Here is a 922,746-nt window from a genome sequence, read left to right on the forward strand (position 1 = left end):
ACTCAGCAGGCGGCAATTGGCCAGCCTCGCAGCATCCCGCTGGCGCTGCAGGCATTGCCTAGTGCGTTGAGACGTACGCGATGCTCGTTCCCAGGACATCTGTCACCTGAAGAACACCGCTCGCACCCGCTGGGATCTGGATAGCGACGCTACCAGTGCCTTGCTGTCCCGGTTCAAGGTCCAGAAGGTAGTACGAGTCCTCCAGACCCACGAGGTTGTCATAGTCGTAGTACGTCTGGCCTGCCTCGTCGATGAAGGCGAATGCCAGGAAGGGCAGGGTCTTTTCAGTGCCCTTGTTGGTGAAAGTGACATTGAGCAGGGAGTAAACCGTGCCGTCATCCGGAGGAGTGTTGAACATATTGCCGTTCACAATTTGGTCGGTGGCGTCGGGATTGAATGAATTGATCGCCACGTCCCACTGGCCAACGGTAATGGTTTCTCCCAGTGCTGCGGGATTGTCTCTCGAGGTTTGGGGCGAACTTGCCGTTCCGGGGGTGGGCATCTGTCCAGGCTGCTGTCCTGCCTGACCTGGGTCTCCTGATTGCTGGGGCGTGGTCGGAAGAGGCACAGTAGGTGCTGGGGCAATGGGGCTACTTTGCGGATCTTGATCCTGAGTTTCTGTCGCCGAGGGTTGTTCCTGTTCGTCGACAGTCTCATCAACGTCAGACAGATTGGCCATGATAAAGGCGACGACCAGAGCAATGAGTGCCGAAAGAACCGTCACTGCCAGCGCGATCAGTGCGCTGACGCGCGGCTGGTTCTTCAAGAAGAGCGCGACGAGGGAGCAAATAAACGCGACGCCGAGGATGACCCACCCTACGATCTGCGTCACTGGAATGACAGAGAGGATCAGGCCGAGGACTGCAAGGCCAAGCGCAACAAACGCGACGATGTTGATCTTCTTTGTTCCACCGGATTGGTTCGGTAGCTGTGACCATGAGCCACCAGGGCCTTGAGGCCCCTGCGGCCCGTAGGGCCCTTGTGGACTGTTGGGACCCTGCGAGCCATATGGTCCCTGTGGTCCGTACGATCCTTGCGGATTCGTGGGGCCTTGCGAACCGTATGCTCCCTGTGGGGTATAGGGCCCCTGTGGGCCGTTTTGCCATGACGGGGTGGATGACCATTGAGAATTGGACGATGACCACTGCTGATTGTGTGACCACTGGTCGTTGTAGCCTGGCCCGTTTTGCCCCGGTTGGCCCGGCTGTCCCGGCTGTCCCGGTTGGCCCGGCTGTCTTGCCGAGTTGCCTGCCCATTGCTCATGTGCAGGTGGCATCTGCGCTGTTTGCTGGTCGCGGCTCCAACGGCCGTAATCTCCGTCGGAGTTCGAGCCTTGTGACGTGGGACCTTCGGGGCTGAACCGGCCATCGCCGTCCCGGCTCAAGCTATTCGCGCCTTGTCCATTCCACTGTGCCGTCTGATCTGGCTTGGACTCGAATTGGCGTGCGTTGTCGAAACCGTAGGGACTACTGCCGTATCGCTGGTGCGAGTTGGCGTCGTTACCTGTCGGTGGGCGTGAATTCGTCATGATTCATCCTTCGTTCTACGACATTCGTGCAAGTGCGGTAGATCAGATGCGTGGCTGTGGAACCCAAAGTGGCTCTTTGATTGAGGTCCCAATTCACTTTAAGCGTATCGCCAACAGAGGCATTATGACGGGCGAAGGTGAAAGTTCCCGATGGGTGCCCGTCGAGTACCTGTCGTTACCGTTCGAACCTGGGGTGGTGGGTGGATTCGTCATGGACTGTCCTCGATCAAGTGGGTGAGACTCTAGGTGCGGTTCAATAACGAAATGGGCGCCCATTAAGCTTCGGCGCCCTCTTTATGAGCCTATCCCTTTTGGTGACATGACACAGAAAAACGTTGCTCGCATATGTCGACGCATCAGCGTCCAACACGAACGTCCCTCGAACCTCGTCGCACTGTCAACGCTGATCTCTGAATCGATATCTCCCCGCGAGCATGGCTCTGCCGCAGTACGTGAGTATGCGCGGCGGTGAGCCACGATACGTCCCCTGCGAGCGTGGGCCCTGTATATGCACCGTCTGGTACACATACACCTAAATCTTCGTGCCTGCGTTGCACATTCCCCTAAATCTTCACGGTCTTGATGCACATTCCCCTAGATTTAACGCTCGAATTGCACATACCCCTAGCTAAAGTCGGCACCCCAAAAGGACAAAACCTATTTCCGCAGGTCAGCTGTCAGTAGCTTCCGGCGGCCTCGAGCCTCACGCGTTAAATCTAGGGGATTGTGCATTTTTACATGACTTTTTAGGGGTATGTGCACGTGGAGGGTTTAAATCTAGGGGTATGTGCACGAGGCGGGGTTAGAACTAGGGGTATGTGCACGCGGAGGGTTTAAATCTAGGGGTATGTGCACGTGTTGGTGCGCGCGGCAGGACAGCAGTGGCATCCCCGCCCGAAGGATCTGCGGTCAGGACACACCCAAAAAGGCGGTGAAATGCAGAAAGGCCAGCAAGATGTGGAAACGCCGGCAGTGTACTGAAACGCGGCGATATACAGAAAGATCGGGACACCGCCAACACAATGTCAACGATGTCCCGACACATCACATGGTGCGCGAGGGGGGAGTTGAACCCCCACTCCATCAACTGGAACACGGACCTGAACCGTGCGCGTCTGCCTATTCCGCCACTCGCGCGTTGCTATAGAAGATTACGAGGCCGAGGGTGTCTTCGTCAAACCGAATACACCACAAGAGGTGTTGAGACCAGTCACATTCACTGCCACGGGACACCGGAGCGGAAGATGACGGAGATGACGGTTGCGGCAAGAACCAGGACCAGCCCGATGATGTCTGGCCAGCGCAAACGAACCCGATCGCGCTCAACTGGCGGGATTCCACCGCGCATTGTCATTGCCCTGCCGGTGTCATCGGCACGTCTCGAGGACGCGGATAACGTTGCGGTTGTCATATCCACGATCAATTTGAGCTGACCGCGAAATGTCATCATCGGCCCATCATCTGTCCAGCGCAGGCGCACGGCGTCGAACACTGCCTGCATCTGGTCGCGCACGGTCGACAGGCCTCGAAGCGCAAAACTTGCCGCCATTACCCACTCGTCGACGGGAGCTCGAAACCACGTGAGAGGGTGGAGCAGTGTTCGAAGTGCCGGGGCGATTCGTTCAATGGGTGTGGTCCACACGAGCAGCAGTGATCCGAGGATCACTTCGACCATGACGAGGAAGGCGCGGACGAAAATCAATGCACCGCCGCCGATCGCGGCCCCGATCATGCCGCCAATGAAGCCGGCCCAGATCCAGGACGGCAGGCGCGGCCGTGCCGAAATGGGCACGCGTCCGACAACAGCCGCAACCAGGAGACACACGCCGACCGCCGCGACAGTTGGCCACTTGGGAAGCAGGACCAGCAGTGTCGTCAGAGTTGCCAGGCAGATGATCTTCGTGCCGACCCACATGCGCGTCAGGGGAGATTCCCACGGCAGCGGGCGGGGCAGTGCCAACGTAGGTGATGGGCGAGGGCGCCTGTGCGTAGCGGCAGATCCGCGAACACCTGTGTTGGGTGGCGTATTGCGTGCGAATGTACTCATGACAGTTTCCCTTCGACGAGGGAAAGGTGCCGGGAGCACACCTGATCCAAACCTTCAAAATCGTGCGAAATCACAATAATTCCTATGCCGCGATCCTGCCGGCGTTTCAGCGCGCTGATGACCAGTTCACGCGATGTGGCATCCAGGCCCGCCAGAGGCTCGTCAAGCACAATGAAATTCAGGTCCGCTGCGAATAATCCAGCCAACGCGACGCGTCGCATCTGCCCGCCGGAGAGTTCATCAATACCGCGCCTTTGCAACTCACAGTCCAGTCCCACTTCCGCCATCGCGCGGCTGACCACGTCGTCGACCCGCTCTGTGTCGTCAGGGTCGATGTTGGCGGCCGCGGCAATGTCCAGACGCACGGACGGGCGTTGGAGCTGAAGTCGGGCGAATTGCATCGACATGCCGATGGATCCGACTTGCTGGCTGGCGGGCTTGTCGCCCAGGAGGCAATCTCCCCAGGTGGGAGGCATCAGTCCTGTCATGATGCGTGCCAGTGTCGATTTGCCCGACCCGTTCTCACCTGCGATCAGGACACTCTCACCTGGCGCAACGTCCAGATTAATGTCAAAGAGGACCTGCTTGTGCCACGGGGTCCTCACGTCGTAGGCGTGCGACACGTCGTGCAGTGTCAGCGCCGGGGCGAAGTGATCCCCCCACCGTTTGAGGTGGGACACGATGTCGTCAGCGTCATCGTCGGTGGAGACCACAGGCATGACTGGTACGGTGCGAACCGCGGATGGGTCACCCTCGTCAATGGGGGAGTCGTGCACGCTGCTGGCTGGCTGGCGGGTGGGAGAGGCTGTGGAATCAGTAGCATCGTCGGTGGGGACGGCCACGACATCGGCAGCGCCGCTGGTGAGGTGGCAGGTCAGGGAGCCAGGTGCGCCGGTGGTCGTGCTGTCGGTGAGCGGACTGGTCGGGTCGGTGGGAGCACCATCGAAGGTGACGTGACCGTTGTCGAGTGTGATCAGCCGGTCGGCCCGTGCCGCTTCAGTGAGGTCGTGGGTGATGTGAACGACGGTCGTGCCGGTGCGGGGCAGGTCAGCGAGGATGGCGATCAGTTCGGTGCGCCCCTGCTGGTCGATCATAGCGGTTGACTCGTCCGAGATCAGCAGGGCAGGCTGACGTGCCAGGGCTCCGGCCAGTGCGAGTCGTTGCAGTTGGCCGCCCGACAGGTGACGTACCGGCATCGCGGACAGGCCAGGCAGACCGACCTGATCCAGAAGACTGTCGAGGGGGAGCGCGGCGCGCTCGTCGGAACTCATGCCCCACAGGATGTCTTCTTCGACCGTTTCGCCCAGCGATGACAATTCGGTGCGTTGAGCCAGCAGTGCGACCCCGCTATGTCGACCCAGTCCGATCCGGCCGGGCCGCTTCACGGAACCGGCGCTGTGGCGCGCACCGGCAAGAATGGATGCCAGGGTCGACTTTCCAGATCCGTTCGGCCCGGCGATGACGACGAACTGGCCGCGGTCGATGGTGAGGCTCACGCCGTCAAGCGCGTCGCGCGTGGCGCCCGGATAGTGCATGTGGACGTCGGTGAGCGTGGTGGGCAACGGCTGGATCGGGGCGGCATCCTCGTCGACGCGCAGTGGATCTAATGCATTGCCCTGCGGAATACGGGCGAGGACGTGACCCATCAGCCAGTGCGCAACGGTCAATGTGAGTGCGAATGCGAAAAGTACGGATACCGGCAGCCATGCCCACCAGTAGGCCACCATCCAGTCGGTGAAGGTCAGGAACAGGTCGGACATCGGGCGGGTGAGGCTCCATCCGGATAACAGCCGCGCGTAGCCTTTGACCGAGACTCGCACAGATTCAAGCGTGAGTTCCCGCAGGTCGGTGAGCAGCCATAGCGTCAGGTCAGTGAGTGCTCCGAGGATGACTCCGACAATAATGCCGATCAGGAATGCGAATCGGGTGCGGATGTGTTTGCGGTGGAGTGCTCCGACGATCCACCCTGCCAGTGTCGCCTGGATTGCGGTCAGTGCGGTGTTGACTCCGCCGAGGATGGCTCCGATCAGGCAGGTGGTCAGCACGGTGGTCAGTGATGCACGAGGGCGGAGCCTGACCGCAATCATGGCGATCGGGATTGTAGCGATGAGCTGCAGGAAGTTGTTGAAGAACGGCAGGATGGTAGCGCCGACACATGCCACGATTGCCAGTCCGGCAAGCACTCCGCATGAAGCAAGTTCAACCGGTGTGAGCGCGCCGGTCGGGCGTGCGGTGCCTGCCGTGGATCGCGTGTGAGAACGGTGTGATGACAATTGTGTATCCACTGACAGGAACGGCAGGATGACAGGAGGCAGTCTGAAATCAGAGGGTGACGGCTGTGCCGGTTGCTGTGCAGATCAGAGTGCCTTGCATGCAGGTGTAGTGCATCTCAACACTGATCACGGCGTCAGCTCCGAGGAGTTCGGCACGCTCGCACATTTGGTTGACAGCATTTTCAAAAGCGGTCTGCAGGTTTTCCTCGCCTCTTTTGCGTCCGCCGTTGAGCGCTTTCAGCATTCCGCTCGCGGGGAAAGATGAAACAGTTTCACCTGATACAAGGCCGATGTAACGCGTGATCGGCTGACCTTCGATGGACGGTGTCGTCACTGCGAGCATGTTGTCTCCCATCTATTGACGCAACGATTCGGCAGGCTGGCAATGCGACTGCCATGGGCGCCCGCTGCGCCCGAGCCGACCAGTCGGGCGGCTTGAATCCACTTGTATCATTCCACGTGCGCACCGCGCGCGCACTTACAGTGCGTGCGCCGTCTTGTTTACCGCTAGGCAGCGTCTGGGTCTGTCAGGGGTTGTCAGAAATCCCAGTCTTCGTCCTCGGTGTCGACGATCTCACCGATGACGTAGGAAGAGCCGGAACCGGAGAAGAAGTCGTGGTTTTCGTCGGCATTCGGTGACAGTGCTGCCAGGATCGCCGGGTTCACATCGGTTTCATCATGCGGGAACAGTGCCTCATACCCTAGGTTCATCAGAGCCTTGTTCGCGTTGTAACGCAGGAACTTCTTGACGTCCTCGGTCAACCCCAACGGGTCATACAGCGACTCGGTGTACTGCTCTTCGTTTTCATACAACTCGAACAGCAGTGAGAACGTGTAATCCTTCAGTTCCTGACGGCGCTTCTCATCGGCCTCGTTGACAGCCAGCTGATACTTGTAGCCGATGTAGTAGCCGTGCACGGCTTCGTCACGAATGATCAGGCGAATCAGGTCGGCGGTGTTGGTGAGCTTGGCGTGCGCCGACCAGTACATCGGGGCGTAAAAGCCGGAGTAGAACAGGAAGGATTCCAGCATCGTGGACGCCACTTTGCGTTTTTCTGGGTCGTCACCGTCGTAGTACGACTTCACGATGTGCGCCTTGCGCTGCAGCGGTTCGTTCTCACGCGACCAGCGGAACGACTCATTGATCTCCTGTGTGGACAGCAGTGTGGAGAAAATCGACGAGTATGACTTGGCGTGAACTGACTCCATGAACGCGATGTTTGTGTAGACCGCTTCTTCGTGGGGGGTGCGCGCATCAGGAATCAGGGAGACGGCACCGACGGTGCCCTGCAGCGTGTCCAGCAGGGTCAGGCCTGTGAACACGCGGTTCGTCATGGTCTGTTCATCCTCGTTGAGCGTCTTCCACGACTGAATGTCGTTGGACAACGGGATTTTCTCAGGCAGCCAGAAGTTACGAGTCAGACGATCCCATACCTCTTCGTCTTTTTCATCGATGATCTTGTTCCAGTTAATGGCTTCGATCGTCTCATTCTCTGATGCATGAATGGGATCCACAGTTGTTCCTCCTCAATTCTGGTGGTGTCGCACATGCACGCCACTAGCCCAGCCTACTGGTCTGAGCGTCGAAAAGACACGCCCGCCAGATGTGATGTGGCCGTGTCCTAGTGCACTTCGCACCCGCATTCGCATTGCCTGTCACTGTCGTCGTCGTGGTCAGCGCCCGCAGTCCTCGCAATCATGTGGGCAGTGGGCGTCCTGTCTCGAGCTCAGCAAACCGGACACGTGCGCCGTTTCCATTCCAGCAAAGAGGGCTGCCATCAGCGCGGCCAGATCCGTGTGCGCACATCTCTTGCCCGCAGCTCTGCGATTCTCGCCGCGCCGAAAGATAGTTTTCTCGATCCACACTGTTGCAGCCGTCGTCACAGCAGTAATGCCGACCGCGGCTCCAATAAGTGCAGGATTTTCCTGCAGAGTTTCTTGAAGGGTGTCCAATGCCTGGTGGTGGCCACTGCGGTGATCGCCGTGGCGATGATGTTCTGTGCTGCAGCCGCACTGGTCGTGATCGCAATGCTGTCCGTCGTGGTGTCGATTGCCCGTACAGCCGCACGATCCGTCGCTCTGGCAGTCGCACTCCTTGTGTGGTTCAGGCTCCAACGTCCGATTCGGGTCGAGTGGGCCAGCCTGATCCTTGTCGATCAGCGGAACGGTACGCTCACCAGCGGCTGCGGCACCTTCATCCGATCCGCAGCCACATTTGCCCTTTCCTTTGCCACACGCGCAGCCGTCCTGACCTTTACCGCAGCCACATCCATCGTTTTCACCGCAATTGCAGCTCTTGCCCTCGCATGAAGCATCTCCGTTGCAGCAGGCGCACGCGCCCTCCTCGTCACAATTGCCGACGAACGCGCGGTGATCCTCACAGCTGAACATTGACGCCAATGCGGCTGTAATTCCGCCCAGGAGCCCGGCCTTCAACACGCCGCGAACAGGTCGTGAGCGTACGAAGTCCGGCATGGCATACCACGCGAGCGTGCCGCCTGACATCAACGCGACATAACCGAGTTTGCGCGGATCACTCAGCGCCTGCTCAATGCGGCCAAACGCAGAGCTCCCGCCAACATCCGTGCTGGTTGAGCAGTCGTGATCGTGGCAATCGCAAGTCATCAGAAGCCTCCCATATATCCAGTGCTGTCAATCCTACGTGGCGGCATGTGCATTTGCAGCCAGGCCGGACGAACGCTCCTTCCACGCAGTGCTCCACTTACTCACCTCAGGAGGACCCGATATGAGACAGTGGAACCAGCAGGGGACAGCGTCGCCCTCGTCGATGCTGATGACCGGGACGCCCTGCCCCACGTATCTCTATGACCGGATGAGTCTGCCTGGAGCGTAAGGAGCGCGAGATGACCACTCACACGACCGTTGCCTGGAGCGAGGGCCGTTGGCTTCACGACCCTGCCGATCACCACATTGACGATGCGGGAAAACTGGTGGTAACCGCCACCGAGAAATCCGATGCGTGGGAGCGTACCTACTACGGCTTCAGTGTGAACACTGCGAATGCCCTGGTCAGGGAACTTCTCCACGGTACAGCAATGGAGGTGACGCTCAATGCGGCGTTCTCCGAGCAATTCGACCAGGCTGGCATTTTCGTGCGCGCCGGTGCAAAAAACTGGGTCAAAGCGGGCCTTGAGTTTTCCGACGGAGTGCTGCAGCTCGGCGCGGTCGTCACGCGCGGCGTGTCCGACTGGTCAGTGTCGCCGGTCCACGAATGGCTCAACAAAGATGTGGTGATCCGCGTGAGCCGCCACGACGATTCGATCATCCTGCGTGCCGGCGTGGTGGGCGAGGGCCTCAGGTTGGTGCGAGTACTGCCGTGTCTGCCTGACGATGGCTCGGTGGTGGAGGCAGGTCCGTTCGTGTGCTCGCCGTCCAGGGGCGGACTGTCCATCGCCTTCTCGTCATGGACGCTCGGCCCTGCAGACGCCAGTTTGCACTGACGAGGGTGGTGCGGTGGACCAATTGTGCGCATCCTCGGACTGACTCCTATTGTGAAAGAGCACGGGCCGCATGGGTCCGTGAAAACGCCGGCTGCACGCTGGATGTCACGATGAGGAAACGGTGCTAGGGACAGTACTGACAACGATCACACCCATGATCACGGTGGGAGTGCTGGGAACACTTTTCGCACGCAACTGTCACTTTGTCGGTGCCCTGAACCCGATCAACGACTTCGTCTTCTATGTCACCCTGCCGTGCTACATGTTCACCGTCGTGCTCAATGCGCCACTGGACACGTCAGCTACCCCGGTCGTGGAAGCACTCTCAGGCCCCGTCATCGCAGTGCTCCTCTACTTCCTGCTCGGCTTCACTCTCCGAGCAGTCTCTAAGCGGCGTCGGCTGTGTCAGGAACGTCGTGAAGGACAGGAAACGGACGCTGATCTCTCCGCCCGTGACCGTGCCCGCACAAGCGGAGCGTTCAACCCGTCCCCCATTGTTTTGGGCGCGACCTTCGGCAACGTCGGATACATGGGTGTGCCTATCGCACTGGCCCTGATCGGACCACAGGCCGGCCTTGCGGGCGGCGTCATTCAACTGCTCCACAACGTTGTTTTCCTGTCGGGCTATCCCATCATGCGTCAGCTCCTGCTGGGACAGTCCGCGCACGAGGAACACGTCGACCGTGATCACGCCACGCATACTGCCCGCCCCCGCCACTGGCCGCGAGCGCTCCAAGTCCTCATCCAGGCCGTCACCATGCCTCCCACAATTGCCTTTGCCCTGGCACTTGGCGTCAATGCCCTGCATATCCGCCTCCCGGAGGCAATCACGCACACGACGTCACTGATTGCCGGAGCCACGGTGCCCTGTGCCTTGTTCGCGATTGGTCTGGCTGTCCCTGAGGCCCTGCGGGCCCTGCGTCAGCGTTTTGTCCCATTGTCAGTGGTCCTCGCTGCGGCCCTGACGAAGACGGTGGTGCTGCCGCTGCTGGTGGTGGGCGTGATCGCAGCGTGTGGCATTGATACTCATTCGGTGTGGGCGCTGACGGCGATCGTCCTGGCGAGCATTCCCTCGGCGTCAGCGGTGCTCAACCTTGCGCTCGGCCTGGATGGTGACCCTCAGGGAGCAACCTCCACGATCGTTATGACGCTGACCGTCTTTCCCGTGACATTCCCGCTGGTGTTCTTGCTGGTGAGCGCCCTGTAGTAGGCGCTTCCTGCCCTTACCTCGGCACAGTGTCGAGGGCGTCCAGCACAGTCCGCGTCCACACCTTTGCGCCCTCTTCGTCGGGGTGAACGTTGTCGGAGGCCAGAAGGTCGGTGTGCTCTGCAATCGCGGCGGCCCAGTCGGCCACGCGAACCCGGTCCTTATGCGCTGCCGCCCATGAACGGATCGTGTCAGCGGCGGGACGAATCCACGTGTCATCGTCCGGGCCAAACCCGGTGACCAGCACGAGGCGACGATCCGGCCCGAGCTGCTTGAGCACCTCATCGAGCTGCTCGGGTGGAACATCACCGTTAGTGGCCAGAGCGACAACGACGTAGCGGCGGGCACCATATTCAGCATCAACCTGCGTGAGGACGGATGAAACCTGATAGATCGAACGCGACACTTCGGCATTGATCGCAATACCCGGACGCTCCTCAGTTAAAGCAGGCGCAGCCGCCAGCGTCACCGAATCCCCGATCACCGTGATCTGATTGCCGGGAATCGGTGTGGCGGGCTGATCTGAATGGTCGTGTCCCGCTCCGGATACGGCACCTGCGGCAGCGGACTGGGCAGCAGACGGGTCGCCCTCGGCCTTCTGGCCGGACGCGGGGGTGGTATCGCCGGCAGCGGACTGCGAGCCGGAAATGGCGGCCTGGCCGGAGCGAATGGCCTGCTCGGCGCTGGACATGGCAGGCTGGCGCGCCACTGCAGTCACGAGCACCCCGATGATCAGCATCGAGACTATGAACACGATGATGCGGCCACGCTCCTGCAGGCTCGTGATCCACAAGCGCACTGTGGCAACGATGCCGCCCTTGCGCAGCGGCGTTTCAACCCACCGGTACGAGGCCTCTGCGATCACGACGCTGAGCGCTGCCAGAGCGAGCGCCATCGGGCGCGGCATGTCGCCATCGACGAGGTAGTAGCCCAGAACCCACAGCGGCCAGTGCCACAGGTAGATGCCATAGGAGCGTTCACCAATCCAGCGCATGAAGGGTGCATCAAGGATGCGGCACAGGAAACGTCCCGATACGGAACCGCTCAGTACTGCCGGCATCATCGCCTGGATCACTCCGACCGCGCCGAGCGTTGCAAGGATCAGAACGATTTCCAGGGCGAGCGGAGCGTTGTTCATGGGCAACATGATGGCGACCACCACGATGATGACGGCGCCCACGTAGCCCAGCGAGGCGCGAGCCGTCGCAGTGCGCGCACTGATCGGGGCGGGTTCATCGATGCTGAGCGGATCGCCGCAGGCCAACGCCAGCGCGCTGCCTGCCATCAGGCCGAAGGCACGCGAATCGGTTCCCATGTAGATGCGCGAGGGGTCAGCACCTCCCGATGCCAATGCCAGTGCCCACAGAGCTGATGCCGCCATCAGACATGCAGCGACGATCCAGATCCAGCGCTCTGAATGGGCGAAAACGCGGCGCGCCAGCCACAGAAGGGCGATCACGATGAGCGGCCAGATCAGGTAGAACTGCTGCTCGATGGCCAGGGACCACATGTGGGTGAGCAGCAGCGGCTGATTGCGGTCGAAGTAGCTGGATCCGGCAGCAATCTCCACCCAGTTATAGGTATACGTCAACGCGCCGACAAATTGGCGTCGGATAGCCAGCAGCGCATCCCCGCCGACTATGGCCGCCGCAGTGGTGGCCACCACCACCATGACTGCGACGGCAGGAACCAGGCGGCGCACCCGCCGCACCCAAAAGCCCTTGAGATCAATGTGACCGGCCGTGCGGAACTCATGGATCAGCAGGGACGTGATGAGGAATCCCGAAATCACCAGGAACACATCCACGCCTACCATGCCGCCCGGCATCCACGAGCGCATCAGGTGGTAGATCAGCACCACTGCGACTGCCAGCGCGCGCAGCCCGTCAAGGCCGGGAACGCGCCGCCGGGTGGATGCTGTGTGCTGTGAATCTGCCACGTCAGTCGCGCTGTAGGGCAAAGAGATGGTCAAGCACGGCGCCTCCTGAGACACGCAAACCGTCATGCTGGTACTCGTTTGTCACCCACACGCGCGATCCGCGAATGGCGCTCGCAGTTTCCAGTGACAACTCACGCGGCACAAACATGTCATCGAAGTAGACGGCCGACGCGACAGGTACCGAGTTCTCAGCCAGCACCTCCGGGTCGTACACCGCTGGCCAGTCGGTGCGGTTGGCCAGGATGTCGGCAGCCTCGCCCAGTCCGGTCAGCTCCGGATCCTCATCGAAAATCGAGCGCATCATGTGCTCCCCGGTCAGGTAGTACGGCTCGGACGTATCCAACGGGTCAGCATCTGGATCAAACCCCGCGATCTCACGCGAAAGCCGATCCGCTGACCAGCGGGTTGCAGTGCCCGCCAGGGCAGGGGTGGTCGCAGCGTAAATCGTTTCCTGCAGCACCGCATACATAGGAGTGGTCTGAGCGACCTCGTCTGCCACTTGTTGTAGGAAGTGACGCGACAGGCGTGAGACCCCGTTAACCGTGACGAAGGGGGCTTCCAGCATGTAGTGCAGCGTGTCGAAACGCAGTTGCCCACCCAGACATATGCCGATCATGCGGAAACGCTCCGTGGAGAGGCGCTCACCGGTTGGCAGACATTCCTCGTGGTCACGCACATGCGCGGCGATGCGGCGAATCATCGGCTCATCGTCAGGGTAACGCTCATAGTACGCGCGGTTGCGTGCTGCGGTACGCTCGTAGGTCAGCCGGTAAATCGAATCAATGTCCGTCAGACCGGGCAGACCGCCGGTGTTGAAGACGGCGCGCAGCCCTTCGGGTGCAATCGACAGGTAGCACGTGTTGATGAAGCCGCCAAAACTCTGACCGAGCGTCGTCCACGGCTCATCGCCAGCCAGCTCACGGCGCACAACTTCCGCATCGCGCACAATCTGATCCTGTCGGAACAGCATCAGGTAGTCAGCAATTTCCTGAGCAGTGGGAGCGTGGTCACCCTCGTCAGTGACGGATTGATTGCCGAGGGAACTCAGCGTGAGCTTGTCGAGCCGGTGGGATCTGCCCGTCCCGCGCTGGTCCAGCAGAACGACGCGGTAGTCCTTGAGCATGCGGCCGATGAATCCGTCGCGAAAATCGCCTGGACGGGGGCCTTCGCCTCCGGGACCACCCTGCATGAACACCAGGTATGGCAGGCTGTCTCCACCGGGGGGGATAATCTCGCGAGCATAAATATCCACCGTCCCGTGGTCATGCGCATCGGGCGCATTGTGATCCAGTGGGACGGTGAATGTGTGGTCGTGAATGGTGCTTGAATGGTGAATGTAGCTTCCGATGCGCATGCACCACAGTGTAGCTACGGGTGGCGAGCCTCAGTCGTTGGCGCGCCCCAGGGCAGCCAGGACGTGACGCTCCAGCGGTGTGCAGATCAGCAACGCCACCAGACTCATTCCCAGTCCGATGCCGCCAATCATGAGCAGGCGGACCAGCGTGTCGTCAGTGGCGGCGCTGCGTCCTCCGGTTGACGCCAGCGACAGGCCACGACCCAAAGCGGCGAACAGGATGGATGTCACAACCAGGGGTGCGAAACTCTGGAACAGTCGAACAAGGGTGAACAGGTGACGAGGGAATCCCATGCGGTCCAGGGCCTGAGTTTGTGTGAGTCGATCGAAGACCCCTGACGCCTGGTTCATCAGGGTGGACAGGGCTGACACGGCGAAGCCGATTCCCAGCGTGATCGTCACGCCCAGCGGGACGTCGTGCGTGAAGAGGATTACCTCTGGCGATATTTCCTGCTTTGTGGTGGACACCGTAGCGAAGTCCATGACGGAGGTGAACCCGCCGATGAAGCACAGAATGGACAGCGCTCCGACTGCGCGCCACACAGCGCGCGGGTCATCCATGATGCGGCGGGCCGCCAGGACCACCGAGGGGAAGTGACTCAGCGTGAATGGTGCAGCCAGCAGCTGAATGATGAACGGAGCTGCGATTGCGATCGCGATGATGGTGACAGATAACAGCGCAATAACAACGAGCATTCCCTGATTATTGAAGTCGGCGGTCGGGAAGATAGCGAAGGTGCAGAACAGAACGATTGCTCCTGCCAGGACGAACAGGCGCCACATCCGCAGTGCCTTCGGTGTATGCCGCTTGGCGACTCCCAGCGGTGAGATCCGCACTTTCTGCAGGCCGACCAGTGTTGAGATGACTGCGATAGTGAGCAGGACGGCCAGCACAATCGCCAGCATCCATGCAGGCACGAGCATCTCGGCAGGGTCGATGGCGACAGTGAGGAAATGAGCGTACGACCACAACGGCAGTGTCACCACGTACAGTATGACGCCAATGGCTGCGCCGATTACCCACTGGATAACCGTTTCCACCAGTGCGATCAGGATGACCTGCCCACTTGTTGCTCCAACCAGACGCAGTGAGGCGAGGCGTTCGGATCTGCCCTGTGCTCCCAGGCGTGCCGCTGAGGACCCGAGAGAGAACACGGGGAAGGCAAGTAAGACGACTGCGAACAGGGCGAACACGAGATACGCTTCTGTTGCCGATGGATGCAAGTCGAGGCGTGCGAACGCTTTCAGGAGGCGCTCGGAAGGATCATTTGCCCATGTGTAGAACATCCACACGCCGCCTGCCACAGTCAGCGTCATCGCGGTGGACAGTGCAAATGATGCGACGGCTAGGACGTCCAGCCACGCGTCTCCGGCACGGGAGCGCAGCCTGCCGACGGTGAGCATCGGAGCCAAGTGCAGGGTCTTCATCGCAGACCACCACCGGGGGCCTGAGCAGGAACCTCGCGCACACCCGAATCTGCGTGCACAACGCCGTCACGGATTTCAACGAGTCGTTGACACCAGTCGGCAACGTGTGAATCGTGCGTGACGATGATGAGCGTTGCGCCACTCATCTGCGTTGTTGTGGTCAGAATCTGCATCACCTCGTGGCCGGTGGACTGGTCGAGCGCGCCGGTCGGCTCGTCGGCAAAAACCACGCTGGGAGAGCCTGCCAAGGCGCGTGCGATGGCGACGCGCTGCATCTGCCCGCCTGACATTTCACCGGGACGGCGCGACTTCTCGGTACCCAGGCCGAGCCGCTCCAGCCACATATCGGCCTGAGCGAGGGACGCTTTGCGGCTTTGCCCCGTCAGCATCAGCGGCACGGCCACGTTTTCACGTGCGGGAAGTTCGGGGATGAGCTGGCCATCCTGGAACACGAAGCCGAATCGGGCCAGGCGCAGTTTGGAGCGGCGCGCGTCGGACAGTGCTGAAATGTTGTCCTGCCCCAGGAACGCGGCTCCCGATGTGGGTGGCAGAATCCCAGCCAGGCAGTGCAGCAGTGTGGACTTGCCGGACCCTGACGGACCCATGATCGCCACTGACTGCCCGGGCGGGAATTCGATGTCAACGCCTCGTAGAGCCGGTACGGTACCGAAATTCTTCGTCAACGCGTGGCCGCTGAGCACCTGAGGTGTTGCGGACGCGGAATTCATTCTTTGTGCCATGTCACCAGTACATCCTTTTGCGTGCTGATTCAACAGTGAGCAGGGGCGATATTTCATGGTAGAGCCAGGTCTACTGTCTGAACCGACCAGTACTGGAGCGCGCCGTCACCCTCCGGGCTGCGTGTGGCGCTTATAGGATGTTCGTGTGCAGATGCGAGATGAATGGAAAGCGTTCCTATGCGGAGCAGGCGCATGTCTCAGCGCTCTGACTGCATGCCTGTTTGCCATGATGTTTCTCAGCAATCCCGGGATTGGTCTGGGTGTGGCGGTCGTGTGCGCACTCGCCGTATTTGCGGCCTGCCTGTTCAACGTGTGGACAATGGTCAGGGACCACGACGGTGGGGCGTGGTGGCGCCGCTCGACTGCTCCTGCAGCGCCCGACGCTTTTGACGAGGTGGTGCACGCGCACCGAGACATCGCCAATGCCTTCGAAATTGAGCGCCGCCGCATTGAACGCGACCTGCATGACGGAGCGCAGCAGTTCATCGTTGCAGCATCAATGGATATCGGGGAAGCGGCTTTGATGCTCGATGACCTGTCAGTGGGCGACAGCGTGGATCCCGCGAGTATGCGCAGCGTCAGCGAACGCCTCGAATCAGCAGCCCAGCGCACGGGAAAAGCTCTGTCCGCCTTGCGTCGCACAGTTGCCGGCATCCACCCTAAAGTGCTGTCAGATCTGGGGCTTGAGGCAGCGGTGCGAGACCTGGCGGACGCCAGTCCGCTGGACGCCGACGTCAAGGTACCCATCCCGCTTCCCGACATTCCTCAGGGCGTGATTGCTGCCGGATACTTCATGGTGGCTGAATGCCTGACGAACGCCGCGAAGTATGCGCCTCACGCGCATGTCACCGTGCTGGTCATCGCCGGTGAGAATCTGCAGATCACAGTGACAGATGACGGTCCTGGAGGAGCAAGCGTGCGCGCCGACGGCGGACTGGCTGGCATGCGTGAACGGCTGGCCTCTTTCGGCGGTTCCCTGGATGTGTCCAGTCCCGAGGGTGGCCCGACCATTATTTCGGGGCGAATTCCGCTCATGTTGATGCGCGGCGAATTCAGCGTCACATCACGAGCCGGCTCACCCCTCACCAATAAGGAGGCATGATGAAACTCATCGTGGCAGATGACTCCACGCTTTTCCGTGAAGGCATTATCGGCCTGCTGGAGCGACGCGGCCATGAGGTCATCGTTCACGTCGCCACAGCGCCGGAGCTGATTGACGCAGTTGGACAGGTCGACGCGGACCTGGTGATCACCGATGTGCGCATGCCGCCGGGAATGAGTGATGACGGCCTGCGTGCAGCAGTTGAGATCCGCAGACAGCACCCTGGTTTGGGAATAGTGGTGCTGTCACAGTATGTGGCACCGGCCTACGCGCGCGAACTGTTCAACCCGCAGTCCGCCCACCATCCGGCTTCGGATGTCAGGTTTGCGGGGTCACCTTCGGCCGGCAATGCGGATGAGGATGCCCCCGGAGGTCTTGGCTACCTGCTCAAAGACCGTGTCGCGAGGGTGGCTGACTTCATCCGATCGCTCGACATTGTCGCTGCTGGCGGCGTGGTGATCGACCCGGAGGTGGCGGCGGAGCTGATGCGGCACGAGCCGTCGAAGCTGTCCACGCTGACTGAGCGCGAAATGGAGATTCTCGCGCTCATGGCGCGCGGATTGTCGAATGCGGAACTGGCCGATGAACTGGTCGTATCGGCGGCAACCGTGTCGAAACACGTGGCGAACATCTTCCTCAAACTCGGCATGGAGCCGGGTGAGGAGAACCGTCGGGTGCGCGCGGTGCTGGCCTACCTGACTGAGCAGCACGCGCAGCGCTGATTGCCGGCGTACCGTCGCGCTCGTGCCGGCCTGGCTTAGCCGGCGTCGACCACGGGCGTGAACTGCTGCCAGATGACGCGCGCCGTGTCAGCACTGGATCCTGCCCACACGTGAGTGATGCGGATTGTGCCTGGCCACGTTGCATCGCTGCCTGAAATCGTAAAGGTAGCGATCCACATGTTCGCGCCGCCCTCACAGATCTCGATGCGACTGACCCGGCACGACTCGCCCGGACGAATCGGCACATCACGCAGCTCTAAGCGATCGTGTCCCTCATGGTCAATAATGCGGGCACCTTCCGCCTCATACGTGCCAAGCTCCTTGAAGTTGAGGCTGGCCCACGCGCGGATCAGACTCTTTTGCCGAGGCCGTATCGTCGCTGCGGAGTCAACGGTGGGCGGGTCACCCTCGTCAATCGGGGATGCGCAACCAGAACCTGGTGAGGACTCAAAACCTGAGCCGGATACGGATGCGAAACCTGGGCCCGGCTCGGGGGCTCGACCATCGCGGTACGCTTCTGCCGCGCCGCGCGCGTGAGTGTCAGCCAGCTCGTTGAGGTCATGTCCGGCGTGGCCGCGCACCCACGCGAAGTGTGCATCGCGTGAGGCGATGAGCCGGTCAATCTCCTGAATGACCTCGAGGTTCGCGATCGGCTTCTTGTCGGCTTTCTGCCACCCCTTCTTCTTCCACGACGGTGCCCACTTGGTGATGACGTTAATGGCGTACTGTGAATCAGCCAGGATTTCCAGGCGTCTGCCGCGCAGCTCATCCGTGTCGGTTGCGCGCAGGAGCTCCAACACGGCGGTCAGCTCGCCCAGGTTGTTCGTTCCTGACGGCCAGCCACCGGCATCCCAGTGGTCACGGTCCACGACCCACGCCCATCCGGCAGGTCCTGGATTTCCAAGCGATGAGCCGTCGACGGCAGCGCGGATCGGATCTGACGATTCACTCATTGATTCCCACCTGACTGAGGGCGAAAGCGAACTCTTCGGCGCGGGAGGCCCAATGCCCGTAACGTCCGGACGGGCCGCGGTGTCCGGCAACCATCTGGGTGCGCATGATGATCGGGCGCTCAGTCGGGTCGCTCTGACCGGCAAATGTGGTTGTGACGGCTGCACTGCCCAGCTCAGATGCACGGCCCGCCGCTGTCGTATTGCCCGCAGTGGCCTGGCGCAGGCGCTGCACCCACTTCAGCGGCTCACCGAAGAGCACGCGCGTGTCGTTAATGCTGGTGGAGGCCATAATCGCGGGATACTCCACGCCGTCGGCAACATTTTCATACGGCGAATACGACTTCATAACGGTGTAGATTTCGCGATCTTCAATCGGATTGCCCCACTCTTCCCATTCACCGACAGTCAGCGGCAACGAGGGATCAAGGATCGAGGTCAGTGCGTCAACGAACGGCACGCCGGCCAAGATCACCCGGAACAGGTCAGGTGCCATATTCGTCACCGCACCCATGAGCAGGCCGCCAGCCGAACGTCCCTCCGCGATCAGGCGGTGTGGCGCTACCCACCCGGCGTCGACAAGGAAGCGCCCCACGTCGATGAAATCGGTGAACGTATGGGTTTTCACCTCGCGCCGGCCATCCTCGTACCACCAGCGCCCCATCTCACCGCCGCCACGAATATGAGCGAGGGCGAACACGACGCCTCGCTGAATGGCCGGCAGGCGCAGCACGGAAAACTCCGGGTCGTTGGAAATCTCATACGAGCCGTAGCCGTACAGCCAGCCTGCTGCACGTCCATCGCACGCAGCGTCGCGGCGGTGCACCAGTGTGACCGGGATACGGGTGTGGCCATCACGGGCCGTGACCCACACGCGCTCTTCCACATAGCCGGCGCGCTGCTCGGCATCCCACCCGGGCACTGCTTTTTCACGCAGGACGTGTGCGGATCCGTCACGAGGATCCACGGCGACCGTGCGAGGCGGCTGCGTGATCGACTGGCATTCAACCAGGATCAGCCGGTCGTGCCAGTCCAGTTGACCCACAGTGTTCATCGTGAGGACCGCACCGTTATCGTGAGCGCCGGGCAGAACCGCGCGGGGCTCGGACCAGATTTGCGCGTAGTCGGGACGATGTTGACGCGCACTCGCAGCGGCGGCTTCGGGCGTGGTGGGAGCGGTGCGCGTCATGTAGTCCAGCCAGGTCTGGCCATCGCGACGCATCGAGATCACGCACATCGACTCATACGCCTCCACATCCAGCAGGCGCGGTCCCTGGCTGTCAGCCTCGATCAGCGTGTGCCACGTCGAATAATCCACCGATTCGGCAGCGCCTCCCTCGTCCCTGACCTGCGGAAGCGGTGCGATGGCGAGGCTGCCTTCGCGACTGTCGGCGGTGTGGATCAACAGGAGGTGATCGCCGGCCGGTTCTGCGCTGACCAGGACGCCCGGCCTGCGGCCTGTGACGCTGACCGGCATGTGGTGCGGCTGGAGGGTCGGCCACAGCCATACCTCGCTGGTGGACGTCGAAGCCGACGTAATCACCACCCAGTTCGGGTCACGTGCCTGCTCAAAGTAGACTTCGAAACGCTCATCCGGCTCGTCAAGGAGGCGGCGGTCGTGCGCTGGATCCTCACCTACGACGTGCAGCCACACCTGGCATGCGCGCCAGGCATCGTCGACCCGCGTGTACAGCACCGACGCTGAATCAGCTGACCATGCCACGCCGTACCCAACGTTCGTGACCTGCTCATCGACCGTGCGCCCGGAGGCAATATCCGTGACCACCAGCGTGTAGCGCTCATCTCCACTCGTGTCCTTGAGCCACGCCACGCGCGTACCGTCCGGGCTGGGCGCCCACTCGCCCACAGAAAAGAACTCTTCGCCCGCAGCCTGAGCGTTCTCATCAATGACGGTTTCCTCACCCGGAGCGGGACGGTCGGCGTGGATCGTGGGCGGAGAAAGTGGGGCGGCGTCGACGTGCGCTGGCGATTCGTCATTGACGAGGGTGACCGGCACGCGCTGATGAGACACATACTGTGAGCCTTCTTCGGTGCGATCGAAATACCAGTACTGGCCGATGCGGATCGGTACGGTGACATCGGTTTCAACGGTGTGCGCCTTGAACTCGCTGACCAGCGTGTCGCTCAGCGCGCGCAGCGGAGCCGTGACGTGATCGGCCCACGCGTTTTCCTTTTCCACCAGGTCGATGACTGCAGGGTCGTCCGCGCAACGCAACCACTGGAAGGGATCTGCGAAGGAATCACCGTGGAAGGAACGCGGCGGATCCAATGGCCGGGACTGTGCTCGCGGCGGAACGGGTGGCTGAGCCTGCGCTCGCGGCGGAACGGGTGGCTGAGCCTGCGCTCGCGGCGGAACGGGTGGCTGAGCCTGCGCTCGCGGCGGCTGGATGCCTGCGTCGTGGTGCTGTTTGTTGTCAGATGGCGCGGAAGAGTGGTGCATGGCTGTCAGTGTAGACGCTTGACAGCGCGCCGGTTCGATGCGGGCGCCAGGGCTGGAGGTGCTGCCTCGGGCCGAGCCTCGTGTCATCCGCGTGCACGATGCCCTAGATTTAAGCCCCCAAGGTACACAACCCCCTAGATTTAAGCCCCCAAGGTGCACAACCCCCTAAATCTGACCCTTCAGGATGCACAATCCCCTAGATCTAACGCGCCGCATTTCCGCCTCGTTTTCAAAGCTGCAGGTCGGGAGGTGTTCGGATTGTCGAGGGTGGTCCCGTCCGTTGTTTAGCTAGGGGATTGTGCAAAAAACTGCGACTTTTTAGGGGATTGTGCACGCGCGCACTGCCATAAGAACGGCCATGCACGCGCCGAAGATCACCACGCTGATTCGCAGCACTCGCGCCGGAATCCTCACACCGATCCACGCTCCCAGCGGAGAACCAATGAGCGATCCGACCGCCACGCAGGCAGCAGCGATCCACGTGCGAGTATCGAGAGTGCCGGACAGGGGTGAAGTGACCGATAGCGTCGGATCCTGCGCCCCCGCAGCCACTGCGATGGCGACGACAATGAAGAACAACGCTGCGACAACGTTGACGATCGCTTGCAGCAGATTCTTCAGAGCGTTGTGCGTATGGATGCTGCCGGGTAGGAAAACTCCCAGAATCGCCAGGAAAATGATCCCCTGAGCAGCGGAAAAGAACCCGCCATACACTGCGCCGCACACCACCAACAGAGCCAGTACACCCAGTCGCGCAGAGGACACGGGCAGCGCCCCCGAGCCGTCATCATGTGCGCTCACCATCCGGGCAAGGCGCGGCTGGCACGCAACCAGGACAGTCGCCAGGGCAATAAGGAACGGCACGATGAGGGTAAACGTGCTGGCAGATACGCGCAGCAACAGGCCGGCACCAATGAGCGCCCCGCCAGTGGCGCACAGCGACAGGCCACCGATGTGGCCGCGCGACAGAGTAAATGCTGACGGCGCAGAAACAGCAGCGGCGGAGTCTCCCTCGTGCATGAATGTGCGGTAGGAATAGGCGCCGGCCACTGCGCCGGGTGCCAAACCGACCGTGTTCGCCACATTGGCGCTGATCGGGGGGACGCCGAGCAGCACCATCACCGGGTAGGTGACCAGTGATCCTGACCCGATGATCGTGTTGATCGCACCGGCCACCACCCCTGCGACGGTGACGGCGAGAAGCGCTGCAATACCCACAAGACCTGACCTGCCCTGACTGCTGACCTGACCACCCGCCCAGCTCAGCGCATGGTCAGAGCGCGATACCGGTTGACGGCAGCACCGATGTCAATGGGACGCGGCCGCACCAGGAACGCCGGCCACGGCCTGCCTCGATCCTTCGTCAACACGTCCAGGCTTTGCTCACCGATCATCTCGTCGAGGCGCTCCAGCTCCTGATCGATGGAGTGCTCACCGTCTGCGAGGTCATCCAGCACGGTGCGCAACGCCCACGCGATCGCTTCAGTCTGGCCCGCATCCACAATCTGCTCCACGTCGGACACGTCCACGGTGTGTCGGTCCAGTGTGATCGTATCGAGGCCCGCCGACTTGGTCTTCGGCTTGCCGCGACCCGAATTGCCTCGATCCCGCATGAGCACACGCGGCCTGCCCACCGGAAAGTCCTCCTCATCTGTGCGTTCGCGCGGCATCTCCGCCACCACCGCACGAGCCTGGTCGGTGACATCCCGGCACTGATATGTGTCCATCATCAGCACGCAGTCCGCGATGTCGAGGTAGTCACCTGACCCACCCATGACCATCAGCGTGGAGACGTGGCGCTGATCAAAAAGGGCGCGCACGCGGTCCACCAGCGGCGTGATCGGTTCACGTTCGGCCGCAACAAGGCGACGCATGCGCGCATCACGGATCAGCAGGTTCGTCGCTGACGTGTCCTCATCCAGCATGAGCAGTGGACTGCCCAATTCGACCGCCTCCACGATGGCTGCGGCCTGGGAGGTTGAACCGGAGGCATTCTGCGTGGAAAAGTCACTGGTATCCGCACCGCCCGGCAGATGCGCGATGAAGGCGGAGACATCTACGCCCGTCACCGGGCGCCCATCAGCTGCACGCACTTTCATTGCCGAGGGCGTCGTCGCCACCAATTGCCTGCCATCTGCAGGAACATGGGCGTATACCGAGCGTTGAATCGCGGCGAGCAGGGTGGATTTACCGTGATAGCCACCGCCCACAATGACGGTCACGCCCGGCTCGAGCGCCATGCCGGACACCTCGCCGGCGTGAGGCAAGGTCACTGTGCGGCGCAGTGATTCCGGTGAGCTGAATGGAACGGCGTCCTCCATCGGCAGGTCGGAAACGCCGGACCTGCGCGCCAGAATCGCATCATCAGCCACGAATGTGACCCAGTTGTTGTCGACCAGGGCCTGCTGAAGAGCCTGGTAATCCTCGTAGGTGTGAACGTGTTGATGCAGTTCGTCGAGGTGCCGGTCGGCCTGGTCAGAGACAAAGTCGAAGGTTTCCACCACGATGTCTGGCACGTCCTGGTCAAAGATCCGGGCGGCTGTCAGACCCTGAATGGTGCGCCCACGTGCCGGCATGTGGACCTGGAATCGCAGCTCAACCCGGTCAGGCATCACGGTGCAGGCTGAGCGCTCCAGGATTTCCTGCCCGGTGCGTGCGACCTGGACAGGGGAGCCATGACCGGCCCCTCCGGATCCTTGGCCGGACATTTTTCGGATCGCGTGGCTAAAAGAGCGCAGCAGGAAGTCGGCGCTGGCGACGCGTTGGGTGTGAGTGGACAGGCAGTCGTCAGGGATCCCCATTGTCTGTGGTGAGGCAATCACGCGCACAGCCGATGGCGGTGCGTACGGGTCGGACTGGACGCGGTCAATGGCGATGGAAAAGTCGCCGTAATCCCAGTCTCCGGTTGCTGACTTGTAGGAGCCGTAGCTTTTTCCGTCCAGGCGGCGCAGCAGTTCAATCAGGTCTCGATCGGTGCCGGAACGACGTCGGATAGGAGTATGGGGTCGAGGAGTCATGATCCCAGCCTACGGCTTCACGCGTCCGGACACGAACGTCAGCTGCGCCGGGTTTGTCACCATCGGCTGCTTTGGCGGCAGTCTCAGGCCAGCCGCGCATGGGTGCCACCACCGGCCGATCTGGCGGCAATATCAGGCCAGCCGCGCATGGGACCCCTCGTCGATGCCTAAACCTGTGGATCCGTCATCGCGACGACTATGGCCAGCACCACGCAGACGATACCGAGCAGGATGTAGATGACGGTGACCGCAATTGAGATACCGCGCGCAATGCGGGCACGTGACATCGCCTGAAGCGGCAGACCTGCCCTGCGTCCCTTGTTGATCATCGACTGGCTCCAGATCCACATCGGCACCGACAGCAGTATGCCCAGCGTGAAGAACGAGACGATGGAAAGGATCAGCGCCACCAGCCCGTTCGACTCAATTTCCGTGTAGACCTGCTGGGAGGAATGCTCATTCCAGTAAGGTCCCTGCGGGCCGTCAGTTTGCTGCTGAGGCGTCCACGGTGAGTACTGGCCCTGGGGCGTGCCTCCCGATCGCGGATGCGTGTCCGGTGCGCCGTAGCGGGGAGCCGAACTTTGCCACGATGACGGTGAAGCCGTTGCGGATCCTGCTGAGTCTCCGGACCCGGAACTGCCGGCTGACTCGTATGGGCCGGCGTTGGTCTGACGGGTAGTTGATGTATCGGAGGCGTGGGACTGTGAAGCGGATGAGGCCTCATCGGTCTCAGCATCAGGTGCGAAACGTTTCGAGTCATTGTCATCGGTGGCGTATTGATACATCGGCACGGCAAACCTCCTTAGGCTCACGATCATTGTAAAACATGGGTCGCCCTCGTCGAAGGTGAAAAATCGACGAGGGCGACCGCAGGTGCCTCAAAGAGCCGAGGAACTGAAAGCCTGGCGCATGCCTACAACATGCAGGAAACGCAGCCTTCGACTTCGGTGCCTTCCAGAGCCTGTTGACGGATCCGCATGTAATACATGGTCTTGATGCCCTTGCGCCACGCACGAATGTAGGACTTGTTGACGTCACGTGAGGTCACGGTGTTCGGGTAGAACAGTGTCAGCGACAGTCCCTGGTCAACGTGCTGCGTGGCAACCGCGTAGGTGTCAATGATCTTTTCAGGGCCGATTTCGTAGGCATCCTCGTAGTACTCAACGTTGTCGTTGGTCATGTAGGGCGCCGGGTAGTACACGCGGCCGATCTTGCCTTCCTTGCGGATCTCGATCTTGGAGACGATCGGGTGGATCGACGAGGTCGCGTTGTTGATGTAGCTGATCGACCCGGTGGGAGGAACGGCCTGCAGGTTCTGGTTGTACATGCCGTACTTCGCCACGTCCGCTGCCAGTGCCTTCCAGTCTTCCTGGGTCGGAATGTGGATCGAGGATTTGGCGAGCAGTTCACGGCACTTATCCGTTGTCGGCTCCCACGTGCCGTTGATGTACTTGTCGAAGTACGTGCCACTGGCGTAGTCGGAATCTTCAAAGCCGACGAACTTTTCACCGCGTTCGCGCGCAATCATGCACGACGCCTTGATCGCCTCAAACGCCACGGCCAGAAAGTACATGTTCGTGAAGTCGAGTGCTTCTTCGGAGCCGTAGTGCACGCGTTCGCGCGCAAGGTATCCGTGCAGGTTCATCTGTCCCAGACCGATCGCGTGGCTCATGGCGTTGCCGCGCGCAATGGAGGGCACGGACTGGATATTGGACAGGTCGGACACTGCCGTCAGGCCACGAACCGCCGTCTCGATGGTTTGCGAGAAGTTGGGCGAATCCATCGTCTTGGCAATGTTCAGGGATCCGAGGTTACACGAAATATCCTTGCCCACGTGCGAATACGTCAGATCTTCGTTGAACTCGGAGGCTTCGGAGACCTGCAGGATTTCCGAGCACAGGTTCGACATCGTGATGCGGCCCTTGATCGGGTTGGCGCGGTTGACGGTGTCTTCGAAGACGATGTACGGGTAGCCGGATTCGAACTGGATTTCAGCCAGTGTCTGGAAGAAGCGGCGGGCGTTGATCTTCTTCTTGTGGATACGCCCGTCATCGACCATTTCGCGGTACTTCTCGGTCACGGAAATTTCGCTGAACGGCTTGCCGTAGACGCGTTCGACGTCGTAGGGGCTGAACAGGTACATATCCTCGTTGGCGCGCGCGAGTTCGAACGTAATATCCGGGATGACGACACCCAGGGAGAGCGTCTTGATACGGATCTTCTCGTCCGCGTTCTCACGCTTCGTGTCCAGGAAGGACATGATGTCCGGGTGATGGGCGTGCAGGTAGACGGCTCCCGCGCCCTGGCGCGCACCCAGCTGGTTCGCATAGGAGAACGAATCTTCCAGCAGTTTCATCACGGGAACAACACCGCTGGACTGATGCTCGATGCGTTTGATCGGTGCGCCCGCTTCGCGCAGGTTCGTCAGTGACAGTGCCACGCCGCCACCACGCTTGGACAGCTGCAAAGCGGAGTTCACGCCTCGGGCGATGGACTCCATGTTGTCTTCGACGCGGATCAGGAAGCAGGAGACCAGTTCGCCGCGCGCACGCTTACCCGCGTTGAGGAAGGTGGGTGTGGCCGGCTGGAAACGTCCTGACATGATCTCGTCGATGAGCTTGCGTGCCAGTTCGATGTCGCCGCGCGCCAGGTACATTGCCACGATGACAACGCGATCCTCGAAGCGTTCCAGGTACCGTTTGCCGTCGAATGTTTTCAGCGTGTACGACGTGTAGTACTTGAATGCGCCCAGGAACGTTTGAAAGCGGAACTTGTAGGCGTAGGCCTGCTTGTACAGGTCCTTGATGTCCTGAGGCTCGTACTGCTCGAGCACGTCGCCCTCGTAGTAGCCTTCGCGCACCAGGTACTCGAGTTTTTCTTCGAGGTCGTGGAAGAACACGGTGTTCTTGTTGACGTGCTGGAGAAAGTACTGGCGAGCCGCCTGACGGTCCGCTTCGAACTGAATCTTGCCGTTCTCGTCATACAGGTTGAGCTGGGCATTCAGCGCATGGTAGTCGAGGTCAGTGCTCAACTCTTCTGGGCCGGTGTCGGTGAGATTTTCGACCAAAATTCCTTCAATCCTTCGCGGACTCGGGAGACATCCTCGGACGTGCCGAGAAGCTCGAACTTATACATATGGGGAACGTGTAGCTTTGCAGAGATGATATCGCCCGCCAAGCAGTACGCCGGTCCGAAATTGGTGTTGCCTGAAGAGATCACTCCCCGGCAATATGAGCGGTTGGTGGCATCGTTGAGGAACTTGATGACCTGTTTGGGCACAGCTCCTTTGATATTTCCCCCGCCGTAGGTAGGGGTGATCAGAATGAAGTCGGTGTGAACGTGCAGGAATTCATCATGCGGGTGAAGAGGGATGCGGTGCGCCGGATAGCCCAGTTTTTCGACGAAACGGCGCGTGTTCCCCGTCGCCGACGAAAAGTAGACGATCTCCACCATGACTGAGGAATCTCCTTATATGGACGTGAGAGCCGGTTAAGTGTGTGAGCCTGCGGGCCGAGGGAGGCATGCGCCGTGGATGGTGTGAACCGTCGGTCGTGCCTTCCGCGTCTGACCTGTGCATGGGAAAAGCCCGACACCTGCGAGGTGGCCGGGCTTCACGCATTGATCAGGCTTGGGCGACCCGCAGCGGTGCAGCCTCGGCAGCCATTGCCGCAGCAGCTTTGATGCGGTCGGGGCGGTAGCCGCTCCAGTGGTCCTCGCCGGCGATCACAACGGGTGCCTGCTGGTAGCCCAGTCCCTTAATGTATTCGAGTGCTTCGGGATCCTGCGTCACGTCGATCGAGGTGTATTCCAGGCCCTGCTTGCCGAGCGCACGGTAGGTCGCATCACACTGCACGCACATCGGCTTCGAGTACACGGTGATGGTCATGGGATGCTCCTTTTTCTTCTATGCGCTCTGTGAGGTGGTGGGGATCGTCAGGTTCGGTGCGCGTCCTGCGCGCCTTCTTGATACCCCGAGCCGTAGTGGCTCCGTTGATGTATTAACACTACACCTTGTGGCGCCAAGTGCAAGTGACCACTACATGTTGTGTCTGACTGATGGTGTGCATCGCGCTGTGGACAGGCTGTGGACAGCGAACGGCGGGCCTGTATCTGACAGCTTAAACTCCGGGCGGGCCTGTGGATAGATGGAATCCCAGCGTGGTGCGCAATCCATATATCTAGTGGGCGTGTTGCGATTCTTCGGCGTGTCGCCCCTATATCTAGGGTGGCGGACTGGTTGTCGTACCTCTATATAGGCGCATTCGGGCGCTGCAGCGGTGTCCCAGGCCATCGTTCAAACGCCATCGGGCCCTGCTGTCAGACCCCTCATTGCGGGACAGTCCCTTTCGCTCAGCCTTGGAGCCGGTAGACTTCATGATCTCCCGCCTCCCCGGCACCGGGGACCAGGCGCAGTCCGAGCTTTTCAGCAAGTCGAGCCGAGGCTGTGTTCGCGGGGTCGATAATCGCCACGATCGGGAGCTGTGGGTGGCGGTCGCGTGCCCATTCGAGTGCGGCACTGGCAGCTTCGGTCGCGTACCCCTTGCCCTGCGCCTGTGACGCGAATCGGTAGTAGAGATTCAGGACCGTCTCGTCACCCTCGACCGCATGCCGCACGCCAGTGAAACCGATAGTTTCACCTCCGTAAGTCAACACGACAAAGTAACCGATGCCGTGCTGGTGCCAATCCTGTTGCCACGCGGACGTCAGTTCCACGGCTTCGTCACGGTCTTTCATCGTGAGCTCCGGTCGGTGTCTGTAGGTCAGCGGGTCCGAGTGAATCTTAAAGACAGCGTCAACGTCTGCGTCCTGTGGTGGCCGCAGGCAGAGGCGTTCGGTCATCAGGGGAGTCGAATCTGCCGTCATGTCAGTCATAGTTCTCCTTTGATTGAGGGCGGGCTTCATTGGGGGCGGACTCACCTCGACTACACACTCGGGGCACGAGCCGAATCCACAGCATCGCGCGCGGGGCGACCCGAGCCTGACGCATCAGGCTCCGTTACTGGTTCGCCAACTGCCCGGCGATCTGACTGACAAGCGCTTTCGCCTCATCGAGACGATCCGCCGGCTGCGGACCTACCGAAATGAGCACGTTGGCAACGCGTGCCCCGACGGTCACCTCACGCTCCGTCGCCTCAGCCTGCGTACTGGTTTCCAGCACCCATCCCTGTGAGATCGCCGCATCATCCCAGTTGGACAACGCCAGCGTCGTAGGCGCCCCGCCACCAATCATGACCGTGTACTGCGAGCACTGCGCCGCCAGATCCTCAACGGCAGTCACTGCTTCTGCTGCCTCGTCACCCGACGGTGCGACAGCAACGAAAACCCCCTTCATATCGGCTGCCTGCTCGTCGCCTTCCTGCGGAAGATACAGACTGCGGTGGGGCCATTGGGCGCTCAGAGCTCCGAAAGTATGAGGCCGCCACAGGATCGACGCGCACGCAGTCGGCTCTATCGCCTCGGGTGGCAGATCACTTTCAGCCGCGCCGGTCGGGTCCGCCTTGGTGTCAGCGCCGTCACCGCCCTCACCCTCGGGAACGTTCTTGAGGGTGCGACCGTCAGACAATGGTGCGGCAACTGCAGCGTCCACCTGCTCTTCCGTTAATTCAGCTTCATTGGCGAGGGAGTCCCCATCTGTCTCATCAGATTGCGCACCGGATTGCGCGCCGTCTGATCGTTCGGCGGCAGGGGCGGATGACTGGCTGGAGGCTCCAGAGTCTTCGCCGCTGCCGCCCGTGTCCGGTGAGCAGGCCACAAGCGTCAATGCCAGTGCTCCTGATGCGGCCCCTGCGAACCAGATGCGAACCTGGCGTCTGGAAAAAACGCGTGTCATGGTTGGCTTCCTTACCTCGGTTACTTCACCCTACCGCGCCGGCATGATGGCACGCGTGGCGTTAGGCTGACCGTGTGGAATCCGCGCACACCGCCTCTGATGACCAGTCCCATTCGCGGCGCACGCCTGCACTTTCGCGCGCACGCCTGGCTGACATTGCGTGCGTGTTCCTCGGTGGCATGATCGGTACCCTCGTCCGCGCAAGTCTTGACCATATTGCGGCGGCACATCCCGCCTTATCGGCGCTGGTGCTGGCGTGGTCGACCATTGCGTGCAATCTTGCGGGCGCGCTTATCCTCGGTTTTTGCGCAGGCTCGGGCCGGTGGCTGAGCGCTCGCGTCAACCTTCTGATCGGCACCGGTATGTGCGGGGCGCTGACTACATATTCGACCATGATGCTTGGCGCAGTCACATTCGTCCACAGCCCTCCGCTCGACACCACGACGGGCGCGATGGGCAGAATCCTTGCTGGCAGTGCCATTACCCTCGGCCTGCTTGTCCTGGGGGTAGGTGTCGCCGCTGCCGGCTGGTGGCTCGGAAAAAAGGCGCGGCCATGAGCGCGCTGATGTGGATACTCACCGCCCTTGCCGGCGGGTGTGGGGCCACCTGTCGGTGGCTGCTGTCGGGAGCAATCACGCGGCGACTGAACGCGCCGACGTCTGCCTCGTCAATAAGTCGACATGTGCCCGGCTCGCGCGCCCAGCTCCTGCGTCCACTATGTGGAATCGCGGCGGTCAACGTGATCGGATGCCTGCTGGCCGGCGCATTCACGTTTCTGACGACATGGCCGCACTGGTGGACGGTGATCGGCGTGGGGTTCCTCGGTGCGTTCACGACGTTTTCCACCGCCGTCGTTGACGTGTGTGAAGTGCTGCGAAGCCACCGCACGGCCCTTGGTGCGAGCCTGCTGGTCGGTGTGTGGGCGCTATGCGTGGTGGCTGTCATTGTGGGGGCGGCTGCTGCTTCGATCGCGATGTTTGCTCTGGCCACGGTGAGTGCAGGCGGGTGAATATGGTCACGACTGGGCCGCGACGTTTGCTCTAAACGCGCCGACACTTTAAAGTAGTGATCGACCATCCAGAGCAGCTAAGAGACCTGGCTCGATGACGCTGCAGCAACCCCCGGTCACGGAGAGGGTGCTTCCGCCAGGACCGATGGAGGAACCATGATTGACCTTCACGACGTACGCAAGGTGTATCACTTGCGCGGCGGGAATGACGTTGTCGCACTTGATGACGTGACGCTGCACGTCGATGCGGGCTCGATTCACGGAATCGTGGGTCAATCGGGGGCCGGAAAATCCACACTGATCCGCTGTCTGACCGCCCTCGAACGCCCAACCAGTGGTGAAATCGTGGTCAACGACGTTGACATGACTCAGCTGCGCGGAGCGAAACTGCGTCAGGCTCGCCGGAACTTCGGCATGGTGTTTCAGGCAGCCAACCTGCTCGATGCGCGCACGGCGGCAGAAAACATTGCATACCCGCTGCAGATTGCGCGTCGCCCGAAGAAAGAAATCGACGAGCGCGTTGAAGAACTCCTGACCATGGTGGGGCTGCAGGGACGCGGCGGCTCCTATCCGTCGCAACTGTCAGGGGGCCAGCGGCAACGCGTCGGCATTGCGCGCGGCCTGGCTGGAACTCCGGCAGTGCTGCTATGTGATGAGCCGACCTCCGCACTCGATCAGGACTCAACCGGCCAGATCCTCGATCTGCTGCGCGACCTGCGCGACTCACTGGGTGTGACGATTGTGATCATCACGCACGAGATGGCGGTTGTACGCGAAATCTGTGACTCGGTGACACTGCTCAACCACGGCGGCGTCCTCCAGAGTGGAACGATCGAAGAGATCATGAAGGATCCGTCCTCGCCGTTGGCTCAGGAACTGGTCCCCTTGCCGAACGTGGACGATGCCGTGATCCCGGAAGACCGCGCGCTGCTGGACCTGATTTTCACTTCAAGCCCCGGTGTGCCCACCGGTGCCAGCGTGCTCAACATGAGCGCGTCGATGGGTGCCGACGTGACCGCAGGGGTTTTCGAGTCCATCGGATCAACACAGGTGGGACGCCTGGCGCTGTCAGTGCCGCGCTACCACACTCAGCAGATCCTTCAACAGCTTCATGACCAAGGTATCTACGCGACTGAAAGGCTGGCATGATCATGAATCATGTACTGCTTGCTGCCCACATCGGTGTTGCACAATTTCAGTCCGCCATGATGTCGATTGCAGCAGACAAACCCACCTGGGGTGACAACCCGGCACTGACCAAGCAGTTCCTGCCGGCAGTGTGGGAAACTCTTGTGATGACCGGCGTCGCCACACTGGTGACCGTGATCTTCGGCTTGCCGCTTGGACTGCTGGTCGTCAACACGTCGCGCCACGGGCTCACGCCCAACCGCATCGTGCACCAGGTTCTCGGCGTGATCGTCAACGTCGGCCGCTCATTCCCATTCATCATCCTGCTGATCGCGATTGTGCCGCTGACCAGGTTCCTGGTGGGAACCACGCTCGGCTGGAAAGCCGCGATGCCGTCCCTGATTATTGGTGCCATCCCGTTCTTTGCACGACTGGTGGAAACAAACGTGCTGGCCGTTTCACGCGGCAAGATTGAAGCAGCCCAAATGATGGGCGCATCCAACCAGCGCATCTACTGGGGTGTCCAGGTTCGCGAAGCTCTGCCTGCCCTGATCCAGTCGGTGACTGTCCTGGCGATCACGTTGATCGGCTACTCGGCAATGGCCGGAGCGGTCGGTGCCGGTGGCCTTGGAAAGCTGGCCATCAACTACGGCTACAACCAATTCATGCCCGACGTCATGCTGTGCGCAGTCGTTGCGATCATCATCATCGTCCAGGTGATCCAGATGATGGGTGACATGATCAGCCGGCTGGTGGACCACCGCTGAGGCACTACCAGCCGGCACACACCGCGGGCACTGCCCGCATCAGATTTCATGCGCGGCACCCGTCGCATCTGACCCGCAATACGCCTGCAACATGAGTGGAGTGCATTGCATCAACGGGAACGTCACCCTCGTTCATCTCACATGCTTCAGCGCAATTGAAAAAACCTGAAAACTTGACCATTCTGAATTTAGAAACGGTCTGCATTGGCAGACCGGCAACATGATTGGAGAAACTCTCATGCGTCTATCTCATCTGAACACACGCTCTTTCAAGGCCCTCGCAGTGTGTGGCCTGGCAGCATCCTTCGCTCTGGCAGGCTGCGGCGGCGGCAACTCAACGGAATCAGCCACCAGCGGCTCGGCTGACGCAGCAGCATCAGGCGAAGCAGGCGGCGCAAGCGGTGACGTCATCAACCTGACCGTCGGCGCCAGCCCTTCACCTCACGCCAAAGTCCTGCACTTTATTCAGGACAACCTGGCTGCTGAAGCTGGCATTAACCTGGAGATCGTCGAGTACACCGACTACCATCAGCCGAACGTTGCGCTGAACAGCGGTGACCTGGATGCGAACTTCTACCAGACCCCGAACTTCCTGGATGACCAGGTCAAGGAATTCGGCTATGAGTTCGACCAGGGCGAGGGCGTCCACATCGAGCCGCTCGGTATCTTCTCCGAGAAGATCAAGGACCTGAAGGATTTCCCCGATGGCGGCAAGATCGGCATCATCTCTGATGTGACCAACCAGCGTCGTGCACTCGAACTGCTTGAAGCCAACGGATTCGTCAAGATTGCCGAGGGTGACGAGGCAGCCAACATCAACTCTGTTGAAAAGCTCAAGAACTTCGAGTTCTTTGAAGCCGAAGGCGCACAGCTGGTACGTTCACTGTCTGACGTTGACATCGCCGTGATCAACGGTAACTTCGCGCAGGAAGGTGGCCTGACCATCAATGGTGACGCACTGGTTGCCGAGCAGGGTAAGGGAAGCCCGTACACCAACTTGCTCGTGTGGAAGAAAGATCTGTCTGGTGACAAGCTCGAAGGTGTGAAGAAGCTTGACGAGCTGCTGCACTCCGACGAGGTCCGCACCTTCTTCGAAGAGAACTGGTCAGACGGCACCGTCCTTCCCGCGTTCTAAGCAGCTTGCTGGCACTGCTCCAGACAGTGTGCTGAGCAGTGCCAGATAGGGCTGTCCTCCTGATAGTAACGGCAGCCACTGCTTTACGCGGTAGCTGCCATTCAAGGGAGAAACTTCATAACAGATGGGGGCGGCGCACTTCGCGAACGGAAGTGTGCCGCCCCCATCAGTACATTTTCCTTAGTCGATGATGCCGTACAGGCGGTCGCCGGCATCGCCCAGGCCGGGTACGATGTAGGACTTCTCGTTCAAGCCCTCATCAACGGCGGCGAGTACAACGGTGACATCAGCGCGATCACCCACGGCTTTTTCCACCTCATGAATGCCTTCCGGCGCCCCCAGAATGCATACGCACGTCACATCACGGGCGCCGCGTTCCAGCAGGTAGTTCGTCGCGGCTACCATCGTGTGGCCGGTGGCGAGCATGGGATCCAGAATAAAGCACTGACGGCCCGACAGGTCGTCCGGCAGCCGATTCGCATAGGTTTCAACCTGAAGCGTATCCTCGTCACGCTTCATACCCAGGAACCCAACCTCGGCGGTGGGCAGCAGGCGAGTCATCCCGTCGAGCATTCCGAGGCCTGCACGTAGGACGGGAACGACAATCGGACGTGGATCGGACAGTCGTGCCCCAACGGTGGGACACACGGGAGTCTCAATTTCGATATCTTTCACGGCAACGTGACGTGTTGCCTCGTAGGCCAGCAGGGTGACGAGTTCGTCAACGAGCTGGCGGAATGTTGCCGACGGAGTGCGGCTGTCTCGAAGAACAGTGAGCTTGTGGTCAATCAGCGGATGATCAGCGACATGTAGGTGCATGGTTCAAGCGTACCGCGCCGGACATGCCTGAGGCGATCGAGTCGTTACTGTTGTCCTTCTCCGCTGGCGCGGTAGGCTTACCTCGTGACGGTCGACGAATCATGGTCCCAGGCGATGGGACGCGCACTGTTTCTGGCGAACCGTGCCCGCGAAGCGGGCGATGTCCCTGTCGGAGCGGTGGTCCTGGACCCGCACGGCACGGTCATAGGGTCAGGCTGGAACCAGCGGGAAACGACCCACGATCCCAGTGCTCACGCTGAAATTGTGGCGCTGCGTCAGGCCGGCCTCGCGATGGGCACATGGAACCTTGCGGGATGCACCCTGGTTGTGACCCTCGAGCCTTGCACGATGTGCGCCGGAGCGGTGGTCAACTCGCGCGTCGACCGCCTGGTATTCGGCGCGTGGGACGACAAGGCCGGAGCTGCCGGTTCGCTCCGCGACGTCGTGCGTGACGCTCGTCTGAACCACACAGTGGAAGTGATCGGCGGAGTTCTGCGCCAGGAAGTGGAAGTCCAGCTCAAAGGATTCTTCTTCGAGAAGCGCTCAGATGCGCTTCATGAAGGTCGCTCCCCACGAGTCACGTCACACTCGGCCGCCGCTGCCGCACTCCCGCCGGCCTCCCGCTCATCATCAACGAGGAAGACGCCGAACGGCCCTGATACGACAGTGCCGCCCGCATCGCCTGGTGAGAATCTGCTCCCGAAAGGAGTGCGCCTGCGAGGTCGCAAACGATCCTGACGACGGGCACCCGGCAACGTGTTTTTGGCCACGGTTAGCCGCCAGATCGCTGCTGAAGTAGCGTTGGTCGACGGATTTCGTGTAATCTGACTGGCCGAGGTAGCGTGTCCGAGCGGCCGAAGGTGCAGCACTCGAAATGCTGTGTGGTGATAAGCCACCCTGGGTTCGAATCCCAGCGCTACCGCGGCAGGCCCCAGTAATCCTTGTGATGCTGGGGTTTTTCGTTGGAATACCGCGGTTTCGCGCCGACCCGCGTTAAGCCGACACACGCCTACAAACGCCGGTATTCGCCTATGATGAGAACCTGAGCAGAACCTGAGCAGAACCCACATGAGAGGAAGCAGGGCAGGGATTATGGCGCGCGGCGGAGTAGGCACAGTCATCAAATACCCCATAAAAGGCGGAGTACGATACAAAGCCGTCGTGCAGCATCACGGCAAAAAATATATCGAGGGCGGTTTCCTCACCGCCGCGAAAGCCCGCACCCGCGCGTGGCGCATGAAGGAGGAACTCCTAGACGGCACCTACCTATCCCCGCGCGAGAAAGCGCAGCAAGAAGAATCCGCCGCGAGTGCGACTATTACCGTGCGAGACTACGCCGCGCAGTGGCTTGACAGGTGGCGCAGCATGCAGGCCGACGGCAGGGTCTCCGCAAATACCATCCGCACCTACAAATCATGCGTCCGCCATTACGTGCTGCCAGCGCTGGGAGATAGGACGGTCGCTAGCCTATCGGAGGAGGACATACGCGAGTGGTATGCGAGCGTGGCACCCGGAAAATCAGCGTCTACGCGGGCGAATGTTTACCGGGCGATGTCGTCGATGATGCGAAGCGCCGTGGAGGACAGGCTTATACCGGTGTCACCGTGTCGTGTGCGTGGAGCGGGGAGCACGCGCCCCGGTGATAATCAGCGCGAGCAGTACTATTTCACACACAGCGAGTTTTTGAATCTGATCGGGGCGCTGGAAGCCTCAGACATGCCATCATACGCGGGAATAGCCGCGCTCCTGTACTACACGGCGTGCAGGCCGTCTGAAGCGCGAGCGCTTAGGGGTCGGGATTTTGATTTCGAGCACGCACGCGTGTGGTACGGGTCGGGCATGCAGCGTAGTGAGAGCGGGGAGGTGGTGGAGGGCCCGACGAAAACCCGCCGCGGCCGATGGGCACCCATGTGCCACCAGCTCGTGGAGTATGTGAGGCCTATCGTGGAGCGGGCGGAACGCGACGAGTGGGTTTTTCACGCCCCGGGCGACGTGTCGCAGCCCGCGAGCGATAAGCATGTGAGCCGGCGCGCGCGCCGCGCGCTGGACAGTATCGGGCTTGAGCGCGCGGAATTATACGATTTGAAGCACACGTGCTTGACAAATTTGGGGCGGGCGGGCGCCTCGCTCAAGGAATTGATGGATTTGCCTGGGCACTCACAGATCGAGACGGTGCTGAAATATCAGCTGTCGGATTTTGAGCGGGTGGCTAGTGCGGTGGGTCGGATGGCAAACAACCTCAAATAGTGTGACCTATCCCGTATATGCGCCGGCCATAAAAAAAGATGGCCCCGCGCTGAAACACCCACAATAGGGCGCTCAGCGCGGGGCCAAACCGCACAAAAAACTTGCTCACTGCTCGGGGTGTAGTCGCCTGATCGTCTCATCCACCTCACCAAAACGGCGTTTCGTCTCCGTCGACAAGTCACGCACCTCACTGCGCGTGTCGTTCACCCGTTGGTGCAGCAGTTCACGATCCCTCACCGCGTTCTCCGACGCGCTACGCAGGTCCTTACGGATCTCTAAAATACGTTCCTCGCTTTGCCTATCACGCTCAGCCTGCTCATGCTGATCCTCACGCATATGCCGATCTTGCTCTTCTAGTTTTTCTCGGATTTCGCCCATCATCCCACTAATCCGATCCAAATCATCCCGAAGATTCAAATCGTGATTATTCGCGACTTGGTCGTGTGTCGCGTCAGCAGTTTTTGCGATTCTTGCGAGTTTTTCCTCAAATTTTTTCGTCAGGAGCTTCACGATCACAGTGATCCCACCTAGCAGGGTGCAGGCTAGGGCGGTGATCGCAGCCACGATTTCGGGGGCGTTGAGCACGGCCATCACTGTTTCTGGGACTTCAGTACTGCTCATACGCGTTCTCCATCAGCTAGGTGCTTGGGCTTGTACCTTGCTTGTTGCCCGTCGCGTGTTTCGCCGCCGGGTGTAATGATGCCGAGCCAGTCCAACACGCCGAGGCGCTTCAAAATGTGGAACGCTGCCGTCGCATACCCGAGGATGATACCGGCTTGCGTGCAGATGAGCTGCCACGACAGGGGGTAGGCTCCTGCCCACCACACGCCCACGGCGAGCAGCACAGCAGCGACGATCACGATCAACTGGCGACGTTTAGCCGTCCACCATGGTTTATCTATGATGGCTTGGACGGGGGGCCAGATGACGCCTACGATGATTGACCACACGAGCGGGTCGATATTCAAATTCAGCTGTAAAGCGCTCAAAAAATCCATAGCGGTCACCTTCTTGCGTTCTGCTGGTTAACCGCGCGCTGCAAGGCGCGCACAGTTTCCACACCCATGTACCCGTCTACGCTCACGTGGTAGTAGCGCTGCATAGCTCGCACCGTGTCCATGCCCGTGATACCGTCAGACTTCACACCAAACGCCCGCTGCATGCAGGCTATGAGCTGAGAGCCTTCCGCTGTGTCGCCTTCCCACTGCCAGCCGCTGCCGTCCCAGTCAGCCGCAGGCAGGAAAACGCGGTTCGGCGCATACTGTGAGCTGACAATTCCGTCCACGGGAGTCCCGTTAATCCGCTGCAACGCCCTAGTGGTCGCTTTGCCCCACTCACCATCAACCGCGAGCGTGCCCTCCGGTACGACGCTACGAGCGGGCGCACTATATGGCGGGCGAATCACCGCACACACAGTGTCAAACGACCTCACGCGGCGCGCGACCACACCACCGTTAGACTGCGACCCATACGACCCCGTGGACGTATTACCCTCAATCGTCTGATACGACCACACATACTTCACTTCCACAATGCCGATATGATCGGCTTCCCCATCATCATCCCAGTCGAAGCACACGAGATCACCGGGTTGCGCGTCCTCACGTAGGACAAGCCACCCATGAGCGCGCGCCGTGTTGACGCGCCCGGGCACGTACGCACTATCAAAACCCGTGATCCCGGCTCGCCTGAGGCACCATGTCACAAACATGTCACAATACGGCACGCCACTCGCCGCGAAATACGCGCCGTGCCGCGTCGCGTAGTCACGCCCGTATTTTGATCCCTCAGCTGGATCATCCCACCGCGAGTACCCCAGCTCACCAGCAGCGATTCTGAGGACATCATTCCCCGTCGCCATATTCCACCTCCACAATCTCAGCCGTATCCGCGGGCGACCCCGCGCCCGTATCCCCATGCCTTAAAAGCGCCTCAAACTCCACGCGCCCCTCGTTGTTTTCTGTTCCTGGCATCAAAGACCCCCTCCGTCTCCCTGGCGTTTCCGCGCACACAAAAAGCGGGACACGAATCACGCCCCGCCAAAAAAGTTTTTTTCTACTAATGCTCCGCGCCCTCAAAACGCGCGAGCCCCGTGCCCGCGCTGGGGCTTGGTGGGGCAACCCCGCTGAGCGCCTCCTTCTCCACGCGCTCACGCTCCGCACGCTCCACGGCCGCTTGCTCTAGGCCTTCGCACATTGCGTTGATCAGCGCGTCGAAAAGCCCACCCGCACGCACGTAGTCAGCAGCGAGCCTCGCCGCTTGACGCTCAGCCACGCTACGCACGTGCCGGCGCTCCTGCTCGCGCTCCACTGCTTCTTGCAGGCTGTCTAGTTTTTCGCTTGGCATACCATCAAAATCCACCCCGAGCCCCTCCCTCGTGTTCTAGTTGGTCCAGTATTGGATCATGTTCAGTGGCACGTAGTCCCACCTCGTCCACACGCTGTTCCCGCCGTGGATCTCCAGATTCCCGTTCGCCCGCACGTATACTTCCGACTTGTGCGCTGCTGATGGGAAAACCAAATCTGTCCTCGGGCGCACGGATTCGGGCAGAGTGCAGATCAGGCTGATGCTTTTACCGTCCCACTGCCCGGTGGTGAGCCGGAGTACGCCCTGAAACATCACGTGCGGGCCGATCGTGTAGATCCTGAATCCGCCGAACGACTGGTCGGCTTTCCACCCCGCGGTCAGGCTCGGGGTGATCATGCTATGCGCCGGCACAGCGTGAATAATCGGCTGGGGGGTAATGCTCATTCCTTGAGTTCTCCTTACTCGTTGGCGGTCCACACCATCGGGCCTGTCAAAAGACCCGAAAACGCGTCATTAATCAGCGTGACACGCCCGGCCACGCGAATCTTCACCTCACCCGTAGTATCAATAAAAAGATTCGCCGTAGCCGCGATCGAATTCCCAGCCATGATGGTCACAGGCGTATACACGGGCCCACTCGGCCTATACCCCGCGGGGATTAAATACCCGAGCCCAATCCACCCTACACCCGGGTCCAGCAGCCAGTTCCCGCGCGTAGGCCTGAAAATCAGCGACTCCGTGACAACAAGACTCCCAATTTTAATAAGCTTGTTGGCGGATTTGAGACCATTGTCAGATAGCGGCGCGCTGGTCTGAATGGGTGGCACAGCGTGGATGACCGGCATTTTACTCATCAGCGTCTCCTATTTTCCGGGCTCATACCAAATATCCTGAGGCTGCATATACTCAGGCCTCACGCTTCCGCACCACCACACCATGGGAGCGTCAGGACGCCGCACGAAAGCGTTCGACCCGTGCTTTACCCATGTTGACGTGGCCGCGCCACCCCACGCGCCCATGATGATCGCACGCCTGTTCCACACCATCACCAGCACGCGCTTACCCTCGGGCGGGGCCACCAGCGCGTCCACAGGCCCAGCCAAAGGCTCGCTCATGCCGTCCAAGCGTACGCGCACAGGCGACGCGCTCGTGACTGTACCCCACTGGAATGAGGGCACAAGATCCACGCGCTTCGACAATTTGGCGATCGTATCTACCAGATAGTCCAAGCCAATCACAGGTCCACCACCTCGCGAATCGTCGTCTTCGCCAAAGCCGACGCATCCAAACTCATCCCCCATTTTTGGACGACAGCGCGCGCCACCACTCCCTGCGACGAAAACTCAACCAAGTCGTTCGGCTGCAAGGGCACGGGCAGGTGTTGGAACTCAATACTCGCGGCGGGCGTGGACCGGTCGATCAAACGCCGGTTCGCTAAATCGTCTAAAACCTGCTGCCCCGTCGCCTCAACACCCGTCTCCACGTGGGTCACCCACCGGCCCCGTGCCTCATAAGAAAACCGACTCTTGGGGTCTTCATTCAACGCCGACGCGGTCAGCGCGGGCTTATCACCCTCAGCCTGCCCCACGAGCACGACCTTATTGGGTACGCCAGCGAGGTCTTGGTCACGCTGCCACGCAGGCAGGTGAATACTAGCGTCGCCTTCCGTGAACCGCCACGCCGCCGGCCTTTGCGCAGGCTTCACATATGGCTCCACGCGGAACTGCCCCAACCCATCAACCCACAGGCTCCAGTAATTAATGCTCTGTAGTAGGTCGTTGATGATGGTGAGTTTCGGCGTCCCAGCGTCCCACACGAGCACACCACGAGTCCGCTCCACACTATGCGTGATAGCGACCCTATCCTCACCAGCACCCCGGATCAGCTGCTCTACTACGCTGGTCACGAGTGTTTTTTCAGGCAGACTATACGCCCGCTCCACACAATCCTCATCCAAAACCGTCAATTTTGAGAGCAGGTCGACTTGTCTTGACGCGCCGCTTACGCTCATGCTCATGGTCGGAGCAGCGAGCAGCCACACGCCCAGCGGAAGCACCTCGCCGGACGCCAGCTCATAGGTGATACGCACACGATCAGATAGCCAGTCAACCTGTTGACCACGGTCAACCATGTTCAGTTGACCCGACCCGCGCAGTCTGGTTGTGGAAGTGAACTCGATGTTCCCGCCGGTCACGCCGCGCAGCCTACCGCGCAGCATGTCACGCCTTGTCAGCAAATCCACACGAAACGAGGCTTGCCTGTGTGTGGTCCACGCGCTCACGACCGTTCGACCTCCACCAGCTCAAATCTTGCGTCCCAGTATTTCCCACCCGTACCGCGCTTCATGCTCGGGCTTCCCATAGCCGCGTAAAACCTGATGCCGTCAGGATTCCTGTAGCACACCGGGCCAGCGGTAAGAGCCACCCTGTCCACGTCACTCACGTCAGCACACTCGCTATCAGGTATAAGCCTTGAGGACACCTGCCATTTACGATCAACACCAGTCCCGTCGACCATGACCCGCATCATGCGCCCCGCAAAACGGTAAGTCTCCCGCCCCGGCATCTCAGGCGAGAAACTGACCTCGGGGTCGTAGGGGAGTCGGATCGTGTCCGTGAACCCCACGCCAGCACCCACCCACATAGCAGGACTACTAGCAGTAGCTGTCACACGCACCACGCTAGACGACGGCAGACTACTCGTCGCAGTCACCCTATACAGGGTTTCACCATTTGATAGTGCTTCAGGGTCTGTCACAGTGGCCTGCACGGGTAGCCCATCAGCCACCAGCTCCCACGTCGCCCCACCATCAGCGGAGCGTTCCACACGGTTACTTACGACGCTCGGAGCCGTGCCCCCGGTGGGGTTCATGATCTGCACGCTCATCGCACCAGTGTGATCATCCCACAGCGTAGACACCACGGGCTTTTCAGGCTTCGCATACTCGACATTGACACGCTGCACGGCTGGGGTGGACTCGACACCATCACCGGACCGAGCCACGACACTGATCTCGTACTCGTGGCCGTCAAGCACGCTCTCACGCACCACATACCGCGTAGCGTCGCTGGACACCGTGCTGGTCTCCACCACGCGCCCAGCAGTCACATCCGTGATAGTGACGCGAGCACCGGACTGGCGTGACCCCTGCTCTTGCAGGTACGACCACTCGACCGCAAGACGCGACTTCTCGTACTTCCCGCCCGCAGGACTACTAATACTGACGACGGGCCGGTTCACCACGCTAAAAGACGCGACACTACTCCACGGCGACGCGCCCGTTTCCTGCTGCGGATAGTATGAGCCCCACGTGCGGACCTGCCACTCCACGCGACCCACACGCAGCGAGGACAGGGTATGAGACTGGCGCGCGACACGCCCACCCGACACAGTAGTCCACGACCCACCACCCGTACGGTAGCGCACCTGATACGACTGCTGAGTAGACGAATCCGCAGGATTGTGATCCCATGACAGCACGGTTTTACCGTCTTCCACGGGGACGGCAGCACCATTAGGCGACAGGTTCTGAGGCGCGTACGGGCGCGCCAGCAGTTGAACAGTGTTTGACGACGAGGACTTCTCAGACTCCAAAGTGAGCCCCGCCGACACGGTGTTACGCACGGCGTTCACAGTCTCAGCGCTCACCCGATACGAGTGAGCCACCGTTTTAGACGGAGCCGAGTGTGTCCACGACCGCGTCCCACCGTCAACCGTGGCCACGCGCGACCCATTATCGTAGACATGGAACCGCACATAGTACCCGTCGGAGCGCTCCACGGGTTCCCACGAGACCGTAATATCGTCACCGGTTTTCACCGCACGCACACTAGTGGGTGGCAGGGGCCGCGTGTTCACCGACCCAGCCCAGTCAAACGCCGACCCAGCCTCGTTCACCGCGTGCACCGAATACTCAGTGTGCTCACCGCGAGGGGGGTTCACGTCGTCCCACGAGGTAGCACTCCACGGTAGCGACGCCACGAGGTCCCACTGTTTCAGGCTCCCCGTGTAACGCTTGACCTGTACGGTGCTCCATGGATACAGGCCGTCCGCACCCGTGTAGTTCGGCTCCCACGTCACGCGCGTCAGCCCATCGCTCTGCCACGCGGCCAGCGGGTTACGCGGAGGGTGCGGAGGCTCATACCCACGCCTACCAATACTCACCGTACGAGACACCGACGGCGTCCCACCATTCCACACGGGACCAGTCGATGCGCTAAAAGTCACGCTCTGCGCGTACAGTTGAGTCGACACGGTGACAGACCGGCGAGCAATCTCTTTTTGATCCCACGAATTCCACGCAGAATAAAACGAATAATCCGCCGTTCCGCCGATACGCCCACCCATGCGCAGCGTACCGTTGAAATTATGCCCGTACCCAGTCGCCCGAATATAGTACGCGACCGTGATCGTCACGCTCTGAGTCCTAGGCCCAACGCTCCCCGGACTCATCCACGTGTCAATACCCAGCTGCAAATACCCGGACGACCCACCCCACGTGATACCCATCAGCTATTAGACTCCTATCGCGTCACGCACCGCAGGCCGAAGCCCACGATCAAAAAAGTCAGCCACATCCGCATACCTGCGCAGGTCATCAGCGTGGAAACTCACATTCACGTTAAACGTGTCACCACGCCTATTCTGCAGTGCCTTCTCCTGCTCAAAAGTGCGGATTGTCTCGGGCTTGCCGGTCCCGTTCATCGCCACGGTCAGCCCTGGCATGAGCAGACCCCCTGAATCATAGGTATGCAAGAGGTTTTCGGCCCACCCCATGGCCCTGCTCGTCAACGACCTCTGGCCACCGCCACCGCCATACGTGCCCACAGACGGGTTCCCCCAAATTGAGGTGAATCGTGCAGATAAGCCGGGTCTTGGCTCTTCGATCATCATCCCGTTACCAGCAGCAATAGCAACGTGCCAAGCTGGATTACCCCAAAACAGGAGTCTGCCCGGAGCTGGAGCCCCACCCATCCGTGATCCAGACTGGTAGCCCGCCGCTGTTAAACGCGGCCAGCCGAGCCCAAGCTGTTGAGCAGCCCAATACACAAGGCCCGAGCAATCCAAACCAGCCGTCGTGGAACCGCCCCACACGTACGGGATACCGGCTCGCACAGCCCGCATAGCAGCGCTGACAAGCCCAGCCCCACCCGGAGGCGTGATCTTTTCTGACTGCCCCTTGAAAAACGCTGGGATAGCGCCAAGAAGCTTCTCAACCGCACCCGCACCCGCTTTAGCGAAAAACGAGTCCCCTACTCCACTCAGCAGTTTCCTCACCGGCGCGGTAATCAAGTCAGCTACGGCTCCAAGCGGGTCAGATAAGAAATCCATGACACCCGCTGCCTTGTCCTTAAACCAGCCGACGATGCCGCCGCCAGCAAACCGCGCTCCGCCACCCGGGCGGCGACCAGAATATGCGTAGTTTGCTGCCAGAATGTTACGTGGCCCGATAGCCCGCACCAATTCAGGTACGAGCACCGCCTCACCTTTTGACAGCAAGGCGGGCACAGTATCACGCCCCGGCGCGTACCCCGGCAACACGCCACCGCCAGCAAAACCGAGGCGGATCTGCGGAAGACGCAAGGAAGCGGGCAGTGAGAGTTTGTCTGCCACACTGTTAACGAGGGACCGCAGCCCATCGTTGTAAACGGTGTTCACGACGAAACGTACTGGTTTTGCAGCAATCTCCTTAAGGGAGTCCCAGACTTTCCCGATCCCGTCTTTCATGAATTGGAAAGCCTTAATGGCACCATCTTTAAGAGAATTGAACGCTCCAGTGACCTTGTCTTTCACCCAGTTTGCAGCTGTGCTAGCAGCTGTTTTGAGGCCTTCCCACAGGTTCTTAAAGAACGTGAGGAACCCATTCCACAGGTTTTTACCAGTGTCAATGATCGCGTTCCACACGATAGACAAGCCGGTAGAAAAATAGTCCCACGCGGCTTTCGCAGCAGTCTTAATGCCCTCCCACAAGGCGGTGAAAAAGCCTGCTAGCCCGTTCCAAATCGCGGTTGCCGTTTCCACGATCCCGTTCCACACACCAGTCACAAGATCAACAATCCACTGCCACACTGTGGAGAAAACGAGTTTCACCCCATCCCATAGGGTGGTGAAGAAGGAGACGAGCCCATTCCAAATGGTTTGCGCTGTAGTGAAAATGAACGTCCAATAGCCTACGACGAGGGTTTTAATGAACTCCCACACCGTGAAAAACACGGTCTTAATGCCCTCCCACAGGCCGCTAAAGAAATTGGAGATCCCCGTCCAGAAACTATTCCACGCCTCGCCGAGCCACGCGGTGAAAGCGTTCCACGTGTCACTAATCCACGTGGTGAAAGCCGTCCACACCCCGCTGATCCCGTCCCACAAGGATTGCCACGCTGGGCCGATCCACGCAATAAAATCTTGGAAAGCTTTCGTGATAGCCGCCCACGCCTTCTTCCCAACCTCGGTCTGCGTGAAAAACCACACCAAAGCGCCAATCAAAGCCGTAATAGCTGTAATTACCAAGCCGATCGGGTTGGCCTTCATTGCGAGGTTCAGGGCGCGTTGAGCGATGGCCGCGCCCTTTGTCGCGACAGTAGACGCGACCATCGCGCCCTTCTGAGCAGCCAAAACCGCGATATCCTTGACTTTCGTCGCAGTCGCAACAGCCATTTTCCTAGCAAGATCAGCAAAAGCCAGGGCGTGCTGCTTGACCCAGCTGCCCGCGTACATGGAGTTCAGGATCACTGTCTGAGCCGTGTCTTTTATTTTTGCGAGGCGCGCCAGCATGACAGCTTTTTGCAGCTTGTAGAATTCTCCGATCGCACGACCCAGCTTCAGCCCGCCGATCGCACCAGCCAGGGTGCCAGCCACGCCAGCGAGAATACTCATCGCCGTTTTGTTTCGCATGACCGCGCCGGACAGGCTCATGATCTTCCCCAGTACACGGCCGACAACCGGGACGAGCGTTTGGAGTACGTTCCACGCTTCACTGATCACTGGCTTGAGGACGGCGAAACCGCCTTGCGCCAGATCCACCACGCCATCTTTCAGGGCGGTGACCCACGACCAGTCCACATTAGACGAACCGTCAATAATCCCAGTGATCAGGCTCGTAATCCTGCTAGCAGTATCACCGACGATCGTGCCGAACTGCTCAAACAAGGGCCCAGCCTGCGTGGCCACCGCGTCAACTGCTGGGATCAGCTTATTGAAAGAATCACGCAGCGCGTTTAAGACTGGGGTGGCCGCACCCTCGCCCAACCTGCCCAACGCGGCTTTGATGTTCGACCATGCGCCCTTGAAAGTGTCACCGGCCTTGAGGGCGGCACCGCCGATCCCCTCCTGCATTGCAGCATTAAATGTGCCGAAATCGATCTGGCCTTTGCTGACCATTGTGGAGATTTCTTCACTGGTCTTGCCCAGGTGTTTTCCGAGCATGGCGAGGACTGGCACGCCAGATGACGTGAGCTGGAGGAGGTCGTCGCCTTGGAGTTTTCCGCGCGCAGCGACTGACCCGAAAATCGCGCCCACGTCAGTGAGCGACCGGCCAGAGATCTGCGCCGTGTCGGCCACTGTCTTCAACGCGCCCTCGAGATCGGATCCGGCCTGCACGCCAGATGCAGACAGGGACGCGGCCACAGTCGCCGCATCACCCAAACCGTAGGCCGTGCCCTTCACACTATTCAGGGCGTTTTGCATGACCTTGTCGACGCCTTCAGCGTCCATGCCGATGCCTGAGAGCTTCGCTCGCGCGTCCTCAATCGCCAACGCGCGAGAAATACCACCAGTAGCAGCCAGACCAGTGACAGCAGCACCCAATCCTCCCAGCGCGCCCGCCCCGACCTTGGTCACGGTCTTAAAAGCGCCACCTAGTGCGCCGGTAATCACGCCGGACGCCTTGTTCGACGCTTTCCCCGCACCGAGGTCACCCATCTGTCGGGAGACCTCTTTATGGAATCCTTTCAGGGATGGGGCGATTTGAATCCACGCTGTGCCTAGCTGATACCCCGATGCGGCTGCCATTCTTCCTCCACTATTCGCTTATGTTGTGCTGCCTGCTCATCCACCTAGCAGCCTTACGCGCAGCATGTTCTTCCCGTTCCGCCTGTTTGTCCTGCCACCCGGCTTCAGGTGGCTCCAGCGGGCGCGGAACCTTGTTCTTATTGCCACCTAGTCCTGTCCAGAGGATTGAAACCAGGCGGTTTGCTGCGAGGAAAACAGCGTTTGTCTCATCGCTGACTGACGCGGGGCCGCCCATCGCACGCATGAGCGCGCAGCCGGGCGGCAGGTTCGCAGCCAGCACGGCAGCCCTACGCAGCGACAATCTGCCAGTGAAAATATCAGTCAGATTGATGCCGTATTCGGCTTGGAAGCTGGCTTCTAGTGGCTCCCAGTATTCGCCCGTCAGTCGGACGAACCCGAGGATTTTCCCCCATCAACCGCTTCAATCACGCCACCGAGCCACGTGACAACGGCTTCCATCGTGATTTTTCCATTCTTGCCACGCAACGGCTCCAACGCTGCCGCGCGCTCTGCGGGGTCAGGCCAGATAGCGTGTATCAGCGGGAATGGGTTATCTGAGTTCAACGCGTCCAGGACTTCAAAATCGTCAAAGAGATCCTGTGTCAAATCAACGGTGATACCACGGCAGGTAACCGTGATCTTCTTGTTTTCAGTGTCTTTCACGACGCTGGTTTCACGCTTGGCTGCTTCACGGGCTTTTGCCTGTGTGCGCTGGCGTGAGCGTTGCGCCTGACGAGCTGGTGATGCTTGCTTAGCCATAGAAAGATTTCCTATTCTTCCGCAAAGAAAATTGAGTTAAATGGTGCGGGTCGTGCCAGGGGGCGGAAGGACAAGGACGCCACCCCGGCACGACCTAGCGCACCACAGCCACTACCCGAATTAGTGGCTTTCCGCACCAGACGAAGCCGGGGCAGCAGACGCGCCCTCCAGCATTTCTGGAGCGTTAGAAATCAGGTAATAATTCCCCAGCACCTTCAGTGTGTAGTTATACGCGCTGATATCACCATTCTTGAACGCCAGCCCCTCGCGCTCACCCAGCGTCAAATGCGGGAACACATAACGGAAATGAATTTCCTCGTTAGACGTGTCATAAAGATCGACCATGCCGCACAGGTCCTTCACCTGCCTGGAGGACTTCGCCTTGATACGTACGGCACCACCGCTACCGGCCTTTTCGACCTCACCATCCAGATACGTGACGACCGTCTGGAGCTTGGACTCCAGTAGTGCGGCAGTGAAAGACGTCGTGGAATCAGACATGAACGTCTTGACCACGCCGTGGCCTTGGTACCCCTTCAGGTCATCAGTGGAGTCATCGAATCCGAGCTCCATGCCCTCATCACTGATCCACCCGCAGTCGACGAGGCCGTCTGGCGCCTTGTCGGTCAGCGTGGTGAGCTTGTCGAGCTTGTCGGCCAGTTCTTTCGTGTATTTTGCGAGATACAGCGCGTCATTGTCGGATCCGAACATGTGCGCGAAATCTGCGTTGAGTTCAGCCATCGTGAACACCCTTTCCTATGAATTATTGAAAATGAAAGCCCCGCGACCTGTCAGGTGGCGGGGGTTGTCTTGATTGTGATCTGATACGTTGCCGTGCACCGCGCTTGGGCGGTGTCAGGGTCAGGAAACTCAGCAGGCGTAGTACCATGCACGCTCACGACCGGGCTGGTCACAGTAGGCAGAGACTCCATCACGTCATTCACAGTGAGCGCCAATCGCATGGCGCGCGCCGTACTCTCCGCATAGGAGTCCACAGTGACCTGCGATTCCTGCAGGACACGACCATACCTACCACCACCGCCAGTTGAGATGACGCGCACGAACCGCGCGGGCTTACCGGCACCGTCAGGCCTGGTGGACACGACCTGCACACCGTCTAGGAGGCGCTTCAGCAGGCTCATCACAATGAGCTTCGCGTCCACGCTCACAAAACCGGACAATTTAGCCTCCTCTCGCCTGGCTGCCGATAGCCCGCTCGAGCAGGTGATGTTTGGCTTGACGTGCGCGCGCTTTCGGGTGTCCAGCCACCACGTACGCGCGCACACGCTCGCCAGTACGCACCCTCACGTCGAACTCGCTACCGGCAGCATCCCTGATCTGATTGGCTTTCGCCTCCACCAGGCGGCGCGTCTGACTCCCCGTGAGTAGTTGACTGATCGCGTCGTGACGCGAAAAGAATCGCACTCTACGAGCCATCATCCACGCCTTTCAGGGACACGACCATGCCGGACGGCCACCACTGGGGCGCGCCCTCCACCCGGTACTGACGGCCCATCACTTCAATGAGGTCGCGGGCTGTCACGCGCGGGTGCTCGCCCCGCCAGTACAGGGACGGCAAGCTGATCACCGGTTTTTCGCCCGGATTGACCGGCTCACTCGTCCTGCCTGGAGCGAACAGGGCGGGCGGAAGCTCCACACGCTCTGGCGAGCCTGGAAGCGGGTCACCGTACTCGTCCACGCCACCACTGGTGGTGCGGATGAGCGTGACGGGGACTTTCCAGTCATCCATCATTGCGATCACCTGCCAGCAGGTCCACCTCGAACGCCCGTCCGACACCGACTCCGAGACTCTTGCGCTCGGTTTTCGTCAGGTACAGGTCGCCCTGCGGATTCGCGTAAGAGAATTGCTGCGTGAACGGCCCGTCGGTCGTGCTCATGGAGGAGACCCCGCCGGGAATGCTGTCGCTGCCCATTGCTCGGCGCACAACCTGGCAGGAAACGCGTTTCAGCGTGGACTCAGGCAGCTCACGCCACCGTCTGGTGGTGGTGCGGATCAGGTCGGCGGCATCGAGGAGCAGGACCTTGGCTCGTGCTTGCTCCTGTTCGGACAGGCCACGCCACCGCGCCTCCAGATCAGCGACCGTTGCGAACGCTTCTTCGCCCTGCTCCTCCATGCTTATCCCTCTTTCTTCGCTCGGCGTGCCGCCGTTTTGCGGGCGGGAGCCGGTTTCTCCGGCACGAAATCACTGCCCAGAGTTTTTGCCGTCTCCTCGTCCACGTCCACCAGCACGCCGGTCACGCGATCACGCAGTCTCACCGGAACCGGCCTTTTCCGCGACAATCGCGAAACGCTCGGTGAACGCGTACCAGCCGTACACGATCTCCAGACGCAGAGCGATCTGGTTCCTGCGCTTCAGGTCACCCTGACCGTCCGGGTCACCGAAGCGGATCAGCTCGATCGGCAGCTCACGCTGCACACCCCAACGGATACCGTTCTGGAAGTCACCGAGAATCGCGCGAACCTTAGTGTCCTTAGCTTCAGGCACACCGGAAACCGTGTTGCCCTGGGCGACATTCACGCCCATGAAGCTTGTGACGTTGGTTCCGAATCCGAGCTGCGGGTAACGCAACTGAGAGGTCTCGCCCGTGCCGTCTTTCACCTTGAGGCTGGCGAGCTTCCACGCGAACTTGGGGTCCATTGCCACGCCATTCACGCCCCACGAGGGAGCAGCGTTGATGAGAAGACCTGCAGCAGCGCGGAAATCATCATCCGCATCAGCCTTGTCAGCCTCGACTTTCTTCGTGGTCGCCGTGATGTAGTTGTTCCACGAGGAGACAGCGTTACCGGTCAAGGGGTTGATGCGGTGGAAAATGCCAAGGTCGAGCGCCCTGGACAGTGCGACCTGACCAGCGTCAGCCAGCTCGCTGATCACACCCAGCTGATAGTCCTCATCAGCCCACTGGACCTCTTCGTTGAATCGCAGGGTGACCTGCGCCTTGTGCGGTGCCACGCTCACAGATGTGAACCCGCCACCAGTCGAATTCTTCTCCGCGCCCTCTTCCACGAACTCGGCTTTGGGGAAGTCGTTGAAAACGATGACGTCCTGCGAGCCGAAACGCATGGGGGAGCGGGTGGACAGTTGTGCGACGAGGCTGGTCGAGCGAGCCTCCTTCACCATGCCGTCAGCGATTTCGCGAGGCATCAAGACTTTAGCGTCGGTTGTAGAAAAAACAGCCATGACTGGCTCCTTCCTGATTTTTAGTCGCGGCCAAACAGTTCGCGCACGAGCCGCTGACCGTTAGAAATTGAAGAACTGGGTTGGTCGCCTTGGCCTCGCACGACTGGCGCGACAGGGCGACTAGAGATGACTTCTTTGAGAGACTGTGCGTGAGCCTTAATGTCGTCGAGCGTGGAACCACGCAGCACGCTTTCCGGGACCCCGGTTTCTTTCGCGACGTCATGTTTCCACTGTTCGATCTGGTCACGCTCCTTGAACTCACTGACCTTAGCTTCAGCCTCTTCAAGCTTGGCCTGCAGGCCGCTCAGCTTGCCTGCCTGCTCTTTGAGCTGGTCGTAGTCAGCGAATTTCTTGCGTTCTCTCACCAGGCGGTTTTCAATGATCCGGTCGAGGTCTTCCTGACTGGTGACCGGCTTGAATCCGCCTGTGTTTTCTGCCCCGTTGGCACCAGTGTTGATGCTTGCGGTTGAATCAGACATGGTCTGTTCCTTTCTTCCCGTTTATGGCTCGTCAGCCTTGTTGGTCCAGCCAATGTTCTCCGGGCTGTTTACGGAGCGCCACAAGGGGGCATAACAAAACCCCGCATGGCAAAGACCAATGCGGGGCAAAATGGGCGAAAGGTTCGCTTCTTACCTACTTGCGGAAGTAAATCTCTTGAAGCTCCAGAAACTCTTCTTCCAAGTAGTCTCGTGGGCCGCCAAACTTCTTAAATAGTTCATACAGCTCATCTGACAACTTCGTATCATGGTTGCACAGGACATCTGAAGCTGCCTGACATGCTGCTGAGCCATCAACCTCATACAATGCCTGAAGCTCTCTTGAATCAGGGTCATTTTGGCCTCTGACAGAGTCAACCAGAGCAAAAAGCCCTGACGCAAGTTTGGCAAAATCGTCCATAACGCTAATCTACCATTATTCCAACCCTCTGTAGGCGGTAGTTACGCGCGTGATGCCTTTCTTTACAGAAAATGCAACATATATAGTTTCCCCGTTCCAAGTGCCTACATACAGATTTCGTTTTCCCTCGCTTAATTGTCCTTTACGTAAAACGGCTCGGATTGCTTGAGCTATTTCGTTTTCAGTCCAATCCTCCGGAAATTCCGTTTTATCGTTGAGCCATCCATACCCGTACTCGTGTCCGCCCTGATTATTAAGGTCACCGTAGAGGATATGATTCCATTCTTTAGCCCGCAGCAATGGGAGATCTTCGGGCCAATCGTCAGGCGGCTCTGTAGGTACTGCGGGAGGGAGCCTGTGACGAGGGGTTTCAGGAATCGCCATGTCATCAAGTCGCGATCGAGCCCTGCGTCGAAGCTCGACCATCTGAGAAACTTGCATGGTGCCATCTTTCGATGCACCCTTAATTGCTTTAGCCGGACGCTCTTTGCCAGAGCGACGCGTTTCAATGCTGTCTTTAAAAGTATTCTGGAATTTATGCCTCATAACCATAACAACATGGTTTGCGTTATTGGGATCAAGTCCCTCATCCTCAGCAATTATCCGCGCCGCCTTGTACTGCGCATACAGCGTGTCCGGGTCGTAGCCGGTGATGTGAGCGCTTGTGGCTTCAAACGATGGGACGATCTCGCAGTCGCAGTCATTGTGGAAGGTGCCTTCGACGAAGCCGGCTGTCTCTTTCGTGCGGTACACGAAGCCTCTGGAGGCGAGCATTGCGCACCATGCGCACGTGTGCGCGCCGCGAGGAACCCTGGCGTAACGCGGCTTGGCCGGGTCAAACTCAACGTTCCTGGCCACAGTGTCGCGGCCGGAGTATTTGACCCAGGCTTGCACGCACCCCTCCAGTACGCGCCGCACCTGCCCGGGGTCATCGCCCCACAGGCCGCCGGCAGCCCACCGCACGGTCTCCACGATCGCCTCGCGCTTCACGCCACTACTGAGCACGGTCTCGTAGGGCGGGAGGCCTGCGACTTTGCTGCGCAGATTCTCATACCACTCGGCAGCAGCAACAGCCGCAATATCCCCATAGGTAGCGGCCAGCTGGGGAAGAAATTCCAGCAGCGCGTCACGCACCACCGCGGGCTGCGTCAGATCGAGCAGCGCGAAGAATCTCCTGAGGTCGCGTTGTGCCAGGCGAACGATTTTGCGTGTCTGCTTCGAGTAGCCGGACAGGTTTTCGCGTGTCGCCACTGCTCGTCACCCCTCGGATGCTTCAGGTTCTGCCTCGTCTGGAAGCTTGGCGAGACGGTCGAGCACGCCTCCGGCCGCGCTGCGTGTCAGCTCGGCTTTCATCTGCTTGATTTCCGTGCTCGTGAACCCTGCCCTGCGCATTCCCACGGTCGTGCCAGCCACGTCAGGAATAGCCTGCGCGATCTTCACAATGAAATCGGATGCGGCCTGCGGGGACACGTACCTGGCGGGGGTCCAGTTCACGTCCAGTTTCCACGAATCCGCAGGCGGAACGTCCAGGTTGTCACGCACCATCACGATGTCTTCAGCGACTCTGCGCAAGGCCGGGCGGAAAATGCCCCACTGGTACTCCGCCTCGTCTGACAGGGAGTATTCGGCGGCTTGCATGGCTTCAGCCGACGCTGGGTTATCTCCGAAAATACCTACGCTGCTCATCGGCAGGTTCACAGCCGCGCACATGTTCTGCGCGAGCTGCCTGTACATGCTCAGGTGCGGGTCCATGCTCATCTGCGGGAACTGGCCAACAGTCGGAGCGCTGCCTTCCTCGTTCAGTGTGAGGTTTAGGATGCGGCCCATTGTGGCTGTCCACCGGTCCACGCCCTCGAACGCGTCAGGGTCAGTGCCAACCGCCCACCTTTGCGGGCTGGAGAAGAATTCCGCGCTCGTTTCCGTGCGAACCAGCGTGCGGATCGCAGCGTCGGTCAGGTAGCGTACTTCGCGAGTAATACGAGACCGGCCAAACCTGCGGCCAAGCTGCGGGTCATACACCAGCGGCTCCACCAGCACGCGGCCCGTCCTGTTCGCCATCCGCGCCATGCGCCACACGCCACTGTCACGAGAGGCCTGCACAATCGAATCAGGGAAATACAGGACAAACCCGGTAGGAACCGAAGTGAAAACATACTTCACGTCTGTTGGCTCGCTGCGCGTACTTGTCACGGCGAGCGCGGCGCGCAACACGCGCGTCCTGGTGTCGAAAATGCCGGTCGTCCACCTGGCTGAGCGTGCCTGCACCATTACCTCAGGCTCGCCCGCCTGCGTGTCACCAGGCAGCACGGTGAGGAAAGAACATGCCTGCTTGTAGGCTGCGCTGATTCCCATTGCGAGCTCGGACGTGAACGCTGAGCGCTCCAGTGTTTCGCCCAGGTCGAACGGGTCCAGGGAGCCATCGAGTGTGTAGCCTTCGAATTTGTGTTTGCGTGCGAGCATGCTGACGGCTTTTTGTGGCCAGCCCAGGGCGACGCGGACCTGCTGCATTTGCGGAGGGATGCTGATCCCGAGGTCTTGGAATGCGCGGTGTCCGTCATAATAAGCGTCGAGGAGGTCATTCTTGAAGGCTTTTGCCTGGATCTGGTTCCACATGGCGGTGAGCATGGCTTGCTCGCTGCCTGTTAGTTCCTCAAACACCGGTGCGCTCATAGGATGATCACTCCTTTCCCGCCTGTCACTGCTTTCGGCCTGCGTCTGGTGGTTCTGGCTGCCCAATGCGCCAGCGTGACCGCGTCCATTCCTGCAGCCGTCGAGCCTTCTGGCGCGGCCCACCCGAAGCCGCCCGCGTTGCCGATCTTCCTGCGCACGATCACGTTCACCTCGCTGGTTAGTTCGTCGTCTTTCAGGTGCGTGATGGTGCCGTCTTTGATTGCCGCGTCCATCATCGAATGCGCGCTGATCACGTCGTTCACGGTTGGTGTCCAAATCACGCGGGATGGGATGCCGTTCGCCCTGAGGCGGTCGATGAGGTCTGCCGCGCCGCTCTTCCCGTCGACCACGATCTGTGCCCACCTGTCCTGGTACTCCAGCAGGTAGTCCACGATCCACTGCACGCCGTCGCCCATGGTGCGCACGCCCTGGCGGGTAGCCAGCTCGACGTGGACCTGCTGCGACCTGCCGCGCTCCCTGCCAGCCCTGGCGACGCCCACCGTTGCGCCGTCGATACTGAACCTGACGGCCGCGCACCACTTCAAACCAGGCGGGACAGCGTCCACTGGTATTTCCAGTTCACCCCACCGGCCTGCGTTGATCGCAGTCTGGACGTTTTTACCGTCCCACAGTCCGAGAGCTTCACGCCGGAAATTATCCACCGACCCGAGCAGTTTCTTCATGCGCAGGACAGCTGTTTTGCTCGTGCGGTGCGGGAAAGACGGGTTGGCTTTCGCTATCTGATCCCAATCCAGTTTGCTGCCCTGCCACAACGCGGGGTCAGTCCCATCGTCCGCGCCGAACTCCACATACAGCGTGTCCTTGTCACCGCCTAGCGCGTCGGCGCGCCTGGCCTCGAACACTTCACCCGGATCCTTCGGCCTGGGCGGGGTTCCCATCAGCAGTACGAGCCCGTTTGGTGCCGCGTTCGTCGCCGGAACCATGTCGCTCATGGCGTTCTCGGTCAGGATTTGCGCCTCGTCAAGCACTAGCATGTCGACCTTCGCGAAGCCTCGACCGAACCCAGATTCCCTAGCTCCGAACAGGATTCGTGATCCGTTCTTGAACAGGACGGCCTGTTCGCCGTTCGTCGCACGCACCGCGCTCACATATGCGGCCACTTTGGGTTTGCGGCTCATTGAGCGCATCGACTGGAACGTCTCATTCGCCGTCCTCGTCCTGTGCGCCGTCCAAATCACTGTCAAACCAGCCTGCAACATGCACAGCGCGAACGCTATCCACCCAACCGTGTACGTCTTGCCGGTCTGCCTTGGGATGCTCATGACGACGCCGCCCACGCCAGCCGCATACAAGCCGCCACGACGCTTCGCCAAAATCAAACTGCCCAAACCGTCCTGCCACGTATCAAACGTGACACCCAGCCTGTCGCACTGCGCCCTGACAGCAGAAAACCCAGTGGACTTAATCCCACTGGGTACGTGCAGTTCTTTAGCCGCTTCAGATAGTAGAGGGGTCGAACTCCTCGTCACGTGTGTCAATCCGACCCCCAGCCTCCGCAGTGTCTTGAGTGTCGATCGCCTTAATCTCCCGAGCAATATCCATCAGCCGCTTCGTCAATGCAGCCAAGTCCCTTGCTGGCGTATCGGGATTTTCAACCGCCCTAGCAACACGGTCACGCATCGCGACCAGCAGTTCACGCGTGGAACCATCCGACGCGGCCTGAGTCACAGTCATTTTCCGCTTGGATCGGTGTTTGCGCTTGGGCGGCTCAATGTCCATGCCGCCTACTACTTTCATGCCCGACACCAACACCACCCGCCTTAGAGATTTATGTGAATCGTCTGCCTGTCACGCGAATAAACCGCTGCCGCGAATAAAACTCAACACTGACACCATCAACCACACGCCGACTGCCAGCCTGCTCACCAGCCTCCACGAACACGTGAACACCAGTTCCCGACACGGAACGCTCAACAAACACAACCGGCAAACTCACCGACTCGATAAAGCTGCGCGCCTGCTCGTCCGTCACATGATCCACATCAAAACACGCCAACCCGCCGCCCAGCATGATGCCGAACCCGTCACCCGCGCCACACTGAACATCCGCATACGTGCTCCACGTGTCCGGACGGGTTGACGAAGCCGGACACCCACCAGGCGTGATCGGACGCTTCCCGTCGCACCGCACCCACGACTTACGGGACGTCATAAGCGCAGGAAAAGTGGCGCGTGCCGCGGCTTTGCGGCACCTGTCCCAACAGAACCGCTTCGGCCTGCCAGTCGCCTTCACTTTGAGCGGTTTCCCGCACCACTCACACCTGCGTTCCATGCCACTATTCTACCACGAAACACCCGTTCACCTGCAGTTTGTCCGGAAACTCCAGAAGGTGGACACGCCAAACACAACGACCATGCGGAAACCGAGAAAACAACCCAACCAGCCTGAAAGGCACTCACACAGCCCGCCAGACACGCTCACGGGGATATTCCGCGGGAAGTGGGAAAAACGTCGGGGAGATATTTCGCTATACGCCTTGGGGAGCGCCGGGCGCACCCCGGGGGGCGTCCCCCCGGTCTCAACCACAAACAACCCCTACGTTAACACTCACCACCGCGCCGCGAGCGGCCTTTCACCACTGCGAACTGCGAACAGAACTTTCAATGCGAATTCTCTTCGCTCGAACCCTGCGCGCCCGGCTCGACTTCGCAACCCGTCCAGCGCCTTTCGACTGATTACAACGACGACAAAGCACTTGAACGTTCTCGATCATGTCTTTGCCGCCGAGCGCGTGAGGAATGATGTGGTCAGCTTCCGCACTCACTGGCGTGCGACCGTGAGCGTAGTCGAGGATTGTGTGGCAGCGTGGGCAGTGTGTCAGGCCTGCGGCTTGGGCTTGGCGTTTGGCTTGCGCTGCGACGCGTTTCCATTTGCTGGTCCCGGTGCGTGATGTTGCCATGATAGGTTTTCAGCCCCGCTGCTGTTTTTGGGCGCACTGCGTCCCGATTTCATCTTTCATTTTAGCAAACAATCATGATCACGGGTAGTGTTCATGCGCGTGTTGACAACAGCTAGCGGATACACTTTCGGCCGCCCCGCCCTCGGTTCAACGATGCCCCGATGCACCCAAAGGTCGATCTGGTTGTCTGTGAGGGTGGGCCAGATAGTCTTGAGATCCTGCCGCGTCACATACACGTCCAGGCTGGTGACGTGCTGGAGCCGCGTTCTGACTGCTTCCCCTTGCGTCAAATACAGCCTGTCACACGTGCTACACCACGACTGATCCGTCAGGCCGCGCCTGGTGGGGTACCGGAAGATCCGGCCACCGCACATGCACGACCCCACCAGCACGGGCGCATGCCCAGTGAGCCGCGCCACGTGATTGTGGATCATGTGAATCTCAGTCAGCACCGCATCCACATCCGCATAATGCTCTACTGCCCATGGGAGATCACGCTGCAGGTCAGCAATCGGACTGTCGGTAGTGTGAGTGCCTCGCTCACCGGCGATAGCGCTGGCGTACGAGGCGAGGATGATGAGCACACCACGGTGCGTGCGAATCCCCGGCCACCCATCATCAGCAGAGTCGATCCGATGGTCCAGCCCGTATGGGAGCCCATCATGCGCACCACCGTGACACGAGGCAAGCCTCGGAGAGCGCACACCATACACGGTGAGAGACTGACACGTCAGCAACGGCAACATGCCGGAAATCCCGGATAGTTCATCTTGCGCACGCCGCAAACGCGCAGCCATGCACGGCTTAGTCTCGGTTGTGACAGTAGTCCCACAGGTCACGCTAGGATCCTCACGCGCTGGCTCATCAACGATTTTAGACTGAAAACACATGATCAACCTCTCACGTTTGAACAATCAAGGGAGGCGCGCACCGCGTCAACCAGCGCCGACTGAGACGTGTCCTTACGCTCCAACGCGTCGAGCACCTGCTCATCAATCGACCCCGAGCACACCACGTGCACCACACTCACAGGCCACGACTGGCCCTGCCGATACAATCGCGCGTTCGCCTGCTGGTACAGCTCCAGACTCCACGTGAGCGAAAACCACACCAAAATGTGCCCACCATGCTGTAGGTTCAGCCCGTGCCCCGCGCTCGCGGGGTGAATCAAAGCGAGCGGAATATTCCCCGCGTTCCACCGGTGAAAATCCTCGCTTGACTTCAGCTCAACCGCGCTAGGAAACCGTTCCAGAATTCTTTCCGCGTCGTGCTTAAACCAGTACGCGACCATCACCGGCTGACCGTTAGCGGCTTCCACAATGTCTTCGAGAGCGTCCAACTTCCGAGAATGCACGACGAGTGGTTCACCGTCGTCACTGTAGATGGCGCCGCTGGCGAGCTGGAGTAGCTTACCTGAGAGCACAGCAGCATTTGCCGCGTCAACCACACTCCCACCGAGGCTTACCACCATGTCGCGTTTGAGCCTGTCGTACACCTGCTGCTCGCCTGGGCTCATGGTGACCACGCGACGCGTATAGGTGACGGGCGGTAGCTGCAGGTGGTCGCTGGTTTTCATGCTCAGCGTGATGTCCCTGATCCTCTCGTAGATCGCGTTTTCACCGCCCGGCTTGGGCTTGTACGTGAAAATCTGGGTCTGACTACGCTTATCGGGGTCAAAATACCGGTCGCGGTATTTCGTGATACGCGTACCAAGCCGAACGCCCTCATCAAGCAGCCGGTACTGCGCCCACAAGTCCAATAAGCCGTTTGGCGCTGGCGTACCGGTAAGCCCCACAATACGACGCACATGGGGGCGAGCCTTGCGTAGGGCTTTGAACCGTTTTGACTGGTGGTTTTTGAAGCTTGACATTTCGTCGAGGATGATCATGTCGAATGGCCACCCGCGCACCGTGTTGACGAGCCACGGGATGTTTTCACGGTTGACGATGTACACGTCCGCGTCAGCCTTCAGGGCTTCTATGCGCTCTTCTCGGGTCCCGACGATCACCGAGTATGAGAGGCCTTTCAGGTGGTCCCATTTCCTGATTTCGTCGGGCCACGTGTCTCGGGCGACCCTGAGCGGGGCGACGATCAGCACACGGTCGACAGCAAAATCATCAAAAAGCTGCTTAACCGCGGTGAGCGTGATCACGGTCTTACCTAAGCCCATCTGGAGCAGGAGTGCGGCCTGCTTGTGCTCCACAATGAACCGCGTGGCCTGGAGCTGGTAGTCATGAGGCTTGTATTTCATCGAGAACACTCCTGATCTGGTTGGGGTGGCTGATTGTGTAGACGCGCTGGCCGAGGGCTTGCAGCTGGTGTATGCGACGCTGCTGGAGCGGGCGGGGGTGTTGCCCGGGGGCTTTGACTTCGATGAACGCTGAGTGCCCGTCGGGTAGGAGGATGAGCCGGTCGGGTACTCCTGCGTATGAGGGTGAGGTGAATTTGAGTGGGAGCCCGCCTCGCTGTTTGACCGCGAGGGCGAGTTTTTGTTCGACGGTTTTTTCACGCATGATGCGCGGCTCCCTCGCGTGGGACGGACAGCCCAAAAAACCCTATATAGCTTATATATAGGTGCTTATACGCGCGCGCGTGTGCACCAGCGCACATTTTCTTATCTTGTAATGTCCTTAAGAAAATCTTGTCCCTTGTCCCACTAGTGGCACGTTTTGTTGAAATTCTGCGCAAAAACCGGTGTGACAAGTTCAGGGACAAGCTCAAGTTTTTATAAACCTGTCCATAATCCGAACTAAAGTCTTTGGGACAAGATAATTCGCTAAAAACACTTGTCTCACGCTCAAAAACACGCCACGCGCTCACCGCTCAACCCTCCGATACACACGCTGCCGACCATAAAGCGGAATTCTCAGACGGTCTTTCGCGCTACCGCGCTCCCAGCCTTCAATGCGACTCATGATGCTCGCAATCCGGTACGATTCACCTGTCGTAAAATCAGCAGCCTTCCGCTCTAGGCACTCGCACCAAATTTCAATATTGGACACCACGGTCCTACGCTGACCGTGCTGCTCAGCGCTCTTGAGGCTCAGATAGGAGCGCCGCTCGAAAAGGTCTCTCTCATCCCAGTCGGCGGGTAGCGGGGTCTCCAAGTACGCGCGAACCATGCCCTCACGGTCATCGGTTTCCATGGACCCTGCTTGTGCTTTACCGGCGAGCCGAGCAGCCTCACCAGTCAGATACAGTTTTTCGCCTTGGGCACAGTAGTAGGCTGCTTCAGCCCACACCTGCCCTATTTCACTGCCTGTGAGGTCCCACGGCTTGCGCGTGGTTTCACCAGTGACCATGACGGGCCAGAAGCGCCTGTTCCCCGTCACGTCTCTCAGGAACCCGTCTTCGTTGTTTGTGGTGCCTACGATGATGCACTCACGCGCATGCGTCTCAACGTTCCTGCCGTACGCGGGCCGGTATTTATCGTGCGTACGCGTGATGAAGCTTTTGACGGTTTCGGCGTCCATTTTCCGCATGCCCGCAAGCTCACCGAGTTCTAATATCCACGCGTCGCGGGTTTTCTCTGCACCGGTTTTGTCTCTCATGTCGCTGATGGTGAGACTGTCTGAGAAGAATTTTCCGCCGAGCCGGTTGAAAATATAGGATTTTCCGATGCCTTGCGGCCCGTTGAGGATGAGGACGTTGTCGAATTTTGTTCCGGGGTGTAGGACGCGGGCGACTGCTGCGACGAGGGTTTTCCGCGTGGCCTCACGCACGTACACCGTGTCCTCGGCACCTAAGTATTTGATGAGGAGAGTGTCTAGCCGCGGCGTGTGGTCCCATTCGGGTAGGCCGGTGAGGTAGTCGCGTACTGGGTGGTAGGCGCGACTGGTGGCGACGGCTATGAGCGCGTCGTGTAGTTTGGATTGGGAGTAGATGCCGTAGCGTTTTTGCACCCATACGCGCAGGTGGGCTTCGTCTGTGTCGCTCCACGTGCCTGTCATGGGTTTCCATGGCAGGATTTTGGGGTTGCTGATGATGATGCTTTCGCTCATTTGGTTGTAGGCGAGGCCTTGTAGGCGCGGGTCGTTTTCGAGTATGAGCGTGTAGTTACTGACGGTGTCTTTGGGGGCCCCGTTTTTGGTGAGTTCGAGCTGCTTGACCCACCCACGATCACTATCGGTGGTGGTTGTGGTGTTCCCGCCGTGGGTGTCGGGTTCTAGGTCCGTGAATTCACGCTCAGCCACCACAGCCCGATCCTCATCCAGCTGTTCCTGGACTTTCTCGTCACTGGTGGCGAGGAGGCACATTTTTTCGTGTGAGGGCAGTTCACTGACCGGCGTGCTGGGGTCCGTCTCATTGTCTAGGTGACCGTAGAGGTGGATGCGGACGAGGTCGAACGCGTTCAATGCGCGCCCTGCGGCGGGGTCTGTCGCGTGGTGTGAGTACGCGCGCTTGTGCTCGTAGACGATGAGCCCGCCAGTGGTTTCACCTTGCGTGTACGTGTACCTGTCGCTCATGCCTGTGGGCTCGTACACGGTGGGGAGGAATTTTTCGATGGCTTGCTCCATGGTGTATGCGCGGCAAAAAGCGCCTACGACACCGGTTTTCAGCGTGGGGTCTTCCATTTCACTGAGCACTGCGCGGGGTTGTGGCTCACTATCAGCACGGGGCCACTGGCGCATGTCCTGCCAGTCCTCATACTGGCCGAGCACCGTGTCGGGGTTGAGGAGTGGCCCGTCTTGTGTCTCGTACACGTAGTCACCGTCAGAGGGGCAGGATGGCCAGTACATGAGCCGTGGGGCTTGATACGTGGTCGAGTCGAATTGGTGGATGCCGAGCGTGTTGGCGATCATGCGGCCTACGGCGGGGTACTCGTCCTCGCTCACGTCACGCGACAAGGGGACGATTAGCCGGAGGCGTGGGCGCTCAGCGGTGTGTGAGTGCGTGGAGTACAAGACGGCCCGATTGTTGTACAGGATCGTGAACATGCTCCAAAAATCGGGTTCGGGCTGGTCCACGTCGAGGGTGAGCATGCTCCGCGATAATACGGACCCGTTCCTGCGGACCCCGTCTTTGAGGTGCCCGGCGACGAACCCGCCGACGTCTTTCACACTGCTTTGCTGGTCACGGCTCATTTCCTGGTATTCACGTGTGGTCTCACTGGTGCGCTTCGGCACGGCTAGCCGGCTTGTGAACTCATCCCACGTGGTTTCAGTGTTGGTCCAGCGTGTGGCGCGTCTGGTTGTGGCGCTACTGATTTTCACCGGTCTCTCATCCTCCCCTTATTTATGTGTGGGCCTCGTTTAATAAAATTTTTTAGTCTTTTCTGTACGTGTGGCACGTGTAGCCTTCGGCTGCGAGTGGTAGCCCTCCCGCCCACTCGGGTGCGCGGCACATGATTTCCTGCACGTGCCTGATCTCAGAGGGAAACCCATTAGGAAACACGTCTCTGAGGGCGCTCATGCTCTCAACGACGACTTCGTCGTGCACGTGCATGACTACCGGGTATCCCGCATGGTTGAGGTTTCGTATGGCGTGGGCGAGAATGTCACGCGCGACCGCTTGAACAATGTTTTCGACGAGTTTAGGCCCGTAGGTGGTGACGCGCGCCCACCGGCGGTTCGGTGTGAGCCCCATGTGATTCACGCTCAGGTTGCCCCACCGGTTTTCGCTTACTTGCGCGTCCCTGTAGTACAGGGCGCGCCCGGATGGGAGCGTGATCGTGAGCGTACTGCCGTGCATGCTGACGTGTAGCCGGTACAGGTTGGATGGCTTCCGGGTGGTGACTGCTCGCATGGCTGCTTCGCCGATGTGCCACCACATGCGTACGATGCGGGGGTTGGCTGTCCGCCACGCGTCGACGATTGGTTTCAGCTCGCTTTCGGCAAGCCCCATGTGTAGGGCGCCCATGGCTTCTAGGGCGCCCACGGACCCGCCGTAGCCGCACGCGAGGGTAGCGATTTTCCCTTTCTGACGTAGTTCACCGTTGACGCCGTGTTTTTCCACTGGCACGCCGAACATCCTGCTGGCGGTCTCACAGTAGAGGTCTTTGCCTTCGCGGAACGCTTGGAGGGTGTCTTCTTGGCCGGCGAGCCACGCGATCACACGCGCTTCAATGGCTGAGTAGTCGCAGACAATGAATTCGCTGTCCGCGCTGGGTATGAGTGCGGTTCGGATTAGCTGCGAAAGGGTGTCTGGCACCGACTCGTAGAGCATGCTGGCGAGCTCAGCATCACCCGTACTAATAACCCGACGCGCGGCGTCTAGATCACTCATGTGGTTGCGGGGGAGATTCTGTACTTGTATGAGCCTGCCTGCCCACCGGCCTGTGCGCCCGGCCCCGTAGAATTGGAGGAGCCCGTGCGCCCGCCCGTCAACCGTGCAGCCGAGCATGGTGTCATATTTTTTGGTGGACGAGCGGGATATTTCCTGCCGGAGCAGGAGCGCCTCGCGCACCATGCTGGGTAGGGTGGGGTCCGCGAGCGCCTCGCTCACCGTTTGCTTGCTGAGGCTGTTCATCTTGTAGCCTTGCCGGTTGACCCAGTCGAGGAGCTGGGGCACACTTTTTGGGTTTTCCACGTGGGTGAGCTCGCGCGCCTTTTGGAGGCATGTTTTTTCGTGGTCTGCTCCGATTTTTTGGGCTGCCCTGGCGAATCCTGTGTCGATGCCGACGCCGCGCGTGTTGATGTACTGGTCGATGTAGTAGTTTTCCCACTCTGCTTTGGGTATGGGCGTGTTTTTGAGGTGTTCGCGTATGGCGGTTTCGGCGTCCACGTCGCGTTTGCAGTAGGTTTTGAATTTTGCCCACCCAGCGGGGTCGCTGGAGGGTAGTGTGCGCTGACCGTTGCGGCCGGGTGTGCAGAATTTTCTGATGAGTGCGCGCCCTTCGGTGAGTTTTTGCTCAGACAGGTGGAGGGCTTCGCCGGCTTGCTTGAGGGAGCCGGGGAGGCCTGCGTAGAGGGCGTGCACCATGGTGCAGTGCCATCCAACGGGGTCGAGAAAACCGCGGATCAGGCCCGTGTTTTGGAGGTGGTGGGAGAGGCAGACTCGTTCGAAACTCGCGTTAAACGCGTGCTTGGTAACGTTTGGGTTGATGAGTGCGTCGACGATGACGCTGGGTAGGGTCTCACCACTGACGAGGTCAATGATCCGCGTCGCCTCATCATCCGTCTTGTAGGCGAATAGGAGGATTTGGAAGCTTGGGTCGGCTGCGTACGCGTACACGCCGTTATCAATACTCGTGGCGGAAAATGTTTCGATGTCGATGGCGAGGTGTTTCAAGGCTGGTACCGTACCCAATCAAAAAAAAAGAAACAGAAACGGAAGAAGAGGATGAGGATGATGCGGGGCGGGGGCTTCCCACCAAGCAGGAATAAGCGCCACTTGGCGGGAAACCAACGCGGGGAGGTTTTTTAGCCGAGCAGGTCGTCTAAACCATCCGCTGCCTCGTCATCGTCAAGCGCGGTGAATTCATCCTCAGCCCTAGTGCGCCCATCAAAAGACTCATCATCACGCACTTTCTGAATATTCCCCAGCCCCACGGCAATACCTTGGTTGCCAGAGCGGTTGTACGCGTAGAACTGCACGCTCACATTCGCCCAGCACCCCGAATAGACTTCGGTGGGGTCCATGATGCGCCGAGCGTGACGATCCACGATCCCCGGAGCCGTTGAGGATTTGGCGTTGAGGAAAAGCATTCCCGCGTACTCCGCGCCCTTGTTTTCAGCGTCCCCGTCACGCAGGGGGAGTTGGCGCGCTTCCCATTTGGGTCCGAATTTTTCTTTACCGAGTTCTGCTGCCTGCTTGATGGCTGCTTTGATCTCGTTGAGCGTGGTTTTGTCGCCTTTGGGGATGAGGAGGCTCGCCGAGTATTTTTCTGGGCTGCCGTTAAAAGAGCGTGGCTCAAAAACGTTCGCATACGAGAGGCGGCAGTTTCGGACGATCAGATTATTCGACATTCTTTTAGTTTCCTTCCGGTGTTGTTGTGTTCTTGTCGAAAATTCGGGTGAACTCGCGCTCCGCACTCAGGGTGGCTTCGGGGCGCGGGTCCTCATCGGGCACTAGGTGTGGTTTCCCGCGAGAGCGTTCCACGAGCCCACCAAGTACCCTGCTGAACTCTTGCTTGCCCATGAGGCGTTCCATGCGCGTGATAGGGATGAGCTTCTTGTCGTACACGTCAGTAAAACCCGCGGCCTCGGCTACTTGAGCGACCTGTGTCTCGTCTGTGTACCGGCGCGTGGCACGCCCTTCGACGAGTTTCATCCTCTGCCACTTGTGGCCGGTGGTGGCCATGTTGAGCGCGTATTTTTCGACGCTGCTCGCCCACCGTGTCAGGTTGGGTAGTTGGCGTAGCACCTGCGTGACCTCACTATCAGTGAGTTCTGCGGGAGCCTTGAACTCAAGCTCAGCCAAGCGCATGTTTTCCTCAGCGCGTGCCCTGCATGTGGGTGCGAGCTTGCAGAATTGGCACCACTCGCCGGGGTGGAATTCGCCTTCGCCTTTAATAGCCTGTCGGGCGGCGGGTTTAACCGTGTTTTCCGCCCACGCGCCTAGCTGTGCGGGGGTGGTTTCCCACATGCTGATGTGCGAGCGGCGCGGCTGGTAAATACTCAAACGCACCGTGCTGATGTCGTACAGGGTGTCGAGTAGGTTGAGCGCGCCCAGCGCGTACAAGGACAATTGGGGGTTGTGCTCGGCGTTGACGAGGACGCCGACACCGTATTTCAGGTCCACGATGTGCAGCGTGCCGCCGGTGATGATGAGGCAGTCGCAGGTGCCGTATCCGCCGGGGACAGTGTGGTCGAATTTGACGCGCTGTTCCACGAAAACGAGCGGCGCCGCACCATCTTCTTCTTGGTATTCGCGGAGTAGGCACTGCACGTAGTCCACGTACGCGCTTGTGTACGCGTCCATGCTTTCACTGTCATACTCGGACACCGGCGCACGCCCCGCGCTTTGGCCTAGTGCTTGGTGGAGCTTGTATTCTGCGAGCGCGTGCGCAGCCGTGCCCTCGCGTGACACTTCCGTGTCGCGGTCGGGTTTATGGGCTTCGAGTAGAGCACTTGGCGTGCAGTGGAGCCACCTGTGCGCGCTACTGGCGCTGAGCGTGGCGTGTGTTTCAGGCGGCATCTCGAGCGGCTTTCAGCGCCGTGGCGTACTGGTCCTCGGTGAGGTCGGAGAGTTTTTCGGCTCCGAGGCTCGTGAGGATTTTTCGTAGCCTGTTTTTGCCGTCTGGTGTGCTGGTGGCGAGCGTGGCGAGTGCTTGCCTGACTTCCTCCAAGCTCACGCTAGGCTCCGCTGGCTCAGCTGGCTCAGTGGGCGGGGCGGGTTCGGTGACTGGCATGGTTTCCTCAGTGACCTGTTCGGGCCACTCGTCCCCACCCGTCAAACTCGTGATCTTCCGCGCTCTGGCGAGCGCTTCGTCGAGATTACTGTCGAGGTCATGCAACCCACCGAGCATGAGCTGCAAACCGGCTTTAATGTCCTCAAGATTCTGGCTGATCGTTGTCATTTCGTGTGTTCCTGTCCTTGCGTGTGTTGTGTGAGTCTTGCGAGGCACTGTTCGATGTCGTGTAAGCGGTCTTGTAGGTCTCTGATGTCGTCGCCGATGTTGAGAATTGAGGCTTCAGCCGTGGATAGGCGCGCCTTGATGTCATCACCGATCATTTGCCTGTCTCTTTTCCTGCTGTTTGGTGTTCCTGGTCTTTCTGCTTGTCACTGTTGCGGCGCATCATCCGTGGGTTTGGGGTTTCCCAGTCTTGTTCGCAGCTGACCCATGACGTGCGGTGCACGCACTCCGTGGCGATTCGTTGCTCTATGTACGGCATGACTATGCGACCTTTTCGACGATGCTCATGCGCCCTGTCCTGAGGCGGGCCGGTGTATGGTGCACATGAAGCGCGGGGTCTTTGGGGCGGGTGGCGACCACGAAAAACGTCATCCGCCGTGGCGTGGCTGAGACTGGGAGGCAGAGGGGTGTTTCCCACGTGGGCCCAAGCTCTTGTTCGGCCTGTTCTATTGCGGGGCGGACGGTCATATTGAGCCGGCGCACCCTGCGTATCTCCTCTGACAGGTGTGGGATGGTTTCCACGCGTGCGGGGACTTGCACCGTAAATTCGCGTATCTCCTGCGGAACGGTTCTCCGCTGGGCTTTTTTGACCGTGAATCGTGCTTTTTCTGTGACGCATGATTCGTGCGCGAGCAGCTCCACGCTTGGATTGGTGGGCTGGTCGACGAGAAAGTCGCATACGCAGCAGGCTGGGAGGTCAGCAAGCCACGGGTATTTCCTTGAAGTGATCATTTTTTAGATGTTTCTTTCAGCTTCGATTTCAGGGTGATCGTGGAGAATCCTCAGGAGCATGCCGAGGATGTATTCGGATGAGGCGCGCCAGTCGAACCGATAGCCCTCAGCGAGGACAGCTGCCTTGGCGAAAATGATTGCGGCGTGCGCTGCCTGCATGGTGGTGGGGTGGATACTGTCGAGCCCACCCGTGTCAGACAGGGGCGCGTCGGTGCGGGGGTAGATTTCTGTCTCCGTGCCGTACTCATCGTGATCGACTGTGAGGATGTAGTCCCCGTAGTCGCAGGCCTCATAATGCTCAGGCATGATGCTCAATGTCCTTTTCTTTTTCTTCTTGACTGTTTGCCATGTCCCATAGCCACGCTGCGACGGTGCGCATAGCACTGGGGGTGAGTGGGAAGTTCATTGTGGAGGGGAGTGTGCCGTGCGCTGTCATGGCGGGGCATTCCCGTATTCCGCGCTGCTCATTTCGCGCTCCTACGCGTAGCACTCTGGGAGGCGGGAGCGTAGTAGATCCACATGCGGTTCGCATTGTCGTTGTCGACGTTGAGTCTGCGTGAGCTCACTCTGAATCCGCGGACGTTTGCCGCGCGGGTGACCGCGCTCACGTCAGCTTTAGTCCAGGGCGCGCCACTGTCACTGATGACCTCGAACGTTTTCGGCGCGGCGCTCATGATCTGCTGGAGTTCTTCCTCACTGATGATCTGGTCGAAAAGGCCGGTGCGCGTACGCTTTGCGGGGACTTTACTTAGTCTGATACTCATTTTTCTCGGGTTCCTTTTTTAGTAGCGTGGTGCGTTGTTTTCCATGGCGCGTAGTGATGACTCTGGGACGAGGATTCGCCGGCTGGTGAGCCTGATCGCGCCTTGTAGCCTGTCGGTGTCGATCCATTTGCGCACGGCGTTTGGCGTGGTCGAGTAGCGCTCGGCGACCTGCCGCACCGTGTACAAGGGCTCCAACGGCTTACGTTTACTGGTGCTCATGCTGCCTCGTCGCGTTCAATCTCAGGCAGAATCCCATGCTGCTTAAGAAGGTCATAAAGGAACAGGCGGCCTTTTTGTGTCCAGTAGGTATGGATAACCGTGTGATTATCCTGATCGATCACATGAGTTTTCGTGTCCGTGTACCCGTGTCCTTGGTATTTAGCGGTGAGCACCCAATTGCGTTTCCCACCGACCCTGTATTGGACTCCCAGTTCGTGGAGTTTCGCGTTTAGTTTCCGCGCGCTCATTCCGTATTCTTTAGCGATGTTGGTGACCGGCACCGCGTCGTGACTGGTGATGACGAGGTCGTAGTAGGACACTTTGGGTTGGACTTCTGCTAGTGCTTGTTTTTGTGCGGCGTTCTCGGATTCGAGTTCGGCGCGTTTCGCGCGCTCGGCTTTGAGGGCTTCGAGGACAGTGATCATGATGTCGGGGTCGGCGAGCATTTTCTCGATGGTGTCGGGTGTGGCGTACATGCCGTGCCGACGGATAGTAGGAAGCACCTCATGCGTCACCCAACGACGAAACGGCTTAGCGCTCGGGGAGTTCGAGCGGAGGATGACAGCGTAAAGGCCGGCCTCTGAAATGATGTTCTTGTTCGGGTTTCCAATACCCTCAGAAATTCTTAGGGTATTGATTTCGTCTTCGTCTAGTCGCTTTGCAACTTCCGAGGGGTTAGTGAGTTTCAGAATGCTGCAGACATCCGAGAGGACGAACCATGGCTCGCCATCCTCTGTCGTAACCGTGCGGACACTGGTACCCTCATACGTGAAGGGAACTATCTGGTTCATTGTGTTTTCCTTTCTGATTCGCTTCCTGGACTGCTGCTGACAGTTCAGGAAGCGGTTTTTTCTTGTGCTGATGCGCGCGGCTTGTAGGTGGTAATGAGTGCGTCGTCGTCGAGACCAAATGCACGCGCGATGGCTTTTGACATGAGATCTGATACCCCTCTTGAGCCGTTTTCGATTGCGCAGAGTGTTCCTCGCGAGACTTTGAGTTCTGGGACTTCCTTTTCGATTCGTTGCGCTAGTTCGTCGAGGGTGAGACCAGCTACTGTTCGCAATGCTCGGATGGAGACGAGCGGAGGCATCTTCTTCGGCCGTTCCGGTGGGTATTGCCGGTAAGCAATGTTTGCTTTCATGTTTAAGACAGTACGGCAAACATTAAAGGTGATCAAGCTACGACACGGCAAACATTGCAAGTTGGCCGAAATGATGACACTCTCGCTTGAATTACATGGGTGTTGTTAGCCGAGTCGCGTAAATGTTTGCCGAAGTTTTAGGGCATGATAAGAACATGAGTACAGACGAGATGCACAGATTGGGAAAGGCCGTCCTGCAACGGCGTCAAGATCTTGGACTGTCTCAAGATGATGTCGGCAAGAAAGGTGGTCCATCGACTACAACATTGTCGAAGATCGAAAATGGCGAAGCCCCCTCAATCCGTACTCGCACAAAGGAAGACTTGGAACGCGTGCTCAAGTGGCCTAAAGGGACGATTGATGCGCTGCTAAACGGCGAAGAATTGCCACCAATCCCTCTTGTCGACCGAACAGACTGTGATGTCACGGCTGGGATGAGTGAAACGCAGGTATCCGGACAGCATCTCGCATCAGCTTTCGAGCAAGTCGCTCAATTCAACGTCATTGCGCTTGAAACGCTTTCGCCCCGTGACCGCATCTTTGGATTGTCGTGGTTGCTAGGCCGGGACATTCACGACATTGATCTGCTAACAGAGCGAGACGCCGAAGAACTTCTCGCAATCGTCAAAGCGGCTTTCATGCGAGAAGGCCGCCGACTGCAAACGAGTAAGGACGCTTATCGGACCGCTAGCACTCCAAGTGGCTTCACGCGAGCACAGATTGATAGCGAACTGGAAAACGGCGGCACTTTTGCTGATGCAATTCGACGTTTGTCGGATAGAGAAGATGATTTGCTTCATCAGGAGGTTTACGGTGGGACACCACCGCCTGACCCTGACGATTACGGCGTGTACGCGCAGCGAGGCGACGTAGAAGCCGAACAAGAAGCCTCCCAAGAAATGCCATGACGACCGGACCGTCCAACGAATCTACCGCCCTCATCCCAAAGCATGAAGGTGACTACTTCGTTTACGCCGACGAAACAGGCAACCTTGACTTCAAGAGCGCCGATTCGCCGTACTTTGGCTTCGGGACAGCAATGTTCCCAGCCAACCACGCCACGCAGATGTGGGATGCTCACTTCCTGCGCCTATCCCTCCAAGACCAAGGAGTAAGCCTGCCAAATGGGTTCCACGCCGCAAAAGACAGCTGGAACGTACGCCGACAAGTCTTCTTAATGTTGGCAGACCAAGAAATCACGGTTGACTCAACGTTCCTGTACAAAGCCAATGCCTATAAAAAGATTCTCTTACATGCTGATCCGCAAATGAGGCTCTACAAAATGGCGTGGTACCTGCACTTTAAAGACTTGTGTCAGCGGCGTATACCTAAGCAGGCTCACATATATGCCATAGTTGCATCGTTTGGAACCAAGATGCGTGCAGAAGCCGCCAGAGAAGCGTTGAAAGATGTGGCAGACCAGCAGCCACAAGACATTACCTTATGCGTATGGGATTCGGCCTCTTGTTTCGGTCTGCAAGCCGCCGATTATGCACTGTGGGCGATCAATCGCCACGTAAGCGGAAGGGCACTTGATCATTATGAAGATCTCATTAAGCCGTACGTGAGATCTGTTTTCCTACCTTGGGGAAATAAGTAGTGTCGGCTATCCCCGCTTGGGGGAAGTCCACCTCCGGAAGACTTATCGCCGACACTGAAAGTGTATCATTTAGCCTTCGTCTGTCTCAAGAAAACCAGCACGCTACCGTCTCCAACTGCACGTGCCTACAGTTACGATCATGCGCGCGAGTGCTCCATCGTGGGATCAAGTCGTGCGAGAAGCGGCGCGTGAACAGATCACGCTGCGCCGCTCACGCCTGCACGGTGCGCGCGGACTATGGGTACCAGCCCAGCGCACCATCTGGGTGGACAGCCGCCTGCCTGACCATCACGCTGCGCCCACGTTGGCGCACGAGCTGATCCACGCGCGCAGGGGTGACAGTGAGTGTGCGACTGATACTCTGGCGGAACAGATGATTGATCAGCGCGTGGCACGCATGTGGATTAGCCGGGCTGCGTATGCTCGCCTGGAACACGAGTACGGTGGAGATGTGTGGATGATTGCCGACAGTTTGGATGTGCCCGTGTGGGTGGTGCAGGCGTACCGTCGAGTACTGGAGCGGGAGCGGTGCGGCTTTTGACCCGCGCCGCCACGGCTACGACATTCACGGAGACGAAGACGAGCAAACACAAATGGAGCCATAATGTTCGGAAGAAAAAAGCAACAAATCCAACAACTTCAGGAACAAGTTGATAGTCTTCAACAAGTTCTGGCCGAGGCCGGAGGCGGCGACCTCGCCGGGTTAGCCGAAGAAGTTGTAACAAAACGAGCCGAACTTCAAAGCCTTATTCGAGAGCTAGACTCGGAAACTGAAAAAGCTCAAAGCAAGCTGGCAAAGACGCAAAGTGAACTTAACGAAACCGAGCAGAAACTCAGTCATACTCAGAACGAATTGGATGCGCTGCGAGGGCTTTACGCTGACGTTCATGCATTAGATGAGCTTGGGTTTACCAGCTATGCGAATCCTGCTAAAGATTCCGTTGCACTTGGAGAAGAACTAAAACGTGTGCAGACCGAGGCTAAACAGATTCTTCAGAGCAAGCGCGCCACTACAGCCGTAAGTGGTTTCACTTTCAATAACTCTGCTGCCAAAGGGCGCAAATTTGTTAACGACATGTCAAAAATGATGCTACGTGCATATAACGCAGAGTGTGAGAACTGTATGCTCACGGTCAAGGCCGGGAATGGGGATGCGGCTCGTAAACGTCTTGATAGGGCGCGCGATCAAGTAGCGAGACTCGGACGGATGATAAGCCTTGAAATTACTGGTCGATACCACGGTTTGCGTGTAAGGGAATTAGAGCTGACTCTCGAATATCAAAACGCGAAGAAGCGTGAGAAAGAAGAGGAGCGGGAACGTAAAGCGCGGTTACGCGAAGAAGCTCGCGCGCAAAAAGAGCTTGAAGCTGAGAAGAATCGTCTCGAGAAAGAAAAACAACACTACCTCAACGTGATCGCCACAATGGAAGCCACCGGCAACACCGAAGAAATCCAAACCCTTAAAGACAAACTCGTTGAGATTGATAAGAGCATTAATGACGTTGATTACCGGGCGGCGAATATCCGCGCCGGCTACGTGTACGTGATCTCTAACATCGGCAGTTTTGGTGAGGACATGGTTAAGATCGGCATGACCCGCAGGCTCAACCCGCTAGACCGTGTTCGTGAGCTTTCTGACGCTTCAGTGCCGTTTAACTTTGACGTGCACGCTCTGTTCTTCAGTGAAGATGCTGTGGGCGTGGAGACAGAGCTTCATCACCGTTTCGCAGATCAGCGTGTGAACTTGATTAATCAGCGGCGCGAGTTTTTCAAGGTGACGCCTGCTCAGGTAAAAGACGCGCTAGCTGACATTTCAGGCAACCTGCTTGAGTTTGTGGACGAGCCAGAAGCAGAGCAGTACCGTATGTCGGTGCAAATGAGGGAAAGCAGTAAATAGCGCTTGTGAAATGGTTTGCCGCCAGTCCTTTATTTGGGGCTGGCGGCTTTTCTTGTCCTACCCCTGGTGTAGAAATAGGGACTGTGAGTGATAGGCGTATTGAGTGGTTGGAGAGCGTCGCCCACGTGGCCGGCGTGGAAGTAGAATACTCGCCTACCAATAGTCTGGATGGCTTCTACGAACACTCCCAGCGCCGCGACAAGAAATGCTCCCTATTCCACGCTTGACACAAGTCTAGTCGCTACGCGTATACTGGGAAACAACGGAGGTCTTGACCTGAACAGTCAGCACCCTTCGTTCCCCCGCTACCAGGGTTAGTGGAGGGGTGTGCGTGAGGTTTTCGCACGTTCATACATACCTAGGTTCGCCACTCGGAAAAGGGTGGCGAACTTTTATTTTGGGTATTAACTCCTATTTGCCTATGGCGCTTCGTATGATGCGGGTGTGAATGGGCTGCATGAGGCTGAGGTAGTGAACTGGCTAGGTCGGCAGGGTGTTGAGGTGGTGGAGGCCCGCCTACCGGCTGGGGAGTGGGGTTTCTACTCGCTACGAGACAGGCTGGTCGTGATCGACAGTGGGCTCACCGGCTCGCAGCGACTGTTTGCTCTGCTGCATGAGAGCGTGCACGTGGAGGCGGAGCATGATGGGCATCAGTGTGTGCGCGTTGAAAAGCGGATTGACGAGCAGGTCGCGCAGATCATGATTGACCTCGCGGATTACGCGTGGGCTGAGTCGCAGTACGGTTGGAATACTCCCGCCATTGCCCTTGAGCTGGACGTGCCACGCCGCGCAGTCCAGGCATACCGCAGAGCGCTGGAGCGCGCCGCGGTGCAGAACCTAGCCAGAACCTGAGTTTTCGCCCGCCGTGTCGAACTGTTGTGTTTTCGGGGTTTTGTGTGGGTGTGGGTTAGGCTCCCAGCGCTACCGCCATTAAGAACCGCAAGATACCAACGAAAAGTCAGGGTTGGCGGTTCAGGGAAAACCGGACGGTGCACCAACGGTGCACATTCAGACCAAACTGCACACTTCGTGAGCGCTCAAAAGTAGTTAACGCTCAGACCTAGCGTGCTCAGTGAATAGCGCTAAACGCCCCGCCGCCTGACACCCTCACTGCTAGCCACACAGACACAGCGACAAGGCAATCGAGACAGCGGCCACGACAAAACGAACAGTGTCACGCCGCCAGCAGCGGTCTTACAGTTCTTCTTTATCGGCTGACTGCACACCGGGCACAGCCGAGTCTGACGGGATTTCCTCACCAATCATAATCAACACAAGAAATCAAGAATCATCACGACTTAACCCCGAAAAACATAAGTTCACCAGGAAACGCCGACCTGGCAAGCCGAAACACTCAACCGGAGCACCACGTTTTGGCAATTAACCCTTCTTTGGCTCCTGCCCTCTCCTGCGAGTCGGCAGGGGCCAGGTCTGTCAGTACACGCCCGCACCCCGCATGGCAATTGACGAGGGCGCCCCCATCCACTGTTGATCAGGGGGTTCGTGCACACGCCGCCCTAAGATTGAGGGGATTGTGCACCACAGAGCCTAAGAGTGAGGGCAACGTGCACACATCACCCGAAGAACCAGGCCGTGGCGCATCCCTCCCCGTACGATCTACGCAACGATGCCGCTACACTCATTAGTCGAACACGGCCATTCGAGCGGCCCTCGGTGCTCTGGCGAGAGGGCCATTTCTACCAAAGTGTTGGGTTTTGTGGACTGGGAATGTAAAATGCTCCTAACCATCAATCTGGTGTGAGAAGGGACTCGCTACTGTGAGAATGAAAACGAGGGCATCACTGAGCGCACTTGCAGCCTTCGCGCTGGTCGCAGGTGTGCAGGGCATGACAAGTGTGGCACAGGCAGCTGAAGAACCGCCTGAGAGCAGTTATACGCTGAACTTCAAATGGAAGACGTATGACAGCAATCCGGGATGGACGTACGACCAATCGCGTACGGGTATTTCCAAAAAGATGAGGATGTACTGCACTCTCTACGGCAAGACGAGTCCGGATGCGGCTGAGAAGCAAATTCCTGCTTATGAGTGGGCAGATGTTCAAGTGACGTATGGCGAGAAGTCGTCGTATGTCGTGAAGACGCCGTCAACTCGCACCGTTGACGGTACGGATTATGTAGATGTGCATATCGATGCGTGTTATCACGTCATGAATGACGAAGAAGGATTTGCGCGTGATCTTGCCACGTCCCACTCGACCGTGGCTGGCACCAACGTCGACGATATTTCGATCTTTCAGCAGGCGAACACCGACTTTGAATTCGTTCTGACTGAAGGCGTCATTCACCCCGAAGATGCGGATGGTGTATCGGTCAAGATCGGACTGAATCGTACCTATAAAGGTAAGACTGAAGAAAACTTCAAAGGAAAAAGCCGCCAGAAAACTGTCAATACCTACAACTTCAAGGGCAACGCAGTTCACCATCCGAGCGCGGAATACAATGCTGATCGTACTCAGACGCCCATTACCAGAGCAGCTTCCGGGAATGATCTCGACATTTTCAGCCCTTATACGGGTCGCATCAAGACCTACGCGTTGAATGCGAAGTTTGCTGACACGGGCGGCGTTGTGAACGCAAATGGTCGCTACGAGATTGAAAAGGTCGAAGGCGACGATCTGACTGGGTGGACTGTATACGTCAAGTCCAATGTGAAGGAAGTTGCGCCTGAGAAACCGACCACCACCCAACCGGACAAGTGCGGTGAAGAAGCGACCGTTAACCTGCCAAAGGCGGAGGATCCTGACAATCCGGTGTGGAATTACGAGGAGACCCGCGTTAATGCGAAGGGTGAGCCGGACGAAAAAGGCCAGTTTATGAAGGTGACGGCTAAATTGGCTGACCCTGTTCTCTACATCGTGAAGAAGGATGAAACCACGGGCGAACCGGTCCAGACCGAATGGACATTCGACATCGCCGCTGCTGCATGCCCGGCAGCACCAAACTGGGATGATGTGACAACTCCTGCTGACAAGCCTGTCGTTGTTCCCAACCACGGTGGCCCGGTCGCCGATGGTGCCATTGTCCAGGTCAAGGGACCGGGAACGGCTGTTATCAACGACAATGGCAACATCACCGTAACCCCGAATTCCGGTGCGCGCGTCGGTGATGTCATTACCGTGACTGTGCTGGACAGGGACGGCAAGGTGCTTGATACCTTCCAGGTCACGTTGACGAAGGTTGACCAGGTCATCACAGTCAAGCCCGCTGCCGACAGGAAGGGACTGGCACGTACCGGTGCTGATCTTGGGATGAGCGGTGCTGCAGCGGCTCTCGCGCTGCTTGCAGGTGCGTCGACCATGATCTTGGCGCGTCGTCGACGTTAGTAAACGATTCGGTTCACCGCCACAGGTGATCTGCAGAGTGTGGCTCCTCGTCTTTCAGGCGAGGAGCCACACTGCCTGTGAACCGCAAAAAGAAGGTGCTCCGAAGCATGAAACTTCGGAGCACCTTTGGTCAGTGGTGCGCCGCGCTGTCGCGGAGCATTCAGTTAGCGGAAAGTCAGGCTACAACCAGACCCTTGAAACCGCGAGCGCGCTCCAGGCGCTCGCTGACATCCTGCCAGTTCACCAGATTCCACCACGCCTTGACGTAGTCAGCCTTGACGTTCAGGTAATCCAGGTAGAAGGCATGTTCCCACATGTCCAGCATGAGCAGCGGGACCGTCGCAACGGGCACATTCTGATGCTGATCAAACAGCTGGAACGTCACCAGGCGCTCCGCAATTGTGTCCCATGCGAGCACTGCCCAGCCGGAACCCTGCAGACCGGTCGCAGCTGCGGTGAACTGTCCCTTGAATGCGTCGAAAGAAGTGAAGAATTCCTTGATGGCTTCAGCCAGCTCGCCTTCAGGCTCGCCGCCGCCGTCCGGAGACATGTTCTTCCAGAAAATCGAGTGGTTGGTGTGGCCACCGAGGTTGAATGCCAGATCCTTCTCCAGCTTGTTGATCGTGGGGAAGTCGCCCTTCTCCTGCGCTTCGGCAAGCTTTTCGAGGGCGGTGTTAGCGCCGGTCACATATGTGTTGTGATGCTTGTCGTGGTGCAGCTCCATAATCTTGCCGGAAATGTGCGGTTCCAGCGCGGAGTAGTCGTACGGAAGATCAGGCAGTGTATAAGTCGGCATGGCAGCTCCTTAGCTCTAGACGAGGCGATTTGCCACACATCCGGGCCTTAAGCCCTGGATGCTTCTTCTTTAGGGTATCGGCCTTCGAATCTTTTCGCATGACTTATATGAGATAATTACTGGTCACCCTCGTCCACTCTGTCAGTCCGACATCAGCTGCCTACCCAATAACGCTCTCACGTGCATCAATGAATGCCTTGACACACGCGCGTACATCGTCCTCGCTGTGCGCGGCCGACAGCTGCACGCGAATACGTGCCAGCCCCCGCGGAACCACAGGGAAACTGAACGCCGTGACATACACACCCAGCTCCAACATGCGGGCCGCAATTTTGACGGCCAACGCCGCTCCATCATCTCCACGGAACATCACGGCATGAATCGGATGCGAACCGGGCAGGACATCAAATCCGGCGTCCTCCATGAGAGAGCGGAACAGTGCCGACATCTCCTTCAGGTGAGCGCGCGCATCGTCAGCCTGGGCGGCCAGTTCCAAAGCCTTACGCGACCCGGCCACAACAACGGGAGCCAACGTGTTGGAGAACAGGTACGGTCGAGCCTGCTGACGCAGGGTGTCCACAATGGCCTGCGGGCCAGCGACATACCCACCCGAAGCGCCACCCAGCGCCTTGCCGAGTGTGCCGGTCAGAATATCCACCCGACCCTCCACACCGCAGTACTCAGGAGTTCCCCGACCGTGCTGACCGACGAACCCTGTCGCGTGCGAATCATCCACCATGACGAGGGCGTGAAACTCCTCTGCCAGATCGCAGATCTGTTCAAGGGGAGCGTACGAGCCGTCCATCGAGAAGACACCGTCAGTGACGATGAGGACCTGATCGCACTTCTTGTCTCGAGCTGCCTGGAGCTGGCGACGCAGATCCTCGATGTCGGCATTGCGGTAGCGGAAGCGGGTGGCCTTGCACAGGCGAATACCGTCAATCAGTGACGCATGGTTGAGCTCGTCAGACACGATGGCGTCATCGGGACCCAGAAGGGCGCCGAAAATTCCGCCGTTGGCATCAAAACACGACGAAAACAGGATGGAGTCATCCATGCGGAGGAACTGAGCGATCTCGCGCTCCAGCGCACTGTGCTGATCCTGAGTACCGGAGATGAAACGCACCGATGACATTCCGAAACCCCACCGGTCAAGCGCTTCCTTCGCTGCATCGACAAGTCTCTGATCCCCTGCCAGTCCCAGGTAATTGTTGGCACAGAAGTTGAGCGCCTGCCCGGAGTTGGTGTCAACGTGGGAGCCCTGGCGACCCAGGATTTCGCGCTCCTCCTTATACAGTCCCTGCTGGCGAATCTGATCGAGGTGAGCTGTCAGCCGTTCGCTGAGTGTGTCCATTGTGAAATGCCCCTTCGGATCTTTATTTCTCCCAATCGATAATGACTTTACCTGCCGTGCCGCTGGCTGCGGCTTCGAACGCATCCTCCCACTGCTCAGGGGCGAATCGGTGCGTGATGATGGAACGAACAGATTCGCGCAGCTTCTCGGACGATTCCATCATGAACGTCGCCAGGTACCACGTGTCGAACATCTGGCGCCCATACACCCCTTTAATGGTGAACATGCGGGTGATGACCTTGCCCCAGTCCACGGGGAAGGCGCCTTTCGGCAAGCCGAGCAGTGCCAGTGTTGCACCATGGGTGCAGCAGTCGATCAACGTGGTCAGCCCGCCGGGAGCTCCCGACATCTCGATTCCCACGTCGAAACCCTCACGAATGCCCAGTTCAGCCATCACATCTGGAACCGTGCGGCGCGTAATGTTGACCACGGCGTCCGCCCCTACCGAGCGCGCCATGTCCAGGCGTTCCTCCTGAACGTCGGTGATGACGACGTGGCGCGCACCCGCGTGTCGGGCGATCGCCACGCACATGATTCCGATAGGGCCTGCACCCGTAATCAGTACATCCTGACCAGTCATCTCCACCTGCTGACAGGTGTGGACAGCGTTCCCAAACGGATCAAAAAGTGCGCCGAGCTCCGGGTCGATGAGGTCGGGCTGAACCCACACGTTTGACGCCGGTACCACCACGTAGTCAGCGAAACCACCGTCGCGGTTCACGCCGATGCCGACGGTGCGCAGACACATCTGCTTGCGGCCCGCGCGGCAGTTACGGCACCTGCCGCACACGATGTGCCCCTCCACTGATACGTGCTGTCCGGGATGTAGCTCGTCGCAGCCGAATCCGGCAGCGACACCCTCGCCAATTTCGACGATCTCCCCGAAAAACTCGTGCCCCAGCGTCTGCGGTGGGGTGAGGGATCCGGGGGCTCCGCCATCCCAGTTGAACAGGTGAACATCCGTGCCGCACAGGCCTGCGCGCTGCACTTTAATTTTGACTTCACTCGGGCCGACTGCCGGTTCGGGGATGTCGCACAGCTCCAAACCTGGTGCCTGTGCCATTTTGCGAAGTGCGCGCACGATGAGCCTCCTTGCTGCCAAAGCTGCGATGCTGCAGGCTGTCTGGAGGGCGAGCGCACCGCCTGAAAAATGTCAGCTCCTAGTGTGGCACGTATAGCCGCTGAAGTGAGAATTTGCGAGGGGAGGTCGAAGCCTGTGCGGATGACCGTATCGTGGTACCGCTCAGCTCATGGGGTATAGGTGCGCTGAGGCGTTGGGGCCTTGGTACTGGATGATCGTGGCAGACGATAAAGACGTCACGTCTTGGCAACGGTGGGTATTCAGCTATGTAACGGGGGTTGTGGGCTGCTTCACTTCCTCATAATCTATGGATTATGGATAAAGGTTTTGTGGGGCGCCTCCGGTGGGGACGCATGGTGTGCGGTTGTATCGGGAGTGCGATCCTTGTGGCTGGATGCACGATGGGCGGCGGGACCCAGTCCGGCCGGACCGGCCAGTCCGGAGCAGATCCTGTCGACATAGGCGATGGGCAGCCTCCCATCGGCACCGTTGTGGATCAGGGCGAACTGATAGCAGTGGACATCGAGGTCGGCCCGCTGGCAGCCGGATCTTTTGACGCGCTTGATGATCAAGCCCGTGTGTCGATGTATGCGATGGGGCTGTCCACCCTCGCCAGTGCGATGAAGGCGGGCAGCACGGACGGCTCGGAAAGCGGTGCCGGTGCCAATAGCGCAGATGCGACGAATAGCTCGGCAGATACCACGTCAGATGGTGCGGCAGTTGGAGAAAACGCGCTGACATCTCCGGTCGGCACAGCCACCGCGATGGCCCAGATTGCGCTGGGCGCGCAGGGTGACACGCGCGCTGAGTACGAAAGACTGATGGGCATGAGTGTCGATGAGGCAGCCAACCGGTTTTCCGCATCGTGGGGGCTGTGGGATCGATGGAAAGGCGACGTGTCGAAGGTCACGGGAGGGAAAGTTGCTGATACCCCCTTGGTTGGCCGGTATATGCGCATGGTGTTTGATGATCAGTTCACGCCCAACCCCACGTGGAAAGATGCCGTCACGTCACAGTGGAAAACGGATGTCACCGACCTGGACTTGCAGTCACCATCAGCTCAGGAGGACCTGGACACGTGGGTCAATGAACACAGCGGCGGGATGATCGACAAGTCAGGAATACGACTGAACGAACTCAGTCGCATGGTGGGGCAAAACGCCATCGTATTCAGCGCGCCGTGGGCACAGCCCTTCGACGAAAAAGATACACGGCGCATGGAGTTCCACACCACAGCCGGTCCGGTCAAACTGGTCGACATGATGGTGGCGCAGAACAAGTTTCAGGGCATGGAGGATGAACAGTGGACCGCTGCGACGCTGCCGTATCAAGGCGAGGACCTGGCTTTGCATCTGCTGATGCCGCACGATGGGACGACGGTCAGCCCCACCAGTGTCCATGATGCGTTGCAGGCACTGAGTCAAACCGCCGCTGACGAAGTGGAAGTGTCAGTGCCGAAAGTGAACTTCACCTCCTCGGTCAGCTTGCTGGATGTCGTGACGGATATGGGCGCGCCAGAAGGCCTCGCAGAAGGGGATTACTCCGGGTTCGGTTCCTCCGCCGATAGTGGACCTGCGTTGAATCTCCAGCAGTTCGTCCAACAGGGCCATCTGATCATTAAGGAGGAAGGCACGGTTGCCGCGGTCGTCACCGAACACGCCACAGGGGACACGGCACTGCCTCCACCCCCGATGCTCACCTTCAATCGTCCATACCTAGCGATCATTTCGGACACGCAGACCGGCACACCGCTGTTCATGGTCTGGATCGGTGATCCCTCCCTGGCTAATTAGGGCAGCACTGTTGCCTGCCAGGCGCATGGTGAGACGGGCTGCCCGTCCCTCATTCCCCTTAGGTTCGCCCCAGTGCAGGTGCACGATGCCCCAAGAACTCGTGCCCGTGTGCACATACCCCTAAAAAAGGCGTCCATACGTGCACATACCCCTAGAAAGTCGGCCCTGTGTGCACATTCCCCTAGATCTAACGTCACGCCACATCACCCGAATTCTAAACATGCAGGTCAAGAGGTCGCGGGCTAGTCCCCGACGATGACATCCGAGGTTTATCTAGGGGAATGTGCACCGAGAGACCTTAAATCTAGGGGTATGTGCATTGAGCGGCCTTAAATCTAGGGGTATGTGCATCAAACGGCTTCAGATCTAGGGGTATGTGCAACTGCGACGTCCTCGCGGCCTCAGGTTGGCTCGTCCGCGTAGGCTGGGTGCATGCGAACAGATGACGTGTCGGATGCGAGCCAGCAGATTCCGCCGCAGACACCCTCGGGCGCGACGAAACCGCCGCACCCTCCCTCGGACATTGCGAAGTCGCCGCGACCGCCTGCGCTCGACGACAATCTGATCGAGGCATTGCGCCGGGACCTCGAAGCAGCTCACTTCACCGTCGATTATGTTGACTCGCTGCTCAGCCAGCAGGCGCAGAATGCGTTGATGCGTGATCAGCGCGTGCCGGCGATGGTGGAGCTTCAGCGGCTGATTGATGGTGAGTCCGCCGGGAACGCCGCAGCCGCCGCAACGTTGGCGCAGCTGTTTATCCTGGGGATGGATGTGGACTATGACCGCGTCGATGCGGCATTGCCGGCTCTGGGTAGCGCTGGGGCCTGCGCGCTCGGCCTCATCGCACCTGCCGGCGCGAGCGCGAATGTCGCCGAAACCAGCGGTGCCGACGCGAACGCGAACGCCGCTGAGACCGGCAACCCCGCCGGGAACGCCGGTGAAACCAGCAGCGATGTCGAGTCAGTCGCCGCTCCGATGCGCGCTCTGTTTGACCTGCGACCACATGCCGCCACGTTGCCAGACGGTGACCACCACTGGTGGGTGCTCTCCGATCTGGGAGAGGCCACAACGGGCAGGCCGCTTGCTCCTGACCACGTGCTTGGCATCGGCGGAGCAACGACAACGTTGCTGACACTGACCGACCGCACACCCGTTGACAGCGCACTGGATGTCGGCACAGGCTGCGGCATTCAGGCACTCTACCTGGCCACGCACTGCACCCGAGTCGTGGCGACAGACCTGTCTGAACGCGCCTGTGAAATCACCCGTTTCAACGCCGCACTGAATCAGGTAGCCATTGACGTGCGCTGCGGATCCCTGTTCGAGCCGGTCGCCGGCGAGCGCTTCAACCTGATCGTCTCCAACCCACCATTCGTCATCACTCCCGATTCGGTGCGCGCATCCGGATTGATGCAGTACCGCGACGGCGGCGCGCAGCGAGACCACCTGATTGCGCAGATCATTCACGAAGCACCCGACCACCTGACCGAGGGCGGCACCATTCAGATGCTGGCAAATTGGGAGGTCGACTCTGACTCCACCGCCACATGGTCCGATCACCCCAGAAGCTGGTTCGACGGCCTCCCCGTGGACGCGTGGGTGATTCAGCGAGACTCCCTCGAACCTGCCCAATACGTCGAAATGTGGCTGCGAGATTCCGGCGGTACGCTCACCGCCCGCGACACGTTCGAACGCGCATACGCCGACTGGCTGGCTGACTTCACCGCGGCCGGCGTCCAGTCGATTGGCATGGGACTCATTGCAGCTCGCCGCCGCCCGGATTTCGCTGAGAAGGGTCCTTCCGCCGACGGGGGTAGTTCGATTGACGAGGGCGACGTGGCCGCCTCACCATCCAGTGCCAATGGGAATGAGCCGGATCGGGCGACGCAGCGCCGGCCCGCATACGTGGAATGTGACGGGGTGGCGACCGGACATGTGCCAACCGGGCGAGACATACGTCGAGGCCTTGACATTATTCAGCTCGTCGCCACCCGCGCCGGCGGAGGCAAGATCTATGGCAGCAGTGACAGTGGCGGCAGCGTGGAGGGCGATAGCACCGATGGCGGAAGCGCCGACCTCCTATGGGACCTGCACGCCGTGTGCAGCCCGGATGTCACCCAAGTGCGTTATTTTGCGCCCGGTGAGGCCGACCCGCAAGTGATCGAGCTGCAGCAGGGCGGGGGTGTCGGACTGAAAACCTCGGTGAGTTCGGAACTGGCCGGCCTGGTGGGCGCTGCAGATGGCGAGCTGACCCTGGGACAGATCGTTGCCGCGATCGCAGCGCTCATGGAACTTGACCCCGGCGACCTGCGAAATCGTCTGTCGCCGGAGGTGATCCGCCTCCTCAAGTTCGGCATATTGCGCACCAGCTCACAGGACACGCCGTGAGCGAGATGCCGGTTAAACGTTGTATGGTCATCAGCGAACCACATTTCGCGGCTAAGTGAATTTCCCTCGGGACGGCGAAATGACGGACAGGCAGGAAGGAATGGAGGGACATGGGCGCGTCGAAGTTAGTCATCGTCGAGTCTCCGGCGAAGGCGGCCACTATTGGATCTTATTTAGGGCCGGACTTTCGTGTTGAAGCCTCGGTCGGTCATATCCGCGACCTGCCTCAACCGTCCGAACTGCCCGTGTCCATGAAGAAGGGCCCGTACGGTCGTTTCGCCGTCAACGTCGAAGACGGCTTTACTCCTTACTATCAGGTGACGCCTGAGAAGAAAAAGCGTGTCACTGAACTCAAGCGCGCCCTTAAGGATGCTGACGAGCTCTACCTGGCCACTGATGAGGACCGCGAGGGTGAAGCCATTGCGTGGCACCTGCTGGAAGTGCTCAAACCGAAGGTGCCTGTCAAGCGCATGGTGTTCCACGAAATCACCCGCGAGGCTATTGAGCGCGCACTGGACAACACGCGCGATATTGACACCGACCTGGTTGACGCGCAGGAGACTCGACGCATCCTTGACCGCCTCTACGGCTATGAAGTCTCACCGTTGTTGTGGCGCAAAATCCGCCCATCTTTGTCGGCCGGCCGCGTCCAGTCGGTAGCAACTCGCCTGATTGTGGATCGTGAACGCGACCGCATGGCGTTTATCCGCGCGGACTACTGGTCCATCGATGCCTTCATTCAGGCTGACGAGGGTGACTTTACGGCGCGTGTGAGCGCGCTCGATGGGCGTCCTGTAGCCACTGGCACTGATTTTTCCGAAGAGGGTGTGCTGTCGGACAAGGCTCGCAAAGCTCAGACAGTGGCGCTGGATGAGGCTGCAGCCGACCGCCTGGCGGACGGTCTGCGTGAGGCTCCCTCGTCGATTGAATCCGTCACGAAGAAGCCGTACCGCCGTCGCCCTGCTGCGCCTTTCACGACGTCAACCCTGCAGCAGGAAGCTTCCCGCAAGCTGCACTGGAATGCGTCCTCAACGATGCGCACGGCGCAGTCCCTGTACGAGTCCGGTTACATCACCTATATGCGTACCGATTCGACCGCGCTGTCGAGCCAGGCAATCCGTGCGGCGCGCGCCCAGGCAGCTGAACTGTACGGCAGCGATGTCGTGCCGGACAAGCCCCGTATCTACGGCACGAAATCCAAAGGCGCGCAGGAAGCACACGAAGCGATCCGCCCTGCTGGTGACCATTTCCGCACCCCCGATGAGGTGCGTTCGGTGTTGAGCCGCCAGCAGTGGGCGCTGTATGACCTGATCTGGAAGCGCACAATTTCCTCGCAGATGGCGGATGCGACGGGGCATACCTCCACGATCCGTGTCCTCAGCCAGCTCACCGATGTGCTCGAGCTGCCAGATGGCACGGGCGCGCGGGAAGTGACCTCGTCCGTGTCTGGTACAACGATCACGTTCCCCGGGTATCGACTGGCCTATCAGGAAGGCCGCGACAAGGATCGCGATGAACAGGCGCTGTCACAGCCCGCCGCTGACGCAGCATCCGCTTCACAGTCCGGTTCTCAGTCTGGCTCGCAGGATGGTGCGCGCGGAGCGGAAACCCTGCTGCCTGCCGTGGAGGAAGGCGAAACTGTCACGGTTCACCACGCTGAAGCCGAAGACCATCAGACCCAGCCACCGGGGCGCTACACCGAAGCGTCACTGGTGAAAATGATGGAGCAGCTGGGAATTGGCCGCCCCTCCACCTATGCGGCAACGATTCAGACGATCGGAGACCGCGGCTACGTCACGCACCGCGGTCAGTACCTGGTGCCTACGTGGCTGGCGTTTTCCGTCACGCGCCTTCTGGAGGAAAACCTCTCTGACCTGGTGGATTACGATTTCACGGCGTCGATGGAAACCGACCTGGACCGCATCGCGGGCGGGCAGGAGGACTCGACGCAGTTCCTCACGGAGTTTTATCTCGGCAGCAGCGTAGGCCAGACAGAGGCCGAGACTGCCAGTGGCGTCGATGGTCCGCGTGACGAAGTGGTCGACGCAGCGGCGGATGGGTCTTCCTCGTCGAAGCGTGAAGGACTGCGCACCCAGGTTGCCTCGCTGGGCGACAATATCGATGCGCGGGCGGTCAACTCGATTGACTACGGCAACGGCGTGACGCTGCGCGTGGGGCGCTACGGGCCGTATCTGGAGCGCGACAGTGACGATGTGCGCGTCAACGTACCGCCGGACGTTGCGCCTGACGAGCTCGATGAGGCAAAGATTGCCGAACTGTTCACTCAGGCAGCTGATGATGGCCGTGAGCTCGGCATCGACCCGGCCAGCGGACATATGCTCATCGCGAAGAATGGTCGCTTCGGCCCCTACGTCTCCGAAGTTCTGCCCGAGGACGCCGACGAGGGCGACGCTGCGAAATCGACGCGTAAGAAGAAGGTGAAGCCGCGCACGGCTTCCCTGTTCAAGTCGATGGATCTGGCGACGATCACGCTGGATGATGCACTGATGCTGTTGTCGTTGCCCCGTGAAGTGGGAGCTGATCCGGCAGATGGCGAAGTGATCACCGCTCAGAATGGTCGCTATGGGCCGTACCTGAAGAAGGGGAGTGACTCGCGCTCACTGGAAAGCGAAGAGCAGTTGCTGACGATCACGTTGGATGAGGCGCTGGCACTGTTCGCTCAGCCTAAGACACGCCGTGGCCGCACGGCCAGGCCGCCGTTGCGTGAATTCGGTATTGACCCGATCTCTGAGAAGAAAGTGGTGGTCAAGGACGGCAGGTTTGGACCGTACATCACGGACGGTCAGACCAATGTGACGGTGCCGCGATCCGAATCGATCGAGTCGCTGACTGAAGCCCGCGCCTTTGAACTGCTGGCTGACAAACGCGCCAAGGGGCCTGCTCCCAAACGCGGACGCAAGAGCACCACCAGGACGACCCGCAAGAAAGCCTCCACGAAGAGTGCGAAGACGACGCGTAGGAGCGCCGGGACTGGTGCGAAGAAGTCGTCGGGCACGTCCAAGGCTTCAGCGTCGAAGAAGAACTCCTCATCTGCGGATGGCGACCAGTAGTGCGTCGGCCTGAACAGCGTGCATGTACGCAAATGCCGGTGCCTCGTGCAAAGATAGGCTCATGAGCACTTCCAGCGGGGATTCGCGGCGCAGGCGCGGCCTGTTCATCACCTTCGAAGGCGGTGACGGTGCAGGCAAAACCACCCAGATCGAACACGTCAAAGAGTGGTTTGATCAGGCTGGATGCGTCTCGTTTGTGACCCGCGAACCGGGTGGAACTGACATGGGTAACCAGCTGCGTCAGCTCATTCAGCACGGACCTGAAGACGTGGATCCGCGTACTGAAGCCCTGCTGTATGCGGCTGACCGTGCCTACCATGTAGCAACCGTGATCAGACCCGCGCTTGCGGCCGGTCAGGTAGTGCTGGCTGACCGATTCATTGACTCCTCAGTGGCCTACCAGGGCGCTGCGCGCGAACTGGGCGTGGATGAGGTACTGGCCTTGTCAAAATGGGCGACGGAGGACCTGTCGCCGGATCTGACATTGCTGTTGGATTTGCCCCCCGAGGTGGGTGCCAGACGAGGGACGGCGTCGCACACCGCTGACCGTATCGAGCGTGAATCAATGGACTTCCATGAGCGAGTGCGCCACGAATACCTGCACCTGGCAGATCGCTACCCAGACCGCATTGTCGTTATCGACGCGGTCGGCACCCCTGAAGAAGTGTTCCGCGAAATCAGAGGCGTACTGGAGGAACGCGTCCGACCCGCACTGGGTCTCCTCGTCAATCATGAGGCGCACGATCAGGTCGAGCTGTCTGCGACCGAATCACCCCAGCCGAACTCGCCTGCGCCCGAGCATGCAGCATCGCAGACAAGCGATGAGGACCAGGCTGGCACGATGGTGGCGGCTTTGCTGAAAGAATCCCAGGGCACACTATGGGAAGGTGACAGTGAGGGACTGCTGTGATGAGCCCGACGTGTTGCAGCGGTGTGCCCACCAGCGGGTATCAGCGCCTGTACGAGGCCTGTGCGCCGGTATCGCTGTGAGGCAGGTGAGCGATGAGCGTATGGGATGACATTGTCGGTCAGGAAAAGGCCGTCGCCACGTTGCAGGAAGCTGCCCGCGCCGCCCGCCACATCGTCGAGGGCAACAGTGATCGCAGCACCCACTCCATGACCCACGCATGGCTCGTGACAGGGCCGCCGGGTTCCGGGCGATCCAACGCTGCGCTCGCATTTGCCGCGTGCCTGCAGTGCACAGGAAGTGAGATCGGGTGCGGCACGTGCCCAGGATGTGTGACGACAGTGGCTCGAACAAACGCTGACGTGCTGAGTGTTGCCACAGAAACCAGCATTATTACTGCAGAACAGGTGCGCGACATCATCATGCGCGCCCAGGTGGCGCCCTCGCAGGGCCGCTGGCGCGTCATCGTTATTGAAGACGCGGACCGCATTCAGGAACTCTCGTTGAATATTCTGCTCAAGGCTATCGAGGAGCCTCCCGAGCGCACCGTGTGGGTGCTGTGTGCACCAAGCTCCGAAGACATGATCACCACCGTCAGGTCACGCTGCCGACAATTGTCCTTGCGCATCCCATCGGTTGCCGCTGTGGCTGGTCTGCTGGTCCGGCAGCTCGGCGTGGACATGAACGTGGCGCGCGAGGCTGCGCGGGCAGCGCAGTGCCACATCGGGCGGGCGAAAGCCTTGGCGCGTGACCCCGAGGAGCGCGATAAGCGCCGTCAACGCATCCGCGCTGCCATTCACGTTGCCTCAGTCGGTGAAGCCGCTGTCGCCGCCCATGACCTAGTTGAGATGGCGAAGAGTGACACGCAGACGGTTGCCGAGCAGCGCAACACGGAAGAAGAAGCCAAGTTGCGCTACCAGCTCGGCATGGTCGAGGGTGACAAGATGACGCCGCATGCGCGCTCACAACTGCGTCAACTGCGTGAAAACCAGACCCGCCGCATGAAACGCTCACTGACCGACATGCTGGATCGGATTCTGCTGGACGTGATGAGTGTGTACCGCGATGTCCTCATGCTGCAGCTTGGTGCGAATCAGGATCTGATGAATGACGATGTTGCGGAGGTGATCGAGCGTATCGCCCGCACCTCCAGTCCGGAGCAGACTCTTGCGCGCATCGACCTGATTGACCAGGCGCGCACCAGACTGACTAACGGTGCGAATCCACTGCTCGCAATGGAAGCAATGGTGGTAGCGCTGCGCTAGATACGCGTGGCGTCCAGCCGGAGGGTGCGCGACCGCATCGACACTGCCCGTGAACCAGGAGGCCCCGGCCTCCTACTGGGGTAGGCGGCTGAATCATTGTTAGTCTTGACCCATGAAAACGCGTTCACGCAACATCGTGATAGTTCTGCTCGCCATACTGGTCGTCGTTGCACTGGCAACTGTCAGCGCCGTTGTGATCGTTGGACACGACCGCAAGAGCGGTGGATCTGCCACTCACCAGCAGTCAGCCGTCAGCGAAGATGGTCGCACGGTCATCACCTCGGGATCAACGTTCAGCGACACTTTGGGTGACCTGCCGGAACCAACCATTGAGGGCTTCTACCAGCAGAAAGTCAACTGGCGTGAATGCACTGATGACGACCTCAAACAGATGGAAGGATCGCAGCAGTCATCAGACGGATATGAATGCGGCGCACTGTACGCACCGTTGGATTGGGACCAGCTCGACGGCGATGTGATCGCACTGGCATTGGCCATTCACCGCGCACCGCAATCCGAAGGTGCATTGTTCTATAACCCCGGTGGGCCCGGTGGTCCGGCAACTTCGATCCTGCCCTACATTGCGAGCCAGGGACTGTCGATGGATCTGGCGGACCGCCTTGACATCGTGGCATTGGATCCGCGCGGAGTCGGCCAGTCCACGCCGGTCATCTGCCTGACAGACAAAGAACGCGATGAAACGGCCGCGATGTCCGATGATCCGGCCGATCAATCCGACAGTACTCAAGAGCCCACGCCGCAGGAAATTGTTGAGGATCTGAAGGCTGAATCCGCCAAGCTGGCAGCTGGATGCAAGGAACACAGCGGCTCCCTGGCCGAGCATGTCGACACCATCTCAGCTGCCAAGGATTTTGATATGGCGCGAGCCGCCCTCGGACAGGACAAACTGACCTATCTGGGGTACTCATACGGTACCTACCTGGGAGCGACGTATGCTGAGCTGTTCCCCGACAAGGTCGGACGTATGGTGCTTGACGGTGCACTTGACCCGTCGCTCAGTGTTGACGACGTTGAACGACTGCAGATGCAGGGGTTCGAGGACGCCCTCGAAAACTGGATCAAAGTGTGCTCCGCATCGTCGGACTGCCCGGTGGGGTCAAGTGTTGACGAAGGACTGGAGACTCTGAACGCGTTCTTCGATCAACTGGAAGAAAAACCGCTTGAGACGCAGGATCCTAACCGACCGCTGACGTCTTCCCTGGCCTTCAGCGCCGTGATCGGCCTGCTGTACGACACGCAGTTGCACGATGCGTTGACCCAGGGGCTGGATATGGCAATCAAGCAGGACGATGGGTCAACGATGCTGGCACTCGCAGATCTGCTGATGGAACGCAACGCTGATGGCACGTACCAGAATAATTCGATGGAAGCAATCAGCGTGATTAACTCCCTGGACTATTCTCCGGTCGGAGACATTGAGCAATGGGCTGCTGCAGCGGAGAAGATGAAAGCTGAGCTGCCGTTCATGGGTCGTTTCGCCGGGTATTCCTCTGCCGCTTTGGAAGGCTGGCCCATTGAATCTACGCGCGAACGCGGACCGATCCACGCTGAAGGCACCCCGGAGATTGTTGTGGTGGGAACGACGCACGACCCCGCCACGCCTTATGTGATGTCGCAGGCGCTTGCCGACCAGCTCAGTAAGGGCGTGCTGGTGAGCTGGGATGGATGGAATCACACGGCGTATTCGCGCGACGGGTCGCGGTGCGTGCGCGACGCGGTTGACGGTTTCTTCCTCAATGGCACCGTGCCGCAGGACGGCCTTCAGTGCACGGATTAGGCGCTAACCTTTGGGCGTGACGCGCTCCACCTGTCGAGCATTTGTCGCAGGCGTGGGTAGTCGGCTACAGTAAACGTCGTTGCCTATCAATTGATGCGCGTGGCGGAGCCGCGTAGCGCTGATAGGGAAGGCGGCCACCTTAGCTCAGTCGGCAGAGCGATTCACTCGTAATGAATAGGTCGTGGGTTCGATTCCCACAGGTGGCTCCGATGATGCCCCTGCGAGAGCGGGGGCTTTCGCATATCCGGGGGTGAACGGCGCGGGGATCCAGCCGCCTTTCCCATCTGTATCGGGCAATAGATCCTCTGGAGTGGTTTCCAGCGCAGCGGCAACCTTGAGTAAGTCGGTGACGCTCCAAGTGACCTTACCTCGTAGTTTTAATGAGATTGAGGGCTGTGAAAGTCCGACTAAGTTTGCAAGTTTGGTCCTCGATATACCCTGAAGGAACATTGCCTGATTAACAGCAATTCCGATAGCTTCGTCCGCGCTGAGTTGAGGTCGTTTCGCTGTCATGATTCAAGTATGTCACTAGTTGTTAGTGAGGTCAATAGTTAATAGTGTAGACAACATGGTGCGAGTGTATTAATCTGCAGCCATGGGTATTAAGTACGCTAATGGATGTGAAGCATTGTTAAGTGCTCGTGAGGTTGCAGAGATGCTTCCCAATACTTCCGCGCAGACCGTTCTGCGGTGGGCGCGTGTGGGGGCAATTGCATATGTGCAGCTCCCAGGCGGGCGAAAGTTTTTTCGTCGTTCGGATGTTGAGGAGATTCTGACGCCTCGCGTTAGCTCAGAGGATCCGTTGCCAGCGGATGCTGACGATCAGGTTTTGCCTGGGTTTGCTGGGGCTGGTGGAGTGGGATGAGTGCTGAGGCGGTTCAGTGGGCTTGGCGGGTTGAGTGTCGCAGGTTGAGTGACAAGCTTGTTCTTCTGCGTTTGGCGTGGAAGGCGGATGACGGTGGGGTTGTTCGTGTTGATCCGGCTTTGGTGTCGGGTGTGACGGGTTTGAGTGTGGCGCGTGTTGAGGCGTGCTTGTCGTCTTTGGAGCGTGCGGGTGTTATTGAGGCTCGGCGGTGGTCGGATTCGGGTTGCTGGTCGGCCCGCTTGCTGTTAGGGGGCGCGTTGTGAGTGTCGAAGCGATTGAGTGGGCGTTTGGTTTAACCGACGGTATCGATGTGCTCGAAAAGATGGTCTTGTTGTCTTTGGCTGATGATGCTGGCGATGACGGCTGGGTGTTGCTGCGCTCGCTAGAGCGTCCAGCTCGCCGGTCGCGTTCAAGTGTTCATGATGTGAAAGGTGCTTTGATCCATCTTCAACAGCTTGGGCTTATCAAGATGGATGACTCGGATACTGAAGCGGAGCGCTTTCCCATGTTGTGCCAGGTGATGGTGGGAGGTGACAAGCTGTGAGTTTCAGGGCTGTTGCGTGGGCGTTTGATCGGATTAAGGGTCTTGGTCAGGGCGAGAAACTTGTGTTGTTGGCGTTGGCGGAGTTCGCTAACGATGAGGACGAGACCTGGCGTTCGCGTGAGGAGATTGCTCAGCGGGCGGAGTGTTCTTTACGGAGTGTGGCTTCGCATTTAAAGACGCTGGATGAGTATGGGCTCATTTCACGTGTCCCGCGCTATTCGTGGTGCGGGGATCAGTCGGGTGCGTGTGCGGATAAGCCAGCGCATAAGCACCGGTCGGGCACGACGTATCGTCTGCATTTGGAGGTGGAGGGTAATTTCGCTGGGTCTGCTGAGTCCACAGATGCAAATCTTGCACATGTGGACTTTTCGGCGGAATGTAGCGGTTGTGGCCACACATGCAAATCTTGCACATGTGGAGACGATGAGGGTTCCACAGATGCAAATTCGGGTAGTCCACAGATGCAACAGGCTGCACCCATATGTACATATAACCCCCAACTAAACCACCAGACCAAACCTAACCAGACCGAACCCGTGCGCGAGCGCGAGGAAGCGCCGGTGGCGTGCGAGGGTGAGTTTTTTGGTTCGGTTGGGTCTGGTGTGGAAGTCGAGATTGATTCGCCGTTGGCGGGGACGGATGCGGCGTTGATCGCGGAGTGTTTGCCGTCGCCTTTGAGAGTGTTGGATGCTTCTGGTGCGGTTGCGGTCACGCAGGCTTTGCGTGAGTGTGTGGACGCTGGTTGGCAACCGGCTCAGATTCGCCAGGTGATGGATCAGGCTTTACCGCCCAATGTTGGTCGGTTGTCGCGCTTGGTGTGTTACAGGCTTCGGGCGAATGTGCTCAAGGGCGTGCCACCAGCCCGTAGTGCGGACGAGGATCCGAGGGTTCGGCGTGAGCGTGAGCGCAAGGCGGCGGTTTTGCGTCAAGAGCGTATCGATGCCCTAGCCCAGGTTGAAAGCACGCCTGTTGATTCGGTGTGGGATCAGGCGTGGGGTCAGGTTGTGGCTGAGAACCCGGGGGCGTCTCGTGTGGAGCAGTTGCGTTTGACTGAGGCGCTGTACGCGGTGTTGCGTGGGGGTGAGTCGGCGTGAGTGTGTCGTGGTTGGTGTGGGCGCGTGGTGTTGGGGGTCTTACTGCGTCGCAGTCGTTGGTGTTGTTTGAGCTGGCGCGGCTTGCGGATGCTCGTGGTGTGGTGATTTGCGCTGTGGAGTATCTGGTGGAGTGTACGGGTGTTTCTCGCCGGTCGGTGTTTCGCTCGTTGGCGGGTTTGGAGTCGCGCGGGGTTTTGTCGCGCCAGATGCGGTATGTGCGGGGTCGTAAGGCGGCTTCGCGGTTCGTGTTGCATTGGCTGGCGGGGGTGAGTGATTCGCCTGTCCAGGGCGAGTTGTGTCCTGGACAGGCTGGGTGTGAGTCGGAGGCGTGTGTGGGTGTTGTGCCGTTGTCGATGTCTGATAATGAGGGGTTGCGGCGTGTTGTGTTGGAGGCGGCTTCTGATGGGTGGGTAGGCACTGCGGCGCAGTGCTTGGCGGTGACGGTGCAGGAGGTGGGCGCGCGCCAGTTCTCAAATGCGATTTCTCGGGGTGTGCAGTTTTCTCGGATGTCGTGGTCTGAGTCGGTTGCTGATACGTGTGGGATCGCGTGGGAGGTGTTGATGACGTGTGCCTCGCAGGTGGCGTCCGCATCGCGGCCGTGGGCGGTGTGGACAACTATTGTGAATCGGCGGTGCTTTGCTCGTGATAAGTGTGCTGGTGTGGAGGAGGCGGTGGAGCCGTCAATGATGCCTGAGGCTGGGTTGCGTCCCGGCCAGGGCGATACGGGTGATGCGTGGGTGTGTGTCGATGATTTTGAGGGCCCGCTGGCTCGTATGGTGGCGGCGCTGATAGAGGCGGGAATGACCGAGACGTTGGCGTGGGCGGGAACTCGCCGTATAGCTGAGCTTGCGGTGGGTGATAGTAGTAGGCGGCATCGAATGGCGAGTGTGGATCCACGGCTGGGTGATTTGGGCGTGAGTGGTGAGGCTGCGCGCGCGTGGATGACTATGTTGGTTGGTTCGCGTCGTGGTGTCAAAGGCAGCCTGTTGCAGGCTGATGATGAGGCGCTGATGGTAGCTGCTCGCGAGGTGGTGGAGGCCTTGAATCTGGCGGCATAGCAGGAAGGTGAGGTGGATCACAAGTGGGGTTTGGGGGCATGGTGCCAGTTTGGCACCATGCTTTTTGTTAGAGGGGTTTGAACTCGTTATAGATTTGTTCGAGCACTTCTTCGTAGTTGGTGTCTTGTCCTACCTCGACGGTGTTGGTGTTGACGGTGATGGTGATGCGGTAGAAGATTCTGATTTTGCTTGGGTTCAGGTTGAGTTCTTGAGCGATGTTGATGCCTTCGGCTTTGGCTGTGGCGTAGTCGTGGGCAATGAAGTATCTGCTTCCTGCTTCGTCGGGGGTTTGTCCGTCGAAGGTGACGATGTATTCGTTGTGGCGTTCGAGTTGTTGCATGGCAGTGGTGGTGTCTCCTTAGTAGATGGTGATGGTGCCCGTGTTGACGAGGCCGTCACAGCTTGTGGTCCATGATTGTGTGCCGAGTGGGATGCCGGTGAGGATGGCGGTGGCTGTTCCTGGTATGGGTGTGCTGGCGTTGGCTGCGTGTCCTGCGATGCTGATGGTGCAGGTGGTGTATCCGCTTCCTGAAACTGTGATCGAAAAGGTGGCAGCGCCGCTGCCACCAGTGTTGACTGAGGTGTTCATTGAGGTGACGCCTGTGGGCGCTGGCTCCGGTGCCGGCTCTGGTGCTGGTGATGTTGGTGGTTCGAGCGTCTGCGGCGTTGGCTCTGGTGCGGGTGTGGGCTCGGGATCTGGTTCTGCCTTTGGTGTGTCGGGCGCGGGTTCTGGTAGTGGTTTGGTGGGGGTTGGTGTGGATTGTGGTGTGTGCTCCTGGTCTTGAGCTTTCTCGGCCGGTTTTTCGGGTGCGGTGGATTGCGCGCTTTGGGTGTTGGTGGGTGTGTCGGTGTGGGTGAGGGTTTTGCCTGTTTGGTGAGTGCTGGTGATGACGATTGTGGCGGTGGCTACGCTGAGGAGGAGGATGAGTGGTGCGGTGAGGATGAGGCGTGTCCGGTGTTTCCTGCTGTGCGGGTGTGAGCGTGTCGGTGTGGGCGCGTGCTCGGGGGTTTGGTTGTGCTGCCTGGCTGCGTCGTTATCGCTTGGGTTGCTGGGGTTTATGGTGTTGCTGGTATTGCTGGCGGTTCCGGTATTGCTGGCTGTCGGCTCTGGTGTGTCGTGGGTTTGGATGTGTCCGTCTGGGTGCACGCTCATGTAGTACGTGCCTTCTGGGCCTGTTGCGGTGACGGGTAGGGCGCGGTTGTAGTGTTTGGCTTGTGCCAGGGCAATGTTCATTGCGTCGTGGTGTAGGTGTTGGCTGGGTTGTAGGCGGGCAATTGTGATGCCTGCTGAGGTGACGGTGGCGGTGCCGTTGTCGTGGTGTGTGATGGTAATTGGTGGCCAGCTGGTCATTGCGTGTCTTTCATTGTCTTGGTGGTGTGTGCGCATTGTCTACGTATTACGTAGAAGGGAGCGCACATGAGGAATCCTTGGGCTGGCTCGGGTGGAGAATACTCCTCGGCTCACGGCGATCGCGCGGTGGTGTCTGGGTCTGTCCGGCCGCCTGTGTGGAAGCCGGGCGCGCAGGTGGTGGCGGCTGGCGGCTTGCCGATTGCGTTTGCTGGCGAGTATTGCCCGTTGTGGGTGGTCGGTGCGCACGGAGGCGCGGGGGCGACGTCGTGGGCCCGCTTGTTGGGCGCGGGTGATGCTGGTGTGTCGTGGCCTGATCCGAGTAGGTCAACGCGCGTAGTCGTGGTGGCTCGGACTCATTTTGCTGGGCTGAGGGCCGCGCAGGACGCGGGAATCCAGTGGGCGTCTGGCCAGGTTGGGCGTGTGGAGCTGGTTGGTTTGATTTTGGCGGCGGATGCGCCTGGTCGCAGTCCGAAAGAGCTGGCCCCGTTTCGTCAGCGTGTTGCTGGCGCGTTTCCGCGCGTGTGGCTGGTGGGCTTCCAGAGTGCGTGGCGTACCGGTTTCGCGTGGGACGTTCCGCTTTCGAGGGATGTCCGCAAGGTTTTGAAAGATATGTCGTTGATTGGAAAGGACGAGTAAATGAGTCTTGTTGCGAGTGGTGTTGGCGTTGTTGAGTCCGTGGTGGGGCGCGCGGGGCTGATTTGGATGGATTTGAATCCGACGCCGGTTGCGCCTCCAGGTGTGGAGGCGCGCGTGCAGACGGTGCTGAATTGGGTGATGTGGATTGCCGGCGCGTCTGTGATTGTCGGTTTTATTGTCGGCGGAATCATGCTTGCGGTGTCGAATGAGCGTGGGATGGGTAATGAGAACGTGCGCAGGATCGGCTATGTGATTATGGGTGCAATTGTTATTGCGGCTGCGGCGGCTCTGGCGAAAGCATTGCTGTAATGGCTGAGGAAAAGAGCACGAACATTCTTGCCCGCCCAGCCTTTATTGTTTCGGGGCTGCTGGTAGTTGCGTTGCTGGTGGGCTTGGGTTTTCTGGTGGTCACACGGGATGCTGTGCCTGTTAGTGGTGAGAATGCCGCCTCCCCTTCCTCGGGCGCTTCGGGCGCTGGTGCAGGTAAACAAAGCGGTGGTGAGTCGCCTGATGTGGCCACTGCTGACGGTGATGGGGCTGCATCTGATTCTGTATGTGGCTTGCCGGAGCGTGATCGGGTGGCTCCTGAGCAGGCGTTGCCGTCGGTACCTGTGCAAGTGGGAGAGCGGATCACAGTGCCGAGCATTAACGGGTATGGGCCTGGCATGACGGATGGGATTTCGCGGTGCTTCGCTCATAGTCCGGCGGGCGCGATTTTGGCGTCAGCCAATTTCCTGTCGTGGTTTTCGTCGAAGGAGCGTCTTGATGAGGTGGTTCCTGCCCTGATGGCTGCCGGGCCGGATCGTGATCGGCTTGAAGCACAGATTAAGGCCGAATGGCAAGGTGAGACGGGCTCCGCGTTGAGCATTCACGGGTTCCGGTATGAGGATCGTGGCCCAGACGCGGCGATGGTGGTGTTGGCTGTGTCGTCGGTGTCGGTTCCTGACACGCTTGTGGCGTGGCCTGTGGTGTTGGTGTGGCAGGACGGTGATTGGAAGGTTAAGGCTCCATCTACTGACTCGTGGGGTGAGCGCGTTATTGACTCACTTGCATTGGAGGGGTTCGTGGAGTGGAGCGCGTAAATGTGCCAGTTTTGGGAACTGTCATGCAAGATCGGTGAGGTCGCTTCTGAGGCGACGCACAACATTATCGCAGAATGGGCGTACAACATCATTCAGGATGTGTCTGCCACGTTGCTGAAGGTCGGCACGGTGTGGACGGGTGTGGGTACCCCCAGGCTTGGGGGTGCTGACTCGGCAGTGGGCTTCGTACACTCCACCACTCACATACTTGTGGTGGCGCTGGCAGTCGCATCGCTGTTCGTGGCTGGCATCCATTTGGCGCTGTCCAGACGCGGTGAAACAGCGATGAGCGTGCTACAGGGACTCTTGGCGCTGGCTGTGGTCTCCGGTGCATCTGTCGGTGTTGGACAGTTGCTGGTGGATGCGTCAGATGCGTTTTCCACGTGGGTGATCGGCCTGGCGATTGATGGCGATGCGGGCAAGTTTGGCTCGAAAATCTTGTCAGTGACGAGTGTGACGGGCAGCTTGGGGCTGACGGTGCTGATCGTGGGTGGCTTGGGCGCGCTGGTCGCGAACTTGGTCCAGATAGGCCTGATGTTTATTCGGTCAGCAATGCTGATCCTACTGGTGGGAATTATGCCGCTGGCAGCTGGCGCCTACTCGACGAAGTGGGGGCGGGGCTGGCTGTGGAAGATCGTGGCATGGTTTTTCGCGTTCCTGATGTTTAAGCCGGCCGCTTCCATCATTTACGCGGTGGCTATCAAGCTGGTGCAAGGCGATTCCTGGGTTTTGGCGAGTGGTGAGGACTTGACGAGTTTCGTCATGGGCGTTGTCATGCTGATCCTGGCAGTGTTGTCGCTGCCCGCCCTGGTGACCTTTATGGTGCCGGCCACTGAGGCGCTGAGTGCCGGTGGCGGTGGCGCTGCTGGTGCGGGAGCAGTGCTGGCGACGGGTGCAATGACTGTGGCCCGCGTGGGTGCTGCGACGGCCAGTGGAGGAGCCACAGCGGCAGCGGGTGCTGGTGCGGGCGCTAGCGGTGCTAGTGGTGCCGCGTCGAGTGCGGGCGCAGGTGGAGCTTCTGGTGTTGGCGCTAGTGGTGGTGCGCGCTCGATGGGTGCGGGTAGTGCTGGTAGCGCCGGTGGTGGCGCTGGCAGTGCGACGGGGGCCGCGTCGAGTGGAGCCTCTCAAGGGTCGAACAGTTCTCATCAAAGTGGCCCGTCAGGTGCTGATGGCGCGTCGGGCCGTGATGGGAGTTCCGGTCCGAGCGGTGCGCCTGGGCGTGACGGCGTGGGCAGTGATATGGGCGGCTTCAGTCCTACTGGTGGTGATGTTCAAAATGAGCGCTGAGGCGGTCAAGGTTCGAACGTATGGCAATTGGCGTATCCCGCGTCGCGCGGGCTTCGGCAAGATGGGGTTTGGCGAATCGATCTTTGGACTCGTCGGCCTGGCTGTCGTGAGCGTAGTGGCCATGTCGAAGGGCGTGGTGATCGGCCTGGCAGTCGCAGTCGTGTGGGCTGGTCTCGTGCTGCTGATGGTGACCCGCGATGTGCATGGGGTGTCTGTGGCAGAAAGGATGAATCAAAGGATGCGTTTTGGCAGGGCGGCGCGCAGGAAGTCGAATATTCACGCAACGGGCGGGATAGCACCGGATGCGACGCAGGGCATGTGCGAGTTGCCTGGCATGTTGCACGCGTCGCGATTGAGTGAGCATCGTGATTCCTATGAGAGGCCTTTTGGGCTGATCGAGCACGGGGATGGGACGCTGAGCGTGGTGATGAGCGTGGCGCCTGAAGGTGGTGCTTTGACCGACCAGGACACGATTGACCGTCAGGTGGCGCTGTGGGGAATGTGGCTGGGGGACCTGGGCGGGCAGATGGGGGTTGCTCAGGCAAGCGTGTGTGTTGAGACGATCCCTGATAGTGGGGATCGGCTGCGCCGTGAGGTAGGCTCTCGCATCAGCCAGGATGCTCCACTGGTTGCGCGACAGATGCTTCAGCGCATTGTCGATGAGTATGGGCAGGGCGCGGCACGTGTGCGCGTGTGGATTACGATCACGTTTGACCCTTCCAAGATGGGCTCGTCGAAGAAGCGGGCGCAGGTGGTGTCGCGTATTTCCTCTGATCTGCCTGGGCTGACTCAGACGCTGATGGGAACGGGCGCAGGTGGTGTGCATGTGCTGACCGCGCGTGAGGTATGTCAGCTCACGCGCGTGGCGTATGATCCGGCGGCGGAGGTCTTGTTTGAACAGGCCGCTAGCGCGGGCGAAGAAGTCGCGTTGGTGTGGGAAGATGCGGGCCCTATTCGTGCTGTGGCCGAGTGGGACTACTACCGCCATGATTCCGGTTTGTCACGCACGTGGGTGATGAGTCGCCCGGCGCGCGGCTATGTACAGTCGGGCGTTTTGCGACGAATTTTGGAGCCGTCACGTGATGTGGAGCGTAAGCGGGTGACGATCATTTATCGACCGGTGGAGGCGGCGAAGGCTCCGGCTGCGGCCGATGCGGACGTGAACAGGGCTGCGGCTCGTGTGGAGAATACTCCTCGGCCCACGGCGACCGCGCGACGTGAGCTGCGCGCGGCACAACAGGTGGCTGATGAGGAGGCAGCTGGTGCGGGATTGTTGGATTTTGCACTGATTATCACTGCTACGACGAGTACGGATGAGTTGGACGACACCTCAAGCGCGGTCACTGCGTTGGCGTCTTCGTCGCGCCTGCTGGTGCGGCCAGCATACGGCGCTCAGGACAGCGCGTTTGCCCTGGGCCTGCCGCTGGGGCTTCGGCCTGCTTCTCAAGGGCTGTCGGGCGGGTGGTAGTGATGGCTGGGTTTGTTAGTGACTTGCTGGCGGCCTTGTTTGGAGGTGTCAGCGCGACGGCGAGCAAGGGAGGCCGTGGGAGCGGATGGCCGGCTAATGGGCCGTTGATCCAGCCGTGGAGGGCGACCTCAAAACAGGTGTGCGGCCTGTGGCCGTTTATTGTCGGGTCAAATACGGCGTTGGTGGGAGCACCATTGGGGCGCGCGCTGCGCGGTGGCGGCGCGGTGTGTGCTGATGAGATTAGCTGGTTTGAGCGCGGGCTTATTTCCGCACCCTCAGCAATGGTGCTCGGCTTAAACGGCTTGGGCAAGTCGTCTTTGGTGCGCAGGATGATTACTGCATCTGCTGGGTTTGGCGTGCACACAATGGTGCTGGGCGACATCAAGCCCGATTACGTGGCGCTGATCGAGGCTTTGGGCGGCCAGGTGATCAGCATTGAGCATGGCGGTGCCGGGATCAATCCGCTGGATGCGGGCAACGTGTCGGAGGCCGTTGCACTGCTGGAGGCAGCCGGCAAGTGGGAGGATCGTGACAAGCTGGTTGCGGCGGCTCATGAACGCAAGAAAGACATGGTGTGCTCGCTGATTCATATCATTCGGCGCACCCCGCCATCTGATCGTGAAGAAACCATTGTGGATGAGGCAATCAGAATCCTGGAGACATATGAGCGGCCCGTGGTACTGGCTGACCTGCTCGAAGTGGTGCGCCAGGCGCCTGCAGCGCTTCGTGCAGCCGCGCTGGATCGTGGGGACCTTGATCATTATCGCGCGGTCACTGAAAGTCTGGAAGCATCCCTGATGGCGCTGGTGTCGGGCCGTTTCGGCGCTCTTTTCGCGGTGGAGACCACGACGCCGATGATGATGGACCGATGCGTGGTGTTCAACGTGAGCGCATTTAAGGAAGCCTCAGAGGACCTGCAGGCAGCCTTGTTGCTGGCGTGCTGGTCGTATGGGTTCGCCACGGTCGAGATAGCTCAGACGCTGGCGGATGCGGGCGTGGCCCCACGTCGGCGCTACAAGATCGTCATGGATGAACTGTGGCGTATTCTGCGTGCCTCATCGGGACTGGTGGAGCGGATTGACTCGCTGACTCGCCTGAACCGCACGATCGGTGTGGGGCAGGTCATGATCACGCACTCGATGGCCGATTTCAACGCTCTGGCATCGCCTGCCGACCGGCTGAAAGCGGCAGGTTTTGTCGAGCGGTCAAAAATGCTGTTCCTTGGCGGCATGCCTGCGCGTGAAATGAGCTTGCTGGAGGGCGTGTTCTCCCTGACAGAAAAGGAAAAGGACATGCTCACGTCGTGGAACGCGCCTGGCACCTACGACCCAACCACGGGGCGTGACGCCCCGCCGCTGGGAATGGGCAAGTTCCTGCTCAAGACGTCTAACGCGCCTGGCACTCCCTTCCAGGTGCGCTTCGTGGATGGTGAGGCCGCACTGTCAGATACGAATCAGCGGTGGGCCAGGAGAGCCCAATGAGTGTTCGAGACGATGCGGATACGTGGGAGCCGTCCACTCTCCTCATGGTGGTCGTGACCGTCATGGTGATCGCCGGCAGCGTGCCGCTCATTGCGGGTGTGCACGTGTGGGCGTGGGCGCGTGGCGTGGCGGATGTGTCGTGGAATCCGTTCACACTCGTGCTTGATTTGGCGGGCGGCCGAGTGGATCCCACGGGGGAGGTGTATTGGTGGATTACGGCTGCGGCAGGAATCCTTGTGGTGGTGAGTGGCCTGGTGTTCCTGGCAGGTGTGCGCAGACACCGCCAGTCGCGTCGAGGTGATGAGGCCGCGCAGTATGCGGGGCGCGGCCGTGACATTGAGCCGATCACATTGAAGGCTGTTGCAGCCAAAGCTCAGCGCCTGGGCGTGCAGGGTGCGGCTGGATTGCCTGTAGGTCGCACCGTGGCAGCGGATGCGGCCGTGTTGTCCTCGTTTGAAGATGTGTGTATCACGATTGCCGGTCCCCGCACGGGCAAGACAACAGCCTGGGTGGTGCCGCGTATCCTAGCTGCGCCTGGAGCAGTTGTGGCCACCTCGAACAAGCGTGACATTGTGGATGAAACACGCTCCAGGCGTGAAATGGCTACGGGCGAGCGGGCATGGGTGTTTGACCCGCAAGATCTTGCAGACACGCGCCAGTCGTGGTGGTGGAACCCTTTGTCGTATGTGACTGACTATGTGCAGGCAGGCGCGTTGGCGGGCATGTTTTTATCTGCTGAGGACGTGGCGAATAAAGACGGCACCGACATGTGGGATCGATGGGCGTGCCAGTTGATCTCTCCGATGCTGCTGGCTGCCGCTCTGGCGGGCAGGCCACTGACAGCGTTACAGCCGTGGCTTGCTGATCAGACGAACGATGAGGCAGTGCTGCTGCTGCGCAGCATGGCTGAGGAGTGCGCAGACCCAGATACCCGTGATGACGTGCGTAAGGCCGCAACGAGCCTGGAGGGGTTTATGGGCATGCCTGTTGAGACGCGGGGCAGCGTGTATGGCGGGGCATTGCGCATCATGCACTTTCTGAATAACACGAAGCTGATGCGGTGGGTGACCCCATCGGAGGGGCTACCCCAGTTCAATGCGGCCGAGTTCGTCAGGACGCGGCAGACACTGTATTGCCTGTCTCAGGAAGGGCGCGGCAGTGCCACACAGATAGTGACCCCGCTCACCGTGGCTGTAGTGGAAGCGGCCACAGCCCATGCAAGTACGCAGCCGCGCGGCAGGCTGGCCACTCCCATGCTGATCGAGCTGGATGAGGCGGCGAACGTGTGCCGGTGGGGTGAACTGCCCAATCAGTACTCGCACCTGGGATCGCGTGGAGTGTGCGTGGACACGGTATTGCAGTCGTGGAGTCAAGGCGAGCGAGTATGGGGCGAAAAGGGAATGAAGGCATTGTGGTCGGCGGCGAACGTCAAGATGTATGGCGGCGGTGTATCTGAGCCTGAGTTCTTGCGCAGCATATCGGAGCTGATTGGCGTGCACTATGTGGACTCCACTCAGGTGTCCAGGTCAAGCCAGGGCCACTCGTATTCAACGTCTAAGGCGTCCCAGCAGCGCCCTATCGCCACGGTGTCGGACCTGCAGGCCCTACCGCAGGGGCGGGCATGGGTGTTTGCGTCGGGGGCTGTGCCCACCCTTGTGCAATTGGTTCCCTTTTGGGAGCAGCCTGGTTTTCAAACAGTGAAATAGCAGTGTAAGCGTAGAAAGGCGCATGTGATGGCAGATCAGGTGGTTAATGAGACGAGTGCGGAGATGGCGCGTGCCTGGCGGGTAGCGATGGCGGTAGGCAGATTCATGGCAATGCGTCGCGAGCAGGCCCTGCGCGCGGCCCAGAAGTCTTCCACCTACCACGAGCAAGCTTTGCGCAGGGCGATTAGGCAAGAGCGCGCGCTGGCTGAAAAGGTGTATTCGGAGGCGCTCACGTCACACTGGTGGGACAGTGCATCACGCGATGAAGCTGTCTACGTGTACGGCGTGGCGAAAAGGTTTAGCGACATTGACCCGCAGGCGGGGCTGGCCGCGCGAAGGTGTGAGCGTGAGGCGAAAGAGCGGTGGGGAATTGAGGTCACCGCTCCAATGAGGGACGTGGAGGATATTCCACGGGTCGAACAGGCCCTGAAGGTGGCGCCTGTCCTCGATAGCGAAGATGTGGAGGACGTTAAGCCCGTTGTCCAGGACGTGCTGTACCGCACGTATGAGCAGCTGGCTGGCAGTGAACGTCGCGAGGAAATTCTCCACTACGTGCACGAGCAAAAAGACAGTACACCGCAGTGGCTGAACGATATGTGGAAACATGACCTAGCGGCATGGCTCGGTGACAGTGAGCAGGTGGATGCGCGTATTCGTGCGATCTATCCCGATATTAAGGCCGCTCAAGCCGAGCAGGCTCAGGCTGAAAGGGCACTGGGCCGTGCACGCGAGAATGCGAGCATCGAGACTCGTGAAGCATCTGAAGCCCTGGAAACAGACAAGCAAGGCAGTATGAGCCCTGGCGGTGAAAACACAGTGAAGGAAGTAAGCGAGGCAAGGCACGCCGGCCACAGCGAGCAAGCCGCGTGGGACACACTGCAGGCGCGCCAGGCGCACGCTCAGGCGCTGCTGGATAAGGGTGCGGATCCTCAGTCGGTGCGGGCAGCCATCACGGCCGACAAGGGCCTGCACACCCCTGTCAGGCAAGCGATAAGCACCGTCGCCAGAACATCCACACGTCGCGCCACCCCGCGAGCTCAGAAATCGGCGCGCGTGCAGACCCGGCACATGTGATCCAGGCGTCGGCTGCCCCCTATGGCTAGTTACGCGGGGCGAAAATCTCTGGGTCGGCTGGATCGCAGGGCAGCTGCCCATCAGGGTGATATCGCAGGTCGCGGTGACCACCCGTGACGCTGCATCCCTTGAATGGCCCGTCATTGTCAAACAGGACGTTCATGATTGGATCAGCATACGAGACCAGCCACTGTGCCGATGCCATCGGCCCATCGTGCACTCGCATGTATTCCCATGACAGCCATAGAGCCTGCAGACGGTAGACCGCTTCGGCGTGTTTCCACCACTGGGGGCACCACGTCAGCCGTCCCGTTGGCAGGAACCGGTCATAGATTCGCGCCAGGAGATCCTCCACGAAGGCGTCAAGCGTGGGATACAAGAGTTCTGAAGATGCGTTTTCATCGTTTTCGTCGTCCATGCTCACAACGTGGGCCGTGCGCACACTAGCGCAACTGGCCGCGCCCGCGTTCGGGCGTGCGCCCGCGTGGGGTCGGGTGGTGTGTGGGGTGGTTGAGTTTGGTCAGTTGTGGTGTTTGCCCGATGCCTGGCAACGGTCGCCTGGATGTTCTCTCATCATGGTCAGTCTCGTTGCCACTGGTGCTGGAGCCTTCAGCAGGTGTCCCGAACCCATCGGGCAACGCGAGGAACTTATGGCGCGCGCGCAAACGCTCAAAGTAGTCGCCGTTGGAGGGTGCTCCAACTGTCACCGGCTCCTCCTGGACTGAGGGCGCGGAGCGTGTTGCGGCCGGCTCAGGCAATACGTCTTGTTGCAAGGTTGCCGAGTCGACCTGGAGAGATTGGTGAGCCGTGTGCGGTGCTTCGGCGCGTAAGCGGTCGTACACAGTGCGCGTGTCACGCAAGATCATGTGTGCGGTGTTTGTTTGGCGCGCTTGTTCATATAGGTTTGCCAGTGTCTTCACCAATTCCAATGCCTCCACCAGCATGAGTACATAGTTCACCTTGCTGGTCTTGGGAGTGATGGCTGTGCTGAGCAGCCGCGCACCGAGAACGACCCACGGGCTCGTCCCACGGTGAGTGACGGGCCGCTGTTTCAACTGTGCGTTTCGGCCGACCTGCCGTGCGGAGTAGTCCAAAGCGCGGCGCATGTCCTCACTCAAATCCGATTGCTGCGCGGCGGCCGCCAGAAGTCCGGCCACATCATTGGTCGCATTAGCCAAGGCAAGCGGATCAGTCGGGTCAATGCCGCCTAGCTCGTCGCGGTAGATTTCCAGCGCACGCCTATACCCTTGCCATTCCTCCGGCGTGTAGGCGCTGCGGTGCGCGCCAAGCGGCATCCCCTTCCAGGCATCGAGCCATGCGCGCACAGCGTCAGTGGAGGCGTCGATGGTGTCTGGCCAGCGCTCGCGCAGCGCGCTCAGCGTGAGGTCACGCGCGATGGAACCACCGGCGTACCACTGTGTACGCTGTCCTGGCTTGGTATGCAGGGCAGCAGAGTACCCCACGACTACATCCGTATGCCCCTTGGCAAAGCGTGGGCGCAGCCGCACGCCCAGGCTACGCGCGCGGCCGATGAACTCAACCTCATTGCTCGCTGCCTTCGCGGCGGCACGCAGGCGCGTTTCCAGTGCGGCGCGGTCAGTGACCGGCTTGCCGGCCCGCCTGGCGGCATTCAGTGCCTGCGCACTGTCACACTTAGAACTGCGCGCGTGTTCGCGCGACTCAACAATGCGCAGCCCGTACTTGTGTTCAAGCGTGTTGCACGCGCGCTGGCTACGCGGTTGATCGTTCCAGGAGTTCCACCTAGTGCCGTCCTCGCGCACAATGTTCGCGGCAATGTGAATGTGGTCCCCACCGTTCTTGGACGTGCCGTGATGGATCGCCACCCACCGGCACTCAGACTTGCCCGACGCGGTGGTGAACTCCATCTCGTCCATGAAGTCGCGCGCGATTGCCGCCCACTTGTCCTCAGACAATGGACCCTCATCGGGGGACAGAGACAACGAACAGTGCCACACGTGGTTTGGACCGTAGTCAACGACGCGCGTCTTACCCATCTCAGGATCAAACTTGCGGATAGGTCCGCGCACGAAGCGTTCGGTCTCGTGCATGAACGAGTCGAGATAGTTCGCTATCTCGTTTGCTTGAGCAAGCGAGAGTTCCGACCAGTCGCCCCACCGGTTCATGATGGTGCTTGATCCAGCCACCAGGTGTGGCTCAGAGTGTTCGTTCGCGCGTCCAGGGCCAACCAGGTAGCGCATGAGGCCACCAGTGTCGCCGCCATCAACAATGTTGGGCATCATCGGCGCACACTCGCAAGCAAATAGTTGATCTCATCAACGCTACGCTCAACTTGGCCGAGCACGTAATCAATATGTTGAGGCAACTCCTGTTTGACGTGAGCGTAGCGAGTGAGCTGGTTGAGGTTGTTCGCCAAGCCGGTCAGCTTGCGACGGTAATCGCGCAAGTCGGTAATAACTTCTGCGAGATTGTCGGTATCAATTTCTTGTGCCGAAGATGGATGCAACGCAGCATGGACGAGAGTACGAGACAAGGACCAGCCTTGATTGTTCGCCTTAGCTTCAAGCAACGCCCGCTCTTTACCTGTGAGGTGAACACGCAACGACGAACGCTGAACACCGCCGATCGATTTAGGCGCGCGACGAACATTGCGCGGTGCAACGCGCCGCCCACCGGCCTTGTCCGACTCGCTCATCACTCACAGTCTCCTCAGCGTAGCGACCCGAAGGGATCACACTCCTAGTGTGCACCAGGTAGAACCCCGTGTCTACCTGCAAGCCTGATAATGGTACCATTATCATATAGCTTGCTCCCCGGGCGACCGCGCACACTGTTGTGTGCGCTAGGGCGCAGTGAACGCACCGTGTGCGATTACTTGGCTTGGGGTGCAAGCTACATGGATGTGGCGTGACCGGCGTCTGCGATACGTTCCGGCGCGAGTTGTGGAGCGCGCGAGTGCGACGGCGAGGCGCGTGGTTGCCCCCCTTGTGTTGCGATGGTGAAGCGCAAGCGCGCAGTGCTGCGCTGTGAGACGCGATCGCTTTTGATAGACGTCGTGTGCGTGTGTGTGGCCGCGTTGCCGGTAGTTGTCGTCTGCGCTTGTTCGAGCGCGTTGTGGGTTCGGTTTGGTTTGGTGGTTGTGCGCGTGTGTGCGCGCACAACCTACGTGACGGGCGAAACCATTAACCCTTGGCTTTCATGAAGTGAAAGGAACACATTTAATGTCGAACCAATTCAACCCAGTAGCCAAACTGTTGAACCACGACGAGAACAGGGAGCGCGCAGTGCGCGAACTCGGCCAAGCGATGATCCAACTTGAAGCGGGCGTATCTTCCTACAAGGACGCATACAAGGCAGCTACTGACGCGGGCTGGACCAAGCGTGAGTTAAACGCCGCAGGTTTCTTCGACGTAGTGAAGCTACCTAAGGTAAGAAAGATCGACGCGCCCGCGCCTAGCGCGTGCGATGAGGATGAGCAGTAAGAACAAAGGCGTGCTAACCCACTCGGGTTAGCACGCCTTAAACAAATCTTGCGCGCTCCTTGTTGCCACCACGGGTGGCTTAAAGCAAGTGAGGCCAAGCTTTGCGTGGTCAATAGGGGTTGTGCACATTTGTGGGCGGCATGTCCGTCCACACTTGGGTGCAAGCCAGTCGGCATGGCTTGTGGTAAACATACGACACCAAGGCGAGTGTCGGTTTTCCACACGCCAGGCCGCACACGCACCGCGTGAACCACGCCGCGCAACGCGCGGCCAAAATAAAACAAACCGATCGGCAACTTGCGACCTGCTTTCGCCAGAAGCAAGTGCATGAGACGCAAGATCGGGTCAAGCGTCGGTCTTGGTGCGTTTGATAGCTCTGTAGATTGTCGGTCGTGAAACATTGAACGTTCTTGCCACCGAGCTTATCGACTTGCCGCCCTCAACGAGTTCTTTAGCTACCTGCACCTGCTCTGCACTTAGTTTCGGCTTTGGCCCAGCGACCCGGCCCTGCGCACGTGCGTGAGCCACTCCCTCGCGGGTGCGCTTAATAAGCAGGTCACGTTCCCACTCCGCGAGTGAGGCCATGACATTGAGAACTACCTTGTCAGCAGGACGTGAAGTATCCAGAGCAGGATTTAACACCTTGACATTGATGTCACGCTCGGCCAGGTGCGCAATAGTGTTCACCGTCTCCGCAAGGTTACGGCCCAGTCTGTCCAACCGTGTCACAACGAGCGTGTCATCTGGCCTCATGTAGGCCAGCGCGTCGTCAAGCCCGGGTCGCTGCCACTTGGTACCGGAGATGGTATCGGTGTAGATATGATTCGGGTCGCAACCAGCGTCGATAAGCGCCTCACGCTGGGTGTCGAGACTTTGGCCCTGTCTCGACGTGGACACACGGGCGTATCCGATGAGCATTAGGACTCACCGACCTCGGGAATACGGTCTCCATATGGAAGTAGACGCATGTAGTCTTCCATGAACTGCCAGTCTGGTTTTCCGTCGGGTGTTACAGGTAGCTGGACGGAGGTGGCATTCATGTTGTCAAGGGTCCACTTACGCCCATAAGAGAAGCGATACTTCTCTTGCCGTAGAATGGTAGAAATGAACAATCCGACAGCAGGTGTCAGTTCCCCGTATTCAGGTCTAAGGTAGAGCGCATTGACATCGTCAGTAGACCAGTAAGGATCTGGCTGATAAAACGCCTCCCCTACGGAACCGTTATAACTCAAGGAGATGGTGTTTCCATCGTGGATGGCGGCCTGGCCGATACGATTAGACACACCGTTATTCGACTCGATAGCACCTATGTATGGTGTCGTTCCTTCCGTCTGATCGGCAGCAGTCAGACGTTTCCCCTTCTTAATATCGAACAATCCGTTAGGGCCGCCCAACGAAAACCATGCCCAATTATCTAGCCTCAAGTCTGAGGATCGACCGCTCGGGGCGGGGTTCTTTGTCGTCAACGGTTTGTGGTTAAGACTCTTAATGAAGTCTTCCATGAACTGCCAGTCAGGGACATATCCTTCAGGGCTGTACGAACTGTTTGGATCAATAATTGGGTGTCCAGCGGCATCCTTTTTAACCGGTAGCTTAAACCCGTACGTTCGCCGCAAGTACTTATTCAGTTCACGCCCAAATGGAAAGTACTTGAACTGCGACTCGAAGTGAATCATGTTCGCTAAGAAGAGGCGCGCGTAGATAGACACATGCTCCATATCAAATTGAAGCACTGCTACGTTTTGCGATGTATAGAAAGGCTCTACTTGAACATAAGTTGACCCCAAGCTGCCACCGAGAGCCACGGTAAGGGCACCCGCTGGGTAGGGGTTGAGGTCGGTTACAACATCAACCTTTCCCATAACTCCGTTGTCGACCGCTGATCGGCCCACGAAGTTTACGGTGGGGTCATCGAAAGACATTGCCGAAAAGTCTAGCTTGTTACCCATGTCTATGGCGCACAAGTCTTTGAGAAGGAAAAACTTCCACTCCGATGTATCTAGTTCAAATGGGTTCATTTCCTTAGTCTGCACGGTCAATCTCACCTGCTCCTGTACCCCCTTCAACAACAGCCCCCTCTTTCACGAGGTAGGCAAGGTAGTTGTTCAACGTCTGCTGGAAGTCATTAGCGGTAAGTACTGAGTAGTCCGTCTCCATATACGCCTCTACAAGCCACTCGTCTTCGTGCGTAACAGACTGCATTGCAGACATACCAGCCTTGACGGTCTTGTTGCGGTAAAGCTTGAGCCATTCTTCCTCAACGGATTTCCACTTACTTGCGTTCTTCTCGTCAAACTGTTCAATACGACCGAGGTTCTTCTTTTTTATGTGCGCGTCGTCCTTGTAGTAGCCAAAGAACGTATCTTTAGCCGGTACCTCACCGTCATAATGAGGTTTACCGAGCGTAAACACCATCATGCAGGCAGACACAGAGGCACCCGGGTAGAAAATCTCATTTGGCAGTGTGAACACCGCCTCAAGCGTGTTATTGACGAGAAGGCGCTGCTTAGTTTCTTGGAGAATCTTTGAAACACCAATCGCGGCTGCAACAGGCAGGATCACTGCCATGCGTACAGTTTTGGTGGATTCGTTATTCTTTTGCCTCTGTGTATTAGCCTCAACGATGCAGTCCGAAATAAATTGGACAAACACCATGCCCTTTGTGGGATCTTCTTTGCCGTCCCTTGCCTTACCCCAGTTGGTCTTGTACCGATCAGGGATCGTACGCGGCTTAGCATTGAATGGCGGGTTCATCAGGATTACATCAGGGTCGGCTTCTAGGAGAAAGTCTTTTGATTTAAAGAGATTCCCGAGTTTGATGTTCGAGTTACCGTCACCATGGATGAGCATGTTGGTTGTTGCCAATCCATAGGCCTTTTCTTCGATCTCTACACCGTAAATGTGCTCGCGGCGGATCTTTACCTGTTGAGCCTCTTTTTGTTGCTGTGTGCCGTTCATTGTAGTGCAGTCTGCAAGGGCTTTTACCATGCCCTGCACAAGGAAGGAGCCAGAACCACACGCGCCGTCGAAGATGCGCGTGTTGCGATTAACCTCGGTTACACGGCAAGCGAACTCAGTGATGTGGTCAGGCGTGAAGGCCTGGTTCTTGTCAGCCTTGCCGGTGTATTTGTTGAAGGCGATGAAGAACAGGTTGAGTAGGTCTTGCCCCTCAGAACTGTCCTCGTCAATGTAGGCGTAGATACCGGTAACTATGTCAATAAGAATGTCGAGCCAGTCATCAAGCTTGAGGGCCCGCACCTTCTGGTCCGAAACAACCTTGGACCGTAGAAGTTTGATCTTCTTGGCTTTGTTATCCGAGCCATCAAGAAGATTATTCAGTGTCGTCTCGATTCCCGTGCGAATCTGCGCCTCATCAAACGTAGACCAGTATTCACGCAGCTGCACGGCAGTTTCTTCGTTAATGTCGGAGATGCCGAGCTTCTTCACGACGTCTTTTACATAAAGCAGCGTGGTGCCAACAAACTGGCTACGCAGTTTCTCATCGATATCCTTTTTGTGCAGCAACTCGTTGAGAGCGTAGGTGTTGCGCAGTACTTGCTCGCGGTTATTCTGGCGGCTCGCTTCAAAGAGTGAGACGTAGTACGACATTGTGTCGATAGCTGTCTCACCAGGCATCTCAGACTCGTCATCAACATTGTCCTTCCAGACACGAAGCTCTTCGTTAGTCGTGTTGGCGAGAATGGCAATGATCTTGTTGCTAGGAAACAACGCCTTTTCCTCGTCAGCGTACTCACGGAGCTGAGCAACGTCGTTGTCCACCTGGCGCTGCTTGGTCTCAATTAGCACCGCCGTGTTTGATTCTGGGTCGAAGAATCGAATGTCGAGCTTGTGGTGAATTGGTGTGCGCCCAAGTACCTTCGCGAGTTTTTCCTTTGAGCCAGCCTGCTTAACGTAGCTGAACTCACCACCCTCGATGTTGGAAGTTGCATACTGTTTCCCAACGGTATTGATCATCGTGATGCGTGACATGGAGCTGTACCCTCAAGTTCTTATTCGGTCGATCCTGTACACCCCGTCAGGGAAGCGCTGTTATGCGCATGAAACCACGGGACAGGGTGTACGCAATCACTGTACATGACGCGGAGTGTAATATAACGCGCGAATTGACGATATCGTTCAGGTAACTTATTTGAGTAATGTCCAAAAAGATCACTACTTGGTATGGGTCGCCGCGCGCAGAGGAATCAGGCTCGTCCTTCTTCCATGACGGTAATGGATCGAACCTTATCGCCTTCCCTGGCAAGATTGGTTCCTATCGTCGAGACCAATATTTAGTTTTGATCGCGGTTTTGTGAAAGTGTCGTTAGCCTTTGTTGTAGCGGATCGCTCCTTCGCGCGTGCGGGGGTGACCCGATTTTTTCAATCTAAGAGGTCCGTCCGCTTATCTACTCCCTGCGTTAGCGGGGACAAGTGAAGGCCCTTCGCGCGAGGGCCTTCACTGTTTATTAGGGTTTAAGGCTCTCGATACGGTGGAGCGGCTAACGCCTAGCACTCTAGCGATTGCAGCATTGTTAGATCCGCTTTGTCGCATGGCTCTAGCGGTCTTTAACCGTTCAGGCGTCATGAGTGAGGGTCTCCCTCCAAGTCGCCCTTGGGAGCGCGCGGCAGCAAGGCCCGCTCGCGTTCGCTCTTTAATCAGGTCTCGCTCGAACTGAGCAAAGGCTGCAGCCATGTGGAACACTAATCGGCCACCCGGAGTGGTGGTGTCGATCGATTCGGTAAGGGAGCGAAACTCAATGCCGCGCTTGTCTAAGTCCTCAATAACTTCAACAAGGTGGGGCAGTGAGCGGCCTAAGCGGTCAAGTTTCCACACCACAAGCGTGTCACCTTCACGCAAATAGTCCATCGCCTTGTCTAGCTCTGGCCGCACGGTCTTAGCTCCCGAGGCATGGTCGGTGAAGATACGGTCACATCCTGCTTGTGTGAGAGCGTCTATCTGTCCGTCCAGATTCTGCTCAAGAGTAGATACACGCGCATACCCAACAAGACTCATTACATCCCCCGCCCATAACCGTGATTCCTGCCCTTGTTTCGACGCGGTTTAGGCGCGACGTGTTTCAGCGGATAATCCAGCTTCTTGATCAGCGGCATTTGCTCGATGCTGGGCAGTGGCGGCCGTAATGGAGTGACGGCCTTGCCTAGTACTTTTGCTAATCGCGTGTTGCTTCCTGTGGCTTGGCTGTAGAACCGTGCTGCCACGAAGTCCTCAATCAGCTCCTTGCCGGGGGCGAGTAAATCTGCGTTTAGTTTGTATCCGGCGTGAGTGCAAAGCTGGCTGTAGAAAACAAACTGGGTACGGGTGTTACCTTCACGGAAGGGGTGAATAGTATTGATTTCTCCCCACGATTCAGCCAACGCTTCTGTGAAATCTCGATGGTCTAAGCCGCGAAAGTAGTCGTTGTTTTTAATGTAAGAAAACTGGCTCTCTGCCGCTTCAGTGAGTGCGGGTCCTGCTGGGTAATAGTAGTAGGTGCGCCATGGTGCGCTGGTGTCTCCTGGAGGGTAGTCCACCACATCGGCGTGGCCTTTCGCCATGAACGTATCTGGCGCGGTTCGTTCTTGTCCTGCCCATTCATATACGTCTTGAAAAAGGTGGTAATGAATGGCTTTCATATGCGGGTAATCAAAACAGCCACGGATGGGTTGTAAGCGTAGTTCGCCTGCACGAAGCGCGGTTAGGGCTTCTTCTTTTGCTCTTAGCTTTTTAGCATCGGGCTCCCCATAAGGGTGGGTTGCCGTCACGAATTTATTTCTCAGGGTGGTTGTTCCTGGAATGTAGTAATCGTTCCAGGAGTAGCGGTATTGTCCGGTCACTGTGCACGGTCGACGTGCTGGGTGACTTGGGTGATGTATTCAGCGTCGCTGATCTGTCCGGATAGGCATTGCTCAAGCAAATCTCTAATGTGGGCGTCCGTAACAGTATGGCCAGCTAAAGCGAGCGCAGCATCTGCAAACGACATGGCCTCGCGCACTGCAACCGGAGTTACTAATCGCGGTTGTACTGACACGCTCATAATGTTTCCTCACTTTTGTGGCGCACACCTACCGATGCGTGTGCTCTAACCCTGTATTCGTTAGCGTCAATAATACCTGCAGCGTAGTCGGTAAGGTTTTCAACATCTCGCTCGGTTACCTCGAAGCCCTCATGCCGCAATGTGGTAAGCGTGTTGCGCACGCCGAGTCGTTGCTGCTCATCAAGATTGTGGAACAAATCAGGCCAGCGTTGCTCAATGTTGAAAGTGCTCATAACATCTCCCACGTGCTATCTAAATACTACCGCATGCGCGTGCATTACTCAATGGGTGGCGGTTCTGCACGGGTAGGGTTTTGGGCGCTAGTTTTGCACGTTTTGTTTGCTTGGTTTTAAGCGGTTTCTAGTTTCGCTAGTGGAGGTGTGCATTATCGGTCGATTCTGCACGCTTGGTGGCAAGAAAGTGGCCAGACTCCGCCCAAACCTGTGATGGATGGATTCCTGCTGAGACGGTAGAGTGGAGTGGACATGAAAAGGAGGCAGGCCATGAGCGAGACGACAGCGACCCGCATGCGCTTACGCGACATCAAGCCCTATGACGCGCCCGCCTCGCTCGACGAGCTGCACGGCCCCTATGACGGGCTCATCGACTTGCCTCACTACGTGCGCTGGCAGACTGATCGCCTCGGCGTGGATGTGTCGAACCTGGGCTGGCGTCGTATGGCCTACCAGGCACTGCTCGCCGAAGGCACCGCTGACGAGCAGCGCCGCTTGATGAACCGCAACCGGCTCATCGAGACGTGGCCAATCCTGAACATGGACCCGCGCGTGCGCGCCTTGTGGGAAGGACGCTTTCCCAAGCTTCGGGTGACTGTGTGAACAGCGACCCGGAAGAGCAGCGACGCATCGCGCGCCTGGCGCTGGAGGCCGCCGGGGACGACGCCGACTTCGCCTTGGCCGGCTCAGGTGCGATCCGTGAACATGGATTGATTGATCGGCCTACCCAAGACGTGGACCTGTTCACCGTTCAGCAGGCCCAGGCACACTTTGGCACCTCGCTTGACCGGATTATCGCCGCGCTGCGCGCGGCCGGCTATACCGTGGAGACCCGCCGCCGCCAAGACATGTTTGCCCAACTCACCATCATCAGTGAGCAGGGACGCAGTACCGACATGGATCTCGGCGTGGACTGGCGGGCTCACCCACCTGTACGGCTGGAGGTCGGGCCCGTGCTTGCCATTGAGGACGCGGTAGCTAACAAGGTCGGTGCCCTGTACTCGCGGGCCGAGACCCGTGACTATCTCGACGTAGACGCGATCCGGCGTTCGGGCAGATACAGTGACAAGGAGCTGGTGAACATAGCCCGTAACGCTGATGCCGCTTTTGACCTGAGATGGTTCACCCAAAACCTCGACAACGTCGAGCGCATCCAACCCGAAGAAGTGCAGGTCTACGGCATGACAGCCAGTCAGCTTGACGACGTGAAAGCGCGCACCAAGGCGTGGGCGGCAAACATTCGCGGCCAAGCCCAAGATGGCACTCTATCTGCCGGTTTCAGGCCTGACCGTATCCGCCAGATCATGGCCTTGGCAGACCCCTACACCACACCCCGCCAGGCCGGAAACGCCAGCGAGACTGACCAAGCCGGCACTGTCAGTCATTGTCAGCCGCCTGGTCAACACCGCCACGAACTAGGTCAAGGGCGTAGCTTGGGAAAGCTTTCTCCTTGAGGTAGTAGCTGTGCGGTTGGAGTCGGATGGTTTTCTAGGTCATGCTCAGCTAGTAGGTGGTGTCGAGTTGGACTTGTTTGACGACGCCTCCCACGTCTGGGACGATCGCTGATCGATTTGATCAGCATATTTGGCAGTGCGTGGAGTTGATTTACGTGTACTGGTCGAGGGAATTGATACGAGGACTCCAGGCGGCAGGTTGCTCTTTGAAATTGCGGGTGCGTTCGCTGAATATGAGCGTTCCTTGATTCGTTCGCGCACGCGCGAAGGATTGGAAGCTGTCCGCAGGAGGGGAGCTCGCATCGGACGGCCTTCAGCATTGAATGCCGAGCAACAATTGTCGGCTCAGCACGTGCATGAAGATAGTACTCCGGTCACGCAAGTCGCTCACGTGCTTGGATGTTCGGAAGGATGATCTACAGGTGCAACAGGTCGTGACAAGCTTCTAAGTCGTCACTGTGATTGCAGCCGCAACAGTGATACGTGTTCGCGAAAACTGCTCACGTTGAGGAGAAAGTCATGGATATGCTCGGCACTGTTTCTCAGGAATTTATGCGTAAGAACTCAATTCGAGACTTTTTGGTCTCGGTGTATGCGTGGTCGACACTGGCAGTTATACTCAAGCCAGACACTCGCGGTGTGACCAACGTGGCGTATCTTCTTCAACTTTTCGGCATGAGGAAAACGGCCGACTGGTTGCGAGAGCTATTCGAGCGATTGACAATAACAAGTCCTGAGGTAACTCGATGTGTTCGAGCATGGATTCTCTTTGCCTTGGCGGTGTGTGTATGGAGATTCTGCTGGGCGTACCGCGATGATTTCAGGACGGTTTTACCAACACCTGAGGCATCGGCGTTGTGCCTGACGTGCTGTCTTACGGCAGACTTTTGCTCTCCATCATGGGTTCCCGTGGCTCTTTCCCTAACGCTGGCTATCATTGCATTGCCTCTGCGGCGTCAAAGGCTTCCGATTGCTGTGATGGCTCTTGCTGATCTGCTGACGTGTTTCGTCATCGTATGGGTCCCTGTGCTTTGGCAGTCGCCACTGGCTGCGTCGCAAGAATCCTGAGAGGAAAATCAGGAGGTTCCGATAGTCGCTTCGGCTCGGGCGGCCGTAGAATCGCGGCCTCCCCCCTACAGCTTAGAGTGGAGACCACGATCCGCTATTTTTAAGGCAGTAGGCCAAGTATGTCGTCTGCGGTGGTGATCGTGTGGGCGCCTTCTTGGATGAGTTTGTTTGATCCTGCTGCCATCATTGAGGCGGTGGGCCATGGCACGGCTCCGAGCGAGGCGCCGTAGGCTCTGGCTTGTAATCCTGCAAATGCAGCGCTTCCGCGGTGGACGGCTTCAATGACAACAACGATGCTGGCAGTGCGGGCCATGAACGTCTTGAGATCGAGGAATGCGCTGCGCACTGGAGGCTCGTGGTCCTCTCGCAAGGACAGGTGTGCGCCTCCACAGTTGATGAGCTGAGTGCAGGTGTGAGCGTTTACCCGTGGGTAGATATTGTCTAGGCCTGAGGGGAGGCAGCAGATTATGGGAGTTTCGTGCTCTAGTGCGGTTTCCATGACGGCCTGTGAGATTCCGATCCCACTGTCGCACATGAGCGTGACCTCGTGACCTACGAGCCGGCGTGTCAATGTGCAAGCCACTTGTGCGGCGCTTCCAGTGCACGCACGGTTTCCCACCAGGGCGACGATCGGGCGTGAAATGAGGTCATCCCACTGTGCATCATTGTTCATACGCACGCGTGCGCTGATGCGGTCATGTTCACTGCTTGTCGTGCGGAGGGCCTTGAGTGAGACGCGAAATGTTCGATTCTGCGTGGTACTCATGTGTGTCATGGTTGTGAGCATCGGACTTGTCCTTTCTGTGTGGGACCTTTTGTTTTTGCCTCGCTGGCAAATGAGATCTTGAGGCGAGTGCAAGGCGGTTTGGCAACCTTGTGTGGGCGCAGTGGAACGTGGAATAAATAGCGATAGCGGTTTATGCCGCGAGAGTCCGGTGCGTCCAGCCCCTGTGGGGCTTGCCAGGGTGCCGGCGAGCGATAATCGAAAGCCAGCGAGGATAAAACACCTATAAGAACGCATCCCGAAGGGATGACGATTATGAAAGCGGCGAAGCCACACCGAAGGTGAACGGGCTGATTGATGCAATCAGCCCTGACAACAGGAACGCCACGCGCGTGTGCGCGGCCCGCGTTCTAGGAAGTTCACCAACTTCGTACATGGCGCTGCTACTGGTTACCTTGGCGCGTGAAGTTCGCGTGCGTTACGGCTCGTTTTGCTTGGAATCATGCGGAAAAGTCGAGTATAATAGAGGTGTTGTGAGGAGGCATGAAATGGAAAGCTTTGATGTTGAGCTACGCTGGCCCGATTTGTTCGAGCACCTAAGTGAACGTGAACATCACGCTGTGCGACAGTCACTTGCTGCAGCATGGCATGAAGGATTTGAGCCTACCCGCAATCATGTGAAGAACTTGACTGAGTATGCGCGCGGCGCGATTACGCGCGAGGAATACCGTCAGCGAAGTATTGAAATTGCGCGCCATATGGCTGGAGTTTCGTCAGCAGCACGTTAGTCAAATGGCACGTTTTGACAGCTGGGGATCGTATTTCTATCCCGAAACGGTTGATCCCGAGACCGGCAACGGTACGCTCCGTAATCTGTACGGTGAGCGTGACGCGGGCGTCTTGGCGCAATTGGAGTATACGGACACATCCTCGCGCGCGGTTGATCTTATTCGAGGCAACGTCACTATTGCGAAGACGTTTGATGCTGATCATGTGTGCGCCATTCACGCATATCTGTTCTGTTGCCGTGTCTAATTTGATACAACATAACGGCAGCCTTTTTCTACCCCTTAACGATGAACACCCCCGTGTGCATTTTTGCACACCCTCATAACGATGCCGTATGCACCGTTACGGAGTAAGGTCTTCGGTTTTTTCGCTGCCTGTGTGTACATATCGATCTCCCCGTGAAACTGGTAGTCACAGTTCGTGGCCGCCAGATCTTTTTCTCCTCGTTATTGATTAATTCCATCTTTATATTTAGCCGCCGGCAGTAAACAATGCATGATATATTTGTGGCTGTATAGTTATCATCACCAAAAGTGTACATAACCAAAAAATCACCAATTCATATATGCATTGTGAACCATCTACTTGAATCTTTTCTAAATACGATTCCGGGATAATCCTACATAGCATTTTATATATGCAGAAGCCCAAACAAGCACCCACTGTATTGGCTATCAAATCATTGATGTCTGTCGCTCCACATCCAAACATCTGAACAACTTCAACGGATGCCGAAATCAAAAAACCAGCTAGAGCTATTTTTCCCATTTTATCGAACTTTTTATAAAGCAATGGAAGAAATATCCCCAAGGGAATAAAAAGAACGACATTGAGTATAGTATCAACTGGGCCTCTGACCATATCCACAAAAGGAATATATACGATTCTCGGATCAAAAGCTGACATATACCAAATCCCCGTCATCGTCAATATTCCTGTCAAATAGAAGCAAAACACACAAGAAATGGCAATATGACCAAACCTCCGTCTTCTCTCTTTCAAATGTAAAAAAATAAAGTACACCGCCAATAATGCGATAATAGGAGCAAACCCGCATAACAGATGCCTGCCACTTAATTCCCAGTCCATAAACACATCTCCTTATAATTCGCACACCGTAATGTATTCTTCGGCATTTTCATCGACCGTCTTGAAGCCGACATTCTTATACATCTTCACGGCGTAGTTTTCTTTCTACACCGCCAGGGACGCTCGTTCATATCCCTGCCATTTCAGCAGTTCGAGCATCTTCATCATAAGCTGTGAGCCGATCCCCTGACCGCGATACTCTTTGTAAAGCGAAATGGCAAAGGAAGGCGTCTCGTCATCCACATGGCCATAGTCGTCCATTATCCTTGTCCAAACCGCTCCTACTAACTTGCCGCCGAAATCAGCCACCAGGCAGTTATCACCCTTACGTGTACCGAAATCATCCGTATACACTCCAAGATGTGTATGAGTGGGCCGGCGAGTACCGCTGCGTGAACATGACGAAGGGAAGGAGTAGTTTTGCTGATTGCTATTCAGGTCAAATCGACTGGTACCTTCGCCATGTGCATTCAGGCGTAGCTTCTACTCCGTGGAAGAGTATTGATCGTGAGAGCTTTTGTGAGCGTCTTGCCAGCGTATTCGCTGATTTGAATCAGGCCCACCCGTTTCGTGAAGGCAATGGGCGTACCGCGAAAGTATTCTTGGAACATGTCGCGCAGCAGTCAAACTACTCTTTAGATTTTGCCTTGGTCTCACCGCATGACTGGAATTACGCCAGCATGCTCAGCGGCCCCGATTTAGGCTCCCTGCAACCAGTTCCTGATTATCTCATACCAGTTTTTGATGCGATCACCGTCAAACGTACAGGTATTGTTCCTGTACAGGATCGTGGTCAAGAGGTGCAGTCTTTACTGAAAATGAATGGCGGTACGCTCGGGCGCACGAGCCGTTCACGAGTTGCTTCTAATCGGCGTGTGCATGCACGTCGGGCGTCGCGGCCGAAGCATGGTCGAGGCATGTAGACAAGCAATGTAGGTTAAGCGATATGTAGAGTAAAGCGCCGCCCTTGGGAGATTTGAGATCTCCTGTGGGCGGCGTCCTTTTGTGTTCCCTGCTGACGCAGGGTATAAAGCACGTCCGTTTTCGTGATTGTCTCCGTTACCTGCTGCGCGCATGGCTTGTCTCTTGTGACGAGATGCCGCGTGGGGTTGGGTGGTGTGTGGGGTGTTTGAGTTTGGTGAGTTGTGGTGTTTGTCCGATGCCTGGCAGCGGTCGCCTGGTTGGCTTGTCGCTGGCTTCCTGCTTGGCTTCCTGGTGTTCTTGTTGTTGCTTGACGTGTTCGAGGGTTTGTACAGCGTGGTCACTGGGCGTTTGTGGATCGAGGCGTTCGATGAGCCAGTTGGAGTTTTCGACGACGCGCTCGCCGGTAGCGAGAATGGTGTTTTCATCCGCTTTCGACCAGGCTGCTATGTAGCCGGTGGAGTATTCGGCCGTGTCGAGGCCAAAGTACCTACTGACGAGGTAGGCGCACGATTCAGCCTCCACTTCTTTGATTCCCCTGTGCATGTCTGTATTGACCTGATCCATGTGGAGGCGTGCGTGGCTGATTTCGTGAATGAGCGTCTTGAACTGGTGCCCTTTTGGCGCGTCTGTTGCCACTTGGATAGTTTTGTCTCCCATTGCGTCGAGGAGAGGGCGTGAGGTGACTCCGTAGGCGCCATGAAGGGCAGCTCTGGTTGTTTCTTCGTATTTGTAGCCGAGGTCTTTGACGATTTGTTGTGCGCGTTGCCAGAGTTCTTCTGAGCGTTCGCCAGTTACTTGCGGGAGGTCTTTGCCTTTAATTGGTTCACCGTCGGTTTGCTGGTAGCCGAACGTTGTGCGCACGGTAAATCCTGTGATCGCTTTCTTCCAGATGATGTCTTTCGTGTCGTATTTGTCTACTTCGGCTTTATTGAGTGGCTTGTCGCTGTTTTTGAGGAAGGGCAGTTTGTATATGACGGGTGCCAGTACCTTGTAACCCTTTTCGCCTTTTTGGACCTGCCTGCCAAGTTTCTTCCAGGCAGTGTAGGAGGCGAACGATGATTCCATAGTCCCACGCTGTACGGCTTGCGTGTGTAGCCAGATGAGGTTGCGGAATGAGTACCGTGGCATTCGTGCCATGTAGTCAAGCATGTCTTTCCAGGCTTGAGTGTCTGTGAACGTGCTGGCTGCTTCGGCTATTTCTGCGTGGGCCAGGGCGAGTTGAGCTTCGCGTTGGGCTCGTGCCGCGTCGGTCTTGCTAGGGCGCGCCATGATCTACATGCCCGCCTGCTGCTCGCCTGTTTCGAGAGCTTCCACTCTGCTGGTGAGCGCGTCGATTTGGTCTTGCTGTGCTTCGACTTGCTCAATGAGGCTTTCGACGAGCTCGAGGGTGGTGTATTGGGGTTTCATCATTTTCTCCTCATGAAAGAGTGTGGACTGGATTATTTGTCGTTTTGCGTGGTGGGTTGGGTGATGATGTGGAGCTCTTGCCTGGTGAGGTCTGCTCCGATGTGATCGACCCACACATCGTTTGCCGTTCGCTGGCTTCCTTCTTCGTCTGTGTAGGTACGCTGGCGATAGCTGCCGGCGAAGATGACGGCCGCGTTGCCGTTAAGGTCATGGAAGTCGTGTAGCTTGACGGCCGCGTTGCCGTTGAGGCGGAGGTAGTACGCAGTGGTGGCCACGTCTTCCCACTTGCCGGTTTCAGTGTTTTTGGCGCGGTCGTTGACAATGACTGTTACTCGCCCGCTGTAGGTACCGTCGTCGTTCATGATGAGTTTGACGGGGCCGGCGAGGTTTCCGGCTCGGATTATGTAGCTCATTTTTCTCCTTCGTGGTTTCTTTAGATTCGGATGGTTGTCCAGGTCATGCCCAGCCAGTACGCGGTGTCCAGAGACACCTGTTCGACATGCCCTCCCACGTCTGGTGCGTGGATCATGAGCCGTTGTCCTTGAGGATCTTTTCCGGCGTAGATCCCGATGTGGTGGTAGTGGGTGCTTCCGTGGTAGGCGAAGCCGATGAGGTCGCCTGGCTGCATGGCGTCTTGCGCAATGGTGGTGCCCGCTGTGGTGATGATGTCGTGTGCGGTTCGAACGTTCAGTGGCTTGCCGAGGTCGGCGTAGACGCGCACGATCAGTCCTGAGCAGTCCAGGCCGCTGGGGCTGGTGCCTCCCCACACGTAGGGCACGCCGAAGTACTTCTGGGCTGTGGCCACAACAGACGACGAAGAAGGGGACGCCTGAGTGTACTTGCCTGCGAGGCGCTTGATGCGTGCGACGTAATCCTGTGTTTCAGTGAAGGGCGGTACACCCCTGTGCTGCTGCACGGCTCCAGGCCCCGCGTTGTAGGCGGCCAGTGCCAGGTCAATCGTGTTGCCATCTGCTTGCCCGCTGCGCGTGTAGCCTGTGACGGTTTTGACCAGCGCGCACATGAAGGCGCCTTGACTGGCGATGGCATCATCGGGATTGAAGGGATCTGCGGTGCCGTCACCGTCGGCATCGATGCCACGTGTTTTCCACGTGCCAGGCATGAACTGCGCGATGCCCTGCGCGCCCATCGGACTGACCGCGTGAGGATCCCATCCTGATTCAGCTTCGATCTGTGCGGCAATCAAGCTGGGAGTGATTTCCTTACAGATGCTTCCCGCCTTCATCACGGCCGCCAGGTACTCAGCTGGCACGCCACTTAATGATGCGGCTCTTTCTTCTTCTCCTCCAGCCATCATCAATGGAATAACCGTGAGCGGGATGGCGGCTAGTATGCCGACAAGCTTTTTCACGCTCATCGCCCTTGATGCGGCTCAAGCCGGTGCGCATTGGGTTGGGCGGGACCGGTTGTACGGGCTTTCCTGGTAGGCCCGTTCTGGTCGGGTTGAGTGTATGGCTCTGCTAGAGCGATGATTTGGCGGATGCGGTCGGGCCTGAAGCCGGCAGAGCGCCCCTGGCTGGTTTCAATGATTGGGGCTGATAGGAGGCCTTCGGCTTTGAAGCGCTCTATGAGGTCTGGCCGCTGGCTTAAGTCAATGTGGTCGTAGGAGATTCCCGCTTTGTCGAGGGTGCGGCGAGTGAGTGCGCATCCTGGGCAGTGCGGCGTGGTGTAGATCGTGATGGCGTCCATACTGGTGACGTATGGTGTGTGCGCACAAGGCCACCCGCAGTCGAGGGGGACTAGGAACGTGGCCCGCAGGGTTTCCTGCGGGCCACGTCCGTCATCTTAGGAGGTGAGAGTTAGGCTGATTTGCGCCTCTTGGCAAGGGTGAGTGCGCCGCCTCCTGCTAGTAGTAGCGCTGCTGCGCCGCTCAGAGCGGTGGTGGCACCTGTTCGTGCCAGGTCGCGCCCCGCGCCGCCGCCGGAGTGATCAGAGGCTTTGAGCTTGATCGTCTGGTCGGCGTCGTTCGGGTCTTCGTGAGTGCCTACTAGCTGGCCGTCAGCGTCGTAGACGTATTCGAAGGCAACCAGCTCGGTGTTTGCCATGCCTGTAGTGTCGAGCGTGGCTATTACCTTGCCGCAATCTTGCGGGGTCTGGGGCGAGAACTTCGCAGTTACCTCATAGTCCTTGCCGCCGACCGTGACCATCTCGCCGGTGGTCTTGTTGTGGATCTTGAGCTTAAGCGTGTACTCAACTCCAGGAGTGAGCATTTCGTTCGCGTCGCATACCGTGTCGATCAGTTTGGTGTCCTTGGCGGGCGTGAGCGTCTTGTCACCGTTCTGGCCGGTGAAAGTGGTCTTCAGCTTGGGGCCCGGACCGAACGTGATGGTTTGGTTTTCATCGGTAATGTCGGCATGGATAGCGATGCTCTTGCCATCCTGGAATAGTTCCTCAAATGCGACCGTGGTCTTGCCGGCAAACAGTGCTGCGTCCACTTCGAAGGCGACCGTGACAGTGCCGTTAGCGCTTTCAGGCGTGAACGTTGTGGTGGCCGTGATTTCTTTGCCATCCGAGTCCAGCATCGGTTTGCCGGTTTCCTTATCCATGAGAGTGCCGGTCAGAGAGTATTCCTTACCAGGTGCAAGATTGGTGTAAGCAACCTCGTCGATCAGGACACGCTTGCCATACCCAGGCGCCTCGCCCTTTCCATCGTTGTACGTCAAGGTGGTGTGGATACCGGGCTCAGCGGTGACAGTGAACTGTTCGGTCTGGTCTTCAACGGAAGTTGCTAGAGGCTGAACGCGGTCGTCGCCAGCGAAGGTAGAGACGAACACGTAGGTTCCTGCTTTCAGCTTGCCGTCCGCGTCTTCCTTGGCGATCCAGGAAGTATCACCAATGCTGGGGTAGAAGCCGTTCTTGGCTGGAATGGTGACGGTTTCACCGATCTTTTCAGCCTTGTCACGGTTCGCTTGGGTTACTTCAAGGCCAGCCGGGAAGAACAGTACTTCGTGAGAGATTTCTTTCTCGTCTGCCTTGAAGCCTGCTGCGCCTTCAAAGTTGGGGTGATCGGAAGGCATGCCTGTGACCCACACGTCATCTACCAGGTAGGTGCCGGCCTTGGTGTCACGGATACTGAGTTGAGAATCGATCTGCCCCTCATATCGGACGGATGTCGTTTCATCTGCGATACCGTAGCCATCTTTCCAGTCGGCTTTGATGTACTTGGCCCAGGTGGCATTTTGGTCGGCCGCCTGCACTTGCCATACCCATGTGTAGAAGCCATCCTTAGGTGCTGCGCCTGCGTTGGCAGTCAGTACCGTATCCGGCCCGTCCGCCTCAATGGTGAGCGATTTGACTAATTCTGCGTTTTCTGGTGCCCCGTCAGCCGCTGTGGGTAGATCGGTTGGTGAAACGAAGTACACGCTCGCGCGGTAGGTCACGGGCACACTCGTGCCGTCAACCTTCAACCACTTGCCATCTCCATAGTCTGGGTCTGCGCTTGGTGTGAACGTGTCAGTCAAATCCGCACCACTATCCACGATCTTTGCTGATTCCACGTTGGACACGCCCTGCGGACGGAAATCAAAAATCACATCCCACGACGGAGAAGTCACAGTCTGAGCAGTTAGTTTCGCAACGTCATAGATGACGTTCTGATTCGCTCCACCAGGAGCCGCAAAGCCCAACACGGGAGCAGTAATGTTCTTGAATGTGACGCTTGCGCTAACGGTACCATTTCCTGTTGAGTGCCATTTGATACCGGTAATAGGTGTAGAGGCGGTTTTTCCCGAGTAGGTCTTGGTGCCGGTCGCGTCGAACACAGCCGGACCATTGAGCGTGGCAGTGAACGGATAACCCGCGACAGGATTGCCGCTACCGTTCACTAGTCTGATGCCGTCAAGCGTTCCGTACATGTGATCGGTGGTTTCCGGTTCGCCTGCTTCCCAGCCCACGATGCTCTTGGCTTTTGCTTCGGCTACCATTTGGCGGGCGCGTGCCTGCACGCTTTCGGGCGCGAGGCCCAGGAGGGAGTCAACGTTTTGCTGGGACTTTTCCGCTCCCTGCGCGCTGCTCTCAAAATTCACGTGAGCGAGGAATCCTGTCGCTGCCGCGTCCACGTCCGTGTTAGAGAACTCCAGGGATTTTGGAGTCCACTTCTTCATGATGTACGCCATTTCGGCGACATTCACGCTCAAGTCAGCTGGGCGCCGAAGATTAGGCTGGCTGGTCAGTTCTCCAGGGGTGACCGCGATCGAGGCCGACGGGTTCACCGCATCTGCTTGAATACACAGACCGGGGACAGGCTGGCCGCTATAGGGAATCCATGTCCCCAGCCAGCCTACGCTTCCTCCGATAGGAACGCCGCGCACCCACGAACCAGCAGCATGAGTAGGTAGTTGTGCGGATACCGTTGCGACGAGAGCGAGAACAACAGCGGCAATTGTTGCTCCCACTTTCAGTGCTCGATCTCGCCAGTGGCATCCGATGGTCGATGTAGACATGAACTCGCTCCATCTGTTGATTGTCAGTGATCACTGAGTCCCACTTATTGGGATCTCAGCTACTTCGTCGATAGTGCGCGCACAGTATTTGCCCGCCCAGCATGGTGCTGAGCGGGCAAATCGGAATGTTTTTACGAAAAAAGACTAGCTGCAGTCTCCGACGCAAATTTCGCCTTGAACATCTCCTATCACGTTGCCGTTTTCGTCTGGCGTTACTTGGTGGTGCCAGCTTCCGTCTGTATTATCTTGTATCCATTCGGGGAAGTTGGGGTTGTAGCAGTATTGGCCTCCGCCGCACACGTCTTCACTGCTTGATCCGCCGTCGCTGTAGCCGCCGTTGCCGACTGCGTTGCCTCCGTTCCAGTCGTTGGAGCCTTCGTTACTGGTGTATCCGGTGTTGTCGTCGTATGGGCTGGTGTTTCCTGCGTCTTGCCTAGTGTCGGCTTGCGCTTTTGCTTTGGCTTGAGTGTCGGCCCAATTCTTGTGTGCTTCATTGACGCTCGTTGTAGCTTCTTTTAGCACGGTGACTTGAGTGAGGGTCGCGTCGATAGCTTCGAACCGGTCGTGGAGAGCTCGCACCGAGTCGGATACTGCCAGCGTGCTATTGGACTGTGTGGATTCGGGTTGAGATGCGGACTGCGCGTCTGATTGACCTGTGTCCCCTGATTGTGGGGCGTCGGTTTGCGCGGTTTCAAGCGCGTCGTCGAGCGCCTTCAGCATGGTGGAGTCCACGCCTTCACGCGGAGCGGTCTTAGCTGCCTGGATCGCGTCGGCCAGCTGCTTGTCTGCTGCGGCCTGGTCAGCCTCCGCCCGCTCGCCCAACTGGTTTTCAATGGTCGTGTTGGCGTCTTTGAGCCTTTTGGTGAGGGCGGTGAGAGTATCGGTGTGAGCGGTGAGCTTCTTGGTTGCATTTTCCAGCTGGGCGCGGGTGAGCTCACTGGCGTTATCAACTGTGGGCGCGCTTGGGGCGGATTGTGCGGCCTGGCGGGCCGCGTTGCACTCGTCGGCCTGAAGGTCGCTCGCACGATCGGTGAGCATGGCTGTGAGCGCGTCAGCGTCCGCCTGCGCGTGGCGCAGGTCCGTTTGCGCCTGCGTGTTCTCGTCTTGTGCTTCTTCAAAGGCTGAGCGTGCCTGGGCGGTGGCCGCGTGAGCATGCCAGATGAGGCTCACGGCTGCAAGGACAGCAACCAGGGCGAGACTGAGGGCTATCAGGACAAGCTTTCGCTTGTACCATGCGGGTTTGATTTCCGACGTGTTCGGGGCAGCGTCACCGCGGTCTTCAACGGCTGGAGTGTTAGTAGTGTTCATTTGGATTCCACGGGTTGTTTCTTCTACAGAGGATAACGGGAAAGTTATATTTGGTCGAGTGTGTGAACGCTTCATCGTGGCCCTACTGGTAGGGTTCCCGGTGGCTGTGGGAGAGCCACATGATTCAGGCGATGATTCACGCTGGTGGTTTCTTTCTTGAGTGCTCGCTCGACCCATTGGCTCCATGTGCGTGGCCCGTCGTAGGGGAGTTCGCTCAGGTATGCACCGCGTGCTGCGTTAGCGATGTGCGCGTCTAACGTGATCGTGATTTTTTGCTTGCTGACTGGAGCCTGTTCGGTCTTGCGTGCATTGTCGCGCGGTGCAATTACCGTTTGTCCGGTCAGCGCGGATCTGCGGGGTTGTGGCTTACTCATGTGCATGTCATTTCTCCTTGGTTTCGTGATGATGGCAGATGGCGTGGAGGTAGTCGGTGTAGATGGTGGCGAGAGCGGCCGCATCACGGGTGGGCCACTGTTCTAGTGGCTGTGAGGCTTCTACGCTGTCTGCAATGGCTACCCTCTTGGGTATGGGCGGGTCGAAGATGGTGAGTCTGCGTTTTTCGGCTTCATCGCTGAGTTCGTTGAGCCAGTGACCACCGCTGGTGGTGCGTGCCTCGTGTTGGTTGATGATGATGCCGCCGATGGTGAGGTGTGGATTGTAGTAGCGGCGGATTTCTTCAATCGAGGTGAGCAGGCGTGCCAATCCATTGGCTGACCACAGTTTCGAGTGGGTAACGATCAGGGCGGTATCTGTTGCGGTGAGGCCGTTGATGGTGAGCTGATCGAGGGATGGAGGGCAGTCAATGAGGCATAGGTCGTAGTCGTGTTCGACGGCCTTGAGGGCGGTGTCTAGCCTGCTTTCGCGGCCTGCCCCTGCTACTACCAGTTCATCTCGTACTACTGGTAGTGCTTCGCCTGTGGTGGGTACGAGGTCTACTCCCTCCCACAGTCCGGGCACAATGACGTCTGCGATAGGCATTTGCGACCGATGTGAGAGCACGTCAGCTAGTCCTGCTTGATCTTCTCCTACGGGGTGGCGTGCTAGTGAAGATGTGATGTTGCCCTGGGGATCCAGGTCGATCACAAGGACGCGCATTCCGTCAAGCACTGCCGCGCGTGAAAGGTGGTAGGTCGTAGTTGACTTGCCGACACCACCTTTTTGGTTACAAAGAGCAATTGTTAACATGAGTTTCCTTACCAGTAGGGTTACCAGCGATTGCGGCAAGGCTGGCATTGCCAGTTATTCCAGCAATTCAGGAGTACGGGTTTAGAAAAGATAGTCGTTGAAAACGCTTGGTAGCAGGTCGAGAGCTTCGCGTTGGAGGCGCACGCTCACGTTCATGTAAAGAGCGGTTGTGGACAGGTTTTCGTGACGCATAAGGGTTTGGACGACGCGCGCGTCGGCACCGGCTTCGAGCAGTGCTGTTGCGAAATAGTGGCGCAATTGATGTGACGTCATCTTTACTCCCACGCGGGCGAAGGCATTCGAAATACTTGAGCCGACGGCCCGTCGTTCCACATGAGTCTTAGGGTTTTTTGGTGAGGGGAACCAGTAGCCGCGTAACGGATAGTTTTTCGCTTCCTGCATGATGATCGGATGTACCGGCACAACAGAGGTCTTATGGTTCTTGCCGACGACTTCCAGCAAGCCAGTGGCATGATCGAGGTCCTGCCCACGGATCTTTGCTATCTCGTGTACTCGCAGACCGGCGAAGGCTCCGAGCATGATGCGTGTACGCGTGCCGCCGCGAAGCGGCGAGGATAGTGCGGCTTGTAATTGAACGTCGGTGATCGGCCGTGGTTTGTATTTAGGGCGTTTTGGCGGAGCTACCCGGATCATTGGGTTGTCCGCACGCTGATCAGTGATGACTAGCCAGTGGTAGAACGCGCGTAGGTGGACGTAGTAGGTGTGTCGCGTGATGGCTGAGGGCAGGGTCACCAGCCAGAGCGTGATGTCCTGGTAGGTGGCCGTGAGCGCGTCCAGGTTTGCCTGTTTGGAGAATTGCGCCACGACGCGGATGCGTTCGTCGATGGTGCGTGTGGATAATGAGCGGGCGGCCATTTCGACCATCCAGGCTTCAAGTAGCTGATTAGAAAGTACTGGTCTCATAATCATGCCTAAAGTTTGCGCCAATTCCTGCGCCAATCGAGCGCGTACTAGCAATGTCTTTGACGTACGCCCGTGATTTCCGGAGTGGCCAGTAAGGTCATAATGACTGGTGATTGTGGAGTTGCCAGCGATTCTGATAAATGAAAACTCGAGTATCGTGAGCAGCGCGATATATGCTGATTTGAGGAAAAAGTCTCGTAATGAATAGGTCGTGGGTTCGATTCCCACAGGTGGCTCTGGTGATGCCCCCGCGAGAGCGGGGGCTTTCGCATATCCGGGGGTGAACGGCGCGGGTATCCATCCTCCAAGTCTGTCCATTGTTGGGAGCAGGTCTACTGAAGTGTCCCGGGTTTTCTTCCGTTTGGGTGGATGGGAATAATCTGGTTTATGCCGAAGAATTTTGGGGTGAGTGCCCGAAATGTGTGTATGGGGTGGGCGTGTCGCGGGGTGTTGAGTGTCCGGCCCAGCCTTTTTTGATGTGTAGTGATCCGTTTTGGTAGTTGGTGTTGTAGTCGATGGTGGTGTCGTAGCGGGCTGGTGTGCCGGGGTTGTCGGCACGCGTGGTGAGGGGTTTGTGGGATGGTGGCTGGTAGTGGCTGGTGAGGTAGCGTACCGGTTGGTGGGGTGGATTGATTTGTTGTTGAGGGATCATTGGACCGCGGTTCGCATGTGGTCTTGTGACAGGCTTTTATGAGCGGCGAGCAGTTTTCTGATGCCGGCGTTGATCCCGCCTTCGAGACTGCTTGTGGTTCTTGCTATCCCAAGGGTGGCAATGCTGGGGTCAAGATGAGTGAACAGGGACTTGTTGGCCAGTAGCTTCGCTAGGTGTAGGTAGGCGCGTCGAAGCCGGTAGTGGGTGTACCACCAGTGTTGTCGTCCTGGTTGCCAGCTGGTGTTGTAGGTTCGTTGCCTGGTGAGGTGAGCGTGAATGTTCCACCATTGGTTGAGTTGGGTGGCTCATGTGGCGGCTTCGTCGAGAGTGCTGATGGCGGCGAGGTTGCCTCCGAGGCGCAGTAATGCCTTGCCGGCAGGGGTTTTCGGTGCCCTGTCAGGTCGGTTTTCGTGTTGAGCCGCACGTGGAACAGGCAGCGCTGAACCCCGGTGGCGGGCCAGCATTGCCGGATCGCTTTGAGTGCTCCTGGCCCGCCATCGGTGATGACCACGGTAGGGGCTGGGAACCTGGAAAGAAGCGCCTGCCATGCGGCTACGGATTCACGGTCGCACCATTGCCAGCCAATGACGTGTGACCCGTTTGTTGCGATCAGTAAAAACCAGTGGTGGGATAGATAAATCCCGTCGATGATGATCTGATCATAAATCTCACCAGTGATCAACGGTTGCGGAGGATCGACCTGCTAGCACCAGGAGTCCTTTCTGGCAAACGAGGTTGTCGGCATTGCCAGCTGTTTGACGCACACTCCTGCCACAAGCCATGACACGAAAAGTGATGCCTGGGCTCGCCTGGTGGCATCTGGGCGGTTGATAACCCTCGACGCCCCGCACGCTCAGCACCGCCCGGCGCTTTGGACGCGCCCAGCGTCGCCCGCCACTCGACGCTCCGCACGCTCGGCACTGCCACCTGGTTCTTCCAGCACTGGTTTGACCGTTCTTGACAAGCTTGTGGCCGCATACACCACAACGCGGCTGATTTCTAGACCATGGACCATACATGCTTTCAAAGCATGTACACAGCGCTCAAATCCCTGACACACCGAACAAAAACCAACACCACGTACACACAATCCGGGCATTAACCCCATGACGTGCAGCCGTGCGCAATCCCCTAAAAAAGGCGTGCGGATGTGCACATACCCCTAAAAACTCTCGCCAAAATGCACATACCCCTAGATCTAACGGCGCTACATTCCACCCGAATTTCAAACATGCAGGTCACGGCGTAGTGCAGGTACCGGACGAGGCAGCACGCCCTCTTTATCTAGGGGTATGTGCACGAAAAGGCGAAGATTTAGGGGTATGTGCATCGGGAGGCCTTAAATCTAGGGGTATGTGCATCGGGAGGCGCAAATTCGGCACGCCACGCTCGCGGGGAAGTGCCGATTCACAGACCACCGTGTGCAGCGTGACGAGGTTCGAGAAGCTAGCGTTGAACGCCCATGCGTTGGCCGAGAACGTCAATGGCTCGTATGAGAACGAGTTGGTCCATACCCGCGCATGGCGTGATGTGCTCGAGGTTGAGGTCGCGACTTTCGAATGGGTGAACTGGTGGAGCCGCACCCGTCTCCACCAAGGCCTCGACTACCGCAACCCGGTCGAGATCGAGAACGACTACTGGAACATCGCGAGCACATCAAAGAAAATGGAAACCAGGGCAAACGCCTAGGAAGCAAACCCAGGACACGTCAGTTTCGCGCACCCCAAAGCCTTTTATTAAAATGAGGGTCTTTTCCTGATGGCTCTAACCGGCTTTTTAGCAATTAGGGGACATGGATGAGGCAGCAGTGACTCCGCTCATTATCCAGGCAGCACTGTGAATCAAGCCATTGGCGATGATCCAGGCTCCGTTAATGAGCGCTCTATCACGACCTTTCATCACTACACCGAAGCGACCGGAATCAATGCGGAGTGGGTCTTTTCCCTGCAGGTCTGTAGTTAACTCGCAGTCGAGGAAATCCAGGAAGCGACCGGTCGCTGGAGCATAGGCCTTGTAGGCGGCTTCTTTCGCACTGAAAATGATCCTGTCCCACGCTGAATTTTCCAGGGCTGGTGTTCTGCGAAAAATCTGGCACTCCCCGGGGGTGAGAATTCGGTCTCGTAGCCCTTCGGGTAGTGGCAACGCGCTCTCGGCATCAATTCCGATTCCTGTCACGTCCTGTGACGATGCCACGACTGCAGCACGATATTGTCCGGTGTGTGTGAGTGAACCAGTTGTCCCTTCCGGCCACTGCAATCCTCGAATAGCGTGCGCGATCAATGGCGGTCGGGACAGGCCCAGACATCTCAGGGCATCTCGTGCGCACGCTCGCACGCTGATGAATTCCTCGCGCCGTTGACGCGTCGCCCCTCGTAGATACGTGCGCTCTGACGCAAATAGCACTTCCTCGTGCATGCCCCACGCCACTCGCGCGTAGACCTGTACTGGAAAGAGGCCCTCATAGATCTGTCGGCACATTTTTTAAAAATCCTTGTTGCATAATTTTTAGGAATTAGGTTACCCTAACCTAACTATGTAAATAGTGCTTGGTTATACCGAGAGGGGTCGCTCTGTGAACGCGGAAGTAAAGAATGAAAAGAATCTATCGATAACGCAGGCACTCCTCGTCTCTGTCGCAGTTGGAGTCGCTGGGTCGATAGTTATTGTTCCGCTGACGTATCTGCAGATCTTCGCGACCCTTGCCCACACTTACCTTGTTGCCCTGACTCTGGGACTGTGGGTGATTCCTTGCCTTCTGCCCCTCGTACTTGTCAGGCGTCCCGGCTCAGCTCTGCTCGCCTGCGGCGCTATCGGCGTAATCTCAGCGGTTACAACCCCCTTTGGTCTGGCGGCAATTCCAGCTCTGCTTTTTGAAGGTTTAATTGTCGAGATTCCATTCCTGGTGACTCTGTACCGGTCCTGGCGAACCGTTCAGTACTACGTGGCCGGAGGTATCCTCGGTGCCTTCATGGGTTTCATGGTGCCCGCAAGTATCGGAATCAAAACGCCCGGCATCACGCTTCCGATCATCTGCATGCTGATCGCACTGGTTTCTGCGCTGGCAGGAACCTGGCTGTGCTTCCTCATCGGATCCAAGGTGCGTCTGACCGGCGTACTCGGCGAGCACTAGTGACGGTCCGCTGCCGATGCTTTCAGTGGAAAGTCTTGCCGTTATCTCTGATGGCGGGCAAACAATTGTTGGTCCCATCTCTTTCCAGGTCGCGCGCGGCCAGCTCTGCGTGCTCAGTGGGGAACACGGAAGTGGAAAAACTCTGTACGCCAGAGCCATGAGCGGGCTACTGCCGTCGTCATTACACGTAAGCGGTCACGTTCAGTGCGACGAAGTCGTCTACGTTGGAGAAGATGCCGACAGTCAGGTAGCGACACTGTCAGTACTGGACGAAACGGCCAGTTCGCTTGAATATCTCCTGTTACCACCGGTCGAGGTGAAAAAGCGATGCCAATGGGCACTCCGCGCGATGGAGCTGGAAGGACTTGAAGCGAGAAATCCGTGGACGCTTTCCGGCGGAGAGCGTCAGCGCTTGGCGTTAGCCTCGGCGATCGCCCGGAGACCCGACGTGCTGGTTCTTGATAACCCGTGCAGCAACATCGACAAAGCAGGTCGGGACACTGTCTACCACGTCCTGCGACAATTGGCAGATGATGGAATCGCAGTTGTCCTGTGTGAGAACCGGACCCTAAAGCCGCAGTGGGCAGACTCCCTCGTCGCTCTTCCTCGACCGCGACAGCCTCACCGCGCCCGAGAACCTGTTTCATTCGAACACGCACACGGTGCCCTGAAAGGCCCCGCCATCAGTTTGCGCAACATCACATGCGGTCACGATCCTGTCAGACTGGATGCTGTCAGCCTTGACCTTCAACCTGGACACATCTACATGCTGACTGGGCCAAATGGGTGCGGCAAGACAACGCTCATGGCCGTTATCGCCGGAGCTGTCAAACCTGACGGTGGGCAAATAACGGTCAATGGTCGACGTGTTCGCCGGCTTCCAGATGGAATGCTCGATTGGGCGCAGCAAAATCCTGAACGACAGTTTGTCCTGAACACTGTTGAAGAAGAACTGAATAGTGCCTTCGTTAGGAGCGACAGTAAGGGTCCTTTGAGTCCGCAGGATCTTGCTGTTTTGCCGCAACTTTTTGGGCTGACCGATCTTCTTGGCGAATCTCCATACTCGCTCAGTGGGAACCGTAAAAGAGCCTTGGGGATCGTACTGTGTTTGTTGTCAAACCGTCCTCTAGTTGTCCTGGATGAGCCAACGGCGAATTTCAACCAAAGCCAGGTGCTGGGAACAGTCCTGAAGGCCTATGCGCGCAACGGTGGAATAGTTGTTGTCAGCTCACACGACGAGGAACTGCTGCCGCGTGACGTCAGTGTCGATATGAGTCGTACGCACACGCGTGTGAATTCTGAAGTCAAATCCGATGAACACGGTCCTGTCCGTTCCCGTCGCCGCCCAGCAGATGCGACCGTTCCCCTGAACCCGGTCACCGCTATCGGAGTGCTCATCGGACTCATCGTTCTGGGGATTGTGCTTCCTCATGCGGAGGCTGTTGCGGCCCTCAGCGCAGGAGCTCTTCTGGCTGCTGTACCTTTCCACAGAAACTGGCGCACTTTCGTGTTCCACGCTGTCGCGGCAACGTGCGCAGGTCTGGCCTTTTCCCTCATGGCGCTGCGTGGCAGCTGGTATGTGGGAGCAACTCTTGATGTGGCGCGCATTGCTCGACACGGCGCACTGGGATCGCTGATCCTGGCTGCTTCGTTGTGGGCCGGATCGGCGACAACCGTCACCCAACTGGCGGATGCGGTATCGCAGCGGCTCAAAGTGCCGTACACATACTGCAGCATCATGTTGAGCGGCGTGTCGATTGCGCAGTATCTGCACAACACCCAGCCCTTCATAGCAGCCGCAGTACGACTGCGAAACGTCAAAGCGGGCAGCGCATTCAATGCAGCTCTGACGCGAATTCTGCTCCCTGTGCGCTATGCATTTCCACTATTCGTCGAGTCCATTAGGTACTCGAAACGTCTGAACGACACGTTGGAATCGCGTGGCTTTGGTCGATTCTCGAAAAAAACATATCGCCACACTTATTTATGGCGGCTGCGCGACCCAATAACGATTTTATTGATCTTTTTGGCCATTGTCATATCGATCTGGATTTAGAAAAGAGTATTGATTATGCGAAAATTCCTGTCTGTTTTAGAGGATCTGGAAAACGAAAAAAACAAAGGTATAACCTTTATTGTGCGCGGCGAGGAAAGTTTCCTCAGCTACTCTGATCTTTACCACCAGAGCCCGAGAGTCGCAGGGAAACTCGCTGCCCGGGGAGTGCGCCCAGGTCAGCACGTGGTCTTCCAGCTCACCGGTAATCGCGATCTTATTGATTTGTTCTGGGGCTGCATCTGGCTGGGCGCCATACCTGTAGCTGCACCGCCAGCCGTGTCCACCAACGATCAGGAACGTGTAAGCCGCATTGCCGACATGCTGCCGGACGCTGTGATTCTTACCGATGAACGTACTGCGCCGCATATCCACAGTGAACGGTGTCTGCCGGTTCAGACAGTTAACAGCACTGAAACATACGAAGAACTGCCTCTGTCTGAGACAAACGGCGAATCCATTCGGCTGGTGCAGATGTCGTCGGGATCAACAGGAGACCCCAAAGGCATCATCCTGACTGAGGAAACCCTGATGTCTGCAATGCAGGCGACCATTCCTCGACAGCCACAGCGTTTTGAGAACTGCATGCTCACCTGGTTGCCGCTCACGCACAACTTCTCACTGCTCGGCTTCCATGTCTATTCAATTTTCCGTGGTTATTCACAGGTTCTGATGCCGACGTCAGACTTCATCATGAACCCGCTGAACTGGTTCGAAGCCATTTCACGCCATCGAGCAACCGTAACAGTATGCCCGAACTTCGGGTTTGTTCATGTTTTGCGTTACCTCAAGGCGCGCGGGATTCCCGAGGGAGCCTCCTACGATCTGTCCAGCGTGCAGAAAATAATCAGCGCATCTGAACCTGTTGACAGCAGAGCAGCCCATGCCTTCTGCGAGGCTCTGGCGAAATTCGGGCTTCGGTCCAATGCCGTTGTCGTGGCCTACGGTATGTCAGAGGCCTGTCTGCAGATTTCCACCACTCAGATATATGAGCCGTTGACGGCAGTGTGTCTGGATCGAGCCCGTGTGGCGATCGGTGCGCGCTATGTCGATATTGCCCAACCCGACGGAGCGGAATTCGTATCGGTTGGTCAGGCAGTACCTGGGATGGAAGTGTCGATTCGTGATAACGCCGGTGAGCAGCTGTCCCTTGACACAGTGGGTGAAATCTATATTCGTGGAACCTCCTTGACACACGAGTCGATAGGCATGAACGGTGTTGTTGAACATGATCTCACCTCGGATGGATTCCTTGCTACCGGCGATATCGGGTTGATTCACGAGGGCAACCTTTACGTCGTTGCCCGCAAGAAAGACATCATTTTTGTTAACGGGAAAAACTACTATTCACCGGACCTGGAATCCCTGTTGATGACAAAACTGGAGATCGAGACAGTTGTCTTGGGACGAACAGACCCGAAAAGCGGTGAAGAACAGGTGGTTGTGTTTGTTCCCGTGACCGAAAAGAACGTCAGCGATAAGGACATTATCGGCGTGATGGCGACCGATGCCGGAATTCCGGTCAGCAGGATTATGCGTATTGACGCGATTCCGCATACTGCCAACGGCAAAAAGTTGCGTCGAGAGTTGGAGGTCCTCCTGTGACGGACGCACAGACTGTATGCGACATCCTTGAATCAATCGTGGATGTCACGTTTGAACCTCATGATCTGCTGCGGGCTCGTATACCCAATTCGATGATGCTGATGCAAGCTGTGCTCGGCCTTGAAGCGCGTTTGTCAGCCACCATAGATCTGTCCCGACTGGACTATGACGCAACTGTTGGTGACCTGGTTGGAATTATCGAAAAACGGGCGGAATCTGATCAGGCTGCCGATCCCGATCACGAAATCAGCCTGAGTCCGATCCAGATTGCGTATCTGCTGGGATCGGAAGAGGACATTGAACTGGGCGGGCAATCGACATTCATTTATGCTGAAGCCGCCTTTGAGACGAGTGCTCATGAAGTTGCTGCCGCTGTGCGTACAATCGCTCAGCGCCATGATGTCTTTAGCTACCGTCCCGACCTGGAGACAGGTACGCTGAAGCGCACCGACTCCAGCATTTCGATAGAAACTCAAGAGGATGATTCGCCATCAGCCCGGTCGCGCGTGCGAGAGGAGCTGATGGAGCAGGCACGGAAGTCGAATGAAGACGGGCCTTTGGTGGGAGTGCGCATTCTCGGCAACGAAAACGCTTCACTGTGTGCCTACTTCAACATGGTGATCATGGATGCCGGATCACTGTATGTCTTCTTCCGCGAGCTCCGAGACATTCTGACAGGAAAGGATCTTCCTGAAGCAATGCCCTTGAGGCAGGCTACCCGGCTCACTACTGAGCATCTTCAGGCATCTGTGCGGCAGCGTGACCTGGAATACTGGCGCACGAAAGTGCAGGACTTTCCAACGCCTACGTGTCCTGCCCACCGCGTGATGGGAGATCACCCCTGGCACACAGAGCGACTGAATAACCGTCTGGACGCGGACCTGTCACGCAAACTGGAACGCGTCGCTGAAAAGGCAGGTGCGAGCCTTTCAGCTCTGATCCTGGCTGCATGTTCTGCTGTTGTCTCACGATGGAACAATTCGCCGGGATTGATGTGCAACGTGACTGTTTCACGGCGAACTGCACTTGATCCGGGGAAGTCAGTGATGGGCGATTTTACGTCATCCATGCTGATGGGAATTGATGTCGACAATCCTGACACTATCGGTGAACTGGCATCAACGATTAGTCGAGACATGCATGACGGAATCGTGCACGGCAGCGTCAGTGGGGTGGAGGTGATGACTGAATTCCTGCGCACGGAAGAAAACCAGGAACAGGCCACAGCTTCGATTGTCTTTACAAGTTATCTGGGTGGCTCGTCCAATTCTGACCTGAAGATTGACTATCTGTACACTCAAACAGCGCAAGTCAGCCTCGACATGCAGGCAATGCCGGCGGGAAATGGGCAGATTAACCTGTCGTGGGACGTGGTGCCCGAATATTTCCCTTATGCCACAGACATGTTCGAGTGCCTTAAGTCGCTCCTGGCTCGCATCGCAGATGGTCACGATGCGTTGCCCGTGGTTGATCAGGCCACCGTCATTGAGTCCGAAAAATACAATTCGGTTCGGGCCGGCGACTCGGTGCGAACCATGCTCGACCTTGTCAGAGATTCAGTGCGGAAGTACCCGACGCACCAGGCAATCATTGCCGATCCCGGCTATACCTATCAGGAGCTGTGGGAAGCATCGGGTAACGTGGCAGCCTATCTGCGTGAAAAAGGTGCGCGCGAGAAAAGCACAGTCATTATTGAATTCGCTAAAGACTCTGCCGACGTTGTCGCCATGGTCGCGGCGTTGCGTCTCGGTGCCGCTTATGTTCCAGTTGCAGCACATCTGCCTGCATACCGTCGCGATGCGATCCGCCGCCTTATCCCAGGGTCCGTTACGATCACGACCGACGAGGCTCTGCGTGAAAGCCGCGTGAAGCGTGAATTCGTCTCAGATGCATCGCCATCGCGTGAAGATCTGGCATATATCATCTTCACGTCAGGATCAACCGGCGTTCCCAAAGGCGTGGAGATTTCCCACGGCGGTGCAGTAGGGACCATCAGTGACATCAACGATCGCTATGGAGTCGATTCACACTCGCGAATCATTGGTTTGTCGTCCCTGGGGTTTGACCTGTCCGTCTACGACATCTTCGGTTCACTTGCTGCCGGCGCCACACTTGTCATGGTTCACGATGAACGAGACGCCGACCGGATTATCGATGTTCTGCGCACTCAGGACATCACTGTGTGGAATTCCGCGCCGGCCCTCATGGAACTGGCACTGCTGCGCTGCGAGCAAACAGACAGATTCGACTCTGTCAGGACAATCATGCTCAGCGGTGACCGCATTCCGGCATCGATGCCGGCGCGTGCGCACGCCGTGTTTCCCAACGCTCAGATCTACAGTCTCGGGGGCGCAACGGAGGCCAGCATATGGTCGATTCAGTTCCCACTCGACGAGGACAGCCTCGATAACCGAATCCCGTATGGTTACCCATTGGCGGGCCAGGGAATTCACATCCTGGGATACGACCTGACGATGTGCCCACGAGGTGTGCCCGGTGACATCTGGATATCAGGGCAGGGAGTCGCTCTGGGATACGCCCGCCAACCTGAGCTCACGGCAGAGGCATTTCGTGACATACCCGGACTGGGACGGTGCTACAGGACCGGTGACATCGGGCTGTTCAATCACGAAGGATTCGTTGAGTTCCTTGGCCGTAAGGATCGACAGGTAAAGGTATCTGGACACCGGATTGAACTGGGAGAAATCGAATCAGTACTGAGCAGGTCCGGGCTGGTCATCACGTCGTGTGCGGCAATCATGGAAGGGGCGCACACCCCATCGTTGGTATGCGCCTACGTGCCGCGTGATGGTGTCCAGGGCACACAGATCCGCGACGAGCTTGCCCAGCAGCTGCCGGACTACATGATCCCGCGTGCGTTAATTCCCGTTGATTCCATACCGATGACAGTGAACGGGAAGCTCGACCAGAAAGCCTTGAAGGCTTTATTCGAAGGCACAATCAACGATAATTCCCCATCGTGTGATAGCGAGGAGAGTGTTGCCGGCACCCCCAGTGATTCAAGCCAGCTGAACATGCAAGAACTCTTCGAAGAAGTCTTGCACACCCGCGTCGAGGACCCGTCCGCCTCTTTCTTCGCTCTGGGTGGAGACTCTCTGAGATTCCAGATGCTGCTGAAATTGATTGGAGAACGAACCGGCAGACGTTTGAGGTTCCGCGATCTAATTCGCAATCCCTGTGTCCTCCAGGCGGCGCAACTGGTTGAATCGGCCCAGGCGTCTGAGCAGTCGCACAACGCTATGACTGCAATCGAACATGATCCATATGCGCCATTCCCCTTGACTGAGATGCAGATGGCCTATTACGTGGGGCGTCAGCAGGGATTCGATCTTGGCGGTGTAGGTGAGCACTTCTATATTGAATCTGTCACCCATGCTGACATGCAGCGCCTGGAAAACGCTCTCAATGCGGTGATTCAACGACATGAAATGCTGAGAGCCGTCTTTACCGATGATGGCCGTCAGCGTGTCTTGCCGGAAGTTCCCTGCTACACCGTTGACGTCAAGGATCTGCGCTGTGCCTCAGACAGCGAAATCTCTGAAGCCACAATGCGCGAACGCGAGGCGCTTAGCCACGAATGCTTTGATTTGGGTACATGGCCGCTGTTCCGACTGCAGGCACACGCGTTGCCGGATGGGACTCATCGGCTCTTCTTCAGCATCGACATGATTATTGGCGATGGGGCGAGCCAGCGTATCTTCATCAAGGATCTTGCCCGAGCGTATCGAGGCGAAGAGTTGCCTCCTGTGGCGGGATCGTATCGAGATCACGTGATCGCAATTAAGCGCATACAGGATCAAAACCGCGCCAATGCGTACAGCTCGGAAATCAAGCGCATGATGGAGGAATTCCCCCTCGGCAATGTCCTGCCGGCGAACACGAGCGTTGTCGCCAGGCCACATATGCGCAGAATGTCGTGGGACGTTTTCGAAGATCTGGTGGAAAAGATCAGGTCTTACGCCGCACAGCAGGGAGTATCCCTGTCCACAGTCCTGCTCTATGCATATGCCTCCAGCCTTGCTTTGTCTTCGAGGGAGGGCAAGATCGGCATCAATGTCACGACGTACAACAGGAATTACGACCTGCCTGGAATCGAAGAAATGTTCGGAGATTTCACGGGTATCGCCCTGATAGATTTCGATGAATCGGAGGGCCAGGACGCATTGCCACGGATCCAGCAACTCCTTCTTGAACAGATAGACGATTCCCGCTCAGGTGTACAGATGCTGGCAGAAATGGGGCGTCTCCAAGGGTTCGCAGGACAGGCCCTGGCGCCATTTGTGTTTACGTCCCTGCTTTTTGATGCGAAGAAAGCCGAAAACTCCGTGCTCGGGCACATTGAGTATGCGATTTCGCAAACTCCGCAGGTTCTGATCGACCACCAGGTTCTACCAACAGCACGCGGTTTGAACATCTCCTGGGACTTCGTTGAGCAGATCCTCGATCCAGCCCTGATGGAACAGATTTTTGCGTACTTTAAATCCTCCCTCCGTCAGTACGCTGAGTCAGGGAGCCTGAGTTCCACCGTGCCAGTCGAGGTATTGCGAACCATTCGGCATTCGTGGGCATCCACGCGAGGCGCAGATATCGACACACGCACTCCAACGGTTCAGGCAAGCAACGATTCCACCGAACTTTCTGGAAGCATTCAGCAGATTCGCCGATGGCTTCATGAGGACTACGCGTTGGACTCGCAGACTGATCTTGATGAATCACTCTTCAACGTCGGCATCGACTCTCTTGGTTTTGTTCAGCTGGTTCAGAAGGTGCAGCGCTATGCGGGCGGCAAGATTCCACTCGCCCAGGCGCTGGCCAGTCCCACGATCCGCACACTCGCTCAGCTTTCGACCCGCGTGGTTCAACAGGATGAACGGTCTTCCTCGCTCAGCCTGCTCAGGCAGGGCGACCAGGAACTGGTCATCGTGATGGTGCACGGCGGGTTCGGAACCGTCGACATATATCGAGACCTGGCGCTGGGAATGAAGGCGGGGCCTCAGATCTGGGGATTGAAGTTTGACTACTTTGCCCGGCAATGGCCCCAGCACATCAGTGTTGAAGAAATCGCGCAGCACTACCGTGCCGAGATTGGCCGACAGTTCGCCCCGTCGACGCGTTTTGTCGTCGTGGGGTGGAGTGCCGGCGGCACGTTGGGGCACGCTCTGGCGTCCCTCCTGGCGTCACGGTGCGAAGGGCTGGTGTTGTTGGACAGCCTGGCTCCGGGCGCCCATGCCCCCGTTGGAGAATTCACCCTGCAGGCCGATGAGACAGTGCTGAAACGAGCCGGTGTGGTGTATGAGAAGAAAGCAGCAGGCCTGCCGGAGCTGTGGAGCAGCGTCGAGAACGATCCGCAGGCGGTGTGTAAGATCGCCCAGACATTCTCCGACTCTCTGCTCGAAGACCTCGGTGTCTCCGCCGGCCAGGTACGTGTTCGCGACCTGTCCACCTTGCGCACCCTCATTGCTGCTCGAAACGAGTACGCGCCATCTTATTGCGCCATTCCAACCCTTATCGTCGTTCCCGACGACGGTGAAGCTTATAACTACGCGGACTGGGCGAAGTTTGCGGACTGTCGCCAGACAGAGAAAGTAGTGGGAAACCATTATTCCTTTGTCATCGGCCCAGCGAGCGCTCCGACAGTTCAGGCAGTTGAAGAATTCATTACTCACACCTGTACACGCCAATCAGTGAAGGAAGCAGGCCAGGCATGAAAATTCTGGTGATGGGAGGAACCGGTGTCACCGGAACTCGCGTGAGAAAGCTGCTCGCTGACAGCGACGCCGTCGTTGACTACAGCTCGCGGCACGAAAGTGATGACCCGCATCATGTGACGCTCAACCTGTCGGGGTCGACATCGAGAATCATCGATGTGCTCAGCACATATGACTGGGTGATCGCATGTGTCGGTCCCTTCGAAAAGATCCTCGACAAAGTAGCTCTGCTATGTATGAAAGCAGGCACCAACTACATTGATGTCAATGACTCCATCGATGCCAGGGAAGCGATCCTGGCGCTTCCTGCACGGGATGCCGGAGTGGTAATGGTAACGGGCGCGGGCCTGTGTCCTGGCCTGTCGACCGCTCTGATGATGAGCATTCCGACAGACGACATCACGCAGATTCGTGCAGAACTCACCATCGGGAAAGGGCAGCCATCCGGTGCGGCTGCCGTGCAGTCAATGATGTCGACAATGCATGGCGGCTATCGGATGATGCAGAACAGGCAAATAGTGACAATCCCGCATCAGGTACCTGCAGGACGATTTGTCGGGTACGAGTGTCCCGATATCGGTGCTGTGGGCAAAGTATTTCCCCAGGTGCAGGACTACAGCTACTTTGTTGCCTTTGAAGCACTGTCCGGGCAGATGGTGACAGCTTTGCAGCAGAAGAGGATTTTCTCTTTGCCGGTGATTTCCACCTGGCTTGCCAGGAAAGCATCACGCAGCGTGTCGAGGAAAGCCCTCGAGGCAAATCAGCCTCATCCTGCGTCCCTGTCGATCGCGATGCAGGGAAAGTCTGAACTTACCACTGTGTCGTTGTCAGGGTTGACTTCGTATGAATTCACTGCGGTGGCGGCGGCCAGCGCAGCGCGATTCCTCGTGTCGGACAAGATCAAACCAGGAGCCTACGAGGTTGCTGATCTGCCGAAACTTGCTGACTACCTGTTGGCGCAATCCCAGGAATATGGTGCGCGAATTTCCCGCACCCAGCGAGGCTTGTAAGACCAGTTCGCCAATCTTGAATGGAGAAACCGTGAAGTCGTTTTCGCAGTGGAGCATGGATCGCCCCAGAAAGCTCCGGCGGTATGAAGAGACAATCCACCCGCGTTTTCTGAAGAAGTATGCCGGTGAATCTCTGACATTTGACGAGATCTACCGTGAACTGTTGTCGCATACACCTCAGGGGTGGCAATTGCGTGCAGGTGATGTATTGCTTGATATCGGCTGTGGAACGGGCTGGTTTGCGCGAAAACTGTCGATGGAGCCGCATTGCGCTGGCACCACTATTCATGGTGTCGATATTTCGCACAACGCCCTGAACATTGCCCGCGCTAGGCAGCCAAAGCAGACCAGCGCTGCGCGAGTCACCTACACGCAGGCAGATCTGATGGATGGCTTACCTATGAAAGCCGCCCGTGGAATCTGGTTTTGCGGAGCATGGCATCAGATGGGAGATGTCAGGAAAGCTCTTCACCATGTCGCATCCGCGCTCGCAGACGACGGTCTTCTTCGTATTCAGACCTATTGCGAAGAAACGCCCAACAAACAGCCAATTGACACGGCACTTATGCGTCTTCTCGGCCACTACGTCTTCCGTCCGGGCGAGATTGCAAACATCGCGCATGCATGTGGCTGCGAAATTATCCGCGAAGTGCGCAAGGGAATGGTGACGCTATGCACCATGCGTCACGCGCACTAAAGGATCCGGGTCGTGTGGCCAGCCCCGTTCATCGAGATCCAGGCTCTTTGGTCACTGTGAGAGGAATGTGAAACATCGATGAATGTGCTGAGGGCTTGTGTGAAACCCCATCAGGGCAAGTATTTTCTTTCCGTACTCTTGGCAATAGTGGCGGTGCTGTGCGGATTCCTTCCGTACGTCGCTGCTTCTGCACTCATTGCCAGATTGCTCGCAGGACACTCGCAGGCAGGCTTTTACGTATTGTGGTGCGTGATCGCTGTTCTGGGCCACATCGCGAAAGCGCTTCTTTCAGGTGCATCCACACTTATTTCTCATCGCGCAGCATTCGCTGTGCTTTCCGAAATGCGCCGGTCGCTTGCGGTCAAGCTCGATCGTGTCCCCATGGGATATCTGATCAATACTCCTTCGGGCGAGCTAAAGACGGCATTCGTTGAGCGAACCGAACAGCTTGAGGTGCCTCTGTCCCATGTCATTCCGGAGCTGACGGCAAACGTGATGGTTCCACTTGGAATAGTGGTGTACCTGTTCGCCCTCGACTGGCGAATGGCACTCGCTTCCTTGGTCACAATTCCAATCGGCATCTTCGCGTACATGATCGGCATGCGGAGCTACGCGGAAAAATACGGCCGCGTTGTGCAGGCGAAGAAACATATGGGCGCCGCCATTGTTGAATATGTAGGTGGGATCGAAGTGATCAAGGCCTTCAGCCGGACCGACTCCTCCTACCGGAAGTTCACTGAAGCTGTTCAGGCTAATTCCGGTCTGATGCTGGATTGGATGCGCGCAACACTGCCATGGACTGCCATCATGATGAATGTGTGGCCGGCGGTTCTGGTCGGGGTGCTGCCGATAGGGTGCCTCCTCACAATCAACGGGACCTTGCCGGCTGCGACTTTCGTGACGGTCATCATCCTGTCGCTGGGAATCATCGAACCCCTTTTTACAGCCATTTTATTCACCAGTGATATTTCGAAGATCTCGACAGTTGCGAACGAGCTGAATTCGGTGCTTGAGCAGCCTGAGATGCAACGACCGTCCACCACGGTCAAACTCGACGGATCAGAAATTGTCATGAAAAACGTTGAGTTTTCCTATGAAGACGAGCTGGTTCTAAAGGGGGTAAATCTCACGGTGGCTCCAGGAAAGGTGACTGCGCTGGTGGGGCCGTCCGGTTCAGGAAAGTCAACAATTGCCCGGCTGATTGCCTCGCAATGGGATGCGACAGGCGGAACAATCACAATCGGCCGGCAGAACATCCGCGACATACCGCTCAGCCAGATTTCTCAGACCATTGCCTATGTTGCTCAGGACAATTATCTCTTCAACGACACGGTTATGAACAATATCCGAGTCGGCAGGCCAGATGCCTCTGATGATGAGGTGATTGCCACTGCGAAGGCAAGCGGTTGCCATGAGTTCATCATGGGACTCGACCACGGCTACGACACGCGCGTCGGATTCTCCGGTGGGCATCTATCAGGCGGGGAGCGCCAACGCATTGCAATAGCCCGAGCGATGATGAAAGATGCACCGATCATCATTCTTGATGAGGCAACTGCCTACACGGATCCGGAAAATGAGGCGGTTATTCAAGGTGCCGTCAGCCGTCTGGCTCGAGGCAAGACCATGATCGTCATTGCGCACAGACTCTCTACGGTCATCGACGCCGACGCCATAGCGGTTGTGGATGACGGTCGCATTATTTCCTGCGATACTCACGACAATCTTCTGGCTCACTGTCCGCTCTATCACCACATGTGGGACGCGCATGAATCGGCACGCGATATGGCAACGGAGGTTGCGACGAAATGATCTCGATATTCGCAAAGTTCTTCCGTTTTTCGGGCACGCACCGACGCTCCTGGTACTGGGCAATTGCGTTGGAATGTCTACGGTCGCTGGCCACTTCCATTCAGATCGTTCCACTGTTCATGGTGTTGTTTGCACTTGTCAATGGCACAATGACAGCGCGCATCATGTGGATCAGCCTGGGACTTCTGATAGTTTCGGTCGTTCTGGCATCGGCCCTTCACTACGCCGGATACAGCCTCGAGATGCAAGCGTGCTACCTGATGCTCGATGACAAACGCATCAACATTGGCCAGCGGATGCGTTTCATGCCGATGGGCTTTTTCAACAAGCGCAGCCTGGGTAACTTGACCGCAGTTTGCACCTCGACGATGGAAGATCTGGAATCTCTGGCTGGCAACATCGTCGTGCGCGTGCTGACCGGCGTGCTTCATGCCACGATCCTCAGCTGCGGATTCATCATCATCGACTGGAGGATCGGTCTGCTGTATCTGTGCGGCGTGGCCGCCATGCTGGTAGTCAATTCCCGAATGATCGTCCTGTCGCGCAAATATTCACCTGCCCGCCTCGATGCTCAGACGAGGCTGGCAGATGCAGTGATGGAGTACATCCAGGGCGTGGGAGTCGTGAAATCATTCGGGATGTCCGATCGCCATAACACATCGATGGACACAGCTATCGGTGAGGCCGAACGTCAGAACTATCGGCTGGAAAAGGTCAGTATTCCGCCGACCATGATTCAACAGATAGTGCTCAGAACCTTCTCCGTTGCCGCGATTGCTGCATCCATATATTTCTATGTCGCAGATTCGATGAAGCTGTTTGTCTGTCTGCTCGTCATCGTTGGCGCGTTTTTTGTGTACAGCAAAATCGAGGTTGCAGGCGCTTTGTCCTTCATGTTGCCGTCGATCGACCTGGCAATGGACCGAGTCAATGAAGTGGAAAACACACCGCTGATGACTGAGGCAGGCTCCATTACGCATGCTGACACCAGTGATTTGGTCCTGAAGGACGTGACATTTTCATATGGCGAAGGCGAAGAAAATGCAGTCATACACGGCGTGAACCTGACAATTCCACAGGGAACCAGTTGCGCCATCGTCGGCCCGTCAGGCTCTGGGAAAACAACGCTCATGAAGCTGATAGCCCGCTTCTGGGATGTGCAGGGCGGTAGCGTGACGCTGGGTGGGCACGACGTCCGGGAATGGTCCTATGACAGGTTAATGGATCACTTCGCGATGGTGTTCCAGAACGTCTATCTGTTCAGTGACACGGTCGAAAACAACATCACATTCGGCTGTCCGACAGCTACTCATGAGGACGTGGTGCGCGCTGCCCGACAGGCCTGCTGCCATGACTTCATCGAAGCCTTGCCTGATGGATACAGCACTGTGCTGGGAGAAGCGGGCGCGACACTGTCCGGCGGTGAGCGCCAGCGCCTGTCGATCGCTCGTGCCCTGCTGAAGGACGCGCCGATTATTCTGCTGGATGAGGCGACAGCCAACGTTGATCCAGAAAATGAAGCTGAGCTGCAAAGCGCGATCGAAACTCTCACTCGGAACAAGACAGTTGTGATGATTGCTCATCGCCTGAAGACTGTGAGAAATGCAGACCAGATTGTCGTTCTTGACCATGGGTGCGTTGTACAGCAGGGACAGCACGATGAACTGAGCAGACAAGACGGAATCTACCGTGACTTCGTGAATACCAGAGAACGAGCGATCAGCTGGAAGATTGCCACCGCATCCGACTAGGCCAGGGGACAGTTTCCATTCGGTATGAAGGCTGTTTTCAGAACGTGACAATTCGATTGTAGAAGGCGATTGATTGCCTCAGGTGCCTGCGGCGGGCAATGAGAGCGAAGCCGGCAGACCCGCCGCACCGAGGATGACAGAGTGAACCAGGTGTCAGGATCGGTGTGCCAGGCCCTGAGCCGGCGCGCGGCGCTTGGACGTGACTGTGGTCCCAGAAAGACTCTGTTGAAATCGCTATAGTTAGGATACCCAAAAGATAAAGTTGGGGTAGCCGAAATAAAGTTGGAGAGGGGTCCGATGAGGATGTGTGACGTTCAAGGAGCACTCCGCGCTGGCGGCGTGACAAATCCCTATGTGGTTGGTTTTGTGCGCGAATGGGCAGAAATCACGCAACCAGATGCCATTGAGGTGATCAGTGCCAGTGACGACGAGCGACTGATACAGGAGGCGCTGGAAGCCGGTGAGATCTTTCCGGCAGGAAAAGAAACGTACTATTCGCGCTCATACTACAAAGACACTGCGCGTTCTGAGGAACGAACGGTGGTTGCCACGCATAGGGAAAGCGACCAGGGTGTTTTCAATAACTGGCACAATGCTGATGAGGTGGATGAGCGTCAGCGGTCGCATATGCACGGTGCCCTGCATGGAAAAACCATGTACGTTGTGCCGTATCTGATGGCTCCTCCTGGCTCCGCGCTCGAAGTGTGGGCACGAGGCGTTGAGCTGAGCGACAACCGGATTGTTGTCCTGCAGATGATTCGCATGGCACGCGTCGGGGTCGAGTACGTCAACACTGACAATCAGCCTCGTGAGTTTGTGCGCGCCATCCATGTCACGGGAGATATAGAGAATCTGGGACAGGGAACTGCGGATGACCAGCGCTTGTTTGCCACCCTTGCGGATGAGCGCACCATTGAACACTTTGGTTCTGCCTATGGCGGTAACGCATTGCTGGGCAAGATCGCCCACGGCCTGCGTCAGGCTTCATACGACGGCTGGGTGTCGGGGAAGTTCCTTGCCGAGCAGTTCATGCTCATCGGAATTCACGATAAGGTGACTGATCGGACACGCTACGTGTGCGGCGGCTTCCCGTCAGCTTCAGGCAAGACAAATCTGGCAATGATGTTGGCGCCAGACGCCCTCGGCGATCGTTACGAAGTGTTCTTCTACGGGGATGACATTGTCTGGCTGCGGGTCGATCCCGACGACGGGCGCGTATACGGTATGAATCCAGAATACGGAGCATTCGGCGTTGCCAAAGACACGAACTGGAAGTCGAATCCGACCGCTATGGAGTCGATCCGTCCTGGGAGCCGTGCGCTGTTCACCAACGTTGCATACAACCCGGACAGGCAGGAAGTATGGTGGGAAGGTAAAACCCCTGACTACCCGGAGGACGTGACAGGATGGTACGACTGGACAGGTAAGCTGATCAGCGATCGTCCCAAGGAAGAGCAGCGCTCATCGCAAAAGGGCTGCGAATGGTCACACCCGAATGCTCGATTCACCACTTCGCTGCGCAACGTCCCGAACGTTGCTCCCGACTATGAAGATCCGAAGGGTGTGCCGATTGACGCAATCATTTTTGGCGGCAGGGTAGCCAACCGCGAGCCCCTCATTCGGGCAATTACAGATCTTGCTGAAGGCGTTTACGATGGTCTTACCCTGGGCGCTCAGGCAACGTTCGCGGCAGAAGGCAAAGAAGGTGTTCTTCGATACGACCCGATGTCGATGCGTCCGTTCATGTCCTATCCCGAGAGTGATTATGCAGCTCACTGGCTCAAGATCCTCGGTAAGGCGACCCACCAACCGGTTTTCGCTCACGTCAACTGGTTTGCCCGCGATGATGAGGATGGGCATTTCCTGTGGCCGGGGTATCGTGACAATCTCCGGGCATTGCTGTGGTTGCTTGACCTCAAGGATGGTCGAGTGACAGGGCGCTCAACACCCGTTGGAATCGTTCCAGAGGTCGACGAATTGAACCTCGATGGTTTTGAAGGATCGCGCGCAGACCTGGAGAAGATCCTGACTATCGACCGTGAACTATGGGTCAAAGAACTGGATAACCGCGAAGAGTATCTGAACCAGTTCCACGATCTTCCCGACGAAATATGGGAGGCGCACCGTCGAATCTGTCAGAATATCTGACAGGGCAAGGATACAAGAGCATCAGTGCCCGCTGGCGATCTGGGGTCCGGCGGGCACTGATCATAAGTTGGCCCGCATTTTCCTCCCTGGTGTTTGTCCGTGTGCTCATTGTCGTTCGTACCAGCTGTCACTGTCTGCAGATTGGCAGATGGTCTTCGCGTATGCCAGATGTCCTATAACCCGACTTCCGTTCGCCTCAACAGAAGAAACCTCGACCGCTGCGCTAGAGCAGCTCCATTTGCTGAGCGGATATAAGGTCAACGAGAGGAGACTCTGGGCGAACCCCATGTCATAGTGAGCGTGGCGAGAGCCAGACTGAGCGCGGTGAGGCCGCAGACCACCAGAACGCTGGCGACTGGCCATGAGTCCCCGGAAAAGGAAGCGTGGACAAGCCGTGCCATGTGGTACGAGGGAGATGCGGTCAACCACTTGCGGACACCGGGTGCCAATGAATCAACGGGGAAGAACGCGCCCGATGTCATCATGAGCAGAATCATCAGCATATTCCCCAGACCTGTGGCTGCGCCGGGGCTAGGGAGCAATGCCGCCAGTGCGTAACCGAAAGCAAGCATCGCGACCTGGCACATGATGACTGCTGCGAGCAGTGCGACCGTGTTGCTCGGTGTTTTCGCCTTGAAAATCAGCACGGCGGTGATGAATGCGGTGACTGGCCCGACCATGCCGAGCACGAAATTGACAGTCATGTCGGATGCCAGGTAGGTGACGGCAGATAGAGGGGTCATGCGAAGTCGCGTGAGTAAGCCGGAGGACCGCATGAATGTGTGATTGTGAGGGATGACAGTTGTCCCGATAATGAGCGTTGACATCACCATCACACCAGGCAGCATGTAGTCGATGGGCCCTTGTCCGCCGAACTCAGGGATGCTCTGGTTGCCGAAAATAAGGCCCAGCACCAGCAAGAGTCCGGGAGAGAAGATGAGAAGAAAGAACACTGCCGCGGGTTCGCGCAGCTGCGATGTGAAGAGGGCGCGAGTGAGCGCCCGGTATCCGCGCATCATCGCCCGTCCTCCTTTTCAGTGGCGTGTGTCAGCAGCAGGAAGACGTCTTCGAGCGTGGGCTGTTTGAACGTCATGTCGGTGACGCTGATTCCTTCATTGACTAGATCTCTTGCAACCTGTGCGACCACATCCTCCTCGCCCGTAACTTCCCACGTGGTCTGCGAGTCGGATTGGCCTGCGTGAGGGGTGGCTCCATATCTGTGGAGCGTCGCGAGTGTTCCTTCGTTTAAGGGGATGTGGGTGGACAGTGTCAAGGTCTGGTGCGGCGCGTATCGGTTGATAAGTTCATTCGGACTTCCTTCAGCAAGAATGTGTCCCTTATCCATGATGGCGATCCGATCGCAGATCTGTGCGGCTTCCTCCATGGAATGAGTAGTCAACACGATGGTTTTGCCTGCCTCGCGCAGGGTGCGAAGAATGTTCCATATGGAGTGCTTCGTATGAGGGTCGAGGGCGGACGTGAGTTCGTCGAACAGCAGCAGTTCCGGCTGGTGGATGAGGGCGAGCGCGATGAGCACGCGCTGACGCTGCCCGCCGGAAAGCTTCTCCACACGTGCATCGGCTTTGTCATCGAGCAGGAGGTCGCTGATGAGCTGCGCTGAGTTGAGGCGGTGAGAGTAGAAGGCGGCGAAGAGGTCGAGGGTTTCGCGCACCGTCAGGCGAGGCGGTAGTGCCGCCTCCTGATGCTGACTCCTTAGGTGCTGAACCAGCTGCGCATGACTATCGGCAGGGTCGTAGCCTAGGACTTCCACATGGCCCGAATCAGGAGTGTCGAGGCCTTGAATCTGATTGAGCAGGGTGGTTTTTCCTGATCCATTTGGTCCAAGTAAGCCAAAAATCTGGTGTTTCTCAACGGTCAGGCAGATGTTGTCAAGAGCGATGACGTCGGCAAAGGTGCGCCGGACGTCTGTGCACACAATGGCGGGCATGGATTCTCGCTTAGGAAACATGTGGTGGTGTCTGGGGAAGAAGCTTGTTGATCTGATCGGCCGGCAGAATCGCAATGCCGCGTTCGGGGTCAGCAAGGAGAAGGACATCATCGCCCGGCTTGTATCCGAACATGTCGCGAGCTGGAATGTCGAGGGCTGTCGTGCGCCTGTTTCGAAATGTGGCCAGGGTCCGTGGCGAGTGGATGGGCTGTGAAGTCGGTAGATACCCCAAGGGAGTCCTTTTGCTCTGACGTTAAGCCAGGCTGGGTCAGACGCAAGCAATTTACCGCTATGCAGGAATTCACACACGAGAAAGGTGGAAAAGTGAGATGATCGAATAGTTTGAGGAATTTTCGCTGGGATCGGAATGACGACATGCGTAGTGTTTTAAGGCTTGTGACCAGTCTCCTTACTGTTTCCCTCGCTGTTGTACTGACACCCAGTGGGATTGCGAGGGCAGAGGAGCCCCCCTCATGGGACACAATCGTTTCCCAGGCAGCCCAGGCGACGCCAGGTGCTGAGACCACAGTCGCGATTGACAGTGATGTCAGTGCGACAGCAGACAAACCGCTCGTTGTTCCGGAGGGTGCGAGACTGACTCTCACGGGCAGTGGAACTGTCACGGGAGTGGGCGCCGACACAGTGACTGTGGCCGAAGGCGGGAGCCTCACGCTTGCCGGCCCCTCCTTCACGAACTCACGAATCGTTGTGAACGGTGGAACGCTGGACTTCACTGACGGATCCGTCCACGACACATCGCTCACCGGACCTGTCATCTTCGTCAAAGACGGCGAATTCAACATGACTGGGAGCGCTGACTTTTCGAGGAACAATGTCACTGATACCTCCGGCACCCTGCCTGAAGGGGTGAATGAGGGCCTCTACGCACCGATTACGATCTACGGCGGTGACGGTGTCAGCATTGCCGGCGGAACTCTTCAGGAGAACCACGGCTACCAGCGTGGTGGTGCGATAGGCATTTGGGGAGCTGAAGGTGCTCCTGTACCCGTTTCCTTGACCGGTGGGGAAATATCCGGCAATGATGCGGTTCATCCCAAATATAAAGGATTCGGTGGAGGCGTGTATGCGAGTTTTGCCAACGTCACGCTTGATGGAACGACAATCGCAAAAAATACCACCGAAATTGGCGGAGGAATCGCGATTGATAATGGAGATAGCTTCAACTTCACGAGCGGAACTGTCCAGGAAAACACCAACGGTGATTACGCCGGTCAGGGCGGCGGCATGTACATCCATGATGTCAAAGATGTGGAAATCTCCGGCGGCACGGTCGAAGGCAATACTGCTAAAGGTCTCGGAGGAGGGATCGCGCTCGGTGGTGGCAAAGATGTGGAAATCTCCGGCGGCACGGTCGAAGGCAATACTGCTAGTGGTCACGGAGGAGGAATCGCTCTCGGTGGTGGCGAAGCCACGATCAGCGGAGGAGAATTTGCGCACAACGTGGCCCTGAAAGCTGGAGGCGGACTCGCGTTCTACGGTGAAGCTAAGGTAACGATGAAAGCCGGCTACGTACACGACAACGTTGCGAAGGGCTTTTGGGGCGGTGGCGGTATCTACAACGATTCCGATTCGATTCTTACCATTGAGAACTCTCTGATCCGCGGCAATGCAACCAAAGACGCATTCCTTATCGGGGCAGGAAATCACCTTCCCAGCACGCAGGGTGGCGGTGTGTGGAACTGCGCAACGGGCACAACCACCTTGAACATCACCAAGGGCGTCGCGATTTTCGATAATTCTGCCCCAGATGTTGGGCGTAATAAGGAATACAAAGGTGCAGGAGACGATTTTGCAAGCGTCGCTGAGCATACTTTTGGCGCGGCTGAGCCGGAGAAAGGCCACCCTGTCTTCATAGGCGAGCGCATGCTTGGTGGTGCAGAGAGAATGTGGTACCAGGATGGCTCGATTTTCGGTAAGCGCTTGAACTGGCCGCAAGAGCAGCAAGAACCGCGATACGTGCAAGGCGGCGACAACAAGCGGGTGGAGAATAACAAACTCTACACAGTGAATAAGGCCTTTAAGTCGGTTCCGAGTGATCAGGCAAAGCGACTGGCTGAACGTCTTGCCACTGTCAGAATCGAAAATAACCTCGCCACTGACATGGGATTTAGCGGTGGAGGCATTGCCAACAACGGACAATTGTTCTTTGGTGAAGATGCCTGGAAACTCAAGATCAAGAAATCTTGGAGCAACGATGACCCGGGTGTGCGCCCAGACAGAATTACGCTGGACGTCCTCGTTGATGATGTAGAGGTCGTCAAAGGTATCGAGCTGTCGGAGGCAAATAACTGGGAAACAACTATCGATAACTTCCCCAATCCTCAGACCTTAGTCGATGCCGCAACAGGTGAACGCATCCCGCTTAAGTTCAAGGAAAGCGGCGCGGACGGTTACACCATGAAGGTCTCAGAAACTTCGGATGACAAGCAGAAGACCTACAGTGTTGCGCTGACGAACCGGATCCTCACCTCTGTGGGTGTGTCGAAGTCGTGGCTTGATGGTGAGAATGCGTTGGGTAAACGTCCTGGCAGTGTTGTGGTTGAGTTGTTGACTGGTGGGGAGCCGACTGGCACGACGTTGACTTTGTCGGCGGATAATTCGTGGTCTGGCGTGTTTAAGGATTTGCCGAAGTTTGACCGTGGCGTCTTGGTTGAGTATTCGGTGCGTGAGGTTGAGGTTCCTGGGTATCGGTCGGTAGTGGCTGGTAACGCCGTGGACGGCTTCACGATCACTAACAGAGCCCTCACAGCTGTTCCCGTGACGAAGAAATGGGTGAACCACGACGGCGCAGCGCTCAGTGACGATATCCCACAGTCCATTGACGTTGAACTTGTGGCTGACGGTGAGCCGACTGGACAGAAACTCACTCTCTCAGCAGACAACTCCTGGTCAGGCACATTTGCCGACCTTGAAATGTTCAATGCAGACGGCTCCGCGCCCATCGTCTATACAGTCAAGGAAACACCAGTTGACGGCTTCAGTGCCCGCATCACAGGAACTGCGACTGATGGATTCACCATCACGAACTCGAAGAATCCGCCTCCGCCGGGTACACCACCGTCACCCCCGACCATCGTGAACACGGGTGCGGCGGCTGGAGGCGCTGCTGGAGCGGGCATTTTGATGATCACCCTGGGCGCTGGCCTGCTCTGGTACCGCCGCCGAGGAATCCACTGAACTCAGGAGGTGCATCAGTTCTGAGCTGATGATTCTCCGTGTCAGACGGGCGCGCGCTGGAAGACTCTGTGCTTCAGCGTGCGCCCGTTCCTCGTTGGCAAGACGGTTTTGGCCAGCCGCCCTCGTCGGCAAAGCTGACCGGACGCGGCCTCCCTCGTCGCAGTACGGGCTGATCGCACGCGAGATGCGCTCTATCATGTATGTGCAGGCAGTGAAGCCTGAGGCTGTCACTGATAGGAAAGAGACAACAGGAAGAGGCGCAATGGCTGAGAAGACTGCGGAAGAACACTACGTACTTGCCATCGATCAGGGCACGACGTCCTCACGAGCCATTATCTTCAACCACGATGGGCAGATCGTGGCCGTCAGTCAGAAGGAACACGAGCAGATCTTCCCGAAGCCCGGATGGGTTGAACACGATCCACTCGAAATATGGAGCAACATTCGCATCTGCGTCGCGGACGTCCTGCAAAAAGCCGAAATCAACAGGCACGCGATCGCAGCCGTCGGCATCACGAACCAGCGCGAAACCGTTGTCGTGTGGGATAAGAACACCGGCGAACCCGTCTACAACGCGATCGTGTGGCAAGACGCGCGCACATCGCAAATCATTCGTGAGCTTGCAGGTGACGAAGGGAAGTCAAAGTACCGCGACATCTGCGGTCTCGACCTGTCGACCTACTACGCAGGCCCTGAGATCAAATGGATCCTCGACAACGTCGAGGGAGTCCGCGAACGCGCCGAAGCCGGTGACCTCCTGTTCGGCACCACCGACACCTGGACACTGTGGAACCTGACCGGCGGCGTCAACGGAGGTGCTCACAAGACTGACGTCACCAACGCGTCGCGCACCATGCTGATGGATATTCGCACACTCCAGTGGCGAGAAGACGTGTGCGAGGACTTCGGCATCCCTATGTCGATGCTTCCTGAAATCTGCTCCTCTTCTGAAATCTACGGATACGGTCGCAAGAACGGGCTGCTGATTGACACTCCGATCGCTGGAATCCTTGGTGACCAGCAGGCCGCCACCTTTGGGCAAGCGTGCTTCGACACAGGCATGGCAAAGAACACGTACGGTACGGGCTGTTTCGTCATCATGAACACCGGTGAGGAGCCGGTCTTCTCAGAAAACGGTCTGCTCACCACCGTGTGCTACAAGATCGGTGACAACAAGCCGGTCTACGCCCTGGAAGGCTCGATTGCCGTAACAGGCTCACTGGTTCAATGGATGCGCGACAATCTGGGAATCATCAAGGACTCCAGAGACATTGAAGACCTGGCGAAAACAGTTGATGACAATGGTGGCGTGTACTTCGTACCCGCATTTTCCGGCCTGTTCGCACCGTACTGGAAGGACGATGCACGTGGCGCGATCGTGGGGCTGACGCGATACAACAACAAGGGACACCTGGCCCGTGCAGTCGAAGAAGCCACCGCTTTCCAGTCCCGCGAAGTCTTTGACGCGATGGAAGCGGACTCGGGTGTTGGGTTGAAGGAGCTGCGCGTCGACGGTGGCATGACGAATGACAATTTGCTTATGCAGTTCCAGGCCGATCAGCTGGGTGTGCCGATCGTTCGCCCGAAAGTCCTGGAGACAACAGCGCTAGGCGCCGCATACGCAGCAGGCATCGCCGTGGGCTACTGGGACGGCGAACAGGACGTCATCGACAACTGGTCGGAAGGAAAGCGCTGGGAACCAGGCGATGATCGCGACGAGTACGACCGCAACTACCGCCTGTGGAAGAAAGCCGTCACACGCACCTTCAATTGGGTAGATGAGGACGTCGAAAACGCCTGACCGCCATTCGCGCCTCACTTAATTGACGAGGGAGGCCGGCCGGAGCCCCATCTCAGGTGCAAACACGGGGAGAATTCGGTGAGAATCTGCTGACCCCTTCAGTGCTTGACTTCATACGGCGTGACCGTACTGCCCAGCGTCATGCAGGTGCGCCCGCACGCCACGCCATGCACCTGGCCTTTGATGCGATCCGGCAGGCGCGGCGCGCCTGCTACGTCGTGACGCAGGCGTTCACATGCGTCACGGCAATTAACCCGATTGTGTCCGCGGGGATGCTCCCGCGGTACGCCGATATTTCGCCCGACACGCTCTCGATCGACCCACAGACCGTGACGATCCCGCCCTCGACGGGGGCGATCGTCCTCCAGCACACCTTCGGTATCGTGGATGATGGCGCATCCAAGGTGATCGTGGATCAGGCGCACGCTGCGGACGCCTTTGTTGTTGAAGACAGCGCACATTGCGTCGGACGCATGGCCATCGATCCGCAGACGCGGCGCCCCCTCGCGGATATTTCGATTCACTCTTTCGGCGCGGAAAAGGTTTTGCCCACGAAATTCGGTGCCGCACTGTGGCTCAATCCCGACACGGTTGATGTGCCTGTGCGCCAGCTCCTCGTCGGCGCGCTGACGAACCTGCCTCAGCCTCGGGTCACTCTCGACACGGCAATTCGGACCTATCGCCTGCAAGATCGCGCCTACTCTCACCTGCCATCAGGGCTCTCAGGCAGGTTGCGGAGTGCGGCTCAGGCTGCACACCTTTTCTACCCGCCAGTTGCTGACACGCAATGGCAGGGCGGATCCAACGGAAGACCGTACGCGCCCTCACGCTGGGTGCTCGAGCACATGAGCAAAGCGCTCGCGGGTGTGGATGCCATTGAACGTGAACTGGCCGAGCGAACCGGCTTCTACCTGCGTGCATTGTCAGCGGTCCACACCGCTGCAACGATCCCGGCTTCTGTCACCGCATCGATGCCGCTGATCCGCTTCCCTGTGATCCTCCAGCGCGATGGGTCCGATCAGCCTATCGACCCAGAAGACATGTTCAGTGCGCTGCAGTCACAGGGCTTCTATCCGGGCAGGTGGTATCGGCCTCTCCTCTTCCCCGGTGTGCGCAGCCCGCGTACATACGAACGTGATTCTCACAGTGATGCCATTCCACGCACACGCCAGATCGAGCGTTCGATCATTAACTTGCGGACCCAGGAATCACGCGACCATGCTGAGCGACTGGCCGATGCGGCCGTACGCTGGCTCGCCGCTCATGAAGCGATTTGAGCGTCTTCCAGCTCAAGGAGCCACGCCTTGCGGTCAGTTCCCGCAGCGTATCCCGTCAACGAACCATCTGCCGCCACGACACGGTGACACGGGACGATGAGGGAGATGGGATTGCGCCCGACAGCCTGCCCGACAGCCTGAGGTGCCGGCCGGCCAGCCTGACAGGTCAGTTGACCAGCCTGACGTGCCAGCCCGCTGGCTCGCTGATCAGCAACAGCATCGGCCAGGTCACCGTACGTGGTCGTCTGCCCGTAGGGAATTGCGAGGAGCTCGCGCCACACACTGACCTGGAAATCAGTGCCGACCAGGCGCAGCGCAGGCACCTCGTCGGGAATGTGGCCGGCAAAGTAGGTGTCCAGCCAGCGCGTTGTGCAGGTCAGGTTGTTCTGCGTCTTGATTGACGAGGGTGGCTCCAGCTCACTGATGTCATCGGTGTGCGTCATGCCGGCGATGGTGGAGCCGAAATGCTTCGCCCCCTCACACCACAGTCCGACGAGGTCACCACCTATGAAAGCCAGTGTCCAGGTGCCGATGGGTGAACGGTAGCGTGAGAGAAAAGCCGGGGCTGTGGGGGTCATGGTCGTCAGCCTACTGTGGGGCGCGTGAGTTCGCATTGAACATAGTTTTTCCCGTACAGTACACATCGTGACGAAATCTTTAGCTGTGTCAGAAAACGCTCGAGCCGAACGACCCGCAGTGATCCTGGCCAACCTCGGAACGCCGCAGGCACCCACAGCCCGGGCTGTGCGCCCCTTCTTGCGTGAATTCCTCTCCGACCGGCGCATTATCGAAATGCCTCCAGCAATCTGGCGACCGATCCTCGAAGGCATCATCTTGCGGGTGCGCCCTGCACGGTCTGCAAAACTCTACGAGTCGATCTGGTACACCGAGTCGAACTCCTCACCACTGATGTACTGGTCGCTGCGTCAGCGCGACGAACTGGCTGCGCGCCTCGACCATGTTGCCGACGTGCACCTGGCCATGCGCTACGGCGAACCATCGATCCGCAGCGTGCTTGATCAGCTGCGTGATCAGGGAGTGCAGCGCGTCCTCATCATTCCCGCCTACCCGCAGTACGCCTCCTCATCTACCGCGCCTGTCATCGATGAAGTTGCGCGAGACATGCTGAAAGCTCGCAATCAACTGGAGATCCGCACCATTCGCTCCTTCCATGACGCCCCGGTGTATATCGAGGCGCTCGCGGCCGCCCTCGTCAATCACTGGGATGCGCGCGGCCGGCCCGATTTTGAAGGTGGCGACAAACTCGTCCTGTCCTTCCACTCAATACCCGAGGCGATGCACCGCGACGGAGACGTGTACCGCGACGAGTGTGAAACGACGGCTGAACTGCTGCGATCGCGCCTCAACCTGGATCCACAGTGGGTACTCACCCGCTACCAGTCCGTCTTTGGGCCGGCCAAGTGGATTGGGCCCGCCACCATCGACACGATGGGGGAACTTGGCGCAGTGGGCACCACCAGAGTGGACGTGATCTGCCCCGGGTTTGTCGCAGACTGCATCGAAACGCTTGATGAGATCGCACGCCTGAACCGTGATGCCTTCATCGAAGCTGGCGGTTCGCAGTTCCACTACGTGCCATGGGGCAACGATCTGCCCGGATGCATCGACACGTTCGAGGAGGTCGCCCGCACCGGCTTGGCCGGCTGGGTATAAGCCTCGTCGTCTGCCCGTTTGAGCGAGAGCCTCGTCAATTACCCGGCCGGGTGCGACGCCTCGCTCAGGCGCGTGAATGCGCAGGTGATGGCCCACGACAATCCGAGTGCAATGAGTGCCGGAACCAGGATAGTTGCCCCTTGATGCGTAAACTCCAGCACAAGGGCGAGTGCGGTGAGCGGCGCACGCATCGATGAGCCCAGGAATGACATCGCTCCGATCAGCGCGCAGGCAGTGATTGAAATGTCGGGGAACATCGTCGACCACGCCAGTCCACCGACGGCGCCGAATCCGGCTCCCAGTGCGATACCCGGTGTCAGCGTGCCACCCCATGCCCCTGATGCGATTGTGCCCAGCGTTGTGATGGCCTTGGCACACGTGATGATCAGGACAGGGACGAGGGCGGCCAGGGAATGCGCGTCGAATCCCGCCTGAGCAGTGGCCTGACCATTACCCATGACCTGCGGAATCCACACGGCGATGAGCCCGACGAGTGTGAAGATTACAGGCAAGGTGACTAGAAGCAGCGGGGTTGTCGGGCGCAGGTCTTCAGCGCGTTTCACCAGGCGACTGAAACCCCAGCCTGCTGTACCTAAGATCGGGCCGGCGATGAGTGCCCACAGCAGCAGTGATGGTGTTGAAGTGGGTGCGGTGACCGTGTAGAACGGTTCGGGCCGGATGGGGCCTTGGGCGACCAGGACAGACAGGCCCGAGATCAGGCATGCACACCACAATGCCCGCGGGGTCAGAGAAACGATCAGAACTTCCAGGGCGAAAATTGCTCCTGAAATGGGAATTGAATACGCAGCGGCCAGCCCTGCGCCTGCGCCGCATGCGACGATCAGGCGGCGATCCTGCGCGCTCAGTCCCAACCGGTCACAGCACCATCCTGACAGGGCTGCGGATACTTCACGCGGTGCCACTTCCCGGCCGATGGACGCACCGAGCGCCACAATGACAACCTGTGTGGTCGCGTGCGTGAATGTGGTCAAGAGCGGCATTTTCGCCCCGTTGACACCCTGGGTGACGGTGACGATCCCTCGTCTGGTGTGGTGCAGCAGTGCCCAGGAAATCCCGCCGATCGCACCTGCCAGAGCAAGAAATATGACGCGTCTGGACGAATCGGTTGACAGGACAGCCTCGATGAAGGTTGCGCTCTCACCGTAGGCGAGTCTTTCGATCAGGTGAAGCAGATGCGAAAAGAACCATCCGGTAATGCCGGCAATTGCGGCCGTGAAAATGACGGCCACGATGAGGCGAACGAGCGGAGTGCGGTGAGAGCTTTCACCGTCTGACGGTACGTGCACCTATCTACCGTACGTTGGCTGCGCTTCGGTGCGCCAGCAGGGACGCGGTGAGGCGGGCGGGGCACAGGCGCGTACTGTCAGGACTGATTAGTAACCTTCGCGTGGCGGGAATGGAGGTATTGAGCAATCCGGGTCAGAATTGCTGCGCACAAAGCTCCTAAGACAATTCCGCATGCCATCGATATCAGTGGTGAAGTCGAAATACGTGCACCGATTGTTCCGCTCAGGCCGTAGATGCAAGACCAGATAAGGCAGGCGGGTGCATCGAGTAACGCAATATGGCGGAAAGGTATGCGCATTTTCCCCGCGCTGAAAAAAATCGCAATTCGCACAATGGGGACGAATCGACCCGTCGACAGGAGAATTCTCCATTGGCGCTCTGTTACTGCACTTAACCTCATATTGAGTTTCGGTAGACGACGGGACTCTTCAGGAAAGAGTCGACCGATCGTCGCCATTGTAAGGTCGCCTACAAGTGCCGCGCAGGCACAGCACACAATGAGGAATGTCAGGAACACAGGTTCACGGTATGCCGGAGTTGCCGACAGGGCGCTGATAACCGAACCAGAGGGAAGGACGGGGAAGAACCCGTCACCCCAGCATGCCAGGACGCACAGAACGAGGGAAAGCGGCTGATCGGAAAATGAAACGATGGCGGCTTCGATGCCGCTGATAAAGGACCAAAAGGAGCTCATTGCGACAGGCCTGAAAAGCTCAGGGAATGCGACAACGTCGAACAGTCTGGCGCAGGCCGGTGCTTCAATGAATTCACATGGTGATCATCGCACGGAATGGAAGTTAAACGCCATAGGGGAATCCCCTGAACAGTCCCTGAACCTGGTAGCAGGTTCTGCCCGATTTTGGTGTTCACCATGAACTTGTCAGCGATCTGAGAAAGTGCCTAATGTGAGGAAGCGGCTGATACGAGAAAACGGCTGATACGAGAGAACGGTTGATGTGAGAAAACGGTTCACGCCACATTGCCAGATGAATTCAAATAAATGAAAACCGATTGAAGTGCTACTCTTTTTATTGTCGGAATTGGATTCTGCAGAAGGAATACTTTCAATGAAAAAGACAAAGGTTTTCTTGGTCGACGACATCGATGGCTCTGAAGCTGAACGGACGATTAGTTTTGCCTTCAACGGCATTTCCTACCAAATCGATCTGAATGCTGAACACGCGAACAAGATCGAAGACGATTTCGCGCAGTGGATTCGCCATGCGCGCCGGACCGGTGGCCGGGCTGTCACTCGCCGCAGCGGTGCAACCGCCGGTGCGTCCGATTCAGCGAAGATTCGCCAGTGGGCGCAGGATGAGGGTCTTGAGGTGTCACAGCGCGGACGTATCCCCGCCAGCATTGTCGAGCAGTACCGTCAGGCGCATCAGTAAGAGCTGCCGATGAGGTGAAGGACAACCGCTCAGGCGGCGACCGGCCGTTGTTGAGTGGCTCGTATTGCCGACGCTGTGAAGTGATGTCGAAGGGTCCCGTGACAGCGGGCACGATCTTTGTGAGAATAGGACTATGACATACAAACTGGTATTGCTCCGCCATGGCGAGAGCGAATGGAATGCAAAGAACCTTTTCACCGGCTGGGTTGACGTACCCCTGTCAGAAAAGGGTCGCTCAGAGGCAACGCACGGAGGAGAGCTTCTCAAGGAAGCCGGCATCCTGCCTGACCTGCTGTTCACCTCGATGCTGCGTCGCGCCATCCAGACCGCCAACCTGGCCCTGGATGCCGCGGACCGTCACTGGATTCCCGTGGAGCGTTCATGGCGCCTTAACGAGCGTCACTATGGCGCTCTGCAAGGCAAGAACAAGAAGGAAATCCGCGACGAGTTCGGCGAGGAACAGTTCATGCAGTGGCGCCGTTCCTACGATGTGCCGCCGCCGGAGATCGAAAAGGGCTCGGAATTCTCGCAGGACGCCGACCCGCGCTATGCAGGCGAGCCGATTCCGTTGACCGAATGCCTCAAGGACGTGCTGGCCCGTTTGCTGCCGTACTGGAATGACACCATCGTTCCCGCGATTCGCTCCGGCAAGACCGTGATGGTTGCAGCCCACGGCAACTCACTGCGCGCCATCGTCAAGCACCTCGATGATATCTCCGACGACGACATCGCCGGCCTGAATATCCCGACCGGCATTCCGCTGGTCTACGAGCTTGACGAGGAAACCCTCAAGCCCGTCAAGAAGGGCGGCACATACCTTGATCCCGATGCTGAGGCCAAGATCGCGGCCGTAGCAAACCAGGGCAAGTAAGTTTCATTCACGAGGGTTCCCACCCTTAAGCGTGGTGCCCCACCTCCCAAGGAGGTGGGGCACCAGCCTTTATGCGCATGTTGAAGGCGTCAGCGGGGTAATACGGTGTGTGAGCTCCGCGTTCGCCGGATATAGATTCGGCAGTTCCGCTTAGGCGGTTTGTGCGCCTTCCACGATGTACATCACCTGGTCTGCAACGGAAACAGCGTGATCACCGAAGCGCTCCAGGAAGCGGGCCGCGAGCGTCACGTCGATCACCTGAGCGCGAGTCAGATCATTGTCGTCATCGGTTGCCATGCGGCGAGCCTCGATCTGCAGGTCATCGAGAATGTCGTCATCGCGATGCATACGACGGGCCAGGTTCAGATCCTGGGTCTGGACAACCTTCTCCATCGAGTGTGCCATCTGCACGGCCGCGTCCGTCATCTTGGTGATGAGCGGTCGAGCCTGTGGGCAAATCCCCGGCTCCTGGTGGGGGTTGCGTGCGATCAAAGCCAGGTGGGCCGCAAGGTCGCCCTGACGCTCCATCGTCTGAGTCAGTCTCAGGCCCGCAACAATCAGGCGAAGATCGGATGCAACGGGGCCCTGCAGCAGCAGAAGGCTCACACAGGTTTCGTCGATGTGACGGGACAGCTGGTCGAGGCGGTCATCAGCGTCGCCTGTCTGCTCCGCCTTGATCATGTCACCTTCGCGCAGGGCCTGCGTTGCGCGTTCAATCGCGACGGTGACACCGGAGCTCATCCTCTCCAAATCGAGTCCAAGCTGCGTCAGTTCCTGTCGATATACAGTGCGCACAATGTCTCCTTCACGAAAAATCCACTGTAACTGTTTAAGTCCACCAAAGATAAGTGCCAAGTGTGTGCATATCGGGTTAATTTTTGGTTAACTCCTACTTGCTTTTCGGGTATTGTTGCAGGAAATCTGCAGATGGCCCGTCACGAGTGGTGACGAAGAGGCAAACAGATCGATACAGTTATGTCTGTGTTGGACGCTATCACTCTCATCGTTGTCGCGCTGCTGGGTGTCCTCGTCGGCGCTGTCGGCGTAGGAGCCTTCCGGCTGTCTCAGCGTCAACAGGACGTCGAAAATGGAGTGGATCCGCAGTACACCCAGCCGCCTGTCGATCTGCTCGCCATGACTTCCGCTCTGCCCGGCATCGTGATCGTCGTTGACGCGGACAACAAGATTGTCCGCGCTGATGCCAAAGCGTATGCCAAAGGCCTGGCGCGTCACCAGGAACTGACGCACCCTGCCCTCATTGAAGTTGCCGCACGCGTGCGGGCCGAGGGAGTCCCGCTGACCACTGAGATGACGCTGCCACGCTCCGACCTTCCTGAAGCAGCTGAACTGTTCTTCCGAGTACGGGTGGCCCCGCTGCCCGGTGACCTCCTTTTGATCGTGGCAGAGGATCTGACGATCCAACGACGCAACGAGGCTGCGCGTCGTGATTTTACTGCGAACGTGTCGCACGAGCTGAAAACACCTGTCGGAGCTGTGCGACTTCTGGCCGAAACGATCGCTGAAAACTCTGACGATTCTGAAGCAGTTGCCTACTTCGCGAGCCGACTGTCGAAAGAATCGGAACGACTGTCCACACTGGTGCAGGACATTATCGACCTGTCGCGCCTGCAATCACCTGATGCTCTGGATTCGCCCGACCTCGTCAGCGTCAAGCAAGTGATCAGCGAAGCGCTCCATCAGGAAGAATTCCCCGCCGAGCAGGCACGCATCGAGTTGCGCGGACCGGATCCTGCGCTCGAAGCCTACGTGTGGGGAGATAAGGACATGCTGGTGATGGCGGTCCGAAACCTCGTCGATAACGCTGTGCGGTACTCGCATCCGGATTCATGGGTGCGTGTCGACGCGGTACGCAACCAGGAACGAATCTGCATTCGCGTCATCGACACCGGTATCGGCATCTCATCTGAGCATCAGCAACGCATCTTTGAACGCTTCTTTAGAGTCGACACGGCACGCTCACGTGAAACAGGGGGGACAGGACTGGGATTGTCAATCGTCAAACATGTTGCCAGTGATCACGGCGGAACAGTGACCGTTGCGTCCCTCCCGGGTCGCGGATCAACGTTCACGCTAGTGTTACCTGAAGCAGAGATCGGTGAAAATGGAGACGAGCGTAAAGACAAGGACGCAAGATAATCATGACGGCAATTTTGATAATCGAAGATGAAGCCTCCTACCGTGAGCCACTCGCCTACAACCTGCGTCGGGACGGCTTTGACGTGGGCGAAGCATCCGACGGAAATGCTGGACTCGAAAAAGCGATCGATCCGAAATGGGATCTGATCTTGCTTGACCTGATGCTGCCGGGAATGTCGGGCACCGAAGTGTGCAGGAAACTCAGAAAAGTATCCAACGTTCCTGTCATCATGGTGACCGCGAAAGACGAAGTGGTCGAACGCATCGTCGGCCTGGAGATGGGTGCCGACGACTACATTACGAAGCCGTATTCCTACCGTGAGCTGCTGGCCCGTATCCGCGCGGTGCTGCGACGCCAGGCTGGAACACTGGAGGATGAAGAAGAAGTCCTCGAAGTGGGAACAATCCGCCTGTGGGTAGACCGGCACGAAGTCACAGTGGATGGCACATCCGTGTCGATGCCGCTGCGCGAATTCGAACTGCTGGAATTCCTCGCCCGCAACCCCGATCGAGTCCTGACGCGCTCGCAGCTGATGGATCGCGTGTGGGGAGTCGGAACGATCGGTGATTCAAAGACCCTGGACGTGCATGTCAAACGTCTGCGCGCCCGGATCGAGCCGGATCCATCCCACCCCGTCCGCCTAGTGACCGTTCGCGGACTGGGCTACAAACTGGTGTCGAATCCGCGCGACGAAAGCAAGTAAGAGCGGCGCGCAGGTGTGTGCCCGCATCCCCGCTCGAAGAGGCGTGGAGCGAGCGAAGCGCTAGCATAACACCCCACTGACTGTGCGTGCACGATTACTGGTAGAATGGCGGTATTGTTTAATACCAGCAGGAGTTCCTTTTATGACGTTCACCATCGGTCAAACGGTCGTCTACCCCCATCACGGAGCAGCCACGATCGAGGAGATCGCCACCCGAAAGATACGCGGTGAGGAAAAAACTTACTTAACACTGCGCGTCACGCAAGGTGACCTCAAGATTCAAGTGCCAGCTGACAACGTCGACCTCGTTGGCGTTCGAGATGTCGTCGATGAAGACGGGCTGGAAGAAGTCGTCTCCGTTCTGCGAGCACCTTATGTCGAAGAGCCGACGAACTGGTCACGACGCTTCAAGGCCAATCAGGAAAAAATCGCAACCGGCGACATCGTCAAAGTCTCCGAAGTTGTTCGTGATCTGACTCGCCGCGACGCCAGCAAGAAGCTGTCCACGGGCGAAAAGCGCATGCTGACGAAAGCCCGCCAGATCCTGACTTCTGAGCTTGCTCTGGCCCGCGACATCGACAAGTCAGCAGCATCGGATCGCCTCGACTCGATCCTGGCTGAATCGGCCGAAACGGATGACAGCGCCGATGATGCCGGCACCGACACTCACGAATCAGGCGACGACAAGTAGTGCCGTCAGCGTCGCGCCCTCCCGGCAGTGGCGCGGCACCTGAATTGCGACCATCCTGACATGAGCCAGCTGCGATCCCAGTCAACGACGCCATTGCAGGCGCCTGGATCCCACCACGCTGGCATCGTGTCAGCTGAACCTGCGCTGACTGAATCTGTGTCAACCGAATCTGCACGAGCTGAATTCGCACCTGTCAAGGAGCGCCTGTCTGTCCTGGCCGCAGCTGGCTCGGGCACCCGACTGGGACGGCACATGCCCAAAGCCCTCGTCGAAGTAGGCGGTGCACCGATGGTACTGCGCGCCCTTCGCGGCCTTGACGCTGCGGGAATCACGCACATTGCGGTCACCGCTCCGACAGACGCCCTCGTCGATTTTGAACAACTCATCGGGAGTGCGCTGCCCGACCTATCTGCCACCGTGCGAGTCGTCGCGGGAGGAGCGTCGCGTCAGGCGTCTGTGGCCGCAGGTTTGCGATCCCTTGAACAGTTCCGTCCTGACGCGCGCACACCTGTCCTGATCCACGACGCGGCGCGCTGCCTGACACCGCCGGCGCTCATCGGCCGCGTAGCCCGAGCCATTGAAAACGGTGCCAATGCCGTCATCCCAACCTTGCCAGTAACTGACACGATCAAACCGCTTGCCACCGGCACGCACATCGACGAGGGAGACGATGCGCTATCGCCCCTCGACCCGAGTATTGACCGCTCACGCCTGCGCGCTGTTCAAACTCCGCAAGGCTTCACGTGGGACGTCATATGCCGTGCTCACGAGTACGGAGCCAGCAGAGCAGCCGACGAATCGAGCGCCGCCACCGATGATGCAGGGCTGGTGGAAGCACTGGGACTGACGGTGATGTCGATTGCGGGCGACACGATGGCATTCAAAGTGACCACCGAGTTGGACATTGCCCTGGCGCAAGCCTGTCTAGATCACGGGTACGCGCCCGATGCGTGATACCTTGCAATCGCAGGTATCTGTCTGCGGCGCGCGCCGCACCCTTGCATAAGGAGATCCCATGTCACAACACGAGCAGTCCTTCGAGCATGCTCCCACTCCTTCTTCCACTTCGTCACACTCGACAGGTTCCACGCCTCCGTCAGGGTCACGCCACCACTGGGTTCTGTGGAACAAGAAAGTGGTCTCATGGGCTTTGTGGGACTGGGGCTCAGCCGCATTCAACGCCGTGGCAACAACGTTCGTCTTCTCTGTCTACCTGACAACTGACGGGGTGTTCGCCCCCAAAGTTGTTGCCAACGAGAACCTGTCACTGGGACTGACCCTTGCCGGCATCGTGATCGCTCTGCTAGCTCCCATCACGGGGCAGCGTGCTGATCGGCGCGGTAAAGGGGGAGTGTGGCTCGGCTGGTTCACCGCCATGGTGGTGCTGTGCATGCTCGCCATGTTCTTCGTGGCACCCAATTCCTCGCTCGGCCCAACCGGCGCGCTGTGGCTGGGAATCGGTCTGCTCGGCTTGGGTAACGTGTTCTTCGAGTTCGCCTCCGTCAACTACAACGCGATGCTCAACCACCTGGCTGATAAGTCAGCGATGGGACGAATCTCCGGATTCGGCTGGGGCCTCGGATACGTCGGCGGCATCGTGTTGCTGCTGATCCTCTTCGTCGGTTTCATCAACCCTGAAGTCGGCTGGTTCGGCGTGACAGGTGAAAACGGGCTGAATATTCGCGTCGCAATGGTGGTCTCAGCCATCTGGTTCGCCGTCTTCTCTCTGCCGGTCGTCCTTAACCCGCCCAAACCGAAGAATGTGTCCACTAGCGATACCCATGAGTCTCTGATCGATTCCTACAAGCTGCTGTGGTCAACAGTGAAGTCTCTGGCGCGCACATCACGCCACACCTTGATGTTCCTGATCGCGTCGGCTGTTTTCCGCGATGGCCTGGCTGGGGTGTTCACATTTGGCGCAATCCTGGCAGGGTCCGTGTTCGGCTTTTCCGCCTCCGAAGTCATCCTCTTTGCCATTGCCGCCAACGTTGTCGCCGGCCTGGCAACCATTGGCTTCGGTGCGCTTGACGACTGGATCGGCCCCAAGCGCGTCATCATCCTGTCCCTGGTGTGCATGGTGACCTCCGGGTTGCTGGTGTTCTTCTTCCACTCATTCGGCAAGCCGATCTTCTGGGTCCTGGGCCTGATCCTGTGCGTCTTTGTCGGCCCGGCACAGTCGGCCTCGCGCTCCTTCCTGGCGCGCATGATCCCGGCAGGTCGCGAAGGCGAAGTATTCGGCCTGTACGCCACGACCGGCCGAGCCGTCTCCTTCCTCTCACCTGCCCTGTACTACCTGGCCATCAAACTGGGGCGCGCCGTCACACCACCGGACGTGGACGCCACTCACTGGGGCATTCTCGGCATCGTCGTGGTACTGCTGGCTGGCCTTCTGCTGCTCATTCCGATTCGCCAGGAATCCGCGCATCTGAACATTTATCAGGACAGCACGCCGTCACAGGGGTGATACTGGAAGCACGTTCCTGGAAGCCGCGCGGTGAAGGCGCCCTCGTCAACGAAGGGAAAATACATGTCCGCTCCACGTCTGCGCATGTACAGCGCGCCGCCCTCGCAAGTCGTGCTCGCCTTGAACCACCTGCGCGACAAGACCGGGATCCCCACCGAGTTTTCCGACGAGGCGCAGCACGAAGCTGACCTTGCGGCCTCCCATTGGCATTCCAGCGGCGTTGAGCGCTTCATTGCCGAGGGTGCCCGCGACGCGCGTGACATCCCGTTCGTCACCATCGACCCGCATGGTTCCCGTGATCTGGATCAGGCTGTGGCGTGTGTGCGACTGGACGGTGACGATGACGGCGAGCGCAGCGCCTCGCGGGCAGGGCGAGCCACCTTTCGCGTTTACTATGCGATCGCCTCACTGGCAACATTCGTGTGGCCTGACGGGGCGTTGGACCATGCTGTGCGTGAGCGTGGATCAACCGTATACGCGCCCGATGAGGTCACGCCATTGCATCCGGATGTGTTGTGCCATGATGCTGCCTCACTTATTCCGGATGCGGATCGCCCCTCGTGCCTGTGGACCATTGACCTGGACGATGACGGCAACGTGGTGAAAGCGAACGTGGAGCGGGCTGTGATCCGTTCGCGGGCACAACTGGACTACGACGGTGTTCAGCGCGCAGTCGACGGCAAGGGCGACCTGCCTGATGTGGTTCCAGCTGACTTTATTGACAACTTGGCTCACGTCGGTCAGGCTCGTGAGCAGCGTGAAATCGAACGCGGCGGTATTTCGATGAACGCGCCTGAGCAGGAAATTGAGGAGCGCGACGACGGCCAGTTCGAGTTGACGTACCGCGCGACGCTGCCCGTTGAAGAATGGAATGCTCAGATCTCGCTTCTGACCGGCATGTGTGCGGCTGACATGATGCGCCGGGCAGGGATCGGTATTTTGCGTGTCATGCCGCCTGCAACCGACCGTGACATTACCCGCCTGCGGCGCGTGGCCGAGGCACTGGATCTGGAATGGCCCGCTGAGCAGACCTATCCCGACTTTGTGCGATCGCTCGATTCGGCCGAGCCGGCTCACGCGGCGTTTATGAGCCAGGCGCGCACACTGTTCCGCGGCGCGGGGTACACGGCGTTTGACCGGGGGGCACCCACCGGTGATGAAGCGATCCACGGAGCGATCGCTGCGCCGTATGCGCATGTGACTGCACCGCTTCGCCGGTTGGTGGATCGCTACGGTGAGGAAGTGTGCCTGTCGATCTGCGCCGGTGTTGACGTGCCGACGTGGGTACGTGACGGTTTGCCTGAGTTGCCCACCATCATGGCTCAGACGACTCAGAAAGTGCGCACCGTTGAAAACGGAGCGGTTGCCGCGCTGGAGGCGATGGTGCTGGCTGGTCATGAAGGTGAGCTGTTTGATGCGGTGGTCACCAGTGTGAACAAGGAGCGGGCAGAGATCATCGTGTCGGATCCGGCTGTGATTTCACGCGTCGATATTCAGGGAATCGAGGATGCTCCTTCCTTGGCCGGCAAGCGCGTGCAGGTCAGGCTCGAGAAGGTCGACCCTGCCGCTCCGTCGGTGGAGTTCGCCCTCGCCATCGATGGGTCTGAGGCCGATCGGCGCTGACGGTGCCGCTAGGGTGTGCCCTCGCTGACGGTGCGGCTGAGGTGTGCCGGATATGAGCATGCCACAGATCGGTTTGAGGCCGATCGTCGCTGACGGTGCCGCTAGGGTGTGCCCTCGCTGACGGTGCCCATAGAAATGCCCTCGTTGCCGAATGACAGTCAGCTGTGGTTGTGCCGGTGCGCGCGGCGCCCGCGGCCACCCTCGTCAATCACGAATCGAATCTGTGAGCCGCTGACATTGCGTAGATCAGTGCGATTGCCTGCGCTGCCAGCCCTTCGCCGCGTCCAGTGAACCCGAGCCCGTCGGTCGTGGTGGCCGATACGGATACAGGGGCGCCGACGATATCTGACAATGTACGTTCGGCTTCCTTCAGGCGCGATGCCATTCGGGGGCGGTTACCGACCACCTGCAGGCTCACATTCGCAACGGCGAAACCGGCCTGCGTGACCATCCGCAGGACCTCTGTGAGGAATGCGCGCCCTGATGCGCCCTTCCACTCGGGGCGGTCCGTGCCGAAGTTGGATCCCATGTCGCCCAGGTGTGCGGCCGACAAGAGTGCATCACAGATGGCATGCGCCGCCACGTCTCCATCAGAGTGCCCTGCCAGCACTGGCTCACCTGGCCATTCCATGCACGCCAGCATCAAGACGTCGGTATGCGGCTGCTCATTGCCACTTCCGTGAATGTGTTGGGTGTCGGTTCCGCGCGCTTGCTGAGCGTCACTGGTCTGTCTTCGCTGGCTATCATTTCTGCGCACCTGCGAGCTTTCTGCAGCCTGTCCCGGCTGGCTGCCGCCAGGGTGCGGATTCTCAGCGAACGCGTGAACGTCAATGGCGTGGCCGATGCGGAATGGGTACGCCTGCGGCGCCTGCGCGTTGCCTGCTGCGGCGTTACTTGCTGCCGCGTTGCCTGCTGCCGCTTTACTTGCTGCCGCGTTGCTTGCTGCGGCGTTGCGAGAATAATTGGTCCGGTGCGCGGTGCTCATAAGGTCAGCTTAGTATCCGCCCTCGCCCTCGGGATGAGTTGCAGCTGTCACGAGGTATGGGCGGTGCCCGTCGTTTGCCCTTCCGCCCTGGCGCCAGCGCATACTCTGGATTTAACTTCGCCGGGTGCACATACTCGTGAAATTGGGCCTTCCACGTGCACATACCCCTAGATTTAAGCCTTCCACGTGCACATACCCCTAGATTTAAACCCTCCTCGTGCACATACCCCTAGATTTAAACCCTCCACGTGCACATACCCCTAAAAAGTCATGTAAAAATGCACAATCCCCTAGATTTAACGCGTGAGGCTCGAGGCCGCCGGAAGCTACTGACAGCTGACCTGCGGAAATAGGTTTTGTCCTTTTGGGGTGCCGACTTTAGCTAGGGGTATGTGCAATTTTCGCGTCAAATCTAGGGGAATGTGCATCAAGACCGTGAAGATTTAGGGGAATGTGCAACGCAGGCACGAAGATCTAGGGTGTTGTGTTGCATCGGCGGCTGGTTTGTCGGATAAGCGCACGAGAAAAGGGGTCGCGGAGACGCAGGGAGAAGAGCAAAGCGCGACACGACGCGCGAAAAAGCGGAGGTATGCCCGCTGCTGAGGAGAGCTGCACTATCCGGGCGGTGCTGAGGAAAACTGGCGATCGGCGGAACTGCTGAAGAGAACCTTGCGTGCGTACGCCCGCTCCATGTGGAGGCGAATTTCAGCCACGATGCGTTCAGGCGAGCGCAGATCCTTCCACACAAAACGCAAAACGGTGAAACCTGCGGCCTCAAGCTTTTTCTGGCGGTATTGCTGAGCCTCCAAGCTTGCGAATATGTCGTCAGCATCAGTTCCGTGTTTCGAACGCCCATCAAATTCGATGGCGATACGAAGGTCTGGAATTCCAAAATCTGTGAAGAACGTGTAGCCGTCATGCAGCACTTTCATCTGCGTGCAGACCTCCGTGATGCCACCTTCGCGCATGATCCATAGCAAGTGTCGTTCTGCAACGGATTCACACGCGGCGTCTGCACCCTCGATGATGTGCGAAAGGTGTTTCTTGTTACGAGTCCGTTCAGGCAATTTGCGTGCGAGTAAAAGTAGATCTTTGCGGACTGCATCTTCTCGCTTTCGAGACATGTCGTATTCCCGCCGGTCGAAGCGAGAAAGGATGCGCAGAACTCCACACATGACGACGTAGCCATTCGCCGTATCGTCTAGAACTCCAGTTGAAATAGCGGCGTCTTTCAGTGAACAGCAACGAATCCCATGAGAAAATGTGACCGGTTCGCTTAACAGCTGCCGGTGATGTCTACGCACGGTTATCGCTGGGATAACGTCGTTTTCAGACAGCTGGACTGGGGGCAGAAAACTTGTCGATGTGGTCGAATTCAGGGGCGCTGGATGCAAGAGATCGATTGTTGTCAGCGAGGAGAGAGTGCTGATGCCGTGGACGACGCATGCGGCGTGGCCAATTACGATGCATTTGCTGTGTCGGTAGCGCGTGAGAATCCATGCTCGCGCCCGATTAATGAAATTGATAACTGCCCACTTGTCGGGTAGCTCCTCCAGTATGTATCGAGCAACGTAGAAACCTTTTCCTAAGGCAATGAGATTCATCGAGGTGGCTTTTTCTCGCGAGATGCGTCTGTCGCGAGATGATCGGATCAGGATCTTGTCAAAGTCGAATGCAACAGCAGGCATCAGTGCTCCTCTGGTTTGGACTGTGTACCCAAGTGAGATGTGGTTGCAATGGTCGGATTTACGGTGCTCAGGATAGAAGTAGCTCGCGCGCAAGAATAGGTCGAGGCGACAGTCTGTGGATGGCGGGCTGCGCCGGGCGGGGCGTGGATGAAGTCAGATAGGGCCAGAGACTGACGGGCGCGGGCAGCCCCATTCCGCGTGGGTTGCAGCAACCCCATGAGGGTACGTGCGCTTCACAATCTGGCAGCCCCATTGCGCGTGGGTTGCAGCGCGTCGGCGGAAGAGGGGCCGGTGGCGCATATGGCAACCCTCGGGCGGGCGCGGATCGCAGGGCGAAGATGAGGAATGCGCGCGCGGCGCATTACGATAAGAGGCATGACGCTGTATCTGCACGATTTGAAAAAGGCCGCACTGGCTCCGCTGGAGCCTGTCCACCCCGGACACGTCGGGATTTACCTGTGCGGTGCTACCGTGCAGGGGTCTCCGCACATCGGACACCTGCGCAGTGCGGTCGCCTTCGACACGCTGATCCGCTGGCTGCGCCGCAACGGCACGCAGGTAACCTACATTCGCAACATCACCGACATTGATGACAAGATCCTCGCCAAATCAGCTGAAGCAGGAGTGCAGTGGTGGGCGTGGGCGTCTCGATTCGAGCGCGAATTTGCCGATGCGTATGCGACCCTCGGCGTGGTGCCACCCACCTTTGAGCCACGTGCCACTGCCCACATCCCTGACCAGATCGCGCTGGTGGAGCGCCTGATTGAACGTGGACATGCGTACGCGGACGGCCAGGGCAATGTGTATTTCGACGTTCATTCGCAAGAAGATTACGGCTCGCTGACCCGTCAGAAACTGGACGATATGCGTTCCACGGAAGATGACGCGCAGATTGACGCGGATGTCGAGGCAGGCAAACGCGATTCCCGCGACTTCGCCTTGTGGAAGGCTGCCAAACCCAGCGAACCAGCCACCGCCTCGTGGGATTCTCCGTGGGGACGAGGGCGGCCGGGTTGGCACCTGGAATGCTCGGCTATGTCGAAGCGTTACCTGGGCGAAGAATTCGACATCCACGGGGGCGGCATTGACCTGCGATTCCCGCACCACGAAAACGAGCAGGCACAGTCACACGGAGCCGGATGGGGATTTGCCCGCATGTGGGTTCATAATGCCTGGGTCACCATTAAGGGTGAGAAGATGGCGAAATCCGTGGGCAACGTTCTGTCCGTGGATGCGCTGACGCAGCAGGCACCCGCTCTGGCTGTGCGCTGGGCATTGTCAACAGTGCATTACCGTTCAGCCTTGGAGTGGGGACCCGACACGTTGCCGGCGGCTCAAGCGGCATCTGAAAAGTTCATTACCTTTGCTCTCAAGAGTGCGGAAGCTGCAGGCGAAGCAACCGTCGAAGAACTGCAGCTGGGGGAGAAAGATCTGCCTGAAGGGTTCGTCAATGCTTTGAACGATGACCTGAACGTCGCCGGCGCCCTCGCCGTGATTTACGAACACCTCAAAGTCGGTAACCAGGCCCTGGCCAGCGGCGACACAGAGGCGATTCGCCGCGAACACGTCCTCGTGCGATCCATGCTGGATCTGCTGGGCGTGGATCCCCTGTCCGATCAGTGGAAGGCCACCACTCGCGGGGAAACTGGAGCAACGACAGGCACGAACGGCAGCGGATCAAACGGCGCAATGGACGCCCTCGACAATCTTGTGACCGGTATTTTGAACGAGCGTGCGCAAGCCCGAGCAGATAAAGACTGGACGCGAGCCGACCAGCTGCGAGACACGCTGACCGAAGCCGGCATCACGGTGGAGGACGGCAAAGACGGTGCGACCTGGCACCTGGCAGCCGACTAAACCTTCTCGCCGCGCACACCAGCTCTCGCCAGCACAGCTTGGTCGGCACAGCTAAGACGGCAAGACTAGATGGCACGCGGAGCGTCGTGCTGCGGGTTCACACAGCGACACCGGCGCCTAGCGGCACAAATGTGGCAAGGATCCACGAAAATGCACTCGAATGTGGGGCGGGCCGTACGATAAAGTGAAGGACTTGCACGGCGCGAATCGCCACATCACCAGGTGAGGCGGCTGGAAGCATCCATTGAGCACCTCACGTAGCATCCGTATGTGCAGCCGTGCTCAAGCCCGCGATCAGCATAAGAAGGCAGGAGTCAACAGATGGCAAGTAATTACGGTCGACGTGGAGCCATCCGCAAACCTAACTCCAAGAAGGGGCCACGCGTAGGAACCGGCGGCCATTCACGCCGGGGTCTGGAGGGTAAGGGCCCCACTCCGAAAGCTGAGGATCGCGTCTACCACGCCGCCCACAAGCGCAAAGTTGCCCGTGAAAAGCGTGAGCAACAGGAAGCAGCGCTGGCACGTGCCCGCTCCAGGACCTCTATCAAGATTCCCGAAGGCCACGAGCTGATCTGTGGGCGTAACCCCGTTGCCGAAGCAGCTCAGGCAGGCGTGCCGATTCTGCGCGTCTTCATTTCACCGACCACAACGGCCGATGAGCGACTCGAATCCGTGATCCGCACAGCATCCTCTCTGGGAGCGCCGGTGATTGAAGTGACCAGGCGCGACCTGGACGTTGCAACGGATGGTGCCGTGCATCAGGGAGTAGCTGCCGAGGTGGACGCCTACGAATATGCCGATGCAGACGAACTGCTTGGTGACCTGCTTCAGCAGAGTGAGCCGCCCATGGTGGTGGCACTTGACCAGGTGACGGACCCGCACAATCTGGGTGCGACGTTGCGTGCTGCTGGCGCATTTGGCGCGGGAGGCGTGGTGATTCCGCAGCGCCGCTCGGCAGGTGTGAACGCCACCGTGTGGAAGGTGTCCGCTGGTGCAGCCGCGCGCGTCCCGGTTGCGCAGGTGTCCAACCTTGTACAGTTTCTGCGTGTCGCCAAAAAGGCCGGGTACTTCGTGGTCGGATTGGACGGCGGGGGTGACCAGTCGATCCGCCGCCTGCCCTTGTCGACCGAGCCACTGGTTATTGTCACGGGTGCGGAAGGGGCTGGACTGTCACGCCTGGTGCGCGACACCTGCGACCAGATCGTGTCGATTCCGATCAGCTCCACCGTTGAGTCTTTGAACGCGTCGGTTGCCACGGGCATCGCGTTGTACGAGGTGGCGGCCACGCGCGCCGACGCTCGCTGACAGGTACGCCGGGGATTCCCGGCGCGCTGCCCGCACGAACTGGACACTAGTGATGAGAACGCGTCAATCGCGATAGACTGGACGACGGTGTTTCAGCCAGGTGACCGTGAGACACCCTCGTCCATCAAGAAGACAGGCGAGCCACCAAGTAGGGGAGCATAACCGAATGCCAGCCGTGATCGTTTTGGGCGCACAATGGGGCGACGAAGGGAAGGGCAAGGCCACTGACCAGCTGGGTCAGCGCACCGACGTCGTCGTCAAGTTCAACGGTGGGAACAACGCCGGCCATACCGTCGTCGTCGACGGAGAAAAGTACGCGCTGCACCTGCTGCCCGCAGGTATCCTGTCCAAAGGTGTCACACCGCTGATTGGCAACGGCGTGGTGGTCGACCTGAGCGTTCTTTTCGATGAGATGGAACAGATCAGCGCTCGCGGTGTGGACTGCTCGAAACTGAAGATTTCGGCGGCCGCGCACATCATCCCGCCTTACAACCGCTTGGTGGACAACGCCAGTGAGAAGTTGCTGGGCGACAAGCAGATCGGCACCACTGGCCGAGGCATCGGGCCGACATATGCGGACAAGATGAACCGCATCGGCATCCGCATTCAGGATCTGTTCGATCCGCCGACCCTTGAGCAGAAGGTGCGCAGCGCCCTGGCTCAGAAGAACCCGCTACTTGAATCTGTTGGTATGGAAACGCTCGATCCGGAGGAGGTCACGCGCGAACTGCTGTCGTACGCTGACCGCGTGCGCCCCATGGTGGTGGATGCGTCATTGCTGGTCAACGATGCTTTGGATGAAGGCAAGACCGTCTTGTTCGAGGGTGGCCAGGCCACAATGCTCGACATTGATCATGGAACCTACCCGTTTGTGACCTCATCAAATCCGACGGCCGGTGGCGCACTGACCGGAACAGGTGTCGGGCCTACCCGCATCGACCGTGTGGTGGGTGTTGCCAAGGCGTACACGACGCGCGTAGGTGAAGGGCCTTTCCCAACGGAGCTTACTGACGAAGTCGGTGATGAACTGCGTAAACGCGGCGGCGAATTCGGTGTGACGACGGGGCGGCCGCGTCGTACTGGATGGTTCGATGCTGTGGTCGTGCGATACGCATCGCGCGTCAACGGGTTGACTGACCTGTGCTTGACGAAACTGGACGTCCTGACCGGATATGACACGATTCCGGTGTGCGTGGCCTATGAGGTGAACGGGCAGCGTTTGGATGAGATGCCAATGAATCAGTCAGACTTCGAGGCTGCAACACCCATCTATGAAGAGATGCCCGGATGGAGTGACGACATCTCCGGCGTGCGCACCTTCGAGGACCTGCCTCAAAAGGCTCAGGAGTACGTGTTGCGCCTGGAGGAGCTGTCCAAGTGCCGCATCTCCTCGATCGGTGTGGGAGCAGGACGCGAAGCCATCATTGTGCGCCACGCGCTCTGATCTGCAGTCGGTGCGCGCAGCTTGAATGTCGACGAGGCTGCGCGCCCCTGCGCCGAGCTGCCGCTCAGCTTCGATGGAGTTGGAGCTCAGCTTTGCTCGGAGCTTCCGCTTAGCTGTGTTCCGAGCCGGCGCTCAGCACTCCGTTGTCAATGGTGTAGGTCGTATCGGTCGCGCTCAGAGCCTGTTGGTCGTGCGTGACCATGATGACCGCTGCGCCTGTCGCGGCACTGTCGCGCAATAGCTCAAGTACCAGCGCCGTGCTGTCCGCATCAAGATCGCCGGTCGGTTCGTCAGCAATGATGATCGCAGGGGAGTTAATGACTGCGCGCGCAACGCTGGCCCGCCGCAGTTCTCCACCTGACAGTTCCGAGGGGTAGGCGTCAGCAAGTGGCGCAATATCCATCCGCTCCAGCAGTTCGCGGCCGCGCTCTTCAAGGCCGGCCAGGTCTGCCTCGCCGGCGATCTCTCCAGGCAGCAGAACATTGTCGAGGATGTTCAGGCTGGGAAGCAGTGAATGGTGCTGCGTAATGAAACCGAGGGTGCGCGCCCGAAGATTGCATAGCTCATGGTCGCTGAGGTGCGAGACTGCTTTGTTGTCAATGAGAACAACACCCGATGTGGGAGCCAACAGGCCAGCGATCAGATTTAACAGCGTGGTCTTCCCATTGCCGCTCCGGCCGACAATCGCAATGAACTCACCGGCATCGACCGTCAGGTTCACATGATCAACCGCCGCGAACACTGTGCCGCGTCGCGTGAATTCCCGGGTGAGGTCCCGAGTGGTCACGAGTGTCATTACTGCCCCCTCTGGAAAGTCGTATACGTCTCGGCTCGCGACAACTTCCATGCTGACAGGCTTGAGGCTGCCATACCGACGAGGGTGGCTGCCAACACGCTCCCCACTGCCAGACCCAACACTTGCGCGATGCTGATCTGAAGATAGGGCAGTGCCAGGGCGTCTGTAATCAGCGTGCTGTATGGGAAAACGACGAGGGAAGCCAGGCCGATTCCGATCACACCGCCAGCCAGGCCGATCAGCGCTGATTCAGTGAGGTACACGTGAACGAGGTGGGACTTGCGCATTCCCATGATGCGCAGTGAGGCAAATTCTTTCTTCCGCTCATTGACCGAGGTTAAGAACACAGCGAACAGCACGATCGCGCCCAGCACCCATACCGCGCCCACGAATGCGTAGGCATATCCCGTGATCACGTTCAGGTGAGCTTTGGTGGTCGCCGTAATTCCTCCGGGGTAGACGAAGCCGAGGCTTCCCATCCCCGTCGCCTTGGTGATGTTGTCTGCCACCTCGTGCGGGTCGACTCCATCTTTGACTGTGAGCAGGACGGCGGAGATCGCATTGCCCGCATGTTCTTCCGGAATGGCCGGATGGCCCACTTCCGCCGAGTACTTCACGACTTGAGGAACGGTTGCCGGATTGACGAACACTGAGCTGTCCAATGAGGTGCCGGTGGGTGCGAGCTGCGCTGCGACAGGGAAGTGGTGGCCGAAAAGTTTGATGTCACCGTTTGCAGACACTTTGATCTTCGAGCCTGCAATGACGTCACCGTCAGCAAGCTGTTTGTCGTACTGCGAGGACACCCAAGGCTCAATAATGAAATCGGTCTGTGGATTGAAACCGATGATCTGAACCTGGTCGTCACAGCAACTTGCCGTCAACGACGCAATATAAGTCTGCGCGGTGAGCTTTTCGATCCCGTTGGCCTTGGCCACCAACTCGGCGATGTTGTTGATGAAGTAGAAGGTGGAGGAACCGGTATTGGTCAGCAGTGCTTCCGCCTGCGGACGGGAAACCTGAGGAACAACCATGAGGTCGGCACCCATGCGTTCCTGCATACTCGCCAGACCGGTCTTAAGGTTGAACGACAAGACGGTACCGCCGAAGAAGGTACCGGATAGAACGCTGACGATGAATATCAGCGCGAAGGTGCGCAGTGGTCTGCTCGATAAGTTCTTCAGCGGTAGCCGTCGCAGTAGGTTGTGACGTGTCACGGTCTGCCTTCAGAACTTACTTCTGTGAGGCGGGTGCGATTGTCTTGACGCGACTGTTGACGTACACCACAACCACCGCGTAGACAATGGTCAGGATGCCCAGAACCATCAGCGTGGGGATCATGATCATGTTGCAGTGCATGTCGGCCTTCATGCATCCGCCAATGAGAACCTTGACGATGGCGATAGTCAAAGCGCCGTTGAGGCCAGCTGCAATTGCCAGTCCTGTCTGGATGCGGGTGTCAACGAAGAACGCAATGACGCCGATGACTGCGATAACCAGACCGATGCCGAGGGCCGCCTGAGCTGACCAGTGGCACTTCATGAAGTGCCCATCTTCCATCGGAGGGCATGGCTGCGCGAAAGTCTTGGGCGCGAATGCGATGAGAAGTCCCAGAAGGATTGCTGGAATCGATGAGATCAGTTTGTTTGTCATGATAACCCTTTCACAGGTGCTCGACGACCCTTCTGCCGGATCAGTCCGTCTCTCAAGAAACGCTGTTATTATGACAGCGTAAAATAAGAAAGGCAAACCTTACCTAATCAGTGAGGAGTGGATGGAAACCGCAGAATAGCGCCAACGGCGAGAGCGCAGGAGGTGTGGACCTGTGGTGCGAACCGTTAAAAAGTGAGCAAGGCGACGTGAAAGGGCCTCGAACTAAGCCATCTTTCTATCTCGTACGGTGAGCTGCTGTGCCCGGCGCTCAACCGGCTGTCAGTGCCTGGTGGTCAGATCCTCATCGAACCGCATCGATAATCGACGTCACTGTTTCATGGATCGCTTCGGCGCTTACTGGTTCGCCTGCGCTGGTGAAGTAGATTCCGAACACGAGGTTGGAGCACGCGATACGAGTAAACGTATACGTCTCATGTGGATCAGGATCGGCAAGATCAGCCGTGAAGGTGACGTACTGCGCGCCGCTGACCCTGCCGTCCTCTCTGAAGTGCAGGCCGGTGACCGCCGCATCAATTGCCTCACCATCGCATCCTTTCCGATTTCTCTCCAAGTGGAGACTGTAGAATTCCTGCGCGTTGGCCTTACTGGGGAAGAGTGACAGCTCAATGAAGGCCACAGAGGTCACTCCCTCAATCAATGACGTGTGACTCATGTAATCCGGTGACGGCAGGCTGTCAAAAAGCTTCTGGCATTGAGTGCTCTTGAACTGCAGCGGCTCAACGTCGGTATAGCGGATGGGGCCCTCGACTTCATCAACGGGGCCAATGCCACTGACCGCGACATTTCGGAGTGCCTCTGTGGCTTCACTTGCAGAGAGTGGATCAGAGTGACGTGAGGTGATGAAAAGAACGCCGGCCGCAACCAGAGCGATCACGAGAACGCAGCTCACCAGCACGACTAGATCAGTTTCATGTACTTGAGTACTACCGTGCCATGTCGCACTGCCACACATCAATATCTCCGGCCCCAACAATCTGTCCTTGATCATCGCAAGGTGCTGGAAATGAGGCGGGGGTGAAAGTGGCACCGGACCGAAAGCGCCTGTCGGCGCGAAGGCCGCTCGTAGCGGCAATAGTTGGAGCCCGGGGCTTAGCGGCCCGATGCCGCGTTCAGCCTAGCATTGCCACCCACACTGACGCTCAGTGACCTTGCCAACTTCAGGTTCCGTCGGCGCCGTCCTTGCCGGCAGTGCGCAGTGTTGCCCGCTTCGGTGATGGCGAACAAGACCAGAGAATTGCTGGTCGCCCTCGTGAATCGTGGTGAAGGCCCGTACAGTAAGAAGCATGTTTGTACTTGATGAGAACACTCCTCGAGAAATTGCACCCCTGGCGTGGATGCTGGGACAGTGGCGCGGCTGGGGCGTGATTGCCGGATCGCACGCGGCGCCCGCCACCCCCGATTCGTCCGGAGAATCCGACCAGAACGCCCCCGCCACCTCGGCCGACAGTGACGATGTGCCCGATCAGATGGTCATTGAAGAGATCACGTGCGAAGCCGTGGGCACACAGATGCGCATGGTGACCCGCATCTACTCGGCAAGCTCGCGCGTTCAGTCGCTTGATCCGAGTGCCTCGACCGAGGAAGGCCTGGCCGCCCTCGTCGAACAGGACCTGATCAATGAGGAAACCGTGTACGTCAGCGTCATGCCGACGACGCAGGAGCTGCCCCCTCCCGGACAGTTCCAGACCCGAGAGCTCACTGCCAGTGGCGCGGATCAGAAAGGTCTGGCGACGCTGTGGGCGGGAGTGTCGATGGGGCCGCGCGTACGCATGATTTCCGACGCGATCGCACGCAGCCCACACGCTCAACCCGTTGAGGAAGCCTCTCGCATGTTCGGCCTGGTCGCAGGTGAACTCATGTGGGCTCAGGACGTCACAATGGTGGGTGCAGGCGAGTCGATTACCTCGATTTCCGGTCGTCTCATGCGAATTGACGAGGGGGACGCTGTCACATCGGATTCTGCAAGAACGCCGAGCAACGCTGCGGCGAACCATGGTGGCGTCGATGCGCAGGACAGCGATGACTGATCAGCTGCATTCGCCACTGTTGACCTGGTCGAAAGCTGTTGCAGGTGAGGGCGAGTGGGTCGGCCTGCCGATTCACTATGGCGACCCGATCGGGGAGCAGTGGGCACTGGCTGAATCGCGGGCCTTCACGGATCTGTCCACTCTGGCAGCCGTGTGCGTCAGCGGGCCTGATCGTCAGTCATGGCTCACGAACATGACTTCGCAGATCATCAACGGCATGACGCCTGCAGAATCAAAGGAACTGCTGGTGCTGGATGCCAACGGCCGCATCGAGCACGCCGCAGCAATCCACGATGACGGTGAAACGACGTGGCTGGTAACTGTGCGTAACCGCGTCGGCGCACTGGCCCAGTGGCTCGAGTCCATGAAATTCATGCTGCGCGTCGAAGTGGCGGCGCGCCACGACATTCGCGTGATCGGCACTGTCAGCTCTGACGCCCAGACCGATCCGCTTGCTGAAACAGCACGTCATCTGCCGGGATACCTGTTCACGTGGGATGACCCGTGGCCAGGAGTCGTGGAAGGCGGCACGCGTTACTTTGCAGGCAGCAAGCACCCGGGATCTGACACGCATTTCCACCTCCACATTGTCGAGGGCGACGGCGCCATCACCGACATGATGAGTGTGGCGGGCTACAGCGACGGCATGACGCCTGCCGGAATGCTTGCCTGGGACGCACTGCGCATTGCGGCATGGCGTCCTCTTATCGGACGGGACACGGACGCTCGATCCATCCCGGCTGAACTCGACTGGATGCGCACCGCCGTTCATCTGCATAAAGGCTGCTACCGTGGGCAGGAATCTGTGGCACGTGTGGTGAACCTCGGTAAACCGCCCAGGCGCTTGACCTTCCTGCAACTCGATGGCTCACGCGGAGATCTGCCGGAAAGTGGAGCCAGACTGATGCGTGGAAACCGGCAGGTGGGTGTGGTGACATCAGCTGCACGGCACTACGAACTTGGCCCCGTTGCGCTGGCGCTCATTTCGCGCAACGTCCCAGAAGACACGGTCTTTGACATTGACGGGGTCAGCGCTGCGCAGGAAATCATCGTGCCGCGTGACGGTCGCAGTGAAGATTCACCCGATGAGCGCCCCGGCAAGGACCTGACGAACAAGGACCTGCGCCGGCTGGATATTCCGCCGGCAGGATCACCGCATATGTCAGGTGGAAGGAAGGCATAACAGTGCGAGCAGTACTTCAGCGGGTGACTCGTGCGAGCGTGCGCGTCGATGGTGAAGTTGTCGGAGAAATCAGTGGCCCCGGCATCCTCGCCCTCGTCGCCGCCACTCACGAGGACGGCCCCGACCAGGTCGACACGGTGGTGCGCAAAATTGCGGAGCTGCGGATCATGGACGATGAACAATCGGTGAGCGACATTGGCGGCGCGGTCCTGGTCGTCTCGCAGTTCACACTCTATGGCAGTACCCGTAAAGGCCGGCGACCCTCGTGGTCGGCAGCTGCGCCGGGCCCTGTGGCTGAACCGCTGATTGATGCCGTGGCTCAGGGGCTGCGTGAGCGTGGGCTGGAAGTGGCGACCGGCCAGTTTGGCGCCCACATGGAGGTTGAACTGGTCAACGACGGGCCCTTTACTGTGCTGGTTGAGGCGTAGACGGAACCATGGCGGAGGTGCATATTCGCCCGTACCGGTTAACGGACGCAGCTGATCTGATCTCAATCTGCATTGATACGGCCGACAGTGGCAGGGGAGCGCGGGGCAGGCTCACCGATGATGAAATTCTGCCCTACATTTACGCACTGCCGTACGTCAGTTACGCTCCGAGCTGGTCGTTTGTGGTTGATACTGGCTCACGCATCAGTGGATACATCGTGGGTGTCCCCGATGTTGCTTCCTTTGTGAACTGGTGGCGCGACCACTGGGTGCCGGTGCTGCGCGAGCGTTTCGGCGGCACGGAGCTGTGGCCAGAGGGCGAGCGTGAACTGCTTGAACGCGGCCTCAATCCTGATTCCATGTGGTCGGATCTTCGCCGCACCTATGAGGCCGAATTTCACATCGACCTGCTGTCCGATGTGCAGGGACGCGGGCTCGGTACGCAGCTTCTTGGCAGATTCACCGAGGCGGTGACCACGCGCTCGCACGCACACGGCATCGCCATCGGGGTTGACGCGGACAATTCACGTGCCATCGGCTTTTATGCCAAAAATGGTCTTGAGGTGCTGCGTGAAGACCGAGGCAGTGATGGCGCCGTCAGCGGCTACACCATGGGGATTTCTCTGCGCGGGCCATCCAGATCCGCATGACACGCGAAGCGGTGGCACGCAGGTTCCTTTCGCCCGATGACACCGCCTCATCCGTTGAACACGGCCCGGGCACGATCGGGACAGCGGCAATGATTCCGCATCGCAACAGCTCATCAGTCAGTGCCTGCCCCTGTTCAATTCTGCCGGCGCACGCGATGACAGGAACGCTGCCGGCCTCGCGTGCCAGGCGCGCCACCCCGGAGATGGTTTTGCCCATGACACTTTGCCGGTCGATCGACCCCTCGCCGGTCAGCACAAGGTCAGCCCCGCGCAGCACTTCCGCCAGCCCGACGCCTTCCATCACCAGATCCACCCCTGATTCCAACGAAGCGCCCAGGAAAGCTGACAGCGCAAACCCCAGCCCACCTGCCGCTCCAGCTCCCGCCTTGTCGGCATGGGCGCTCGCGGCCGGGTCAGCGTGCGCGAAGGTTGCCAACGCACGATCCAGCACCTTGACGTCGCGAGGTGTCGCACCCTTTTGAGGCCCGTATACAGCGGATGCGCCCCGAGGCCCACACAGCGGATTGTCCACATCGCATGCGGCGCGCACGCGCACATCCCTCAGCCTCCCATCCAGGCCAGACACGTCAATACGTCGAACCTTTCCCAGGCACTCCGGCGAACCGTCGACGTCACGGCCACCCTCGTCAATGAAGCTCATACCCAAGGCGCGCAGCATTCCCGCTCCGCCATCGTTCGTGCCGGACCCGCCCAGCCCGATGAGGATCTCCTCAACACCAAGGTCCAGTGCTGCCGAGATCAGCTCACCCACTCCAGCGCTGGTCATGGAACAAATTCGCCGGTCGCAAGCCGCGACCAATCCCAGCCCGACAGCCTCGGCAACTTCGATGACCGCGCTGCCACCTGCCGTCCAGAACCCTGCCTCACGAGGGCGGCCGAGCGAGTCGTGAACCTCGACGATGTGGAACTGCGCCCCCAGGGCATCCGCGATGGCCTGCGCGAAGCCTTCTCCGCCGTCAGCCAGCGGAACCACCTCGCATTGCGCATCGGGTACGACTGCACGAACACCGTCAGCAAGTGCACGCGCCGCCTGCATCGCTGTCATCGACCCCTTGAAACTGTCAGGAGCGCAGACGATTTTCATGGCAGTCCTCTCTGTCGCGGCGCGGTTTGCTCTGATTGTAGGCAGCGTGTTGACGTGCTTGTGTGCGCACGCGAGGCAGACAACTGGCAGTGTTTCCGCTCGCCTGTAGTGAACATTCAAGCGACCGCGCCAATCAGCCCGTAGGGTGGAACCAGTTGAAAACGCCAGGCACCCGTGTCTGCGCCATCCCATTCGTGAACATCAGGAGGAGCCATGTTCGAACGGTTCACCGACCGAGCTCGGCGAGTCGTCGTCCTCGCACAGGACGAAGCCAGGAACCTCAACCACAACTACATCGGCACTGAGCACCTGCTGCTGGGCCTCATTACCGAGGGCGAGGGAGTCGCAGCAAAAGCCCTCGACATGATGAACATTGAGCGCGACCAGGTGCGTGAAGCGGTCATCGACATTATTGGCGAGGGCGAAAAGCCTGTCGAAGGTCACATTCCGTTCACGCCGCGTGCCAAGAGAATCTTTGAGCTGTCGCTGCGTGAAGCACTGCAGTTGGGTCACAACTACATTGGCACTGAGCACCTGCTGCTCGGTTTGCTCAAAGAGGGCGAGGGCGTTGCAGCTCAGGTGCTGACGAAGCTGGGAGCTGACTTGTCGCAGGTGCGTCAAGCCGTTATTCAGCTGCTGTCGGGTTACCAGAGCGATGGGGACAACCGCGAGGCGGTGGGCGTATCGGGCAACCCTGTGCGCGACCCCGGTCAGACGAACTCCGCTATTTTGGAGCAGTTCGGTCGCAACCTGACTCAGGCTGCACGTGAAGGCAAGCTTGATCCGGTGATCGGTCGTAAGACGGAGATGGAACGCGTCATGCAGGTGCTGTCGCGTCGCACGAAGAACAACCCGGTGCTGATCGGTGAACCCGGTGTCGGTAAGACCGCTGTTGTCGAAGGCCTGGCTCAGGCGATCGTGCATGGCGACGTGCCGGAGACGATTAAAGACCGCCAGATCTACTCACTGGATATGGGATCCCTGGTCGCCGGGTCGCGCTATCGCGGCGATTTCGAAGAACGCTTGAAGAAAGTCCTTAAAGAGATCCGCACGCGCGGTGACATTATCTTGTTTATCGATGAGATCCACACACTGGTCGGCGCCGGTGCTGCTGAAGGCTCCATTGATGCCGCTCAGATGCTCAAGCCAATGCTGGCTCGCGGCGAAATCCAGACCATCGGTGCCACCACGCTTGACGAGTACCGCAAGCACGTGGAAAAGGACGCTGCGTTGGAGCGTCGTTTCCAGCCGGTGCGTGTCGAGGAACCCTCTGTGGATGAGACAGTTGGGATCTTGAAGGGGCTGCGTGACCGCTACGAGGCGCATCACCGCGTCATCATCACCGATGAGGCGATCCGCGCCGCAGCCGAGCTGGCAGACCGCTACATTTCTGACCGTTTCCTGCCTGACAAGGCCATCGACCTGATGGATGAAGCCGGTGCCCGCCTTCGCATCGCCCGCATGACGGCACCACCCGAGCTGCGTGAAATCGACGAGAAGATCGCTGATGTGCGCAAGGCCAAAGAAGCCGCGATCGATGATCAGGACTTTGAGCGTGCCGCCTCCCTGCGTGATGAGGAAAAGAAACTGGGCGAGGAACGTCGCGAGAAGGAAGATGCGTGGAAGGGTGGCGAACGCGAGGAAATCGCGGAGGTCACTGAAGAGGAAATCGCTGAAGTGCTCGCCATGTCGACCGGCATCCCGGTGGTGAAGCTGACTCAGACCGAATCTGCCAAGCTGCTGAAGATGGAAGATGAGCTGCATAAGCGCGTCATCGGCCAGGAAGAGGCTGTCAAAGCACTATCGCAATCTATCCGACGCACACGTTCCGGCCTGAAAGATCCGAAACGCCCCGGTGGTTCGTTCATTTTTGCCGGCCCGACCGGTGTCGGTAAGACTGAGCTGGCCAAGGCTCTCGCGGAGTTCCTGTTCGGTGATGAAGATGCGCTGATCCAGATAGATATGAGCGAGTTCTCCGAGAAGCACACGGCATCACGCCTGTTCGGTGCACCTCCCGGGTACGTTGGATACGACGAGGGTGGCCAGCTCACTGAAAAGGTCCGTCGCCGTCCGTTCTCTGTCGTCCTGTTTGACGAGGTTGAAAAGGCTCACCCCGATATCTTCAACTCCTTGCTGCAGATCCTGGAAGAAGGTCATCTGACCGATTCACAGGGACGCAAGGTGGACTTCAAGAACACGGTGATCATCATGACCACCAACCTGGGCACGCGCGACATCAACAAGGGTGTGCTGACCGGCTTCCAGTCCGCCGACAACCTCACGCACGACTACTCGCGCATGAAGTCGAAGGTGAATGAGGAGCTCAAGCAGCATTTCCGCCCCGAGTTCCTCAACCGTGTTGACGACGTCATCGTCTTCCCGCCGCTCACGAAGGAGCAGATCACGCAGATCGTTGACCTGATGATCGGTCGCCTGGCGGAGCGCATGGAGGACCAGAACATGAAACTGCAGATCACCGATGCTGCGCGTGAACTTCTGGCCGACCGCGGGTACGACCCTGTTCTGGGTGCCAGGCCGCTGCGCCGCGCCATCCAGCGCGATATTGAGGACGCCTTGTCTGAGCGGATCCTGTTCGGTGAGATCATGCCGGGTCAGGTTGTCACCGTCGATGTTGCCGGCGAGGGCGACCAGCGTGAATTTACGTTCACGGGGATCTGATCGCCTGGTCGCATGGCCTGCGTGTAGCGGCTGACTACCGTGGTTAGGGGCCAACCGGCCACGGTAGTTCGGCTCCAGGCGACAACTGGTCACGGTCATCCAGGCGGCCACCCTCGACAAATATCTTCAGCTGCGCGGGGACGAAGCAGCCTGCAGCGTCCGAAGAACTCCTGCCACACGTGACCCCTCCTGCACGCAGTTGAGCCCTTGCACACGAGGGTGATAAATCTCCTTCTCGCACGCCCATCTCAGCCAACAGCGCCGACGAGATTTTGCCATAATTGCTGCGATGCCAAAACCTAAGGAGACCCTGATGCCTGCAGCACCTACGCCCGAGTCGCACGCACGCGTTGACGCCGACACGACGCTCAGCACAGACCCACTGTGGTGGCGCCAGGCGGTTGTGTACCAGATCTACCCGCGCAGCTTCGCTGACTCGAACGGCGACGGGCTCGGCGACATCAAGGGTGTGACCTCACGGGCAGACTACCTGGCTGGCCTCGGTGTGGATGCTGTGTGGCTCAGCCCCTTCTATCCTTCCGAGCTGGCTGACGGCGGATACGACGTGGCCGACTACCGCAACGTGGATCCACGCCTGGGGACGCTTGACGATTTTGACGAAATGATCGCGGCCCTGCATGGGCGAGGCATCCGCGTCATCGTTGACATCGTGCCCAACCACACCTCACGCATGCACCCCTGGTTCCAGGAAGCTCTGGCAGCGGGCCGCGGGTCAGCGGCGCGTGAACGTTACATCTTCCGCGAAGGCACAGGCCCTGACGGCTCGCAGCCCCCGACGGACTGGACCTCCACGTTCGGCGGTGCCGCATGGGAACAGGTTGAAGACGGACAGTGGTACTACCACTTCTTTGCCCGCGAGCAGCCGGATCTGAACTGGGATCACCCCGATGTGCGCGAGGACTTCCTGACAACACTGCGCTTCTGGTCTGACCGCGGTGTCGATGGTTTCCGCATTGATGTCGCCCACGGACTGGCGAAAGACCTCAGCGAACCGCTGCCCAGCCAGGCAGAACTCGACGCTATGCCGATGGATGGACACCACCGCATCTTTGACCGCGACGAGGTTCAGGACATTTACGCTACCTGGCGTGAGGTCTTCAACTCCTACGATCCGCCGCGCACAGCGGTTGCCGAGGCGTGGGTGAATCCTGACCGGGTGCCTCGGTACGCAAACCCGAACAGCCTGGGACAGTCCTTCAACTTCGACCTGCTTGAAGCCGACTTCAACGCCGACCAGTTCCGCACGATTATCACCGACAATTTGGAGCTGGCCAGTTCGTCAGGTTCCTCGAGCACATGGGTGTTGTCGAACCACGATGTTGTCCGCCATGCCACGCGCTACGGCCTGCCCGATGCAGTGCGCACTCATGGTCCGAGGCCCGACAAGCCGGTGGGGCAGGACTGGCTGCTGACAGGCGGCACCCAGCCGGAGCTTCACCGTGAACAGGGATTGCGTCGTGCGCGCGCCGCCACCATGCTCATGCTGGCACTGCCCGGATCGTCCTACATCTATCAAGGTGAAGAGCTCGGCCTGCATGAAGTGGCGGAAATCCCGGCCGACCAGCGCCAGGATCCGACGTTCTTCCGCACCAATCAGAAAGAAATCGGTCGCGACGGCTGCCGCGTCCCCTTGCCGTGGGTCCATGACGCCGCGAACTTCGGATTTGGAGGACCGGCCCACCTGCCGCAACCCTCATGGTTCGCAGACAGCGCAGTAGACGTGGAATCTGCCCGCGAAGACTCGACGCTGTCTCTGTACCGGCGTGCATTGCATCTGCGCCGCACACTGCAGGGCGCCGAAGAAATGGAATGGGTCGACGACAGCATCGAGGCACCGTACAGCGACCAGGTGCTGCACCTGCGCCGTCCCGGTGGCTGGGACGTGATCACGAACTTCAGCACCGAGCCGATCCCATTCGACACCAGCACAGCCATCCTGACCAGTGAGCCTCTGACCGACGGTGTCCTGCCTGGCGAGACAACCATCTGGTGCGCACCGCGCAGCTAAGCTACCGTGAACCCCCTCGGGTCCGCGCAGAAGCGTCGCATTGTCGGCGCCTCTGCCCGGGTCGTGGGGACTCCATCCCTCGCCCGCGTGGGAACCGACAACTGAGCGCGATACACGTGAGAAATAGGAACGAATTTTCGCCTGCCTCTGTCTTTATTCGGATTTTCGTGTCAGACTTACTGCGGTTGCAGTTGTTTCTGCGTATGCGACTCCACTTCTTTGAGAGGACGTGAGCCTGCCCGCCGCCAGGTGGATCATCTGATGCGCAGAGCCGTCACATGCTGATCATTGTTTCAATGAGACCGTGATGAAGGAGGCGAGAGTGAGGACGACGTCTGATTTTCCGCAGAGTCGACCTGAACCCGTTGGGCAATCCGAATCAGGCACCCAACCCGCTACCGGATCCAAGTCAGTGAACGGCAACAACGTTTCCCCTTTTCTTTCTGCACCCCCGATGCCTCCCGGCGACGAGTACTCGCCCGCCAATCAGGGCGGTAACACGCTGTCACGCCGGCTTCACCTGAGTCGACGAGGACGACAACTCAAGAAGCAACTCGCGAAAAATCGACGCAAAATCCCAGCCATTATCGTGTTGGTGTTCTGCCTGATTGTCACCACGCTGGCGCTGCTTCATCCGGGCGTGCCAACATCCCAGATCGACGTGAATGACGGTGGCATATGGGTGACAAACTCCTCGCGCCAACTGGTCGGTCACCTCAACTACCAGGCTCGGCGCCTCGATGCCGCATTGCGCACAGACGCCGCCCAATTCGACATCGGCCAGGCAGCAGATACCGTCACGTTTTCTGATGAGAGCACTAACTCGATCGCTCCGATTGACGTGGCCGGCGTGCGCATGGGTGCGACAACGTCGCTGACTGAACGCGCCCAGGCAGTGCAAGGCGGAGAACGGATCGGTGTGCTGGACGGCGCGGAAGGAAACCTGTGGGTCCTGCCGGCATCCGAGCCCTCGACCGTGCCGATGGGAGACGACAGCGCGATCGAAACAGGCCTTACCTCAGGTGTGGTGACAACCAGCGTCAATGGAACCGTCATGGCGGTGTCGGCAGCAACCGGCCAGTTCGTGACAGTCACGCGCCGCGGCTATGTCGATCAGAAACACAGTGTCGACATCCCTGATATGCGCGCCGACGCATTGCTGCAGATCACGGCGGTCGGTGAACAACCAGTCGCCCTCGACCAGTCAACCAACACGCTGTTCCTCCCCGATGGGTCCGCACGATCCCTGTCCGATGAAGGCGTCCCAACAGATGCCATCTTGCAAAATCCCGGCCCCGACCATGACGCGGTTGTACTGGCCAACCCGAATTCCCTGATCAGCGTTCCCCTCAACGGCGATCCCGTGACGATCACCCCCGCGAATGAGCAGAACCGTTCAGGAAAGCCGGCGGCTCCCACACGACACGAAGGATGCTCGTACGGCGCGTGGGCAGGCTCGGGCTCTTATGTGCGTCTGTGTGACGACTCTGCCAATGACACGTCGATGGATGTTGACACCCTCAAGTCTGCGCGCAACATCTCGTTTAGAACCAACCGTAAGCTCATCGTCCTCAACGAAATTAACGAGGGTGGCATCTGGCTACCCGACATGAACATGGCGTTCATGGATGATTGGGATGAGATCGACCAGGAGATCGACAAGGAAAAAGAAGAAGAGGAATCGCCTGAATACACCGACGAAATTATCGACCCTCAGCGCAAGGACAAGAACACTCCACCTGACGCCGTTGATGATGAGTTCGGTGTCAGGCCAGGCCGAGCCACCACGCTGCCTGTACTGCAAAATGACACGGATATCGATGGTGATGTTCTGACAGCCAGACCGATCAGCCAGCCTCAGATCGGAGCGGTGACACCGACGCGTGGCGGCCAGGCGTTGCAGATGACGGACGTGCCCGATGATGCGTCGGGCAGCACCACTTTTGTGTACGAGGCATACGACGGGCAGGCATCTGACAGTGCGACGGTGACGATCAGTGTGCACCCCTGGGGTCAGAACGCCGGCCCGGTGCAGATCCGCAAGAACCCGCAGAAACTGGGAGCGGGAGCTGCCATTGAGTACAACGTGCTGCCGGACTGGAACGACCCGGACGGCGACCCGATCTTCCTGCAGTCTGCCAGTGCTCCTGACGGTATCCAGGTGCAGTACCGTGAAGAAGGAACCCTGAATATCCGGGATCTGGGCGCAGCGCCCGGCCAGTACGAGGTGAACGTCGTAGTCTCTGACGGGCGTGCCGAAACGCAAGGTGTCGTACCCATCGTCGTACAGCCACCAGGCAACATTCCACCTGTTGCGCACGCCGATTTCTATGTGGCGAGAGCCGGAGAAGCCCTCGAAATTGAACCGCTGACCAACGATACGGATCCCAACGGTGACGGCCTGACGCTGGTTGGTGTGTCTGAAGCTCCAGCCGGAACACAGCTCACGCCCGACCTGGCCCTCGGATCCATCACGTTCAAAGCACAGGCACCGGGTACCTACCAGTTCACCTACACCATTTCAGATGGCCCTTCGACCGTGTTGGGCATCATTCGCATTGACGTGGTGGAAGCTGACTCCAATGCAGTCCCCGTTGCTGACGATGACCTGGTTGTCCTGCCTGCTGGCGGTGAAGCACTTGCCGCACCGTTGAATAATGACTCCGATCCAGCCGGCGGCGTCCTGGTCATTCAGCAGGTGGAGCCGACGGACAAACTGGGCCTGCGCGTCACACTGGTCGATCGCCACCTCCTGCGCATCACGGCACCTGGCGGCCTCGATGAAGCCGTCAGCTTCCAGTATTCCGTTTCCAACGGGTCCCATACTGCCCAAGCGCGGATCACAGTCGTCCCGTCACGAGCGCTCGACGACAAGAAACCACCCGTTTTGCAGCCCGACCATGCCAAAGTGCGTGTCGGAGACGTTGCTTCGGTCCCCGTGCTGGAAAACGATCGCTCGCCGGCCGGCCTGGCAATGAAAGTCGATCCGAAACTGCAGTTCGAGGAAAACTCGCAGGTCGGAACCCCCTTTGTAACAGGTAACCTGGTGCGCTTGGAAGCAGGCACAACGCCAGGTGTGATGCATGTGTCGTACACGGTGCACGACATGGTCGGCAACATGGCGACATCGACAGTCGTGTTCGAAGTGGTCGCCCTCGAAGGTGCCAACGCGGCACCGCAACCTCGCCCTCTGACAGCGTGGGCCGTGTCAGGGCAGACGACTCGAATCCCTGTCCCACTGTCCACGATCGACCCTGACGGCGATTCCGTGACACTGGTGGGTATCGAGCAGGCACCGTCCAAGGGAACGATTGAATTGGGCACTGACTGGATCGAATACACGCCTGCGCGCAAGACCACCGGCACGGACGTATTCACCTACATCGTTGAGGACCGTCAGGGCAAGCAGGCAACCGCACGTGTGCGCGTCGGTATTGCGCCACCGGCGGGTAGTAATCAGCCACCCACTGCTGTTAAAGACGTTCTGTTGGTCAAACCTGGGCGCACGATCATGGTGAACGTTCTAGCCAACGACATTGACCCTGACGGGGATTCAATCTCGCTGGTTCCCGATTCGCTCAGCGTGCTGGACGACGCCCTCGAAGCTGAAATTGTGGGAACCGGGATCCAGGTTGAGGTTCCAGAAGCTGCCGGAACATACGTCATGTCCTACCAGGTCACCGACTCGCGTGGCGGTGTGGACAACGGGACGTTGACGATCAATGCGAAGAACGATGCGCCCCTGATGCCTCCGATCGCTCGCGATGACGTTGTGGCGCTGGCTGATATGCCTGACAGTGAGATTGTGCCGATTAACGTGGTGGAAAACGATGAGGATCCCGACGGAACCGTCGCAGACCTGGTTGTGTCCACACGCGCTCCCGACGCTGAAGTCAAGGGCGGAATCATTGAAGCGAAGGCATACGAGACTCGACGGCTCTTGGTCTACACGATTACCGATCAGGACGGCCTCTCATCCTCCGCAGTGGTGTCGATTCCGGGAACCGATCAGACCAGGCCGCGCCTGGACCAGTCGCACCTGCCGATCAAGGCACGGGCCGGCAGTGACGTCGTCATCGACATTCGGGACCACGTCATTACGAGGGCGGGCCGTACCGCGATGATCACGGACGAATCCAGGCTCAAAGCATCATGGGGGCTGGATCCGAAGATCGTGCTGGAGGACCAGCATCGCCTCACCCTGCACACCGACCCGGAATTTTCCGGTAAGACATCCGTTTCCTTTGAAGTACGTGACGGTGTTGCATCGGATACATCAGCCTTATCAGCTGTGCTCTCCCTGCCGATTGTGGTGCAGGCAGTGAAGAACCAGCCACCGGCTTTCATCCCGACGAGTGCGCGTGTGGCTGCAGGTGAAGAACCCATCACGTTGGACCTGTCGGCGATGGTCGATGACCCGGACGACGCTGACCCTAAAGGATTCAAGTATGCGCTGGTGAAGAGTCCTCGTGTTGTCAGCGCGAAACTTGATGGGCATATGCTGTCCCTTCAGGCCGGCGTTGATCAGGCCACCGGCACCACGGACCAGGTCACGATCAGTGTTGATGACGGGTCAGGGCCGGTAGTCGGTGAGATCCCGGTGACGGTTGTCGCCTCCACGCGGCCACTCATTCAGGTGTCGGACGCGCTCATCGACGCTGCGAACGCTGGCGGTACGGAAACGATCGATCTGACGAAGTACACGATCAACCCGTTCCCGGAAACGCCGATACGGATCGTGTCAAGCCAGATTGAAATCGGTGAAGGCACCGTGGATCCGCAGGGCACAGTCCTCCACATCACGCCAGCTGTTGGTTTCCACGGGCAAATGACGGTCAACTATCGCCTGATTGATGCCACCAATGATCCGGGGCGCATTGTAGAAGGCAACGTGCGGTTAGTCGTGCGCGATCGGCCCGAACCACCATCCAACGTGTCGGTGATGGCCACGGGCCCTGGCAGTGCAACTGTGACGTTCCAGCCCGGAGCGGACAATGGCGCGGCTATTACCTCCTTCACCTTGACGGATGTCACGACCGGTCAGGAGTTCACTTGCGATGTTGCGTCCTGCCCGCTTAGCGGTCTGGCGAACGGCCTGAAGCATTCGTTCTCAGTCGTGGCACACAATGATGTTGGCGCATCCGATTCGTCTCCTGCATCCGAGCCTGTCCTGGTCGACGTTCAACCATCCCAGCCTGCCGCCCCGACGCTTGCTGCTGGCGACGGGTCGGTGACGGTGACGTGGAATCCACCGGCAAATGAAGGGTCACCGATCACCGCGTACGAAGTGACGCTCTCTGACGGCCAGACGCAGCGAGTAGACGGCGCAACGACATCAGTGACATTCACCAACCTGACGAACGGTCAGCCCTACTATGCCTCTGTTGTGGCATTGAATTCCTCGCCGTCACCCTCACAACCATCCGAGCCATCTGCCCAGGTCGCGCCCTTTGGGCCGCCTCTGAAGGTGTCGATCACGGACATTCGGTCAACACCTTCTGCCGATGATCCAAACCTTGCTGCGGTCAGTGTCAGCTGGGCAGTCGAGTCGGACAACGGCAGTCCGCTGACCGCTGCGCACGTCACATTGAGCGGTGGCGGAAAGGGTGACGTCGCGTTGAACGGTGAGCTGTCTGGGGAAATCACGTTGCAGGCGCAGCCGCAGGAAGGCGTGGTAGCCACCGTGTGGGTTGACAATGCGGCAGGATCGTCACGTGAGGTCAAATCCAAGCGTTTCACTGTGTTCTCGACGCCGGTTGTGATCGATCTTCCGACGGTTACAGCAACCGGAGAAGCAGGTACCGCGAAGGTGACGGCTGAAACGAAAAAAGGTAACGGTTACAATCGCGGAGAACTTGAGCTTCAGTATTCGGTGAATGCAGGTCAGTGGACACCGTTGCAGGGCAAGACCATCACGGGACTGCCTGACGGGCAGGAGGCGCGGATTACATTCAGGCAGGTTGCTCCCGGCCGCGCCGACGGGCCAGCGACTGAAGAAGTAGTGGTGATGACGTACGGACAGCCGACGATTGACAGCTTCACGGCAACCAGTACGCCGGACGGAGTCGACCTGTCGTGGGCCATCACTCACAACGCCGGAGCTCCCATCACATCGATCACCGTGAAGTACAACGGAAAGAGCGAGGACATTCCCGTTTCGGAAACGAGCCGGCACATCGATGTGGACACCAGAGAGGCAATAAACTTCAAGTTGGTTGTTCATGCCGAGAACATCGAAAAGAGCATTGAGGCTGCGGCCACCAGCAAGGCACGGGGCACCATTAGACCGATGCCTGCCAAGTGCGATGCTGAGATGTCAGACAAGTTCGATGACTGCCATACTTTCAAGGTGCAGGCAGATGTGTGGGATCTGAGTCTTCTGCCATTGCGTTGCGAATTTAAGTCAGATGCTGATGACCAGACGTATAGATTCGAAATCAGGACGTTAGGGTATCCGTATGCCTCGAATGCACCTACCCGTGTGACAGATCAGGAAACCATGAAGAACTGGTTACAGGATGGCACCCTCACATGCGAAACGTCACAATAACAGGTGAGCAGTGGAACTGGACGGGAATAGTACGCCCGGCAAAACCTGGGCCACCCTCGTCAATGAGCTGCCAACGACTGGCCAGCAACCAACGCACAGTAAGGAGCATGTATGTCACTCAATGAACGCGATGCCACAGAGTTCGCCGAAATGTTCGCCGCGTTGGTCGACGCGATTTCGCTGGCAGTGCTGGACAAGAAACAGGCCATTCGACTGACGTTGACGACACTGTTCGCTGGCGGGCACCTGCTGCTCGAGGACGCGCCCGGAACAGGAAAAACTGCTCTTGCGCGCGCACTGGCGGCAACCATTGACGGGTCACACTCGCGCATCCAGTTCACACCTGACATGCTCCCCTCCGACATCACGGGCGTGAACATGTACGACCAGCAAAAACACGAGTGGGTATTCCACCGCGGCCCAATCTTCGCCCAGATTGTGCTGGCCGACGAAATCAACCGTGCATCGCCCAAGACGCAGTCGGCTCTGCTGGAAGTGATGGAAGAAGCGCACGTGACGATCGACGGCGTTTCCTACCCGGCTGGCGAACCCTTCATGGTCATTGCTACCCAGAACCCGGTCGAACAGGCCGGCACCTACCCGCTGCCTGAAGCGCAACTGGACCGATTCCTCATGAAAACGTCACTGGGGTATCCCTCGCGTGCAGCCATGATCGAAGTCCTTGACGGCGCGGCCGCACCGGACCGGTCACGTAACCTGCACCCCGTCGTCTCAGCCCATGAAGTCGACACGTTCCAGGCGATGGCCGCCGACAACCACACCGACCGCGCGGTTTTGGACTACATTGCCGCACTGGCCGAAGCCACCCGCGAAGACGAGTCCTCCATGTTGGGCGTGTCCACGCGAGCCGCCATCGGCATGACTCGATGCGCACGTGTATGGGCCGCAGCACAGGGACGTCACTTCGTGCTGCCTGACGACGTGAAAGCGCTCGCAGGACCTGTGTGGGAGCACCGCATCATCGTGGATCCGGACGCCGCATTCGCCGGCGCAACACCGGCCGGTGTTGTCTCGCGTGCACTGACCTCCGTTCCCGCTCCGATCACGGGTGCCTAAATGCCGCAGGAGGCTCAGCGTCGAATATCCATCATAGGTGGGGTGCGTCGTGCATGGGACATCGCCATTTCCACGATCACCATCAGTGGTGTCGGACTGCTGTGTGGTGGCATCGTGGCGACTATCCTTGCCTTCACCGCGCATTGGCGCGAAGCAGGGATCGTTGCCGTTGCGTGCGGATTATCCCTGATCGTCGCGCTGATCTGGATCATTGGGCGCGCTCCCCAGATCGTCAGCGTGGAGCTTCCTCAGACACGAACCGTCGCCGGACGCACCATCATTGGAGAGCTGCGCGTGCGCAACGACCATGCCCGACCGGCCCGCTCCCACGTCATTGAGCTGCCGGTCGGATCAGGTGCCGCCCAGTTCGTCGTCCCTAATCTGGCGGGCAGGAGCTCGTGGTCGGAAGTATTCGCAGTTCCCACCCGCAGGCGCGGTATCGTCACGGTCGGTCCGCCCAGTTCAGTGCGCTCCGATCCGGTGGGTCTGTTCCGCAGAGTCAGAGCATGGACGAAACCGATTCGCGTCTACGTCCACCCGCGTACAGTGCGCGTTCCTTTCGACGCGACAGGCTTCCAGGCAGACATCGAAGGCGTGGTGACAGCTAAACTGTCCTCCTCCGACGTGTCGTTCCATGCGTTGCGGGATTACCAGCCCGGCGATGACCGGCGAAACGTTCACTGGCCGACCACTGCCCGCACGGGTCGCCTGGTTGTGCGTCAGTTTGAGGAAACCCGCCGCTCCCATCACGTGATTTTCATCGATACGTTGCGTGATCACTGGGAAGAAGAACCGTTTGAGACGGCGCTGTCCATCGCCGCTTCACTGGCTCTGACGGGCATCACCGCGTCGCACCAGGTTTCGATGGCAACCTCGTCACGCCCTGTTTCCACACTGTCCGCGACCCGCATGCTCGATGAACTCACTGAAGAAAGCTGGCGAGTGGAGGACCAGGACCTGAGTGAGCGTCTGCGTGAAGTCCTCACGTCATATCCCAACGCGTCCGTTCTCACGCTGATTGTTCCGGCAAGCGTGTCATACGACGAGATCGCGCGCCTGTGCCATCTGCCGAGCGTTGACGTCATCGTCGGCGTGATCCGCGTGGACCCGGACGCGCCCTCATCTCGATCCAGTTCGTCACGAGCAGTCGTCGCAACCTGCCCGACCCTGGAGTCGCTTCCCCGCATGCTGGCACGCGGAGGGCTGCGATGAGTGCGAACACGTTCGACCGCCCGCCTGCAGGTGCACAGCGTCCACGCCGTTTTCGTGTGCGTAATGGACGAGGGCGACTGACACGAAGCCCGTTGCCTGTCTGGTCATGGATCGTCTTGGCGGTACTGTTCATTCCGGTGATTGCAGCGCACGAACCACTGTTTGGCCACGGACTGGGATTGCGCGCCGCGGGCAGTGGTGTTGCGGCAGGTCTGATCCTTGCGGCACTGTGCACCTACTGGCGCTGGGACGTGATTACGAGCGTGGCGGCACTGTTCGCGACGCACCTGCTGCTCGGCGGTATCGGCTCACTACCTGAAACGCTGTACGCGCACGTCATTCCCACCGGGCGCACCCTTCAGTTCCTGGTCATGCAGCCCGTTGTCGCGTGGCGTGACCTGCTGACACTGGCACCACCTGCGTCATCATATGTCGGCCCGTCGGTTATGCCGTGGATCTGCGGATTGCTGTGCGCATTCGCGACCGGGGTGATGACCATGCGGCGCGGCTGGGTTGTTGTCGGTACCATTCCGTTGGCGCTGATGGGCATCATCGCCGTGGCGTGGGGCCCCAGCGGCATGCAGCCGCCAGTGTGGGCCGTCATGGTGTGGTTCCTGGCGATCATCATGTGGTGGATGTGGTCCGTTCAGCATCTGCGCCTCCATTCTGATTTCGACATCCTCATCGGCCGGCGGGCTCGTCGTGCGGCAGGCATGACGACAACCGGACATAACACCTCGACACGGTCGGTGCGGCCAGTTCGCGCCCACGTGCTGCAGCAGGCTGTGGTCGCCCTCGTCATCACGGCATGTACGACCGCGCTCGCATTTCCTGTCACTTCTTACGTCGGATCGTGGGACGAACGCACAGTCCTGCGTGATCTTGTGGAGCCGCCGCTGGACCTGCATGACTACCCCAGTCCGCTTGCGGCCTTCCGGCATCTGACAACCGAGGAACGTGACGAGACGCTGATATCGGTGTCGCAACTGCCTCATGGGGCGCGCGTGCGCCTGGCCGTCATGGACACGTATAACGGCATCACATTCGGCATGTCCGATCCTGAGGAAAGCCCTGTCGGTAGCTACATTTCAGTGGGCAGTCAACTGCCGGTGCGGCCCTCTCCGATCGGTTCAGTGCGCGCAGATACGAGGGTGACAACGTCTGGCCTGATGGGGCCATGGGTTCCAACGATGGGGCAGGCCGAAGTTATCGAGTTTTCAGGCGACCAGGCGCAGCGATACCAGGATGGCCTGCACTGGAACAGGTGGGCAGACGCTGCGCTGACCACCGGGTCGGACGGGGATGATCTGAGCTATCACCTGGTCGCCGATGTGCCACCGCGCTGGTCTGATTCGCAGCTGGCAGGTGCCGGCGCAGTGTCGGTGGAAGGACAGCCTGACACGAACGTTCCTGACGGTGTCAAAGAACTTGCCGTCTCAATGTCAGCGATTGAATCGACTCCGATCAAGAAAGCCCGGGCCATTGAACGTACCTTGGCGCAGAACGGGTATTTCTCCAACGGGATGGATAAGAGCTCGCGGTCAGGACACCGGGCAGACCGACTGGCACGCATGATCGATGACGATCAGATGGTGGGCGATGACGAACAGTACGCAACTCTGATGGCTCTGATGCTGCACTCTCTGGGTATGTCAGCGCGCGTCGTGATGGGTGCCTATCCCAGTGACCCCGTCACAGGGGCTGCACTGGATCAACTGCAGGGGAATGCGGCCAGTGAAGCGCCGGTGCGTTCAGTTGGTCTCAAAGGTGCGGATCTGCACGTGTGGGTGGAGGCTGAATTTGTCGATGTCGGATGGGCGATTTTTGATCCCACACCCCCACGCGACAACATCTTTTCCGATCCGACCCCGGATCCGACTCCTACTCCGCGCCCGCAGGTTCTGCAGCCACCGAATCCGCCGGAAGAGCCTCCGGAGCTTCCGCCGGCGATAACAGAGAAGAACACGCCATCCGATTCGGAAGCACCTGTCCCTGTCCCATGGGGCGTGATCCTCACCTCGGTCGGTATAGCGTTGCTCATCATCGTGCCAATTGCAGCAATTCTGCTGTGGAAGGCTCGACGCCTCTACAAGCGGCGTCACAGCTCCCCGCTGTCATCAGTGGAAGGCTCATGGAACCAGACGGTCGATCTTGCGGCTGATGCCGGAACCCGGCTTCCTCGCGACATGACACGTGCAGAAGCAGCGTGGAGCCTTGCGGACAGCGTGTGGCAGGACACTCACGAGGACACAGAGTCGCCCTCGCCCGTCGTTGATGAGTCGACGGAAGCGTCAGTTGACTGGCGCGTTGCCGGCCAGACAGCACCGGCGACGGTGCTCCTGGCATCTATTGCCGACCGCGCTCAGTTTGGACAGGACGTCGTGACGAAGGATGATGCCAACCGAGCCTGGGGTTACTATTCGCAGTTGAAGGCAGAACTGCGATCCAGGCAGTCCTGGTTCCAGCGGGCACTGACCGCGCTGTCCGTCAGGTCGCTGAGGCGGCACCGGCACCGCCGCGGAGGCTTCACCCATGCCGAAAAGCCCCGCACAGAATCCCGGTGGCGCTTCTGGAAACGGCACTCGCGCCGCGATCAGCGGCAAAAGGCGTTCTCCGATCAGCCTGTCCGCACGTCGTCACCTAAAGGAAGACCATGACAAGTCAGAACAACCAAGGCCCACAGCTTGAGGGATACACGTTCAGACGCGCATTGGGTCACGGTGGCTTTGCGGATGTCTACCTCTACCAGCAGCATGTTCCCTCGCGCGACGTTGCCGTCAAAGTGGCGCGCAACCATGAAGGCACTGACGCAGACGAGGCAGTGATCCGGGAAGCTGATGCAATGGCGGCGACATCGGCTCACCCGTCGATCCCATCACTGTATGACGTGGGCACCACTGCTCAGGGAGATTCCTACCTGATCATGGAGTACTGTCCTGTGACCAATGTGCTCCAACAGGTGCGTTCCCAACCGATGTCAGTGCGGCGCGCCCTGGACGTCATGATCCAGCTGTGCGGCGCAGCGGAAATGGTGCACCGGGCAGGATACGTCCACCGCGATATCAAACCATCCAACGTCATGATGAATGCATATGGTCACCCGATGCTCACTGATTTTGGGGTTGCCGCCAAGTTGGGTGCTCCCGCTTCCCATTCCGCTGACGGCTTTTCGGTGCTGTGGGCGCCACCTGAGCAGCAGGTGTCTGGCACGCCCGCCCACCCCTCGATGGATATCTGGGCGCTGGCCACGACCGCGTGGACGTTCCTGACTGGGCGCTCACCCTTTGAGGACCCGGTGGGCGACAATTCGGCCGTGGCTGTGGCTGGCCGCGTCCAGGAAGGGCGCATCGGCTCGCTGAACCGCTCTGACGTGCCACAGGTATTGGAAGCTGCGTTGCGTCAGGCGCTGTCAGTGGATCCACGCCAACGCCCTGCCTCAGCAGCAGAGCTGGGCCGGCAGTTCCAGCGCGCCCAGGAAGTCATGCATCAGCCGATGACGCGCATGGAGCTTCACAGCGCCGGGCCGCACGATGACCTGACAGCCGTGCAGGACACGTCTATTGATTCAGATCAGACCAGGGTGCGTGCCATTCGCACCATTGATCCGTCGATGTCAGGTGCAGATAACCGCCGAGCAACGACGTCGGTAGAGGGACGAACAACGGACGGCGGCTGGAGCACAGTGGTGCCTGGAGGGCACACTGCAGGCACCGCTCGCGGCGACGCCAGAGACGATGCGTCCGAGCAGGCAGCATCTGGATCCTTTGTCTTCGCTGATTCACAGTCGTATGCTGTCGAGCCCGACCAATGGGTCTCTGAAGAAGACAGACTGGCGCAGATTGAACGCGAGAACGCGGCTTTTTCCTCCGATACCGCGCGGCCGGCACGACGCCTGTCGCTTCCCGTCATTATCGTCATTGCATGCGTGTGTGTGCTGGCGTGTGCCGGGCTGGTGGTTGCCCTGCTCACCGGCGGGGGAGGCACAATATCGTGGAACGGTCCATCACCTGCGCCAGGCCCGATCAATAACCCGACACCCGCACCTCCCGCACCGGTGGACCCCATCGGTCAGACTCCCCCCTCGCCCACGTCAGTAAGCGGCGTTGTCGACGGCGATGTCATCCACTGGTCGTGGCGCCACCACATGTCCGCAGATTCGTCCGGCCAGTCGGGCGCTCAGGATGATGCAGGCCAGCAGGACAGCGCCATGCAGTCTGATTCTGGCGGCCAATCCGGCGACGAACAGGTCATCGAATTCTTCTATGTGATGAGCGGCCCTGAAAATCTCAACCAGTCGGGCAAGACTCAGGTGCAGTCACTGGATACGCACGCATTGTCGGGAGAGAACTGCCTGGAGGTGACAGCCGCCATCAGGGGAGGCCGTCAGTCCGATTCAGCCAAGGCCTGCGTCGATGTGCCGTAGGACGTTCTGCCGCCTCGTCCGCGCCGGATGCCACGCTGGCCGGATGCCCCGCTGAGACCTCCCTACTTTTGACCTGACTCAGTGCGCGGAACGCGAAGTGAAAACGGGTTCGACACGTGGCGTGTCGTCACGGAGCTCTTCCTGGCACGTTTCCTGGTTTGTCGGTGCTGATCGATCAGTGTGGCAGCCACGAGGCTTCCGAGAAGCACAGCCACCCCGATGCCTGCAGCGATTGTCAGGTATTGCGTGCGGCTTTTTGTCAGATCCTCTTCGGGCTTGACCAGGCGCACAGGTGGAGGAATCGGCCGGTCTGCCCGCTGGTAGCGAGGGTTAGGCGGACCATCCTGCGTACCGTCGTTCACGAAGTTGATCGCATCCTTGGGTGCAACAATTCCCCACCCGACAATCTCATTGCGTTCAGAGGGCGTGGAGCGTAATGCTGTTGCAAGAATCCTGTACTTCCAGTCAGCAGGAGTCTCCTCTGGATGAGCAGCAGCGACGAGGGCGGCAATGCCGGCGACGTACCCCGTTGAGTACGACGTGGAGGGCTGCTCGCCTGACAGGACACAATCACCCCACTGGAGGAACGTGGTCAGCACATCGGAACCGGGAGCTGCCACTTCCACGTGAACGCCGTGCACGACGCTGTCAGAAGGCTGTCCCTGAAGCGTTACCGCACTGACTGAGAGCACCTGCTCATAGTTGGCAGGAAAACGCACCCCTGAATTTTCCCCGTTCGGATCGGCGTTACCCGCCGAGGCGACAATGAGCGCACCGGCGTTCGTAGCATAAGCGACTGCCTGAGCCAACTCAGCATGGTCAGACGGTGACGATGCCGGAACAGCAATGATTTTGGCACCGTGATCGGCCGCCCACCGTATGCCTGCTGCTGTGCGCTTCACGTTCGGACCGCGCCCATTGTCGGTATCCTCGGGTCGCGTGGAAGCATATACGCGCACAGGCAGAATCTGTGCTGACTTGGCGATGCCGACCAGTCCGGATCCCTCAACTGGCCGCGACGCGATCTGACCGGCGACCGCCGTACCGTGTCCGTCGACATCGGTGCGCCCATCGCCACCCGAATCAACAAAATCGGTTCCTGGCTGAACAGCTTCCTTCAGGTGCTCATTAGCGCTGCTCACCCCTGAGTCCACAACAGCGACGAGCACTCCGCCGGTGGACAGTTCCCACGCCTGCTGGATTCCCAGTCGTTCAAAGACGGGCGGTTCAATCGGAACGTACTGCGTCTTGCCTACCTGGCATGCCTGCGGTTCGTCCCCATTGGCGAGGGGGATGCGCGCCCGGTGATCGACTCGCGCAGGCTGGCTGTGAGAAGTGCCAACCGGGGCTTGAGCGTGAGATGCATGAGGGAGGAGCGACAGTGGAAGCAGGGCGCATACGCATGTCAGGAGGGCGGTGTGTGCCCACCTGACAATGTGTGTCCGTTGTTCGCTCATGAGGCTGAACCTGTGGCAGGATCGATGGGTTTGAGGTCGATGCCTTCAGGGATCAGCGCGATCCACGGCCCGGGAATCGGCGTAATGGAATTTTCGTCATACCCCAATCGCTGCATGGCTTCGGAGTAGTTCAGGCCCAGACCGTGCGACAGACCTGTATCAGAGATCAGCATGACGGCACCCAGGGAGCCGCCGGAAGTGGAACGTGCCAGAACACCGCTTCCGCCCAGAACGGATGTTGACCCCACGGCCGGCGGGTGAGGAGAATTCGAGGCCGCGGGGGAGGCGGACGTGCCCATACCCGACTGTGCGGATGCCAGATCTGGTGAATCAGCGGGTATGGCTGACAGGACGCTTCCTTTCTCGATGTCACTGACGTCGAGGTGAGCACACGGCCGAGCCTGCTCATTGGTAATCGTGCCGAGGGTGTCAGGCCAGTCCGCAGGAACAGGACCGCCTTCAGTGACGACATGAATATTGGCTATTTCACCGACGGACACTGTCGGTGGGTCAATTGTGTACGGGTTGCCGGTGGAAGAGGCCTGGTACATTGCATACGACACGTCGGAGAGCTGGACCAGCTGACCATCGCCTATGACGAGGTAGTGGTGGTCTCCCTCGGGAAATTTGACGTTGATGATCGTGCCGACGACGGCATCGTGGACGGACGAGGGCATCCCGCTGACGGGCGTACCGCTGTTGTCGAGACTGATGGGGGTGAATGGTGTGCCGTTATTGAAGAGATTGAGCCAGTCAGCCGGCACGTCAAAGACAGGTGAATCGTTGATGTTGAGGGTGTTCTTAAGGACTTCGAGATGTTCGGGTTCGATGCGGTGACGCACATTCTCTGCAATGACGTAGAGGGTGTCGCCCTGTTTGACCAGCGTTGTCGTCACGGGTTCGAGGCCGTCGGGTCGGATTGACACCCATGTGTGGGTCGACGCGTTTTCCATGACGCATGCGTTCCACTCGGTTGCTTTCAGGTCGGCGGGAGCGGGGACATTATCGGGTGCTTCAGGTTCTCCGATCGCATCGCCGCGAGGAATACCCGCGATCACTTTTTCTCCCACGGAAACGGTTTGCAGAGAGCCAGCCGGGGTGCGCATACGCGCTGAGGTGACATTGTAGATCGGGTGCAGTACTCCTTGAACGGAGTAGTAGCGCGCACCTGTTCCCTTGACGATAATCAGCGTGTTGTTCTGCCAGTTATCCGGCAGGGTGGGGGAGAACTTTCCCATCGCGAAGGCAATGCCGAGCATCAGCAGTGAAATGACGATCCCGCCGATCAGGGGCGGCACGAACGATTTGGATTCCAGTTCCCGGCCTCCAGGCGTGCCGGAGATGAACGCCGTGACGAGTCGGCGGCGATTAAACCGTTGCGCATTGAGAATATCTTTATTGGAAGCCATTAAATGATCCCCCACACCAGGCACGTCAGCGGAATGATCGCGATCAGAGCGATGACGTTGGCTCCATCTGCCAGGCGAGTGAGCCACGGGCGCAGCCGCGAATTAACGACGTTGGCCGCCAGGATCAGGATCGCGACCAGGACCGTCAGGCCTACCGTCCAGGGAAGCAGCCACGATACCGCCAGAGTTGCCAGGATCCCGGTGGCGAGCGTGATCAACATGCCGGCGACAACCCCGATAAAGACGTCAATTCGGCCGTGAAGCGACCGCGTCCCCAGCATGAATGCCGCCCCCACGCATGCCATGAGCAGGACACCCTCGACGGTCGCAACCACCATCGGAACGCAGGTAATGATCACCATGAACGATGCGATCTTCACTGATAAAGCCAGCGCCTGTCCGGTCACTACCTGTTCATCGACTGCTGCACCTGAGAATGACTCTGTTGATTGGATGTTAAGAGCGGGAATCCGCGAGGGCATCTGTGCCAGCCCGATCCACGGAGTCGACAGCACGACCAGCGTCAGGAGGGCCACCACCACCGTCGCTGACCGTTGCAGCGAAACTGTGGCGTAGGCAGTCAGTGCGCCGACGACCATATAGGAAAACCCTGCGAGCAATGGGCCGCCGGCAATGATGCGTAACCCCGGGGGAAGCACCATCGTGGCAAGGGAGCCGAACATGATGCCGACGCCGATGGCCATGAAACAGTGCGCCAGGTTCCCATCAGTGATGAGGGCAAATCCTGCGACCCCAAGAAGAACGGGAACGGTCAAGCTGAGCGAAACGGCTCCTGCAGTGCTGCTTCCTCGTGCCACGATCGCTGCAGTGGCGCACACGAGGGCGGCTCCGACAGCTGCGATGATGGCGGTGGCCATCGAGTGTCCACCGCGAATTGCGAGCAGCACCGCTGCAGTCAGGATCAGGATGACTCCGCAGTGTGATGACAGCTGTGCACTGTCGCCTTTGGTCCATGCGTCCTGATGTTTGTTGACGGATGTGCCGATAGCTTCAACCAGATCGTCATAGCGCTGGTCTACTGTGCTGCCACCCTCGGACTCAAGGGTCAGAAGTGTGCCGGGAGTGACGTGTTGGGCGCGCAGGGTTTGAGAATGGTCGAGTACGCGCCCTGACGGAGTCAGGAGTCGGTATCCCTGAGTTGCCGTTTCTGGATCGAGGCGGCCAAGTGCTTCAACCATGCCCGGCAGCAGCTCCGCCACGATCAACGATGACGGTACGGACATATCGAGCTTTTGACCAGCGCACATGACGGAGATTGGCATGAGTGTTCCGGTGCGTGATTTGACGCTCTGTGGCATGAACGGTCCTCTCGGATGCGTCGCCCGTGGAATTCGGGCCCCATCTAAGACTAAACGGTATTTCATTTATTGGAACATCAACAAACAATAAGTATGAAAGAGGGAAACCGTGAAGGGCATGCTGACGGTTCGATGGGTGAACACCCCGCATACTGCGAATCCGCGGACGACCAGCGTTAACTACCGTTTCTTTCGAGCGTAAACGGGCAAAAATCTCGATTTTTTTGCCGATTCTTTCAAGTAACACGTCGGTGACGAAACGTTTACAGTTTACTTCAGACTATTGCCAAACGGGGGGCGGGTATGTTTCAGTAAGTGTGTCATCTTCCGAGTGTTCGAAGTGAGTGCTCGGCAGCCTACCGATTATGGAGGATAAAACATGGCTGGACAGGTTTCCGCCGCAGAGGGTGCAATCCTCAAAGGCGCTCAAACTGTTTCTTCTACACGTCAGGATCTTGAGGGCCGCCTGAGCACCTTGCGCTCCAACCTTTCAAGCATCGGCTCACAGTGGGTCGGCAACGCATCTACCGCTTTCCAGCAGCTGATGGTTCAGTGGGATGAGGATGCACGCAAGATCACCAGTGCGTTGAACGAATTCGAAGCCAACCTGCGTTCATCGCAGCAGGCTTACGACACGACCGATGCCGACCACCAGGCTGCGATGAACTCCGTCGCCGGCCGTCTTGGAATGTGAGAGGACTAAGCTGAAATGGATCTGAAAGTAAACTACGGGGCTCTGTCAACCGCCTCAGCAGATATCAACACTGGTGCTACCGGCATTCAAAACACCTTGGATCAGATGGATTCTGAGCTCCAGCAGCTGCAGACCAACTGGGAAGGCGATGCACAGCAGGCCTACCAGGTTGCCAAGGCAAAGTGGACCGAGGGCATGACCGGTATGCGTGACGTCCTGGCTCGCATCAGCGTTCTCGTCGAGCAGGCTAACCAGGATTACAACTCAACTGACCACCACAACGCAGGACTGTTCCAGTAGTCTGAGCCTTGTGCTTGTCGAAAGGGACGCTGCAGGCGGTTTCTCGCGGCAGCGTCCCTTTCGCCGGTTCACTATTTCGATCTGATTCACGACATGGACACAACGATCGTTCGACCACGACAGGTGTAGAGGAGAAACAGTGTCTGGAGGCTGGGAAGTAGATGTTGATGCTGCGCGGACGGAGCTGAATAAGCTGCGCCACGACGGGTTGACTCACGTTACAGCGGCGAAGACTTCCACTGGCAGCATTGCCAGGGGTGAGACCAGCGCGAAGTGGGGAGTTGAAAGCGGAGCGGTGATGTTCCGTGAGCGTCTCGTTGAAAATTTGAATGAACTGGAGGTCCTCATCGATCTGCTTCATTCAGACTTGACTGCCTTCTCCGGTGGTGTTGACGATGCGATCAATGCATTCATACGCTCCGATACGGACTCTGAAGCAGAGTTGAAGGTCAAGGAAGCAGAATCTGCCCGAAATGCCGAGCGCCCGCAGGAGCAGGAACGCCTTCGCGAGCAAAGCGGCGAAGAGGCAGATACGAGTGAGCAGGGCTCAGAAGGCGCGACCGAGCGTACGAACTCGGAATCCGAAGATGGAAACGAGCGCAGGAATTCGGAGTCCGAAGACCCCGAGTAAGCCCCTGAGAGATTCCACATGTTGAACTACTGGAGTGAATAGGTGAATCATGGCTGGAGAAATCGTCCAACGACTGGAAGCGGTGCAGCAGCTTCCGGTGCGAGGCGCGGAGACGCCGGACTCGATCGAGAAGATTTCAGAAAAACTCGATGAGTGCAACGAGATCATTAGCACGTATAAGGCCAGGACGAATATTTCTGGCGAAACCAATGACGCCATTGTGAGTTGGCTATCGCGGTGCCAGAGTAAAGTGGAGGATTACTCGGCCGCGGTCAGGACGTATTCGAAGGCTTATTCTCAGGCGCAGGTTGCTATCCGACAGGCGGCACGTGAGGGTGAGATGGTTGTCGCGGAGTATCACCGCGCAGGCCCCAAGCGTCCTGAAGATATCAGCCAGCTCGATTCGGAAGCCGCCCAGATCCTTTCGAAAATGAATGCGGGCCTGCGCGCGGCATCTCGAACAGGTATGAAAGTGATCTCCAGCGGCCAGCAAGTGAACAGGTCAGGAGGCTCCTCCACAGGGAATAATTCTTCACGGTCAGGATCGGGCGTCGGCTACGCGAATTACGACTACCCAAATGGAACTGGCTCTCGTGGACGCGGGCAAAGCGCAGGAATACCGTTGATCTCCGGATCTGAGACACGTCACGGACTGGGTTCGTGGATGTCGAACATGCGAGGCGAGTCGAGCGCGTCCATCGGAGACGTCAACTCAGGTGCCACGGCATTTGAAAGCGGAACTCGCAATGAGGCAACGCTGTCAGGCTCCTCCCCTGATGGTGCGATCAGACCTGACGGCCCCCTGAAGGGATATCTGCCGGAGGGAACGCGCCCTAAGGGTATCGGTGCATTCCTCGATCAGGGAATCGCTGCGGAGGGAAGTCGTCTGGGAGTAGGCGGCTCGACGGCTGTCATGGCAGGAGGTCTGCTGGGAGCAGGAGCTGCCACTTTGGCTGCCCGGGCCGGCGGATCAGGTCTGTCAGGACTGTCATTGGCCGGACCGAACGCAGCGGCCGCATTTTCGCGGGGAGTTCCCGCCAGCGGAATCGTGTCATCGTCCACCTCGGGTGGTGCTGGAGGAAGTGCAGCAGGAATGTCCGCGCAAGGCACAACAGGTGGTGCTGGAGGAAGTGCAGCAGGAATGTCCGCGCAAGGCACAACAGGTGGCGCTGGAGGAATGGCTGCCCGGGGCGCGACAGGCTTTGGAGCTCGGGGTGCAGGTGGTGCGGCCAACTCTTCAGCTGCGGCTGCCGCAGGTCGAGGCGGAATGGGACGAGGCTTTATGGCACCCATGGGCGGTACCGGTGCCGGCTCTGACAACAGCGAGAGAAAATCCGCGCTCGTGGGATACGATGTATTCCGTTTGGAAGACGACGCAGCTTCAGAACCATACGAATCAGAGCAGTCAGGAGCAGGTTCAGCGGAGGATCTACATGCCAGTGAAAGCGAAATCGAGGATCGTTGGTGAGTAGTTTCCCGATTCGATCAACTCGCCCCCTCAGAAGTCTCAGCCTCTGCCTGTCAGCAGTGCTCATCGCTCTGCTGTGCATGGTGGGCGTCCCCGCCCACGGCGATGACACAATTCGCGACCAGGCCTACGAGGACTATCTGGGGTTGGACGAGGCGCGCTCGCAGGGGCTGGATGGGTCCGGCATCACGATCGGAATCGTGGACGGACTGGCCGATACGGGAGTGCCGGAACTGGCCGGTGCCGACATCGCCGCTCACGAGGCAATGTGCTCTGACGCCGCATTCGAACCTATTGAAGTGTCACACGCAACCGCCGTCACGTCAGTAGTCGCCTCGCCGGATTACGGCGTGGCACCCGGTGCGACAATCGTGAACTTTGCGGTGACGTCGACGTTCAATAAGTCCAGTGACGGCCTGTCCACGCAGTGCGCTGCCCAGGACGACGTGGTCAGTGCAATCAATGCCGCCATCAATGCGGGCGCCGATATCGTGGTGATCACGATCGGTGGCAGCGCTTCGCTGCTCCAATATGTCTCGATGCGCGCCGAGCTGCACGAGGTGTTGCTGGTGGCAGCTGCCGGCAATAAAGAGGATTTCCCTATCAACATCGCCGCAGATAACGGTGTCCTGGCTGTGGGCTCATCTGACTTTGAAGGCAACCGCTCAACGTTTTCGTCCCACGGCGAGGGGTTGGACGTGGTCCTTCCCGGTGAACAGATCACGCTTCGCGACCCGGACCCTGACGGCAACCTCACGGTCATTACACCTGATGCATGGGGAACCTCGTTTTCAGCTCCAATGGCTGCCGGCATGCTGGCATTGGGTATGCAGAAGTGGCCCGAGGCGACGCCGTACGAAGTGCTCAACGCTTTTTCGTGGTCAACAGGTCGTGAAGACTGGGATGAGCAGATTGGTTTTGGAGTTCCGCAGCTGCATGAGTTCCTCAACGCCGATCCAACCCGTTTCAAGGACGAAAACCCCCTGCTGCACAAATCAGATCACGGCCCTGATGATCAGCTGCGAGCCGATTACCGCGACGGCCTCATTGACCCCTTCTTCACGATAGATGTCGGAGACAAGGACTACGTGTATCGCGGGCGCGCAGACGACGCTTTTGCACGTCCCGAATACGGCGATCAATGGCAGCCCGGCACCTCACCGCGCTTTACCCAATCGGGGCAGTCAGGTGCCAGCCAGTCTGACGCCAGCCAACTGCCTCAGTCCGCACCATCAGACGGGGTCGGCCAGTCCAATGGCATACCGCTTGGCATCTGGATTGCAGTAGGTGCAGTCGTCTTTGTCGTCATAATTGTGGTCGTCGTGCTTGTTGCCCGCGCGCGTTCGCCTCGGACCGGCACTCCACGTCAGCAGCCATTCTAAGAGCAGCCAGGGACGCAGCTGAGGCGCAGTCGATGCGGCAATCGATCTTCCTGGCACACAAACTCTATGAATTTGAGCCCGGACGTGAAAAACTCGGAGTGAACATCCGACAGGAAGAGGTATGCCATGGACCTATCTCGTCTCGGTAGCGTTGTACGCACGCGGTGGGGAGCAGCAACCGATCAGGGTCCGCGCCCCGACAATGAGGACCATTGGGCAGCACAGCCCCCTCTCTACGCAGTAGCAGACGGTATGGGTGGACATGCAGGTGGCGGACGTGCCTCCGAAGTGGCGATCCAGGCTTTCACTGGCGCACTGTCCGGCGATGCTCTCAATGGCCGCGAAGCCGATGTGAACGACCTTGATCATGCCATTTCCGTCGCCGCGCAGGCAGTGATGGCCCTGGCTTCCCCCTCGTCCATGTCCGACGAGGACAAAGACCTGGCGAATATTGTGCTGGCCGGTGCGCCGGGCACGACCCTGACGGGGGTTCTCATCGCCAGTCACGAGGAGCGGCCTCAATGGCTTGTCTTCAATGTAGGCGATTCGCGTACGTACCTTATAAACGATGGGCAGATCCGGGCCATGACGAAAGACCATTCGGCCCGGCAGGAAGCGCGTGACGCTCAATGGTCACCAGACGAACTCCCCGCAGCCAATATCATCACACGCGCCCTGGGTGGCGGAATGCCGGGCCTGCCCCAGGCGGACTTCACCGTGACGACGATCGCGCCTGGGGACAGGGTGGTGATCTGCTCAGATGGAGTGCACTCGGCGATTGACGACGCGGAGATGGTTCGCATCGTTACTCAGTCAGATGATGCTCAACGCGCGGCAAATGCGCTGGTGGATGCGGCGCTGGAGCGGCAGACACGCGACAACGCGACGGTTGTGACGATTTTCGTTGAATCCGTGAACCCGCCGTGGCCAGCTGACGATTCCGTCAATCCGTTTGAACGTACCGTCGGCATTGCGCGTCCTTCCTCTACGCAGACGATTCGCCGTCAGCCAGGCAGTGATGCGGCCGAACAAGCGGGCGACGAGGTTCCTTCGTCCGCGGAGGAAATCATCTGATGTGGCAGCTTGGACGCGTATCCACCCAAGGGCATGGGGTTGTCGCCGTCAACGGCCCGTTCGGTACGGCATTGGTGTCCTCTGAATGCCTGAACGCCGCACTGACGTGTGTCATGAACGAGGGGGACCCCGGCGAGCTGCTCGAATCGATTCGTGCACAAGGCGGACGCGTTTTCGTCGCTGATACTCGCGGGGACCAGGTGCAGCTCTATGCGCATCCCGAATGTTCGATTCGGATCTGGAGCGCGAGCCCGATGACGGATTCTGAATCAGCAGGTCAACCGCAGGTTCGCTCCTCGCGCATCACGTCCGAAGGTGTGCAGGCCGATTCTTCACACTGGGACGCTATCGAGATCGAGTTCGGCTCTGGCGAACTGGATCAGTCTGATGCTGACAGCAATGACACGGACCAGGCAGATGGCATCGCTGATGGGCAGCGCCGTGATCCGTGGCTGCCGCTTGTCACAGGCGCGGCTCAGGCTCGCCGAGTGCGCATCGGTTACTTCGATCCGGTGTCCTCGCCTCTCGATGCAGTAGATCGTGACGATGCCTCAGATCGCGACGCGTCACCTCATGACGTGTCGCCTGAGGCGAGCCAGAGCACCCTCGCCGATAGTGACAATACCGCGAGCAGCGTGGATGCTGAGCCGACGCCTCCAGCTGACCCAACACCGCCTGTCGGACCTGCCGGGGTTGCTGCACCAGTCACCCCTGCTGCGCCTGCTGCTAGTGACGTGCCTGACGGCCCTGGCAAGCTGGTAACGCCGTCTGCGCCCGCTTCTCGTGGCGTTCCCGAAGGATTCAACCCTGAATCGCTCGAAAAAACGATGACGCCTGAAATGCTCGAACAGATGCGCCGTCAACGCGAACAAAACCAGCCACATCGCGGCTCGCAGGACTCACTGGATTCGGGCCAGGGCCCCCAGGCACCTCACACCGTGCGTTATGCTGCGCAGCCAGCAGCGCCCACCGCTCAACCATCAGCCAGGTCGCAGAGCCCCGACAGTGCGAGCAGCGGCACCCAATTTGCTGACAGTCCCTTTCAGGGACGCCCCTATGATTCTGCGGCCCCGAACGGATACCCGGGTCCTCCGCCGCCTCCACTCCCATCTGAGACACCGCACACGCGACTCAGTGCTTACCTCGTCTATGCCGGTGGAGCGCCTGTTGAACTCACCCGAGATGTGGTCATTGGTCGAGATCCGAACTCGCGCGTCATTACAGGACGCCCACCTGCCACAACACTTCGCGTGCCCAGCCCGCAGGGGGAAATATCTCGGTCACACTGCATCGTCATGCCGCAAGGCCCTGAACGGTGGGCCGTGATGGATCTGGGATCTGCTAACGGCACGACAGTCGTACACGAAAACGGGCAAGTCAGCCGTGTCGCCACGTGGGATCCAGTAGTCCTATTCGACCGCGATCGCATCGACCTGGGGGAGGGTCTCAGCGTGGAGTTCCGCGTCGTTGAAACACCGGCGATGCGTTACGCCCCGCCACAGGGCTGACCAGCCGGGTAGCAGTCGACACCTCCGCGTTTTTGCGTCACGCTCAGATCATCTGGCTAGAACCCAGTCGCGCACCTGCAACCGGGCCGGCACTGCAATCGGGTCGGCGCAGCAGACCCAGGTCACGCGATCGGATCCGTCCACGCCAATTGACCCATCACGAGTCCCGCGTCGCGTGACACGATCTGGGCACGACCGGCTACCAGGCGCTTCGGCTTGATGCGGCCAATGACCGCGCCCTCATCAGGGCTGCCGGACAGCATCAAACCAGTGGTACCGAGTTCAGACAGTGCCTGAAGGACAGGTTCGAAGGCAGCGCGCGAAGCACCGCCCATTCGTCTGCTCACGATGACGTGAAGACCCACATCCACAGCCTGAGCAAGTAACGGCTGGAGGGCGATCAGCGGGTTACCTGACTGTGTGGCAACCAGATCGTAGTCATCGACCAGCAGCCACGCCTCGGCGCCCTGCCACCAGGAGCGGTTACGGAGCTGCTCAGTTGTCACAGAGTCACTGGGCAGTCGGGTGCGCAGATACTCAGCCAGATCATTGATCGTCGCTGTCGCATCATCACGCGTGGTCATGTAACCCGCAAGGTACTCCTCGGGAACCTCCCCGAGCAGGGTGCGGCGGTAGTCAACCAGGAAGATCTGGGCCTGCTTTGGCGTACTCGTGCGCATGATTTCACGAGCGACAGTGCGCAGGAATGCGGTCTTGCCGGACTTGGAATCGCCGTACAGGTACAGGTGCGATTCGTGGGCAGGATCGAAGACCCATGGGCCCAGTCGGGATTCTTCCACGCCGAGCAGCAATCCCTCGCGGTCCTGCGCTCCCTCCAGTTGCTGGACTTCCTCCACCGTGATGCGTTCGGGCAACAGGCGCAGTTTCGGACCCGGTGCGGGGGCGGCCTTTGCGATGCGCTCAAGCGTTGCGGTAATGCCGGCTGACATGGACGATACGTCGTGGTCACCGTCCGCCCTCGGCAACGCGACGAGGACGTGGTGGCCGCCCATTTCCAAGCCGCGCCCTGGACGACCCTCCGGCACCGTAGCCGCAACCTTGCGGTTGACTTCAGAATCGGTGACGTCGCCCAGCCGCAGCTCCAGCTTTGATCCCATGACGTCACGTACCTGCTGACGCATATCCATCCAGCGTGATGTCGCGACTATCAGGTGGACGCCGAACGACAGCGCCCGCGGCAACATGGCCTGGATTCGCATATCGAGATCCTCGAAGTCGCTGCGCAGGATCGCCCACCCGTCAACGACCAGGAACACATCGCCGTATCCGTCGTCGAAACGCCCCTCAGCGCGTCCCTGCCGGTACGTGGAGATGGAGTCGATTCGATTCGCGCGGAAATAGCGTTCACGGTCGACGATCATGGACTCGATCTCGGCAAGCATACGGTTGAGGATGTCGGGGGTATCACGCGTCGCCACGCCAGCGATGTGGGGTGCGTCCGCAAAGGCTGAGAAAGTGCCGCCGCCCAGGTCAATGATGTAGAACTGGACTTCCTGCGGTGTGTGCGTCAACGACAGTGCCATGACCAGTGTGCGCAGCGCGGTGGACTTACCTGACAGTGGACCACCCACAATGGCCATGTGACCACCCGCGCCGGACAGGTCATATTCCAGTGTCTCACGGCGCTGTTCCAGCGGAACGTCTGTGGTGCCCATCGGGACACGCAGACGGCCTTTCGCACGCCACGATTGTGAAACCAATCCCAGGCGCGGATCTGCATCCAGATCCGGCATGAGGGCGTCCAACGTATCCGGGATATCCAGGGGCGGCAGCCACACCTGGTGGGCTTCAGGTCCGTGACCCACCATCTTGGCAACCGCAATATCCATCTGTGTCATATCCGCCCACTGACGGTCCTCAGGGGCGACATATTCGTTGCGAGCTTCTCCCTGCTCGCGATCAGAATCCTGGTCAGAGTTATCCTCGTCAAGCGAAAGCTGAGGAGTGGAGGTGAACGGGAGAATCGTGAGCGCCGACTCGGGGGAGCCGGCCTGCTCGCCTGAGCGTGGAGCGTGGGAACGTGCCGGCGGGGGAGCGGCAACATACGAGGCGCGGAAACGCACCATCTGATCAGTACCGGTCTTCAGATATCCGACGCCTGGAATCGATGGCAGCTCATACGCATCCGTCACCCCCAGCACGGAACGTGACTCCTGACCGGAGAATGTACGCAAGCCCATGCGATAGGACAGGTGCGAATCCAGCCCGCGCAGACGGCCTTCTTCCAGGCGCTGAGAGGCCAGCAGCAAGTGGATCGACATGGATCGCCCCAGACGACCGATTTGTACGAACAGATCAATGAAGTCAGGTTTGGCCGACAACAGTTCGGAAAACTCGTCGAGGATGATGAACAGTGCCGGCATCGGCGGATACTCGTGTTTACCGGCGCGCCGATCTGCCTCGTAATCCGTGACGTTGGCGTAGTTGCCGGCCTTTCGCAGCAGCTCCTGGCGTCGCACCATTTCGCCGCGCAGGGCCTCCTGCATACGGTCAACCAGGAACAGTTCCGACTCAAGGTTGGAAATGACGGCCGATACGTGCGGCAGCTTGCCCATTCCCCAGAACGTCGCGCCACCCTTGAAGTCAACCAGCACGAAGTTGAGCTGCTCGGGGGAGTGGGTCAGCGCCATTGCCAGCACCAGAGTCCTGAGTACCTCAGACTTACCTGAACCAGTCGCACCGATCAGCAGGCCATGCGGGCCCATACCTTGCTGAGCTGATTCCTTGATGTCCAGCAGGACGGGGATCCCCTCGGGCGTCACACCGAACGGAACACGCAGCAAGTCGCGCCCGGTGCGGTACTTCCATTCCTTATCTGGATCGAAGTCGCGCACATCCGGCAGGTGCAGCAGCGTCATCAGGTCTTCCGAACGTGCGGGGTCTGAGCGGCCGGCAGGTTTGTCGGCGGAACGTTTCTCGCCTTCGCTCCAGAATGCGGTGCGTCGGCTCAGTGCTTCAGCCTGCTCGATGCTCATCTCATCGGGTTGGGCGACGATGGGGCGCTGATCCATCAGCACGACTTCCATGACTCGCCGATCGGCAGGATCCTTGTGTTCGTACGGGTGAATCAGCAGGCGCATCGTGCTGCGTGAGACGAGCGGTCCCCACTTTTCGAGAACCTTGATAACGGTGACGCCCAGACATCCTTCGAGTGACCCGAGGCGCGTTTGTGACGGCATGTTCGCATCGTCGACGATCAGCACGAGGTGCGGCCACTGCACGTTTTCGTCACGTGGTCGGAACGTGCCACGCGTGGTGAACTCCTCACCCAGCAGGTTTTCCAGTTCGGCGTAGTCGCTGGTGATCATTCGTGCAGGGCCGAGGGCGTCCCGCTCCTCTGATGAACGCGCATGCGGGGCCCACTTGACCCACTCCCACTGCGGGCGTGCCTCCTCGGAGCATAAGACGGCGACTTTCAGGGCGCCTGGACCGATGAATGTCAGCAGGTGGCACAGCATGGCACGTGCCTGCGCGCGGGCCACATCGTGCCGCCCTGCAACCTCAATATGGGAGAATTCTCCGATCATGACGCCGAAAGGCACATGATCAATGTTGGAAAACGTCTCCACGAACCGGTTGAGCGCACTATGGCAGACGATGTCGGGGTTGGCCATCGGAGGAAGCTCAGGTACGTCAAGATCCATTGAGAGTGCTTGTGTTGAAGAGCCAATTCGCATGTTGAGCGCGTCAGCATCCCCTGGGGCTCGTTCCCACAGACGGGCGCGGTCCTGCGCAATCAACGTTAAAGCCAGCGGGTCGGGTAAGTGCCAGCGGATATAGGCGCGCTGTTTGCGCTCAGCAGTGCGGACGGTCTGGCGCATTTCTGACAGGTAGGCGAGGTATTCCCGGCGGGTCGTCACCACTTTTTGACGGTGCCCGCCGATCTGGCGGTAGATATTGAAACCGACCATGGATAGCATCGCGAAAACCATGGCGCCGCCCATCATGAGCATGCGCGGGTTGTTGTTCGCACTCATGACCATAAAGATCATGACACCCATCGATCCGAACATCGGGACAACCGTCATCAGGACATTGCCCATACCAGGCGGTTCAACCTGATCCGGAGGCCCCTCGATCGGGATCGTACCCGCAGGCAGCTCCGGCGAGCTGACCCGGTCTGGGGATGCGTCCTCTTCTGCCATATTTTCACCTCAAATGGTGGTCTTGACATGAAATGCATGCGCATCTCATATTATCTTGATAGTGGGGATAGAACGAGAGGTTCACCAGCTCGAAGGACAGGACAGCCTATGACATCGGTTGCGCAGGCCACTATCGAGCAGGCTGGTACCCGGTCAGATGTCGCCGTCCCTGTCGGCACGACGGTGTCAGGCTTGCTTGCGATGATGAATGTGGATACGTCGATGGGCGACGTCCGCATCACGCTGCCGAGCGGCAGGTTGGTGTCCCCTTCTCAAGCGCTGGGACGAGATCTTCCGTCCGGCACCATTCTGTCGGTCGCCAGTGGACTAGCGTCCGACCGGGCGCAAGTCAGGGCCCGTGAATACGCCGAGGCCCCCTGGTTCAACAGACTGCTGGGCATCGTGGGCATCATGATTGCCGTCGTTGGGCTTGAAGCGGCCTGCATTATCGCCCCCCTGGTGGCACGGTCGGCCATGATTCCACAGGGCGTGCGCATCGGTGCCGGCATCGTGTCGATCCTCCTGACTCTTCCCCTGATTTTCCGAGGGCGTCTGCACGCGGGAACCGCAGCCTGCCTGGCGCTGAGTTTCTTCATCGGCGTGGCATCCCTGGCGTTGCTTCCTCCGCAGGCCCCCGTTTCCATCGTTCTTGCGCCCCCGATGCTGTGCTGGGTTGCGTTTGGAGTATCGCTTCTGTATTGGCTGACGACTCGCCTGCCTTCGGCGGCGGCCAGCGCTGTTGCTTTCGGTGTGTTAGCTGCTGTGCTGTCCATGACCACGGCGTTCCAGATTCCGTGGTCCACGATCATGCCGATCGGCTTGGCGTTGCTGGTGTTGGCCCTGGCGATTGTGCCTCAGACAGCGGTGCGGATTCCTGAAACGCAGCTCCTCGACCTCCCACTGGTCACCACGTCAGCGCCTGCGGTGCGTCAAGCGAAAGTGGCATCACCCTCGCGGATCACGCATGCGCGTGTGGAGCGCACCGTGCGGGAGGCATCCGGGATTCTGGATACGCTGGTCATCATCTGTTGTGTGGCGGTTTGTGTCACGATTCCGATGGTGGCGAGTCGAGTTGACTTGACCTCGTGGCACGGACGCGTCGGCACTGCGACGGTTGTGTGCGCAATTCTTGCCCTCTCACTTACGCCCCGCAATACGCGTTCGAAGGCATTTCGCATCGGCCCGCGCGTATGCGCAACGGCTCTGGCGGGCGCGCTCATCATGTCCCCGACGGGGCAGCAGGTGGCAGGACCTCTTGGCGTTGGCGGGATGCTGGCAATCAGCGGCATCGCAGTGGTATGTGCGGCCATGCTGGTCTCACGCCGTGACGAGGGCGCCGCTTTCCTCGGCCGGGTCGGAGACATTGCCCAGTCAATTTCACTGGTGTTCATCTTGCCGTGCGCCGTATTCTCTACCGGTTTATTTGACGTGATTCGACAGGTGGCATCGTAACTATGACGTCTATTCCTTCCACTGCACCAGCTCAAAGTCCGATGCGCGCGCAGATACCGCGCGGAACGCAATCACGTCCCTCCTCGCAAAGAAGCGCCCCCACCTCCAGTGGTAACCCGGCGTCGCGAAACCTGCGGGTCGGCTCGTACATGATCGACCTGCTGGCAATCTGGGCATGTGCAGCGCTTGCCTGGTTCATCCGACCGTCTCTTATCTTCGTCGGCACTATCGTGCTGGAACTGTTCCTGGTTCTGACGCTTGTGCGTGCCCGTACCGGACGCACCTTGGGAGCACTGGCCACACGTACCGTCGCGGTCGCAGCGGGTACGGATCACGCACCGGGACTTAAACGTCAGGGAATTCGCAGCGCCATCATCGGTTTACTGCACGTCACGGTTATCGGGCCTGTGATCGTGGTGTGGCTGGGCAAAGATGGCCGCGATTGGGTTGATTCGCTCGCGGGTACGGCGACACTTGATTTGCGCTCACCGCTCAGGCGCCCGACAACGGCCCCCGACGCCTATGGCCGGCAGACTACTCACACACTGACATCGGAGAACACCGGTTGGACTGGGCCAGCCTCGCCCTCGTCGCACCCGATGGACGAGGGTGACGCGCGAGTCCCCGGACCGTCGATGCCACCGGCACCTCAGCCGCAACCACAGGAGCAGGCTGGTTCACAGCAGAGCCAGCGCTCGTTTGGCATGTGGATGCCGAGCCTGTCATCTCCCGGGCTGAAACCGACAGGTGCGGGATCCTTTGCCGTTCCGTCACAGCCCGAACCGTCGTTGGCTCCGCGCCAGGCTCATCCCCAGGAAGCACCCGACCCACTGGCACAGCCTGAGGTGACACCGGCCCAGCCAGCCCAGCCCGATGGCTTCTCCGTTATCGTTCCACCAGCAGCGCCAGCGCAACCTGCTCCTGACGTGGCTCATCCGGAGCCGATTGCTTCAAATTCGGCTGCAGTTCCGCTGGCTAGCCAGTCTGCCGCCGGAGTCGAGAAGCCAGAGAATAGTGACGACACTTCTGCACCTGCACCTGCACCGGAGGAGCAGCCGGATCGAGCCGGCACGCCGAAGCCTAACACGCAGCATGATCAGAAGAACGCTGAAATATGGCTGGTATTCGATTCAGGTGAGAAAGAAGCAGTGATTGGTACGACAGTCATTGGACGCGCACCTGTCACGATGTCACCGAGTGAACGTGCTGTCACTGTCGAGGACTCAACACGCTCACTGTCTCGCACTCATCTGCGCTTGGGTCCTGCTCCCGGCGGAGTGTGGGTGGAGGATGCTTTTTCTGCGAACGGCACGTCGGTCACGTTACCTGACGGTTCAGTGTTTGAACTGGAGCGAGGAAATCGTCAGGCTGTCCCAATTGGCGCAACACTTCGTGCTGGAGAACGGTCGATCACCATCAACTCGCCCCACAGTCAACAGTGATGGCTCTAGTGGGGAGCATCGGCAGTGACAGGAATGTCACTCGGGTAAGCGACGCCCTCATCATCGGCAGGCATGACGAACCACAATATGAGGTAGAGCATGATGCCTGACCCCGGAAGCGGCAGCGTTGCGATAAACAGCAGGCGCACAAGGATCAGATCCCAACCAAGGTATCGGGCGATACCAGCGCATACACCTCCGAGAAAACGATGCTGAGTGTCTCGGCTGAAAACCCTGCGAGAGTAACCCGTTGTGACCTGTTCATTCATGGAACCATTCCACCTGATAACAGGCATTGAGCGCTATCGGGGAAAGCCCTGAGATCTCCCTGAGGCACCCGAGCATTCGTCCACTTTCGCCCTGGCAGCCCCTTCGCAGATGCGCGGTCGCCCTCGCCAATGAGGAGCCGGTGGGCGAGGCGGTGAGCGGACGGAATTATTCTTCTGGCGAATTGTGGAAGCTTTCAGCGCTTTCAAGGCCTGCGCGCGGTGACCAAGGTCCCAGTTTTGGTAGAGTTGGCACGAAGGCGCCCGAGGACGGGTGCGTCACGAGAGAAACGAGAGATGAGGACCTCGATGGTCAAGTATGTTTACGATTTCTCCGAGGGCAACAAGTCCATGAAGGATTTGCTCGGGGGTAAGGGCGCAAACCTCGCTGAGATGACGCGACTGGGTTTGCCTGTTCCGCCTGGATTCACGATTTCCACCGAAGCCTGCCGGGCTTACCTGAAAGATGGAAGCGTGCCAGACACCCTCGAGACCGAGGTGACCGCAGCACTGCGCAGCGTTGAAGACACCATGGGCCGCCAACTCGGAGCAGGCGATGACCCGCTGCTCGTCTCGGTCCGGTCAGGCGCGAAATTCTCCATGCCCGGCATGATGGAAACAGTACTGAACATTGGCTTGAACGATGAATCAGTCGAAGGCCTGACGAAAGTTTCCGGATCAGAGCGTTTCGCATGGGACTCCTACCGCCGCCTGATCCAGATGTTCGGCAAGACGGTGCTGGACATCGATGGTGATCTGTTCTCCGACGCGTTGGATTCACTGAAGAAGGAACGCGGCGTTGAGGCCGACGTTGACCTGACCGCAGAGGACATGCGCACGCTGGTTGACACATTCAAGAAGATCGTGCGTGACGAAACCGGCGAAGACTTCCCACAGGACCCTCGCACTCAGATGGACATGGCCACCGAGGCTGTTTTCCGTTCATGGAACACGGAGCGTGCACGCATCTACCGTCGTCGCGAGCGCATTCCGGATGATCTGGGCACCGCCGTCAACATCTGCACCATGGTGTTCGGCAACATGGGTGACACCTCCGGTACGGGCGTGTGCTTCACCCGCGACCCTTCCACGGGACACTCAGGCGTGTACGGCGACTACCTGCCGAACGCTCAGGGCGAAGACGTCGTGGCCGGCATTCGTAACACTCTGCAGCTGTCAGCCCTGGAAGAGCGCGATCCCAAGTCGTACCAGGAACTACGTGCCATCATGCGCAAGCTTGAAACTCACTACCGCGACCTGTGTGACATTGAGTTCACCATCGAGCGCGGCAAGCTGTGGATGCTGCAGACCCGCGTTGGCAAGCGCACTGCCGCCGCCGCCTTCCGTGTTGCCACCCAGCTGGTTGACGAGAAGATGATTACCCGCGACGAAGCCCTCGGCCGCGTTACCGGTGACCAGCTCACTCAGTTGATGTTCCCGCAGTTTGATGCGAGCGCACAGAAGGAACTGATCGCCCGCGGCATGCCTGCATCTCCCGGTGCGGCAGTCGGAAAGATTGTCTTTGACAACGCTCAGGCTGAAGCTGCGGCCCGCGATGGAGTGAAGTGTGTGCTGGTTCGTCGTGAGACGAACCCTGATGACCTTCCCGGTATGGTTGCTGCCGAGGGTGTCCTGACCGCCCGTGGTGGCAAGACCTCTCACGCAGCTGTTGTGGCACGTGGCATGGGCAAGACCGCTGTGGTGGGCGCTGACGCGCTGGATATTGATGCCGCCGCCGGAACCGTCAAGGTGGATGGTCATGTTCTCACCTCTGAAGACACGATCGGCATCGACGGATCCACCGGTGAAATTTTCCTTGGTGACGTTCCGGTTTCGGATTCACCTGTGACGACCTATCTGTCGCACGGACTGGAGGCGGGCCTGGAGGTTGCTGGCGATGATGCGGATATGCGTGAGCTGATTGCAGCTGTTGACCGAATTCTGGTGCACGCTGACGAGGTACGTCGCCTGCATGTGCGCGCCAATGCGGATACTCCTGAAGACTCACGTCGCGCGCTCGAGTTCGGAGCGGAAGGTATCGGCCTGTGCCGCACCGAGCATATGTTCCTGGGTGATCGTCGCCCGCTGGTTGAGCGCGCCATCCTGTCTGAAGCCGGATCGAAGGATCGTCAGGATGCGTTCGATGAGCTGGAGAAACTGCAGAAGCAGGACTTCCTCGAGATGCTCGAGGTTATGGATGACAAGTCGATGACGGTGCGTCTGATTGACCCGCCGCTGCATGAGTTCCTGCCGGATTTGACCAGCATGGAAATCAAGTTTGCCGTGGCCAAGGCCAAGGGCGAGACGGTTGATCCAGCTGATGAGAAGATGCTGGCCACCGTGCGCCGTATGCATGAGGACAACCCGATGCTGGGTCTGCGTGGCGTCCGCCTGGGAATTTACCTGCCAGGCCTGTTCGAATTGCAGATCCGCGCACTGTGCGAAGCTGCCGCCGAACTTGTTGCACGCGGACTGCACCCGCATCCGGAGGTCATGGTTCCGCTGGTCGCATCCGAGCGTGAACTTCAGCTGATCCGCGAATCGGCTGAAGAGATTATCGCAGCGGTGTCCAAGGACAAGAACGTTGACCTGTCGGGTGTGACAATTGGCGCCATGATTGAGCTGCCTCGCGCAGCCATGACCGCTGAGGATCTGGCACACGCAGCCGACTTCTTCTCATTCGGCACGAACGACCTGACCCAGACCGCCTGGGGCTTCTCGCGCGATGACGTGGAAGGCGTGTTCTTCCCCGAGTACATCGATGCCGGCATCTTCGGCGTCTCTCCGTTCGAGACAATCGACCAGCACGGTGTGGGTGCCCTGGTGCGTGAAGGCGTTGAGCGTGCCCGTTCCACCAAGCCGGAAATCAAGCTCGGCGTGTGTGGCGAGCATGGCGGCGACCCGGCCTCCATCCACTTCTTCTCGAAAGTGGGCTTGAACTACGTGTCGTGCTCCCCGTTCCGCGTCCCCGTTGCGCGTCTGGAAGCAGGCCGCGCCGCGGTGGCCTCCGAAGAGAACTGATCCGCGCCGCACCTGTTCAGGCAGCGCCGTCACGCCGGCCGCGTCGGCCGCGTCGATGAGCTGTCTGTCGGTGCATTAGCTGCAAGGGCTGTACCTGGTATCACTGCCGGGTACAGCCCTTCGCGTTTTCGCGTGGCGGTGTGGCGGGCCGGTGGTGTGGCGGGCCGCCGGGGTGCACGACTTACTAAAACTAAGCGCCCCAGATGCACGACTCACTAAATTTAACGCCCCGCCATTTCGGCCGATTTTCAAACACGCTGGTCACGGGGTATTTGGATTGTCGAGGGCGTCCCTATCCACTGTTGATCAAGGGGATTGTGCAAAAATTGGAGACTTTTTAGTGAGTTGTGCACGTGTGAAGGCTGAATCCAGGGCATGGTGCGCTCCTTGTCCTGGAGTGACATGACCGGGGGCGGGGCCAGCGGGCGCCCTCGTCGATGTGCCTCGACTGCTCAATGGTGAGCGAAGTCATGCCGGTGTGACGAAAAGACAAAAAATCCTGAAGTGTCGCAAAAATGGCTGTTCTGTTGCCAAAACGGAACCAATGAGACTGAGCACGATGCTAGTAAAGTTAGTGGCACCTAAGTTATACTGCGTTGAGCAGCAAAGAAGAAAAGTCAGGCACGTCGATTGGTCTTGTCGCCAGCGGTCGGAAGCTTAACTTACGAAATAAGGGAGGCTCACATCGTGAGCACAGCTCGACTCGAGCATCGCATTGAGCCACAGCGCCTAGTCGGTGTGGCATGCGTCGTAGCGTTAATGGCAATCCTTATGGCAATGCTGGCACTGCCCGCTCATGCGCAACCAGCCCCAGCATCCACACTCATCTCAGCAGAACAACCGGCACACGACTCATGGAGCTCCGTGGCCAAAGAGATGGGCTCGATTCTGGACGACGCAGTGGAGAAATACCAGGGAGGCGACGCAAAAGGCGGTAAAGACACCGTCAATGTGGCGTACTACCAGCGCTATGAGACGCTTGGCTTTGAAAAGCAGGTCATGGCGCGTATCTCCGGTGCACGCGTGTCGACAGTGGAGATGGAATTCTCGCTGCTGAAGAAAGCCATGAGTGACGGTGACGATGCGGGAGTGACTCAGCACGCCGACACCCTCAAGACCATGCTGGTTGAAGACGCGGCAACCCTTGACGGCGGCTCAGCCGACGGCGAGTCATACAGCCCCGGACCGTGGGGCCAGGTCGCCAAGGAAATGAACGGCATCCTCGATGAGGCCGTGGACCACTTCAAGAACGGTGACATTGAAGCTGGCAAGGACACCGTGAACGTGGCGTACTACCAGCGATACGAAACTCTCGGATTTGAAAAGCAGGTCATGGCGCGTATCTCCGGCACTCGCGTGTCGACAGTGGAGATGGAATTCTCGCTGCTGAAAAAGGCGATGAACGATGGCAATGCTGACGTTGTCGACCAGCACGCCACCACGCTGAAGAACTACATTCGTGAAGATGCCAACACCCTCGATGGGTACGAAGGAACAGGTGCGACCGAAAGCAGCCCGTGGCTGTCCGCATTCCTGCCCGCCTTCCTCATCATCTTGCGTGAAGGCTTCGAGGCAATCCTTGTTGTCGGCGCTGTCATCGCCTACCTGATCAAAGCGGGCCACGGTGACAAGACCAAAGTCGTGTGGGCCGGCACCGGAGTCGCCATCGTGTGCTCCATTGTGCTGGCTGTGCTGCTGAGCAACATCACGGCACTTGCCGGACATAACCAAGAACTCATCGAAGGCCTCACAGCACTGCTGGCTGTGGCCATGCTCATCTGGGTGTCCAACTGGATGATCGGCAAGTCAAGCCAGGCGGCCTGGGATCGGTTCATCAAGTCGAAGACGGAGCGCTCCTTGTCGCAGGGCTCCCTGTTCTCACTGGCCTTCATCGCATTCCTCGCGGTTTTCCGTGAAGGCGCAGAAACAATCCTGTTCTACCTTCCTGTCATCGCCCAAGCTGGCAACCAGGTGCATTACGTGTGGGTCGGTCTGGGCGTAGGCGCTGTGTGCCTGGTCATCGTCTACCTGATGATCCGACTGCTGGCTGTCAGAATCCCGCTGCGACCATTCTTCATCGTCACATCGATTCTGCTGGCGATCATGGCGATCACATTCACCGGCTCCGGTATCAAGGAGCTACAGGAAGCTGACGCGTTCCCGCTGACACCAATCAACGGGGCGCCCACCATAGATCTTCTGGGAATCTATCCCAGAGTCGAGAACCTGGCTGCTCAAGGTCTCGTTCTCCTGATCATTATCGGCCTGTTCGTTTGGGGCTCCCGACGTAATCGGGCGCAGGCTGCAGCCGATAATGCCACCCCATCTGAAGATAAAACGGAGACAGTTCAATGAAAATTCGTTTACGTCAAGTCGGTGCTGCTCTGACTGCACTCGTTGTTGCCGGTACGCTCGGTGCCTGCTCACAGCAGGGATCAACCAATGAGAGCGGCGCCTCTGACAACTCCACCACTCAGTCCGCTGCAGGCGACGCTGCTGAAAGCGCTGGTGGCGACGCAGCGGCTGCCCCAGGTGAAGACGCAGGCTTCCAGGAAAACCCGCTCGGCGATGACATTTACCTGGACAACGACCGCGTGAAGGTCGGCGGCGTCTACTTCCAGCCCGTTGACATGGAGCCTCAGATGGGTGTTCCCAAAGAGGAATCATCCATGCACCTCGAAGCTGACATTGCAGCTGGTGAAAACGACCTGGGCTACGGCGTCGGCGACTTCATCCCCGGCCTGACCGTGACCTACAAGCTGTACAAGGCAGGCACCAAGGATGTCGTGCAGGAAGGCGCCTTCATGCCGATGGTTGCCAACGACGGCCCGCACTACGGCCTGAACCTGCCCAAGCTGGATGCAGGCACCTACGACGTTGAAATCACCATCGAGTCTCCTGAAAAGGACGGCTGGATGCTGCACGTCGACAAGACCACTGGTGTGACCGGCCGCTACTGGACTGAGCCGCTGGTTGCAACGTTCAAGAACTTCCAGTGGGATCCAACCGCTGTCGAATGGTGAGCCTGACCTGCACCATTTGTTAAACGTATGAGCTGGGGCAGGGTGCTTGCGCACCCGGCCCCAGCTTGGTGCGTCAATGAAAGGTTGATTGATGATTCAGCAGATTGTTGAAATAGTCTCCACCACTCTCTTGCTGGCACTCGCCCTTGGTGCTCTCAGCGCGGCAGTACCCAGCATGGGGGGAGGCCAAAAAGGCCGCAAACCTGGATACCGCTCCATTATCTGGGGTGCGCTTGTGGGAGTCGCCCTCGGCGGTGTACTGACCATCGTGCACCTGCTGATTCCGCGTCAGATCAACCGCCAAGACATCACGTTCTGGGCGCTGATTCCCACAGTCATCCTGGCCGCTGTGACCCTCGTGATGGTGTGGCGGGTACGGGGTCGTGCTCGAAAAGGCGTTGAGGCAAGCTCAACGCAGCGTCGCGCAGCGCTGTGGGTTGCTGCAGCATATGCAGCCATGGCGACCTTCCGGGTGGCCCCCACCGCGCTCCTTCAGATCCGAACCTTCGTCTCTCCCAACACGTCCCTGGTGTCCACCGACACCGTCAAGAACATCGTCGGATACCTCATCGGCGTCGCCCTGGTCGCCCTGCTGGCCGTGGGTGTGCGCAAACTGTGCGAACGCGGTGCCCTGCTGGCACCGATCATGTCAACAGTGGGTGTCGGTATCCTGACACTGACACACGTGATCCTTATCGTCCGCATACTGCAGGCCAAGCGGATCATTCACCTGCCCGGCGCGATCTTCGAATCCATCGCGTGGACCATCAACCACGAAGATGCCATCACCCTGGTGGCCACCGCACTGGTCGCAGTGGCCTCAATCCTGGTGTGGATCCGGTCGCGATCGTTGCCCAAGGACGGTCCGAACCCTGCTGTGCGTCGCCTCCGCCTGGCTGAAGCAAAGTCGTGGCGCCGCCTGTCTGCCGGCTCCCTCTTGGCATGTGCGGCAGCAGGTGCCGTGCTGACTATTGGGGCTGCAATCAGTTCGGCAACCGTTGAACTGTCCCAACCTGAACCGTTCGAAGTGTCAGGTGACCAGGCAGTCGTGCAGCTCGATAAAGTCTCAGATGGGCATTTGCACCGATTCGCCTACACCACGTCAACAGGCATTGAAGTGCGTTTCATCGTCATCCAGAAAGCCGGATCCTCCTTCGGGGTGGGCCTGGATGCGTGCGAGATCTGCGGCCCGACCGGGTATTACGAAAAAGACGGCAAAGTCATCTGCAAGCTGTGCGAAGTGGCCATGAACATCGCCACGATCGGATTCAAGGGCGGATGCAACCCGATCCCGATTGACTATGAAGTGTCGAACGGCACGCTGTCGGTGCCCATCGCCCAACTTGAAGCTGCAGCGAGCGTCTTCGCATGATCTGCTGTTCAGCGCCCCATTGCGTGCACATAATTCGACATCACGGTGAACGAAGTCAGGATGTGACAACATGTTTCTGAGAATGCTCAAAGGAGCACTGTTCCGTCAGCGTGGCCGCCACCTCATGATTGCCTTGACTGTCGCGCTCGGCGCGTCGGTTGCGACATCCATGCTGTCAGTCATGTTCGACGTGGGCGACAAGATCAACCAGGAGCTGAAAAACTACGGCGCCAACATTGTGGTGCGCCCTAAGGGCGCGGCCGTGGTCCAGGATCTGTATCAGTTCGACACTCCGGTTGAACAGGAAGCATTCCTTCAGGAAGACGAGCTCGGCAACATCAAGACCATCTTCTGGACCTACAACATCGTTGACTTTTCGCCGCTGCTGTCCGTACCGGTGACAACAACCGGCCAGTCATCCACCGATGACAGCATTGAACTGACCGGCACATGGTTCAGTCACGATCTCAAACTCCCCACAGGCGACACGGTGACAACCGGCCTGACCAACCTGCGTGGATGGTGGACAATGGACGGCGCGTGGCCCCAGGACGGAGACGACAACTCCGTCATCGTCGGCTCGAAACTGGCGCAGACTCAAGGATGGAGCGTCGGGCAGACAATCCCGCTGTCAGCACGCGGACACAGCCAGGACGTCACCATTTCCGGTATCTTCACCTCAGATGGAGATGAAGACTCCCAGATTTACGCGCCCCTGCATCTGGCTCAGACATTCCTGGACAAGCCCGGCGCCGTCGGATCTGTTGAAGTGTCGGCTCTGACCACCCCTGACAACGACCTGGCACGAAAAGCCGCCAAGAACCCTGCATCCCTGTCGCTGACTGAGAGGGAAACCTGGTACTGCACCGCCTACGTGTCCTCCATTGCCTACCAGATCGAAGAAGCCATGACAGATGCCGTGGCGCGGCCGGTGCGTCAGGTCTCAGAATCTGAAGGCATCATCATGGAGAAGACCCAGATGCTGATGCTGCTGGTGACGGTTCTGTCACTGGCCGGATCGGCACTGGCGATCGCGAACCTGGTGACCGCCAACGTGATGGAACGGGCTCCCGAAATCGGCTTGCTCAAAGCAGTGGGAGCGAAAGACAACGCCGTTGTGCGCATGCTGCTGGCAGAAATCACGATCGTCGGCCTGGTGGGCGGCGTCGCCGGATACTTCGCCGGCATCGGATTCGCCCAGATCATCGGCCGAACCGTCTTTTCCTCCTCCATCGCAGTTGCGCCCGTAGTGGCCGGAATCGTTGCAGTGCTTGTGACGATCGTGGTGCTGGCAGGCTCGATTCCTGCCATACGCTTCCTGCTGGGGCTGCGGCCGGCAGAAGTGCTTCACGGAAGGTGATAGTCGGTGAATAAGAGAAAAATGTACTGGCGCATGGTCACATCCTCGATCCTGCGTCGTCGATCCCGCGTGCTGATCGCAGTTCTTGCTGTTGCCATCGGCGCCACGACCCTGTCGGGACTGGCTGCCATCGCCATTGACGTGCCCAGCCAGATGGCGCAGGAAATGCGCCTGTACGGCGCGAACCTCGTGGTCGTCCCCTCCGAGAAGAACGACAACCTGACTGACCAGACCATCAACCGCATCGACGAAGTGGTGAAATCGTCGGGTTCAACGCTCGTTGGCTCAGCTGCTTTCGACTACCAGCCGGTGTCCATCAACGACCAGCCGTACGTGGCGGCAGGAACCGACATTGATGCTGTCAAGGCAATCAACCCGTACTGGTACATCGAAGGTGAATGGCCCTCAGCCGACGGGCAGGTGCTCATCGGCCGTGAAATCGCCTCCACCATTGATGCCAAAGTGGGCGACTCGATCACCGTGTCGCAGCTCGCCGAAGGCGCCTCCTCGGCTGCCCCCCAGTCCGGCGGGCAGGACGCATCGACCGCTCCGGGCACCACAGCGATGAGCGGGGCCCCTGAGATCCCCGAAGGCTCCCACATGATGCCCGACGGCACGATCATGAAGAACAGCGAGATGCCCGGATACGACCCGTCGAAGAACGTGGACGGAATCTACGTTGGAGACCAGCCGCAAAGCGCTCAGTCCGGTGCGCCGACCACAAAGAAGGACGCGATCGAACAGCTGACGCAGAACAAGCCGACCGCTCCGGTCGCCCCAGGCAACGGCAAGGGGCAGGCGCCCGATCCGGTCGACACACGCGACATCTCACTGACAGTGTCCGGAATCCTTGAAACAGGTGGATCAGAAGACGGCTTCCTGTTCATGAGCACCGCCGACATGTCGCAGCTGACCGGCAAGGACACAAGCTACGGCGTATCTGAATATTCGGTTGCCGGGCAGGCGGAAGCCGTCTCCGCCCTCGCCAAGCAAATCAATGACGCAGTCGACGGCGTGAAGGCCTCGACAGTGACCCGACTGACCCATTCTGACGAGGGCGTCCTGACGATGCTGCGCTCGCTGATGGGGATGATCACGATCATCGTGCTGGCTTTGACGATGATCGGCGTGTCCACCACGATGATGGCTGTGGTTGCGGAACGACGCAATGAAATCGGCCTGCGCAAAGCTCTGGGAGCTCACTCGAAATCAATCGTGCGTGAATTTCTTGGTGAAGGCGTCATGCTCGGCATTCTGGGCGGTGCGATCGGCGCGGTGCTCGGCTACCTTCTGGCGATCGTGATCTGTCTGAACGTCTTCCACCGGACAATCGCATTCCACCCGCTGATGGGAGTGGTTACTGTGCTCGCATCAGTGATCATCGCGACGCTGGCATGTCTGATTCCAGTGCGTCGCGCCCTCGACGTTGACCCTGCACTGGTGCTGCGCGGAGAATAAGGAGAAACAATGACATCACAGGCGACGAACGACCTGCTCACCCTCGAGCACGTCTCGAAAATCTACGGCGACCTGCACGCACTGGATGACGTGTCGCTGAGCGTGCCGACAGGGCAGTGGCTGTCGATTGTGGGCCCGTCCGGGTCAGGCAAGACCACGATGATGAACATCGTGGGATGCATGGACCGCCCCACCAAAGGCACCGTGACGCTCGACGGGCGCGACATTTCCGAGCTGACCGCCTCCGAACTGACGACCGTGCGCTGCCAGACCATCGGCCTGATTTTCCAGCAGTTCCACCTGATTCCGCACCTGACCGCCCTCGAAAATGTCATGGTCGCCCAGTACTACCACTCGGTGCCCAACGAAAAGGAAGCGCTGGCGGCACTGGACCGGGTGGGACTGGCCGATCGCGCCACCCACCTGCCGCGACAGCTGTCCGGCGGCGAGCAGCAGCGCGTGTGCGTGGCCAGGGCCCTGATCAACTACCCGAAACTGGTGCTGGCTGATGAGCCGACCGGTAACCTCGATGAGCACAATGAACAGATCGTGCTGGATATTTTCCGTCAGCTTCATGCCGATGGAACCACGCTGATCGTGGTGACTCACGACGCCCTCGTCGCTTCGTGTGGCCAGCGGGAAATCCGCCTGGATCACGGTAAAGTCGCCAGGGAAACGTGGCACGACCACGACCGGGACAATGCGGAAGCTGCAGGCGCGGCGTCGAGGAACCTGGCAACGGGTCGCGACGTGAAAGAAAAGGTTCCAACCCCTGAACCCCGTGACGATGCGTCCTGAGGCGCCCGAACACTGTCAGCAATGAGATGAATCGCAGATGACTAACATGACGTCTTCACAGTTTTCACGACTTGTCACCATGGGGTCGCTCGGCGGGCTCGGCATGATGATTCTGAGCGCGTGTGGCCCGTCGATCCCACCGGTGGACATGTCACTTCCCATGAATGACGGAGAGTACACCGGGGAGTCCAATCCTGACGAACAGGGAGCCATCGGCACTGTTCATATTACGGTGGAAGGCGGCAAGATCACCTCCACCTCATATGAAACCCGCATGAAGGACGGCGAGCTCAAGGACCAGAACTACGGGACGACCAGCGCCGGCGAAGTGGGCAACAAGGATTACTACAAGCGCGCCCAGAAAGCGGTGGAGGCGTTCAACAAGTATTCCGACGAGCTGACGGCCACGAACGACCCCAACGAAGTTGATGTCATTTCAGGCGCCACTGTTGCGCACAGTCAGTTCATGCAGGCGGCGATCCGAGCCATCCAGACCGCTCAGGGAGTGGAAACCCAGTCCGGGGAGGATGCGGCCGACCAGATCGACGTGCCGGGCCTGGACTTCAGCGACGATGACCAGCTCGACGAGTTCTCCAACTGATTCACCCGGCCCCGAGCTGCTTGTTGATCTGCGCGACTCATCGTGGCGCATGTCCTTTCCCGCGATGGGCACGCGCGTCGATCTCATTGTCGAGGGCGGCTCCGCCAGGCAGATGACGGAAGCTGTCTGCGAACTTGTTGCACGCCATGAGCGGCTCTGGTCGCGTTTTTCGGCGCACTCCGATGTGACACGGTTGAACACTGCGTGCGGACAGTGGGTGGATGTGGATCCGGCGACGTGCGCATTACTGGCACGCGTCAAGGACCTGATCGACGTCACGTCAGGCTGTTTCAACCCGCTGATTGAGCCGGTGCGTCAGCTGTGGGACCCGGCAGGTGCGCTGGCAGCTCTTGTCGCCGGCGCAGGTGCTGCCACGAGCACGGAGAGCGCAACCACTCCGGGCAGCGACGCGCTGGCCGAGGTGTTGCCACTGTGCTCACCGGGGATGCTTGACGTTGACCCGGCGGCATCGCGGGCACGCCTGAAGGGCGGCGCACGCATTGACCTGGGCGCGATTGCGAAAGGTGCCAGTGCTGATCAGGCTCGGGATCTGTGTGCCCGACTTGGTGCCCGTGCCGCGCTCGTGTCGATCGGAACATCCTCCATTGCCGCCCTGGGAAGGCGCTCCGACGGCACACCGTGGCGCGTGGGGATACGCGACCCGCGCAGCAGTGAATCATCGTGGCTTGGATACGTGGAACTGCCTGACCGCATGTCACTGTCCACTTCGGGTGACAACCTAGGAGCACTCGTGGACGTGGCGCCCGACCATGCGCAGCGTTTCAACCATGTCATCGACCCGCGCAGCGGCATGCCCGCCCGGATCCTTGCCCGTTCGGCAACGGTGATCTGCGCAGACGGCATGACGGCTGAAGCGCTGTCCACCGGCATGCTCATCGGCGGACGGCAGGCGGTTGTCCTGCCACACACAGCAGATGGTGATGTGGCAGCGTCGCCCTCGTCAATCATTGTCGGCGGCGAGCAGGGAGTGATGGCAGGCGGGATTCGCGTCGATGCCAGGCCCGCGCAGATCTGGCATCCGCGTCAGGAATTGTCGGAATCTGATGGTGGGGCGGGTGTGTCGGGGCAGAATTCGAGCACGTCACCCACCTGACAGTCGAGCGCCTCGCACAGTGCGTTCAGAGTGGAAAAGCGGATGGCGCGGGCCTTGCCGGTTTTCAGGTTCGACAGGTTCGCCAATGTGATGCCGATGCGCTTCGACAGGTCAGTGAGCGTCATGCGGCGTTCCAGCAAGATGCGGTCCAGTGTGACGTGAATACTCATGGCTACACCGTCAGCTGATTCTCATCCCACGCAGCAATCGCAGCGCGGAAAATGTGTCCGGTGACCAGGAAGAAAACAGTGCCGCCTGCGCTGAGCGTCACCATGAAGATCGCCATCAGAAGGATCGAGATGTGCTGGAGCGGACTGACGCACATGAACCAGATGGTCGCGCTCACGTAGTAGATCGTGGCGGCGATGCACACCCACTGCGCGCGGCCAATCAGCGTTAATGCCCGGTGCGTGAAGACTGTGCGGCGCTCAACGAGCAATAGGAACTGGTAGGCGATGATCAGGATGGCGAGGAATGGAAGCGTGGCGATGATGGAGCCGACGAGGATCGGGTACTGCAGGTGTGCCATTTCCGGCCAGGCGGCGGCGCTGTAGTCGCTTTCTGACCAGAGCAGCAGCCAACTTAAGACAATGCCGAGGCCGAAGATCACCAGAACCACGCGGGCAATGATGGTATGCGGTTTCATGAGTGTGCCTCCTTCAAACATCACATGGTTATCGATAAACGATAATAATTTATCGATGTTCGGCATGTCAATGGGTGTGGTGGCAGGACGGCACATGTGCTGATTGGTTCAGTTAACGTGACGCTGAGTGGCGAGGCGCAAGGCGGTTTTAGATCTGCGATGCCAGCAAGCTTGCCAGATGCATGCCGCCTCGGTCAGCGAGCTGCTGAGCCTGAGTGCGGCACGAGAAACCATCCGCCAGATACACGGCATCTGGATACGCATTGAGGGCAGGGAGCAGTGAGGTGCGCGCCACCTCGACCGACATATCGTAGTGCCCCTTTTCCATGCCGAAATTACCGGCCAGACCGCAACAGCCATCCAGCTGGACAACGGTGGCACCCAGTGAATCCAGCAGCGCCCGATCTGCGCTCCACGTCATCACCGAATGATGGTGGCAGTGCGGCTGCGCCACAATTGTCGTGCCATGTAAATCAGGCAGAACACGCTCCTCCTTCGGAACAGTGGCCAGCACTTCAGCCAGAGTATGCACAGCGCGCGACACGGGAACTGAGCGCCGGTCATCTGGCAGCAGATCCAGCAGATCATCACGCAGGACTGCCGTACATGACGGCTCCACGCCTACGATTGGAATCCCAGCTACAGCGAACGGTGCCAGAACGTCCAGCAAAGCCGTCAGTTTCTTCTTCGCCCCAGTCAGCTGCCCCGTCGTAATCCACGTCAGGCCGCAGCACGCATGGGGAGGAATAATCACCTCGAAACCGTTCTGACGCAACACCGCAACCGTTGCACGCGCGCCCCGGTCGTCAAGCGTCTGTGAAAACGAATCGGCCCACACCACTGCGAAGCGTCGGGCTTCAGAAGCGGACGAGGAAGCAGGCGATGCTGTCTCAGCAAGCCGCTCGGCACTCGACGGCACTGCTGACGGAGGCGCATCTGCAACCAGGTGCCGCCGCCTGGCCCATCGCTGGAAGGTTCCGGACTGAAGAGCGGGCATCGGTCTACGCGCATCCATACCCAGCAGTGCGAATGCAGCCCGGCGAATCGCATCTACTCCCATCACTGCGTTGGTCAGGGCGGATGCACCCGGAATGCGGGCGCTCAGGCCCGTCCACAGGGGCAGGCGGCCCAGCGCATAGTGGGACAGCGGACGCAGGCGCCCACGGTACTTACGGAAGAACACCTCAGAGCGGTACCTGGCCATGTCCACACCTGCCGGGCAATCCGACGAACAGGCCTTACATGACAGACACAGGTCGAGCGCTTCGAGCACCTCCGGTGAGGTGATTGACTGGATCAGTTGCCCATTGGCAGCGTCCTGGAGTGTGCGCGCCCGCCCTCGGGTCACGTCCTTTTCCAGATGCGACGCCTTCCACGACGGGCACATAAACGTGCCGTCAATCGTCGCGCGACACTTGCCCACACCTGTGCAGCGATGGACCGCCTGAGTGAAATCACCGTGGTCTTCCCCGAAGGCGAAGCCTCCCGCCGCTGGCAACGAGCGTGCACGAGGGCGCCGCAGGAAATCATCGAGCTTGTCGATCTGGTTGGTCGGTGAGGCCAAAACACCGGGATTGAGCAGGTCATCGGGGTCGAACAGGGCCTTGACGTTGTTGAACAGGTCAATCAGTTCCGGGGAGTACATGAAGCGCAGCAGTTCCGTGCGTGCACGCCCATCCCCGTGTTCACCGGAAACTGAACCGCCATGCCTGGCGCACACCTGAGCCGCCTCCTCCAGGAAACGCCTCGAATGCGCCACCCCAGCCCCGGTCTCGAGTGGCATGTTCAGACGCACATGCACGCAGCCATCTCCGAAATGCCCGTACAGCAGCCCGTCAATGTCATACTCATCCATCAGCGCCGTGAAATCACGCAAGTAGGCTCCGAGGCGGTCCGGTGGCACCGCGGCATCTTCAAAACCGGGCCATGCCTGTTCACCGGTCGCTGACGTTTCAGATGGGGGAGTGCGCCCACCCAATCCCGCACCATCAGCGCGGATGCGCCACAGTCGCGTGGCATCATCCCCCGGAGGGTAGACCGCCGCATCGACCGCATGAGATGCGGCCGCAAGTCTGCGAGCCTGTGCCAGCGATTCCTCTTCGCTTCCGGCCGACACCTCGCACATCAGCCACCCGTCACCCTTGGGAAGCGCCGGCACGGCTCCGGGTCCGCGGTGAGCTCGTACCACGTCCACCAGGCGCGAATCCATCCCTTCGACAGCCAGCGGCTCACAGCGCAAAATTGTGGGTACATCGTCAGCTGCAGCAATCATGTCCGGATACCCTAACGCCACCAGCACGGGCGCTCGCGGAATCTCCACCAACTTGACGGTGATCGACACGATTGTGGTCAGCGTCCCCTCGGTGCCCACCAGCATCGCCGCCAGATTGCGATGCTTCTCAGGGGTCAGATGCTCAAGCGAATAACCCGACACCTGCCTGCCGAAACGCCCCAGTTCCGTGCGGATGAGCGCCAGATTGGAATCGATCAGCGTGTCCAGTCCAGGCACCTGCGAGAGGTCAGAGTGGCTGGTGGAAGCGGTGAAGCGTCTGCCTCGTCCATCGATGACGTCGAGGGAGACGATGTTGTCTGACGTGCGTCCCCAGGCGGTTGCGTGAGGCCCGCACGCATTGTTGCCCACCATGCCGCCGATCGTTGCCCGGTTCTGGCTGGACGGATCCGGACCGAAACGCAGTCCGTACTTGCGGGCAGCTTCCTGCAGGGTGGATTCCACGCAGCCCGGCTCCACCACGGCCGTGCGCGCCTGCGGATCGATCGACAGCACTCGGTTCAGGTGGCGCGAAAAGTCAATGACGATGCCCGGTCCACACGCATTGCCAGCACATGACGTGCCACCCCCACGGTTGGTCAACGGAATGGAGAAGCGTCGCGACGCCTCGCACACGGCCAGGACGTCCTCGGTTGAACGAGGGAAGACAACGAACTGCGGCGGAACGCGATAGTTGCCGGCGTCTGTGGAATAGCGCGCGCGGGTGCCTGTCGTACGATCAACCTCACCGTCGAGCACGTCAACCAGGTGCGCGTAGCAAGCTTCCACGTCGCGAGGCCGGATATCGGCGCGCTTGGGCAGGGGGGACGAGGCTGTCGCCGGCTCACTGCTGAGTGGGTGGAAGCTCATAGGCTGATTGTGCCACTTTTGATGCCTGCTCTGCGCCGCCATCAGGTATGCGAACTGACAGGTGTGGCTGTGTCGCGGGCGTCAGCGAGTCAGCATCACCATGCGTGTGGGTGTCACAATCGCGTCTACGGCGACATCGTGAGGATCGACAGGCAAGGTGCCTGTATCCCACACCTCTTCATCGAACAGTGCGATGACCAGTGGAGCACGGCGCCTCACAGGCAGTGCGCTTTCCTGCGGCGACCTCTCAGCGTGATCCGTGTTCCACCTACTTAAGGCCCGGTCATACCACCCGCCGCCCTGGCCCAGGCGCGTGCCCGAAAGGTCGGCGGCCAGGCCCGCAAGCAATACAATGTCGACGCTGTCAGGAAGTTCGGCATAGGGCGCATCGGAGAGATGAGGCTGGGCAGGCCAGCGTGCAGAAGGCTGGTCGAGGACTGCTGCCAGACGGTCAGTCGTCAATGATGACCAGGCAGATGTGCTGGCATCAGGAAAATCAATACAGCCCCACGCAGGTTCGTCCAGTGCACGCCCCTGCCGGTTAACGACAACAGGCAGGAAGCAGCGACCCGATTCAGCGACGATGGCTGAGACATCCGGCTCGGTGGTGGTTGGAACAAACAGTGCCGGGAGGTGAGGACACCCTACTCCGAGCGCGTTACAGGCCTGCAGCCACGAGCGGACCAGTCCGCGTTGCTCCCGCCGGCGCAACTCATCGGCTTCGCGGCCAGGGAGTGCATCCCACCGGGCGCGCCTGTCACGCCGCTGGGCGCGAATTCTGGCGCGAAGTGGAGCTTTTTCGTGCAACATGGCCCCTCCTGAGCACTGAACATCTCCTACTTAGGATACTGTGGCAGACATGAGCGAAACTGAGCCCACTCGTCACGCGCGCGTGCGTCACGCCGTGATCCCAGCAGCTGGACGCGGAACGAGATTCTTGCCGGCAACGAAGTCTGTGCCCAAAGAAATGCTGCCGGTCGTTGACCGACCATCCATTGAATATATTGCGCGCGAAGCCACTCGAGCCGGCATTGAAGACATGCTGATCATCACTCGCACCGGCAAAGATGCCATCGAGGAATACTTCGACGCAGATCCCGGCCTGGAGGCGGCACTGGAGGCCTCTCACAAGGAATCACTGCTCAAGATCGTGCGCGAATATGAGCACCTCGCGCGCATGCACTCTGTGCGCCAGGGACATCCGCTGGGGCTGGGACATGCCGTCCTTCAGTCACGCTTCCACGTTGGTAACAATCCTTTTGCCGTCATGCTGCCGGACGATTTGATGCACCCAAAGTCCCGCCTGCTGGAGAAAATGCTCGCGATCCGCACGGCGATCGGCGGATCGGTTGTCGCACTCATGCGTGTCACACCCGAACAGGCAACCGCTTATGCTTCTGTTGACGTCACCCCGATGCCGATTCCGGAAGGCCTGCCCATCGACATTGAGGAAGGCACATTGTTCCGCCTCAACAAGGTTGTCGAAAAGCCCCCGGTCGATGAGGTGCTCAGCGAATACGCCGTGGTGGGCCGCTACGTCTTCAATCCGCGTATCTTCACGGAACTGGAAAATATCGAACCCGGTCACGGTGGTGAATACCAGCTCACCGACGCATATGCCCGACTCATCGACGTGCCAGCCGAAGAAGGAGGTGGCGTAGTTGGCCTGGTTCTGGATGACCGCCGCTTCGACACCGGAGACAAACTCGGCTACCTCACCGCCTCCATTGAACTGGCGCTGGAGGACCCGGAACTGGGACCCGGAGTACGCTCGTTCCTGGAAGAGCTCATGGCAACACAGCCGGGGGACGCCCTCGACAAGTCTGACAGCACGTCACCCAAGCATCACTGAAAGGGACAACTTGAATGCGTTCGGTCGCAGAGTTTTACCAAGACTGCCTGTCAACTGTTGGCCAGCAGCCGCCGCTGGATGTCCAGCTCGCTGATGCCGTGTCGTGCGTGCTGGCTGAAGACGTGCAGGCCCGCTTCGACCTTCCCGTAGCGGATCTGGCCGGATGCGACGGGTACGCCGTGCGATCGTCTGACCTCGAAGGGGCGCGCCCGGACAGTATGGTGACCCTGCCGGTCACCGAGGAAGTCAAGGCTGGAGATGTTGACCCGGCCGCGCTGGTGCCGGGAACTGCCATCCGCATTGCATCGGGAGCGCCGGTGCCCACAGGTGCAGATGCGGTGATCGCACTGGATTTTACGGATCGCGGTATGGCTAAAGTGACCGTGCGCACCCAGCCGGCGCGCGGTGAGAACATCCGGCGTCGCGCCGAAGACGTGGTCGAGGGGGACGTGGTTCTGCGTCACGGCACGCGTGTAGGTGCACGCCAGGTAGCGCTTCTGGCCGGCGTGGGGCGCTCACGAGTGACAGTGCATCCACGCCCACGAGTGGTGATCCTGTCGATTGGTGACGAGCTTGTGGAGCCGGGTGAACAGGCACGACCCGGCACGGTGTTCGATGCCAACGGGCATGCCCTTTCCACCGCTGTGGCGGATGCGGGTGCTCAAACCTTCCGCGTGGCAGCCGTTCCTGATGGCCGTCAGGCACTGCGCGAAACGATCCAGGACCAGCTGGTTCGCGCTGACCTCATCATCACGACCGGCGGCATCTCGTATGGCTCAGGCGATACGGTGCGCGAAGTGCTCGGCGCGCTGGGCACGGTGCGCTTTGACAATGTGGCCGCATGGCCCGGGCATATCCTCGGAGTTGGAACCGTCGGTGACGAAGATGACGCGACTCCGATCTTCTGCCTGCCCGGTGACCCTGTATCCGCGCAGGTGTGTTTCGAAGTATATGTGCGTCCTGCCCTTCGACAGATGCAGGGATGGACGACACTGAGCAGGCCGAGCGTGCAGGCTCGCGTGGATCGCTCATGGTATTCACCACGAGGGCGACGCGAATTTGTCCGCGTGCGCCTGACGGGGTCGCCTCGAACCGGATACCAGGCCAAAATCATGGGATCACCTGCAGCGCTATTGCTGTCCGCACTGGCTGAATCGAACGCACTGGCGGTCGTGCCCGAAGAGGTCACGAATGTGCGTGCCGGTGACGCCCTGCAGTGCATGGTGCTTGATTAATGCTGTTCGGCAGGCCGCGGATCTGGGGACGCCACCCCGATGAGCTGACGATTCGCATCGACGATCCTGTGGGTCGCGCTCTGATCAGGCCGCATGGCAGTGCCTCGAGAATCGGGGCGACGGGGAGCGCTGCGCGAACGGGGCGTGATAGCGCCGTGAAGCTCGGGGACAGTGTTGTGATCCGTCCGGCCTACGGTAGCGATCATCTTCGCATCGAGAAAGCGCGTGCCGAGAATTCTGCGTGGCTCAAACCCTGGGAGGCGACGCTGCCGGTCGGATCGACAGAGGAACTCCCCGACATCTGGACCTATCAGCGCCAGGTCGACAGGCAGCAAAAGCGCGGAACGAGCCTTGTCATGATGGTCGAATGCGACCGTCAACCGCTGGGTTTGATCACCGTCTCCAATGTTCAGTGGGGGGCGATGTGTCAGGGCGTCCTCGGCTATTGGATGGTCAGGAAAGCCGCTGGGGTGGGGCTGGGTGCGCTGTGCGTGGCTGGCGTCATCGACCTGATGATCGGTGAGCTGGGCTTGCACCGGGTGGAGGTCAACGTCCGGCCGGAAAATGATCGATCTTTGGGATTGTGTCGAAAAATCGGGTTGCGTGAAGAGGGCTACAAGAAGCGTTACATGTGCATTGCGGGCAGGTGGGCTGATCACGTCAGCTTCGCTTTGGATACGGAATCCTGGCCCGAGGGCGGCATCGTCCAATCCGTGTGGAAAATGCCGCTGACGCTGACCTGATTCGCCTCTCATTTGGCGCCGGCGCGCGCGTCAGAACCTGTTTTTGGCAGCCCGTGCCGTAGCGTTAATACGTGGAGTACGGTGGAATCATTGTTGTGATGGCAATCGCGATCACGATCGTCGTGATTGTGCCGCACCTTGTTGACCGACGCACGGCGATCACTCAGTCCCGCGAGGCTGACCGATTCTCGCCCAGGATGCGTCTGATTGATGAGGAACCGGCACTGTGCCATCACAGTGGCGATACTTCATCCACCGCCAATTCGCACTGCGGCTCGACACCGTTGTTGGCGCATCAGGCGCTGCAATCCGATGATGCTGCTGGAGCGGATGACTACCACGCGCGCCCGGCGCTGCCGGCCACCCAACAACCTGCTCACCTTCGTGGTCATCGAGGAGACACCATGGCTGACGAATCGCGATCCGCACGTCGACCCGACGGGACGATCCACGCGCAACGAGACTATGTGCGCACCCGCGAACTGTCGCGCCTGCGTGCACGCCGCGCGGCACGTATTGCCAGTGAGAAGGCAGCAGGTCAGCGCCGAATGATCCTCAGTGGGGTGTGTGCAGCAATCACTGTGCTGATGATGCTGATTGCAGCGCTGACCACGATGTCATGGGCATGGGTTCTGATTCCCGCGGCGGCACTTGCTGCTGGCCTTGGCGTGTCACGCTGGAGCGCCATTCGTTCCCAGCGCGTTGGTGAAGCCGAAGAAAAGCGGATTATGGAGCTGACGCGTGGCACCTCGGCACGCCGCAATTCCGCGCCTTCGCCCGTCGCCCCTGAGACTGTGGAGCATGCTCCTGCGTCTGAAACGGCAACCGACGAGGGGCCGGATGAAGCCCTTGGAGCCGACGCGTCGACCGAAATCCAACGTGTCGACGACGAGGCGCAGGCGTCTCACAGTGTTGATGACGAGGACGCACGACTCGACCAGGCGACCCGCGATGTCGCCCAGACGCAGCGCGCATGGTCCGTCCAGCGCATCCCTGCACCTACCTACGCATCACGCCAGGAGATTACCGGCCGAGTGGTGCACGCCGATACTGATTTGCGAGGCATCCCTCAGGTTCCTTCCGATGTCCGAGGGCGTCCTATCCACGCGAGCTCATCTTCCGGTCAGCAGATGCGTTCGACTGAAGAGGTCGCCGCTCAGGCGGATGTCGCGTTCGATCTGGACGCGGTTCTGGAGTCTCGTCGCGCCCAATAACGGTGCTGCTTCGGCGCTGCATCGCTCATGTTGATGTCGGCCTGGTAGCGCGTCGCGTCCGATGGAGTTGCCGATTCGGCAGTGCAGTGTGCCCGGCAGAGTCGCCGACCCGGCAAAGCCTGGTGAGTTTGCGGGTCTGAAAATCACGCTCAGCGTGCACAACCCCCTGGATCTAAACTTTCCAGCTGCACAATCCCCTAGATCTACGCTTCTTTTTGCACGAAGCCCTAGATCTAAGCCTCCCGTCTGCGTACTGTTTTCTGTTTTCGCTGGTCAGGACGCATGATGGAAATTTCGAGAGGCGTGGTGGGCTTTAGAACTAGGGGTATGTGCACAATTGGCGGAAGATCTAGGGGTATGTGCACGAAGATCCCGAAGATCTAGGGGAATGTGCGCAGACGCCTGCTTGTCTTATACGGACGTATCCATCCTGGCGGTGCATCGCGCCATTCCTGTACAGCGTTACGCTATCCCGTCGCTGCATTGCAGCTAATCAGACCTCCCGCACTAGCGGTCGTACACCATGTGATAGAGGAAATCTATTGAAGTGGTAAGTTGCATTGGTTTGGTCTATACTGAGAGTGTTGTGAGAAACCGTTCGACATGCTCGTCATGTGCGTGAGCGGTTGGCGAAACTCGGATAGGAGAACCATGAACTTGATGAACACCCAGATCCGCCCCTTCAAGGCCACAGCGTTCAAAGAGGGCGAATTCGTTGAACTGACCGAACAGGATGTCCTCGGCAAATGGGCCATTTTCTTCTTCTACCCAGCTGACTTTTCCTTCGTGTGTCCGACCGAGCTGGGCGACCTGGCGGACTACTACGACGAGCTGCAGAAACTGGGCGTTGAGGTCTATTCCGTGTCCACCGACACGCACTTCACGCACAAGGCATGGCACGAAGCATCCGACACAATCGCCAAGATCAAGTACTACATGATCGGTGATCCGTCAGGTGAACTGACCAACAACTTCGAGAACATGCGCGAAGGCGTCGGCCTGGCTGACCGCGCCACCTTCCTCATCGATCCAGACGGCGTTATCCAGTTCTTCGAGGTCTCCTCGGAGGGAATCGGCCGCAACGCAGCCGAACTGATCCGCAAGGTCAAGGCAGCTCAGTATGTCGCCGCGCATCCGGGCGAAGTGTGCCCCGCGAAGTGGGAAGAAGGCGAAGAGACGCTGGCTCCGTCCCTGGACCTCGTCGGCAAGATCTGACCCGCATCACTGAACGTCACGCCATCCCGCACACGTAAGTTCTCGCCGCACGTGAGAACGCGTCGGTGCGGGATTGGCGCATCACGAGGGCGACACCTGCCCTCCCGCGTCCGCAATTTTGTGAAAGGCACGTAACGCCATGCCAGTTTTGAATGACCAGCTTTCCGCCCAACTGTCGCAGCTGCTGACCAAAGTAGTAGCGCCGATTGAACTCGCTGCAAGCCTGGATAACTCCGATCTGTCGGCGCAGGTACGGGAGCTGCTGGAGGAAATAGCTGCCAAGAGTGAGAACATTACCCTCACCGACGAGGCAAACCCTCGCACACCATCCTTCGCCGTTCGCCGCATCGGTACGGATGTCGAGGTGAGGTTCGCGGGACTGCCACTGGGTCACGAATTCTCCTCACTTGTCCTGGCGCTTCTGCAGGTCGGCGGTCACCCCGCCAAGATCTCCGACGAGCAACGCCAGGCCATTCAGCGCATCAAAGGCCCGCGCGAGTTCGTGACCTACATGTCGCTCACGTGCCAAAACTGCCCGGAAGTCGTGCAGGCACTGAACACGATCTCCATCATCAATCCCTCGATTCGCCACACCGCAGTTGAAGGCGGCGCTTTCCAAAGCGAGGTCGAAAACCACGGAATCATGAGTGTGCCCGTCACATTCGAGGGCGACGAGATGTTTTCCTCCGGTCGCACGACACTCGACGACTTCGTTTCCATGCTGGACGAGGGCGGCGCCCAGGCCGCGGTTGACCAGATGAATCAGGAAGAACCCTACGACGTGGTGATTGTCGGCGGAGGGCCGGCCGCCTCGTCAGCTGCCATCTACACCGCTCGCAAGGGTATCCGCACCGCAATGGTGATGGATCACCGCGGTGGCCAGGTGGTGGAAACCGAGAGTATTGAAAACGCCATCTCTCAGGTGCACACAACAGGTTCTCAGCTGGCTGCCGATCTGACTGAACACATCAACCAGTACGACATCGATGTGTACGTGCCGCAGTGGGCGGATCGCCTTGAAATCGCTGCGGTCAGTGCTGACGACAACTCGCGAGACTATCCGCTGCATACCGTGGTGACACGTTCAGGCGGGCACCTGCGCGCCAGGAGCGTCATCGTGGCCAGCGGTGCGACGTGGCGAACTCTGGGTGTACCCGGCGAAGAGGAATACCGCAATAAGGGCGTGTCCTTCTGCCCGCACTGCGATGGTCCACTGTTCAAGAACAAGGACGTCGTTGTGATCGGCGGCGGAAACTCCGGTATCGAAGCGGCTATCGACCTGGCCGGCGTCGCGCGCCACGTCACCGTAGTCGAATTCCTGGATCAGCTCAAAGCTGACCGAGTGCTACTGGATGCGATGGACGCCCTCGACAATGTTGATGTCATTGTCGGAGCACGCTCCACTGAAGTGATCGGTGACGGTCAGAAAGTGACTGCCCTGGCATATGAAGATCGTGCAAGCGGCGAGACGCGCTCGGTCGACACGGACGGCATTTTTATCCAGATCGGCCTGGTTCCGAACACGCAGTGGCTTCCCGAAGAGGTGGAACTGAGCGACCGGCGTGAGGTTGTGACAGATCGCGAAGGAAAGACCAACGTGCTCGGGATTTTTGCTGCCGGTGACTGCACAGATGAACCATACAAGCAGATCGTGACGGCATTCGGCTCCGGCGCCACCGCCGCACTGAGTGCGTTCAACTACCTGATTCGCGCCCCGCACCACGACTAGGTCGCGACCAGGCGGCAGCGAAAAATGTGATCACGCTGAGCAGGAACTGAGCCAGGCGATTCGGGCTCGCCATGTTGGTGATGGGGATCCACCGCCTGCTCAGCGGATCACACATCAGGAAGGAGTGCGTCAAGGTGAGGAACGTTCGGGCCCTGGAGTATCTTGTCGCGTTGGATGAGGAGCGGAACTTCACGCGTGCTGCTCAGCGTGCTCACGTTTCGCAGCCGACGCTGTCAGCGCAGGTCAAGAAGCTGGAGGAGGAATTGGGAGCCCAGCTGGTTGAACGCGGAACGCAGCAGGTGCTGATCACCCCGGTTGGCCGTGACGTTGTCTACTATGCGCGTCGCATCCTCACTGACCTGGACCACATTGAGCAGGTCGGTCGCAGCGGATCGAATTCTCTGGCCGCCACCGTCACCATCGGCGTATTCCCGACGATTGCACCCTACCTTTTGCCGCGCTTTGCGCCCGAACTTGGGAAAGCGTTGCCAGACCTGACCGCCCATTTCGTCGAGGAAAAATCCCTCGCACTCATGGACGCGCTTGCATCCGGCAGAATTGACGCGGCTGTTCTGGCGGATACGTCTGCGGAGTCGGGCCTGACCGTGGCGCACCTTTTTGACGAGGATTTCGTGCTGGCAACCTCGAGCACGTCAGCCCTAGGCGAGCAAACCACGCCCGTTGACTTGGGCGATTTGGCCGGTCACGAGGTGATTCTGCTTGAAGAAGGACACTGCATGCGTCGCAGCACGGTCAGCATCTGCGAAAAAGTCGGTGCCCGCCAGTCAGCCTTCCGCGCCACGTCGCTCGAGACGCTGCGCTACATGGTCGCAGCCGGAAGCGGAGTGACGCTGCTGCCTCGGCTGGCGACGATCCCTCCGATCGCGCAACCCGACGGTCTGGTTCTTCGCGAGTTCTGCCCGCCGCGCCCCTACCGCTCCATCAACCTGGTATGGCGTCGATCCAGCCCGCTGGACGAGCTCAACACCACCATTGCTGACCTGATCAGCTCACTGGTCGCACCTGTCTCTCATGCAACGGAGGAGCAGTGACATCGGCCGCTCCCTCGGCGCGAGCGCTTTTTGACGCGCTGTGCAGGCGCATTGACGCCGGTCAGTGGTGGCCGGCCGACACCCGCTTCGAGATCGTGGTGGGTGCTGTCCTGACGCAGAATGTGGCGTGGCGCAATGTGGAGTATTCTCTGGCAAATCTGCGCGAAGCCGGCCTGCTCGAGGCGCAGAAACTGGCGACCACTGCATCTGCCGACCTGCAGCGCCTGATCCGTCCCAGCGGCTTCATGCGCGCCAAGTCCGAAACCCTCATCCGTGCAGCACGCTGGTTCCTCGACGACGCGTCCCACACGCGGTTGCCGACCGACGAACTGCGCGCGAGCCTCATCGACGTGAAGGGGATCGGCCCTGAAACCGCCGACGACATCGTGCTGTACGGCTATGAGCGTCCCGTATTCATCTGGGACCTGTATGCGCGCCGGTTCCTGAGCGCCGCCGGGTGGGCCGTGCCTCGCAGCTATGAAGCCGCGCGTCGCACTCTTCAGCCCCTCATTGACGAGGGTGACTTCACGACACCTGAACTGGCCCACTTTCATGGGCTCATTGTTGAAGCAGGCAAGAAGGCTCGATCCTGCGGCGGATGGGAGGCGTTCTATCCCACGCTTGAGGTGTCGCAGGGCGGTTGAAGCAGCGCAGGGCATGCGTGCTGGTGCTCGGATCCACGGTTCCCGTCACATTCCAGTACAGGTACGACGCATCCCAGGCGCCGGGAATGCGGGAGAAGTCCTCCGACGCTGTCACCGGATCGCCATCACCCACAACGCCGTCCTCAAAGAACGCGTCGAACGGTGTTCGGACGCGATCATGCGTGTCGCGGTCGTTGACGGTCAGAGGGAACTGGTCGTAGTACTCAGATTCAGGGGCGCGCGGGTAGCGCATCCATGTGTGCGCGTGCCAGCACGGGTTGCCCGTCACCGTTGGCAACGACGCTCACCACGCCGGTCGGGCCCACTCGGGTGGCATCAAGGCCCAGGGCGGTTACCTCGTCAATGATCGTCTGACTGGTGCGTTCTTCTTCCATCGACACTTCGGGATGGCGGTGAAGGTCAGCACGCAGGTCTTCTTGCCATTTGTGAATATCGGCGTACCGGCCGGCGATGTGCTGAACGTGAGACATATGTCCTCCTCTTTGCAGCTGGTGGCAGCGGCTCACTTGCGCGGGACTCGTCGCCCGGATGCCTGCAAAGGCCTCTGAGTGCATTATCTGTCTGATCGCTGAGCGTTCAAACGTATCCGGGGCAGGTGCACGCTCGAGGCGTCGTGGGATTGACACGATGGGTCCCACGTTCTAATATTCACTTTTATTAGTGGCTTTCATAAGGGAGATGGGCGAACGTCCATCGCAATAATGCCCATGAAAGACGTGGCAATGAGGCAGTGAGGACGCAGTATGAGCACTCGGCGTAGTTCAGAGCGCGGAGACCGGCGTGCCCTGGACGTAATCAACGTGCTGCGTCAAGGCGGCGCCACCCATTCCCAGCTCGCTCAAGCCTGCAGCGTGACGCGACCGACCGTGACGCCGATCCTGGAAGGCCTGGCAGCACGCGGAATGATCGTTGAGCAAAGCAGCGTCGTTGACGGTGGCAGGCCGGCACGCGTATTCACTCTGGCGCCCCACGCAGGATTCGCTGTGGGCGTGGATCTGCTTCAACGGACAATGGCCATCAGCGCGATCTCCATGTCCGGCTCCATCATCCAATCGCGTGTAGCTCAGCTGAAGGCGCAAAGCGGGCAGGAACGCTACCGCGAGGTAGAGGCGCTCATCACCCGCTTCATTGAAAAGCTGCGGCCCCAATGGGGACCCGTTCACGCCTGCGTCGTCTCCACCACAGGTGTCATTGATGCCCAGGGCACGATTGTTCGTTCAGACCTGATCCCATCGTGGGCTGGTTTTCCATTCGGTGATGCCCTGCGCCGCGATCTGGGATGCCCGGTTCGAATCGAAAATGATATCAACGCTGCGGCAATGGGTGAATTTGTGACTCGCGTCAGCGACGGAAAACTTGCCGCCGATGATGACCTGCTGTTCGTGAACTGCCAGTTGGGCATCCACACGGGGCTGATCCTCAAAGGACAACTCCACCGAGGCTGTTCATTCAATGCCGGTGAAATCACAGACGTGGTGGACGCGCCCCTCGTGGAGGAATCCGTTGCCCGCAATCAGGTCGGCACCCAGGATTCACCGCAGGACAGAGCCTCCCTCGAACGTGCCTACGCCCAATGGGGCGAACGACTGGCCGGCATAATCGGACCGCTGGGGGTGGTGGTCGATCCGCGAACCATCGTCATTGCAGGCCTTCCCGCCAACTCCACGCAAGTCATGGCAGCAATCAAGGGGAAACTTGCCAGTCTGCGCCCTGAATCCGCACCGGATCTTCGAATCGAAGAATCTCCCTACGGCACGGCCTGCGCCTCAATTGGCGCCGTCGCATGGGCACTGCTGGACGCAGATCGCCACCTCTTCGGGGAAGGGTCCTCGCAGCTGCCCACGCTCCATCACCTTCACTCAATTCTGTCAGCTCAACTCAACAGGAGGCATACGACGTTGACGACTCAGCACACATCCAGTTCATCTGCGCCACTGAGAGTCGGCGTTGTGGGGATCGGGGCCCGCGCCCCTCTGGCTCTGGGAGCCGAAAATGCCAGTGTTCCGGCGCAGATCGTCGCAGCATGTGAACCGCATCCGCAGCGCCGCGAACGCGTCGAGAAACAGCTCAAGCGGGACCCGGACTCGATTGCCGTATGCGAAGCAGTCGACGAGCTCATTGAATGCGACGTTGACGTTGCATTTGTGACATCACCGGATGACACCCATGCCGACATCGCGTGTCAACTGCTCAAGGCGGGAATCGACGTGTACGTTGAAAAGCCGCTCGCCATCCACCTTGACGATGCCACACGCATCCTGGAGACGGCATATGAAACTGGATCGAAGCTGTACGTCGGTCACAATATGCGCCACATGAACGTCGTGCGCACCATGCGTGATCTGATCCGCGCGGGGCGAATCGGTGAAGTCAAGACGATCTGGTGCCGACACTTCGTGGGCGCAGGCGGCGACTTCTACTTCAAGGACTGGCATGCCACGCGTGAGCACGGCACGGGGCTGCTGCTGCAGAAAGCCGCACACGACATTGACGTGATGCACTGGCTGGCCGACTCTCACACGACAGACGTCGTCGCAATGGGCGACCTGATGGTATACGACAAGATCACCGACCGCGGCGATCATTCCAACGAGCTCATGCACGACTGGTATTCCCTCGACAATTGGCCGCCCATGACCCAAAAGGGCTTGAACGCCGTTATCGATGTCGAAGACGTGTCCATGATGCTGATGCGAATGGAATCTGGTGTCCTGGCCTCATACGAGCAATGCCACTTCTCGCCCGATTACTGGCGAAACTACACGGTGATCGGCACCGAAGGGCGTCTGGAAAACTTCGGTGACGGCGAGGGCGGGCACATCAGCTTGTGGAATAAGCGCACGATCTATAACCCTGATGGTGACGAGCAGTTCCCCATCATCGGTGATGAGAAGGGGCATGGAGATGCCGACAAGCTGATTGTTGACGAGTTCCTCCGATTCGTTGCCCACGACGCGGTGACCGACACATCGCCTTTGGGAGCATGGTACGCGGTGGCTGCCGGCATCCAGGCAACGAGCTCGTTGCGCGAGGGGAACGAGCCGCGCCACATCCCCGAACTTCCTGAACACCTTGTTGCTTATTTCAATCACAACCAGGTGAAATAACGGCTACTGAACTGAGCCGCGCTATTATCTCAAGATCTTATATAAGTAATATTCACAACTTGTAGCGTGAAGAATCGACTACGTATCCCAAGGGAGGGTGCCGATGTCTCTAGAAGGAGTCGCTTCCGTAGAAGAAGTTGCCGCTGCGGAAAAGACACGGCAACGACACAGTCCAACCGGGCTGGTCTATCTGCTCAAACGCCTGGGATTCTATGTCGTCACTGCTTTTGTGGCAGTTGTCTTGAACTTTGCCATTCCGCGCTTCATGCCCGGCGATCCGGTGGTCACTTTGACCCGCCAGATCGAACAACAAACGGGAACCAAGCTCAGTGCAGAACAGGTTCAGTCGATGTATTCCCTCTACGGTGATCCGCAGAAGAACATCGTGGAACAGTTCCTGACCTACATCTGGGACGTCCTGCACGGCGAATTCGGTATCTCCGTCATGCGATACCCGACCAGCGTGGGAGAACTCATCAGTGGTGCGTTGCCGTGGACCGTCCTGCTGGTAGGTGTGACAACTTTACTCGCCTGGCTCGTGGGAACTGCTCTGGGAGCCATCGTCGGCTGGAACCCGGGATCGCGCCTCGACAACATCCTCACTCCCGCTTCAACGTTGTTCTCATCATTCCCAGCATTCTGGGTATCGATGGTCGTGCTGTGGGTCTTTTCCTTCCAGCTGAACTGGTTCCCTGGTGCAGGTGGATATGACCCCGATGTTCCTTTCGACATCAATAACTTCTACTTCGTTATGAGCGTGCTGCGGTATGGCGCACTGCCCGCATTCACCCTCATCCTGATCGGTTTTGCCGGATGGCTTTTCTCGATGAGAAACATGATGGTGACCACGATTTCGGAAGACTACGTCACGCTGGCAAAAGCAAAGGGATTGCCCGAGCGAACCGTGCTGTTCCGCTACGCGGCGCGTAACGCGCTCCTGCCGAATATTACGAATCTGGCCATGGCAATGGGAGGCATCGTGGGTGGTGTCGTCCTCAGTGAAATCGTCTTCACCTACCCCGGGATCGGTTACCTGCTGCTGCAGTCGATCCTCGCGAAGGATTATCCAGTCATGCAGAACATCTTCCTCATGATTGTTTTTGCCGTCCTGATCGCTAACTTCGTTGCAGATTCCCTGTACGTGGTTCTCGATCCTCGAACGAGGGAGAACTGATGCTCAAGCAATTTCTCTCAAGCCGCAAAGTACAGGTCGGAATTTCTATCCTGATCTTCTTCCTGATCGTTGCGATCTTCGGTGAACTGTTCATTACCACAGTGATGAACCTGGACCCGGCAGCCGTTGACTACGAAAACATGGGGTCAGCGCCAAGCAGCGAGCACCTTCTGGGCACGAACCTTGCCGGACAGGACGTATTTGCGCAGACGGTGAAAGGCGCGCGCGGATCGGTATTCGTCGGTTTGATTTCCGGTCTTCTGGCAACGGTGATCGCTGTCCTGGTCGGAACATGGTCGGGATACTCAGTCGGCCTGATCGACAAGGTGACGATGGCTTTCGTGAACGTGCTGATGACCCTCCCAAGCCTTGCACTGATGTTCATCATCGCCGGCTACATCAACAATGCCGGGATCGTCATGATCGCCCTGATTATCGGCTTCCTGGAGTGGCCCGGTGGTGCGCGAGTCATCCGTTCGCAAACGCTTTCTCTTCGCAACAGAGACTTCACTGCGGCTCTGCGTTCAATCGGAGAAAAGAGGTGGCGAATCGTCATGGTCGAAATCGTGCCTCACCTGGGCGGCATCATTTCGGCAATGTTCCTGCGTGCTCTGGTGGCTGGCATTTTCGCTGAATCCTCCCTCGCATTCCTAGGTATTGGAAATACAAACGGAATGTCCTGGGGTATGCAGATCGGGCAGGCACAACAGCAGGGCGCATTGCTGCGCGGCATGTGGTGGTGGTTCCTGCCACCAGGTATCTGTATCGCCCTGATCGGCTTTGCGACGGCAATGGTGAACTTCGGTCTGGATGAAATCACGAACCCCTCACTGAACGCACGATTGACGAGCATCACCCGCAAGTTCAACAGGAAACGTGACCGAGAGATTCGATCCAGCGATCAGCCCGTGATGTGGAGCGCAGATACAGGGACGGTGACCTCATGACAGAGCCAGTGAAACTGCTGGAAGTTGACAGCCTGTGCGTCGACTATCTTGGTGTTGACGCCGATGCGCGGGCGTGCAACGACGTCAGCTTCACGCTGCATCGAGGCGAGATCCTGGGCGTGGCTGGTGAATCAGCTTCCGGAAAATCGACGCTTCTGACAGCGATCATGAGGTTGCAAAAACCGCCCGCCGTTATCGCATCTGGCGCAATTCGCTACTATTCCCCAGACGGAAAGGTCATCGATCTGGCGCGTGCCAGTGAGGACCAGATCCGCCCCCTGAGGTGGGTTGATCTGTCAATCGTGATGCAGTCGGCGATGGCCTGCCTGAACCCGGTGATGCGTCTGGGCAAACAGTTCGATGACGTGCTGGCAGTCCATAATCCCAGGATGGATAAGAAGGCTCGCCAGGAACGCGCAGTGTCGCTGCTGGAAGATGTTGGCATTGGCCCTGACGCCATGACACGTTACCCGCATGAATTGTCCGGAGGGATGCGGCAGCGCTCACTGATCGCGCTGGCGCTGGCATGCGATCCAGAACTGATCGTGATGGATGAGCCGACCACTGCCGTCGATGTCGTCATGCAGCGCCAGATCCTCGACGAGATTCTGGCACTTCAGGAAAAGCTGGGATTCTCGGTCATTTTCGTGACGCACGACCTGTCGTTGCTCCTCGAGATCGCTGATCGCATCGCAATCATGTATGCCGGCAAGCTCATTGAAATTGCTGATGGCGAGGACTTGGCAGATGACCCGATCCACCCGTATTCGCGTGGTCTGCGGGATGCTTTCCCCTCGTTGACCCAGCCCAAGCGGAAGTTCCACGAGATTCCTGGCACCCCTCCCGACCTGTTGAATCTGCCACCAGGCTGCCCCTTTGCGCCGCGCTGTGAATTCAGAGAAGCGCGGTGCGAGGAAAAGCCGCCAGTTCTGATTGATCTTGGAGGCGGACGCTCAGTGGCCTGCCCCGTCATGGTGGAGAGGAGGAACGACCATGCCCGAAACTGAAGTGGTTCTCGCCGCTGAAGATGTGACCGTCACCTTTGAAGGCAAGGCACAATCAGGTGGACGCAGCACTGTCACTGCCTGCGATCATGTCAGCCTCGAGCTGCACAAGGGCGAAGTGGTCGCCCTCGTCGGTGAATCGGGTTCTGGAAAAACGACGCTGGCGCGTGCCCTTGCCCTCCTCGGTGACATCGATTCCGGGCAGATTTTGCTGCACGGCAAGACGGTGAACCTCAGCGGGCCGAACCGCATCAGGCCTATTGAGTACTACGGGCAGGTGCAGATGATCTTCCAGGACCCGTTTGCCTCGCTCAACAACCTGAAGACGGTGCGTCACATCATCGGCAGAGCGTTGAAACTGCATGGCCGCGCCACTAGTCGGCAGGAAGTTGAGCAGCGAACGTTGGAACTGCTGGAGACCGTGCATCTGACTCCTGCCTCAGAGTTCATCGACCGGTATCCCAGTTCCATGTCCGGTGGGCAACGGCAACGCGTCTCGATCGCGCGGTCGTTGGCTGTGGAGCCGTCTGTGCTGCTGGCAGATGAACCCACGTCGATGCTGGACGTGTCGATACGAATCGGTGTGCTGAATCTGCTCGATGAGCTGCGTCATGAACGTGGCGTGTCCATCCTCTACATCACGCACGACATCGCCAGTGCGCGATACCTGTCTGACCGGATGGCCGTGATGTACCACGGGAAGCTGGTTGAAGTGGGCCAGACCGAACAGATTGTGCACGAACCTGAGCACGACTATACGCGGGTTCTGATTGGCGCTGCACCGGATCCGAGCAGGCGAGTCAAGAGAACGAAAAAGCGATAAAAGAAATCCAACTACGTACCAGAAAGGTCACACAATGATGAGGAGATGGAGACGAGCACTGGCAGTCGGCCTGTTGTCAGCGGTGACGCTGACCGGCGTCGGGTGCTCCTTCGACAAGGGAGACGGGGCATCGTCGAGTGCCTCCGGAGACGCATCGAGCTCCGAGGTTAAGATTGCCGGCTGGGGCGGAACCACCTGGAGTCAGAACTTCAACCTGTTCTCCCCGACAGCAACTGCGGTTACGCCGGGCACAGCGTTCTTCTACGAGCCGTTGGTTCGTCTTGATCGCACCAAGGCCGGCGAGGTTCTTCCCTTCCTTGCTGAATCATGGGAATTCAATGAGGATGGAACAGAACTGACATTCACCCTGCGTAACGATGCGACGTGGAGCGACGGTGAACCATTCACCGCGAAGGATGTGGCGTTCACCTGGCAGCTCGTGATCGACGGAAAGACCAAGGCGTACTACCCATTCAAGGAAGTCAGCGCTATCGACGACACTCATGTGAAGGTCGTGTACGACGAACCGGCGTTCGCTGACCTGGTTTCATTCGCAAAGCGCCAGATCATTCCGGAGCACGTGTGGAAAGACGAGGATCCGGCTACCTTCACCAACCCTGAGCCGATCGGGACGGGTCCCCTCGTCCTTGATTCCTTCTCGCCTCAGCAGCTGACACTGAAGATGCGCGACGACTACTGGGGTGACACATCCACTGACGTCAAGACCGTGAAGATCATGGCTATGAGTGCTGACGCCGCCAAGGACGCCCTGAAGAAGGGGACAATTGACTACGGCACGGCCGGGTGGGAAAACGCTGATGAAGAATACGTCAGCAAGGACCCCGAGCACTTCAGCTATACCTTCTACCCGGTGGGCACCAGCGACGGAATCGTCTTCAACACGATGAAAGCACCGTACGACGATCCCGCAGTCAGGCGTGCGCTGCGCGATTCGATTGACCTGGAAGCTGCCGCGAAGGCTGTCAACGTTGGATACTCAGTGCCGACGAAGGCTGGTCTTGACCCCAGCGTGTACGGAGATATCCTCGCGAGTGGTCAGGAAGCAAAGCTGGATGTCGAAGCCGCCAAGAAAGATCTGGCTGACGCCGGATGGGAGGTTGTCGACGGCAATCTGGTGAAGGACGGACAGTCCTACACTCTGCAATATGATGTCTACCAGCCCTACACCGAATGGGTGCTGACGGCGCAGATCCTAGCTGACCAGTGGAAGCAGAACCTCGGCCTGACAGTGGGAATCAACCAGCTGGCTGACCAGCCATTTTCTCAGCTGGTCGAATCGGGCGACTACGGCATGATGTCCTCGAGCCCGACGCAGGGTCTGCAGATCACGGACATCGTTACGCACTTTGACTCGGCGCGCGTCGGAACGCCTGGAGAAAAGAATGACGGCAACGAGATGTTCTTCAAGAACGAGCGTCTCGATGAGATCGGCGTCAAGCTTGGAGAATTCCCACCGGGAAGCACGGATGATGCATTCAAGAAGCTGGCTGTCGAAGCACAGGAGATCCTGGTTGAGGAGGCCCCGTTCATCGCCACAGCAACTGCCGGCTGGAAAGCCGAGCTCAACTCGATGAGGTGGACAGGCTGGCCTGTTCAGGGAGAAACTACCTGGGTACCGAATAACACCTTGCCGGCAGACGCTATTCTCACTATTTTGAATCTGAAATCATCATGACGCGACCAACACTGGAAGTACGGGGCGCGCAGTTCCTGCTTGGCAATGAACCGCATCTCATCATTTCCGGTGCACTGCATTATTTCCGAGTGCACCCGGATTTGTGGGAAGACCGTCTCAAGCGGCTGGCCCTGATGGGCTGCAATACCGTCGAGACATATGTGGCGTGGAACTTTCACGCCCCGGCTTCCGGGGTTGTGTCATTTGAAGGTGGCAGAGACCTCGGCCGCTTCCTCGACATTGCGGCGGAGCTTGGCCTGGACGCAATTGTGCGACCAGGGCCTTACATTTGTGCCGAATGGGAAAACGGCGGCCTGCCGTCGTGGTTGACGCACGACAAATCCCTGCGGCTGCGCTGCCGCGATGAGAAGTTCCTGTCGGAAGTGTCCCGCTGGTTCGATCAGCTCATCCCGATTGTGGCGCAGCGCCAATCCAACAGGGGTGGCAACGTCGTCGCCGTCCAGGTGGAAAACGAATATGGTTCATGGGGGGATGACGCGCAATACCTCGCGATTATGCGAGATATGGTCACCGACCGTGGGATCGATGAACTCTTGGTGACAAGCGACGGCGGTGCTTCCCTGTGGCTATCTGCCGGAACCGTGGAGGGCGCGTATCCGACCGGTAACTTCGGGTCGCGAGCTGAACAGGTCCTCCCCGTGCTGTCTCAGTGGACAGACGGCGGGCCGGGGATGTGCATGGAGTTCTGGAACGGGTGGTTTGACCATTGGGGAGAACCCCACCACGACAGAGACGCCCAGGACTGTGCGAACGAACTTGATTTCATGCTCTCGCACGGCATGAGTGTCAATTTCTACATGGCGCACGGAGGAACCAACTTTGGCCTGTGGGCCGGTGCGAACCAGGCGGAGGACTACCAGCCGACCACGACCAGCTACGACTACGACGCTCCCATTGCTGAAGACGGAAGGCTCACGGCAAAATTCCACGCCTACCGACAGACGATCGCACGCTACCGGGATCTTCCCGATTACGAGGCAGAACGCGAACGCCTGGGGATCACGGAAAATCCCACAATGCAGCCGCGCCTGGATCTGCAGCTCGAGCATTCCCACAACCTGCGCACACTGCCCTTGTGGCACAGTGAAGGTGAAGGCTGGCCGTGGGTTCCCACCTTTGAAGAAGCGGGAATCGACCTGGGATTCCAGCTGCTCAAACGCGAGATCACGGTCTTCCCCTGGTCTGACGGCGCCATTGTGCCGCTTCGGTTCATGGAGCTGCACGACAGGGCCTACGTGTGGGGTAATGGGGTCTTCCTGGGAGTTGCTGATCGCAACAATCCTGACCAGGAAATATCGCTGGAGCCTGCGCTGGGCGATGTTGCGGAGAGGCAATCGCTCGAGGGGACAACGGTTGAGCTGGAAATACTCGTCGAGAACCTGGGGCGTGTGAACTTTGGCCCCCACCTGGGCGATCCTAAGGGAGTCGTTCGAGGAATCTGGTACGGGGTGCGTTTCCTGAACAATTGGCAGGTTGTCTCGCTTTCGCCAGAATCGCTCCTTGCCGCATGCGAGGAAGCGAACGGGGCGAATTCTGAGCACAGCGCTTCGGCCGGGTTGCCAGTTCTTGCCTCGGCGGCATTTGACGTCGAGGACGAGGCGGACGCCTACCTGGACGTATCGCAATGCGGTCACGGCATCGCCTGGATTGATGACTTCTGCCTGGGGCGTTTCTGGAATATCGGGCCACAGCACGCACTGTACGTCCCGTCGCCGCTGCTCAAACCCGGCAGACATCGGATCACCGTGCTGGATCTGGAATGTGAGCACCCCTCGCTCTCACTTATCGACCATCCGCTGTTCACCACGGAGGACTAGAAGCACTGGAACCGCTGGTGCGGACACATCTCAGGCCCTGGCTCGGCGCAGCCAGGGCCTGAGTGCATGGAGAGGTGCCCGCGGTGGCTCTACGATGGCAACCATGGCACACCAGATTTCGGCACCTGTTCCTGCAGAGCCTGGCGACAAAGTGGCACTGCTGTCACCTGCGTGGGCGGCACCGGCTTATTTCCCGGAGGTTCACCGCCAGGCGGTCTCGCGCATGGAAGAGCTGCTGAATGTGGAAGTGGTTGAATACCCCACCACGGCGGCAATGAATGCGTCACCAGCTGATCGCGCTAGGGACTTCAATGCCGCACTTGCTGATCCGCAGATCCGCGCCATTTTCACCACCGTGGGCGGCGACGATCAGATCCGGATCACCCGGTTCCTTGACCCTGTTCTGGCCCGACGTGACCCAAAACCGGTGTTCGGATACAGTGACAACACAAATATCCTGAACTGGTTGTGGCGCAACGAAATCGCGTCATATCACGGTGGCGCCTCCATGGTGCATTTCGGAAGTGGCCCTGGTGTGGATAGCGAGCACCTGGCAACGGTGCGTGCAGCGCTTTTTGGTCAGGAAGACCTGCCCTTGCCCATGCCTGAAGACAGTGAGGACTACGGGTGGGACTGGTCGACGCCACAGGCACTGACTGAGCCTGTCCGACGAGAAAGCGCAATTCCCCTCGAGTTTATCGGCCCTGACGCACTTGTACGAGGGCGCACCTGGGGCGGCTGCATGGAAGTGATCGATCAGCTGGCGCTCGCGGACCGTCTGCCGGCGGCGCGTGAACTCGAAGGTGCGATTCTTCTGCTGGAGACATCCGAAATGCTGCCACCGCCGGATTACGTGGGACGCTGGGTGCGCGCGATGGGGGAGCGTGGGTATCTGGACGCCGCCGCAGGTCTGGTGTTCGCCCGTCCTGTGGTGCGTAATCGGGAGATGCCCGACGAGCCGGAAGCTGTGGTCACGGCTCGCCGCGAGGCCTACACCGAGTACCTTCTGTCCAACATCGTTGACTACACGCGCGACCTGCTGGTGTGTATCGGGTTGCCGTTTGGCCATACGCGACCGCAACTTGTCCTGCCCTATGGTGGTGAAATCACGCTTGACCCGTCAGCGGGCGCGGTGATTGCACATTTCGCATCCGTGTGAGTCGCCCTCGTCAACAAGGGCGAACGAGGGCGGGTGCGGAGACCTCCTTACGAATCGTGGGGTGTGAGTTGCAGGCGACTAGCTGCGAATGGGGCGGATGACGCGCGCAGGATTACCGGCCACGATGTGGCGAGCGGGCACATCTTTTGTGACGAGCGCTCCTGCAGCCACGATGCTGCCTTCGCCGATGGTGACGCCCTGCAGGATTACAGCATTGGAGCCGATCCACACATCGTTTTCGACGTGAATCGGCTTGGGATGCAAGGTGCCGCGTCGGTCTGGGTGCTCGTCGTGGTTAAGGGTGGCAAAGATGACGTTGTGGCCGATCAGTGCGCGGTCACCGATCCAGATGCCGCCCTGGTCCTGGAAGCAGCATCCGGCGTTGATGAATATGCCCTCGCCAAAATGCAGGTTGATGCCGCAGTCGATAGTCAGGGGAGTTACCACGTTGAGTGTTGGATTGGCGGGTTCGCCGGTGATCTGCTGAATGAGGTCGCGGATCTGTTCGGCGCTGTGCACCCCTGAGTTCAGCTGCTGACACAGAAGCCGGGTCTGGACTGCGCGGGCTTGCATGAACTCCGTGGCATCACTTCCGGGTGTGAGTGCCTGGCCATCAGCCATCATTTTCAGGAATTCTGCTCGATTCATGTGGTTCCTCCTTGCTGCCCATTGTCGCATTCCCGTCGAGTCGAGATTTCGTCGTCGAGAGAGTAGTTATCGGCAGTAAGCGCCAGCGTTAGGCATGCAGGCGATCCAAAGAGGAATCAGCTGTCCTTGTTGTGGCGCGGTATCAATGGTTGCAAGATCTAAATACCGCCAATGACGTGACACATCCACACACAAAAAGACCGGGACACCGCTAACTGATTGTCAACGATGTCCCGACACATCACACGGTTACTTAGACGTTCATTTTGATACCAGGCTTTGGGCGGGTTGAAAACCAGGCTGGGTGGGTGCAAATTCCGAGTGTTGGGTTCATTCCAATGGTTTGGCTAGTCACCGTCGTTTTCCGACTGACGATGTTTCGGCATTGCTTGGGATGTGAAGCGATATTTCGTTAAGTGATTCGGGTTAGTAGCTCTCTTACGCGCTTGGTAATTTCGTCGCGGATTTCGCGTACGACCTCTAAGGGCTCACCCGACGGGTCAGCGACCTCCCAGTCTTCATAGTGGGTTCCGGGAAAAATTGGGCATGATTCGCCGCATCCCATCGTAATCACCCAATCTGCCATCCTCACTTTCGCCGGATCAAGTTTTTCTGGCTGTGCAAATGGCTCTAACCCTATTTCGGCGAGGGCGTCGCGCACCTCGGGGTGTACTTCCTCGGCCGGTTCGGTGCCCGCACTCATGATGGTCACGTCAGAGCTGGCTAGTTCTTGCGCAATGGCAGCTGCCATTTGTGAGCGACCAGCGTTTTGTCTGCAGGCAAAAAGGATTCTGGTCACGGCGGCTCCCTTTCGGCTTGCGGGTTGTTGAGGCACGTGTTTAGCGACAACGTCAAGGAGTCGAGTATCAAAATCCGGGGAGATAGAATAGTAGGCCCACTTACCCTGCTGTTCACGGCCTAATATGCCAGCATTTACCAGCCTGGTGAGATGGTGCGAAATGGTTGACCGACTGATATTAAAAACCTCGGGAAATGAACATGCGCACACCGGGTTCGGTGCACAGCGGTATATGAACAGAGCCAGTTGCAGCCGCGTGACATCACTGAGTGCCGCAAAAACGCCTGCTGCGTCCTGACATTGACCTTCGCCGGCGATTTCAGGTGCGGGGCAGCAATTTGGAGCGTGTTGGCTGTTCATACAGGAACTCTATCACACGTTTCGACACCCATCGAAACGTGTGATAGAGTTTGTGTCGATTCGACAGTCATCGAAATGTGAGGAGTTAATTGTGCGTCAAATCGATATCTATGAACCGGCTTTGTGCTGTTCTTCCGGGGTATGCGGAACCGACGTAGATCAGGCTCTCGTTGATTTCAACGCGGCTCTGACCGCCCTGGATAACGAGGGTATTACCGTCACCAGGCACAATTTGGCGTCTGCCCCTACCGATTTTGCGACTTGCGAACCGGTTCGCGCCTATGTGGAGGTAGCTGGCACGGACGGCCTGCCAGTTACTGTGGTTGATGGCATTATCGTCGCGACTGGTTCCTATCCCGAAGCCGATCAGCTTCGTCAATTCGCAGGGGCAGCCCCGGACGGAAAAACAACTTTGCCCGTCGCTGAGTCTGGTTGTTGTGGCGGAAGTGGGTGTTGCTAATGTCCCTTCCTGAACTGAGCACCAAGTTTGCGTTTTTCACCGGTAAAGGTGGGGTCGGAAAGACTACGGTTGCTTGCTCTTTAGCTACCCGCGTGGCAGGTGAAGGTAAGCGAGTGCTGCTAGTATCCACTGATCCAGCCTCGAATATTGGGCAGGTATTCGGCCGTGAGATCGGATCGGGCGGCGCAGAGCTAACCGACCTTGTGCCCGGCGCTATCAGTTTTGATGCCGTAGAGATTGATCCGGAGGCAGAAGCGGAGCGGTATCGCGAGTCTATCCTGGGTCCGGTTCGTGGCCTGCTGCCGCCCGAGGTGCTAGCAACAACCGAAGAAACCTTGTCCGGTTCCTGCACGGTTGAAGTCGCTAGTTTTAATCGATTCGTCGACTATCTAACGAACGAAGACATTACTAGCCACTATGACCACATCGTTTTCGATACCGCCCCGACCGGACACACCCTGCGGTTACTGTCCTTACCCGGTGATTGGTCGAGTTTCATTGATAAAGGCGCGGGTGACGCCTCGTGTCTGGGGCCGATGTCGGGGCTAGAGAAGAACCGGCAAACCTATCACGAGGCGGTTGCAGCTCTGTCTGACCCGGCACAAACTTCACTGGTTCTGGTGGCCAGGGCTCAAATCTCGACCCTGCAAGAAGCTAACCGTTCCACCGGTGAACTACTTGAGATGGGAATCAAACCCGCACTGTTGGTGATCAACGGGATCTTGCCAGTGAGCGCCGCCACCGATCAGCTGTCGGAGTCAGTTTATGCCCGCGAACAGGCACTACTTGATGGCCTTGCCACGAATACGCAGCTTAGCGCGATCAAGAGTGTTCCAACGGTACGGATCGAGTTGAATGCCAACCCGGTGATGGGGGTAGACGGACTCTTACATCTGGGCGAGGCTGACGGCGACGCAACTTCGAGCGTGGATCCCACACTAGAGCCGGGCTCTGCGCAGTCCAATTTCGAGCTGCACGTCGGTTTATCCCATCTGGTGGATGAGCTAGCAGAGGGAAAACCGAAACTCGTCTTGTGTATGGGCAAAGGTGGGGTTGGGAAAACCACCGTTGCGCAAATGCTGGCATTGGAACTCGCTAAGCGTGGCAAGCCAGTGCATCTGTCCACCACGGATCCCGCGAATCACCTCGATGTTTCCCTCGAAGATCGCATCAAAGGTTTGACGGTGTCATCAATCGACCCGGACGCGGTGACGGCTAGCTACCGTGAAGAAGTGCTCGCCACCAAAGGTGCTTCTCTCGATGCCGACGGGTACGCACAGTTGGAGGAAGACCTGCGCTCCCCATGTACGGAAGAAGTGGCCGTTTTCAAAGCATTTTCTGAGGTCGTAGCAACGGCCCAAAACCAGTGGGTCGTCCTCGACACCGCCCCCACCGGGCACACCCTGCTATTACTGGACGCCACTGGATCCTACCACCGCGAACTCATGCGCCAATCCGGACGTGACGATTCCGCGACCACGCTCCAACACCTGCAAGATACGGAAGTGACCCGGCCAATCCTCGTGACACTGCCAGAAACCACGCCAATGCTCGAGGCACAATCCCTCGCAGCCGACCTGTCGCGAGCAGGTATTGAGCCGTGGGCATGGGTAATCAACCAGTCGCTTCCAGCAACCGAGACGTCATCGCCGTTCCTTACGCGCCGAGCCCGCGCACAGCAGACAATAATTGAGGACATTATCGCCCAAGCGAATACCGAAGTAGTTCAACTACCGGTACTGCTCAACAATGGGCTATAGCAAGTATTGATTCACTAAGGTTCAACAGTGTAGGCCGCCTCGTCTGCTACCAGTTAAAGCTCATGGGACAGACGGGGTGGCCAATACTATCCTGAGACTTGTATGGCTTGAATCCTTGCTATTGCAACCAGGCGATACGCACTGGCTCATCCAGATCCTCACGTCACTTAGCCCCCAGGTGCCATTCGTTACGCCCAGCCGTCAGTCAGCAACCTCCTCGAGTGAATTCCTTTGACAAGCTAAAACGCCACCGGTCTGAGCAAAATATAAGGACGCTCACTTTGTATCAAAATGAGCGTCCTAATGGTGGAGCTAGGGGGATTCGAACCCCCGACCTTCTCATTGCGAACGAGACGCGCTACCAACTGCGCCATAGCCCCAAGGCTCAAGTATCGTACCACCCTGGCAGCACGAAATGCACACTGGAGACTGTGAAGCGCACCGCCATCATTTACGAGTACTGATGCGCGCTTACATGCATGCACACTGCCAGCGCGGATCAACACTAAGGCGCACAAAAATTGATCTGAGTAATTCAGTGCTTGGTGCGCCACACTTTTAGGGGATCAGCGATGGTGGAGCGCACTCAACTAGGCTCCAAAAACCAGAATTAATGATGATAAAAACCGGATTAAAACAGTATTCCACCTGCTGCTTGGCGACATTGTGCCAAAAAATCGAACGGTGAGGGAGCTCACCGCAAATCAGTTTGACGATCGCCCCGATTGTTCGTAGAGTATTTTCTTGTCGCCCGGGCGGTGCTGATTGTTTGTGGTTGGTGTTGTTTGTGGTGGTTGTCCCGCGTTTGTGGCCTTTTGTTTGGGGTTGTGGGCGTGTGGGGGTGTTGTTTGTGAACTCGATAGTGTGTTTGTTTTGTTGATGCTTGTTTTTGTTTTTTGAGTTTTTTTGGTTGGGATTGGCTGCCCTGTTGTGGGGTGGTTGTTTTCTGAGCAGATTATGGTTTTTGTTTTTTGTTTGGAGAGTTTGATCCTGGCTCAGGACGAACGCTGGCGGCGTGCTTAACACATGCAAGTCGAACGGGATCTGCGTGGCCTTTGTGGTTGTGTGGTGAGAGTGGCGAACGGGTGAGTAACACGTGAGTAACCTGCCTTTTTCTTTGGGATAACGCTCAGAAATGGGTGCTAATACTGGATGTTCTGCGCTTTCCGCATGGGGGGTGTGGGAAAGGGGCCTTTGTGGTTTCTGGAGGGAGATGGGCTCGCGGCTTATCAGCTTGTTGGTGGGGTGATGGCTTACCAAGGCTTTGACGGGTAGCCGGCCTGAGAGGGTGGGCGGTCACATTGGGACTGAGATACGGCCCAGACTCCTACGGGAGGCAGCAGTGGGGAATTTTGCACAATGGGGGGAACCTTGATGCAGCGACGCCGCGTGAGGGATGGAGGCCTTCGGGTTGTGAACCTCTTTCGCTCGTGTGCAAGCCGCTATTTGGGTAGTGGTGAGTGTAGCGGGTAAAGAAGCGCCGGCTAACTACGTGCCAGCAGCCGCGGTAATACGTAGGGCGCGAGCGTTGTCCGGATTTATTGGGCGTAAAGGGCTTGTAGGCGGTTTGTCGCGCCTGTCGTGTAATCCTCTGGCTTAACTGGGGGTGTGCGGTGGGTACGGGCAGGCTTGAGTGCGGTAGGGGAGATTGGAATTCCTGGTGTAGCGGTGGAATGCGCAGATATCAGGAGGAACACCGGTGGCGAAGGCGGGTCTCTGGGCCGTTACTGACGCTGAGGAGCGAAAGCGTGGGGAGCGAACAGGATTAGATACCCTGGTAGTCCATGCTGTAAACGTTGGGCACTAGGTGTGGGGGCCGCCCTTGGTTTCTGCGCCGTAGCTAACGCTTTAAGTGCCCCGCCTGGGGAGTACGGCCGCAAGGCTAAAACTCAAAGGAATTGACGGGGGCCCGCACAAGCGGCGGAGCATGCGGATTAATTCGATGCAACGCGAAGAACCTTACCAAGGCTTGACATGCGCCCTGAGCGCCTAGAGATAGGTGTGCATTTGGTTGGGGGTGTGCAGGTGGTGCATGGTTGTCGTCAGCTCGTGTCGTGAGATGTTGGGTTAAGTCCCGCAACGAGCGCAACCCTTGCCCTATGTTGCCAGCGCGTTATGGTGGGGACTCGTGGGGGACTGCCGGGGTTAACTCGGAGGAAGGTGGGGATGACGTCAAATCATCATGCCCCTTATGTCTTGGGCTTCACGCATGCTACAATGGCAGGTACAGAGGGTTGCGATGCTGTGAGGTGGAGCGAATCCTTTAAAGCTTGTCTCAGTTCGGATCGGGGTCTGCAATTCGACCTCGTGAAGGTGGAGTCGCTAGTAATCGCAGATCAGCTACGCTGCGGTGAATACGTTCTCGGGCCTTGTACACACCGCCCGTCACGTCACGAAAGTTGGTAACACCCGAAGCTTGTGGCTTAACCTTTTTGGGGGGAGCAGGTGACGGTGGGATTGGCGATTGGGACGAAGTCGTAACAAGGTAGGCGTACCGGAAGGTGCGGCTGGATCACCTCCTTTCTAGGGAGCCCTGTTTGTGCGTTTGTTTCTGCTCTTTTTGGGGTGGGGCGCGTTGTGGGGTTGTGAGTGTTGGCGGGGCAGACACATTGTCGGGTTTTCTTTCAATTCCTGTGTGTTTTGGAAGTGTTTGTTGCCTGCGTCTGGCTGCTGCTGTTGTGGTGGTTGGGTGTGTGGTGGGTTGTTTGTGAACTGTATAGTGGTTGTGAGCATCTTTATTGTGTTTTCTGTGTTTTGTTGTTTTTGCATGTTTTCATGTTTGTGTTGTGTTTAGTTTTTGTGGGCATTCGGTGGATGCCTTGGTACCAAGAGCTGATGAAGGACGTGGCGGCCTGCGATAATCCTTGGGGAGTTGGCGAGCGAGCGTTGATCTGAGGGTGTCCGAATGGGGGAACCTGGCTGGGGTTGTGCCTGGTCACTATCATCTGAATTCATAGGGTGGTAGGGGGAACGCGGGGAAGTGAAACATCTTAGTACCCGTAGGAGAAGATATTTCGTGAGTAGTGGTGAGCGAAAGCGGATGATGGCTAAACCGTGTGCGTGTGTGACTCGGCGGGGGTTGCGTGTGCGGGGTTGTGGGGCTCTTTTTTCTCATCTTCTGCCGGGGGTGGGGTGTGTGCGTGTGCGTGTGGTGAACATCTTGGGATGGGTGACCGAAGTATCGTGATAGTCGTGTAGCTGTGTGTGTGCGTGTGTGCCAAGGGGGTGCCCGAGTAGTGCGGGGCTCGTGGAATCTCGTGTGAATCTGCCAGGACCACCTGGTAAGCCTGAATACTTTTTGGTGACCGATAGTGCATAGTACCGTGAGGGAATGGTGAAAAGTACCCCGGGAGGGGAGTGAAATAGTGCCTGAAACCGGGTGCCTGTAAGCCGTCAGAGCCTGCTTTTGTTGGGTGATGGCGTGCCTTTTGAAGAATGAGCCTGCGAGTCAGTGATGCGTGGCGTGCTTAACCCGTGTGGGGGATGCGTAGCGAAAGCGAGTCTTAATTTTGGGCGTGTGTCGCGTGTTGTGGACCCGAAGCGGGGTGATCTACCTATGGTCAGGGTGAAGCTATGGTAAGACGTGGTGGAGGCCCGTACCCACCAGGGTTGAAAACCTGGGGGATGAACTGTGGGTAGGGGTGAAAGGCCAATCAAACTCCGTGATAGCTGGTTCTCCCCGAAATGCATTTAGGTGCAGCGTCACACTGGGCTTGGTGGAGGTAGAGCTACTGGTTGGTTGATGGGCCGTGTTGGTTACTGACGTCAGCTAAACTCCGAATGCCATTTCAAGTGGGTGTGGCAGTGAGACTGCGGGGGATAAGCTTCGTGGTCGAGAGGGAAACAGCCCAGATCATCGGCTAAGGCCCCTAAGCGTGCGCTGAGTGGGAAAGGATGTGGAGTCGCGTTGACAGCCAGGAGGTTGGCTTAGAAGCAGCCATCCTTGAAAGAGTGCGTAATAGCTCACTGGTCGAGTGGTTGTGCGCCGATAATGTAGCGGGGCTTAAGCGTGCCGCCGAAGCCGTGGCAATAACTTTTTGTTTTTGGGTAGGGGAGCGTCCTGCTCTGGGTGAAGCTGCCTGGTGATGGGTGGTGGACGGGGTGGGAGTGAGAATGCAGGCATGAGTAGCGTTTCGTGGGTGAGAATCCTACGCGCTGATTGACTAAGGGTTCCAGGGGCAGGTTTGTCCGCCCTGGGTTAGTCGGGTCCTAAGGCGAGGCCGACAGGCGTAGTCGATGGGTGACCAGTTGATATTCTGGTACCGTTTGTTTTCCGTCTGACGCTGCATGCTTTCGCGTCGTGTGCTTGCCGTGCGTGGTGTTGTCTTTCGGGATGATGCTGTTGTGTGGCTGTGTGTGGTGTGGGGTGTGTGGTGAGCATTGGGGTGACGCAGGGAGGTAGTTGCTGCACACTGGTGGTTATGTGTGTCTAAGGTTGTGGCCTGTTTCTTGGGTGAAATCCGGGAAGCTGCGTTTGATCGCGTGGGTGAGGGCTGATGGGGCTGCCTGTTGGGGTGGCTAGTGGTGATCCTGTACTGCCGAGAAAAGCCTGGATGTGAGGAAGATGAGCGCCCGTACCCTAAACCGACTCTGGTGGTCAGGTAGAGTATACCGAGGCGTGCGAGTGAATCATGGTTAAGGAATTCGGCAAATTGCCCCCGTAACTTTGGGATAAGGGGGGCCCTGCTGGTGTGCCTGCTTTTGCGTGGGTGGTGCTGGTTGGGGTCGCAGAGAATTGGGAGAAGCGACTGTTTATTAAAAACATAGGTGTGTGCTAAGCCGTAAGGCGCTGTATACGCACTGACGCCTGCCCGGTGCTGGAAGGTTAAGAGGACGACTTAACTGCTTTTTTGTGGTGAAGGTTTGAATTTAAGCCCCAGTAAACGGCGGTGGTAACTATAACCATCCTAAGGTAGCGAAATTCCTTGTCGGGTAAGTTCCGACCTGCACGAATGGCGTAACGACTTCTCCGCTGTCTCGACCGTGATCTCGGTGAAATTGCAGTACGAGTAAAGATGCTCGTTTCGCGCAGCAGGACGGAAAGACCCCGGGACCTTTACTATAGCTTGGTATTGGTGTGTGTTTGTGCTTGTGTAGGATAGGTGGGAGACTGTGATGCCGTGCCGCTAGGTGTGGTGGAGTCGTTGGTGAAATACCATTCTGGTTCAAGTATGCATCTAACTTGGAGCCCTGATCGGGTTTGGGGACAGTGCCTGGTGGGTAGTTTAACTGGGGCGGTTGCCTCCTAAAGGGTAACGGAGGCGCTCAAAGGTTCTCTCAGCCTGGTTGGTGATCAGGTGGTGAGTGTAAGTGCACAAGAGGGCTTGACTGTGACACTGACGGGTGGAGCAGGTACGAAAGTAGGAACTAGTGATCCGGCCATGGCTTGTGGAAGCGTGGTCGCTCAACGGATAAAAGGTACCCCGGGGATAACAGGCTGATCTTGCCCAAGAGTCCATATCGACGGCATGGTTTGGCACCTCGATGTCGGCTCGTCGCATCCTGGGGCTGGAGTTGGTCCCAAGGGTTGGGCTGTTCGCCCATTAAAGCGGTACGCGAGCTGGGTTTAGAACGTCGTGAGACAGTTCGGTCCCTATCCGCTGCGCGCGTTGGAAACTTGATGAAGGCCCGTCCCTAGTACGAGAGGACCGGGATGGACGAACCTCTGGTGTGCCAGTTGTACTGCCAGGTGCATTGCTGGTTGGCTACGTTCGGTTGGGATAACCGCTGAAAGCATCTAAGCGGGAAGCTTTCTTCGAGATGAGGTTTCCGTGCCCCCCTTTTTTGGGGGGTGGGAGGTCCCCAGTAGATGACTGGGTTGATAGGCCAGAGGTGGAAGCATTGTGAGGTGTTGTGAGCCGACTGGTACTAATGGGCCGATTCTAAACCAACACTCACACACTAGTGTGTGTGGGGCGAAGCGAGAAAACACGTGCACCCTGTGTTTGGGGTGTGGTGCTTGCAATCACTGTGCGGTACACACTCAACCCACACGTTGTGGGTGGGTGACATTTTTGCGGTGGCTCATGGCAGGCGGGAAACGCCCGGCTCCTTTCCGAACCCGGAAGCTAAGCCGCCTTTGCGCTGATGGTACTGCGACCGGGGGGTCGTGGGAGAGTAAGACACTGCCGCAATCAACCGTGAGTTGGGGGTGGGGTACAGGCCTGGAGACAGGCACGTACCCCACCCCCCCTTTTTACGCGCACACACTACCCGGACGCACGCACCCAGCGGGGCCGACCGACCGGATACCCAGTCAACCAACGTTTCATGTTTCAAATCACATACGCCGCGGCGAATAGCTATTATGAGATCGGCATTAAGGCCACCGACAACGAATGGAGACAGACATGAACTTTGACGATCTGAAGAACAAGGCGACCGACGCGGTGCAGAACTCCGGCAAGGCCGACGATGTGCTGAACAACGTGTCGGAATCAGCCAAGAACGCCACCGACCACCAGTACGACGACAAGATCGACTCAGCGCGCGACGCGATCTCCAGCAAGATCGGCCACAAGGACGAAGCTGGCGCCGAGGATCCCCAGGCAGAAGCCAAGTAAGAACTTCACGTCGTAATTCGAGCTGGTAGGGCACAATGGTCTCGTGAATGAGAACCAGTCCCTACCAGCTTCGTCCATTATTGTGGCCGCAACACCGATCGGCGATGTCAACGACGCGTCGCCTCGGCTGTGCGCAGCCCTCCAGCAGGCAGATGTCGTTGCCGCCGAAGATACGCGCCGAGTCCGTGCATTGGCCTCGCGCCTCGGTGTCCACATTGCAGGATCCATCCTCGCCCTCCACGACCACAACGAGGGCGAGCGCGCGGGTGCACTCATCAGCCAGGCAAAATCAGGTGCACGCATCCTCGTCGTCTCCGATGCCGGCATGCCGACAGTCTCCGATCCGGGCTATCGCATCGTTCACGGAGCTATTGACGAGGGAGTACGCGTCACCGCCCTGCCAGGCCCTTCCGCTCCAGTAACAGCCCTGGCTGTGTCGGGTCTGCCATCAGACCGCTTCGCCTTTGAAGGATTCCTTCCACGCAAACAGGGTGAAGCTGAGCGCACCCTCAAGGAACTGGCACGCGACCCGCATACCCTGATTTTCTTCGAATCACCGCGCCGGGTTCATGTCACGCTGTCGTTGATGTCTGAGCACTTCGGTGACGACAGGCGCGCAGTCGTGTGCAGAGAGCTGACCAAAGTGCACGAAGAAATCATGCGCGGAACCCTGGCGGAACTGGTCGACGCTACGCAGGGCGACGTGCTCGGCGAGATCACCATTGTCGTTGAAGGCGCCACTCAGAGCGTGAACGCGCGTGACCATGTGCAGGCCGTCCTTGCCCTTGTTGACGAAGGTATGCGCCTGAAAGACGCTGCCGCTCAGGTCGCGGAAGCAACGGGTGCGCGCCGCAATGACCTGTACCGGGAAGCGCTGAAAGCTCGGTAGGAGGCTGTGCGGCGGCGCGGCTAGAACGTCGCAGCAGTGGATGCGAGCTGCTGCACGCCCTCGTCGTTCATGCGTTCACGAGCCTTGACGCCAAGCTCTTCGCTCACCGGCGCCGTCAGATCTGAAAACACGCGAACCGTGAACTGCTCACGAACCGCATCGATTGCCGTATCGCACACGCAATGAGACTCAGCCAGTCCCACCACATCCACGTCAGTGATCCCCGCGTGGTGAAGTGCGTCGGCCAGGGTGGTGCCATCGTCTGCGACACCCTCGAACCCTGAATAGGCAGCCTCGTACTGGCCCTTCTTGACGGCAATGTCGACGGGAACATCACTGAGTGCCTGGTGGACTTCCGCATTCGGTGTGCCGGCAACACCGTGAGGCGGCCACGAGTCGACGAAATCCGGCTCGTCGGAAAAATGCGCACCTGGGTCAATGTGCCAGTCCTGGGTGGTCGCAATGAGGTCGTACGTATCCGGGTGGCTGCTCACAAAAACGGCGATACGCTGCGCAACCGCGTTGCCGCCCTCGACTCCGAGTTCACCGCCTTCGCAGAATGTCGGTTGGACATCGACGATGATGAGCGCGCGGGACACGGTTCCTCCTCATGATTCGGTGCATATGCGCACCTTTGTGGGTTGGTCTTAACTGTAGATGTACGGCAGCGAAAGTGCGAACCGACAGGCATGAAGCGCGTGCGAATATGTCTCCTCTTGCTTAGGCTGAAGATATGAAACTTGGTGACAGGCGTTGGGATATTTCAGGTGTCGCGCTGGGCGGCAACACCTTCGGGTGGACCGCCGATGAAGCGATGACCTCCGACATTTTGGACGCGTACGCCGATCTGGGCGGAACGCTCGTCGACACCGCCGACGTCTACTCTGCATGGGTGGATGGTCACGAGGGAGGCGAATCCGAGCTGGCCATGAAGCCGTGGCTTGCACGCCCCGGCAACCGCGATCGCCTGCTGATTGCCACCAAAGTTGGATCCAAGGACTCCCGCAAGGGATTGCGACCGGAGAACATTCACGCTGCCGTGGAAGAATCGTGTGAACGCCTGGGCATTGACACGATCGACCTGTACTACGCACACTTCGACGAACCCGACGTTCCCATTGATGAGGTCGCCAGCGCGTTTCATGACCTGGTTGAACAAGGCACCATCCGTGAAATCGGAATGTCCAACCTGGAGCCGGATCGCTTGCGCGCATGGTGCAACGTCGCGCGCGAACATGGCTACCACATGCCGATCGCCCTGCAGCCGCACTTCAATGTCGTCCACCGAGCCGAATTTGAATCAGAGCGCCTTGACATTGCGCGCGAATGGAACCTGGGTGTCTTCCCTTATTTCTCGCTGGCTTCCGGTTTCCTGACCGGTAAGTATCACCGCGGCGACAAGCTGGAAGGCGACCGAGCCGGAATGGTGGCTCCGTACGTGTCCGCTCAGGCATTCGACGTGGTTGGCGCGGTGACGCGCATTGCCCGCGATAAGGATGTGGCACCGGCTGCTGTCGCCCTCGCCTGGCTGATCGCGCAGCCCACCATTGCTGCACCGCTCGCCTCGGCACGTAACCTCGGGCAGCTCGAAGGCATCATGCAGGCCAGCTCCGTGGAGTTGAGCCAGGAGGAGATTGACGAACTGACGCGCCTGTCGGATGGGCTTTAGGTCACGACCGGCCCCGGCCCGTTCCTCACAGGCGGAAAATCAGTCTAGGCTAAGGGTATGAGTCGTATTCTGTCTGCCGTCGCGTGGCCCTACGCTAACGGGCCGCGCCACATTGGCCATGTTGCTGGTTTCGGTGTTCCCTCTGACGTGTTCTCCCGCTATATGCGAATGGCGGGGCACGACGTCCTGATGGTGTCGGGAACGGACGAGCACGGCACACCGATCCTGGTGGCGGCTGACCAGGAACACGTCACCGCCCGCGAACTTGCCGACCGCAATAACCGCCTGATTGTCGAAGACCTGCAGGCACTGGGCCTGTCCTACGACCTGTTTACGCGCACCACCACCGGTAATCACTACAACGTTGTGCGCGCCATGTTTGAGGTTGTCCGAGACAACGGCTACATGCTGGTGGAAACCACGCGAGGCGCAATCTCTCCCTCGACGGGACGCACCTTGCCGGACCGTTACATCGAGGGCACGTGCCCACTGTGTGGGGCCGAGGGAGCGCGCGGCGACCAGTGCGACAACTGCGGCAACCAGCTTGACCCGACAGATCTGATCAACCCGCATTCACGCATTAACGGTGAGACACCCGAGTTCGTCTCCACGGACCACTACTTCCTCGACTTGCCCTCCCTGGCCGCTGCGTTGTCGAAGTGGCTGGATGAGCGTGAAGAGTCCGGCACGTGGCGTCCGAACGTCATCAAGTTCTCTCAGAACTTCCTCAAGGAAATCCGGCCGCGTGCCATGACTCGCGACATTGACTGGGGAATCCCGGTTCCAGGGTGGGAAGACCAGCCCTCCAAGCGCCTGTACGTCTGGTTTGACGCGGTCGTCGGCTACCTGTCCGCATCGATCGAGTGGGCGCGCCGAAGCGGCGATCCTGACGCGTGGCGCAAATGGTGGAACGACCCGGAGGCGCTGTCCTACTACTTCATGGGCAAGGACAACATTGTCTTCCACTCGCAGATCTGGCCGGCTGAACTGCTCGGATACAACGGTGAAGGTGCGAAGGGAGGCGAGCCGGGTGACCTCGGGCATTTGAACCTGCCCACAGAAGTGGTCTCGTCTGAGTTCCTCACCATGGAAGGCAAGAAGTTTGCCTCCTCACGCGGCATTGTCATTTACGTGCGTGACATGCTCAGCCGCTACCAGCCTGACGCGCTGCGTTATTTCATCAGCGCGGCCGGCCCGGAAACATCCGACGCGGACTTCACGTGGACGGAGTTCGTGCGCCGAACCAATTCGGAGCTGGTGGCAGGGTGGGGCAACCTGGTCAACCGCACCGCATCGATGATCCACAAGCGCTTCGGCGAAATCCCGCAGCCCGGTGAGCTCACCGACGATGATCGCGCATTGCTGGACGCAGTTGAAGCCGGCTTTGATGAGGTCGGCTCCCTGATCCGCACGCACCATCAAAAAGCCGCGCTGGGCCAGGCAATGCACCTGGTCGGCCTGGCGAACAAGTACGTGACTGATCAGGCGCCGTTCAAGTTGAAAGCTGAGGAAGAGCGCCCTCGTCTGGCAACAATCTTGTGGACACTGGCGCAGGTGGTGAGCGACCTGAACATTATGCTCAGCCCGTTCCTGCCGCACTCAGCCAACGACGTGGACACCGTGATGGGCGGCGAGGGCACCATCGCCCCCATGCCGCGCATCGATGAGGTTGAAGATCTGGACGTGACGAACGAGGATGGCTCACCGCGACGCTACCCGATTCTGACTGGCGACTACACGCATGTTCCTGAGTGGAAGCGCCATGATATTGAGGTTGGCCGTCCGATCGCCAAACCCGCGCCCGTCTTCCGTAAGCTTGACGACGCCATTGTCGACGAGGAGCTGGAGCGGGCTCAGGCCTGACAGTGCCGCGTAGCTAGCGGCCCTCTTTACGTGCCGTGACTACTGCCGCGACGATCAGTCCCAGGCCCAGCAGGATCAGTGATCCGATGAGCAGGATTGACATGTTGACCGTGGAATGAATTCCCACGATGAACACGAGGACTCCTGCCATGATGATAATTGCCGCCCAGATGAGCTGCCCAACGTTGACGGATGGAGGTGGCGGGGGCGGCAACGCGGGTGCCGCAGGATTTTCGCCTTGCTCGGCAGAGCGCCAGTCCGCGCTGTCGGGCAGCGCCTCAGTGTCGGTCTTCTCTGGTGTTGATTCGTCGCTCATTGCTGCATCCTTATCCATTGCTGCGTGAAGATGATTGAGCAGTGTCTCCTGACTGTGCGCCGCTTTGAGACAGGTCGCCGCTCTGGATCGTGTCACCGGAGATATCTGCAGGCGCAGACTCGATGATGGTGACGCTGCCGTACACATTGGTGATTTCCAAGTTGATCCCGTGCTGAGGAGACCAGAAGTCATTGCGGAATGCCAGTTCCTCTGACACGAACTGCACTTCCGGAATCCATGGGCTGGACACCCGGCCTCCTTGTGCATCCAGCCAGTAGTCCGAGCGGATCAGACCGACTGAGCTGTACAGATGAAACCCCACCGGCTGATTTTGACGCATCACGATCGTCACATCGCCACCAATATCGTCCAGACGGATCGTTTTGAGCACATCTGCCGGTGCCTGCGAAAGATCCAGAGTGAATGAACCGGTGTCCGATAACTGCGTCGCAGTCCAGTCGTATGTCACGGCCGTGTCTGCCTCTGCCATACCCGGTTCTTCGCTCTCCAGGGTCTGCAGGTATTGCTCCTGCTCGTATTCGGAGTAGCCCACAGCCAGCACAAGTGGAGAGCATACTGCCACAAGAACGGACAGGCAGATCAGCCATGGCGCGCGACGCCCTCGAAAAGCCGTGAACGCAAGAACTATGCCGAGCCCCACGAGAACGCTCGCTGTCAGAACCACGAACACGCGTACCGCATCCACGCCGCCCAGACCTTCCTGAACGACCAACGCGCACGCTGCTGCAAGAGCAAGGACAATGAGGCCGGTAATGGCCAGGTTCGCCGGCATCGGCACAGAGGGCGAGGCCGGTCGCTGCGCAGGTGGCACCGTCCACGGATTGTTCGGCGTGCCGGTGGCAGGAGATGGTGTTGGCGCACTCACAGGCCGAGGCGCGCTGGCGGGGACATAGCTGGATGGTGGCACATGTGGTAGCGCGCCTTTCTGATGGTTACGCGTGTACTGCACCGCACCGGCAATCGCCATAATGGTCAGGATGATCGCGCCAAGAATGACGAGTGGGTAGATCCACGGCACTGCAGCACTGGAAGCCAGTCCGACCAGAGTTGTCACCAGTGCGCCCGCAAACCCCACATCGAATGTGCCGAATCGGATCAGCTGTTCACAGTGAATACGGCCGTCGCGGTACTCAGGCAGGAAAGCCCACGCCAGTCCATAGGCAGGCAAGATGAAAACGGAACACAGCAATCCCAGAACAATCGCCATTGCTCGCACGAATGCCAGATTCCAGCCAGTGCGCGCAGACATGCCGGCGCATACGCCTCCGACCAGGCGATCCTCACCGCGAAACCAGCCTGACCGACGGATGGAATCGAAAAACGATGAGGACCCGGGATCGGTGAAGGGTGTGCCTGCTGAATAACTCATGAAAACTACTGTGGCAGACTGAGTCGTTCACATCCATCGGGGAGAGCCCTGATTCCCCCCTGAAAAGAAGCTGAGAATCACGGTCCGGAGCGGTTTTGATGCCAAGATAGAACAGTGACAGCAGCCAATCGTGAGCGCGACAACGGGTGGATTCCGCCTGCCCGCCATGACTCCTCACGTCCACCGCTGATCCGCGCCACACATTCCTCACAGGCCATGCCGCGTCCGATCCTGGCCGGCGTCTGCTCCGGCATCAGCGTCCATATCGGATTACATGTATGGATCGTCCGCGCGATCTGCCTGTTGTTGTGCACGGTGGGAATCGGCATTCTCCTGTACGTCTGGTTCGCCGTCACCATGCAGGTGGACCGCGGCAGGCGCACAAGCCGATCAGATGGCGCGCTCGCCACCCCTTTGACGCGATCGACCTTTTCAGCCCGATCCAAAGGCGTATCCGCCCAGCTGCTTGCCGCCGGACTGATCGCGATCGGCCTTGCCACTGTTCTGGCGATCCTCGTGGCACTCAACGTCGCCCAGGCCGTTGACATCCCTGCCATACTCGCCTCCATCGTCGGACTGGCACTGGTGTGGAGCCAGAGCGCCTCGCGTCGCAAGAAACTCAGCGCGCTGAACATCGTACTGATCGCCGCCGGCGTCGCATTCTTCCTGCTCGGCATTTTCGCCCTGTTCTTCGGCAGCACGTCACGTTTCCTGGTGACTCGCTCCCTGTTCGTCGGCGTGGTGCTGATCGGTGGACTGATCTTCGCGGTTGCTCCGCTGTGGCTGCGAGCCTCAACGAACCTGTCAGCGACACGTGAACAGCAGGTGCGCGACGCCGAACGCGCAGATATTGCCGCTCACCTGCACGATTCAGTCCTGCAGACGCTGACACTGATACGCGCTCACGCCCAGGATCCGACCCGCGTCTCAGCATTGGCGCTGCGTCAGGAACGCGAACTGCGATCCTGGCTGTACACGGGTCACCACGAAGTGTCCGACTCCTTTGCCGCAGCTCTTCGCGAGTCCGTTGAGAACGTCGAATCCCGCTACGGCGTCCCGATCGAGGTAGTAAGCGTGGGAGATTGCGTGCCCACCGTTCAGGCCCTCGCCCTGGTTGCCGCCACCACGGAGGCCGCCACGAACGCTGTGCGTCATGGTCGCCCACCGGTCACCATCTACGCGGAAGTCGGCTCAATCAGCCTTGATGTCTACGTGAAAGATCAGGGCGAGGGCTTCGACCTGGACACAATCCCTGATGATCGCCACGGCATCCGACACTCCATCATCGGCAGAATCGACCGGGTTGGCGGCACGGTGACGATCCGTCGCCTATCATCTGGTACCGAGATCCACATGAGTGTCCCCATCGACGAGGGCGACGCTGCGCCTTCGGAGACCACTGAAAACTGAGAGGGAAGAACTGGTGAGTATTCGCATCGTCGTCATCGATGACCATCCTCTGGTGAGAGCAGGTGTGCGCTCCGAACTGGAAGAATCGGGCGCTGACCTGACCGTGGTGGGCCAGGCCGCTGATGTGGACGGCGCTGTTGCGGCCTGCCGTGATCTGCAGCCTGACGTGGCACTGCTGGATGTCCACTTGCCGGGCGGGCAGGGTGGTGGTGGCGCGGAAGTCGTGGCGCGTTGCGCAGATATCCCGCGGGTGCGCTTCCTGGCACTGTCGGTGTCAGATTCGCCCGAGGATGTGGTGAGCGTGATCAGAGCAGGCGCTCGCGGATATGTCACAAAGTCGATTTCACCTGGCGACCTGCTGGAAGCCATTAAACGCGTTGCGAGCGGGGACGCGGCATTTTCGCCCCGCCTGGCAGGTTTCGTACTTGACGCGTTCGGCACGCGTGAGGTGGCGGTCCACGAGGACGAACTGGATCTGCTTTCAGCGCGCGAGCAGGAAGTCATGCGCTTGATTGCGCGTGGCTACACGTACAAGGAAGTTGCAGCCGAGCTGTTTATCTCGGTGAAAACAGTCGAGACACACGTGTCAGCGGTGTTGCGCAAACTGCAGTTGTCGAACCGCAATGAACTGACCCGGTGGGCGGCTCAGCGTCACTTGATCTGACTAGTGGCTACGCGAAAAGCCACTGCGTGATGGTTGCCCACACGGGTGGGGCAGTGGTGGGGTCCACGAAAAGTGCGGGTTCCGACAGGCCAAGCTCGGCCTGTGCCTCCTCAGGCACGACGACAATGGCATACAGGCACGAAGGGACACCCAGCGTGATGATCATGTCTGTCGTTTCCCATTGGCGCACTCCTGCGGTGCTGAGATCCTCCCCACCGTCGTTCATTGCGGCAAGTGTGTCAGTTGTCAGCAAGTTCAGAGTCCACTGGCCAGACTGGAGCTCGCGCGCCAGCGTGCTGTCATCCCCTCCAGCCTGAGCAGCACCTTTCAGCACCTGGTCGCACCGAGTGCTGTCTGCTGAGTACAGCCCTTCCAGCAGCTCCACACTCATCAGGATCGGCCCCTCGTGAACAGAGGGGCGAGGCATAAGGTCGAGGAACTGTCCGACAACGGATGGAAGCTCTTCCGGGGGCAGAGCATAGAGGTGAACGCCGTCGTTGCTGTGCTTGGCGATCGTTGTTGATCTGGAGCTGATCCACGCTTCAACGGCCTGGGCTGAATGGGGGCGAACGTCGAGAGCCTGGAATCGAGAGCGCACCGAGTACGCTGCGTTGAGTGCCTCCAGAGCTGTGGGGGTCGGGTCGCCCGATTCGTCAAGGATATGAGCGTCCACCAGTGAATGATGAACAGCATCTGACAGTGGCTCGCCATTGATGATGAAGGATGTCAGTTCGTTCCATTCGTCTTCCGATATGACGAGGACGGGTCCTCCAGCGGTAGCCTGCACAGTTGCCATGAAACTATCCTTCGCGTGAGTGGTCGGTTGGCGCGGCCGGCATCGCCTCAAGGCTTGCACCAACGTTTTCGAAAAGTTCGTAGTGTGCGCCGTAGTCGCGGGTCGCGCACGACAGCGTTGCCGTGTAACCGCGCGGCTGGTCTGGATCGAGCCACGTGAACTGACGTATCGTGATGGATTCGTCATCGAGGATGTAGCACCCCAGGCGCGCGAAACCCTTCCATTTTTGCGTGGCGACTTCAGACAGGTCCAGCAGGACGAACCCTGGGATTTCGTTGAGCAATGCGTGCGTGGTGGTGTCTCGCCACTCCAGGTCGCCTAGGTCGTTGGGAACCGACGCGACGGTGATGACCAGGTTCGGTGCGTATACGCCACCGCCGCTGTTCTGCGTCTGCGCAGCGATGCAGTCGATTGCCGAGTCATTTCCCTGAGACTGTGAACCCGCCGGGTTGTCGGGTTTCACTTGCGTCCACCCCTCTGGAAGGAGGGCGCTGACGACATGCCCGTGAACTGTTGGAGAGCTGTCAGATGTCATGCCACTCATTGTGCATCGCTCCTTTGAGCATCGGTACCGGACTCAGTGGTGTGATCCACGCGCGAGGCTTTCAGAGCGCGCTGCTGTTCGTGCCATTCGGGATACATCTGTTTGGGAAGATCAAAGTTAAAGAAACTGAGAATGACGCCAATCATGGGAATAAAAATCAATGCCAGCATGAGTGCGGATAGCGGTTTGGAAAGTTGACTGTCCTGCAGATTGCCTGTGAGTGCCAGAACTAAAGAACCAGCGAAGAAGAAAAGAGCGATCGAAGGCTCGCCAAGGGCTATTGAGTTCTTAGAACCAAGCCACTGCGCCTGCTTGCGGAAAAAACGCCCTGGCCATGTGTCAGTGAACATAGCTAAAGCCCACATCACAGCCATCAGGATCCCAAAAATACATCCCAAGGCAATCAAGCCAGGATCCTCCTTTCAAATAGCCCGTCGTCACTCATGAGCTCAGTGGAATAGTTTGGAGACCAGTGACAGTGCACTGTCTCCCACCGCATCCCCAAACTTCGATGCCGCAAGTCCTCCGATTGCACCGCCGATGAGGCTGCCCGCGAGAATTCCAACGGGTCCACCAAACGTTCCGATCATACCGCCGATCTTCGCGCCAGCCGTAGCTCCAGCCCAGCTGCTGACACCACTGACAGCGGCGCGCGTACCGGCACGCGCGATACGCTCGCCTTCACCCATCTGAGGATTATGGGCATCGGCTTGATATTGCTCGTACCCCTTCAGTCCGGCACTGAGGACATTCATGCCCCTGCCGACCCACTTGGTGGCAGGATGCGAAAGAATTTTCGAGGCGCCCTTCGAAATCTTCGCAGCGGTACTTCCTGCCTGACCCGATTTTGCCACCCAGTTCTTCGCTTTGGTCATGGATGAAAGCCGCTCGAACGTGCCCATGCTCTTGGGGGAGACGAACTTGCCACCTGCCCCGCGTGGCGCGAAACGGAATCTTGAGTCCATCGGCAGCCACTGTGCGGCTTTACCAAGGTTCTTGGCGCGCGAGAAAGCCCAAGGTGCCAGAGCCAACCCAAGACCTGGTGGGAATAGGCTCTTAATGAGCTCTTCGAGGAAATTGAGTTGGTCTTCGCACGCACTATCCATTGTCTCGTGCGCTTCCTGCTCACTTTGACGCAGTTGGTAAGCAGTTTCACCCGCGGCGTTGTACGCCGTGACCTTCCTGTTGTACTCAGCAATTTCAGCAGGACTGGGGTCGCCAACGGGCGGAGTTGGTTCGTTGATCACGTCGCCCGTGACGATCAGACCATTGCCGGATGCTGTGCTTCGTGCTTGAGCAAAATCGTTGCGAATTCCTCTGATAGTGCCAGAAAACGTTGTCAGTGCTGTTGTGAATCTGCCCAAAGAATTTGCGCACTCGAGCAGAGAATCTATCGCTGTGCTGATCTTGTTGACAGACGCGTCATGTGTTTCGCCCTCCAGAGCATCACTGGTGGAGCGACGAACGTCCGAAAGGTTATCGACGTAGTCATCCAGTGAGTCTTTTGCTGCGTTCAGCGATGCGACAGATGAATCTATCTGCGACGGATCAGCTTCGACGCTGGTGTCAATTGCCATCTCAGTCTCATTCCCTTAGGGCTGCTGCGTGTAGGTTGAGGAAAATCGGCCTTGGTGTGTGGTATCAACGTGGACAAACGTCTTGATCGCCGTGTCCATGCCCGACGCGAATGTCTCGACCTGCTTGCCTGCTGCGGCGATGCTTTCCTGCAACGCTGTTGTGAAGGATGAACAGGCAGCGTCCGAACGCCCCGTTCCCTGTGGTGCGTTGAGCGTGATGCTGCGGATACTTGCGGCGGTTGAATGTGCCTCGCTGGCAGCCTTATGCGCCTCAGCGGTATCTACTACCAGATTCATACTTAGAGGCTACAGCGGGGTATTCGATCTTTCAATGGTGTGACTTAAACTACGGACTTCAGAGAATGTCAACTTCAATTGCCCCCTTGGAGTGATGTAGGTCATCTTGTTACGATGTGCACGCACCTAGTGACCGCGTAAAGGAGCAATGGTGAATACCACGTATCGTCGTCGCGTGGCTGCAGGAATTGCAGCCGGCACGTTTGTAACTTTAGGCTTCGGAGTAGCCGCACAGGCCGACACGGCGCAGTCAGATGCTGAGCCCATGTCGGCTTCTTCTGACTCACCAGCACCAGCACCGGCGTCGCCTACATCGGAGCGAGCCGCCCGGCAGAACAATATTGTGACTCTTGATCTGTACAAGCTTACAGACGTTCACGGTCATATCTCCCAGGTATCGAAGGACGGGAATGTGACCGAAGCCGGTCTTGCCGCTGTTGGCTGTTACCTTGACCAGGCCCGTGCAGCCAACACAAACTCGACGTTTACGCTGCTGGGCGACAACATCGGAGCAAGCCCCTACGTCAGCGGCTCGTTGAACGATAATCCCACAATTGAAGCTCTCAACCTTTTGCGCCCGGATGCCTCGACGATCGGCAACCACGAACTCGACATGGGCCAGGAGGTCTTCAAGCAGCGGGTTGACGGTTCAGCTGCCGACCAGTTCGTCCAGGCTCAGTTCCCCTACCTGGCAGCCAATGTCAAAGGGATGGGCACCTACCGTAATGATCAGGGCGAAGAAGTACCCTACCTGGGTGACACGAAGATTGTGAGCACGCCCTCCGGTGTCAAGGTCGCTTTCATTGGTGCGATAGCGCAGGACGTTCCCTACAAGCTCTCACCCAAAACCACTGAGGGCCTGACATTTGAAGACCCCATTGCGGCTGTTAACGACCTTGCAGGTTCCCTCAAGTCGAGCGGACAGGCCGACGTTGTGATCGCCATGCTTGACGACGACGTGAAGAACAACTTCCCGAAGATGGGGAAGAATGTCGACGGCCTCATGGGTGGTGACACGCACGTGCCATACGACTTCGACATGGTGGACGGAGCCGAAGGTAACAAGCTCTCAGCGGTAGCTTCCGGCTCGTACACCGACAACCTCGGCGTGCTGCACATCCAGTACGACACCGCGAAGAACACAGTTGTTGAATCCAGCGCGGACCTGATCCCCGCCAGCGAAATCGCGCAATGCGGCGAGGATCCTGACATCAAGGACGTCGTCACCAACGCTGAGAAGATGGCGAAAGAAAAAGGCCAGAGCGTTGTTGCCACAATCGCTCCCAACGCGAAGTTCTCACGCGGAGTCTTCGACAAGGCCGAGGGGGAGTCGGCCGGCCCCGGATCCAACCGTGGCATCGAATCAACACTGGGAGGTCTGGCTGCAGACGCAATGCGTCACGCCGTGACCACCCCTGACGGCGAACCCGTGGACATCGGAATGATCAACGCCGGTGGCCTGCGAGCCGATCTTCAGGCCAATGACAAGGGCGAAATCACCTACGCCTCCACATTCGCGGTCATGCCATTTTCGAACCAGATTGGATACGTGACCCTCAAAGGCTCTGACATTAAGCAGGCACTTGAACAACAGTGGAAGACCAACCTCAATTCGCAAAACTCCCGCCCGATGCTCAAGCTTGGCCTTTCCTCCAATGTCTCCTACACCTATGATCCCGCCAAACCGTACGGTGAGCGCATCACATCCGTCCTCGTCAACGGAGCTCCGATCGACGAGTCCGCCTCCTACACGGTGGGGTCGGTGACGTTCCTGCTCAGTGGCGGTGACAGCTTCGACGCCCTGACCAACGGCGGTGAACCGGTCATTTCACAGGGACTCGACAGGGATTACTTCAATGAGTACCTCAAGGCTCACGAGGGGGAACTGGCCCCTCGAGCACTTAAAGGATCAGTCGGCCTGTCACTGTCAGGTGAGGCGGTGCCGAACAACTCGGTTATCTCGATCGACCTGCGTGGACTGTCCTTCAGTGAAGGCCCGGGAATCACCGACACGGTCACCGTGAGTGCAGGAAGCCAGAAGGCAACCGCCAAGGTGAATAACTCACTGGTCGAACCTCAGGCCAATACGGAGGCCAGCATCATCACCACTGATGGTGCAGGTCAGGCTCAGGTTGAGCTGACTGCTCAGGCTGACTGCTCGGCGACCCCCGGACAGGTAGTCGAGCTGCCACTGACCGTGTCGACCGATGCCGGTGATGTTGTCACAGCGGCCAATGGCCTGGTTGTGCGCGTCTCCTGCCCGGCCGCCCAGCGTCCCGTTGAGGAGGGAAAGGCGCCAGCAGGTGCCCCTCAGACCGGTAAGATCGCGCGGACAGGTGCCACCGATTCAGTTGCGATTGCTGCCCTGGTCCTTGCCGGCGTGGGAGCTGCGCTGACGATGCGTCGCCACCGCGCCTAAGATCGCTGTCACATCCGCCCTGGGCATCGCGCGGGTACGGAAATGCCCGTGCGATGCCCTACAGTGGAGTCGATGAATCAGCGTTATTTTTCAACCAGACGGCCACGTATCGCCCTTCCGGACCTGGGATTCACCCAGGCGACAACGGAGCCTGACGCCGCCCTCGTCAATGACACAGATGTCGATGCGCTGCTGGACGGGCTGAACGATCAGCAACGCGACGCCGTCACCCACGAGGGCAGTCCGCTTTTGATTCTGGCTGGTGCCGGGTCAGGTAAGACGCGTGTGCTGACCCATCGCATCGCCTGCCTGCTGGAAACGGGGCGCGCACGCGCCAGTGAAATCCTGGCGATCACCTTCACGAACAAAGCGGCAGCTGAGATGCGTGAACGCGTGGCGAACCTGATTGGGCCTGCGGCAAGATCCATGTGGGTGTCCACATTCCACTCGGCGTGTGTGCGGATCCTGCGCAAGGAACACGCTGCGGCAGATTTGACATCAACGTTCACGATTTACGATGCGCAAGATTCGCAGCGTCTGATACAGATGGTGCTCAAAGCCGCCAACGTCGATGTCAAACGCTTCACGCCGAAAATGGTGGCCGCACGAATCTCTGACCTGAAGAATGAGCTGGTCGCTCCCGCCCAGTTCGAGGCGAATGCGCCCAACGATCCGATCTCGCAGGTTGTGGCGGAAGCGTATGTCGAATACGACAAACGACTGCGCCAGGCTAATGCCCTCGATTTTGATGATCTGATTTCGCGCACAGTAGCCCTGCTGCGCGACAAACCCGCCGTCGCTGAGCACTACCACCGACGTTTCCGTCACATCCTGGTCGACGAATACCAGGACACGAACCACGCGCAATATGTGCTGGTTCGACTGCTCACCGGCAGTGGCGATGACGGTGTCGACAGCGCGGAGCTGACAGTTGTGGGTGATTCGGACCAGTCGATCTACGCGTTTCGCGGCGCCACGATCCGCAACATCGAAGAATTCGAACGCGATTTTCCCGGTGCCCGCACGATCTTGCTGGAACAGAACTACCGATCCACGCAGAACATTTTGTCCGCAGCCAACGCCGTCATTGCCCGCAATCAGGGCCGCCGCCCGAAGAATCTGTGGACCGCTCACGGTGACGGGGCGCCGATCGTGGTGGCCGCACTGGACAGCGAATATGACGAAGCGCGTTTCCTCATCAAAGAAATCCGTCGCCTGCACGATCAGGGAATTGACGAGGGTGACATCGCGGTGTTTTATCGCACGAACGCGCAATCACGTGCCTTGGAAGAACTCCTGGTCCAACAGGGAATCGCCTACCGCCTGGTGGGTGGCACGCGCTTCTACGAACGCAAGGAAATCAAGGATGCGATCGCCTATCTGCAGGCCGTGGTCAACCCCGACGACACGGTGTCGCTGCGGCGGATCCTCAACACTCCGCGCCGCGGCATCGGTGCGCGCGCCGAGGGTGCATTGCTGGCGCACGCAGACCTGTATAACGTGTCGCTGGGTGAAGCGATTCGACACGTCTGGGTCCACGCAGGCAGTCCCGCTGGTGAAGGGGAAGGGATCGAGATCCCTGAAACAGAAGAAAAGTCAGCAGCGGAATCTGCCGGCGCCCCTGTCCCGTCCGTTCAGGGGCTTACCCCGCGGGCATCTGCATCTGTCGCAGGTTTCTGGGGGCTGCTTGAAGCCGCACGCGCACTGGACAGGGCCGGCGCGCCGCCAGCCGATATTCTCGACGAGATCCTTGACCATTCCGGCTACCTTGCCGAACTCAAGCGCTCAGATGACCCTCAGGATGCATCGCGCGTGGAGAACCTGGCTGAACTGCACACTGCTGCCACGACGTTCCGTCAAAGTGAACCGGAAGGAACGCTGCTCGACTACCTCGAACGCGTCTCACTGGTGGCTGACTCCGACCAGGTGCCGTCCGATGAGGAGCGTGGCGGCTTTCTGACGCTGATGACCGTTCACACCGCCAAGGGCCTGGAATTTCCCGTTGTTTTCGTCACCGGTATGGAGGATGGCATCTTCCCGCACCAGCGCTCCCTGGGCGAAGAAGCTGAACTTGAAGAGGAACGCCGCCTCGCGTATGTAGCGATCACGCGAGCCCGCTCACGCCTGTACCTGACGAGGGCGGGGCAGCGTTCCGCCTGGGGCACACCGCAGGAATTGCCGCCCTCACGCTTCCTGGATGACATTCCGCCCGAGCTGATCGATGAGCGCTCCTCCATGACATCGACAGAACGCCTGCGTCAGGTGCACCGACAACGCACCGACCGGTACGGTGACGCTGATGCGGCACCGGCATTCGGGTCAGGGCATTCAAATCTGAGGAGCGCTGCTTTCCGCCTTGCGGGTCGGCGCGCCGTCCGAATGGGAGTTCCACCGGCTCAGCAGGCGGAGCCTCCCTCGGACACGACGTCGCTGGTACTGAAGACCGGTGACGTGGTCGAGCATGCGACGTTCGGACGTGGCACCGTGCTGAGCGTGGAAAACAGTGGGGCGCGGGCCGTGGCGCGTATTGACTTTGCCGGCCGGACGAAGAATCTGCTGATCCGAATGGCTCCGCTGACGAAGATTTCATAGGAATTTTGTCCAAAGGGTAGGACTGAAGGCCTCCTTCACGGTAGTCTGAAGGCGATGTCTCGATGTCAAGGTAATTTGTGGCGTCGAAGAAGATCGTGCGAATACTGAAAAGGAGACAGGCGTGGACCTATACGAGTACCAGGCGAAGGAACTGTTCAAATCGCATGACGTGCCAATCCTGCCGGGTATCGTCATCACCGAGGCTGACCAGGCAGTTGACGCTGCGAACACGTTGAACGCTGACCTTCTCGTCGTGAAAGCGCAGGTGAAAACGGGCGGCCGCGGGAAAGCCGGTGGCGTCAAACTGGCTCGCAGCGGCGACGAGGCCCGCGAACATGCCAGCAAGATTCTCGGCATGGACATTAAGGGGCATACCGTCAATACGGTGATGATCACCGCCGGATGCGATATTGCCGAGGAATATTACTTCTCAATCTTGCTCGATCGTGCGAACCGTCAGCACCTGGCGATGTGTTCACGTGAAGGCGGCATGGACATTGAAACCCTCGCCAAGGAGCGCCCCGAAGCACTGGCCCGCGTTCCCCTGGATGCGCAGCGCGGCATTGACGAGGACGTTGCGCGCGACATCCTGACTCAAGCAGGATTCGAGGGCGACACGCTCGAAAAGATCGTGCCCGTCCTGGTCAAGCTCTGGGACACCTATCACGGCGAAGATGCCACGCTGGTGGAAGTCAACCCGCTCGTCCTGACACCAGAAGGCGACGTCATCGCGCTGGACGGCAAAGTCACGCTCGATGACAACGCGCGCTTCCGTCATGCCGAGCATGAACAGTTCATCGATACTGCAGCTGAAGACCCTCGCGAAGCAATGGCGAAAGCTGCGGGCTTGAATTATGTGCGACTGCAGGGCGAAGTCGGCATCATCGGTAACGGTGCCGGCTTGGTGATGTCCACCCTCGACGTTGTTGCGCTCGCAGGTGAGGAATACGGTGTCAAGCCCGCGAACTTCCTGGACATCGGCGGCGGAGCGTCCGCTGACGTGATGGCCAAGGGCCTGGATGTCATCCTCGGAGACGAACAGGTGCGCGCCGTGTTCGTCAACGTGTTCGGTGGGATCACTGCATGCGACCAGGTGGCGCAAGGTATCGTTGAAGCACTGTCGATCCTCGGTGACAACGCCACGAAGCCGTTGGTGGTGCGCCTTGACGGAAACCGCGTTGATGAGGGACGCGAAATCCTCCAGCAAGCCAGTCACCCGTTGGTCCACATGGCACACACCATGGACGGAGCAGCCCGCATGGTGGCGCAGCTGGCTGCCGGCGTCGAGCCCGACCCTGAAGACACATCCGATCCGGCCGCCCCGCTGGCCTGAAACCTGGAAGCACAAGGAGACTTCTCATGTCGATTTTTCTTGACTCACACTCACGCGTCATCGTCCAGGGCATGACCGGATCAGAGGGACGCAAGCACACCCAGCGCATGCTCAACTCGGGCACCGCCATTGTCGGCGGCGTCAACCCGCGCAAAGCCGGACAGTCCGTGACATTCGATGTCCAGGGATACGGGCCGATGGCTGACCAGGTCACCGACGGCCCTGTCGACATCCCTGTGTTTGGAACGGTTGCAGAAGCGGTGAAGGAAACGGGTGCCACAGTATCCGCCATTTTCGTGCCGCCGGCATTTGCGAAAGACGCTGTACTCGAAGCTGTCGATGCCCGCGTGGAGACGGTCGTGGTCATCACTGAAGGCATCCCGGTCGCTGACTCCACGGAGTTCGTGGCTCGCGCACGTGAAGCGGGCGTGCGCGTGATCGGACCGAACTGCCCGGGCATTATCAGCCCCGGACAGTCGAACGTCGGCATCACCCCGGCAGATATTACCGGCCCAGGACGGCTGGGACTGGTATCGAAGTCAGGCACACTGACCTACCAGATGATGTTCGAACTGCGTGACATCGGCTTTACCACCTGCCTGGGAATCGGTGGTGATCCGGTTATTGGCACCACGCACATTGACGCGCTCGAAGCCTTTGAAAATGACCCCGACACCGAATTGGTCGTCATGATTGGTGAAATCGGTGGCGACGCGGAAGAGCGCGCAGCTCAGTGGATTTCCGAACACATGACCAAACCGGTGGTGGCCTACGTTGCCGGTTTCACGGCTCCGGAAGGCAAGACGATGGGGCATGCCGGCGCGATCGTGTCTGGATCTTCCGGCACGGCCGCGGCGAAGGCTGAAGCACTCGAGGCCGTCGGCGTGCGGGTGGGTCGTACACCTTCCCAAACTGCCATCATCGCTCGCGAGATTCTGCAGAAATAACATCCGGTCGTGCACCGCTGATCGTGAATGAACTTTCTCATGGTCGGCGGTGCACCTCCATGTGTGGGCGCGGATGCGAGACGATGAAGAACGATGACGCACTCACCTGACTCTTCCCCATCGCAGCGCCCTGACAGGCAGCGCGCAGAAGCGGACCTGTCCGCTGATGAGATCCCAACCGAGGTGGTTGGCGCGTGGCTTGAGGAGGAAGACCGTGAAGCCGGTGCGTCGCTGATTTTTGTGCCGGCTCACGATGAGGCAGACAGTGATGATGAACCCGAATTGGATAATTCGGAAAAAGAAACTGAACGCCTCGACCTTGACGGAACCGATGAATCGGCACCTCAGGTGCACGACGAGGAACCTCACACCACTCGCACCGCCGTGCGGCGACGCACGATCCGCATCGCACTGCCTGACGGGTGGGCACGCTCCGGCCTGGCCGGCATTGAGGCGGCCCTGATCGGATGGGCGTTCATGATGGTCGTGACGCTGGTGGGGTACTGGTTCGTCTCGCAGAACCCCTGGCTGGCGTCGACCAGCTGGGACGATGCTCGGGCAGTGGGTGGTGACCTCTGGGCTGCGACGCTGGGAGCGCCGATCACGGTGGGGCAGAGCGACATCCTCGCCATTCCGACACTGCTCGGAGCGCTGCTGATCATCATTTTGCGTGTTCTTCTGCTGCCGGGACGGGATTTTCCTGCCGCCGCGCAGTGGATGGCTGTCCCCACGTTTGCAGTCACGGCGCTCATTACAGCTGGAGCGTCCTCGGCTCACATCAACGTGTGGCGCGCACTGCCCGGTGCGCTCGTCATTCCGCTTCTGGCAGCGACCTGGGCGGTAGTTGCTGCTCGACACACGTGGACATGGCCCACGATTTCATCTGAACGGCGCGAATCGTTGACATGGCTGTGGTCAGGGCTGCGCCTTGGTCGCGTTGCCGTGGCACTGACAGTGCTGTTCAGCCTGATCATGAGCGCCGTGTCAATCCTTGTTTCTCTTCAGCGTATCTCCGGTATCCACGAACTGCTCTTTGCTTCGACCAAGGACACGGTCATCATCAACATTGTTCAGGCCTTGTTTGCTCCGTCGATCATGGCATGCGCACTGGCGTGGATCGCGGGGCCTGGTTTCTACGTGGGTGCCGACGCCCTCCATTCAGCGGCGAACGCGCCTGTTGCGCCGATTCCGGCGATCCCGATCCTTGCGGCCGTCCCACAGACAGCTCCGGGCCACTGGGTGGCCTGGGCGCTGGTGGGAGTGGGAATCCTGCTGGGCGCATGGGCGGCGTGGCGGCATCGTATGACGCACCTGTGGAAGCAGGCGGCTGCGATGGGAGTGGCCACCGTGATCACTGCGCTCGTCATCGCAGCATGGCTTGCCTCGTCGCGCATGTCGTTGGGGTCGACCCGTCTGAGTGTCGTTGGCCCGCGCGTGTGGTGGAGCGTGCTGTTCGTCGTACTGGAAGTGTGCATGGTCGCGCTCGCGGTGTCCCTGGCAGCACATCCGACCACGATCGCGTGGGTGCGCCGAGCGGCCGCAGCTTTGACGGCGTGGACGAAGGCGCGTATTGCCGCATGGAAGGAGAATCGCGCCCAGTCATCGACGAGGGAGACGCCCCTTCCAGCTCCTGACCTGAATGAAGCCGGCGAAGAGACGCCGGAGGAAGAGGAAACGGCGCTGGAAGAAGAGGCGACAGAAGAACTGCCCGCTCCTCCGCGTGCTCCGGATGCCCGCATGGAAGCACTCAAAGCCAGCGCTGCGCCCACGGAACCCATCGCCGTGTCAGACAATACTGACAACAGTGACGAAGATCTGAAAGATCACAGCTAGTCGCATATCCGGCGCCGCCCTCGTACACTAAAAGAGGCCGCAACTGGCGAGGGTGGAGGACCACCGGGAAGCGGCTGAAGCAGCCTCGCACGGCGCCGCCCGCCTGGGCGCTGAGGACCGACCTTGAACCCCCTTGGAGGAAGAATTGTCAGTCCGTTTGGATAACCTCGAACCCGTTGATGTCCGCCCGATCCGCAGAGCACTGATCTCCGTTTACGACAAGACCGGCCTGGTTGACCTGGCTCGCGCACTCGCTGATGCTGGCGTCGAAATCGTGTCCACCGGTTCAACTGCACAAAAAATCCGTGACGCGAAGATTCCTGTGACGCCCGTGGAAGACGTGACTGGTTTCCCCGAGGTGCTGGAAGGCCGCGTCAAGACGCTGCATCCGAAGATCCATGCCGGCATTCTCGCTGATCAGCGCAAAGCCGATCACCGCCAGCAGCTCGAAGACCTGGGGATCGCAGCATTCGACCTGGTGGTATGCAATCTGTACCCATTTGAGGACACGGTTGACTCGGGCGCAGGATTCGACGAATGTGTTGAGCAGATTGACATCGGCGGCCCGTCGATGGTGCGCGCTGCTGCGAAGAACCATCCCTCCGTTGCCATTGCTACCAACCCGGAGCAATACGACGCGGTGATCGACGCTGCACGCTCTGAGGGATTCACTCTGGAGGAGCGTCGCGAACTGGCAGCGGCCGCATTCCGTCACACAGCAGATTACGACGCCGCCATCGCTGACTGGTTCGAAGACGAACTGGATGCTGACCTTGATGTTGACGAGTCGGCTGAAGCCGATGACGTTGATGACGCACAGTGGCCACCGGTGCTGGTCTCTGCTTTCGAACGCCTCCACACCTTGCGTTATGGCGAAAACCCGCATCAGGATGCCGCCGTATACGGCGACATCGTCGAGCTGATGGGCGAGGGCGAAGTTGACGTTGAGTTTGACGAGCCAGGCGATGAACAGGACGGCGACGACACGACCCAGGACCTGCTGCCTGGCATCGCGAACGCGCGCCAACTGCATGGCAAAGCGATGAGCTACAACAACTACACCGATGGTGACGCAGCACTGCGCGCAGCATTTGACCATGACGAGCCGTGCGTGGCCATCATCAAGCACGCGAACCCGTGTGGGATCGCCATTGGCGCAGATGTGGCGGAAGCACACCGCAAGGCGCATGCATGCGATCCTGTGTCAGCATTCGGCGGAGTGATCGCAGTCAACCGTGAGGTCAGCGTCGAACTGGCCAGGCAGATCAAACCGATCTTTACCGAGGTCGTCCTGGCGCCCTCCTACGCCGAAGGCGCACTGGAAGTACTGGAAACGAAGAAGAACCTGCGAATCCTGCAGGTAGTGCCACCGGTACGCGGAGCCCTGGAGTTCAAGCAGATTTCCGGGGGACTGCTGGTGCAGGAACGCGACGACATTGACGCTGACGGTGACGATCCGGCGAACTGGACTTTGGCGGCAGGCGAGCCGGCCGATGAGGCAACACTGCGGGACCTGGAGTTCGCATGGCGCACCGTGCGAGCCGTGCGGTCGAACTCAATCCTGCTGGTTCACGACGGAGCAAGCGTCGGGGTTGGCATGGGGCAGGTCAACCGCGTGGACTCCTGCCGTCTGGCGGTCGAACGCGCGAACACGCTGGGTGGTCGCACAACAGGTGACGCCGCTGCTGACAAGGTGGATTCGGCGGGCGGTGCACGCACGGCTGATGTGGTCGCTGACGAGCCGGAGCGTCGCTCCGAAGGTGCCGTTGCCGCCTCGGACGCATTCTTCCCGTTTGCTGACGGCCTCCAGGTGCTGATCGATGCCGGCGTGAAAGCTGTCGTTCAGCCCGGTGGATCGATCCGCGACAACGAGTCGATCGAAGCGGCACAGGCCGCTGGCATCACGATGTACATGACGGGAACCCGTCACTTCGCGCACTGACAGGCGCTCAACGATCTGCATATGCGGGGTAGAGTCAGCTCTACCCCGCAATGTAGATGGGGCTGTCTTCGCACGCATGGGCCTGCCTCCTCATAATGGAACGCAGACCGACACGTCAACGTGAGGAGCTTAGTCCATGTCCACGGTTGCCAAACGAATCATCATCGCCCTGGTGGCACTGATTGTTGTCGCCGCTGCGATGCTTGGAGTCGCTGTCGTCAGGTGGGGACCCAACTTCGGTATTTGGCTGACTGAGCCCAGTCCACAGCGCTACGGTGAAGTCGCCCTCGGCCATCTTGACCAGGGAATCAACGCATCGTCCGAAGCCTGGCAGGATGAGCGCCCACGAGTCGAACAGGCAATCAGCGAAGCCACCAGCATTGACGAGGTCGACGCTGTCCTGTCCGATGCCGTCAAAATTGCGGGAACGAAGCACTCATTCCTCATGACGGCGGACGAAGCGCAAGAAGCCGTCGACGAGTACGAAGCGCCGAGCGTGGAAGAAAACGACGGTGTCGTGACTGTTCATATGCCCGCGTTTATGGGCACACCCGACCAGGGCAGCGAGTACGCGCAAACTATTGCGCAAGCTGTGTCCGGAGCGAATGTGTGCGCGGCGGTGATTGACCTCAGTGAAAACGGTGGTGGCGACATGGGGCCGATGATTGCCGGTATCTCGCCACTGATTCCTGACGGTCCCGTGTCCTACTTTGTTACGGGCGGAGGCGAAAGCGCCGTCATGTTGGAGAGCGGGAAGGTCAGCGGCGGCGGAAGGCCCACGACCGTTGACATCACGGAAAAGTCAGAGGTGCCGGTCGCGATTGTCACCGGTGAACACACTGGCAGCTCCGGTGAGCAGGCTTTGCTCGCTTTTAAAGGCGTACCGAATACGCGCGTGTTTGGCCAGCCGACCGCAGGATATGCCACGGTCAATACACCGTTCCCGCTGTATGGAGGAAAGCAGCTTGTGGTCACAGTCGGCGTGACGAAAGACCGCATGGGAACGACTCACGCGGAAGATCCGATCGCACCGGATGTGACGATGGAACCGGCTCAAGCGGTGAACGCGGCAACGCAATGGGCGCGCGACCAGGGTTGTCAGTAGATCGCTCAGCGTTGCCCTGCCGCGAACTCGCCTGTATTCACGTCGATGACCATGCGTTCAGGTCCGGCAATGGCGGGCGGTTCGCGGAATAAGAGGCGCATCAGGCACGGTTGGGGGGTCGTTCATACGACGTAGCATGACGCAGAAAGATGAACTGCGTTCGACAATGCGATAACAAGAAGAGAACGGCCTTGATGTTCTAATTTACCGACTGTAATATTAGGGTGTTAACTGCCGTGAAAGGACAATGATGACTGACGCTGCTTACCCATTCCAAGATGCTGCTTTGTCGACCACTGAACGCGTCGACGACCTGCTGGGACGCCTGACGGTTGAAGAAAAAGCCGGACAACTGACCCAGTACTTCTACCTCGCTATGGCGTTGAACCAGCAGGACGGCGCGCCCGCTGACGGAGATGATGCGAACACAGCCCAACGCGCGATGGTGGAAAAAGCGATTAAAGCGGGGCGAGTAGGATCACTCCTGTTCGTCAACGAAGCCTCTGAGACGAACCGGCTGCAGAAACTGGCGATTGAGCACCATCGTTTCGGAATCCCATTGATCTTCGGCTACGACGTCATCCACGGTTTGCGTACCATCTTCCCGGTGCCACTGGCAATGGCAGCAAGCTGGGATCCTGACAGTGCCTCGGCCGCCCAGCGCATCGCAGCACGCGAGGCGCGTTCAGTCGGTATTCACTGGGCATTTGCACCGATGGTCGACATTGCACGCGACCCGCGATGGGGTCGCATCATTGAAGGAGCAGGTGAAGATCCCTACCTGGGTGGTGCGATGGCTGCCGGACAGGTGGCAGGCTTCCAGGGCGGTGCGGGTGCGGACGACGCTGTGCCAGGTGACGCCATCCTTGCCGGTCCCAAGCACTTTGCCGGCTACGGTGCGGCTCGCGGCGGCCGCGACTACGAAGACGTCGACCTGTCCGATTCGGAACTTCACAACGTGTATCTGCCTCCCTTCCGTGACGCTGTTGCCGCTGGCGCACGCAATATCATGAGCGCGTACATGGATCTGAACGGCGTGCCTGCCTCGGGCAACAAGTGGTTGCTGACCGACACGCTTCGCGACGAATTCGGCTTCAAGGGGTTCGTTGTGTCTGACGCGAACGCTGTCCACTCGCTCACCGTCCAACACTTCGCCAAGGACCTGCCCGATGCGGGCGCGCGAGCCGTCAACGCCGGTCTTGATATGGAAATGGCGATGTTCGAGGCCGCATACGAGCACCTGCCCGAAGCGGTAGAGGACGGACGTGTCTCGATGGAGGTGCTGGATGAAGCTGTCCGTCGCGTACTGCGCGCCAAGTTCGACCTTGGCCTGTTTGAACATCCCTACGTTGACGAGGGAGACGCTGCCGCAACCCTGTCCACACCTGAGCATCGCGACGCAGCACAGCACGCTGCTGAACGCACATTCGTGCTGCTGAAGAACGAACACTCCACGCTGCCGCTCAAGGCAGACAAGACGTCTTCCATCGCAGTGATCGGTGAGCTGGCCAATGCACGGCGAGACCCACTGGGCCCATGGTGCTTCAAGTACGACACCGATGAAACAGTGACGATCCTGGACGGTATTCGCCAGCGCGCCGGTCAGGATGTGAACGTTGAGTTTGAACCTGGCGCGGGAGTAGGGGAGCGCCTGTATCCCTCGATGTTCGACGATAATGATACGGTCGTGGATCGCACCCCCGAGGACTGGGATGATGATGCGCACATTAACGCCGCCGTGGAACTTGCTGCACGCAGCGATGTTGCGGTCGTGGTGATCGGCCAGCATCAGAACCAGATCGGTGAGAAGGCCTCCGTGTCCACCTTGGAACTCCAGGGGCGCCAACTGGAGCAGCTTCAGCGTCTGGCAGAGACGGGAACCCCCCTCGTTGTCCTGTGTATGTCGGCCCGTCCGCTGGACCTGACTTGTGTTGATAGTCATGAGGGCGTCGGTGCGATCATGCAGATCTGGTATCCGGGGACGCGTGCAGGCGCAGCCGTGGCAGCCGCGCTGTTTGGTGATGTCTCGCCTGCCGGCCGTCTGCCGATCACATGGCCACGCAACGTGGGGCAGGTGCCGATGGTCTACAACCACTACCGCACGTTCCAGCCCGAAGGCGCAGGTGAGCGTTACTTCAACGAGCCGAGCACGCCGCTCTACCCGTTCGGATACGGCTTGAGCTACGCGTCATTTGAGTATTCGAATCCGCGTTTGGATCGTGATCAGATCCGCGTCGGTGAGACAGCCACGCTCAGCGTTGACGTCACGAATACCGGGGATATGGATGCCGACGAGGTTGCCCAGCTGTACATCCACCAGTGCTACGGCACGTCCTCGAGGCCTTTGCGTGAGCTTAAGGGATTCTCACGTGTGAGCATCCCGGCCGGTGAGACTGTGAGGGTGACGTTCCCCCTCGGCCCCAATCAACTGCGGTACTGGAGCGCGGTCACGAAGGACTGGATCCAGGACGCCACGCGCATCGAACTGTATGTGGGTGGTGATTCCAACGCGCCTTTGGCAGGTTCGCTGACGGTGACGCAGTGATTGTGGCGCATGGGTCGTCCGTACGGCTACGATGAGCCTGTGAGCACTGAAAATCGTCCTGTTCTTGTTGTTGACTTTGGCGCCCAGTACGCGCAGCTGATTGCGCGTCGTGTCCGTGAGACCTCTGCGTACTCGGAGATCGTGCCGCATACGATGCCGGCCGTCGAGATGCTTGCGAAGGATCCGGCTGCGGTGATCCTGTCCGGCGGCCCGTCATCTGTGTACGCGGACAACGCGCCAACGTTTGACACTGAGCTGTTCACGTCAGGCGTCCCGGTGCTCGGCATTTGCTATGGGTTCCAGGTCATGGCGAAGGCTTTGGGCGGCACCGTCGGCAAGACGGGAACGCGCGAATACGGCCATACGTCGCTCACGATTGACGAGGGCGCCTCCAGCGCGCTGCTTGCTGGTACTCCGGCAGAACAGTCCGTGTGGATGAGTCACGGTGATGCGGTGCAGCAGGCGCCGGATGGTTTCACTGTGACGGCCAGCACGCAGGAAACGCCTGTTGCCGCGTTCGAGGATCAGTCGCGCCGGCTCTATGGTGTGCAGTGGCACCCTGAGGTGCATCACAGCGAGTTTGGCCAGAAGCTCATTGAGAACTTCATTCACGAGTGCGCGGGTATTGGCACTGATTGGACTCCCGGGTCGATTATTGATGATCAGGTGGCTCGGATCCGTGAGCAGGTGGGCGATGCGCGCGTGATCTGCGGTCTGTCCGGGGGCGTGGATTCCTCGGTTGCTGCCGCGCTGGTGCACAAAGCGGTGGGCGATCAGCTGACGTGTATTTTTGTTGATCACGGGTTGCTGCGTGCGGGTGAGCGTGAGCAGGTCGAGCATGATTACGCGGGCACGATGGGGATCCGCGTGGTGACGGTGGATGAGTCGGAGCGTTTCCTGAATGCTCTGGCTGGCGTGAGCGACCCGGAGCAAAAACGCAAGATCATTGGCCGCGAGTTCATTCGTTCTTTCGAGGCTGCGCAATTGAAACTGGTGCGTGAGGCCGGTGAAGCGGGCGCGGAGATCAAGTTCCTCGTACAGGGCACGCTGTACCCCGACGTTGTTGAATCCGGTGGCGGCGAGGGTGCTGCGAACATCAAGTCGCACCACAATGTCGGTGGACTGCCGGAGGACTTGAACTTTGAGCTGGTGGAGCCGCTGCGCACGCTGTTCAAGGACGAGGTGCGCGCCATTGGCCTGGAACTGGGCGTGCCGGAGAACATTGTGTGGCGTCAACCGTTCCCCGGTCCTGGCCTGGGAATCCGCATCATTGGTGACGTGACGCGCGAACGCCTGGAGATTCTGCGCGCCGCGGATCTGATTGCCCGTGAAGAGCTGACCGCTGCCGGGCTGGATCGTGAGATCTGGCAGTGTCCGGTGGTGTTGCTGGCAAATGTGCATTCGGTTGGCGTGCAGGGCGATGGCCGCACCTATGGCCATCCGATTGTGCTGCGCCCCGTGTCGTCCGAGGATGCCATGACGGCCGACTGGTCGCGCGTACCGTTCGATGTCCTGGCCCGCATCTCCAACCGCATCACCAACGCGGTGCCCGAGGTCAACCGTGTTGTCCTGGACGTGACCAGCAAGCCGCCGGCAACGATTGAGTGGGAATAGCGGAAACTGGCTTCTGAACTCGCGTTTTGGTGCTGCCGAGTACCACCTGATGCTGTTTCGGCATCGCCTCAGAACAAAGCCACCAGCGAAATAGTGGGAATAAAAGCCCTCGAACCCTCTGGTTCGAGGGCTTTCTTTTTGCATTCTTACCTGGGAAAACGGTTCAATTATTCCCGCATGCCCCTACTGGGCGGTACGGCGGAGCACTCGGCGGTACGGGAATAATGGGGCCCTGCGGGAATAATTCACAATTCGGGTCCCCCGAGGGGCGATTTCGCGCGGCCGAAACTAAGTTGAAACTGCGAGGTGGATTCAAGCCCTCGTCAATTGCATTTGCCCAGGTCAACAAACGGGAATAATAAAACGCGAAAATCGGTTTCCGCAGTTTCAGTGACCCCGAATGCCGCCGAATAACGCCGCGTATCTTGCTGTGTTCGGGCACGTAATTATTCCCTTAACAGAGCTTCCGGGGTGCCGATTTCATGCGGAAATAACGGAACAGCCTCCGGAGAACCGGAGGCTGTTCGCAAGGAAACGTCAATTTAACTGGGGAGATATCAGAAAGAGGTCTTCCAGTCGGCGTAAGCGGCCTCGTCTATTTCGCCGCGTTCGAGCTCGAGATGCGCGAGGAGCCCGAGAGGGGGCTCTGGCTCACGGCGAACTGGCACCAGGTGCGCGACGACTGGCGCGCCGACGCGCCTGCGGACGACATCCCGGCTGCGCGCAGGTCCCGCGGGTGGCGCTTCATACTGGCCTCGGAGGCCGAACTCGGGCAAGCCCGTCGCGTCCTGCTCGACGGCGATGAGGCGTTCGCCCGGGTGCGGGGCTTCCTGTGTGACGCGGCTGCGATCGGCGCCTGCTACCGCGAGCACGTGGGCCCTCCCTCAAAACCGCTGAAGTCGCAGATTAGGGACCTGCAGCGCGCGCTGGGGAGGGCGGAGGTCCCGGGCGTGCCGGACGAGCTGGCGAGGCTGCTCGCGCAAGAGAAGGAAGAGGGCGCCGAGGATGGCGCCCGCAAGGTCAAGGAAGATTGGGGTGACGTCGATGAAGAGGCTTGGTAAGTTCCTCAAGGCGGCGCTTAAGGTCACGCTGGGCTTTTTTCGTCTGGCTGTTCCGCGCTGTGTTCAAGTGGGCGATGTAGACGATGACCGTTTGCCTGCCTAGGCAAGCATTCGCTGTTATGAGCATGATAGTAGTGCAAGGAGATTCATCCGTTCTAGACGGCAAACGGCCGAGCGATTGGGTTTCGCTCGGCCGTTGTTTCTTTAACCTGACTGATTCTAATTTAGAAAGAAATCATCGACTTCTTCGCGCGTGTGCAGGATTTCGTCTTCCGGAACATTGAGGCTTGCCGCTAACTCGGCAGAGCCTGAAAAAGCCATTGCTACATTCGGGGAGAAAGCCTTCTCGAGAAGTCTGATGTATGCGCTCATATTCTCACGAAGCCCGCTGATGCATGCGGCGTATTCGCCATCGAGCTCAGTATCGAGGGCCTTCAGTTCCTGAGCATAGTGCGCGAGCAGCTCCGCCTCTCGTTTGTTATAGAAATCCTTTCCCAATTCGTACACGGTCGCGCCTACGGCGTTGCCGACGAGGGCGCCCAGAATCGGGATCGGAATGATAACCTGGCCCACGAAGCTCGAGAATGCGCTCACGGACGCATCGAGGCACGCGATTTCGGAGCGTTCTATAAACTCGATCTCCGTCAGCTCGCCGCCGCGGAACCTGTAAGCGCATTCTGCGACGCCGAATGACGCAGTGACCAGCGCGCTTGCGACAGATGAGGGCGTGGCCGTGTAGTTGTTCAGCCAATAAACAGCTCCACCGCGAACCCCGCCCTTGACGAGTCCCATGCCGGAATCTTTGGCGATTTCCTCCCAGTCATCCTGGGTCAAGTCGTCGATACGCTTTCCGTTCCCGAGATGGCGCTTCATTGAAATGACGAATGCCGTTCCCGCTTCCAGAACGGCGCCAGCCGCTGCGGCTTTCGCGCCCTCTTGAGGCGTGGGCTTGTGCTCCTCGTAGATGTCTTTCTTTATCCGCTCGCTCTCGTCTGCGAGCCTGCTCTTCTCCTCGGCCATCTTGTCGGCGATAGCGTTCTTCTGGACCTCCGAGTACTCGAATTTGGAGGCTTCAAGGTCATCGATACTGAACCCGCTTGAGTCGAAGAACTCATGGATGCTCTTCCAGGTTGAGTAGGATGGGCCGCCGGTCGAGGACGCCAGTTTGGCTGCTTCCTCCTTTGGCATCTCATACAGGGAGCGCACCGCGTCGAGATGGTCCTTCGGGATCTGATAGATGCCGTCTTTGTCGAGGAAATCGGGGTACTTCTGCAAATGGGCGGCCACAGCGTCCAAGGAGAACTTGCCGCCGGCGTTCACGAACTTGACCTGTATCTCGACGCCGTTGCGCAAAAGGTCGGCGGGGCCGTTGTCGTTCACCCATTCCATTACCGGTTTATCGCCATGGACGAGGCTCTGCGCATTCTCCAACCCGCATTCGGCCACCTCGGCGATGAACCCATGGATGCCCTTGCTGCCGCCCCTGTTCGCAACGACGAGGTCCTCGATCTTCCCGAGCGCCCAGTTCATGGACTCCATTGTGGAATCGAGGTTCTGGTCTTGGCGGTTGAGATTCTCGATGAGGTCGTCGATTCTCATCTGGTTGATCAAGCCGATCCATGCGGCGACGGCCTGCTCCTGGGAGCTCTTGAGTACCTTCTCTGCGTTCATGGCTATTCACCGTCCCGGGCGGCCACCCTCTCGACGATGAGGCTGCCCAGGGACTTCGCATTGTTTACCAAGGCACCCAGGGCCAGTTTCTCGTCGTCGGAGATGGAAAGGTAGTCGGCGCCGTACATGCGGCATGAGGGCATAAAGGACCCGGACAGCTCTTCGCGAAGGGTATTGGTCTTTATCTTAAGTGCCCCGATTGCTGCGGACGTCTCCCTGAGAGCCTCGGTGTTCCGCTTCACCGACAGGAGCTCTTCGTGCTTTTCCCTGGCAATCTCGTGCTGCTTTTTCACAAAGAGAGCGATGGAGGTCAGCAACGTGGCGCCTGCGACGCCCCATCCGATGGGGCCCGCCATTGCCAGGAAAGCGGTGCCACCGGCCATTCCGCCGCCTCCGGCGGCCAATGCGCCTCCGCCGAGCCAGGTCATCGCTGCGTTCGTCGCGGCAGCGCCCGATAGCGTAGAGATCGCGGTGCCCGTGGAGGCGGTACCGAAAGTTGTGGCAACCCACATGGCGGCGGATGGGGCGATGCTGGCAACGGCCATACCTGCCGCGACGCCGGCGCCAGCGCTGGCTGCCGATTTCCGTGCCGAGTCCAGCTCTTCGCGGGCGAAGGACGCCGACTCTTTGAAGCTTCGCTTTTTGTGTGACACCTCATCGATATCTTCCACGAACGACTTCGGCGTGTTCGCGATCGAGTTCACCAGATCGGTAACGAGGGCCAGCAGGTCGATGCTCCTCAACCTAGACTGGTAGAGCTCGATTCCGCCCGATTCCAGATCGGTATAGGTTTGGTTGTATTCGATGACGGCGAGCTCGTACTCATCCGGTTCTTTCGTCCATGCATTCTCGATGCCTTGCTTGACCCCATCAGCGATCTCTCCCGCTTTACCTGCGGCGGCGACGACGGCGCCTTGAGCACCGGCCGCCGCCGCGCTTGCAGCGTTTGCGGCCCCTTCAGCCACATCGCCAAGCATTTTCGCCATATGCTCTGGAGCAAGCCTTTGAGATTGGGGCGATGCGTCAACGTTTTGCTCATCGACAAACTCAGTGTTGTACTTGAAGCTCTTCGGATTTGGGCCGTCCTTGATCGCATCTCCAATGCTCTGAATGGCGCCCTTTGCCTTGCCCGCAATGTCCCCGATGGCCTGTCCCGTCTGGTCGGCGGCGCTTTGAGCGGCATTCGATGCCTGTTCGGCAGCGCTTGCGATTCCTTTTCCTGCAGCGGCCGCAGCCTTCTGCGCCCCTTTTATTGGGTCGAAGCCTTTATCGAAGAATCCCATCGCCCCTGCCTTTCTCCATATGCAATCTAAGGCCATTATCCCACCAATGGATTTGGCCTCTATCAGCGATTTAACCACCGGTCATTATCTGCGCGTCAACGTGAGCGCAGGCTCGGGCGCGGGCATCGGCCTTGCTGCCCTGCCGCCCGTGCAGAAGTCGATGCGCGACCCGCTCGAATCGAAGTCCATCACGCTGTCCTGCGGCAAGCTCACCACCGGCGTCACGGTGAAGCCATGGACCGGCGTCTTCATGCTCTCCAACGTAAAGAGCGCCGAGACCTACTTCCAGACGGCGTTTCGCGTGCAGTCGCCCTGGACGGTCAAGGATGACGACGGGAACATGCAGATCGTCAAGAACGAGTGCTACGTGTTCGACTTCGCGCTCGACCGCGCCCTCACCATGGTGTCCGACTACTCCACGCAGCTCTCCACAGAGAAGAAGGGCCCCGAGCAGAAGGTCGGCGACTTCATCCGCTTCCTGCCCGTGCTCGCCTACGACGGCAGCCGTATGAAGGAGATCAACGCCTCCGAGATCCTCGACATCGCCATGGCGGGGACCTCCGCGACGCTTCTCGCCAAGCGCTGGGAGTCGGCGCTGCTCGTCGACGTCGATAACGACACGCTACGACGCTTGCTCGCCAACGACGAGGCAATCAACGCCCTCATGAGCATCGAGGGCTTCCGAAGCCTCAACGACGACATCAAGACCATTATCAACAAGTCGGAAGCGGTAAAGAAAGTCAAGAAGGAGAAGGGTGACAACCTCACCCAAAAGGAGAAGAAGCAGCTCAGCGAGGAGGAGAAGGAGTTCAAGTCCAAGTGCAAGGAGATACAGGAGAAGCTGATCAAGTTCGCCACGCGTATCCCGGTCTTCATGTACCTCACCGACTACCGCGAGGAGACGCTCTACGACGTCATCACCCAGTTGGAGCCGGGGCTGTTCAAGAAGGTCACCGGCCTCGACGTCTCGGACTTCAACCTGCTCGTCTCGCTTGGCGTGTTCAATTCCGCCCTCATGAACGACGCTGTCTACAAGTTCCGTCGCTACGAGGATGCGAGCCTTGTCTACACTGGCATCAACAAGCACGAGGGCGAGAAGGTCGGCCTCTACGACACGTCTCTGTCCAATTACGACTACCTCTACGCGAAGCAGCAGGAGTCGATGGTGGCCCCCGACGGTTCCACTCTGGGCAACGGCGCTGGGGCGGAGGCTCCGTCGCCTGCTGTTGCGGTAAGGCCCGCGATCAAACCGTCGGCATCGGGCGTTTCGAGGTCGACTGCGAAAGCAACGACGCTCGGAGAGGCGCCCGTCAAGAAGGACTGGGTCATCGACGTCCTCGAGTCCCACAACGTCCGCATCGCCGATCGCCGTCCCAAGGGCGGAAGCCTTTGGGCCATCGGCGGCGGTGAGCTCGACGTCGTCATGAACGAGCTTGCCGCGAACGGCGCGCAGTTCACCTACAAGTTGGAAGGCGGTAAGGCAACGAGCTTCAAGGCCGGCTGGTGGCTTTCCGGCTATCCGAAAAAGTCCGAGCCCAAGGCATTGGAGCCCGAAGAGCCGGTTATCACTGAAGCCGACCTTTCCAGGATTGAGGAAGGAACCCAGGTCTTCCACAAGAGCTTTGGCTATGGTGAGGTCGTTTCGATTGGCAGTGACAGAATCGCCGTGCGTTTCGACAACGACAAAAAGAAAAAAGAACGCGAATTCATGTTCCCGTCGACCTTCTACCAGGGGATGTTGCAGCTATGAGGTCCGCAGAAGCCATCAAGTCGATACTCGAGGAGCAAGGCCGCTCCCAACGCTCCCTTGCTATCGATCTCGGTCTCACCCCGCAGGCGCTAGACCAGCGCCTAAAGTCGAAGACTATGAAGGTGGAGACCTTGTGCCAAACGGCAGCGCAGCTCGATTACTCTGTGAAGCTGGTTCCGAAAGGTGGCGGCGAGAGCATAGAGATTGAGGGTTAACCGATGTGCTTGGAGCTTGACCTGTTGCTTCCTGTTTCCGAAAGCGAAGCGGGTGCGCCCCAGGGCGCCCCGCGGATTATTGAGCGCTCGCCGAGAAATCTCATCGGGGAGGCTCGCTTGGCGTTCGATGCCGGGCTGCTAATCTCATGCCTGACGGTTCTGGTCACCATTCCAGATGTCTGTTCGAATTTGATCGACTCTAGCAATAAAGATGGTCAGTGAGATTGGTGTACAAGGTATCTCGGGTTTCCTAGCACCCCTGTGGTTGACGACATCGACCGATCTCGCGAGCAAAGTCGAGACCATATCGAGCGAACGATGAATGCGCTCATGCGGGAAGACAACTTCACCGCATCCGATTTCTGCCAGCTGCGAAACGCTGTGCTCCATACCGGATCTTCGGTTGTTGACGGCGCGGGGGCAAACTACTCGCCGTTACATTCGATCGATATACAGGTCTTCAACGACGACAGCCAGCTGGTCATTGGATATGGAGCCACCAGCTCACCAGAGGCGAATGGAATTGAAGGCGATTGCCGCATAAAGATCAACATCAACTTAACTGCCCTGCTTGCGCGCATGGAAAGGGGCGTTGAAAGGTTTTTGAGCGAGTATCCTGAGCTCGATAAGGAAAAAGGGGAATGGGAGTACCTGACTTGGGGAATCGTTGATTTTCGAGCTCCGATCAACTGAGGGCTCCTTTGTTCACTAAGTGAAGCGATCAGCCTTATTGAGCAGTTCCGAAGCGTGATTAGGGGCATGCACGAAGCCACCTGCGACGATTCTTTCAGTCATCGCTCTTGTGTATCCCTTCTGACCTGCGGGAACGCATGACGATAAAGCCGCTGGCTACGATTCACTTCGTTAAACGGGCGTCGATGAGGATGATTGTTGCTTTTGGCATCCATTTCGGGTGTTTCTGAGCCTCAAAACCAGCCCATTCTTGTCCCCGGGACAAAAATGAAACTGCGGGCTCGCGGTTTCGAAATAGTTCGCGCTTTTGTCCCAGGATTTGTCCCAAACGCCTACGCGAGGTCACGCAGCGGGATTCGGTGGTATGACGGTCAAAATCGACGAGCCAACTGGAGTCAACTGGAATGACGCAACAGTAAACGAGCGTGAAAGAGTGGGAGTAGCGGGTTAGATTGAGGCTAGATTCCGCTTCATGAATTGATGCGCTACCTTCCGCAATGCGTGCATACCTGTGGCCAGCCATTCGTACACCTCATTGACTGAATCACCAGTCAAATCGGCTGGGCGTGCAACGTTCACAACGCGGGTCGTCTTGTCGAGGCCGCCCTCGTCCCACTCAAACGTACCCTCGAGGAATTCCAGTTCTTTCTCGATGTCGGATCGCCGTGTGAGGACGGGTCTGTAGCTTTCTTCGTCAGAAAAGTGGAGCTGGACGGCCACTTCTTGCCCGCTCAACCGTACTAATGCTGTTAAATCGCACTTTCGCAGACCAATGCCAAATGAGGCCCAGTTATCGCGATTAGGCTCACGTGTCGACGGGTCGCGGAAAGCTTCGGTAAAGCCAGGACGATTCGCACAGTATTCATAGAAACCGTTCCAAAATTCCACCATGGATGCGTCGCGGTGGCTCGTGGTCGCTGCCTCGTTATAGCGTCGGCGAATTTCGCTCAACTTGGGGCCACCGTCATTCAGACGCCAAAAGTCCCATCCGTTTCGTCCTCCAGAACCTCCTTCGAGGGCGATGACGCGGCTAGCCGCTGAGGACGGGTTTGAGAACTTCTCACCGTTACGCAAGATTAAGTCGCCCTTATCGGTGAGTGTCACTGTTTGCGTGAAACGATCAGAAGCGGGTTCCAGCACATCGCCGACATGAAGAAGTCCTGCAGACACGAGGTCATGAATCATAATGCGCTGTGCTCGTTTGCCTGGCTGTTTTCGCACCGCATATCGATCGGCTACATCGGGCGAAACATCAAGGCCTGGCCAGCGCTTGAGCGCAATTGCAGTCAGGTTTTCTGCTCTGTTTCGTATCTCCTCTTCACCCCATGACTCTGCATCTTTCAGTTCTGCTGAGATCGCCATGTATTCGTTGGCGTAACCGCCGATGCAGCGTTCCTTCTTCTCAGTAAAGGTACCGTCGGAAAGCTCGGAATTGTAGGCAGTGACAGTCAAGTTGCCGATGTTGTTGACGAGGGCTTCAAAGCCTTCCTCAGGGGCCTCGCCCAGCGCCTGGCGCCATTCAGAATGAGCAAGCGCATTTTGCGGCATGATGTGCTCAATTGTGTATGAGCCGGATGCGAAATCGTGAGGATCTTTAGGGTGGTGGAAATTCTCAAGATTTGTCAGCAGGAAGAAAGATTTTCTGAAGAGGTAAGAGTCACGCGTGAGTAGTGCATGCGAAAACTCGTCATCTGTTGGAAAACGCCGCGTGGTTCCCGCTGCCATGTATAGCAACGATTGGAAGGCTTCGACGTAATCACCGCCCTCTTCCTGCACCTTATTGAGATTTCCGATAATGCTGGGAAAGAACTTATTCAGCGAATTTGTGGGAGCATCGCAAATTGCTCGCCTCAAGACGTAACTTTCGGTCAGACGAAGCAGGCGGATAAAATCTTCTTTTTCGAAGGCTCCTGCCTCGTAATCTTGATAAAACGACAGGAGGAGCGGATTGAGGACGCTCATATCCAGTGTTGCTATTGTGTCGAAGTGCTCTTTGAGCTGGGGGTCCTCCTCGGTCCCAGAGGTGATTGCCGCGTAGTAGCGAGCAACGTCTTCCATTTCACTGAGAAGGTCGACCATCCGCCCTTTCTTGGCAAACCCGTTTTCGGTGACGTGGCGCTTGAAAATGGGGTACACATCTTTACGCGTGAGCGGTTCAGGCGCATACAGAATGGTCAGATAGTTTCTGATGAATTCATCGAAAACTCTGTCGTATGTGTCTTCGCCAAGGGTCTGCTCAATACGCCGCCAGTGGTTCTGATAGAGCTTTTCTTGTTCGCCTCGGGGTAATCCCATGAGGACAAAGTTTCGGATCAGGTCGGCTGACGAAAGATCTTTACCTGTCGAGTTCATCGATTCGAAAATGAGCTGAGGATTGTCGCGAGTTGCATCCAGAGAAATCGATACAACTTCAAGACGCTGCAGACCATCCCATATTGCATTCGGATTGTCGAGGGCGGCCAGCTTTCGCTCGAAAAACTCCAAGTTGGCAATTAAACGTGATGAGTTGTTGACGACTCGATAGTCCTCGTCCACTAAATGCTCGAGCAACGAGATAAGGGTAGCTCGATCGCCCTGAGACAAAAGCAGCTTATAACGCTCGTCACCATGCCTGTCGTCATCTATCAGGTACCCCTTGTTGACCAGCCGAGAGTAGGAAAAGTTGAGCTTTTCGTCAGGGTTGTTCTTAGCGTATCGAGCCAGCGCAATCATGAGGAGTACGACAGTTGTAACGCGCTGCTGACCGTCGATTAAGAGGAGCGGCGTCACCTCCGACATCACACCATCTTGGATCCACACAATAGAACCGGTGAAGTGCTTATCATCTGGGCGCTTTCCAACCGACAACACGTCTTCCCACAATTGTTCGCATTGCTCCTCGTCCCACGAGTAGGGGCGTTGATAGACAGGGATGACGAAACGTGAGTTCTGGCTTGTCACAAGCCCGATGAGCGAACGAGCCAATGCGTTCATAGTCATGAGAGCGGGCGCCTTTCGCCGAACAGTTCTTTGAGGCACTGTACCGCACGGCGGCGTCTTAGTGGCATTGAGCTGTGCGAAGAGGCAGTGACTTTTCTAGAATGTTTCGCAGACCAGCCGCCTTTGACACGACAAGTAAGACTGCGCGATGAGCGTCATGCAAGAACGAGATGCCTCGAACGACTCCACGAATTTAACCAGCTGCGCCCGTCCGAACAGGTCAAACGCCAGGCGATGATGAAGGAAATGTTCGCTGAAATAGGGGAGAACTGCTACATCGAGCCTCCGTTCTACGCGAACTTCGGCAGCAACATCTACGTCAACTTCAACTTCACCTGCGTAGATGACACGTATATTTACGTCGGTGACTACACGATGTTTGGCCCGAACGTCACCATCTCAACTGCGGGACACCCGATCATCCCGGAGCTTCGTCGCAAGGGGTACCAGTACAACATGCCGGTTCGCATCGGCTCAGGCTGCTGGATCGGTGCGGGTGTCAATATCCTGCCCGGAATCAATGACCGCGACAAGGAGTTCCACTTCAAAGATCGCCGCATTGACTACGCGCAGCTGAACGGAAAATAGGAAGCCGCCCTACTGGCTTAAATGTGACACACATCACTTAAATTGTGTCCCGTTAAGTGGTGTTCGTGGGACGCAGATGCACATGCCATCCCTCACAATAGAACACATGTTCGATACTTGTGTGTGTGCAGGTGCACCCGACGGCGGCGGTTCCGCCAGTGAGCTTGATGCTGCCATCGAGCAGGTGAACGCACTGCGCGAGGCGGATGCCCGCTGGCGGAAAGCTGAAGCTGAGCGCGCCCGCATGATCGTCGACACGATTCTGACGGTCACTGCCGTGCTCAAAGGAGAGCAGGCTCTTGTGCCGCGCTCAAGCAGCGGCACCCCGCTCATTGCCGAGTTCGCCCATCTCGAACTTGCTGCCGCTTTAGGATGCTCACCCTCTCAAACATTGCAGGAACTCTACTCGCTGCTTGGTGTCCGCTTCCGCCTCCCGAGACTGTGGGACCGCGTCATGGATGCTGAAATCCCCGTCTGGAAGGCCTGCCATGTTCACTCGCTGACGTCCACACTCGGCGAATCCCAATGCGCGACGCTCGATGAACTGCTCGGACAGATCGGCTCATGGAACCAGGGGCGCATCACCCGTCACGTGAACCTTCTGATCGCCCGCATTGCCCCGCAGATGATCGAAGTGCGTGCAGAACTTGCCGAGCGTGCCAGACGCGTCGTGTTCGACATGGACGAGGGAGTCGGCAGCGCCTATATGCATGCGCAACTCGCCATTACAGATGCCCTCCATCTTGACCGCACCGTCGCAAGTCTGGCATCTGCGCTGGCCGCCTCGCATCCAGATGAGTCGGTTGATGAGCGGCGCTCGCGTGCACTCGGCTTGCTGGCGAACCCCGAGCAGGCGGGGGCACTGTTAAATGGACGTGAAGCGAAAACTGAGCGCAGAGCTGAGATCGTTGCTCATATCTACCCGGATTCGCCGCACTGCGCGAGTATTGACGATGTCGGTTCTGTTCCCGTCGCGCAACTCGCATCCATGCTTGCGCATACTCGGGTCACGATTCGCCCCGTCCTTGACTACTCATCGCTGCCTGCCGGTGACCGGCACGATCCGACGCCGACGATGCGCAGGGCACTGCTTCAGCGTGAACCGTTCGAGGTATTCCCCTACTCGAACACGCCCTCAACCTCGTGCGACCTGGACCATACGGTCCCATATGAGGAAGGTGGCTCGGCTGGGCAAACAAATCTGGCGAATCTGGGTCCACTGTCGCGAAGTGTTCACCGAGCAAAAACGCACGCAGGCTGGGACCTCGACCAGCCAGAGCCTGGTGTGTACCAGTGGACAACTCCACTCGGCTTCCGGTACGACGTCGTCAACGGAATTACCCGCTATCGCGGACATATGCCGCCTCAAAGGGAATGAGCCGCAAACGCGGCGGGTTCGTTAGGATCGGTTCAGAGGAATAAGCACGTCACCACAGTGAAGGAAGTGACCGGTCCGGTGTCGAAGAAAAAGAAGCGCGAATGGCCACCAGCTGCGCAACCGCTCGAAGGTCATGTGATCGACAACCACACTCATCTGCCTCTGTATGAGGAACAGATTCCTCGCGCTGAGGGAATCAGGCTGGCGCTTGACGAACAGCTCGAGCGCGCTCAGCAGGTCGGTGTGCGCGGACTCATCACCTCTGCCTGCGAAATCCCTGACTTCGACGGATCGATGCAGCTTGCGCGTGAGGGCGCGCCCGGCCTCGCGATACGAGTGGCGCTTGCGATTCACCCCAACGAAGCAGCATTGCATGCCGGAATTACTGAACCGTCGCCAGATGGCCTCATCCCGCACGTTGAACAGCACCACGTTCCGCTGGACGAAGCACTCGCGGAGGTTGAACGGCGTCTGAATGACCCGGTCGTCGTCGCCGTCGGTGAAACCGGACTCGACTACTTCCGAACAGCCGATGCCGGCAAACAAGCGCAGGCGGAATCATTCCGCGCGCACATTCGACTCGCAGCCGCGGCAGGCCTGCCGTTGCAGATTCATGATCGTGATGCGCATGAAGACACACTCGCGATCCTGAACGAAACCGCCACGGCCGACCAGCTCATCGTCTTTCACTGTTACTCCGGCGACGCGGCAATGGCGCGCGAACTGGCGAAGAACGGGTGGCATGCGTCATTTGCCGGCAATATGACGTATCCGGCTAACGCCCACCTTCGTCAAGCGCTGGTCGAACTTCCGCCCGAACTCGTGCTGGTCGAAACTGATGCGCCCTATCTCACAGCAGTGCCGTGGCGTGGTCATCCGAACGCGACTTACTCAATTGTCCACACCGTGCGGGCAATTGCCGAGCTATGGAACGTCGACGAAGCTGCTGCGTGTGACCGGTTGTGGCACAACACGACGCGCGTATACGGCGCATGGGCATAAGGGCTGGACGCAACCACGTGCGACGGCGAAAAGCAAACGCGACGCATGTGAGATGTGCGACGTCGGATGTCACGTTTGGGTAAAACCTATTAGTGTGGCACCAGTCAGTCCGTCTGTCCGACGGAGCCGAACGACCTCAGGACACTTGTGAATTTAGAATTCTCACCGAGCCGACGAACCGTTATCGCAGCCGCATCCGCCGCATCGCTCGCAGTTGTGGGCGTGGCCGGAGTGGGCGCAGCAGCAGCACACAACACCGTGACCCTCGAGGTCGACGGAGTCTCGCAGCCCGTCAGCGGATTCTCCCGCACCGTCTCAGACGTCATCAATGCTGCAGGCGTTGAAGTCAGCCCTCACGATCTGGTCGCACCGGCGATGGGCGAGGGAGTATCCAACGGTGACACCGTCGTTGTACGGACTGCATCGCCGTACACGGTGGATCTGGACGGAAACCAGGTGGAACTGTGGTCCACAGCAGGATCAATGGCCGATTTACTGGACGAATTCTCCCAGCACGGCACAGCGATCATCGCCGCTGACCGATCCTTTGCCCGTGCCACATTGCCGCTGGCAGCGCCCGGCGAACGCATCAAGGTTGAGGTAGACGGCCAGACCCTTGACACAGCTGCCGAAACCGGTGACGACACGGCTTCAATCCTGGCTCGCTTGGGCGTCACAACAAGCCCGTTGGATCGCGTGAAGCTGGAAAACCGCGGCGGCACCATCACGATCATCGTGACACGAGTTGAGCGCGGCTACCGCACGCAGACCGACGCAGTGCCGTTCCAAACTGAAGAGCGAAAAGACGACACCCTGACTGAAGGAACGACGTCGGTTATTCAGGAAGGCAAAGACGGCTCGGTGACGACCAAGTACTTTGAGGAAAAAGTCGGCGGAGAAATCGCCGTGTCGGCAGCCGTATCGACCAGCAAGACCGACCCGCAAAACAAGATCGTCGCGGTGGGAACGAAGAAAGCGGCCGCCCAACAGAGGACGACAGCTTCCACGCCGACTGCAGCTCCCGCAACCACTGCTGGTTCGGACGTGTGGGCCGCGTTGGCTCAGTGTGAATCCGGCGGAAATCCGGCGACCAACACGGGCAACGGATTCTACGGCATGTACCAGTTCACTTTGCCCACGTGGCAATCGATGGGCGGCACCGGCCTGCCCTCGGACGCATCGGCAGCTGAGCAAACTGCCCGCGCTCAGGCACTGCAGGCGGCAGCTGGATGGGGCCAGTGGCCAGCATGCGCGGCAAGCCTCGGACTGTACTGAGCGCGCAACTCACCACAATTTTCCGGTCCGACTCCACAAATAGTCACAAAACGGTTACGGTAGGAACAGCCGATTGGAAGGAGCCTGCCGTGACCCCGCGACGCATCATTGCCACAGCAAGTGCAGCGTCACTTGCAGTAGCCGGCATCGCGGTTGGTGGTATTGCTCAGGCTCGTCACACAGTGATGCTCGAAGTCGACGGAGTCAGTCAGCCTGTCACCGTGTGGGGCGGCACAGTCTCCGACGCGCTCGCCAGCATCGACGTACAGGTCGGTGAACACGACCTGATCTCGCCCACACCCAGCGAAAACATCGCGTCAGTTGACCATGTCGTTGTGCGCACGGCCAAACCCTACGACCTGACGATCGACGGCGAAGAACGCACCGTATGGTCGACGTCCAGCTCAATTGACACGATCCTGGCAGATGCCGACACCTACGGATCCACCGTGGCGATAGGCGCGAGCCGCTCCTCGATGCGAGCCGAACTTCAACCGCTCGTGTCACGCGCACGCACACTGCCAGTCATTGAAACAAACGGCAACGTAATCCAGAATGTTACCGTCCGGGCAGGCCAGGACATACGACACGTCATTGAAAACAACGGAATCAAGCTGTCGCCGCTGGACCGGGTCACCCTCGAATCGGCAAACGGCGAACTGTCCGTGCGCGTCCAGCCCGTCACCCGCGGACGCGTCAGCACAGACACCCCGGTGAACTTCTCGAAAGAAGAACGCAAGTCCGACGCACTGTTCGAAGGCGAACGCATCGTTGAACAGGAAGGCACACACGGTGCCAACAGCTCTGTGGTGTGGCAGGAAACAGTCGACGGCGAAGTGACCTACTCAGCCGTGCTGTCGGCCGACAAGAAAGCGGAACCGCGACCGGAAATCGTCACCGTCGGCACCAGGAAAGTCACGCCCGAAGCTCTCCTGGCCGCCGGCATCGATCCGAAAGCCCAGTTGGAAGAAGGCACTGAATCAGATGGCCGCAAGTCCGTACGATTCCGAGCCAAACCCGGTGACATCTCAAGCCAGGCCGAACTCGCTGAGATTCGCGGCATCGCTGAAGCCGAAGGGCTGACGATCAGCTCGACACCGACCGGAACATACTCGGGCGAAGATCCGCGCGGCATCGCGCAGCAAATGGTGAGTCAGCGCGGCTGGTCAGACAGTGAATTCCAGTGCCTGCTGACATTGTGGGATCGCGAATCGCACTGGAACCCCTATGCCGCTAACGCCTGGTCAGGCGCCTACGGTATTCCGCAGGCTCTCCCCGGATCGAAAATGGCATCTGCCGGTGCTGACTGGCAGACGAATCCGGCCACGCAGATCACGTGGGGCCTGGGATACGTCGCCGGCCGCTACGGAACCCCATGCGGCGCGCTCGGGCATTCCAATTCTGTCGGTTGGTACTGATCCGCGCTCACGCGATACCCTCGTGACGTGAACGAAACAGACGAACGATCCGCGCTGCTGGGACCTGCCGAGATCCACGCAATCGCGGCTGCCCTCGACATTCGCCCGACCAAAGTGCTGGGGCAGAACTTCGTGCACGACGGCGGAACCGTTCGACGCATCGTGCGAGCAGGTGGCGTAGGGAGAGATGACCACGTGCTTGAGGTCGGGCCGGGACTGGGGTCGCTCACACTGGCGCTCCTGGAAACCGGCGCACATGTCGATGCGGTCGAAATTGATCCACGCCTGGCTCGTGCGCTGCCGGAAACCGTTCGGGCCCGCATGCCCGAGGCAACAGAGCGCCTCACCGTCACCTGTATGGATGCGATGAAAGTGACGCCGGACGAGTTGGGCGACGCTGCGCCCACCAAACTTGTCGCCAATCTGCCATACAACGTGGCTGTGCCGGTACTGTTGCGACTGCTCGAACGCTTCGAGACGCTGCGCGATGTCCTGGTTATGGTGCAGGCAGAGGTTGCCGACCGCCTCGTCGCCGGGCCCCGCTCACGAACCTATGGTGTTCCCTCCCTGAAAGCCGCGTGGTACGGCGACGCTGAACGAGCCGGAAGCATCGGGCGCGCCGTGTTCTGGCCGGTTCCGAACGTTGATTCCGCACTGGTGCGGCTCACCAGGCGCGATGAGCCGTTGGGTGACGCTGTCCTGCGCGACGCCACATTCGATGCGATCGACCGCGCATTCGGGCAACGACGCAAGACTCTGCGCGCGGCCCTGCGTGACTGGGCGGGATCCGGGGAAGCGGCCGCCGACCTTCTCACCCGTGCCGGCATCGACCCGCAGGCTCGTGGCGAAACGCTGTCCATCGACCAGTTCGTCGACCTCGGCAGGCTTATCGTCGCCGCCAGACGCGATCCCTCCACGCCCGAGGGAGCCTACGCCTCCACACGAAACGGAGAGGCACATGCGTGAAGCTCAGGCCAGCGCCCCGGGCAAAGTCAACATGCTGCTGCGCGTCGGCGCGCCGGAAAAAGACGGATATCACCCGCTGATCAGCGTGTTCGAGGCGCTCGACCTGCGTGAAACCGTCACAGTGACAACGGCTCGCACCCCCGGAATCGCGGTATCGACAACCGTGTACACGCCGGAGGGCGAGGTAGACGGTCAGGCAAGCGCCATGATGAACGAGCTCGACCCGCACCGGCACTTGGCGGCACGAGCCGCGCGTACCCTGCAGCGCCTGGCGCAAAGCGGCCCGTGGGCATCAACCGCGGCAGGCGTGAGGGTTCACGTTGATAAGCGCGTGCCGATTGCCGGCGGAATGGCCGGTGGGTCAGCGGATGCGGCAGCCACCCTCGTCGCCTGCAACGAACTGTGGGAATTAGGACTGGACGCAGATCAGCTCCAGGCGGTCGGCCGCACGCTGGGCGCGGATGTGCCGGCCTGCCTGGTCGGCGGAATCGCGCTGGGAACCGGGCACGGCGACCATATGCAGGTCCTGGACAGCGAACATGAACACCTGTGGGTATGCGCAACCGCCCACGAAGGTTTATCGACGCCGGAGGTTTTCAGGCGGCGCGATGAGATGGGTGAATGGGCCGAACTCACCCGGCCAGACGAACAGACGCTCGCCGCACTCACCGCCAGTGCGCGCGAGGCGGCACCTTACTTACATAACGACCTGGCAGCGGCCGCGTTCACGTTGCGACCCGAACTGGCCGACACGATTGAGATCGGACGCGAAAGCGGCGCGCTCGCGGTGATCCTGTCCGGATCGGGGCCAACAGTTGCAGCCCTCGTTGCCGACGAACGCGCCGCTGACAGCGTGGCCGCAACATGGCGTGAGGCTGATCAGGTTGATCGGGTCATCACCATGCGCGGCCCCGCCCACGGCTCAGTGGCGTCTGCGAACTGACAGTGCGCACGCTCCTACGCCCAGCGCTCCAAGTGCTGTGAGTGCGAGGATCGGTGCAGACGAGCCGGTCGCGCTGAGGCGAGGCGGCTTGTCGGCCTGAGGACGCTCGCCAGTCGTGGGCGATGTAGGCGGTGCGGGCGGTTCAGCCGGTTCCGGCGGTTCGACTGGCGTCGCCGCCTCTTCGCCGCCAATCGTGTACACCTCGTAGCGCGCAGCACTCCACGGTGCCGAACCATCGCGCGGAGTCAGCTCAACCGTGATGCTATCGACGTTCTCAGTGATGGCGCGGGGGATTTCGAACGTGTCCTCCAGCCACTGATGAGTCTGATTGGCCAGGGGCTGCAGCCACGTGCCGACATGCATGCCGTTCACGGCCACATCGACGCTTTGATAGCCACTCGACTGGTCCGACATGCGATGCAGGCGTACACCCTGATTCGACTTCTTGACTGCCGCGGTGAAAGTGATCGGATCAGCCGAGTCGCGCAGAGAATCGGTCACGCTGACCGTGTCATCGTTGCCTTCGAATGTGCTGGTCAGGGAGCGCGGTTCGCCGCCACCTGAGTACGCGTGAGCCGCCTCGCTGTCCACGTCGGTGATGTTGAGTGAATCAGTAAGGGTCAGTACAGGCGCAGCCGCGTGGCCGTACCAGAAAGCGGTCGAAGAGTATTCAGCTGGATGGCGATTATCCGGCCCGTGCTCCAATCCGGCGCTGATCGAGCTCTGGAAATCGATCGCATCACCGATCAGCAGTCGGTAGGCCGAGTCGCACTGATAGTCACAGCCGTACGTTCCAGCGATCTTCTCCAGTGGCGCACCGTTGGTAAATGCGGAGAACGGTCCGTAATCGAAATACCAGCCACCCTCGTAGAAATCTTCACTGCCGGTGCCGTGCCACTGTGGGGTGCGCAGCCCGTCAACGTAGATGCGCTCATCGCCTTCCAGGTAGCCGCGAACGTTGCCGTCGCCCTGTGACGAGGACATGGTGTGGCTGACTCCCATGAAGCGGCCCTGGCCTTCAGTTGAGAGGAACACCCAGTCGCGCCCGTCTTCGGTCGGACCCGCGTGGTGCGTGGCGTAGAAATATCCGAGGGAGGGGACCGGTCCGCTCAAACGCTCGGCCACACTCGCATCCGCGTTGAATGTGACATCGCACGTACCGTTGTTCAGCGTGTACTGAGAGTTGTTGACCAGTGAGATCGTCATCGTCTTGCCGAACGGCATCGGCCACCACGACGAATATGTCCCTGTTTCGGGATCGACACCGAACATCAGCGAGGTAACGGGCGCCTGACCCAGACCGGTACCGAAGAATTCTCCGATCGGCGCGTCGACGGTCAACTGGCCGTCGGCGTGGATCTGGATATGTGTATTCGTCAGGAAATCGTCGGACGCCGCGATTTGCTCGGCGTCAGCGGGGTTTGTATTTTCGCGCGCATAGGTCCGGTCTCCGTGCCAACGTTCGTTCACGATCGAATAGTCGTGAGCTTGTTCAGAGGCGCGCGATTCGTCGGTTCCCTCGCCAACGTCGACTTCGTCGGTTCGGATCATGTCGCCGCCCACCTTGGAGTCGACGAAGTAGCGGAATTCGTTGAAGTCGTTGCCCGCAGAGATGAATTCGTTGGTGATACGGATCGATGACTTGCCAGCGGTGGCGTCGGCGGGCAGTTCAACCGATTCTTCGCGCCACACCCCTGATTTGCCTTCGGTGCCATCCCACTGGCCGGCCTGCGTGCCGTCAACCAGGATGCGTGCCTTCTGATCAGGTGAAATCGGGTCATAGCGGCGCGTGAGCGTGACTCCCTCGTTCGCGGGATCAATCGCCACGGTGAAGCTGGTCGAATCCTTCGTTGCGCGACCGTCATCGTTCATGCGCTCAGGTGCCGGCGCGCCCTTGAGACCTGGCAGGCCAAGGGTGAAAGCCTGGAGCATTCCGGGCTCATCCAGTGTCGCGATTGTTGTGGATTCGCCCGGAGCAAGACTGAAGTCTGCGTGCAGGTTCGGCTCATTGACGAGGGAGGCCGGCGGCTGCGTACCCCAAGTCTTAGTCTGTTCGAGCAGGTCGGTGGGCACGTTGGAGGGATCGAAGGTCGAAATGCCGTCAGCGGTGGCGAACGAGCGGTACGACACATGGTAAAAGAACGGATTGTTCTGCACCGTGACGCGCATGGATTCGCGGTAGGGCATGGGGATCTTGATGTACACGCCACCGGAGGTTTGCATCTTGTCGGCAACGAACGGATAGATGAACGGTGCGCCGGCTTTACCTTCAACCACGTCCTGGAACTGTGCATTGAGAACGACTGTGCCGTCGAGTTCGATGATGATGTTGCCGGCCTTGGTGACGTCGCCACGATCCCACGTTGACCAGATGGATTGGATTTCGCCGGCGCCTGTGGCTTCTGCCAGCACGCATCCTTCATCGGTGGTGCGCAGGCAGGAGTACTTTCCGCTGAATCCGTCGTGGTCGTTGCCACCTTCGCGATCAAAACTTGAGAACTGGCGGCTCTGCGTGCCGGTGCTCAGTTCCGGAAGGCGAGTGATGTCAGTGTAGGTTTGCCAACCTGTTGCGGGATTTTCGTCGGGTGGCGCTGCCTGGGCGAGTCCGCCGATGCTGAGCAGCAGGGCTGTTGACGCGGCCAGTGCGATCTTTCCCGGTCGAGAGAGGTGATTCATCATTGATCCTTGGGTCGAGTGGCGGCATCGCCACTTCGTTTTCGGGCAAAATCAGCTTAAATGGAGCAAAAATGAGTGTCAAGCGATTGTGCATAGTAAATGCTATGTGATATATAGGTTATAGTAATACTAATGTCGCTAAACCGTTACCTGTGAAATCGTTGAGTCGTCTAAACAGCTGGTATACGGTGTGGAGATCAATCTAGGCGCTTGACATCAATGGCGAATCGGAGGCGCGTCGTGACTGTACCGTTGCTCGAAATGCACCATATCGGGAAATCGTTTTCAGGAGTGCGAGCACTCGATAATGTGTCGTTGCGCCTGGGCGCCGGTGAAGTTGTGGCACTGCTGGGAGAAAACGGAGCAGGCAAGTCCACGCTGATCAACGTGCTCTCTGGAGTCTTCAACGACTACGACGGTCACATCAAGGTCGACGGAGAGCCGGTCACGCTGCATAGCCCCAGCACCGCACAACAGCTGGGGATTTCCACCATCCACCAGGAACTGAACCTCGTCCCCGACATGTCAGTGGCAGACAATATCTGGCTCGGACGAGAACAGGCGACCGGAGGGTGGGTCAAGAAACAGCGCACGATTTCGACGGCCCGGGATCTGCTGGCGCGAGTCGGGCTGGATCTAGATCCTAGAAAGTTCGTGCGTCAATACCGACTGGCAGAACAGCAGCTCATTGAAGTGGCAAAGGCGATGAGCCTGAACACCCGAATCCTGATCATGGACGAACCGACGTCGGCGCTGGCAGATGCTGAAGTTGAACGCCTGTTCGAGGTTGTCAGGTCACTTGCATCCGAGGGAGTCGGCATCATCTACATCTCTCACCGTCTGGAAGAACTCGAAGAGATTGCTGACCGGGTCGAAGTCCTGCGAGATGGACAGTTCTTCGGTGAACGCGAGATGAAGGACGTCAGTCGATCAGAACTGATCCACATGATGGTGGGTCGTCCGATCTCGGAACTGCACCAGCGTCCCGAGGAAACCGGTGCCCGCGCCGAGGGCGGCGAAGCCAGACTGACGGTGGAGCACCTCTCCCTCATGCCCAATGCGCGCGAGTCGCGGGCAGCACTGCACGACATCTCGCTGTCGGTTGAGCCCGGCGAAGTGCTGGGAATCGCCGGCCTGATGGGAGCTGGTCGCTCAGAAGTACTCGAATCCATTTTTGGAACACCCCCATCCTCGGACATGATCGGTCAGGTCACCCTGAACGGCAAGGCGCTGACCAAGCGGACGCCCGCACGCAGTATCGACGCCGGGATTGCCCTGGTATGTGAAGATCGAAAACTGCAGAGCCTGATCCTGGAAAACTCCGTGCGCTTCAATATGACGCTCCCCGCCCTGTCGGATTTTGCCGGCATAGGCGGATGGGTGAAGAAAACTCGAGAAAAGAAGGCGAGCGAGGAGCAGGTTCAGACTCTTGGGGTGAAGACCCCGTCGATGGATGCGTTCATGAGCACCTTGTCGGGTGGAAACCAGCAGAAAGTCGTCCTCGGAAAATGGCTGCTGACCAACCCGGAAGTGATCTTGCTCGATGAGCCGACACGCGGTATCGATGTCGGTGCGAAAGCAGAAATCTACGAACTTGTTGCGCAGCTGGCATCGCAGGGAGTGTCGTTCATCGTTGTCTCGTCAGAGCTTCCCGAATTACTGGGAATGTGCGACCGAATCGTGGTGTTGTGCGAAGGAAAAATCACCGCTGAATTTGACGCCGGCACAGCCACTCAGGAAGACCTACTCACCGCGGCAATGCCGATTCAAGGGCAGGCAGTCAGAGAGGATGCGCCCGCCGTCGATGCCATCGAAACTGCTAAATAGTGAAGGAGAACAACCCCATGAGCACACAGTCGCAGCGCGGATCGGGTGCGGTCGTGCAGCGCAAGAAATGGCTCCTGATGTTGAGCCAGTCCCAAGGCTATATCGGCCTTCTCCTGATCGTCCTGATTGGACTGTGGAGCCAGGGAGGGCGCTTCGCGGACATAGGAAACCTGACGAACGCCATTGGGTACTTCGCTCCGCGAGGCATCCTGGCGGTGGGAATGACTCTGGTCATTATCACCGGCGGCATCGATCTGTCGGTGGGCGCAGTCATGGCAGTCGGTTCAACCACGTCAGCATGGCTGCTGACGGAAATGAACTGGCCGGTGATCGCGATTGTTCCCACGTCAATGGCTGTGGGCGCCCTCTTCGGCATCATCAGCGGTATCGGCACCGCGTACTTAAAGATCCAGTCGTTTGTCATGACGCTGGCCATCATGACGATCGCACGAGGCTTTACCCGCGAGTTCTCCCATAACGTGTCGATCGGAACGAATGTGATCGGACCGGACGGGGAGGTGGCTCCGGGATCTCAACAGTTCCGAATGCTGGGGACGCCAGGCGAAACGCTGTTCCCTATACCGTTAATAGGGTATTTCCCTGTGCTGGCGCTGATCGTGGTCATTATCCTCGTCCATCTGCTGCTGTCACGCACGACGTTCGGGCGGCACGTGTACGCGGTGGGCGGCAATCCCACCGCGGCGCGCCTGTCGGGTGTGAACGTCAAAGCAGTGCTCGTCATTGTCTTCATGATCTCTGGTTTGCTGTGCGGCCTGGCCGGTCCGATTAACGCGGCTTATAACGCATCAGCAGATCCTCAAGCCGGCATGACCTATGAGATGGACGCGATTGCAGCCGTCGTCATCGGTGGTGCGAGCCTGGCTGGCGGCCGAGGCACAGTGATCGGAACGTCGATCGGCGCATTGATCCTGACCCTGCTCGACAACGTGCTGGGCCTGAACAACTTCAGTGCCAACTGGCAGATGATCATTAAAGGCATCATCCTCGTGGTCGCCGTTGTGATCCAACATCCCGACCTCATTCCCAACGCTGCGGCTCGCCTGAAACGACGAACCGCGCATCCCGTTAAGGCATCCTCGACGCCACACGCGAAGGAGTAGGCCGAGGGGGAAGTCCACACCAAGGTAAACACAACACTAAGAAAGCGAAGGAGCTCTCATGACAATCACGCGACGCAAACTACCGGTACTCCTGGCGGGTGCCCTGGTTGCCGCAGCATCGCTCGGCGCGTGCGCAACCAACGATCAGTCGACATCCGGCTCACAGACAGATGAAGGCGCATCGAGTGCCACAACTGATCAGAGCAGCGCGGCTGGCGCAAGCGACGGACGTCTGCTGCCCGAAAAGGACAAGTACGTCATCGGGTACTCACAGGCCAACAACGCTGAGCCATACCGTGCGCAGATCAACGCACAGCTGGAGTATTACATCGGGCAGGAATCGAACCTTGAGTTGCTGCCGATTGCTGACGCTCAGCAGGATTCCTCACGTCAGGTGAGTCAGGTCCAGCAGTTCATTCAGCAGGGCGTTGACATTCTGATCGTCTCGCCTAACGAGTCTGACCCGTTGACCCCGCCAGTTGAGCAGGCATGTGAAGCAGGTATCCCGGTGATCGTGTTGGACCGCGCTGTGAACACGGACTGCATCACCTCCTTCATCGGCGGTGACAACGTGGCAATCGGTAAGGCCGCAGGTGAACTGGCACTCCAGCTTCTACCTGATGGCGGTAAAGTCGTCGAGCTGCGAGGCATTACCTCGAACCAGCCTCAGATCGACCGCGACCAGGGCTTCCGTGACGCAATCGCTGCGAACCCGAAGATCGAGATCGTCAAGGATCAGGACGCAAAGTGGATCAAGGAAGAGGGCACCAAGATCATGCAGCAGTGGCTGCAGTCCGGTGAAGACATTGACCTGGTCTACGCGCATAATGACCCGATGGCGCTGGGCGCATACCTGGCTGCGGCCGGTGCCGGCAAAGCCGACGACATCAAGTTCATCGGTATTGACGGCCTCGCAATTCCTGACGGTGGCATACGAGCCGTTCAGGAAGGCCAGCTGGCAGGTACCTTCATCTATCCGACAGGTGCTAAGGAAACAGTTGACACCATTTTGGCGATGATCAAGGGCGAGCCGGTCGAGGCCCAGCAGGTCCTTGAAACCACCCCGATCACACCTGAAAACGCTGCCGAACAGTACGAGCTGAACGACTTCTCCAACAAGAAGTAAGAGGGCTTGTACGAGGCCGGCGCCGAGGAACTCCCCGGCGCCGGCACAAGAGAGGCAGAGCGTGGAAGATCACGAGTAGTTACCTCTGATCTTCGAGCTCCTCGGACAGCTCCAGCCACTGTGCTTCGAGCTGGCCAACCTCGTCCTCAACTGCGCGAACCTGATCCGCAAGGTCCTGTAACCCCACGTAGTCAGTCGGATCATGGTCTGCCATCTGCGCTTTCAGATCCTCGTCCTGGCGTGTCAGGCGGTCCATCTTTCGCTCCAGCGCTGACAGCTCTTTTTGTGCAGCGTAGGCGCGAGCGCCGGAATTCTCGGTTTCCTCCTCAGGAGGTGATGGTTCCGCGGGCTCAGTCTGGCCCTGGATCTTCAGGTACTGCTCGACCCCACCGGGCAGATGGCGGAACGTGCCGTCAATGATGGCGTATTGCTGGTCGGTGACGCGCTCAATCAGGTACCGATCGTGCGACACAACCAGCAGCGTGCCCGGCCACGTGTCGAGGACGTCCTCCAGGGCGGTCAGCATATCGGCATCGACGTCGTTGGTCGGCTCGTCCAGAATCATGACATTGGGTTGGTCAAGCAGGACGAGCAGAATCTGCAGCCTGCGTTTCTGCCCGCCCGACAGTTCTCCGACGCGCGCTGACAGATGCTCGTGGCGAAATCCGAGGCGCTCCAGCATCTGCGCTGGAGTGGTGTCTTTACCGTCCACGACGAACGTTGTTCTGGTGCGGCCAAGCACTTCGCGCACGCGGTCACCCGAGATCTCATCCAGCTGCGAAAACTGCTGGTCGAGCACTCCGATACGAACAGTCTTACCCTGACGTACTCGCCCCGACGTCGGCTTCAGCGCACCGCTGATGACGTTGAGCAGGGTTGACTTGCCCGCACCGTTCGGGCCGAGGATAGCGCTGCGCTCTCCGGGTGCGATCCTCCACGTCACGTCGCGCAGAACCTCGTTCGTATCAAACGAAACCGACACGTCCAGCAGATCCACCACCTGTTTGCCCAGGCGTGCCACAGATAGCCGCTGCAGTTCAATCGGGTTGCGCACCTGCGGTACGTCAGCGATCAGCTCATTCGCCGCTTCGATACGGAACTTCGGCTTGGACGTGCGCGCCGGCGCTCCGCGACGCAACCAGGCAAGTTCCTTGCGCATCAGGTTATGGCGCTTCGCTTCGGTCGCAGCCGCGATCCGGTCACGTTCCACACGCTGCAGGACGTACGCTGCGTATCCGCCTTCGAACGGTTCAACCGTTGTGTCATGCACCTCCCACATGCGGGTGCACACCTCATCAAGGAACCACCGATCGTGCGTCACAACGATGAGCGCACCGTCGCGCGGACTCCACCGGTACTTGAGATGGTCAGCCAGCCACGCGACCGCCTCGATGTCCAGGTGGTTCGTTGGTTCATCCAGAATCAGCACATCCCACTCGCCCACAAGCAGGCGCGCAAGATCGACGCGTCGGCGCTGTCCACCTGAAAGATCACCGACGAGGGAATCCCATGCGATATCCGAAGCCAGTCCAGAAATAATGGATCGGATATTCGCGTCGGACGCCCACTCATACTCCGGGCGATCTCCCACTAGTGCTTCTTTGACGGTGTGAGACGGATTCAGACGATCAGACTGGCTGAGGTATCCCAGGCGCAGGTCGCGACGATGAGTGACGCGACCGCTGTCAGGTGTGATCTGGCGGGTCAGTAGCCGCAAGAGTGTGGATTTGCCGTCTCCGTTGCGACCCACCACGCCGATTCGGTCGCCCTCGTCAACTCCGACGGTGACCTGATCAAGGACGACGGTCGTGGGGTATTCCATATGCAGGTTGTCTGTGCCAAGAAGATGTGCCATATCGGCACATATGGTACGTCAAAATGCGCTGGTGAGGAGACCTCAGAATCCTCATATCAATCGAGATGATGTGAGTGCGGGGTTCGAAGAGCAGGCTAAATGGCCGCTTACCTGCGTAAATGGTGGGATCGTGCGCATGGATTCCGATCAGGCCGTCTTCGCGTGGCCTGGCCAGGCCTTGATCTGCTGCAGAAGCGTCACTGCGTGGCGATCCCACATGTGACCGCCCACGATGACGCCGACGACCAGACATACCAGCGACCAGACTGGGGCAACGATGTAGCCGATCCAATCTGGCAGGATGCCGAAGAAGCCGAGTAGCAGAACGACTGAGGCCGGCAAAGACGCCACAAGAGCCGCGAGCCACTGGGCGAACTGCACCAGCATCGTGGCAGTGAAGCTGCCGGTGGATTTTGTCGATATCGGGTTCGCGCCGGGCGGAGGAACAGGGTAGAGCCAGCGTGCATGCAGGATCTGGCCTGCGCCGGCAGTCGCGCAGAACAGGAGCACCGTGGTGACTGCGAGGTAGATGAGCGAACGCCCTTGAATCCCCGCGGCGAAAGCCAGCAGTGCCATGACAACGGCGAAGAGGCTGATCGCTGAGGGTAACGCGCCCACAAGACGACCCAGACGCTCGTCGCGTCCGCGTATTCCAGCAGTGATGCTCAGCCAGTTCGCCGTTGAATCCCATGCCATCAGGGTCGCGACGACACCGCCGAAGAGCATCGCACCAAAGAGCGTGAAGAAAATGGCGAACGTGTTGCCAAAGCTGAAGTCCGAATTCGACCCCATAAACGAAATTGCGATACCCAGCACGGGCAGGACGCCGACCGCGATCAGCTGTGAGAGCAGACGCGGATCGCGGATAAACTCGTGACTGGTGCGGGCCGCCAGCGCGGCCGCTGCCCGTGGCAAACCCAGACGCAACCACGGATCGACATGCTTGAAGGAGCGCTGGTCAGCGCGCGCCGAGGGAGCAGCCTGCGTGGGATCGATCAAGTGGTGTCCCTCTGCAATCGCCTGACGGGCCTCAGCACTGACTGGCCGTGCCTTGCCATTCATGGCGAAGGGGAGTACGTACTGCCACAGCTTCCATCCTGCCCACAAAGTGACCAGTGAAATGGCCAGCCGCGCGAGGGCGACAAGGTAGTTGCCTTCATAGACGGATTGACTGATCGCGAACGGGGCGCCCATCGGTGTCCAGCCGACGATCGTACCGAGTCGGGTGACGAAAGCGGCGTTGAAGTTGTCGATTCCGGCATTGATGTACAGACCCAGAGGCGTGACGAAGAGAAACAGCGCGACCGTTGCGATGACGCCCTGTAGATCGCGCCTACGGGTGGAAGCCGTCATCTGAACGCTCATCCACGTCGTCACGGCACGTGACCACACCAGCGATATAGCAAGTGCCAGGCAGGCGCTGATCACACTGACGAGCGCCACCACCACATGGCCGGAGACAATCCAGGCGACGAAGGGAACCAGAAGAAATAACGCAGTGCCAATGCCGGAGAATCCCACGAAAGCTGCGGCAATCATGCCGATCGCGAAACGCCGTGAAGGTGCGGCAAACGGTGCGAGGCGAACCGGATCCAACGTGTTGTCAGCCGATGCCATAAGCGCAGGAGCTATCACCCATGCCAGCACAGCTAAGGCACTGATCAAAGTGAACATGACGCTGGCCAGGTCGGCGTAGCCCTCGAAGATGGAAAACACGGCTCCGACGGCAATCATTCCGACGTAGCCGGCGATGCCCAGGGCCCCCAGGATTGACAGGACGAGGAAGGCTGTCTGACGCTTCATCGAGTTCCACGTCAGCTTCGCTTTCATCCGCATTAGGAGTGCAACCATGACAGCCCTTCGTGAGTGATGCGGCCTCCGACGATCTGAGTGAAGCGCTCTTCGAGGTCACCGCCTGCAGCTACCTCGTCAGTCGTGCCGGAAATTACGACCTGACCGTGATGGATGATCGCAACGTGGCTGCACAGTTTCTGCACGGTTGACATTACGTGACTAGACAGCACAACTGTGCCGCCCTGGCGCACGAACGATTTGAGAATCTCACGGATATTGGCGGCCGAAACCGGGTCGACCGATTCGAACGGCTCGTCCAGAACCAGGACGCTGGGGGAGTGGATCAAGGATGCGCCCAACGCGATCTTCTTGGTCATGCCGGCCGAATAGTCGCCGATCATTTTGTCAGACGTTTCAGTCAGATCCAGGGCTTCGAGCAGGTCCTGGGTACGTGAGCGCGCAGTGTCAGTGTCCATCCCGCGCAGCAAGGCCACGTAGGTCAGGAAATCCGGGCCGGAGAGGCGGTCCAGCAAATGCATACCGTCAGGCATTACTCCGAGCAGTTTCTTAGCCTCGGTTGGATTGGCCCACATGTCAACGCCGTGGACGTAGGCTGTTCCTTCATCTGGACGCAACAGGCCGGTCGCCATTGTCAGGGTTGTGGTTTTGCCTGCACCGTTGGGGCCGACGATTCCATAGAACGAGCCGGCGGGAATATTCAGGCTCAGGTCGCCTACTGCGACGAGATTGCCGTACACCTTGACCAGGTGATCGAATGCGAGTGCCGGTGGTTGGTCAGTCATAAGTCCCCTCGCGGTAGTGGTCGGACGCTACTTTTAGGCTAGTACTTCGTTTCGTAAGATGCGAGGATAATTCTGAGCAGGTCAGCAAGATCGTCCTGATCGCCTCGGGAAAGCGGCGCCAGAATCTGCTTTTCACATTCGAGCAGGGAGATCAGCGCCGCATCAACGTGCTTCTTGCCGGTGGGGGTCAGGGTGACGAGGACGGCGCGCCGGTCATCCGGAGCCGGTGAACGCGTTACAAGGTGGCGACGTTCGAGGCGGTCAATACGGTTCGTCATTGTCCCGGAGGTGACGAGCAGTTCGTCCATGAGGTGCCCGGGCGTCATCGAATACGGCTTTCCGGCGCGGCGCAGGGAGGAGAGCACGTCGAATTCCCACGGGTCAAGATCGTGTTGGGCGAATGCCTCGCGCCGCTTGAGATCCAGATGGCGCGCCAGTCTGGCTACGCGCGAGAGCACAAGCATGGGGGAGGGGTCAGTGTCCGGGCGTTGACGTGCCCACCCCTGAACGATCGCATCGACCTCGTCTCGCTGCGTTTTTCTCATGACACCAAGATACTTGTTTTCGAGATACTTTCGCGAGGGGGGCTCACGCAGAATGCATACGCAATGACGGATCAGTCTTGAGGTTGCGCAGCCCGTACCACACCAGGTTGACGGCGTGTGCAGCCACAACTTCCTTCGGCATGGAGCGATCTTCGAGCCACCACTGCCCGACCTGCGCGATCAAACCGACAAGCATCTGCGCATACAGCGGTGCCCACCCCGGTTCCATATTCGAGCGTTCGAACTGTTCGGCCACAAGGTATTCCACCCGCATCGCAACATCGCCGAGCACCGATGAGAAAGAACTGGATGTACGGTCGTTGGGTGTATCGCGCACGAGGACGCGGAAGCCATCCGTATTCGATTCAATGTAATCCAGCAGTGTCAGTGCGGCCGCCTCGAGGATCTCACGCGGATGCGTGGACGATTCCAGCGACGTCTGGATCGCGGAGACAAGGGACTGCACCTCACGGTCCACGATCACCGCATACAGACCTTCTTTTCCGCCAAAGTGCTCGTAGACGACCGGTTTGGAGACGCCTGCCTGCGCGGCTGCCTCCTCCATGGACGTACCGTCGAAACCTTTCTTTGCAAAGAGGGCGCGACCGACTTCAATGAGTTGCTCACGTCGCGCCACACCGCTCATCCGGACTCGTTTTTCTGCCATAGCAGTACTCTAGAACGTGTTGAGCTCCACACTTTAAGCTTCTGATTCTTCGCGCGACTGTGACATAATCGGGTGGTCTATCCGCCTTGGTGTAACGGCAGCACAGGGGTTTTTGGTGCCCTTAGTCTAGGTTCGAATCCTGGGGGCGGAGCTCAATGTACTGAGCAAAGTTGCACTATAGCAACGAAAAACGGTTTTGCGTCATCCTCTCTGGGGGGTCGCGTTCCCCGAAATAATCTCGTGCCTGCACGACACCGGAACAACAGTGCTAATCGATCCCGAAATAGCCTTGAGGGGCCTGTATCGAGTAAAGCACGCCACATCAACTCACGGATCAGGGGGATGAACCTATAGCATAAGAGACGCCGCATCCGTGTAGCGGCAGGTTGAAGGGGAGGACAACCGTATGAGTGGCTTGGTCGCCAGTGGTGAAAAACGACTCGTGCTTGTATCAGGACGGGCACACGTCGATCTTGCAAATCAGGTAGGTGAGCATCTGGGCTGCGGTGTCTCTGCGACCACTGCCTACGATTTTGCCAACGGAGAGATCTACGTTCGATTCAACGAATCTGTGCGTGGGGCTGACGTCTTCGTGCTGCAGTCGCACACCACCCCTATTAACAAGTGGCTGATGGAACAGCTCATCATGATTGATGCCGCCAAGCGCGCGTCAGCCAAGCGCATCACCGCTGTTTCACCGTTTTACCCCTATGCACGTCAGGATAAGAAACATCAGGGTCGTGAACCGATCTCCGCTCGCCTCGTGGCCGATCTGTACAAGACAGCCGGAGCTGACCGCGTGATGAGCGTGGATCTGCACGCCTCGCAGGAACAGGGCTTCTTCGACGGTCCTGTTGATCACCTGTGGGCCATGCCCGTGCTGGTCGACTACGTGCGCGGACGCGTGAACCTGTCGCACGCCACTGTCGTGTCGCCGGACGCCGGCCGCATTCGCGTGGCTGAGAAGTGGGCTGCGAAGATGGGGAACTGCCCGCTGGCATTCATTCACAAGACCCGTGACACCACTCGCCCCAACGTCGCGGTCGCCAACCGCGTGGTGGGTGAAGTCGACGGGCGTGACTGCGTGCTGGTTGATGACCTGATCGACACGGGCGGCACGATTGCTGAAGCGGTCAAGGTACTGTACAAGGCCGGTGCGAAGTCAGTGCTCGTGGCGGCAACGCACGGCGTCCTGTCCCACCCGGCAACCCAGCGCCTCTCTGAGTGTGGAGCAACTGAAGTGGTCGTCACTGACACGTTGCCCATCACTGGGGAGAAGCGTTTTGACAAGCTGACGATCCTGTCGATTGCGCCTCTGCTGGCTCGCGCCATTAAAGAGGTCTTCGAAGACGGATCGGTCACATCACTGTTCGACGGGGTCGCATAGAGCGCCCCTTTCGGGTTAGGCTATGTGTCGTTGCTCCGGCGAGGGCGTCGCATATCTGCGGTGCCGTGATCGACGAAGCTTTTACCTGCGGTGCGCCCGCGCGCAGAGAGAAGCCTTGTTGGTGTCGTCGGCGAAGAAACGACTGAAAAATGGAGGCTTCAATGAGTGAAAATCATCTTGATGCGCAGCTGCGCAATGACTTTGGTAAGGGTGCAGCACGCCGCGCACGTCGTGACGGCGTGATCCCCGCAGTCATGTACGGACACGGTTCCGACACGATGCATCTGGGACTGCCCTCGCACGAAACGTTTTTGATTGTGCGTTCTAACCCGAACGCAGTCGTTGAACTGTCGGTCGATGGTGAAACCTACCTGACATTAGTGAAGGACGTCCAGCGTCACCCCGTGTCACGCAACATCCTGCACGTCGACCTGCTGGCCGTGAAGGCCGGCGAAAAGGTTGATGTTGAGGTTCCGATCTCCGTCGTGGGCGAGCCGCAGGCCGGCCTGACGCACACCGTCGAAACCTTCCAGGTCATGGTGGCTGCGCCTGCTACCTCGATCCCCGAGTTCATCGAGGTCGACATCGAGGGCGCCGAGGACGGCCTGGTGATCCACGCAGGCGACCTGAAGTTGCCTGAGAACGTTGATCTGGTCACCGACGAAGAGGTTGACATTCTGTCGGTCGCCGAGATTCAGGAAAACGAAATTCCTGAACCTGAAGCAGCTGCAGAAGGCGAATCTGAAGGCGCAGAAGCCGCTGAAGCCGCTGAGGAAGCATCTGAAGAAGAGTAAGACCCGACTCTCTGGTCATAAGCCTCCGGTCGCCGTGGAGCGGCCGGAGGTTTATGCATATTCTGGAGCCATGACGACCCATATCGCCCCGACCATTCACGCGATTATTCCGGCTGGAGGCTCAGGTACACGCCTGTGGCCACTGTCGCGCCGAAACCGCCCGAAATTCCTGCTCGACCTGACGGGCAGCGGCTGCTCCATGCTGCAGGAGACAGTGACGAGGCTGACGCCTGTCTCCCGGTCCATCACGGTCGTCACCGGCGCCAGGCATCGTGACGCTGTCGCCGCCCAGCTGCACGACGAGTGCACAATCCTTGCGGAACCGGCTCCACGCAATTCGATGGCAGCGATCGGGTGGGCAGCCTACTCCATTCTCAGGCGTTTTGGGCAGGACGCGATTGTCGGCTCATTTGCAGCTGACCATGCCATCGCGCACCCCGATCAGCTGCACCAGGCGATCGGGCGGGCAGTTCAGGCAGCCCGCAGCGGCTACCTGACAACGATTGGCATTGCGCCCACCTCGCCATCGACCGCGTACGGATATATCCATCCCGGGCCTGCACTTGGGGGAGCCAGCGGCGCCTATACAGTCAGCGAATTCGTGGAAAAGCCCAACGAGTCAACCGCCCGGCGATACGTGACGGACGGCTACCTGTGGAACGCTGGAATATTCATCGTGCGGGCGGGCACGCTCAGGGACGCCCTCGCCCATGAGAATCCACAGATGGACCGCGCCTTGAACGCGATCGTGGACCCTGACACCGACCCGAACGAGCGCGAAGAACTATGGGAGTCCATTGAATCGATCGCCATTGACTACGCCCTGGCCGAGCCGCTCGCCGCGCGCGGACGCGTCGCGGTGGTGCCTTCGCAGGATCTGGGGTGGACTGACGTGGGGGACTATCCCTCGCTCAACACGTTCGGCCAATCGGAGCGATCGGTCGTACGCGTTGATGCGCCGGGCACCAGCGTGCACTCGTCGACCGATCAGATGATTGCGCTGGTCGGGGTGGACAACATGACCGTCGTCGTTCAGGACGATGCGATTCTGGTGGTCAGCAATGACCGCGCTCAGGACGTATCTCATGTTGTGGAGCTGGCGCGTGAAAACGGACGTCTGGACATGATCTAGATCAAGAATCCGTAATTTTGTCCAAACGCCCTTACGATTTGCGCTATCGTTATGAGGATTCTGCAGCGACGACATGTCCACCGAGGGCATGCCATATTCGTGAGAGGAAGACTATGACGAAGAGCTTCAAACTAGGCGCTGTTGCAGCGATCGCAGCGCTCGCGCTCGCAGGATGCGGCGCAGCACCCGAAGCATCAAGCGGATCAACCGAACCGGCATCAGGAGCCGGTGGCCAGTCCGGTCAGGCGGCGGGTTCCAGTGAAGTCAAGGCCTGTATGGTCTCTGACGAGGGCGGCTTCGACGACCGCTCCTTCAACGAATCCGGTAAGGAAGGCATGGATCGCGCTGGCCAGGAACTGGGCGTGGAAGTCAAGTTCGCGGAATCAACGTCAGACGGTGACTACCAGACCAACGTTGACGCCATGATTCAGGACGGATGCACGCTGATCGTCGGCGTTGGATACAAGCTGGCTATCACCATGGCTGAGGCAGCACAGGCCAACCCGGATATCCAGTTCGCACTCGTTGACTCGCAGTTCCAGGACGCACAGCAGAACCCGATCGAACTGGAAAACGGCCGCCCGCTCATCTTCAACACGGCTGAGGCAGCGTTCCTCGCCGGATATGTTGCAGCCGGCACCACCACGAGCGGCACAGTCGCAACCTACGGCGGCATGGAAATTCCGACCGTCCAGATCTTCATGGAAGGCTTCGCCAAGGGCGTTGAGAAGTACAACGAAGACAACGGCAGCGCCATCCAGGTTCTGGGGTGGGACACCGAGAAGAAGACCGGTTCATTCGTGGGCGACTTCTCCTCGATCGATAAGGGACAGACTCTGACTGAAGGATTCATCTCTCAGGGCGCCGACATCATCATGCCGGTTGCCGGCCCAATCGGCTCAGGCACCCTGTCAGCCATCAACGCAGCACCGAACAAGGGCGAACTGAAGGCAGTGTGGGTTGACGCTGACGGTCACGAATCAGTGGGCGATCCAGCCATCTTCACGTCCGTCGTCAAGGAAATCGGAAATGCCGTGTTCGACACTGTCAAGGACGCGAAGGACGGCAACTTCTCCTCCACGCCATACATCGGCAACCTGAAGAACAAGGGCGTGGCGATGGCTCCGTTCTACGACATGGACTCCCAGGTTTCTCAGGAGCTCAAGGACAAGGTCGAAGAGCTGAAGCAGCAGATTGTGGACGGATCACTGGATGTGTCCACGCAGTACGACCCGGCAAAGTGATGCGCTCTCTGTGAGCGTGTAACACCGACCGAATGATGAAGATGCCGTCGCAACCGAATATGAGGTGGCGACGGCATCTTCGTTCTTTCAGAAAAGAGTCAGCGAGTGAAACTCGAACTACGAGGCATCACTAAGGTTTTCGGGCCCCTCGTCGCCAATGACCATATTGATCTGACCGTTGAACCTGGTCAGATTCACGCCCTGCTGGGTGAAAACGGCGCAGGTAAATCAACGTTGATGAATGTGCTGTACGGCCTGTACCAACCAGATGCCGGTGAAATCCTCATCGACGGGGAACCCGTCCGCTTTAAAGGTCCCGGCGACGCTGTGGCAGCCGGAATCGGCATGGTGCACCAGCACTTTATGCTCGTCCCCGTATTCACCGTTGCCGAATCCGTGGCCCTGGGTTACGAACCCACCGGCACGTTTGGAGTGATCGACGAGGTCGCCGCCGCCCGTAAGGTGACTGAAATCTCAGCCCGATTCGGATTCGACGTGAATCCGAAAGCACGAATCGAAGACCTGCCTGTGGGAGCTCAGCAGCGCGTGGAGATCATCAAGGCACTCTCGCGTGAAGCTAAAGTGCTGATCCTCGATGAGCCGACTGCCGTGCTCACCCCGCAGGAAACCGATGAACTTATTGAGATTATGCGCGGACTGAAAGAGGACGGCACATCCATCGTTTTCATCACGCATAAGCTGCGCGAAGTGCGCGCAATCGCGGATCGCATCACGGTGATCCGGCGCGGAAAAGTGGTTGGTGAAGCTGCTCCGGATTCAAGCGAGAACGAGCTGGCCTCGATGATGGTGGGCCGCGACGTGAATCTGACGGTGGAAAAAGGCCCGGCCTCACCTGGCGAGGTTGTGCTGGATGTGGACGGACTGTCGCTGGTTGATGCGGCGGGCGCAGTTGCACTCGATGATGTGACGTTGAGTATTCGCAGCGGAGAGATTCTGGCGGTGGCCGGCGTGCAGGGCAATGGTCAGACCGAACTGGCTGAATGCCTGCTCGGACTGGAAACACCGACGTCCGGGACGATGACAATGTCAGGAGCGCAGCTCTCCCCGATGAGTGTGCGCCAGCGCATCCATCACGGCATGGGGTTCGTGCCCGAGGATCGCTCGACCGACGGCATGATCGCAGGCTTCTCGATTGCCGAAAATCTCATCCTGGATATTTCGAACAGTGCGCAGTTTGGCGCAGGTCCGTCGTTAAATCCGAAGAAAGTGCGCGCCAACGCGCTCGAAAAAGTTGACGAGTACGACATTCGTGTCACCGACGTTTCTGACCCGATCTCCACTCTGTCGGGCGGCAATCAGCAAAAGGTCGTGCTGGCACGTGAAATTTCGCGCGACCTGGACCTTCTGGTGGCCTCGCAGCCGACCCGCGGCCTGGACGTCGGATCGATCGAGTTCGTCCACCGCCGCATTGTTGCTGAGCGTGACGAAGGAACCGCGGTGCTGATCATCTCCAGTGAACTGGACGAGGTTGTCGCGCTGGCTGACCGGATCGCCGTGATGTATCGCGGACGAATCGTCGGCATCGTCCCCGCCGATACACCGCGCGACGTGCTGGGACTGATGATGGCGGGTGTGCCCGCCGACGAAGCTCGCAGCCAGGCCGCTCACCATGAAACAATTCTGGGCGCTGCCGACGAGCAGGCTGAAAAGGAGGAGCAGTGAAAGAGGCACAGGAAACACCAGACGTGTCCGACCGCTCCGGTGCGCAGGCTTCCCTCATCCGACGCGTCATGTCGGGCTCCTGGCTCGTATCGGTTCTGGCCGTTGTCGTGGCACTCGTCGTCGGATCAGTGCTGATCGCCATTTCAAACCCAAACGTTCAGACAGCGGCCGGGTATTTCTTCGCACGCCCCGTCGACACGTTCGCCGCATTGTGGTCCGCAGTGGGCGACGCCTACGAGGCGATGCTGCGCGGCGCAGTCTTTGACTGGAAAGCGTCCAGCACAGCACGCATGTGGCGGCCGATCACCGAAACCCTCACCAACTCGGTTCCCCTGATCTTTGCGGGCCTGGGTGTGGCAGTGGGATTCCGGGCAGGCCTGTTCAACATCGGTGCGCAGGGGCAGGTCGTGCTCGGTGCAATCTTCGGCAGCTACGTGGGATTCGCCTGGCACCTGCCACCCGTGATTCACTTGCTGGCAGCCATGTGCGGAGCCGCCCTCGGCGGTGCACTGTGGTCCGGAATTGCCGGCATCCTGAAAGCGAAGACCGGCGCGAACGAAGTCATCACGACGATCATGCTCAACTCGATCGCCGGTTTGCTGATCGGGTACGTCCTGACCCGGCCCTCGTTCATTGGCGAGGGGAACACGAACCCGAAATCCATGCCGGTCCTCGAAACAGCGATGTACCCCAGGCTGCTGGGAGATTCCTTCCGTGTGCACTTCGGATTCATTGCCGCTCTGGCGGCTGCACTGTTCGTGTGGTGGCTGCTGGAGCGTTCAACGATCGGGTTCGAATTCCGCGCGACGGGCCTGAATCCTGCGGCGGCACGCACAGCGGGTATCTCCGTTGAAAAAGTGACGACGCTGGTCATGATTGTTTCTGGTGCGCTGTGCGGTCTGGCTGGTTCGGCCCCGGCTCTGGGCACTGAACGCTATCTGACTACCGGCATTGCCGCATCAATCGGTTTTGATGCGATCACCGTGGCGCTGCTGGGCAAGTCACGCCCACTGGGTACGGTGCTGGCCGGATTGCTGTTCGGCGCGCTGAAAGCGGGCGGTGCGATTATGCAGACTGCGACGCAGACTCCGATCGACATTGTCCTGGTCATCCAGTCCACGATCGTGTTGTTCATTGCCGCGCCGCCACTGGTTCGCGCGATTTTCCGTTTGCCTGAACCGCTGCCGCATTCCCGTATCGCGAAGAAAGAGGTGGCAGCATGAGTACCACAGCGACTACACAGTCTGTGCAGCCCGCACTGCCGGTGAAAGTTGTTGTTTCCTACGCGCTGGCGGCGGTACTGAGCGCACTGTTGGCGTTCTATTGCCACAGTTCCACGCGCTTTGCGCTGGGACGGTCCTCGGACTTCGTGGCGATCCCGGACTTCTCTGTTCCTGCACGGCCTTTCGCCATCGTGGCCACGCTGATTCTGGCAGCCCTGACAGCCGTCGCATTCATGCAGCGGCAGCGCCGCGTGAGCACTCCGCTGTGGATGCATGCAATCGTCGGCGTGCTGTTCATTCTCGTGTTCCTGACCTGGGCTGGAGCGGGGCGCGACACCGTCATCCCGATCGTCACATTGCTGGCGGGCGCACTGACCCTGTCAGTTCCATTGATTTTCGGCGCAATGGCCGGCACGGTGGGGGAGCGCTCTGGAACCATCAACATCGCCATTGAAGGTCAGCTGCTTTTCGGAGCGTTCCTCGGCGCGGTCGTCGCCTCGCTGGCCAGGAACGCATGGGTGGGCCTGATTGCCGCGCCGATCGCCGGCATGCTGGTGTCACTGCTCCTGGTGCTGTTCGGACTGAAATACCGCGTCGACCAGATCATTGTCGGTGTTGTGCTGAACGTGCTGGTATTGGGATTGACCAGCTTCTTCTACTCCACGGTGCTGAATGTGTCAGCGGAGTCGCGCGAAGCCTTTAACTCCGGTGTATCACTGCCGGTCATTTCGATTCCGATCCTGTCCAGGATCCCTCTGATCGGCCCGGTGCTGTTCCAGCAGACCATCTTGGTGTACACGATGTACGTTGTGGTTGGAGTGCTGCAGTTCATGCTGTTCCACTCACGATGGGGCCTGCGTATGCGGGCGTGCGGCGAGCACCCGCAGGCGGCCGACACAGTGGGCATCAACGTGATGAGGACACGCATCAACAATGCGATCCTGGGTGGCGCTCTGGCCGGCCTGGGCGGTGCGTTCTTCACCATCGGGCACGGCCTGGCATTCGCCAAGGACATGGCATCGGGCAACGGCTACATCGCCCTGGCCGCCATGATTCTGGGCGGCTGGACCCCGATCGGCGGAGTGGCCGCAGCACTGCTGTTCGGTTTCGCCATGAACCTGGGCTACACGCTGTCCATTATCGGATCACCCATGCCGTCACAGATCATGCTGATGATCCCCTATGTGGTGACGATTCTGGCGATTGCAGGCTTCGTGGGTCGTGTGCGCGCGCCAGCCGCAGAAGGCGTTCCCTACCCGTAAAGTAGAAATGGAACGGCAAGGGAGAACTATGGAGATCACAGACCAGACGTGGGCTGACCTTCACCAGGCAGCCGTCAGTGCCATGCAGCGAGCCTATTGCCCGTATTCGCACTATCCGGTGGGCGCGGCCGCCCTCGTCGACGATGGTCGAATCGTGTCGGGATGCAACGTTGAGAACGCCGGGTACGGTGTGACACTGTGCGCTGAATGTGGCGTGATATCTGAACTGATCAACACAGGTGGAGGGCACCTGGTCGCGTTCGCGTGCGTCAATGCCCACCAGGAGGCGACCGCTCCGTGCGGACGGTGCCGACAGATCCTGTTCGAACATGGCGGCCCTGACCTGATGCTCGCCATGCCTGGCGGCCTGATGCGGATGGACGAGGTACTGCCGCGCGGCTTTGGCCCGTGGAATGTGCGTGAAGTGACAGGTGAAGACCCTGAGAACGGAGGAAGCAATGAGCGTTGAACAGTTTGACGTTGTCGACGTCATCTCAACCAAGCGTGACGGAGGTGAGCTGGACAACCATCAGATCGACTGGGTGATCGATGCCTACACGCGAGGCGTCGTTGCCGATGAGCAAATGTCGGCGCTGGCGATGGCGATTTTCATCAACGGGATGCAGCGCCGTGAAATTGAGCGCTGGACGCAGGCCATGATGAGCTCCGGGGAACGGATGGACTTTTCCAGCCTGACGCGCCCCACCAGTGACAAGCACTCCACCGGCGGTGTCGGTGACAAGATCACGCTGCCGCTGGCACCTCTCGTCGCGGTGTATGACGTGGCCGTGCCGCAGCTGTCCGGGCGCGGCCTGGGGCACACCGGCGGAACCCTGGACAAGATGGAATCGATCCCCGGGTGGCGCGCGAACCTGAGCAATGACGAAATCATGCACATGCTGGATACGGTTGGGGCAGTGATCTGCGCGGCAGGGTCTGGGTTGGCTCCCGCTGACCGCAAGCTGTACGCGCTGCGTGACACGACCGGAACCGTTGACTGTATTCCGCTGATCGCATCGTCGATTATGTCGAAGAAGATTGCTGAAGGCACCAGCTCACTGGTGCTGGACGTGAAGGTCGGCTCCGGTGCCTTCATGAAAGACATTGACCATGCGCGCGAACTGGCACGCACGATGGTGGACCTTGGTTCAGATGCAGGTCTGTCGATCTGTGCGCTGCTCACCGACATGTCCACGCCGCTGGGACGTACTGTCGGCAACGCGCTGGAAGTGCGTGAAGCTGTGGAGGTCCTGGCCGGTGGCGGACCCTCTGACGTGGTGGAACTGACCGTTGCTCTGGCACGCGAAATGCTGCGTCAGGCTGGACGAGGAGACGTTGACCCTGCTGAAGCGCTCGCTGATGGCCGCGCGATGGACAAGTGGCGTGAAATGGTCGCAGGCCAGGGCGGGGATCCTGACGCTGCGCTGCCGGCTGCCCAGCACACGGAAGTCATTGCTGCCGAAGCTTCCGGATATGTCACCGCGATGGATGCACTCTCGATCGGTGTGGCCTCGTGGCGCCTGGGGGCTGGCCGCGCACGCAAGGAAGATGCCGTGCAGGCGGAAGCAGGCATCGAAATCCACGCCAAACCGGGTGAGGCCGTCACGAAGGGACAGCCTCTGTTGACGCTGCACACGCAGACACCTGAGCGAATCGAGCGGGCGCGTGAAGCCCTGTCGGGAGCCATCGCGATTGGCCCTGAGCGCCGCGGCGGTGCTGACTCCGTCGTGCTGGATCGAGTGGATCCTCAGTGAACACCGCGCACCCTCGGCCACTTCCCGCAGTCATGCCGCATCAGGTTGACGGCACAACGTGCGGGATCGCTGCGCTTGCAGCGGTTGCCGCGCGGGCGGGCGGACCGCAGCACGCCTATCTGAATGCTCGGCGCGATGCTGTTGACCGGATCCAGGTTGCGCTGCACGCTCAGGCCGCGCGGGTGGGGATCCCGTGGCCGCAGGCCTTAGGCACCTCGCCGTGGGCACTGGCTTCACTGGCATCAAGCGCGGTAGGAGTGCGCTACGGCTGGACGCCATGGGAATGCGGGGGTGTTGACCGGGTTCAACGGGCAGTCAACAGCGGAATCGATGCGTTCGTCTACGTGGGGGCGCACCGCCTCATCCCTCGGCACGTCATCGCCGTGCTCGCAGCGGAATCCGCTGACTCGCAGTGGGTGGTTTTCGAGCCATCCAGCGGGAAAGTCATCACTACTTCTCCCAGCGTGTTCACACAGGCTCGCGCTGGGCACCCTCGGCAAGAATTTGGAAACTGGACGCTGCCCAGCCTTGTGGTAGCGCCCTGACCTACTGAAAAGGAGACACCCCATGACCACTCGATCCGACGTCGCACAGATGATCGACCACACATTGCTCAAACCGGAATCAACCGACCAGGACGTGCGCGCGCTGATTGCACAGGCTCAGGAACTGGGCACCTACTCCGTGTGCGTGTCACCGTCGATGCTGCCCATCGACGCCCCTGAAGGACTCCACGTGGCGTGCGTGTGCGGATTCCCTTCCGGCGCGCACAAGGCCGAGGTGAAAGCCGCTGAAGCTGCTCAAGCCGTTCGTGACGGTGCTGACGAGATTGACATGGTTGTGAACCTTGCGCTGGTTAAGCAGGCAGACTGGGATGGTGTGCGCGCCGACATTGCGGCCGTGCGTGCAGCATGCCCCGACTCGGTTTTGAAAGTCATCATCGAATCAGCCGTCCTGACCGATGAGGAAATCGTGGAGACCTGCAAGCAGGCAGAAGCTGCCGGAGCGGACTTCGTCAAGACATCCACCGGTTTCCACCCTTCGGGCGGCGCATCGGTCCACGCCGTTGAACTCATGCGTCAGACCGTGGGAGACCGCCTGGGAGTCAAGGCATCGGGCGGAATTCGCGATGCTCAGAGCGCGCTCGCCATGATCGAAGCAGGCGCCTCCCGGCTTGGCCTGTCCTCCTCGGCCGCCGTGCTGGACGGCCTGGACGACTAGGTTGCGCTACACGCCGAGCGCTGCGCGCAGGTCAGTTTTGACCCGCTCGAGGCGCTCGGCGGCTTGTGTTCGGGCCGCGTCCACATTCCCATCCGAAACAGGGATCACAACCTCGCAGTAGCACTTCAACTTCGGCTCAGTGCCCGAGGGGCGAGCCACCACGCGGTCATCGGATTCGGTGCGGAAAATAAGCGCATCCGTACCGGGCAGATCGAGCTGCTCAGAGCCGTTCGTCAGGTCTGTTGTCTCGATGACGGGGGAGCCGGCCAGCGAATCCACACCGCGCTCGCGCAGATTCGCCATACCGGTCGTAATTGTGGCCAGGTCATCGACACGGATAGTCAGGGGAGAGGTCGCATACAGGCCGAACTCGCAGGCCAGCTCATCGAGAACTGCCCGAAGAGAAGAGCCGTCAGCCTTGCGTTCTGCTGCAAAGCGCGCCAACTGCAGGCACGCTGAAATGCCGTCCTTGTCGCGCACATACCCCGGATCGACGCAGTATCCCAAAGCTTCTTCATAGCCGAAGACCAGGTTCGGTACGCGGGAAATCCACTTGAAACCGGTCAGTGTGACACGGTGTGTCACGCCGTGCGTCTGCGCGATGCGCGACAGCAGACGTGAGGACACAATCGAGTTGGCAACGGTCGGGTTGCCCTCGCCGCCACGTGCCTGCGTGACTGCCCGCAGTCCCAGCAGTGCGCCTACCTGATCTCCGGTCAACTGCCTCCAGCCACCCTCGATGGAGGGATCGGGAAGCGCGGCGCTGCAGCGGTCAGCATCTGGATCGTTCGCCAGGATGATGTCGGCATTAACGTCGCGCGCCAGCTGCATCGCCAGGTCCAGTGCCCCCGGCTCTTCAGGATTGGGGAAACGCACGGTCGGGAAATCCGGATCAGGATCCTGCTGCTGGGCAACGACGTGAACATCGGAAAAGCCGCGCCGGCGCAGTGCTTCACTCATCGTTGCTCCGCCCACACCGTGCATGGAGGTCACGACGATGCGTAGCTGCGCATTTTCTGGCCCGCCCGTCACCAGTGAGGTGACTCGATCCAGATAGGCTTCCACGACTGAGTCGTCGAGTTCATGCCAGCCTGACTGGGCGCGCGGAACGTCACGAACAGAAGTGACGGCCTGGATCGCCTCGAAAATTTCCGCATCGAAAGGCGGGACGATCTGAGAGCCCTGACCAGAATCTGTGACCACGCGCCCACCCAGGTAGACCTTGTAGCCGTTATCTTCGGCCGGGTTGTGCGAGGCCGTCACCATCACTGCCGCATCGGCTTCCAGGTGGCGCAATGCGAACGCTGTGAGGGGCGTGGGCATGGCGAGCGGCAGGACGTAGGCAGTGCCGCCGGCTGCGGTCGCAACCCCCGCCGTATCGAGGGCGAACTGGCGCGACCCATATCGGGCATCGCAGCCGATGACGATCGAAAAGTCCGGGCCCGCATGGCGTTTGAGAACCTCCATGAGGCCGGCTGCAGCGCGGATCACCACAGCGCGGTTCATTCTGTTCGGCCCGCCTCCGAGATGGCCGCGCAGCCCGGCTGTTCCGAATTCGAGGAGGCCCTTGAAACGGTCGGCCAGTTCAATGCGCGCATCCTCGCTAGTCGCGGACTGCTCAAGCAGATCCGTCAGCTCGCGTGCGGTCGCTTCGTCAGGATCGTCGTCAATCCACCGGCGAACAGCTTCAACGTCGATATCCATGTGTGTCACTGTCAGTCCTTCCGCTATCACTCAGCATCAGTTGCGATTGCCTGAACGATATCAGCCAAGAGGCGCGCAATTCTGGGAGCGGCCTCCTGACCGGCTGCGATCACCTCGGCATGCGAGAGGGGTTCAGGTGAGATTCCTGCTGCCAGATTCGTCATGAGTGAGATGCCGAGGATCTCCATGCCGGCTTCGCGCGCCGCTATCGCCTCGAGCGTGGTGGACATGCCCACCAGGTCGCCGCCCAGGATCCCTGCCATCTTCACTTCGGCGGGGGTTTCATAGTGTGGGCCGGGGAACTGGACATACACGCCTTCAGGCAAGGTCGGGTCAATCGTGTGAGCGACAGTGCGCAGACGCTGCGAATACAGGTCGGTCAGGTCGACAAATGTAGCGCCCTCCAGCGGGGAAGCGCCGGTGAGATTGATATGGTCGCGGATCAGAACCGCCTGGCCGGGGCTCCACTGTGGGTTCAGCCCTCCACACCCGTTGGTCAGGACGACGGTGCGAGCTCCTGCGGCCGCTGCCGTCCTCATCCCGTGGGCAACCGCTCGCACTCCTTTGCCTTCGTAGTAGTGCGTTCGTGAACCCAGGACGAGGGCGACTGTGTCAGATCCGTGCACCCGAATTGAGCGCATGACGGGAACGTGGCCAGCCACTGCGGGAGCAAAGAAGCCCGGCACTTCTGCTGCAGGGATTTCGCTGATTGTTTCACCGATCAGGTCGGCTGCTCCGCCCCATCCTGATCCCAGCACGAGCGCAATGTCGTGGTGGTCGATGCCGGAGCGGCGCGCAATGGTGTCCGCTGCGTGCCGCGCAAGTTCACCAGGTGTGGGGTCGGCAGAGTCGTCGCAGGTGCCGTGAGTGTGAACGTCAGATCGGGTCATGAGGATAACGCTACAACGAGGACCTATTATTTTTCTGTAAACAATCGGGCAACGTCGCTGACATGCCGATCACACCAAGGAGAGGTTGATGGAAAGTCAGGAAAACCATCCCCACAAACGCACCTATATGCGCGGCCCCGTTATGCTGCGAGGAAACCAGATACCGAAGGAAACCTCGGAAACGCGCTTGCTGCGGCCACAGAAAGACACTGACTGGGTGCATGAAGACCCGTGGCGCGTGCTGAGGATCCAGGCGGAGTTCGTTGAAGGGTTCGGAGCGCTGAGCGAGCTGGGGCCGGCTGTGTCGGTCTTTGGTTCGGCACGCACGCAGGAAGACGATCCGTATTGGGAATACGCGCAGATGATTGGCCGACTGCTGGTCGAATCGGGATATGCCGTCATCACCGGCGGTGGTCCGGGGGCGATGGCGGCGGCGAACAAAGGTGCTTTTGAAGCGGGCGGGGCTTCCGTCGGCCTGGGCATTGAGCTGCCGATGGAGCAGGCAATGAACCAGTGGGTGAACATGGGGATCAACTTCCGCTACTTCTTCGCCCGTAAGACCATGTTCGTGAAGTATTCGTGTGGATTCATCGTCATGCCCGGTGGTTTTGGCACGATGGATGAACTGTTCGAAGCGGTCACGCTGGTGCAGACCGGCAAGGTCCAGGCATTTCCGTTGGTCTTGATCGGGTCAGACTACTGGGGTGGGCTGGTCGAGTGGGTACGTTCCACAATGGTGACTCACGGTGCGATTTCGCCCGGTGACCCGGACCTGTTCACGCTCGTTGACGATCCGCGTGAAGCTGTCGCCATCATTCGTGAACGCACGAAAGAGTGATTTTTCAGCGTAATTTCGCCTGTGCGCATCCCATTTTGCGGCAGTCACGGTAGAATGGATGTGTCCACTGCCAAGCGCAGATTGCGTGTCGGCAGCAGTGAAAACCATACCAAGGAGCGTGAGACATGGCAGCCATGAAACCTCGGACTGGTGACGGTCCCCTCGAGGCCACCAAAGAAGGGCGCGGCATTGTGATGCGTATTCCCAGTGAAGGTGGCGGACGGCTGGTCATCGAGCTCACGCCTGAGGAGGCGAAAGACCTCTCCGAGGCACTGTCACAGGCTGTGTGACGTGTAGCTGGACCAAGGGGTCTCATCGTGCGGCAGATGCATGGTGAGACCCTTCGTTTATGCCCGGTCAGGCTTTGACAGCAACCAGGACGCCGTCACCGACCGGAAGCAGCGAGGTGACGAAATCCTCCGTTTCACCCATCACGCGAATCACTTCACGCATGACAACGGTTTCCTCGTCACGGCGGGCCGGATCTGCGACTCGGTCATGCCACAATGCGTGTACCACCACCGCTGTGCCGCCTGGGCGGAGGATGCGCAGCGCATGGTCGAGGTATTCGGGCGTTTCCTTCACGTCAGCGTCAATGACGATCATGTCGTAGGCACCGGCTGCCATGCGGGGCAGTACATCAAGCGCCCTGCCAGAGATCAGGCGTGTGTGGCCGGAACCCCGGCCGGCCGATTCAAATGCGCGGCGGGCATGACGATGGAATTCAGGTTCCACGTCAATTGTGGTGAGCACACCGTTGGTCGGAATCCCCTCAAGCATCCACAGGCCTGACACACCTGCACCCGTGCCGATTTCCAGGACAGCTTTCGCTCCGGTGCACGAGGCAAGCATCCGCAGCGTTGCGCCGACACCTGTTGAAATAGGCTCAGCTCCCAGCTCGATGGCAACGTCGCGCGCGCGCCGAATGGTCTCAGATTCGCTGACGTATTCTTCTGAAAAAACCCAGGTTTGCGCTTTATCTGATGTCACGACGTCCTCCCACACCCACATGAATCATTCACGTTGTCCTCAAGCCTACCTTGATTGAACGGCGGCTGGTGATTTCACGTGCCGCGCTATCCGAGGCGCCCTCCCTGTGCAGGTGTCACGTTCAGGTGCATTCCGGCCAGTCCGCGCTTGCGCTGTCCCAGCAGCGCGCCCACCGTTTTCAAGACGGTTGCTGCGTCACCTTCGCCACTCAGGACGATGGGGGAGCCGGAGTCGCCGCCCTCGCGCAAGTGAATGTCGAGCGGAATCTGGGCCAGGAGCGGCACGTCGTATCCGAGTTGTGCACTCAGGCGTGCCGATACGGATTCGCCGCCGCCGGTGCCGAACACTTCGAGGCGCGACCCGTCCGGCTGGACCAGGTAGGACATGTTCTCGATGACGCCGAGGACGTGCTGCTGGGTCTGCGCTGCGATGGAGCCGGCACGTTCCGCAACCTCTGCCGCCGCAACCTGCGGAGTGGTGACGACCAGGATTTCAGAGGTTGGCAGCAGTTGTGCGATGGAGATTGCCACATCACCGGTGCCGGGAGGCATATCGATGAGCAGAACGTCCAGGTCACCCCAGAATACGTCCGCGAGGAACTGCTGGAGTGCGCGGTGTAGCATCGGTCCGCGCCACACGACGGCCTGGCCGTCCGGAACAAACATGCCGATTGAGACGACCTTGACGCCGCCGGCACCGATCGGCGGAATGATCATGCCGTCCAGAACCTGCGGCTCATGAACCACGCCCATCATGCGCGGAATGGAGAAGCCATAAATGTCAGCGTCGAGGACGCCAACTTTCAGGCCGGCGGACGCCATTGCTCCGGCCAGGTTCGCCGTCATGGACGACTTGCCAACCCCGCCCTTGCCGGATGTGACCGCAATGATGCGGGTGAGTGAATCGGGCTTGTTGAAGAGGATCTCGCGTTCGGCCTTCCCGTCGTTGAGCTTTTCACGTAAAGCTTTCTTTTGCTCGTCATTCATGACGCCCATCGTGACCTCGACGGTTTCGATACCGTCAACGGCACCCACCGCAGCCTTGATGTCGCGCGTGATCGTCTCGTGGAGGGGACAGCCCGCAGTGGTCAGCAGGACACCGATATGAGCGGTGGTCCCGTCGATACGGACCTCGTCAATCATGTTGAGGTCGGTGACCGGGCGGTGCAGTTCCGGATCCATCACCGTTTCAAGAGCGGAGTGGACAGCGTGTTCAATGGACGTTTCAGACATGTAATCCATCGTACTTGGCCGACACAAACTCGCCAGGTGGGTCACGCCACACGGGGACGGATAATGCTAGGCGTCCTTCTGCCCAGCCAGTTCGGCGCGGACCTGTTGGGTCACTTCCTGGCGGACTTCGTCTTCCAGTTCGGCGCGGATCCGGGCGCGTAGGGACGCCTCGTCGGTTCCGTTGCCTTCCTGGAGTTCGTCGAGCATGTCACGAAGTTCGGAGCGTACGAAGTCGCGGGTGGCCATATCCTGCAGGCTCAAACGCAAACCGGCGATCTCGCGCGTGAGGTATTCCGTGTCCGTCAGGTTGCGTTCGGCGCGCTGCCGGTCCTGCTCGGCCTGTACGCGGTCACGATCGTCCTGACGGTTCTGCGCCAGCAGGATCAGAGGTGCCGAGTACGATGCCTGCAGTGACAGCATCAGCGTCAGTGCGGTGAAACCAAGTTCTGCCTTGTCGAATTGGAGCCTGTCGGGCGCCAGAGTGTTCCAGCCGATCCACAGGGCGACGAACACCGTCAGATAGACGATGAACTGCGGGGTGCCGGAAAAACGCGCGAGGCGTTCGGCTGCGCGCCCCATTCCTTCCGATTCGAGGTTGATGCGCGGGAGCCTGCGGCGGCGGTCAGCGGGTGTGTCCAAACGGTCAGCCATCGATGCTCCTTGCCATCAACTTGTCGGTCACGTCATCATCAAAGTCACGCCAGTCGGTCGGCAGCAACGCGTCCAGGACGTCGTCAACGGAGACAGCGCCCAGAAGAACGTCGTCCTCGTCGGTGACGGGCACCAGAGACAGGTTGTACGTTGCCATCAGACGAGTGACTGTCGCGATGTGAACGGTGGGGGAGACGGCCTCAATGTCATCATCGAGGATCGTTCCCAACAGTGTTTGGGGTGGTTCACGCAGCGCGCGCTGGATGTGCACAACCCCCAGGAACGGGCCGGTCGGTGTTTCCTGGGGTGGGCGCGTGACACACACGATGGATGCCAGCGATGCGGGCAGGTCAGTGCGCCGCACAGCGGCCAGCATCTGCGCCACGGTTGCGTCAGGGCCGAGGATGACGGGCTCGGTGGTCATCAGCGAGCCGGCCGTTGATTCGGCATAGGTCAGCAGCCTTCGCACGTCCTGTGCTTCTTCGGGACCCATCCGAGCCAGCAGGGATTGCGCAATCGGATCAGGCAGCTCAGAGATCAGGTCGGCCGCGTCGTCAGGCTGCATTTCGTCGAGGATGTCGGCGGCGCGTCCAGTCTCCAATGCGGACACGATTTGCACGCGGTCATCATCACCGAGTTCTTCGAGCACGTCGGCCAGTCGGTGTTCAGGCAGTTCCTGAGCGACCGCGAGCTGGCGGTCAGCGGGCAGGTCATGCAGGAAGTCCGCCAGGTCAGCTGCCTTCATGTCCTCGGTGTATTGGATGAGTGCGGTGGCGGTCTGGTCGGAGTCGGCAATGAAGAGTCCGGTGGTTTGTGGAATATCGACGGTCAGGGTTTCGCCTCCGCGGCGGAATCCCAACGTGTTGAGGCGCTGGCGCTGGACATGCAGTTTGGTGAGCACCCAGTCACGAGGGCGACGCTGCTCCATCGCCACGTCGAGGATTTTTGCTTCGCCGCTGCCATCGTTCATTGTGATGATGCGGTCGAAGAGCTGGGAAATGACGAGTGCTTCAGCTGGCCGCTGATTGAAGCGGCGCAGATTCAGCAGGCCTGTGATGATAACAGCTCCGGATTCGATGGAGGTGACGCGAGTGAAAGGCAGGAAGATCCTGCGACGCGGTCCGACCTCGATGACGAAGCCGATGACGTTCGCCGGGGTCTTGAGTCGCATGGCCACGACGACGTCATGGATGGTGCCAACTTTTTCACCCAACGGGTCAAAAACGCCTGTGCCGGCAAGCTTGGCGACGAAGATGCGGCGACGTCCGGGCGTCACGGTGGTTGGAGCAGCAGTATTCACACAATCAGTCTAGGCTGAATTCATACGCGTCAGGTGATGTGAGGTTTCACGAGGCGCAGGAAAACTTTATGGTGTGATGTGAAAGAGGATTAAAAATGGCACGCCGCCACGGTTCGGCGCTCCTTGCGCCAACAATGCCATCCGGTACAGAGGTTGGCTCATACAAGACCTATATGGAAGCGTCAGATGCGGTTGACTATCTGAGTGATCAGGGATTCGATGTTCAGTTCATCACGATTGTCGGCACGGACCTGCACATGGTGGAGCGTGTGACCGGCAAGCTGACGACCGGGAAGGTCGCTGCGTCGGGCGCTGCGTCGGGCGCATTGTGGGGCGCGTTCATTGGACTGCTGATGTCCTTTTCACTCCAAAGCAACATGTTGCCGTTCATGCTGCTGTCGCTGGGTGGTGGCGCACTGATCGGTGTCATCATGTCGGTGCTGTTCTACGCGCTGACAGGGTCGCGTCGAGATTTCACGTCGCATTCACAGACCGTAGCCTCACGCTACGCGGTGCTGGCAGCGGCGCAGATTGAAGAGGCCTACAAGTTGCTGCAAAATACGCGTGGCAACCTGATCCAGCCGATCCGTCAGCGCAGGCAGCGCCCGGAACCGACTGGTCCGACTGAGTACGGCTCACGTGCTGATGAACAGCCACGTTTCGGTGTGCGCCTGGAAGAAGGACAGCGCGAGCAAGACCAGGAACAGGCGGACGAGGCTCCACGGAATGAATCGGTCGACCCGTGGGCGGCGCCCAGCAAGGAAGGCGGGGACACCGCTCAGCAGTAGCCCCCGCCTTCGTGCGAACGGTCAGCGGTTACTTGCCGCTGGCCTGCACCTCGGCAATCCACGCTTCGACATCGTCGATGGTGCGGGGAATGTCCTCGGAGATGCGGGTCACTGAACCATCAGCGTTGACCTGCACGTCATCTTCAATACGCACGCCGATTCCGCGCAGCTCCTCGGGAACAGCGAGGTCGTCGGCACGGAAGTACAGTCCCGGCTCAATGGTGAAGGTCATACCTGGCTCCAGCAGCGCATCCTGATACAGCTCGCGACGAGCCTGCGCGCAGTCATGCACGTCGAGACCCAGGTGGTGAGACGTGCCGTGCGGCATCCACCGGCGGTGCTGCTGGCCTTCACTGGACAGCGACTCCTTCGCGCTGACCGGCAGAATGCCCCACTGCTCGAGGCGATCCGCCAGTACCTCCATCGCCGCGTCATGAATATCGCGGAAACGGGTGTTCGGTTGCCTTGCACGCTTCAAGGCTGCTTCACACGCATCGAGCACAGCCTGGTAGACCTTCTTCTGCGGTTCGGTGAAGATGCCGTTGACAGGCAGTGTTCGGGTGATGTCGGCGGTGTAGAGGGAGTCGACTTCGATGCCGGCGTCGACCAGAACCAGGTCGCCCTCGCGAACGGGACCGTCATTGTCAATCCAGTGCAGAGTGTTTGCGTGATTACCGGAAGCGGCGATTGTTTCATAGCCCAAGCCGTTGCCCTCCTCGCGGGCGACAGCACCGAATGCACCTTCAATGACGCGCTCCCCACGGCGGTGTCCGACTGCGCGAGGCAGGCTGCGGATAATGTCATCAAAACCCTGTTTGGTGACCTCAACCGCGTGGCGCAGTTCCGACAGCTCGTATTCATCCTTCTTGAGGCGGATCTCAGACAGATGCTCCTGGAGCTTCTCATCATCGGGCAGTGCGTCCCCGCCGACGGGTAGCCCCGCCTGCTGGCGCACTTCGTTAACCATTGCTTCCACGTTCCCATCAACACCGGGCACGATGCGCAGCTGAACCTGGCCGGCATCTTTAGCCAGCGCGTCGCGCAGCGTGTCGATATGTGCGCACTTGAGGCCGGTCATTGCTTCCATCTCAGCGATCGACGGGCGCGCTCCCACCCAGAATTCGCCGTAGCGTGAATCAGCGTAGAACTCCTCTGAGGATCGTGAGGCGCGCGGCTTGAAGTACAGGACAGCTTCATGGGTAGCGCCCGACGCGTCACCCTCGTCAATGGGGTCGAGGACGAGGACGGTGTCAGGCTCTTTTTCCCCACCCAGGCCGGACAGGTGCGCGAACGCTGAATGCGGGCGGAAACGGTAGTCGCAGTCATTGGAACGTACCTTGTAGGTGCCGGCTGGAATAACCAGGCGCTGTCCGGCAAAGGGTGCTCCGGCAAGTTGGTGCCGGGCTGCCAGGTAGTCCGCTGCTCCGCCTTGTTCGGGCAGGTCACTGGGACGAGGACCCCAGTTCGAGCCGATGAAAGCGCGGAACGCCTCTGAGGTGGGACGGCGCGAGCGCGTATTGCCGCGGTCAGCCATCGTTTGATCAGTTGATTGTTCAGTTTCGGTTTCGTTCTCACTCATGCTTCTATGTTCTCACTTTCAGCGATCAATGCTGCGCTGAGCCCTCCAGTTTTCCTTAGCGCGCGTGTGCCGATACGGTACATACATGATCCGCATTGACCCGCATACTCACTCGGCCTGCTCGGATGGGACGGACACTCCCGCTCAACTCATGATGGCTGCATCCCGCGTGGGCCTGGACGTGGTGGGGCTGACTGATCACGACACGACCGCCGGGTGGGAGGACGCGGCGGCGATGGTGGAGCGCACCGGGGTGGCGCTCATGCGTGGCATTGAAATGTCCACAGCGTCGAACGGGATCAGTGCTCACGTGCTGGCGTACATGCCTGACCCCTCGTTCCCTGAGCTGGTTGAGACGATGCGGCGCTCGCGGGAATCGCGCGAGGAACGGGCACGCAAGATTGTGCAGAACCTGTCGGCAGACTTTCCGATCACGTGGGACGCTGTCGTTGCGCAGACGCGGGGCGAGAACGTGCCGGTGGGGCGCCCTCACATTGCTGACGCATTGGTCGAGGCAGGTGTGTTCCCTGATCGGGGGGCTGCATTTGACGGAGCCCTGCATCCCTCGTTGAAGTACTACGTGCACTACTGGGCTCCTGACCCGGTTGATACCGTTCGTCTGATTCGTCGCGCGGGCGGTGTCCCGGTTCTGGCGCATCCGAGGGCGAGGGCGAGGCAGCGAATCCTGAGCGAAGACGTCATTGCTGACATGGCGGAAGCCGGTTTATTCGGTCTGGAACGTGACCACCGCGACCACGACGCTGCTGCTCGTGAGGAAGTGGAGCGCATCGCGGATCGGCTGGGACTGCATGTGACAGGATCGTCGGACTATCACGGCCAGGGAAAGCCGAACCAGCTTGGAGAAAATCTGACATCAGAGTATGTTTATCGGGCAGTGGAAGAACAAGCCAGCCTGGAGGTCGTACGCCCGTGAACGTCGCTGAGATCCTCAATATCGGTTTGCTCGCCACGACGTTTACGAAGCTGTTTGTCATCATGGACCCGATTGGGACGGTCCCGGTGTTTTTGTCGCTCACGGGGCGCTATTCGGTGGCCGACAAGAGGCGCGCCGCAGTGCAGGCCACGGTCACCTCGCTGGGTGTGATCTTGCTGTTCGCTGCGATCGGACAGTACATTTTGCAGTTCCTGGAGATTTCCACTGAATCGCTGCAACTGTCGGGCGGTTTCCTGTTGTTCCTGGTGGCGATGGAGTTGCTGACGGAAAAAGACCAGGACGAACCTGACACTGGGGATCACAATGTCAACGTCGCGCTGGTTCCGCTGGGCACGCCCCTCCTGGCCGGTCCGGGCGCAATCGTTGCCGTCATGGTGGCGGTGACGAATTCGGGTAAGACAATCTCGGGGTGGGTGGCAGTTGCCCTGGCGGTCGTGCTGATGCACGTGGTGATTTGGCTGACGATGCGTTTTTCCGTTGAGCTGGCCAAATTCCTGGGCCAGGGTGGCATCATGATCCTGACGAAGATCGCCGGTTTGCTGCTGGCGGCGATTGCCACACAGATGGTGATGACAGCGATCTTCACTTTTGTGCGTCATGCGGGGTTGTAGCGCTGAGCTAATTTTGTTGACATATCTATGGTTGAGTCATTATCATGATAATGACTGATTCTCAATAAGGTTTCGCCTTTGTTCGCGGAACTGATTGCTCCACCGGGCGCTTTTTAAGCGCCCGGTTTTCATTTTGGACCCAAATGCCATAGGGATGTGACACCCTATTCCCATGGAACAAGAAGCAATGACGCAACGGCATTATCGCGCAGGAATTGATGTTGGAACGAACTCAATAGGGTTTTCTCTCGTCGAGGTCGATGACGACGGTTATCCTACCGATCTAACAAATTCGGTGGTCGTTATACACGATTCGGGTGTCGATCCTGATGCGCAAGACGCAGGAGACTCACGCCGCGCTGTTTCAGGCGTAGCAAGGCGTGCACGACGTCTCTATAAACGGGCGAAGAAGCGCCTCGACAGGCTAGATGCGTATATTGAATCTTTAGGATGGCCGCTTATTGACCATGAGTCCTATCAAGATCCACGGCGGGCGTGGAGCATTCGGGCAGCCTTAGCAAATGAGCAAATTACTGATTCCACGGTCCTACATGAGTATTTGTCTGTTGCGATGGTGCATATTGCTCACCATCGGGGCTGGCGTAATCCATATCAACGAGTGGAATCTCTTTTACGAGAGCAAGAGCCAAGTAGCAAACTGGAAGGCCTGCGCAAACGCGTTGAGAATCTGATAGGCCGAAACCTTTCGGAAGATCTTACTGCTGGGCAGCTTATTAATGAGGCATTGCGGGTAAATCCCCAAACGAAGCTTCGAGGTTCTTCAGGATTACTGGGTGGGACACTGTTGCAATCAGACTATGTCATTGAAATCAGAAAAATTCAGGAAACGCAGGGTCTGTCCAGAGCACTTGTTGATGAATTGATTCGCCGTGTTTTTGATTCTGTTTCACCCGTAGGAAGTGCCCGGGAACGCGTTGGTAAGGATGCTCTGCCGGGGCAGCAACAGAAACCCCGTGCAGAAAAAGCCCAACCTGCTTTCCAGGTTTTTCGTATTGTCTCCGTTGTTGCCAACCTGCGAATCGGAAAAGGCAGGGAACAGCGCATACTGAGTAAGCAGGAAAAAGACACGGTTGTTGACTTTCTGTTGCATTCGAGTGCCCCAGAACAGATTACGTGGGATGCAGTTGCAGAGCTCTTGAAGATAGAGAGGCCCTCCCTCCGAGGGGTGGCACGAGCAGGCATAGATGGCGAGAGTGTCAGTGGACGGCCGCCAACTGATGCAACAACTCAGGTAATTCGTTCGTTGAAGATCCCGACGCTACAGGAGTGGTGGGAACAAGCGGATGAAATTGCTCAGGAAACTTTCATTGACCTCCGCTCAAATGTTGGCAGTGACGATCTTGACCCTGATTCTCTGCAGGAAATTACTCGCCTAATAAGTGCGTTTTCAGATGATGAAAGAGAAAAGCTTGAGGAAGCAACTTTCCCTATGGGAAGAGCAGTTTATAGCGTGGATTCTCTTCGCAGGCTGACCGAATGTATGCGGGAAGATGGAATTGATCTCTATGAGGCGCGAAGAAAAGAATTTGGTGTTTCTGAAGACTGGGAACCACCGGCGGAAGATATTGGCGCTCCTGTCGGCAACCCATCAGTCGATCGTGTTACGAAGCAGGTTGCCCGTTGGCTGAGTGCGGTTGAGAAGAGATGGGGCGTTCCTGATTCAATTAATATTGAGAATGTCCGGGATGGTTTTAGCAGTGAACACGTTACTCGTGAAATTATGCTCCAAAATAAGAAATCCCAAGAGCGTAATGAACGAATTGTCCACGAGATCCATGAGCGACGTGGAATTGATGGTCCTGTTAGGCGCTCTGACATCATAAGATATAAGGTTTTCTCGAGACAGGAAGGAATCTGTCTCTATTGCGGAGAGCCCCTATCGATCGAGAATTTCGAGGTTGACCACATCGTACCGAGGTCCGGTCCTTCATCGACGAACAAGATGCATAACCTAGCAGCGGTCTGCCGGACTTGCAATCATCAAAAATCAGGAATGCCGTTTGCTTTATGGGCAGAGAATTCTGATCGTGATGGCGTGAGCCTTGAGGGAGCAATCAACCGGGTTGGAATGTGGTTGCCTGATCCTGGTATGAGCCGAAAAGACTTTGGACGTCAGAAACAGGAAACGATACGCCGTCTTAAACGGAAACAGATAGATGAGCCTCTGGACGACAGATCAATGGAATCAGTCGCGTGGATGGCTAATGAACTGAGACGCCGGATTGACTACCACTTCAACCATGAGGAGAAAAAGACAGTTGTACGGGTTTTCCGAGGAAGTCTTACTGCTGAGGCGCGGCGTGCTTCCGGTCTTGAAGGCAAGGTGAAGTTGATTGGCGGGCACGGAAAAACACGTTTTGATCGGCGACATCATGCCATGGATGCTCTGACGATTGCTCTCTTAAGACCTTCAGTTGCTCACACTTTGGTACTGCGCCAGAATATTCGCTATGCAGAGCGTTTGACGCAGTCGCCACAGACGTGGAAGGAATTCACAGGCCTTACGATCGCTGATCGCCAAATATGGAATCACTGGCTGCAAGAAATGGATTTGGCTACCGAATATTTCAATTCTCGAATTAGCGCAGACACGATTCCGGTTATGCAAAATCTACGTCTTAAGCTTGGAAATGGAGCGGCGCACAAGGCGAAAATAGGCAAGCTTGAGCATGTCAAACTTTCCGATGCCATGCCAGTGCAATCGATTGATCGTGCTTCAACGCCTGCGCTTTGGTGGGTCTTGACGCACCAACCTGATTTTGATCGTGAAAGTGGTCTTCCAGCAGATCCGTCACGCCGTATTGTCGTGAATGGAGTTCACTACACTGGTGAAAGTGCAGTCGATCTTTTCCCGAAACTTGTTCCAGCAGTGAAAGTACGAAATGGATGGGCAAGCACAAGTTCTTCAATACACCATGTTCGCATTTTCAAAGTTGACGGGAAAAAACCCAAATACTATCAGCTGCGGGTTTTCAAGACAGATCTCATTCCGTATGCCCACGAAGATCTTTTCACAGTACAAATTCCAGCAAAATCGATTAGTGTGCGAACTGCGTTGCCAGCTTTACGAAAGGCAATAGCTTCTGGGCAGGCTAGACAGGTCGGATGGCTCGTTCGGGGCGATGAGCTTCGTTTGCGCGCAACAAACTTTACGAAGGGGAAGATCGCTGATTTCTTTCAAGATTTTCCGGATATGGTGTCTTGGAGGGTGACTGGTTTTGAGAGCACACGGCAGATTAATCTGCGACCATCATTGTTAGCGCTCGAAGGAGCGCCTGAGCAGATCTCCCCTGCAGTGCTTGAAATCTTAAATAGGAGCTGGCGACCAACCTTTAGTGACCTTTTCACCAATGGGAATCCAGTAATCATTCGACGTAATGCTCTGGGTGAGCCACGTGAAGCCAGCAATTCCGGACTACCTTTGAGCATGACATTATAGGTGGAAAAATGTCGGGGCAATGGCGCGTGCTGGATTTTCTTGGTTTCCGCGGGCAGGTTCGTTCAGTTCGCGGCGGTCTTGAAGTTTTTGACGAAAGTGGTCACGGCAGGCGAGTAGCGTGTGCGGATCTTGCAGTAGTGTTGTTTGGACCCGGAGTGGATTTTTCCTCGGGCGTTATGAACCGTCTAATGGATAACGCGACAGTACTTTTCTATTGTGATTGGCGCGGAATTCCACGCGGCGCTTCCTATCCTTGGTCAAATCATTCGAGAGTTGGTGCGCGTCAGATAGCTCAATGCGAGGTATCACTGCCTAAGAAGAAAAACGCGTGGGCTAAAATTGTCCGTGCAAAAATCATGGGGCAGGCGACGACGCTGAGATTGAAAGGAGCATCTGGCGCTGGAGAGTTGGTTGCTCTTTCTCGTCAAGTGCGTTCGGGCGATCCAGAGAACCTTGAAGCGCGTGCTGCCCGTATATATTGGAAGTCTTTTCTTCCTTCTGGGGTTCGACGAGAATATGGCGTGGGGAGGGACAATATTAATTCGTGTTTGGATTACGGGTACACGATTCTTCGAGGGCACGGAATCCGATCTGTCTTAGGCGCGGGATTGAATCCAGCCTTTGGACTGTTTCATCGGGGACGCGGTAATCTGTTTCATTTGGTCGACGACCTGATTGAGCCGTTCCGACCCGCCATTGATGCAGCTGTGTGGGATATCGGTTTGAGCGCGCGGCTTGCGGATCCGAGTGTGAGGAAGCAGCTGGTGGCGGCTACCACACAAAAGTTTCTTGATGATGGAACGTGTATTCCGACGGCATTTGACATGCTTGCCCAGAGTTATGGCCGCTATGTTGAGGGGGATGGCGCTCGATTTGATGTTCCTTACTGGCATGAGTTCGATTGAGCGGATTGTCTGATGGCGGATGGCCCAATGTGGTGCTTGGTGATGTTTGATCTTCCAGTCTTGACCAAGGTGCAGAGACGGGATGCCAGTAATTTTCGTCATTTTCTGCTAGATCGGGGTTTCTCAATGGTTCAGCTGAGCGTGTATGTGAAGTATTGGCCAACTTGCGGAATCGATATGGTCACAGTTAAGTCTATTAAAGGTGCTCTCCCGCCCGGTGGGCAGGTTCGTGTCATCCCGATTACAGATCGTCAGTGGTCGGGCGGTTTCAGATTCCAGTCTGCAACGGAGTGTCCTGTAGAGGACGAACCTGAGCAGCTAACAATTTTCTGACGGAATTATCTGCTTTTTCGGCAAAAATAGGCGGGAAACCTCTCCCTTGGAAGTCTATCAAAGGGAAAGGTGACTGATTCCCAACAATACAGGCCGCCGCAACCGACATTAGAGAAGTCTATCAAAGGGAAAGGTGACTGATTCCCAACAGTCGAACTAGCTAAAGACGGTGAAGCAGAAGTCTATCAAAGGGAAAGGTGACTGATTCCCAACCGTTGTTTCACGCACTCCGGTGCTCAACGAAGTCTATCAAAGGGAAAGGTGACTGATTCCCAACGAATCGAGCATAAGCACTTGTTTAAGTGGAAGTCTATCAAAGGGAAAGGTGACTGATTCCCAACGAAGTGAAACGACGTACGCTGAGGATTGGAAGTCTATCAAAGGGAAAGGTGACTGATTCCCAACCGCACAGCCTTGCAGGTGCTCGAGGATAGAAGTCTATCAAAGGGAAAGGTGACTGATTCCCAACCAATCACCGACCGCCTAGCCACGCTGGAGAAGTCTATCAAAGGGAAAGGTGACTGATTCCCAACCTGGCCTTCCCTACCGCGCGCGTGTCAAGAAGTCTATCAAAGGGAAAGGTGACTGATTCCCAACCCGAGGGGAATCTGCGCGGCGAGGGTGAGAAGTCTATCAAAGGGAAAGGTGACTGATTCCCAACTTGATGCGACGGTGTTGGAGATGATGGAGAAGTCTATCAAAGGGAAAGGTGACTGATTCCCAACCACGCAAGACCTCGACAAGATCCGATCAGAAGTCTATCAAAGGGAAAGGTGACTGATTCCCAACGGGGTCGCGTATGAGTGGAAGCGTCACGGAAGTCTATCAAAGGGAAAGGTGACTGATTCCCAACCTTGCGATTGCCTGGTCGTCGAGGCCTGGAAGTCTATCAAAGGGAAAGGTGACTGATTCCCAACAAGCCCCGCACGCGTCACAGCAGGCTGCGAAGTCTATCAAAGGGAAAGGTGACTGATTCCCAACGCGGTAAGGATGCGCGGCACCACAGGCCGAAGTCTATCAAAGGGAAAGGTGACTGATTCCCAACGGCACTAGGCAAGATTGTAGAGCTTATTGAAGTCTATCAAAGGGAAAGGTGACTGATTCCCAACTTGTGCAGGCGATTCCGATCATTATCCCGAAGTCTATCAAAGGGAAAGGTGACTGATTCCCAACCGCGAATGTCACTACCGCTTCGGGTGGCGAAGTCTATCAAAGGGAAAGGTGACTGATTCCCAACCGGCCGAGTCATGGCAGCTACTGAAAAAGAAGTCTATCAAAGGGAAAGGTGACTGATTCCCAACCGTTCAACGGGCTAAAGACCGGTGCGCAGAAGTCTATCAAAGGGAAAGGTGACTGATTCCCAACAGGATGCAGAGCGTTATATGAAATCCGAGAAGTCTATCAAAGGGAAAGGTGACTGATTCCCAACCTGCCAACCCTCACCAGCTGGCCCGTCGGAAGTCTATCAAAGGGAAAGGTGACTGATTCCCAACTGAGTTGCGCGCTTCCGGTGGGGTGGTGGAAGTCTATCAAAGGGAAAGGTGACTGATTCCCAACGCAGGTCTCGCCGCGCGCGCAGCAATCCGAAGTCTATCAAAGGGAAAGGTGACTGATTCCCAACGATACGAGCGCTTCCAGGTGGTCAGTGAGAAGTCTATCAAAGGGAAAGGTGACTGATTCCCAACTGAGTGTGGCTCGTGAGATCGGTGAGAGGAAGTCTATCAAAGGGAAAGGTGACTGATTCCCAACAACACGGGTTGCGTATCGTTGGCTACCGGAAGTCTATCAAAGGGAAAGGTGATTGATTCCCAACCGCCCCGGCGGTATCAGATATATCAAGCGAAGTCTATCAAAGGGAAAGGTGACTGATTCCCAACCAAGGACGCGGCTCCAGCACGTCACCAGGAAGTCTATCAAAGGGAAAGGTGACTGATTCCCAACTCGGCGAGGTGTGAGAGCTCATCGAGGCGAAGTCTATCAAAGGGAAAGGTGACTGATTCCCAACGTGTGTGGCTTGTTGTCGAACTGACCGCGAAGTCTATCAAAGGGAAAGGTGACTGATTCCCAACTGTAGTCCTCCGATGAGGAGGTCGAGTCGAAGTCTATCAAAGGGAAAGGTGACTGATTCCGAACTATCTTGCCCGATGCATGCTGCACAGTAGCGTAAGAAGCTGATGCTGTCTTGAAGAGTATTCGAATTGCGAATCCACGCGTGGTGATCGAATCTTAGCAAAAGCCGTCCTCATGGTATTTGTCCTCGCCGTCTTCAGCGTGGTCTGATCTCACCATCTCATCGGTGCCGTAGTAATACCGCAGTTGTTGGGAGAGCGTCTGCATGATTGGCTGATCGGGGTGGTCGTGCTGCCACTGGCGGGCGTACGTACACAGTAGTTTCAATACCGGTTGGGGCGAGTTTTCCTCCAAGCTCCACTTGTCCCGTTCAATGCGCTCAACTGCCAGACGGATTGCCTCGCAAGGACGCGGCTGGTCCTTGCTTAGAGCCAGCATCATCCACCGCTCGTTGACGCCCCAGCGATTCGCATAGTCCCACGCCCGTTCCCTGTCACCTTCAGCCAGCGCAAGGTCAATGGGTATGTCTGCGTCCGTCCAGGGCTGCTGCGCAATCCACTCGATGACTTGTTGGAGGACACGGGAGCGCTTATGCGCTTGTTCGCCGCATGTAAGCAAAAGATTCTGGAACCCGACACTTGGCGTCGAGGTGAAAGCGGTTCGTGCGATGGCAAGTGCGGTGCGTATGCGTTTGGCTGCCAGGCAGCACAGCACCGCCTCGCGAAGGGGAATGAGGAACGGCGAGTAACCTTGGGTCGCGTCGGTGCTGATGGCGTGTGCCTGATGGGCGCGCGCCACGACGTCAGCGGCCAGATCCGGCCGGTCGATGGCCTGTAGATCGTTAAAGAACATGCTGTAAGCGAAGCGATCGCCCTGCGTCGCGCACATGCGCAGCAGGGGAATGTCATCCTGGCACAGTGCCAAGTCGCGTAAGAGAGAGTTCTCGGCGCTTTCGACCTGGATTTTCTCATGTCTGCATTCGATCAGGTAGTCGCGATAGGCAGCCGTCGCTTCCTCGCCCAGGATAGGGATGATGTCTCTAGCTGAGGCTTCCCGCCATTCGTAATTCTCGACGAAATAGTGGGCTGTTTTACGGCCGGCTTCCTTTTCGGGCATCGTGGCCATCCATATCCAGACCAGCATCACTTCGAAAATCGTCTGCAGGTGATCGGCCCATTCACGAGCGTCGTCGTGTGGATCGTCGAAGACCAGTCGTTTGAAATCGGCAAGTGCGTTGTGGCAGATCTGTTCCAGCCCGTCGGTTAATCCAACGGTGATCAGCATCTTCATCTGCAGACCGAGTGACACTATCTCGTGTCTGTTTGCAGCGAGGTCGACCCAGGAGGGTTTCCCGTAGCAGAGAAAGATCCGGCTATACGCCTGCTGTACGAGCGCCGCAGACTGCTCGGGGGACCCAAAATTGAAACTCCACGCTGTGGCGAAGAGCTGGCCGACAGGAGGAAGTGCGGCCGCCATTTTGGAGTAATGCTGGAGGAGCTGGTGGTCGACTGATTGGATAAGCTTTTCGGCCAGCTCTGACGTGTCAAGGAGTTCTCGAGGCAGTGAAGGCGTTCCAGAATCTACTGATTGGCCGTGTTCGAGTAGAACCAGAGCGAGCGCGCATTGATGTTTGCAGAAGTGTCCGGCCTCGCCATGCGGGCAGCTGCACGCCCCATCCAGGGTTCCGTCATCTTCCCACAGCAGATCAACGTCGTACAGTGAGGTGCCTCGTACAGAGGCGTTGGCCCCGTGCTCTTCTATATGTGCATCCATCACGAAAGGCATATAGGGGCGTGCACGGTCGAAAACCTTATCGCCTGCGCGGGCTCGAATATCCTCAACGCTGAAGGGGAACTCATCCATAAACGAAGTATGACAGCACCCGTGTGCATCTGGAGCCTGTCGGATTTCAAAGACCGAGTATTGCCACCCCCATCCAAACTGTGTTACTGTATTAATACAGTGATACAGATGGAGGGAGGTAGACATGCAAATGAGCGGAGATTCTCGGCCAATCTGGATCCAACTGGTCGAAGAGTTTACGCAGCGTATTGTTTCCGGCCAGTGGAAGCCCGGAGAAAAAGTACCGAGCGTCAGAGAACTGGCCGCAGAATTCACAGTCAATCCGAACACCGTCCAACGAGCACTCACCCGTGCTGACGAGGACGGCCTGACACAATCGAATCGCACTGCCGGACGCTTTGTGACAGACGACCAGGACGTGATCAAGCAGCATCGCGACAACCTTGCACACCAGATAACAGCTGAATTCATCGCACAGATGAAAGCACTTGGATGTGACAAGAACGCGATCACTGAGCTGATCAATTCCCAGTGGAATACGTATGGACCTGACACAGTCGCCCTCGGCAATGAACAGAAACACGCAAAGGATCCTCATGACAACGCACGCAATTGAGGTTGCGCACCTGACCAAAAAATACGGACAATGGCCGGCGCTCAACGATATATCTTTCGCCATTGAGCCCGGGCAGATCGTTGGCCTGATGGGGGACAACGGGTCCGGGAAAACGACACTTCTGAAAATCCTGGCAGGAATACTGTCCGGTTACGAGGGGAACGTCGCCATCCACGGCCATGCGCCCGGCCCGCAGTCCAAAGCCATCACCTCCTACCTGCCGGACGAATCGGCGCTGCCAACCAGCCTGACAGCCGATGAGGCGATCCGCATGTATGCCGACTTCTTCGATGACTTCGACAGTGCTCAGGCTTCTGAGATGATCGATTTCTTCGAACTGCCACACAACAAACGCTTCCGAGAGATGTCAAAAGGTATGCGCGAAAAGGCGCAAGTGGCACTCACCATGTCCAGACGGGCAAAAGTCCACCTGCTGGATGAGCCGATATCAGGGGTTGACCCGGCGGCGCGCGACATTATCATGCGCGGCGTGCTAACAGGTTTTGACCCCGACGCCCTCATGATCCTGTCCACACACCTGATCCGCGACATCGAGCCGATCATTGACTACGCAATCTTCATGCGCCAGGGGAAGATCCTGCTGGCGGGACACGTTGATGATCTGCGAGAAGAACACGGCACGGACCTCGACACTCTGTTTAGAAAGGTGTATGCACGATGATCTGGACAATTATCCGCTATGACGCCAAAGCAACGTGGCGCCAGCTGTGCGTCATGCCTGTCGTGGCAGCATTGCTGCTGGGCACAGCAATCGGCGCAGATGCGCTGAAAATTCCAGTGTTGAAGGAAATTTCCCTGGTACTCGCAGTGGTGGCAATCGGCGGGCTGCTTGCAGTGCAGGCGCTGATATGCATCCTCAACTACTGGACATCAATGTATGGGCGACAGGGCTCATTCACGCAGACCATTCCGGTGCGCACATCAACACTTTTGAGTGGAAAACTCCTGTACGCACTTATCGTCGGCGTGCTGTCACTGATCGTGACCGCCGTGTTCACGCTGCTTGCCGTCCTGTATTACGTCGGCGCCGAACCTGCGCGCTACGTCATTGACCAGATTCTTCAGCAGGCGTGGACCAATGCGGTCATACTGGTAATCGCAAGCGTGCTCCTCCAGTTAGTCTGCTCACTGGTGATCGTATGGTCGGTGATCACAATCAGTTCTGACGAAAAACTCTGGTCGCTCAGATGGGGCGCACCGGTCCTCGGCCTGTTCTGCACATACGTTGTTTATGAAGTCGGAGCTGCGCTGTTCATGCTGTTCATTCCGATCGGAGTGCGTATGGAAGATCCCGGGGCAGGTGACATCGTCATGGAAGGAATGTGGCCCAGCTTCGTCAAACTGGTGCAGTATGACGCAGCATCGCCTGAGGTGCTGGGGCTTGGATACGTCCTGTGGGCGGTTGTTCTGGCAGTGGTGCTGCTTGTCCTCGCGCGGCGTCACGCGGATCGGCGCACATCCGTTCGGTAGCGGATTGCCAGGCAGCCCGCCTCCCTCGTCTGCTTGTCGAGGGAGGCGGGCCTGTGAGAAAGTATGAAGGTCAGTGTAGCGTGGATGTGGAGGTACCAATGTCGGACCCGGTGCGACCTGTTGGTGGCCAGATGGAGCCGAATCGTCGGCCAGGGACGGTGTGGGCGCTGCTCATCCTCACGTTGATCTATTGCATCTTCAGCACTGTCAGAGCTATCAAGGACGCCCTCACAGCGTGGCCGCAGATGACAGACAATGGTGAGGATCTCACGATGGTTGCAGTGGTTATCGACCTTGTCATTATCGGCCTGTGTGTCCTGCTGCTGCTCGGTGCACTCCTCGTCACCATGCGAATGACACGGATCCTGATGCTGGTTGCAGGGATCATGACGATCGGATGGGAGCTGCTGTCCGTTTTCAGCTACGCGGTCTTGCTGCAGGAATATCACCTTGGTCGCTGGGCGATCAAACTGGGCCAGCTTGGAATCGTGATCGTCATCGTAGTGCTGACGCTGGTTCCACCCACGGCGCGCTGGTTTGCAGCCAGGTTCACGCAGCGCAGGATATAGGCGTTCGAGGGTGGATGCGCGCCCTCGCCATGCCTGAGAAAGGGATGGTCCAGCCAGTCCCGCTAAGACGACTTTGACACCGATGCCCAAGGCCGATTCGTCAGCCTTGGGCATCTGTATGCGTGAAACTTCAGGTGGTGCCGACTTACTCAGCAGCCTCGGAACCACTGGAACGGCGGCGTACACGGCGGCGAGTGCCCTGAGTGCCCTCACCCTTGGCAGATCCAGAGTCACTCTTGCGGCGACGCACACGCGTACGTTGACGACGCGGTGTCTCCTCAGATCCACCGTCCTGCGACGCTGCGCCCTTACGGCGGCCAGAGGAGCGACGCCCACCACCTCGACGCCCGGATCCTCGACCCGAACCACGCCCTGATCCGCGTCTCGGACCGTGATGCCCGCGACCGGTTTCTCCCAGATCCTCCACCTTCTCGGCTTGCAGACCCGCGCGCGTGCGCTGTGAACGCGGCAAACGGTCGGTGACATCGGTCGGGATATCCAAATCCGTGTACAAGTGATCCGACGTGTGGTACGTCTCAAGGGGGTCTGGCACGCCCAGCCCCAACGCTTTCGAGATCAGTGACCAGCGCGGCACATCATCCCAGTCCACGAACGTGACAGCGGTGCCGGATGCGCCTGCACGGCCGGTGCGTCCAATGCGATGCAGGTAGATTTTCTCGTCTTCAGGGCACTGGTAGTTGACCACATGTGTCACGTCGTCAACGTCGATGCCGCGTGCCGCCACGTCGGTGGCCACCAGCACGTCGATCTTGCCGTTACGGAACGCCCGCATTGCCCGCTCGCGCGCACCCTGACCCAGGTCACCGTGCAGCGAACCAACAGCAAAACCGCGATGCGTCAGATCCTCGCCCAGGCGCGCTGCCGTCCTCTTGGTGCGGCAGAAAATAATGGTGCGGCCTCGCCCTCGTGCCTGCAGAATACGGCTGATGACTTCCACCTTGTTCATCGCGTGCACGCGGTAAATGACCTGCTTGACTGTGCGCACCGTGGCGCCCTGATCCTCCGGGTCCTGCGCGCGGATGTGGGTCGGCTGGGACATGAAGCGGCGAGCCAGCGCCACTACCGGGCCAGGCATCGTCGCTGAGAACAGCATCGTGTGGCGCGTAGCCGGAACGCGTGCCAGCAAAGTTTCCACATCGGGCAAAAAGCCCAGATCCAGCATCTCGTCGGCTTCGTCAAGGACCACTGTCTTCACGCCGTTGAGCTTGAGCACGCGCCGCTTGAGCAGGTCGATCAGACGACCAGGAGTTCCCACAACGACGTCAGTGCCGCGTTCCAGCGAATCGATCTGCGGCTCGAACGCTACGCCACCATAAATCTCCGTGATGCGCACACCCAGTTTCGATCCGGCGACGCGCAGATCAGCCGCCACCTGCTTGGACAGCTCGCGCGTGGGGAGCACAACCAGTGCCTGCGGGCAGTCGGGATTGAGCAGATCCGCATACGCTGGGCTCGAGGGCACCACCAGCTCCTGAAGCAGTGGGATCCCAAAACCCAGCGTCTTGCCGGTACCGGTTTTCGCCTGGCCGATGATGTCATGCCCGTCCAGCGCCACCGGCAAGGTGAGTGCCTGAATCGGGAACGGGTGGGTAATGGAACGCTCCTCCAACGCCTGCACGATCGGATCGCACACGCCGAAATCTGCGAATGAGCGTTCATCGAGGTGCGACGTGGAGCCGTCCTCGTCAGTGATGTCCGGGACTGCTTCGCCGGCGTGAGCGTCGAATGTTCCGTCGGCAATGTCACCCAGGCGCACCACCCCGGCTGAGTAGGTCACTGACGAGGGTGACTCGTCCTGAGGCTGCGCTTCGTTATCTGTCAAGGAATCAGTCACGATCCTGCTATCTCCATCTTCGGGACGTTGCCCGAGGTCAGGTGTGAATGCGATGCACTCACACACGAGGGGAAGCCGATCGCGCATTATCACTGGGCACATACACGCCTCATGTCGGGCGACGTTGAATGTGCACGGACGCGGCAAAGATTTCACCAAGGTGAAAGCTCCGCGGTTCAGTCGGTATCTGACGGTGTCGTGTTGAGTCAAAGCGACCGGTCAACCGTATGTTCGTCTCCATGATATCCGTGTCGGCCGTATGAATGTGCAGGCGGTGAGGGTTATCACGTCCCACGGCTGTGATCGCGCTAGGCTGGAGCCATGCAACGTGTCTACGAAACTCCTTCACACGCCACCAGTGAAGCGCTCGGTTTTTTCGCGTACGGCGCGCTGGCGGCCATGACCCGTCTGGCCAAGGACGGTGACCAGGCGCCCACCATCGACGCCCATATCGCTCACATGGAAATGGCGGATCGCGCGTTCCAGTTCTTCACACAGATGGGAGTCTGGGCGCGTCACCGCGGGCTGGATCTGGCCGAGCTTGCCGACGAGTATTCAGGCATGTTTGACGACATTGACATGCGCACCCGGCCCAGTCAGTGGTGGGAACGCTCCGTCAAAACGTACGTCACGCTGGGTATCCTGAGTGACCTGATGCGCGAAGTCGCCGTGTGCCACAAGCTGTTTGATGACGTGTCGGAGTCGTGGGATCTGGGTCAGGGCGCGTGGGTGGAAGAACACCTCGCGCCGCTGACTGCGCAGGACGGGCAGCTGGCCGCACGGTTGTCCTTGTGGGCCAGGCGCGTGGCGGGCGAGGTGCTCGGTCTGGCTCGCGCCACGCTGTTCACGCATCCGAATTTGGCGAAAGACGGCGACACGGCTGATGCCATTTCCGCCGAGGTCACCCGGCGTCACGGTGAGCGCATGGAGCGCATTAACCTCAAGCCCTGAGGTGGTTCATCTCTAGCTGACGGCGAAGCCCACTCGGCGAGGCTGTTCTGAGGCGATCGACACGTATGCCAGGGATGCTGCCGGTACGATGATGCGCTGTCCCCGCCGGTCAGACAGGTCGAGGGCGGTCGAGTCTGCGGCTGTCTGCTTGACGAGGGCGACCAGGTCTTCCTCGTCCATGTCCACGTCAAGTTGAAGTTCGCGGGCAGCGCCTTGCACTCCGATTGCTATTTTCATGTGAATCTCCCTTTCGAGCCGGCCATATCCTGATTCTCACCCTAGCAACGCTGCACCTCACGTACCGGATCGAACGCAAATGCACGTGCAGGATGTCACTATTGGGACATGGACATCACCACGACTCCGATTATCGCGCTTGAACAGCCAGTTCACGTTGCTGTTCCTCAGCTGGATCAGTATCAACGCGCAGTATGCGATGCGGTTGCCGCAGGGCAGCATGCTGTGGTGCGCTCCATGCCTGGATCGGGGCGGACGACGTGCGCACTGGCTGTTGTCCAACAGGCTGTGAACAGGTCAGACAACGTGATGATGCTCGTGCCGGATCGCAACCGGGCGGACTGGCTTCAACCCCGTGTGGAAGCGCTCGCACCGCACACTGTTCGCCCCGTGCGAACGCCGGCCGGCTGCGCCTATCAGGTTGTCTCCACGTGGCGCACCGTGCGCGCGGATCCACTCGGTCCCGTTCAACTGGTCACCGGAGCGGCAGAAGATCAACTCATAGCGGACCTGATGACGCGTCCCGGCATTAACTGGCCGGAATTCCTGCCTGAACAGATGCGTGACATGGCGGCCTTCCGCATGGAAGTACGCAACCTTTTCGCTCGCGCCGGTGAAGCAGGTATCAGCGGTGAGGAACTGGAACGAATTGGACGTGAGCGCGGTGCAGACGAGTGGGTGGCGTGCGGGCAGCTTCTGCAGGTGTACGAGGGGGGCCCCGACTTCGCTGTGGAAACGCGCGGCACAATGCTGGCTGACATGTCGCGCATACAGCGTGTGGCGGCTCAGGTGATCGATGGGTGGGATCGTGATGCCGCGCGCGTGGGGGTGAGTACAGATGCGCCCATACCTGATGTGATCGTGGTGGATGATCTGCAGGACTGCACCCCCTCGACTGTTGAACTGCTCAGCGCGTGTGCACGCAGTGGCACCAGGATCGTGGCATTTGCCGCTCCCGATGTTGCTGTGGCGTCTTACCGAGGGGGCGAACCCCACCTGGATGCGCGCCTGGCGCGCCGCCTGGGCGTTCCCCTGATGCAGCTGGGTGCCAACCGGCGCGGCACACCTGTACTGCGCCACATGGTCTACGACGCAGTTGAACGAATCGGCGTGCAGGCCTCGGCTGCGCACCGATTGACAGAAGCTCAGGCATTGGGTGTATCGGATGGGCAGGCAGACGATACGCCGGCGACAGATGATGTGCATCTGCACGTCGTTGCAACTGATGCTCAGATGGGAGCGCAGTGCGCGCGGGCCGTGCGCCATGCTTTTCTGCATGAGGGGGTGGACTGGGCGGACCAGGTCATCATTGCGCGCTCCAGCAGCATCGTTGAACAGGTCCGGCGCCAGCTGATGCAAGGCTCGGTCCCCGTTGCCGGTGGCCAGCGTGTCTTCACATTTTCCGCAGAGCCAGCAACCCGGATTCTGCTTGAGCTGATCTGTGCCGAGGCGGAGGATGCGGAGGCCTTGCTGACACACCTGTTTGACTCGCCCTACATCCAGGTCGATCCTCTTGACGTGTCGCTAGTTCTGCGAGCGCTGAACCGGCAGCGCCGGGACGAAGGTGCAGGCAGTGCAGATGATGGCGACGACACTGATGTCCGCGTCCAGGAGGTGAGCATCGCTGAGCTCATCACCTCGCCGCAGATCCTCGACACGCTTAAGAATGACGACGAAGCAGCGCAGGAGGCCGTGTCGCGCATCAGGGGTGAACTGCTCACAGCTCACCTGATGTGGAAAGCGGCCCAAGATGCCGCACAACTGACACCCGGCGTGGCACTGTGGCGCCTGTGGAACAGCAGCAGCGAACTGGGTGAGGAGCACTCAGTGGCGACCCGATGGCGCAATGGCGCCATTGCTGGAGGCACGGATGCTGCATGGTACGACGATCAGCTCGACGCGGTCCTGGCACTGTTCAAAGTTGCCGATGTCTACGAGCAGCGTGAGCCAGGCGCACGGGCAGGAGCTTTCGCGCAGCAGCTGCTCGGTGATGACGTACCAACCGATACGATCGCGCAGGCAGGGATTCGTCCTCGAGGAATCGAAGTACTGACACCGGCAGCCGCGATGGGGCGCGAATGGAAGCTCGTGCACATCGTGGGCGTGCAGGACGGTCAGTGGCCCAACATGACGGTGCGTGACCGAGTGCTGCGTTCCGACCTGATCGGGCAGGCTGACCCTGATCCCTCCACGCGGTTGGCGCGCCACCAGATCATGGAAGATGAACGCCGTCTGTTCGCCGCCGCTTTGTCCAGAGCTACGCGAGGCGTGCAGGTTTATGCCGTGCTGAATGAGGACGAAGCTCCCTCGTCGTTCGTGGACCTGATTGCGCGATACAGTCACGCACCGCGCACCGAAGATGGAGACTTGATTGTTGAACGCGTACCTGCGCCCCTGAACATGGCTGGTCACGTCGCGCACCTGCGCCATCTTGCAGCTCAGGGTGGAAAAGAGAGCGAACAGGCCATCGAACTGCTTGCGGTGCTGGCACGCAGCGGCATCAGCTATGCGAACCCGCGCTACTGGATGGGGACAGGCGGGGTGACGACCTCTGAGGTTACCGGCTCGAAAACGGTGCGCCTGTCACCCTCGAAAATCCAGGACATCCGCGATTGCCCGCTCAAATGGTTCTTCACGTCGATCGGCGCTGACCAGGCGCCGGGTGCCGCCCAGGAATTGGGCTCCCTCATCCATGCCATTGCTCAGCGTCACCCGCATGGACCACTCGATGTCATGATGAGCGAGTTGCGCGCCGCATATGACCTGCTGGACTTCGATGCGAACACACTGGCAGGACGCCAGCAGATCGCGCAGGCTGAGCACATCATCGAGAACCTTGCCGCGTATATGGAGGGAGTGCCCGGTCCGGTAGAGGTCGAACAATCCATTCACGCCACCATCGGTGATGTCATCGTGAGCGGGCGCATCGACCGGATTGAGCATGTGGACGGGAAGGTACGCGTGGCGGACCTGAAAACAGGCAAGAGCGCCGTATCAAAGACCGCGGCTCAGGAACATCCTCAGCTCGCGTCCTACCAGGTGGCATTGACAGCCGCAGGATATGAAATGACTGGAGCGCGCCTGGTGTACCTCGGAACGAAAAACGTCGCGACGCGCGAACAGTCAGCAATGGACTCCGAACAGTTCACTCAATGGTGCGACCAGATGAAGCAGTGGGGACAGATGGCGCGCGGCCCGCACTATCCGGCAACACCGTCAGAAGATGCATGCCGCTTTTGCCGTTTCGCTCAGAGTTGCCCTGCCAAAGATGAAGGACGGAGGACACTTCCATGACTACGCAGACGCTGACCCATCCTGAGATGACAGCCCGGCGCATCGCGGAACTGACAGGCCTGCCGGTTCCCACCGCCGAACAACAACGCGTCATTGAAGCTGACATGGAGCCGCTCCTCGTTGTTGCCGGCGCTGGGTCAGGCAAGACCGAGACCATGTCGATGCGAGTGCTGCACATGGTCGCCGCGCGAGGACTATCCCCCGACCAGATCCTCGGATTGACCTTCTCACGCAAAGCAGCCGCTGAACTCGGTCAGCGGCTTCGAGCGCGCCTGAGCACACTGAGCCAGCACTGCGACGGCATCATCACCACTGAGGATCCGGTATGTATGACATACCACTCCTTCGCACAGCAAATCGTCCACGACCACGGGATGCGTCTGGGTATCGACCCGAACCAGCGTCTGATCGGACAGGCAGGCGCAGTCCAGATGATGACCGACATCGTTGAGATGTGGCCACACGATCTGGGAAGCGACAAGAGCGTATCCAGCCTTGTGGACAGCGCACTGGGTCTTGCCGGCCAAATCGCTGAACACGCAATGAGCATTGATGAGATGCGCGTATTCCTCGACGAATTCGGAACGGCGCTGCGGGAAATTGGCAAGCCGACCGGCGTACTCAAGAGCATGGTGGACACCAACGACCTGCGGCTGCGCCTCCTTGACCTGATCGACGCCTTCTCTGAACGCAAACGCAGTGAACGAGTCGTCGACTTTTCCGACCTGCTGATCTTGGCCAACCGGCTCGCCCACAGCGCGCCCGCTGTGCGCGACCAATTGAGAGCCGACTATCACGCCGTGTTTCTGGACGAATTTCAGGACACCTCCGTCATCCAGATGAAGTTTCTGGCGGCACTGTTCCACGATCACCCAGTGACAGCGGTAGGGGATCCCAACCAGTCCATCTACTCGTGGCGTGGTGCCTCAGCCGGATCGCTGAAATCATTCCTGGACCGCTTCTGTTCGGATACGCCTCACGTCGAGCAAACACAGTACCTCTCGACAGCGTTCCGAAACGACCGCATGATTCTCGATGTCGCCAACCACGTGTCCAGGCCGCTGCGTGAGGATTCCGACATACCGCAGCTCAAAACGCTCGAACAAACACTGACTGCTGACTTGGAGCGCGCGCGACGCGAAGCGGCTCCCGTTGCTGAACAGCAGCGCCTCGAACAGGCGGTTCAGGCTGCGCGCGAGCGCGCCCATGACGGAGTTGTGGACGTCGCCTTCGAGACCAGCACCCAGGACCAGGCCGAAACAGCGGCCCGCTTCCTCGTGAAGCACCGCCAGCGCCGAGGCTCCAGATGGTCAAGCGCGGCGGTGCTGTGCAGGCGAACCTCCGATTTTATTGCAGTGGAAAAAACACTTCGAGCACATGACATTCCTACCCAGGTAATTGGTTTAGGAGGACTGCTTCAACAACCTGCGGTCGCAGATGTGCGGGCAGCATTGCGATTGAGTGTTGACGTGAGCGATTCGCCTGCAGCACTGCGGCTGGTGACGAACCTCGACCTGGGAGCCTCGGATCTGCAGGTGCTCGGCAAGTGGGCCAGGGCACGAAATACGCGTACGCCGGGAGACCATCCCCTGACCTACCTTCTCGACGCTCTCGATACGCCTCCGCCCGTGCACTGGCGCGGCGATGATGCTTCTCCTGCGATCTCTGCAGCAGCAGTGGCGCGCGTCGAGGTCCTGTCCAGCAAACTGCGTGCCATCCGTGAATGGTCCGGGCATCCGGTGACAGATCAGGTGGAACGTGCCATCTCGATACTGGGAGTGGCAACCGATGCTATTGCCGACCCCATGCCCAACGACGGACGCGAAGCGCTGGATACGTTCGTGGATGTGGCCCGAAACTTTGAGAAAGATGCCCCTGATCCGTCGATGCGCGCATTCCTTGCGTGGCTGGATGTGGCCGAACAGGAAGAACGTGGCCTTGCCGGGCCGCACACCGACCCGGATCCCGATGCGGTGCAGATTCTCACCATCCACGGGGCGAAAGGTCTGGAATGGGACAGTGTGGTTGTCTACGGACTGGGGGATGGGATTTTCCCTTCTCACCGCTCGAACTCAGTGACGTGGCGCGATGACCCGCCCGGAGCGAGCGGATGGTTGGAGCGAAGCAGCGAGATTCCCTACCCGTTGCGAGGCGATGCCGACTACCTACCGGCCTTGACGATCGGTGAAGGGGAGGGGCGAACACCTCAGTCAGCGTTCAACAACTGGATTTCGCAGACCTATCGGCCTGAAATGGGCTGCCAGACGGAGCGCGAAGAGCGCCGTCTCGCATACGTCGCATTGACCAGGGCACGCCATCACATGCTGCTGACCGGTGCATGGGTGGCATCGTCAGCGAAATTGCACTTTCCCTCGCGCTATCTGATGGAACCACTTGAAGCTGGGCTGACGGCTGCTGACCCTGAACGTGCGATCGCGCCTCAACCTGAACCTGAAGAAGTCGCACAGCTCCTGGCCGCGCAAGACTCACCGCTCTTTCCGGCACCTCCTGACGTATCGCGCCAACGCATGACGCAGGTGGCTCACGCAGTGCAGGATGCGATGACACGGCATAGCGGTGAGGCGACCGATGGTGACACGCATCTGGCGCGCACCCCGCACCCGCTGGCCGCCGATACGCGCGTCCTTCTCGACGAGCATCTGCTGCGCAAACACGACGATGCGCTTGTTGTGCCACTGAGCCGCATTCCGGCAACCTCGGTGACACGACTGCTGAGCAGTCCAGATGAGTATGCGCGCGACTTGCGTCGGCCCATACCGCGCGAACCCAGCGACGCCGCGACCCTGGGGACACTGTTCCACTCATGGGTCGAACGCCAGCTGCGCATGGTCTCAGGTGAACTGTGGGATGAGCACATTCCCGGCGAAGAAACGCTTAGCTCGGCGCAACACAGGCGCTTTGACGCAATGAAAGGCATTTTCAACACCCTCCCCATTGTCAATACAGGAAAGCCGATCGCGGTAGAAGAACCCTTTTCGGTGCGGATCGGCTCCTTGAGTATTCCCGGCCGCTTCGACGCTGTGTTCGAGGATGCCGACGGCCGGACAGTGATCATCGACTGGAAAACAGGTCGCGCCCCGACGCGCAATCCAAGCGGAGCGCTCACCGCGCAGGCGCATCTGACTCAGTTGCGCCTCTACACCGCCGCATGGGCGCAGCGAAGCGGAACAGACCCGGACGACATTCATGCCCGCATCGTCTACCTGGGTGGTAATCCTTCCGTTCCAGCAGATCAGCGCATGTATTCCAGGGAAGCTCTGGACGCAATCGTGCGCGAATATGACTCACCGATCAACGACCTGGAAACCGCGTTGCAGGCAGTGTTCACGCAGTCGCCAGCATAGAGCGCGCCTGCGCGTCGCTTCAGGAAAACTGTGGGGGAGTGCGAGTCGGATCACCATCGGCATGCCGGTCAATGACGGACTCCACCTCGTCCATCGACACCGGCTCCGTCACGTTCTCAGGCGAAGCAGTCCAGGTTGGCGCGGCGGGCTCTGCGGCAGGCTCAGGTTCATCCGCGGGGGCATTCTCATCCTTGGGTTCAGGCGCGAGCTCATGCTCCGTCAGCAGGTCATCGCCCACGTCGAGCGACACATCCGTCAACATCTGCGACGCGTCGCGAACGATCTCCTTGTCCTCGGCATGAAGCCCGTGAGACAGCCAGCGCACGATTGCCAATTCAGACAGCAACTGAGCGCGCGTCACCAGGTGCAAGTCCGTCGCCATCCTCGTCATCGAATACGACGACTGGAACGTTTCAAGGAAACCATCAGACGCCTGAGACAAAATCCACGCCACGTCGATCGCCGGATCACCCACGTGCGCAGAGGAAAAACCACTGATGGACAGCACGATCCCATCTGCGACCTTCACCGACTGCACATGCAGATCGCCGTGAACAGGGCACGGGCGGAAACGCCACAAAGCGTCATCATCTAAGGCAGCTCGCCAGCGGCGCACAAGATTCGCAGGAACCGTCACAGCTGCCAATACTTCCTGGAGGACAGCACGGTGGCGGTCACGGCACTCAGAGGCCGAATACTGCGGAACATTCACATCCGAATACGTTGAGACAGGCAGGTTATGCAAGCTGGCGATTGATCGGGCCAGCGAGGCCGGCAAAATACCCGACTGATCGAAGTCCTCATCACCCATGAAACGGCCCGCAAGATCCTGATGCACCATCACCGACACGCCCTCGCGGGTGCGGGCAATACCAGCAGGACGCGGCACATCAAAACCGACCTCACCCGCATCGTGAGCAGACGCCAGACGGGCAAGGACCGCCCACTGTGCCCTCAAATCCACACCGCCCACATCTTCATGCGGACACACCACGGTCCAGCGGTTCCCCTGATCATCGACAATGCCGGTCATGGAGACAACCTCGTCACTGAATTGAGGCTCACGTAAAGCCGCAACAGAAAGGCCGGGTACCGCCGCGGTCGCCAACGCAGCCAATTCAAGAGGTGTTCGTGGTGTACTCACCCTCTTACGGTACATGGCCTGTCCACACTTCGAGCCGCTTCATTAATGGTGTTTCACGCCCCGTTTGGGAAAAACTGCAGGTCACTGGCGCACCGAACGCTCACCGGTACCCAAACCCCCACCCGAAGTTATCCACAGTTCAGTAGAAAGGGTTCCCATCAGGATGCTACTTTGCTACGTTCGGTGACAGTAATCACAAGGACAGCCCACTGCAACGCGAAAGGAACGGCACGATGGCGAGCACGCCCGATACAGCCACACAGCTGCGCAGCGCACTCGCATCCCGCGGCATCGACCCTTTCGCGCACACCCAACGCGCCCGGCAGCTGGCCGAGGAAACCGTCACGCAGATGCTCGGGCCGCTCACCCCCGACGAAATCCACGAGCACACAGAAAACCTGCTGGCCGAGGTTATCGGCTTTGGCCCCCTCCAGCGGTATCTGGACGATCCAGAGGTTGAAGAAGTGTGGATCAACGACCCCTCGCGCATCTTCATCGCGCGAAACGGCCAACCCGAGCTGACCACATTGATCCTGTCCGACCAGCAGGTGCGAGACCTCGTGGAACGAATGCTGCACCATTCGGGCCGGCGCCTTGACCTGTCAGCACCCTTCGTGGATGCAATGCTGGCCGGCGGGGAACGCCTGCACGTCGTGATCCCTCCCGTGACCGGCCAGCACTGGTCAGTCAACATTCGCAAACACATTCAACGTGCTCGCTCGCTGCGCGACCTCGTCAATGTGGCCATGCTGCCCGACTATGTTGCTGAATTCCTTTCCGCCGCCGTGGACAGTGGCTTATCCATCGTCGTGTCGGGCGCCACCCAGGCAGGAAAGACAACACTCCTGCGCGCACTATGCGGAGAAATCCCGGGCGCGCGCCGCGTCATCAGTTGTGAAGAAGTTTTCGAACTCGCATTGCCGGCTCGCGACTGCATTGCGATGCAGACACGCCCCAGCTCGATGGAAGGCACAGGCGAAATCACGCTGCGTGACCTGGTGCGTGAATCACTGCGAATGCGCCCCGAAACGCTCATCGTCGGAGAGGTGCGCGGTCCAGAAGCGCTCGACCTGCTGCTCGCACTCAACGCGGGTGTTCCAGGAATGGCGACCGTGCATGCCAACTCGGCCCGCGAAGCACTGTCGAAACTGTCCATGCTCCCCTTGCTCGCCGGCGAAAACGTCACCCCTCAGTTCGTTGTCCCCACGCTTGCGCACAGCGTTGACATCGTGTGCCACGTTGAACGCAACCACGACGGCACACGCGTTGTGTCCGAGGTGCTCGCCGTGCCCGGCCGGGTCGAGGAGATGCGCATCGAATCAGCAGACCTGTGGCGCTATGACGGTGCCACGTGGGTGCGAGGCCGAGGCGCACTTGACGCGCATGAACGCTTCGCTCTGGCCCACCATGATCTGAGTGCCCTGCTGACGGGTGGGCCGTCATGAGCGCCACACTGATCGGAATCGTCCTGGGGATCGGTGTGAACTGCATCCTCCTGGCCTTCGTCGGCACACCCCGATTGCCGAGGTGGTCACCGAACTGGTGGCAGGCGTGGAACGACACACTGATCAGGTCCGGAATTTCCTCCCTGACCCGCAGTACGCACGTCCTGGTCACGCTGGCGATTATGAGTGGTGTCTTCCTGGGCGTGCTGGCCTACACACGCACATGGACCGTGGCCATCGTGGTCGCACTGATGATCGCACCCGTTCCCACCATGGTGATCGTGGGTCGCGCTGCGCGCGTGACCAGGCAGACTCGAGTGGCGTGGCCTGATGTGGTGGATCAACTGGTGGCAGGTATCCGATCGGGTGCTTCCCTGCCCGAACTGCTCATCGACTGCGGTGAGCGCGGACCGCGAGTCTTGCGTCCCTATTTCCTCACGTTCAGTACGGAGTACCGCGCTGACGGCAGATTCGACCATGCGCTGACGGGACTGAAAAACCGGCTCGCCGACCCGGTGGCAGACCGCATTATCGAAGCGTTACGCCTGGCACGCGATGTCGGCGGATCAGATCTGGCGGTCCTGCTGCGAGACCTGGGAGTCATGCTGCGTGAAGATGCACGCATCCGCGGAGAACTCGAAGCGCGGCAGTCATGGACAGTTAACGCAGCCAGGCTGGGAGTGGCAGCCCCGTGGATCGTGCTGGTGTTGATCTCCGCACAGGCCCAGGCCGCCAGCGCGTTTTCCACTCCACAAGGCGTGGTGATCCTCAGTGTGGGGGCACTGGTCTCGGTCGTCGCGTACTTCGTAATGAAGCAGATCGGCAAACTGGAAACGGAACGGCGGACCCTGCGATGAATGGGATGACGTGGGCGGCTGTCGCGATAGGGATGACTCTGGGTATTGGAATATGGCAGCTGGCGATTGCCATCCGTGCCCGCAACAATCTGCTCGCCGTGCGCGTGTGGAGCCAGCGCTCGGACACCACGTGGCCTTCCGATATGCCGGGCAGTCGGGTACGTTCACTGGCGGCGCAGTGGCTCGCACGCGTAATGGACGCAATTGGCTCCACATCCACCAGCGTTGTTCGCCGCCTGGAACTGCTCGGCTCGGGCAGGGAGCTCGCCACTTTTCGCCTGCACCAGTTCATTGCGGCAACCTGCCTGATGCTCCTGGCCGCAGTTGCGATCATCCCGCTGATTCACCGCACCCCTGCAGGAATCATGTCACTCATATGTGCTCTGGCGGTGGGTGCATTGACGGGGGCCGCACTGTGGGACCAGCTCCTGAGTGTGCAGGCCAGGCATCGACAGCGTCAACTGGACAGTAGTGTCCCTGACGCCTCTGAGCTGCTCGCACTGGCAATCGGTGCCGGTGAATCGGTGCCGGCAGCCTTGTCGCGTGTGGCGGGAATCTCCCAGTCACACTTGGCCCGCGAACTGAACCACACGGTCACTCAGATACGGATGGGCCGTGCCACCACGCGGGCACTGACCGACCTTGCCGCCCGCAATGATTCACCCAACTTGTCACGACTGTGTCAGACCCTTGTTACCGCCATCGAACGCGGAGCGCCACTGGCTCAGACCCTGCACGACCAGGCGCGCGACATCCGCGAAGTAACTCGGCAACGACTCATGGAACAAGGTGGCAGGAAAGAGATCGCCATGCTGTTCCCGATCGTCTTCCTGATCCTGCCCATCACTGTCCTGTTCGCACTGTACCCCGGGCTGCTTGCCCTCCAGATCGGACCGTGACATGCATATCCCAATACCACACCACCACCGCACCGACAGAAAAGAGAGAAACCCGATGCACACCTTCTTCCTATGGATCGCAACACTGACAGGCAGGTTCATCCACCTGCCGACACAGCCTGACGAGGGGGAACGCGGCGACGTCCCCGGATGGGTCCTCATCACGCTCATGACCGTCGCCCTCGTCATCGGAATATGGGCGATCGCCGGTCCGCAACTGCAAAACATGCTGGAACAGGCATTGTCTTCCGTCAACTTCGGGTAAGGCCACCATGACAACGCAGGAGCGGACGCATTGGAGCGAAGAAGGCTCAGAGGTGGTTGCATACGCCATGATGCAGACACTGGTCGTCATCGTCTTCCTGATCATCCTGCAAACCGCGTTCGCCCTGCACACTCGTAACCTGGCGATCTCTGCCGCCAGTGAGGGAGCACGCCGAGGAGCCCTGGTTGGCGCGGTCGACGCAGATGCCATCCAGCGAACCGGCGACCTGCTCGATGATTCTTTGGGGCAGGGACGTCCCCGTGACATTTCGACATCCCACCACCAGTGGCAGGGGCAGGACGCCCTCGTCGTGACAGTACGTACAACGATGCCTGTGTTCCTCACGTGGGGCCCACCCAACTGGCTCACCGTGCACGGACGCTCACTGGTGGAAGACGGTGAGCCGACCGCCCAGGCAGAAGGAACCGAACCGTGAGGGACACCAGGGCCGCGCGAGACATACGTGAAGACGGGAACGCCATCGTCGAATTCATCATGATGATGGTTGTGCTGGTCATCCCCGCGCTGTACATCGTTGTCACCCTTGCATCAGTGCAGGCGGCAGCGTTCGCAAGTGAATCAGCCTCCCGTGAAGCCGCACGGCTCCTGTCGGCGGATCCGCAGCGCACTGAATTTGCATCACAGCAGGCGCACGTCACCTTCGCAGATTTTGGGCTGCCCGCTCCAGAATCAGTCACGACGCGCTGCGACCCGTCATGTTCCACCAGCGGCGCCCTTCTGACGGTCACGGTCTCCACAACTGTTCCGCTGCCCTTGATCCCATCGTGGATCGGCGCTCGCGGAGTTTTCCCCGTCTCCTCGACGACGCAGGCAGTCATCGAGGGGGTGCGCATTGAATAGGAACCGATACCGGAGCGCTGCGCATCAGCCGCACAGCGAGGACGGCCGGATCACTGTTTTGCTCATCGGGCTGGTCACAGTGGCGTTGCTGGCCGTAGCAGTCGGCGTGGTTATCACGTCCGTTCACCTTCAACAACGTGCGCTCCTGAGCTGCGCTGATCGAATCTCTGCAGCAGGCGCAGCAGTACTGTCTGCGGAGAACTACTACGGCGAAGGTGGCGCCGAACTCGCAGCGCCATCTGAAAGCGGGGCGAGGCAGGAAGCCTTCAGAACCCTGGAGCGCCTGTTAACGACCACATGCGCAGTGGGGCAGGGCGTAGACATAACGGATCTGACGGTCGGAGAAAACGTCATTCAGGTCACTGTGCGCACTCAGGCCACATTGCCGTTGCTGCCGCCCGTTCTGCAAGGCGTTGCCGCGCCCACCATGACGCAGTCCTCATCGGCGCGCACGGTCTGAACATACAGGCGCCGCAGCAGTGGTATCCGCTGCGGCGCCTGTCAGATTACTCGTGATGAGTCAATCAGATGACACCCATCGCCAGCATGGCGTCAGCCACCTTCAGGTAGCCAGCCAAGTTCGCGCCAGTCTGGTAATCAGCTTCCGCGCCGTACTCATTGGCAGCGCTCAAGCAGTTGTCGTGAATGGTCGCCATGATCTCGTGGAGACGGTTGTCGGCATGCTCAAAGGTCCATGGATGACGAGCAGCGTTCTGCTCCATCTCCAGAGCCGAGGTCGCCACGCCACCGGCGTTCGACGCCTTACCAGGAGCAAACAGGACGTGGTTGTCGTGGAACAGGTCGGTTGCTTCCGGTGTGGTCGGCATGTTCGCACCCTCAGCAACAAGACACACACCGTTGTCAATGAGCTGGCGTGCGTTCGCCTCGTCCAATTCGTTTTGCGTCGCGCACGGAAGTGCCACATCACAGGCGACCTCCCACGGCTTTGCACCTTCAACGAACTTTGCGGAAGGACGCTGATCGGCATACTCCTTGATGCGACCGCGCTCGACCTCTTTGATCTGTTGGAGCAGTTCGAAGTCGATGCCGTCCTCGTCCAGCACGTAACCGGACGAATCGGAAGCGGTTACCACGTGAGCGCCAAGCTGTTGCGCCTTCTGGATGGCATACAGTGCGACGTTCCCGGAACCGGACACCGTCACGCGCTTGGAGTCGAGGGATTCGCCCTGCGCCTTGAACATCTCGTCAGTGAAGTACACCAGGCCGTAACCCGTTGCTTCGGTGCGCACCTCGGAGCCTCCCCAGGTGATGCCCTTGCCGGTCAGCACGCCCGCGTCGTAACGGTTCGTGATGCGCTTGTACTGTCCGAACAGGTAGCCGATTTCGCGCCCGCCCACGCCAATGTCGCCTGCGGGAACGTCGGTGTTTTCACCGATGTGGCGGTACAGCTCAGTCATGAAGGACTGGCAGAAACGCATGATTTCGCCGTCTGACTTGCCTTTGGGGTCGAAGTCGGAACCGCCCTTGCCGCCGCCGATTCCCAGGCCGGTCAGAGAGTTCTTGAAGATCTGCTCGAAGCCGAGGAACTTGATGATCGACAGGTTGACGGAGGGGTGGAAACGCAGGCCACCCTTGTAGGGGCCAAGCGCCGAGTTGAACTCAACGCGGTAGCCGCGATTGACGCGCACGTTGTTGTCATCATCTACCCACGGAACGCGGAACATGATCTGGCGTTCAGGTTCGCACAGGCGCGTGATGATGGAGTAACGATCATCGTCAGGACGGCTGCCTTCGAGGCGTCCCAGTGACAGGAACACTTCGTAAACGGCTTGCAGGAACTCCGGCTCTGACGGGTTGCGCTCCTGGAGCGCGTGGAACTGTGACTGCAGGGAATCACTCAAGCGAGAAAGATCTAAATCGGTCATGGAAAAATTGTGGCAGACGCGGAAGACTTTGCCGACTACCTTTCCATTATTTGGTTATTTTTACTTCAAGGTATTCCCATATCGGTGCCGAGGGTGCACAATATAGACTTCCTCTACCCCTGATGTGCCGTGCGTGTGGGTAGGGGTTTTCTTATGCGATGAACGAGGGAGTCGCGCCATCATGCGGTTTTCTGGTCGTCGTTGAAGAATCGGGCGACATCCTGCCACGCGCCGCAAAGTAAAGAAGTGGTCAAATAAACGTTGGTGTGACATGAAACGTTGAGGCATCGCACGGTCGGCCGCTTATCGGCGGTGGGTCAGATGTATAACAGCAGGGGAGTCCTGATCGCTGCCCTCGATCGTTTACAGTGGGAGGGTGACCATCGAGTTTTCTGAAGAAATACCAGCACTGCGCACCACTATGGAGAATATTCTGGCTGTCTCCCAGCCGGATAAGCTGCGATCCACGATTGCTGACTTGTCCAGGCAGGCGGCCGCACCTGACCTGTGGGATGACGTGGAACATGCGCAGGAAGTGACCACTGCACTGTCGCATGCGCAAAATGAACTCGAACGCCTCACCACCATGGAAGAGCGTATTGACGACCTCGAAGCGATGGTGGAGCTGGCAGGTGAAGATTCCGATGAGTCGGGCGATCTGCTGGATGAAGCGGAAAATGATCTGCAGGCAATCCGTGATGACCTGTCATCGTTGGAAATCCGCACATTGCTGGATGGTGAATACGACGAGCGCAACGCCGTGGTCACCATTCGTTCAGGTGCCGGCGGTGTGGATGCCGCCGACTTTGCCGAAATCCTCATGCGGATGTACCTGCGCTGGGCGGAGCGCCACGGCTATCCCACTAAAGTGATGGATACCTCGTACGCGGAAGAAGCCGGAATTAAGTCCGCTACCTTCGAGGTGCAGGCACCCTACGCGTATGGCACCTTGTCAGTGGAGGCCGGTACGCACCGTCTCGTGCGCATCAGCCCGTTCGACAATCAGGGCCGACGCCAGACATCTTTTGCCGCCGTCGAGGTGATCCCGCTGATTGAGTCAACGGACCACATTGATATTCCTGAGTCGGATCTGAAAGTTGACGTCTTCCGCTCGTCGGGGCCTGGTGGCCAGTCCGTGAACACGACGGATTCGGCTGTCCGTATGACCCACGTGCCGACCGGCATTGTTGTGTCGATGCAGGATGAGAAGTCTCAGATCCAGAACCGCGCGGCAGCCCTGCGTGTGTTGCAGTCACGTCTGCTGGTGTTGCGTCACGAGGAAGAGCAGGCCAAGAAGAAGGAACTGGCTGGCGACGTGAAAGCCTCGTGGGGTGACCAGATGCGCTCCTATGTCCTGCAGCCCTATCAGATGGTCAAGGATCTGCGCACCGAGTTCGAATCAGGGAACCCGCAGGACGTGTTCGACGGCGGTATTGACGATTTCATTAACGCAGGGATCCGCTGGCGCAAGAACCAGCAGAACGAAGCTGAATCGGCCTGATGTGAGGTGGTGACGCGCGCAGAATGCGCGCGTCCGCGTGTCGCACGCCGGCCATGAGGGCGAATGCCCATAGTCTGACAATGATCTGTTGTCTGATGAAAACGGCGTTCTGTTCATGATTCGATTTGACCACGTCACCATGGTGTACAAGCCGGGTGCGCGCCCCGCCCTCGACGATGTGTCCCTTGAGGTTGAGCGCGAAGAATTTGTCTTCCTGGTGGGCAAATCAGGTTCCGGCAAATCGACGTTCCTGCAGCTGGTGATGCGAGAAAATATCGCCACTTCGGGGCATGTGTGGGTTTTGGGGCACGATGTTGGTGAACTGACACGCTGGGCCGTGCCGAAACTGCGCCGCCAGATTGGAACGGTCTTCCAGGACTTCCGGCTGCTCGAATCAAAGACCGTGTATGAGAACGTCGCCCTGGCCATGCAGGTCATCGGAAAACCCAAGCACGCGATCCAGACGGCTGTACCGGACGTGCTGGAACTGGTGGGACTGTCCGGTAAGGAAAAACGCCTGCCTCACGAACTGTCCGGCGGTGAGGAACAGCGCGTGGCGATCGCGCGCGCAATGGTAAATCGGCCGTCCCTGTTGCTGGCTGACGAGCCGACCGGCAACCTTGACCCGGATACGTCGCTGGGCATCATGCGCCTGCTTGACCGCATTAACCGCAACGGCACCACTGTTGTGATGGCCACGCACGACGCCGACATCGTCAACCAGATGCGTAAACGCGTCATCGAGCTTCAGGACGGCACAGTGGTGCGCGATCAGTCCCGTGGTGTCTATGGAGCAGCAAGGTGATCGAGGGATGAAACTACGCTTTATCTTTTCCGAGGTCGGCAAAGGCCTGACCCGTAATCGCGCGATGTCGGTGGCCGTCATCATCGTCACCTTCGTGTCACTGCTGTTCGTCGGCGTGGCCGGCCTGGCGCAGATGCAGGTCAACCGCATGAAGTCCGACTGGTACGACAAGATCGAAGTGTCGATCTACATGTGCGCACAGGGCGATGAGATCCCCTCGTGTAACGCCGAGGAAGCCACCGGCGACCAGATTGACGCGGTGCGTACCAAGCTGACGTCCGGTGAGCTGGCCCCACTGATCAAGGACGTGTACGAAGAATCGAAGGAAGAAGCGTTCGAGAACTTCCAGAAAATCATGGGGGAGAACCCGATTACGCAGTGGACCACGGTGGACATGATGCCGATTTCGTTCCGCGTGCGCCTGGTTGACCCACAGCAGTATTCGATCATCAAGGAAGAATTCTCCGGCACTCCCGGCGTGGCGCAGGTCAAGGATCAGCGCGAAATTGTGGAGCCGCTCTTCTCCGTGATCGACAAAGCCAAGCTGATGTCACTGGGGCTGGCCGGCGTCATGATTGTGGCGGCCATCTTGCTGATCACAACGACGATCCGCCTGTCCGCGATGAGCAGGGAACGTGAGACGTCGATTATGCGACTTGTCGGTGCGTCCTCGCTGTTCATTCAGGCTCCCTTCATGATTGAGGGTGCTCTGGCCGCTCTGACTGGCGCGCTGCTCGCTGTCGGGTCGCTCTTCCTGGGTGTGAAGTTTGTGATCGGCGGGTGGATCGCTCCGGCGTTCAAGTGGACAAGCTTTGTCGGCATGCGCGAAGTGTGGATTATGACTCCGGTGCTGGTTGTGGCAGCGCTGCTGCTGGCGGTAGTCGCGTCGGCATTCTCGCTGGCAAAGTACACGAAGGTTTAAAGCGAGGGTGCGATGAGTCAGGTTCGTCAGGTTCGAGGGCGCCGCCGCCGTGCCGCCCTCGCTGTGGGAACAACGGTTGCGTTTATCAGTGCTCTGGGCATCGCCGGCCGCGCTGATGGCGACGCGTTGGCAGCCCCAGCGCAGGCCGCGCCATCACCTGCAGTGCTGATGCCCGCAGCTGACGGTGATGATGATCGCGACTCGGTGGCTCGCAAGCAGGCGGACTCGGCTCAGCATATTGATGAGCTGACCAGTCAGCTTGAGGGAATTGATTCGTCACTGGCGCAGGTGTATGTGGATCTGGAACGTCTCAACGGTCAGATCCCGGGGGCTGAAGCTCAGTTGAAGTCAGCGCAGCAGGCGTTCGAGGCGGCTGACCGCCAGCACCAGTTGGCGCTTGACCAGCTCGACAGTGCTGAAGCTGAGCAGAGCCGTATCGCTCGGGAAATTGATGAAGCTGAAAAGCAGCAAGACGAAGCCAACCAGGCGATCGGTGCCCTCGCCCGTGAAATGTATCGCGGCGACATGTCCAGCCCTGAACTGCTGGCTCTGACCTCGCAGGGGACGGGAGAAATCGGGGATCGTGCAGCTGCAGCTGACACATTGATGCGTTCGCACACCCGTGCGCTCAATGAGGCTCTGGCGTTGAAGGCTCGCCAGGAAAACCAGGCGCAGCGTCAGGAAGCTGTCACGGAGCGGATCGCAAACCTTGAACAGACAGCACGCCAGGCATCCGAGCAGGCGCGCACCTCCAAGGAAGAAGCCGATAAGCATCTGAGCGAATTGACGGCGATGAAGTCGGATCGCGATCAGAAGAAGAAAGAATGGGAGAGCCAGAAGAAGACGGCTCAGAGCCAGTTGACCAAGTGGCAGGAAGAATTTGACGCGATGAGTGCCAAACTTGCTGAGATCGATGCCGCTAACCGCGCCGCAGCAGCTCAGCAGGCAGCCACGTCAGGTAACTTCGCACCTGCTGGATCCATGTTCACCTCTCCGCTGCATATTCCGCTGCAGATCACTTCTCCCTTTGGGTGGCGTCACCACCCGATTCTGGGTGTGGACAGGTATCACAACGGAACTGACTTTGCTGCTCCGTGTGGTTCTCCCCAGTATCCGATTGCTCCGGGGACGGTGGTGGCTGCTCAGCAGGAGACGGCCGGCGGCAACGTGCTGTACATCAACCACGGCATGATTAACGGTCATTCGTGGGTTTCTGCGCACGTGCACCTGTCGAGTTTCGCTGTGCCGGTGGGTGCTCACGTGGACCGTTCGACCGTTGTGGGATATACCGGTGCGACGGGGTATGCGACCGGATGCCACCTGCACCTGTCGTTGATGCAGGACGGTGTGGACGTTGATCCGACCGATTTCCTGTAGAATGGGTGGCTGCTGAGTGAGCGGTGCTGGAGGGTACCCTCGTCAATCCTGGGAGGAGGGGACATGCCGAAGGACTGGAAGAAACCGAAACTGAGCGAGGCGCAGAAGCGCAAGGAAGATTCTGACGCGAAGAAGATGATTGCACGCAACAAGAAGGCGCTGCATGACTATTCGATAGATGAGTCGTTTGAGGCCGGTCTTGTCCTGTCCGGGACCGAGGTCAAGGCGCTGCGGATGGGACGCGCGTCGCTGGTTGATGCGTGGGTGGAAGCGCGCGATGGGGAAGCGTGGCTCTATCAGGCGAATATTCCCATGTATTCGCAGGGTTCCTGGAACAATCACACGCCGAACCGTAAGCGCAAGCTCCTGCTGCATCGTGATGAGATTGCACGTCTGGAACAGCGCAGCCAGGCCAAAGGTATGACGATTGTGCCGTTGGAACTGTATTTTGTGCGCGGGCGCGTCAAGGTTGAGATTGCGCTTGCCCAGGGCAAGCAGGAGTGGGACAAGCGTCAGGCGTTGCGCGAGGCTCAGGATAAGCGTGAGGCGGAGCGTGCGATGCGGCGCTACGTGAAGCAGGCTCGTCACTGACGAGGGTGGCCGGCCTTGCTGGTTTCAACTGGATATTGAAAGTGTACCGACTGCTCGCTATACTTTGATGTCCGGCGCTGGTGACGCTGCGAAAGTGGCACAGCGACGGGTTTGTGAATTACATAGGGGATGATCGGTTTCGACGGTGGTCGTCAATCGAGGGGAAGCGGGTCGAGGACGCATGCTCATCTCGTCAACGATGCGTGCAAACCAATAGGTGCCGAACAGAATCGCACCGACTACGTTCTCGCCGCCTGATATTGCGGCTTGAGAGCCTTTAGTCCGTCAGCCCGGGTGATGCTCCCAGCCCGGATCCTGGCGTCGTTTCGGGAGCCACTGGATGGGCGCCTTGTCAGTGGGCGGTCGTCAACACTTAGCTGACTAAGCTTGCCTCATCTGGTTTGTCAGTAGAGGCGGGTCGAAAATCTTTTGGCAAACTGCACCCGGAGAAGACCTCGGGGGCGGCTGTCGGACGGGGGTTCGATTCCCCCCATCTCCACTAACTGCCTGCTGGTGTTGATACAATTTCGCGCCAGCAGGTTTTGTTTTGCCTTTTTGCTCCAAAAATTGCTTGTTTGCTCCCCTTGAATCCGTCCCAGGTCGGAACCTCCATAGCGTCCAAGAAGACATTCCAGGCTCATTACCCGCCCCGTCAGACAATGAAAGCGGTTTACGAGTGGCACAACAGTCAGACAGGTCGATGCCAGGACTGCGGTACTCGATTGGATCTTCAGGCTGACCATATAATCCCAAGAGAAGAACTCGGGGATGAGGCTGATTACCTTGAAAACATGATGTTTAGACGTTCATTTTGATAAAAAGCTGGTTTTGGGTGCAGCAGGTGCTTCTTGGTTGCACAACGGCTGCGGCGGGTGCACTGGGGTGCGGTGTGGGTGCCGGGCCCGCACTGCCACCTAATATGACTGTGGTCATGTTTAGTGTTACTCTATTTTTATGGTTGATCGTCCACGGGTTCAGCGCAGGCGGGTCGCGACGCGGCAGCGGATTGTTGAGGTTGCTGTTGAGTTGTTTGAGTCGCAGGGTTTTGATGCCACTACTGTCGATCAGATCACCGAAGCGGCCGATATTGGCAAGGGAACGTTTTTCACGCATTTCCCGACGAAGGAAGGCGTGTTTTCGTTTCTGAGTGAGCATGTGCTCGAGATGATGCTGGGCGCAGATGACCCGTCGTTGCCTGCTGATGAGCAGGTGCGTGCCAGCTTTGCGGCAGCTGCCGAGTGGTTTGGTGATAACGAGGTTATTGCTCGCATGATGGTGTTGGCGCGGTTGCGTTCGGTGGGTAAGGTTGCTGCTAGTGCTGAGCGGGGGCGACTGTTTGAGTTTTTCGCTGAGTGCGCGCAGCGTGGTGTGGCTTCTGGGCAGTGGCGTGATGTGCCTGTGCAGCAGATTACACACGGGCTTGCGGCGTGTTATTTTTCTTCGGTTGCGCTGTGGGCGTTGGAGCCTGAATCGCCTGGCTTGGGCGAGGTTTTTGATGCGCAATTGGATCTATTGCTTACCGGGATTCGTCGGTGATGGTGCTGCGCGCGTGCCCTCATGCCGCGTTGATTCCTGCTGCGGTGGGGATGGCGTGTTCTGGGTTGATGCACGCGATGGTGGCGGTGATGACGCCACGGATTGTGAGTGATTTTGCTGCGCCTGGGTTCTATTCCTGGGTTAATGGCACGTATTTCGTTTTCTCTTTGGTCTTTTTAGTGGTGGGTGCTCCCTTGGCTGACCGGTGGGGTGCCCGTAGAAGTTATGCCTGTGGTCTCGCTATTTACGTCGTCGGGACTGTGTTTGCCGGCCTAGCTTCGTCGATGCTGGTTTTTCTGCTGGGTCGCCTCTTGCAAGGCATGGGTGCTGGTGTGGTGGTGCCGGCTGCGCTGTTGGTGGTAGGTGGGATGCCCGAGGGTGAGCGGGGCAGGGTCTTTGGTGTGCTCGGCTTGGTTCAGGTAGTTGCTCAAGTAGCTGGTCCACTTCTTGGAAGCTATTTTGCTGCTGGGCCAGGCTGGCGTTTCGGCCTGCTCGCTGTGGTCCCGGTGGCGGTGTGTGGTGTGGCATTAGCCCTGGTTCTTATTCCCCGCACACCTCGCAGTACTCCTGCCGCTCACGGTAGCCACCGTTGGCGGCTATCGGCGGTGGTGCCGAGAGTGTCAGCTGGTGTGTTAACCAGGTTTTTTGTGTTATCGGCTATTGCTGGTGGGCTGATCGCGGTGGCGGTGACGTATCTGCCGTGGGAGTTGGATCGTCTTCATGGCATCGACTCGGCCGGTATGGGATTGTGGTTGGTGCCGTGTTTTCTCGCGGCGGCGGTGGGTAGCCTGACTGGTGGGATGTTCTCACAGTCTCGGTGGGGTTTGATTGTGTCTTTCGCGGTGGCCGCAAGTGGGGTGGGGGTTCTTGGTGCTAACTCGGTGGTGGCGTTGAGTCTGGGGGTGGCGCTGATCTGTGGGGGTTGCGCGGGGAGTTTGCCGATGATCTTGTCTGCCACCCAGGCGGTGGCTCCACCAGATCAGGTGGCAACAACATCGTCATGGGTGCAGTTAGGTCGACACGCTGGGGCAGCTGTTCTCGTACCCGCCTTCGGGGTGTGCACCAGGTTTTCGTTGGGAACAGCATCACTATGCATGGTCATTCTTGCCCTCCTGCTCACTGCGGGTGGGCTGGTAGTAGCAAGGAGTTCATCATGATCATTTCGCTGCGTGAGGCCACTTTGGCCACCGGTGGTGGCAAGGCCGTGGGGCTGGGGCGTCTGGTTGAAGCGGGGTTCCCGGTGCCCGATGGGTTCGTTATCTCGGCTGAGGTCTACCGGCAGGCGGTAGCTAATCTCGATCTTGCCGATTTACTGGCACGTGGGGGCGCTGGCGCGGTGCGGGATGCGGTTGAAGCCCAGGCTCTTCCTGAACAGGTCGTGGCTCCGATCCGGGAATATCTTGCTGCGTGGGGTGGGGATGTGGCGGTGGCGGTGCGTTCATCGGCTACTGCTGAAGACCTGCCGGAGGCGTCGTTTGCTGGCCAGCAAGACACTTTCCTCGGCGTCGTGGGGGTAGATGCGGTCTGTGCGGCTGTGCGCTCGTGCTGGGCGTCACTGTGGACTAATCGGGCAGTCAACTACCGCCAACGCCACAACATCGACCACACCGAGGTAGCGATAGCGGTCATCGTCCAACGCCTCATTGACGCTACCACTGCCGGGGTGCTTTTCACTGTTGATCCCATCAGTGGTGCGGAGGAAACGGTGATCAACGCATCGTGGGGTTTAGGTGAAAGCGTGGTTGCTGGTGCGGTCACACCGGATGACTACCGCGTCAGCGGCAACCACATCAGCGTGCAGGTAGGGGCGAAACAATCCCGCCTCGACCGCAGCGGCAGCCAGACGATACGCACCGAAACCCCCAATGAGGTAGGCAAACGCTGCCTCACCGATGACCAAGTACGTGAACTCGCAGCCGTGGGTCGAGAGGTGCATGAGTATTTCGCTATGCCGATGGATGTCGAGTGGGCATACGACGACCAGCTGTGGCTGCTGCAAGCCAGACCAATCACCACCATCCCAGCCAAGACTGACACCAGTAGTACTGCGGAGAAACCGGGTCGTAAGCCCTCCCGGCTGGCGCGGATATTTCGCCAAGACCTAGTTGAGCATTATCCCGGCCCATACCCTCTCGACCTGCTTGCCATTACCAGGGTGCACCGCCAGCTGCAATTCGGCATGGCCCAGATTGGGGTGTACTCCACCCCGATCACTGAACTGATCGAGATGAGTGACGACGGCACCATCACCGTCGCCTACCCCCAGGTGCGCTTCAGCCCAAAACTGCTACGGCTATTGAATTACCCCTCACCCGACCCCGATGACTGGCCTACGGTGGAACAAGAGTTTCGCAAGCGGCTCACAGCTATCGGTATTCCGGCGGATGATGCACCCCACACCACGATTATCGATGCCCTCGACCGAACTTTGGCTCTGGTGGATGATATTGCGCGCACTAGATTCCTTGACTACCTCGGCCCAGCGATGCTGCTTTCCATCCGGCTCAAAGCCATGCTGAAACTTGCCCGACGCGCAGACCTGACCCCGTACGATCTTCTCGGTCAACTCGACTATACGACCACTGTAATCAACCGCGAACTACAACGACTAGCCGCCTTGTCACCTGAATCAGAGTCCACTTGTGCCGAGATCACGCAGTTCTTAGATTCCTACGGAGCGAACACCTCTAAGATGTACCTGCCATTCTCGCAACGTTCCTGGCGCGAAAACCTCGAGCAACTCAGCCACACGCTGGCCGCGATTCGACGCCAGAGCGTCCCTGAGCATAACCCGCCCAGTCATGACGATCTCATCGCATCGATTACCAAACGCCTACCACGGTTCACCCGCAGCAAGTTTAAACTCATGGTGCAACGTTGGCGAGCCGGGCACATCGCCCGCGAAGCTTCCCTTTACATGATCGAGGAAGCCTACGTTCAAGCCCGAGTGCTCATGGACATACTCGCCAATCGCATGTACAAGAACGGCTACCTTAACCAAGCTTCAGACATCAAGCTACTGACCTTCGCAGAGGTCACCGCCGCCCTAAATCAGGAGCTAACGATCGAACACGTGCAAAAACTCATAGCGCTGCGGCACCGACACCGACCCGAAGCTGCCGCAAGATGGTGGGGAAACGCAGCTCCTACCAGGCTCGAAGGTGAAGCCACGCTCACTGGCACTCCCGGATCGCCTGGGCGAGCATCGGGGCCAGCCCGAATCATTACCTCAACAGCGGATTTCTACCGGCTTCAGCCCGGCGACGTACTGATTTGCCAGTACACTGACCCCACCTGGACACCACTGTTTAGTCTGGCTTGTGCGGTGGTTGCAGATACTGGCGGACAGTTATCCCATGCCGCTATCGTCGCTCGCGAATACGCCATCCCCGCTGTGATGGGTACCCAAAACGCCACCAGCACACTCACCGATGGGCAAATCGTAACCGTCGACGGCACGAAAGGAACCATCACCCTCACATAGCCAACAACCGATCGAACTACCTTGCCACTCCAACAAGCAAAACACCCATCCCGATCCGCTACCCAGCCAAGCCAAGCGTTGTATCAAAATGGGCGTCTAAGTGGACACCTCATTTCTTAGCTTGCAGACATCACGAGCTGGTCCCTGGACCGTTTTGGTTTTGTTTGATTAGAGAGGCGAGGTGCACTCCGCCGCGCCCCGCCAACTGCCCTGCCTGGGTGCGGCAAGAAAATCCGTCGGCCAAATAAATCGCATCCGGGTGCTGGGCGAGAGTGGGGAGCAAAGACTGTTGCGCTACCTTCACCGAGGTCTCATAGTGGCCCGCCTCCATTCCAAAGTTTCCAGCCAGACCGCAACAACCAGAGAGCTTGATCAGCTTGGCACCCGCGCGGTTTAACAGGGTCTCGTCCGCGTCCCATCCCATCACCGAATAGTGGTGACAGTGAGGCTGGGCCACCACCTCTTTACCCGTCAAGTTAGGCATCCAATCCGTTGAATCGGGTCCGATAGGCGCCGGCGCCGTGAGGAGTTCTGCCAGCGTGTAAACAGCTGAGCTCACGGTCTCCACCTCTGCAGGAATGTTCAGATCCAAAGCATCATCGCGAAGTACCGCAGTGCAAGACGGCTCCACCCCAACGATCGGGATGCCGGCAAGCGCAAACGGGGTTAGCTACTCGACAAGCGTGGTGATTTTTTCGCGTGCAGTATCGAGCTGCCCAGTTGTAATCCAAGTTAAACCACAACAAAGATCCTGCGGTGGTGTGTTGCCTCAATGCAGCCCGGCTGCACAATCGCCGTCTTCTTTTGCGGATCAACCGAGATAACGCGATTCATATGACGCAAGAAATCGATCACGAGGCCTGGACCAATCGCATTACCCGCGCACGACGTACCCGATCCGCGAGGCGTAATCGGCATGCCCAGATCCCGCGCAGTGTTGATAGCCAGGATGGCCTCCGCCTTATCTACCGGGGCAAAAACTACGCTAGGAACCACACGGTAATTGCCGGCGTCCGTCGAATATAGGGCCCGCGCCGTCGTAGTGAAATCGAGTTCGCCGCGAACCTGCCCGGACAGGCGGGACGCTAACTGGCGCAAAACTTCGGTATCCGGCTGGTTAGGATCCGGATTATTCGGGTAAAGCGTTTGAAACGACGAAGCAGGAGCGGTAGGCAAACCTTCAGTGTGTCATGACTTTGCCTTCTTTTGAGGAAGTGTCCAGCCACAGAAAAGCAACGCACCTTACCTCTGGCAATCCGGTGCCTTTACAATCCAGGCCCTTTACACGGCTAAGCCCGCTGAGCCGCCACCGCCAACGCACTCAAACTAATCGAGTCGCGCAGCTCACCATTTCGGATCATCTCATCCAATTGCTCTTTTGAGAACCAGCGCTGCGCCTGAACCTCACCATCACAGGCATCTCTCGCCACGTCCTCGCCCGCCACTTCTACGAGCACAACAGCCACCTCGGACGCTAAGAAACCAGAATCTGGAAATACCATTCCCAAGAACTCGCCGGCCTTAGCGTTAATCCCCGTTTCTTCACGTAGCTCTCGCAAAGCCGTTGCAACCGGATCAGGGTCCGAAACTTCCGCCATGCCGCGAGGTAGCTCCCACAGCTCTCGCCCAACCCGGATGCGCTCTTGGTGTACTAAAAGCACGCGGCCCGTATCACGAGCGACCGGAACCGCTACAGCGCCGGCAAAAGAGGCCTCGCCCACGCTCACGCGGTAGTGCGTCTGAGGTTCCCCTGTGGGCGTGCTGCCGCTCCTACTGTCAACACGAACCGGGAAATCCGGCGCACTCCACTCCAGTTTCCAGTCCGACATTAATGCTCCCCCTCATTACTCATCGTCAAAGTAGCTGTCATCGCAGATCCGCGAAGCCGGAAAAGTTCTGCCAAATCATCCCACGGCAAACCGGCAACAACACCCAAAATACCGGACACCGCTACAGCAACAATCTGTGCGCCCGTAGACATATCCGTCAAGTCCGTCATCAAACTCAACGCGGAAATCACAACCGCCAACACGGACATCGACAAAACGCGCATGAGGGTCACGAACTTCCTATGCGAATGCGTATCTGGCGCACTCACGGCCTCGCGCGCCGCATAGGCCATGTCAAACATTGCCTGCCGCTGCCCGCGTTGAATCAGGTCTCGCGCAGACTCTCGAGTTAGCGGATAGAGCTGCGCGAAAACAGGAGGTGCAATCACGAGCATATGGTCAAGTATTTCTCCCTCAACACGAATCGTCTGCGCCCGACCCGAGGAAAAAGCGCGGTCACGCACCCGCTGCAACCGCGAGCGGCCCGGCAGTATGAGGCTGTAACGCGCGGCCAAGTTCTGGTTACTAGCATCGAACGAGTTGTCATAGAACGACAGGTACATTGCGCCGTCCTGGCTCGCAATGGCGCGGTAGTAGGAGCGCGACCACATGTCCATCGCCATACGCGCCTCGTGCCAAGTAGTGTCCGTTTCCAGTGCTCGCGTGGAGCGATCTCGCGCGCTTGGAGCCGGCTTAGCCTCGCCCTCATTCGCGGTCATCCACGCAAAAACACTGCCGGTCACTTCTTTGCGAAAGTTTGATGTTTGCTCCAGGACGAATTGCGCCAGAGGTCTTGGCTGTTCGTCCCCCAGCTGCTGCGCAAGCGTCTGGCGGAGTGTGCCCGGCACATCCAGAGTGGCGGTGCCCGTCCCTCGATCCCAACGATCAACCGCCACCAGGCCGTCAACGATGGCTTGTGCCCACTGATCTTGCGCGCGACAAATTAGTGCTTCAATCCGCTGATCTTCAAGCTCATTCGCATAATTTGTGAGGCCCGCCCCGCGCACCCAACTCTTGCCAATCGCGTGACACAGCCAGTCGTTTGGGGCTGTATCCGCCATGGTTGCCATGCGTGCGGATGAGGCTTGCAAGAACGCGGGATCGCGCACTTTTCGAAGCTGTAGATCAACGTTTACGAGGTCACCTTGGCCGGCGTTCGTCCCCCGCATTGCGGGAACCCTCCGGTCACTGTCTGCATCACAGCTATCGGCATCTTGGTCAGGTTCGGGCTGGCATTTGACTTTAAGAGGAAGAACAGCGTCCGACCCGAGCCCCAATTCCCGGGCAATGCCCTGCGGCCCGAGTGAGAGAAAGAAGATCCCGTCGAACAGCTGATTTCGATCGATGGTGAGGACGTCTCCGAGCAGGATCGCGGTCCGCAACACTGCGATTAGGCGCCGCGTGGCTTCCGCGCTACCATGCTGGCGCCACATGCTGGCTTGACGAACCGAGTCGAAGTCCGCAACCTGGATTTGGCGGGGTTTCTCACTGGCAATGCCGCCAGTGAGCCCACCTCGAATATCTTTTGAATCCTGCACACTAGTGTCGCTCACGTAGCAATAATGACAGGCCTAACAACCCAGCTCAAGGCAAGGCAGCACGTGGGACCAGGCGTGGAGCATCTTAAAGAACTCGAGACTGAGAATGAACATAACGGTTTGGTAACTACTCTCTGAAAATTGGTCTACGCGTGTAGATCGTGTTAGCTTTGTCGCTGCAGAAGCGTTTTAACGCAGTTCAAAGGAGACCCGCGTGAAAGATAAAACAATCGACGCCGTTTACATGTGCGCCGGAGATACCGGATTTATTCTGGACAATTCCTTCGGCGGAATCCCCCAGGTTTGCTATTGGGGCCCAGCCTTAGGTACTCTCACCCCAGCTGACGTGAAAGCGGCGGTAATAAGCAACCGAGAGTCTTTGGACGGGAATGCGCCCGATGATCACGTTTCCTCCACTCTCATCCCACTTGAATCCGACGGCTGGTTGGGACGTCCAGCTCTGGCCGGACACCGAGCCGACGGAACCAGCTGGGCTCCCCGCTTTAAATGCGCGGACATAGAACTCCCTGAGAATTGCCATATTGCAGACAGAGTCGCATTCGTTAACAACCAGCCCGTTGCGTTCTCTGCAACTTCAGAAGGTTCACAGCTCGCTCTGAAGATTTTCGTGGAGCCGTTCGAACAGGGCCCACTGCGTATCCGCGCGGAGCTAACCAACCTCTCCGAGTCCGATTACCACTTGGAAGAGCTGGGCATCTCACTTAGCCTGCCGCTCGAAGCTAATGAAATCTTCGATACCACCGGAAGGTGGGGCAAGGAACGCGTAGCCCAACGTCGCCCCGTAGTTCTAGGCTGCGACCTGCGCGAAGGGCGCCACGGACGCACCGGCTTTGACGCTCCCGGCTTCACTTTCGTTGGTCCAAAAGGCTTTTCGTTCCGCCAGGGCGAAGTTTGGGGCCTGCACACCGCGTGGTCTGGCAACCACCGCACCTGGGTGGAAAAATCCATCGGCGGACAGCAGATCATTGCCGGTTCGGAAGTACTCATGCCCGGTGAAGTTACGCTGGGCAAGGACGAAACGTACTCGACTCCTTGGTTCTACGCTGTGCACGGTTACGGCCTCGATGACGCTGCCCAGCAGGTACACCGCTGGTTCCGCAGCCGCAAGAATCATCCCAAGACTGAGCGTCCCGTAACCCTTAACGTATGGGAAGCGGTCTACTTCAACCATGATCTTCCGAAGCTCCAGAAGCTCGCTCAAAAGGCTGCCGAAATTGGCGTTGAGCGCTTCGTCCTCGACGACGGCTGGTTCCTTGGCCGCCGCGATGACTTTAAGGGGCTTGGCGACTGGTACGTAGATGAAGATGTTTGGCCAGACGGACTAACGCCACTGGCTGACATGGTGCACGACCTCGGTATGCAGTTCGGGCTCTGGTTTGAACCGGAAATGATCAACGAAGATTCCAACCTGGCCCGCAAGCATCCAGACTGGATCATGGCCGCGCAGGGAAGCACCGACGCAAAAGACCTACCGCTACAGTGGCGTCATCAGCAGGTTCTCAACATCGCAATCCCGGAAGCGTTTGAGTATGTTAAAGACCGCGTTGTGTCGCTAGTGCGCGAGTATTCGATCGACTACATCAAGTGGGATCACAACCGTGACCTGATCGAAGCGGGTAACACTCAGCTTGGTGGACGCGCTGGCGTATCTGCTCAAACACACGCTGTTTACCGGCTGTTTGACGAGATCAAGGCAGAATGTCCCGGCCTCGAAATTGAAAGTTGTTCTTCTGGAGGTGGCCGCGTAGATCTAGAGGTCTTGCAGCACACCGACCGATTCTGGGTGTCGGACTGCATTGATCCGGTTGAGCGCCAAGAGATGACCCGCTGGTACAACCAGGTGTCACCGCCGGAGCTCATGGGCACGCACGTGGCATCAACCGAATCGCACACCACTGGACGCCACTCCACTATGGCCATGCGCGGTGGCACCGCTCTTTGGGGCCATTTTGGAATCGAGTGGGACATTCTTGAAGCCACTGACAGCGAGATGTCCGACCTGAAGGATTGGATCGCGTTCTACAAGTTGAACCGTGACTTCCTCCACTCTTCGGACATTGTTCGTTGCGAAACACCCGATGAAACGATTTGGCTACACGGAGTAGTTACGAAAGATAAATCTCGCGCGCTATTCCAAATGGTTACGCGAGGACGCTCCGCTATCTCTCCGCGCGGAAGGCTACGCTTTAGCGGATTGGATGATTCGCGCACCTACACTATTCGTCCGGTAATCGTTGGCAGTGAGCCCTCAGGGTTGGTGCCGCCACTGTGGTTTGGCGAACTTAGCCAACCCGCTGAAGATGGCCGGCGCTACTTTGATGGAATCACCACCACCGGTTCCATTCTCCAAAATTCTGGTGTGCAGACACCCCGTCTACACACTGACCAGACGCTACTTTTCGAAATAGTCGAAAAGTAGGAAACCAATAAAGGCGAAGGAGTCTTTTCACGATGAGAAAAGGGAAAATTTTCGTTGCAACCGTAGCAGCGTCAGCACTGGCACTCGGCCTAGCTGGCTGTTCAGGAGGCTCTGGCTCTGACGCAGGCGGCAGCGCTGACGGCGGATCCATTGACGTGTTCATGAACATGCCTACCGGTTCGCCTCAGGAAGCCAAGATCAAGGAGCTGACCGCAAAGTTTGAGAGCGAAACGAATTCAAAGGTAAATCTCACCATCGCGTCCTCTTCGTTCGAAGATGACATGAAGGTCAAGATGGCTTCGGATTCAGTGCCAGACGTGTTTTCAACGCACGGCTGGTCTGTTAACCGCTACAGCCCCTACTTGCGCCCATTGAATGACCGGCCTTGGGCGGAGTACGTCAGCAAGGGCCTCGACAAGGTCATGTATGACGCTGACGGAAACATCTACGCCCTTCCTCTTGAGTACTCAACCACAGGACTCTTGGTCAACTACGAAATCCTCGACAAGGTAGGTGTTGACCCGGATTCGCTAAAGACCTGGGATGACGTCGACGCCGCCATGCAGAAGATCAAGGACGAGCTCAATATTTCCCCGATCACTGCATCCGGTAAAGAGTCAAACGCTGGCGACGTTGGTAACTACATTGCTTCTGGCGCATTTACGCCCGAGCAAAACGAAGCGTTCAAGAATGGCGATTTCAGCACTGAACTTTGGGCTAAGGGCGTAACTTCGCACGTTCAGAAGTGGCAGGAAAAGGGATTCTTCAACCCTGACTACGTGTCCGCGACGCTTGACGACATGTCGCGTCAGCTAGCTGACAACACCGCAGCTTTTGCGATCTCTTGGCCGTTCGTTCTTTCCACGGCTTACGAGTACAACCCGGATGCAAACCTTGGCTTCATGCCGATGCCCGGCGTTGACGGACCGTACATGGTTGGTGGCGAAGGCGTGAGCGCATTCGGCGTTTCTAAGACCAGCCAGAACGAAGAGCTTGCTTTGAAGTACGTTGACTTCCTTGCACAGCCAGAAAATGCTAAGCCGTTCCTTGAGGCCATGGGCGCTTACGCTGGCCTAACCAACGTTGAAGTAGACCTGGGCAACCTGCAGCCGAGCTTCGACAAGTACGTTGCCCCCGGCGAGATTCCGACCATGCCGTTCTTCGACCGTCTCTACCTGCCTAACGGCATGTGGAACACCATTATTACCACCACCGATGGCGTGATCAATGGTCAAATGACAGCGGAAGTTGCTGCTCAGCAGATGGCAGACCAGTACCAGACGCTGTACTCACAGCAGAAGTAATTATCTGCTTAGAGGTGGGGTAAAATCGACAGATTTTACCCCACCTCATTACCACGATTAGGTGAACCATGAGTGATACAAAAACAGCGGTGCGCAGATTCTTCAAAGGTTCTTCTGTGAACTTAATGTATGTTCCCGCTTTAACAATCTTCGCTATCTTCCTCGTATGGCCCGTAATCCAAGGCGCATACCTATCCACCACCAGTTGGGATGGATACTCTCCAACTCTTTCCAGCGCAGGATGGTCTAACTACACGAGGCTTGTAAGCGACCCCAACTTTTTTGTAGCGGTGCGCAACACCTTCATTTACGGAGTTGGAAGCACGATACTACAGCAGATAATTGGCCTCTTTCTAGCAGTGCTGCTAGAGCGTTCCGGCAAGATTTCCAACAGTGTGCGAGCCATTATCTACCTGCCGGTCCTCATCTCACCGGTCGTTATGGGCACCTTCTACTACCTCGTATTCCGGTTCCGCCAGGGCGCGTTGAACGGGATCTTGGAAGCGTTTGGTGGTCAGCCCGTCGCATACCTTGCAAACTCCAACTTTGCTATCGCCGTAATCGTATTCATCAACTCGTTCCAGTTCGTTGGCGTATCGATGATCATCTACCTGTCCGGACTGCAGTCGATTCCAACAGAAGTTCACGAAGCCGCCCAACTTGACGGTGTTAACGGCTGGCAACAGTTCAAAGACATCACCTGGCCAATGCTCCACCCGGCATTCGCTGCTTCCGTGGTCATTAACCTAATCGGAGGACTCAAGCTCTACGACATCATCAAGGTTCTAACCGATGGCGGTCCAGGCTTTGACACCAACTCGGTTTCAACGCTTATTGGACGCACCTACTTTGGCAGTCAGGCCGCCGGCTACGCAGCCGCGCAAGGCGTGGTGCTGTTCTTCATAATCGTTCTATTCACGGTTATTACAAACCGCTGGCTTGATAGGCGCGCTACGAGAGTGGGGCTGTGATGAGTGAAAATAAGAATTCTTTGAAAACTCCTAAGTTCATACTTTTCCTCCTGGTACTGGTCTGCCTTGTGCAGTTAGTACCTTTCTACCTAGGCGTGGTTGCATCCTTTAAAGGTTCGCGAGATCAAAGCTCGGCGTGGGCGATCCCCTTTGGAGAATCCACGTTTGAGAACTTTGTCATCGCATGGGAACGCGGACACGTAGGCCAAGCCATTTTAAACACGGCTATTGTTACCATCCTGGCCACAGCCATCGTGGTAGTTGTTGGCGCACTAGCCTCCTACCCACTTGCGCGACGCCGGACAAAGTGGAATCAAACGATCCTCATGCTGACGCTTACCGTCATGATGATTCCCCCACTGTCCATCCTTGTTCCCTTGATCCGTCTGCTAAAGAGCTTCGGCATGATGAACACCTACATGGGCCTAGTTTTGCCACTGGCAGCTTTCGCTCTTCCCCAGGCGATCTTCCTGTACACGCAGTCTTTGCGCGGTATCACCGGAAGTTTGGAGGAAGCCGCGAAGATCGATGGAGCGGGAACGCTACGAACCTTCTTTTCTATCGTTTTGCCGCTACTAAAGCCCGTGACAATCACGGTGGTTATCCTTACCGGCACTAACGTTTGGAACGAATTCGCGCTGAGTAGCTACATCATGACTACAAATGAAATGCGTACGCTGGCTCCCACTATCGCGTCCTTCTTCGGCGCGGCCGGATCCAACGTGAACGCAGCAATCGCCGGATCATTCCTGGGTGTAATCCCCGTGCTAGTTGCATACCTGTTCTTGCAAAAGTACTTCATGAAGGGCATGCTCGCGGGCGCGGTGAAGTAATGATTTCAAGGTGGTGGCAACGTGCGGACTGAACCAAAACGCCGGGTAACTCGAGATGAGGTGGCCGCTCGAGCTGGCGTCAGCTCCGCCGTTGTCAGCTACGTTGTAAACAACGGCCCCAGGCCCGTAGCTGAGAGCACCCGCCTTAGAGTTCTTGAAGCTATCCAAGAGCTTGGCTACCACCCCAGTGGCACGGCAAGAGCACTGCGGCTAGGAGCTAGGCAGACGTGCGGCGTGGTTATACCCAACGTGAAGCACCTGTTTAACTCCGCCGTAGTGCACAGACTGGACCGAGAACTGTCGCGCCACAACCTCTCCATGTTGCTTTCCAACACTCATAACGATCCAGAAACTGAAAAAACCGTTATCAGCGAAATGCTCTCATGGGGAGTGGACGGCCTCATAGTTATGGTCTCAGCACTCGACGACGAAGATTGGCGCCACCAAAAACTTCCCGTTCCAGCCATTCTTTTGGACCGCCAGATTGGCTTGGAACACTTCACCACACTTGGCCCCGATTTTGCCGAGGGAGGCAGAATCGCTACCCAGCATCTGATCGACCATGGGCACGAACGAATCCTCGCAGTATTAGGCGGTTTATTCCCTGGCGATAACACTAGGTTGGCTGGTTATCATCGGGCACTATCCGATGCGGGCTTGCAACCCCTCACCCCCATCATGACTTCGTGGTCACTAGAGGGCGGGTACGAAGCCGGAAAGCGGTTCCTACAACTAGACTCGCGCCCATCCGCCGTGTTCTGTTTTTCTGACGCACTAGCTATCGGCTTCCAAAAAGCCGTAACAGAAGCTGGAGTTCGCATCCCCGAAGACGTTGCCATCGTGGGATTCGATGGCACGGACACCGTTAAGTATGTTCAACCTCGAATCACCACTGTAAGACAGCCTATTAACGAAATGCTTACCACCGCAGTCGAGACCCTCGTTAAAGAGCCGTACGAGCCTTTACCAAAACACATGATCTTCCCTGTGTTACTGGTACCAGGAGAATCTTGCGGCTGCCCAAGAATAGAAGGAATAGACTAATGGCCGCTTATTTTTCAGAAGAAGAAGTTCGCAGGCGCATTGAAGAGCGCGAACTGTACTGCGATGCCTACGAGGGCTTGGAAGGACTCAAGGATGAGCGGGACCGGGCTAAACGACTGGTTGCGCGTTTCAATCAAACAACCGTAGACGACGAGGCCCTACGTAAGCAACTCATTGCAGAACTGTTTGGCGAAAGCGCTTCAAATGCTCTCCTCGAGCCGCCTATTTCTGTTGCTTACGGGCACCGCACAACTTTTTCTGGCAACGCTTATGCCAATACGGGTTTGACGCTTGTAGACGACTATGAGATCAACATTGGCAAGAACGTTATGTTTGGTCCCAACGTGACTCTAACGTCCACTAACCACCCGATTCACCCTAAGCTGCGTGAGGATGGCACGCAGTTTTCTGCTCCCATCAACATTGAGGATGACGTGTGGATTGGCGCGCACGCTGTTGTGCTTCCCGGAATCACCATTGGCAAGGGCTCTATTGTGGGCGCCGGAGCCGTGGTGACCAAGAATGTGCCGCCCATGTGCGTTGTGGCCGGAGTGCCCGCCAGATTCATCAGGCGAATCACCGATGAAGACCTGGAGTGGGAGTACAGGGAGCCGGGAACCTTGGAATACGAAATGTAGCTCAATTGACTTAGCGCACTGGCCTCGACGAAGCTTTTTCGCTCCTTTCATAAGGGCCCATTATCGTTAGTTTCCACAGAAATAATCGGGGGGCTCCAAGATCTTGGAGCCCCCCGATTCAGGGTTTTACGCTAGAGCGATCTCTATATCTCCTCCGAGCGGATCTACCGTATCAAGCACATCAGCTGGAATACGGAAGACTCTGCCTGGCGCTGCTGGCCACGGCACACGTTTACGTGCCACTTCCACGCCTCTTTGTCTCACTGATACCGCGGGCGTGGCGTCAAACACATCAACCCACGCGATAAGACGATTACGAGCGACATTGGGCCCTCCGGGCACGTAAGTTCCCGGGGATATCCACCTGATAGATCCAACGGGTTTAATTGCTATCGGATGTTCAGCTTTCTGTTGCCCGGACAGATAGGCCAGTACTTGATCAGCTACATATTCACCCTCAAGAGCGACTACATCTGCAGTTTCGACAGGGTGGTTCACGTTACCAACTGAAAAAATACCGGGGACAGATGTTTGCATGGTCTGATCAGTCTTGGGGCCAAGATGATTAGCATCAATATCTACCCCTCGCTTTACCAACAATTCATTGTCTGGAATCCAATCACCGGTGAACACAACCGTATCGCACTCCAATATGCGGCGTTGGCCATCTTTTTGCTCAATTTCGACGCTCTGTACTCGCCTCTTTCCGTTAATTCGAACTACCTTCGAGTTAGTAATTACCTTTGCTTGGAACAGGGCTCGCCCGCCCAAGCGGAACGCCGAGTAAGACTCCCCTTTAGGGTACTCAGTGACGAGTGCAGTCGTGTCACAACCGGCTTGCTTTAGGGTCATAACCGCGGACCAGCTAACTAATTCTGCACCGATCACCACAGCTCGTCTACCAACCTTTTGGTGGTACAGATGCACAAGGTTTTGCAACTGGCCCGTGGTGTATATTCCAGCAGGCCTATCACCTGGAATAATTCGAGCGGGACGAGGCCTCTCCCTCGCACCAGTAGCGAAAACGAATACATCTGGACGTACATCATAACGGCCGGCAGGGGTTGTTACCTGAAGTGTTCTATCGTCACTCCAGCCGGTTGCCATTGCTTGAGTCATAAGTTTCGCGCCTGCACGCAGGGCATCTTCGGTCAGAACCTTTGCGTAGGCGGGCCCAGACATGAAACGTTTTCTGTCTCGAATGCCATAACCGAGATGGTCGGCATGGCGCGGAATTCCGCCTGTATTCTGTTCCCGTTCAATAACCAAAACCTCGCCATCGAGCACGGGAGCGAGTCGTTTAGCTGCGCTTAATCCAGCTGGTCCGCCTCCAATAATTGCAACCGTAGGGGTTAGCATCTGTTTACTCATTGTTACCTCCGGCAAGTTCATCAAAAATTGCTTGCACTTTTGCGCCACAGAAGAATCCTTGACAACGACCATTCATCGCTCGTGTGCGGCGTCTCAATCCGAACAATGTGGTTGGAGGAATTGGAGACTGGAACGCATCCCGGAGCTCACCCCGAGTCACCCTTTCGCAGAAGCACACCACTTCGCCGTATTGGCTATCGCATGCAATTTTTTCGTCATCTTCAAATGGTCGAGTGAGACTTTCAGCTAGTGGAGGCATCTTGTAAGTGGGCGGCAAGTCCTCGCGCATCGTCAGGTCCAAGCCTGACTTTTCCATAAGCGAGAATACATACTCAGCAACTGCGAGAGCGGATGTAAGACCAGTTGATCTGATGGCAGCAGCAATTATGTAACGCTTAGAATCGTCGACTTCAATAAGGTAGTCTTTCTGGTTATTCGCAGCTCTTAATCCCGCGTATGCCGCCGTAACCTCCTCTTTCAAAAGCTTGGGCATTATGCGCGATCCCTTTTCATAAAGGAATTCAAAGCCTTCTTCCGTGGTCGAGGTGTCGGTCTTATCTGTCATGTCTTCCGAAGTAGGTCCGAGCATGAGGTTTCCAAACGCTGTCGGACTGATCAACACCCCCTTACCAGCTTTCGAAGGTGCTGCGAGAATGATCTTGTCTGTAAGAGGGCGTGACAGCTTGTCAAATACAAGTAGCTCTCCGCGCCTCGGATGAACCTTTAGACGATCGTAGCCGAACATGGCGTCGACACCATCGGATCCTAATCCCGCCGCATTGACAACCCAGCGGGCTCGCAGAGGGCCTTGTGTGGTTTCTAGCTTCGTATATTCAGAACCAACATCAATGGAAAGAACCTTGTGATTCAGAAGTAGCTTGGCCCCTCGACAAACCGCATCCGTTGCGTATCCGATAGGAACCGACCAAGCGTCTATCACAGACTCTCCCGGAACTACCAACCCACCAGTTGCTCCTGGGCCCAAATCCGGTATTTGTTCGTATACTTCTTCCGGTGAGATAATGTACGTTTCCGTGTACCCATTCTTCTCAGCCTTCTCTTTCAATGAAGGTAGCGACTCCGCTTGTTCATCATCCCAAGCAACGAGGATTGCGCCAGTAGTATCGACTCCGACGCCAGCTTCCGCACAGTACTCTCTAGTTAGGTGATAGCCCCGCGCTACAAGCTGCGCTTCAAGCGTGCCTGGAGAAGCATCATAGCCCGTATGCAACAATGCAGTGTTTGCTTTGGACGTCCCTTCAACTACATCTTCTCGGCTGTCAACCAGCGCAACGGAGTACTTGGTTCCTGCAAATGCTCGCGCAATTGCTGACCCAACAACTCCAGCGCCGATAACAGCGATATCGTAATCATTCGACATTTGTTTCCCCTCCAGTGCGTTTTAGATCGACAGGGCTACTTGTTTCTGGCGTTTCGCGGACAACGGCTTGCAAGTTCGGATCAAATGCCGGGTAACGTTTACGCGCTATTACATACGCCAATGCTGTTGCAGAGATAGCGGCCACCAACTTACCCACGATCATCGGAACAATCATCTCTGGTGCCACACCTGCGGTGAATCCCAGATGATCTCCGAGAAGAGCCATTGCGGAAACAGCCCACGCGGTATTAATAAAAATCCCGCGCTTATCCATCTTCGACATCAAGCCGAAGGTAGGAATTGCATTTGCGAGGCTCATAACGATTCCGCCTGAAGCAACCTCGTTCATCCCCATAACTCGCCCGAACGCAGCTAGTGGTTTACGCGCGACTTTTGTAATCACATACATGAGAGGGAAAGCTCCCATCAAGAATACGCAAATCTGTGCTACGATAGTTAGCCCCTCCTCGATGGGCACTAGCTCCCAACCCGCGGGCATTATTTTCCAACCGGTCAAAAATTCGAACGCTACAATGCCCAGCGCAATCGAGATGATAAAGACGAGTGCTTTGCCGAATCCCAAGAATCCTCGAGTCATTGCTTCGGGAGCTTTCCAAAGTCCAAATGTAATAAGCGCTGCGGCGATGATAATCGGAATGAGATTCTTCAGAATCATTATCACGCCATAACCGGCGACTAAGCCACCTGCTAGCACGCCAAGTGGAATAGTAACAACGCCGACCAGGACACCGTTGGCGAAATATGGACGATCCTCCTCTTCCACGATTCCTAGCCCCACTGGAATCGTAAAGACCACAGTACAACCCAACATCGAGGCAAGAATCGCCCCAGCCAGCATGGCAGCATCATCTGATTGCGCCATCTGAACTGCGAGGTGGAATCCACCCATATCGTTTGCGAGCAAGGTACCAGCAAACATTGATGGATCGGCGCCGAAAAACTTGTAAATAGGAACAATAACCGGATTCAGAACTTTAGCTAAAACGGGTGCCAGGGAAATCATTCCAACCATTGACAGCGCTAACGGACCAAACGTATTAAGCCCCTCTTCGAGCTGATCACCAAGCTCAAACTTGCTTCCAATAGCTCTGTCTAGCGCCGCAACTATCAGGGCAAACGCCATTATTATGACAATAATTTGATTCAATCCCATGATTACAGCTCCAAAGACGACTCAACTGCGGCACGCCACGCCGTCCTATATGACTCGACATCATCTGCACTTCGTTGCGGTTCATAAGTTGCAGCAGGTTCCCAATCAAAAGGTCCTTCTTCAATTGTCAGGTCCGGATTCAGGGCCAAACGCATGCAGGCAGCGGTACCCAAAGCAGTAGCATGAGCCGATGGATAGGTATCGATTGGCGTTTGCAACATATCGGCCTGCGATTGCATGAGAACTTTAGATCTCGTCAGACCGCCGTCAACACGAAGCCTGCTAAGTGATTCGCCTAGTTCTCCATGAGTTAGATCAGCCAGCTCCGCAATTTGTGCAGCGATACCGTCTAACATTGCCTTAACTACCTGTGGCTTGCCTGTAGATAGGCGCATGCCGGATAAAAAGGCTCCCGCATCCGGCTTCCACCATGGCGCTGCCAATCCTGCAAAGGACGGCGCAAATAGAACACCACCTGAATCCTCCGCTGCAATTTCATCCATCTGCGGAGCGCCGGTAATGATACCCATCTCTTCTAGCCAACGCACTGCGGAGGCCGCTGTGTATACCTGGCCGTCGGAGCAATAATTTGTTTTACCTCGGAGAGTCCACGCTACTGAAGTGGTCAGGCCGTTATCGAATCGAGGAGCGTCCTCACCCATATTCACAAGGATGAAAGCGCCCGTGCCATAAGTGCATTTTCCTTCGCCTCGATTGAAACACTTCTGCGCAAACAATGCGGCCTGCTGATCAACGATTAGACCACCTACCGGTACAGGCGAACCGGTGAACGCACTCGTTTCTCCTACAATTTCATCACAGGCTACAACCTTAGGCATACGCTCATTAGAGAGCCCGAAGATTTCAAGGAGTTTGTCATCCCACTGAGTTGAGTCAACGTTCAATAGCAAAGATCGCGAAGCGGTTGATACATCCGTTACGAACTCGCCCGTAAGCTGATAAACCATCCAGGTATCGGTAGTAGTTACCACACCTTTGGTGGTGAGGTTTTCACGAAGCCATGTCATCTTCGGAGCGGTGAAATAACAATCCAGCACTAGACCGGTGCGCTGATGCACCTCATCCGCGAACTCTTGCAACCGTTCCACAACCGTTTGCGCACGGCGGTCCTGCCACACAATACAGGTGGTAAGAGGCTCGCCCGTTTCTGGATCCCACGCGAGGATGGTCTCACCTTGATTCGCTAAGGAGACGCCTTCAATGGGCACGCCTGCTTTTGCCACAGCCTCTTTGCCCACCTCAATTATGGAGCTCAAAAGCTCTCGTGGATCCTGTTCCACACCCCCGTTTGCCAAATATTCCGGGAAAATTTCCTTCTCCACCACCGCGTGAACGCCCTGCTCATCGACCACAATCGCCTTCGACCCTGAAGTTCCCTGGTCTAATGCAAGAATAGCCACGTTGCCACCTTTCGTTATCACAGTATTGCTATCGTGCTTGCGACTCCTTCGTCGCTTAACAAAATCTCAACGGAATCAGCCGTTTCCGCAATTCTGTTCAGATTGTTGTTTTAAGCGTAAGTCCGTTTGGAATTCAACTCAACGAATGTGGAATAATGTGGATTGTGACCATAAAAATTGCTCAAGAGCGACATCGATACATCATTCAGGAGATTCGGTCTAGCGGTAGTGTTTCCACACTAGACCTAGCCCGCACATTACGGGTTTCCGGGGAAACCATCCGGCGCGATTTCGCTTATCTAGAACAGCAGGGTTTCCTTCATAGAGTTTATGGCGGTGCGATACTAACTGATTTAAAGGTAACCACTGAACCCGGTTTTCACGAACGACGCTCAATCAACCCTCGTGCTAAATCTGAAATCGGTCGAACCGCCGCAGAGCTTCTCAATGATGAGACTTCTATTTTTATTGACGTAGGCACAACTGCAGAAACCATAGCAGCCGCCCTCCCCCCGCAATGGAAGGGAACAGTATTCACAAACTCTCTTCTCGTGGCCGAAGCACTCCCCTCCCGCAACAAGGTAGAGACTATTCTCACGCCTGGAATTCTAAACCAGGAAGAGAGGTACGTTAGGGGATCTTCTACCGCATTGTTTCTAGACCGAATTCATTTCGACACCGCATTCATTTCTTGCGGAGGAATTGATATTGCGGGCGCAACCGACTTTGACGCGGATACAATTGAGCTCAAGCGCATTGCCGCCTCAAGATCTAATCAGACTTTCATTGTTGCCGACTCGACGAAGCATAATCGCATGGGCACATTCGAGGTTTCGCGCTGGTACGAGCTGTCAGGACTCATCACAAACGAATCCCCACCGGAGAGAATACGAACGACTATAGTGCAATCCGGCGGGCGAGTAATAACCCCTAATATGCGTACCTGAGCCGTTCTGAAAAAGTTTTTCTGGCGAACCTGCCCCGCATCACCCAACCGACAGTGGGCAACCTGCGCAGTGGACTTTCACCTCTTGGGAAGTTCCACCGCCGCAGGCTCCCAAGCCGGATGAACACAGTGATCCTGCGCTTTGCAAGCGCCCCGACCGGTTCAAGTGGTCGACCATCACTTGCGCAATCTCAACCCGCAACCCCGCCCGCTGGGCGGCAGACTCCAAGGTTGCGCCTTGTCTAAGCTCATCCATCAGCCGGTAAAGAGGCGGCTGGTTCCGGACAATCACCAGAACAGCCTACCAACCTGGAACACCAGCACTGCCAGCAACCAGGCTGCAGCCAACTGAACGACCACTGCCCCAATCGTCCAGCGCGCCCCAATCTGACGCTTTTGCTCCGCAACCGTAGCCAAACACGGTGTGTAAGTCAGAACGAACACGAGGAAGCCAAACGCTGCCAAAGACGCGTACTGCTCGCCCGCAGTCCTCTCAAATGATGCCGTCACCAGCTCGGGTAGCGAACCAAGATCGTCGCCCCCGTCCTCCGCGTCACCTGCCGCGGACTCATCCAGGTTGTAGGAAGTCACAATCGAAGAGATAAGCGTTTCCTTCGCCACAAAGCCCGTCATCAACGCGCCAGTCATGTGCCAATCACCAAAACCAGCGGGCTGGAATACAGGTTCAAGAACGCGCGCGGTGGAGCCGTACAAGGAGTTCTCCATTGGCAACTCCTCATCAGCGAAGGAGTAGCCCTTTGCCATCGGGATTGCGCTCATCAACCACACCACAAGAGTCATTACTACGATGATCTTGCCGGCGCCCTTCACAAACGCCCACGCCCGGTTCCAAGTATTTTGCAAAATCACGAGAATACGCGGCATCTGGTAAGCCGGCAGCACCAGCATCAGTGGAGCCCTCGACTCCCCCTTCGTGATGAACGGCTTCAGCACGAGCGCTCCGAGCACCACCATGAACAGCGACAAAACGTACATCAAGAACACGACATTGCCAGCGTTATCTGCAAAGAAGATTCGCGCGATCATCAAATAGATCGTGAGCCTAGCAGCGCAGGAGGTGTAGGGAATGATGAGCGTTAACCAACCGCTGCTTGGCGTTTGGTAGCGTGCGAGTTGCCGCAAGCGACGGCAAGTTGCATCCAAAGCCCATAATCAGAGGTAAGATTACTCGCCCATCCAGGCCGATCATGCGCATAACGCGATCCCCTAGGAACGCTGCGCGCGCCATGTAGCCAGAGTCTTCCAAGATCGCGATCGCCAAGAAGATCACGAACATGAGCGGAACGAACGAGGCAACTACGCCCAGGCCAACTGCGAGACCGTTAACAAACAGCGACTCAACCCAAGTGCCGGACAAGCCCACGCCTGCGAACGCAAACTTCAAAAGGTTAGCTAGTGAGAAAGCGCCTTCGTCGGTGCTGGAAAACAGCCCATCGAAGAAGTCTTGCACGGGGCCAACCCAGTTACCCGCGGCTTGGAATAGAAGCCACATGAGCAAGAAGAATACCGGGATGCCAACCAGCGGATGAAGAAGGAGGGAATCAATCTTGTCTGAACGAGACGGTTTACGCGCAGAGTCGCGTTTACGTCCCGCCTGTTCCTCAACCCGCTCAACCCAGGCAAACAGTTTTGCCGCGCGATCAAACTCGGACGTATCAGCCAAGCGCGCCGCTTCCACCGAAGAATCCGCCGGCCCCTTACTGGTATTTTCTGCCGCGGAACAACCGCAATCTACCGCGCTCATGACCGGAGCGCCCTCACCAATGCCCAAAATCTGCGGGGACTTCAACTTATCAATCTGTTCGAAAGCTGCCTGCGCTGCCACCTGGTTAAATCCGGGAGCAGTCGGATCGGGCAGAATCGACTTTACGCGGGGCCGAGAAATCAGAGCGGAACGGATCATGTCTTCAACCGCGCGCACTCCCTGCTTCGTGCGCACATCCGCCGCCAAAATCGGGATGCCGAGCGTGTTTGAAAGTGCGGCCGCATCAACTACCTCGCCCTCGTGCTCGACAACATCCGCCATCGTTATAACGCCAACCATCGGGCGCCCCGTTTGTGCTACCTGGCCAAGCAAGTACAAGCTGCGCGTCATTGCCGAGGCATCCAGCATCATGACCACAAGGTCAATAGACTGGCCCGACGCCATGTCCGTAGCAGACCCTGTTGCACCTGCCAAGGTATCGACGACGACTTGTTCGTCCTCAGAATTGGCCACCAGCGAGTAGGTGCCGGGAAGGTCAATTACACGTGCTCCCAGCGCCGTAGAACGACCCTGCATGAGCTCCACGGTTGTACCCGGAGCGTTCACAACCGCCTGATGAGCACCCGTAACCGCGTTAAAGAAGGTGGACTTACCAACATTTGGGTTACCAACCAGCACTACGGTGTCACGGGGATGGCGAACATCCTTGACGTCTAAGAGAACAGACCTGGCCTGCGGGTTATCGCAAGACTGCGGATTTCCTGGCGAACACTTTGGGCAACTCACTTAACTAACTCCACGTCAATCAATTTTGAAGAACGATGGTCTACCGCGACTCGCGTTCCTCCGATATTTAGGACCATGCCTCCAAAGGCGGCGCGGTTTACGACAGTGAAATGCGCTCCTGAACGCAGGCCCAGTTCTTGCACCCGTAGCTGATAACACGGTTGGATTTCAACATTTTGCAGCTGGCCAGTATCGCCGCGCTTACACTCAGAAAGTTTCACACCGAAAAGATTAGATACGGCATACCTAACCTGCAACGACCGTTGCGTAAATCAACCCACCTCAAGAACGCCAAAATCGCTTTTTCGCGTGATTGCAGGCGAATTTATCAATGCTCCAAGTGCCCATAACCGTAACAATACAGGAATTACCCAACAATATACGATCGTAAATGCCTGTATTCATGAAACGTTTATGTTTCATAAATAGTGTTGGGGCTGGAGAAAGGTTTTAAAACTCTCTCCAGCCCCAACTACAAAGAAGCTGTCAGTTAAGCTCGTTAGAAGCCCTGATTAGCCCTCCATTACCGCTGCGCGGCCGGCCTCTAGACGAGCTACCGGAACGCGCAGGCAGGACGGCGAGTGCGGGGTGAGCCGGCCGGTAGAAAAATACATTGACCAGCAGGTGGCACGCATGTGGATCAGTCGCGACACGTACGCAGCCCTGGAGGACATGTATGCAGGCGACTCGTGGATGATCGCAGGCGACCTGGACTTGCCAGTGTGGGTCATACACGCATACCAGGACATGCTAGAAACATCAGAAAATTACCTCGCCGCCTGGTAGGCGGGGTAGTGTGTAGTAGCCAGACCATATTTTTCATGTGAGTTCAAAGGAGAAAACACAATGACCAGCCAGCAGCAGCCGTTTCCCGCGCCCGGACAACCAGTCCCACAGCCTCAACCGGCTAAAAAACCGTTCTACCAAAAATGGTGGTTTATAGCTCTCATCATTATTATCCTCGTCCCCGCTATCGCTCAGGCGTGCGGCGGCGGCAGTAAAAATGCTTCGACCGAGCAGTCATCCATGCCGGCAGCGGCTCAGTCGGTCTCTCAGGAGTCAGGCCAGTCAGCGGCGGCCGAGGCGGAGCAGTCTGCTCCACCGGAGCCCGCCGAGGCGGAGCAGTCAGCTCCGGCAGAACCTGCCGAGGCAGTAGCGGCAGCTCCGGTTGAGAAGGTTCAGCCAGCCGAGGAGAAGGTACCAGCCGAATACAAGGCGGCACTGCGAACAGCCGAATCCTACTCAGAGACCATGCACATGTCGAAGCAGGGAATTTATGATCAGCTGGTGTCTGAGTTTGAACAGTATCCGCCTGAGGCCGCTCAGTATGCGATAGACAATATGGTCGCCGATTGGAATCAGAATGCCCTGGAAACGGCTAAGAGCTACAGGGAGACGATGGACATGTCGAATGGCGCGATTTACGATCAGCTGGTGTCTGAATTTGAGCAGTTTACGGAGGACGAGGCTCAGTACGCTATGGATCATATTGACGGGTAGGGCATGTGCGGGGCACGCTGCCATCGCAGTTTTAGCGTTTGTGCTGGTCACGGGTGGTGGCGGCGCTGTCTCCCCCCATCTCCACTATTAGGACGTTCATTTTGGTACAAAGTGAACGTCCTATTTTTTATGCCATAAGATGTGACGTTTCGCCTTGTCGGGGCAGCTTTATTGCTTTCGGAAGTCTTCTTGGTTAGGTATTTGACTTATCGTTGGCTTGGCACAGTTTGTCAGATTTCTAGAGGCCGGAAGGCTCCGAGAAGCAAGCTACAAAAAATATGTCTATCCGCCAAAAGTGTGCGAGTCGCTAAAAGCTTTGGGGTTTCACAGAATAGATCTATAATTTAGAGCAGCCGTAGAGTAACTGCCCGAAGCCAGACCTTCTAAATTAAGCAATAAAAGTTGTCATGTTTTTTGCAGACATTCATTCCAAATCACCGTTGATGGATGATTTGATTACCAAAAAATCACGTATGCATAAGAATTTCAATAGCTAAAATGTATTTAATGAACGTCTAGCTAATGTGTTTTATCTGTTTAGCTATATTCCTGTAGCTGTCACCACCTACCTGAGCTCAACGGGCTGGTTTTCTGGATGACGTAGTGGTACTTTGAGGGGAATAGATTTAACTAGCACACTGGACAGGAAGGTCTAATGCGCAACTTCAAGGACAAGCCCGGTTTTCTTGAAACGTTCGCCGGCGGAGCGCTGCTTAAACCAGCTCATCTTCTTACAGAACTACTGATCCTAACCTTGGTCTGCGCTTTGGGCTTCACGCTATCGAGCCCGTCTATGGCTCATGCCGAGGATCTACAGAGTAGCTCCCGGGATGACGAACAAAGCGCCAGTCCGACGCCGGTAAGCACTCCAGAAGTTGTAACTGATACCCAGTCTGGCGATGGTCTAGAGATCGGACCGGAGACTGTCGATCAACCCGTGCGTCAATCAACTTTACCGGCACCGACCATTCGCAAGGTCTTTTACCACGCCACAACTATTTCCGGCGCTAATGTACAACGAAAAAGAGTTGGTGGAAAGGTTAAAAGGTCGACTGTATATGTGACCCTAAAAGGTAAGGATGGCAACGAAAAAGCCACTGTTTCTGTTACCCCTAAAAGTGGAACAGCTTGGACGGTAAGTCTACCTAACGGCGTTAAAGTTGCACCAGGTGATACCGTCACTGCCTATCAAACTTTGGATGGCGCTACATCTGGTGTGGTGACCGCAAATGCTGAGCCATCCATGGCATTCTCGAATAAAGACAAGATCAAAATGCCGGTAGGAGAAATCTGGATTGAACACCCGGACGCTAACCTTGTAAATAATGATGAGCAAGCAGAAGCTATTGAAATGCTGAAGAAAGCTAATCCGGACATTGCGAACGACTTTAACCTTGACAAAATTAAATTCTCTATCGATTACACGGACCATGCCTACTATGAAGTGACCTATACAGATGGATCAACCTCCGGAAAAATTGAAGCTCCGGACGTAATAATCAAACAGGTAACGGAAACATCTGTGGCTCCGATAATAGGAAAAGTCCAGGTGACAGACGGGCAGATTATCGTTACATTTGCTAAAGAAGTTGCCCAAGGAACAAAATTTAGTTTTGTCAAACAATTTACCGATGGAGAGGACAGGAATTTTTCCCAAAATGGAAGCTGTATAGTGGACAAATCTAACTCACAAGAGATGTCTCAAGCAGTAACCGTTGACGGCAAAAAAGTTACTTTCCCAATCACGGATAAGGTTAACGATTTAAAACTCGGAACAGAGTTCGGTATCGTTGTCAAAGAGCCACATAAATTCCGTTCTTGCGCGAAGTCTGAGCCGGTAATAACAACCCCCGACAAAGTCGCCGTGAGAGATCCTCACAAATTAACGGATGCCGATAAACAAGCCATCGATAAAGCTATTCGAGATGCCAATACGGTAAATGGCGTATCTAAGCTTCCCGATGGAACTGGATTTTTAACCGATCCTGCGTTTATCGAGTTTGATAAAGACGGAAACGTTACAATAATCAGCCCTAATGATGTGGAAACTGATTGGGATAATGACGGCAATCCGATATATGTAAAAAATCCTGATGGAACCTATAAAGTAAATGATGTATCCAAAGTCACTAAAATCCCTGCCAAAGATCTGGTAAAAAATATCGCTCCGAAATCTCCTGCGATTGCGGTAGATACGGATAAGGGTGAGGTAACTATTACCCCGCCAGCCTATGAAAACCCGGGTGATGATACCGACTTGGCATCCTACACCGTCACCTATAAGGATGCTTCAGGAGCGGAAAAAACCGTCACTGCAACTCGAACCGTAGACGAAACTTCCGGTAAGACCACGTGGACATCAGATGGTGCAACGGTTGATGCGAACACTGGTGTGATTACTCTGAAAGTTGAAGACATCGAAGTTGGTGGAACTGTCACGGCAAAAGCAAAAGATAATGGCGGACTAATTCCCACTGAAGAACAGCCGCTTGAATCAGAACCGGCCAGCGAGACACTCGAAACTGCCACTGTTAGCTATGATCGTAACGGCGGAGTCGGCGATATGGATGGCAAGACTTTAAACAAGGGCAGTAAGTACACGGTGTTGCCTAATGGTTTTACTGCTCCGGATGACTCCCAGGAATTTAAGGCTTGGGAAGTTGATGGTCAGGAAGTGGCGCCGGGCACCGAGATTACTGTTAATGGTGACACGGTCGTGAAGGCTGTGTGGAAGAAGGTCCAGGTTGATAACCCGAATGGTGGGAGCAACAAGAACGGCGATGACGCCGTTAAAGCGTCTGAATCTCGCAAGTCTGGAAAGCTCTCGAAAACTGGATATGCTGGGATGCCGTATCAAGTCGCAGCGATGATTCTTGCAGCCGGCGGATTACTGATTGCTGCTGGTAGGAAGAAAGTCAGAAAGGACTAAAACTGAGAAGTTAAAGTAGCGTAAGCCGCCCATATGAGCAGTGAATATGGGCGGCTTCGCTATTTTCAAGGAACTTGTAAATATCGAAGTAAGGAACTGCTTCTGCTCTCTGCAAAGCAAAATTTCCCAAGGTTCTTGTAGTAAGAGATTGCTTCGTGAGCTTAATTAACCACCGTCACTCGTGGTTTGGGGATCATACCCGAATTATGAGTATTAATGCGTTGTTATTGGGGTTTGATGAGGGGTATGAAGCTTTGAATTATTGTTCGACGAGCACTTGTGATCGACCGGTTTGGGGTGCCTGGCAGTTAAATCACGTACTGACATTACCTCTAAAACGCAAGCTGACTTGTTTATAAAACTGCTGCTAGAAGGATATTTTATTACGGAACTCGTGATAATTAAAACCTCTCTTGTCACTAAAACGGCCTGATGCTGGGAAGTTCGAGTACCTAAAGCGCAAGTTGCAGGCGAGATATATGGGCCAGATCCTTATCGATGGGATCTGCATTCCCTATAACTGGTGTAAATCAGACTGGGTTTGTGAGAGGGCATGCTATACCTAGCAAGGTTTTTCTATAGCTATCAGTGCTTATGACCAGGAGACCAGGGAGCGGTCGGTGAAGATATGCTTTGATATCCTTGCTGGCGGTGCCTCGTCGAAGCCGGCAGCTATTCGTGTTGTGGAAGCAAAGATGGGAATCGAAGCATCCACGTTGCGCAACTGGATGAGAAAGGCTGAACAGGCCGAGGCGCTGGAAGTAGCAGCCAGTGAGGCGGATAAAGATGCCGAACTTAACAAGCTACGCGAGGAAAATGCCCGGCTTGAGGAAGCCGACGAGATCTTGAAGCTGACGTCAGCTTTTTTGCCTAGGCGGAGCGTTACCGCGCTCAAGTGATTGTGAATTTTCTGCATATTCACCGGCACTTGTATTCCATCGAGCGGATGTGCCACGTGTTCAACGAGCACGAATACGACATTTCGCCAGCAACCTACTACCGTTACATCAGCCGGGTTGCCCCCCACACAGGCCGAACTCGAGGAAGCGTATGCTGCCCACAAGCTGTACACGCTGTGGGTGAAGGCGAGGCGCGTTTATGTGGCAGGCGCAAACTCTGGAAAGTATTCCTGCGCGCTGGATGGTGGATTGGCCGTGACCAGGTACAACGACTGATGAACATCCTGGGAATCAAGCGTGCGCCGGAAGAAGTCGCAACGCACTCCGATCAGTGGCGGGCGGCGGATTTCACCTACGTTTCTACCTTGCAGGGTTGGGTGTGCGTCAGTTCTGTTGAGGACGTGTGCACCAGAGAAATCCTTGCAGTCGTCGACATCCAGACGGATAACAGTCTGGTCGCATGTGCCTTGAGGCAGGCGTTGGCCACACGGAAGTGTCAGGACTCGTTCTTTAAGTCTGCTGGGGTCATACATCACTCCGATGCGGGTAGTCAGTACACCTTGACTGATCTGCGCGACCTGCTGCAACGCCACGGGATGGATGGCTCAATCGGTGCCATTGGGGATGCCTACGACGATGGGCTGATGGAGTCAGTCATTGGGCGGTACAAGTCCGAGTTGATTCACGTTGAAGTTGCTGCCTGGGCCAACAGGCAAGAAGGGAGACCGCGATTATCGGCTGGGTCCACTGGTGCAATACCGACAGGTTGTATTCATCGATTGGGGACATCCCACCCGGTGAGAGATACACCAACCATTTTCAACACGCAGCCTTCAAGGCTGCCTAACACGCCGCTCTCAAAACTCAGGCCAATTCAGTATGCGCCTGGATTCCCTCCGTTTAGTGAGGCGTTTCGAGTGACCAGAGTGTTTTGCACCCTCGTATCTATACGTATAGAATGCGTCTCGCAGAAATCAATGGTGAACCTGTGAAACAGGGGAGGGCAGATGCCGCACATCAAGCATCGCAATCAAATAGCCGATCAACACTTCGAAAGTACCCACGGACGCAAATCTTTCTGGTCCGCAATCGTGTCAATCTGGCTGGGCACGACGATGGAATACGTCGACTTCGCACTGTATGGAATGGCAGCAGGCCTGGTCTTCAGCGATGTCTTCTTCCCTGAACAAACCAAGATCATCGCATTGCTCTCCGCGTTCATCACCTACGCGGTCGGCTTCCTGGCCCGCCCCGTGGGCGCATTCGTGCTGGGACGGCTCGGTGATCGCGTCGGCAGGAAGAAAATCCTTGTCTTCACCGTCGCCCTCATGGGTATCGCAACCTCGGGAATCGGCCTTCTGCCCACATACGCCTCCATCGGAATCTGGGCGCCGATCCTGCTCGCCCTGCTGCGCATCTGCCAGGGATTCGGTGCAGGTGCCGAACTTTCCGGCGGCGCAGTCATGCTGGCCGAATATGCACCCACCCGCCACCGCGGCCTGGTCGCCTCGCTGATCGGTGTCGGCTCCAACAGCGGCACGCTGCTCGCCTCGATCGTGTGGCTGCTGGTCCTGCTGCTGCCGCACGAACAGGTCATTTCCTGGGGATGGCGAATCCCGTTCCTGTGCTCTGTGCTGGTCGCAGCATTCGCACTGTTCCTTCGCCGCTCGATGGATGAAAGCCCCGTCTTCAAGACCTATCAGGAGAAGAAAGCACGCGAACTGGCCGACCTCGACAAGGCGGAAAACGAGCCCGCCAAGTCGACCTTCGGGTGGAAAGCCTTCCTGGTCATGCTGGGTCTGCGCATCGGTGAAAACGGCCCGTCCTACATGGCTCAGGGATTCCTGGTCGGCTACACCGTCAACGCGCTGGGCATGAACAAGTCCGTCCCTACGACCGCAGTGCTGATTGCGTCAATCCTCGGTTTTGCTGTCATCCCACTGTCTGGCTGGTTGTCCGACAGGTTCGGACGACGCATCACCTATCGCGTCTTCTGCGCCCTGCTCGTCATCTACGGCGTGCCCGCATTCTTCCTCATGGAATCGCGCGACGCCCTCGTTGTCGGAGCAGTCATCGTGGTCGGCATGTGTCTGGGTTCCCTCGGAATCTTCGGCGTGCAGGCTGCCTACGGCGTCGAACTGTTCGGCGTCGGCCACCGCTACTCAACAATGGCGATTGCCAAGGAACTGGGATCCATCCTGTCAGGCGGAACCGCTCCGATGGTCGCGTCAGCACTGCTGGCTGCGACCGGCTCGTGGATCCCGCTGGCCATCTACTTCATGGTCACCGCTGGAATCGGCTTCATCACCACGTTCTTCGCACCGGAGACTCGAGGCCGCGACCTCACACTGATCGAAGATGCCATCTAGGCCACGATGCTAAAGTGAAGGACAGAAAATCGCCTTCATGCACGAAGCCGGTCTTCTATCTTTGTTTTAGCGCGACGAGGACGCCCTGACCCAAGCAGACATCGATATGGCGAAAAGAGCTACTCAGAACGACGTTGCCAAGCTGGCGGGCACGTCAACAGCAGTCGTGAGCTACGTGATCAACAACGGTTCGCGCCCCGTCGCTCCCGAAACCCGCAAACGTGTGCTGGAAGCGATTAAGCAGACCGGCTACCGTCCGAACAACGCGGCCAGGGCACTGCTGACAGGCAAAGGCACCACTTTCGGAGTGGTTGTCCCTGACCTGGCGAATCCGTTCCTGGCACACATGCTCCAAAGCATCGAAGACGAGTTCTACGATCATGGGTATTCGCTGCTGGTCGCTGATTCACACGACTGCCTCAAGCGAGAAGAAGACATCATCGAGACTATGATGAGCCAGCAGGTCGCTGGCCTGGTGTGGTACTCGGTTGATCAGCCGCCGCCTGCTCACCTGCTGAAAGACTTCGCGCGGCCGGTGGTATTCGCCAATGCGTGCACTCCGACAGACACTGGCGAAGTTGCAGGGCAGCGCATCAGCGTCCTGGAAGACGAACGAGGAAGCGCCGCAGAGCTGACACGCGAACTCAAGAAACGCGGCTGCAGGACCATCGGGCACCTGGGCGGACCTCGCGGACGCATCAACTCTGCCGAACGCAGCCGAGGCTGGTTCGATGCCCTCGACGACGGTTCAGACGGCAATCCCGAAGATCACCCCCACCACCTGAGTGCCCCCTACACGTACGAGGGCGGCTGGCAGATGGCCGAACACTTTGTGAACCTGGGCTGTGACGGGGTGGTCGTGTCCAATGAGATGCAGGCAGTAGGGCTCATGGCGCGCCTGGCATCACTGGGCGTGCGTATCCCCGACGACATCAGTGTGGTGGCCATGCACATCACTGCGCATGCCGAATACTGTGTGCCGGCACTGTCGGGAATCCACGTGGATATGGCTGATCTGTCAGCTCAGATCGCCACCTCGCTGCTGGGGTCAGGCGCGGCCGCCACCATCGTTCCGACAACATACTTCGTAGAGCGGGCCAGCTGCTAGCCCGCTCCTCACTCTCACTTCACGAAAGTTTCAGGTTTTATTGATGTCACTCATCATTGACTGCGACCCCGGCAACGGCATTCCGGGTGCGAACGTCGACGACGCGCTGGCACTGTGCTTAGCGTGGTCCAGCCCCCAGCTGGATCTGGCGTCGGTGTGGACGGTGTTTGGAAACGTCAGCGCCGCGGAAGGCGCGCAGGCGGCGCATCGGTTGGCGCAGACATTCGGGGTGAGCACCCCGATCCTCACAGGATGCGACGCTCCCCTCGACACATATGTGTCACGCGGAGCCTGGCGGGACAAGATGGAAACGCCCCGTCGCGCGCCTGACGTTGAGCGCCTGTGGCAAGGGGAGGAGTACCCCGCGCAAGGGGAGTCGGCACAGCAGGATGCGTCTGATCCGTGCGAGTCCGCGCAGGAAGTGGCGGCACGGCTGGCTCACGATGTCATGTCGCACGTACACGGCGGCCCGGTCACAATCGCTGCCCTCGGGCCGCTGACCGACATTGGAGCACTGATCCGGTTCGAGCCGGAAGCTGCCCGCCATGTGGCAGAGATCCGCATGATGGGCGGATGCCAGGGGTACGGCGACCTTGTCGACACGAACGTTGCGATCGACCCGCTGGCGGCCTCCATCGTGTTCGCCTCTGGAATCGACCTGACAGTTGTGCCACTCGATGTCACGCGCACGACGCAGCTTTCGCGCGAGCGGTGGGAACAGGTCAGGCAACGTGCCGGCGACCTGCCCGAGCAGCGTGAGCGGGCCGAAGCCATTGATGCATGGCTGAGTCCGTGGATCGAATACAGCACGCGCACGCGGCCGGTGGACGGCATGTGGGTACACGACATGGTGGTCATCGCCCAGATGCTGTGCCCGGAGGTTGTCGAGGAGGAGGCAGGCCGCTTTATGCTGGCACGCGACCCCAGGGGCAAACTGCTGGAGGCCTGCGATGGGGGATCGGGCGAGGGCACCCGCGGCGACGAGGAATTCCTTACCAAGCCAAGACAGGTGAACATGGTGACCGCTGTTGATAACGACAGGCTGTTGACGCTGTGGACGAATGTCGTCCTCGGCGTGTAGAGCCATTGCGCGTGGCTTCTCACTGGCACAACTCGGGATGATATCAGGCGTAACAAAAGTGGGGCCCGACAAATCGGACCCCACTTTCGTGTTACCTCAGGTTAGTGCTTCCTGCGGCGTACGAGCGCCGCACCACCAGCCAGTGCGAACAGTGCCGCAACTCCGGCTCCTGTTGCGTTCGAACCGGTGGCTGCCAGTCCGCGCTTGCCAGTCGAGCTGATCGAGTACTTACCGTTGGCACCCTCAGCGCCGGGGAACTTCAGCACGTGGTTGAACACAGGCGTGGCTGTACCCAGGGCAGTGCCGAAGGAGATCACTGTTGCGGCGATGAAGATGGTGGGGGCAACAGTGCGCGCAGCAGGATGGCCAGAATCACCCACACAGCGACGAGGACGAGGGGGATGATGACGCGCAGGTCACGTTCTCCAGTCAGGTTGGTGTCGATGTCCGTGGCGGTAATGCCGCCGACGAGCACGGAGTTTGGGAGCGCATGCAGTTCGTCACGAATCTTTGCAACAGTCGACTCGGCTTCCCTCGAATCTGAAGCGTTGCTGAGGGTGGCCATGGCATCGTCGACGTTTTCCTGGGGAACAATAATGTGCGCAGGTGATCCAGCCCCTGCACCGAAGTGTTCGTCAAGAAGTCTTTGGCCTTGTTTGGCGCCTGTGTCACCGAGGACAGGATTGGTGGTTGCCACGTCCTCGATCCGCGCCGACTCCTCTGCGAGTGTCTGAACTCGCCAGTTGGTTGAGAAGCCGTTGGCTGTGCGAATTCAGCGACGACGAGTGCGGGGATCTGGCTTGATTCGACGAATTCCTCAACAATTTCTCCAGCTTTCGTCGATTCCGCCGTTGACGAGAGGAAGGGGGCTCGGTCGTCGGAGCTGGCCTCGGAGAGTTTGCCACAGGTTGGGCCTCCCATTCCGGAAATGCCGAACAACGTGTCATCCTCGTCGCCACCCAGGCGCTGCTTGACACCCTGGAGTAGGAAGGTAATGCTAGGACGATCTCACAAGCGGTCTACTGCGCGCTCACATGCGCCAGTTCGGCGGTGAGGTTGGCGATGGTGCTTTTCGTTGTAGGCGTGCCAGGGAACGGCACCGCATACCGGCATGGGAAAAGGTTCGTCGCCTCCATGGTCGATACAGTGGATACAGACAGTGAACCAGATACTCATCCAGTGCTCGGGTGGGCGCATTCGTGAAGGGCAGCGACGGTGGCCGCATTAAGCGAAAAAGAAAAGAAGCGCGCTGCGCATGCTTTCAGTGAAAAATGGGCAACGCGTGGCTACGAGAAGGGTGATACGCACTCGTTCTGGCTTGAGTTGCTGCGCACGGTCTACGGCATGGATGACGTCACCTCCAAGTGCCGCTTCGAACAGAAGACTTCTGCCGGCGGATTTATTGATGTCATCATTCCGGACGCGCAAACAATCGTGGAGCAAAAATCGCGCGGTGTGAATCTCGATAAGCCGGAGCTGCGTCAAGGCGTCCTCGTGACCCCATATGAGCAGGCAAAGCGGTACGCAGATTCACTGCCTAACCGTGAACGACCCGATCGGATCATTGTTTCGAATTTTGGGTCCATCCGCATTCATGATCTGAACAAGGAGCATCCGGCAACAGATTATGTCTCGTTCGAACTCGGTGAGCTTGCTGAACAGCGTTCACTTCTGAGTTTCCTCACTGACCCGGATTCGCTTCGCTCCAGCCGCGAGAAAGCTGCCTCGATTGATGCGGGCGCGCTGATCGGGAAGCTTCATGCTGCGTTGCTGGAGCAATATATCGATCCGGAAAGCACGCAGACTCAACACGCGCTCAACGTGCTGTGTGTTCGAATCGTGTTCTGCCTGTTTGCTGAGGATGCGGGACTTTTCGAGAAGGACGCGTTCTACCGGTATCTGTCCTCTTTCGATGCACAGCAGCTGCGTTCGGCTTTTCTCGAGTTGTTCAAGGTGCTCGATACGCCGGTTCCTGACCGCGATCCGTACCTGTCGGATCGTCTGCGGGCTTTCCCCTATGTCAACGGTGGCCTGTTCAAGGGGAGTGTGGAAATACCGAATTTCACTGAATCGATCCGCTCTTTGCTGTTGGACGAAGTAGCGCAGGATACAGATTGGTCGCAGATTTCACCGACCATTTTCGGTGGGGTTTTTGAATCGACCTTGAACCCTGAAACTCGTCGTTCCGGCGGTATGCACTACACCAGTCCGGAAAACATCCACAAGGTCATTGATCCTCTGTTCCTTGACGATCTTCGCAGCGAGCTCGACACGGTTCTGACTGCAGATGGGCTTACTGAGCGTCAACGAGACAACAGGCTGCGCAAGTTCCACGAGAAACTGGGTTCGTTGACTTTCTTTGATCCAGCGTGCGGCAGCGGCAACTTTCTGACGGAAACCTACATTGAGCTGCGGCGCCTGGAGAACGTCGTTATAGGCGAGCTGCTTCGTAACCAGACGATGCTCGACTTCGAGGAGGTTGGAGACAGTCCGGTCAAAGTGTCGCTGCACCAGTTTTACGGGATTGAGATCAACGACTTCGCGGTGTCTGTTGCGCGCACGGCCCTGTGGATTGCGCAGCTGCAGGCAAACATTGAGTCCGAGACAATCATTTTGCGTGAGATCGACGACCTCCCGTTGCGCGATTCGGCGTCCATTCACGAAGGCAATGCGCTGACTATGGACTGGCAGAGCGTTCTGCCTGCTCAGCGATGCAGCTTTGTGATGGGGAATCCGCCTTTCATCGGCTACTCGAACAAGTCTGCTCAGCAGCGAGCAGATATGGAGCTGGTCTTTGACGGCATGAAGCAGCACGGTTTGCTGGATTATGTCGCTGGTTGGTACCGCAAAGCGGCGGATTACATGGAGGGGACCTCGATCGAGGCTGCCTTTGTTTCCACGAATTCGATCTGTCAGGGTCAGCAGGTGGCGCCATTGTGGCGACCGCTCTTCGAACGCGGAATCACCATCAACTTTGCGCATCGATCATTTGTGTGGGGTAACGAGGCGAGTGATCAGGCGCACGTCCATGTCGTCATCGTCGGCTTCAGCTATGTTGCGCGGAAAAAGAAGGTGCTTTTTGACGTTCAGGAAATTGACGAGGGTGTCTCGCAATCGGTTGACAATATCAATGGGTATCTTGTTGATGCTGCGAATGTCTTTATCGAACGTCGCAGCAAGCCACTGTGCGACGTGCCTCCCATGAGTGCTGGAGGAAAACCCACTGAGAACGGAAACCTCCTGATGTGGGAGCATGAAAAAGACGAGTTGCTGAAAGTTGAACCGGCGGCTGAAAAATGGATACGCCGCTTCTCAATGGGCGAAGAATTCATCAAAGGTAAGAAACGATACTGTTTGTGGCTTGTTGACTGCACGCCACAGGAATTGCGTGCGATGCCGCATGTTCTTGAACGAGTACGCAAAGTGAAAGAATTTAGAGAAAATTCGACAAAGGCCGCCACTCGGAAGAAAGCGGAAACTCCGTGGCTTTTTGATGAAGTGAGACCGCCGAAGGGGGACCGATACATTGGCGTTCCTAAGGTTTCCTCTGAGCGCAGAGAGTACATTCCTATTGGTTTTGTGCGCGACGGCATGATTCCTGGGGACAAACTGTATTTTATCGCCGATGCGTCAATCTATGATTTTGGCATTTTTACCTCTCAATTCCACAATGCCTGGATGCGAACAGTGGCAGGTCGTCTTGAAATGCGCTACAGCTACGCCAATACCATCGTGTACAACAATTTTGTGTGGCCGAAGGCTAATGATGCGCAGCGTGCACTCGTCGAGCAAAAGGCGCAGGCGGTTCTTGATGCGCGGGATCAATACCAGGGTGCAGCATTGGCTGACCTGTACGATCCAGACAATGCGTGGCTGTACCCGGCGCTGACCCGCGCCCATCACGAACTTGATGCTGCGGTTGAAGCTGCGTATGGTGTCGACTTTGACGGTGACGAGCAGAAAATCGTCGCGCACTTGTTCGACCTGTACACACAGGCGACTGCGTAGGTGATCGCGGGCCCACGCTCTGGCCCAGCGCTCGCTCCGTTATCCGTAAGCCATCCGAACACATCATCAGCTGCAAGCAGATCCGAGATGGAAGGAGCAAGCTGTGGACATTATCCTTTCAGCCGCACTGGTATTCGTGTCGACATCAATCGACTACCTGTTCATTTTGACCATCCTGTTCGCCACCCAGGGAAAACAGCACCGCAAATCAGTTTATTTCGGGCAGTACCTAGGCACCGGAATCCTCGTGGCAGTCAGCCTTGTTGCGGCTAGCTTTCTCAACTTCATCCCACAAGAATGGATGATCGGCCTGCTGGGCCTCATTCCGATCGCACTTGGCATACGAGCGGTTCTGGTCGATGAGGACGTTGACGAGGACGAGATAGAAGAACAACTGAGCAAGAAAGGCTCGACAATCCTCGCTTTCGCCGGTCTCACACTCGCAATGGGCGGAGACAACGTCGGAATCTACGTCCCCTATTTCACGGGGAAAACCGTCGTCCAGATTCTGATTATCGTTGCAGTCTTCGCTCTGGGGATTCTGGGGCTATGCGTGCTGTCGCAGCGCCTGGCTTCCGTACCGGCTATCGGCGAGACCGTCGAAAAATACGAGAGAATCATTGTGCCGATCGTATTCATCGGACTCGGCATCTACATCCTCGTTGAAAACGGGACCTTCACGTATTTATGGACCCTTAACGCGTTATCCCCCATAATTCCTGGCACGATCTGACCTCAGCCGATAACTCTTCACCTGGCGAGCAAGACGAAAACACTATTGATTCGATAATGGCGTCTTCTCAGATGAGACCATGCAGTGAGGTGTGCGCGGATGGCGACGATAGAAACAGCCAGCGAACACGGCAGCAGTCCCTCTTGCCTTCTTACAGGAGCCGGTTGGGTGGCTCTTTGTTCACGGCGCGCAGAACACGTGCGGTAGCCGGTTTTTCTGTATCACTGAAGCGTCCTCGATTCTGTTCCGCTTCATTTACGGGGTCAGCCTGGCTGCCCAGGCTTGATTGTCGCTGGTCATGACCTCCATGGGCGTGCTGCAGTCGACGGATTCGTGGAGCCGTACGTGATTCCACCAGTTCACCCATTCGAACCTGGCGATCTCGACTTCGAGTGCCTCAGCCCTCAGGCGGGTATGAATGATCTCGGTCCTGTGTCGAGCCACAAGACTCCTTCTAGTCTTTGTCCTCATGCAGGTTCGGAACCCACACACAAGCCATCAGACACTCGCGTGAATGCTACTGCCCGGAAGAGCTGTGGCACTCCAGCAGGAATGCCGCCGTCAGTCAACCAGAAGGATCACACACCCCAGCGAAACAGCCGCGATCAACGCACTGAGGATCACGCCGAGCACAAGCGCACGCCCGCCTGACTGAATCACGTTCCGCAGGTTCACACCCGCACCCATCGCGCCCATCGCCACTGTCAGCAACAACGTGGCCATCGTGCCGCCCAGGGTGCTGAAAACGCTGCTCGCAGCGGGTACGCCTGTAAACAGGGAGGCCACGACGACGGCGATGAGGAATCCGACGACGAACCCTGGAACCAGAGGCGGGCGCGTGCTCGAGCTTGCCTTGTGCGCATGCTCATGGCGCACCTCCACCACGCGGCGCTCCACAATGCCCACCACTGCGACCACGACTGCCAGGCATACCACGCGGCCAAGCTTGGCGGCCGTTGCCAGGTCAGAAACGGAAGGGTCGTAAATATTCGCAGCCGCGACAACTTGGCCGACCTCGTGAATGGAAGCCCCCAGCCACACGGCGGCCTGCGTGGGCGTCAGGTTCAGCGCGTGGGCAGCCGTCGGCAAAGCGACGAGGGCGACTGTTCCGAAAACCGTTACACATGCAATGGCGGTGGCCACGGCATCATCGGCGTCCTCGTGACTGCGCGCAGAAACAACGGGGGAGATGCCGGCAACTGCGGAGGCTCCACAGATTGCGGTGCCCGATGTTGTCAGAATGCCGGTCGCATGGCTGACATGCATGAAGTAGGTCAGCAGATACCCCGCCACCATTGTCACCGCGACGGCACAGATGATCGTGGCAATTGTTCCGGCCCCCAGAGCCGCGATGGCGGGTAGTGAGAGGCGGAAGCCCAGCAGCACCACTCCGGCGCGCAGAACAGTCTTGGCTGAAAAGGCAATGCCCGGCTCGCAGATCGATGGAATCAGTTTCGTGTTGCGCACGGCAACACCGAGAAGGATCGCCACCAGCATCGAAGACAGCAACGGCACGAACAGGTTGATCAGCCAGGCAATACCTGCGACTGCACAGGCGTATAGCACGCCAGGCAGCAGGCGCGTGAAGTGAGTCCAAAAATTCACCATCCACGTATATCACACGCCCTGCAGAGAATGACGGAGCTTTTTTCGCTGAGCCCTTGCGACGTACCATTGGGGCATTGGAGTACACGCGAAGCGGAGAACGCAATGGAGAATACGGCCCAGATGCCATACGATGATGAGCCTGCTCAAGGTCGCCCGGAGACCAGGAAATCCTTGCGAGACTTTTTTACTCGCGCAAGACCCGCTTCGTCTTACGTGCGTTGGAAGTGATAGTTGTCGTAGCTGCAGTGTGCGTGCTGATCTCGACATTTTTTATTTCAGTTCTGCAAATACGTGGCACATCGATGGAGCCGACGTTTATCCAGCGGACGAAGCGGCCGAAGAACCCATTGCCACATATGGAAATGCTGCAGACGGCAACCTCGTCATCGAAGCCTCCAATACGACTGGAATATTCCGCGATCTCACGCAGATTCCGGACGGAGATGCCCTTTGCTTTACAGACGTCACTGGAGCGGTCTACAGCTACCACGTCCTGACAGTGGAAACGATTGAGAACGACGATGTCAGCGCTCTGCGTGAGCGCAGTGACGAATGGGACCTCACGCTGGCGGCGCCATCGTTTTCTGGTCAGCAGAAAACCCTTCTGCGTTGCGCAGCCGATTCTTAAAATGCCTCAGTAACTGACACAAATCGGATATTTGGCCCTGCTATCGTCGAGGCTTGTATTGCGAGGACGCCGAGCGGACAGATATTCTGCGGGCAGACATGCTGCAAGCACCCCGCACGTTCACCGAAGGAAGAGTGCCATGGAAATTTCGCCGTTTGTTCGCAACCTGCCCAAAGTCGAGCTGCACCTGCATATCGAGGGCACGCTCGAACCCGAACTCAAATTCGCACTGGCCGAGCGCAACGGAATCACCCTGAAAGAATCCACGCCAGACGAAGTGAGGCAGTCCTACGCCTTTACCGACCTGGCCTCATTCCTCGCCTCCTACTACGACGGCATGAACGTGCTGCGCACCAGTGAAGACTTCTACGACCTCGCCCTGGCATACCTGACAAAAGCCGCCGAACAGAACGTGCGTTACGTGGAAATGTTCTTCGACCCGCAGGCGCATACCTGCCGCGGCATCGACTTCCACACCGTCATCAGCGGGCTGCACCGCGCCCAGCTCGAAGCAGAGTCCACCCTGGGCATCCAATCCGCGCTCATCATGTGCTTCCTGCGCGACTTCCAGGCCGAATACGCGATGGCAACACTGCTCGAAGCCCTGCCATACAAGGACTGGATCATCGGCGTGGGGCTGGACTCAGATGAAACGGGAAATGCGCCAGACAAGTTCACCGAGGTGTTCGCCCGCGCGCGTCGCGAAGGCTTCCTGCTCACCATGCACGCCGACGTGGATATCGCCCACTCCATTGATCACATCCGCCAGCTTATCGACACCATCAAGGTTGACCGCATCGACCACGGAACGAACGTTATCGAAGACCCGGGACTCGTGCAGTATCTGGTGGACAGCAACATCGGCCTGACATGCTGCCCTGTGTCGAATACGTGGGTATCCGACGGCTCCAAAGTCCCGCTGATCAAGGAACTGGCCGACAGGGGTGTCAAGGTCACTGTCAACTCAGATGACCCCGCCTACTTCGGCGGCTACATTGCGGAAAACTTCCAGCTCCTGGCTAACGAGTCCGAGGTCGACCACGCGTTCCTTGCCCAGCTCAGCCTCAACGCAGTAGACATTTCGTGGGCTGCGCCCAGTCTTAAAGAAAAGCTGCGCGCACAGATCAACGCCGCACTGCAGTAATCATTGGTGCCTCGTGAGTGGTGGCGCCGCCCTCGTCAATGAGGAACGAGGGTGAGCGGGCCACAGCACACGGCACAAGCTGAACCGAGCGCGGGCAGATTTTGTCATTATGACTGGTGAGGGTGAATAATAATCGCTGAGCACGTGACATCACGTGCCCCGCAAGATTCGCAGCGAGGCTGGAGGCTACTGAGCATTCGCTGCGTAGTGGTCACCGGATCGCAGTGAACCTTCGCGCCTGGAAACAGCCTAAATGTGAGGGTACATGTTGACCACAAAACCAGAGCAGCGTAACTACAAGGTTGCGGCGCTCGTCGGACTGATTGCCGGCCTCTTCTCCGCCATCGTGAAATTCGGCTGGGAAGTTCCGTTCCCACCACGCACACCTGAACGCAATGCAACCAATCCTCCGCAATCCACACTCGAAATGCTCGGAATGTCACCCGACATGTCCCACACGTCGGTGATCTATAACGGCAACGAGCTTCCGATCTACTCCTTCATCATTCACTTCTCGTTCGCGATCTTCTTCGCACTGCTGTACTGCCTGCTCGCTGAGGTCTGCAAGCAGGTCACTCTGTGGCAGGGCGCAGCATTCGGCATCGTCGTGTACGTCGTTTTCCATGTCATTTTGATGCCCGCCATCGGCATTGTGCCCGCCCCGTGGGAGCAGCCCTTCGCTGAGCACTTCTCAGAGTTCTTCGGGCACATCGTGTGGATGTGGTCCATTGAAATCGTGCGCCGCGATCTGCGTAACCGCATCACGCACCAGCCGGATCCTGAACTGGAGACCGTTGCCGCAAAATAACGCTCGCGAGGGGCGAGGTGATGCTCGCGCGGCTTGCGCCGGCAGCGGCAGTGCTTCCGGACAGGCACGTGACCTGATAAACGTGGGGCCCGCAGTCTACTGACTGCAGGCCCCACGACACTTTCAGCAGGCACACGCCCAGTCGAACCTCAATGGGCCACCCGGCGCGACCTTATTGGGAAAGTGAGAAGTGAACTCACTCGCCCTTGTCGCCGCTAAGTGCGTCCTTTGCGCGATCGGCCAGAGCGCGAGCGCCAGCAGCGGCATCCTCGGCAGCTCCCTTGATCTTTTCGGAGGCGTTTTCCAGAACGTCCTTGGCCTTGCCTTCGGCGTTCTGAACCTTGCCTTCAGCCTCGAGATCCTTGTCGCCGCTGACATCTCCAGCAGTTTCCTTGACCTTACCGGCAGCCTTGTCGAAAGTGTTCTCCAGATCTGACATAGCGAACCTCCTTTGTTATGTGAATTGGTACACGTTTACTTTCTCATTACCAGGCCTCGTGCGCAAGAGAAAAGAGGCAGATTCTCCCATGCGCGTAATTTCGAGGTCGAATAGCGATATGAACGCTCACATCTGCGTCATTTCGTGAGATACTACTGATACGGGAACGCTCGACCTGCACCGTGCACCATCCGGTATTGTGTCTCGCGCGTTCCTGATTTCATGCACATTGCGTCGCGTCATCTGTTCACAGAAAGGACTGTGGTTGTGATAGCGCATCACTCTGCTCGACCTCCCTCGATGATGGATGTGGCGGCAGCGGCAGGGGTGTCGCATCAGACCGTCTCCCGAGTCCTCAATGCCAGTGGAAAAGTCGCACCAGATACACGTCAGCGGGTTCTCGATGCCATTGAACAGTTGGGATACCGCCGCAATTCTGTGGCTCGCGCACTCGTGACACGCCGCTCCGGAACCCTCGGCCTGATCACCACCACATCAACGCACTACGGCCCGACGTCCATGCTGGTGTCCATTGAGCTCGCCGCCAGCCGGGCCGGCTATTTCATCGCCGTGGCGCCGATTGATTCGTGTACACCTGACACGCTGGGCGACGCGATCGACCACATGCTCGGCCTGGCAGTTGAAGGCATCGTTATTTTGGCTCCCATCGAAGACATTGCGGAGGATCTGGGAACGATCCGCGTGTCTGTCCCCGTGGTGGCAGTGACGTCGGCCAGCACAGCAGAATCTCTGGGCGTCGTACCGGTCGCGGTTGACCAGTATGAGGGGGCACGCCTGGCGGTTGAGCATCTGGTCAGCCACGGGCACACGGCGATCACCCACCTGGCAGGCCCGTCCGACTGGTTCGAAGCTCAGGGGCGCGAAAAGGCTTATCGTGACGTGATGGCTCGCCACGGGCTAACGCCCTGTGTCTATTCCACGCGAGGGTGGGAAGCTTCCGTCGGATTCGAGGTTGGCACAGCGATCGCGAACGGCACCTTACCCACCGCTATTTTTGCGGCAAATGACCCGCTTGCGCTGGGCCTGATCAACGCGTTCACCAGTGCGGGCATAACGGTGCCGGGTGACGTGTCGGTGGTCGGGTTCGATGATGAGCCGGGCGCGCGCTACTTCATGCCGCCGCTGACCACAGTGCGCCAGGATTTTCGCGGGCTGGGAGAGGCGGTCGTCACCGTCATGATGCACGCGTTGGAAGGCCGGGCCCCAGATGCTCCCACGCTGCTCACTCCTGAGTTGGTCGTGCGCGCCTCCACCGCCGCCCCGCCTCTTTCTGCGCATTGACGAGGGGGACGAGGCGCACTTCGTCGCGTGGCATCTGGAAAATTGATTGCGTGAAAACGGTTCCATTCCTGGACACAGTGTGTTAACGTTAACCTCACTGGATCAAACAAAGCAGAAACGGCGTGGTGGCATGCTGGGGAGGACATCGAAGCCGATGTCTGATCAACGCATGATCAGGTGGGCGAGTCGCCCTCGGCGCTCACACTACGACCGAGACGAATGCTGATGTGGAGGACTCAATGGACGTGCGAAACCCGGACACGTGGAGCGCTGAACTGACCAGCCGTGTAGCCAGGACGCGTGCCCTCGTCGCTGAACTTCATGCGGAACTGCCCAAATGGGGGCTGATCGTGTGGACGGCAGGAAACGTGTCGCAGCGAATCAGAGGAGAAGCCGAAGACGGCTCCCAGGACCTGCTCGTCATCAAGCCGTCGGGAGTGTCCTATGACGAGCTGGACGCCGACGCGATGGTGGTGTGTGACCTGGAAGGAAACCTGATCCTGGGTGAAGGATCCCCCTCGTCCGATACGGCAGCTCACGCCTATGTCTACCGGCACATGCCTGAAGTAGGCGGCGTCGTGCATACCCATTCCACCTACGCGACCGCGTGGGCAGCGCGCGGCGAAGAAATACCGTGCGTGCTGACCATGATGGGCGACGAATTCGGCGGCCCCGTTCCTGTTGGTCCGTTCGCATTAATCGGAGATGACTCCATCGGGCGCGGAATTGTGGATACCTTGAAGGATTCTCGCAGCCCGGCAGTGCTGATGCAGAACCACGGGCCCTTCACGATCGGCAAAGATGGGCGCGCCGCAGTCAAAGCCGCAGCGATGGTTGAAGAAGTGGCGCGAACCGTCCACATTGCCAGACAGCTGGGCGAGCCGATTTCGATCCCTCAGGACAGAATCGACAGTCTCTACGCGCGCTATCAAAACGTGTATGGGCAGCACAGCAAGTAGCAAGGTCGGCCAGCCACACGCGCAGACACTGACCACAACACCACGAAACTAAGGAACAATACTCATGACGAGTTTCTATGACTCACGCGAAGTCTGGTTCTTCACCGGAAGCCAGGACCTTTATGGAGAAGACACCCTCAAGCAGGTAGCCGACCAGTCGCAACAGGTCGTGACGCTGCTGAACGAATCCGGGCTGATGCCTGCACCAATTGTGTGGAAGCCGGTGCTCAAGGATTCCGACTCGATTCGTCGCGCCATGCTGGACGCCTCCGGTGATGACTCGGTGCTCGGTGTCATCACGTGGATGCACACGTTCTCACCGGCAAAAATGTGGATCCGCGGCCTCGAAGTCCTCACGAAGCCAATGCTGCATCTGGCCACCCAGGCCGACGTGGAGATCCCCTGGGACAGCATCGACATGGACTTCATGAACCTCAACCAGGCAGCTCACGGAGACCGTGAATACGGCTACATCCTGGCGCGCCTGGGCGTCGCACACGCCACCGTCGTGGGCCACGCATCCAACCCGAACGTCGCCCGAAAAGTCTCACGCTGGATCCGTGCCGCAGCAGGGTGGGCTGCCGCTCACGAGCTGCGCGTTGTGCGCTTCGGTGACAACATGCGCAACGTCGCGGTGACCGAAGGGGATAAGACCGAGGCTGAGCGCCGACTGGGAGTATCTGTGAACACGTGGGGAGTCAACGATCTTGTCGAAGCAGTGGAAGCGGTCAGTGACGCTGACATCGACACCCTCCTTGACGAGTACGACGAACTGTATGACATCGCACCTGAACTGAAGAAAGACGGTGAACGCCACGACTCATTGCGGTATGCCGCCCGTCAGGAAATTGCGATGCGCTCATTCCTTGAAGCGCGCGGAGCCTGCGCATTTACCACGAACTTCGAAGACCTTGGAGCCCTTCGGCAGCTGCCCGGTCTGGCCGTGCAACGCCTGACAGCCGACGGGTATGGATTCGGTGCCGAGGGCGACTGGAAAACAGCTGTCCTTGTGCGCATCGCCAAAGTGATGGGTGAAGGTCTGCCGGGCGGTGCCTCCTTGATGGAGGACTACACCTATAACCTTGTCCAAGGCGAAGAAATGATCCTGGGTGCGCACATGCTGGAAGTGTGCCCGTCGTTGACTCAGTCGCGCCCGCGCCTCGAAATACACCCACTCAGCATCGGGGATCGTGAAGACCCTGTGCGCCTCGTGTTCAATGCTGATGCGCGGCCAGGAGTCGTGGTGTCACTGGCCGATATGCGTGACCGCTTCCGCCTCACTGCCAATGCTGTTGACGTCATCGAGCCGCCGCATGACATGCCGAAGTTGCCGGTTGCCCGGGCAATGTGGAAGCCGAAGCCTGACCTGTACACTTCGGTTGAAGCATGGCTCACTGCCGGCGGAGCGCACCACACGGCGATGTCCACGCAGATTGACGTCGAGACGTGGCAGATGTTCGCTGTTATGGCTCAGATGGAATTGCTTGTCATCGACGAGGACACGACGGCACGTTCCTTCGCCGATCACGTGCGCTGGAATCAGGTCTATTACCGACTGGCGGAAGGCCTCTAAAGCGCGCTGCCGGGGCACCCTCTGCAGGTTTACGCCGAGTGACGAGGGTGCCCGGACGAGTGCTTGAGGGTGCCAAAACGCCTCCGCTGCGCCGTTTAAAAGCCAAAAGCGGCGCAAAAAACTGAGATTCGCCACGAAAATCGCCAAAAAGTGGTGTTGAACCTGACAAAAGGCCGTTGGACTGTTTAGGGTTTTCTCAGTGGTCATGTCCAGTGACCCCCAATGAACTGCAAGAGGAGATATATACATGTCTGTCAACCGTACCGAACTGGTTGCCGCCATTGCTGAGCGCGCCAACCTCACCAAGGTCCAAGCCGATGCCGCACTGGCAGCATTCCAGGACGTTCTGATCGACTCACTGTCCAAGGGTGAGCCGGTCAAGGTCACCGGCCTCATGTCAGTGGAACGCGTTGAGCGCGCCGCCCGCACCGGCCGCAACCCCCGCACGGGTGAAGAAATCCAGATCCCCGCTGGCTACGGCGTGAAGATCTCGGCCGGTTCGACCCTGAAGAAGGCTGTTTCGAACAAGTGAAGATGATGCCACGTTGACGGTGGCATGATCGGCAACACTGTTGCCACTTCATACGAGTGTGGGGCAGGTATCGCACGCGATACCTGCCCCACACTCGTCTCAGCGTCTGTCGCTGTGCTGTTGGCGCCCTATTCGTCTGCGCGCCGCGCAGCATCTCCCGGCCGCACCGGCACGATTGAGGCGCGTGATCCGGCATCAGGATATGCGCGCCTGTAATCCTCCAGCCAGGCGTTCGCGAAATCGTCAACACCGCTGCGCTCCACGAGCGCCCACACTGACCCGCCAAAGCCGGCACCGAATGCCGACGCCGCCGGCGCACCCAGTTCGCGGGCACGGCGCTGCAGATCATTCGTCTGAGGAACCTGATTGCCCAGATTCTCATCCGCATTGCGATGCGACTCATCAGCGGCAGCGCCAAACGCATCGATATCGCCGGCATCCAGCGCATCGAGTGCCTGCGGCACCAGAACGGTCGATTCACGGATGAACGCATCCAGTCGCGTGAGCAGGTCCGGCTCGTCAGCAAGCATGCGGCGCATCTGCTCCACCGCATCTCCGGAGGACGCCAACGCATCAGCCAGGCTGGCATCTGCGCGCCCGGTCGCCTTGTTCCACTGCGTCACAATTGCCGCAATCCGAGCCGACAGCGCGTTGTACGAATCGCGCGCACTGCCCGTCTTTTCCGCCAGGACACCGCTGACCGCCACGACGAACGTCCACGTGTCGTCGAGTGCCACCGAGCGGTGCTCCTGGATCGGGCAAAACGAAAACTCAGTGAGCCGACCGTCGTGGCAACACATCATGGCGGTGTGATCCTGCGAGCCACCGAAAGTGCCCACGCCACGCACACCCTCCAACGACCCGAACGATAAACCGTTCTCGCAGCACGAGTAGTATCCGGCCTCATCGGCGCGCGAGTGAATGTTCGCCTTCCACTCCTCACGCTCACGCAGATCGTTGTGATCAATCAAAGCCAGCGCCGACGCCACGACCAGCGCAGACGACGAACTCATTCCGGAGGCCAACGGCAAATCGGAATCAAAGCTCAGGTGCGCAGGTTTGAGCTGGCCGAAATTGAGTGTCAGGCGATCCACCACCGCCTGAACGTAGTGACCCCAGTGGCCGGCAGGAAGAGTGCTCGCCGCACCTGCACCAACCTCAACGCGATCCGGCAGTGCGGTCGTCTGAGCTGAAATGCCACCGTCCGGCAAGTCCCCCTCGTCCAACGTGACGCGAATGCCGCGATCGACTGCCGCGACGATGGAATGGCCACCGGCGTAATCCGTGTGCTTGCCGAACACTTCCAGTCGGCCGGGAACAAACCAGGAAGTCACAGGCGGACCTCGTGATTCTCCAGCGCTGCCGCCACCGAAGCGATATCGCCGCGATTCGACATATCCAGTACGCCCTCATCACAGCGGATCACCGCGTAAGAATCACCATCGGCAATGGCTTGACGTACAGCATCGGTGATCTCATACTCACCGCGAGCAGACGGCTTGATCGTGCGGGCTGCCTCGAAGATGGCCGGCGAACACTTCCAGCAGTTCATCGAAATCAACGCACCCTCACCCAGGCGCTCAATCGTGGCGGCATCGGGCTTTTCCACCAGCTCATCGAGGTTGCCGTCCGCATCGGCCGTGGCCAGCGCGAAAGCCGCAATACGGTCAGCCGCAATGTTCGAACGCTCCACCATCGCCTCGCGCGTGAAACCGGCAAGACCCGACCCGTCGACCTGTGCGAGCTGGAGCAGAGCATCAACGGGATAGAAGTTATCCGAGTTGAGCACCAGGATCGGCTCACCGGCCGCGAAATCCTCAGCAGAAAGCACCGCGTTCGCCGTGCCGAGCGGTTTGTCCTGGATCGCGTAGCTGACGGTGATGCGCTGCTTGTCCACCGAATCGTAGTAGTCGCGAATCATGTCGTGCTCAGGGCCGATCACCAGGCAAATATCAGTGAAACCGGCGTCGGCCAGGGCGCTCATGACGTGGTCGAGGAAAGGACGCCCCACCGAAATCATGGCTTTGACACCGGAATCAGCTGCGCGCTTTTGCTCAGCAGACAGCTGCGTGTCCCCAGAATCCTTGCGCATGCGCGAACCGAGGCCGCGCGCCAAAATAACCGCTTTGTGATGTGCCTGTGCCATGTCATCCTCCTGTGGACGTTGAGGCGTGATCAAACCTTCCAGCAAAGTGCCGGTTCCAGTGTAGTGGGATCGCAGAAGGTAGCGCAGGACTGCCTCGGCAATGATGCGTGGAAAAACGAAGGTGGGCAAGATTCATTGAAGTGTCAAGACGAGGAGGGTAGACTGTGTCACTCACTGACAATGATGGAACGACCGCAGGGCGGCCATCGAATTGACGAGGGTGTCCCTGCAGCGTCTGTCCGTTCAATTCAAGAGGACATGATGTCACGAATTCATTTCGGTACAGGTGGCTGGCGCGCGATTATCGGCGACGAATTCACACGCCACAACGTTCGCCTCCTGTGTGCAGCGCTGGCAAGCCGCATTAAAGACGAAAACAACGCAGAAAAAGGCCTGGTCATCGGCTACGACAGGCGATTCCTGTCGGATCTGGCCGCCACGTGGGCAGCAGAAGTATTTGCCGGTGAAGGAATCACCTGCCAGGTCATCCGCATCACGCAGGCCCCCACACCCATGATCATGTGGACGGTCAAGAATCAGGGACTGCCCTACGGCATGGCGATCACCGCCTCCCACAACCCCGCCATCTACAACGGCATCAAGGTCTTTACCGAGGGTGGCAAGGATGCCAACGAAGATGTCACCGCTGACATCGAACGCCGCATGGAAGCCATTGAAGGCGCAGGGGAAGAACAGATCCCCTCGGTCACCTACCAGGCTGGGCTGGACAGTGGCGCCATCACTGAAATCAACCCCTTCAACGGATATATCGACTCGATTTGCGAACAGATCGATATGCAGGCGATCCGTGAAGCGAACCTGCATATCGCCCTCGACCCTATGTATGGCGTCTCGCGCACCTCGCTGCAGACGATTCTGATGACCGCGCGCTGCGAAGTGGACACGATCCATGACCGCCACGACACACTGTTCGGCGGACGCATGCCGGCGCCGACGAAAGCCACGCTGGACGCTCTGACACAGTACGTGCTGGACAACAACTGTGCGCTGGGACTGGCTACCGACGGCGACGCCGACCGTATCGGCGTAATCGATGACCAGGGTGAATTCCTGCACCCGAACCAGCTGCTCGTCCTGCTGTACTACTACCTGCTCAAATACAAGGGGTGGAAAGGCCCGGTGGTGCGTAACGTCGCCACAACCTCACTGCTGGACGAAGTGGCCGAAAAATTCGGTGAGACCTGCTACGAGGTGCCCGTCGGATTCAAATGGGTGTCCTCGAAGATGCTGGAAACAGATGCGATCCTGGGTGGTGAATCCTCCGGCGGCATCACCGTGCGTGGACACATCCACGGCAAGGACGGCATCTATGCGGCCGCACTGCTGGTCGAGATGATCGCCGTGATCGGCAAGCCCATGAGCCAGATCTACCACGAAATCACCGGACAGTTCCCGCCGCACTACATGGCGGAAACCGACTTTGCATTCGCACCCGAACGCAAGCTCGAAATCCTCAAGACACTGATGGAAGACAAGAAACTGCCTGAATTCACCAGGCCAGTTGAGTCAGTGTCCTACAAGGACGGCTGCAAGGTCTACTTCGACCAGGGGTGGATCATCGCTCGCTTCTCCGGCACCGAGCCGCTGCTGCGTATCTTCTGCGAGATGCCGACCAGGGAAGAAGCCGAAGCCACGTGCGAGCAGCTGCGTGAATTCCTCCACCTGTGACATTCGAACCACGTCACGGCCCCGGGCCCATTGGCACAGGCCGGGACGTGGGCGAACTTCTACAATGAGGGGTGACCCATTCGTCAGGGCGTTGCGTCGCCCTCGTCAATGACACACAACTACGAAGGAGTTGGAATGCTGATCCACGTCGCCTCGAGCGAGGAAGAAATCGGATCCCTGGGTGCAGACCTGATCGAAAAACTGTACGCAGACAAGCCCACCGCAGTGCTGGGCACTGCGACAGGATCATCACCCGTGCCGCTGTACCGCGAACTCGTCGCGCGTCACCAGACGGGCACACTCTCATTCGCCAAGGGACAGTTCTTCCAGCTTGATGAGTACGTCGGAGTTCCGCGCGAACACCCGCAGTCCTACTGGCGTTTCCTGTGCGAGAACATCGTCGACCACATCGACCTGCCCAAAGGCGGCCTCAATGTACCTGACGAACGCGACGGCAACACCCTGGATGAAGCCGCTGCAGCATACGATGCGCGGATCCGCGAAGCAGGAGGCGTTGACCTGCAGATCCTGGGAATCGGATCAGACGGACACATCGGATTCAACGAACCCGGCGGATCCCTCTCATCACGCACTCACTCGGGCGCACTGTCACGCCAGACCCGTCAGGACAACGCACGTTTCTTCGACGGCGACCTGGAGCAGGTGCCCACCCACTGCATCACGCAGGGACTGGGAACGATTATGGAGGCCCGTCAGCTGCTTATGATCGCCACAGGTGAAAACAAGGCCGAGGCTGTGAAGGAACTGATCGAAGGCGGCGTGTCAGCGCGCTGGCCTGCCACCATTATCCAGTTCCACCCCGCAGTGACTGTGCTGCTGGACGAAGCGGCAGCCTCTCAGTTGGAGATGGTGGAACTGTACGAAGCGGAGTGGGCATCGCGCCACTGACCTGCTTCACAGCTGCCGTACCATGATCGCGGCGGCGAGACTTTTCACACTCAGGCTCTCGGCCCGAATCAGGTCGAGGGCCTGAGCCGTCCCACTTACAATGAAGGTATGTGTGACGTCGAAGCAGTGGCCGAAACAGTGACAGACCCAGGCGAACCCGTAAGCCCGGCAGATCCTGGCAGTCCTGCCGGCGGTGGTGCAGGTCCGTCGACCAGCACCGGCCTGTTGGAACGCACCGAGGTCAAAGAGAAGGAAAAAGACCCCGGTGATGGCGATCGGTTCGCACACTTTGTGCGAAAGGACCGCGTATCCTCCTCGCTGATTACCGGACAGCCGGTGGTGGCACTGTGCGGGAAAGTGTGGATCCCCTCGCGTGAGGCCTCACAGTACCCGGTGTGCCCGACCTGCAGGAAGCTGCGCGATCAAATGGGCAAGAACGGCGGAAACTGGCCATTTTCAAACGGAGGGCGGGGCGGTTCCGGCAAGTGAAAGACCAGGGACATTCCTCCGCTTCACCATCGGTTTCCGCGGCGGCCCAACTTCCACCTGCTTTCCCGGCTCGCGCCGCGTGGGGCACCGCTGGAAGTCTGCGTGCCTGGCAGGCAGCCGCACTCGAGCAGTACCTGAACGCCCAACCTCGGGACTTCCTTGCTGTCGCCACACCCGGAGCCGGAAAAACGACATTCGCGCTGCGCGTAGCGGTCGAACTGATGGGCGCAGGTGTCGTCTCGAAAATCACCGTGGTCTGCCCGACCGAACACCTGAAAGCCCAGTGGGCCGACGCGGCGGCGCGCGTCGGTATCCACATTGATCCTGCTTTCTCAAACTCCCAGGGACGTGCAGGCTCGCACTTCGACGGCGTGGCGGTGACCTACGCTCAGGTCGCTGCAAACCCGCACGTCCACTCCTCACGTACCCGTGCATTTCGCACGCTGGTGATCTTGGATGAAATCCACCACGCCGGCGACGCGCTGTCATGGGGTGACGGCATCGGGGTCGCATTCGGGGAAGCAACCAGGCGCCTGTCCCTGACCGGCACCCCCTTCCGCTCGGACTCCTCTCCCATCCCGTTTGTGCGATACGTCGAGGGGAGTGACGGTATCCGCCGCTCACAGGCCGACTTCACCTACGGGTACGGAGATGCGCTGCATGACGGTGTCGTGCGACCGGTCCTGTTCATGTCCTATTCCGGTGACATGGCATGGCGCACCAGCGCCGGCGATGAGTACCACGCCCGACTGGGGGAGCATTCCACCAAGGACATCATGAAGCAGGCATGGCGCACCGCCTTGGATCCGAAAGGGGAGTGGATCTCCGCTGTCCTGCAGGCAGCCGATCAGCGCCTGTCACAGGTGCGGCGCGCAATTCCCGACGCTGGCGGACTGGTGATCGCCTCCGACCAGTCGGCGGCACGCGCCTACGCGCAGCGCCTGCGCGCCATCACAGGAAAGCCGGCCACTGTCGTGCTCTCCGATGATGCGGATGCCTCCGATCGTATCGATCACTTCCGCGAATCCACTGACCGATGGATGGTTGCTGTGCGCATGGTGTCTGAAGGGGTAGACGTGCCGCGACTGTCAGTCGGCGTGTACGCCACAAACACCTCGACCTCGCTGTTCTTCGCGCAGGCTGTCGGCCGTTTTGTTCGAGCCAGACGACGAGGCGAAACATCCACCGTCTTTATCCCTTCCGTAGTGCCGCTGCTGGATCTGGCAGGGCAGATGGAAGTGGAACGCGACCACGCCCTCGACAAACCGCATCACGGCCCTGATGACCCAACCGTGATGGACACCAGTGCGGAAGACCTGCTGATGGCACAGGCCAACAAGGTGGAAAATGCGAGTTCGGAACTGACCGGAACGTTCGAAGCACTCGGCGGGGATGCCGAGTTCGACGCAGTCTTGTTCGAAGGATCGTCGTGGGGATCAGGCGCTGAGGTCGGATCGATCGAGGAGCAGGAATACCTGGGGATTCCCGGTCTGCTCGATGCCGACCAGGTGACGACGCTGCTCAAAGCCAGGCAGGCGGAGCAGATCAAGACCCAGCGCCGTCAGAGCGATGCGAAGAACCTGCGCGACGCAAATGCAGGGATCTCGGATCACCGGGCACGCGCCGCGAAACGCAAGGAGCTGTCGCGTCTGGTCGGCCAGTGGTCGCGGCGCTCAGGCGATTCACATGCACTGATTCATTCGCAACTGCGTCAGCGTTGCGGCGGACCGGAGGTCGCGCGGGCAACCACCGCGCAGATTGACGCACGTATCGCTCTTTTGAGAGGCTGGTTCGTAGGGCGCGCATAAAGGTGCCCAGCGCTTTGGGACGACCCGGATGCGGTGATCACGTGGGGACGGCCCCAATTGAAAGGGGCTGCATCATGCATTGGCTCGTTCTTGTTCTCTCCGGCGTTTTTGAGGCAGTGTGGGCGACCGCGCTGTCCAAGTCTGAAGGGTTCACCAAGGTGGTGCCCATCATCGTGTTTATCCTCGGAGCAGCGATCTCGATGGGCGGCCTGGGGTGGGCGCTGAAAGAAATCCCCGTGGGCACCGGCTACGCGGTGTGGGTCGGGATTGGTGCAGGCACGACTGCGCTGTGGGCAATGCTCAGCGGTGCAGAACCCGTGCGCGTGGTCCGCATCCTGTTACTGTGCGGAATCATCGCGTGCGTCATCGGCCTCAAGCTCGTGTCCGGTGACGACGGTGTCGCTGCTGCTACGCCATCAGAGGGCGCAGGGGTGACGTCCACCACCGCCGGCGACAACTGAGATCAGTCCAGCTCCACGTAGCGCGTGGAGACTGCAGCTTCACCTTCAGACAGTCGCCACGCCTGGTAAGGCAGCTCGTTGCGTGATTTCAAGTGATGGTCGCGTGCCTGCTTGAGCGCATCGATGCTCCACAGTTCACTGCGAATCTCACCGTCGACAACCAGCGGGATCTGCAGAGGGCGCGCCTTCTGCTTCGTCAGCTCTTCTTCGGCAGCCTTCCGTGTCGAAGCCGTGACCAGGAGTTCCTCGTAGGCGTAGCCTTCCTCGTCGTAGAGGCGGCCGGCGTACTTGCGGCCACCGACCGTGCTCTTGGACTGCGATTTCTTGGCAACGGGCTGCATGACGCCGTCTGAATCTTCACGAGCCACCATCTTGTACACCAGCGCCGCGGTCGGAACCTTGGACCCGGTCACCAGGCGAGTGCCCACGCCGTAGGAGTCCACGGGTGCCGCGCCCAGGGCGGCTATCGCATACTCGTCGAGGTCGGACGTGACGGTGATCTTCGTGGATGTGGCGCCCAGTGAATCAAGCTGGCCGCGCACCGTGAACGCCTGCGCCACCAGGTCACCGGAATCGATGCGCACGCACCCGAGCTCCTGACCCACTGCGCGGGCAGCCTCAACAGCGTTGACGACCCCTTGCGGAATGTCATAGGTGTCAACCAGCAGCGTGGTCGAGGCGCCAAGCAGATCGATCTGCGCGTCGAAAGCTTCGCGCTCGCTGTCATGGAGCAGCGTGAACGCGTGAGCGGACGTGCCGATAGTCGGAATGCCGTAGCGGATACCTGCTTCCAGATCCGAGGTGCCGGCAAATCCGCCGATCACTGCGGAGCGGGCAGCTGAAACGGCGGCGCGTTCATGGGTGCGGCGCGCACCCATATCCAGGCAGGGACGGCCGTGAGCTGCGATCGTCATGCGGGATGCCGCAGATGCGATCGCACAGTCATGGTTGAGGACCGACAACAGCAGCGTTTCCAGCAGCACACATTCTGCGAAGGAGCCCTCCACGGTCAGCAGTGGCGATCCGGCGAAATAGCATTCGCCTTCCTGGTAGCCGTCGATCGTGCCGCCGAAACGGAAGTCTCTGAGATAATCCAGCGCGTCGTCGGACACGATTTTCTGATCGTGGAGCCAGTCGATTTGCTGGTCGGTGAATTCGAAACGCTCCAGCGCCTCGAGGATGCGGCCGGTGCCCGCAACGACACCGAAACGGCGGGTTGCTGGCAGGCGACGACCGAACAGTTCGAAGACCACTTTGCGGGACGCGGTTCCGCGCTTCATCGCAGCGTCCAGCATGGTCAGCTCATACATGTCTGTTAACAGAGCAGTTGAAGGTGAAGCAGGCATACCCTCAATCTACTCTCTTTTCACCGGAAAGACCGACTCGCCGGCAATCTGCTTGCCACTCAAAAGGCCAGTGGGAGCGCCATGAAATGAGTGTGAATGGCCAGAAGCGGCGCGCGCGAAAATGCACTGCGTCAAAACGGCACGGCTAAACCTGCGGGGCCATACGCTTAGGAGCATGAGCGGGAGGTCTATGACAACGTCGTTTCACGACCGTGCGGTTCCTGATCAGCCGCGCGAGGATGCCTCGTCATGCCCATTGGCACAGTGGCAAACCGTGGTGTGGGATGACGTGGTGAACCTGAACGACTACGTGGTAGAAGTGCTGATTCGACACTTCGGATACTCGCGTCACGCTGCCGACGAACTGACTGCGCAGATCCACACATTCGGCCGGGCCGTCGTGTCAACTGGAATCAGAGAACGCATGGAAGCTGATGTGCTGGCCATGCACGGATACGGCCTGCACGCCACGCTGGAGCAACTCACATGATCACTGCGTTCGCACTGCAGGAAGCCGGATACGTCTGCAACGTGTCGACGCAGTTCCTGCACCTGTTGCGCCAGCTCATTGAAGAAATACTGGTCGTCCTCGACGAGCCGGGCGAACTGTCCACCTTCGTGCTCGCCGCCACCGAAGTGGAAACCACGCGCGATGAGCCACACGACCCGGCACTGGGGAGCCTGCTCCCGCCCATGAGCGACGACCCACCGGAGGCGGCGAATCTGCGAGCCCTGACCGAAGATTTCCTGCGTGCGGAAAAAGCGGCGCGACTGCGGCGGATCCACACCGAACTCTCGTCTGCAATCGGCACAGACACGGTGGTGATAATGGTCACCCACCAGGAAGTGTGGGACTGGCTCGCTGCCCTCAATGACGTGCGACTGGCTCTGGCGGGTGAACTGGGTATTGACTCACGTGAAGCGGAGAATAAAGTCGCTGAGCTTGCGCACGCATGTGACCTGGAGCAGCCGCTCAGCGAGGCAACGATGAGTGCCGGAATGTACATGATGGTCACGTGGTGGCAGGATTCACTACTGACAGCGGTGCGCGAGGAGGCCTGGTCGCATTAGTCTCCAAACATGGACAGTGCTCCGATAGGGATCTTTGACTCAGGTTTAGGCGGCTTGACGGTCGCCCGCGCCGTCATGGACAAGCTCCCTCACGAACGCATCGTCTATCTGGGGGACACAGCCCACACGCCGTACGGTCCGCGCCCAATCGCACAGGTCCGCCAGCTCGCGTTGACCTGCCTGGATGAACTGGTCGAACGCGGCGTGAAAGCACTGGTCATCGCCTGCAATACGGCGACCGCAGCAGCGCTGTCAGATGCCCGTGAACGCTACACGGCGCAGCAGGGAATCCCGGTCATCGAAGTGATCACACCGGCCGCGCGCTCAGCGATCCGTGCCACCCACAACCGCCGAATCGGCATCATCGGCACCTCCGCAACCATCCAATCCCAGGCTTACAACCAGGCGCTCGCAGCAGTTCCGGACGTATCCGTCTTTTCAGCCGCATGCCCCCGCTTCGTGGAATTCGTCGAAGCAGGCATCACCACCGGGCCGGAGCTCGAGGCCGTCGCACGCGACTACCTGGCACCACTGATCGACGCCGACGTCGACACCGTCATCCTGGGGTGTACGCACTACCCGCTGTTGACTGGCATCATCAGCCAGACGATGGGTGAGGACGTCACCCTCGTCACTTCGTCGGAAGCAACGGCCAACGACACGTACAAACTGCTGGTGGAGCGCGACATGACCGCTCCCATCCCCGAACAGGCCAGCACAGAGCAGTCGGTGCTCACCGAGCCTGCCCACGAATTCCTGACAACGGGAGCTCCTGAGACGTTCGAACACCTCGCGCGCCGATTCCTGGGACCGGAAGTGCGCTCGGCTCATAACATTCACGGTCCTGCATCTACCGCCGATGCACGGCTTGCGCGAGACGGAACGCCTCCGGATGCCGCACCCGACACACCACGGAAAGAGTGATGACATGTCAATGACGCTGACCATCATCGGATGCACCGGTTCAATGTCCGGCCCGCACTCACCTGCGTCCTGCTACCTGCTGCAGACGCAGGAAACACGTGAGGACGGCACGACGCGAACGTGGAATATTGCATTGGAGATGGGGCCGGGTGCCTTCGGGCAGCTCTGGCGCGTCATTGACCCGGCAGACCTGGACGCAGTGATCTTTTCGCACTGCCACGCCGACCACATGGGCGACGTGATTTCCCTGCACGTGCACCGCAGGTGGGGGCCGGGACGAGGCTGCGGCACACTCCTGCTGGCAGGTTCAGAACAACTGCCTGAACGGGTGCGCCAGATTGACGGGTGTGACCCGGCGGAGACATACACCGATGAATTCGAGTTCTACCGGATGCGCCCGGGCGTTCCCTTCAACGTGGGTCCCCTGACCATCACGCCCAGCACTGCTCAACATACCGTCGAAGCCTTCGGCGTGCGCATTGAGGACGAGGGTGGCGCCACCATGTTCTTTACCGGCGACACCGACCAGTGCGACACGATTATTGAGGGTGCGCGCGGTGTCGACCTGCTGCTCAGCGAAGCCGGATTCACCGAGGCTGACACGACGCGCGGCATCCACATGTCGGGTGTACGTGCGGGCGAGGTCGCCACGCAGGCCGGTGTCAGGCGAGTGGTGCTCACTCACATTCAGCCGTGGACCCCGGTCGACACGGTGATGAGTGAACTGCGCCAGACCTGGCAGGGGGAGGCGCAGATCGCCCGCGCTGGTGACGTGTTCGAAATCTGAGGCGACCAGCCTGCGGCTGTGGGCAGTGAGCCTGCGGCTGAGGCCAGTCTCTTCAGAATCTAGGACGCCAGTACGCGTGCCACGTGCGGGGCGAGCGCACGAAACGCAATGCCGCGGTGACTGATCGCATTCTTGTCCTCGGGGCTCATCTGGGCGGTTGTGCAGTCGAAGCCGTCGGGAACAAAAATCGGGTCGTAGCCGAATCCGCCGCTGCCGTGGCGTTCGCGCAGCAGGTGGCCGTGCACCTCGCCGCGTTCCACAAAAGTCTGCCCATCAGGTGTGACGAGCACTGCCGCTGACACGAATGCGGCACCGCGATGCCGATCGGGCACATCCGCAATCTGAGCGAGCAGCAAGTCCAGATTCGCCGCGTCATCACCGTGATGTCCACTCCAGCGCGCTGAGAAAATCCCGGGCGCCCCGCCCAGCACGTCCACCGTGATTCCTGAATCGTCAGCGATAGTGGGCAGGCCGGTCAGTTCACACAGGTGACGCGCCTTGATCAGCGCATTGTCCTCAAAGGTGATGCCGTCTTCGACAGGTTCATCTGCGCCGGCCTGCGCCAGCGTCACGATGTATCCGTCGTGAACTCCCGGCACGAACGGATCCAGGATTGCGCGCAGCTCTGAGACCTTATGCGCGTTCGACGTGGCAAATGCCAGGACTGGTGTGGCCAGCGCGTCGCCCTCGTTCATCTCAATCCTCCAACGAGACGGTTGTGCCGACCTCGGCTTCCAGTGCGCGCTGCTGCAGGTTATGTAGCGTCGCATTGCCGGCGGTGGCCAGGTCGAGCAGCTGCCCGAGCTCCTCCCGGTCAAAGAGGGCGTGCTCAGCGGTGCCCTGAACTTCGACGAATTTACCGGAACCGGTTTGCACGACGTTCATGTCAGTCTGGGCGCGCACGTCTTCCTCGTACGGCAGGTCCAGCATGGGAACGCCGTCGATGATTCCCACTGAAATGGCGCTGACTGAGTCGGACAGCACGGGAGCGGACGCCTGTGGATGAATGAGGCCGTTTTCAGTTCCCCACCTGACAGCATCGGCCAGCGCAACCCATGCGCCGGTCACAGATGCGGTGCGGGTGCCACCGTCGGCGCGCAGCACGTCGCAATCCAGCACGATCGTGTTCTCACCGAGGGCTGCCATATCCACCACTGCGCGCAGTGAGCGACCGATGAGCCGGGAAATCTCCTGAGTGCGCCCCGAAATCTTGCCTTTGACAGATTCACGCTGACTGCGGTCCGACGTTGCGCGCGGCAGCATCGCGTATTCGCCGGTCACCCAGCCCAGGCCGGAGTCCTTCCGCCAGCGCGGGACGCCGGCAGTCAGGGATGCCACGCACAGGACGCGGGTGTTGCCTGATTCGATCAGTACGGAGCCTTCACCGGTCCCGGACCATCCGCGGGTCATGCGAACGGAACGAAGCTGGTCGAGTGCGCGCCCGTCGGCGCGAGTTTCTTCATTATTTTCAAGTGTCATAGTGACCACGGTAGTGCGAACCGTTACTGTGGTCATTATGGAACTCGATCTTCCACTGGCGCGCGGCGCACTCGACGCGATGACGACGATGCGCGAAAAATCCACCATCTCGCAGATTCTGAACGACGGTCCTGCCGCATTTCACGGCCTTGTCGACGGGGAAGTCAGCAATATTCGTCTCTTCTTCCTCGATTCGACAGGATCTGTCGGACTCATCCCATCAGGTGACGGACTTCACGTCTTCAGCGTGCCTGCCTCGTGCGCGTCCCTCTTCTCTTTCCCCATTGACGAGGACGACGCTGCCCTGATCGGACGCACTGGCAACGGGGTTGCCTACATCGCCATTGCACTGCCCACAGGACAGGAAGATGCTCTTGAAGAAACGCTCGGCGAGAGTGGGCAATCAGAGGGCATTTGCGATCTGAGTTGGCACAGCGTGCGCCGCGTCGGGCACCTGCTGAGTGACGATGACAGTGCCATGACAACCGCCGCAAGCGCCCTGCTGTTCTGGCGCGCCGCCACCAGCTTTTGTGCCCGATGCGGCGCAGCGGTGCGGCCCACAGGCTGCGGCTGGACCGTCACATGCAGTCAGTGCGATCACATCGAATACCCGCGTCAGGATCCGGCAGTGATCGTCGCCATCGTTGATGACGATGAGCGATTGCTCCTGGCACACAATTCAGGATGGAAGACGGGGTACTACTCGTTGATCGCCGGCTTCATGGAAGCGGGTGAGGCACCCGAACGTGCAGTGGCGCGTGAAGTGCGTGAAGAAGTCGGACTGGATGTGAGGCAGGTTCGATATCAGGGTGCGCAGCCGTGGCCATTTCCGCGCTCGCTGATGCTGGGATTCACCGCTCATGTCACGGGCGGGCACGACAGTGAGCCGGACGTGCGTCCCGATGGTTCCGAAATAACGAATGCCGCGTTCTATTCGCGCGACGAGTTCGCTCAGTGTCTGCGCGATGGTCGGATCATCGCATCAGGGCCGACGGCAATTGCACACGGGCTGATCGAACAGTGGTTTGGTGGCCCGTACCTGCATCTGCAGCAGGGCACACGGTCCGCAGATGCACGTGCCCACTGAGACAATGCCTCTATGACAGACAGCATGATGGAAGCGGAGCAGCTTCTGGACGCCCTCGATGAGGATCAGCGGCGCGTTGCCCAACAGGTACGCGGCCCGATGGCTGTCCTCGCGGGGGCAGGAACAGGGAAAACTCGCGCAATCACGTACCGCATCGCATACGGTGCGGCTACCGGCGCGTACGATCCGGTGAGCGTCCTGGCCGTAACCTTCACACAGCGCGCTGCAGCCGAGATGCGTCAGCGACTGCGGGATCTGGGCGTGGCTGCGGCTCAGGCGCGCACTTTCCATTCCGCTGCGCTGCGCCAACTGACGTATTTTTGGGAAACAGGGTTTGGCGGTAGGCGCCCGGACTTGATCGAACACAAGGCATCACTGGTTGCGTCAGCTGCCGCGCGCTGTGGGATCAGGGCGGACAAGACCACGGTTCGTGACCTGGCGGCAGAAATTGAATGGTCAAAAGTCTCCATCGTAGATGCCGAACGCTATGCGCCAGTGGCGCGCAGACAGGGACGTATCCCCCCGGCGGGCCTGGAGCACTCAGAGTTCGCTCGCCTGTTTGACGCTTACGAGGAAGCGAAAATGGATCGCGCCGTCATCGACTTTGAGGACGTGCTGATTTTGATGTGCGGCCTGATGGAAACACGTGAGGATATTGCCCGGCATATCCGCTCTCAGTACCGCAATTTTGTGGTCGATGAGTACCAGGACGTGTCCGCGCTGCAGCAGCGCCTCCTGGACCTGTGGCTGGGGGAGCGCCATGACGTGTGCGTGGTCGGTGATGTCGCTCAGACGATCTATTCCTTTGCCGGGGCAGACGCATCCTATTTGGCCAGGTTTGCGCAGCGTCATCCAGGGACGCGCGTAGTGGAACTGACCCGTGATTACCGCTCAACCCCTCAGATTGTGTCGATAGCGAACCGAGTGATGGAACGGGCTGGCAGGTCGCGACTCAGTGCAGGCACCGCAGCAAGTGGTGCTTCGGGTGACGGCTCAGGGGCCCGTCCCTCGACAGGTGCGATGGCAGGTGCCGTCCACCTGGTGTCGCAGCGGCCATCCGGCGCTGCAGTGGCGTTTCGGACCTATGGCGATGACATGGAGGAAGCTGCTGGTGTCGCGCAGCGCATCGCAGCACTGGTCAAGTCCGGTGATACCTCCTTGCATTCATGCGCGATCCTGTACCGCACGAACTCGCAGTCAGAAGTTTTTGAAACGGCCTTGTCGCAGGCCGGGCTGTCATGTGTTGTTCAGGGCGGCAAACGTTTCTTTGAACGTGAAGAAGTCAAACGCGCCATGCTGGTTCTGCGGCGCGAGGCAACCGCGCAGCGCCGTCACGACGGTGAAGACTTTACCGACGGAGCAGATGACGGCGCAGACGGGGCGCACGCCCCTGATTCTGTGGACGTGAGCGGCGACACCGAACTGGTTGCCACGGTTAAAGAGCAGCTCGCCCTGGTGGGGTGGAGCCCGGACGCTCCACAAAATGCCGGTGCTGAACGTGAACGATGGGACAACCTCAATGCGCTGGTCAGCCTTGCTGAAGAACGCGCCCACCTGACGCTGCCCAAATTCGTCGATGAGCTGGGGGAACGCTCTGTCGCTCAAGCTGCCCCCACAGTCGATGGCGTCACGCTGTCCACGCTGCATGCAGCGAAAGGACTGGAGTGGGACAACGTGTTCCTGGTCGGTGCCAGCGAAGGGCTGCTGCCGATCTCACTGGCCACTACTGCGCAGGCACGGGAAGAAGAACGACGCCTGCTCTATGTCGGCTTGACGCGTGCGCGTGATCGCCTCGAAGTGTCGTGGTCGCGTTCCCGTGGCACTGGCCGCAGCCATAAGAACAGGTCACGCACATCGTTGCTCGATGGTATCTGGCCCAGGGAAGATGAATCTGCGCGCAGCATCGCCCGTTCACGTGCGCGATCATCTCAGCCACGCCGCAAGGCTGACGATATGGAAGCCTTTGAACACGAGTTCGGGCCGCAGGCAGTGGCAGCATTTGAAGCGCTTAAACAGTGGCGTCTTGAACAGGCTCATGCCCAGTCGAAACCAGCATTTACCGTCTTTGTCGATTCCACGCTGCGCGACATTGCGTCGGCTCGTCCCAAGACGCTGCGTCAACTTGGAGTTATCCGAGGCGTGGGTCCTGTCAAACTTGATGCCTATGGTCCTCAGGTTCTGGCCATTCTGCGCGGTCTGGATGACGCGGATGCTGACGGAGCCTCACAATAGGTGAGAATCCGACAGTGGGTGCGGATCCTGGTCGACCACACGATCTGGCACTTCACCACGCATCTTGCCGGGCGCGGCTCCAGAGCAGACTCATGAGTAGGCGCGGATAGTGACCGGCTCGTGGGATGGAACGGCGTCTTCAAAGGGTGTGCCGTAAGCCCCGCACCCGCAGCGCTCATGTGGTGCGATCGCACTGAGCCTCACCTGCCCGTCGGAATCAACATGCGCGGTTAAGGCATCTGGCCCGCACATTTCGGACTCACCAAGTACCGAGTACCCCAGCGTTCGGGCGACGGCCGTGGCCGCACACAACGCTGCCTGACACTCACATGCCGGTGGCAAGGGGCCAACCGGCCACTGTTCCATCTGCGTGGCCAGCAGCGGCCACGACGCATCAGTATCAACTAAAGCCAGTGCCGCACACTGCGCGCACGGGGTGTGCCCAGGTATCACCAACGGTCCGATGACTACGGAGCGTTCATGGCGCGTCATCACCAGGTGCTGCTGGTCATCAGCCAGTAAGAACCCGCACGCGGCCAGGTCAAGTGTTCGTGGCCGAGACACCACCGTCAGATCACTGCGCGACAGGGAACCGACAAACACGTGTGGAAAACGCGCTCGGATCATCTCGCCTGCAGCGTACGCGCGGCACGTTGCGAACGTGTCGGCGGGCATCAGATCAGCGAACTTCCCGATCGATGGTCGCGGATCACGAAACTCAAAACGTGAAAAACCGCTGCGTATCAGCAGTTCAACGAGGCGCACGCTCAGGGCGTCAAGCCCGTCAATGCAGATCCCTTCACGCATGGCGGGTGCCTCACCCTCGTCAATGAGATGAGCCGCGCGCAAGCGGGAGACAAGAGGAAGCACGTGCGGCAGCATGCGGACAGGAGGGTCCTCAGGTGAGGAGGATGCGGCCTGCACGAGCCACTCGCGTTGCGCGGATGTGACCTGGGTGAACACGACACACTTGGATGGATCTGAACCAATCTGAACGGTCGTCGGGTCGCGCCAAAGGACCGCTGTTCCTGGGATGATGCGCATACTGTCTCCTCGCATGTCATGGTGTCCTCATGGTCGGGACGGTCACCGGTAGTGCCAGTCCAGATTGTGACGCCCATGCATGCCTGAAGTCAGCAGCAGTGCGAGATCTGTGGATAACCGCGGGGCGGCGGCTAGTCGCGTGAGTCGGAGCCGTCAGGATCCGTCGGGTCAGAAGTGTCAGTGTCTGACGGGTCAGCGTCGGGGCGGTCGGCCTCGTCGGATGCGCCGGTATCCGCCTGGCCGTCTGAATCAGGCTGATCGTCGGGGATCACACCGGCTTCGCGCAACGAATCCATCTCCGGATCGTCACTCGGGCTCAGGCCCTCCGCCCAACCGAGCGTGCCATCCAACATGGCGCTCAACGCTTCATCAATGTCAGCCGATTCCTCGCGCTCGCGGGCACGCCGATCCAGGAACTCGGTCGGCTCGTCAAGATCCTGAGCGGTCGGAATCATGTCAGGGTGGTGCCACAGTGCTTCGCGCGCCTCGGTGCCCTGAGCCTGCTCAACGATAGTGAACAGCTTCGCTGCACCGCGCGCGCGACGCGGACGCATGGTCAGGCCGATCAGCGACCCTAACATCTGCTCGGCGGGACCACCCGTTGCGCGCCGGCGACGCATCAATTCACGCAGGCGATCCGCATGAGGCAGATACGGAGCGACGGCGCGGGCAGTGGTCACCTCCACCCAGCCTTCGACCAATGCCAGCAGCGTTTCCAGGCGTTCGAGTGCTTCGGTCTGACGCTCAGTTGGCTCTGTGGCAAAAATCTGATCAGTCATCGACGTGCTAAAGGATGACGGGTCCGCCGGATCGATGTTGCGAGCCGCGTCAGCGATCGCGTCCGTGTCGATCGCAATCTCAGCAGAATACTTTTCCACCGCGCGTACAAGATCGGAACCAAGCCACGGAACGGATGCGAAAAGACGCTGGTGAGCGCATTCGCGCACGGCGAGGAACTGCTGGACTTCCTCACGCGGCATTTCCAGATCCTTGGTGAATTCGTGAATATTGCCAACGACGAGTGCGGTCTGATCCAGGCCCGCCAATGGAATACCCACATCGGTTGAACTCAGTGCTTCGCCGGCCAAGCCTCCCAGTGCCTGACCGATCTGCATGGCGAAGACCATCGCCGCCAGTTTCGGCATCATCTCACTGGTACGCCCGGCCAGCTCTCCAATTCCTTCGGGCATTCCGGGCATGTGGAGCTGTGCCATCATCTGCGAATCACCGAACTGTTCCTGCATGGCTTCGACCAGTGCGCGAGATACATTCGACGCGACCGGTTCGCACATGCGTTTCCACATGTCGAGCGTGTGATCAATCCAGTCGACGCGTGTCCATGCCTGCCTGTCGCCACCGCGGTGCGTAAAAGACGTCACCGGGTCAAGCCACAAGTCGGCAACCGTCATCGCTTCACGTGCCTGCGCAGCTTCAGCTGCCGTCACGTTGGGGGACTGGCCAAAAGTGCTCTGACGTGCCAGATCGGAGGCAACTGACCAATTGACTGGGCCTGACGTCGTGTTCATCAGCGCGTTGAACTGACTCATCATCGCCTGCAGCTGGCCAGGGTTACTCATGAAAGACGGCATCTTCGATGAGTCAAACCCCTGCTCACGCATAGCACGTGCGGCCTCCTCGCCGGCATCTTCACCAAGCAGGCGGCGCAAAATTTCTTCCAACGGGTCGGGGGCAGAGTCATCCGGGCGGTCAGTTTCATCGCTCATGCCCTGAGCCTACTCGTTCAGATGCCCCAGCGGAACACGGGCGTGATGCGTGCGCTGTCAGCGGAAAAGCAGGGGAGCTACGTATCGATTGATGCCGGGCGCCCGACAATATGTCACGATTGAATCGTGCACATTCAACGCAATGACTCATCTGCCGACTTTGAGACGACACCGGGCGACACAGGAAACCGGCCCGAAGAAGCACTGAAAGACAGCGCCGAGACGGCGAACACTGCGCGTGAAGTGACAGCTGCAGATGCTGAAAACGACGAGAACCGGCAGCCGGGTGCGACCGACAAGAAACCCCACGGTCTGCTGCGAAACCTGTGGTGGATAGTGCCGGGCATCGTCTTTCCGATCGTGTGCGCCCTCATCACCCTGATCCCGGTGCCCTATGTGGTCAATGCCCCTGGTCCCACAGTCAACATTCTCGGAACTCACGAGGGCGCCCCTACCATTCAAATCAGTGGGAATGATCCGAAAACGGGCAAACCTGTCGAACTGGATCCCGTGCACGAAACTGAACAAGACGACGGTGACCAGACCGGGCAGTTACGTATGGTCACGGTCCTTCAACGCGGCGGACCGGGAAACAGTCTGGCAACGCTCGATCTGATTCGGGCATGGTTCTCCGGTCACGACGAAATCATTCCGTACCGGGAGGTTTTCCCTCCGGACGTGACCAGCGAAGAGGCCAAGGAAGCCGCTCAGATGCAGATGAAATCATCGGAATCAGCAGCGTCCGTGGTTGCCCTCGAGCATCTGGGATGGGACGTGCCCGCTGACGTGCAAGTTGAGGGCGCCGTTCCCGGATCAGACGCTGTAGGCAAGGTGGAGCAAGGTGACCAGATCGTGTCCATCACCACGCCAGATGGCACAGTGCATCCAGTTGATTCGGGATCTGTCCCATTTGCGCTGATGCGGACAGTTCCGCCCGACTCGCAGATGACGCTCACGGTTGTGCGTAACGGGAAAACGATCGATATCCCGATCGTATCCAGCAAGAAAGCGCTGCCGGATCCTGACTCTGAAGAAGCCACCTCGTCATCGCTGCTGGGTGTGTACCTGTCTGTTCATCCGCAGCTCCCACTCGATATCGACATCACGCTTCAGGACGTGGGCGGTCCTTCGGCAGGAATGATGTTTGCACTGGGAATCTATGACCGGCTGACCCCGGGAGACCTGACCGGGGGAGTGATAATCGCCGGCACCGGAGCCTTGTCATTTGACGGCCAGGTGGAGCCGATCGGCGGCATCCAGCAGAAAATGGTGGGCGCGAACAACGACGGTGCTCAGTGGTTCCTGGCCCCCGGCACCAACTGTGACGAGGTAGTGGGGCATATTCCCGACGGACTGAACGTGACGCGCGTGGATACGTTCGACGATGCGCTCACCGCCGTCACTGCAATTGCGGCTGGAACAACGGATTCGTTGCCCACCTGCGAAGCCAGGTAACAGCGCACAGGTTCCCTCGTCACTTCGCTGTAGGCGTCGTGACACGCCACAACATGACGAGCTGCGCAGGTCCCCTCGTCAATCCTGACCGTCGTCACTCAGGGACGCGAGCAGTGCCTGCGACAGGCCCGGAACCAGATCCTCACCCACCGCAACCGCTTCATCCGTGTCGAAGGTACGCGTGCGCACCGCAGACCACGTCAGCCCCGTTCGCATCGCACCGACGACCAGGCGCACCTCCGTGCGAGACGGGTGCTCCGCGATGAACGCCAACGCCTCATCGGGATCATCAGGCGCCGCAGCCTCCACCTCAGGGGGCACCACGATGCGTTCAACGCTCAGAGCTGCGCCCGCAACGGAGCGCGGCCATGCCAACTGTGCCAGCACCGATTCCAGATCGTCAGAGTCGAGCGGCTCCTGAGCGATGGCAGACAGGTGTTCAGAGGAACCATCCCACCCACTCTTGAGCTGCTCGACCACGTCAGCTGGCATGGCGGGTTCATCTATAAGCTGACGCGTGGGGACCAGGGCGTACAGCATCGGCGGGCGGTCCCACCCCAGGCGCGCAGCAGCCCGCTCAATTTCACGCACACACGCCGCGAGGGCGCGTTGAGCAGGAGACAGGTCACGGTCACGTCCAGCTTCAGTCATGGTCTTATCGTGGCACGAGGGCGGCCCGGATGCGAGGAACGACCAAGCTTGAGGCGCCTAATAACGGTAGAATGGACAGCACATGCGGAAATCGAGTAAGAGAGGATGACGCGGTGAGCGCCTTCCCGACTAGCAGGTCCAGCTCCGGTGATTCGAAGCCTTCGGACGGAAACGGGCCATTTGATACCAGCGAGATCCTGTCTGCGCTGTTCGGCCAGCAAGCCGGCTCAGCAGCCGGACGATTCAAGGGGACAGGCCCCTTCCGTCAGCGTGCCGAAGACGGTGATGACGGTTCAGGCGACTCCGGATCAGGAGACGGCGGCGGTCGCGGTTCAGGTGGTGGACGCGGCTCAGGTGGCGGCTCCCACAGCTCATCATCCGGTAAGAGGCGCTTCGGTCCGCTGGCGACGACTCTCGCGATCCTGGCTGCCATTTTTGTGATCGTCTACGTTGCGTCATCATTTTGGACGGAGATCCTCTGGTTCAGCCAGATGAAGTCTACGCGCATCCTGTGGACCCGGTGGGGAACGATGGCGGGCCTGTTCGTCCTCGGTTTCGCCATCATCTTCGCTGCGATCTCGGCGGCGATTCAGATTGCGTACCGTCACCGCAGCGATTCCAGTCGAGGTGACGAGGGAGCCAACCTGCGGCACTATCGCGACACCATCGAACCGATGCGCAAACTCGTTTTCTGGGGAGTCCCGGCGCTCATCGCGCTCATCAACGCCGGACGACTGTCCTCGCAGTGGGACACGTTCCTGATGTTCTTCAAACGTCAGCCCTTCGGCAAGTCTGAGCCGATCTTCGGAATCGACAACTCGTTCTTCGTTTTCACGCTGCCTTTCTTCCAGGCAATCGTCTCATTCTTCATGTCAGTGACAATCTGGTCGCTGATCGCCGCGGTGATCGTGCACTACCTGTACGGCTCGTTAGCCCTGAGCCCGCGCCCGCATGCCACAAAATCCGCACGCATCCACCTCGGTGTCATGGCAGCAATCATCTCCTTGCTTTTCGGCCTGAACTACTGGCTGGGTCGCTACGGTCTGCTGACCAAGATTGGTGAGCCAACCGACGGCGCGCTCTACACCGACATCAACGCTCAGTTGCCCGCCCAGTCCATCCTCGCCGTTATTTCCGTGCTGGTGGCAGTCCTCTTCCTGGTCGCCGCATTCAAGGGAACGTGGCGTCTGCCCCTGACGGGGGTGGTGGTCACAGTGGTGTCCGCCCTCGTCATCGGGATGGCGTACCCGGCTCTGATTCAGCGCCTCTACGTCACGCCGAACGCCCGAAACGCAGAGGCTCCCTACATTCAGCACAACATCGATGCGACGCTGGAAGCCTACGGGTTGAACGACCTCGAGTTCCAAAGCTACGAGGCGCGCACCACCGCTGCGCCCGGGCAGTTGCGCGAGGACACGGAATCAACCTCGCAGATCCGACTCCTGGACCCGCAGGTCATCACCCCCACCGTCACCCAGCTGCAGCAGTCGCGCCCGTACTACGACTTCGGATCGGGCATGGCCGTGGACCGTTACGTGGTTGACGGCGAGCGCCGCGACACGGTAATCGCCATGCGTGAGCTCAATCTTGAGGGCCTGTCATCTGAGCAGCAAACATGGGTGAACCGCCATACGGTCTACACGCACGGGTTCGGTGTTGTGGCCGCATACGGTAACCAGGTCACCACGGATGGCCTGCCCGCCTACTGGGAAAAGTCCATTCCATCTGAAGGTGAAATGGGAGACTACGAACCGCGCATCTACTTCTCGCCCTCGTCTCCGAACTATTCGATTGTGGGCGCACCTGAAGGCGCTGAGCCGCAGGAACTGGACTACCCCGATGACACGGCGGCGTCCGGCCAAGTGCGCTACACCTTCCAGGGCGATGGCGGCCCCTCGGTCGGTAACCTGTGGAACAAGCTGCTGTACTCGATCAAGTTCGGGTCCTACGACATTTTCTTCTCCTCGCAAACCAACTCGCAGTCACAGATTCTGTACGATCGTGATCCGCTGACTCGTGTGGCCAAGGTTGCGCCGTACCTGACGCTGGAGCAAAAGCCTTATCCGGCAGTTGTCGACATGGACGATGATCCGTCTACGCCGAAGCGTCTGGTGTGGGTCGTTGACGCGTACACAACGTCAAACGCCTACCCGTATTCGGCGCACCAGCAGCTGGATCAGTCGACAGTGGATTCGCTGTCCTCCGACGCCAGCCAGTTCGTCAGCGCCGGTAACACGGTCAACTACATGCGTAACTCCGTCAAGGCTGTTGTCGACGCATATGACGGGCATGTGCGCCTGTTCCAGTGGGACAACGAGGATCCGGTTTTGAAGACCTGGATGGGTGTCTACCCGAACACAGTGGAGCCGTTGTCTGAGATTTCCGGTGATCTGATGGCGCACCTGCGCTACCCGGAGGATCTGTTCAAGGTGCAGCGCGACCTGTTGACCTCGTACCACGTGACCGAGGCTGCCCAGTACTACACCGGTGGTGACCTATGGAGGCTGGCGCAGGAAACGTCAACGGCCGCGCTGGCGAGCGCTCAGCAGCAGGGTGTGGAGGGTATCCAGCAGCCCGGACAGTCCACTCCTCAGATCCCGCAACCGCCGTACTACCTGACCATGCAGATGCCTGGGCAGGAAAGCGCAGAGTTCTCGCTGACATCGGTATTCGTGCCGGGCGGTGCGTCCAAGCGTGAAGCTATGGCAGGCTTCCTTGCGGTTGATTCGGAGACGGGCAACGAGCCGGGCAAGGTGCGTGAGGGGTACGGCAAGCTTCGACTGATCGCGTTGCCGTCTGACCTGACGGTGCCTGGCCCCGGTCAGGTTCAGAACGCCTATGACTCGAACCAGCAGATCGGTTCGCAGTTGAACCTGCTGAACCAGTCGGATTCGACGGTTATCCGCGGCAACCTGCTGACACTGCCTGTTGGCGGCGGTTTGCTGTACGTCCAGCCTGTCTACGTTCAAGGTAAGGGCACGGCCTCGTATCCGGTGCTGCGCATGGTGCTGACAGCGTTCGGTAACCAGGTCGGGTTTGCGCCCACGCTGCAGGAATCGCTCGATCAGACCTTTGGTGGTGATTCAGCGGCGACAGTTGCTGACGAGGTTGGAAGTTCGGGCGACGAGGGAGACTCCACTTCTCCCGCTGTTCAAAGTGCGCAGGAGAAACTCAATGCTGCGCTTGTTCAGGCATCCCAAGCCATGCAAGAAGCCGATGCGGCGATGAAGGCCGGTGATTGGGCTGCCTACGGTACGGCTCAGAAGAAGCTGGACACTGCGCTGACGAACGCGTTGAACGCTCAAGCTGAGATGGGTGAGGACGTCAGCGGTGCTGCGGTGCCGGGACTGGGAGGAGCCGATGGCGCTCAGTCGGGTGCGACGAACAGTCTGACCGGAGACTCGCAAAGCGATGACGGGGGTGGAAACGGCTAGGGAGGTAATCGCGCGGGCTGACCTGCCTGACCGGTAGGCCGGACAGTCGAACCCGTAGCGGAAGGCACGCACCAGTGGCGGCTTGCAGGAAGGTTGTCAGACCTGAAGCGAGCCGCCACTGGCATATCTGACGCCATGTCTTTTTCTTGCTCGACATCTTGTGCGCTGCCACAAGACTTCCTGGAAGGTGAGGCAGTTGACAGATGCGCAGTCCTGTCATGATGCATCTCACCGCTGCAGCTCTTGCCGGGCTGGAAGCGCCCTATTACAGTAGAAGACACAAGGAAATACAGACGCGGGGTGGAGCAGTTCGGTAGCTCGCCGGGCTCATAACCCGGAGGTCGGAGGTTCAAATCCTTCCCCCGCTACGAATCGAGACTCTTGATCAGCACGAGCGCTGATCAAGAGTTTTTCTTTCCCGTTTTCTTTCCCGTTTTCTTTCCCGTTTTCTTTGCCGTTTTTCTTTCCAACCATCGCCGTTTCCTTACCCGCCGCCGATGAGCGAAAGCGTCAACCTCGAACGAGAGCGTCAACCAGTCAAGGTAAGAGAGCCGTTGCGGGCTGTCTCACCATTCGAGAATCGCATGATAGCGCGGAAAAGTCGATGTCAGTTCCGCCGCAGTAGTGCGTCGATGGCGCTTCTACCTTGACCGGTTGACGATCGGAGGGGTCAATGACCTTGACCCGTTGACGATCTGGCAAAATCCAAGGCGTTTGCCTACCCTAGACGCACCTTGAAAGGCCGCGTTGGTGTTTGCGTGGGCAGTAGTCGATTCCGATCCAGCGGTAGGCGACTTACCGGCGGGCACCTCGGGTCTGATCCATGGACTGCAGTGTGGCACCGGCTTGGCCCTGAGGAATCGGTGAGACAACAACTGCCGTTCCGTACACGCAAACCTCCGTCATTTGCTCGGCAAGCTCGCCGGTGTCGAAGGGCATCGCGATGACCGCGTTGGCTCCTCTGCGGGCAGCCTGATCCACCATGCGTGACATCACCTGTTCGCGCGAGTCGATCATGATGCGGGTGTACTCCGGGATTTCGCCTCCGCCGATGGTGCGGAACGAAGCAGTAAAGGTCTGGCCTATACTCGCGGAGCGAACCGTCAGGCCCATCACTTCTCCCAGAACCGCATCGATTCGGTACCCGGGAATGTCATTTGTTGTTACAACAATCATATGAAATACAGTAAAACACTCCGGGCGATAACGGTTTACCTCAGGGGGGATTCCGCGGCCACTTCTCCTGACGGCTACCTCATCTGGCAGGGCGGCTGTTAGCGCACTGCGCCAGGTGAGAATCAGATCAGTCGAACTGCGGGCCGGTTGTGCGCGTGCGCTTCAACTCGAAGAATCCGGGCGTACGTGCCAGAGCAACGCAGCCGTCCCAAAGATCCAGTGCCGCCTGACCATGCGGAGCAGGAGAGATCACCGGCCCAAAGAACGCGACACCGTCAAACGCGATGATGGGAACGCCAACCTCGTCACCGACCAACTCCAACGCATGCGCTACAGAGGAACGCAGTGCCTCGTCCGATGACTCCACACCGTTGGTGATAGCCTCGGGAAATCCGGCTGCCTTCACCGCGTCGGCGATGACATCACTTCCCAACTCTTTTGACTGATTATGCAGGCGCGTACCTACCTCGGTGTAGAGGGAGGCTACAGCCTCACTGCCGTGAGTGTCCGCAACCTTCTGAAACAATAACGACAGGCCGCGCCCCTGCTCGACATGTGCACGATACTCCGCATCAATGTCCTTGCCTTCATTCAGAATCGCCAGAGAGAACGGGTGCCATGTCACTTCAAAATCGCGTGCGCGAGCCACTTCTTCGACCCAGCGAGACGTGATCCACGTCCACGGGCATGTTGCATCGAACCAAAAATCTACGTGAGTACTCATATGTCTATCGTGGCGTATAAACCACGATCGCGCATTGCATTCTTGAAGGAAGGCCCGCTCTTCGCGCTGATTTCGCGAGGCGAGTCGTGCTTTACGGCATTCTCACAGGTAAGTAGTGCACACTGAGCCTGTGAATCTCATGAGTGGTTGGGTCGTCCTATTTGCCGGAGTACTGGCGCTGTGCGCACTTATTGGCACGTCCACGCTTTTGCGCCCTGCCGGACATCTTTCGCCCAATCGCGAGGGAGCGCGCACGTCGTTCATACGTATCCTCAGACGCCAGGTGACAGCTTTTATCGCCCTGTGCATTACGACGAGTCTCATGTGCACCACATTCGCTTTGCTGGCCAACCGCACCATGTCATTCCTTCGTACTCCTTCTGAGGTTGTGGAATTGGTCAAGAATGCGCTCGGTGCAGGCGACACTCGCGTATCAGCGTTTGCGCCACCCAGACAAGGTGAACAGGACCAACACGTCGATCCACCGGAACTCGCCTACGACGCGCAGCTGCACGTATGGCGAGGAACGCTGAGCGGCGCGCAGTCCGGCTTGACGCGCGAAGTTGCCGTCTGGGCGCCACCCGGCTACGCTCCGGTCGGAGCGATACCTACTGCCTCCCAGAGTGACAGCGCCGACACGCCTATCCCGCTTTCGCGGGCCATCGTGCTTTATCACGGGTACGTGGGAACAGCGATTGGCACAGTTCAGTCACTCGAACTCACCGAACGCATAGCACCACTGGTCGAACGAGGCGAGATTCCTCCAACGCTGCTGATCTTCCCTGACCTGTCAATGGGCGGGGCAGAGCCGGACTGCGTTGACGTTGACGGGCACCCCAAAACTGAAACCTTCGTTGTCACTGATCTAGTCCCAGCGATCCGCGCAGCATTCCCAAGTATTCCGTATGATCCCGACCATTGGGCCGTAGGCGGATTTTCATCAGGCGCATACTGTGCGCCTGTTATACATGTGCGCCACCGTGACGTCTTTGGGACAGCTGTGGCGATGGGCGGGTACGATACTCCAGAATTAGGCGCTCTGAAAAATGCCGATCAGGCGACAAGGGACGCATTCACCATTTCACACTTGCTCGCTCAGCCGCATGATGTGCCCCTCAGAGTCCTCGCGATGGGCGTATATGCGGACAGGGATGCCATGACTTTTGGCACTGCCTTGCAGAAACTGGCGCGCACACAACCTAACGATACCTTCGTATCGGTCATGAAGTCCGAGGGAGCCCACGGCTGGACAACATGGCGCGAGGATCTGCCCTCAGCGTTGAAATGGTGGAGCGGTAGGGAAGTGCAGTCGGACGCTCCGACAGCCCCGCCATGGTGGCAGATCACCCAAACTGTGCCGCTGATCGGGAGCTTTAGCGCGTGGGGGATTGCCATGGCGACATCCCTGATGCGTGTGCGGATGAGGATGCGTACCGGACGGGTGCGGCGCGCTGTGACGGACTTTTTCCTCGCGGCACTCACCTGCATACTCGGGGCGCTTGTAGCGCTCCTCTTGGTCAATAACTCCGAGGTTTTCTTCTACTCGTGGGATGATCTGTGGACGAATTTCCTCAACTTCCTGCACTAGCCTGTGATCAGCTGAACCACTCCTTGACCGCGGCGAGTATCTCACGGTCGAACGCGTCATCACTGTGACGGTCGTGGATCCACGACACGAAGCTGCCCGACACAAGCTCATCGAGCTGCGCACGACACCGATCAGTTTCCGTCAATGCCCAGCGCAGCAAGTCAGCAGCCGCATCCTCGTCGCCATCGGGATACATGAAGGGATACCCGTCCGGCAGCAAAGCCCTGGCCCACGGAAGATCCGGGAAAATTCCGATCGCTCCGGCACCCATCGCCTCCACATAGGACAGGCCGTAGGATTCCTCGCTGGCGGTCGCCACAAACGCCGTCGTGTGCGACAGCGCCTGCCAGTATGACGCGCGCGAGGCGGTCAGCGACCCCACCCAGATCCACGGCAGCTGTGAATACTCCATCGCCTTCTCAGAAACCAGGTGCGACTCGTGCAGTCGCATCTCCACACGCAGATCCGTGTCTTCCTGCACGGCGGACACAATATCCATGAACATGTCAGGGCGCTTGCGGTTGGCAAGGTAGATTGCCGGATACAACACCACGGGCGTGTCAGGTTCATGACGCGGCTGCACATGCTCCAGGCGGAATCCCAGGTTCACCCACGACAACTCAGCCTTCTGAGCTAACGGTTGAACGGTCCACCGCTCCACGACTTCACGCACTTCAGCCGCTGTGCGTTCCGAGTTTGCGAACGTGGGGAACAGAGCGCACGACAACGCGAGGGCACACACCTGGACGTGCTGCTCAAGCGTGTTAACCGGGAACCACACGAAGTTCATGATCTTCGGAATATTGCCGCCCGAGGCATGGTAGACGGTGTTCCATGTGCCCAGTGAGTCCACCACATCCATATTGATGATGACCGTGTCATCGGGATTGATTGATTCGAGCGGCATCACGGTGAAACCCTTGCAGCGCCGTGCCACAGGGCCGATGATGCTGGAATCGGGGAAGATGCGCAGGATTCGCCTCACCAAAGTGGCACCGGCGTCATGACCGGTGACTCGGCCGCCCTCGTCAATGAGGGTCGCATCGCGTTTGATGGCAATTCTCATTGCTGTGCTCCAATCTGAGATGCAGGGGAATCAGCGGGGGAGTCCTCGCCGTCGGCCGGATCCTCCATCGGCGCCTGTATACGCATGTGGTAGAAGGAACGGTAGACGAAGAACGCGGACACCAGTGCGAAAATGACGGCCAGCGTGTAGACGAGGGCGCTCAATCCCTGTCCAGTCAGTGACACTGCCAGTTCCACTGCCAGCAGACCGAACAGCGTGGTGAACTTGATGATCGGATTCAGGGCAACGGAGGACGTGTCCTTGAACGGATCGCCGACCGTGTCACCCACGATCGTCGCGTCATGCAGAGCGGTTCCCTTGGCGTGCAGGTCAACCTCGACAATCTTCTTCGCGTTATCCCATGCACCACCCGCGTTCGCCATGTAAATAGCCTGGTACAGGCCGAAGATGGCGATCGAAATGAGGTAGCCGATGAAGAAGTACGGCTCAACGAATGCGAATGACAGAGTGGCGAAGAAAACCGCCAGGAAAATCGTCAACATGCCTTGTTGCGCGTACTGTGTGCAGATCTCCACTACGCGGGTCGAATCCTTTTCGGAGGCTCGTTCCGTGTCATCGTCCAGTTTGATGGACGTCTTAATGAACTCGACGGCACGGTAGGCGCCTGTGGTGACTGCCTGAATCGATGCGCCGGAGAACCAGAAGATCACCGCCCCACCCATAATCAGGCCCAGCAGGAACGGAGCGTGCAGGATCGACAGATAGTTCAGACCTTCTTCGAGGCGATTCGTCAAACCGATGATGATCGAGAAAATCATCGTCGTCGCACCTACAACAGCGGTGCCGATGAGGACCGGCTTCGCAGTGGCTTTGAAGGTGTTACCCGCACCATCGTTTTCTTCCAGCATGAGTTTGGCGTTATCCCACTGCGGGGCGAAACCGTCGGAGCGCTGAACTTCCTCGTCAATTCCGTCGATCGCTTCAATGCGGGAAAGCTCGTAGACGGATTGCGCGTTGTCGGTCACAGGGCCGTACGAGTCGACTGCGATCGTCACTGGCCCCATTCCCAGGAAACCGAACGCCACCAGGCCAAAGGCGAAGACAGCAGGTGCCAGCATGTAGTCGCCCAGTGTGACCTCGGAAATCAGGAACGCGCCACCCATCAGGCCAACAATTGTGATGCCCAGCCAGTAGGCAGAGAAGTTGCCGGCGACCACGCCTGACAGAATGTTCAGCGATGCTCCGCCCTGGCGTGAACTCTTCACCGTTTCACGCACGTGGCGCGACGTCGTGGAGGTAAAGACCTTCACCAGCTCGGGGATAAGTGCGCCAGCCAACGTGCCGCACGTGACGATCGTGGCCAGCTCGACCCACAGGGCGCCGCCTTGCGGTGCGAGGACCAGCCACGACATCAGGTACGTTGCAGCGATGCAGATAATCGAGGTGAACCACACCAGCGAGCTCAACGGGGCCTCAAAGTTCATTGTTGTGGCATCGCTGTATCGCGACGCCACGATGCGCGCGTTAATCGCGTAGGCCAGAGCCGAAGCCAGAATCATGGCGACACGCACGGAGAACACCCACACCAGCAGCGTTGCCTGAAGAACGGGGTCATTGACGGCCAGGATAATGAACGTCACCAGAGCCACGCCTGTCACACCGTAGGTTTCAAAACCATCAGCGGACGGTCCCACCGAGTCGCCTGCATTATCGCCCGTGCAGTCAGCGATAACACCGGGGTTGCGCGGGTCGTCCTCGTCAATTTTGAACACGATCTTCATCAGATCCGCGCCGATGTCGGCAATCTTTGTGAAGATGCCGCCGGCTATACGCAGGGCCGAGGCTCCCAGAGACTCACCGATGGCGAAGCCGATGAAACAGGCACCGGCAACGTCATTGGGCAGGAACAACAGGATGATCAGCATCATCAGCAATTCGAGGGAAATGAGGACCATTCCAATCGACATGCCGGACTTCATGGGGATTCTATGGATCGGCAGCGGCTTGCCCCGCAAGGAGGCGTAGGCGGTGCGCGCGTTGGCGAACGTGTTGACGCGGATACCGAACCACGCCACGGAGTAGGAGCCAGCCATTCCCAGAAGCGAAAATGCGACCACAATGAGCATCTTCCCCCACGGGAAGCCGACCAGAACCTTGTAGTAGATGACGATAACTGCGGTGATGAAGACCCACAGAATCAGCAGGAAACGTCCCTGTTTCTTCAGGTAGGCCTGGCATGTTGCGTAGATCAGCTCCGCGACCTCCAACATGGAGCCGTGTACCGGCATCTTCTTGAGCTGCATGTAGGTGGCGAGGCCGAATCCCAGTCCAAGCAGGCAGACGATCAGGCCGATAATCAGCAGAGTCTGTCCCGAAAATCCACCGATGACAGTGACTTGTGACAGGTCAGGGAGCACGAGGTTTGCTTCACCGCCGTGCACGTTTGATGACGGGTCTTCGGCGGCGGGGAGGGGTCTGGCGAATCCGCACAGCAGCAGTGCGAACGGCAATGCGCCCAGCGCACCCAGGAATGTACGGCGCGAGCGCGGCGGCGTGGGCGAGGTGGAGCGCACGGCGCTGTAACGCGAGCGAAGTGAAGTGAGGGGAGGCCATATGGGGGTATGAGTGATGCGTGTCATCGGTCCTCGATTTACAGGTAGAGCATCATTGCTGTACTTGTCACCCTAGACATTTGTTGCTCACCCCGTTCGCAAACAATGCGGCCAATGTCACACGATGATTGGAAGAATGTGAGCCAGGTCATTATGAGGGTTGCCTGCTGGGTCCTTGGTCCCATCGGAGTGCGGAGTGGCTGGTGAGAGACCTATGGGCTCCAGATGCACACGGTGGTTCGTACAGTGAAGCCATGAATATATGGATGGTTGTGGTACCCCTTCTCGCACTGGTGGTGGGCATCGTTTCAGGGTGGTTTGCCGGGGTCAACCTGGGGGCGGGGCGTGCGCTCGATTCGCTGCGTATGCGCGTATCGCAGGCTGAACATGAGCGTGATATGCGTGGTGAGCAGACACGAGCCGTTCATGACCAGCTTCGTCAGCGCCTGGAAGAGGCGCATGAACAGCTCGCCCACGAACGCGAACGATCCGAACGCATGCGCGTGGAATATGAAGACCGCCTGGCAGATCAGGCTCAACGCAGCCTGGGGCAGCAAAAAGAACGCGCACGGATTATGGAGGCGCTGGCACCTGTCAGCGACATGTTGACGAAAATGACGCATTCGATGTCGGCGATGGAACGATTCAGAGCTGAGGAGTACGGGGTTATCCGCGCGCAGCTTGAAGCATCGACCACGATCGGCGAGCAATTACGGGTGACCACCTCTCAGCTGCATGACGTCATGGGTTCGACGTCTGTGCGCGGCCAGTGGGGCGAGATCCAGTTGCGACGCCTCGTTGACATGTGTGGCCTGATGGAACACGTTGATTTCGACGAACAGGACACGCAGCGTTGTGAGCGAAACAGCGGAGAGGAATCGGGGCGTCAGCGGCCCGACATGGTGGTGCACTTGCCGCAAGGGCGCACATTGGTCATCGACTCCAAAGTGCCCTTCGACGCGTACATGAAGGCATGTGATATTCCCGACTCGGCAGGGGAGAGAGAAGCAGAACAGAAGAAGAAACTGCTTGCCCAGCATGTTCGAGCCGTGCGGTCCCACGTGGACACACTGTCGAAGAAAGAGTATTGGAAGAGGTACGAGCAGTCACCTGACCTGGTCATTGCCTTCATTCCCCTCGAATCCCTGCTGTCATCCGCGCTGCGCGAAGATCCGCAGCTGCTGGAATACGCCTTTTCGCGAGGTGTGGCTTTGGCGTCTCCCAGCGCGCTGTGGGCGTGCCTGAAAGCAGTGGCATATACGTGGCGCGAAGAATCAGCCGTTGCGCAGGTTCGTGAGTTCTACGCTCTGGCCAGCGAACTGTATTCGCGCTTGTGCACCCTCGCAGACCATGCTGAGCTTGTTCGAAAGACGATTGATGATCTGACTGAACGGTGGAACAGATTCGTCGGCTCGTTGGAAACGCGGGTGCTGGTCAGTGCCCGCAAAATGTCCCAATTGGATGAATCACATGTCGTCGCGCACATCGAACCAGTAGAGAAGAAAGCGCGCAGCTTGCGGATCAGTGATCAGCTCAGCGGTGAGAAGGGCGAACAAATGTCGTGATTCTCCACCGAGCGTCACCCGACACGTCTCGCCACGACGAATCGGACCGATCAGGATCCACGTGCCAATGCTCGGGATCGACGTGCGGCGCGTACACCAGCGGCGTGTTCTGCCCGCTGAGCGGGCGTACATCCAGATCAAGGTCTGTTACGACCAGTTCATCCACCCGATCCATCGTCTGCTCGTAGATCTGGGCTCCGCCGGTAATCCACACCACGGGAGCTGGGTCCCTATCCATGTCGGGTGTCGTCGCAGTGCTGGCGGTGATGGCTGCTCGCTGGTCACGGTGATCCGCCAGGTGAGCGGTTGCGACCTCGAGCGCCTCATCCAGGTTGGCAACGACCAGTGCCCCGGGGGTCTCGTAGTCGCGCTGGCGCGTCATGACGATGTTGGTGCGTCCGGGCAATGGCTGACCGCCCAGAGCCTCGTAGGAAGAGCGCCCCATGATGATCGGGTAGCCCAGCGTCATCTGTTTGAAATGCGCAAAATCAGCCGGAACATGCCACAGCATCGATGTGCCAGTTCCCAAAATGCCGTTTCGATCCTGCGCCCAAATCGACGCCAGCGTGAAATTGGGGCGCGCCACAAGTGTGCTCATACGGCGACTGATGCCTTGATCGTCGGATGGTGCTGATAATTGTCGATGTGCACATCATCAAAGTCATACTCGAACAACGAGGGTGCCTGATCCAACGTGAGCGTCGGGAACGGATACGGATCCCGTGAGAGCTGCTCGGTGACCTGGTCGACGTGATTGTTGTAAATGTGGCAATCTCCACCCGTCCAGATGAAGTCGCCCACTTCAAGCCCAGCCTGCTGGGCAAACATATGTGTCAGCAGGGAATATGAGGCGATATTGAAGGGGACGCCCAGGAACAGATCCGCGCTGCGCTGATACAGCTGCAGGCTGAGACGCCCATCGGCCACGTAGAGCTGGAAAAGAGCGTGGCACGGTTCCAACGCCATATACTCCAGGTCGCCCACGTTCCACGCGGACACGATCATGCGTCGTGAGTCCGGATTTGTGCGCAAGGTGTCCATGACGTGCGAAATCTGGTCGAAGGTTCGGCCCCCCTCCGCATGCCACGAGCGCCACTGGACACCGTAAACAGGTCCCAAATCCCCCTGATCGTCGGCCCACTCGTTCCAGATGCGGATACCGTGATCCTGCAGCCACTTCACATTCGAATCGCCTCGCAGGAACCATAAGAGCTCACCCACAACCGACTTCATGTGGACGCGTTTCGTTGTAATCAGTGGGAACCCCTGAGACAGCGGATAGCGCAGCTGCGCGCCGAAAACGGAGCGGGTGCCTGTGCCGGTGCGGTCAGCCTTGGAAACGCCTTCGTTCATGACGCGCGTCAGCAAATCCTCGTACTGGCGATCCGCGCCCACAGGTGTCTCACGCCCTTCAGATGTCTGAGTCATCAATCGTCGCTCACTTCTTCATTTGGCTTGATCGTATTATTCCTCATCAGGTAGGACGATCGCCTCGTACAGTTCATCATCTGCGGCAGGATCCTCAACCGGCTGCACATCGATCACAACGTCTTCAACGTTTTCCGAAGGTGCGGGTCCCAGCGCTGTCTGCACGCCCTCAACGACAGACTTGGCCATCGAGCGGCCCAACTGCCAGCCCACAACAGCTCCCACACCGAAGGGCAGCAGGCGTCCCAGTGTTGTGGTTGCAGCTTTCGAAACTGCCTTCTTGCGCAGCCACTTGGACAACAGACGGTTGAACTGCTGGGCGGTGCCCGTGCGAATCGACAGGAACGAGTTGCGGAACCAGGCCAAAGTCTGGATCCCGACCTGCGCCGTAATCATTTCCGCACCTTCCCGCCCAGTCAAGGCGGCCAGAACCAGTGCCGTGCGCTTGGCGGGATCCCTCAGATCAATGCCATACAGGTGCGCCACAGTCATCGCGTAGTGAGCAGACTCTGACACGAAGGCGGCAAGCTGAGCGCCCGATGCTGCTGCAGAAACTGCGGTGCCGGCACCAGGGTAGGCCGCCGCCGCACCCACAGCACCTGACTCCATCCCGATGCGCCGCAGGTACGAGCGGGTGGCGAGCTGAACCAGCTCGTCAGGAGCAAGGTCAGGGAACTGTTCACGCAGCTTGCGCGCCGCCTTTAAACTGGTTGCGTGAGGAACGTTCAGCGCCTTCTGCCACACACTTTCCGGCAGAGACAGCGGCATGCGTGAGCGCTCAGAATCTGAAGAACGAGGTGACATATCGTTACATTTTCTCTGATGTGAAAGTTGCCGAATAGGTGGCCGACTGCTCAACCGTGTGGCCCACCGTACAGTTCTTGTGAATAGCGCGCGTGGCTCGTTCGATCAGGTCAGCGCGATCCTCATCGCTCAAGGCTGACAGGTCCTGCACCAATTCAACCTGGAACGATTCGTAGCGGTTCTCCTCTTTGTTGGAGACCGCGGAAACGCCGGTGAACTGCTGAAAGTCGTCACCAAGCACGGAGCTCAGACGCGAATCGGACGACATCGCATTGCATGCTGCCACGGCGATCTTCAAGAGCTCGCCAGGAGTGAACTCTCCCGGTCCATCTCCGATATTCACGGCCGCGTCGCGATGGTTGCGCGCAACGTATTGCCTTTTCCCGGTGCGCTCAATGAACAGTGACTCAGATGGGCCGCCCTCGGCAGCCGGTGCCGTCGTATGTGTATCCATAGCTATATTGTTTCACTCTTGTTCGAGGAGGACCGTCTTTCGCCCTCGTTCATTTCCAAGGGCGAACATGCAGAGGTGATTTCCCTTAGGTCCTGGCCGGACTGAGCCTTGCCGGATCAGGCAAGCGCGCCTCGTCGTCGCCCTTTATCGGTGAGGTCGTGCCGATTCCTAATGAGCCTGATCCTGGTTCCATTTCTCAGCCAGGCCGACCTCAGCCTCGAAGATCCGGGAGATCTGCTTCATTGCCATATTCTCGATCGTCTTACCCACCAGTGGAATCTTGACGGTAAATTCGCCGTCCATCTGGCGCACTGCTTGCGCGTCATTGCCGGAAAGTTTCGAGGTGAAGTGGCTGCTCGCGTTCACGCCTTCGACGGTCAGCATGGTCGATCCCACCCGTTCGCGACCGCTGATCGGCTCCCACTGCTCCTTCATAGTGATGGCGGGTGACTTCTTGAGGAACCGCTGCGCCGCCGGGGGAAGCTGATTGACGTCAAGTGTGCACGAGGCTTCAATAAGGAGGCCTCCATCGGCGGTGGAATGCACATTGGCCTGAGGGTCAGTCACTCCGGGCTGATCCAGACGCGCGTAAGTGAACGCGGGATCTGCATACATCGCGTTGACCTTGTCAAAACCCAGGGGGTAGGCGTAGGTTTCGTTAATTCGCATAGTTTCTCCGCTCCGGTTTGCGCGTTCGAGGCACCCATAATGGCCTCCATACCACTACAGTGGTGCCATGCGTTCCCTGATGCAACTCGCCGGACAGGCTTCCTCGCGTGTCCTCGCGGAGCAGGATCTTGACTGGCTCCACCTCTTGCTTGCAGATTGGCAGGTCCTGGCCGATTTGGCTGCTGCCGACCTTGTGCTGTGGCTTCCCACCGACGACGGGCGTTTCATTGCTGTTGCGCACTGCAGGCCATCGACCGCTACGACGGTGCACCTCGATGACATTATCGGCCTGTATCTACCGGCCGCGCGCGAAGCAAACCTGCGCCAGGCAATGGAGACCAACTCGATTGTGGAGCCGTCAGGGACGCGCTGGGCCGGCACCTACTCCATGACGGAGGTGTGCGTCCCGATCAGTCACGGAGGCTCAGTCATTGCGGTCGTGACGTGCGAATCGAACCTAGCCTCACCGCGCCCGACCGTCGGGATGGGCGCCTGGACGCAGAATGCCTCGCGAATCCTGCTGGAGATGTGTGCGCGCGGTGAGTATCCCTACACGTCTACACCAACAGTTCTTGCGCACGGCGTGCCACGCGTTATGGATGGCGTGATTCTCATTGATGGTGACGGCACGGTTCAGGAGCTGACTCCTAATGCGAGCTCATGCCTGAGGCGCCTGGGGATTCGACACTCGGTCATTGGGCGCGTGCTGGCCGAAGACATCACAGACGTCATATCCAATGACGCGCTTGTTGAGGAAACGCTGGCTGTCGTTGTGATGGGGCGGGCAGCGTGGCGCGTGGAGATCTCGGCGCACGCCTCGACAGTCAATATGCGCGCATTGCCTCTGACCAATGGGCGTCATCGTCTGGGGGCGGTCATCTTGACACGCGACGTGTCTGAGATGCGTCGGCGTGAAGAAGAGCTGATGACGAAAGATGCCACGATTCGGGAGATTCACCACCGCGTCAAGAACAATCTGCAAACCGTGTCGGCCCTGCTGCGACTGCAGGCCCGCCGCTCTGATTCGCAGGAAGTCAAGGATGCCCTCAAGGAGGCCGAACGCCGAGTGCAGTCCATCGCCACAGTTCACCAGGCGTTGTCGCACACGGTCGATGAGGAAGTTGATTTTGACGAGGTCGCCCGCTCCGTGTTGCGCCTGTCTGGCGCGGTTGCCTCAACGGACCATTCTGTTGAGGTTATTACGACGGGTAAATTTGGCGTGATCAGCGCGGATCAGGCTCAAGCCCTGGCCACAGTGCTCAACGAGCTTGTTGCCAATTCTGTCGAGCATGGTCTGGCAGGGCGAGACGGCGTGATACGCATCGATGCGCAGCGCGACCACGACAACGACAAACGTATGACGGTTCGCGTGATTGATAACGGCGTAGGATTTGAGCCAGGTACTCCACTCAGCGGCTTGGGCACGCAGATTGTGCGGCAAATGGTTCGAGGGGAACTGGGAGGCACGATCGAGTGGGAACCGGGAGAAGAATCGGGCACAGTTGTCACGCTGCGTCTACGCGTGGAGTGATGCAGAGGTGTGCTCGGTGGAATGCGCGCTGTGAGGGCAGTGTTCGTGCACTGAATAAACGCGTAGCCGAGTTCGTGGTGAACCCGGCTACGCGTTGAAGTCAGTGAGGAGTTTCAGGAAGCGCGGCGTGCACGTGCGGCGCGGCGTTTCATTGAGCGGCGCTCTTCTTCGCTCAGACCGCCCCACACTCCGGAATCCTGGTTGTTGTCCATTGCCCACTGCAGACACACGGTCTCAACGGGGCAGTTATGGCATACAGCTTTGGCTTCCGCAGCTTGTGTCAGGGCTGGACCAGTATTGCCGATTGGGAAAAACAGCTCCGGGTCAACACTTAAGCAGGCTGCTTTACTCCGCCAGTCCATCTTCCCTCAAACTCCATTTCCGTTAACGTTTTGTTAAACAACTCGACGCTTAACGTATAACTTGTCGATAACTTGATCAATTGTCGACGAATCATCACCGAAGGGCAAGGGGAAAAAGGGCCCAACTCCCGTTTCACGCATGTGTCAATAGTCACGAGGATTTACGCGCGGCGGTGTGAGGGGACGAAAATGTGGAGAAGACCAGTGTGACGCGCGTGTCTCGAACGCCTGCGGATGACCGAAGCCGGTGTGCCTTAGGAATCGAAAGGTCTGGATCTTTCCTGAAGAAGGGCTGTGTTGAGACGGAAGCGCTCAACTCGTCCTGCATGCATAATGATCCCATTGTGAGCTCCCCACCGCTCCGCACGAACAGCGACAGGAACGCTGCGCGCGACCTGTGCCAATGCTCGAATCAAATCAGGTGACGGATCCAGCGCGATCACTGTGTCATGCGCGTGTGAGCGTAGTTGTGTCCACTGATGAGATCCAAGCAGCGTGATCTGGGCTGGATCAAAGCCTGGCCGACAATCGCGTGGGCCTGACACCATATGCCAGTGCGTCTCGAGAATGCGGCGCGCATCCTCCAGATCATCACCGATCAGCACGCACGACCCGTGCGGATAAGAGAGTGACTCAAGTGAGGCTCCTACCCAGCCCAGACATGGCGCAGCGGGCTCCCCGTTCCCTGCTGGAGCTGTCCTATCTGCTCGCCGCGCCTTGCCCTCCGCCTTATCTCCTTCTGTCAGCTCGGCCCCTTCTGTCGACAATGCTGTGTCAGGGCGAGTCCGCAGCATTGAAAGAGGGGCATTCAAAGACAGCACCGTCCACGGCTCCGCACTCTCAGTGACAGAGGCTGCATGTGTGTCGCGCTCGGCATTGGTGGGGATCGCGTGGGGGAGTGCACATAACACCCCTGTCAGGTCAACAGGTTCACCGATTCCTCCGTCGCATGAGGAGCGGATACGTGACGGAAGAGAGGCAAGAATGAAATGGCCATCGTGGCGAGTGAGCGGTGTGCGCACACCAAGTCCTGCGCGCAGCGCTTCATCTGACGAATGGGCTGCGACAAAACGGGTAGAAAAAGCTGAACTGCAGCTTCCCCCGGTGCCAAACTCACCCGGAGTTGCGGCAACGATGGTGATACCGCTGGCACGAGCCTGCGACAAGCACTCACTCCACACAGTGTGTGCCGTGCCCGCTGACAGCACGCGGTCCAACGATCGCATCATGTCGGGAACATCGGTGACGATCAGGACGGATGGGCCGTGTGCCGCAATGCCGGTGAGCAGGTGCGTAACGGCGCCTGCATCATCGAGTGAGAGACGGGAAGCAAACAGCTGCGTGCTCATCGCGTGGCCGGCCAGCGATGTGCTGTCACACAGGTGGATTGGTATCCCGCGAGCTTGCCCGATCCTCACGCCCAGCGCCTGTGCACACTGCGCCAGATCAGCGCTGCGATAGTGAGGCCCTTCCAAGCGGATATGCCCATCCTCAAAGAGCACGCTGTAATGGCGTCCGATATCGATCCCATCAGCCACCCCAATCGCAATGCGCCGATCAGCCTCCCCGCTGCATCCACGTACTGCCACCTGGCTAAGGTAGGTGGCGTCAACCTCGTGCCATGAAAGGGGCGAGGGAAGCTCGGGCGCCCATAGCGGCGGGCAGTCATTTTCACGCCCCCACCTGTCGCGCACGCGCCGAACCACCCGCTCTATGTCACCACAGTACGCAAACTGTATGTGCGTCCCACCATTGATAAGCGCACGACCAGGGTGACGAGGAAGTGAAGCAGCTGCCGGGGTGCCGATCGCATCGAGCGAATCTGCCTCGGTGGCACAGCGCAATGCGATGCGAATGTCAATGTTGGAGCGCATGGCCGGCGTGATCGCCCCTGACGGCCGCTGGGTCGCAGCAATGAGATGCAATCCCAGGGAGCGTCCCTGGGCAGCCAGCCTGACCAGCGCATCCAAAGTGTCGGGATGCGAATCAGCGAGGACCCGGAACTCATCGATCGCGATAATGATGCGCGCGGGAGGTTCGGGCGCCGCACCTCGGCAATGAGCCTCATGCCAGCGGCGAATGTCGGGAAAGCCGAGGCGCGCAAGGTCGCGTTCGCGTTCTCGCAGGAGCGATGACAGTCCTCGAATCGCCCGACTCGTGGCATCAGGCTCTAGGTCTGTCAGGACCTGGCGGGTGTGGGGCAATCGCGTCAATGGCGTGAATGTGGCTCCTCCCTTGTAGTCAATGAGGACGAGTTGCACCTGACGCGGGCTGAAGCGTTCACACATCTGCGCCAGCCACGTCGTCAGCGCTTCCGATTTTCCAGATCCCGTTGTGCCGGCAAGCAACGCGTGAGGACCGTCTGAGACAAGGTCAATGCTGACGAGTCGGTGTCCGTCGTGTCCGATGGGTACGCGCAGGCACTGAGAGTGCGATTCGTCCGGCTCCCACTGAGCAAGGTCCTCCCATGTTACCGAGTCCGGAACACTGTTGTGGGTGCCTTCATCAGCGGACTCGGTGCACGTATCCCACCATCGGTCAGTTACGAGGACGTGGTTCGGGCGAATGATGTGGTCACACCATTCGGGTAAATCTGCATATCCTGCTCCAACACCAATATGTACCACGCGCCGACCATCTCCAGCACGTCTCAGTTCGGATACGCCTCTATCTGCACATGCCACGCAGGCGGACCCGCGGACAATGTGAATGTCGATTGCGGGCGAACCGATGCGGCGCGCGTGACTATCTGGATTGATGATGCGGGCGCCGCCCAGTCGGGCAGCGATTTGAGCTGCCCACCAGTAGGCACCCGACACAGCGTGCTCCCCAATGAAACCGACGACACGCACCTGCGCTCGCTCTCCAGTTCGGCGCGAATGGCCCCGACGCATCGGCGCGCGTCGGGGCCCTGAAACGAGGAAGACAGGTGCAGGTGACGAGCCGTATATCTCGCTCAGATTCAGCTCCAGTGCAGGGGATTTTCCAGGCATGCCGGGCCACACAGGGAGTGCATCTGGCAACGTACGATCCCCGCTGCCGCTGTGTTTGTCTGGAGACGACAACGGCGCCGAAGATGAGTGCGAATCGCCGCGAGGCAGTGCGCTGAGCGCGACGGCGAGGGAGGCTGCGTCGTAGTGCCTCCAGAATCTCCGACTCCTGAGTAAGCGAAGCGCGAATATTCCTGCCACCAGCGCCACCGCCACACCCAATGCGCCGACCAGCCACCCACGCGCAGCACCTCCCCACATGGACAGGCGCCACACCATCATGGGGATGAACAGCATCATGGGGATGATGCCCCATCGCACGAACCGATTGCGAACGGGGTCAGGCTGTGGCCAGGAGGAGTTGAGAGGCCTGGCACGCACCTCGAATTCGTTTCCACCAGCGAAAATACGATGCCCCACTGATAGGGGCAGCGCACGTGTGCCGACTTGTCGAGAAAAGCGCCGCGGAAGCATGCCGACGAGGGGGAGGCGCCGCGCCACACGTGTTCCGTTGGTGGAGTCGCAATCGGTGATGGACAGTTGTGCGCGCTCGCGGCGCAGCCAGGGCCATCGGGGTACGTGATCTGATCGCACTCGTCGTGTAAGTGAGCGGGCCACGGCACCGTGTTCCTCAAGAAAAGCGTGCGTGCGGGACAAATGTTGCGAGGTCAGACCGTGCCCATCTGCTCTGCCAATCAGCGTACAGGCTTCGATCGGCACCACCAGTCCCACATCCGGACCACTCACGCACGCCAGATGAAAAGCTGTCTTTAACGGGTGAGCGGCAGCCGCAGTGTCGTCCTCTCCGGCCGGCGCTATTTCAGCGCGGGTGAATTTCGCCGCGCGTGCGGGTGCGTCCTCTCGTTCGCGAAGCATAGGAAGTGTCAACGTCGTCATGTCAACATGGTGATGTCCTCACCGCCGCGCCTCCACTCAGATGACCTGGACTGTGGACAGGCAGTAACACGCGTACGCCCTGTGGATAACAGTCGCCCTCCACAGCACCTACGTCGATTCGCGCAATTCGCGCCCAGACATCCACAGGTCGCCCTCGTCGACCAGCCGGAACGCGAACAGTGGAACAATAGTCGTATGGAAGATCAGCATGCCGCCACCGCGAACACCCCCGCAGCTCAGCCGCCCAGCATCTCGCAGAGCTCCCAGTCCGATCAGAGCGTCCCACCGTCGGCACGCGAGCAGTGGGTCGACCTGGTTGAACGGATCGAGCAGGCACGCCACGACTACTACGACAAGGATGCGCCTCAACTGAGCGACGCGGACTACGACACCCTCTTCCGCCAGCTGGAGGACATAGAGCGCACCTACCCGCAGCTATCAGGACCTGACTCGCCTACGGCCACGGTCGGTGGCACACGCAGCGAAGCATTCGCGCCGGTCGAGCATGCAGAACCCATGATGTCGCTCGAGGACGTCTTCTCCCTGGACGAACTGCGCTCGTGGTGGCAGCGCACGATTGACGAGGTTGGCTCTGCGAGTACCGCGATGACGACGGAAGTTAAAATCGACGGCCTGGCAGTGTCGCTGCTGTATCGAAACGGGTTCCTCATCCAGGCGGCAACCAGGGGTGATGGGCGCGTGGGTGAAGATGTGACCGCGAATGTGCGCACTATTTCATCCATTCCGCATGTCCTGTCCGGCGGTCCGCACCCTGAAATGGTGGAAATTCGCGGCGAGATCTACATGCCGTTGGAAGACTTTGCGCAGATTAACGAGCAGCGCGCTCGCGCGCACAACGAGTACGCGGAAAAACTTGAGCAGTATCGTGCTGGAGAACTGAGTCGTCAGCCCCACAAGCCTCCGGCACCTTTTGCCAACCCACGCAACGCTGCAGCCGGATCACTACGGCAAAAAGATCCGGCGATCACTGCGCAGCGCTCGCTCGCTCTGTTGGCGCACGGCATTGGCGCTATCGAGGCTGGTGAGTCTTTCACCGCCCCTACACACCTGTTCGGCTGGTACGAGCTGTTCCAACAGTGGGGAATCCCGGTGTCACCTCACACGCGGCTGGTGCATTCCTATGACGAGATTGCTCAACGCATTGACGAGCTGGGTGATCAGCGTGCCGGACTGGATCATGAGATCGACGGCGTCGTGATCAAAGTTGACGATCAGGGGCTTCAGCGCCAGATGGGGGCCACCTCGCGCGTGCCGCGATGGGCGATTGCCTACAAGTTCCCACCTCAGGAAGTCACGACGCGCCTGCTCGACATCCACGTCCAGGTTGGACGCACGGGTCGCGTCACGCCCTACGCGGTGATGGATAAGGTGTTCGTGTCCGGCTCGCATGTGCAGAGAGCGACACTGCACAACGCGGGCGAGGTGGCGCGCAAGGGAGTGTTGATCGGTGACCTGGTGATTGTGCGCAAAGCGGGAGATGTCATCCCTGAAATTGTTGGACCGGTGGTGGACGAACGGGATGGAACTGAGCGGGAATTCGTCATGCCGACCGAGTGCCCGTCGTGCGGCAGTACGCTCAGGGCCGAGTCTGAAGGCGATGCGGACCTGCGCTGTCTGAATCGCGCGCTGTGCCCGGCGCAGCTGACTGAACGCATTGAACATATTGCGTCACGGTCCGCATTGGACATCGAGCATCTGGGAGCTGAGGCCGCCCTCGCGCTGACGCAGCCTGAGAACTATCGTGACGAGGTCGCGGCGGCGCTGATTGCGGGGCATCGAGTCGTGCTCGAAGACGGCACGCACATTGTGCTCACCGACGTTGACCACTTAAGTCACGGTGAGCAGATGGAAGCGGCAAATGCGATGCTGCCATCCGCTCAGGACCCGGTTGTCACCTCTGAAAGCGAAATCTTTACGCTCACCGCCGATGATGTGAAAGATGTGATGATCTGGCGCCAGGTACCTTCCAGCGAGGACTGGGCGTACGTCCACTTCTTCTGGACACAGCCGTGGGTCACCAGGACGCGGTCAGAAAACAAGGTGAAGATCAAGTTCCGCGAACCGGCGGAGTCTCGCCCTCGTGACACGCTGACGCAGATGCTCGAACTCATGGACAGGCAGGCACGCACTCAGCCACTATGGCGCGTGCTGGTTGCACTGTCGATTCGCCACGTCGGCCCCACGGTCGCCAGGGAACTGACAGCGGCAATGCCCTCGATGGAGGCGATTTCCTCGGCCACTGAAGAACAACTCAGCGCAATCGACGGGGTAGGCCCGATCATTGCGCGCGCGATTGGTGACTGGTTCGCACAGCCTGACAATCAGGAGATTGTGCGCCGGTGGGCAGCCTCAGGGGTGCGCATGCACGACAGTGACGAGGGTGGATCCGCATCCACTCACGCAGCCACGCTGGAAGGACTGACGATCGTCGTCTCCGGATCGGTGGAAGGGTACACGCGTGACAGCGCGAAGGAAGCCATCACGGATCGGGGCGGGCAGGCAACCAGCTCGGTCAGCAAGAAAACGTCACTGGTTGTGGCAGGCCCTGGGGCCGGGTCAAAAGTGGCGAAAGCCGAAGAACTCGGCGTCCCGATTCTTGACCAGTCCCGCTTCGACGAACTGCTGGCACGCGGTATGAGTGTCCTCGAAGAAACTGACGCGCAGGCTGACGAGGCACACGCTGCTTCAGTCGACTCAGACGACCCACTCGAAGGGGTGGAGGAGCCGCTCAATGATGCGGGTGGGCAGGCCTCGTCTCTCCCACTCTTCTAGCGTCAGCTGCCTGGACGTCGTGAGGTCTTTGGCGAAGATCTCTTCCATGCGCTCTGCCAAAGCGGTGGAACGGAACTGCAGATTGACTTCAAAATTGCCCTGCATCGACAGGCGATCGATGTTGGCAGTACCAATCGTTGACCAGTGCGAATCAATCGTCATGGTCTTGGAGTGGATCATGGCGTGCTGATACAGCCAGATTTCAATACCGTTGCGCAGCAGCTCTCCGTAGTAGGGGCGCGCAACCCAGTCCGCCATGATGTGGTTGGAATATTCAGGGATCAGCACCTTCACGCGCACGCCTCGCTGCGCAGCCGCAACCAGGTTGTGCAAAATTTCCTTATCGGGAATGAAGTAAGCAGTGGTGATCAGGATCTGGTCACGCGCGCGGTCAATGGCATCCAGGTACAGGCCCCGCACGGGGAACAGTAATCGTGAGGGCAGATTGAATTCGGCACTGATGGGTGGGAACCAGTCCTTAACCCCGCCGTCAGGTAGAGCCGGCTGCCACGGCCGCTTGAAATGATTCCAGAATTCAGCGAACCCGTCCGCCAACTCCATCACCGCCGGACCGGTGATACGGACGTGAGTATCTCGCCATTCGATGCCGAAACGCTCACCAATGTTGTAACCACCAACGAAGCCGTACTTCCCGTCGGTGACGAGAATCTTGCGGTGATCACGCCCTGTCTTGCGCAAATTAAGCGTGAACAGGCCGGAACGAATCTCAGGGATACGCCGGTGGAACAGGTTCGGGTGCCTGGGGAAAATCTTGAACAGTGGATTCTGATTCAGCACTCCGAAACCGTCGTAAACGATGTAGACCTGAACGCCTCGATCAGCAGCGGCATAGAGTGCATCCTTGAAGGCGCGTCCAATCTCGTCGGCCGCCCAGATGTAGGTCTCAAAGCAAATCGACTCACGAGCCTCGTTGATCGCGTCCAGCATGTCGGTATAAAGCGACTCGCCCTCGGTGTAGGTCCGCACAACGTTCGAATCGATTTGGACATCGCTGGGGGGCAAAGTGGGGAAGCCGTGACGGCCACCGGGAATACGTGCGATTCGGACTCGGTCAACGGCATGAACCGTGACGACGGCAGCAGCTTGCGCAACGAGCAGCCCGATACCGACACCTTTGAGAATCTTCCACCCCGTCTGGTGGTTTAAACGCCACTTCCGTGCAACTGCCATGCCGTTAGCCTAATTCCTTCCCGACAATTTGAGAACTTATACATGTCAGACACGTGCCTTCGGGCCCGCTGGGTCGAATATCTGCTTCGTGCCACATAGAATTGGCACCATGTCACGCATCAGTACTGAAGAAGTCGCCCGCGTCGCCGGGCTGGCCAGGATTGCGCTGACGCAAGAAGAAATCGAGCGCTTCGCCGGTGAACTTGACGTCATCGCTACATCCGTTGCACAAGTGTCCGAAGTTGCCACCCCTGACGTTCCCGCAACGTCGCACCCCATTCCGTTGGCGAATGTGTGGCGCGAAGACGAAGTCGGCCCCACCCTCGACCGTGATGAGGTTCTGGCGCAGGCACCGGCTCAGGACCGCGGAATGTTCCTCGTCCCGCAGATTCTCGAGGAGGACTGATGAACGACCTGCTCAAGAAATCCGCACTCGAACTCGCCGACATGCTCGAGGCAGGTCAGATCACATCCGTTGAACTGACGACAGCATGCCTGGACCGGATCGACGCTCTGAATGAACACGTCAACGCCTTCCTGCATATTGACCGCGAGGGTGCCCTCGAAACAGCTCGTCGCGTTGACGAGCGCCGCGCAGCGGGGGAGAAGCTCCATCGCCTTGCAGGCGTCCCCATCGCAGTGAAAGACAACATGGTCGTACGTGGCATGCCCACCACCTGTGCCTCCAGGATCCTCGAGGGATGGCTGCCACCGTACGACGCAACGGTCGTCGAAAAGATTCACGAGGCCGGCCTGCCGATCGTCGGCAAGACCAACATGGACGAATTTGCCATGGGATCCTCAACTGAGCACTCCGCATATGGCGCAACAGGAAACCCGTGGGATCTTGGCCGTATCCCCGGCGGATCCGGCGGCGGGTCAGCTGCTGCTGTCTCAGCGTTCATGGTGCCGCTCGCCCTCGGCTCCGATACTGGCGGGTCGATCCGTCAGCCTGGTGCAGTGACGGGAACTGTGGGGGCAAAGCCCACCTACGGTGCGGTTTCACGTTACGGTCTGGTTGCGATGGCCTCGTCGCTCGATCAGATCGGGCCTGTCACCCGCACAGTTGCGGACGCTGCCGCCTTGCAGGAACTCATCGGTGGTCACGACCCACACGATTCCACATCCTTGACTGACCCGGTGCCGCCCCTTGCTGACAGTGTGCGCGCCGTGGCAGACCGGGGCAGCATTGCCGGACTGAAGATCGGCGTCGTGACGGAACTGTCCGGCGAGGGGTATGAACCCGCAGTGCTCGACGCGTTCAACGCCAGTGTGGAGGCCCTCAAGAACGCAGGCGCTGAAGTCATCGAAGTGTCCTGCCCGAGCTTTGCATACGCGCTCGCGGCCTACTACCTGATCATGCCGGCCGAGGCATCCTCGAACCTGGCACGTTTTGACGGCATGCGCTACGGCATCCGTGTTGAACCCGCCGAAGGTAATGTCACAGCCGAACGCGTCATGGCTGCTACCCGCGAGGCTGGTTTCGGTGATGAGGTCAAACGCCGCATCATTCTGGGCACTCACGTCCTGTCGGCCGGTTACTACGACGCGTATTATGGATCCGCGCAGAAAGTCCGCACCCTCGTGCAGCGCGATTTTGCGCGCGTCTTCGAACAGGTCGACGTCCTCGTCTCGCCGACCGCGCCGACCGTCGCCTTCGAGATGGGTGGAAAGATCAACGACCCGATGGCGATGTACCTCAACGACATTGCCACCATTCCGGCCAACCTTGCAGGCGTCCCCGCAATGACGATTCCGAATGCCGTGACCGAACAGAATCTGCCCGTCGGATTCCAGGTGATTGCACCGGCACGTCATGATCAGAAGATGTACGAGGTGGCAGCGCTTGTTGAACTGCTCAGCGATGATGTTGCGGGCAGATGCCCGGCTGCCGACTGGAAGGTGAGCGAATGATGGAAGACCTCATGGATTATGAAGACGCGGTCAAACAGTTCGACCCTGTTCTCGGTATCGAGGTTCACGTCGAGCTGGGCACGAAGACCAAGATGTTTGACGCTGCGCCCAACGCGTTCGGTGGCGACCCGAACACCTTTGTTACGCCAGTGTCCCTCGGATTGCCAGGTTCCTTGCCGGTCGTCAACCACAAGGCTGTTGAATACGCCATCAAGATTGGCCTGGCACTGAACTGTGAAATCGCGGAGTACTGCCGTTTTGCCCGAAAGAACTACTTCTACCCGGATCTGACGAAGGCATTCCAGACTTCGCAGTACGATGAGCCGATCGCGCACGACGGTTATGTCGACGTCGAACTCGAAGACGGCGAAATGTTCCGCGTCAACATCGAACGTGCTCACATGGAAGAAGACGCTGGCAAGAACACCCACGTCGGCGGCGCGGACGGCCGTATCCACGGTGCCGACCACTCGCTGGTGGACTACAACCGCGCCGGCGTGCCCCTGGTTGAGATCGTCACGCGTCCAATCGAAGGCGCCGGCGAACGCGCTCCGGAGGTTGCCGCAGCATACGTGCGCTCACTGCGTGACATTTTCCGCACGCTGGAAGTCTCGGAAGCTCGAATGGAACGCGGAAACGTGCGCGCCGACATTAACGTGTCGCTGCGTCCCAGCCCCGATGCGCCGCTCGGCACGCGCTCAGAGACGAAGAACGTGAACTCTTTCCGCGGTATCGAGCGCGCTGTCCGATTCGAAATTCAGCGCCACGCTGCGATCCTGTCGGCGGGAGGCACAGTCATCCAGGAAACGCGCCACTTCCACGAGGAGGACGGGTCGACCTCGTCAGGCCGCGAGAAGTCTGATGCGGAAGACTACCGCTACTTCCCTGAACCAGACCTGGTTCCGCTTGCTCCGTCGCGCGAATGGGTCGAGCAGTTGCGCGCCGAGCTGCCTGAATTGCCGGTAGCGAAGCGTCGGCGCCTGCGCACCGAGTGGTCTTATTCGGATAAGGAAATGCGCGACGTCGTCAATGCCGGAGCGCTTGAGCTGATCGAAAGCACTGTTGAGGCCGGTGCCTCACCTGCCGCTGCACGCAAGTGGTGGATGGGTGAGCTGGCACGCACGGCGAAGCAAAATGAGGTTGCGTTGGAGGATCTGACGGTCGCACCCGAGCAGATTGCGCAGCTTCAGAAGCTCGTTGACGATGGACGCCTGACCGATAAGCTTGCCCGCCAGGTCCTCGAAGGTGTCCTGGCCGGCGAGGGCGATCCCGAGCAGGTCGTGCAGGCGCGTGGCCTTGAGGTGGTCAGTGACGAGGGCGCACTGACGTCTGCCGTTCAAGAAGCACTTGACGCCAATCCCGACGTCGTTGAGAAGATCAAGGGTGGCAAAGTGAAGGCCGCTGGCGCCCTGGTCGGAGCAGTGATGAAGGCGACTCGAGGCCAGGCCGACGCTGCGCGCGTGCGTGAACTCATCATGGAAATGGTGGGTGTCGAGGAGTAAAACCCGACCGATTTCAGCCCCTGGAGTGGGAATGTGAGGTGGCGGCGGAGCTGGCAGGCTCTGCCGCCACCTTCTTGCGTTAGCGGCTACTGTAATGAAGGGAAGAGACGCGGTGGTCTCTGCTGACATTCCACCATATGTGCGCGGCGACAATATTTGGATTTAAAAGTTAAACACAAATGCGTAAATTGACTTCATGAAGTGAAACTGGCGTGTATTGTGGTGGTGCCTGAGGGCATTGCAGCTCGCGGCATCACAGTCCATCAGTTCACTGGAGAACGAATGATCGATGAAGCACAAGACACGCTCCTGGAGATGAAGCACATCACCAAGGCATTCCCCGGAGTCATTGCACTCGACGATGTCAATCTAAGAGTGCGTCGCGGCGAGATTCACGCAATTTGCGGGGAAAACGGCGCAGGTAAATCCACATTGATGAAAGTTCTGTCCGGTGTGCATCCCCATGGCACCTACGACGGCCAGGTTGTATACAACGGTGAGGAAATGAGGTTCGCGACAATTCGCGACTCTGAAAGAACTGGAATCGTCATTATTCACCAGGAACTTGCTCTCATCCCGACATTGTCGATAGCGGAGAACATGTTCCTGGGAAATGAGATTCGCAGCAGTTTCGGAATTGACTGGCACCAGACACGACTGCGGGCAGCCCGATACCTGGCGGAGGTTGGACTGGACGAGTCGCCGGATGAGCTGATTTCGAACATCGGGGTCGGCAAGCAGCAGCTCGTTGAAATCGCGAAAGCTCTTGCCAAGGACGTCCGACTGCTGATTCTGGATGAGCCGACCTCTGCGCTGAATGAGGAAGAATCAGCGCATCTACTGGAGCTCATGCGCAAGCAGCGCGGTCGTGGAATCACCATGATCATGATCTCGCATAAGCTCGACGAAATCGCCCAAATCGCTGATTCAGTCACGGTCATTCGTGATGGGAAAACCGTGGGATACATCGACGCACAGAATTCACCGATCGACGAGGATCACATCATTCGTCTCATGGTTGGGCGTCCGCTTGACCGCCGCTTCCCCGAACGTGAATCGCACCCCGGTGACATTCGATTTGAAGTGGATGACTGGTGGGTTCGCCACCCTGTCGCCGCAGATCGATGGGTATGCAAGGGATCGAGTTTCTATGTCAGGGCAGGGGAAGTGGTCGGCTTTGCGGGCCTGATGGGTGCCGGGAGGACTGAGCTGGCGCGCTCCATTTTTGGCCGATCTTACGGAGTGTGGGAATCGGGCAGTATGAAGATCGACCACCAGCCAGTTAAGGCTGATACCGTACCTCGCGCCATCGAAGCGGGACTGGCTTACTTGCCTGAAGACCGCAAGACCCTCGGATTGAACCTGCTGGACGTTATATACGAGTCCGTTATCTCGGCACGCCCGGAAAAAATCACCCATAACAGGATCATGAATATTGACGAAGGGGTCATGGCAGCCGAGCAATATCGTAAAGAATTGCGAATCAAGACCCCATCTGTCATGACAGGGGTCGGCACGCTGTCCGGCGGGAACCAGCAAAAAGTGGTTTTAGCGAAGTGGATGTTCACTGACGCCGACGTCATGATCCTCGACGAGCCAACCCGTGGGATTGATGTGGGCGCCAAGTATGAGATTTACACCTTCATTCAGCAACTCGCCGCTGCAGGAAAAGCCGTGATCGTCATCTCTTCTGAATTGCCCGAACTTTTGGGAATCACCGACCGAATCTACACGATTTTCGAAGGTCAGATTACCGGCGAGATGCCGTCGGATCAGGCAGACCAGGAAACACTCATGCACCTCATGACCTCATCAACAACACCCCAGTCCGCGTAGCAGGAGAAAAGGACACACTATGAAAAAGAATTTTCGCGCTCTTTTCGGGGGCGATTTTCGACAATTTGCGATGATCGCAGCGCTACTGGTGATCGTCGTGTTTTTCCAGGTCTTTACGGGCGGCAAAGTCCTGCAATCACAAAACCTCATGAACCTGATCATGGGCAACGCATACGTGCTGATCCTGGCGATGGGGATGGTACTGGTCATCATTGCCGGGCATATTGATTTGTCGGTGGGATCGGTAGCAGCCTTCGTTGGCATCATCGTTGCCAAATTGACGACTGAATCCGGGTTGCCGCCTGTTGTCGGCTTGCTGGTAGGACTGGGCGTTGGCATCCTCGTGGGATGCTGGCAGGGTTTCTGGGTAGCCCAATGGGGAATCCCGGCGTTCATCACAACCCTGGCGGGCATGATGCTGTTCAGAGGCGCCAACCAGTTCATTGGGAAATCCATGACAGTACCTGTCCCTGAGCTTTTCCAGACCCTTGGCGCGGGCTATATGCCCGATATTGCTCCAGATGTCTTAGCCTTTAACTTGCCGACGATGGTCCTTGCTGTTCTGATCGTCGCCGCGCTGGCATGGGGCGAATTTAACCGTCGGCGCAAGAGCCTCCGGGCCCAGTCAGATGTGCCGCCACTGTGGGTACCGATTGTGCGTCTTGTCGTCGTAGGCGGTGCCATCCTGGGCGTGATGTGGCTCTTCGCTACAGGCAGGCCAGGCACGTCGTTCCCGATACCAGGACTCATCGTGGTTGTCCTTGTCATCATTTTCCACTTTATTTCGACACGCACAATCATCGGACGGTCCGTCTATGCGATTGGTGGCAACCGTGCTGCAGCAGCTTTGACAGGCATCCGCGTCAAACGCACGAATTTCGCTGTCATGTGTACCTCCTCCGTTCTAGCCGCTATCGCAGCGATGGTGTTTATCGGCCGATCCACCTCATCGGGGCCTCAGGACGGAAATATGTGGGAGCTCGATGCGATCGCAGCCTGCTTCATCGGCGGCGCATCGGTGTGGGGCGGAATTGGAACTATCGGTGGAACGATGGTAGGCGCTCTGGTAATGGCATTTCTGAACAACGGTCTTCAGCTGCTGGGCGTGGGCTCTGACTGGACACAGATCATTAAGGGACTCGTTCTGCTTCTGGCCGTCGCAGTTGACGTCTACTCCAAGCGTCAGGGCAAGCGCTCGCTGATCGGTACGTTCCAAAACGCGATACGAAACAGGCGAGCCATCGAATCGGCGGAGAATTCTCCTGGCAGCAGCCCGGCAAAATTAACTGCCGGCTCGCCAACCATTGACGAAGCGGACGAGTCAGCTCTCATGCAAATCAGTAACGACGCTGGAAAAACATCGGTCGATCCTGTCACGAAAGGAGAATCGCCTACGGGCAGTTCACCTGCCTGATCCATGAAACCAAACAGATGCTTGTCGGCAAACTCACGCGGTTGGAGTGGATCAAACGTTCCGAGCGCGCGTGGATTCTCACAGACGAGCATTCAAAGACAGACTCACTTATCGAAAGAAGGAAGACATGAAACCTCTCAAGAAAATTGCGACGGTCTGCGCAGTTTCCACCCTCGCCTTTGCTATGAGTGCGTGCGGTGGACGAGGCGGGGGCACCTCGGATCAATCCGGTGTTGCTGCGGACTCAGGTGCGTCAGGAGAATCGGCGGGAAGCGCCGGTGGGGATATTTCGTTGGGCATCGCTATGCCGCAAAAGACGTCCCAAAACTGGGTTGAAGCCGAGCAAATGTTTAAAGATGACTGTGCCGAAGCAGGCATCACGTGTACCTTGCAATTCGCAAATGGCGGTGTCGCCGAACAACAGAACCAGATTGCCGCAATGATTGAGAACGGCGTTGATGTTCTGTTGATTGGCGCTATCGACGGGTCCCAACTGGGCACACAGCTTCAACAGGCGAAGTCGGCGGGCATCCCCGTCATCGCCTACGACCGACTCTTGACGAATACCACGGACGAGGACTACTACATCGCCTACGACAACTACGGTGTTGGTAAGCTGCAGGGCCAGGCACTGCTGGAAGGACTTGAGGCGAAGGGTACGCCCACGCCCTGGGATATTGAACTATTTGGCGGCTCGCCCGACGATTCGAATTCCTTGAAATTCTTCAACGGTGCGATGGAAGTGCTTCAGCCCAAGATCGATGACGGTACCCTGGTTGTGAAATCTGGCCAAAACGATTTCACCAAGGTCGCAACTCAGGGGTGGAAGCCCAATAACGCGCAGGATCGCATGTCTTCGTTGCTGACGTCCACCTATCAGGGGGATGAAGTTCCCGACGGCGTACTCTCGCCCAACGACACACTGGCGCGCGCAATCATCACCGCCGTTGAGCAGGCTGGAAAACCTGTTCCAGTAGTGACGGGTCAGGACTCTGAAGACGAATCTGTAGGCTGGGTTGTCCAGGGCAAGCAATATTCCACGATCTTCAAGGACACTCGTCTCCTGGTCAAGGGCGCCATTCAGCTGGCTATGGAGGCAGCACAGGGAAATGCTGACCCAACCGTTGACGGCGCGACTGTGGACAAAGAACAGTATGAATCCATGGAAGGTCATGCTGTCACGTCCTTCCTGCTGACTCCGCAGATTGTTACTCAGGACAATGCGGAGGAGATCTACAAGGACGACGCCCACCGCATGGAGCTCGTCAACGCAGCCAAGTAGACGTTCTGTCATCGACGAGGGCGGCCTGTGGGTCGCCCTCGTCCCTTATCTGGGGGACTGAACACGTGTTGCTCCGGTCATGGCAGCAATGATGTCTTCGTAGGAGGTGGAGCGGGCGTTGAACGAGCCGTTGTTGCGCCCGTGACGGAGGACTTCGACGCGATCAGCTGTTGCACGCACGTCCGTGAGATTATGCGAAATGAAAATGACGCCCAACCCGAGATCCCTCAGATGCTCAATGTAAGTCAGTACCTCAGCCGTTTGAGTCACAGAAAGTGAAGCGGTTGGCTCATCAAGGATGACTATTTTCGGGTGTGCGACCAGTGTGCGCGCGATCGCCACACACTGACGCTGTCCTGCTGACAATTGATAGAGCGGCGTATGGACATCGGGGATTCTCGAATTCAACGATTCCAGATACTCGCGGGCTAATGCGTCCATCGCGTCGTCGTCTAGTAAGTGCGAGGTGCGCATTTCGTTTCCGAGAAAAATGTTGGCCGTCACATCGAGGTTGTCGCACAGTGCCAGTTCCTGGAACACTGTGGCGATGCCGAGCTGGTGAGCATGCGACGTTGACGAAATCGTGACAGGTTCGCCGTCGATCACGATGCGTCCACGTGAGGGAGGATAAACTCCGGCAATCATCCGTGCCAACGTTGATTTGCCTGCCGCATTATCGCCAACGAGCGCCACGACCTCATGTCGGTGAACTGTTATGGAGACGTCGACGAGCGCTTCGACGCCGCCGAAGAAGCGGCTGACGTTGCTGATTTCCAGAAGCGGAGCGGATGTTCTCATGGCATCTCCTCGTGGCTGGAGCGATGGCCGAACGTGTCCATGGCGAGGGCGAAAGCACCGATCACCTCTGAGCGCGGTCCAAGCTGCGCGGGAACGACGTGGATACCTGCCTGAGTAAGCAGGGGGCGGTTGTTGACTGCATCGCGGATAGGGTCGATGAGGATGTCGCCAGTTTGCGCCAGTTCTCCTCCGATGGCGATTACTTGCGGATCAGACCACGTCGCCAGATCTGCCAATACAGATCCGAGGGTCGCTCCCGCATCTGAAATCGCCTGGCGGCACCCGGCATCTCCGTCGTTGGCCAGTGCAATGACATCTCGCAAGGTGAGGTCGCCTCGTGAGAAGCGAAGGGAATCGATCAAAGCGTCGGCGCCGACGACTGTGTTCAGACACCCTCGTGCGCCGCAGCGACAAATGGGGCCATGAGGGGCGACCTGAATATGTCCTATTTCGCCGACGGTGCCGTGGGCGCCGCGATAAAGCTGGTGGTTGATCAGTACGCCTGCGCCGGTTTGGTAAGAGACCCGCGCATAGATGCTGTTGGCGGCACCACGGAGCGCGCCGTAGCGACTTTCAGCGAGGGCACCTACATTCGCGTCGTTGTCAACAACGACTTCGCTTCCTAAGCGACGCGAGAGCACGTCGCGCACGTCCACGTTTTCCCAATCGCGCATGATGCCGGGAATCGTGATCTTGGTGTTCGAGGGGTCAATAGGGGCCGGCAATGCAACTCCGATACCGACCAGTTCGTCAAGAGTGGCTCCAATTTTGTCTGTCAATTCCAGGATCAGCAAAGCGGTCCGGTCAAGGGTCGTGTCAACGCGATGATCTATTGGCAAAGGTAGAGACTGATCGGTTCGTGCACGTCCTGTAGCATCCGAGATCGTGATATGCAGCGCACGTCGGCCGATATAGACGCCAGCTGCCAGTCCGGTTTCGCGGGCTAGCGTCACCAGCTGAGCACGCCGACCTGATCTGATGGTGTTGCGTGTTTCAACTATTCCCTGCGACTGAAGTACTTTGACGATGTTGGAAATCGTTGCAGGTGACAGTCCCGTTGCGCTGGCAAGTTCGACTTGTGTGATCTGCCCATAGCGCTGCACAGTATCGATCACGCGCGCTGAATTCGCTTCACGTAAGGATACTTGGGAACCCACGGGTCCACTTGTCACACTCACGTAATCACGGTACCAAACCACGATGCCTAAACCTCGGGATCGCTGTGAAACGTGGCGCGCATGTCACAGAGTGCGCCGAGCGTTTAGGATGAAAATGGCAGTATCCATTTCGGAAGAACTCAAAGGTGCGTATCGCCCAGGTAGGAGACGCGATGAGCTTGTACCGTCGCTTGTTTGGTGAGCACACGCAGCTACACCTCATGGTCGCTTTGCTCATCGCTCTGACGTTGTTCTTCAATATCGCTACGTCAGGACGGATGCTGACGGCGCAGAATGCATACAACCTACTGGCCGGTAACGCCTATATTTTAGTGCTTGCCATCGGGATGCTCATGGTGATTGTCATCGGCCAAATCGACTTGTCGGTGGGATCTGTTGCGGGCTTCGTCTCGATGACGGTGGCCTTGCTTTTTGAAGGGATGGGCGTGCCATGGTGGCTCGGACTTGTCTGCGGACTTCTGATAGGTGGACTGATCGGAGTGTGGAACGGGATATGGATCTCGCGTGTAGGGATCCCGGGGTTCATCGTGACACTGGCAGGAATGATGCTCTTTCGGGGAGCGATTGTGTGGGAGTCGCGTTCACTGTCGTTCCCGCTGCCTCGTGAGTTCCAGGTTCTGGGCGCTGGAACGCTGCCTCAATGGGGACCGTCATGGACGGGGATGAATAATTCAACGCTGCTGGTCGGTGTGGTAACGGCCTCGGTTTTGGTCGTCAATGTGATTCGTCGGTATCGGCGTCGTGTCGTTCGCGGAGCCATTGAAGCTGAACTCTGGATCCCTGCAGTGCGCTGTGCGCTCATCATGGTCGCTGTGGGAGCACTGACATGGCTTTTCGGAGGCGACACCTCGACGAGTGCTTTCCCCGTTCCCGGGCTGCTCCTGCTCATCCTCGTGTTTGCATATGTGCTGCTCACTGAGCACACTGCGTTCGGCCGGCACGTATATGCAGTAGGTGGAAATGCTCATGCCGCGGCCTTGTCCGGCGTTAATACCCGCGCAGTCCAATTCGCTGTCATGGTCAACATGGGCGTTCTTGCAGCGTTGGCCGGAATGATGTTTGCTGGTCGAGCGACAGCTGCCGGTCCCCAGGACGGCACCCTGTGGGAACTCGATGCGATCGCTGCAGTCTTTATTGGCGGCGCAGCAGTTTCCGGGGGCGTAGGAACGGTGACGGGAGCTGTACTTGGAGGACTGGTGATGGCGGTACTCAACAATGGTCTTCTCCTATTGGGGGTCCCTTCTGACCGAAGTCAGGTGATTAAGGGCCTCGTCCTGCTCATGGCGGTGGCATTTGACATGTACTCGCGTAGACGTTTTGACGTGTCATTGTCGTCCCGCCTGTTTGCCGCGCAGGTGAGGCGCTGACTCATCGGGTTTGCGGACAGCGCCGCTGAGCTGGGGTGTGTGGATGCGCCGATCAGTCTTCGCCTGTTGAGCGCGAAGATGTCCACATAGTGCGATCGTTAACACCGTCGTTCCGAAAGGCTTGTACGATACAAAACGAACGAACTGACATACCGCGTGAACATTACGCTTTTGAGGAATGATTGTTTGTATGCGTACTTCTCCGTCATATACCGCCTCCTACAGGCTTGAATTTGATGAATCACAAGCGTCCATCGCCACCATCATCGATACGGTGACCGCCACAGGTGCCCAGGTGAAGGGATTCGATGTCGCGGATTCAGATCGCGGCCATATGACCATTGATCTGACTTGCGATATGCGTGATTCAAACCATCGACGCGAAGTGGAAGCTACCCTCGACGCCCTGCCTGGCATTCATACTGCAGCCGTGTCAGACCAGACCTTCCTCGCTCATATCGGCGGAAAAATCGCCATCGCTCCGCGCGTCCCGCTGCGTAACCGCGACGACTTGTCGCGCATCTATACCCCGGGTGTGGCTCGTGTATGCACTGCCATTCACGACATGCCGGAAAAAGCCCACCTGTTGACCATGAAGTCCAATACGGTGGCCGTCGTTTCAGACGGGACGGCTGTGCTGGGGCTGGGAGACATTGGTCCTGCTGCTGCGCTTCCAGTGATGGAGGGCAAGGCGGTCCTGTTCAAACAGTTCGGTGGTGTGGACGCGTGGCCAGTCGTCCTCGACACAAAGGACACCGAGGAAATCATCTCGATTATCAAGGCGATCGCACCGGCCTATGCGGGCATCAACCTGGAGGACATTTCAGCACCTCGCTGCTTCGAGATTGAGGAACGCCTGCGCGAGGAACTTGATATTCCGGTTTTCCACGACGATCAGCACGGCACCGCGATTGTTGTCCTGGCAGCTTTGCTCAATGCGCTCAAGCTGGTGGACAAGAAGATTGACGAGGTCCGCATCGTTGTGTCGGGTGTGGGGGCCGCCGGGTCAGCGATTATCCGTCTCCTGATGGCTCAGGGAGCAAAGGATATCGTGGGGTATGGCCGCACTGGAGCGCTGTGTGCGGATAACGTTGCAGGCATGCATGCTTCGCGTCGCTGGCTTGCTGAGCATACGAACCCGCGTCGGGTAACCGGCAACCTTAAGGATGGTCTGCGCGATGCTGATGTGTTTATCGGTGTCTCACACGGCGGCCTGATTACCGGCGAAGATGTGGCGACGATGGCTGATGACGCGATTGTCTTCGCGCTTGCCAACCCGACACCCGAGGTTGACCCGCTCGATGCCGCTCGATACGCACGCATCGTTGCGACGGGGCGTTCCGATTACGCTAACCAGATCAACAACGTGCTGGCTTTCCCAGGGCTGTTCCGCGGGTTGCTTGATGCGAAGGTCTCCCAGATTACGACGGAAGTCCTGAGGGTTGCCGCCGTGGCGATCGCATCCGTCATTTCGGATGACGAGCTTTCGCCCAGCTACATCATTCCCGGTGTCTTTGATGACCGCGTGCCGGTGGCCGTGTCCAAGGCGGTTCGCCAGGCTGTTCGTGATCTTCCCACCGTGGACATTCCGAACCAGGAGCACCTGGGTACTCGCTGAGTACAGTGCAAGCGCGCGTGGCCGCTTTCGTTGATCGTGCATCAGGATTGACGAGGGTGGCCGCCGCATGTTCCACGCACTTCACTGTGAGTGGAGACCGTGGAACGGTCGCGACCCGGAGGAGTCGTTTTCGTTGGAAATAAGCGCTTTTAATTCGATGTGTCGATGCTCACCCTGCTAAAGTTTGACCTCGAGTGGGAAGGTGAGTATATTTAATTCTCGCCGCTGATGGTGGAGCCGAGAGGTTCTGGTGTTAGTGGTTTTACTACGCTAGAGGGCTTTCTTAAAAGTTCTTGACCGTATGTAGGTGTTGTTTGTGAACTCGATAGTGTGTTTGTTTTGTTGATGCTTGTTTTTGTTTTTTGAGTTTTTTTGGTTGGGATTGGCTGCCCTGTTGTGGGGTGGTTGTTTTCTGAGCAGATTATGGTTTTTGTTTTTTGTTTGGAGAGTTTGATCCTGGCTCAGGACGAACGCTGGCGGCGTGCTTAACACATGCAAGTCGAACGGGATCTGCGTGGCCTTTGTGGTTGTGTGGTGAGAGTGGCGAACGGGTGAGTAACACGTGAGTAACCTGCCTTTTTCTTTGGGATAACGCTCAGAAATGGGTGCTAATACTGGATGTTCTGCGCTTTCCGCATGGGGGGTGTGGGAAAGGGGCCTTTGTGGTTTCTGGAGGGAGATGGGCTCGCGGCTTATCAGCTTGTTGGTGGGGTGATGGCTTACCAAGGCTTTGACGGGTAGCCGGCCTGAGAGGGTGGGCGGTCACATTGGGACTGAGATACGGCCCAGACTCCTACGGGAGGCAGCAGTGGGGAATTTTGCACAATGGGGGGAACCTTGATGCAGCGACGCCGCGTGAGGGATGGAGGCCTTCGGGTTGTGAACCTCTTTCGCTCGTGTGCAAGCCGCTATTTGGGTAGTGGTGAGTGTAGCGGGTAAAGAAGCGCCGGCTAACTACGTGCCAGCAGCCGCGGTAATACGTAGGGCGCGAGCGTTGTCCGGATTTATTGGGCGTAAAGGGCTTGTAGGCGGTTTGTCGCGCCTGTCGTGTAATCCTCTGGCTTAACTGGGGGTGTGCGGTGGGTACGGGCAGGCTTGAGTGCGGTAGGGGAGATTGGAATTCCTGGTGTAGCGGTGGAATGCGCAGATATCAGGAGGAACACCGGTGGCGAAGGCGGGTCTCTGGGCCGTTACTGACGCTGAGGAGCGAAAGCGTGGGGAGCGAACAGGATTAGATACCCTGGTAGTCCATGCTGTAAACGTTGGGCACTAGGTGTGGGGGCCGCCCTTGGTTTCTGCGCCGTAGCTAACGCTTTAAGTGCCCCGCCTGGGGAGTACGGCCGCAAGGCTAAAACTCAAAGGAATTGACGGGGGCCCGCACAAGCGGCGGAGCATGCGGATTAATTCGATGCAACGCGAAGAACCTTACCAAGGCTTGACATGCGCCCTGAGCGCCTAGAGATAGGTGTGCATTTGGTTGGGGGTGTGCAGGTGGTGCATGGTTGTCGTCAGCTCGTGTCGTGAGATGTTGGGTTAAGTCCCGCAACGAGCGCAACCCTTGCCCTATGTTGCCAGCGCGTTATGGTGGGGACTCGTGGGGGACTGCCGGGGTTAACTCGGAGGAAGGTGGGGATGACGTCAAATCATCATGCCCCTTATGTCTTGGGCTTCACGCATGCTACAATGGCAGGTACAGAGGGTTGCGATGCTGTGAGGTGGAGCGAATCCTTTAAAGCTTGTCTCAGTTCGGATCGGGGTCTGCAATTCGACCTCGTGAAGGTGGAGTCGCTAGTAATCGCAGATCAGCTACGCTGCGGTGAATACGTTCTCGGGCCTTGTACACACCGCCCGTCACGTCACGAAAGTTGGTAACACCCGAAGCTTGTGGCTTAACCTTTTTGGGGGGAGCAGGTGACGGTGGGATTGGCGATTGGGACGAAGTCGTAACAAGGTAGGCGTACCGGAAGGTGCGGCTGGATCACCTCCTTTCTAGGGAGCCCTGTTTGTGCGTTTGTTTCTGCTCTTTTTGGGGTGGGGCGCGTTGTGGGGTTGTGAGTGTTGGCGGGGCAGACACATTGTCGGGTTTTCTTTCAATTCCTGTGTGTTTTGGAAGTGTTTGTTGCCTGCGTCTGGCTGCTGCTGTTGTGGTGGTTGGGTGTGTGGTGGGTTGTTTGTGAACTGTATAGTGGTTGTGAGCATCTTTATTGTGTTTTCTGTGTTTTGTTGTTTTTGCATGTTTTCATGTTTGTGTTGTGTTTAGTTTTTGTGGGCATTCGGTGGATGCCTTGGTACCAAGAGCTGATGAAGGACGTGGCGGCCTGCGATAATCCTTGGGGAGTTGGCGAGCGAGCGTTGATCTGAGGGTGTCCGAATGGGGGAACCTGGCTGGGGTTGTGCCTGGTCACTATCATCTGAATTCATAGGGTGGTAGGGGGAACGCGGGGAAGTGAAACATCTTAGTACCCGTAGGAGAAGATATTTCGTGAGTAGTGGTGAGCGAAAGCGGATGATGGCTAAACCGTGTGCGTGTGTGACTCGGCGGGGGTTGCGTGTGCGGGGTTGTGGGGCTCTTTTTTCTCATCTTCTGCCGGGGGTGGGGGTGTGTGCGTGTGCGTGTGGTGAACATCTTGGGATGGGTGACCGAAGTATCGTGATAGTCGTGTAGCTGTGTGTGTGCGTGTGTGCCAAGGGGGTGCCCGAGTAGTGCGGGGCTCGTGGAATCTCGTGTGAATCTGCCAGGACCACCTGGTAAGCCTGAATACTTTTTGGTGACCGATAGTGCATAGTACCGTGAGGGAATGGTGAAAAGTACCCCGGGAGGGGAGTGAAATAGTGCCTGAAACCGGGTGCCTGTAAGCCGTCAGAGCCTGCTTTTGTTGGGTGATGGCGTGCCTTTTGAAGAATGAGCCTGCGAGTCAGTGATGCGTGGCGTGCTTAACCCGTGTGGGGGATGCGTAGCGAAAGCGAGTCTTAATTTTGGGCGTGTGTCGCGTGTTGTGGACCCGAAGCGGGGTGATCTACCTATGGTCAGGGTGAAGCTATGGTAAGACGTGGTGGAGGCCCGTACCCACCAGGGTTGAAAACCTGGGGGATGAACTGTGGGTAGGGGTGAAAGGCCAATCAAACTCCGTGATAGCTGGTTCTCCCCGAAATGCATTTAGGTGCAGCGTCACACTGGGCTTGGTGGAGGTAGAGCTACTGGTTGGTTGATGGGCCGTGTTGGTTACTGACGTCAGCTAAACTCCGAATGCCATTTCAAGTGGGTGTGGCAGTGAGACTGCGGGGGATAAGCTTCGTGGTCGAGAGGGAAACAGCCCAGATCATCGGCTAAGGCCCCTAAGCGTGCGCTGAGTGGGAAAGGATGTGGAGTCGCGTTGACAGCCAGGAGGTTGGCTTAGAAGCAGCCATCCTTGAAAGAGTGCGTAATAGCTCACTGGTCGAGTGGTTGTGCGCCGATAATGTAGCGGGGCTTAAGCGTGCCGCCGAAGCCGTGGCAATAACTTTTTGTTTTTGGGTAGGGGAGCGTCCTGCTCTGGGTGAAGCTGCCTGGTGATGGGTGGTGGACGGGGTGGGAGTGAGAATGCAGGCATGAGTAGCGTTTCGTGGGTGAGAATCCTACGCGCTGATTGACTAAGGGTTCCAGGGGCAGGTTTGTCCGCCCTGGGTTAGTCGGGTCCTAAGGCGAGGCCGACAGGCGTAGTCGATGGGTGACCAGTTGATATTCTGGTACCGTTTGTTTTCCGTCTGACGCTGCATGCTTTCGCGTCGTGTGCTTGCCGTGCGTGGTGTTGTCTTTCGGGATGATGCTGTTGTGTGGCTGTGTGTGGTGTGGGGTGTGTGGTGAGCATTGGGGTGACGCAGGGAGGTAGTTGCTGCACACTGGTGGTTATGTGTGTCTAAGGTTGTGGCCTGTTTCTTGGGTGAAATCCGGGAAGCTGCGTTTGATCGCGTGGGTGAGGGCTGATGGGGCTGCCTGTTGGGGTGGCTAGTGGTGATCCTGTACTGCCGAGAAAAGCCTGGATGTGAGGAAGATGAGCGCCCGTACCCTAAACCGACTCTGGTGGTCAGGTAGAGTATACCGAGGCGTGCGAGTGAATCATGGTTAAGGAATTCGGCAAATTGCCCCCGTAACTTTGGGATAAGGGGGGCCCTGCTGGTGTGCCTGCTTTTGCGTGGGTGGTGCTGGTTGGGGTCGCAGAGAATTGGGAGAAGCGACTGTTTATTAAAAACATAGGTGTGTGCTAAGCCGTAAGGCGCTGTATACGCACTGACGCCTGCCCGGTGCTGGAAGGTTAAGAGGACGACTTAACTGCTTTTTTGTGGTGAAGGTTTGAATTTAAGCCCCAGTAAACGGCGGTGGTAACTATAACCATCCTAAGGTAGCGAAATTCCTTGTCGGGTAAGTTCCGACCTGCACGAATGGCGTAACGACTTCTCCGCTGTCTCGACCGTGATCTCGGTGAAATTGCAGTACGAGTAAAGATGCTCGTTTCGCGCAGCAGGACGGAAAGACCCCGGGACCTTTACTATAGCTTGGTATTGGTGTGTGTTTGTGCTTGTGTAGGATAGGTGGGAGACTGTGATGCCGTGCCGCTAGGTGTGGTGGAGTCGTTGGTGAAATACCATTCTGGTTCAAGTATGCATCTAACTTGGAGCCCTGATCGGGTTTGGGGACAGTGCCTGGTGGGTAGTTTAACTGGGGCGGTTGCCTCCTAAAGGGTAACGGAGGCGCTCAAAGGTTCTCTCAGCCTGGTTGGTGATCAGGTGGTGAGTGTAAGTGCACAAGAGGGCTTGACTGTGACACTGACGGGTGGAGCAGGTACGAAAGTAGGAACTAGTGATCCGGCCATGGCTTGTGGAAGCGTGGTCGCTCAACGGATAAAAGGTACCCCGGGGATAACAGGCTGATCTTGCCCAAGAGTCCATATCGACGGCATGGTTTGGCACCTCGATGTCGGCTCGTCGCATCCTGGGGCTGGAGTTGGTCCCAAGGGTTGGGCTGTTCGCCCATTAAAGCGGTACGCGAGCTGGGTTTAGAACGTCGTGAGACAGTTCGGTCCCTATCCGCTGCGCGCGTTGGAAACTTGATGAAGGCCCGTCCCTAGTACGAGAGGACCGGGATGGACGAACCTCTGGTGTGCCAGTTGTACTGCCAGGTGCATTGCTGGTTGGCTACGTTCGGTTGGGATAACCGCTGAAAGCATCTAAGCGGGAAGCTTTCTTCGAGATGAGGTTTCCGTGCCCCCCTTTTTTGGGGGGTGGGAGGTCCCCAGTAGATGACTGGGTTGATAGGCCAGAGGTGGAAGCATTGTGAGGTGTTGTGAGCCGACTGGTACTAATGGGCCGATTCTAAACCAACACTCACACACTAGTGTGTGTGGGGCGAAGCGAGAAAACACGTGCACCCTGTGTTTGGGGTGTGGTGCTTGCAATCACTGTGCGGTACACACTCAACCCACACGTTGTGGGTGGGTGACATTTTTTGCGGTGGCTCATGGCAGGCGGGAAACGCCCGGCTCCTTTCCGAACCCGGAAGCTAAGCCGCCTTTGCGCTGATGGTACTGCGACCGGGGGGTCGTGGGAGAGTAAGACACTGCCGCAATCAACCGTGAGTTGGGGGTGGGGTACAGGCCTGGAGACAGGCACGTACCCCACCCCCCCCTTTTTACGCGCACACACTACCCGGACGCACGTCTGCGCGCATAGCAGGCACTGCCCGAGCCTCACGAGCGAGATGCATCTGTCGGATTGGCTTTCAGCACCGAAGAAGTCTCCCCCCACGCACGGGGGGAGGCTCCCATAGACGGGCAGACGTCTTCGATTGCCAGGTGATGACCTACTTGCGGCGCGTCACGAGAACTGTTCCCATTGCGATTGCTGCCAGGCTCGCAATCGCAAGAGCAGAGTTCAAGCCAGTTGTCGCGAGGTGTGAGGGGCGCTCAGAGGCCGCACCTTGACCCTGCCCCTCCTCATCACCAGTAGTCTGAGCTGGATCAACCTCTGGCTTGTCAGATGGTCCGACAGACGAGGACTTCGTCAGCAGTGGAGATTCCGTTTGAGCTTGTCCAAGAAGACAATGGCGCAGCTCGGAGACCTTGTACCAGGATGATCCTTCGGCAACCGCAGTACACGAGGAATTAAACGGTGTTTCCACCTCGTTGACAAGCATGCGGACAATCGGGGTCCACGACCTACCCGTTGCAGGATCGGTGCCGGCCTGACAGGCCGTGTCCCACTGGACGTTTGCCGCCATCGGCATGACGGTGGATCCGCGCCATTCGTTGGTGGCGTAGTTAAAGACGTCGTCGATGCTGACAGGCTGTGAGACAGCAGGTGCCTGCTGGGTTGAACCAGGCAAACGAAGCAGGGCGGAGAAAGGAGCAATCGTTTCTGCGTGAGCAAAGCGGAACGTTGCAACGTGGGATCCACCGGCGGTGCGCTCATCGATCTGGGCGAAGAAATCATCGAGCAACGGTTGCGCAGGCGCGTATGACCCGTCAGTTCCCGTCACGCCCGGACCTTTTTCGTAAAAGTCCTCAGCGTCGAGCAGATAGGAGAACCACTTGGTGTCGTCCTGGTAGTTTGCGAAATACTGCTCGAAATCGAATGCGTGCTCCCCGGTGTTTTCCTCCTGCATATCAGCACCGATGATGTACAGGTTGTACAGATCCATCGCCGCATCAACAGCGCTGGTGATCTTCTTCCTGGCGGAGCCGCACGCATCAGCGTCAGTGCTTTCATCAGCGTTCGGTGCGCAGTTCTTGTCGCCATCCTTCGAGCCATCAGCAGTGTTGAACCATGTATGCGCATCATCTCCGATCGAGTCAATAAACTCGGGCGTGAAGATCTGCGAGAGAACCCGGCGTGCTGATTCCTGCGACTGAGGCAGCGACTCGATGTAGTCCATCGCTCCGGCGATCACTCCACCGTCACTGGTCTGCTCCCCAATGAATGCTTCGTAACGAGAGGCTACTTCGTAAGCCGGCGTTCCCTCCTGCTTCACTGAGCCATCAGGGTTCTCCAGCTTGTGGAAGTAAAGTGTTTCAGGATGCGCTTCGAGGGATTCCACGATCGGCGTCACACTGTCGTGCGAGGCGGCTTCAAACCCTGTGAGGAAGCTTTCGCCGGATTGGGTGGCGCGAGCCTCACCTGAGGACTCAAAGCGGATCGCGTCACCCTCGGCAATGGCGCGCTCGAAGAGAGCAGAGTTGCGTTTGTAGGTGCGTTCACCAATTCCGCGGTGCTGCGTAGCGCCCTGACCGGTGAGCATTCCGTAGCCGTTGGCCACGTTGGCCGCTGTGATCGACTCGAGGTTCTTCATAAATGCCTCGCCCACCTCCGGTGACACGAAACCGTTTTCTTTCTGAGCCGTCTGAGCCATCAGCATTAACAGAGCATCGTACTTATAGGAGGACAATCCTCGCGAACCGTGGCGGGCGACGAGCTGGGTATGCTCGATGTTGAAACCTGCTGGAGGTTGTGAATATCCTGCGATGTCACTTTCGCTGGGTGCGATGTACGGCTGCTTCGAGGAATAGAAAGGACCTTCCTCGGTGGCGTCAGCAAAAGCCAGTTGCTGAGCTGATACCACGGACAATGCCGCAATTGAACAAAGCGCAGTCAGCCCGACAATCCGGGCGCGCTGTGTAGTCATTTTCGGACTCCTAAGCACTATGAAAGCAAAACAAATACAGTCCTCACACTAAGCGGTGAAAATGGCAGGAAGAGCCATGAAAGCTAACGCGCACGTTACAGGCGCGTGAACATCTGCCGGGAGGTCGACGGCCTTGCTGTCGAGCGTCACAAGATCGACCGCGGCGCCGCACTGACACCCACTTACGAGGCTGCACTACGCCCCGGCGCTGCGCGGCAGTGAGCGCCCAGTTGTCATGTTCGTGAAAGAGCTGATTATGCGCCGGTTGACACCGAGATAATACCTTTGATCAGGACAGTTGTAGCGCCCACAACTGCCAGGACTAAAGCCAGCGCACGGGAATGAGATTTGCTGACTCGAGGAGCAATAAGCACTCCCGTAGCGATCCCCACGAGCATCGCGCCAATAGCTACCGCGATGAGCCACCACGAGGTATGAAGCTGCACAGAACCACTCAACCACTTGGTTGTCAGCGAAATCAACCCGCCGTAGCTTCGCCCCTCGAACCACAGTTGCGATCAGTGACACGGTGATGAGTGCGCCAACAATAACCTGCACCCAGGCAGGTGAAACACTACGCACCAGCAAAGCCCCAGGAATCGAGCCGACCACCATGATTGGCCCGAGCAGCACCCACCGTTTCCAGTCGATGTCGCGCCACACGGTCAGCGCGATGATGCTCGCATTGATGACAGCCAGAATATTCATCATGACGATGCCGTCCACACCGCCCATCAGAAGCGACAACACCGGGCCAGCAACCAGGCCCAGCCCCATGCCGGAAATGCGTTGCAAACACGCTCCCAGCAGGACCGAGCATGCAATACAACACGCTACTAGCATGGCCGTACCTCCTTGCTGGTGGCTATCACATCCACCTAGGCGATGCCTCCACCTCAATGAGAGGAGTGTCGGCCCTTGGCGGTGCTACCTACTATTCAGCCGGCGTGTCCTTCGAGCCGGACGGTATTTCCGGTGAGTCAGTCGGTGCCGCTTGGCAGTCGAGGAATTGCAGCAATCAGTGCGCGCGCATAGTCACCCTCGGGAGCTGACAATACACGACGAGTCGGGCCGCGATCTTCGACGTGCCCATCCTTGAGCACGACGATAGTGTCGCACGCTGAGGCCACGGTCGCCAGATCGTGAGAAACCAGCAGAAGCGACATGCCGCGCTCACGGGTGATCGAATCGATCATCTCCATGACGGAGGCGCGCGTCGCCATATCCAGTGCCGAAACAGGTTCATCAGCGATGATGACGCTCGGCTCAGACACCAGGGCCCGGGCAATGGCGATGCGTTGACGCTGCCCACCTGAAAAAGTTCGAGGATACTCGTCAGCGCGCTGCGGATCGACACCGACCAGCCGCAATGCCTCGTGCACCATCTCCCGCGCCCGTGCGCCCGACGCCACCTTCAGCGCGTGCAGCGGCTCGGCAACGATCGCCCCGACACGCATACGCGGGTTGAGTGAAGAATACGGATCCTGGAACACCGCCTGAACGTGTGAACGGAAATTGCGCATGATACTGCGCGAACGCGAGCGCACCGGCATCCCGGCAAAGGTGACAGACCCCGACTGCGCGGGCAACAATCCCAGGCCCAGCCGCGCAGCTGTGGTTTTCCCGCTTCCGGATTCACCGACGAGGGCGACGCGTGCACCCGGCTCGAGGTGCACGCTGAAGTGGTCAATGCCGGCATCTGTTGACGGGTAGTGGAAGGTGACGTCGTCAAAAATCAAAGCAGAATCACTCATCGTTGTCCCTCCGATCGTCGCGGGACTTGATAGTGTCCATCATCGTGTCGAGGTGGCGCGCCGCCTCCACAATGCGGCGTGTGCCATCGCTCAGATCCGTTGCGTCTGCGGCCACGAGGTTCGAGGTTGACACGTCGTCGCTGATCCGTCCCTCCTCGATGACGACGATGCGATCAGCCATCTGTGCGACCACCGGAAGGTCATGAGAGATGAAAAGTAACGCAGTGTCGTGCTGGCGCGTGGCCTGGGTGAGGACATCCAGAATATGCGCCTGCACTGTTACGTCCAGCGCCGTGGTAGGCTCATCTGCGATCAGGAGGTCTGGCTGACAGGCCAGCGCCAGCGCAATCGCCACGCGTTGGCGCTGGCCTCCGGACAGTTCATGCGCAAATGCGTGGGCAACGCGTTCAGGATCAGGTAGCTGCACTCCGCTCAGCGCTTCATTGATTGCAGCGCGCATGGCGCGTCGCCCTCGTACATGCTGATGGTGGGCCAGCGGCCACTCCAATTGCTTACCGATACGCATGAGCGGATCGAGGGCAGACAGGGGATCCTGGAAAACCATTGCCGCCGTGGCTCCACGGAAGCTGCGCAGGTCTTTTTCGGATGCACCGGTCACATTGAGGTCGCTCACCCGTAAAGATCCGCTCACCTGAGCTGGCGAAGGCAGAAGCCCCATCACAGTTTTGGCGAACATTGATTTACCCGACCCGGACGCACCGATCATGCCCACGTGCTCGCCGCGATTCATGGTCAGATTGAGCGAGTCCAGAATCGTGCTGCCGCCGATGCGCACGGTCAGATCATTGGCCTGGAGCAGTGGCGCGGTCATGAGGCCTCCTGCTGGGTAGGATCGACCGCGGCGCGCAGGCCGTCCGACAGTAGATTTGCGCCGATCACGAGGACGACGATGGCGACGCCTGGTGCGATTGCGCCCAGAGGCTGTGTGGTGAACGTGGCCTGAGCATCCAGCAGCAGACGCCCCCACGACGCGTTCGGCGGGGGAGTGCCCAGCCCCAGGTAGGACAATCCTGCTTCAGCCAGAACCGCTGAACCGAACAGCACAGCCACGTTGACGATCAGGAAGGGCCAGATATTGGGTAGAACATGGCGCCAGACAATGCCAAGGGTCCCCACTCCGGACGTGCGTGCGGCAACCACGTACTGCTCGCGCAGCACACGTGATGTGAGGATGCGCGTCAGCCGCGCTATCACGGCAGATGCCGACAGGCCAATCGCCACCGTGACGGTCAGCAGTGATGCGCCTCCAACTGCGACCATCAGCATGGCGAGCAGCAGTGTCGGAAAGGCGATGAGGACGTCCAGGATCGAGGAGGCCACATCGTCGAACCAGCCGCGCGAAAGTGCTGCAAGGAGTCCGAAGCTGATGCCGATGATGGATGCGATGAGCGCTGCGCCGGTGCCGACCGTCAGCGCGATACGCGCACCGATCAGTACGCGTGTAGCGATGTCATGGCCCAGGCGATCGGTGCCGAGCCAGTGCTGCCACGATGCGCCTTCCAGTCGGCCGCCCGACGTGTCATCGACAGGGTAGGGCAGCCAGAACAGTGAGACGAGGGCGGCCAGGGCGACCGCGGAGAGAAGAACGACGCCGATGATCAGGCCGGCTCTGCCGGTTCGACTGGCCCGGCGGCGCGGAGCGGATGGCGAAGGGGAGGGTGCGGGAGTCATTTACGCGCGACCTCCTGTCAGGGAAGTGCGCAGACGCGGATCAACGATACGTTGAAGCACGTCAGCAAGGAACCCGATGACCAGCACGAGGGCGGTGGAGACAAGCAGGACCCCTTGAATAGAGGGGAAATCATGCTGAGCGATCGCTCGGGTCAGCATGGAGCCCAGGCCGGGCAGAGCGAAAACCTGCTCAACAACGACTGCACCGATGAAGGTGGTCGCAAGCTCGATGCTGGCTACCGAGATCACCGGGATCGATGCGTTGCGCAAACCGTGACGGATCATTGCGCGCGTGCGCGACTGGCCCAGCGCCCGCGCGCACGCCACGTAGCCTGAGTCAATGACATCGAGGGCGGCTGAGCGGGTGTAGCGCGTCATCGACGCGCTGGAGACGAAAGCGATGGTGCTGACCGGCAGGACGAGTGCCGTCCACGCGAGGAACGGGGTACCCCATCCCTGGGGTGGGAAACCGCTCGCGGGCACCAGACGCAACCTGACGGCAAAAACGATCACCGCCATCATGGCGATCCAGAAAACAGGAACAGCGATACCGATCTGCGAAAAGATCGACACGATCAGGCCGGCAGGCCCGTTGCGCCATCGAGCCGCCACGTATCCCAGAGGAATGGCAATGATCAGGGCGAATGTGAAGGCGATCAGAGTCAGAGGAATGGTCACCGACAGGCGTGAGGCAATCTCAGCGCCCACCGACGTTCCTGATGTGAACGACGTGCCCAGGTCGCCATGCGCCAGGTCAGAAATCCAGCGGACGAACTGGGTCACAACCGGCTGGTCAGATCCGACCTGACGGCGCGCCGCCTCAATCTGTTCCGGCGTTGCGGTCGATGTCAAAAGCGCATTGGCTGGGTCGCCGGGCAGGAGCCTGAGCAGCACAAATATTGCAATGAGGCCCGCCACCCCAGTGGCAAGGAGCAATGCGCTGCGACGAACCAGGTACCGGATCACTCGGACTCGCTAATCCCCGCCACGAAGAACTGTGAGTTCAGCCCGTTGACCCCGTATCCGCTCAGATGAGACCGTGCGATCACAACTTGAGGGTACAGGTAGAGCCAGGCGCTTGCGGCTTCCTCGGCAATGATCCTGTTGGCCTGGCGCAGCAGGTCGGCTTGTTCATCGGTGGAATGCGCGTGCTGAGAGCGCTCGACAAGGTCGGACACTTCAGGATTGTCGTAGCCCCAGTAGAAATCCGGGTTGGCGTACCACACGACGTCGCGAGTGTTGACGTGCTCCTGCAACGTGGCTTCGTAATCCTTGTTTGTGAAGACCTTGGAATACCATTCGTCAGCGGTGATCGGATTGATCGTCACGGTTACACCGATCTTGGCCAGCTCGCTCTTGACGAACTCAGCGACCAGTGGATGCGGATCGTAGGTCGGAGTGTCCAGCGTGAAGGAGAAGCCGCCAGCCAGTCCAGCTTCGGCCAGCAGTGAGCGCGACAACTCCGGATCGTAAGGGTTCAGGCCAGTCAGGTCCTCATACCACGGGTCCGAAGGCGGCACCATCGAGCCGATGACCTGTCCCTTGTCCGCCCACACGGACTCCAGGAGCTTGTCGCGGTCAATGGCTGAGTAGACAGCTTTGCGCACGCGCGCATCATCGAACGGCTTGACTCGGTCATTGAAAGCGAGCAGTTCCTTCGTCGTGGACATGCCGTCAGAGACGGTGAAGTTCGCGTTCGAATCGAAAGTGGGGATCGCATCCGGTGACTGCACATTCGTCACAATGTCGATGTCACCGGCCTGCAGAGCGTTCGTCATGGACGTCGCATCGGTGAAGTAGTGGAAGATGGCACCGGCATTGGCAGGCTTGTCACCCCAGTAGTCCTCGCGAACCTTCAGCGTGAGGGTCGAACCTTTCGTCCATCCCTCCACCGTGTAGGGTCCGGTGCCGTCAGTTTGCGTCGTGGTGTCGAGCCCTTCGGGAACAACCCACATGCCGGACAGGTCATAGTCCAGTGAAACGGAAGGCTCTGACAGCGTCAGGACGACGGTCGTGCTGTCAGGTGCCTGCACGTCAGAGATAACGGATACTTCCTTCTTGCGCGCGGACTGCGATTCGTCAGACAGTAGGTGCTTGATGGAGGCGACAACGTCGTTGACGGTCATCTCCTTTCCCGAGGAGAACGTCACGCCCTCACGAATGGTGAGCGTATGGGTCAGTCCATCTTCGGAGACGACGTCTTCAGTGGCCAGCCAAGGTTCCACGTCACCCGAATCAGTCAGGCGGAACAGTGTTTCATACACGTTGCCTGTCAGCGCTTCGGTCGCGCCCTGCCCACCGCTACCTGAGTTTGATAGGTTCGTCGGCTCGTACAGGGAGCCAATGTCAATGGTGGCCGCTGCGTTCGCCTGGCCGCCGGCGCTTTGACCGGACTGGCTCGAGTTGAAAGCATCCGGGCCCGCACACGCAGTCATTCCCATGACGAGGGTGGCCAACGCGGCGATGACTCGTGAACGTTTCACAAAAGCTCCTATCCCAGATGCGGTCAGTGCGCTGTGTGTCACTGCGGACGCATCGCGACTGTTTAATCGGTGTGTGGGCGGGCGGTCACTATATATGCAGCCCACACTAGTCACACGTTAATGCGAGATGAAGACCTGTGCGTTGTGATATTCACCGTGTGAGATGGGAAGCGGGTCACCTGTCCTAGGCAAGGAGGTGTCGATGGTGGCACCATTTATTACTGTGAAAAACTCTGCCTCAGATGATTCGACTGCCAGCTCGGCGTCGAACTTTTCGGCACCTGCGTCCAACGAGTTGCCCTCGTCGAGCACAGCCGCGCACGACGATCCCAGGCACGACGAACCCGGTCGCGACGGTTCCCGTCACGGCAGGCCAGGCCACAATGAGCCTGGTGGCGGCGATACCAGGCGGGGCGATGCCGGGCGAGGCGCTCCTGAACGCACTGCTGCGGCGCGTGAGGATGCAGTCACGGGCACAGACCACAACCGGTACGCTCACACCGAGCGTGAACGCACCTCACTGACGCTGCACCGTATGGTGGCTCACGATCGCCTTGCTCACGCGTCGCGTATCGTGTTGCGTCTGGGACAGATGCTGTTGTCCAGCGGTGCGAGTGCATTTCGCGTCAAACACGGCATGGCTCGTCTGGCGCAGGCAGTCGGTATTGAGCAGCACCACGCGCAGGTGACATACACCGAGATTATCTCCACGGCGTACGCGTCGGGCACCTTCCGCACCGAGCTTGCCGAGCAGCGCGCGATGGGTGTCAACGCTGACCGCATCGACCGGCTTGCGAGTTTCGTCAATGGCCTGGGCGGGCCCGGATCGATCAGCATCGAGGAAGTCGACTCCACACTTGATGAGATCGAGCACGTGCCGCCGTTGTATTCGACGCTGCCGAACGCGTTGGCATCGGGTATCGCATGCGCGGCGTTCTCATTTCTTAATCACGGCGGCTGGGTGGAGTGCTCCGTTGTTGCCATCGCGGCCTTCTTCGGTCAGTATCTGCGCCGCCAGATGCTTCACCGTCGCATGAATCACTTCGGCGTGTGGATGGCGTGCGGTGCATTGGCCTCCACGATCTACATTTCACTGGTGGCAGCCGCGCAGCACTTCATGAACGTCGAACCAACCCACCAGGCCGGTTTCATTTCAGCAGTGCTCTTCCTGGTGCCAGGATTCCCGTTGGTCACCGGCATCATTGACCTGGTGCGTCACGATTTCCAGGCGGGGATTCCGCGTCTGGTCTATGTCACGATGCTGATGGTGTCGGCGGGTGTGGCCGTGTGGAGCGTGTCGTTGATTTTCCACTGGTCGGTCACCCCTCAGTATGACTATCACCTGATGCCGTGGGTGCTGTACCTGCTGCGGTTCCTGACCTCGTATATCGCGTCTTACGGGTTCGCTATGTTGTTTAATACGCCGCCCAAGGTCAGTGCCTACGCTGCGCTGATCGGTGCAATGATCAACACGGGTCGTCTGGCGATGGTGGATGAGTTGCATGTGCCCGTTCAGGCTGCTGTGGGGATTGCGGCACTGTGCGCGGGTCTGCTGGCGTCGCTGGTGGCGCGTTCGAGCCATCGTTACTCACGCGTGAGTCTGTCGGTGCCCGCCGTTGTCATCATGATCCCGGGTGTGCCGTTGTACCGTTCGCTGGCTTACCTGAACAACGGGAACATCAATGACGCGTCTGCCGCACTTTTCTCCGTGTTCTTCACGGTTATTTCAATCGGCGTGGGTCTGGCGGTTGCGCGCATGCTCACTGACCGCAACTGGCTGATGGAGCGTCCAGTGTCTGTGCCTTCGCTCGGCCTGGCTGGGGCAATCGACGAGGGCGACGCTGATGAGCTGGGTGACAGCCTGGGCGATGAGGTCGATCCTTTCCCTGAAGGAGCCGACGGGCGGTAGCCGGTGGTATACCGCTGCAGCGCCGGCACGGCGTGCGGCACCCCGCGAGAGGGCGCGCAGGGATCGCTGCGCATCAACGTCATGCGGGTACTGTCAACGGGTCAAGGTCTGAGTCGATCGACCAAGGTGACAGTCAACGGATCAAGGTCTGTCAGTGCGCTGCTGAGCACCTCGCCACAGTGACGGTCAACTGTTCAAGGTATTAATCAACCGGTCAAGGTAGCCGACGTTGCGAAGATCAACCGGTCAAGGTAGAACGCCGTCACCGCGCGATCTCATCATGTGAGAACCGCGGAATAGTGCGGAAAAGTCGCTGTCGCCGAAGCGTGCCGGCCAGTTTTTCAGCTCTCTTACCTTGACCGGTTGACTCATGGGCAGTGCAATGACCTTGACCGGTTGATTGCATCTGACGTGATTGCATCTGACATGCTGGCCTTGGCGCACCATTCACTCAACCCCATAGTTCGCGCCGCATACCTTTTCCGTCAGACAGCTGCTGTGCGCGGCAGTTTGTCGCCGAACCTTGTTGAGCCGGCAGCACTCTGATACCCTCATTATTAGCAGGTGTGGAATAATGTGCCTGCGGTTGTGGGTGCTGTTGTTGCGGCACTTACTCTTGGCTATACGGTTGCTCGCGATGATGGTGTATCTCGAGCAGCTTCGGGGCAGATTACCTGGAGCCAATGGAAAGGCTCTATTGGCTGGGGGATTTGCGCAGGTGCAGTTGCGCTCGGCCCGGTTGGCGTGGTGGCCTATGAAGGGTGGAAGAACGGCTTTACGCAGGAATGCATGAAACATGACTATTGCAAGAATGGGTAGGTGATTCACAATGACTGTGAAGGTGACCAGTGATGCTTTGTATGTTATTGCCACTGTGCTGTTGGGCGGCGGGTTGATTTATGCGCTTGTGACACGCGGAGCAGTTCCTGGGCCTGCTCTGGGGGTCGGGATGCTGATCCTGTTTATTGCTGCTGCATTGAACCTGATTGATGAGCGGCGCAAACGTCAGTCGCTCCATTCGGACAAGGTCCGCAGGGGCATCGACAAGGATCAGTAGCCAGCTCACACAAGAAGCAAGTCGCCCTCGTCCATAAAGGAGGAACGAGGACGACCCGCCAATTGCTGATTAGCTGCGTAGAGCAGGCGTGAAACCGAGCAGCTACATGGCGCCGAAGACCTGCGCCACCATGATCTTGCCGATCATGGCGACCGGGTAGACCAGTGCGTAGCCGAGCGCCACACGAGGATCCATGTTCGTGCGGCCATTCGCAAATGCCAATACCGCAGGCTGGGTCTGCGAACCTGCAAGTACACCGGCCAGGCGCGTGCCGCCCATCTTGAAGATCCAGCGCATCGAACAGTACATGCCGATCGCCATGATCAACGTGATAATGACGCCGAGCAGGAAGATCTTCCACCATGCGCCTGATGTGAACGCTTCGATGATCTGACCGCCTGCGACGGCTCCGGCCTGAGCGAGGAAGACCAGCAAACCGAACTCCGAGAGCACCTGGCATGCGGTGTAGGGGATCGCGGTGACGATCGGGCCGACGCGGCCGATCTTGCCAAAGATCAGGCCTATGATCAGCGTGCCGGCAGCGGAACCGATCGAGAAATACTCACCGGTGGGGGTGAAGAACTTCAGCTCGCCCAGCAAAATGCCCAGCGCCATGCCGATGCCCAGAGCGACCGGGTTCACGTCAGACAGGCCGCGTGCCGAGTCACCGAAGAACTCGGTAATCTTCTTCATCTTGGAGGTCGGAGCAACCACACGCACGCGGTCACCTTGCTGGAGCACCAGTCCTGGTTCTGCGACCATATCCACGTCACCGCGACGTACACGAGAAATCGTGGCGGAAAAACGAGTGGCGAAATCAAGGTCTCCCACTGTTCGCCCAGCGACCTTCGGGTCAGACACTGTCATGCGGCGGAAGTCCAGGTAGGAGCGGTCCTGCAACAGTGAGTGCGAGGAGGAGTGTCCAAGCTCGGTGGCAACACGCGCCACAAGTTCACGCGGGCCAACAACTGTCAGCAGGTCACCAGGATCGAGTGTGTCCGACATGGATGGGCGCGTGATCGGGCCAGCCTCACCGCGGCGCAGACGCGAGAACGTCACGCGGCTGCCGAGCTTTTCGTAGATGTCACCAATGAAGGGATGGTCTTCGCGCTCGACGCGGATGGTGCGGTTAGCCAGCGGGCTGGGCGCATCTTTGTCGTGCTTGCCGTATGACAGGGCAGCAGCCGCAGCACCGAGCATGCCGATGACACCAAAAATGTAGGAAATGGAGTAGCCAACAGTGGCAGCACCTGGGTCGCCGGACGCTTCTCCGGCGGCAGCCAGAGCGGGCGTGTTCGTCGTAGCACCGGCAAATGTGCCCGTGATCATCGCGGTGCTCATGCCGAATCCGCGTCCGACCAGCAGGCCGACCGAAGCGGCCACGATGTACAGCACGACCATGATAAGGATTGGTCCGATGGCCTTGCGCAGATTGTGGAAGAAGGATGCGCCGGAAGTAATACCGATAGCAAAGGCGAAGAGGGCCAGGCCAAGCGTGCCGAGTTCACGGGTGACGCGCAGCTCAACACCGTATGTTTCCGCCCACGCAGCCAGGATGATCGCGAAGAACAACACCGCGGCGGCACCCAGTCCGATTCCACGAACTTTGACGCGGCCAAACGCCATCCCGATGCCGATCAGGATGAACAGGAACAGCACGGGCTGTTCAGCCAAAAATGAGAATACAGAGGCCACAGGCACACTCCCATTAAGTTCCAAAGGTCTACATGCTCTGGCATTATCTCAGGTATTTCTCAGGGTGCGACAGTCTATCGTCCCAATTGTCGTCACATTTGGCGAATGTGACGCGACTGGCTTTCTGGCCCGGCTCGCATGGGGCCTGCTGGCGTGGTGTGGGGATGACGAGGGCGTGCTGCAGGTTTGATACTGCACCGATGCCGGATGCTTGCCGAAAAGGCGCGAAGAAAGGGTGCGGAGGGCTGCCTGTGAAGCGCAGGCAATCTGGCTAATGACGCCGGGTTCTCACAATATGAGATTCCGGGACTCGCGGCCCGACGGAGCCGTAACGTATGAGACGTGCAGAACATTATCGCAGTGACGGACGTCCTCCTCCTCGTAGGTCGGCGTGCGTATCCTGCTGCGTAAATGTCAGGTGGAACGCACGCCTAATCCCCACGCTTGGAGCGAAGGGGATTTTTTTGTACCACCACACAAACCATTGAGAGGACACCATGAACATGGGCGATACTCCAACACAGACAATGACCGGGGCGCAGGCCATCGTCGCGAGCCTGGAAGCACTGGGCGTGACCGACATTTTCGGTATGCCAGGTGGCGCGATCTTGCCGACCTACGACCCGCTCATGGATTCATCCATGCGTCACATTCTGGTTCGACATGAACAAGGAGCAGGACACGCTGCCGAGGGGTACGCCCTGGCGACTGGAAAAGTGGGCGTTGCGATCGTGACGTCCGGGCCGGCAGCAACCAACACATTGACTGCACTGGCTGATGCCAATATGGACTCTGTTCCGATCGTCGTCATTACAGGCCAGGTCGGTGCCTCCATGATCGGCACTGACGCATTCCAGGAAGCAGACATCGTGGGCGCATCCATGCCGCTCACCAAGCACTCATTCCTGGTGACGGACGCGCAGGAAATCCCCTCGCTGATCGCTGAAGCATTCCACATCGCATCGACCGGACGGCCAGGCCCCGTCCTCGTCGACGTGACAAAATCTGCCCAAAACGCACAGATGAAATTTTCGTGGCCACCGGCATTCGACCTGCCGGGCTACAGGCCTGCCGCTAAGCCGCACAAGAAGCAGGTGCGCGCAGCAGCGGCTGCCATTGCGACAGCTCAAGCTCCAGTTCTGTACGTCGGCGGTGGCGTGATCCGCTCGCGCAGTTCCGAGGCGCTGGCAGAACTGGTGGAAGCGACCAACGCGCCAGTGGTGACCACACTGACCGCGCGCGGCGCATTCCCCGACTCGGATCAGCGCTGCCTGGGAATGCCGGGAATGCACGGAACGGTCGCAGCGGTGGGAGCCTTGCAGCGTGCCGACCTCGTTGTTTCTCTGGGTGCACGGTTCGATGATCGCGTGACAGGAAACCTCGACTCCTTCGCGCGTCGCGCACGCGTGATCCACGTGGACATCGATGCTGCGGAGATCTCCAAGAACCGAGTCGCAGACATTCCCATCGTGGGCGATCTGGCAGCGACCCTGCCTCGCCTGACGGCTGCCGTCAAGGCTGTACAAGACGCCAGTAAACCGGCCGATCTGGGCGGGTGGTGGCGCTACCTCAACAGGCTGCGCGACACTTACCCGATGGGGTGGACTGAACCGGAAGACGGGCGCCTTGCCCCGCAGGGCGTGATCTCGCGCCTGTCAGCTCACGCACCCGATGCTATCTTCACCACCGGCGTGGGGCAACACCAGATGTGGGCGGCGCAGTTCCTCACACTCGACAAGCCTCACCACTTCATTTCCTCCAGCGGACTGGGAACAATGGGCTACTGCATTCCAGCCGCAATGGGAGCGCAGGTCGGACAACCCGACACGGTGGTGTGGGCAATTGACGGCGACGGATCATTCCAGATGACCAACCAGGAGCTCGCCACCTGCGTGGTGAACCGGATCCCGATCAAGATTGCCCTGATCAACAACTCGGTGCTGGGCATGGTGCGGCAGTGGCAGTCGCTGTTCTATTCGAAACGCTATTCGAATACCGACCTCAACCCCGACGAGGGTGACCAGGTTCCGAACTTCGTGGCACTGGCGAAAGCCTACGGCCTCGAAGCACGGACCGTGCGAACTGAGGACGAGGTGGACGAAGCGATCGACTGGGCAATGTCAATCAATGATCGACCTGTCTTACTGGACTTCAGGGTGTCGCGAGATTCGATGGTGTGGCCGATGGTCGCAGCCGGAGTTTCAAACGACGACATCATGTACGCCAAAGACATGGCCCCGAACTGGGAAACGGAGGACTGACCGATGGGACACTTGCGAACCTTGTCAGTGCTGGTGGAAAACAAGCCGGGCGTCCTCACCCGAGTGGCAGCACTTTTTGCCCGCCGCGCATTCAACATTCAATCCCTGGCAGTGGGGGAAACCGAACACCCGAAGATTTCCCGCATGACGATCATCGTTGAAGCCGATGATTTGCCGTTTGAACAGATCACCAAGCAGCTCAACAAGCTGATCAACGTCATCAAAGTCGTTGAACTTGAGCCAGATTCCAGCGTGGAGCGCCGACTTATGCTGATTAAGGTGCGCACGCATGGTGCACACCGCACCCCTGTGCTCGAAGTGGTCGATTTGTTCCGTGCTCACGTTGTTGACGTCCAACCGGAATCGGTGGTGATCGAATCCATTGGATCTGGTCAAAAGCTCGACGCCCTCGTGCGCGCACTTGAGCCATTTGGCATCACAGAAATCGTTCAATCAGGCGCTGTCGCCATTGGCCGCGGTCAACGCTCAATCACAGATCAACTCAAGGAGATTTAGAACAATGGCTGAAATCATCTATGACGACGGAGCAGATTTGTCGCTGATCCAGTCCAGGAAGGTCGCCATCATCGGATACGGCTCTCAAGGACATGCTCACGCCCTGAACCTGAAAGATTCCGGCGTTGACGTGGTGGTGGGACTTCGCCCTGGCTCATCCTCGTGGGACAAGGCCGAAAAGGCAGGCCTGAAAGTAGAGGACGTTCCCGAAGCTGTCAAGGAAGCGGACGTCGTCATGATTCTGGTCCCCGACCAGGTCCAGCGCACCGTTTACGCAGAGCAGATCGAGCCGAACCTGAAGGAAGATGCGGCACTGTTCTTCGCACACGGCTTCAACATCCGCTTCGGCTACATCGACCCGGGCAAGAACCATGACGTGTGTATGGTTGCGCCCAAGGGCCCTGGCCACACTGTTCGCCGCCAGTTCGTTGACGGCAAGGGCGTTCCAGCTGTTGTCGCAGTGGAAAACGACGCGTCGGGCAACGCATGGGATCTGACTCTGGCATACGCCAAGGGCCTGGGTGCCACCCGCGCCGGCGTCATCAAGACGACCTTCACCGAAGAAACTGAAACCGACCTGTTCGGTGAGCAGAGCGTGCTGTGCGGTGGCGTCTCGCACCTGATTCAGGCCGGCTTCGAGACCCTCGTTGAGGCCGGCTACCAGCCCGAGATCGCCTACTTCGAGGTGTGCCATGAGATGAAGCTGATCGTCGACCTCATTAACGAGGGCGGCATCACCAAGCAGCGTTGGTCGTGCTCTGACACAGCTGAGTACGGTGACTACGTGTCCGGTCCGCGTGTGATCGGCCCCCAGGTCAAAGAAGCGATGAAAGAGGTGCTGGCGGACATTCAAAACGACTCCTTCGCGCACCGATTCATTGCTGACCAGGAAGCGGGCGGCCAGGAGTTCAAGGCACTGCGTGCTGAGGAAGAAAGCCACCCGATTGAAAAGACCGGTCAGGAACTGCGCCGCAAGTTTGGATGGGCGTCCGTTGACGAGGACTACACGGACGGCTCAGCAGCTCGCTGATTTTTCAGTTGATGACCGTGAGCCGGGGGTGGCACCGAACAGGTGCCACCCCCGGTCTATGCGTAGGCCTTCATGACCACCATGTGCGGAGCACAGTGTCCGCCATGTGGGCCGCTCATTCGCATGGTGGACGAGGAACCGTGAGCGCAGATGGAAGCGACACAATGAAGCCATGACACGGTTGAAATTAGCTGTAATTCCCGGAGATGGCATCGGGCGCGAAGTTGTGCCGGAAGCACTGCGCGCACTGGAGGCCGCACTTGCTGGCTCAGGTACACACATTGACACCACCGACTTTGACCTGGGCGCCCATCGCTACCACTCCACTGGTGAGATTCTCACCGACGAGGACCTTGCCCGGATCGATGATTCCGATGCGATCGTTTTGGGCGCAGTGGGCGACCCGTCAGTGCCCTCAGGCGTGCTGGAACGCGGTTTACTGTTGAAGCTGCGCTTCAGCCTGGATCACTACGTCAACTTGCGTCCCTCGCTGTACTACCCGGGAGTTGCAACCCCCCTGGCCGATCCCGGCACCGTTGATTTCACTGTCGTGCGCGAGGGGACAGAAGGCCTGTACTGCGGAAATGGTGGCGCCATACGTACCGGCACCGACCAGGAAATTGCCACCGAGGTGTCCGTGAACACCGCCTTTGGCGTGCAACGCGTAGTGAAATACGCCTTCGAACAGGCGGCCGTCCGTCCAGTGCACCACCTGACGCTGGTGCACAAGCACAACGTCCTCGTCAATGCCGGGGGACTGTGGCAGCGCACGGTGGAAGAAATCGGCGCACACTACCCGAACGTCACTGTCGACTATGCCCACATCGATGCCGCCACGATCTACATGGTGAACGACCCGGGCCGATTCGATGTCATCGTCACTGACAATCTCTTCGGAGATATCCTGACCGACCTTGCCGGCGCGGTAACCGGTGGAATCGGCTTGGCGGCGTCGGGCAACATCAATCCCGAGGGCGCTCACCCCTCCATGTTCGAACCGGTCCACGGATCTGGCCCCGACATCGCCGGGACAGGAAAGGCAGACCCGACAGCTGCGATCGCATCGGTCGGAATGCTGTTGGAACACTTGGGATATCGCGAGGAAGCAGGCGCAGTCCACGATGCCATCGAACGCGACATGCAGCGTCGCGCTGACGCGCAGGCAAGCGGTGAGCAGCTGGTGCGTTCAACAGAACAGATTGGCAGCGATATCGCAGCGCAACTGGCACGCGACTAGGAGGTGTGCCAGTTGCCGTGGGACTGAGGTGAGCGTAGCCCTCGCGCAGCCAGAGTGCGCGCGTTCACGCCGACCACGTGCAGTGGCTCGACCATGCGCAGCTGCGCATTGCGCGCCCGAGACGTCCGCTCGTGCGAAACAGGTCGACATATGGACTGTCATATTGTTCTGCGGTGCAGAGGGATAGGCTGCAGGTAGCGAATGCGAAAGTCAGTGACGATGAGGAGTAACGATGACTATTGAGCATCAGCCCACGCAATTGGAACAAGCAGGTAGCCAGCCGCTTCCGGACGCCGACCGTATTGCTGGGCGCTTCCCGCTCGAAAAGAACACGTCGCCCGCTGATCAGGCGACTTACGACGGCATCATGAAGGACCTCACCTTCGGTCACCGCTTCACTGACCACATGGCACACATGGCGTGGACACCGCAGCAGGGATGGCATGACCGCGAAATCATTCCATTCCGGGATCTGACCGTGTCGCCGGCTGCTGCCGTGTTCCACTACAGCCAGTCCGTCTTCGAAGGACTCAAGGCGTACCGCCATGAGGACGGCTCCGTGTGGACATTCCGCCCCGGATACAACGCTGCGCGCATTAATCATTCCGCTCACCGTCTTGCACTTCCACAGATGGACCGCGAAGACTTCGTGGGCTCGCTCGTAGACTATGTTCGTGCCGACGAAAAATGGGTGCCTGACGTAGAAGGATCGAGCCTGTATCTGCGGCCCTTCATGTTCGCATCGGAGGCGTTCTTAGGCGTCCACTCAGCCTCGCGCATTGACTACTACGTGATCGGGTCCCCGTCCGGCCCGTATTTCGTGGGCGGATTCCAACCAGTGTCGATTTGGGTCTCCCGAGGTTTCCACCGCGCAGGCCCGGGCGGAACAGGAAGCGCCAAAGCAGGCGGCAACTACGCTGCTTCACTGCTCCCGCAGCAACTCGCAGGGGAAAAGGGCTTTTCGCAAGTCTGCTTCCTCGACAGTTACGAGGAACGCTATCTGGAAGAACTCGGCGGCATGAACATGTTCGTCGTGATGAGCGACGGACGAGTGTGCACACCTGAACTGACTGGCGTCATTCTGGAAGGCGGCACGCGCTCCGCGATCTGCCAGCTCCTGCGCTCACAGGGCGTGGATGTTGAAGAAAAGCCGATCGCCCTGGACGACCTGGTCAGCGGCATTCAGTCGGGCGCCGTCAGCGAGGTCTTCGCATGTGGAACTGCCGCTGTCGTCACACCCATCGGCCGCCTGGCCAATGATGATTTCGACGTGACGATCCCTGTTGGCCCGGTGACGGAAAAGATCTACCACCAGCTCACCGACATTCAGATGGGACGTGCAGACGACCCGTTCAACTGGACGTACAGGATCTGCTGAAACAGGTGTGATAGTCCATCGGCGGTGTTAATTTGCCGACCACGTAGGAACATCGTACTCTTACGTGGGTAAGCCGTTTTTATGTGAAACAGCGTCATATAAGCACGAGGTTTACCAACTGGCCAAACCGACTGCGACAGATGGAGTTTCAACAGTGAAAGCGGCTTCGTGGACACCAGCTGCATGCCTGAGCACACTCACGTGTGCCCTCGTCATGACGGTCACTGGGTGCGCCAACATTGCGACAGTACCCGAATCCGATGCCAGCGCATGCGACATGCCGCCAGCCTCCACCCAAGCCCGCGACTTTGACTTGTCGGAATCAGTTCAGGCCAATCTGCCCGACCCGCTACAGCTCAAGGGGCCAACAACCGCGTACACGCGAAGCGACCAGATCATCCCAATTTCCGACGATCCAACCAGCTCACAGACATTGCCTGCCACCGTGACCAGTGATGACGGTGCGCGCCAGACGGTTACGGACACCACGCGCATTCTTGCCCTGAACAATAACGGCGGACTCGCGTCCATCGTGTACGCGCTCGGATTTGGATGCCAGCTGGTCGGCAGGGACACGGCCACGGCGATCCCCGGCCTCGACAATCTGCCACAAGTCACGCGAAACGGGCACGAACTCAACGCCGAATCCATCCTGGCGCTGCACCCCTCGGTCATCATTACCGACGACAATATCGGACCGCGACAGGTCCACGAGCAGCTACGCGACACGGGCATCCCCGTCGTGTTCATACCTGACGTGCACGAGGGCGGCCTTGATGCTGTCGGTACTCAAATCAAAGCGGTGGCCGATGCTCTGGGTGTCCACGAGCTGGGTGCTCAGCTGGCTACGCGCACCGACCAGGAAATTGCGAACGCACGCCAGGCAGTTGCTTCCATTGCTCCTAGTGATTCGTCGGCACGGCCACGCGCCGCATTCCTGTATATGCGCGGTCCCAAAATCTACGACTGGTTCGGCCAGAATTCAGGAGCCGACGCGCTGATTGAAGCACTGGGAGCGACCGACGTGGCAACGGAAGTGGGGTTCAAAGGATCCCAACCTACCAATGCTGAAGCGCTGGTGCAGGCGGCTCCAGACGTGATCGTGACGATGACACTGTCCATTGCGTCGGTTGGCGGGCTAGATGCGATGTTGAAATTGCCCGGCATTGCACAGACACCTGCCGGGCAGAATCGCCGCATCATCGACATGTCTGACTACGAGGTCATGACGTGGGGGCCGCGAACGGCTGATGTGATCGTGGCGTTAGGGCAGGCACTGTATGATCCGGAGCGCGCGTACCTTCCTGACCATAAGCCAGCCATTGTTCAAAAACGCCTCGATGAGATGGCGGCGCGCACAGGGCAACACGGCGGCGCTGGAACAGGGCGCGGTCACGGCGGACAAAGCGGTGCGCGTCAGTGACAACTGCCCGACCCCGCACCCTCATCGTCTTCACCGTGATGACCGCTCTACTGGTCATCACGGTGCTCGTGTCTGCGGCGCTCGGCCAACTCGTCATTCCCTTCGACCAAGTCCTCGGATCCGTTACTCATAAAATCGGCTTGCCGTGGTTTCCTGCACCCACCCACCCATTCGGTGATGAAGCCCTGTGGAACGTGCGCTTTCCTCGCATCGCGATGAGCATCCTGGTGGGAATCTCGCTGGCGGTCGCTGGCGCGTTGATGCAGGGCATATTTGGCAACCCGTTGGCCGAGCCTGGAATAGTGGGTGTCTCCTCTGGAGCAGCGGTTGGTGCCGCACTGTCGGTCATCGCCGGATGGACATTCCTGGGGCCTCTCACCACACCGACGCTGGCATTCGTCGGCGGGCTGATCACCACATTCATCGTCTATGTCATGTCTCGACACGAAGGACGCACCGAAGTCGTGACGTTGATTTTGATGGGCGTCGCCGTCAACGCGGTCGCCGGAGCGATCATCTCATTCATCGTTTTTCGCGCGCCCACATCCGCCCGTGAACAGATCGTGTTCTGGCAGATGGGGTCCATCGCCGGTGCGTGCTGGCAGCAAGTCACCCTCGTCGCACCCCTGTGCGTGATCGGCACGCTCATCGCATTCGCTTTGTCTCGTCAGCTCGACATTCTTTCACTGGGGGAGCGGGCGGCCCGGCATGTCGGTGTCAACGTCGAGCGTCTGCGCATGATCGCGATGACACTGGTAGCACTGCTGGTTTCGTGCGCCGTCGCATTCAACGGCATCATCGCCTTCGTCGGGCTGGTCGTGCCGCACTTCATCCGCATGCTTATCGGCCCCTCTCATGGGCTCCTGCTGCCCGCAAGCGCGCTGGGCGGCGCACTCCTGATGGTCAGCGCGGACTTTTGTGCCCGCACACTCATCGCCTACGCCGACCTGCCGATCGGCATGCTCACGTCACTGGTCGGAGGGCCCTTCTTTTTCTACCTGCTCAGGCGCTCACGTTCGCGATCAGGAGGCTGGGCATGAGAACCTGGCGATCCCTGCTTTCACGCGACTCTGACCTGCCCGATCAGCCAGATCTCCACACACCGCTCATCGACGCGCAGGACGTCACGGTGACAATCGATGAGCACACCATCCTCGATCACGTCAGTGTGCGCGTATTCCCCGGAGAGGTGGTCGCCCTCGTCGGTCCCAACGGAGCGGGAAAATCAACCCTGCTGTCTGTGCTGAGCGGAGATCGCGCTCCACAGTCAGGGACAATTCGCGTCGCGCAACGCCCCATCAGGGAATGGAACGCGGTGGAACTGGCACAGCGACGCTCAGTGCTCCTGCAACGTATCGACATCGCGTTCCCCTTTACTGTCGTGGACGTTGTGCGCATGGGGCGGGCATCGTGGGCCGGCACCTCCAAGGAAAACGAGGACGAGGCAACAGTTAGCGCGGTTCTGAGGAAAGTTGATATCGAGGCGCTGCGCGAGCGCACCTACCCTTCACTGTCAGGTGGTGAACGAGCCAGAGCAGCATTTGCCCGCATTATGGCGCAGGCCAGTCCTCTCATGCTGCTCGACGAGCCAACGGCGGCGATGGACATCCGACATCAGGAACTCGTCCTCAGGCTGGCACGCGACTATGCGCAGACGGGCTGCGGTGTTGTCATTGTGCTGCATGCATTGGATGCTGCAGCCGCATATGCGGACCGAGTGATCCTGCTGCACGACGGCACAGTGGACTGCTCAGGGCCGCCCGCTGACGTACTCACGTCTGAGCGTCTGACACGCGTGTACCAGCACCCCATCGACGTATTTGACCACCCTCACACGCACACTCCGGTGATCACGCCACGACGACACTATGCTGAATAAGGCATACCTCAGTTGTGAGGATAGGTAGTAGAAGAGATGAACAGAAAACACGTAGTTATTGCGGTGTCGTGGATGTCGGCGCTTGCGCTCGCGGGCGTGTACATCTGCAGCGGGTACGTCATCGATGCTGTCATCGAGTCAAGGCCGCTGAGCTGGGGGCTGTGGGCCGTTGCGGCTATTTGCGCTGTCGTCACCGGCGTGAGCGCGTGGGCGGCATCGCGTCTTGCGGGGCACAGCGTCGGCGCTATTGAAAAGGAATACCGTCACCGCATCGTGGATCATGTCTTCGCGCGCGGTCCGGCTGAACGCTCACGCGAGCGCACAGGCCGAATCGTCAACTCAGCAACCGACGGCGTGGAACGCGTGGCTAACTATCGCGGCACGTTTATCGGTCCGATGATTGCTTCTCTTGCGACGCCGATTCTGATCGTCGTCGTCATCGCGATTGCCATCGACTGGGTGGCGGCGCTGATTTTGGCACTGGCCATCCCGATCGTGCCGCTTGCCATCGGCGCATTTCGAGCCGCATTCAAACCCGTCTCGTCTCGTTACCGTTCGGCAGCGCGTTCGCTCGCAGCAGCTGAACTCGATGCTATTCAAGGCCTGTCAGCGCTGACACTGATGAATGCCGGCGCGGCAATGGGCCGCCACCTGGCTGACCAATCAGAGAAAGTGCGCCGCAGGGTCATGCGATACCTGGCAGCAAATCAGCTGGTCCTGTTCGTAATGGACGCCGTCTTTTCGCTGGGGATCATCACGGGAGCAGCCTTGCTGGGAACGTGGCGGGCTGGCAGCGGAGCAATCAGCGTGGGCCAAGCTATAGCGCTGGTCCTGCTGTCCACCATCATGTTAGATCCGTTGGATCGGGTCGGTCAGTTCTTCTATGTCGGCATGGGCGGAATGGCCTCACAACGCGAGATCAAGCGCCTGACCAGTGAGCCTGTGGCGGTCAGCGACGCGGCAGATGCGATCGACCCGGATGCGCACGGCGTGGCGCAGCGAGGTGCGGGTGATGCGGTGCGGCGAGGTGCGGGTGACGTGACTCGCGGTTCGGATAGCGAAGAAATTTCCGGAAGCACGGGCGGCACGAGCGGCGCCACCATCGACATCGACCGCGTAAACTTCGCCTACCAGGAAGGTGTCAACGTCCTCACGGATGCTTCACTGCACATCGGAGCCGGTCAGCATGTCGTACTGACCGGGCCATCAGGAGCAGGAAAAACCACACTCGCCACCCTCATATGCGCCAACCGTCGGCCCGACAGCGGATCGATTCGCATCAACGGACACGACCTGACCGACGTGACACTGCAGTGGATTCGACGCCACATCACCACCGTCGAGCAGGAAACCTACCTGTTTACCGGCACGCTGCGCGACAACCTGCTGATCGCAAACCCACACGCCACCGACCAGGACCTCCGCCGCGCACTCGACGCGGCCCGCCTCACGCAGACACTGGAGCGCCTGCCCTACGGCTTGGACACGGAAGTGGGAGAGCGTGGCCTGGCCCTATCGGGTGGGGAAGCGCAACGCGTCGCGATTGCGCGCGCACTGCTCAAGGATGCTCCGATCCTGATCTTGGATGAGCCGACCGCTCACGTGGACCTGAACAGTGAGCACGAGATCCTGCAGGCGCTCGCCCACCTCACCCAGGGGCGCACAACGCTGACCATTTCGCACAGACGCAACACGATCGACCAGTCAGGACGACGCATCACGATGTGCGACGGACAGCTGACCGACGGGAAGGCGGCATCCCGATGAACGAATCACGCTGGAAGACCTCTGCCAGACTGATCAACGTGGCACGCCCTGTCATGGCACCGTTGGGCATCTCGATCACGGCGCGCGTGATCGGAATGGTGCTGCACGTGGCGCAGTACGCAACAGCAGGGTGGGTGATTGGCAAGATTGCCTCCGATATCTCCACGATGCCGCTGCTGACCGTGGCAGTGGTGCTCGTTGTCCTGTCGCTGAGCAAAGCGCTGATGCGCTACCTCGAGCAATTCAGCGGGCACTGGGTCGCATTCCGCTCCCTCGCATTGCTTCGAGGCTACTTTTACGATCGCCTCGAACCGCAAGCTCCTGCGCGCACCGAAAGCGAAGACTCAGGCGACCTTCTTTCACGAGTCACCAAGGACATTGACCGGATCGAAGTGTTCTTTGCGCACACCCTCGCTCCCGGCTTGAGCGCCATTATCTGCCCCGTGATCGTCCTGGCCTATCTGGGATGTGCGGTTTCATGGTGGGCAGTCTTGGCGCTCGCTCCGTTCCTGGTGGCCGTCAGCATAGTCGTCCCGCAGCTGGGGGTGCGTACCACCAGTGACGCTGCACGCACCATTCGAGCGACCCGAGGCGACCTGTCCCAGCACGTCACGGACACCGTCCAGGGCGTGCGCGAGATCCTGACCTTCGCGAACGAGGCCGAGCGGCACCGCACGATGCGACAGCTCGAAGATACGATCGATGAGGCTCAGCGGCGCACAACGTCGGTGGTGGCGCTGCGACGCGGGTTGAATCAGACTCTCGTCGCGCTCGCCTTGATCGTCCAACTGGCTGTCCTCGCGTCATTGGCGAGGGCGGGCGCAGTGAGCATGGCTCAGATGTGCATGGCGCTGGGCGTCACCTTGGCATCCTTTGCTCCGGCACTGGCAGTCGAAGACTTCATGGCTGATCTGGACCAGGCCTTCGCATCGGCGCGCCGCATCTTCGCTATCACCGAGCGTGCCCCGCTGGTGCGAGAACCTGACAGCAGCCAGGTGCGAGACGGTGACGTGAGCGGAAAAGACATGATCGCACTGGATGGTGTCTCATTTGCCTACCCGCCGCGCCCGAGCGCAGCAGGACCATCCCCGCAGGTTCTCCACAATGTCACGGTGTCGATTCCGGCCGGAAGAGTCACCGCAATCGTCGGGTCGAGCGGATCTGGGAAGTCAACGATCGCACGGCTCATTGACCGCATGTGGGACCCCGATCAGGGCGTAGTCAGCATTGGTGGGGCGGATGTGCGCACCGTGACGCGCCACCATCTACGTTCCATTGTCGTGTTCGCCCCGCAGACCCCGTATGTGTTCAATATGAGTGTGCGTGAGAACCTGCTGCTCGCCTGTCCCGATGCCAGTGATGAGGATCTGCAGCGTGTGTGCCGCCAGGTGGGCTTGGATCAGTGGCTGGCCAGCGAACCGGATGGTATGAACACCCGGATCGGAGAGATGGGCCAGCGCATTTCTGGTGGTCAGCGTCAACGCGTCGCCCTCGCCCGCGCACTTCTGGCTGGCGCACCGATTACTATCCTTGACGAGGCGACCTCACAACTCGACAGCGCTACCGAAGCCGTGGTGCTCGATGGCATTCGCGAAGCAACAGCTGGGCGCACACTGATCATCATTGCTCACCGGATCTCCACAATTCGCGGCGCCGACCGAATCATCGTGGTCGACGATGGGCATGTGGCGCAGATCGGCACATACGATGAGCTTGCAGTTCAGGACGGGCCATTTGCCCGCCTTCTGCAACGCGAACGCGAGGGCGAGTCGGCCACAGTGCGGGAAAGTGATTAAGATCGGTTAGAAGTACACGACTGAATCGTCGAGAGCGGGTCGTGCGGCATGCGCGACCAGGATTGTGGTGCGCACAGCGATGCGCACATGCGAGGAGCCACGTTTTATGGAGCGTCTTACAGGCTGGAAGAAAAACGACGCGTGGGGGTCAACCGACGCGATCCCGAATTTCCTGGGCTCGGAACGCTCTGAGTCGCCTGTGTCAGAAGTGTGGTTCGGTGATCATATCGACGGTCCGACGTCGCTGAATGAGAGCGACATAATCCTTCGCGACCTCATCGATCAGGATCCCACTGCCATGCTGGGCGACGGGTTGCTGTACTCATTCGGACCGCGTCTGCCTTTCCTGATGAAACTCATCGCGCCGGCAGAAGCCCTGTCACTGCAGGTGCACCCAACGAAGGAACTCGCACGCGAAGGGTATATTCGCGAAGATGTTCTAGGCATTGAGCGCACAGCCGCAGATCGCACCTACCGCGACATGAACCACAAGCCGGAAATGATTTATGCTCTCACCGACTTTGAGGCGCTTGTGGGCTTTCGAGTCCCACGTAAGGCGCGCCGGTTGCTGGATGGTCTGGAAGGCATGGTTGCCGATTCTCTGCGCAAGCGTCTCAGACTCGCTACCGTGCGATCTGGGCTCAAGATGCTGATCGGCTGGCTTTTTGATGAGGACTCTCCGGCGACGGCCGAGGGAGTGTCAGAATTTGCCGCATCATGCGCGCAGCGCCTGGAGCGCGGCACGTCTCCGTCCCGACGCACCGATGAGATGGTCACGCGGTTGGCCGCCAAGTACGTGGGTGACCCCGGTATCATCGTCGCATTCCTGATGAATCCAGTGTCGTTGCGTCCCGGTGAGGCCGTCTATATTCCACCTCGCCAGATCCACTCCTACCAGTCGGGATTGGGGATAGAGGTCATGGCGTCCTCTGACAATGTGGTGCGCGCGGGCCTGACCCGCAAGTATGTCGATAGCGCTCAACTGGTGGAAATTGCCGAGTTTTCTGCGTTGCCGCCCATTCGCGTTGCCGCCGAGCACCCCAGTGAAACGACCGACACATTCCTGGCACCGGCCCAGGAATTCTCCCTTTCTGTCACCACTCTTCCCGGCACAACGCCCGGCACGCGCGACGTTGCAGGCGAGCCCGTACAGGCCACTGCGCCAGGTCCAGTTCTGATCCCAGGGGAGGGACCGCGCATCTTGATGTGCTTGGACGGCAGCGTTGATGTCATGACCACTGCTCCGCGCGCCCACTCAGCTGCTCACGTGACCATGACGTGTGGTCAAAGCGTCTTCGTCGGTGCATGCGAGAAGGACATTTACGCCAGCGGACACGGCCAGCTCATCCAGTGCGCCACGCCGTAAACATCTTCCGAAGAAAGTAGAGGGGGAGACGGCCGCTCGATGTAGGCAACGTTAGTTGTCAATTTCGCATTTTGGTGAGTATTTCAGCTGCCGGGCACAGCCATATCTACAATTTTCTGCGCTCCAAGTAAACGGGTTTCTGAAGGCTCTTAATTGGAAGCGAAGCGAACAAAGCCAAAGTGTGGTGTATAAGTCGTAGATTTTGGTCGCCAGTAAATCGGAAAATCAAGAGCGGGAGGTTTTGTTGTTGCGCTAGGGGTAGCTGTAGCACAGGAATTCGAATAATTGTCGTTTACTTACTTTCGTGGTGTTTATTAGCTATTAGATGTAGTGAAGAACAGAATGAGCAACGACCTCCTCGTTATACTGGTGACATGGATCAGAAAGGTCGGCGCCGCCCCGTTTTGGCAGATGTCGCGCGCCGAGCTGGTGTTTCGCAGTCCACTGCGTCACGCGCGCTGAGCGCTAAGGCTTCATTAATCTCGACAGCCACGCAGCAGCGAGTGAAAAAAGCTGCGAAAGAGCTTGGATACCAGACGAATCCGATTGCTAGATCGTTACGCCTATCAAAGACTTCGGTGATTGGAATGATTGTTCCATCCATCTCAAATCCATTTTTCACAAGGTTAGTTGAGGAAGTTGAACACGTCTTATACGAGAATAACTACTACCTATATCTGTCGGATTCCCGTCGAAACTTGGATACAGAGGCGCGCCTATTAAGAGCTTTTGAGTCTGGATCAGTTGACGGTGTACTGATCGTTCCTTGTCATGAAGTAAAGTCTGCTCCATCAATTGCTGATTTCACATCCGGTATCCCTCTGATTCAGCTAGATCGTCCCACGACATGCACGAAGTTTTCGGGTGTTGGTATTGATGAACGCCAATCTATGTTCTCTGTCATCAAGCACCTCAAAGACTCAGGTGCTAAGACGATCGGCGTTGTCACCAGCAAGGAAACTGAGCTTACATCAATGCTGAGGCTGAAAGAGACTGAAGAAGCCTGTCGCTTTTATGACGTTTGTCTGCCTAGGAAACTTATTGTTGAGGGAGAACATTCAATTAGTGGCGGAGCGGAAGCTGTTGAGACTTTGCTTGCATCGAATTTGTTTCCAGATGCGTTGGTTTGTTTCAGCGATCTGCTGTCAGTAGGCGCGATAAAACAATTGAAGGATCAGGGAATTGGCGTTCCCGAGGACGTCCTTGTCACTGGTTTTGATGATACGCCTTTTGCTGAGTTATTTAGACCGTCCTTAACAACGGTTCGCCAGCCTGTTGAGCAGATGGCGCGCACGGCCGTATCGATGCTCCTGGAAGCTTCTAGCAGTGTGAGTCACTATCGATTGCCTGGACGGCTGATAAGACGTGAATCAACGCTGCTAGAAGCTTCGTATCAGGATTGATGCCAAGAAAATGTGAGCTAGTAGGCTAGACCTATCGGCTGGTCTCCCAACGTAGCTTCCATCGGATCGACAACTTCGAAGTTGTTCGCTTTATAGGCTTCATAGTCGAAGTTCTCGCACTCGAGATACCCTATGTGGTGATATTCGTAAAATCCAGGCCAGTTTTCGTAGCCGGATCCCAGCTCAGCTTCAAGGAAGGCGTCGGCCATCGCCATACCCAGTGGGGCACCGATGTAAAAAGCGCCCATTGCAAGCAAGTTTGCATTGTTAGCTGCAGCCGCTCTCAAGGCAGCTGGAACGCTTTCGGCAACCGCGGCGTGGACATGCGGTACTTTTGATGCTGCGATATGGATGCCCATCCCCGTTCCGCAAAAGGCTAGGGCTTTGGCAAAGTTTCCTTCGGCCAGTTCTGCACCAAGGCGGAACCCTACTCTGTGATACATAGGAAGATTTTCGTCACTAGGAGTGATGTCGACGACTTCCCAGCCGCGCTCGCGCAAGTGATCTGCAACAGCGCTTTTGAGCGGGAATCCTGCGAAATCGGCTCCGACTACGACTTGTTTTTCAGCGGACATGGTCTATTCTTCTTTCTTCATTGGTTTACGTATCTTGCGAAGCTTTGTACTGTTCAGAGAAATGACGGCAAGCAAAACAGCTCCCCAGATGAGCGGTCTGTAGAAGTTGGAAATACCTGAGAACATGTTCAGACCTGATGAGAGCATCTGCAGGATGCCGATCGCAACAATTACGCCTAGTAAACGGCCTTTCCCGCCATTCGGATCGACACCCCCCAGCACGACTATGAGCACGGTCAATAGTGTGTAGGTGGCTCCATAGTCAGCCTTGGCTGAGTTGTAATTGGCCAGCATCACGATGCCGGCGACTGCTGCCATCAGTCCCGATATGACATAGGTTCTCAGAAGCAGACTCTTCACCTCTAGCGCCGAGAATACGGCAGCAGTCTCATTTGTCCCGATCATTAGTATTTTCTTGCCGAATCCGGTTAATCCCAACAAAAAGCCCATAATGAGTGCACATACCACGAATATCAACAAGGAAACAGGAATAACACCGAATAACTTGAAAGAAAAGACTTGGCCAAACGCCTTAGGCAGCCCGGAGATTGGCTTTCCTGCGGTGAGGATGATCCCGATGCCGCTGAACAGTTCCAAGGTCCCAAGAGTTGCAAGAATTGCAGGAATTCTTACGTAAGCGACGAGAATGCCGTTTAGAAGTCCACACAGCGTTCCAATTACAAGTGCACAACCAAATGCTAGGAGAATCGATAGTGTGGCGCTGCCGCCAGAATCCGAAGTTGGCATGACCGAACGCAGGATCAAAGCGGTGCTGATCGCTGTCACGTTGGCGATTCCAACAACAGACAAATCGATTCCTGCTGTCAACATTGTAGCTAGTACGCCCAGAGCCATTAGACCATATTCAGGAAATTGGACTGCCATGGATGTCCACGTGCGAAGGCTCAGAAACGAGTCGGTTCTAATAATCGCGAAGAAAAGACTCACGGCGAGGAAGACTACAAAAAGCCGGGCGATGTACGGATCCTTCTTGAAGAAGTCCTGAACCTTGGTGAGTATGCTTGGAGACTTCATTTCAACCTGCTTCAACATCTCACTCTCCCTCCACTATGCATGCTTTCCGACGATGTTCTCTCATCACCTGGACAGCGGAAACACCGGTACCAATTACGATGAGCAGTCCAAGAGCAAAGCGCTGCCAGAAGGTAGGAATACCGGTAAGAATCATTGAGTTTTGTACGACAACGATGAGAGACGTTCCCAGAACAACCCCCGTCAGTGAACCCGTGCCGCCGGTAATTGACGTGCCGCCCAACACGACCGCAGCAATAACCATCATTTCCATTCCAAGCAAGTTCGTTGGATGCATCTGGCCCATACCGCACGTACGAGCCATACCAGCCAATGCCGCAATCACGCCGACCAATATGTATAAGACAAACTTGACGCGCCGGACAGTGACACCTGCTCGCACGGCAGCGGCCTCATCTCCTCCGATAGCGTAGAGAGAGCGGCCAAATGTTGTGTATCGGGTAATCACAAATGCTACAAAAAGCACAGCAATTAAAATCAAGATGCTCTTAGGCATTGCGGAAGTAAGACCGCTACTCTTATTTTCCACAATAAATAGTGGTTCACTTCCAAATTCCTTCATTGATGACGGAATATTAGGAATTTGCACAGAATTGAGAGCGCCCTGCATGAAGCCCGAAAAGACGTTTGCCGTTCCTAAGGTGACAATAAGCACTGGAACAGTCAATCGTGAGCAAAACACTCCGTTGAAAGCTCCGAGTAGAGCCCCAAAGACAATGGCAAGTAGAAAAGGAATTGCAATGCCGCCATTGAATGAGTGATCCACCAGAAGGCGAGTGCTTGCGTATACTGCAAGAGACGCTAAAGCCGGAAAAGAAACGTCAATGCCACCTGAGATGAGCACTAGGTGTGCACCGACTCCAAAAAGGCAAGGAACGATTGCGGCATTAATGAGGTCTACGATGTTATTTAGCGTGAAGAACTGACCACTTCGAGCCTGAATAATCACCGCAATCACGCATAATACTAGAAAAACATAAAACTCGTTAGAGCGTTTAAGTTTGTTGAATAGTTTCGTTGTCATGATTCGATCTCCGAAATCTCGTCAGAAATCATAGAATTTAATTCGATCTGAGTTGTGGAATGTGTGTCACAGGACGCGACGATACGCCCCTTTTTCATGACAAGAATTCTGTTACATGTTTCCAAGAGCTCTGGCAAATCGTCAGAAATCATCAGAATTGAAATTCCAGAATCTGCTAAACGCTTGATGAAGGCGTGGATGGTGTACTTCGATCCAATGTCGACGCCCACGGTGGGTCCGTTTAAAATTAGAATCTCAGGGTGGATAGCGAGCCACTTGGCTAGCACTACTTTTTGTTGGTTTCCGCCTGAAAGAGTATTAACTGCGAAGCTCGGGTCAGGGGTCGCAATAGAAAGTTCCTTAACCCACTCTTTTTCTTCTCGTGCCATTTTTGTCTTGTTAAGGAAACCGAAGTGAGTCGAGAACTTCTCAAGGACGCTGACAACGATGTTCTCTCCAATTGAACGTGTGAGAAAGAGCCCTTCAGAAAGTCGGTCTTCTGGAACGTATGCAATTCCGGCTTCGACTGCGTCGCTTACCGACTTGATTTTCAGGTTCTTCCCTGATACTTCAAGAGATCCACCTGTTACTGGGTCGAGACCAAACAATGCTCTTGCAAGCTCGGTTCGACCTGATCCAAGTAAGCCCGCTACGCCGAGAATCTCTCCCTGGTGTAGGTCAAAAGATATGTCGCGAAAGCTGCCTTGACTAGATAAATTGGATACTTTGAGTGAAATCTTTTCGCTGACGTTGTCCGAGTGAAACTTCTGTTCATCAAAGTCACGGCCAGTCATGTACTTTGAAAAAGACCGTCTGTCAAGTTCTTTGCTTTGGCAGGTGATTATTTTCTCACCGCTTCGAAGAATCGTGAACTTCTCTGCGATTTCGAAAACCTCTTCTAGCTTGTGGGAGACAAACAGAATCGCTATTCCCCGGTGCTTCAAATCGAGAATAAGCTTGAATAGTGTCTTGACTTCGTTTCGTGTGAGCGCAGTAGTAGCCTCATCCATGATGATGAGCTTGGCGTCAGACACAAGAGCTCTGGCGATCGCTATCAGTTGTTTGTCTGCTACTGATAGTTCTGATACTCGAGCGTCTATGTCGAGTGTAATTCCAATTCTCTCGAGAGCTTCTCTTGCAACCTGGCGGATCTCACGAGGTTTCACGATTTTCTTACCAGATGCAATTTGAGCGTTTAGGGCTAAATTTTCAGCAACTGTTAAGTTTGGAAATATCGAGAAGTCTTGGTAAATGACTTGTATTCCGTGCGCGATTGCTTCGTGCGGAGAAATCTTACGGACTTTTTCGGTGCCAAATTCGATAGTACCACTGTCGGGGGAGTGAACGCCTGAAATGACTTTGATCAGAGTTGACTTTCCTGAACCATTTTCTCCGGCAAGGCAGTGTATTTCACCAGGGTATATAGAAAAGTCGATATTTTTAAGGGCCTGTACGCCCTCAAAGGATTTGCATAATTTGTGTAGTGCAACTATTGGATATTCATCCATTACTTGCCCCCTAGATGTAGTATGAACAACACTTTTTCGCGTCTTATAGGACTGCTAGTCAGATTGGGTTCCGGACAGGGCGGAATCGGCTGAACAAGAAGCAGTCGATTCCGCCTGCCACGATTTGCTCGTTGAGTTCGCGGATTAGAAGCCGAAGTCGTCGACGTTATCTTTCGTGATGGTCACCCAAGACTTTCCTTGGAGAACTTTGTCTGACCCCGCTGCGAAGTGCATTTCTTCGTAGCCGGGTACCCCAAGATCGACGCCGTCCTTGATTTCTTCTCCGTTCAGAATCTTGGTGGCAAGGGAGGCCATTGCGTATCCAGCATCTGCGGGATCCCAAAGTGTCAAAGCTGAGACAAGATCTCTGTCAAGGATGTCTTTGTTTGTGGCGGGCATTCCAGTACCAGAGGTAAATACCTTGCCTTTAAGTCCAAGCTCATCAATCGCGCGCGCAACTCCGGGTGCGTCGAAAGAGGATGTTCCCATAATGCCTTTGAGGTCTGGGTATTTCTTCAGTAGCTCTTTTGCCGCCTGATATGCTCCTTCTGCATTGTCGGTTGATTCGACTCGTGGCTCGGCTTCAAGCAATTTCATCTTTGGGTAGGCTTCTTGGGCATGCTTGACTCCGCCATCCGCCCATTCGTTGTGAGATGCGTTTGTCACATGGCCAACCATGGTGGTGTACAATCCTTCTTCGCCCATTGCCTTGGCCAAGTTATCCATAATGAATGCGCCATATGCGTCGTTGTCGAATGCCTCGATGTCGTACATAGTGTTTTCTTGTGACGCGCCCTCGTGCGTCACAACAACAATTCCCGCATCCATTGCTTCCTTGAGAACCGGCTCGATTGCGCCGGGGTCGACGGGAACCACACCAATTGCGTCTACACCTTGAGCAATAAGGTCTTGAATGACCTGAGCCTGCATGGTTGCATCAGTTTCTGCAGGGCCTTTTTGGTAGACGTTGAGCCCTGTATCTTCGGCGTACTTTTTGACGCCCTGTTCCATTCGCACGAACCAAGGATTCGTTGCGTCCTTGGGAACGATTGCAATGGAGTAGTCCTTGTCGGACTTTGTTGCATTGTCTGAACCGCTCGAAGCTGAGGACTCAGCCTGGTTGGCTGTTCCTCCGCCGCTGCATGCGGTTACGAGGAAACTCATACTCGCAATGGCAACGATTGCATTAATCCACCGCGTAGACCTTCTCATGATCAACCTCAATCTACTTCGTCGTAATGAATATTTGAAAGGGTGAGGCTTGCGTTGAAAATCTCGGCGGCCACTCCCTTATGGCCTCGTGTAATGACTTCTTGCGCAAGCATGACTGATTGTACTCGCTTGCGGCGAGAGTGAGATCTGTTCCACTAAAGATGGGGTGATCGTAATAGTCTCGCAATTATTCGGATGGACAATTAAAGCCGCTTGCGGATCGCGCGTTTAGCTCAAGATGTGCAAGAGGATGTTAGCGTGGAATTTCGGTTTGTTTGCTGGCTATCTCTGTTTTTCACTGATTCCCAACAGTGATCTGAAATAAGCGGCCGCAAATGTCGAAGACGATTTAGCGTCTGGCTGTTAGTAGCCAACATGGAGTTGTGTGAGTGGGTAATGAATTTTACTGAGTATGAGAGCGATGAGCAGTACTTGGGAGACTGGCCCGCTTGGAGTACTTCAGCCGGTACACCACGTTCATCAAGAGGGAATCAAACGTTGACAACCCCGCCTCGCCAGTGATCTCAGCGATTCGAGCAGCACGCGCATTCTTTTCCAACACGTATTCGATGGCGGCAGCGTCGCCCTCGTCAATTCCCAGACACAATGCGGCACGCGACAAGAGGACGACATTCGAGCCGAGCCTGTTGTCAGCGCGCAGGCCGACGATCTGGGCAAAATCGTCCAGGTGCGGTGTCAACGTACGTCCGAAGAACGTGCTGACCTGCGAATCCGTGCACACGCGGATCGCGGTCACATCCTCACGTTTCGCATAGCACTGTTCATGCAGCCTGACAGTCAGAGTTGACGGGGAGCAGGGCACGAACTGGCCCTCAAGATCGCGCGTGAAATACTCGATCTGCCCTGCCGAATCCGGTGGGGTGCCGGTACGGCGCGACATGACCACGCCGTCAGCATCGGGCGCCAGCTCCGCTTCGGTCAGAGATTGGGGCACGAGGCCCTCGTAAATCTCACGACACACCTGCTCCAGGCGGGTCGCGCGGGCCAGAGCGTCGGACTTACTGGTGCCGCACACCAGCGCGCCGTGAGCACGCATCAACACGACATTCACATCGGGGTGATCAAACAGAACCTGTTCAACACCGTGGTGGAGTGTGTGCGTACCCGGCAGGCCGTAGCTGGCGATCGGCAGGATACCCTGACCCAGCAGACGAGCATGCTCATCGGACAACTTGAAGCTCTCGGGGCTGACGGACAAGGACGACGCGTAGGGCTGATGCGTGTGAATCACCATCGCAGCATCCGCTCGCAGTCGGTAGCACAAGGCGTGCATCGGGTATTCCGAGGACGGCTTGAACGGGCTGCTAGCCTGACCGTCGTCATCCACTTCGCTCAGGTCCTCGGGCTGCATGGTGGAATATGAACGGCCCGAGGGCGTGATGACGAACGCATTACCGCGAACGCGAGCACTGACATTGCCCCAGGTGCGCACTACCAGGCCATGATCGAGCAGGTCGTGAGACAAAGCAATGACGTCCTCGCGTGGACTCGCGGTCAGGGGAACCTGCTCGGGCACCACGTGGCCCGGTCCGAAATCCGGCGCGCTCATAGCTTCGTGACCTGGTCAAAGACACGGTCGAAACGGGTGAGCGCGTCGTCGATCATCTCATCGGAGTACGCAGCCGAGGTGTACAGGCGCGAGCCGGCTAACGTGACGATGCCTTCAGCCATGTAGGCGGCGCCCATATGCTCCATCTCCTTCTTCCGAGCCGATGTCTCCTTCAGGACGTGAGGGATCGTCCACGGTTTCGTCCAGTTGATCGAGAAGTGCATCGTCCCCACTGTCTCCAGGTGACAGATCGACCCCTGGTTGAAGGCGACGAACGGCAGACGATGTTTTTTGATGAGGGCACGCAGACCATCGGTCAAGCGGTTGCCAGCCCGCGTCGCCTTCTCGCAGGCACCAGTTTCAGCGATCTCCTTGACGGTGTAGTAGCCGGCCAGGGCGCTCAGCGGTGTGGCCGCGAGAGTACCGCCAACGAGCGCCTTCTTGACCTTGTCGCCACTTTGGATACCAGCCGACAGGTAGCGCATGTACTTGGTGGGACCACCGACACCGCCGGCTCCGGGGTAGCCGCCTGCGACGACCTTGCCAAACACAGTCAGATCCGGGCGGATCCCCATCAGACCTTGCGCGCCGTGTTCGGACAGGCGGAAGGCGGTGACAACCTCGTCAAAAATCAACAGTGCGCCGAACTTGGTTGCCAGGCGGCGCAGGCCGTGCAGGAAGTCCATCGACACGGGGCGCGTACCGCTTTCAGGGCCGACCGGCTCAACGAAAATGGCAGCGGTTCCGCCGCGCAGCTTGTTGGCCATCAGGGTGCGCTCGACATCCTTGAGATCACCGGGAAAATATTCCTGCGTGTACTTCATCGAAGCCAGCGGGATGCCTTTGGCCTGTGTCCACTTCGAGCCAGGCACGCGAATACCGTATGCCAGTTGATCGCTCCAACCGTGGTAGCCGCCACCCATCTTCATGATGAATTTGTTCTTCGTAGCCAGGCGTGCGATACGTGACGCAGCCGCACATGCCTCGGATCCGGAGTTGAACATGCGGAACATATCGACGCTGTCGAACAACTCGGAAATCAGTTTAGCCAGCCGGTATTCGTATTCATGGAACAGGCCGGTGGATGGGCCGCACGTGTTGAGCAGGTCAATGACTTTTTCACGCACGGACTCTGGATTCGACCCCAGCACCGTTGGTCCGCCTGCCTGCAGGAAGTCGTAATACGTGTTGCCGTCCAGGTCAGTCAGTGTTGCGTCCTTTGCGCTCGTGAACACCAGCGGGAACGGATAGTTGAACGCCAGATTGTGCTGAACGCCGCCGGGGATGTACTGCTGGGCTTCCCCGATCATCTCCTTGGATTTCTGGCACTTCGCATCAAAGTAATCGCGCTCGTAAGCGGCCAGTGCCGACGGTTTAATGGAATAGATAGGTTGTGCGATCAATGAGTCGAGCTCATGTATCACCTGGTCAATTCCAGGTCGATTCATATCCACAGCGGCCTCCTCGCCGGTTTCTACGTGCAGTGAGTACGCACTCATGTTTTCGTCCAAAATCATATCACGCAGCTTTCCGCGTGGTAATCTCTTGGCAAAGGTGAGCTGTTACAGCACTCATGGAGGAGTCATGGTTAACGCCGCAATGAAGCGGTTCCAGGCGCTTGCACCGGAAAAACGCGAACGGATTGAGCGAGCAGCCATTGCCGAATTCGCCGCACACGGCTACGCCACGGCCAACACGAACACTATTGCCGAGCGTGCAGGCATCTCCGTGGGAGCGCTGTTCCGCTACTTTGACACCAAACGCGACATTTTCATGTATGTCGTCGGACGCGCCCAGGACGAATTGCGCACCGCCCTGCTCGCAATCACAGACGAGGGAGACTCCGCACTGACTCGCATCGGTGCCCTCGCAGAACTGGCGGTAACCTCGGCGTCGACGCATCGTGACCTGGTACGCCTGTACTGCGAACTGACAGCCACCGGAAGCGCTGAGATCGTGGCAGAAAGCGTGGATCAGCTTGAAGGCGAAACGTTCAGGATGTACCGCGAACTCATTGCCGAAGGGCAGGAAACAGGTGAGATTCGCACCGATATCGATTCGAGCACGCTGGCGTTCTTCATTGACAACATCATGATGTCGTTGCAGTATGCCCGAGCCAGTGACTATCACATTCAGCGCGCGTTGCTGTATGTCCCCGGGATGAGTGATGCCGAGCTTGCCTCGGGCGCACGTGAATTCCTCATTTCCGCCTTGCAAGTGCCTGAAGGAGGAAACCACAAGTGATAACCGTGCTGGCATACGATGTTGGGACGTCGGGAGTCAAGACATGCCTGTTCGAGATTGATGACCGAATTCGTATCATCGACTCAGTTTCGGCATCGTACTCACTGCATGTTCTGCCTGATGGGGGAGCTGAGCAGGATCCTGACGAATGGTGGCAGGCAATCGTTCAGACCACCCGACAGATTGCCCGCGACCATCCTGAGCAGTGCGCAACACTGACCGGCATCAGTTTTTGCGCGCAGATGCAGTGCCTCGTCATGGTTGACCGACGAGGGCGCCCGGTCTGCCCGGCGATGAGTTACATGGATCAGCGTGCCAGCGTTGAGATGCGACTGATCGGTGGGAAGGCGCCGCGCATTTCAGGTGTGAACGCGGGGATATTGGCCAAAGCCTTGTACCATACGGGTGCGGCACCGGCTTCCGTGAAAGATCCTGTGTGGAAATACCACTGGGTGCGCCGCAACAAGCCCGAAGCGTTCGCGCGTGCCTATAAGTGGCTGGACGCTAAGGAAGCGATCATTGCACGGATGACCGGCAAGTTCGTCATGAGTCACGATTCGGCTTTCGCCACGCTTCTATATGACGTGCGCGCTCGGAAGGGACGGTTCAGTCCCGAAGTGATGCGGGCTCTTCACGTCAATCCCGCCCATATGCCCGAGATTGTGGCCAGCACCGATGTGGTCGGTCCGCTCCTTGCCGAGGCTGCCGACGAACTCGGTTTGCCTGAAGAGACACCGGTGTATGCCGGTGGCGGCGATGCTTCGCTCATCGGTGTAGGAGCCGGTGCGACCGAGCTGCACGATACTCACGTGTATATGGGCACGTCAGGGTGGGTCGGTACCGTCACGGATAAACGCGCGGTGGATTTGAGTGCCATGATTGCAACCGTTGTCGGTGCGGACCCCTCGCGCTACCACTACTTTGCTGAGCTGGAGACGGCAGGTAAGTGCCTGGAGTGGGTGAAGGACCATCTGGCCCTCGACGAAATTAACGTCTACCTGGATAAGCACAGTGTATGCGAGGGGATGGAGGCCCGTTTCCGCAGCCTGTATGACTACATGTCGGAAGTCATTTCCCGCAGTGAACCCGGTGCGGGGGGAGTGCTGTTCACTCCGTGGCTGCATGGCAACCGGTGTCCGTTTGAGGATCCGAACGCCCGCGCAATGTTCATGAATATTTCATTGAATACCGGCAAGACGGAGCTGATGCGTGCCGTCGTCGAAGGCGTGTGTTACCACATGCGCTGGTTCATCGAAACTCAGGAAAAAAAGGTCATGACTTCATCGGTTGTGCGCTTTGTCGGTGGCGGAGCGTTGTCTGATGTGACTGCGCAGATTCTTGCTGACATTGTGGGCCGTCCGGTTGAAGTGACGGAGAATCCGCAGGATGCCGGCGCTGTCGGGGCTGCGCTGCTTGTCGCGGTCGGTGCGGGAATCACTCCGACCGTGGAAAGTGCGCGGCGCTTGGTGACAGTGCACGCTCGCTTCGAGCCGCGCCGCGAACTGGCTCAGACCTATGCACGCCAGTACGACGCGTACCGCAAGATCTACCCAGCCAATAAAAAAATCTTTTCGCTTCTGAATCGTGGGTGATGATGATGGCACAACGATCGACGAAAGTCCAGGCCGTTATGTTCGTGCTGCTCTCGTTGAGCGCAGGCGTGATCGAGGCAGTGTCTTACCTGCTGTTGGATTGGTTGACTCCGCTGCCTTATGACTGGAAACACGTCATCTCAATTATCTTGTCAGTGATCTGGAACTTCACGCTCAACAGGCGCTACACCTTCCGATCAGCCAACAATGTTCCGATCGCCATGGCGAAGGTGGCCCTGTTCTACGTCTTTTTCATCCCGATCACTGCGTGGCTAGGCCAAGTGGTCGCCAATGCTGGGGTGAGCGAAGTCCTGATCAAAGCGGCGACGATGGTCCTCAACGGGGTAGGAGAATTTGTGTGGTGGAAGTTCGTGGTCTTCCGTGGCAGTGAGGATACGAATTCCCTCGCCCAGCACGCAGACTCCGCCAACAACATGGGAAGCGCAGAACCTGCAGGTCACGCCGAAACTGAGTGAGCAGGGTAGGCATTGCGTCCTGGTATCTGTGTTGAGTGAGCCGGGCAGGCGGCGCGTCCTGATATCTGCGTGCCTGCGCGCACGATGCCCTGGGTTTACCCCCTCGCGAGTGCACATTCCCCTAGATCTAGCCTCCACGGGTGCACATTCCCCTAGATTTTCGCTCCTTTTTGCACAATCCCCTAGATCTCACACCCGCCCATTTCACCGCGGTTGTGAACATGCAGGTCACCGGGCATTCTCATTTTCGAGGGTGGCCCCGCCCGCTGTTGATCTAGGGGTTCGTGCACACACAGCCCTCAGATCTAGGGGCTTGTGCACGATGGAGCCTAAAATCCAGGGCATCGTGCAGCACACAGACCATGATCCGATCACTGCTCCACCCCGCGACAAGACCACGACACAACCAGCCAGGCAAGAACCAACCCGCCGCAGCATTCCGCGGGGGCGCAGGGGTGACGGGTCGCAAGCAGGCGCCTCGCCATTCGGGAATTGAGGGCCGACGGGAATTGAGAGCTGTCGGCCGCTGAAAGACACGCGCTTACAGGCCGCTGACCAACCACTGTGCGAGGCGCCGACAGCCCGCGACGATATCGCGCTCATGCCTGTCAAAATCATCCAATATCTGGTTCGCATCGTCTTGACTGAGGCCACTGGTTGACAGGGACTGCTCCACCCACGCGCGATCCACTTCCGGGTGGAATTGCACGCCGAGGGCGTGCGACCCTACCGCGATCGCATGGATACACCGCTCAGAGCGTGCAAGGACGCGAGCCTGCGCAGGCAGCTCGTCAATCGCATCATTATGGTCAGCAAAGACAACGGGTATACGTGAAAGATCATCGACCAGACGGATCCACGGGCCACCCTCGTCCATCGCGTTACTGAGTTGGTCAGCTACCGCTGGCACCATGATGGCTGCACCTGTAGCCGAAGCGACCGGGGTCATCGGAACGGCGGCGTCAGACTCGAAGGGCGCCTCCCACTCGACAGGCACGATTCCCATCTCGTGGAACTGTGGATCTGAGCAGGCGACCGAGCCGCCGGCCGCTCGCGCGATCAGTTGGTGTCCCAAACAGATACCGAGCGTGCGCACTCCCTCGTTCATGCAACGCACCAGCAGAGTGCGGACATCAGGCAGCCACGGGGCGCGCTCGTCATCATAGGCGCTCATTCGCCCGCCGAGGACGACGATGGCATCAGGCGCGGGGAGGTCGGAACCGTCGGGCGGCAGGGCGCTGGAAACGTCCTCACCGTTCCACGGGCGCACCAGTTGTATCGAGGCTCCAAGGTCATCGAGCGCGGAGACGAGACGGCGCGCATCGACGTCTTCTTCATGTTCAATAATCGTGATCACAGGCACGGATGACACGTTAGCGCGACTTTAACGGCAACACCACAGGATAAGTGGTCTAGACGAAATGAGGAAGTGGCGCCCATCTGGTGGGATGCTCGTCGATTATTCATCTGAAGTTCTGTACTTTAGGGGGGTGCGCGTCAATCGGGAGGCGCACTGAACTCGTTAACGAGGAGATAAACATGACTATTCGTACAACGCACGTTGGCTCGCTTCCGCGGACCCCGGAACTGCTCCGGGCGAATGCAGAGCGTGAGCGAATGGGCGAGGAAGCGTTCATAGCGCTTCTGCAGGAAAGCGTGGACGAAGTCGTGACCCGCCAATACCAGACTGGATTGGATGTGGTCAACGACGGCGAGTACGGCCACATGATGACCCAGACAGTCGATTACGGTGCATGGTGGTTTTACTCCTTTACCCGCCTGGGTGGACTTGACCTGCGGACAGATCCCCAATTCAGCGTTGAGCCTGCGCCCTCCAGTGGCAAAGTCAAGCTGGCATCATTCGGTGAACGTCGCGACTGGCAGGCATTTTCCGACGCCTACTCAGATCCGGCTTCCGGCATTCACATCGCCACCGATCAGGGCCCCGAGGCGTTCCCCGTCATCACCGGTCCTCTGACCTACATCGGTGCAGATGCCGTCCGTCATGACGTCGAAGGCCTGACGCACGCACTGGACAAGAACGGGATCGACCGCGGCAACGGCTTCATTGCATCGGTCGCACCCGGGTCGGCTGCCCGCATCGGCAACGAGTACTACAGCACTGAAGAAGAAGTACTGGAAGCCTGCGCGCACGCCCTGCACGAGGAATACAAGGCGATCACTGATGCCGGCTTTATCGTGCAGATCGACGACCCCTCACTGGCCGAAGGCTGGGACCAGGTCAACCCTGCTCCCACCTACGAGGATTACCGTGAGTTCGTTCAGACTCGAGTCGATGCGCTCAACCTTGCGCTTGAAGGTATCCCGGAAGAGCAGGTGCGCCTGCACCTGTGCTGGGGCTCATGGCACGGACCTCACACTACGGACATCCCACTGCGCGAGATCGTTGATAACGTGCTGACGGCGAAGGCACGCTACTTCTCATTCGAGGCTGCCAACGCGCGCCACGAACATGAGTGGACCGTGTGGCAGGACGTGAAGCTGGCAGATGACAAGGTACTTGTGCCTGGTGTGGTCGGCCACTCCACAAACGTGGTCGAGCATCCCGAGCTGGTGGCCCAACGCATCCAGCGTTTTGTGGACATCGTGGGCTCTGATCGCGTGATTGCCTCGACGGACTGTGGTCTGGGTGGACGCATCTACCCGTCGATCGCATGGGCCAAGCTTGCCGCACTGGTCGAAGGGGCCCGCCTGGTGAAGTAACGCTGACTGGTCACCTCCACCGCTATTCACCGCGATAGGCGAGGTGGTGCCGCGCTGAATACCGGCGCTGCCACCGACGGTAATGGACGAGGGTGGCCTTATCACTGAGGGCGGGGAGTCTGAAAAAACAGGCTCCCCGCCCTTTGTGCAGTCACTTCATGTGCTGTGAGCGTGAGATCGTTTCCTACAGGTCTTTCTTGAATGCGACGTTGCGGATGAAGTCGTTGAGCTCTGCGCGCCAGATATCCCACGAATGGATGCCGGGCAGGTTGAACTCAGCGACGTCAACACCGATATTTCGCAAGGATTCGGCCCGTGCAGGGGATGATTCGGAGATGAAGAACAGGTGGTCCTGCAGGCCCGTTCCCACGTGGATGGTGCCACGCAACGCTGCAATGTTCTCACGTTCAGCGCAGGTAAATGTCGAGCTGAGTTTGCCTGCGCTCCACAGACCGTAATACTCGAATGTGCCCGGATACTTCGTCAGCAGCTCAATGGCGCGTGCACCGCCCAGTGACAGGCCGGCAAAGGCCCGGTCCTTGGCTTCAGTCGACACATTGAAGTGATCCTCCACAAATGGGATGACGTTTTCCACCATGTCGTGCCCATAGGAAGTTGACAGCACCAGGCTGTCAACGCCCAGGCCGTTAAAGTTTGTTGCCACGATGACGGAAGGCTCCGCTGCCCCCTCGTCAATGGCGTTTTCAAGGATGTAGGGTGCTGCCCCCTGAGTGAACCAGTCGGTGTCATTTCCGCCGAAACCGTGGCTGAGGTACATCACGGGGTAAGGTTCTGCACGATCCGGATCATATCCGCGGGGTAGATAGATGGACAGCGGGTGCGCGCCTTTAGGCGCCAGCGAATAATGCGTGTCGTATGTTTCATGGACGAACGTCCCCATCTCATCGGCTGGGCGAGGCGCCTGATAGGCGTTGTCGTAGGTCGGATAATTGGGATTCTCCGGCACGAAGACCTGCGACAGGCTCTGAGATGAATACGCCGGCAGCTCTGCCGCCATCCCCGGGTTCGCAGGATCTGCGTGACGTTGGCACGAATCGACGGCGATCGGCGGGCACTCATGGGTGAATGAATAGCTGAAAGTACCTGAGGGAAGGGGCACCTTCAGTTCCCAGATACCATCATCGCCCTGATTCATCTCCAGAAGTTTCCATGGGGCGTTGGGAACGTCCCCTGGCTGCCACAATGCGGGAATGCGGTGTTCTCCGCCTCCCAGAGTGGTGATGCGATCAGGTTGAGAAAAGAACCATTCACCATAGATCTGCACGGAATCGACATATGCGGGCGCCTCGTAGCGGAACGTTACCTCGTACCCGGTTGGTCCCGTATCGGTACGGGTGACAGTGGGGCCGAGGGGAAGCTGCTCGTCTTGTTCAGCGGCAAATGATGAGCTGCCCGCTGCGATGAGCGAGAGTGCCAAAATTCCGGAAGCAAATAGTCGGTGTCGTGCGATGTGTCGTGTCGAGTCCACGATGTCTCCTCGAGTCGGCGGTTCTGCAGGCCATTCGGCAGCCGTGCTCCTATGTACGTGCCACAGTAACGAGGGTGAGTCGATGCGTCAATACGTGCAGGGGCTTTAGTCCTCGTGGGTATCTTCTGGTGAATCACCGTCAGAGCTTGGCCCTATGACGACGTCGCCTGTTTCGTTGTCCATAAAACGCCGCCCCTTCTCATCAACCACCAGCTGCACGTCCGTGCCAACAGGCAGGTCGTACAGGCCCATCACCGCAGGCTCAATTCTGATTGCGTGATTGAACGAGATAACAGTGAAGTTCGAGGGATCAGCCAGGTACTCATCAGTGTCGATATGGGAGAAGAAACGCCACCCGTTGTCTTCGGGGCGGGCCGATTCCTCTCGCACGCACCACTTCAGACGACCTTCACCCGACAGGATCGTGTTCGTCACCAGGCAGGCGCCGGACTTGGGGATAAATTCGGGGATCTCGGGGGATTGCGTATCAGCCATCAGCTTGATGCTCCTTCAGATGTCTCGTGAACAAAAGGCCACGTGCCCGGAACGAGCCGATCAGTTGTCGTCTCCACAATGGTGGTGCCTACTGATCCTTTCACGATGCGAACGTCCGTGCCGCTCGGCATTCCCAGCACTGACATCACCACGGGGGTGCTGGCAACAATCGTACTCAGTGGGACGATCTCCGTTGCGACGTTTTTCGGTTGTCGCGCGTCGTCGCCCTCATGAATAAACAGCCAGCCCGAATCGTCGTCGGCCGACGGTTGTTCGCGAATACAGCGGGAAACAGGGCGTCCCTGACCATCAGCTCCCACCCGGCACGTGCCGAGGGAGTCGGCCGCAGGGCAGTAGCGTTCGCGGATGTAGGACTGGACACGTCGGGCGAGGGTGGCGCGGTACTCAATGCGGGCCAGAGCGTCGAGGGGGCACGCGCGATAATGCGATGAGCTGGCGGTGAAGTCGAGCAGATGCGGCGAAGAAAACCACAGGTCATAAAGGTCGGCAAGTTCGTCGTCCGTGAAAGGCAGATCGACGAGCCATGCGAAAGCGACCTCGTTGTTTGCGTTGCGGTGATTGATGTCGACGCCGCGATCAAGAAAAATGCGCGCCAATTTGAGGTCACGGTGCAGATCATGTTTTCTGGATGAGAGCAGGACATGCAGGGGCGAGTTCGCTTCCGAGCCTGCCGGGGTCAATGCGCAGTCACGCTCCAGGAGGAAATCAGCTATGTCGTAGCGATCGGGACTTTTAGTGTTGGCCAGAGCCGAAAAGATCAGTGCCTGACCGTCGAACGCCTCGCGTTCGTCGCCGTCAGTGAATTGCCCGAAGAACTCGTCGGCGGTTTTCAAGCGCGCTGTTAGAGAGATTTTCATACCCGCTCCCATGCAATCTACTCAGCTCGATGGCTCCTGTTTGATGATGGTAACTCAGGGCGATAGTTTGCAGGATCGTTATACCAGTCGCGGAATTCTTGTGGTGTCATCTCACCTTTCAAGTACAGCTCATGCATATCGGAGTACTTGTGTCCAGGCCGGTGTCCCATGTCCCAGACGCCCTTTCGGGGTTGTCCCGGCTCCCACTCCATGACCGTGTCCGTCAGGGGGTCACGCACCTTTCCGTCCACTGAATCCTCCACCGCATTTTGCCAGACTTGCTCTGGGACGCCTTTACGGAGGGAGGGGCGAGAATCCTGGTAGGGGAGATCTTCGACGACGGATACCGGCTCGATGTGGTCGGTTGATACGACGTCGTCAGCCACATTGAGGGCATCGTGGGTTGAATCAGCTGCCCGGGCGCCGTCAGCCAGATCATCGGCACCTCGGATTCCCCTTGAGGAATCCGACAGGTCATCTGCATGATCAAGCAGACGAGCAGTGCGTGATGCGTCGGAAATATCATCGGCCGCGTTGAGCGCTCGAGTACCGTCGCCAATATCGTCCAGCTTGCCCAGCGCCCGTGCACCGTCACCCGCACTATCCAGGCCGCGCAGAGCTCGTGCCCCGTCCTCGATATCGTCCAGGCTGTTCAGTGCATGTCCCGCAGTTGACGTGCCTTTGGTCAGAGCCGTACCGCTGCCGGCGGTGAGGAGCGCGATCGCGACGTCAGGCACGAGGTGTCCAACTGCACGGGCAGGATCGTCGGCCCACGTGTCCCAGTCCAGGACTCCCTTGCCGATTTGCTTGCCAAACTCCAGCGGATCCTTCTTCAGCGCGCTTAGCATCGCGGAGACGTCATCCAGAGGAAGCTGGAGCTTGGCAACCGCTTCGTCGGGTGTGAGGTCGCCGGTCGCCAGTTTCGTGAGGCTGTCCAGCATGAAACCTTGAGGGCCTGTGATGAGGTTGAGGAGGTCACCGACTGCCTCACCGGCGCCGACGAGGATGCCACCGACGAACGCCAGTCCACTTTCCAGCCAGTTGCGTTTTGCGGGTGCAAACTCGCAGGCGGAACGGATCGTCTGTGCGCATGCCTGCGCACATTCGTCCAGGCTGGCGACAGTCTGATTAAATGTATTAATCGCATCTTGGCGCATGGGTTCACCAGGGTCAACAAAGGGCGCGATTGTCACTGCGAAGGTGCCGAACCCGTTGACTGCCTCCCAGGCAGCTTTCTCCTGCATTCCCCTGGCGACCTCAGCTTCATAAGCTGCGCGTGCCTGCTCGGTGACCCGGTTGCCTTCTTCGTAGAGCGCGCGGCATGCCGCAGCACTGTCCTGCGCATGAGTCAGGTTGTCCGCGTACGAATCCAACGCGCCAGCAGCTGAGGAGAATCCTCCACTTGCTTCCTGCCAGCGTTGTGGCTCCACGCTGAAACGCTCCCGGAATCGATCAGCTGCACGCCCTATCCACCCCTCGGTGGAAATCGAATCCAGCGCGCGGGCGATCTCTGAGTAATCGCTGCTGCGCGTACGTACAGTTGAGGCGCGTGATGAGATGGCTCCCGCGTTCCCTTCGATGGTGAAAACCGGTGCACCCTGATTCTCGACTCCCATGGCTTACTGCTTCCCTGCAAGCCCTGGCAGCTGGGCGGCTGCAGATGCGAGTTGTGACATCTCCTGCGCCGCTTTCGTGTCGTAATCAATGTAGTTCGAGGCGACCTTGCCCAAACGCCCTGCTACTTCCGTGATGTCGTCCGTCATGTTGTTGATGCCGCGTTCCCACCGTGACTGAAACTCATCAACTGCCGACCACATGATGTCATTGGCCAGATCAGCTTGGGTAGGAACGTAGTCGGAAATATCGTTGTCTTTTTTGAGCTGAACTGCTTCGCTCGTTTTCTGGGCGGCCGTAATGAGGGCTTCGATATCGACCTCAAAATCATGACTGGGCATGGGGGATGCTCCTAATCCAAAATTGCGACATTCTTCGTTTCAGTTTCATGGGCGAGGGTGCGGACGCGATCAACCGATGACGATGCGGCCTTCAGAACGTCACTGATGGTGCGGGCGTGGTCTGTCAGTTTGTCGAGGTGTTGGTCATGGGAGACGCGGGATTCGGAGCCTTCAACCCAATCGTGGACAGTTGAGAGCACATCTGCCGCCATTGCGCGGGAGTCTTGCGCAAAAGTGAGCGAAGCTGCTTTGCACGCCTGCTGCATAGCCTGGGCGGCATCATCGTGGAAAATTAAAGATGTGGTGCTCATTACGATCCTAGACGTGTGGAGATGCGCGGATTGAAGGTTCCAGTGGTGTGCGATTCAGTCGCCGCAGTCGTCTGGTCAACGGTGGTCAGCGCCTGCGCGTGCTTGCTGAGCGCTTCAGAAAGACTGGCAGCCGATTCCCCGATGGAATTGACTGCCGCCATAAAATCTTTCATTCCTGAGCCTGTGACGCGCGACGAATTGCACTGGATCGTGTTCGCGCAGTCAGCGAAAGCTGTGCGCGTAGTATCGAAACACTCGCTGACGATCCCGGCAGCGGCCGTTTGCTGGCCAAAAGTCATTCCCATTCCCTGGGACATAAGTCTCACCCCCTGACGAACGTAAAGGGTGAATCTATGTGAGACAAGACCCTCCTCTTTTCTGTGACTCACGTCACTGGAAAAACCGACCTTGTTTACCTGACGGCAACGTGGTGGTCACCTCACTGTCCACGCTGTGGCCCTCCTGACGCACTGTCACCAAGAACTCTCTAGGCTAAGAACAACACCAGGAGGAGGGGTACTGATGGCTCGACAGCTTCGTTCAGCAACGTCGACTCAGGGACGCAACATGGCGGGCGCTCGCGCGCTGTGGCGCGCAACCGGAATGGGAGATTCTGACTTTGGCAAGCCGATCATTGCCGTCGTCAACTCCTTCACCCAGTTCGTTCCCGGCCACGTCCACCTCAAGGACATCGGCCAGCTGGTCGCTTCTGAGATTGAAAAATCCGGTGGCGTCGCCAAGGAATTCAACACGATCGCCGTTGATGATGGCATCGCTATGGGACACGGCGGCATGCTGTACTCCCTGCCGTCACGCGAAGTGATCGCGGATTCGGTCGAGTATATGGTGAACGCACACTGTGCCGATGCAATGGTGTGCATTTCCAACTGTGACAAGATCACGCCCGGCATGCTGATCGCAGCGATGCGCCTCAACATTCCGACGGTCTTTGTATCCGGCGGTCCGATGGAAGCAGGCAAGAACATTCCTGAAGACGCCATTGTCGGACCGTCGCACAGCGGTCACGGCAACCTCATCACCGTCATGAACGCAACTGCCAACGATGCAGTCTCTGACGATGAGCTTGGCCAGATCGAACGTCTCGCGTGCCCGACGTGCGGTTCATGCTCGGGTATGTTCACTGCTAACTCGATGAACTCGCTGACTGAGGCACTCGGACTGTCCCTTCCCGGCAACGGCTCCACGCTGGCTACTCAGGTCGCGCGACGCGGATTGTTCGAGCGTGCCGGTCGTCTCGTCGTTGACTTGTGCCAGCGCTACTACAACGACGAGGACGACTCTGTTCTCCCGCGATCTATTGCGACGAGGGATGCATTCTGGAACGCCATGAGCCTGGACATGGCGATGGGCGGATCTTCCAATACTGTGCTGCACTTGCTGGCAACTGCCGCTGAAGCAAAGGTCAATTTCACATTGTCGGATATTGCTGAGCTGGGGCGCACCGTACCGTGTCTGTCAAAAGTTGCGCCGAACCACAACGACTACCACATGGAAGATGTCCACCGCGCCGGCGGCATCCCGGCCATCCTAGGCGAGCTGGATCGTGGGGGCTTCCTGCGTCACACGGTGCACGCCATTCACTCCCCGTCCCTGGAGCAATGGCTGGCAGATTGGGATGTTCGAGGCGGGCACGCTACTGATGAAGCAATCGCCCTGTGGCACGCAGCTCCCGGCAACGTGCGCACCACCGAACCGTTCTCAACGTCCAATCAGTGGACTGAACTGGATCTAGATACTGTGGAAGGCTGCATTCGCGATGTCGAGCATGCCTACACGGCCTCGGGTGGACTGACGGTGCTGACGGGCAACCTTGCTCCTGAGGGTGCCATCATTAAGGCCGCAGGTATCGATCCGTCCCTGTTCCACTTTGAAGGAACGGCGCGGGTCATGGAGTCGCAGGAAGAGGCGATCGAGAAGATCCTGGACAAGACGGTGCGAGCCGGTGACGTCGTGGTGATCCGTTATGAGGGGCCCTCAGGTGGGCCGGGAATGCAGGAGATGCTTTATCCCACCTCGTTTATCAAGGGGCGCGGTCTGGGCAAGGAATGTGCGCTGATAACCGATGGCCGTTTCTCCGGTGGCACGTCCGGCATCTCGGTGGGACATATCTCCCCCGAGGCTGCTGCTGGCGGCTTGATCGGCTTGGTTGAGGATGGTGACCGGATCATCATCGACGTCAACGAGGGAGTCCTGTCACTGGATGTGCCCGACGAGGAAATTGAGCGTCGCCGCGCCACGCAGGAACGCCGCGAGAATCCGTGGACGCCTGTCAATCGTGACCGTCAGGTCTCAGGCGCACTGAAGCTGTATGCCGCTACTGCGACCTCCGCATCGACGGGTGCGGCACGCGATATTTCCCTGATCAGACGCAAGTAATTCACGTACCTGCGAAGCGGGGGAGTGCTGTGCTGTGTTCTGCCCCGTCGAGAACGTTAATGTCACGTTTCTTCTCTCAAATGAAAGGAGAGCCGTGGCTTTTTCGTTATGGTTTTTATGTTTTTTTGTTTACTTTGAGATTCGTTTTTTTTCGAAACGTCGTCACAAGTGTCTGCCGGCACCAATCCTGACGCTTCATTTGAGAGGAAAAAATATCGTCTGAGCCTCCCAAAAGTTGCGACAAATCGCGCAGTTTTTCGAGAATGGTTTCCATTTGTCTCTTGCTAGAGGTACTGCACAGCAAGAGGTGGTGTGTTTGGATGTGTGGAAGCATCTGAGGGTTGGGGGCTTATGAAGTGACTGTGACCTGCATCAATGCGAGTTTTAGAGATGGTGATCTTTCTTTAGAATTTGGGTTTAACAGGGACAATCGTTTTCGGCTTGTGTTTGTTAGCTCATTGCTGATACCGTTACCGTTAACGGAAAGTTTCTTTTGCTTTTCGGATTGGTCGAAGATGACAGTGTTAACAAAGGAGTAATGATGAAGCGGATAGGCTCTGCAATCGGTGTGGCAGCATTGATCGGCGTGTTCGCCCTGACCGGGTGCGGTGGAGGGTCATCCTCCAACAGTGCGAATGCAATGTACACGTGGATCTCCAACGAATCTGACCGTGCACAGTGGCAGGCGTTCGTCGACGGTGTCAAAGAATCAGATCCCGAATTCAACCTCGAAATGGAAGGCCCGTCGTTCCAAGACTACTGGACAAAAGTCAAAACCCGAATGAGTGCTTCAGACGCACCATGCATTTTGACCACTCAGGCCGCACGCGCACAGGAGCTGAAGGAACTGCTCGCTCCCCTCGATGAGTTGGTCGCCAGCAATAACGTTGATATGAGCGCCTACAACGAAGCAATGCTCAAGGGACTTACCGTTGATGGGAAGCTTCGCGCGATTCCTTATGACGCAGCGCCGCTGATCCTGTACTACAACAAGGACCTGTTCGACCAGGCCGGTCTTGAACATCCAGGAAAGAACTACACGTGGGATCAGTTCGTTGCGGATGCAAAGGCATTGACGAATGGTGATGTCTATGGAGTGTCCATTCCGCCCATCTTCCAGACGCCAGCTTCGATTGTCTACGCCAATGGTGGGGCCGTCGTGGAAAACGGAGAGCTCAAGCTTACTGAGCAGACCACAGTCGATTCTATTCAGGACGTTTTTGACCTTGCCGCTAAACACAAAGTGATGAAAGCGCCGCTGGCTGCAGATGCTGAAGATATCCAACTACAGACCTTCCGTGCCGGCAAAGCTGCAATGATTATTGATGGCCCATGGGTTTATGACTCGCTCGTCAGCACCGAGGGACTGTCAGTAGGAATGGCAGTCGTTCCATCGCGCAGTGGAGAGTCGATTGGCATGGTGCAGGGATCAGGGTTCGGAATTTCTGAAAAATGCGCTGATAAAGAGACAGCCTTCCAGAACATCATGAAGATGACCACTCCGGATGTGATGCGCTATGTTGCTCGGTCGCACGGAAACGTTCCCGCCATTGACGCAGCATTCGACGGTTGGGCAGAAGGCAAGGATCCGAACGATGTCGAGATCGTCAAGTACATGACCGAAAATGCCAAGACCTACGAAACAACGGAGAACTGGCAGCAACTTGAAGTCGAGTTCACACAAAACGTATCAAACGGCTACACCGGCGAGAAATCTGCACAGGAAATTCTCACTTCATTAGAGAACTCCATTAAGTAACGGGTAGATTCATGGCTACTCAACTCACAAAGACTCGGGTCCCTGCCAAGGTCCCGAAGGGAACATCACGGTGGGATCCAAAGGCGTTTCCGTATCTGGCGCCTGGAATGACGGGGTTCTTCCTCTTCATCGTTCTGCCTTTGGTGTTCTCGCTGATTATCTCGCTTTTTGACTGGCAGCTTTACGGTTCTCCCACCTTCGTTGGTGTCAGCAACTACGTGAATCTGCTCAATGGGTCAGATCCTGCATTCTTTCGGGTCCTGTTGAATACGGCGATCTTCGCCATTTTCTACACGACTCTTAACCTGATTGTCTCCACACTAGTGGCCGTATGGCTCCAGAGTGTGGGAGGCCGTCTGGCAGGTTTCTTCCGCGTCATCTTCTTTATTCCCGTTGTGACACCGATGGTGGCCAACGCACTGGTGTGGCGCCTGATGCTGGATGAACATGGGGTGGTGAACTCCTTCCTGGGGGTTCTCGGAATCTCCGGACCGGCATGGCTCGCGTCCGAAACCTGGGCAATGGTTGCACTTGTCATGATGTCGTTGTGGCAGGTCGTGGGATACAACATCGTGGTTCTCGGTGCGGGGCTGAACAACATCAACCCCTCGGTGCTGGAGGCCGCTCGCGTGGACGGTACGGGGCCTGTCCAACGCTTCACGAAAGTGATCTTCCCGCTACTGTCGCCGGCACTGTTTTTCTGTACTGTCATGACGCTCATCGGTGCGTTCAAGATTTTCGCTCAGCCATACATGCTGACTAAGGGCGGGCCTGGAAACTCAACCACAACGATTGTCCTTTACCTGTACAACCAGGGATTCAGCTACGACAAGTTGGGATACGCCTCAGCTATTGCCTGGGTCCTCTTCGTCATCGTCATGTTGATTACCGCTGTGCAGTTTGCGGGACAGAAAAAGTGGGTGAATTATGATCAGTGAGAAGCGCATGACTATCGGCAGGGTACGCATCAGCAGGATTGTTTCGATCATCTGTCTGTTTATCGTCGGTGCAATCTTTGTTTTCCCGTTTATCTGGATGTTCGCGAGCGCCCTCAAACCTACTGCTGAAATATTCAGCTCTGGAGGATCGCTGTTCGGCTCACGAATCGCATGGGAGAACTTTTCGCTGGTCTTCACGGCAGTGCCATTCCTGCGGATTATTCTGAACACCTTCTTTGTTGCAGGTATTGGTGCTCTGATCGCATGCACAGTATCGGTGCTGTCCGCTTACGCGTTTTCACGCATCGAATTCAAAGGTCGCTTTCAGTTGTTCGCCGCATACCTAGCGACGCTGGTACTGCCTATGGAGGTTCTGGTTATCCCTCTGTATATTGGTGCCAATCAGCTGGGATTAGTCGATACTTACGTGGCGCTGATTATGCCGTTCGCATTCGGAGCGTTCGGAACCTTCATGCTGCGTCAGTTTCTCCTCTCCCTTCCTCGTGACTACGAGGAAGCTGCGAGGATCGACGGAGCCGGACAACTGCGAATCCTCGTGTCGGTGATTGTGCCGCTGTTGAGGGGTCCACTGTCAATTGTGGCCGCTTTCGCATTCATTGACTACTGGAACAACTTCCTGTGGCCATTGATCGTCATCAACAGTTCGGACAAGGCCACGATCCCACTGGGCCTCCAGATGTTCAGCGGCGAACGCGGAACGGACTGGGGTGCGCTCATGGCGGCGGCCAGTGTGTCGGTGCTCGCATCGCTGGTGATCGTCATCGTGATGCAAAAGCAGCTGGCACGCGGAATTAACTTGGGCGGCTTCGGCGGCCGATAGGAGAGATACTCATAATGTCAGGAAAGGACAACATGGACTGGTCAGATCTGGAGCGGCCCACACCGCAGTGGTTCAAGAACGCCAAGCTTGGCATTTTCGTTCACTGGGGGGTGTATTCACTTCCCGCATGGGCGGAGCCCACGGCAGAACTGGGAACTGTCGAGGATCCACTGGAGTGGTTCACCCACAATCCCTACGCGGAGTGGTACTACAACACGATCCGTATCCCCGGCTCGCCTGCAGCTGAACACCACAGGAAGGAGTGGGGCGGCTGTGACTATGACGACCTGCTGGATCAGTGGCACATGGACTCTTTTGACGCCTCCGAACTAATGGAGCTGTTCAAGGAATCAGGCGCTGACTACGTCGTACTGACGACCAAACATCACGACGGCATCACCTTATGGGACGCTGTGGGGACAGGAGACCGCAACACGGTTAAGCGCGGACCGCACCAGGATCTGGTCGGAGCCTACGCTGACGCTGCACGCAAGGCCGGATTGCGATTCGGCACATACTATTCCGGTGGCCTTGACTGGCATGTGCGACCATTCCCGCCTCATACGACACACGAATCAGTCAACGAAGGGGATCGTCCTCGTGATGAGGAATACGCCAAGTACGCGGCCGCGCATATTGATGAGCTGGTTGAGCGCTACCATCCGGACGTGCTGTGGAACGACATCAACTATCCCGATGCGGCAAAGAACACGACCGAACCATACGGACTTGGTCAGCTTTTTGCCCGCTACTACGAAGCCTGCCCTGAAGGCGTCGTCAATGACAGGTGGAAGGTGCCGCACTGCGACTATGTCACCAGCGAGTATCAGATGAACCTTGACAATGAGGACCTGGGTATCTGGGAAAACTGCCGCGGACTCGGATTGTCATTCGGTTACAACCAGGTTGAAGGCCCTGAAAACGGACCGCATCCGCGTACCTTGCTGCACACGATCGTTGACGCAGCAGTGCGTGACGGACGAATCCTGCTTGGCGTTGGCCCCAAGGCGGACGGAACCATTCCCGAGTGGCAGGCAGATTCACTGCGGGCGATCGGCCGATGGATGCAGGTTGCACATCCGATACTGGCTGGAATTGACCATCGTGGATCGGCGACTGCGTCCGCGTCTGATGGTGCATGGGCAGAAGTGGGATCAGACGGAACCACCGAGTTCCTCTTCGCTGCTCCGGAAGATCCGACAGTGGACAGCGCCGAATTCGATGTCGAGCTGACTGACGCTTCAGTCGCAACGGTTGTCCCGGTCCAGGGAGTACGCGTGGATCAGGACGGCACATGCCTGCACATTTCGTGCGAGGCGGGCTGGGCAGGGCCGGCGATTATTGAATTGAGCAAGTAGCGCCTACCGCTCCGCTGCAGCGAATAGTTGCACTGCGCACTGAGGGGGGAAGGAACAGCTGTTCCTTCCCCCTCAACGCGTGAGGAACTCACATCACGCTCTACCGATCGGCATGGCGACGGCGATTCGCCGACACTCCCATCACAAGAAGAGCGAAGAGACTGCTCAGCATCAGCAGGGAAGCAGTGTGCGCTCCCGTTTGTGCCAGCCCTGAAGCAGAGCCGTGCGACGACGTGATGCGACCAGTCGGATCAGACGCTGACGTCTGGCCGGCGCCGGGGGTGTTGACAGTCAAAGTCACAGGCACGTCACGGCTCTCCGTTTTGACGCCGTCACCCAAAGCCAATGCGTTCAGACGATCCCTGTTTTCCCTTGACCCGCAGCCAGAACGGTGTGACCAGCTAGAATCTCTTCCGTAGTGAGGCTCTGCGCAGTTTTGACCACGCGATGATCAGAATCGAGCCAGACTTCCACCGCGTCAGGATAGTTTTGCAGCGATGTTGAACCGCGTTGGTAATCACCCCATCGAGAGGTGTAGACAGTGATTGCATCGGAAGCAAGAGCCTGCGTGTTGACTGAAGAAATCGGTGCCGTCCAGTCCGAGGCAGAGACACTGCCCTTCAGTGTGACGTCGGTGATGGAGGCTAGCTTGTTGTGATCCATCACCAAGGACATTGCAGGCGCACCGGGAAGCGAGCTCTTGACGATTCCTTCAGAAGGATCCACACCCATGCCACGGGAAGATCCGGAGTTGTTGATGTCAAAGGCATCGCCATTTACTGCTGCCTTGATGTCATCTGTTACTTGAGACATTTCAACCAGGGTGGCCGTGTCGGCGGCAATACCTGAATCGAGGTAGTCCAGTGATACCTCAGGATTGATCAAGTCGACGTCGAGAACTGCGCCCTGCTGCCACCCTCGTGGTTAAAGGCGCTCGAACTCAGTCAGCATGATTCCCGGTCCAACCTGTGTTTCTTCCTGTCGGATCACGCTGGCTTGACCGCTCATTGTCAGGTCAAGGTATCCGGATGCCGCAGCATCTGCGGAAGATTCGGCATACGCAGCGAAAATCGGATGGGAGCCGATCCCGATCCCTGCGATCGCCAACATCGACGCAAGCAACATGGTTGCCACGCGTGATGCATTTCGGAGCATCTTCTTGATTCTTCCTCTTACATAGCCGTGAAGCTTGCCGGAAAATTGCGCACGGCTCGATAGCGGCAACGTATTCGTGAATAAGGTCGCGTACTGTGCTGATGGGCAATAGTGCTGGCGCTGAATGTGAAGCTGCGCAGCGGTCAACCATCGTGGCGGGCTTCAATAATCACCATGGCACCTGATCGCGGTCGTAAGGTGATCGGACCGTGACGGGAAAGTGACGCCCTATCCAACTCATCCGCGGTGATGTCAAGCGGAACGGCAGCGATAGCTTCGAACTGAAGTGTTCTGGTTGTGTTCTTACCGGTTGCTGGTTGAAATGCACACCTGTTGATACAGGACAACGCCCAAGACTGAACCAAGGGATATATGAGAACACCAGGAGCTTGGAATCATAAGGTAACGAGCCCACACGACCTAATGAAATTGTGAAACCTGCTTCAGCATTCTCGCGCCAGCCCGACCGCCCGCCCTCATCGCCATTACTCTTAGTGATGTGAATAGCGATCGTTCCAGTTCGGTCGAGCTACCGGAGACTTGGCGGGCATGCTGGTGGCCAATCTACAATCTGTTGCGGCGATGGGGATGCCAAGCTGCGCCCTACTAGCGCGAGATGCGTTCGTGATAAATTGTTTGTTAAGAACTACGGAGTATTTATACGAAGGCTTCTGGGGCTGATGGGTGCGAAAAATAGGGCCTGCTGCCTGGCGTGCCGGCTGAAATGTTGCCCAAAACCAAGCTGTCAGGCTGATGAGATGTACTGAAAATCTGCGACGCTCCTAGAGGCTGCTCTCCTGCGACGACGTGGCCACGCGCAGACATCCGACACGTGCTTTCGACCTAGGTGCAGCGCCGGTCTAAGTCAGACACAGCACAATGAACTGTGGCTGTTAGCCGGCAACTACCTAGGCGCGCACTTGCTGTGGTTCTTTGCCGTGTTTGGGACTGATTCGTTTAGTCGCAAAATCGTCAGTTAGGCAGGAAGATCAGCAATGAACAACTTAAGTCCCTCGGCTGGAGACTTCAGAACAAGAAGTGGAACCAGGCCCACGACACTTGACAATCTTGCTTGCTTCGTTCCTATTGCCCGCCCATTCCTGTTGTTGCGAATCCTTTGACAATCTGACGTTGGAAAATCATAAATACGATGACAAGAGGCAAGGCGCCTATGACAGCACTAGCCATCCCCTGAGCGTATTGCACGCCATAGGCGTTCTTGACAGTACCCAGACCAACGGGGATCGTCATGAGGTCAGGCGAGTTCGTAATGATAAATGGCCAAAGGAAATTGTTCCAGCATCCAATAAAAACAAAGATGGCCACGGCTACAACAATCGAGCGAGATAGCGGAAGAACCACAGAAGTGAGAATCTTGAAGTTCGAGGCACCATCTAGACGGGCAGCTTCCTCTAGCTCTACGGGCAGCTGATCGAAGAAGTTCTTCATCACGATAACCATTAACGGTGCCACCACTTGTGGCAACGCAACACCTGCCAAGGTGTCTGACAGTCGCATAAACCTCATCTGTTCGAATAGCGGAACAATGAGGATCTGTGGCGGAACCATGATCGCAGCAACTGTCAACGCGAAGAATATCTTTCTACCCGGAAAGTCATGACGAGAAAACACGTACGCTGCTGGAACAGAAACAAGAAGCGTAATGAGGGTGACGGCTGCAGAAACGATGAAGGAATTCCACAACCATAATGGAATATCACCTGCTTTAAACACCGCTATGTAGTTTTCAAAAGTCCATCCTTGCGAAGGCCAGAACTGAAGGGGTGCCGCAGAGGCATCGGTTTCCTTTTTGAAAGACATCTGAAGCGCAAAAAGAATTGGTATGGCCCATGCCAAAGCGGCAATTGCTAGTGCTGCAAAAGCAGAAATTTGCGCTGCCGCAGAATTTCCCAGTGTTAAGGAACGCGCCTTAGAGTTTTCAGAAGACTTAACCAAGCGGGGAGAACGACGCGTCGATGACGTCTGAGATAAATCGTTCATACCAATTTTGTTAGCAGTTTGGGTAGTGCTCATCGTTGCTCCTCTGGTTTGTGATTAACGATGGTGATTTGAATGATTGACACAAGCACGATCAGAGCAAAGAAAACATAAGAAACAGCTGAAGCGTACCCGACGCGGTATCCGCTGAAGCCGACATCATATATGTACTGAATAATCGAACGTGTCGCACCATCTGGTCCACCAGCGGTCATCAGGAAAATCTGATCGAAGACTTTAAGCGATGCAAGAATCTGCAATAGGACGATCATGATTGTTGTCGACTTCATAAGGGGCAGTGTCACTGAGATCAAACGTCTCCATGATCCAGCGCCGTCAACTTGCGCTGCTTCGTAGATTTGATCGGGTATGTTTTGCAGTGCTGACAGGTATAGGAGGAAATTGAATCCTATGGTCCACCACACGGTCGTAAGGGCAATTGACCACATTGCCACTTGGTTGTCGCTGAGCCAGCCGATTTGATCAATTCCCAGATGCTGTAAAAGCCCGTTGATAAATCCAAAGTCATTTGCATACATCACTCCCCACATCGCGGTAACGACAGATACCGGCAGGAGGTACGGAGCGAAGAATGTGAGTCTCCAGAGCCATTGGCCAGGTAAACCTGTGACAACGAGGTAAGCGAGGATGAAGGAGAGCATCACCAGAGGGATGGTCGAAATGAGGGTGAAAAAGATAGTATTACCAAGGCTGGACCACATTTCGGCGCTTGTGAGGGTTTCAATATAATTCTGAAGACCTACGAACTTAACGTTTCGTGAGGCTAGCGATTGGTTCGTGAAGCTCATCCAAATTCCCCAGATAATAGGAGTAATCAGGAAAAGAGTAAATACGACCATATACGGAAGTGCGAACCAAACTGTTCCGCGGGAAGCTAGTTTTGATTGTGTTTTCATGACGATCTTTACTCGGTTGGATTAGGTTGCTGGGCAATTGACGATGCGGTCTCAAGCATTTGCTCGATTACTCGTTTTGGCTCGGTGGTGCCTCGGAATCCTTCAATCAGGTGTTGGCACATGCGATTTTGGAAGTCAGTTCCTGCCCCGGCATACCAGACAGGTGGATCAAAGATCACGGTCTGTGCTGCATCTGCATATTGATTTTGCAGCTCTAGTTTCTGATAGTCCGGCTTTTCCTGAGAAGGCAGATATCCAGGAATGTGGCCGGCTTTGCCCCAGCGGTCGCCCAACTTCAGCATTGCTGCAACGAATTCATAGGTCTTTTGGCGAAGATCGTCAGTCATGCGGCGATTAGTCGGCAAAACGTAGGTATGCGAGTCGGCGTAGTTGGCAGGTTGACCAAACATAGTGGGAGTCGGTGAGGCTGCAAGCGCAGGTACGTTTTCAATGAATCCGTTTAACTCCCAAACCCCGGAGAAAATCAGAGCATTCCTGCCTCCGTTAAAAGCAGATAAAGCTCCGCCATAGTCTTGGTCTTTTGCCATGCACTTGCCGTCCATCCACATGTGAACGGCCTCAACTACTTGGGCCGCTTTGTCAATGTCCAGCTGTGCCCGCTGTCCGGCAGAAAAATCATATCCACCACCGGTTTGGTTATAAAGTCCCCAGAAAAGACGCCATGCTTGCGCAGTGTCGAGTTGGAAACCGAACGCCACGCCCGGGCCACCGATAACCTCACCCAGTTTGACGCCGACTTCATAAAAGGCCTCGGCTGAATCGACCTTGAGTCGTCCATCGGAGCCGAGCACACCGGCCTTGTCTGCGACATCCTGGTCGTAGAAAGTAATAAAAGGATGGGTGTCGAGAGGAATAGCGAACTGCTTGCCTTCGTATGTTCCTGCGCCAAATAGCGCATCAGTAAAGTACTCCGGACCTACGTCAAATTCTTGAAACAGCTTCATGTCCCACGGCTCAATAAGGCCTCCAGGTGCGAAACCAGGCATGCGCGAAACGTGCATGATCGCAGTGCTAGGTGGTGCGCCAGAAGCCGATGCCATCGCCAACTTGGTGTAATAAGGGTTTCCCCAGCTGAGAGTAGTGGGAGCAACGAATAGGCCAGGATGTTCTTGGACGATTGACTCGATCATCGCGCGCGTATTCGCGCCATCCGCTCCGCTGAACAAGTCCCACACGCTCACCGTTACTTTCTGCGATGCTGAAGACGAGCAACCAGAAAGACCGGATGTTAAGCCGAGTGCACTAAGACCCAAACCGAACAAGCCTAAAGCGGAACCCTTTATAAAAGAGCGCCGTGAGATTCCACTGCTAGAAAGCATATTGTCCTGATCATCCACGGCCAAACATGCCACCTTCCTGATCAACGTTGATTGGCGGAAAAAGCTGCAATGGGATTGCAGATTGAATTCTCACGTGAGAGTATGGCACTTGACTGCAGTGAGGTCAAATGAAACAGCACCGAGGAGAGTCTGAATGTCGCTCATTGATGAGCGCCTAGAGAACCAGGAGTACCTGCCCTAAAGTGAAAAGAGCAACCATCAAAGACGTGGCAGCGCGCGCAGGTGTGTCGTGGAAAACGGTATCGAATGTCATGCACGGAAGACCATGCGTCAGCCCTGACACCAAAGATCGAGTAATGGCCGCAGTGAAAGATCTCAACTACATTCCGAATTTTTCCGCGCGCGATATTAGAGGTCATGCCACCAGAAGAATAGGGCTTGTAATACCACATTTGACTAACCCATATTTCGCAAGGTTGGCAGAAAAGTTTCATATCATTGCAAATCAAGCAGATTATACTATAGAAATTGAATTGAGTGGACAACATGGTGAAATAGAGCGTCGCTATGTGTTAGGCCAATTATCACGATCAATAGATGCCTTGATTATTTCTCCAACTTTACCCGATACGACGAAGCGTCTAGTAAAACGAGATGATATGCCGGTTGTTCTTCTAGGCGAAGCAGTTACCGATCGTGGGGCAATGCATCACGTATCGATTGACAACGTGGCTAGTGCTGCTGAACTGACAAGGCATCTAATCGGAAAGAACACGCAGAGAGTTGTTTTCTTAGGGGCTCAACATGGTGCGTCGTCCACCGGATCTGAACGCCTCATAGGCGTCGCCGCCGAGTTGGACAAAGCGCAGATTTCTCCTGATAGGAGGTTGTTCGTCTCCAGTGCGGAATGGAGTCGCGAAGAGGGATATCGGTTGACAAAACAATTGATCCAGTCCGAAAAATCCCTGGGGAAAGTTGGAGATGTCGTTATTGGAGGAAATGATCTTCTTGCCCTGGGTGCTATGGATGCATTTCGTGAACAACGCATTCGGGTCGGTGAGACAGTGCGTGTAGCCGGGTGGGACAATATTCCAGAGAGTGAAAGCTCGTTGCCCTCACTTACTACTATTTCTCCTGATTTGGACTCCCTTGCACGTCTTGCATTGTTTCTGGCAGTTGGTGATGACCGATTTCTGGAGAGGGCAAGTTATAGCTCGGTTACTACTGTGGGGCCTGGCATTTCTTTTGTGGTTCAACATGAAATGATCATTAGAGAATCATCGTGAGATAGCTAAAGAATTTCACAATTTGCCGATTGAAATATGAGAGGAATTTGAAATGGTGAATAAGCAGGCTGAGAAAAAAACATCTCTGGATGACGTGCGTGAAAGAGCAAGAAAATTGGCCGCACTCCTAGATGGGCCCGCAGATAAGGAGAGTGGGTCATGTAAGCCTGAACACCCTAGACCTCAGTTTGCTCGGAAGAATTGGGTCAATCTCAATGGTCAATGGGAATTTGAGGTTGACCCTGGAGACTCTGGCCGTGAGCGGGGTTTGCTGGATCGGCAGTTAGCTGATTCTATCGAAGTCCCATTTGCGCCTGAGTCGAAAATGTCGGGAATTGAAAACACTGATTTCTTGAACGCGGTCTGGTATAGAAAAACGCTGACAGTTCCATCCGAATGGAAAGACGATGATATCCGACCGGTTTTGCATTTCGGAGCGGTCGATCACGATACGACGGTTTGGGTTAACGGAGTCGAGGTGGCACGGCATCGGGGCGGCTTTACACCATTCGACGCAGACTTGGATGGTGTGGTTGGTGCCGGTGAAGAGGCGACTGTTGTTGTTCGAGCTCGCGACTTACGCGGCATGCCTCAGGCTCGCGGAAAGCAGGCTACGTGGTATGACTCGACACACTGCCAATACACGCGTACGACAGGAATTTGGCAGACTGTTTGGCTGGAAGGCGTCCCGCGGGAGCATATTAAGTCAGTTAAGGTGTTTCCGAATATGGGAACGCAGAGCTTTGAAGTGACAGCTTCGGTTTCGAGGAGCGTATGTGATGGTCAACTGAAGGTCGTTGTGAGTGAGCCTGAGGGAGACTTTGTCGCGTCGGCCCACGTAGCAGTTGGGAAGGATCTATCTCCAAAAGTCGTAGTGGAGATTCCTGCTGAAAAAGTTCGTATATGGGGACCGGGAGATCCAGAACTATACCGACTGACGATACTGCTGGCAAACGAGGACGGATCGATCAGGGATGAAATTTCGTCGTATTGCGGTCTTCGTTCTATCTCAATTAAGGGCAACGAGTTCCGGATAAATGGGAAGAAGATTTTCCAGAGACTGGTCCTGGACCAGGGATATTGGCCAGATTCCTTGATGACTGCACCGAGTGATGATGCAATTGTCGAAGATATTCAACTGGCTCTTTCTGCCGGGTTTAACGGTGCGCGGCTTCATCAAAAGGTTTTCGAAGAGCGCATGATGTTTTGGGCCGATATGTACGGCTATCTTCTCTGGGGAGAATTCGGAGACTGGGGAGTTTCTGGTCGAGGACCTCTTGGATACAATCAGGAGCCTACTGCGTCGTTCGTTACGCAATGGATTGAAACACTTAACCGGGATATTTCACACCCAAGTATCATCGGATGGTGCCCATTAAATGAGACGCACCAAGTGCTGCATGATCACATCACAGTGCTGGATGATGTCACGCAGGGAATGTACTGGGCCACAAAGCTGGCAGATCCGACTCGCCCCGTGCTTGATGCATCCGGGTATTCGCATAGAGTCCGCAGCGCAGATATCTATGATTCGCATTCTTATGAGCAAGATCCTGCAGCGTTTAAACGTGAACAAGCAGGTTTGAAAGACGGAAAACCGTATGTCAATCGAGTGGTCTTGGAAGACAACACGATGCCCTTTGCAGATGGGCGTTTTTCGATTGATTACGACGGCCAGCCCTTCTTCGTGTCGGAATTTGGCGGCATCTGGTGGAATGAGGAAGAGGCAAGAAATCGACGAGGAAACAACGATCAAGCTGAATCGTGGGGCTACGGAGATAGGGTGAACAGTCTGGAGGAGTTTTACGAACGATTCGAGGGATTAGTACAAGTTCTCAGCTGCGACAGCAACATGTTTGGGTACTGCTACACCCAGCTGACAGATGTTTTCCAAGAGAAAAACGGAATCGTCAATTTCGATCGCACGCCCAAATTCGATCATGAAAAGCTGCGTGCCATTCAAGAAAGAACGGCAGCATATGAAAAAGAGTGAGGCCACCGGAACCTTTGAGGTTATAGGACATTTTCTGTTGCTTTTGAGTTCCATGCGTTGTGGTGGGCGTATCGGGGGACGATCAGTGCCCTGTACTGGAGTGTCCTAGATTTCGCTCTGCTCCTTATGGGGATGCCTGGATGGTGGCACGGCGCTGAGTACATTTTCATGATTGGACGGTGTCCATCTTCGGATTGGTCAGATGACACGCGACCAAGGAGTTTTCCCGGATTGGTCCTCAGCCGGGAAGGTAACATGAACGTGACAGTTCGCAACCCAAAGCCACTACTGAGCCTGCCCGCATGTCCACTGCGCATGGCCAACAAGGGGAGCCCGACATGAGCATGCATCATCTTGCAGGCGTTCTCGTGCTGGCAGGCGGAACCGCAGCCCGCATGGGTGGAGTGTCCAAACCGGACGTGATGGTCGCGGGAAAGAGGCTTCTCGATCATGCGCTTGCCGAAATCAGCCGCACCGCCCCTCGCGCACGCATCGTCGTCGTGGCGCCCCCCGAAGTGTCAGTGCCGCCCAGCGTCATTCGCATACTCGAGGATCCGCCTTTTGGCGGGCCGCTGGCCGGTTATGCTGCGGGATTCCATGCGCTCACGATTGACGAGGGCGCCCTCGTGGCATTCATGACGTGTGATGCACCACTGTCGGCGCGATTATTCCCGGCGCTGCTAGAAGCGTTCGAAGCAGAATCATGCGACGGTGCAGTACCGGTTCAGCACACGCCAGAAGGCGACATTCTGCAACTCACCCAGGGAATCTATCGATCCGAATTCCTGCAAGATGTCATGCGCGATCACGTGCGCAACAAGTCCTTGCGGCGAGCGTTTTCAGATGCGCATCTTGTCGGCGTACCGGATCAGTCGCAATGCGGGTTTGACGTGGACACGTGGGAAGAAGTCGCAACGCTCGAAGAATACCTGCTTTCCGATGACGGGCGGGAGGCGCGGTCTGATCTTTGATGCCGAGCAGACTGCCTTAGTTGTGCGCAAAGAGTTCGCTGATCTGCGCTGCTAAACTAGGCTCCTTACACTAGGTGCATTGCGGAGGAGGTTTCTTGAGCATCGCATTGAATATGCCACTGATGCAGGCACGTCTTGATCCGGCAAAGCGCCCGGATGTTCCCGTGTTACTCGATCAGTTTGGGCGAGTCGCCAAAGATCTACGCATCTCGGTAACTGACAGGTGTAATTTGCGATGCCAGTACTGCATGCCTGCAGAAGGTGTGGAGTTTTCTTCCCCTGACCGAATCCTCACAGATGATGAAATCAAACGGATGATCCATATTGGCGTTCAGCAGTGCGGAATAGAAAAAATACGCTTCACCGGCGGCGAGCCGTTGATGCGCCGCAGCCTGGAAGAACTTGTGTCATACGCGGCGAGTTTGTGTACCTGGAAAGGGACGCGGCCAGATCTATCCATGACGACCAATGGTCTGGGCCTAACGCACCGAGCTGAAGCTCTGGCGCGCGCCGGCCTTCAGCGAGTCAACATTTCAATGGATTCGGCGACTCGCCAGGGCTATCGCATGATGACCCGACGGGACCGATTCGATGATGCGGTTCAGGGAGCTGCTGCGGCTGCCCAGGCCGGCCTTCGTCCAGTCAAGTTGAACGCGCTGCTGATGCCGGGTGTGAACGAGGATCAGGCGCCAGAGCTGCTTCGGCACGCGCTGCGTAACGGATACGAACTGCGTTTTATCGAATTCATGCCACTTGGACCGCGTGGATCGTGGAAGTGCGAAGATATGATCACTCGCGACGACATTCTGGACACATTGCGCCCACACTTTGATTTGGCTCATCGGCCCGATCGGGAACGAGGAGCCTCCCCGGCAGAAGAGTGGGATGTGATGTCAGGTGCCGATCACCCAGGCGGCAGATTCGGCATCATTGCGTCAGTGACACGACCTTTCTGTGGCGAATGTGACCGCACACGCCTGACCGCAGATGGGAATATCCGAACCTGTCTTTTTGCCCGCTCAGAAACTGATGTGCGCACGATGATGCGCACAGGCGCCACCGACGAGGACATCGCGCAGACGTGGCGACTTGCCATGTGGGGTAAACAACCGGGTCACGGGATCAATGACCCAGACTTCTTGAAACCGCGCCGCCCCATGAGCGCGATCGGAGGATAAATGACTCGAGCTCACGTCACGTATTTCGCTGGTGCAGCAGAAGCAGCTGGCACGCGCACCGAAACCGTTGACGTGCCGCAGTCAATAGACGCGGCCGAATTGCGGGCCTGCTTAGCCGTAGGAAAGTCAGTGCATTTTGCAGACCTCGTCGGGGTGTGTGCTCTGATTATCGACGGTCAGACCATCAGCGAGGCGGAGCGTTGTCAGCTCGGAGACAACATTCAGATCGAAGTGCTGCCACCATTTGCCGGCGGATAATTCTGACTCCGCGCCACGGGCGCAGCTGTTGGCACACGCACGCCGTCAGGATTCCGGTAGCTCAAGACTTCGCGCCACGTGCGCAGCTGTTGGATAGAGCGAGGACGGGACCTGTGCGTCACGCGCGCAGCCTTCGCACCCTACGTTCCCTACGCGCTGCCTGTCCACTCGTGTGAGCCGTCGACAAACTCCTGCTTTTTCCACACCGGCAACTCGGCTTTGACCTGTTCAACCGCACTTTCCAGCAGGGCGAACGCCTCGCGCCGGTGCGCCGCCGACGCCGCAGCCGCAAACGCCACGTCACCCACCTCAAGGTGACCGTAGCGATGCTGAACCGCCAGCTTGATCGCACCTGACCCGTGCGCACATCTTCGGGCAATCCGTTCAATCACTATGCCGGCATCGGGATGCGCTTCATAGTCAATCGACACCACGCCCTTGCCGTCATCATGGTTGCGCACCCGGCCATCAAAAAGAACCACGGCACCTGCTTGAGAATCGCGCACCGCTTCCTGCAACGCGGTCACATCGATAGGCTGATCCGTGACTTCTGCGATCACAACGCGCGCATCTGAACCGTCGCTGACCCCGCGGCTCTGGATCGCATGGGTGGCACGCTGATGAGCCGACTGGCCGATCTGCTCGGCGGGCGCCGTGTGGTCAGCGTCAGCAAGTTGCTCGGTGATGTGCGAGATCAGCGGGCCGACTACGGCCACAGCATCGCGCACTCCGCCCGTTGACCCAGGAGCGTTGACAACGAAAGCGCGCCGCCCCTCACACTCGATGACGCCTGACACCCCGCGTGACAACGCGGCAGCTGGAACCTCCGGATTGGAACGCAAAGCCGCCTCGACGCCCTCGGCCCGCTTCGACAACAGTGGCATGGTCGCCTCGGGAGTGACGTCACGCGTGGAAAAGCCTGTGCCGCCCGTGGTGAACACGACGTTGGCTCCGCCGGCAACAGCATCCCTGATCGCGGCGGTAATTGCGTCAGCGTCGTCAGGGACGATGACCACACCGCTGACTTGCGCATATTCGCTCAGCAATTTCTGTGCGAGCGGCCCGGAACGGTCGGTTCGAACTCCGGCCGCAGACCTGTCAGATATCGTGACCACCGCAACATGAGGCATGAAGGCAATCATACTCACGCGCCTCGAAGAGGCCAACAACCCGTCCGTCGGGCACCGCCGCTCCGCGTTTTCTTACGCGCATGTCCGAGGGCGACTGGTCTGACACGGTAAGCGTTGCAGCGCCAGCTCATCAGCAATTCGACTCGCGTACAGTAGGTGGGTGATGATCACACCGCTTGGACGAGCCGGCACGGCACTGACCGACGAACAACGCGAACGCTATGCGCGCCCGATGTTGCTCGACGGCATGGGAGAAGAAGGCCAGCGCCGACTGCTGGGCACGTCGGTTTTGGTGATCGGGGCCGGAGGGCTCGGCTCGCCGGTGCTGATGTATCTGGCAGGTGCCGGCATTGGTCACATCGGCATCGTGGATTCCGATGTACTGGATACGTCGAATCTGCATCGCCAGGTCATTCACTCCATGAGCGAGCTCGGACAAGCGAAAACAGACAGTGCAGCGCGACGGATCGCTGATCTCAATCCGGACGTGGACGTGACGTGTTACCACCTGCGCCTGACGGCTGAAAATGTTGATGACCTGTTCGAGTCATTCGACATCATTGTTGACGCCACGGACAATTTCGCCACCCGTTACCTCATCGACGCGGCGGCCACACGCTTGGGTAAACCTGAAGTGTGGGGATCCGTGCTGGGAGCTGCCGGGCAAGTCTCAACCTTCTGGAGCGGTCCTGCTGCGCGTACAGCGGGCGTACCCGTCGAGGTTCGCCTCACTGACCTGTATGCGTGCGCGCCGCGAGAAGACGTGGTCCCAGAGGGAGCGAGCTCGCCTGTCATCGGTCCGATCACCGGGATGGTCGGATCCCTTATGGTAGGAGAGGTGACTAAACTTGCCGCCGGATACGGGCAGCTCCTGCTGGGACGTGTCGCGTTCATCGACACAGCTGCGGGGCAACTACGGGACATGACATTTAAGCGGCGGACTTCAACGCGCATCTCCGGTCACCCGGAGTAAGCCTGAAATGCCGTAAGGAACCGCACGCGCAGAAGAAAGGAACAAGCAGATGAAAGACGTTGCCGATCATTATCGCGACGTGGTGGCCTTGGGCGAGCCTCTTCCGGAAAGTACTGTTCCCATCGACGAAGCTCTGGGGCGAGTTCTGGTTGAGGACATCCGCGCACGCTTCGCCGTCCCACCGTTCACAAACTCCGCGATGGACGGTTTTGCCGTGCGTGCTGACGAGGTACGCGAGGGCCACGCACTGCGTGTCTCAGACGATATTCCCGCCGGCCGCACTGATATTCCAGTTCTTCCCGCGTGCTGCGCCATACGCATCATGACAGGTGCGCCGATGCCGGAGGGCGCCGACGCGGTGATCCCGGTTGAAAACACACAGGACGCCGGAGCCAACATGGCGCCAGATCCGCCCGCCCGGATTGTTCCAACCGCGACAGTTCCTGCAGGCGCAAATGTGCGCAGACGCGGTGAGGACATCAACGAGGGCGACCTGCTCTATCCTTCAGGAACGCACCTGACCGCAGCTCACCTGTCCGCCCTCGTCTCTGTGGGATACGGGCAGGTGGCGGTACGTTCACAGGTGCGTGTCGGAGTGATCACGACGGGGGAGGAGCTGCGCGAGGCTGGAGCTGACCTTGCCCTCGGACAGATCCCGGACTCCAACTCAATCCTGCTGGCAGGCATGGTCCGTGAAGCCGGTGCGGTGCCGTTGGTCCGCGCATTCCACGCCGATACAGTGGAAGATTTCATGAGGGATCTGCAGGATATCCTCGACCAGGTTGACCTGCTCATCACGGCAGGCGGCGTTTCGGCCGGCGCGTTTGACGTGGTCAAAGCCGCTTTGCGGGCATACGGCGTGGAGTTCGTGAAGGTGGGGATGCAGCCGGGTAAGCCCCAGGGATGTGGTGTGCTCGAGCCTGCGGGTCATTCTGCGCGCCGCATCCCGATTCTGTGCCTGCCTGGCAATCCCGTCAGCGTTTTCGTCTCCTGGCACCTGTTTGCCGTGCCGCTGATGCGCGCGCTCGCCGGTGAGCCTCCCGTCGATTTTGATGCACTGTTTACCACGGTTCGCGCAGGTACCGGTTGGTCACGCAAACCTGGCCGCGTACAGTTTCTGCCGGTCACTGCCCGCGAGCGGAAAGTTACGATTGGGGAGTGCAACAGGGACGAGCGTGGCACTGTCGCACCTGATGGCGTGCTGATCTACCCGTCCAGCCACGGCGGCTCGAAGTCTCATTTTGTGGCCTCCCTTGCCGGTGCAGCCGCTCTGGCGCGCGTGCCGGCTGAACGTGCGAAGGTGGAGGCTGGCGATCTGGTTGATGTGATGTGGTTAGGGAGGGCGCGATGAAACTGACGCATCTGAATGAAGACGGCAGTGCTTTCATGGTGGACGTCACCGCCAAGAAGCCAACCGTTCGAGAAGCAACAGCTATTGGCGAGGTTGAGTGCTCACCGAAGATCATGCAGACGCTACGCGACGGAACCGTCCCCAAGGGCGATGTGCTGGCAGTGGCGCGCATTGCGGGAATCGCGGCGGCAAAGAAGGTGCCTGACTTGCTGCCGTTGGCTCATGTCATCGGCGTGCACGGCTGCGAAGTGGATCTTGAACTGGGCGCGGACCGGGTGCTGATTCGCGCAACGGTCCGAACTGCAGATCGCACGGGAGTGGAGATGGAGGCGCTTACCGCTGTTTCGGTGGCCGCATTGGCGATTATTGACATGGTGAAAGGCGTTGATCGTTCAGCCAGAATCACCAACTGCCAGATCATCCACAAGGCTGGCGGGCGGTCGGGCGACTGGTATCGCCCCGGATTTGAGCCTGACGCTGGCTGAACGATAGTCGCTGGGTCGTGCGCCAGGCAGCTAGCCGCTGACCCGATGGACGTTCAAGCAATGGCCGGACGCCAGTTGGCTGGGTAATGGAGGGTCCAACGCCCCGGCTGGATGCTCAGGAAGCGGAGTCGACCGATTCTGCACGATCGACACGGCCGTGGCGAATCAGCACGTTGAAATCAGCGAGCTGTTCGGCATCCTCTGGATCATGCGTTACCAGCACGCCGGTAAAGGGAGAGGTGCGCATGCGGCGTTCCAGCTCAGTGCGCACCGACTGCGCTGACCGCTCATCCAGCCCGGCCATTGGCTCATCGAGCAGCACAATGTCCGGATCCAACGCCATGGCGCGGGCAATGGCAGCCCGCTGAGCCTGGCCTCCCGACAGCTGCGTGGAACGACGATCCGCCAGTCCATCCATTCGCACCGCCCGCAGCTCAGCCATTGCGCGCCTGCGTGCATCGGCGCGCGACGCTCCGCACGAACCCAACCCGAACTCCACGTTCTTGAGCACACTCATATGTGGGAACAGCAACGGTTTTTGCTGCAGTAGGACGATCCTGGGTGACGGCTGCGAGAACGTGACTCCACCGCTGGACGCAGTCACTGTGCCAGAAATCAGCCCCAGCAGCGTCGATTTGCCTGAACCGTTCGGCCCCATGACGGCCGTCATCTGACCGCCGGGAATGTGCACCTTCAGCATTACTCCACGTTGAGCCACTTCCGCATCTACATCGATGTCCGTGCTCGATGAGGGACGCGCAGCAGTGGCAGTGGTCGAATCCACCTTGGAGTGGTCAACGCTGTCCGTCTTGTTTTCGTCGGGAAGGGGAGTGTCGAGGGCATCCTCGTCAATTCGCTGCGCGTGATCGCTGTATGGTTTCCGCTCGGTTGCAGGGCGGACACCGGGAAGGTGCACAGCGAGGAGATTCGCTCCGAACAGAATGACGATTGCCATGGTGAGAAGGACGACTGACAGGGCGAGCGCTTCTTCTGTGGAGGACTGACGCTGCAGGTAAATGGCGAGCGGCATGGTTTGGGTGGTGCCCTGCAGCGAGCCTGCGAATGTGATCGTCGCACCGAATTCGCCCAGCGCGCGAGAGAATGACATGGCAGCTGCTGACAGGATCGACGGGAACATGACGGGCAAGGTGACGTGGAAGAACGTACGGGTACGCGAGGCGCCGAGCGCGCGGGCGGCTTCGTCGTATTCGTTTCCACGGGTGCGGATCGCACCCTCAAGAGAGGAGATGAGGAACGGCATGGCGACGAAGGTCTGCGCCATGACAACCGCGATGGAGGTGAAGCCGATTTCGATGCCGATCACCGACAGGTGCTGGCCGAGCAGGCCACGCCGCCCCCAGGTGAGCAGCAGCGCCAAGCCAGCCACCACCGGCGGCAACATCATCGGCAGGGTGACGATTGTGCGCAGCAACCGCGTCCACCACACATCCGGCAGATTCGCCAGGACGAATGCGAGGGGAACGCCCAGACACACGCACAGCGCGACCGATACTCCGCACGTTTTCAGTGACAGCCAGAGGGCATCCTGAGAAATATCAGTGGAAATGAAGCGGCCAAAATCAGTCCACGGCGTCTGAACAAAGATCGTGAGCAGCGGGAATACCAGGAACAGTGCGGCCAGGATCCCCGGTGCCGTCAGCCACGGCGCGTATTTCAGTTTCACGAATGCCCCTTACGTGAGTGTGGCCCGCCGAAGCGGGTCACACATGGATGTCGGTATGTACTGCTTACTTCGTAGTCGGAGCAGTGAATCCGTAGGCGTCGAGGACCTGCTGACCCTTGTCGGAGAGGATGAAGTCGATGAACGCCTGTCCGCCTTCCTTGTTCTTCGCACTCTTCATCAGAGCCACGCGGTAATCGTTGACAACCTGATCGGCATTCTCGATCTCAATGACGTCAACCTTGTCTGATGACATGGCATCGGTCTTGTACACGAGTCCGGCATCAGCTTCACCGGTTTCAACCTTGGCGAGCGTGTCGCCTACGTTCTGCTCCTCGGACACGGCCTGGAAAGTGACGCCGTTCTTTTCAGCCAGAGTCTTGGTGGCGTTGCCGCATGGGACGCCCTCGGCGCACACCACGAGCTTCTTACCTTCGAGCGCCTCGGTAGTGAAGCCTTCGACCTGGCCGGGGTTGCCCTTGGGAACCACCATGACCAGCGTGTTGGTGGCGTAGGAGGCATCAGCTTCGACGTCGCCATTTTCAGCGGCCTTGTCCATGTTCTTTTGGTCGGCGGTGAACAATGCGTCGGCGGGGGAGCCCTGGTGAATCTGGTCGACCAGGTTCTGCGAGCCGTCAAAGCTGAACGTCACTTTCGAGCCTGGGTTCTCCGCCTCGAACGCTTCACCGAGTTCGGTGAAGGACTTCGTCAGAGATTTTGCGGCGAAAATAGTGATGTCACCGTAGTTCTGACCCTCTGACGCGGAAGCGGCCTCGGAGCTTTGCGAAGTTTCTGACTGAAGGGCAGCTGCGGGTTCGGACTGCTCAGATTCTGTTGAGCCGCCACCGGAGCATCCTGCCAGTGCACATGCTGCCGTTGCCAGCAGCGCAAAGCTGGTACCAAATTTGCGAAGCATTGTTCATCCTTTCATTGCGGCATGGCCGCGAGCGAGTTACTTGACGATCGCGACGTTCGTTGCTTTGATCTGCGCACGCGCGATGACGCCAGGTTTCAAATCGAGGTCTCGTACTGCCTCGGTTGAAATCAGTGACACGACTCGAAAGGGGCCACACTGCATGACGACCTGGCTCATGACTTTGTCTGATTCGACTTCCAGAACCAGGCCTTTGAGTAGGTTACGGCTCGACGCCGTGTGGCTACCTGACAGGTTGTTAGTGGACATCAAATAACGCGCCAACGACTCGCCCGTGATCTCACGGGGTGACGAGCCTTCGGCTGATTCGATGCGTCCATCGTCAATCCATCGACGGATCGTGTCGTCAGAGACTCCCAACAGCTCTGACACTTCCGAGATACGATAATTCATCTTCATCATCCTATCGGGTAATAGCGGAACTATCTCGTCACTAATGCCGCATTTGCGGAAGTGGTACGGCAAACCCCCGCATTGCGGGACTCTACAGGCTAGACGACCATGCGGCTCAGATGCCGCGCAACTGCGTGCGCACGTCCTCAGGGAAGGTTCCCCACACGTCGCGAGGAATCGCGGCATCAAAGGGGTGCGCCATGCGGAATGTGCACAGCGCGCACAGAGCGCCCTCCGACGCGGGATGCAAGTTGTGGCATTTTGTGCATGGCGTCAGGTCAGTCTGCTCGCGTCGCTGTTCGTCAGCTTCGAAAGGTGCGAGAAGCGCCGCGCCCTGCTCGTCCTGAGTGGTGTGCGCGGGACAGTAATGGACAGCGACCTGGCATGCCGGACACAGCGCCGAAAAATCGTGGAACGCCTGAGAGGCATCGATGCCTGCGGACTGGTTGACCTGACAGTGAACGACCTGAGCCGAACACGTCGAACAGCGCAGCATGTGCACCCGGTCGGTATCGGCGAATACCGCGGGCCGGACGATGGCGCGCTGGTCAGCCAACTCATGGAAAGCTTCGAAGCTTCTCCACTCGTTGCTTGCTGAGATTGTCAGCGCCGAATCCGAGGGCACAGGAAGCAGGGCACGTCGGGGCATCTGCACGTGTGCCATCCAAGTGACACGTGGACGATGGGCTGCGCGTCGGGGAGTCTTATAGGCGCCGAGCAGGTCACCGAAAATGTTGCGCAAATGCTTCAAAGTATCCTGGCACTGCGATGGGTGCTCCGAACAGGGGACGAAGTGAACAGCCTCGGCACCTTGGACCAGCAGCTGTGCTGTATCAGAAGCGGTCACGGTGTGTAGGCAGCTATCCCACACCAGGGCCGCATCTCCAGAGCTGATCGGGGGAACCGCCTCCTGGTCACACACCAGCACCAGGCGGTGCGCCGGATCGAAGGCGCCGAGCCACCGCAGCACCGCCTGCATCGCGCTCATGAGATGTCGGTTTCGCTGGAAGTCGCCTGGCCTGGATCCGCGTGCACGGCAAAATCGGCGAGCGCCACGCTTTCCTTGAGCATCCCAGTGAGCAGAAGAGCCGCCGCACGATACGTCGCAGTTGCGCACTGTGTGCGGATCCCGTGAATGACACGCGCTGCAAGTGGGCCCAGGTGGTGATCGAGAAAATCGCCGAGACTGTGAGCCTGCTGCGCGCATGCGGCGGCTTCGCGCGTGCGCCACGCCAGGGCAAGAGCAGTCGCCAGGTGCCCGGCGAAGGCGATCTCCACGCCCACGTGATCAAGAGGCACATCGCGCAACATGACGGTCGGGAATTCGTGGCGGGCATATAAAGCGTCGAGGTCTGCGCACGCATTACGCTGCGCCAGCCCCGCAGCGCGTTCCGTCATCGGGATAGGGCCGCCAAAGCCCAGAACCAGCAGATACTCATCGCGAATCTGGCGGGCATTCTCATCGGCAGCGGCAAGTTGTCGCGCCGCTTCCAGTGAGTCGTCATCTCGCAGCGGCCACAACCGCAGCATCTCGGGGTTCGCAACGTTATGCAGAACGCCTGTCTCGGGTGTGGATGCGAAGAGCATCGACAAAACAGAGGCGACTGTGCCCACTCGTGTGCCCCGGCTGATCACATCGGATGCGTCAGGCGCGCTCAACGGATCGAAAGCGGTCATCACAGGTCGCTCAGCCAACTGTGTGAGGCGGAGTGCGACGGTGCCGGCTGAATCTTCACCGGCACCGGGCCACCGCTTCGCTGTGCGTCCTGGCATGCAGTCAGGTCGCCCTCGTGCAGGGCAGTCTCATCCGGCACATAGCGTTCGAGAGGATGACCGTCATCTTCAAGAGCCTGTTTCCACTGCTCGAGCGTGCCACCGGTCAGCTCGATCAGGCCGCGTACCCAACGTGTCCGGGCAAGCTCGACCGCACTTTCCAGCATCTGAGGCGCCCACTGTAGCAGGTGCGTGTACGTAAAAGATGCGGCAAGGACGAGGGCGTCTTCTGCCTGATCACTGTCGCCCTGTTCAAGGTGATCGAGTACGACCAGCAGCGCTTTTGATATGAAGTCGAGCTCAAGACCGATGTGGTCATCGGGTTCTTTGCCCAGTCGTGGCGCCTCATAGCCCAGAGCCGCGTAATACTGACGCACCTGCAAAGTCTCCACGCCAAAGATCAGGCCGTCAGTGCCGCGGTGAACAGACTCGTAGGGTGGGATCTGTGCACGCGCGGAGATGCCGTAGAGCGCATCCTGATCCGACCAACGCGAATACTCATCTTCGTTACAGCTGGTACGCAGCAGGTCAATACCCGTTGCTGAAGCGCCGCTGGCAGGTAGCGGCCAGTCGCTGAGCATGCCTTGAATGCTGCGTGCCGTCGTGTCGCGCGCCGGCACGCGGTGCAGAGCGCCAAGTACGGAAAAGGCGGCGCTGAAAGCGTCGAGTGAATCAGTATCAAGCATCAGTGTCTTATCGTGGATGAATCAGCGTGTCGGATACGTCATGTTATCCGAAGACGGTGTTGATTCCGACTCGGACGAGCCCTTCGTAGTGCAGACCGCGGCCGAGTAGCTCGGTCAGAACGGCCAGGACGAAAGCTCCGGCAAGCAGCCACACCAGCGGCTTGGACGGGCTGGTTGCCTTTTCCAGTTGTTTGCGCACAACCAGCACAATCAGCACGACCACAACGGCCAGTGACACCAGGCGCATTGCGAGGTATCCGTGTGAGGCAATGTGGTGAGCGACGGTGCGTTCCACTTCGCTGCCTAATCCCAGAGACGTCATGTAGAAGGGGTAGGCGACCATCAGGACGATCCCGGCAATGGCTGCGATCGCGGTGGACAGGCGCATGGAACGCTGCGCAAGTGTCACGGTTTCATCGGAGAGCTGGCCGTCAGGGAACACGCCACGTTTGACGATATCCAGCACCTTGGTCACCAGGCCTGTCTTCTTGCCGGCGCGAGCCTGTGGCGCTGGCTGCGTGGCTGAAGAATTCGGTGAAGCGTCGGTGATGGGTGAGTCGCCTTCGTCAATGAGGACGGACGAAGTGCCGGCGTAAGCACCTGCACGAGCTGGCTCGCGGACTTGCTTGCGTGCGGGGGCGGCGTTGCCGGACTGCATACTCCATGCGATGAACAAGGCTAGCGCAACAGCGAGGGAGCCGGTAAAGAACGCTGAGGAGAAGAAGGAAACCCACGTGAAGATGTTGTGCCAGGCGGGAACCGTTTCGGTGAAGTAGTAGACACCCGTCATAGAGATGATCAGAGCCAGACCGGCAAGTGCGGTCAGTCCTGCGAGGGTGTCGCGGGCAGTGCGGCTGAGGATGTTGAACCATTGAGCGATCGCGAAACAGGCGCCGAGACCGGCGTACAGAACCCCGGAGATGAGTTCGCGCGAGAGCCACGAGGATCCGATATGGAGCAGTGTGAAGGGCGCATGGAAGGGATCATTGAGGTGGAAGAACGCCGCGAAGAAACCGAAAAGCAACAGCGGGCCGGCCGCATACATGCCGGCATTCGTGATGCGGTCAATCGTGGTGTTACTCATGCCTGAGCGCCGTCCGATCAACTGAATGAGGCCGAGAATCCAGAATGCTCCGACCGACATTTGAGCCACGACAGTAAATATGATCATGGGGAGTTCGCCGATGTGCATGATGCTCCTTCGTGCCGATGTAACGGGTCTAGATCTCTTCAGGATTCTGGATCATACCGGTGCCTTCATCCCACTTTTGGGCATCACGGTGCGGTTTGATGACCAGGTGCGGTTTCGTGATCGACGGATCCGGCAGGGGTGCGATACCTGATTCGGACCCGAACTCCTTGCGCAGAGCTTCGATCGGTCCCCATCCGAGCGCGCGGGTCGGGCAGGCGTCGACACATGCCGGGTTCTGACCCTGCTCGCGGTAGTCATAGCACAGGTCGCACTTGGACATGTGACCGGTGCGTGAATCGAGCTGCGGCGCGCCGTAGGGGCATGCCCATTGGCAGTATCGGCATCCCACGCACTTGCTCTGATCAACGTAGACGGTGCCGTCGTCGCGTCGGCTCATCGCAGTGGTGGGGCATACGCGCATACAGATCGGGTTCTCGCAGTGGTTGCACGAGATGGAGGTGTAGTAGCTGAATACGTTGGGCGTGAACGTGCCTTCCTGCTCGTTGGTGCTCCACGTGCCACCGGTGTATTCGATCACGCGGCGCCAGTTCATGCCGACAGGCAGGTCATGTTTGTCCTTGCATGCGATCTGGCAGGCTTTGCACCCATTGCACATGTTCTGATCGAAAAAGAATCCGTAACCGGCGTCCTTTTGCGTCAACGGCTGATCAACCGTGTCGTGCCTGCCTGGCTGTGGGATCGCGTCCTGATCCATCGGTCCTCCTCGTGGTGATCTGTTCAGTACTGAACGGTCAAGTCTGTGAAAATCTGTGGTTGGTAGGTCGTGGGGCTTGTGCGGAGCCGCCGCTTATACGGGCAGCCTCACGGGCGTTGTCGAAGCCGGCTTCGCGAATGGCAGCGTCACGTCCATGTGCCTCACACCTTCTCCACTTGTGCAAGATTCGTGTGCTGACCGTTGCCCTTCGACAGGGGAGTGGGGTGCTGAGATGTCAGAACGTTGACTGCACCGCCGTGATCCACACCGTTCTCGTCCCATTCAACCCATGCGCCCTGCGGAACAGAGACAACGCCTGGTGCGATGCGCGCTGAAACGAACGCCTGCGTCTGGATTGTGCCGCGATCGTTGAAGATGCGGATCTGGTCGCCGTTTGCGATCCCTCGTTTGCGGGCATCCTGAATATTGATCCATGCCTTTTGCGGGTGAGCCTCGCGGTTCTTCGACAGGTTGCCGTACGTCGAGTGCGTACGTGACTTGTAGTGGTGTCCAATGACCTGCAGCGGATACTTCTTGTTGGTGCGCGCCTCCTCGACGCCCTCACGAGTGGGGACGTATTCGGGGATCGGAGTCAGTCGGTCACCGGGTAGTGGATCGGGGAACTCCCACGTCTTGGCCATCTCGGCCAGCTGGCTGGAATACAGTTCGATCTTGCCCGACGGCGTCTCCAGCGGATTGGCCTCCGGATCTTCGCGGAACTCCTTGAGGGGCACCACATGTTCGTCGGGGTTATAGCGGTAGACGCGCATGTCGCGCAGTTCGTCGAAGGTCGGGAACTGCGGCTGATCCTTGCGTGTCATCTCGTGAACGTCGCGCGCCCAGTCTTCCGTGGTTTTCTTGCCGTGCGCGAACTCTTCACCAATACCCATACGTTCGGCGATCTCCGTGGTCACCTCGATCGAGCTGCGAGCTTCATACAGCGGGTCGATAGCCTGTTCGACCATAATTTCGTAGGCGAGCTCACCGGTGTATTCGCTGGGAACCAGATCCCATCGTTCAGCAGTGGTGGTATCAGGCAGCACCAGGTCGCACAGTTTCATCGACGCTGTCATCTGGTTATCCATCCCGACGATGAACTCGCACTTGGTGTCATCGTCAAGGATTTCCCGCGTGCGATTGATATCGCCGTGCTGCGAGGAGAGCATGTTGGAGCCGTACACCACCATGAACTTGATGCCGACATCGAGCTTGTCCTTGCCGTGCACACCATCTTTGAGAGCCGTCATCTCCGGTCCGTGGTCAATCGCGTCGGTCCACTTGTAGCAGCTGATCGACGTTTCCACCGGGTTCGTCCCGTCGTCAAGCCACTGGGACAGTGGCCAGTAATAACCGTCACGCCCGCCGGTACCGCCGCCGGGAATACCGACGTTGCCGGTCACACAGGCCAGCAGATAAATCGAGTTCGCCTGGTTTTCACCATTGGCGTGGCGTTGCGGACCCCACCCCTGGTTGATGTTGACGGGCGTGGAAGTGGCCACCTCACGTGCAAACTTGCGGATGGTGTCGGCCGGGATCCCCGTAATCTGTGCGGCCCACTCCGGAGTCTTTTCAATCCCGTCTTCGCCTTTGCCTTCCACATACGAACGGTAGGAGGCGTTCTTCGGGGCGCCCTCGGGCATGTGCTGTTCGTCGAACCCGATGCAGTACTTGTCGAGGAAAGCCTGGTCGTGCAGGTTTTCGGACAGCATGACGTGCACCATTGCAGCGACGAGGGCGGCGTCGGTTCCGGGACGGATCGGGATCCACTGATCCGCAATCAGGGAGGCTGTATCGGAGTAGCGCGGATCAACCACGATGATCTTCACGCCAGCTTTCTTCGCACGCGTTGCCGTGTAGGCGATGCCGCCGCCTGACATTCGTGTTTCCAGAGGATTGTTGCCCCAGAACACGATGAGTTTGGAATTGTCGATGCAATCTTCGATCGAGTTGGAGATCTGCTCATCGGGTGAACCGTACACGTACCTTGTGCACTGAGAAATCTGCAGGTAGGAGTAGTTTCCGTAGTAGTTCAGGTGGCCGCCAAGCAGATTGAACAGGCGGTGCCAGCCTCCCGAATAAGCGACGAGGGCGTTCCACACTCCTGATCCATAGTTCTTGTAGATCGCTTCGGGGCCGTAGGTGTCATAGGTGTAGCGCAGTTTCTCAACGATCAGGTCGATGGCTTCGTCCCAGCTGATGGCTTTGAACTCGCCGTCGGAGCGCTTGGCTCCCACGCGCAGCAGCGGTGTCTTGATACGGTCGGGGTTGTAGATACGCTCACGCATGTTGCGGCCGCGCACACATGCCAGGATATTGCGGTTCATCAGTGTCTCGTCGCCGGTGTTGTCCGGCAGGACGCGAACGACCGTGCCGTCCTTGACCTGGAGGCGTAGTGGGCAGCGCGAACCGCAGTTGACGATGCATGCCGACGAAACTGTCTTGTCGACATCCAGGCGTCCCGTGCCGTTGGGGACGAGTGTGCCTGAATCGTCTGTGTGGGAGTACTGCACGTTGGAGTTTGAACATCCCACTAGACCGACGCTGGCCCCAGCGATTGCCGACCACTGCAGGAACGAACGTCGGGACGGTCCCGACGCGGTCTTGACTGCTTTCACTGCAACCCCTTTGTCTCACTAGCTGACACCTGTCAAATAACGAATAATCCAATTATGCCTGAAGACTGCGAAATGCCTGATAAGACGCCATTCGAAGTGATGAATATGATGGCATCTGTGTTGCATAAATGGCGGGGCGTTTCCTAGGTGTTTTTCGGCGTGTGTAACCCCCGACGAAGTGGTCCCCGTTGACGCCATTACCGACATGGCGGACCACGGACTACTTGATCGCCTTGCCGCTCCTGCTGAGCGCATCAACCCATGTTGTCGGGAATTGTGTATGGTCACTTAAAAGCGCCTGATGCGCAATCAGGACCGAGGTGCCAAGGAGGATGCGTGAGCGCTACTGGTCGTGCTTCAAAACAGCGCAGTCCTGAAGAAGACCCTCGCTATCAGCGCACCCGCGCTGCTCTAGTTCACGCAGTCGTCGAGCTGGCTCGCACCACTCCTGCGGACAAGATTACGGTTTCAGAGCTGACAGCACGCGCCGGCGTCGCGCGGCAAACCTTCTACAAGCATGCGCCCACACCAGCTGACCTGCTGGCGAATTATCTGATTGACCAGCTCCAGCCTGATTTCGCCGACCTCGCCACTTTGCTGTCGTCGGTGACACAGGATCCGCGCCAACGCCTGACTGACGTGTATGTGCGGATGATGAGCACAATCAGCCAACAGCCCGAGATCTATCACAAGATTTTCGCCACCAACGCGCCTTCGGTTGTGCGCTCACTGTTCGCGCAGCGTCTGGAAGAAGTTTTCAGCCAGTATGTGACCGATTTTGCGCAACGCCTGGAATGGAACGCGTCGCAACTGTGGATCGAAATGGCTGTTTCCCAGCAGCTTCACAACATGATGGCGATGATTACGGCGTGGCTGCGCACAGGAATGACGGCGAACGCTCAGGAAGTGGTCGCCACGTATCTGACGCTTGCACCGCCGTGGCAGCTGGTGCATTTCTCGGAAAGCGGGAAAGCGCCCATGCCGCGTCGCGGATTCATCGACGAAACGGCGTCGAAAGCTGAGGACGAAACCTGAGACCTTACTTCATCTGCCAGGTGTCGGCCTGCTCGGCAACCGCGCGCGCAGCCTCAGCTGCATCCACGCCGAGTTTTCCGGCAGCGTATCCGACCAGGAAATTCGTCAGCGGAGCACCTGGACGGCTCGGCCCGTGTGCAACACTGCTGGTCATATCCAGCAAAGCCTCCTGAGCACCAGGAAGCGGGTTGTCTTCAATTTTGAGGGACTCAGCGACGTCCTTCAACCAGGCCGCCATTTCAGGGCTTTTTGCAGCGTCTGCCATGTCATCTCCTCCGGTAGCGGATGCCGATCAGTCGGCACCGATTCAATTGCTCAGTGCGCCATGTGTGACCTACGGTCAGTCTACGCGTTTGCGTGGAATCCGCCGTCTGCGTGGGAGTGAGACGCCCTCGCCAATGTCGTTGGAGGACTGGGCGGATGGACGAGGGCGGAGCCTGCGGCCATATTTGATGTAGCGCTCGCGAATCCAGCACACCAGGACGGCAAGCAGATACAGCGCGATCAGCACCAACGCTTGGATTGTCATCGGCCACGGGCTGGGGAGTGGATTGGCGATTGCGGCGAACACAAAACAGATCATGGTGACCCATCGCCATGCGCGCAGCATTGCGCGAACCGGCAGCAGGCCGAGGAAGTTGAGCAGAACCAGGACCTCCGGGAACAGATACGACAGGCCGAAAATGATGACCAGGCGCATGTAGAAGCTGACGTAGCTGGAGGCCTGCAGCAGGGAAACGCCGCCGTCGGGTATGAAGGACTGCAGGATATGGACGGCTTTGGGCGCCACCCACACGCCGGTTGCAGCGCCCGCACAAAACAGTACGACGCCGACCAGGCCGAAGACGGTGATATAGAGTTTTTCGCGTCTGCGCAGGCCGGGAGCGATGAAAGCGCCGATCTGGAAGATCCACCACGGGCACGTGATGATCGTGCCGATCCAGATCGCAACCTGCAGTTTCAGATCGAACGCAGCGCCGATCGTGTGGAAGTTAATCTGGGTGGTCGCCGAGTCGAGAGCGCGCAGCGGCTCTGTCATGAACGCCATGACGGGGTCATACAGGTACCATCCTGCGATGGCTCCCAGGACGATTCCCACCAGCACCATCACAAGGCGTTTGCGCAGTTCACGCAGATGGGCGCTGATGGGCATCCGGCCTGCGGGATTGGACTTCTTCATGCCCGCAGCTCGGAGCTAGTTCTGGGAGGGCGCTGGGCTCTCAGGCGTGCCGTTGTCTGGCTGCTGGCCGGTTTGCGGTTGCTGAGATTGCTGCGGGTACTGTGGCATGGGAGCCTGCGCAGATGTGCCGTGCTGCGGCATGGGAGCCTGCGGCTGCTCGGCCGGGGGCTGCTGAACCGGAACCTGCGGTTGCGGAGCCTGGGACTGGGGCTGCGCAACCGGCGTGGAGCCATCGTCGTCAGACAGCTCGCGCATCTCTTTCTTGAGAACCTTGGCTGACTGCCCGATCGAGCGCGCAATATCGGGAAGCTTCGAGGCGCCAAACAAAATAATGAGAACGACGATAATGATGACGATGTGGCTGGGCCTCATGGCGTACCTCCAGTGGGATTATCTGCATCCAATTGCTGTATTGAAAGTTTCGTGTCATTGGTCGAGGGCGTCCCATCCGGCACGGACTGCGCGGCGTCCTTGAGTGAGGTGGCTGACAGGCCTGCCTGCTTCATCCACTCGTTGATTTCGTCTTGGACAGCTTCTCGAACCATCTGTTTGGGGGAGTACTGCGACAGGTCAAATTCGCGTAACATCTGCAGATTCTTCAGATCCTGAGGCGTCAAGGCAGATGATTCGCTTAACGCGTCGGTTCGAAGCCGGGCCGACCACTGCCGAAACATTGTCAGAGCCTTTTTCAAACCATGCAGAGCCTGTGCCACCGATCGGGGTCCCAGCAGCAACGCCGCCAGTAGTAAAAGAATGACGAATTCAGCTCCGTTGATCCCGAACATGGCACACCCCCCTTCAGCTTCTATCCGTTCAGTGTAGACGGTTAGGCCATTTTTCAGCGCCTCAAGACAGCCCGCATTGTGGTCGATGCTCGTCATGAATTAGGTCACGGGCCACGGAACTGACACACTGTATCCATGAAAGAGCACGTATTCACATATGACACCACGTTGCGTGACGGTGCCCAGCAGGAAGGCATCAGCCTGTCAGTTGCTGACAAGATCGAATGCGTGCGAATTATGGATCGCTTGGGGATCGACTTCATTGAATGCGGATGGCCCGGAGCGATCCCGAAAGACACCGAGTTCTTCAGGCAGGCAGCGCGCCTTGACCTGTCACATTCCTCCCTCGTCGCGTTCGGAGCAACGACGAAAGCCGGAATGAAGGCCAGCAAAGACCCTCAGATTGCGGGGCTCGTTGACAGCGGCGCCAGCGTCATCACTGTCGTTGCCAAATCCGATCCCAGACATGTCACCAGTGCTTTGCGCACAACGCTAGAGGAGAATCTGCGCATGGTGCGCGACACCGTTTCCTACCTGTCGTCACCCGACGCGGTGGGGCGTCCCATCACCGTTATGGTCGACCTGGAGCACTTCTTTGATGGCCTGGCGTGGGACTCACGCGAGCGATACCCGATTCAGGTCATGATCGAGGCGGCACGTGCCGGCGCGGCAGCCGTCATTCCCTGCGACACGAACGGCGGAAATCTGCCTGCCACTATTGCGCAGATGATTGAACAGGCTCGGGACGCCCTCGTCAATGACGGACATGAAGATGTGGTGCTGGGAATACATGCCCACAACGACACCGGCTGCGCAGTGGCCAACACGATGGCAGCTGTCGGGGCAGGCGCGCGACAGATCCAGGGGACCATCAATGGTTACGGAGAGCGAACCGGGAATGCCGACCTGCTGGCTTGTCTCGCAAACCTGCAGCTCAAGATGGGGTTTGACCTGCTTGGTGGCCACGCGCTGACGCACCTGACCTCAACGGCACGCAGCATCGGACACATCGTCAACATTGCGCCGTTCTCGCGTACTCCATACGTGGGGGCTTCCGCCTTCGCGCATAAGGCTGGACTGCACGCATCAGCTATTCGGGTCGATCCTGACCTGTATCAGCACATCGATCCCGAGCAGGTAGGCAACGGCATGAGAATGCTGGTATCGGAGATGGCGGGACGTGCATCGATCGAACTGAAAGCGCAGGAACTGGGCATTGACCTCACCAGTCCTGACCTTGCCACACGACTGGCTCGCATTGTGAAAGAGCGCGAAGCGGACGGCTATATGTACGACGGCGCAGACGCCTCCTTCGAGTTGCTGCTGCGCAACGAGGTTGGAATGCTGCCCCCATTCGTGGACGTTGAATCGTGGGATGTGTCGACGGGTCAGCGACCTGCTGAGGGACAGCCACTCTCGAGCACACGCGCTACCGTCACGATCCGCACCCACGCGCGCTACATCCACACCAGCGAAGGAAATGGTCCGGTCAACGCCCTTGATCGTGCGCTGCGCGCCGTACTCACACAGTACAAACCGGAAGCCGCGGTGATTGAACTGAGTGACTTCAAGGTGCATATCCTCGACCAGCATCACGCCGGGACGGCCTCAACGATCCGCGTCCTGATCACCATGAGTGACGGGGAGCGCGAATGGTCCACAGTTGGAATCGGCACCGACATTATCGAGGCGTCATGGGAAGCACTCTTCGACGGATACCGCTGGGGACTTCTGCCCCGCTGAGTAAATGACCGGTTTCGCGTTGCGGTTGCCGAGCGTGGATCGCTCCGAACAGCGACAATAGAGACATGCATGGAGAATACAAAGTTCCTGGAGGCAAACTCGTCGTCCTCGACGTGGAAGTCGACCAGACGGATTCGGACGCCATACTGCGCGATGTGCAACTGTCAGGAGACTTCTTCCTGGAACCAGACAGCGCACTGACGCGTATGCGCGATGCCCTGGAAAGCGCCCCAGCCGACATGAGCGCGGCACAGGCCGCTCAGCGTGTTTCTGAAGCCCTGCAGCCCAGCGACAACCTGCTGGGCATCACTCCTGAAGGCGTTGGCATCGCGTTGCGGCGTGCACTGGGTAAAGCACTGAGCTGGGATGACATTGACTTCGACGTCATCCACGGGCCGGTGGTGCCTCCAATGGTCAACGTCGCGATGGACGAAACGCTTGCTCAGGATGTCGCCGAAGGGCGCCGCAAACCGTTCATGCGCATCTGGGAATGGGACGATCCGGCTGTTGTGATCGGATCATTCCAGTCCTATGCCAACGAACTGTGGCAGGACGGTATCGACAAATACGGCATTACAGTGTGCCGCCGCATCACCGGGGGCGGCGCAATGTTTATGGAAGCCGGCAACTGTGTGACGTACTCGCTTGTGGTTCCCACCGCCCTGGTCGACGGACTCTCGTTCGCCCAGTCATACGAATTCCTTGACCAATGGGTGATGGAAGCCCTCGAAAAGGTCGGCGTGAAAGCGCGGTACGTACCGCTCAATGACATTGCGTCCGAGGAAGGCAAGATCGGCGGTGCAGCGCAGAAACGATTCGCGAACGGCTACATGGTGCACCACGTGACGATGTCGTATGACATTGATGCAGCCAAGATGCTGGAAGTGATCCGCATCGGCAAAGAAAAGATCCACGATAAGGGGACGCGTTCAGCGGTCAAAAGAGTCGACCCCATGCGCTCGCAGACCGGTATGGCGCGCGAAGACATCATCGATGTGTTCCTGGGGCATTTCCGCGACAAGTACCACGCGACGGACGGCGAAATCACGCAGCATGATATTGAGATCGCTGAGAACCGGTGCCGTACCAAGTTCGCGACCCACGAGTGGACGTACCGTCTTCCGTAAACTGTCACTATGTACTACCAGTGTGTGCGGTGCGGCAGCACCGCGGAGGCGACGCCCGCGACCTCGATAAAATGTCGATGCGGCGGACTGTGGGATCTGCACGGCGATCTGGAACCGTTCGCGCTCGACACCGTGGATTCCTCGCAGTGGTCACAGTTCCGGTATCGTGCGTCGATGATCGGAGTTGGGTCAGATGATTCCACATGGCAGCGCGTCAGCATGGGGGAGGGGATGACCGGCCTCGTCTCCATTGACGAGGGTGTCCTCGGCAAACTGGAATACGCCATGCCGACCCTGTCATTCAAGGATCGAGGGGCGGCCGCGCTGATCACGTGGTGCGCTTCGGTTGGAATCACGCGCGTGGTGCAGGATTCAAGCGGAAATGCCGGATGCGCGATCGCAGCCTACGCTGCACGAGCGGGGATAGAGTGCGAGATTTTCGTGCCGGAAGCGGCATCCGACAAGAAAATCGCGATGATTGAATCCTTTGGCGCGATGGTGCACATTGTGAAAGGCTCGCGCGATCATTGCGCAGATGTCGCGCGAACCTACGTTCGGGAGCGCGATGATGCGTTCTATGCGTCGCATGTTTTCAGCCCCTTTTTCTATGAAGGCACGAAGACCTATGTGTACGAGATCTTTGAGCAGTGTGGCGGGAGGCTCCCTGAGGTCCTGCTCATTCCGGTTGGCAACGGCACGCTACTGATCGGCGCGGTTAAGGCGCTTGAACATTTGATGACATCAGGATGCATCGATCATTTTCCGCATATTGTGGCGGTGCAAAGTGAGCGCTGTGATCCGCTGCGCCGTATGGCGGCAGGTGAGAATCTCAGCGATTTCCATGCCACAGCGACGCTTGCCGATGGAATCGCAATTGCAAGGCCTGCACGGGTTGAGCAAATCATGAGATATGCGCGCGCCTGCTCGATTGAATTTCTTGCCGTACATGAGCAGGACATTGTGCGTGCACACAGCGACCTTGCGCACCGCGGAATTTACTGTGAAATCACGTCAGCCGCCAACTATGCGGCATACCGTCAGTATGTCTCGAGTGGTCGAGGTCCGGCTTCATGCATCATTCCGCTATGTGGTTCCGGTGTGAAAGACCACGATCCGGCAGCAGGCTAGTCGCGACGAGGGCGCGGGCCGAACACGTCGGTTCCGATCCGAACGATCGTGGCACCTTCTGCAATTGCCCACTCCAGATCGCGTGACATCCCCATCGACAATTGCAGATCAGGTTCAGGTACACCCAGGTGCCAGGAGGCAGCGTCACGAATGTCGCGCAGCAAGCAGTATGAGCGACGCACGTCAGATTCGTGATCCGAATTCAGTCCAACCGTCATGAATCCTTCGAGCGTGAGCGCGCTGGACAATTCGATCGCATCCAGCAATGCTGGAACATCATCAGGTCGGCACCCGCTCTTGGAGTCTTCACCAGACACGTTGACCTGGATAAACACGGGGCGCAGCCCGTTGGCACGTTTATCGAGGTGATCGACCAGACGCTGCGAATCAACCGTTTCGATCAAGTCGGTGCAGGCCAGCGCCTGGTTAATCTTATTGGTCTGCAATGAGCCAATCAGATGAATGCTGGCGCCCGGAACAGTGCGGATCGCCTCCGCGGTAGCGCGGGCTTCCTGAACGCGATTGTGTCCGAGGAGGACAGGCAGGCCTGCCTCGTACAAAGCACGAGCCGCAGCCTGGCAGGTTTGTGCGTCCTGGGTCTTGACAGCAAGCTCGAGTGTCGCAGTATCGGATCGGCCTGCAGCTTCGCAGGCACGGTCGATTCTGTCGCGGACTCGGGCAATGTTGTCGTTGATGCTCACTTGGTCGATACTACGCACTTTGTCCTCGCTATGTAGCCGGTTCTGTTGGAGAAGAACGCCGTGGGACAATAAAGGAAGCAGATAAGGTAAAATGAGCGGGTTTAACTCTAGGAGATCACAGTGCGCACACTCTTGAATATCATCTGGTTCCTGTTGGCCGGTTTCTGGCTCTTCCTCGAATACATCTTCTTCGGCATCATCGCGTGCATCTTTATCATCACGATCCCAGCCGGCGTGGCATGTTTCCGTATGGCGTCCTACGTGATCTGGCCATTTGGCCGCGAGGTCGTCAAGCGGCCGGACGCCGGCGCAGGCTCAACATTCATGAACGTCGTGTGGTTCCTCGTGGCAGGACTATGGCTCACCATCGGACACATCACCACCGCAATCGCACAGTTCGTCACCATCATCGGGATCCCGCTGGCAATTGCCAACCTCAAACTCATCCCCGTGACATGCTTCCCCTTCGGCAAAGAGGTCGTCGATTCGCCTGACGCGAGCATCATCTGACGATGGCGAAGAAAAAGCATCACGGCACCGGCCCGACGCGAGCTGTCGAGGAGCTGACGCAGGCAGGAGTCAACTTCACGCCCCTGCACTATGAGCACCACGCGTCGGCAGCCTCATATGGAGGAGAAGCCGCCGACCAGCTTGATCTGCCGGCACAGCAGGTCTTCAAGACCCTCATGGTGGAAACTTCCGACGGTGAGTTCGTCGTGGCGGCGATTCCAGTAGACCACCACCTGTCACTCAAACTCATTGCGCGTGCAGCGGGCGCTCGCTCGGCAAAGATGGCAGATCCTGCTGTCGCGCAGCGCCGAACCGGGTATGTGGTCGGTGGAATCTCCCCGCTGGGACAGACCACCCGGCACCGCGCCTTCATCGACGAGTCAGCGCTCGCCTACGATGCGATCGCGGTCAGCGGCGGCAAACGCGGATTTTCCGTACTGGTTGCCGCCACTGATCTGGCAGAACTGACAAAAGGCGAATTCGCTCCGCTCATCGCGCTCGACTAGGCGGGCGCGATTCCCGTTGCCCCGCGCCGCTAAGATGCTCAATCCCTGAGCTCCGGAGCCCTGACCTACTGGGCAAGTACGTCACGCAGGTGACGCAGACGCTTGAGCGAGGATTCCTTACCAAGGATTTCCATCGACTCAAACAACGGGGGAGACACCTGCTTGCCGGTCACAGCCACCCTCATGGGTGTGAACGCCAGGCGCGGCTTAATTCCCATTTCATCGACGAGGGCCGAGCGGAGCTTTTCTTCCAGCTTTTCCGTCCCAAAGTCAGCCTCAGTAACCTTTTCGCACTCCTTGATGGCACGGCTGAGGACATCTGCCGCATCATCTTTGAGTTTGCCCTGCGACTTTTCATCGATCTGAAGATCTTTGTCAGCCACAAACAGGAACCCGAGCATGCCGGACGCTTCAGAGAGCACCTGAATGCGTGTCTGGATGAGCGGGGCAGCAGGAACCAGGCGGCGTTGTTCCTCATCGGTGAGTGCATCGAAAGTGTCCGCACTGACTACGCCATCGCGATGAAGGAACGGCACGATGCGGCGGGTGAAATCGTCGATGTCGAGCATGCGGATGTGCTCGGCGTTGATGGCGGTGCACTTCTTCTGATCGAAGCGCGCCGGATTCGGGTTGACATCTTCGATGTCGAACGCCTCAATCATTTCCTCAGCGGAGAAAATGTCATTATCCGGGCTGATCGACCAGCCCAGCAATGCCAGGTAATTCAGCAAGCCTTCACGAATCATGCCGTTTTCGCGGTGCAGCAGCAGATTCGACTTCGGGTCACGCTTGGACAGCTTCTTGTTCCCTTCACCCATCACATAAGGCAGGTGGCCAAAACGCGGCGTGAATGAGGCGATCCCCAGCTCCTCAAGTGCACGGTAGAGCACGATCTGGCGAGGAGTTGACGAGAGCAGATCCTCACCGCGCAGGACGTGTGTGATCTCCATCAGCGCATCGTCGACAGGGTTGACCAGCGTGTATAACGGATGACCGTTGGCACGAACGATGACATAGTCAGGAACCGAACCCGCCTTGAAGGTGATATCGCCGCGCACCAGATCCGTGAACGTGATGTCCTCATCCGGCATGCGCATACGCAGAACAGGTTTGCGGCCTTCAGCACGGAACACCTCTTTCTGCTCCTCGCTCAGATCACGGTCGAAACCGTCGTAGCCGAGCTTCGGATCTCGGCCAGCGGCACGGTGACGTTCCTCAACTTCCTCGGGCGTTGAAAACGACTCGTACGCGTATCCGCCTTCCAGCAGTTTCTGTGCGACGTCACGGTAGATGTCCATACGCTCTGACTGACGATAGGGCGCGTGCGGCCCGCCCTTACCGATACCTTCATCCCAGTCCAGTCCCAACCATTCCAGGGAGTCGAGGATCTGCTGGTAGGACTCTTCGGAGTCACGCTGCGCGTCCGTATCTTCAATGCGGAAGACGAACGTTCCGCCGGTGTGACGCGCATACGCCCAGTTGAACAGGCAGGTGCGTACCATTCCGACGTGCGGAGTGCCAGTTGGTGAAGGACAAAAACGGAGGCGAATATCGCGTCCAGTTGCATTCGTGACAGTCATAGTGCTGCCTATTCTACCGTTGAAACGGTGCCCAGGAAAACACCAGGTCACCGGTTGCGGATCGTCCTTTGTGCCTGCGATGTGCCAGGTATGGAGCGACGCCCTCGTATCATGTAGACCACTGCGACGATCACTGCCAACAAAATGAATCCAACGACCAGAGCCTGGGCTGAGGCGAAGCCGCGGAACCATTCGCTGGGCGTATGTCCCACAGCAGCTCCGCTGGCGAAGAAGACGGCAGTGACAACAGCATTACCGATGGCAGTCGTGATGCGCTGGGCGGTCTGGACCATGCCACCGGCCGTACCTCCGTGAGCCGCTGGAACTTCCAGCATGGACTGAGTCTGGTTGACCGAGCCCATCATGCCCAGTCCGATACCGACGGGCGTGATTGGCAGAGTCAGCCATGCCGGGTGCCATCCCAGATTGGCCACACCGTACGCTACAGCGACGGTGGCCAGAACCGAGCCGATGACGATCAGCAGCGCGACGACCTGCAGCACGCGACCCTTCTCGATCGCGTGGCGTGAAGCGAACACCGCGAAGTAGGCTGAAATCACGGCGTTGGGTAGGCCGATCAGGCCGGTGAACAGAGCAGTCTGCCCCAGTCCCTGCTGTACGAACAGTGCGATGAGCACGAAGATGGAGGTGGAGCCCAGGAACTGCAGTGCGGAGATTGCCGTGCAGTAACTGAATGAGCTGATCTTGAACAGTTTGAGGTTCACCATCGGGATGTGGCCGCGGCGCTCGTAGGTGTATTCCCACCACACCCATGCAGTCAGAACAAGCACGGCGGCAGGCAGCAGCCACATTCGCCAGGACGCGTGCATCGTAAACGGCATCATGATCAGGAATACGCCTATGCACAGTGTGATCATGCCGACAGGGTCGAGATCCAGGGTGCGACCGCGTCGCTTCGAAGCAGGACGCCCCGCGACAATTTCCTGACGGCGGTACTCTTCGCGTGCTTTCTTGCGATTCGGGCCGATGGTGCGTCGCTCCTTTGAGAAGGCCAGCCACCGGAAGGCAAGGAAAAGTCCGAGCAGGCCGATTGGAGTGTTGATCGCGAACGCGTAGCGCCACCCTGGATCATTGCCAAAGATCGCTACCGTAGCGCCGGAAATTAGCGGTCCGGCTGCAACCGATGCAGAAATGGTCAACCCCATCAGGCCGAAAGCTTTGGCGCGCGCACGTCCATCGAAGTACTGCTGGATCATTCCGTTGACCTGAGGCGAAAATACTCCCGCTCCCACCGCCTGAAGAATCCGCATGGCGTTCAGCATGACGGTGTCAGTTGCCAGTGCGCAGGCCAGGCAGCCAGCGCTGAAAATCGCCAGCCCGATGACGAACATCATGGAGCGTCCGACAAGGTCACCGATACGTCCTGCGGGCACCAAAATGATGCCGTAGACCAGCGCGTAGCCAGCCAGCACCCACTGAATGCCTGACGAGGTGGCTCCCAACGTCTCCTGGATAGCGGGGAGCAGCGTATTGACTGCTGAAACCTGAAGCAGTGCCATGACCAGTGGTATAAGGATGGCAATGAGCATTCTGTTGCGGTCGTATTGTCGATCTGATCCCGGTACCGTGAAATAGCGTGAAGTCGCCACTTAACCTTCTTTCACACACAGTAATCTGAACGGCTGATCAACGAGGGCCGACCATCCATTTTAAGGCGCGTCCAGGAAGGTGACAATGAGGAAGAACAAAACGTTGTCAGTCTGACAATGCATATGACACGGTTCACTGCAAATGTCAGGTGCGCGCAAGCAATTGAGCGAGTACCCGCACAGGCAGCGACACTGAGTCCGGTGGCGGGGGACAGAAGCAGACGACGGGGACAGCATCGAGTGACGGGCGTGAAGTGCGTGAAGAGCATTAGCATGGTGCTGAATGAATGAAGGAGTATGTTCCATGAAACCTGTGCTGCCTGACCGCTCACCTGAAGAGAACTGGACCATTGGATCGCTCAAATGGACAGGCATTCGCACTGCCAGCGGTGAGCCAACACTGGGTGCATGGGTCGCTGAGATGGATTTTGGTACCGCTCCACCGGTTGTCGAGGCGATGAAGAAAGCGATTGATGACGGCCTGCTCGGATACCAGCCGTCATGGCTGGATGGCGCGGTGCGAGACGCCCTCGTCGATTTTCAGCAACGCCGATTCGGCTGGACACTTGATCCAACATGCGTGCGCACGGTCCAGTCCGTCTTGCCAGCCCTTGATGTCGTGTTGCGCTCGATGATCCCCGAGGGGAGCCGAGTCATTGTACCGACCCCTGCCTACATGCCCTTCCTGACGATGCCCGGTGTCGCTGGGCATCCCATCGTTGAAGTCCCCGCTGTTCGTGTTCCATTCAGTGACGAGGGAGACCGGCGCAGTGGGGGTGAATGGCAACTCGATGTGGAAGCGATCGGCCGAGAAGCCCGTCAGGGTGGTGCACTGCTGATCTTGTGCAATCCGTGGAATCCGACGGGGCGTGCCTTTCGGCGTGACGAACTGGAAGCGTTGTGGGAAGCGATTCGCGATACGGATGTGATGATTTTTGCCGATGAGATCCACAGTCCGCTGGTCCTGACAGATCCCACGAGTCACTTCTCATTTGCGCGCCTGAATGATGAGGTGGCGGCGCGCACGATTACGGCGACAGCTGCATCGAAGGGATGGAACATTGCGGGACTTCCCTGCGCACAAATCATCGTGACTGATGACGCTTTGCTTGAACAATGGGACGACTCCTGTGGCGAGATTAGTCACCTGACAAACTCATTGGGGGCGATCGGAACAATTGCTGCCTACCGCGACGGTGACCCGTGGCAGGACGTGGTGCGTGAGGAGGTTGCGTCGAATATGACGCTCGCGCATGAAGCACTGTCAGACACTCTGGTCGACTTTGTCAGTCCTGAAGCGACATACCTGACATGGTGGGGGCTGGATGCGTATGACTGGTCAGGCGTGCATAGTCCTGCCGCCTTCCTGCGTGAGAATGCTCGGGTGGGTGTCAATGCCGGTGCGACTTTGGGAACCGGATACGAGAACTGGATTCGCGTCAATCTGGCGTGTTCGAAGGCGAATGCGCACAGAATAATCCAGGCGATCACATCCTCGCTTCCTCCGACACGACGCGAGTAAGCCTTAACAAATACCTGTTTATGCACGTCAGATACTCGGTACGTAATCCTGTCAAAATTAGCTCTTGTGCTTACCGCAAATTTGATTTAGTCTTGGCTTGTTGTAACAAATGCGATTATGGCAGTCGCAGTTGCACTGTGGGTCGATGAGATGACCACAACGCGAAGGAGCAGATATGAGCAGGAAGACTATCGGCGTAGGCGTGATCTCGCTGGGATGGATGGGGCGTCTTCACACACGGTCGTTCAAAGCACTGCGGGAGAAGTATCCGGAAATTGAAGTAGATATCAAGCTGGTGGTGTGCTGCGATGTTGTGGAAAGCAACCGTCAGTTCGCAGTTGACAACTTGGGATTTGAAAAGGCTGTGGAGGACTACCGAGATGTTCTGAGTGACCCGGAGGTCGACGTTGTGTCGATCTGTGCGCCCAACTTCCTTCACCACGAGATCGCGATGGCCGCGATCGAGGCAGGCAAACCTTTCTGGATCGAAAAGCCGATGGGGATCTCCGCTCAAGAATCCAAAGAAATTGCGCGAGGGGCTCAATCTGCAGGCTTGATTACCTCCGTCGGATTCAACTACCGCCATGCTCCTGCCATTGAAATGGCGCGCGCGATCGTTGCGGAGGGCGCAATCGGTCGTATCACGAATGCCCGCGTGTGGCTGATTGCAGACTATGCCTCGAGTCCCGACGGGCCGCTGACGTGGCGTTACGCGAAGGAAAAGGCCGGAGCAGGAGTCATCCTCGATTTGCTCGGACACGGAGCCGACCTGGTGCAGTACGTTTTGAAGGACCGCTTTACCGCTGTTACAGCGCAGACAGGACTGTTCATCACGGAGCGTCCGATTCCCCTTGAACAGGGTATGGGACATGCCACGGTGCAGGTATCCGACCAGAAAGGCCCGGTCGGCAACGAAGACTATGTTGCAGTTCTGGGCACCCTCGAATCAGGCACCCTGGTCACGATGGAGTCCTCGCGCGTGAGCGTGGGACCGCGCGCCGAATACATTATCGAGGTCTACGGCACCGAAGGCTCATTGCGGTGGAACTTTGAAGATCTGAACAGACTGCAGATCTGCATCGGAAACGATCATGGATTCCAGCAAGGATATGTCGACGCTATGGCCAGCCCAGATTACCCCGGATTCAGCCGCTTCCAGCCCGGAGCAGGAACATCAATGGGCTTCGATGACCTGAAAGTGGTCGAGGCTGCCCAGTTCATTCAAGGTGTGCTCGACAACAAGCAGTACGGGCCCTCTGCCGGTGATGGATGGGCTGCAGCTGAAGTTGATGATGCCATTGAGAAGTCGGCTGAAGACCGGACATGGCATGAAGTAGCGCCAGTTGATGTTGTCACAACGTTCGACCACGACAACGCCCTGCAGGCGTGATCCAGGTACTACGACTGGTGGCGGTGCAGCCACACTTTACTCGCTGAAGAGGAGAATCATGGCAGACAAGAGGCAAGAGGCAGAGCTGTCCTACGCGGACTACACGCCTGAACGAATCAAGGAGATGGCGGAGAAAACTCCGCCCTCAGGACCGAAACGAGGAATCGTCGCACTGACAGCAGTGGCGACACTCGGTTCACTATTGTTCGGCTACGACACCGGTGTGATCTCAGGTGCTCTGCCGTACATGTACATGCCTGCCGGTGCTGGCGGCCTGGAACTGACACCGCTCGAAGAAGGAGCCATCGGCGGCGTCCTCACCATCGGTGCTGCATTTGGCGCTTTGATCGGTGGACGCCTGTCGGATAAATTCGGTCGTCGCCACAACATCATCATGCTGGCTATCCTGTTCATTATTGGCGCGCTGGGCAACACCTTCTCACCCAACGTGTGGATCATGTACATCTTCCGCCTCATTCTGGGCTTGGCAGTTGGCGGCGCGTCCGCAACTGTCCCGGTGTTCTTGGCAGAGAGTGCCCCCAAACGTATTCGAGGCTCCATTGTTGCCGTCGATCAGCTCATGATCGTCACCGGCCAGCTCCTCGCATTCAGCATGAACGCGGCGATCAATTCGGCTCACGGTGGCCCTCAGCTCACCGTCAAGGCTGACCCGACGGGCGCGATTGCGCCAGGCACCTACGAATGGGACTCGTTGAACGAACTGGTCGCCCAGCAGGTCGGGAACGACCAGTCTGCTATCCACGAGTTCATGATGCAGATGACGATCAGCGCCGGCAACGGTTCGGCATGGCGCTGGATGATCGTCCTATGTACTCTGCCCGCAGTGTTCCTGTGGATTGGCATGCACCTGATGCCCGAATCCTCCCGTTGGCACATTATCCAGAAACAGGTCTACGAGGCGATCGGCACGCTCAAGCGCGTTCGTGACCCTGAAAAGGACGGCCCGATCGAGGACGAAATCAACGAAATGATCGAGGCCCGCAAACGCCAGGTCGCTGAGAAGAAACTCAGTCTGAGTGAGATCATGCGGATCCCGTGGCTGCGCAAGCTTCTGGCCGTGGGCATCTTCCTTGCAATCGTCAACCAGACAACCGGCGTGAACACCATCATGTACTACGCGCCGAAGGTTCTGTCCTACGCAGGGATGGGAACGTCCGCCGCGATTACCGCGCAGGTCGCTAATGGTGTCATGTCAGTGATCGGCTCGGCACTGGGCCTGCTGCTGATCGGTCGTTTCCGCAGGCGCCAGCTGCTGATTTTCGACGTCACAGGTGTGGGCATCTGCCTGCTGGCCATTGCCGCTTTCTTCCAGTTCACCATTGCACCGGCAATCACGGGTGGCGGCGAGCCTCCCTCGTGGGCACCGTACGCAGTGTTGGGCATGATGGGCGTCTTTATGCTGATCGTGCAGTCCACCAACGGAACTGTTGTGTGGACGATGCTGGGCGAAATGTTCCCGGCCAATGCGCGTGGCGTCATGAACGGATTCGCGGTCTTCTGCCTGTGGATCATGAACGCGATCATTACATGGACGTTCCCGAAGATGATGGACGCGCTCGGCGGGGGAGTCACCTACACCATCTACGGTGTGATGAACCTCGTGATCGCAGTCGTGCTGTTCAAGATCATGCCGGAGACCTCAAAGAAGTCTCTGGAAGAAATCGAAGAGCACATGCAGAAGATCTACTCCTGAGAACAGATCGCTCTGAAACCTGATTCAATCGTTGTTGAGGCAGCTGCGGCTGCCTCAACAACTGCGTTCGGGTGAGTGGGGGCGTCAGCAAACGACAGGTCGGATACGACGCTCATACCGCACACGCGCACACCCAACGCATGCAGAGTGATCGCCTCCATCACCGTCGACATGCCCACGCAGTCGGCACCCGTCGACATGAGCCAGCGGCCCTCGGCAAGCGTCTGATACTCGGGTCCGCGCATACATGCGTAGATACCTCGGCGCTGACAATGCTGAGCGAGGATATCGGTCAGTTCACGATTCCACACGCTGGTCACATCCACGAATATTGGCCCGTTAAACGGGGAATATCCTGAGAAATTCAGGTGATCATCAATGGCCATGACGTCGCCCAGCTGCCACTGGCGCACACATCCGTTCGCGTTGCACAACAGGGCAGTGTGAACACCGGTTGCGGCAGCCGCCCTCGAACATGCGGTGACACACGCGGGGGAGACGCCCTCGTACAAATGCGTACGACCCAGAGCAATAAGCACATTCAACGCGCCGACTCGCACCGAGTGGATCGTGTTGACGTGTCCATCAGCCACGGGAGCCTCAACCCCCGGAATGTCGGAAAGCGCGAACGAGCGGCACTGAGAATCCGGCGCGTCGATCACAGCATCCAGTGCATGTGCCAGACCCGAGCCGAGCACCACGAACAGGTCATGGTGGTCACGCCCCGACAGCTCCGCAATAGTGCGGGCCCCGTCCTGGGCCTGCTGATCCAGAAGAACGCTGCGGATCGACTCGTCAGACATGGTCAGTCCTCACTTTCCTGAGCGCCGTCAGCGTAAGTGCGGGCACCAGCCTCTTCCTGTTTGCGCACACGCGAACGACTGGTCAGCAAATAGCCGGCAAAACCGATCAGCATGGCCAGCAGGATCCCGATATTCGAGTACGCCCAGTCGCCCTCGCGGCCACCGATCGGGCCGAGCAGGTAGCCCTGCCATGACAGCCAGCTGGCGGCGTTGTTGACCACCAGGCCCCAACCCACGAATGTTGCAGCAGCCAGGGAAGCGATCGCGCCCCAGTTCACGGACCCGTACACGCCGGAGGAGCGGAACAAATCAGGTTCGTTGTAGTCGGAGCGACGCAGCAGAATATCAGCGATCATGACGCCACCCCAGCCCGCGATGACCACGCCGAGCGTGGTGAGGAAGCCGGTGAATGGGTCAATGAAGTTCGCGGAGAAGAACACGACGGCGATTGTGCCAACCAGCATGATGGTGCCGTCCAGAGCGGTGGCAACCGGACGCTTGATGGGCACACCCGTCGCCAGCAGCGACAGGCCCGACGAATAGATGTCCATGACGATGCCTCCGACCAGGCCGAGGATCGCGACAAGGGCGAACGGAATGAGGAACCAGGTCGGCAGAATCGTGGTCAGCGCGCCGATCGGATCCAGGTCGATTGCCTGTCCCAGCGACTCATCGGACCCAACGAGCAACAGACCGAAGATCACGAGGACAACAGTGGGCAGCGTGGCACCGAAGGTGGTCCAGCCGACCACGCCGCCGGTGGAGGCACGACGAGGAAGGTAACGCGAGTAATCGGCGGCCGCGTTGATCCAGCCGAATCCGAAACCGGCGAGCAGCATGCACAGTGCGCCGAGCATTGCGGAGAACGGGCCGGACGGCAGAGCGGAGATCGCGCTGAGATCGATGGTGGGGATGGTCAATGCCAGGTAGATGACAGTCAGGATCGCCGTCAACCAGGTGATCCAGGTCTGCACCTTCATGATGGTGTCGAACCCGAGGATGCCGGCACCGCCTGCGATGGCGACAACGAGTACCAGTGAAATGATCTGCGCGGCAACATGATTGTGCATGCCGAGGGCGCCCATCACCGTTGCGGACGCCTGCGTGGCAATGATGCACAGGAACATTTCCCAGCCCACCGTCAGGATCCATGAAATCGCGGCGGAAATGCGGTTGCCGTTCACACCGAATGCTGCGCGCGACAAAACGAGCGTCGGGGCGGATCCTCGTTTACCTGCGATGGCGATGATGCCGCAGGTCAGGAATGAGAACGTGATGCCGACGATGGAGACGATAACGGCCTGTGTAAAGGAAATGCCGAACCCGAGCACCCATGCGCCCCATGAGATTCCCAGAACGGAGATGTTCGCAGCGAACCACGGCATGAACAGATCTGATGGTTTGCCTTTACGATCCGACTCAGGAATGACATCCAGGCCGGCCATCTCAACGGACAGGCCCTGTTCCTTCTGTGTCTGTACTGCATGTGGTGCCCCAGCGTTGGGTGCGATTGGCTCAGTGGAACTCACGATTGCTTCCTTCAACGTGACCAATGGGATGCGAAAAAGTCAGGACCGGAACTTACGTGTGAGGTATCGGCCTCAGGCGATCGGATTCGTCAGCGTTCCAATCCCGTCTATTTCGACACTGATCGTATCACCACGCTGTAGCTCCCCCACCCCTGCTGGCGTGCCTGTCAGTACAACATCTCCCGCCTTGAGGGTGATGGATTGGGAGATGAACGAGATCAAGTCGTACACCGGACGGATCATGAAAGAAGTTGAGACGTCCTGCACAACTGTGTCACGCAGAACGGTGCGCAGATGAGCGTCGCCGACTGAGAACTCATCATCTGCCTGAGGAATCAGGATCCACGGACCCAGAGGACACGAGGTGTCAAAGCCTTTCGCACGCGTCCACTGCCCGTCGCTGCGTTGCTTATCGCGCGCTGTCACATCGTTGGCGCAGGTGAACCCCAAAATATGTGCCGGCACATCCTGGGGTGCGACCTGTGAACATGTCGACCCGATAATGACAGCCAGCTCCCCCTCGTAATGCACATTTGATGACCACGAGGGGTACTTGATCGTCTCACCAGGCCCGATGATGGCGGTCGATGGCTTAAAGAACAGCAGTGGCTCCTGTGGTGCTTCCCCGCCCATCTCCTGAATGTGGTCAGCGTAGTTCTTCCCGACAGCAACCACCTTGGCCGTGGCTACCTCAGTGGGAGCGAGCAGGTGAACCGACGTCACATCGTAGTTCGTGGCCTGCAGCGGGGGAGTCAGCTCCCCCTCGAAAGGCGCGCCCGCCAGGCGAGTGATTGTTGTGCAATTACCATTCAGGATCCCCCAGGCGGGGGAGTGGAAATTCGGATCAATGTAGTGTGCAATGCGCATACTGTACTGTAACGCACATCACGCCTGAATCTTCCTGGATGACGCGTCCTACTCCTGACGCGACTTGGTCCACACGTCGGTGGGAACGTCCGCAGGAAGGTGCGGATTATCCACTCCGACAAACACCGGATCCTTGACGCCCGCCTTGCGTTGGTCCTCGTAGTCGCGCAGTGCTCCGAACGCCCATTGACCCAGAACGACGAGGGCGACCAGGTTCGTCACTGTCATGATCGCCATTGCAATATCCACGGCGTTCCACACCAATGGAAGCTGGGCAACTGCACCGATGACGACGGAGGCCACTGACACGGTGCGCACCATCCACGTGGCCCAGGGGCGCTTCGTCACAAACGCCATGTTGACATCGGAGTACACGTAGGCCGCGATGATGGAGGAGAACGCCAGGACAAAGATCATCAGTGCCATCGGCACGGTGGTCCACGCGCCGAGCTTGTCGGCAACGGCCAGAGCAGTCAGGTTCGAGGGGTTGACGCCTTCAGCGCTCCACACCGAAGGTCCTGCAATGAGGATGACGAATGCGGTTGCCGTACACACGATGATTGTGTCGACAAAGACACCCAAAGACTGGATCAGGCCCTGCTTGACAGGGTGGGACACGGTTGCGGTTGCGGCCGCGTTCGGCGCGGTGCCCTGACCGGCCTCGTTGGAGAACAGGCCGCGTTGAACACCGTTGATCACTGCAGCCATGATGCCGCCGGCCAGGCCGCCCACCACAGGTTGAGGTGCGAATGCGGAACGGAAAATCATCGACAGCACATTGCCGATCTCGCCTGCGTTCATGATGCAGATAATGAAGACCATCACCAGATATATCAGAGCCATGATCGGTGCCATCCACTCGGTCACCCGAGCCACGGAGCGGATGCCGCCGTAGATGACAGGTGCTGCAAATGCCAGCAGGAATGCTGCGATGACCCACTTGCTCATCGGAGTGGCGGCGGCCATTGTCTCCGCAATCGCGTTGGACTGAACGGATGTAATAACGAATGCGCAGGTGAGCAGCGTGATGATGGCGAAAATGTTCGCCAGGGGTTTGCTCTTCATACCCAGATGCATGTAGTAGGCCGGGCCACCGCGATACGTACCATCAGCGTCCCTCACCTTGAAGACCTGCGCGAGGGTCGCTTCCACGAATGCGGTGGACATGCCAACCGCTGCCACGATCCACATCCAAAAGATTGCGCCTGGTCCGCCCAGCAGGAGTGCTGCGGCTACGCCGAAGACGTTGCCGACGCCGACGCGGGCTGCCAGTGAAATGGTGAAAGCCTGGAATGATGAGATCCCGCCTTTGGAGTCCTGACGGGATGACCCCACGGTCTTGACCATGTGACCAAAGAGGCGAACCTGCACGGCGCGGGTGCGAACTGTCAGGTAGATACCGACACCAATAAGGATCCACATGGTGATGTGACCGGTGATCCAATCCGCAACGACCTTGATCATATCGGCAATTTCCACGTCGAGCTCCTCTCTCATCTCATCGCGTGATGGGCACTTTAGTTAACAAAGCGGTTCTCATCTTTCCACAGGGCGCGGATATCATGTTTGCGTCATCCTCCATGTGAGACTGCGGCAAGTAATGACACAATGGCGTGTATGAGTGCCCCGCTGAACGAACTGCTCGACGACCTGGAAGATGCCGGACATCTGGACGACCCCGATGAACTGGTGCGCGCGTTCCAGTCGTGGGCGGCATCAACGGGCAGACCCCTGTACCCGCATCAGGAGCAGTCACTGCTGGAGATCGTGATGGGCAATCACGTCATCGCAGCCACGCCCACCGGTTCAGGTAAATCCATGATCGCCCTGGCCGCACATTTCGTTTCCCTGGCTCATTCGGGCCGCTCCTATTACACGGCACCGCTCAAAGCGCTGGTCTCAGAAAAGTTTTTCGACCTGGTCGAGCTGTTCGGTGCGCACAACGTCGGCATGGTCACGGGGGATGTCTCGCTCAACCCGCTTGCACCGATTGTGTGCTGCACCGCCGAAATTCTGGCGAACCAGTCCCTTCGTGAGGGCGATGCGCTCGATGCCGACATGATCATCATGGATGAGTTCCACTTCTACGCCGACCCGGAGCGCGGCTGGGCCTGGCAGGTGCCGCTGCTGGAACTGACCGCCCCACAGTTCATTGCCTTGTCGGCCACACTCGGTGACACCACCCGTTTTCAGGAACAGTGGAAAGAACGCACCGGTCGGGACGTCGCCCTCGTCGACAATGCGCAACGACCCGTGCCACTCGAGTTCGACTATGTGGTCGAGGACGTGCGCACCTGCGTGGAGCGCCTCCTGAAAGAGGGACGCTGGCCGGTCTACATTGTGCACTTTTCGCAAAATGACGCCGTCTCAACTGCTGCCGCGTTTGATCGGGCCTCCCTGATCAGCGACGATCAAAAGAAGCAGATCAGCCGCATCCTCAGGACTGTCTCCTTTGCACGCGGATTCGGGCAGCAGTTGCGCGGACTGCTCGCACAGGGGATCGGTGTGCATCATGCGGGGATGCTGCCGCGCTACCGCCGACTCGTCGAGCGCCTGACGCAACAGGGACTCCTGGCTATTGTGTGCGGCACTGACACGCTGGGTGTGGGGATCAACGTGCCGATCCGCACCGTGCTGATCACGTCGCTGGTGAAATTCGACGGGCGGCGCATGCGCCACCTGTCGGCACGCGAATTTCATCAGATTGCCGGCAGAGCAGGGCGCACGGGATACGACACCGTTGGATTTGTCCGCGTTCTCGCTCCCGAACATGAGGTGGAGGCTGCGCGCGAAAAGGCTCGGCTCAGCGCCGCGCAGGAAGCGGCCCGTCAGGCGCGCGATGAGGCAGCTGCGAAGAAGGCCGCCAAGAAGTCGGCTAAACGCTCCACGAAAGCACCCGCGAAGGGTCAGATTTCATGGACGAGGTCAACGTTTGAACGTCTGCGTGATGCAGAACCCGAACGTCTCCAGTCACATTTTGCGATCAGTCACTCGATGGTGCTTAACGTGCTGGCAGGGCAGCGTCATGATCCCGCTGCGCACCTCATTGAACTGGCTCGCACGAACGACGACCCGCCGCGCGACTCCAATCCGCATATGCGCGCACTCGCAGACATTTACCGCTCCTTGCGGCAGGCCGGCGTCATCGACCATGTCTCCACTGAGCAGGCTGAATCTGATGGGATGGCGCGTGTGCGTCTGGTGCGTGACCTGCCTGATGACTTCGCACTCAACCAGCCGCTGTCGCCGTTCGCGCTGGCAGCGCTGGACCTGCTGGACGCGCAATCACCCACATACGCCTTGGATGTCGTCTCAGTTGTCGAATCAGTGCTGGAAGATCCTCGTCCCCTGCTGGCCGCTCAGCAGCGCATGGCGCGCTCGAAGGCGATGGCCGCGATGAAGGCAGAGGGCCTCGAATATGACGAGCGGATGGAAGCACTGGCCGAGGTGACATGGCCGCAACCTTTGGCTGATCTGCTTGAAGACGCGTTCCGTACCTACGTGCAGACGAATCCGTGGGTCGGGGACCAGCACATCTCACCCAAGTCTGTTGTGCGCGACATGATCGAACACGCGATGACATTCACGCAGCTTGTCTCCCGCTATGACGTGGCGCGTTCCGAAGGCGTGATCCTGCGGTATCTGACCGATGCATACCGTTCATTGCGGCAGGTGTTGCCCGACCGGGTTGTCACCGAGGAAGTGGCAGCGATCATGGAGTGGCTCTCGCACCTCATCCGCGCCATTGACTCTTCTCTGCTGGACGAATGGGAATCCCTGGCATCTGGGCAGCGTCGCGAGGAGGGTGAGGATGATGCGTCAGGACAGGAAGTCGCGTTTGGAGCCAGCGAGGACGGAACAGTTGCTTTCAGCGCCAACCGTCATGCCATGCGCACCGCCGTGCTGCGCGCACTGTTCGAACGCGTGGAGTTGATGAGTCGAGACGATGTGGACGCTCTGGCGCGTCTGGACAGCTGGTGCGGATGGGATGAGGAGCGCTGGGATCATGCGCTGGAACGATACTGGGCGGAGTACGACTGGATCGGGATTGATCAGAATGCGCGGTCAGGCGCCCTCGTCAATTTGAATGAAAATCCGAGCGAGGCTGAACTACTGGCAGTTGGCGTGCCTGACGAACTGGTGGGGTCGAACCTGTGGCTGGTTGAGCAGACGTTGGATGATCCCAACGGTGATGGCGACTGGCGCATCGTGGCCGTCGTGGACGTGGATGCGACCGACGAGGCGAACCGGGTTGTCCTGCATATTGTGGACGTAGGGCCGCGGTAGGTGAGCTGTTCCACGTCCGTAGGATTTGTCAGGAGAGCCCGCGTCGGGTAGTGTTTTCTTTCGTTGCAGGCATAGTTTCAGTACTGTGAGTGCAACCAACGCCATGGGGTATGGTGTAATTGGCAGCACGAGTGATTCTGGTTCACTTAGTCTAGGTTCGAGTCCTGGTACCCCAGCGGATTCGGCCATTTTCTTGCCGTCCATTCACAGGCCCCCATCGTCTAGCGGCCCAGGACATCGCCCTCTCACGGCGGTAACATCGGTTCAAATCCGATTGGGGGTACAAGTGCGTCATAACTGAACAGAGCCCCTATCGTCTAGCGGCCTAGGACATCGCCCTCTCACGGCGGTAACATCGGTTCAAATCCGATTAGGGGTACGAAACGTTGGAGGACGGACCTGACAGCGGGTCCGTCCTTCCTCTTTTTCAGGGTCGCCGGGTGGCAATCCGCTTGTCGGCGGCTTGTCGGTGAAACACCCCCTTTGGAGGACTCATGGCCCGTAGTGGATTCGATCGCGAAAAATACATCACTTTACAGTCCGACCACATCGCCACTCGCAGGAAAGAAATAGGTGGCAAGCTTTACCTGGAAATGGGTGGCAAGCTTTTTGATGATCTGCACGCTTCGCGTGTCCTGCCCGGATTCACACCGGATAACAAGATCGCTATGTTGGAACAGCTCAAGGACGACCTGGAAATCCTCATCGTCTTGAACGCCAAAGACCTCCAGCGCAACAAGGTGCGCGCCGACCTGGGCATTTCCTACGAACAGGACGTATTGCGGTTGGTCGACGTGTTCCGCGAACGTGGGTTCCTGGTTGACAACATCGTGATGACGCAGATGGAAGATGACAACAAGTCGGCCAAGACGTTTAAACGCAAGCTGGAGAAACTGGGCTTGAAGGTGGCGCGTCACCGCGTTATCGAGGGATATCCAGCTGCTGTGCACACGGTGGTATCGGAAAAGGGTTTCGGGCGTAATGACTTTGTCGAAACCAGCCGCGACCTGATCGTCGTAACGGCCCCGGGGCCGGGATCGGGCAAGATGGCCACGTGCCTGTCGCAGATCTACCACGAATTTGCTCGAGGGAACAAGGCCGGATACGCAAAGTTTGAAACCTTCCCGATCTGGAACCTGCCACTGGACCATCCGGTGAACCTGGCCTATGAAGCGGCAACGGCTGACCTGGATGACGTCAACATGATTGACCCCTATCACCTGGCTGCCTACGGCAAACAGGCCGTTAACTACAACCGTGACGTGGAAGTCTTCCCGTTGTTGCGTCAACTGCTCGAAGAACTTGTCGGGGCGAGCCCCTACCAGTCGCCCACAGACATGGGTGTCAACATGGCTGGCTACTGCATCAGCGATGACGAGGTATGCCGCGAAGCTGCCAAACAGGAAGTGATCCGCCGTTACTTCAAGGCTCTGGTCGCTGAAAAGCGTGATGTCAAGGATCCAGTTGAATCTCAACGCATTGCCATTGTGATGAGCAAACTGGGCATCACGCGCCAGGACCGCCCGGTGGTGGTTCCCGCACTGGAGCTGGCCAGAAAGACGCATCTGCCGGCCAGTGCGCTGCAGCTCGATGACGGACGAATCATCACAGGTAAGACGTCGAAACTGCTGGGATGTTCGGCCGCGATGCTGCTGAACGCGTTGAAGGTGCTGGCGGGGATTGATAAGAAGATCGACCTGCTGGCGCCCTCCTCAATCGCGCCTATTCAGACTCTGAAGACTGAGCATCTGGGCAGTCGCAACCCGCGCCTGCACACAGATGAAGTGCTGATTGCGCTGTCCGTGTCGGCTGATACTGATCCGAACGCTGCGAAGGCGTTGGAGTATCTCAAACAGTTGCGCGGATGCCAGGTTCACACCACCACGATTCTGGGATCCGTGGATGAAGGAGTTTTCCGCAATCTCGACATTCAGGTCACCTCTGAGCCGGAGTACTGGCGCAAGAGTTTGTACCGCAAGTAAGAGGCTGTACATGGCGGCGGTTGCGTCAGCGCCGTCGCCGCCTCACCGCTGCAGTCATCCGCCTCGCCGCACGAGGCCAGCTAATCTGCTGAGCGGTCACCCCGATCGCCTTCCACGCTGCGGCGGGATCCGAAGACACCCGCTTCTAGTCTTCAATGAATCGGGTGAGCGCCGGGCGGCCGTCGGGGTCCAGGAAAGAGTCAAGAAGGTCCTGGACCGGGATGTCACAGATATAGGAGAAAAGCACCGTGTCTGAATAGTCGTTGATAAGATCGTCATCCATACGCATCGGCAGGACCTGGCCAGCTGGCGTCCTGAGAGTGTACGTGTACTTTTCTACCTCAACCAGTTCGTATCCGGGCCGCTGCTCGTAGGTATAACACGGAAAGTACAAGGACGCGTAGCCGCGCTGCGCCCAGCGGAATGATTCGCCCGCCTGGTAGATGAACCAGCGCGTCACCAGGTCAAGATCCGGGGAATAAAAAGTGAAGAAAATCTTCTCGTTTCGCGTACTTTCTCCGTATGCGAACTGCCCGTCCTCAAGCTGAGCCAAGTGGTAGATCGGATCCCCAGCATGACTGATACTGATCGAACGAGGATGGTGAATATTGCGCATAAAATGAACATCTGCACAATCCGCCAGCTTCGACAGCTCTTCGAAAAACGGCTCATCAAGACTCTTCAACGACACAGCCTTTACAACCTTCCTCACACACGTTATTCCTCGACAACGAATGCTTCGAGGGCTGGATGACCATCAGGATCCAGAAAAGAGTCAAGAAGATCCCGAACCGGAATATCACAGATATAAGAAAACAGCACAGTCTCTGAATAGTCATTGACGAGATCGTCATGCATACGAAAAGGCAAAACCCGACCAGCCGGCGTTCTCAGCGTATATCGGCGGGCTTCCAGCTCCACCAGTTCATATCCGGGGCGCTGCTCATAGGTGTAACACGGAAAGTACAAGGACGCGTAGCCGCGCTGCGCCCAGCGGAATGATTCGCCCGCCTGGTAGATGAACCAGCGCGTCACCAGGTCAAGATCCGGGGAAAAAAACGAAAAGAAAATCCTCTCATTCCGCGAGCTGCCTCCATACGCGAACTGCCCATCCTCAAGCTGAGCCACGTGGTAAATCGGATCCCCATTACTGTAACTGAGACTGACAGAGTTCGGATGAAACACATTACGCATAAAAAGAGCATTACGACATTCCGCCAGCAGCCTCAGCTCCTCGACAAACGGCTCATCAAGACTCATCAACGACACAGCATCTACAACCTTCCTCACACACGTTATTCCTCGACGATAAAGGCTTCCAAAGCCGGGCGACCATCAGGATCCAAAAAAGAGTCAAGAAGATCCCGAACCGGAATATCACAGATATAAGAAAACAGCACAGTCTCTGAATAGTCATTGACGATATCGTCATGCATACGGAAAGGCAGGACCTGGCCAGCTGGCGTCTTAAGAGCGTACGTGTACTTTTCTACCTCCACCAGTTCATATCCGGGCCGCTGCTCATAGGTATAACACGGAAAGTACAAGGACGCACAGTCAGCTCTTACGCGGAACGCCTCGCCTGCTTGGTAAATAAGCCAGCGAGTAGGCAGTTCAAGATCCGGGGAAAAGAACGTAAACTGGATACCCCCGCTTCGGGAGCTTTCCCCGTATGCGAACTGCCCATCCTCAAGCTGAGCCACGTGATAGACAGGGTCCTCGTCGTTGTAACTGAGGCTGACTGAATTCGGATGAAACACATTACGCATGAAAAGAGCGTCCGAACTCTCCGCCAGCGGCCTCAGCTCCTCGAAAAACGGCTCATCAAGACTCTTCAACGACACAGCCTCACACCACCCGCACACACGTTATTCCTCGACAACGAATGCTTCGAGGGCTGGACGCCCGTCGGGGTCCAGGAAAGAGTAAAGGAGATCCTGGACCGGGATGTCACAGATATAGGAGAAAAGCACTGTGTCTGAATAGTCGTTGATAAGATCGTCATCCATACGCATTGACAGGACCTGGCCAGCTGGCGTCTTAAGAGTGTACGTGTACTTTTCTACCTCAACCAGTTCGTATCCGGGCCGCTGCTCGTAGGTGTGACACGGAAAGTACAAGGACGCGTAGTCAGCTCTTACGCGGAACGCCTCGCCTGCCTGGTAGATGAACCAACGTGTCACCAGGTCAAGATCCGGGGAAAAAAAAGTGAAGAAAATCTTCTCGTTTCGCGAGCTTTCTCCGTATGCGAACTGCCCATCCTCAAGCTGAGCCACGTGATAGACCGGATCCCCGTTGTTGAAACTGAGGCTGACTGAATTCGGATGAAACACATTACGCATGAAAAGAGCGTCCGAACTCTCCGCCAGCGGCCTCAGCTCTTCGAAGAACGGCTCATCAAGACTCATCAACGACACAGCCTCACACCACCCTCACACCCGCTATTCCTCGACAACGAATGCTTCGAGGGCTGGATGACCATCAGGATCCAGAAAAGAGTCAAGAAGATCCCGGACCGGAATATCACAGATATAAGAAAACAGCACAGTCTCTGAATAGTCATTGACGATATAGTCATGCATACGGAAAGGCAGGACCTGGCCAGCTGGCGTCTTAAGAGCGTACGTGTACTTTTCTACCTCAACCAGTTCATATCCGGGCCGCTGCTCGTAGGTGTAACACGGAAAGTACAAGGACGCGTAGCCGCGCTGCGCCCAGCGGAATGATTCGCCCGCCTGATAAATGAACCAGCGTGTCACCAGGTCAAGATCCGGGGAAAAAAACGTAAATTGAATATCCCCGTTTCGCGAGCTCCCTCCATATGCGAACTGCCCATCCTCAAGCTGAGCCAAGTGGTAAATCGGATCACCAGCATGACTGATACTGATCGAACGAGGATGGTGAATATTGCGCATAAAAAGAGCATTACGACATTCCGCCAGCAGCCTCAGCTCCTCGAAAAACGGCTCGTCAAGACTCGTGAGTGGCATCATTTCAAAATCCCTAGTGTGATCATTTGTTTGACCGTTAGTTCTATGCCCTTTGGGTCGAAGACTTGTATCTGTGTTCCGCCGCCAGAATAGCCGAACCCGGGTGCAACCTTACTCACTTCAAACGTACAGCCCTCAGGCAAACTGGATACCGTATAGGAGTAGTGAGGCTCTGCGAGCGATTTGTGTGGTAGTGCGCGACTTTCAAATGAGACAGGCACACCGCCAGGCGCCACAGCCAGCCATCTTCCTCTTGGTTCGCCGATGCGGTCAACGCTGGTGCCGTATGCGGCTGTGAATTCATCGAGTCCCATGCGTACCTTAGTGCCCGGCACATACGGTGGATCAGGATACAGCTCATCGCCTGTTACTGGATCAACAAACTCGTGTGTCCACTCATTTTCAGTGTACGGAGTGTGGTCAGGTCTCCTGCCCCACTCAGCATCCGTATCTTTCAGGAGCGGATCCGAATGCTCCAAGTCTATGTTGTATTGGTCAAACTCCTGTTTGGTTCGCGGGAGTTCACTCGCACGGGTGTGCGGTTCAGGGACGGGCGGACCCGTGGTGGGATGCGCGCCCTTCGGTGAGTGCACCGAAGACACGTCCAGGCCTTTTGTATTCACTGGGGCGTCTGCGCCTTTGCGGAGGAGCCTGTTGAGGGTGTCAGAGAACTTCCTGAACAACTCGGTGAGCTTGCCGAGCAGCCCCTTGAGATTCCTGACTGAATCAATGACCTTGTGAACAGTTGTGCTGATCCTGGATGTCATCGTGGCAACACTGGTGGATATTTGCGCCGCGATAGCGGGAATACCCAGCCCAGCGGTGGCAACCGCTTCGATAATGGCGGATGCGAACTTGCCGATGATTTCAGATAGAGCATCACGCACCAGGTCGTGAACAATCTGAACAAGCGTGGCAGCGACGTTAAGAGCCTGCCCCATCGCGCTGGCCCACTTGCCTGCCTGCTCAATCAGCTTACCCAGGTCGGCTTCCAAGACGGTGATCGCGCTGATGGTTTGCCCGCTCATAGATGACAGGTCAGAGCGCGTATACCCGGCCAACTGCTGGGAGCACGCGGACAGCTGAGTGTTAATGTTGCCCCACGTCTGAGCATAGGCCGCAACCTGATCCGCATCACCAGTGAACTCATCGAGCCACTGATCCAAAGGGTGAACATGCTCAAGCACCCATCCGGCACCCATCGCGATCAGCGAACCGATCGGGTCAGCGATAAAACTGGCCGCATCACCTACAGCAGCGAACGCAGCCATACCGCCACTGACCCAGCTGCCTGAATTGAACGCGCCAACCAGCTGCTCGCCGTCTTCAAGAAGAAACGTGCCGGCAAGCGGGCTGGTCGAGTCCTGACGCTGCGCCACCAAAGGATTAGCCACGCCGACCTCGCTTCCCCCACACGCTCACCTCATTGTTGAAGGAGCGTGCCAGCTCGTCTTCGTGAGCAGTAAAATCCTCCACAGCAATACCCAGCTGACTGCACAGCCGGTCCAACGCGCTCGACGCGCTTGACAGCGCGTCACGCGCCTGACCTTCCACCAGCGACAGGGGCGGGACCAAAAAAGGCGAACACAACACGCCGAACGCGCCATCACCCACACCGACCTGAACGGACGCATCACGGGCCATCTGAATTCCCTGCCCCACGTGAGCGACATGACACCGGTGCTCATCAAGCTGGTCAGTGTTAATACGCAGATCGCCCGTCATTGGTCCGCAAGCTTTCGCACGGTCGGCGAATCAGCACCGAAGATCTCTGAGGCCACAGCAACCATCTGGGTGCGCACATCGCTCAACGCTGCCCTGTACGCCTCCATCACGCTGGACGTCAACTGGCTTTTCGACAAGGTCGACACCTGGGCGGCGAACTCAATCCTGTCAAGATGACCACTGTGATCCACATGCACCGTGACAATACGATCACGGCTCGAACCACTCCCACACGTATCCTCAGCCCGGCGCTGAAAACTCACCGCCGCTTGGGCATGACGCTCAGCGCCCGCCACCTGACAGTCAACCGCATCATGCGCCCCATCAAATTCATCCACACAACGTAATATAAGGGTTGGAGTATCCCGTGTCTATACTCGGCGTCCACTTCATCCGCGCGAATGAGGCCCCGCCAGTTCCGCGACCGCGAAACAGTGCAGAGCTATCGGGTATTACGCGGTAACGGGTCCCCGGTTTTGTAAAAACTGCTGGCAGAGGAAAGCGGAGGAAAGTTAAGGAACGTGTGGGCAATGCGTTTTGATGCGTATTGAGAAAGCATCCTCGTACAGGGCGGCGACGGTGTCGGCCCCCTTGTCCCATGTCAGCTGCGTCGGCTGAGATGCAGCTGCATGCTGCAGTCCAGCCAACTTGTGTGGCTGGACTGCCAGGTCGAACAGTGCGCGTGCGATATCACCATCGCTCCCAGCCATCACGCCATCCACACCGTCGGTGCAAAAGTCAGCGATTCCGTTTCCGCTGCGGTAAATAACCGGCAGGCCGCTGGCGTGAGCTTCCAACGCCGCAATGCCAAACGCTTCGTGGATAACAGGGGAGACGAACACGTCAGCCTCGCGGTACGCATCGGCCAGCTCGTGAGCGGTTTTGCGTCCGCACCAGTGAATAAAACCGGAACCTACCGTGCATCGTTCCAGGGATGAGCGCATCGGCCCGTCACCATACACGTTCAGCTCAATGTCAGCTCCACGACTGCGAGCAGCCCGCACGCATTCGACCAGCTGCGTGATGCGTTTGCGTGGTGCCAACCGCGTGGCTGTGACTGCGCGCAGAGGAGCGGATGGGGAGGTTCGCGATGCCTGGAATTCGCGTGTACTGTTCCACGGGTCAGTGTCGATGAAATTCGGCAGAACCCGCACCGATACAGGCCCGCGCGCGCAGCGTTCAACGGCCCGAGCTGCGCTGCTCGACACGGCGCTCAGAACAATGCCGGCACGCTGCCAGTCATCCAGCGGATTCGCCCACCCGTACCACAGGCGCTGATCGTCAAGCATGCAGTGCCACGTCACCACGCAGGCGATCTCATGGCGCGCGCAGATATTCGTTGCCATCCGCGCGAAAGGCGAAACCACGCCGGTGTGGATGTGTACCACGTCGAAAGTAGGAAGAGCGCGCGTGAGAGTCGCCCTCGCCAATGGGTTAATGGGAATGTCCCACGGTAGGCGCATCGTGAGGCGGCGAACGCGTACCCCGTCCTCAACTGACGTGTGATCGCCGCGTTCAGATCCAAGTGGTGTGGCAGTGATGACGGTGACGTCGTGCCCGGCAGCAGTGAGCGCTCGAGCCAAGCCCGCCACCTGCGTTTCGATCCCGCCCAGTCGCGGTGGGTAGCAGTCAGAAACGAGGGCGACTTTCACAGCGCCCTACAGTTCCATTTCCTCAACTGAACGCAGGTACTCGGACAGGCGGTTGGCAGCAGCAACCACTGACGGACCGTGCTGACGACCAGGCTGGCGTCCCATGCGTTCAATCGGGCCGGACACGGAGATCGCGGCGAGCACGCGCCCAGATGGTCCACGCACCGGAGCGGACACCGACGCGACGCCGGCTTCGCGCTCACCTACAGATTGTGCCCACCCGCGGCGACGCACCTGTGCCAGCATCGTCGCGCTGAAGGAGGCGTTGTACAGGCCGCGGTGCATGCGGTCCGGCTCTTCCCAGGCCAACAGAACGTGGGCGGCGGATCCGGCTTTCATGGACAGTGTTGCGCCGACAGGAATGGAATCGCGCAGACCCATCGGCGGTTCGCTCGCTGCCACACACACGCGTGATTCGCCCTGGCGGCGATACAGCTGCGTGGATTCTTTGGTGTGATCGCGCAGTGCAATCAAAACGGGCATAGCGGCTGACAGCAGACGATCCTCGCCCGCTTGTGAGGCCAGTTCTTTCAGGCGCGGCCCCAGGACGAATCGACCCTGCATGTCGCGGGCCACGATACGGTGAAATTCGAGAGCTACAGCCAGGCGGTGGGCAGTGGGCCGCGCCAGGCCAGTGGCGGCGACGAGATGGGCAAGAGTGGCAGGGCCTGCCTCGAGTGTGTCAAGAACCAGCGTCGCCTTGTCGAGAACCCCGACGCCTGATGAAGATGCGTCGTCCATATAGTGATCCTCTCATCTCAAGTCCTGAGATTCAAAATCTGCAGACACGTGTTGTGTCTAACCATAGACACTGTCGACGTATTTATGCACCCAGTTCGACGGCGGTGCTGAAAATTCGCTGAATCAGAGGGAACTGACGGTGATGACACGCGTGAAGGAGGAATCATGAGCGGCACATTGGCTGAAAAAGTGTGGGCAGACCATGTTGTGACGAAAGGCGAGAACGGTGCCCCGGACCTTCTTTACATCGACCTGCAGCTGTGCCACGAAGTCACCAGCCCTCAGGCATTCGAAGGGCTGCGCCTGGCCGGGCGCAAGGTTCGCCACCCTGAATTGACCATCGCGACAGAGGACCACAACACTCCGACAGTCAACATTGACCTGCCGATCGCAGACCTTACCTCGCGCACTCAGATCAACACGCTGCGAGCCAACGCCGAAGAATTCGGCATTCGCCTGCATTCACTGGGAGATTCGGACCAGGGAATCGTGCACGTGGTCGGCCCGCAGCTGGGTCTGACTCAACCGGGTATGACAATCGTGTGCGGCGATTCGCACACGTCCACACACGGTGCATTCGGCGCCCTCGCATTTGGCATCGGAACCTCTGAAGTCGAGCATGTCCTGGCTACCCAGACACTACCGCTGGCCCCTTTCAAGACAATGGCGATCACGATCAACGGCACGCTGTCACCGAGTGTGACAGCCAAGGACATTATCCTCGCGATCATCGCGAAGATCGGCACAGGTGGCGGGCAGGGATACGTCCTCGAATACCGAGGCGAAGCCATTCGCGCACTGTCAATGGAAGGCCGCATGACCATATGCAACATGTCCATTGAGGCCGGTGCGCGCGCCGGAATGATTGCTCCCGACCAGACCACATTCGACTATCTGAAGGGTCGCCCCCACGCGCCCGAGGGTGAGCAATGGGACGAGGCTGTGGAATATTGGTCCACACTGTATTCAGATGACGACGCAGTATTTGACGCCGAAGTGGTGCTGGAAGCTGAAGAGATCGAACCATTCGTCACATGGGGAACGAACCCCGGTCAGGGCGTCCCGCTGTCAGCAAGCGTGCCCGATCCGGAGAACATGGGTGACGCAGCCAGGCGGCATGCAGCTGAACGAGCCCTCGAATACATGGATCTGCGTGCAGGAACACCAATGCGGCAGATCCCCATCGACACTGTTTTCCTGGGATCATGCACCAACGGACGTATTGAAGACCTACGGGCTGCGGCGAAGATTATCAACGGGCGCCACAAAGCTGACGGCCTGCGAATGCTCGTCGTCCCAGGATCAGCGCGCGTGCGACTGCAGGCTGAAGATGAAGGCCTGGACAAGATCTTCAAGGACTTTGGAGCCGAGTGGCGAAACGCCGGATGCTCGATGTGCCTGGGGATGAATCCCGATCAACTGTCGGTTGGTGAACGCTCCGCCTCCACATCGAACCGCAATTTTGAAGGACGCCAGGGCAAAGGTGGACGCACCCACCTCGTCTCGCCACTGGTGGCAGCGGCGACTGCCGTGCGCGGAACACTGTCCAGCCCGGACGATCTGGAACCGCAGGCCTGACCGGAACGACGCGCGCACCGCCCTTACGCGCAGCGCACGAGCCCCGGGCAGATGGCAGCCTACGTACCGGACCAGCAATCGTAGAAAAACACTTGTGGAAGAAGAGTGAGATGGAAAAATTCACCACCGTCAGTGGCGTGGGCGTGCCGCTCGAACGATCGAATGTTGACACCGACCAGATTATTCCGGCCGTCTACCTCAAGCGCGTTGCCCGCACGGGCTTCGAGGACGCATTGTTCTCAGCGTGGCGCTCAGACCCGAACTTCGTGTTGAACAACCCGGCCTACGAACACGGGACGATCCTGGTGGCAGGCCCTGATTTTGGCACCGGCTCTTCGCGTGAGCATGCGGTGTGGGCGCTCAAAGATTACGGGTTCCGAGTCGTTCTGGCCCCCTCGTTCGCGGACATCTTCAGAGGAAACGCGGGCAAACAGGGATTGCTGGCCGGGCAGATCAGCGAAGGCGACTGCCAGCAACTGTGGAAGCTTCTACGCAACGAACCAGGCGTCATGATGACCGTGTCACTGGAGAACCGCACCGTGACATGCGGCTCGTTCACCTGCACGTTCGACATCGACGATTACACGGCGTGGCGTCTGCAAGAAGGCCTGGACGACATTTCATTGACGTTGCGCAACGAAGATGCCATCAAAGCGTACGAGGCGCGCCGCCCCTCTTTCAAGCCGCGCACCCTGCCGGTGCGGACCCTGCCGAAGGAAACAGTCGTGTCGGCTCGCCCCAGCGACGAGCAGGAGCAGTGAGAGATTCCTAGCAGTGCGCTCCCTGAGACTCCGTTGCGCACTCGACTGTCATAGAGTGAGACAATACGGATTCTTCCACGAGGAGCTTCAGATGACGTCGATACTTGAAGTTGAAGGGGGACACCCGCTCACGGGCAGCATTACCGTGCGAGGGGCAAAGAACTTTGTTCCTAAGGCCATGGTTGCAGCCCTCCTTGCGACCACGCCCTCTGAGCTGTACAACGTTCCGCTGATCCGTGACGTGGATGTGGTGTCGAATCTTATGCGCCTGCATGGCGCGCACGTCGACTTCGACCAGGACCGCGGCGTCATGAGAATTGACCCCTCGAACGTTGAAGTGGCTCAACGCTCTGACATCGATGCTCTGGGCGGATCCTCACGCATCCCGATCCTGTTTTGCGGCCCGCTGCTGCACCGCATGGGTGAAGCGTTCATCCCACAGCTGGGAGGATGCAACATTGGGGGACGCCCCATCGATTTTCACCTGCAGATCCTGCGCCAGTTCGGTGCGATTGTCGACAAACGATCCGACGGCATCCATATGTCACGGCCAGCCGAAGGGCTGCGCGGAACAGTCGTGGACCTGCCGTTCCCATCAGTGGGAGCCACCGAGCAGACACTGCTGACCGCGGTTCGTGCTGAAGGCGTCACGATCCTGCGCGGCGCGGCCGTTGAACCGGAAATCATGGATCTGATCAACGTGCTGCAGAAAATGGGCGCGATCATCTCACCGGATACCGACCGTTCCATCCGTATTGAAGGTGTCAAGGAACTGGTTGGATATCGGCACACCTCGCTGCCCGACCGCATTGAAGCAGCATCGTGGGGCGCGGCAGCACTGGCAACCGGCGGCGATGTGTACGTCCAGGGTGCGCGCCAACCCGACATGCTCACATTCCTCAACACCTTCAGGAAGGTCGGCGGCGCCTTCGACATCGAGAAGGAGGGTATCCGCTTCTATCATCCTGGTGGTTCTCTGCATTCGATCGCGCTGGAAACGGCTGTCCATCCCGGGTTCATGACGGACTGGCAACAGCCACTGGTTGTCGCCCTGACGCAGGCCGACGGGCTGTCCATCGTCCATGAGACGGTGTACGAAAACCGCTTCGGGTTCACTCAGGCGCTGCGCCAGATGAAGGCGAATATTCAGGTGTATCGAGAGTGCCTGGGTGGGACTCCCTGCCGTTTTGGTCAGCGTAACTTCTACCATTCCGCAGTGATTTCGGGACCGACGCCGCTGCAGGCAGCTGACATCACCGTACCTGACCTGCGTGGCGGTTTCTCCCACCTCATCGCAGCATTGGCTGCGACGGGAACGTCCCACGTGGCCGGCATCGACGTGATCTCGCGCGGATATGAGCATTTCCTGACCAAACTGCGCCAGCTGGACGCCCGCGTCCAGTACGTTGACGACTGAAGCGACTCCTCGGCAGTGCCCAAGAACCAAGCGGCACCGACAGCTCGGATTGAAGACGCCTTATTGACCGACCCCTGTGATTAAGCTGGTGAACTGTGAGCAGAATTCAAGGCCTGTACAAGAATGCGGTGGCGGCGGTTTCACCGATCATGCACACGTGGATCAACTTTGACGTCACGGGGGAAGAAAATCTGCCCGAATCAGGCGGCTTCCTGGTGACCCCGAACCATATTTCGAACACCGACCCGGTGTGCGTGGCGTTTGTCCTGGGTGAGCTGGGAATTCCAACCCGCTTCATGGCCAAGAACGAGCTGTTCAAGGTGCCGGTGCTGGGCGCTGTTATGAAGAAACTTGGCATGGTGCCGGTGCTGCGTAATTCCTCGCATTCTGTGGACTCGCTGGCAGGGGCCCGTAAGGCGCTCGACGCGGGTCAGTGCGTTGGCATCTATATTGAAGGCACTCTTACACGTGACCCGCAGTACTGGCCGATGCGTGGCAAGACGGGTGCTGCTCGCCTTGCCCTGGATACTCGCTGCCCGGTCATCCCGATTGCACAGTGGGGGCCACAGGCGATCCTGGAGCGTTACTCGAAGGCGCTGGACATTCGTCCCGGGCGCAAAGTGCGCATGATAATCATGGAACCGGTCGACCTTTCCGATCTGTATTCCGATCAGGGATCGCAGGACCGCGAAGCGGTGGTGGAAGCGACTGAGCGCATCCAGAAGGCCATCACTCGTGGCGTAGAGGAATTGCGCGGAGAGAAGGCTCCTGAACAGCCGTGGGATCCTGACAAGATGCAGGGGCCAGCCAAGAAGACGCTGGGACGGTTCGGGCACTGGCGCAGGGGCGTCCAGGGACGCTGATTTCATTGCAATGCGGCGCCTGCGCCCCGTGTACTCATATCGACGAGGATGACTCTTCCGCCCGCTGCCCGCTGACCACCTGAGCGACGAGGCGGCTCATTTGCGTATGTCGATCACCACGCGCATCGGGTCTTCAAGAATTCCAATCTGATAGACGCGCTGTTGATCCATACCGATCACAACATGCGTGCGCCCTTCAAATGTGCCGTCCTCAATGATCGACAGCGGCCCGATATTGAGCAGAGGAGGCCCCGAGTAATACACGTTCTGATCTTCTTCCTCCAGCGGCATGGCAGTGCCCTCGATGCCCACATCCAGGAAGGTTGCGCCGCGGATCTTCAGCGGCAATCCGCGTCCTTGCTCAAGAGGCTGAGCCGCACGGTCAACGTACCAGCCAGGTAGGCCCTCACCTGAAAATTCGATGACGAAACGGTAGAAGTTCTCATGTTCTCCCACTCGCATGTCATGGAAGATGAGCTGGCTGCCTTCAACAGGAGCGGATTCCTGATGAGTGGGACCGTCAATCCATTGATCGACGTTCACTGGCAACGTTGCATCTTTTTCGTCTGAGAGGTTCGCTTCCGGCTCATTGGGTGTCGCGGATGAATCCGTGTCGCTGCCGGAGTCGGAAACATCCGATTCATCCGGTGTCTGCGGCGTGTCGGGTGTGCTTTGCTGAGAATGCTCGCTGGCACCGGATGCAGAGGCACCCTCGTCAGGAGTTGATGAACAACCGGCGACAAGGAGGCTGGCTGCGGCAATCCCTGCTGCGACAGCAGGCAGAAAAGCACTGTCACGTTTTGATCCCTCGTCGTGCGGTCCGGGCAGCACCATGATCACAATCTCCTTACAGGGCGTCGCTTATGCGCACTCGTGCGCATGTGGCAGTACCCAAAAGCTTATCTCCCATTTTTCGTACTTGTGGCTCAACCGCGATCTGAGTGCCCGCGCAGTAGAGTTGATGTATGACATCTCACGCAACGACCGGCTACGACGCTCACTCCCACACGCCTCCGGCGGACAGCTCCGAGGAACGGGCAGGCGCATCTGAACAGCGCTTCACCCACGCCAGCGTGCTGGGCACCGGAGCATGGGGAACAACCTTCGCGCACATCCTGAGCCAGGCCGGCCTCACCGTGTCGATGTGGGGTAGGAACGAGGGCGTCGTCGACTTCATCAACTCTCATGAAAACTCAACCTACCTGCCTGGTGTCACACTGTCCGATGCGATTAACGCGACGACCGACATCCGGCAGTGCATTCAGGACTCGAACCTGTTATGCATCGCCGTGCCCGTGGGGGCGGTGCGCGCCACTTTGGAACAGGCCACACCCGCACTGGACCCCGATGCCACATTGCTGTCCCTGGCCAAGGGTCTTGAACTGGACACGCTGCACACAGTCCATTCAGTGATCTGCGAGGCAACCGGCTTCGCACCGACCAGCGTGGCCGTCATGTCCGGTCCGAACCTGTCGCGCGAAATTGCCGACCGTCAGCCGACGGCAACGGTCGTGGCATGTGAGGACATCGAGCGCGCCACGATGATCGCACGCACCTGCCACACGTCAACATTCCGCCCCTACGTGAGCGGCGACGTACTTGGATGCGAAATCGCCGGTGCTGTCAAGAACGTCATCGCCGTTGCCATTGGAGCCGCCGAGGGAATGGGCCTGGGAATCAACACGCGTGCCACACTGATCACCCGCGGCCTTGCTGAAATGACCCGTCTGGGTACGACACTGGGAGCCAGTGCCGACACCTTCGCCGGTCTTGCCGGTATCGGTGACCTTGTGGCGACCTGCTCATCGAAACTGTCGCGTAACTACTCGCTGGGTGTGCGCATGGGCCGCGGAGCTTCCCTGGACGAAGCGCTCGAACTGTCTCCCGGTGTGGTGGAAGGTGTGCGCTCCGCACTTCCGATCCTGCAGCTGGCTCGCGCTCACGATGTGGATATGCCGATCACGGAGAGCGTGGTGCGCGTGGTCCATGACGGTGACTCCATTGAGCACATGGGTCAGATGCTCATGTCGCGCCCTCAGAAGATGGACGGGTGGCGCATCGAACTGCTGTGAACCGAGGCATCAGGGGGCGCCCTCGTCAATAAACGCGGCGGACGGCGGTAGGCTTAACGCCATGATGACTCAAGCCCGACCCCGTGTCCTCATGGTTTTTGGAGGACAATCAAGCGAACACGAGATTTCGTGCGCCACTGCCGCAGGGATCCTTTCAGCGATCGACCGCGACGTGTGGGACATTGTGCCGGTGGGCATTACGAAGGATGGCCAGTGGGTGCGCGTCAGTGACAACCCTGATGACCTTGAATTCCACGACGGGCATGGGCACGAAGTCACCGCGACGGGCGCACACGTGGTGTGGGGGCCGCACGGACACCTCTTTGAACTGTCAGACAGTGACGAGGGTGGCCAGGGCCTGCGGACGGCACGCGATCTGGGAGCAATCGACGTTGTGTTCCCGCTGCTGCATGGCCCCTACGGTGAGGACGGCACAATCCAGGGGCTCCTGGAGATGGTTGGCGTGCGCTACGTGGGATGCGGTGTGGCAGCTTCTGCGGTGTGCATGGATAAGCACCTGACTAAGACAGTGCTCAGCCAGGCTGGCGTAGACGTAGGGCGCTGGGAGTTGGTGACGGCTGAGCAGTGGTCGCATCACAAGGACGATGCGCACGAGCGGATCCGTGCCCTCGGATTGCCTCTGTTTGTCAAGCCATGTCGCGCTGGATCCTCCATCGGTATCACGCGTGTGGACCAGTGGGAGCAGCTGGACCAGGCGATCGAAGAAGCACACGCACACGATCCGCGCGTCATCGTCGAATCAATGTTGCAGGGGCGCGAAGTTGAATGCGCCGTCTTGGCCACCCGCGCTGAGACAGGGGAGCGGGCTCCGGCTCGTGCCGCAGTTCTGGGTGAGATTATCGTGCCTGACGGCGAGTTTTACGATTTCAACTCCAAGTACGTGGACGCGGAAGCTGCCACGCTCAAGTGTCCTGCAGATTTAAAGAAGGCAGACGCCGACCGGATCCGTGATGTTGCGATCCAGGCGTTTGCCGCGGTGGGTGGTGAAGGACTCTCACGCGTTGACTTCTTCTTCAACGACTCAACCGGCGCCATTACCGTGAACGAAATCAACACCATGCCGGGGTTCACTCCCATTTCGCTGTACCCGCGCATGTGGGAGAGCTCCGGAGTGGATTACGGTCAGCTGCTCGATACTTTGCTGCGCGAAGCACTTGCACGCCCGCTTGGGCTTCGCTGAGATCCGATCGGGGTAATGTGGAGTCATGTCGAAACCGAAGGTAACGCTCGTAACGTCAGCGGAAATGCCTGACCTGTACACCAATGATGTCGGACTTCTTGATGCACTGGTCGAGCGAGGTACCGATCCGCACATTGCAGTGTGGAACGACCCGAACGTAAACTGGGATGATGCCGGTGTCAGCGTCGTCCGCTCAGTGTCGGACTACGCCACTGACCGTGATGCCTTCATCCAGTGGAGCCGCTCGGTTCCACGTTTACTCAACCACCCCGATGTGCTGGAGTGGAACTCGGATAAGCACTACATGATTGAGTTGGAGAAGCGTGGCCTTCCGGTGATTCCCACGATGTGGTTGGAGCCGGAACAGAACCTGTCGAAGCATCAGGTGCATGCACGTTTTCCCGCCTCGGGTGACTTCGTCGTGAAGCCGGCTGTGTCCTCGGGTGTGCGCGATGTGGGTCGGTACTCCGCCAACGACACGAAGCAGCGTCAGGCCGCGATCATGCACGCGATGACGATGCTGTCGGAGGGCCGTTCGGTCATGGTGCAGCGCTACCTGGAGGACATCGATATTCACGGTGAGATCTCGCTTCTGTTCTTCAACGGCCTGGTTTCGCACTCGGTTGAAAAAACCGCAATGCTGTCCCCGGACACCATGTCGGCACCTGTGTTCCGTGAATCAGTGGTCGAGGCGCGTGACGCGAGTGCCGAGCAGTGGCAGTGGGGCGAGTTGATCCGCTCCATCCTGCATTCCTATGTGCGTGATCGGATGGGCCGCGACGAGCTGTTCCTGTATAACCGGGTTGATCTTGTCCCCGACGGGCAGGGCTCGTTCAGGGTGATGGAAGTGTCACTGGTGGATGCGGACCTGTATCTTGCCTCGTCACCTGCCGCCATGAACAACTTTGCTGACGCTATTGCGATGCGCGCGTTTTGGTGAGCATTGTGGTGCTGCGGGCAGGTGCGCTCGCAAGATCCTGTGAGGGCGGCCGGCGTGAGCGTTGACGTCAGCTTTGATGAGTTTGAACAGATGGTGGCGCGTGCAGTCGATGAGATCCCCGAAAGACTGTGGCGAGCAATCGACAATGTTGCATTCATTGTCGAGGACGACCCACCCGAAGATTCACTGCACCTGTTGGGTTTGTATGATGGCGTGCCTCTGACTGAGCGCAGCGACTACGCCGGGATGCTGCCGGATCGTATCTTCATATTTCGTCGCCCCACCCTGGCCGTGTGCGACACGCTCGAAGAAGTCGAGGACGAGGTACGAACAACGGTCATCCACGAGGTCGCTCACTATTTCGGTGTTGACGACGAAGAGCTCGACCAGTGGGGGTGGGGCTAAGCAACCCGCTTTGGCCTATTTATTGGGGACCAGCAGGCGAGCCTCAGGACCGGGTTCGTCGATGACGATGTGCCCATCAAAGACCCTGAAATCTTCCCCGGGAATTTCGTGCTGAGTCTTTCCGTCGGGGGTGACGATGAAGTACCCGTCATCAGTTCTCATCACAACGAATCTTCCGTCGGCTGCCACGGCTTTGACTTCGCCCATATCGTCGAAGTTAAAGCCAGTGGTGGCGAACAGGCTATCGCGGTCGTGCCTGATCGTCACGACGTTTCCCTTGGCGTCGACGCTGGCAGGGCCATCTTCCCGATGGGCAAACATCGCCGAGGACGGAACCAGAGAATGACTGACCACGCTATCGGCAAGCTCTTCACTGAATCCCTTGAAGGTACCCTTTTCTGTGCCGTCGTAGGCGTAAATTGTATGTTCGGCTTCCTCGTCATCTGCTGAGGAGTCGTAGACGATGTATCCGTCGCTGAACGTCTGAACCCAGCTTTCTTTGCCGCCCACGGGGTCCATTGTGGGTTCGCCTGTTTCGAGGTCGTATGCCGTGATCTGCTTTTCGCCGTTATCGCACACCAGAACCTCTTCAGCAATTGTGCAGTCGGCTCCGTGAGCGTCGACGGACCACTTGGTGCCGCTGCCGTCCAGTGCCACTGCCGCGATCATGTCGCCCGTGAAATTGACGTCGAGGGCAGCATACACCACGTTGTCACGTATGCCGAATGGCTTGATGCTCCTAATGACACCGCCTTTGATTTCGAGCAGTGGTGTCCGCTTGCCTGTCTCACCGTCGAAAAGCTCCGCGTAACCATCATCAGACACTCTGCCGTCAGAGCTATAAAAGCAGATGGTGCTGCCGTTGACGGAATGGTTCGGGGTCTCTGCGCACTGCATGTAGTCTTCAGTGTCGCTCCACATGACTTGTCCATCCGGAATGCTGATGCCTTGGGCTGCAAGGTGATCGTCGGCATTCCAGGCAACGTAATAAGAGGAGTCAGCTGCCACCGCTTGCAAGGTGGTGGCGTCGTTCTTGTTGAACTCTATTTCCTCGAAACCGTTGATGTAAGCGGGGTCAACCCAAGATCCTTCTTCAGCGACGATAGCAATCGGGTCATAGGTGGGGATCTCACCATCGGCAGATGCTGTGCCACCGCCACTGGCATTGTCATCACTCTTAGTAGCACCGCCTCCGCTGGAACACCCGACCAGAAGGCCAAGCGATAACAATGCGCTGAGGGTGATGATTCCTGCGTTCCGGTGACCTGATCGTGCGCGACGTGGGAACGACATCGCTCGTCTCCTTTACATATGCTTAAGAAGCGGTCTTTTTCGCATGATACTAGGCAAAACATGGGTGCTGAGGTGGAAGTGCGGCGATCAGGATCGATGCTGCAGAATTGATGCAGAACTTTCACTAACATGTTCCGAATTGTTTACGGTGATGTTGCGAACGATGGAGCGTGCAGCGGTGAACGCGGGACGTGTTCGATGCCACCGTCGGAGGCGGCGTGAGAATTTTCAGGTCCGGCGTGAACTCTGATAGAGTTAGCATTCGTTGCACCGGTCGGTGCGGCAATGGTGGCTGTAGTTCAGCTGGTAGAGCACCTGGTTGTGGTCCAGGACGTCGCGGGTTCGAGCCCCGTCAGCCACCCCCAGGGAAGCCCCGTAGCCTTGAGGTTGCGGGGTTTTCGCTTGAATACGCGGAGTCTTCACCTGTTGCAAGCGGTGAGCTCGTTTTCGACCTGACGGATCGTGTCCTCAGGAAAAAGGTCGGGTGCCTGTTCGAACAGGATGCGTGCAGACATGTGCGCTGACGCCGGATGTGCTTCCACGAATGCCAAAAGCTCAGGTGCCAGTTTCTGCAGGATCGCGCGTGCCTGAGGAACTGCCAGGAGGCGATCGACTCGCATGTCGATCCCCACTCGGCGCGTATCTGTATAGGACTTCCACGTCATCGCAGCACCCTCGAGCGGGAAGGGGGAGAAAATGCGCCGCAGGAATGTAACGGAAGCTTGGAACCACTGCGCAACCGCCTGATCTGTGCTTCCCGCTTGCCCGTTAGCCGTGTGAGCCTTCGCCAGGCTGAGGCCGTGAGCACCCAGAAGGTACATGTGCGCCTCCACGGGCACGTTGTGCGCCATCAGCGCGCTGACCAGATCAGTCGTATTGGAAGCGGGAACCAGGCCGTCGCTTTGAGTGGTGAACACGAATGTGGGAGGAGTGGATTCGTCAACTGAATCGACCACATCGAGGATCTCCTTACCCATCAAAGGGCCGAACTCGGCTCGCGTGACGGGGTAACCAAGGACGAGGGCGTCCGGCCGGTCACCACGCGTCGTTGCGATGGATGCCGCCAGGTGGCCACCCGCCGAAAAGCCAACTGCAGCTATCTGATGAGGGTCGCTGCCGTACTTGCGTGCGTGTCGACGCACCCATTGCATGCATTCCTGCCCATCGTTAAAAGACTGCTCCCACGGTGCGTCCTGACCCACTGCGTAGCGGGCGACGAATGCGTTGAATCCTTCAGCTGCGTAGGCGAGCGCTACTGGCTCTGCTTCCCGGTCCGAGCAGAACTGGTAACCGCCGCCAGGGAAAATCAGGACTGCAGGGCGAAGACCTGTGGACAGCTCCTCGCTTGCGGACAGAGAATAGCCGGTAATTGTGGCACTGGGAGTGATTGCTTGAGTAAAGACATCCATGGTGGTTTCGCATCCTTGGGGTACAACGTGTGAACTGATCATACGCCGACTTTGTTGCAGCCAGTCGAGTCATTGGAATGCTCTGTGTGTTAGAGCAGTCCAGATGAGGGTCATCTGTGTATTGAATGAGATAGCTGAAGCGACAGGTGTGCCGGTTGTTTTCACCGAAAACACTTGTATTGTCTAGAGTCTGTATGATAGTGTGATGTGAGACATGATCCACCTCAGTGTCGTGACGGTAGAGCCAGTGCAACCGGACAGGATCGACGATGACTTTTTCAATGTCCCCTGAAGAAATGAAACAGCTGTCGAACGATCTGAACCAGCTGTTTTCGGCGTTCTCCACTGTCAAGACGCCAGCTCACCCTGGGGTCGGGGTGCTTGGTCAGCCGGAGCTGAGCGATGCATACGAAGCATTTTCCCAAGCCGCACAGACACGTGTTGGGGAAGTCGGGCAATGGTGTAACAAGACATCTGAGGCCGTTGCGACTGCCAGGAAGCAAAGTGAGCAAACGGACGGGCAATGGGCCCGGAGTTTCAGATATGACCCAGAACGTCAACACAAATTCAGGTCGTGATCGCCATGCCGCTCTTTTCTCTTCTTATCGGTGATATTCCGGGAGATGCCGCCGCCATTAACGCAACAGCCTCAGGTGTGGAAACCACCGCACAAGTGATGGAAACGAATACTCAGGAACTGGAAGGAATTCCTGGCCGAATACGTGCATGGGAAGGGGAAGCGCGCGAATCGTTCGACAGCGCGCATCAAGAGATTCGAAAACAGGCGTTGCATGTGGTGGACGGAATCGGCCAGGCAGGCGATGCCCTCGTAGGATATGGAGCCTCGGTTTCAGCGCTTCAACGAAAAGCCGACGAACTCCATCACCAGGCGCTCACAATCGATGCGCAAATTGATGCAGCTCCGCCCCTGGCGAAACTGCCAACGATCGTAGCTGTTGCGCGTCAGGGGAACGGGCTGCTGTCGGCATATCGTTCATTGCTGGATCAGGCGCAGGCTCTTGGTGCTGAATGTGCAGCACTGGTGCGTGAAGCACTGCATCTGGAGCCGGTCAACAGAGACGAATCAGGCAGTTATATCAGTGATCGCACCGCATTATCGGACGAAGAGCTCGAGGATATTCTCAGACAGCTCGATGATATGGGTTCCCTTGAAATGAACCAGAGGGGAATCGGAGACTGCTATTTCCTGTCGGCATTAATAGCTCTTAATGACTCGACAGAAGGGCGTGAGCACCTTCGGAACATGATCAAGCCCCATTACGATGAAAATGGAAAACTCGACGGCTATTTTGTGACGATCTATGATGATCCGCTTCATCCTGACGAAAGTCGGAAACGAACTGAATTCGTTGATGACGTATATGCGAGTGGAGCCCGTGGAAAAGACGGGAAAGCGAATGTGTATTCGCTGTTTGAGTCGGCCTATGGGCAAATGCATCAGGGCGGAACGATGCCTGGCAACAATGGCGGCATCACCGGTGGATGGCCTGGCCCTGCCACGAAGGAACTGTCCGGCGGGGACTATCACGTCATCGATAAGTCGAACGGCTTCCTGTTCTTCAAAGAAGGATATAAGCCCTGGGATCAGATGGAAGTCAGAGATGCGCTTGAAGCTGACAAGCCTGTTACTGCCGAGACAGCAACGACAAGCGGACAATTCCATCCGGACAGGAATACCGCCGTGGTCCATGCCACAGACTCCAGCGGACGGGACATCAACGTCGAACTTGTGGGACAGCACGCCTATCAGGTCAAGAGCGCGACAGCGGATACGGTCACGATTGTGAATCCATGGGGCCACAACTATCTGGAAGGTGGAGGAACAACCCCCACCGGTGAAATCACCATTTCCTGGGAAGACTTCGGAAAGTATTACGGCTCAATCGCGGTTGGAGATGGATATGCGAAGTAGACATGGGGGCACGAGACAGGCCCTCCTGGCATGCGCTTTCGTAGTCGCGATGGGTGCCCTTGCCGGGTGCTCTGATGGAGAAACAGGACAAAGCGAGAGCCCCCATCAACAGTCGCAATCAGACTCAGAGCCAATCACCGGTGGAAATCACGGACAAAACGGGAGCAAGACTATAGTGTGTGACAACGGAATCGAACTGACGATCGGCGAGAATGCGCCGCTGTGGCTGGACAACGCCGGCAATTACACCGCGACGATCACTGCGCCGCAGGTACAGGATCACTTTATGCAGACATATCTGAATGCCGGAAGCGCGCAGGGCGGTATTCAGGTAGTGCTACTGGCTGGAGATTCGGCAACTCTGGAATCCGTGGGGACTTTTACCCTGATCAGAGTGGAACCTACCACGAGCATTGGCGTAGACCCCAATGGCAGTGCCACTTTCTGCTTTGAACCCGACGAAGGGTTCCCCCTGGCTGACACCTTGCGTGAACTGGAACGCGGGCAGTCTGACTAACCCTTACGCACTCGCGTGCCGAGTGCGGTCTCAGCGGCGCCTAGCAGTCTCGAAGCCGTGAAGCCTTGTTGGCGCGGGCGCTTAGGCGGCGGCAGGTGATGCGGTTACGCGGCGTGGCCTGTGGCGGCCTGTCAGTCCATGTCGCGGAGCAAGAACCCACGCCACGACAAAAACAACTGTCAGCGTGACAACAATCGTCGCCCCCGTCGGCAGATCACTGCTCCACGACAGATACACGCCGATCAGCGAACACAGCGCCCCGATGGCAGGGCCAAGAAGCATCATCACGCCCAGGCGATCAGTGAGCAGACGTGCGGTGGCTGCCGGCGTCACTAGCAATGCCAGCACCAGAACATTTCCGATCGTCTGCACCGAAATGACAACCGTCAGCGAAATCACTACAGCCAGCAAGACGTCCACAGCCAGCGTCTGCACTCCGGCTGCGCGAGCACTTTCCCGATCCAGCCCAACCGCCAGGAAACGCTGATGCATCAGCGCAACCACAACCATGATCCCAGCGCTCACACCCAGAACAACGGGAACATCGGATGCAGGTATGCCGGTGATGGAACCGAATAGGAACTGCTGGAGCGAACCGGCGTAGCCAGGCGCCCTCGACATGATGAGCAAACCCAGAGCGAACGCACCGGCAAACAGTACTCCGATGACAGAATCTTCCTTCAAACGCCGATTGCCTGACAACAGAGCGACCAGCACCGCTGTGACGATGCCGGCGATCGCACCTCCCAGTACCAGAGATCCCTGAAGGACGAACGCGATGGCAAGGCCGGGGAACACAGAGTGGGCAACTGCATCACCCATGAACGCCATCCCTCGCAGCACAACGTAGGACCCGACAACACCGCAGACTACGGCGCAGCACACACAGATCAGAAGCGCCCGAGGCAGGAAAGCCAACAGGGGATTGTGCAGATCCTGCCAAAACTCGCTGAGCGTCAGCATGCGTCCTCCAGTCGTTCTGTCGGCAACAGGCGCAGCAGCGGGTTGTCGGAGCGAATGTGGAAGGCCTGCACCCACAACGTCGGATCAGCAAGCTCAGCGGCAGTGCCGTGCGCAATCACCGTGCGATTGAGCAGCAGCAGCTGATCGCACGTATGGAGCGCGGAAGCAATGTCATGCGTACTCATCATGATGGTGCAGCCTTCGCCGGTCAGCCGCTGAAACAGATCAGTCAGGAGTTCCTGGGTGGGCATGTCCAACCCCGTGAACGGCTCATCGAGGAACAGTAACTGCGGATTACCGGCGAGCGCCCGGGCAACCAGGACGCGCTGGCGCTGCCCGCCTGACAACTGTCCGATTGGACGGGAAGCCAGATCCGACAGCTCGACTCGATCCAGGGCGCGCGAGACGCGCTCATGGCGCTCGCGGCGTGCGATGGAATCGAAACGCCGCATCATGCGGAGCGTGCGCGATCCCTCGCCGGGGTGGAGGCGCGCAGCCATATCGACACATTGGCGCACGCTGATGGGGTACTCCCACGCGAATTCATGGCGTTGAGGAACGTACCCGATCATCGGCGCACTCAGATGCGTCCCTCCGGCTTGAACGCTGCCGGAGCTGATCGGCACCAATCCGAGCAGCGCGCGCATCAGTGTGGTCTTGCCGGCACCGTTCGGGCCGATGAGACCGATCAGGCAGCCGGGAGGAACAGTGAAGCAGACATTGTGCAGAACCGAACGGCCCGCCAGTGACACATTCAGGCCCGACACGCTCAGCGCATCGCCTGCCGGTGACCTGTCCGCCGCAGCAGTTGGTACCGTGAGAGTCATGCCTATCGAGTGGTCCTTTCTGAATCCTGCGGATTGACGAGGGATGAGCCTGCGCGCTGCTTCCTGTGCGCCCTGCTCACAAGCCACGCCACGCCCGCACCCATCAGCACGACGGCTGCAATGATGGCGATCCACAGGGGAACGGACGTATTCGAATCAGACACGTCCCGCGGCCCCTTCAGAGCCGACTGGTCCTGTGAGGAAACACCGGGCGGTGTCGATTCGGCAGTGGATGCAGAATTGTCGCCAGCTTGTTCGCCTGCTCCAGACTGGTCGGAAGCATTCTGAGAAACGGCAGGATCTGCAGTTGAGGGCACAGCACTGAGGGCGTCGTGCGGATCAGTCTGACTTCCAACAGCGACACGCATGACAGCCTGAGCCGTCGCGTCAGACGACGCGTTTCCTGCACCGTCGTCAGCTGCCACACGCAGATGAACCAGGTACACGCCCGGCTCAGAAAATACCCAGTTGGCATGGACATGAGTATTGGCTTCCATCCATACCTCACCGGCAGGTGTGCTGCCCGCTGATCCGTCAGCGCCGTTCGCCCCCGAATCCGCCAGCACCCGCGGCGCTCCGAACGTACCGTCCTGCAGGAACAGCCACATGCGGCCCGGCCCCTCGACACGTTCAACCGTCATCGTGGCGCCCGTTCCCATGCGCTTCAGTGCCGCCGAATCCTGCGTGTTCCACCCGACCCAGGGCACATCGACCTGCTGAGTTTGCGGGATCACCCAGGCGCGCTTACCCTGCGCGCCTTCTAGGAAGGCGTAATCGTCTGTATCCGGCACATCCATCATGGACTCATCGCTCACGTGGATGGCAACCGAATCCAGGGTGCGCCACAGTGGTGTGGCAGCCGAATCATCGCGCGCCAGGATCTGCCACGTGCCGTCGATGACGCGCGGACCGATGTCAACGTGTCCGCGCGAAATCACGGTCGGATCAGTGGAAACGGGTTCATCTGCCTTAACCGTCTGATCCAGGGCAGGGTCAGCCTCGTCCATCGGCGCAGACAAGGCGGGCAGGGCCAGGCAGGCAGTGGCGGCGAGGGCCCCCAGGGCGGCACTGGTCAGGCGTGAAATCAGGGATTGTGTCACGGTTACTCTTTCGTTGAATCAGCAGGGCAGAGGCACTCGCGCAGCGAATCTGCATTCGCGCGCATCATGTCGATGTAGGTCGGGGCGCGTGAATCCAGCGTGTCGCCGTACAGAGGGCAGACTTTCACGCCTGATTCCTCTGCAATCGTGCGCAGCGGTGAGCGCCCTCGGGCCAGGTTCGGCTCCAGGAAAACGGCGGGAATCTTCAGGTCACTGAGCGCTGCCTGGAGTGCTTGGCGGTCAGCGAGGGATGGCTCTGTGGCCGGATTGGGAGCCAGGAAGCCCGCCACGTCCAACCCGTACGCGTCGGCAAGATAAGCGAACGCATCAGTAGTGGTGACCAGGTGGCGTCGTTCGGGCGGGATCTGCTCAATCGTCTGGGCCATATAGGTGTCCAGGTCAGCCAGCTCGTTGAGGTAGGCGGCGCTGCGGCGCTGGTAGGTTGCGGCCCCTTCGGGATCAGCGCGCATCAGTTCGTCGCGAATGACCTGCACGTATGCGCGCGCATTCGATACGTCGTGCCACAGGTGCGGGTCGATCTCGCCGTGCACATGCTTGCCGAGGACTGCCTGCGGCAGCAGGTAGATCGGGTCGCCTGGATGGCCGAGGAATCGGAAGCCATCTGCCGGAATTGAGGTCAAAGTGGAAGCCGGCACTGACAGGACGGCGCGATCCAGGTTGATCCGCTCCAGGCTTGAATCCCCGCCCGCGTGTGAATCAGCCATGAGGGTCACGTCACCGTGTTCCAGATCCACGGTCACATCCGCATGGCCAGAATCGACGACGGTGCGCCTTTCGCGCGCGGCGATTTCACCGGGGTCAATGCCCACAGCCACGACCAGCGTCCCACTGCGCAGGTTGCTGTCAGGCAGGCCGCGCCCGGGGCGGATGGTCGCTCCCAGCGTGAGGCGGTAGATCCCTGGCTTTGTGAAACCCCAGCTCATGTGCTGGTGCGCCTGGGCGGGGAGGCGCATCTGATCATTTGAGCATGCATGTGTCTGTGAAGTCTCTGTCTGCCCGCCCGCAGTAAAGGCGATGCTGGGCGCACCGAACGTGGTGGTCAGCCACGCGCTCGCCACCGATCCTTCGGGTAGGTCTGCGCCGGTGCAATACAGGGATATTTCCGATGCTCGATCCGCTCCGTATTTCTCCCCGCTGCCGCTTACCCGCATGCCGAGCCACACCGTATCCAGTGCGCGATCTTCGACCAGCGGGCGTACTTTCGCACCGTATGCCGCGGCAACTTCCGCGATGGACACCGAGCGTGCCTGGGAGGGCAGGTTGGCGTCGAGCGCGCGGATTATGGCATGTTCTTCGAGCAGCAGGTAATTCGAAAATGCCACGTCAGCGTAGGCGACGTCGCGGATGTCGCGCAGTGAGGGCTCATAGGTATGCGGATCTGCCCCATCGGGCACCAGTGCATTAACCGACACGCGCTCACCGCCGACCTGACGCACCAGGTCAGCCAGGATTCCTGTGGTTGTCACGACTTTGAGCGCGCCGGTTTGATCGGCACCTGCTTGCGCGCGTCCGATGCCGCTGCACGCGCTTATCGTGGCGACAGATGCCACAGTGACGAGGGTGACTACCGTGCGTGTCAGCAGTGCGCGCCCTGTGATGCGAAAGGTGTGTGCTGCAGCATGCAGGTGGGCTGGCCACCCTCGTCGTAATGTGTGGAACATGGCGATCAGCGGCATCTAGCGATCGCAGCGTGTGCGACGAGCAGCGTGGTGCATGCCCAGACCAGCCAGGCCCGCGATGAGCACAAGGCCGGCAAGAACCAGAAAGCTGTTGGCGCCGGTTGACGCTAGACTGGTGGCGTTTTCCGGCAACTCACATGCTTTTCCGGAGGGGGTGCGGCCCACGACTTCTGTGACGACGTGCTGGCCGTTCTCATCCACATGGACGCCTGAGGCTGCGAAAGCTGCGGCATTGGTGGGGGTGAGTGTCTGGCTGATGGTCACGGAGTAATGGCCAGGAGCTGTGAAGACCCAGTTCGGATGCGCGTGAGTGTTGGCTGGCAGTGTGAAGGAATCACCGGGAGCGGTGAAGATTTTTTCGCCTACTCCGCCGCCAAGTCCTCCGGAGAAGAAGACGCCCAGACGGCCAGGACCTTGCACATCCTCGAGTGCCCATCGCACCTGACCGGTTGTGGCGCCTGACAGTTCGGGGCGCTGTGAGTTCATGCCGAGCCACGGCACACCGCGTTGCTGTGTGGAGCCGATCATCCACACGGGCTTTCCTGCGGTGGTGAGGAATGACAATGCTGAGGGTGCTTTGAGATATGCGGCGCCTCCCACGGCAAACGTCAGGCTTGACGGATTGACCCACGATGCGGGCTGAGCGCGATCGTCTTTGAGCAGTGCCACGGCACGCCCGTTCGAGATGCCGACGCCGAGGTCGAAGTGTCCATCGGTCGCATCTCCTGAAGCGTTGGGGCCTACCGAAAAGTGCAGGGTTGTTGTGGCGACTGTGGAATCACCGTGGGGAGCAGATTGTGCCTGCGCAATCTCCGCTTCGGTGGCGGGGCGGGTGATTTCGGTGGCAATGCACTTCTCTGGTTCTGCTTTCGCGGCTGGTTGTGCTGCTGAGCCATTGTGTGCTGGTGAGTCTGCGTGCGGTTTCGAGACGGCGGCTGGCGAGTCAGGCTGTGCCTGTGAGCCAGTTCCCGTCTGTGAACTGCTTTCCGTTTGCGTGCCGTCGCCTGACTGCGTGCCGTCACCTGACTGCGTGCCGTCACCTGACTGCGTGCCGTCGCCTGACTGCGTGCCGTCGCCTGACTGCGTGCCGTCACCTGCCTGCGCGTCGTCACCTGCCGGGGAGGTGCTTTCGTCCCCTTCAGGGGATGTCGGTGTCGTGGCTGCCTCGCCCTCGCCCGGCTTCGAGCCAGGTTCGTCAGTGCCCTGTGAATCTGAGGCAGGCTGTGCATGTCCTACGACGATCGTGTACGTATGTGGGGTGCTGTGAACCTGGGTGCCATCGGTGCGCGTGGCCCGCGCGGTGACCTTGAGCGTGTAGGTGCCGGCATGTGTAAACAGCCAGTTGACGTGCGCATGCGCCAGATAAGGCTGCTCGATAGTGGAGCCGGCAGGATCCAAAGCGAGGGACTTGTCGGTCAGTACTGACTGAGGCGCACCGAAGGCTGGTGTCATCCACGCTGCGATGTGACCTCCCTGGGGACCTGAATACGAAATGTCGAAGTTCGCGCCCGTGTAGGAATCTCCCAACGCCAAAATGTCCCATCCCGGCCACAGCAGGTTGAAATCCTGCTTTTGCGGAAGCACGTACGCCTCTGGTGCACCGGGCACACCTGCATCGGATGGAATCGCTGTTTTTGCAGCTTCCTTGACGACGAATGTGACATCTTCAGGGGCGTGACGGACGTCTGTGCCCGTAACGTCTTCTTTCACGTCGAGGTCGATTCCACCTGAGGAGGTGGTACTCAGGTGAAACATATCGACGTGACCGTGATCAAGGGTGAGTGTGTCGGATGCCGGGGACGGCATGGCGTTGCTGAGTGAGGCGACCACACTGAGCAGTGCTGCTGCCGCAAGGGCTTTGGCGCTGCGGCGCCGAGCAAGCGTGCGTAAGAAGCGCATTGGACCTCCTGTCAAGAATGATTATCAATACGCACAACACTAACATAGTGAAAATCAATCTCAAAAGGGTGGGGCGTCTAACAGAGCACACAGAACAGCGCATAAGGAATCGGCCTCGCGTCGAACGCGAGGCCGATTCCGTTACGACAGGGAACGGCGGAACTACTGCGCTGTCCGCGACAGGTCGGCATTCATCGGGTCAACTGCGCGCGAGCGCGTCACCAGTTTATGTCCGCCCCAAATGGCGAGGAAGAAGAACAGCCCGATATAGATACCGATGAACTTGATGACGGAGAATTCGCCGGCAATCACGTCGAGGGACTGACCTACCACAACGATCGCACACATCGCCAACGCAATGAGCGGACCTGCAGGATAGAGCAGAGCGCGGTAGGGCAGATCCTTCGGATCCTTCCCCTGAGCCTTATATGCGCGACGGAAACAGAAGTGCGACCATGCGATTCCCATCCATGTGATGAAACCGGCCAGGCCGGACGCGTTCACCAGCCAGCTGTAGACAACGCCGGAACCGACGCGAGATGTGGCGAAACATGCCGCGCCGATCAGGCACGTAGCGGCCAGAGCTGCCAGGGGAACACCGTGTGAGGTGACACGACCAAACAGACGAGGCGCCTTACGCTCCTTCGCCATTGAGTAGAGCATGCGAGTGGCGACGTAGACACCGGAGTTTCCTGCAGACAGAATCGAGGTCAAAATGACCGCATTCATTACACCTGCAGCACCGGCGATGCCGGCTCGCTCAAAGAGCAACGTGAAAGGTGACTTCGTGACGGCCTCGGTGAAGCCTTGTGCGGTGGAATCGTCCGCACTTGCGCCCTGCAGCAGCGACGGGTCGGTGTAGGGGATGAGGAAGGCAATCACCAGGATCGCGCCGATATAGAACAGCAGGATGCGGAAAAAGACCGCTCGCGTAGCCCTGGGAACGTTCTTCTCCGGATCTTCAGTCTCGCCGGCTGCGATGCCGATCATTTCTGTTCCCTGGAATGAGAATCCGGCGATCATGAAGACCCCCATGATTCCCCAGAAGCCGTTGACGAAGGGCGCCTCGCCAATCTGCCAGTTAGTCAGGCCGGGCGATTCGCCTCCCAGGATACCGACGATCATCAGCACACCCAGCGCCAGGAAGATCAAGACGGTCACGACTTTGATGGCGGCGAACCAGAATTCAGATTCACCAAAACCGCGCACACTGAACGCGTTGAGGGTGAACAGAATCAGCAGGAAGACGCCGGACCAGATCCACGGTGGAACTTGATCCGGCGGGAACCAGTACTGCATGACGATGGTGGCGGCAACGAGTTCGGCTGCCACCGTGATCGCCCAGTTGTACCAGTAGTTCCATCCCTGCGCGAAGCCGAAAGACTTGGAGACGTAGCGCGTCGCGTAAACCTCGAACGCACCGGAGGAGGGGCAGTATGTGGCCATCTCGCCCAGTGACTGCATGAGGAAGAAGACCATGACGCCGATTGCGCCGTACGCCAGCAGTGCGCCACCTGGCCCTGCGCCGGTGATGGTGCCACCTGATGCGACGAACAGGCCCGTTCCAATTGCGCCTCCGATGGCGATCATGTTGAGGTGGCGAGCCTTGAGGTTGCGTCGAAGGTGTGGATCGGCTGTGCCGTGGCTGCCAGTTTTTGGCGTCGCAGCAGAATCAGACATACGTTCCCCCTCGTTGAGTAAGCAGTCAGTCGAGAATCAGCAAAGAAGTCGACTGTCACCATGCATGTGAACACGGTAGGCCAAAAATCGCCCTCGTGGAAAAGTGTTCGTATGGTGGATACCTTGCGCAAGGTCGGATGAACGGCATCCAAATAGCGAAACTTACTGATAGGTATGCATAATCATGCGGACGTCGAGGGTTGCGCACGCTGGCGCCGTTTGAGGGTGGTAGCAATGCTTCGCGCGCCGTGAATCTGGCGTGATCGCTTGCAAAAGTGGGAGAGTACTTGACAGGGTAAAGGCATGAAAACCACACGAAAACTGGCATTTGTCCCTGCGATCGCGTTGGCATTCACTCTCGGAGCCTGCAGTTCCCAAAATGACCCCGCACCAGTTGAATCTGAACCCACGTCAACTACTACGACGAGCGAGGCAACTCAGTCTTCCTCGGACGATGACCGTGATGATGATGCTGATGACACCGCCGAATCTGGAGATGACGATCAGGCCTCTGCGGCATCAGGTGTTTCATCCAACGAGCAGGCTCTGGCGGCTGTGGCGGCTGCTGAGGGCGTGAACGGTGGCCGCGCCTATTCTCTGGAAACCAACGACCAGCGCTCCGAGTGGAAAGTGAAGGTTGTTGAGGGTAATGAAGGCCGTGTCTACGTCATTGATCAAAGCGGCAATGTCGTGCGAAACGAGATCGACGACGACTTTGATGAAGACGACAAGCATGTTGCGGATGCTGGAATCATCTCACTGGCCGATGCGGTCAAGGCTGCCCTGGCCGAGCGTCCCGATGGCTACCTCATATCTGCTGACTTCGACGACGATGACGACAACAAGTTCTACTTCGAGGTTGAACTCGAAAACGAAGCCGGGGGAGACTTGGCCGAATTCGACATCGACGCTGAAAGTGGCGCTGTGACAGTTGAGGGTTGATGCAGGTGAGCTGGAGATGATGCAGCGCATGTAGTCTGCGGAAAGTATGAGCTCGGGCCCACCGCTGTTGAAGGCGGTGGGCCCATTTCATGCCTCATTGACGAAGTGAGGCATGCAGCGCCCGTTTAACGATGAATTCATGATCGCGGTGGCAGCCGACTTTGAATCGGTATTCCCCCGCGTGCGTGAAGCCGAAACGCTCATAGAAATGCTGCGCGCGGTCGTTGCGTGACCAGACGCCCAGCCATAAGGCGTCCGGCTGACGCTCAAGAAGCCAGTCGACGGCGATGAACATGACCTGTGTACCTAGGCCTGAATTCTGCAGGCCTTGCCTGACATAGAGCCGCTTAATCTCCCCGTCGCCGGAGCGCACATCAGGGTGGGGAAGTGAGCATGGCCCGGCAAGCACATACGCGACCGGTTGAGAGGTCTCCTGCGCGTCGAGATTAGTGTCTCCACCAACGCCCGCATCGAACGCCAGCCAGACGGCGCATTGGGGGTCAGTGAGCAGCGATGTGAGCGCGTCGGGCGAATAGGTCGATTCGAGGAAGTTCTGGAGGTCATCGGGCGCGTACAGAAAACCGAAGGTCTGTGTAAAAGTCGTGATGGACAGTTCCTGCAGTGCGGAAACGTCAGCGCGTGTGGCCCTGCGGATCGTGAATGGCCGGGACTGGGGCGCGTCGGTAGGGATGCTCATGTTCCTACGGTATTGGTCATAGCGTGATGCTCGCGCACGCGTTCGCGACCACGCACTATGGTGTTCCCTTGGGGGAGTTACTGTCCGTCGATCTTGTCGAGCTGGGAGTTGAGTCGCTGCACTTTCCCGCTCATCTCATCTGAGTGACCGGGGCGCAGGTCTGCTTTCAGCACCAGTGAGACCCGAGGGCTGACTTCGCCCACTGCTTCGCAGGCGCGGCGAATCACTGGCATGCATTCATCCCATGTGCCTTCGATGGTGGTGAACATCGAATTGGTTTCGTGGGGTAGGCCGCTGTCACGAATGACTTTGACGGCGCGCGCCACGATATGCGCCATCGAACCGTCAGGGCTGTCCGTCGTGGACGGGGAAATTGAAAAGGCAAATAACATGCCTTGAGGATATCGTGAAGTGCCGCTCGAAGCGTGCGTATTGCCCGCTTCAGAAGACCGCGTGCCTTCCGTTTTTGCCGCAGTGTCAGTGACGTCCTCACGCGCCGAACGAGGGGGCGACCCTGTTTTTTGTTGTTTGTCTGGTTTCAATACATAGTTGACAGGTGTGTCACGTCATCGTTGACACATGATTGAAACAAATAAAAACGAAGTAATCGTGTTGAGCGATGTTGAAGCAGGTATGAGTATCAGCGAGGCCGTGAAGCGTTTCGGCATCTCACGCCAATGGGTCTACACCCTGATCCAGCGCTACCAACAAGACGGCCTGACAGGCCTGCAGCCCCGCTCATGCAGACCCCACCGTCACCCCCACCAATGTCCACTCCACGTGGTGGATCACGTGCTGCGTTTACGCGCTATGCTGATCGAGCAAGTTCTTGATGGTGGGGTTGAAAGCATATGGGCGCGTCTTGACGAACACGAACGCCCCAGCGTGAGCACGATCTGGAGAATCCTCAAAAAGCACAACTGCGTTGTGCCTCAACCCCACAAGAAACCACGATCAGCATGGAAATGATTCGAAGCCGCTGCACCTAATGAAATGTGGTAGTCCGACTTCACGCACTGGCACATTCAAACCGAGTAAGTCGAGATTATCTCCTGGCTGGATGGCCACTCACGTTCCTCCTGCACGCAAGCGCACACCCGCGCATCACTGGCCCCGTCGTGGTGGAAACCTTTACCACCACGACGCGCACCTACGGGTACCCGCGCTCCACACTGACCGACAACGCCATGGTCTACAGCACGCGCCACGCGCGCGGAGCACGCGCCCAAAACCGCCAACGCAACGCGTTTGAACAACTCCTTCACGACCTGTGCATCATTCAGAAAAACGGGCTCCTCGGCCATCCCACCACACAAGGAAAAATCGAACGTTACCACTACACGCTCGAAAAATGGCTCGCCGCCCAACCATCAGCCCCAACCATCACCAGCCTGCACAACCAACTCGACACATTCACCCGCATCTACAACTACGAACGCCCCCACAGAGTCTTCAACAGGCGCACCCCACACACCGTGTACACAACCACACCACCCGCACACCCCACCACCGAGCTATTCGAGAGGATCTGGCGAATATGACACGACAGTGTCGCCATCGCAGGCAAAGTCACCATGCGCCACTCAGGAAAACTCCTCCGCCTCGGCATCGGCAGACCCTACGCACACCACCCAGTCCTCATCCTCATAGCAGGCAACGACACCATCACCATCGACCGCACCACCGGAGAAATCATCGCCGAACACACCATCGACCCCACACACAACTACCAGCCCAAAAAACACACCAGCACCGTCACACCTGTCAACAATGACGTGACACACCTGTCAACAATGACGTGACACACGCACACACAAAAAGACCGGGACACCGCCAACAAACTGTCAATGATGTCCCGACACATCACAATCGGCGCAAACCAGATCCGGTTCATCTTTAGAACCGGGAAAGAAATCACGGTGGGGTTTTGAAAAGAACGCAGGGGGTCAACATTGGATGCAAAATCGGGCTCTAATAACTTAGAATTCTTTACCTGCCATGATCTTACGACTTATCCATAGGGATACTGCGGTAAGTACGATCGTCACGGTCAGTAGTATTCCTGCGTTTGTGAGCGGAGGTAGGGTTAAGGCTTTTGCTACCCATTCGAAGATTGCTTGTTTGTTGGAACCAACAAAGGATGATCCAGCGAACACCACGATGAATACCGCGACCAGAAAAAGCTTGGCTTTTTCTGGACCAAATTTGTAAAACAACGGTAGCTGAATAATGGTCAACAGCAGAGTGACCGCAAAGGCGAAACTTGCCACCAAAACAGTATTTTTCCAAGGCATATCAACCATTAAATAGGCAAGAGCACCTGTAACCGCGAAAGCCACTACCCCAAGGGCGAGTGTAATCAGAAAATTTAAATTAACGAGCTCGTTTCTACTGATAGGCCCGGCAAGAATCGTTCGGTGCACCTTGGATTCAGCATCACGAGCAAAGGTGGCCGTAAAATAAAGCATCCCAATCATGCCAAAAATAAAAGGAAAGATAATCAACTTGTTTGTATAAATCCCCACAGCGCTGATCGCAACGAGCACCAAACCTAAAACAGCTATATATGTACGATTGGCAATAAGATCTTTATAAAATGCAGCTCTCATTGATCTTCTCCTTTAATCGTGTAGACCATGATGTCCTCAATCGTCGGTCTACCAGCTTGCACACCAGCAGGAACTGCCCCGGTGCGGACGATTGCTTCTTGCCCAAAATCATGACGGCGGCGCCCTAATACTTGCGTGGAATCTAGCTGGTTTGCCTGCTCATTGCTCAACGCTACGATTCGCCAAGAATCTAAGAGCTCGTCTTTTTGTTCCATGAACTTCAACTTGCCCTCACGGATGAAAGCCACGTAGTCAGCGGCTTTTTCAATATCGGAAACGATGTGAGACGAAAACAGAATCGAGTGAGTCGGATCTTCGATAAATTCGAGCATAATATCAAGCACCTCATCACGAATCACCGGATCCAAACCACTGGTAGCCTCATCAAAAATCAGTAAATCCGCTGCATGGGAAAGTGCCATCGCTAGCCCCAGCTTCATCCGCATACCTCTAGAGAGTTCACCAACTCGCTTAGACGAAGCGAGATGAAAACGCTGCTGATAACTAGCGTATGTTTGCGCATCCCAACTCTTGTACAGGCGCTTGCCGAACTCGCCAGCATTCTTAACAGTAAAACTATCTGGCAGGCTAATATCGTCAAAAACTACCCCCACTCGTTCATGCGCTTGTGAGTGATCTGCACCTGCAGGCTGCCCCAAAAGGTTTATTATCCCAGCATCGGGGTGAGCAAGACCTAAAATCAAACGCAGCGTTGTGGATTTACCGGCACCGTTCTCGCCCACGAAACCCACAATTGCCCCCTGGGGAACTTCAAGGTTAAGCGGACCGAGCGTAAATCCCGGATACTTTTTAACTAGTCCGTTGATTTCAATCACATTCATCGGATTCTCCTAATAAATCAATCAGCTCTTTCAGATCAGAAACAGACAAGCCAGCAACCCGAGCCGAGGCGAGGGCGGATTTCAAGTAGTCTTCGACTTTTTTACGCTGCTCTTCCTTGAGTAATTCAGTGTTTTTAGAAGCGACAAAGCTACCTCGCCCCTGTACGGAATCAATGAAACCCTCTAGCTCTAGCTCGTCATAGGCGCGCTTGGTAGTAATCACCGACACGCGAAGCTGTGATGCCAAACGCCGGATCGACGGCAGCTTGTCGCCGGGCGCTACCTGATCGTTGATTATTGCCGCCTTGAGCTGATTCTTAATCTGAGCGTAAACCGGATCAGAACTTGCATTACTAACGATGATATCCACGAACACCTCCTAGTGTTTATAGTGTACATGAACACTAGGATGAATTAGGTAGAACACTCCACATTCAGAGAAACATTTCAAACGCCATAACGCTCAACAGGGAAAACACGATACTCGGTAACGCAAAAGAGCACTTATCAGACCTGAAGTCCTAGCGAAAAGTAGTTGCTAGTCTTTTAGACACGCAGTAGTATGTTATACAAGGAACATGGTTAAGCAAGGAGGGGTTGTGTCTGAGTCACAGTTACGCAAGGGCGCTGTTGAACTGATTGTCCTTGGATTACTTTCGTCTCGTCCTTCTTACGGGGGGCAGCTTGTAGAGCGTTTTCGTGAAGAAGCGGGGTTGGAGATTTCTACGGGTACGTTATATCCGCTGCTTGCACGCCTCCGTAAATCAGGGTTGGTAGTTACGGCTTGGGAGGAGTCTCCGGTAGGGCCGCCGAGGAAGATTTATAAGCTCGCAAAATCTGGGAAGAATCGTTTATTGCAGATGCGCTCTGAGTGGGAGGCGCTTGATTGTGCTGTGAAGCGTACAACGCGGAAAGGAATACGGTGATGAAGTGGTTCGGTAAGGACATAGAAGGGCAGGCGCGAGTTTTGGGGATACCTGTCTCCGGGCTGTGGTTGGGGCGCGCTGATGCTGCGCTGGATGGTTTTGAACCAGAGAATCCGCGCTTGTTCATTCCTCGAAAATACGGACTGGGTTGGGACGTTAATCTGGGTGCTGTTGGTGTGCGTTTAGGGCTAATTCGACCCGATGATTCTCTACCGGACTTGGCCAGCTACGTCCCCACACGTCTAAAGCGCGGCATTAAGCTCACCACTATTGCCGGTGGGATTGGGGTTGGGTTCTTGGCGGTACTGCTCAGTCGCAAAGATCAGGTTCTCCTCCAGCGGTCAACACTCGGAGGGTCTGAAAGATTTATTAGCGGCAAGCAGGCTGCGCTAGCTCCAGTGGTTTTAACGACTGTTGCAGCACTAGCGCCACAGGTCTTTCGGCGCGATGACCCAGAATCCGAAGATGCCGTACGTTTGGCCAATCAGGCTGATTTGTTGGGTGTTGAAGCCTTGTCCATAGCCTGGCTTGCAGCAATGCGCCGGGCTGGTGACAAGCAGGAAATGAGCCGCCGGTCGATGGTGCCCATTGTTGCTTTATGGCCCCTCGTTGCTGGCGCTTGCCAACTCGCTTATATAAAAACCGCGTTAGCTAGGGTAAAAACCCGGCTACATAATTCAGGAGACAAGTAATGAACCCTATAGATAAACTGTTGGATTTGCCGACCCCAGCATTGATAGGAGTTTGCATCCTTATAGGATTGCAACTGGTAGCGGTGGTCTGGTCTTTGATTTGCTTGCTGCGTGATAAGCGAACTCACATTGCCGGTTTAAATCGCCTAGTGTGGCTCCTGGTTATCATCTTTGGCCAAGTGATTGGGCCAATCGTCTTTTTGGTTATGTACTTTCACGAACAAAGACAGCTTAAGGTGCAGCGTGAATATGAACAGAAAGCTACAGCCAAGCATCACCAGGTTGATGCGAGTTCAGTGGTGAGCAAGCTGTATCCGAAGGAATGAACATGGATTTAGCAGTCTGTACTAAAGATTTGTCCAAAATCTTCGGTAAGCACCAAGTACTAAACAACATAAATCTTCGAGTTCCTACCGGCTCCTGTTATGGGTTTGTGGGAGCGAACGGGGCTGGTAAAACCACCACCATGAGGATCCTTGCAGGACTGGCCGGAGCCAGTAGTGGTAGCGCCACCGTGCTGGGAGTTAGTCGAGGCAAACTTCCGGTCAAACCGATCCCTGGCGTGTCTTACCTGACTGATGTCCCCCAGATTAGCCCCTGGCTTAGAGCCAAGGATGCGCTCATCACTCTCGCCCGCCTTGGTGGAATCTCCCCAGACCTTGCAGCCGAAAGAAGCGACGAACTACTCAATCTGGTTAACCTCGACAAAGCCCCCGGAAGAATTGGCTCCTTTTCTAGAGGCATGAAGCAACGGATGGGAATAGCAGCAGCACTCGTTACTGCCCCGAAACTACTACTGATAGACGAACCAACCAGCGCTCTTGACCCGATCGGGCGAGCAGATGTTCTGGGGCTGCTACGCGAGTTAACCGGGCAGGTAACGATAGTATTTTCCTCCCACATCCTCAGCGATGTCGCTAAAGTCTCTACCCACGTGGGGATCTTGCATCGCGGTAGCCTGCTAGCTCAAGGACAGTTAGGCGAGCTGGTCAATCAGCAAACTAAACACGTTACGCTTGATGTCACGGTGCGTTCAGACGTTGCCACCGCCGTGGCGGAGGCTATCTACAGCCTCGACTCTGCCGCAAAGATTCACCCCACCTTTAGCGGCTTAGATGAACTTTTCACCAAACTGACTAAGGATGGCGGTAAAGAATCGTGAATACCTCGAGTTTCAGATTGATCTGGCGCTATCAAGCTGTCTGGATCCTACGCTCTTATGGGACATGGATGATAGGTGGGGTATTCGTTATCCTTGCTCTCACCCAAGGATTGTTTACCCAATACACGCCGCGAATCATCAGATTTCTGGCCGGATCAGAAGTAACCACGCTAATAGAGTCGCTACCTGAACCTTCCTGGCTGCAAGCCTACGCGGGATGGATAAAGAACCTTACCCAAATTCTTACCGTAATCCTCGTTGCAATGAACTCTTTTCGTTGCAGTGTGCTTACCGGCAATGGTGACATTCCTTTTTTTTTCCCTGGTAGCGTGCAGCGCTCACACTACCTCATCAGCTTTGCTATCAGCAGCTGGCTATCTACCCTATTCCTTGCCGTCTTCAGCGCTACCCTAGCCTGGGCAGGAACGTCACTGTTATTCCCAGGCGCCAATCCCGCCCCGATCATATTGGCTAGTTTGGTATGGGCGCTACAAATCATTCTCATTCACGTAATACAGACTGCCGCAGCCACTGTTAAACCAGGCATCGGCATACCCCTTGCGGCCGGATTCGGAGCCTACCTACTAATAACGATGTCAGCGATATTTGTCCAGGAGGGCGACAAAACTCCCCTTGGCCTCGCCCCCATAATAAACAACCTCGCTCAGGACACACTCGAGGCACCGTGGATCTGGCCAATCACCAGCAGCCTACTGCTAATCATTGCGCTACTTTTCATCGCCACTTACATATACAACAGAGCAGAACTAGACTAAGAGCCAAGCACGGGCGACGCAAATAGATCCAATTAAAAATAGAAATAGAACCACCATCGCAAGCACTACAGCGAACGCCACCTGCCATCCGTTAGCTAGTTAACCCCCAAAACCCTATTCGAACAGGGAAAACACGATACTAGGTAACGCAAAACCCAAACCCGCTAACGCAAGCGATTTTTCACACCCCCCTAAGCGATACTCGCTAACGCAAAGGGGTACTTATCAAATCCGACGTCTAAGTGGAGCGGGCGACGGGAATCGAACCCGCATGACCAGCTTGGAAGGCTGGGGCTCTACCATTGAGCTACGCCCGCGATGCCAGCGCCGATGGGCGTGACTGTTCACGTGAACGAATCGATCGTAACGTGCCGGGGCTGAAAAGTGAAATCGAAAAACCACGATCTATCCCACAATCCGAATTGAGTGCGAGAATTGGTTTTCGTTCAGCGGATGCATTATCATTTCCAAGCGGTGAGAAACCGACCGGGGTGTAGCGCAGCTTGGTAGCGCATCTGCTTTGGGAGCAGAGGGTCGCAGGTTCAAATCCTGTCACCCCGACCATTTTCGATTTATTGTCATTCATTCCGAATGTGCCGTTCTTCTTGGGTTCTTCAGCTGTCCCCGTTGCGCTCCGCTCCTCTCGAGTTTTCGAGGGTGGCTGGCCACTGCCTCTTCCTGTGAATCCCTCGGTTACCCCCTTGTATCCATCGCGGCGAGGCCTCTGACTTCAGCACTTTGTGCCTCTGTACACACTGCAGTGAGACCCCTGTACCCAGCACGCTGCCGTGCTCTTGTGTTGCCTCCTGATCTGCACGTTGCCACTCCCACACCCATCAAATATTGTATTGAACCAAACATATTATTCGGTTGACCGAAAACCTAACTTGGGCGTATAGTGAGAGCCGTTATCGTTAAGGGCTGGGAGGGAATACGACCAGCGGCATCACACATAAGGGGAGAAAGAGTGAAGAAAAGAACTGTGTGCCTCCGAGCAGCGATGGTCGCCGTGGCGGCGGCTAGTCTTGCAGGCTGTGGCAATACCCAGGCGAACATGTCAGGAGCGACCGACGCGAATGGTCAATCCGGCGCACAACGCTCCTCCAACACAGTGAATGTGGTGGCTACAACCACTCAAGTGTGCGATTACGTCACGCAGATCGCCGGCAACGCCGATGAGCACTCGACGCTGGCGCTCAACAAAACTGACGCACAGGGCGCCACTCATGCCTTAGGAGCGCCAGCCCAGTCAGCCGCCACCACGATTAACCTGACGTGCCTACTCGCCCCGAATGCCTCGGCACATGAACACGAGATGACCCCGGCACAGGCAGACGCCCTTGCTCACGCCGACATCATGTTCGTTTCTGGCATCGACCTGGAACACTTCCTTGACTCAGCAATCCAGGCATCTGGCTTCCACGGGATCATGGGAGTGACATCGGGAGTTCTGACGGCAGCGGAAGTCGACGACCCTGCCTCGGTGACCAAGCGTGAAAGCGACCTGCCCTACACCATTGATCGCGGCACGCAGAAGGTCGATGTGCAAAAGTGGCCGTTCCCGCCTGAAGATGGTGCCGCAACACCGGAGTTTCAGTACGACCCGCATGTGTGGACCAGCCCGAAGAACGCCGCCATCCAGGTGCGCAATATCGGTGAAATCCTCGGCAAAGCCTCGCCTGACAACAAGGACCTCTTCGACCGGCACGTTGCGCAGTACACGCAGACCCTGACCGACCTGGACGGATGGGTGCGTGAAGCGATCGATTCGGTTCCGCCTCAGCACCGCGTCCTCTTCACCTCTCACGACGCATTCGGATACTTCTCCAAAGACTACGGCGTGAAGTTCATCGGCGCAGCCCTGTCGGATTTCAACAGCCAACAGGACGCCACCGCTGACCACATCAAGAAAGCCGCCCAACAGGTCAAGGACTCAGGAGCGGTCGCGCTTTTTGCAGAAAACTCCAACAACTCGAAGTCAATCGAGGCAGTTGCTCAGGCCGCCGGTGTCAAAGCAATCGTCGGAGACGACGCACTATACGGCGACTCCCTCGGACCCGACGGGTCGGCAGGACAAACCTACGTCGGCTCCATCACTCACAACGTGACGACGCTGGTCCAGGCGTGGAACGGGAACGTACCACAGCTGCCTGACACGCTCGCAGAAAAATAGGCAACGGAGCAAGGAAAGGCTATGGGCGCGGCACTCGAATTCGACAACTGCTCACTGGCATACGGCAATAAGACAGTGCTCACCGGAGTGGATGGCAGCATCCAGGCAGGTGAAGCGCTGGCACTGATCGGGCCGAACGGGTCAGGAAAGACCACGCTGCTGCGCGGCATCATCGGATCCGTCCGCGTCAGCGCCGGTCACCTTCGAGTGCCGCCAGGCTCAACAGTGGGATACGTCCCGCAACAGCTCAACCTGGACCCCACATTCCCCATCACTGCTCGCCAGGTAGTTGCGATGGGATACCGAGGTCAGCGGAAACTGTTTGGGCGGCTCGGATCGACCGGCAAACAGCGCATCGAGGACGCCCTCGCCAATGTCGGGATGAGTGATCGTGGAGACGTCCGGTTCGGTGACCTGTCTGGCGGGCAGCGTCAGCGCATCCTGTTGGCGCGGGCCCTGGTCGCTGAGCCGGCGATGATCCTGCTCGACGAGCCGTTCAACGGGTTGGATGAGCCGAACCGCCGTGCCCTGCTCTCCATCATCACCAACGCCAAGAACCAGGGCGTAGCCGTCGTGATCTCCACGCATGACCTCATCTTGGCTGACGCTACCTGTGAACGGGCACTGCTGCTGGCAGGCAGGCAAGTGGCATTTGGGCCAATCGCACAGGTACTGACACCGGAGCTGGTGGCGAAGGCATACGGCGGGTCGGTGCCCGTCGAACTCGCAGCGACCAGCGCAGGTAAAGAGGAGCACCGCGCTGATCGGCGTGCTCGCATCGCGCACATAGCGACACAGGAGTCCGAGCATGTGGGCTGAATGGCTTGAAGGTCTACGGCAGTTTCTGCAGCCACTACCTGGATGGGGATTTATTGCGTCAGCTCCGTACACGTTCAGGCCATTTGTCTTGCTGATTATCCTGGCCTGCGCCAGCGGAGTGGTCGGCGTGCTGGTCAACGTGCGGTGTGCGGAGTTCAACGCAGAATCACTGGTTCACGGCGTCTTCCCTGGCATCGTAGTAGGTGCCCTTTATGGCGGCATCGACATGATCGTGCCCGGAGCTGCGCTATGTGCATGCGCAGTCATCGCAGCACTGGTGTGGGCCGGGCAGCGCAGCCACATTTCCGAGGGATCCACCGCAACGATTCTGACGACCTTCTTCGCACTGGGCGTGGTGATCTCGCTGAAAAAAGGCGACATGTCCGGCCAGCTGGAAGCGCTCATGTTCGGCCGACTGCTGGACGTGACCGATGCGCGCCTGGCGCAGTCCGTCCTCTTCTGTCTGCTCGCCATCGTGATCGTCGCCCTGACGTGGCGCGGCCAGGTAATCACCGCCTTCGACCGCGATACCGCTCCGGTTCTGGGAGTCAACACCCTCCTTGTCGACATTGTTCTCAACACCGCGATCGCCGCCGTTGTTGTATCAGCCGCTTCCGCCATTGGCGTCCTGCTGGTGATCGGATATCTGGTGATCCCTGGAGCCAGCGCTCGACTGGTCGCCCGCACCGTCGGGTGGATGATTCCCGTGGGGATTGCGGTCGGCGTCGGCGGGGCGGTCCTGGGGATGCATGTTATGAACTTGCCGGTTTCGCGCCCAATCTCACCGCAGGCTGCTGTCTCGCTCAGTGTGTGTGCCATGTTCGGACTGGTACTGGCTGTGCGCACGTTGTACCGCATGTGCGTGCGCGCACTGGACACCGGGCACGTGACGCAGCCTGTCGCCCACCCGATTCAGGGAGTGCGCCCATGATCTCGATGTGGACCATCATCGCCCTGCCGCTGGTTGAAGTAATCGTTGTGGGAGCTCTGTGCGGCCTGGTCGGATCCCTCGCCGTACTCAGCCAGCGCATCTTCTTCACTGAATCAATCACCCATGCCGCGTTCCCGGGCGCCGTCATCGGCGTGGTCGGCGCGGCGCTGGTCTCGAGCAGCCATGAGGCTTTGTCTCTGGGACTGTTCATCGGTGCTGGCCTGGCCTCACTCGTCCTCGCGCTGTTGATGCATGGCGTATCGGCCCTGAAAGGAATTTCCTCGCAGGCGGCCGCCGGAATCACGCTCACCGTGGGGTTTGCCTCTGGCTACTTCCTCAATAAGTGGTTCGCGCCCCTGCCGCTGCGAATCGACGGCTTCCTGACAGGATCCCTGCTGGCATGTACGCGCATCGACGTTATCGCGGCCGCCCTCGTCCTTATTGTCGCTGGGGGAGTGTGGGCGTTGATGGGCGGGCGGCTGGTAGCAGTCAGCTTCGACGCGGTGAACTACCGAGCCAGCGGAGGGCGGCCTGACCTGATGCGCCTGATTACCCTGGGTCTGATTATCGCGACGGTGACGGTCATTATTCCGGCGGTCGGCACCGTCGTGTCAATCTCCTTAATCGCCGCCGCACCCACCGTCTTGAAGGGGCGCGTCGCATCGACGCCGCGTTTCGTCGCACTGTCCACGCTCGCGTCTACCATTATTGCCGTAGTTGGACTGGGGCTTGCGGTCGTGTGTGGCCTGTCAGCAGGCGGCACGATCGCGTTGGTTGCAGGAGGCTTCTTCGTTATTGTCGAGGCAGGCTCACGCATCGCTTCGTCGAAACTCGCATCTGCGATATAGGTCAAAAGACCCAATAACCGCAGGTCATGGGTTAGTCTGTGCTCATAGGAGAAATCCTCCTACATAATGTCCGCGTGACGTCGTGTGAGCTTTGGCGACAACCTTGTCAACGCATCTGCAGGCACAGACGCCTGTCTTATTATGCGCACTAGGGCACGGCGCTGCGCGCAAAAAGGAGAAAGCAATGGAAGGCACGATGCGCGCCCAGCGTCTGCATTCAGATCGCACCGTAACGATCGAGGATATTCCGATTCCCAAACCCGGTCCGAACCAGGTCCTCATCAAAGTTGCCTACTGTGGAATCTGCCATTCGGATATGGCGCTGATCGACAGTGATTTTCCCATGAAAATGCCGGAAATCACGCAGGGCCACGAGTGCTCGGGCACCATCGCAGAGATGGGATCGAATGTGCAGGGCTGGGAGATCGGCGACAAGGTCATCCCGCAGTCGGGTATGCCCTGCCTGAAGTGTCGCGAATGCCGCCGAGGTAACCGAGGCTCATGCCAAAACCTGCGCGTTATGGCATTTGACTATGACGGTGCATGGGCGCAGTACACAGTGGCCAACGCTGAAGGACTCACCCGCGTGCCCGATGGTGTGCCGATGGAACAGGCCGCGATCCTCGCTGATGCTGTGGCAACCCCGTTCGGAGCAGTCAAGCACACCGGCAAGGTCTCGATGGGCAACGCCGTTGCCGTGTGGGGATTGGGTGGAGTCGGAACCCACATCGTCCAGCTGTCCCGGCTGGCGGGTGCGTACCCTGTCATTGGTATCGACATCAACGAGGGCGTGTTTGATCGAGCCAAACGTCTGGGCGCTGACTTCACGTTCCGATCCGACGACCCCGAGCTGATGGACAAGATCAAGAAAGCGACGGGTGGGCGCATGATTGACGTTGCGTTCGACGCTGCCGGTCTTCAGGTGACCTTCGAGCAGGCAGTGCAGTCACTGGACTACAGGGGGCGCGCCGTGCTGGTCGGGCTGTCACGCCAGGAATTCCACGGCGGAAGCCTGTACGATTTTGGCGTCAAGCGCCGTCAGGCCATAGGACACCTGGGCTACGAAGTAGTGGACATCTTCCTGCTTGCTGAACTCGTCAAGGCCGGGCGACTGGATCTGTCCGAATCGGTCTCTCAGATCATCTCGCTGGAGAATCTGGAAGAAGGCCTGGACATCATGCGCAATAAGACAGGTAACCCGATCCGTATAGTCGTCGATCCGTGGGCTGAAAGCTAGGGTGCCTCTCGGTGGCTGGCCGTTGGTCTGCAGCAGCATAGTGAGCCAGCCCTACCGATTCGACGCAAACTCACTGATCTGCCACAGTCGCCCTCGTTCGTCACAATGAGCGAGGGCGACTTGCGTGCGCCGCTCTACCTCGCCATGATCAAGTTGAGGGCGCGCGGCACGCATTCGATGTGCAAAGGCATGGGCATGAGACGCTCGCCGTCAGCAAATGCATCGAGGCCGCTGACTTCGATGTCAACACTGTGGGCACGGTACATGTGGACCTCCGGTACCTCCTCCAGGCGGTGCAGGAAGACCTTCGGAACTTTGCTGATCGCTTCGAGGCGATTGAGCGTTTCCACCAGGCTGATCGACAGCAGGCCGTCGCGGGGGTCAGCATGCGGACACATCATGATGCCGCCGCCATACGTCTTGGTAATGGCAATGGCGTTGAGAATTGTCGGGACGTGATGTGTGCCTTTGCCGTCGATGCGGATCGTTGTGCGCAGGGGGCGTAGACGTGCGAACTCGATGCCCAGTGCCAGCAGGTAGCGTGAATTACCCTTCGGCCATCTGATCTGGTTGGCACGATCGTTAATCATTGAATCCACGCCCGCGCACATAATTGTTGCAAAGTAGCGTTCTTCCCCGTTCGCGTGGCTCATGAGGCCCACATCAACGCTGTCGTGGTGGCCGTCCACAATGAGTGATGCGGCTGCTCTGGGATCGAAAGGAATGGAATATTCGCGTGCCAGGTCGTTACCGGTGCCAGCCGGTATGACACCGAAGAGTTTGCCTGTGCCGACCACCTCCTGCAATGCAAGGTTGATCAGCCCGTCTCCGCCGCACACCACAATCGCGTCAATGGTTGGGTCAGCGACAAATTCGCGAGTGCGCAGGCTCGTCGTCAGTGGCAGGTAGCTGGCAATGGAGACCACATCGATGCCGCGATTGGCCAGAAACTCAGTGGCGCGCCGTGCCGCATCCATCGACGATCCCAAACCTGCAACGGGGTTTGTAATCAGTGCGATCCGACGAATCGGGCTCTGTGGCCGTGAATGGGGATCGGTCATACATACTCCGTTCATTTCTTGTTCTACGCCACAGCGATCGTCGCTGTCAGATGGGATGCAATTGATATAGTGTAGCGATTTAAGCGGGCGTGTCGAACAAGTATCTGCAGAAGCGCCGCCGTGTGACGCGAGGTAACCCCCCGTGCCACGTGCCCTATTCGCCTGAGGGCTTGCGGGCGCCAGGCAGGAAGAACGTCAGTGCACATCCCAGTCCGAGGGCTGCGCCGGCCACTCCCATTGCGCGCGACGTTCCGACGCTGAAAGCCTCCGACAGTTTGTCGATCACCTGATCGGTCAGTTCCGCTGGAACGCCTTCTGAACCGTCCGAGTCAGTCAGCGCCCGAATGGAAGCGCCAGCTGAAGGTGCGACAGACGCTTCGATGCCGTGACGTGCCTGCTCGGGCAGCGGCACATCGTCGAGGCTTCCCTGTACTTGTGAATTCACTGACGCAGCCAGGAACGTTGCAACCAGAGCAATTCCCAACGCTGTACCGACCTGACGTGTCGTGGACTGGGTGGCGGATGCCTGCCCCGACATGCTGGGTGGCACATCAACCAGAATGACGGATGTGAGTTGCGCTGACGCCAGCCCCAGACCAAAACCGTAGGCAACCAGTGCTGTGACGATAACTGCGATGGGCGTGTGGGCTGTCAGGCTGATCGCCAGGCTGAATACGGCAATGGATTCTATGGCCAGTCCGGCGCGCGCCACCCACGTTGCAGAAAAGAGACGCCCCAGTGGGGATGCTGAGCCACCTGCGATAAAGGCGCCTGCAGCCATTGCAGCCAGGACACCGCCTGATTGGAGTGGTGTGAGCATGCGGACGTTCTGAAGGTACAAAGGCAACGCGAAGAGCAGACCGAATTCTCCCACTGAAATTGCCGCAGCGGCCACGTTCCCTGCAGAAAAGCTTCGGAGCTTGAAAAGATTCAGATTCAGCAGGTGCGGCCCGTCCACTCGCAGCTGTCGCCGTTCCCACCAGATGAAAAAGCCGAGCAGGACGGCGGCCAGAGCAGCCGCCAGCGGCACAGGCGAGAGTGGCCATGACGCCCAGTCCTCAGTGATCGGCTTCCACCAGCCCAGGTCACGCCCCTGAATCAGTGCGTAGACCAGAGCGGCGAAACCGATTGACGAGGTGATAAACCCGCCCGCGTCGAAACCGTGTTCGGAGCGTTCTCCATAAGTGTTGGGCACGAAGAAAATGCAGCCGAGCGCAACGATGATGCCGATCGGAACATTGATCAGGAAAATCCACGGCCAGGTGGTGTTCGTCGTGATCCAGCCACCCAGCAGAGGACCAACAGCGGCCATCCCTGAAATAACTGACCCCCACACGGCGAACGCAATCATGCGCCTCTTGCCTGTAAACGTCGCGTTGACAGTTGAGAGTGTTGTTGGAGAAACGGCCGCCGCTCCGGTGCCCTGCAGGAAACGTGCGATGAGCAGGGGAGTGAAAGTGCGCGCCGTGCCGGCAATGATTGATGCGATAACAAAGATGGCGATCCCTGCCAGAAGGATGTTGCGTCGTCCCCAGTTATCGGCCAGACGTCCCACGGTGATCAGCAGCGCCGAGAAAATCAGCGCGTAGCTCGTTGTCAGCCATTGAGCCTGCGTGAATGTGAGCTCGAGGTCACGCATGATTGTCGGCAAAGACACGTTGATGATGGTGCCGTCCATAACGATCAGTGACAGTGCCAGAGACAGGAAAACGAGTGCGATCCAGGGGTGCGCCAGTGTTAATGACTGAGATGGCGCAGTGGACGCACTTTTCAGGGAGGTCGGTGTCATGCCATGATTATGACACACCGTCATTAAAGTGGCGCGCGGTCATCCGCCCGATGATTCAAGCTGGAGTTTCGACACGGCGCCGCGGTCGCCCTCGTTCATCATGATTGCCGAGGGCGACCGGAGTGCTACACGGAAGGCGTTAAAGCTAGACCAAAGATCGGGACCGCCAGAGCCAGTACGGTGCCCATCACCAGGAAGATGCCGACGACGTTAAACCAGAAACCTGCCTTGATCATGTCGACGATGCGCACGTAACCCGACCCGTACGCGATGGCGTTCGGAGGTGTGGCGACCGGAAGCATGAACGCGCACGTGGCAGCCAGTGCAGCCGGGATCACGAAGAGCAGGATGTTCATGTCGCCGTACCCAAGGCCGATGGCGACGCCGCCGATAATCGGCAGGAACGCGGCAGCAGTTGCGGTGTTGGAGGTGAGCTCCGTCAGAGCCAGGACGAGCGCCGTGATGGTGAACAAAATCACGATGATGGGCAGGGTGCGCAACTGTTCAACTGAGTGGCCCACCCAGTTTGACAGGCCCGTGTGAGAGAACTGGCCAGACAGAGCCAGACCGCCGCCGAACAGCAGGATGATATCCCAGGGTAGGTCCTTCATTGACTCCCAGTTCATCAAACGCACCCCTCGCTTCGGGTCTGCCGGAATGATGAAGAGCAGCAAGGAGATCCCCATGCCGATAATGGTGTCGATCCCCTTGATCTGAATGCCGAAAAACTTCAGGAAAAAGGGCAGGAACACCCACAAGATGGCGGCGGCCACGAAGAGGATGCCGACGAGTAACTCGCCGCTGCCCATCGGGCCGAGCTTCTTCAGTTCACTGCGAATGAGCTTCTTACCTCCGGGGATTTCCGAGATTTCCGGTGGGAACAGAACATATGTCAGCAGGAACCATCCGATCGCCAGGAACGTCACCGCCAGTGGGACACCTACCAGCATCCACTGTCCGAAACCGATCGAAATATCGTGGTTTTCCTTCAGGTATGCCACCAGGAGCGAGTTGGGCGGAGTGCCGATGATGGTTCCCAGTGAGCCAATCGAAGCGGAATAGGCGATGCTGAGCATGAGGGAAATGGCGAACTTCGAGTGATATAGTTGCGTCTGCTTACTGATCGTTTCCGAGGCATCTTTGCCTTTTTGAACGATTGCTGCCACGACGCCACCTTTTGTGGCGTCGCGAGCTGTGCCGGACACTGATTCAGCGTCGGCGGGTCGATCCTCAGAATCTGCCTGGCGGGAACCTTCGAGCTGGGAGACGAGCTGCAGCACTGACATGCCGATGGGTAGCATCATGACGGCGGTCGCGGTGTTGGACACCCACATTGACAGGAAACCAGTCGCGATCATGAATCCTGCGACCAGTTGGCGAGGTTTCGTCCCGACCATGTTGACCACGGTCAGCGCGATACGTCGGTGCAGGTTCCAGCGCTGCATGGCGAGCGCCAGGATGAATCCGCCCATGAACAGGTAGATCGTGTCCGAGGCGTACGGTCCGGCTGTTCCGGAAAAAGAATCGACCTGTAGGGCAGGGAAGACGACCATTGGAATCAGAGCAGTGGCGGCGAGCGGGATGGCTTCGGTCATCCACCAGATGCCCATGAGGATCGCGACCGCGGCCACGATGGGCAGGCCGTCAAGATTCATGGTGCTGAGCTTTTCGTCAGAAAGGCCCTGTGCTGCGATGTCGGCAGCATTGTCGGGCATGATGAAGTACACCAGTACGGCCAGAAGTGGACCTCCCAGCAGGCCCGCCACGCGCACAAGGTGGACGGTACGTGATGGCGCTACGTAGTCATCAGCTGCTGCATGCGATGACGATGTGTGAAGGGTAGGAATACTCATGGTGACCTTTCGTGACACAGAGGACGCGTCGCCTCGACGGAGAATCCCAGGACAGATGTGCGACGCGGCGTACCATCGTCGGTCCGCCGCCTGTATGCACTGTGGCGCATATAGGACTTTAGTCGCAGACATTATTGTATGGCGCGCCGCGACGTGTGTCAGGAAATTGCGACAAGAAAAGTTACGAAAAGGACACAAAAGCAGAAAATAACCGTGTTCTGTTCCGGTCGATTCTGGCCGGCTGAGAAGAGGGGGAGTGGACGCTATGTCACTTCTTCAACTCGATGGTCTTCTCCGGGACGGCCACCCGGGCGCGTACACCCAGCTCCTGATCGAGCGATTCGACTAACGCCTGCGCAGCCTTTTCTTCGCCATGCACGCACCACACTGAACGAGGCTGAGGCACCAGATCGCGTACCCAGTCCACCAGCTCCGAGCAATCTGCGTGTACGGAGAATTCCTCGTCGCGAATCACCTCGGCCTGCACGCTCACCCACGCGCCATGCATTTTCAGTTCGCGTGCGCCGTCCAGGAGCGCGCGCCCACGTGTGCCTACCGCCTGATAGCCGGTCAACACGACGGTATGAATCGCCTGGGGGAGCATGTGCTCGATATGGTGCAGGACGCGGCCGCCGGTGAGCATGCCGGAGGCCGACACAATGATGGAAGGCTCCTTAGGATCGTTGAGTTTTTGCGACTGTTCCTGGTCTCGCACCTCAATGAGATTCAGGTTGCTCAGCTTCAGGCCTCCCACTTCATCATTGAGTTCGCCGCGCGCACTGACAGCCTGGTAGAGGCGCAGGGACGCCAGCGCCATGGGGGAGTCCACGTAGATTGGCACCGAGGGGATCTGGCCGGCAGCGACCATGTCGGAAAGTACTTTCAGCACTACTTCAGTGCGGTCGACGGCGAACGCTGGAACCAGAACGGAGCCGCCGCGATCGATGGTTCGGCAGATGGCGTCACGGAACACTTCGTGCTTTTCGTGTCCTGGATCAGCTTCAAAGTGTTCACGATCTCCATATGTTGATTCGAGCAGAACCGTCGGGGCACCCTCGGGAATTTCTCGCGAGCGCAGAACGGGGTGCGTGGGTCGGCCCAGGTCACCGGAAAACAGCGCGTCACCGCCAGGTGTGTGGACGCGGATCGAAGCTGAGCCGAGGATGTGGCCGGCGCGCGTCCAGTGCGCACTGACCTGCCCGCCCACGTCAATGTCAGCGTCGAAATCGACAGCTCGCATCAGTGGCAGCGTGTCCTCAACGTCGTTGACCGTATACAGCGGTAACGGCCGGCGGTGCTTGGAATACCCGTAGGTGCGTGCATGCTCGGCGTCGCGTTCCTGCAGGTAGGCAGAATCTCGCAGAACGATATGTGCCAGGTCGATGGTGGACGGTGTGGCCCAGATGGTGCCGCTGAAGCCCTGCTTGACCAGGCGTGGCAAATATCCCACGTGATCCAGGTGTGCGTGAGTGAGGAGAATGTCCGAAATGGAATCGGCCGGGACTGGAAAATCAGACCAGTTCTTGCGGCGGAGTTTTTTCTCGCCCTGATACAGGCCTGAATCGATGAGAATCCGTCGCTCGCCTCGTGGGGAGTCAACGGTTAGAAGATGCTTGGAACCGGTCACGGTTCCAGCTGCGCCCACGAAAGTTAAGGTCGTTGGAGCCATACCTTTACTGTGACGCAGATTACGTTGCGATGGGGACGTTCAGTGGTGCGTGTCGCACATTCGGTAGATTCATCCCACATATGACGGATCCCTTGCAGACAACGCCTGGGACTTGTCGTAGAATCGAGGGGTTGTCATGTGCCCGAAATACGGGCTGAAATCGAAACAAGACGTTGGAGTGCACACACGTGAAGAGCACTGTTGAGACCCTCGAGCCCACCAAGGTGCGCTTGACCGTTGAGGCCGACCATGAAGAAATCAAGCCTCAGATGGACAAGGCATACAAGGAAATTTCGAAGCAGGCGAGTATCCCCGGTTTCCGTAAGGGACACGTTCCGCCGCGCATTATCGATCAGCGATTTGGTCGTGCCGCCATCATCGAGCAGGCAGTCAACGAGGTTCTGCCTCGCCTGTACTCGCAGGCGGTCGTGGAAAACGAACTGCGCCCCATGGCTCAACCCAGCATCGAAGTCACCGAAATTCCGGCGACCAGCGGCCCGATCAGCGGCAAGCTCGTCTTCACCGGCGAGGTCGACATCGTTCCCGCCTTCGAAGTGCCCGAAATTACCGATGACATGACCGTTGAGGTTGACCCGGCGGATGCCACCGACGAAGACGTGCAGACCGAGCTGGACCGCCTGCGCGCCCGATTCGCCACGCTGAAGTCCGTCAAGCGCCAGGCTAAGACCGGCGACTTCGTCACCATCGACCTGACCGCAACGGTCGACGGTGAAGAGGTGGACTCGGTGTCCGAGGTCTCCTACGAAATCGGTTCCGGCACGATGCTGGATGGCCAGGACAAGGCTCTGCGCGGCACGCACTCGGGTGACGACGTGACCTTCACGTCCAAGCTCAAGGGCGGAGACCACGCCGGCGAAGAAGCTGAAGTGGCTCTGCATGTTCACTCCGTGAAGATGCGCGAAATGCCGAAGGTTGATGACGAATTCGCCCAGATGGCATCCGAATTCGACACTGCTGACGAACTCATGGAAGACATGAAGAAGCAGGCTGAGCAGACCAAGCGTTCTCAGCAGGCGCTGGACGCACGCGACCGTCTGGTCGAAGCACTGCTGGACAAGGTGGAAATCCTCCTGCCTGAATCCGTCATCGACGAGGCTGTCAAGCAGCAGCTGGGTGACAAGCCCACCGCCAAGAAGAAGAAGGAAGCTCGCGAAGAGATCGAACTCGAATTCCGCCGCGACATCCTCTCCGACGAGCTGGCCAAGAAACTGGAAGTCCAGGTCTCGCAGCGCGAACTGATCGACTACCTGATGCAGATGTCGCAGACCTACGGCATCGACATCAACCAGCTGATCTCCTCGCCCGAGGAAGTCCAGACCGTGGTTGCACGACTGACCCGCACCAAGGCCATCATCGAGGCCCTGCGTCTGGTCACCGTGAAGGACACAAACGGCCAGGCCATCGACCTGACTGAGTTCTTTGGTGATGAAGAAGCTAACGATGACGCAGCTGAAGGTGCAGACGAAGCTGCTGAGGATGCAGCTGAGGCCGACGATGCAGCCGAGACTGAAGACACAGAGGCAGCAGAAGCTGACGAAAAGTGATCGCGTAGCTGATCAATCACTCACACGCGGGGCAGGAACCAGAAAACGGTCCTGCCCCGCCTGCATGAGGTGAGCATGTATGAGCGTGCGCGAGCGTGCGCCGTCAGCGAAAAGTGCCAATCCAGGCCGACGGCGCAGTGCGAAACCGGTAGGTTGGACATCAGTGATGAAAAGTGCCCGATGGAAGGACGTCAAGTGAGTGAACAGCGCGTGAGAGGCGCCGACGGCGCGCAGCCTCAAGGCTCGTTCGGAGATGCTGTCTACCAGCGTCTGCTCAAGGAACGCATTATCTGGCTGGGAAGTGCAGTGGAAGACGAAAATGCGAACGCAATCTGCGCGCAGATGCTGCTTCTGGCTGCTGAAGATCCCGACCGCGACATCTACCTGTACATCAACAGCCCCGGCGGCTCGGTCACCGGCGGCATGGCCATCTACGACACGATGCAGTACGTCAAGCCGGATGTTGTCACCGTGGCCATGGGTCTTGCAGCGTCCATGGGACAGTTCCTGCTCACCGCAGGCGCACCCGGCAAGCGTTTCATCACCCCGCACACGCGTGTCCTCATGCACCAGCCCTCAGGCGGGGCCGGTGGTTCGGCCACCGACATTCGCATCAACGCCGAACTGATTCTCAAGATGAAGCGCGAACTGGCGGAAATCACCGCTGAGCGCACCGGTAAGTCCGTCGAGCAGATCCTTGCGGATTCCGACCGCGACCACTGGTTCAGCGCTCAGGAAGCTGTCGATTACGGATTTGCCGACAAGATCGTCTCCACACCGCAGGAGATCGGCCACCGTGCCAACGACGCGCAGAACGGAGAGAACTGATATGTCCAGCACTGCTCCTTACTTTGACGCAATGGCCCGTCAGATGCCGCAGGCCCGCTACGTGCTGCCCACCTTCGAGGAGCGCACCGCCTACGGGTACAAGCGCCAGGATCCGTACGCCAAACTGTTCGAGGACCGCATCGTGTTCCTCGGAGTTCAGGTTGACGATTCGTCGGCTGACGATGTGATGGCTCAGCTGCTCGTGCTGGAGTCTCAGGATCCCGATTCAATGATCACGATGTACATCAACAGCCCCGGCGGCTCGTTCACTGCGATGACCGCCATCTACGACACCATGCAGTACGTCAAGCCTCAGATCCAGACCGTGTGCCTGGGGCAGGCCGCCTCGGCTGCCGCCGTGTTGCTGGCCGCGGGCGCGCCTGAACGCCGACTCGCACTGCCGAACGCTCGTATCCTGATTCACCAGCCTGCGATGGAAGGCATGCACGGTCAGGCCTCGGACATCGAGATCGTGGCCGATGAGATTGACCGCATGCGCAAGTGGCTCGAAGACACCCTGTCGAAGCATTCAGGCGTCAGTTCGGAGCAGGTACGCCGCGACATTGAACGCGACAAGATCCTCACCGCTGAGCAGGCCCGCGAGTACGGTCTGATCGACCAGGTGCTCGAGCCGCGCAAAGCCCAGTAACTGATCGCCGGCGCGTAGTATCGCTGGCTCAGATACGCGCGGTGCTGCTCGCATGTATCAGCAGGTGGTGCCAGTCACTTTGTTCAGCGCGCTGAGCTGTTCGTGGACAAGTCGCCCTCGTCAATTATGTGACACCCGACCGGGAAACCTCACATGATTGGCGAGGGCGTTCCCACGCGCGCCGGTTCGCCCACTGCGGATGGCTCCATTAGGCTAGAAACACGCGCATGGAGGTGTGCGGATCGAATGGGAGGCGCGTCATGGCACGGTTGACGGATGGGGCAGAACTGCTCAAGTGTTCGTTCTGCGGCAAGACACAAAAACAAGTGCGCAAGCTGATCGGCGGCTCCGGTGTGTACATCTGCAACGAGTGCATCGAACTGTGCAACGAAATCATCGAAGAAGAGCTGCAGACTGACAGCGCGCCCACGCAGACCCCGCTACCCAAACCGCGCGAAATCTTCGACTTCCTTGACTCGTGGGTCATCGGTCAGGACCGCGCCAAGCGCGCACTATCCGTCGCAGTCTACAACCACTACAAGCGCGTGCGCTCCAGGGAAGCCGGAAACGATGAGGATATGCAGGGCACCAAGTCCAATATTCTCATGCTGGGTCCAACCGGAACCGGGAAAACCCACCTGGCCCGATCGCTTGCCCGCATGCTGCACGTTCCGTTCGTGATTGTGGATGCCACTGCGCTGACGGAGGCAGGGTATGTGGGCGAGGACGTTGAAAACATCCTGCTCAAACTTATCCAGGAAGCCGACGGCGACATCAAGAAGGCTGAACGCGGCATCATCTACATTGACGAGATCGACAAGATTGGCCGCAAGGGCGAAAACGCGTCGATCACGCGAGACGTATCGGGCGAGGGCGTCCAACAGGCACTGCTCAAGATTATTGAAGGGACCGTCGCATCCGTCCCGCCTCAAGGCGGTCGCAAGCATCCGCACCAGCAGTTCCTCGAAATCGACACATCCGGCATTCTGTTCATCGCGGCCGGCGCATTTGCCGGTATCGAGGAGATCGTGCGGGCGCGCCTTGGACAGCGCTCCACAGGTTTTGCCTCGTCACTGAAATCCTCTTCCGAAATGGGTGACATTTACGAATCAGTCACGCCCGAAGATCTGCACAAGTTCGGCATGATTCCGGAATTTATCGGCAGGCTCCCGATCCTCACCTCAACGAAACTGCTCACCGAGCAGGACCTGGTTCGCGTCCTCACCGAGCCGCAGGCATGCCTCGTCGCCCAGTACCAGCACCTGTTTGAGCTGGACGACATGACGCTGGAATTTACCGAGGACGCGCTGATGGAGATCGCCTCTGAAGCCAACAGGCGAGGTACGGGCGCGCGCGGCCTGTCCACCATTATGGAAAAGACGCTGTCCGACCTGATGTTTGAACTACCCAGTCGCGACGATGTCGGCACCGTCGTCATTACCCGCGATGTCGTCACCGGCGAGGGGGACGCGGAACTGTATGCCCCTGGTGAGGCGAAGACTCAAAGCGCGTAGCCGCCTTTGCCGGAGCGGGTGTGCCCGGCAGGAAGACATGCACGCGTCGAAGACGACGCAGCACGTAAGACAACGAGGGGAGTGCTGATATGAACCAAACATCTGACCCGAGTGCCGCCAGTGCCGGCACGCAGCCCGCTATTCCTGTAGAACTCAGCCAGGCACGCGAAACGATCGACAATATTGATGCTGCGCTCATCCACATCCTGGCGGAGCGGTTTCGCTGCACGAAGCGCGTAGGGTTCATCAAGGCGGAGCACGATATGCCGCCTGAAGATCGGGCGCGTGAGGCGCGGCAAGTGGCGCGATTGCGGCGTTTGGCGGAAGAAAGCGGGCTGGATCCGGACTTTGCGGAGAAGTTCCTGGCCTTTATGGTGCGCGAGGTTATCCGACATCATGAACACATCAAGCGCAATTTTGGAAACGAGGAGTGAACGGGGCGTAACACGTAAATGACATCGTTCACAAAGTGGGGCCAGTGACCGTATCATAGAGATAGTTCGTCAGAACTGTAATCACGTCATACACTTTCGAGGATATGAGGGCAATGGCAATGAGCCAAAACACCAATACTCCCCCTAATTATGGGCAGGATAACCCTAATTATGGGCAGGAGAATCAGTACAATTCGTCCGGCTCCGATGCGTACGGATCCCAGTCTCAGCAGTACCAGGCTGGACAGCCATCGCCATACGGCCAGCCGGGGCAGTACCAGCAGGCGAGCCAGTATCAGCAGGGAGCAAATCCTGTGGACACCGGCAGCATCGGATGGGCGGTCCTGGGATTCTTCGTCCCGATTGTCGGCTTGGTTTTGTGGTTGGTCTGGAAGGATCAGCGTCCGAACGATTCGCGCATGTCGCGTAACGGCTTCCTGGCATCACTGATCGTGTTCGTTGTTCTCATGATCATATGGTTCATCATTGTTGCGATAGTAGCAGCGAGCGCCTCCGTGTCCATGTCCTAATCCGCGGCACCAGGAACGCGCAAGGCGGCAGATATCCTCAGCGATATCTGCCGCATTTTTGCGTATTTCGAATTCTGCGATTCGAGATACGGCAATGAAATTCTAAAATTTCTCTTGACGTGAAGATAATAACAGGGGTATTGTCCGAAAGAAATATGTGAGCTGAAGGACAGGGAAGTAACTGGCTACATGAGGATTCACCGAGCCAGTATGTCAGCATGGCGCAGGCGAATCCAACCGTCACACAGCCACCTCATCGGACACATCAGCAAGCCCGGAAGGGGACGTCATGAGAAAACGATTTGGAGCCATAATGGCCGCCGCGGCGTTGGTACTGACTGCCTGCATAGCACCAGGTCCTTCGCACGAACGCGGATCCGTCGAATTCATCACTATCGCCGCCGGCGGCACGTCTGGACCGTACTACCAGATCGGCGCCTCTATGGCTCAGATTTTCCGCAACGAACTAGGATCGGACGCATCCGTACAGGCAACGGGCGCATCCGTGGAAAACATCTCGCTCATCACCTCAGGGCGCGCCGAACTGGCCTTCGTCATGGGCGATGCAACACGACAAGCTGTCGAGGGAACCGGCCCATTCGAAGGACGCCGCCAGCTCAGTGAGCTCACCGCACTAACAGCGTTGTACCCCAACTACGTCCAGATCGTGACAACCGCCAGGACCGGGATCCGATCGGTGGAGGACCTGCGCGGCAAACGCGTCGGCGTGGGAGACAAGAACTCCGGTGTGGAACTGAACGCGCAGATGATTCTGGATGCGTACGGCATGACCTATGACGACATCCAGGAAGACTTCCTGTCATACTCGGGCGCCATCGACCAGATCAAGAACGGCCAGACTGACGCAGCGTTCGTTACCTCCGGCCTGCCAAACTCCTCAATCATGGACCTTGCGACAACCGAAGACGTTGTCATTGTCCCCATCGAGGGTGAAGGATTCGCCAGGCTCAAGGAGAAGTATCCCTTCTTCGACCAGAGCGCAATCCCAGGCGGAACATACTCACAGGCAGAGGACGTCCTCACCGCGTCGATTATGAACCAGCTGCTCGTCTCTCCGGACCTGGACGAGGAACAGGTCTACAAAATGACGAAAGCCCTGTTTGAAAACCTCGACACCCTGCACGCGTCTCACAAGGCTGCAACGGGAATCACGCTGGACAGCTTCGATGAAGGCGCAGCAGTCCCCATCCACCCTGGAGCACTGCGCTATTACACAGAACAGGGGGTGGTGAGCAAAGATGCATCCAAAGACACTGCACAGTCTGAATAAGAGCCCGCGGATCGTGGCAGCCGTCGTCGGCATCGCCCTCGTCGCAACGGGTGCAATGTGCGGTGCGTACGCAACCGCGCTCCATGCCGCACCCTCGATAATCATTGAAGATCAGGAAACCGGTCAGGAATATTTCCGATTCGCCGCCACTGACGACGAACCGATCACGATGAAATGGATCCATTCCATCGAGAAGGAACCGTGGGTCGAGTACTACACCGTCCACGGCGACCACCTGCAGCTTGACGCCATCGACATCAAATCATACGGAGCGGGGGTGCCGGCCGACCCTGGAGGAGTGACCACCGTCAAAGACGGTGTCATCCACACCGAAGGAATCAACCGGACGATTCCGGAGCTGACGTGGGCGCATAGCCACGATACTCACACCACGCTCACCGTCGGAACTCATGTCATCGCCCCGACGGATCTGCCACATCATGCCCTCGTGCGACTACGAATTCAGGAGTAGAACCATGTCTCACTCACACACCACATAGGCTCACCCCTCACAGACGCACCCGACCCGGTCGAAACGTGACGACGAACGTGTCAGTGTCGACACGCACGACATTGATGTACACGCCGAAGACGTGCTTGAAGAATTTGACCGGGAATCGCGCGTTCGCCAGGTCGAGTGGAAACCGATGGCCATTCTCATCACAGCCGTCGCAGTCGCCCTGTCCCTGTATCACATGTGGACCGCCTACTTCGGTGCGCCGCCGGTGCTGATCCACCGATCGATCCACGTCGGCGTCATCTTGTTCCTGACATTCCTGCTGTATCCGCCGATCCGAAAGGGCGTGCGCTCGCGAGTCCCGTTTTATGACATCATCCTGGCCCTGGCTGCGCTGTCGACGGCCGTTTACGTGATAACCAACTACGACGGGATTGTGCGTCGGTTCGGTGAACCCTCGACTGCAGACCTTGTCTTTGCGACGATTCTGGTTGTTTTGGTCATTGAAGCGGCGCGCCGGCTCACCGGCTGGGCCATGCCGCTGCTGGCGATCGCGTTCGTGATATACGCGCTGTACGGGCGATTGTTCCCCGGAATCTTCCGTCACCGCGGGTATTACCCTTCCGACACGTTCAACTTCCTGTATTTGACGACCGAAGGAATCTACGGCACGGCAATTTCTGTGTCCGCCACCTACATCTTCCTGTTCATCCTGTTCGGAGCGGTCCTGCAGAAGTCAGGCATGGGTGAGTTCTTCAATGACATCGCGCTGGCTATTGCCGGTCAATCCCGTGGTGGCCCCGCGAAGGTGTCGGTCATTGCCTCTGGCTTCCTTGGGTCGATCAACGGTGCCGCCGTGGCGAACGTGGTAACAACCGGTGCTTTCACGATTCCGCTGATGAAACGCGTGGGCTATAAGTCGACGTTTGCGGGCGCGGTGGAAGCCTCGTCATCTGTTGGCGGCCAGATCCTGCCGCCGATTATGGGCGCTGCAGCGTTCATCATGGCTGAGACCTTGGGCATACCATACAGTGAAATCGCGATTGCCGCGTTGATCCCCGCCTTGCTGTACTACCTGGGCATCATCGCGCAGGTGCATTTGAGGGCAACGAAGGAAGGCCTGAAGGGTATTTCTCGTGACTCGTTGCCTCTGGTGCGAGACGTCATGAAAGAACGCGGTCACCTGGTCATCCCGCTGCTCTTCCTGATCTACATGCTGTTCTTCTCAGGACGCACCATCTTGTTCTCTGCGCTGCTGACGATTCTGGTGACCATAGTGGTCGCAGAGCTTCGCCCGGCTACGCGCATGTCAGTCAAAGACATCATCGAAGCGCTGGCAAACGGTGCCAAAACAGCAATCTCCGTGGCTGTGGCCTGCGCGGCCGTTGGCATCATCGTCGGTGTTGTGACGATGACGGGGTTCGGTGTCAAACTGGCGAATGCAATCGTAGCATTCGGCGCAGGATCAATTTTGCTGTCACTGGTGCTGACGATGGTGGCCTCGATCATTCTGGGCATGGGCCTGCCGTCGATTCCGACCTACATCATCACCGCAACGATGGCTGCACCTGCGCTTGGTCAGCTGGGCGTGCCTCCGCTGGTTGCACACATGTTCGTGTTCTACTTCGGCTTGTTCGCCAACATCACGCCGCCTGTCGCCCTGGCCTCCTTCGCCGCTGCCGGCCTGTCGGGGGCTGACCCGATGCGCACGGGCTTCCAGTCGATGAAACTCGCCCTGGCCGGATACGTCATTCCGTTCATCTTTGTGTTCAACCCGGTTCTGTTGCTCCAGGACGTGAACTGGCTGGAGGGTATGAAGGTAACTGCCACGGCTGTTGCAGGCGTGCTCCTGCTGGCGATCGCCGTCGAAGGCTTCTTTATGGAAAAGGTACCGTTGCTCATGAGAGCAGTGTTCCTGGGCGCAGGCCTATCCATGATGTCGCCTGAGCCGATCACCGACCTGATCGGCATCGCGGCAGGTGCGTGTGCACTGGCGTTCATGATGATGAAGGCCAAGAAGAACGATAACCTCTCACTCAAAGCCATTTAGCGGCGGTTCGGCCGATCGCGCCGTGGCAGTCGATCATGATGCAGACGGCCGGCCCCTCATCGGGCGTCCTGTGGTGATGGGGCGGCTGGCCAACCCATCAGCTGCATGAATTGGGGACGGCTGAGCATCGTGATCTGGCTGTGGCCGTGATATTCCGCGGCTGCGTGCAGCCGAAAGCGGCTGGGATGATCTGCTGATCAACGGGTCAAGGTAATTGAAGGGCTGAATCGTCAACCAGTCAAGGTATGAGGCGTAGGATTCAACATCTCACGATATGAGAACGTTGATATAGTACGGAAAAATCGATGTTCAACGGTCGGCTGTGCGAAGTGAGCGGCCCTCTTACCTTGACGGGTTGACGCGCGGCAGTGCGTTGACCTTGACCGGTTGACTAGGACCTTGACCCGTTGACGTGCGACTGCGCGAACATCGCAAACGGTTGGCTTCTTGCCCGCGCCCTGCACGAGAGCGCGGGCAAGAAGCACACGAACGCTACTTATCCTGGTCCTCTTCAAGCGGTCCGCCGTAGATGTCGTTGATGACAGCCTCGAAGCGCTTGGTCACAACCGCACGCTTGACCTTGAGCGAGGGCGTCAGCATGCCGTTAGCTTCCGTGAAGTCAGAGGTCAGCACGCGGATCGCTCGAATCGACTCGGCACGCGACACATGTGCGTTCGCACGTTCAACTGCTCGCTCCAACGACGCCTGTACCTCCACATTGGTCGAGGCTTCAGCAACGGACATCGCTGGCAGGCCGTGATTCTTCAACCACACCGGCAACATCTCCTCATCCAACGTGATGAGAGCAGCGACGAACGGACGCTTGTCACCTACGACCACAACCTGACTGATCAGCGGATGAGAACGAAGTGGATCTTCCAGCGTGGCAGGTGAAACATTCTTGCCGCCTGCCGTCACGATCAGCTCCTTGGCTCGACCTGTGATGCGCACATACCCATCACGATCCAGCGACCCCAGATCACCGGTGCGGAACCAACCGTCCTCAGTCAACGCCTGAGCTGTCTCGTCGGGCATATTGTGGTAGCCCTGGAAAACCGAACACCCCTTGATGAGGACTTCTCCCTGATCAGAGATCTTGATCGACAGCGGCGGAAGCGGCGGTCCGACCGTGCCGATCTTGGTCAGACGCGGTGTATTGACCGACACCGGCCCAACCGTCTCAGTCAGGCCGTAGCCTTCCAACACAGGCAGTCCGATACCGCGATAGAAGTGAGCGAGATGCGTGGACAGGGGAGCGCCGCCGGACACGATGTAGCTGGCATTGCCGCCCACAAGCTTCAGGAGCTTTTGATACACCAGCTTGTCAGCCACCATGCGCTGGGAACGCAGCGAACGCGAGGGACCTTCAGGAGTATCCAACGCGCGCGAGTATTCCACCGCCACATGTGCAGCCCAACGGAATACTTTGCGCTGAGGGCCCGAGCCCGCCTGAGCGTCCGCCGAGTTATAGATCTTCTCCAGCACTCGCGGCACAACCAGCAGATAGGACGGCCTGAACGAAGCGAGATCCGGCAGCAGGTTCTTCGTGTCAGGGCTGTGCCCCAGCACACCTCCACCTGAAATCTGGAAGACCTGCAGGAAACGCGCAAACACGTGTGCCAACGGCAAGAACAATAAGAGGCGTGAATCTTCACCCGCCGCGATCTCCGGCATCCAACGGTGCGAATTCACCGCCAGCTCAGTGAAATTGCCGTGCGTGAGCACCGTGCCTTTGGGCCGTCCCGTCGTGCCCGACGTGTACACGATCGTGGCAATCGAATCGGTGGTGAGCTGCGCCATGCGACCAGTCAGCACTGTGCGCCGAACCTGAGCGCCACCATCCTGGATGGTTTGGATCGCCTCGGAATCCAGCGACAGCACGGTGACATCCTGAGATTGCGAGCTGGCCGCGGCACGCACCAGTTCCGCCATCGTGATGGTCTCAGTGATCGCCACGCGCGCCTGCGTGTCTCTGAGGATAAAGGCGATCTGCTCGATCGACGACGTCTCGTAAATCGGAACGGGCACCAGTCCTGCACACCAGCAGGCAAAATCCAACAGCGTCCACTCGTAGCGCGTATGCGACATGACGGCGACCCGATCACCGAATTCGAGCCCCATTGCAATCAGGCCGGCAGATGTGCGCTGCACATCCTCGTAGAAGTGCGCGGCACTCATTGGACGCCACGTGTCCCCCATCGAGAGCTTGCGCTCAATAATCGGCTTGCGCGGTGAGCGTTGCACCCTGCGCTGCAGCAGGTAGGGAATCGTGGTGTGCTCGTCGATCCGGACCAGGACAGGCGCCCGCCACTCGAGTGCATCGGTTGAGACAGGTTCGCTCTCGTCCTCGCTCTCGCCCGCGTCAATCGAGTCTCCTGACGGCAGGCGGAGCTGAGACGACGTGAAAGCAGACGTTGCCTCTTCCACACCAATTGACGAGGGAGACTCCTGTCCTGCCGGCTCGACGACTACCTGTTCATCGGCATTCGAATCGGGCTCGCTGGAGCTGTGCGCCATGACTACTTCTTTCTTTTGGCCGGAGGCTCACCCAGGGTCACGTCAGCAACCTTGACACTGTGGGTCTCATGCGAATCATCGCCGCTGTCGGGTGTTGACGCGGATTCTTCAAGAGTCAGCGTACCCGTCACCTTCGTAGCAGAGCGCAGATCGGATTCCACCATTTCGAGGGCAGGAATCATGTCGGCAGGAGCCTGCACCGTCACAGCCAGGAACGGCGTACGCGGAGAAACCTTGGCTTCCGACTTGACGCGGCGCATGACGATCAGCGCTGCCGACGCAGCATCCAGAACAGTCGGGTCACCCTCGGGGCCGGACAGCTCATCGAGGGTAGGCCAGGACGCGCGATGAATGGAACCTTCCTGATACCACGACCACACCTCTTCCGTGACGTAGGGCAGGAAGGGCGCGAGCAGACGCACAGCAGCGTTGATGACCAGGGCCAACGTCGCGCGTGCCGACTGAGCTTCCTCGTCCGACCAGGCGCCGTCGTGGTTGTAGGCACGCTCCTTGACCAATTCCACGTAGTCATCGCAGAACGTCCAGAAGAATGATTCAGTGACCTCGAGGGCACGCGCATGGTCGTAGGCTGCAAATGCGCTGCTGGCAGTGTCGATGACGGAACGCAGGTGTGCCAGAACAGACTGGTCAAGTGGCTGCGTCACATGCGAGGCATCAAGATCCACCTCACCGGAATCGTCGCCCATCGTCAGCGCGAATTTCGAGGCGTTGAGAACTTTGATAGCCAGGCGGCGACCGATCTTCATCTGCGACTCGTCGAAAGCTGAGTCCACACCCAGACGGGCGGAAGCCGCCCAGTAGCGAACCGCATCCGACCCGTACTTTTCGAGCAGGCCCATCGGCGTGACGACGTTGCCCTTCGACTTCGACATCTTCTTGTGGTCTTTATCGACGATCCAGCCGGATAAAGCCGTGTGCTGCCAGGGCAGTTCGCCAAATTCGAGTGCGGCACGCACCACCGTGGAGAAGAGCCACGTGCGGATGATGTCCTGCCCCTGCGGGCGAAGGTCCATCGGGTAAACGCGGGTGAACAGGTCCTCGTCTTCCAGCCAGCCGGCTGCAATCTGTGGGGACAGGGACGAGGTCGCCCACGTGTCCATAATGTCCAGCTCGGCTGCGAAGCCACCGGGCTGGTCACGCTGATCCTCCGTGTATCCGTGGGGCGTGTCGCTGGACGGATCGATCGGCAGGTCAGCTTCATCAGGAATGATCAGCTGGTCGTACAGCGTTGTGCCATCCTCGTCGATCCTGTACCACAGCGGGAACGGCACGCCGAAGAAGCGCTGACGGGAGATGAGCCAGTCATTGTTGAGGCCACCCACCCAGTTCTCATAGCGCACCCGCATGAATTCGGGGTGGAAGTCCAATGCGTGCCCGCGCTCAATGAGCTCCTCATTGAAGTCCTTACCCGTTGATTCATGCGTCCATGGGCGCCCACCGTTGCGGATGTACCACTGGCGGGACGTGACGATTTCCAGAGGCTTTTCGCCGCGCTCAAAGAAGTTTGTCTGACGCTGCGTCGGAGTGGGTTCACCACTCATTTCACCGGACTCACGCAGGCGGTCAACCACTTCCTGACGCGCTGAGAACGTGGTCTTTCCGGCCATCGCCTCATACGCCTGGCGGCCGGCGGGATCCGTGATCCATTCGGGCACGTCGGTTGCGATGCGGCCATCTTTGCGCAAAATAGCTCGCAACGGCAGATCAAGGTCGCGCCACCAGTCAATGTCAGTCGTGTCACCGAACGTACAACACATCGCGATGCCCGCGCCCTTATCCATCTCCGCTTCCGGGTGGGCAAGGACAGGCACTTCCACACCGAAGACGGGCGAGGTAACCGTGGTGCCGAACAACGGCTTGAAACGCTCATCGTCAGGGTGAGCGATCAGGGCAACACAGGCTGCCAGCAGTTCGGGTCGCGTGGTCTCAATGTAGACATCGCGACCGTTTTCAACCGGTGCACCCTGCTCAGCGGCTTGGCGTGCGGCCCCCTCGTCAGTGATGTGGAATGCGAGGCGGTGGTAGAACCCTGGGTATTCGCGTGATTCGAGCTCAGCCTGGGCCACGGCAGTCTGGAACGTGATGTCCCACAGGCCGGGCGCCTCCTGCTGGTAGGCCTCGCCGCGCGCCAGGTTACGCAGGAACGCTGCCTGGGCAACCTTGCGGGCATGTGCGCCGATGGTTTGGTAATGCTGCTTCCAGTCGACCGACAGGCCGAGGCGACGCCACAGCGCTTCGAACTGCTTCTCGTCATCGATGGACAGGCGCTCGCACAGCTCCACGAAGTTCTGGCGACTGATCGGCTGCTGGTCGCGAGCCTTAATGGATTTTCCGCCACCGGTGTGCGGGGGCTGGAAGTCGGGGTCGTAGGGCAGTGACGTGTCGACGCGCACGCCGAAATAATTCTGAACGCGGCGTTCAGTTGGCAGGCCGTTGTCATCCCACCCCATTGGGTAGAACACTTCCTTGCCCATCATGCGCTGGTAGCGGGCAACCACGTCAGTGTGCGTGTAGGAAAAGACATGCCCCACGTGCAGGGATCCGGAAACGGTGGGCGGAGGAGTGTCGATCGAATAGACCTGTTCACGCGTGGCCGTGCGATCAAATGAGTACGTTCCGGCGTCTTCCCAACGGCCGCCCCACTTGTCCTCTAATCCATCTGCTGTCACTTTGTCGGGCACCTGACCCAGGTGCGGTCGCGATGACAGGGGTTGCTGTGTGGTCATATGAGTCTGACTCCATCCGATACGCGTATAACTCTGCCCTTAGCCTACGAGGTTAAGGCGCTTGCCACCAAAGACGTCCAGCATCCAGTGGTGTCTACCTCAACTCACCGTCGCGCTGGACTGCCGCATCGACAGCGGCGACCAGTGCATTCGACAGGCCTGCTTCTTCACTTGCGAGCAGTCCTGCAATGGTGGTGCCACCGGGCGAGCAGACCTGATCGATCAGCTGAGCAGGCACGATGCCGTCTTCGGCTCGGTCAAGGACCAAACTGGCAGACCCGGCAACCGCCTGGGCTGCAATGGTGGTCGCCTGACTCTTCGACAGGCCGTATTTCACACCGGCGCGCGCGAGCGCCTCAATGATCTGAAACACCCAAGCCGGTGAGCATCCTGCCAGTGCGCTGAATACTGCGAACTTGTCTTCGTCAATGACGAGGGTGGTGCCCACCGCGTTCATCAGTGCGCGAACGGCGTCAAGGTAGGTGCCATTTGTGGTGAAGGAGGCGGCGGTAGTCGAGGCAGCCTTGTTGGCACACAGTGCACTCATGGACTGGCCGATCTGCGCATTCACATTCGGCATGACGCGCACAATCGGAACATCACCCAGCGCTGCACTGAGCGTATCGATCGGCGTGCCGGCAGCCAGGGACGCCACGCATACCCCGCCGCGTTCGGCGATTGTTGGAGCCAGCGCGATGCACACTTCACGAATCGCGTAGGGTTTGACGGCCAGGACGACGATGTCGCATTCGGCGGCGATACGCTCATTGGTCGCAGACTGTCCGCCCAGCTCATCGGCCAGTGCGGCTGCCCTGCCGGAGCCGGTATCTGAAAACATCAGGGAGTCGATGGCCTCACTGTGAGCCGCTCCGCGAGCAATTGCTCCTGCCATTGATCCTGATCCAACGAAACCTATACGCATGATCTTCTCCTTCTTCGCGTGCGCGCGTCGCCCTCGTCAATTATTGCCAGCGGACGAGGGCGACTCAAAGTGGGCGGCATGACTGGCGTGACGTTACTTGCGGCGCGTGCCGAAAATACTGCGGGTGATTTCGCGCCCAATCTGAGTGCCGGCGGACTTGATCACGTTGGCCAGTGCCGATTCCATGGATCGTTGGCGGCGCTCGCGGGCTTTCTGAGCGCGTTGCTGCTCACGTTGGGCTTCCTTCTCCCAGCGGGCTCGCTCCTTTTCCGCCTCTCGTTCGGCCTTCTTGCGAGCCTTCTCCTGTTCCTTTTCCAGCTCGGCCTGCTTTTCTTCTGCGGCCCGCTGGTCAATCGCTTTCTGGGTGCGCTCAGCCAGCTCTTCGGTGGCAGAGCGCGGGTCAACAGGTGTGGCGTAGCGGGCGACCAGATCTGAGGCCGACAACAACGTAGAGATCGTCGCGTCGGACGCCTCTCCCATGACCGATGCGGGAGCCCAGATGCTGAACGGTGCGGGCGGTGTGGGGCGGCCTTTCGGGTCGAGTACCGTCACCACCGCTTCACCTGTGCCGAGCGTGGTCAGGATCTCCGCCAAGTCCAGATCAGTGGTGGGGAAAGTCTTGACGGCATCCTTGAGGCGGCGCTGATCGTCCGGTGTGATGGCACGCAGCGCATGCTGGATGCGCGAACCGAGCTGTGCGAGCACGTCAGAGGGGATGTCCGTGGGAGACTGGGTGACGAAGACGATGCTGACGCCCTTGGAACGGATCAGGCGCACGGTGTGGACCACCTGACGCACGAACTCCTTGGTCGCATCGGTGAACAGCAGGTGTGCTTCGTCAAAGACGAATGTCAGGCGTGGCTTGTCCAGGTCACCGACCTCGTCGAGGCTGGAGAACAAGTCAGCGAGCAGCCACATGATCAGCGCGGAGATCAGGGCCGGCTGGCGGGACATGTCGCCTACTTCCAGCAGGGAGATAATCCCGCGCCCGTCACTGTCGGCCTTCATCAGGTCAGCCGTGTCGAATGCGGGTTCCCCGAAGAACTGGTCACCCCCCTGGGAAGCAAGGGCGGTCAGCGTGCGCAAGATGACACCGGCGGTCGCTTTGGACACGCCGCCGATCCCGCTGAGCTCCTCTTTGCCTTCAGGGGAAGTGAGGAACGTGATGACTGATTGCAGGTCACCGAGGTCAACAAGTTCCAGACCGTTCGTGTCGGCCCACGAGAAAATCAGTTGAAGTGCCTGCTCCTGCGTGGTGTTGAGCTGGAGCGCGCGGGCCAGAAGCAGCGGCCCGAAATCGCTGACGCGTGTGCGCACCATCGCGCCGGGAACAGGGGCGTTGGAGCCTGCCGGTGTGAGCAACTGTGTGGGGAAGGAAGCCGGTTGCCAGTCCTGCCCGTTGGCGGTCGTGCGCGCAGCAAGCTTGTCGTTGGCAGTACCCTTTTCGGCAAGGCCGGTCAGATCGCCTTTGACATCGACGAGGGCGACCGGGGTTCCCGCTGTTGACAGTCCTTCTGCCAGGAGCTGGAGGGTGCGAGTCTTGCCAGAGCCGGTGGCGCCGGCTACGAGTAGGTGACGGTTGAGGATGGACAGCGGTATTGTGGCGGTCGCCTGGGGTAGGTGAGTGTCGCCGTCTAGCAGCGTACCGACCGTGATGGTTGGAGCCGATGTGGTGTCCGCGAATGCGTAGGCGGCGCTGATAGTGTCAGCCAAAGGTGAAGAGGCAGGAGGCGTCGTGTCTTCTTGAGGCTTATCGGGCGCGTTGTCCGTCGTGCCTTCTGGTGCCTGCTGGGGCGCGTCGGCTGCTGAGTCCTTGTCTGCTGCTGAGTCCTTGTCTGCTGCTGAGTCCTTGTCGGCGGATTCTTGCTCCTGCTCAGATTCGTCAGCGTGCGGTTGCACGTCGTGGGGCTTGTCAGAAGGCGGGTTGTCGTCCTGTGCGTTCTCGGCGGGGTTTTGGGCTGGGTCTGCGGGCGCCTGCACTGATCCGCCCTGTGCTTCCAGTGCGGCGAGGCGGGCTGCGGCGGCCTCAGCTTCTGCTCGGGCGGCGCGTGCTTCAGCTTCGGCCGCCTGAGCGCGAGCCTGTGCGAGTTGAGCTTCCAAGTCGGCGTTGTTTTCACTCATATCTCGAGTCTAAAAGCTCACCGCAAGGATCAGGGTTAGTTGGCGCCCGCAATTGACTGAGCACCGTCGATCCATTGTCCGGCTTGTGTTGTTGAGCCGTCAGAGGGGCGATTTCCGGAGACGTAGTAGATCGTCAGATCGCCTTTGGGAAGAATCGTCAGTTCGACGAATCCACCGTTTTCTTCATCGTGCCAGTTAAATGTGGTGTCCGATTTGGCATCTTGAGGCGTGATATCGGTGAAGTGGCTCAGACCTGCTGGGGGGAGGACACGGTCGCCGATTTCACGCGCGCTGTCAGCAGGAATTGCGTTGCCGGCCAGGACTGCAGTGCTGACCTCAAAGCCAACGATGGCTCCGGTTTCTTTCTCTGTCGTTCGTCCGTCCAAAGAAGGCCCCTTGAGCTCAGAGAAAGACCCAGCTCCGGATTCGGAGAGTTCGTCGAGAAGCTGCTTAAAGGCGGGGAGAACTTCCGTTTGAACGCTTTCAATTGTCTGGCGCTTCTCAAAGGGGGCGCTGCCATCCCAGAACTCGTTAGTCACTGTTTGCTCCTTTGTGGTACACGACGCTGCTGTCAACGCTGCAATTGTCAGTACGGATAGAAAGGGAATGCTCGGAGCGTGCAGTCTTGTACGTGCTGCGAACACCATCTACTTCACTCCCGCGATTACACGGCCGAAGTCATTCATTGTCGCAGACCCTTCTTCAAAGTAAGAACTGTGCTGCGAAAACGGGTCGACCCATTCCCAGAAGGTATCAGGCTTAGCAGTGGAATCTGCGAGATGCTCGATGCCGTCAAGCTTGTTCGGGTTCTTGCCGAAGGAAAAGTCCGGTCCTATCCCTTGCACTCGATCTCGGTATTGGGCGTGCGAGACGTGCGCATGCGGTCCCGGATCTCCTCCTGAATCAGCGGGCAGGTTATATTCACGGATGTCCTGCACACCCGATCCAGGGGAGCCAAACATCACGAGATCGTCAACTACCCCTGTCCTCGTGTCCTTCACTGCCATACCGGAAGTAGTCGAGCCATACGAATGGCCGAGAACAGTCTGATGCGGGTCACCATATTCGCCTGCCTCACGCGAGGCCTGGATTCCTTCAACGAAAGAATTGAGCCTGTCGGCACCTGCGTGTGCTTTAGATGTGGAGGCAACATCTGACAAGTCCGGAGCATCGTAGCCGAGCCATGCAATAGTTGCGACATCGCCATTATTGTTCTTCAAAGCCTTGCTCTGCATGACGTCTGTCTTGGCCGTGTACGAGTCGAGACTATCGTGAACTGTAGTGTTCATACCGGGAACGAAAGTCGCAACGTGCTTAGCGCTGTCAATATCTCCATGAGCGACAGCGGCTTTCAATCGTTCTCCAGAATCATCTAAAACGAGTAAGGACAATTCCGGGTCGGAATTAAGTGTGGACTCGACAGCGCGAAGATCTTCCAGTTTCTCTTGAGCTCGCTGCCATTCACTATATTCGAGTGATGCAAAACCCGATGGCCCCAAGCGTTCTTGAGCATCAAGGTATTTCTTGCGAGCTTCCTTCTCGGCTTGCTCAGCTTCAGAGAGCATGGCAGGAAGACGAATCTTATTGGCTTCATCGCGTGCGGATCCAGGCAGGCCGTCCAGCCCTCCGATGAGGTCTGGATGATTTTTGATGAGGGCATCTTGTTCATCTTCAGATAGAGCATTCCACCACGTTGCGATTTCTGCTGGTGACCAGGTGGCAGGGTCAGGCAAATCTGATAAACCCGGACTCGTAGAGCTGCTACTCTCCGAATTTCGATAAGAGCCTTCTGCCACGGCGCGAGTGCGATGTGCATACTCGCTGTCCACTTCTGTTGCTCGCTGAACTGCACGGTTGATGTTTGCAATCGTAGCCTGACATTCCGCTTCGTTCCGCGCCGCCTCAATGGCGTAAACGTCTGGGGGGAGAGTGGACGGTGGCGGGGGATGAGATGCCGATCCATTTGCATGGATCGCCACACCATCGATCTGTGCCTGAGTGATGCATTCATGAACGAGAGTCATGACTTCATTGACGCCATCAGCAGCATCTGCCGTTGCCATCATGAGCTCGGCAGTGTCATTAATGACGCGGCTCAGATGTTCAATGATCGTGCCTAATTGATCGCGCGCTGAGTCTGCGGCCTCACCAACAGACTGGATCTCGTTTCGTGCTGCGGCTGCTTCATCCGCCTGAGCTCGGAACTTATGGTAGGAATCAGTCAGGTTGTTCGCCGCTTCAATGACCGGGCCGTCATTCCAATATTGAATATCGCTCCACGAGGGCATTGCGACCTCCTACTTCACTGTGTGAACAGCGGTGTCCCCACCTGTGCCGCCATCAGTGGCTCTAGCAGGTTCTGAGTACGCTGGCGGCTCTACAGTGTTGCCTGAAAATCCGTTCGTAATGCTGTTTTCTGTGGCGTTGAAGCTGTTTTGAGTACTCATAGCAGCATCGCTGAACCGAGACAGCAAATTGGCGGTAGCTTTTGAGCGTTCCTCGATATTCGCGCCGGCCTCCGCCGCGGCTGAAGGTGACGATGCGCCGGGCATTGCTGATGAAAGTCCTGAAAGTGCGTCCGCCACTGTGACGGCGCAAAGATCGTCAGCGATAGATGCAGTTGAATTGGAGAGCTTGCCGAAATCTCCTGGCACGACATGTAAATCTGTCACGGTAGTCCTCTGTCTCCTTGTCAGCGGGCGTTTTCATGATAAGAGATGCATGCCCTCGAGTAAAGAGGTTGGAATAAATCGCTTGTGATGTGGACAGTGCCCAGATATCCACATGAGGCACTTCGCGCTGGAGTTATCCACACTCGCACTGCCGCTGTTCCGAGACAGTCCGCAGTATCCTTACAGTGCTCACATGGACCTCCTTCAACGCCGTCGTCTCAAAAAGCTGACACACGCTGTGTACGCCCAGGCAGCGTCTGAACGCGGCGACGAAACACCCGAGCAGCGCATCCGTATTCTGCCATCGGCGCCGGCAGTCATTGTCCTGGTCCTCGTCATTGTCCTTGTCAGCGCAATCTCAGTATGGCGCTTTCGTTCAGCTCCAGATACCGCCCATAGCCTCGACGAATCATCGCCAAACGAAGCACCGGCTGCTCAGTCCGCCCAGTCCTCCTCGGCTGTTACGGGCGTTGACGAGGGCGATCTACTCACCCCATCTGACACTGCCAGCGTCACCGTCTACGTGACAGGACAGGTCGGGCAGCCGCAAGTCGTGGAGCTTCCCGACGGCTCACGAGTCATCGATGCGGTCGATGCTGCGGGCGGTCCACTTGCTGATGCCGACCTTGAATCGCTCAACATGGCGCGCGTGCTGGTCGATGGTGAACACATAGCCGTGACCAAACCAGGTGAAAGCCCTCCACCCGGTGCTCAGACAGGCACTCCGTCACGCAATGACTCTGATGGCAACCCGGCAGGCAACACGGCACCATCCTGTATCAACATCAACACCGCTGAATCTGCCGAACTCGAAAATCTCGACGGCGTGGGACCAGCCATTGCGCAACGCATCATTGACTATCGCCAGACAGTTGGTCGCTTCGATTCAGTCGAACAGCTCGATGATGTCTCAGGCATTGGACCGGCAATGCTTCAGAAGATTTCGACAGGTGCGTGTGTGTAAGAGCGGCGTTGCCACCGACAGAAACGCCTGCTACTGGGCACTCGCATCGGACTGGGCTCCGTCAGTCCACTGTTCGGCTTGAGTTGTCGAACCATCCGTCGGGCGCATGCCTGAAATGTAATAAACAGTCATGGAACCATCGGGTAGAATCGTCAGTTCGACGAATCCACCGTTATCCGGATCAAACCAGTTGTACGAGACCTCGCCGGTGTCGTCATCATCAGGTGTGAGGTCACTGAATTGGGTCATTCCGAGCGGGGTCACAATGTCGCCTGTGATCCGGCGAGCCTCTTCAGGCGGAATTGCGTGGCCAGCGGCAATGGCAGTTGCAACTTCAAAAGCCGAGATCTTGCCCGTGTTACGATCAGTCGCACGACCCGTCAGCGAAGGGCCCTCGAGCTCTGAAAATTGTCCGGCTCCAGCTGCGGACAGGTTGGCGAGGATTTCCTGGAATGCGGGCAGGATGGTGCGCTGAACATCCTCGATTGTGGCGCGCTGCTCGAGGGATAAGGATCCATCCCAGAATTGATTATCCGTCGTCGGCTGCGAGGAATGACACGACGTCAGCGCAAACGCAACCATGAGTGTGACAAGTGGCAACATCAGGAACGATCGCACCCGCGTTCTCAGCGCATCAGTGCGGGACTTGGTGTGAGCGCGCTGTAAGCGTGCTGCACTCAGTGCGCGGACGATCCTCGTTGATGCGCGCAGGTGCAAGAGTTCTGGAGATGGTCCCGGAGGTGTCCGTATCGCAGCGTCGTGAGCATCAGGAGCAACGTATGGTGGGTTCAAACGGGTGTCCTTGTCATGAGCGCGGTTAGATGAGTCCTACTGTAAGCGCGCTGCGTCGCCCCTGTAAATCGAACGACAACTTAATCCGACCGGGGTTTTGTCGTGTGGAAAACCACCGCCGTCCACAGCCACCACACGTGTGCAGCGCTCACCCACAGGCGAAGGACACACGGTGGTAGGCGGTGAGACGAATGCATACCCTCGTCCTCATGCAGCACTTTTTCTTGATTGAATCATCGGCTCGCACTCGCCGTTGCCATGCCGGTCAGCCGTTTCCCGGGGCGCCACCGTCACTGAAGGCCATCCGATGAGTTCACCGAGGATTTATCCGCGCATGCGTGATATGCGTGTCACGCCGGTTGCCGCCAGCATCTGGATCACCCTGCTCATCTGTCTGCGCATCTCGATCCACCTGAAGGATGCGGTGGTAGTGACCGGTGTCCTTGTGGCACTCGCAGCAACACTGGCCGCGTGGCGGGTTCGTGATCGGCACAATGAACGAGGGAGGCCTCGCCCTCGCCGGATGCGCACTCCTGTCGGATCGTTACGGTTGGGATGGGCGGCAATACTTATCGCATCGGGTGCGGCTGCAATAGTTGCCGGCAGTGCCTGCGATGCTCATGCGCGGGATCCGACCGTGCGCCTCATCGACTCTGGACGCACCTACGTGACGCTCCGCGTGCGCCTGATCGATGACCCAGCTGCGATGGCAAGCCGGTGGAACCGGACACGCTTCTACGCAGACGCGCGCGTCGAACAGGTTGAAGTGTCTCACGGTCAATGGCAGCCCTCGAACGTGAATGTCATGTTGATGGGTGCAGGGATTGGAGAGTATGTGCGCGATGATCGCGTACTCGTGCGCGGCAGTATTGACTCGCAGTTTCGCTCCGACCCGCCGTTTGTGGGCGCGATGGAGGCTGAGAACATTGAGCTGACTGAACGCCCGGGCGGATGGGTCTCGATTGTCCGTCATGTCAGATCATCGATGCGTCAGGTGTGCTCGGCGCTCACTGTGCAAGGCCAGGCGCTGGTTCCCGGCGTCGCCATTGGTGATGATCGCGCCATGAACGAGGAGCTTTCGGACGCAATGAAGACGTCGTCGCTGACGCATCTCACGGCCGTGTCCGGAACTCACATCGCGATCATGTTGTCACTGATCGTCAGCGCAGTGCCAGGGCGAGGATTGATCCGCGCTGGCGCGACCCTTGCGGCGATGAGTCTTCTTGTGGCAGTTGTCGGACCGCAGCCCTCGGTCATACGCGCGGTGTTGACCGCGAGCGTCGGAGTCGCAGGCTTGTTGCTCAAACGGCCTGGGGGAGCGCAGGCAGCGCTGTCCACCGTGGTCGTACTGGTTTTGCTGATTGACCCGTTTTCTGCCCGGGCAGTGGGGTTTGCGCTGTCCGTCCTTGCCACGTGGGGCGTTGTCGGCCCTGCTCAACAGTGGAACGAAGCTGTCAAGCACGCGGTGCGCAGCGATGCCTGGTATGCGCGCTGTGTCAGACGCCTGCTGCAGGCGTGCTGTGTTCCACTTGCCGCTCAAATCCTGGTGGCGCCTGTCCTCGTACTGATGTCGCCGCTTCTACCAGTGTGGGGTGTGATTGCGAACGTTTTGGTCAGCCCTGTCATCGCGCCAGCGTGCGTCTGCGCCCTGATGACAGCGGTGTGTGCGCCGTGGTGGCCCGCTGCAGCAACCCTGATGGCGCACGTTGCACAAATATTCACGGGATGGATCGCGTGGGTCGCTACATGGGTGTCGTCATGGCCGATGGCGAACGTGTCATGGCCACAGGGGATCGAGGGAACTATCGTCCTGGCCAGCGCAGCAATCGGAATGCTGAGTGTGTCCACAGTGGTACGCAGATGCCGTCGACGCATGTCACACTAGTGGCATACCCTGAATCTAAAAAACGACACGGTGAGGAAGCGGAGGAGGATGGCAGATGGCGCGTCGATCCCAGTCACGCTCAAGTGACCCGATCGAACTGGCACCTCTTGTGCTGGTTAAAGGATCCGAAGCCTTCCTGGCAGACCGTGCCGTCAGTGAGCTTCGACGCCAGGCCACTGAACGCGACGCTTCAGTTGAACGCGTGGAGATTTCGGCCGCCACGTATCCGGCTGGACAACTCGATGTTGTCACCTCACCGTCCCTGTTCGGTGAACCCCGCCTGATCGTGATCCCTAATTTTGAAGTCACCAATGACGAACTGATGGTGGATCTGCTGGCCTACATTGAAAACCCGGCAGACGACGTGTGGATGATTGTCCGACACAACGGCGGTAACCGTGGCAAGAAAGTGCTCGATGCGCTCAAGAAAGCACATGTGCCCACGATCGCGGCAGATCCGCTCAAATACGACAACGAAAAAATCGACCTCGTCATGTCCGAGGCGCGCCGCCTGCACCGACGCATCGAAGCTGAAGCTGCGCACATGCTCGTCGGCGCTCTGGGATCTGACCTGGCGGAAATGATGAGCGCACTGTCCCAACTCATGAGTGACGTCGAAGGGACGATCACGACGCAAGCCGTCCACCGTTACCATTCAGGCCGAGTGGAAGCGTCCGGCTTTGACGTTGCTGACGCTGCACTCGCAGGTCGGACAGCTCAGGCGCTCACACTGCTACGCCACGCTCTGGCAACAGGTGTCGCGCCGCTGATGATCGTCGGCGCACTGGCATCGAAGTTTCGGTCGATGGCGTACGCAACCGCTCCGCGTGGCGCTCTGCAGTCTGTGTCGATGAATCAGTGGCAGTTCAACCGTGCACGGCGGGACGTGCAAGGGTGGACTGACACGGCTTTGGCCGGTGCCATTGAAGCCATCGCGCTCGCAGACGAAGAGGCCAAAGGCCTGTCACGTGACCCTGAACGCGCAGTCGAAAAATGTGTCCTCACGATCTGTCGACTGCGCGGGTCGGCCCGCGCCTAAGAGCCTAGGAGCCGCTTCTAGTCCACTTCGACTTCGTCGGGGTGAGACGAGACACGGTTGCCTCGCTCCAGCGCGGTGATCGCGCTCATTTCGTCACTGGTCAGCGTGAAATCAAAGATCTCCATGTTCTCGCGCATGCGCTCAACATGTACTGACTTCGGGAAAATGATGTTCTTCATCTGCAAATGCCACCGCAATACCACCTGAGCAGGAGTCTTTCCATGAGCTTCAGCAGCCTCCTTGATCGGCTTCTCACCGAACAGGTCGTACTTGCCCTGTCCCAGCGGTCCCCAGGCTTCAATCGCAATATCGTGCGAGCGTGAATACTGCGTCACCGAGCTTTGCTGGTAGGTCGGATGCAACTCAATCTGGTTCACAACCGGAACAGTCTCGGACTCACCGAGCAAACGCTCCAGGTGTTTCGGCAGGAAATTACACACACCGATCGAGCGAATCAGCCCTTCCTCTCGGCACTTTTCCATTTCATGCCATGCATCGAGGTACGCATCCTGCCGGGCGCACGGCCAGTGAATGAGGTAAAGGTCAACGTAGTCAAGTCCCAGGCGTTCCAGGGACTGCTCAAGTGCCTGGCGTGCTTTCGGCTGGTCATCGTTCCACAGCTTCGTGGTGATGTACAGGTCTTTACGGGCAATTCCCGATTCAGCGATCGCGCGTCCGACGCCTTCCTCGTTCCCGTAGATCTTCGCCGTGTCGATGTGGCGATAGCCAGTTTCGAGGGCGTCCATCACTACCCGCTGTGCCTCATCTTCTTCAACGAGGAATACCCCAAAGCCCAGCTGAGGGATCTCGTAGCCGTCATTCAGTTTCATCACAGGAATATCGCTCATGGCTCCAGTGTGCCATTGACCACACTCGCGTGCAGAACGAGAACGAGGACGGTCGAACGCGGAACACCTGCGATAACGCGAGCAGAAAATGCCGGCGAATGCGTGATGGCGCGCGAAGCGGACGAAGGAGACTGGCGTGGCCGAACCAAAAAGCGAGGGAGCAGGCGCCATGCCTGCTCCCTGTGAAAGTGTGTGCCCGCTCGGGGCGCAGAATCACTCCGCTTTTTCAGCCGTCATCTTGTTCAGACGGTGCGACAGCTTCGACTTACGCTGGCTGGCCTGATTACGGTGAATCACGCCCTTGGAAGCAGCCTTGTCAAGCTTGCGGGAAGCAACCTGCACTGCTTTTTCTGCAGCGTCCTCGTCGCCTTCTTCAATGAGTTCGCGAGCCTTACGTACCAAGGTCTTCAGCTCAGACTTCACTGACTGGTTACGCAGACGACGCTTCTCGTTGGTGCGGTTGCGTTTGATCTGAGACTTAATATTCGCCACTGTCCGGAAATCTCCTTACTTCATGAACGTCCAGGTCGGTGAGGGTTCTGTCGCTACCGGGACTGGGACGAGGGGACATCCCGCAAACGGTAAACAACCAGACCCCCTGCTCGACCAAGCCGGGAGCCCGACCGTTAACATTACCAGCATCAAGCGCGTCCGTGCCAGTAGCTGAACGAAAAAACGGGGTGAATACGCTCACCTTCGGCCGGTTCGGGCGCCGGCTCCAGAACAAGTGAGCCGGCGGTGGCCCTCTCAGAGGCGCAACTTGACGATAGTGAGCAGTCGCGCGACTCAACGAAAATCTTCAGCGGTGGGAGTTGGCGGCAGTCCTTACCTGTTCGAGTCGACGGTGCGCATGCCGTTGATGACGCGTTCGAAGATCTGACGTTTCAGTGTTGCGCCTTCTCGACGCACTTCATCATGAGCTACCCATAAAACCCGATCGAGTCGAACCTCGGATGGGCGCCCTCGTGAATCCCACGTGCCGGTACCGACGTCCATCCAGTGACGGCCCTGCGAGGCTTCCCAGCGGGCATCTCGATCGTGGTCCTTCGAGGTCAGCTGCGCAACATACACGCCGTGGGTGCCTGACTTTGTCGAGCGGCCGATGACCACGACCGGGCGATCTTTTCCGCGGGAGGCATCCTCCTCATAGGGAACCCACGTCCACACCACTTCACCCGGATCCGCATCCCCATCCGGATCAGGATCGTAGGAGGTATGCGCAAGACCCTCGGACAAGTCAACCTCGCGAATGGAATGCGCGCCGAGGGGGCGCGGCTGGGAACCGTCAGAAGGCATGGAGTTGCGCTGCGATTTGCGTGTCTGTGTGGGCGCCTGCGAGCCGGAGGTGCGCATCTGAGACACCACAGTGAACAGCGCTTTGCGGGCAATGTTGCGTGCGAGTCGGGACCACGATGGCATGAGGAAATCCTAATGAGAAGCTAGAACGATGATGGAAACAAGGCAGGTGACTGCACAGATCGCACCACCCGCCGTCATGGCGAAGAAGGCAATCACGCTGGTGCGCAAATCGCGTTCGAGCCAGGGCGCATTTTCCACCCCGCCCAGGTATTCCGTTGCGGCACGTTGAGCTGCCTCGACACGAGGAAGAGTGGTCTTGCGCCGCAGGTCATATTCCTTACGTGCGTTGAGCCAGCGTACTTCTTCGCGGTCAAGAATTGTCGAGGGAGAAAGTGCCGACTCCTGAGGCGATGAGGGGGAAGCATTGTGGACGGTGATTGAGTTGCCTCCACTCGAATGGCGATGTGCCCGGGAGTCTTCCCGAATGGCCTTGACCCACAGGTGTCGTTCGTACCAGAAGACACCGGTGACAAGCAATGTGACCACCGCAATAATCAGGGGGAGCCATGAGCCGAAACCGTCGCGCTGGCGCACCACGAAAATGCCGAGCAATGCGCAGATGGCTGCTGTCGTTGCGGCTGTGATCAGAACGAGCAGGCCGATAAAACCTGTCACGCGTGCAATCCACCGGGAAACCCGCTGAGTGGTGGCCGGGATGGGTGTATGTGTGCGCGGCGGCAGCGGGGTTGCTTCAGACGTCATGGAACCTTCCTTCAGTACGCTTCGTCATCATTGTCACCCAAAAGTGGCCGGTGTGCGTGGCATCACGGACAGAATGCGAGGCTAATTCATGTACCACCTGCACAATTGTGGGCATCTGCAGTACTGTTAGTGTCTGAAAATACTTTCAGGTCGGTACGTGACACGTTAGGAATTCTCAGTGGACAACGATCACACGTATGGTGCCAGCCGGTGGCCGGAACAGGATGTTCCTTCATCGTCTGATTCCAGCCAGGACTACGACAACTCAGCATCAACTGGATCCGCATTGGAACAGTCCGGATATAACTCGTCGCAATATTACGGGTCGTACGGCAGTTCCCCTTATGGTTCGGCCAACGGTGCTCCCAACGGTGCTCCCGATGGGTCCTCTTACCCGGGCCAGTCCTATGGCGGCTATTCCAACCAGGGTGTGTACGAGGCGCACGGCGCAACCCCGTACCCAAACCAGGGCGGGTATGGCAACCAGGGAGGCTACCAGTCTCAGGGCGCCTACCAGAATCCCGCCGGATATCAGGCGAATCCAACCTATTCGGCACCGAAGTCGCGAATCGTCGCAGGAATCCTGGGCTTGTTCTTCGGCACGCTCGGTGTCCATAACTTCTATGCCGGTAGGACGACGCTGGGCATTATTCAGCTCTTGGTGACGCTCGTGTCGTTCCCGCTGTGCTTCATCATCATCGGGTTCTTCACGCTCACCGGTGTCGCGATCTGGGCGTTTATCGAATCGATCATGTACTTCATCGGATCGGGATCTTACGCATATGATGGGCACGGGGTGCCGATGCAGGCTTGAGGACTTCTCTGGAAGGCTCCTTTTATCCACAGGGATAGAAGGAGCCTTCGTTTATCCACAGATGTACTCGGCCATACATGTGTGTGCCATGAACTCATGTCAGTATGAGTGAACCGAAAGGAACTGACATGAAATGAGGTAATGGTGTGGGACAATCTACGACAGGCTCGCAGCATCGAAGCAGTGCCGGGGGGATGCCAGCCCCTGTCAATATGAAAAGCGGCGCCGGTGATATCACCACTGAAGGGCGCGCCTTGGAACGTATGCGGCAGCTGGCAGACGGAGGCAACCTTGAAGAAGCGATTCACGTCGCCAAACAGGTGATCACGTGCAATAACGTCGATACTGCGACGCAAGTCATCATCATGAAACAGGTCGTCGATTGGCATGGGCACCTCGGACAGGCCGATTACGCGCGCAGATCAGCTTCCAAAGCGGTCACCCTGGCGCGCCGCGATCTGGGAGCGTGCCACCCACTGTCCCTGCTTGTCCGTCACTCGGAGCTGTACTGGATGTGCATGAGCGGATACGACGAGGCTGCACAGCCGCAGTTCGAACCGCTCATCAAGGATATCTGCCGTACCCTAGGGCACACCGATTCACTGGCATGGGCCGCGCGCACAAACTCCGCAATGCCGTATAAAAAACGCCGAGATTACGCGGGAGCTGCCCTGATATACCGACAACTTGCTGATGACATGGGTGCCGAATTGGATCCTGATGACCCGATGCTCCTGACGATTCGTGACAATCTTGCCGAAGTGCTCGCCCTCGACGAACAGTGGGATGCAGCGATTGCACTCTACGAAGAGCTCGTGAAAGACGTGATACCGGTGTGGGGGCAAGGCAGTGAATTGACGCTGAGTATTCGCGATTCCCTTGCAGCATGCCTGTTTGCCTCAGGAGACGTGGAAAAGGCGCGACAATTATGGTCTGTCCTGGCACAAGATTGCCGGCGGTTCCTGGGTGAGCGCGCTGACATGACAGCCCGGCAGCGGATCTTACAGGTCGCCCTCGCCCTCGATGAGGACGATTATTCGGCCGCGCAGCACTGGTGCACCGAACTGCTGGAGAATCTGCCCGCCGGATTCACTGAAGAGGATGTGCAGATCTACATGCACATCCAGGGCTCCTGCCAGGAAGCTGTCGACACGCAGGAGGGCATTCGGCAACGGTAGGCGAGCGGAAGCGGCGCGACGTGCGGCGGTGGTCCCTGACCAGGGATGTGCGCAACTGGTCAAGGCGACAGTTGGCGCGTGACCCGTCTTCAATGGGACGATAGGGGGTATACATCGTGATGTTCGGAGGTTGTTCCTTGTCTGCTAGTTTGACTGATGCAGTACGCCAGTCGATTCTTCCGGCGCATACCCCGCAGAATCGGATTCGAAACTTCTGCATTATCGCCCACATCGACCACGGCAAATCCACCCTGGCTGACAGGATGCTGCAACTGACTGGCGTCGTCGAGCAGCGCGATATGCGCGACCAGTACCTGGACCGCATGGACATCGAACGCGAACGCGGCATCACCATCAAGTCTCAGGCTGTGCGCATGCCGTGGGTTGTTGACGGCACCGGCTACGCGCTTAACATGATCGACACCCCTGGCCACGTCGATTTTTCGTACGAGGTTTCCCGATCCCTCGCTGCCTGCGAAGGCGCAGTGCTGCTGGTCGACGCAGCTCAGGGCATTGAAGCGCAGACCCTGGCGAACCTGTACCTCGCAATGGAAAACGACCTGACGATCATCCCTGTACTCAACAAGATCGACCTGCCCAGCGCCCAACCCGATAAGTACGCCGACGAAATTGCCCAGCTCATTGGTGTGGACGCCAGTGAAGTTCTGCGCGTTTCCGGCAAGACAGGCGAAGGCGTCGAAGAACTGCTCAACGCGATCGTGAACCTGGTGGCACCGCCAAGTGGCGACCCGGATGCTCCCACACGAGCCATGATTTTTGACTCCGTGTACGACGTGTACCGCGGTGTCGTGACGTATGTGCGCGTCGTGGATGGCTCATTGTCCTCGCGTACAAAAGTGAAAATGATGGCCACAGGCTCCACCCACGAACTGCTCGAAATTGGTGTCATCTCACCAGACCCCACGCCTACCGACGGAATTGGAGCTGGCGAAGTCGGATACCTGATCACAGGCGTGAAGGATGTGCGCCAATCTAAAGTCGGCGACACAGTAACCGAATCGGTGCGCGGAGCCGACCAGCCGCTATCGGGTTACCAGGATCCTCGTCCGATGGTGTTCTCCGGCATCTACCCGGTGGACGGAACAGACTTTCCTAACCTGCGTGAAGCACTCGAACGCCTCCAGCTCAACGATGCAGCACTGACATTCGAACCGGAAAGCTCAGCGGCGCTGGGCTTCGGTTTCCGCTGTGGCTTCCTCGGACTGCTGCACCTGGAAATTGTGCGTGAACGCCTCGAACGCGAATTCGACCTGTCGTTGATCGCGACCGCACCCAACGTGGTCTACGAAGCGGTCGCAGAAGATGGTACCCGCATTCGTGTCGACAACCCCTCGACTTTCCCGGACGGTAAAGTGGCAGAAGTGCGTGAGCCGATCGTGGACGCCACCGTGCTCACCCCGTCAGACTTCATCGGCGCGGTCATGGAGCTGTGTCAGGAGCGGCGCGGAACCCTCGAAGGGATGGAGTACCTGTCGCCTGAGCGCGTCGAAATTCGCTACAAGCTTCCACTGGCTGAAATCGTGTTCGACTTCTTCGACCAGCTCAAGTCCCGCACCCGAGGGTACGCCTCGCTGGACTACCACGATGCCGGGCAGCAAAGCGCTGACCTCGTCAAAGTCGATGTGTTACTCAACGGTGAAAAGGTCGATGCGTTCAGCGCCATCGTCCACCGAGATGCGGCCTACGCCTATGGGCTGAAGATGACGAAGCGCCTCAAGGAACTCATTCCACGCCAGCAATTTGAAATCCCCGTGCAGGCTGCTATCGGTGCGCGCATCATCGCGCGTGAAACGATCCGAGCCCTGCGCAAGGACATGCTGGCCAAGTGCTACGGCGGTGACATCACCCGTAAGCGCAAGCTGCTGGAGAAGCAAAAAGCCGGTAAGAAGCGCATGAAGTCCATCGGGCGTGTCGACGTGCCGCAGGAGGCATTCATTGCGGCTTTGACGTCAGATGTGCCCACAGGAAAGAAGCAGTGACCGGCCGATGAACCGTGTACATCGAGCCCGCAAGTCAGTGCTGGATTCATCCGACCGCCACGACGAGGAAAACGGTGTGTACCGTGCCCGCACGAAGTCCTTCACGCGTCGCTCGCGTCGCCTGACCGAATCGCTGCAGCGCACGATGGACAAGCATGGTGACCGTTTCGTTGTGCCCGTTAAGCGCTCACAGGGATACACCACTGTCGCATCCGACTTCCACCTGGCGCCCACTGAACTGTTCGGGCGCGAGGCGCCACTGGTTGTCGAGATCGGACCGGGCGTCGGCGAGCAGATCGTCTCGGCGGCAGATCGCTGGCCCGACCACAACTTTCTGGCATTTGAAGTCTGGCAACCGGGTATTGCCAAACTCGTTTCACGAGCAGTCAGCGCCGGAGTTGAGAACATTCGCGTCGTCGAAGCTGACGCCGCCCAGGCGATCCCGATCACCCTGGACAGTGCGATTGCCGACGAGGTGTGGACATTCTTCCCAGACCCGTGGCGCAAGGCGCGTCACCGCAAGCGCCGCATCGTCAACGACCAGTTCGCCCTGGAGATCGCCAGAATCCTCAAAGACGGGGGAGTGTGGCGCCTGGCAACGGATTGGGACGATTACGCATGGCAAATGCGTGATGTCGTCGAGGCGTGCGACGTCCTCGTCAATCCGTATGAAGGCGAACGGGCGGACCCCAATGACCCCGAGGGGGAGCGCGGGGGATTCGCACCGCGGTGGGAAGGGCGCGTGCTCACCCACTTCGAATCCCGCGGCATCCACGACGAACGCCATGCACACGACATCGAAGCGATCCGGGAGCCTCGACTGCCACGCACACAGCCCGCGAGCGAAAACCCCCAGCAGTGAGCCCGCAGCTGCCCGACGGAATGCGCTGGCCACAATCTGGCGCTATCAGCTCTGAAAACGCGCAGCCCGAGCTTCACCGACCCCTCAGCATTTACGTCCACGTACCTTTTTGCCGCGTGAGGTGCGGGTACTGTGACTTCAACACCTACACTGTTGGGTTCGGTCCGGGGGCCGACCGCGATACGTACGCGGACAGTGTCAGCAGTGAAATCTCTTTGGCGGCACGCGTGCTGGACGAGGCGGGGCTGGGACAGACACCTGCACGCACCGTCTTCTTCGGCGGCGGCACGCCCACCATGCTGGACACCAGTGCCCACGCGCGTATGCTGCACGACCTCGCAGACCGAATCGGAATTGCCCAAGGTGCAGAGGTTACCTGCGAGGCAAACCCGGAAACCGTTGACGAGCAGTCTGTCAAGAGGCTTGCAGATGCCGGGGTGACACGACTGTCGGTGGGTATGCAAAGCGCAGTTCCGCGAATCTTGCACACCCTGGATCGTCAGCACCGCCCCGAACGTGTCGGCCAGGTGATCGAGTGGGCGCGCGCAGCAGGACTGGACGTATCCGTTGACATCATCTACGGCACGCCGGGTGAATCACTCGATGACTGGGCCACAACAGTGCAGGCAGCGTGCGACCTGCAGCCCGACCACATCAGTGCCTACGCACTGGTCATTGAGGACGGCACCAAGATGGCGGCGCAGGTTGCTCACGGGCAGCTGCCCATGCCTGATCCGGATGACGAAGCCGACAAGTATGAACTGCTCGACCAGATGATACGCAGCGCCGGATACCGCTGGTACGAGATCTCGAACTTTGCTCGCGAAGAAGCAGATGAAGCAGGGCTTCCAGCCACCGAACTGCGGCACGCGTCCCGTCACAACCTGGCCTACTGGCGCGACTGGAACTGGTGGGGCTTTGGCCCCGGTGCCCATTCGCATATCGGGCGCGCCCGCTGGTGGAACGTCAAACACCCGCGTGCCTGGGCTGGTCGCCTTCGATCCGCGCAGTCACCGGCCGCCGCCGGTGAAATCCTCGATGACCAGACGCGTTACCTGGAGCGCGTCCTGTTGAGAGTGCGCACGTCAGATGGCATCGCGCTAGGCGATGTTGCCGCTCACGCGGGCAGGGAGAACGCATCGCAAACCTGTCACCGTCTGCGTGACGAAGGCCTGCTGGACTCAGAGGCGCTGGAGCGTGGCCACATCGCACTGACCCTGCGTGGCAGGCTTCTGGCTGATTACGTGACGCGCGAGCTCACTGACTAGGCGCATCTTTTTCGCCCGTACAATAGCCGGGTGATGGATGACCCGTATGGCACAAATATCTTCGAGTTTGACCCGCATCGCGATGGTCCCGACGCGCATCGCCCGCGCTCGCGAGAGGTCCACGTTGAACCTGGCATGGTCCTCGAAGATGTCACCACCGGATTCGTGGGCGCGGTCATCCGGACTGAAAAATCCGCAGGGATCTACGTGATCGAGTTGGAAGATCGACGAGGGAGACGCCGCAGCTTTCCCCTGGGCGGTGGATTCTGGCTCGATGGCCGACCGATTATTGCCCTGCCGCCATTGCCTCGCGCGCAGGCGACGCCTCAGAACGCAGGATCGGTGTCCGCCAGTGGGCGGGCGGTGACCAATTCTGGGTCGCGACGCGCCCGCCCGGAAGAATCGGCGCGCACGCATCCGCGTGTGGCTCGCCAGTCACGAATCTGGGTCGAAGGGCGCCACGATGCTGACCTGGTCCAATACGTGTGGGGTGATGACCTGGCAGATGTAGGGGTTGTGGTCGAACTGCTCGAAGGAGTCGATAACCTGGAAGCCGTTCTGGAAGAGTTTTCGCCCACGCCTCACGCACGTGCAGGAATACTGGTCGATCACATGGTGTCCGGTTCGAAGGAATCCCGTATCGCTCACAGCGTGCAGCAGCGGTGGGGGGACAGCGTCCTCATTGTTGGGCACCCGTTCGTTGATATCTGGCAGGCGGTCAAGCCGGCGCGTGTTGGATTCGACACGTGGCCGGTGATCCCGCGATCCGTTGACATCAAAATGGGAACCCTTCAGGCGCTGGGCTGGCCTCATGCCTCGCAGGCTGATATTGCGCAGGGGTGGCGACGAATCTTGCGCACTGTGCGCGACTATCGTGACCTCGAGCCGGCACTGCTTGGCAGGGTTGAAGAGCTCATTGATTTTGTGACCGCGCAGGGAACGCTCTAGCCGACAATGCGCCGTGGGAACGCATGTACGCCCTGAGCAATAGACGCGGATTTTCCACCGCAGCCGGTGAGAGGAAATCACCTGAACGGAGTAGGATTGGCACTCAGACAGGGTGAGTGCCAAATGTGGCGTTTGTGTCGCAGACATGGACGTGCCACAGCACCACCACAGAACGGATCGTGGAAAGGACACAACATGGCCACTGATCGCAGGCTCGACGTCTTGCGTGCGATCGTGTCCCAGTACGTCCACACCCGCGAACCCGTCGGCTCGAAAATGATCGCCGCAACGCAGGATTTAGGCGTTTCACCGGCAACCATTCGCAACGACATGGCTGTGCTGGAAGAAAATGATCTGATCTACCAGCCTCACACCTCTGCCGGGCGAGTTCCCACTGAAAAGGGCTACCGCCTCTTCGTCGACACGCTCTCTGAGATCAAACCGATGAGCGCACCCGAGAAGCGGGCGATTGAGACTTTCCTCGGCCAGTGCGTTGACCTCGAAGACGTCGTGAACAGGACTGTTCGACTGCTTGCGCAAGTCACCAGGCAGGTCGCGGTTGTCCAGTACCCTTCGCTGTCCACGTCCACACTGCTCCGAGTCGAACTGGTTGACCTCGCACCGCATCGAGTCTTGCTGATCGTCATTACGAACGAAGGACGCGTGGAAGAACGCATGCTGGAATTCCCCCAGCAGGTTCCCCCACATGTCATCTCATTTCTGCGCGAAAAGCTCAACGACGAATGCGAGAACCACACTGCCGACAAGGTGCGTACCATCGTTGATGAGATCAGGAATCAGGCTCCAAGCGGGCATCAGAACTTCGTCGAGGCGGTGTGCAGTGCACTGACGGAACTGCTGCATCCCACAGCAGCTGAATCGCGCGTCGTCATCGCGGGGATGTCCCACCTGACGCGTTCACATGTGGATTTCACCGATATCGGCGCGCTGTTGGACGCCCTCGAAGAACATGTGGTGCTGTTGCGATTGCTGTCAGAATTGGACGAGGAACATTCCAGCGGTGACGTGCATGTGTCGATCGGGACGGAAAACCCTGACGGAGCGTTCGCGGAAACATCCGTCATATCGGGAACGTACGGGACGTCCAGCGGAGCGGTCGCGCACCTCGGTGTCATCGGTCCGACGCGCATGGACTACGGGCGCACGATGTCAACCGTCAGGGCAGTTGCGTCCTACTTGTCGAAATACCTAGCGTCATGAGTGCACACATCTGCCACACTGGCATGTCCGGCGCGAGCTGCTTGTCGGAACAACGCTTGTCGAAACAACGAGGGAATTGAATCGAGTGAACGACTACTACGAGATCCTGGGCGTCTCGAGGGATGCCTCACCGGAAGAGATCAAGAAGGCCTATCGCAGGAAGGCTCGACAACTGCATCCTGACTACGCCGGGCCTGATTCCGAAGAAGCCTTCAAGGAACTTTCAGTTGCCTACGAAACACTGTCAAACCCTGACAAGCGCCAAATGTATGACCTCGGTGGACCTGAAGCTGTGCACGGGGGTGGAGCAGGCGGCTACGGGTTTGGCGGTGGCGGTATGCCATTCGACTTCTCCGACATCTTCGACACTATGTTCGGCGGGGGAGGATTCGCCTCATCAGGCGGGCCGGCCTCGCGTGCCACACATGGCTCAGACCAGCTGTTGACCATTGACGTTACCCTGGAAGAAGCTACCTTCGGTGTCACCAAGAACATCGAAGTGGATACCTATGTGCTGTGTGCGCGATGTGAAGGTTCGTGCTGCGAGCCGGGCACTCAGCCGCGCGCCTGCTCAGGGTGCCACGGGTCGGGCAGCGTGACCCGGATGCAGCGTTCACTGCTGGGCGTCATCCGCACGCAAAGCCCGTGCCCGGACTGTGGCGGACACGGTTCCATAATCGACCAGCCCTGCTCGGAATGTTCCGGTGACGGCAGGGTGCGCACGCGCCGCTCGATGAAGGTGGATATTCCTGTGGGTGTGACAACGGGAACCCGTATCCGCATGAGTGGCCGTGGCGATGTCGGCATGGGAGGTGGTCCCGCAGGAGACCTCTACCTTGAGGTGCGTGAAAAGAAGCACCCGATTTTCACGCGCCGAGGCGATGACCTTCACACGTGGGTCACCATTCCGATGACCACGGCGGCGCTGGGCACCGTGTTCGAGCTGGACACGCTCGATGGCGCGAAGGAAGTCACCATTAAACCCGGTACGCAGCCGCAGGAAACAGTGACACTGTCGGGTCTGGGAGTGGGGCGCTTGTCGCGTTCGGGCCGGGACGCCGGCCGAGGTGACCTGCAGGTCCATATTGATGTGGAGATTCCACGTAAATTGGATCAGCGCTCGCGCGAAATCCTGGAAGAACTGGCTGCCAATCGTGGAGAGGACCGTGTGGAGCCGCGACGGGCCGATCAGTCAGTTTTTGACCGTATCCGCGAAAAGTTCACGAACTAGGAGCACCCATGACCGCTCCAGTCTTCTTCGCTGACGACCTCAATTCCGGCTTATCCACCATTGCCGAGGGGGACCACGTCCACCTGGGCGGAGCCGAAGGCAAACATGCTGCCACGGTGCGCCGCATGCAGGTTGGAGAAGAGCTTGATCTTGTGAATGGGGAAGGGGGTCGAGCACGCTGTCGCGTGCGAGCCGTGAACGGTCAGGAACTGGATCTGGTGGTGGAGCACGTCATGTGTGAACCTGCCTCTGATCCGCACCTGATCCTCGTGCAGGCCCTGGCGAAAGGTGGACGCGATGAGCAGGCCATCGAAACGTCGACGGAGATCGGTATCGACAGCGTGATCCCGTGGCAGGCACACCGCTCCATCGTCAGGTGGACCGGGTCGAAAGCAGAGCGTGCACGCAGCAAATGGATCAACATTGTGCGCGCAGCAGCTAAGCAGTCACGGCGCGCGTGGATCCCACAGGTTCTGGAATCGATGGATTCGCGCGCTCTTGCCCGATGGACTCAGGATCGCTGCTCGCATGGTGATGTCGTCTTCGTGTGTCACGAACAGGCCACTGTGTCGATCCTGGAGGCTATGAGCCAACTGGGGCTGACGGTCGCTGGGTCTGCATTTCCTCGGGAGGATGGAACCGCCAAGGCGGTTGGCGCGTCACCACGCAGCATTGCCATCATCGTCGGGCCTGAAGGAGGCATCGATGATGAGGAATATGCGACCCTGACCGAGGCAGGTGCCATCCCGGTTCTTCTGGGGCCGACCGTCCTGCGCTCCTCAACTGCCGGCCCCGTTGCCATCACGCTGATACGCGCGCTGACGACATGGCGTCACGAGGCGCCTACTGACAGGCAGGATGCCCATGTTGCAGGCCCTCCCATACGATAAAGTAGAGACACGATGGATGCAGATGCAAAGGAGTGTGTGGCCCACCGCATGACACGCGTATGAGTGAGCAAAACACGACGCATAACGACCCGACACTGGCGATGTCAACCCGCCGCGTCGAGATCCCATCGCATGTCGAACCCATTCAGCTGCTGGGAACATCGGATCAGATTCTGCGCGCACTGGAACGCGGCTTTCCAACCGTCCGTTTCTTCGTCGCCGGACGCACCATCACGATGACGGGTTCGTCAGGAACCATTGACGTCGCCGCTCAACTGGTAAGTGAACTGGTTGACCTCACGGCATCCGGCACGATGCTTGATGTGCCCGGCGTTGAACACGCCATCCGGCTGCTGACCGCTCCTCAGCCGCGCGCCGGCCAGGACACTTCCGACGACATCGTCACTGCTGACGGCCACACCATTCACCCGCAATCCCCAGGGCAGAGCAGCTACATCAAGGCCATTGAACGCTCGGTTGTGGTCTTCGGGATCGGCCCGGCCGGCACCGGTAAGACATACCTGGCAATGGCCCAGGCCGTGCGCGCATTGCTCTCGGGCGAGGTGCGGCGCGTTGTGCTGACACGTCCCGCGGTGGAAGCGGGGGAGAACCTCGGCTTTCTGCCAGGATCTCTCACTGAAAAGATCGACCCGTATCTCAGGCCCCTGTACGACGCCCTGCATGACATGATCGATCCACAGGCACTGCCGCAACTGATGGCTGCCGGCACAATCGAAGTGGCGCCCCTGGCGTACATGCGCGGACGCACCCTGAACGACTCCTTCATAATCCTGGATGAGGCGCAGAACACGACGCCCTCGCAAATGAAAATGTTCCTGACACGTCTGGGCTTTAACTCGCACATGGTTGTCACGGGCGACGTGTCCCAAATCGACCTTCCCGGAGGAACCCGATCGGGGCTGAACGTCGTGCAGGATATTCTGACAGATATCGACAATGTCGAATTTTGCTACATGACCAGCGCGGACGTCGTCCGGCACCCCCTGGTCGGACAGATCATCGACGCGTATTCCCGGTGGGAAGAACGCGCCCACAGGCAGGCCGACACGCGCTCCGCGACGCGCAGCGGCCGCAGGTCACGAAGGAATGATCATGACTGAAGTGATAAACGAAACGGAATGTGAGATTGACGAGTCTGAATTCGCCGCACTCGCAGACTACGTTCTGATGCAGATGCATGTGGCAACGACAGCTGAACTTAACATCTTGTTCATCGATCCCGAACCGATGGCAGATCTGCACGTCAAGTGGCTCGGCCTGGAAGGACCGACTGACGTGATGAGCTTCCCGATGGATGAGCTGCGGCCGGGAACCGACGACAAACCCACCGAGGGTGTGCTGGGGGATATCTGTATCTGCCCGCAGGTTGCGCACAAACAGGCCAAAGAAGCGGGGCACTCTGCCGCTGAAGAGATGCTGCTGCTGGCGACGCACGGCATGCTGCACCTGATGGGATACGACCATGCTGAGGAGGAGGAAAAGGAAGAAATGTTTGCCCTGCAACGCAAACTCCTGCTGACATTCCTGGCAACACGATCATGATTCCTTTCGCTCACCAGCCATCCCCGTCAGGTCTGTCGGATACTGCTCCTGTTGCAGTGCTGATCGCCGTATCGGTGATCTGCCTGCTGCTGGCGGGAATCCTCGCCACCATCGAAACCGCGTTTTCCCGACTGTCGAGGGCGGCCGCGGAAGACCTTGTCGAAGAAGGCCGCAAACGTGCTCCTCAACTGGTTGACTTGCTTGCGCAGCGCAGGCGCACCGCGTTGACCCTGCGCACAGTGCGCATGTTTGTGCAGGTCATCGCCGCCGTCGGTATCACCCTGGCGCTGGTGCACCCGTCGCTGAGGTGGTGGCTCATCGGCATCATTGCAGTCGCTGCGGTGGGTTTGATCGAACTGTTCGCCGTGGTGATGCTGCCGGTACCGTTGGGTACGCGTAACCCTGAACGCATGGCGTTGGTTGGAACGCCTCTGGCGTCGCGGCTGGTTGCCATCTCTCACATTGCCGACCCCATTGTCCGTTTCGTACGCAAGCGCCTGCCTCAGTCGAACCAAACCGATGCGGAAGCGCGGCAGGAAATGGCTGACGACCTGCGCGAAATGGTCGACCAGGTTGGTGAAACAGAAGGCTTTGAAGAAGAAGATCGCGAGATGCTGCGATCCGTGTTTGAACTGGGGCACACGGTGGTGCGCGAGGTGATGGTGCCGCGCACCGAGATGATCACCGCGACCGTGGATCTGCCAGCTTCCAAAGCACTGCGACTGTTCATCCGATCAGGGTTTTCCCGCTTGCCTGTCATTGGTGAGGATATCGACGACGTGCGCGGCATCCTGTACTTCAAGGACGTCATTTCGCGCATGGTGCATGATGCGGGCAGTAAGGATCTGACCGCTTCCCACATGATGCGACAGGCAGTTTTTACTGTGGAGACCAAACCGGCTGACGATCTGCTGCACCAGATGCAGGCTGAGCACTTCCACATGGCGCTGGTCGTCGACGAGTACGGTGGGATCTCTGGCCTGGTCACCCTGGAAGACCTGATCGAGGAAGTCGTGGGCGAAGTGACCGATGAGCATGACCGTCGCGAAATCGAGCCGGAAGAGGTCGCCGAAGGGGTATGGCGAGTCCCGTCCCGATTCCCGATCGACGAGCTGGGCGAGCTTTTCGGCATGGAGCTCGAGGACGATGATGTGGACTCGGTCGGCGGTTTGCTGACCAAGGCGATTGACCGTGTGCCGCTGCCCGGCGCTCGCGGTGAAATGGACGGCATCTACATGCTGGCCGAGGAGGCACGAGGGCGACGCCGTCAGGTCGGCACCGTTGTCTGCGCGCTGTCGCCACTGCCGACCACGTTCGAGGACGGTTTCCGCATCCTCGACGAATCACAACTGCTTGAACTGAGCTGCACGCCGGAGAGCGAGGACACCGATGAATGACCGTGATGACCAGTGGGATGACTCCACTGACGAGTGGGATGACGCCTCTGAAGAACAGGTGCGTGACGAGGTCGCCAGCATTCGCGACGCACGTCAGGAAGCCGAGCAGGCTGCCGATGCGCACGGACTGATGTCGTTGACCTACCCGGAGGGTTTTCGTGCCGGATTCGTTTCGGTTGTCGGGCGCCCCAACGTCGGAAAATCCACGTTGACCAACGCAATGGTCGGCCAGAAAGTGGCGATCACGTCAGGTAGGCCTGAAACGACGCGCCATAACATACGCGGGATTGTCCATAGGGACACCTCGCAGCTCGTCATCGTCGATACGCCCGGATACCATCGCCCTCGAACCTTATTGGGCAAACGCCTCAATGACATGGTCCGAGAAGCACTGGCTGAGGTGGACTGCGTGGTGTTCTGCCTGCCGGCCGATCAGAAGATCGGGCCGGGGGACCGCTTTATTGCCCGCGAACTGGTTGATGTGCGCCGCCCCGTCATCGCAGTTGCCACGAAAATCGATCTGGTGCCGAAAGACCGTCTGATGAAACACCTGCTGGCGATTGACCGGCTGGGATCGTGGGAAGCGATCGTCCCGGTCAGCGCTCAGACAGGTGAGCAGGTGGAGGAATTGATTTCCGTGCTCTCGCGCACTGTCCCTGAATCCGCGCCGCTGTATCCGCGAGATGACGTGACGGATGAATCCCGCGACACCCTCATTGCTGAATACATTCGCGAAGCAGCGCTTGAGGGCATTCGCGAGGAGCTGCCGCACTCCCTGGCGGTGCAGGTCGAAGAAATTATCGAGCGTCCGGCCAAGGAGGGCGATTTGCGCCCACCTCTGCTGGATATCCACGTCAATGTCTACGTGGAACGTGACTCCCAAAAGGCGATCATCATTGGACGAGGCGGGTCGCGTCTGCGTGATATCGGCACGAAGTCCCGCAAGCAAATCGAGGAGCTGCTGGGACGCAGAGTCTTCCTGGATCTGCATGTGCGCACCGCCAAAGATTGGCAGTCAGATCCGAAAATGCTGGGCCGCCTCGGTTTTTGAGTAAATGACTATTCGGTAAACAGCAGGTGACTGTGCATTAACTGATGCTGATGGAATGAGGGTGACCTGCAACGTTGTCACATAATGGAAGGAGTGTGACAAGCGGCACCCGCAAGAGGCTAGAATCACATACAGTGGATGGGTCGATGGTGCCCCATCCACGCTAGGAGAGGAGAACGAGTGTGACGCAACCTCCCGACCTCACCGCCCCTGAGTCTACCGCGCCCGAATCGACCGGCTCTGACACTCGCGATACCTCGCTGACCGTCCGCGCCCCCGCAGTCGCCGGATTCTTCTACCCAGATAGTCCAACCGATATTGACTCAACTGCCAGTGCGCTGATTGATCGTGCCCGCCAGCACACCGCCCCGTCAGACAGTGAGGCACACCCGGCACGCGCAATCATCGTGCCCCACGCCGGTTGGCGATACTCGGGCGATCTTGCTGCGCTGGGCTGGGCGTACGCGGCGCGCAGTCGCCCCCGAACCACACGAATCGTCCTGCTCGGCCCGACCCACCGTGTCGCCATCCGGGGAATCGCGCTGCCCGGTGCGGACCGGTTCGGAACACCGGCTGCAATGCTCAATATCCCCACCCGTGACATCCTCGAATCCACGCGCACGTGCGTCGAACCTGTCCACTGCGACGAAGACACCCACCGGGATGAACACGCGCTGGAAGTCCAGGTCCCTTTCATCACGGCACTGTTCGGAGACGACGTCGAACTCGTGCCCCTCAACGTCGGAGAAGCCTCTCCCACAGCAGTTGCCGACGTGATCGACGCGCTCACCTCGCCCACCACGCTGATCGCAGTCAGCTCAGACCTCTCGCACTACCACACATACGACGAGGCGCGCCGCATCGACCAACGCACCATCGACATGATCGAACGAGGACAGTACCCCGTTGAACCCGAGCAGGCCTGCGGCGCCCGCCCCATGAACGGCCTGCTCGAATACGCCTGGAGGCACTCCCTGACGGTCACCACGCTCGGCTCGCACAACTCCGGAGACGTCCTGGGAGCTGACACCGCACGTGTCGTCGGATACGCAGCGTTTGCACTGACTGACGAAAAGGACTGACCCAGATGCCAACATCACTGCCAGACAATGCGGGACGCATCCTGGTTCCACTGGCGCGAGGAGCCATACGGCTCAGGCTGCAGGGAACACGTACCGACCAGATTGTCATGAGCTCCCTACCGGCACCGCACGACCGGCCCGAATGGCTGCAGGAGCCAGGAGCAAGCTTTGTGACGCTGACGATCAACTCTCATTTGCGAGGATGCATTGGGTCGCTTTCACCGCGCGGATCTTTGTACGACGACGTCATCCATAATGCCCTCGCAGCCGCCTTCCACGACCCGCGTTTCGATCCCCTTGACGCAACTGAATATCCGAGCATCAGCGTGGAGGTGTCGGTGCTGTCGGCCCCGGTGGCCCTGCCGGCGTTGAGTGAGAAAGCGGTGCTTGAATCGTTGCGTCCCGGAATTGACGGGGTCGTCCTGATCGCCGGTCCGACTCGGCGCGCCACGTTCCTGCCACAGGTGTGGGACGACCTTGCGGATCCAGCTGACTTCTTCGCCCACCTCAAACGCAAGGCAGGCCTTCCCACTACCTGGTGGTCGCCGGACGCCCGAGTGGAAACCTACACGGTGCGAGCCTTCACCGACCAGGACGCGGGTGGTGACGGTGATGTGCCGGCCAGTGCGTCAGACATGACCGATCGGTAAAGCCACGCATCGCCATGTCCACACCTGCACACACGATCACCGGACGCTGGCAAACACGCCTCGATGACGGTCGAGTGCGCTGTGACTTGTGCCCGCGTGCATGCAAACTGCGCGATGGGCAGCGTGGATACTGCTTTGTGCGGGAGCGTCGCGTCGCTGACATTGTGCTGTCAACCTGGGGGCGCTCCAGCGGCTTTTGCGTGGACCCCATTGAAAAGAAACCACTCGCGCACTTCTACCCTGGTACCGCTGTGCTCTCATTTGGTACCGCCGGATGCAATCTGGGATGCAGGTTCTGCCAGAACCACGAGATCTCAGCGGCTCGACAATGGGACCTCCTGGCCGAACGCGCAACGCCTCATATGGTCGCAGACGCGGCAGTGAGACATCATATTCCTGCGGTCGCATTCACGTACAACGATCCCGTGATCTACGCCGAGTATGCTATCGATACGGCTCTGGCATGCCACGAGGCGGGCGTGCGCACCGTAGCTGTGACTGCCGGCTACATTTCTCCGAAAGCTCGATCTGAGTTCTTCGCGCCTATGGACGCGGCAAATATTGACCTCAAAGGCTTCACCGAGGACATGTACTGGCATCTGACAGGCGCTCACCTGCGCGACGTCCTGGAGACGATCGCATGGGTCGCTGAGCGGGACAGCACCTGGCTGGAACTGACAACCCTGCTGATCCCTGGACACAATGATTCATCTGAGGAAATCCGCAGCCAGTGCCGGTGGATCCTGCGTGAGTGCGGCTCTGATGTGCCTGTGCATTTTTCAGCATTCCATCCTGACCACAAAATGCGCACCACTGCACCGACTCCACCTGAGACTTTGCGCCGAGCCCGCTCCATTGCACTCGACGAAGGGCTGCATTACGTGTACTGCGGCAATGTTCACGACATCGAAGCGGATACCACCACATGCGCCTCCTGCGGGCACGAACTCATCGTGCGCGACTGGTACCGCCTCATCAGCTACGACGTGACAGCTAACGGGACGTGTCCGGCGTGCGGGGCCAGAATTCCCGGTCGCTTCGACGAGGGCGGCCCCGGCGAAGCCTCTGCGCATTCCTTCCAGGTTGCCTTGTCATGAAACAGCTCAAGAACCGGCGCCACTACGTCCCTCGATCTATCATGTTCGAGTGAATAAGGAAGACACAAACCGCCCGGGAAGCTGCCGCATTCCTCGGAGCCAGATGATCCCAGTGGGTCCGCACGAGGGTCGCTACGTGATGTATGAGCCTGTCACGCATCACGCCTATCTCACGGTAGACAACGATGACCGTGGAGCAGCCGCACAGGGCGGGGGACTGATCGGAGCATTCCTTCTTGCGCCGCTGACGATGTGGCTGGTAACCAAGCACCCCGCTGATTTGAGCGGCGGCGCCTACATCGCACTCTTCTGTGCCGCGACGCTGCTGGGCGGAGCGGTTGCCGCCTGGCTGTATCATGCAGGCATCCGTCAGAAGATGAACCTGCACAGATGGAATGCGGGAGGCAACGACCTGCTGGCTGCTCGTTCACGCAACAGAGTGCGTGAGGTTTTTGCGTTCATCATCATGGTCATATTCGTGTTGCTTATTCCAGTCATGGCTTGGGCATACTTCGCGGTACCAACAGCCGCAGCGTTGACTCTGTATATCCCGGCGCTCGTCCTGTCGCCCATCTCGGTATATGCAGTGATCAGCACCCTGCGTCTGCAGGCATGTGCTCGCAGATGGCGTGCACAGGCCGCACGCGCTGATAACAGTTCTAACAGCGCCGGCTGACGCATGAACTGACGCAGGCGCGGTGCGCATCAACAGGTTTGGCATCGTCGATTCAAACGTCAACTGCACGGGAACCGGCGTCTGACCAGCGGCGCGTAGTGTCCACTTTGTGAAACGCGTGCGGCGCGGTGGTCCCAATCTCATTACGGTGGAGAATATGATGCAGCGCGCACTCCTGCTTATGTGCCGCGACGAGGCCTGAAAAGGCCGGAACCTCGTCGCGGCGTTTGTCGACCCCGGTCAAGCCGGTTCGCCACCGGAATCGACACCAGCAGGAAAGAAGAAAGCAGATGCGCACAACAGCCAACGTTCCCACACCTCAAGCCAGCCCCATGCCGGTTGACAAGTACATTCCATTCCTGGAATCCAACCCCATCGACCTGCCCACGCGCACATGGCCCACCAAGCGCATGACACGCGCCCCGCGCTGGCTGTCCACCGACCTGCGTGACGGCAACCAGGCACTGATCGAGCCGATGGATCCCACGCGCAAGCGTGCCATGTTCGATTTGCTGGTCTCACTGGGGTACAAGGAAATCGAGATTGGATTCCCAGCGGCATCGCAAACCGACTACGACTTTGTTCGCTCTCTGATTGACGATGAGGCGATCCCTGAAGACGTGACAGTGTCTGTGCTGACACAATCACGCACCGAACTCATTGAGCGCACCATCGACGCCCTCGTCGGCATTCCCCGGGCAACGGTTCACCTGTACAACGCAACGTCGCCACTGTTCCGCGAGCTCGTCTTCCGTATGGACAAGGCACAAACCGTTGACCTGGCACAAAGCGGCACTCGGGAAATCATGGCGCGGGCAGAAAAAGTCCTCTCAGATGACACGATCTTCGGCTTCGAATACTCACCGGAAATCTTCGTGGACACGGAGCTGGACTTCGCAGCCGAAATCTGCGAAGCAGTCATGGATATCTGGCAGCCTGACGACGACCGTGAAATTGTGCTGAATCTGCCGGCAACGGTGGAGCGCGCAACGCCTAATGTGTTTGCCGACCAGATCGAATGGATGTCAACGAACCTGTCGAGGCGCGACCACATCGCGCTGTCCGTCCACCCGCATAATGACCGCGGAACGGGTGTTGCAGCAGCGGAACTGGCGTTGCTGGCCGGCGCTGACCGCGTAGAGGGATGCCTGCTTGGACAGGGCGAACGAACCGGCAACGTGGACCTGGTCAACCTCGGCCTGAACATGATGAGCCAGGGTATCGATCCGGGTATTGACTTTTCCGACGTGGATCGCATCCGGCACACGGTGGAACACTGCACCATGATGGAAACCCCACCGCGTATGCCCTACGTGGGGGACCTGGTTTACACGTCCTTCTCCGGATCGCACCAGGACGCCATCAAGAAGGGCTTCGAAGCCCGCAAGAAGAAAGTTGCGGAAGCTGGCGGAGATGAAAACGCTGTGCCGTGGGGCATTCCGTACCTGCCGATCGACCCGCATGACGTGGGACGTTCCTACGAGGCGATCGTGCGCGTCAACTCCCAGTCCGGCAAAGGGGGCGTCGCCTACCTCATGTCGACCGCACACCACATGGAACTGCCGCGACGCCTGCAAATCGAATTCTCACGCATCGTTCAGCGTCACACAGATTCTTTTGGCGGAGAGATCAACTCCGAAAACCTGTGGAAGATCTTCACCGACGAATACCTGCCCGCCGACAGGGCAAGTGGCCTGGCCCCGTGGGGACGCTTCGAAATGGGAGACTTCCACCTGTACACGCGCGGCAAAGAGCAGGAAGTGGAACTGCGCGGGGAAATCCTGGATCAGGGACAGCCCGTTGCCATCAGCGTCGTGGGAACCGGCCCGATCGACGCATTCGTCGCAGCTATGCACGATTTCGACCTGGATGTGCGCATCCTCGACTACTCTGAGCACGCCATGAGCCAGGGACGTGACGCCACCGCAGCCGCATATGTGGAAGCAGCGGTCGACGGCCAGATCGTCTGGGGCGTCGGCATCGATTCGTCGATCACGACTGCCACCTACAAGGCAGTTATTTCCGCCATGAACCGCGCTTTGCGCTAATAGCACATTGACGGTGCCGGTCGACGTGTCCTGTGGCACCTCGACCGGCCTGTGAGACAATGCGAGCGTGATCAGAAGCTACCGGGACCAGGCGATCGTCCTGCGCACCCACAAACTGGGGGAAGCTGACCGTATCGTCTGCCTGCTCACCAAGGAAAACGGGCAGGTACGCACGGTAGCCAAGGGAGTGCGCCGCACCACCTCGAAATTCGGTGCGCGCCTGGAACCGTTCTCACTGATCGACGTGCAGCTGCATCGTGGCCGCACATTCGACATTGTGACGCAGGTCGAAATGCTGCGTCCCTACGGCACTCAACTGGCTTCTGACTTCGATTTGTTCGCCGCCGGAACGGTCATGGTGGAAACAGCAGAACGCCTCACGGCCGATTCAGCTGACGGTGCACACGCTCAATACTCACTCCTGCTCGGAGCACTCCACGCGTTGGCCAACCTGCGTCACGACCCGGTCCTCGTCGTCGATTCGTATCTTCTACGCGCCCTGTCAGTGGCGGGGTGGGCACCCTCGTGCTTCGCATGCGCCAGTTGCGGCAAGCCCGGCCCGCACACGTCCTTCTCCATTTCCGAGGGTGGCGCGCTGTGCGACGAGTGCCAAAGCGAAGGGGGAGTGGCCGTCTCGGAGAACACGATGGAACTGATGGGGCACCTCCTGGCCGGAAACTGGGATCAGGCTGACCGCACCGAAGCGTATGACCGGCAACGCGTCGCACACCTGACATCGGCGTATACGCAGTGGCATTTGGAACGTAAGCTGCGCGCACTCCAGCTCTTCGAAAGGAAACGGGCATGACATCTGCCCAGGCTCCGGTTGATCGGGCACCATCAGATCCCACTGCTCCTGTGCTCGGTCCGGGTCAGTGGTCCCAACCGGTTCCCGTTTTTGACCGCGTGCCTCGCCACGTCGCCCTCGTGATGGATGGAAATGGTCGATGGGCCAATGCTCGCGGATTGAATCGCACGGCAGGGCATCACGCCGGAGAATACTCCCTGATGGACACGATCGCCGGTGCCATTGACGCGGGCGTGCGCTATCTGAGCGTCTACACCTTTTCGACGGAAAACTGGAAACGTTCCCCGGCTGAAGTGCGTTTCATCATGAACTACGCGCCCGATGTGCTCACGCGCAGGACGGGCCAACTTGATGAATGGGGTGTGCGCGTGCGATGGAGTGGACGGCGACCCAAACTGTGGAAGTCCGTTATTCACGCCCTGGAAAAAGCTGAGCGCGCCACCGAATCGAACCGGACGCTCGATCTGATTTTGTGTGTCAACTACGGTGGGCGCGCCGAAATTGTGGACGCTGCACGCACGATTGCCATGGAGATTGCTGACGGGACGATGAAGCCGGCTGGCGTGACTGAACGGACGTTTGCGCGCCACTTGTATCTGCCCGATGTGCCAGATGTCGACCTGATGATTCGCACCTCAGGCGAGCAACGTATTTCGAACTACCTGCTCTGGCAGCTGGCGTACGCGGAGATGATGTTCGTGGATACGCCGTGGCCGCAATTTGACCGCAGTGAACTGTGGAAATGTCTGGCGTCCTACGGGAAACGTGATCGCCGTTTCGGTGGCGCCGTCAATTCACCGCACGCGCCGCTTCGGTGAGCGTCCTACTGTGCTGATACCGGGGATTCCTCGCACGTCAGGACTTCCTGAGGTGCCGCTTTGGGGTGCGAGCGACGATAAATGAGCCAGCTGGCCAGAATAATCACCGCCAGAGCGATCCCGATCCATGCAATCGGAGAGCCTGCGATTGCGCCGATGGCAGCGACCCACACAGCCAGCAGTCCCAGCCCGTACATGATCGACCACGCTACGCACCCGGGAAGCATCGCGAGGGTATAGGTGCGCCACTTCAACCGGACAACTCCGGCACCGGCATTGACCGCTGTCTGAACACCGACGGTGAGGAAGCACAGTGGGATGATCAAAAGTCCCCATTTTTCGAGCAGTTCTGCACCGCGGCGGGGAACAGGCCCGTTAAACCAGCGGGCGATCGCGCCGATGAGGCCGGAGTGTCCGTCACCTTTCAGGGCGCCCGCGGCGGCGCCTCGACCAAGCCAATAGGTGCCCTGGGCGCGCAAGAAGACGACAAAGAACAGGAAGATGAAAAGAGGCAGCCCGCTTGAGGCCCACTGGGGAACTGGCATCAGTCCTCGTCATCCTCAACAGCGCTGCACTCAGAGCACAGACCGAATACTTCGAGCGAATGGGCAACCTCAGTGAAGCCGTGCTGCGAGGCGATCTGAGAAATCCAGGATTCTGCTTCGCTGACTTCGATCTCTTCAGTGTGACCGCAGTTGCGGCACACCAGGTGGTGGTGGTGGCCTTCATCTTCGCACAGACGGAACATCGATTCGCCATCGTCCATGCGCAGGACATCGACGACATTCATCTCAGCCAGTGCCTGCAGATTGCGGTAGACCGTCGCTAGGCCGACGCGCTGCCCCTGATTTGTCAGGTCGTCGTAGATCCGCTGTGCGGAACGAAAGTCCTTGTCACGACGCAGCTCGTTAAAGACGGATTGACGTTGCCGAGTCATCCGCTGCACGATGTCCCCCTCTTGCCGACCCTGAAGTAAATCTTCTCGTTCTTGGAAGCATACAGGGTTGAGGCGAGAAATGGAGATTACAGTGTGTCATCTGCTGGTGGTGTGCCCATCCGATCGGGGGAGTCAGGATGCGCCGAATGAGCGTGAGGATCACCGGCAATCAGATGTGTATGTCCGCCGGTGACCTGGAGGCGTCGCCCTCGTCGAATACCGTCAATGGCAGCCTTGATGACGAATCCGAGGATGTATACGACGATAGCTGCCACCACGATGAGTGCGCCGGGGGAGACATCCACGAAGTAGGTCACCACAAGGCCGCCGACACATAGCACGGTTCCCAGAGCCATTGCGCAGGCCATTGTGGAGCGGAAGGAACGGGTGACGAGTTGCGCGATTGCGACCGGGACGATCATCAGGGCCGACACCAGGAGCGAGCCCACGACGCGCATCGCAACTGCGACAGTTAACGCCGACAGGATCGCGATGAGGATGGACAGGGCAGCCACCGGAAGGCCGGTTGAGTGCGCGAAGTCCTCATCATCGGTCACTGCGTACAGTGCAGGAGAGAATCCCAGGCCAATGAGCAATATGAGTGCACATAGCGCGCCGATCAGATAGACGTCACCCCATTGCACTGTTGAGATGGATCCGAATAGATACGAGTTCAACTGTGTGGACGTTCCACCTGCCAGACCGATCAGCAGGACGCCGGTGGCGATGCCTCCGTAGAACAACATGGCGAGGGCAACGTCGGCACTGGTGCGGCCACTGAGCCTGACGACTTCGATCGTCACCGCGCCCAGGATTGATACGACAAGGGCGCCCGGCAATGCCCATTGATCAGAAGGCGTCACGTTTGCAGCTGTCCCGGCGATCCAGCCCAGAGCCACACCCGTCAGCGAGACGTGCCCGATGCCGTCTCCCAGCATCGCCATGCGGCGATGTACCAGGTAGGTGCCGACGATGGGTGCGCACAGTCCGACCAGCAGCGCTGCCAGCAGGGAGCGGAGCATCAGTGGGGATGTGAAAAGGTCGGCGAGTGCCTCATCCATGATGGCTCGCCTCCTCGGTCGATGCCGGTTGTGGGGCGTCGTCGTAGGTGATGTGGCCGGCGGCAATGGTGATTTGACGATCCAGGAGGGGGCGTAGTTCCCCTAGCTCATGCAGGACCAACACAATGGTGGTGCCCCCGTCCTTGGCTGACTGCACGATCGACGCCAGGCGTTGGCGCGAAACCGAATCGATTCCAGTTAGCGGCTCATCCATGATGAGAAAATCCGGGTGGCGCACCAGGGCGCGCGCAATGTTGACGCGCTGACGCTGCCCACCCGACAGGATGGAGACCGGATCGTTTGCGCGATGTGCGAGCCCGACCAGTTCCAGAGCACCGAGCGCTTTGCGTCGATCGGAGCGTGACAGCCAGAATTTTCGAGGCCCCAGTAAACCTGAGGCGACAACTTCACGCGCATTGGAGGCGACGCCGCCGCCTGCGCGTGAATATTGCGGGACGTAGCCGATGCGCGACCATGGTCGCTTGCCGTGCGCACTGACCTGCATGCCGAACAGTGACATGCTGCCACGTGTCACCGGTGCGGTGCCAAGGATCGCGTGTACCAGCGTGGACTTGCCGGAACCGTTGGCACCCGTCACGGCGAGCGTTTGTCCGGCGGGTATATCCAGGTTAATGCCGTGCAGGATGAGGGTGTCATCCCACGCGACATGCAGGTCACGCATGCTGACGGCAAGAGTGGTCATGTCAGACGCATCGGGGCAGGTCATTGCGGGGGCTACTTGCAATCCAGTGCTGTGCGCAGAGCAGCCAGATTGTCTCTCATCACGTCCATGTAGTCCTTGGATGGATCGTTTTGGGATTCGAGGGGATCAAGGACTGCGGTCTTAATTCCCGGGTCCTCTGCCAGTGTCTGCGCAATCTTCGGGTCAATGAGAGTCTCAGTGAAAATTGTCGTCACGCCTTCTTTCTTGGCCAGCTCGGAGATCTCCTTCAGTTTGGCTGGCGAGGGCGATGTTTCCGGATCAATACCGGCAATGCCTTCCTGGTTCACGCTGGCGCGGTCGGCCAGGTAACCGAAGGCCTCGTGCGAGGTGATGAATGTCGTGTGAGCGCACTTGCGTGTGCCCTCGACAATTTCCGTCGACAATTCGTTGAGGGAAGTAGACACCTGGGCCGCCTGCGTGGTGTACAGCTGCGCGTTGGTTGGGTCGGCTTTTGCGAGCGCCTGTCCAATCATCGTGGCAGCTTGAGCCATACGCTGGGGATCCAGCCAGAAATGTGGATCCACGTCACCGTGGTCATGTTCGTGACCTGTGTCGTGATCGCCGTGTTCCTCATCCGCCGAGTCAGTGTCCTCGGCCTCACTGTGCCCCGACTGCGCGTCCTCGTCTACGTGCGTGGGGGACAGGAGCTGAACAGCACTGGCAACGTCAACAACGTGTTCGGGTGGATTGATCGCAACAGCGTCATCGACGGCAGTCTGGAAACCAGAAAGATAGACCACGATGTCTGAACGCCCCAATTCGTTCACCTTGGCCGGCGACAGCTCCAGGTCGTGCGGTTCGGCGCCCGGAGGTGTCAGTGACGACACGGCTACACGATCACCGCCGATCTGCTCCACCAGATATTGCAACGGGTAGAAGGATGCCGCGACGTTGAGTACCGTCGACCCGTCGGACTGGGAGGACTGGCCTGCGTCAGCGATGACCGACCGTTCAGACTGCGTGGATTGGGGTGCTGAAGGAGTGGAACACCCGGCGAGCACGGTGGCAGCGCAGACGAGGGTGAGGAGAGGACGCGAGATCTTCATACCTACAACTCCACCGTAAGTGAGAATGAATGTCAAGTGGACCTGGTGTGAGATGTGTAGTTTATCGCGATGTGGACGGCGCTCGGCCAGTCGAACCGCGGACAACCAGATCCGGTGTGTACAAAAATGCCCCGGACGTGGCGGGCATGTCAGGATTCTTAATCGCTTCGAACAGAGTGCGAACTGCAGCCGTGGTAATTGCATCGACAGGCTGGCGGATCGTCGTGAGGGGTGGATCGAGGTGAGCCATGAGTTGCGAATCGTCAAACCCGACAACCGACAGGTCATCCGGCACGCGCATGCCACGTGACTTTGCCGCGCGAATTGCGCCCAGTGCCTGCATATCTGATCCAGTGACGAGGGCAGTCATGCCTTCATCGAGCAGACCGTGAGTTGCAGCTGCGGCGGCCTCGTATGTGTAGAACGTTTCGACAATGCGCGGCTTGTCGATTCCGAACTCCTGAGCCATGACTGTCTTGAATGCGTCGACTTTCCTGCTGGCGGGCACGATGTGCGTATGCCCGGACAGCAGAGCGATCCGTGTGTGTCCCAGTTCGCGCAGGTGACGCACGGCGATCGAGATACCGATCTGGTCGGCGGCAGAAAAATCTGCGCTTTCAATCTCCTCGCGTGATCCATTGATGGTGACGAATGGGATGCGTCGTTCGCGCAGGTGATGGTAGCGGGACATATCTCCGCGAAAATCGGCGTGACGCCCCGACACAAAAATCAAGCCGGAGCATCCGTGGGACAGAAGGGTTTGAACGTAGTCACCCTCGGAGGTGGAGCCGGGAGTCTGACTGCAGATCAATGGGATTGCACCTGTGCGCGAAACCTCAGCCTGGATGGCGTGGGCGTATGCGGCGAAAATTGGATTGGTCAGTTCGGGGATGATGATCCCGACGCAGGGGGTGGAGGAGGAGCGTTCAGGAAGGGGGCGTTCATACCCCAGAGAATCAATCGCCGTCAGGACGCGGTGGCGCGTCTCGGCTGACACGGGGCCAGTTCCGTTAATGACGCGTGACACGGTAGCTGTTGACACCTGCGCGTGTTCAGCGATATCAGTCATCCGTGTGCGGTGCTTCGGCATTGAACCCTCCCCGTTATGTACGTCTTATCGATCGTAGTCGATCACGAGGGTGAGCCGTGCATGGCTCACCGAGTGGACGCTGTACTGAATGTAACAGTTCTCTATCTTTTCTGTAAATCCTTGCACAATTGTCGGAGATTATTTACAGTAAGAGCTACAACCGCACGGCAGCGGAGCGTGCGGATTCACGATCACCCGATCATAGGAGTTTGAATGCGCAGACGCATAACTGTACTTGGTGCCCTCGCCATCGTTGCCACACTGACAGCGTGCGGCGGAAATTCGCCGTCCGGCCAGTCCTCAGACGGTGTTGACGCGGAACAGTCCGCCATCGGACAGTCCGCTTCGGACGGTGCTGCAACCGTTGGATCCCTCACTATCTGGGCAGATGACACCCGAACCGGGCCGCTGAAAGAACTCGCGAAAGATTTCACTGCTCAAACGCAAATTGACGTCAATATCTTCTCCAAGTCCAACGACACCATGTCGAAAGACTTCATCGCGCAGGTACCTACCGGCAAAGGCCCCGACATGATGGTGACCGCTCACGATGGGCTGGGAGAACTGGTCAACAATGGTGTGGTCGCTCCGGTTGACATTGCCGATTCAGCTGACGCCTTTACCGAATCAGCAGTGCAGGCCGTGACCTATGACGGGCAGACCTACGGCGTGCCCTACGCCACCGAATCGCTGGCACTGGTGCGCAATAACGCGCTGACCACGGATGAGCCTGCCACATTCGACGAGATGATCGAATCGGGCAAAGCGACAGGAGCCGAGTATCCGTTCGTCCTCCAAACCGGAGATCAGGGAGACCCGTACCATTACTACCCATTCCAGACCTCCTTTGGTGCAACGGTTTTTGCTCAGGAAGCTGACGGTTCCTACACCTCAGAGCTGACGATGGGTGGCGAAAAGGGGGTGGCGTATGCTACATGGCTGAAGCAACAGGCAGACGCTGGAATCTTCGACATCAACATCACCGGCGAAATCGCCAAGCAGTCCTTCCTGGACGGCAAAGCGGCATACACCGTGACGGGTCCGTGGAACGTTGACGCTTTCCGCGATGCCGGCATGGACATCTCTGTGCTGCCCATCCCCTCAGCGGGAGGTGAAACAGCGGCGCCGTTCGTCGGCGTCCAAGTCTTCTACGCATCTGCAAAGAGCCAGAACCAGGTGCTTGTCTCGAAGTTCATGGACTTTATGAAGACCCCCGAAGCGCAGCAGAAAATGTACGACCTGGCTGGGCGCACACCGGCTCTGAAAGAAACAGCCGCCGCAATTGATGACCCTGACATTCAGGCTTTCTCCAAGATTGCCGAAACCGGTATGCCCATGCCGTCTATTCCTGAGATGAGCGCCGTGTGGCAGTTCTGGGGTCTGACCGAAGCGAACATCATCTCCGGCAAGGAAGCTCCCGAAGAAGGCTGGAACACGATGATCTCCAACATTCAAGGCGCTATTGAGTAGTGTCTGTCGCGTCGCGCTGCTCACTGCAGCGTGACAGACCAGTGGCACGGGGATGAGAAACGAGGTGCCTCGCATCTCTTTTCTCATCCACCGTGCCGCCCGCACTCTGTTCACCCAATCAGGAGTAGGCCATGTCGTCGCCTTCATCAGCAACGTCTTCTCACACAGAACAGTCCTCACAGTCAACGGATTCACCGCAGGCCCCCTCGTACCGCACTTCACATGCCCGCGACATAACGAGGCCCGGTTTTATCGCCAAATTGATCTTGATGATGCTCGTCAATGCACTCGGCGTCTACGGCATCATCACAGCGGCGTTCGTCCAGTCGTGGCTCATCGTGGCGCTACTGGTCCTTCTGCTGGTTGCCGTCGATTTCATCTATTTTTCCTCGCGGATGCTGCCCGCCAAATACCTGATCCCCGGCCTGGTGTTCCTCCTGATCTACCAGGTCTTCGTCATGGGGTATACCGGCTACGTGTCCTTCACAAACTACGGGCAAGGGCATAACTCGACCAAAGCTGACGCCATCAGCTCCATCATGATGGAGAACAAGAAAAGGGTGGATGGCGCGCCCACCGTCAATATGGCGGTCGTCGACGACGGCGGCACACTGGGGCTGGCGGTCGAAGATCCCGATACACATGCGGTGAGCGTCGGTTTTGAGGATGTGCCGCTTCATGAGGTCAACGCACAAGTCGGCTCCCTGGGTATCACCTCGGTGGAAGGCTACGACGTCCTCGCGTTTGCAGATGTTGCAGCCCGACAAAACGACGTGGTCAACCTGACTGTACCGGTCAGTGACAACCCTGACGACGGGTATTACGTCACCACCGACGGCTCCAAAGGTTATCTGGCTCAGCCCACATTCCACTACGACGAACAAGCCGACACCATGACAAACACGGCAACCGGCGTGGTGTACACGGCAGACAGTGACGGTTTCTTCACCTCACCAGACGGCGAGCACCTCACGCCCGGGTGGCGCGTCTTTGTCGGTTTCGACAACTACGCCTCAATGGTGGTCAGCCCTGACCTGGCCGTCCCGTTCTTTAAATCGCTGATCTGGTCGTTCGTCTTTGCATTCGGATCGGTGATCACCACCTTCGCCTTCGGCCTCTTCCTGGCATTGACATTCGCTGATCAGCGCATCAAAGGCCGGCGCGTCTTCCAGTCCCTGATGATTCTGCCCTACGCGTTCCCTGGCTTCCTCGCCACCCTGGTCTGGCGCGGCATGCTCAACGAGCGCTTCGGCTTCGTCAACGAGGCATTGCTGGGCTGGATGCCCGGAGCGAATATTCCGTGGCTGACCGATGGGACGTGGGCGAAGGTCTCCATCCTGGGGGTGAACTTGTGGCTCGGATTCCCATACATGTTCCTCGTCTGCCTGGGTGCACTGCAATCGTTGCCCTCTGACGTCATGGAGGCGGCGAAGATAGACGGAGCAGGGGCGCTGCGCACAGTGTGGTCAGTGAAGCTACCACTGGTGCTGCAATCGACGGTCCCACTGCTCATCTCATCGTTTGCCTTCAACTTCAACAACTTCTCACTGATCTACATGCTCACAGGTGGCGGCCCGTCCTATCCGGGATTGTCGGTGCCGGTGGGTGAGACTGACATTTTGATCTCGATGGTCTACAAGATCGCATTTGACCGGGGCGGGCAGAACTTCGGTCTGGCATCAGCCATGTCGATCGTCATCTTCATCGTCGTAGGAGTGATCTCCTGGCTGGGCTTCAGGAAGACGCGCGCATTGGAGGAACTGTGATGACTACTGCATCAACGTCTCAAGCTGCCACAACACGCGGCGCACACAACGATCAGGCGAACAATACACGCCACTCGATGTCGGCTGGCCGATGGATGCGAGAGCTGGGGTGGAGGTATGTGGTCGGTATCCTCGTCACCATCTACTGTCTGATTCCTCTGCTGTACGTCTTGTCTGTCTCCCTGTCGCCGGGCGCGACGCTGACCGGAGCCAACAAGTTATTCCAGCACTTCTCATTGGAGAACTTCCAAGCACTGGGGCAAACCACGTACTGGCAGTGGATCAAGAACTCGCTGATCGTTTCATCGATTACCGCGATTGGTACAGTGCTGATGGGCGCTGCGGCCGCTTACGCATTTTCCCGTTTTCGTTTCCGAGGGCGACGCGGCACACTCACCTTCCTGCTCCTGGTTCAGATGTTCCCGCAGATGCTGGCATTCGTGGCACTGTTCCTGCTGCTGCTCGCCCTCCAGGACGTTTTTCCGGTCCTGGGACTGGACTCTCGTCTGGCGCTGATCTGCGTGTATCTGGGCGGCGCATTGGGGTCGAACACCTTCCTGCTGTACGGGTTCTTTAACACCGTTCCCCGCGAACTTGACGAAGCGGCCGAAATCGACGGGGCAAGCCACGCTCAGACGTTCTGGACGATCATCATGCCGCTCGTGATCCCGATCCTGGCTGTTGTCGGTTTACTGTCCTTTATCGCCAGTTTCTCCGACTTCGTCATTGCGCGTGTTGTGCTGCAAAGCGAATCAAATTTCACACTGGCTGTCGGCATGTACAACTGGGCTGCCGATGAGCGCGTGGCACCGTGGGGCCTGTTCGCCGCAGGAGCCGTTGTCGCGGCAATTCCGGTGATTGTGCTGTTCCAGTATCTGCAAAAGTACATCGTGTCGGGTCTGACAGCGGGCGCAGTGAAGGGGTAACGCAGTAAAACCGGTAGACTCGAGCGCGTGAGCGTCGCACCAGCCAGGTGCGACGATGAAAATAAGGAGAATATCCAACATGGCACAAGGCCCTTCACGTCTCGACTCGGTCATCAGCCTGGCCAAGCGCCGCGGCTTCGTGTTTCCCTCCGGGGAAATCTACGGTGGTACCCGTTCAGCCTGGGATTACGGTCCGCTGGGTGTGGAGCTGAAAGAAAACATCAAGCGCCAATGGTGGAACACTGTTGTGCGCTCCCGTGACGATGTTGTGGGACTGGACTCAGCCGTTATTTTGCCCAAGCGCGTGTGGGAAGTGTCCGGTCATGTCACAGCATTCACTGACCCATTGACCGAATGCCTGTCCTGCCACAAGCGTCTGCGTGAGGACGAACTAATCGAGCAGTACGCTGAGAAGCATTCGAAAGATGAAGGCGACGTGTCGATGGAAGACGTGCCGTGTCCGAACTGTGGGACGCGCGGTCAGTGGACACAGCCCAAGGCTTTCTCCGGACTGCTCAAGACATTCCTTGGTCCCGTTGATGACGAGGCCGGACTGCACTACCTGCGCCCCGAAACAGCACAGGGTATCTTCACGCAGTTCGCCAACGTTATGTCGACCTCCCGCAAGAAACCACCGTTCGGAATCGCTCAGATCGGCAAGTCCTTCCGCAACGAAATCACGCCAGGTAACTTCATCTTCCGTACCCGCGAATTCGAGCAGATGGAGCTTGAGTTCTTCGTAGAACCGGGCACTGATGAGCAGTGGCATCAGCAGTGGATCGACCAGCGTTTCCAGTGGTACGTCGACCTGGGCATTGATCCCGAACACCTGCGCCTATACGAACACCCGAAAGAGAAACTCTCGCACTACTCCAAGCGCACCGTTGATATCGAATACACGTTCGGTTTCCAAGGCTCCCAGTGGGGCGAGCTCGAAGGCATCGCGAACCGTACCGACTACGACCTATCGGTCCATGCCGAAGCTTCCGGCGCCAAGCTGGACTACTTCGATCAGCAGAAGAACGAACGCTGGACTCCGTATGTTATCGAACCGTCGGCTGGTCTGACCCGCTCTCTCATGGCATTCCTCGTGGAAGCTTACGACGAGGAAGAAGTACCCAACGCGAAGGGTGGTGCGGACAAGCGAACGGTGCTGCATATGGATCCTCGTCTGGCTCCCGTCAAGGCCGCCGTCTTGCCGCTGTCACGCAAGCCGGAACTGCAGGAGCCTGCACGCGAACTGGCGAAGAGCCTGCGCATGCGGTGGAACGTGGACTATGACGATGCTGGCGCGGTGGGCCGGCGCTACCGCCGTCAAGATGAGATCGGCACACCCTACTGCGTCACCATTGACTTCGACTCGCTCGACGATCACGCAGCGACAATCCGTGAGCGCGACTCGATGGAGCAGGTGCGCATCCCGATCGACGAGGTTCCTGCCTGGCTTGCCGATAAGCTCGGCGCCTGCTGAGGCATACCTGTCCATCCGATGACGTTACTTCCCGTTCAGTGTGCTCCCGCCTTCGCGCCTGTAGCTGTCGGCCCCATTCAATTGTGGTCACCGGTCATCCTGGCGCCGATGGCGGGAGTCACGAATGTGCCATTTCGGCGCCTGTGCCGCCGCTTCGGTGAGGAAGGCCTGCCCGAGCATTTGCGTCCAGCTCCTGACGGGCAGGCACATCCACGTCCCCGGATCGATGCGCCAGCGGGCCTGTATGTCACCGAAATGGTGACCTCGCGCGCTCTGGTTGAAGGCAACCAACGCACGTTGGATATGGTGCGCGTGGATCCTGAAGAACGGGTGCGCTCCATCCAGCTATATGGAGTCGATCCTGACGTGATGGCGGCTGCGACCCGACTGCTTGTCGAGCAGGATCTGGCCGATCATGTGGACCTGAATTTTGGTTGCCCGGTGCCGAAAGTCACGCGCAAGGGTGGGGGAGCTGCGCTTCCCTACAAGCGGGACCTGTTTGCCTCACTGGTCGGTGCTGTGGTTCGCGCGGCTGACGATGCCGGCCGCACTGTCGGCCGAGATATTCCCGTCACTATCAAGATGCGAATCGGCATCGATGACGGCCACGTGACCTACCTGGATGCCGCACGCATTGCGCAGCAGGCAGGCGTCGCCGGTATTGCTCTGCACGCACGCACACAGCACCAGTACTATTCGGGCGCCGCCCAGTGGCAGGCGATTGCGCGACTACGCGACGTCGTGCGTGAGGACATCCCCGTCTTCGGCAATGGAGACATTTTCAGCGGAGACGATGCCCGAGCCATGATGGACAGCACAGGATGTAATGCAGTGGTGATCGGTCGCGGCGCGCAGGGCCGCCCCTGGCTGTTCCGCGAACTCGTTGCAGCCTTGCACGGGCATCCGCTTCCACCACCGCCCACGCTCCGCCAGATCACACCCATCATTGAGCAGCATGCTCGCTGGCAGGTCGAAGAAATGGCCGACGAATATCGCGCGATGCGTCACCTGCGCGCTCACATCGGCTGGTACCTGCGCGGATTCGCGATCGGCGGGCCATCTCGCCAGGCTCTCAATCTGGTTTCCTCCCTGGAGGAGCTGCATGAGCGACTGATGGATCTTGACCTCGATCAGCCCTTCCCGTCGGCAGCGCAGGGCAGCAGAGGACGCGCAGGACACGAGAAGAAACCGCATCTTCCCGATGGGTGGCTCAACTCGCGCACACTAACTGACGATGAACGCCAGCACCTGCACCTGGCTGAAGATGATGCGTCAGGCGGGTGAGAACATGCAACGAGAAGTCCAGATCGGCCCCGTTTTCCTGGGGCCGGGGAATCCGACCAGAATTATCGCACCGCTGACCGGGAGCACATGGGACGCCCTCGTCGACGAGATCGACAACCTGCATGGCGAGCCGATTGATCTTGCCGAGTGGCGCGCAGATATGTGGCCAGATCCCGACGAGCTTGCCAGCGTGTGCAGCGCTGTTGTCCAACGGTGCACCATTCCCGTCCTCGCCACCATACGCACCATTGACGAGGGCGGCCGCAGCGCCCTGGATGAAAACGCATACGCTCACAGTGTCAGGAAACTGGCGGCGCTTGCGCCCTGTGTGGACGTGGAAGCCAGATGGCCGAGCAGCGCACAGATCGTGGACGATGCTCACAACGATGGCAGTACCGTCATTATTTCCGCACACAACTGGGAGCTGACACCGTCACCTGAAGAGATCACGCGCCAGCTTGAGCAGATGGCGGCACTGGATGGAGATATCGTCAAGGTCGCCTATCGCGCTCACTCACATGCTGATGCGGACGCGATTATGCAGGCTGGACGGTGGGCGATGTCGCACCTGGACGTGCCGACGATCTGTATCGGCATGGGCGAGGCTGGTGTGGCGACACGCCTGGCGGGGCCTGAGTTTGGACTGGCGGCCACATTTGCAACGGTCGGCGCGTCCAGTGCGCCTGGCCAGTTGCCGGCTCAACAGGTAGCACACACACTACGTGGACATGCGCACCGTGCGCACTGACATTGCGCACCGCGCACCGATCGAAGGAAGGCGCCTCATGGCGAGCGCTCAGCATACAACGTCACACCACCACGACCTGCGCCTGTGGTACAGGCAACCGGCGAGCCTGACCGAACTGATGTCCAGTGGAAAAGGGCCGCAAGCTGGCTCGCCCTCCATCGTGGACGCTGACTCTCGCATCTGGCAGGAAACAGTGATGCCGATCGGAAACGGTGACCTGGGCGGCGCGATATTTGGTGAGATCAGCCGCGATCGCATCGGTTTCAACGAGAAAACCCTGTGGACGGGCGGACCGGGAAGCACGCCGACCTATGACGGCGGCAACTCAGTCGAACACGGCAGAAACGGCCAGACGCTGCGCTCGGTGCAGCACCTATTCGAACAGGGACGCCGCGAAGAAGCAGCGCGCCTGGCGTCGAACACTCTCATAGGCGGCTTCAATGCCGCCGAACAAGGAGGCTACCAGGCGTGGGGAACCGTCTACCTCGACTACGGTTTCGCTGATGACCACTACTCGAATTATGAACGTGACCTGAATCTGTCGACCGGGATCGCGCACGTCGCATTCGATCATGACGGGACACACATCACCCGCGAATACTTTGCCTCCAACCCTGACAACGTTCTTGTCATGCATCTGACGTCCACCACCGCACAGACACTGGCCGTGTCGTTTCCAACGAAGCAGGACAGTCAGAAAAACGCTGAGCGCACCACCGTTGACGTGGCTGGAGGCCTCCTTGAAGTCAGCGGTGCACTGCATAACAACGGCCTGCGCTATGCCTCGGCAATTAAAGTGGCCAGCACTGACGGCGAGGTCAGCGACGGGGGAGACCACTTGAGTATTGCAGGGTGCACGCACGTGTCGCTGCTGGTGAGCGCGGCGACTGATTATGCGCTGACGTTTCCGGCATATCGAACTGGCGAGAGCCCGCGCGATGTGTCGAGACGTGTCAGGGCGGTGCTGGAAGAGGCTGCTGCACGCAGCATTGATGACCTGCGTGAACGCCACCAGCGTGACTACAGCGCGCTGTTTGACAGAGTGGAGCTGGACCTGGGCCAATGCGACGCGAAAAATGCGGGCCAATGTGACGGGGGCGAAGCGGATCAGTGCGCCCGGACCGTTCCGACTGACGTGCTACTCGACGCCTACCGCGCAGGAGATGCCTCGCCTGCGCAGCAACGCGAACTGGAAGTTGTGCTGTTTCAGTACGGACGCTACCTCGGCATCAGCTCCTCGCGGGAGAACTCACTGCTGCCAGCCAATTTGCAGGGCGTATGGGCGAACAGGTCTGACGATACCGTTGGGCCGAATGCATGGAACTCCGACTACCACCTCAACGTCAACATGCAGATGATCTACTGGGCGGCCTACAGTACGAACCTGGTCGAAACTGCCGATCCGATGATCCGCTTCATGAAGGCTCTGGTCGAACCGGGCAGACGCACGGCACGCATCTACCTGGGTACCGATGGCAGTGAAGGATCAGGTTTCAGCGCTCACACCGAGAACACTCCATTTGGCTGGACCACTCCGGGACGTGACTTTTTCTGGGGATGGTCGCCCGCCGTGGTTCCGTGGATGCTGCACAACGTCTACGAATGGTACGAGTTCACCGGGGACACGGAGCGCCTGCGAGAAGACATCTACCCGCTGCTCAAAGAACAGGCAGACCTGTACGTGCAGCGCCTGCTGCACCCGTCCACCGACTCGACGGGCACACGCCGCCTAGTCTCATCGCCTGCCTACTCGCCCGAACATGGGCCGGTCACTGACGGCAACGTGTACGAGCAGACCCTGATCTGGCAAATGCTGACTGACGCCATCGAAGCGGCAGAGGTGCTGCAGGTGGATGCCGATCGGCTGACGATGGATGAGAGCTGCTCCATCGACGATTGGGAGCGGGACTGGGAAAATGGCGGCGCGTTCACCTCGGACGCTTCACGTTCATGGGCGTGCGCCAGGCAGCTGCTCGACCCCATCGTCATTGGCGACTCAGGCCAGATCAAGGAATGGTACGACGAGGGCGCCCTCGGGCATCATACGGATGGCTCCGCGATCGCGGACTATCAGTGCTACCACCGCCACATGTCGCATGTGCTGGGCCTCTATCCTGGCGACCTGATCACTGTTGATCATGCAGAATTCCTCGACGCGGCAAAGGTGTCGATGAATGATCGATCTGACCGCGCGACCGGGTGGGGAATTGCTCAGCGACTGAATTCGTGGGCCCGCGCCGGTGATGGGGAGCGTGCGCACCGCATCATCCAGTCTTTTTTTGCCAACGGGATCTACCCCAACCTGTTCGATACACACCCGCCGTTCCAGATCGACGGGAACTTCGGCTACACCGCAGGTGTCAGCGAAATGCTGCTGCAGTCCAATTCGACCTGGGTGAGTCAGGATGGACGCGAGTACCGCAACTATATGTATCCAGCGCCCGCGTTGCCGCGCGTGTGGAGAAACGGTCGAGTCAGTGGGCTGCGCGCTCGCGGCAACTTCACGGTTGGCTATGAATGGGCCGATGGCGCCGTCACTTTGATGACGATTACCTCCGGAAGCGGCGGGCACGCAGTGGTACGTCTGTCGGGAGCCTCGAACGCGACCGTGACAAGCGCTGACGGCGCGTGCGTGAGATCGACGCTGCTGGACGCCACGCACCTCGCATTCGATACGCGTCCTGGCGAAACCTACACCATCACTCACCTGACCAAGGAAGCGTGAGCGTGTGGGCGCGAGGAGACCTACCGGCTCCGTGGCGAGCGAACCAGTTCGACAACCGTATCCAGGCGGCGCTGCGCGATGGGAGCGAACTCGTCGATAAGTGCCTGCTCTGACATGGATGCGAGAGGTTCGAGCTGGACAATGTAGCGCATCGTGGCCACACCGTACAGCGTGGACATGACGCACTCAATCTCCCGCGCAATCGCTGTGCGCGTGGCGGGTGACAGGGGAGGAGCGTCAGTTCCGCACACGTGCTGATGAATAAAGTCAGTAATGTCGGGGATGATGCTGGAGTGTACGTAGGAGCGGAAACGCTGCTTGGAGTCGAAATAATAGTTCACCATTGCCGGATCGCAGTTGGCGCGAGCCGCGATATGACGGGTTGTGATGCCGTCGTATCCATTCGCAATGAATTCTTCTTCTGCGATGCGTCTGATGATTTCGCGCATGTCGCCGCGCTTGCCATGCGCGACATCGCGCAAACCCCTGGTGGGACTGGTCGGGGAAATCCTGGTGAAGTTCCATCCCGAGGCAAACAACCACGCGGTGCGCGTTATTGAAGAGGAAGGGTGTGAGGCGGAACTGCCCACACTGATGCAGTTCTTCCACAACGCGATGGCATCAGCATCGTGGAACGCTCACAACCTGGGGATAGTTGACATGATTGAACATGGCTGCCCGAACATCATCTGTGCACAGTCTTTCGGCTGCCTGCCCAACCACATCATTGGTAAGGGAATGTTCCGCGCGCTGCGCAATCGCTACCCGCAGGCCAATGTGGTGTCAGTGGACTACGATCCGGGTGCCTCACAGGTCAACCAGCTCAACCGCATCAAGCTGATGATCTCAACGGCGATGGAACAGCATCGGCGCGAGAGCGCGGATGGCGTGCTGGATTTCCGCACAGTCGACATTGTGTGGGATGAGGAAGACAAGGGATTTGAGCCACGCCGACCGGCATGCGGAAGTTGCGCGATGGCCTCACTGGCCGCCCAGTCCGAATTCGCCGTCGATCGCGGCGATCGTCCCTCCCTGCCGATTGTGGCGGTGACCAGCAATTAGCGCGTTGGTCGGGCTGCTCCGCAGAACAGGCCGACCCAGGATCGAGATCGGCGCGATGTTGCCAATGCCCGGGCGCTGATGGTTCTCTGATTGAGCAGGCCCGTGTGGCTTACGAATAGCTGGAGACGGGAGGGGCCTGAACCAAGGCTGCTTCAAACCAGGCGCACTGGTCAGGGCCGACAACAGTGGGCTGATTCGGCTCACCACCGGAGCGCCCCGTTGAATCAAGCAGCAGCGCATGTTCGGGCGGAACCTCAACAGGAGTATCAGAAGCGTTGACCACCACCATGACGCCGGCGCACAGGTGCACACCCACACCCTCATGCGCCCAGGCCAGGTGGTTCACGTATGCCAAGGATCCTGACCCCATGGAGCGCTCAACACGGATCCTCAGGGCACGTGAGACCATTTCGCGCTCGCGGCGCGCATCCTCACTCGGCTCCCACTCCACGTGAGCCCCGTCGTGAGCATCAAAATTGCGGCGACCGGCCAGCCTGTCGAACGGTGTGTAGGCCGCGCCCGGAAGTGACAGCGCCACCAGTGCCATCGCGTTTCGTCTCCACTGATCGGCGCCTTCTTCCCACGAACCGGGTACCGGGCTCACCGGTCGGTTATCGGTCGGGCAATGCGACCACTGCCAGGCAGAAACGTGTCCGAGGTTCGAACGCTTCGACAACGTGCGCTCAATGCGTGCGCGCAGCTGGTTAATGTCCCACGGGCATGTCACCAAAGCGTCGTCACGCAGATGGTGGAACCAGTCTTCTTCGAGGTGACGGCTTAATGCATGTGGGGTGGTAATCGAGCTTTCTGCAGCCAGAATCGGCATGCGATCAAAATCGGCCAGCTCTGCCTGCAGAATGTGGATCAGTTGCGTGAAGCGCTGCGCCTGATCGTCACCTGACTGGTCATCCTCGCGAATGATTCCCAGGTCAATCCCGTCGGCACCGGCTTTCAGAGCCGCCCTCGTGCGCACGACCAGTGAGGACACGTCCTGTTCGAAGTTGACAAACGCTCCCTCGCTGCTGCCCGGCACGCGCGCGCCGGACAGTCGGACGATGACCTTGACGCCGGTGCGGTGAACACGCTCGATAAATGATGCCAGGCGCGACCCATCCACCGCGATGTCGGCATGTGCGGGCCGGACGGCAACAGCCGTGAAGCCGACGCGCGCAAAATCGAAGGAGAGTTTTTCGATAACTTCCAAATCCTCATCGGTCACACCGCCGCCGATATCGCAGATCACGGCGCGTCTCCACCAGGGGAAATGTCCCCGTTGGACGCGGTGAACCAGTCGCGTAGTCACGCTTGAATCGGATGCGACGTGAAAAGTCGACGTGTCAGACATAATGCTATTGTGGCCCATTCGCGTGCCGAAGGCACATATTGTCCAGGGAAGAGCATGTACGGGCGTTAGGCTGGAGCCGTGAACCAGCGCATGAACCACGCCCAGGTGCCCCATCGGATCGTCTACTCGGCAGGTGACCGTGAACGATTCGTCGCAGAATCACCCAAGAATCCTGAACGCACCGATTTCGAACGTGACCGCGCGCGAATTGTCCATTCATCAGCGCTGAGACGCTTGGGCGCCAAGACTCAGGTGCTGGGACCCATCAGCGATGACTTCGTGCGCACGCGCCTGACGCACTCACTGGAAGTGGCACAGGTGGGTCGCGAGCTTGGTAAAGAACTTGGCGCAGATCCAGACGTTGTGGAGGCAGCGTGCCTGTCTCACGATTTGGGCCACCCGCCGTTCGGTCACAACGGCGAACGCGTGCTCAACGACCTGGCGCAAGATGCCGGAGGCTTTGAGGGAAACGCTCAGACACTGCGCATTGTGGTGCGCCTCGAACCCAAAGTTGTCGCCCCGGACGGGGCACCCTCGGGACTGAATTTGACGAGGGCGACGCTGGACGCCATCGCGAAGTATCCGTGGAAGCGCGGCCAGGGCCCCGACCCTGACAAGTCGATGAAGAAGTTTGGCGTCTATGAAGACGACGCTGAGGTGTTCACCTGGATGCGTGGCGATGTGCCCGCCGGGAGGCGCTGCCTCGAAGCACAGATCATGGACCTGTCTGATGACATCGGATACTGCGTGCACGACGTGGAAGACGCGATCGCCACGCACGCGATGGATGTCAGCCACGTGGGTGACGACGAGCATGTGGCCGGAATCATCGACTCCACTTTGCAGTGGTACGGCGGGGGAGCGAGCGCCGATGAGCTGGAAGCGGCGATGGAGCGCCTGCTAACGCTTCCGGTGTGGCTGCACCGTTTCGATGGCACGTATGCGGACCTTGCGGCCTTGAAAAATCTGACCAGCCAGTTGATCGGCAGGTTTTGTCAAAGCGTTGTTGCGGCCACGCGCGAAGTGGCCGGTGATGGCCCACTGGGACGGCACCATGCGGACCTGGTGATTCCTCGGGACGTGCGGGCGGAGATTCAGCTGCTCAAGGGGATCGCTGTGCACTACGTGATGTCTCCGCGAGAAACCGAACCGGTCTACCTGCATCAGCGCACGATTCTTGCCGACCTGGTTGACGCGTTGCTCGAATCGCGCGGGCAGCACCTCGAAGAGCCGTTTGCGACTGCATGGCAACATGCCGACGGTGATGCCGAGCGGCTGCGTGTCGTCATCGATCAGGTGGCGACATTGACGGATATTTCAGCCTCACAGTGGCACGCCCGCCTGTGCGGACTGCTATCGACCCAGTGGACGTGAGGGCGCGGAACAGTACACTGAAGCCATGGCTGGCATGATCCGTCGAGAAGACATAGCGGCGGTGCGTGAAGCCTGCCGGATCGAAGAGGTGGTAGGCGAACACGTCACCTTGAAGAGTGCGGGCGTGGGTGCGTTGAAAGGACTGTGCCCCTTCCACGACGAGAAGACCCCGTCATTCCACGTGCGCCCCGTGGTCGGCCTGTGGCACTGCTTCGGATGTGGTGAAGGCGGAGACGTCATCAGCTTCATCCAGAAGATCAACCATATGAGCTTCGTTGAAGCCGTCGAGATGCTCGCCCAGCGTTACTCGATCACGCTGCACTATGAAGAAGGCGGCCGGCGGGTACGCGAGGAAGAACCGGGGAAGCGTCAGCGCCTCCTGGATGCCCACAATGTGGCAGAGGATTTCTACCGCGAACAGCTCCTGTCCCACGAGGCAAAGCCGGGCCGCACTTTCCTGGCCAACCGCGGTTTTTCGCAGTCCGACAGTGCGCAGTTCGGGATCGGGTATTCGCCGCAATCGTGGGATTCGCTCACACGTGTGCTGCGCTCGCGTGGATTCACGGATGCGGAAATTCTGGCAGCCGGACTTGCCAGTCAGGGTAACCGCGGCATCTACGATCGTTTTCGAGGGCGCCTGATGTGGCCAATCCGCGACATTACTGGCGCGACCGTCGGATTCGGTGCGAGGCGCCTGGACGATTCTGACACGAATTCTCCGAAGTATCTGAATACCCCCGAGACACCGATTTACCACAAGTCACAGGTTCTTTATGGCCTTGACCTGGCCAAGCGCGAAATTTCCAAGCGTCGACGCATCGTCATTGTGGAAGGCTACACCGATGTGATGGCCGCGCATGTGGCTGGTGAAGTCACTGCGGTGGCCACATGCGGCACGGCGTTCGGCTCCGAGCACGTCAAGATCGTGCGGCGTCTGCTTGGTGACAGTGCTGATCCTGCGGCCGGAGTGGTGCTCTCATCGGGACGTGCTCACGGTGGAGAAATCATTTTCACTTTTGATGGTGATGAGGCCGGTCGCAAGGCGGCGCTTCGTGCTTTTGGTGAGGATCAGAACTTTGCCGCCCAGACTTTCGTCGCCGTGGAGACATCTGGCCTGGATCCGTGTGACTTGCGGCTTCGCAGCGGTGATCAGGCGGTATTAAATCTGGTCAATTCGCGCACACCGCTGTTTGAGTTTGTTATCCGCTCGTTGCTGCACCTGCAGGATTTGAACACTGCTGAAGGTCGCGTTGCCGCGTTGCACGCTGCCTCTCCCGTGGTGGCCGGGATCAAGGACAGGGCGTTGCGTAACGAGTACACGCGTTCACTGGCAGGCTGGCTCGGCATGGATATGCGAGATGTGGCCAAGTCGGTGCGCACCGCGCCGCGGATGGCGTCCAATCAGGGTGGTCGTTATGCGCAGGCGCGCAGCTACACGTCGCCCTCGGCAATGGACATGGCGGGCGCGGGCGTGCCTGGACGAGTGCCGGCAGCAGTGATGGACGATCCGGTGGCGAACCTGGAGCGCCAGGCCCTTGAGGTGTTGATTCAACGCCCAGTCGACGTGGTGGATTCCGGTTTTGAGGAACTGGGCGGGGAAGCGTTCACGGTGCCTGCTCACAGGGCAGTTCACGACGCTGTGCGCGCTATCGGCGGGCTGCAGACCTTTACTGACATGCTGACCCGAGCAGAAGACTCGATGGGCAGGGGGGACGCGGCGGAAGCTGCTGCGACGAAGAAATTTGCCGAAGCGATTCGTGAAAGCGCCGGGCCGGTTGTCGATGCGGTTGTCACGCAGCTGGCTGTCGCACCCTTGCCGCAGGACCGTCCCGACCAAATGCGTTCGTTTTCGCGCGGCATTATTGCTGCGATGGTGCGGATGGATCTGACGCGTCGAAGTGCCGAGCTGCATGCGAAACTGCAGCGTATGAACTCTGATGATGAGCGCTATGCTGAGACCTTCACAGAGTTGATGAAATGTGAAGAGCGGCGGCGAGCGTTCGCTGAGCAGAATTAGGAGAAGAAATGGCGGAAGTGGAAAGTTTCCAGCTCGATCATACGGCTGTGCGCGCGCCTTACGTGCGGCTCATCAATCGTGAGAGCGGGCCTGCCGGTGACGTGATCTCGAATTTCGATCTTCGTTTTGTCCAGCCCAACGCGAACGCCATCCCCACCGGGGGGTTGCATACGATTGAGCACCTCTTGGCGTCACTCCTGCGTGACCGCATGGACGGAATCATTGACTGCTCACCGTTCGGTTGCCGTACCGGGTTCCATCTGATTACGTGGGGAGAACCGGCAGTGGAGGACATTGCGCGCGTAGTGACCGATTCTCTTCGCGCCATTGCCGAAGACGTCGCGTGGGACGATGTGCCGGGTACGGATGAAAAGTCGTGTGGCAACTACCGTGATCATTCGCTGTTCAGCGCTCGCGAGTGGGCTCGCTCCATCATCGATGCCGGCTTGAGCGTTGATCCTTACGAGCGCCAGCTTCTGGACGCGAACTAGATCACCGTTGCGGATATCCTCATTGCTATGACACCTTCGAAACCTTCTCACAGCCAGCTTCCCTCCACGGTTGCGCAGCATCTGCCCGCCTATGATGCGAGTGCTCCATGCGAGCGCCTCGAGGACGGGCGAGTAGTCATCGCCGGCAAGTACGCATTTTTCGTCGCCAGTGACGAGGGTGTCCACCTCGCTGCCATGTGGTACGAAGTTCAGCATGCGCGCTGGAACGCTGAGAAGCGGACGTTGAGCGTCACGTGGGTCGATCCCGACCGCGAACCGTTCACGGGCGTCACGATCAGTGAGGACCCAGAGCGTTTTATGGCGCTTATGAGTGAAGCTGTGTCGCAGTCGATCGTGACTCAACGTTCGGTGACGGTTGATTCGGGTGCGACAGTGACTGCTGCAATCCGTCGAACTGCTGATGGGCAGTTGTTCTCCACACTCGTGTCGGATGGGCCGCTAACCGGTGAGGAAGCGCATCAGGCGGACGCGCTTGAACGGGATGTGCGCGAAGGTGTCGGCCTCGACTAGCGAGACCGAGCAGCGGCCTCACATGAGCGTGCGAATGTGAGCCTGAGCCACTCACCCTGGCCGTTGGCGCGTGAGCAGTGCTGTACTGGCACGTGCAACAAAGTGAGGGATACACCACCTCTTTCAAGTTGCCCCTTTTGGTCATCAGTCGCTAGACTTCAATGCGTTGATCCCGCGTAGCTCAACGGCAGAGCATCCGACTGTTAATCGGACGGTTACTGGTTCGAATCCAGTCGCGGGAGCTTTTTATTGCCCTGACTTGGGCCAATCGGCGTGCTCCAATTGGCCGAACAGTGGCCCCTCGCCTTACTCTCGCGTAGACCACGTGCCCGAACGCTCCCCGGACAATCATTGCTTAAATGTTCGTGAGGCGATCTCCCAGCGTCAGCCTACTTTCGGTCAGGCATTCCTCGATGATGTCGTGAAGACTAGCAAACTCCGATGTGTCGAGATCATTCAGGTCCTCACCGGTTTCGCGGATCACTTTCATCAGTTGGCCATATGCCAGGCAGCTTGCGAACGTGAACTCTCGTAGTGCGTCTCGCAGCGCGATCGCTGCAAGTGTCTGTTCGACCTGGTCGTCAGCAGCCTTATGGCGCAGCATGCTCGCCAGCCACCCGGCTAAGGTTTGGTACAGCATCCACAATGTGGCCTCATCTTCGTCGGCGTTCTCACGGAACGCGCCGAGGGCATCGTAGAGCTTGACAGCTAGTGCGTGAACGTCAGTGAACTGGTTCATGAGTAGACTCCTCTGAATGATTGGGGTAAGGCAGCGACTGGTCCGTTTTGCGTTCCTGTCATCGTGGTGCACAGTATGACCCACACCACTGGCATTTGCGTTCAGGCGCGATTCGCTTTCGAAGCCTTAAAGCGGTTAGGCTAGATCTGCCCTGATAGCTCAGTCGGTTAGAGCAGCGGACTCATAATCCGTTTGTCCCGGGTTCGAGCCCCGGTCGGGGCACCGCAGAATCACAACGACAAGCGCCTGCCCCGACGGTGATGGGATACGCATACTAGGCCCCCAACTGGACGCCGCGCATGACAGGCGAAAAATGCGCGGGCAGGTATCACGCACACCGCAATACGTGAGGGACAGAAACGTTACTGCTTTAAGGCTGCATCGAGGGCGTCTGACATGTCAGCACTGCCCGATGCGGCTCCTGCCACAATGTCAGCGGCCAGGCTGCGCACCCCCAGAGCGCGCACATCCGCATCGGCGGAATCAACCAGAGTCAGATCCGTTGCCAGCATCAACGCATCCAGTGACTGAGGTGACGACTCTTCCAGATGGCACCGGAACTCGCGCGTATCGTCCACGCCAGCGTTGAGGACAACTCGCGTGCGTTCCAACAATCGATCCACCGTGGCAGATGCGTCAGCGATCCCCTCGCCCTCCACCTGGAGGGCAGGAAGAGTCTGACCGACACAGTCCCATACGCGCACCGCATTGGACACGTCAGCATCTTCAGTGAAGTCGCGTTGATCGCTGTGCATGCCCTGGTCAGCGGGTGCCAGGTGCGCAAAGAGGACGGTGCCTGTGTCGACAGGCGCAACCTCCTGGGCATCCAAAATTCCCTGAGCCGCGCGCATCACGCCATCACGAGCAGACCCGCCCGCAGAATCCCCGAAAGTCCGAGCCGCAATCCGTTTCGCCAGTACCAGCACACTTGATGCGCCCTCACCGTAATCAACGCCCACAACCGCACCGAGCGTGGTCGCATCCGCCAGGCGCGCCGCCGCGACCCTGGAAAGTATGCGCGCATCGGCATCACTGAGCAGGGCAGGATCAGCGACGGATGACAAGTCGCGTACAGCACAGGCCGCCATCCAGGCGACGAATGCATCCGCTGCAACGGGAGCCTCAGCGATCGGATCGGGCAAGTCAGCGCCCTCAGGGGCACCATCAGGCCACGGATCCCATACGCCTCCCAGTGACTCGACTCGCTGCGCGGCACGGTCGGCCACATCGCGCCACGCCTTCTGGCACGGCTCACACTGTCCGGCCAGATCAGCGAGCTCGTTGGCGCGAGCGGCAATTGCCCAATCCGCGCGAACAGCACGATCGCGCACCAGCTGGGGCGCTGTCAGCTCAGGCAGTGAGCCCTGCGCCGATTCCAGGTGAACCCCGCAGCCCGTGAGTGTCACGGCGATGGCAGCTATCGCGGCGCTTGCGCACGTCGCCCTCGCCAAATGGTAAAACGAGTGGCGGTGCAGGCTGGAGGAAAACTTCACGGTGTCATCATCGCATGCGCATGTGGCTAAACTAGTGAATATTGGCGTGTCGTTCGGAAGGAAGAAACTGTGGCACAACCCGCTCAGCCAGTAGATCAGGATCTGATCAGGCGCATACTGGAGCCCGTCGTCGCCACGTGCGGACTCATCATCGATCAGATCGAGGTCGTCGGCCCCCAGGCGCGTCCGATTGTGCGCATCAGCGTGGATTACGGTGAGGACACGTCTGCAGACTCCTACGAGTCAGTTGACTCCGACACACTCGCGCAGGTCTCACGAGCCATTTCCTTGGCGATGGATGAGGCCGACCCGATTGACAGTGAATACATTCTGGAAGTGTCCACACCGGGAGCCGAGCGTGAACTCACGCAGCCGCGGCACTGGCGCAGACAGATCGGACGGCTCATCCGCGTCAAGCTTCGCGACGGGACCACCGTTGAGGGGCGACTGTCCGAAGTGGCTGATCAGCAGGTCATTCTGGTGGTCGATGGTGAGCCGGTTACCATTGAATACGACACGATCAAGAAGGCGCGTCCGCGCGTCGAGCTTGGCACGGGTAAGTCAGACAAGTGAGGGATCATGGAAATTGACATGACAGCGCTCCGAATGGTGGAGCAGGAAAAAGGTGTAGATCTCAATACTCTTGTGGACGCGATCGAAGAGGCGCTGCTCAAGGCGTATCACAACATCCCGGGCGCTATCCGCAAAGCTCGCATTGAGATCGACAAGCGTTCAGGGCGGGTCACCGTCATGGCGACCGAGGAAGACGACGACGGCAACCCGATCGGTGAATTCGATGACACTCCCTCCAACTTTGGGCGCATCGCACAGGCAACTGCGCGCTCGGTGATCATGCAGCGGCTGCGAGACGCCGACGATCAGAAAGTTCTGGGCGACTTCGCATCCAAGACCGGGCAGATCGTCACCGGCCTTGTCCAGCAGGCACGTGAACGCCACCTGACGCTGGTGAAACTATCGGACGACTTCGAGGCCGTGCTGCCGGATTCAGAAAAGGTTCCGGGCGAGGAATACCACCACAATGAGCGGATCCGCGCCTACGTCGTGTCGGTTGAACGCACCGAGCGTGGCGCGCGAATCGTCCTGTCACGAACCCACCCCGGCTTGGTGCTCGGCCTGTTCGAACGCGAGGTTCCTGAGATCCAGCAGGGTCTGGTGGAGATCAAGGCCGTTGCGCGCGAAGCGGGCCACCGCACGAAGATCGCCGTTGCAGCAACACGTGAAGGTGTCAACGCCAAGGGAGCATGCATTGGGCCGATGGGGTCGCGTGTGCGCTCGGTGATGACTGAGCTGGGTGGTGAAAAGATCGACATCGTTGACTGGTCGGCAGATCCTGCTCGTTTCGTGTCCAACGCGCTGTCTCCGGCGCGCGTGAGCCGAGTGGTCGTGCATTCGGTTGAAAATCACACCGCCACCGCCGTTGTGCCTGACTTCCAGCTCTCACTGGCAATCGGCAAAGAGGGACAAAACGCTCGACTGGCTGCGCGTCTGACAGGTTTCCACATTGATATTCACTCCGACACGGATGCGGACGGAAAGATGGAGGCGTCACGCTCATCGATGCCTGACATGCCCTATGGAGGTGACGAGGCTGCTAGCGTGTCAGATGTTAGCGGCACCGACGCATTCGACATCACTGCCGAGGACGAGGACGAGGACGACGTGACCAGTCGCTCACATACAGATTCCAATACGGACGCCGACCTCAGTTAGACTGGTTGGGCTGGACTAGTATGTGTGCGGTGGAGACGCATGACCATTCAGGCCCGATTCGCACATGTATTGGCTGCCGGCAGCGAGGCGCCCCCTCGAGCATGGTTCGAATGGTGGCGACTCACGACGGATCCGCACAGGTGGATCCAAAAGGCATCCTGCCAGGTCGTGGTGCGTGGATTCACGCACATGCGACATGCATGGAGAAGGCCCGCCGACGGCGAGCCCTCGAACATGCATTACGCCTGCCTCACACCGTGGGGGAGGACCAGTGGGATCACCTGATCGACACGATCACATTGTCAGCAACGCACCGTGCGTTGGACATCGAGTAATGGAAGCGGGTTGGAAGCTGATGGGCACCCGATGAGTACCCAGCGATGAGCTGCCAGCAAGAACGATAAGTCCCGTCTCCAGTTCGGAGACGGATCCGGACAGGAGAATTGTGGCAAAGTTGCGTGTACACGAGCTCGCCAAAGAGCTCGGCATTGCCAGCAAAGAACTCTTGGCGTACCTGCGCGATAGCGGAGAGTTCGTCAAGGCATCAAGCTCGGCTCTGGAACCGCCAGTGGTTCGAGCCGTGCGTGAACACTACGCCTCCCTTGCGCCTCAGGACACAGAAGAATCCGAGAAGGCGAAGGCACCCAAGAAAACAAGGAAAACGGCTGCGAAGACAACTACTGCGTCTCGTAAGTCGACCAGGAAGTCGTCCACTGCGTCCACACCTGCCGACCTGGCACAGCCAGAAAGCAGTGCGGCCAGTGATGATGCGCCGACCGGAAAGTCAGAAAAGAAACCGGCCAAGGCGCGAGCACCGAAGCCAGGACCGGTAGCGCACGCAGCTGACAAGAAGGCAGCTGCAGCGGCGAAACCGGGACCTCGCGATACTCAGGAATCAGGCGATGCTCACGCATCGGCACCGGTGTCGTCGGGAGAATCTGGTCCCAAGCCCGGCCCCCAATCCGCCAAGAAAGCATCGGCTTCAGATTCCAAGGCTCATGGCCGCCAGTCGGCACCGCGCCCAGGACCTCGTCCCGGCCCGCGCCCTGCTGGGCCACGCCCAGGCAACAATCCCTTCGCATCCACGCAAGGTATGCCTCGACCTGGTGGAACACGCGGTGGCCAGCGCACCAACAGGCCCGGTGGCCGCGGCACACAAGGTGGCGCTGCGCACACGAACCGCTCCGGCGGTGGCGAGCACCGCGCTGAACGCCCGAACCGTTCACGCGGCGGCAACCATCCAAACCCGATGATGATGCCCGATCAGGCACGGTTCGCCAAGCCTGACCGCCCGTCACGTGGCGGACGTGGACGTTCCAACAATTCACGTCACAACAGCCCAGGAGTCGGCGCACACGCAGGTGCATTTGCGCCCCCGAGCGGTGGCCGTCCCCGTGGCGGTCGCGGTGGTCGCGGCTCCACACCGGGCGCATTCGGCCGTGGAAGCGGCTCGCGTCGCGGACGCAAGTCCAAGCGTGAAAGGCGGCAGGAATACGAAGAGCAGAGTGCACCGACAATCGGCGGCGTGAAGATTCCTCGCGGAAATGGCCAGGAGATTCGCATCCGTCAGGGCGCATCCCTGGCTGATCTTGCCGAAAAGATCGACGTCAATCCGGCAGCATTGGTGACTGTTCTGTTCCACCTCGGTGAAATGGCAACGGCCACGCAGTCACTGGATCAGGACACCTTTGAAACACTGGGCGACGAACTGGGCTACAACGTCAAGGTCGTTTCCCCAGAAGACGAGGATCGCGAACTGCTTGAGTCCTTCGATATCGACCTTGAGGCCGAAGAACTTGATGATGAAGAGCACCTCAAGCCGCGCCCACCGGTCGTCACCGTCATGGGTCACGTCGACCACGGTAAGACGAAGCTGCTGGACGCCATCCGGCACACCGACGTCGTCGACACCGAACACGGTGGCATCACCCAGCACATCGGCGCCTACCAGGTCACGGTGGATATGGAGGGCAAGGACCGCCCCATCACATTCATCGACACGCCTGGTCACGAAGCCTTCACCGCTATGCGTGCCCGTGGCGCCAAGGTGACGGACATTGCGATCCTGGTGGTCGCAGCCGATGACGGCGTCATGCCGCAGACCGTTGAAGCGATCAACCATGCGCAGGCAGCGGACGTGCCGATCGTTGTGGCCGTCAACAAGGTGGATAAGGAAGATGCCAATCCGGATAAGATCCGCTCCCAGCTCACCGAATACAACCTTGTGGCTGAAGAATATGGCGGCGACGTCATGTTCGTGGACGTGTCCGCCAAGCAGCGCACCGGCATCAGTGACCTGCTCGAAGCAGTCCTCCTGACAGCGGATGCCGCACTTGACCTGGAGGCAAACCCTGACACCGAGGCGCGAGGCGTCGCCATTGAAGCGAACCTTGACCGTGGTCGTGGTGCGGTTGCCACCATGCTGGTCCAGCGTGGAACGCTGCGCGTGGGAGACGCCCTCGTTGTGGGATCCGCCTCCGGACGCGTGCGCGCCATGTTCGACGAGTATGGCAAGGATGTGCAGGAAGCCGGTCCGTCACGACCGGTGCAGGTGATCGGCCTGACATCAGTTCCACGGGCAGGCGACTCCTTCCTTGTGGCATCCGATGACCGCACCGCCCGCCAGATCGCTGACAAGCGAGAAGCTGCCGAGCGCGCAGCACTGCTGGCCAAGCGTCGCAAGCGCGTCACCCTCGAAGACTTCGATAAGGTTCTCAAGGAAGGTGAAGTTGACACCCTCAACCTTGTCATCAAGGGTGACGTGTCCGGTGCCGTTGAGGCTCTGGAAGATTCCTTGCTGCGTATCGACGTGGGCGACGAAGTTGCCCTGCGGATCATCCACCGCGGCGTCGGAGCCATTACGCAAAACGATGTCAACCTGGCCACCGTCGATAACGCGGTCATCATCGGCTTTAACGTGCGTCCGGCTGAGCGCGTGGCTGAAATGGCCGACGCGGAAGGCGTGGAGATCAAGTACTACTCGGTCATCTACGCAGCCATCGACGATATCGAAGCGGCCCTGAAGGGCATGCTCAAGCCGATTTATGAAGAGGTCGCGCTGGGCACGGCTGAGATCCGCCAGGTCTTCCGCTCCGGCAAGTTCGGTAACATCGCAGGCTCCATTGTCCGTGACGGCATCATTCGCCGCGGCTCGAAGGCCCGCCTGGTTCGCGACGGTGTCGTGGTTGCTCCCGATTTGGAGATCGCGTCGCTGCGCCGCGAAAAGGACGATGTCACCGAGGTTCGCGAAGGCTACGAATGCGGTATCACCCTGGGCTTCAAGGACATTGCCGAGGGCGACATCATCGAAACGTGGGAAATGAAGGAAAAGGCTCGCGACTAGTTCGCACTGTGTTTCCTGTCCCATTGACGAGGGTGACCCATCCACTATGTGAGGGTGGGGCACCCTCGTTTTACGTATGACGTGCAGCTGATGGTATGGTGAGGGGGCACGGGAGCCCGGACAGGCGGGCTGAGAGGGAAAATTCTCCGACCGTTATACCTGAACCAGATCATGCTGGCGTAGGAACGCGGTTTAGTCGTGCGCATTGGTGAGCACGAGGAGCCGCAAATGAATCGAGACGAACAACTCGACATCATTAACAATGTGTGGCCACTGATCTCAGATCAGGATGTGGCGGCGCTGGAAGAGCGCCTGGTGGATATGCCGCATCTGGCGGGTGCTTCCGCCCAGTGCCCGCAGGTCCTCACTCACTCGGCGCGTCCAATGGCCTCGGCGTGTATCGCCCAGCTGGCATGTGGAACACGCGTCTTCATCAAACGCTATGCGCCCCACCTGATCAGCGAATACGACCTGTGTGCCAAACATGACTACGTGAACCGGCTTGCCGCAGGCGCCTTCCCGACGCCGCGCTTCTTCACCTTCGATACCGGCAGAACATGTCTGACGATGGGCGGATGGGTCTGGGAAGTGAGCGAATGCGCGCCGGGTGAAGACCGTTACCGTGCGACGACCAGCTGGATGCCGCCGTACACACGCGAAGAGAGCGTGGAAATCGGCCGAGTGGCGGGGCAGCTTCGTCGCGCCTCTGAAAAGATTCCGGCAGTGGTCGCACCGCCCAATCCTTACCAGTCGCGCATGGACCTCATGCTGGGTGATCCGTTTGACCGTCTTGAAGCCTGGTGCGAAGCGCACCCCATCGTTGCCAACTATGTGTCCAGAACCGGCCGTGACCTGGCTGGTGACCTGGCAGTTGTCGCTCCTTTTGCGCGGGCCCTTGAGCCGCTGCGGGAGCGCCCTCGTTACTGGACACACGGGGACCTGCACGTGTCCAACACGATGTGGAAGGACACCAGGCAGGGTCCCGTCATCACCAGTGTCTTTGATTTTGGGCTGGCATACGCCAACCCGTCGCTGTTCGATCTGGCACAGCTCATTGAACGTCACGCGATCGACTGGCTGACCATCACTGAAGGTATCGAAAATGCGTGGCGTCCCCAGGTGGTGCGCGACCTTCTGGACGGGTATGTCAGTCAGTACCCACTGATGCGCGAGGAGGCTCGCATGCTCGCGCCGATGGTGGCAGTGTCGAACACCGAGTTCGAACTCGCTGTTATCGAGTATGACCAGCGTGCCCCGATACCGGGGCGTACGTCGGATTGGGCGTACACGATCGGGATGGATGCTCATCACCGGTGGTTCACCACTGAATCCGGCACTCAATTTATCCGCACAGTTACCCAACTAGCAATCGAGAGATCATGAAAACAACCAGGCTTTTGCCCCTCCTCCTCAGCGTCGCCATGCTGGGCGCATGCTCATCAGGCGGATCGTCGGATATGTCCTCAGCTGACCAGTCAGGCGCCGACGCCACCGGCCAGTCGGCTTCGCAGGCCTCTGGACAGATGCGTGATGTGTCCGTCATCTTGGACTGGACACCGAACACGAATCACACTGGACTGTTCGTCGCCCAGGAAAAAGGCTACTTCGCGGACGCCGGATTGAATGTGGACATCATGGGCTTCTCCAAGTCAGGTGTTGACGCTGTCCTCAGCGCGAAGGGCGCTGATTTTGGAATCTCGGGAGCAGATGCACTGGCATCGGCTCACGCCGCCAACCTTGGGCTGACGATGGTGCTGAATATTCAGCAAAAGTCCTCCTATGGCGTGGGAGTTCTGGAAGATTCGGGGATCACCCGTCCAAAAGATCTGGACGGCAAGACAATTGCAGACTACTCGGGCGATTCGGCCCATATCTCCACCCAGATGATGATTCAGCACGATGGCGGAACAGGCGAATTTGACCGCGTCATTGTGGGCGCGCAGGCGATGGCGGCTCTGGAATCAGGCCAGGCGGATTTTGCTGAGGTTCTCAGCACGTGGGAGGCAATTGAGGCAGAACTGTCGGGCACCAAGCTGCACATGTTCCAGCCCGCCGACTATGACGTTCCCACCACTCCGGCAATGATCGGCATTTCGACGCGCAACGACTTGATCGAATCGGATCCCGACCTTGTCCGCGCCTTCGTGCAGGCAGCACAAAAGGGCTACGAGTTCGCCAAGGATAACCCCGATGAAGCGGCGAAAATTCTGGTCGATGCCAACCCACAGGCCAAACTTGATCCCGAACTGGTCACCCGCAGCCAGGAAATACTCTCCACACAGTATTGGCCTGATTCAAAGGGTGGTGTGGGCTTTGCCGACATTGATCGCTGGAACACCTACCTGGCATTCATTGTCGAGCAGGGCCTCGTGTATGACGAGAAGGGGACTGCGGTCACCGAACCGATCGCAGCTGACGACATCGTCACCAATGAGTTCGTGAAGTAACAGATGCCCGCGAGGTACCGCACCGCCGTCTCTGCACGTGAGCGCGACCAACACCACCGGGGCAGTTTCATGCCCGCACTGATGTTTGTGGTGTTGCTCCTGTGCGCGTGGGAGGTGGCGGTGCGCGCGTTCAACGTCAACGAACGCCTTATGCCGGCGCCCTCGACGATTATCCACGCCGGCTTTGATGATGCGCCCAATGTCTGGGAAGCCACCAGGATCACCGCCCTTGAAGTTGGCCTGGGAACGGTGCTTGCACTCGTGTGCGGTGTGAGCCTGGCTTTCATCATCTTTGCGATTCGCCCGATCGGTCGTGTCGCCATCCCTGTTCTCATCATCTCGCAGACCATTCCGGTCGTCGCTATTGCGCCGCTGCTCATTATCTGGTTCGGCTTCGGTATCACGTCGAAAGTACTGCTGGTCGGATTGTTCGGGCTTTTCCCGATCGTGGTGCCGCTGGCGCGCGGACTGGCATCGCCCAGCAGAGACCAGATTGACGTGGCCACGACCTTGGGCGCATCGAAATGGTGGATACTCACGCATGTGCGCATGCCCGCTGCGGCCGCAGTGTTCATGTCCGGGCTACGTATCACCGTCACCTACGGGCCGGCTACGGCAGCGACTGCTGAGTTTGTCGGAGCGCGCAATGGCTTGGGAATCTACCTGCTGACCGCGCAATCCTCGTTTCGCACCGAGCTGGTCTTTGTCGGCGCAGCAGTGTTGACGGCGATGACACTGGTGCTGTACGGCGTTGTTGCTCTGGCCGAACGCATTGCGTTTCCCTGGAAAGCGGTGACACATGCTTCACATCAATGACGTCAGTAAACAATTCCAGGTCCCGCCCACTCTGGCCCTCGATCGCATTTCAGCCACTCTGTACCCACATCAGACTGTGGCAATCGTCGGGCCATCAGGATGTGGCAAGTCCACGCTGCTGCGTATCGTGTCCGGCCTGGATCACGCCACGAGCGGCCAGCTCGAATGGCAGGTGGATAACCCGCACGTCGCACTGATGCCGCAAAACGACGGTCTGTTTCAGTGGCGCACTGTTGTTGACAACGTCGCATTGCCGCTGTTCATCCACAAACTACCCCCGGCCACGGCACGGCAGGCCGCCCTCGACCTTCTCGCTCAGTTTGAGCTCGACGAATTCGCACACGCCTATCCGGACCAGCTCTCTGGTGGAATGCGCTCGCGTGTGGCATTTCTGCGGACGATGCTCGCTGAACCCACATTGATCGCACTGGATGAGCCGTTCGGCGCCCTTGATTCCATGACGCGCGCCGGCATTCAACGGTGGTTGGTCAGCGCCGCCCGGCAGCGCGCACTGTCGATCCTGCTGGTCACGCACGATGTGGAAGAGGCCATTACCCTTGCTGACAGGGTTCTTGTCATGTCCGCTCGGCCGGGTCGCATTGTCGCAGATTACCCCATTGATCTGCCTAACCGCACCGATCCCAATCTGCGCACAGATCCCCGGTTCTTACACGCACTCACCAGTATCAGAGTCGCCCTCGAACAAGGGGCAGAAAGAAGGTAGCAATGAACCTCGTCAGAATTCGTCTGGAATACGTCGTGACGTGGCCCAACCACGCCGGCCTGTTCGTGGCACGCAAGAAAGGCTTGTATGCCGACCAGGATCTGGACGTCGACATCTCCTGGGACGGTTTTGACCGTGGCACGCCCGCTGAACTGACCGCCCGCGGCGAATTCCAGTTCGCCTCGATCCGCTTGGGCGAGCTGCTCGAAACCCGGAAGACTGATCACCCCTTTGTTGCGGTCGCCACATTCAACCAGAACCAGCTTGGCGGCGTCATTACGTTGAAGTCCAAGGGCATCACCCGCTTCCGTGACCTGGAAGGCAAGCATGTGTCGATCCCACCGGTGGGACGCCTGACTGAAATGGTCAAGGAAGCTGTCGAAAAGGACGGGGGAGACTACTCGAAGGTCATCGTGGAAGATCCTGGCGTGTTCGAGCCGGACATCCGCGCAGTCGAAAAAGGTCATTATGACGCGATCTTCAACGTGCTTGGCTGGGAAGCCTACCAGGGGTCGGAAGACTTTGGTCAGGTCGTTCAGATCTCCTTCGACGACATTGAGGTCACGCCACACCATGCCTACTTCCTATGCGTCGAAGAGTCCTACCTGCGTGAGCATGGCGACACGGTGCGCAGCTTCCTGCAGGCCACCGGCAAGGGATACGACTTTGCGCGCGACAATCAGGATGAGACGATCCAGCTGATTGCCAGCACCATGTGCGCCAGCGAAGAAGACACCCTCAAAGCTTCCCTGGCCTTTATGGCGCCCACGTGGCACGCGCCCAGTGGACAGTGGGGGCAGATGGACGAGGGGGTCATCCGCTCCTACACCCAGTGGATGGTTGATAACGGGTTCACCACCGCGACGATGGATGACATTGATGGCGCGTGGACGAACGACTACCTGCAGTAAGACAACTGCCCGCAGTACGTGAACGCTGGGGTGAGGCCGGGAGAATCTGCCCGACCTCACCCCAGATCGTGTAAGAGAAGAAAACCCCGCCGAATCTCACTGCGCTGACGGGTGAGATGACAAAGAGGAACGAGACAAAACGGACAGCGGCGAAAACAGAAAGCCCTTCAAAGCGACGAAAGTGGAACCCACGAGGACGAACAGAAGATTGTATGAATGTGAATTTCGTTTGTGACAAGAGGGGGAGTGCGATCCGGCACGTTCGTCGCTTCAATGCCGTACAGTAGCGGTAAGTGTGAAACGAGTGGGCACTCACTGGCAATGGTGAAGCGTGATCCCTCGTCCGAACGACACATGAAAGGCCAGCAATGAAGCGAACAGAATTCGATGTCGTTGTCGTCGGGTCGGGTGCAGCCGGCCTGAGCGCGTCACTGACGGCGGCAAAAAACGGGCTACGCACACTGATGATCGAAAAAGGCGACAAATGGGGCGGGTCCACCGCTAAGTCGGCCGGCATGGTGTGGGTGCCGGGTAACAAACAGCTTCAACGTGTCGGCGGCAACGACAATATGGAAATGGGTCGCACCTACATGAAGGCGACGGTTGGAGACTGCACCAGTGACGAAATGATTGATTCGTTCCTGACCAACGGTACGCGCGCGATGGATTTCCTGACTGCAAACTGCCCCGGACTGGTGTGGCGCAACATGGAAGGCTACCCCGATTACTGGCTCGACGCTCCGGGAGCTCAGCCGCAAGGACGCGGCGTGGAGGCCGGTGCCTTCGACTCGAACAAACTGGGCAAATGGAAAAAGAACCAGATGGAGGCCTATTTCAAACCGGCTGTTCCGCTGGATCTGAATTCGTTCGACTCCGCCGACATCCTGCTCTTTGCGTCAAGCTGGAAGCCGTGGGCGCGACTGGCCCGACTGACTGCACGCAACATCAAGCATCTCTTTGCCCGGCGCACACCGCGCACAATGGGAATGGGACTGACCGGCGCCCTCATGGAAGGATGCCTGCGCGCAGGTGTCGAAATTGCCATGAACACCGCGTTGAAGGACCTCATTGTGGAGGATGACGCGGTGCGCGGCATCGTCGTGACGCACGAAGGCAAGGAGTCACGTATCCGCGCTGCCAAGGGCGTCATCCTGGCGTGCGGCGGGTTCGAGCGAAACGCGCAGATGCGTCAGAAATACCAGCGCCACCCGATTAATGGCACGTGGACTGTCGGCGCGGAAACGAACACGGGCGACGGTATTCAGGTCGGCCTGCAACACGGTGCTGCGATCGACAATATGGCTGATGCGATCTGGTCACCTGTTATCCAGTTGCCGCGTTCATCCGCGTGGACGCCGATCGTCATTGAAGATGAGGAACGCTTTATCGTCCCGGACCGGTCCCTGCCACACACCGTGATTGTCAACGGCCAGGGCAAGCGCTTCATGAACGAAGCGCTGCCATACTGCACCGCTGGCCAGGGCCTGTATGGTGGGCATTTCGGCAAGGGCGAGGGAGACGCTGAAAACCTTCCCGCCTGGCTGATCTTCGATCATCAGTTCCGCTCGAAATACGTGTTCGGCTACGGACACATGCCGGTCGTGCCCCTGCCCAGGGAATACTTCGAATCAGGGGCGATGGTACAGGCAGACAGCGTGGACGAGCTGGCGCAGAAGATCGACGTGCCGGTCGAGCAGCTGCGCCTCACCCTCGAGCGGTTCAACGATTTTGCGCGCACAGGCATCGACGAGGATTTCCACCGCGGCGAAAACGAACACGATCGTTTCTACGGTGACCGCTACCATGAGCCGAACCCGTCGCTCGGCACAGTGGAGAAAGGCCCGTTCTACGCCACGCAGGTCTACCCCGGTGACATTGGAACGTCGGGCGGCCTGGTGATTAATCCGCAGGCGCAGGTCACGCGCGAGGACGGCAGCGTCATTGACGGTCTGTATGCGGCCGGCAATACCACCAAATCCATTGTTGGACACACCTACACTGCCGGCGGCACGTCGATTGGGGCCGCTCTGGTCTTCGGGTATGTTGCCGCGCGTACGATCGCAGAAAAGGCCGGCCGCAATATGGTTGCTCACTAAGAACAGCGAGGGTGCCTGGCCACGCACGCACACCCGAGCGCGGCCAGTATGAGTGCGCCTGCGACCATTCCTCCATGGGCGCCACTGCTGGCAAGGCGCTGCGTGCCCAGTGGCGTAACTGATGCCAACGGGGCACCTGAAGCCGAGGCGGAGGCATGCTGCTCGCCCGTGCTCTGCGCGCCAGCCGCGTCCTGCGGTGTGGTACCTGCATCTGCACCGTCAGTCTTCGTCTTGCCAGAGTCTGTCGGCTGAGATTCGCTGGAGGGAGCCCCGCCAGCGGGAGTATCTGGCGTGGGAGTGCCTGCGGTGGGCGTGTCAGCGCACGAGGGCGTCTTTCCTGACCTGTGATCAAGGATTGCCTGGTGACCGACAAGTACGGTCAGGCACTGCTTGCCTGATGATGCGGGCGCGCCATCGATCGTCCCGCTGTAGGACGCATCGAGCAGATACACGCCAGGCTGGGTGAATGCCCACGCCGCATGTGCGTGAATGTTCGCCGGCATGGTGATGCTTGTCATTTCGCGGGTCGAATTTATCAATTCGGTGGTCTCACCGAAGGTTCCCAGGGTAAAGACGTGGTATGAGGCGCCTTTGGGAATGGAGCGCGGCTCAAGGTGTAAAGTCAGTGACTCGGCACGCTCAGCGTCAACCTCGGTCGTCGACCAGCCTGGCCACAACGCGCCCTGGCGCTGTTCCTGGTCCAGCAGGTAGTACTTGGCTGGAGGTGTGGGAAGGAAATTGGGTCCGTTCGCCGCGCCTGACGGAGTGCGCGGAGTGGACCGACGCGTATTGTCATCCAGTGCGAACGCGACTGACGATAGTTCGCGAACCTGCGATGAATGTGCATGCTGCCTGGTGTCATCCTTCAATGCGATCCCCAGACGACCATTTGCCTCCAAGCGGGCCTGAATATCCACGTGGCCATCGTTCAGGATCAGACGCGGGTCAGCCTGTGTGTGCGGCGAGTCGCTATCGGTTCCGGGAGCGGTGCCTGGTTTCGCACCGGGATTTGAGCCAGGATCAGTCCCCGTCTCGGATCCGCCCGGCTTTCCATCCGTACCGGCTGCGTCGGACGGATCGGAATCTGGATCGGCAGGTGCTGCGGGAGAAGCAGCTCTCAGCGTGCCTGAATACGTCAGCGGCTGAGCAGTATTGACAGGCGTGGGGATCGTGACCTCGGTCGGCAGCGCTCCGATCAGAGCGTGAGGGAGCACCGTGAATTTCAGTGACATCCCATCGCAGTCAGACTGCATATAGGTGATGGAAGCGGTGGCTGCGCCCTTCGACCCCGACACCATCTCCGAGGGCTCAAGACCGCAGGTGGGATTATTCGCGCCAGCCTCGTAATATCCGCCACGGAGCGTCGCACGGATCTTCGGGTCATTGAACCTTATAGTCGTGCTGAATGTCTCCCCGTCTTCCGGGGTGAGCGTGAGAGCGAATCCCAAGTCAGTGGGCGTATACGCGTCGGTCGAAAATGCAGGCGCCGGATCGTGTGAAGCGGGCTGCGGCAGCCCCTGAGCGCTTGCGGGAGACGATACCGTTGCCGCAGCATCGCCTGTCGAGTAAGACACTTCGGGTGAGACCCACCTGGCGTGTGTGCCATCTGCGGGAATAAAAACGGCTTGGAGGGAGCTGGTGGTGTTCCCCAGCATTTCAGGCCACGTTGCACGCCCGTCTTTAACAGGTACTTCCGCCAGGAAATAGCCGTCGATCAAGAAGGTCACTGTTCCGCTGGCACCTTCAGGCACGCTCGCCACCAGATCCGTCAGCTGATCATCACCATCATTGTCTCGCCCGTGGTGGGGGCGAACGGTCAAGGAGTAGGTACCGGCCTGCGGTGGAGCATCAGATGCCGCGGCAAACTGATCGGACAGCGAAGCAGAGGGTGTGCTTCCGGGTTGGCTGCCGCCGACCTGCCACACGTGCGGGTACTTTCTTGACGCGATCAGGGTGCCGTCAGCTGAGCGTGCGGTGACGCGATATGTCGCCGTGTAGCGTCCGGGTTTGGAAAACAGCGTCATATTGTGCGTGTGAGATCCTGCAGTCAACCATGTTGAGCGCAGATCCGGATTATGGCTGGAGATTAAGCGCGTCAGAATCTTCAATGGCCCCAACGTCGTGTAATTCATCAGTTCCATGCGACCAGGTCCATCAAAATCAACCAGGTCGAGGGTGAAAGTGCGACCAGCAAACTGTTCAATCGGAATATCTGCATCGGCACCAAATCCTGCCCAGATCGGAGCCTGATTCCACCCCGGAAGCTGCGGAGCCATGTACCACGTGGCACTGGTGTCTCGCAGGAATCTCACCTCAGGATCGTCAGGAACGTGGTAGATAAACTGCTGAGCCTGGGTTGTGTCGTTGTACCCCTTGCCGACCCAGTTTACGGTCTGCTCAAGCGGATAGACCTTCCCATGCGCCTCGTTCTTGAGGACGAAGGTTCCGCCTTCCCAATACGTTTTCGGCGCATCGATATGTCCGAGCGTTGCCACGGTTTTCCCGTCATCGGGAGCGGCATGGGTGGGCGGAGTTGTCGACAGTGCGGCGCCGATGGTCATGATTGCAGTGACGAGGGTGGCGCCGGCATATCGGAAGAATCGTTGGCGGGAGATGGCGGGCACGGTGTGCATCTTTCGTAGGCGGTGAAGTTACCACCACACTAGTGCAAGTGAGAATACTTATCAATAAGATGAGAGCTGCCCATTGTGACTCCTTGTCGTCAACGGGTAGCGATCACGCCCAGTGCTGTCCCCACCGCGACGCCCGCCGCATCGGCCACCACATCTACCGAATCGGCACCGCGACCCGGAATATGAGCCTGAAGTTTTTCGGAGATCCATCCGTGCGCGCATTGGCCCGCAGCGGCCACATACCACGGCACTCCCACAGCAACGAGGCTGGCAGTGCCTGCGGCAAACAACACAGCGTGCACAAGTTTGTCGGCATCACGCGGCATCGATTTCAACACGGCGTCCGCGATGCTGTCGTGATCGTCACTGTCGATGGCGCTGGTATCGTCGGTGGCACAGGTTCCGCCAGTGGAGCAGGCCGCGCTGGTGCCGGTATCGCTGGTGCCGGTATCGCTGAGGTAATTGGTGCCATTGCCGTCGGTGTCATCAGCGTCAGTGACGCCGATTCCGCTGGCGCCGCAATCCGACCGTGTCACAGCTCGCGGATCAGGGGCATAGAGTGCTGCAAGCTGCGCGCCCCACGCGAGACCAGCTAACACCCATGTGACAGGTGAAGGCTGACGCGAGCGTCGTGCCATCAGTGCGTCTTCTCCCAACGGCCAGGTGTCAAAGGCAGTGCACGCTTGTGAGCGGTGCGCGAGTGCCACCTGACGATGGTCTGCTCATCTTCTTCGCTCACCTCGCGGCCCTCAAGGTAGTCGTCAATGGCCTCATACGTGACGCCCAGAGCAACTTCATCAGGACGCAGCGGCTTATCAGATTCCAGATCCGCGGTAGGAACCTTGTCAGTCAGTGTCGCCGGAGCGCCCAGATAGCGGCCCAGCTCCCGCACGCGGCGCTTGGGCAGTCCAGTCAGCGGTGTCACGTCAGCAGCACCATCACCAAACTTCGTGTAGAACCCGACGAGGGCTTCCGCAGCCTGATCAGTGCCGACGACGAGCATTCCGCGAGCACCGGCAACTGTGAACTGCGCGATCATGCGTTCGCGAGCCTTCACGTTGCCCTTGACAAACTCCGTGTAGGAATCGACATGATCATCATCTGCTTCACTCACTGCCTGCCACATGGCATCGGTCGACGCTCCGATGTTGACTGTCAGAACCTGATCAGCATCGATAAACGACAGGGCATCTTGCGCGTCGTCCTCGTCAGCCTGGACCTGGTATGGAAGGCGCATCGCGACGAATGTGGCGTCACCACCATCCTCGCGCACTTTTTCGCACGCCAGCTGAGACAGGCGACCGGCAACGGTAGAATCTACTCCGCCCGAAATGCCCAGGACATAGCCCTTCAGGCCAGTTTCCTTGAGATATTCGGCCAGGAACGTGATTCGACGCTCGACCTCGTGAGCCGCATCGAAATCTTCGACAACTTCCAGTTCTTCCATAATCGCGCGTTGGCGTTCATGATCAGTCATATCTGAATCGTAGCGAACTGAGGGCGCTCGCAGTACTGCCAACATCGGCGTATCTCACGCTTGCTCGGGTGGGGCGATAAGTTTCGCCAGCGTAGAGTAGAAGCATGCAGGTAAAGAACCTCTTGGATCGCGGACTGATCCCGTACATGGAAGGTGACCGAATCCAGCGTGAGACCTTCGATGACGTGAAGGTGAGCCATTGCGATGACACGCTCATTGTTGCTCAGTTCGAACCGACCTACACGGCTGGGAGGCGCACGAAGCCTGAAGATATCGTCGATGCTGACCTGCCGGTCATTTCGGTTGACCGTGGAGGATCGGTAACGTGGCACGGGCCCGGGCAGCTGGTGATTTACCCGATTATTCGCCTGGCAGATCCAACGGAAACGATTGGATACATTCGCGCCGTCGAAGCGGCAGTCATCGAGGCTGTCCGCACTACATGGCACCTGCCGGTTGTTCGCATTGAGGGCAAAGCCGGTGTGTGGTTGCGTGACCCTGATCGCAAACTCTGCGCCATCGGACTCAAAGTGGCTCAGGGCGCAACGATGCATGGTCTTGCTTTGAACGTCAATCCTGACTTTTCGCGCGCCTTCACAGGTATCATTCCCTGTGGGTTGCACGACTGCGGTGTCGCCTCCCTCGTTGGGGAAGGCGTCGATGGTGTCAGCGTTGCCGATGCGGCTGACCCGCTCATCGCGTCCCTGACAGCCCACCTGGAGCCACTGACATACTCTGCACACGAATCTGAACTAGCTGCAACGAAGTGAGGACCAGCGTTGTCGACACTGCCAGAACCTGAAGGCCGCAAGCTCCGACGCGTCGAAGAGCGCAACTCGCACACGCCTATCGAAAAGCAACGTCCCACATGGCTGAAGACGCGCGTTTCCAATGGGCCGGGATATCAGGATATGCAGCAGCTGGTTCATCGCGGCGGACTGCACACCGTCTGCGCAGAAGCTAACTGCCCGAATATCTATGAATGTTGGGAGGACCGTGAGGCTTCCTTCCTGATTGGTGGAGCGCTGTGTACGCGTCGATGCGACTTCTGCGATATTGCCACCGGACGGCCAACTGAATACGACCGGGATGAGCCCAAGCGCCTGGCTGAGTCGGTTAAAGAACTCGGACTGCGCTATGTGACGATCACAGGCGTCAGTAGAGACGACCTTGAAGACGGAGCCTCGTGGCTCTACGCAGAATCGTGCCGACAGATCCATGTCATGCAGCCTGGTACCGGTGTCGAATTGCTGGTCGATGACTTCAAAGGCGATCCACATGCCCTTGCACAGATATTCGAATCCGAGCCTCAGGTGTTCGCTCATAATCTGGAAACGGTTCCGCGCCTGATGAAGACAATCCGGCCGGCGTTTCGTTACGACCGTTCGCTGAGTGTCATCAACGCAGCGAAGGAGGCTGGCCTCGTCACAAAATCGAACCTGATTTTGGGCATGGGGGAGACGACCGAAGAAATCGAATCCACCATGCGTGACCTGCTGGACGCGGGGTGTGACATCTTGACCATTACGCAATACCTTCGCCCCTCGGCATTGCACCATCCCATTGACCGATGGGTCAAACCTCAGGAATTCGTGCGACTGCGTGACGTGGCGTATGCGATGGGATTCCCCGCCTGTATGTCAGGGCCGCTCGTGCGTTCCTCCTACCGTTCAGGCAAACTGTGGGGCGAAGCGATGAAGAACCTGGGTCGGGAAATCCCGTCCCAATATGCTGACCTCGTTGAACTGGCCTCCGCTGGTGCGGCGCGTCAGGAAGCCTCAGCTGTTGTGGGACGGATGTCTCCGGCAGAGTGTGCTCACTCAACGTCGGCCGAACCTGCGATCCCTGCCAGCGGGTCGCTGGTAGGACGTCCGCTTCCGGTTTCGGCCCTCTAGGAACCTCATACATCACACAACGCGCGCCTTGAAGCTGGCTGATGAGCCAGTCAAGGCGCGCGTTGTGCGTCGGCAACCAGAAGTTATGACCTCGGCGAGAAGGCGTGTTCAGTGTGATGGCTACCAGTGATGACTGGCACGTTCGAAGCAGGAGCTTCTGGCTCCGTGTCGAACAATGACTGAAAATTCTCCTCGTTGATAATCTGCCGGGACGCATGCGCTCCCCTGAAACCAGATCCGGACGAGGCTGCTGCCGCCATCGAACCACCGGCGCCTGCCATCGCCATCGGCGGAACCATGAAGCCGCGCCCAGTCGCCGCGGCGCCACCACGAGCTGCCAAGGAGGCAGAGGACGCGGCTGACGATTCAGCGGCGTGGAAGCCCAGACGGCCCGCCTGCGTGGGAGCAGATGAAGACGCGTGGACAGCTTCTGCACCTGCCGGAGCCACCGGGATGCGTGAGTCAGGAGTGATATCACCGTTGTGCCGGATACCCGCGAAGGCAGCAGAGTGGCTCATTCTCACATCAGACGCGCTATGAGCGCCCGACACGTCATAGGAGCCTGGCATGCCGTAGGAGCCTGCGTGATACGAACTCGGCAAAGCTGAGGCGTAGTGGGTGCCATAGTAGTCTGAGTAACCCAAGCCGCCATATGCTCCGCCACCGTAATATCCTGAACCTCGGTTCAACGAGGTGCCTCGACCGTACGCCGCAGGATCCATCATCTGACGCTGAGAACCAAAGAGGCCGCCACCCTGTGAGCCACCCGTGATCTTGTTGAGCAGCGCGTTTCCACCAGTGGTGAGAAGCTTGGTGCCGACATCTTTCAGAATCTGACCACCGGGGGTGGCCAGGAACTGATTCAGCAGGCCGCTTACCTTGTCGAACAGGCCCGCAAGCTGACCCAGGAGGCCTTTGAGGTTGCCGATCGACTCGATCACCTTGTTGATCGTTTCGCTGATGCGAGTGGCCAGGCTGGATACTTTGGCGGTGACTTGCTGGATGATCGCCGGCAGTGCCAAACCAGCGGTCGCGACTGCTTCGATTAATGCTGAAGCAAAAGCACCGATGATCTGTGAGAGCGCGTCGCGGACCAGGTCATGAACGACCTGGACGAGGGACGCAGCTACTTCCAGTGCCGTGCCCATTGCATCTGCCCAACGTCCGGCTTTCTCAACGGTCTTGGCGATGTCGCCTTCGAGGGCATTCAGCGCCTGAATGGTCTCACCGCGCATATCGGACAGGTCGACGCGGGTGTGGTTCTGCAGAAGCGTACCGGCTTCAGCGAGCTGAGCGTGAATGTTTTTCCACGTCGCGCTGTAGGCGGCCACCTGGTCGGCATCACCGGTGAACGCATCGAGCCATTCGTCCAGAGGGTGAACATGCTCGATGAGCCACCCCAGACCCATCGCAATCAGTGTGCCCAGCGGGTCGAGGACCGCGGCACCGATATCCAGCGCGGTTGAAAAGAGCGCGACGCCGCCACTGACCCAGTCCTTCGATTCAAAGGCCTTGACGAGGGCCTCACCATCTTCGATCAGCAGCGTACCGGCCAGCTGCCCTGTGGATTCCTGGCGTTCAGCAACCAAAGAATTACTCATGGCGACCCCGCTTACCCCATACGTTTACCTCAGCTTTGAACCCGCGCGTCAGGTCCGCTTCCTGAGAGTTGAAGTCTTCAGTGGTCAATCCGAGCTGCCTGGACGTCCTCTCCAAGGCGTCGGTCGCGCTTTGCATGGTTCGGCGCGCTGCGCTTTCCATGATCAACAACGGAGGCAGCAAGATCGGGGTGCAGAGAAGCCCAAAAGCGGTGCCGCCTATACCCGCTTCATATGAGGCCTGCTTAGCCAGGTCAACAGCGCTGGCCACCTGTGCTACGTGTGCTTTGTGCTGGGACAGTTCGTCTGTTCTGATCTCGAGGTCGCTCACATTTCACCTATCAATCTTGAGACAATCGGAGAATCCTCACCAAACAGTTCGCCCGCGATCGTGTGCACCTGACCGCGAAGGTCCGTGCGCGCCGCGTTGTAAGCCTCCATCACGTCGTAGGCGATGTGATCGGCTGGCACGCCCTGGGCATGACTATCGATATCTGTACTTCTGAGATGACCTTGAAAATTCACCGTGATTCGCACGAGACGGTCGCGACTGGTGCCCTGTCCGGTCACCTTCTCTGCTCGGCGACGAAATTCTGTTGCGGTTTCTGCGTGCTGTTGAGCTTGGGCCACTTGACGCTTGACCCGCTCTTGTGCTTGTGCAATTTCGTCCACACCTAGGAATGTAAACGGAAAACAGGACCTTTGTCCATACCTGACAGCAAATTTCCGCACATTTACATTTGCTCCGTACACCGGCCGCTGCACCGTCATGCAATGTTCTTTTACCGATACGCGTCCACATTGCGACAGAACGTGACGCGTGCGTATGCGCGCACATTCACCCGTTCATTGGATTCAATGCCAATGTGCCTCGTACACGCACATGTCTGGTACACACGCTTCCGGTACACACACCGCCCTGCTAGTCGCCTGGTGCGAACACTGCGCGAAGCGCGGAGACGGTGACCTTGCCGTTGGACGATACCGGCAGTGACTCAACTACCGCCAGGCGCTGAGGCACCTTGAAGCGCGCAAGATATCGACCGGCAAACTCACGTACATCGTGAAGCGATGGCGCTTCGCACCCCTCATTCATGACCAGTACCGCGCTGACAGCTTCGCCCCACTTCACATCGGGCACACCCACCACATGCGCGGATCGGACTCCGTCCATGCGCGTGAGCACCTGTTCAACCTCGTGAGGGAGCACCTTTTCGCCGCCTGTGTTCACCGTGGCCACTTTGCGCCCCACGATGTGAACGAAGCCGTCCTCGTCAATGAAACCCAAGTCGCCGGTGCGCAGCCACGGGCCCCTCAACGATGCCGCGTTGAGTTCCTCGTCATTCCAGTACCCGTTGGTAACGGATGGGCCGGTGCAGATGAGTTCACCAATAGTGTTCGCACGGATGTCTCCCCCGCGCGAGCTGGGCGGCAGAACGCTCGCAACTAACGAGGGGGACTCGCCCGCCCGGGTACCTTCAACTGGGACAGCGTGTGCGTCCAGCCCATCCACCATCTCGATACCGATACGTGTGTGCGGGAAAGGAAAACCGCTGGTTGTGGAGCGGTCGGCTGGAAGACCGGGAACCAGGCACGTACCTGACGCTGCCTGCTCAGTCATCCCCCATACGCTGAACGGTTCAAGGCCTCGTTCGCGCAACATGGCGGCAAGGTCAGCCGGTACGGGTGCGCCGCCGATCAAAGGGCGCGTGAATGAGGGCAACCCATCCGAGGTGAAAGTGGGAACCTGACACATCATGCGGTACATCGTGGGAACGGCGAACATCATCTCCACCTGGTAGCTGCCCAGGGCTTCGACCAGTGCAGCTGGATGGAACGCATCCACGATGATCACCGTTCCGCCCGAGACCGCCAGGTCCAGCGTGGTGCCGTTGAAACCACCGATATGGGACAGGGGAACGCTGACGGCTTCGACGGTGCGTGGACCATATTCGAAGACGTCGCGGAAATTGCGCGTGCCCCACCACAGGTTCTCATGGGTGAGTGTGACGCCCTTGGGATGAGCGGCCGTTCCCGAGGTGTACAAAATTGCGCCGACCGTGTCCGCAGGCAGTGCCGCCACATCAGCAAGCGGCAGGGGAGAGGTCTCAGCAACCGCGCGACTCCACTGGTCAACTGTCACGACGCGTGGCTGGCGGGCCGGGTGGGAAGCGTTGTCGGCGTCGATATTCAAGGTGGTCGCGCGCTCAACGCGGTCAATCTGAGCATCCCCGCAGATGACGACATCCGGCTCGCAGTTGACCAGGATGGCGGCTAATTCCCCGGCCTGCAGGTGCTGATCGAGCGGCACAGTGATGGCTCCTATTGCGGAGCAGGCCACGTGCACGAGCATATGCCAGGCGCAGTTCGGCGCCATGATAATGACGCGGCAGGTGGGCCCGACATTCCAGTCCAATAAGACCTGAGCAGCGCGCAGCGCGTTGTCGAGGCTGTGAGCCAGGGTGCGGCGCGAGGCTTCCGAGTAGGTGTGCGCTGCAGGATCCAGATGCAGCTCGATGAGATTGTCGCGCCCGGCATGGCGCGCAGCGGACAGCGCGAGGAAATGGATGGCGGAAAAATCTGCGTGCGGCTCAGTGATCACGGCTCCTATTATGCAGCCGCCGATGTGCTGACGGTGAACATGAGGTGATGGACACGATCACTAGGAACACGACGGCGCAGACACGTACGATAGAGGGTCGCAACGTTTGTTTACCAGCACAGGAGGCATCACCATGGCAGATGAATCGCGAGTACATAAGGTGGAGGACCGGATTCATCAGACGGTCGCACGCTTGCTGGGCCGACGCATCAAGGATCCGCGCCTGGGGTTCGTGACCATTACAGATGTGCGCGTCACAGGAGACTTGCAGCACGCCTCCGTGTTCTACACCGTCCTGGGTGATGACGAGGAACGCGCAGCAACGGCGCGCGCTTTCGAATCCGCCAAGGGGCTGATTCGCTCCGAAGTGGGCAAGGCATTGGGCATTCGATTGACCCCGACGCTCGAATTCATCCTCGACGCGCTTCCAGAGACGGCCGCCTCCATTGAAGATGCATTGGGCAAGGCTCGTGCGCGTGATGAGGAGATCGCGCGCGGTGCTCAAGGTGCCAGCTATGCCGGCGAGGCAGACCCCTACCGTCATCCCGAAGAAGACGACGAGGAATACGCCGACGAGGGAGGCGCTGACGACACATACGTCGATCAATCAGACATCGACGAGGCCGACGCCGACACCGACGAAATCTAGGCCCGCCCAGATCCATGACACCTACCGATTCGAAGCAGAAGCCACAGCCACCCTCGGGAATTCTGATCGTTGACAAGCCCCAAGGGATGACCAGTCATGACGTGGTGAGCCGTGTGCGACGACTGGCGCACACCCGTAAAGTCGGGCACGCCGGCACGCTCGACCCGATGGCGACCGGTGTGTTGGTGATCGGTATCGGCAAAGCGACGCGGCTGCTCACCTACCTGAGCGCCAGTACGAAGACCTATGACGCCACCATGCGTCTGGGAATCGGGACAACCAGCGAGGACGCAGATGGGCAGGTCACGGAGTGCCCAGGAGCCAGCGATGTGACAGCCGATCAGGTGGCCGACGCTGCCCGTGTGGTGCGTGAACGTGGGTGGCAGGTGCCCTCTGCCGTCTCTGCCATCAAGATCGGTGGGAAGCGTGCGCACGCTCTGGTGCGCGAAGGAGAAGACGTCCACATCCCTCCGCGCGAGGTTCATATCAGCGCGATTGACCTGACTGGGCCGCTCCGCCCGACCGCAGCGGAGGCAGGCGTGCCGGTGGTGGACTGTGATATTCACGTTGAATGTTCGGCCGGCACCTACGTGCGAGCCATTGCCCGCGACATTGCCGAACAGCTCGGCACAGCTGCACACCTGACTGCTTTGCGCCGGCTGCAGGCCGGGGCATTCACCCTGCACGATGCTGCGCCACTGGATCGGCTTGAAGCGCTGTGCGCTGAAGGAGCCGACGTGCCGATCATTCCCATTGGTGAGGCCGTCAGCAGACTCTTTGACACCCTTGAGATTTCTCAGGAGGAGGCCGCGCGCTTTGCTCACGGGAATCCGCCTGAACGCAGCGGCGCGCAGCTGGCTGATATGAATGTGGACCAGCCGATCGGCGTGTATTGTGAAGGCCGGTGTTTAGGCCTGGTGAAGGTACAAAACGGTGCTCTGCGCACGATAAGGGTGTGGTAAGACATGCAGGTGTGGACGTCAATTGACCAAGTGCCACGAGATTTCGCCTCCGTGGTGACCATCGGCAACTTCGATGGTATGCACCGCGGTCATCGGCGTGTGATCTCCGCCTGCGTGGACCGTGCGCGCAAACGTGGGGTGGCGGCAGTGGCCTGCACCTTTGACCCGCACCCCCGGCAAGTCCACCAGCCCGACTCGCATATGCAGCTGATCAGCCCACTGGAAGATCGCCTGAGCGCGATGGATGCTGCCGGCCTCGATCACACGCTTGTCATCCACTATGACCGCTCCTTCTATTCGCTGACGGCGCGCGAGTTCGTCCAGCTCACGCTCGTTGAGGTACTGGGTGCTGTGGAAGTTGTGGTTGGTGAGGATTTCCGCTTCGGCAAAGACAACGCCGGCACGGTCGAAACCCTGCGTGAACTGGGCAGAGAATACGGCTTTGATGTGGTGATGGTCGCTGACATCATCAGCCCGCAAGGTCGGCGCTGGTCGTCGTCCTGGGTTCGTGAACTACTTGACGAGGGTGACGTTGCTCAGGCGGCATATGTTTTGGGCCGACAGCACCGAGTGCGTGGCGTTGTTCAGCACGGATTCAAACGCGGACGCAAACTCGGTTTTCCGACTGCCAATCTGTCCGAGGGGATCGACGGTGTGGTGCCTGCGGACGGTGTGTATGCCGGATGGGTCGTGCGCTCGGTGCCGAATACGACGGCGCGTGAGTTCTATCCGGCAGCGATTTCAGTGGGCACCAACCCGCAGTTCGGTGGAGATAAGCGCACCGTTGAAGCGCACGTGCTGGGGCGCGCCGACCTGAACCTGTATGGCGAGCGCATCGCGGTGCACTTCGTGGAACGCATCCGTGCGATGCAGGCGTTCGACTCGGTCGATGCTCTGACGGCTCAGATGGATGATGATCTGCGGCAAACAGCATTGGTGCTGGGGATCGGCGTGTCAGGACGTGTGGATCCTGATGCTGTGACGGCCAACTGACTGAGAGCAGACATCTGCTCGGCACCAGGCAAGCTGCTCACGCCACGTTCTTCACCCGATACATCACGAGTGCGCCGGTCAGTGCGAGCACTCCGGACAGGATATACAGGCCCGCATAGCCGCCCAGGAATGACAAGGCTCCCGCTGCCACGACCGGTGCCAGCGCATTTGGCGTGACAACCGCGATATTCATGATTCCGACATCGCGTCCGCGTTGCGCGGGGATTGGCAGTACCTCGTTGATCAGCGCCTGATCGACCGCCATGTACACGCCCCACGAAATGCCGAGTACCAGCGCGGCAATAATGACCACCCAGAACGCGTGCGCCCACGCCATGATCAAGCAGGCGGCCGCAACCCCAACGGATGATCCGGCCACGAAAATCAGGCGCCGATGCATCTTGTCAGAAATCGACCCGGCCACCACGGCGCACACCACCACGGCCAGCGCATAGATTCCGGTCAGGATCAGCACGCCCGTATCTGGATCGTCCAGCTTGATGCGATCTCTCAGGTAGTAGAACAGGTAGAACAGAGCCGTCACGTTCCCCAGGGTCACAGCCATGCGCGCAATGAACACCCAGATAAAGTCTGCATATGGACGGTCGGCATTCGCCTGAGCGCCGACGGGTTTCTTCACATCCTCATCACTGTCATCGGTCGCGGCAGGTGTGGTCGGTGAGATCGCGAAGACGCCCTCGCCAGTGGGGACCTCGCGGTAGAAAACCAGGAATTGTACGACCAGGACCACCACGACTGCAGCGGAAATCCAGTAGGCCGGTGCGACATCGAAGACCGTGCCGATTGCCGTGCCGAGGACCAGGGCGAGTGTGTACGTCAGACCCATGACGCCCGAAACCGTGCCGTACTGGTTGGTCGGAACACGGTCGGGTGCCATCGCCTGGCTCGCTCCCACGGCGCTTGCGATCATGATCTGGAACAGCGTCCACGCGATCAGCAAACTGACGAACGAGGATGCCCCGCCCATCCACACCAGCAAGGCAGCTGATGTTACCGCGCCAATCAGCACCCACGGGGATCGACGCCCAAAACGCGAACGCGTCCAGTCGGTGGCAAATCCCCACAATGCGGTGGCGATAATGGAGGCCGCACCGCCGACCGCCATGATCAGCGCAAGGTACTGCTCTTTGCCGTTGTCTCCGAAGAAGTCAAGGACCTGCTTGGCGATGAGGAGCTGGCTGGGGCCCGCCCACGCCAGGTTGATGCCCAGGTAAGCCAATCCGTAGCGACCGATCCAGCCTTTGGTGACGGGTGGTCGCGCATGAGGATCAACGAAGTGATCGTGGTGGTGGGTCTGGTCAGATGCGGTGCTCATTGCGGATCCTCCCGGTAACGCTGGCCGGCAACGTAGGTGTCGTAAAGATCCGGTGTCAGTGCGCCTTCGCGAATGATGTCGCGGTACATGAGGGCGGAGGGTTTGCACGTGCGCTGACCGGTGGCAGGATCCACACTGACCAGGCCGAAGCGCGCTGTCATTCCCTCGCTCCACTCCCAGTTGTCGGTAAAGCACCAGTGGTAGTAGCGCTCGACGGGCAGGCCGCTGTGCGCCAGTGCATTCAGGTGATCCCAGATGAAGCGGCAGCGGAATGATTCGTCGGCGTTTGCATCGCCGTTGTCGCACGTACCGTTTTCAGTGATCCATACGGGTGCGTTGTAGCGCTCAGCCAGTTCGCGTGTCACCTCCACGATGCCGTCAGAGTAGACCTCCCAGCCCAGGTCGTTGACAGGGGCACCGGGTATGGTGCCATCTTCGAGCTTGTCGATCGCGCTGCGCGAATAGTAGTTGATGCCCAGGAAGTCGTAGTAGCGCCCCGGTTTCACTCCGCCACTTGTGCCGAGAGCGACCGGAAACTCACCGACCAGCATTGCCTGTGCGATGGCGTCCTGGAACGCGTAGCGGGCAACGCGGGTGAGTACCCTGTGCGACGGGTTCGAGGCGACGCGCGGCACAAAAACACGCATGTGGTGCGCGAAACCGACCTTCGCTTCTGGTTGCAGCCGGTGGATCAGCATGTAGGCGCGGCAGTGAGCCTGAGCGAGGTGGCGCAGGCAGGCGCGCACGCTGCGCCACGATACATCTGCCGGGGGACCTTCCTGGAACAGGTGCGCCTGCGTGACATAGACATTGGGTTCGTTGATCGTCACCCAGTCGGTGACGAGGTCGCGAAATTCGCGTACTACCCGGTAGACGAAACGCATGAAGCAGTTGATGTTCTCGTGGCGGGTGAATTCACCTCGCTGGGCAAACCAGCACGGATTAGAGAAGTGGTGCAGCGTCACGAGGGGTCGAATCCCTGCTTCGACGAGTGCTTCGAGCTCGTGTCGGTAATGGGCAATGGCGTCAGTGTCGAAGACACCTTCTTCGGGTTCGATGCGCGCCCACTCCAGGGACATTCGGTAGTCGCGAATGCCAAGGTTGCGCATCAGTTCGATGTCCTCGCGCCAATGCTGCCAGTGGTCGACCGCAGTAGCGGGGTCGGAGTTGTCGCGGATAGTGCCGGGCTTTTGAGCCCAGTCATGCCAGTCGTTGTGGGTGTCGCCGCCTTCGATCTGAAGGGAGGACGTGGCGACGCCCAGATGCAGTCTGGTCGGTAAGGTCACGTCGTCGGGATCCATACCGTGATGCTAGCAGGGCGACAGCACGTATGTGAGTGGTCGCTCACAGCAGCATGGGATGTGAGCCTCGTCAGGCCTGTTCGCTGACCGGCTGTGCGAGTCCCTCTATCACCTCGGCACCGGGCAGGGCCGCCAGCAACTCGCCGGGCACCGCCAACTTGGAGCGACGCAGACCTGACCCGATGACACACATGTCGACTATCACGCGTGGATCAAGCAGCAGGCGCCACTGTGGCGGCACGCCCACAGGTGTGATGCCGCCATATTCCATGCCGGAGGCTTCCACTGCTTTGTCCTGCGGCCAAAACGAGCACTTGCGCACGTCCAGTGTCTTCTTGATGACATGGTTGACGTCGGCTCGCGTCGTTGCGCGCACGACAGCGGCAGCCACGCGTTCATCACCGTTGCGCTTGCCAGCAATGAGGACGCAGTTACACGACAAAGCCAGATTCATCTGGTAGTGCTCAGTCATCGCCTCGGTATCGGCGTAGTCTGGATCAATGTCGGCTACAAGGGCCTGCGCAGCCAGCTCCGGCTCGCGCTTGGCCAGTTCCTGAAGTGCCTTCGCGGTAGGATCCGCGAGAAGATCGAGATGCTCGAGGGCAGGGAGCCATGTCGCTGTTCCATCCAATTCAATACTCATATGGTTATTTCAGCCTGCCTGATCAACAGGCGCCACCTGAATTTCTTATGATGAGACATTAAAGCTGAACGTGCGCCATCTCACCGCGCTCGCAGCGTGATTTTCGCCCTGATCAGGCTGAAGTGAGGGCGGAGCGTGTTAGCCTGTATTCGCCGTTAGATCGGCCGCGGGATGGATTGCACGAAGACAAGCTTCGATGCTCCGCGCAGCGAGACATTTGAGGAGAACACGTGCCGCTGAGTAAAGATGTTAAAGACCAGATCATTGCTGAGTACGCAACTCATGAGGGCGACACAGGCTCTCCCGAGGTGCAGATTGCTCTGCTGAGCCAGCGAATCAAGGATCTGACGGAGCACTTCAAGTCGCACCCGCACGATCACCACTCACGTCGTGGATTGATGCTGCTGGTTGGTCGTCGCCGCAGGCTCCTCGGATACCTGTCGGACATCGATATTGAACGCTACCGTTCACTGATCGACCGCCTTGGCTTGCGTCGCTGAGTAAAGCTCGGCCCGGCTCCACCTGGAACCGGGCCGCTTTTGCTATCCCGACTCGACAATGCGCGCCTTGAACGAGCGGTTTTCGACAGTGGCTTACGGAACGCATGAACAGAAAATGCCGGTCCGTGGGCTTCGATCGAAGGCCGACGTCGGGCGCATGACCAGAACAAGAAATGGAGTATTACGCCCATGATGGAAGGCGAAGAAATCACCGCTGCCGAAGCCATTATCGACAATGGCAAATTCGGTAAGCGCACCGTCCGTTTTGAAACCGGACTGCTTGCGCAACAAGCTGCCGGCTCAACGCTGGCATACCTCGACGACGAAACAGTCGTCCTGTCCACCACGACCGCAGGGAAAAATCCCAAAGATCAGTTCGACTTCTTCCCGTTGACCGTCGACGTGGAAGAGCGTTCCTACGCTGCTGGCCGCATCCCCGGATCATTCTTCCGTCGCGAAGGCCGCGCCGGAACTGAAGCCATTCTGGCTGCACGTCTCATCGACCGCCCGCTGCGCCCCGGATTTGTCAAGGGCCTGCGCAACGAAGTCCAGATCATTGAGACCGTTCTTGCGGTTCACCCCGATGACGCATACGACGTCCTCGCCATTAACGCGGCGTCGATGTCCACCCAGATCGCGGGCCTGCCCTTCACTGGCCCGATCGGTGGTACGCGCCTGGCTCTGATCGATGACCAGTGGGTCGCATTCCCGCGTTGGTCCGAGCTGCAGCGCTCCGTGTTCAACATCGTGGTCGCCGGCCGCATCGTCACCAACGAGGACGGCACGGATGACGTGGCCATCATGATGGTGGAAGCCGGCGGCGGCGAGAACGAATGGGAACTCATTCAAAACGGTGCCACCGCGCCGACTGAAGATGTCGTTGCCGACGGCCTGGAAGCCGCTAAGCCATTCATTCGCGCGCTGTGCGAAGCACAGATGAAGGTGGCGGAGAAGGCCTCCAAGGAAACAGGCGAATTTGAGCTCTTCCTTGATTACACCGACGAAGAGTACGACGCCCTCGAAAAGCAGGTGGGTGACAAGCTGGCCGAGGCCCTCAAGACTGAAGGCAAGCTTGCCCGCGACGAGGCCGTTGACGCTGTGCGCGACGAGGCTCTGGCAGCACTTGAGGAACAGTTCCCTGAAGGCGAGAAGGACCTCAAGGCTGCATTCCGCGCCTTGGAGAAGAAGACGATTCGTGAGCGCACACTGCGTGAAGGCATCCGCATGGATGGCCGTAATCCGCGCGAGATCCGCTCCCTGTTCGCTGAGGTCGGTCTGCTGCCTCGCGTCCACGGTTCAGCACTCTTCCAGCGCGGCGAAACCCAGATCCTGGGTGTGACCACGCTGGCCATGCTGCGCATGGAGCAGCAGCTCGACAACCTGAGCCCGATTACCTCCAAGCGCTACATGCACCAGTACAACTTCCCGCCATTCTCCACCGGTGACACCGGCCGCGTCGGATCCCCGAAGCGCCGCGAAATCGGTCACGGTGACCTAGCTGAACGCGCACTCAAGCCGGTTCTGCCCACGCGCGAAGAATTCCCCTACGCCATCCGTCAGGTCTCCGAGGCATTGGGCTCGAACGGCTCCACCTCAATGGGATCGGTGTGTGCCTCAACGTTGTCACTGCTGCAGGCTGGCGTGCCGCTGCGCGCACCCGTCGCCGGTATCGCAATGGGCCTGATGACCGGCGAAATTGACGGTGAGCAGAAGGCCGTGACCCTGACCGACATCCTCGGCGCAGAAGACGGCTTCGGCGACATGGACTTCAAGGTCGCGGGCACCAGCGAATTCATCACCGCTCTGCAGCTGGACACCAAGCTGGACGGCATTGATTCACAGCTCCTGCGTTCCGCGCTCGCACAGGCTCGCGATGCCCGCCTGGCGATCCTCAAGCTGATCCACGACGCGATCGACGGCCCCGATGAGATGTCCGCCAACGCGCCTCGCATCATCACCGTCCAGGTTCCGGTCGACAAGATCGGTGAGGTCATTGGACCCAAGGGCAAGATGATCAACCAGATTCAGGACGAGACAGGCGCTGAAGTTGTCATCGAAGATGACGGCACAGTGTTCATCTCTTCTTCCGATGGTGCTTCTGCAGAAGCGGCACGCACCATGGTCAACCAGATCGCAAACCCGCAGATGCCTGAGGTGGGTGAGCGCTTCGTCGGCACCGTCGTCAAGACGACATCCTTCGGCGCATTCGTCTCCCTGACGCCAGGCAAGGACGGTTTGCTGCACATTTCGCAGGTTCGTCGCCTGGTCGGTGGCAAGCGCATCGAATCTGTCGATGATGTGCTGCAGGTGGGCCAGCAGATCGAGGTTGAGATCGCTGAAATCGGTGACCGTGGCAAGCTTTCTCTGCATGCCGTCGTTGACGGAGAGGCCGCTGAATTCGAGCCGGAACCGCGTAAGGACAAGTCCGGACAGTCCGACAAGGACCAGGATGATCGTTCAGAGCGCTCCGGACGCGGTCGCGGACGCGGCCGTGGAGAGCGTCGCCAGCGCACCCGCACCCGTCGTCATCACAACGACGAGGGCGGCTCTCACGACGCAGACTCGAAGGATCAGTCAGATTCCACTGACTCCTCCGACGATGCTGAGTAAGTGAGAACGCTGAATAAGTCTGAACGCTGAGTGATGCTGACTCGGCAAGGCGCGGCACCCGACTGAGGGTGCCGCGCCTTCTTCGTGGGCTGGCCGAAGGCCTGCCTCGAACAACGCCGGTATGGTCACAGGCAGGTGCGCCGCGGCTTAATGGCATAAGCTAAGTCTGACGCGTGCAACACAGCTGCGAACCAACGAAAGGACAGCTCATGAAGCGCTTCACGGATCCGGTCTTATTCGGCGCCCTTTTTGTCTTGGATACGCTGGCATGGCTGATACTGATGTCCACCGGCGGCATTGAAACCGCAGACCCCGGCTACGTCGCACCGATGACGGTCGGCAGCATCATTGTCATCGCCTGCCCAGCTCTGTTGGTTGCCACAGTTCTCGGCTTTGCGCGCGCTATCACCCGCCAGTCACCACGCAGCTTCTATATGTGGGCATTGTGCATGACGGTTGCCGCCGCCGTGATCGTCGGAATCGCAAGCGCCGCAACATCTGCATGGGGCATTGAAGTGGGATTCGGATGGATGACGTGGTTCTTCGCCATCATGGCTCTCGCACTTCTGATCGCTCTGATCATCGCACTCACCGGCGGCATCCCGTCGGAAAAGCACCTGGGCACCAGCGCCAAGGAGTCCAACGCTGACACCTCAGCCAGTCGCAACGACAAGACGGCAAGCGCCAAAACACGCACAACGGCTCCGCACAAATCCCGCTCGAGCCTGGAAAGCGATCCGCCACAAGACATCGCACCTGTCGGCGCCTCCGCAACTGAAGGCTCCAAGATGACGTCGAAGCAGGCGCGCCAGGGTACCGACCCGCTTGACCTGCCCGACTCGTCAATTACGCCATCCGCGTCAAATGGCACATCAACGAATGCACCAAAGGAATCTCGTTAGTGACCGCACCAACCATAACTGGTATCGATCTTCCACTCGGCGGCGCGCAGGCAGCGGCCTCGTCAATGACCGTCAGCGATGATGAAACGACGGTGACGCGCACGATCCTGCCACGCGGCGTCAGAATCATCACTCAGCACGTCCCCGCCACGCGCTCAGCGGCAATCGGGCTGTGTGTGCCGGTCGGCTCGCGCGACGAAAGCCCTGTTCACGCTGGAGCCACACACTTCCTGGAGCACCTGCTGTTCAAAGGCACACCAACGATGAGTGCGCTCGATATTGCGGTCGCATTCGACGCGGTCGGCGGTGAAACAAACGCGGAAACCGACAAGGAACACACGCAGTACTATGCGCGGGTGCGTGACGCGGATGTGGATATGGCGCTAAGTGTCCTCACCGACATGGTGACCTCCTCATCGCTGGTGCCCGACGCTTTCGACGTGGAAAAAGGCGTGATCCTTGACGAACTGGCGATGGCGAAGGACTCACCGCTCGATGCAGTCCACGAAGCATTCGCTGCCGCTGTTTTCGGTGACACAACGCTGGGCAAACCGGTCGGCGGAACTCCTGAAGCAATCCGAGCCGTCAGCCGTGACGACGTGTGGGAGCACTACCAGTCCCATTACGGTCCAGACCGCCTCATCGTCTCCGTTGCCGGAAACGTTGAACACGACCACATCGTCGACCTCGTCGCTGCTTCGCTCGACCGGGCAGGGTGGCGTGGGGACGAGGGAGACCTCGGACCTGCTCCCAGGCGTGACACAACACCGGCACAGCTGGCACAACCCACTGTCCAGGAACGTCACCGCGACGTCGAACAGGCTCATGTGATCGTCGGATGCCCTGCGCTGCAGGTCGGTGATGACCGCATCCCTGCGATGTCAGTACTGCTGTCTATCCTGGGCGGGTCGATGTCGTCACGCCTGTTCCAGGAGATCCGTGAAAAACGCGGCCTGGCTTACACGACATATGCCTTCAACATGCGCTACTCGAATGCCGGCGCATTCGGGATGTATGCCGGTACGTCGCCCGCACACGTGGAGCAGGTTGAACAGCTCATGAACGAACAACTGCAGGCTCTGGCTTCTGACGGGCCGACCGAGGAAGAGATCGTTCGGGTACGTGGACACGTGCGCGGCGCGATCGCCCTGGGGCTGGAAGATAACCTGTCACGGATGGGCCGGCTGAGTAACGCCGAGCTGACCGGCACGTATTTCACGGTCGATCAGGGCTTGGCCCGCATCAACGCAGTCACCCAGGAAGACGTGCGAGCGCTGGCAGCTGAGCTGGTCAACGCCGAGCAGGGCCGCGCGGTCGTGCTGCCGAACGCGCGCAGCTAAGACAGCCGCAGGCCACCGCGGCGAAGGAGGAGAGATGAACACACTGCGAGTTGCAGTCGTTGGTGCTCGAGGACGCATGGGTGCGACCGTCGTTGAGGCCGTCAGCGCAGCACCAGACATGGAGGTTGTCGCGCGCATCGATGTCGATGACCAGATCGCCACTGACACACTCAACCAGGCGACGGTCGCTGTTGATTTCACCGCTCCGGCCGTGACAGAAGATAATGTGCATGCGTTGCTGGACTGCGGCGTAAACGTCGTGGTGGGGACAACGGGCTGGACCGATGAGTCTCGCGGGCGCGTCGCGGAGCACGCCGAACGCGCAGGTAGATCCGTCATCATCGCGCCGAACTTTGCGATGTCAGCAATTCTGGCGATGAAATTTGCCGAAATGGCCGCGCCGTACTTCGAATCGGCTGAAGTGATCGAGATGCACCATCCGAACAAGCTGGACGCACCCTCGGGCACGGCTCGCGCCACAGCTGAACGCATTGCCCGTGCCCGCCGCGAAGCAGGATGCGATCCGATGCCCGATGCGACCCGCACCGACCCTGAAGGAACTCGCGGCGGCGTCATTGACGGTGTCCCCGTGCACGCCGTGCGGCTGCGTGGACTGGTCGCACATGAAGAAATCCTGCTGGGAAACGAGGGCGAGCAGCTCGTCATCCGCACCGATTCCTTTGACCGCGCATCGTTCATGCCCGGCGTCCTGTTCGCTATCCGTCACGTGCACGAACAGCCTGGTTTGACCGTCGGTGTCGATCAGCTCATGACACTATGAGCAACGCTGATAGCCGCGTCTCAGTACGCCCCGCAACCGCCCCGGATGCAGCCGACATTGCTGCCATTCAGGTCGCATCCCTACGCAGCGTTGCCCGCGCCGTGGGGGGAGCATCCGTTGGCATTCCGTCTCTGGAGGTGCAGCGCGCCTGGAATGACACGCTCTCACGCACACCACCGCCGGGATGCTCCACAATGGTGGCGCTGCACGGCAGCCGCGTTGTCGGGTTCGTGGTCGCGCAGCCGGCACCGTCCCATCACATTGACCATGCGAAGGCACCTGATATTCCAGACGGCCTTGAGCTGGCCGCCCTCGACGTGGACGAGAGATTCAGGCGCTCTGGACACGCCTCCCGCATGCTGGCCGCGATTGTGGATACCGCACGGGAAGCGGGGCTGTCTGCCCGCAGTCTCCAGGTGTGGATCAGCCCCAACGATGAAGCGCGCGTCAGATTCTTCCAGTCAGCAGGTTTTGCGCCGGCAGGGCTGCTCAGACGGCTCGATGTGGCAGGAACGCCGATGACGCAGCACCTGTGGTGGGCAGGACTCGACTCCGCGGGATCAGGTGGCGGTGGCAGGCCGAATGCGCAAGCAGACAGTGCCGGTGCTCGCGGCCCTGAAGGGTGCGGCCACCCTGCAGAATCCACCAACTGAAACAACGCGGCCCCTCGTGACGCCATCTCCTAGACTGTGAAACATGAAACATCTTCCGTCACGTACATTCGGATCCCTCGCCCCCGCATTGGTGACCCCTTTTCACCAGGATGGCTCACTTGATGCCGAGGCAGCAGCCAGGCTCGCCACCAAACTGGTCGACGACGGATGCGACACGATCCTTCTGTCGGGTACGACGGGTGAATCACCGACCACTCACCAACCTGAAAAGGACGAACTGACCAGAGCTGTCAAGGAAGCTGTGGGGCAGCGCGCTCACATCATGTGCGGCGCATGCTCGAACGACACTGCTCACGCCGTGCGCATCGCGGAAGGAGCGCAGGCATGCGGAGCTGACTGTCTGCTGGTCGTCGCCCCGTACTACAACCGTCCTTCCCAGGCTGGACTGATTGCGCACGTGCGCGCCATAATGGACGCGACCGACCTGCCGATCATGCTCTACGACATTCCGGGGCGCACCGGCCTGGCGTTCAGCGACGAGACGTTCGATGAGCTGGCCCAATACGACCGCATCAAAGGCGTGAAGGATGCGACCGGTCAGGTGGAACGAGGATCGGCACGTATGCATCGCACAGGGTTGGAATACTACTCAGGCGATGACGGTGAGAACTTCAACTGGCTGGTGGCCGGCGCATCAGGACTGATCTCAGTGGTTGCCCACGTTGCCGCCGCCCAGTACCGCCGGATGATTGATTTGCTGGATGACAACCAGGTGTGGGAAGCGCGCGAAATCCACTTCGAACTACGCCCACTGGTCGACGCCATCATGGGAGGCGGACAAGGGACAGTGATGGCGAAGGTCGCACTGGCACTGCAGGGAATCATCGACACACCGGCCGTCCGCCTGCCGCTCGTACCGACATCTGATGAGGAGCTCACGCGCCTGCGTCAGGTCATGGAACGCATGAACCTGCTGTGAAATAGCGTGGGAAAACATCTGGACGCGCGCCGCCGCTTTCAGCGCGGTCCAATGCGTGAGACACTTGCCCCATGAAGTCCCTGTACGAAAACTTAACCGAACCGGCACCCCTACCCGAGGGCGCCGTGCGGATCGTGCCCCTCGGTGGCCTCGGTGAGGTCGGCCGCAACATGACCGTCCTCGAATATGACGGAAAGCTGCTCATCGTCGACTGCGGCGTTCTCTTCCCCGAAGAAAGTCAGCCAGGTGTTGACCTGATTCTGCCTGACTTCTCGTGGATTGAGGAGCGCCTCGACGATGTGGAGGCGATGGTACTGACCCACGGCCACGAAGATCACATCGGCGCCGTCCCCTACCTGCTCAAACTGCGCTCTGACATCCCGATCTATGGGTCGGACCTGACATTGTCGTTCGTTGAGCCCAAGTTGCGCGAGCACCGCCTGGAGAACCCACCCCTGAACGTCGTAGATGAACATGACACTGCCGAGGTCGGCCCGTTCAGCCTGGAATTTATTGCGGTGACGCACTCCATTCCGGATGCGCTCGCAGTGTTCGTGCGCACTCCCGCCGGCAAAGTTCTGATGACCGGTGACTTCAAGATGGACCAGTTGCCCCTCGACCACCGCCTGACCGACCTGCGTTCATTCGCCCGGTTCGGCGAAGAAGGCGTCGACCTGTTCATGGTGGACTCCACAAACGCCGAGGTGCCAGGATTCATCACTCCTGAACGCGAAATCGGCCCCGTCCTCAACCAGGTTTTCTCAGATGCGACCGGCCAGATCATCGTGGCCTCCTTCGCCTCGCACGTGCACCGCGTCCAACAGGTCATCAATGCGGCGGCGCGCAGTGGACGCAGGGTCGCCCTCGTGGGACGGTCAATGGAACGCAATATGCGCATCGCGGAAGAAAAAGGCTACCTGTCAATTCCCGAGGGTGTCCTGATCGAACGCTCGATGATAGGGGAGCTGCCTCCAGAGCAGCGCGTCTACATGGCGACCGGCTCGCAGGGCGAACCGATGGCCGCGCTGTCACGCATGAGCGTAGGATCGCACCGATTCGTCACGATCGAACCGGGCGACACTGTGGTGTTCGCTTCCTCACTGATCCCGGGCAATGAAAACTCGGTCTATCGGGTCATCAACGACCTGACTCGACTGGGCGCAAAAGTCGTGCACCAGGCCAATGCGAAGGTTCACGTGTCCGGTCACGCCTCTGCCGGTGAACTCATCTACGCTTACAACCTCGTGCAGCCCGCCAACGTCATGCCGATTCACGGCGAGATCCGCCACCTGGTGGCCAACGGACAGCTGGCCGTCAAGACAGGTGTCTCCCCGGAAAATGTCGTGCTGGCTGAAGACGGCGTGGTCGTTGACCTGATCGATGGGAAAGCGCGCGTTGTGGGCGCGGTTCCATGTGAATACATCTACGTCGACGGACGCTCGATCGGTGAAATTTCCGACGACGAACTCGAGACGCGTCGCACGCTGGGAGCCGAAGGGTTCATCAGCGTGTACGCCGTGGTGGAACATGATTCAGGGATGGTGCTCGCACCGCCGACGATCCGCGCGATCGGCATGGCTGAGGACGATTCTGTTTTCGACGAGATCCTGCCTGATGTGGATGACGCACTGCGCCAGGCAGCAGCGCCAGGAGGACAGGATCCCTACAAACTGCAGCAGGCCATGCGGCGCGTTCTGGGCAGGTGGGTGGCGCGCAAGCTGCGTCGCCGGCCGATGATTGTGCCTGTCGTGGTCGAGCAGTGAACGTAACACCGTCCACATCGAAACGCAGTCCGCTTCCACCAGCCAGCGAGCAGGCCACCGCCCGCGCGCTGAGAATACCGACCATCGTCTCGGACATTTACGCCATTACGATGATCTGGTCCCTCCTGTCGGTGCTGATCCACCTGATCGCTCCGCGCGTCGTTGAAATCGGCATGTTGATCACGAGCGCGTTGAACTTGCCGTCGGGTGCCGGCCTGTTCGAAGCAGTAGTGTGTGGGTCAATCGCGCTGGCCGCATCGCGACGAAAACGCGTCGTACTATGGGCCATCGCCTTTTTCCAGATCATTGGCGCCCTCACGTCCGTGTTGTTCATCATCCTTTTCGTTGCGGACGGTAGCGTTGTGTGGCTGGATATGCCGTCCTTACTGATCTCGCCGCTCGTGGCGCTCATCGTGATGGTGGCGCTGTTGCACTATCGGGCCTCGTTTCCCTCGCACATTGTGCGCGGGTCCCTCGTCGGTGCCTTGGTCATTCTGATCACAGGGATCGGCACTTCGATCGTGTGGGGAATTGTGCTGGTGACGTGGGGACCGTGGTCGCATACCACTGCTGGACCCGGATGGGTGATTTCACGTTCTCTGGGCTTCGTGTCGCTGACACTGACCGACGGTAGCGAGCCGATAGGGCCGCGCCCCCTTGCACTGGCGTTGTCTTTATGGTCAGCGCTGATCTATCTGTTGGCACTGGCCTACTTCCTGCGCGGGCAGAAAACTCCGGGACGCACTTGCGGAGATGACCTGAAAACGCGCGAACTGCTGGCCCGTTGGGGAACAGATTCGCTCGGGTACTTCGCAACCCGTGGTGACCGGTCCCTGGTGCTGTCAACAGATCAACGTGCCGGCGTATCCTATTCGGTTCTGTTTGGTGTCTGCATGGCTGCCGGCGACCCGCTGGGTGATCCCCAATCATGGCAGAACGCGATCGCGCAGTGGCGCCTGCGCTGCGCCCGCTTCGGATGGATTCCGGCCGTTCTTTCTGCCTCCGAATCAGGAGCGCGTGCCTACCGACAGCAGGGGTTTGCCGTGCGAGCCATGGGGGATGAAGCAATCGTCCACGTCCGCGACTTCGAATTGCGTGATCCCTACATGAAAGACCTTGCCCATGCGGTTCGCCGAGTGGCACGCGCCGGTATCGATATTTCGATCCGCCAGCTCGGAGAGATCGACGCCGAGGAACGCTGCTGCCTGGAACGGGTCGCCAACGAGTATCGCAGAGGCGACGAACGCGGCTTTTCCATGGCGCTGGACCGCATGTTCGACCCGGTGGATTCACGCACACGAGTAGTCGTTGCCCGCGCAGGTGACGGCACTATCGAAGCAATCCTGACATTCGTGCCGTGGGGCAATACGGGGCTGTCACTGAACCTGATGCGTCGATCAGCTACAGCGACAAACGGCATCATTGAAGCCATGATTGTCGCCCTGATAACGGACTGCGCTGACGGGCCGATCAACGCGATCTCATTGAACTTTGCGATGTTCCGTCGCATTTTTCGCGAGGGCGAGGCGGTTGATGCCACGTGGCGTGCCCGGCTGCTCCGGCGCATCATGCGCGCCGCATCCAAATGGTGGCAGCTCGAGTCCCTGTATGAATCCAATTCCCGCTACCGCCCCGAGTGGTTTCCTCGTTATATGTGCTATCGCACGTTCGCAGAAATCACACATGTTCTGGCTGCAGCCGGTGGACTAGAGGGTTTCCTGCCCGTATGGGCTGACATTGACCATGGACAGTCATGGGGCATTGATGACGAACACCGCCGGGCAGTGCACGCCATCGAGCAGGAAGCCCATCAGGCTGTTGTGCCGCAGCGTGCACTCACGGAGCAAGAACGCGTCCGCCGCTCCAAGGCTGAGCGTCTGCGCCAAAGCGGCATGGAACCATGGCCCCCGTCACTGTCGCTGGGGCTTCTCCCTGATCAGGTGCGCGCTCAAGCGCGGCAGTGTGCCGATGATACCTGGTCCCCTGACGAGGTCACTACCGGTGGGCGCATCCGTGCCATCCGAGATCATGGCGGCATCATCTTCGCCGACCTTGACCGAGGCGGGCAGACGATTCAGATCATGCTGGAACAATCCACGACGGAACCGGCAGTGTTCGAACTGTGGGGCCTGTGTGACATCGGAGACTCGGTGGCAGTAACAGGGCACCCAGGACGTACACGCTTTGGCGAGCCGACGGTGCGGGTGGCAACGTGGACGATGGCGGCAAAATCGCTGCGTCCTCTGCCTGCCCACGGCACGTCGCTGGATGCTCAGACCCGCTCCCGCCAGCGTGTGACACATCTGTTGACAGACTCCACTGCGGTGGATCTTCTGCGCAAACGCTCGCGCGTGATGGCCACTACGCGCGCTGTGCTGGCGCACAACGGATTTACCGAAGTGGAAACGCCAATCCTGCATCCGATTAAGGGCGGGGCGAACGCTCGGCCATTTATTACACACCTGAATGCCTATGGTTCCAACGTATTCTTGCGGATAGCTCCCGAACTGTACTTGAAGCGACTGGCTGTGGCGGGTATGGACGCCATTTTCGAAATGGGACGCTCCTTCAGGAACGAGGGGGCGGACATGACCCATAATCCCGAGTTCACCTCCCTGGAGGCCTACCGAGCGGGCGGCGACTACACAACGATGCGTCATCTGGCCCAGGAACTCATCCAACGCTGCGCCCTGGAAGTCAACGGACAATGCGTATGTCTGCGGCCGGCAGGGTCATTCGGTACCGAGGGATTGCAGACGGTGTGCCGCTACGACGGTGTGGACATGGTCGAATACGACCTGTCAGGTGAGTGGCCTGTGATTGGTGTCCATGAGGCGATCAGTGCTGCCACGAACACCACAGTGACACCGGATTCGGACGATGATGAGCTGATCGGCCTCTGTCACGCGCACGGCATTGACGTACCACCCGTTGTCGACCACGGAGCACTGATCGCGGTACTCTACGATGACCTAGTTGAAGCGCAAACGGTTCAGCCGACGTTCTACCGCGACTTCCCAGCATCCTCTTCGCCACTGACCCGCAAACATCGCGACGACCCCCGTCTTGCCGAACGGTGGGACCTGGTGGCTTTTGGCATGGAGTTAGGCACGGCCTACACAGAGCTGACAGACCCTATTGACCAGCGCGAACGTTTCGTTGAACAGTCGCTGGCGGCAGCAGCGGGAGACCCTGAGGCAATGAGCATCGACACGGCATTTCTCGATGACCTCGACCTGGGATTGGTGCCGACCGGAGGTGTGGGAATCGGAATGGATCGGTTGGTCATGTTGTTGACCGGCAGCACGATTCGTCAGATTCTGGCGTTCCCATATGTGCGTCCTATGACTCACGCAGGAACAGAAGGTACGGTAATGGCATGACCGGTCGTTTCATCTCGACAGATTCCATCGTGCTGTCGCTCCCGCTGCACGTTGATCACATCCCCGAGCGGGGAACATCCGTGCGGGCAGACAGCGCCATGTCACGACCGGGAGGTGGTTTCACCACGCTGTCAGCCGTGGCAGCCTACGGGATCCCCGCGCTGCTGGCCTCACCACTGGGAACCGGACCGAACTCCTTCACCGTGCGCCGCCAGCTTGCCCACGCTGGCGTCCAGATCGTGACTGATGAACTGGTGGGCGACATCGGCGCTGCCATCATGTTGGTGGAAAACGACGGCTCGACCACGTCCGTCGCTACGTCAGGCGTTGAATCTGAACCATCGCGTGCCGCCCTCGACCGTATTGAGCTGCAGGAGGGGGACCTTGTCCATATCGGTGGCGCTGACCTGGTCAACGAGTCCAGTGCGCGCGTCCTGTCCGGATGGGGAGCAGACCTGCCCGATGATGTCACTTTGGTGGTCTCCGTGTCACCGGCTGTGGAGCAGGTACCAGTGTGGGCGTGGCGCCGACTGCTGAAACGTGTGGATGTTCTGACCATGAATATCCGCCAGGCCTCCACGTTGAGCCGGATTCTGGCAACTACTGAGCCTGGCACTGCGATTCGACATGTCATACGCCCCGACGCCGCAATCGTGCGTCGCCTGGGCGTGATGGGGTGCGAAGTGCAGGTCGATGAGAACTCGCCGCGCGTGCAGATTCCCGCATTCGATTCCATCACCGTTGACACGGTCGGTGTGGGCGATACGCATATCGCGATCATGTCGGCCGCACTGTTGGAGGGGCATGACCTGATCGAAGCATGCCGCATTGCCAACGCCGCGGCAGCGGTGACCATTTCACATGAATCGGCTCTGCCGGTGCCCACGCGCAGCCAGATCGAGGAAGTCCTGCGGGAAAAGCGCGTGAAATACTCCATGTGAGGCGATCTGGCGAGTCGGTCGGCGCGTCTGAAACGGATCGGAAAGTGTTCGCGGTAGCGTCGAAGTATCATGGCCAAAAAACCTGCATCATCTTCGCGTACTCGCAGCTCTCGAACCTCGGGGCGCTCCTCTGCACGCGCCGAGAACGCTCCGGCACGCCCAGGCGGACTGGCACGGGCAGCGTCGGCAACCGGCCACGCGGTTCGCAGCGCACACGAGCAGTGGCGCGCTACGGACCCTCAGCTTAAACGCGACGCGTTGGCATTCATCTTGTGTGGGCTGGCCATTATCATCGCCCTGCGTGAATGGTTCGGCATATCGGGGACCGCAGGAATGATCGTGCATCACGCGGTAGCCGGCCTGGTCGGACTGTTCTCCGTTCTGGTGCCGATTCTGTTCGTGGCTTTGTCGATCGAGCTCATCAAGGCACGGTCCGGCCAGCACGCGCTGCCACACCACATTGCAGGTGGAATCGGCATGGCCATGTCGATTGCGGGCATCACCCACATCACCGCGGGAAACCCGAACATCGATTCCTTTGACCGGCTTGAAGCAGCCGGAGGGCTTGCCGGCTGGTTCATCGGACGCCCGCTGGCTCAGCTGCTGTCACCCTGGGGAGCGATCCCCATTCTGGTGCTGCTCGCCCTGTACTCACTGCTGCTTGCCACCCGCACCCGAATCAGTGACATTCCCGCAGTGCTGCGCTCATGGTGGCGCATCCTGTCACGCCAGGACCAGCGTGAACGCATTGATGCAGACGATGTCGATAGTGACGAGGACGAGCTTGCGGCCACCGCTCAGCTGGATTCCTACGACGCGGATGAAGCATTCCGCCGTGCACACGAGAGCGCACACGCCGTCCCGAATGTGTCAGAACACCAGGACATCGAGGAAACGGAGCCCCCCTCGTCAGACCACGAACCAGAAGCAGCAACCCAGGTCCTGCCACAGGCAGATACGGGAGCAGGGGAGGAGACCTCCACACTGGCCGCACCGCCCACGACCGAGCCGCCTGCCAGTTCGTTCCAGCCCGAGCTCGACGAGTCGATTTCCTATACGCTGCCTGACGAATCCCTTCTGGTCCGCGGCGCGCCGCACAAGACGCGTTCTGCCGCGAACGATCAGATCATCGAGGCCCTGCAGCGCGTATTGACCGAATTTAACGTCGACGCCACAGTGACAGGCTTTTCGCGCGGCCCCACGGTGACTCGATACGTCGTCGAGCTGGGTCCGGGCGTCAAGGTTGAACGCATCACGAACCTGTCGAAGAACATTGCCTACGCTGTGGCAACAGCAGACGTGCGCATCATTTCACCGATTCCCGGCAAGTCCGCCATCGGTGTGGAGATCCCGAACCCTGACCGCGAGACGGTCGCATTGGGTGACGTGCTGCGCTCCGGTGTCGCCAAGCGCAATCACCACCCGCTCATGGTCGGTGTGGGTAAGGACGTCGAGGGTGGCTACGTTGTCACCAACCTGGCGAAGACACCGCACCTGCTGGTTGCAGGCCAGACCGGTTCGGGTAAGTCGAGCTTCATCAACTCGATGATCACGTCCATCATGATGCGCGCCACTCCGCAGCAGGTACGCATGATTCTGGTGGACCCCAAGCGTGTGGAACTGACGGTCTATGACGGAATACCGCACCTGATCGCACCGATCATCACGGATCCGAAGAAAGCCGCCGAAGCGCTTGAATGGGTTGTTGAAGAGATGACCAGGCGTTACGACGACCTGCACACATACAAGTTCCGTCATATTGACGACTTCAACAAGGCCGTGCTGTCCGGGCAGGTGCACGCGCTGCCGGGACTGGATCGCACGCTCAAGCCCTACCCGTACCTGCTGGTCGTGGTCGATGAGCTGGCGGACCTGATGATGGTGGCGCCTCGTGACGTGGAAGCGTCCATTCAGCGCATTACACAGCTGGCACGTGCGGCCGGCATTCACCTGGTGCTGGCCACCCAGCGCCCGTCGGTGGACGTGGTCACCGGCGGCATTAAAGCTAATGTTCCCTCTCGTCTCGCGTTCGCAACAGCCTCGCAAACTGACTCGCGCGTGATTTTGGACCAGACCGGTGCTGAAAAGCTGATCGGTCAAGGTGACGGCCTGTATCTGCCGGCGGGTGCGGCGAAACCTTTGCGCGTTCAGAGCTCGTGGGTCACTGAATCTGAAATCCATGCTGTTGTCACGCATGTGAAGGAGCAGATGGAAGTGCAGTACCGTCAAGACGTCACGGCACCTGCGAAGAAGCCGAAGGTTGCTGAGGATATTGGTGATGATCTTGAGGATCTGCTGCAGGCAGCCGAACTGGTGATTTCCACACAGCTGGGCTCCACCTCCATGCTGCAGCGCAAACTGCGCATCGGGTTCGCACGCGCAGGACGATTGATGGATCTGCTGGAATCGCGCGAAATTGTCGGCCCGTCCGAAGGATCCAAGGCGCGCGAAGTGCTGGTTCCACCTGAGTCCTTGCCGGACGTGCTGGCAATGCTGCGCGGGGAAACGGATTCCGTACATGCTTCCGAACCGGAACAACCTGCCGATCCGGCCTCCAGTCAGGGCGGCTACCACGGCGCGCCCTCGTCCGCTGATCACGCACCTGACGCGTACGGCGACTCAATGGGTCATGACTCACATGCAGGGCCGTTCGCCCACCCTCACCGGGACCTGACCAGCATCGGCGCACCTGATGACTGGGTCGATGAGAAGGACTATGACGACGGGTCAGGTCCAAATGAAGACGCCTGGCAACTGACTGGTCGCTGAACACGATAGGATTCATCATGATGAAGTCAGCACCGGAAAACGTCTCGATGTTGGATGAGGGGCCGAAGCGCTCCTGGGTCAATGTTCCCAACATCCTGACTGTTTTTCGCCTCATCATGGTGCCCATCCTCATCATCTTGATGCTGCAGCATGACTGGAACCTGCACTGGTGGGCGGTCAGCGTGTTCGTGATTGCCGGCGTCACCGACCAGCTCGATGGGCACATCGCCCGCTCGCAGGACCTCATTACCGATTTCGGCCGGATCATGGATCCGATTGCCGACAAGGCACTGACCTTGAGCGCCTTCATCATGCTGAGCATCGCGGGTTACCTCCCGTGGTGGTTCACCATCGTCATTGCGGCAAGAGAACTAGGCGTGACGGTGTTGCGTGCACTCCTGCTCAAACGCTCAGTTGTCGTTGCTGCATCGCTTGCGGGCAAGTTCAAGACCTTGTTGCAAATGTTCCTGATCTTCATTCTGCTGCTGCCCTGGTCCACTTTTTCGAACATCGTTATGCCGGGATCATGGTTCATGGTCGTCGTTGCAGCACTGACTCTGATCGCCACATTGTGGAGTGGAGCCGGCTACGTGATCGAAAGCGTCAAACTGTTCGGCAAACATTAGGTGTCATCTCAGACATGAAGAATATCTGGCGAATCCTGTCAAACGCCCGGTCACTGTGGCCGCTCTACGTCGGCATTATCATCGGCGCCATCGTCACGACGGTGACCTCCCTGCTCAGCCCCTTCGTCATCGCGCAGGGCACGCAGATCGTCGTGGACATGATCGGCGGCAAGACGAACGCGACGATCACCACCCTGGTGTGGCTGGCCGTTGGACTGCTCGCACTCATGGTGCTGAACTCGTTGATCACGAACGTCACCGGCTATATGGGTGACCAGATGAGCACGAGGATCCGCGCGATCCTGTCGCACAACTATTTTTCGAAACTGCTGCGCCTGCCGCAGCGCTATTTTGATTCCGAGCTGACCGGCACGATCATTTCGCGCCTGAACCGTTCAATCACTTCGGTGGCTGACTTCCTGCAGGTATTCGCCAATTCGTTTTTCACCACGATCCTCACCGTCGTCACGGTGCTGGTTGTGGCTGGCCTGCACTCGCCGTGGCTGGCGTTGTGCCTGTTCATCATCTACCCGCTGTTCGTCTGGCTTACAGCTTTGACCTCGGTGAAATGGCAGGTGTGGGAGCATCAGAAGAACGAGCACTACGACATCTCGGGTGGCCGTTTTGCTGAAGTCATCGGCCAGCTTCGCGTCGTGAAGTCCTATACGCGTGAGCGTTCCGAACTGGAAGCCTTCGACGGGCACTACGACGACGCAATCAGCATCACGCGTTCCCAGTCTGCCTACTGGCACCGCATGGACATTATTCGTCGCGTGTGCCTGGACCTGGTGTTCTTCGCGGTCTACCTGATTATCTTCATCCAAACTGCTCGCGGCGCCTTCTCCGTTGGATCAATGGTGCTGCTGATCCAACTGATCAACATGGCCAAGCAGCCTGTCACGTCGATGAGCTACTACGTGGATACCCTGCAAAAGGCGATCACCGGCTCCAACGAGTACTTCAAAGTCATGTCAGAACCCGACGAGCCGCTGACCGCCGTGCACGAGACAATCGACTGGTCCAGCGAGGATCCATACGTCGAGTACACCCACGTCAACTTTGGTTACACCGACGAGGCAGTCCTGCGCGATATTTCCCTCGCTATTCGCAAAGGTGAACGCATCGCGTTTGTGGGTGAGTCAGGTGGTGGGAAAACCACGATGATCAACCTGCTGATGAAGCTGTACACGCCTGATTCAGGCGTGCTGAGGGTACGCGGACATGACGTGACGCAGGTGCCGACTCAGACGTTGCGCGATCAGATCGGTGTTGTTTTCCAGGACGCGAGCCTGTTCTCCGGCACGATTCGTGACAACATCACCTACGGCAAACCCGACGCTACGGACGACGAGATTGTCGAGGTGGCGCGTCGAGCGAACGCCCTGTCGTTCATTGAGCGCCTTCCCGAACGCTTCGACACGCAGATCGGTGAGCGCGGCATCAAACTGTCAGGTGGGCAAAAACAGCGCATCTCCGTTGCTCGCGCCATGCTCAAGGACGCGCCGATCCTCGTGCTCGATGAGGCAACCTCAGCCCTGGACACCAAAGCTGAACGGCAGGTTCAGGCCGGCCTCGACGAACTCATGCATGGGCGCACGACGATCATCATCGCGCACAGGCTGTCCACGATCGCAACGGTGGATCGAATCGTCACCTTGAAGAACGGGACGATCGATGAGGTCGGGTCGCCTGCTGAACTGGCGCGCAGTGGCGGAATCTACGCGCAGCTCCTGGCGCTGCAGGCCACAGACTCGCACGCCAGCCGCACACTGCTCAAACAATTTGAAATCACGCACTGACGCTGCCGGCCAGGGGAGTACCAACTCCCCGAATCGAGACGTACCCCATATTGGGGATCTGTCAACTGCCGGGAATAAAGACATCGTCAAGGGCGTTGAAATGATCAGAGAAGGAAATGATCCTGCGCATTGCAAGCTGGTGTTCAGTAACTTCCCAGTTGGTGAACATAGGATGCATGTGAGTTCAACGAGAGGATACAGTCAGAACATGACGACAACTGCAACAGCACCACTGCTTCGCACCGAGATCGGCGACGTGCTGCGCTCACTGCGTCAGGACCAGGGCCGGACCTTACGCGAAGTTTCATCTCAGGCACAGGTGTCGCTGGGATATCTGTCCGAAGTTGAGAGGGGACAGAAAGAAGCCTCCTCTGAACTGCTGCAAGCCATTACCGGAGCACTAGGCGTCCCGCTGTGGGTCGTCCTGCGCACCGTGTCAGATCGCATGGCGATCATTGAAAGCACAACGGTGCCCGATACGGTACCCGATGATTTGATGTCGGTTGCGCTGTTGAGCTAGAACGGTTCAGCTTCGTGCTCAAATCAGAATTCTGGAACGCCCTTGACCAGGTCTATGGACCTGCGTTGGGGCGTTCCCTGTTTCAGGACCTCTACCTCGTCCCGCTGAAAATGAGCGGCCGTGAGGCGATGGATGCCGGTGTTGACGTTGAGGTGATATGGGACGCCCTCGTCGATGAAACCGGAAAAGGCGAAGAAGCCCGCTGGGTGCACAGGCGCCCGAAGAAGAAGCGCTGAAGGCGAGCCGAACGGTTGCCTGCGCGAGAATTGACGGGCGAGGCGGCTCACGTTTGTGACATCAGCGTGTCGTTTCACAATCGAACACGTGTTCCACTACTGTATCCACAGGTGGCCCGATTCGCTCCAGCTTTCCACAGATTGCTCGCGACGAATCCCAAATGTCTATGGTCGGGCATATCGTCACTCATGCACCCCGGCGAGGGGACCGCATTCCGAGACCAGGACTGATCCATTGGGCGGAGAGCCCGCAACGACGAGGAGAAACACGATGGCCAGGAAAACAGCCCCGCGTGCGCAGCAAGCGACCACAGATCGCGACAAAGCACTGGAAGTGGCACTCGCGCAGATCGATAAGCAGTTCGGAAAAGGATCTGTGATGCGACTGGGCGACGATGCGCGCCCGCCCGTACGCGTCATTCCCACAGGTTCGCTGGCCCTCGACATCGCACTGGGTATCGGCGGTTTGCCGCGCGGTCGAGTCGTTGAAATCTATGGACCAGAATCTTCCGGTAAAACCACCGTTGCTCTGCACGCCGTTGCCAACGCACAAAAAGCGGGTGGAAACGCTGCGTTCATCGACGCTGAGCACGCACTTGATCCGGAGTATGCGCGTGCTTTGGGCGTGGACACTGACTCCCTGCTGGTTTCACAGCCCGACACCGGTGAACAGGCACTGGAAATTGCCGACATGCTGATCCGCTCGGGCGGCATTGACATCATCGTCATTGACTCGGTGGCCGCGCTCGTTCCCAAGGCAGAAATCGAAGGCGAAATGGGTGACTCGCACGTCGGCCTGCAGGCCCGTCTGATGAGTCAGGCGCTGCGCAAGATCGCAGGCGTCCTGTCGGCCACAGGGACAACTGCGATCTTCATTAACCAGCTGCGTGAAAAGATCGGTGTGTTCTTCGGATCTCCCGAGACAACAACGGGTGGCAAGGCACTGAAGTTCTACGCTTCAGTTCGCATCGACGTGCGTCGTATCCAGACTCTCAAAAATGGCGATCAACCCGTCGGCAACCGCACCCGCGCCAAAGTCGTCAAGAACAAGATGGCGCCGCCGTTCAAGCAGGCGGAGTTCGACATCGTCTACGGTAAGGGAATCTCACGTGAAGGCTCCCTAATTGACATGGGCGTGGAAAGCGGCATCGTGCGCAAGTCAGGTTCCTGGTTTACCTACGGAGATGATCAGCTGGGCCAGGGCAAGGAGAACGCCCGCCAGTTCCTTGTTGACAATGCTGAACTTGCCGACGAGATCGAACACAAGATCCTGCAGGCCGTTGGCATCGAAGCATCTCCCGAAGAAGAATCAACACAGTCCGAGGAGGCTTCGGAGACAGCGGAGCCGGCCGTTGACCCCTCCGAAGATGCAGGATTCTAAGGTGTGTGCACGTGGTCAACTACTCGGATCCCGAAGACCATCCTGAGCTGGGTGACCAGCGTCGGCGTGCAACCGCGGATTCGGCTGCGCAACGCATGGCGCGAATTCGCGAACGCAACGCTTCCTTAACAGGGACAGCCGCGATTGAAGCGGCACGTGAGGTGGCACTGCGTCAGCTGGACGCCAGGGCGCGATCACGCGCCGAACTGCACACGGCCATCACGTCGCGTGGCTTTTCCAGTGATGTTGCCGATGACGTACTGGAACGGCTCGAACGCGTTGGACTGGTTGATGATCGCGCGTTTGCCGCCATGTTCGTCAAGGACCGCTTCTCGCTGGGCGGCAAAGCAGGACGCGCCCTGGCAGCAGATCTGGCGAAACGCGGAGTTGCGCTGGAGCTGATTAACGAGGCCCTGAGCGAGATTTCTCATGAGGATGAACAGGCGCGGGCTCGACAACTTGTCGACGCGAAGAAACGGTCGGTGCTGTCACGAGGGCTCGACGGCGCTGAACGCGATAAAGCCTTTCGCAGGCTGACGGGTATGCTGGCGCGCAAAGGATATGCGGCTCACGTGTGCGTCAGCGTTGTCGGCGCCGCGTTGAATGAGTGGAGTAGAGAATCGGACGATGACATCTGATGATGCGACTTTTCGCCTGGTGCACGACCTTATCGACTCACACCTGACGATTGCGACAGCTGAATCCCTGACAGGTGGGCTCCTGTGCTCGACACTGGTCAACATTGCAGGCGCATCCGATGCGGTGCGCGGAGGCGTGTGTACCTATGCCACTGAGCTGAAGGCTGACATTCTGGGTGTCGATCGGGCACACCTGGCACGAACCGGTCCGGTAGATGCGGACGTGGCCATTCAGATGGCTCAGGGGGTACGCACCCTGATGGGTGCCGATATCGGTATCTCCACCACAGGCGTGGCCGGCCCAGGTCCGGCAGACGGGCACGAAGCAGGAACCGTCCACATCGCCTGTGTCACTCCAGAAGGCTTCACGCAGCGTGAATATCACTTCACTGACCGCTCACGCACACAGGTGCGCACCGCGGCTGTGGACGCTGCAATCACGCTGGTGAGTGACGTGGTCACACGCGGGCATGACGAACCCAACAGGGTGGAGTAAGGCATTGTTGAGTAGAATCTTCAGACGATGACTTCTTTGACCGATCTTTCCGCGCCAGCCGCACCGTCTGCACTGCCACGTACCTACGCGGTGCGCACACTCGGATGCCAGATGAACGAGCATGATTCAGAACGCATGGCGGGACTACTGGAAGAGTATGGACTGGTTCCCGTCTCACAAGTACCCGAAGCTGCAGCACGTGCCACTGATGCCGGCGACATGGGCGCTGACGTGGTGGTCATCAATACCTGCTCGGTCAGAGAAAACGCTGCGACTCGTCTGTTCGGAAATCTTGGCCAGCTCGCCCAGGTCAAACGTGAACGCCCCGGCATGCAGATCGCAGTGGGCGGGTGCCTGGCTCAGCAAATGCGCGGCGGTATTGTGGAACGCGCACCTTGGGTCGACGCCGTTTTCGGCACACACAACATCGATGTTCTGCCCGCACTGTTGCGGCGCGCTGAACACAACCAGGAAGCAGCAGTTGAGATCGAAGAATCGCTGAAGGTTTTTCCATCGACGCTGCCCACACACCGCGAATCCGTGTATGCGGCATGGGTGTCGATCTCTGTCGGATGCAATAACACCTGCACATTCTGCATCGTGCCGCATCTGCGCGGAAAGGAACGCGACCGCAGGCCAGGTGAGATCCTCCAGGAAGTCGAAGCAGTTGTCGCACAAGGCGCTATCGAAGTGACGCTGCTGGGGCAAAACGTCAACTCCTACGGTGTGGGATTCGGTCACAGAGGAGCCTTCGCTGATCTGCTGCGCACAGTCGGCGCAGTCGATGGAATTGAGCGCGTACGCTTCACCTCCCCTCACCCGGCAGCTTTCACTGACGACGTCATCGAGGCGATGGCTCAGACACCCACCGTCATGCCATCCCTGCACATGCCATTGCAGTCAGGTTCAGACACGGTGCTGCGCCAGATGCGCCGCTCGTACCGTCGCAAGAAATTCATGGGCATTTTGGAACGCGTTCGCGCAGCAATGCCCGACGCGGCTATTACGACCGACATCATCGTCGGCTTCCCCGGCGAAACGGAAAAAGATTTCGAGCAGACCCTCGAAGTCGTCGAAGAAGCACGCTTCGCATCTGCTTTCACCTTCCTGTACTCACCGCGCCCCGGCACGCCCGCAGCCGATCGCGACGACCAGGTTGACCCCGCGGTCGCCTCCGAACGCTACAGCCGTCTTATCGCCCTGCAAGATAAGATCTGCGCGCAGGACAATGAGAAGCTCGAAGGCACTGCCGTCGAAGTCCTCGTCAGCGAAGGACAAGGCCGCAAAGACGGTGCCACTCAACGCATCACGGGGCGTGCGCGTGATAACCGACTGGTACATGTCGCCCTGCCCGACACTCTTGTAGAAGCGGACAGGCCACGACCCGGCGATATGGTGCGCGCAACGGTCACGCACGGTGCGCCTCACCATCTGCTCGCTGACTCGGCCCTGACCGGGGGACTTTTCGACGTTCGCCGTACCCGTGCAGGGGACGCATGGCAGGAGGTTCAGCGTGCACACAACGAGGCATCCGATCCACGCGTAACTCTTGGAATGCCGACGCTGCGCGTGAGATCATGAATGCATGAAGCAAAGCGACGTTGACGCCGTCCAGGACGTCACGCTTATTGAGGTGCGCCCCCAAATCAGCCGTCCGTTCAACAATGAACACCCGCACGCTGATCTCTACTGCCGGTTGGCGGCTCTCACGGAGCAACATTCGCAGCGAATCTTTGGCACATCTGTGTGGGCGCTGACCGCCCAGCAGCTCTCCACGGCTCGTCATTCGTGCGCTCAGCTCTTTATCGTTGCCTGCGCAGGTTCCCAGCCCGTCGACGTCGATCGAGCCAGCGTGATCGGCTTTGCCTATCTGGAGCTACCGCTGCTGGAGAACACTCATCTGGCAACGTATGACATCTATCTGGCAGATTCCCACAATGAGGCGATCGCTCAAGCGCTTCGCGCCCGATGTGAAGGAAAAGCGCGGCGCTATGGGCGCACCGGTATCGACACGTGGGTTGTGTCGACCTCGTGGCACAAGATCGAGGATTCCGAAGCCGTCGCTGACGTCAGTGGATATCACCCGGATCGGCCGGACACCCTCGTCAATTTTGATGAGGATGCCGACACTCGTGCGCTGCGAGCCGGGGGCTATGAGCCTGTGTGCGGTGAATGGGTGAATGTTCTTCCTGCCCAACGTATCCGTGAAGCCGCACCGGTCGCGCCTGACGGTTTTGAAACAGTGACGTGGACAGGACCCTTCACTCGGCCCGCGCTCGCCAGGCAGATGGTGCGCCTCTACGAAATGTGCGCGCGTGACATCCCTTCAGGTGCGCTACCCACTGATCAAAGCGCAATCTGGGACGAACAGCGTATCCGACTGATGGAGGACGGACTCTACCGCGCCGGCACCAAGTGGATGACGACCGCAATTCGACCAGCCGGAGGGCCACTGGTTGGTTGGACAACGCTGACGTATCGTGACGACACATCCGGCTACGCTTACCAGGAAACAACGCTGATCGACCCGCAATACCGGGGCAGGAAACTGTCAGCGTGGATCAAGCTTGTCAATGCTCAGGCACTGGAACGTGAACGCCCCGACATCTGTCACATCGTGACATCGAATGCCGTGACCAACCGCGCAGTATTGGCGCTCAACCGCAACTTTGACGCTCGCGCCGTTGCCATTGACGTGGACTGGTACAAACCGCTGGGTGATCAGAACCTGTGACCTCTGACCACGCTCCGATTATCGCCGTCGTCGGCCCCACAGCCTCAGGAAAGTCCGACCTCGCCCTTACCATTGCGCAGGATCTTCCGGCATTGCTGGGAACATCCGGTGAGGCCGAATTGGTCAGCGCGGACGCGATGCAGCTGTACCGAGGAATGGATATCGGCACGGCCAAAACACCACTGGAGGAACGCCGAGGGATCACACACCACCAGATCGACGTCCTGGATGTGACAGACGAGGCCAGTGTTGCCGCCTATCAGCGCGAAGGACGACGTGACATCGCGGATATTCATCGTCGTGCGGGCATCGCCGTGGTTGCCGGCGGATCGGGACTGTACGTTCGCGCGCTCCTTGACGTCATCGACTTTCCTGGCACAGATCCGGACATACGCGCCCGCATTGAAGCTGAGGGTGACGGGCCACTGGGCGTCCAAGGGCTGTGGGACAAGCTCTGTGAGCGTGACCCGATTGCTGCGTCCCGAATCGACCCGCATAACGCGCGCCGAATTGTGCGCGCACTTGAAGTGATTGAACTGACGGGGGAGCCGTTCTCAGCGCGCCTGCCGCGCTACGAGTTCGCCCAGCCGGCGGTCATGCTCGGAATGAGGCGTGAGCCTGCCCGCCTCGATGAGCGCATCGCGGTCAGAACGCACGCCATGTTTGACGAGGGCCTGCTTGACGAGGTTGCCCACCTGATTCCTCTCGGATTGCGCGAGGGCAAGACGGCATCCCGGGCAACGGGATATGCGCAGGCTCTGTCCGTGCTTGACGGTCATATGAGTCGTGATGAGGCGATTGAGTCGGTTGCACTGGCCACCCGTCAGCTTGCACGGCGACAGATCAAATGGTTCAGACGGGACCCACGCATCATGTGGATCGATGCAGACGGGTGCGATGAGGCGGCACTGCGCGCGAACGCGTTGAAGTTGATCGAGCGCGCACTCAGTGATGCACAGCCCGAATCGTTCTAGCGCTGCGCAGCCTGAATCGCGATCTAGCGGCGCGCGACCCGAATAATGCGGTAGCCCTTCTTGGATGCAATCTTGCCGGCATCCCAGCCTTGCTCGCACAGCCAGGAGATCAGGGAATCTGCGCCAAGGTTGCGCTGTACCACCAGGTACGCCTCACCCTCGTCGGCCAGCAGGTTGAGCCATTGAGTCAGCAATTCACGCAATGCTTTTTTCCCGATACGCACCGGAGGGTTTGACCAGATCAGGTCGAAACGCACGTTCTCGGAGTGAGCTTTGGCCAGGGCAGCGGGCGCACGGTACGCCGTGATATTGGACACTCCCGCGGCTGTGGCGTTGCGGCGCGTCAAATCGAGCGCCCTGTCTGTCACATCGACTGCCCACACCTGAGCCTCGGGCGACTCCAGCGCCATCGCCAGCGCGATCGGCCCCCATCCGCACCCGACATCCACAAACGTTCCTGACGAAGGCGGCGTGGGAGCTTCTGCCAAAAGCTGGCGTGTCCCCAGGTCCAGACGGTTGGCAGAAAAAACATGATCACTGACCCAGGCGCGAAAATCGTGTCCGCGCAGCGCCACGTCAATGCGGCGCAGTTCAGATTCTTCGGCAGGAGCAGCGTTGGTGAAGTACTGGTCAGTCATGATGTCCAGCCTAGTGGATCACTCAGGTGTCCACACCCATCGCTGTCTCATCTGCGCGGGTGGGTCTGCTCGTGGCACACTAGGATGAACCCGCAACGAAGGAGATCAGTGGCCGACTCACGTGATTCAACCTCAGCGCATGACGACGAATCGTTCAAAGCAGCAGAAGACGTCGTGGCGCGTATCCTCGCCCGCCAGGGCACAGCACTGGCATCCACGCGCTTTCAGGACACGACGCACGATGCTGGCGACCTGGAACGGGAGGCGCGCGCCGGTATGCGCCGCGTCAATGACATTGCGAGCCAGACCGAGCTTGACGAAGTCAGTGAAGTTGAATACCGCCAGGTGCGTCTCGAACGTGTGGTCCTGGTGGGCCTGCGCACAACGCAGAGTCTGGAGGAATCGGAAAATTCGTTGCGTGAACTGGCAGCACTGGCTGATACAGCCGGATCCCACGTCCTCGATGGCATCATTCAGCGGCGCCCCACCCCAGATCCTGGCACCTACCTCGGCTCCGGTAAAGCGCGTGAACTCGCTGAAATCGTGGCGGATAGCAGGGCAGACACGGTCATTGTGGACGGTGAACTGACCGCTTCTCAGCGCCGCGGCCTGGAAGACGTCGTCAAAGTGAAAGTTGTTGATCGTACGACGTTGATCCTTGATATTTTCGCCCAACATGCCAAGTCTCGTGAAGGCCAGGCACAGGTGGAGCTCGCTCAGCTCGAATATCTGTTGCCGCGACTGCGAGGTTGGGGTGAGTCCATGTCGCGTCAGGCCGGTGGCCGTGTGGCCGGCGGTGAAGGTATCGGCTCACGAGGACCCGGTGAAACGAAAATCGAACTGGATCGGCGCCGCATTCGATCACGCATGGCGCGCCTGCGCGCACAGATCCGTGACATGGAACCCGCCCGACGCACTCAACGAGCTGCACGCCGTCGCATGGGTGTGCCCTCTGTGGCGATTGTCGGGTACACGAACGCTGGGAAATCTACCCTGCTCAACCAGCTCACTGATGCCGGCGTGCTTGTGGAGGACGCGCTGTTCGCGACTCTCGACCCAACTGTCCGCCGGACGCAAACTTCTGATGGCCGGGTCTTCACACTGTCTGACACGGTGGGGTTCGTCCGTAATCTGCCGACGCAACTGGTGGAGGCCTTCCGATCCACGCTCGAAGAGGTCGGTGAAGCGGACGTGATCGTCCACGTCGTTGATGCGGCTCACCCTGATCCGGTCGGCCAGGTCGAAACCGTGCGCGGCGTGCTGGACACGATTGACGGCACGGAGACGATTCCCGAAATTCTTGTGCTCAACAAGAGTGACCTGGCCTCGCCTGAACGCCGGGCGCTGAACCGTACGTTGTTTCCCAAAGCTGTTGCGATCAGTGCTCGCACTGGGCAGGGAATCGAGGAGCTGCGCCAGCTCATCGAAGACACGTTGCCGCGTCCGCGCGTCTATGTTGACGTGGTCGTCCCGTACGACCACGGCGACCTCGTCCATGCCGCCCACGAACAGGGCGAGGTCCTCAGTGAAGACTACGAGGCAGCAGGCACGCATATCACTGCTCACGTCGACAGTGCGCTTGCAGACCGACTTCATCATGTGAATGCCGCGCCCCATGGGTGAGGCTGACGAGCAGGAGACTGCCCTTGAACATCGTATTTTGACCCGAGTGCTCACCGCGATGGGAGGCAGTCGGCGCGACGGCCAGGTTCGCATGATTGACGAGGGCGCCGCCGCGCTGAAATCAGGTCACCATGTGATGATTCAGGCGGGAACCGGCACGGGCAAGTCAATTGGTTACCTGATTCCGGTGCTGGCTCGGGCAGCTGAATCAGGCGCACGAACCCTGATCACAACGGCCACGCTGGCACTGCAACGCCAGATTCTGACGAAGGACGCTCCTTTGGTCATTGACGCCGTGGCGGATGAAACGGGTGTGCGTCCGCATGTCGCACTGCTCAAAGGATGGTCGAATTACGTCTGCAAGTTTCGAGCTGACGGTGGGCGCTCCCAGCTGGATACTCTTTTCGACGCTGCCGACGCGCATCAGGGACCAATCAGTGACCTCGGCAAAGAAGTGACGCGGGTGCGAGAATGGGCGCGCACCACGGATTCAGGTGATCGTGATGATCTGATCCCCGGCGTCTCCGACCGGGCGTGGAGACAGGTGAGTGTCTCGAAGCGTGAATGCATGGGGCGCGACTGCCCATTTGTGGAGGAATGCTTTGCTGGCCTCGCGCGCGATGAAGCGCTTGAAGCTGACGTGGTGGTCTCAAACCATTCCCTCTTCGGTATTGACACGATGAGTGCGCTCAACCTGTTTGGAGAGTTGGATCATGTGGTGGTTGATGAATGCCACGAACTTGCTTCCCGCGTTCGCTCTCAAGCCTGTTGTGAAATATCCAAGGCACTGTGTACGCGCGTGGCGCGAGTAGTGCGCACGCTGGTCAAATCCGTTGATATTCAACCGTTCGAGCAGGCAGCGAGCGCATTGATGGATGCCCTCGACGCGCAGCCTGACGGGCTGATGGTGTGCAGGCCAGATGCGGTAGTCGAGGCGATCAGCGTATGTGATTCAACGGTGCGGACCGTGGCCAGTGAAGTTGAGCAGTCCTCGGTGGAGCAGAGTCAGAAACTCATGGCGCAGGCGGCGTGTGATGAGTTCATCGAGGCAATCGACGCGTGGAATATCGATCCAGCTCAGACGATTACGTACATCGAGAGGGACACGGATAGCAGCGCTGTGTCGTTGAAGATTGCGCCTCTGGATGTCGCCGGACCGCTCGGCGCGGTCGGGCTGGGGGAGCGTGCGGCGATCTTGACGTCTGCCACGCTGGCACTGGGCGGGTCTTTTGATTCGGCGGCTCGGGAATGCGGGCTGATGGTCTCCCACGTGCCCTGGCATGGCATTGACGTTGGTTCGCCCTTCGATGTGGCTCGTCAGGGCGTCATCTACGTGGCGCGGCATCTGCCAGTTCCGGGTCGCGAGGGCCCGAGCGGGGAAGCGCTTGATGAGCTTGTCGCCCTGACTCAAGCGGCAGGTGGTGGTGTACTCGCCCTGTTTTCAGCATGGCGTGGTCTGAAGGCCGGTGCGCGAGCACTTCGCGAGGGGACATCTCTGGACGTGTACGTGCAGGGAGAGGAAACCACGTCGGCGTTGGTGTCGCGTTTTCGAAACGAACGCGATTCGTGTCTGGTTGGCACACTGTCACTGTGGCAGGGGGTCGACGTTGTGGGCCCGTCCTGTCGGCTTGTTGTCATCGACCGGATTCCGTTTCCTCATCCTGATAACGCGGTGTTCCAGGCGCTGCAAAACGATGCAGCGAAACGGGGAGTGAGCGGTTTCGGCGCGGTGGCACTGCCTCACGCAGCACTGTTGATGGCCCAGGGCGCAGGCCGACTGTTGCGTTCCTCGCAGGATCAGGGAGTTGTGGCAGTGCTGGATCCGCGACTGGTCACAAAGTCGTATGGCAGCTTTATCCGCGCCACCATGCCGCAGATGTGGCCGACGACAGATTCGCGCATCGTGGTACAGGCGCTTGAACGTCTTGCAGCCAGTCTTGACACACTCGATTCGTCCAGTCGCCCTCGTGAATGAGACCATAGACCACTTCTCAAAATTCATCTGATTTGGGATGATGGTGCCGGATCGGAATGAAGGAGGCATCAGGTGCACCACATGACTGCTCAAACCTTGTACCCCTCAGGGACGGAAGGACACCCGTCGAAAATCGCGGTGATCGGGGCTGGAGCGGTTGGCACCGCAGTCGCCTATGCGTGCGCCATGAGGGGCGACGCCCGCACCATCGTCCTCCAGGACATCAACAAGAAGAAGGTCGAGGCTGAAGCGCTCGATATCGCTCACGGCATCCAGTTCACCCCATGCGGTGCCGTTGAAGGATCCGACGATGTGGAAATCGTGCGAGGATCCGACCTGGTGATTGTCACCGCCGGCGCGAAGCAGAAACCGGGACAAACCCGCCTTGAGCTGGCCGGCTCCACCGTCAACCTCATGAAAACCATTGTGCCGAACCTGCAGAACGTCGCACCGCACGCCCGCTTCATGTTCATCACGAACCCCGTTGACATCGTGACCTATGCGGCGCTGAAAATCATGGGTGTTCCACGCAACCAGGTCTTCGGCTCGGGCACCGTGCTGGACACATCGCGCCTGCGCTACTTGGTTTCGCGCGAAACCGGAGTGGCCACACAGAACATCCACGCCTACGTGACAGGCGAACATGGTGATTCAGAGGTGGCACTGTGGTCATCCGCTGAAATTGGAAACGTGCCGATCCGGCACTGGGGGCCCACCCTGAGCGGCAGGCTCTTCGACAGTGATCTGCGCAAGGAAATTGCGGAAGAAGTCACTCAATCGGCCTACAAGATCATCGAAGGTAAAGGCGCCACGAATTACGCGATTGGCCTGTCGGCAGCTAACATTGCCCGCGCGGTGCTGCGAGACGAAAACCGAGTTCTGACGATCTCCTCGCTGCTTGAAGACTGGGAAGGCATCTCAGATGTCTGCATGGCTGCACCCACCATCGTTGGGCGAATGGGTGCAGGACGGGTGCTGAACCCGCCGCTGACGCTGGCTGAGCGCGACGGTCTGACCGAATCAGCCCGACGCTTGCGTGCTGTTGCGCAAGAGCTCGGGTTCTGACCTACAGGCAGCGGATCATGGTGACGACGAGGCCGAGGATCGTTGCCTCGTCACCAGGGATCGGACTGTAGGACTCGTTTTTCGGCAGCAGCCACACATGACCGTCGGCGTGAGACAGAATCTTGACAGTTGCTTCACCATCGATCATCGCGGCAACCGTCTGCCCGTCAACAGCGGTGGGCTGAGAGCGTACCACGACATAGTCACCATCAAGGATCCCCGCATCAATCATTGACTCGCCGTTGACACGCAGCATGAACACGTTGCCTTGCCCCGTCAGTGAGGTGGGAAGCTCGAACGTGTCCTCAACATGCTGTTCTGCCGTGATAGGCGCGCCGGCAGCGATCTGCCCGACGAGGGGGACAGGAACTGTGTCCTGGTCAGCATGGCTGACCGGGATCTCGATTTCATGGACAGTGGCAGGTGCCTGATCCTGAGCATCGTGGGGATCGCGGGAATCTCCAAGACCCTGCTCCGTGAGTTCAATGCACCGCGCCTGGCCAGGAAGACGACGGATAAAACCAGCCTCCTCCAGTGCGTCAATATGATGCTTCACTGTCGAGGGGGAGGCCAGCCCCACGTTCTGTGCAATCTCACGCACCGAGGGAGGGTAACCGCGTTCGCGGATACTCTCACGAATCGTGTCGAGAATCTCACGCCTGCGACGGCTTAACGTCGCCTCATCCGTCTTCTTCGCCATCGATCCTCCCGTTTATGCAGGTCAATCAGTATTTGGAACGCAAATGCACATGGTCGTTGTTTCACTGTGTTTACAGGGTACCGAAGACTTAGGCAAATGTGAAACATTTGTTCGAGCAAGTCTTGTTGCCCTCATGAAATGATGATATCGTACAAGTGTTCGACGAACATTTGTACGACGATTGAAAGTGAGGGATTCTCATGAGCGCTGCGATTCTTGGAGCAGCTCGAACCGAACACTCCACAACGCGTCATGCTGCGAATCTGCATGTGGTGGACACCGGCGAACTCGCGACAGTTCGTGACATCTCCACTGCACCGTCTCTTCAACGCAAGCGTGCTCGCCTGCTGGAAGAAGACCCCGCCATTCGTCGTCATCCTGTTTTCGCGCGACATCGCGAGGCAGCCACGCCGCGGCTCACTCTTCGCTCTGTGGTGTGCACACTGAGCACATTGGCTGCCGCCACGACACTGAGCGTGGGTGCCGGTCTGTATTTCCAGCCAGACGACTACTCGGGGCCGACCGTGGCGCATTCGGTGACGAATGGAGAGTCAGTGTGGAGCCTTGCTCAAGCCGTGGATACTTCCCGCCCGCTCGAGCAGGTTGTTGTCGACATTGAGCGCCTCAATGACATTGACGGTCCTCTTCAGGTGGGGCAGCGTCTGCAAATCCCAGCAGAGTAGGATTGCGAGCCTGTTGTCACTGTGTCTCGTGTTGCAAATGAGGTGTGAAAACTCGTAGCGTTGAGCTAACACTAGATGGAGGCTCGCGTGCACTGCCCCTTTTGCCATAATCCTGACTCACGTGTCGTAGACACCAGGATCGCTGATGACGGAGCGTCAATTCGACGCCGCCGCGAATGCACTGTGTGCAAGAAGCGCTTCACCACGATTGAAACCTCCTCATTCCAGGTCGTCAAAAACTCAGGAGCAGTTGAGCCTTTCTCCCGAAACAAGGTTATCGCCGGCGTGCGTAAAGCATGCCAGGGAAGGCCAGTTACAGATCACGACCTCGCATTGCTCGCTCAACAAGTAGAAGAGCATCTGCGATCCAGTGGCGTCTCGAACGTCTCGTCAGAAGAAGTGGGCAAAGCAATTCTGCCGTTCCTGTCTCAACTCGATGAGATCGCATTCCTGCGGTTCGCATCTGTCTACCGCTCGTATAACTCGCTCGAAGACTTCGAAGATGCGATTGCGCAGCTGCGCCTGCAGCGCCAGGAAAATGACGATGCTGACAAGACGGCCGATGACAAGGAAGCAACGGTGTCTACCCCCGGCAACACCCGCGACAGTGCGGCTGGGGTACCGCAGCACACTGGAGTGCGCAAGCAGCACGCCCGAAAGCCTCGCAAGAAGCAGATCAGAGAAGAAGAGCCCACACTGCTCGACTCCTAATCGCCAGCGTGGGTTCCTACAACCGAGCGGCCTACTTGTCGCTGCGGCTCGAATCCTGATCGCGGTGCGAATCTCCCTGCCGTTTATCACGCAGACGCTCCACTGCAGCAGACACGGCAGACTGAGCCTGGTCGACAACCTCCTGGGCCTGCTGGGCAAGGTCAGCGGCACGCGACTGCATCGACAAAATATCCTCACGCACCCTGCGGCGCATCACCTTGCCGATCTGAGAGCGCGGCAACTCATTGAGGACAACGAGTTGTCGTGGCAGCGCATAGTGCGACAGTGACTTTTCAGCCCACGTGCGAATGTCATCCAACGTGACAGAGGCGCCCGCCTCCAGCACAATCGCTGCAGCAACCGACTCGCCCGACTTCTTGTCAGGCAATCCCACCACGGCAACATCGCGAACACCTGGCATTGAGCGCACCGCATCTTCAACCTGGCTCGGGAACACCTTGAAGCCCGACGAATTGATCATCTCCTTGCGGCGGTCGGCCATCGTGATGAAACCGTCATCAAGGACCACCAGATCGCCCGTGCGCAGCCACCCGTCAATCAGTGTCTGTTCGGTTTCATCCTCACGGTTCCAATAACCGGCAAACACCTGGGGACCTTTGACGATCAATTCACCGATCTGACCGTCGGGAACATCCTCGTCAATGTTGTCAGGATTGACAATTCGCACCTCGGTGGACGGGAAGGGCAGACCCAGCGTGCCGGGGCGGCGCGCGGGGGAAAGCGGCGAACCCAAGATAATCGGGCTTGCTTCCGTCATGCCGTAGCCCTCCACGATCAGGCCCCTGCTGGTTTCTTCCCAGCGGGCCGCAAGCTCACCATCCAGCGGCATCGCGCCCGAGATCGCAAATCGGACTGACGTGAGATCGGAATCAAGTTCTTCTGCCGCATCCAGGATGCGCTCATACATCGGCGGAACGCCGACGAAGAAGGTACACGGCAAACGCTTTTGTGCAGTCAGCAACATCGCGGTGTCGAACTTCGGGAAAAGCGCCAACGTTGCGCCCAGGCGGATACCTGCCATAAACGAAACACCGAAGCCAAAGGCGTGGAAGAGAGGGAGCACGCAGTACACAACCTCAGAGCCCTCGTGTAGATCTGGAACCCAGGCAATATCCTGCGCCACATTCGCCATGATGTTGCGGTGCGTAATCGTCGCAGCTTTCGGAGTGCCTGTCGTGCCGCCTGTATGCAGCAACAGCGCAGCATCGTCGGGGCGAGCAGGACTGTCACCGGACATCGGCTCGGCATGCTCAACCAACGTGTCCCACGAGGGTACATAGGCGGGAACTGGAGCGGAGATCTCCTGACGTTTTTCCCGCGCAGCCTTAACCGGCAAGCTCAGCAGGAAACGCGTCACCTTCGGCATGGCGTGCGTCAAATCCATTGCGAAAACCCTGCCGGTTCCGCGCAGAAAAGCCAGCTTGTCCACCACTTTTTCCCACGCGATAGCGACGCGCGCACCATGACGGTCAAAAGATTCGTGAATTTCGCGCTCAGGTGCCAGCGGATTGTGCTCCACCACAACAGCACCCACGTACAGCGCTGCGTACACCGCCACAATGTGCTGTGGGCAGTTCGGCATCAGAATTGCCACGCGATCGCCTGGCCGCACACCGGCTCTCTTCAGCACCGTCGCACCCTGCCGAGCCTGCTTCACCAACTCCTGATAAGTGGTCGGGCGTGAGAAGAAATCTAGCGCCACGCGGTTCGGATAACGCGAAGCGACATCCTCAAGAACGTCGGTTATGCGGTGGTCCTTGATGTCAACAGAGTAAGGAATGCCAGGGGCGTACCCAGCCTGAAGCTGATGCATCAGTGTCATTGTTCCTCCTGGATCGTGCCACTAGAATTTACCTGCCCTACGGTAGCGTAGGTTGGCAGGCCAGGAGAAACGCGTATCACACTACAAACTGGTCACGGTCAGACGAATCGTATCGTCCATCGACTCAATGGCATGAAGAGCCTCACGCGGCAATTCCGAAGAAATGTCGGTCAGGGCGTAGCCCACAAACCCCTGCGTCGACAGAATCTGGCCGTCAATGTTGGCCCCGGACTCAGCAAATGTCTGGTTGATCAAAGCCAAAACGCCGGGCGTATTGCGGTGAATGAGCGCAATCCGGTAACGCGACTGTGCCGAAGCCGCAAGCTGCAGATTCGGCAGATTCACACTCATATCCGTCGACCCTGTCGTCAGATAATCGCACAGCTTTGTTGACACAAAGTGTCCGATGTCCAGCTGAGCCTCTTCGGTGGAGCCACCCACGTGCGGCGTCAAAATCACGTTATCCATCCCCACCAGCGGCGAGGAGAACGGCTGGCCATTCTTCTTCGGCTCCTGCGGGAACACGTCGATAGCGGCGCCCGCCAGATGACGAGACAACAAGTGTGAGCGCAGCGCGTCAATATCCACCACGAACCCGCGCGACAGGTTGATGAAAACCGCCCCGCTCTTCATCATGTCGAATTCTTTTTCGCCAAACAGATTCCGGTTCTGCGGTGCGCCGTCAACATGGATCGACACAATATCCGCCTCACGCAACACCGATTCCATCGTCGGCATCTGCGTGGCGTTGCCCAGGGCGAGTCGCTCCGCAATGTCGTAAAAAATAACGTTCAGCCCCATCGCCTCGGCCAGCACTGACAACTGCGTGCCGATGTTGCCGTAGCCGATAATGCCCAGGGTGCGTCCGCGCACTTCGTGCGATCCGTCCGAACTCTTCTCCCACACGCCGCGGTGCAGACGCGAGTTCTTGACCGTGACACGACGCGTCAAGTCAATGATCAAACCGATCGCCAGTTCCACAACTGAACGGGTGTTGGAATACGGAGCGTTGAACACGGCGATACCGTGCTTGGTGGCCGTGGAAAGATCAATCTGGTTCGTCCCAATACAGAAAGCACCAATTGCTTGAAGCTGAGGGTTCGCTTCAATGGCACGCTGTGTGACACGGGTCTTGGACCGCACGCCCACCATGTCAAAACCGTGAAGCGCCTCAATCAACTCATTTTCGTCCAGGGCACCGCTCACGCGTTCAACCTCGACATTGTGATCTGCGAAGATTTGATCAGCGTCAGCGTGAGGATTTTCAAGCAAGAGAACACGAGTCATAAGCTCATATTCTCACAAAGGTGACCTGAAAGTCAGTTCTGTTCAAGTCCGGACAGAACCTGTCCGCTGGAGACGATATGCAGGCGCTGAGTGGACCGCGTCAGCGCCACAAAAAGATCACCCGGCCCGTCGCCCAGAATCTCAGACGGCTCCACCACGATAACTGAGTCAAACTCCAGCCCCTTCGCAGCCGTCGCACTCAGCACTGCGACCCGCTCACTGAGAGTGGTGTGCCCATCTGCGTCAGCGTTCCACTGGTCGGCGCGCTCCGATCCCATGATGATGGCCAGGCGCCCTCGTCCATTCCCAACCGTGTGGTCAAGTACGGACAATTCTCGCCGGATCGCCTCACGCGTCGGCTCCCACATGTCGTCTGTTTCAGGTGACGAGGGTGGCTGGTGCTCCTGCGCGAGATGCGTGAGCTCATAGGCATCGGTCACATCACGCACAGCCTGAAGCTCACCGGACATGGGTTCGCCTACCGCCGCCATAACGCGCTGAGCACGGTCAATGAGCTGGCGAGGCGTGCGATACGAGATCGTCAGCACATACTCCTCACTCAAGGCGCGCGCAGCTGGCCCAAGAGCCTCGTGCCACGTGGACGGGCGATCATGTCCGCGACGCTGATCCAGATCACCGACGACAGTAAACGAGCGGGACGGGCAGCGGCGCAACAGAGCGCGCCACGCCATAGGGGAGAGCTCCTGAGCCTCATCCACGACGATATGCCCATATGTCCACGACCGGTCGCGTCGCGCACGCTCAGCCAGTGAGGAATGAGATTCCCCTTCACGTGTCGCATCAGCCAGCATCTGAGCCGTAACGATACCGTCGCCCAGGTTTTGGCGCTCAATGGCTTCGCGCGCATATGCCAGACGCTCGGCGCGCTCATTATTCTCACGTTCACGCAGGGCCGAGGATGTCCCCAGCAGCTCCGCACACTCATCAAGCAGAGGAATATCACTGACTGTCAGCGGGGAACCTTTCGGGCGCCGAAGCCCAGCAATCTCATCGAAAGTGAGGCGATTGGGAACCGAAGCGTTGAGCTGTTCCAGATAGCCCGGGCGAGCAAAAATCCTCTCCAGCAACGTGAGTGGAGAAGTCGGCATCCACGCCAGGTTGATGGCGCGACGAGCATCCACCGAATCACGGATCTCCTGACGCCACATCTCCACGTCGTTGCCGTCCACGTCATGCACCCCTTCGCGCGAACGGCGATCACGTTCATCGGCAGCCAGTCGGCGCGCCAGAACATCCATGAGCTCCAGCGCAAAACCGTCACGCGCCTCATTATGGGGCTTGCCCGTGCGGCGGGCGTGAGCATGTGCAGCGCGGATATCCTCTACGGTCAGCGTGACGGTGCGTGACCACACGCGCAGCTCCTGATCAGCGTCAGGTACGCGCTGCAGCCCCTTGACTGCGCGGCGAATAATCGACTGCCACACCGCCTTGCCTTTGATGCGTGCCACGCGCTCGCTGTCGTGGGCCTGTGCATGGAATCCGGGCAGCAGGTCACCCATCGTCACGGACACGACGCCTGTTTCACCTAGAGACGGCAATACCTGCTCGATGTAGCGCAGGAAAACGTGGGAGGGGCCGATCAGGAGGACACCGGAATGCTGGAGCCTGTCACGCTGTGTGTACAGCAGGTAGGCGGCGCGATGCAGCGCAACAGCGGTCTTCCCGGTTCCCGGACCACCCTGAACGATGACCAGGCCGGAATCTTCTGAGCGGATCACGCTGTCCTGCTCGGCCTGAATGGTCGACACAATGTCGGTCATGTGGCCCTGACGGGCTTCGCTCAGTGCGGACATGAGTGCGCCTTCGCCCTGGAGCGTCATATTCCGTTTGTTTGCGGCCTCCTGATCCAGTGCTTCATCTTCGATTGCGGTGACGCGGCGGGCTCGGGTGGTCAGGTGGCGCCGCCGGATTACACCTTGTGGATCAATGGCCGTCGCCTGGTAAAAGGGTCGCGAAGCGGGGGCGCGCCAGTCAATCAGCATGGGTTCGCCCTCGGCAGTTGAGATGCCGATGCGACCCACATAGTGAGTGAGGTCATCTTCCATGTCGATCCGGCCGAACACCAGGCGGTCCTCCACCTGATCGAGGCGCTCACGCAGGTCAGAAAAGTGTGCTGAGAGCACGTCACGTTCTGTGAATCCCTGAGCGTTGCCGACACCATGCTGGCGGTGGGCGCGTTCCTGCGCCAGACGGTACTCATCCTTCAACTGGTCAAGTCGGTGGTACGTCGCATCAACGACAGCCTGCTCATGAGCAATCTCGGGGTCCTGTGAGCCTGCGTCGACGGGTTCGAACATGCATCCTCCTGGCTAACTGACGGCATACTATTGTGCCCTATCTGGAGGACTTCGGCATATACAGCGAGATAGAAATTTCACCTTGTAGCTCAAAGCTCGCCTGAGGGCACGGATTTGGGTACCGTGGTAGTAGCGACACAGCTGAAAGGAGGCAGCGATGGCTGACAATACGCTTGATCAGTTCCTGGACGACCAGGAAGCGTACGACGACGGCCCCGCCAAAGGCGCGCGTGCCCCCATTTTGCTGACACACTTTGACGGTGCGATGGATGCGGGAACCGCCGGCCACCTCGCAATCGAGCAACTGTTGCACACGCTGGACACCCAACGCGTGGCCACGTTTGAGTCGGACATGTTCATCGACTACCGCTCACACCGCCCTGTGATGAATATTGACGACTGGGTGACAACCTCTCTTGAAGTGCCTGAAATTGCACTTGACCTGGTCTACGACGATGCGGGAGTGCCGCTGCTGGTTCTCCACGGGCCTGAACCCGACGCGAAGTGGGAAACGTTCGTCCGAGCCGTGTCCCACCTTGCCGAGCAGGCAGGCGTGGAGATCTCGTTCTCGCTGCACGGCATCCCTTCCGGTGTGCCGCATACCCGGCCCACACCTGTTCATATGCACGCCACAGACGGCTCCTTGTTGCCTGAGCAGCCACAGATGTCGGGAACGATGCGCTTTCCGGCACCCATGACGTCATTCCTGCAGTCCCACCTGGCCAGTCAGGGCATTGACGGTGTCACCATGCTGGCGGCAGTGCCGTATTACATGTCTGACACGCAGTACCCGCGTGCCGCTTCAGCGCTGTTGACCTCGCTGTCGGACTACGCTGACCTGTCTCTTCCGGTTGGCGACCTGGAGCGCGGTGCCAGCGAGGAGATTGACCAGGTAACTCAGCTCATTGAGGCCAACGAGGAAGTCTCGCGTACCATCGCCGCCCTCGAAAAGCACTATGACGCGCTGGCGACCGCGTCGAACAGCACGGAAACCTTCCGGCTGCCTGACTCGGAAAGCTCCGCAATGTCGGCGGAGGACATTACCGAGACCATCGAGGAGTTCCTGCGTACCCGCTCACAGCGTTCAGCCGAGGCTGACGCGACCAGCGCGAACACCGACGAGGCAACGCAGGGTGACGAGGAGGATCAGGTCACCATTGATGATGTCCTCGACCGCCTCGAAGAAGGTTCCTTCCACGCGCGTCCTGCTCGTGGCGCCGAAAGCGAATCATCGGCGCGCCCATCACAGGGCCAGCGCGAAACTGTCGAGGATGTTCTGCGACGCCTGCGTGACCGCGGCAATGACAGTGAGGCAACCGAACGTAACCAGACCCTGCGCCACCGTGCCGATCCGACATGGGGACCCCCTCAGCAGCCATCCGATGACTAGGCGGGCACTTCTCGTCTGGACGAGCGCCATGTTCGCCTACGTGCTGGCCGTTGCTGCACGTACATCCCTGGGCGTTGCCGGTATTGAAGCGATGGATCGTTTCGCCATGCCCGCATCCGTGTTGGCTGCGTTCTCCTCCGTGCAGCTGTTCGTCTACGCTGCGATGCAGATCCCATCGGGACTTGCGCTGGATCGGTGGGGGCCGCGACGCGTTCTCATGGTCGGCGCAGCCCTCGTGTCCATCGCCCACATTGCCATGGCGTGCGCGACGAACCTGCCGCTGGCATTTGCTGCCCGCATTCTGCTGGGAGTGGGTGACGCGACGGCCTTTATTTCTGTGCTGCGCCTGGTACCGAGCTGGTTCACCCCATTTCGCGTACCGCTGATGACTCAGCTCACCGCAATTGTCGGACTGCTCGGCCAGGTGGTGTCAGCCGTTCCCTTCCTGTGGGCGCTGCGCGCCTTCGGCTGGACTCCAGCCTTTTGCATCCTGGCGGGTCTTGGATTTTCGGCAACCCTCCTCATCGGATTGGCTGTTGCGGACAAACCCGGAGCGAAACGTGAGCGTTCAGATCAGCAGGGGGAGCACGCACTGACTACCATTAAGTTCGTCATGCGTGACCCGTCGACATGGCTCGGGTTCTTTGCCCACTGGACAGGCGGAATGCCCGGCATGACGTTCACACTCTTGTGGGGCGTTCCGTTCATGACTCTCGGCATGGGACTGAGCCCCGCTGTCGCCTCAGCGGTGCTCGTAGCATTCACCTGCGTCAATATTGCGATCGGTCCAGTTGTCGGTCAGCTGACCGCGTTACGACCCGGTGGCAGAGTTCTGGGCGTGTTGGCCGCGGCCGCTGCCTCCACCTTCGCATGGGTCATCGTGCTGGCTCGCGTGCAGCCTGTCGGTGCCTGGGCAGCATTCTTGCTGGGAATCGTGCTTCCCGTCAGCGGCGTCGCTTCAACAATTGCATTCGACTTTGTGCGCCGCTCTTCACCCGAACACCGCCTGGGTACGGCAACCGGAACGGTCAATATGGGCGGCTTCGTTGCCACGATCGTGACAGTGCAGGTCATCGGCGTCGTCCTTGACCTGTTGAACCCGACACGCGAATACGGGTGGAGCGAGTTCCGCGTGGCGATGTCCATCCAGGCCATCACACTGCTCATCGGGGTGATCGGTGTGATCGTGAATGCGCGGCGTGCTCACGTACGCATCATTCGCCCTGTGGATCTTCCATAGGCCGAGCCCCCGCAATCCACTGGTTTAACGACTTACCTGCCATGATGCGCGCTGGAAGTGCGAGCTTGCGCAGCAGCCGGTCCAACTGGGCAACATCCAGCGGCGCAAAGTGAGGCGACTGGTCGCGGACCGTCTTCCGTCCGGCCACCATGACATTGCCCCACCTGCCTGAACGCGCCACCTTCGGGTCCGCAACGGCGACAACTTCGCCGAACGCCTCGCTGATTGCAGCAACGTCAGGGCGCCCGTTTGCCTTCCCACCGTGCGGCACGTTGGCCACGTACAGTCCACCCGGTACGAGGGCATCCCATGCTGATCGAGCCGCCTGAAGCGTCATCAACTGGCGGGGCACGCTCTGATCGGAAAAAGCGTCACGTACGATGACGTCCCACCGCTCAGGGCGTGTCGAATCGAGGACCTGGCGCCCTTCGCCCACACGTATCTTGAGTTGAGGCGAGCGCGGCAGATCAAACAGGTCACGCACGGTGTGCGCCAGATCTTCATCGATTTCAACGACGCAATGGCGCGACTGTGGACGCTTGATGCTCCATGCCCATGCCAGAGCGCAGCCGGCTCCGCCGATATGGAGGACACGCACCGGCTCAGGTGATGGTGCAAGCGCTTCGAGGGCGGCATCCATATGCTGCATGTATTCAAATTCGAGCACCTCAGGATGGTCGACATCGACACTGGAGGACTCCGCACCGTTGACGAACACTGTCGCATGGGAACCATCCCACGTCACCCGTGCCGAGCCAGTGGAGATCGCAAATTCGTGAGCGTCGCGTGAAGACATACCCGTTACTGTAACGCCCCTAAGATAGTGATGAGGGGAGGAGCCATGTCGAACGCGCCGCGCGACAAGCGCGCCAAACGCAACTGGGGCGATGACGATTCAGCCACCCCGATCATCCACGTGGATATGGACTCCTTCTTTGCTTCGGTTGAACTGCTGGAAAATCCGCAGCTGCGTGGCAGACCGCTGATCGTCGGCGGATCAGGAATGCGGGGCGTGGTCACATCCGCAACCTACGAAGCACGTGAATTCGGAGTGCGTGCCGGTATGCCGATGGCGCGGGCGCGCGCACTGTGCCCCAGTGCGCAGGTGGTCTCCGGACGCCGGGAAATATACAGCGCATACTCGACGCGCGTGATGGCGATCCTCGCTCAGATCACGCCACTGGTTGAGCAGGTCAGTATTGACGAGGCCTTCCTGGACGTCGCCGGCGCCAGGCGCCGGCTCGGGTCACCCACCACGATCGGACATCTCATCCGCAGGCGAATCCGGGAGGAGGTCGGCCTGCCGGCCTCAGTCGGGATCGCTTCCACGAAATCCGTTGCAAAGATCGCGTCATCACACGCCAAGCCGGACGGACTGCTGCTGATACCTGAGGATCAGACGGTGGCATTTCTGCACAGTTTGCCAGTGGGCGTGTTGTGGGGCGTGGGAGGTCGAACGCTGGATGTGCTGCAGCAGGAAGGCGTTGAACGTGTCGCCCAGTTGGCGCAGATGCCGATGACACGGTTGACGAAGCTGTTGGGAGTGGCCAGTGCGCACCACTTGCACGACCTAGCGTGGGGCATCGACCGCAGGCGCGTGCATGTGGAACGCGAAGAAAAATCGGTCGGAACCGAAACAACCTTTGAGACGAACGTGACCAGCCGGCGTGACCTTGAGCAGTTCATCGTGCGAGCCGCCCACAAGTGCGCTCGTCGACTGCGAGCAGGCGGACAGGTGGCGTGGACGGTTACGATGAAGATGCGCGATGCCTCATTCCGCACGATCACACGATCCGCCACACTGGTGGCGCCTACCGATGAAGGCCGCGTCATTGCCCGCGCTGCCCACGACCTGTTTGCAGCCGAAGTGATGCCGAGCGGGGGAGTCAGACTCATGGGCGTGCGAGCCGAAAATCTGCAGCTGCGCCGGGACGGCGTGGCGGTCCTGATGGACAATGACGGGCGCTCGCGGGCTGTGGAGGAGGCGATGGATCACGCCAGTGAGCGTTTCGGTGACGGAGCACTGCGACCAGCTTCTTTGCTGGGCACTAGCGTCAAAAAAGACGATGTGTCGCCTGCAGATCGTGGCCCGAATGGTCTTAGGGAACCTTAGACCGTTACACTGGATCCGTAACGTCCACAGCCGAAGGAGGTGCGCGATGGCCCTGTCCGACTATGAAAAAGAAATACTCGAACAAATGGAGAGCCAGCTGCGTGAGGACGATCCGGAACTCGCCTCGACCATGTCGGCTCGCACCTCGCGATCCTCACGTGCACGTTCCTCGTACGACACTTCCGCTGATTCCCCTCGGCGCTCCAAACTCTCCCCGCGCAACATGATCCTCGGCGCTTTCTTCGCTGTCATCGGCATGTGTGTGGTGCTCGGTGGTGTGACGCTCGGTTACGGCATATGGTCGATCCTTCTGGGAGTGCTCGGATTCTGCATCATGGTCGCCGGTATTCTCTTCGCGTTGCATACGCGCCCGGTGGATCCCGCCTCGTCGAAGAAGTCTGGCACGAAGCCGTCCAGTGGACGTTGGACGGATTTCGTTGCGAATCAAAATCGCCGCTGGGACGAACGCGGCCGCGACTAGTCACTGCACACTCGCCGTTCCTTCGTTCTCCATTCTTGCCGCCGCTCATTCTTTTGTGCCCTCATCGACGAGGGTGACTGACGTGAGTTGGCGCTGGCTGCCCACTGATATCACCGCGCCGCGAATGTCGTGGACGTCCACCACTGTGCACCACTGCGTGTGCTGACCCCTCATCGATGAGGGAATACCCCTGCGAAATCTGCAGCCTCGACCCTGATATGCCTCGATGTGGCACATATTCATGCCCGTCAACACCCGGCGTTGAGAATTTTCCCTCCACCTTCCTCCACCCTGATTTTTACGCGATTTTCCAACGTTTATTTTCAAAATAAACCGAAACATGGGCGCAAAATGTTCCCATAGTGGTTGAAAGTGGGTTAAAGTGGAGCTGCGTGTCACGGAGGGGAAGGGAGGTGTGGCATGTTCCTGGGAACGTACGAGCCGAAGCTCGACGACAAAGGGCGTGTCATTCTGCCTGCTCGTTTCCGTGACGACATGGAAGGTGGAATCGTCCTCACCCGTGGTCAGGAACACTGCATCTACGCATTCCCTGCCCATGAGTTTGAGTCCATGGCACAAGAACTGATGCGCGCGCCCTTGTCATCGAAACAGGCGCGCGACTGGGTTCGCGTCATGCTCTCAGGTGCCTACAAGGAAATTCCAGACAAACAAGGACGCGTTGTCGTTCCAGCTGACCTGCGAGCATACGCCGGACTTGACCGGGAACTCACAGTCATCGGAGCTGGCGCACGTGCTGAAATCTGGGACACCACAGCGTGGCGCGAGTACCTCACCGTCCAAGAAGATGTTTTCGCCAATACAGCGGACGAAATCATCCCCGGAATGTTCTGACCCCACCGTGCCCTCCGCCCGACGCTCTGACATCACTTCCCCGATGGCAGATCGGCGGGGGAGAAGCAGGTGGGAAGAACGCACACAGGCAGATCACGGACAAGGAGGCAACGTGAGCGCAGAAACTACACGCGATGCAGCTCAGCTGCACACACCCGTCCTTGTCGACCAGTGCATGGATCTGCTCGCCCCTGCCCTCACTCGGCCCGACTCTCTTCTGATCGACGCCACCCTGGGAATGGGCGGTCACACGCACGCAGCCTTGACACGCTTTCCCCATATCCGTGTGGTCGGAATTGACCGCGACCCGCAGGCCATTGCGCTGGCAAGCGAACGTCTGCGCGAATTTGGACAGCGCTTCGAAGCCGTGAACACAACATACGATCAAATCGGCCAGGTCATTGACGACCACTCGGCAGACGGACTGGCAGATGCCGTCCTGATGGATCTGGGCGTCTCCTCACTGCAGCTCGATGAGACAGAGCGAGGCTTTTCCTACGCGCATGACGCACTCCTCGACATGCGCATGGACCCGACCCGTGGACGCAGCGCAGCCGAACTCATTGCAGATGCGAGCGTGCAGGAACTGACGGACATCCTGCGCACCTTCGGGCAGGAACGCTTTGCGCACCGCATCGCCACGTTGATTGTCAAAGAGCGCGCCGAGCAGCCCATCACGAGAACCGGACAGCTGGCGGATCTGGTCAAACGCGCCATCCCTGCGCCGGCACGCCGCACGGGCGGAAACCCCTCCAAACGCACGTTCCAGGCGCTGCGAATTGCCGTCAACAACGAGCTGGACATTTTGCGGGCCGCCATTCCGCAGGCACTGAGCCATCTGCGCGTGGGCGGACGAATGGTTGTCGAAGCCTACCAGTCCCTCGAAGACCGCATCGTCAAAGAGATCTTCGCTCAGGGCGCCCGTGACAATGCGCCGCCCGGACTGCCGGTGGTGCCTGAGTCCATGAAGGCGACACTGACACTGGTCACACGTGGCGCTCTTCAAGCTGACAGCGCTGAACAGGAATCCAACCCTCGATCACGATCCGTGCGCGTGCGTGCCGTCGAAATCCGTTCCCCATGGAGGCCACAATGACAAACGAAGCAGTGGCGCGTACACGTCCAGCATCCCGTACCCGCGACACGCTGCGGCCCACCCTGCACCTGATCGAGGGAAAGATTCCGCAGCGCTCAGTCATCCCGCTCGCACTCCTGGCGATCGCGATTCTGCTGGCGGCAATTGTCGTGCCGCTGGTCGTCAACACGCAGATGGCTGAAACTGCGTTTGAGATCAGGGAGATGCAGCTGGAGGTCAACGCGCTAGATGCTGAAGCGTGGACCCTGCAGACGCAACTGCACAACGCATCGTCACCTCAGGCCCTCGAAAAATCTGCACGCGATCTTGGTATGGTTCCGGCAGGACCCACCGGGTTCGTCACGTTGTCGAACGGCACCGTCGAGGGCGGCCAGGCCGCTTTTCGTAGTGAATAACGCGCAGCTAGAAAGGCTCACTAGATGAACACTCGTGCGGGGCGGCAGGAGTCGGCTCGGCGCGCCCACTGGATCTTGTTCATCACCCTTTTCGCACTGTGCGCATGTGTGCTGCGCCTCTTCCTGCTGCAAATCGTCCAGGGGCCAGCTCTGGCTGCCGAAGGCCTCGAAGTGCGAACATCGGCCTCTGATATCACCGCTCAACGTGGCTCCATTACTGATGACACCGGAATCGTTCTAGCTGAATCCGTGCAGACTTACCACATTGCCGTCAACCAGATCAATATCCGCACCTACGAACATGACGGTCAGATCGGGCCGGCAGCAGCAGCCTCGCAGCTTGCCCCACTGCTCAAGATGGACCCGGTCGAACTGGGCGGACTGATGGTCGGTGATTCGACGTATGCCTACGTCAAGAAGAACGTGGATGCGGTGACCTATCGCAAGATTCGTGCCATGGACATCTACGGCATTGAGTGGGAATCAGCTTTTGAGCGCACCTACCCCAATGGCTCGACCGCAGGTCCCGTCATTGGCACCATCAATGCCGAGGGGGTCGGCGCCTCCGGTCTTGAAGCCACGATGGATCAGATTCTGCAGGGCAGCGCCGGACGTGAAGCCTTCGAAATTGCTCCGAACGGCGCCATTATGCCGGGCGGAAAGCACACAGTGGTTGAACCGGTCTCAGGCGGATCGGTGCGCACAACACTTCGCGCCGACCTTCAGCATGGTGTCCAGGAAGCCCTCGATGCGCGCGTGAAAGCACACAGCGCCGACTGGGGTGCCGTCGTCATCACCGACGTGAAGACCGGACGAATCCTCGCCCTGGCTGATTCCAATTCCACCGCGCCCAACAGTGCCACACCTCAGCCGGTTTCCGCCGTCCAATACGCATTTGAACCCGGATCGGTCGGCAAGGTTGTCACTGCGGCCACAGCCCTGAATAAAGGCACAATCACCCCGACCAGTGAATTTACCGTGCCCTACTCTCTGGACGGCCTGCCGGGAGCTGACGGCCCGATTAGTGACTTCCACGAGCATCCCACAGAACGAATGACGGCAACAGGAATCCTGGCAGAATCATCGAACACAGGCACGATCCTGATTGGCCAGACCGTTGACGATGCCGACCGGTATGACATGATGCTGAAACTGGGTCTCGGTGCCCCTAGCGGCATTGAACTGGCCGGCGAATCATCCGGCGTGGTTCGCACACCCGACCAGTGGATCGGACGAGACAAATGGGTGTCCATGTTCGGACAGTCCTACTCCATGACAGCCGTCCAGGAAGCCACGATGATGGCCACAATCGGCAACGGCGGCGTGCGCATGCCGCCACGCATCATCGACTCGTGGCAATTGGCCGACGGTACTGTCCATACCCCCGACCCAGTCCAACCAGTCCAGGCGATGAGCGCACAGAGTGCATCCGACCTGCTGAAGATGATGGAATCAACCGTGGCGACGGACGTCGGCACGGGACAGACAGCCAAGATCGACGGATACCGGCTGGCCCTCAAAACGGGTACTGCTGACATCTTCGTGGACGGCGTGCCCGCAACCGTATCCACTGTGGCAGGTGTCCTCCCCGCCGAAGCGCCTCAGATCGCAGTGTCAGTTGTGCTCTACAATCCGAAAGTCGGAGTGATCTCATCCGATTCGGCGGCGCCCCTCTTCGCGGAGGTCGCCTCACAGGCGGTGCGAAATCTCGCAATTCCCGCATCACAGGAACAGGCAGACCTATTCCCGCTTAGACCGGGCTCATGATAGAGGACAGGGACAACCTGCTGAAAGAAGGACGATGAACAGGCAAGCAGAATGGGTAGCCCGAGCAGTGGGCGGGCAGATGATCGGCCCCGATGTGACGGTCACGGGACCAGTGGTCACCGATTCGCGTGAAGCAACCGCAGGATCGCTCTACGTCGCCCGTCGCGGCGAGAACGCCGACGGGCACGACTTCATCGCCAGTGCGCGAGACAACGGAGCGGTGGCCGCCCTGGTCGAACGTGAAATACCACAGGCCGGACTGACCCAGATCGTCACCCCCGAATCGACCGAGGCGCTCGGCGTCCTCGCCCATGCACATCTGGAGGACCTGCGACAGGCAGGCCCCCTCGATGTCATCGCTGTGACAGGGTCCGCCGGAAAAACCACCACCAAGGATCTGCTTGCTGCGCTCATGGCGACCGACGGGCCGACCGTTGCGCCCAAACTGTCCTTCAATAACGAGGTTGGCCTGCCACTGACCGTCCTCAAGGCCGACGAACACACACGTCACCTGGTGCTGGAAATGGGTGCATCGGGGCCCGGACATCTGCGCATGCTCACCGGCATTGCCGCTCCGGATGTGGCGATTGAACTGATGGTGGGCACAGCGCATCTGGGAGGCTTTGGATCGCGCGAAGCCACCGCCTCCGCAAAAGCCGAACTGATTAAGGGCATGAAACCTGACGGGACAGCTGTACTGAACGCTGATGATGACTACGTGGCGGCGATGGCTCAGCGTGCGCCAGGACGCATCATCGGATTCACCACGCGCACTCAGTACCCGCAGTTCACCGACACGTGGATCCGCGCGGAAAGCATTACGATCGACGCTGACGAACGCGCCGCATTCGACCTAATCACACCCGAAGGACGTGCTCACGTGCACCTGACACTGGTGGGTGCGCATCATGTGCACAACGCGCTGGCAGCCGCAGCCGGAGCATACGCGTGCGGCGTCGACACGCAGACCATTGCGCAAGTCCTGACCGCTTCGGGGCCATCATCACCACACAGGATGGACATCGAGACAGTCACGCTGGACGAGGGACGCACCATCATCCTGATCGATGACGCCTACAACGCCAACCCGGATTCCATGCGCGCAGCACTGACCGCTCTGAAGCATCTGGGTGCTCAACGCAATGCGCGAACCGTGGCAGTGCTGGGCGCCATGCTGGAGCTGGGGGAGCAGTCCGAGGCCCTGCACCGAGACGTTGCCCAAATGGCACTTGATGCAGGCGTGTCCCATATCTTCACGTGGTCAGCTGATGCGCAGCCACTTGCCTCCCACGCGCAGGCGAAAACAGATTCAGGCACCGAAGTGACATACAGTGAAGACTGGAATGAGACACTGGGCGAACTCACCAGCGCCGTTCGTGACGGCGACATTGTGTTAGTCAAAGGCTCATACGGATCTCATGCGTGGCAGATTGCCGCAACACTGATGGAAAGCGGGTGCAGTCGATGATCGGGGTTATTGCGTCATTCGCGGTCGGCCTGGTGCTCTCACTGGGCCTGACACCCCTGTTTATCCGATTCCTTGTCCGTCACCAATACGGACAGTTCATCCGCCAGGACGGCCCCACCCAACACCTGACCAAACGTGGCACACCGACAATGGGTGGCGTTGTCTTCATTGGCGCCACCATCATCGCGTGGCTTGCTGGCAACGCCGTAAACCGCACGCTGCCCGCCTATTCATCACTCCTGCTCGCATTCCTCTTTGTCGGCTTGGGAATCGTCGGCCTGCTCGACGACGGCATCAAAATACGCAAACAACGATCCCTTGGCCTGCACGCAGGTGCGAAGATCATCATGCAGGTGGCGATCGGCTCCATCTTCGCCATTTTGGCACTGATGCGACCCAACGAACGCGGCATCACACCTGGATCGACGGCGATATCCGTGGCACGTCCCACCGGTATCGATCTGGCGTTCGCGGGCATCATCGTGGGCGGCATCCTGTTCGTCCTGTGGGTCAACTTTCTGGTTGCCGCATGGTCCAACGCCGTGAACCTGACAGACGGCCTGGATGGTCTGGCGACCGGCGCATCAATCTTCGTCTTCGGAGCGTACGCGCTGATCTCAGTTTTTCAGGTGACACAGTCGTGCTGGGGAACGACGATCAACACGGCAGCCTGCTACACGACCCGTGACCCCTTGTCACTGGCAATTTTCTGCGCCGGCCTGGTGGGAGCGCTGGCCGGTTTCCTCTGGTTCAACGCCTCACCCGCACAGATCTTCATGGGGGACACCGGATCTCTCGCCCTGGGCGGCGCAGTCGCCGGCATGTCGATTTTCACGAACACGGAGTTCCTGGCCGTTATCATCGGCGGACTCTTCGTCATCATCACGATGTCTGACGTTATCCAGATCAGTGTGTTCAAAATGACGCGCAAACGTGTCTTCCGCATGGCGCCGCTTCACCACCACTTCGAACTGAAGGGTTGGAAAGAAATCACCATCGTGATCCGTTTCTGGCTGATCGCCGCACTCCTGGCAGTGATCGGCGTCGGCCTGTTCTACGCGGAGTGGGTGTCATGGCTGTAATGGAACAACTGCCCCAACCCGGTCGTGCAGCAATCATCGGATGGGGAATGTCCGGTCGGGCCGCAGGCCGCGCCCTGAGTTCACGAGGCTGGGACGTCACGGGCTTCGACCAGCACGACGTTGCCGAAAACAACGACCGTGTCGAGGTTATCGCTGACGCCGATGAACTGGCCACACGCGTCGTGCAGACCGCGCCCGACCTGATCGTCATGTCTCCGGGAATCGCACCCCACGAGCCAGTATGGCAATCGGCATTGTCTGCGGATATCCCAATCGTCGGCGAGATGGAACTGGCGTGGCTCCTGCAGGAATCCGGCCTGCATGCAGGCCGCCCCTGGCTGATGGTCACCGGTACGAACGGCAAGACCACAACGGTTTCGATGCTGGCGGCCATGCTGCGCGCAGGCGGAGAGAATGCCCTCGAAGTAGGCAATATCGGCGTCCCCATCACGCAGCTCATTGACGATGATGCTGACGTGTTTGCAGTGGAGGCATCCTCATTCCAACTGTATTCGACCCGCACCGTATCCCCGGAAGCGTCCGTTGTCCTCAACGTCGATGCCGACCATCTGAACTGGCACGGCAGTGTCGAGGCCTACGCGCAGGCAAAGGCACGCATCTACGAAAACACACGCATCGCATGCGTTTATCCGTCAGCTGACCGTCGCATCGAAAAAATGGTGGAGAACGCGGACGTCATTGAAGGGGCGCGCGCCATCGGATTTACACTGGGCACCCCTGCTGTCTCACAGGTCGGCATTGTCGAGGACACCCTCGTCGATCGGGCCTTTCTGGATGAACGACGCACGCACGCATTGCATCTGGCTGAATTCGATGACCTCGTTCATGTCTCCGGTGCACAGCCCTCGCCCGCACTCCTGATGGATGCGCTGGCGGCCGCCGCTCTTGCACGCGCACACGGAGTGACGCCCGAAGCTGTTGCAGAGGGTCTGCGCACTTTCACGCAACCCGCCCACCGGCGAGCCATTATCTCGCACGCAGCGGACATGACGTGGATTGATGATTCAAAAGCCACCAATGCGCATGCCGCCGCTGCTTCCCTGGCTGGTGTCACGCCGGGAACTGCCATCTGGATTGCTGGGGGAGACGCAAAGGGGCAGAACTTCGACGACCTTGTCACCCGCGTCGCCCCGTTGTTGCGCGGCGTGGTGCTCATTGGCGTCGACCGGGCGCTTTTGAGGAACTCACTGGCGGCGCACGCTCCGTCGGTGCCTGTCGTGGAAGTCGATGGTCATGATGACTGGATGTTCTCGGTGGTGAACGAGGCGGTTGGCCTGTCGCGACCGGGCGACACCGTGTTGCTGGCTCCGGCAACCGCATCGTGGGATCAGTTCGACAACTACGGCCAGCGAGGCGATGTTTTTGCCCAGGCGGTGCAGCGCCTGGAAGACATGTGGAACACCAACAAGTAGGGGAGGCAGATTGTGGCGGACCAGGTGACCCGCAGTCCGCGCGAACGGCTGGCGCGCCTGTGGCATCGCATACCGGCGATCCGCTTCGGGCGGGAAGGCCAGTCATCTGCCGCGCGTGAATCCTCGCCTGTCACGTCCTACTACCTCGTCATCATCCCCGCAGTGCTGCTGGCACTGATCGGACTGCTCATGGGGTTTTCTGCCTCCGCCGTCACCAACATTGCCCAGGGTGAAAACCCCTATATCGCTTTCCTGAAGCCGCTGGCGCTGACGACAATCGGGCTCATCATGATGTTCGTGGCACAGATGGTGCCCGAGAAGGTCTACTACGCCGGAGCCCTTGTGCTGTTCGCACTCGCCTGCCTCCTCCAGGCCCTGGTCATGGTGCCGCTGTTTGGCCGTGCCGAGGGCGGCAACACGAACTGGATCCATATTCCCGGTCTGCCGTTCCTGATCCAGCCATCCGAACTGCTTAAACTGGCGCTCATCATCGCTTTGGCCCAGCTCGTCGCCCGCAGGGATTCGCGCCGTGATGACTTCAAGCAAATGGCGATCCGCTGTGGTGGTGCGACCGCCGTTGCGCTTGGCCTGGTCATGCTCGGACACGACATGGGGACAGCCCTCGTCGTCGCCACGTGTGCCTTTGGCGCGCTGTGGGTGGCAGGACTGCCCAGGAAGTGGTTCGGCTATGCGATCCTGGCAGCAATCCCGATTCTGGCATTCCTCGTCGTGCAGAACCCCACGCGACTGAGGCGCATCATCGCCATTATTCCCGGCATGGGGCCGGAGCGCTCCACCTCAGCTCCCGAACAGATCGACCACGCGCTGTGGGCATTCGGCTCTGGAGGGCTGATGGGGCTGGGACCGGGCGCATCGCGTGAAAAGTGGGAATACCTCCAGGCCGCGCACACCGACTTCATCCTTGCCATCGTGGGCGAGGAGTTCGGCCTGCTGGGCACATGCTCGGTCCTGGTTCTCATGATGCTGATGGTGTGGGGAATGGTGCGCGTCAGCAGGGAAACCACATCGCTTTTTGCCGCTGTTATGTGCGGCGGCATCGCATCGTGGATCGCTGTTCAGACCGTCATCAACGTCATGTCGGTAACCGGCATCGGCCCGGTGATCGGCGTGCCGTTGCCGCTGGTGTCCTCTGGCGGTTCGGCGTTCGTATTTACCGCTAGCGCTGTTGGGGTGGTAGCGTCATGTGCGCGCGCGAATGCTCGCATGCGAATGTTCGGCTCTCCCGACGAGGCTTCCGCAGGACGCGATCCACGCCGACGCATTCACAAGCGTCCCGCGCGCACACGACCAGTACGACAGGCACAGAAGGCGCGATGACACACACAATAGTTCTGGCAGGCGGCGGCACAGCCGGTCACGTCAATCCGTTGCTGGCAACGGCCACGTGCCTGCGTGAGCGCGGATGGGATGTGCGAATCCTCGGCACGCGCGAAGGCCTGGAAGCAGATCTGGTCCCGGCAGCAGGATTTGAGTTTCACGAAATTGAACGTGTGCCCCTGCCACGCCGACCCACCCCGGCATTGCTGACAGTTCCGCAGCGACTGCGCCACGCAATCGCGCAGTCCCGCAACGTGATCACAGGAGCTGACGGGTTGTTGGGTTTTGGTGGATACGTCTCCACCCCCGCCTACTTTGCCGCACGTTCAGAGCACATCCCGATCGCCATTCATGAACAAAATGCGCGCCCCGGCCTGGCGAACCGACTGGGAGCCAGATGGGCCGCCCTCGTCGCACTCACGTTCGCTTCCACGCCGCTTGCAGCACGACAGGGACGCACCGAGGTCGTCGGATTGCCCCTCCGCCCGCAGATCGCGCGCCTGGCGCATCTGCGAACCACCGACGAGGGTGCCCGCACCGCCCGCGTCGAAGGCGCGCAGCGCTTCGGACTTGACCCGGATCTGACCACGCTGGTCATCACGGGCGGCTCCCTGGGGGCGCTTCACATCAACACAGTCATGGCATCCATCGCCTCCGAGCTGCCTGAGGGCTGTCAGGTTCTGCACCTGACCGGTAAAGGCAAGGACGATGCCGTGCGTGCCAGTATTGACGAGGCGGGAGTGGCTCACCGATGGCACGTGGTGGACTACACAACTGACATGCATGATGCGCTGGCCGTGGCCGACCTGGTGGTCTGCCGCTCAGGTGCCGGCACCGTCGCGGAGCTGAGCGCCCTCGGACTGCCTGCCGTCTATGTCCCCCTCCCGATCGGCAACGGTGAGCAGCGTCTGAATGCGCATGACCACGTCGCAGCAGGCGGTGCAGAGCTGATCAACGACGCGCACTTCACCGTTGAACGCGCACGCACCGACGTCATGGGCATACTGACTGACCAGGAGCGCCTCAGCCGGATGCGCAGCGCGTCAGCTCATGGATCCTCTGCCAACGCCGCTGAGCGCCTGACAGACCTCGTGGAGGAGATGTGCAGATGAACGCGCAAACCGGTATCAGCACAGTTCATCTCATTGGCGTCGGCGGAGCCGGTATGAGCGTGGTGGCAGAGCTGCTTCATGCTCGTGGTTGTACCGTCAGCGGGTCGGATCAGAATCCGTCATCTGTCATTGACAGGCTTCAGGCAGCGGGAATTGACGCCTATGTCGGCCATGACGCCGATCGGGTCCCGGCCGACGCCACAGTTGTAGTCTCGACGGCAGTGCGTCCAACGAATCCGGAACTGGTCCGTGCCACCGAGCGTGGCCAGAGTGTTATTCACCGCTCCCAGGCACTTGCCTATGCCGCCAGGGGCATGCGTTTTGTCGCTGTTGCCGGCGCGCACGGCAAGACTACGACATCTGCCATGTTGACTATTGCGTTAGCTGAAGCAGGGGAGGATCCCTCGTGCGCGGTCGGCGGTATCGTGCCCCAATTTGGCACTGGTGCGCACCTGGGCGGCGGAGACATTTTTGTGGCCGAGGCAGATGAATCCGATGGCTCATTCCTGAACTACCATCCGACAGTCGCCCTCGTCACCAATGTTGAGCCGGACCACCTGGATCACTACGGCTCAACGGAGGCGTTCGAGCAGGCATTTGTGGACTTTGCGCACCGCATCGTTGCCGGTGGAACACTGGTGTGCTGCGCGGAAGATCGAGGTGCGCGGGCGTTGGCGCAGGCAGCTCGTCGCGATGGCATCACCACGCTGACCTATGGCCGCCCTGAACACTGTGAGGCGGTGCCGGATGTGACGATAACTGATGTTGCGACAACTGATCATGGCTCGAGCGCCCACCTGTGCGGACCTGACACGCTGGAGGCGACGATTCGCCTCGCCGTGGTGGGTGATCATAACGTGCTCAACGCGGCGGGTGCATGGGCGGCAGGATGCGCGCTGGGGGTCGATGCCGGCCGTCTTGCCAACGGTCTGTCGCATTTTTCAAGTACAGGTCGCCGATTCGAACTTCGCGGCCAGGTGGGCTCCAGACGCGTTATTGATGACTACGCGCACCACCCGACCGAGGTGGAAGCAGCTCTCAGGCAGGCCCGGATCGTAGCTGACGGCGGCGAGGTAACCGTCGTCTTCCAGCCGCATCTGCTTAGTCGCACACGTGCTTTTGCCCAGCGTTTCGCTGACGCTCTGGCGCACGCGGATCATGTGGTCGTCACCGATATTTACCCGGCGCGTGAAGATCCGATCGAGGGAGTCGACTCTGGATTGATCGTGGCGCACCTGCCTGGAGCCCAATGGATCCCGGACATGCATGAAGCTGCCCGCCTGGCAGCGCGTCAGACAGGAGAACATGGCATAGTGATGACCATGGGTGCCGGCTCAATCACGCAATGCGCGGATGACGTTCTCGATGAATGGCGCAACGGGGACGTGCAGTGAGGCAACCACCCCGGCCTCGCCCTCCCCACGAGCCTGCCGAACAGCCTGAACGCTCCACCGTGCATGATCGCCATGCAATCGGTGGGCGATCCGCATCAACGCAGCATTCCGAATCGAGCAGGCGGCCCGCCTCGACTCAGCGATCTGCGTCGGCCACGCGATCCGCGTCGGTGGAACGTATCCGCGGGCCACGCCAGATGCGCACGCCGCTGTCCTCGTCCAGTGCGGTCGACGCATTCGGCGAGCGGCGCGCGAGGGGCCAGAAAAACTCGAAGGTCACCCGTCTTGATGAACGACGCAAAGCACGTAGACGGCTGTCTCTTCGCACTCTGATGTCGATTATTGTCACTGTCCTCCTTGCTGCAGCGGCGATCTGGGCCATCTTCTTTTCGCCACTTTTCGCCCTCACGACCTCGCGCATCACCGTCGAGGGCGCGAATGACGTCGTACCGGCCGAGCAGGTGATTGCCAGCGTCGACGAATTCAGCGGAACCCCGATTACGCGACTGTCGATGTCATCAGTTGTGCAGGCTGTGAATTCGCTGACGCTGGTACGCGACAGCCAGGTGCAGCGTTCGTGGCCCGATGGGCTGACCATTACGATCACCGTTCGCAGGCCAGTGATGGTGGAAATGGTCGGTGAAAATGCCCGCGTCATTGACGAGGACGGCGTGGAGATACCCGGGGATCCGCCCGAGGGTCTGCCTGTTGTCGCGCTTCCATCTGAGGACCCTCTCAGAGCGCAGGCAATTGAGCAGGTCCAGACGGTGTGGGCGGCGCTCAGTTCTGAGCTGCGTCAGATGACAGGAAAGATCAGTGCCGACGGACAGCAGCTGACCATTACCTTGGCGGATAACCGTGTGGTGCGGTGGGGGACCCAGGATGATTCGGATCTGAAGTCACGCGTCCTGAAGGTTCTGATCGACCAACGACCTGCGCAGGTCTATGACGTAAGTTCTCCGACCCGGCCGGTCACGTCCTAGCGACACGCCCACATCTTTCCTTGCAGTTTGAGGTGTTGTTTTCTACCGTCTTTCCGGCAGAATACAGGAGAAACACCAACCTTCAACTTGAGGTTGAGGGTTGAGTGGGAGGGGCACAAAATGGCAGGACCTCAAAACCACCTCGCAGTGATCAAGGTGGTCGGAGTCGGCGGCGGCGGCGTCAATGCTGTTAACCGAATGATCGAAGCAGAACTCAAAGGCGTCGAATTCATTGCGGTGAACACAGACGCCCAGGCTCTGCTGATGTCAGATGCTGAAACCAAACTTGATATCGGTCGCGACCTGACCCACGGCCTGGGAGCGGGAGCTGACCCGTCAGTGGGCCGTCAGGCAGCTGAAGACCACATCGATGACATCAAGGCCGCCCTTGAAGGCGCCGACATGGTGTTCGTCACCGCCGGTGAAGGAGGCGGCACGGGAACGGGCGCAGCCCCCATCGTTGCCAAAGCCGCCCGCGACTCCGGCGCTCTGACAGTCGGCGTCGTCACCCGCCCCTTTTCCTTTGAAGGCATGCGTCGCGCCGCCCAGGGTGAACAGGGCGTTGAGGCACTGCGCAAAGAAGTCGACACGCTGATCGTCATCCCGAATGATCGCCTGCTGTCCATCTCGGATCCCAATATCTCGATCCTTGAAGCATTCCAGGCAGCCGACCAGGTCCTGCTCTCGGGAGTGCAGGGAATCACTGAACTCATCACCACCCCGGGTCTGATCAACGTCGACTTCAACGACGTGAAGTCCGTGATGCAGGATGCCGGATCCGCGCTGATGGGTATCGGTGCTGCTACAGGTGATGACCGCGCGCTGCGCGCCGTGGAAACCGCGATTTCCTCCCCGCTGCTTGAAGCCAGCATTGACGGCGCTCACGGCGTCCTCATGTTCTTCCAGGGTGGCTCGGATGTTGGCCTGCAGGAGATCTACCAGTCCGCACTGCTGGTGCGCGAAGCCGCTCACCCTGAAGCCAACATCATCTTCGGCAACGTCGTTGACGATTCGCTGGGCGACGAGATCCGCGTCACCATCATTGCGGCCGGATTTGACGACCAGCCCGTGACGTCAGGTAACACCGATGCGACAGCGAAGAAGCCGGAACAGCCGGCACCTGTCGCCGCGCCGGCCCCGAAGTCTGCGGAAGAACCCTTGCGTGAACGCTCAGCGGGAACCATTTCCCAGACGCCGGTTCGCCCCGCACATCGTGCAGAACCTCGCGTGCCTACCCGCACGCAGGCGCCGTCCGCCACACCGTCGGATGTGCCCAGTGCTCAGCCTGCTCCGCGAGATGCCGATTCGCTGGAAGTGCCGCGCATCTTCGACGAGGATGACTCCGCTGACGACCTGGACATTCCTGATTTTCTGCGCTGAAACATGATCACACCGATCGAGTGGGCAGGCGCCCTGATCACGCACACGGAAGCGGGGTCGGGCACCTGCCCACTTCGCAATAACGTGGGATACCACGTTGGCGATGATGCTCAGGCAGTGGCGAAGCGCCGCGATCACCTGAGCAAGCTGACCGGAAGCCCGCTGACCTGGATGGACCAGACGCACTCCACGCGTGTCCACGTCGTCGATGCGATCAGCGACCACATTGACGCAGACGCCCTCGTCGTCAATCTGGCCGAGGGGCCACGCACGGGACTGGCCGTGATGGTTGCCGACTGCGTGCCTGTGTGCCTGAGTGCAGCTCATGGGACGATCCTGGCGGCGATCCACGCCGGACGCACGGGGCTGCTCGGTGGAATACTCAGCGCGACAGTTCGCCGGATTCGCCGCATGAGCGCGGAGCCGATCAGCGCCTTTGTCGGTGCCTGCATATGCGGCCAATGCTACGAGGTGGACCGCGCGCTGTGGGACGACGTAGCAGCCGTTCGACCACATATGTGTACCCACACCAGTTGGGGCACCCCCGGCCTTGATCTTCGCGAGGGGGTATGCAGCGAACTGCGCGAAGCAGGCGTCGACACAATTGAACACGACCTGCGGTGCACCCGGGAAACGCCGGCCCTCCACTCCTACAGGCGCGACCCCACCTGCGGACGCCAGGCATTGATCATTTCGCCATCGTTGCGACATGCCGAGGCAACTTGAGGCCTGTGCGTTATCTTCTCGATTAGCGTGAGATCAGCGGCCTGACAGAGGAGAAACGATGGCGGAATCATTTTCTACGCGCGCGAAGAAATTCATGGGATGGGACACATCCGACGACGAGTTCGATGAACCCGAAATGGAACAGGAAGAGCCCGGACAGTGGGCAGACGTCACTGAACTGTCCGACTATGAACCCACACCTGCAGTGCGCCGCACTGAAACAGTGCAGCAAACTGAGCCGAATGATCTGGCCCGAATTCAGACCATTCACGCCACCTCCTATGCGGATGCGCGCAGCATCGGCGACGCCTTCCGCAGCGATATCCCTGTCATCGTCAACATGACCGACCTGCCTGACAATGAAGCGCGCCGCGTGATCGATTTCTCCGCCGGGCTGGTGTACGGCCTGCGCGGACACTTTGAACGCGTGACTCAACGCGTCTACCTGCTGTCGCCGCGATCTGTCAAGGTGTCATCCGGAATGGCCCCCTCCCACGGTGCGGAGCTGTTCAGCCAGGCAGAGTAATGCCCGTGTACATACTCGGCGCCGCTGTACACTTCTGTGCCAGCTTGTACCTGCTGGTGCTGTTTGGACGGATGATCTTTGACTGGATCCGTATTCTTGCCCGCGACTGGCATCCGCGAGCAACGGCCGTCATTGTGATCGGTAATGTGCTCTACGCGTTGACTGACCCACCTCTGCGTTTCCTGCGTCGCTACATTCCGCCGCTCAGACTGGGTAACGGGATCGCACTCGATGTCGGTTTCATGGTGCTGTTCATCGGTATTCTGCTTCTTCAGCGCGTTGCACGATTGATGATGGTATTTGGCTAGTTAGGCGTTCAAACGGTAGATTAATTGAAACGCATATTGGAATGTGATGTCGCTGTGACTGAAGTTGCCTCAGTGATTCATGTGTCCGATAGAATAAGTATCACTTACAATCAGTGTCATCAGGTTGAATGCTGGTGACACCACGATCGTCGGGCGGTTACCAATCGGCGTTCGACAGGGCAGATACCGAGAGGTGAGGAAATGGACGAGCCCACAGGTCAGGAACAGATTCAGCTGCTGACAACGGACGAAGTTCTGAACAAGAACTTCCAGGCAGTGAAGTTCCGTGAAGGCTACGACCCCGTCGAGGTTGACAATTTTCTCGACCGAGTCGTTGCGACGATCTACTACCTGAACATGGAGAAGCAGAATCTCCAGGAAAAGCTTGAAGCAGCCGAACGCCGCATCACCGAACTCCAGGAAGGTTCGGCCGACGCATCTGGCTTCTCCACTCCTGCCGAAACTGCTCAGCCTGTTGTCGAGGAAGAACCGCAGGTCGCGCAGCCCGAACCAGAACCAGAACCAGAACCCGTTCAGCCTGTGCAGCCGGTTCAGCCTGCCACGCCCAGCGAACCCGAATCCGCAACCTCGATGCTTGCTTTGGCGCAGCGCGTCCACGACGAGTACGTGCGCGACGGCCGCGAAGAATCAGAACGCATCATTGCTGAAGCTCGCACCAAGGGCGATGAGATCGTTGCCGACGCAGAGAGCAAGCATGAAACGATCCTTGCTCAGCTCGACCAGGAGCGCGGACTGCTGGAAAACAAGATCAACGAGTTGCGTGGATTCGAGACGGAATACCGTCAGTCCATCCGCACTCACCTCGAGAAACTTCTGACCGAAGTGAACGAGGACAGCTCGGAAAACTGACGTTTCTCAAGCCAATGACTGTGTGGCGGCGGCGTACCAGACGCTGCCGCCACATTTATGCCCCACCTGTTAGGAGAACATGTGTCAACGAGTCCAGCTGCAACGAATGTGTCACGGCGCCCACTGGTCAGCGCCATAGTTGTAGCACTCGTCGCACTGATCAGTGACCAGGTCACGAAGTTCTGGGCTTTGTCCTCGTTGTCCGAGGGGCAGCGCCGTCCACTTATTGGTGACTTCCTGAGTCTCCAGCTGGTCAGGAACTCCGGAGCCGCCTTCTCGATGGGGGCAGGCTCAACGTGGATTTTCACGATCATCTCAGTGGTCGTGCTCGGCGTCATCATCTGGGTCCTGCCGAAAATCACCTCCACGAGTGTGGCAGCCGTGGTGGGTCTTCTTGCCGGGGGAGCGGCGGGTAACCTGGTGGATCGCCTCGTGCAGCCTCCCTCGTTCGGGCGCGGACACGTCGTTGACTTCATCAACTACAACGACTACTTCGTTGGCAACGTTGCCGATATCTGGATCGTTGTGGCAGCAGTGTCGATGGTGATCATCTTCCTGCGAACAGAACACTCCCATTCCGGTGCGCGCACCGATGAGTGACGAGTTCGAGCACCGCTACCTGCCAGTGCCGGACGCGCTGGTCGATACCCGCGTGGACGTGGCACTCTCACGCATGCTCGGCATGTCACGCTCTCAGGCCGGTGACCTTGCCAGCGCAGGACACGTGCGCATCAACGGTGCCGTCAGTCGGAAGTCGGACCGGCTCAGCCTTCAGGACCTCATTGAAGTCGACATACCGCAGCACCGTGTGCAGCCGGCACCCGTGACCGGCATGGACATCCTCTACGATGATGACGACATCGTCGTGGTCAACAAACCTGTCGGCGTTGCGGCACACACGGGCCCGGGATGGACCGGTCCCACAGTGATCGGCAACCTGGAAGCCGCAGGCTTCCGCATCGCACTGTCAGGCCCGCCCGAACGCCAGGGAATCGTGCACCGCCTGGATGTGGGTACATCTGGCGCCATGATGGTCGCCAAATCCGAACTGGCATATTCGGTGATGAAACGGGCCTTCAAGGAACGCACCGTCACGAAGATTTACCATGCCGTGGTCGCCGGACACCTGGATCCGCCATCGGGCACCATCGACGCGCCCATTGGCCGCCATCCGTCGCGCGAATGGCGCATGGCCGTTATCGAAGGTGGCAAGCGTGCCGTGACACATTACGACACCCTTGAACTCATGGCTGGTGCAGCCCTGCTGTCAATCCACCTGGAAACCGGCCGCACACACCAGATCCGCGTCCACATGGCAGCGGTCAACCATCCGTGTGTCGGCGACGTGTTCTACGGCGCTGACCCCACGCAGGCTGAACGCCTCGGCTTGGAACGTCAATGGTTGCACGCCGTCCAGCTCGGCTTCGCACACCCACGCACCGGCAAACACGTCACCGTGGACGCACCGTACATGGACGACCTTGATGCTGCCCTCACCCTCCTGAGAAAACCACGATGACCACTCTTCACGTCCGACGCGCCACCGACTCCGACCGCTTCGCCATTATCTCGATCAGGTGGGATGTGTTCGTTGTTGAACAGCACGTTCCTATGGTCCTTGAAATTGATGCACGCGACTTCAACCCCGCCGTCACCCAATTCATTGCCGAGGACGAGGCTGGCCACCCTGTTGGAACCGTGCGCCTCATCCCGGATGGTGATGATTGCTATCACCTGGGGCGCCTTGCTGTCAGACAGGAGGCACGCGGCAGTGGATGCGGAGCCGCCCTCGTCAATGCTCTGCACGAAGAAGTCACACGACGAACCCCTGCCGGCAGGCACGCCCGGGTCGACCTCGACGCGCAACTGCAGGCACAGGGATTCTACGAACGCCTCGGATATGCGTCACACGGCGACGATACATTCTGGGATGCAGGAATTGAGCATCGTCACCTCGCTCAGCTCATCGAGGGCACTGCAGAACCATTAAGATGACACGTATGGCCACCCGTGACAGTTTCGTTCATCTTCACAACCACTCCGAATACTCCATGCTGGACGGCGCAGCGAAAATCGCGCCGATGGTTCAGGAAGCTGCCCGCCTCGAACAACCGGCAATCGGACTGACCGATCACGGATACCTGTTCGGCGCCTTCGAATTCTATTCAGCGTGCAAAGATGCCGGAATTAAACCGATCATTGGCCTTGAAGCATACGTCACTCCCGGCACGTCCAGATTTGACACGAAGCGTGTCCACTGGGGAGAACCGTGGCAGCGCAGTGACGACGTTTCGGCCAATGGCGCATACAATCACCTGACACTGCTGGCCTACACGACCGAAGGCATGCTGAATCTGTTTCGCCTTGGTTCACGCGCCTCCACGGAAGGACAGTTTGGTAAGTGGCCGCGTGCCGACAAGGAACTGCTGCAGGAATACCACGAAGGGTTGATCGTTTTCTCAGGGTGCCCGTCGGGAGCCGTCCAAACCCATATGCGGTTGGGTCAGTGGGATGAAGCAGTGCGTGAAGCAGGGGAGCTGCGCGACATTTTCGGGCCGGAGAACTTCTATGTCGAAGTCATGGATCACGGCATCGAATTTGAACGACGCACACGCAATGACCTGCTCAAATTGGCCAAGCTCATGAATGCTCCACTGGTAGCGACCAACGATGCGCACTACGTGAAAAAAGAAGACCGAGATGTGCAGGACGCGTTATTGTGCATCAACTCGGGTGCCAAGCTGGCTGACCAGGACCGCTTCAAATTCGACGGCGACGGCTACTATATCCGCTCCAGCGAAGACATGCGTCGCACCTGGGCTGAACTGCCCGAAGCATGCGACACCACCCTGGATATTGCTGAACGCTGCGACGTGCACTTCACCACCACCAAAGAGGGCGCCAACTACATGCCCGATTTCCCCGTGCCCGAGGGCGAAGACAAAACATCGTGGTTCATCAAGGAAGTTGAACGAGGGCTGGCCGACCGTTTCCCGGACGGCGTTCCTGATGACGTGCGTAAACAGGCTGAATACGAAGAAGACGTCATTATCTCGATGGGGTTCCCCGGCTACTTCCTGACGGTGGCGGACTACATCAACTGGGCCAAGCATCAGGGCATCCGCGTGGGGCCTGGCCGAGGTTCCGGTGCTGGCTCCATGGTGGCCTACGCGATGCGTATCACCGAGCTGAACCCAATGGAACACGGCCTGATTTTCGAACGCTTCCTCAACCCCGAGCGCGTCTCCATGCCTGACTTCGATGTGGACTTCGACGAACGTCGCCGCGACGAAGTGATCGAATACGTGAAACGTAAATACGGCGAAGACCGGATCAGTCAGGTCGTCACCTTCGGACGAATCATGACGAAACAGGCACTGAAGGATTCAGCACGACTGCTCGGCTACGACTTCAAGACAGGCGAGCAGCTCACCAAGGCACTGCCCCCGGCAGTGATGGGCAAGAACATTTCAGTGCACGGCATTTTCGACAAGGAAGACAAGCGCTACGGCGAGGCAGCGGAGTTCCGTAAATACTACGAGGAAAACCCGCAGACTCACGACATCGTCAACCTGGCGATGGGACTGGAAGGACTGACACGACAATGGGGTGTCCACGCATGCGCGGTGATCATGTCCTCGCATACGCTGACCGACATTATTCCGATCATGAAGCGCCTCGCTGACGGCGCGATCATTACGCAGTTCGACTATCCCACGTGTGAAGCGCTGGGGTTGCTGAAGATGGACTTCCTGGGGCTGCGAAACCTCACGGTCCTGTCAGACGCCCTCGAAAATATCAGGCTGAACAACAAGGATGTCCCGGACCTTGATCAGTTGCCGCTCAACGACCCGGCAACCTACGACCTGTTGGCACGCGGCGACACGCTCGGCGTGTTCCAGCTGGATGGTTCCGGGATGCGAGAACTTCTCAAACTGATGCGCCCCGACAACTTTGAAGATATTTCAGCTGTGGGCGCGTTGTACCGGCCCGGCCCGATGGGCGCAGACTCGCACACGAACTACGCTCTGCGTAAGAACGGGCGTCAGGAAATCACTCCCATTCACCCTGAACTTGCTGAGCCGCTCAAAGACATTCTGGGCACTACGTACGGTCTGATCGTCTACCAGGAACAGGTCATGCAGATCGCGCAGAAACTGGCCGGATACTCACTGGGTCAGGCAGATATGCTCCGACGAGCGATGGGTAAGAAGAAGAAAAAGATTCTGGACCAGGAGTTCGGACCGTTCTCGCAGGGGATGCGCGAACATGGCTATTCCGATGACGCGGTGAAAACACTGTGGGACATTCTGGTTCCGTTCTCGAACTACGCGTTCAACAAGGCGCACTCGGCGGCGTACGGATTGGTGTCGTACTGGACTGCCTACCTCAAGGCGAATTTTCCCACTGAATACATGGCCGCATTGCTGACCTCGACCAAAGACAACAAGGATCGGCGAGCCTTGTACCTGGCTGAATGTCGTCACATGGATATCACCGTTTTGCCCCCCGACGTCAACGCTTCGATGGGCACGTTCGCGCCAGATGGGTCGAACATCCGTTTTGGCCTGTCTGCGATCCAGAACGTCGGCGCGAACGTGGTGGACGGTATCGTGCAGGCGCGCTCGGAAAAAGGCGCGTATATCTCCTTCCAGGACCTCCTGGACAAGGTACCTGCCACCGTGTGCAATAAGCGCACCATCCAGTCACTCATTAAGGCCGGCGCCTTCGACTCTCTGGGGAAGAACCGGCGCTCCCTGCTGTCCCGCTGCGACGAGGCCGTCGACGCGGTCACCGACCTGAAACGCAATGAGGCCATCGGCCAGTTCGACCTGTTTGCCGCCATGGGTGGAGCAGCAGCACCTGAACAGTCCTCCCTCACGGTCGAAATCCCTGACCTGCCCGAATTCGACAAGCGGCACAAACTGGCCGATGAACGCGAAATGCTTGGCCTGTATGTCTCCGACCATCCACTGCGCGGTGTGGAAGCGGCGCTGCGCCGATACCAGGACATCGACATCGCCGCGATCGTCTCCTCCGAAGAAGCCATGGCGGACCGCAAGGTGCGCGTCGCAGGACTGGTGTCGTCGGTTCAGATGAAGGTCACCAAGCAGGGCAACCAGTGGGCGATCGCAACGGTGGAAGACCTCAGCGCTTCCATCGAAGTGCTTTTCTTCCCTCGCTCGTTCGAAACAATTCAGTCCTACCTGGCTACCGACACGATCGTCCAGGTCGAGGGGCGCGTCACCCAGCGCGATGAGAACGTCGAACTGATCGGCCAGGCCATGACGTTGCTGGATCTGCGTGACGATCAGGACTCCCCGCTGGACCTGCAGATGACTCCTGGCCGATGCACTCGCTCAATGCTGACCGAACTCAAAGACGTGCTGGAAGCTTTCCCAGGCGAATCACCTGTGCGCATCCACTTGCGCCAAGGCGGGCGCGTCACAATCGTCGAAGTTGACCCGAAGTACCGCGTCGAAAAATCCAGCGCATTTTTCAGCCAGGTCAAGGCCGTGGTCGGAGCAGACGGAGTGATGACCTCCTGAGTTAGGCTAAGAGTTATGAAACGCATGGATCTTCGCGGCACCAGTGCCACCACAGATGCAATCCGCCGTCAACTGCCACGAGCTGCATTCGACATCACCGCAGCCGTCGAGGCTGTCACGCCGATTATCGACAGCGTCATCCACGAGGGTGCGAGCGCCATCAAGGACTGTGCCGAGCGTTTCGACCATGTGCGTCCTGATCGCCTGAAGGTACCGGCCGACCAGATCCGTGCCGCCCTCGACGGACTTGACCCTGCGGTGCGCGGCGCGCTGGAAGTGTCGATCGAGCATAACCGCGCCGGCCACACTGTCCAGCTGCCCACCACGCAACACGCCACCATCATTCCCGGCGGCACGATTACCCAGCGGTGGGTACCGGTGCAGCGCGCCGGTGTCTACGTCCCAGGTGGCCTGGCTGTCTACCCCTCCTCAGTTGTGATGAACGTGGTGTGCGCGCAGGTCGCCGGCGTCAGCTCAATCGCCCTGGCTTCACCGCCGCAACGCGAGTTCGGCGGACTGCCGCACCCGACAATCCTTGCAGCGTGCGCACTGTTGGGCGTGGACGACGTGTGGGCAATGGGTGGTGCGCAGGCAATCGCCGGCCTTGCCTACGGATTTGACGACGAGGGTGACGTGTGTGAACCGGTTGATGTCGTAGCAGGACCGGGCAACATTTATGTGGCCGCAGCTAAGCGGGTGGTGTCTGCTCACGTGGGGATCGATGCGGAAGCGGGAACCACTGAAATAGCGATCCTTGCCGATGGTGATGCTCACCCCGCTTTCGTTGCCGCTGACTTGATCAGCCAGGCGGAGCATGATCCTGCTGCCGCATCTGTTCTGATCACGGACAGTGAGCCGCTTGCGGATGCAGTGGAAGCTGAGATTCAGCGGCTGGCACCGCTGACCGCGCACACCGAACGCATTATGACGGCGCTGAGCGGACCGCAGTCGGGCATCGTCCTCGTCGATGATCTGGATGCTGGGCTGCGCGTTGTGGATGCGTATGCTCCCGAACACCTCGAAGTACAGACAGAGAATGCTGCCGAAGTAGCGCTGCGCGTGCGCAACGCAGGTGCCATTTTTGTCGGCCCGTACACGCCGGTACCGCTGGGCGACTACGTTGCAGGCTCCAACCACGTCCTGCCCACAGGAGGCACCGCCCGCTACGCTGCCGGACTGAACGTGGGACAGTATCTGCGCAGCCAGCAGGTCGTTGAGTATTCACACGATGCGCTCGAAGCGCTCACCGATGACCTCAACACGCTGGCATGTGCCGAAGACCTGCCGGCACACGGAGCAGCCGCGCTGATCCGGCGCGAGGAAGGCGGACGCAATGACTGATTTACGTTTGCCGCTGCGCCCTGAACTTGCGGGGCTGAGCCCGTATGGCGCGCCCCAATTGGATGTGCCCGTACGCCTGAACGTCAATGAGAATCCGTGGGCGCCTTCTGACGAGCTGGTTGACGATATCGCGCGCTCAGTGGCTCGCGCCGCCAGCGGGCTGAACCGCTACCCGGATCGCGATTTTCTGGAACTGCGTGGGGAACTGGCACGATATCTGGCTGACGAAAGCGGTGTAAGTGTTCCGCCCGAACATGTATGGGCAGCCAACGGTTCCAACGAAGTCATGACCCAGATTCTGCAGGCATTCGCCGGCACGTCACGGACCGTCGTTTCATGTGCCCCGACATACTCGATGTATCACGAGTACGCGCGCGACACGTGCTCACGGTGGGTCACGTGTGATCGGCACGAGGATTTTTCCATCGACCTGGATGCCCTGCGCGACCTGCTCGAAACTGAGCACCCGGCAGTCGTTCTGCTGGCCAGTCCGAACAATCCCACCGGAACAGCACTGTCACTTGACGACATCCGCTCCCTGGCTGACGACACGCGATTCAGCGGGCCTGTCGGGCCGGACGGACAGCCCACAGCGAGCCTGCTGGTCATCGATGAAGCGTACGCGGAATTCAGGCGTGCGGGGACATCCTCGGCACTCGAACTCGTTGAGCAGAATCCGCACGTGGTCGTCTCCCGCACTATGTCGAAAGCATTTGGAATGGCGGGGTTGCGTCTGGGATACATGGTGGCCTGCCAGGACGTCATTGACGCGATCATGCTGGTGCGCTTGCCCTACCATCTGTCAGCCATCACGCAGGCAGCGGCACTGGCGGCGCTGCGTCACCGTGAATGCCTCATGCAGCAGGTGGCCGACCTGCGTGACAGTCGGGACGCCCTCGCGCACTGGCTGGAATCACGAGGGCTGCAGGTGGCTCAATCTGACGCGAACTTCATTTTCTTTGGACGTTTCGATAACCGGCAGGACATCTTTGACAAGCTCCTGGAGCGGGGCGTGTTGATCCGCGTCGTCGGCCCTGACGGCTGGCTGCGGGTCAGCGTAGGGACACCTGAGGAAAACCAGCAATTCATGACGGCACTGGAGGAGGTTCTCTCATGAACGCGCGAACTGCGACAATTGACCGCGAAACATCAGAGTCAACAATTCATCTGGAAGTGAATCTTGACGGCAGCGGCGTGACCAACATTTCGACTGGTGTGCCGTTCTACGACCATATGCTCACCGCATTTGGGCGTCACTCCCTGATTGACCTGACTGTTCAGGCGCGCGGGGATGTGGACGTGGACGTGCACCACACTGTCGAAGACACCGCGATCTGCCTGGGCCAGGCCATCAAGTTGGCGCTTGGTGACAAGGCAGGAATCCGCCGTTTCGCAGATGCTACGGTGCCCCTGGATGAAGCCCTCGCTCATGCTGTTGTGGACATTTCAGGGCGGCCGTACCTCGTGCACGAGGGCGAGCCGGCCGGCCAGGAATACCACCTCATTGGCGGGCACTTCACCGGCTCCATGACACGACACGTGTTTGAGTCGCTGGCCTATAACGCCGGAATCTGTCTGCATGTGCGTCTGCTTGCCGGTCGCGACCCGCACCACATTGTGGAAGCGCAGTTCAAGGCACTTGCCCGCGCGATGCGCGGCGCTGTTGAACCGGATCCACGGGTGAGTGGCATTCCGTCTACCAAAGGAGCACTGTAATGGTCCAGGATGTTCCTCAGCGTCCTGACGATGAGGACATTGACGCTAAGTTCGCGGGAATCGTTGCGGACTTCGAGCGCTCAAGCGCACCTGCCGAACGGCATGACCTGGACACTCCGGTTGATGAATCCTTGCACCTGGAAGGTGGATCCCTGTCGGTCGCATTGGTGCTCACACCGATTCCGTCAGCCGAGGCGCTGCACAAACTCCTGCAGCTGGCCGGGCTTTCCGTCCACGTCGTCCCGATTAAGCCGTGGACCGCGATTTGGCTGAAAGTTGATTCCAATCAGCCGATGACCGAGGAAGACGAGCTGGCCTCACTGATGGGCAAGTGCCGCTCCATGCCACCCGAAGTGGATCAGGTGGCACGACTGACCTCACGCCTGTCCAAGCTGGGCTCCGTGGCAATCATGTCGTGGCTGGTTGAAGGTGACGAGGAAGATGTGGAGCCGGGTGTATCCGGACAGATCAGTGCACGCCGATACGTGTCGGGCGAGCCGGAAGACGATATTCCAGCTGGCGTGCTGATCGGATCAATGCCGGTGGCCCTTGAAGACCTGCTGCTGGGCAGAACCACCCCGGATGACTACAACGGGTCGGTCGCACCTGATGGCACATGCCTGAAGCGGCCACGCGGCCCATTAGGGTGGTTCAGAAAACCATGAGCATGATGCAGCGACGCTCTCGAATCGTCGTCTTGAGATTCGGGTCAGGCAACGTGCGCTCAGCGTGCAGTGCGCTGGAACGAGCCGGTGCCGACGTCTCACTGAGCGCCGATCCGCAGGAAGTCAGCGAAGCTGACGGCCTGGTGGTGCCAGGTGTGGGAGCATTCATCACGGTGATGGACCAGCTGCGCGCAGTGCAAGGCCTGAGGATGATTGAACGCCGGATCGCAGGTGCAAGGCCCGTGCTGGGAATCTGCGTCGGGCTGCAGATCATGTTCGACCGCTCCACTGAAAAGGGCACGACCGAGGGCCTGGGGCAGTGGGACGGAACCGTGGACCGTCTGGACGCGCCCATCATTCCGCACATGGGGTGGACACAGGTTGAAGCCGCATCCGATACGACACTGTTCGACGGACTGGATGAGGAGTACTTCTACTTCGTGCATTCCTACGCCGTGATGGATGATCCGGCTCGGACATCTCGCCCTCGCACGGCAGCTGCTCCGCAGACGAGCTGGGCAACCTACGGTCAGCGCTTTGTCGCAGCCGTGGAAGACGGAGCGCTGAGCGCCACACAGTTCCACCCCGAAAAATCTGGTGCCGCCGGCTTGAAGCTGCTGCAGAATTGGTTGGCGACCACCGTGTCTGACTAAAACCGCTCTATCTGACTAGAAAAGGTGACTGATGGATACTCCGTTGATTCTTCTGCCTGCCGTTGACGTGGTTGAGGGGCAGGCAGTGCGCTTGCGCCAGGGTGAGGCAGGAACGGAAACACAGTACGGCGCACCCCTGGAAGCTGCACAGGCGTTCACCCACGCAGGCGCCGCGTGGCTGCACCTGGTTGACCTGGATGCCGCTTTTGGACGCGGATCCAATATCGACCTGCTGGCTGATGTCGTACGCCAGATCCCGCTGCACGTTGAACTGTCGGGCGGCATCCGTGATGACGCCTCACTTCAGCGCGCCCTGGCCACCGGTGCACGCCGCATCAATATCGGCACGGCAGCGCTGGAAGACCCCGAATGGACCGAATCGATTATCCAGCGTTACGGCGATCAGGTTGCCGTGGGCTTGGATGTGCGCGGTGAGACTCTGGCAGCACGAGGCTGGACGAAACCAGGTGGAAATGTCTGGAAGGTCCTGGAGCGTCTGAACGAGGCTGGCTGTGCCCGATACGTGGTCACCGATGTGGCGCGTGACGGCATGATGCAGGGGCCGAATATTGATCTGCTCCGCGCCGTATGTGAACGTACCGATGCGCCGGTTGTCGCCTCGGGCGGCGTGTCCAGCATTGACGATATTCGAGCCCTGCGTGAACTGACGTCGATCGGCCTGGAAGGCGCAATCATTGGTAAAGCCCTGTACGCCGGGGCGTTCACGTTGGAAGAGGCGCTGGAAGCGGCCGGCCCTCAGCAGTCATGATGGAACTGAGCGATGAGCAACGCGACAAGATTGCGCAGCGCCTGACACTGCACACCGACTCATCGGATTGTGGCCAGACGTTGCCGTTGACGCGTCACGCACTCGGACTGCCAGCCGGTACCCGCAGCGAGCAGGGCGAGCGCCTCGAACAGCTTGTTCACGCACTGAGCAGTGAGCGCGTCATTATTCCAGTTGTCCTCAATGGCGGAAACTCTGACAACCACGTGGAGTTCACCAGGGCGGAAATACCTGAAGGCCCGGCATTGGCCGTGTTCACGTCAACGGATGAGCTTGCAGCGTTTGACCCACAGGCACGCCCATTGCCTGTCTCAACGCGCCTTGCCGCGTTGAGCGCCCTCGTCGAAACCCGAGGGCTGATAGTGGCCGATCCGCGCGGTGCGAATATCGTGATCCCGCGCCCCGCGTGCAATTCGCTGTCAGTGGGGGACAGGTGGCTGCCCGCGTGGAAAGATCGCGAACTTGCCGCCGGTCTGCTGCGCATCATCATGGACGAGGGTGTCCGATGCGTGGTCGATGTGCGTATCCATCATGGAGGCGGCAGTCGCGTCATCGTCGAGCTGTGCGCGGCCGCCGGTGGTGATGAGCGAGCGGTCCGACGCGAATTGTCCCGCGCAATCAACTGCATTTATGGCAGTGATCGTCTCAAAGCTGCGGCTGACCAGATCATGATCGCGCCAACGTGGGTTCATGCGGTATAGCTGTTAATCCTGAACGTGGTCTCTTACGATGATCATAACTTGTCACGACGCAGGTAAGGAGACCAGCCGATGACGCAACCTGCTCCGCAACCCACTCCATCCCGGCCGACCAATGTGCAGTCCACGCTACCCAGGAAAAACCGGTCTGATTATTGGCATCGTATGTGCAGTGGCCGCTGTGGTGGCCGTGGCTGCCATCGTGATGGTGATGATGGCCCGCCCGTCACAATCCGACAGCCCTGAGGTGTCTGTTCGGCGTCACTTACCTGCTGGGCGGACAGGAATATGAAGTGGAAATCGAGGTGAGCCGGCCCGTTGGTGAAGATACCTGGCAGATCACCAGACCGCTGGCTACGACTGTCGTATTTCCTTCCGGATTCGCCGATCAGGATCTGACTGTGGCACCCGACGACAGTGATCAATACTCTCCGGAGTCGGTTGTTGAATGGGAGCCGGAACTGACAGACACATTCACTGCGGCATTTGTTGACTGCGCGAACCCTTTCCTGCATGAATGCCGGGAAAACCGCGACGATCCTGATGAACAGTGCGGATTCATTTACGCTTTCTACACAGATGAGCAATCAGAATCAGCCACCCTCAATGGAGAACTGACCACTGCCGGCCCCGCTGGCAACCAGCTTGTGTCGATGGTGCACTCCACGGGGATTCCGGACATGCGAACAGATGTGACGAGGGCGACGCTCCATTTCAGGGATGACGGGCTCAATATACCGGACAAGGAGCAGAAACTCGCCGTCCAGGGCACGGTCGAATTGTCGAAGAGATCAGATCCTGTTTTCCATATGAAGATCGTGACTCCTGAGGATTGAAGCGGGATAATGTTGTCAAAATGCTGCGTTAAGCGATAGTTTGGAATAATAGAGTTTGTAGCATCAATCAAGATCGCGGGCCGATAGAGAAAAGGATGCTCACACAGCTCAGAGCTTCAACTCTGCAGTGTTCGAGTCCAAAGTAACGGACACGTTCCGCCAGAGCATTGTTGACGAAGCACAGAAGTTCGTCGACCAGTGCGCAGCCGATGTGAAGGCTGATCAATGCGGGTATATGTCTGTCGCCGCACAACATTTTGGGGCGAAGTTGGCAGAGCTGAAAGAAGGAATTTCCGTACAGGACTACGCCTTTAACCCGTATCAAGCGAAGCTCGACGTCGCATTCGACCCGCTGGTTATGCTCTTCCATAGCGATGGGGCTGATTCCCCTCACGAGGATGAGCTCGAGATGGTCGGAGCCGTTACTTTTGATGACAGTGGAGCCCCTGCATGCTCGTTCGACTTCCCCTTCCAGTTCTGAAAGCGGGCGCGATCGGCCACTTCACGGTGAAAGTAGACTAGGATTGAAGCGCTTTCATGCGTTAAATCTATTTACCGGGGGTATGGCACTATGTCCGAAAATGCGAATGGTAACGACCTGAGCTCACACTCGGAGACTCAGGGGAGTGCTGACTCGTACATGCCTCCTCCGCCACCACCCACCGATTCGCCAGAACCGCAGCAGGGGCAGGCACAGCAATACGCGCAAGCGACGCAGCAACCGCAGCAATATGCCCAGCAGCAGTACTATCAGCAGCCCAACCCGCAACAGTACTCGCCGCAACCACAGCCGCAGTTTGCTGCGATGGCTTCTGGCGCCGGGTCTTCCTACGCAGCGACCACGACTAAGTCCTCGTCCGGCAAGACTGTCCGCATCGTGTTGGTGGTCATCGGCGTACTGATGGCACTCGCGTTGATCGGGACAATCGCTTTCTACATCCTCAACAGCACGCGGACCCCTGAAAAAGCTGCTGAAGAATACCTGGGATATCTTGCAGCGGGTGACGCGAATGCTGCATCGCAGATGGTGGACCCCGGCAAACCCAATAATCAACGAGCGTTTCTGACAAACGAAGCAATGGCCGGCGCGACCGCGCGAATCGAAAATTTCTCGGTGACGCGAACTGATTCCGGCAGTGATGACTATTCACTCAGCTCCGACAAGCCGCGTGGAGTAATGCTGGATGTCGAATACTACCTTGATGGGCAAGTCGTCGATACGACACTTCAGGTCACCCCTGCCCAGCCCACCTTCCTCGTTCTCAAGAACTGGAAGATTGACGACACACTGGCCACAGAGATCACCCTCCAGCCAGGCACTTTTGACTCGGTCACCATCGGCTCTCAAAGCGTTCCGATCACGAACGATGATCAGAACTCCCAGGAGTATCAGACGTTCTACCTGTACCCCGGAATCTACCCAGCGCAGGCATCCTACGGATCCAATGAGTATGTGAACTATCCCGACAAGAGCCTGATCGTGGGGGCCCGGAGTCATCCTCGACGCTCTGGTGGGACGCACCCGAACCGACCGAAAAACTGCAGACACTGATGCTTGATCGGGCCAAGGAATTCGTGGAAAGCTGTGCCTCCATCGACGGTGGAAATCTGAATGAAGCATGCCCCAGCGGCGTGCAGAGCACCAAACTCGCTGTTCTGGAAGTGACCAAACTGCCCACCACCCTTGAAGACTTCACCGCATTTGAGTTCGTCACGGATAAGGCCACGATCAAGACCCAGACAAATCCGACCGAATTCAACAAGAACCCCTCACCGGACAACGTTGAATTCCGTGTGTCAGGCCAGGTGACATTCCCCGAGGGAAGCACTGAACCTGAAATCACTGAACTGAGGTCGTCAGGATCATGGTGGTAAACCGCGAGTGATTCGCATACCGCCGCATCTCAGTGACGAAGGCCCTGTGTGTGACCAGATGTTGCACGCGGGGCCTTCCACATCTGGCAGTGTGAGGCACCCCATGACGATCCTGCCTAATCTCGCTGGATTTGCCTTCGACGGCAGTGATACAGTAGCTGTCGATTGTCCGGGTACCGTACCCGGGACGTAAGCGGAGATACTCCCACCTTGATTCCCGCCTCAGGGGATCGGGTTCCTGGCTTGAGCCGATGCTGCGTGCAGCATCGCTGTGGCCACGTGGTGTCAGTCTCCGTTGCGTTGCGCACGGAGATTTTTTCGTGATGCACCACCATGGAAGGAGCCACCCATCAGCGAGCCTCGGATCAATGAGCGCATCAAAGTAAACGAAGTACGTCTTGTCGGCCCATCGGGAGAACAAGTCGGAGTCGTGCGCGTCGAAGACGCATTGCGTCTGGCAGACGAAGCAGGCCTCGACCTCGTTGAAGTGGCACCCAACGCGAAACCTCCAGTAGCCAAATTGATGGACTACGGCAAGTACAAGTACGAAGCCGCACAGAAAGCGCGCGACGCGCGACGCAACCAGGCAAACACCCAGCTCAAAGAGATCCGTTTCCGCCTGAAGATTGATGACCACGACTTCAACGTGAAGAAGAACCACGTGGAGCGTTTCCTGAACCAGGGAGACAAAGTCAAGGTCATGATCATGTTCCGCGGACGCGAGCAGTCTCGCCCCGAAGCGGGAGTTCGTTTGCTGGAGCGTCTGGCAGAAGAGGTCGGTGACATGGCGACGGTCGAATCCGTCCCACGTCAGGATGGCCGCAACATGACGATGGTGCTCGCCCCAACGCGACGCAAGTCAGAAGCAATGAGCGAACAACGCCGCCGCCGCAAGGCTGAGCGCGAAGCCCGCCGTGACAAGCAGGCAGAACGTTCCAGCAAGGAGCAAGCTCGCAGCGCCAGGAACGCTGAAAGCGCGGAACAGTAGCTACTTTCTTGGCACCAGTGCCAAGAGGTGTTGAAGGTTAGGAAACGACACTATGTCAAAAGGAAAGAACAAGACGCACTCAGGAACCAAGAAGCGCTTCCGCGTGACCGGTTCCGGCAAAATCATGCGTGAACGTGCTGGTAAGCGTCACCTGCTCGAGCACAAGTCTTCACGCCGTACTCGCCGCCTCTCCCGTGACCAGGTGCTGGCACCTGCAGATGCGAAGCGAGTTCGTACCCTGCTGGGTAAGTGATAGCGAAGACTTGTAGGTAAGGAGATAACAACATGGCACGTGTGAAAAGGTCTGTCAACGCCCGCAAGAAGCGTCGCACCACACTTGATCGCGCATCCGGATACCGTGGGCAGCGCTCACGCCTGTACCGTAAGGCAAAAGAGCAGGTCACTCACTCTTTCGTATACAGCTACCGTGACCGTAAGCGCCGCAAGGGTGACTTCCGTCGCCTGTGGATCCAGCGCATCAACGCTGCCGCACGCGCAAACGGCATGACGTACAACCGCCTCATTCAGGGTCTGAACCTTGCCGGCATCGAAATCGATCGCCGCATGCTGGCCGACCTGGCAGTCAACGACGCAAACGCCTTCGCAGCAATTGTGAAGACTGCCCGTGAAGCGCTGCCCGAAGACGTCAACGCTCCCAAGGCATCCTGATTGACTCACAATTTTCATCCTGAGCGCCCGCCTGTGATGGACAACCCGCGTGCCGACCGCGTGCGAACAGTCCGTTCACTCGGCGGGCGCTCAGCACAATCACGCACCGGACTCCTCCTGGTTGAAGGCCCAGGAGCAGTCCTCGAACTGGTGACATGGCGCCCCGAGTGCGTCACCGACGTCTACGTCACCGAACGAGTCGAGGAATCCCAGCCAGAAATCGTGGAGCAGGCCCGCCAGGCCACACGGTGGGTTCACCGCGTCACCGACGAGGTTGCTCACGCGATGTCCCCTGACTGTCAGGGCATCATCGCGGTCGCTCGACACGACGCGATTGTTACGCAGATGCCGAGCGTTGACGGACTGGCAGTGATCCTTGCGCGCATCCAAGACCCCGGCAACGTCGGTACGCTGATACGCACGGCCGATGCGATGGGTGCGCAGTGCGTCCTGACCACGGTGGGCACCGCTGACGTTCGCAGCCCGAAAGTGATCCGCTCAACAGCGGGATCAGTGTTCCACCTGCCGATCATGTCAGGCCTGACTTTCGATGCGGCGATCGAGCGCGCTCGCACCTGGGGTGCACTCGTCCTTGGGACGTCCGGAGGGCACGGATCTGTCAGCCTTCTCGACATTGACGAGGGCGACTCGCCGCTCCTTTCCCGCACACACGCATGGGTTTTCGGCAATGAAGCGCGAGGCCTGTCACCCGATGAAATGCGTCAGTGCGACCATCTGGTGTGCATCCCGATGGCAGGGAAAGCTGAATCTTTGAATGTGGCCTCGGCGGCAGCAATGTGTCTGTATGCGTCAGCACGCTCACGTACACTGACAGCATGAAGGTCCGAGACTGTGATGAAGGCGACCTGATCGCCCGTTTTGTCAATGTTCTTCCCCAAGGTGAGCGCACCATCGTCGGTTCAGGTGATGACTGCGCGCTGATCTCCTGCCCTGAACCCTCATTCCTGGTGACCACCGATACATTGGTCGGAGAGAGTCACTTTCTGAAAGCCTGGTCCACCGGCGCTGAAATAGGTGCGCGGGCTGCGGCCCAGAATCTGGCAGACATCGCTGCGATGGGTGGGCGCACGAGCGCGCTTGTTGTCTCCCTTGTTCTGCGCGGTGACTACGACGTTGACTGGCTTGTGGACATGGTGCAGGCCTTCGGTCAGCGTGCCCGTGAAGCGGGCGCAGGCGTGGTCGGCGGCGACCTGACCGGGGGAGAGGAACTGATCATTTCAGTCACCGCACACGGGTGGGTCGATGGGCCTCCCGTCCTGCGTTCAGGTGCACGACCCGGTGACATCGTAGCGATAGCCGGAACATTGGGGCGTTCCGGCGCAGGCCTGGAATTGCTGTCACGCCGCATCGTTGACCCCTCAGTTCATGACGATATCCTGCTGGGAGATTTCGCTGAAGCGGTGAGGATCTACCGTGCGCCCGAGCCTCCGCTGGAAGCCGGTCCGATTGCCGCTCGCCACAATGCCCACGCCATGATGGATGTGTCCGACGGGCTGGTGCGTGACGGAGGCAGGATGGCACGCGCGTCGGAGGTGATGCTCGAAATTGATTCGTCTCTGCTGGCCGATGACGTCGAGGCGCTGGATGCTGCTGCACAGGCATGCGGACATCACGCTATGGAGTGGGTCCTTTTCGGCGGTGAGGATCATCCGATGTTGGCTACGTTCCCGCCTCAGGTTGTGTTGCCCTCACCGTTCAGGGCAATTGGCGTGATCGGAGCAGTGAGCCCGGGAGATCAACCTGGGATTCGTCTTGATGGGCAGCGACTGAGTGGTGGCTTCGACCATTTCCGTCAAGACAATAGTTAAACCGATACACTAGGACTACGTGTAACCTGTCAATACGCTAGTGAGGGGACTTCATGAGCAACGAAAACGTTCATGATAGCAACCAGGACGCTCCAGTCCAGGGATCACAACCAAGTGAGCCTGTGACCGAGCCGGAAGCCGCCGAAGAACAGCCACTCAGTCAGCCGGAGCAACCTGCGCAGCAGCCGCAGTTTCAGCAACCAGTTGCTGACCAGTCGCAGGTGCAGCAGGGCCAGCAATATGCTCAACAGCCCATGCAACAGCCGCAGTACCAGCAACCGGTTCCGCCGCAGCAACCGCAGTACCAGCAGCCTTATGCTCAGCCCGCTCCTCAGCAACAGAGCCAGCCATACGCTCAGCAGCCATACGTTCAGCCTCAGGGCCAGCCCTATGCTCCACAGCCCATGCAACAGCCGCAGTACCAGCAACCGGTTCCGCCGCAGCAACCGCAGTACCAGCAGCCTTATGCTCAGCCCGCTCCTCAACAGCCTTACGCGCAGCCGGGCCAGCCCTATGCTCCACAGCCCATGCAACAGCCGCAGTACCAGCAGCCGGGCCAGCCCTACGTGCAGCAGCCTGCGCAACCAGCAAAACCAGTGCTCCCGCCAGCATTTATGGGCGAGCTCAAGGCCGGATTTGCCAATGGGCGCGGCCTCGCTGCCCTCGGCGCCGTGCTGGGGGTGCTCGTCGTCGTCTCATTCATCTTTGGCCTGTTCCTCATGCCTCTGGGATCGGCGATGGGCGGCGCGGCCGGCTCAGATGACTCCATACTGTCGGGCCCCTCGCCCCTCGTATTCGCCGGTGTTGTGCTGGGAGGCTACATCTTTGCAGGTGCTCAGGCTATGGGCTTCACAATAGCCGGAGGAACACTCTCAGTGCTGTTCATCCTCGCCTGGGCTGTCATCTGCACGCTGATCTGGGTCGTGCTCAAACGATTCTTCAAAGTCCAGCGCGATAACACCAACCTGGTTGCCCACCTAGTCCGCACAGTGCTGGAGGCTCTGGCTATTGGCCTCGTTACCTCGATCCTGTTCGGTTTTTGGAGGCTGCGGCTTGTCGCACCGCTCGACGGCGGTGACCTGTCCTTTGACAACCTCGGCAGCCTGTCAATGGGACCCGGTTTCTTCCACATCTTCCTGAACGTGACGTTCTTCGTTGGGATCACGCTTTTCTTTACTCGTAAATCTCTTCCTGCCAGCTGGAAAGACAACAAGTTTGTTGCGGAGCTGCTTACTGGTGCTCGCGAATTCGTTCAGGCACATGCGGTGCTCTTCGCCATCTTCGCTCCCTTCGCTCTGATTCTTGGGATCGTGTTTTTTGCCAAGACAGATGGCGTGTCCGTCACGCTGGTTCTGCCGCTGTTGGCCAACATCATCATCTGGATTACAGGCATGTGCTTCTTCGGTGGATTCTCGGTGGGTGGCTCAATGATGGACATGTTCGGTTCGGGTGGATCCTACGGTGGCAGTGGCACTGCCATGATCTGGAATTTCCACCCCATCGCCGCCGTCATCGGTTTCATCCTCGCCATCGTCGCCATCATCGCAATGGCGATCCACATCGGGGCTCGACGCACGCGCACCGGCTCGATTCAGTGGGCCAGGATCTGGCAGATGCCAGTCATCGGTCTTCTGGCGTGGCTCATTGTTGGCCTGTGGCTTTCCAACGTGTCGATGCATATGTTCGGTGAGAGTGCTTCTCTCGGCATGTCATGGTGGACGCCGTTCACGGTCGCCATCCTCGGACTCTTCTTCGCCTCACTGCTGGCCGAGATTCTTCCCGAAGCATTGGTCGACACGCCACTGCTGCCGTTGCTCGCTGGAAAGAAGACGGCGCAAGCCTGGCGTCAGCAGCCAGCTCCGGTTCAAGCTGCTCCTCAGCAGCAGTACGGGTACGGAAATGGGATTCAACAGGGCATGAACGCTCCTCAAGGCCCCCAAAACTCGGCGCAGTACAACCAGTACCCGCAAGGGGCAGCCGCAGCTTACCAGCAGGAATTCGGTTCGCAGTACCCGAATCAGGGGTACCAGCCTCCGGCTCAGGACCCGTCAGGATCAGCTGATAACCAGGCAGAACCGCCGTATCCGCCGCAAGACTCCTCACCTCAACAGTGAAAGTGAGTCGCTGAATCGATCACTGAAATGAAGATGGTCTCCGAACTGACTTCGGTCAGATCGGAGACCATCTCCACTTTTCAGATGCGCCCGGTTCCTGCCGCAGGCGCAAAAAATTCGCCGCCTACACTGTAGACGGCGAATCAGAAAGCAGCGTATCAGCGGGTGTGACGCGCCACCCGTTCAGACTTCAGGCACTTCGTGCACACATTCAGTCGCTTGGGTGTGCCGTCAACCAAGGTACGAACGCGCTGGATATTCGGGTTCCAGCGGCGATTCGTGCGCTTGTGGGAGTGCGAGACACTCTTACCGAAGCCCGGTCCCTTGCCGCAAACGTCGCATACGGAAGCCACGATGATCTCCTCTAAGTAGTCAGTTATCGTCCCAAATGAGACAGTCGATGTGGTGCGAATCCACCACGAGCAACCACAAAATGGTAGCTGATGGCAGGCCTATTCTCCAACTCTTTGAACCACATTGCCTGTGTCAGTTCCACCACATCTGCGCGCGAGCGACCAAAAGTGAGACGATAGGATCACCCGTGACTACTCATAGCGAAAGGCCTATCCGTGACCGGTGAACTCTCAGCACACACGCTGGCAATCACGCTGACAACAGCCGCCACGGAGCTGGCCAAATTGCGTCCCTTCCTGGATGACCTCGATGGATGGAACTCCCACGACTGCGACACGGGCACCAACGCGCTTCTGACAGTGGAATCCATGAGCCGCCTCGCCCCAACTGACCCGGACATGCCTCTGGCTGATTACCTCGACACGTTGGTCAGCGAGGGGATCCGCACAGGGCACGGACACGTCGGATTGCTCATTACCGCTCTATGGAGTGCCTGGGCACACGCCCTGCGACAAGAGTCCGGCGCAGATCTCAATCCGATCATCGTGCGACGGATGCTCACATCCGCCCCCTGGGATGCGCCCGACGCCCACGTGAATGTCGCACCTGCCCTTGCTGCAATGTTTGATGAGGCAACCAGCGAACTCGAGGTTCTGGGAGCAACGGTTCCTGATCAGAGCGACCTTGTCTCCCTGTATTCCAGCCAATTGCAGTATGGGCTGATCAACGCGACTGATGACTATATCGACGCAGGTGCAGCAGCCCTGATCGTCATCGCCGCATCACTGGACTGCACCATGCGTGACGATCCAGCCATCCTGGACTCACTGGCACGTATGATGAGCGACCTGGCTCATTCACATTCGCGCCTGGTTTCGACCGCTGCCCGCCCGCGCGACGCCTTCAATGTGGACATGATTGTGGCAGGCAGTACTGACGATGCCACGAATGCAGGCGACTATCTTGATGCACTGGAAGCTCGGTGGGCGGCAGTGGGAGCCACCGATTTGTTTGCCTATGGCACCTGGCGTTTCCGCATCGACACATCGGCGCCATTGGCAGTTCGACCACCCCACGGTACCGTCACCCGGTTTATGGTCCGTGACGGCCGACCCGACGAACTCATCGGCGTGGACACGCTCAGTGACGGTGTGACGCATCGCGGCGCTCAGCTCCTCGAACGCCGCACCCACCAGCGCATCGAACGCGCCACAGTTATAGCGATGACTCATGCACCCGGCCTTGTCGAAGACCTCGCACAGGCAGGAGCACTGACACTGCTCGACCCGAATGACCAGGACATTGAGGCCATCACTTGCGCCCTCGCGCATTCGTCAACAGGAGTGTCGCTCATTGCCGCCTGCGACAGTGCCAGCCGCGCACGTGCCGAACGTATTCGTGATGTATCGCCCCACACAGTCATTGTCGCCCCGTGCGAGGACGACCTGACAGCGCTGGAATGCACCCGAGCGTGCGCCAGCGCCTTCGTCCCACAGCCAGGCGGACCCACCGTCGCACCTGTCATGCAGACCATGCTGACTCAGTCAGCAGCGCGCGCAGCTGCAGCCAGCTTCGCCCTGGCCATAACCTATGATGCGGATGAGCAACTTCCTCTTGCCGTGCGGGAAGTCAAGGCGCGCGCCCCCAGACGCGTGCGTCTGCTGATCGGAGCTGCCGACGGTCCGAATCTGACGGCAACGGTTCGTCAGATGCTGGCACCTGACATCAATGAGCTCGAAGTAATTGACGGCGGACAGGCAGGCCCCAGCATTATTCAGGGACTGACCGTATGAACGGGTTTTCCACCTCCCTCGACGTCCCCCTTGCGCTGCGTCTGCCCGCCTCGACGGCGCGAAAACTTGCCGCACACGATCTGATCTCGGTGGCTGACCTGCTCACGTACGGGCCACGCAGGCTCGACCAGTGGGGCTCGCTTACACCGATCAGTTCGCTGCGCGAAGGGGACACGGTGACGATCCTCGCTGAAGTGCTCAGTGCCCAGATGATGCCCAACCGCACGCGCAAAGGGGTACGCTTCGTGGTTGAACTGACCGATGGGTCCGAGACGATCACCGCCACGTTCTTCGCTTCCACGCGCTATCGCCTCGCGCCCCACGAACGACTGCTCGAACCTGGTGCGCGCATGCTGTTTGCCGGCAAGGTCGGTTCCTACAAGGGGAAGGTTCAGCTGACAAATCCGCAGTTTGAAGGCGCGCAGGATGCCACGATTCCGGAGATCGTTGAACGCAGTCAGCGACTCATCCCCATTTACCCGGCCACTGCCTCGCTCAATTCGTGGACCATTGAGCGCGCTGTGTCTTTTCTGCTTCAGTCCATGCACGAGGGCGACCTGGCTGACCCCGTCCCGGAAACGATTCGCCGTGAAGCTGGTCTGCCTGATCTGGTCACCACGTTGCGCGCACTGCACGAGCCGGACAGCCGCGAGGACTGGAAAACTGCCCGCGCGCACATGGCGTGGCGTGAAGCATTCACACTGCAGGCTGGGCTGGCCTGCGTCAGACGCGGTAGTGACATGGAAAAGGCGCCGGTGTGTCCGCGAGGCGATGACGGTGCCGTCCAGGCTTTACGCGACTCCCTGCCTTTCGTCTTGACGGGCTCCCAGGAAACAGCGGTGGAGGCCATTTCACGTGACCTCATGCGCGAACGCCCCATGCAGCGCCTCCTGCAAGGCGACGTGGGATCCGGTAAGACGGTGGTATCGGCACTGGCCATGTGCCAGGTTATGGATTCAGGATTCCAGGCGGCGATGCTGGTACCCACCGAGGTCCTCGCTGAGCAGCACTACCAGTCCCTGCATGCCCTGATCGCGCGGATGACCACCCACGCGCCACGCATCGAACTGCTCACAGCTTCCACTCCGCGCGCCGAGCGCCGCACTCTGGAACGCGACCTTGCTGACGGCCAGCCCATGATCGTGGTCGGTACACACACTTTGCTGCAAGATAGCGTCACATTCGCGCACCTGGGCCTGGTTGTCATCGACGAGCAGCATCGTTTCGGTGTTGCCCAGCGTGACCACCTGCGCGGCGCGGCCACCGCTGCCACGCTGACGATCCCGCACCAACTGGTCATGACCGCCACGCCCATTCCGCGAACTGTCGCGATGACCGTGTTCGGTGACCTGGACCAGACGTGCATCAATGAGCTTCCACCGGGGCGTCGCCCCGTCAGCACATTCTTAGTCGATGTGGCCAACGCGGCGTGGATGCAGCGTCTATGGGAACGCGCCCGCGAAGAGATCGACCAGGGCGGCCGCATTTTCGTCGTCTGTCCACGTATTGATGAGGGAGACGACGTCGAAGACACCGATGCAGCTGACCACCGTCCACCGCTCGCATCCGTCCACGCGGTGGCGGCCGCACTGCGCACCCAGACAGCGTTGCAGGGTATCGGGATCGAGGAACTGCACGGACGAATCGGCAGTGCTGACAAGACCCGCATCATGGATGACTTCATTGCGGGTCGCGCCCCTGTCCTCGTGTCCACCACAGTGATCGAAGTGGGAGTGGATGTGCCCGAAGCGACCATGATGGTCATCATTGACGCCCAGCAATTTGGCCTCTCACAGCTGCACCAGTTGCGCGGCCGCGTCGGACGCTCGGATTCAGACAGCGTGTGCATGGCGGTACACCGCCACGACCTGTCGGCACCAGCCCGCGAACGGCTCGAGGCCTTCGCGCGCACGACAGACGGATTCGAACTGGCTCGCGTGGATCTGACGCTACGTCGAGAAGGCGACGTGGTCGGCGCCCAACAGTCAGGGCGCACCTCGGGACTGCGTTTCCTGTCGGTCTCACGAGATGGCGACATTATCGAGCAGGCGCGTGACGCTGCGCGACGCACCATCAGCGCAGACCCCACACTGGCCGATCACAGCGAACTTGAACGAGTCATCAGAGCGCGACTGTCCTCACAGGTCGCGTGGATGGAGCGTTCCTAGCCGACCACTGCTGACAGTGCGATACACACGACTGTTCCGCTGAGAATCGAAATCATGAGGTTGTGTTTCCACAGGTGCAGTCCGACCGTCACGACGAGGGCGACCAGTGTCGGCACTGTTGCCTGCAGGTCGCTCCACGCAACATCCATCATCGTGTAGACGCTCAAGATGGCCATGATGCCCACAGCCATGCGCCTGCCCAGCCATTTGATGAGGCGAGATTCGCGGATCGGGGCGAGCAACGCGAACGGCACGGCGCGCAGCAACACGGTGACAATACCGGCTACCGCAAGGATCGCAATCAGATACATCGTATTCATCGCCTCTCCTTCGCGGCGAACATGACAACCAGAACCAGCACATAGGCCGACATGGCGATGACCAGCATTGATCCGGGCACAACAATCGCGGCCGCCACGCACAGGCGCCCCGCATATGCCACGTCGTGTCCGATGCTCACCGAAATTATGGTGGCACGAGGGCCAGTGGCCGCGATGTATGTCCACGCTGCGAACCAGTAGAGTAGGTCCCATGACACGGATTGTGGCCGGAGAGGCAAAAGGGCGCGTACTGAAGGTGCCTGCACGCGGAACGCGGCCCACATCGGAACGCGTGCGCGAAGCACTGTTCTCACGCCTGGATGCCATGAATATGTGCGATGGGGTAGCGGTACTGGACCTGTACGCAGGGTCGGGAGCGCTGGCCTTCGAGGCCCTCTCACGCGGAGCAGCCCGGGCTGACATGGTGGACAGTTCACGTCAGGCTGCCCGCGCCATGAGTACGAACGCAGCGATGATGGGCTACGAAGATCGCACGCGCATCCACACCCTCGACGCGCTGGCGTTTGTGCAGTCAGGCCGCGTGAGCAGCCCGGTTGACCTGGTGTTCGTGGACCCTCCCTATGATTTGGCACAAAATGCGCTCGCGGCCGTGCTGGCCGGACTCGCGGCGCACCTGTCGCCAGACGCCCTCGTCATTGTGGAGCGATCAACCCGCTCACAGGCGCCAGACCTGCCGGATGGCCTGGTGTGCGAAGATCACCGTCACTGGGGTGAGACTGCCGCGTGGTTCATTGGCCGTGCCGATAGGGTGGAGTCATGACGCAACGCCAGCCACTCATCGCAGTGATCCCGGGATCCTTCGACCCCATCACCTGCGGCCATGTCGACATCATCGAACGCGCTGCACGTTTCGCGGACCGCATCATCGTAGCGGTGGGGATCAACTTAGCGAAAACCACGATGTTCGATTCTGCGGCGCGTATCCGCATGGCGCAGGCAGCGTGTGCCGATCTGGACCCCGCCATCGCCGGCCGCATCAGTGTGGAGAAAATGGACGGCACGGCGATTGATTTTTGCCGCTCCCACCAGGCACGCGTGATCGTCAAGGGAATCCGAAACGCTGCCGACATGCAGTGGGAAGAGGTCCAGGCGTGGGTGAATCGCACTCACGGTGAGGTGGAAACATTGTTCCTCCCCACCGCGCCGGAGCTGGCACTCGTTTCATCCAGCATCGTACGCGAACTGTTGGCGTGGCAAATGGACGCTTCTCGGTATGTTCCACCGGCAATTGTGCCGATGTTGACGGACAATAAGACTCATAGACACTCATGAGGCAACAGGCGGAGGACACAATGGCTTACGACGAGAACGTCCCTTCTGACGAGCCGAGTGACAGCTCGGAAGTGTATGGCCCATCGACGGTGATCGCGGCGCTCGAACAGATCGAAGCACTGGTTGAAGAGGCTCGTTCGGTTCCACTTTCAGCATCCGTGATGGTCAATCGCGCTGAGATCCTTGATCTGATTGAACAGGCCCGAGCCGCGCTGCCTGAAGACCTGGTTGCAGCAGACGCCCTCGTCGCTGACGCCGACGCCGTGCTGGGCCGGGCTGACTCGGCCGCTGAAATGACGCTGACGGAGGCCCGCACTCAGGCACGAACCCTCACTGACGAGGCGCGTGAGCAGGCCGAGCACATGATCGCTGAGGCGCAGGACAAGGCACAACGCACCGTGGCCCACGCGCAGGAACAGGCTGAACATGTTGCCAATCAGGCCCGCTCCGACGCTGAAAACACGCTCAGTGATGCGAACGCTCAGGCTGAACGCCTCATCGCGAGTGACCGAATCTCCCAGATGGCGGAAGATCGTGCACGCCAACTGGTCGGTGAAGCGAAGAACGATGCGCGCAAACTGCGCGAAGGTGCCGACCGCTACGTTGTGAAGTCCCTGGGCGAGCTGTCCGACGTGCTGTCGGATCTGCATCGACGTGCGCAGGCCGGTCAGCGCACCATTCTGGAGCGCGCCAGCCAGGAAAAGACGGATATCTCCCTTGACGATGAGTAAACGCGAACCGGTAGCGGCATCCTCACTGACCGTGTCACTGCGCGACGTGCCGCGCCGCGTTGGAACGACTCGCAGTTATGAGCTGCAGTGGCACGTGCCCGCAGGCATCGGCACCCCGATGATGGCGATTCGAGAAGGCGCGCTCGTCCCCGTCACCGTGGACATCACGTCGATCGACGAGGGAGTCCTGGTGCGCGCACGCTGCCAGTGCGACCTGGAGGGTCAATGCGTGCGCTGCCTGGATGACATTGTGCAGGAAGCGGACGTGGACGAAAGCGTCGTCTATTACGATCAGCAGCCGGAAGGTGACGAGGACGCCCTTGTCATCAGTGCGCACGACATGCTGGATCTGGAACCGATGCTGCGTGACGCAATCGTGCCGCTGATTGATCCGCAGCCACTGTGCGGTCCGGACTGTCAGGGGCTGTGCCCGCATTGCGGTGAGCGTCTGGATGATCTGCCTGAGGATCATCACCATGAGGTTATTGACCCTCGGATGGCTTCCCTTGCGCAGCTGCTGGATGATCTGAACGTACAGGACGGGCAGGATCGTGGCTAAGCATTCGAAACTTCCTGAACCTGTCAATGTGGATACGGCTGAGCTGGAACGCAACTGGGGGATTGAGGTTGACCCCTCGCTGCTGCATCGCGCGCTGATTCACCGATCTTTCGCCTATGAGGCCGGCGGGATTGCGCATAATGAACGCCTGGAATTTCTGGGCGATTCTGTCCTGTCCATCGTGGTGGCAGCCCGCCTGTTCGAGGATCACCCTGACCACAGCGAAGCAGACCTGTCGCGCATGCGTGCGGCCACCGTATCGCAGGAGCCTCTGGCATACGTCGCGCGGCGCATCCACCTGGGTGATTTCCTGTACCTGGGCAGGGGCGAAGATATTCACGGTGGACGTGACAAGGACTCTATCCTCTCCGACGCGCTCGAAGCGCTGATCGGGGCAACGTTTCTGACACACGGGTTTGAGAAGACTCGTCAGATCGTGCTCCATCAGCTTGCTGACCTGCTGGATCGCGCTGTTGTGCGCGGACAGATGCAGGACTGGAAGACAACGCTGAGCGAATATGCGCGCGACCACGGTCACGAGCTGCCCGTCTACCAGGTCACCAGCACCGGCCCGGATCATGAGCGCAGCTTCACCGCCACCGTTGCTTTCGGTGAGGTGGGCTATGAGAAATCGGCGCTGGCAACAGCGGAAGGCACGTCGAAGAAGCACGCTGAAAATGCGGCGGCTCGAGCTGCGATCGCGCGGCTTGACCCGGATTACCCCATGGAATGATCGCGCCGCCAGGCACACTATGATGGGACATGTGATGAGTAACGAAAATCCTGAACGTCCAGATGTTCGCGTCATGATCGTCGATGATCATGAGATTGTGCGTCGAGGAATTGCTGAAATCGTCGACCGGGCCGATGGCCTGGAAGTGGTTGCAGAAGCGGGCACCGTGGCCGACGCGTTGCGCCGCGCCGATCTGGTTCGCCCGGATGTTATCCTGGTGGACTTGCAGCTGCCGGATGGCACCGGCATCGACATTATGGACCGTCTGGGCACTGACCATCCTGAAATCCGCCCGATCGTGCTGACCTCGTTCGATGATGACGAGGCACTGGCTGAGTCCCTTGAAAAAGGGGCTCGCGCCTACGTGTTGAAGACAGTGCGTGGAGCTGAAATCACTGACGTGATCCGCGCCGTTTCAGAAGGGCGTGTCCTGCTCGATGAGCGCACTGTGACGCGTCGCCGCGCTGATCACGATGACCCTACAGCTGACCTGACACCTTCTGAGCGCAATGTGCTCGAGCTGATCGGCGATGGCCTGTCGAACCGTGAGATCGGGGAGAAGCTCGGTGTGGCTGAAAAGACGGTGAAGAACCACATTACGTCGTTGCTGTCGAAGATGGGTCTGCAGCGTCGCACGCAGGTGGCAGCCTGGGTGGCGGGCCAGCGAGCGGCGGCCTGGCGTAACTGACCTATTCCGGGTCGATTTCCGCGCGCCAGATAATTTCTGCACCTGCGCCGTCGATACCTGCGCCGAACACGAAACTGCCGGCGTGACGTCGGGCGCGCTCACGCATATTGGACAGGCCGGAATTGCGTGTGCGGTGCGGGTCGATTCCGCGTCCGTCGTCAGCCACACGCACGCACACTTCTCCAGCAGTGTCATCGGATGGGGACGTCACTTCCAAAATGACGCGCCCCGCCGTTGCGTGCGCATGCCGCGCAATATTGGACAGTCCTTCACGCACGACAGCCACCACATCATCACCCACATCATCGGACAGCATGTTTTCGATGGCGCTCACCATCGCGTCTTCTGCTTCTTCGTCCTCGTTAATCGCCGTGCCGTCCAGTGAAATGACGAGGGAGGGCGCGAATCCGAGGAACGAGCGTGACAGGGAAGATTCCTGACGGACGCGCTCGACCAGACCGACATTCTGGTCGGGCTCGCGCAGGCCGTGGACGATGGCACGGATCTGGCGTACGGCGTCATCCACCGAGGCCAGTGCTTGATCCAGAATCGACGACACCTCGTCGGTCGATGCCTCTTCTTCCCTGACTTTTGAGCGGGCCGCGTCCAGGCTCATCCCCGCCGCGAACAGCTGCTGGATCGCGAAATCGTGCAGGTCCCGGCTGATACGTGAGCGTTCATCGAGCAGGGTTTCCACGTCTTGAATGTGGCGCGCCGATGCCAGCTCCAATGCCAGGGTGGCCTGGGATGCGAGAGATTCAGCCAGTGGCAGGTCTGACTGGGCGAATTCCTGGCGTCCGGGTTTGCGCAGCAGGATCAAGACACCAGACGTTTCGCCACGAGCCTTCAGGGGCGCGTACAGCGCGGGGCCGAATTTCGTGAATTCCGGGACGCGCATGATCTGTGCGTGCTCCATTGAATCAACCATCATGCCGGTGCCTTCCCTCAGCACGGACATGGTGCGGCCTTCTTTCGGGAAGGTCAGTCCCAGCAATCGATCCGCGTCGTAGCCGTCGGTGATCTCCGCCGCATACGTGTCGCCCACGGAGGGCAGCACAATGATCGCGGTATCCGCGTGGGACACGTCGCGCACGGTGTGCGCAATGAGTTCGAGGGCTTCTTCCTCGTCGGTTCCTTCCAGCATTGCTGTTGTCAGGCGTTGTGAGGCTGAGATCCAGCGTTCGCGGTTACGTGAGTGTTCGAATCGTTCAGCGTTTTCGATTGCCAGTCCGGCTGCGCGTGCCAGCGCGCTCACCGTTGCGACGTCCTCGTCGGTAAAACCGCCGACGCGCCCTGTCAGGAACAGGCGCCCGAACACCTGTTCGTGCACGTTGAGGGAGATTCCCAGGAAGTTGTCAATCGGTGAGGAGGACCCAGCGTCGGCTGGTTGGGCGGGAAGTTCGAAATCGACGTTCGGGTTGAGCAGGTCAGGTATGACCAACGGCTCATGGGGCGGGATATGCGCCGTGAGCGTTTCGATCAGGGGCTGCGTGTGAAGTTCCTGGGCTCTGGCTCCGTGACCGACCAGCCGCGCGGTGCGTCCCCACGTGTCCAGCACGGCCACGCCGCCCCACCTGGCGCCAGTGAGCAGGCACGACTGATCGACGAAAGTTGTCAGAATCGGATCCAGTTCCAGTGAAGCCGTCAGGTCCAGTACAGCCTGCAGGATCGACGGGTCCGCATAGGTGTCATTCGTGTGCGTTGGTGGTGTCACTGTTCCTCCTGCTGCAGTGCCCACCGATAGTTTCCAGCGTGAGCGATGAGCTGGTCGTGAGTGCCCGATTCCACGACATGCGCGATGCCGTCCTCATCCTGTTCCAGAACGATCACCTGGTCAGCCTTGGCAAGGCCCGACAGGCGGTGCGTGACGACCACGATGCCGCGTCCCTGGTCAGTCGGGCTGAGCAGTGTATCCATCAAGGCGTCAGCGGTTGTCGCGTCCAGATGCTCGGCAGGCTCGTCCAGCAGAACAAGCGGGGCAGGAGCAGCCAGCGCGCGGGCCAGCAGAAGTCGGCGGCGCTCACCACCGGAAACTGTGGTGCCTCCAGAGCCGATCAGCGTGTCCAACCCTGCCGGCAAGGCATCACACCACTGTCCCAATCCAGCCGTATCCAGCAGCTGCCGGGCTTCTTCACGGGTCACGTCCGACCTGGCAACACGGATGTTCTCATAGACGGTCGTGGCAAAAATGTGTGCATCTTCGGCGGTCATCGTGATGCGGCGGGTCACGTCGTCGCGATCAGCCTGCCACGCGTCCACGCCGTCAATCGTGACACGCCCTTCCTTGGGCGGAAGCATACCGGCGAGCGTAAACAGGAGCGTCGACTTGCCGATGCCGGACGGTCCCACAATGGCGATATGGGACCCCACGGTGATGTCCAGCGAGATTCCACGCGCAATGGTCGGTCCGTCAGGCCACCCAATCGCAAGGTTTTCCGCAACCACTCGAGGAGTGGCGCCGGTGTGCGCAATGGGATGAGTTTGAGGCGCGTCCCCCTCGCCCAGCAGATCCACAATGCGCGTTGCAGCGTCGGCAGAACGCAGAAGTTGAACGGCTGCGCTTGGAAGTTCCGCGGTGCCTTCAAATGCGGCCAGTGGTGTAAGTACGATCACCGCCAGTGCCACCGCGGCAAGCGCGCCCGAGCGTGTCTGCGGGATGCCGACCAGCAGTGCTCCCACGACGGCAGCACCCATGGCCAGTCGATCCAGCGCAGCAGCCCAACCGGCCGGCCACGCTGCCTGTCGTGTGGTTGCGACGAGGGAATCCTCAATGCGTTCGATCCGTTCGCGCACATGAGCCAGGCGGCCCTGGATCTGCAGTTCACTGGCACCATCCATGACGGTGACAACAGATTCAGACAGCTGCGTGCGCGCGTGACGCGACGACATCTCGGCTTCTCTGGCTGCATACATGTTCAATGCGGGCGCGATAACGCCGGAGACCAGCAGGCACAGGAGCAGGATCAGCCCGGCGGCAGGGCTCAGCAGGCTGATTCCAATGACGGTCCCGACTCCCACGATGGTGGTGACAATGGAGGGGAGCAGTGACTTGACGACCAGGTTGCCTACTTCATCTACGTCCGAACCGGTGCGTGCCAGCAGGTCGCCGCGCTGAAGCTTGGCAACGGTGTCGACGCGGGTAGTGGACAGGATGCGGTAGACGTTCTGCCGTAGCGCGTCCATTCCCGTTAAGGCGACTTGATGGCTGGCCAGGCGCTGCAGATACCGCATCAGCGCGCGAGAAATGCCGAACAGGCGCACCGCGACGGCCGCGACCGTCAAGTACAGGACCGGCGGGTGTTGGGAGGCGCGCGCGATCAGCCAGGCAGAGGTGGCGGACAGGGCGATTGCAGCGCCTAAGCCGAGTACGCCTAACAGGACCGACAGGATAAAGTTCTTCTTATCGACATCCAGAAGGTCGATGACGCGGCGCACAGCGCGCCGTTCTTTTTGCGTCAGAAACAGGATCATTTCACCGCCTCCGATTCGTCGAGGAATCCGGGCAGCGTCACGCTCAGGTCTTCCAGTTGCTCAATCTGCGTGAGGATGGGGTACTCCTCGGCATCCTGAGCAGTTGCTGCCTGCGCCGAGACGGTGATGACGTGGTCTGCTGCCGCAACGACGGCCTGGCGGTGCGCAATGACGATGACTGTTCGCCCCTGCGCTTTCATCTGCTCTAGGGTGCGTACCACGACGTGTTCACTGACTGCATCCAGGTGCGCCGTCGGCTCATCAAGGATGACGATAGGGGCCGGATCGAGCAGCGCATTCGTGAGGGCAAGGCGTTGACGCTGACCCACTGACAGGCCGACACCGCGGTATCCGATCTGCGTGTCCCATCCGTCGGGTAGTTTGTCGAGCACCGCGTCGAACCCGGTTGCCTTGCTGGCGGCATCACGCTGCTGATCAGTGACATCGTGCGTTATGACGTCTCGGATGGTGCCGGGAACGAACGTGGGGGATTGTGGAACCCACGTGACCTGGGTCCACCATGAGTGTGGATCGATGTCGGCCAGGTCTACAGGTTCATCTGTGCCGGTATCCGGCTGTGCGATGAGGATCCGCCCTCGGGTAGGTGGTTCCAGTGCCAGAAGAGCCATAACCGTCGTTGTTTTTCCGACTCCGGATGGGCCGACGAGGGTGTTGATCGTGCCCGATTGGATCGTGGCGTTCAGACTATGAGGTGCCCACACTTGCCGGGCGGCAACAGACAGGTCCTCGATGATGATGTCGCGCGAACTCATGTCGGGTGACTGGTGCGCGCCTTGTTCGGTTACGGGCGTTTCCAGAATGTCGAAGGCGGCTTCCGCGGCGGCAATTCCGTTTGCTGATGCGTGGAACTGTGCGCCGACTTGGCGCAGCGGTTCGAATACTTCAGGGGCCAGCATGATGACGGTCAGGCCGACGGTGAGTGATACGGTTCCGCCCACCAGTCGCATGCCTACCTCAACCGCAACCAGCGCCACGGACAGAGTAGTGAGAAATTCGAGGACGCCTCCAGACAGGAAGGCGACCGACAGCGTCGCCATCGTGGTGCGCGTATTTTCTGCCCCCAGGCGCTTCATATGCGCCATCGGGCCTTTTTCGCGCCCCAGGCCTCGGAGCGTGGGCAGGCCCGCCATCAGGTCAAGCAATTGTGAGCCGAGCCGTTCCATGGAGGCAAGTTTGCGCCGTGATGATTCCTGCGTGAATCGACCGATGAGGATCATGAAAACCGGAATCAGCGGGATGACGATCGCTGCGATCAGGGCTGACCAGAAATCAAGCAGGAGCATCGTCAGCAGCGCGAGGGGGGTGACCGTCATTGCGAGGATGAGCTGAGGGAGGTATTTGATGAAGTAGGGCTCCAGATCCGCCAGACCGCGTGTGGCCAGGGTGGCTACGTCCGCTCCGTGACGAGCACGCCAACGTGGTCCAAGTTTTTCAACATGGTCGAGGACTGCGCCGCGCATCTCTCGCACTGCTTTTTCTGCGGCGCGCTGACTCAGCGTTTCACGCAGGCCGATCGTCGCCGCCCGCACAGCCAGCACACCGATCAACAGGCCAATCGTCGGCATGACGTCACGCAAATCCGCTGTTCCCTCGATGACGGGGGAGGCGGTCCGGGAGATCAGGAGGGCCTGCACGATGACGAGAGCTGCTGTGAGCAGACCCAGAAATGCGGTGAAGACGATGTGGACCCGTGCTGAACGTGCGTATTTCAGTAGTCGCGGATCAAGAGGTTTCACACGTTCTATTGTGCCAGTTGTGGGTACGAAGTCCCAAAAGGGCGCGCAATAGGGAAGGTCCCCGGCTCCGTTGGAGCCGGGGACCGTGACCCTTGTCAGCGTTCGAGCGCGAAACTATCCAGCCAGGAAGTTTTCGCCCAGGCGAATCTTCTGAGGCAGCAGTCCCGCATTTTCGTGAACGTCCTTTGTCGAGATACGACGACGGAACGTGTAGTAGCTCCATGCCGTGTAGGCCAGGACAACGGGAACCAGGCAAACCGCGACGATTGTCATCACCGTCAGTGTGCCGGTCGTCGATGATGCCTGCTCGATTGTCAGGGAGTATTCCGGTGCAATCGAGGACTTCATGACGTTCGGAGCCATGATCGTGAAGATCCACGCCACAGCGGCGGCAATGGCGACGGTGGAGCAAATGAATGCCCAGCCTTCGCGACGCAGTTGCTTTTGTGAGAAGGCTGCGGCCGCTATCAACGCCAGGGCGGCGATGACCAGCGGAATCCACGCGAACACGGATGTTGCCGATGTTGCGTAGGCGAACTGACCCCACAGGACCCACACAGCTGCCAGAGCCGTCGCGGCAATGGAGGCGGGTCCTGAGATTGCGTTGGCACGCTCACGCAGGATGCCGTCTGTCTTGAGGGACAGGAACTGTGCTGCGTGCGAGAAGCAGATTGCTGCCACTGCGATGCCGCCCAGTAGGTTGAACGGCATGAGCAGTGAGAAGAAGCCGCCGGTCAGCTGGTGCGATGCGTTCGCCAGAACTTCAGGCGTGACCTGCTCGGGGGGCACAACTTCGCCGGCGCGGGTGACGACCTCGATCTTCATGCCGTGCACCAGGTTGGCGAATGCGCAGCCCATGAGGATCGGAACACCGTAGCCGGCGACAACGTGGAAGCGATCCCACATTGCACGCCACTTTTCGGTTGCGATCTTCGAGCGCCACTCAAGAGCGGCGATACGCAGGATCAGCAGGACGAGCACAACGAACAGTGCGAGGTACATGCCGGAGAACATTGTGGCGTACCACTCGGGGAATGCGGCGAACATGGCGCCACCAGCGGTGAGCAGCCACACTTCGTTGCCATCCCAGTGGGGTCCGATGGTCTTCAGTGCTGTGGTGCGTTCCTTGTCGTTCTTGGAGACGAACGGAAGGAGCATTGCAACACCGAGGTCGAATCCCTCGAGAACCAAGTAGCCGATCCATAGAACGGCGATGAGGATGAACCAGAGAATACTTAGCATCAGTGTCTACCTCCTCAGTATCCGAACGACAGTGCGCCGACTGCTTCGTTGTCAGCATCGTCATCGTGAGCTGTCTTTTCAGAAGCCGATGAGATGCCTTCAAGTGCGTAGCGCTTGAGCAGAAGGAACCACACCACGCCGAGAACCCCGTACAGCAGCGTGAAGATCACCATGGTGAGGAACACCTGGATCGGGGGGATCGTTGTGGAAACGGCAACTGATGTCATTTGCATGACGTTGCCGACCGGATCGGCGTTGGCCAGGCCTGGTAGGTTCGGATGCACGATCCACGGTTGGCGGCCCATTTCAGTGAAGATCCAGCCCAGGGACGCCGCAATGAACGGCGTCGGGATGGTCCACAAGGCGAACTTGCCCAGCGCGGCGCTGGTGGAGATTTGATCCTTGCGCGTTGCCCACAGGCCCCATACGGCCATGATTGCGGCGAAGATACCGAAGCCAATCATCAGCCTGAAGGTCCAGAAGGTCACCATCTGAGGCGGACGGAAATCGTACTGTGAGGCGTCACCGTACTGTGCAACGAAGTGCTCGTTGGCATTGAGGGTTTCCACCAGGCGAGCCTGGATGTCGGCCACACCTTCAACCTCAGCGCTGAAGGAGTTGTGCGACATGAAGGATGTGACACCGGGGACCTGGATAAATTTGGTGGGCTGTGATTCGCCGTTGAGAGGGCAGGAACCGAACTGCGCCACGGTGAAAGCGGCAGATTCTGTGTCAACACAGACGCCTTCGGCAACTGCCATCTTCATGGGCTGCAGCTTGACCATTTCCTGGCCCTGGAAGTGACCGGTCACGACGGTGCCCAGACCGCCGACGATGACGACGACCAGACCAAAGCGTGCAATCGGACGCCAGATATCGCGAGCCTGCTTTTCGCCTTCAGCACCGCCTTCGCGGGCTGCGCGTGTCATCCACCATAGGCCAAGTCCTGCAACGAGGGTGCCGGCAATCAGCCAGGAGGAGGTGAGGACGTGGGTGAATTCCCACAGGAGGACCGGGTTGGTCACAACCTTGAGGAAGCCGCCTGCACCATCGAGTTCAGCGCGGCCCACTTCAGGGTTGAACACTGCGCCGGTGGGGTGCTGCATCCACGAGTTCGCACCCAGAATCCACAGTGCTGAAATCGTGGTGCCTGCTGCGACGAGCCAGATGCTGGCCAGGTGCATGCCCTTGGACAGTCGACCCCAACCGAAGATCCATAGGCCCAGGAAGGTGGACTCCATGAAGAATGCGAGAAGTGCTTCAACTGCCAGAGGTGCACCGAAGATGTCGCCCACGTAGCGGGAATATTCTGACCAGTTCATTCCGAATTGGAATTCCTGGACGATACCTGTCGCGACACCGAGCGCGAAGTTGATTAGGAAGAGTTTGCCAAAGAAACGTGTGGCTTTGAGCCATGTTTCGTTTCCGGACCTGTGCCACTTCGTCTGCATGATTGCGACGAGGAGCGACAGCCCGATTGTGAGAGGGACCTGAAGGAAGTGGTACACCGTGGTGATACCGAACTGCCATCGTCCCAGCGTCAGCGTGTCAAACGCTGCCGGAAGCAGGGTCATGATGCTCGCCTTTCCGGTGACGGAATCGTTGTTGTCGATAGAAATACGGATATACGGCGCCACGCGATTGACATGACGCCATGTCAAGAAGATAACTCATTGACCAGGTGGTTAATGGCAGAATCGCCGAAATTGCGCTGATTCGCTGTTTCATCTTCACTTTCAAGGTGTGGTGAAACTTCCAGGTGGCAACGGAATAGGAAACAAGAGTGTTGCCTATTTCGTGTGACGTGGAGTCGGCACTCACATGTGCCGCGTCGCTCAGGCATTGAACCGGTAGATGTGCCACCCGCCTCAGCGCTTCTTATTCCGTTGGCACTTCGCCTGTGTCACAATAGGGGTAACCAAGGCCGTTGCGAGAGCACCCTCGTAACGGGCGTACTGCGTCGACCGCGACTGCTTAAGTCGGTTGCTCCGCTGTGTACGCTATCGTGCTTTGCGCGAGCCTGAACGCTTCCGCCCACGTGGGCGACGACGGGTGGATCCATGGTGCGTGTGGATCCCCTCCAAAATTGGAGAAAAGTGACAACGACCGAACACGAGGGATCGGCAGCACACGTGCCTGCCGCCTCCCTGCTATTTCAAGCGCCGACTTTTACCGAGCCGGCTCCCGCACCATCCCGCTCGGACGATTCGACATCATCGCAGGACTCGTCCGAGGAATCACCCCGACGCTCACGCTCGCGTCAAAAGAATAAGGGCAAGGACAAGGACTCCTCGCAGTCCCAGGACGACGGCAAAGGTAAGAACAGAAAAGGCAAGTCCTCCTCTTCCAAGTCATCGTCTGGAAAGTCTGGCACGCAGGGCAGCTCCGACGACAATGCCGACAATTCGGGTGAGAGCAACTCCGGTAAGAAGGACCGCAAGCAGGACTCCGGGAAATCACAGCGCTCAAGGAAGTCTTCCCGCAAGTCGGCAGAGCCAGATTTGACGTCAGATTCCGCAGATTCTCAGGATTCGTCCGCGCAGGACGGTGATTCTGCTCCCTCCGAGTCAGAATCGTCCGAGGGATCTTCACGCCGTCGTCGCCGCCGGCGTTCACGCTCGCAGTCCGGTGATTCCTCTGACAGCAACGATCAGGTCACCGCGCTGAAGGGATCAACTCGCCTGGAGGCGAAGAAACAGCGTCGCCGTGAGGGTCGCCGCGATGGCCGCCGACGTCACACGATCACCGAATCGGAGTTCCTGGCGCGGCGCGAGTCAGTCACCCGCAAGATGATCATTCGCCAGCATAACGGCCTTGATCAGATCGCAGTGATCGAAGATGACCTGCTGGTCGAGCATTACGTGGCTCGACGCACCCACCAGACAATGGTCGGCAACATCTACCTGGGTCGCGTCCAGAACGTCTTGCCGTCGATGGAAGCTGCGTTCATTGATATTGGCCGAGGCCGAAATGCCGTACTGTATGCCGGTGAGGTCAACTGGGATGCCGTGGGCCTGGAAGGTCGCCCTCGTCGAATTGAATCGGCACTCAAGTCCGGTGACGCGGTGCTGGTGCAGGTCACCAAAGACCCGATCGGCCACAAGGGTGCCCGCCTGACCAGCCAGATCACGCTGGCCGGACGCTACCTCGTCTTCATTCCGCACGGCTCCATGATGGGTATTTCCCGCAAGCTGCCAGAATCTGAACGAGGACGCCTGAAGAAAGTCCTCAAGAAGGTCATGCCGGCCGGAGCCGGTGTTATTGTTCGCACCGCGGCCGAAGGTGCGTCCGAAGAACAGCTCGTTGCCGATGTTGAGCGCCTGTCGAAGCAGTGGGACGACATCACCAAGCGTGAGAAGAACACGAAGTCGGCCCCGACGCTGGTGCGCGGCGAGCCCGAACTGGCTGTCCGCGTCGTGCGTGACATCTTCAACGAAGATTTCGCTCAGCTGATTATTCAGGGCAAGGACACGTATCACACAGTCAGCACATACGTCGAAGAGCTGTCGCCTGAACTGTCTGACCGCGTCGAACAGTGGGTCGGCACGAATGACGTCTTCGCTGAGTTCCGCGTCGATGAACAGCTGGCCAAGGGCATGGACCGCAAGGTGTGGCTGCCCAGCGGCGGCACGCTGATTATTGACCGCACCGAAGCGATGACGGTGATCGACGTCAACACCGGCAAGTACATTGGTGCCGGCGGCACGCTGGAAGAAACCGTCACGCGCAACAACCTGGAGGCCGCTGAAGAGATCGTGCGTCAGCTGCGTCTGCGTGACATCGGCGGCATCATCATCATCGACTTTGTCGATATGGTGCTTGAATCCAACCGTGACCTCGTCCTGCGCCGCCTGGTTGAGTGCCTGGGACGTGACCGCACTCGCCACCAGGTCACTGAGATCACCTCGCTGGGTCTGGTGCAGATGACGCGAAAGCGCGTGGGGGAGGGCCTTGTTGAAGCATTCTCCACACCGTGTGAGGCCTGCGAAGGCAAGGGCTTCATCGTGCACACTCACCCCGTGGAAACGCCTGGCGCGGATCCTGCCTCGCACAGCAACAACAAGCAGAAGGGCCGCTCCAGGCGAGAGACGAAGAATAACGAGGATGGCCCCGGCTCCAAGCGTGCGCGTGAAGCGCTGAATGCCATCGCGGCGGCAGCGAGCCACGCACACGAAAAAGATCAGGAAGATAGCCAGGACAGCCAGGACAGCCAGGGCAGTCAGGGCGGTCAGGGCGGTCAGGATGGTCAGGGCGGTCCAAACGATCAGCCTGCGGCGTCCGCCGAAACCGAACAGACCAAGGCTGCCAGTGAACAGGACAAGCCCGCTCAGCCGAGGAGACGTCGGCGTGTGTCGACCGGAAAGACGGTCGAGCCGGAACCGGTGACTCCCACCCCGGAGCCGACACCGGAGCCTATTTTGGAGCCCGAACCGGCCGATGAGCAGCCCGAACGTCATCACGCGGTGACTTCGCTGGATGATATTCAGTTGCCAGATGCCGCGAAACGCTCCACACCTACACGACGTCGCCGCCGGGTGGCATCGCGTGGCGTCATTGAGCCTTCAGCGTCCTAACCGTGTGGAATTGCACAGCCGTGAGAGCTGGATTTCGGCTCTGACGGCTTGCCCACGGGTCCTGTTTTCGGGTAAATTTGATCCTCGGCGCACCAAGGCGCCAGCGAGTGATTGCCAGACGATACGCCTCAGTATCACAGGCAATTGATTCGTTCCGTACGAGTAAAGAGATGAGCTCCAACGTGGTCTACGCGATCGTCAAGGCCGGCGGCCGACAAGAAAAGGTGTCCGTCGGAGACGTCGTAGTCGTCGATAAGCTGGCCGATGAAATCGGATCCAGCATTGAACTCCAGCCACTGATGCTGGTCGACGGCGACGCCGTCACCACTGATAAAGATGGACTATCAAAGGTCTCCGTTAAGGCTGAGGTCATCGACGCGACCAAAGGTCCGAAGATCTCCATCGTCAAATTCAAGAACAAGACTGGCTACCGTAAGCGTCAAGGTCACCGGCAGAAGCAGTCGGTCATCAAGATCACCGAGATCGCCTGAACGATCCCACTGATCGATTGAGTTTCTAGTCGTTCGAAGAGAGAAAGCACCACTAACATGGCACATAAAAAGGGCCTCGGTTCTTCCCGCAACGGTCGCGATTCGAACGCTCAGCGCCTGGGCGTGAAGCGTTTCGGTGGCGAATTCGTCAATGCTGGCGAGATCATTGTCCGTCAGCGCGGCACACACTTCCATCCCGGACGTAACACCGGCATTGGCAAAGATGACACCATCTTCGCCCTCAAGCCCGGTTCGGTTTCCTTCGGAAAGCGTCGCGACCGCCGCGTCGTCGACGTCGTGGAGTCCGTGTCTGCCTGATTCATTCAGCGTCAAGGGCGTTCGGCCGTGAGCCGGACGCCCTTTTCCTGTTGCGTATCATTGTTTGTGTCAGTCAGTTACACCTAAAGGACCACCATGGCGGATTTTGTTGACCACGTTCTGATTCATTGTGCCGGAGGCAACGGAGGCAACGGCGTCGCGTCAGTCAAACGCGAAAAATTCAAGCCGCTGGGAGGTCCCGACGGGGGAGACGGAGGCAACGGCGGCTCGGTGATTCTGCAGGTCGACCCGCAAACCACCACGCTGCTGGCCTACCACCGCAGCCCACACCAGTGCGCCGAAAACGGCACACCCGGCATGGGAGACTTCCGGCAGGGGAAAAACGGAGCCGACATCATCCTGCCTGTCCCAGACGGCACGACCGTTAAGAGCGCGGACGGCGAACTGCTGGCTGACCTGACAGGCGAAGGCTCTCAGTTCATCGCTGCCGAGGGAGGCCGCGGCGGCCTGGGCAATGCCGCACTGGCATCGAAAGCCCGTAAAGCGCCCGGATTCGCCTTACTGGGGGAGCCCGGCGAGACGCGCGACATCATCCTTGAACTCAAATCCGTTGCCGATGTCGCCCTGGTGGGCTACCCGTCGGCCGGTAAATCCTCGATCATTGCCGCCATGTCGGCGGCACGTCCGAAGATCGCTGACTACCCGTTCACCACGCTGATCCCGAATCTGGGAGTGGTCGAAGCCGGCGGTATGCGTTTCACAATGGCGGACGTTCCAGGCCTGATCCCCGGCGCTTCGCAGGGCAAGGGCCTGGGCCTGGAGTTCTTGCGCCACATTGAGCGCTGTGCAGTGATTGTCCACGTCCTCGACACAGCCGCAGTCGAATACGACCGCGACCCTGTCAGCGACCTCAAGACGATCGAAAATGAACTGGCGCAATACCAGAGCGACCTGGGGACGCCTCACGGGTACGTGCCGCTGATGGAACGCCCGCGCGTCATCGTGCTCAACAAGGTTGACATTCCCGATGGGCAGGACCTGGCCGAATTTGCCCGCCCTGACCTTGATGAGTTTGGCTGGCCGGTGCTGGAAGTGTCTGCCGTGACCCACCGCGGTCTGCGCGAACTTGCTTTCGCACTGGCACCCCTGGTTGAAGAACAGCGCCGGGCAGCTCGGGACGCAGCCGACGAGGCACCCCGACCGGTCATTCGTCCACGCCCTGTGGGTGAGGTAAACCAGGTGAGTGTTGAGCCGTGTCAGTTTGAAGGACGCACCGTTTACCAGGTGCGCGGCGACAAGCCAGAACGCTGGGTCAAGCAAACCGACTTCACCAACGATGAAGCGATCGGCTACCTGGCCGACCGCCTTGCCACCATCGGTGTGGAAGATCAGCTCGCACAGGCCGGTGCCAACGCCGGTGACACGGTTGTGATCGGCCCCCTTGAAGGCGGCGTGATTTTCGACTGGGAGCCCTCCTTGACGACTGGGCCAGAACTGCTTGGATCGCGCGGCACGGACAACCGTGTCGATGCGTTGAAGCGGCGCACGAACCGGGAACGCCGTGAGGAGTATCGCGCCGCGATGGACGCGAAAGCTGCGGCCCGTGACGAGCTGTGGACCGAACGCGAATCGGGTGTGTGGACGGATCCGAGCACCGAGGACGATCGGGCGTGAACGGAGTTACGCGTGCGCGACGCATCGTCGTGAAGATCGGTTCCTCATCGTTGACGCGCCCCGATGGGGGGCTTGACCTGAACCGGATTGACCAGGTTGCGGGTATGGCCGCGCAGTGGTGCCGGGACAACCATGAAATCCTCATCGTTTCCTCCGGTGCCGTGGCCGCAGGGCGCACGCCGCTGGGGATTACCGGGCGTCTCCATGACTTAGCCACTGTCCAGGCGTGCGCGGCAATGGGGCAGGGTCTCCTGGTTGCACAGTGGTCGGCCGCTTTTCAGTCCCACCATCGTCACGTCGCACAGATCCTGCTCACGACCGACGATGTCATGCACCGTGAGCACTACACGAATGCGCGCGATGCGATGGAGCGCCTCCTGTCCCTGGGAGTTGTCCCGATCATCAACGAGAATGACACCGTCGCCACACGCGAGGTGCGTTTCGGTGACAATGACCGGCTGGCCTCCTACGTGGCCCAGATCGTGGCCGCTGATGCGCTGGTCCTCCTGACGGATGTGGATGGCCTGTACACAGCGCCGCCCTCGGACCCTGCTGCCGAACTGGTGGAGACCGTGACGCGCACGGATGATTTGCGGGCGGTGCTGGTGGGCGGTTCGGGATCGTCGGTGGGCACGGGCGGCATGGTCACCAAAGTGCAGGCCGCAACGATGGCTGCTGCATCCGGTATCGGTGTGTTGCTGACAAACGCGGATAAGCTCGATCAGGTGTTCGCCGGGCGTAAGGTCGGCACATGGTTCGAGCCGACGACGTCACGCCCCGCCTCGAGGCGCCTGTGGATTGCGCACGCCGCCCCCTCGTGCGGAGAACTCGTCATTGACGAGGGTGCCGTCCGCGCACTGACTGACCGCAAGAAGTCGCTGCTGGCTGCAGGTATCACAGCGGTGATGGGCAATTTCCGCAGCGGCGACGTTGTCGATGTGGCGGGACCGACCGGGCTGATTGCGCGCGGCATCGCAGCCTACGATGCTGACACAATTGCGCAGATGAGTGGCGAGAATGCGGATGACCTGCGTCGTCAGGGGTGGGATAACCCTCGCCCAGTGATTCACCGCGACGATTTGGCGATCCTGTCGCTTGCATCAGCGGCAAGTATGTCACGATAAGAGTATGACTGAACGTTTAGCTGACATTTCGCAGGTACTGGAAGCAGCCAGGAGCGCCTCGCGCATCTTGTCCACCGTGACGACGCAGCAGAAGAATCGCGCCCTGGGAGCGGTGGCTGCAGCAATCGAGGATCGCAGTGATGAGATCCTCCAGGCTAACGCTGAGGACGTCGCCAGAGCTCAGGCCGAAGGCATGGATGAGGGGTTGGTCGACCGTCTTGCATTGAATGCGCAGCGTCTGGCCGGCATTGCGGACGCGGTGCGCGAGGTGGCATCACTGGCTGACCCGGTGGGAACGATTGTGCGCGGCGCAATGACGGAGACAGGGTTGCGGATCCGCCAGGTACGAGTCCCGATGGGCGTGGTCGGCATGATCTATGAAGCTCGCCCAAATGTCACGATTGACGCCGCCAGCCTGGCGCTCAAATCAGGCAACGCGATTGTGCTGCGCGGTGGCAGCGCGGCTGAGGCGTCGAACAAGGTCATTATCGAGGTCATGCGTGATGCGTTGACGTCGGTGGATCTGCCGCCAGATACGGTCCAGAGCGTTGACCAGTGGGGCAGAGCCGGTGCACGCGCCTTGATGCATGCGCGCGGAGGAATTGATGTACTGATCCCGCGTGGTGGTGCCGGACTGATTCGCACCGTGGTGGAAGAGGCACGCGTCCCCGTCATTGAGACGGGCACGGGCAATTGCCATGTCTACGTCCATGAAGATGCCGATCTGGCTCAGGCGGAGAAAATCATCCTCAACTCGAAGGCTCAGCGCGTGGGTGTGTGCAATGCGGCCGAAACATTGCTGGTGCACCGCGCGGTCGCTGAAAAGTTCCTGGCCAGTGCCTTGTTGCGCCTGACGACTGCGGGCGTGCGCATCCACGGCGATGCACAGACGCTGCAGTACGCATCCGACCCATCGATTGACTCGGCGATGCTGGAGGAAGCAACAGAGGAGGACTGGGCGCGCGAGTACTTGTCGATGGATCTGGCCGTGCGCGTGGTGGATGATCTGGATCAGGCGATCGAGCACATCAGAACGTATTCGACCGGACATACTGAGGCCATCTGCACGCGTTCGCTGGCTGCGGCGAACCGTTTTAGTCGTGAGGTGGATGCTGCGGCGATCGCCGTGAACGCGTCGACTCGTTTCACTGATGGCGGCCAGCTGGGACTGGGCGCTGAGATCGGGATCTCCACGCAGAAACTTCACGCCCGCGGCCCGATGGGCCTGGAGGAGCTGACCAGCACGATGTGGATTATCGAGGGTGATGGGCATATCCGTTCATGACATGTGACCGGAATGCGTCTGCGCAGCCGTGGCTTGGGCTAGTGTGAACTCACCGGTCTGGGATTTACTTAAAGGGGATCTTTGTGACACAGCGACGACGCGTAGGTATCATGGGCGGAACATTCGACCCAATTCACCACGGCCACCTCGTGGCAGCTTCTGAAGTGATGAGCGAATTCGACCTCGATGAGGTGATCTTCGTGCCGACCGCCGTTCAGCCCTTCAAGAAGGGGCGGCGCGTCACTCCGGCTGAGCATCGCTATCTGATGACGGTGATCGCTACAGCTTCGAACCCGCGTTTCGGAGTGTCCCGCGTGGACATTGATCGTGGAAAGATCACGTACACAATCGATACCCTCACTGATCTGAAGAACCAGGATCCGGATGCGGATTATTACTTCATCACCGGTGCGGACGCCCTCGAACGTATTGCTGAGTGGCGGGATTCCGACAAGCTCTTTGAGATGGCTCAGTTCGTCGGCGTGACGCGACCTGGACATGAGCTGAAGAAGCCGTTGACGCCGCATTCGAATATTCGCCTGCTTGAGGTGCCCGCTATGGCGATCTCGTCGACTGACTGCCGTAATCGCGTGAACCAGGGCAAGCCTGTGTGGTATCTGGTGCCTGACGGCGTGGTGCAGTACATCGCGAAGTATGGGCTGTATCGGGATACATCTGCGCCACAAACTGGGATTGATGACCCATACGAGCAGTAGTCGTGGCACACTGGAGGTGTCAGGGGAGTTCACCAACAGTAGGGAGTGTTTGTGACAGTCAGCAGTCACACAAGCCAACTTATCGCCGTTGCGGCTCAGGCCGCGTCTGACAAACTTGCCTCCGACATGAAAATGATTGACGTGCGCGCACGTATGCCGCTGTCCGAAGCCTTTATGATCTGTTCGGCTTCATCTGCACGCCAGGTCAGTGCCATTGCAGAGAACATCATGGATGAGCTGGCAGCTCAGCTGGATCTTCGCCCTGAACGCATTGAGGGGCGTACCGAGGGGCACTGGGTTCTGATTGACTACGCGGATGTTGTGATCCACGTCCTGACCGATGAGGATCGCGAGTATTACGCATTGGAGTCCTTGTGGGCTGACCAGCCGATTACTGAGCTTGACGCGGACCGGGACCTGGAAGCGCTCGGCGCGTAAGGGCGTCGGATTCAAGGAACTGTGCCATGTCACCTGCCCGTATCGTGTGTATGCGTCACGGACAGACGGACCACAATGTGGCTCGGCGTTTCCAGGGCATGTCCGATGTGCCGTTGAATGAGTATGGTCGCGAGCAGGCCAGGCGTGCAGCCGGTGTGCTTGCTCAGCGCGTGACCAGTGCGCCTGCCAGTGTCGGTATTTCAGCGTCCGCTGCTGGGGCGGCTGTGCGCGTGCGTGTGGCGAGCTCACCGTTGAAGCGAGCGGCTGAAACTGCCCAGATCGTCGCGGCGGCGCTGCGTCAGCGTGGGACGACGGTTGACGGTGTTCATGCTGATAAGCGCTTCATCGAGCGTTCGTATGGACGTTTTGAGGGTGCGACGATTGAGCAGATCCGTTCTTTAATGCCGGTGTTTTTCGACCAGTGGTCCGCTACCGGTGAGTCTGCGGGTGCGGGTATCGAGCCGTCCGGCGAGGTGGGGGAGCGTTTTGCTGCAGGCGTTGCCGACGTGTCGCAGGGCATGGACGAGGGGGACGTGCTGATTGTCGTGGCGCACGGGTCGGCGATCTCCCGCGGGGTGACAACACTGCTCGGTCTGGATGCGGGTTCTTTCCGCGGTTTGCGGGGCTTGGATAATTGCCACTGGTCGGAGGTTGTTCCCGATCGCAAGCACGGTGGCTGGCAGCTGGCTGCGCACAATGTGGGGTGGAGCGAGCAGGCAATCGGGGCGTGATCACCTGCACATCGTGTGAATTGTGCGATGGCGTCCTGATTCGCTATAGTGAACAGGTCGCCTTTGGTGACACCCAGTTGGGGCTATGGCGCAGTTGGTAGCGCGCTTCCATGGCATGGAAGAGGTCAGGGGTTCGAATCCCCTTAGCTCCACCACGAGCACACTGAATTGATACAGTTGCGCAAAACTAGGGTTTTGCGCAAAGGTGCGCGCAAAATTTGAAAACGCGCGCAAAATCTAAAAGTCCTGCTCGCAGGCATAAAAATAGGGCTGACTACCTGAGTGGTGGTCAGCCCTTTTGTTTTGCGTGGCTCTAATAGCTGTCTGCTGGGATTTTTATTTTGGTGCCGTCAGCAAAGATTACGCTCGCCTTGCCCGATGGTGTGATCTGGATGTGCTGGCAAAGAGCACGCAGGGTTGCTCGATCAAAGTCTTGGCTGAGGGTGGCGTTTTGGATGGTTTTCTTAAACCTGGTGAGTTTGGCTTTGATACCGTGGCGGCGCTCAATTTCTACCTGAGTTGTTTCGTAGGCGGTAATGGCTTCACGTTGGCGGGCTTTGAGCTGGGTGAAGCGCTCTTGGTAGTCGTCTTGATTTTGGGAGTGATGAGCGTTGCGGGTGATGGCTTGGTTGATGAGCCTGGTAGTTACCTCGATTTCACTTGCTTGCTGTAAGGCTTGTTCTTCTAAATCGGTGGTGTCTGATGTGGTGGTAATCAGGTAGTCCCAGTCGATGAGTTGCTGGCTTTTGATGAGCTTGGCGAGTGTTGTTTGGAAGATTGTCTGCAACTGACTATCGCGTAGTACGGGCATTTTCTTTGGGTGAGGAACTGCGAATTTCTGGTTGCATTGCCAGACGATAGTCCGATATTTATCAGTGGAATGCCAGGTCTTACTGCCGTAGGCTGCGCCGCAGTGAGCGCAGTAGACCATACCGGTGAAGGCACGCTCGCGCCGGCCTTGGTTCGTGTTTTTTGCTAGCTCGTAGCGCACGAGTTCCCAGGTTTCAGGATCGATGATGGCTGGGCGAGATCCGGTCACGTAATATTGTGGGACTTCACCTTCGTTGGTTTTGCGCTGCTTGGTGAGGAAATCTACGGTGAAACGCTTTTGCAAGAGTGCATCGCCTTTGTATTTCTCGTTGGTGAGGATGGAGTGGATGGTGGTGTGGCTCCATTTTGCCCGCCGCATCGGTGTGGGAATCCCATCCGCTTCCAATGATGTCGCTATTTGGGGGATGCTCATGCCTTCGAGGTATTGGCGGTAGATGCGGCGCACGATTTGGGCTTGCTCAGGGTTGATTACGGGCTTGCCGTCTGGGCCGCGATTGTATCCGAGGAAGTTACCGTAGGGCATATAAACTTTACCGTCTTGGAAACGCTTCCTGTGACCCCACGTGACGTTCTCGGAGATAGATCTGGATTCTTCTTGGGCAAGGCTCGACATGATGGTGATGAGTAGTTCGCCTTTGGAGTCGAGTGTCCAGATGTTTTCTTTCTCGAAAAACACCTCCACACCCTTATCCTTCAATTTCCTCACGGTTGTCAAAGAATCGACGGTATTACGGGCGAAACGGCTCACGGACTTGGTGACGATCATGTCGATGCGACCAGCTAAGGCGTCGGCGATCATGCGGTTGAATCCCTCGCGGTGTTTCGTGGAAGTGCCAGAGATTCCTTCATCGGTGTAGATGTCGACGTATTGCCAGCCGTCGTGATTTTTGATGTAGTGCTCGTAATAATCCACCTGCGCGCTAAAAGGTAGGGGGATTTTCGACACTTACCACATTTACTACGACATGACCGAGCCTGGGGGGATGCTCGAGCTGGACTATGCGCGTTTCGTAGCAAATCCAGCCGAATGGCGGATAGGTGTATATAACGCGCAGCGCGGAGAAGAAATATATTTTTCACAGATTCAGGTGGATTCGGAGCAAAAACTAACCCACGTATGCAAGGCTTCGGGATCCATGCCTATAGCTACACCAGTCACTTATATTGCAGGTGAGGCGTACATGGACGGAGCAATAGGACGCTCTGGCGGAATTCCTTTGGACGTGGCGCAGGCAGATGGTTACGAAAAGTTCTTGGTTCTATTGACCCGACCGCGGGAATACGTGAAAGAAAATCGCCTACCTGATTTGGCGTACCGCTGCTTGCTAGCGCGGTACCCGCAGGCAGCTCAGAGTCTTATTGAACGCCCTATAAATTACAACCGAACCCGAGCCGAACTAGACCGTTTGGAGTCCGAGGGAAAGGCTTATGTGTTTTATCCGCAGCATATGGGGGTGGCGAATTTTGAAGATAATCCCGAGAAACTGGAAGAAAGCTTCGCCGCCGGATACGAACAGATGCGAGGGGAACTCCCAAAGGTCAAAGAGTTCTTAGGGATGTAATTAGAGCGGGTCTGCCTGACCTAAATCCCGCGATGAACGCGTAAAACTTTCGCAAACTAGGATTCCTCCGCGTGGGATTTTGAATGGGATATAGAGCGAAATTGCAGAATCTGAACACAAGGTTATTATGGCAGGGTGAAAGATAGCTGCCGGGTGTTTGCTCGTGACGTAAAGCGGATTTTTGCGGTTCCGCGATCCCTGATTATGGTCATCGGTATCTTGGTCACCCCAGCCCTGTACACTTGGCTGAATATTTTGGCCTTTTGGAACCCCTACAACGCGACGGAAAACCTACCCATAGCGGTAGTGAACAACGATGTGGGAACGGAATCCGCACTAACTGGTCAGCTAAATGTTGGCAACCTGGTAGTCGACAAATTGTCAGAGAATAAGCAGCTGGGCTGGCAGTTTACTGATCAAGCCACAGCCAATCACAAAATCAGAACCGGGGAAGTTTATGCGACTTTTGTCATCCCTAAGACCTTTAGTAAAGATTTAGTTGATATTTTCAGCGGCCAGCTCCATCAGCCGACCATCGAATACAACGTGAATGAAAAGAAAGGCGCCATTGCCCCCAAAATTACCGGTGCGGGAGCAAATGAACTCGATATTCAAATCACCTCAACTTTCCGGGGCAAGGTAGGCGAGGCCATTGCGCAAGCTTTGCGCGACGGTGCCCTAGAGATCGACGCAAATATTGCTGGTGCTGAGGGCAGTGCTTTAGATGCCTTGAGCGGTATTAACCGGGATCTGGTCGATGCGCAAGGCACCTTGGATTCCGCCAGTGCGTCTGTGACGGGTTCCTTACAGACTATGAAAAAAGTCCGGGCTACGCTGGCTGCAGCTGACCCGGCATTGGCTGATGTTTCCGCGGCTTTAAGTGATGCGCAAGGAATTTTAGGGACGGTCGTCTCTGATGCTTCCGAGTTTGCTGCTCAGGCGGGACAAGCCAGTATTAACGCCCAAAAAGCACTCAATGAATCCTCGGCGGCGGCGGATTCGGCGGTCTCCAATGCGACAAATAAACTTACCGAAATAGACTCGCAGCTGCAATCCGGAATTAAAAGAGCGAATACCTCGATAGAGAAAATGCGTGAGCAGATTGCGATTTTAGAAAGATTCCCGCAGACACAAGAGCTCGCTGCAGAGTTGAAATCTCAGCTGAACGAGATGCAGGATTTGCTCGACAAGGTCGGGAAAACCGGGGCGGATGCCACCAAGGCTAGCAAGGATTTGCAGGCACTGATGAAATCCTTTAATCAGGCTCTGACGGACGCGCAACACGGCGCCACTGGTCTGCGGGAAGAGTCCACTCGAACCGCATCTCAGTTAAACTCCCAGGTAACGCAGCTGTCGGCGCAGCTGGGAGCCATCAACTCCGCGGTGAGTACCGCGCGGATTTCCCTTAAAGAAATTTCTACGCTTACCCGCGGAATCGATGACCAGATTGGGGACACCCAAAAGGTGCTTGATCAGGTGCAGGACGACCTGAACCTGCTGTCCAATACGGCTAGCGGGGCGCAAAACGATGTGGCGACTCTGGCTACCGCGCTTCGGACGGGAACTTTGAAAACAGTCATTGGGCTCGATCCGACCAATATCGGACGCTACTTAACCTCACCAGTAAAATTCGACCAGAAGCCCCTCTTTCCCATCAACTCATATGGTTCGGGAATGGCGGCTATGTTCCTCAATCTGTCCCTGTGGATTGGTGCGCTCATCCTGGTCATAATTTTCCGGGTAGAAGTCGATAAAGAAGGCTTTGACTGGTTGAGTTTGCGCTCGGCTTATCTGGGGCGCTTCATGCTCTCCGGGGTGCTGTCCATAGGGCAGGGGTTAATTGTCAGCGTAGGCAGTTTGCTGCTGGGAGTGAAAGCCGCCAACGCTCCCGCTTTCATTGCTACCTCTATGCTGATCGGCCCGTGTTATTTGGCAATTATCTATGCTTTAGCAGCCGCGTTCAGTCACGTGGGACGAGCCCTGGCAATCTTGCTGGTGGTGTTGCAGATTCCCGGTGCCTCGGGCATTTATCCGATCGAGCTCATGCCCAGATTCTTCCGCCAGCTTTCCCCGATGCTCCCGTTTTCTTACGGCATCAACGCGATCCGAGAGACTATCGGCGGGTTCTATCACGGGCGATTCTGGCATGTTATGGCGGTTCTATTGCTCATGAGCGTCACCATGTTCCTTCTAGGGTTTGTGGGGAGGCGTCGTTTCGGTTACTTCACCCAGCTGTTCTACGATGATTTGGCTCGCACTGAACTGGTCGTGAATGAAGACGTTCAGCTACAAAGTCGGGGTTACCGCTTGAGTAACATCATTGCGCTGCTGGCGAACCGAAAAGAATTTTCCACCCGTATCCGGCGACGTCAAGAAGAGTTCAATGCCCGCTATCCCGCTTTGATTAAGGGACTGAGTAGCGTGGGGATTTTGGTACTGGTTGTGCTCGGGATGATTTCCTGGCTCACCTCCGCCAGTAAACCCGTGCTCCTGGGATTAGTAGCGGTTTGGGGAGTGGCCATCATGGGGACTCTGGTTGGCGTAGTTGTACTAAAGAGCTCAATCGAACGAGCCGAGGGACTGTCGCATCTGACGGAAGATGAACTTTTCGAGAGCCTAGCTCGCCAGCGAGACGCGCATGCTATCAAAACCGCAAATCGGTCGGAGAACCTGAGCAGCGAACATTACCGCAGTCGCAGTAAACGTCGCCTCATTGGCGCGTCTGTGCGGGTAGACGCTGCGGATGATAGTTCTGAGCAGTCGGCTGGCGAATCCGATGCCTCCGCAACCAGCGAGGAGACGCGATGAACGAAGTACTTTTCATCATCCGAGACGATTTCCGTCAGATTCGCAGCAGCATTATGGTTCGGATTTCCCTGGTCCTGTTGATTGTCGTGCCCATGTTCTTCACCTGGTTCAACGTGTTGGCTACTTGGGATCCCTTCTCAAATTCGGGACAGCTGAAGATTGCTGTGGCTAACACCGACGACGGTTACACCAGCAAGATACTGAACGTCAAAGTAAATGTGGGAGACACGGTACTTAAGGAACTGGCAGTAAACGACCAGTTTGATTGGGTAATAACCAGTAAAGATCAGGCTTTGGAGGGTGCACGCTCGGGGGAATATTACGCGACAATTGTGTTACCGGCGGATTTTTCAAAGTCCATGTTTACCTTCTATGCCGGCGGAGCAGCCCCGGCAAATATCACGCTGCACACCAATGAAAAGAAGAACCCGCTCTCAGCCAATCTCACCACGCAAGGCGCCCAGGGAGTCACCGCGCAGATCAACACGGTGTTTTCGCAAACCTTGGCAGAAGCCACCGTGGCTATCGCTGAGGACGTGTCCTCTTATCTAGAGCATGCTGATACTCAGGCAGCTCTGGATCGGCTGAGCAACCACCTCCAAACCCTCTCTGCAGAACTGAATTCCGGGGCGAACACCGTTAGTTCTCTGTCTACCTTGATAGGTTCGGCGGTGCCACTCGCCACCGGAGCAAAACAGCTGGCTGCAGGGGTGCAGGATTCCTTTGAGGAGGCTGTTGACTCCACATTTGATTCCGGGAAAAAAGGTGCCGGCGGAACAACCAATCCCCTCGCATCCGTATCCTCTGGGCTCGACGATGCTGTGAGACTGGCAGAAGGCAATATCTCCGATCTGCAAAAGCAGTTAGACGAGTTGCTGAATTCGGCCAATAGCACCAGCCAGAGCAGTGCGGACACAGTCGAACAGCTGAAAACTTTGTTGGATAAACAAATCGCTGGCTTCCAACAAACACGGGACGCACTCGAGCAGGCACTGGGACCGGACGGGGCGGATTTAGAAGGGAAGGATCCAGCCGTTGACCGATTGCTGTCCGAGCTGGACGCGGCGATAGCTCGCCAACAAACCTTGTCCGAGCGACTGGGCAGTATTGCATCTGACCTACGCAGGGGAGTAACCCTCGATTCTGACCTGAGAGAGAAAGCCCGCCAAGCCATAGCAGACGCGCAACAGGCTATTGCCACCGCTCGATCCAATTTTGAGAAAAACTTACAGCCAAGAATTGAGAGCCTGCGTAAGAACCTGGATTCTGCCGGGAAAAATGTGAAGATTTTCCGCTCCTATCTGCAGGCGGTGCAAACCGATCTGTCGGAAAGTGCGGGCGGGATGATAGCGAGTATGCGTCGGGCTCAAAATAGCCTGGACAATACCGCGACAAAGATGCGTGAGGGAGCCCGCCGCTTGGATCAGGCTCGGGAACAGATTTCGTCTGCCCAGTCGCAAGGGGACTTGAAAAAAATCGTCACCACGTTAGGAGCTGACCCCAAAGATTTTGCCCGACTAATTTCGTCCCCGATAGCGGTAAAACGCAATGCGGTGTTCCCAGTCGCCACCTTTGGGGTGGGGATGACTCCGCTTTTCACCGTTATCGCTCTATGGGTGGGGGCGCTCCTGGCGGGGGTTTTCCTGCGCACTGATGTTTCTGAGAATGTGGCTAAACGCTATCTGGCCAGCAGGGGAGTCCGGAAAGATCCTGATGCAGTCGCCGGTGCGGATGCGAATGCAGAGGAATTGTCCCGGTCGGAAGGGGCGGAAACGAAGGCAAGTGAAACCGCACCTACTCCCGATGCGAAAACAGCCGCGAAAGCCGCAGAAAAAAAGTCTATATTTACCGGGGCGCAAGAATATCTGGGGCGTTACTTTATGTTCTGGGTAATTGGGATGGCACAATCCACATTGCTGATGGTCGGGCTGATTGTGTTTGTGGAGATTGAACCAGCCCATCCCTTCCTGCTGATTTTGGCAGGCTGGGTTATTTCCACCGTCTTTACCGTTATCGTTTATACGCTGGTGGTGGCACTGGCTAATGCGGGTAAAGCCTTAGCAGTGTTGTTACTGGTGCTACAGATTTCTGCCGCTGGTGGAGCTTATCCGTTGGAACTATTGCCGCAATGGTTCCAAAGCATCAGTCCCTGGCTGCCCGCCACCTATGCGATTAATTTGATGCGTTCAGCTATCGCCGGGATTTATGCAGGGGATTTTGCCTATAACCTGGTGATGATCCTGGTGTTTGTGATTCCGAACTTAGTGCTCGGTCTGGTATTACGGCATACGATTGCCGGGCGGATCCACGATATTGCCAAAGAGGTCGAAAAAACGAAAGTCATGTAGCCAGGCGCACACCGGGCACCTCCCACTCCGTCCAGCACGGGAATAAGTTTTTCCTCCTGCCCAAAATCCGAAAAAGACAGCGTCTTTTTCGGATTTAACGCCCGCCTAGCCGACTCGGATAAAACTTATTCCCGTGCATAATGGTGGGGTGGGCAAGTTTTACAGGAACCGATCTTTTGTCCCGCTTAATACCTACGCTCCCCGGCACAATCAGCTAGGCAGGTTTTCTTTGGCTTGGCGGGTGCTTTGGTCAAAGTCCTCAACGTTATTGGCAGAGTTTGCCCCCAAGGGCGAAGACACCGAAGGAACCTTCTTAAAAGTCAGTGCCGGATCATAGGGCATGGGGCGCTGACCTTTGCGGCGTGCCGCTGAAATAAGAGTTGCCACCCAGGACAGTAGCGTCCAGATTGCCAATACCACTAGCGCCTTACCTAAGTGCAGTTCTCCGCCCGCAATCGCCGCGCGAATAGTGCGCGCCACATGGGTCATGGGGAGCAGTGGGCTGAGGAACTGGAAGAACCTAGGGGCGGTTTCTACCGGGAAGGTAGCTCCGGTAGAGGTGATTTGCAGGCAGAGCAGGATTACCGAAGGGGCGCGTCCTCGATATCCGAGGGCGGCTACGCAAGCCTGGTTCACTGCCAGGTATCCGATAGAAGCCAGTACCGCTATCAAGATTAAGGCCCCGAAGTTTTGGGCATCTAGCTTTAGGAACAGTTGCAGCCCAGTTGCTACAGTAACTGCTTGCAGAGCGCCAAAGAGCGCCCCGATAGCCATAGACCGGAAACCACATCTCCAGAAGCTCTCTTCGGGGTGACGCCGCAAATCCAGGGCGGGGAAAATCAAGAAGATAGCAATCCCGCCGATCCACAAACATAGCGCCATGAAGAAGGGGGCGAATCCGGCACCGTTATCGTGAACCGGATTTTGGCGTACCGATTTCACGTCCGTGACCCCACTAGCGGCCTTCGAAACTTTTTTCGCCTGTCCCTTATCTACAGTGGGAACCTGCTCAGCGCCATCACGTAGTCCATCTTCTAGGCTGGAAGCACCGGTGGTTAACTTGTCGATTCCTCCCGCTAACTGTTTTCCACCCTCGGAGGCTTTGCCCGCACCCTGGGAAAGCGAATCAAGGCCGCCGCTGAGAGCATTAGCCCCCGTGCGTAACTGTCCGGAATTTTTATCTAGGGTAGAGGCTCCGGCAGAAAGTTTCTGAACCCCCCGTTGCGCCTGGTCTAATCCGTTCGCCAAGGCATAAGTGCCATCTCTTAGAGTCGGTTTTTGCTTTCCGGTCGAGCCTGTGGGGTAAGGGCGGTTTGCCGGCTAAGTTCCTTAACTCCTTGATCTGCTGCGTTCAGCTTCGCCTTCATTTCTTGTGGATCAGCCTGGGAAAGTTTGTCCGCGATCGCCAGCAGGCCTTGACCCTTGGTGATATTTTCGGACAGCTGCTGCAGGGTGATGCCCTGTTTGTTCGCTAGTTCAGTAAGCAACTGGCACTGGTGGAATGACGGAAGTGTCGCCGGGGGCACCTGGGCGCATTTGTCCGCTGCTTGTTTAAGTTCGTTCAACAATTGGTTGATTTTGGCGGTATCGATGTCGGCTTGCGAAAGTGGGGTAAAAAGATCCACCAAGTCATTTCCGGGTTAATACCTGAATTGTGTGTATAAATTCGTTATTTTTTTGGGGTTTGATCAAGGGTTATGACGGTTTGAATATGCTTTGAGAGCATATTGTGTGAAGAGTGCTTGTAATCGACCGGTTTGTGGTGTATGCGGACAAAGGCTTGTAAAGAACGGTAAGACTAGCTCTAGGCGAACTAGGTGGCGTTGCCTGGCCTGCGGGTCCTCGGCAGTTAAATCACGTCCTGATATGAGCGCTAGAGCCCAAGCAGACCTGTTTATAAAATGGCTGCTAGAAGGCTATTCGGTTAGCCAACTCGGGGTAGCTAAAACCTCTTTTGCCACTAAATGCGCCTGGTGTTGGCAAGTCGAGGTGCCCAAGCCATCGGTCACTGGCGAGGTCTACGATCAGGTGCTACTTGATGGAATCTATCTTGCCTACGGCTGGTGTCTAATCACCGCTACCAACGGGGAAAAGATTATCGCTTGGCAGTGGTGCCAACGGGAAAACTCTGCCGCCTACCAAGCATTAATGAACCGGCTACCAGCCCCGACGGTAGTGGTAACCGATGGCGGGGTAGGCATCATCAAAGCACTACGTTTGACCTGGCCTGAAAGTCACATCCAACGCTGTCTTTTGGGTCTGCTGAGGGTTTGGTTGACAGTTTTCCTTCTGATTTTTAGGCCGCAAGGGATGCGGCTGGTTCCATGATTGTTTCGTATTCGATTGGTGTCAATTTACCCAGTGCTCGTTGCCGTCTTTTCCTGTGATATGTCCGTTCAATCCAGTGAGTGATCGCGGCAGATAATTCACGGCGCCTGTTCCAAGAGCCACGATCAAGAACGTTCTTTTGTACAAGAGCGAAGAAAGATTCCATCGCAGCGTTATCCCCACACGCTCACCGCCTCTGGACAGGTCACCAACCCCGGACTGCTCGACGCGGTACCGATCATCACGATCAAAGGCACCGGGGCGATGACACTGACGGTCAACGCCGCCACCTACCGCGTCCAGTCACCGGCAGGGCAGATACCTTGGACTCGGCACAAAATCAACTTCAACAGCTCATTCAGGGGTACGTGCACCAGATTCTGCAGTCTACTCGTGAGGTGCCTAAGGTCTATCCAAAGGTGATGCGGATCGAGGACCACAGCCTGCCGATCGGAGAAACGATCCACGATCAGGTTGAGGGCCGCGCCGATTTCGTGGTGCGCCGCACCTATGGTGGCTGGTTCAAGTCCCTAATGGAGTCTGAATCATTCGACTCTTACAGCGGAAAGTACGTGTTGGCGAAGCTCCTGAACACCTCCTCAAGCATTGTGTGGTGGCATCGCCTGCACCCACACGCAGGTGCATTCGTCTACTACAACCCGAAGGATCGCTACTTCCCGGACTTCGTTGCCCTTGACACCGATGGTGTCCACTGGATCATCGAGGGTAAATCCGAGAAGGGATGAGAAGACGCGGTTGTGCAAGCAAAAGCGCAAGGCTGCGGAATCGCTCGTCCGTCGATTGGTCGCCGAGGATGCCTTCGAAGGCCAGCGATGGGGCTATCTCATCGCGTATGAAGATGACATTGCTGATTCCGATTCGTGGGAAGACCTCAAGACTCGGAGCCAGCCTGTGAGCAACGCTTTATAGCGCGATGTGTGCGCGACTGGTCGCGAGCTACTCACCGCGTTGACGCTAGCTGCCAAGCACGAAGCGGTGGCCGAGGCCCGGCTCGGTGAGGAAGTAGCGCGGGGCGGAGGAATCCTCCTCGAGTTTCTGGCGGATCTGCGACATGTAGACGCGCACGTAGCCGGCCCCGTTCGTGTATTCGGGGCCCCACACGTTCTCGAGCAGTTCGTCCTTGCGCACGAGCTGATTGGGGTGGTTCACGAGGTAGCTCACGATGCCCCACTCGTGCGGGGTTAGGCGCACGGGCGTGCCGTTGACGGTCGCGGTTTTTGCGGCGAGGTCGATCGTGAGGCGACCGTCGGTGGTGGTCACGACGGGGGAGGGGGAGCCCGACGTTCGCCGCCTGAGGTTGGCGCGCAAACGCGCAAGGAGCTCCCCGAGCGCGAAGGGCTTGGTCACGTAGTCGTCGGCGCCGCGATCGAGCGCCTCGATCTTCGTGTAGGTTTCGTGGCGGGCGGTCACGACGATGATCGGGACGTCTGACCAGCCGCGGATCCCGTCGATGACGTCGAGGCCGCTCATGTGCGGCAGGCCGAGGTCGAGGAGGACGGCCTCGATCGGGTTGTCGGCGACCATGACGAGCGCCTCCTCCCCGGTCGTTGCCGTGAGCACCTGGTATTTGCGGGCCGTGAGGTTAACGGTCATGGCCCTGGCCAGTGCCGGATCGTCCTCGACGATGAGAATCATGACGCGCTCCCAACGGTGGTGGTCTCGTGTGCGGGGGTGGGCACACTGTCGGTGGTGGCTGGGGTGATCGTGAGCGGCAGTGACAACACCATTGTGAGCCCACCTCCTGGAGTATCGTCGGCGGTGAGCGTGCCGCCCACGCCTTCCGCGAGCCCGCGCGCAACCGCGGCGCCGAGGCCAAGCCCGTGGCTGTTCGTCGTGTCACCGAAGCGCGTGAAGGGCGTGAACAGGCGCGCCTTGCTCTCCTCGGTGAGGCCGGGTCCGTAATCGATCACGCGAATGAGGATACGCTCGCCATCCTGTGTCGCGTCGATCGTGACCCCCGAGTCGGTGTGTTTGGCGGCGTTGCTGATGAGGTTCTCGAGCACGCGTTCCATGAGCGCCGCATCCGTCGTGATTGCCGGCAGTTCGCGCGGGACGCGCTCGTCGAGCGAAGGCGGCACGAGGGAGGGGTCCATGTGGCGGAGGGTTTGGGCAACCAGTTCGGCGGGTCCGATGGTGACTGCCTTAACCTTGAGCTTATTCGTGTGGATGCGCGACATATCCAGGAGGTCCGCGACGATCCGATCCAGCCTGTCCGAGGACGATTCGATCGTGCGCAGAAGCTCCACCTGTGCGTCGCGGGGAAGATCAACGTCGTCGAGGAGGAGACCGGAGACGGCCGTTTTAATCGTCGCGAGCGGGGTGCGCAAGTCGTGCGAGACGGCCGTCAAAAGCGCCGTACGCACGGAGTTCGCGGCCTCGAGCTGCCGGGCCTGCGTGCGGGTCCGGTTGAGCTGCTCCTGGGTCATGAGGCTCACGAGCCGGCCCGAATAGGCTTCGAGGAGTTGCTGCTCACTCGACGTGAGCGGGCGGCCAACGAGGGCGAGAACGTGCTGGTCGTCGAGCGAAAAGGCTTCGTCGGCGAGCGTGACCGATTCGATCCGGATGCCCACTTCGTAGTCGGGCACGAGCGTCGTGCCCTCGACGTTGGCGAGGGCGACGCCATCCTGGCCGAACGTTGTGGCGATCTGCTCGAGGATCTCCTGAATGCCGATCCCGTCGCGGATCACGGAGCGGGCAAGCTCCGTCATGAGCTGCGCGTGCCGGCGCGCCTCCTGGGACTCGCGCTGGCGGCTCACAGCGCCGTCGACGACCTGGGCGACGAGGACCGCGACGAGCACGAACACGATGAGCAGGAAGATGTTCTTCGGTTCCGTGATGGACAGCGTGTGCGTGGGCGCGGTGAAAAACCAGTTGAGCAATAGCGCGCCGCCGATGGCCGTCGCGAGAGCCGGCCACAGGCCACCCACGAGGGCGACGACGACGGACGCGAGCACGAAGCTCATAATCGCCGTGGGCAGGTGCGCCGTGGGATCGCCGAGCGCGAGGTTCGCGAGGGTGACGACGATCGTGAGAATGGTCGCGAGTACCCAGCCTGTCGCGAGCCGCGCGGGGGAGAGGCTCGTGGACGGCGCAGGAGCCGACCAGTGCGTGGCGGGCGGGTCTACGGCGACGATGTGCACGTCGATGTCGCCGGCACCGTCGATAATCGTGGCGCTCGTGGACCGCATGAGCAGCCGCTGCGCGAAGCCCTGACGCGAAGCTCCCACAACGAGCTGGCTCGCGTTCACGGTCGTGGCGAAATCGAGGAGCGTGCGCGGGACGTCATCGCCCGAAAGCACGTGCCACGAGCCGCCGAGAGATTCGGTGAGGGAACGCGCTTCGCTCATCTGTTCGGGCGACATGCGCGGCGGGCCATCCGCCGCGAGGACGTGAACGACGAGGAGCTCGCGGCCGGCGATCCGCCCGGCGATGCGGCGGCCACGGCGAATGAGGGCGGCAGTCTTCTGGCCGCCGCCCACGGCCACGAGGATCCTCTCGCGCGCCGCCCACGGCTCCTTGATGCCTTCCTCGCTGCGGTACTTCTCGAGACCATCGTCGACCTGATCGGCGAGCCACAAAAGCGCGAGCTCGCGAAGCGCCGTGAGGTTCCCCTTGCGGAAAAACTTGCTGAGCGCCGCATCCACGGTCGCGGGCCCGTACACCTGCCCCTGCCGCAGCCGCACGCGCAGCGCATCGGGGCTCAGGTCGATCAGCTCGACCTCCTCCGCTTCGCGCAGGACCGGATCGGGAATCGTCTCGTTTTGCACGTGGCCCGTAATGTTCGTGACCACGTCGTTGAGGGACTCGAGGTGCTGAATGTTCACGGTTGAGATGACGTTGATGCCCGCATCGAGCAAACGGTGCACATCCTGCCAGCGCTTCGCCGTCGTATCCTCGCCGTGCACGGTATGAGCGAGCTCGTCCACGAGAACGACGTCGGGCTTACGCTCGATAATCGCCGGAACATCAAGCTCGTCATACGTCGAGCCGCGATAGCTCACCCGCCGAGGCGGAATCACCGGCAGCCCCTCAAGCCTCGCGGCGGTCCCCGAACGCCCGTGGGTTTCAACGACGCCCACGACGACGTCCTCCCCGCCCTTCAGGCGGTCGTGGGCCTCCTCGAGCATCGCGCAGGTCTTACCTACGCCGGGGGCAGCCCCCAGATACACCTTGAGTACACCGCGCACCGTGTTCATGTCAGTCCTTCGCCGCAAGCAGGTCGAGGTTCAGGTCATTGACGTTGACGACCTCTTCACCTGCAAAGCCGAGGGTTCGCCCCTGGGTGTGCTTCTTGACGAGCTGTTCAACAGCTGACCGCGAAAGCCCCGAGTTCTTCGCCACTCGTTCGATCTGGATACGAGCATACTCCGGGCTGATGTGCGGGTCGAGACCGGAACTACTCGCGGTCACCGCATCCGCGGGGACAACGGCCTCATCAACGCCGTTCTCGCGAGCGATAAGGGCGCGATGCTCAGCGATCTGCGCGGTGATCTCCTCACCGATAGGGCTCAAGTTCGAGCCGCCCGAAGCCAAACCGTCGTAGTTGCCCGCCGACATCCGGGGGTGGAACAGGGCGGGATCCTTCGACGTGTCCTGAGCGATCAGGGACGACCCGACGGTGCGGCCATCGAGGCTCATCATGGAACCGTCGGCATTGTGAGCGAACGCCCGGCCGGCGACCCATACGGCCGCCGGATAAAACAGGCCAAGCACAACGAGAAGGGCAAGAAGGACGCGCGTGGAGCGCCACATGGCGGAGACGATGCCCGAGAGTGTCGAGTTCATGAGTTTTCCAATCGAGAGAAAAACGACAGTGGTGGTGGGGCCGAGCCGGAGAGGTCACGAGAAGCGGCGCCCTCGCGGCTCGGCCCTCATGGTTAGAGCCCGGGAATGATGCTCACGACGAGGTCGATGAGCTTGATCCCGATGAAAGGAACGATGAATCCGCCCAGGCCATAGATGAGCAGGTTGCGGCCGAGGAGCTGGTTTGCAGAACCCGGCCGATACTTCACGCCCTTGAGCGCGAGAGGAATGAGCGCAACGATGATGAGCGCGTTGAAGATCACGGCCGAGAGGATCGCCGACTCGGGTGAACTCAGGCGCATGACGTTGAGCAGATCGAGGCCGGGGAACACGCTCACGAACATCGCGGGAACGATCGCGAAATACTTCGCGACGTCGTTCGCGATCGAGAACGTCGTGAGAGCACCGCGCGTGATGAGAAGTTGCTTGCCGATCTCGACAATCTCGATGAGCTTGGTCGGATCCGAATCGAGATCGACCATGTTGCTCGCTTCCTTCGCGGCCTGCGTGCCCGTATTCATGGCCACGCCGACGTCGGCCTGCGCAAGCGCCGGAGCGTCATTCGTGCCGTCACCCGTCATCGCGACCATGTTGCCGCCGCGCTGTTCACTGCGGATCAGCGCGAGCTTATCCTCGGGCTTTGCACCCGCGAGATAGTCGTCAACGCCGGCCTCTTTCGCGATCGCACGCGCCGTCAGCTCGTTGTCGCCCGTAATCATGACGGTGCGAATGCCCATCTTGCGAAGGTGCGCGAAGCGCTCCGTCATGCCTTCCTTGATGACATCCTTGAGGTGCAGGCTGCCGAGCACGCGGCGGGCCCCGGCCTTCTCTTCGGCCACGACGAGGGCCGTGCCACCGTCGGAAGAAATCTCCCGCACAGTCTCGTTGACATCCTCCGTGACGGTTCCGCGCTTCGCGGTGACCCACTTGAGGATCTCGGAAGCCGCGCCCTTGACGATGCAGTGCTCGGGAGTGCGCTGCACGCCGCTCATGCGCGTTTCCGCGCTGAACGGGATGAACTCAGCGTTTCGATACTCGTTTTCGGGAATCGGGCCAACGCCCATGGTCGTCGTCGCGAACTCCACGATCGAACGACCCTCGGGGGTCTCGTCCGCGAGAGAGGACAATAGCGCGCCGTAGGCAATCTCGTCCTCGCTCACGCCCTGGGCGGGAATGAACGCGCTCGCCTGGCGATCACCCACCGTGATCGTGCCGGTCTTGTCCAACAGCAGAGTTGTCACGTCGCCAGCGGCCTCGACCGCACGGCCCGACGTCGCCATGATGTTGCGGCGCATGAGCCTATCCATGCCGGCGATACCGATCGCCGAAAGGAGCGCGCCGATCGTCGTGGGGATAAGACACACGAGCAGGGCGATGAGAACCTCGATCGGTTGCTTCGCGCCCGCGTAATCGGCCATGGGAACGAGCGTTGCGACGACGAACAAGAAGATGAGCGTGAGCACCGAAAGGAACGCCGAAAGAGCGATCTCGTTCGGGGTCTTCTGCCGCTGCGCGCCCTCGACGAGGTCGATCATGCGGTCCACGAACGTGTTGCCCGGCTCCGAGGTTATGCGCACCTCGATCTCGTCCGAAAGGACGCGCGTGCCGCCCGTGACCGCCGAACGGTCGCCGCCGCTTTCGCGGATCACGGGAGCAGATTCGCCCGTAATCGCAGACTCATCGACCGTCGCGGCACCCTTGACGACGTCGCCATCGCCCGGGATCGTCTCGCCCGCACACACCACGACGATGTCACCGGGGCGAAGACCCGCGGCGCAAACCTCCTCGATGCTTCCATCCTCGCGGCGCACGCGGCCCACGGCCGCTGTCTTCGCGGAACGGAGCGCATCGGCCTGCGCCTTACCTCGACCCTCAGCCACAGCCTCGGCGAGGTTCGCGAACACGACCGTGAGGAACAGCCAGATCGCGAGCGAGAACACGAACACGCTCGGCTTGAAAAAGCCCACGATGATCGTGATGAGCGCGCCCATCTCGACGATAAACATGACGGGCGTGCGCACCATGTGCGCGGGGTTCAACTTGCGCAGCGCCTGTGGGAGCGCCTTGGCAAGAGCGCGCGGCGTGAAGCCTGATCCGGAATTCGCGGTCTTCTCCTCGTGAGGCTGCGAAGAAACGCGGTCGGTCACCTGTACCTGAGTCATTACATGAGTCCTTCAGCAAGTGGTCCAAGAGCGAGCGTCGGAAGGAAAGACAGGCCGGTCACGATGAGCGCGATGCCGGTCATGACGCCTGCAAAGAGAGGTGTGTGAGTGCGCAGGGTGCCGCGGTTGGTCGCGACAACCTTCTTGGAGGCGAGCTTGCCCGCGAGCGCCACCACGAACAGCATCGGCAGGAAGCGGCCAAGCAGCATGGCGAGGCCCAGCGCCACGTTGAAGAACGGCGTGTTCGCATTGAGGCCCGCGAAGGCGGAACCATTGTTGTTGGACGCCGACGTGAACGCGTAAAGCACCTCGCTGAAGCCGTGGGGGCCGCCGTTGGCGAGCGACGCCGCCGTCGACGGCAGGGCGATGGCGACTGCCGATCCCACGAGCACGAGCACGGGCACGACGAGGATGTACAGGCTCAAAAGCTTGACCTCGGTCGGGCCGATGCGTTTACCCATGTAGACCGGCGTGCGGCCCACCATGAGCCCGCTGATGAACACGCTCATGATCGCGATGACGAGCATCCCGTACAGGCCGGAACCGACGCCGCCCGGCGCAATTTCACCGAGAAGCATGTTGAAGATCAACACGCCGCCGGAAATCGGCTCGTAGGAGGAGTGCATCGAGTCCACGGCGCCCGTTGAGGTGAGCGTCGTCGCGGTCGCAAACAGGCTCGAACCGACGATCCCGAAGCGCGCCTCCTTGCCCTCCATCGCGGCGAGATGATCGCCCGCGAAGTGAAGCTGGAGGGAGGTCGTGGCGGCGAGCGAACCGATCGCGAGAACAGCCATCGCGCCGAGAACAGCCCAGCCCTGACGCTTGTCGCCCACCATGATTCCGTAGGTGCGGGGGAGGGCGAACGGGATAAGCAGGATCAGGAAGATCTCGATGAGATTTGTGAGGCCGTTCGGATTCTCGAACGGGTGCGCGGAGTTCGCGTTGAAGAAACCGCCACCGTTCGTGCCGAGCTCCTTGATCGCTTCCTGGCTCGCGACGGGCCCGCCGGGAATGATCTGTGTTCCACCGGTGAGGGTGTGCACGTGCTGGGCGGCGTTGAAGTTCTGGATGGCGCCGCCGGCGATCAGAAGGATCGCGCCGATGAACGCGATCGGCAAAAGGATGCGGAAGTTACAGCGCACGAGGTCAACCCAGAAGTTACCGAGCTTATCCGTGCCGTGGCGGGCAATACCGCGGATGATCACGATAGCCACGCAGATTCCGACGGCGGCCGAAATGAAGTTCTGGAACGACATGCCCAGCATCTGCGTGAGATGGGACATCGTCGTTTCACCGCCGTACGACTGCCAGTTCGTGTTGGTCACGAACGAGGTTGCCGTGTTCCACGCCTGCGTCTCTTCGACGGGGCCGAGGCCGTGCGCCATGGGCAGCCACTGCTGAACGCGCTGCAGGATGTAGAGGCCGAGCACACTCAGGAGGGAGACGGCGAGAATGTTGCGAAGGTAAATTCGCCACGAGTGCTCTCGGTCTGTTCGGATCCCCGCGAAGCGGTACACGAGCCGCTCCGGCCACAGGTGGCGCTCAGAGGTAAAGGTGCGCGCCATGTACGCGCCGAGCGGTCGATGCACCGCGACGAGTGCCGCGATGAGAACGAGGATTTGAATGAACGCCATGACTACCCGAACCTTTCCGGTCGAATGAGTGCATAGGTCACGTACACGATTGCGGCTGCGCAGATGAGCAGCCAGGCGATATCGAGGATGGTCACAGCAGGCTCACCGCCGATGCGAGGCCCAGGCATCCTCCGAAGAATACGGTCGTCAATACGACAAACACAATGTCGAGCACGGTATGGCTCCTGAATGATGCTGCCGGAAACCCTCCGGCGTGGCGGATCCGCAACCGGGGTACCCGGCGTGCGAAGTCGCTCGGTTGAGCGGCACTGCTATTGAACGTCGAGGTCGCCCGGGCCCGAATGAAAACTGACGCGTTCTTGACGCGGCGCCGATTTTTCCTGACACATTCTTGACACCGCCTGGTCAGGGGTCACATTTTTTGCCTGTTTCTCGCCGCGCGCGTGCGTGAGGTGTGCCCCGTGAACTTGGAGGCGGGGCGTGGGGCCGCTATGCTGCTGTAGTTGGAGTAACAGGGGCCTTTAGCTCAGTTGGCAGAGCATCGGACTTTTAATCTGTGGGTTGGGGGTTCGATTCCCCCTGGGCCTACCACTGTGATGTGTCGGGACATTGTTGACAGTTTGTTGGCGGTGTCCCGGTCTTTTTGTGTGTGGGGTCGATGGTGTGTTCGGCGATGATTTCTCCGATGGTGCGGTCGATGGTGATGGTGTCGTTGCCTGCTATGAGGATGAGGACTGGGTGGTGTGCGTAGGGTCTGCCGATGCCGAGGCGGAGGAGTTTTCCTGAGTGGCGCATGGTGACTTTGCCTGCGATGGCGACACTGTCGTGTCATATTCGCCAGATCCTCTCGAATAGCTCGGTGGTGGGGTGTGCGGGTGGTGTGGTTGTGTACACGGTGTGTGGGGTGCGCCTGTTGAAGACTCTGTGGGGGCGTTCGTAGTTGTAGATGCGGGTGAATGTGTCGAGTTGGTTGTGCAGGCTGGTGATGGTTGGGGCTGATGGTTGGGCGGCGAGCCATTTTTCGAGCGTGTAGTGGTAGCGTTCGATTTTTCCTTGTGTGGTGGGATGGCCGAGGAGCCCGTTTTTCTGAATGATGCACAGGTCGTGAAGGAGTTGTTCAAACGCGTTGCGTTGGCGGTTTTGGGCGCGTGCTCCGCGCGCGTGGCGCGTGCTGTAGACCATGGCGTTGTCGGTCAGTGTGGAGCGCGGGTACCCGTAGGTGCGCGTCGTGGTGGTAAAGGTTTCCACCACGACGGGGCCAGTGATGCGCGGGTGTGCGCTTGCGTGCAGGAGGAACGTGAGTGGTCATCAAGCCAGGAGATGATCTCGACTTGCTCGGTTTGAGTGTGCCAGTGCGTGAAGTCGGATTACCACATTTCATTAGGTGCTGCGGCTTCGAATCGTTTCCATGCTGATCGTGGTTTCTTGTGGGGTTGAGGCACAACGCAGTTGTGCTTTTTGAGGATTCTCCAGATCGTGCTCACGCTGGGGCGTTCGTGTTCGTCAAGACGCGCCCATATGCTTTCAGCCCCGCCATCAAGAACTTGCTCGATCAGCGTGGCGCGTAACCGCAGCACGTGATCCACCACGTGGGGTGGGCATTGGTGGGGGTGATGGTGGGGTCTGCATGAGCGGGACTGCAGGCCTGTCAGGCCGTCTTGTTGGTAACGCTGGATCAGGGTGTAGACCCATTGGCGTGAGATGCCGAAACGCTTCACGGCCTCGCTGATGTTCATGCCTGCTTCGATAACGCTGGAGACGATTACTTCGTTTTTGTTTGTTTCAATCATGTGTCAACGATGACGTGACACACCTGTCAACGATGACCCGACACATCGCCCCCACACCGTGTCAACTATGACGTGACACACCTGTCAACTATGTATTGAAACCAGACAAGCGGCCAAGGCGCACTGTGTTTTGTTGGTTGAATCCGACTGGGAGGGCGACTCAGAGAACGAGACTCTGAAATATTGGAGCCAATTTGACGGCCAGCGCGTGATCGTCGGGCTCAGTGATCTGCGACTGCCCACTGACGTCAGCCTGCCTGTGGGCGAGCCTCGCGGCGGAAACAACTACGTTTTCTGGCCGCAAAATTAAGCGGCAAAAGGCGCTAGGCCGTCACCAGCGGCATCGTCACGGCATACTGCGCAGCGTCGTAGCAGTGCGTCGCGTACTCGACGATCCGCCCCGACTCGTCATACGACGTTCGCTTCATGGTGACGAGGGCAGCCGACGGATCAACGTGCAGAATCTCCGCCTCATAGTCTGAGGCATTCTTCGCTCCGATCTGCTGATAGCCCGACTGGAGGTGGACACCAGATTGGGCCAGGCAATGGTAGAAGCCGTCGCGTGCCAGGTCGGTCAGCGACGGGGCAATGTCGGAGGGCACGTAGTTCTGCATCAAGGCAAGGCGAGAGTTATCGAGCCACCGCAAACGCTCGAAGAACACAATTTCCGTCCCCTCATCGCACGCGAGTTTCTTACTGATGTCCTCATCAGCAAAACGCACCTCGTAGCGCAGGACTTCCGTGCGGGTGGTGTGGCCGGCTTTGATGAGGTCCTCGTTCAGACTTGACAGCTTCACCTGGCGTTGAACCGGGCTGGGGGAGACCCGCGTTCCGACACCGCGACGTCGCGACAGCAGTCCTTTCGTCACCAGATCCTGGAATGCGCGTCGAACCGTCGGGCGGGAGATCTGCAAGCGGTTCGCCAGTGACACCTCGTCCTCAATTGTCTGGCCGGGCAGGATCTCACCCTTGGTGATCATGCGTTCCAGTGGTACAGAAATCTGCTGATGCAGAGCAACCGGCGAGTCACGATTAATGGTGATTTCGAGGATAAAGGGCTCGTCGAGGTGTTCCTCGTCTGACTTGGTAGTTGTCATGTCAATCTCCCACTGCCTGTTGTCGTGTTCTCGCGGTAAAGGTGCTCATCAGCCACGATGGTGAAGGAGCATTAGCCAGGATCCACGTCATGTTGTGTACACGCTAGTCATGTCAACTCCGAATGATACCTCATTTTGAAGGGGTTGGAGATGACAAATAAAAAGGAAGTTCACCCAGTGTCAAAATCCTCTTGTTGTATCTAACTGCACAGGAAAACCTTAAATTGTACTGACAAAATCTTGACGATGGGAACTATGTGAGAGATAATGAGTGTAGTCAAGAACCAAGAGCCGGACGGGCACAACGCTGGCCCGACCGATCCTGGTGGAGTGACCGTGAGCAATAGGGCTCGTAGGACGATGAGAGAAGAAATGGTAGCTATCAGGGAAATTCCCGAGATCAGGATGTATGAACCGCAGCGGATTGCGCAAGCTTTGGAATCACGCAAGCCGGGCGAGTTGAAGAAAGGCGACAAGCTCATGATCATCGCCTGTGACCACCCTGCGCGCGGCGCGCTGGGAGCAGGAAGCGATGACATGGCGATGGCCAGCCGCATCGACGTGCTCGAGCGTTGCGTGGAAGCATTGAGCAGACCCGGTGTCAACGGCTTCCTGGGTACGGCTGACATGATTGAGGATCTCACGTTGCTGGGAGCTCTGGACGGAAAACTTGTCTACGGCTCGATGAACCGCGTGGGCTTGCGCGGCTCGAAGTTCGAAATGGACGACCAATTCAACTGCTACGATCCGGACGGCATTGAAAAGGCCAGGCTGGACGGTGGCAAGACGCTGACGCGTATCTGCCTGGAAGACCCCGCCACGGCCAACACCCTCAAGGCGACAGCCGATGCAATCAACGCAATGTCGGACAGGGGACTGGTCACCATGATCGAACCCTTCATGTCGAAGTGGGTGGACGGCTCCGTCGTGAACGACCTGACTCCTGATGCCGTCATCAAGTCGATGGCTATTGCTTCGGGCCTGGGTCGCACATCCGCCTATACTTGGTTGAAGTTGCCATGTGTCGATGACATGGAGCGCGTCATGGAAGCTGCGACACTACCGTCGCTGATCCTGGGCGGCGAGGTGTCCAAGGATGCTGACGTGACACTGGAGAAGTGGCACGTCGCCCTGCAACAACCGAACGTCTTTGGCCTGGTCATCGGGCGGTCCCTTCTGTTCCCGACCGATGGCGATGTCACCAAAGCTGTCGACAATACTGTGGAGTTACTGTGAACGACAACGAAAAATACGTCATCAAGGCCGGATCCACGGCCGAAGGCAAGTTCCAGACCTCGATTTCCGCTGAACGTGCTGGCTGGGAATGGTGCTCGCTGCGCGTCGTCGCGCTCAAAGCAGGCGAGTCCCAGAAAGTCGACACCGAGGGCGAAGAACTGCTGGTTCTTCCCCTCGAAGGCTCAGCAACCGTCGAGGTCGACGGCGAACGCTACGAGCTAGCTGGCCGCGAATCCATCTGGACCGGAGTCACCGACTACATCTACATCCCGCGCGGCAAGGAATTCACGCTCACCGCAACGACCGACGGCCGCTTTGCGTTGCCGGCAACCAAGGCGGCCAGAGATCTGCCCGTGCGGTACTGCCCGATTGACGAAGTCAACAGCGGCATTCGTGGTTCCGGGAACTGGACTCGACAGGTGAACAACTACGCCCTCGGCAATGAGGTGGAAACGTCGCACCTGCTGGTCACCGAAGTGCTGACCCCCGGCGGCAACTGGTCCTCCTACCCGCCTCACAAGCACGATGAGCACACAGAGACTGAACGCGTCCTTGAAGAGATTTACTACTTCGAGATTCGCGAGGGTGGCCTGTCCGGCAGCGACGAAAAAACTGAGGGCCTGGGCCTGCAGCGCGTCTATGATTCGCCGGGACACCCGATCGATGTGTGTACCGAAGTGCGCTCCGGTGACACCGTTATCGTGCCTCATGGCTACCACGGTCCGTCGGCAGCTGCGCCCGGATACGACATGTACTATCTCAACGTGATGGGCGGCCCGGCTGAAGACTCAGTATGGCTCATGACAGATGACCCGGTCCACACGTGGATGCGACAGGAATGGGAAGGGCTCGACATTGACGAACGAGTCCCGTTCTTCCCGATTAAAGAATCAGAGGTGAAGTAATGGCCAACGAAGAAACAGTACGCCTCACAGTTGGACAGGCAATCGTCCGTTTCCTGGTGAACCAGTACGTCGAGCATGACGGGGAAGAACATCGCTTTGTCTCCGGTGCATTCGGCATTTTCGGTCACGGCAACGTCCTGGGAATCGGACAGGCTTTGTTGCAAAACGAGCTGGACCCCGAACCCGATGGCGGATCCCTGCCCTACATCATGCCGCGCAACGAGCAGGGAATGGTCAACGCGGCTGCCGCCTACGCCAAGGCGACCAACCGTCAGCGTATCTTCGCATGCACGTCTTCGATCGGACCTGGCGCACTGAATATGGTCACAGGCGCCGCACTGGCCACGACGAACCGTCTGCCGGTTCTGCTGTTCCCCAGTGATATTTTCGCCACCCGTTACCCCGATCCCGTGCTGCAGCAGGTTGAGAACGCGCAGACACTGGATACCTCGGTCAACGATGCGTTCCGCCCGGTCAGCGTGTTCTTCGATCGGATCAATCGTCCTGAACAGCTGCTCCCGTCACTCATGCAGGCTTTCCGTGCGCTGACTGACCCGGCCGATACGGGTGCAGTGACGCTGGCGTTGCCTCAGGACGTGCAGGCCGAGGCGTATGACTTCCCGGTCAAGGCGTTCCGCAAGCGCGTGTGGCACATTCGTCGCGCTCCGTTGGACCAGGCGTCGCTGGATCGTGCGGTTGACGCCATTAAGGCTTCGAAAAAGCCGCTGGTTGTTGCCGGCGGTGGGGTGAAGTATTCCGAGGCATCCCAGGCCCTGCGTGACTTTGCGGCCGCGACCGGGATGCCGGTCTCTGACACTCAGGCAGGCAAGGGTGCGATCAACTTCGATCACCCTCAGGCCGTCGGCGGCGTGGGATCGACGGGCTGCGACAGTGCGAACCACCTGGCTGACGAAGCTGACCTGATCATCGGTGTGGGCACACGCTACTCGGACTTCACGACAGCTTCGCACACCCAGTTCAAGAACCCGGATGTCGCATTTGTCAACATCAACGTCAAGCCCTTCGATGCAGTGAAGAATGCTGGAGAAATGCTGGTGGCTGACGCGCGAGAGGCACTTGTCGCACTGACCGGCGCGCTTGATGGCTGGCATGTCGATGATAAGTACTCGCACAGGATCGCTGATGAGAAGGCAGCGTGGGAGAAAACCACGAAGGAGCTGTACCACCTTGATCATCAGCCATTGCCCTCCCAGCTGGAGGTCTTCGGCGCACTGAACGAGATGATGGGTGACAACGACATCGTCATCAACGCTGCCGGATCTATGCCCGGCGACCTGCAGGCACTGTGGCAGGCGAAGAACCCGACGCAGTATCACGTGGAGTACGCCTTCTCGACCATGGGATATGAAATCCCAGCCGGCTTGGGTGTTAAGCTGGCTCATCCTGATTCCGAGGTTGTCGCAATCGTCGGTGACGGTACCTATCAGATGCTGCCGATGGAACTGGCCACCGTCGTTCAGGAGCGCGTGAAAGTCATCTATGTCCTGTTGCAGAACCACGGCTTCGCCTCGATCGGCGCGCTGTCAGAGTCGCACGGATCCCAGAGGTTCGGCACCCGTTACACGATGGGTGCAGGCAATGCGCACAACGAGCCGGGTGACAACCTGCCGGTCGATATCGCCAAGAATGCTGAATCATGGGGCCTGGACGTACTGCGCGTGACAACGATGGACGAGTTCCGCGATGCCTACCGCAAGGCCGAAGCATCCGACAGGGCGACGATGATCCACATCGAAACTGACCTGTACGGACCGAACCCGCCGAGCTCAAGTTGGTGGGATGTTGCAGTGGCCGAGGTTTCGCGCATCGATTCGACCACCGAGGCTCGCAAGGAGTACGAAGAGAAGAAGGCAACGCAGCGCCTTTACCTGTGAAGATGACGAGCGGGCGGTAGGGGACTGGGCTCAGTCGCCTACCGCTGCTCGCGTCTTAAGACATAAAGCAAGCGCGGCAACAGGTGTGTTCCTGCTGCCGCGCTTGATGCGTCGTGCGACCAGATCAGATCTGGTCAGCCGCTTTCAGGATCTGGCGGACGACCACGACTGGTGTCAGGATCGAGGTGGCCAGACCGGTTGCGATGGTCAGCGCTGGGTTAACGAACAGGCCGGCGATTGCCAGGACGGCGGCCAGAGCAAGCAGAACCGTCAGGACAATTGTAAAGGTGCCGCTGTGGGCGTACTCCTGCTCGCGGATTGCTGGCATGGTCATGCTGGTGTCAACGAGTGCAGTCATTGTGGAACTTTCCTTTCTGAATATGCCGTCTCAGACTCGTTTTTTCGTGATTAATGTCGTTTCTTCCCTCACGTCTGAGGTTCCAGGCATAGCGGATTCTGTTTATGGAAGTCAGTGGGATGATCTGAGAAAGTGTGCGAGGCCTCGCGGATAATTCGTCTCAGGATCGTCTGCAGCAAGTAGGTGCAGGCGTGAAAGAATGGCGCTGTCCGTGGGATATGGAGCAGTCGCGGCTGAGCAATGAGAGTGAAATCGCTGGGGCATAAGCCTCAGCCTGCATCATCTGCAAAGCGTTTCTCCTTCAACTCGGGCGCGATATGCCTTGGTGGGCATTCGCACCACCTAGTGCATGGCGTGTCCGAGGAGGCTCACCTCGCTCGTACGGTCATTACAGTAACGTATACATCTGGCGATTGCTAGTACAAAGTGTCAATTGTGGTGCACTACTCCAAATTTGAGGCCCTTCATGATGGTAAATAGCCTGATGTAGAGGGATTTGGGGAATGTAGCGACAAATGTGTGACTTTCACTTGAATAAGTCAGTGATGCGCGATACACTTTTGGCGCGCGCCAAAAGGGTGAAAGAAGAGCGACGTGAGCCCATTCAGGCAGGTGCGCTGAAGAGAAAGGTTCAATGATGAGCGGAAAATCCAGGAACACCGAAAACCCGAAATACTCCAAATTGGTCGTGGGGGTGTGTCCCGACCAGTGGGGAGTGTGGTTTGCCGAAGATGACAAGCAGATCGAGCCACGCCAGGCGATGAAGGAAATGGCCGAGGCAGGCTTTGAGATTCTTGAAACCGGACCGTGGGGATACTTCCCGACTGATCCCAAGGAGCTGACCAAGTGGACTGATGAATTTGGCTTCAAGGTCGTCTCAGGTACAGGGTGGGGCATCCTGCACAAGAAGGAAGCATGGCCAGAAACTGAGCGCCATTTCCGTGAGATGGCGGAAACGGCTGCCGCGGTGGGCGCCGAATACATGGTGCACCTGCCTCCGCTGTACCGCGATGATAAGACGTGGGAATGGACGGATGATCGTGTGCTGGATCCAGACACCTGGAAGCTCTACATCGAAAACGCCAACAAGCTGGGACAATTGCTGCTTGATGATTATGGTCTGAAAATGGTGCTGCATCCGCACGGCGATTCCCACATTGAGACCCCCGAAGAGATCTACCGCATATTCGATGCCACCGATCCTCGGTATGTCAACCTCTGCCTCGATACCGGACACATCGTCTACGGCGGAGGCGACCCGATCGAAATGATCAAGAAGTACCCCGAGCGCATTACCTATGTGCATATCAAGTCCTTCGACATGGACATTGCACGTGAAGCCCATGAGAAGGATTGGCCATTTGGCGAGGCGGTCGCGAAGGGAGCAGCAGTGCGTCCACCTGCCGGCGCCCCCGACATGGTTCAGCTCATTGACGCGCTCTCGGAACTTGATCGAGAGATCTACTGCGTGTGCGAGCAGGACATGTACCCGTGTGCACCTGATTTCCCGCTGCCCAATGCCATTAAGACGCGCGAATATCTGGCCTCCATTGGCCTTGGCACGCTCTAGCAAATCGGAACAAATAGGAGGAAGACGATGACCGTGCGAATCGGTGTGATTGGTTGCGGCGGAATGGGGCGGGCCCATGTCGAGCGCATCATCAATGACTTGTCAGGGGGGCAGATTGTTGCAGCCGCAGATGTCAACCTGGAGGCCGCGCAGCAGGTCGCAGATGCGGTTGGTGGGACAGCGTATGCGTCAGGCCAGGAACTGATTGCAGATCCGAATGTTGATGCAGTGCTGATTGCCACCTTCGGCCGTGTGCACGCCCCCGACGTGATCAACGCGATCGAAGCTGGCAAATATGTACTCTGTGAAAAACCGCTGGCGACGACTACCGAGGACTGTCTGGCCATTATGGACGCCGAACAGAAGGCAGGTAAGCGCCTGACTACCGTGGGATTCATGCGCCGCTTCGATCCTGCCTACAATTCGATCAAGGCTATTGCCGATGCCGGTGAAAACGGTCCGATCCTCATGGTGCACAACAGGCATCGCAACCCGAGTGTGCCAGAGAACTACTCATCGCGCATGCTCATCGATGACACGGCAATCCACGAGATCGACACCATGCGCTGGATGACGGGCGAAGAAATCGTGGAGGTTCGCGTCGATCCGGTACGTCAGACCACCAAGGCGCGCGAGGATCTGCATGAGCCCATCGTGTTGGTCATGTACACAGATTCCGGCATTCGCCTCGATGATGAAGTTAACGTCAGTCTGCAGTGGGGATACTCCATCGAGTGTGAAGTCGTCCTGGAGACGGCGGCAGTGCGCCTCGGAGATCAGGAGGGCATCCACATCCGCGACATGGCTGGCAACCGTAATCCGATCTGTCGATCGCACATTGATCGCTTCCAGACAGCGTTCAACGCGGAAGTACAGGCGTGGATCAACGCAGTAGCGCGCGATGAACACACTGGATCGACGGCGTGGGACGGGTACGCGGCAACTGCCGTTGTCAACGCAGCACTGGAATCGCAGGAAAAGGGCGGGGAGGTTGTTCGAGTCAGCATGATCGACAAGCCTGATTTCTACGCCTGAGACAGACAGTGGGGCGCTCACCGGATCTGTTTATACCTGGGAGCGCCTCGCTGGACTCGCCGCGCTATTGAAGTTCGTGTGTAAAACAGCTACATTGGAACTACCGATTTAACGCGCGTTAATGCAGGACCGACAAACGGAGTCAGATCCTTACACCGCACATTTTTCACATCGAAAGGGACGCAATGGTTCACATCGCACTTGATCCGAACATGTATTACCGCTCCATGTCAACGGCTCAGACCCTGCATAAGGCTCGTGAGCTTGGTTTCAACTACGTCGAGCTATCACCCAACACAGAGTTCCACTTTTGGCAGCGCCATCCGAAGTGGGATGACGACCTCATTGACGAGCTCAAGAAAGCTGAAAAAGATACGGGAGTGAAGATCGAGACTCTCAACCCGGTCTTTAACTGGTCATCTGTTGACGAACAGGAACGTCAGGCGCAGGTGCGCAACTGGCGCTCCCTGCTCGAAGCTGCTGACCGCCTGGACGTGCGCAAAATAGTCTCCGAGTTCTCCGGCAACCCCAACACCCTCGTCCAGTGTGAACACCAGTGGTACAAGTCGATTGACGAGCTGTCTGGTGACTTCGAAAAATACGGCATCCAGCTGGCGATGGAGCCGCACCCTTACGATTTTGTCGAAACTCACGACGAGGCCTATTCCATCATCCGCGGCGTCAACAAGGACTGGATCGGCTACGAGTACTGCGGGCCTCACACATTCCATATCTCCGAAGGCAAGGGCGACATCGAACGGATGATCAAACACTGCGCACCGAAGCTGCGCGAGGTGCACGTGGCCGATGCCTACAACCACGCGGCCAATGACGGTAACCGCTACATCGTCAACCCGCCCGGTGTTGACGCCCGAGTCCACCAGCACAATGAAATCGGCCAGGGCGAGGTCAACTGGAGCGAACTGTTCGACGCACTGCGCGAGGTCAACTTCGATGGAGTCTTCTCCGTGTGCATCTTTGGGTGGCATGAATGGGCCGATGAGATGAATACGCGGGTCTTGGAGCGTCTGCGCTCCGAGTTTCCGGATGCTCGATAAGCTGGAGGACAGTCCAGACTCACAGGAAGGCCCCCGCATGCGGATCACACAGACAGATGTTGCTCGCATGGCGGGGGTTTCCCGTCAGACAGTCTCGCTGGTTGTCAATGATGATCCGAGAGTGGCGCCCTCGTCACGCCAGGCAGTCCTCAAGGCGATAGAAAAGAGCGGATATCGCGTCAATGCGACAGCACGCTCCTTGGCGACAGCATCCAGCGGCGTCATCGGAATGCTGCTCCCGAACCTCAACAACCCGTTTTATGCCGTGTTGGCTCAGCAAACGCGCGAGGCGTGCGACGCTGAACGCCTGGGGCTGTTTATCGCCACCTCCGATTCTGCACGCGAAAAATCCGCGATCGAACGCTTCCTTGACTTCGGGGTCGACGGATTATTGCTCGTGTCGCCGCGCCATAAAGCTCACGAACTGGCCGCATTGACACGGGGAACACCCGCTGTGATCCTCACAGCCTCGTCAGCGCCTGCCGGTATCGATCTGGTTCGCGCAGATGACGAGGGCGGGAGTGCCCTCGTCACCGGGGATCTGATGGACGAGGGATACGCACCCGTTATCCATATTTGTACCGACATCGATATGGAGAGTGAAACGGCCTCACTGAGGCAGGCGGGGTACGCGTCAGTCGTGACATCACGCGGACAGGACGTGCTGACCCGTGTGGTCTCAGATCAGGACATCGTCACCACCGTAAAGGACATCATCGCTCGGTATGGCTCAGGCTTTGGAATCGTTGCACACAACGATATGACGGCGTTCCGCGTCATCTCTGTCCTGCTGCAGGCAGGGCTGACGATCGGCCAGGATGTTGGTGTGGCCGGATTCGACAATACATATTTGGCACGTTTCCCCGGAACCGAATTGACGTCAGTGGATCAGGAAGCTGAGCAGCTCAGTAAGCTGGCTATCCGGCTGGTATTGGAACGCCGCGAAGGCCGGACTGATGACGTGGAAATAGCAGTGCCGACCAAGTTGGTCAAGCGTGCATCGACAAGCAGGGGAGAAGTCACATGAAACCGGTTCGGCAAGCTGATGTCGCCAAAGCGGCAGGCGTTTCACGCGGACTGGTCTCCCTCGCACTGTCAGGCTCTGGCCGCGTAGCGCCAGAGACCGTGGAGAGAATCCAGAAAGTCGCGCGAGAACTGGGCTATAGCCGAAACTTCACGGCCGCGACTCTGGCATCAGCTCGAAGCACTCTGGTGGGCGTGGTGCTGCCCAATTTGCGCAACCCATATTTCGAATCGCTCGTCTCCGCCTACCAGAATGAAGCAGATCGGCGCGGTTTGCTCACCTTGGCCGCGACAGCTGCCGGGCATCTGGGGCGTCTGGAGCGGTTGCTGGACCAATTCGATCAGTTACGTGTGCGTGGCATCATCCTGGTCACCCCCGATCAGGACTCCCAGATCTACCAGTCGATTGCCGAACGCTACCCGGTTGTTGCCGCCGGTGTTCCCTTGACGCATGAGCTCATCAGCACGGTTCATATTGATGAATTCAAAGCAGCGCGCCTGATTGCGCACCACGCGGTCGACACCGGCTGTACGCAGGTGGTGTACGTGACAAATGATCAGACCGATGCGTCTACACGCTATCGTCTTGCTGCCATCGAGCAGGAAACAGATGCGGCTGGGCTGCAACTGGAGCACTACACGATCCGCGATGGGCGTTTAGGAGAACTGACGTCACGCGAGGCGACGTGTTATCTGGTTCAAAACGATCTGATGGCCATCGATGTTGTGGCGTATCTGAAGGCATCTGGCGCCAGGCCGGGTATTGACTTCCCGGTCATGAGTTACGACAACACCTATCTGGCGGAGAATCCGCAGTTCCTCCTCACCTCGATCGACCAGGAGCCGGCGCAGCAGGCGCAGCTGAGTTTTGACCTGATCGAGGCAAACCGGCAGGTCGGAACCGAACGCGTCGTTGAGCCGCGTCTGATCGTGCGTGCCTCCTCACGCAACCTCGCCCGCCCGTAGTGCGACTCACTTTACGATTCGCCTTGACAGTTGTGAGAACAAACCATACTATTACTCGTAGTTAACGCGCGTTAGCGTATGAATAGCGCCGTTAATTCACCGCTTGCGTAGCTCGGGGCGGTGACTCACCAACAGATGATCGACGAGGGAGTCATGATGAATGGTCACACAATTTCAGTAGCTGTTATCGGCGCAGGAATGGCTGGTCGCACGCACGCCAACGCGTGGCGGCAGGCCACGACTATCTACGATCCACATAAGCTGCCGCAGCTTCGATATGCTGCAATCTGCGATGCCTATGAGCCATTCGCGCAAGATGCCGCACGCGCATACGGATACGACAAGACCGTCACTGACTGGCACGAAATTGCAGAAGACCCGGAAATCGACGTGGTCTCGATCGTTGTCGCGAATGCACTGCATCGTGAAATCGCCCTGGAACTGATCAAGGCCGGAAAGCACGTCCTGTGTGAGAAGCCCTTGACGGACAACCTCGACGATGCCCGTGCAATGGCAGAAGCTGCTGCTGCGGCCGACGTCGTTACAGGCGTTGGGTTCGGATACCGTCGCCAGCCTGGCATCGCTGAAATTGCCAAACTGGCCGAGGATGGAGCGCTGGGCGATATCGTCCATTTCACCGGTCGCTACACCTGCGACTACGGAGCCGATCCGAACACCCCGATCGCATGGCGGTACAAGGGGCCGATGGGGTCAGGCGCCCTCGGAGATGTGGGGTCACACCTGATCGACACCGCGGAATTTGTATGCGGGCAGATCAAGTCCGTTTCGGGTGCCGCATTCGCCACTGCGATTACCATGCGTCCACCGGCAGTGCAGGGTGTGTCCGGAGGTCGAGGGATTTCCACCGATGCGAAGGCAACTGAAAAGGTGGAAAACGACGATGCGGCCATCTTTACCGCGCACTTTGAATCCGGCGCGGTCGGATCGCTGGCGGTGTCACGCATCACTGTGGGCGATCCGAACCAGCTTGAATTCGAAGTCAGCGGCACGAAAGCCAAGGCAGCCTTTGACATGTCACGCGCAGCAGAAATCAAGCTGGTTGACAACGCAGGAGCGCGCGGCCTGACAGGATCGCGCCGCATACTGGTGGGACCCGACTTCCCGTACTTTAAGGATGGCTCCTCGATGGCGTTCGCAGGCGTCGGTGTCACCCAGATCGACCAGTTCACCTACCAGGCACGCGCATTCCTTGACCAGGTTGCCGGCATCGACGAGGGACTTCCCGAGGTTCCCGGATTCGACCACGGCTACCGCGCCATGCGTATCCAGGCAGCTGTCGCAGAATCTGCCGCGAATGGCGGCGCCAGCGTCGACATCAAATAGTCACAGTAATTCTCAACGACCGGAAGGAACACCATGTCTTTAACACTGAGCTTCTACACGCAGTGCCTCGGCTCCTACCCGTTGGCAGAGGCACTCGATATCGCCAAGTCAATGGGATTGAACGGTGCCGAGGTCAACGTCGGCGGCTTCGTACCCAGCCCGCACGCGCATGTGGATCTGCTTCTGAGTTCGCAGACGGCACGCGACGAATACCTCGGCATCTTCGCTGACAGGGAGATGAAACTTGCCGGACTCAATGCAAACGGTAACCCCGTCAACCCTTTGCCCGACGTCGGTCCCAAACATGATTATGACCTTAAACGAGCCATCAAGTTGGCTGGCCTGCTCGGCGTCAACGAGGTTGTCACAATGTCGGGCGCACCCGGCTCCGACCCCGGTGCACGCTACCCCTCGTGGGTGGTCAACCCGTGGGACGGCGTGTATGGGGAGGTGCTGGAATACCAGCTGGATGTCCTTGCCGACTACTGGAAGGAGATCGATCAGTGTGCCGGCGATGCGGGCGTGAAGATCGCCTGGGAACTTCACCCTCATAACACGATCTTCACCCCACACGGATTCCTCGACTTCGTCGAGCGTACCGGTGTGCGCAACATCGGTGTGAACCTGGATCCGTCCCACTTGATGTGGCAGCAGATGGACATTCTCGCATGCATCGACCTGCTGGGTGACCACATTCTGCACGTCCATGCCAAGGACACGAAGATCGAGGCAGGGGTGGCAACCAAGGGCGTCTTGGATACAGGATTCGGCCATTGGCCGGAAAATGAGGACGATCGTTACCCCAGCGCAATGGCACACTGGTGCCAGGTCTGGCCGCAGGATCCTGCATGGCGTTTCGTATATCTCGGTGGTGGCAATGACGTCAGCTTCTGGACGCAGTTCTGCCAGGCAGTCGCGGCGATCAACCCGGATATGAACGTCTCTGTCGAACATGAGGACAACCAGTACGACATGATCAAGGGACTCGAGATGAGCGCCCAGACGCTGATCGAGGCCGCCAAGGGCCTGTGAGACTGACTGATCACTGAACAAAGCTGAGCATGGTCGCTAAATGTAGTGACAAATGCTCGACTTTGTCGTACACTGGAAATGTCCAAGCTGAATAGCACGACGAAGTGAGGAGAAAGGTCATGGCAGTTCACGACGTTCTAACCGTTGGCCGCAGTGGCGTGGATGTTTACCCCCTTCAGGTGAACACGCCCCTTGATCAAGTAAAGACGTTTCAAAAGTTCCTCGGCGGATCGCCGATGAATGTCGCGGTGGCAGCGGCAAAACTGGGTGAAGATGCGGCAATCCTGACAGGTGTGGGCGACGATCCATTCGGAAAGTATGTTCGCGACGAAATGCGTCGCCTAGGTGTCAGCGATGAATTCGTCATCACCGATCCGAACCTGAACACACCGGTGACGTTCTGCGAGCTTGTTCCCGACGCGCCGTTCTTTTTCTACCGCGAGCCGTCGGCTCCGGACCTGCAGATCAGGACTTCCGATCTGCCCGAGGAAACCGTGAAGAACTGCAAGATTTTCTGGTTCAGCGGCACCGGCCTGTCAGAGGATCCTTCCTACACCACCCACATTGACGCACTGAAGATGCGCGGCCACAAGCCATACACAATTTTCGATATGGACTGGCGGCCCATCTTCTGGGACGACATTGAACTCGCTAGACAGCGTTACGCCGAGTGTCTCGAATACACCGACGTGGCAGTGGGTAACCGCACCGAATGCGAAATTGCAGTAGGGGAGAAGGACCCCGAGCGTGCTGCAGATGCACTCTTGGAACGCGGCGTTAAGATCGCCATCGTCAAGCAGGGGCGCGACGGCGCACTGGCCAAGACGGCCGACGAGCGCTTGGTTGTGCCTGAACTGCCGTGCGTGCCCATGAATGGCGCAGGTGCTGGTGACGCATTTGGCGGCTCGCTGGTGCACGGTCTACTGCAGGGTTGGGATTTGGAGAAGATCATTCAGGGCTGCAACGGTGCCGGTGCGATCGTGGCAGCGCGTCTGGAATGCTCCACGGCAATGCCGACCGAAGAAGAAATCTGGAAGGCGGTCAACGCCGGAACGTGTGACGTTCTGAACGAAGACAACTGACTCAACTCAGTCAATATGAGACGGTGGGCTAGCGGCCGATTTGCTTCGGCTCTGGCCCGCCGTTTCGTATGTCCTCCGAACAGCGGATCGGTAGACTCCCTCGGTAATCGATAGTTTGTACGTTCAATTCCATTTACAAATGTTACAAATGAGGATAGAATTGATGTACGGTCCGGAAAGCACAATCCGGTGCGTCGGCAGTGAGAAGTGTCTGAATCCAATGGAGGAAAAATGTCAGAGGCAATTCCAGAAACGATGAAGGCTGCGGTACTGCGTGACCCTGCCAAAGGCATGCAGATAGAAACGATCAAGACGCCTAAGCCACGGAGCCGAGAAGTTCTGATCAAGGTCGCAGCATGTGGCATGTGTCATTCCGACCTACATGTTATTCACGGCAAAATCGCCTTCCCGTACCCGTGCGTACTCGGCCACGAAGTGACCGGAGAAATTGTTGAGGTAGGCCCCGACAACGACCACACTGACCTGGAAGTGGGGCAAAAGGTCGCCGGAGCATTCCTGATGCCGTGCGGCCAGTGCGATCACTGTGCAGAAGGCCGTGATGACCTGTGCGACACGTTCTTTAACCTCAACCGTTTGGAAGGAAAACTCTACGACGGTCAGACTCGACTGTTCGGCACCGACGGCGAGGAAATCGCCATGTACTCGATGGGCGCGCTGGCTCAGTACTGCGTCATTCCGTCGACATCGATTGCCGTTCTGCCTAACGACGTTGACCTTGTCCCAGGCGCGATTCTGGGGTGCGCGGCGATGACGGCCTACGGTGCGGTGCGCCGCGGAGCAGACCTGCGCTTTGGTGAAACTGTTGCCGTCGTGGCGACCGGAGGCGTTGGCTCCAACATCATCCAGATCGCTAAGGCATTCGGCGCCAGCAAGATCATCGCGATTGACGTGGCCGACGACAAGCTCGAAGCGGCCAGGCAACTGGGTGCCACGGGCGTTGTGAATTCCACCAAGGAAGATGTTCACGACGCAGTCTTCGCACTCACCGACGGCAAGGGCGTCGACGTTGCATTCGAGGCACTGGGACGTCCCGAAACATGGGAGTCCGCACTGAATGCTCTGTCAGATGGTGGGCGGATGGTGCCGATTGGGCTGGGCGCCGGTGTGCAGACCGCGGGCGTTGAAATCAACCGCACGGTGCGCCGCGGACAGTCTATTCTCGGCTCCTATGGTGCACGTACACGAGTTGATCTGCCCAAGGTTGTCGAGATGGCCGCCAACGGCTACATCAACTACTCGCAGATCGTCACCAGGCGTTTCTCGCTCGAAGATGCAGGCAAGGGCTATGACGAATTGGCTGTCGGCAACATTCAGGGTCGTGCAGTGGTCGACATGTCGTTGTGACACCAGACATCGAAAAGGCTGTGGGATCATTTCGATCCCACAGCCTTTCTGTATAACGTCAGGTTTAGCGTGTACGCTCCGTTCGGTAACGCCAGCTCTGTGAATAGTTTTCCTTCATTTCCTCTTCGATCTCTTCAAGCGACTTGCCGGACGTTTCCGGCATGAAGAAGTAGAGCCCGAGCAGAACCAAAGCGTTGATACCCGCAAACACTGCATATGTCACCATTCCGCCGAAATTCGCCATGAGCCAGGGGAATGTGGTCGTCAGGATTGCGTTTGACACCCACAGGCAGAAGACGGCAGTGCCATTCATGAGACCGCGGAAACGAGCGGGGAACATCTCGCCCATCATGGTCCAGCACACGACACTGTTTCCGGACTGGACGAAGAGCATGAAGATTCCCATGCACCCGAGAACTCCGTAGGCGGCGATGGGATCCGGCAGCGTTCCAGCTTCAATATGAGGTTCGATCAGCGTGCCGAACAGGATTGATATCAGGAGCAGTGAAGCCGCGATGCCCGCCACGTTCCACGTCAGCAGTCCGCGACGAGAGAAGCGATAGATCAGGTAAAGGCCCAGCGATGACCCGGCGACAGACAAGATTCCATTAAGAACCTGGGCGGTAATGGCTACAGCTGTTGACATGCCGGCAAGTTCGAGGACCTTCGGCGCGTAGTACATAACGGTGTTGACGCCGGTGAGCTGGTTGCCCACTGCAATGAGGATGCCGATCGCCAGGAGGCGTCGAAGCCACTTGGTCCGGATCATCTCACTCCATGTGCCCTTCTTCATATGGACGTCACGCTCGGTCGCGGAAACCATTTCTGTGAATTCCTTTGAACGCGGCTCGTCGCGATCATCACGAACCCGCTTAAGAGCACCGATTGCTTCAAGGTACCGCTGATTTGCCGCGTACCAGCGCGGCGACTCCGGCATCAGACGCATACCCAACCACAAGGCGATTGCGGGTCGTGCACAGAACAATCATGAAGCGCTATCCGGACCCGTTTCCGGACGTGAGAGTGAGCGAATCTGCCCACGCAATCAGGTCTGACTGAGCGTTGAGAGTACAGCTAGCACTGACCTGTTCCTTGAGGTAGATCCACGAGGAGATGTCCTGCCAGTTGTATGTTCCGGGCTCGATGCAGCCAAGCGGATCGGCCTGCACCGTCAGCTTTGGGCCGCCGAGAACCTGATTGATGACTGCGTTGAATGCGAAGGCAGCGAGCTGACCAGTTACGACCATCAATTGGTCAATTGCGACGATTGTTCCACGAATTCTTCTGGGAGCCGTCTCAGCAAGATATACCGGTACGGTTGCTGATGCCCCTCCGACGGCCAGGCCAAGGATAAATCTGGACACGTACATGAACCACAGGCTGGGAGCGAGGGTGACCATTAAAGCGCCTGCCAAGAAAAGAGCGGCGAGCAGCATGATGTTGTGACGGCGTCCGAATCGGTCAGAAAGTCGTCCGCCCAACAGTGCACCAATTGCCGCACCGATGAGGAGGGTCCCGCCGATCCATCCCTCCTGGATGGTGTTCAGGTGCATTCCGCCTGCATCCCACGGCAAATGCATGTAGGGGAGAGCTCCGGAAATCACTCCCGTGTCGTAGCCGAACAGGAACGAACCAATGGTCGCTACGGCTGCAACGCGCCTATACCGCGGTGTTTACCTGATGCTGGAGTTTTCTCGACAAGGTCCTCGATCTCACGAGGCGAAAGCTGAGGCGATTGATTAGTCATGTATCCACTCTCTTCGTTGTGAGTCGCATTCTCGAATATTGTGCGAAGTACAACATCTATGTTAACGCGCGTTAATACCCGATAGGAATGAGAGTAGCACACTCTTGTAAGCTTCGTAACAGTCTTGTCATGATATCTGGAGGTTTTGGCGGCAGAAAGTTCTGCAAAAGATCGTATTCGCACACTAATGTCGTCACAAATGCTTGAAGAAACAAAGGGGTTTGTGTGAATTGGTCTCAGAGGTGATAGATTGCCTGCGACGAAGAGGTGTGTACTCGCATGTAAGATCTACCATTATTTGTGAGGACAAAGCGATGTAGGGAGGTGAAGTCAGTTGGATCTGTCAGCGGGAGCGTGGATCGTCCTAGCGATCGCGTCGATATTTGTAGGTCTGGGTAAGACTGCTCTGCCTGGAGTGGTCAGCGTGGCTGTTGCAATGTTTGCGGCAGTATTACCGGCAAGGGAATCGACGGCCGTCCTGCTGATTCTGTTGCTGGTAGGGGACATAATCGCGGTGTGGGTGTACTTCAAGACATGTGACTGGCGAACCCTTTTTCGGCTGATCCCATCTGTCATCATCGGTGTGGCTTGTGGTGCGGCATTCCTGTACTTCGCCTCCGACACGGTTGTGCGTCGCTCCATCGGAATTATTGTCCTGGCACTGACATTCCTCACGCTCGCGCTCATGCACGCCTATGGGGAGAAGATGAAGAAAGCGGTCGCACGAAGCGGCGTGCGCGGAATCTATGGCGCGTTAGGTGGTTTCACGACGATGTCCGCGAACTCGGGTGGGCCCGTCATGTCGATGTACTTTTTAGCCTCCGGTTTTGATGTTCAGAGGTTCCTGGGAACCCAGGCGTGGTTTTTCTTTCTCATTAACCTTGTCAAGCTGCCGTTTTCAGCAGGAATAGGCCTGGTAACGCGTGAGGTTGTGACAATAGCGCTGATTCTGGCTCCCGTCGTCATTGCGAGCTGTGCCGTTGGCAAGCTGGTCGCCAACAGGATCAATCAAAATGTCTTCAACGCCATTGTTATTGTCCTAACTATTGCTTCTGCGGCATATCTACTTGTGTAGAGGATCTCGCAAAGACCTGTCATCTGTCGTCGATTCGGTGCCGAAAGACGCCGAATCGGGGTTTAATGTCAGAACAAGCCGTGATAGGATCGTGGGATAGAGGCACAACGGGATAGTCAACGCCGGTTGTTCATGACAATAAGGAAGGTCTTATTATGGTCAATATTGGTCTCATCGGTGCGGGACGCATCGCACACGTGCATGCCAACACCATCGCTGCCAACCCCAACGCACAGCTTGTGGCAATTGCTGATCCGTATCAGCCGGCAGCGCAGGAACTGGGTGGGCGATTCGGCGCAACGGTTCTGTCCGACGCGCAGGACCTGTTCGCCCTCGACAACCTAGACGCAGTCGTCATCTGCTCCCCGACACCGCAGCACCCACAGCACATCATTGCCGCCGCCAAAGCCGGCCTGCCCGCACTGTGCGAAAAGCCGATCGCCCTGGATTACGAGGCAGCTAAGCAGCTCGAGAAGGACCTCGAAGGCCTCAACCCGACCATCATGCTCGGATTCAACCGCCGCTTCGACCCGTCCTTCGCCGCGATCAAAGCCCTCGTCGATCGGGGTGAGATCGGCCAGGTTGAGCAGGTGACCATCACCTCGCGTGACCCCGAAGCTCCCAGCCCGCAGTACGTGGCCACCTCAGGCGGCATCTTCAAGGACATGACGATCCACGACTTCGATATGGCGCGCTTCTTCCTCGGCGACATTGTCGAGGTATTCGCCTACGGCCAGAACTTCGACCCGGAGATCAAGAAAGCCAACGACTTCGACGCAACAATGATCCTGCTGCGCAACGCCAACGGCGTTGTCGCGACCATCATCAACTCGCGCCACTGCGCCCCCGGATATGACCAGCGCCTGGAAGTCTTCGGTGCCGACGGTGTGCTCAATGCCGACAATGTGCGCGCCACAACCGTTGAGCTGTCCACTTCGAACTTCTCCGCATCGAAAGAGCCTTACCTCAACTTCTTCCTGGAACGCTACGCCCAGGCATACAGCAATGAGCTCAACACCTTCCTCGACGCGATTGCACACGGCCAGACACCGACCCCGAACGTCACCGATGGGATCAAGGCGCTGCAAATCGCTGAAGCAGCACAGGAATCCGCTCTGACCGGCACATCCATTACATTGTCCTGAATCGCCCGCATATCCACACGACATGAAAGGTTGACACGATGAAAATTGCAGGAGCCCCGATCAGCTGGGGTGTATGTGAAGTTCCAGGCTGGGGATACCAGATGAGCCCGGAGCGCGTCCTAACGGAAATGAAGCAGATCGGTCTGACCGCCACAGAATTCGGCCCCCAGGGATGGCTGCCGCTCGAAGCAGAAGCCCGCGCCACCGAGGTCGCCAAATACGAACTCGACGTCGTCGGTGCATTCTTCCTGGCCATCATGCATGACCCTGAAACCGACCCGATTCCCGCCGTCCAGAAAGAACTCGATGCGTTCGAGGTCGCAGGCGGCAAATACTTGATCCTCGCAGCTGACTCCGGCGTTGAAGGCTATGACGAGCGTCCAGTCCTGGACGAAAAGGGCTGGGAAACACTGTTCACCAACCTTGACCGTATCTCAGCCGCATGCGCCGAGCGCAACGTGATCGCGTGCCTGCACCCGCACTGGGGCACCATGGTGCAAAACGTTGACGAAGTCGAGCGCGTCCTGGACAACTCGAAGGTCGGCCTGTGCCTGGATACCGGCCACCTCGCCTGCGGTGGCGCAGACGTAGTCGAACTGGTCAACAAGTACGCCGACCGCGTCGACATCGTCCACGCCAAGGACATCCACAAGGAAATGACCGACAAGCTTCTGCCCGGCGAACTCACATGGAGCGAAGGCGTCAAGGCCGGCATGTTCGCACCCATTGGCGAGGGCGACATCGATTTCGCCGAGATCGTCAACAAACTCGACGAAGCCGGATTTGACGGATACTACGTCCTGGAGCAGGACATCATGATCGATGAGGAACCACCGGCAAACGGCGGTCCCGTCGTTGATGTCGAGAAGTCGCTGGAAGCACTCAAGACTCTCGACAAGTAAGACGGGTCTATTGACGAGGCGTCTCGCTGTCTGGCGAGGCGCCTCATGAGCGTCTAAGGCGCGATGGTTGCGCCTGTCGTCTCCCTTTCGATCAGAGATGGCGACACGACCACATGGTGTGGCTCCCCGTCCGGATCCTCCATCCGCTCCAGCAAAATCGACGCCGCGCGCGTCCCCATTTCCTCCACGGGCTGCGAAATCAAAGTCACCTGAGGTGACACCATTGTCGTCCAGTCAGCATCATCGGTGCCGATCAGTGACACATCCTCGGGCATGCGCCGCCCACTTTCCTGCACCGCCCGATACACACCCATCGACAGCACGGCGTTCGCCGCGTAGATAGCGGTCGGCGGGTGGGCTCGAGCCAAAGCGGACGCGGTCGCCTGGCGGGCTCCTCCGGCGTGAATATTCGTCTCCACCAGCTGCAAACCATGACGATCGCGATGCGCCTCCGTCCATGCGGCCTGGAAACCCAGATAGCGGTCAAACGTGGTGGAAGCTGCAGACGGACCAAACAAACACAGAACACGCTGGTGGCCGCGTTCAATCAGATGATTCGCAGCCAACCGGCCGACAAGAACGTTATTCAAGAGCACCGAGTCACCCTCGTACGATCCGACACGCCGGTCAACGACGACGGTGGCAATGCGGGCCCGGGTCAGCAGCTCAACGTTCTCATCAGCTTCCGACGCCGCGGTCAGGATCACTCCGCACATGCGCTGTGAAATGGCATTGGCAATAAAGCGGCGCTCGCGGTCCAGATCTTCACCCGTATTACACAACACGATCGACAGGCCGTTGGCGGTGGCGATCTGCTCAATGGAGGCGACCAGTCGCGAAAAGTACGGGTTCTGAATATCCGACACGATGACAGCCCACACATCCGAGCGCTGGCGGCGCAGGGCGCGACCTGTTGAATCGGGGACATAATGCGTGCGCCTGACAGCTTCCATCACCCGTTCAGCGAGGTCAGGCTTAACGGTGCCTGCATTGCTCAACACGCGTGAGACGGTCGCCGTTGACACCCCTGCGGCGCGAGCGACATCGATCATGCGCACGCGTTGGGGAGCATCGATGGATTGATGTTTTCTTTTCATAGTGTCTTTTCCGCAAAATGCCAACCAGTGTTGCTGTCAAGTGTAATGACTGCGCCACTGCAGACCCGTCTTGACGTGGACTGTCAGCAATATTAGCCTAAAATGTAATCGATTGCATGAAAGGCCGACGATGACCACCCCACATCCATTCACTGCTCTGCCCCTCGGCGGGATCGGAACGGGAAACCTGGCGCTCGCTGCGGACGGATCACTCAAACAATGGCAGCTGCACAACATCGGAAATCACACGGGAACGCTACCCGGATCATTCTTTGCCCTACGCATCAGTCAGTGGGAGCCGCCTTTCAACGAACAGTGTGTCCTGATCGCCCAACCAGGTGAGCCGCACGAACCAACAGTCCTGGTCAACGATGATGACGTACCGACTTGGCAGCGCGACCTGCTCGAGGAATTCTCACCGATGGCCAGTGCCTCCTTCGAAGGACACTATCCATTTGGCACCGTGACATTCGATGACGACACACTGCCGGTGAAAGTCACGCTCGACGCATTCACCCCGCTCATCCCGCTGAACGAAGATGACTCCGCACTACCTGCCGCCCTTTTCACCTTCACCTTCACGAACACTGACCCCAAGACCGGGCTCAACGGCTGGCTCGGCGCAGGTCTGCAGAACGCCATCGGTCATGACGGCATGACCAACCCGGTAGGCGTCCACTCACCGCGATACGGCGGCAACGTCAACACCGTCCACCGCGCAGACGGTTGGACCGAACTCACCATGACCAACCCCTCCTTAAACGAATCCGCCCCGCGCGATCCCGGCGCAGGCACCATGAGCCTGAGCGTGTCAGGCACGCGCGTCAGCTCCCTTCCTCAGTGGACTGATCCGGCGCAGTTCATGGACTTCATGGCGACACGCCAGCCGGTGGGCCCCGACGAATGGAACGGTGTTCCAGATGACCTGCCTGACCCGCAGCCCAACGGCATCACAGCGCGTCCCATGCCCAGCCCTTCAGGATCAACATGGAACGGGGGAGTGGTCTCGCAGTTCTTCCTTGAACCGGGTGAAACCACCACAGTGCGCGTCGCGATCACATGGCACTTCCCGAACAGATACGTCAACTTCGTTCAATTTGGAGGCGTACAACCCACCTACGCTCCGGCCACACACTGGCTGGGAAACCGCTACACCACACGCTGGTCGGATGCCTCACAGGTCACCGCGTACGTACACGAAAACTGGGACACCCTCGAACACCACTCACGCGCATGGGTGGATGCCATGACGAACTCTGACCTGGCCGACGAACCGGGCGGCGAAGTCGCAGATCGGATGCTCACACAGGCCGCAATTGTGCGCTCCCCGAGCTACTTCCAAAGTGCTGATGACCGCACATTCGCCTTCGAGGGAGTCCTGGGCGCATCCACGCCGATGTGGGCTGGATTCGTCGGCGGGTCATGTCCGCTCAATTGCACGCACGTGCACGCCTACGCGCAAGCCACAGCCAAGCTCTTCCCACGCATGGAACGCTCCATGCGCGAAACAGAGTTCACCATCACGCAGGCACCCGAAGGATTCATCCCGCACCGCGTCCTGCTGCCACTGGAGACGCCACAGATCTGGGATCGGGAAATCGGAGGACCGGGCGATCCGGCGCTTGACGGAATGCTGTCAATCGTTCTGCGCACCTACCGCGAAGCCCGCTACCAGGCGGGCAGCGCATGGCTGGAGCAGTACTGGCCGAACCTGGTGCGGCTGATGGACTACATCGAAAACACATGGGACCCCGACTCAACCGGACTGCTCCACGGCATTCAGCCCTCCACGCACGACATTGACCTGTGTGGCATTAACTCCTACATGGGAACGTACTGGCTGGCAGCACTGCGCGCGATGGAAGAGATTTCCAAACTTCTGGGCGACGATGAGCGCGCCAGCCACTACCGCGAACGCTTCGAGGCATCCTCACGTGCCTACGATGAGGCGCTGTTCACCGGCGAGTACTACCGCCAGGTCCTCGAAGAAGGGGATCGCGACGACTTCCAGTGGAAGGACGGGTGCCTGTCTGACCAGCTCATCGGCCAATGGTGGGCGCACCAGCTTGACCTGGGATACCTGCTGCCACGCGACCACGTGGTGACGGCGCTGAAGAATGTTGTACGCCTGAACCTACGCACCGGTTTTGACGACTTCGAGCACCCCTACCGCTCATTCGCTACCGGCAAGGAAACGGGTCTGCTGATGTGCTCATGGCCGACCGGTGGGCGACCCGATGTGCCCACACGATACTGCGACGAAGTGTGGACGGGCATCGAATATCAGGTGGCGGCACACTGCCTGCACGAAGGGCTCACCGACGAAGGCTATGCGGTCCTGCACGGACTGTGGGCGCGTTACGACGGCACGACACGCAATCCGTACAACGAAATCGAATGCGGTGACCACTACACGCGCGCGCTGTCCGGTTGGAGCGTCTTCGATGAGCTCACAGGGATCACGTGGAACCAGTTCACCGGCGAACTGAGGATTGCCCGCGAGCCGCGCCGCAGCCTCGTCGTGATGACGGGCACCGGTTGGGGCACGCTGACGCGCGACGAGGGAGGCCTCACACTGACCTGCCTGTACGGCACCATCGATGCCACGACCGTGACCGTGGCAGATACCCTCGTGGCGCCGGAAGGAGTGAACATCTCAGCTGGAGAGAGCGCTAAACTGTCTGCAGCACAGGAAAGTTGATCGAAAGGCGCCCAGTGACATCTGCGAAGCGTGCAGGAATCCCGACCACCATCATTGTCGTGGGGTTGATGCTGTTCTCCATGTTCTTCGGAGCGGGAAACCTGGTCTTCCCTCCACAACTGGGACAGCAGGCTGGAACGAACTACTGGCCGGCGATCCTTGGTTTCCTGTCAACCGGTGTGGTTCTGCCGATGCTGGCGATTATTGCGGTGGCAGTGTCTGGCGCCGGGCTGGGAGATATTGCCAAGCGAACCGGCAAGGTTTTCGCGATGATCTTCCCGGCACTGATCTACCTGTCGATCGGCGCGTTCTACGCGATCCCGCGTACTGCGAACGTTGCGTACGAAATGGGGTTTGTCGGGCCAACCGGAATATCGGGCACAGTGGCGCTGCTCCTGTTCGTCGTGGCGTTCTTTGCTCTGAGCCTATGGCTGTCACTGCGCCGCGCCGGCATCGTCGACGCGCTGGGCAAGTATCTGACTCCCGCCCTTCTGACATTGATCGTCATCCTGGTGATCGTGGGATCCGCGCGCCTGAGCGCTGCTCCCAGTGCGCCGAGCGAGGAATACGCGTCCTCGCCTTTCACGTCCGGCATCCTGGAGGGCTACCTGACGATGGATTCGCTGGCTGCACTGGTCTTCGGGATTGTTGTCCTGCTGTCGCTGTACTCGCGTGGAGTACCCGCGGGGCGCCCCTCCGTCATCGCCTGCATCATGTCAGGTGTGGTCGGGGCAGTACTGCTGGGACTTGTCTACCTGGGGCTGGGGCATCTGGGTCGCTCCGTTGGCCAGCAATTCAACAACGGTGCAGAACTGCTTGCCTACGCTTCGCACGTCGCCCTCGGATCAGCAGGATCGTGGGTGTTTTCCGGAATCGTCCTTCTGGCATGTCTGACGACGGCGGTTGGCCTGATCACCTCGACCGCCTCCTATTTCGCGACCCTGATCCCTGCTGTTGATTACCGAGGGTGGAGCATCATCTTCACCATCATCGGCGCACTGATGGCGAACCTGGGCCTGACCGTCATCCTCGACATTGCGGCTCCTCTCAACGCGCTCCTCTACCCCGTAGCCGTTACGCTGATTTTCCTCACGCTGATCCAGGCCGCACTGCGTTTCCGCCTGGTGTGGGCCTATCGACTGCCGGTTGCGCTCGCGGCGGTTTTCGCACTCAACGACCTTCTGCGTTCCTTCGACATTGAAATTGGTCGGGCGATCCCCGCCATCATGAAGCTGCCGCTGTATGGTCAGGGACTGTCATGGATCCTGCCAGTTGCCATCCTGGCTGCTATCTGCATCGTGATCGACAAAATCCGAGGACTGCCAATTCAGAGCCCCTCGGAGATTGCCCGCCGGTCAACACTGCTGCATGACCTGCCCGAAACGGAAACTACCGCTTAATCAATCCGGCGTACTCAAAAGCGCGCGCCAGACCATCCTCGTCAACGGGGGAGGTCACCCACGAGGCGATCGCCTTGACGTCTTCGCTTCCATTGCCCATCGCGATACTCGTGCCCACACCCGCCAGAAGCTCACGGTCATTGGGGGAGTCACCGATTCCTACAACGTCACTGATGCTGATTCCAAGGTGACCACACAGCACATGGGCGCCCGTCAGTTTGTGACACTGTGCTTTGAGGATTTCACCGACGCGCGCATCGGCCGTACCCACCGATCCACCGATGATGTCGAAACGCTCATCCAGCTGGCTGCTCATCGCCTCAAATATTCCGGCGCGAGGTGCCAGGAACGCACATTTCGAGGCCGAATCGGGTATCCCGGAGCGCAGGTACGGTTCGATCTGGCGCATATACGGCACCCAGTCGGGATCTTTGCCGGGGAAAACTGACAAATAGTCGGCAGACGGATGCATGGCCTCGGAACTTTGCCACACCCACAAACACTCATTGCGGCTCAGCACCTCGTTGACTGATTCAATGTCCGCACGGTCGATGCGTTCATCGCGGATCACCTGACCATCGACCTCAACGTAGGCACCTGATCCGCCGATTACTGCGGAAAAGCCCAGATCCCACAGCCACGGGTAGATTTCTGGAGTGGATCGGCCGGTGCACATGGCCAGAATATGTCCGGCCTCGCGTGCCTCGCGGCAGGCAGCTTGAGCAGATGGTGGCACGTCCTGCGTCCGTGTGAGCAGCGTGCCGTCAAGATCAATCAGAACGAGTCGAGCCACGGTACCTCCTTCGTATTAGGCAGTGTGTCATACCTGTGGAAGAATGGTCAGCTGAAATAAGGAGAAGCGATGGCGTATATCGGAACCGATGATTCCTCGGGCGACCCGGTCTTTCAGGAAGACTCGGACGTTGAAGTACGCACCTACCAGCGCGGTCGTATCCGCATGGTCTACGCCGTGCGTGATAACCGCGTCGAGGAACATGCGCCGGATCCTTCCCGCCCTGTCTTCGTCATGATTCACGGCGTGGGGATGGGCAGGCGAGCACTGGCTGGACTGGCCAGGGAACTGGCACCTCACGGCGCTGCCTATACGGTTGACTTGCCAGGCTTTGGTGATTCACCCACTCCGAAGCGCCCCCCGTCGATGGCTCAGTACGGCAAACTCGTTGCCGCTTTCATACGGGACAACAAGCTGCGTCACGTGATCGTGATTGGTCACTCGATGGGCACCCAGGTCGCAGTGGAAGTGGCGCAGCAACGGCCCGACCTGATCGATCAGCTGGTTCTGATTGCTCCGACCATCAACCCCGCCAGGCGGACCCTCCACCAACAGGCATGGGATCTGATTACTGACTTTGCCGACGATGGGCTGCACGTGATGGCAGTGGGTGTTGCGAATTATCTGCGTGCCGGCCCAGTCTGGTTCTTCCGAACGATTCGCGCCATGATGGATCACCGCGTTGAACGCATCTACCCGCAGGTGCCCACACCCACACTGGTCATGCGCGGAGAAGACGACCTGGTGTGTCCGCACGACTGGACGAAGCGCGTGGCACAACTGCTGCCACACGGCACGTACGCGTCGATCGAGGATCACGGCCACGAAGCTGTGCTGCGAGATGCCGTTCCTGCCACTCAGATCATTCTCGATCACGTACTATGACCAATGTGGACATATCTCATCAGCCACTGCTGAGCGTCATCATCCCGGCGTATAACTCGCAAGATTATCTGCGCCGATGTGTCGAGTCCCTGATCGGCTATGCGCACCCCATCGAAATCCTCATCATCGACGATGGATCGAGTGACAAGACTCCCGAACTTGCCGACAAACTGGCGCGCAGATTCCCTGAAATCCGCGCAGTCCACCAGGCTAACGCAGGGCATGGCGGCGCCCTCAACACCGGCATCCGCGAGGCCACTGGCCGTTACCTGAAAGTCGTGGACTCTGACGACTGGCTCGACCGGCGCTCGCTGACACGCGTGTTGGATCAGATGGCCGCAGACCAGGACCGCGGCGACGACGTCGACATGTACGTGGCGAACTACGTCTACGAGAAACAAGGAAAATCTCATAAGCATGCGGTCCGCTTCCTCAACGTTCTTCCTGCTGATCGCATTATTGGGTGGGATGACATGCGTGCGTGCCGCTACGACCAGTACCTCATGATGCACACGCTCATTTTTCGCACCGAGCTGGTCAGACAATCCGGGATGATCCTGCCGGAGCATACCTTCTACGTGGACTACCTGTATTCCTACGTGCCCTTGCCGCATGTGCGAACGCTGCGCTACATCGATGCGAATCTGTACCGCTACTTCATTGGCCGCGATGACCAGTCAGTGAACGAAAAAGTCATGATTTCACGTATCGACCAGCTGCTGCGCGTCAACGCGGGGATGCTTGCCGGCACCCCTGACGAATCCACTGTCCCTGCACACCTGTATCGCTACATGATTCACTACCTGCGCATCAATTTCATCGTGTGCTCCCTGATGTTGTTGCTCTCTGGCACACCAGAACACGTCCAGGAGAAAGAACGCCTGTGGGCGGAAGCTGACCGAAACTACCCGCAGGTCACCCGGCAGGTCAGATCAGGTCTGCTCGGACGGCTGATCTCGCTGCCGGGAACGCCCGGACGCGTCATCCCGCTATCGATCTACCGCATCGCCCGCGCCGTCCTCGGCTTTAATTAGAATGCGAAAAGAATCTGCCCGCCGGGCTCGGTGATCGTGACGTGCGGCGCGTCAGAATCATGCAGGTCGAGAAAAACGCAGATCGTGTGTCCATCCGCGCTGGAGCGGTACGACAGCTGCTCGTTGGTTACCTCGCACACCTGCGTGCGCGCATGGACAAGCCACGGATGCTGGCGACGCAGCGCAATGAGCGCCTGGTGGGTCTGGAACACTGATTCGCCCAGATTCGACAGGTGGTCGGGCAGATCAGGGAACGAGGGACGCACCTGATCGTCGCCGCCGAGCTCATCGGTCTTGATTCCGGTATAGCCCTGTTCGTCGCCATAGTAGATCGATGGGATCCCGCCGACAGTCATGACAATGGCGAGAGCTACGCCGACATGTGGGCTCCCGATCTGCGAGGCAATTCTCGTGACGTCGTGGTTGCCGATGAATGTCTGTGGGGTGAAGGAATCGAGGAAATGGTTGTGACGATCGAGGCACCACTGCAGCTCAAAGAAATTTCGATCCGAGATACTCGACCAGATTGCCTTCCACAGTTCGTATTGGGTCAGTGAATCAAAATGGCACTGCTCGATCATGTCGGTGTAGTCACCGTGGATTACTTCACCCATCAGCCACGCTTCAGGGAAACGCGCCCGAACGGGGTCGATGACGTCGCGCCAAAAATCGCTCGGCACAGAGTAGGCGGCATCCAGACGCCAGGCGTCGATGCCGCGTTCAAGCCAGTAGGTCATGACGTCGGTGGCGTATGTGCGCGCCTGTGCACCGGCGTGATTGAGCCGAACCAGCTCACCGTGACCTTCAAAGATGCGTGGAGTCGGACCTGCGGGGTCCTCCCAGTCAATGTCGAATAAGTCCGCGTGCTCACTGTCGGGGCCGGCAGCGAGAACCTCGCTGACCAGCGGGTGCCGAGAGCTGACGTGAGAAAAGACACCGTCACATGCCACGCGGATGCCGCGCTCGTGGCACGCGGCAATGAGGTGATCAAAGTCAGCTTCATCTCCCAGGCGCGGGTCAACTGCGAAGTGGTCAAGAATGTCGTAGCCATGTGATGTTGACTGGAAGATCGGGCCCAGAAGCAGGCCGTTGGCTCCCAGCTCGATCAGGTAGTCCAGCCAGTTTTCCAGCATGGTGATCCGGTGCGCCGACGCGTCGGCCCCGAACGGAGGACGAATGGGGGCGCCGCACATTCCCAGCGGGTAGACGTGCCACCACACCATGTGATCAATCCATGACATGACTTTCGCTTTCCTGGTCGTGGTCATAATGTAGACGCGTGGGACAAGTCATCGAGGGCATCGCAGTCATCGCAGTCATTATGGCTGTTGGATGGATCGCGCGCGCAACGAAAATCCTCAAGACCGATGCTACTGGACACATCACTGACCTGGTGTATTGGATCGCCGCGCCCGCACTCCTGTTCTCCACGATCGCATCAGCTGACCTCGATGTTGTCATCGGCCGTCCCCTCATCGCGGCAGCGGCAAGCGGTGTTGTCACCGCCAGCGTGTTCGCTCTGATCGCTCGCCTGACGATGCGGCCGACGATTGGCGATCTGACGGTCGGCGCAATGTCGTCCTCGTTGAACAACGCGGCCTACGTCGGCATCCCGATCGCAATCTACGTACTGGGGTCAGCAGTACACGGCGTGCCGATCATGGTGTTTCAGCTGGGCTTCTTCACCCCGATGTTCTTCGTCCTCATCGACCTGTGTACGCCGGGTATCACGCTGTCGATTGTGACCATCGTACGCTCCGTGGTGACCAACCCGATGGTGATCGCGGCGTTCCTCGGATTCCTGTGCGCAGCGGTGAGCCTGGATGTGCCGCCACTGATCGCCAACGCGACCGAGATGATCGGGCAGTCCGCGCCGGCGCTGGTCCTGATTAGTTTTGGCGCTTCCTTGGTGGGGCAGCGCCTGACTGTGCGATCCCAGGACGGGCACATGGTGATACTCGCCAGCTGCTTCAAACTCATGGTTCAGCCGGCGTGCGCGTTCGGAGCAGGACTGCTGCTGGGCATGGACGGGCACGCGCTGTTGGCAGTCACGGTGATGGGCGCGATGCCCACCGCGCAAAATGCCTTCATCGCCTCAGCGCGGGCAGGCGTCGGCAATCACATCGCGCAGGGCACTGTGCTGATTACCACGATCATGTCACTGCCGGTGACCGTGCTGATCGCCTGGCTCTTCCACCTTGCGGCTCTGGTTTAGACAGATCACGACAGCGCGGCAGCGACCGCCAGACGCAGCGTCGTCTCAAACTGTGTTTCACGTTCCTGCGCCGTCATATCCGACGACGAGTCAAGCAGGTGATCCGAACACGTCAACACGGTCAGTGCCTCTCGGCCGCACTCTGCCGCCACGCCATACATCGCGGCAGCTTCCATATCCACGCCCAACACACCATAGTCCGCCAGGCGTTGTGTCTGACCGTCGGGCGCGAAGTAGAAGTGGTCACGCGAAATAATCGTTCCCACGTGAACAGTGTCGTCTTCGGTTGCGGCCTCGACGGCGGCTCGCGCCAGGTTGAACGAGGCGACCGCACTGAAATTGACACCGGGAATGCGCAGCTGATTCATTGCGGAATCCGTGTGTGCACCGATCGCGACGATCGTGTCGCCCACATGAACTTTCGGTGAGATTCCGCCGCACGTGCCGACGCGGATCACGCGGTGAACGTCGAAGAACTTCATCAGTTCGGTGACGTAGATCGTTGCGGAAGGCTGACCCATTCCCGATCCCATCACTGACAGTGGCTGACCGTCGACAGTGCCGGTGAAGCCCAGCATGCCGCGCACATCAGTGACCAGTCGCGGTGAGTCCAAAATTGTTTCAGCAATACGCTGGGCACGCTTCGGGTCACCCGGCATCAGGACTGCGGGGGCGAAATCACCTGGCTCAGCTGCAATGTGTGGGGTCGACATGGGCCTTCCTTCGTTCTCGTCTGGCGCGAGACCATCCGATATGCGGATACTTCTTCACCGCGCGCTGACAATACTCTAGCGTGAGCTTCATCCCGCAAGTGATGGAGTGACGAAAATGAGCTCACAACAAACCAAACCGCGTCGCGAAACGTGGTCCGGTCAAACAGCGTTCCTTATCTCAGCCATTGGTTCAGCTATCGGCCTGGGGAACATCTGGCGTTTTCCAGGCGTGGCCTACGCCAACGGTGGTGGCGCATTCCTGGTGCCGTACCTCGTCTCACTCGTCTGCGTCGGTATCCCGATCCTCTTTCTTGACTACGCGATCGGTCATAAACTGCGTGGCTCACCGCCGTGGGCGCTGCGCCGCATGACAGCCGGCGGAGAATTCCTCGGCTGGTTTCAGGTCGGCGTCTGCTTCGTCATCTTCATTTACTACGCAGCGGTGGTTGCCTGGGCGGCCAGCTATGCGTGGCACTCCATCACCCTGGCATGGGGAGATGACTCGCAGACCTTCTTCCTCGAAACGTTCCTCCAACTCGACGGATCAGATTCAGTGTCATGGACACCCGTCCTGTCAGTGTTGGTCCCCCTGGCCGTGATCTGGCTGTTCGTCCTGTTCATCGTAGGACGCGGACTGACCAAGGGCGTGGAACTGGCGAACCGTATTTTCCTGCCGTTACTGGTCATCCTGTTCGTGGTGATGGTGGTGCGCGCACTGTTCCTGCCTGGCGCCATGGAAGGACTTAATGCTTTCTTCACCCCGCAATGGGATCAGCTGACGAATCCGCATGTGTGGCTGGCAGCGTTTGCACAGATTTTCTACTCGCTGTCAGTGGGCTTCGGCATCATGGCGACCTACGCCTCCTATCTCAAGCCCAAGTCAAACCTGACCGGAACCGGCCTTGTTGCAGGTTTTGCCAACTCATCCTTCGAGCTGCTCGCCGGCATCGGCGTATTCGCCGCCCTCGGCTTCATGGCACATGCTCAACAGGTTGGCGTGAACGAACTGGAAGGCCTTACCGGCCCGATCCTGTCGTTCGTGACCTTCCCACAGATTATTTCGATGATGCCAGGCGGCCCCATCTTCGGCGTCCTGTTCTTCACGTCCCTGACGCTGGCAGGAATCACCTCGCTGCTGTCACTGTTGCAGGTTGTTTCCGGCTCCATCCAGGACAAGTTCGGAGTCACCCCGCGTAAAGCCGCCATGATCATGGGTGTGCCTGCGATGGTGCTGTCGCTGGGACTGTTCGGTGTGCGCTCGGGGCTGAATGTCCTCGACGTCATCGACACCTTCGTCAACAACATCGGCGTGGTTGCCTCCGCCATGGCGCTGTGCCTGCTTTCCGCGTTCGCCGGTCCGCGCCTGAAGGGACTGCGTCTGCACCTCAACTCGGTCTCATCGATCCGAGTTCCCGCTTTCTGGGACCTCGTCGTGGGTGTAGTCAGCCCGATCGTCCTGGGCTTCATGCTTATCAGCGCACTCATCGACTATGTGATGCACGGATATGACGGGCATGCTACCTCCTTTGTCGGCATGTTCGGCTGGGGAATGCTGCTGGCAATCATCGTCTTCGCCGTTATCATGACGGTGACCAAGTGGCATCACTCCCTCGACTCGCGCGCGAAAGGACTGGAACAATGACAGCGAGCGCACTCATCTTGATGGTCATCTCGATCCTGCTCGTGTGGGGAGGCCTCGTCGCCTCGACCGTCGCACTCAAGACCCTCAAGCAGCCTGACGTTGACGACACCATTGAGGAGCCTGTCGAGTGAAACTGGCAGCTTTCGATCTGGACGATACGTTAGCCCCCTCGAAGTCGCCGCTCCCGTCCCTGATGGACGAGCGCCTGTGCGCGCTCCTCGACGTTGCCGACGTGTGCATCATCTCCGGAGGACACATCGGCCAATTCCGCACACAGGTCCTGGCGCACCTGCACGCTGACGACGCGCAGCTTGAGCGCCTGCACCTGATGCCAACGTGTGGAACCCGCTACTTCAGGTATCGCGACCAGCAGTGGCACCAGATCTACGCGATGGATCTGAGCGCAGACGAGCGCCAGCGGGCCATCGAGTCCCTGACTCGGCACGCACACGACCTGGGAATTTGGGAAAGCCACACCTGGGGAGACATTATTGAAGATCGAGGATCACAGATCACCTTCTCTGCTCTGGGGCAGGAAGCGCCCCTGGAGGCCAAGCGCGCATGGGACCCGGACGGAACGAAGAAAGTTGCACTGGCTGAGCGGGTCGCCCGCGACGTTCCTGAGCTGTCGGTACGCGGTGGCGGGTCCACATCTGTCGATATCACCCGGCAGGGCGTTGACAAGGCGTTCGGCATGCGCCACCTGGTCGAGGCAACACGTATTGCAGTCAGCGACATAGTGTTTGTCGGGGACAGGCTTGACGAGGGTGGCAACGACTACCCGGTGAAAGCCGCAGGATTCACGACGATCCCAGTGTCAGGATGGGAGCAGTGTGCTGAGGTGATCGCGCAGCTAATTGAGTGCGCGAGTCGCCCAGAAAAACACTGCTGACGCAGCAGCCACATTCAGCGAATCCACACCGCCGGCCATCGGGATACGCACCGTCAGATCTGTCTGCTCAATGGTGCGGCGCGACAATCCGTCGCCCTCAGTACCGAAGAGCAATGCCACCTTCTTGTCCGGAGGGTTCGCCACGAACTCATCGAGACTCAGTGAGTCATCACTGAGTGCGCAGGCGACCGTGCAGTAGCCCGCCTCGCGCAGCACGTCAACGGCTGGCCAGGTATCCAGCCGAGTCCACGGCACCTGAAAGACCGTGCCCATGGAGACACGGACGGAGCGCCGATACAGCGGATCACAGCAGCGAGGTGTGACGATGACAGCGTCAACACCCAGAGCAGCTGCAGAACGGAAGATTGCACCGACATTCGTGTGATCAACCAGGTCTTCCAGCACAGCGATCCGGCGCGAACGTGCCAAGAGGTCCGACACGTCCGGCAGCTCGGGACGCTGCATAGCGGCAAGAGCCCCGCGATGCAGGTGAAATCCGGTGATGTGTTCGAGCACCTCTTCGGAGGCGATATACACGGGCACGTCACCACCGTCAACACTTCCTGTCGAGGATGCCAGCAGATGCTCCATCTGCTCGAGCCAGCGCGGCGCCATGAGGAATGAGCGCGGGTGATGCCCCGTCTCAAGTGCCCGCATGATCACATTGTGTGATTCCGCCATGTACAGTCCGCGTTCCACTTCCAAGCTTGAACGCAGCTTGACGTCCGTCATGCACGTGTAGTCAGCAAGCGCACCGTCCGGTACGGCTGCTTCCACGTCTTCCAGGCTCTGACATGCGGTTAAATCGATGATCACACCCGCCATTATGCTCCATCGTTTATCCACAGCGCACCGTGGGTACCCTCGTCAATCCACAAAGCCCAGGCGCGTGCTGGCACAGGTCGATCCTCATGCGGTGAACTGCACGCACCGACACAGAAGGAGGACATCATGCTGACCGAGCAGACGAAGGTAGAGGGAATGTATGGGCCTACAGGGTGGCTCGACACGAGTGGCATCACAGTTCTTTTGGCTCCTTACATGGAGCTGGATGATCACGATTATTGTCGCTTCACTATGGTTGGTGGGGACGATGCTCGCGAGCTGAGGAGCCTGCTGAGTGTAGAAAACCTGCAGTGTTCGCAAAATGGAGGGCCGACGGTTGAAGCCGCGCTCGATGCTGCGATCACTTTCCCTCAGGAGGTGTACGTGAGCGGTTATGTCATTCGCCAGCCGCGACGAGACGAACGAGTCAGTGTCGATGCGCTCGTGATACGTCACTCATTACCGGACGGTGTGACGCGAGCCTGGCCATATCTGCGCGACAGATACGCGCTGCATTGTCTGGCACCCGACGAATGCGACCGCATCTTGTTGGATGATCCGGTCGGGCATCTGGCGTGGTGGTTATGGTGGGACTAGAGACGCTAGGCTAGATCCATGTCCGTCTACTCATGGCTTTTTCGCAGCGTCATCCACCGCACTGATCCTGAACGTGCCCACCATGCAGGCCTTAACGCCGTTGCGTGGGCAGGACGACACGGCTTAATCCGCGCACTGATGCGCGCCACCATCGGATACTGGGATCCGCATGCACGCTCCATGCTGCTGTGGCCCACGCGCTCCCTGCCGACAATCGGTGAGCGCACCGTGCACGGACGCCTGGGTCTTGCAGCCGGAATGGACAAAGATGCACGCGCCATTGAGGGCATGTGCGCGCTGGGATTCGGATTCGTTGAGATTGGGACGATCACACCCCGACCGCAGCCAGGGAACGACCAGCCACGCCTGTGGCGCCTCATGGACCAGGCCGGCCTGCGCAACCGGATGGGATTCAATAACGAGGGTGTCGACCAGGCTGTTGCGCAGCTACGTGAGCTGCGATCCACCCGTCACGGCAGGCGCTGTATCGTCGGGGCGAATATCGGAAAGAACAAGGTCACTCCACTTGACCAGGCGCCTCGTGACTACGAGATCTGTGCCCAGAAAGTTGCGCCGTGGGTGGACTTCATTGTCGTCAACGTGTCCTCACCCAACACTCCGGGACTGCGGGACCTGCAGGCTGTCGATCAGCTTCGCCCCATCCTGGAGGCTGCGCGACGCGGAGCCGATGCGGCGCAGCAGCGCCGTCACGTGCCGTTGCTGGTGAAAATCGCGCCCGACCTGAGCGATGACGACATCATCGAGGTGTGCTCCATGAGCCGGGACATGAAATTGGACGGGATAGTGGCCACCAATACGACGATCAATCACGAGTGGGGAGAAGGTGGCGTTTCAGGAGCCCCGCTGTTCCCGCGTGCTCTCGATGTGGTGTCTCTGGTTGCTGAGCACCTGGACGACCATCAGCTTCTGATCGGCACGGGCGGGATCTTCACCGCATCTCAGGCTCAGGCCATGCTGGATGCCGGTGCCGACCTCGTTGAAGCATTCAGCGCATTCGTCTTCGAAGGGCCGACGTGGCCGGGCGCGATGAACCGCGCCCTGGCCCTGAACTAGTCTTTCTGTTTCTTCGACCCCTTCGGGAACTCGCCGCGTCCCACCTGAGGAGCCGGCGAGCGCCAGCGGCGTGCCATCAGCATGCGTGAAAATGCGTAGAACCACGAGCCGCGCGGGATCGCCTTGTCAGGGAAGCGCTCGCGGATACGACGTTTGAGGATCTGCCAGACGATGACGCCCTCAATAATGCAGAGCAGCAACGCGCCGTAGAAGAAGATGAACATCACCATCATGACGACGGGGAGCTGACCGTTGGTTTGCTGCGCCGGTGTGATGAAGGAAAATGCCAGCGACAATGCGATGAAAACCAGCATCACCGGCATCATGAACTCGCAGATCGACCAACGGGCATCCAGGTAGTCGCGGATGAAACGACGGATAGGGCCACGATGCTGGGGCGGCATATAGCGCTCGTCTCCCGTCGTCATCGCTTCCTGTTCACGGCGGAAACGCTCATCACGCTTCTCTTTGGCCTGTCGGCGGGCTTCCTTACGGTCAGCCGGCACCAGCGGACGATTCCTGCGCGCCTCAGCCTGTCGGCGCGTCGGCGTCGGACGGCCCTTCTTTGCGCTCGCTTCATGCGTCGGCTCGTCGACGGGAGCGGCTGTCGTTGACTCTTCTGAAGATTTCTTACGGAATAACACACCTTTAGGGTAGTTGATTGAGACCCACAAGCCGAACTACTAA

Annotated in this window: 802 protein-coding genes, 16 tRNA genes, 6 rRNA genes, 1 other RNA gene, 6 pseudogenes, 1 CRISPR repeat array and 3 riboswitches; of the genes and pseudogenes, 497 read left to right on the top strand and 334 right to left on the bottom strand. The window is 58.7% G+C overall.

The genetic code is table 11. The features are described 5' to 3' along the window. Nucleotides 1-58 precede the first annotated feature (58 nt). Nucleotides 59-1,528, bottom strand: coding sequence for a DUF4352 domain-containing protein (locus BLT69_RS11165; protein WP_157886260.1), 1,470 nt, complete (start codon nt 1,526-1,528; stop codon nt 59-61). Between the two features lie 319 nt (nt 1,529-1,847). On the opposite strand from BLT69_RS11165, the gene BLT69_RS10730 reads away from it, so the two are divergent. Further along, nucleotides 1,848-2,000 (top strand): hypothetical protein, encoded by a 153-nt coding sequence (locus BLT69_RS10730; RefSeq protein WP_157886261.1) that lies wholly within the window; start codon nt 1,848-1,850, stop codon nt 1,998-2,000. A 577-nt stretch (nt 2,001-2,577) separates the two neighbouring features. Here BLT69_RS10730 and BLT69_RS00475 read toward each other — a convergent pair. From BLT69_RS00475 to nrdF, 5 genes are all read right to left on the bottom strand, one after another. Continuing rightward, nucleotides 2,578-2,665 (bottom strand) — tRNA-Leu (locus tag BLT69_RS00475). A gap of 79 nt (nt 2,666-2,744) precedes the next feature. Further along, the gene (locus tag BLT69_RS00480) at nt 2,745-3,575 is read right to left on the bottom strand and encodes an energy-coupling factor transporter transmembrane component T family protein (protein ID WP_092648068.1); all 831 of its coding nucleotides are present in this window, start codon (nt 3,573-3,575) and stop codon (nt 2,745-2,747) included. Beyond that, entirely contained in the window at nt 3,572-5,848 is a 2,277-nt protein-coding gene (locus BLT69_RS00485; RefSeq protein ID WP_157886262.1) for an ABC transporter ATP-binding protein, read from the bottom strand. Before BLT69_RS00485 ends, BLT69_RS00480 begins: the two co-directional genes overlap by 4 nt. 49 nt (nt 5,849-5,897) lie before the next feature. Beyond that, a complete protein-coding gene (locus BLT69_RS00490; RefSeq protein ID WP_070728262.1) occupies nt 5,898-6,191 on the bottom strand; it encodes a heavy metal-binding domain-containing protein in 294 nt (97 codons plus the stop codon). A gap of 194 nt (nt 6,192-6,385) precedes the next feature. After that, nucleotides 6,386-7,354, bottom strand: coding sequence for a class 1b ribonucleoside-diphosphate reductase subunit beta (gene nrdF / locus BLT69_RS00495; RefSeq protein ID WP_092649035.1), 969 nt, complete (start codon nt 7,352-7,354; stop codon nt 6,386-6,388). 453 nt (nt 7,355-7,807) lie between these two features. Between nrdF and BLT69_RS10735 the strand changes: the two genes are divergently transcribed. From BLT69_RS10735 to BLT69_RS00510, 3 genes are all read left to right on the top strand, one after another. Continuing rightward, nucleotides 7,808-8,158, top strand: a complete 351-nt coding sequence (locus tag BLT69_RS10735; RefSeq protein WP_058237661.1) for a hypothetical protein — start codon at nt 7,808-7,810, stop codon at nt 8,156-8,158. Between the two features lie 554 nt (nt 8,159-8,712). Next, a complete protein-coding gene (locus tag BLT69_RS00505; protein WP_070728005.1) occupies nt 8,713-9,309 on the top strand; it encodes a DUF1349 domain-containing protein in 597 nt (198 codons plus the stop codon). Between the two features lie 121 nt (nt 9,310-9,430). Continuing rightward, entirely contained in the window at nt 9,431-10,516 is a 1,086-nt protein-coding gene (locus BLT69_RS00510; RefSeq protein WP_157886263.1) for an AEC family transporter, read from the top strand. A gap of 16 nt (nt 10,517-10,532) precedes the next feature. Here BLT69_RS00510 and BLT69_RS00515 read toward each other — a convergent pair whose 3' ends face one another. The 4 genes from BLT69_RS00515 to BLT69_RS00530 are packed head-to-tail and all read right to left on the bottom strand — an operon-like array spanning nt 10,533 to nt 15,977. Continuing rightward, nucleotides 10,533-12,488: an acyltransferase family protein gene (locus BLT69_RS00515; protein WP_162272383.1), complete on the bottom strand. Its 1,956-nt coding sequence runs from the start codon at nt 12,486-12,488 to the stop codon at nt 10,533-10,535. Continuing rightward, nucleotides 12,457-13,809 carry an alpha/beta fold hydrolase gene (locus tag BLT69_RS00520; RefSeq protein ID WP_092648072.1) on the bottom strand — a complete coding sequence of 451 codons (1,353 nt, stop codon included), beginning with the start codon at nt 13,807-13,809 and terminating at the stop codon, nt 12,457-12,459. The genes BLT69_RS00515 and BLT69_RS00520 overlap by 32 nt, the downstream gene beginning before the upstream one ends. Before the next feature lie 30 nt (nt 13,810-13,839). Continuing rightward, the gene (locus BLT69_RS00525) at nt 13,840-15,237 is read right to left on the bottom strand and encodes an FtsX-like permease family protein (RefSeq protein ID WP_092648073.1); all 1,398 of its coding nucleotides are present in this window, start codon (nt 15,235-15,237) and stop codon (nt 13,840-13,842) included. Then, nucleotides 15,234-15,977, bottom strand: a complete 744-nt coding sequence (locus tag BLT69_RS00530; protein ID WP_257590346.1) for an ABC transporter ATP-binding protein — start codon at nt 15,975-15,977, stop codon at nt 15,234-15,236. The genes BLT69_RS00525 and BLT69_RS00530 overlap by 4 nt, the downstream gene beginning before the upstream one ends. Before the next feature lie 151 nt (nt 15,978-16,128). Here BLT69_RS00530 and BLT69_RS00535 point away from each other — a divergent pair, with 151 nt between their 5' ends. Together BLT69_RS00535 and BLT69_RS00540 are read left to right on the top strand one after the other, a co-directional pair. After that, nucleotides 16,129-17,079, top strand: a complete 951-nt coding sequence (locus BLT69_RS00535; protein WP_257590422.1) for a sensor histidine kinase — start codon at nt 16,129-16,131, stop codon at nt 17,077-17,079. Beyond that, nucleotides 17,079-17,801 carry a response regulator transcription factor gene (locus tag BLT69_RS00540; RefSeq protein WP_092648075.1) on the top strand — a complete coding sequence of 241 codons (723 nt, stop codon included), beginning with the start codon at nt 17,079-17,081 and terminating at the stop codon, nt 17,799-17,801. Before BLT69_RS00535 ends, BLT69_RS00540 begins: the two co-directional genes overlap by 1 nt. A gap of 35 nt (nt 17,802-17,836) precedes the next feature. Here the strand turns inward: BLT69_RS00540 and BLT69_RS00545 are convergent, their stop codons facing one another. From BLT69_RS00545 to BLT69_RS00590, 10 genes are all read right to left on the bottom strand, one after another. Then, on the bottom strand, nt 17,837-18,754 hold the full coding sequence (locus BLT69_RS00545) for a ribonuclease H family protein (RefSeq protein WP_092648076.1): 918 nt from the start codon (nt 18,752-18,754) through the stop codon (nt 17,837-17,839). Next, complete coding sequence (locus tag BLT69_RS00550) at nt 18,747-21,212, bottom strand: prolyl oligopeptidase family serine peptidase (RefSeq protein WP_092648077.1); 2,466 nt, start codon at nt 21,210-21,212, stop codon at nt 18,747-18,749. Before BLT69_RS00550 ends, BLT69_RS00545 begins: the two co-directional genes overlap by 8 nt. Nucleotides 21,213-21,530: 318 nt before the next feature. Next, nucleotides 21,531-22,430 (bottom strand): sulfite exporter TauE/SafE family protein, encoded by a 900-nt coding sequence (locus tag BLT69_RS00555; RefSeq protein ID WP_092648078.1) that lies wholly within the window; start codon nt 22,428-22,430, stop codon nt 21,531-21,533. Nucleotides 22,431-22,474: 44 nt separating this feature from the next. Further along, nucleotides 22,475-24,229 carry an ABC-ATPase domain-containing protein gene (locus tag BLT69_RS00560; RefSeq protein WP_058237670.1) on the bottom strand — a complete coding sequence of 585 codons (1,755 nt, stop codon included), beginning with the start codon at nt 24,227-24,229 and terminating at the stop codon, nt 22,475-22,477. 167 nt (nt 24,230-24,396) lie between these two features. Further along, a complete protein-coding gene (locus BLT69_RS00565) occupies nt 24,397-25,020 on the bottom strand; it encodes a hypothetical protein (protein WP_092648079.1) in 624 nt (207 codons plus the stop codon). A 122-nt stretch (nt 25,021-25,142) separates the two neighbouring features. Then, nucleotides 25,143-27,296: a class 1b ribonucleoside-diphosphate reductase subunit alpha gene (gene nrdE / locus BLT69_RS00570; RefSeq protein WP_058237672.1), complete on the bottom strand. Its 2,154-nt coding sequence runs from the start codon at nt 27,294-27,296 to the stop codon at nt 25,143-25,145. Then, nucleotides 27,257-27,682, bottom strand: a complete 426-nt coding sequence (gene nrdI / locus BLT69_RS00575) for a class Ib ribonucleoside-diphosphate reductase assembly flavoprotein NrdI (protein ID WP_058237673.1) — start codon at nt 27,680-27,682, stop codon at nt 27,257-27,259. The genes nrdE and nrdI overlap by 40 nt, the downstream gene beginning before the upstream one ends. Before the next feature lie 169 nt (nt 27,683-27,851). Beyond that, a complete protein-coding gene (gene nrdH, locus BLT69_RS00580) occupies nt 27,852-28,115 on the bottom strand; it encodes a glutaredoxin-like protein NrdH (protein WP_058237674.1) in 264 nt (87 codons plus the stop codon). 464 nt (nt 28,116-28,579) lie between these two features. Continuing rightward, nucleotides 28,580-29,101, bottom strand: a complete 522-nt coding sequence (locus BLT69_RS00585) for a GNAT family N-acetyltransferase (protein WP_257590347.1) — start codon at nt 29,099-29,101, stop codon at nt 28,580-28,582. 124 nt (nt 29,102-29,225) lie between these two features. Beyond that, complete coding sequence (locus BLT69_RS00590; RefSeq protein ID WP_092648080.1) at nt 29,226-30,059, bottom strand: hypothetical protein; 834 nt, start codon at nt 30,057-30,059, stop codon at nt 29,226-29,228. Between the two features lie 74 nt (nt 30,060-30,133). Between BLT69_RS00590 and BLT69_RS00595 the strand changes: the two genes are divergently transcribed. The 5 genes from BLT69_RS00595 to BLT69_RS00615 all read left to right on the top strand — a co-directional run bounded on the left by BLT69_RS00595 (nt 30,134) and on the right by BLT69_RS00615 (nt 34,098). Further along, a complete protein-coding gene (locus BLT69_RS00595; RefSeq protein ID WP_092648081.1) occupies nt 30,134-30,616 on the top strand; it encodes a fluoride efflux transporter FluC in 483 nt (160 codons plus the stop codon). Continuing rightward, nucleotides 30,613-31,068, top strand: coding sequence for a fluoride efflux transporter FluC (locus BLT69_RS00600; protein ID WP_092648082.1), 456 nt, complete (start codon nt 30,613-30,615; stop codon nt 31,066-31,068). Before BLT69_RS00595 ends, BLT69_RS00600 begins: the two co-directional genes overlap by 4 nt. 61 nt (nt 31,069-31,129) lie before the next feature. Then, nucleotides 31,130-31,220: riboswitch (SAM riboswitch) on the top strand. Nucleotides 31,221-31,224: 4 nt separating this feature from the next. After that, entirely contained in the window at nt 31,225-32,217 is a 993-nt protein-coding gene (locus tag BLT69_RS00605) for a methionine ABC transporter ATP-binding protein (RefSeq protein ID WP_070728038.1), read from the top strand. A 2-nt stretch (nt 32,218-32,219) separates the two neighbouring features. After that, nucleotides 32,220-32,963 (top strand): methionine ABC transporter permease, encoded by a 744-nt coding sequence (locus BLT69_RS00610; RefSeq protein ID WP_371935795.1) that lies wholly within the window; start codon nt 32,220-32,222, stop codon nt 32,961-32,963. A 220-nt stretch (nt 32,964-33,183) separates the two neighbouring features. Continuing rightward, nucleotides 33,184-34,098 (top strand): MetQ/NlpA family ABC transporter substrate-binding protein, encoded by a 915-nt coding sequence (locus tag BLT69_RS00615; protein WP_257590348.1) that lies wholly within the window; start codon nt 33,184-33,186, stop codon nt 34,096-34,098. 180 nt (nt 34,099-34,278) lie between these two features. Here the strand turns inward: BLT69_RS00615 and upp are convergent, their stop codons facing one another. Beyond that, complete coding sequence (gene upp, locus BLT69_RS00620) at nt 34,279-34,917, bottom strand: uracil phosphoribosyltransferase (protein ID WP_070728044.1); 639 nt, start codon at nt 34,915-34,917, stop codon at nt 34,279-34,281. A gap of 84 nt (nt 34,918-35,001) precedes the next feature. On the opposite strand from upp, the gene tadA reads away from it, so the two are divergent. The 3 genes from tadA to BLT69_RS00630 all read left to right on the top strand — a co-directional run bounded on the left by tadA (nt 35,002) and on the right by BLT69_RS00630 (nt 37,164). After that, a complete protein-coding gene (gene tadA / locus BLT69_RS00625; RefSeq protein ID WP_257590349.1) occupies nt 35,002-35,655 on the top strand; it encodes a tRNA adenosine(34) deaminase TadA in 654 nt (217 codons plus the stop codon). 98 nt (nt 35,656-35,753) lie between these two features. Then, nucleotides 35,754-35,839, top strand: a tRNA-Ser gene (locus tag BLT69_RS10740). Nucleotides 35,840-36,078: 239 nt separating this feature from the next. Next, nucleotides 36,079-37,164 carry a tyrosine-type recombinase/integrase gene (locus BLT69_RS00630; RefSeq protein ID WP_162272384.1) on the top strand — a complete coding sequence of 362 codons (1,086 nt, stop codon included), beginning with the start codon at nt 36,079-36,081 and terminating at the stop codon, nt 37,162-37,164. Nucleotides 37,165-37,269: 105 nt separating this feature from the next. Here BLT69_RS00630 and BLT69_RS00635 read toward each other — a convergent pair whose 3' ends face one another. From BLT69_RS00635 to BLT69_RS11205, 27 genes are all read right to left on the bottom strand, one after another. Continuing rightward, nucleotides 37,270-37,755, bottom strand: a complete 486-nt coding sequence (locus tag BLT69_RS00635; protein WP_157886264.1) for a hypothetical protein — start codon at nt 37,753-37,755, stop codon at nt 37,270-37,272. Between the two features lie 26 nt (nt 37,756-37,781). Next, the gene (locus tag BLT69_RS00640) at nt 37,782-38,162 is read right to left on the bottom strand and encodes a hypothetical protein (protein WP_092648086.1); all 381 of its coding nucleotides are present in this window, start codon (nt 38,160-38,162) and stop codon (nt 37,782-37,784) included. 5 nt (nt 38,163-38,167) lie between these two features. Beyond that, nucleotides 38,168-39,025, bottom strand: coding sequence for a CHAP domain-containing protein (locus tag BLT69_RS00645; protein ID WP_092648087.1), 858 nt, complete (start codon nt 39,023-39,025; stop codon nt 38,168-38,170). 197 nt (nt 39,026-39,222) lie between these two features. Next, nucleotides 39,223-39,510: a hypothetical protein gene (locus BLT69_RS00650; protein ID WP_157886265.1), complete on the bottom strand. Its 288-nt coding sequence runs from the start codon at nt 39,508-39,510 to the stop codon at nt 39,223-39,225. A gap of 36 nt (nt 39,511-39,546) precedes the next feature. Next, on the bottom strand, nt 39,547-39,915 hold the full coding sequence (locus BLT69_RS00655) for a hypothetical protein (RefSeq protein WP_092648089.1): 369 nt from the start codon (nt 39,913-39,915) through the stop codon (nt 39,547-39,549). Between the two features lie 14 nt (nt 39,916-39,929). Beyond that, on the bottom strand, nt 39,930-40,325 hold the full coding sequence (locus BLT69_RS00660) for a hypothetical protein (protein ID WP_092648090.1): 396 nt from the start codon (nt 40,323-40,325) through the stop codon (nt 39,930-39,932). Nucleotides 40,326-40,334: 9 nt separating this feature from the next. Further along, on the bottom strand, nt 40,335-40,709 hold the full coding sequence (locus tag BLT69_RS00665) for a hypothetical protein (RefSeq protein WP_092648091.1): 375 nt from the start codon (nt 40,707-40,709) through the stop codon (nt 40,335-40,337). Then, a complete protein-coding gene (locus BLT69_RS00670) occupies nt 40,706-41,689 on the bottom strand; it encodes a hypothetical protein (RefSeq protein ID WP_162272385.1) in 984 nt (327 codons plus the stop codon). The genes BLT69_RS00665 and BLT69_RS00670 overlap by 4 nt, the downstream gene beginning before the upstream one ends. A 59-nt stretch (nt 41,690-41,748) precedes the next feature. Continuing rightward, complete coding sequence (locus BLT69_RS00675; protein ID WP_092648093.1) at nt 41,749-43,980, bottom strand: fibronectin type III domain-containing protein; 2,232 nt, start codon at nt 43,978-43,980, stop codon at nt 41,749-41,751. 6 nt (nt 43,981-43,986) lie between these two features. Next, a complete protein-coding gene (locus BLT69_RS11170) occupies nt 43,987-47,478 on the bottom strand; it encodes a tape measure protein (protein ID WP_092648094.1) in 3,492 nt (1,163 codons plus the stop codon). A 10-nt stretch (nt 47,479-47,488) separates the two neighbouring features. After that, nucleotides 47,489-47,779, bottom strand: coding sequence for a hypothetical protein (locus BLT69_RS00685; RefSeq protein WP_157886267.1), 291 nt, complete (start codon nt 47,777-47,779; stop codon nt 47,489-47,491). Nucleotides 47,780-47,859: 80 nt separating this feature from the next. Next, nucleotides 47,860-48,237, bottom strand: coding sequence for a hypothetical protein (locus BLT69_RS00690; RefSeq protein WP_092648096.1), 378 nt, complete (start codon nt 48,235-48,237; stop codon nt 47,860-47,862). 120 nt (nt 48,238-48,357) lie between these two features. Further along, the gene (locus tag BLT69_RS00695; protein ID WP_157886268.1) at nt 48,358-48,978 is read right to left on the bottom strand and encodes a hypothetical protein; all 621 of its coding nucleotides are present in this window, start codon (nt 48,976-48,978) and stop codon (nt 48,358-48,360) included. A 50-nt stretch (nt 48,979-49,028) separates the two neighbouring features. Further along, on the bottom strand, nt 49,029-49,418 hold the full coding sequence (locus BLT69_RS00700; RefSeq protein WP_092648098.1) for a phage tail termination protein: 390 nt from the start codon (nt 49,416-49,418) through the stop codon (nt 49,029-49,031). A gap of 1 nt (nt 49,419) precedes the next feature. Next, nucleotides 49,420-49,674 carry a hypothetical protein gene (locus BLT69_RS00705; protein WP_092648099.1) on the bottom strand — a complete coding sequence of 85 codons (255 nt, stop codon included), beginning with the start codon at nt 49,672-49,674 and terminating at the stop codon, nt 49,420-49,422. After that, nucleotides 49,664-49,990 carry a hypothetical protein gene (locus BLT69_RS00710; protein ID WP_092648100.1) on the bottom strand — a complete coding sequence of 109 codons (327 nt, stop codon included), beginning with the start codon at nt 49,988-49,990 and terminating at the stop codon, nt 49,664-49,666. The genes BLT69_RS00705 and BLT69_RS00710 overlap by 11 nt, the downstream gene beginning before the upstream one ends. Beyond that, entirely contained in the window at nt 49,980-50,372 is a 393-nt protein-coding gene (locus BLT69_RS00715; protein WP_092648101.1) for a Gp19/Gp15/Gp42 family protein, read from the bottom strand. Before BLT69_RS00715 ends, BLT69_RS00710 begins: the two co-directional genes overlap by 11 nt. 2 nt (nt 50,373-50,374) lie before the next feature. Beyond that, nucleotides 50,375-50,515, bottom strand: a complete 141-nt coding sequence (locus BLT69_RS10745; protein WP_157886269.1) for a DUF7302 family protein — start codon at nt 50,513-50,515, stop codon at nt 50,375-50,377. Continuing rightward, a complete protein-coding gene (locus BLT69_RS00720; protein ID WP_092648102.1) occupies nt 50,502-51,437 on the bottom strand; it encodes a phage major capsid protein in 936 nt (311 codons plus the stop codon). The genes BLT69_RS10745 and BLT69_RS00720 overlap by 14 nt, the downstream gene beginning before the upstream one ends. A 20-nt stretch (nt 51,438-51,457) precedes the next feature. Further along, nucleotides 51,458-51,916: a hypothetical protein gene (locus BLT69_RS00725; protein WP_092648103.1), complete on the bottom strand. Its 459-nt coding sequence runs from the start codon at nt 51,914-51,916 to the stop codon at nt 51,458-51,460. Between the two features lie 154 nt (nt 51,917-52,070). After that, complete coding sequence (locus BLT69_RS00730; RefSeq protein ID WP_058236116.1) at nt 52,071-52,334, bottom strand: hypothetical protein; 264 nt, start codon at nt 52,332-52,334, stop codon at nt 52,071-52,073. A gap of 15 nt (nt 52,335-52,349) precedes the next feature. After that, on the bottom strand, nt 52,350-53,585 hold the full coding sequence (locus BLT69_RS10750; RefSeq protein WP_157886270.1) for a VG15 protein: 1,236 nt from the start codon (nt 53,583-53,585) through the stop codon (nt 52,350-52,352). 6 nt (nt 53,586-53,591) lie between these two features. Then, nucleotides 53,592-55,004: a phage portal protein gene (locus BLT69_RS00740; RefSeq protein WP_092648104.1), complete on the bottom strand. Its 1,413-nt coding sequence runs from the start codon at nt 55,002-55,004 to the stop codon at nt 53,592-53,594. Then, complete coding sequence (locus tag BLT69_RS00745; RefSeq protein WP_257590350.1) at nt 55,001-56,338, bottom strand: terminase large subunit domain-containing protein; 1,338 nt, start codon at nt 56,336-56,338, stop codon at nt 55,001-55,003. The genes BLT69_RS00740 and BLT69_RS00745 overlap by 4 nt, the downstream gene beginning before the upstream one ends. Nucleotides 56,339-56,462: 124 nt before the next feature. Continuing rightward, nucleotides 56,463-56,762 (bottom strand): hypothetical protein, encoded by a 300-nt coding sequence (locus BLT69_RS00750; RefSeq protein ID WP_257590351.1) that lies wholly within the window; start codon nt 56,760-56,762, stop codon nt 56,463-56,465. A 31-nt stretch (nt 56,763-56,793) separates the two neighbouring features. Next, nucleotides 56,794-57,177 carry a bifunctional DNA primase/polymerase gene (locus tag BLT69_RS00755; RefSeq protein WP_092648105.1) on the bottom strand — a complete coding sequence of 128 codons (384 nt, stop codon included), beginning with the start codon at nt 57,175-57,177 and terminating at the stop codon, nt 56,794-56,796. Between the two features lie 421 nt (nt 57,178-57,598). After that, on the bottom strand, nt 57,599-57,925 hold the full coding sequence (locus tag BLT69_RS11205; RefSeq protein ID WP_092648106.1) for an HNH endonuclease: 327 nt from the start codon (nt 57,923-57,925) through the stop codon (nt 57,599-57,601). 161 nt (nt 57,926-58,086) lie between these two features. Here BLT69_RS11205 and BLT69_RS10755 point away from each other — a divergent pair, with 161 nt between their 5' ends. Further along, nucleotides 58,087-58,689 carry a hypothetical protein gene (locus BLT69_RS10755; RefSeq protein ID WP_157886271.1) on the top strand — a complete coding sequence of 201 codons (603 nt, stop codon included), beginning with the start codon at nt 58,087-58,089 and terminating at the stop codon, nt 58,687-58,689. Nucleotides 58,690-58,817: 128 nt separating this feature from the next. Here the strand turns inward: BLT69_RS10755 and BLT69_RS00770 are convergent, their stop codons facing one another. The 12 genes from BLT69_RS00770 to BLT69_RS00830 form a co-directional block, all read right to left on the bottom strand. Continuing rightward, nucleotides 58,818-60,176 carry a DEAD/DEAH box helicase gene (locus tag BLT69_RS00770; protein WP_092648108.1) on the bottom strand — a complete coding sequence of 453 codons (1,359 nt, stop codon included), beginning with the start codon at nt 60,174-60,176 and terminating at the stop codon, nt 58,818-58,820. Continuing rightward, entirely contained in the window at nt 60,157-60,438 is a 282-nt protein-coding gene (locus tag BLT69_RS00775) for a VRR-NUC domain-containing protein (RefSeq protein ID WP_092648109.1), read from the bottom strand. Before BLT69_RS00775 ends, BLT69_RS00770 begins: the two co-directional genes overlap by 20 nt. Before the next feature lie 303 nt (nt 60,439-60,741). After that, nucleotides 60,742-63,138 (bottom strand): virulence-associated E family protein, encoded by a 2,397-nt coding sequence (locus BLT69_RS00780; RefSeq protein ID WP_092648110.1) that lies wholly within the window; start codon nt 63,136-63,138, stop codon nt 60,742-60,744. A 52-nt stretch (nt 63,139-63,190) separates the two neighbouring features. Then, nucleotides 63,191-65,155: a DNA polymerase gene (locus BLT69_RS00785; protein WP_092648111.1), complete on the bottom strand. Its 1,965-nt coding sequence runs from the start codon at nt 65,153-65,155 to the stop codon at nt 63,191-63,193. A 131-nt stretch (nt 65,156-65,286) separates the two neighbouring features. Beyond that, nucleotides 65,287-65,832, bottom strand: a complete 546-nt coding sequence (locus BLT69_RS00790) for a DUF2815 family protein (RefSeq protein WP_092648112.1) — start codon at nt 65,830-65,832, stop codon at nt 65,287-65,289. Nucleotides 65,833-65,836: 4 nt separating this feature from the next. Further along, nucleotides 65,837-67,003 (bottom strand): DUF2800 domain-containing protein, encoded by a 1,167-nt coding sequence (locus BLT69_RS00795; protein ID WP_092648113.1) that lies wholly within the window; start codon nt 67,001-67,003, stop codon nt 65,837-65,839. Then, nucleotides 66,993-67,385 (bottom strand): hypothetical protein, encoded by a 393-nt coding sequence (locus BLT69_RS00800; RefSeq protein ID WP_092648114.1) that lies wholly within the window; start codon nt 67,383-67,385, stop codon nt 66,993-66,995. The genes BLT69_RS00795 and BLT69_RS00800 overlap by 11 nt, the downstream gene beginning before the upstream one ends. A 792-nt stretch (nt 67,386-68,177) precedes the next feature. Next, the gene (locus tag BLT69_RS00810; RefSeq protein ID WP_092648116.1) at nt 68,178-68,480 is read right to left on the bottom strand and encodes a hypothetical protein; all 303 of its coding nucleotides are present in this window, start codon (nt 68,478-68,480) and stop codon (nt 68,178-68,180) included. A gap of 158 nt (nt 68,481-68,638) precedes the next feature. Beyond that, a complete protein-coding gene (locus tag BLT69_RS00815) occupies nt 68,639-68,938 on the bottom strand; it encodes a hypothetical protein (RefSeq protein WP_092648117.1) in 300 nt (99 codons plus the stop codon). An 18-nt stretch (nt 68,939-68,956) separates the two neighbouring features. Further along, nucleotides 68,957-69,157, bottom strand: coding sequence for a helix-turn-helix domain-containing protein (locus BLT69_RS00820; RefSeq protein ID WP_092648118.1), 201 nt, complete (start codon nt 69,155-69,157; stop codon nt 68,957-68,959). Further along, on the bottom strand, nt 69,154-69,948 hold the full coding sequence (locus tag BLT69_RS00825; protein WP_092648119.1) for a phage antirepressor KilAC domain-containing protein: 795 nt from the start codon (nt 69,946-69,948) through the stop codon (nt 69,154-69,156). The genes BLT69_RS00820 and BLT69_RS00825 overlap by 4 nt, the downstream gene beginning before the upstream one ends. Before the next feature lie 44 nt (nt 69,949-69,992). After that, nucleotides 69,993-70,298: a helix-turn-helix domain-containing protein gene (locus BLT69_RS00830; protein ID WP_092648120.1), complete on the bottom strand. Its 306-nt coding sequence runs from the start codon at nt 70,296-70,298 to the stop codon at nt 69,993-69,995. A gap of 155 nt (nt 70,299-70,453) precedes the next feature. On the opposite strand from BLT69_RS00830, the gene BLT69_RS00835 reads away from it, so the two are divergent. The 6 genes from BLT69_RS00835 to BLT69_RS00860 all read left to right on the top strand — a co-directional run bounded on the left by BLT69_RS00835 (nt 70,454) and on the right by BLT69_RS00860 (nt 77,139). Beyond that, nucleotides 70,454-71,206 carry a helix-turn-helix domain-containing protein gene (locus tag BLT69_RS00835; protein WP_157886272.1) on the top strand — a complete coding sequence of 251 codons (753 nt, stop codon included), beginning with the start codon at nt 70,454-70,456 and terminating at the stop codon, nt 71,204-71,206. Then, nucleotides 71,203-71,898, top strand: coding sequence for a DUF3800 domain-containing protein (locus BLT69_RS00840; protein WP_092648122.1), 696 nt, complete (start codon nt 71,203-71,205; stop codon nt 71,896-71,898). Before BLT69_RS00835 ends, BLT69_RS00840 begins: the two co-directional genes overlap by 4 nt. A 139-nt stretch (nt 71,899-72,037) precedes the next feature. Further along, a complete protein-coding gene (locus tag BLT69_RS00845) occupies nt 72,038-72,439 on the top strand; it encodes a hypothetical protein (protein WP_092648123.1) in 402 nt (133 codons plus the stop codon). Nucleotides 72,440-72,502: 63 nt separating this feature from the next. Then, complete coding sequence (locus tag BLT69_RS00850; protein WP_092648124.1) at nt 72,503-73,795, top strand: SNIPE associated domain-containing protein; 1,293 nt, start codon at nt 72,503-72,505, stop codon at nt 73,793-73,795. A 444-nt stretch (nt 73,796-74,239) separates the two neighbouring features. After that, on the top strand, nt 74,240-74,647 hold the full coding sequence (locus BLT69_RS00855; protein WP_092648125.1) for a hypothetical protein: 408 nt from the start codon (nt 74,240-74,242) through the stop codon (nt 74,645-74,647). A 932-nt stretch (nt 74,648-75,579) separates the two neighbouring features. Beyond that, nucleotides 75,580-77,139, top strand: a complete 1,560-nt coding sequence (locus BLT69_RS00860) for an Ig-like domain-containing protein (protein WP_070728049.1) — start codon at nt 75,580-75,582, stop codon at nt 77,137-77,139. A 175-nt stretch (nt 77,140-77,314) separates the two neighbouring features. Here BLT69_RS00860 and BLT69_RS00865 read toward each other — a convergent pair whose 3' ends face one another. The 3 genes from BLT69_RS00865 to tdh all read right to left on the bottom strand — a co-directional run bounded on the left by BLT69_RS00865 (nt 77,315) and on the right by tdh (nt 80,370). Continuing rightward, nucleotides 77,315-77,935, bottom strand: a complete 621-nt coding sequence (locus BLT69_RS00865) for a superoxide dismutase (RefSeq protein ID WP_058237682.1) — start codon at nt 77,933-77,935, stop codon at nt 77,315-77,317. Nucleotides 77,936-78,095: 160 nt separating this feature from the next. Next, nucleotides 78,096-79,289 carry a glycine C-acetyltransferase gene (locus BLT69_RS00870; protein WP_092648126.1) on the bottom strand — a complete coding sequence of 398 codons (1,194 nt, stop codon included), beginning with the start codon at nt 79,287-79,289 and terminating at the stop codon, nt 78,096-78,098. 22 nt (nt 79,290-79,311) lie between these two features. Next, nucleotides 79,312-80,370 (bottom strand): L-threonine 3-dehydrogenase, encoded by a 1,059-nt coding sequence (tdh, locus tag BLT69_RS00875; protein ID WP_058237684.1) that lies wholly within the window; start codon nt 80,368-80,370, stop codon nt 79,312-79,314. Between the two features lie 314 nt (nt 80,371-80,684). On the opposite strand from tdh, the gene BLT69_RS00880 reads away from it, so the two are divergent. The 7 genes from BLT69_RS00880 (at nt 80,685) to BLT69_RS00910 (ending at nt 91,798) form a co-directional block, all read left to right on the top strand. Beyond that, a complete protein-coding gene (locus BLT69_RS00880) occupies nt 80,685-82,163 on the top strand; it encodes a serpin family protein (RefSeq protein WP_092648127.1) in 1,479 nt (492 codons plus the stop codon). A 432-nt stretch (nt 82,164-82,595) separates the two neighbouring features. Next, nucleotides 82,596-84,551 carry a DUF7059 domain-containing protein gene (locus tag BLT69_RS00885; RefSeq protein WP_092648128.1) on the top strand — a complete coding sequence of 652 codons (1,956 nt, stop codon included), beginning with the start codon at nt 82,596-82,598 and terminating at the stop codon, nt 84,549-84,551. 110 nt (nt 84,552-84,661) lie between these two features. Next, nucleotides 84,662-87,622: a type I DNA topoisomerase gene (topA, locus tag BLT69_RS00890; RefSeq protein ID WP_092648129.1), complete on the top strand. Its 2,961-nt coding sequence runs from the start codon at nt 84,662-84,664 to the stop codon at nt 87,620-87,622. 61 nt (nt 87,623-87,683) lie between these two features. Further along, a complete protein-coding gene (gene tmk / locus BLT69_RS00895; RefSeq protein WP_070728275.1) occupies nt 87,684-88,532 on the top strand; it encodes a dTMP kinase in 849 nt (282 codons plus the stop codon). A 92-nt stretch (nt 88,533-88,624) separates the two neighbouring features. Next, nucleotides 88,625-89,794, top strand: coding sequence for a DNA polymerase III subunit delta' (locus tag BLT69_RS00900; RefSeq protein WP_092648130.1), 1,170 nt, complete (start codon nt 88,625-88,627; stop codon nt 89,792-89,794). A gap of 112 nt (nt 89,795-89,906) precedes the next feature. Further along, nucleotides 89,907-91,592, top strand: coding sequence for an alpha/beta hydrolase (locus tag BLT69_RS00905; RefSeq protein ID WP_092648131.1), 1,686 nt, complete (start codon nt 89,907-89,909; stop codon nt 91,590-91,592). Between the two features lie 133 nt (nt 91,593-91,725). Then, nucleotides 91,726-91,798, top strand: a tRNA-Thr gene (locus BLT69_RS00910). Between the two features lie 73 nt (nt 91,799-91,871). Here BLT69_RS00910 and BLT69_RS11210 read toward each other — a convergent pair. Beyond that, a pseudogene (locus BLT69_RS11210) lies at nt 91,872-92,105 on the bottom strand (helix-turn-helix domain-containing protein); the annotation flags it as partial. A gap of 82 nt (nt 92,106-92,187) precedes the next feature. Here BLT69_RS11210 and BLT69_RS11215 point away from each other — a divergent pair. The 4 genes from BLT69_RS11215 to BLT69_RS11335 all read left to right on the top strand — a co-directional run bounded on the left by BLT69_RS11215 (nt 92,188) and on the right by BLT69_RS11335 (nt 95,153). Beyond that, on the top strand, nt 92,188-92,457 hold the full coding sequence (locus tag BLT69_RS11215; RefSeq protein ID WP_092648132.1) for a helix-turn-helix domain-containing protein: 270 nt from the start codon (nt 92,188-92,190) through the stop codon (nt 92,455-92,457). Nucleotides 92,458-92,716: 259 nt separating this feature from the next. Further along, nucleotides 92,717-93,001, top strand: a complete 285-nt coding sequence (locus BLT69_RS00925; RefSeq protein ID WP_157886273.1) for a hypothetical protein — start codon at nt 92,717-92,719, stop codon at nt 92,999-93,001. After that, nucleotides 92,998-94,095 (top strand): helix-turn-helix domain-containing protein, encoded by a 1,098-nt coding sequence (locus tag BLT69_RS11330; protein WP_092648134.1) that lies wholly within the window; start codon nt 92,998-93,000, stop codon nt 94,093-94,095. The genes BLT69_RS00925 and BLT69_RS11330 overlap by 4 nt, the downstream gene beginning before the upstream one ends. Nucleotides 94,096-94,109: 14 nt before the next feature. Beyond that, nucleotides 94,110-95,153 carry a MarR family transcriptional regulator gene (locus BLT69_RS11335; RefSeq protein WP_504739124.1) on the top strand — a complete coding sequence of 348 codons (1,044 nt, stop codon included), beginning with the start codon at nt 94,110-94,112 and terminating at the stop codon, nt 95,151-95,153. A gap of 67 nt (nt 95,154-95,220) precedes the next feature. Here the strand turns inward: BLT69_RS11335 and BLT69_RS00940 are convergent, their stop codons facing one another. Continuing rightward, a complete protein-coding gene (locus tag BLT69_RS00940) occupies nt 95,221-95,493 on the bottom strand; it encodes a hypothetical protein (protein ID WP_092648136.1) in 273 nt (90 codons plus the stop codon). Between the two features lie 18 nt (nt 95,494-95,511). After that, nucleotides 95,512-96,504 carry a hypothetical protein gene (locus BLT69_RS00945; protein WP_092648137.1) on the bottom strand — a complete coding sequence of 331 codons (993 nt, stop codon included), beginning with the start codon at nt 96,502-96,504 and terminating at the stop codon, nt 95,512-95,514. 66 nt (nt 96,505-96,570) lie between these two features. Here BLT69_RS00945 and BLT69_RS00950 point away from each other — a divergent pair, with 66 nt between their 5' ends. Genes BLT69_RS00950 through BLT69_RS00985 form a run of 8 tightly spaced genes read left to right on the top strand, consistent with a single transcriptional unit; the run spans nt 96,571 to nt 105,238 of the window. Beyond that, on the top strand, nt 96,571-97,140 hold the full coding sequence (locus tag BLT69_RS00950; protein ID WP_157886275.1) for a DUF6668 family protein: 570 nt from the start codon (nt 96,571-96,573) through the stop codon (nt 97,138-97,140). Next, nucleotides 97,141-97,449: a hypothetical protein gene (locus BLT69_RS00955; RefSeq protein ID WP_058237697.1), complete on the top strand. Its 309-nt coding sequence runs from the start codon at nt 97,141-97,143 to the stop codon at nt 97,447-97,449. Continuing rightward, complete coding sequence (locus BLT69_RS00960; protein ID WP_092648139.1) at nt 97,449-98,222, top strand: DUF8175 domain-containg protein; 774 nt, start codon at nt 97,449-97,451, stop codon at nt 98,220-98,222. Before BLT69_RS00955 ends, BLT69_RS00960 begins: the two co-directional genes overlap by 1 nt. Then, the gene (locus tag BLT69_RS00965; protein ID WP_092648140.1) at nt 98,223-99,509 is read left to right on the top strand and encodes a collagen-like triple helix repeat-containing protein; all 1,287 of its coding nucleotides are present in this window, start codon (nt 98,223-98,225) and stop codon (nt 99,507-99,509) included. Beyond that, on the top strand, nt 99,391-100,977 hold the full coding sequence (locus BLT69_RS00970; protein WP_257590353.1) for an SCO6880 family protein: 1,587 nt from the start codon (nt 99,391-99,393) through the stop codon (nt 100,975-100,977). Before BLT69_RS00965 ends, BLT69_RS00970 begins: the two co-directional genes overlap by 119 nt. Before the next feature lie 2 nt (nt 100,978-100,979). After that, complete coding sequence (locus tag BLT69_RS00975; RefSeq protein ID WP_092648142.1) at nt 100,980-102,458, top strand: putative type IV secretion/conjugal transfer ATPase; 1,479 nt, start codon at nt 100,980-100,982, stop codon at nt 102,456-102,458. Then, nucleotides 102,455-104,164 (top strand): type IV secretory system conjugative DNA transfer family protein, encoded by a 1,710-nt coding sequence (locus BLT69_RS00980; protein WP_092648143.1) that lies wholly within the window; start codon nt 102,455-102,457, stop codon nt 104,162-104,164. The genes BLT69_RS00975 and BLT69_RS00980 overlap by 4 nt, the downstream gene beginning before the upstream one ends. A gap of 27 nt (nt 104,165-104,191) precedes the next feature. Further along, on the top strand, nt 104,192-105,238 hold the full coding sequence (locus BLT69_RS00985) for a hypothetical protein (protein WP_092648144.1): 1,047 nt from the start codon (nt 104,192-104,194) through the stop codon (nt 105,236-105,238). 25 nt (nt 105,239-105,263) lie between these two features. On the opposite strand, the gene BLT69_RS00990 is transcribed toward BLT69_RS00985, so the two are convergent. From BLT69_RS00990 to mobC, 3 genes are read right to left on the bottom strand one after another with little or no spacing between them, the layout of a single operon-like run. Next, complete coding sequence (locus tag BLT69_RS00990) at nt 105,264-105,656, bottom strand: DUF4913 domain-containing protein (protein WP_154955734.1); 393 nt, start codon at nt 105,654-105,656, stop codon at nt 105,264-105,266. Between the two features lie 25 nt (nt 105,657-105,681). Continuing rightward, entirely contained in the window at nt 105,682-107,499 is a 1,818-nt protein-coding gene (locus BLT69_RS00995; RefSeq protein ID WP_092648145.1) for a relaxase/mobilization nuclease domain-containing protein, read from the bottom strand. Next, nucleotides 107,496-107,912, bottom strand: a complete 417-nt coding sequence (mobC, locus tag BLT69_RS01000) for a plasmid mobilization relaxosome protein MobC (RefSeq protein WP_092648146.1) — start codon at nt 107,910-107,912, stop codon at nt 107,496-107,498. The genes BLT69_RS00995 and mobC overlap by 4 nt, the downstream gene beginning before the upstream one ends. Nucleotides 107,913-108,438: 526 nt before the next feature. Here mobC and BLT69_RS01010 point away from each other — a divergent pair. Next, entirely contained in the window at nt 108,439-108,699 is a 261-nt protein-coding gene (locus BLT69_RS01010) for a hypothetical protein (protein WP_092648148.1), read from the top strand. Nucleotides 108,700-109,044: 345 nt separating this feature from the next. Here the strand turns inward: BLT69_RS01010 and BLT69_RS01015 are convergent, their stop codons facing one another. From BLT69_RS01015 to BLT69_RS01045, 7 genes are all read right to left on the bottom strand, one after another. After that, nucleotides 109,045-109,617 (bottom strand): recombinase family protein, encoded by a 573-nt coding sequence (locus BLT69_RS01015; protein ID WP_092648149.1) that lies wholly within the window; start codon nt 109,615-109,617, stop codon nt 109,045-109,047. Next, the gene (locus BLT69_RS01020) at nt 109,617-110,717 is read right to left on the bottom strand and encodes a restriction endonuclease subunit S (protein ID WP_092649043.1); all 1,101 of its coding nucleotides are present in this window, start codon (nt 110,715-110,717) and stop codon (nt 109,617-109,619) included. Before BLT69_RS01020 ends, BLT69_RS01015 begins: the two co-directional genes overlap by 1 nt. Nucleotides 110,718-110,721: 4 nt before the next feature. Next, complete coding sequence (locus tag BLT69_RS01025) at nt 110,722-112,689, bottom strand: HsdM family class I SAM-dependent methyltransferase (RefSeq protein WP_092648150.1); 1,968 nt, start codon at nt 112,687-112,689, stop codon at nt 110,722-110,724. 466 nt (nt 112,690-113,155) lie between these two features. Beyond that, nucleotides 113,156-113,713 carry a recombinase family protein gene (locus BLT69_RS01030; protein ID WP_092648151.1) on the bottom strand — a complete coding sequence of 186 codons (558 nt, stop codon included), beginning with the start codon at nt 113,711-113,713 and terminating at the stop codon, nt 113,156-113,158. Beyond that, entirely contained in the window at nt 113,713-114,534 is an 822-nt protein-coding gene (locus BLT69_RS01035) for a Fic/DOC family protein (protein WP_092648152.1), read from the bottom strand. Before BLT69_RS01035 ends, BLT69_RS01030 begins: the two co-directional genes overlap by 1 nt. Further along, on the bottom strand, nt 114,531-114,734 hold the full coding sequence (locus tag BLT69_RS01040) for an antitoxin VbhA family protein (RefSeq protein ID WP_092648153.1): 204 nt from the start codon (nt 114,732-114,734) through the stop codon (nt 114,531-114,533). The genes BLT69_RS01035 and BLT69_RS01040 overlap by 4 nt, the downstream gene beginning before the upstream one ends. Next, a complete protein-coding gene (locus BLT69_RS01045) occupies nt 114,731-114,967 on the bottom strand; it encodes an antitoxin VbhA family protein (protein WP_092648154.1) in 237 nt (78 codons plus the stop codon). Before BLT69_RS01045 ends, BLT69_RS01040 begins: the two co-directional genes overlap by 4 nt. 270 nt (nt 114,968-115,237) lie before the next feature. Between BLT69_RS01045 and BLT69_RS01050 the strand changes: the two genes are divergently transcribed. The 3 genes from BLT69_RS01050 to BLT69_RS11225 all read left to right on the top strand — a co-directional run bounded on the left by BLT69_RS01050 (nt 115,238) and on the right by BLT69_RS11225 (nt 116,836). Next, nucleotides 115,238-115,570, top strand: a complete 333-nt coding sequence (locus tag BLT69_RS01050; RefSeq protein WP_092648155.1) for a transcriptional regulator — start codon at nt 115,238-115,240, stop codon at nt 115,568-115,570. After that, entirely contained in the window at nt 115,567-116,421 is an 855-nt protein-coding gene (locus BLT69_RS01055) for a nucleotidyl transferase AbiEii/AbiGii toxin family protein (protein WP_257590354.1), read from the top strand. The genes BLT69_RS01050 and BLT69_RS01055 overlap by 4 nt, the downstream gene beginning before the upstream one ends. 136 nt (nt 116,422-116,557) lie before the next feature. Then, complete coding sequence (locus BLT69_RS11225; RefSeq protein ID WP_157886277.1) at nt 116,558-116,836, top strand: recombinase family protein; 279 nt, start codon at nt 116,558-116,560, stop codon at nt 116,834-116,836. A 753-nt stretch (nt 116,837-117,589) separates the two neighbouring features. Here BLT69_RS11225 and BLT69_RS01070 read toward each other — a convergent pair. Continuing rightward, nucleotides 117,590-118,255, bottom strand: a complete 666-nt coding sequence (locus tag BLT69_RS01070; protein ID WP_157886279.1) for a DNA-processing protein DprA — start codon at nt 118,253-118,255, stop codon at nt 117,590-117,592. Nucleotides 118,256-118,761: 506 nt separating this feature from the next. Between BLT69_RS01070 and BLT69_RS01075 the strand changes: the two genes are divergently transcribed. Both BLT69_RS01075 and BLT69_RS10765 read left to right on the top strand, forming a co-directional pair. Next, complete coding sequence (locus BLT69_RS01075) at nt 118,762-119,001, top strand: antitoxin VbhA family protein (RefSeq protein WP_092648159.1); 240 nt, start codon at nt 118,762-118,764, stop codon at nt 118,999-119,001. Between the two features lie 4 nt (nt 119,002-119,005). Then, nucleotides 119,006-119,248, top strand: a complete 243-nt coding sequence (locus BLT69_RS10765) for a hypothetical protein (RefSeq protein ID WP_157886282.1) — start codon at nt 119,006-119,008, stop codon at nt 119,246-119,248. 225 nt (nt 119,249-119,473) lie between these two features. On the opposite strand, the gene BLT69_RS01080 is transcribed toward BLT69_RS10765, so the two are convergent. Together BLT69_RS01080 and BLT69_RS01085 are read right to left on the bottom strand one after the other, a co-directional pair. Further along, nucleotides 119,474-120,091: a VanZ family protein gene (locus tag BLT69_RS01080; RefSeq protein WP_092648160.1), complete on the bottom strand. Its 618-nt coding sequence runs from the start codon at nt 120,089-120,091 to the stop codon at nt 119,474-119,476. A 105-nt stretch (nt 120,092-120,196) separates the two neighbouring features. Further along, nucleotides 120,197-120,445 (bottom strand): GNAT family N-acetyltransferase, encoded by a 249-nt coding sequence (locus BLT69_RS01085; RefSeq protein WP_257590355.1) that lies wholly within the window; start codon nt 120,443-120,445, stop codon nt 120,197-120,199. A gap of 8 nt (nt 120,446-120,453) precedes the next feature. Between BLT69_RS01085 and BLT69_RS01090 the strand changes: the two genes are divergently transcribed. Beyond that, nucleotides 120,454-121,014 (top strand): Fic/DOC family protein, encoded by a 561-nt coding sequence (locus tag BLT69_RS01090; RefSeq protein WP_257590356.1) that lies wholly within the window; start codon nt 120,454-120,456, stop codon nt 121,012-121,014. A 136-nt stretch (nt 121,015-121,150) separates the two neighbouring features. Here the strand turns inward: BLT69_RS01090 and BLT69_RS01095 are convergent, their stop codons facing one another. From BLT69_RS01095 to BLT69_RS11300, 13 genes are all read right to left on the bottom strand, one after another. Further along, a complete protein-coding gene (locus tag BLT69_RS01095) occupies nt 121,151-122,284 on the bottom strand; it encodes an ArdC-like ssDNA-binding domain-containing protein (protein ID WP_092648162.1) in 1,134 nt (377 codons plus the stop codon). Nucleotides 122,285-122,287: 3 nt separating this feature from the next. After that, nucleotides 122,288-122,425 (bottom strand): hypothetical protein, encoded by a 138-nt coding sequence (locus BLT69_RS10770; RefSeq protein WP_157886284.1) that lies wholly within the window; start codon nt 122,423-122,425, stop codon nt 122,288-122,290. A gap of 29 nt (nt 122,426-122,454) precedes the next feature. Continuing rightward, a complete protein-coding gene (locus BLT69_RS01100; RefSeq protein ID WP_092648163.1) occupies nt 122,455-122,835 on the bottom strand; it encodes a single-stranded DNA-binding protein in 381 nt (126 codons plus the stop codon). A gap of 20 nt (nt 122,836-122,855) precedes the next feature. Continuing rightward, nucleotides 122,856-123,791, bottom strand: coding sequence for a C40 family peptidase (locus BLT69_RS01105; protein ID WP_257590357.1), 936 nt, complete (start codon nt 123,789-123,791; stop codon nt 122,856-122,858). 2 nt (nt 123,792-123,793) lie between these two features. Next, the gene (locus BLT69_RS01110) at nt 123,794-124,129 is read right to left on the bottom strand and encodes a glutaredoxin domain-containing protein (RefSeq protein ID WP_074026236.1); all 336 of its coding nucleotides are present in this window, start codon (nt 124,127-124,129) and stop codon (nt 123,794-123,796) included. A 110-nt stretch (nt 124,130-124,239) separates the two neighbouring features. Continuing rightward, complete coding sequence (locus BLT69_RS01115) at nt 124,240-126,882, bottom strand: VaFE repeat-containing surface-anchored protein (protein WP_092648165.1); 2,643 nt, start codon at nt 126,880-126,882, stop codon at nt 124,240-124,242. A 144-nt stretch (nt 126,883-127,026) separates the two neighbouring features. Continuing rightward, nucleotides 127,027-128,190 (bottom strand): coiled-coil domain-containing protein, encoded by a 1,164-nt coding sequence (locus BLT69_RS01120; RefSeq protein WP_092648166.1) that lies wholly within the window; start codon nt 128,188-128,190, stop codon nt 127,027-127,029. 71 nt (nt 128,191-128,261) lie between these two features. Continuing rightward, nucleotides 128,262-128,564, bottom strand: a complete 303-nt coding sequence (locus BLT69_RS01125; protein ID WP_157886287.1) for a hypothetical protein — start codon at nt 128,562-128,564, stop codon at nt 128,262-128,264. 7 nt (nt 128,565-128,571) lie between these two features. Then, a complete protein-coding gene (locus BLT69_RS01130) occupies nt 128,572-129,375 on the bottom strand; it encodes a ParA family protein (RefSeq protein WP_092648168.1) in 804 nt (267 codons plus the stop codon). A gap of 81 nt (nt 129,376-129,456) precedes the next feature. Next, nucleotides 129,457-130,527, bottom strand: a complete 1,071-nt coding sequence (locus BLT69_RS01135) for a tyrosine-type recombinase/integrase (protein ID WP_157886293.1) — start codon at nt 130,525-130,527, stop codon at nt 129,457-129,459. Between the two features lie 157 nt (nt 130,528-130,684). Continuing rightward, nucleotides 130,685-130,951 (bottom strand): hypothetical protein, encoded by a 267-nt coding sequence (locus tag BLT69_RS10910; RefSeq protein WP_162272386.1) that lies wholly within the window; start codon nt 130,949-130,951, stop codon nt 130,685-130,687. A gap of 169 nt (nt 130,952-131,120) precedes the next feature. Next, on the bottom strand, nt 131,121-131,633 hold the full coding sequence (locus tag BLT69_RS01140) for a transposase (RefSeq protein ID WP_092648170.1): 513 nt from the start codon (nt 131,631-131,633) through the stop codon (nt 131,121-131,123). Continuing rightward, nucleotides 131,620-131,970, bottom strand: coding sequence for a transposase-like zinc-binding domain-containing protein (locus tag BLT69_RS11300; RefSeq protein WP_443728815.1), 351 nt, complete (start codon nt 131,968-131,970; stop codon nt 131,620-131,622). Before BLT69_RS11300 ends, BLT69_RS01140 begins: the two co-directional genes overlap by 14 nt. Before the next feature lie 409 nt (nt 131,971-132,379). On the opposite strand from BLT69_RS11300, the gene BLT69_RS01145 reads away from it, so the two are divergent. Continuing rightward, nucleotides 132,380-132,640, top strand: a complete 261-nt coding sequence (locus BLT69_RS01145; RefSeq protein WP_257590358.1) for an integrase core domain-containing protein — start codon at nt 132,380-132,382, stop codon at nt 132,638-132,640. 87 nt (nt 132,641-132,727) lie between these two features. Here the strand turns inward: BLT69_RS01145 and BLT69_RS10975 are convergent, their stop codons facing one another. Both BLT69_RS10975 and BLT69_RS11230 read right to left on the bottom strand, forming a co-directional pair. Then, nucleotides 132,728-133,144, bottom strand: coding sequence for a 4'-phosphopantetheinyl transferase superfamily protein (locus BLT69_RS10975; protein WP_257525629.1), 417 nt, complete (start codon nt 133,142-133,144; stop codon nt 132,728-132,730). A 6-nt stretch (nt 133,145-133,150) separates the two neighbouring features. Continuing rightward, nucleotides 133,151-133,429 (bottom strand): annotated as a pseudogene (locus BLT69_RS11230) (hypothetical protein); the annotation flags it as partial. Between the two features lie 94 nt (nt 133,430-133,523). On the opposite strand from BLT69_RS11230, the gene BLT69_RS01155 reads away from it, so the two are divergent. From BLT69_RS01155 to BLT69_RS01190, 9 genes are all read left to right on the top strand, one after another. Further along, entirely contained in the window at nt 133,524-134,081 is a 558-nt protein-coding gene (locus BLT69_RS01155; protein ID WP_157843532.1) for an ECF transporter S component, read from the top strand. A 16-nt stretch (nt 134,082-134,097) separates the two neighbouring features. Continuing rightward, the gene (locus BLT69_RS01160) at nt 134,098-136,137 is read left to right on the top strand and encodes an ATP-binding cassette domain-containing protein (protein ID WP_092648171.1); all 2,040 of its coding nucleotides are present in this window, start codon (nt 134,098-134,100) and stop codon (nt 136,135-136,137) included. A gap of 15 nt (nt 136,138-136,152) precedes the next feature. Further along, nucleotides 136,153-137,739, top strand: a complete 1,587-nt coding sequence (locus tag BLT69_RS01165) for an AMP-binding protein (RefSeq protein ID WP_092648172.1) — start codon at nt 136,153-136,155, stop codon at nt 137,737-137,739. Beyond that, nucleotides 137,736-143,468 carry a non-ribosomal peptide synthetase gene (locus BLT69_RS01170; protein WP_092648173.1) on the top strand — a complete coding sequence of 1,911 codons (5,733 nt, stop codon included), beginning with the start codon at nt 137,736-137,738 and terminating at the stop codon, nt 143,466-143,468. The genes BLT69_RS01165 and BLT69_RS01170 overlap by 4 nt, the downstream gene beginning before the upstream one ends. After that, complete coding sequence (locus tag BLT69_RS10775; protein WP_157886296.1) at nt 143,465-144,478, top strand: saccharopine dehydrogenase family protein; 1,014 nt, start codon at nt 143,465-143,467, stop codon at nt 144,476-144,478. The genes BLT69_RS01170 and BLT69_RS10775 overlap by 4 nt, the downstream gene beginning before the upstream one ends. A gap of 31 nt (nt 144,479-144,509) precedes the next feature. Then, nucleotides 144,510-145,175: a class I SAM-dependent methyltransferase gene (locus BLT69_RS01175; protein WP_058237731.1), complete on the top strand. Its 666-nt coding sequence runs from the start codon at nt 144,510-144,512 to the stop codon at nt 145,173-145,175. A 99-nt stretch (nt 145,176-145,274) separates the two neighbouring features. After that, a complete protein-coding gene (locus BLT69_RS01180; RefSeq protein ID WP_257590359.1) occupies nt 145,275-146,987 on the top strand; it encodes an ABC transporter ATP-binding protein in 1,713 nt (570 codons plus the stop codon). Continuing rightward, nucleotides 146,984-148,738 carry an ABC transporter ATP-binding protein gene (locus tag BLT69_RS01185; RefSeq protein WP_092648175.1) on the top strand — a complete coding sequence of 585 codons (1,755 nt, stop codon included), beginning with the start codon at nt 146,984-146,986 and terminating at the stop codon, nt 148,736-148,738. The genes BLT69_RS01180 and BLT69_RS01185 overlap by 4 nt, the downstream gene beginning before the upstream one ends. A gap of 297 nt (nt 148,739-149,035) precedes the next feature. Then, a complete protein-coding gene (locus tag BLT69_RS01190) occupies nt 149,036-150,886 on the top strand; it encodes a phosphoenolpyruvate carboxykinase (GTP) (RefSeq protein ID WP_371935779.1) in 1,851 nt (616 codons plus the stop codon). Between the two features lie 257 nt (nt 150,887-151,143). On the opposite strand, the gene BLT69_RS01195 is transcribed toward BLT69_RS01190, so the two are convergent. Genes BLT69_RS01195 through BLT69_RS10980 form a run of 3 tightly spaced genes read right to left on the bottom strand, consistent with a single transcriptional unit; the run spans nt 151,144 to nt 153,066 of the window. Then, on the bottom strand, nt 151,144-151,905 hold the full coding sequence (locus BLT69_RS01195) for an ABC transporter permease (protein WP_257590361.1): 762 nt from the start codon (nt 151,903-151,905) through the stop codon (nt 151,144-151,146). Beyond that, nucleotides 151,902-152,855 (bottom strand): ABC transporter ATP-binding protein, encoded by a 954-nt coding sequence (locus BLT69_RS01200; RefSeq protein ID WP_257590362.1) that lies wholly within the window; start codon nt 152,853-152,855, stop codon nt 151,902-151,904. Before BLT69_RS01200 ends, BLT69_RS01195 begins: the two co-directional genes overlap by 4 nt. Next, nucleotides 152,845-153,066 (bottom strand): hypothetical protein, encoded by a 222-nt coding sequence (locus tag BLT69_RS10980; RefSeq protein WP_257525642.1) that lies wholly within the window; start codon nt 153,064-153,066, stop codon nt 152,845-152,847. The genes BLT69_RS01200 and BLT69_RS10980 overlap by 11 nt, the downstream gene beginning before the upstream one ends. Before the next feature lie 143 nt (nt 153,067-153,209). On the opposite strand from BLT69_RS10980, the gene BLT69_RS01210 reads away from it, so the two are divergent. The 3 genes from BLT69_RS01210 (at nt 153,210) to BLT69_RS01220 (ending at nt 159,110) form a co-directional block, all read left to right on the top strand. After that, complete coding sequence (locus BLT69_RS01210; protein ID WP_092648177.1) at nt 153,210-156,032, top strand: Cna B-type domain-containing protein; 2,823 nt, start codon at nt 153,210-153,212, stop codon at nt 156,030-156,032. Nucleotides 156,033-156,294: 262 nt separating this feature from the next. Continuing rightward, complete coding sequence (gene glpK / locus BLT69_RS01215; RefSeq protein ID WP_092648178.1) at nt 156,295-157,833, top strand: glycerol kinase GlpK; 1,539 nt, start codon at nt 156,295-156,297, stop codon at nt 157,831-157,833. A 56-nt stretch (nt 157,834-157,889) separates the two neighbouring features. After that, nucleotides 157,890-159,110: a DegT/DnrJ/EryC1/StrS family aminotransferase gene (locus BLT69_RS01220; RefSeq protein WP_092648179.1), complete on the top strand. Its 1,221-nt coding sequence runs from the start codon at nt 157,890-157,892 to the stop codon at nt 159,108-159,110. Here the strand turns inward: BLT69_RS01220 and BLT69_RS01225 are convergent. Then, the gene (locus BLT69_RS01225; protein WP_058237739.1) at nt 159,095-159,688 is read right to left on the bottom strand and encodes a methylated-DNA--[protein]-cysteine S-methyltransferase; all 594 of its coding nucleotides are present in this window, start codon (nt 159,686-159,688) and stop codon (nt 159,095-159,097) included. The two genes, BLT69_RS01220 and BLT69_RS01225, sit on opposite strands and share 16 nt — an antisense overlap. Nucleotides 159,689-159,752: 64 nt before the next feature. Between BLT69_RS01225 and hemH the strand changes: the two genes are divergently transcribed. Beyond that, entirely contained in the window at nt 159,753-160,784 is a 1,032-nt protein-coding gene (gene hemH, locus BLT69_RS01230) for a ferrochelatase (RefSeq protein ID WP_092648180.1), read from the top strand. A gap of 38 nt (nt 160,785-160,822) precedes the next feature. Here hemH and BLT69_RS01235 read toward each other — a convergent pair whose 3' ends face one another. Together BLT69_RS01235 and BLT69_RS10780 are read right to left on the bottom strand one after the other, a co-directional pair. After that, a complete protein-coding gene (locus tag BLT69_RS01235; RefSeq protein WP_257590364.1) occupies nt 160,823-162,091 on the bottom strand; it encodes a chloride channel protein in 1,269 nt (422 codons plus the stop codon). Nucleotides 162,092-162,168: 77 nt separating this feature from the next. Beyond that, the gene (locus BLT69_RS10780) at nt 162,169-162,786 is read right to left on the bottom strand and encodes a DedA family protein (protein WP_157886297.1); all 618 of its coding nucleotides are present in this window, start codon (nt 162,784-162,786) and stop codon (nt 162,169-162,171) included. A 373-nt stretch (nt 162,787-163,159) separates the two neighbouring features. On the opposite strand from BLT69_RS10780, the gene BLT69_RS01240 reads away from it, so the two are divergent. Both BLT69_RS01240 and BLT69_RS01245 read left to right on the top strand, forming a co-directional pair. After that, nucleotides 163,160-163,483 (top strand): histone-like nucleoid-structuring protein Lsr2, encoded by a 324-nt coding sequence (locus BLT69_RS01240; protein WP_058237741.1) that lies wholly within the window; start codon nt 163,160-163,162, stop codon nt 163,481-163,483. A 133-nt stretch (nt 163,484-163,616) separates the two neighbouring features. Beyond that, nucleotides 163,617-164,354, top strand: coding sequence for a phosphoglyceromutase (locus tag BLT69_RS01245; protein ID WP_058237742.1), 738 nt, complete (start codon nt 163,617-163,619; stop codon nt 164,352-164,354). 150 nt (nt 164,355-164,504) lie between these two features. Here BLT69_RS01245 and phoU read toward each other — a convergent pair whose 3' ends face one another. Next, complete coding sequence (gene phoU / locus BLT69_RS01250; RefSeq protein WP_058237743.1) at nt 164,505-165,149, bottom strand: phosphate signaling complex protein PhoU; 645 nt, start codon at nt 165,147-165,149, stop codon at nt 164,505-164,507. Between the two features lie 186 nt (nt 165,150-165,335). Here phoU and BLT69_RS01255 point away from each other — a divergent pair, with 186 nt between their 5' ends. The 6 genes from BLT69_RS01255 (at nt 165,336) to BLT69_RS01280 (ending at nt 171,993) form a co-directional block, all read left to right on the top strand. After that, nucleotides 165,336-166,511, top strand: a complete 1,176-nt coding sequence (locus tag BLT69_RS01255; RefSeq protein WP_162272387.1) for a sensor histidine kinase — start codon at nt 165,336-165,338, stop codon at nt 166,509-166,511. A gap of 2 nt (nt 166,512-166,513) precedes the next feature. Next, a complete protein-coding gene (locus BLT69_RS01260; RefSeq protein WP_092648181.1) occupies nt 166,514-167,215 on the top strand; it encodes a response regulator transcription factor in 702 nt (233 codons plus the stop codon). Between the two features lie 142 nt (nt 167,216-167,357). Continuing rightward, nucleotides 167,358-167,906, top strand: coding sequence for a CarD family transcriptional regulator (locus BLT69_RS01265; protein ID WP_092648182.1), 549 nt, complete (start codon nt 167,358-167,360; stop codon nt 167,904-167,906). A 60-nt stretch (nt 167,907-167,966) separates the two neighbouring features. Further along, complete coding sequence (locus tag BLT69_RS01270) at nt 167,967-168,860, top strand: IspD/TarI family cytidylyltransferase (RefSeq protein ID WP_092648183.1); 894 nt, start codon at nt 167,967-167,969, stop codon at nt 168,858-168,860. A 61-nt stretch (nt 168,861-168,921) separates the two neighbouring features. After that, a complete protein-coding gene (locus BLT69_RS01275; protein ID WP_082628655.1) occupies nt 168,922-170,370 on the top strand; it encodes an MFS transporter in 1,449 nt (482 codons plus the stop codon). 63 nt (nt 170,371-170,433) lie between these two features. Then, entirely contained in the window at nt 170,434-171,993 is a 1,560-nt protein-coding gene (locus BLT69_RS01280; protein WP_092648184.1) for an RNB domain-containing ribonuclease, read from the top strand. Nucleotides 171,994-172,201: 208 nt separating this feature from the next. Here the strand turns inward: BLT69_RS01280 and ispF are convergent, their stop codons facing one another. Continuing rightward, a complete protein-coding gene (gene ispF / locus BLT69_RS01285) occupies nt 172,202-172,978 on the bottom strand; it encodes a 2-C-methyl-D-erythritol 2,4-cyclodiphosphate synthase (RefSeq protein ID WP_092648185.1) in 777 nt (258 codons plus the stop codon). Nucleotides 172,979-173,592: 614 nt separating this feature from the next. Then, the gene (locus BLT69_RS01290) at nt 173,593-174,666 is read right to left on the bottom strand and encodes an endonuclease domain-containing protein (RefSeq protein WP_092648186.1); all 1,074 of its coding nucleotides are present in this window, start codon (nt 174,664-174,666) and stop codon (nt 173,593-173,595) included. 375 nt (nt 174,667-175,041) lie between these two features. On the opposite strand from BLT69_RS01290, the gene cysS reads away from it, so the two are divergent. The 3 genes from cysS to BLT69_RS01305 all read left to right on the top strand — a co-directional run bounded on the left by cysS (nt 175,042) and on the right by BLT69_RS01305 (nt 179,272). Beyond that, the gene (gene cysS / locus BLT69_RS01295; RefSeq protein WP_092648187.1) at nt 175,042-176,523 is read left to right on the top strand and encodes a cysteine--tRNA ligase; all 1,482 of its coding nucleotides are present in this window, start codon (nt 175,042-175,044) and stop codon (nt 176,521-176,523) included. A 321-nt stretch (nt 176,524-176,844) separates the two neighbouring features. Beyond that, complete coding sequence (gene rlmB, locus BLT69_RS01300) at nt 176,845-177,828, top strand: 23S rRNA (guanosine(2251)-2'-O)-methyltransferase RlmB (RefSeq protein ID WP_092648188.1); 984 nt, start codon at nt 176,845-176,847, stop codon at nt 177,826-177,828. Between the two features lie 166 nt (nt 177,829-177,994). Next, nucleotides 177,995-179,272, top strand: a complete 1,278-nt coding sequence (locus tag BLT69_RS01305) for an adenylosuccinate synthase (protein WP_058237753.1) — start codon at nt 177,995-177,997, stop codon at nt 179,270-179,272. Nucleotides 179,273-179,381: 109 nt separating this feature from the next. Here BLT69_RS01305 and BLT69_RS01310 read toward each other — a convergent pair whose 3' ends face one another. The 4 genes from BLT69_RS01310 to BLT69_RS01325 all read right to left on the bottom strand — a co-directional run bounded on the left by BLT69_RS01310 (nt 179,382) and on the right by BLT69_RS01325 (nt 182,628). Continuing rightward, nucleotides 179,382-180,068, bottom strand: a complete 687-nt coding sequence (locus tag BLT69_RS01310; protein ID WP_058237754.1) for an ABC transporter ATP-binding protein — start codon at nt 180,066-180,068, stop codon at nt 179,382-179,384. Next, a complete protein-coding gene (locus BLT69_RS01315) occupies nt 180,068-181,282 on the bottom strand; it encodes an ABC transporter permease (protein WP_092648189.1) in 1,215 nt (404 codons plus the stop codon). Before BLT69_RS01315 ends, BLT69_RS01310 begins: the two co-directional genes overlap by 1 nt. A gap of 16 nt (nt 181,283-181,298) precedes the next feature. Further along, on the bottom strand, nt 181,299-181,718 hold the full coding sequence (locus BLT69_RS01320) for a DUF4418 family protein (RefSeq protein ID WP_092648190.1): 420 nt from the start codon (nt 181,716-181,718) through the stop codon (nt 181,299-181,301). A gap of 301 nt (nt 181,719-182,019) precedes the next feature. Continuing rightward, nucleotides 182,020-182,628, bottom strand: coding sequence for a hypothetical protein (locus BLT69_RS01325; RefSeq protein WP_157886298.1), 609 nt, complete (start codon nt 182,626-182,628; stop codon nt 182,020-182,022). A 394-nt stretch (nt 182,629-183,022) separates the two neighbouring features. Between BLT69_RS01325 and BLT69_RS01330 the strand changes: the two genes are divergently transcribed. The 4 genes from BLT69_RS01330 to BLT69_RS01345 are packed head-to-tail and all read left to right on the top strand — an operon-like array spanning nt 183,023 to nt 186,027. After that, complete coding sequence (locus tag BLT69_RS01330; protein WP_092648192.1) at nt 183,023-183,766, top strand: heme-binding beta-barrel domain-containing protein; 744 nt, start codon at nt 183,023-183,025, stop codon at nt 183,764-183,766. Continuing rightward, nucleotides 183,759-184,949: a CAF17-like 4Fe-4S cluster assembly/insertion protein YgfZ gene (gene ygfZ / locus BLT69_RS01335; protein ID WP_257590365.1), complete on the top strand. Its 1,191-nt coding sequence runs from the start codon at nt 183,759-183,761 to the stop codon at nt 184,947-184,949. The genes BLT69_RS01330 and ygfZ overlap by 8 nt, the downstream gene beginning before the upstream one ends. A gap of 2 nt (nt 184,950-184,951) precedes the next feature. Next, nucleotides 184,952-185,377, top strand: coding sequence for a D-aminoacyl-tRNA deacylase (dtd, locus tag BLT69_RS01340; RefSeq protein WP_092648194.1), 426 nt, complete (start codon nt 184,952-184,954; stop codon nt 185,375-185,377). A gap of 8 nt (nt 185,378-185,385) precedes the next feature. Further along, complete coding sequence (locus BLT69_RS01345) at nt 185,386-186,027, top strand: GNAT family N-acetyltransferase (RefSeq protein ID WP_092648195.1); 642 nt, start codon at nt 185,386-185,388, stop codon at nt 186,025-186,027. On the opposite strand, the gene BLT69_RS01350 is transcribed toward BLT69_RS01345, so the two are convergent. Continuing rightward, complete coding sequence (locus BLT69_RS01350) at nt 185,975-187,132, bottom strand: glycerate kinase (protein WP_092648196.1); 1,158 nt, start codon at nt 187,130-187,132, stop codon at nt 185,975-185,977. The genes BLT69_RS01345 and BLT69_RS01350 overlap by 53 nt on opposite strands. 213 nt (nt 187,133-187,345) lie before the next feature. Between BLT69_RS01350 and BLT69_RS01355 the strand changes: the two genes are divergently transcribed. The 7 genes from BLT69_RS01355 (at nt 187,346) to BLT69_RS01385 (ending at nt 205,102) form a co-directional block, all read left to right on the top strand. Continuing rightward, nucleotides 187,346-189,811: an ATP-dependent Clp protease ATP-binding subunit gene (locus BLT69_RS01355; protein ID WP_070728138.1), complete on the top strand. Its 2,466-nt coding sequence runs from the start codon at nt 187,346-187,348 to the stop codon at nt 189,809-189,811. 313 nt (nt 189,812-190,124) lie between these two features. Further along, a complete protein-coding gene (locus tag BLT69_RS01360; RefSeq protein WP_092648197.1) occupies nt 190,125-191,840 on the top strand; it encodes a glycoside hydrolase family 13 protein in 1,716 nt (571 codons plus the stop codon). A 322-nt stretch (nt 191,841-192,162) separates the two neighbouring features. Further along, nucleotides 192,163-198,390, top strand: a complete 6,228-nt coding sequence (locus tag BLT69_RS01365) for an Ig-like domain-containing protein (RefSeq protein ID WP_162272388.1) — start codon at nt 192,163-192,165, stop codon at nt 198,388-198,390. Nucleotides 198,391-198,501: 111 nt separating this feature from the next. Beyond that, nucleotides 198,502-199,467, top strand: a complete 966-nt coding sequence (locus BLT69_RS01370) for an AAA family ATPase (protein WP_092648199.1) — start codon at nt 198,502-198,504, stop codon at nt 199,465-199,467. Nucleotides 199,468-199,509: 42 nt separating this feature from the next. Further along, entirely contained in the window at nt 199,510-200,679 is a 1,170-nt protein-coding gene (locus BLT69_RS01375) for a DUF58 domain-containing protein (RefSeq protein ID WP_157886299.1), read from the top strand. Beyond that, nucleotides 200,676-203,336: a transglutaminase-like domain-containing protein gene (locus tag BLT69_RS01380; protein WP_092648201.1), complete on the top strand. Its 2,661-nt coding sequence runs from the start codon at nt 200,676-200,678 to the stop codon at nt 203,334-203,336. The genes BLT69_RS01375 and BLT69_RS01380 overlap by 4 nt, the downstream gene beginning before the upstream one ends. Continuing rightward, a complete protein-coding gene (locus BLT69_RS01385; protein WP_092648202.1) occupies nt 203,333-205,102 on the top strand; it encodes a serine/threonine-protein kinase in 1,770 nt (589 codons plus the stop codon). The genes BLT69_RS01380 and BLT69_RS01385 overlap by 4 nt, the downstream gene beginning before the upstream one ends. A gap of 62 nt (nt 205,103-205,164) precedes the next feature. Here the strand turns inward: BLT69_RS01385 and BLT69_RS01390 are convergent, their stop codons facing one another. The 3 genes from BLT69_RS01390 to BLT69_RS01400 are packed head-to-tail and all read right to left on the bottom strand — an operon-like array spanning nt 205,165 to nt 209,287. Then, entirely contained in the window at nt 205,165-206,559 is a 1,395-nt protein-coding gene (locus BLT69_RS01390; RefSeq protein ID WP_092648203.1) for a S8 family serine peptidase, read from the bottom strand. After that, complete coding sequence (eccB, locus tag BLT69_RS01395; RefSeq protein WP_058237773.1) at nt 206,556-207,968, bottom strand: type VII secretion protein EccB; 1,413 nt, start codon at nt 207,966-207,968, stop codon at nt 206,556-206,558. Before eccB ends, BLT69_RS01390 begins: the two co-directional genes overlap by 4 nt. Further along, entirely contained in the window at nt 207,968-209,287 is a 1,320-nt protein-coding gene (locus BLT69_RS01400) for an EsaB/YukD family protein (protein ID WP_157886300.1), read from the bottom strand. The genes eccB and BLT69_RS01400 overlap by 1 nt, the downstream gene beginning before the upstream one ends. A gap of 379 nt (nt 209,288-209,666) precedes the next feature. Here BLT69_RS01400 and BLT69_RS01405 point away from each other — a divergent pair, with 379 nt between their 5' ends. From BLT69_RS01405 to BLT69_RS01435, 7 genes are all read left to right on the top strand, one after another. After that, on the top strand, nt 209,667-209,981 hold the full coding sequence (locus tag BLT69_RS01405) for a WXG100 family type VII secretion target (RefSeq protein ID WP_058237775.1): 315 nt from the start codon (nt 209,667-209,669) through the stop codon (nt 209,979-209,981). Nucleotides 209,982-209,996: 15 nt separating this feature from the next. Then, on the top strand, nt 209,997-210,281 hold the full coding sequence (locus tag BLT69_RS01410; protein WP_058237776.1) for a WXG100 family type VII secretion target: 285 nt from the start codon (nt 209,997-209,999) through the stop codon (nt 210,279-210,281). Nucleotides 210,282-210,420: 139 nt separating this feature from the next. Next, nucleotides 210,421-210,912, top strand: a complete 492-nt coding sequence (locus tag BLT69_RS01415) for a hypothetical protein (protein ID WP_070728167.1) — start codon at nt 210,421-210,423, stop codon at nt 210,910-210,912. Between the two features lie 49 nt (nt 210,913-210,961). Then, the gene (locus BLT69_RS11175; protein WP_092648205.1) at nt 210,962-212,380 is read left to right on the top strand and encodes a hypothetical protein; all 1,419 of its coding nucleotides are present in this window, start codon (nt 210,962-210,964) and stop codon (nt 212,378-212,380) included. Then, nucleotides 212,377-213,762, top strand: a complete 1,386-nt coding sequence (locus tag BLT69_RS01425; protein ID WP_141757429.1) for a S8 family peptidase — start codon at nt 212,377-212,379, stop codon at nt 213,760-213,762. Before BLT69_RS11175 ends, BLT69_RS01425 begins: the two co-directional genes overlap by 4 nt. 126 nt (nt 213,763-213,888) lie before the next feature. Continuing rightward, nucleotides 213,889-214,836 carry a PP2C family protein-serine/threonine phosphatase gene (locus tag BLT69_RS01430; RefSeq protein WP_092648206.1) on the top strand — a complete coding sequence of 316 codons (948 nt, stop codon included), beginning with the start codon at nt 213,889-213,891 and terminating at the stop codon, nt 214,834-214,836. After that, the gene (locus tag BLT69_RS01435) at nt 214,836-216,344 is read left to right on the top strand and encodes an FHA domain-containing protein (protein WP_092648207.1); all 1,509 of its coding nucleotides are present in this window, start codon (nt 214,836-214,838) and stop codon (nt 216,342-216,344) included. The genes BLT69_RS01430 and BLT69_RS01435 overlap by 1 nt, the downstream gene beginning before the upstream one ends. A 122-nt stretch (nt 216,345-216,466) precedes the next feature. On the opposite strand, the gene eccCa is transcribed toward BLT69_RS01435, so the two are convergent. Continuing rightward, nucleotides 216,467-220,510, bottom strand: a complete 4,044-nt coding sequence (gene eccCa, locus BLT69_RS01440; RefSeq protein ID WP_092648208.1) for a type VII secretion protein EccCa — start codon at nt 220,508-220,510, stop codon at nt 216,467-216,469. Nucleotides 220,511-220,618: 108 nt separating this feature from the next. Between eccCa and BLT69_RS01445 the strand changes: the two genes are divergently transcribed. Both BLT69_RS01445 and BLT69_RS01450 read left to right on the top strand, forming a co-directional pair. Continuing rightward, the gene (locus tag BLT69_RS01445) at nt 220,619-221,962 is read left to right on the top strand and encodes a hypothetical protein (protein ID WP_092648209.1); all 1,344 of its coding nucleotides are present in this window, start codon (nt 220,619-220,621) and stop codon (nt 221,960-221,962) included. A 2-nt stretch (nt 221,963-221,964) separates the two neighbouring features. Further along, nucleotides 221,965-223,404, top strand: a complete 1,440-nt coding sequence (locus BLT69_RS01450; protein ID WP_154955741.1) for an FHA domain-containing protein — start codon at nt 221,965-221,967, stop codon at nt 223,402-223,404. 5 nt (nt 223,405-223,409) lie between these two features. Here BLT69_RS01450 and BLT69_RS01455 read toward each other — a convergent pair whose 3' ends face one another. Then, nucleotides 223,410-223,673: a PspC domain-containing protein gene (locus BLT69_RS01455; protein WP_058237784.1), complete on the bottom strand. Its 264-nt coding sequence runs from the start codon at nt 223,671-223,673 to the stop codon at nt 223,410-223,412. Between the two features lie 306 nt (nt 223,674-223,979). On the opposite strand from BLT69_RS01455, the gene ppdK reads away from it, so the two are divergent. From ppdK to BLT69_RS01500, 9 genes are all read left to right on the top strand, one after another. Further along, a complete protein-coding gene (gene ppdK / locus BLT69_RS01460; RefSeq protein ID WP_092648210.1) occupies nt 223,980-226,691 on the top strand; it encodes a pyruvate, phosphate dikinase in 2,712 nt (903 codons plus the stop codon). Between the two features lie 687 nt (nt 226,692-227,378). Further along, nucleotides 227,379-229,046, top strand: coding sequence for an FTR1 family iron permease (locus tag BLT69_RS01465; protein ID WP_443728816.1), 1,668 nt, complete (start codon nt 227,379-227,381; stop codon nt 229,044-229,046). After that, nucleotides 229,043-229,714: an iron transporter gene (locus BLT69_RS01470; RefSeq protein WP_058237786.1), complete on the top strand. Its 672-nt coding sequence runs from the start codon at nt 229,043-229,045 to the stop codon at nt 229,712-229,714. The genes BLT69_RS01465 and BLT69_RS01470 overlap by 4 nt, the downstream gene beginning before the upstream one ends. Before the next feature lie 91 nt (nt 229,715-229,805). Beyond that, a complete protein-coding gene (locus BLT69_RS01475; RefSeq protein WP_092648212.1) occupies nt 229,806-231,086 on the top strand; it encodes a Fe-S-containing protein in 1,281 nt (426 codons plus the stop codon). A 70-nt stretch (nt 231,087-231,156) separates the two neighbouring features. After that, nucleotides 231,157-232,446, top strand: a complete 1,290-nt coding sequence (locus BLT69_RS01480; protein ID WP_082628661.1) for an ABC transporter permease — start codon at nt 231,157-231,159, stop codon at nt 232,444-232,446. Between the two features lie 21 nt (nt 232,447-232,467). After that, nucleotides 232,468-233,904 (top strand): ABC transporter permease, encoded by a 1,437-nt coding sequence (locus BLT69_RS01485; protein WP_371935802.1) that lies wholly within the window; start codon nt 232,468-232,470, stop codon nt 233,902-233,904. A 9-nt stretch (nt 233,905-233,913) separates the two neighbouring features. Then, on the top strand, nt 233,914-234,702 hold the full coding sequence (locus BLT69_RS01490) for an ABC transporter ATP-binding protein (protein ID WP_092648213.1): 789 nt from the start codon (nt 233,914-233,916) through the stop codon (nt 234,700-234,702). A 37-nt stretch (nt 234,703-234,739) separates the two neighbouring features. Beyond that, a complete protein-coding gene (locus BLT69_RS01495; RefSeq protein ID WP_058237791.1) occupies nt 234,740-235,303 on the top strand; it encodes an FMN-binding protein in 564 nt (187 codons plus the stop codon). Beyond that, nucleotides 235,275-236,417 carry an FAD:protein FMN transferase gene (locus tag BLT69_RS01500; protein WP_157886301.1) on the top strand — a complete coding sequence of 381 codons (1,143 nt, stop codon included), beginning with the start codon at nt 235,275-235,277 and terminating at the stop codon, nt 236,415-236,417. The genes BLT69_RS01495 and BLT69_RS01500 overlap by 29 nt, the downstream gene beginning before the upstream one ends. On the opposite strand, the gene BLT69_RS01505 is transcribed toward BLT69_RS01500, so the two are convergent. The 4 genes from BLT69_RS01505 to BLT69_RS01520 form a co-directional block, all read right to left on the bottom strand. After that, nucleotides 236,348-236,587, bottom strand: a complete 240-nt coding sequence (locus BLT69_RS01505) for a helix-turn-helix domain-containing protein (protein ID WP_070728209.1) — start codon at nt 236,585-236,587, stop codon at nt 236,348-236,350. The two genes, BLT69_RS01500 and BLT69_RS01505, sit on opposite strands and share 70 nt — an antisense overlap. Before the next feature lie 2 nt (nt 236,588-236,589). Continuing rightward, the gene (locus BLT69_RS01510) at nt 236,590-237,063 is read right to left on the bottom strand and encodes a DUF2975 domain-containing protein (RefSeq protein ID WP_157886302.1); all 474 of its coding nucleotides are present in this window, start codon (nt 237,061-237,063) and stop codon (nt 236,590-236,592) included. Nucleotides 237,064-237,211: 148 nt separating this feature from the next. Next, the gene (locus BLT69_RS01515; protein WP_092648216.1) at nt 237,212-240,202 is read right to left on the bottom strand and encodes an FAD-binding and (Fe-S)-binding domain-containing protein; all 2,991 of its coding nucleotides are present in this window, start codon (nt 240,200-240,202) and stop codon (nt 237,212-237,214) included. A gap of 81 nt (nt 240,203-240,283) precedes the next feature. Continuing rightward, nucleotides 240,284-241,012: a 5-formyltetrahydrofolate cyclo-ligase gene (locus tag BLT69_RS01520; protein ID WP_092648217.1), complete on the bottom strand. Its 729-nt coding sequence runs from the start codon at nt 241,010-241,012 to the stop codon at nt 240,284-240,286. 49 nt (nt 241,013-241,061) lie between these two features. On the opposite strand from BLT69_RS01520, the gene BLT69_RS01525 reads away from it, so the two are divergent. The 8 genes from BLT69_RS01525 (at nt 241,062) to BLT69_RS01560 (ending at nt 249,886) form a co-directional block, all read left to right on the top strand. After that, nucleotides 241,062-242,054 carry a UTP--glucose-1-phosphate uridylyltransferase gene (locus BLT69_RS01525; RefSeq protein WP_058237795.1) on the top strand — a complete coding sequence of 331 codons (993 nt, stop codon included), beginning with the start codon at nt 241,062-241,064 and terminating at the stop codon, nt 242,052-242,054. A 14-nt stretch (nt 242,055-242,068) separates the two neighbouring features. Next, the gene (locus BLT69_RS01530; RefSeq protein WP_058237796.1) at nt 242,069-243,289 is read left to right on the top strand and encodes a molybdopterin molybdotransferase MoeA; all 1,221 of its coding nucleotides are present in this window, start codon (nt 242,069-242,071) and stop codon (nt 243,287-243,289) included. Next, a complete protein-coding gene (locus tag BLT69_RS01535; RefSeq protein ID WP_058237797.1) occupies nt 243,289-244,032 on the top strand; it encodes a GNAT family N-acetyltransferase in 744 nt (247 codons plus the stop codon). The genes BLT69_RS01530 and BLT69_RS01535 overlap by 1 nt, the downstream gene beginning before the upstream one ends. 71 nt (nt 244,033-244,103) lie before the next feature. Further along, entirely contained in the window at nt 244,104-245,246 is a 1,143-nt protein-coding gene (locus BLT69_RS01540) for a hypothetical protein (RefSeq protein ID WP_157886303.1), read from the top strand. A gap of 651 nt (nt 245,247-245,897) precedes the next feature. Continuing rightward, nucleotides 245,898-246,461 (top strand): alkyl hydroperoxide reductase subunit C, encoded by a 564-nt coding sequence (gene ahpC / locus BLT69_RS01545; protein WP_058237799.1) that lies wholly within the window; start codon nt 245,898-245,900, stop codon nt 246,459-246,461. A gap of 139 nt (nt 246,462-246,600) precedes the next feature. Further along, nucleotides 246,601-248,190: an alkyl hydroperoxide reductase subunit F gene (ahpF, locus tag BLT69_RS01550; protein WP_058237800.1), complete on the top strand. Its 1,590-nt coding sequence runs from the start codon at nt 246,601-246,603 to the stop codon at nt 248,188-248,190. Between the two features lie 134 nt (nt 248,191-248,324). Beyond that, the gene (locus BLT69_RS01555) at nt 248,325-249,242 is read left to right on the top strand and encodes a LysR substrate-binding domain-containing protein (protein WP_257525660.1); all 918 of its coding nucleotides are present in this window, start codon (nt 248,325-248,327) and stop codon (nt 249,240-249,242) included. After that, a complete protein-coding gene (locus BLT69_RS01560; protein ID WP_092648219.1) occupies nt 249,239-249,886 on the top strand; it encodes an endonuclease III domain-containing protein in 648 nt (215 codons plus the stop codon). The genes BLT69_RS01555 and BLT69_RS01560 overlap by 4 nt, the downstream gene beginning before the upstream one ends. A gap of 230 nt (nt 249,887-250,116) precedes the next feature. On the opposite strand, the gene BLT69_RS01565 is transcribed toward BLT69_RS01560, so the two are convergent. Beyond that, entirely contained in the window at nt 250,117-250,377 is a 261-nt protein-coding gene (locus tag BLT69_RS01565) for a hypothetical protein (protein WP_058237802.1), read from the bottom strand. Between the two features lie 273 nt (nt 250,378-250,650). Between BLT69_RS01565 and BLT69_RS11180 the strand changes: the two genes are divergently transcribed. The 8 genes from BLT69_RS11180 to BLT69_RS01605 all read left to right on the top strand — a co-directional run bounded on the left by BLT69_RS11180 (nt 250,651) and on the right by BLT69_RS01605 (nt 261,655). Beyond that, nucleotides 250,651-253,014: an ROK family protein gene (locus BLT69_RS11180; RefSeq protein ID WP_058237803.1), complete on the top strand. Its 2,364-nt coding sequence runs from the start codon at nt 250,651-250,653 to the stop codon at nt 253,012-253,014. 103 nt (nt 253,015-253,117) lie between these two features. Continuing rightward, a complete protein-coding gene (locus BLT69_RS01575) occupies nt 253,118-254,188 on the top strand; it encodes an ABC transporter permease (protein WP_092648220.1) in 1,071 nt (356 codons plus the stop codon). After that, nucleotides 254,188-255,135 carry an ABC transporter permease gene (locus BLT69_RS01580; RefSeq protein ID WP_074026244.1) on the top strand — a complete coding sequence of 316 codons (948 nt, stop codon included), beginning with the start codon at nt 254,188-254,190 and terminating at the stop codon, nt 255,133-255,135. The genes BLT69_RS01575 and BLT69_RS01580 overlap by 1 nt, the downstream gene beginning before the upstream one ends. Further along, entirely contained in the window at nt 255,132-256,142 is a 1,011-nt protein-coding gene (locus BLT69_RS01585; RefSeq protein ID WP_092648221.1) for an ABC transporter ATP-binding protein, read from the top strand. Before BLT69_RS01580 ends, BLT69_RS01585 begins: the two co-directional genes overlap by 4 nt. After that, nucleotides 256,129-256,962 (top strand): ABC transporter ATP-binding protein, encoded by an 834-nt coding sequence (locus tag BLT69_RS01590; RefSeq protein WP_092648222.1) that lies wholly within the window; start codon nt 256,129-256,131, stop codon nt 256,960-256,962. The genes BLT69_RS01585 and BLT69_RS01590 overlap by 14 nt, the downstream gene beginning before the upstream one ends. Nucleotides 256,963-256,996: 34 nt before the next feature. Further along, a complete protein-coding gene (locus BLT69_RS01595) occupies nt 256,997-258,658 on the top strand; it encodes an ABC transporter substrate-binding protein (RefSeq protein WP_092648223.1) in 1,662 nt (553 codons plus the stop codon). Then, nucleotides 258,655-260,496 (top strand): glycoside hydrolase family 35 protein, encoded by a 1,842-nt coding sequence (locus BLT69_RS01600; RefSeq protein ID WP_092648224.1) that lies wholly within the window; start codon nt 258,655-258,657, stop codon nt 260,494-260,496. The genes BLT69_RS01595 and BLT69_RS01600 overlap by 4 nt, the downstream gene beginning before the upstream one ends. Nucleotides 260,497-260,599: 103 nt before the next feature. After that, nucleotides 260,600-261,655 (top strand): S66 family peptidase, encoded by a 1,056-nt coding sequence (locus tag BLT69_RS01605; protein ID WP_092649047.1) that lies wholly within the window; start codon nt 260,600-260,602, stop codon nt 261,653-261,655. A gap of 78 nt (nt 261,656-261,733) precedes the next feature. Here the strand turns inward: BLT69_RS01605 and BLT69_RS01610 are convergent, their stop codons facing one another. Together BLT69_RS01610 and BLT69_RS01615 are read right to left on the bottom strand one after the other, a co-directional pair. Then, nucleotides 261,734-262,303 (bottom strand): DapH/DapD/GlmU-related protein, encoded by a 570-nt coding sequence (locus BLT69_RS01610; protein WP_092648225.1) that lies wholly within the window; start codon nt 262,301-262,303, stop codon nt 261,734-261,736. 412 nt (nt 262,304-262,715) lie between these two features. Next, the gene (locus tag BLT69_RS01615) at nt 262,716-263,462 is read right to left on the bottom strand and encodes a metalloregulator ArsR/SmtB family transcription factor (protein ID WP_092648226.1); all 747 of its coding nucleotides are present in this window, start codon (nt 263,460-263,462) and stop codon (nt 262,716-262,718) included. Between the two features lie 91 nt (nt 263,463-263,553). Between BLT69_RS01615 and arsD the strand changes: the two genes are divergently transcribed. Continuing rightward, entirely contained in the window at nt 263,554-263,922 is a 369-nt protein-coding gene (arsD, locus tag BLT69_RS01620) for an arsenite efflux transporter metallochaperone ArsD (RefSeq protein ID WP_092648227.1), read from the top strand. Further along, a complete protein-coding gene (arsA, locus tag BLT69_RS01625) occupies nt 263,922-265,682 on the top strand; it encodes an arsenical pump-driving ATPase (RefSeq protein ID WP_092648228.1) in 1,761 nt (586 codons plus the stop codon). The genes arsD and arsA overlap by 1 nt, the downstream gene beginning before the upstream one ends. A gap of 304 nt (nt 265,683-265,986) precedes the next feature. Here arsA and BLT69_RS01630 read toward each other — a convergent pair. Continuing rightward, nucleotides 265,987-266,062, bottom strand: a tRNA-Ala gene (locus BLT69_RS01630). Nucleotides 266,063-266,654: 592 nt separating this feature from the next. On the opposite strand from BLT69_RS01630, the gene BLT69_RS01635 reads away from it, so the two are divergent. The 5 genes from BLT69_RS01635 to rsmI all read left to right on the top strand — a co-directional run bounded on the left by BLT69_RS01635 (nt 266,655) and on the right by rsmI (nt 273,134). Next, nucleotides 266,655-268,205 (top strand): 16S ribosomal RNA (locus BLT69_RS01635). Between the two features lie 264 nt (nt 268,206-268,469). Further along, nucleotides 268,470-271,573 (top strand): 23S ribosomal RNA (locus tag BLT69_RS01640). Between the two features lie 124 nt (nt 271,574-271,697). Next, nucleotides 271,698-271,816, top strand: a 5S ribosomal RNA gene (gene rrf, locus BLT69_RS01645). The 16S, 23S and 5S rRNA genes sit together here, the layout of an rRNA operon. Before the next feature lie 216 nt (nt 271,817-272,032). Next, nucleotides 272,033-272,245 (top strand): Rv0909 family putative TA system antitoxin, encoded by a 213-nt coding sequence (locus BLT69_RS01650; RefSeq protein WP_157886304.1) that lies wholly within the window; start codon nt 272,033-272,035, stop codon nt 272,243-272,245. A gap of 43 nt (nt 272,246-272,288) precedes the next feature. Continuing rightward, nucleotides 272,289-273,134: a 16S rRNA (cytidine(1402)-2'-O)-methyltransferase gene (rsmI, locus tag BLT69_RS01655; RefSeq protein WP_092648230.1), complete on the top strand. Its 846-nt coding sequence runs from the start codon at nt 272,289-272,291 to the stop codon at nt 273,132-273,134. 20 nt (nt 273,135-273,154) lie between these two features. On the opposite strand, the gene BLT69_RS01660 is transcribed toward rsmI, so the two are convergent. After that, nucleotides 273,155-273,733: an isochorismatase family protein gene (locus BLT69_RS01660; protein WP_092648231.1), complete on the bottom strand. Its 579-nt coding sequence runs from the start codon at nt 273,731-273,733 to the stop codon at nt 273,155-273,157. 134 nt (nt 273,734-273,867) lie between these two features. Here BLT69_RS01660 and BLT69_RS01665 point away from each other — a divergent pair, with 134 nt between their 5' ends. Together BLT69_RS01665 and metG are read left to right on the top strand one after the other, a co-directional pair. Further along, complete coding sequence (locus BLT69_RS01665; protein WP_092648232.1) at nt 273,868-274,803, top strand: aldo/keto reductase; 936 nt, start codon at nt 273,868-273,870, stop codon at nt 274,801-274,803. Nucleotides 274,804-274,860: 57 nt separating this feature from the next. After that, nucleotides 274,861-276,666, top strand: coding sequence for a methionine--tRNA ligase (gene metG / locus BLT69_RS01670; protein WP_058236216.1), 1,806 nt, complete (start codon nt 274,861-274,863; stop codon nt 276,664-276,666). 13 nt (nt 276,667-276,679) lie between these two features. Here the strand turns inward: metG and BLT69_RS01675 are convergent, their stop codons facing one another. Beyond that, complete coding sequence (locus tag BLT69_RS01675) at nt 276,680-276,982, bottom strand: hypothetical protein (protein ID WP_141757297.1); 303 nt, start codon at nt 276,980-276,982, stop codon at nt 276,680-276,682. A 10-nt stretch (nt 276,983-276,992) separates the two neighbouring features. Next, nucleotides 276,993-278,372 carry a PspC domain-containing protein gene (locus tag BLT69_RS01680; protein WP_092648233.1) on the bottom strand — a complete coding sequence of 460 codons (1,380 nt, stop codon included), beginning with the start codon at nt 278,370-278,372 and terminating at the stop codon, nt 276,993-276,995. A 114-nt stretch (nt 278,373-278,486) separates the two neighbouring features. Here BLT69_RS01680 and BLT69_RS01685 point away from each other — a divergent pair, with 114 nt between their 5' ends. Both BLT69_RS01685 and BLT69_RS01690 read left to right on the top strand, forming a co-directional pair. Beyond that, entirely contained in the window at nt 278,487-279,782 is a 1,296-nt protein-coding gene (locus tag BLT69_RS01685) for an ATP-binding protein (protein ID WP_092648234.1), read from the top strand. A gap of 13 nt (nt 279,783-279,795) precedes the next feature. After that, nucleotides 279,796-280,446, top strand: a complete 651-nt coding sequence (locus tag BLT69_RS01690; RefSeq protein WP_092648235.1) for a LuxR C-terminal-related transcriptional regulator — start codon at nt 279,796-279,798, stop codon at nt 280,444-280,446. Nucleotides 280,447-280,453: 7 nt separating this feature from the next. On the opposite strand, the gene BLT69_RS01695 is transcribed toward BLT69_RS01690, so the two are convergent. Genes BLT69_RS01695 through BLT69_RS01715 form a run of 5 tightly spaced genes read right to left on the bottom strand, consistent with a single transcriptional unit; the run spans nt 280,454 to nt 283,660 of the window. Beyond that, nucleotides 280,454-281,242 (bottom strand): hypothetical protein, encoded by a 789-nt coding sequence (locus BLT69_RS01695; protein WP_092648236.1) that lies wholly within the window; start codon nt 281,240-281,242, stop codon nt 280,454-280,456. Nucleotides 281,243-281,246: 4 nt separating this feature from the next. Continuing rightward, nucleotides 281,247-281,777, bottom strand: a complete 531-nt coding sequence (locus tag BLT69_RS01700; protein WP_157886306.1) for a hypothetical protein — start codon at nt 281,775-281,777, stop codon at nt 281,247-281,249. A 5-nt stretch (nt 281,778-281,782) separates the two neighbouring features. Continuing rightward, the gene (locus BLT69_RS01705; RefSeq protein WP_092648238.1) at nt 281,783-282,193 is read right to left on the bottom strand and encodes a hypothetical protein; all 411 of its coding nucleotides are present in this window, start codon (nt 282,191-282,193) and stop codon (nt 281,783-281,785) included. A 42-nt stretch (nt 282,194-282,235) separates the two neighbouring features. After that, complete coding sequence (locus tag BLT69_RS01710) at nt 282,236-283,363, bottom strand: tape measure protein (protein ID WP_092648239.1); 1,128 nt, start codon at nt 283,361-283,363, stop codon at nt 282,236-282,238. Between the two features lie 15 nt (nt 283,364-283,378). Further along, on the bottom strand, nt 283,379-283,660 hold the full coding sequence (locus tag BLT69_RS01715) for a hypothetical protein (protein WP_058236207.1): 282 nt from the start codon (nt 283,658-283,660) through the stop codon (nt 283,379-283,381). Between the two features lie 148 nt (nt 283,661-283,808). Here BLT69_RS01715 and BLT69_RS01720 point away from each other — a divergent pair, with 148 nt between their 5' ends. From BLT69_RS01720 to BLT69_RS01765, 10 genes are all read left to right on the top strand, one after another. Continuing rightward, nucleotides 283,809-286,079: a bifunctional metallophosphatase/5'-nucleotidase gene (locus BLT69_RS01720; RefSeq protein ID WP_092648240.1), complete on the top strand. Its 2,271-nt coding sequence runs from the start codon at nt 283,809-283,811 to the stop codon at nt 286,077-286,079. A 72-nt stretch (nt 286,080-286,151) separates the two neighbouring features. After that, complete coding sequence (locus tag BLT69_RS01725) at nt 286,152-288,671, top strand: ATP-dependent helicase (protein ID WP_257590367.1); 2,520 nt, start codon at nt 286,152-286,154, stop codon at nt 288,669-288,671. Between the two features lie 121 nt (nt 288,672-288,792). Continuing rightward, nucleotides 288,793-290,004 (top strand): ADP-forming succinate--CoA ligase subunit beta, encoded by a 1,212-nt coding sequence (gene sucC, locus BLT69_RS01730; protein WP_092648242.1) that lies wholly within the window; start codon nt 288,793-288,795, stop codon nt 290,002-290,004. 26 nt (nt 290,005-290,030) lie between these two features. Continuing rightward, nucleotides 290,031-290,951 carry a succinate--CoA ligase subunit alpha gene (gene sucD, locus BLT69_RS01735; RefSeq protein WP_058236204.1) on the top strand — a complete coding sequence of 307 codons (921 nt, stop codon included), beginning with the start codon at nt 290,031-290,033 and terminating at the stop codon, nt 290,949-290,951. A 93-nt stretch (nt 290,952-291,044) separates the two neighbouring features. Beyond that, entirely contained in the window at nt 291,045-292,784 is a 1,740-nt protein-coding gene (locus tag BLT69_RS01740) for a cell division protein PerM (protein WP_092648243.1), read from the top strand. A gap of 29 nt (nt 292,785-292,813) precedes the next feature. Then, a riboswitch (ZMP/ZTP riboswitch) is annotated at nt 292,814-292,900 on the top strand. A gap of 29 nt (nt 292,901-292,929) precedes the next feature. Further along, complete coding sequence (locus BLT69_RS01745) at nt 292,930-294,726, top strand: bifunctional phosphoribosylaminoimidazolecarboxamide formyltransferase/inosine monophosphate cyclohydrolase (protein WP_092649048.1); 1,797 nt, start codon at nt 292,930-292,932, stop codon at nt 294,724-294,726. A 136-nt stretch (nt 294,727-294,862) separates the two neighbouring features. After that, the gene (locus BLT69_RS01750) at nt 294,863-295,831 is read left to right on the top strand and encodes a S41 family peptidase (protein WP_092648244.1); all 969 of its coding nucleotides are present in this window, start codon (nt 294,863-294,865) and stop codon (nt 295,829-295,831) included. A gap of 247 nt (nt 295,832-296,078) precedes the next feature. Beyond that, nucleotides 296,079-298,376 carry a glycoside hydrolase family 3 N-terminal domain-containing protein gene (locus BLT69_RS01755; RefSeq protein WP_257590368.1) on the top strand — a complete coding sequence of 766 codons (2,298 nt, stop codon included), beginning with the start codon at nt 296,079-296,081 and terminating at the stop codon, nt 298,374-298,376. 39 nt (nt 298,377-298,415) lie between these two features. After that, nucleotides 298,416-299,990 carry a glutamine-hydrolyzing GMP synthase gene (guaA, locus tag BLT69_RS01760; RefSeq protein WP_257525372.1) on the top strand — a complete coding sequence of 525 codons (1,575 nt, stop codon included), beginning with the start codon at nt 298,416-298,418 and terminating at the stop codon, nt 299,988-299,990. 620 nt (nt 299,991-300,610) lie between these two features. Continuing rightward, entirely contained in the window at nt 300,611-301,051 is a 441-nt protein-coding gene (locus BLT69_RS01765; protein WP_257590369.1) for a hypothetical protein, read from the top strand. Between the two features lie 219 nt (nt 301,052-301,270). Here BLT69_RS01765 and BLT69_RS01770 read toward each other — a convergent pair whose 3' ends face one another. Beyond that, the gene (locus tag BLT69_RS01770) at nt 301,271-302,722 is read right to left on the bottom strand and encodes a hypothetical protein (RefSeq protein WP_092648246.1); all 1,452 of its coding nucleotides are present in this window, start codon (nt 302,720-302,722) and stop codon (nt 301,271-301,273) included. Between the two features lie 2 nt (nt 302,723-302,724). After that, nucleotides 302,725-304,005, bottom strand: a complete 1,281-nt coding sequence (locus tag BLT69_RS01775) for a hypothetical protein (protein ID WP_092648247.1) — start codon at nt 304,003-304,005, stop codon at nt 302,725-302,727. Nucleotides 304,006-304,051: 46 nt separating this feature from the next. Between BLT69_RS01775 and BLT69_RS01780 the strand changes: the two genes are divergently transcribed. After that, entirely contained in the window at nt 304,052-305,755 is a 1,704-nt protein-coding gene (locus BLT69_RS01780; protein WP_257590370.1) for a hypothetical protein, read from the top strand. A gap of 476 nt (nt 305,756-306,231) precedes the next feature. Further along, entirely contained in the window at nt 306,232-306,663 is a 432-nt protein-coding gene (locus BLT69_RS11000) for a hypothetical protein (RefSeq protein ID WP_257590371.1), read from the top strand. A 447-nt stretch (nt 306,664-307,110) separates the two neighbouring features. Here the strand turns inward: BLT69_RS11000 and BLT69_RS01795 are convergent, their stop codons facing one another. Then, nucleotides 307,111-309,642, bottom strand: coding sequence for a DUF4268 domain-containing protein (locus tag BLT69_RS01795; RefSeq protein ID WP_092648248.1), 2,532 nt, complete (start codon nt 309,640-309,642; stop codon nt 307,111-307,113). Between the two features lie 123 nt (nt 309,643-309,765). On the opposite strand from BLT69_RS01795, the gene BLT69_RS01800 reads away from it, so the two are divergent. The 7 genes from BLT69_RS01800 to BLT69_RS01830 all read left to right on the top strand — a co-directional run bounded on the left by BLT69_RS01800 (nt 309,766) and on the right by BLT69_RS01830 (nt 317,212). Continuing rightward, on the top strand, nt 309,766-310,230 hold the full coding sequence (locus tag BLT69_RS01800) for a sugar O-acetyltransferase (RefSeq protein WP_157886308.1): 465 nt from the start codon (nt 309,766-309,768) through the stop codon (nt 310,228-310,230). A gap of 106 nt (nt 310,231-310,336) precedes the next feature. Then, nucleotides 310,337-311,608: an HNH endonuclease signature motif containing protein gene (locus tag BLT69_RS01805; RefSeq protein ID WP_092648250.1), complete on the top strand. Its 1,272-nt coding sequence runs from the start codon at nt 310,337-310,339 to the stop codon at nt 311,606-311,608. Nucleotides 311,609-311,686: 78 nt separating this feature from the next. Further along, nucleotides 311,687-312,610, top strand: coding sequence for a TatD family hydrolase (locus BLT69_RS01810; RefSeq protein WP_092649049.1), 924 nt, complete (start codon nt 311,687-311,689; stop codon nt 312,608-312,610). 147 nt (nt 312,611-312,757) lie between these two features. Further along, nucleotides 312,758-313,885: a resuscitation-promoting factor gene (locus tag BLT69_RS01815; protein WP_092648251.1), complete on the top strand. Its 1,128-nt coding sequence runs from the start codon at nt 312,758-312,760 to the stop codon at nt 313,883-313,885. 89 nt (nt 313,886-313,974) lie between these two features. After that, nucleotides 313,975-315,303 carry an aggregation-promoting factor C-terminal-like domain-containing protein gene (locus BLT69_RS01820; RefSeq protein ID WP_257590372.1) on the top strand — a complete coding sequence of 443 codons (1,329 nt, stop codon included), beginning with the start codon at nt 313,975-313,977 and terminating at the stop codon, nt 315,301-315,303. Between the two features lie 27 nt (nt 315,304-315,330). Beyond that, on the top strand, nt 315,331-316,269 hold the full coding sequence (gene rsmA / locus BLT69_RS01825) for a 16S rRNA (adenine(1518)-N(6)/adenine(1519)-N(6))-dimethyltransferase RsmA (RefSeq protein WP_092648252.1): 939 nt from the start codon (nt 315,331-315,333) through the stop codon (nt 316,267-316,269). After that, nucleotides 316,262-317,212 carry a 4-(cytidine 5'-diphospho)-2-C-methyl-D-erythritol kinase gene (locus tag BLT69_RS01830; protein WP_092648253.1) on the top strand — a complete coding sequence of 317 codons (951 nt, stop codon included), beginning with the start codon at nt 316,262-316,264 and terminating at the stop codon, nt 317,210-317,212. Before rsmA ends, BLT69_RS01830 begins: the two co-directional genes overlap by 8 nt. Here the strand turns inward: BLT69_RS01830 and BLT69_RS01835 are convergent. Beyond that, a complete protein-coding gene (locus BLT69_RS01835; RefSeq protein ID WP_092648254.1) occupies nt 317,192-319,891 on the bottom strand; it encodes a glycoside hydrolase family 172 protein in 2,700 nt (899 codons plus the stop codon). The two genes, BLT69_RS01830 and BLT69_RS01835, sit on opposite strands and share 21 nt — an antisense overlap. A 216-nt stretch (nt 319,892-320,107) precedes the next feature. On the opposite strand from BLT69_RS01835, the gene BLT69_RS01840 reads away from it, so the two are divergent. Genes BLT69_RS01840 through BLT69_RS01850 form a run of 3 tightly spaced genes read left to right on the top strand, consistent with a single transcriptional unit; the run spans nt 320,108 to nt 323,962 of the window. Further along, nucleotides 320,108-321,715 (top strand): sugar ABC transporter ATP-binding protein, encoded by a 1,608-nt coding sequence (locus tag BLT69_RS01840; RefSeq protein ID WP_092648255.1) that lies wholly within the window; start codon nt 320,108-320,110, stop codon nt 321,713-321,715. 17 nt (nt 321,716-321,732) lie between these two features. Beyond that, complete coding sequence (locus tag BLT69_RS01845) at nt 321,733-322,836, top strand: ABC transporter permease (protein WP_092648256.1); 1,104 nt, start codon at nt 321,733-321,735, stop codon at nt 322,834-322,836. A 58-nt stretch (nt 322,837-322,894) separates the two neighbouring features. Then, nucleotides 322,895-323,962, top strand: coding sequence for a substrate-binding domain-containing protein (locus tag BLT69_RS01850; RefSeq protein WP_092648257.1), 1,068 nt, complete (start codon nt 322,895-322,897; stop codon nt 323,960-323,962). Nucleotides 323,963-324,041: 79 nt separating this feature from the next. On the opposite strand, the gene BLT69_RS01855 is transcribed toward BLT69_RS01850, so the two are convergent. The 5 genes from BLT69_RS01855 to BLT69_RS01875 all read right to left on the bottom strand — a co-directional run bounded on the left by BLT69_RS01855 (nt 324,042) and on the right by BLT69_RS01875 (nt 329,626). Further along, nucleotides 324,042-325,817, bottom strand: a complete 1,776-nt coding sequence (locus BLT69_RS01855; RefSeq protein WP_092648258.1) for an ABC-F family ATP-binding cassette domain-containing protein — start codon at nt 325,815-325,817, stop codon at nt 324,042-324,044. 147 nt (nt 325,818-325,964) lie between these two features. Then, complete coding sequence (locus tag BLT69_RS01860; RefSeq protein ID WP_157886311.1) at nt 325,965-327,668, bottom strand: hypothetical protein; 1,704 nt, start codon at nt 327,666-327,668, stop codon at nt 325,965-325,967. Further along, a complete protein-coding gene (locus BLT69_RS01865) occupies nt 327,653-328,414 on the bottom strand; it encodes an ABC transporter ATP-binding protein (RefSeq protein WP_058236179.1) in 762 nt (253 codons plus the stop codon). The genes BLT69_RS01860 and BLT69_RS01865 overlap by 16 nt, the downstream gene beginning before the upstream one ends. Before the next feature lie 38 nt (nt 328,415-328,452). Further along, nucleotides 328,453-328,959, bottom strand: a complete 507-nt coding sequence (locus BLT69_RS01870) for a MarR family winged helix-turn-helix transcriptional regulator (RefSeq protein WP_058236178.1) — start codon at nt 328,957-328,959, stop codon at nt 328,453-328,455. A gap of 43 nt (nt 328,960-329,002) precedes the next feature. Beyond that, on the bottom strand, nt 329,003-329,626 hold the full coding sequence (locus tag BLT69_RS01875) for a TetR/AcrR family transcriptional regulator (RefSeq protein WP_058236177.1): 624 nt from the start codon (nt 329,624-329,626) through the stop codon (nt 329,003-329,005). An 80-nt stretch (nt 329,627-329,706) separates the two neighbouring features. Between BLT69_RS01875 and BLT69_RS01880 the strand changes: the two genes are divergently transcribed. The 12 genes from BLT69_RS01880 (at nt 329,707) to deoC (ending at nt 341,326) form a co-directional block, all read left to right on the top strand. Continuing rightward, nucleotides 329,707-329,777, top strand: a tRNA-Gln gene (locus tag BLT69_RS01880). 255 nt (nt 329,778-330,032) lie between these two features. Beyond that, nucleotides 330,033-331,013 (top strand): ribose-phosphate diphosphokinase, encoded by a 981-nt coding sequence (locus BLT69_RS01885; protein ID WP_058236176.1) that lies wholly within the window; start codon nt 330,033-330,035, stop codon nt 331,011-331,013. Between the two features lie 161 nt (nt 331,014-331,174). Then, nucleotides 331,175-331,807 carry a 50S ribosomal protein L25/general stress protein Ctc gene (locus BLT69_RS01890; RefSeq protein WP_092648260.1) on the top strand — a complete coding sequence of 211 codons (633 nt, stop codon included), beginning with the start codon at nt 331,175-331,177 and terminating at the stop codon, nt 331,805-331,807. 70 nt (nt 331,808-331,877) lie between these two features. Beyond that, nucleotides 331,878-332,939: a mannose-1-phosphate guanylyltransferase gene (locus tag BLT69_RS01895; RefSeq protein WP_058236174.1), complete on the top strand. Its 1,062-nt coding sequence runs from the start codon at nt 331,878-331,880 to the stop codon at nt 332,937-332,939. A gap of 113 nt (nt 332,940-333,052) precedes the next feature. Further along, nucleotides 333,053-334,183 (top strand): BMP family lipoprotein, encoded by a 1,131-nt coding sequence (locus BLT69_RS01900; RefSeq protein ID WP_092648261.1) that lies wholly within the window; start codon nt 333,053-333,055, stop codon nt 334,181-334,183. A 105-nt stretch (nt 334,184-334,288) separates the two neighbouring features. Next, complete coding sequence (locus BLT69_RS01905) at nt 334,289-335,866, top strand: ABC transporter ATP-binding protein (RefSeq protein ID WP_058236172.1); 1,578 nt, start codon at nt 334,289-334,291, stop codon at nt 335,864-335,866. Next, nucleotides 335,863-337,089 (top strand): ABC transporter permease, encoded by a 1,227-nt coding sequence (locus tag BLT69_RS01910; protein ID WP_257590373.1) that lies wholly within the window; start codon nt 335,863-335,865, stop codon nt 337,087-337,089. The genes BLT69_RS01905 and BLT69_RS01910 overlap by 4 nt, the downstream gene beginning before the upstream one ends. Beyond that, entirely contained in the window at nt 337,086-338,351 is a 1,266-nt protein-coding gene (locus BLT69_RS01915; RefSeq protein WP_058236170.1) for an ABC transporter permease, read from the top strand. The genes BLT69_RS01910 and BLT69_RS01915 overlap by 4 nt, the downstream gene beginning before the upstream one ends. A gap of 28 nt (nt 338,352-338,379) precedes the next feature. Continuing rightward, nucleotides 338,380-338,820 carry a cytidine deaminase gene (locus tag BLT69_RS01920; protein ID WP_257590374.1) on the top strand — a complete coding sequence of 147 codons (441 nt, stop codon included), beginning with the start codon at nt 338,380-338,382 and terminating at the stop codon, nt 338,818-338,820. Beyond that, nucleotides 338,810-340,105 carry a thymidine phosphorylase gene (locus tag BLT69_RS01925; RefSeq protein ID WP_092648263.1) on the top strand — a complete coding sequence of 432 codons (1,296 nt, stop codon included), beginning with the start codon at nt 338,810-338,812 and terminating at the stop codon, nt 340,103-340,105. The genes BLT69_RS01920 and BLT69_RS01925 overlap by 11 nt, the downstream gene beginning before the upstream one ends. Further along, a complete protein-coding gene (locus tag BLT69_RS01930) occupies nt 340,102-340,650 on the top strand; it encodes a hypothetical protein (RefSeq protein ID WP_092648264.1) in 549 nt (182 codons plus the stop codon). The genes BLT69_RS01925 and BLT69_RS01930 overlap by 4 nt, the downstream gene beginning before the upstream one ends. Nucleotides 340,651-340,672: 22 nt before the next feature. Then, nucleotides 340,673-341,326, top strand: a complete 654-nt coding sequence (gene deoC, locus BLT69_RS01935; protein ID WP_058236166.1) for a deoxyribose-phosphate aldolase — start codon at nt 340,673-340,675, stop codon at nt 341,324-341,326. A 6-nt stretch (nt 341,327-341,332) separates the two neighbouring features. Here the strand turns inward: deoC and BLT69_RS01940 are convergent, their stop codons facing one another. Next, nucleotides 341,333-343,030, bottom strand: coding sequence for a phospho-sugar mutase (locus BLT69_RS01940; RefSeq protein WP_092648265.1), 1,698 nt, complete (start codon nt 343,028-343,030; stop codon nt 341,333-341,335). A gap of 26 nt (nt 343,031-343,056) precedes the next feature. Beyond that, complete coding sequence (locus BLT69_RS01945) at nt 343,057-343,920, bottom strand: purine-nucleoside phosphorylase (protein ID WP_058236164.1); 864 nt, start codon at nt 343,918-343,920, stop codon at nt 343,057-343,059. A gap of 88 nt (nt 343,921-344,008) precedes the next feature. On the opposite strand from BLT69_RS01945, the gene BLT69_RS01950 reads away from it, so the two are divergent. Together BLT69_RS01950 and BLT69_RS01955 are read left to right on the top strand one after the other, a co-directional pair. Further along, nucleotides 344,009-344,758: an LOG family protein gene (locus BLT69_RS01950; protein ID WP_058236163.1), complete on the top strand. Its 750-nt coding sequence runs from the start codon at nt 344,009-344,011 to the stop codon at nt 344,756-344,758. A gap of 125 nt (nt 344,759-344,883) precedes the next feature. Then, nucleotides 344,884-345,048, top strand: coding sequence for a DUF3117 domain-containing protein (locus BLT69_RS01955; RefSeq protein WP_070725565.1), 165 nt, complete (start codon nt 344,884-344,886; stop codon nt 345,046-345,048). Nucleotides 345,049-345,115: 67 nt separating this feature from the next. On the opposite strand, the gene BLT69_RS01960 is transcribed toward BLT69_RS01955, so the two are convergent. From BLT69_RS01960 to BLT69_RS01975, 4 genes are all read right to left on the bottom strand, one after another. Continuing rightward, the gene (locus tag BLT69_RS01960; protein WP_070725563.1) at nt 345,116-345,769 is read right to left on the bottom strand and encodes an O-methyltransferase; all 654 of its coding nucleotides are present in this window, start codon (nt 345,767-345,769) and stop codon (nt 345,116-345,118) included. A 65-nt stretch (nt 345,770-345,834) separates the two neighbouring features. Continuing rightward, entirely contained in the window at nt 345,835-346,980 is a 1,146-nt protein-coding gene (locus tag BLT69_RS01965) for an Mrp/NBP35 family ATP-binding protein (protein WP_371935796.1), read from the bottom strand. A gap of 66 nt (nt 346,981-347,046) precedes the next feature. Then, nucleotides 347,047-347,631, bottom strand: a complete 585-nt coding sequence (locus BLT69_RS01970) for a DUF1003 domain-containing protein (RefSeq protein WP_058236161.1) — start codon at nt 347,629-347,631, stop codon at nt 347,047-347,049. Next, nucleotides 347,624-348,931: a magnesium transporter MgtE N-terminal domain-containing protein gene (locus BLT69_RS01975; RefSeq protein WP_257590375.1), complete on the bottom strand. Its 1,308-nt coding sequence runs from the start codon at nt 348,929-348,931 to the stop codon at nt 347,624-347,626. The genes BLT69_RS01970 and BLT69_RS01975 overlap by 8 nt, the downstream gene beginning before the upstream one ends. Before the next feature lie 95 nt (nt 348,932-349,026). Here BLT69_RS01975 and BLT69_RS01980 point away from each other — a divergent pair, with 95 nt between their 5' ends. Next, entirely contained in the window at nt 349,027-349,719 is a 693-nt protein-coding gene (locus tag BLT69_RS01980; protein WP_058236159.1) for a YflT domain-containing protein, read from the top strand. Between the two features lie 28 nt (nt 349,720-349,747). Here the strand turns inward: BLT69_RS01980 and BLT69_RS01985 are convergent, their stop codons facing one another. Continuing rightward, nucleotides 349,748-351,298, bottom strand: coding sequence for an aminopeptidase P family protein (locus BLT69_RS01985; RefSeq protein WP_092648267.1), 1,551 nt, complete (start codon nt 351,296-351,298; stop codon nt 349,748-349,750). A gap of 85 nt (nt 351,299-351,383) precedes the next feature. On the opposite strand from BLT69_RS01985, the gene BLT69_RS01990 reads away from it, so the two are divergent. The 5 genes from BLT69_RS01990 to cas2 all read left to right on the top strand — a co-directional run bounded on the left by BLT69_RS01990 (nt 351,384) and on the right by cas2 (nt 357,562). After that, the gene (locus tag BLT69_RS01990; protein ID WP_092648268.1) at nt 351,384-352,232 is read left to right on the top strand and encodes a PHP domain-containing protein; all 849 of its coding nucleotides are present in this window, start codon (nt 351,384-351,386) and stop codon (nt 352,230-352,232) included. Next, nucleotides 352,229-352,864, top strand: coding sequence for a MarC family protein (locus BLT69_RS01995; RefSeq protein WP_058236156.1), 636 nt, complete (start codon nt 352,229-352,231; stop codon nt 352,862-352,864). Before BLT69_RS01990 ends, BLT69_RS01995 begins: the two co-directional genes overlap by 4 nt. A 172-nt stretch (nt 352,865-353,036) precedes the next feature. After that, nucleotides 353,037-356,324, top strand: coding sequence for a type II CRISPR RNA-guided endonuclease Cas9 (gene cas9, locus BLT69_RS02000; RefSeq protein WP_092648269.1), 3,288 nt, complete (start codon nt 353,037-353,039; stop codon nt 356,322-356,324). Between the two features lie 8 nt (nt 356,325-356,332). Further along, a complete protein-coding gene (gene cas1 / locus BLT69_RS02005) occupies nt 356,333-357,229 on the top strand; it encodes a type II CRISPR-associated endonuclease Cas1 (RefSeq protein ID WP_092648270.1) in 897 nt (298 codons plus the stop codon). 27 nt (nt 357,230-357,256) lie between these two features. Next, nucleotides 357,257-357,562 carry a CRISPR-associated endonuclease Cas2 gene (gene cas2 / locus BLT69_RS02010; RefSeq protein WP_307876273.1) on the top strand — a complete coding sequence of 102 codons (306 nt, stop codon included), beginning with the start codon at nt 357,257-357,259 and terminating at the stop codon, nt 357,560-357,562. Nucleotides 357,563-357,611: 49 nt separating this feature from the next. Beyond that, a CRISPR array of direct repeats spans nt 357,612-359,695; the repeat unit is 36 nt; unit sequence GAAGTCTATCAAAGGGAAAGGTGACTGATTCCCAAC. 93 nt (nt 359,696-359,788) lie between these two features. Here the strand turns inward: cas2 and BLT69_RS02015 are convergent. Next, on the bottom strand, nt 359,789-361,495 hold the full coding sequence (locus BLT69_RS02015; RefSeq protein WP_092648272.1) for an SWIM zinc finger family protein: 1,707 nt from the start codon (nt 361,493-361,495) through the stop codon (nt 359,789-359,791). 130 nt (nt 361,496-361,625) lie between these two features. On the opposite strand from BLT69_RS02015, the gene BLT69_RS02020 reads away from it, so the two are divergent. The 4 genes from BLT69_RS02020 to BLT69_RS02035 all read left to right on the top strand — a co-directional run bounded on the left by BLT69_RS02020 (nt 361,626) and on the right by BLT69_RS02035 (nt 364,111). Then, nucleotides 361,626-362,051, top strand: coding sequence for a GntR family transcriptional regulator (locus tag BLT69_RS02020; protein ID WP_092649053.1), 426 nt, complete (start codon nt 361,626-361,628; stop codon nt 362,049-362,051). Next, nucleotides 362,032-362,733 (top strand): ABC transporter ATP-binding protein, encoded by a 702-nt coding sequence (locus BLT69_RS02025; protein WP_092648273.1) that lies wholly within the window; start codon nt 362,032-362,034, stop codon nt 362,731-362,733. Before BLT69_RS02020 ends, BLT69_RS02025 begins: the two co-directional genes overlap by 20 nt. Beyond that, a complete protein-coding gene (locus BLT69_RS02030; RefSeq protein ID WP_092648274.1) occupies nt 362,730-363,542 on the top strand; it encodes a hypothetical protein in 813 nt (270 codons plus the stop codon). The genes BLT69_RS02025 and BLT69_RS02030 overlap by 4 nt, the downstream gene beginning before the upstream one ends. Nucleotides 363,543-363,640: 98 nt before the next feature. Beyond that, nucleotides 363,641-364,111: a hypothetical protein gene (locus tag BLT69_RS02035; protein ID WP_092648275.1), complete on the top strand. Its 471-nt coding sequence runs from the start codon at nt 363,641-363,643 to the stop codon at nt 364,109-364,111. Nucleotides 364,112-364,256: 145 nt separating this feature from the next. Here the strand turns inward: BLT69_RS02035 and BLT69_RS02040 are convergent, their stop codons facing one another. After that, a complete protein-coding gene (locus BLT69_RS02040; protein ID WP_092648276.1) occupies nt 364,257-366,053 on the bottom strand; it encodes a DEAD/DEAH box helicase in 1,797 nt (598 codons plus the stop codon). 234 nt (nt 366,054-366,287) lie between these two features. On the opposite strand from BLT69_RS02040, the gene BLT69_RS02045 reads away from it, so the two are divergent. Next, nucleotides 366,288-366,917, top strand: coding sequence for a ferritin-like fold-containing protein (locus BLT69_RS02045; RefSeq protein ID WP_058236150.1), 630 nt, complete (start codon nt 366,288-366,290; stop codon nt 366,915-366,917). A gap of 12 nt (nt 366,918-366,929) precedes the next feature. Here the strand turns inward: BLT69_RS02045 and BLT69_RS02050 are convergent, their stop codons facing one another. Beyond that, nucleotides 366,930-367,154 carry a DUF3107 domain-containing protein gene (locus BLT69_RS02050; RefSeq protein WP_058236149.1) on the bottom strand — a complete coding sequence of 75 codons (225 nt, stop codon included), beginning with the start codon at nt 367,152-367,154 and terminating at the stop codon, nt 366,930-366,932. A gap of 108 nt (nt 367,155-367,262) precedes the next feature. On the opposite strand from BLT69_RS02050, the gene BLT69_RS02055 reads away from it, so the two are divergent. Both BLT69_RS02055 and BLT69_RS02060 read left to right on the top strand, forming a co-directional pair. After that, nucleotides 367,263-370,448 carry a PD-(D/E)XK nuclease family protein gene (locus BLT69_RS02055; RefSeq protein ID WP_092648277.1) on the top strand — a complete coding sequence of 1,062 codons (3,186 nt, stop codon included), beginning with the start codon at nt 367,263-367,265 and terminating at the stop codon, nt 370,446-370,448. After that, the gene (locus BLT69_RS02060) at nt 370,445-373,813 is read left to right on the top strand and encodes an ATP-dependent helicase (RefSeq protein WP_058236147.1); all 3,369 of its coding nucleotides are present in this window, start codon (nt 370,445-370,447) and stop codon (nt 373,811-373,813) included. The genes BLT69_RS02055 and BLT69_RS02060 overlap by 4 nt, the downstream gene beginning before the upstream one ends. A 19-nt stretch (nt 373,814-373,832) precedes the next feature. Here BLT69_RS02060 and BLT69_RS02065 read toward each other — a convergent pair whose 3' ends face one another. Continuing rightward, the gene (locus tag BLT69_RS02065; RefSeq protein ID WP_157886313.1) at nt 373,833-374,957 is read right to left on the bottom strand and encodes a phosphotransferase; all 1,125 of its coding nucleotides are present in this window, start codon (nt 374,955-374,957) and stop codon (nt 373,833-373,835) included. Nucleotides 374,958-375,190: 233 nt separating this feature from the next. Here BLT69_RS02065 and BLT69_RS02070 point away from each other — a divergent pair, with 233 nt between their 5' ends. Genes BLT69_RS02070 through BLT69_RS02100 form a run of 7 tightly spaced genes read left to right on the top strand, consistent with a single transcriptional unit; the run spans nt 375,191 to nt 379,744 of the window. Continuing rightward, a complete protein-coding gene (locus tag BLT69_RS02070) occupies nt 375,191-376,402 on the top strand; it encodes a TadA family conjugal transfer-associated ATPase (protein ID WP_092648279.1) in 1,212 nt (403 codons plus the stop codon). Continuing rightward, a complete protein-coding gene (locus tag BLT69_RS02075; RefSeq protein WP_092648280.1) occupies nt 376,399-377,259 on the top strand; it encodes a type II secretion system F family protein in 861 nt (286 codons plus the stop codon). Before BLT69_RS02070 ends, BLT69_RS02075 begins: the two co-directional genes overlap by 4 nt. Then, nucleotides 377,256-378,158 carry a type II secretion system F family protein gene (locus BLT69_RS02080; protein ID WP_092648281.1) on the top strand — a complete coding sequence of 301 codons (903 nt, stop codon included), beginning with the start codon at nt 377,256-377,258 and terminating at the stop codon, nt 378,156-378,158. The genes BLT69_RS02075 and BLT69_RS02080 overlap by 4 nt, the downstream gene beginning before the upstream one ends. Before the next feature lie 55 nt (nt 378,159-378,213). Further along, entirely contained in the window at nt 378,214-378,423 is a 210-nt protein-coding gene (locus tag BLT69_RS02085; RefSeq protein WP_257590377.1) for a hypothetical protein, read from the top strand. 7 nt (nt 378,424-378,430) lie between these two features. Then, nucleotides 378,431-378,859: a TadE family protein gene (locus BLT69_RS02090; protein WP_092648282.1), complete on the top strand. Its 429-nt coding sequence runs from the start codon at nt 378,431-378,433 to the stop codon at nt 378,857-378,859. Continuing rightward, nucleotides 378,856-379,284 (top strand): hypothetical protein, encoded by a 429-nt coding sequence (locus BLT69_RS02095; RefSeq protein WP_092648283.1) that lies wholly within the window; start codon nt 378,856-378,858, stop codon nt 379,282-379,284. Before BLT69_RS02090 ends, BLT69_RS02095 begins: the two co-directional genes overlap by 4 nt. Beyond that, a complete protein-coding gene (locus BLT69_RS02100) occupies nt 379,277-379,744 on the top strand; it encodes a hypothetical protein (protein WP_157886314.1) in 468 nt (155 codons plus the stop codon). The genes BLT69_RS02095 and BLT69_RS02100 overlap by 8 nt, the downstream gene beginning before the upstream one ends. 64 nt (nt 379,745-379,808) lie before the next feature. On the opposite strand, the gene gdhA is transcribed toward BLT69_RS02100, so the two are convergent. Next, nucleotides 379,809-381,170: an NADP-specific glutamate dehydrogenase gene (gene gdhA / locus BLT69_RS02105; protein WP_092648285.1), complete on the bottom strand. Its 1,362-nt coding sequence runs from the start codon at nt 381,168-381,170 to the stop codon at nt 379,809-379,811. Nucleotides 381,171-381,546: 376 nt separating this feature from the next. Between gdhA and prfB the strand changes: the two genes are divergently transcribed. The 9 genes from prfB (at nt 381,547) to BLT69_RS02150 (ending at nt 391,386) form a co-directional block, all read left to right on the top strand. Continuing rightward, nucleotides 381,547-382,671, top strand: coding sequence for a peptide chain release factor 2 (gene prfB, locus BLT69_RS02110; RefSeq protein WP_058236139.1), 1,125 nt, complete (start codon nt 381,547-381,549; stop codon nt 382,669-382,671). Between the two features lie 115 nt (nt 382,672-382,786). Next, nucleotides 382,787-383,476 carry a cell division ATP-binding protein FtsE gene (ftsE, locus tag BLT69_RS02115; protein WP_058236236.1) on the top strand — a complete coding sequence of 230 codons (690 nt, stop codon included), beginning with the start codon at nt 382,787-382,789 and terminating at the stop codon, nt 383,474-383,476. Between the two features lie 7 nt (nt 383,477-383,483). Beyond that, complete coding sequence (ftsX, locus tag BLT69_RS02120) at nt 383,484-384,398, top strand: permease-like cell division protein FtsX (RefSeq protein ID WP_058236138.1); 915 nt, start codon at nt 383,484-383,486, stop codon at nt 384,396-384,398. Between the two features lie 12 nt (nt 384,399-384,410). Beyond that, a complete protein-coding gene (locus tag BLT69_RS02125) occupies nt 384,411-385,775 on the top strand; it encodes a M23 family metallopeptidase (RefSeq protein ID WP_070725551.1) in 1,365 nt (454 codons plus the stop codon). Nucleotides 385,776-385,838: 63 nt separating this feature from the next. Further along, nucleotides 385,839-386,366: an SsrA-binding protein SmpB gene (smpB, locus tag BLT69_RS02130; RefSeq protein ID WP_092648286.1), complete on the top strand. Its 528-nt coding sequence runs from the start codon at nt 385,839-385,841 to the stop codon at nt 386,364-386,366. Nucleotides 386,367-386,491: 125 nt separating this feature from the next. Then, nucleotides 386,492-386,868: a transfer-messenger RNA gene (gene ssrA / locus BLT69_RS02135) on the top strand. Between the two features lie 452 nt (nt 386,869-387,320). Then, nucleotides 387,321-387,902 carry a TetR/AcrR family transcriptional regulator gene (locus BLT69_RS02140; RefSeq protein WP_092648287.1) on the top strand — a complete coding sequence of 194 codons (582 nt, stop codon included), beginning with the start codon at nt 387,321-387,323 and terminating at the stop codon, nt 387,900-387,902. After that, the gene (locus BLT69_RS02145; protein ID WP_257590423.1) at nt 387,902-389,059 is read left to right on the top strand and encodes an MFS transporter; all 1,158 of its coding nucleotides are present in this window, start codon (nt 387,902-387,904) and stop codon (nt 389,057-389,059) included. The genes BLT69_RS02140 and BLT69_RS02145 overlap by 1 nt, the downstream gene beginning before the upstream one ends. After that, the gene (locus BLT69_RS02150; RefSeq protein WP_162272389.1) at nt 389,056-391,386 is read left to right on the top strand and encodes a PEP/pyruvate-binding domain-containing protein; all 2,331 of its coding nucleotides are present in this window, start codon (nt 389,056-389,058) and stop codon (nt 391,384-391,386) included. The genes BLT69_RS02145 and BLT69_RS02150 overlap by 4 nt, the downstream gene beginning before the upstream one ends. 130 nt (nt 391,387-391,516) lie before the next feature. Here the strand turns inward: BLT69_RS02150 and BLT69_RS02155 are convergent. From BLT69_RS02155 to BLT69_RS02170, 4 genes and pseudogenes are all read right to left on the bottom strand, one after another. Further along, a pseudogene (locus tag BLT69_RS02155) lies at nt 391,517-392,137 on the bottom strand ((Fe-S)-binding protein); the annotation flags it as partial. Further along, on the bottom strand, nt 392,119-392,382 hold the full coding sequence (locus BLT69_RS11005; protein ID WP_257590424.1) for an FAD-binding oxidoreductase: 264 nt from the start codon (nt 392,380-392,382) through the stop codon (nt 392,119-392,121). The gene BLT69_RS11005 and the pseudogene BLT69_RS02155, both read right to left, overlap by 19 nt. A gap of 293 nt (nt 392,383-392,675) precedes the next feature. Further along, nucleotides 392,676-393,215, bottom strand: a complete 540-nt coding sequence (locus BLT69_RS02165; protein ID WP_092648291.1) for an NUDIX hydrolase — start codon at nt 393,213-393,215, stop codon at nt 392,676-392,678. Beyond that, a complete protein-coding gene (locus BLT69_RS02170) occupies nt 393,215-394,768 on the bottom strand; it encodes a hypothetical protein (RefSeq protein WP_092648292.1) in 1,554 nt (517 codons plus the stop codon). Before BLT69_RS02170 ends, BLT69_RS02165 begins: the two co-directional genes overlap by 1 nt. A gap of 199 nt (nt 394,769-394,967) precedes the next feature. Here BLT69_RS02170 and BLT69_RS02175 point away from each other — a divergent pair, with 199 nt between their 5' ends. The 6 genes from BLT69_RS02175 (at nt 394,968) to BLT69_RS02200 (ending at nt 401,983) form a co-directional block, all read left to right on the top strand. Then, a complete protein-coding gene (locus BLT69_RS02175) occupies nt 394,968-397,193 on the top strand; it encodes an alpha-galactosidase (RefSeq protein WP_257590378.1) in 2,226 nt (741 codons plus the stop codon). 32 nt (nt 397,194-397,225) lie between these two features. Further along, nucleotides 397,226-398,497 (top strand): ABC transporter substrate-binding protein, encoded by a 1,272-nt coding sequence (locus tag BLT69_RS02180; RefSeq protein WP_092648293.1) that lies wholly within the window; start codon nt 397,226-397,228, stop codon nt 398,495-398,497. 68 nt (nt 398,498-398,565) lie between these two features. Then, on the top strand, nt 398,566-399,468 hold the full coding sequence (locus BLT69_RS02185; RefSeq protein ID WP_092648294.1) for a carbohydrate ABC transporter permease: 903 nt from the start codon (nt 398,566-398,568) through the stop codon (nt 399,466-399,468). Continuing rightward, nucleotides 399,468-400,301, top strand: coding sequence for a carbohydrate ABC transporter permease (locus BLT69_RS02190; RefSeq protein ID WP_092648295.1), 834 nt, complete (start codon nt 399,468-399,470; stop codon nt 400,299-400,301). The genes BLT69_RS02185 and BLT69_RS02190 overlap by 1 nt, the downstream gene beginning before the upstream one ends. A 60-nt stretch (nt 400,302-400,361) precedes the next feature. Beyond that, the gene (locus BLT69_RS02195; protein ID WP_371935803.1) at nt 400,362-401,345 is read left to right on the top strand and encodes a LacI family DNA-binding transcriptional regulator; all 984 of its coding nucleotides are present in this window, start codon (nt 400,362-400,364) and stop codon (nt 401,343-401,345) included. After that, complete coding sequence (locus tag BLT69_RS02200; RefSeq protein ID WP_092648297.1) at nt 401,345-401,983, top strand: sugar O-acetyltransferase; 639 nt, start codon at nt 401,345-401,347, stop codon at nt 401,981-401,983. Before BLT69_RS02195 ends, BLT69_RS02200 begins: the two co-directional genes overlap by 1 nt. 126 nt (nt 401,984-402,109) lie before the next feature. Here the strand turns inward: BLT69_RS02200 and BLT69_RS02205 are convergent, their stop codons facing one another. From BLT69_RS02205 to BLT69_RS02220, 4 genes are read right to left on the bottom strand one after another with little or no spacing between them, the layout of a single operon-like run. Next, nucleotides 402,110-403,354: an NAD(P)/FAD-dependent oxidoreductase gene (locus BLT69_RS02205; RefSeq protein WP_257590380.1), complete on the bottom strand. Its 1,245-nt coding sequence runs from the start codon at nt 403,352-403,354 to the stop codon at nt 402,110-402,112. After that, nucleotides 403,347-404,735 carry an NAD(P)/FAD-dependent oxidoreductase gene (locus BLT69_RS02210; RefSeq protein WP_092648299.1) on the bottom strand — a complete coding sequence of 463 codons (1,389 nt, stop codon included), beginning with the start codon at nt 404,733-404,735 and terminating at the stop codon, nt 403,347-403,349. Before BLT69_RS02210 ends, BLT69_RS02205 begins: the two co-directional genes overlap by 8 nt. Next, nucleotides 404,725-405,909 (bottom strand): ethanolamine utilization protein EutH, encoded by a 1,185-nt coding sequence (locus BLT69_RS02215; RefSeq protein ID WP_092648300.1) that lies wholly within the window; start codon nt 405,907-405,909, stop codon nt 404,725-404,727. The genes BLT69_RS02210 and BLT69_RS02215 overlap by 11 nt, the downstream gene beginning before the upstream one ends. Nucleotides 405,910-405,911: 2 nt before the next feature. Further along, nucleotides 405,912-407,330 (bottom strand): FGGY family carbohydrate kinase, encoded by a 1,419-nt coding sequence (locus BLT69_RS02220; protein ID WP_092649056.1) that lies wholly within the window; start codon nt 407,328-407,330, stop codon nt 405,912-405,914. A gap of 155 nt (nt 407,331-407,485) precedes the next feature. On the opposite strand from BLT69_RS02220, the gene BLT69_RS02225 reads away from it, so the two are divergent. Beyond that, the gene (locus tag BLT69_RS02225; protein WP_092648301.1) at nt 407,486-408,277 is read left to right on the top strand and encodes a DeoR/GlpR family DNA-binding transcription regulator; all 792 of its coding nucleotides are present in this window, start codon (nt 407,486-407,488) and stop codon (nt 408,275-408,277) included. Nucleotides 408,278-408,564: 287 nt separating this feature from the next. Here the strand turns inward: BLT69_RS02225 and BLT69_RS11010 are convergent, their stop codons facing one another. Genes BLT69_RS11010 through BLT69_RS02235 form a run of 3 tightly spaced genes read right to left on the bottom strand, consistent with a single transcriptional unit; the run spans nt 408,565 to nt 411,009 of the window. Continuing rightward, nucleotides 408,565-409,323, bottom strand: a complete 759-nt coding sequence (locus BLT69_RS11010; protein ID WP_257590381.1) for a nucleoside recognition domain-containing protein — start codon at nt 409,321-409,323, stop codon at nt 408,565-408,567. Nucleotides 409,324-409,339: 16 nt separating this feature from the next. Next, nucleotides 409,340-410,788 carry a FeoB small GTPase domain-containing protein gene (locus tag BLT69_RS11015; protein WP_307876269.1) on the bottom strand — a complete coding sequence of 483 codons (1,449 nt, stop codon included), beginning with the start codon at nt 410,786-410,788 and terminating at the stop codon, nt 409,340-409,342. Further along, nucleotides 410,785-411,009 carry a FeoA family protein gene (locus BLT69_RS02235; protein WP_083309375.1) on the bottom strand — a complete coding sequence of 75 codons (225 nt, stop codon included), beginning with the start codon at nt 411,007-411,009 and terminating at the stop codon, nt 410,785-410,787. The genes BLT69_RS11015 and BLT69_RS02235 overlap by 4 nt, the downstream gene beginning before the upstream one ends. A 367-nt stretch (nt 411,010-411,376) precedes the next feature. Here BLT69_RS02235 and BLT69_RS02240 point away from each other — a divergent pair, with 367 nt between their 5' ends. The 8 genes from BLT69_RS02240 (at nt 411,377) to BLT69_RS02275 (ending at nt 420,674) form a co-directional block, all read left to right on the top strand. Continuing rightward, nucleotides 411,377-411,574: a hypothetical protein gene (locus tag BLT69_RS02240; protein ID WP_092648302.1), complete on the top strand. Its 198-nt coding sequence runs from the start codon at nt 411,377-411,379 to the stop codon at nt 411,572-411,574. A gap of 60 nt (nt 411,575-411,634) precedes the next feature. Then, a complete protein-coding gene (locus BLT69_RS02245) occupies nt 411,635-412,288 on the top strand; it encodes an Ltp family lipoprotein (RefSeq protein ID WP_092648303.1) in 654 nt (217 codons plus the stop codon). Between the two features lie 655 nt (nt 412,289-412,943). Further along, a complete protein-coding gene (locus BLT69_RS02250) occupies nt 412,944-415,217 on the top strand; it encodes a hypothetical protein (protein WP_092648304.1) in 2,274 nt (757 codons plus the stop codon). Nucleotides 415,218-415,912: 695 nt separating this feature from the next. Continuing rightward, nucleotides 415,913-416,116, top strand: a complete 204-nt coding sequence (locus tag BLT69_RS02255) for a hypothetical protein (protein WP_157886315.1) — start codon at nt 415,913-415,915, stop codon at nt 416,114-416,116. A 275-nt stretch (nt 416,117-416,391) separates the two neighbouring features. Beyond that, complete coding sequence (locus tag BLT69_RS11235; RefSeq protein WP_141757267.1) at nt 416,392-417,108, top strand: DDE-type integrase/transposase/recombinase; 717 nt, start codon at nt 416,392-416,394, stop codon at nt 417,106-417,108. 15 nt (nt 417,109-417,123) lie between these two features. Beyond that, the gene (locus BLT69_RS02265; RefSeq protein ID WP_070725688.1) at nt 417,124-418,485 is read left to right on the top strand and encodes an MFS transporter; all 1,362 of its coding nucleotides are present in this window, start codon (nt 417,124-417,126) and stop codon (nt 418,483-418,485) included. Nucleotides 418,486-418,591: 106 nt separating this feature from the next. After that, on the top strand, nt 418,592-419,593 hold the full coding sequence (locus BLT69_RS02270) for a LacI family DNA-binding transcriptional regulator (RefSeq protein WP_092648306.1): 1,002 nt from the start codon (nt 418,592-418,594) through the stop codon (nt 419,591-419,593). Between the two features lie 43 nt (nt 419,594-419,636). Further along, complete coding sequence (locus tag BLT69_RS02275; protein ID WP_092648307.1) at nt 419,637-420,674, top strand: nucleoside hydrolase; 1,038 nt, start codon at nt 419,637-419,639, stop codon at nt 420,672-420,674. Nucleotides 420,675-420,775: 101 nt separating this feature from the next. Here BLT69_RS02275 and BLT69_RS02280 read toward each other — a convergent pair whose 3' ends face one another. Together BLT69_RS02280 and BLT69_RS02285 are read right to left on the bottom strand one after the other, a co-directional pair. After that, complete coding sequence (locus tag BLT69_RS02280) at nt 420,776-421,054, bottom strand: LPXTG cell wall anchor domain-containing protein (protein WP_157886318.1); 279 nt, start codon at nt 421,052-421,054, stop codon at nt 420,776-420,778. After that, complete coding sequence (locus BLT69_RS02285; RefSeq protein ID WP_092648309.1) at nt 420,988-421,371, bottom strand: MMPL family transporter; 384 nt, start codon at nt 421,369-421,371, stop codon at nt 420,988-420,990. The genes BLT69_RS02280 and BLT69_RS02285 overlap by 67 nt, the downstream gene beginning before the upstream one ends. A gap of 518 nt (nt 421,372-421,889) precedes the next feature. Between BLT69_RS02285 and BLT69_RS02290 the strand changes: the two genes are divergently transcribed. Further along, nucleotides 421,890-424,682 carry a class I SAM-dependent DNA methyltransferase gene (locus BLT69_RS02290; protein ID WP_092648310.1) on the top strand — a complete coding sequence of 931 codons (2,793 nt, stop codon included), beginning with the start codon at nt 421,890-421,892 and terminating at the stop codon, nt 424,680-424,682. A 103-nt stretch (nt 424,683-424,785) separates the two neighbouring features. Further along, nucleotides 424,786-425,415, top strand: coding sequence for a CadD family cadmium resistance transporter (locus BLT69_RS02295; protein WP_092648311.1), 630 nt, complete (start codon nt 424,786-424,788; stop codon nt 425,413-425,415). A 561-nt stretch (nt 425,416-425,976) separates the two neighbouring features. Here BLT69_RS02295 and BLT69_RS02305 read toward each other — a convergent pair. Next, nucleotides 425,977-427,023 (bottom strand): YeiH family protein, encoded by a 1,047-nt coding sequence (locus tag BLT69_RS02305; RefSeq protein ID WP_058236072.1) that lies wholly within the window; start codon nt 427,021-427,023, stop codon nt 425,977-425,979. Nucleotides 427,024-427,270: 247 nt separating this feature from the next. Here BLT69_RS02305 and BLT69_RS02310 point away from each other — a divergent pair, with 247 nt between their 5' ends. From BLT69_RS02310 to BLT69_RS02320, 3 genes are all read left to right on the top strand, one after another. Then, nucleotides 427,271-427,651 carry a sortase domain-containing protein gene (locus tag BLT69_RS02310; protein WP_058236071.1) on the top strand — a complete coding sequence of 127 codons (381 nt, stop codon included), beginning with the start codon at nt 427,271-427,273 and terminating at the stop codon, nt 427,649-427,651. A gap of 139 nt (nt 427,652-427,790) precedes the next feature. Then, the gene (gene add / locus BLT69_RS02315) at nt 427,791-428,795 is read left to right on the top strand and encodes an adenosine deaminase (protein ID WP_092648313.1); all 1,005 of its coding nucleotides are present in this window, start codon (nt 427,791-427,793) and stop codon (nt 428,793-428,795) included. Nucleotides 428,796-429,060: 265 nt separating this feature from the next. Next, on the top strand, nt 429,061-429,603 hold the full coding sequence (locus BLT69_RS02320; protein WP_070725672.1) for a YagU family protein: 543 nt from the start codon (nt 429,061-429,063) through the stop codon (nt 429,601-429,603). Between the two features lie 196 nt (nt 429,604-429,799). On the opposite strand, the gene BLT69_RS02325 is transcribed toward BLT69_RS02320, so the two are convergent. After that, the gene (locus BLT69_RS02325) at nt 429,800-430,042 is read right to left on the bottom strand and encodes a CsbD family protein (protein ID WP_058236068.1); all 243 of its coding nucleotides are present in this window, start codon (nt 430,040-430,042) and stop codon (nt 429,800-429,802) included. 267 nt (nt 430,043-430,309) lie between these two features. Here BLT69_RS02325 and BLT69_RS02330 point away from each other — a divergent pair, with 267 nt between their 5' ends. The 4 genes from BLT69_RS02330 (at nt 430,310) to BLT69_RS02345 (ending at nt 434,408) form a co-directional block, all read left to right on the top strand. Then, on the top strand, nt 430,310-431,344 hold the full coding sequence (locus tag BLT69_RS02330; RefSeq protein ID WP_257590383.1) for a LacI family DNA-binding transcriptional regulator: 1,035 nt from the start codon (nt 430,310-430,312) through the stop codon (nt 431,342-431,344). 239 nt (nt 431,345-431,583) lie between these two features. Further along, a complete protein-coding gene (locus BLT69_RS02335; protein ID WP_092648314.1) occupies nt 431,584-432,303 on the top strand; it encodes an L-ribulose-5-phosphate 4-epimerase in 720 nt (239 codons plus the stop codon). A gap of 64 nt (nt 432,304-432,367) precedes the next feature. After that, complete coding sequence (gene araA / locus BLT69_RS02340) at nt 432,368-433,876, top strand: L-arabinose isomerase (RefSeq protein ID WP_092648315.1); 1,509 nt, start codon at nt 432,368-432,370, stop codon at nt 433,874-433,876. Between the two features lie 247 nt (nt 433,877-434,123). Beyond that, nucleotides 434,124-434,408, top strand: coding sequence for an HU family DNA-binding protein (locus BLT69_RS02345; RefSeq protein WP_058236064.1), 285 nt, complete (start codon nt 434,124-434,126; stop codon nt 434,406-434,408). Between the two features lie 128 nt (nt 434,409-434,536). Here BLT69_RS02345 and BLT69_RS02350 read toward each other — a convergent pair whose 3' ends face one another. Beyond that, entirely contained in the window at nt 434,537-435,742 is a 1,206-nt protein-coding gene (locus BLT69_RS02350) for a GHMP family kinase ATP-binding protein (protein ID WP_092648316.1), read from the bottom strand. Then, nucleotides 435,739-436,554, bottom strand: coding sequence for a nucleotidyltransferase family protein (locus BLT69_RS02355; RefSeq protein ID WP_058236062.1), 816 nt, complete (start codon nt 436,552-436,554; stop codon nt 435,739-435,741). The genes BLT69_RS02350 and BLT69_RS02355 overlap by 4 nt, the downstream gene beginning before the upstream one ends. A 180-nt stretch (nt 436,555-436,734) precedes the next feature. On the opposite strand from BLT69_RS02355, the gene BLT69_RS02360 reads away from it, so the two are divergent. The 5 genes from BLT69_RS02360 to BLT69_RS02380 all read left to right on the top strand — a co-directional run bounded on the left by BLT69_RS02360 (nt 436,735) and on the right by BLT69_RS02380 (nt 441,910). Further along, entirely contained in the window at nt 436,735-438,243 is a 1,509-nt protein-coding gene (locus tag BLT69_RS02360) for a phosphoglucomutase/phosphomannomutase family protein (protein WP_257590384.1), read from the top strand. A gap of 135 nt (nt 438,244-438,378) precedes the next feature. Beyond that, nucleotides 438,379-439,152 carry a glucosamine-6-phosphate deaminase gene (nagB, locus tag BLT69_RS02365; protein ID WP_058236061.1) on the top strand — a complete coding sequence of 258 codons (774 nt, stop codon included), beginning with the start codon at nt 438,379-438,381 and terminating at the stop codon, nt 439,150-439,152. Between the two features lie 108 nt (nt 439,153-439,260). Beyond that, nucleotides 439,261-439,641, top strand: a complete 381-nt coding sequence (locus BLT69_RS02370) for a DUF3039 domain-containing protein (RefSeq protein ID WP_082628455.1) — start codon at nt 439,261-439,263, stop codon at nt 439,639-439,641. Beyond that, a complete protein-coding gene (locus tag BLT69_RS02375; protein ID WP_083314367.1) occupies nt 439,638-441,449 on the top strand; it encodes a DEAD/DEAH box helicase in 1,812 nt (603 codons plus the stop codon). Before BLT69_RS02370 ends, BLT69_RS02375 begins: the two co-directional genes overlap by 4 nt. Before the next feature lie 74 nt (nt 441,450-441,523). After that, complete coding sequence (locus tag BLT69_RS02380; RefSeq protein ID WP_083314366.1) at nt 441,524-441,910, top strand: DMT family transporter; 387 nt, start codon at nt 441,524-441,526, stop codon at nt 441,908-441,910. Between the two features lie 2 nt (nt 441,911-441,912). On the opposite strand, the gene BLT69_RS02385 is transcribed toward BLT69_RS02380, so the two are convergent. Further along, nucleotides 441,913-443,256 carry a nicotinate phosphoribosyltransferase gene (locus tag BLT69_RS02385; protein ID WP_070725661.1) on the bottom strand — a complete coding sequence of 448 codons (1,344 nt, stop codon included), beginning with the start codon at nt 443,254-443,256 and terminating at the stop codon, nt 441,913-441,915. 175 nt (nt 443,257-443,431) lie between these two features. Here BLT69_RS02385 and clpS point away from each other — a divergent pair, with 175 nt between their 5' ends. The 4 genes from clpS to BLT69_RS02405 are packed head-to-tail and all read left to right on the top strand — an operon-like array spanning nt 443,432 to nt 446,038. Then, nucleotides 443,432-443,746 (top strand): ATP-dependent Clp protease adapter ClpS, encoded by a 315-nt coding sequence (clpS, locus tag BLT69_RS02390; RefSeq protein ID WP_227469160.1) that lies wholly within the window; start codon nt 443,432-443,434, stop codon nt 443,744-443,746. Beyond that, nucleotides 443,743-444,327 (top strand): DUF2017 family protein, encoded by a 585-nt coding sequence (locus tag BLT69_RS02395; RefSeq protein ID WP_058236059.1) that lies wholly within the window; start codon nt 443,743-443,745, stop codon nt 444,325-444,327. Before clpS ends, BLT69_RS02395 begins: the two co-directional genes overlap by 4 nt. A gap of 9 nt (nt 444,328-444,336) precedes the next feature. Continuing rightward, a complete protein-coding gene (gene murI / locus BLT69_RS02400; protein ID WP_070725660.1) occupies nt 444,337-445,251 on the top strand; it encodes a glutamate racemase in 915 nt (304 codons plus the stop codon). Nucleotides 445,252-445,261: 10 nt separating this feature from the next. Continuing rightward, nucleotides 445,262-446,038: an MBL fold metallo-hydrolase gene (locus BLT69_RS02405; protein ID WP_058236230.1), complete on the top strand. Its 777-nt coding sequence runs from the start codon at nt 445,262-445,264 to the stop codon at nt 446,036-446,038. Between the two features lie 59 nt (nt 446,039-446,097). On the opposite strand, the gene rdgB is transcribed toward BLT69_RS02405, so the two are convergent. Beyond that, nucleotides 446,098-446,733, bottom strand: a complete 636-nt coding sequence (rdgB, locus tag BLT69_RS02410) for an RdgB/HAM1 family non-canonical purine NTP pyrophosphatase (RefSeq protein ID WP_070725657.1) — start codon at nt 446,731-446,733, stop codon at nt 446,098-446,100. A 1-nt stretch (nt 446,734) separates the two neighbouring features. Continuing rightward, nucleotides 446,735-447,517, bottom strand: coding sequence for a ribonuclease PH (gene rph, locus BLT69_RS02415; RefSeq protein WP_058236229.1), 783 nt, complete (start codon nt 447,515-447,517; stop codon nt 446,735-446,737). A 37-nt stretch (nt 447,518-447,554) separates the two neighbouring features. On the opposite strand from rph, the gene nudC reads away from it, so the two are divergent. Then, nucleotides 447,555-448,604 (top strand): NAD(+) diphosphatase, encoded by a 1,050-nt coding sequence (gene nudC / locus BLT69_RS02420; RefSeq protein ID WP_157886319.1) that lies wholly within the window; start codon nt 447,555-447,557, stop codon nt 448,602-448,604. Between the two features lie 12 nt (nt 448,605-448,616). Further along, entirely contained in the window at nt 448,617-450,836 is a 2,220-nt protein-coding gene (locus tag BLT69_RS02425) for an ATP-dependent helicase (protein ID WP_257590385.1), read from the top strand. Between the two features lie 90 nt (nt 450,837-450,926). Here BLT69_RS02425 and BLT69_RS02430 read toward each other — a convergent pair whose 3' ends face one another. Both BLT69_RS02430 and BLT69_RS02435 read right to left on the bottom strand, forming a co-directional pair. After that, entirely contained in the window at nt 450,927-451,880 is a 954-nt protein-coding gene (locus BLT69_RS02430) for a hypothetical protein (RefSeq protein ID WP_092648317.1), read from the bottom strand. A gap of 131 nt (nt 451,881-452,011) precedes the next feature. After that, nucleotides 452,012-453,604, bottom strand: coding sequence for a zinc-dependent metalloprotease (locus tag BLT69_RS02435; protein ID WP_092648318.1), 1,593 nt, complete (start codon nt 453,602-453,604; stop codon nt 452,012-452,014). Nucleotides 453,605-453,730: 126 nt separating this feature from the next. On the opposite strand from BLT69_RS02435, the gene BLT69_RS02440 reads away from it, so the two are divergent. Continuing rightward, on the top strand, nt 453,731-455,059 hold the full coding sequence (locus tag BLT69_RS02440) for a YlbL family protein (RefSeq protein ID WP_257590386.1): 1,329 nt from the start codon (nt 453,731-453,733) through the stop codon (nt 455,057-455,059). Nucleotides 455,060-455,137: 78 nt separating this feature from the next. Here the strand turns inward: BLT69_RS02440 and BLT69_RS02445 are convergent, their stop codons facing one another. Further along, complete coding sequence (locus tag BLT69_RS02445; RefSeq protein ID WP_092648319.1) at nt 455,138-455,710, bottom strand: PPA1309 family protein; 573 nt, start codon at nt 455,708-455,710, stop codon at nt 455,138-455,140. A 401-nt stretch (nt 455,711-456,111) separates the two neighbouring features. Here BLT69_RS02445 and BLT69_RS02450 point away from each other — a divergent pair, with 401 nt between their 5' ends. Both BLT69_RS02450 and BLT69_RS02455 read left to right on the top strand, forming a co-directional pair. Further along, nucleotides 456,112-459,144 carry a UPF0182 family membrane protein gene (locus tag BLT69_RS02450; RefSeq protein WP_257590426.1) on the top strand — a complete coding sequence of 1,011 codons (3,033 nt, stop codon included), beginning with the start codon at nt 456,112-456,114 and terminating at the stop codon, nt 459,142-459,144. A gap of 294 nt (nt 459,145-459,438) precedes the next feature. Continuing rightward, nucleotides 459,439-459,512, top strand: a tRNA-Met gene (locus tag BLT69_RS02455). A gap of 427 nt (nt 459,513-459,939) precedes the next feature. Here the strand turns inward: BLT69_RS02455 and BLT69_RS02460 are convergent. Continuing rightward, nucleotides 459,940-460,320: a YbjQ family protein gene (locus tag BLT69_RS02460; protein WP_092648321.1), complete on the bottom strand. Its 381-nt coding sequence runs from the start codon at nt 460,318-460,320 to the stop codon at nt 459,940-459,942. Between the two features lie 127 nt (nt 460,321-460,447). Then, nucleotides 460,448-461,044, bottom strand: a complete 597-nt coding sequence (locus BLT69_RS02465) for a mycothiol-dependent nitroreductase Rv2466c family protein (protein ID WP_092648322.1) — start codon at nt 461,042-461,044, stop codon at nt 460,448-460,450. A gap of 793 nt (nt 461,045-461,837) precedes the next feature. On the opposite strand from BLT69_RS02465, the pseudogene BLT69_RS11240 reads away from it, so the two are divergent. Next, a pseudogene (locus BLT69_RS11240) lies at nt 461,838-462,341 on the top strand (alpha/beta hydrolase); the annotation flags it as partial. 298 nt (nt 462,342-462,639) lie between these two features. On the opposite strand, the gene BLT69_RS02475 reads toward BLT69_RS11240, so the two are convergent. Next, a complete protein-coding gene (locus BLT69_RS02475) occupies nt 462,640-463,698 on the bottom strand; it encodes a glycosyltransferase family protein (protein WP_092648323.1) in 1,059 nt (352 codons plus the stop codon). Further along, entirely contained in the window at nt 463,695-466,154 is a 2,460-nt protein-coding gene (locus tag BLT69_RS02480) for a sodium-translocating pyrophosphatase (RefSeq protein ID WP_371935760.1), read from the bottom strand. Before BLT69_RS02480 ends, BLT69_RS02475 begins: the two co-directional genes overlap by 4 nt. 371 nt (nt 466,155-466,525) lie before the next feature. Here BLT69_RS02480 and BLT69_RS02485 point away from each other — a divergent pair, with 371 nt between their 5' ends. Next, nucleotides 466,526-467,836: a DNA recombination protein RmuC gene (locus tag BLT69_RS02485; protein WP_092648324.1), complete on the top strand. Its 1,311-nt coding sequence runs from the start codon at nt 466,526-466,528 to the stop codon at nt 467,834-467,836. Here BLT69_RS02485 and BLT69_RS02490 read toward each other — a convergent pair. From BLT69_RS02490 to BLT69_RS02510, 5 genes are all read right to left on the bottom strand, one after another. After that, nucleotides 467,805-468,434 (bottom strand): dihydrofolate reductase, encoded by a 630-nt coding sequence (locus tag BLT69_RS02490; protein WP_058236047.1) that lies wholly within the window; start codon nt 468,432-468,434, stop codon nt 467,805-467,807. The genes BLT69_RS02485 and BLT69_RS02490 overlap by 32 nt on opposite strands. Beyond that, complete coding sequence (locus BLT69_RS02495) at nt 468,431-469,264, bottom strand: thymidylate synthase (RefSeq protein ID WP_070725633.1); 834 nt, start codon at nt 469,262-469,264, stop codon at nt 468,431-468,433. Before BLT69_RS02495 ends, BLT69_RS02490 begins: the two co-directional genes overlap by 4 nt. A gap of 36 nt (nt 469,265-469,300) precedes the next feature. Further along, entirely contained in the window at nt 469,301-470,068 is a 768-nt protein-coding gene (locus BLT69_RS02500; protein ID WP_082628448.1) for a VPDSG-CTERM exosortase interaction domain protein, read from the bottom strand. 4 nt (nt 470,069-470,072) lie between these two features. Next, a complete protein-coding gene (locus BLT69_RS02505) occupies nt 470,073-470,522 on the bottom strand; it encodes an OsmC family protein (protein ID WP_058236045.1) in 450 nt (149 codons plus the stop codon). Between the two features lie 168 nt (nt 470,523-470,690). Further along, entirely contained in the window at nt 470,691-471,191 is a 501-nt protein-coding gene (locus BLT69_RS02510; RefSeq protein WP_092648325.1) for a DUF2505 domain-containing protein, read from the bottom strand. A 67-nt stretch (nt 471,192-471,258) separates the two neighbouring features. Here BLT69_RS02510 and BLT69_RS02515 point away from each other — a divergent pair, with 67 nt between their 5' ends. After that, nucleotides 471,259-472,722 carry a sensor histidine kinase gene (locus BLT69_RS02515; RefSeq protein ID WP_058236043.1) on the top strand — a complete coding sequence of 488 codons (1,464 nt, stop codon included), beginning with the start codon at nt 471,259-471,261 and terminating at the stop codon, nt 472,720-472,722. 113 nt (nt 472,723-472,835) lie between these two features. On the opposite strand, the gene BLT69_RS02520 is transcribed toward BLT69_RS02515, so the two are convergent. Next, entirely contained in the window at nt 472,836-473,084 is a 249-nt protein-coding gene (locus BLT69_RS02520; protein WP_058236042.1) for a WhiB family transcriptional regulator, read from the bottom strand. 254 nt (nt 473,085-473,338) lie between these two features. Then, nucleotides 473,339-476,971, bottom strand: a complete 3,633-nt coding sequence (locus tag BLT69_RS02525; RefSeq protein WP_092648326.1) for an FtsK/SpoIIIE domain-containing protein — start codon at nt 476,969-476,971, stop codon at nt 473,339-473,341. Between the two features lie 195 nt (nt 476,972-477,166). On the opposite strand from BLT69_RS02525, the gene ligA reads away from it, so the two are divergent. Further along, a complete protein-coding gene (gene ligA, locus BLT69_RS02530; RefSeq protein WP_092648327.1) occupies nt 477,167-479,764 on the top strand; it encodes an NAD-dependent DNA ligase LigA in 2,598 nt (865 codons plus the stop codon). Here the strand turns inward: ligA and BLT69_RS02535 are convergent. Continuing rightward, on the bottom strand, nt 479,687-480,955 hold the full coding sequence (locus BLT69_RS02535; RefSeq protein ID WP_058236040.1) for a phospholipase D-like domain-containing protein: 1,269 nt from the start codon (nt 480,953-480,955) through the stop codon (nt 479,687-479,689). The genes ligA and BLT69_RS02535 overlap by 78 nt on opposite strands. 109 nt (nt 480,956-481,064) lie before the next feature. Here BLT69_RS02535 and gatC point away from each other — a divergent pair, with 109 nt between their 5' ends. The 6 genes from gatC to BLT69_RS02565 all read left to right on the top strand — a co-directional run bounded on the left by gatC (nt 481,065) and on the right by BLT69_RS02565 (nt 488,903). After that, entirely contained in the window at nt 481,065-481,361 is a 297-nt protein-coding gene (gene gatC / locus BLT69_RS02540) for an Asp-tRNA(Asn)/Glu-tRNA(Gln) amidotransferase subunit GatC (RefSeq protein ID WP_058236039.1), read from the top strand. Further along, nucleotides 481,361-482,869 carry an Asp-tRNA(Asn)/Glu-tRNA(Gln) amidotransferase subunit GatA gene (gene gatA, locus BLT69_RS02545; RefSeq protein WP_058236038.1) on the top strand — a complete coding sequence of 503 codons (1,509 nt, stop codon included), beginning with the start codon at nt 481,361-481,363 and terminating at the stop codon, nt 482,867-482,869. The genes gatC and gatA overlap by 1 nt, the downstream gene beginning before the upstream one ends. Then, nucleotides 482,869-484,371: an Asp-tRNA(Asn)/Glu-tRNA(Gln) amidotransferase subunit GatB gene (gene gatB, locus BLT69_RS02550; protein WP_092649063.1), complete on the top strand. Its 1,503-nt coding sequence runs from the start codon at nt 482,869-482,871 to the stop codon at nt 484,369-484,371. Before gatA ends, gatB begins: the two co-directional genes overlap by 1 nt. Nucleotides 484,372-484,653: 282 nt before the next feature. Then, nucleotides 484,654-486,207: an ATP-binding cassette domain-containing protein gene (locus BLT69_RS02555; protein ID WP_092649064.1), complete on the top strand. Its 1,554-nt coding sequence runs from the start codon at nt 484,654-484,656 to the stop codon at nt 486,205-486,207. Nucleotides 486,208-486,226: 19 nt separating this feature from the next. Further along, a complete protein-coding gene (locus tag BLT69_RS02560; RefSeq protein ID WP_082628447.1) occupies nt 486,227-487,621 on the top strand; it encodes an ABC transporter permease subunit in 1,395 nt (464 codons plus the stop codon). A 127-nt stretch (nt 487,622-487,748) separates the two neighbouring features. After that, nucleotides 487,749-488,903 (top strand): substrate-binding domain-containing protein, encoded by a 1,155-nt coding sequence (locus BLT69_RS02565; RefSeq protein WP_058236037.1) that lies wholly within the window; start codon nt 487,749-487,751, stop codon nt 488,901-488,903. Nucleotides 488,904-488,948: 45 nt separating this feature from the next. Here BLT69_RS02565 and BLT69_RS02570 read toward each other — a convergent pair whose 3' ends face one another. Continuing rightward, nucleotides 488,949-489,701, bottom strand: coding sequence for an ATP-binding cassette domain-containing protein (locus BLT69_RS02570; protein ID WP_092648328.1), 753 nt, complete (start codon nt 489,699-489,701; stop codon nt 488,949-488,951). Then, nucleotides 489,698-490,879, bottom strand: a complete 1,182-nt coding sequence (locus tag BLT69_RS02575) for an ROK family transcriptional regulator (protein WP_092649065.1) — start codon at nt 490,877-490,879, stop codon at nt 489,698-489,700. Before BLT69_RS02575 ends, BLT69_RS02570 begins: the two co-directional genes overlap by 4 nt. Nucleotides 490,880-491,031: 152 nt before the next feature. On the opposite strand from BLT69_RS02575, the gene BLT69_RS02580 reads away from it, so the two are divergent. From BLT69_RS02580 to rrf (BLT69_RS02600), 5 genes are all read left to right on the top strand, one after another. Continuing rightward, a complete protein-coding gene (locus BLT69_RS02580; protein WP_058236035.1) occupies nt 491,032-492,246 on the top strand; it encodes an ABC transporter permease subunit in 1,215 nt (404 codons plus the stop codon). Between the two features lie 190 nt (nt 492,247-492,436). Further along, entirely contained in the window at nt 492,437-493,864 is a 1,428-nt protein-coding gene (locus tag BLT69_RS02585; protein ID WP_092648329.1) for an NAD(P)-dependent malic enzyme, read from the top strand. Between the two features lie 438 nt (nt 493,865-494,302). Then, nucleotides 494,303-495,853 (top strand): 16S ribosomal RNA (locus BLT69_RS02590). 264 nt (nt 495,854-496,117) lie between these two features. Then, nucleotides 496,118-499,222 (top strand): 23S ribosomal RNA (locus BLT69_RS02595). Nucleotides 499,223-499,347: 125 nt separating this feature from the next. Beyond that, a 5S ribosomal RNA gene (rrf, locus tag BLT69_RS02600) occupies nt 499,348-499,466 on the top strand. Nucleotides 499,467-499,700: 234 nt separating this feature from the next. Here the strand turns inward: rrf (BLT69_RS02600) and BLT69_RS02605 are convergent. The 7 genes from BLT69_RS02605 to BLT69_RS02635 form a co-directional block, all read right to left on the bottom strand. Further along, nucleotides 499,701-501,518, bottom strand: a complete 1,818-nt coding sequence (locus BLT69_RS02605; protein ID WP_092648330.1) for a histidine-type phosphatase — start codon at nt 501,516-501,518, stop codon at nt 499,701-499,703. Between the two features lie 195 nt (nt 501,519-501,713). Then, complete coding sequence (locus BLT69_RS02610) at nt 501,714-502,361, bottom strand: sulfite exporter TauE/SafE family protein (protein ID WP_092648331.1); 648 nt, start codon at nt 502,359-502,361, stop codon at nt 501,714-501,716. Between the two features lie 137 nt (nt 502,362-502,498). Then, the gene (locus BLT69_RS02615; protein ID WP_058236249.1) at nt 502,499-503,272 is read right to left on the bottom strand and encodes an ABC transporter ATP-binding protein; all 774 of its coding nucleotides are present in this window, start codon (nt 503,270-503,272) and stop codon (nt 502,499-502,501) included. Continuing rightward, entirely contained in the window at nt 503,265-504,104 is an 840-nt protein-coding gene (locus BLT69_RS02620) for an ABC transporter ATP-binding protein (RefSeq protein WP_070725018.1), read from the bottom strand. Before BLT69_RS02620 ends, BLT69_RS02615 begins: the two co-directional genes overlap by 8 nt. After that, nucleotides 504,101-504,964: an ABC transporter permease gene (locus BLT69_RS02625; RefSeq protein ID WP_092648332.1), complete on the bottom strand. Its 864-nt coding sequence runs from the start codon at nt 504,962-504,964 to the stop codon at nt 504,101-504,103. The genes BLT69_RS02620 and BLT69_RS02625 overlap by 4 nt, the downstream gene beginning before the upstream one ends. After that, nucleotides 504,965-505,930: an ABC transporter permease gene (locus BLT69_RS02630; protein WP_092648333.1), complete on the bottom strand. Its 966-nt coding sequence runs from the start codon at nt 505,928-505,930 to the stop codon at nt 504,965-504,967. Beyond that, complete coding sequence (locus tag BLT69_RS02635; protein ID WP_227469047.1) at nt 505,927-507,447, bottom strand: ABC transporter substrate-binding protein; 1,521 nt, start codon at nt 507,445-507,447, stop codon at nt 505,927-505,929. Before BLT69_RS02635 ends, BLT69_RS02630 begins: the two co-directional genes overlap by 4 nt. Before the next feature lie 535 nt (nt 507,448-507,982). Here BLT69_RS02635 and BLT69_RS02640 point away from each other — a divergent pair. From BLT69_RS02640 to BLT69_RS02655, 4 genes are all read left to right on the top strand, one after another. Then, on the top strand, nt 507,983-509,356 hold the full coding sequence (locus BLT69_RS02640; protein ID WP_092649066.1) for a threonine/serine exporter family protein: 1,374 nt from the start codon (nt 507,983-507,985) through the stop codon (nt 509,354-509,356). Between the two features lie 363 nt (nt 509,357-509,719). Further along, on the top strand, nt 509,720-509,902 hold the full coding sequence (locus BLT69_RS10785; RefSeq protein ID WP_157886321.1) for a hypothetical protein: 183 nt from the start codon (nt 509,720-509,722) through the stop codon (nt 509,900-509,902). Between the two features lie 18 nt (nt 509,903-509,920). Then, complete coding sequence (locus BLT69_RS02650) at nt 509,921-510,175, top strand: hypothetical protein (RefSeq protein WP_157886322.1); 255 nt, start codon at nt 509,921-509,923, stop codon at nt 510,173-510,175. A gap of 10 nt (nt 510,176-510,185) precedes the next feature. Next, nucleotides 510,186-510,413 (top strand): hypothetical protein, encoded by a 228-nt coding sequence (locus BLT69_RS02655; RefSeq protein ID WP_058236254.1) that lies wholly within the window; start codon nt 510,186-510,188, stop codon nt 510,411-510,413. 102 nt (nt 510,414-510,515) lie between these two features. On the opposite strand, the gene BLT69_RS02660 is transcribed toward BLT69_RS02655, so the two are convergent. Next, a complete protein-coding gene (locus BLT69_RS02660; RefSeq protein WP_058236826.1) occupies nt 510,516-512,108 on the bottom strand; it encodes an aspartate:alanine exchanger family transporter in 1,593 nt (530 codons plus the stop codon). 503 nt (nt 512,109-512,611) lie between these two features. On the opposite strand from BLT69_RS02660, the gene BLT69_RS02665 reads away from it, so the two are divergent. The 12 genes from BLT69_RS02665 to BLT69_RS02720 all read left to right on the top strand — a co-directional run bounded on the left by BLT69_RS02665 (nt 512,612) and on the right by BLT69_RS02720 (nt 528,164). Then, a complete protein-coding gene (locus tag BLT69_RS02665) occupies nt 512,612-514,369 on the top strand; it encodes an acetolactate synthase large subunit (RefSeq protein ID WP_092649067.1) in 1,758 nt (585 codons plus the stop codon). 3 nt (nt 514,370-514,372) lie between these two features. Next, the gene (gene ilvN, locus BLT69_RS02670; protein WP_092648336.1) at nt 514,373-514,885 is read left to right on the top strand and encodes an acetolactate synthase small subunit; all 513 of its coding nucleotides are present in this window, start codon (nt 514,373-514,375) and stop codon (nt 514,883-514,885) included. 4 nt (nt 514,886-514,889) lie between these two features. After that, a complete protein-coding gene (gene ilvC / locus BLT69_RS02675; protein ID WP_058236256.1) occupies nt 514,890-515,915 on the top strand; it encodes a ketol-acid reductoisomerase in 1,026 nt (341 codons plus the stop codon). Between the two features lie 172 nt (nt 515,916-516,087). Continuing rightward, a complete protein-coding gene (locus BLT69_RS02680; protein ID WP_092648337.1) occupies nt 516,088-517,152 on the top strand; it encodes a 3-isopropylmalate dehydrogenase in 1,065 nt (354 codons plus the stop codon). A gap of 232 nt (nt 517,153-517,384) precedes the next feature. Then, nucleotides 517,385-518,530 (top strand): branched-chain amino acid aminotransferase, encoded by a 1,146-nt coding sequence (locus BLT69_RS02685; protein WP_058236258.1) that lies wholly within the window; start codon nt 517,385-517,387, stop codon nt 518,528-518,530. 154 nt (nt 518,531-518,684) lie between these two features. After that, a complete protein-coding gene (locus BLT69_RS02690) occupies nt 518,685-519,953 on the top strand; it encodes a heme/hemin ABC transporter substrate-binding protein (protein WP_257590387.1) in 1,269 nt (422 codons plus the stop codon). After that, nucleotides 519,950-520,993, top strand: coding sequence for a FecCD family ABC transporter permease (locus BLT69_RS02695; RefSeq protein WP_257590388.1), 1,044 nt, complete (start codon nt 519,950-519,952; stop codon nt 520,991-520,993). The genes BLT69_RS02690 and BLT69_RS02695 overlap by 4 nt, the downstream gene beginning before the upstream one ends. Then, nucleotides 520,990-521,832 (top strand): heme ABC transporter ATP-binding protein, encoded by an 843-nt coding sequence (locus tag BLT69_RS02700; RefSeq protein ID WP_092648338.1) that lies wholly within the window; start codon nt 520,990-520,992, stop codon nt 521,830-521,832. Before BLT69_RS02695 ends, BLT69_RS02700 begins: the two co-directional genes overlap by 4 nt. Nucleotides 521,833-521,868: 36 nt before the next feature. After that, on the top strand, nt 521,869-523,599 hold the full coding sequence (locus BLT69_RS02705; RefSeq protein WP_070725030.1) for an ABC transporter ATP-binding protein/permease: 1,731 nt from the start codon (nt 521,869-521,871) through the stop codon (nt 523,597-523,599). Further along, nucleotides 523,596-525,395: a thiol reductant ABC exporter subunit CydC gene (gene cydC / locus BLT69_RS02710; RefSeq protein WP_058236261.1), complete on the top strand. Its 1,800-nt coding sequence runs from the start codon at nt 523,596-523,598 to the stop codon at nt 525,393-525,395. Before BLT69_RS02705 ends, cydC (BLT69_RS02710) begins: the two co-directional genes overlap by 4 nt. A 106-nt stretch (nt 525,396-525,501) precedes the next feature. Next, entirely contained in the window at nt 525,502-526,761 is a 1,260-nt protein-coding gene (gene manA, locus BLT69_RS02715) for a mannose-6-phosphate isomerase, class I (RefSeq protein ID WP_092648339.1), read from the top strand. 374 nt (nt 526,762-527,135) lie between these two features. Beyond that, complete coding sequence (locus BLT69_RS02720; protein ID WP_092648340.1) at nt 527,136-528,164, top strand: LacI family DNA-binding transcriptional regulator; 1,029 nt, start codon at nt 527,136-527,138, stop codon at nt 528,162-528,164. A gap of 17 nt (nt 528,165-528,181) precedes the next feature. Here BLT69_RS02720 and BLT69_RS02725 read toward each other — a convergent pair whose 3' ends face one another. The 7 genes from BLT69_RS02725 to BLT69_RS02755 all read right to left on the bottom strand — a co-directional run bounded on the left by BLT69_RS02725 (nt 528,182) and on the right by BLT69_RS02755 (nt 536,554). Further along, the gene (locus tag BLT69_RS02725; protein WP_092648341.1) at nt 528,182-528,739 is read right to left on the bottom strand and encodes an RpiB/LacA/LacB family sugar-phosphate isomerase; all 558 of its coding nucleotides are present in this window, start codon (nt 528,737-528,739) and stop codon (nt 528,182-528,184) included. Between the two features lie 3 nt (nt 528,740-528,742). Further along, nucleotides 528,743-529,792, bottom strand: coding sequence for an ABC transporter permease (locus BLT69_RS02730; protein WP_371935797.1), 1,050 nt, complete (start codon nt 529,790-529,792; stop codon nt 528,743-528,745). Between the two features lies 1 nt (nt 529,793). Continuing rightward, on the bottom strand, nt 529,794-530,816 hold the full coding sequence (locus BLT69_RS02735; protein ID WP_092648342.1) for an ABC transporter permease: 1,023 nt from the start codon (nt 530,814-530,816) through the stop codon (nt 529,794-529,796). Beyond that, nucleotides 530,813-532,324 (bottom strand): sugar ABC transporter ATP-binding protein, encoded by a 1,512-nt coding sequence (locus BLT69_RS02740; RefSeq protein ID WP_092648343.1) that lies wholly within the window; start codon nt 532,322-532,324, stop codon nt 530,813-530,815. Before BLT69_RS02740 ends, BLT69_RS02735 begins: the two co-directional genes overlap by 4 nt. Nucleotides 532,325-532,468: 144 nt before the next feature. After that, a complete protein-coding gene (locus BLT69_RS02745; RefSeq protein ID WP_070725038.1) occupies nt 532,469-533,536 on the bottom strand; it encodes an autoinducer 2 ABC transporter substrate-binding protein in 1,068 nt (355 codons plus the stop codon). Between the two features lie 403 nt (nt 533,537-533,939). Beyond that, complete coding sequence (locus BLT69_RS02750) at nt 533,940-535,106, bottom strand: class II aldolase/adducin family protein (protein WP_092648344.1); 1,167 nt, start codon at nt 535,104-535,106, stop codon at nt 533,940-533,942. Next, on the bottom strand, nt 535,103-536,554 hold the full coding sequence (locus BLT69_RS02755; protein ID WP_070725118.1) for an aspartate aminotransferase family protein: 1,452 nt from the start codon (nt 536,552-536,554) through the stop codon (nt 535,103-535,105). The genes BLT69_RS02750 and BLT69_RS02755 overlap by 4 nt, the downstream gene beginning before the upstream one ends. A gap of 136 nt (nt 536,555-536,690) precedes the next feature. Here BLT69_RS02755 and BLT69_RS02760 point away from each other — a divergent pair, with 136 nt between their 5' ends. Genes BLT69_RS02760 through BLT69_RS02770 form a run of 3 tightly spaced genes read left to right on the top strand, consistent with a single transcriptional unit; the run spans nt 536,691 to nt 539,418 of the window. Continuing rightward, on the top strand, nt 536,691-537,350 hold the full coding sequence (locus BLT69_RS02760) for a TetR/AcrR family transcriptional regulator (RefSeq protein WP_058236269.1): 660 nt from the start codon (nt 536,691-536,693) through the stop codon (nt 537,348-537,350). Beyond that, nucleotides 537,347-538,942 carry a xylulokinase gene (locus BLT69_RS02765; RefSeq protein WP_257525387.1) on the top strand — a complete coding sequence of 532 codons (1,596 nt, stop codon included), beginning with the start codon at nt 537,347-537,349 and terminating at the stop codon, nt 538,940-538,942. Before BLT69_RS02760 ends, BLT69_RS02765 begins: the two co-directional genes overlap by 4 nt. Before the next feature lie 5 nt (nt 538,943-538,947). Then, on the top strand, nt 538,948-539,418 hold the full coding sequence (locus tag BLT69_RS02770; protein ID WP_227469053.1) for a GtrA family protein: 471 nt from the start codon (nt 538,948-538,950) through the stop codon (nt 539,416-539,418). A gap of 541 nt (nt 539,419-539,959) precedes the next feature. On the opposite strand, the gene BLT69_RS02775 is transcribed toward BLT69_RS02770, so the two are convergent. Beyond that, nucleotides 539,960-540,781 carry a type 1 glutamine amidotransferase gene (locus tag BLT69_RS02775; protein ID WP_157886323.1) on the bottom strand — a complete coding sequence of 274 codons (822 nt, stop codon included), beginning with the start codon at nt 540,779-540,781 and terminating at the stop codon, nt 539,960-539,962. 176 nt (nt 540,782-540,957) lie between these two features. Here BLT69_RS02775 and BLT69_RS02780 point away from each other — a divergent pair, with 176 nt between their 5' ends. Continuing rightward, nucleotides 540,958-542,142 carry a cobalamin-independent methionine synthase II family protein gene (locus tag BLT69_RS02780; RefSeq protein WP_070725048.1) on the top strand — a complete coding sequence of 395 codons (1,185 nt, stop codon included), beginning with the start codon at nt 540,958-540,960 and terminating at the stop codon, nt 542,140-542,142. 184 nt (nt 542,143-542,326) lie between these two features. On the opposite strand, the gene BLT69_RS02785 is transcribed toward BLT69_RS02780, so the two are convergent. The 7 genes from BLT69_RS02785 to BLT69_RS02815 form a co-directional block, all read right to left on the bottom strand. After that, nucleotides 542,327-543,631 (bottom strand): alpha/beta hydrolase-fold protein, encoded by a 1,305-nt coding sequence (locus BLT69_RS02785; RefSeq protein WP_070725050.1) that lies wholly within the window; start codon nt 543,629-543,631, stop codon nt 542,327-542,329. 105 nt (nt 543,632-543,736) lie between these two features. Then, nucleotides 543,737-544,126 carry a DUF2185 domain-containing protein gene (locus BLT69_RS02790; protein WP_070725051.1) on the bottom strand — a complete coding sequence of 130 codons (390 nt, stop codon included), beginning with the start codon at nt 544,124-544,126 and terminating at the stop codon, nt 543,737-543,739. Further along, a complete protein-coding gene (locus tag BLT69_RS02795; RefSeq protein WP_157886324.1) occupies nt 544,126-545,004 on the bottom strand; it encodes a DUF2185 domain-containing protein in 879 nt (292 codons plus the stop codon). The genes BLT69_RS02790 and BLT69_RS02795 overlap by 1 nt, the downstream gene beginning before the upstream one ends. A 17-nt stretch (nt 545,005-545,021) precedes the next feature. Next, a complete protein-coding gene (locus BLT69_RS11025; protein WP_070725055.1) occupies nt 545,022-546,620 on the bottom strand; it encodes an HNH/ENDO VII family nuclease in 1,599 nt (532 codons plus the stop codon). A gap of 3 nt (nt 546,621-546,623) precedes the next feature. Next, nucleotides 546,624-546,959 carry a hypothetical protein gene (locus BLT69_RS02805; RefSeq protein ID WP_058236276.1) on the bottom strand — a complete coding sequence of 112 codons (336 nt, stop codon included), beginning with the start codon at nt 546,957-546,959 and terminating at the stop codon, nt 546,624-546,626. An 11-nt stretch (nt 546,960-546,970) separates the two neighbouring features. Next, the gene (locus BLT69_RS02810; RefSeq protein WP_070725057.1) at nt 546,971-547,270 is read right to left on the bottom strand and encodes a hypothetical protein; all 300 of its coding nucleotides are present in this window, start codon (nt 547,268-547,270) and stop codon (nt 546,971-546,973) included. Then, complete coding sequence (locus BLT69_RS02815; RefSeq protein WP_070725059.1) at nt 547,270-547,587, bottom strand: hypothetical protein; 318 nt, start codon at nt 547,585-547,587, stop codon at nt 547,270-547,272. Before BLT69_RS02815 ends, BLT69_RS02810 begins: the two co-directional genes overlap by 1 nt. A 205-nt stretch (nt 547,588-547,792) precedes the next feature. Here BLT69_RS02815 and ilvD point away from each other — a divergent pair, with 205 nt between their 5' ends. From ilvD to BLT69_RS02840, 5 genes are all read left to right on the top strand, one after another. Further along, nucleotides 547,793-549,667, top strand: a complete 1,875-nt coding sequence (gene ilvD, locus BLT69_RS02820) for a dihydroxy-acid dehydratase (protein WP_092648347.1) — start codon at nt 547,793-547,795, stop codon at nt 549,665-549,667. A 538-nt stretch (nt 549,668-550,205) separates the two neighbouring features. Continuing rightward, nucleotides 550,206-551,426: an ABC transporter substrate-binding protein gene (locus BLT69_RS02825; RefSeq protein ID WP_227469055.1), complete on the top strand. Its 1,221-nt coding sequence runs from the start codon at nt 550,206-550,208 to the stop codon at nt 551,424-551,426. An 11-nt stretch (nt 551,427-551,437) separates the two neighbouring features. After that, nucleotides 551,438-552,364, top strand: coding sequence for a carbohydrate ABC transporter permease (locus BLT69_RS02830; RefSeq protein ID WP_227469057.1), 927 nt, complete (start codon nt 551,438-551,440; stop codon nt 552,362-552,364). Next, nucleotides 552,354-553,205 carry a carbohydrate ABC transporter permease gene (locus BLT69_RS02835; protein WP_058236281.1) on the top strand — a complete coding sequence of 284 codons (852 nt, stop codon included), beginning with the start codon at nt 552,354-552,356 and terminating at the stop codon, nt 553,203-553,205. Before BLT69_RS02830 ends, BLT69_RS02835 begins: the two co-directional genes overlap by 11 nt. A 14-nt stretch (nt 553,206-553,219) precedes the next feature. Continuing rightward, on the top strand, nt 553,220-554,563 hold the full coding sequence (locus tag BLT69_RS02840; RefSeq protein WP_257525393.1) for an alpha-L-fucosidase: 1,344 nt from the start codon (nt 553,220-553,222) through the stop codon (nt 554,561-554,563). 100 nt (nt 554,564-554,663) lie between these two features. Here the strand turns inward: BLT69_RS02840 and BLT69_RS02845 are convergent, their stop codons facing one another. The 6 genes from BLT69_RS02845 to BLT69_RS02870 all read right to left on the bottom strand — a co-directional run bounded on the left by BLT69_RS02845 (nt 554,664) and on the right by BLT69_RS02870 (nt 559,991). Further along, a complete protein-coding gene (locus BLT69_RS02845) occupies nt 554,664-554,870 on the bottom strand; it encodes a hypothetical protein (RefSeq protein WP_157886325.1) in 207 nt (68 codons plus the stop codon). Nucleotides 554,871-554,914: 44 nt separating this feature from the next. Next, nucleotides 554,915-555,448 (bottom strand): hypothetical protein, encoded by a 534-nt coding sequence (locus BLT69_RS02850; protein ID WP_092648349.1) that lies wholly within the window; start codon nt 555,446-555,448, stop codon nt 554,915-554,917. Between the two features lie 39 nt (nt 555,449-555,487). Continuing rightward, a complete protein-coding gene (locus BLT69_RS02855; RefSeq protein WP_092648350.1) occupies nt 555,488-555,718 on the bottom strand; it encodes a hypothetical protein in 231 nt (76 codons plus the stop codon). Nucleotides 555,719-556,801: 1,083 nt separating this feature from the next. After that, the gene (locus BLT69_RS02860; protein WP_070725063.1) at nt 556,802-557,752 is read right to left on the bottom strand and encodes a carbohydrate ABC transporter permease; all 951 of its coding nucleotides are present in this window, start codon (nt 557,750-557,752) and stop codon (nt 556,802-556,804) included. Beyond that, nucleotides 557,749-558,633 carry a carbohydrate ABC transporter permease gene (locus tag BLT69_RS02865; protein ID WP_092648351.1) on the bottom strand — a complete coding sequence of 295 codons (885 nt, stop codon included), beginning with the start codon at nt 558,631-558,633 and terminating at the stop codon, nt 557,749-557,751. Before BLT69_RS02865 ends, BLT69_RS02860 begins: the two co-directional genes overlap by 4 nt. A gap of 8 nt (nt 558,634-558,641) precedes the next feature. Next, nucleotides 558,642-559,991, bottom strand: a complete 1,350-nt coding sequence (locus tag BLT69_RS02870; RefSeq protein WP_082628475.1) for an ABC transporter substrate-binding protein — start codon at nt 559,989-559,991, stop codon at nt 558,642-558,644. Nucleotides 559,992-560,176: 185 nt separating this feature from the next. Between BLT69_RS02870 and BLT69_RS02875 the strand changes: the two genes are divergently transcribed. From BLT69_RS02875 to BLT69_RS02895, 5 genes are all read left to right on the top strand, one after another. Beyond that, the gene (locus BLT69_RS02875) at nt 560,177-561,220 is read left to right on the top strand and encodes a LacI family DNA-binding transcriptional regulator (RefSeq protein ID WP_074026145.1); all 1,044 of its coding nucleotides are present in this window, start codon (nt 560,177-560,179) and stop codon (nt 561,218-561,220) included. Nucleotides 561,221-561,272: 52 nt separating this feature from the next. Continuing rightward, entirely contained in the window at nt 561,273-563,213 is a 1,941-nt protein-coding gene (locus BLT69_RS02880) for a glycoside hydrolase family 2 protein (protein ID WP_082628476.1), read from the top strand. A gap of 338 nt (nt 563,214-563,551) precedes the next feature. After that, nucleotides 563,552-564,184 carry a molybdenum cofactor guanylyltransferase gene (gene mobA, locus BLT69_RS02885; protein ID WP_257590389.1) on the top strand — a complete coding sequence of 211 codons (633 nt, stop codon included), beginning with the start codon at nt 563,552-563,554 and terminating at the stop codon, nt 564,182-564,184. Between the two features lie 95 nt (nt 564,185-564,279). Further along, nucleotides 564,280-565,362, top strand: a complete 1,083-nt coding sequence (gene moaA, locus BLT69_RS02890; RefSeq protein WP_257590390.1) for a GTP 3',8-cyclase MoaA — start codon at nt 564,280-564,282, stop codon at nt 565,360-565,362. Continuing rightward, nucleotides 565,363-565,620, top strand: a complete 258-nt coding sequence (locus BLT69_RS02895; RefSeq protein ID WP_092648353.1) for a MoaD/ThiS family protein — start codon at nt 565,363-565,365, stop codon at nt 565,618-565,620. A 149-nt stretch (nt 565,621-565,769) separates the two neighbouring features. On the opposite strand, the gene BLT69_RS02900 is transcribed toward BLT69_RS02895, so the two are convergent. Beyond that, nucleotides 565,770-566,750, bottom strand: coding sequence for a molybdenum cofactor biosynthesis protein MoaE (locus tag BLT69_RS02900; RefSeq protein ID WP_257590391.1), 981 nt, complete (start codon nt 566,748-566,750; stop codon nt 565,770-565,772). Between the two features lie 163 nt (nt 566,751-566,913). Between BLT69_RS02900 and BLT69_RS02905 the strand changes: the two genes are divergently transcribed. The 3 genes from BLT69_RS02905 to moaC are packed head-to-tail and all read left to right on the top strand — an operon-like array spanning nt 566,914 to nt 569,559. Continuing rightward, complete coding sequence (locus tag BLT69_RS02905) at nt 566,914-567,723, top strand: HesA/MoeB/ThiF family protein (protein ID WP_092648355.1); 810 nt, start codon at nt 566,914-566,916, stop codon at nt 567,721-567,723. A 49-nt stretch (nt 567,724-567,772) separates the two neighbouring features. After that, nucleotides 567,773-569,074, top strand: coding sequence for a molybdopterin molybdotransferase MoeA (locus BLT69_RS02910; protein WP_058236292.1), 1,302 nt, complete (start codon nt 567,773-567,775; stop codon nt 569,072-569,074). Further along, the gene (moaC, locus tag BLT69_RS02915) at nt 569,071-569,559 is read left to right on the top strand and encodes a cyclic pyranopterin monophosphate synthase MoaC (RefSeq protein ID WP_058236293.1); all 489 of its coding nucleotides are present in this window, start codon (nt 569,071-569,073) and stop codon (nt 569,557-569,559) included. Before BLT69_RS02910 ends, moaC begins: the two co-directional genes overlap by 4 nt. A 115-nt stretch (nt 569,560-569,674) precedes the next feature. On the opposite strand, the gene BLT69_RS02920 is transcribed toward moaC, so the two are convergent. The 9 genes from BLT69_RS02920 to BLT69_RS02960 form a co-directional block, all read right to left on the bottom strand. Then, a complete protein-coding gene (locus BLT69_RS02920) occupies nt 569,675-571,243 on the bottom strand; it encodes an ABC transporter permease (protein ID WP_092648356.1) in 1,569 nt (522 codons plus the stop codon). Between the two features lie 64 nt (nt 571,244-571,307). After that, complete coding sequence (modA, locus tag BLT69_RS02925) at nt 571,308-572,156, bottom strand: molybdate ABC transporter substrate-binding protein (RefSeq protein WP_092648357.1); 849 nt, start codon at nt 572,154-572,156, stop codon at nt 571,308-571,310. 36 nt (nt 572,157-572,192) lie between these two features. After that, nucleotides 572,193-572,567: a TOBE domain-containing protein gene (locus BLT69_RS02930; RefSeq protein WP_058236836.1), complete on the bottom strand. Its 375-nt coding sequence runs from the start codon at nt 572,565-572,567 to the stop codon at nt 572,193-572,195. Between the two features lie 115 nt (nt 572,568-572,682). Further along, on the bottom strand, nt 572,683-573,555 hold the full coding sequence (locus BLT69_RS02935) for a hypothetical protein (protein WP_157886327.1): 873 nt from the start codon (nt 573,553-573,555) through the stop codon (nt 572,683-572,685). After that, on the bottom strand, nt 573,552-574,244 hold the full coding sequence (locus BLT69_RS02940; protein ID WP_157886328.1) for a TorD/DmsD family molecular chaperone: 693 nt from the start codon (nt 574,242-574,244) through the stop codon (nt 573,552-573,554). Before BLT69_RS02940 ends, BLT69_RS02935 begins: the two co-directional genes overlap by 4 nt. Beyond that, complete coding sequence (locus BLT69_RS02945) at nt 574,244-575,026, bottom strand: TorD/DmsD family molecular chaperone (RefSeq protein ID WP_092648360.1); 783 nt, start codon at nt 575,024-575,026, stop codon at nt 574,244-574,246. Before BLT69_RS02945 ends, BLT69_RS02940 begins: the two co-directional genes overlap by 1 nt. 43 nt (nt 575,027-575,069) lie before the next feature. Beyond that, nucleotides 575,070-576,218 (bottom strand): dimethyl sulfoxide reductase anchor subunit family protein, encoded by a 1,149-nt coding sequence (locus tag BLT69_RS02950; RefSeq protein ID WP_257590392.1) that lies wholly within the window; start codon nt 576,216-576,218, stop codon nt 575,070-575,072. A 28-nt stretch (nt 576,219-576,246) separates the two neighbouring features. Next, nucleotides 576,247-576,933: a DMSO/selenate family reductase complex B subunit gene (locus tag BLT69_RS02955; RefSeq protein ID WP_092648361.1), complete on the bottom strand. Its 687-nt coding sequence runs from the start codon at nt 576,931-576,933 to the stop codon at nt 576,247-576,249. Between the two features lie 161 nt (nt 576,934-577,094). Continuing rightward, nucleotides 577,095-579,548 carry a DMSO/selenate family reductase complex A subunit gene (locus tag BLT69_RS02960; protein WP_070725086.1) on the bottom strand — a complete coding sequence of 818 codons (2,454 nt, stop codon included), beginning with the start codon at nt 579,546-579,548 and terminating at the stop codon, nt 577,095-577,097. A gap of 336 nt (nt 579,549-579,884) precedes the next feature. On the opposite strand from BLT69_RS02960, the gene BLT69_RS02965 reads away from it, so the two are divergent. After that, on the top strand, nt 579,885-580,583 hold the full coding sequence (locus tag BLT69_RS02965; protein ID WP_092648362.1) for a TetR/AcrR family transcriptional regulator: 699 nt from the start codon (nt 579,885-579,887) through the stop codon (nt 580,581-580,583). Nucleotides 580,584-580,587: 4 nt separating this feature from the next. On the opposite strand, the gene BLT69_RS02970 is transcribed toward BLT69_RS02965, so the two are convergent. The 4 genes from BLT69_RS02970 to BLT69_RS02985 all read right to left on the bottom strand — a co-directional run bounded on the left by BLT69_RS02970 (nt 580,588) and on the right by BLT69_RS02985 (nt 582,644). Next, on the bottom strand, nt 580,588-580,848 hold the full coding sequence (locus BLT69_RS02970; RefSeq protein WP_058236302.1) for a DUF6457 domain-containing protein: 261 nt from the start codon (nt 580,846-580,848) through the stop codon (nt 580,588-580,590). A gap of 75 nt (nt 580,849-580,923) precedes the next feature. Continuing rightward, a complete protein-coding gene (tatC, locus tag BLT69_RS02975) occupies nt 580,924-581,763 on the bottom strand; it encodes a twin-arginine translocase subunit TatC (protein WP_257590393.1) in 840 nt (279 codons plus the stop codon). A 15-nt stretch (nt 581,764-581,778) separates the two neighbouring features. After that, on the bottom strand, nt 581,779-582,135 hold the full coding sequence (gene tatA, locus BLT69_RS02980; RefSeq protein ID WP_070725089.1) for a Sec-independent protein translocase subunit TatA: 357 nt from the start codon (nt 582,133-582,135) through the stop codon (nt 581,779-581,781). Beyond that, nucleotides 582,132-582,644 carry a twin-arginine translocase TatA/TatE family subunit gene (locus BLT69_RS02985; RefSeq protein ID WP_157886330.1) on the bottom strand — a complete coding sequence of 171 codons (513 nt, stop codon included), beginning with the start codon at nt 582,642-582,644 and terminating at the stop codon, nt 582,132-582,134. The genes tatA and BLT69_RS02985 overlap by 4 nt, the downstream gene beginning before the upstream one ends. Before the next feature lie 39 nt (nt 582,645-582,683). On the opposite strand from BLT69_RS02985, the gene cimA reads away from it, so the two are divergent. The 3 genes from cimA (at nt 582,684) to BLT69_RS03000 (ending at nt 586,546) form a co-directional block, all read left to right on the top strand. Further along, complete coding sequence (gene cimA, locus BLT69_RS02990; protein WP_092648364.1) at nt 582,684-584,291, top strand: citramalate synthase; 1,608 nt, start codon at nt 582,684-582,686, stop codon at nt 584,289-584,291. A gap of 65 nt (nt 584,292-584,356) precedes the next feature. Continuing rightward, nucleotides 584,357-585,418 (top strand): lipoate-protein ligase small subunit, encoded by a 1,062-nt coding sequence (gene lplB, locus BLT69_RS02995; protein WP_070725093.1) that lies wholly within the window; start codon nt 584,357-584,359, stop codon nt 585,416-585,418. A gap of 9 nt (nt 585,419-585,427) precedes the next feature. Beyond that, entirely contained in the window at nt 585,428-586,546 is a 1,119-nt protein-coding gene (locus BLT69_RS03000) for a pyridoxal-phosphate dependent enzyme (protein ID WP_092648365.1), read from the top strand. On the opposite strand, the gene BLT69_RS03005 is transcribed toward BLT69_RS03000, so the two are convergent. Next, a complete protein-coding gene (locus tag BLT69_RS03005) occupies nt 586,543-587,247 on the bottom strand; it encodes a YggS family pyridoxal phosphate-dependent enzyme (protein WP_092648366.1) in 705 nt (234 codons plus the stop codon). The genes BLT69_RS03000 and BLT69_RS03005 overlap by 4 nt on opposite strands. 120 nt (nt 587,248-587,367) lie before the next feature. Here BLT69_RS03005 and BLT69_RS03010 point away from each other — a divergent pair, with 120 nt between their 5' ends. Next, entirely contained in the window at nt 587,368-587,757 is a 390-nt protein-coding gene (locus BLT69_RS03010; RefSeq protein ID WP_058236310.1) for a YccF domain-containing protein, read from the top strand. A 2-nt stretch (nt 587,758-587,759) separates the two neighbouring features. Next, the gene (gene ybaK / locus BLT69_RS03015; protein ID WP_058236311.1) at nt 587,760-588,263 is read left to right on the top strand and encodes a Cys-tRNA(Pro) deacylase; all 504 of its coding nucleotides are present in this window, start codon (nt 587,760-587,762) and stop codon (nt 588,261-588,263) included. A gap of 65 nt (nt 588,264-588,328) precedes the next feature. Here the strand turns inward: ybaK and gltX are convergent, their stop codons facing one another. Then, the gene (gene gltX, locus BLT69_RS03020) at nt 588,329-589,843 is read right to left on the bottom strand and encodes a glutamate--tRNA ligase (protein WP_092648367.1); all 1,515 of its coding nucleotides are present in this window, start codon (nt 589,841-589,843) and stop codon (nt 588,329-588,331) included. A gap of 47 nt (nt 589,844-589,890) precedes the next feature. Then, a complete protein-coding gene (locus BLT69_RS03025; RefSeq protein ID WP_092648368.1) occupies nt 589,891-591,453 on the bottom strand; it encodes an MFS transporter in 1,563 nt (520 codons plus the stop codon). 304 nt (nt 591,454-591,757) lie between these two features. Here BLT69_RS03025 and BLT69_RS03030 point away from each other — a divergent pair, with 304 nt between their 5' ends. From BLT69_RS03030 to BLT69_RS03040, 3 genes are all read left to right on the top strand, one after another. Then, a complete protein-coding gene (locus BLT69_RS03030; protein ID WP_058236314.1) occupies nt 591,758-592,975 on the top strand; it encodes a MalY/PatB family protein in 1,218 nt (405 codons plus the stop codon). A gap of 175 nt (nt 592,976-593,150) precedes the next feature. Next, nucleotides 593,151-594,365, top strand: a complete 1,215-nt coding sequence (locus BLT69_RS03035; protein WP_092648369.1) for a Gfo/Idh/MocA family protein — start codon at nt 593,151-593,153, stop codon at nt 594,363-594,365. A gap of 124 nt (nt 594,366-594,489) precedes the next feature. Beyond that, entirely contained in the window at nt 594,490-596,079 is a 1,590-nt protein-coding gene (locus BLT69_RS03040) for an MFS transporter (protein WP_257525467.1), read from the top strand. Here the strand turns inward: BLT69_RS03040 and BLT69_RS03045 are convergent. From BLT69_RS03045 to BLT69_RS03060, 4 genes are all read right to left on the bottom strand, one after another. Further along, on the bottom strand, nt 596,070-596,882 hold the full coding sequence (locus BLT69_RS03045) for a purine-nucleoside phosphorylase (RefSeq protein ID WP_092648371.1): 813 nt from the start codon (nt 596,880-596,882) through the stop codon (nt 596,070-596,072). The genes BLT69_RS03040 and BLT69_RS03045 overlap by 10 nt on opposite strands. A gap of 2 nt (nt 596,883-596,884) precedes the next feature. Next, the gene (locus BLT69_RS03050; protein ID WP_092649076.1) at nt 596,885-598,327 is read right to left on the bottom strand and encodes a purine-cytosine permease family protein; all 1,443 of its coding nucleotides are present in this window, start codon (nt 598,325-598,327) and stop codon (nt 596,885-596,887) included. Nucleotides 598,328-598,483: 156 nt separating this feature from the next. Next, entirely contained in the window at nt 598,484-599,278 is a 795-nt protein-coding gene (locus BLT69_RS03055; RefSeq protein ID WP_092648372.1) for a fumarylacetoacetate hydrolase family protein, read from the bottom strand. 48 nt (nt 599,279-599,326) lie between these two features. Next, the gene (locus BLT69_RS03060) at nt 599,327-600,742 is read right to left on the bottom strand and encodes an alanine/glycine:cation symporter family protein (RefSeq protein WP_371935767.1); all 1,416 of its coding nucleotides are present in this window, start codon (nt 600,740-600,742) and stop codon (nt 599,327-599,329) included. 153 nt (nt 600,743-600,895) lie between these two features. Between BLT69_RS03060 and BLT69_RS03065 the strand changes: the two genes are divergently transcribed. The 5 genes from BLT69_RS03065 to BLT69_RS03085 all read left to right on the top strand — a co-directional run bounded on the left by BLT69_RS03065 (nt 600,896) and on the right by BLT69_RS03085 (nt 605,547). Next, nucleotides 600,896-603,565, top strand: a complete 2,670-nt coding sequence (locus BLT69_RS03065) for a DEAD/DEAH box helicase (protein WP_092648373.1) — start codon at nt 600,896-600,898, stop codon at nt 603,563-603,565. Nucleotides 603,566-603,669: 104 nt separating this feature from the next. Next, nucleotides 603,670-603,741, top strand: a tRNA-Gln gene (locus tag BLT69_RS03070). A 34-nt stretch (nt 603,742-603,775) separates the two neighbouring features. Further along, nucleotides 603,776-603,848, top strand: a tRNA-Glu gene (locus BLT69_RS03075). Nucleotides 603,849-603,871: 23 nt separating this feature from the next. Beyond that, nucleotides 603,872-603,944, top strand: a tRNA-Glu gene (locus tag BLT69_RS03080). Nucleotides 603,945-604,059: 115 nt separating this feature from the next. After that, entirely contained in the window at nt 604,060-605,547 is a 1,488-nt protein-coding gene (locus BLT69_RS03085; RefSeq protein ID WP_092648374.1) for a DUF1846 domain-containing protein, read from the top strand. Between the two features lie 145 nt (nt 605,548-605,692). Here BLT69_RS03085 and BLT69_RS03090 read toward each other — a convergent pair whose 3' ends face one another. From BLT69_RS03090 to BLT69_RS03135, 10 genes are all read right to left on the bottom strand, one after another. Beyond that, on the bottom strand, nt 605,693-606,259 hold the full coding sequence (locus tag BLT69_RS03090) for an Imm61 family immunity protein (protein ID WP_157886331.1): 567 nt from the start codon (nt 606,257-606,259) through the stop codon (nt 605,693-605,695). 5 nt (nt 606,260-606,264) lie between these two features. Then, nucleotides 606,265-606,837 (bottom strand): Imm61 family immunity protein, encoded by a 573-nt coding sequence (locus BLT69_RS03095; protein ID WP_157886332.1) that lies wholly within the window; start codon nt 606,835-606,837, stop codon nt 606,265-606,267. Nucleotides 606,838-606,842: 5 nt separating this feature from the next. Beyond that, the gene (locus BLT69_RS03100; RefSeq protein ID WP_157886333.1) at nt 606,843-607,316 is read right to left on the bottom strand and encodes an Imm61 family immunity protein; all 474 of its coding nucleotides are present in this window, start codon (nt 607,314-607,316) and stop codon (nt 606,843-606,845) included. 99 nt (nt 607,317-607,415) lie between these two features. Further along, on the bottom strand, nt 607,416-607,889 hold the full coding sequence (locus BLT69_RS03105; protein WP_157886334.1) for an Imm61 family immunity protein: 474 nt from the start codon (nt 607,887-607,889) through the stop codon (nt 607,416-607,418). 99 nt (nt 607,890-607,988) lie between these two features. Further along, on the bottom strand, nt 607,989-608,540 hold the full coding sequence (locus BLT69_RS03110; protein ID WP_092648379.1) for an Imm61 family immunity protein: 552 nt from the start codon (nt 608,538-608,540) through the stop codon (nt 607,989-607,991). Beyond that, nucleotides 608,537-609,931 (bottom strand): TNT domain-containing protein, encoded by a 1,395-nt coding sequence (locus BLT69_RS03115; protein ID WP_092648380.1) that lies wholly within the window; start codon nt 609,929-609,931, stop codon nt 608,537-608,539. Before BLT69_RS03115 ends, BLT69_RS03110 begins: the two co-directional genes overlap by 4 nt. Further along, entirely contained in the window at nt 609,924-610,262 is a 339-nt protein-coding gene (locus BLT69_RS03120; RefSeq protein WP_074026186.1) for a type VII secretion target, read from the bottom strand. Before BLT69_RS03120 ends, BLT69_RS03115 begins: the two co-directional genes overlap by 8 nt. Then, entirely contained in the window at nt 610,259-610,600 is a 342-nt protein-coding gene (locus tag BLT69_RS11245) for a YbaB/EbfC family nucleoid-associated protein (RefSeq protein WP_083314432.1), read from the bottom strand. Before BLT69_RS11245 ends, BLT69_RS03120 begins: the two co-directional genes overlap by 4 nt. 174 nt (nt 610,601-610,774) lie before the next feature. Continuing rightward, nucleotides 610,775-611,914 carry a glycosyltransferase family 4 protein gene (locus BLT69_RS03130; protein ID WP_092648382.1) on the bottom strand — a complete coding sequence of 380 codons (1,140 nt, stop codon included), beginning with the start codon at nt 611,912-611,914 and terminating at the stop codon, nt 610,775-610,777. A 6-nt stretch (nt 611,915-611,920) separates the two neighbouring features. Beyond that, nucleotides 611,921-612,655, bottom strand: a complete 735-nt coding sequence (locus tag BLT69_RS03135) for an IclR family transcriptional regulator (RefSeq protein WP_058236328.1) — start codon at nt 612,653-612,655, stop codon at nt 611,921-611,923. A 165-nt stretch (nt 612,656-612,820) separates the two neighbouring features. Here BLT69_RS03135 and leuC point away from each other — a divergent pair, with 165 nt between their 5' ends. From leuC to BLT69_RS03155, 4 genes are all read left to right on the top strand, one after another. Beyond that, a complete protein-coding gene (leuC, locus tag BLT69_RS03140) occupies nt 612,821-614,233 on the top strand; it encodes a 3-isopropylmalate dehydratase large subunit (protein WP_070727041.1) in 1,413 nt (470 codons plus the stop codon). 110 nt (nt 614,234-614,343) lie between these two features. Further along, the gene (leuD, locus tag BLT69_RS03145) at nt 614,344-614,994 is read left to right on the top strand and encodes a 3-isopropylmalate dehydratase small subunit (RefSeq protein WP_070727043.1); all 651 of its coding nucleotides are present in this window, start codon (nt 614,344-614,346) and stop codon (nt 614,992-614,994) included. Between the two features lie 91 nt (nt 614,995-615,085). Continuing rightward, nucleotides 615,086-616,411, top strand: coding sequence for a UDP-N-acetylglucosamine 1-carboxyvinyltransferase (gene murA / locus BLT69_RS03150; protein ID WP_092648383.1), 1,326 nt, complete (start codon nt 615,086-615,088; stop codon nt 616,409-616,411). Between the two features lie 95 nt (nt 616,412-616,506). Then, a complete protein-coding gene (locus BLT69_RS03155; RefSeq protein ID WP_092648384.1) occupies nt 616,507-617,274 on the top strand; it encodes a lysophospholipid acyltransferase family protein in 768 nt (255 codons plus the stop codon). Between the two features lie 96 nt (nt 617,275-617,370). Here the strand turns inward: BLT69_RS03155 and BLT69_RS03160 are convergent, their stop codons facing one another. After that, nucleotides 617,371-618,108: an AMIN-like domain-containing (lipo)protein gene (locus BLT69_RS03160; protein ID WP_092648385.1), complete on the bottom strand. Its 738-nt coding sequence runs from the start codon at nt 618,106-618,108 to the stop codon at nt 617,371-617,373. 131 nt (nt 618,109-618,239) lie between these two features. Here BLT69_RS03160 and BLT69_RS03165 point away from each other — a divergent pair, with 131 nt between their 5' ends. The 4 genes from BLT69_RS03165 (at nt 618,240) to BLT69_RS03180 (ending at nt 621,892) form a co-directional block, all read left to right on the top strand. Further along, nucleotides 618,240-619,346 (top strand): NAD(P)H-dependent glycerol-3-phosphate dehydrogenase, encoded by a 1,107-nt coding sequence (locus BLT69_RS03165; RefSeq protein WP_092648386.1) that lies wholly within the window; start codon nt 618,240-618,242, stop codon nt 619,344-619,346. 61 nt (nt 619,347-619,407) lie between these two features. Next, nucleotides 619,408-620,547 carry a D-alanine--D-alanine ligase family protein gene (locus BLT69_RS03170; protein ID WP_058236334.1) on the top strand — a complete coding sequence of 380 codons (1,140 nt, stop codon included), beginning with the start codon at nt 619,408-619,410 and terminating at the stop codon, nt 620,545-620,547. A gap of 25 nt (nt 620,548-620,572) precedes the next feature. Further along, a complete protein-coding gene (locus tag BLT69_RS03175) occupies nt 620,573-621,487 on the top strand; it encodes an ATP-grasp domain-containing protein (RefSeq protein WP_058236335.1) in 915 nt (304 codons plus the stop codon). A 54-nt stretch (nt 621,488-621,541) separates the two neighbouring features. Then, nucleotides 621,542-621,892, top strand: a complete 351-nt coding sequence (locus tag BLT69_RS03180) for a metallopeptidase family protein (RefSeq protein ID WP_227469349.1) — start codon at nt 621,542-621,544, stop codon at nt 621,890-621,892. Nucleotides 621,893-621,907: 15 nt separating this feature from the next. On the opposite strand, the gene BLT69_RS03185 is transcribed toward BLT69_RS03180, so the two are convergent. Beyond that, the gene (locus BLT69_RS03185; RefSeq protein WP_092648387.1) at nt 621,908-623,185 is read right to left on the bottom strand and encodes a hypothetical protein; all 1,278 of its coding nucleotides are present in this window, start codon (nt 623,183-623,185) and stop codon (nt 621,908-621,910) included. A 288-nt stretch (nt 623,186-623,473) separates the two neighbouring features. On the opposite strand from BLT69_RS03185, the gene BLT69_RS03190 reads away from it, so the two are divergent. Then, nucleotides 623,474-623,546 (top strand) — tRNA-His (locus BLT69_RS03190). A gap of 58 nt (nt 623,547-623,604) precedes the next feature. Here the strand turns inward: BLT69_RS03190 and BLT69_RS03195 are convergent. Further along, nucleotides 623,605-624,594 (bottom strand): alpha/beta hydrolase, encoded by a 990-nt coding sequence (locus BLT69_RS03195; RefSeq protein WP_162272390.1) that lies wholly within the window; start codon nt 624,592-624,594, stop codon nt 623,605-623,607. Nucleotides 624,595-625,168: 574 nt separating this feature from the next. On the opposite strand from BLT69_RS03195, the gene BLT69_RS03205 reads away from it, so the two are divergent. Next, nucleotides 625,169-626,527 (top strand): hypothetical protein, encoded by a 1,359-nt coding sequence (locus BLT69_RS03205; protein ID WP_092648390.1) that lies wholly within the window; start codon nt 625,169-625,171, stop codon nt 626,525-626,527. A 175-nt stretch (nt 626,528-626,702) separates the two neighbouring features. After that, entirely contained in the window at nt 626,703-627,044 is a 342-nt protein-coding gene (locus BLT69_RS03210; protein WP_058236340.1) for a hypothetical protein, read from the top strand. An 81-nt stretch (nt 627,045-627,125) separates the two neighbouring features. On the opposite strand, the gene BLT69_RS03215 is transcribed toward BLT69_RS03210, so the two are convergent. From BLT69_RS03215 to BLT69_RS03240, 6 genes are all read right to left on the bottom strand, one after another. Then, complete coding sequence (locus BLT69_RS03215) at nt 627,126-628,007, bottom strand: anchored repeat-type ABC transporter permease subunit (RefSeq protein ID WP_070727062.1); 882 nt, start codon at nt 628,005-628,007, stop codon at nt 627,126-627,128. Then, entirely contained in the window at nt 628,001-628,834 is an 834-nt protein-coding gene (locus tag BLT69_RS03220) for an anchored repeat-type ABC transporter ATP-binding subunit (RefSeq protein ID WP_092648391.1), read from the bottom strand. Before BLT69_RS03220 ends, BLT69_RS03215 begins: the two co-directional genes overlap by 7 nt. 2 nt (nt 628,835-628,836) lie before the next feature. Next, complete coding sequence (locus BLT69_RS03225) at nt 628,837-629,934, bottom strand: choice-of-anchor M domain-containing protein (RefSeq protein ID WP_092648392.1); 1,098 nt, start codon at nt 629,932-629,934, stop codon at nt 628,837-628,839. A gap of 2 nt (nt 629,935-629,936) precedes the next feature. Continuing rightward, a complete protein-coding gene (locus tag BLT69_RS03230) occupies nt 629,937-631,631 on the bottom strand; it encodes an anchored repeat ABC transporter, substrate-binding protein (protein WP_257525411.1) in 1,695 nt (564 codons plus the stop codon). After that, nucleotides 631,632-633,533 (bottom strand): TIGR03773 family transporter-associated surface protein, encoded by a 1,902-nt coding sequence (locus tag BLT69_RS03235; RefSeq protein WP_092648393.1) that lies wholly within the window; start codon nt 633,531-633,533, stop codon nt 631,632-631,634. Nucleotides 633,534-633,695: 162 nt separating this feature from the next. Next, nucleotides 633,696-635,213 carry an amino acid permease gene (locus tag BLT69_RS03240; RefSeq protein WP_058236345.1) on the bottom strand — a complete coding sequence of 506 codons (1,518 nt, stop codon included), beginning with the start codon at nt 635,211-635,213 and terminating at the stop codon, nt 633,696-633,698. 303 nt (nt 635,214-635,516) lie between these two features. Between BLT69_RS03240 and BLT69_RS03245 the strand changes: the two genes are divergently transcribed. Continuing rightward, entirely contained in the window at nt 635,517-636,155 is a 639-nt protein-coding gene (locus tag BLT69_RS03245; RefSeq protein WP_058236346.1) for a PepSY domain-containing protein, read from the top strand. 94 nt (nt 636,156-636,249) lie between these two features. On the opposite strand, the gene BLT69_RS03250 is transcribed toward BLT69_RS03245, so the two are convergent. Together BLT69_RS03250 and BLT69_RS03255 are read right to left on the bottom strand one after the other, a co-directional pair. After that, the gene (locus BLT69_RS03250) at nt 636,250-636,852 is read right to left on the bottom strand and encodes a GNAT family N-acetyltransferase (protein ID WP_082628481.1); all 603 of its coding nucleotides are present in this window, start codon (nt 636,850-636,852) and stop codon (nt 636,250-636,252) included. Between the two features lie 77 nt (nt 636,853-636,929). Further along, complete coding sequence (locus BLT69_RS03255) at nt 636,930-637,244, bottom strand: thiamine-binding protein (RefSeq protein ID WP_058236347.1); 315 nt, start codon at nt 637,242-637,244, stop codon at nt 636,930-636,932. Nucleotides 637,245-637,431: 187 nt separating this feature from the next. Between BLT69_RS03255 and BLT69_RS03260 the strand changes: the two genes are divergently transcribed. The 3 genes from BLT69_RS03260 to BLT69_RS03270 all read left to right on the top strand — a co-directional run bounded on the left by BLT69_RS03260 (nt 637,432) and on the right by BLT69_RS03270 (nt 638,654). Next, entirely contained in the window at nt 637,432-637,821 is a 390-nt protein-coding gene (locus BLT69_RS03260; protein WP_092648394.1) for a helix-turn-helix domain-containing protein, read from the top strand. A gap of 149 nt (nt 637,822-637,970) precedes the next feature. Beyond that, nucleotides 637,971-638,393 carry an integrase core domain-containing protein gene (locus tag BLT69_RS03265; protein ID WP_058236520.1) on the top strand — a complete coding sequence of 141 codons (423 nt, stop codon included), beginning with the start codon at nt 637,971-637,973 and terminating at the stop codon, nt 638,391-638,393. A 33-nt stretch (nt 638,394-638,426) separates the two neighbouring features. After that, the gene (locus BLT69_RS03270; protein WP_092648396.1) at nt 638,427-638,654 is read left to right on the top strand and encodes a hypothetical protein; all 228 of its coding nucleotides are present in this window, start codon (nt 638,427-638,429) and stop codon (nt 638,652-638,654) included. 177 nt (nt 638,655-638,831) lie between these two features. Here the strand turns inward: BLT69_RS03270 and BLT69_RS03275 are convergent, their stop codons facing one another. Genes BLT69_RS03275 through BLT69_RS03285 form a run of 3 tightly spaced genes read right to left on the bottom strand, consistent with a single transcriptional unit; the run spans nt 638,832 to nt 640,673 of the window. Continuing rightward, nucleotides 638,832-639,461 (bottom strand): ABC-2 transporter permease, encoded by a 630-nt coding sequence (locus BLT69_RS03275; RefSeq protein ID WP_257590395.1) that lies wholly within the window; start codon nt 639,459-639,461, stop codon nt 638,832-638,834. After that, entirely contained in the window at nt 639,458-640,303 is an 846-nt protein-coding gene (locus BLT69_RS03280) for an ABC transporter ATP-binding protein (protein WP_092648397.1), read from the bottom strand. The genes BLT69_RS03275 and BLT69_RS03280 overlap by 4 nt, the downstream gene beginning before the upstream one ends. Further along, entirely contained in the window at nt 640,290-640,673 is a 384-nt protein-coding gene (locus BLT69_RS03285) for a GntR family transcriptional regulator (RefSeq protein WP_092648398.1), read from the bottom strand. The genes BLT69_RS03280 and BLT69_RS03285 overlap by 14 nt, the downstream gene beginning before the upstream one ends. 208 nt (nt 640,674-640,881) lie before the next feature. On the opposite strand from BLT69_RS03285, the gene BLT69_RS03290 reads away from it, so the two are divergent. Genes BLT69_RS03290 through BLT69_RS03305 form a run of 4 tightly spaced genes read left to right on the top strand, consistent with a single transcriptional unit; the run spans nt 640,882 to nt 643,083 of the window. Further along, a complete protein-coding gene (locus tag BLT69_RS03290; protein WP_257590396.1) occupies nt 640,882-641,229 on the top strand; it encodes a PadR family transcriptional regulator in 348 nt (115 codons plus the stop codon). After that, nucleotides 641,229-641,921, top strand: coding sequence for a DUF5808 domain-containing protein (locus tag BLT69_RS03295; RefSeq protein ID WP_092648399.1), 693 nt, complete (start codon nt 641,229-641,231; stop codon nt 641,919-641,921). The genes BLT69_RS03290 and BLT69_RS03295 overlap by 1 nt, the downstream gene beginning before the upstream one ends. Then, complete coding sequence (locus BLT69_RS03300) at nt 641,921-642,247, top strand: PLD nuclease N-terminal domain-containing protein (RefSeq protein ID WP_092648400.1); 327 nt, start codon at nt 641,921-641,923, stop codon at nt 642,245-642,247. The genes BLT69_RS03295 and BLT69_RS03300 overlap by 1 nt, the downstream gene beginning before the upstream one ends. A gap of 2 nt (nt 642,248-642,249) precedes the next feature. Next, nucleotides 642,250-643,083 carry an ABC transporter ATP-binding protein gene (locus BLT69_RS03305; protein WP_092648401.1) on the top strand — a complete coding sequence of 278 codons (834 nt, stop codon included), beginning with the start codon at nt 642,250-642,252 and terminating at the stop codon, nt 643,081-643,083. Nucleotides 643,084-644,102: 1,019 nt separating this feature from the next. Here the strand turns inward: BLT69_RS03305 and BLT69_RS03315 are convergent. Continuing rightward, a tRNA-Gly gene (locus tag BLT69_RS03315) sits at nt 644,103-644,176 on the bottom strand. 170 nt (nt 644,177-644,346) lie between these two features. Between BLT69_RS03315 and BLT69_RS03320 the strand changes: the two genes are divergently transcribed. The 6 genes from BLT69_RS03320 to BLT69_RS03345 all read left to right on the top strand — a co-directional run bounded on the left by BLT69_RS03320 (nt 644,347) and on the right by BLT69_RS03345 (nt 649,867). Next, nucleotides 644,347-644,423: transfer RNA gene (locus tag BLT69_RS03320), tRNA-Pro, on the top strand. A 436-nt stretch (nt 644,424-644,859) separates the two neighbouring features. Beyond that, entirely contained in the window at nt 644,860-646,032 is a 1,173-nt protein-coding gene (locus BLT69_RS03325) for a metal ABC transporter substrate-binding protein (protein ID WP_092648403.1), read from the top strand. Nucleotides 646,033-646,053: 21 nt separating this feature from the next. Next, entirely contained in the window at nt 646,054-646,851 is a 798-nt protein-coding gene (locus BLT69_RS03330; protein WP_058236349.1) for a metal ABC transporter ATP-binding protein, read from the top strand. Next, a complete protein-coding gene (locus BLT69_RS03335) occupies nt 646,841-647,782 on the top strand; it encodes a metal ABC transporter permease (RefSeq protein WP_092648404.1) in 942 nt (313 codons plus the stop codon). Before BLT69_RS03330 ends, BLT69_RS03335 begins: the two co-directional genes overlap by 11 nt. Beyond that, entirely contained in the window at nt 647,779-648,630 is an 852-nt protein-coding gene (locus tag BLT69_RS03340) for a metal ABC transporter permease (RefSeq protein ID WP_070727434.1), read from the top strand. Before BLT69_RS03335 ends, BLT69_RS03340 begins: the two co-directional genes overlap by 4 nt. A 184-nt stretch (nt 648,631-648,814) precedes the next feature. Next, on the top strand, nt 648,815-649,867 hold the full coding sequence (locus tag BLT69_RS03345) for a zinc-binding dehydrogenase (protein WP_092648405.1): 1,053 nt from the start codon (nt 648,815-648,817) through the stop codon (nt 649,865-649,867). A gap of 134 nt (nt 649,868-650,001) precedes the next feature. Here the strand turns inward: BLT69_RS03345 and BLT69_RS03350 are convergent, their stop codons facing one another. The 4 genes from BLT69_RS03350 to BLT69_RS03365 form a co-directional block, all read right to left on the bottom strand. Beyond that, complete coding sequence (locus BLT69_RS03350; RefSeq protein WP_157886336.1) at nt 650,002-650,928, bottom strand: diacylglycerol kinase family protein; 927 nt, start codon at nt 650,926-650,928, stop codon at nt 650,002-650,004. 154 nt (nt 650,929-651,082) lie between these two features. Further along, complete coding sequence (locus BLT69_RS03355) at nt 651,083-652,717, bottom strand: MFS transporter (RefSeq protein ID WP_157886337.1); 1,635 nt, start codon at nt 652,715-652,717, stop codon at nt 651,083-651,085. 125 nt (nt 652,718-652,842) lie between these two features. Then, nucleotides 652,843-654,570 (bottom strand): SLC13 family permease, encoded by a 1,728-nt coding sequence (locus tag BLT69_RS03360; RefSeq protein WP_092648408.1) that lies wholly within the window; start codon nt 654,568-654,570, stop codon nt 652,843-652,845. Between the two features lie 268 nt (nt 654,571-654,838). Next, nucleotides 654,839-656,239, bottom strand: a complete 1,401-nt coding sequence (locus tag BLT69_RS03365) for an MBL fold metallo-hydrolase RNA specificity domain-containing protein (RefSeq protein ID WP_058236356.1) — start codon at nt 656,237-656,239, stop codon at nt 654,839-654,841. A 188-nt stretch (nt 656,240-656,427) separates the two neighbouring features. On the opposite strand from BLT69_RS03365, the gene tig reads away from it, so the two are divergent. The 9 genes from tig (at nt 656,428) to BLT69_RS03410 (ending at nt 665,557) form a co-directional block, all read left to right on the top strand. Beyond that, nucleotides 656,428-657,804 carry a trigger factor gene (gene tig / locus BLT69_RS03370; RefSeq protein WP_092648409.1) on the top strand — a complete coding sequence of 459 codons (1,377 nt, stop codon included), beginning with the start codon at nt 656,428-656,430 and terminating at the stop codon, nt 657,802-657,804. 195 nt (nt 657,805-657,999) lie between these two features. Further along, complete coding sequence (locus BLT69_RS03375) at nt 658,000-658,632, top strand: ATP-dependent Clp protease proteolytic subunit (RefSeq protein ID WP_307876270.1); 633 nt, start codon at nt 658,000-658,002, stop codon at nt 658,630-658,632. 1 nt (nt 658,633) lies between these two features. After that, on the top strand, nt 658,634-659,281 hold the full coding sequence (locus BLT69_RS03380; protein ID WP_058236358.1) for an ATP-dependent Clp protease proteolytic subunit: 648 nt from the start codon (nt 658,634-658,636) through the stop codon (nt 659,279-659,281). Nucleotides 659,282-659,541: 260 nt separating this feature from the next. Beyond that, the gene (gene clpX, locus BLT69_RS03385) at nt 659,542-660,795 is read left to right on the top strand and encodes an ATP-dependent Clp protease ATP-binding subunit ClpX (RefSeq protein ID WP_058236359.1); all 1,254 of its coding nucleotides are present in this window, start codon (nt 659,542-659,544) and stop codon (nt 660,793-660,795) included. 89 nt (nt 660,796-660,884) lie between these two features. Then, nucleotides 660,885-661,229: a chorismate mutase gene (locus BLT69_RS03390; protein ID WP_058236360.1), complete on the top strand. Its 345-nt coding sequence runs from the start codon at nt 660,885-660,887 to the stop codon at nt 661,227-661,229. A gap of 113 nt (nt 661,230-661,342) precedes the next feature. Continuing rightward, nucleotides 661,343-661,759, top strand: a complete 417-nt coding sequence (locus tag BLT69_RS03395) for a hypothetical protein (protein WP_083314523.1) — start codon at nt 661,343-661,345, stop codon at nt 661,757-661,759. 289 nt (nt 661,760-662,048) lie between these two features. Beyond that, entirely contained in the window at nt 662,049-663,050 is a 1,002-nt protein-coding gene (locus BLT69_RS03400; protein WP_092648410.1) for a TAXI family TRAP transporter solute-binding subunit, read from the top strand. Next, complete coding sequence (locus tag BLT69_RS03405; protein WP_082628486.1) at nt 663,019-663,522, top strand: DUF1850 domain-containing protein; 504 nt, start codon at nt 663,019-663,021, stop codon at nt 663,520-663,522. The genes BLT69_RS03400 and BLT69_RS03405 overlap by 32 nt, the downstream gene beginning before the upstream one ends. 121 nt (nt 663,523-663,643) lie before the next feature. Next, nucleotides 663,644-665,557 (top strand): TRAP transporter permease, encoded by a 1,914-nt coding sequence (locus BLT69_RS03410; protein ID WP_257590397.1) that lies wholly within the window; start codon nt 663,644-663,646, stop codon nt 665,555-665,557. 492 nt (nt 665,558-666,049) lie between these two features. On the opposite strand, the gene BLT69_RS03415 is transcribed toward BLT69_RS03410, so the two are convergent. From BLT69_RS03415 to BLT69_RS03445, 7 genes are all read right to left on the bottom strand, one after another. Beyond that, nucleotides 666,050-668,074: an AMP-dependent synthetase/ligase gene (locus BLT69_RS03415; protein ID WP_092648411.1), complete on the bottom strand. Its 2,025-nt coding sequence runs from the start codon at nt 668,072-668,074 to the stop codon at nt 666,050-666,052. 2 nt (nt 668,075-668,076) lie between these two features. Further along, nucleotides 668,077-670,821 carry a valine--tRNA ligase gene (gene valS / locus BLT69_RS03420; protein ID WP_092648412.1) on the bottom strand — a complete coding sequence of 915 codons (2,745 nt, stop codon included), beginning with the start codon at nt 670,819-670,821 and terminating at the stop codon, nt 668,077-668,079. 94 nt (nt 670,822-670,915) lie between these two features. Beyond that, nucleotides 670,916-671,743: a pyrroline-5-carboxylate reductase gene (gene proC, locus BLT69_RS03425; RefSeq protein WP_092648413.1), complete on the bottom strand. Its 828-nt coding sequence runs from the start codon at nt 671,741-671,743 to the stop codon at nt 670,916-670,918. 93 nt (nt 671,744-671,836) lie between these two features. Beyond that, nucleotides 671,837-673,864, bottom strand: a complete 2,028-nt coding sequence (locus BLT69_RS03430; protein ID WP_092648414.1) for a helicase HerA-like domain-containing protein — start codon at nt 673,862-673,864, stop codon at nt 671,837-671,839. 35 nt (nt 673,865-673,899) lie between these two features. Beyond that, nucleotides 673,900-674,403, bottom strand: coding sequence for a DUF4853 domain-containing protein (locus BLT69_RS03435; protein ID WP_070727467.1), 504 nt, complete (start codon nt 674,401-674,403; stop codon nt 673,900-673,902). A 108-nt stretch (nt 674,404-674,511) separates the two neighbouring features. Further along, nucleotides 674,512-676,152: an alpha/beta hydrolase gene (locus tag BLT69_RS03440; RefSeq protein ID WP_092648416.1), complete on the bottom strand. Its 1,641-nt coding sequence runs from the start codon at nt 676,150-676,152 to the stop codon at nt 674,512-674,514. A 9-nt stretch (nt 676,153-676,161) separates the two neighbouring features. Further along, nucleotides 676,162-676,536: a hypothetical protein gene (locus BLT69_RS03445; RefSeq protein ID WP_157886338.1), complete on the bottom strand. Its 375-nt coding sequence runs from the start codon at nt 676,534-676,536 to the stop codon at nt 676,162-676,164. 193 nt (nt 676,537-676,729) lie between these two features. On the opposite strand from BLT69_RS03445, the gene BLT69_RS03450 reads away from it, so the two are divergent. After that, nucleotides 676,730-677,500, top strand: coding sequence for a ComEA family DNA-binding protein (locus BLT69_RS03450; RefSeq protein ID WP_070727582.1), 771 nt, complete (start codon nt 676,730-676,732; stop codon nt 677,498-677,500). A 30-nt stretch (nt 677,501-677,530) separates the two neighbouring features. Here the strand turns inward: BLT69_RS03450 and BLT69_RS03455 are convergent, their stop codons facing one another. Beyond that, on the bottom strand, nt 677,531-678,292 hold the full coding sequence (locus BLT69_RS03455; RefSeq protein ID WP_092648419.1) for a DUF4853 domain-containing protein: 762 nt from the start codon (nt 678,290-678,292) through the stop codon (nt 677,531-677,533). A gap of 334 nt (nt 678,293-678,626) precedes the next feature. Between BLT69_RS03455 and BLT69_RS03460 the strand changes: the two genes are divergently transcribed. Continuing rightward, the gene (locus BLT69_RS03460; RefSeq protein ID WP_157886339.1) at nt 678,627-680,177 is read left to right on the top strand and encodes a ComEC/Rec2 family competence protein; all 1,551 of its coding nucleotides are present in this window, start codon (nt 678,627-678,629) and stop codon (nt 680,175-680,177) included. 55 nt (nt 680,178-680,232) lie between these two features. After that, nucleotides 680,233-681,216 carry a DNA polymerase III subunit delta gene (gene holA, locus BLT69_RS03465; RefSeq protein ID WP_058236373.1) on the top strand — a complete coding sequence of 328 codons (984 nt, stop codon included), beginning with the start codon at nt 680,233-680,235 and terminating at the stop codon, nt 681,214-681,216. A 17-nt stretch (nt 681,217-681,233) separates the two neighbouring features. On the opposite strand, the gene BLT69_RS03470 is transcribed toward holA, so the two are convergent. The 4 genes from BLT69_RS03470 to BLT69_RS03485 form a co-directional block, all read right to left on the bottom strand. Beyond that, nucleotides 681,234-682,064: an aldo/keto reductase gene (locus BLT69_RS03470; protein ID WP_058236374.1), complete on the bottom strand. Its 831-nt coding sequence runs from the start codon at nt 682,062-682,064 to the stop codon at nt 681,234-681,236. 213 nt (nt 682,065-682,277) lie between these two features. Beyond that, nucleotides 682,278-682,556, bottom strand: a complete 279-nt coding sequence (rpsT, locus tag BLT69_RS03475; protein ID WP_058236375.1) for a 30S ribosomal protein S20 — start codon at nt 682,554-682,556, stop codon at nt 682,278-682,280. A 333-nt stretch (nt 682,557-682,889) separates the two neighbouring features. Next, complete coding sequence (locus BLT69_RS03480) at nt 682,890-683,483, bottom strand: type II toxin-antitoxin system PemK/MazF family toxin (RefSeq protein WP_092648421.1); 594 nt, start codon at nt 683,481-683,483, stop codon at nt 682,890-682,892. 9 nt (nt 683,484-683,492) lie between these two features. Then, nucleotides 683,493-684,125: a hypothetical protein gene (locus BLT69_RS03485; protein ID WP_092648422.1), complete on the bottom strand. Its 633-nt coding sequence runs from the start codon at nt 684,123-684,125 to the stop codon at nt 683,493-683,495. Between the two features lie 178 nt (nt 684,126-684,303). Between BLT69_RS03485 and BLT69_RS03490 the strand changes: the two genes are divergently transcribed. The 20 genes from BLT69_RS03490 (at nt 684,304) to BLT69_RS03585 (ending at nt 705,727) form a co-directional block, all read left to right on the top strand. Beyond that, a complete protein-coding gene (locus BLT69_RS03490; RefSeq protein WP_092648423.1) occupies nt 684,304-684,939 on the top strand; it encodes a TM2 domain-containing protein in 636 nt (211 codons plus the stop codon). 212 nt (nt 684,940-685,151) lie between these two features. Continuing rightward, complete coding sequence (locus BLT69_RS03495) at nt 685,152-686,117, top strand: tetratricopeptide repeat-containing protein (RefSeq protein WP_058236379.1); 966 nt, start codon at nt 685,152-685,154, stop codon at nt 686,115-686,117. 149 nt (nt 686,118-686,266) lie between these two features. After that, nucleotides 686,267-688,117, top strand: a complete 1,851-nt coding sequence (gene lepA, locus BLT69_RS03500) for a translation elongation factor 4 (protein ID WP_371935798.1) — start codon at nt 686,267-686,269, stop codon at nt 688,115-688,117. 7 nt (nt 688,118-688,124) lie between these two features. Next, nucleotides 688,125-688,979, top strand: a complete 855-nt coding sequence (gene trmB, locus BLT69_RS03505; protein WP_092648425.1) for a tRNA (guanosine(46)-N7)-methyltransferase TrmB — start codon at nt 688,125-688,127, stop codon at nt 688,977-688,979. Beyond that, on the top strand, nt 688,976-690,247 hold the full coding sequence (hemW, locus tag BLT69_RS03510) for a radical SAM family heme chaperone HemW (protein ID WP_092648426.1): 1,272 nt from the start codon (nt 688,976-688,978) through the stop codon (nt 690,245-690,247). The genes trmB and hemW overlap by 4 nt, the downstream gene beginning before the upstream one ends. A gap of 33 nt (nt 690,248-690,280) precedes the next feature. Beyond that, on the top strand, nt 690,281-691,195 hold the full coding sequence (locus tag BLT69_RS03515; RefSeq protein WP_092648427.1) for a DUF3097 family protein: 915 nt from the start codon (nt 690,281-690,283) through the stop codon (nt 691,193-691,195). Between the two features lie 195 nt (nt 691,196-691,390). Beyond that, nucleotides 691,391-692,416, top strand: coding sequence for a heat-inducible transcriptional repressor HrcA (gene hrcA, locus BLT69_RS03520; protein WP_092648428.1), 1,026 nt, complete (start codon nt 691,391-691,393; stop codon nt 692,414-692,416). A gap of 85 nt (nt 692,417-692,501) precedes the next feature. Beyond that, nucleotides 692,502-693,647, top strand: coding sequence for a molecular chaperone DnaJ (dnaJ, locus tag BLT69_RS03525; protein ID WP_092648429.1), 1,146 nt, complete (start codon nt 692,502-692,504; stop codon nt 693,645-693,647). Nucleotides 693,648-693,655: 8 nt separating this feature from the next. Continuing rightward, nucleotides 693,656-694,537: a 16S rRNA (uracil(1498)-N(3))-methyltransferase gene (locus BLT69_RS03530; RefSeq protein WP_092648430.1), complete on the top strand. Its 882-nt coding sequence runs from the start codon at nt 693,656-693,658 to the stop codon at nt 694,535-694,537. A gap of 59 nt (nt 694,538-694,596) precedes the next feature. After that, a complete protein-coding gene (locus BLT69_RS03535) occupies nt 694,597-695,658 on the top strand; it encodes a PhoH family protein (RefSeq protein WP_058236384.1) in 1,062 nt (353 codons plus the stop codon). Then, nucleotides 695,651-696,100, top strand: a complete 450-nt coding sequence (gene ybeY / locus BLT69_RS03540) for an rRNA maturation RNase YbeY (protein WP_058236385.1) — start codon at nt 695,651-695,653, stop codon at nt 696,098-696,100. The genes BLT69_RS03535 and ybeY overlap by 8 nt, the downstream gene beginning before the upstream one ends. Further along, nucleotides 696,097-697,497 (top strand): hemolysin family protein, encoded by a 1,401-nt coding sequence (locus BLT69_RS03545; protein WP_070727506.1) that lies wholly within the window; start codon nt 696,097-696,099, stop codon nt 697,495-697,497. Before ybeY ends, BLT69_RS03545 begins: the two co-directional genes overlap by 4 nt. Next, nucleotides 697,490-698,548: a GTPase Era gene (gene era, locus BLT69_RS03550; RefSeq protein WP_074026149.1), complete on the top strand. Its 1,059-nt coding sequence runs from the start codon at nt 697,490-697,492 to the stop codon at nt 698,546-698,548. The genes BLT69_RS03545 and era overlap by 8 nt, the downstream gene beginning before the upstream one ends. A gap of 182 nt (nt 698,549-698,730) precedes the next feature. Continuing rightward, a complete protein-coding gene (amrB, locus tag BLT69_RS03555) occupies nt 698,731-699,630 on the top strand; it encodes an AmmeMemoRadiSam system protein B (protein WP_092648431.1) in 900 nt (299 codons plus the stop codon). Between the two features lie 5 nt (nt 699,631-699,635). Beyond that, nucleotides 699,636-700,280 carry an AmmeMemoRadiSam system protein A gene (gene amrA / locus BLT69_RS03560; protein WP_092648432.1) on the top strand — a complete coding sequence of 215 codons (645 nt, stop codon included), beginning with the start codon at nt 699,636-699,638 and terminating at the stop codon, nt 700,278-700,280. 14 nt (nt 700,281-700,294) lie between these two features. Beyond that, nucleotides 700,295-701,377, top strand: a complete 1,083-nt coding sequence (gene amrS / locus BLT69_RS03565) for an AmmeMemoRadiSam system radical SAM enzyme (RefSeq protein ID WP_092648433.1) — start codon at nt 700,295-700,297, stop codon at nt 701,375-701,377. A gap of 49 nt (nt 701,378-701,426) precedes the next feature. Next, nucleotides 701,427-702,053: a hypothetical protein gene (locus tag BLT69_RS03570; RefSeq protein WP_154955694.1), complete on the top strand. Its 627-nt coding sequence runs from the start codon at nt 701,427-701,429 to the stop codon at nt 702,051-702,053. Between the two features lie 290 nt (nt 702,054-702,343). Continuing rightward, nucleotides 702,344-704,101, top strand: a complete 1,758-nt coding sequence (leuA, locus tag BLT69_RS03575) for a 2-isopropylmalate synthase (protein ID WP_070727515.1) — start codon at nt 702,344-702,346, stop codon at nt 704,099-704,101. Between the two features lie 70 nt (nt 704,102-704,171). Next, nucleotides 704,172-704,909 carry a DNA repair protein RecO gene (gene recO / locus BLT69_RS03580; RefSeq protein ID WP_058236849.1) on the top strand — a complete coding sequence of 246 codons (738 nt, stop codon included), beginning with the start codon at nt 704,172-704,174 and terminating at the stop codon, nt 704,907-704,909. Continuing rightward, nucleotides 704,906-705,727 carry an isoprenyl transferase gene (locus BLT69_RS03585; RefSeq protein WP_070727518.1) on the top strand — a complete coding sequence of 274 codons (822 nt, stop codon included), beginning with the start codon at nt 704,906-704,908 and terminating at the stop codon, nt 705,725-705,727. Before recO ends, BLT69_RS03585 begins: the two co-directional genes overlap by 4 nt. 5 nt (nt 705,728-705,732) lie before the next feature. Here BLT69_RS03585 and BLT69_RS03590 read toward each other — a convergent pair whose 3' ends face one another. The 6 genes from BLT69_RS03590 to BLT69_RS03615 form a co-directional block, all read right to left on the bottom strand. Then, nucleotides 705,733-706,272, bottom strand: a complete 540-nt coding sequence (locus tag BLT69_RS03590; protein WP_058236392.1) for a DedA family protein — start codon at nt 706,270-706,272, stop codon at nt 705,733-705,735. Further along, nucleotides 706,272-706,673, bottom strand: coding sequence for a Fur family transcriptional regulator (locus tag BLT69_RS03595; RefSeq protein ID WP_058236393.1), 402 nt, complete (start codon nt 706,671-706,673; stop codon nt 706,272-706,274). Before BLT69_RS03595 ends, BLT69_RS03590 begins: the two co-directional genes overlap by 1 nt. 77 nt (nt 706,674-706,750) lie before the next feature. After that, on the bottom strand, nt 706,751-707,725 hold the full coding sequence (locus BLT69_RS03600) for a metal ABC transporter permease (RefSeq protein ID WP_092648434.1): 975 nt from the start codon (nt 707,723-707,725) through the stop codon (nt 706,751-706,753). Then, nucleotides 707,718-708,428, bottom strand: coding sequence for a metal ABC transporter ATP-binding protein (locus BLT69_RS03605; RefSeq protein ID WP_074026150.1), 711 nt, complete (start codon nt 708,426-708,428; stop codon nt 707,718-707,720). Before BLT69_RS03605 ends, BLT69_RS03600 begins: the two co-directional genes overlap by 8 nt. Nucleotides 708,429-708,460: 32 nt before the next feature. Next, nucleotides 708,461-709,495, bottom strand: coding sequence for a metal ABC transporter substrate-binding protein (locus BLT69_RS03610; protein ID WP_092648435.1), 1,035 nt, complete (start codon nt 709,493-709,495; stop codon nt 708,461-708,463). 61 nt (nt 709,496-709,556) lie between these two features. Beyond that, complete coding sequence (locus tag BLT69_RS03615; protein WP_070727528.1) at nt 709,557-710,585, bottom strand: LacI family DNA-binding transcriptional regulator; 1,029 nt, start codon at nt 710,583-710,585, stop codon at nt 709,557-709,559. 213 nt (nt 710,586-710,798) lie between these two features. Between BLT69_RS03615 and BLT69_RS03620 the strand changes: the two genes are divergently transcribed. The 7 genes from BLT69_RS03620 (at nt 710,799) to BLT69_RS03650 (ending at nt 720,975) form a co-directional block, all read left to right on the top strand. Continuing rightward, nucleotides 710,799-712,055 (top strand): sugar ABC transporter substrate-binding protein, encoded by a 1,257-nt coding sequence (locus BLT69_RS03620; RefSeq protein ID WP_058236397.1) that lies wholly within the window; start codon nt 710,799-710,801, stop codon nt 712,053-712,055. A 269-nt stretch (nt 712,056-712,324) separates the two neighbouring features. Continuing rightward, nucleotides 712,325-713,821 (top strand): ABC transporter permease subunit, encoded by a 1,497-nt coding sequence (locus BLT69_RS03625; protein ID WP_371935804.1) that lies wholly within the window; start codon nt 712,325-712,327, stop codon nt 713,819-713,821. A gap of 77 nt (nt 713,822-713,898) precedes the next feature. Beyond that, nucleotides 713,899-714,747, top strand: coding sequence for a sugar ABC transporter permease (locus tag BLT69_RS03630; RefSeq protein WP_070727595.1), 849 nt, complete (start codon nt 713,899-713,901; stop codon nt 714,745-714,747). 79 nt (nt 714,748-714,826) lie between these two features. Continuing rightward, a complete protein-coding gene (locus tag BLT69_RS03635; RefSeq protein ID WP_058236399.1) occupies nt 714,827-716,218 on the top strand; it encodes a glycine--tRNA ligase in 1,392 nt (463 codons plus the stop codon). Between the two features lie 18 nt (nt 716,219-716,236). Further along, nucleotides 716,237-717,502, top strand: coding sequence for a tRNA dihydrouridine synthase DusB (gene dusB, locus BLT69_RS03640; protein ID WP_074026151.1), 1,266 nt, complete (start codon nt 716,237-716,239; stop codon nt 717,500-717,502). Nucleotides 717,503-717,506: 4 nt separating this feature from the next. Then, the gene (gene aroD / locus BLT69_RS03645; RefSeq protein WP_157886340.1) at nt 717,507-718,250 is read left to right on the top strand and encodes a type I 3-dehydroquinate dehydratase; all 744 of its coding nucleotides are present in this window, start codon (nt 717,507-717,509) and stop codon (nt 718,248-718,250) included. Beyond that, on the top strand, nt 718,231-720,975 hold the full coding sequence (locus tag BLT69_RS03650; protein ID WP_092648436.1) for a glycoside hydrolase family 95 protein: 2,745 nt from the start codon (nt 718,231-718,233) through the stop codon (nt 720,973-720,975). Before aroD ends, BLT69_RS03650 begins: the two co-directional genes overlap by 20 nt. A 20-nt stretch (nt 720,976-720,995) precedes the next feature. On the opposite strand, the gene BLT69_RS03655 is transcribed toward BLT69_RS03650, so the two are convergent. Next, complete coding sequence (locus BLT69_RS03655) at nt 720,996-721,424, bottom strand: TetR/AcrR family transcriptional regulator (RefSeq protein ID WP_092648437.1); 429 nt, start codon at nt 721,422-721,424, stop codon at nt 720,996-720,998. Here BLT69_RS03655 and BLT69_RS03660 point away from each other — a divergent pair. After that, entirely contained in the window at nt 721,423-722,037 is a 615-nt protein-coding gene (locus BLT69_RS03660; protein WP_371935799.1) for a hypothetical protein, read from the top strand. The two genes, BLT69_RS03655 and BLT69_RS03660, sit on opposite strands and share 2 nt — an antisense overlap. A 109-nt stretch (nt 722,038-722,146) precedes the next feature. Here BLT69_RS03660 and BLT69_RS03665 read toward each other — a convergent pair whose 3' ends face one another. Further along, nucleotides 722,147-723,382 (bottom strand): beta/alpha barrel domain-containing protein, encoded by a 1,236-nt coding sequence (locus BLT69_RS03665; protein ID WP_157886341.1) that lies wholly within the window; start codon nt 723,380-723,382, stop codon nt 722,147-722,149. A gap of 90 nt (nt 723,383-723,472) precedes the next feature. On the opposite strand from BLT69_RS03665, the gene BLT69_RS03670 reads away from it, so the two are divergent. The 5 genes from BLT69_RS03670 (at nt 723,473) to BLT69_RS03690 (ending at nt 728,037) form a co-directional block, all read left to right on the top strand. Then, nucleotides 723,473-724,756 carry a deoxyguanosinetriphosphate triphosphohydrolase gene (locus tag BLT69_RS03670; protein WP_092649081.1) on the top strand — a complete coding sequence of 428 codons (1,284 nt, stop codon included), beginning with the start codon at nt 723,473-723,475 and terminating at the stop codon, nt 724,754-724,756. A 25-nt stretch (nt 724,757-724,781) separates the two neighbouring features. Further along, nucleotides 724,782-726,773 carry a DNA primase gene (gene dnaG, locus BLT69_RS03675; RefSeq protein ID WP_092648439.1) on the top strand — a complete coding sequence of 664 codons (1,992 nt, stop codon included), beginning with the start codon at nt 724,782-724,784 and terminating at the stop codon, nt 726,771-726,773. 8 nt (nt 726,774-726,781) lie between these two features. Next, a complete protein-coding gene (locus tag BLT69_RS03680; RefSeq protein WP_058236406.1) occupies nt 726,782-727,264 on the top strand; it encodes an S-ribosylhomocysteine lyase in 483 nt (160 codons plus the stop codon). A 27-nt stretch (nt 727,265-727,291) separates the two neighbouring features. Beyond that, entirely contained in the window at nt 727,292-727,795 is a 504-nt protein-coding gene (locus BLT69_RS03685; protein WP_058236407.1) for a hypothetical protein, read from the top strand. Nucleotides 727,796-727,965: 170 nt separating this feature from the next. After that, a tRNA-Asn gene (locus BLT69_RS03690) sits at nt 727,966-728,037 on the top strand. Nucleotides 728,038-728,150: 113 nt separating this feature from the next. Here the strand turns inward: BLT69_RS03690 and BLT69_RS03695 are convergent. Next, the gene (locus BLT69_RS03695) at nt 728,151-728,534 is read right to left on the bottom strand and encodes a hypothetical protein (RefSeq protein WP_092648440.1); all 384 of its coding nucleotides are present in this window, start codon (nt 728,532-728,534) and stop codon (nt 728,151-728,153) included. A 148-nt stretch (nt 728,535-728,682) separates the two neighbouring features. Here BLT69_RS03695 and BLT69_RS03700 point away from each other — a divergent pair. Beyond that, nucleotides 728,683-728,756: transfer RNA gene (locus BLT69_RS03700), tRNA-Ile, on the top strand. 140 nt (nt 728,757-728,896) lie between these two features. On the opposite strand, the gene BLT69_RS03705 is transcribed toward BLT69_RS03700, so the two are convergent. Beyond that, nucleotides 728,897-730,027 carry a hypothetical protein gene (locus BLT69_RS03705; RefSeq protein ID WP_092648441.1) on the bottom strand — a complete coding sequence of 377 codons (1,131 nt, stop codon included), beginning with the start codon at nt 730,025-730,027 and terminating at the stop codon, nt 728,897-728,899. A gap of 69 nt (nt 730,028-730,096) precedes the next feature. On the opposite strand from BLT69_RS03705, the gene rimP reads away from it, so the two are divergent. The 10 genes from rimP to BLT69_RS03755 all read left to right on the top strand — a co-directional run bounded on the left by rimP (nt 730,097) and on the right by BLT69_RS03755 (nt 742,095). Next, nucleotides 730,097-730,600 carry a ribosome maturation factor RimP gene (rimP, locus tag BLT69_RS03710; RefSeq protein ID WP_257525422.1) on the top strand — a complete coding sequence of 168 codons (504 nt, stop codon included), beginning with the start codon at nt 730,097-730,099 and terminating at the stop codon, nt 730,598-730,600. A 6-nt stretch (nt 730,601-730,606) separates the two neighbouring features. Beyond that, nucleotides 730,607-731,758, top strand: a complete 1,152-nt coding sequence (gene nusA / locus BLT69_RS03715) for a transcription termination factor NusA (protein ID WP_092648442.1) — start codon at nt 730,607-730,609, stop codon at nt 731,756-731,758. A gap of 20 nt (nt 731,759-731,778) precedes the next feature. After that, nucleotides 731,779-732,093 carry a YlxR family protein gene (locus BLT69_RS03720; protein ID WP_074026152.1) on the top strand — a complete coding sequence of 105 codons (315 nt, stop codon included), beginning with the start codon at nt 731,779-731,781 and terminating at the stop codon, nt 732,091-732,093. A gap of 110 nt (nt 732,094-732,203) precedes the next feature. Next, nucleotides 732,204-735,101, top strand: a complete 2,898-nt coding sequence (gene infB, locus BLT69_RS03725) for a translation initiation factor IF-2 (RefSeq protein ID WP_257590399.1) — start codon at nt 732,204-732,206, stop codon at nt 735,099-735,101. A gap of 98 nt (nt 735,102-735,199) precedes the next feature. Beyond that, a riboswitch (TPP riboswitch) is annotated at nt 735,200-735,305 on the top strand. Nucleotides 735,306-735,329: 24 nt separating this feature from the next. After that, a complete protein-coding gene (locus BLT69_RS03730; RefSeq protein WP_092648443.1) occupies nt 735,330-736,484 on the top strand; it encodes a phosphotransferase enzyme family protein in 1,155 nt (384 codons plus the stop codon). Then, the gene (locus BLT69_RS03735) at nt 736,481-737,548 is read left to right on the top strand and encodes an ABC transporter substrate-binding protein (protein WP_083314392.1); all 1,068 of its coding nucleotides are present in this window, start codon (nt 736,481-736,483) and stop codon (nt 737,546-737,548) included. The genes BLT69_RS03730 and BLT69_RS03735 overlap by 4 nt, the downstream gene beginning before the upstream one ends. A gap of 3 nt (nt 737,549-737,551) precedes the next feature. Next, nucleotides 737,552-738,364, top strand: coding sequence for an ABC transporter permease (locus BLT69_RS03740; RefSeq protein ID WP_058236414.1), 813 nt, complete (start codon nt 737,552-737,554; stop codon nt 738,362-738,364). Next, nucleotides 738,348-739,088: an ABC transporter ATP-binding protein gene (locus tag BLT69_RS03745; protein WP_058236415.1), complete on the top strand. Its 741-nt coding sequence runs from the start codon at nt 738,348-738,350 to the stop codon at nt 739,086-739,088. Before BLT69_RS03740 ends, BLT69_RS03745 begins: the two co-directional genes overlap by 17 nt. Nucleotides 739,089-739,090: 2 nt before the next feature. Next, nucleotides 739,091-739,999, top strand: a complete 909-nt coding sequence (locus BLT69_RS03750) for an ABC transporter substrate-binding protein (RefSeq protein WP_092648444.1) — start codon at nt 739,091-739,093, stop codon at nt 739,997-739,999. Nucleotides 740,000-740,367: 368 nt separating this feature from the next. Continuing rightward, the gene (locus BLT69_RS03755; RefSeq protein ID WP_070725958.1) at nt 740,368-742,095 is read left to right on the top strand and encodes an FAD-dependent oxidoreductase; all 1,728 of its coding nucleotides are present in this window, start codon (nt 740,368-740,370) and stop codon (nt 742,093-742,095) included. Here BLT69_RS03755 and BLT69_RS03760 read toward each other — a convergent pair. From BLT69_RS03760 to nadE, 3 genes are all read right to left on the bottom strand, one after another. Continuing rightward, entirely contained in the window at nt 742,092-744,719 is a 2,628-nt protein-coding gene (locus tag BLT69_RS03760; RefSeq protein WP_162272391.1) for a choice-of-anchor M domain-containing protein, read from the bottom strand. The two genes, BLT69_RS03755 and BLT69_RS03760, sit on opposite strands and share 4 nt — an antisense overlap. 98 nt (nt 744,720-744,817) lie before the next feature. Beyond that, nucleotides 744,818-745,366, bottom strand: a complete 549-nt coding sequence (locus tag BLT69_RS03765; RefSeq protein ID WP_092648446.1) for a hypothetical protein — start codon at nt 745,364-745,366, stop codon at nt 744,818-744,820. After that, on the bottom strand, nt 745,366-746,205 hold the full coding sequence (gene nadE / locus BLT69_RS03770; RefSeq protein WP_058236854.1) for an NAD(+) synthase: 840 nt from the start codon (nt 746,203-746,205) through the stop codon (nt 745,366-745,368). The genes BLT69_RS03765 and nadE overlap by 1 nt, the downstream gene beginning before the upstream one ends. A 104-nt stretch (nt 746,206-746,309) precedes the next feature. Here nadE and lipB point away from each other — a divergent pair, with 104 nt between their 5' ends. Together lipB and lipA are read left to right on the top strand one after the other, a co-directional pair. Then, nucleotides 746,310-746,975 carry a lipoyl(octanoyl) transferase LipB gene (gene lipB / locus BLT69_RS03775; RefSeq protein WP_058236420.1) on the top strand — a complete coding sequence of 222 codons (666 nt, stop codon included), beginning with the start codon at nt 746,310-746,312 and terminating at the stop codon, nt 746,973-746,975. A gap of 9 nt (nt 746,976-746,984) precedes the next feature. Beyond that, complete coding sequence (lipA, locus tag BLT69_RS03780; RefSeq protein WP_092648447.1) at nt 746,985-748,100, top strand: lipoyl synthase; 1,116 nt, start codon at nt 746,985-746,987, stop codon at nt 748,098-748,100. 83 nt (nt 748,101-748,183) lie between these two features. On the opposite strand, the gene BLT69_RS03785 is transcribed toward lipA, so the two are convergent. The 4 genes from BLT69_RS03785 to BLT69_RS03800 all read right to left on the bottom strand — a co-directional run bounded on the left by BLT69_RS03785 (nt 748,184) and on the right by BLT69_RS03800 (nt 752,300). Continuing rightward, a complete protein-coding gene (locus BLT69_RS03785) occupies nt 748,184-749,701 on the bottom strand; it encodes a hypothetical protein (RefSeq protein WP_157886342.1) in 1,518 nt (505 codons plus the stop codon). Next, complete coding sequence (locus tag BLT69_RS03790; RefSeq protein WP_058236422.1) at nt 749,694-750,029, bottom strand: hypothetical protein; 336 nt, start codon at nt 750,027-750,029, stop codon at nt 749,694-749,696. The genes BLT69_RS03785 and BLT69_RS03790 overlap by 8 nt, the downstream gene beginning before the upstream one ends. Then, a complete protein-coding gene (locus BLT69_RS03795; protein ID WP_157886343.1) occupies nt 750,026-750,370 on the bottom strand; it encodes a YbaB/EbfC family nucleoid-associated protein in 345 nt (114 codons plus the stop codon). The genes BLT69_RS03790 and BLT69_RS03795 overlap by 4 nt, the downstream gene beginning before the upstream one ends. A 250-nt stretch (nt 750,371-750,620) precedes the next feature. Then, nucleotides 750,621-752,300, bottom strand: coding sequence for a class I adenylate-forming enzyme family protein (locus BLT69_RS03800; protein WP_092648450.1), 1,680 nt, complete (start codon nt 752,298-752,300; stop codon nt 750,621-750,623). 133 nt (nt 752,301-752,433) lie between these two features. On the opposite strand from BLT69_RS03800, the gene rbfA reads away from it, so the two are divergent. The 3 genes from rbfA to BLT69_RS03815 are packed head-to-tail and all read left to right on the top strand — an operon-like array spanning nt 752,434 to nt 754,904. After that, nucleotides 752,434-752,949: a 30S ribosome-binding factor RbfA gene (gene rbfA, locus BLT69_RS03805; protein WP_092648451.1), complete on the top strand. Its 516-nt coding sequence runs from the start codon at nt 752,434-752,436 to the stop codon at nt 752,947-752,949. Nucleotides 752,950-752,963: 14 nt separating this feature from the next. Further along, a complete protein-coding gene (gene truB, locus BLT69_RS03810) occupies nt 752,964-753,911 on the top strand; it encodes a tRNA pseudouridine(55) synthase TruB (RefSeq protein WP_070725946.1) in 948 nt (315 codons plus the stop codon). A 3-nt stretch (nt 753,912-753,914) separates the two neighbouring features. Further along, on the top strand, nt 753,915-754,904 hold the full coding sequence (locus BLT69_RS03815; RefSeq protein WP_058236427.1) for a bifunctional riboflavin kinase/FAD synthetase: 990 nt from the start codon (nt 753,915-753,917) through the stop codon (nt 754,902-754,904). Nucleotides 754,905-754,941: 37 nt separating this feature from the next. Here BLT69_RS03815 and BLT69_RS03820 read toward each other — a convergent pair whose 3' ends face one another. From BLT69_RS03820 to BLT69_RS03830, 3 genes are all read right to left on the bottom strand, one after another. Next, nucleotides 754,942-756,240: an MFS transporter gene (locus BLT69_RS03820; RefSeq protein WP_092648452.1), complete on the bottom strand. Its 1,299-nt coding sequence runs from the start codon at nt 756,238-756,240 to the stop codon at nt 754,942-754,944. Next, the gene (locus BLT69_RS03825; protein WP_092648453.1) at nt 756,237-757,541 is read right to left on the bottom strand and encodes a glycoside hydrolase family 1 protein; all 1,305 of its coding nucleotides are present in this window, start codon (nt 757,539-757,541) and stop codon (nt 756,237-756,239) included. Before BLT69_RS03825 ends, BLT69_RS03820 begins: the two co-directional genes overlap by 4 nt. A 70-nt stretch (nt 757,542-757,611) precedes the next feature. Continuing rightward, nucleotides 757,612-758,184: a YbaK/EbsC family protein gene (locus BLT69_RS03830; protein WP_058236430.1), complete on the bottom strand. Its 573-nt coding sequence runs from the start codon at nt 758,182-758,184 to the stop codon at nt 757,612-757,614. 230 nt (nt 758,185-758,414) lie between these two features. Between BLT69_RS03830 and rpsO the strand changes: the two genes are divergently transcribed. The 21 genes from rpsO to miaA all read left to right on the top strand — a co-directional run bounded on the left by rpsO (nt 758,415) and on the right by miaA (nt 784,170). Further along, a complete protein-coding gene (gene rpsO / locus BLT69_RS03835; protein WP_058236431.1) occupies nt 758,415-758,684 on the top strand; it encodes a 30S ribosomal protein S15 in 270 nt (89 codons plus the stop codon). A 189-nt stretch (nt 758,685-758,873) separates the two neighbouring features. Further along, nucleotides 758,874-761,294: a polyribonucleotide nucleotidyltransferase gene (locus tag BLT69_RS03840; protein WP_058236432.1), complete on the top strand. Its 2,421-nt coding sequence runs from the start codon at nt 758,874-758,876 to the stop codon at nt 761,292-761,294. A gap of 209 nt (nt 761,295-761,503) precedes the next feature. Further along, a complete protein-coding gene (locus tag BLT69_RS03845) occupies nt 761,504-762,196 on the top strand; it encodes a hypothetical protein (RefSeq protein WP_092648454.1) in 693 nt (230 codons plus the stop codon). A gap of 14 nt (nt 762,197-762,210) precedes the next feature. After that, entirely contained in the window at nt 762,211-763,536 is a 1,326-nt protein-coding gene (locus tag BLT69_RS03850; protein ID WP_371935769.1) for a M16 family metallopeptidase, read from the top strand. A gap of 34 nt (nt 763,537-763,570) precedes the next feature. Next, a complete protein-coding gene (gene dapB, locus BLT69_RS03855) occupies nt 763,571-764,317 on the top strand; it encodes a 4-hydroxy-tetrahydrodipicolinate reductase (RefSeq protein WP_092648455.1) in 747 nt (248 codons plus the stop codon). Continuing rightward, nucleotides 764,314-764,970 (top strand): GNAT family N-acetyltransferase, encoded by a 657-nt coding sequence (locus BLT69_RS03860; RefSeq protein ID WP_092648456.1) that lies wholly within the window; start codon nt 764,314-764,316, stop codon nt 764,968-764,970. Before dapB ends, BLT69_RS03860 begins: the two co-directional genes overlap by 4 nt. Before the next feature lie 43 nt (nt 764,971-765,013). After that, on the top strand, nt 765,014-765,910 hold the full coding sequence (gene dapA, locus BLT69_RS03865) for a 4-hydroxy-tetrahydrodipicolinate synthase (RefSeq protein WP_092648457.1): 897 nt from the start codon (nt 765,014-765,016) through the stop codon (nt 765,908-765,910). Between the two features lie 71 nt (nt 765,911-765,981). Next, a complete protein-coding gene (locus tag BLT69_RS03870) occupies nt 765,982-767,673 on the top strand; it encodes a ribonuclease J (RefSeq protein WP_058236437.1) in 1,692 nt (563 codons plus the stop codon). Next, a complete protein-coding gene (gene lysX, locus BLT69_RS03875) occupies nt 767,670-771,056 on the top strand; it encodes a bifunctional lysylphosphatidylglycerol synthetase/lysine--tRNA ligase LysX (protein WP_058236438.1) in 3,387 nt (1,128 codons plus the stop codon). The genes BLT69_RS03870 and lysX overlap by 4 nt, the downstream gene beginning before the upstream one ends. Next, nucleotides 771,053-771,997 carry a PfkB family carbohydrate kinase gene (locus tag BLT69_RS03880; protein ID WP_193599980.1) on the top strand — a complete coding sequence of 315 codons (945 nt, stop codon included), beginning with the start codon at nt 771,053-771,055 and terminating at the stop codon, nt 771,995-771,997. The genes lysX and BLT69_RS03880 overlap by 4 nt, the downstream gene beginning before the upstream one ends. 69 nt (nt 771,998-772,066) lie before the next feature. Then, nucleotides 772,067-774,766, top strand: coding sequence for a DNA translocase FtsK (locus BLT69_RS03885; RefSeq protein ID WP_058236439.1), 2,700 nt, complete (start codon nt 772,067-772,069; stop codon nt 774,764-774,766). A 17-nt stretch (nt 774,767-774,783) separates the two neighbouring features. After that, nucleotides 774,784-775,392: a CDP-diacylglycerol--glycerol-3-phosphate 3-phosphatidyltransferase gene (gene pgsA / locus BLT69_RS03890; protein ID WP_227469210.1), complete on the top strand. Its 609-nt coding sequence runs from the start codon at nt 774,784-774,786 to the stop codon at nt 775,390-775,392. A gap of 14 nt (nt 775,393-775,406) precedes the next feature. Further along, a complete protein-coding gene (locus tag BLT69_RS03895) occupies nt 775,407-777,191 on the top strand; it encodes an ABC transporter ATP-binding protein (RefSeq protein WP_058236440.1) in 1,785 nt (594 codons plus the stop codon). Nucleotides 777,192-777,399: 208 nt separating this feature from the next. Then, the gene (locus BLT69_RS03900; RefSeq protein ID WP_058236441.1) at nt 777,400-777,711 is read left to right on the top strand and encodes a helix-turn-helix domain-containing protein; all 312 of its coding nucleotides are present in this window, start codon (nt 777,400-777,402) and stop codon (nt 777,709-777,711) included. Between the two features lie 14 nt (nt 777,712-777,725). Then, nucleotides 777,726-777,947 carry a DUF3046 domain-containing protein gene (locus BLT69_RS03905; RefSeq protein ID WP_058236442.1) on the top strand — a complete coding sequence of 74 codons (222 nt, stop codon included), beginning with the start codon at nt 777,726-777,728 and terminating at the stop codon, nt 777,945-777,947. A gap of 271 nt (nt 777,948-778,218) precedes the next feature. After that, the gene (recA, locus tag BLT69_RS03910; RefSeq protein ID WP_058236443.1) at nt 778,219-779,328 is read left to right on the top strand and encodes a recombinase RecA; all 1,110 of its coding nucleotides are present in this window, start codon (nt 778,219-778,221) and stop codon (nt 779,326-779,328) included. A gap of 5 nt (nt 779,329-779,333) precedes the next feature. Beyond that, the gene (locus BLT69_RS03915) at nt 779,334-779,966 is read left to right on the top strand and encodes a regulatory protein RecX (protein WP_257525435.1); all 633 of its coding nucleotides are present in this window, start codon (nt 779,334-779,336) and stop codon (nt 779,964-779,966) included. After that, nucleotides 779,956-780,462, top strand: coding sequence for a CinA family protein (locus BLT69_RS03920; RefSeq protein WP_058236445.1), 507 nt, complete (start codon nt 779,956-779,958; stop codon nt 780,460-780,462). The genes BLT69_RS03915 and BLT69_RS03920 overlap by 11 nt, the downstream gene beginning before the upstream one ends. Nucleotides 780,463-780,489: 27 nt before the next feature. Beyond that, nucleotides 780,490-782,043, top strand: a complete 1,554-nt coding sequence (gene miaB, locus BLT69_RS03925) for a tRNA (N6-isopentenyl adenosine(37)-C2)-methylthiotransferase MiaB (protein ID WP_092648459.1) — start codon at nt 780,490-780,492, stop codon at nt 782,041-782,043. 4 nt (nt 782,044-782,047) lie between these two features. Continuing rightward, the gene (locus tag BLT69_RS03930) at nt 782,048-783,196 is read left to right on the top strand and encodes a hypothetical protein (RefSeq protein WP_092648460.1); all 1,149 of its coding nucleotides are present in this window, start codon (nt 782,048-782,050) and stop codon (nt 783,194-783,196) included. Continuing rightward, a complete protein-coding gene (gene miaA, locus BLT69_RS03935) occupies nt 783,193-784,170 on the top strand; it encodes a tRNA (adenosine(37)-N6)-dimethylallyltransferase MiaA (protein ID WP_092648461.1) in 978 nt (325 codons plus the stop codon). Before BLT69_RS03930 ends, miaA begins: the two co-directional genes overlap by 4 nt. 23 nt (nt 784,171-784,193) lie before the next feature. Here the strand turns inward: miaA and BLT69_RS03940 are convergent, their stop codons facing one another. Then, nucleotides 784,194-784,808: a class I SAM-dependent methyltransferase gene (locus BLT69_RS03940; protein WP_092648462.1), complete on the bottom strand. Its 615-nt coding sequence runs from the start codon at nt 784,806-784,808 to the stop codon at nt 784,194-784,196. 84 nt (nt 784,809-784,892) lie between these two features. Here BLT69_RS03940 and hflX point away from each other — a divergent pair, with 84 nt between their 5' ends. The 3 genes from hflX to BLT69_RS03955 all read left to right on the top strand — a co-directional run bounded on the left by hflX (nt 784,893) and on the right by BLT69_RS03955 (nt 789,471). Further along, complete coding sequence (gene hflX / locus BLT69_RS03945) at nt 784,893-786,431, top strand: GTPase HflX (RefSeq protein ID WP_092648463.1); 1,539 nt, start codon at nt 784,893-784,895, stop codon at nt 786,429-786,431. Continuing rightward, complete coding sequence (locus tag BLT69_RS03950; RefSeq protein ID WP_257590401.1) at nt 786,412-788,406, top strand: ATP-dependent DNA helicase; 1,995 nt, start codon at nt 786,412-786,414, stop codon at nt 788,404-788,406. The genes hflX and BLT69_RS03950 overlap by 20 nt, the downstream gene beginning before the upstream one ends. A gap of 81 nt (nt 788,407-788,487) precedes the next feature. Further along, nucleotides 788,488-789,471 carry an L-lactate dehydrogenase gene (locus BLT69_RS03955; protein WP_058236451.1) on the top strand — a complete coding sequence of 328 codons (984 nt, stop codon included), beginning with the start codon at nt 788,488-788,490 and terminating at the stop codon, nt 789,469-789,471. Between the two features lies 1 nt (nt 789,472). On the opposite strand, the gene lexA is transcribed toward BLT69_RS03955, so the two are convergent. Further along, nucleotides 789,473-790,171, bottom strand: a complete 699-nt coding sequence (gene lexA, locus BLT69_RS03960) for a transcriptional repressor LexA (protein WP_092648465.1) — start codon at nt 790,169-790,171, stop codon at nt 789,473-789,475. A gap of 200 nt (nt 790,172-790,371) precedes the next feature. Between lexA and BLT69_RS03965 the strand changes: the two genes are divergently transcribed. Together BLT69_RS03965 and nrdR are read left to right on the top strand one after the other, a co-directional pair. Beyond that, entirely contained in the window at nt 790,372-790,854 is a 483-nt protein-coding gene (locus tag BLT69_RS03965; RefSeq protein ID WP_070725911.1) for a LysM peptidoglycan-binding domain-containing protein, read from the top strand. Nucleotides 790,855-790,941: 87 nt separating this feature from the next. After that, nucleotides 790,942-791,565, top strand: coding sequence for a transcriptional regulator NrdR (gene nrdR / locus BLT69_RS03970; protein ID WP_092649083.1), 624 nt, complete (start codon nt 790,942-790,944; stop codon nt 791,563-791,565). A gap of 31 nt (nt 791,566-791,596) precedes the next feature. Here nrdR and BLT69_RS03975 read toward each other — a convergent pair whose 3' ends face one another. The 3 genes from BLT69_RS03975 to BLT69_RS03985 all read right to left on the bottom strand — a co-directional run bounded on the left by BLT69_RS03975 (nt 791,597) and on the right by BLT69_RS03985 (nt 797,013). Beyond that, a complete protein-coding gene (locus BLT69_RS03975) occupies nt 791,597-793,408 on the bottom strand; it encodes an AMP-binding protein (RefSeq protein WP_092648466.1) in 1,812 nt (603 codons plus the stop codon). 81 nt (nt 793,409-793,489) lie between these two features. Beyond that, nucleotides 793,490-794,695, bottom strand: a complete 1,206-nt coding sequence (gene serA, locus BLT69_RS03980; protein WP_070725907.1) for a phosphoglycerate dehydrogenase — start codon at nt 794,693-794,695, stop codon at nt 793,490-793,492. A gap of 32 nt (nt 794,696-794,727) precedes the next feature. Next, on the bottom strand, nt 794,728-797,013 hold the full coding sequence (locus tag BLT69_RS03985) for a HelD family protein (protein WP_092648467.1): 2,286 nt from the start codon (nt 797,011-797,013) through the stop codon (nt 794,728-794,730). 157 nt (nt 797,014-797,170) lie between these two features. Between BLT69_RS03985 and BLT69_RS03990 the strand changes: the two genes are divergently transcribed. Beyond that, the gene (locus BLT69_RS03990; protein ID WP_070725905.1) at nt 797,171-798,403 is read left to right on the top strand and encodes a PAC2 family protein; all 1,233 of its coding nucleotides are present in this window, start codon (nt 797,171-797,173) and stop codon (nt 798,401-798,403) included. Continuing rightward, on the top strand, nt 798,396-799,643 hold the full coding sequence (locus tag BLT69_RS03995) for an MFS transporter (protein WP_070725904.1): 1,248 nt from the start codon (nt 798,396-798,398) through the stop codon (nt 799,641-799,643). The genes BLT69_RS03990 and BLT69_RS03995 overlap by 8 nt, the downstream gene beginning before the upstream one ends. Here the strand turns inward: BLT69_RS03995 and BLT69_RS04000 are convergent. Continuing rightward, nucleotides 799,618-800,439, bottom strand: a complete 822-nt coding sequence (locus tag BLT69_RS04000; RefSeq protein WP_070725902.1) for a spermidine synthase — start codon at nt 800,437-800,439, stop codon at nt 799,618-799,620. The two genes, BLT69_RS03995 and BLT69_RS04000, sit on opposite strands and share 26 nt — an antisense overlap. A 45-nt stretch (nt 800,440-800,484) precedes the next feature. On the opposite strand from BLT69_RS04000, the gene dinB reads away from it, so the two are divergent. Both dinB and BLT69_RS04010 read left to right on the top strand, forming a co-directional pair. Further along, nucleotides 800,485-801,756 (top strand): DNA polymerase IV, encoded by a 1,272-nt coding sequence (gene dinB, locus BLT69_RS04005; RefSeq protein WP_058236459.1) that lies wholly within the window; start codon nt 800,485-800,487, stop codon nt 801,754-801,756. 46 nt (nt 801,757-801,802) lie between these two features. Beyond that, on the top strand, nt 801,803-802,237 hold the full coding sequence (locus tag BLT69_RS04010; protein WP_058236460.1) for a DUF3040 domain-containing protein: 435 nt from the start codon (nt 801,803-801,805) through the stop codon (nt 802,235-802,237). 45 nt (nt 802,238-802,282) lie between these two features. Here the strand turns inward: BLT69_RS04010 and BLT69_RS11040 are convergent, their stop codons facing one another. Next, on the bottom strand, nt 802,283-802,411 hold the full coding sequence (locus BLT69_RS11040; protein WP_257590402.1) for a hypothetical protein: 129 nt from the start codon (nt 802,409-802,411) through the stop codon (nt 802,283-802,285). Nucleotides 802,412-802,657: 246 nt separating this feature from the next. Here BLT69_RS11040 and mraZ point away from each other — a divergent pair, with 246 nt between their 5' ends. The 37 genes from mraZ to BLT69_RS11045 all read left to right on the top strand — a co-directional run bounded on the left by mraZ (nt 802,658) and on the right by BLT69_RS11045 (nt 838,687). After that, on the top strand, nt 802,658-803,089 hold the full coding sequence (mraZ, locus tag BLT69_RS04015; protein WP_058236461.1) for a division/cell wall cluster transcriptional repressor MraZ: 432 nt from the start codon (nt 802,658-802,660) through the stop codon (nt 803,087-803,089). A gap of 112 nt (nt 803,090-803,201) precedes the next feature. Next, nucleotides 803,202-804,185, top strand: a complete 984-nt coding sequence (rsmH, locus tag BLT69_RS04020; RefSeq protein WP_257590403.1) for a 16S rRNA (cytosine(1402)-N(4))-methyltransferase RsmH — start codon at nt 803,202-803,204, stop codon at nt 804,183-804,185. Further along, the gene (gene ftsL / locus BLT69_RS04025) at nt 804,182-804,580 is read left to right on the top strand and encodes a cell division protein FtsL (protein ID WP_092648468.1); all 399 of its coding nucleotides are present in this window, start codon (nt 804,182-804,184) and stop codon (nt 804,578-804,580) included. Before rsmH ends, ftsL begins: the two co-directional genes overlap by 4 nt. A gap of 24 nt (nt 804,581-804,604) precedes the next feature. Beyond that, the gene (locus BLT69_RS04030) at nt 804,605-806,347 is read left to right on the top strand and encodes a peptidoglycan D,D-transpeptidase FtsI family protein (RefSeq protein ID WP_092648469.1); all 1,743 of its coding nucleotides are present in this window, start codon (nt 804,605-804,607) and stop codon (nt 806,345-806,347) included. Between the two features lie 34 nt (nt 806,348-806,381). After that, the gene (locus BLT69_RS04035; RefSeq protein WP_092648470.1) at nt 806,382-807,815 is read left to right on the top strand and encodes a UDP-N-acetylmuramoyl-tripeptide--D-alanyl-D-alanine ligase; all 1,434 of its coding nucleotides are present in this window, start codon (nt 806,382-806,384) and stop codon (nt 807,813-807,815) included. Beyond that, complete coding sequence (mraY, locus tag BLT69_RS04040; protein ID WP_092649085.1) at nt 807,812-808,897, top strand: phospho-N-acetylmuramoyl-pentapeptide-transferase; 1,086 nt, start codon at nt 807,812-807,814, stop codon at nt 808,895-808,897. The genes BLT69_RS04035 and mraY overlap by 4 nt, the downstream gene beginning before the upstream one ends. Further along, nucleotides 808,897-810,330: a UDP-N-acetylmuramoyl-L-alanine--D-glutamate ligase gene (gene murD / locus BLT69_RS04045; RefSeq protein WP_092648471.1), complete on the top strand. Its 1,434-nt coding sequence runs from the start codon at nt 808,897-808,899 to the stop codon at nt 810,328-810,330. Before mraY ends, murD begins: the two co-directional genes overlap by 1 nt. A gap of 12 nt (nt 810,331-810,342) precedes the next feature. After that, the gene (locus BLT69_RS04050; protein ID WP_227469203.1) at nt 810,343-811,668 is read left to right on the top strand and encodes an FtsW/RodA/SpoVE family cell cycle protein; all 1,326 of its coding nucleotides are present in this window, start codon (nt 810,343-810,345) and stop codon (nt 811,666-811,668) included. Continuing rightward, nucleotides 811,665-812,780 carry an undecaprenyldiphospho-muramoylpentapeptide beta-N-acetylglucosaminyltransferase gene (gene murG / locus BLT69_RS04055; RefSeq protein ID WP_070725884.1) on the top strand — a complete coding sequence of 372 codons (1,116 nt, stop codon included), beginning with the start codon at nt 811,665-811,667 and terminating at the stop codon, nt 812,778-812,780. Before BLT69_RS04050 ends, murG begins: the two co-directional genes overlap by 4 nt. After that, the gene (gene murC, locus BLT69_RS04060; protein WP_092648473.1) at nt 812,777-814,174 is read left to right on the top strand and encodes a UDP-N-acetylmuramate--L-alanine ligase; all 1,398 of its coding nucleotides are present in this window, start codon (nt 812,777-812,779) and stop codon (nt 814,172-814,174) included. Before murG ends, murC begins: the two co-directional genes overlap by 4 nt. Further along, complete coding sequence (locus BLT69_RS04065; protein WP_162272392.1) at nt 814,171-815,157, top strand: cell division protein FtsQ/DivIB; 987 nt, start codon at nt 814,171-814,173, stop codon at nt 815,155-815,157. The genes murC and BLT69_RS04065 overlap by 4 nt, the downstream gene beginning before the upstream one ends. Nucleotides 815,158-815,277: 120 nt before the next feature. Further along, entirely contained in the window at nt 815,278-816,537 is a 1,260-nt protein-coding gene (ftsZ, locus tag BLT69_RS04070) for a cell division protein FtsZ (RefSeq protein WP_092648475.1), read from the top strand. 3 nt (nt 816,538-816,540) lie between these two features. Further along, nucleotides 816,541-817,263, top strand: a complete 723-nt coding sequence (locus tag BLT69_RS04075) for a purine nucleoside phosphorylase YfiH/LACC1 family protein (RefSeq protein WP_257590405.1) — start codon at nt 816,541-816,543, stop codon at nt 817,261-817,263. A 58-nt stretch (nt 817,264-817,321) separates the two neighbouring features. After that, on the top strand, nt 817,322-817,789 hold the full coding sequence (locus BLT69_RS04080) for a cell division protein SepF (RefSeq protein ID WP_058236472.1): 468 nt from the start codon (nt 817,322-817,324) through the stop codon (nt 817,787-817,789). Then, entirely contained in the window at nt 817,789-818,097 is a 309-nt protein-coding gene (locus BLT69_RS04085; protein ID WP_058236473.1) for a YggT family protein, read from the top strand. Before BLT69_RS04080 ends, BLT69_RS04085 begins: the two co-directional genes overlap by 1 nt. A gap of 228 nt (nt 818,098-818,325) precedes the next feature. Then, entirely contained in the window at nt 818,326-818,967 is a 642-nt protein-coding gene (locus tag BLT69_RS04090) for a DivIVA domain-containing protein (protein ID WP_058236864.1), read from the top strand. Between the two features lie 81 nt (nt 818,968-819,048). Next, on the top strand, nt 819,049-819,567 hold the full coding sequence (lspA, locus tag BLT69_RS04095; RefSeq protein ID WP_227469200.1) for a signal peptidase II: 519 nt from the start codon (nt 819,049-819,051) through the stop codon (nt 819,565-819,567). Beyond that, nucleotides 819,560-820,486 (top strand): RluA family pseudouridine synthase, encoded by a 927-nt coding sequence (locus BLT69_RS04100; RefSeq protein ID WP_070725878.1) that lies wholly within the window; start codon nt 819,560-819,562, stop codon nt 820,484-820,486. Before lspA ends, BLT69_RS04100 begins: the two co-directional genes overlap by 8 nt. Next, nucleotides 820,483-820,962, top strand: coding sequence for a GNAT family N-acetyltransferase (locus BLT69_RS04105; protein WP_092648476.1), 480 nt, complete (start codon nt 820,483-820,485; stop codon nt 820,960-820,962). The genes BLT69_RS04100 and BLT69_RS04105 overlap by 4 nt, the downstream gene beginning before the upstream one ends. A gap of 5 nt (nt 820,963-820,967) precedes the next feature. Next, nucleotides 820,968-824,516 (top strand): DNA polymerase III subunit alpha, encoded by a 3,549-nt coding sequence (dnaE, locus tag BLT69_RS04110; RefSeq protein WP_070725969.1) that lies wholly within the window; start codon nt 820,968-820,970, stop codon nt 824,514-824,516. Between the two features lie 15 nt (nt 824,517-824,531). Next, a complete protein-coding gene (hisD, locus tag BLT69_RS04115) occupies nt 824,532-825,857 on the top strand; it encodes a histidinol dehydrogenase (protein ID WP_070725875.1) in 1,326 nt (441 codons plus the stop codon). Then, entirely contained in the window at nt 825,850-826,974 is a 1,125-nt protein-coding gene (locus BLT69_RS04120) for a histidinol-phosphate transaminase (RefSeq protein ID WP_070725874.1), read from the top strand. The genes hisD and BLT69_RS04120 overlap by 8 nt, the downstream gene beginning before the upstream one ends. Further along, nucleotides 826,971-827,573, top strand: a complete 603-nt coding sequence (gene hisB / locus BLT69_RS04125; RefSeq protein ID WP_058236477.1) for an imidazoleglycerol-phosphate dehydratase HisB — start codon at nt 826,971-826,973, stop codon at nt 827,571-827,573. Before BLT69_RS04120 ends, hisB begins: the two co-directional genes overlap by 4 nt. Further along, a complete protein-coding gene (locus BLT69_RS04130) occupies nt 827,573-828,238 on the top strand; it encodes a hypothetical protein (protein WP_058236478.1) in 666 nt (221 codons plus the stop codon). The genes hisB and BLT69_RS04130 overlap by 1 nt, the downstream gene beginning before the upstream one ends. Then, a complete protein-coding gene (gene hisH, locus BLT69_RS04135; RefSeq protein WP_257590406.1) occupies nt 828,235-828,891 on the top strand; it encodes an imidazole glycerol phosphate synthase subunit HisH in 657 nt (218 codons plus the stop codon). The genes BLT69_RS04130 and hisH overlap by 4 nt, the downstream gene beginning before the upstream one ends. A gap of 31 nt (nt 828,892-828,922) precedes the next feature. After that, the gene (gene priA, locus BLT69_RS04140; RefSeq protein ID WP_070725872.1) at nt 828,923-829,660 is read left to right on the top strand and encodes a bifunctional 1-(5-phosphoribosyl)-5-((5-phosphoribosylamino)methylideneamino)imidazole-4-carboxamide isomerase/phosphoribosylanthranilate isomerase PriA; all 738 of its coding nucleotides are present in this window, start codon (nt 828,923-828,925) and stop codon (nt 829,658-829,660) included. Beyond that, nucleotides 829,657-830,379 (top strand): SseB family protein, encoded by a 723-nt coding sequence (locus tag BLT69_RS04145; RefSeq protein ID WP_070725871.1) that lies wholly within the window; start codon nt 829,657-829,659, stop codon nt 830,377-830,379. Before priA ends, BLT69_RS04145 begins: the two co-directional genes overlap by 4 nt. Nucleotides 830,380-830,681: 302 nt before the next feature. Beyond that, nucleotides 830,682-831,212: a hypothetical protein gene (locus tag BLT69_RS04150; protein ID WP_157886344.1), complete on the top strand. Its 531-nt coding sequence runs from the start codon at nt 830,682-830,684 to the stop codon at nt 831,210-831,212. A 127-nt stretch (nt 831,213-831,339) separates the two neighbouring features. Next, entirely contained in the window at nt 831,340-831,693 is a 354-nt protein-coding gene (locus tag BLT69_RS04155; RefSeq protein WP_070725866.1) for a hypothetical protein, read from the top strand. Between the two features lie 159 nt (nt 831,694-831,852). Further along, a complete protein-coding gene (locus tag BLT69_RS04160; RefSeq protein ID WP_157886345.1) occupies nt 831,853-832,764 on the top strand; it encodes a hypothetical protein in 912 nt (303 codons plus the stop codon). Continuing rightward, a complete protein-coding gene (locus BLT69_RS04165) occupies nt 832,764-833,087 on the top strand; it encodes a hypothetical protein (RefSeq protein WP_092648478.1) in 324 nt (107 codons plus the stop codon). The genes BLT69_RS04160 and BLT69_RS04165 overlap by 1 nt, the downstream gene beginning before the upstream one ends. Nucleotides 833,088-833,358: 271 nt before the next feature. Continuing rightward, entirely contained in the window at nt 833,359-834,075 is a 717-nt protein-coding gene (gene infC, locus BLT69_RS04170; RefSeq protein ID WP_227469198.1) for a translation initiation factor IF-3, read from the top strand. Nucleotides 834,076-834,127: 52 nt separating this feature from the next. Further along, a complete protein-coding gene (rpmI, locus tag BLT69_RS04175; protein ID WP_058236483.1) occupies nt 834,128-834,328 on the top strand; it encodes a 50S ribosomal protein L35 in 201 nt (66 codons plus the stop codon). 32 nt (nt 834,329-834,360) lie between these two features. Continuing rightward, complete coding sequence (gene rplT, locus BLT69_RS04180) at nt 834,361-834,744, top strand: 50S ribosomal protein L20 (RefSeq protein ID WP_058236484.1); 384 nt, start codon at nt 834,361-834,363, stop codon at nt 834,742-834,744. Further along, the gene (locus tag BLT69_RS04185) at nt 834,745-835,584 is read left to right on the top strand and encodes a TrmH family RNA methyltransferase (RefSeq protein WP_227469197.1); all 840 of its coding nucleotides are present in this window, start codon (nt 834,745-834,747) and stop codon (nt 835,582-835,584) included. It begins immediately after the preceding gene. Continuing rightward, nucleotides 835,581-836,573 carry a thiamine-phosphate kinase gene (gene thiL / locus BLT69_RS04190; RefSeq protein ID WP_070725863.1) on the top strand — a complete coding sequence of 331 codons (993 nt, stop codon included), beginning with the start codon at nt 835,581-835,583 and terminating at the stop codon, nt 836,571-836,573. Before BLT69_RS04185 ends, thiL begins: the two co-directional genes overlap by 4 nt. 53 nt (nt 836,574-836,626) lie before the next feature. After that, nucleotides 836,627-838,687, top strand: a complete 2,061-nt coding sequence (locus BLT69_RS11045; protein WP_257590407.1) for a hypothetical protein — start codon at nt 836,627-836,629, stop codon at nt 838,685-838,687. Nucleotides 838,688-838,845: 158 nt separating this feature from the next. On the opposite strand, the gene rpmB is transcribed toward BLT69_RS11045, so the two are convergent. Next, nucleotides 838,846-839,040: a 50S ribosomal protein L28 gene (rpmB, locus tag BLT69_RS04200; RefSeq protein WP_058236488.1), complete on the bottom strand. Its 195-nt coding sequence runs from the start codon at nt 839,038-839,040 to the stop codon at nt 838,846-838,848. A gap of 216 nt (nt 839,041-839,256) precedes the next feature. Here rpmB and BLT69_RS04205 point away from each other — a divergent pair, with 216 nt between their 5' ends. Further along, on the top strand, nt 839,257-840,834 hold the full coding sequence (locus tag BLT69_RS04205) for a hypothetical protein (RefSeq protein WP_058236489.1): 1,578 nt from the start codon (nt 839,257-839,259) through the stop codon (nt 840,832-840,834). Next, nucleotides 840,831-843,002 carry an ATP-dependent DNA helicase RecG gene (locus BLT69_RS04210; protein ID WP_058236490.1) on the top strand — a complete coding sequence of 724 codons (2,172 nt, stop codon included), beginning with the start codon at nt 840,831-840,833 and terminating at the stop codon, nt 843,000-843,002. Before BLT69_RS04205 ends, BLT69_RS04210 begins: the two co-directional genes overlap by 4 nt. Here the strand turns inward: BLT69_RS04210 and BLT69_RS04215 are convergent. Together BLT69_RS04215 and BLT69_RS10790 are read right to left on the bottom strand one after the other, a co-directional pair. Further along, the gene (locus tag BLT69_RS04215; protein ID WP_058236491.1) at nt 842,999-843,322 is read right to left on the bottom strand and encodes a branched-chain amino acid transporter permease; all 324 of its coding nucleotides are present in this window, start codon (nt 843,320-843,322) and stop codon (nt 842,999-843,001) included. The two genes, BLT69_RS04210 and BLT69_RS04215, sit on opposite strands and share 4 nt — an antisense overlap. Further along, the gene (locus tag BLT69_RS10790; protein WP_157843501.1) at nt 843,319-843,462 is read right to left on the bottom strand and encodes a hypothetical protein; all 144 of its coding nucleotides are present in this window, start codon (nt 843,460-843,462) and stop codon (nt 843,319-843,321) included. Before BLT69_RS10790 ends, BLT69_RS04215 begins: the two co-directional genes overlap by 4 nt. Nucleotides 843,463-843,533: 71 nt before the next feature. Between BLT69_RS10790 and rsmD the strand changes: the two genes are divergently transcribed. From rsmD to BLT69_RS04250, 6 genes are all read left to right on the top strand, one after another. After that, nucleotides 843,534-844,103, top strand: a complete 570-nt coding sequence (rsmD, locus tag BLT69_RS04225; protein WP_058236493.1) for a 16S rRNA (guanine(966)-N(2))-methyltransferase RsmD — start codon at nt 843,534-843,536, stop codon at nt 844,101-844,103. Beyond that, a complete protein-coding gene (gene coaD, locus BLT69_RS04230) occupies nt 844,100-844,615 on the top strand; it encodes a pantetheine-phosphate adenylyltransferase (RefSeq protein WP_058236494.1) in 516 nt (171 codons plus the stop codon). Before rsmD ends, coaD begins: the two co-directional genes overlap by 4 nt. Nucleotides 844,616-844,635: 20 nt before the next feature. Continuing rightward, entirely contained in the window at nt 844,636-845,346 is a 711-nt protein-coding gene (locus BLT69_RS04235) for a hypothetical protein (protein WP_058236495.1), read from the top strand. After that, nucleotides 845,339-845,905: a YceD family protein gene (locus tag BLT69_RS04240; RefSeq protein ID WP_058236496.1), complete on the top strand. Its 567-nt coding sequence runs from the start codon at nt 845,339-845,341 to the stop codon at nt 845,903-845,905. The genes BLT69_RS04235 and BLT69_RS04240 overlap by 8 nt, the downstream gene beginning before the upstream one ends. Further along, nucleotides 845,898-846,638 (top strand): ribonuclease III, encoded by a 741-nt coding sequence (rnc, locus tag BLT69_RS04245; protein WP_058236497.1) that lies wholly within the window; start codon nt 845,898-845,900, stop codon nt 846,636-846,638. The genes BLT69_RS04240 and rnc overlap by 8 nt, the downstream gene beginning before the upstream one ends. Before the next feature lie 73 nt (nt 846,639-846,711). Next, nucleotides 846,712-847,326 (top strand): response regulator, encoded by a 615-nt coding sequence (locus tag BLT69_RS04250; protein ID WP_058236871.1) that lies wholly within the window; start codon nt 846,712-846,714, stop codon nt 847,324-847,326. A 1-nt stretch (nt 847,327) separates the two neighbouring features. On the opposite strand, the gene BLT69_RS04255 is transcribed toward BLT69_RS04250, so the two are convergent. The 5 genes from BLT69_RS04255 to BLT69_RS04275 all read right to left on the bottom strand — a co-directional run bounded on the left by BLT69_RS04255 (nt 847,328) and on the right by BLT69_RS04275 (nt 855,370). Further along, nucleotides 847,328-849,040, bottom strand: coding sequence for a sensor histidine kinase (locus BLT69_RS04255; protein WP_058236498.1), 1,713 nt, complete (start codon nt 849,038-849,040; stop codon nt 847,328-847,330). Further along, complete coding sequence (cydC, locus tag BLT69_RS04260) at nt 849,037-850,797, bottom strand: thiol reductant ABC exporter subunit CydC (RefSeq protein WP_092648479.1); 1,761 nt, start codon at nt 850,795-850,797, stop codon at nt 849,037-849,039. Before cydC (BLT69_RS04260) ends, BLT69_RS04255 begins: the two co-directional genes overlap by 4 nt. After that, entirely contained in the window at nt 850,794-852,554 is a 1,761-nt protein-coding gene (gene cydD / locus BLT69_RS04265; RefSeq protein ID WP_070725857.1) for a thiol reductant ABC exporter subunit CydD, read from the bottom strand. The genes cydC (BLT69_RS04260) and cydD overlap by 4 nt, the downstream gene beginning before the upstream one ends. 114 nt (nt 852,555-852,668) lie before the next feature. Then, on the bottom strand, nt 852,669-853,799 hold the full coding sequence (cydB, locus tag BLT69_RS04270) for a cytochrome d ubiquinol oxidase subunit II (RefSeq protein ID WP_058236501.1): 1,131 nt from the start codon (nt 853,797-853,799) through the stop codon (nt 852,669-852,671). Nucleotides 853,800-853,810: 11 nt separating this feature from the next. Beyond that, nucleotides 853,811-855,370, bottom strand: coding sequence for a cytochrome ubiquinol oxidase subunit I (locus BLT69_RS04275; RefSeq protein WP_058236872.1), 1,560 nt, complete (start codon nt 855,368-855,370; stop codon nt 853,811-853,813). Between the two features lie 486 nt (nt 855,371-855,856). Between BLT69_RS04275 and BLT69_RS04280 the strand changes: the two genes are divergently transcribed. The 10 genes from BLT69_RS04280 (at nt 855,857) to BLT69_RS04325 (ending at nt 865,263) form a co-directional block, all read left to right on the top strand. Further along, nucleotides 855,857-858,370, top strand: a complete 2,514-nt coding sequence (locus BLT69_RS04280; RefSeq protein ID WP_092648480.1) for an Rne/Rng family ribonuclease — start codon at nt 855,857-855,859, stop codon at nt 858,368-858,370. Between the two features lie 170 nt (nt 858,371-858,540). After that, nucleotides 858,541-858,861 (top strand): 50S ribosomal protein L21, encoded by a 321-nt coding sequence (rplU, locus tag BLT69_RS04285; RefSeq protein ID WP_058236873.1) that lies wholly within the window; start codon nt 858,541-858,543, stop codon nt 858,859-858,861. Between the two features lie 57 nt (nt 858,862-858,918). Next, nucleotides 858,919-859,179, top strand: a complete 261-nt coding sequence (gene rpmA / locus BLT69_RS04290) for a 50S ribosomal protein L27 (protein WP_058236503.1) — start codon at nt 858,919-858,921, stop codon at nt 859,177-859,179. Between the two features lie 96 nt (nt 859,180-859,275). Further along, nucleotides 859,276-860,814 carry a GTPase ObgE gene (gene obgE / locus BLT69_RS04295; RefSeq protein WP_058236504.1) on the top strand — a complete coding sequence of 513 codons (1,539 nt, stop codon included), beginning with the start codon at nt 859,276-859,278 and terminating at the stop codon, nt 860,812-860,814. Continuing rightward, nucleotides 860,811-861,938 (top strand): glutamate 5-kinase, encoded by a 1,128-nt coding sequence (gene proB, locus BLT69_RS04300; RefSeq protein WP_058236505.1) that lies wholly within the window; start codon nt 860,811-860,813, stop codon nt 861,936-861,938. Before obgE ends, proB begins: the two co-directional genes overlap by 4 nt. Nucleotides 861,939-861,942: 4 nt before the next feature. Continuing rightward, nucleotides 861,943-863,223: a glutamate-5-semialdehyde dehydrogenase gene (locus BLT69_RS04305; RefSeq protein ID WP_092648481.1), complete on the top strand. Its 1,281-nt coding sequence runs from the start codon at nt 861,943-861,945 to the stop codon at nt 863,221-863,223. An 83-nt stretch (nt 863,224-863,306) separates the two neighbouring features. Continuing rightward, entirely contained in the window at nt 863,307-863,939 is a 633-nt protein-coding gene (nadD, locus tag BLT69_RS04310; protein ID WP_227469192.1) for a nicotinate-nucleotide adenylyltransferase, read from the top strand. A 51-nt stretch (nt 863,940-863,990) separates the two neighbouring features. Beyond that, nucleotides 863,991-864,377: a ribosome silencing factor gene (rsfS, locus tag BLT69_RS04315; protein WP_257590408.1), complete on the top strand. Its 387-nt coding sequence runs from the start codon at nt 863,991-863,993 to the stop codon at nt 864,375-864,377. 26 nt (nt 864,378-864,403) lie between these two features. After that, complete coding sequence (locus BLT69_RS04320; protein ID WP_092648482.1) at nt 864,404-865,108, top strand: histidine phosphatase family protein; 705 nt, start codon at nt 864,404-864,406, stop codon at nt 865,106-865,108. Between the two features lie 79 nt (nt 865,109-865,187). Further along, nucleotides 865,188-865,263, top strand: a tRNA-Ala gene (locus BLT69_RS04325). A gap of 158 nt (nt 865,264-865,421) precedes the next feature. On the opposite strand, the gene BLT69_RS04330 is transcribed toward BLT69_RS04325, so the two are convergent. Beyond that, complete coding sequence (locus BLT69_RS04330; protein WP_257590409.1) at nt 865,422-866,885, bottom strand: recombinase family protein; 1,464 nt, start codon at nt 866,883-866,885, stop codon at nt 865,422-865,424. A gap of 37 nt (nt 866,886-866,922) precedes the next feature. Between BLT69_RS04330 and BLT69_RS04335 the strand changes: the two genes are divergently transcribed. The 3 genes from BLT69_RS04335 (at nt 866,923) to BLT69_RS04345 (ending at nt 872,657) form a co-directional block, all read left to right on the top strand. Beyond that, nucleotides 866,923-867,501: a DUF6363 domain-containing protein gene (locus BLT69_RS04335; RefSeq protein ID WP_257590410.1), complete on the top strand. Its 579-nt coding sequence runs from the start codon at nt 866,923-866,925 to the stop codon at nt 867,499-867,501. A gap of 135 nt (nt 867,502-867,636) precedes the next feature. Next, nucleotides 867,637-870,309 carry a YhgE/Pip domain-containing protein gene (locus tag BLT69_RS04340; RefSeq protein WP_092648483.1) on the top strand — a complete coding sequence of 891 codons (2,673 nt, stop codon included), beginning with the start codon at nt 867,637-867,639 and terminating at the stop codon, nt 870,307-870,309. After that, nucleotides 870,306-872,657: a YhgE/Pip domain-containing protein gene (locus BLT69_RS04345; protein ID WP_092648484.1), complete on the top strand. Its 2,352-nt coding sequence runs from the start codon at nt 870,306-870,308 to the stop codon at nt 872,655-872,657. The genes BLT69_RS04340 and BLT69_RS04345 overlap by 4 nt, the downstream gene beginning before the upstream one ends. 210 nt (nt 872,658-872,867) lie before the next feature. Here BLT69_RS04345 and BLT69_RS04350 read toward each other — a convergent pair whose 3' ends face one another. Both BLT69_RS04350 and BLT69_RS04355 read right to left on the bottom strand, forming a co-directional pair. Next, entirely contained in the window at nt 872,868-873,905 is a 1,038-nt protein-coding gene (locus BLT69_RS04350) for a YhgE/Pip family protein (RefSeq protein ID WP_092648485.1), read from the bottom strand. A gap of 17 nt (nt 873,906-873,922) precedes the next feature. Further along, a complete protein-coding gene (locus BLT69_RS04355; RefSeq protein ID WP_092648486.1) occupies nt 873,923-874,282 on the bottom strand; it encodes a hypothetical protein in 360 nt (119 codons plus the stop codon). Between the two features lie 106 nt (nt 874,283-874,388). Between BLT69_RS04355 and BLT69_RS11305 the strand changes: the two genes are divergently transcribed. After that, nucleotides 874,389-874,985: a transposase-like zinc-binding domain-containing protein gene (locus BLT69_RS11305; RefSeq protein WP_443728817.1), complete on the top strand. Its 597-nt coding sequence runs from the start codon at nt 874,389-874,391 to the stop codon at nt 874,983-874,985. Here BLT69_RS11305 and BLT69_RS04360 read toward each other — a convergent pair. After that, nucleotides 874,954-875,172: pseudogene (locus BLT69_RS04360) on the bottom strand (integrase core domain-containing protein); the annotation flags it as partial. The gene BLT69_RS11305 and the pseudogene BLT69_RS04360 overlap by 32 nt on opposite strands. Nucleotides 875,173-875,404: 232 nt before the next feature. Between BLT69_RS04360 and BLT69_RS04365 the strand changes: the two are divergent. Next, nucleotides 875,405-875,731, top strand: coding sequence for a hypothetical protein (locus BLT69_RS04365; RefSeq protein WP_157886346.1), 327 nt, complete (start codon nt 875,405-875,407; stop codon nt 875,729-875,731). A gap of 229 nt (nt 875,732-875,960) precedes the next feature. Here the strand turns inward: BLT69_RS04365 and BLT69_RS04370 are convergent, their stop codons facing one another. The 6 genes from BLT69_RS04370 to BLT69_RS04395 form a co-directional block, all read right to left on the bottom strand. Continuing rightward, complete coding sequence (locus BLT69_RS04370; protein ID WP_092648488.1) at nt 875,961-876,641, bottom strand: response regulator; 681 nt, start codon at nt 876,639-876,641, stop codon at nt 875,961-875,963. Then, the gene (locus BLT69_RS04375) at nt 876,638-879,202 is read right to left on the bottom strand and encodes a DUF4118 domain-containing protein (RefSeq protein WP_092648489.1); all 2,565 of its coding nucleotides are present in this window, start codon (nt 879,200-879,202) and stop codon (nt 876,638-876,640) included. The genes BLT69_RS04370 and BLT69_RS04375 overlap by 4 nt, the downstream gene beginning before the upstream one ends. A 1-nt stretch (nt 879,203) precedes the next feature. After that, the gene (locus BLT69_RS04380) at nt 879,204-879,791 is read right to left on the bottom strand and encodes a potassium-transporting ATPase subunit C (protein ID WP_070726517.1); all 588 of its coding nucleotides are present in this window, start codon (nt 879,789-879,791) and stop codon (nt 879,204-879,206) included. A gap of 92 nt (nt 879,792-879,883) precedes the next feature. Then, the gene (kdpB, locus tag BLT69_RS04385; RefSeq protein WP_070726519.1) at nt 879,884-881,971 is read right to left on the bottom strand and encodes a potassium-transporting ATPase subunit KdpB; all 2,088 of its coding nucleotides are present in this window, start codon (nt 881,969-881,971) and stop codon (nt 879,884-879,886) included. Further along, nucleotides 881,971-883,605, bottom strand: a complete 1,635-nt coding sequence (kdpA, locus tag BLT69_RS04390; protein ID WP_058236519.1) for a potassium-transporting ATPase subunit KdpA — start codon at nt 883,603-883,605, stop codon at nt 881,971-881,973. Before kdpA ends, kdpB begins: the two co-directional genes overlap by 1 nt. A gap of 2 nt (nt 883,606-883,607) precedes the next feature. Beyond that, nucleotides 883,608-883,733 (bottom strand): potassium-transporting ATPase subunit F, encoded by a 126-nt coding sequence (locus tag BLT69_RS04395; RefSeq protein WP_082628504.1) that lies wholly within the window; start codon nt 883,731-883,733, stop codon nt 883,608-883,610. 348 nt (nt 883,734-884,081) lie between these two features. Between BLT69_RS04395 and BLT69_RS04400 the strand changes: the two genes are divergently transcribed. Both BLT69_RS04400 and BLT69_RS11050 read left to right on the top strand, forming a co-directional pair. Then, nucleotides 884,082-884,157, top strand: a tRNA-Lys gene (locus tag BLT69_RS04400). 72 nt (nt 884,158-884,229) lie between these two features. Further along, nucleotides 884,230-884,352, top strand: a complete 123-nt coding sequence (locus BLT69_RS11050; RefSeq protein ID WP_257590411.1) for a hypothetical protein — start codon at nt 884,230-884,232, stop codon at nt 884,350-884,352. A gap of 42 nt (nt 884,353-884,394) precedes the next feature. On the opposite strand, the gene BLT69_RS04410 is transcribed toward BLT69_RS11050, so the two are convergent. Both BLT69_RS04410 and BLT69_RS04415 read right to left on the bottom strand, forming a co-directional pair. Next, nucleotides 884,395-884,817, bottom strand: a complete 423-nt coding sequence (locus tag BLT69_RS04410) for an integrase core domain-containing protein (RefSeq protein ID WP_058236520.1) — start codon at nt 884,815-884,817, stop codon at nt 884,395-884,397. Between the two features lie 116 nt (nt 884,818-884,933). Beyond that, nucleotides 884,934-885,356, bottom strand: a complete 423-nt coding sequence (locus tag BLT69_RS04415) for a helix-turn-helix domain-containing protein (protein ID WP_092648490.1) — start codon at nt 885,354-885,356, stop codon at nt 884,934-884,936. A gap of 133 nt (nt 885,357-885,489) precedes the next feature. On the opposite strand from BLT69_RS04415, the gene BLT69_RS04420 reads away from it, so the two are divergent. Further along, nucleotides 885,490-885,666 carry a hypothetical protein gene (locus BLT69_RS04420; protein ID WP_157886347.1) on the top strand — a complete coding sequence of 59 codons (177 nt, stop codon included), beginning with the start codon at nt 885,490-885,492 and terminating at the stop codon, nt 885,664-885,666. Between the two features lie 13 nt (nt 885,667-885,679). Here the strand turns inward: BLT69_RS04420 and BLT69_RS04425 are convergent, their stop codons facing one another. Further along, on the bottom strand, nt 885,680-886,453 hold the full coding sequence (locus BLT69_RS04425) for a GntR family transcriptional regulator (protein WP_070726524.1): 774 nt from the start codon (nt 886,451-886,453) through the stop codon (nt 885,680-885,682). 372 nt (nt 886,454-886,825) lie between these two features. Here BLT69_RS04425 and BLT69_RS04430 point away from each other — a divergent pair, with 372 nt between their 5' ends. The 3 genes from BLT69_RS04430 to iolD are packed head-to-tail and all read left to right on the top strand — an operon-like array spanning nt 886,826 to nt 890,489. Then, complete coding sequence (locus BLT69_RS04430; RefSeq protein ID WP_058236524.1) at nt 886,826-887,689, top strand: Cgl0159 family (beta/alpha)8-fold protein; 864 nt, start codon at nt 886,826-886,828, stop codon at nt 887,687-887,689. Beyond that, nucleotides 887,686-888,594, top strand: a complete 909-nt coding sequence (gene iolB / locus BLT69_RS04435) for a 5-deoxy-glucuronate isomerase (RefSeq protein ID WP_070726526.1) — start codon at nt 887,686-887,688, stop codon at nt 888,592-888,594. The genes BLT69_RS04430 and iolB overlap by 4 nt, the downstream gene beginning before the upstream one ends. Then, entirely contained in the window at nt 888,594-890,489 is a 1,896-nt protein-coding gene (iolD, locus tag BLT69_RS04440; protein ID WP_070726528.1) for a 3D-(3,5/4)-trihydroxycyclohexane-1,2-dione acylhydrolase (decyclizing), read from the top strand. Before iolB ends, iolD begins: the two co-directional genes overlap by 1 nt. 124 nt (nt 890,490-890,613) lie before the next feature. Here iolD and BLT69_RS04445 read toward each other — a convergent pair whose 3' ends face one another. Next, entirely contained in the window at nt 890,614-890,847 is a 234-nt protein-coding gene (locus tag BLT69_RS04445; protein WP_058236527.1) for a hypothetical protein, read from the bottom strand. Between the two features lie 637 nt (nt 890,848-891,484). On the opposite strand from BLT69_RS04445, the gene BLT69_RS04450 reads away from it, so the two are divergent. The 9 genes from BLT69_RS04450 (at nt 891,485) to BLT69_RS04490 (ending at nt 901,322) form a co-directional block, all read left to right on the top strand. Further along, the gene (locus BLT69_RS04450; RefSeq protein WP_058236875.1) at nt 891,485-892,417 is read left to right on the top strand and encodes a TIM barrel protein; all 933 of its coding nucleotides are present in this window, start codon (nt 891,485-891,487) and stop codon (nt 892,415-892,417) included. 27 nt (nt 892,418-892,444) lie between these two features. Beyond that, nucleotides 892,445-893,452: a Gfo/Idh/MocA family protein gene (locus BLT69_RS04455; protein ID WP_070726530.1), complete on the top strand. Its 1,008-nt coding sequence runs from the start codon at nt 892,445-892,447 to the stop codon at nt 893,450-893,452. Between the two features lie 185 nt (nt 893,453-893,637). Further along, nucleotides 893,638-894,510, top strand: a complete 873-nt coding sequence (locus BLT69_RS04460; RefSeq protein WP_070726532.1) for a sugar phosphate isomerase/epimerase family protein — start codon at nt 893,638-893,640, stop codon at nt 894,508-894,510. After that, on the top strand, nt 894,500-895,537 hold the full coding sequence (locus BLT69_RS04465; protein ID WP_083314456.1) for a LacI family DNA-binding transcriptional regulator: 1,038 nt from the start codon (nt 894,500-894,502) through the stop codon (nt 895,535-895,537). Before BLT69_RS04460 ends, BLT69_RS04465 begins: the two co-directional genes overlap by 11 nt. Continuing rightward, nucleotides 895,534-896,499 carry a LacI family DNA-binding transcriptional regulator gene (locus BLT69_RS04470; protein ID WP_058236531.1) on the top strand — a complete coding sequence of 322 codons (966 nt, stop codon included), beginning with the start codon at nt 895,534-895,536 and terminating at the stop codon, nt 896,497-896,499. Before BLT69_RS04465 ends, BLT69_RS04470 begins: the two co-directional genes overlap by 4 nt. A 120-nt stretch (nt 896,500-896,619) precedes the next feature. Continuing rightward, the gene (locus BLT69_RS04475) at nt 896,620-897,843 is read left to right on the top strand and encodes a Gfo/Idh/MocA family protein (protein ID WP_307876271.1); all 1,224 of its coding nucleotides are present in this window, start codon (nt 896,620-896,622) and stop codon (nt 897,841-897,843) included. A gap of 33 nt (nt 897,844-897,876) precedes the next feature. Further along, entirely contained in the window at nt 897,877-898,875 is a 999-nt protein-coding gene (locus tag BLT69_RS04480; protein ID WP_092648491.1) for a sugar phosphate isomerase/epimerase family protein, read from the top strand. Nucleotides 898,876-898,994: 119 nt separating this feature from the next. Then, on the top strand, nt 898,995-899,957 hold the full coding sequence (gene iolC / locus BLT69_RS04485; protein ID WP_070726535.1) for a 5-dehydro-2-deoxygluconokinase: 963 nt from the start codon (nt 898,995-898,997) through the stop codon (nt 899,955-899,957). 255 nt (nt 899,958-900,212) lie between these two features. Then, nucleotides 900,213-901,322, top strand: coding sequence for a zinc-binding dehydrogenase (locus BLT69_RS04490; protein WP_092649090.1), 1,110 nt, complete (start codon nt 900,213-900,215; stop codon nt 901,320-901,322). A gap of 64 nt (nt 901,323-901,386) precedes the next feature. Here the strand turns inward: BLT69_RS04490 and BLT69_RS04495 are convergent. Continuing rightward, nucleotides 901,387-903,069, bottom strand: a pseudogene (locus BLT69_RS04495) (MFS transporter). Between the two features lie 334 nt (nt 903,070-903,403). On the opposite strand from BLT69_RS04495, the gene BLT69_RS04500 reads away from it, so the two are divergent. From BLT69_RS04500 to BLT69_RS04510, 3 genes are all read left to right on the top strand, one after another. Then, entirely contained in the window at nt 903,404-904,144 is a 741-nt protein-coding gene (locus BLT69_RS04500; RefSeq protein ID WP_058236534.1) for a sulfite exporter TauE/SafE family protein, read from the top strand. A 155-nt stretch (nt 904,145-904,299) separates the two neighbouring features. Further along, entirely contained in the window at nt 904,300-905,289 is a 990-nt protein-coding gene (gene iolG, locus BLT69_RS04505; protein ID WP_058236535.1) for an inositol 2-dehydrogenase, read from the top strand. A gap of 38 nt (nt 905,290-905,327) precedes the next feature. Beyond that, the gene (locus tag BLT69_RS04510) at nt 905,328-906,191 is read left to right on the top strand and encodes a sugar phosphate isomerase/epimerase family protein (RefSeq protein WP_058236536.1); all 864 of its coding nucleotides are present in this window, start codon (nt 905,328-905,330) and stop codon (nt 906,189-906,191) included. 53 nt (nt 906,192-906,244) lie between these two features. Here BLT69_RS04510 and BLT69_RS04515 read toward each other — a convergent pair whose 3' ends face one another. Further along, on the bottom strand, nt 906,245-907,288 hold the full coding sequence (locus BLT69_RS04515) for a LacI family DNA-binding transcriptional regulator (RefSeq protein ID WP_082628506.1): 1,044 nt from the start codon (nt 907,286-907,288) through the stop codon (nt 906,245-906,247). Nucleotides 907,289-907,418: 130 nt separating this feature from the next. Here BLT69_RS04515 and BLT69_RS04520 point away from each other — a divergent pair, with 130 nt between their 5' ends. Together BLT69_RS04520 and brnQ are read left to right on the top strand one after the other, a co-directional pair. Next, nucleotides 907,419-909,989, top strand: a complete 2,571-nt coding sequence (locus tag BLT69_RS04520; protein WP_092648492.1) for a GH116 family glycosyl hydrolase — start codon at nt 907,419-907,421, stop codon at nt 909,987-909,989. A 14-nt stretch (nt 909,990-910,003) separates the two neighbouring features. Beyond that, the gene (gene brnQ, locus BLT69_RS04525; protein ID WP_092648493.1) at nt 910,004-911,389 is read left to right on the top strand and encodes a branched-chain amino acid transport system II carrier protein; all 1,386 of its coding nucleotides are present in this window, start codon (nt 910,004-910,006) and stop codon (nt 911,387-911,389) included. Here brnQ and BLT69_RS04530 read toward each other — a convergent pair. Next, nucleotides 911,379-912,182 carry a Cof-type HAD-IIB family hydrolase gene (locus BLT69_RS04530; protein ID WP_092648494.1) on the bottom strand — a complete coding sequence of 268 codons (804 nt, stop codon included), beginning with the start codon at nt 912,180-912,182 and terminating at the stop codon, nt 911,379-911,381. The genes brnQ and BLT69_RS04530 overlap by 11 nt on opposite strands. Before the next feature lie 69 nt (nt 912,183-912,251). Here BLT69_RS04530 and BLT69_RS04535 point away from each other — a divergent pair, with 69 nt between their 5' ends. Together BLT69_RS04535 and BLT69_RS04540 are read left to right on the top strand one after the other, a co-directional pair. Next, nucleotides 912,252-913,067: an alpha/beta fold hydrolase gene (locus tag BLT69_RS04535; RefSeq protein WP_092648495.1), complete on the top strand. Its 816-nt coding sequence runs from the start codon at nt 912,252-912,254 to the stop codon at nt 913,065-913,067. Between the two features lie 5 nt (nt 913,068-913,072). Then, entirely contained in the window at nt 913,073-914,101 is a 1,029-nt protein-coding gene (locus BLT69_RS04540; RefSeq protein ID WP_257590413.1) for a glycosyltransferase family 2 protein, read from the top strand. Here the strand turns inward: BLT69_RS04540 and BLT69_RS04545 are convergent. Then, on the bottom strand, nt 914,098-915,342 hold the full coding sequence (locus BLT69_RS04545; RefSeq protein WP_092648497.1) for an alpha-amylase family protein: 1,245 nt from the start codon (nt 915,340-915,342) through the stop codon (nt 914,098-914,100). The genes BLT69_RS04540 and BLT69_RS04545 overlap by 4 nt on opposite strands. Before the next feature lie 38 nt (nt 915,343-915,380). Here BLT69_RS04545 and BLT69_RS04550 point away from each other — a divergent pair, with 38 nt between their 5' ends. Then, on the top strand, nt 915,381-916,316 hold the full coding sequence (locus BLT69_RS04550) for an AEC family transporter (RefSeq protein WP_092648498.1): 936 nt from the start codon (nt 915,381-915,383) through the stop codon (nt 916,314-916,316). Nucleotides 916,317-916,321: 5 nt separating this feature from the next. Here the strand turns inward: BLT69_RS04550 and deoD are convergent, their stop codons facing one another. Further along, the gene (deoD, locus tag BLT69_RS04555; protein ID WP_092648499.1) at nt 916,322-917,029 is read right to left on the bottom strand and encodes a purine-nucleoside phosphorylase; all 708 of its coding nucleotides are present in this window, start codon (nt 917,027-917,029) and stop codon (nt 916,322-916,324) included. A 115-nt stretch (nt 917,030-917,144) separates the two neighbouring features. Here deoD and BLT69_RS04560 point away from each other — a divergent pair, with 115 nt between their 5' ends. Genes BLT69_RS04560 through BLT69_RS04570 form a run of 3 tightly spaced genes read left to right on the top strand, consistent with a single transcriptional unit; the run spans nt 917,145 to nt 919,563 of the window. Continuing rightward, entirely contained in the window at nt 917,145-918,671 is a 1,527-nt protein-coding gene (locus BLT69_RS04560; RefSeq protein ID WP_092648500.1) for a sodium-dependent transporter, read from the top strand. Then, nucleotides 918,668-918,802, top strand: a complete 135-nt coding sequence (locus BLT69_RS04565; protein ID WP_092648501.1) for a methionine/alanine import family NSS transporter small subunit — start codon at nt 918,668-918,670, stop codon at nt 918,800-918,802. The genes BLT69_RS04560 and BLT69_RS04565 overlap by 4 nt, the downstream gene beginning before the upstream one ends. Then, complete coding sequence (locus tag BLT69_RS04570) at nt 918,799-919,563, top strand: HAD-IIB family hydrolase (protein WP_092648502.1); 765 nt, start codon at nt 918,799-918,801, stop codon at nt 919,561-919,563. The genes BLT69_RS04565 and BLT69_RS04570 overlap by 4 nt, the downstream gene beginning before the upstream one ends. Here the strand turns inward: BLT69_RS04570 and BLT69_RS04575 are convergent. Next, nucleotides 919,525-920,379 (bottom strand): TrmH family RNA methyltransferase, encoded by an 855-nt coding sequence (locus BLT69_RS04575; protein WP_092649091.1) that lies wholly within the window; start codon nt 920,377-920,379, stop codon nt 919,525-919,527. The two genes, BLT69_RS04570 and BLT69_RS04575, sit on opposite strands and share 39 nt — an antisense overlap. A gap of 135 nt (nt 920,380-920,514) precedes the next feature. Here BLT69_RS04575 and BLT69_RS04580 point away from each other — a divergent pair, with 135 nt between their 5' ends. Beyond that, nucleotides 920,515-920,985, top strand: coding sequence for a hypothetical protein (locus BLT69_RS04580; protein WP_092648503.1), 471 nt, complete (start codon nt 920,515-920,517; stop codon nt 920,983-920,985). Between the two features lie 18 nt (nt 920,986-921,003). Continuing rightward, nucleotides 921,004-922,059 (top strand): quinone-dependent dihydroorotate dehydrogenase, encoded by a 1,056-nt coding sequence (locus BLT69_RS04585; protein WP_092648504.1) that lies wholly within the window; start codon nt 921,004-921,006, stop codon nt 922,057-922,059. Here the strand turns inward: BLT69_RS04585 and BLT69_RS04590 are convergent. Further along, nucleotides 922,056-922,703, bottom strand: coding sequence for a DUF3043 domain-containing protein (locus tag BLT69_RS04590; RefSeq protein ID WP_092648505.1), 648 nt, complete (start codon nt 922,701-922,703; stop codon nt 922,056-922,058). The two genes, BLT69_RS04585 and BLT69_RS04590, sit on opposite strands and share 4 nt — an antisense overlap. Nucleotides 922,704-922,746: the final 43 nt, after the last annotated feature.

This window comes from Schaalia radingae (assembly GCF_900106055.1).
Classification (GTDB): Bacteria; Actinomycetota; Actinomycetes; order Actinomycetales; family Actinomycetaceae; genus Pauljensenia; species Pauljensenia radingae_A.

Excerpts from the sequence above, each read along its gene's own strand:
- BLT69_RS04105 (WP_092648476.1), top strand. The coding sequence starts at position 820,483 with ATGACCACTCTTCACGTCCGACGCGCCACCGACTCCGACCGCTTCGCC.
- BLT69_RS01585 (WP_092648221.1), top strand. The coding sequence starts at position 255,132 with ATGACAGAGCCAGTGAAACTGCTGGAAGTTGACAGCCTGTGCGTCGAC.
- BLT69_RS03105 (WP_157886334.1), bottom strand. The coding sequence starts at position 607,889 with ATGCGTAATGTGTTTCATCCGAATTCAGTCAGCCTCAGTTTCAACAAC.
- BLT69_RS03170 (WP_058236334.1), top strand. The coding sequence starts at position 619,408 with ATGATGACTCAAGCCCGACCCCGTGTCCTCATGGTTTTTGGAGGACAA.
- BLT69_RS00990 (WP_154955734.1), bottom strand. The coding sequence starts at position 105,656 with ATGGACGACGAAAACGATGAAAACGCATCTTCAGAACTCTTGTATCCC.
- cysS (WP_092648187.1), top strand. The coding sequence starts at position 175,042 with ATGACGCTGTATCTGCACGATTTGAAAAAGGCCGCACTGGCTCCGCTG.
- BLT69_RS00900 (WP_092648130.1), top strand. The coding sequence starts at position 88,625 with ATGAGCGTATGGGATGACATTGTCGGTCAGGAAAAGGCCGTCGCCACG.
- ftsE (WP_058236236.1), top strand. The coding sequence starts at position 382,787 with ATGATTCGATTTGACCACGTCACCATGGTGTACAAGCCGGGTGCGCGC.
- BLT69_RS02615 (WP_058236249.1), bottom strand. The coding sequence starts at position 503,272 with ATGAGTGATTCTGCTTTGATTTTTGACGACGTCACCTTCCACTACCCG.
- BLT69_RS03955 (WP_058236451.1), top strand. The coding sequence starts at position 788,488 with ATGACTGCTCAAACCTTGTACCCCTCAGGGACGGAAGGACACCCGTCG.
- BLT69_RS00825 (WP_092648119.1), bottom strand. The coding sequence starts at position 69,948 with ATGAACCAGATAGTTCCCTTCACGTATGAGGGTACCAGTGTCCGCACG.
- BLT69_RS01595 (WP_092648223.1), top strand. The coding sequence starts at position 256,997 with ATGATGAGGAGATGGAGACGAGCACTGGCAGTCGGCCTGTTGTCAGCG.
- BLT69_RS02380 (WP_083314366.1), top strand. The coding sequence starts at position 441,524 with ATGCATTGGCTCGTTCTTGTTCTCTCCGGCGTTTTTGAGGCAGTGTGG.
- ftsL (WP_092648468.1), top strand. The coding sequence starts at position 804,182 with ATGACAAACGAAGCAGTGGCGCGTACACGTCCAGCATCCCGTACCCGC.
- BLT69_RS01240 (WP_058237741.1), top strand. The coding sequence starts at position 163,160 with ATGAAAAAGACAAAGGTTTTCTTGGTCGACGACATCGATGGCTCTGAA.
- BLT69_RS00865 (WP_058237682.1), bottom strand. The coding sequence starts at position 77,935 with ATGCCGACTTATACACTGCCTGATCTTCCGTACGACTACTCCGCGCTG.
- BLT69_RS03885 (WP_058236439.1), top strand. The coding sequence starts at position 772,067 with ATGGCCAAAAAACCTGCATCATCTTCGCGTACTCGCAGCTCTCGAACC.
- BLT69_RS01490 (WP_092648213.1), top strand. The coding sequence starts at position 233,914 with ATGACATCACAGGCGACGAACGACCTGCTCACCCTCGAGCACGTCTCG.
- BLT69_RS02145 (WP_257590423.1), top strand. The coding sequence starts at position 387,902 with ATGGTGCTGCGCGCGTGCCCTCATGCCGCGTTGATTCCTGCTGCGGTG.
- BLT69_RS00490 (WP_070728262.1), bottom strand. The coding sequence starts at position 6,191 with ATGCTCGCAGTGACGACACCGTCCATCGAAGGTCAGCCGATCACGCGT.
- BLT69_RS04010 (WP_058236460.1), top strand. The coding sequence starts at position 801,803 with ATGGCCCTGTCCGACTATGAAAAAGAAATACTCGAACAAATGGAGAGC.
- BLT69_RS02250 (WP_092648304.1), top strand. The coding sequence starts at position 412,944 with ATGCGCAACTTCAAGGACAAGCCCGGTTTTCTTGAAACGTTCGCCGGC.
- BLT69_RS01450 (WP_154955741.1), top strand. The coding sequence starts at position 221,965 with ATGACGTCTATTCCTTCCACTGCACCAGCTCAAAGTCCGATGCGCGCG.
- BLT69_RS01695 (WP_092648236.1), bottom strand. The coding sequence starts at position 281,242 with ATGGCAACTGTGCAGGCTACCGCTGGAGGACCCGTCCTCGTCATATCG.
- BLT69_RS04160 (WP_157886345.1), top strand. The coding sequence starts at position 831,853 with ATGCCTCCTCCGCCACCACCCACCGATTCGCCAGAACCGCAGCAGGGG.
- BLT69_RS02385 (WP_070725661.1), bottom strand. The coding sequence starts at position 443,256 with ATGCCTGCTTCACCTTCAACTGCTCTGTTAACAGACATGTATGAGCTG.
- BLT69_RS03360 (WP_092648408.1), bottom strand. The coding sequence starts at position 654,570 with ATGAGTATTCCTACCCTTCACACATCGTCATCGCATGCAGCAGCTGAT.
- BLT69_RS03920 (WP_058236445.1), top strand. The coding sequence starts at position 779,956 with ATGACATCTGATGATGCGACTTTTCGCCTGGTGCACGACCTTATCGAC.
- ahpC (WP_058237799.1), top strand. The coding sequence starts at position 245,898 with ATGAACTTGATGAACACCCAGATCCGCCCCTTCAAGGCCACAGCGTTC.
- BLT69_RS02505 (WP_058236045.1), bottom strand. The coding sequence starts at position 470,522 with ATGGATACACATACGACGGCACCGGCTGCCGAGGGCGGCCCATCTGAG.
- BLT69_RS00955 (WP_058237697.1), top strand. The coding sequence starts at position 97,141 with ATGAGTCTTGTTGCGAGTGGTGTTGGCGTTGTTGAGTCCGTGGTGGGG.
- BLT69_RS04165 (WP_092648478.1), top strand. The coding sequence starts at position 832,764 with ATGCTTGATCGGGCCAAGGAATTCGTGGAAAGCTGTGCCTCCATCGAC.
- BLT69_RS03340 (WP_070727434.1), top strand. The coding sequence starts at position 647,779 with ATGATCTCGATGTGGACCATCATCGCCCTGCCGCTGGTTGAAGTAATC.
- BLT69_RS02070 (WP_092648279.1), top strand. The coding sequence starts at position 375,191 with ATGGCGAGCACGCCCGATACAGCCACACAGCTGCGCAGCGCACTCGCA.
- BLT69_RS00845 (WP_092648123.1), top strand. The coding sequence starts at position 72,038 with ATGCGCGCGAGTGCTCCATCGTGGGATCAAGTCGTGCGAGAAGCGGCG.
- BLT69_RS02825 (WP_227469055.1), top strand. The coding sequence starts at position 550,206 with ATGATGAAGCGGATAGGCTCTGCAATCGGTGTGGCAGCATTGATCGGC.
- BLT69_RS00975 (WP_092648142.1), top strand. The coding sequence starts at position 100,980 with ATGGCTGGGTTTGTTAGTGACTTGCTGGCGGCCTTGTTTGGAGGTGTC.
- BLT69_RS03815 (WP_058236427.1), top strand. The coding sequence starts at position 753,915 with ATGCAGGTGTGGACGTCAATTGACCAAGTGCCACGAGATTTCGCCTCC.
- BLT69_RS03610 (WP_092648435.1), bottom strand. The coding sequence starts at position 709,495 with ATGAAGATCTCGCGTCCTCTCCTCACCCTCGTCTGCGCTGCCACCGTG.
- BLT69_RS02795 (WP_157886324.1), bottom strand. The coding sequence starts at position 545,004 with ATGAAAATCTCTCTAACAGCGCGCTTGAAAACCGCCGACGAGTTCTTC.
- BLT69_RS11010 (WP_257590381.1), bottom strand. The coding sequence starts at position 409,323 with ATGATCGCGCGAATCTTCTTTGCAGATAACGCTGGCAATGTCGTGTTC.
- BLT69_RS01600 (WP_092648224.1), top strand. The coding sequence starts at position 258,655 with ATGACGCGACCAACACTGGAAGTACGGGGCGCGCAGTTCCTGCTTGGC.
- BLT69_RS02210 (WP_092648299.1), bottom strand. The coding sequence starts at position 404,735 with ATGTCGAATGATTACGATATCGCTGTTATCGGCGCTGGAGTTGTTGGG.
- BLT69_RS03175 (WP_058236335.1), top strand. The coding sequence starts at position 620,573 with ATGTCGAAACCGAAGGTAACGCTCGTAACGTCAGCGGAAATGCCTGAC.
- BLT69_RS02265 (WP_070725688.1), top strand. The coding sequence starts at position 417,124 with ATGCCGCACATCAAGCATCGCAATCAAATAGCCGATCAACACTTCGAA.
- ispF (WP_092648185.1), bottom strand. The coding sequence starts at position 172,978 with ATGAGCACCGCGCACCGGACCAATTATTCTCGCAACGCCGCAGCAAGC.
- BLT69_RS03825 (WP_092648453.1), bottom strand. The coding sequence starts at position 757,541 with ATGGATCCCGACGACGTGACCTTACCGACCAGACTGCATCTGGGCGTC.
- BLT69_RS11215 (WP_092648132.1), top strand. The coding sequence starts at position 92,188 with ATGGGTATTAAGTACGCTAATGGATGTGAAGCATTGTTAAGTGCTCGT.
- BLT69_RS01025 (WP_092648150.1), bottom strand. The coding sequence starts at position 112,689 with ATGTCACGCATCACGATGATCAATACCGTTGGGAAACAGTATGCAACT.
- valS (WP_092648412.1), bottom strand. The coding sequence starts at position 670,821 with ATGACCACACAGCAACCCCTGTCATCGCGACCGCACCTGGGTCAGGTG.
- BLT69_RS00585 (WP_257590347.1), bottom strand. The coding sequence starts at position 29,101 with ATGACTGACATGACGGCAGATTCGACTCCCCTGATGACCGAACGCCTC.
- BLT69_RS03380 (WP_058236358.1), top strand. The coding sequence starts at position 658,634 with ATGTCCAGCACTGCTCCTTACTTTGACGCAATGGCCCGTCAGATGCCG.
- BLT69_RS00880 (WP_092648127.1), top strand. The coding sequence starts at position 80,685 with ATGGATAAAGGTTTTGTGGGGCGCCTCCGGTGGGGACGCATGGTGTGC.
- ftsX (WP_058236138.1), top strand. The coding sequence starts at position 383,484 with ATGAAACTACGCTTTATCTTTTCCGAGGTCGGCAAAGGCCTGACCCGT.
- BLT69_RS03820 (WP_092648452.1), bottom strand. The coding sequence starts at position 756,240 with ATGAGCACCGCATCTGACCAGACCCACCACCACGATCACTTCGTTGAT.
- BLT69_RS00650 (WP_157886265.1), bottom strand. The coding sequence starts at position 39,510 with ATGCCAAGCGAAAAACTAGACAGCCTGCAAGAAGCAGTGGAGCGCGAG.
- BLT69_RS01445 (WP_092648209.1), top strand. The coding sequence starts at position 220,619 with ATGACATCGGTTGCGCAGGCCACTATCGAGCAGGCTGGTACCCGGTCA.
- BLT69_RS02015 (WP_092648272.1), bottom strand. The coding sequence starts at position 361,495 with ATGGATGAGTTCCCCTTCAGCGTTGAGGATATTCGAGCCCGCGCAGGC.
- BLT69_RS02515 (WP_058236043.1), top strand. The coding sequence starts at position 471,259 with ATGCGTTCCCTGATGCAACTCGCCGGACAGGCTTCCTCGCGTGTCCTC.
- BLT69_RS01860 (WP_157886311.1), bottom strand. The coding sequence starts at position 327,668 with ATGGTTGCACTCCTAATGCGGATGAAAGCGAAGCTGACGTGGAACTCG.
- BLT69_RS04275 (WP_058236872.1), bottom strand. The coding sequence starts at position 855,370 with ATGACCCTGCTTCCGGCAGCGTTTGACACGCTGACGCTGGGACGATGG.
- BLT69_RS00720 (WP_092648102.1), bottom strand. The coding sequence starts at position 51,437 with ATGGCTGTTTTTTCTACAACCGACGCTAAAGTCTTGATGCCTCGCGAA.
- BLT69_RS03065 (WP_092648373.1), top strand. The coding sequence starts at position 600,896 with ATGAGTGCCCCGCTGAACGAACTGCTCGACGACCTGGAAGATGCCGGA.
- araA (WP_092648315.1), top strand. The coding sequence starts at position 432,368 with ATGACGAGTTTCTATGACTCACGCGAAGTCTGGTTCTTCACCGGAAGC.
- BLT69_RS00820 (WP_092648118.1), bottom strand. The coding sequence starts at position 69,157 with ATGAGCACCAGTAAACGTAAGCCGTTGGAGCCCTTGTACACGGTGCGG.
- BLT69_RS03940 (WP_092648462.1), bottom strand. The coding sequence starts at position 784,808 with ATGACTGACCAGTACTTCACCAACGCTGCTCCTGCCGAAGAATCTGAA.
- BLT69_RS02835 (WP_058236281.1), top strand. The coding sequence starts at position 552,354 with ATGATCAGTGAGAAGCGCATGACTATCGGCAGGGTACGCATCAGCAGG.
- BLT69_RS03650 (WP_092648436.1), top strand. The coding sequence starts at position 718,231 with ATGCGCACCGTGCGCACTGACATTGCGCACCGCGCACCGATCGAAGGA.
- BLT69_RS04585 (WP_092648504.1), top strand. The coding sequence starts at position 921,004 with ATGTCCGTCTACTCATGGCTTTTTCGCAGCGTCATCCACCGCACTGAT.
- BLT69_RS01430 (WP_092648206.1), top strand. The coding sequence starts at position 213,889 with ATGGACCTATCTCGTCTCGGTAGCGTTGTACGCACGCGGTGGGGAGCA.
- obgE (WP_058236504.1), top strand. The coding sequence starts at position 859,276 with ATGGCGGATTTTGTTGACCACGTTCTGATTCATTGTGCCGGAGGCAAC.
- BLT69_RS02090 (WP_092648282.1), top strand. The coding sequence starts at position 378,431 with ATGACAACGCAGGAGCGGACGCATTGGAGCGAAGAAGGCTCAGAGGTG.
- BLT69_RS03985 (WP_092648467.1), bottom strand. The coding sequence starts at position 797,013 with ATGTTCGAACCCGTCGACGCAGGCTCACAGGACCCCGAGATTGCTCAT.
- BLT69_RS03400 (WP_092648410.1), top strand. The coding sequence starts at position 662,049 with ATGAGAAAACGATTTGGAGCCATAATGGCCGCCGCGGCGTTGGTACTG.
- ilvD (WP_092648347.1), top strand. The coding sequence starts at position 547,793 with ATGGCTCGACAGCTTCGTTCAGCAACGTCGACTCAGGGACGCAACATG.
- BLT69_RS01680 (WP_092648233.1), bottom strand. The coding sequence starts at position 278,372 with ATGAGTTATTCAGCAGGCACACCCTTCACCGATCCCGGGTCCTCATCG.
- BLT69_RS03655 (WP_092648437.1), bottom strand. The coding sequence starts at position 721,424 with ATGCGCGAAATCATCAGACGCATCGCAGAAGAAGAATTCATTGCGAAT.
- BLT69_RS02190 (WP_092648295.1), top strand. The coding sequence starts at position 399,468 with ATGAGTGAAAATAAGAATTCTTTGAAAACTCCTAAGTTCATACTTTTC.
- BLT69_RS03860 (WP_092648456.1), top strand. The coding sequence starts at position 764,314 with ATGAGCAACGCTGATAGCCGCGTCTCAGTACGCCCCGCAACCGCCCCG.
- BLT69_RS02655 (WP_058236254.1), top strand. The coding sequence starts at position 510,186 with ATGACTGTGAAGGTGACCAGTGATGCTTTGTATGTTATTGCCACTGTG.
- BLT69_RS00705 (WP_092648099.1), bottom strand. The coding sequence starts at position 49,674 with ATGGCTCGTAGAGTGCGATTCTTTTCGCGTCACGACGCGATCAGTCAA.
- BLT69_RS02705 (WP_070725030.1), top strand. The coding sequence starts at position 521,869 with ATGAACAGAAAACACGTAGTTATTGCGGTGTCGTGGATGTCGGCGCTT.
- gatC (WP_058236039.1), top strand. The coding sequence starts at position 481,065 with ATGTCACGCATCAGTACTGAAGAAGTCGCCCGCGTCGCCGGGCTGGCC.
- BLT69_RS02475 (WP_092648323.1), bottom strand. The coding sequence starts at position 463,698 with ATGAGAATTGCCATCAAACGCGATGCGACCCTCATTGACGAGGGCGGC.
- BLT69_RS03305 (WP_092648401.1), top strand. The coding sequence starts at position 642,250 with ATGGATTTAGCAGTCTGTACTAAAGATTTGTCCAAAATCTTCGGTAAG.
- BLT69_RS04030 (WP_092648469.1), top strand. The coding sequence starts at position 804,605 with ATGAACACTCGTGCGGGGCGGCAGGAGTCGGCTCGGCGCGCCCACTGG.
- miaB (WP_092648459.1), top strand. The coding sequence starts at position 780,490 with ATGACTTCTTTGACCGATCTTTCCGCGCCAGCCGCACCGTCTGCACTG.
- BLT69_RS00660 (WP_092648090.1), bottom strand. The coding sequence starts at position 40,325 with ATGAGTAAAATGCCGGTCATCCACGCTGTGCCACCCATTCAGACCAGC.
- BLT69_RS03660 (WP_371935799.1), top strand. The coding sequence starts at position 721,423 with ATGTCGCCGCGCTTGCCATGCGCGACATCGCGCAAACCCCTGGTGGGA.
- BLT69_RS02935 (WP_157886327.1), bottom strand. The coding sequence starts at position 573,555 with ATGAGCGCGATGCAGGCGGTGCTGCGGTGGCTCGGCGCCTTCGATCCG.
- BLT69_RS03365 (WP_058236356.1), bottom strand. The coding sequence starts at position 656,239 with ATGGCTCCAACGACCTTAACTTTCGTGGGCGCAGCTGGAACCGTGACC.
- BLT69_RS00670 (WP_162272385.1), bottom strand. The coding sequence starts at position 41,689 with ATGCTGCGCGGTAGGCTGCGCGGCGTGACCGGCGGGAACATCGAGTTC.
- BLT69_RS01245 (WP_058237742.1), top strand. The coding sequence starts at position 163,617 with ATGACATACAAACTGGTATTGCTCCGCCATGGCGAGAGCGAATGGAAT.
- BLT69_RS03040 (WP_257525467.1), top strand. The coding sequence starts at position 594,490 with ATGGCGGAGAAAACTCCGCCCTCAGGACCGAAACGAGGAATCGTCGCA.
- BLT69_RS00960 (WP_092648139.1), top strand. The coding sequence starts at position 97,449 with ATGGCTGAGGAAAAGAGCACGAACATTCTTGCCCGCCCAGCCTTTATT.
- BLT69_RS00945 (WP_092648137.1), bottom strand. The coding sequence starts at position 96,504 with ATGACCAGCTGGCCACCAATTACCATCACACACCACGACAACGGCACC.
- ygfZ (WP_257590365.1), top strand. The coding sequence starts at position 183,759 with ATGACTGATCAGCTGCATTCGCCACTGTTGACCTGGTCGAAAGCTGTT.
- BLT69_RS02610 (WP_092648331.1), bottom strand. The coding sequence starts at position 502,361 with ATGCTAGTAGCGTGTTGTATTGCATGCTCGGTCCTGCTGGGAGCGTGT.
- BLT69_RS02325 (WP_058236068.1), bottom strand. The coding sequence starts at position 430,042 with ATGTCAGATCTGGAGAACACTTTCGACAAGGCTGCCGGTAAGGTCAAG.
- BLT69_RS01385 (WP_092648202.1), top strand. The coding sequence starts at position 203,333 with ATGACAAGTCAGAACAACCAAGGCCCACAGCTTGAGGGATACACGTTC.
- BLT69_RS00730 (WP_058236116.1), bottom strand. The coding sequence starts at position 52,334 with ATGGACGATTTTGCCAAACTTGCGTCAGGGCTTTTTGCTCTGGTTGAC.
- BLT69_RS01390 (WP_092648203.1), bottom strand. The coding sequence starts at position 206,559 with ATGAGCGAACAACGGACACACATTGTCAGGTGGGCACACACCGCCCTC.
- BLT69_RS04370 (WP_092648488.1), bottom strand. The coding sequence starts at position 876,641 with ATGATTCTCATCGTCGAGGACGATCCGGCACTGGCCAGGGCCATGACC.
- BLT69_RS00640 (WP_092648086.1), bottom strand. The coding sequence starts at position 38,162 with ATGGATTTTTTGAGCGCTTTACAGCTGAATTTGAATATCGACCCGCTC.
- BLT69_RS02685 (WP_058236258.1), top strand. The coding sequence starts at position 517,385 with ATGACTATTGAGCATCAGCCCACGCAATTGGAACAAGCAGGTAGCCAG.
- BLT69_RS03300 (WP_092648400.1), top strand. The coding sequence starts at position 641,921 with ATGAACCCTATAGATAAACTGTTGGATTTGCCGACCCCAGCATTGATA.
- BLT69_RS03680 (WP_058236406.1), top strand. The coding sequence starts at position 726,782 with ATGGCGGAAGTGGAAAGTTTCCAGCTCGATCATACGGCTGTGCGCGCG.
- BLT69_RS01350 (WP_092648196.1), bottom strand. The coding sequence starts at position 187,132 with ATGAAAATCGTCTGCGCTCCTGACAGTTTCAAGGGGTCGATGACAGCG.
- BLT69_RS02305 (WP_058236072.1), bottom strand. The coding sequence starts at position 427,023 with ATGGTGAATTTTTGGACTCACTTCACGCGCCTGCTGCCTGGCGTGCTA.
- BLT69_RS04445 (WP_058236527.1), bottom strand. The coding sequence starts at position 890,847 with ATGACTGCACTCGTTGACACCAGCATGACCATGCCAGCAATCCGCGAG.
- BLT69_RS03950 (WP_257590401.1), top strand. The coding sequence starts at position 786,412 with ATGCCGCGCCCCATGGGTGAGGCTGACGAGCAGGAGACTGCCCTTGAA.
- BLT69_RS04535 (WP_092648495.1), top strand. The coding sequence starts at position 912,252 with ATGGCGTATATCGGAACCGATGATTCCTCGGGCGACCCGGTCTTTCAG.
- BLT69_RS01275 (WP_082628655.1), top strand. The coding sequence starts at position 168,922 with ATGTCACAACACGAGCAGTCCTTCGAGCATGCTCCCACTCCTTCTTCC.
- ahpF (WP_058237800.1), top strand. The coding sequence starts at position 246,601 with ATGCCAGTTTTGAATGACCAGCTTTCCGCCCAACTGTCGCAGCTGCTG.
- BLT69_RS11175 (WP_092648205.1), top strand. The coding sequence starts at position 210,962 with ATGGCTGGAGAAATCGTCCAACGACTGGAAGCGGTGCAGCAGCTTCCG.
- BLT69_RS00810 (WP_092648116.1), bottom strand. The coding sequence starts at position 68,480 with ATGCCTGAGCATTATGAGGCCTGCGACTACGGGGACTACATCCTCACA.
- murA (WP_092648383.1), top strand. The coding sequence starts at position 615,086 with ATGACGTCGATACTTGAAGTTGAAGGGGGACACCCGCTCACGGGCAGC.
- BLT69_RS02900 (WP_257590391.1), bottom strand. The coding sequence starts at position 566,750 with ATGCCTCATGTTGCGGTGGTCACGATATCTGACAGGTCTGCGGCCGGA.
- BLT69_RS03185 (WP_092648387.1), bottom strand. The coding sequence starts at position 623,185 with ATGTCGTTCCCACGTCGCGCACGATCAGGTCACCGGAACGCAGGAATC.
- BLT69_RS01195 (WP_257590361.1), bottom strand. The coding sequence starts at position 151,905 with ATGATGCGCGGATACCGGGCGCTCACTCGCGCCCTCTTCACATCGCAG.
- aroD (WP_157886340.1), top strand. The coding sequence starts at position 717,507 with ATGCAACGAGAAGTCCAGATCGGCCCCGTTTTCCTGGGGCCGGGGAAT.
- BLT69_RS01805 (WP_092648250.1), top strand. The coding sequence starts at position 310,337 with ATGTTCGATACTTGTGTGTGTGCAGGTGCACCCGACGGCGGCGGTTCC.
- BLT69_RS04375 (WP_092648489.1), bottom strand. The coding sequence starts at position 879,202 with ATGAACACGGTGCGCGGTGTACTCAAGGTGTATCTGGGGGCTGCCCCC.
- BLT69_RS01505 (WP_070728209.1), bottom strand. The coding sequence starts at position 236,587 with ATGAGTATTCACGTCACACTGGACCGCATCTTGCTGGAACGCCGCATG.
- nrdH (WP_058237674.1), bottom strand. The coding sequence starts at position 28,115 with ATGACCATCACCGTGTACTCGAAGCCGATGTGCGTGCAGTGTGATGCG.
- BLT69_RS00525 (WP_092648073.1), bottom strand. The coding sequence starts at position 15,237 with ATGAAGACCCTGCACTTGGCTCCGATGCTCACCGTCGGCAGGCTGCGC.
- BLT69_RS02665 (WP_092649067.1), top strand. The coding sequence starts at position 512,612 with ATGGGCGATACTCCAACACAGACAATGACCGGGGCGCAGGCCATCGTC.
- rph (WP_058236229.1), bottom strand. The coding sequence starts at position 447,517 with ATGACACTTGAAAATAATGAAGAAACTCGCGCCGACGGGCGCGCACTC.
- BLT69_RS00985 (WP_092648144.1), top strand. The coding sequence starts at position 104,192 with ATGGCAGATCAGGTGGTTAATGAGACGAGTGCGGAGATGGCGCGTGCC.
- clpS (WP_227469160.1), top strand. The coding sequence starts at position 443,432 with ATGAGCGGGAGGTCTATGACAACGTCGTTTCACGACCGTGCGGTTCCT.
- BLT69_RS11040 (WP_257590402.1), bottom strand. The coding sequence starts at position 802,411 with ATGAGGGGTCAGCACACGCAGTGGTGCACAGTGGTGGACGTCCACGAC.
- murI (WP_070725660.1), top strand. The coding sequence starts at position 444,337 with ATGGACAGTGCTCCGATAGGGATCTTTGACTCAGGTTTAGGCGGCTTG.
- nagB (WP_058236061.1), top strand. The coding sequence starts at position 438,379 with ATGCTGATCCACGTCGCCTCGAGCGAGGAAGAAATCGGATCCCTGGGT.
- arsA (WP_092648228.1), top strand. The coding sequence starts at position 263,922 with ATGTCCCTTCCTGAACTGAGCACCAAGTTTGCGTTTTTCACCGGTAAA.
- topA (WP_092648129.1), top strand. The coding sequence starts at position 84,662 with ATGGGCGCGTCGAAGTTAGTCATCGTCGAGTCTCCGGCGAAGGCGGCC.
- add (WP_092648313.1), top strand. The coding sequence starts at position 427,791 with ATGGAAATTTCGCCGTTTGTTCGCAACCTGCCCAAAGTCGAGCTGCAC.
- BLT69_RS03355 (WP_157886337.1), bottom strand. The coding sequence starts at position 652,717 with ATGACACCGACCTCCCTGAAAAGTGCGTCCACTGCGCCATCTCAGTCA.
- BLT69_RS00520 (WP_092648072.1), bottom strand. The coding sequence starts at position 13,809 with ATGCGCATCGGAAGCTACATTCACCATTCAAGCACCATTCACGACCAC.
- BLT69_RS02725 (WP_092648341.1), bottom strand. The coding sequence starts at position 528,739 with ATGTCCGCTGAAAAACAAGTCGTAGTCGGAGCCGATTTCGCAGGATTC.
- BLT69_RS03600 (WP_092648434.1), bottom strand. The coding sequence starts at position 707,725 with ATGGATGAGGCACTCGCCGACCTTTTCACATCCCCACTGATGCTCCGC.
- BLT69_RS00710 (WP_092648100.1), bottom strand. The coding sequence starts at position 49,990 with ATGATGGATGACTGGAAAGTCCCCGTCACGCTCATCCGCACCACCAGT.
- BLT69_RS11180 (WP_058237803.1), top strand. The coding sequence starts at position 250,651 with ATGAGCACTCGGCGTAGTTCAGAGCGCGGAGACCGGCGTGCCCTGGAC.
- BLT69_RS01590 (WP_092648222.1), top strand. The coding sequence starts at position 256,129 with ATGCCCGAAACTGAAGTGGTTCTCGCCGCTGAAGATGTGACCGTCACC.
- BLT69_RS03060 (WP_371935767.1), bottom strand. The coding sequence starts at position 600,742 with ATGATCAAGGTCGTTGCGGATTGGATCACCGGTCACATCACCATGTGG.
- holA (WP_058236373.1), top strand. The coding sequence starts at position 680,233 with ATGGCGCGTCGATCCCAGTCACGCTCAAGTGACCCGATCGAACTGGCA.
- rlmB (WP_092648188.1), top strand. The coding sequence starts at position 176,845 with ATGGCAAGTAATTACGGTCGACGTGGAGCCATCCGCAAACCTAACTCC.
- BLT69_RS03295 (WP_092648399.1), top strand. The coding sequence starts at position 641,229 with ATGAAGTGGTTCGGTAAGGACATAGAAGGGCAGGCGCGAGTTTTGGGG.
- BLT69_RS02570 (WP_092648328.1), bottom strand. The coding sequence starts at position 489,701 with ATGAGAACATCCGCTCCGCTTCTGGAAATCAGCAACGTCAGCCGCTTC.
- proC (WP_092648413.1), bottom strand. The coding sequence starts at position 671,743 with ATGCGTATAGGTTTCGTTGGATCAGGATCAATGGCAGGAGCAATTGCT.
- BLT69_RS04470 (WP_058236531.1), top strand. The coding sequence starts at position 895,534 with ATGAAACCGGTTCGGCAAGCTGATGTCGCCAAAGCGGCAGGCGTTTCA.
- BLT69_RS01345 (WP_092648195.1), top strand. The coding sequence starts at position 185,386 with ATGGCGGAGGTGCATATTCGCCCGTACCGGTTAACGGACGCAGCTGAT.
- BLT69_RS02805 (WP_058236276.1), bottom strand. The coding sequence starts at position 546,959 with ATGCCCAGTCATGATTTTGAGGTCGATATCGAAGCCCTCATTACGGCC.
- BLT69_RS01575 (WP_092648220.1), top strand. The coding sequence starts at position 253,118 with ATGTCTCTAGAAGGAGTCGCTTCCGTAGAAGAAGTTGCCGCTGCGGAA.
- gltX (WP_092648367.1), bottom strand. The coding sequence starts at position 589,843 with ATGACTGTCACGAATGCAACTGGACGCGATATTCGCCTCCGTTTTTGT.
- rplT (WP_058236484.1), top strand. The coding sequence starts at position 834,361 with ATGGCACGTGTGAAAAGGTCTGTCAACGCCCGCAAGAAGCGTCGCACC.
- BLT69_RS03755 (WP_070725958.1), top strand. The coding sequence starts at position 740,368 with ATGAAGCGAACAGAATTCGATGTCGTTGTCGTCGGGTCGGGTGCAGCC.
- BLT69_RS01305 (WP_058237753.1), top strand. The coding sequence starts at position 177,995 with ATGCCAGCCGTGATCGTTTTGGGCGCACAATGGGGCGACGAAGGGAAG.
- BLT69_RS02020 (WP_092649053.1), top strand. The coding sequence starts at position 361,626 with ATGAGCGGAGATTCTCGGCCAATCTGGATCCAACTGGTCGAAGAGTTT.
- BLT69_RS01530 (WP_058237796.1), top strand. The coding sequence starts at position 242,069 with ATGCGTTCGGTCGCAGAGTTTTACCAAGACTGCCTGTCAACTGTTGGC.
- BLT69_RS03585 (WP_070727518.1), top strand. The coding sequence starts at position 704,906 with ATGACATCTGCCCAGGCTCCGGTTGATCGGGCACCATCAGATCCCACT.
- BLT69_RS02945 (WP_092648360.1), bottom strand. The coding sequence starts at position 575,026 with ATGCTTGATACTGATTCACTCGACGCTTTCAGCGCCGCCTTTTCCGTA.
- BLT69_RS02745 (WP_070725038.1), bottom strand. The coding sequence starts at position 533,536 with ATGAGAAGGTCTACGCGGTGGATTAATGCAATCGTTGCCATTGCGAGT.
- BLT69_RS02075 (WP_092648280.1), top strand. The coding sequence starts at position 376,399 with ATGAGCGCCACACTGATCGGAATCGTCCTGGGGATCGGTGTGAACTGC.
- BLT69_RS01360 (WP_092648197.1), top strand. The coding sequence starts at position 190,125 with ATGCCTGCAGCACCTACGCCCGAGTCGCACGCACGCGTTGACGCCGAC.
- rpmA (WP_058236503.1), top strand. The coding sequence starts at position 858,919 with ATGGCACATAAAAAGGGCCTCGGTTCTTCCCGCAACGGTCGCGATTCG.
- coaD (WP_058236494.1), top strand. The coding sequence starts at position 844,100 with ATGACGCAACGCCAGCCACTCATCGCAGTGATCCCGGGATCCTTCGAC.
- cas1 (WP_092648270.1), top strand. The coding sequence starts at position 356,333 with ATGTCGGGGCAATGGCGCGTGCTGGATTTTCTTGGTTTCCGCGGGCAG.
- kdpA (WP_058236519.1), bottom strand. The coding sequence starts at position 883,605 with ATGGCGTTCATTCAAATCCTCGTTCTCATCGCGGCACTCGTCGCGGTG.
- BLT69_RS10730 (WP_157886261.1), top strand. The coding sequence starts at position 1,848 with ATGACACAGAAAAACGTTGCTCGCATATGTCGACGCATCAGCGTCCAA.
- BLT69_RS01480 (WP_082628661.1), top strand. The coding sequence starts at position 231,157 with ATGTTTCTGAGAATGCTCAAAGGAGCACTGTTCCGTCAGCGTGGCCGC.
- BLT69_RS02185 (WP_092648294.1), top strand. The coding sequence starts at position 398,566 with ATGAGTGATACAAAAACAGCGGTGCGCAGATTCTTCAAAGGTTCTTCT.
- BLT69_RS01190 (WP_371935779.1), top strand. The coding sequence starts at position 149,036 with ATGAGGATGTGTGACGTTCAAGGAGCACTCCGCGCTGGCGGCGTGACA.
- BLT69_RS03345 (WP_092648405.1), top strand. The coding sequence starts at position 648,815 with ATGGAAGGCACGATGCGCGCCCAGCGTCTGCATTCAGATCGCACCGTA.
- BLT69_RS02035 (WP_092648275.1), top strand. The coding sequence starts at position 363,641 with ATGTCGGACCCGGTGCGACCTGTTGGTGGCCAGATGGAGCCGAATCGT.
- BLT69_RS02810 (WP_070725057.1), bottom strand. The coding sequence starts at position 547,270 with ATGAGCACCACATCTTTAATTTTCCACGATGATGCCGCCCAGGCTATG.
- upp (WP_070728044.1), bottom strand. The coding sequence starts at position 34,917 with ATGCACCTACATGTCGCTGATCATCCGCTGATTGACCACAAGCTCACT.
- BLT69_RS03160 (WP_092648385.1), bottom strand. The coding sequence starts at position 618,108 with ATGGTGCTGCCCGGACCGCACGACGAGGGATCAAAACGTGACAGTGCT.
- BLT69_RS01875 (WP_058236177.1), bottom strand. The coding sequence starts at position 329,626 with ATGGCAGAAAAACGAGTCCGGATGAGCGGTGTGGCGCGACGTGAGCAA.
- BLT69_RS00715 (WP_092648101.1), bottom strand. The coding sequence starts at position 50,372 with ATGGAGGAGCAGGGCGAAGAAGCGTTCGCAACGGTCGCTGATCTGGAG.
- BLT69_RS01605 (WP_092649047.1), top strand. The coding sequence starts at position 260,600 with ATGGCACACCAGATTTCGGCACCTGTTCCTGCAGAGCCTGGCGACAAA.
- BLT69_RS01700 (WP_157886306.1), bottom strand. The coding sequence starts at position 281,777 with ATGACATCTGACAGCTCTCCAACAGTTCACGGGCATGTCGTCAGCGCC.
- leuD (WP_070727043.1), top strand. The coding sequence starts at position 614,344 with ATGGAAAAATTCACCACCGTCAGTGGCGTGGGCGTGCCGCTCGAACGA.
- BLT69_RS03100 (WP_157886333.1), bottom strand. The coding sequence starts at position 607,316 with ATGCGTAATGTGTTTCATCCGAATTCAGTCAGCCTCAGTTACAACGAC.
- BLT69_RS02215 (WP_092648300.1), bottom strand. The coding sequence starts at position 405,909 with ATGGGATTGAATCAAATTATTGTCATAATAATGGCGTTTGCCCTGATA.
- BLT69_RS01100 (WP_092648163.1), bottom strand. The coding sequence starts at position 122,835 with ATGAGCTACATAATCCGAGCCGGAAACCTCGCCGGCCCCGTCAAACTC.
- BLT69_RS02895 (WP_092648353.1), top strand. The coding sequence starts at position 565,363 with ATGACTCGAGCTCACGTCACGTATTTCGCTGGTGCAGCAGAAGCAGCT.
- BLT69_RS02865 (WP_092648351.1), bottom strand. The coding sequence starts at position 558,633 with ATGAAAACACAATCAAAACTAGCTTCCCGCGGAACAGTTTGGTTCGCA.
- BLT69_RS02150 (WP_162272389.1), top strand. The coding sequence starts at position 389,056 with ATGATCATTTCGCTGCGTGAGGCCACTTTGGCCACCGGTGGTGGCAAG.
- recA (WP_058236443.1), top strand. The coding sequence starts at position 778,219 with ATGGCCAGGAAAACAGCCCCGCGTGCGCAGCAAGCGACCACAGATCGC.
- BLT69_RS03230 (WP_257525411.1), bottom strand. The coding sequence starts at position 631,631 with ATGCCGCTGATCGCCATGTTCCACACATTACGACGAGGGTGGCCAGCC.
- dinB (WP_058236459.1), top strand. The coding sequence starts at position 800,485 with ATGTCGAACGCGCCGCGCGACAAGCGCGCCAAACGCAACTGGGGCGAT.
- BLT69_RS00740 (WP_092648104.1), bottom strand. The coding sequence starts at position 55,004 with ATGAGCGCACCGGTGTTTGAGGAACTAACAGGCAGCGAGCAAGCCATG.
- BLT69_RS03460 (WP_157886339.1), top strand. The coding sequence starts at position 678,627 with ATGCGTGATATGCGTGTCACGCCGGTTGCCGCCAGCATCTGGATCACC.
- BLT69_RS02840 (WP_257525393.1), top strand. The coding sequence starts at position 553,220 with ATGTCAGGAAAGGACAACATGGACTGGTCAGATCTGGAGCGGCCCACA.
- moaC (WP_058236293.1), top strand. The coding sequence starts at position 569,071 with ATGAAACTGACGCATCTGAATGAAGACGGCAGTGCTTTCATGGTGGAC.
- BLT69_RS02815 (WP_070725059.1), bottom strand. The coding sequence starts at position 547,587 with ATGTCCCAGGGAATGGGAATGACTTTTGGCCAGCAAACGGCCGCTGCC.
- cas9 (WP_092648269.1), top strand. The coding sequence starts at position 353,037 with ATGGAACAAGAAGCAATGACGCAACGGCATTATCGCGCAGGAATTGAT.
- BLT69_RS01870 (WP_058236178.1), bottom strand. The coding sequence starts at position 328,959 with ATGAGAAAAACGCAGCGAGACGAGGTCGATGCGATCGTTCAGGGGTGG.
- BLT69_RS00560 (WP_058237670.1), bottom strand. The coding sequence starts at position 24,229 with ATGACTCCTCGACCCCATACTCCTATCCGACGTCGTTCCGGCACCGAT.
- BLT69_RS03845 (WP_092648454.1), top strand. The coding sequence starts at position 761,504 with ATGAAGCGCTTCACGGATCCGGTCTTATTCGGCGCCCTTTTTGTCTTG.
- BLT69_RS02205 (WP_257590380.1), bottom strand. The coding sequence starts at position 403,354 with ATGAGTAAACAGATGCTAACCCCTACGGTTGCAATTATTGGAGGCGGA.
- BLT69_RS02910 (WP_058236292.1), top strand. The coding sequence starts at position 567,773 with ATGAAAGACGTTGCCGATCATTATCGCGACGTGGTGGCCTTGGGCGAG.
- BLT69_RS03055 (WP_092648372.1), bottom strand. The coding sequence starts at position 599,278 with ATGCGCATTGCACACTACATTGATCCGAATTTCCACTCCCCCGCCTGG.
- BLT69_RS03350 (WP_157886336.1), bottom strand. The coding sequence starts at position 650,928 with ATGACCGATCCCCATTCACGGCCACAGAGCCCGATTCGTCGGATCGCA.
- BLT69_RS02985 (WP_157886330.1), bottom strand. The coding sequence starts at position 582,644 with ATGACGAGCATCGACCACAATGCGGGCTGTCTTGAGGCGCTGAAAAAT.
- BLT69_RS04215 (WP_058236491.1), bottom strand. The coding sequence starts at position 843,322 with ATGAATACGATGTATCTGATTGCGATCCTTGCGGTAGCCGGTATTGTC.
- BLT69_RS04490 (WP_092649090.1), top strand. The coding sequence starts at position 900,213 with ATGAAGGCTGCGGTACTGCGTGACCCTGCCAAAGGCATGCAGATAGAA.
- BLT69_RS10775 (WP_157886296.1), top strand. The coding sequence starts at position 143,465 with ATGAAAATTCTGGTGATGGGAGGAACCGGTGTCACCGGAACTCGCGTG.
- BLT69_RS02125 (WP_070725551.1), top strand. The coding sequence starts at position 384,411 with ATGAGTCAGGTTCGTCAGGTTCGAGGGCGCCGCCGCCGTGCCGCCCTC.
- BLT69_RS04415 (WP_092648490.1), bottom strand. The coding sequence starts at position 885,356 with ATGATTGAAACAAACAAAAACGAAGTAATCGTCTCCAGCGTTATCGAA.
- BLT69_RS02940 (WP_157886328.1), bottom strand. The coding sequence starts at position 574,244 with ATGACCGCTTTCGATCCGTTGAGCGCGCCTGACGCATCCGATGTGATC.
- BLT69_RS01885 (WP_058236176.1), top strand. The coding sequence starts at position 330,033 with ATGAGTGGCTTGGTCGCCAGTGGTGAAAAACGACTCGTGCTTGTATCA.
- BLT69_RS01960 (WP_070725563.1), bottom strand. The coding sequence starts at position 345,769 with ATGTGGGTGTGGGAGGACGTCGTGACATCAGATAAAGCGCAAACCTGG.
- BLT69_RS01225 (WP_058237739.1), bottom strand. The coding sequence starts at position 159,688 with ATGACCCCCACAGCCCCGGCTTTTCTCTCACGCTACCGTTCACCCATC.
- BLT69_RS02320 (WP_070725672.1), top strand. The coding sequence starts at position 429,061 with ATGTTGACCACAAAACCAGAGCAGCGTAACTACAAGGTTGCGGCGCTC.
- BLT69_RS00940 (WP_092648136.1), bottom strand. The coding sequence starts at position 95,493 with ATGCAACAACTCGAACGCCACAACGAATACATCGTCACCTTCGACGGA.
- BLT69_RS03515 (WP_092648427.1), top strand. The coding sequence starts at position 690,281 with ATGGATGACCCGTATGGCACAAATATCTTCGAGTTTGACCCGCATCGC.
- BLT69_RS02955 (WP_092648361.1), bottom strand. The coding sequence starts at position 576,933 with ATGGATCAGGACGCGATCCCACAGCCAGGCAGGCACGACACGGTTGAT.
- iolD (WP_070726528.1), top strand. The coding sequence starts at position 888,594 with ATGGCCAACGAAGAAACAGTACGCCTCACAGTTGGACAGGCAATCGTC.
- BLT69_RS01030 (WP_092648151.1), bottom strand. The coding sequence starts at position 113,713 with ATGAGTCTTGTTGGGTATGCGCGTGTATCTACTCTTGAGCAGAATCTG.
- BLT69_RS04515 (WP_082628506.1), bottom strand. The coding sequence starts at position 907,288 with ATGAAAAGAAAACATCAATCCATCGATGCTCCCCAACGCGTGCGCATG.
- BLT69_RS03620 (WP_058236397.1), top strand. The coding sequence starts at position 710,799 with ATGCGCAGACGCATAACTGTACTTGGTGCCCTCGCCATCGTTGCCACA.
- BLT69_RS03545 (WP_070727506.1), top strand. The coding sequence starts at position 696,097 with ATGATTCCTTTCGCTCACCAGCCATCCCCGTCAGGTCTGTCGGATACT.
- BLT69_RS03535 (WP_058236384.1), top strand. The coding sequence starts at position 694,597 with ATGAGTGAGCAAAACACGACGCATAACGACCCGACACTGGCGATGTCA.
- BLT69_RS02905 (WP_092648355.1), top strand. The coding sequence starts at position 566,914 with ATGATCACACCGCTTGGACGAGCCGGCACGGCACTGACCGACGAACAA.
- BLT69_RS03870 (WP_058236437.1), top strand. The coding sequence starts at position 765,982 with ATGAAGTCCCTGTACGAAAACTTAACCGAACCGGCACCCCTACCCGAG.
- BLT69_RS00770 (WP_092648108.1), bottom strand. The coding sequence starts at position 60,176 with ATGAAATACAAGCCTCATGACTACCAGCTCCAGGCCACGCGGTTCATT.
- BLT69_RS03250 (WP_082628481.1), bottom strand. The coding sequence starts at position 636,852 with ATGAGCATCCCTACCGACGCGCCCCAGTCCCGGCCATTCACGATCCGC.
- BLT69_RS00725 (WP_092648103.1), bottom strand. The coding sequence starts at position 51,916 with ATGTCTGATTCAACCGCAAGCATCAACACTGGTGCCAACGGGGCAGAA.
- BLT69_RS03270 (WP_092648396.1), top strand. The coding sequence starts at position 638,427 with ATGCGCCACTCAGGAAAACTCCTCCGCCTCGGCATCGGCAGACCCTAC.
- BLT69_RS01200 (WP_257590362.1), bottom strand. The coding sequence starts at position 152,855 with ATGTTTCCTAAGCGAGAATCCATGCCCGCCATTGTGTGCACAGACGTC.
- BLT69_RS10770 (WP_157886284.1), bottom strand. The coding sequence starts at position 122,425 with ATGATGAAACCCCAATACACCACCCTCGAGCTCGTCGAAAGCCTCATT.
- BLT69_RS01715 (WP_058236207.1), bottom strand. The coding sequence starts at position 283,660 with ATGAATCTGGTAGTAGATACCGCTGAGGCGCATAAGGCTGCCAGCGAG.
- BLT69_RS02625 (WP_092648332.1), bottom strand. The coding sequence starts at position 504,964 with ATGACTCCCGCACCCTCCCCTTCGCCATCCGCTCCGCGCCGCCGGGCC.
- BLT69_RS02360 (WP_257590384.1), top strand. The coding sequence starts at position 436,735 with ATGATGGAACGACCGCAGGGCGGCCATCGAATTGACGAGGGTGTCCCT.
- BLT69_RS03745 (WP_058236415.1), top strand. The coding sequence starts at position 738,348 with ATGCTTCACATCAATGACGTCAGTAAACAATTCCAGGTCCCGCCCACT.
- BLT69_RS01185 (WP_092648175.1), top strand. The coding sequence starts at position 146,984 with ATGATCTCGATATTCGCAAAGTTCTTCCGTTTTTCGGGCACGCACCGA.
- thiL (WP_070725863.1), top strand. The coding sequence starts at position 835,581 with ATGAAGGTCCGAGACTGTGATGAAGGCGACCTGATCGCCCGTTTTGTC.
- BLT69_RS04145 (WP_070725871.1), top strand. The coding sequence starts at position 829,657 with ATGATGGAACTGAGCGATGAGCAACGCGACAAGATTGCGCAGCGCCTG.
- BLT69_RS02030 (WP_092648274.1), top strand. The coding sequence starts at position 362,730 with ATGATCTGGACAATTATCCGCTATGACGCCAAAGCAACGTGGCGCCAG.
- BLT69_RS02565 (WP_058236037.1), top strand. The coding sequence starts at position 487,749 with ATGAAACCTCTCAAGAAAATTGCGACGGTCTGCGCAGTTTCCACCCTC.
- BLT69_RS01725 (WP_257590367.1), top strand. The coding sequence starts at position 286,152 with ATGAATCAGCGTTATTTTTCAACCAGACGGCCACGTATCGCCCTTCCG.
- BLT69_RS01370 (WP_092648199.1), top strand. The coding sequence starts at position 198,502 with ATGTCACTCAATGAACGCGATGCCACAGAGTTCGCCGAAATGTTCGCC.
- BLT69_RS11170 (WP_092648094.1), bottom strand. The coding sequence starts at position 47,478 with ATGGCAGCCGCATCGGGGTATCAGCTAGGCACAGCGTGGATTCAAATC.
- BLT69_RS03045 (WP_092648371.1), bottom strand. The coding sequence starts at position 596,882 with ATGTCTGACGAGTCGATCCGCAGCGTTCTTCTGGATCAGCAGGCCCAG.
- BLT69_RS00750 (WP_257590351.1), bottom strand. The coding sequence starts at position 56,762 with ATGAAAGTAGTAGGCGGCATGGACATTGAGCCGCCCAAGCGCAAACAC.
- BLT69_RS03415 (WP_092648411.1), bottom strand. The coding sequence starts at position 668,074 with ATGGCGCACAGCTCCAGCGAGCCCGATTCGAATGCCGATGAACAGGTA.
- BLT69_RS01920 (WP_257590374.1), top strand. The coding sequence starts at position 338,380 with ATGGAGATCACAGACCAGACGTGGGCTGACCTTCACCAGGCAGCCGTC.
- BLT69_RS04305 (WP_092648481.1), top strand. The coding sequence starts at position 861,943 with ATGACTGAACGTTTAGCTGACATTTCGCAGGTACTGGAAGCAGCCAGG.
- BLT69_RS02790 (WP_070725051.1), bottom strand. The coding sequence starts at position 544,126 with ATGGCTGATACGCAATCCCCCGAGATCCCCGAATTTATCCCCAAGTCC.
- BLT69_RS04455 (WP_070726530.1), top strand. The coding sequence starts at position 892,445 with ATGACCGTGCGAATCGGTGTGATTGGTTGCGGCGGAATGGGGCGGGCC.
- BLT69_RS03220 (WP_092648391.1), bottom strand. The coding sequence starts at position 628,834 with ATGACTCTCACGGTACCAACTGCTGCGGCGGACAGGTCACCGGCAGGC.
- BLT69_RS01260 (WP_092648181.1), top strand. The coding sequence starts at position 166,514 with ATGACGGCAATTTTGATAATCGAAGATGAAGCCTCCTACCGTGAGCCA.
- BLT69_RS03485 (WP_092648422.1), bottom strand. The coding sequence starts at position 684,125 with ATGACGTCTGAAGCAACCCCGCTGCCGCCGCGCACACATACACCCATC.
- BLT69_RS01985 (WP_092648267.1), bottom strand. The coding sequence starts at position 351,298 with ATGAGTGAGAACGAAACCGAAACTGAACAATCAACTGATCAAACGATG.
- BLT69_RS02700 (WP_092648338.1), top strand. The coding sequence starts at position 520,990 with ATGAGAACCTGGCGATCCCTGCTTTCACGCGACTCTGACCTGCCCGAT.
- nrdI (WP_058237673.1), bottom strand. The coding sequence starts at position 27,682 with ATGGTGGAGATCGTCTACTTTTCGTCGGCGACGGGGAACACGCGCCGT.
- BLT69_RS01290 (WP_092648186.1), bottom strand. The coding sequence starts at position 174,666 with ATGCCTGCTGTTGCATTCGACTTTGACAAGATCCTGATCCGATCATCT.
- BLT69_RS02405 (WP_058236230.1), top strand. The coding sequence starts at position 445,262 with ATGACGCTGACCATCATCGGATGCACCGGTTCAATGTCCGGCCCGCAC.
- BLT69_RS02270 (WP_092648306.1), top strand. The coding sequence starts at position 418,592 with ATGGCGAAAAGAGCTACTCAGAACGACGTTGCCAAGCTGGCGGGCACG.
- BLT69_RS02200 (WP_092648297.1), top strand. The coding sequence starts at position 401,345 with ATGGCCGCTTATTTTTCAGAAGAAGAAGTTCGCAGGCGCATTGAAGAG.
- BLT69_RS00690 (WP_092648096.1), bottom strand. The coding sequence starts at position 48,237 with ATGGCTAAGCAAGCATCACCAGCTCGTCAGGCGCAACGCTCACGCCAG.
- BLT69_RS01510 (WP_157886302.1), bottom strand. The coding sequence starts at position 237,063 with ATGAAACCGCATACCATCATTGCCCGCGTGGTTCTGGTGATCTTCGGC.
- BLT69_RS01110 (WP_074026236.1), bottom strand. The coding sequence starts at position 124,129 with ATGGACGCCATCACGATCTACACCACGCCGCACTGCCCAGGATGCGCA.
- BLT69_RS01130 (WP_092648168.1), bottom strand. The coding sequence starts at position 129,375 with ATGTTAACAATTGCTCTTTGTAACCAAAAAGGTGGTGTCGGCAAGTCA.
- BLT69_RS03000 (WP_092648365.1), top strand. The coding sequence starts at position 585,428 with ATGTACTACCAGTGTGTGCGGTGCGGCAGCACCGCGGAGGCGACGCCC.
- BLT69_RS04565 (WP_092648501.1), top strand. The coding sequence starts at position 918,668 with ATGACAGCGAGCGCACTCATCTTGATGGTCATCTCGATCCTGCTCGTG.
- BLT69_RS03785 (WP_157886342.1), bottom strand. The coding sequence starts at position 749,701 with ATGAGTAATTCTTTGGTTGCTGAACGCCAGGAATCCACAGGGCAGCTG.
- BLT69_RS03880 (WP_193599980.1), top strand. The coding sequence starts at position 771,053 with ATGACCGGTCGTTTCATCTCGACAGATTCCATCGTGCTGTCGCTCCCG.
- BLT69_RS03440 (WP_092648416.1), bottom strand. The coding sequence starts at position 676,152 with ATGCCCTCGTGGAGCGATATTCAATATTGGAATGACGGCCCGGTCATT.
- BLT69_RS02970 (WP_058236302.1), bottom strand. The coding sequence starts at position 580,848 with ATGGCAGACGCTGCAAAAAGCCCTGAAATGGCGGCCTGGTTGAAGGAC.
- amrA (WP_092648432.1), top strand. The coding sequence starts at position 699,636 with ATGCCAACATCACTGCCAGACAATGCGGGACGCATCCTGGTTCCACTG.
- BLT69_RS01535 (WP_058237797.1), top strand. The coding sequence starts at position 243,289 with ATGCTGTTCGGCAGGCCGCGGATCTGGGGACGCCACCCCGATGAGCTG.
- BLT69_RS00885 (WP_092648128.1), top strand. The coding sequence starts at position 82,596 with ATGCGAACAGATGACGTGTCGGATGCGAGCCAGCAGATTCCGCCGCAG.
- BLT69_RS03280 (WP_092648397.1), bottom strand. The coding sequence starts at position 640,303 with ATGAATGTGATTGAAATCAACGGACTAGTTAAAAAGTATCCGGGATTT.
- manA (WP_092648339.1), top strand. The coding sequence starts at position 525,502 with ATGGAGCGTCTTACAGGCTGGAAGAAAAACGACGCGTGGGGGTCAACC.
- cydC (WP_058236261.1), top strand. The coding sequence starts at position 523,596 with ATGAACGAATCACGCTGGAAGACCTCTGCCAGACTGATCAACGTGGCA.
- dusB (WP_074026151.1), top strand. The coding sequence starts at position 716,237 with ATGACGTTACTTCCCGTTCAGTGTGCTCCCGCCTTCGCGCCTGTAGCT.
- clpX (WP_058236359.1), top strand. The coding sequence starts at position 659,542 with ATGGCACGGTTGACGGATGGGGCAGAACTGCTCAAGTGTTCGTTCTGC.
- BLT69_RS04560 (WP_092648500.1), top strand. The coding sequence starts at position 917,145 with ATGAGCTCACAACAAACCAAACCGCGTCGCGAAACGTGGTCCGGTCAA.
- BLT69_RS03990 (WP_070725905.1), top strand. The coding sequence starts at position 797,171 with ATGGCTGACAATACGCTTGATCAGTTCCTGGACGACCAGGAAGCGTAC.
- BLT69_RS02510 (WP_092648325.1), bottom strand. The coding sequence starts at position 471,191 with ATGCGAATTAACGAAACCTACGCCTACCCCCTGGGTTTTGACAAGGTC.
- BLT69_RS02490 (WP_058236047.1), bottom strand. The coding sequence starts at position 468,434 with ATGAGCACACTTGTGGCGCGCCCCAATTTCACGCTGGCGTCGATTTGG.
- BLT69_RS04000 (WP_070725902.1), bottom strand. The coding sequence starts at position 800,439 with ATGTCTTCACGCGACGCTCACGAATTTGCGATCTCCACTGGCTCGGCA.
- rplU (WP_058236873.1), top strand. The coding sequence starts at position 858,541 with ATGAGCTCCAACGTGGTCTACGCGATCGTCAAGGCCGGCGGCCGACAA.
- BLT69_RS03695 (WP_092648440.1), bottom strand. The coding sequence starts at position 728,534 with ATGAACCAGTTCACTGACGTTCACGCACTAGCTGTCAAGCTCTACGAT.
- BLT69_RS03995 (WP_070725904.1), top strand. The coding sequence starts at position 798,396 with ATGACTAGGCGGGCACTTCTCGTCTGGACGAGCGCCATGTTCGCCTAC.
- BLT69_RS01045 (WP_092648154.1), bottom strand. The coding sequence starts at position 114,967 with ATGAGCACTTTCAACATTGAGCAACGCTGGCCTGATTTGTTCCACAAT.
- BLT69_RS02525 (WP_092648326.1), bottom strand. The coding sequence starts at position 476,971 with ATGACGACGTTGACACTTCCTATGCTTCGCGAACGAGAGGACGCACCC.
- BLT69_RS04085 (WP_058236473.1), top strand. The coding sequence starts at position 817,789 with ATGCCCGTGTACATACTCGGCGCCGCTGTACACTTCTGTGCCAGCTTG.
- BLT69_RS00605 (WP_070728038.1), top strand. The coding sequence starts at position 31,225 with ATGATTGACCTTCACGACGTACGCAAGGTGTATCACTTGCGCGGCGGG.
- ilvC (WP_058236256.1), top strand. The coding sequence starts at position 514,890 with ATGGCTGAAATCATCTATGACGACGGAGCAGATTTGTCGCTGATCCAG.
- BLT69_RS01475 (WP_092648212.1), top strand. The coding sequence starts at position 229,806 with ATGATTCAGCAGATTGTTGAAATAGTCTCCACCACTCTCTTGCTGGCA.
- BLT69_RS00615 (WP_257590348.1), top strand. The coding sequence starts at position 33,184 with ATGATTGGAGAAACTCTCATGCGTCTATCTCATCTGAACACACGCTCT.
- BLT69_RS03255 (WP_058236347.1), bottom strand. The coding sequence starts at position 637,244 with ATGTTATTTGCCTTTTCAATTTCCCCGTCCACGACGGACAGCCCTGAC.
- BLT69_RS01080 (WP_092648160.1), bottom strand. The coding sequence starts at position 120,091 with ATGGACTGGGAATTAAGTGGCAGGCATCTGTTATGCGGGTTTGCTCCT.
- era (WP_074026149.1), top strand. The coding sequence starts at position 697,490 with ATGAATGACCGTGATGACCAGTGGGATGACTCCACTGACGAGTGGGAT.
- cas2 (WP_307876273.1), top strand. The coding sequence starts at position 357,257 with ATGTGGTGCTTGGTGATGTTTGATCTTCCAGTCTTGACCAAGGTGCAG.
- BLT69_RS01770 (WP_092648246.1), bottom strand. The coding sequence starts at position 302,722 with ATGAACGCAGAGAAGGTACTCAAGAGCTCCCAGGAGCAGGCCGTCGCC.
- hisB (WP_058236477.1), top strand. The coding sequence starts at position 826,971 with ATGAACGCGCGAACTGCGACAATTGACCGCGAAACATCAGAGTCAACA.
- BLT69_RS11235 (WP_141757267.1), top strand. The coding sequence starts at position 416,392 with ATGAACATCCTGGGAATCAAGCGTGCGCCGGAAGAAGTCGCAACGCAC.
- BLT69_RS03120 (WP_074026186.1), bottom strand. The coding sequence starts at position 610,262 with ATGACGGGCGATCTGCGTATTAACACTGACCAGCTTGATGAGCACCGG.
- BLT69_RS00850 (WP_092648124.1), top strand. The coding sequence starts at position 72,503 with ATGTTCGGAAGAAAAAAGCAACAAATCCAACAACTTCAGGAACAAGTT.
- BLT69_RS01520 (WP_092648217.1), bottom strand. The coding sequence starts at position 241,012 with ATGTTGCACGAAAAAGCTCCACTTCGCGCCAGAATTCGCGCCCAGCGG.
- dapB (WP_092648455.1), top strand. The coding sequence starts at position 763,571 with ATGAACACACTGCGAGTTGCAGTCGTTGGTGCTCGAGGACGCATGGGT.
- BLT69_RS03390 (WP_058236360.1), top strand. The coding sequence starts at position 660,885 with ATGAACCAAACATCTGACCCGAGTGCCGCCAGTGCCGGCACGCAGCCC.
- BLT69_RS03050 (WP_092649076.1), bottom strand. The coding sequence starts at position 598,327 with ATGGCCGGCCTGGATGTCATTCCTGAGTCGGATCGTAAAGGCAAACCA.
- BLT69_RS04320 (WP_092648482.1), top strand. The coding sequence starts at position 864,404 with ATGTCACCTGCCCGTATCGTGTGTATGCGTCACGGACAGACGGACCAC.
- BLT69_RS01890 (WP_092648260.1), top strand. The coding sequence starts at position 331,175 with ATGAGTGAAAATCATCTTGATGCGCAGCTGCGCAATGACTTTGGTAAG.
- tatA (WP_070725089.1), bottom strand. The coding sequence starts at position 582,135 with ATGAGGCCCAGCCACATCGTCATCATTATCGTCGTTCTCATTATTTTG.
- BLT69_RS01980 (WP_058236159.1), top strand. The coding sequence starts at position 349,027 with ATGGCACGCCGCCACGGTTCGGCGCTCCTTGCGCCAACAATGCCATCC.
- BLT69_RS01320 (WP_092648190.1), bottom strand. The coding sequence starts at position 181,718 with ATGACAAACAAACTGATCTCATCGATTCCAGCAATCCTTCTGGGACTT.
- BLT69_RS01925 (WP_092648263.1), top strand. The coding sequence starts at position 338,810 with ATGAGCGTTGAACAGTTTGACGTTGTCGACGTCATCTCAACCAAGCGT.
- BLT69_RS02495 (WP_070725633.1), bottom strand. The coding sequence starts at position 469,264 with ATGACTCAGACATCTGAAGGGCGTGAGACACCTGTGGGCGCGGATCGC.
- BLT69_RS03275 (WP_257590395.1), bottom strand. The coding sequence starts at position 639,461 with ATGAGAGCTGCATTTTATAAAGATCTTATTGCCAATCGTACATATATA.
- BLT69_RS02435 (WP_092648318.1), bottom strand. The coding sequence starts at position 453,604 with ATGAGCGATGAAACTGACCGCCCGGATGACTCTGCCCCCGACCCGTTG.
- glpK (WP_092648178.1), top strand. The coding sequence starts at position 156,295 with ATGGCTGAGAAGACTGCGGAAGAACACTACGTACTTGCCATCGATCAG.
- BLT69_RS03395 (WP_083314523.1), top strand. The coding sequence starts at position 661,343 with ATGGCAATGAGCCAAAACACCAATACTCCCCCTAATTATGGGCAGGAT.
- BLT69_RS01795 (WP_092648248.1), bottom strand. The coding sequence starts at position 309,642 with ATGACTATGAACGCATTGGCTCGTTCGCTCATCGGGCTTGTGACAAGC.
- BLT69_RS01020 (WP_092649043.1), bottom strand. The coding sequence starts at position 110,717 with ATGAACCCATTTGAACTAGATACATCGGAGTGGAAGTTTTTCCTTCTC.
- iolG (WP_058236535.1), top strand. The coding sequence starts at position 904,300 with ATGGTCAATATTGGTCTCATCGGTGCGGGACGCATCGCACACGTGCAT.
- BLT69_RS10780 (WP_157886297.1), bottom strand. The coding sequence starts at position 162,786 with ATGAGCTCCTTTTGGTCCTTTATCAGCGGCATCGAAGCCGCCATCGTT.
- BLT69_RS01580 (WP_074026244.1), top strand. The coding sequence starts at position 254,188 with ATGCTCAAGCAATTTCTCTCAAGCCGCAAAGTACAGGTCGGAATTTCT.
- BLT69_RS01845 (WP_092648256.1), top strand. The coding sequence starts at position 321,733 with ATGAGCACACAGTCGCAGCGCGGATCGGGTGCGGTCGTGCAGCGCAAG.
- hflX (WP_092648463.1), top strand. The coding sequence starts at position 784,893 with ATGAACCCGCAACGAAGGAGATCAGTGGCCGACTCACGTGATTCAACC.
- BLT69_RS04035 (WP_092648470.1), top strand. The coding sequence starts at position 806,382 with ATGAACAGGCAAGCAGAATGGGTAGCCCGAGCAGTGGGCGGGCAGATG.
- BLT69_RS03110 (WP_092648379.1), bottom strand. The coding sequence starts at position 608,540 with ATGATGCCACTCACGAGTCTTGACGAGCCGTTTTTCGAGGAGCTGAGG.
- BLT69_RS01435 (WP_092648207.1), top strand. The coding sequence starts at position 214,836 with ATGTGGCAGCTTGGACGCGTATCCACCCAAGGGCATGGGGTTGTCGCC.
- BLT69_RS03895 (WP_058236440.1), top strand. The coding sequence starts at position 775,407 with ATGAAGAATATCTGGCGAATCCTGTCAAACGCCCGGTCACTGTGGCCG.
- BLT69_RS04210 (WP_058236490.1), top strand. The coding sequence starts at position 840,831 with ATGAACGGGTTTTCCACCTCCCTCGACGTCCCCCTTGCGCTGCGTCTG.
- BLT69_RS02085 (WP_257590377.1), top strand. The coding sequence starts at position 378,214 with ATGCACACCTTCTTCCTATGGATCGCAACACTGACAGGCAGGTTCATC.
- gatA (WP_058236038.1), top strand. The coding sequence starts at position 481,361 with ATGAACGACCTGCTCAAGAAATCCGCACTCGAACTCGCCGACATGCTC.
- BLT69_RS02395 (WP_058236059.1), top strand. The coding sequence starts at position 443,743 with ATGATCACTGCGTTCGCACTGCAGGAAGCCGGATACGTCTGCAACGTG.
- BLT69_RS00535 (WP_257590422.1), top strand. The coding sequence starts at position 16,129 with ATGCGAGATGAATGGAAAGCGTTCCTATGCGGAGCAGGCGCATGTCTC.
- BLT69_RS03290 (WP_257590396.1), top strand. The coding sequence starts at position 640,882 with ATGGTTAAGCAAGGAGGGGTTGTGTCTGAGTCACAGTTACGCAAGGGC.
- BLT69_RS01470 (WP_058237786.1), top strand. The coding sequence starts at position 229,043 with ATGAAAATTCGTTTACGTCAAGTCGGTGCTGCTCTGACTGCACTCGTT.
- BLT69_RS00790 (WP_092648112.1), bottom strand. The coding sequence starts at position 65,832 with ATGTCGAATAATCTGATCGTCCGAAACTGCCGCCTCTCGTATGCGAAC.
- BLT69_RS00950 (WP_157886275.1), top strand. The coding sequence starts at position 96,571 with ATGAGGAATCCTTGGGCTGGCTCGGGTGGAGAATACTCCTCGGCTCAC.
- ybaK (WP_058236311.1), top strand. The coding sequence starts at position 587,760 with ATGGCGAAGAAAAAGCATCACGGCACCGGCCCGACGCGAGCTGTCGAG.
- BLT69_RS01750 (WP_092648244.1), top strand. The coding sequence starts at position 294,863 with ATGTCCACGGTTGCCAAACGAATCATCATCGCCCTGGTGGCACTGATT.
- BLT69_RS01955 (WP_070725565.1), top strand. The coding sequence starts at position 344,884 with ATGGCAGCCATGAAACCTCGGACTGGTGACGGTCCCCTCGAGGCCACC.
- BLT69_RS03495 (WP_058236379.1), top strand. The coding sequence starts at position 685,152 with ATGAAAAGCGGCGCCGGTGATATCACCACTGAAGGGCGCGCCTTGGAA.
- BLT69_RS02245 (WP_092648303.1), top strand. The coding sequence starts at position 411,635 with ATGACCAGCCAGCAGCAGCCGTTTCCCGCGCCCGGACAACCAGTCCCA.
- BLT69_RS00675 (WP_092648093.1), bottom strand. The coding sequence starts at position 43,980 with ATGGGTATCACGTGGGGTGGGTCGTCCGGGTATTTGCAGCTGGGTATT.
- BLT69_RS01495 (WP_058237791.1), top strand. The coding sequence starts at position 234,740 with ATGACTAACATGACGTCTTCACAGTTTTCACGACTTGTCACCATGGGG.
- BLT69_RS01120 (WP_092648166.1), bottom strand. The coding sequence starts at position 128,190 with ATGAACACTACTAACACTCCAGCCGTTGAAGACCGCGGTGACGCTGCC.
- BLT69_RS03245 (WP_058236346.1), top strand. The coding sequence starts at position 635,517 with ATGAAAACCACACGAAAACTGGCATTTGTCCCTGCGATCGCGTTGGCA.
- BLT69_RS03260 (WP_092648394.1), top strand. The coding sequence starts at position 637,432 with ATGATTGAAACAAATAAAAACGAAGTAATCGTGTTGAGCGATGTTGAA.
- BLT69_RS01270 (WP_092648183.1), top strand. The coding sequence starts at position 167,967 with ATGAGCCAGCTGCGATCCCAGTCAACGACGCCATTGCAGGCGCCTGGA.
- BLT69_RS00795 (WP_092648113.1), bottom strand. The coding sequence starts at position 67,003 with ATGCCGCCTGAAACACACGCCACGCTCAGCGCCAGTAGCGCGCACAGG.
- BLT69_RS01940 (WP_092648265.1), bottom strand. The coding sequence starts at position 343,030 with ATGGATATCGACGTTGAAGCTGTTCGCCGGTGGATTGACGACGATCCT.
- eccCa (WP_092648208.1), bottom strand. The coding sequence starts at position 220,510 with ATGGCAGAAGAGGACGCATCCCCAGACCGGGTCAGCTCGCCGGAGCTG.
- BLT69_RS01405 (WP_058237775.1), top strand. The coding sequence starts at position 209,667 with ATGGCTGGACAGGTTTCCGCCGCAGAGGGTGCAATCCTCAAAGGCGCT.
- BLT69_RS01355 (WP_070728138.1), top strand. The coding sequence starts at position 187,346 with ATGTTCGAACGGTTCACCGACCGAGCTCGGCGAGTCGTCGTCCTCGCA.
- ilvN (WP_092648336.1), top strand. The coding sequence starts at position 514,373 with ATGGGACACTTGCGAACCTTGTCAGTGCTGGTGGAAAACAAGCCGGGC.
- BLT69_RS01720 (WP_092648240.1), top strand. The coding sequence starts at position 283,809 with ATGGTGAATACCACGTATCGTCGTCGCGTGGCTGCAGGAATTGCAGCC.
- cydC (WP_092648479.1), bottom strand. The coding sequence starts at position 850,797 with ATGATCCTGTTTCTGACGCAAAAAGAACGGCGCGCTGTGCGCCGCGTC.
- BLT69_RS10755 (WP_157886271.1), top strand. The coding sequence starts at position 58,087 with ATGCACCCAAAGGTCGATCTGGTTGTCTGTGAGGGTGGGCCAGATAGT.
- BLT69_RS02345 (WP_058236064.1), top strand. The coding sequence starts at position 434,124 with ATGTCTGTCAACCGTACCGAACTGGTTGCCGCCATTGCTGAGCGCGCC.
- BLT69_RS01070 (WP_157886279.1), bottom strand. The coding sequence starts at position 118,255 with ATGAGTACCACGCAGAATCGAACATTTCGCGTCTCACTCAAGGCCCTC.
- BLT69_RS01775 (WP_092648247.1), bottom strand. The coding sequence starts at position 304,005 with ATGGGATTCTTCGATAAAGGCTTCGACCCAATAAAAGGGGCGCAGAAG.
- BLT69_RS00980 (WP_092648143.1), top strand. The coding sequence starts at position 102,455 with ATGAGTGTTCGAGACGATGCGGATACGTGGGAGCCGTCCACTCTCCTC.
- BLT69_RS02040 (WP_092648276.1), bottom strand. The coding sequence starts at position 366,053 with ATGCGCGATCGGCTTCCCCTCGTGTGTGAGTGCATCGCATTCACACCT.
- BLT69_RS01525 (WP_058237795.1), top strand. The coding sequence starts at position 241,062 with ATGAGCGAAACTGAGCCCACTCGTCACGCGCGCGTGCGTCACGCCGTG.
- BLT69_RS01830 (WP_092648253.1), top strand. The coding sequence starts at position 316,262 with ATGCGTGAAGCTCAGGCCAGCGCCCCGGGCAAAGTCAACATGCTGCTG.
- BLT69_RS01095 (WP_092648162.1), bottom strand. The coding sequence starts at position 122,284 with ATGGCGCGCCCTAGCAAGACCGACGCGGCACGAGCCCAACGCGAAGCT.
- BLT69_RS02620 (WP_070725018.1), bottom strand. The coding sequence starts at position 504,104 with ATGACCGCGCCACTGCTCCAGGCCAATGATCTGACCGTGCGCATCGGC.
- BLT69_RS01160 (WP_092648171.1), top strand. The coding sequence starts at position 134,098 with ATGCTTTCAGTGGAAAGTCTTGCCGTTATCTCTGATGGCGGGCAAACA.
- eccB (WP_058237773.1), bottom strand. The coding sequence starts at position 207,968 with ATGGCTTCCAATAAAGATATTCTCAATGCGCAACGGTTTAATCGCCGC.
- BLT69_RS01265 (WP_092648182.1), top strand. The coding sequence starts at position 167,358 with ATGACGTTCACCATCGGTCAAACGGTCGTCTACCCCCATCACGGAGCA.
- amrS (WP_092648433.1), top strand. The coding sequence starts at position 700,295 with ATGTCCACACCTGCACACACGATCACCGGACGCTGGCAAACACGCCTC.
- BLT69_RS02680 (WP_092648337.1), top strand. The coding sequence starts at position 516,088 with ATGACACGGTTGAAATTAGCTGTAATTCCCGGAGATGGCATCGGGCGC.
- BLT69_RS04510 (WP_058236536.1), top strand. The coding sequence starts at position 905,328 with ATGAAAATTGCAGGAGCCCCGATCAGCTGGGGTGTATGTGAAGTTCCA.
- BLT69_RS04480 (WP_092648491.1), top strand. The coding sequence starts at position 897,877 with ATGTCTTTAACACTGAGCTTCTACACGCAGTGCCTCGGCTCCTACCCG.
- mobC (WP_092648146.1), bottom strand. The coding sequence starts at position 107,912 with ATGAGCGAGTCGGACAAGGCCGGTGGGCGGCGCGTTGCACCGCGCAAT.
- smpB (WP_092648286.1), top strand. The coding sequence starts at position 385,839 with ATGCCGAAGGACTGGAAGAAACCGAAACTGAGCGAGGCGCAGAAGCGC.
- BLT69_RS00830 (WP_092648120.1), bottom strand. The coding sequence starts at position 70,298 with ATGAAAGCAAACATTGCTTACCGGCAATACCCACCGGAACGGCCGAAG.
- BLT69_RS04580 (WP_092648503.1), top strand. The coding sequence starts at position 920,515 with ATGCTGACCGAGCAGACGAAGGTAGAGGGAATGTATGGGCCTACAGGG.
- BLT69_RS03240 (WP_058236345.1), bottom strand. The coding sequence starts at position 635,213 with ATGTCTGATTCTGCTGCGACGCCAAAAACTGGCAGCCACGGCACAGCC.
- BLT69_RS01610 (WP_092648225.1), bottom strand. The coding sequence starts at position 262,303 with ATGAATCGAGCAGAATTCCTGAAAATGATGGCTGATGGCCAGGCACTC.
- BLT69_RS01210 (WP_092648177.1), top strand. The coding sequence starts at position 153,210 with ATGCGTAGTGTTTTAAGGCTTGTGACCAGTCTCCTTACTGTTTCCCTC.
- BLT69_RS00755 (WP_092648105.1), bottom strand. The coding sequence starts at position 57,177 with ATGACGTCCCGTAAGTCGTGGGTGCGGTGCGACGGGAAGCGTCCGATC.
- BLT69_RS01565 (WP_058237802.1), bottom strand. The coding sequence starts at position 250,377 with ATGTCTCACGTTCAGCACATCGCCGGCCGGTACGCCGATATTCACAAA.
- kdpB (WP_070726519.1), bottom strand. The coding sequence starts at position 881,971 with ATGACTCAGGTACAGGTGACCGACCGCGTTTCTTCGCAGCCTCACGAG.
- BLT69_RS01040 (WP_092648153.1), bottom strand. The coding sequence starts at position 114,734 with ATGAGCGTGTCAGTACAACCGCGATTAGTAACTCCGGTTGCAGTGCGC.
- BLT69_RS00590 (WP_092648080.1), bottom strand. The coding sequence starts at position 30,059 with ATGACACGCGTTTTTTCCAGACGCCAGGTTCGCATCTGGTTCGCAGGG.
- BLT69_RS04250 (WP_058236871.1), top strand. The coding sequence starts at position 846,712 with ATGATCGTCGATGATCATGAGATTGTGCGTCGAGGAATTGCTGAAATC.
- BLT69_RS02255 (WP_157886315.1), top strand. The coding sequence starts at position 415,913 with ATGGGAATCGAAGCATCCACGTTGCGCAACTGGATGAGAAAGGCTGAA.
- metG (WP_058236216.1), top strand. The coding sequence starts at position 274,861 with ATGAGTCGTATTCTGTCTGCCGTCGCGTGGCCCTACGCTAACGGGCCG.
- BLT69_RS03085 (WP_092648374.1), top strand. The coding sequence starts at position 604,060 with ATGGCCCGTAGTGGATTCGATCGCGAAAAATACATCACTTTACAGTCC.
- lipB (WP_058236420.1), top strand. The coding sequence starts at position 746,310 with ATGCAGGTAAAGAACCTCTTGGATCGCGGACTGATCCCGTACATGGAA.
- pgsA (WP_227469210.1), top strand. The coding sequence starts at position 774,784 with ATGATGAAGTCAGCACCGGAAAACGTCTCGATGTTGGATGAGGGGCCG.
- BLT69_RS00815 (WP_092648117.1), bottom strand. The coding sequence starts at position 68,938 with ATGAGTATCAGACTAAGTAAAGTCCCCGCAAAGCGTACGCGCACCGGC.
- rbfA (WP_092648451.1), top strand. The coding sequence starts at position 752,434 with ATGGCAGATGAATCGCGAGTACATAAGGTGGAGGACCGGATTCATCAG.
- BLT69_RS03685 (WP_058236407.1), top strand. The coding sequence starts at position 727,292 with ATGACACCTTCGAAACCTTCTCACAGCCAGCTTCCCTCCACGGTTGCG.
- BLT69_RS04240 (WP_058236496.1), top strand. The coding sequence starts at position 845,339 with ATGAGTAAACGCGAACCGGTAGCGGCATCCTCACTGACCGTGTCACTG.
- ppdK (WP_092648210.1), top strand. The coding sequence starts at position 223,980 with ATGGTCAAGTATGTTTACGATTTCTCCGAGGGCAACAAGTCCATGAAG.
- BLT69_RS02050 (WP_058236149.1), bottom strand. The coding sequence starts at position 367,154 with ATGAAAATAGCAATCGGAGTGCAAGGCGCTGCCCGCGAACTTCAACTT.
- BLT69_RS01515 (WP_092648216.1), bottom strand. The coding sequence starts at position 240,202 with ATGAGCTTCCACCCACTCAGCAGTGAGCCGGCGACAGCCTCGTCCCCC.
- BLT69_RS04235 (WP_058236495.1), top strand. The coding sequence starts at position 844,636 with ATGGCTTACGACGAGAACGTCCCTTCTGACGAGCCGAGTGACAGCTCG.
- BLT69_RS02045 (WP_058236150.1), top strand. The coding sequence starts at position 366,288 with ATGCAACGTGTCTACGAAACTCCTTCACACGCCACCAGTGAAGCGCTC.
- BLT69_RS04335 (WP_257590410.1), top strand. The coding sequence starts at position 866,923 with ATGCTCGAGCTGGACTATGCGCGTTTCGTAGCAAATCCAGCCGAATGG.
- deoC (WP_058236166.1), top strand. The coding sequence starts at position 340,673 with ATGACCACTCGATCCGACGTCGCACAGATGATCGACCACACATTGCTC.
- BLT69_RS02580 (WP_058236035.1), top strand. The coding sequence starts at position 491,032 with ATGAGCTTGTACCGTCGCTTGTTTGGTGAGCACACGCAGCTACACCTC.
- BLT69_RS01010 (WP_092648148.1), top strand. The coding sequence starts at position 108,439 with ATGTCGAACCAATTCAACCCAGTAGCCAAACTGTTGAACCACGACGAG.
- murC (WP_092648473.1), top strand. The coding sequence starts at position 812,777 with ATGAACGCGCAAACCGGTATCAGCACAGTTCATCTCATTGGCGTCGGC.
- BLT69_RS02830 (WP_227469057.1), top strand. The coding sequence starts at position 551,438 with ATGGCTACTCAACTCACAAAGACTCGGGTCCCTGCCAAGGTCCCGAAG.
- BLT69_RS02080 (WP_092648281.1), top strand. The coding sequence starts at position 377,256 with ATGAATGGGATGACGTGGGCGGCTGTCGCGATAGGGATGACTCTGGGT.
- BLT69_RS00600 (WP_092648082.1), top strand. The coding sequence starts at position 30,613 with ATGAGCGCGCTGATGTGGATACTCACCGCCCTTGCCGGCGGGTGTGGG.
- BLT69_RS02880 (WP_082628476.1), top strand. The coding sequence starts at position 561,273 with ATGGTGAATAAGCAGGCTGAGAAAAAAACATCTCTGGATGACGTGCGT.
- BLT69_RS00835 (WP_157886272.1), top strand. The coding sequence starts at position 70,454 with ATGAGTACAGACGAGATGCACAGATTGGGAAAGGCCGTCCTGCAACGG.
- BLT69_RS02585 (WP_092648329.1), top strand. The coding sequence starts at position 492,437 with ATGCGTACTTCTCCGTCATATACCGCCTCCTACAGGCTTGAATTTGAT.
- BLT69_RS01615 (WP_092648226.1), bottom strand. The coding sequence starts at position 263,462 with ATGAACAGCCAACACGCTCCAAATTGCTGCCCCGCACCTGAAATCGCC.
- BLT69_RS00655 (WP_092648089.1), bottom strand. The coding sequence starts at position 39,915 with ATGAGCATTACCCCCCAGCCGATTATTCACGCTGTGCCGGCGCATAGC.
- BLT69_RS01280 (WP_092648184.1), top strand. The coding sequence starts at position 170,434 with ATGTCCGCTCCACGTCTGCGCATGTACAGCGCGCCGCCCTCGCAAGTC.
- BLT69_RS03735 (WP_083314392.1), top strand. The coding sequence starts at position 736,481 with ATGAAAACAACCAGGCTTTTGCCCCTCCTCCTCAGCGTCGCCATGCTG.
- BLT69_RS00550 (WP_092648077.1), bottom strand. The coding sequence starts at position 21,212 with ATGCACCACTCTTCCGCGCCATCTGACAACAAACAGCACCACGACGCA.
- BLT69_RS00530 (WP_257590346.1), bottom strand. The coding sequence starts at position 15,977 with ATGGCACAAAGAATGAATTCCGCGTCCGCAACACCTCAGGTGCTCAGC.
- lplB (WP_070725093.1), top strand. The coding sequence starts at position 584,357 with ATGCATGGAGAATACAAAGTTCCTGGAGGCAAACTCGTCGTCCTCGAC.
- BLT69_RS01915 (WP_058236170.1), top strand. The coding sequence starts at position 337,086 with ATGAGTACCACAGCGACTACACAGTCTGTGCAGCCCGCACTGCCGGTG.
- BLT69_RS03615 (WP_070727528.1), bottom strand. The coding sequence starts at position 710,585 with ATGCCGAAGCACCGCACACGGATGACTGATATCGCTGAACACGCGCAG.
- BLT69_RS01965 (WP_371935796.1), bottom strand. The coding sequence starts at position 346,980 with ATGTCTGAAACGTCCATTGAACACGCTGTCCACTCCGCTCTTGAAACG.
- BLT69_RS01945 (WP_058236164.1), bottom strand. The coding sequence starts at position 343,920 with ATGACCCGATCTGACGTTCACACTCACGGCACCTGCGACGACTCTGCC.
- BLT69_RS00545 (WP_092648076.1), bottom strand. The coding sequence starts at position 18,754 with ATGAGTGAATCGTCAGATCCGATCCGCGCTGCCGTCGACGGCTCATCG.
- hisD (WP_070725875.1), top strand. The coding sequence starts at position 824,532 with ATGAAACGCATGGATCTTCGCGGCACCAGTGCCACCACAGATGCAATC.
- BLT69_RS03325 (WP_092648403.1), top strand. The coding sequence starts at position 644,860 with ATGGTCGCCGTGGCGGCGGCTAGTCTTGCAGGCTGTGGCAATACCCAG.
- BLT69_RS02760 (WP_058236269.1), top strand. The coding sequence starts at position 536,691 with ATGGTTAACGCCGCAATGAAGCGGTTCCAGGCGCTTGCACCGGAAAAA.
- BLT69_RS02180 (WP_092648293.1), top strand. The coding sequence starts at position 397,226 with ATGAGAAAAGGGAAAATTTTCGTTGCAACCGTAGCAGCGTCAGCACTG.
- deoD (WP_092648499.1), bottom strand. The coding sequence starts at position 917,029 with ATGTCGACCCCACACATTGCAGCTGAGCCAGGTGATTTCGCCCCCGCA.
- BLT69_RS01780 (WP_257590370.1), top strand. The coding sequence starts at position 304,052 with ATGGATTTGGCCTCTATCAGCGATTTAACCACCGGTCATTATCTGCGC.
- BLT69_RS03590 (WP_058236392.1), bottom strand. The coding sequence starts at position 706,272 with ATGCCAGTTCCCCAGTGGGCCTCAAGCGGGCTGCCTCTTTTCATCTTC.
- BLT69_RS03135 (WP_058236328.1), bottom strand. The coding sequence starts at position 612,655 with ATGGACGACGCATCTTCATCAGGCGTCGGGGTTCTCGACAAGGCGACG.
- BLT69_RS04100 (WP_070725878.1), top strand. The coding sequence starts at position 819,560 with ATGAGTGACGAGTTCGAGCACCGCTACCTGCCAGTGCCGGACGCGCTG.
- BLT69_RS02225 (WP_092648301.1), top strand. The coding sequence starts at position 407,486 with ATGTGGATTGTGACCATAAAAATTGCTCAAGAGCGACATCGATACATC.
- BLT69_RS02855 (WP_092648350.1), bottom strand. The coding sequence starts at position 555,718 with ATGCTCCGAAATGCATCACGCGTGGCAACCATGTTGCTTGCGTCGATG.
- BLT69_RS04460 (WP_070726532.1), top strand. The coding sequence starts at position 893,638 with ATGGTTCACATCGCACTTGATCCGAACATGTATTACCGCTCCATGTCA.
- BLT69_RS00965 (WP_092648140.1), top strand. The coding sequence starts at position 98,223 with ATGTGCCAGTTTTGGGAACTGTCATGCAAGATCGGTGAGGTCGCTTCT.
- BLT69_RS03665 (WP_157886341.1), bottom strand. The coding sequence starts at position 723,382 with ATGTCTGACACGTCGACTTTTCACGTCGCATCCGATTCAAGCGTGACT.
- truB (WP_070725946.1), top strand. The coding sequence starts at position 752,964 with ATGACACCTACCGATTCGAAGCAGAAGCCACAGCCACCCTCGGGAATT.
- BLT69_RS02930 (WP_058236836.1), bottom strand. The coding sequence starts at position 572,567 with ATGAATTATCGTATCTCGGAAGTGTCAGAGCTGTTGGGAGTCTCTGAC.
- BLT69_RS00610 (WP_371935795.1), top strand. The coding sequence starts at position 32,220 with ATGAATCATGTACTGCTTGCTGCCCACATCGGTGTTGCACAATTTCAG.
- BLT69_RS01850 (WP_092648257.1), top strand. The coding sequence starts at position 322,895 with ATGACAATCACGCGACGCAAACTACCGGTACTCCTGGCGGGTGCCCTG.
- BLT69_RS01895 (WP_058236174.1), top strand. The coding sequence starts at position 331,878 with ATGACGACCCATATCGCCCCGACCATTCACGCGATTATTCCGGCTGGA.
- BLT69_RS02140 (WP_092648287.1), top strand. The coding sequence starts at position 387,321 with ATGGTTGATCGTCCACGGGTTCAGCGCAGGCGGGTCGCGACGCGGCAG.
- BLT69_RS03430 (WP_092648414.1), bottom strand. The coding sequence starts at position 673,864 with ATGAGTGAAAACAACGCCGACTTGGAAGCTCAACTCGCACAGGCTCGC.
- modA (WP_092648357.1), bottom strand. The coding sequence starts at position 572,156 with ATGCTTCGCAAATTTGGTACCAGCTTTGCGCTGCTGGCAACGGCAGCA.
- BLT69_RS01740 (WP_092648243.1), top strand. The coding sequence starts at position 291,045 with ATGACGCACTCACCTGACTCTTCCCCATCGCAGCGCCCTGACAGGCAG.
- BLT69_RS03450 (WP_070727582.1), top strand. The coding sequence starts at position 676,730 with ATGGACCTCCTTCAACGCCGTCGTCTCAAAAAGCTGACACACGCTGTG.
- BLT69_RS02950 (WP_257590392.1), bottom strand. The coding sequence starts at position 576,218 with ATGCACATCGGCGAACTCCCCATGATCATATTTACTGTCGTGGCTCAA.
- BLT69_RS04545 (WP_092648497.1), bottom strand. The coding sequence starts at position 915,342 with ATGTCATGGATTGATCACATGGTGTGGTGGCACGTCTACCCGCTGGGA.
- BLT69_RS00905 (WP_092648131.1), top strand. The coding sequence starts at position 89,907 with ATGAAAACGCGTTCACGCAACATCGTGATAGTTCTGCTCGCCATACTG.
- BLT69_RS02780 (WP_070725048.1), top strand. The coding sequence starts at position 540,958 with ATGACTATTCGTACAACGCACGTTGGCTCGCTTCCGCGGACCCCGGAA.
- BLT69_RS02535 (WP_058236040.1), bottom strand. The coding sequence starts at position 480,955 with ATGGCAGTTGCACGGAAGTGGCGTTTAAACCACCAGACGGGGTGGAAG.
- leuC (WP_070727041.1), top strand. The coding sequence starts at position 612,821 with ATGAGCGGCACATTGGCTGAAAAAGTGTGGGCAGACCATGTTGTGACG.
- gdhA (WP_092648285.1), bottom strand. The coding sequence starts at position 381,170 with ATGACCGATTTAGATCTTTCTCGCTTGAGTGATTCCCTGCAGTCACAG.
- BLT69_RS11205 (WP_092648106.1), bottom strand. The coding sequence starts at position 57,925 with ATGGCAACATCACGCACCGGGACCAGCAAATGGAAACGCGTCGCAGCG.
- BLT69_RS03720 (WP_074026152.1), top strand. The coding sequence starts at position 731,779 with ATGTGTGCGGTGGAGACGCATGACCATTCAGGCCCGATTCGCACATGT.
- BLT69_RS02465 (WP_092648322.1), bottom strand. The coding sequence starts at position 461,044 with ATGAGTACTCACGTAGATTTTTGGTTCGATGCAACATGCCCGTGGACG.
- nusA (WP_092648442.1), top strand. The coding sequence starts at position 730,607 with ATGGAAATTGACATGACAGCGCTCCGAATGGTGGAGCAGGAAAAAGGT.
- BLT69_RS00505 (WP_070728005.1), top strand. The coding sequence starts at position 8,713 with ATGACCACTCACACGACCGTTGCCTGGAGCGAGGGCCGTTGGCTTCAC.
- BLT69_RS01015 (WP_092648149.1), bottom strand. The coding sequence starts at position 109,617 with ATGCTCATCGGATACGCCCGTGTGTCCACGTCGAGACAGGGCCAAAGT.
- BLT69_RS02755 (WP_070725118.1), bottom strand. The coding sequence starts at position 536,554 with ATGAATCGACCTGGAATTGACCAGGTGATACATGAGCTCGACTCATTG.
- BLT69_RS02735 (WP_092648342.1), bottom strand. The coding sequence starts at position 530,816 with ATGACAACGAAACTATTCAACAAACTTAAACGCTCTAACGAGTTTTAT.
- BLT69_RS03765 (WP_092648446.1), bottom strand. The coding sequence starts at position 745,366 with ATGGCACGACGCTCGCGTCAGCCTTCACCTGTCACATGGGTGTTAGCT.
- BLT69_RS04130 (WP_058236478.1), top strand. The coding sequence starts at position 827,573 with ATGGTCCAGGATGTTCCTCAGCGTCCTGACGATGAGGACATTGACGCT.
- BLT69_RS03215 (WP_070727062.1), bottom strand. The coding sequence starts at position 628,007 with ATGCTGACGCTCAGCGAGTTTTGGCAGGATCTGCACAATCCCCTGTTG.
- BLT69_RS02165 (WP_092648291.1), bottom strand. The coding sequence starts at position 393,215 with ATGTCGGACTGGAAACTGGAGTGGAGTGCGCCGGATTTCCCGGTTCGT.
- BLT69_RS01755 (WP_257590368.1), top strand. The coding sequence starts at position 296,079 with ATGATGACTGACGCTGCTTACCCATTCCAAGATGCTGCTTTGTCGACC.
- BLT69_RS02640 (WP_092649066.1), top strand. The coding sequence starts at position 507,983 with ATGGTGGCTCACGATCGCCTTGCTCACGCGTCGCGTATCGTGTTGCGT.
- BLT69_RS04075 (WP_257590405.1), top strand. The coding sequence starts at position 816,541 with ATGATCACACCGATCGAGTGGGCAGGCGCCCTGATCACGCACACGGAA.
- BLT69_RS00970 (WP_257590353.1), top strand. The coding sequence starts at position 99,391 with ATGGCGCGTCGGGCCGTGATGGGAGTTCCGGTCCGAGCGGTGCGCCTG.
- BLT69_RS03740 (WP_058236414.1), top strand. The coding sequence starts at position 737,552 with ATGCCCGCGAGGTACCGCACCGCCGTCTCTGCACGTGAGCGCGACCAA.
- BLT69_RS01900 (WP_092648261.1), top strand. The coding sequence starts at position 333,053 with ATGACGAAGAGCTTCAAACTAGGCGCTGTTGCAGCGATCGCAGCGCTC.
- BLT69_RS02355 (WP_058236062.1), bottom strand. The coding sequence starts at position 436,554 with ATGGCACAGGCACATCACAAAGCGGTTATTTTGGCGCGCGGCCTCGGT.
- BLT69_RS03975 (WP_092648466.1), bottom strand. The coding sequence starts at position 793,408 with ATGACACTGATGCATCAGCTTCAGGCTGGGTACGCCCCTGGCATTCCT.
- BLT69_RS02730 (WP_371935797.1), bottom strand. The coding sequence starts at position 529,792 with ATGTTGAAGCAGGTTGAAATGAAGTCTCCAAGCATACTCACCAAGGTT.
- dnaE (WP_070725969.1), top strand. The coding sequence starts at position 820,968 with ATGGCCACCCGTGACAGTTTCGTTCATCTTCACAACCACTCCGAATAC.
- BLT69_RS01400 (WP_157886300.1), bottom strand. The coding sequence starts at position 209,287 with ATGCCACAGAGCGTCAAATCACGCACCGGAACACTCATGCCAATCTCC.
- BLT69_RS01500 (WP_157886301.1), top strand. The coding sequence starts at position 235,275 with ATGACCAGCTCGACGAGTTCTCCAACTGATTCACCCGGCCCCGAGCTG.
- BLT69_RS04380 (WP_070726517.1), bottom strand. The coding sequence starts at position 879,791 with ATGAACTCGACACTCTCGGGCATCGTCTCCGCCATGTGGCGCTCCACG.
- BLT69_RS04520 (WP_092648492.1), top strand. The coding sequence starts at position 907,419 with ATGACCACCCCACATCCATTCACTGCTCTGCCCCTCGGCGGGATCGGA.
- BLT69_RS01665 (WP_092648232.1), top strand. The coding sequence starts at position 273,868 with ATGAAACTTGGTGACAGGCGTTGGGATATTTCAGGTGTCGCGCTGGGC.
- iolC (WP_070726535.1), top strand. The coding sequence starts at position 898,995 with ATGGCAGTTCACGACGTTCTAACCGTTGGCCGCAGTGGCGTGGATGTT.
- BLT69_RS00870 (WP_092648126.1), bottom strand. The coding sequence starts at position 79,289 with ATGGACACACTCAGCGAACGGCTGACAGCTCACCTCGATCAGATTCGC.
- BLT69_RS02430 (WP_092648317.1), bottom strand. The coding sequence starts at position 451,880 with ATGCGCATCATCCCAGGAACAGCGGTCCTTTGGCGCGACCCGACGACC.
- BLT69_RS01075 (WP_092648159.1), top strand. The coding sequence starts at position 118,762 with ATGGAAAGCTTTGATGTTGAGCTACGCTGGCCCGATTTGTTCGAGCAC.
- BLT69_RS01165 (WP_092648172.1), top strand. The coding sequence starts at position 136,153 with ATGCGAAAATTCCTGTCTGTTTTAGAGGATCTGGAAAACGAAAAAAAC.
- BLT69_RS00540 (WP_092648075.1), top strand. The coding sequence starts at position 17,079 with ATGAAACTCATCGTGGCAGATGACTCCACGCTTTTCCGTGAAGGCATT.
- BLT69_RS01330 (WP_092648192.1), top strand. The coding sequence starts at position 183,023 with ATGTTTGTACTTGATGAGAACACTCCTCGAGAAATTGCACCCCTGGCG.
- BLT69_RS02500 (WP_082628448.1), bottom strand. The coding sequence starts at position 470,068 with ATGTCACCTCGTTCTTCAGATTCTGAGCGCTCACGCATGCCGCTGTCT.
- cimA (WP_092648364.1), top strand. The coding sequence starts at position 582,684 with ATGAAAGAGCACGTATTCACATATGACACCACGTTGCGTGACGGTGCC.
- BLT69_RS01675 (WP_141757297.1), bottom strand. The coding sequence starts at position 276,982 with ATGAGCGACGAATCAACACCAGAGAAGACCGACACTGAGGCGCTGCCC.
- rdgB (WP_070725657.1), bottom strand. The coding sequence starts at position 446,733 with ATGAACGAGGGCGACGCGCTGGCCACACCAGTCCTGGCATTTGCCACG.
- BLT69_RS03335 (WP_092648404.1), top strand. The coding sequence starts at position 646,841 with ATGTGGGCTGAATGGCTTGAAGGTCTACGGCAGTTTCTGCAGCCACTA.
- BLT69_RS03030 (WP_058236314.1), top strand. The coding sequence starts at position 591,758 with ATGAAACCTGTGCTGCCTGACCGCTCACCTGAAGAGAACTGGACCATT.
- BLT69_RS01840 (WP_092648255.1), top strand. The coding sequence starts at position 320,108 with ATGGCGAATCGGAGGCGCGTCGTGACTGTACCGTTGCTCGAAATGCAC.
- BLT69_RS02560 (WP_082628447.1), top strand. The coding sequence starts at position 486,227 with ATGAAAAAGAATTTTCGCGCTCTTTTCGGGGGCGATTTTCGACAATTT.
- BLT69_RS03195 (WP_162272390.1), bottom strand. The coding sequence starts at position 624,594 with ATGGATGTCTTTACTCAAGCAATCACTCCCAGTGCCACAATTACCGGC.
- BLT69_RS02025 (WP_092648273.1), top strand. The coding sequence starts at position 362,032 with ATGACAACGCACGCAATTGAGGTTGCGCACCTGACCAAAAAATACGGA.
- BLT69_RS11300 (WP_443728815.1), bottom strand. The coding sequence starts at position 131,970 with ATGTATGGTCCATGGTCTAGAAATCAGCCGCGTTGTGGTGTATGCGGC.
- BLT69_RS00840 (WP_092648122.1), top strand. The coding sequence starts at position 71,203 with ATGACGACCGGACCGTCCAACGAATCTACCGCCCTCATCCCAAAGCAT.
- ligA (WP_092648327.1), top strand. The coding sequence starts at position 477,167 with ATGGAAGATCAGCATGCCGCCACCGCGAACACCCCCGCAGCTCAGCCG.
- BLT69_RS02460 (WP_092648321.1), bottom strand. The coding sequence starts at position 460,320 with ATGATTGTTGTAACAACAAATGACATTCCCGGGTACCGAATCGATGCG.
- BLT69_RS03625 (WP_371935804.1), top strand. The coding sequence starts at position 712,325 with ATGATGCTCGTCAATGCACTCGGCGTCTACGGCATCATCACAGCGGCG.
- sucD (WP_058236204.1), top strand. The coding sequence starts at position 290,031 with ATGTCGATTTTTCTTGACTCACACTCACGCGTCATCGTCCAGGGCATG.
- BLT69_RS01710 (WP_092648239.1), bottom strand. The coding sequence starts at position 283,363 with ATGGCAATTGACACCAGCGTCGAAGCTGATCCGTCGCAGATAGATTCA.
- BLT69_RS01650 (WP_157886304.1), top strand. The coding sequence starts at position 272,033 with ATGAACTTTGACGATCTGAAGAACAAGGCGACCGACGCGGTGCAGAAC.
- BLT69_RS01990 (WP_092648268.1), top strand. The coding sequence starts at position 351,384 with ATGATCCGCATTGACCCGCATACTCACTCGGCCTGCTCGGATGGGACG.
- BLT69_RS03605 (WP_074026150.1), bottom strand. The coding sequence starts at position 708,428 with ATGACCACTCTTGCCGTCAGCATGCGTGACCTGCATGTCGCGTGGGAT.
- BLT69_RS03165 (WP_092648386.1), top strand. The coding sequence starts at position 618,240 with ATGACATCTCACGCAACGACCGGCTACGACGCTCACTCCCACACGCCT.
- BLT69_RS11165 (WP_157886260.1), bottom strand. The coding sequence starts at position 1,528 with ATGACGAATTCACGCCCACCGACAGGTAACGACGCCAACTCGCACCAG.
- BLT69_RS01115 (WP_092648165.1), bottom strand. The coding sequence starts at position 126,882 with ATGTCTACATCGACCATCGGATGCCACTGGCGAGATCGAGCACTGAAA.
- BLT69_RS04465 (WP_083314456.1), top strand. The coding sequence starts at position 894,500 with ATGCTCGATAAGCTGGAGGACAGTCCAGACTCACAGGAAGGCCCCCGC.
- lexA (WP_092648465.1), bottom strand. The coding sequence starts at position 790,171 with ATGGCGAAGAAGACGGATGAGGCGACGTTAAGCCGTCGCAGGCGTGAG.
- ybeY (WP_058236385.1), top strand. The coding sequence starts at position 695,651 with ATGACTGAAGTGATAAACGAAACGGAATGTGAGATTGACGAGTCTGAA.
- BLT69_RS03830 (WP_058236430.1), bottom strand. The coding sequence starts at position 758,184 with ATGAGTATTGAATTGGATGGAACAGCGACATGGCTCCCTGCCCTCGAG.
- BLT69_RS02055 (WP_092648277.1), top strand. The coding sequence starts at position 367,263 with ATGGACATCACCACGACTCCGATTATCGCGCTTGAACAGCCAGTTCAC.
- BLT69_RS03480 (WP_092648421.1), bottom strand. The coding sequence starts at position 683,483 with ATGCCATCGTGGTCCCGACTCGCACGCAACATTGCCCGCAAAGCGCTG.
- leuA (WP_070727515.1), top strand. The coding sequence starts at position 702,344 with ATGCGCACAACAGCCAACGTTCCCACACCTCAAGCCAGCCCCATGCCG.
- BLT69_RS01310 (WP_058237754.1), bottom strand. The coding sequence starts at position 180,068 with ATGACACTCGTGACCACTCGGGACCTCACCCGGGAATTCACGCGACGC.
- priA (WP_070725872.1), top strand. The coding sequence starts at position 828,923 with ATGGATACTCCGTTGATTCTTCTGCCTGCCGTTGACGTGGTTGAGGGG.
- rpmI (WP_058236483.1), top strand. The coding sequence starts at position 834,128 with ATGTCAAAAGGAAAGAACAAGACGCACTCAGGAACCAAGAAGCGCTTC.
- BLT69_RS01485 (WP_371935802.1), top strand. The coding sequence starts at position 232,468 with ATGTACTGGCGCATGGTCACATCCTCGATCCTGCGTCGTCGATCCCGC.
- BLT69_RS03730 (WP_092648443.1), top strand. The coding sequence starts at position 735,330 with ATGAATCGAGACGAACAACTCGACATCATTAACAATGTGTGGCCACTG.
- BLT69_RS03235 (WP_092648393.1), bottom strand. The coding sequence starts at position 633,533 with ATGCGCTTCTTACGCACGCTTGCTCGGCGCCGCAGCGCCAAAGCCCTT.
- BLT69_RS02605 (WP_092648330.1), bottom strand. The coding sequence starts at position 501,518 with ATGACTACACAGCGCGCCCGGATTGTCGGGCTGACTGCGCTTTGTTCA.
- hrcA (WP_092648428.1), top strand. The coding sequence starts at position 691,391 with ATGGCCACTGATCGCAGGCTCGACGTCTTGCGTGCGATCGTGTCCCAG.
- BLT69_RS01410 (WP_058237776.1), top strand. The coding sequence starts at position 209,997 with ATGGATCTGAAAGTAAACTACGGGGCTCTGTCAACCGCCTCAGCAGAT.
- serA (WP_070725907.1), bottom strand. The coding sequence starts at position 794,695 with ATGACTCGTGTTCTCTTGCTTGAAAATCCTCACGCTGACGCTGATCAA.
- BLT69_RS04120 (WP_070725874.1), top strand. The coding sequence starts at position 825,850 with ATGACTGATTTACGTTTGCCGCTGCGCCCTGAACTTGCGGGGCTGAGC.
- BLT69_RS04395 (WP_082628504.1), bottom strand. The coding sequence starts at position 883,733 with ATGCCTGGGCCTCGCATCGGCGGTGAGCCTGCTGTGACCATCCTCGAT.
- BLT69_RS04450 (WP_058236875.1), top strand. The coding sequence starts at position 891,485 with ATGAGCGGAAAATCCAGGAACACCGAAAACCCGAAATACTCCAAATTG.
- BLT69_RS00480 (WP_092648068.1), bottom strand. The coding sequence starts at position 3,575 with ATGAGTACATTCGCACGCAATACGCCACCCAACACAGGTGTTCGCGGA.
- mraY (WP_092649085.1), top strand. The coding sequence starts at position 807,812 with ATGATCGGGGTTATTGCGTCATTCGCGGTCGGCCTGGTGCTCTCACTG.
- BLT69_RS01125 (WP_157886287.1), bottom strand. The coding sequence starts at position 128,564 with ATGAGTAAGCCACAACCCCGCAGATCCGCGCTGACCGGACAAACGGTA.
- trmB (WP_092648425.1), top strand. The coding sequence starts at position 688,125 with ATGAACCGTGTACATCGAGCCCGCAAGTCAGTGCTGGATTCATCCGAC.
- dapA (WP_092648457.1), top strand. The coding sequence starts at position 765,014 with ATGAAACATCTTCCGTCACGTACATTCGGATCCCTCGCCCCCGCATTG.
- BLT69_RS02445 (WP_092648319.1), bottom strand. The coding sequence starts at position 455,710 with ATGACTGAAGCTGGACGTGACCGTGACCTGTCTCCTGCTCAACGCGCC.
- BLT69_RS00800 (WP_092648114.1), bottom strand. The coding sequence starts at position 67,385 with ATGACAACGATCAGCCAGAATCTTGAGGACATTAAAGCCGGTTTGCAG.
- BLT69_RS02425 (WP_257590385.1), top strand. The coding sequence starts at position 448,617 with ATGACAGACAGCATGATGGAAGCGGAGCAGCTTCTGGACGCCCTCGAT.
- BLT69_RS03840 (WP_058236432.1), top strand. The coding sequence starts at position 758,874 with ATGATGGAAGGCGAAGAAATCACCGCTGCCGAAGCCATTATCGACAAT.
- BLT69_RS00995 (WP_092648145.1), bottom strand. The coding sequence starts at position 107,499 with ATGATGCCCAACATTGTTGATGGCGGCGACACTGGTGGCCTCATGCGC.
- BLT69_RS03630 (WP_070727595.1), top strand. The coding sequence starts at position 713,899 with ATGTCGGCTGGCCGATGGATGCGAGAGCTGGGGTGGAGGTATGTGGTC.
- ftsZ (WP_092648475.1), top strand. The coding sequence starts at position 815,278 with ATGGCAGGACCTCAAAACCACCTCGCAGTGATCAAGGTGGTCGGAGTC.
- BLT69_RS02370 (WP_082628455.1), top strand. The coding sequence starts at position 439,261 with ATGTGTGACGTCGAAGCAGTGGCCGAAACAGTGACAGACCCAGGCGAA.
- BLT69_RS03035 (WP_092648369.1), top strand. The coding sequence starts at position 593,151 with ATGAGCAGGAAGACTATCGGCGTAGGCGTGATCTCGCTGGGATGGATG.
- BLT69_RS00635 (WP_157886264.1), bottom strand. The coding sequence starts at position 37,755 with ATGGCCGTGCTCAACGCCCCCGAAATCGTGGCTGCGATCACCGCCCTA.
- BLT69_RS04345 (WP_092648484.1), top strand. The coding sequence starts at position 870,306 with ATGAACGAAGTACTTTTCATCATCCGAGACGATTTCCGTCAGATTCGC.
- BLT69_RS01865 (WP_058236179.1), bottom strand. The coding sequence starts at position 328,414 with ATGACTGACCAACCACCGGCACTCGCATTCGATCACCTGGTCAAGGTG.
- BLT69_RS00695 (WP_157886268.1), bottom strand. The coding sequence starts at position 48,978 with ATGGCTGAACTCAACGCAGATTTCGCGCACATGTTCGGATCCGACAAT.
- BLT69_RS03635 (WP_058236399.1), top strand. The coding sequence starts at position 714,827 with ATGGCACAAGGCCCTTCACGTCTCGACTCGGTCATCAGCCTGGCCAAG.
- BLT69_RS02860 (WP_070725063.1), bottom strand. The coding sequence starts at position 557,752 with ATGAGCACTACCCAAACTGCTAACAAAATTGGTATGAACGATTTATCT.
- BLT69_RS01835 (WP_092648254.1), bottom strand. The coding sequence starts at position 319,891 with ATGATGAATCACCTCTCTCGACCGGGAAAGATCGCACTGGCCGCGTCA.
- BLT69_RS03750 (WP_092648444.1), top strand. The coding sequence starts at position 739,091 with ATGAACCTCGTCAGAATTCGTCTGGAATACGTCGTGACGTGGCCCAAC.
- BLT69_RS02520 (WP_058236042.1), bottom strand. The coding sequence starts at position 473,084 with ATGGACTGGCGGAGTAAAGCAGCCTGCTTAAGTGTTGACCCGGAGCTG.
- BLT69_RS03470 (WP_058236374.1), bottom strand. The coding sequence starts at position 682,064 with ATGAGCGATATTCCTGTGATGAAACTGAATGACGGCTACGAGATCCCT.
- BLT69_RS01050 (WP_092648155.1), top strand. The coding sequence starts at position 115,238 with ATGAGCGAGACGACAGCGACCCGCATGCGCTTACGCGACATCAAGCCC.
- nudC (WP_157886319.1), top strand. The coding sequence starts at position 447,555 with ATGGAACTCGATCTTCCACTGGCGCGCGGCGCACTCGACGCGATGACG.
- BLT69_RS01855 (WP_092648258.1), bottom strand. The coding sequence starts at position 325,817 with ATGGCACATCTTCTTGGCACAGACAACCTGCATATGGAATACCCCACG.
- hisH (WP_257590406.1), top strand. The coding sequence starts at position 828,235 with ATGAGCATGATGCAGCGACGCTCTCGAATCGTCGTCTTGAGATTCGGG.
- BLT69_RS04080 (WP_058236472.1), top strand. The coding sequence starts at position 817,322 with ATGGCGGAATCATTTTCTACGCGCGCGAAGAAATTCATGGGATGGGAC.
- BLT69_RS00645 (WP_092648087.1), bottom strand. The coding sequence starts at position 39,025 with ATGGCGACGGGGAATGATGTCCTCAGAATCGCTGCTGGTGAGCTGGGG.
- mobA (WP_257590389.1), top strand. The coding sequence starts at position 563,552 with ATGAGCATGCATCATCTTGCAGGCGTTCTCGTGCTGGCAGGCGGAACC.
- BLT69_RS02740 (WP_092648343.1), bottom strand. The coding sequence starts at position 532,324 with ATGGATGAATATCCAATAGTTGCACTACACAAATTATGCAAATCCTTT.
- dnaG (WP_092648439.1), top strand. The coding sequence starts at position 724,782 with ATGGCTGGCATGATCCGTCGAGAAGACATAGCGGCGGTGCGTGAAGCC.
- BLT69_RS02060 (WP_058236147.1), top strand. The coding sequence starts at position 370,445 with ATGACTACGCAGACGCTGACCCATCCTGAGATGACAGCCCGGCGCATC.
- BLT69_RS11045 (WP_257590407.1), top strand. The coding sequence starts at position 836,627 with ATGAGCAACGAAAACGTTCATGATAGCAACCAGGACGCTCCAGTCCAG.
- BLT69_RS01970 (WP_058236161.1), bottom strand. The coding sequence starts at position 347,631 with ATGGCTGACCGTTTGGACACACCCGCTGACCGCCGCCGCAGGCTCCCG.
- BLT69_RS03670 (WP_092649081.1), top strand. The coding sequence starts at position 723,473 with ATGAACCACGCCCAGGTGCCCCATCGGATCGTCTACTCGGCAGGTGAC.
- BLT69_RS03930 (WP_092648460.1), top strand. The coding sequence starts at position 782,048 with ATGAAGCAAAGCGACGTTGACGCCGTCCAGGACGTCACGCTTATTGAG.
- BLT69_RS02275 (WP_092648307.1), top strand. The coding sequence starts at position 419,637 with ATGTCACTCATCATTGACTGCGACCCCGGCAACGGCATTCCGGGTGCG.
- tmk (WP_070728275.1), top strand. The coding sequence starts at position 87,684 with ATGAGCACTTCCAGCGGGGATTCGCGGCGCAGGCGCGGCCTGTTCATC.
- BLT69_RS01765 (WP_257590369.1), top strand. The coding sequence starts at position 300,611 with ATGCGCGAGGAGCCCGAGAGGGGGCTCTGGCTCACGGCGAACTGGCAC.
- BLT69_RS03900 (WP_058236441.1), top strand. The coding sequence starts at position 777,400 with ATGACGACAACTGCAACAGCACCACTGCTTCGCACCGAGATCGGCGAC.
- BLT69_RS02555 (WP_092649064.1), top strand. The coding sequence starts at position 484,654 with ATGATCGATGAAGCACAAGACACGCTCCTGGAGATGAAGCACATCACC.
- BLT69_RS03405 (WP_082628486.1), top strand. The coding sequence starts at position 663,019 with ATGCATCCAAAGACACTGCACAGTCTGAATAAGAGCCCGCGGATCGTG.
- BLT69_RS02720 (WP_092648340.1), top strand. The coding sequence starts at position 527,136 with ATGGATCAGAAAGGTCGGCGCCGCCCCGTTTTGGCAGATGTCGCGCGC.
- BLT69_RS01455 (WP_058237784.1), bottom strand. The coding sequence starts at position 223,673 with ATGAATGAACAGGTCACAACGGGTTACTCTCGCAGGGTTTTCAGCCGA.
- BLT69_RS02485 (WP_092648324.1), top strand. The coding sequence starts at position 466,526 with ATGAATATATGGATGGTTGTGGTACCCCTTCTCGCACTGGTGGTGGGC.
- BLT69_RS04280 (WP_092648480.1), top strand. The coding sequence starts at position 855,857 with ATGGTGCGTGTGGATCCCCTCCAAAATTGGAGAAAAGTGACAACGACC.
- rsmD (WP_058236493.1), top strand. The coding sequence starts at position 843,534 with ATGACACGGATTGTGGCCGGAGAGGCAAAAGGGCGCGTACTGAAGGTG.
- gatB (WP_092649063.1), top strand. The coding sequence starts at position 482,869 with ATGGAAGACCTCATGGATTATGAAGACGCGGTCAAACAGTTCGACCCT.
- BLT69_RS00775 (WP_092648109.1), bottom strand. The coding sequence starts at position 60,438 with ATGCGTGAAAAAACCGTCGAACAAAAACTCGCCCTCGCGGTCAAACAG.
- BLT69_RS03330 (WP_058236349.1), top strand. The coding sequence starts at position 646,054 with ATGGGCGCGGCACTCGAATTCGACAACTGCTCACTGGCATACGGCAAT.
- BLT69_RS01950 (WP_058236163.1), top strand. The coding sequence starts at position 344,009 with ATGGAAAGTCAGGAAAACCATCCCCACAAACGCACCTATATGCGCGGC.
- BLT69_RS00860 (WP_070728049.1), top strand. The coding sequence starts at position 75,580 with ATGAAAACGAGGGCATCACTGAGCGCACTTGCAGCCTTCGCGCTGGTC.
- BLT69_RS03965 (WP_070725911.1), top strand. The coding sequence starts at position 790,372 with ATGAGCGCTGCGATTCTTGGAGCAGCTCGAACCGAACACTCCACAACG.
- BLT69_RS04430 (WP_058236524.1), top strand. The coding sequence starts at position 886,826 with ATGGTAGCTATCAGGGAAATTCCCGAGATCAGGATGTATGAACCGCAG.
- BLT69_RS02335 (WP_092648314.1), top strand. The coding sequence starts at position 431,584 with ATGGACGTGCGAAACCCGGACACGTGGAGCGCTGAACTGACCAGCCGT.
- murD (WP_092648471.1), top strand. The coding sequence starts at position 808,897 with ATGGAACAACTGCCCCAACCCGGTCGTGCAGCAATCATCGGATGGGGA.
- tatC (WP_257590393.1), bottom strand. The coding sequence starts at position 581,763 with ATGAAGAAGTCCAATCCCGCAGGCCGGATGCCCATCAGCGCCCATCTG.
- BLT69_RS04425 (WP_070726524.1), bottom strand. The coding sequence starts at position 886,453 with ATGACAACTACCAAGTCAGACGAGGAACACCTCGACGAGCCCTTTATC.
- BLT69_RS02770 (WP_227469053.1), top strand. The coding sequence starts at position 538,948 with ATGGCACAACGATCGACGAAAGTCCAGGCCGTTATGTTCGTGCTGCTC.
- nadE (WP_058236854.1), bottom strand. The coding sequence starts at position 746,205 with ATGACTGATCATGAACGCCAACGCGCGATTATGGAAGAACTGGAAGTT.
- BLT69_RS11025 (WP_070725055.1), bottom strand. The coding sequence starts at position 546,620 with ATGGGAGTCGAGAATCAGGGTGCACCGGTTTTCACCATCGAAGGGAAC.
- BLT69_RS10910 (WP_162272386.1), bottom strand. The coding sequence starts at position 130,951 with ATGATCCCTCAACAACAAATCAATCCACCCCACCAACCGGTACGCTAC.
- murG (WP_070725884.1), top strand. The coding sequence starts at position 811,665 with ATGACACACACAATAGTTCTGGCAGGCGGCGGCACAGCCGGTCACGTC.
- BLT69_RS03530 (WP_092648430.1), top strand. The coding sequence starts at position 693,656 with ATGACCGCTCCAGTCTTCTTCGCTGACGACCTCAATTCCGGCTTATCC.
- BLT69_RS01380 (WP_092648201.1), top strand. The coding sequence starts at position 200,676 with ATGAGTGCGAACACGTTCGACCGCCCGCCTGCAGGTGCACAGCGTCCA.
- mraZ (WP_058236461.1), top strand. The coding sequence starts at position 802,658 with ATGTTCCTGGGAACGTACGAGCCGAAGCTCGACGACAAAGGGCGTGTC.
- BLT69_RS10765 (WP_157886282.1), top strand. The coding sequence starts at position 119,006 with ATGGCACGTTTTGACAGCTGGGGATCGTATTTCTATCCCGAAACGGTT.
- BLT69_RS02750 (WP_092648344.1), bottom strand. The coding sequence starts at position 535,106 with ATGAGCGCGCCGGATTTCGGACCGGGCCACGTGGTGCCCGAGCAGGTT.